Source organism: Pandoraea pulmonicola (genome assembly GCF_000815105.2).
Classification (GTDB): domain Bacteria; phylum Pseudomonadota; class Gammaproteobacteria; order Burkholderiales; family Burkholderiaceae; genus Pandoraea; species Pandoraea pulmonicola.
Map to the genome: position 1 here is coordinate 3,503,385 of NZ_CP010310.2, position 922,746 is coordinate 4,426,130.

The 922,746-nt window shown below is 64.8% G+C and carries 734 protein-coding genes, 20 tRNA genes, 12 pseudogenes and 3 riboswitches (1 of these 769 cut by a window edge); of the genes and pseudogenes, 318 read left to right on the forward strand and 448 right to left on the reverse strand.

Going from position 1 to position 922,746, the window contains the following annotated elements; translation table 11 throughout:
- Positions 1 to 241: the 5' portion of a glutathione S-transferase family protein gene (locus tag RO07_RS15025; protein ID WP_039411868.1), read on the reverse strand. 398 nt of this gene lie to the left of the window's left edge; 241 of the gene's 639 nt are visible here — the first part of the coding sequence; its start codon is at positions 239 to 241; the stop codon falls past the left edge of the window.
- Between the two features lie 344 nt (positions 242 to 585).
- Here RO07_RS15025 and RO07_RS15030 point away from each other — a divergent pair, with 344 nt between their 5' ends.
- From RO07_RS15030 to RO07_RS15055, 5 genes are all read left to right on the forward strand, one after another.
- Complete coding sequence (locus RO07_RS15030; protein ID WP_039415641.1) at positions 586 to 1,152, forward strand: flavin reductase family protein; 567 nt, start codon at positions 586 to 588, stop codon at positions 1,150 to 1,152.
- Between the two features lie 338 nt (positions 1,153 to 1,490).
- The gene (locus RO07_RS15040; protein ID WP_237171264.1) at positions 1,491 to 2,636 is read left to right on the forward strand and encodes a GGDEF domain-containing protein; all 1,146 of its coding nucleotides are present in this window, start codon (positions 1,491 to 1,493) and stop codon (positions 2,634 to 2,636) included.
- 36 nt (positions 2,637 to 2,672) lie between these two features.
- Positions 2,673 to 3,254: a TMEM175 family protein gene (locus RO07_RS15045; protein ID WP_039411873.1), complete on the forward strand. Its 582-nt coding sequence runs from the start codon at positions 2,673 to 2,675 to the stop codon at positions 3,252 to 3,254.
- Positions 3,255 to 3,344: 90 nt separating this feature from the next.
- Positions 3,345 to 3,563, forward strand: coding sequence for an RNA-binding S4 domain-containing protein (locus tag RO07_RS15050; protein ID WP_039411875.1), 219 nt, complete (start codon positions 3,345 to 3,347; stop codon positions 3,561 to 3,563).
- A gap of 214 nt (positions 3,564 to 3,777) precedes the next feature.
- Positions 3,778 to 6,483, forward strand: a complete 2,706-nt coding sequence (locus RO07_RS15055) for a sensor domain-containing protein (RefSeq protein WP_084072629.1) — start codon at positions 3,778 to 3,780, stop codon at positions 6,481 to 6,483.
- A gap of 5 nt (positions 6,484 to 6,488) precedes the next feature.
- Here the strand turns inward: RO07_RS15055 and RO07_RS15060 are convergent, their stop codons facing one another.
- Positions 6,489 to 6,722, reverse strand: coding sequence for a DUF3717 domain-containing protein (locus RO07_RS15060; protein ID WP_039411877.1), 234 nt, complete (start codon positions 6,720 to 6,722; stop codon positions 6,489 to 6,491).
- A 355-nt stretch (positions 6,723 to 7,077) separates the two neighbouring features.
- Here RO07_RS15060 and RO07_RS15065 point away from each other — a divergent pair, with 355 nt between their 5' ends.
- From RO07_RS15065 to RO07_RS15080, 4 genes are all read left to right on the forward strand, one after another.
- A complete protein-coding gene (locus tag RO07_RS15065) occupies positions 7,078 to 7,464 on the forward strand; it encodes a hypothetical protein (protein ID WP_147284636.1) in 387 nt (128 codons plus the stop codon).
- Between the two features lie 79 nt (positions 7,465 to 7,543).
- Positions 7,544 to 7,888, forward strand: coding sequence for a hypothetical protein (locus tag RO07_RS15070; RefSeq protein ID WP_039411880.1), 345 nt, complete (start codon positions 7,544 to 7,546; stop codon positions 7,886 to 7,888).
- A gap of 382 nt (positions 7,889 to 8,270) precedes the next feature.
- A complete protein-coding gene (locus RO07_RS15075; protein ID WP_039411882.1) occupies positions 8,271 to 8,582 on the forward strand; it encodes a hypothetical protein in 312 nt (103 codons plus the stop codon).
- A gap of 234 nt (positions 8,583 to 8,816) precedes the next feature.
- Positions 8,817 to 9,062 (forward strand): rubredoxin, encoded by a 246-nt coding sequence (locus RO07_RS15080; protein ID WP_269466447.1) that lies wholly within the window; start codon positions 8,817 to 8,819, stop codon positions 9,060 to 9,062.
- Positions 9,063 to 9,141: 79 nt separating this feature from the next.
- Here RO07_RS15080 and RO07_RS15085 read toward each other — a convergent pair whose 3' ends face one another.
- From RO07_RS15085 to RO07_RS15155, 15 genes are all read right to left on the reverse strand, one after another.
- Positions 9,142 to 9,387: a hypothetical protein gene (locus RO07_RS15085; protein ID WP_237171265.1), complete on the reverse strand. Its 246-nt coding sequence runs from the start codon at positions 9,385 to 9,387 to the stop codon at positions 9,142 to 9,144.
- 194 nt (positions 9,388 to 9,581) lie between these two features.
- Positions 9,582 to 11,162, reverse strand: coding sequence for a sensor domain-containing diguanylate cyclase (locus RO07_RS15090; RefSeq protein ID WP_084072630.1), 1,581 nt, complete (start codon positions 11,160 to 11,162; stop codon positions 9,582 to 9,584).
- 460 nt (positions 11,163 to 11,622) lie between these two features.
- Entirely contained in the window at positions 11,623 to 13,893 is a 2,271-nt protein-coding gene (locus RO07_RS15095) for a putative bifunctional diguanylate cyclase/phosphodiesterase (protein WP_052267348.1), read from the reverse strand.
- A 411-nt stretch (positions 13,894 to 14,304) separates the two neighbouring features.
- Positions 14,305 to 14,706: a MerR family transcriptional regulator gene (locus RO07_RS15100; RefSeq protein ID WP_039411887.1), complete on the reverse strand. Its 402-nt coding sequence runs from the start codon at positions 14,704 to 14,706 to the stop codon at positions 14,305 to 14,307.
- 83 nt (positions 14,707 to 14,789) lie between these two features.
- Complete coding sequence (locus RO07_RS15105) at positions 14,790 to 15,182, reverse strand: integration host factor subunit alpha (protein ID WP_039411889.1); 393 nt, start codon at positions 15,180 to 15,182, stop codon at positions 14,790 to 14,792.
- A 62-nt stretch (positions 15,183 to 15,244) separates the two neighbouring features.
- Positions 15,245 to 17,683, reverse strand: coding sequence for a phenylalanine--tRNA ligase subunit beta (gene pheT / locus RO07_RS15110; RefSeq protein ID WP_039411891.1), 2,439 nt, complete (start codon positions 17,681 to 17,683; stop codon positions 15,245 to 15,247).
- Between the two features lie 85 nt (positions 17,684 to 17,768).
- Positions 17,769 to 18,782 carry a phenylalanine--tRNA ligase subunit alpha gene (gene pheS / locus RO07_RS15115; protein WP_039411894.1) on the reverse strand — a complete coding sequence of 338 codons (1,014 nt, stop codon included), beginning with the start codon at positions 18,780 to 18,782 and terminating at the stop codon, positions 17,769 to 17,771.
- 140 nt (positions 18,783 to 18,922) lie between these two features.
- Positions 18,923 to 19,282: a 50S ribosomal protein L20 gene (gene rplT, locus RO07_RS15120; protein WP_010806048.1), complete on the reverse strand. Its 360-nt coding sequence runs from the start codon at positions 19,280 to 19,282 to the stop codon at positions 18,923 to 18,925.
- Between the two features lie 25 nt (positions 19,283 to 19,307).
- Complete coding sequence (rpmI, locus tag RO07_RS15125) at positions 19,308 to 19,505, reverse strand: 50S ribosomal protein L35 (RefSeq protein WP_010806049.1); 198 nt, start codon at positions 19,503 to 19,505, stop codon at positions 19,308 to 19,310.
- Positions 19,506 to 19,683: 178 nt separating this feature from the next.
- A complete protein-coding gene (infC, locus tag RO07_RS15130) occupies positions 19,684 to 20,202 on the reverse strand; it encodes a translation initiation factor IF-3 (protein ID WP_072637061.1) in 519 nt (172 codons plus the stop codon).
- Positions 20,203 to 20,254: 52 nt separating this feature from the next.
- Positions 20,255 to 22,162, reverse strand: a complete 1,908-nt coding sequence (gene thrS / locus RO07_RS15135; RefSeq protein WP_039411899.1) for a threonine--tRNA ligase — start codon at positions 22,160 to 22,162, stop codon at positions 20,255 to 20,257.
- Between the two features lie 239 nt (positions 22,163 to 22,401).
- Positions 22,402 to 22,478, reverse strand: a tRNA-Val gene (locus tag RO07_RS15140).
- A 201-nt stretch (positions 22,479 to 22,679) separates the two neighbouring features.
- Positions 22,680 to 24,977 carry a RelA/SpoT family protein gene (locus tag RO07_RS15145; protein ID WP_237171266.1) on the reverse strand — a complete coding sequence of 766 codons (2,298 nt, stop codon included), beginning with the start codon at positions 24,975 to 24,977 and terminating at the stop codon, positions 22,680 to 22,682.
- Positions 24,978 to 25,024: 47 nt separating this feature from the next.
- Positions 25,025 to 25,381 carry a RidA family protein gene (locus RO07_RS15150; RefSeq protein WP_039411905.1) on the reverse strand — a complete coding sequence of 119 codons (357 nt, stop codon included), beginning with the start codon at positions 25,379 to 25,381 and terminating at the stop codon, positions 25,025 to 25,027.
- Positions 25,382 to 25,446: 65 nt separating this feature from the next.
- Positions 25,447 to 26,325: an alpha/beta fold hydrolase gene (locus RO07_RS15155; protein ID WP_039411907.1), complete on the reverse strand. Its 879-nt coding sequence runs from the start codon at positions 26,323 to 26,325 to the stop codon at positions 25,447 to 25,449.
- A 163-nt stretch (positions 26,326 to 26,488) separates the two neighbouring features.
- Here RO07_RS15155 and RO07_RS15160 point away from each other — a divergent pair, with 163 nt between their 5' ends.
- A complete protein-coding gene (locus RO07_RS15160; RefSeq protein ID WP_039411911.1) occupies positions 26,489 to 27,280 on the forward strand; it encodes a 3-hydroxybutyrate dehydrogenase in 792 nt (263 codons plus the stop codon).
- A 170-nt stretch (positions 27,281 to 27,450) separates the two neighbouring features.
- Here RO07_RS15160 and RO07_RS15165 read toward each other — a convergent pair whose 3' ends face one another.
- Together RO07_RS15165 and RO07_RS15170 are read right to left on the reverse strand one after the other, a co-directional pair.
- Positions 27,451 to 28,089 (reverse strand): CoA transferase subunit B, encoded by a 639-nt coding sequence (locus tag RO07_RS15165; RefSeq protein ID WP_039411914.1) that lies wholly within the window; start codon positions 28,087 to 28,089, stop codon positions 27,451 to 27,453.
- A 23-nt stretch (positions 28,090 to 28,112) separates the two neighbouring features.
- A complete protein-coding gene (locus RO07_RS15170; RefSeq protein ID WP_023595503.1) occupies positions 28,113 to 28,811 on the reverse strand; it encodes a CoA transferase subunit A in 699 nt (232 codons plus the stop codon).
- Positions 28,812 to 29,036: 225 nt separating this feature from the next.
- On the opposite strand from RO07_RS15170, the gene RO07_RS15175 reads away from it, so the two are divergent.
- Complete coding sequence (locus RO07_RS15175) at positions 29,037 to 29,582, forward strand: PAS and helix-turn-helix domain-containing protein (protein ID WP_039411917.1); 546 nt, start codon at positions 29,037 to 29,039, stop codon at positions 29,580 to 29,582.
- Between the two features lie 108 nt (positions 29,583 to 29,690).
- Here the strand turns inward: RO07_RS15175 and RO07_RS15180 are convergent, their stop codons facing one another.
- From RO07_RS15180 to RO07_RS15190, 3 genes are all read right to left on the reverse strand, one after another.
- Entirely contained in the window at positions 29,691 to 30,074 is a 384-nt protein-coding gene (locus RO07_RS15180; RefSeq protein ID WP_039411920.1) for an acyl-CoA thioesterase, read from the reverse strand.
- Positions 30,075 to 30,332: 258 nt separating this feature from the next.
- Positions 30,333 to 31,397, reverse strand: a complete 1,065-nt coding sequence (locus RO07_RS15185; protein WP_052267349.1) for a DctP family TRAP transporter solute-binding subunit — start codon at positions 31,395 to 31,397, stop codon at positions 30,333 to 30,335.
- A gap of 177 nt (positions 31,398 to 31,574) precedes the next feature.
- Positions 31,575 to 32,351 carry an SDR family oxidoreductase gene (locus RO07_RS15190; RefSeq protein ID WP_039411923.1) on the reverse strand — a complete coding sequence of 259 codons (777 nt, stop codon included), beginning with the start codon at positions 32,349 to 32,351 and terminating at the stop codon, positions 31,575 to 31,577.
- Between the two features lie 178 nt (positions 32,352 to 32,529).
- Between RO07_RS15190 and RO07_RS15195 the strand changes: the two genes are divergently transcribed.
- On the forward strand, positions 32,530 to 34,200 hold the full coding sequence (locus RO07_RS15195; RefSeq protein WP_039411926.1) for an electron transfer flavoprotein-ubiquinone oxidoreductase: 1,671 nt from the start codon (positions 32,530 to 32,532) through the stop codon (positions 34,198 to 34,200).
- A 129-nt stretch (positions 34,201 to 34,329) separates the two neighbouring features.
- Positions 34,330 to 34,647 carry an MliC family protein gene (locus RO07_RS15200; RefSeq protein WP_039411929.1) on the forward strand — a complete coding sequence of 106 codons (318 nt, stop codon included), beginning with the start codon at positions 34,330 to 34,332 and terminating at the stop codon, positions 34,645 to 34,647.
- Positions 34,648 to 34,820: 173 nt separating this feature from the next.
- Here RO07_RS15200 and aroC read toward each other — a convergent pair whose 3' ends face one another.
- The 3 genes from aroC to RO07_RS15215 form a co-directional block, all read right to left on the reverse strand.
- The gene (gene aroC / locus RO07_RS15205) at positions 34,821 to 35,924 is read right to left on the reverse strand and encodes a chorismate synthase (RefSeq protein ID WP_039411932.1); all 1,104 of its coding nucleotides are present in this window, start codon (positions 35,922 to 35,924) and stop codon (positions 34,821 to 34,823) included.
- 181 nt (positions 35,925 to 36,105) lie between these two features.
- Positions 36,106 to 38,025 (reverse strand): MFS transporter, encoded by a 1,920-nt coding sequence (locus RO07_RS15210; RefSeq protein ID WP_052267350.1) that lies wholly within the window; start codon positions 38,023 to 38,025, stop codon positions 36,106 to 36,108.
- Positions 38,022 to 38,477: a CBS domain-containing protein gene (locus tag RO07_RS15215; protein ID WP_039411935.1), complete on the reverse strand. Its 456-nt coding sequence runs from the start codon at positions 38,475 to 38,477 to the stop codon at positions 38,022 to 38,024. Before RO07_RS15215 ends, RO07_RS15210 begins: the two co-directional genes overlap by 4 nt.
- A 469-nt stretch (positions 38,478 to 38,946) precedes the next feature.
- On the opposite strand from RO07_RS15215, the gene RO07_RS15220 reads away from it, so the two are divergent.
- The 3 genes from RO07_RS15220 to RO07_RS15230 are packed head-to-tail and all read left to right on the forward strand — an operon-like array spanning position 38,947 to position 41,421.
- Positions 38,947 to 40,254, forward strand: a complete 1,308-nt coding sequence (locus RO07_RS15220; RefSeq protein ID WP_039411938.1) for an O-acetylhomoserine aminocarboxypropyltransferase — start codon at positions 38,947 to 38,949, stop codon at positions 40,252 to 40,254.
- Entirely contained in the window at positions 40,251 to 41,066 is an 816-nt protein-coding gene (locus RO07_RS15225) for an alpha/beta fold hydrolase (RefSeq protein WP_039411940.1), read from the forward strand. The genes RO07_RS15220 and RO07_RS15225 overlap by 4 nt, the downstream gene beginning before the upstream one ends.
- Positions 41,067 to 41,097: 31 nt before the next feature.
- On the forward strand, positions 41,098 to 41,421 hold the full coding sequence (locus RO07_RS15230; RefSeq protein WP_039411943.1) for an Mpo1-like protein: 324 nt from the start codon (positions 41,098 to 41,100) through the stop codon (positions 41,419 to 41,421).
- Between the two features lie 54 nt (positions 41,422 to 41,475).
- On the opposite strand, the gene RO07_RS15235 is transcribed toward RO07_RS15230, so the two are convergent.
- Entirely contained in the window at positions 41,476 to 42,750 is a 1,275-nt protein-coding gene (locus RO07_RS15235; protein ID WP_052267351.1) for a YihY family inner membrane protein, read from the reverse strand.
- Between the two features lie 188 nt (positions 42,751 to 42,938).
- Here RO07_RS15235 and wrbA point away from each other — a divergent pair, with 188 nt between their 5' ends.
- From wrbA to gudD, 9 genes are all read left to right on the forward strand, one after another.
- Complete coding sequence (gene wrbA / locus RO07_RS15240) at positions 42,939 to 43,526, forward strand: NAD(P)H:quinone oxidoreductase (protein WP_039411946.1); 588 nt, start codon at positions 42,939 to 42,941, stop codon at positions 43,524 to 43,526.
- 80 nt (positions 43,527 to 43,606) lie between these two features.
- The gene (locus tag RO07_RS15245) at positions 43,607 to 44,065 is read left to right on the forward strand and encodes a DUF2069 domain-containing protein (protein ID WP_084072632.1); all 459 of its coding nucleotides are present in this window, start codon (positions 43,607 to 43,609) and stop codon (positions 44,063 to 44,065) included.
- Between the two features lie 79 nt (positions 44,066 to 44,144).
- The gene (locus RO07_RS15250) at positions 44,145 to 45,566 is read left to right on the forward strand and encodes an FAD-binding oxidoreductase (protein ID WP_039411948.1); all 1,422 of its coding nucleotides are present in this window, start codon (positions 44,145 to 44,147) and stop codon (positions 45,564 to 45,566) included.
- Positions 45,567 to 46,202: 636 nt separating this feature from the next.
- Complete coding sequence (locus RO07_RS15255; RefSeq protein WP_039411950.1) at positions 46,203 to 46,583, forward strand: hypothetical protein; 381 nt, start codon at positions 46,203 to 46,205, stop codon at positions 46,581 to 46,583.
- A gap of 250 nt (positions 46,584 to 46,833) precedes the next feature.
- Positions 46,834 to 47,685, forward strand: a complete 852-nt coding sequence (locus RO07_RS15260; protein ID WP_084072633.1) for a M90 family metallopeptidase — start codon at positions 46,834 to 46,836, stop codon at positions 47,683 to 47,685.
- A gap of 184 nt (positions 47,686 to 47,869) precedes the next feature.
- Positions 47,870 to 48,136 (forward strand): type B 50S ribosomal protein L31, encoded by a 267-nt coding sequence (locus RO07_RS15265; RefSeq protein ID WP_039411953.1) that lies wholly within the window; start codon positions 47,870 to 47,872, stop codon positions 48,134 to 48,136.
- A gap of 270 nt (positions 48,137 to 48,406) precedes the next feature.
- The gene (locus tag RO07_RS15270) at positions 48,407 to 50,137 is read left to right on the forward strand and encodes an ArnT family glycosyltransferase (RefSeq protein WP_039411956.1); all 1,731 of its coding nucleotides are present in this window, start codon (positions 48,407 to 48,409) and stop codon (positions 50,135 to 50,137) included.
- Positions 50,138 to 50,149: 12 nt separating this feature from the next.
- Positions 50,150 to 51,499: an MATE family efflux transporter gene (locus RO07_RS15275; protein WP_039411960.1), complete on the forward strand. Its 1,350-nt coding sequence runs from the start codon at positions 50,150 to 50,152 to the stop codon at positions 51,497 to 51,499.
- A 475-nt stretch (positions 51,500 to 51,974) separates the two neighbouring features.
- Positions 51,975 to 53,303 carry a glucarate dehydratase gene (gene gudD, locus RO07_RS15280; protein WP_039415665.1) on the forward strand — a complete coding sequence of 443 codons (1,329 nt, stop codon included), beginning with the start codon at positions 51,975 to 51,977 and terminating at the stop codon, positions 53,301 to 53,303.
- Positions 53,304 to 53,552: 249 nt separating this feature from the next.
- Here gudD and RO07_RS15285 read toward each other — a convergent pair.
- The 7 genes from RO07_RS15285 to RO07_RS15315 form a co-directional block, all read right to left on the reverse strand.
- Positions 53,553 to 53,629 (reverse strand) — tRNA-Asp (locus tag RO07_RS15285).
- A gap of 99 nt (positions 53,630 to 53,728) precedes the next feature.
- A tRNA-Asp gene (locus RO07_RS15290) sits at positions 53,729 to 53,805 on the reverse strand.
- A gap of 96 nt (positions 53,806 to 53,901) precedes the next feature.
- Positions 53,902 to 53,977: transfer RNA gene (locus RO07_RS15295), tRNA-Glu, on the reverse strand.
- Between the two features lie 169 nt (positions 53,978 to 54,146).
- Positions 54,147 to 54,222: transfer RNA gene (locus tag RO07_RS15300), tRNA-Ala, on the reverse strand.
- Between the two features lie 182 nt (positions 54,223 to 54,404).
- Positions 54,405 to 56,546, reverse strand: a complete 2,142-nt coding sequence (gene pnp, locus RO07_RS15305; RefSeq protein ID WP_039411962.1) for a polyribonucleotide nucleotidyltransferase — start codon at positions 56,544 to 56,546, stop codon at positions 54,405 to 54,407.
- Positions 56,547 to 56,883: 337 nt separating this feature from the next.
- The gene (rpsO, locus tag RO07_RS15310; RefSeq protein WP_023595479.1) at positions 56,884 to 57,153 is read right to left on the reverse strand and encodes a 30S ribosomal protein S15; all 270 of its coding nucleotides are present in this window, start codon (positions 57,151 to 57,153) and stop codon (positions 56,884 to 56,886) included.
- 337 nt (positions 57,154 to 57,490) lie between these two features.
- The gene (locus tag RO07_RS15315; protein ID WP_039411967.1) at positions 57,491 to 58,753 is read right to left on the reverse strand and encodes a branched-chain amino acid ABC transporter substrate-binding protein; all 1,263 of its coding nucleotides are present in this window, start codon (positions 58,751 to 58,753) and stop codon (positions 57,491 to 57,493) included.
- A gap of 363 nt (positions 58,754 to 59,116) precedes the next feature.
- On the opposite strand from RO07_RS15315, the gene RO07_RS15325 reads away from it, so the two are divergent.
- Positions 59,117 to 59,641: a hypothetical protein gene (locus RO07_RS15325; RefSeq protein WP_052267602.1), complete on the forward strand. Its 525-nt coding sequence runs from the start codon at positions 59,117 to 59,119 to the stop codon at positions 59,639 to 59,641.
- 155 nt (positions 59,642 to 59,796) lie between these two features.
- Here the strand turns inward: RO07_RS15325 and RO07_RS15330 are convergent, their stop codons facing one another.
- From RO07_RS15330 to RO07_RS15360, 7 genes are all read right to left on the reverse strand, one after another.
- Positions 59,797 to 61,341: a 2-isopropylmalate synthase gene (locus tag RO07_RS15330; RefSeq protein ID WP_039411970.1), complete on the reverse strand. Its 1,545-nt coding sequence runs from the start codon at positions 61,339 to 61,341 to the stop codon at positions 59,797 to 59,799.
- Positions 61,342 to 61,758: 417 nt separating this feature from the next.
- Complete coding sequence (gene lysM, locus RO07_RS15335; protein ID WP_039411972.1) at positions 61,759 to 62,241, reverse strand: peptidoglycan-binding protein LysM; 483 nt, start codon at positions 62,239 to 62,241, stop codon at positions 61,759 to 61,761.
- Between the two features lie 219 nt (positions 62,242 to 62,460).
- Positions 62,461 to 63,339 carry a CDP-diacylglycerol--serine O-phosphatidyltransferase gene (gene pssA / locus RO07_RS15340; protein ID WP_039415671.1) on the reverse strand — a complete coding sequence of 293 codons (879 nt, stop codon included), beginning with the start codon at positions 63,337 to 63,339 and terminating at the stop codon, positions 62,461 to 62,463.
- 158 nt (positions 63,340 to 63,497) lie between these two features.
- A complete protein-coding gene (locus RO07_RS15345) occupies positions 63,498 to 64,133 on the reverse strand; it encodes a phosphatidylserine decarboxylase (protein WP_039415678.1) in 636 nt (211 codons plus the stop codon).
- Between the two features lie 366 nt (positions 64,134 to 64,499).
- Positions 64,500 to 65,516, reverse strand: coding sequence for a ketol-acid reductoisomerase (gene ilvC / locus RO07_RS15350; protein ID WP_039411975.1), 1,017 nt, complete (start codon positions 65,514 to 65,516; stop codon positions 64,500 to 64,502).
- A gap of 78 nt (positions 65,517 to 65,594) precedes the next feature.
- Positions 65,595 to 66,086 (reverse strand): acetolactate synthase small subunit, encoded by a 492-nt coding sequence (ilvN, locus tag RO07_RS15355; RefSeq protein WP_023595471.1) that lies wholly within the window; start codon positions 66,084 to 66,086, stop codon positions 65,595 to 65,597.
- Positions 66,087 to 66,173: 87 nt separating this feature from the next.
- Positions 66,174 to 67,943 (reverse strand): acetolactate synthase 3 catalytic subunit, encoded by a 1,770-nt coding sequence (locus RO07_RS15360; protein ID WP_039411979.1) that lies wholly within the window; start codon positions 67,941 to 67,943, stop codon positions 66,174 to 66,176.
- Between the two features lie 450 nt (positions 67,944 to 68,393).
- Here RO07_RS15360 and RO07_RS15365 point away from each other — a divergent pair, with 450 nt between their 5' ends.
- From RO07_RS15365 to RO07_RS15415, 11 genes and pseudogenes are all read left to right on the forward strand, one after another.
- Positions 68,394 to 68,966, forward strand: coding sequence for an RNA polymerase sigma factor (locus tag RO07_RS15365; RefSeq protein ID WP_039411982.1), 573 nt, complete (start codon positions 68,394 to 68,396; stop codon positions 68,964 to 68,966).
- Positions 68,963 to 69,391, forward strand: coding sequence for a DUF3619 family protein (locus tag RO07_RS15370; RefSeq protein ID WP_039411985.1), 429 nt, complete (start codon positions 68,963 to 68,965; stop codon positions 69,389 to 69,391). The genes RO07_RS15365 and RO07_RS15370 overlap by 4 nt, the downstream gene beginning before the upstream one ends.
- A gap of 22 nt (positions 69,392 to 69,413) precedes the next feature.
- On the forward strand, positions 69,414 to 70,268 hold the full coding sequence (locus RO07_RS15375; RefSeq protein WP_052267352.1) for a DUF3106 domain-containing protein: 855 nt from the start codon (positions 69,414 to 69,416) through the stop codon (positions 70,266 to 70,268).
- Between the two features lie 210 nt (positions 70,269 to 70,478).
- Entirely contained in the window at positions 70,479 to 71,030 is a 552-nt protein-coding gene (locus RO07_RS15380; protein ID WP_039411987.1) for an RDD family protein, read from the forward strand.
- A complete protein-coding gene (locus RO07_RS15385) occupies positions 71,027 to 71,983 on the forward strand; it encodes an alpha/beta fold hydrolase (RefSeq protein ID WP_115089106.1) in 957 nt (318 codons plus the stop codon). The genes RO07_RS15380 and RO07_RS15385 overlap by 4 nt, the downstream gene beginning before the upstream one ends.
- 317 nt (positions 71,984 to 72,300) lie before the next feature.
- Positions 72,301 to 73,074: pseudogene (locus tag RO07_RS15390) on the forward strand (UDP-2,3-diacylglucosamine diphosphatase); the annotation flags it as partial.
- A gap of 175 nt (positions 73,075 to 73,249) precedes the next feature.
- Positions 73,250 to 74,284: a glycosyltransferase family 4 protein gene (locus RO07_RS15395; RefSeq protein ID WP_039411993.1), complete on the forward strand. Its 1,035-nt coding sequence runs from the start codon at positions 73,250 to 73,252 to the stop codon at positions 74,282 to 74,284.
- Positions 74,285 to 74,361: 77 nt separating this feature from the next.
- A pseudogene (locus RO07_RS15400) lies at positions 74,362 to 74,757 on the forward strand (diacylglycerol kinase); the annotation flags it as partial.
- A gap of 141 nt (positions 74,758 to 74,898) precedes the next feature.
- On the forward strand, positions 74,899 to 75,567 hold the full coding sequence (locus RO07_RS15405; RefSeq protein ID WP_039411995.1) for a TetR/AcrR family transcriptional regulator: 669 nt from the start codon (positions 74,899 to 74,901) through the stop codon (positions 75,565 to 75,567).
- A gap of 3 nt (positions 75,568 to 75,570) precedes the next feature.
- Entirely contained in the window at positions 75,571 to 76,167 is a 597-nt protein-coding gene (locus tag RO07_RS15410; protein ID WP_039411997.1) for an LOG family protein, read from the forward strand.
- 192 nt (positions 76,168 to 76,359) lie between these two features.
- A complete protein-coding gene (locus RO07_RS15415; protein WP_160118115.1) occupies positions 76,360 to 76,884 on the forward strand; it encodes a DUF2062 domain-containing protein in 525 nt (174 codons plus the stop codon).
- An 18-nt stretch (positions 76,885 to 76,902) separates the two neighbouring features.
- Here the strand turns inward: RO07_RS15415 and RO07_RS15420 are convergent, their stop codons facing one another.
- Complete coding sequence (locus RO07_RS15420; protein ID WP_039412000.1) at positions 76,903 to 77,514, reverse strand: DUF924 family protein; 612 nt, start codon at positions 77,512 to 77,514, stop codon at positions 76,903 to 76,905.
- A 53-nt stretch (positions 77,515 to 77,567) separates the two neighbouring features.
- Positions 77,568 to 78,299, reverse strand: coding sequence for an alanyl-tRNA editing protein (locus RO07_RS15425; RefSeq protein ID WP_039412003.1), 732 nt, complete (start codon positions 78,297 to 78,299; stop codon positions 77,568 to 77,570).
- A 310-nt stretch (positions 78,300 to 78,609) separates the two neighbouring features.
- Here RO07_RS15425 and RO07_RS15430 point away from each other — a divergent pair, with 310 nt between their 5' ends.
- Positions 78,610 to 79,053 (forward strand): tetratricopeptide repeat protein, encoded by a 444-nt coding sequence (locus tag RO07_RS15430; RefSeq protein ID WP_039412006.1) that lies wholly within the window; start codon positions 78,610 to 78,612, stop codon positions 79,051 to 79,053.
- Positions 79,054 to 79,132: 79 nt separating this feature from the next.
- Positions 79,133 to 80,065 (forward strand): hypothetical protein, encoded by a 933-nt coding sequence (locus tag RO07_RS15435; RefSeq protein WP_115089104.1) that lies wholly within the window; start codon positions 79,133 to 79,135, stop codon positions 80,063 to 80,065.
- Between the two features lie 170 nt (positions 80,066 to 80,235).
- On the opposite strand, the gene RO07_RS15440 is transcribed toward RO07_RS15435, so the two are convergent.
- The 15 genes from RO07_RS15440 to trxA all read right to left on the reverse strand — a co-directional run bounded on the left by RO07_RS15440 (position 80,236) and on the right by trxA (position 98,026).
- Positions 80,236 to 80,673 carry a group II truncated hemoglobin gene (locus RO07_RS15440; protein ID WP_039415690.1) on the reverse strand — a complete coding sequence of 146 codons (438 nt, stop codon included), beginning with the start codon at positions 80,671 to 80,673 and terminating at the stop codon, positions 80,236 to 80,238.
- 141 nt (positions 80,674 to 80,814) lie between these two features.
- A complete protein-coding gene (locus RO07_RS15445; RefSeq protein WP_237171268.1) occupies positions 80,815 to 83,361 on the reverse strand; it encodes an ABC transporter permease in 2,547 nt (848 codons plus the stop codon).
- Positions 83,348 to 83,944, reverse strand: coding sequence for a DUF4126 domain-containing protein (locus tag RO07_RS15450; RefSeq protein WP_039415692.1), 597 nt, complete (start codon positions 83,942 to 83,944; stop codon positions 83,348 to 83,350). The genes RO07_RS15445 and RO07_RS15450 overlap by 14 nt, the downstream gene beginning before the upstream one ends.
- 235 nt (positions 83,945 to 84,179) lie before the next feature.
- The gene (sugE, locus tag RO07_RS15455; RefSeq protein WP_039412014.1) at positions 84,180 to 84,497 is read right to left on the reverse strand and encodes a quaternary ammonium compound efflux SMR transporter SugE; all 318 of its coding nucleotides are present in this window, start codon (positions 84,495 to 84,497) and stop codon (positions 84,180 to 84,182) included.
- A gap of 342 nt (positions 84,498 to 84,839) precedes the next feature.
- The gene (gene kdpE, locus RO07_RS15460) at positions 84,840 to 85,550 is read right to left on the reverse strand and encodes a two-component system response regulator KdpE (RefSeq protein WP_039412016.1); all 711 of its coding nucleotides are present in this window, start codon (positions 85,548 to 85,550) and stop codon (positions 84,840 to 84,842) included.
- Complete coding sequence (locus RO07_RS15465; RefSeq protein ID WP_072637066.1) at positions 85,543 to 88,458, reverse strand: sensor histidine kinase; 2,916 nt, start codon at positions 88,456 to 88,458, stop codon at positions 85,543 to 85,545. Before RO07_RS15465 ends, kdpE begins: the two co-directional genes overlap by 8 nt.
- A 189-nt stretch (positions 88,459 to 88,647) precedes the next feature.
- The gene (gene kdpC / locus RO07_RS15470) at positions 88,648 to 89,232 is read right to left on the reverse strand and encodes a potassium-transporting ATPase subunit KdpC (protein ID WP_039412019.1); all 585 of its coding nucleotides are present in this window, start codon (positions 89,230 to 89,232) and stop codon (positions 88,648 to 88,650) included.
- A gap of 73 nt (positions 89,233 to 89,305) precedes the next feature.
- Positions 89,306 to 91,432, reverse strand: a complete 2,127-nt coding sequence (gene kdpB, locus RO07_RS15475; protein ID WP_269466448.1) for a potassium-transporting ATPase subunit KdpB — start codon at positions 91,430 to 91,432, stop codon at positions 89,306 to 89,308.
- A 28-nt stretch (positions 91,433 to 91,460) separates the two neighbouring features.
- Entirely contained in the window at positions 91,461 to 93,266 is a 1,806-nt protein-coding gene (gene kdpA, locus RO07_RS15480) for a potassium-transporting ATPase subunit KdpA (protein ID WP_039412024.1), read from the reverse strand.
- Entirely contained in the window at positions 93,263 to 93,355 is a 93-nt protein-coding gene (gene kdpF, locus RO07_RS15485) for a K(+)-transporting ATPase subunit F (RefSeq protein ID WP_072637068.1), read from the reverse strand. Before kdpF ends, kdpA begins: the two co-directional genes overlap by 4 nt.
- A 425-nt stretch (positions 93,356 to 93,780) precedes the next feature.
- A complete protein-coding gene (locus RO07_RS15490; RefSeq protein WP_237171269.1) occupies positions 93,781 to 94,773 on the reverse strand; it encodes an amino acid ABC transporter substrate-binding protein in 993 nt (330 codons plus the stop codon).
- A 128-nt stretch (positions 94,774 to 94,901) separates the two neighbouring features.
- Positions 94,902 to 95,951 (reverse strand): amino acid ABC transporter substrate-binding protein, encoded by a 1,050-nt coding sequence (locus tag RO07_RS15495; RefSeq protein ID WP_160118114.1) that lies wholly within the window; start codon positions 95,949 to 95,951, stop codon positions 94,902 to 94,904.
- Between the two features lie 231 nt (positions 95,952 to 96,182).
- Entirely contained in the window at positions 96,183 to 96,770 is a 588-nt protein-coding gene (locus RO07_RS15500; protein WP_039412026.1) for a P-loop nucleotide/nucleoside kinase family protein, read from the reverse strand.
- Positions 96,767 to 97,144, reverse strand: coding sequence for a cupin domain-containing protein (locus RO07_RS15505; protein ID WP_039415701.1), 378 nt, complete (start codon positions 97,142 to 97,144; stop codon positions 96,767 to 96,769). The genes RO07_RS15500 and RO07_RS15505 overlap by 4 nt, the downstream gene beginning before the upstream one ends.
- A 30-nt stretch (positions 97,145 to 97,174) precedes the next feature.
- Positions 97,175 to 98,026, reverse strand: coding sequence for a thioredoxin (gene trxA, locus RO07_RS15510; RefSeq protein WP_039415702.1), 852 nt, complete (start codon positions 98,024 to 98,026; stop codon positions 97,175 to 97,177).
- Positions 98,027 to 98,250: 224 nt separating this feature from the next.
- Between trxA and RO07_RS15515 the strand changes: the two genes are divergently transcribed.
- The gene (locus tag RO07_RS15515; protein ID WP_052267356.1) at positions 98,251 to 100,869 is read left to right on the forward strand and encodes a cation:proton antiporter domain-containing protein; all 2,619 of its coding nucleotides are present in this window, start codon (positions 98,251 to 98,253) and stop codon (positions 100,867 to 100,869) included.
- 23 nt (positions 100,870 to 100,892) lie between these two features.
- Here the strand turns inward: RO07_RS15515 and RO07_RS15520 are convergent, their stop codons facing one another.
- Positions 100,893 to 101,792 (reverse strand): pirin family protein, encoded by a 900-nt coding sequence (locus tag RO07_RS15520; RefSeq protein WP_039412028.1) that lies wholly within the window; start codon positions 101,790 to 101,792, stop codon positions 100,893 to 100,895.
- 189 nt (positions 101,793 to 101,981) lie between these two features.
- Here RO07_RS15520 and greB point away from each other — a divergent pair, with 189 nt between their 5' ends.
- On the forward strand, positions 101,982 to 102,542 hold the full coding sequence (greB, locus tag RO07_RS15525) for a transcription elongation factor GreB (protein WP_039412031.1): 561 nt from the start codon (positions 101,982 to 101,984) through the stop codon (positions 102,540 to 102,542).
- Positions 102,543 to 102,649: 107 nt separating this feature from the next.
- On the opposite strand, the gene RO07_RS15530 is transcribed toward greB, so the two are convergent.
- From RO07_RS15530 to RO07_RS15545, 4 genes are all read right to left on the reverse strand, one after another.
- The gene (locus RO07_RS15530; protein WP_039412034.1) at positions 102,650 to 105,070 is read right to left on the reverse strand and encodes a RelA/SpoT family protein; all 2,421 of its coding nucleotides are present in this window, start codon (positions 105,068 to 105,070) and stop codon (positions 102,650 to 102,652) included.
- 60 nt (positions 105,071 to 105,130) lie between these two features.
- Positions 105,131 to 105,337: a DNA-directed RNA polymerase subunit omega gene (gene rpoZ, locus RO07_RS15535; RefSeq protein WP_039397582.1), complete on the reverse strand. Its 207-nt coding sequence runs from the start codon at positions 105,335 to 105,337 to the stop codon at positions 105,131 to 105,133.
- Between the two features lie 100 nt (positions 105,338 to 105,437).
- A complete protein-coding gene (gmk, locus tag RO07_RS15540) occupies positions 105,438 to 106,115 on the reverse strand; it encodes a guanylate kinase (protein ID WP_039412037.1) in 678 nt (225 codons plus the stop codon).
- Positions 106,116 to 106,121: 6 nt separating this feature from the next.
- Positions 106,122 to 107,051: a YicC/YloC family endoribonuclease gene (locus RO07_RS15545; protein WP_039412039.1), complete on the reverse strand. Its 930-nt coding sequence runs from the start codon at positions 107,049 to 107,051 to the stop codon at positions 106,122 to 106,124.
- A 212-nt stretch (positions 107,052 to 107,263) separates the two neighbouring features.
- Here RO07_RS15545 and rph point away from each other — a divergent pair, with 212 nt between their 5' ends.
- The 3 genes from rph to hemW are packed head-to-tail and all read left to right on the forward strand — an operon-like array spanning position 107,264 to position 109,847.
- Positions 107,264 to 107,992, forward strand: a complete 729-nt coding sequence (gene rph, locus RO07_RS15550) for a ribonuclease PH (protein ID WP_039412042.1) — start codon at positions 107,264 to 107,266, stop codon at positions 107,990 to 107,992.
- Between the two features lie 2 nt (positions 107,993 to 107,994).
- Positions 107,995 to 108,612, forward strand: coding sequence for an RdgB/HAM1 family non-canonical purine NTP pyrophosphatase (gene rdgB, locus RO07_RS15555; RefSeq protein ID WP_039412044.1), 618 nt, complete (start codon positions 107,995 to 107,997; stop codon positions 108,610 to 108,612).
- A 5-nt stretch (positions 108,613 to 108,617) separates the two neighbouring features.
- A complete protein-coding gene (gene hemW / locus RO07_RS15560; RefSeq protein WP_039412047.1) occupies positions 108,618 to 109,847 on the forward strand; it encodes a radical SAM family heme chaperone HemW in 1,230 nt (409 codons plus the stop codon).
- A gap of 117 nt (positions 109,848 to 109,964) precedes the next feature.
- Here hemW and RO07_RS15565 read toward each other — a convergent pair whose 3' ends face one another.
- Positions 109,965 to 111,686: an acyl-CoA synthetase gene (locus RO07_RS15565; protein ID WP_039412050.1), complete on the reverse strand. Its 1,722-nt coding sequence runs from the start codon at positions 111,684 to 111,686 to the stop codon at positions 109,965 to 109,967.
- A gap of 312 nt (positions 111,687 to 111,998) precedes the next feature.
- Here RO07_RS15565 and RO07_RS15570 point away from each other — a divergent pair.
- The 3 genes from RO07_RS15570 (at position 111,999) to RO07_RS15585 (ending at position 114,031) form a co-directional block, all read left to right on the forward strand.
- Positions 111,999 to 112,088, forward strand: a tRNA-Ser gene (locus tag RO07_RS15570).
- 583 nt (positions 112,089 to 112,671) lie between these two features.
- Positions 112,672 to 113,088, forward strand: coding sequence for a DUF6088 family protein (locus tag RO07_RS15580; RefSeq protein WP_072637070.1), 417 nt, complete (start codon positions 112,672 to 112,674; stop codon positions 113,086 to 113,088).
- Positions 113,060 to 114,031, forward strand: coding sequence for a nucleotidyl transferase AbiEii/AbiGii toxin family protein (locus RO07_RS15585; protein ID WP_039415709.1), 972 nt, complete (start codon positions 113,060 to 113,062; stop codon positions 114,029 to 114,031). The genes RO07_RS15580 and RO07_RS15585 overlap by 29 nt, the downstream gene beginning before the upstream one ends.
- Positions 114,032 to 114,072: 41 nt before the next feature.
- Here the strand turns inward: RO07_RS15585 and RO07_RS15595 are convergent.
- A pseudogene (locus tag RO07_RS15595) lies at positions 114,073 to 117,352 on the reverse strand (autotransporter outer membrane beta-barrel domain-containing protein).
- Between the two features lie 733 nt (positions 117,353 to 118,085).
- Between RO07_RS15595 and RO07_RS15600 the strand changes: the two are divergent.
- Entirely contained in the window at positions 118,086 to 119,111 is a 1,026-nt protein-coding gene (locus RO07_RS15600; protein ID WP_147284634.1) for a hypothetical protein, read from the forward strand.
- 193 nt (positions 119,112 to 119,304) lie between these two features.
- Here RO07_RS15600 and RO07_RS15605 read toward each other — a convergent pair whose 3' ends face one another.
- From RO07_RS15605 to RO07_RS15620, 4 genes are all read right to left on the reverse strand, one after another.
- Positions 119,305 to 122,733, reverse strand: coding sequence for an autotransporter outer membrane beta-barrel domain-containing protein (locus tag RO07_RS15605; protein WP_084072637.1), 3,429 nt, complete (start codon positions 122,731 to 122,733; stop codon positions 119,305 to 119,307).
- Positions 122,734 to 123,063: 330 nt separating this feature from the next.
- Positions 123,064 to 123,972, reverse strand: coding sequence for a LysR family transcriptional regulator (locus RO07_RS15610; protein ID WP_039412058.1), 909 nt, complete (start codon positions 123,970 to 123,972; stop codon positions 123,064 to 123,066).
- Between the two features lie 258 nt (positions 123,973 to 124,230).
- Positions 124,231 to 125,004 (reverse strand): SDR family oxidoreductase, encoded by a 774-nt coding sequence (locus RO07_RS15615; RefSeq protein WP_039412061.1) that lies wholly within the window; start codon positions 125,002 to 125,004, stop codon positions 124,231 to 124,233.
- Positions 125,005 to 125,129: 125 nt separating this feature from the next.
- Complete coding sequence (locus RO07_RS15620) at positions 125,130 to 125,849, reverse strand: Lrp/AsnC family transcriptional regulator (protein WP_335645798.1); 720 nt, start codon at positions 125,847 to 125,849, stop codon at positions 125,130 to 125,132.
- Between RO07_RS15620 and RO07_RS15625 the strand changes: the two genes are divergently transcribed.
- From RO07_RS15625 to acnB, 8 genes and pseudogenes are all read left to right on the forward strand, one after another.
- Entirely contained in the window at positions 125,736 to 126,863 is a 1,128-nt protein-coding gene (locus RO07_RS15625) for a branched-chain amino acid ABC transporter substrate-binding protein (RefSeq protein WP_052267358.1), read from the forward strand. The two genes, RO07_RS15620 and RO07_RS15625, sit on opposite strands and share 114 nt — an antisense overlap.
- A 41-nt stretch (positions 126,864 to 126,904) precedes the next feature.
- Positions 126,905 to 127,405, forward strand: a complete 501-nt coding sequence (locus tag RO07_RS15630) for a peptide deformylase (protein ID WP_218026561.1) — start codon at positions 126,905 to 126,907, stop codon at positions 127,403 to 127,405.
- An 8-nt stretch (positions 127,406 to 127,413) separates the two neighbouring features.
- On the forward strand, positions 127,414 to 128,361 hold the full coding sequence (locus RO07_RS15635; RefSeq protein WP_039412072.1) for an aminotransferase class IV: 948 nt from the start codon (positions 127,414 to 127,416) through the stop codon (positions 128,359 to 128,361).
- Positions 128,351 to 129,175: pseudogene (locus tag RO07_RS26935) on the forward strand (aminotransferase class I/II-fold pyridoxal phosphate-dependent enzyme); the annotation flags it as partial. The gene RO07_RS15635 and the pseudogene RO07_RS26935, both read left to right, overlap by 11 nt.
- A gap of 115 nt (positions 129,176 to 129,290) precedes the next feature.
- The gene (locus RO07_RS26715) at positions 129,291 to 129,557 is read left to right on the forward strand and encodes an aminotransferase class I/II-fold pyridoxal phosphate-dependent enzyme (protein ID WP_052267359.1); all 267 of its coding nucleotides are present in this window, start codon (positions 129,291 to 129,293) and stop codon (positions 129,555 to 129,557) included.
- Positions 129,558 to 129,662: 105 nt separating this feature from the next.
- A complete protein-coding gene (locus tag RO07_RS15645) occupies positions 129,663 to 130,991 on the forward strand; it encodes an MFS transporter (RefSeq protein ID WP_039412075.1) in 1,329 nt (442 codons plus the stop codon).
- A gap of 20 nt (positions 130,992 to 131,011) precedes the next feature.
- Entirely contained in the window at positions 131,012 to 132,253 is a 1,242-nt protein-coding gene (gene argE / locus RO07_RS15650; protein ID WP_039412080.1) for an acetylornithine deacetylase, read from the forward strand.
- A gap of 113 nt (positions 132,254 to 132,366) precedes the next feature.
- A complete protein-coding gene (gene acnB / locus RO07_RS15655) occupies positions 132,367 to 134,952 on the forward strand; it encodes a bifunctional aconitate hydratase 2/2-methylisocitrate dehydratase (RefSeq protein WP_039412083.1) in 2,586 nt (861 codons plus the stop codon).
- Positions 134,953 to 135,063: 111 nt separating this feature from the next.
- On the opposite strand, the gene RO07_RS15660 is transcribed toward acnB, so the two are convergent.
- The 9 genes from RO07_RS15660 to RO07_RS15700 form a co-directional block, all read right to left on the reverse strand.
- On the reverse strand, positions 135,064 to 148,704 hold the full coding sequence (locus tag RO07_RS15660) for a filamentous haemagglutinin family protein (RefSeq protein WP_072637071.1): 13,641 nt from the start codon (positions 148,702 to 148,704) through the stop codon (positions 135,064 to 135,066).
- Positions 148,705 to 149,036: 332 nt separating this feature from the next.
- The gene (locus RO07_RS15665) at positions 149,037 to 150,035 is read right to left on the reverse strand and encodes a FecR family protein (protein WP_052267361.1); all 999 of its coding nucleotides are present in this window, start codon (positions 150,033 to 150,035) and stop codon (positions 149,037 to 149,039) included.
- Positions 150,036 to 150,221: 186 nt separating this feature from the next.
- Entirely contained in the window at positions 150,222 to 150,839 is a 618-nt protein-coding gene (locus RO07_RS15670) for an RNA polymerase sigma factor (protein ID WP_052267362.1), read from the reverse strand.
- A 2-nt stretch (positions 150,840 to 150,841) separates the two neighbouring features.
- Positions 150,842 to 151,555 carry an STN domain-containing protein gene (locus RO07_RS15675; protein ID WP_052267363.1) on the reverse strand — a complete coding sequence of 238 codons (714 nt, stop codon included), beginning with the start codon at positions 151,553 to 151,555 and terminating at the stop codon, positions 150,842 to 150,844.
- Positions 151,556 to 151,720: 165 nt separating this feature from the next.
- Positions 151,721 to 152,848 carry an aminotransferase class V-fold PLP-dependent enzyme gene (locus RO07_RS15680; protein WP_039412085.1) on the reverse strand — a complete coding sequence of 376 codons (1,128 nt, stop codon included), beginning with the start codon at positions 152,846 to 152,848 and terminating at the stop codon, positions 151,721 to 151,723.
- A gap of 200 nt (positions 152,849 to 153,048) precedes the next feature.
- On the reverse strand, positions 153,049 to 153,807 hold the full coding sequence (locus tag RO07_RS15685) for an aldolase/citrate lyase family protein (protein ID WP_052267364.1): 759 nt from the start codon (positions 153,805 to 153,807) through the stop codon (positions 153,049 to 153,051).
- A gap of 31 nt (positions 153,808 to 153,838) precedes the next feature.
- On the reverse strand, positions 153,839 to 154,642 hold the full coding sequence (gene hpaH / locus RO07_RS15690; protein ID WP_039412088.1) for a 2-oxo-hept-4-ene-1,7-dioate hydratase: 804 nt from the start codon (positions 154,640 to 154,642) through the stop codon (positions 153,839 to 153,841).
- The gene (locus RO07_RS15695; RefSeq protein WP_052267365.1) at positions 154,636 to 155,358 is read right to left on the reverse strand and encodes a flavin reductase family protein; all 723 of its coding nucleotides are present in this window, start codon (positions 155,356 to 155,358) and stop codon (positions 154,636 to 154,638) included. The genes hpaH and RO07_RS15695 overlap by 7 nt, the downstream gene beginning before the upstream one ends.
- A 30-nt stretch (positions 155,359 to 155,388) precedes the next feature.
- Positions 155,389 to 155,847, reverse strand: coding sequence for a VOC family protein (locus RO07_RS15700; RefSeq protein ID WP_039412092.1), 459 nt, complete (start codon positions 155,845 to 155,847; stop codon positions 155,389 to 155,391).
- Between the two features lie 172 nt (positions 155,848 to 156,019).
- Between RO07_RS15700 and RO07_RS15705 the strand changes: the two genes are divergently transcribed.
- Positions 156,020 to 156,607 carry a MarR family winged helix-turn-helix transcriptional regulator gene (locus RO07_RS15705; protein WP_039415727.1) on the forward strand — a complete coding sequence of 196 codons (588 nt, stop codon included), beginning with the start codon at positions 156,020 to 156,022 and terminating at the stop codon, positions 156,605 to 156,607.
- A gap of 153 nt (positions 156,608 to 156,760) precedes the next feature.
- On the opposite strand, the gene RO07_RS15710 is transcribed toward RO07_RS15705, so the two are convergent.
- The 7 genes from RO07_RS15710 to RO07_RS15740 all read right to left on the reverse strand — a co-directional run bounded on the left by RO07_RS15710 (position 156,761) and on the right by RO07_RS15740 (position 165,406).
- Entirely contained in the window at positions 156,761 to 157,999 is a 1,239-nt protein-coding gene (locus RO07_RS15710) for a phenylacetate--CoA ligase family protein (RefSeq protein ID WP_039412095.1), read from the reverse strand.
- Between the two features lie 65 nt (positions 158,000 to 158,064).
- On the reverse strand, positions 158,065 to 158,877 hold the full coding sequence (locus tag RO07_RS15715; RefSeq protein ID WP_039412098.1) for an ABC transporter ATP-binding protein: 813 nt from the start codon (positions 158,875 to 158,877) through the stop codon (positions 158,065 to 158,067).
- A 121-nt stretch (positions 158,878 to 158,998) separates the two neighbouring features.
- A complete protein-coding gene (locus RO07_RS15720; RefSeq protein WP_237171470.1) occupies positions 158,999 to 160,273 on the reverse strand; it encodes an ABC transporter substrate-binding protein in 1,275 nt (424 codons plus the stop codon).
- Positions 160,274 to 160,418: 145 nt separating this feature from the next.
- A complete protein-coding gene (locus RO07_RS15725) occupies positions 160,419 to 161,495 on the reverse strand; it encodes a branched-chain amino acid ABC transporter permease (protein ID WP_039412102.1) in 1,077 nt (358 codons plus the stop codon).
- Between the two features lie 74 nt (positions 161,496 to 161,569).
- Positions 161,570 to 162,484, reverse strand: a complete 915-nt coding sequence (locus RO07_RS15730; RefSeq protein WP_039412105.1) for a branched-chain amino acid ABC transporter permease — start codon at positions 162,482 to 162,484, stop codon at positions 161,570 to 161,572.
- Positions 162,485 to 162,529: 45 nt separating this feature from the next.
- Entirely contained in the window at positions 162,530 to 163,354 is an 825-nt protein-coding gene (locus tag RO07_RS15735; protein ID WP_039412107.1) for an ABC transporter ATP-binding protein, read from the reverse strand.
- Between the two features lie 78 nt (positions 163,355 to 163,432).
- Positions 163,433 to 165,406: an AMP-dependent synthetase/ligase gene (locus RO07_RS15740; protein ID WP_039412109.1), complete on the reverse strand. Its 1,974-nt coding sequence runs from the start codon at positions 165,404 to 165,406 to the stop codon at positions 163,433 to 163,435.
- 305 nt (positions 165,407 to 165,711) lie between these two features.
- Here RO07_RS15740 and panV point away from each other — a divergent pair, with 305 nt between their 5' ends.
- A complete protein-coding gene (panV, locus tag RO07_RS15745) occupies positions 165,712 to 166,383 on the forward strand; it encodes a pandorabactin biosynthesis transcriptional regulator PanV (RefSeq protein WP_039412112.1) in 672 nt (223 codons plus the stop codon).
- A 21-nt stretch (positions 166,384 to 166,404) separates the two neighbouring features.
- Here panV and RO07_RS15750 read toward each other — a convergent pair whose 3' ends face one another.
- From RO07_RS15750 to RO07_RS15765, 4 genes are all read right to left on the reverse strand, one after another.
- Positions 166,405 to 167,517 carry a GNAT family N-acetyltransferase gene (locus RO07_RS15750; RefSeq protein WP_472462559.1) on the reverse strand — a complete coding sequence of 371 codons (1,113 nt, stop codon included), beginning with the start codon at positions 167,515 to 167,517 and terminating at the stop codon, positions 166,405 to 166,407.
- 63 nt (positions 167,518 to 167,580) lie between these two features.
- A complete protein-coding gene (locus RO07_RS15755) occupies positions 167,581 to 168,591 on the reverse strand; it encodes an ABC transporter substrate-binding protein (RefSeq protein WP_084072641.1) in 1,011 nt (336 codons plus the stop codon).
- The gene (locus tag RO07_RS15760) at positions 168,581 to 170,668 is read right to left on the reverse strand and encodes an iron ABC transporter permease (protein WP_052267366.1); all 2,088 of its coding nucleotides are present in this window, start codon (positions 170,666 to 170,668) and stop codon (positions 168,581 to 168,583) included. Before RO07_RS15760 ends, RO07_RS15755 begins: the two co-directional genes overlap by 11 nt.
- 4 nt (positions 170,669 to 170,672) lie before the next feature.
- Positions 170,673 to 171,476 (reverse strand): ABC transporter ATP-binding protein, encoded by an 804-nt coding sequence (locus RO07_RS15765; protein WP_039412117.1) that lies wholly within the window; start codon positions 171,474 to 171,476, stop codon positions 170,673 to 170,675.
- A gap of 182 nt (positions 171,477 to 171,658) precedes the next feature.
- Here RO07_RS15765 and RO07_RS15770 point away from each other — a divergent pair, with 182 nt between their 5' ends.
- Together RO07_RS15770 and RO07_RS15775 are read left to right on the forward strand one after the other, a co-directional pair.
- Complete coding sequence (locus RO07_RS15770) at positions 171,659 to 174,265, forward strand: penicillin acylase family protein (RefSeq protein ID WP_472462560.1); 2,607 nt, start codon at positions 171,659 to 171,661, stop codon at positions 174,263 to 174,265.
- Between the two features lie 179 nt (positions 174,266 to 174,444).
- A complete protein-coding gene (locus RO07_RS15775; protein WP_052267368.1) occupies positions 174,445 to 176,703 on the forward strand; it encodes a TonB-dependent siderophore receptor in 2,259 nt (752 codons plus the stop codon).
- A gap of 166 nt (positions 176,704 to 176,869) precedes the next feature.
- On the opposite strand, the gene RO07_RS15780 is transcribed toward RO07_RS15775, so the two are convergent.
- The 5 genes from RO07_RS15780 to RO07_RS15800 form a co-directional block, all read right to left on the reverse strand.
- Positions 176,870 to 181,120, reverse strand: a complete 4,251-nt coding sequence (locus RO07_RS15780) for a non-ribosomal peptide synthetase (protein ID WP_052267369.1) — start codon at positions 181,118 to 181,120, stop codon at positions 176,870 to 176,872.
- Between the two features lie 62 nt (positions 181,121 to 181,182).
- On the reverse strand, positions 181,183 to 189,144 hold the full coding sequence (locus tag RO07_RS15785; protein WP_039412120.1) for a non-ribosomal peptide synthetase: 7,962 nt from the start codon (positions 189,142 to 189,144) through the stop codon (positions 181,183 to 181,185).
- Positions 189,144 to 202,406 (reverse strand): non-ribosomal peptide synthetase, encoded by a 13,263-nt coding sequence (locus tag RO07_RS15790; RefSeq protein ID WP_039412123.1) that lies wholly within the window; start codon positions 202,404 to 202,406, stop codon positions 189,144 to 189,146. The genes RO07_RS15785 and RO07_RS15790 overlap by 1 nt, the downstream gene beginning before the upstream one ends.
- 96 nt (positions 202,407 to 202,502) lie before the next feature.
- Positions 202,503 to 203,477, reverse strand: coding sequence for a TauD/TfdA family dioxygenase (locus RO07_RS15795; RefSeq protein ID WP_052267370.1), 975 nt, complete (start codon positions 203,475 to 203,477; stop codon positions 202,503 to 202,505).
- A gap of 70 nt (positions 203,478 to 203,547) precedes the next feature.
- The gene (locus tag RO07_RS15800; protein WP_039412126.1) at positions 203,548 to 205,233 is read right to left on the reverse strand and encodes a cyclic peptide export ABC transporter; all 1,686 of its coding nucleotides are present in this window, start codon (positions 205,231 to 205,233) and stop codon (positions 203,548 to 203,550) included.
- A gap of 360 nt (positions 205,234 to 205,593) precedes the next feature.
- Between RO07_RS15800 and RO07_RS15805 the strand changes: the two genes are divergently transcribed.
- Positions 205,594 to 206,949, forward strand: coding sequence for a lysine N(6)-hydroxylase/L-ornithine N(5)-oxygenase family protein (locus RO07_RS15805; RefSeq protein ID WP_039412130.1), 1,356 nt, complete (start codon positions 205,594 to 205,596; stop codon positions 206,947 to 206,949).
- A 137-nt stretch (positions 206,950 to 207,086) separates the two neighbouring features.
- Here the strand turns inward: RO07_RS15805 and fhuF are convergent, their stop codons facing one another.
- The 4 genes from fhuF to RO07_RS15825 all read right to left on the reverse strand — a co-directional run bounded on the left by fhuF (position 207,087) and on the right by RO07_RS15825 (position 209,891).
- A complete protein-coding gene (gene fhuF / locus RO07_RS15810; RefSeq protein WP_160118113.1) occupies positions 207,087 to 207,974 on the reverse strand; it encodes a siderophore-iron reductase FhuF in 888 nt (295 codons plus the stop codon).
- Positions 207,975 to 208,009: 35 nt separating this feature from the next.
- On the reverse strand, positions 208,010 to 208,759 hold the full coding sequence (locus RO07_RS15815; RefSeq protein ID WP_039412133.1) for a thioesterase II family protein: 750 nt from the start codon (positions 208,757 to 208,759) through the stop codon (positions 208,010 to 208,012).
- Positions 208,749 to 208,976, reverse strand: coding sequence for a pandorabactin biosynthesis protein PanC (gene panC, locus RO07_RS15820; protein ID WP_039412136.1), 228 nt, complete (start codon positions 208,974 to 208,976; stop codon positions 208,749 to 208,751). The genes RO07_RS15815 and panC overlap by 11 nt, the downstream gene beginning before the upstream one ends.
- Positions 208,977 to 209,060: 84 nt before the next feature.
- Entirely contained in the window at positions 209,061 to 209,891 is an 831-nt protein-coding gene (locus RO07_RS15825) for a 4'-phosphopantetheinyl transferase superfamily protein (RefSeq protein ID WP_160118112.1), read from the reverse strand.
- A gap of 383 nt (positions 209,892 to 210,274) precedes the next feature.
- Between RO07_RS15825 and RO07_RS15830 the strand changes: the two genes are divergently transcribed.
- Positions 210,275 to 210,859, forward strand: a complete 585-nt coding sequence (locus RO07_RS15830; protein WP_084072644.1) for a sigma-70 family RNA polymerase sigma factor — start codon at positions 210,275 to 210,277, stop codon at positions 210,857 to 210,859.
- Between the two features lie 61 nt (positions 210,860 to 210,920).
- On the opposite strand, the gene RO07_RS15835 is transcribed toward RO07_RS15830, so the two are convergent.
- The 9 genes from RO07_RS15835 to RO07_RS15875 all read right to left on the reverse strand — a co-directional run bounded on the left by RO07_RS15835 (position 210,921) and on the right by RO07_RS15875 (position 219,548).
- Positions 210,921 to 212,021: a sensor domain-containing diguanylate cyclase gene (locus RO07_RS15835; protein ID WP_052267373.1), complete on the reverse strand. Its 1,101-nt coding sequence runs from the start codon at positions 212,019 to 212,021 to the stop codon at positions 210,921 to 210,923.
- Between the two features lie 318 nt (positions 212,022 to 212,339).
- Positions 212,340 to 212,696 (reverse strand): RidA family protein, encoded by a 357-nt coding sequence (locus RO07_RS15840; RefSeq protein WP_039412138.1) that lies wholly within the window; start codon positions 212,694 to 212,696, stop codon positions 212,340 to 212,342.
- 82 nt (positions 212,697 to 212,778) lie between these two features.
- Positions 212,779 to 214,212 (reverse strand): FAD/NAD(P)-dependent oxidoreductase, encoded by a 1,434-nt coding sequence (locus RO07_RS15845; protein WP_039412141.1) that lies wholly within the window; start codon positions 214,210 to 214,212, stop codon positions 212,779 to 212,781.
- Positions 214,209 to 214,517 carry a (2Fe-2S)-binding protein gene (locus RO07_RS15850; RefSeq protein ID WP_052267374.1) on the reverse strand — a complete coding sequence of 103 codons (309 nt, stop codon included), beginning with the start codon at positions 214,515 to 214,517 and terminating at the stop codon, positions 214,209 to 214,211. Before RO07_RS15850 ends, RO07_RS15845 begins: the two co-directional genes overlap by 4 nt.
- Positions 214,495 to 215,595: an NAD(P)/FAD-dependent oxidoreductase gene (locus RO07_RS15855; RefSeq protein WP_039412144.1), complete on the reverse strand. Its 1,101-nt coding sequence runs from the start codon at positions 215,593 to 215,595 to the stop codon at positions 214,495 to 214,497. Before RO07_RS15855 ends, RO07_RS15850 begins: the two co-directional genes overlap by 23 nt.
- A gap of 3 nt (positions 215,596 to 215,598) precedes the next feature.
- The gene (locus RO07_RS15860) at positions 215,599 to 216,402 is read right to left on the reverse strand and encodes an ABC transporter permease (protein ID WP_039412148.1); all 804 of its coding nucleotides are present in this window, start codon (positions 216,400 to 216,402) and stop codon (positions 215,599 to 215,601) included.
- Between the two features lie 20 nt (positions 216,403 to 216,422).
- Complete coding sequence (locus RO07_RS15865) at positions 216,423 to 217,367, reverse strand: ABC transporter permease (RefSeq protein WP_237171270.1); 945 nt, start codon at positions 217,365 to 217,367, stop codon at positions 216,423 to 216,425.
- A complete protein-coding gene (locus tag RO07_RS15870) occupies positions 217,364 to 218,440 on the reverse strand; it encodes an ABC transporter ATP-binding protein (RefSeq protein ID WP_039412151.1) in 1,077 nt (358 codons plus the stop codon). Before RO07_RS15870 ends, RO07_RS15865 begins: the two co-directional genes overlap by 4 nt.
- A 34-nt stretch (positions 218,441 to 218,474) precedes the next feature.
- Entirely contained in the window at positions 218,475 to 219,548 is a 1,074-nt protein-coding gene (locus RO07_RS15875; RefSeq protein WP_039412154.1) for an ABC transporter substrate-binding protein, read from the reverse strand.
- A gap of 148 nt (positions 219,549 to 219,696) precedes the next feature.
- Here RO07_RS15875 and RO07_RS15880 point away from each other — a divergent pair, with 148 nt between their 5' ends.
- Positions 219,697 to 220,611: a LysR substrate-binding domain-containing protein gene (locus RO07_RS15880; protein WP_039412157.1), complete on the forward strand. Its 915-nt coding sequence runs from the start codon at positions 219,697 to 219,699 to the stop codon at positions 220,609 to 220,611.
- A gap of 192 nt (positions 220,612 to 220,803) precedes the next feature.
- Positions 220,804 to 221,637: an AraC family transcriptional regulator gene (locus tag RO07_RS15885; protein ID WP_039412160.1), complete on the forward strand. Its 834-nt coding sequence runs from the start codon at positions 220,804 to 220,806 to the stop codon at positions 221,635 to 221,637.
- On the opposite strand, the gene mnmH is transcribed toward RO07_RS15885, so the two are convergent.
- Positions 221,573 to 222,673: a tRNA 2-selenouridine(34) synthase MnmH gene (mnmH, locus tag RO07_RS15890; protein ID WP_039412162.1), complete on the reverse strand. Its 1,101-nt coding sequence runs from the start codon at positions 222,671 to 222,673 to the stop codon at positions 221,573 to 221,575. The genes RO07_RS15885 and mnmH overlap by 65 nt on opposite strands.
- A 315-nt stretch (positions 222,674 to 222,988) precedes the next feature.
- On the opposite strand from mnmH, the gene RO07_RS15895 reads away from it, so the two are divergent.
- Positions 222,989 to 223,813, forward strand: coding sequence for an isocitrate lyase/PEP mutase family protein (locus RO07_RS15895; RefSeq protein ID WP_039412164.1), 825 nt, complete (start codon positions 222,989 to 222,991; stop codon positions 223,811 to 223,813).
- Between the two features lie 174 nt (positions 223,814 to 223,987).
- Positions 223,988 to 224,803, forward strand: a complete 816-nt coding sequence (locus tag RO07_RS15900) for a class II aldolase/adducin family protein (RefSeq protein ID WP_052267376.1) — start codon at positions 223,988 to 223,990, stop codon at positions 224,801 to 224,803.
- Here the strand turns inward: RO07_RS15900 and RO07_RS15905 are convergent.
- Together RO07_RS15905 and RO07_RS15910 are read right to left on the reverse strand one after the other, a co-directional pair.
- Complete coding sequence (locus RO07_RS15905) at positions 224,758 to 225,699, reverse strand: LysR substrate-binding domain-containing protein (RefSeq protein WP_039412181.1); 942 nt, start codon at positions 225,697 to 225,699, stop codon at positions 224,758 to 224,760. The two genes, RO07_RS15900 and RO07_RS15905, sit on opposite strands and share 46 nt — an antisense overlap.
- Positions 225,700 to 225,823: 124 nt before the next feature.
- On the reverse strand, positions 225,824 to 227,212 hold the full coding sequence (locus RO07_RS15910; RefSeq protein WP_039412207.1) for an MFS transporter: 1,389 nt from the start codon (positions 227,210 to 227,212) through the stop codon (positions 225,824 to 225,826).
- 540 nt (positions 227,213 to 227,752) lie between these two features.
- Here RO07_RS15910 and RO07_RS15915 point away from each other — a divergent pair.
- The 4 genes from RO07_RS15915 (at position 227,753) to RO07_RS15930 (ending at position 231,354) form a co-directional block, all read left to right on the forward strand.
- On the forward strand, positions 227,753 to 228,412 hold the full coding sequence (locus RO07_RS15915; RefSeq protein ID WP_039412226.1) for a DUF1345 domain-containing protein: 660 nt from the start codon (positions 227,753 to 227,755) through the stop codon (positions 228,410 to 228,412).
- Positions 228,413 to 228,671: 259 nt separating this feature from the next.
- Positions 228,672 to 230,135, forward strand: a complete 1,464-nt coding sequence (locus RO07_RS15920) for a cytochrome ubiquinol oxidase subunit I (RefSeq protein WP_052267377.1) — start codon at positions 228,672 to 228,674, stop codon at positions 230,133 to 230,135.
- A 51-nt stretch (positions 230,136 to 230,186) separates the two neighbouring features.
- A complete protein-coding gene (gene cydB / locus RO07_RS15925) occupies positions 230,187 to 231,185 on the forward strand; it encodes a cytochrome d ubiquinol oxidase subunit II (protein WP_039412243.1) in 999 nt (332 codons plus the stop codon).
- Positions 231,169 to 231,354 carry a hypothetical protein gene (locus tag RO07_RS15930; RefSeq protein ID WP_039412256.1) on the forward strand — a complete coding sequence of 62 codons (186 nt, stop codon included), beginning with the start codon at positions 231,169 to 231,171 and terminating at the stop codon, positions 231,352 to 231,354. Before cydB ends, RO07_RS15930 begins: the two co-directional genes overlap by 17 nt.
- 112 nt (positions 231,355 to 231,466) lie before the next feature.
- Here RO07_RS15930 and folE read toward each other — a convergent pair whose 3' ends face one another.
- Together folE and RO07_RS15940 are read right to left on the reverse strand one after the other, a co-directional pair.
- On the reverse strand, positions 231,467 to 232,033 hold the full coding sequence (gene folE / locus RO07_RS15935) for a GTP cyclohydrolase I FolE (protein ID WP_039412277.1): 567 nt from the start codon (positions 232,031 to 232,033) through the stop codon (positions 231,467 to 231,469).
- 127 nt (positions 232,034 to 232,160) lie between these two features.
- Complete coding sequence (locus tag RO07_RS15940; RefSeq protein ID WP_039412285.1) at positions 232,161 to 233,093, reverse strand: LysR family transcriptional regulator; 933 nt, start codon at positions 233,091 to 233,093, stop codon at positions 232,161 to 232,163.
- Positions 233,094 to 233,264: 171 nt separating this feature from the next.
- On the opposite strand from RO07_RS15940, the gene RO07_RS15945 reads away from it, so the two are divergent.
- Together RO07_RS15945 and RO07_RS15950 are read left to right on the forward strand one after the other, a co-directional pair.
- Positions 233,265 to 233,684 (forward strand): VOC family protein, encoded by a 420-nt coding sequence (locus RO07_RS15945; protein WP_039412286.1) that lies wholly within the window; start codon positions 233,265 to 233,267, stop codon positions 233,682 to 233,684.
- Positions 233,685 to 233,775: 91 nt separating this feature from the next.
- Positions 233,776 to 234,480, forward strand: a complete 705-nt coding sequence (locus RO07_RS15950; protein WP_039412288.1) for a fumarylacetoacetate hydrolase family protein — start codon at positions 233,776 to 233,778, stop codon at positions 234,478 to 234,480.
- Positions 234,481 to 235,258: 778 nt separating this feature from the next.
- Here RO07_RS15950 and glpK read toward each other — a convergent pair.
- From glpK to RO07_RS15970, 4 genes are all read right to left on the reverse strand, one after another.
- On the reverse strand, positions 235,259 to 236,761 hold the full coding sequence (gene glpK, locus RO07_RS15955; protein ID WP_039412290.1) for a glycerol kinase GlpK: 1,503 nt from the start codon (positions 236,759 to 236,761) through the stop codon (positions 235,259 to 235,261).
- A 63-nt stretch (positions 236,762 to 236,824) separates the two neighbouring features.
- Complete coding sequence (glpD, locus tag RO07_RS15960) at positions 236,825 to 238,399, reverse strand: glycerol-3-phosphate dehydrogenase (RefSeq protein WP_418303688.1); 1,575 nt, start codon at positions 238,397 to 238,399, stop codon at positions 236,825 to 236,827.
- Between the two features lie 140 nt (positions 238,400 to 238,539).
- On the reverse strand, positions 238,540 to 239,376 hold the full coding sequence (locus RO07_RS15965; RefSeq protein ID WP_039415765.1) for a DeoR/GlpR family DNA-binding transcription regulator: 837 nt from the start codon (positions 239,374 to 239,376) through the stop codon (positions 238,540 to 238,542).
- Between the two features lie 127 nt (positions 239,377 to 239,503).
- On the reverse strand, positions 239,504 to 240,040 hold the full coding sequence (locus RO07_RS15970) for a hypothetical protein (RefSeq protein ID WP_039412292.1): 537 nt from the start codon (positions 240,038 to 240,040) through the stop codon (positions 239,504 to 239,506).
- Between the two features lie 465 nt (positions 240,041 to 240,505).
- On the opposite strand from RO07_RS15970, the gene RO07_RS15975 reads away from it, so the two are divergent.
- Positions 240,506 to 241,657, forward strand: coding sequence for a glycerate kinase (locus RO07_RS15975; RefSeq protein WP_039412293.1), 1,152 nt, complete (start codon positions 240,506 to 240,508; stop codon positions 241,655 to 241,657).
- A 63-nt stretch (positions 241,658 to 241,720) separates the two neighbouring features.
- On the opposite strand, the gene RO07_RS15980 is transcribed toward RO07_RS15975, so the two are convergent.
- The 6 genes from RO07_RS15980 to prpB all read right to left on the reverse strand — a co-directional run bounded on the left by RO07_RS15980 (position 241,721) and on the right by prpB (position 250,259).
- Complete coding sequence (locus RO07_RS15980; RefSeq protein ID WP_039412294.1) at positions 241,721 to 242,575, reverse strand: aminoglycoside phosphotransferase family protein; 855 nt, start codon at positions 242,573 to 242,575, stop codon at positions 241,721 to 241,723.
- Between the two features lie 31 nt (positions 242,576 to 242,606).
- Entirely contained in the window at positions 242,607 to 244,055 is a 1,449-nt protein-coding gene (locus RO07_RS15985) for a bifunctional 2-methylcitrate dehydratase/aconitate hydratase (RefSeq protein ID WP_039412296.1), read from the reverse strand.
- Between the two features lie 195 nt (positions 244,056 to 244,250).
- Complete coding sequence (gene prpF / locus RO07_RS15990) at positions 244,251 to 245,441, reverse strand: 2-methylaconitate cis-trans isomerase PrpF (RefSeq protein ID WP_039412299.1); 1,191 nt, start codon at positions 245,439 to 245,441, stop codon at positions 244,251 to 244,253.
- Between the two features lie 11 nt (positions 245,442 to 245,452).
- Positions 245,453 to 248,053 carry a Fe/S-dependent 2-methylisocitrate dehydratase AcnD gene (acnD, locus tag RO07_RS15995; protein WP_039412300.1) on the reverse strand — a complete coding sequence of 867 codons (2,601 nt, stop codon included), beginning with the start codon at positions 248,051 to 248,053 and terminating at the stop codon, positions 245,453 to 245,455.
- A gap of 130 nt (positions 248,054 to 248,183) precedes the next feature.
- Positions 248,184 to 249,335 (reverse strand): bifunctional 2-methylcitrate synthase/citrate synthase, encoded by a 1,152-nt coding sequence (gene prpC / locus RO07_RS16000; protein WP_039412301.1) that lies wholly within the window; start codon positions 249,333 to 249,335, stop codon positions 248,184 to 248,186.
- A gap of 33 nt (positions 249,336 to 249,368) precedes the next feature.
- Positions 249,369 to 250,259 (reverse strand): methylisocitrate lyase, encoded by an 891-nt coding sequence (gene prpB, locus RO07_RS16005; RefSeq protein WP_039415767.1) that lies wholly within the window; start codon positions 250,257 to 250,259, stop codon positions 249,369 to 249,371.
- Between the two features lie 313 nt (positions 250,260 to 250,572).
- Here prpB and prpR point away from each other — a divergent pair, with 313 nt between their 5' ends.
- Positions 250,573 to 252,696 carry a propionate catabolism operon regulatory protein PrpR gene (prpR, locus tag RO07_RS16010; RefSeq protein ID WP_237171271.1) on the forward strand — a complete coding sequence of 708 codons (2,124 nt, stop codon included), beginning with the start codon at positions 250,573 to 250,575 and terminating at the stop codon, positions 252,694 to 252,696.
- Between the two features lie 25 nt (positions 252,697 to 252,721).
- Here the strand turns inward: prpR and RO07_RS26070 are convergent, their stop codons facing one another.
- The 4 genes from RO07_RS26070 to RO07_RS16025 form a co-directional block, all read right to left on the reverse strand.
- Positions 252,722 to 252,883, reverse strand: coding sequence for a hypothetical protein (locus RO07_RS26070; protein WP_157118212.1), 162 nt, complete (start codon positions 252,881 to 252,883; stop codon positions 252,722 to 252,724).
- 222 nt (positions 252,884 to 253,105) lie between these two features.
- Complete coding sequence (locus RO07_RS16015) at positions 253,106 to 253,909, reverse strand: MetQ/NlpA family ABC transporter substrate-binding protein (RefSeq protein WP_039412303.1); 804 nt, start codon at positions 253,907 to 253,909, stop codon at positions 253,106 to 253,108.
- Between the two features lie 403 nt (positions 253,910 to 254,312).
- The gene (locus RO07_RS26430; RefSeq protein ID WP_176582425.1) at positions 254,313 to 254,939 is read right to left on the reverse strand and encodes a hypothetical protein; all 627 of its coding nucleotides are present in this window, start codon (positions 254,937 to 254,939) and stop codon (positions 254,313 to 254,315) included.
- Between the two features lie 389 nt (positions 254,940 to 255,328).
- A complete protein-coding gene (locus RO07_RS16025; protein WP_039412307.1) occupies positions 255,329 to 256,276 on the reverse strand; it encodes a GlxA family transcriptional regulator in 948 nt (315 codons plus the stop codon).
- Positions 256,277 to 256,476: 200 nt separating this feature from the next.
- Here RO07_RS16025 and RO07_RS16030 point away from each other — a divergent pair, with 200 nt between their 5' ends.
- Positions 256,477 to 257,280, forward strand: a complete 804-nt coding sequence (locus RO07_RS16030; RefSeq protein ID WP_039412310.1) for an SDR family NAD(P)-dependent oxidoreductase — start codon at positions 256,477 to 256,479, stop codon at positions 257,278 to 257,280.
- A gap of 51 nt (positions 257,281 to 257,331) precedes the next feature.
- On the opposite strand, the gene RO07_RS16035 is transcribed toward RO07_RS16030, so the two are convergent.
- Positions 257,332 to 258,288: a LysR family transcriptional regulator gene (locus RO07_RS16035; protein ID WP_039412313.1), complete on the reverse strand. Its 957-nt coding sequence runs from the start codon at positions 258,286 to 258,288 to the stop codon at positions 257,332 to 257,334.
- A gap of 297 nt (positions 258,289 to 258,585) precedes the next feature.
- On the opposite strand from RO07_RS16035, the gene RO07_RS16040 reads away from it, so the two are divergent.
- The 4 genes from RO07_RS16040 to RO07_RS16055 are packed head-to-tail and all read left to right on the forward strand — an operon-like array spanning position 258,586 to position 263,356.
- Positions 258,586 to 259,914 carry an MFS transporter gene (locus RO07_RS16040; protein ID WP_039412315.1) on the forward strand — a complete coding sequence of 443 codons (1,329 nt, stop codon included), beginning with the start codon at positions 258,586 to 258,588 and terminating at the stop codon, positions 259,912 to 259,914.
- Positions 259,911 to 260,690 carry an SDR family NAD(P)-dependent oxidoreductase gene (locus tag RO07_RS16045; protein WP_039412320.1) on the forward strand — a complete coding sequence of 260 codons (780 nt, stop codon included), beginning with the start codon at positions 259,911 to 259,913 and terminating at the stop codon, positions 260,688 to 260,690. The genes RO07_RS16040 and RO07_RS16045 overlap by 4 nt, the downstream gene beginning before the upstream one ends.
- Before the next feature lie 30 nt (positions 260,691 to 260,720).
- Positions 260,721 to 262,469, forward strand: coding sequence for a dihydroxy-acid dehydratase (ilvD, locus tag RO07_RS16050; RefSeq protein WP_039412323.1), 1,749 nt, complete (start codon positions 260,721 to 260,723; stop codon positions 262,467 to 262,469).
- Complete coding sequence (locus RO07_RS16055) at positions 262,466 to 263,356, forward strand: NAD(P)-dependent oxidoreductase (RefSeq protein WP_039412326.1); 891 nt, start codon at positions 262,466 to 262,468, stop codon at positions 263,354 to 263,356. The genes ilvD (RO07_RS16050) and RO07_RS16055 overlap by 4 nt, the downstream gene beginning before the upstream one ends.
- A 126-nt stretch (positions 263,357 to 263,482) precedes the next feature.
- Here the strand turns inward: RO07_RS16055 and RO07_RS16060 are convergent, their stop codons facing one another.
- The 3 genes from RO07_RS16060 to RO07_RS16070 form a co-directional block, all read right to left on the reverse strand.
- Complete coding sequence (locus tag RO07_RS16060) at positions 263,483 to 265,087, reverse strand: ABC transporter substrate-binding protein (protein ID WP_039415773.1); 1,605 nt, start codon at positions 265,085 to 265,087, stop codon at positions 263,483 to 263,485.
- Positions 265,088 to 265,215: 128 nt separating this feature from the next.
- Positions 265,216 to 266,085, reverse strand: a complete 870-nt coding sequence (locus RO07_RS16065; protein ID WP_039412329.1) for a 4'-phosphopantetheinyl transferase family protein — start codon at positions 266,083 to 266,085, stop codon at positions 265,216 to 265,218.
- 229 nt (positions 266,086 to 266,314) lie between these two features.
- Entirely contained in the window at positions 266,315 to 267,118 is an 804-nt protein-coding gene (locus RO07_RS16070; protein WP_039415775.1) for an IclR family transcriptional regulator, read from the reverse strand.
- 454 nt (positions 267,119 to 267,572) lie between these two features.
- Here RO07_RS16070 and RO07_RS16075 point away from each other — a divergent pair, with 454 nt between their 5' ends.
- Positions 267,573 to 269,933 carry a cytochrome P450/oxidoreductase gene (locus RO07_RS16075; RefSeq protein WP_039412331.1) on the forward strand — a complete coding sequence of 787 codons (2,361 nt, stop codon included), beginning with the start codon at positions 267,573 to 267,575 and terminating at the stop codon, positions 269,931 to 269,933.
- A gap of 139 nt (positions 269,934 to 270,072) precedes the next feature.
- Here RO07_RS16075 and RO07_RS16080 read toward each other — a convergent pair whose 3' ends face one another.
- From RO07_RS16080 to RO07_RS16095, 4 genes are all read right to left on the reverse strand, one after another.
- Positions 270,073 to 271,536, reverse strand: a complete 1,464-nt coding sequence (locus RO07_RS16080) for an IS1182 family transposase (protein WP_039412334.1) — start codon at positions 271,534 to 271,536, stop codon at positions 270,073 to 270,075.
- A gap of 92 nt (positions 271,537 to 271,628) precedes the next feature.
- A complete protein-coding gene (locus RO07_RS16085) occupies positions 271,629 to 272,840 on the reverse strand; it encodes a multidrug effflux MFS transporter (protein ID WP_039412336.1) in 1,212 nt (403 codons plus the stop codon).
- Positions 272,841 to 273,046: 206 nt separating this feature from the next.
- Positions 273,047 to 274,399 carry an MFS transporter gene (locus tag RO07_RS16090; RefSeq protein WP_052267381.1) on the reverse strand — a complete coding sequence of 451 codons (1,353 nt, stop codon included), beginning with the start codon at positions 274,397 to 274,399 and terminating at the stop codon, positions 273,047 to 273,049.
- A gap of 284 nt (positions 274,400 to 274,683) precedes the next feature.
- Positions 274,684 to 275,328 carry a cysteine dioxygenase family protein gene (locus RO07_RS16095; RefSeq protein WP_174234880.1) on the reverse strand — a complete coding sequence of 215 codons (645 nt, stop codon included), beginning with the start codon at positions 275,326 to 275,328 and terminating at the stop codon, positions 274,684 to 274,686.
- 413 nt (positions 275,329 to 275,741) lie between these two features.
- On the opposite strand from RO07_RS16095, the gene RO07_RS16100 reads away from it, so the two are divergent.
- Complete coding sequence (locus RO07_RS16100) at positions 275,742 to 276,368, forward strand: hypothetical protein (RefSeq protein WP_039412340.1); 627 nt, start codon at positions 275,742 to 275,744, stop codon at positions 276,366 to 276,368.
- Positions 276,369 to 276,424: 56 nt separating this feature from the next.
- Here RO07_RS16100 and RO07_RS16105 read toward each other — a convergent pair whose 3' ends face one another.
- Positions 276,425 to 276,691 carry a hypothetical protein gene (locus RO07_RS16105; protein WP_039412343.1) on the reverse strand — a complete coding sequence of 89 codons (267 nt, stop codon included), beginning with the start codon at positions 276,689 to 276,691 and terminating at the stop codon, positions 276,425 to 276,427.
- Positions 276,692 to 277,237: 546 nt separating this feature from the next.
- Here RO07_RS16105 and RO07_RS16110 point away from each other — a divergent pair.
- The gene (locus tag RO07_RS16110; protein WP_072637075.1) at positions 277,238 to 277,666 is read left to right on the forward strand and encodes a hypothetical protein; all 429 of its coding nucleotides are present in this window, start codon (positions 277,238 to 277,240) and stop codon (positions 277,664 to 277,666) included.
- Here the strand turns inward: RO07_RS16110 and RO07_RS16115 are convergent.
- Positions 277,605 to 278,522, reverse strand: a complete 918-nt coding sequence (locus RO07_RS16115) for a LysR substrate-binding domain-containing protein (RefSeq protein WP_039412349.1) — start codon at positions 278,520 to 278,522, stop codon at positions 277,605 to 277,607. The two genes, RO07_RS16110 and RO07_RS16115, sit on opposite strands and share 62 nt — an antisense overlap.
- Before the next feature lie 193 nt (positions 278,523 to 278,715).
- On the opposite strand from RO07_RS16115, the gene RO07_RS16120 reads away from it, so the two are divergent.
- Complete coding sequence (locus RO07_RS16120; protein WP_039412352.1) at positions 278,716 to 280,209, forward strand: acetyl-CoA hydrolase/transferase family protein; 1,494 nt, start codon at positions 278,716 to 278,718, stop codon at positions 280,207 to 280,209.
- A 224-nt stretch (positions 280,210 to 280,433) separates the two neighbouring features.
- On the opposite strand, the gene RO07_RS16125 is transcribed toward RO07_RS16120, so the two are convergent.
- The 5 genes from RO07_RS16125 to RO07_RS16145 form a co-directional block, all read right to left on the reverse strand.
- Positions 280,434 to 282,038 carry a methyl-accepting chemotaxis protein gene (locus RO07_RS16125; RefSeq protein ID WP_052267382.1) on the reverse strand — a complete coding sequence of 535 codons (1,605 nt, stop codon included), beginning with the start codon at positions 282,036 to 282,038 and terminating at the stop codon, positions 280,434 to 280,436.
- Positions 282,039 to 282,322: 284 nt separating this feature from the next.
- Entirely contained in the window at positions 282,323 to 282,679 is a 357-nt protein-coding gene (locus RO07_RS16130; RefSeq protein WP_039412355.1) for a GFA family protein, read from the reverse strand.
- A 206-nt stretch (positions 282,680 to 282,885) separates the two neighbouring features.
- Positions 282,886 to 284,772 (reverse strand): methyl-accepting chemotaxis protein, encoded by a 1,887-nt coding sequence (locus RO07_RS16135; protein ID WP_084072647.1) that lies wholly within the window; start codon positions 284,770 to 284,772, stop codon positions 282,886 to 282,888.
- Between the two features lie 370 nt (positions 284,773 to 285,142).
- Complete coding sequence (locus tag RO07_RS16140; RefSeq protein WP_052267383.1) at positions 285,143 to 285,853, reverse strand: GntR family transcriptional regulator; 711 nt, start codon at positions 285,851 to 285,853, stop codon at positions 285,143 to 285,145.
- A gap of 19 nt (positions 285,854 to 285,872) precedes the next feature.
- Entirely contained in the window at positions 285,873 to 286,883 is a 1,011-nt protein-coding gene (locus RO07_RS16145) for an asparaginase (RefSeq protein WP_039412357.1), read from the reverse strand.
- Between the two features lie 125 nt (positions 286,884 to 287,008).
- Between RO07_RS16145 and RO07_RS16150 the strand changes: the two genes are divergently transcribed.
- Entirely contained in the window at positions 287,009 to 288,364 is a 1,356-nt protein-coding gene (locus RO07_RS16150) for an MFS transporter (RefSeq protein WP_052267384.1), read from the forward strand.
- A 28-nt stretch (positions 288,365 to 288,392) separates the two neighbouring features.
- Here the strand turns inward: RO07_RS16150 and RO07_RS16155 are convergent, their stop codons facing one another.
- Positions 288,393 to 289,277 carry a LysR family transcriptional regulator gene (locus RO07_RS16155; RefSeq protein ID WP_039412360.1) on the reverse strand — a complete coding sequence of 295 codons (885 nt, stop codon included), beginning with the start codon at positions 289,275 to 289,277 and terminating at the stop codon, positions 288,393 to 288,395.
- A 109-nt stretch (positions 289,278 to 289,386) separates the two neighbouring features.
- On the opposite strand from RO07_RS16155, the gene RO07_RS16160 reads away from it, so the two are divergent.
- Positions 289,387 to 290,580 carry an agmatine deiminase family protein gene (locus RO07_RS16160; RefSeq protein ID WP_237171272.1) on the forward strand — a complete coding sequence of 398 codons (1,194 nt, stop codon included), beginning with the start codon at positions 289,387 to 289,389 and terminating at the stop codon, positions 290,578 to 290,580.
- A gap of 215 nt (positions 290,581 to 290,795) precedes the next feature.
- On the opposite strand, the gene RO07_RS16165 is transcribed toward RO07_RS16160, so the two are convergent.
- Entirely contained in the window at positions 290,796 to 291,011 is a 216-nt protein-coding gene (locus tag RO07_RS16165) for a hypothetical protein (RefSeq protein ID WP_039412366.1), read from the reverse strand.
- Between the two features lie 624 nt (positions 291,012 to 291,635).
- Between RO07_RS16165 and RO07_RS16170 the strand changes: the two genes are divergently transcribed.
- Both RO07_RS16170 and RO07_RS16175 read left to right on the forward strand, forming a co-directional pair.
- The gene (locus tag RO07_RS16170) at positions 291,636 to 293,399 is read left to right on the forward strand and encodes a hypothetical protein (RefSeq protein ID WP_115089100.1); all 1,764 of its coding nucleotides are present in this window, start codon (positions 291,636 to 291,638) and stop codon (positions 293,397 to 293,399) included.
- 185 nt (positions 293,400 to 293,584) lie between these two features.
- Positions 293,585 to 294,364: an IS1595 family transposase gene (locus RO07_RS16175; RefSeq protein WP_425325271.1), complete on the forward strand. Its 780-nt coding sequence runs from the start codon at positions 293,585 to 293,587 to the stop codon at positions 294,362 to 294,364.
- A gap of 102 nt (positions 294,365 to 294,466) precedes the next feature.
- On the opposite strand, the gene RO07_RS16180 is transcribed toward RO07_RS16175, so the two are convergent.
- The 10 genes from RO07_RS16180 to RO07_RS16230 all read right to left on the reverse strand — a co-directional run bounded on the left by RO07_RS16180 (position 294,467) and on the right by RO07_RS16230 (position 303,215).
- Positions 294,467 to 295,513: an IS481 family transposase gene (locus tag RO07_RS16180; RefSeq protein WP_039412372.1), complete on the reverse strand. Its 1,047-nt coding sequence runs from the start codon at positions 295,511 to 295,513 to the stop codon at positions 294,467 to 294,469.
- Positions 295,514 to 295,755: 242 nt separating this feature from the next.
- Positions 295,756 to 295,834, reverse strand: a tRNA-Ile gene (locus RO07_RS16185).
- 3 nt (positions 295,835 to 295,837) lie between these two features.
- Positions 295,838 to 295,914, reverse strand: a tRNA-Arg gene (locus RO07_RS16190).
- 3 nt (positions 295,915 to 295,917) lie between these two features.
- Positions 295,918 to 296,005 (reverse strand) — tRNA-Ser (locus tag RO07_RS16195).
- A gap of 4 nt (positions 296,006 to 296,009) precedes the next feature.
- Positions 296,010 to 296,083: transfer RNA gene (locus RO07_RS16200), tRNA-Gly, on the reverse strand.
- A 310-nt stretch (positions 296,084 to 296,393) separates the two neighbouring features.
- Positions 296,394 to 296,469: transfer RNA gene (locus RO07_RS16205), tRNA-Ile, on the reverse strand.
- Between the two features lie 28 nt (positions 296,470 to 296,497).
- A complete protein-coding gene (rpoD, locus tag RO07_RS16210) occupies positions 296,498 to 299,134 on the reverse strand; it encodes an RNA polymerase sigma factor RpoD (RefSeq protein WP_084072648.1) in 2,637 nt (878 codons plus the stop codon).
- Between the two features lie 63 nt (positions 299,135 to 299,197).
- Positions 299,198 to 301,081, reverse strand: a complete 1,884-nt coding sequence (gene dnaG / locus RO07_RS16220) for a DNA primase (RefSeq protein WP_039412379.1) — start codon at positions 301,079 to 301,081, stop codon at positions 299,198 to 299,200.
- Between the two features lie 69 nt (positions 301,082 to 301,150).
- Positions 301,151 to 301,597, reverse strand: a complete 447-nt coding sequence (locus RO07_RS16225; protein ID WP_039412381.1) for a GatB/YqeY domain-containing protein — start codon at positions 301,595 to 301,597, stop codon at positions 301,151 to 301,153.
- A gap of 367 nt (positions 301,598 to 301,964) precedes the next feature.
- Positions 301,965 to 303,215 carry a BaiN/RdsA family NAD(P)/FAD-dependent oxidoreductase gene (locus RO07_RS16230; RefSeq protein ID WP_039415790.1) on the reverse strand — a complete coding sequence of 417 codons (1,251 nt, stop codon included), beginning with the start codon at positions 303,213 to 303,215 and terminating at the stop codon, positions 301,965 to 301,967.
- Positions 303,216 to 303,305: 90 nt separating this feature from the next.
- Between RO07_RS16230 and tsaD the strand changes: the two genes are divergently transcribed.
- The gene (gene tsaD / locus RO07_RS16235) at positions 303,306 to 304,337 is read left to right on the forward strand and encodes a tRNA (adenosine(37)-N6)-threonylcarbamoyltransferase complex transferase subunit TsaD (RefSeq protein WP_039412383.1); all 1,032 of its coding nucleotides are present in this window, start codon (positions 303,306 to 303,308) and stop codon (positions 304,335 to 304,337) included.
- Positions 304,338 to 304,421: 84 nt separating this feature from the next.
- Here the strand turns inward: tsaD and folE2 are convergent, their stop codons facing one another.
- From folE2 to RO07_RS16255, 4 genes are all read right to left on the reverse strand, one after another.
- On the reverse strand, positions 304,422 to 305,231 hold the full coding sequence (gene folE2, locus RO07_RS16240; RefSeq protein ID WP_039412387.1) for a GTP cyclohydrolase FolE2: 810 nt from the start codon (positions 305,229 to 305,231) through the stop codon (positions 304,422 to 304,424).
- Between the two features lie 199 nt (positions 305,232 to 305,430).
- Positions 305,431 to 307,344, reverse strand: coding sequence for a 1-deoxy-D-xylulose-5-phosphate synthase (gene dxs / locus RO07_RS16245; protein WP_039412390.1), 1,914 nt, complete (start codon positions 307,342 to 307,344; stop codon positions 305,431 to 305,433).
- A gap of 179 nt (positions 307,345 to 307,523) precedes the next feature.
- A complete protein-coding gene (locus RO07_RS16250; RefSeq protein WP_039412394.1) occupies positions 307,524 to 308,420 on the reverse strand; it encodes a polyprenyl synthetase family protein in 897 nt (298 codons plus the stop codon).
- Between the two features lie 78 nt (positions 308,421 to 308,498).
- Positions 308,499 to 308,765, reverse strand: coding sequence for an exodeoxyribonuclease VII small subunit (locus tag RO07_RS16255; RefSeq protein ID WP_039412397.1), 267 nt, complete (start codon positions 308,763 to 308,765; stop codon positions 308,499 to 308,501).
- Between the two features lie 228 nt (positions 308,766 to 308,993).
- Between RO07_RS16255 and RO07_RS16260 the strand changes: the two genes are divergently transcribed.
- The 3 genes from RO07_RS16260 (at position 308,994) to RO07_RS16270 (ending at position 312,382) form a co-directional block, all read left to right on the forward strand.
- Positions 308,994 to 310,109, forward strand: coding sequence for an aromatic ring-hydroxylating oxygenase subunit alpha (locus RO07_RS16260; RefSeq protein WP_039412399.1), 1,116 nt, complete (start codon positions 308,994 to 308,996; stop codon positions 310,107 to 310,109).
- A 359-nt stretch (positions 310,110 to 310,468) separates the two neighbouring features.
- Positions 310,469 to 311,323 carry a DMT family transporter gene (locus tag RO07_RS16265; RefSeq protein WP_039412401.1) on the forward strand — a complete coding sequence of 285 codons (855 nt, stop codon included), beginning with the start codon at positions 310,469 to 310,471 and terminating at the stop codon, positions 311,321 to 311,323.
- Between the two features lie 174 nt (positions 311,324 to 311,497).
- Complete coding sequence (locus tag RO07_RS16270; RefSeq protein WP_039412404.1) at positions 311,498 to 312,382, forward strand: sulfurtransferase; 885 nt, start codon at positions 311,498 to 311,500, stop codon at positions 312,380 to 312,382.
- A gap of 300 nt (positions 312,383 to 312,682) precedes the next feature.
- Here RO07_RS16270 and RO07_RS16275 read toward each other — a convergent pair whose 3' ends face one another.
- From RO07_RS16275 to polA, 4 genes are all read right to left on the reverse strand, one after another.
- The gene (locus RO07_RS16275) at positions 312,683 to 313,504 is read right to left on the reverse strand and encodes a ZIP family metal transporter (protein ID WP_052267385.1); all 822 of its coding nucleotides are present in this window, start codon (positions 313,502 to 313,504) and stop codon (positions 312,683 to 312,685) included.
- 211 nt (positions 313,505 to 313,715) lie between these two features.
- Positions 313,716 to 314,591, reverse strand: a complete 876-nt coding sequence (locus RO07_RS16280) for a dienelactone hydrolase family protein (protein WP_039412407.1) — start codon at positions 314,589 to 314,591, stop codon at positions 313,716 to 313,718.
- Positions 314,592 to 314,970: 379 nt separating this feature from the next.
- Complete coding sequence (locus RO07_RS16285) at positions 314,971 to 316,392, reverse strand: NAD(P)/FAD-dependent oxidoreductase (protein WP_039415793.1); 1,422 nt, start codon at positions 316,390 to 316,392, stop codon at positions 314,971 to 314,973.
- Between the two features lie 199 nt (positions 316,393 to 316,591).
- The gene (gene polA, locus RO07_RS16290) at positions 316,592 to 319,330 is read right to left on the reverse strand and encodes a DNA polymerase I (protein ID WP_039412410.1); all 2,739 of its coding nucleotides are present in this window, start codon (positions 319,328 to 319,330) and stop codon (positions 316,592 to 316,594) included.
- On the opposite strand from polA, the gene RO07_RS16295 reads away from it, so the two are divergent.
- Positions 319,331 to 320,065: an LOG family protein gene (locus RO07_RS16295; protein ID WP_039412413.1), complete on the forward strand. Its 735-nt coding sequence runs from the start codon at positions 319,331 to 319,333 to the stop codon at positions 320,063 to 320,065. It begins immediately after the preceding gene.
- Between the two features lie 126 nt (positions 320,066 to 320,191).
- Here RO07_RS16295 and RO07_RS16300 read toward each other — a convergent pair whose 3' ends face one another.
- The gene (locus tag RO07_RS16300; protein ID WP_039412416.1) at positions 320,192 to 321,427 is read right to left on the reverse strand and encodes a YeeE/YedE family protein; all 1,236 of its coding nucleotides are present in this window, start codon (positions 321,425 to 321,427) and stop codon (positions 320,192 to 320,194) included.
- Between the two features lie 355 nt (positions 321,428 to 321,782).
- Between RO07_RS16300 and RO07_RS16305 the strand changes: the two genes are divergently transcribed.
- From RO07_RS16305 to RO07_RS16325, 5 genes are all read left to right on the forward strand, one after another.
- The gene (locus RO07_RS16305; protein ID WP_157118213.1) at positions 321,783 to 322,154 is read left to right on the forward strand and encodes a hypothetical protein; all 372 of its coding nucleotides are present in this window, start codon (positions 321,783 to 321,785) and stop codon (positions 322,152 to 322,154) included.
- 130 nt (positions 322,155 to 322,284) lie between these two features.
- Entirely contained in the window at positions 322,285 to 323,256 is a 972-nt protein-coding gene (locus RO07_RS16310) for a homoserine kinase (RefSeq protein ID WP_039412419.1), read from the forward strand.
- Between the two features lie 31 nt (positions 323,257 to 323,287).
- Positions 323,288 to 324,097 (forward strand): BPSS1780 family membrane protein, encoded by an 810-nt coding sequence (locus RO07_RS16315; RefSeq protein WP_039412422.1) that lies wholly within the window; start codon positions 323,288 to 323,290, stop codon positions 324,095 to 324,097.
- Between the two features lie 94 nt (positions 324,098 to 324,191).
- A complete protein-coding gene (locus tag RO07_RS16320) occupies positions 324,192 to 324,881 on the forward strand; it encodes an NUDIX hydrolase (RefSeq protein ID WP_052267387.1) in 690 nt (229 codons plus the stop codon).
- 51 nt (positions 324,882 to 324,932) lie between these two features.
- Positions 324,933 to 326,345: a DHA2 family efflux MFS transporter permease subunit gene (locus RO07_RS16325; RefSeq protein WP_039412425.1), complete on the forward strand. Its 1,413-nt coding sequence runs from the start codon at positions 324,933 to 324,935 to the stop codon at positions 326,343 to 326,345.
- A 97-nt stretch (positions 326,346 to 326,442) separates the two neighbouring features.
- Here the strand turns inward: RO07_RS16325 and RO07_RS16330 are convergent, their stop codons facing one another.
- Positions 326,443 to 328,761 carry a UvrD-helicase domain-containing protein gene (locus RO07_RS16330; protein ID WP_039412428.1) on the reverse strand — a complete coding sequence of 773 codons (2,319 nt, stop codon included), beginning with the start codon at positions 328,759 to 328,761 and terminating at the stop codon, positions 326,443 to 326,445.
- A 111-nt stretch (positions 328,762 to 328,872) separates the two neighbouring features.
- On the opposite strand from RO07_RS16330, the gene RO07_RS16335 reads away from it, so the two are divergent.
- Both RO07_RS16335 and galU read left to right on the forward strand, forming a co-directional pair.
- Entirely contained in the window at positions 328,873 to 331,734 is a 2,862-nt protein-coding gene (locus tag RO07_RS16335) for a valine--tRNA ligase (RefSeq protein ID WP_039412429.1), read from the forward strand.
- Between the two features lie 30 nt (positions 331,735 to 331,764).
- Complete coding sequence (gene galU / locus RO07_RS16340) at positions 331,765 to 332,658, forward strand: UTP--glucose-1-phosphate uridylyltransferase GalU (protein WP_039412431.1); 894 nt, start codon at positions 331,765 to 331,767, stop codon at positions 332,656 to 332,658.
- A gap of 97 nt (positions 332,659 to 332,755) precedes the next feature.
- Here galU and RO07_RS16345 read toward each other — a convergent pair whose 3' ends face one another.
- Complete coding sequence (locus RO07_RS16345; protein ID WP_039415800.1) at positions 332,756 to 332,983, reverse strand: sulfurtransferase TusA family protein; 228 nt, start codon at positions 332,981 to 332,983, stop codon at positions 332,756 to 332,758.
- Between the two features lie 139 nt (positions 332,984 to 333,122).
- The gene (locus RO07_RS16350) at positions 333,123 to 333,653 is read right to left on the reverse strand and encodes an NUDIX domain-containing protein (RefSeq protein WP_039412433.1); all 531 of its coding nucleotides are present in this window, start codon (positions 333,651 to 333,653) and stop codon (positions 333,123 to 333,125) included.
- A gap of 458 nt (positions 333,654 to 334,111) precedes the next feature.
- Here RO07_RS16350 and RO07_RS16355 point away from each other — a divergent pair, with 458 nt between their 5' ends.
- Positions 334,112 to 335,392: a chloride channel protein gene (locus tag RO07_RS16355; RefSeq protein ID WP_052267388.1), complete on the forward strand. Its 1,281-nt coding sequence runs from the start codon at positions 334,112 to 334,114 to the stop codon at positions 335,390 to 335,392.
- Between the two features lie 19 nt (positions 335,393 to 335,411).
- On the opposite strand, the gene RO07_RS16360 is transcribed toward RO07_RS16355, so the two are convergent.
- The 5 genes from RO07_RS16360 to alaS all read right to left on the reverse strand — a co-directional run bounded on the left by RO07_RS16360 (position 335,412) and on the right by alaS (position 342,140).
- Positions 335,412 to 336,536, reverse strand: coding sequence for a threonine aldolase family protein (locus RO07_RS16360; protein WP_072637078.1), 1,125 nt, complete (start codon positions 336,534 to 336,536; stop codon positions 335,412 to 335,414).
- An 81-nt stretch (positions 336,537 to 336,617) separates the two neighbouring features.
- Positions 336,618 to 336,812 carry a 4-oxalocrotonate tautomerase gene (locus RO07_RS16365; RefSeq protein WP_039412436.1) on the reverse strand — a complete coding sequence of 65 codons (195 nt, stop codon included), beginning with the start codon at positions 336,810 to 336,812 and terminating at the stop codon, positions 336,618 to 336,620.
- A gap of 98 nt (positions 336,813 to 336,910) precedes the next feature.
- A complete protein-coding gene (locus RO07_RS16370; protein WP_052267389.1) occupies positions 336,911 to 337,681 on the reverse strand; it encodes a class II aldolase/adducin family protein in 771 nt (256 codons plus the stop codon).
- Positions 337,682 to 337,753: 72 nt separating this feature from the next.
- Positions 337,754 to 339,007, reverse strand: a complete 1,254-nt coding sequence (locus RO07_RS16375; RefSeq protein WP_039412439.1) for a YbfB/YjiJ family MFS transporter — start codon at positions 339,005 to 339,007, stop codon at positions 337,754 to 337,756.
- Between the two features lie 508 nt (positions 339,008 to 339,515).
- A complete protein-coding gene (gene alaS, locus RO07_RS16380) occupies positions 339,516 to 342,140 on the reverse strand; it encodes an alanine--tRNA ligase (RefSeq protein ID WP_039412441.1) in 2,625 nt (874 codons plus the stop codon).
- A gap of 250 nt (positions 342,141 to 342,390) precedes the next feature.
- On the opposite strand from alaS, the gene RO07_RS16385 reads away from it, so the two are divergent.
- The 5 genes and pseudogenes from RO07_RS16385 to RO07_RS26075 all read left to right on the forward strand — a co-directional run bounded on the left by RO07_RS16385 (position 342,391) and on the right by RO07_RS26075 (position 347,203).
- Positions 342,391 to 343,614: a CaiB/BaiF CoA transferase family protein gene (locus RO07_RS16385; RefSeq protein WP_039412444.1), complete on the forward strand. Its 1,224-nt coding sequence runs from the start codon at positions 342,391 to 342,393 to the stop codon at positions 343,612 to 343,614.
- 272 nt (positions 343,615 to 343,886) lie between these two features.
- Positions 343,887 to 344,447 carry a helix-turn-helix domain-containing protein gene (locus RO07_RS16390; RefSeq protein ID WP_115089098.1) on the forward strand — a complete coding sequence of 187 codons (561 nt, stop codon included), beginning with the start codon at positions 343,887 to 343,889 and terminating at the stop codon, positions 344,445 to 344,447.
- A 101-nt stretch (positions 344,448 to 344,548) separates the two neighbouring features.
- A pseudogene (locus RO07_RS16395) lies at positions 344,549 to 345,103 on the forward strand (HD domain-containing protein); the annotation flags it as partial.
- 67 nt (positions 345,104 to 345,170) lie between these two features.
- Positions 345,171 to 345,743: a cysteine hydrolase family protein gene (locus RO07_RS16400; protein WP_039412447.1), complete on the forward strand. Its 573-nt coding sequence runs from the start codon at positions 345,171 to 345,173 to the stop codon at positions 345,741 to 345,743.
- Between the two features lie 551 nt (positions 345,744 to 346,294).
- Positions 346,295 to 347,203, forward strand: coding sequence for a hypothetical protein (locus tag RO07_RS26075; protein WP_157118214.1), 909 nt, complete (start codon positions 346,295 to 346,297; stop codon positions 347,201 to 347,203).
- A 29-nt stretch (positions 347,204 to 347,232) separates the two neighbouring features.
- Here the strand turns inward: RO07_RS26075 and RO07_RS16410 are convergent, their stop codons facing one another.
- The 5 genes from RO07_RS16410 to RO07_RS16430 all read right to left on the reverse strand — a co-directional run bounded on the left by RO07_RS16410 (position 347,233) and on the right by RO07_RS16430 (position 355,851).
- Positions 347,233 to 348,717, reverse strand: a complete 1,485-nt coding sequence (locus RO07_RS16410) for a hypothetical protein (RefSeq protein ID WP_147284633.1) — start codon at positions 348,715 to 348,717, stop codon at positions 347,233 to 347,235.
- A gap of 412 nt (positions 348,718 to 349,129) precedes the next feature.
- Entirely contained in the window at positions 349,130 to 350,293 is a 1,164-nt protein-coding gene (locus RO07_RS16415) for a hypothetical protein (RefSeq protein ID WP_147284632.1), read from the reverse strand.
- A gap of 411 nt (positions 350,294 to 350,704) precedes the next feature.
- Positions 350,705 to 352,225 carry a hypothetical protein gene (locus RO07_RS16420; RefSeq protein ID WP_147284631.1) on the reverse strand — a complete coding sequence of 507 codons (1,521 nt, stop codon included), beginning with the start codon at positions 352,223 to 352,225 and terminating at the stop codon, positions 350,705 to 350,707.
- Between the two features lie 265 nt (positions 352,226 to 352,490).
- The gene (locus RO07_RS16425; RefSeq protein WP_147284630.1) at positions 352,491 to 354,158 is read right to left on the reverse strand and encodes a hypothetical protein; all 1,668 of its coding nucleotides are present in this window, start codon (positions 354,156 to 354,158) and stop codon (positions 352,491 to 352,493) included.
- A 412-nt stretch (positions 354,159 to 354,570) separates the two neighbouring features.
- Positions 354,571 to 355,851, reverse strand: coding sequence for a hypothetical protein (locus RO07_RS16430; protein ID WP_147284629.1), 1,281 nt, complete (start codon positions 355,849 to 355,851; stop codon positions 354,571 to 354,573).
- A gap of 637 nt (positions 355,852 to 356,488) precedes the next feature.
- On the opposite strand from RO07_RS16430, the gene RO07_RS16435 reads away from it, so the two are divergent.
- Positions 356,489 to 358,600, forward strand: a complete 2,112-nt coding sequence (locus RO07_RS16435) for an NEL-type E3 ubiquitin ligase domain-containing protein (RefSeq protein WP_160118110.1) — start codon at positions 356,489 to 356,491, stop codon at positions 358,598 to 358,600.
- 61 nt (positions 358,601 to 358,661) lie between these two features.
- Here the strand turns inward: RO07_RS16435 and RO07_RS16440 are convergent, their stop codons facing one another.
- The gene (locus tag RO07_RS16440) at positions 358,662 to 359,819 is read right to left on the reverse strand and encodes a beta-propeller fold lactonase family protein (protein WP_039412462.1); all 1,158 of its coding nucleotides are present in this window, start codon (positions 359,817 to 359,819) and stop codon (positions 358,662 to 358,664) included.
- A 240-nt stretch (positions 359,820 to 360,059) separates the two neighbouring features.
- Positions 360,060 to 363,266 (reverse strand): RCC1 domain-containing protein, encoded by a 3,207-nt coding sequence (locus RO07_RS16445; RefSeq protein ID WP_147284628.1) that lies wholly within the window; start codon positions 363,264 to 363,266, stop codon positions 360,060 to 360,062.
- Positions 363,267 to 363,913: 647 nt separating this feature from the next.
- Between RO07_RS16445 and RO07_RS16455 the strand changes: the two genes are divergently transcribed.
- A tRNA-Arg gene (locus RO07_RS16455) sits at positions 363,914 to 363,988 on the forward strand.
- A 58-nt stretch (positions 363,989 to 364,046) separates the two neighbouring features.
- On the opposite strand, the gene RO07_RS16460 is transcribed toward RO07_RS16455, so the two are convergent.
- A complete protein-coding gene (locus RO07_RS16460; RefSeq protein ID WP_039412464.1) occupies positions 364,047 to 364,238 on the reverse strand; it encodes a hypothetical protein in 192 nt (63 codons plus the stop codon).
- A 16-nt stretch (positions 364,239 to 364,254) separates the two neighbouring features.
- Entirely contained in the window at positions 364,255 to 364,416 is a 162-nt protein-coding gene (locus RO07_RS26080; protein WP_157118215.1) for a hypothetical protein, read from the reverse strand.
- Between the two features lie 468 nt (positions 364,417 to 364,884).
- Here RO07_RS26080 and RO07_RS26085 point away from each other — a divergent pair, with 468 nt between their 5' ends.
- From RO07_RS26085 to RO07_RS16480, 5 genes and pseudogenes are all read left to right on the forward strand, one after another.
- A complete protein-coding gene (locus RO07_RS26085; RefSeq protein WP_147284627.1) occupies positions 364,885 to 366,045 on the forward strand; it encodes a hypothetical protein in 1,161 nt (386 codons plus the stop codon).
- A gap of 38 nt (positions 366,046 to 366,083) precedes the next feature.
- Positions 366,084 to 366,155, forward strand: a tRNA-OTHER gene (locus tag RO07_RS26090).
- An 825-nt stretch (positions 366,156 to 366,980) separates the two neighbouring features.
- Positions 366,981 to 367,844: a CsgG/HfaB family protein gene (locus tag RO07_RS16470; RefSeq protein ID WP_039412473.1), complete on the forward strand. Its 864-nt coding sequence runs from the start codon at positions 366,981 to 366,983 to the stop codon at positions 367,842 to 367,844.
- 517 nt (positions 367,845 to 368,361) lie between these two features.
- Positions 368,362 to 369,625: pseudogene (locus tag RO07_RS16475) on the forward strand (IS110 family RNA-guided transposase).
- Between the two features lie 236 nt (positions 369,626 to 369,861).
- Positions 369,862 to 370,860 (forward strand): hypothetical protein, encoded by a 999-nt coding sequence (locus RO07_RS16480; protein WP_039412474.1) that lies wholly within the window; start codon positions 369,862 to 369,864, stop codon positions 370,858 to 370,860.
- A gap of 75 nt (positions 370,861 to 370,935) precedes the next feature.
- Here the strand turns inward: RO07_RS16480 and RO07_RS16485 are convergent, their stop codons facing one another.
- The 13 genes from RO07_RS16485 to RO07_RS16540 form a co-directional block, all read right to left on the reverse strand.
- Positions 370,936 to 371,409 (reverse strand): WbuC family cupin fold metalloprotein, encoded by a 474-nt coding sequence (locus RO07_RS16485; protein WP_039412476.1) that lies wholly within the window; start codon positions 371,407 to 371,409, stop codon positions 370,936 to 370,938.
- Between the two features lie 177 nt (positions 371,410 to 371,586).
- Positions 371,587 to 371,799 (reverse strand): 30S ribosomal protein S21, encoded by a 213-nt coding sequence (rpsU, locus tag RO07_RS16490; RefSeq protein WP_010806331.1) that lies wholly within the window; start codon positions 371,797 to 371,799, stop codon positions 371,587 to 371,589.
- A gap of 517 nt (positions 371,800 to 372,316) precedes the next feature.
- Complete coding sequence (locus RO07_RS16495) at positions 372,317 to 373,492, reverse strand: porin (RefSeq protein WP_039412484.1); 1,176 nt, start codon at positions 373,490 to 373,492, stop codon at positions 372,317 to 372,319.
- A gap of 485 nt (positions 373,493 to 373,977) precedes the next feature.
- A complete protein-coding gene (locus tag RO07_RS26100; RefSeq protein ID WP_147284626.1) occupies positions 373,978 to 374,610 on the reverse strand; it encodes a hypothetical protein in 633 nt (210 codons plus the stop codon).
- A 77-nt stretch (positions 374,611 to 374,687) separates the two neighbouring features.
- Positions 374,688 to 375,779 carry a mechanosensitive ion channel family protein gene (locus RO07_RS16505; RefSeq protein WP_237171273.1) on the reverse strand — a complete coding sequence of 364 codons (1,092 nt, stop codon included), beginning with the start codon at positions 375,777 to 375,779 and terminating at the stop codon, positions 374,688 to 374,690.
- A gap of 257 nt (positions 375,780 to 376,036) precedes the next feature.
- Entirely contained in the window at positions 376,037 to 377,416 is a 1,380-nt protein-coding gene (locus tag RO07_RS16510; RefSeq protein WP_039412490.1) for an MFS transporter, read from the reverse strand.
- A 98-nt stretch (positions 377,417 to 377,514) separates the two neighbouring features.
- Positions 377,515 to 378,648, reverse strand: a complete 1,134-nt coding sequence (locus RO07_RS16515) for an FAD-dependent monooxygenase (protein ID WP_039415823.1) — start codon at positions 378,646 to 378,648, stop codon at positions 377,515 to 377,517.
- Between the two features lie 43 nt (positions 378,649 to 378,691).
- Positions 378,692 to 379,471, reverse strand: a complete 780-nt coding sequence (locus tag RO07_RS16520) for a maleate cis-trans isomerase family protein (protein ID WP_039412493.1) — start codon at positions 379,469 to 379,471, stop codon at positions 378,692 to 378,694.
- On the reverse strand, positions 379,468 to 379,959 hold the full coding sequence (locus RO07_RS16525) for an acyl-CoA thioesterase (RefSeq protein ID WP_039412496.1): 492 nt from the start codon (positions 379,957 to 379,959) through the stop codon (positions 379,468 to 379,470). Before RO07_RS16525 ends, RO07_RS16520 begins: the two co-directional genes overlap by 4 nt.
- Complete coding sequence (locus RO07_RS16530) at positions 379,956 to 381,662, reverse strand: AMP-binding protein (RefSeq protein WP_039412507.1); 1,707 nt, start codon at positions 381,660 to 381,662, stop codon at positions 379,956 to 379,958. The genes RO07_RS16525 and RO07_RS16530 overlap by 4 nt, the downstream gene beginning before the upstream one ends.
- 28 nt (positions 381,663 to 381,690) lie before the next feature.
- Positions 381,691 to 381,948 carry a hypothetical protein gene (locus RO07_RS26615; RefSeq protein ID WP_237171274.1) on the reverse strand — a complete coding sequence of 86 codons (258 nt, stop codon included), beginning with the start codon at positions 381,946 to 381,948 and terminating at the stop codon, positions 381,691 to 381,693.
- Positions 381,945 to 382,592 carry a VOC family protein gene (locus tag RO07_RS16535; RefSeq protein WP_237171275.1) on the reverse strand — a complete coding sequence of 216 codons (648 nt, stop codon included), beginning with the start codon at positions 382,590 to 382,592 and terminating at the stop codon, positions 381,945 to 381,947. Before RO07_RS16535 ends, RO07_RS26615 begins: the two co-directional genes overlap by 4 nt.
- An 85-nt stretch (positions 382,593 to 382,677) precedes the next feature.
- A complete protein-coding gene (locus RO07_RS16540; RefSeq protein WP_039412511.1) occupies positions 382,678 to 383,964 on the reverse strand; it encodes an alpha/beta fold hydrolase in 1,287 nt (428 codons plus the stop codon).
- A gap of 182 nt (positions 383,965 to 384,146) precedes the next feature.
- Here RO07_RS16540 and RO07_RS16545 point away from each other — a divergent pair, with 182 nt between their 5' ends.
- Positions 384,147 to 384,830 (forward strand): TetR/AcrR family transcriptional regulator, encoded by a 684-nt coding sequence (locus RO07_RS16545; RefSeq protein WP_039412514.1) that lies wholly within the window; start codon positions 384,147 to 384,149, stop codon positions 384,828 to 384,830.
- Positions 384,831 to 384,875: 45 nt separating this feature from the next.
- Here the strand turns inward: RO07_RS16545 and RO07_RS16550 are convergent, their stop codons facing one another.
- The 3 genes from RO07_RS16550 to RO07_RS16560 all read right to left on the reverse strand — a co-directional run bounded on the left by RO07_RS16550 (position 384,876) and on the right by RO07_RS16560 (position 388,601).
- Positions 384,876 to 386,192, reverse strand: coding sequence for an MFS transporter (locus RO07_RS16550; protein WP_039412516.1), 1,317 nt, complete (start codon positions 386,190 to 386,192; stop codon positions 384,876 to 384,878).
- On the reverse strand, positions 386,189 to 387,412 hold the full coding sequence (locus RO07_RS16555; RefSeq protein ID WP_418303689.1) for a M20 aminoacylase family protein: 1,224 nt from the start codon (positions 387,410 to 387,412) through the stop codon (positions 386,189 to 386,191). The genes RO07_RS16550 and RO07_RS16555 overlap by 4 nt, the downstream gene beginning before the upstream one ends.
- Positions 387,413 to 387,476: 64 nt before the next feature.
- Positions 387,477 to 388,601 carry a porin gene (locus RO07_RS16560; protein ID WP_052267392.1) on the reverse strand — a complete coding sequence of 375 codons (1,125 nt, stop codon included), beginning with the start codon at positions 388,599 to 388,601 and terminating at the stop codon, positions 387,477 to 387,479.
- 224 nt (positions 388,602 to 388,825) lie between these two features.
- On the opposite strand from RO07_RS16560, the gene RO07_RS16565 reads away from it, so the two are divergent.
- The 5 genes from RO07_RS16565 (at position 388,826) to RO07_RS16585 (ending at position 393,785) form a co-directional block, all read left to right on the forward strand.
- Complete coding sequence (locus RO07_RS16565; RefSeq protein ID WP_052267393.1) at positions 388,826 to 389,782, forward strand: LysR family transcriptional regulator; 957 nt, start codon at positions 388,826 to 388,828, stop codon at positions 389,780 to 389,782.
- A 96-nt stretch (positions 389,783 to 389,878) separates the two neighbouring features.
- Positions 389,879 to 390,868 carry an AraC family transcriptional regulator gene (locus tag RO07_RS16570; RefSeq protein WP_039412519.1) on the forward strand — a complete coding sequence of 330 codons (990 nt, stop codon included), beginning with the start codon at positions 389,879 to 389,881 and terminating at the stop codon, positions 390,866 to 390,868.
- 330 nt (positions 390,869 to 391,198) lie between these two features.
- Complete coding sequence (locus tag RO07_RS16575) at positions 391,199 to 391,951, forward strand: alpha/beta fold hydrolase (protein WP_052267394.1); 753 nt, start codon at positions 391,199 to 391,201, stop codon at positions 391,949 to 391,951.
- 22 nt (positions 391,952 to 391,973) lie between these two features.
- The gene (locus tag RO07_RS16580) at positions 391,974 to 392,399 is read left to right on the forward strand and encodes a nuclear transport factor 2 family protein (RefSeq protein WP_039412522.1); all 426 of its coding nucleotides are present in this window, start codon (positions 391,974 to 391,976) and stop codon (positions 392,397 to 392,399) included.
- 195 nt (positions 392,400 to 392,594) lie between these two features.
- Entirely contained in the window at positions 392,595 to 393,785 is a 1,191-nt protein-coding gene (locus tag RO07_RS16585; RefSeq protein ID WP_039412525.1) for an OmpP1/FadL family transporter, read from the forward strand.
- Positions 393,786 to 393,800: 15 nt separating this feature from the next.
- Here RO07_RS16585 and RO07_RS26620 read toward each other — a convergent pair whose 3' ends face one another.
- The 11 genes from RO07_RS26620 to RO07_RS16640 form a co-directional block, all read right to left on the reverse strand.
- Complete coding sequence (locus RO07_RS26620; RefSeq protein ID WP_084072656.1) at positions 393,801 to 394,139, reverse strand: LysR substrate-binding domain-containing protein; 339 nt, start codon at positions 394,137 to 394,139, stop codon at positions 393,801 to 393,803.
- 77 nt (positions 394,140 to 394,216) lie between these two features.
- Complete coding sequence (locus RO07_RS16595; protein WP_039412528.1) at positions 394,217 to 394,669, reverse strand: GNAT family N-acetyltransferase; 453 nt, start codon at positions 394,667 to 394,669, stop codon at positions 394,217 to 394,219.
- A 110-nt stretch (positions 394,670 to 394,779) separates the two neighbouring features.
- Positions 394,780 to 395,874 (reverse strand): porin, encoded by a 1,095-nt coding sequence (locus RO07_RS16600; protein ID WP_039412531.1) that lies wholly within the window; start codon positions 395,872 to 395,874, stop codon positions 394,780 to 394,782.
- 138 nt (positions 395,875 to 396,012) lie between these two features.
- Positions 396,013 to 397,260: an MFS transporter gene (locus RO07_RS16605; RefSeq protein ID WP_160118109.1), complete on the reverse strand. Its 1,248-nt coding sequence runs from the start codon at positions 397,258 to 397,260 to the stop codon at positions 396,013 to 396,015.
- A gap of 86 nt (positions 397,261 to 397,346) precedes the next feature.
- Positions 397,347 to 397,832, reverse strand: coding sequence for a VOC family protein (locus RO07_RS16610; protein WP_052267395.1), 486 nt, complete (start codon positions 397,830 to 397,832; stop codon positions 397,347 to 397,349).
- Between the two features lie 120 nt (positions 397,833 to 397,952).
- Positions 397,953 to 398,606 (reverse strand): VOC family protein, encoded by a 654-nt coding sequence (locus RO07_RS16615; protein WP_052267396.1) that lies wholly within the window; start codon positions 398,604 to 398,606, stop codon positions 397,953 to 397,955.
- A 70-nt stretch (positions 398,607 to 398,676) separates the two neighbouring features.
- A complete protein-coding gene (locus tag RO07_RS16620; protein WP_237171276.1) occupies positions 398,677 to 399,438 on the reverse strand; it encodes a glucose 1-dehydrogenase in 762 nt (253 codons plus the stop codon).
- Between the two features lie 5 nt (positions 399,439 to 399,443).
- On the reverse strand, positions 399,444 to 401,189 hold the full coding sequence (locus RO07_RS16625) for a thiamine pyrophosphate-binding protein (RefSeq protein WP_072637082.1): 1,746 nt from the start codon (positions 401,187 to 401,189) through the stop codon (positions 399,444 to 399,446).
- Positions 401,190 to 401,217: 28 nt separating this feature from the next.
- Positions 401,218 to 402,729 (reverse strand): aldehyde dehydrogenase family protein, encoded by a 1,512-nt coding sequence (locus RO07_RS16630; RefSeq protein WP_237171277.1) that lies wholly within the window; start codon positions 402,727 to 402,729, stop codon positions 401,218 to 401,220.
- A 24-nt stretch (positions 402,730 to 402,753) separates the two neighbouring features.
- Positions 402,754 to 403,584 (reverse strand): fumarylacetoacetate hydrolase family protein, encoded by an 831-nt coding sequence (locus RO07_RS16635; RefSeq protein ID WP_160118108.1) that lies wholly within the window; start codon positions 403,582 to 403,584, stop codon positions 402,754 to 402,756.
- Between the two features lie 24 nt (positions 403,585 to 403,608).
- On the reverse strand, positions 403,609 to 404,058 hold the full coding sequence (locus tag RO07_RS16640; protein WP_039412541.1) for a nuclear transport factor 2 family protein: 450 nt from the start codon (positions 404,056 to 404,058) through the stop codon (positions 403,609 to 403,611).
- 193 nt (positions 404,059 to 404,251) lie between these two features.
- On the opposite strand from RO07_RS16640, the gene RO07_RS16645 reads away from it, so the two are divergent.
- Positions 404,252 to 405,871 carry an FAD-dependent monooxygenase gene (locus RO07_RS16645; RefSeq protein WP_039412543.1) on the forward strand — a complete coding sequence of 540 codons (1,620 nt, stop codon included), beginning with the start codon at positions 404,252 to 404,254 and terminating at the stop codon, positions 405,869 to 405,871.
- A gap of 86 nt (positions 405,872 to 405,957) precedes the next feature.
- On the opposite strand, the gene RO07_RS16650 is transcribed toward RO07_RS16645, so the two are convergent.
- On the reverse strand, positions 405,958 to 406,596 hold the full coding sequence (locus RO07_RS16650) for a helix-turn-helix transcriptional regulator (RefSeq protein ID WP_052267397.1): 639 nt from the start codon (positions 406,594 to 406,596) through the stop codon (positions 405,958 to 405,960).
- Positions 406,597 to 406,916: 320 nt separating this feature from the next.
- Between RO07_RS16650 and RO07_RS16655 the strand changes: the two genes are divergently transcribed.
- The 4 genes from RO07_RS16655 (at position 406,917) to RO07_RS16670 (ending at position 410,811) form a co-directional block, all read left to right on the forward strand.
- Positions 406,917 to 408,095 (forward strand): MFS transporter, encoded by a 1,179-nt coding sequence (locus RO07_RS16655; protein WP_039412545.1) that lies wholly within the window; start codon positions 406,917 to 406,919, stop codon positions 408,093 to 408,095.
- Positions 408,082 to 408,735, forward strand: a complete 654-nt coding sequence (locus RO07_RS16660) for a PaaI family thioesterase (protein ID WP_084072660.1) — start codon at positions 408,082 to 408,084, stop codon at positions 408,733 to 408,735. Before RO07_RS16655 ends, RO07_RS16660 begins: the two co-directional genes overlap by 14 nt.
- 175 nt (positions 408,736 to 408,910) lie before the next feature.
- A complete protein-coding gene (locus tag RO07_RS16665; protein WP_335645799.1) occupies positions 408,911 to 409,813 on the forward strand; it encodes a fumarylacetoacetate hydrolase family protein in 903 nt (300 codons plus the stop codon).
- Positions 409,814 to 409,866: 53 nt separating this feature from the next.
- Positions 409,867 to 410,811 (forward strand): alpha/beta fold hydrolase, encoded by a 945-nt coding sequence (locus RO07_RS16670; RefSeq protein WP_039412551.1) that lies wholly within the window; start codon positions 409,867 to 409,869, stop codon positions 410,809 to 410,811.
- Positions 410,812 to 410,886: 75 nt separating this feature from the next.
- Here the strand turns inward: RO07_RS16670 and RO07_RS16675 are convergent, their stop codons facing one another.
- The 8 genes from RO07_RS16675 to RO07_RS16710 all read right to left on the reverse strand — a co-directional run bounded on the left by RO07_RS16675 (position 410,887) and on the right by RO07_RS16710 (position 423,443).
- Entirely contained in the window at positions 410,887 to 412,035 is a 1,149-nt protein-coding gene (locus RO07_RS16675; protein ID WP_039412552.1) for a zinc-binding dehydrogenase, read from the reverse strand.
- A gap of 74 nt (positions 412,036 to 412,109) precedes the next feature.
- Positions 412,110 to 414,458 carry an FAD-dependent monooxygenase gene (locus RO07_RS16680; protein ID WP_115089092.1) on the reverse strand — a complete coding sequence of 783 codons (2,349 nt, stop codon included), beginning with the start codon at positions 414,456 to 414,458 and terminating at the stop codon, positions 412,110 to 412,112.
- A gap of 29 nt (positions 414,459 to 414,487) precedes the next feature.
- The gene (gene kce / locus RO07_RS16685; RefSeq protein WP_039412555.1) at positions 414,488 to 415,414 is read right to left on the reverse strand and encodes a 3,5-dioxohexanoate:acetyl-CoA acetone transferase; all 927 of its coding nucleotides are present in this window, start codon (positions 415,412 to 415,414) and stop codon (positions 414,488 to 414,490) included.
- Between the two features lie 46 nt (positions 415,415 to 415,460).
- Positions 415,461 to 417,842: an efflux RND transporter permease subunit gene (locus RO07_RS16690; RefSeq protein ID WP_237171278.1), complete on the reverse strand. Its 2,382-nt coding sequence runs from the start codon at positions 417,840 to 417,842 to the stop codon at positions 415,461 to 415,463.
- Positions 417,843 to 417,880: 38 nt separating this feature from the next.
- Positions 417,881 to 418,987, reverse strand: a complete 1,107-nt coding sequence (locus tag RO07_RS16695; RefSeq protein WP_072637083.1) for a WD40/YVTN/BNR-like repeat-containing protein — start codon at positions 418,985 to 418,987, stop codon at positions 417,881 to 417,883.
- A gap of 89 nt (positions 418,988 to 419,076) precedes the next feature.
- Positions 419,077 to 420,432, reverse strand: a complete 1,356-nt coding sequence (locus RO07_RS16700) for a DUF1329 domain-containing protein (RefSeq protein WP_237171279.1) — start codon at positions 420,430 to 420,432, stop codon at positions 419,077 to 419,079.
- Between the two features lie 13 nt (positions 420,433 to 420,445).
- Positions 420,446 to 422,068: a DUF1302 domain-containing protein gene (locus tag RO07_RS16705; protein ID WP_237171280.1), complete on the reverse strand. Its 1,623-nt coding sequence runs from the start codon at positions 422,066 to 422,068 to the stop codon at positions 420,446 to 420,448.
- Positions 422,069 to 422,720: 652 nt separating this feature from the next.
- The gene (locus RO07_RS16710; protein ID WP_052267398.1) at positions 422,721 to 423,443 is read right to left on the reverse strand and encodes a GntR family transcriptional regulator; all 723 of its coding nucleotides are present in this window, start codon (positions 423,441 to 423,443) and stop codon (positions 422,721 to 422,723) included.
- A 202-nt stretch (positions 423,444 to 423,645) separates the two neighbouring features.
- On the opposite strand from RO07_RS16710, the gene RO07_RS16715 reads away from it, so the two are divergent.
- Positions 423,646 to 424,074: an NUDIX hydrolase gene (locus tag RO07_RS16715; RefSeq protein ID WP_052267399.1), complete on the forward strand. Its 429-nt coding sequence runs from the start codon at positions 423,646 to 423,648 to the stop codon at positions 424,072 to 424,074.
- 94 nt (positions 424,075 to 424,168) lie between these two features.
- Here the strand turns inward: RO07_RS16715 and RO07_RS16720 are convergent, their stop codons facing one another.
- The 14 genes and pseudogenes from RO07_RS16720 to RO07_RS16785 form a co-directional block, all read right to left on the reverse strand.
- Positions 424,169 to 424,903: an alpha/beta hydrolase family protein gene (locus RO07_RS16720; protein ID WP_218919076.1), complete on the reverse strand. Its 735-nt coding sequence runs from the start codon at positions 424,901 to 424,903 to the stop codon at positions 424,169 to 424,171.
- Positions 424,904 to 425,616: 713 nt separating this feature from the next.
- Complete coding sequence (locus tag RO07_RS16730) at positions 425,617 to 426,030, reverse strand: DUF2000 domain-containing protein (RefSeq protein ID WP_039412563.1); 414 nt, start codon at positions 426,028 to 426,030, stop codon at positions 425,617 to 425,619.
- A 66-nt stretch (positions 426,031 to 426,096) separates the two neighbouring features.
- Positions 426,097 to 426,546: a nuclear transport factor 2 family protein gene (locus tag RO07_RS16735; RefSeq protein WP_052267401.1), complete on the reverse strand. Its 450-nt coding sequence runs from the start codon at positions 426,544 to 426,546 to the stop codon at positions 426,097 to 426,099.
- Between the two features lie 150 nt (positions 426,547 to 426,696).
- The gene (locus tag RO07_RS16740) at positions 426,697 to 427,542 is read right to left on the reverse strand and encodes an IclR family transcriptional regulator (RefSeq protein ID WP_072637086.1); all 846 of its coding nucleotides are present in this window, start codon (positions 427,540 to 427,542) and stop codon (positions 426,697 to 426,699) included.
- Positions 427,539 to 428,324, reverse strand: coding sequence for an FAD-binding oxidoreductase (locus tag RO07_RS16745; RefSeq protein ID WP_237171281.1), 786 nt, complete (start codon positions 428,322 to 428,324; stop codon positions 427,539 to 427,541). The genes RO07_RS16740 and RO07_RS16745 overlap by 4 nt, the downstream gene beginning before the upstream one ends.
- A gap of 54 nt (positions 428,325 to 428,378) precedes the next feature.
- Positions 428,379 to 428,552 (reverse strand): annotated as a pseudogene (locus tag RO07_RS26940) (2Fe-2S iron-sulfur cluster-binding protein); the annotation flags it as partial.
- A 3-nt stretch (positions 428,553 to 428,555) separates the two neighbouring features.
- Positions 428,556 to 429,341 carry a 2-keto-4-pentenoate hydratase gene (locus RO07_RS16750; RefSeq protein WP_039415858.1) on the reverse strand — a complete coding sequence of 262 codons (786 nt, stop codon included), beginning with the start codon at positions 429,339 to 429,341 and terminating at the stop codon, positions 428,556 to 428,558.
- Positions 429,342 to 429,398: 57 nt separating this feature from the next.
- The gene (gene hcaB, locus RO07_RS16755; RefSeq protein WP_039412569.1) at positions 429,399 to 430,205 is read right to left on the reverse strand and encodes a 3-(cis-5,6-dihydroxycyclohexa-1,3-dien-1-yl)propanoate dehydrogenase; all 807 of its coding nucleotides are present in this window, start codon (positions 430,203 to 430,205) and stop codon (positions 429,399 to 429,401) included.
- A gap of 2 nt (positions 430,206 to 430,207) precedes the next feature.
- Positions 430,208 to 430,759, reverse strand: a complete 552-nt coding sequence (locus tag RO07_RS16760; protein ID WP_039412571.1) for a 3-phenylpropionate/cinnamic acid dioxygenase subunit beta — start codon at positions 430,757 to 430,759, stop codon at positions 430,208 to 430,210.
- Positions 430,756 to 432,159, reverse strand: coding sequence for an SRPBCC family protein (locus RO07_RS16765; protein ID WP_052267402.1), 1,404 nt, complete (start codon positions 432,157 to 432,159; stop codon positions 430,756 to 430,758). Before RO07_RS16765 ends, RO07_RS16760 begins: the two co-directional genes overlap by 4 nt.
- A 9-nt stretch (positions 432,160 to 432,168) precedes the next feature.
- Positions 432,169 to 432,564 carry a non-heme iron oxygenase ferredoxin subunit gene (locus RO07_RS16770; RefSeq protein ID WP_237171282.1) on the reverse strand — a complete coding sequence of 132 codons (396 nt, stop codon included), beginning with the start codon at positions 432,562 to 432,564 and terminating at the stop codon, positions 432,169 to 432,171.
- Positions 432,522 to 433,316, reverse strand: a complete 795-nt coding sequence (locus RO07_RS16775) for a DODA-type extradiol aromatic ring-opening family dioxygenase (protein WP_237171283.1) — start codon at positions 433,314 to 433,316, stop codon at positions 432,522 to 432,524. Before RO07_RS16775 ends, RO07_RS16770 begins: the two co-directional genes overlap by 43 nt.
- A gap of 59 nt (positions 433,317 to 433,375) precedes the next feature.
- Positions 433,376 to 433,672, reverse strand: coding sequence for an extradiol ring-cleavage dioxygenase (locus RO07_RS16780; RefSeq protein WP_052267616.1), 297 nt, complete (start codon positions 433,670 to 433,672; stop codon positions 433,376 to 433,378).
- Positions 433,673 to 433,677: 5 nt separating this feature from the next.
- Positions 433,678 to 434,499 carry an alpha/beta fold hydrolase gene (locus RO07_RS16785; protein WP_039412578.1) on the reverse strand — a complete coding sequence of 274 codons (822 nt, stop codon included), beginning with the start codon at positions 434,497 to 434,499 and terminating at the stop codon, positions 433,678 to 433,680.
- Positions 434,500 to 434,698: 199 nt separating this feature from the next.
- Between RO07_RS16785 and RO07_RS16790 the strand changes: the two genes are divergently transcribed.
- Complete coding sequence (locus tag RO07_RS16790) at positions 434,699 to 435,289, forward strand: TetR/AcrR family transcriptional regulator (protein ID WP_039412580.1); 591 nt, start codon at positions 434,699 to 434,701, stop codon at positions 435,287 to 435,289.
- Between the two features lie 72 nt (positions 435,290 to 435,361).
- On the opposite strand, the gene RO07_RS16795 is transcribed toward RO07_RS16790, so the two are convergent.
- The 4 genes from RO07_RS16795 to RO07_RS16810 form a co-directional block, all read right to left on the reverse strand.
- Positions 435,362 to 435,685, reverse strand: coding sequence for a DMT family transporter (locus RO07_RS16795; RefSeq protein ID WP_039412582.1), 324 nt, complete (start codon positions 435,683 to 435,685; stop codon positions 435,362 to 435,364).
- Between the two features lie 19 nt (positions 435,686 to 435,704).
- The gene (locus RO07_RS16800) at positions 435,705 to 436,085 is read right to left on the reverse strand and encodes a Rid family detoxifying hydrolase (protein WP_039415865.1); all 381 of its coding nucleotides are present in this window, start codon (positions 436,083 to 436,085) and stop codon (positions 435,705 to 435,707) included.
- 31 nt (positions 436,086 to 436,116) lie between these two features.
- Complete coding sequence (locus tag RO07_RS16805) at positions 436,117 to 437,277, reverse strand: aminotransferase class V-fold PLP-dependent enzyme (RefSeq protein ID WP_052267403.1); 1,161 nt, start codon at positions 437,275 to 437,277, stop codon at positions 436,117 to 436,119.
- Between the two features lie 101 nt (positions 437,278 to 437,378).
- Complete coding sequence (locus tag RO07_RS16810) at positions 437,379 to 438,791, reverse strand: amino acid permease (RefSeq protein WP_039412584.1); 1,413 nt, start codon at positions 438,789 to 438,791, stop codon at positions 437,379 to 437,381.
- 398 nt (positions 438,792 to 439,189) lie between these two features.
- On the opposite strand from RO07_RS16810, the gene RO07_RS16815 reads away from it, so the two are divergent.
- The gene (locus RO07_RS16815; protein ID WP_039404245.1) at positions 439,190 to 440,173 is read left to right on the forward strand and encodes a LysR family transcriptional regulator; all 984 of its coding nucleotides are present in this window, start codon (positions 439,190 to 439,192) and stop codon (positions 440,171 to 440,173) included.
- A gap of 157 nt (positions 440,174 to 440,330) precedes the next feature.
- On the forward strand, positions 440,331 to 442,439 hold the full coding sequence (locus tag RO07_RS16820) for a putative bifunctional diguanylate cyclase/phosphodiesterase (protein ID WP_052266659.1): 2,109 nt from the start codon (positions 440,331 to 440,333) through the stop codon (positions 442,437 to 442,439).
- A gap of 1 nt (position 442,440) precedes the next feature.
- Here RO07_RS16820 and RO07_RS16825 read toward each other — a convergent pair whose 3' ends face one another.
- From RO07_RS16825 to RO07_RS16865, 9 genes are all read right to left on the reverse strand, one after another.
- A complete protein-coding gene (locus tag RO07_RS16825) occupies positions 442,441 to 442,938 on the reverse strand; it encodes a hypothetical protein (RefSeq protein ID WP_039404248.1) in 498 nt (165 codons plus the stop codon).
- Between the two features lie 159 nt (positions 442,939 to 443,097).
- Positions 443,098 to 443,685, reverse strand: a complete 588-nt coding sequence (locus RO07_RS16830; protein WP_039404252.1) for a TetR/AcrR family transcriptional regulator — start codon at positions 443,683 to 443,685, stop codon at positions 443,098 to 443,100.
- 284 nt (positions 443,686 to 443,969) lie between these two features.
- Entirely contained in the window at positions 443,970 to 456,659 is a 12,690-nt protein-coding gene (locus tag RO07_RS16835; RefSeq protein ID WP_237171284.1) for a filamentous haemagglutinin family protein, read from the reverse strand.
- 289 nt (positions 456,660 to 456,948) lie between these two features.
- The gene (locus tag RO07_RS16840; protein ID WP_052266661.1) at positions 456,949 to 457,950 is read right to left on the reverse strand and encodes a FecR family protein; all 1,002 of its coding nucleotides are present in this window, start codon (positions 457,948 to 457,950) and stop codon (positions 456,949 to 456,951) included.
- Between the two features lie 127 nt (positions 457,951 to 458,077).
- Positions 458,078 to 458,584, reverse strand: a complete 507-nt coding sequence (locus RO07_RS16845) for an RNA polymerase sigma factor (RefSeq protein WP_039404256.1) — start codon at positions 458,582 to 458,584, stop codon at positions 458,078 to 458,080.
- Positions 458,581 to 459,312 (reverse strand): TonB family protein, encoded by a 732-nt coding sequence (locus tag RO07_RS16850; RefSeq protein WP_052266662.1) that lies wholly within the window; start codon positions 459,310 to 459,312, stop codon positions 458,581 to 458,583. The genes RO07_RS16845 and RO07_RS16850 overlap by 4 nt, the downstream gene beginning before the upstream one ends.
- Positions 459,313 to 459,700: 388 nt before the next feature.
- Positions 459,701 to 460,000, reverse strand: coding sequence for a type II toxin-antitoxin system RelE/ParE family toxin (locus RO07_RS16855; protein WP_039404259.1), 300 nt, complete (start codon positions 459,998 to 460,000; stop codon positions 459,701 to 459,703).
- Positions 459,997 to 460,254 carry a type II toxin-antitoxin system ParD family antitoxin gene (locus RO07_RS16860; RefSeq protein WP_039404262.1) on the reverse strand — a complete coding sequence of 86 codons (258 nt, stop codon included), beginning with the start codon at positions 460,252 to 460,254 and terminating at the stop codon, positions 459,997 to 459,999. The genes RO07_RS16855 and RO07_RS16860 overlap by 4 nt, the downstream gene beginning before the upstream one ends.
- A gap of 583 nt (positions 460,255 to 460,837) precedes the next feature.
- Positions 460,838 to 460,914: transfer RNA gene (locus RO07_RS16865), tRNA-Pro, on the reverse strand.
- 201 nt (positions 460,915 to 461,115) lie between these two features.
- On the opposite strand from RO07_RS16865, the gene RO07_RS16870 reads away from it, so the two are divergent.
- Both RO07_RS16870 and RO07_RS16875 read left to right on the forward strand, forming a co-directional pair.
- Complete coding sequence (locus tag RO07_RS16870) at positions 461,116 to 461,592, forward strand: SixA phosphatase family protein (RefSeq protein ID WP_039412593.1); 477 nt, start codon at positions 461,116 to 461,118, stop codon at positions 461,590 to 461,592.
- A gap of 190 nt (positions 461,593 to 461,782) precedes the next feature.
- The gene (locus RO07_RS16875; protein WP_039404264.1) at positions 461,783 to 462,610 is read left to right on the forward strand and encodes a GNAT family N-acetyltransferase; all 828 of its coding nucleotides are present in this window, start codon (positions 461,783 to 461,785) and stop codon (positions 462,608 to 462,610) included.
- A 107-nt stretch (positions 462,611 to 462,717) separates the two neighbouring features.
- Here the strand turns inward: RO07_RS16875 and ppx are convergent, their stop codons facing one another.
- Entirely contained in the window at positions 462,718 to 464,253 is a 1,536-nt protein-coding gene (gene ppx / locus RO07_RS16880) for an exopolyphosphatase (RefSeq protein WP_039404266.1), read from the reverse strand.
- Positions 464,254 to 464,447: 194 nt separating this feature from the next.
- On the opposite strand from ppx, the gene ppk1 reads away from it, so the two are divergent.
- Complete coding sequence (gene ppk1 / locus RO07_RS16885; protein ID WP_039404268.1) at positions 464,448 to 466,520, forward strand: polyphosphate kinase 1; 2,073 nt, start codon at positions 464,448 to 464,450, stop codon at positions 466,518 to 466,520.
- A 177-nt stretch (positions 466,521 to 466,697) separates the two neighbouring features.
- Here ppk1 and phoR read toward each other — a convergent pair whose 3' ends face one another.
- The 11 genes from phoR to RO07_RS16940 form a co-directional block, all read right to left on the reverse strand.
- On the reverse strand, positions 466,698 to 468,038 hold the full coding sequence (gene phoR, locus RO07_RS16890) for a phosphate regulon sensor histidine kinase PhoR (RefSeq protein ID WP_039404270.1): 1,341 nt from the start codon (positions 468,036 to 468,038) through the stop codon (positions 466,698 to 466,700).
- Between the two features lie 143 nt (positions 468,039 to 468,181).
- Complete coding sequence (gene phoB / locus RO07_RS16895) at positions 468,182 to 468,883, reverse strand: phosphate regulon transcriptional regulator PhoB (RefSeq protein WP_010805263.1); 702 nt, start codon at positions 468,881 to 468,883, stop codon at positions 468,182 to 468,184.
- 34 nt (positions 468,884 to 468,917) lie between these two features.
- Positions 468,918 to 469,625, reverse strand: coding sequence for a phosphate signaling complex protein PhoU (gene phoU, locus RO07_RS16900; RefSeq protein WP_039404272.1), 708 nt, complete (start codon positions 469,623 to 469,625; stop codon positions 468,918 to 468,920).
- Between the two features lie 22 nt (positions 469,626 to 469,647).
- Positions 469,648 to 470,430, reverse strand: coding sequence for a phosphate ABC transporter ATP-binding protein PstB (gene pstB / locus RO07_RS16905; protein ID WP_039397158.1), 783 nt, complete (start codon positions 470,428 to 470,430; stop codon positions 469,648 to 469,650).
- Positions 470,431 to 470,484: 54 nt separating this feature from the next.
- Positions 470,485 to 471,381, reverse strand: a complete 897-nt coding sequence (pstA, locus tag RO07_RS16910) for a phosphate ABC transporter permease PstA (RefSeq protein WP_052266663.1) — start codon at positions 471,379 to 471,381, stop codon at positions 470,485 to 470,487.
- Positions 471,381 to 472,361, reverse strand: coding sequence for a phosphate ABC transporter permease PstC (gene pstC, locus RO07_RS16915; RefSeq protein WP_039404274.1), 981 nt, complete (start codon positions 472,359 to 472,361; stop codon positions 471,381 to 471,383). The genes pstA and pstC overlap by 1 nt, the downstream gene beginning before the upstream one ends.
- Before the next feature lie 136 nt (positions 472,362 to 472,497).
- Positions 472,498 to 473,532 carry a phosphate ABC transporter substrate-binding protein PstS gene (gene pstS / locus RO07_RS16920; protein WP_039404277.1) on the reverse strand — a complete coding sequence of 345 codons (1,035 nt, stop codon included), beginning with the start codon at positions 473,530 to 473,532 and terminating at the stop codon, positions 472,498 to 472,500.
- A gap of 531 nt (positions 473,533 to 474,063) precedes the next feature.
- Complete coding sequence (glmM, locus tag RO07_RS16925; protein WP_039412598.1) at positions 474,064 to 475,407, reverse strand: phosphoglucosamine mutase; 1,344 nt, start codon at positions 475,405 to 475,407, stop codon at positions 474,064 to 474,066.
- 253 nt (positions 475,408 to 475,660) lie between these two features.
- A complete protein-coding gene (gene folP / locus RO07_RS16930; protein WP_237171472.1) occupies positions 475,661 to 476,440 on the reverse strand; it encodes a dihydropteroate synthase in 780 nt (259 codons plus the stop codon).
- A gap of 483 nt (positions 476,441 to 476,923) precedes the next feature.
- Positions 476,924 to 478,798, reverse strand: coding sequence for an ATP-dependent zinc metalloprotease FtsH (ftsH, locus tag RO07_RS16935; RefSeq protein WP_039404279.1), 1,875 nt, complete (start codon positions 478,796 to 478,798; stop codon positions 476,924 to 476,926).
- Positions 478,799 to 478,917: 119 nt separating this feature from the next.
- A complete protein-coding gene (locus RO07_RS16940) occupies positions 478,918 to 479,568 on the reverse strand; it encodes an RlmE family RNA methyltransferase (protein ID WP_039404281.1) in 651 nt (216 codons plus the stop codon).
- Positions 479,569 to 479,705: 137 nt separating this feature from the next.
- Between RO07_RS16940 and yhbY the strand changes: the two genes are divergently transcribed.
- Positions 479,706 to 480,206, forward strand: coding sequence for a ribosome assembly RNA-binding protein YhbY (gene yhbY / locus RO07_RS16945; protein WP_039404284.1), 501 nt, complete (start codon positions 479,706 to 479,708; stop codon positions 480,204 to 480,206).
- Between the two features lie 126 nt (positions 480,207 to 480,332).
- Here yhbY and RO07_RS16950 read toward each other — a convergent pair whose 3' ends face one another.
- From RO07_RS16950 to RO07_RS16975, 6 genes are all read right to left on the reverse strand, one after another.
- On the reverse strand, positions 480,333 to 480,857 hold the full coding sequence (locus tag RO07_RS16950) for a DUF4149 domain-containing protein (protein ID WP_084072665.1): 525 nt from the start codon (positions 480,855 to 480,857) through the stop codon (positions 480,333 to 480,335).
- A complete protein-coding gene (gene greA / locus RO07_RS16955) occupies positions 480,841 to 481,317 on the reverse strand; it encodes a transcription elongation factor GreA (protein ID WP_039404289.1) in 477 nt (158 codons plus the stop codon). The genes RO07_RS16950 and greA overlap by 17 nt, the downstream gene beginning before the upstream one ends.
- Positions 481,318 to 481,594: 277 nt before the next feature.
- Positions 481,595 to 484,837: a carbamoyl-phosphate synthase large subunit gene (gene carB / locus RO07_RS16960; RefSeq protein WP_039404292.1), complete on the reverse strand. Its 3,243-nt coding sequence runs from the start codon at positions 484,835 to 484,837 to the stop codon at positions 481,595 to 481,597.
- Positions 484,838 to 484,855: 18 nt separating this feature from the next.
- A complete protein-coding gene (gene leuE / locus RO07_RS16965) occupies positions 484,856 to 485,524 on the reverse strand; it encodes a leucine efflux protein LeuE (protein WP_039404294.1) in 669 nt (222 codons plus the stop codon).
- 42 nt (positions 485,525 to 485,566) lie between these two features.
- Positions 485,567 to 486,706, reverse strand: coding sequence for a glutamine-hydrolyzing carbamoyl-phosphate synthase small subunit (carA, locus tag RO07_RS16970; RefSeq protein WP_039404296.1), 1,140 nt, complete (start codon positions 486,704 to 486,706; stop codon positions 485,567 to 485,569).
- A 193-nt stretch (positions 486,707 to 486,899) separates the two neighbouring features.
- The gene (locus RO07_RS16975; RefSeq protein WP_039404298.1) at positions 486,900 to 487,661 is read right to left on the reverse strand and encodes a FadR/GntR family transcriptional regulator; all 762 of its coding nucleotides are present in this window, start codon (positions 487,659 to 487,661) and stop codon (positions 486,900 to 486,902) included.
- A 450-nt stretch (positions 487,662 to 488,111) separates the two neighbouring features.
- On the opposite strand from RO07_RS16975, the gene RO07_RS16980 reads away from it, so the two are divergent.
- The 3 genes from RO07_RS16980 to RO07_RS16990 all read left to right on the forward strand — a co-directional run bounded on the left by RO07_RS16980 (position 488,112) and on the right by RO07_RS16990 (position 491,139).
- Positions 488,112 to 489,443 carry a C4-dicarboxylate transporter DctA gene (locus RO07_RS16980; RefSeq protein ID WP_039404300.1) on the forward strand — a complete coding sequence of 444 codons (1,332 nt, stop codon included), beginning with the start codon at positions 488,112 to 488,114 and terminating at the stop codon, positions 489,441 to 489,443.
- Positions 489,444 to 489,541: 98 nt separating this feature from the next.
- The gene (alc, locus tag RO07_RS16985; protein WP_039404302.1) at positions 489,542 to 490,564 is read left to right on the forward strand and encodes an allantoicase; all 1,023 of its coding nucleotides are present in this window, start codon (positions 489,542 to 489,544) and stop codon (positions 490,562 to 490,564) included.
- A gap of 41 nt (positions 490,565 to 490,605) precedes the next feature.
- On the forward strand, positions 490,606 to 491,139 hold the full coding sequence (locus RO07_RS16990; protein ID WP_039404304.1) for an ureidoglycolate lyase: 534 nt from the start codon (positions 490,606 to 490,608) through the stop codon (positions 491,137 to 491,139).
- Positions 491,140 to 491,611: 472 nt separating this feature from the next.
- Here RO07_RS16990 and RO07_RS17000 read toward each other — a convergent pair.
- The 9 genes and pseudogenes from RO07_RS17000 to RO07_RS17040 all read right to left on the reverse strand — a co-directional run bounded on the left by RO07_RS17000 (position 491,612) and on the right by RO07_RS17040 (position 502,672).
- A pseudogene (locus RO07_RS17000) lies at positions 491,612 to 492,847 on the reverse strand (IS256 family transposase).
- Between the two features lie 128 nt (positions 492,848 to 492,975).
- Positions 492,976 to 493,383 carry a RidA family protein gene (locus tag RO07_RS17005; RefSeq protein ID WP_039412607.1) on the reverse strand — a complete coding sequence of 136 codons (408 nt, stop codon included), beginning with the start codon at positions 493,381 to 493,383 and terminating at the stop codon, positions 492,976 to 492,978.
- Positions 493,384 to 493,385: 2 nt separating this feature from the next.
- Positions 493,386 to 493,856, reverse strand: coding sequence for an acyl-CoA thioesterase (locus tag RO07_RS17010; RefSeq protein WP_039404306.1), 471 nt, complete (start codon positions 493,854 to 493,856; stop codon positions 493,386 to 493,388).
- Between the two features lie 84 nt (positions 493,857 to 493,940).
- Positions 493,941 to 495,584, reverse strand: coding sequence for an AMP-binding protein (locus RO07_RS17015; protein WP_039404307.1), 1,644 nt, complete (start codon positions 495,582 to 495,584; stop codon positions 493,941 to 493,943).
- Between the two features lie 189 nt (positions 495,585 to 495,773).
- Positions 495,774 to 496,967 carry an acyl-CoA dehydrogenase family protein gene (locus tag RO07_RS17020; RefSeq protein WP_052266664.1) on the reverse strand — a complete coding sequence of 398 codons (1,194 nt, stop codon included), beginning with the start codon at positions 496,965 to 496,967 and terminating at the stop codon, positions 495,774 to 495,776.
- Between the two features lie 23 nt (positions 496,968 to 496,990).
- Positions 496,991 to 497,854, reverse strand: coding sequence for an enoyl-CoA hydratase family protein (locus RO07_RS17025; RefSeq protein WP_039404308.1), 864 nt, complete (start codon positions 497,852 to 497,854; stop codon positions 496,991 to 496,993).
- Between the two features lie 178 nt (positions 497,855 to 498,032).
- Positions 498,033 to 498,854 carry an SDR family NAD(P)-dependent oxidoreductase gene (locus RO07_RS17030; RefSeq protein WP_052266665.1) on the reverse strand — a complete coding sequence of 274 codons (822 nt, stop codon included), beginning with the start codon at positions 498,852 to 498,854 and terminating at the stop codon, positions 498,033 to 498,035.
- A 9-nt stretch (positions 498,855 to 498,863) separates the two neighbouring features.
- On the reverse strand, positions 498,864 to 501,206 hold the full coding sequence (locus tag RO07_RS17035) for a bifunctional salicylyl-CoA 5-hydroxylase/oxidoreductase (RefSeq protein ID WP_039404309.1): 2,343 nt from the start codon (positions 501,204 to 501,206) through the stop codon (positions 498,864 to 498,866).
- A 152-nt stretch (positions 501,207 to 501,358) separates the two neighbouring features.
- Entirely contained in the window at positions 501,359 to 502,672 is a 1,314-nt protein-coding gene (locus tag RO07_RS17040; RefSeq protein WP_039404311.1) for an MFS transporter, read from the reverse strand.
- Between the two features lie 179 nt (positions 502,673 to 502,851).
- On the opposite strand from RO07_RS17040, the gene pdxR (RO07_RS17045) reads away from it, so the two are divergent.
- Complete coding sequence (gene pdxR, locus RO07_RS17045) at positions 502,852 to 504,336, forward strand: MocR-like pyridoxine biosynthesis transcription factor PdxR (protein WP_039404312.1); 1,485 nt, start codon at positions 502,852 to 502,854, stop codon at positions 504,334 to 504,336.
- A 21-nt stretch (positions 504,337 to 504,357) separates the two neighbouring features.
- Here pdxR (RO07_RS17045) and RO07_RS17050 read toward each other — a convergent pair whose 3' ends face one another.
- The 5 genes from RO07_RS17050 to RO07_RS17070 form a co-directional block, all read right to left on the reverse strand.
- Positions 504,358 to 505,686, reverse strand: a complete 1,329-nt coding sequence (locus tag RO07_RS17050) for an aspartate aminotransferase family protein (RefSeq protein ID WP_039404315.1) — start codon at positions 505,684 to 505,686, stop codon at positions 504,358 to 504,360.
- Positions 505,673 to 506,758: a phosphotransferase gene (locus RO07_RS17055; protein WP_052266666.1), complete on the reverse strand. Its 1,086-nt coding sequence runs from the start codon at positions 506,756 to 506,758 to the stop codon at positions 505,673 to 505,675. Before RO07_RS17055 ends, RO07_RS17050 begins: the two co-directional genes overlap by 14 nt.
- Positions 506,755 to 508,056 (reverse strand): ArgE/DapE family deacylase, encoded by a 1,302-nt coding sequence (locus RO07_RS17060; RefSeq protein ID WP_039404316.1) that lies wholly within the window; start codon positions 508,054 to 508,056, stop codon positions 506,755 to 506,757. The genes RO07_RS17055 and RO07_RS17060 overlap by 4 nt, the downstream gene beginning before the upstream one ends.
- A gap of 345 nt (positions 508,057 to 508,401) precedes the next feature.
- Positions 508,402 to 509,757, reverse strand: coding sequence for an MFS transporter (locus RO07_RS17065; protein ID WP_039404317.1), 1,356 nt, complete (start codon positions 509,755 to 509,757; stop codon positions 508,402 to 508,404).
- Positions 509,754 to 511,151 (reverse strand): M20 family metallopeptidase, encoded by a 1,398-nt coding sequence (locus tag RO07_RS17070; protein WP_039404318.1) that lies wholly within the window; start codon positions 511,149 to 511,151, stop codon positions 509,754 to 509,756. The genes RO07_RS17065 and RO07_RS17070 overlap by 4 nt, the downstream gene beginning before the upstream one ends.
- 250 nt (positions 511,152 to 511,401) lie before the next feature.
- On the opposite strand from RO07_RS17070, the gene RO07_RS17075 reads away from it, so the two are divergent.
- Complete coding sequence (locus tag RO07_RS17075) at positions 511,402 to 512,319, forward strand: LysR family transcriptional regulator (RefSeq protein WP_039404319.1); 918 nt, start codon at positions 511,402 to 511,404, stop codon at positions 512,317 to 512,319.
- A 24-nt stretch (positions 512,320 to 512,343) separates the two neighbouring features.
- On the opposite strand, the gene mdtD is transcribed toward RO07_RS17075, so the two are convergent.
- The 4 genes from mdtD to gloB all read right to left on the reverse strand — a co-directional run bounded on the left by mdtD (position 512,344) and on the right by gloB (position 519,124).
- Entirely contained in the window at positions 512,344 to 513,801 is a 1,458-nt protein-coding gene (mdtD, locus tag RO07_RS17080) for a multidrug transporter subunit MdtD (RefSeq protein ID WP_052266667.1), read from the reverse strand.
- A gap of 200 nt (positions 513,802 to 514,001) precedes the next feature.
- On the reverse strand, positions 514,002 to 515,903 hold the full coding sequence (locus RO07_RS17085; RefSeq protein ID WP_039404320.1) for a propionate--CoA ligase: 1,902 nt from the start codon (positions 515,901 to 515,903) through the stop codon (positions 514,002 to 514,004).
- A gap of 351 nt (positions 515,904 to 516,254) precedes the next feature.
- Entirely contained in the window at positions 516,255 to 517,958 is a 1,704-nt protein-coding gene (locus RO07_RS17090; protein ID WP_039404321.1) for a transglycosylase SLT domain-containing protein, read from the reverse strand.
- Positions 517,959 to 518,296: 338 nt separating this feature from the next.
- On the reverse strand, positions 518,297 to 519,124 hold the full coding sequence (gene gloB / locus RO07_RS17095; protein WP_052266668.1) for a hydroxyacylglutathione hydrolase: 828 nt from the start codon (positions 519,122 to 519,124) through the stop codon (positions 518,297 to 518,299).
- A gap of 14 nt (positions 519,125 to 519,138) precedes the next feature.
- Between gloB and RO07_RS17100 the strand changes: the two genes are divergently transcribed.
- The 4 genes from RO07_RS17100 (at position 519,139) to RO07_RS17115 (ending at position 521,570) form a co-directional block, all read left to right on the forward strand.
- On the forward strand, positions 519,139 to 520,014 hold the full coding sequence (locus RO07_RS17100; protein WP_039412623.1) for a methyltransferase domain-containing protein: 876 nt from the start codon (positions 519,139 to 519,141) through the stop codon (positions 520,012 to 520,014).
- Complete coding sequence (gene rnhA, locus RO07_RS17105) at positions 520,011 to 520,451, forward strand: ribonuclease HI (protein WP_039404323.1); 441 nt, start codon at positions 520,011 to 520,013, stop codon at positions 520,449 to 520,451. The genes RO07_RS17100 and rnhA overlap by 4 nt, the downstream gene beginning before the upstream one ends.
- 37 nt (positions 520,452 to 520,488) lie before the next feature.
- Positions 520,489 to 521,229 (forward strand): DNA polymerase III subunit epsilon, encoded by a 741-nt coding sequence (gene dnaQ / locus RO07_RS17110; protein ID WP_039404325.1) that lies wholly within the window; start codon positions 520,489 to 520,491, stop codon positions 521,227 to 521,229.
- A 266-nt stretch (positions 521,230 to 521,495) separates the two neighbouring features.
- A tRNA-Val gene (locus RO07_RS17115) sits at positions 521,496 to 521,570 on the forward strand.
- Between the two features lie 150 nt (positions 521,571 to 521,720).
- On the opposite strand, the gene RO07_RS17120 is transcribed toward RO07_RS17115, so the two are convergent.
- The 3 genes from RO07_RS17120 to RO07_RS17130 form a co-directional block, all read right to left on the reverse strand.
- On the reverse strand, positions 521,721 to 522,809 hold the full coding sequence (locus tag RO07_RS17120; protein ID WP_052266669.1) for a CfaE/CblD family pilus tip adhesin: 1,089 nt from the start codon (positions 522,807 to 522,809) through the stop codon (positions 521,721 to 521,723).
- A gap of 652 nt (positions 522,810 to 523,461) precedes the next feature.
- Entirely contained in the window at positions 523,462 to 524,625 is a 1,164-nt protein-coding gene (locus RO07_RS17125) for a hypothetical protein (RefSeq protein ID WP_147284624.1), read from the reverse strand.
- Between the two features lie 61 nt (positions 524,626 to 524,686).
- Positions 524,687 to 526,084 (reverse strand): surface lipoprotein assembly modifier, encoded by a 1,398-nt coding sequence (locus RO07_RS17130; RefSeq protein ID WP_039404328.1) that lies wholly within the window; start codon positions 526,082 to 526,084, stop codon positions 524,687 to 524,689.
- Positions 526,085 to 526,682: 598 nt separating this feature from the next.
- Here RO07_RS17130 and RO07_RS17135 point away from each other — a divergent pair.
- A complete protein-coding gene (locus RO07_RS17135; RefSeq protein WP_039404330.1) occupies positions 526,683 to 528,926 on the forward strand; it encodes an NADP-dependent isocitrate dehydrogenase in 2,244 nt (747 codons plus the stop codon).
- Positions 528,927 to 529,108: 182 nt separating this feature from the next.
- Here the strand turns inward: RO07_RS17135 and RO07_RS17140 are convergent, their stop codons facing one another.
- The 3 genes from RO07_RS17140 to RO07_RS17150 all read right to left on the reverse strand — a co-directional run bounded on the left by RO07_RS17140 (position 529,109) and on the right by RO07_RS17150 (position 533,072).
- Complete coding sequence (locus RO07_RS17140; protein ID WP_039404332.1) at positions 529,109 to 530,419, reverse strand: MFS transporter; 1,311 nt, start codon at positions 530,417 to 530,419, stop codon at positions 529,109 to 529,111.
- Between the two features lie 369 nt (positions 530,420 to 530,788).
- On the reverse strand, positions 530,789 to 531,994 hold the full coding sequence (locus RO07_RS17145; protein WP_039404334.1) for an arabinose transporter: 1,206 nt from the start codon (positions 531,992 to 531,994) through the stop codon (positions 530,789 to 530,791).
- Between the two features lie 427 nt (positions 531,995 to 532,421).
- On the reverse strand, positions 532,422 to 533,072 hold the full coding sequence (locus tag RO07_RS17150) for a TetR/AcrR family transcriptional regulator (protein WP_237171285.1): 651 nt from the start codon (positions 533,070 to 533,072) through the stop codon (positions 532,422 to 532,424).
- 147 nt (positions 533,073 to 533,219) lie between these two features.
- On the opposite strand from RO07_RS17150, the gene RO07_RS17155 reads away from it, so the two are divergent.
- From RO07_RS17155 to RO07_RS17165, 3 genes are all read left to right on the forward strand, one after another.
- Positions 533,220 to 534,059: a metal-dependent hydrolase gene (locus RO07_RS17155; RefSeq protein WP_039404338.1), complete on the forward strand. Its 840-nt coding sequence runs from the start codon at positions 533,220 to 533,222 to the stop codon at positions 534,057 to 534,059.
- A gap of 297 nt (positions 534,060 to 534,356) precedes the next feature.
- On the forward strand, positions 534,357 to 535,397 hold the full coding sequence (locus tag RO07_RS17160; RefSeq protein WP_039404340.1) for a porin: 1,041 nt from the start codon (positions 534,357 to 534,359) through the stop codon (positions 535,395 to 535,397).
- Positions 535,398 to 535,488: 91 nt separating this feature from the next.
- Complete coding sequence (locus RO07_RS17165; RefSeq protein ID WP_039404341.1) at positions 535,489 to 536,781, forward strand: NCS2 family permease; 1,293 nt, start codon at positions 535,489 to 535,491, stop codon at positions 536,779 to 536,781.
- Positions 536,782 to 536,900: 119 nt separating this feature from the next.
- Here the strand turns inward: RO07_RS17165 and RO07_RS17170 are convergent, their stop codons facing one another.
- Positions 536,901 to 537,626 (reverse strand): GNAT family N-acetyltransferase, encoded by a 726-nt coding sequence (locus RO07_RS17170; RefSeq protein ID WP_039404343.1) that lies wholly within the window; start codon positions 537,624 to 537,626, stop codon positions 536,901 to 536,903.
- Between the two features lie 230 nt (positions 537,627 to 537,856).
- Between RO07_RS17170 and pdxR (RO07_RS17175) the strand changes: the two genes are divergently transcribed.
- Positions 537,857 to 539,404, forward strand: coding sequence for a MocR-like pyridoxine biosynthesis transcription factor PdxR (pdxR, locus tag RO07_RS17175; protein WP_052266670.1), 1,548 nt, complete (start codon positions 537,857 to 537,859; stop codon positions 539,402 to 539,404).
- Positions 539,405 to 539,464: 60 nt separating this feature from the next.
- Here the strand turns inward: pdxR (RO07_RS17175) and RO07_RS17180 are convergent, their stop codons facing one another.
- The 6 genes from RO07_RS17180 to RO07_RS17205 all read right to left on the reverse strand — a co-directional run bounded on the left by RO07_RS17180 (position 539,465) and on the right by RO07_RS17205 (position 549,812).
- Positions 539,465 to 540,175, reverse strand: a complete 711-nt coding sequence (locus RO07_RS17180) for a methyltransferase family protein (RefSeq protein ID WP_218026557.1) — start codon at positions 540,173 to 540,175, stop codon at positions 539,465 to 539,467.
- A 190-nt stretch (positions 540,176 to 540,365) separates the two neighbouring features.
- Positions 540,366 to 541,613: an MFS transporter gene (locus tag RO07_RS17185; protein ID WP_039412633.1), complete on the reverse strand. Its 1,248-nt coding sequence runs from the start codon at positions 541,611 to 541,613 to the stop codon at positions 540,366 to 540,368.
- Positions 541,614 to 541,792: 179 nt separating this feature from the next.
- On the reverse strand, positions 541,793 to 542,929 hold the full coding sequence (locus RO07_RS17190) for an LLM class flavin-dependent oxidoreductase (protein ID WP_039404345.1): 1,137 nt from the start codon (positions 542,927 to 542,929) through the stop codon (positions 541,793 to 541,795).
- Between the two features lie 59 nt (positions 542,930 to 542,988).
- Positions 542,989 to 543,522 carry an OsmC family protein gene (locus tag RO07_RS17195; RefSeq protein ID WP_039404347.1) on the reverse strand — a complete coding sequence of 178 codons (534 nt, stop codon included), beginning with the start codon at positions 543,520 to 543,522 and terminating at the stop codon, positions 542,989 to 542,991.
- 46 nt (positions 543,523 to 543,568) lie between these two features.
- Positions 543,569 to 544,555 (reverse strand): PhnD/SsuA/transferrin family substrate-binding protein, encoded by a 987-nt coding sequence (locus RO07_RS17200; protein ID WP_052266671.1) that lies wholly within the window; start codon positions 544,553 to 544,555, stop codon positions 543,569 to 543,571.
- Positions 544,556 to 544,712: 157 nt separating this feature from the next.
- A complete protein-coding gene (locus RO07_RS17205) occupies positions 544,713 to 549,812 on the reverse strand; it encodes an NAD-glutamate dehydrogenase (RefSeq protein WP_039404349.1) in 5,100 nt (1,699 codons plus the stop codon).
- A 165-nt stretch (positions 549,813 to 549,977) separates the two neighbouring features.
- Between RO07_RS17205 and dbpA the strand changes: the two genes are divergently transcribed.
- Both dbpA and RO07_RS17215 read left to right on the forward strand, forming a co-directional pair.
- The gene (dbpA, locus tag RO07_RS17210; RefSeq protein WP_039404352.1) at positions 549,978 to 551,390 is read left to right on the forward strand and encodes an ATP-dependent RNA helicase DbpA; all 1,413 of its coding nucleotides are present in this window, start codon (positions 549,978 to 549,980) and stop codon (positions 551,388 to 551,390) included.
- 90 nt (positions 551,391 to 551,480) lie between these two features.
- The gene (locus tag RO07_RS17215; RefSeq protein WP_039404354.1) at positions 551,481 to 552,131 is read left to right on the forward strand and encodes a hypothetical protein; all 651 of its coding nucleotides are present in this window, start codon (positions 551,481 to 551,483) and stop codon (positions 552,129 to 552,131) included.
- 48 nt (positions 552,132 to 552,179) lie between these two features.
- Here RO07_RS17215 and RO07_RS17220 read toward each other — a convergent pair whose 3' ends face one another.
- Positions 552,180 to 553,139, reverse strand: coding sequence for a LysR family transcriptional regulator (locus RO07_RS17220; protein ID WP_039404356.1), 960 nt, complete (start codon positions 553,137 to 553,139; stop codon positions 552,180 to 552,182).
- A gap of 236 nt (positions 553,140 to 553,375) precedes the next feature.
- On the opposite strand from RO07_RS17220, the gene RO07_RS17225 reads away from it, so the two are divergent.
- The 6 genes from RO07_RS17225 (at position 553,376) to RO07_RS17255 (ending at position 562,317) form a co-directional block, all read left to right on the forward strand.
- On the forward strand, positions 553,376 to 554,632 hold the full coding sequence (locus RO07_RS17225) for a D-amino acid dehydrogenase (protein ID WP_039412639.1): 1,257 nt from the start codon (positions 553,376 to 553,378) through the stop codon (positions 554,630 to 554,632).
- Positions 554,633 to 554,821: 189 nt separating this feature from the next.
- Positions 554,822 to 555,724, forward strand: a complete 903-nt coding sequence (locus RO07_RS17230; RefSeq protein WP_039404358.1) for a transporter substrate-binding domain-containing protein — start codon at positions 554,822 to 554,824, stop codon at positions 555,722 to 555,724.
- An 85-nt stretch (positions 555,725 to 555,809) separates the two neighbouring features.
- Positions 555,810 to 556,586 (forward strand): cysteate racemase, encoded by a 777-nt coding sequence (cuyB, locus tag RO07_RS17235; RefSeq protein WP_147284623.1) that lies wholly within the window; start codon positions 555,810 to 555,812, stop codon positions 556,584 to 556,586.
- A 531-nt stretch (positions 556,587 to 557,117) separates the two neighbouring features.
- Positions 557,118 to 558,857, forward strand: coding sequence for a putative bifunctional diguanylate cyclase/phosphodiesterase (locus tag RO07_RS17240; protein WP_052266674.1), 1,740 nt, complete (start codon positions 557,118 to 557,120; stop codon positions 558,855 to 558,857).
- A gap of 18 nt (positions 558,858 to 558,875) precedes the next feature.
- A complete protein-coding gene (locus RO07_RS17245; protein ID WP_084072668.1) occupies positions 558,876 to 560,375 on the forward strand; it encodes an HDOD domain-containing protein in 1,500 nt (499 codons plus the stop codon).
- 571 nt (positions 560,376 to 560,946) lie between these two features.
- Entirely contained in the window at positions 560,947 to 562,317 is a 1,371-nt protein-coding gene (locus RO07_RS17255; RefSeq protein WP_039404362.1) for a nucleobase:cation symporter-2 family protein, read from the forward strand.
- A gap of 63 nt (positions 562,318 to 562,380) precedes the next feature.
- Here RO07_RS17255 and RO07_RS17260 read toward each other — a convergent pair whose 3' ends face one another.
- The 5 genes from RO07_RS17260 to imuA form a co-directional block, all read right to left on the reverse strand.
- Positions 562,381 to 562,689, reverse strand: a complete 309-nt coding sequence (locus RO07_RS17260) for a HigA family addiction module antitoxin (RefSeq protein ID WP_039404364.1) — start codon at positions 562,687 to 562,689, stop codon at positions 562,381 to 562,383.
- A 62-nt stretch (positions 562,690 to 562,751) separates the two neighbouring features.
- Entirely contained in the window at positions 562,752 to 563,045 is a 294-nt protein-coding gene (locus RO07_RS17265; RefSeq protein ID WP_269466449.1) for a type II toxin-antitoxin system RelE/ParE family toxin, read from the reverse strand.
- A 122-nt stretch (positions 563,046 to 563,167) separates the two neighbouring features.
- On the reverse strand, positions 563,168 to 566,554 hold the full coding sequence (locus tag RO07_RS17270; protein WP_084072669.1) for an error-prone DNA polymerase: 3,387 nt from the start codon (positions 566,552 to 566,554) through the stop codon (positions 563,168 to 563,170).
- A gap of 21 nt (positions 566,555 to 566,575) precedes the next feature.
- Positions 566,576 to 568,222, reverse strand: coding sequence for a Y-family DNA polymerase (locus RO07_RS17275; protein WP_039404366.1), 1,647 nt, complete (start codon positions 568,220 to 568,222; stop codon positions 566,576 to 566,578).
- Positions 568,152 to 569,036: a translesion DNA synthesis-associated protein ImuA gene (imuA, locus tag RO07_RS17280; RefSeq protein ID WP_160118105.1), complete on the reverse strand. Its 885-nt coding sequence runs from the start codon at positions 569,034 to 569,036 to the stop codon at positions 568,152 to 568,154. The genes RO07_RS17275 and imuA overlap by 71 nt, the downstream gene beginning before the upstream one ends.
- 145 nt (positions 569,037 to 569,181) lie before the next feature.
- Here imuA and RO07_RS17285 point away from each other — a divergent pair, with 145 nt between their 5' ends.
- The 4 genes from RO07_RS17285 (at position 569,182) to RO07_RS17300 (ending at position 572,595) form a co-directional block, all read left to right on the forward strand.
- Positions 569,182 to 570,492, forward strand: a complete 1,311-nt coding sequence (locus RO07_RS17285) for an Nramp family divalent metal transporter (protein WP_039404368.1) — start codon at positions 569,182 to 569,184, stop codon at positions 570,490 to 570,492.
- A 306-nt stretch (positions 570,493 to 570,798) separates the two neighbouring features.
- The gene (locus tag RO07_RS17290; RefSeq protein ID WP_418303724.1) at positions 570,799 to 571,440 is read left to right on the forward strand and encodes a CsgG/HfaB family protein; all 642 of its coding nucleotides are present in this window, start codon (positions 570,799 to 570,801) and stop codon (positions 571,438 to 571,440) included.
- 121 nt (positions 571,441 to 571,561) lie between these two features.
- Complete coding sequence (locus RO07_RS17295) at positions 571,562 to 571,933, forward strand: DUF4810 domain-containing protein (protein WP_039404370.1); 372 nt, start codon at positions 571,562 to 571,564, stop codon at positions 571,931 to 571,933.
- The gene (locus RO07_RS17300) at positions 571,930 to 572,595 is read left to right on the forward strand and encodes a DUF799 domain-containing protein (protein ID WP_039404372.1); all 666 of its coding nucleotides are present in this window, start codon (positions 571,930 to 571,932) and stop codon (positions 572,593 to 572,595) included. Before RO07_RS17295 ends, RO07_RS17300 begins: the two co-directional genes overlap by 4 nt.
- Before the next feature lie 258 nt (positions 572,596 to 572,853).
- On the opposite strand, the gene RO07_RS26110 is transcribed toward RO07_RS17300, so the two are convergent.
- From RO07_RS26110 to RO07_RS17320, 4 genes and pseudogenes are all read right to left on the reverse strand, one after another.
- Positions 572,854 to 572,994, reverse strand: coding sequence for a DUF3563 family protein (locus tag RO07_RS26110; protein WP_072617503.1), 141 nt, complete (start codon positions 572,992 to 572,994; stop codon positions 572,854 to 572,856).
- A 562-nt stretch (positions 572,995 to 573,556) separates the two neighbouring features.
- Positions 573,557 to 573,946 (reverse strand): annotated as a pseudogene (cueR, locus tag RO07_RS17310) (Cu(I)-responsive transcriptional regulator); the annotation flags it as partial.
- A 7-nt stretch (positions 573,947 to 573,953) separates the two neighbouring features.
- Entirely contained in the window at positions 573,954 to 574,775 is an 822-nt protein-coding gene (locus tag RO07_RS17315) for an endonuclease/exonuclease/phosphatase family protein (protein WP_072637087.1), read from the reverse strand.
- Between the two features lie 123 nt (positions 574,776 to 574,898).
- The gene (locus tag RO07_RS17320; RefSeq protein ID WP_052266677.1) at positions 574,899 to 577,475 is read right to left on the reverse strand and encodes a heavy metal translocating P-type ATPase; all 2,577 of its coding nucleotides are present in this window, start codon (positions 577,473 to 577,475) and stop codon (positions 574,899 to 574,901) included.
- 320 nt (positions 577,476 to 577,795) lie between these two features.
- On the opposite strand from RO07_RS17320, the gene RO07_RS17325 reads away from it, so the two are divergent.
- The 3 genes from RO07_RS17325 to RO07_RS17335 all read left to right on the forward strand — a co-directional run bounded on the left by RO07_RS17325 (position 577,796) and on the right by RO07_RS17335 (position 579,954).
- Positions 577,796 to 577,996, forward strand: a complete 201-nt coding sequence (locus RO07_RS17325; protein WP_039404374.1) for a heavy-metal-associated domain-containing protein — start codon at positions 577,796 to 577,798, stop codon at positions 577,994 to 577,996.
- A gap of 205 nt (positions 577,997 to 578,201) precedes the next feature.
- Positions 578,202 to 578,381: riboswitch (FMN riboswitch) on the forward strand.
- A gap of 96 nt (positions 578,382 to 578,477) precedes the next feature.
- Entirely contained in the window at positions 578,478 to 579,191 is a 714-nt protein-coding gene (gene ribB, locus RO07_RS17330) for a 3,4-dihydroxy-2-butanone-4-phosphate synthase (protein ID WP_039404376.1), read from the forward strand.
- A 169-nt stretch (positions 579,192 to 579,360) separates the two neighbouring features.
- A complete protein-coding gene (locus RO07_RS17335; protein WP_039404377.1) occupies positions 579,361 to 579,954 on the forward strand; it encodes a PaaI family thioesterase in 594 nt (197 codons plus the stop codon).
- 159 nt (positions 579,955 to 580,113) lie between these two features.
- Here the strand turns inward: RO07_RS17335 and RO07_RS17340 are convergent, their stop codons facing one another.
- A complete protein-coding gene (locus RO07_RS17340) occupies positions 580,114 to 581,895 on the reverse strand; it encodes a cation:proton antiporter (protein ID WP_039404379.1) in 1,782 nt (593 codons plus the stop codon).
- A 472-nt stretch (positions 581,896 to 582,367) separates the two neighbouring features.
- Between RO07_RS17340 and RO07_RS17345 the strand changes: the two genes are divergently transcribed.
- The 4 genes from RO07_RS17345 (at position 582,368) to RO07_RS17360 (ending at position 585,892) form a co-directional block, all read left to right on the forward strand.
- Positions 582,368 to 583,054: a DUF2848 domain-containing protein gene (locus tag RO07_RS17345; protein WP_039404382.1), complete on the forward strand. Its 687-nt coding sequence runs from the start codon at positions 582,368 to 582,370 to the stop codon at positions 583,052 to 583,054.
- Positions 583,055 to 583,068: 14 nt separating this feature from the next.
- Complete coding sequence (locus RO07_RS17350; protein WP_237171286.1) at positions 583,069 to 583,821, forward strand: GntR family transcriptional regulator; 753 nt, start codon at positions 583,069 to 583,071, stop codon at positions 583,819 to 583,821.
- A 2-nt stretch (positions 583,822 to 583,823) separates the two neighbouring features.
- Positions 583,824 to 585,209, forward strand: coding sequence for an amidase (locus RO07_RS17355; RefSeq protein ID WP_039404384.1), 1,386 nt, complete (start codon positions 583,824 to 583,826; stop codon positions 585,207 to 585,209).
- Positions 585,210 to 585,379: 170 nt separating this feature from the next.
- Entirely contained in the window at positions 585,380 to 585,892 is a 513-nt protein-coding gene (locus tag RO07_RS17360; RefSeq protein ID WP_039404386.1) for a disulfide bond formation protein B, read from the forward strand.
- 101 nt (positions 585,893 to 585,993) lie between these two features.
- Here the strand turns inward: RO07_RS17360 and RO07_RS17365 are convergent, their stop codons facing one another.
- Complete coding sequence (locus RO07_RS17365; RefSeq protein ID WP_039404388.1) at positions 585,994 to 586,959, reverse strand: LysR substrate-binding domain-containing protein; 966 nt, start codon at positions 586,957 to 586,959, stop codon at positions 585,994 to 585,996.
- 271 nt (positions 586,960 to 587,230) lie between these two features.
- Here RO07_RS17365 and xdhA point away from each other — a divergent pair, with 271 nt between their 5' ends.
- The 6 genes from xdhA (at position 587,231) to guaD (ending at position 596,350) form a co-directional block, all read left to right on the forward strand.
- Positions 587,231 to 588,703, forward strand: coding sequence for a xanthine dehydrogenase small subunit (gene xdhA / locus RO07_RS17370; RefSeq protein WP_039404389.1), 1,473 nt, complete (start codon positions 587,231 to 587,233; stop codon positions 588,701 to 588,703).
- Between the two features lie 12 nt (positions 588,704 to 588,715).
- A complete protein-coding gene (gene xdhB / locus RO07_RS17375) occupies positions 588,716 to 591,064 on the forward strand; it encodes a xanthine dehydrogenase molybdopterin binding subunit (RefSeq protein ID WP_039404391.1) in 2,349 nt (782 codons plus the stop codon).
- On the forward strand, positions 591,064 to 592,155 hold the full coding sequence (gene xdhC, locus RO07_RS17380) for a xanthine dehydrogenase accessory protein XdhC (protein ID WP_039404393.1): 1,092 nt from the start codon (positions 591,064 to 591,066) through the stop codon (positions 592,153 to 592,155). Before xdhB ends, xdhC begins: the two co-directional genes overlap by 1 nt.
- 79 nt (positions 592,156 to 592,234) lie before the next feature.
- On the forward strand, positions 592,235 to 593,275 hold the full coding sequence (locus RO07_RS17385) for an adenosine deaminase (protein ID WP_052266678.1): 1,041 nt from the start codon (positions 592,235 to 592,237) through the stop codon (positions 593,273 to 593,275).
- Positions 593,276 to 593,625: 350 nt separating this feature from the next.
- Positions 593,626 to 594,993, forward strand: a complete 1,368-nt coding sequence (locus RO07_RS17390; RefSeq protein ID WP_039404397.1) for an NCS2 family permease — start codon at positions 593,626 to 593,628, stop codon at positions 594,991 to 594,993.
- A 19-nt stretch (positions 594,994 to 595,012) separates the two neighbouring features.
- Positions 595,013 to 596,350 (forward strand): guanine deaminase, encoded by a 1,338-nt coding sequence (gene guaD / locus RO07_RS17395; RefSeq protein WP_052266679.1) that lies wholly within the window; start codon positions 595,013 to 595,015, stop codon positions 596,348 to 596,350.
- A gap of 255 nt (positions 596,351 to 596,605) precedes the next feature.
- Here the strand turns inward: guaD and RO07_RS17400 are convergent, their stop codons facing one another.
- The 3 genes from RO07_RS17400 to RO07_RS17410 form a co-directional block, all read right to left on the reverse strand.
- Complete coding sequence (locus tag RO07_RS17400; protein ID WP_269466450.1) at positions 596,606 to 596,818, reverse strand: hypothetical protein; 213 nt, start codon at positions 596,816 to 596,818, stop codon at positions 596,606 to 596,608.
- A 10-nt stretch (positions 596,819 to 596,828) separates the two neighbouring features.
- Positions 596,829 to 597,710, reverse strand: a complete 882-nt coding sequence (locus tag RO07_RS17405; protein WP_072637088.1) for a hypothetical protein — start codon at positions 597,708 to 597,710, stop codon at positions 596,829 to 596,831.
- An 82-nt stretch (positions 597,711 to 597,792) separates the two neighbouring features.
- Positions 597,793 to 598,257, reverse strand: coding sequence for a type III secretion system chaperone (locus RO07_RS17410; protein ID WP_039404400.1), 465 nt, complete (start codon positions 598,255 to 598,257; stop codon positions 597,793 to 597,795).
- A gap of 296 nt (positions 598,258 to 598,553) precedes the next feature.
- Here RO07_RS17410 and RO07_RS17415 point away from each other — a divergent pair, with 296 nt between their 5' ends.
- Entirely contained in the window at positions 598,554 to 600,956 is a 2,403-nt protein-coding gene (locus RO07_RS17415; protein WP_039404401.1) for a pentapeptide repeat-containing protein, read from the forward strand.
- A gap of 107 nt (positions 600,957 to 601,063) precedes the next feature.
- Positions 601,064 to 601,248, forward strand: a riboswitch (yybP-ykoY riboswitch).
- 14 nt (positions 601,249 to 601,262) lie between these two features.
- Positions 601,263 to 601,820 (forward strand): TMEM165/GDT1 family protein, encoded by a 558-nt coding sequence (locus RO07_RS17420; RefSeq protein WP_039404402.1) that lies wholly within the window; start codon positions 601,263 to 601,265, stop codon positions 601,818 to 601,820.
- 144 nt (positions 601,821 to 601,964) lie between these two features.
- On the opposite strand, the gene RO07_RS17425 is transcribed toward RO07_RS17420, so the two are convergent.
- On the reverse strand, positions 601,965 to 602,582 hold the full coding sequence (locus RO07_RS17425; protein WP_160118104.1) for a DUF4136 domain-containing protein: 618 nt from the start codon (positions 602,580 to 602,582) through the stop codon (positions 601,965 to 601,967).
- A gap of 201 nt (positions 602,583 to 602,783) precedes the next feature.
- On the opposite strand from RO07_RS17425, the gene pepN reads away from it, so the two are divergent.
- Positions 602,784 to 605,513 (forward strand): aminopeptidase N, encoded by a 2,730-nt coding sequence (gene pepN, locus RO07_RS17430; RefSeq protein ID WP_039404403.1) that lies wholly within the window; start codon positions 602,784 to 602,786, stop codon positions 605,511 to 605,513.
- A gap of 105 nt (positions 605,514 to 605,618) precedes the next feature.
- Here the strand turns inward: pepN and metE are convergent, their stop codons facing one another.
- A complete protein-coding gene (metE, locus tag RO07_RS17435) occupies positions 605,619 to 607,919 on the reverse strand; it encodes a 5-methyltetrahydropteroyltriglutamate--homocysteine S-methyltransferase (RefSeq protein WP_039404404.1) in 2,301 nt (766 codons plus the stop codon).
- 134 nt (positions 607,920 to 608,053) lie between these two features.
- On the opposite strand from metE, the gene RO07_RS17440 reads away from it, so the two are divergent.
- Positions 608,054 to 608,977, forward strand: a complete 924-nt coding sequence (locus tag RO07_RS17440) for a LysR family transcriptional regulator (RefSeq protein ID WP_039404406.1) — start codon at positions 608,054 to 608,056, stop codon at positions 608,975 to 608,977.
- Positions 608,978 to 609,029: 52 nt separating this feature from the next.
- On the opposite strand, the gene RO07_RS17445 is transcribed toward RO07_RS17440, so the two are convergent.
- The 3 genes from RO07_RS17445 to RO07_RS17455 all read right to left on the reverse strand — a co-directional run bounded on the left by RO07_RS17445 (position 609,030) and on the right by RO07_RS17455 (position 613,429).
- Positions 609,030 to 609,623, reverse strand: coding sequence for a class I SAM-dependent methyltransferase (locus tag RO07_RS17445; protein ID WP_039404408.1), 594 nt, complete (start codon positions 609,621 to 609,623; stop codon positions 609,030 to 609,032).
- Between the two features lie 46 nt (positions 609,624 to 609,669).
- Positions 609,670 to 611,091 carry an MFS transporter gene (locus RO07_RS17450; RefSeq protein WP_039404410.1) on the reverse strand — a complete coding sequence of 474 codons (1,422 nt, stop codon included), beginning with the start codon at positions 611,089 to 611,091 and terminating at the stop codon, positions 609,670 to 609,672.
- 370 nt (positions 611,092 to 611,461) lie between these two features.
- A complete protein-coding gene (locus RO07_RS17455; RefSeq protein ID WP_039404412.1) occupies positions 611,462 to 613,429 on the reverse strand; it encodes an aconitase family protein in 1,968 nt (655 codons plus the stop codon).
- A 433-nt stretch (positions 613,430 to 613,862) separates the two neighbouring features.
- Between RO07_RS17455 and RO07_RS17460 the strand changes: the two genes are divergently transcribed.
- Together RO07_RS17460 and RO07_RS17465 are read left to right on the forward strand one after the other, a co-directional pair.
- Positions 613,863 to 614,126, forward strand: coding sequence for a hypothetical protein (locus RO07_RS17460; protein WP_010805871.1), 264 nt, complete (start codon positions 613,863 to 613,865; stop codon positions 614,124 to 614,126).
- A 2-nt stretch (positions 614,127 to 614,128) separates the two neighbouring features.
- The gene (locus tag RO07_RS17465; RefSeq protein WP_039404413.1) at positions 614,129 to 614,326 is read left to right on the forward strand and encodes a hypothetical protein; all 198 of its coding nucleotides are present in this window, start codon (positions 614,129 to 614,131) and stop codon (positions 614,324 to 614,326) included.
- 94 nt (positions 614,327 to 614,420) lie between these two features.
- On the opposite strand, the gene RO07_RS17470 is transcribed toward RO07_RS17465, so the two are convergent.
- Positions 614,421 to 615,434 (reverse strand): LysR family transcriptional regulator, encoded by a 1,014-nt coding sequence (locus RO07_RS17470; RefSeq protein WP_472462561.1) that lies wholly within the window; start codon positions 615,432 to 615,434, stop codon positions 614,421 to 614,423.
- Between the two features lie 27 nt (positions 615,435 to 615,461).
- Here RO07_RS17470 and RO07_RS17475 point away from each other — a divergent pair, with 27 nt between their 5' ends.
- The 3 genes from RO07_RS17475 to RO07_RS17485 all read left to right on the forward strand — a co-directional run bounded on the left by RO07_RS17475 (position 615,462) and on the right by RO07_RS17485 (position 618,173).
- Positions 615,462 to 616,745, forward strand: a complete 1,284-nt coding sequence (locus RO07_RS17475) for an aspartate carbamoyltransferase (protein ID WP_039404417.1) — start codon at positions 615,462 to 615,464, stop codon at positions 616,743 to 616,745.
- A 148-nt stretch (positions 616,746 to 616,893) separates the two neighbouring features.
- A complete protein-coding gene (locus tag RO07_RS17480; RefSeq protein WP_039404418.1) occupies positions 616,894 to 617,907 on the forward strand; it encodes a class 1 fructose-bisphosphatase in 1,014 nt (337 codons plus the stop codon).
- A 190-nt stretch (positions 617,908 to 618,097) separates the two neighbouring features.
- Positions 618,098 to 618,173 (forward strand) — tRNA-Thr (locus RO07_RS17485).
- A gap of 217 nt (positions 618,174 to 618,390) precedes the next feature.
- On the opposite strand, the gene RO07_RS17490 is transcribed toward RO07_RS17485, so the two are convergent.
- A complete protein-coding gene (locus tag RO07_RS17490) occupies positions 618,391 to 619,038 on the reverse strand; it encodes a DUF1415 domain-containing protein (protein ID WP_052266682.1) in 648 nt (215 codons plus the stop codon).
- Between the two features lie 88 nt (positions 619,039 to 619,126).
- Here RO07_RS17490 and RO07_RS17495 point away from each other — a divergent pair, with 88 nt between their 5' ends.
- From RO07_RS17495 to hmpA, 3 genes are all read left to right on the forward strand, one after another.
- On the forward strand, positions 619,127 to 620,398 hold the full coding sequence (locus RO07_RS17495; protein WP_147284622.1) for an ankyrin repeat domain-containing protein: 1,272 nt from the start codon (positions 619,127 to 619,129) through the stop codon (positions 620,396 to 620,398).
- Between the two features lie 258 nt (positions 620,399 to 620,656).
- A complete protein-coding gene (locus RO07_RS17500; RefSeq protein WP_115089083.1) occupies positions 620,657 to 622,273 on the forward strand; it encodes an ankyrin repeat domain-containing protein in 1,617 nt (538 codons plus the stop codon).
- A gap of 210 nt (positions 622,274 to 622,483) precedes the next feature.
- Positions 622,484 to 623,686 (forward strand): NO-inducible flavohemoprotein, encoded by a 1,203-nt coding sequence (gene hmpA, locus RO07_RS17505; RefSeq protein ID WP_039404425.1) that lies wholly within the window; start codon positions 622,484 to 622,486, stop codon positions 623,684 to 623,686.
- A gap of 109 nt (positions 623,687 to 623,795) precedes the next feature.
- On the opposite strand, the gene RO07_RS17510 is transcribed toward hmpA, so the two are convergent.
- From RO07_RS17510 to RO07_RS17535, 6 genes are all read right to left on the reverse strand, one after another.
- Positions 623,796 to 624,623 (reverse strand): phosphodiesterase, encoded by an 828-nt coding sequence (locus RO07_RS17510; RefSeq protein ID WP_039404427.1) that lies wholly within the window; start codon positions 624,621 to 624,623, stop codon positions 623,796 to 623,798.
- Between the two features lie 7 nt (positions 624,624 to 624,630).
- Positions 624,631 to 625,674, reverse strand: a complete 1,044-nt coding sequence (locus RO07_RS17515) for an ABC transporter ATP-binding protein (RefSeq protein WP_039404429.1) — start codon at positions 625,672 to 625,674, stop codon at positions 624,631 to 624,633.
- Between the two features lie 40 nt (positions 625,675 to 625,714).
- Positions 625,715 to 626,518, reverse strand: a complete 804-nt coding sequence (locus RO07_RS17520; protein ID WP_039404432.1) for an ABC transporter permease — start codon at positions 626,516 to 626,518, stop codon at positions 625,715 to 625,717.
- A 5-nt stretch (positions 626,519 to 626,523) separates the two neighbouring features.
- Positions 626,524 to 627,348 (reverse strand): ABC transporter permease, encoded by an 825-nt coding sequence (locus RO07_RS17525; RefSeq protein WP_039404435.1) that lies wholly within the window; start codon positions 627,346 to 627,348, stop codon positions 626,524 to 626,526.
- 49 nt (positions 627,349 to 627,397) lie between these two features.
- Positions 627,398 to 628,411 (reverse strand): extracellular solute-binding protein, encoded by a 1,014-nt coding sequence (locus tag RO07_RS17530; protein ID WP_039404437.1) that lies wholly within the window; start codon positions 628,409 to 628,411, stop codon positions 627,398 to 627,400.
- Positions 628,412 to 628,667: 256 nt separating this feature from the next.
- Positions 628,668 to 629,711, reverse strand: a complete 1,044-nt coding sequence (locus RO07_RS17535) for a LacI family DNA-binding transcriptional regulator (RefSeq protein ID WP_039404439.1) — start codon at positions 629,709 to 629,711, stop codon at positions 628,668 to 628,670.
- Positions 629,712 to 630,092: 381 nt separating this feature from the next.
- On the opposite strand from RO07_RS17535, the gene RO07_RS17540 reads away from it, so the two are divergent.
- From RO07_RS17540 to RO07_RS17595, 12 genes are all read left to right on the forward strand, one after another.
- Entirely contained in the window at positions 630,093 to 630,659 is a 567-nt protein-coding gene (locus RO07_RS17540; protein ID WP_039404441.1) for an SRPBCC family protein, read from the forward strand.
- A gap of 195 nt (positions 630,660 to 630,854) precedes the next feature.
- Complete coding sequence (locus RO07_RS17545; protein ID WP_039404443.1) at positions 630,855 to 632,327, forward strand: 2-hydroxymuconic semialdehyde dehydrogenase; 1,473 nt, start codon at positions 630,855 to 630,857, stop codon at positions 632,325 to 632,327.
- Between the two features lie 84 nt (positions 632,328 to 632,411).
- Positions 632,412 to 632,846, forward strand: coding sequence for a RidA family protein (locus tag RO07_RS17550; RefSeq protein WP_039404445.1), 435 nt, complete (start codon positions 632,412 to 632,414; stop codon positions 632,844 to 632,846).
- 79 nt (positions 632,847 to 632,925) lie between these two features.
- Positions 632,926 to 633,474, forward strand: a complete 549-nt coding sequence (locus RO07_RS17555) for a 3-hydroxyanthranilate 3,4-dioxygenase (RefSeq protein ID WP_039404447.1) — start codon at positions 632,926 to 632,928, stop codon at positions 633,472 to 633,474.
- A 79-nt stretch (positions 633,475 to 633,553) separates the two neighbouring features.
- Positions 633,554 to 634,549, forward strand: a complete 996-nt coding sequence (locus tag RO07_RS17560; RefSeq protein WP_039404449.1) for an amidohydrolase family protein — start codon at positions 633,554 to 633,556, stop codon at positions 634,547 to 634,549.
- A 210-nt stretch (positions 634,550 to 634,759) separates the two neighbouring features.
- Positions 634,760 to 635,953, forward strand: a complete 1,194-nt coding sequence (locus tag RO07_RS17565) for an ABC transporter substrate-binding protein (RefSeq protein WP_052266683.1) — start codon at positions 634,760 to 634,762, stop codon at positions 635,951 to 635,953.
- A 210-nt stretch (positions 635,954 to 636,163) separates the two neighbouring features.
- Positions 636,164 to 637,039, forward strand: a complete 876-nt coding sequence (locus RO07_RS17570; RefSeq protein ID WP_039404451.1) for an alpha/beta hydrolase — start codon at positions 636,164 to 636,166, stop codon at positions 637,037 to 637,039.
- A complete protein-coding gene (locus RO07_RS17575) occupies positions 637,036 to 637,956 on the forward strand; it encodes a branched-chain amino acid ABC transporter permease (protein ID WP_039404453.1) in 921 nt (306 codons plus the stop codon). Before RO07_RS17570 ends, RO07_RS17575 begins: the two co-directional genes overlap by 4 nt.
- Positions 637,957 to 637,964: 8 nt before the next feature.
- Positions 637,965 to 638,939 carry a branched-chain amino acid ABC transporter permease gene (locus RO07_RS17580; protein ID WP_072637216.1) on the forward strand — a complete coding sequence of 325 codons (975 nt, stop codon included), beginning with the start codon at positions 637,965 to 637,967 and terminating at the stop codon, positions 638,937 to 638,939.
- Complete coding sequence (locus RO07_RS17585) at positions 638,936 to 639,706, forward strand: ABC transporter ATP-binding protein (protein WP_039404455.1); 771 nt, start codon at positions 638,936 to 638,938, stop codon at positions 639,704 to 639,706. Before RO07_RS17580 ends, RO07_RS17585 begins: the two co-directional genes overlap by 4 nt.
- Positions 639,703 to 640,413, forward strand: coding sequence for an ABC transporter ATP-binding protein (locus RO07_RS17590; protein ID WP_039412686.1), 711 nt, complete (start codon positions 639,703 to 639,705; stop codon positions 640,411 to 640,413). Before RO07_RS17585 ends, RO07_RS17590 begins: the two co-directional genes overlap by 4 nt.
- Positions 640,414 to 640,624: 211 nt before the next feature.
- Positions 640,625 to 640,984, forward strand: coding sequence for a helix-turn-helix domain-containing protein (locus tag RO07_RS17595; RefSeq protein ID WP_052266685.1), 360 nt, complete (start codon positions 640,625 to 640,627; stop codon positions 640,982 to 640,984).
- A gap of 136 nt (positions 640,985 to 641,120) precedes the next feature.
- On the opposite strand, the gene RO07_RS17600 is transcribed toward RO07_RS17595, so the two are convergent.
- On the reverse strand, positions 641,121 to 641,663 hold the full coding sequence (locus RO07_RS17600) for a helix-turn-helix domain-containing protein (RefSeq protein WP_039404457.1): 543 nt from the start codon (positions 641,661 to 641,663) through the stop codon (positions 641,121 to 641,123).
- 147 nt (positions 641,664 to 641,810) lie between these two features.
- On the opposite strand from RO07_RS17600, the gene RO07_RS17605 reads away from it, so the two are divergent.
- Genes RO07_RS17605 through RO07_RS17615 form a run of 3 tightly spaced genes read left to right on the forward strand, consistent with a single transcriptional unit; the run spans position 641,811 to position 644,241 of the window.
- Positions 641,811 to 642,593 (forward strand): aldolase, encoded by a 783-nt coding sequence (locus RO07_RS17605; RefSeq protein WP_039404459.1) that lies wholly within the window; start codon positions 641,811 to 641,813, stop codon positions 642,591 to 642,593.
- Between the two features lie 50 nt (positions 642,594 to 642,643).
- The gene (locus RO07_RS17610; protein WP_039404461.1) at positions 642,644 to 643,540 is read left to right on the forward strand and encodes a dihydrodipicolinate synthase family protein; all 897 of its coding nucleotides are present in this window, start codon (positions 642,644 to 642,646) and stop codon (positions 643,538 to 643,540) included.
- Entirely contained in the window at positions 643,537 to 644,241 is a 705-nt protein-coding gene (locus tag RO07_RS17615; RefSeq protein WP_039404463.1) for an MOSC domain-containing protein, read from the forward strand. The genes RO07_RS17610 and RO07_RS17615 overlap by 4 nt, the downstream gene beginning before the upstream one ends.
- Positions 644,242 to 644,383: 142 nt before the next feature.
- On the opposite strand, the gene RO07_RS17620 is transcribed toward RO07_RS17615, so the two are convergent.
- Together RO07_RS17620 and RO07_RS17625 are read right to left on the reverse strand one after the other, a co-directional pair.
- The gene (locus tag RO07_RS17620; protein WP_039404465.1) at positions 644,384 to 645,352 is read right to left on the reverse strand and encodes a LysR substrate-binding domain-containing protein; all 969 of its coding nucleotides are present in this window, start codon (positions 645,350 to 645,352) and stop codon (positions 644,384 to 644,386) included.
- A gap of 11 nt (positions 645,353 to 645,363) precedes the next feature.
- Positions 645,364 to 646,005, reverse strand: coding sequence for a TetR/AcrR family transcriptional regulator (locus RO07_RS17625; RefSeq protein WP_052266686.1), 642 nt, complete (start codon positions 646,003 to 646,005; stop codon positions 645,364 to 645,366).
- A 681-nt stretch (positions 646,006 to 646,686) separates the two neighbouring features.
- Here RO07_RS17625 and RO07_RS17630 point away from each other — a divergent pair.
- From RO07_RS17630 to RO07_RS17640, 3 genes are all read left to right on the forward strand, one after another.
- On the forward strand, positions 646,687 to 647,103 hold the full coding sequence (locus RO07_RS17630; RefSeq protein ID WP_039404467.1) for a hypothetical protein: 417 nt from the start codon (positions 646,687 to 646,689) through the stop codon (positions 647,101 to 647,103).
- 82 nt (positions 647,104 to 647,185) lie between these two features.
- Complete coding sequence (locus tag RO07_RS17635; RefSeq protein ID WP_039404469.1) at positions 647,186 to 647,443, forward strand: glycine zipper 2TM domain-containing protein; 258 nt, start codon at positions 647,186 to 647,188, stop codon at positions 647,441 to 647,443.
- A gap of 128 nt (positions 647,444 to 647,571) precedes the next feature.
- A complete protein-coding gene (locus RO07_RS17640) occupies positions 647,572 to 648,138 on the forward strand; it encodes an EF-hand domain-containing protein (protein ID WP_160118103.1) in 567 nt (188 codons plus the stop codon).
- Positions 648,139 to 648,222: 84 nt separating this feature from the next.
- On the opposite strand, the gene RO07_RS17645 is transcribed toward RO07_RS17640, so the two are convergent.
- The 4 genes from RO07_RS17645 to RO07_RS17660 are packed head-to-tail and all read right to left on the reverse strand — an operon-like array spanning position 648,223 to position 652,687.
- Positions 648,223 to 649,713 (reverse strand): efflux transporter outer membrane subunit, encoded by a 1,491-nt coding sequence (locus RO07_RS17645; protein WP_039404473.1) that lies wholly within the window; start codon positions 649,711 to 649,713, stop codon positions 648,223 to 648,225.
- Positions 649,710 to 650,594, reverse strand: a complete 885-nt coding sequence (locus tag RO07_RS17650; protein ID WP_039404476.1) for an efflux RND transporter periplasmic adaptor subunit — start codon at positions 650,592 to 650,594, stop codon at positions 649,710 to 649,712. The genes RO07_RS17645 and RO07_RS17650 overlap by 4 nt, the downstream gene beginning before the upstream one ends.
- Position 650,595: 1 nt before the next feature.
- Entirely contained in the window at positions 650,596 to 650,805 is a 210-nt protein-coding gene (locus RO07_RS17655; RefSeq protein ID WP_039412693.1) for a DUF1656 domain-containing protein, read from the reverse strand.
- A 4-nt stretch (positions 650,806 to 650,809) separates the two neighbouring features.
- A complete protein-coding gene (locus RO07_RS17660; protein ID WP_218026556.1) occupies positions 650,810 to 652,687 on the reverse strand; it encodes an FUSC family protein in 1,878 nt (625 codons plus the stop codon).
- A gap of 246 nt (positions 652,688 to 652,933) precedes the next feature.
- On the opposite strand from RO07_RS17660, the gene RO07_RS17665 reads away from it, so the two are divergent.
- Positions 652,934 to 653,752, forward strand: a complete 819-nt coding sequence (locus RO07_RS17665) for an AraC family transcriptional regulator (protein ID WP_052266687.1) — start codon at positions 652,934 to 652,936, stop codon at positions 653,750 to 653,752.
- 99 nt (positions 653,753 to 653,851) lie between these two features.
- Here the strand turns inward: RO07_RS17665 and RO07_RS17670 are convergent, their stop codons facing one another.
- The 4 genes from RO07_RS17670 to RO07_RS17685 all read right to left on the reverse strand — a co-directional run bounded on the left by RO07_RS17670 (position 653,852) and on the right by RO07_RS17685 (position 659,133).
- Positions 653,852 to 655,219, reverse strand: a complete 1,368-nt coding sequence (locus RO07_RS17670) for a DUF3100 domain-containing protein (protein ID WP_052266688.1) — start codon at positions 655,217 to 655,219, stop codon at positions 653,852 to 653,854.
- Positions 655,220 to 655,641: 422 nt separating this feature from the next.
- Entirely contained in the window at positions 655,642 to 657,156 is a 1,515-nt protein-coding gene (locus RO07_RS17675) for an aldehyde dehydrogenase family protein (RefSeq protein ID WP_039404478.1), read from the reverse strand.
- A gap of 88 nt (positions 657,157 to 657,244) precedes the next feature.
- Entirely contained in the window at positions 657,245 to 658,126 is an 882-nt protein-coding gene (locus RO07_RS17680; RefSeq protein ID WP_039404481.1) for an NAD(P)-dependent oxidoreductase, read from the reverse strand.
- A 101-nt stretch (positions 658,127 to 658,227) separates the two neighbouring features.
- A complete protein-coding gene (locus RO07_RS17685) occupies positions 658,228 to 659,133 on the reverse strand; it encodes a VOC family protein (protein ID WP_039404484.1) in 906 nt (301 codons plus the stop codon).
- Between the two features lie 302 nt (positions 659,134 to 659,435).
- On the opposite strand from RO07_RS17685, the gene RO07_RS17690 reads away from it, so the two are divergent.
- Positions 659,436 to 660,383, forward strand: a complete 948-nt coding sequence (locus RO07_RS17690; RefSeq protein WP_039404487.1) for a LysR substrate-binding domain-containing protein — start codon at positions 659,436 to 659,438, stop codon at positions 660,381 to 660,383.
- Positions 660,384 to 660,858: 475 nt separating this feature from the next.
- On the forward strand, positions 660,859 to 661,923 hold the full coding sequence (locus RO07_RS17695) for a porin (protein WP_039404488.1): 1,065 nt from the start codon (positions 660,859 to 660,861) through the stop codon (positions 661,921 to 661,923).
- Between the two features lie 117 nt (positions 661,924 to 662,040).
- Here RO07_RS17695 and RO07_RS17700 read toward each other — a convergent pair whose 3' ends face one another.
- The 4 genes from RO07_RS17700 to RO07_RS17715 form a co-directional block, all read right to left on the reverse strand.
- Positions 662,041 to 665,742 (reverse strand): autotransporter family protein, encoded by a 3,702-nt coding sequence (locus tag RO07_RS17700; RefSeq protein ID WP_039404490.1) that lies wholly within the window; start codon positions 665,740 to 665,742, stop codon positions 662,041 to 662,043.
- Between the two features lie 923 nt (positions 665,743 to 666,665).
- Entirely contained in the window at positions 666,666 to 667,148 is a 483-nt protein-coding gene (nrdR, locus tag RO07_RS17705) for a transcriptional regulator NrdR (protein WP_039404492.1), read from the reverse strand.
- 18 nt (positions 667,149 to 667,166) lie between these two features.
- The gene (gene glyA, locus RO07_RS17710; RefSeq protein WP_039404495.1) at positions 667,167 to 668,414 is read right to left on the reverse strand and encodes a serine hydroxymethyltransferase; all 1,248 of its coding nucleotides are present in this window, start codon (positions 668,412 to 668,414) and stop codon (positions 667,167 to 667,169) included.
- Between the two features lie 98 nt (positions 668,415 to 668,512).
- Positions 668,513 to 668,620, reverse strand: a riboswitch (ZMP/ZTP riboswitch).
- A 31-nt stretch (positions 668,621 to 668,651) separates the two neighbouring features.
- On the reverse strand, positions 668,652 to 669,680 hold the full coding sequence (locus RO07_RS17715; protein ID WP_039404498.1) for a zinc-dependent alcohol dehydrogenase family protein: 1,029 nt from the start codon (positions 669,678 to 669,680) through the stop codon (positions 668,652 to 668,654).
- A gap of 110 nt (positions 669,681 to 669,790) precedes the next feature.
- On the opposite strand from RO07_RS17715, the gene RO07_RS17720 reads away from it, so the two are divergent.
- Positions 669,791 to 670,732, forward strand: a complete 942-nt coding sequence (locus tag RO07_RS17720; RefSeq protein WP_039404501.1) for a LysR family transcriptional regulator — start codon at positions 669,791 to 669,793, stop codon at positions 670,730 to 670,732.
- A gap of 3 nt (positions 670,733 to 670,735) precedes the next feature.
- On the opposite strand, the gene RO07_RS17725 is transcribed toward RO07_RS17720, so the two are convergent.
- Positions 670,736 to 671,998 carry a hypothetical protein gene (locus tag RO07_RS17725; RefSeq protein ID WP_147284621.1) on the reverse strand — a complete coding sequence of 421 codons (1,263 nt, stop codon included), beginning with the start codon at positions 671,996 to 671,998 and terminating at the stop codon, positions 670,736 to 670,738.
- 164 nt (positions 671,999 to 672,162) lie between these two features.
- Between RO07_RS17725 and RO07_RS17730 the strand changes: the two genes are divergently transcribed.
- A complete protein-coding gene (locus RO07_RS17730; RefSeq protein WP_039404508.1) occupies positions 672,163 to 672,672 on the forward strand; it encodes a 2-thiouracil desulfurase family protein in 510 nt (169 codons plus the stop codon).
- A 60-nt stretch (positions 672,673 to 672,732) separates the two neighbouring features.
- Here RO07_RS17730 and RO07_RS17735 read toward each other — a convergent pair whose 3' ends face one another.
- The 5 genes from RO07_RS17735 to RO07_RS17755 all read right to left on the reverse strand — a co-directional run bounded on the left by RO07_RS17735 (position 672,733) and on the right by RO07_RS17755 (position 679,083).
- Entirely contained in the window at positions 672,733 to 673,314 is a 582-nt protein-coding gene (locus RO07_RS17735) for a DJ-1/PfpI family protein (RefSeq protein ID WP_039404511.1), read from the reverse strand.
- A 264-nt stretch (positions 673,315 to 673,578) separates the two neighbouring features.
- On the reverse strand, positions 673,579 to 674,832 hold the full coding sequence (boxA, locus tag RO07_RS17740; protein WP_039404513.1) for a benzoyl-CoA 2,3-epoxidase subunit BoxA: 1,254 nt from the start codon (positions 674,830 to 674,832) through the stop codon (positions 673,579 to 673,581).
- Positions 674,833 to 674,869: 37 nt separating this feature from the next.
- Positions 674,870 to 676,297: a benzoyl-CoA 2,3-epoxidase subunit BoxB gene (gene boxB, locus RO07_RS17745; protein ID WP_039404515.1), complete on the reverse strand. Its 1,428-nt coding sequence runs from the start codon at positions 676,295 to 676,297 to the stop codon at positions 674,870 to 674,872.
- Between the two features lie 104 nt (positions 676,298 to 676,401).
- Entirely contained in the window at positions 676,402 to 678,057 is a 1,656-nt protein-coding gene (gene boxC, locus RO07_RS17750) for a 2,3-epoxybenzoyl-CoA dihydrolase (protein WP_039404518.1), read from the reverse strand.
- Positions 678,058 to 678,168: 111 nt separating this feature from the next.
- The gene (locus RO07_RS17755; RefSeq protein WP_052266689.1) at positions 678,169 to 679,083 is read right to left on the reverse strand and encodes a helix-turn-helix transcriptional regulator; all 915 of its coding nucleotides are present in this window, start codon (positions 679,081 to 679,083) and stop codon (positions 678,169 to 678,171) included.
- A 265-nt stretch (positions 679,084 to 679,348) separates the two neighbouring features.
- Here RO07_RS17755 and RO07_RS17760 point away from each other — a divergent pair, with 265 nt between their 5' ends.
- The 4 genes from RO07_RS17760 to RO07_RS17775 all read left to right on the forward strand — a co-directional run bounded on the left by RO07_RS17760 (position 679,349) and on the right by RO07_RS17775 (position 684,125).
- Positions 679,349 to 679,819 (forward strand): DUF4863 family protein, encoded by a 471-nt coding sequence (locus RO07_RS17760; RefSeq protein ID WP_039404521.1) that lies wholly within the window; start codon positions 679,349 to 679,351, stop codon positions 679,817 to 679,819.
- 48 nt (positions 679,820 to 679,867) lie between these two features.
- Entirely contained in the window at positions 679,868 to 681,445 is a 1,578-nt protein-coding gene (locus tag RO07_RS17765) for a 3,4-dehydroadipyl-CoA semialdehyde dehydrogenase (RefSeq protein ID WP_039404524.1), read from the forward strand.
- 209 nt (positions 681,446 to 681,654) lie between these two features.
- Positions 681,655 to 683,253, forward strand: coding sequence for a benzoate-CoA ligase family protein (locus tag RO07_RS17770; protein WP_039404526.1), 1,599 nt, complete (start codon positions 681,655 to 681,657; stop codon positions 683,251 to 683,253).
- A gap of 14 nt (positions 683,254 to 683,267) precedes the next feature.
- Positions 683,268 to 684,125, forward strand: a complete 858-nt coding sequence (locus RO07_RS17775; RefSeq protein WP_052266690.1) for an alpha/beta fold hydrolase — start codon at positions 683,268 to 683,270, stop codon at positions 684,123 to 684,125.
- A 111-nt stretch (positions 684,126 to 684,236) separates the two neighbouring features.
- On the opposite strand, the gene selD is transcribed toward RO07_RS17775, so the two are convergent.
- The gene (selD, locus tag RO07_RS17780; protein WP_052266691.1) at positions 684,237 to 685,316 is read right to left on the reverse strand and encodes a selenide, water dikinase SelD; all 1,080 of its coding nucleotides are present in this window, start codon (positions 685,314 to 685,316) and stop codon (positions 684,237 to 684,239) included.
- Between the two features lie 255 nt (positions 685,317 to 685,571).
- Here selD and RO07_RS17785 point away from each other — a divergent pair, with 255 nt between their 5' ends.
- Both RO07_RS17785 and RO07_RS17790 read left to right on the forward strand, forming a co-directional pair.
- Positions 685,572 to 686,720, forward strand: coding sequence for a transglutaminase-like domain-containing protein (locus RO07_RS17785; protein WP_039404530.1), 1,149 nt, complete (start codon positions 685,572 to 685,574; stop codon positions 686,718 to 686,720).
- 38 nt (positions 686,721 to 686,758) lie between these two features.
- Positions 686,759 to 687,358 (forward strand): TlpA family protein disulfide reductase, encoded by a 600-nt coding sequence (locus tag RO07_RS17790; RefSeq protein WP_052266692.1) that lies wholly within the window; start codon positions 686,759 to 686,761, stop codon positions 687,356 to 687,358.
- Between the two features lie 78 nt (positions 687,359 to 687,436).
- On the opposite strand, the gene RO07_RS17795 is transcribed toward RO07_RS17790, so the two are convergent.
- Positions 687,437 to 688,363, reverse strand: a complete 927-nt coding sequence (locus RO07_RS17795) for a LysR family transcriptional regulator (RefSeq protein ID WP_039404532.1) — start codon at positions 688,361 to 688,363, stop codon at positions 687,437 to 687,439.
- Positions 688,364 to 688,520: 157 nt separating this feature from the next.
- On the opposite strand from RO07_RS17795, the gene RO07_RS17800 reads away from it, so the two are divergent.
- The gene (locus RO07_RS17800) at positions 688,521 to 689,144 is read left to right on the forward strand and encodes a chromate transporter (RefSeq protein ID WP_039404534.1); all 624 of its coding nucleotides are present in this window, start codon (positions 688,521 to 688,523) and stop codon (positions 689,142 to 689,144) included.
- Positions 689,141 to 689,671 (forward strand): chromate transporter, encoded by a 531-nt coding sequence (locus RO07_RS17805; protein WP_072637089.1) that lies wholly within the window; start codon positions 689,141 to 689,143, stop codon positions 689,669 to 689,671. Before RO07_RS17800 ends, RO07_RS17805 begins: the two co-directional genes overlap by 4 nt.
- On the opposite strand, the gene RO07_RS26115 is transcribed toward RO07_RS17805, so the two are convergent.
- Positions 689,568 to 691,076, reverse strand: a complete 1,509-nt coding sequence (locus RO07_RS26115) for a hypothetical protein (RefSeq protein ID WP_039404540.1) — start codon at positions 691,074 to 691,076, stop codon at positions 689,568 to 689,570. The genes RO07_RS17805 and RO07_RS26115 overlap by 104 nt on opposite strands.
- Positions 691,077 to 691,283: 207 nt before the next feature.
- Here RO07_RS26115 and RO07_RS17815 point away from each other — a divergent pair, with 207 nt between their 5' ends.
- From RO07_RS17815 to RO07_RS17825, 3 genes are all read left to right on the forward strand, one after another.
- Complete coding sequence (locus tag RO07_RS17815) at positions 691,284 to 691,910, forward strand: LysE family translocator (protein ID WP_039404541.1); 627 nt, start codon at positions 691,284 to 691,286, stop codon at positions 691,908 to 691,910.
- 53 nt (positions 691,911 to 691,963) lie between these two features.
- A complete protein-coding gene (locus tag RO07_RS17820) occupies positions 691,964 to 692,845 on the forward strand; it encodes a DUF3047 domain-containing protein (RefSeq protein ID WP_084072867.1) in 882 nt (293 codons plus the stop codon).
- 228 nt (positions 692,846 to 693,073) lie between these two features.
- Positions 693,074 to 694,858 carry a peptidoglycan D,D-transpeptidase FtsI family protein gene (locus RO07_RS17825; protein WP_039404542.1) on the forward strand — a complete coding sequence of 595 codons (1,785 nt, stop codon included), beginning with the start codon at positions 693,074 to 693,076 and terminating at the stop codon, positions 694,856 to 694,858.
- Between the two features lie 668 nt (positions 694,859 to 695,526).
- Here RO07_RS17825 and RO07_RS26375 read toward each other — a convergent pair.
- From RO07_RS26375 to RO07_RS17850, 5 genes are all read right to left on the reverse strand, one after another.
- On the reverse strand, positions 695,527 to 695,892 hold the full coding sequence (locus RO07_RS26375; protein WP_052266693.1) for a cytochrome o ubiquinol oxidase subunit IV: 366 nt from the start codon (positions 695,890 to 695,892) through the stop codon (positions 695,527 to 695,529).
- Complete coding sequence (locus tag RO07_RS26380) at positions 695,893 to 696,519, reverse strand: cytochrome o ubiquinol oxidase subunit III (RefSeq protein WP_039404545.1); 627 nt, start codon at positions 696,517 to 696,519, stop codon at positions 695,893 to 695,895.
- 2 nt (positions 696,520 to 696,521) lie between these two features.
- Entirely contained in the window at positions 696,522 to 698,501 is a 1,980-nt protein-coding gene (gene cyoB / locus RO07_RS17840) for a cytochrome o ubiquinol oxidase subunit I (RefSeq protein ID WP_039412716.1), read from the reverse strand.
- A gap of 15 nt (positions 698,502 to 698,516) precedes the next feature.
- A complete protein-coding gene (gene cyoA / locus RO07_RS17845) occupies positions 698,517 to 699,578 on the reverse strand; it encodes a ubiquinol oxidase subunit II (RefSeq protein ID WP_084072676.1) in 1,062 nt (353 codons plus the stop codon).
- 518 nt (positions 699,579 to 700,096) lie between these two features.
- The gene (locus RO07_RS17850) at positions 700,097 to 700,726 is read right to left on the reverse strand and encodes a LysE family translocator (RefSeq protein WP_039404546.1); all 630 of its coding nucleotides are present in this window, start codon (positions 700,724 to 700,726) and stop codon (positions 700,097 to 700,099) included.
- Between the two features lie 271 nt (positions 700,727 to 700,997).
- Here RO07_RS17850 and RO07_RS17855 point away from each other — a divergent pair, with 271 nt between their 5' ends.
- A complete protein-coding gene (locus tag RO07_RS17855) occupies positions 700,998 to 701,462 on the forward strand; it encodes an Lrp/AsnC family transcriptional regulator (protein ID WP_039404548.1) in 465 nt (154 codons plus the stop codon).
- A 69-nt stretch (positions 701,463 to 701,531) separates the two neighbouring features.
- Positions 701,532 to 703,079 carry a sensor domain-containing diguanylate cyclase gene (locus RO07_RS17860; protein ID WP_084072677.1) on the forward strand — a complete coding sequence of 516 codons (1,548 nt, stop codon included), beginning with the start codon at positions 701,532 to 701,534 and terminating at the stop codon, positions 703,077 to 703,079.
- Here RO07_RS17860 and RO07_RS17865 read toward each other — a convergent pair.
- Complete coding sequence (locus RO07_RS17865; protein WP_052266694.1) at positions 703,007 to 704,050, reverse strand: LysR family transcriptional regulator; 1,044 nt, start codon at positions 704,048 to 704,050, stop codon at positions 703,007 to 703,009. The genes RO07_RS17860 and RO07_RS17865 overlap by 73 nt on opposite strands.
- A complete protein-coding gene (locus RO07_RS17870; RefSeq protein WP_039404550.1) occupies positions 704,047 to 705,513 on the reverse strand; it encodes an MFS transporter in 1,467 nt (488 codons plus the stop codon). The genes RO07_RS17865 and RO07_RS17870 overlap by 4 nt, the downstream gene beginning before the upstream one ends.
- Positions 705,514 to 705,653: 140 nt before the next feature.
- Between RO07_RS17870 and RO07_RS17875 the strand changes: the two genes are divergently transcribed.
- The gene (locus tag RO07_RS17875; RefSeq protein WP_335645800.1) at positions 705,654 to 706,256 is read left to right on the forward strand and encodes a helix-turn-helix transcriptional regulator; all 603 of its coding nucleotides are present in this window, start codon (positions 705,654 to 705,656) and stop codon (positions 706,254 to 706,256) included.
- A gap of 48 nt (positions 706,257 to 706,304) precedes the next feature.
- Here RO07_RS17875 and RO07_RS17880 read toward each other — a convergent pair whose 3' ends face one another.
- Positions 706,305 to 706,622: a YnfA family protein gene (locus RO07_RS17880; RefSeq protein ID WP_039412728.1), complete on the reverse strand. Its 318-nt coding sequence runs from the start codon at positions 706,620 to 706,622 to the stop codon at positions 706,305 to 706,307.
- A 100-nt stretch (positions 706,623 to 706,722) separates the two neighbouring features.
- Between RO07_RS17880 and RO07_RS17885 the strand changes: the two genes are divergently transcribed.
- Positions 706,723 to 706,929: a SlyX family protein gene (locus RO07_RS17885; RefSeq protein ID WP_039412730.1), complete on the forward strand. Its 207-nt coding sequence runs from the start codon at positions 706,723 to 706,725 to the stop codon at positions 706,927 to 706,929.
- Positions 706,930 to 707,127: 198 nt separating this feature from the next.
- A complete protein-coding gene (locus RO07_RS17890; RefSeq protein WP_335645801.1) occupies positions 707,128 to 707,781 on the forward strand; it encodes a DUF1439 domain-containing protein in 654 nt (217 codons plus the stop codon).
- 142 nt (positions 707,782 to 707,923) lie between these two features.
- Here the strand turns inward: RO07_RS17890 and RO07_RS17895 are convergent, their stop codons facing one another.
- From RO07_RS17895 to RO07_RS17910, 4 genes are all read right to left on the reverse strand, one after another.
- The gene (locus tag RO07_RS17895) at positions 707,924 to 708,349 is read right to left on the reverse strand and encodes an organic hydroperoxide resistance protein (RefSeq protein ID WP_039404554.1); all 426 of its coding nucleotides are present in this window, start codon (positions 708,347 to 708,349) and stop codon (positions 707,924 to 707,926) included.
- A 353-nt stretch (positions 708,350 to 708,702) separates the two neighbouring features.
- Positions 708,703 to 709,287: a TetR/AcrR family transcriptional regulator gene (locus tag RO07_RS17900; RefSeq protein WP_039404556.1), complete on the reverse strand. Its 585-nt coding sequence runs from the start codon at positions 709,285 to 709,287 to the stop codon at positions 708,703 to 708,705.
- A 242-nt stretch (positions 709,288 to 709,529) separates the two neighbouring features.
- Complete coding sequence (locus RO07_RS17905; protein WP_167369455.1) at positions 709,530 to 711,704, reverse strand: TonB-dependent siderophore receptor; 2,175 nt, start codon at positions 711,702 to 711,704, stop codon at positions 709,530 to 709,532.
- 266 nt (positions 711,705 to 711,970) lie between these two features.
- Positions 711,971 to 712,903, reverse strand: a complete 933-nt coding sequence (locus RO07_RS17910; RefSeq protein ID WP_052266695.1) for a LysR family transcriptional regulator — start codon at positions 712,901 to 712,903, stop codon at positions 711,971 to 711,973.
- Positions 712,904 to 713,054: 151 nt separating this feature from the next.
- On the opposite strand from RO07_RS17910, the gene ilvD (RO07_RS17915) reads away from it, so the two are divergent.
- The 10 genes from ilvD (RO07_RS17915) (at position 713,055) to RO07_RS17960 (ending at position 724,743) form a co-directional block, all read left to right on the forward strand.
- Entirely contained in the window at positions 713,055 to 714,755 is a 1,701-nt protein-coding gene (gene ilvD / locus RO07_RS17915; RefSeq protein ID WP_039404559.1) for a dihydroxy-acid dehydratase, read from the forward strand.
- Positions 714,752 to 716,119: an MFS transporter gene (locus tag RO07_RS17920; protein ID WP_039404561.1), complete on the forward strand. Its 1,368-nt coding sequence runs from the start codon at positions 714,752 to 714,754 to the stop codon at positions 716,117 to 716,119. Before ilvD (RO07_RS17915) ends, RO07_RS17920 begins: the two co-directional genes overlap by 4 nt.
- Positions 716,120 to 716,160: 41 nt before the next feature.
- Positions 716,161 to 717,039 carry a TauD/TfdA dioxygenase family protein gene (locus RO07_RS17925; protein ID WP_237171287.1) on the forward strand — a complete coding sequence of 293 codons (879 nt, stop codon included), beginning with the start codon at positions 716,161 to 716,163 and terminating at the stop codon, positions 717,037 to 717,039.
- A 70-nt stretch (positions 717,040 to 717,109) separates the two neighbouring features.
- Positions 717,110 to 718,399 (forward strand): aconitase X, encoded by a 1,290-nt coding sequence (locus RO07_RS17930; protein ID WP_039404563.1) that lies wholly within the window; start codon positions 717,110 to 717,112, stop codon positions 718,397 to 718,399.
- Positions 718,396 to 718,890: an aconitase X swivel domain-containing protein gene (locus RO07_RS17935; protein ID WP_052266696.1), complete on the forward strand. Its 495-nt coding sequence runs from the start codon at positions 718,396 to 718,398 to the stop codon at positions 718,888 to 718,890. Before RO07_RS17930 ends, RO07_RS17935 begins: the two co-directional genes overlap by 4 nt.
- A gap of 18 nt (positions 718,891 to 718,908) precedes the next feature.
- A complete protein-coding gene (locus tag RO07_RS17940) occupies positions 718,909 to 720,207 on the forward strand; it encodes an FAD-dependent oxidoreductase (RefSeq protein WP_039404567.1) in 1,299 nt (432 codons plus the stop codon).
- 154 nt (positions 720,208 to 720,361) lie between these two features.
- A complete protein-coding gene (locus RO07_RS17945) occupies positions 720,362 to 721,741 on the forward strand; it encodes an MFS transporter (protein ID WP_039404570.1) in 1,380 nt (459 codons plus the stop codon).
- Between the two features lie 68 nt (positions 721,742 to 721,809).
- Positions 721,810 to 723,078 carry a porin gene (locus RO07_RS17950; RefSeq protein WP_084072679.1) on the forward strand — a complete coding sequence of 423 codons (1,269 nt, stop codon included), beginning with the start codon at positions 721,810 to 721,812 and terminating at the stop codon, positions 723,076 to 723,078.
- Positions 723,079 to 723,326: 248 nt separating this feature from the next.
- The gene (locus tag RO07_RS17955) at positions 723,327 to 723,806 is read left to right on the forward strand and encodes an Lrp/AsnC family transcriptional regulator (RefSeq protein WP_039404572.1); all 480 of its coding nucleotides are present in this window, start codon (positions 723,327 to 723,329) and stop codon (positions 723,804 to 723,806) included.
- Positions 723,799 to 724,743 (forward strand): DMT family transporter, encoded by a 945-nt coding sequence (locus RO07_RS17960; protein ID WP_084072680.1) that lies wholly within the window; start codon positions 723,799 to 723,801, stop codon positions 724,741 to 724,743. Before RO07_RS17955 ends, RO07_RS17960 begins: the two co-directional genes overlap by 8 nt.
- Before the next feature lie 53 nt (positions 724,744 to 724,796).
- Here the strand turns inward: RO07_RS17960 and RO07_RS17965 are convergent, their stop codons facing one another.
- Positions 724,797 to 725,555, reverse strand: a complete 759-nt coding sequence (locus RO07_RS17965; RefSeq protein ID WP_039412752.1) for an SDR family NAD(P)-dependent oxidoreductase — start codon at positions 725,553 to 725,555, stop codon at positions 724,797 to 724,799.
- A gap of 229 nt (positions 725,556 to 725,784) precedes the next feature.
- On the opposite strand from RO07_RS17965, the gene RO07_RS17970 reads away from it, so the two are divergent.
- On the forward strand, positions 725,785 to 726,690 hold the full coding sequence (locus tag RO07_RS17970; RefSeq protein WP_039404575.1) for a LysR family transcriptional regulator: 906 nt from the start codon (positions 725,785 to 725,787) through the stop codon (positions 726,688 to 726,690).
- A 47-nt stretch (positions 726,691 to 726,737) separates the two neighbouring features.
- Here the strand turns inward: RO07_RS17970 and RO07_RS17975 are convergent, their stop codons facing one another.
- On the reverse strand, positions 726,738 to 727,397 hold the full coding sequence (locus tag RO07_RS17975) for a TetR/AcrR family transcriptional regulator (RefSeq protein ID WP_039404580.1): 660 nt from the start codon (positions 727,395 to 727,397) through the stop codon (positions 726,738 to 726,740).
- 215 nt (positions 727,398 to 727,612) lie between these two features.
- On the opposite strand from RO07_RS17975, the gene RO07_RS17980 reads away from it, so the two are divergent.
- The 4 genes from RO07_RS17980 to RO07_RS17995 all read left to right on the forward strand — a co-directional run bounded on the left by RO07_RS17980 (position 727,613) and on the right by RO07_RS17995 (position 730,617).
- The gene (locus tag RO07_RS17980) at positions 727,613 to 728,032 is read left to right on the forward strand and encodes a YybH family protein (RefSeq protein ID WP_039404581.1); all 420 of its coding nucleotides are present in this window, start codon (positions 727,613 to 727,615) and stop codon (positions 728,030 to 728,032) included.
- Positions 728,033 to 728,201: 169 nt separating this feature from the next.
- Positions 728,202 to 728,630, forward strand: a complete 429-nt coding sequence (locus tag RO07_RS17985; RefSeq protein WP_039404584.1) for a VOC family protein — start codon at positions 728,202 to 728,204, stop codon at positions 728,628 to 728,630.
- A gap of 287 nt (positions 728,631 to 728,917) precedes the next feature.
- Positions 728,918 to 729,847, forward strand: a complete 930-nt coding sequence (locus RO07_RS17990) for an ABC transporter ATP-binding protein (RefSeq protein ID WP_039404587.1) — start codon at positions 728,918 to 728,920, stop codon at positions 729,845 to 729,847.
- 8 nt (positions 729,848 to 729,855) lie between these two features.
- Positions 729,856 to 730,617 carry an ABC transporter permease gene (locus RO07_RS17995; RefSeq protein WP_039412755.1) on the forward strand — a complete coding sequence of 254 codons (762 nt, stop codon included), beginning with the start codon at positions 729,856 to 729,858 and terminating at the stop codon, positions 730,615 to 730,617.
- A 63-nt stretch (positions 730,618 to 730,680) separates the two neighbouring features.
- Here RO07_RS17995 and RO07_RS18000 read toward each other — a convergent pair whose 3' ends face one another.
- Positions 730,681 to 731,295 carry a glutathione S-transferase gene (locus RO07_RS18000; protein WP_039404590.1) on the reverse strand — a complete coding sequence of 205 codons (615 nt, stop codon included), beginning with the start codon at positions 731,293 to 731,295 and terminating at the stop codon, positions 730,681 to 730,683.
- A 283-nt stretch (positions 731,296 to 731,578) separates the two neighbouring features.
- On the opposite strand from RO07_RS18000, the gene RO07_RS18005 reads away from it, so the two are divergent.
- Together RO07_RS18005 and RO07_RS18010 are read left to right on the forward strand one after the other, a co-directional pair.
- The gene (locus tag RO07_RS18005) at positions 731,579 to 732,268 is read left to right on the forward strand and encodes a type 1 glutamine amidotransferase domain-containing protein (RefSeq protein WP_039404592.1); all 690 of its coding nucleotides are present in this window, start codon (positions 731,579 to 731,581) and stop codon (positions 732,266 to 732,268) included.
- Positions 732,265 to 732,798, forward strand: coding sequence for a GNAT family N-acetyltransferase (locus tag RO07_RS18010; protein ID WP_084072681.1), 534 nt, complete (start codon positions 732,265 to 732,267; stop codon positions 732,796 to 732,798). Before RO07_RS18005 ends, RO07_RS18010 begins: the two co-directional genes overlap by 4 nt.
- 143 nt (positions 732,799 to 732,941) lie before the next feature.
- Here the strand turns inward: RO07_RS18010 and RO07_RS18015 are convergent, their stop codons facing one another.
- Positions 732,942 to 733,463, reverse strand: a complete 522-nt coding sequence (locus RO07_RS18015) for a DUF1993 domain-containing protein (protein ID WP_039404594.1) — start codon at positions 733,461 to 733,463, stop codon at positions 732,942 to 732,944.
- A 151-nt stretch (positions 733,464 to 733,614) separates the two neighbouring features.
- Positions 733,615 to 734,208, reverse strand: coding sequence for a nitrogen fixation protein NifQ (locus RO07_RS18020; RefSeq protein WP_052266697.1), 594 nt, complete (start codon positions 734,206 to 734,208; stop codon positions 733,615 to 733,617).
- 327 nt (positions 734,209 to 734,535) lie between these two features.
- On the opposite strand from RO07_RS18020, the gene RO07_RS18025 reads away from it, so the two are divergent.
- From RO07_RS18025 to RO07_RS18035, 3 genes are all read left to right on the forward strand, one after another.
- On the forward strand, positions 734,536 to 735,270 hold the full coding sequence (locus RO07_RS18025) for a YoaK family protein (protein WP_039404595.1): 735 nt from the start codon (positions 734,536 to 734,538) through the stop codon (positions 735,268 to 735,270).
- Between the two features lie 192 nt (positions 735,271 to 735,462).
- Positions 735,463 to 735,999 (forward strand): hypothetical protein, encoded by a 537-nt coding sequence (locus RO07_RS18030; protein ID WP_039404597.1) that lies wholly within the window; start codon positions 735,463 to 735,465, stop codon positions 735,997 to 735,999.
- Between the two features lie 188 nt (positions 736,000 to 736,187).
- Positions 736,188 to 736,505, forward strand: a complete 318-nt coding sequence (locus tag RO07_RS18035) for a VOC family protein (protein ID WP_039404599.1) — start codon at positions 736,188 to 736,190, stop codon at positions 736,503 to 736,505.
- A gap of 74 nt (positions 736,506 to 736,579) precedes the next feature.
- On the opposite strand, the gene RO07_RS18040 is transcribed toward RO07_RS18035, so the two are convergent.
- Entirely contained in the window at positions 736,580 to 737,506 is a 927-nt protein-coding gene (locus RO07_RS18040; RefSeq protein WP_039404602.1) for a DMT family transporter, read from the reverse strand.
- A gap of 126 nt (positions 737,507 to 737,632) precedes the next feature.
- Between RO07_RS18040 and RO07_RS18045 the strand changes: the two genes are divergently transcribed.
- Both RO07_RS18045 and RO07_RS18050 read left to right on the forward strand, forming a co-directional pair.
- A complete protein-coding gene (locus RO07_RS18045; protein ID WP_052266698.1) occupies positions 737,633 to 738,400 on the forward strand; it encodes an AraC family transcriptional regulator in 768 nt (255 codons plus the stop codon).
- Positions 738,401 to 738,437: 37 nt separating this feature from the next.
- On the forward strand, positions 738,438 to 738,734 hold the full coding sequence (locus RO07_RS18050; RefSeq protein WP_039404605.1) for a YciI-like protein: 297 nt from the start codon (positions 738,438 to 738,440) through the stop codon (positions 738,732 to 738,734).
- A gap of 212 nt (positions 738,735 to 738,946) precedes the next feature.
- Here RO07_RS18050 and RO07_RS18055 read toward each other — a convergent pair.
- From RO07_RS18055 to RO07_RS18080, 6 genes are all read right to left on the reverse strand, one after another.
- Positions 738,947 to 739,022: transfer RNA gene (locus tag RO07_RS18055), tRNA-Glu, on the reverse strand.
- A gap of 16 nt (positions 739,023 to 739,038) precedes the next feature.
- Positions 739,039 to 739,114 (reverse strand) — tRNA-Ala (locus RO07_RS18060).
- 149 nt (positions 739,115 to 739,263) lie between these two features.
- Complete coding sequence (locus RO07_RS18065) at positions 739,264 to 740,472, reverse strand: DSD1 family PLP-dependent enzyme (RefSeq protein ID WP_418303690.1); 1,209 nt, start codon at positions 740,470 to 740,472, stop codon at positions 739,264 to 739,266.
- 63 nt (positions 740,473 to 740,535) lie between these two features.
- A complete protein-coding gene (locus RO07_RS18070) occupies positions 740,536 to 743,586 on the reverse strand; it encodes an FAD-binding and (Fe-S)-binding domain-containing protein (protein WP_039404609.1) in 3,051 nt (1,016 codons plus the stop codon).
- Between the two features lie 16 nt (positions 743,587 to 743,602).
- Positions 743,603 to 744,880 carry an MFS transporter gene (locus RO07_RS18075; RefSeq protein WP_039404611.1) on the reverse strand — a complete coding sequence of 426 codons (1,278 nt, stop codon included), beginning with the start codon at positions 744,878 to 744,880 and terminating at the stop codon, positions 743,603 to 743,605.
- 209 nt (positions 744,881 to 745,089) lie between these two features.
- Positions 745,090 to 746,310: a pyridoxal-phosphate-dependent aminotransferase family protein gene (locus RO07_RS18080; protein ID WP_039404613.1), complete on the reverse strand. Its 1,221-nt coding sequence runs from the start codon at positions 746,308 to 746,310 to the stop codon at positions 745,090 to 745,092.
- 175 nt (positions 746,311 to 746,485) lie between these two features.
- On the opposite strand from RO07_RS18080, the gene RO07_RS18085 reads away from it, so the two are divergent.
- Positions 746,486 to 747,202 carry a GntR family transcriptional regulator gene (locus RO07_RS18085; RefSeq protein ID WP_039404615.1) on the forward strand — a complete coding sequence of 239 codons (717 nt, stop codon included), beginning with the start codon at positions 746,486 to 746,488 and terminating at the stop codon, positions 747,200 to 747,202.
- A gap of 132 nt (positions 747,203 to 747,334) precedes the next feature.
- On the opposite strand, the gene RO07_RS18090 is transcribed toward RO07_RS18085, so the two are convergent.
- Together RO07_RS18090 and RO07_RS18095 are read right to left on the reverse strand one after the other, a co-directional pair.
- Entirely contained in the window at positions 747,335 to 747,982 is a 648-nt protein-coding gene (locus tag RO07_RS18090; protein ID WP_052266699.1) for a flavodoxin family protein, read from the reverse strand.
- A gap of 397 nt (positions 747,983 to 748,379) precedes the next feature.
- Positions 748,380 to 749,195 carry an IclR family transcriptional regulator gene (locus RO07_RS18095; RefSeq protein WP_039404618.1) on the reverse strand — a complete coding sequence of 272 codons (816 nt, stop codon included), beginning with the start codon at positions 749,193 to 749,195 and terminating at the stop codon, positions 748,380 to 748,382.
- Positions 749,196 to 749,353: 158 nt separating this feature from the next.
- On the opposite strand from RO07_RS18095, the gene RO07_RS18100 reads away from it, so the two are divergent.
- From RO07_RS18100 to RO07_RS18135, 8 genes and pseudogenes are all read left to right on the forward strand, one after another.
- Positions 749,354 to 750,802 carry an NAD-dependent succinate-semialdehyde dehydrogenase gene (locus RO07_RS18100; protein WP_039404620.1) on the forward strand — a complete coding sequence of 483 codons (1,449 nt, stop codon included), beginning with the start codon at positions 749,354 to 749,356 and terminating at the stop codon, positions 750,800 to 750,802.
- A 108-nt stretch (positions 750,803 to 750,910) separates the two neighbouring features.
- Positions 750,911 to 752,071: an iron-containing alcohol dehydrogenase gene (locus tag RO07_RS18105; RefSeq protein WP_039404623.1), complete on the forward strand. Its 1,161-nt coding sequence runs from the start codon at positions 750,911 to 750,913 to the stop codon at positions 752,069 to 752,071.
- A gap of 527 nt (positions 752,072 to 752,598) precedes the next feature.
- The gene (locus tag RO07_RS18110) at positions 752,599 to 753,153 is read left to right on the forward strand and encodes a BON domain-containing protein (RefSeq protein WP_237171288.1); all 555 of its coding nucleotides are present in this window, start codon (positions 752,599 to 752,601) and stop codon (positions 753,151 to 753,153) included.
- Between the two features lie 287 nt (positions 753,154 to 753,440).
- Positions 753,441 to 754,028, forward strand: coding sequence for a class I SAM-dependent methyltransferase (locus RO07_RS18115; RefSeq protein WP_039404629.1), 588 nt, complete (start codon positions 753,441 to 753,443; stop codon positions 754,026 to 754,028).
- Positions 754,025 to 754,657: a DedA family protein gene (locus RO07_RS18120; protein WP_039404631.1), complete on the forward strand. Its 633-nt coding sequence runs from the start codon at positions 754,025 to 754,027 to the stop codon at positions 754,655 to 754,657. Before RO07_RS18115 ends, RO07_RS18120 begins: the two co-directional genes overlap by 4 nt.
- A 26-nt stretch (positions 754,658 to 754,683) precedes the next feature.
- Positions 754,684 to 755,484, forward strand: a pseudogene (locus tag RO07_RS18125) (GNAT family N-acetyltransferase); the annotation flags it as partial.
- 71 nt (positions 755,485 to 755,555) lie between these two features.
- Positions 755,556 to 756,230, forward strand: coding sequence for a response regulator transcription factor (locus RO07_RS18130; RefSeq protein ID WP_039404632.1), 675 nt, complete (start codon positions 755,556 to 755,558; stop codon positions 756,228 to 756,230).
- Positions 756,227 to 757,588 carry a sensor histidine kinase gene (locus RO07_RS18135; RefSeq protein WP_039404635.1) on the forward strand — a complete coding sequence of 454 codons (1,362 nt, stop codon included), beginning with the start codon at positions 756,227 to 756,229 and terminating at the stop codon, positions 757,586 to 757,588. The genes RO07_RS18130 and RO07_RS18135 overlap by 4 nt, the downstream gene beginning before the upstream one ends.
- 148 nt (positions 757,589 to 757,736) lie before the next feature.
- Here RO07_RS18135 and RO07_RS18140 read toward each other — a convergent pair whose 3' ends face one another.
- Entirely contained in the window at positions 757,737 to 759,815 is a 2,079-nt protein-coding gene (locus RO07_RS18140) for an NEL-type E3 ubiquitin ligase domain-containing protein (RefSeq protein WP_160118102.1), read from the reverse strand.
- Positions 759,816 to 760,580: 765 nt separating this feature from the next.
- Here RO07_RS18140 and RO07_RS18145 point away from each other — a divergent pair.
- The 3 genes from RO07_RS18145 to RO07_RS18155 all read left to right on the forward strand — a co-directional run bounded on the left by RO07_RS18145 (position 760,581) and on the right by RO07_RS18155 (position 761,884).
- Positions 760,581 to 760,913, forward strand: a complete 333-nt coding sequence (locus RO07_RS18145) for a DUF2917 domain-containing protein (RefSeq protein WP_052266700.1) — start codon at positions 760,581 to 760,583, stop codon at positions 760,911 to 760,913.
- Positions 760,914 to 760,993: 80 nt separating this feature from the next.
- The gene (locus RO07_RS18150; protein WP_039404642.1) at positions 760,994 to 761,374 is read left to right on the forward strand and encodes a DUF1801 domain-containing protein; all 381 of its coding nucleotides are present in this window, start codon (positions 760,994 to 760,996) and stop codon (positions 761,372 to 761,374) included.
- A gap of 144 nt (positions 761,375 to 761,518) precedes the next feature.
- Positions 761,519 to 761,884 carry a DUF4180 domain-containing protein gene (locus RO07_RS18155; protein ID WP_039404644.1) on the forward strand — a complete coding sequence of 122 codons (366 nt, stop codon included), beginning with the start codon at positions 761,519 to 761,521 and terminating at the stop codon, positions 761,882 to 761,884.
- A gap of 61 nt (positions 761,885 to 761,945) precedes the next feature.
- On the opposite strand, the gene RO07_RS18160 is transcribed toward RO07_RS18155, so the two are convergent.
- The 4 genes from RO07_RS18160 to RO07_RS18175 all read right to left on the reverse strand — a co-directional run bounded on the left by RO07_RS18160 (position 761,946) and on the right by RO07_RS18175 (position 766,937).
- Positions 761,946 to 763,076, reverse strand: a complete 1,131-nt coding sequence (locus RO07_RS18160) for a glycosyltransferase family 9 protein (RefSeq protein WP_052266701.1) — start codon at positions 763,074 to 763,076, stop codon at positions 761,946 to 761,948.
- Between the two features lie 131 nt (positions 763,077 to 763,207).
- Positions 763,208 to 764,788: a rhodanese-related sulfurtransferase gene (locus tag RO07_RS18165; protein ID WP_039412782.1), complete on the reverse strand. Its 1,581-nt coding sequence runs from the start codon at positions 764,786 to 764,788 to the stop codon at positions 763,208 to 763,210.
- 245 nt (positions 764,789 to 765,033) lie between these two features.
- Positions 765,034 to 765,702: a cysteine dioxygenase family protein gene (locus tag RO07_RS18170; protein WP_084072685.1), complete on the reverse strand. Its 669-nt coding sequence runs from the start codon at positions 765,700 to 765,702 to the stop codon at positions 765,034 to 765,036.
- A complete protein-coding gene (locus RO07_RS18175) occupies positions 765,699 to 766,937 on the reverse strand; it encodes an acyl-CoA dehydrogenase family protein (protein WP_039404645.1) in 1,239 nt (412 codons plus the stop codon). Before RO07_RS18175 ends, RO07_RS18170 begins: the two co-directional genes overlap by 4 nt.
- A 387-nt stretch (positions 766,938 to 767,324) precedes the next feature.
- Here RO07_RS18175 and RO07_RS18180 point away from each other — a divergent pair, with 387 nt between their 5' ends.
- The 7 genes from RO07_RS18180 (at position 767,325) to RO07_RS18210 (ending at position 774,797) form a co-directional block, all read left to right on the forward strand.
- Positions 767,325 to 768,422, forward strand: coding sequence for an LLM class flavin-dependent oxidoreductase (locus RO07_RS18180; protein ID WP_039404646.1), 1,098 nt, complete (start codon positions 767,325 to 767,327; stop codon positions 768,420 to 768,422).
- A gap of 33 nt (positions 768,423 to 768,455) precedes the next feature.
- Entirely contained in the window at positions 768,456 to 769,328 is an 873-nt protein-coding gene (locus tag RO07_RS18185; protein WP_039404647.1) for a class II aldolase/adducin family protein, read from the forward strand.
- 43 nt (positions 769,329 to 769,371) lie between these two features.
- A complete protein-coding gene (locus RO07_RS18190) occupies positions 769,372 to 770,427 on the forward strand; it encodes an ABC transporter substrate-binding protein (protein WP_039404649.1) in 1,056 nt (351 codons plus the stop codon).
- 6 nt (positions 770,428 to 770,433) lie between these two features.
- On the forward strand, positions 770,434 to 771,564 hold the full coding sequence (locus RO07_RS18195; protein ID WP_237171289.1) for an ABC transporter permease: 1,131 nt from the start codon (positions 770,434 to 770,436) through the stop codon (positions 771,562 to 771,564).
- Complete coding sequence (locus RO07_RS18200; RefSeq protein WP_039404651.1) at positions 771,558 to 772,439, forward strand: ABC transporter ATP-binding protein; 882 nt, start codon at positions 771,558 to 771,560, stop codon at positions 772,437 to 772,439. The genes RO07_RS18195 and RO07_RS18200 overlap by 7 nt, the downstream gene beginning before the upstream one ends.
- Positions 772,440 to 772,529: 90 nt before the next feature.
- A complete protein-coding gene (locus tag RO07_RS18205; protein ID WP_039404653.1) occupies positions 772,530 to 773,780 on the forward strand; it encodes a c-type cytochrome in 1,251 nt (416 codons plus the stop codon).
- A gap of 48 nt (positions 773,781 to 773,828) precedes the next feature.
- Positions 773,829 to 774,797 (forward strand): ABC transporter substrate-binding protein, encoded by a 969-nt coding sequence (locus RO07_RS18210; protein WP_039404655.1) that lies wholly within the window; start codon positions 773,829 to 773,831, stop codon positions 774,795 to 774,797.
- A gap of 69 nt (positions 774,798 to 774,866) precedes the next feature.
- Here RO07_RS18210 and RO07_RS18215 read toward each other — a convergent pair whose 3' ends face one another.
- Entirely contained in the window at positions 774,867 to 775,556 is a 690-nt protein-coding gene (locus tag RO07_RS18215; RefSeq protein WP_072637093.1) for a TetR/AcrR family transcriptional regulator, read from the reverse strand.
- A gap of 175 nt (positions 775,557 to 775,731) precedes the next feature.
- Between RO07_RS18215 and RO07_RS18220 the strand changes: the two genes are divergently transcribed.
- The 3 genes from RO07_RS18220 to RO07_RS18230 all read left to right on the forward strand — a co-directional run bounded on the left by RO07_RS18220 (position 775,732) and on the right by RO07_RS18230 (position 778,365).
- Complete coding sequence (locus tag RO07_RS18220) at positions 775,732 to 777,258, forward strand: MFS transporter (protein WP_039404658.1); 1,527 nt, start codon at positions 775,732 to 775,734, stop codon at positions 777,256 to 777,258.
- A 119-nt stretch (positions 777,259 to 777,377) separates the two neighbouring features.
- Positions 777,378 to 778,046, forward strand: coding sequence for a LysE family translocator (locus RO07_RS18225; RefSeq protein WP_039404661.1), 669 nt, complete (start codon positions 777,378 to 777,380; stop codon positions 778,044 to 778,046).
- Between the two features lie 76 nt (positions 778,047 to 778,122).
- The gene (locus tag RO07_RS18230; RefSeq protein ID WP_039404663.1) at positions 778,123 to 778,365 is read left to right on the forward strand and encodes a DUF3820 family protein; all 243 of its coding nucleotides are present in this window, start codon (positions 778,123 to 778,125) and stop codon (positions 778,363 to 778,365) included.
- A 51-nt stretch (positions 778,366 to 778,416) separates the two neighbouring features.
- Here the strand turns inward: RO07_RS18230 and RO07_RS18235 are convergent, their stop codons facing one another.
- The 3 genes from RO07_RS18235 to tcuC form a co-directional block, all read right to left on the reverse strand.
- Entirely contained in the window at positions 778,417 to 779,946 is a 1,530-nt protein-coding gene (locus RO07_RS18235; RefSeq protein WP_084072687.1) for an amidase, read from the reverse strand.
- 133 nt (positions 779,947 to 780,079) lie between these two features.
- The gene (locus RO07_RS18240; protein WP_039404665.1) at positions 780,080 to 780,913 is read right to left on the reverse strand and encodes a substrate-binding domain-containing protein; all 834 of its coding nucleotides are present in this window, start codon (positions 780,911 to 780,913) and stop codon (positions 780,080 to 780,082) included.
- Positions 780,914 to 781,062: 149 nt separating this feature from the next.
- Positions 781,063 to 782,391 (reverse strand): MFS transporter, encoded by a 1,329-nt coding sequence (tcuC, locus tag RO07_RS18245; protein ID WP_039404668.1) that lies wholly within the window; start codon positions 782,389 to 782,391, stop codon positions 781,063 to 781,065.
- A gap of 241 nt (positions 782,392 to 782,632) precedes the next feature.
- Here tcuC and RO07_RS18250 point away from each other — a divergent pair, with 241 nt between their 5' ends.
- Together RO07_RS18250 and RO07_RS18255 are read left to right on the forward strand one after the other, a co-directional pair.
- Entirely contained in the window at positions 782,633 to 783,559 is a 927-nt protein-coding gene (locus RO07_RS18250; RefSeq protein ID WP_039412792.1) for a LysR family transcriptional regulator, read from the forward strand.
- A 134-nt stretch (positions 783,560 to 783,693) separates the two neighbouring features.
- Complete coding sequence (locus RO07_RS18255; RefSeq protein ID WP_039404671.1) at positions 783,694 to 784,128, forward strand: hypothetical protein; 435 nt, start codon at positions 783,694 to 783,696, stop codon at positions 784,126 to 784,128.
- Positions 784,129 to 784,364: 236 nt separating this feature from the next.
- Here RO07_RS18255 and RO07_RS18265 read toward each other — a convergent pair whose 3' ends face one another.
- Positions 784,365 to 785,150, reverse strand: a complete 786-nt coding sequence (locus RO07_RS18265) for an AraC family transcriptional regulator (RefSeq protein ID WP_084072688.1) — start codon at positions 785,148 to 785,150, stop codon at positions 784,365 to 784,367.
- Positions 785,151 to 785,281: 131 nt separating this feature from the next.
- Positions 785,282 to 786,583: an MFS transporter gene (locus RO07_RS26125; protein WP_052266703.1), complete on the reverse strand. Its 1,302-nt coding sequence runs from the start codon at positions 786,581 to 786,583 to the stop codon at positions 785,282 to 785,284.
- Between the two features lie 320 nt (positions 786,584 to 786,903).
- Here RO07_RS26125 and RO07_RS18275 point away from each other — a divergent pair, with 320 nt between their 5' ends.
- From RO07_RS18275 to RO07_RS18285, 3 genes are all read left to right on the forward strand, one after another.
- Positions 786,904 to 788,631 (forward strand): FAD-binding protein, encoded by a 1,728-nt coding sequence (locus RO07_RS18275; protein WP_039404673.1) that lies wholly within the window; start codon positions 786,904 to 786,906, stop codon positions 788,629 to 788,631.
- 68 nt (positions 788,632 to 788,699) lie between these two features.
- Complete coding sequence (locus tag RO07_RS18280; RefSeq protein WP_039404676.1) at positions 788,700 to 789,659, forward strand: succinate dehydrogenase/fumarate reductase iron-sulfur subunit; 960 nt, start codon at positions 788,700 to 788,702, stop codon at positions 789,657 to 789,659.
- An 8-nt stretch (positions 789,660 to 789,667) separates the two neighbouring features.
- A complete protein-coding gene (locus RO07_RS18285; RefSeq protein WP_039404679.1) occupies positions 789,668 to 790,558 on the forward strand; it encodes a CoB--CoM heterodisulfide reductase iron-sulfur subunit B family protein in 891 nt (296 codons plus the stop codon).
- Between the two features lie 58 nt (positions 790,559 to 790,616).
- Here the strand turns inward: RO07_RS18285 and RO07_RS18290 are convergent, their stop codons facing one another.
- Together RO07_RS18290 and RO07_RS18295 are read right to left on the reverse strand one after the other, a co-directional pair.
- Positions 790,617 to 791,795 (reverse strand): alpha-hydroxy acid oxidase, encoded by a 1,179-nt coding sequence (locus tag RO07_RS18290; RefSeq protein WP_039404681.1) that lies wholly within the window; start codon positions 791,793 to 791,795, stop codon positions 790,617 to 790,619.
- A 90-nt stretch (positions 791,796 to 791,885) separates the two neighbouring features.
- Positions 791,886 to 792,359, reverse strand: a complete 474-nt coding sequence (locus tag RO07_RS18295; protein WP_039404683.1) for an Lrp/AsnC family transcriptional regulator — start codon at positions 792,357 to 792,359, stop codon at positions 791,886 to 791,888.
- A 270-nt stretch (positions 792,360 to 792,629) separates the two neighbouring features.
- Between RO07_RS18295 and RO07_RS18300 the strand changes: the two genes are divergently transcribed.
- Positions 792,630 to 793,718 carry a porin gene (locus tag RO07_RS18300; protein ID WP_039404686.1) on the forward strand — a complete coding sequence of 363 codons (1,089 nt, stop codon included), beginning with the start codon at positions 792,630 to 792,632 and terminating at the stop codon, positions 793,716 to 793,718.
- 204 nt (positions 793,719 to 793,922) lie between these two features.
- A complete protein-coding gene (locus RO07_RS18305) occupies positions 793,923 to 795,398 on the forward strand; it encodes an amino acid permease (RefSeq protein ID WP_052266704.1) in 1,476 nt (491 codons plus the stop codon).
- Positions 795,399 to 795,556: 158 nt separating this feature from the next.
- Here the strand turns inward: RO07_RS18305 and RO07_RS18310 are convergent, their stop codons facing one another.
- Complete coding sequence (locus RO07_RS18310; protein WP_052266705.1) at positions 795,557 to 796,315, reverse strand: CerR family C-terminal domain-containing protein; 759 nt, start codon at positions 796,313 to 796,315, stop codon at positions 795,557 to 795,559.
- Positions 796,316 to 796,417: 102 nt separating this feature from the next.
- Here RO07_RS18310 and RO07_RS18315 point away from each other — a divergent pair, with 102 nt between their 5' ends.
- From RO07_RS18315 to RO07_RS18325, 3 genes are read left to right on the forward strand one after another with little or no spacing between them, the layout of a single operon-like run.
- Entirely contained in the window at positions 796,418 to 797,779 is a 1,362-nt protein-coding gene (locus tag RO07_RS18315; RefSeq protein WP_039404689.1) for an HlyD family secretion protein, read from the forward strand.
- Between the two features lie 10 nt (positions 797,780 to 797,789).
- Complete coding sequence (locus RO07_RS18320) at positions 797,790 to 799,451, forward strand: DHA2 family efflux MFS transporter permease subunit (protein WP_084072870.1); 1,662 nt, start codon at positions 797,790 to 797,792, stop codon at positions 799,449 to 799,451.
- Between the two features lie 6 nt (positions 799,452 to 799,457).
- Positions 799,458 to 800,927 carry an efflux transporter outer membrane subunit gene (locus tag RO07_RS18325; RefSeq protein ID WP_039404692.1) on the forward strand — a complete coding sequence of 490 codons (1,470 nt, stop codon included), beginning with the start codon at positions 799,458 to 799,460 and terminating at the stop codon, positions 800,925 to 800,927.
- 171 nt (positions 800,928 to 801,098) lie between these two features.
- Here the strand turns inward: RO07_RS18325 and RO07_RS18330 are convergent.
- Positions 801,099 to 801,175 (reverse strand) — tRNA-Arg (locus RO07_RS18330).
- Between the two features lie 154 nt (positions 801,176 to 801,329).
- Positions 801,330 to 801,406, reverse strand: a tRNA-Arg gene (locus RO07_RS18335).
- A gap of 410 nt (positions 801,407 to 801,816) precedes the next feature.
- Here RO07_RS18335 and RO07_RS18340 point away from each other — a divergent pair.
- The gene (locus RO07_RS18340; protein WP_039404695.1) at positions 801,817 to 803,469 is read left to right on the forward strand and encodes an AMP-binding protein; all 1,653 of its coding nucleotides are present in this window, start codon (positions 801,817 to 801,819) and stop codon (positions 803,467 to 803,469) included.
- Between the two features lie 296 nt (positions 803,470 to 803,765).
- Here the strand turns inward: RO07_RS18340 and tcdA are convergent, their stop codons facing one another.
- Positions 803,766 to 804,602: a tRNA cyclic N6-threonylcarbamoyladenosine(37) synthase TcdA gene (tcdA, locus tag RO07_RS18345; RefSeq protein ID WP_039412806.1), complete on the reverse strand. Its 837-nt coding sequence runs from the start codon at positions 804,600 to 804,602 to the stop codon at positions 803,766 to 803,768.
- Between tcdA and RO07_RS18350 the strand changes: the two genes are divergently transcribed.
- The 4 genes from RO07_RS18350 to RO07_RS18365 all read left to right on the forward strand — a co-directional run bounded on the left by RO07_RS18350 (position 804,601) and on the right by RO07_RS18365 (position 810,134).
- Positions 804,601 to 806,700 (forward strand): AsmA family protein, encoded by a 2,100-nt coding sequence (locus RO07_RS18350; RefSeq protein WP_237171290.1) that lies wholly within the window; start codon positions 804,601 to 804,603, stop codon positions 806,698 to 806,700. The genes tcdA and RO07_RS18350 overlap by 2 nt on opposite strands.
- Before the next feature lie 312 nt (positions 806,701 to 807,012).
- A complete protein-coding gene (gene pdxH, locus RO07_RS18355) occupies positions 807,013 to 807,660 on the forward strand; it encodes a pyridoxamine 5'-phosphate oxidase (protein ID WP_039404700.1) in 648 nt (215 codons plus the stop codon).
- 114 nt (positions 807,661 to 807,774) lie between these two features.
- Complete coding sequence (locus tag RO07_RS18360) at positions 807,775 to 808,986, forward strand: SAM-dependent methyltransferase (protein WP_039404703.1); 1,212 nt, start codon at positions 807,775 to 807,777, stop codon at positions 808,984 to 808,986.
- On the forward strand, positions 808,983 to 810,134 hold the full coding sequence (locus RO07_RS18365; RefSeq protein ID WP_039404707.1) for a DUF72 domain-containing protein: 1,152 nt from the start codon (positions 808,983 to 808,985) through the stop codon (positions 810,132 to 810,134). The genes RO07_RS18360 and RO07_RS18365 overlap by 4 nt, the downstream gene beginning before the upstream one ends.
- Positions 810,135 to 810,257: 123 nt before the next feature.
- Here RO07_RS18365 and fabV read toward each other — a convergent pair whose 3' ends face one another.
- Both fabV and RO07_RS18375 read right to left on the reverse strand, forming a co-directional pair.
- Positions 810,258 to 811,451: an enoyl-ACP reductase FabV gene (gene fabV / locus RO07_RS18370; RefSeq protein WP_039404710.1), complete on the reverse strand. Its 1,194-nt coding sequence runs from the start codon at positions 811,449 to 811,451 to the stop codon at positions 810,258 to 810,260.
- Positions 811,452 to 811,620: 169 nt separating this feature from the next.
- The gene (locus tag RO07_RS18375) at positions 811,621 to 813,159 is read right to left on the reverse strand and encodes an MFS transporter (protein ID WP_039412807.1); all 1,539 of its coding nucleotides are present in this window, start codon (positions 813,157 to 813,159) and stop codon (positions 811,621 to 811,623) included.
- A gap of 482 nt (positions 813,160 to 813,641) precedes the next feature.
- Between RO07_RS18375 and RO07_RS26130 the strand changes: the two genes are divergently transcribed.
- Both RO07_RS26130 and RO07_RS18380 read left to right on the forward strand, forming a co-directional pair.
- Positions 813,642 to 813,794, forward strand: a complete 153-nt coding sequence (locus RO07_RS26130; protein ID WP_157118216.1) for a hypothetical protein — start codon at positions 813,642 to 813,644, stop codon at positions 813,792 to 813,794.
- Positions 813,791 to 814,177 (forward strand): hypothetical protein, encoded by a 387-nt coding sequence (locus RO07_RS18380; RefSeq protein ID WP_039404713.1) that lies wholly within the window; start codon positions 813,791 to 813,793, stop codon positions 814,175 to 814,177. Before RO07_RS26130 ends, RO07_RS18380 begins: the two co-directional genes overlap by 4 nt.
- A gap of 172 nt (positions 814,178 to 814,349) precedes the next feature.
- On the opposite strand, the gene msrA (RO07_RS18385) is transcribed toward RO07_RS18380, so the two are convergent.
- The 10 genes from msrA (RO07_RS18385) to RO07_RS18430 form a co-directional block, all read right to left on the reverse strand.
- Entirely contained in the window at positions 814,350 to 814,925 is a 576-nt protein-coding gene (msrA, locus tag RO07_RS18385) for a peptide-methionine (S)-S-oxide reductase MsrA (RefSeq protein WP_237171291.1), read from the reverse strand.
- 169 nt (positions 814,926 to 815,094) lie between these two features.
- Positions 815,095 to 816,042, reverse strand: coding sequence for a formimidoylglutamase (hutG, locus tag RO07_RS18390; RefSeq protein WP_039404719.1), 948 nt, complete (start codon positions 816,040 to 816,042; stop codon positions 815,095 to 815,097).
- A 17-nt stretch (positions 816,043 to 816,059) separates the two neighbouring features.
- A complete protein-coding gene (locus tag RO07_RS18395) occupies positions 816,060 to 816,836 on the reverse strand; it encodes an amino acid ABC transporter ATP-binding protein (protein ID WP_039404721.1) in 777 nt (258 codons plus the stop codon).
- Complete coding sequence (locus tag RO07_RS18400; protein WP_039404724.1) at positions 816,833 to 817,501, reverse strand: amino acid ABC transporter permease; 669 nt, start codon at positions 817,499 to 817,501, stop codon at positions 816,833 to 816,835. The genes RO07_RS18395 and RO07_RS18400 overlap by 4 nt, the downstream gene beginning before the upstream one ends.
- A gap of 101 nt (positions 817,502 to 817,602) precedes the next feature.
- Positions 817,603 to 818,340 (reverse strand): transporter substrate-binding domain-containing protein, encoded by a 738-nt coding sequence (locus RO07_RS18405; RefSeq protein ID WP_039404727.1) that lies wholly within the window; start codon positions 818,338 to 818,340, stop codon positions 817,603 to 817,605.
- A 38-nt stretch (positions 818,341 to 818,378) separates the two neighbouring features.
- Positions 818,379 to 819,125: an IclR family transcriptional regulator gene (locus RO07_RS18410; protein WP_039404729.1), complete on the reverse strand. Its 747-nt coding sequence runs from the start codon at positions 819,123 to 819,125 to the stop codon at positions 818,379 to 818,381.
- A gap of 254 nt (positions 819,126 to 819,379) precedes the next feature.
- On the reverse strand, positions 819,380 to 820,960 hold the full coding sequence (locus RO07_RS18415) for a class I adenylate-forming enzyme family protein (protein ID WP_039404732.1): 1,581 nt from the start codon (positions 820,958 to 820,960) through the stop codon (positions 819,380 to 819,382).
- Between the two features lie 171 nt (positions 820,961 to 821,131).
- Positions 821,132 to 822,376, reverse strand: coding sequence for an acyl-CoA dehydrogenase family protein (locus RO07_RS18420; protein WP_052266706.1), 1,245 nt, complete (start codon positions 822,374 to 822,376; stop codon positions 821,132 to 821,134).
- A gap of 9 nt (positions 822,377 to 822,385) precedes the next feature.
- Positions 822,386 to 823,219: an alpha/beta fold hydrolase gene (locus RO07_RS18425; protein ID WP_039404735.1), complete on the reverse strand. Its 834-nt coding sequence runs from the start codon at positions 823,217 to 823,219 to the stop codon at positions 822,386 to 822,388.
- On the reverse strand, positions 823,219 to 824,265 hold the full coding sequence (locus RO07_RS18430) for a 2,5-dihydroxypyridine 5,6-dioxygenase NicX family protein (RefSeq protein ID WP_039404738.1): 1,047 nt from the start codon (positions 824,263 to 824,265) through the stop codon (positions 823,219 to 823,221). The genes RO07_RS18425 and RO07_RS18430 overlap by 1 nt, the downstream gene beginning before the upstream one ends.
- Before the next feature lie 160 nt (positions 824,266 to 824,425).
- Here RO07_RS18430 and RO07_RS18435 point away from each other — a divergent pair, with 160 nt between their 5' ends.
- The 5 genes from RO07_RS18435 to kynA all read left to right on the forward strand — a co-directional run bounded on the left by RO07_RS18435 (position 824,426) and on the right by kynA (position 828,691).
- The gene (locus tag RO07_RS18435) at positions 824,426 to 824,944 is read left to right on the forward strand and encodes a flavin reductase family protein (protein WP_039404740.1); all 519 of its coding nucleotides are present in this window, start codon (positions 824,426 to 824,428) and stop codon (positions 824,942 to 824,944) included.
- 19 nt (positions 824,945 to 824,963) lie between these two features.
- Positions 824,964 to 825,422: a MarR family winged helix-turn-helix transcriptional regulator gene (locus RO07_RS18440; RefSeq protein WP_084072691.1), complete on the forward strand. Its 459-nt coding sequence runs from the start codon at positions 824,964 to 824,966 to the stop codon at positions 825,420 to 825,422.
- Between the two features lie 227 nt (positions 825,423 to 825,649).
- Complete coding sequence (gene kynB, locus RO07_RS18445; RefSeq protein ID WP_052266709.1) at positions 825,650 to 826,315, forward strand: arylformamidase; 666 nt, start codon at positions 825,650 to 825,652, stop codon at positions 826,313 to 826,315.
- 104 nt (positions 826,316 to 826,419) lie between these two features.
- A complete protein-coding gene (gene kynU / locus RO07_RS18450; protein WP_039404741.1) occupies positions 826,420 to 827,673 on the forward strand; it encodes a kynureninase in 1,254 nt (417 codons plus the stop codon).
- A 16-nt stretch (positions 827,674 to 827,689) separates the two neighbouring features.
- Positions 827,690 to 828,691: a tryptophan 2,3-dioxygenase gene (gene kynA / locus RO07_RS18455; protein WP_084072692.1), complete on the forward strand. Its 1,002-nt coding sequence runs from the start codon at positions 827,690 to 827,692 to the stop codon at positions 828,689 to 828,691.
- A 584-nt stretch (positions 828,692 to 829,275) separates the two neighbouring features.
- On the opposite strand, the gene RO07_RS18460 is transcribed toward kynA, so the two are convergent.
- Positions 829,276 to 830,124, reverse strand: a complete 849-nt coding sequence (locus RO07_RS18460) for an IclR family transcriptional regulator (RefSeq protein ID WP_237171292.1) — start codon at positions 830,122 to 830,124, stop codon at positions 829,276 to 829,278.
- 226 nt (positions 830,125 to 830,350) lie between these two features.
- Between RO07_RS18460 and RO07_RS18465 the strand changes: the two genes are divergently transcribed.
- Positions 830,351 to 831,544 carry an acyl-CoA dehydrogenase gene (locus RO07_RS18465; protein WP_039404745.1) on the forward strand — a complete coding sequence of 398 codons (1,194 nt, stop codon included), beginning with the start codon at positions 830,351 to 830,353 and terminating at the stop codon, positions 831,542 to 831,544.
- A 217-nt stretch (positions 831,545 to 831,761) separates the two neighbouring features.
- On the opposite strand, the gene RO07_RS18470 is transcribed toward RO07_RS18465, so the two are convergent.
- The gene (locus RO07_RS18470) at positions 831,762 to 832,400 is read right to left on the reverse strand and encodes a peroxiredoxin (protein WP_039404746.1); all 639 of its coding nucleotides are present in this window, start codon (positions 832,398 to 832,400) and stop codon (positions 831,762 to 831,764) included.
- Between the two features lie 208 nt (positions 832,401 to 832,608).
- Between RO07_RS18470 and RO07_RS18475 the strand changes: the two genes are divergently transcribed.
- The 3 genes from RO07_RS18475 to RO07_RS18485 all read left to right on the forward strand — a co-directional run bounded on the left by RO07_RS18475 (position 832,609) and on the right by RO07_RS18485 (position 833,940).
- Positions 832,609 to 832,917, forward strand: a complete 309-nt coding sequence (locus RO07_RS18475; protein ID WP_072637219.1) for an ElaB/YgaM/YqjD family protein — start codon at positions 832,609 to 832,611, stop codon at positions 832,915 to 832,917.
- Between the two features lie 107 nt (positions 832,918 to 833,024).
- Positions 833,025 to 833,408, forward strand: a complete 384-nt coding sequence (locus RO07_RS18480; RefSeq protein ID WP_039404747.1) for a phage holin family protein — start codon at positions 833,025 to 833,027, stop codon at positions 833,406 to 833,408.
- Between the two features lie 13 nt (positions 833,409 to 833,421).
- Positions 833,422 to 833,940, forward strand: a complete 519-nt coding sequence (locus tag RO07_RS18485; protein ID WP_052266710.1) for a DUF3318 domain-containing protein — start codon at positions 833,422 to 833,424, stop codon at positions 833,938 to 833,940.
- A 24-nt stretch (positions 833,941 to 833,964) separates the two neighbouring features.
- Here RO07_RS18485 and RO07_RS18490 read toward each other — a convergent pair whose 3' ends face one another.
- From RO07_RS18490 to RO07_RS18525, 8 genes are all read right to left on the reverse strand, one after another.
- The gene (locus RO07_RS18490; protein WP_084072693.1) at positions 833,965 to 834,594 is read right to left on the reverse strand and encodes a GspH/FimT family pseudopilin; all 630 of its coding nucleotides are present in this window, start codon (positions 834,592 to 834,594) and stop codon (positions 833,965 to 833,967) included.
- A complete protein-coding gene (locus tag RO07_RS18495; RefSeq protein WP_084072694.1) occupies positions 834,584 to 835,213 on the reverse strand; it encodes a pilus assembly PilX family protein in 630 nt (209 codons plus the stop codon). Before RO07_RS18495 ends, RO07_RS18490 begins: the two co-directional genes overlap by 11 nt.
- Positions 835,192 to 836,160: a PilW family protein gene (locus RO07_RS18500; protein WP_039404753.1), complete on the reverse strand. Its 969-nt coding sequence runs from the start codon at positions 836,158 to 836,160 to the stop codon at positions 835,192 to 835,194. The genes RO07_RS18495 and RO07_RS18500 overlap by 22 nt, the downstream gene beginning before the upstream one ends.
- Before the next feature lie 56 nt (positions 836,161 to 836,216).
- Positions 836,217 to 836,441 carry a hypothetical protein gene (locus tag RO07_RS26340; RefSeq protein ID WP_039404754.1) on the reverse strand — a complete coding sequence of 75 codons (225 nt, stop codon included), beginning with the start codon at positions 836,439 to 836,441 and terminating at the stop codon, positions 836,217 to 836,219.
- A 468-nt stretch (positions 836,442 to 836,909) separates the two neighbouring features.
- Positions 836,910 to 837,167 carry an acyl-CoA-binding protein gene (locus RO07_RS18510; protein WP_039404755.1) on the reverse strand — a complete coding sequence of 86 codons (258 nt, stop codon included), beginning with the start codon at positions 837,165 to 837,167 and terminating at the stop codon, positions 836,910 to 836,912.
- Between the two features lie 327 nt (positions 837,168 to 837,494).
- A complete protein-coding gene (gene adeC, locus RO07_RS18515; RefSeq protein ID WP_039404756.1) occupies positions 837,495 to 838,985 on the reverse strand; it encodes an AdeC/AdeK/OprM family multidrug efflux complex outer membrane factor in 1,491 nt (496 codons plus the stop codon).
- A 3-nt stretch (positions 838,986 to 838,988) separates the two neighbouring features.
- Positions 838,989 to 842,165 carry an efflux RND transporter permease subunit gene (locus tag RO07_RS18520; RefSeq protein WP_039404758.1) on the reverse strand — a complete coding sequence of 1,059 codons (3,177 nt, stop codon included), beginning with the start codon at positions 842,163 to 842,165 and terminating at the stop codon, positions 838,989 to 838,991.
- Positions 842,166 to 842,180: 15 nt separating this feature from the next.
- Positions 842,181 to 843,416 carry an efflux RND transporter periplasmic adaptor subunit gene (locus RO07_RS18525; RefSeq protein WP_039404760.1) on the reverse strand — a complete coding sequence of 412 codons (1,236 nt, stop codon included), beginning with the start codon at positions 843,414 to 843,416 and terminating at the stop codon, positions 842,181 to 842,183.
- A 467-nt stretch (positions 843,417 to 843,883) separates the two neighbouring features.
- Between RO07_RS18525 and RO07_RS18530 the strand changes: the two genes are divergently transcribed.
- The 4 genes from RO07_RS18530 (at position 843,884) to modC (ending at position 847,597) form a co-directional block, all read left to right on the forward strand.
- Complete coding sequence (locus tag RO07_RS18530; RefSeq protein ID WP_052266711.1) at positions 843,884 to 844,573, forward strand: TetR family transcriptional regulator; 690 nt, start codon at positions 843,884 to 843,886, stop codon at positions 844,571 to 844,573.
- A gap of 408 nt (positions 844,574 to 844,981) precedes the next feature.
- Positions 844,982 to 845,791, forward strand: a complete 810-nt coding sequence (gene modA, locus RO07_RS18535) for a molybdate ABC transporter substrate-binding protein (protein WP_237171293.1) — start codon at positions 844,982 to 844,984, stop codon at positions 845,789 to 845,791.
- Between the two features lie 11 nt (positions 845,792 to 845,802).
- Positions 845,803 to 846,501 carry a molybdate ABC transporter permease subunit gene (gene modB / locus RO07_RS18540; protein ID WP_039404762.1) on the forward strand — a complete coding sequence of 233 codons (699 nt, stop codon included), beginning with the start codon at positions 845,803 to 845,805 and terminating at the stop codon, positions 846,499 to 846,501.
- Positions 846,491 to 847,597 carry a molybdenum ABC transporter ATP-binding protein gene (gene modC / locus RO07_RS18545; protein WP_039404764.1) on the forward strand — a complete coding sequence of 369 codons (1,107 nt, stop codon included), beginning with the start codon at positions 846,491 to 846,493 and terminating at the stop codon, positions 847,595 to 847,597. The genes modB and modC overlap by 11 nt, the downstream gene beginning before the upstream one ends.
- Positions 847,598 to 847,690: 93 nt before the next feature.
- Here the strand turns inward: modC and RO07_RS18550 are convergent, their stop codons facing one another.
- From RO07_RS18550 to RO07_RS18570, 5 genes are all read right to left on the reverse strand, one after another.
- Complete coding sequence (locus RO07_RS18550) at positions 847,691 to 847,987, reverse strand: hypothetical protein (protein WP_039404766.1); 297 nt, start codon at positions 847,985 to 847,987, stop codon at positions 847,691 to 847,693.
- Between the two features lie 94 nt (positions 847,988 to 848,081).
- The gene (locus tag RO07_RS18555) at positions 848,082 to 848,906 is read right to left on the reverse strand and encodes a molybdopterin-dependent oxidoreductase (RefSeq protein WP_052266712.1); all 825 of its coding nucleotides are present in this window, start codon (positions 848,904 to 848,906) and stop codon (positions 848,082 to 848,084) included.
- Between the two features lie 29 nt (positions 848,907 to 848,935).
- Positions 848,936 to 849,556: a cytochrome b/b6 domain-containing protein gene (locus RO07_RS18560; RefSeq protein ID WP_039404767.1), complete on the reverse strand. Its 621-nt coding sequence runs from the start codon at positions 849,554 to 849,556 to the stop codon at positions 848,936 to 848,938.
- 169 nt (positions 849,557 to 849,725) lie between these two features.
- A complete protein-coding gene (locus RO07_RS18565; RefSeq protein ID WP_084072698.1) occupies positions 849,726 to 850,235 on the reverse strand; it encodes a winged helix-turn-helix domain-containing protein in 510 nt (169 codons plus the stop codon).
- Positions 850,225 to 850,842: a CoxG family protein gene (locus RO07_RS18570; RefSeq protein WP_052266713.1), complete on the reverse strand. Its 618-nt coding sequence runs from the start codon at positions 850,840 to 850,842 to the stop codon at positions 850,225 to 850,227. Before RO07_RS18570 ends, RO07_RS18565 begins: the two co-directional genes overlap by 11 nt.
- A 500-nt stretch (positions 850,843 to 851,342) precedes the next feature.
- On the opposite strand from RO07_RS18570, the gene RO07_RS18575 reads away from it, so the two are divergent.
- On the forward strand, positions 851,343 to 852,395 hold the full coding sequence (locus tag RO07_RS18575; protein WP_237171294.1) for an XdhC family protein: 1,053 nt from the start codon (positions 851,343 to 851,345) through the stop codon (positions 852,393 to 852,395).
- Between the two features lie 239 nt (positions 852,396 to 852,634).
- On the opposite strand, the gene RO07_RS18580 is transcribed toward RO07_RS18575, so the two are convergent.
- Together RO07_RS18580 and RO07_RS18585 are read right to left on the reverse strand one after the other, a co-directional pair.
- Positions 852,635 to 853,108, reverse strand: a complete 474-nt coding sequence (locus tag RO07_RS18580) for a peptidase associated/transthyretin-like domain-containing protein (protein WP_039404768.1) — start codon at positions 853,106 to 853,108, stop codon at positions 852,635 to 852,637.
- A gap of 138 nt (positions 853,109 to 853,246) precedes the next feature.
- Positions 853,247 to 854,773: a DegQ family serine endoprotease gene (locus RO07_RS18585; RefSeq protein ID WP_039404770.1), complete on the reverse strand. Its 1,527-nt coding sequence runs from the start codon at positions 854,771 to 854,773 to the stop codon at positions 853,247 to 853,249.
- Positions 854,774 to 855,037: 264 nt separating this feature from the next.
- Between RO07_RS18585 and RO07_RS18590 the strand changes: the two genes are divergently transcribed.
- Positions 855,038 to 855,448, forward strand: coding sequence for a hypothetical protein (locus RO07_RS18590; RefSeq protein WP_084072700.1), 411 nt, complete (start codon positions 855,038 to 855,040; stop codon positions 855,446 to 855,448).
- 147 nt (positions 855,449 to 855,595) lie between these two features.
- Here the strand turns inward: RO07_RS18590 and RO07_RS18595 are convergent, their stop codons facing one another.
- Both RO07_RS18595 and RO07_RS18600 read right to left on the reverse strand, forming a co-directional pair.
- Positions 855,596 to 856,999, reverse strand: a complete 1,404-nt coding sequence (locus RO07_RS18595) for an ATP-binding protein (RefSeq protein ID WP_039404772.1) — start codon at positions 856,997 to 856,999, stop codon at positions 855,596 to 855,598.
- Positions 856,999 to 857,706, reverse strand: a complete 708-nt coding sequence (locus RO07_RS18600; RefSeq protein ID WP_039404774.1) for a response regulator — start codon at positions 857,704 to 857,706, stop codon at positions 856,999 to 857,001. Before RO07_RS18600 ends, RO07_RS18595 begins: the two co-directional genes overlap by 1 nt.
- A gap of 398 nt (positions 857,707 to 858,104) precedes the next feature.
- Between RO07_RS18600 and dacB the strand changes: the two genes are divergently transcribed.
- Together dacB and RO07_RS18610 are read left to right on the forward strand one after the other, a co-directional pair.
- Positions 858,105 to 859,589: a D-alanyl-D-alanine carboxypeptidase/D-alanyl-D-alanine endopeptidase gene (gene dacB / locus RO07_RS18605; RefSeq protein WP_052267418.1), complete on the forward strand. Its 1,485-nt coding sequence runs from the start codon at positions 858,105 to 858,107 to the stop codon at positions 859,587 to 859,589.
- Between the two features lie 210 nt (positions 859,590 to 859,799).
- Positions 859,800 to 860,717 carry a sterol desaturase family protein gene (locus tag RO07_RS18610; RefSeq protein WP_039404778.1) on the forward strand — a complete coding sequence of 306 codons (918 nt, stop codon included), beginning with the start codon at positions 859,800 to 859,802 and terminating at the stop codon, positions 860,715 to 860,717.
- Between the two features lie 83 nt (positions 860,718 to 860,800).
- Here RO07_RS18610 and RO07_RS18615 read toward each other — a convergent pair whose 3' ends face one another.
- From RO07_RS18615 to RO07_RS18635, 5 genes are all read right to left on the reverse strand, one after another.
- Positions 860,801 to 861,853 (reverse strand): L-threonylcarbamoyladenylate synthase, encoded by a 1,053-nt coding sequence (locus RO07_RS18615; protein WP_039404780.1) that lies wholly within the window; start codon positions 861,851 to 861,853, stop codon positions 860,801 to 860,803.
- Positions 861,854 to 861,856: 3 nt separating this feature from the next.
- Positions 861,857 to 863,086 carry a 5-(carboxyamino)imidazole ribonucleotide synthase gene (locus RO07_RS18620; RefSeq protein WP_052266714.1) on the reverse strand — a complete coding sequence of 410 codons (1,230 nt, stop codon included), beginning with the start codon at positions 863,084 to 863,086 and terminating at the stop codon, positions 861,857 to 861,859.
- Positions 863,087 to 863,124: 38 nt separating this feature from the next.
- Positions 863,125 to 863,631, reverse strand: a complete 507-nt coding sequence (purE, locus tag RO07_RS18625; protein WP_039404781.1) for a 5-(carboxyamino)imidazole ribonucleotide mutase — start codon at positions 863,629 to 863,631, stop codon at positions 863,125 to 863,127.
- A gap of 16 nt (positions 863,632 to 863,647) precedes the next feature.
- On the reverse strand, positions 863,648 to 864,538 hold the full coding sequence (locus RO07_RS18630; RefSeq protein ID WP_039412835.1) for a phosphoribosylaminoimidazolesuccinocarboxamide synthase: 891 nt from the start codon (positions 864,536 to 864,538) through the stop codon (positions 863,648 to 863,650).
- Positions 864,539 to 864,711: 173 nt separating this feature from the next.
- Complete coding sequence (locus RO07_RS18635) at positions 864,712 to 866,133, reverse strand: hypothetical protein (RefSeq protein ID WP_039404784.1); 1,422 nt, start codon at positions 866,131 to 866,133, stop codon at positions 864,712 to 864,714.
- Positions 866,134 to 866,880: 747 nt separating this feature from the next.
- Here RO07_RS18635 and RO07_RS26345 point away from each other — a divergent pair.
- Positions 866,881 to 867,192, forward strand: coding sequence for a hypothetical protein (locus tag RO07_RS26345; protein WP_160118101.1), 312 nt, complete (start codon positions 866,881 to 866,883; stop codon positions 867,190 to 867,192).
- A gap of 80 nt (positions 867,193 to 867,272) precedes the next feature.
- Here the strand turns inward: RO07_RS26345 and fba are convergent, their stop codons facing one another.
- The 5 genes from fba to RO07_RS18665 form a co-directional block, all read right to left on the reverse strand.
- A complete protein-coding gene (gene fba, locus RO07_RS18645; protein ID WP_039404787.1) occupies positions 867,273 to 868,337 on the reverse strand; it encodes a class II fructose-bisphosphate aldolase in 1,065 nt (354 codons plus the stop codon).
- Between the two features lie 123 nt (positions 868,338 to 868,460).
- Complete coding sequence (gene pyk, locus RO07_RS18650; RefSeq protein WP_039412836.1) at positions 868,461 to 869,894, reverse strand: pyruvate kinase; 1,434 nt, start codon at positions 869,892 to 869,894, stop codon at positions 868,461 to 868,463.
- A gap of 235 nt (positions 869,895 to 870,129) precedes the next feature.
- Positions 870,130 to 871,335: a phosphoglycerate kinase gene (locus RO07_RS18655; protein ID WP_039404788.1), complete on the reverse strand. Its 1,206-nt coding sequence runs from the start codon at positions 871,333 to 871,335 to the stop codon at positions 870,130 to 870,132.
- A gap of 86 nt (positions 871,336 to 871,421) precedes the next feature.
- A complete protein-coding gene (locus tag RO07_RS18660; RefSeq protein WP_039404789.1) occupies positions 871,422 to 871,745 on the reverse strand; it encodes an AzlD domain-containing protein in 324 nt (107 codons plus the stop codon).
- Positions 871,742 to 872,602 (reverse strand): AzlC family ABC transporter permease, encoded by an 861-nt coding sequence (locus RO07_RS18665; protein ID WP_084072702.1) that lies wholly within the window; start codon positions 872,600 to 872,602, stop codon positions 871,742 to 871,744. Before RO07_RS18665 ends, RO07_RS18660 begins: the two co-directional genes overlap by 4 nt.
- A gap of 451 nt (positions 872,603 to 873,053) precedes the next feature.
- On the opposite strand from RO07_RS18665, the gene RO07_RS18670 reads away from it, so the two are divergent.
- From RO07_RS18670 to RO07_RS18690, 5 genes are all read left to right on the forward strand, one after another.
- Complete coding sequence (locus RO07_RS18670; protein ID WP_039404790.1) at positions 873,054 to 873,248, forward strand: zinc-finger domain-containing protein; 195 nt, start codon at positions 873,054 to 873,056, stop codon at positions 873,246 to 873,248.
- Positions 873,249 to 873,358: 110 nt separating this feature from the next.
- Positions 873,359 to 874,384 carry a lipopolysaccharide heptosyltransferase II gene (gene waaF, locus RO07_RS18675; RefSeq protein WP_039404791.1) on the forward strand — a complete coding sequence of 342 codons (1,026 nt, stop codon included), beginning with the start codon at positions 873,359 to 873,361 and terminating at the stop codon, positions 874,382 to 874,384.
- Between the two features lie 84 nt (positions 874,385 to 874,468).
- Complete coding sequence (locus RO07_RS18680) at positions 874,469 to 874,924, forward strand: nuclear transport factor 2 family protein (protein WP_052266715.1); 456 nt, start codon at positions 874,469 to 874,471, stop codon at positions 874,922 to 874,924.
- A 16-nt stretch (positions 874,925 to 874,940) separates the two neighbouring features.
- The gene (locus RO07_RS18685; RefSeq protein WP_052266716.1) at positions 874,941 to 875,972 is read left to right on the forward strand and encodes a YheT family hydrolase; all 1,032 of its coding nucleotides are present in this window, start codon (positions 874,941 to 874,943) and stop codon (positions 875,970 to 875,972) included.
- 9 nt (positions 875,973 to 875,981) lie between these two features.
- The gene (locus RO07_RS18690; protein ID WP_039404795.1) at positions 875,982 to 876,680 is read left to right on the forward strand and encodes a DUF2946 family protein; all 699 of its coding nucleotides are present in this window, start codon (positions 875,982 to 875,984) and stop codon (positions 876,678 to 876,680) included.
- A 4-nt stretch (positions 876,681 to 876,684) separates the two neighbouring features.
- Here RO07_RS18690 and RO07_RS18695 read toward each other — a convergent pair whose 3' ends face one another.
- Both RO07_RS18695 and RO07_RS18700 read right to left on the reverse strand, forming a co-directional pair.
- Positions 876,685 to 877,977: an MFS transporter gene (locus RO07_RS18695; protein ID WP_039404796.1), complete on the reverse strand. Its 1,293-nt coding sequence runs from the start codon at positions 877,975 to 877,977 to the stop codon at positions 876,685 to 876,687.
- A gap of 180 nt (positions 877,978 to 878,157) precedes the next feature.
- A complete protein-coding gene (locus RO07_RS18700) occupies positions 878,158 to 879,669 on the reverse strand; it encodes a M48 family metalloprotease (protein ID WP_039404798.1) in 1,512 nt (503 codons plus the stop codon).
- A 324-nt stretch (positions 879,670 to 879,993) separates the two neighbouring features.
- Between RO07_RS18700 and moaC the strand changes: the two genes are divergently transcribed.
- Positions 879,994 to 880,473 carry a cyclic pyranopterin monophosphate synthase MoaC gene (moaC, locus tag RO07_RS18705; RefSeq protein ID WP_039404800.1) on the forward strand — a complete coding sequence of 160 codons (480 nt, stop codon included), beginning with the start codon at positions 879,994 to 879,996 and terminating at the stop codon, positions 880,471 to 880,473.
- 19 nt (positions 880,474 to 880,492) lie between these two features.
- On the opposite strand, the gene RO07_RS18710 is transcribed toward moaC, so the two are convergent.
- Entirely contained in the window at positions 880,493 to 881,368 is an 876-nt protein-coding gene (locus RO07_RS18710; protein ID WP_174234878.1) for an EamA family transporter, read from the reverse strand.
- A 76-nt stretch (positions 881,369 to 881,444) separates the two neighbouring features.
- Here RO07_RS18710 and RO07_RS18715 point away from each other — a divergent pair, with 76 nt between their 5' ends.
- Positions 881,445 to 882,038, forward strand: a complete 594-nt coding sequence (locus RO07_RS18715) for a MarR family winged helix-turn-helix transcriptional regulator (protein WP_084072703.1) — start codon at positions 881,445 to 881,447, stop codon at positions 882,036 to 882,038.
- A gap of 21 nt (positions 882,039 to 882,059) precedes the next feature.
- Here RO07_RS18715 and RO07_RS18720 read toward each other — a convergent pair whose 3' ends face one another.
- Positions 882,060 to 883,271, reverse strand: a complete 1,212-nt coding sequence (locus tag RO07_RS18720) for an MFS transporter (RefSeq protein ID WP_039404803.1) — start codon at positions 883,269 to 883,271, stop codon at positions 882,060 to 882,062.
- Positions 883,272 to 883,374: 103 nt separating this feature from the next.
- Here RO07_RS18720 and RO07_RS18725 point away from each other — a divergent pair, with 103 nt between their 5' ends.
- A complete protein-coding gene (locus tag RO07_RS18725) occupies positions 883,375 to 884,319 on the forward strand; it encodes a LysR substrate-binding domain-containing protein (RefSeq protein WP_052266717.1) in 945 nt (314 codons plus the stop codon).
- A 157-nt stretch (positions 884,320 to 884,476) separates the two neighbouring features.
- Here the strand turns inward: RO07_RS18725 and groL are convergent, their stop codons facing one another.
- The 4 genes and pseudogenes from groL to RO07_RS18745 all read right to left on the reverse strand — a co-directional run.
- A complete protein-coding gene (gene groL / locus RO07_RS18730; protein ID WP_039404805.1) occupies positions 884,477 to 886,123 on the reverse strand; it encodes a chaperonin GroEL in 1,647 nt (548 codons plus the stop codon).
- A 48-nt stretch (positions 886,124 to 886,171) separates the two neighbouring features.
- Entirely contained in the window at positions 886,172 to 886,465 is a 294-nt protein-coding gene (gene groES, locus RO07_RS18735) for a co-chaperone GroES (RefSeq protein WP_039404807.1), read from the reverse strand.
- Between the two features lie 179 nt (positions 886,466 to 886,644).
- Positions 886,645 to 887,908, reverse strand: a pseudogene (locus tag RO07_RS18740) (IS110 family RNA-guided transposase).
- 177 nt (positions 887,909 to 888,085) lie between these two features.
- Positions 888,086 to 888,552 (reverse strand): annotated as a pseudogene (locus RO07_RS18745) (transposase); the annotation flags it as partial.
- A 635-nt stretch (positions 888,553 to 889,187) separates the two neighbouring features.
- Between RO07_RS18745 and RO07_RS26135 the strand changes: the two are divergent.
- Positions 889,188 to 890,198 (forward strand): hypothetical protein, encoded by a 1,011-nt coding sequence (locus tag RO07_RS26135; RefSeq protein WP_147284617.1) that lies wholly within the window; start codon positions 889,188 to 889,190, stop codon positions 890,196 to 890,198.
- Between the two features lie 1,265 nt (positions 890,199 to 891,463).
- Here RO07_RS26135 and RO07_RS26140 read toward each other — a convergent pair.
- Positions 891,464 to 892,162 carry a hypothetical protein gene (locus tag RO07_RS26140; protein ID WP_157118217.1) on the reverse strand — a complete coding sequence of 233 codons (699 nt, stop codon included), beginning with the start codon at positions 892,160 to 892,162 and terminating at the stop codon, positions 891,464 to 891,466.
- 745 nt (positions 892,163 to 892,907) lie between these two features.
- On the opposite strand from RO07_RS26140, the gene RO07_RS18755 reads away from it, so the two are divergent.
- On the forward strand, positions 892,908 to 894,035 hold the full coding sequence (locus RO07_RS18755; protein WP_039404814.1) for a hypothetical protein: 1,128 nt from the start codon (positions 892,908 to 892,910) through the stop codon (positions 894,033 to 894,035).
- 59 nt (positions 894,036 to 894,094) lie between these two features.
- Here the strand turns inward: RO07_RS18755 and RO07_RS18760 are convergent, their stop codons facing one another.
- From RO07_RS18760 to RO07_RS18775, 4 genes are all read right to left on the reverse strand, one after another.
- On the reverse strand, positions 894,095 to 896,443 hold the full coding sequence (locus tag RO07_RS18760; protein WP_039404816.1) for a hypothetical protein: 2,349 nt from the start codon (positions 896,441 to 896,443) through the stop codon (positions 894,095 to 894,097).
- A gap of 435 nt (positions 896,444 to 896,878) precedes the next feature.
- Positions 896,879 to 902,053: an RHS repeat domain-containing protein gene (locus RO07_RS26625; protein ID WP_039404817.1), complete on the reverse strand. Its 5,175-nt coding sequence runs from the start codon at positions 902,051 to 902,053 to the stop codon at positions 896,879 to 896,881.
- Positions 902,054 to 902,082: 29 nt separating this feature from the next.
- Complete coding sequence (locus RO07_RS18770; RefSeq protein WP_039404819.1) at positions 902,083 to 903,342, reverse strand: hypothetical protein; 1,260 nt, start codon at positions 903,340 to 903,342, stop codon at positions 902,083 to 902,085.
- Positions 903,343 to 903,375: 33 nt separating this feature from the next.
- Positions 903,376 to 904,413 carry a lectin MOA-related protein gene (locus tag RO07_RS18775; protein ID WP_039404821.1) on the reverse strand — a complete coding sequence of 346 codons (1,038 nt, stop codon included), beginning with the start codon at positions 904,411 to 904,413 and terminating at the stop codon, positions 903,376 to 903,378.
- Positions 904,414 to 904,876: 463 nt separating this feature from the next.
- On the opposite strand from RO07_RS18775, the gene RO07_RS18780 reads away from it, so the two are divergent.
- Together RO07_RS18780 and RO07_RS18785 are read left to right on the forward strand one after the other, a co-directional pair.
- Complete coding sequence (locus RO07_RS18780; RefSeq protein WP_147284615.1) at positions 904,877 to 905,308, forward strand: hypothetical protein; 432 nt, start codon at positions 904,877 to 904,879, stop codon at positions 905,306 to 905,308.
- Between the two features lie 460 nt (positions 905,309 to 905,768).
- On the forward strand, positions 905,769 to 906,806 hold the full coding sequence (locus RO07_RS18785) for a hypothetical protein (protein WP_115089070.1): 1,038 nt from the start codon (positions 905,769 to 905,771) through the stop codon (positions 906,804 to 906,806).
- Here the strand turns inward: RO07_RS18785 and RO07_RS18790 are convergent.
- Both RO07_RS18790 and RO07_RS18795 read right to left on the reverse strand, forming a co-directional pair.
- Positions 906,790 to 908,280 (reverse strand): sensor histidine kinase, encoded by a 1,491-nt coding sequence (locus RO07_RS18790; RefSeq protein WP_039404825.1) that lies wholly within the window; start codon positions 908,278 to 908,280, stop codon positions 906,790 to 906,792. The two genes, RO07_RS18785 and RO07_RS18790, sit on opposite strands and share 17 nt — an antisense overlap.
- The gene (locus RO07_RS18795; RefSeq protein ID WP_039404827.1) at positions 908,277 to 909,008 is read right to left on the reverse strand and encodes a response regulator transcription factor; all 732 of its coding nucleotides are present in this window, start codon (positions 909,006 to 909,008) and stop codon (positions 908,277 to 908,279) included. Before RO07_RS18795 ends, RO07_RS18790 begins: the two co-directional genes overlap by 4 nt.
- Before the next feature lie 222 nt (positions 909,009 to 909,230).
- On the opposite strand from RO07_RS18795, the gene msrB reads away from it, so the two are divergent.
- From msrB to msrA (RO07_RS18810), 3 genes are all read left to right on the forward strand, one after another.
- Positions 909,231 to 909,818, forward strand: coding sequence for a peptide-methionine (R)-S-oxide reductase MsrB (msrB, locus tag RO07_RS18800; RefSeq protein WP_084072704.1), 588 nt, complete (start codon positions 909,231 to 909,233; stop codon positions 909,816 to 909,818).
- 41 nt (positions 909,819 to 909,859) lie between these two features.
- The gene (locus RO07_RS18805) at positions 909,860 to 911,707 is read left to right on the forward strand and encodes a cytochrome c biogenesis protein DipZ (RefSeq protein ID WP_039404829.1); all 1,848 of its coding nucleotides are present in this window, start codon (positions 909,860 to 909,862) and stop codon (positions 911,705 to 911,707) included.
- 110 nt (positions 911,708 to 911,817) lie between these two features.
- Positions 911,818 to 912,618, forward strand: coding sequence for a peptide-methionine (S)-S-oxide reductase MsrA (gene msrA / locus RO07_RS18810; protein WP_039404830.1), 801 nt, complete (start codon positions 911,818 to 911,820; stop codon positions 912,616 to 912,618).
- Positions 912,619 to 912,724: 106 nt separating this feature from the next.
- Here the strand turns inward: msrA (RO07_RS18810) and RO07_RS18815 are convergent, their stop codons facing one another.
- The 6 genes from RO07_RS18815 to RO07_RS18840 all read right to left on the reverse strand — a co-directional run bounded on the left by RO07_RS18815 (position 912,725) and on the right by RO07_RS18840 (position 920,294).
- Positions 912,725 to 913,102, reverse strand: coding sequence for a VOC family protein (locus RO07_RS18815; protein WP_039404832.1), 378 nt, complete (start codon positions 913,100 to 913,102; stop codon positions 912,725 to 912,727).
- 179 nt (positions 913,103 to 913,281) lie between these two features.
- A complete protein-coding gene (locus tag RO07_RS18820; RefSeq protein ID WP_039404833.1) occupies positions 913,282 to 913,965 on the reverse strand; it encodes a helix-turn-helix transcriptional regulator in 684 nt (227 codons plus the stop codon).
- A gap of 62 nt (positions 913,966 to 914,027) precedes the next feature.
- Positions 914,028 to 915,308 carry a cytochrome c gene (locus tag RO07_RS18825; RefSeq protein ID WP_039412851.1) on the reverse strand — a complete coding sequence of 427 codons (1,281 nt, stop codon included), beginning with the start codon at positions 915,306 to 915,308 and terminating at the stop codon, positions 914,028 to 914,030.
- A gap of 173 nt (positions 915,309 to 915,481) precedes the next feature.
- Entirely contained in the window at positions 915,482 to 916,234 is a 753-nt protein-coding gene (locus tag RO07_RS18830) for a (2Fe-2S)-binding protein (protein ID WP_039404835.1), read from the reverse strand.
- Positions 916,231 to 919,236, reverse strand: coding sequence for a xanthine dehydrogenase family protein molybdopterin-binding subunit (locus RO07_RS18835; RefSeq protein ID WP_039404837.1), 3,006 nt, complete (start codon positions 919,234 to 919,236; stop codon positions 916,231 to 916,233). The genes RO07_RS18830 and RO07_RS18835 overlap by 4 nt, the downstream gene beginning before the upstream one ends.
- 554 nt (positions 919,237 to 919,790) lie before the next feature.
- A complete protein-coding gene (locus tag RO07_RS18840) occupies positions 919,791 to 920,294 on the reverse strand; it encodes a GNAT family N-acetyltransferase (RefSeq protein ID WP_039404839.1) in 504 nt (167 codons plus the stop codon).
- A gap of 83 nt (positions 920,295 to 920,377) precedes the next feature.
- Here RO07_RS18840 and RO07_RS18845 point away from each other — a divergent pair, with 83 nt between their 5' ends.
- Complete coding sequence (locus RO07_RS18845) at positions 920,378 to 920,968, forward strand: helix-turn-helix domain-containing protein (RefSeq protein ID WP_039404841.1); 591 nt, start codon at positions 920,378 to 920,380, stop codon at positions 920,966 to 920,968.
- Positions 920,965 to 921,516, forward strand: a complete 552-nt coding sequence (locus tag RO07_RS18850; RefSeq protein ID WP_039404842.1) for a GNAT family N-acetyltransferase — start codon at positions 920,965 to 920,967, stop codon at positions 921,514 to 921,516. The genes RO07_RS18845 and RO07_RS18850 overlap by 4 nt, the downstream gene beginning before the upstream one ends.
- Here the strand turns inward: RO07_RS18850 and RO07_RS26945 are convergent.
- Entirely contained in the window at positions 921,501 to 922,067 is a 567-nt protein-coding gene (locus RO07_RS26945) for an alpha/beta fold hydrolase (protein ID WP_418303691.1), read from the reverse strand. The two genes, RO07_RS18850 and RO07_RS26945, sit on opposite strands and share 16 nt — an antisense overlap.
- A gap of 285 nt (positions 922,068 to 922,352) precedes the next feature.
- Here RO07_RS26945 and RO07_RS18860 point away from each other — a divergent pair, with 285 nt between their 5' ends.
- A complete protein-coding gene (locus RO07_RS18860; RefSeq protein WP_052266719.1) occupies positions 922,353 to 922,640 on the forward strand; it encodes a hypothetical protein in 288 nt (95 codons plus the stop codon).
- Positions 922,641 to 922,746 lie beyond the last annotated feature (106 nt).

Sequence of the window (922,746 nt, forward strand, 5' to 3'; positions counted from 1 at the left end):
ACAGCTCCGCCAGATACATGTAGACGGCAGCCTGCTCGGTGATCACGGCGTCGCCGTGGCGGATCGCGGGCACCTTGCCCATCGGGTTGATTTCCAGATACTCCGAGCCGCGCTGCTCGCCCGAGGCAAAGCGCAGCAGATGGAGATCGTGTTCGGCCTGCAGTTCGTCGAGCAGTACCAATACGCCGGACGAACGGGTGTTGGGCGCGTGGTAGAACGTGATGCGTCGATCGGTCGTCATAAGTTCTCTCCAGTCTCGAGGGGGCCCGGCGCCTGCTCCAGGTGCGGCTGCCATCGCATGACCGGAATGTTACTTCATGCGGGCGACGAGTCGTTTGCCCGAGCGGGTGCGGCGCGATCATGGGGACCGGACTGGGACGGGACCATGAAATACTTCGCGCACATCTGATCCGGCACGCGCTCCCCGCATCGTGCCGTTTGTACGGCCCGCAGCTCACCCTGCGGGCCGCCTTTTTCGGAGGACGCGAGCCACGCTATCATGGATCGCTCGCCATCGCGGTCGACCGTCGAACCGCCGCGCCGATGGCATCGCTCCAATCCCGCTACGTCCGCCGAGTGCCTGACATGACCGAACGCCTGCCTGTCGAACTTCCCAAAGCCTACCGGCTGCTCAACCACGGACCAACGGTGCTCGTGGGCAGCGCCCATGGCAGACGCCGCAACGTCATGGCCGCCGCCTGGTCGATGCCCCTCGATTTCTCGCCGCCGAAGGTTGCCGTCGTCATCGATCGCAACACGCTCACGCGCGAACTCGTCGAAGGGTCGGGCGAATTCTCGCTCAATGTTCCCGCACGCGCCATCGCGCGCGAAACGCTGGCCGTCGGCTCGGTCTCCGGACACGACACCGACAAGTTCGCGTCAGGCACCGGTGTACAGGCGTTCGAGGCCTCGCGCATCGGCGCCCCGCTCATCGGAGGTTGTCTCGCGTGGCTGGAATGCCGTGTGATTCCCGAGCCGCACAACCAGGATCGCTACGATCTGTTCCTCGGCGAAGTCGTGGCCGCGTGGGCCGATCCGCGCGCGTTTCGCGACGGACGCTGGCAATTCGAGCCTGGTGTGCCGCGCAGTCTCCACTACATCGCCGGCGGCAACTTCTTCGAGACCGGTGCCGCATTCGAAGTCAAATCATGAGTCGCGGCACGGGCACATCGCCCCCGTCTCGGACGACGCACACCTTGCCCTCCTTGCACACCAAGCGCGTCGACGATCGTACGCACGATGCCGCGCATGCCGCCCAGACCACTCACGCCGCGCGCGCCCTGTGGCGCATCAAATCGGACGCGCAACCGCATTTGCCAAGCGACGGCCGGCACGGCAGAATTGACGCCGTTGCCGATCGGGCGCCGGCCGTTGCGCCAACGCCGCCGGACCTGTCGGCCTCGTTGACCCCGTCGGTCCCGTCAGCCCCGTCAGCCCTATCCTCGACGCAGTCTGCGCCAGCCACCCCAACCGTGCCATTCGAGCCATTCGTGACCTCCGCACCCTCCGTGCAAATGCCGAGCGCACTTCCCGAGTCGCTGTCGTCGGCACTGCCATCGTCCCCCCACTGGACCTCGCTCCCCCGCCGCGACATGACCGCAGCCGCCGCTACATCGCACGACACCGTGTCCGCCCCCGACTCCCGCGGCGCCCCGCCCGACGATGAGGCGGCACGCCTCGCCGCGCTGCGCCGCTACGACATTCTCGACACGCCGCCCGAACCCGCCTTCGAGCGCATCGTGCGGCTCGCTTCGCATGTGCTCGGTGCGCCGATCTCGCTCGTTTCGCTGATCGACGAATCACGTCAGTGGTTCAAGGCGCGTCAGGGCCTCGACACCGTGCAGACACCGCGCTCGATGGCGTTCTGCGCCCACGCCATCCTCAGCGACGAAGTCCTCGTGGTCCCCGATGCCCGGGCCGACCGGCGCTTCGCCGACAACCCGATGGTCACCGGCGAGCCCAATATCCGCTTCTATGCCGGCGCGCCGCTGCGCACGCCCGAAGGACATCGGTTGGGCACGCTCTGCGTGATCGACCGCCGTCCGCGCACGCTCGACGACGAAAAGCGCGCGCTGCTCGCCGATCTGTCGGCAATCGCCGTCGACGCCCTCGAACTGCGCCGCGTGAACCGGATACTCGCCGACATGGCCATGCGCGACGGCCTCACCGGCGTGCTCAATCGCCGCGCGTTTCTCATGCAGGCCGACCGGCTGCTCGCCTCCTCGCGCGCATCGCAGCGGCGTCTGTCCGTGCTGATGCTCGACATCGACCACTTCAAGACCGTGAACGATACCTGGGGCCATGCCATCGGCGATCGTGTCCTCGTTGAGTTGACGCTGGTGCTGCGGGCCACGTTGCGCAAAGGCACGACCATCGGGCGTCTGGGCGGCGAGGAGTTCGCGGTGCTGCTGCCCGAGGCCGACGCCCATCGCGCCGTGCAAGCCGCGGAGCGCGTGCTCGCGGCCATCGGCAGCGCGAGCGTGCCCGGACCCAACGGGCCGGTACGCTTTACGGCGAGCATCGGCGTGGGAAGCCTCGCACCGGACGACGCCGACTTCAGCAGCGTGCTGCAACGCGCCGACCGCGCGCTGTATGCGGCCAAGCAGGCCGGCCGCAATCGCGTCGCCGCGCTGTAATATCCACAGCAATCAAGACCGCGACAAGTACCGACCATGGGCAAGAGCCGACTGGAAGCCTTCAGCGATGGCGTGATCGCCATCATCATCACGATCATGGTGCTGGAGATGAAAGCCCCGCACGGCAGCGAACTCGCCGATCTCCTGCCGGTGGCGCCGACCTTCCTCACGTACATCATGAGCTACGTCTACGTGGGGCTGTACTGGAACAACCATCACCATCTTTTTCACGTGGTGCAGCGGGTCTCGGGCGGCGTGCTCTGGGCGAACCTCCACCTGCTGTTCTGGCTCTCGCTGATTCCCTTCGTCACGCACTGGCTCGGTGAGAATCACTTCACCGCCTGGCCGACGGCGCTCTACGGCGTGGTGCTGTTCATGGCGGCCGTGGCGTACTACATCCTCACGCGCGCCCTGCTCGCCGTGCATGGCGAAAACGCCAACGCGAAACTCGCCGCCGCGCTCGGGCGCGACGTCAAGGGCAAGCTTTCCGTGGTGGTGTATGCGGCGGCGATCGGGCTGGCGTTCGTCGTGCCGGCGATTTCGCTCGCGCTGTACGCGCTCATGGCCGCGATCTGGCTGATTCCCGACCGCCGGATCGAGCACGTGCTCGAGCGCTGAGGCGCGCCGAAGCATCCGGCCGCCCGCCGGGCGCGCCCCGCGGACGGGCAGTCGACGCGCATCGGGTTTTTACGTAGTATCCGCTCCATCATGCAAAACGTCACATTCGAACTGAACGGCGAATTCATCGCCCTGAACGACCTGCTCAAGCTCTCCGGTCTCGTGGACTCCGGCGGTGCGGGCAAGGCCCTGGTGGCCAGCGGCGCGGTCAGCGTCGACGGCCAGACCGAGACCCGCAAGACCTGCAAGATCCGCGCGGGCCAGACCGTGACCGTCGATGACGTCCGGATTCGCGTAAAGGCCGTCTGAGCGGCCGGGCCGGCGCCTCAGCCCGGCCACCGCCCAGCGACGCCCACCCACGTCCTTCCCCGACTGCCCCCGGCACAGCGCCCTGCATATGGGGCCTCCCGGTTTGCCCCACGTGAGCCTGTCCTCGCAGGCCGCTATACTTGAAAGCGTTTTTGGCGTGCCAGCCCAAGTCACCCCCGACATTGTCCGCAGGTCGTCCGAGGAGGACGTTGCGATGGTCGAACCCGGCTCACCGTCCACTACCGGCGCCACACCGGCCCCCGGGCGCGAAGCGCTTCTCGAAGCGCTCGACCGCTCGCTCGGCATGCTCACGCTTACGCCGAATGGCGTCATCGTCGACGTCAACGACAAGCTGCTCGGGGTCTTCGGCTACCTCCGCGCCGATTTGCTCGGCAAACCGCACGCCATACTCTGCGCGCCCGACGATCCGGCCTGTGGCGACGCCCTCCAGCAAGTCATTGCCACCCGCCATTCGCACACAGGCCAGGTGCGCCGACGCCGCCAGGATGGCGGCCTCGTCTGGCTCGAAGCCACCTACAACCCGGTCTTCGACGACAAGGGCGAGCTCGTCTATGTGATCAAGCTGGCGGTTGACGTCACCGCCCGCGTGGAGCGCCAGGCCGCCGACGACGCCCGTCTCCATCTGCTTTCGCTGAGCGTGGACGAGACGGACAACGCCGTGCTCATCACCGACGCCCAGGGCCACGTGTGCTACGTGAACGCCGGCTTTACGCGCATGCTCGGCTATCGCCCGGACGAAGTGCTGGGCCGGTCGGCGCACGTGCCGTTCGGGGAAGTCAGCGCCGATGAACTGGCCGAGGGCACAGCGGCGGTCGATATCCGGCAGGCGTTGACCGGTTGCCTCGTCTCGGCGCGCGACGGCCGTAGCTGCCACTGCGAGGTGCTCGTGCGCACCGCGCAGCGTCAACCGCTCTGGGTGTCGATCGTCACCAATCCGATCCTCGATGACGACGGCAAGCTCGTGAACGCCGTGGTGCTGTTTACCGACATCACGCAGTCGAAGATCCAGGAAGTGCTGCAGCACAAAGCGCTCGCCGCGATGGTGCGAGACGCGCCGCTCGTGGAAGTCCTCACGCTCGTCTGCCGCGAACTGGAGCAGATCGCGCCCGAGGTCATCGCCTCGGTGGTGCGCGTGGACGCAGACGGCAGACTGCGGCCGCAAGCCGGTCCCAGCCTGCCGGCGCAGTACCACCAGATGATCGACGGTGTCGCCATCGGCCCGAACGTGGGCACGTGCGGCACGGCGGCGTTCCACGCGCGCCCAGTGATCGTGACCGACATCGCGACCGACCCTCGCTGGGCCGACTATCGGGAAATGGCCGCCAGTTTCGGGCTGGCCGCCTCATGGGCGATGCCGGTCATTGCGAACGACGGCCGCGTGCTCGGCGTGCTCGCTTTCTACTACCGTACGGCGCGCGAGCCGGACGCGCTGCACGAACGGCTTGTCGACGTGTGCGTGCATCTGTGCAAACTCGCGTTCGAGCGCGACGAATCGCGCACGCGCATCCGCCAGCTCGCGTTCTCCGACAGCCTCACCGGCCTGCCCAATCGCAGCATGCTCGGCGTGCTGGCCGCACAGGCCATCGCGAGCGCGCAGGAACTTGGCACGCGCATGGCCGTGATCTTCATCGACCTGGACCGCTTCAAGCAGGTCAACGACTCGCTCGGGCACCAGGCCGGCGACATGCTGCTGCGCACGATCGCCCAGCGGCTGCGGCGCTCGCTGCGCGGCGCGGACATCGTGGCGCGCCTGTCAGGCGACGAATTCGTGGCGGTGCTCACGGAGTGCGATCCCGAGCGGCTCGACATCGCCATCGAACGCATGCGCAGCGCATTGAGCGCTCCCTGCCAGGTCGACGGCGTGACGCTCGCCCCGTCGGGCAGCTTCGGCATCAGCCTGTACCCGAATCACGGCAGGGAATTCGACCTGCTGCTCCAGCGCGCGGACATGGCGATGTATCAGGCCAAGATGACCGGCGCGGGCAGCGTACGCATCTACCACGAGGACATGAACATCCACGCGCAGGAGCGGCTCGAACTCGAGACCGCCATGCGCGATGCGCTGCGACGCGGCGCGTTCGAACTCTTCTATCAGCCGCAGATCAATCTGCTCGACGAATCGGTGTATGGCGTGGAAGCCCTCACGCGCTGGACGCATCCGCAATACGGCGAGGTGCCTCCCTCGCGCTTCATTGCGCTCGCCGAGGAATGTGGGCTGATCGGGGAATTGGGCAACTGGACGCTGCATGAGTCGTGCCGTCAACTGGCGGATTGGCGGCGGCGCGGCGTGGGAATCGGGAACGTGTCGGTCAACCTCTCGCCGACCAACTTCCACGACCACGACCTGCCGCGCACCATCGCCCGAGCACTCGCCGATCACGATCTGCCGCCGTCGTGTCTGGCCGTCGAAATCACGGAGAGCGTGTTGATGGATCACAATCCGAGCACGCTGCGCATCATCGAGGAAGTCCACGGCATGGGCGTTCGCCTGTCGATGGACGACTTCGGCACCGGCTATTCCAGCCTGGGCTATCTGCGCCGCCTGCCCGTCTCCGAACTGAAGCTCGATCGCAGTTTCGTGCACGACATCGCGCGCGATGAAACCGTGCGCGCACTGACCAACGCCATCATCAGCATCGGCCGGAATCTGCATCTCACGGTCGTCGCCGAAGGCGTCGAGGAACAAGCCCAGTGCGATCTGCTCATCGCGCAGGGCTATCGGGTGGCTCAGGGGTATCTGTTCTCGCCCGCGCTGTCGGCGCGGGATCTCGAGCGCTGGCTCGGGCGATGGTCCGCACGGCCCCGGAGTGGCGGGACGAAGACGTCGGGCAGATCTGACGCGTCTGGCTTGCCGGGGACATCGGACACCTCCGACGCGCTCGATTCAAACGACGCGTAGCGACTTCAGGAGGCGAGGCCAAGCTCCATCTGATGCAGCGCGGTCTCGATGGCCTGACTCTGCGGCTCGTCGAGGGCGTCGGCCGCGATGCTCGTCTCGTGGCGATAGATCATTTCGCCGTAGACGTCGGCCAGCACGCGCGCGGACGGGCACAGCGCCCAATGGCTGTCGGCAGCCTGACGTCGTGTCCAGTAGTTGATCGCCTGCTCGATTTCGGCGATGGAGTAGTTGGCTTTCATGAGAAGTTCTGTCTCGCCGTTGGTGAAATACTGTAATTATATCCAGCATTCAGGGAGTCTGAGAATCGCACCATGCACAGGTCGATTCTCGGGCCCACGTTTCGGAACTGCAACACCTGATGGGGTGCAGACGGCGCCTTTCCCGGCACGCATCCCTCCTGGCAGCCACAAAACTCCAGAAAATCAATGACTTGAGTATTCCGGCACGATATTGGCTTTCCTTCGGGCAAACGCCGGGCCGCGCCTCACCGACGCCGCCCCGGCTCGTCAGCCAACGCTCGCCCCGACGGAGACCGCCATGCCGCCGAGATACGCCAGGTCCCATGCCCTTCGCGCCATCCGGCGTGCAAGTGCCATGTCTTGCGCTACCACGATGGCGCATGCGCTTGTCGTGCTCGGCCCCCTCCTCTGCGCGGCGGCAATGGCACCGGCTCACGCGCAATCGACGCCTCCCGCCACGGCCCCCGTCGATCCGTTTCATCAACCGTGCGTGGCGGTGCACGCCGAGCATGGGCGCATCGCACCGGGCTCTCCCCGCCTGAGCCGCATCGTCCGCGACGCGACGGCGTCGTTCTACAGGCGCTACGTCGACCTCGAGAACCGGTGCGCCGCGCTGCGCTCGCTCGCCCCGACCCGCGACGTCGACGCGAGCACCATCTGGTACGTCGATGCCCGGGCACACGGCACGCACGCTGCCGTCAGGCCATCCGGTGCCGAGGGCTTGCACCGCACGACCTCCTGAGCGCCGGTGCGTCACGTTTGCTATGCTGCGGCTTTCGCGTGACGCATGGTGTTGCGCACCCCGCTTCTCCGGAATCCCGATGGCCGCCAATACGCCCAATACTCCCGATAGCCCCGACGCGCCCAAGACCCCCGACAACGAAAACGCCAGGCGCGGCGCGCCGCCGCCTGCCGCCGTGACGGCGCCCCCGCCTGGCGCGTTGCCCCTGGCATGGCTCGGCCTGGCCGCGTCCATCGCGTGGGTGCTCAAGAGCGCGAATCCGACCTGGGGCGTGGGCGTACTGTGTCTCTGCGCCGGGTTGATCTCATCCTTCGGCGCCCGCCGACGCGGTCGCGCGCCCTGGCCCGCCTTCTTCACGGGATTGCTGCCCGTTGGTGTCGCCCTCTTCTTCGCGCTGCTCATGCTGCGTCCCTTGTTGCGCTGACACGTCATCGAGGCGTCACCGCGCTGTCATTGACGCTTGCCGCCTTGTGCCTCATGAGTTACCCACAGCTTCTGTGGATAACCCACTGGATAACCTCGCAACGCCCCTTCGAAACGCCCGCCGTTACACGCTGTCAAGAGGATTGCCCGTTTCAGCGTCAGCCTTGAGCAAATTTTTTGCGCTTGACGTTTCCTCCCGCTTCTGGCCGGTGGCGTCATCGCTTTGACATGCGGCAAACGAGGGTGAAATGACCGGGGAATCGACGCCGGACGGATGGCCGGCGTGCGCGGGAAAGGGTTCGCAGCCTCCCGGATTCGGCCTATGATGGAGGCACGCGATACCTCGCGATGCATTCCAGCGTTTTTTCGGGAGAACGTCTCATATGACCCAATCCGACAAACCGAACGTGTCCGCTGCGCCGTCGTCCGCCGATGGCCTCGCGACGGAAGAGGAGCGCGTCCATCTGGACGAGTTGCTCGCGCGTCACTCGGTCACCGAGACCGTGGATCGCGCCTCGGTGATCGATCTGATCAAGGCGCTGCGCTCGCCTGACGTACAAACACCGGAAGACCGGCAGCGGGTGGTCGAGAAGAGCCGGTTGTGGAAGGAGGTCTCGCACCGCGATACCGCCATGTCCCTGCTCAACTCGCTCGCCCAGATGGCGCCCATCCTGCTCAACCAGATTCACTGGTGAGTCTCGCCTGCGCCGGCGCCGTCCGGCGCGGCGCCTCGTTTGTTCCGCCAGCCGCCTTCCCTCTGCCTCCCCCGCTCGCACGTTCCGAATATCCCGCCGCCCGGTGCCCGCCTCTCGCTTGGCCGCTCGCGGGCGATCGACGTCCGCCGCCTCGGCACGCACGCCGTCTCATCCGCATCGATTGATCTGGATTAAGTTTGTGTCCGAACACGGCGCTGCCAACAGGATTTCGCCATGCCGGTGCCTTACAATGCGGATCGCGCAAGTTTCCCTGTGATCGACGCCATGACCACCACGCTGGACGCCCCCACTGAATACAAGAGCTGGATCTGCCTGATCTGCGGCTGGATCTACAACGAAGCCGAAGGCGCGCCGGACGACGGCCTCGCACCCGGTACGCGCTGGGCCGACGTGCCCACCGACTGGCGCTGCCCCGAATGCGACGTCTCCAAGGAAGACTTCGTACTCTCCGAGTTCTGATCCACACCCGCGCCGACTCAGAACGCAGGCAACATCCCGCCGACGCCGTGGCACACGCCGCGCCGCATCGGCGTTGGCATCAGTGATGCCAGCCCCAGCCGCGACCGTCGCGCCAACCTCGGTGATAACCGCGATAGTAGCCGCCCGAGACACCGAACGTCACCACCGGCGCAGGCGCCACGGCGTAGCCCGGGGCATAGCCATAGCCGTAATAGTCGTCGTAACCGTAGGCGCCGTATGCCGGCTGGCCGTACGGCACGGCCACGCAGCCGGCCATCAACATGGCAATGGCAGCGCCGCCCGTGAGCATGAATAAGCGTTTCACGATGATGTCTCCCGCATGAGTCCTTCGAGCGAGGGCCGGCGATCGCCGACCCTCTACGACGCGTTAGACACGCGGGTTGCCGTGAAATGCGGCGGAAGTCTACGCTCTTTGGTTACCAAACGTGACATTGGTAACGCACATGGAATATAAGCGACGGCACCTGGCTCGCGCCTGGTATGTCAGCGCCCTTCGACTTAAAACACCCAGCACCGATCGCGGCCCGCGCGCTTGGCTCGATACAGGGCCATGTCCGCGCGCTCGACCATGTTCATCGGGGAGTCCTCGTCCTGCCACTCGGTGATGCCGAAGCTCGCCGAGAAGCGCAACGGCGGCTCGCTGCCTTCGAGCGACTCGCGCTTGCAACGCTCGCGAATCCGGTCGGCCACACGCAGCGCATCGCGCTCGGTCGCCCCGGGCAGCAGAATCGCGAACTCCTCGCCGCCGATGCGGCCGATCAGGTCGTCGCCGCGCAGCGTCGACGAACACACGAGCACGAAGCGGCACAGCACCTGATCGCCGATGGCATGGCCGTATGTGTCGTTGATCGACTTGAAATGGTCGAGATCGGCCACGATCAGGCTCATCGGCTCGTTCTTGCGCTGAACGCTCTCCAGCAACTGATCGAAGCGATGGAAGAAATAGCGGCGTGTGAGACTTCCCGTCAGTTCGTCGTAGCTGGCTTCGAAGGCGAGTTGATTGTTTGCCGCGCGCAGTTCCTCGTTCGACTGCCGGGCCTCGCGGTGCCGTACGCGCTCGCGCCAATAGCTCCAGCCCACCAGCGTCACGATGATCACGCCGCCCGCGTACAGCAGGAAACAGAGCGCAAAGTCCTTGGCGTGCTGACGCGTGAGCGCCTCCCATGCGTCGACGGACTCGACCGCGTAGACGATGAGGTCGTTGCTCGAACTCGGGCGCGAAGCGATCACGAACGGTTTGGTGAAGTCGCCGAAAGCCGACATGCGGTCGAGCAACTCCTGTGGCACCCACGCGTTCGAGCGCCCCGGCGACCGCTTGAACTGCGTGATCGGCATGCGCGCAAAGTCGTCGCGCTGATAAAGGGCCATGCGCTCCGTGAAGGACATCGAGCCGAGCTTGCCATCGAGCATGAAGCGGTTCTCGAAACGCGGATCGTTGGCCATGATCACCACGCCGTTGCCGTCCGTCACGAAAGACTCGCCGCTGCCGACCCAGTGACGCAGGCGTGTGAGCCCGATCTTGGTCATCACCACGCCGATGAGGGCGCCGTCGCGATAGATCGGCGCACTGAAGTAAAGACCGGGCGCCTGCTGCTCCCAGCCGGCGGCATAGCTCTCGAAGCGGGCGCCGAGCAACGCGTTGGTCACGTACGGCATGCCGGCCACCGATCGGCCGATAGGCGACGGCATATCGCGAAAATTACTCGCCGCCACACAAACGCCGCGCGGGTCGATGACCCAGATGCGGTCGACGCCGAAATATCCCTGTGCGCCCTGGAGAAACTCGTTGGCGCGCCCGATGACCTCGGCGCTCGACACGCCGCCCGCCGGACGCAATACGTCGCGCAACAGGTCCACTTCGGCCAACGTCGAGGGAATGGCTCGCACCATCGCCAGGTCCGTGTTGATGGCGTGCACCATGCCGTCGGCCACCCGGTCGGCAACGGTCTGCCCTGCCTCGACACTCTGTGCAAGCTTGTCGCCGACCAGCGAAGTGGCGGTCCGGTCCGCAGCAACCCAGCAGGCGACCAGCACGCCAACCGAGACGCAGGCGGCATAAAGCCAATGCCTTATCCTCATCCGAAAATCAAACGCTCGTTCTAATATTATTCACTTCTTACGTTGGCCAGGTTTCGCCTCATTGGGGTCGCGTTTCTGTCTTTTCCCCGGACAGAAGCTCTGGTCGCGATCGGCATCCATGGTGCCGGCGAATTCCCGCCAATTCTGGTGTACGCGTCGAACTCTTTTCCTCGTTTCCGATCCCCGGCTTGTCGCGCCCCGTGCCTTCGGATCCGTACTGTGCTGTATTGTCCCCTCCGACAATTGCAGGCTGTTGACAGCCCGGTCTCCCCGCTTGGAACCGCCGCCCGGAGCGGCCGGTGGCCAGCTTTTCATGTTTCTCGATACCGCCGCGAAAACCAAGTGATTCTATAGTACTCCGACGCGGAATCCGTACGAAAAACTGCCGAAAGATCGATGCATTCCAAATACCTATTTAATCTATTAAATAGGAAAACACCGTTACCGCCATTCACACCCTTTACCGGCAAATTCCGAAACGCGCGATTACCGACTCCATCTTTTCGATTTCCACCGGCCGGGAAAACAGATAGCCCTGCGCCGCGAGCGGCACGAAATGGCGCAACCATTCCAGTTGCCGTTCGTTCTCCACGCCCTCGACAATCAGATCGATGCCCAGCGACCGCGCAATGTTGACGATGTTGGAGATCATGAGGCATGAACGTGACGAATCGGGAATCGATTCAACGAACGAGCGATCGACTTTCAGCGTATCGACGGGAAAACGCGTTAGATAGGATAACGATGAATAACCTGTTCCGAAGTCATCGAGCGCGATGCGCACACCCGCGCGCTTGAATTGCTGAATCTTCAATTCCACCAGGGCTGGATTGCGGATCATGACCGATTCGGTGATTTCCAGCTCCAGGCGGTTCGGCTCGATCTCGTGCTCCTTGATGAGACGCTCGACCAGTTCGCCGATATCGCCACGCCAGAACTGCACCGACGACACGTTCACGGCGAGCCGCAGCGACGCCATGGGCGTACCGCGCCAAGCGGCCAGTTGACGGCATGCCTGCGTGAGCACGAATTCGCCGATCGATACGATTTGCCCGGTCGTCTCGGCCAACGGAATGAACTCGCCCGCCGCGAGCACGCCGCGCTCTGGATGCCGCCAGCGGATCAAGGCCTCCATGCCGCACACGCAGTCGCTGCCCAGCGCCACGATCGGCTGATAGGCCAGGAAGAACTCGCCGTTGACCAGCGCCTGCTCCATCTCGCGCTCCCACACGACGAGCTGGTGCGCCTGGTAAGTCATCTGCTGGGTGTACACACGGACCACGCTCTTGCCGGCCTCCTTGGCGGCGTACAGCGCCAGATCGGCCTTCTTGATGAGATCCGCTTCGGTCTCCTCGAGCTTCGTCCAGAACGTCACCCCGATACTGGCGTGCAGCGCGAACGACGTACCGCCGGCCACCATCGGGGCCTTGAGCGCGGCGATCATCGCCTCGCCGAGCGGCACGGCCTGCTCCTGCGCCCCCTCGCCCTCCAGCAGCACGGTGAACTCGTCGCCCGCGAAGCGCGACAACATTGCCGCGGCAGGCATGCACGCCGCGAACCGCTCCGCCGCTTGCCGAATGATCTCGTCGCCCTGGGTGTGACCGAGCGTATCGTTCACGCTCTTGAAGTTGTCCAGGTCCATATGCAACAGCGCCACCTTGCCAACCCGCTCCGGGTCGCTCAGCGCGCGGCGAAGCGCCTCCATGAAGGCGTAGCGATTGGGAAGCTCCGTGAGCGGGTCGTAGGAAATCAGGCGCGTGAGCTGCTGATCGCGGCCGATGAGCCGCTGCATCAGGTAGGCAATGAGCGCGAAGAAGACCACGAGCGCGACCGACACGAAGGTCGCCATCGTGAGATAGACCCGCTCCACGTGACGGTACTCGGCCAGCTCTTCGTCCATCGACAAACCGACTTGCACGGCGAGCGGATAGTCGCGCAAATGCCGGTACGCCACAATGCGCTCGACCCCGTCGATGGGATCGCGCTGCACGCCCGAGCTGCGCTGCTCGGCCAGGAACGGCGGCAGCTCCCCGGTGCCGGTGATGGCCACGCTTGCCCCGGTGCTGCGCGCGAGCAATGCGCCGTCGTCGGCAATCACGGCGATCTGCCCGGACTGGCCAAGCACGGCATTCGTATAGAAGTCCGTCGTGAAGTAACTCGGCTCCAGCGAGACCACTACCACGCCGTCGAAACGTCCCTCGGCATCATTGATCCGCCGGGTGAACTGGAGCACCCATTTGCGCGAGACACGGCCAAAGACCGGGTGACTGATGAAAAGGCGGTCGCCGGCTTCGTCCACATGTACCCGAAAGTGCTCGCGGTCGGCAATGTTGACGCCCGCACTCCCGGGCATGGTGGCCGCGATCACGTTGCCGTTGGCGTCCGCCAGACTCACGAGCACCATGAAACGCTCGGGAACGACGCCGGCCGCCAGCGATTCCTTCAGATCGAAGTTCCGGTGGCCGTGCTCATATTCGTACTTCACGAAACGGGTGATCTGGTCGACTTGCCGAATGGCGCGCAGCGTCTGCTGCTCGAGCGCGGCCGCAACCGTCGAAGCCGACGCCGCCGTGTCGCGCAGAATCGCCCTGTGTTCGATGGAGACGCGCCAAAGCACCGCAGTCCACACGAGGACCAGGATCAGGAAACCGAAAATCAGAATGGCAACGATAGAACGATAAGACGTGGTCCAACGCCCTCGTCGCGCTCCCGTCGTGCTCGGTTCCGCCATAGGTTGAGATCCTTTCAGCTTTCGCGCCCCGTGCGACAAGCTCGGTGTAGGCCCGGTTATCAAGAGGATCCAGGAGGCATCACAGCCGGACGCCTTTGTTTTCGGCAAGTGTAAGACAATCCCGGCGGCCTCGGAAGCCACCCGACCGTCCCTGGATTGCGGAACGCGCGGCACGCATCGCGAGGCCACCGCACTTGCCGCGAAAGCTGCCGCCGCGCTCCCCTCGCCATGGTCGCCCGTCGACACGCGGCTTTTCCCGGCGACACCGCCCGGCACCGCCATACCGGACGGCGGCGGGCGAGCACCGTCCCCCCGGTTGGGGTGTCATACCTCGGATTACGGAAATTTCGGGGACCGCCGCATCGGGAGAATCCCGGATGTGGCGCAGGCGCCGGGACGGCACCACCCCTCTCAGGGTTTCAGCAGTTCGATGACGGCTTCGAGGCGGCGGCGCAGATCGGCCACGTCGACTCCGGCGGTGGCCCCCGGCGCGTCGGGCAGGGCCCCCGCGGCCGCGCCACCAGTGGCGCCGCCCGCGGCACGCCCTCCGCGCGGCGCATCGGCTTCGAGCCGGTTGCGCGCCCCATTGATGGTGAAGCCCTGCTCGTAGAGCAGTTCCCGAATACGCCGGATCAGCAGGACTTCGTGATGTTGGTAGTACCGCCGGTTACCGCGCCGCTTGACCGGACGCAGTTGCGTGAACTCCTGCTCCCAATAGCGCAACACGTGCGGTTTGACGCCGCACAGCTCGCTCACCTCACCGATGGTGAAGTAACGCTTGGCGGGAATCGGCGGCAAGGCAACGTGATCCATCGCGGCGTGAGCGTAATGGGACGACGGTTAAATTGCGGGCAAAAAAACCAGCGGCCGCCACAGAATGCGGCGGCCGTGACGACTTACTTGCTCAGCACGCCAGATTCCACCATCGACTTGAGCTTCTGGCTGGCGTGGAAAGTGACGACGCGACGCGCGGCAATCGGAATGGCCTCGCCGGTCTTGGGGTTCCGGCCCGGCCGCTGCGGCTTGTCGCGCAACTGGAAGTTGCCGAAGCCGGAGAGCTTGACGCTGTCGCCCGACTCCAGCGCGTCGCGGATCGATTCAAAGAACGCCTCGACCATGTCCTTCGCTTCGCGCTTGTTCAGACCAACATGCTCGAACAGCAGTTCGGCCAGTTCGGCCTTGGTCAGCGTCGGCGCTTCGTTCGCGACATCGTTCACTTCGCCACGGCCCAGCGCGATGCGCTGCGCCTCGAGCATGGCTTCAAATTCACCAGGATTCATTTCGTTCATACGTCCCACGCGATGGCGATGACAGTGCGATAACCCACTCGCAACCAGACTTCTACAGAGCTTTACGCGCGCAAACGTGCGCCGAACGCTTCCACTCGGTGCACCAGTGCGTTAATGGCGCCCTGGACCGTCTCGTCCTGCAACGTACCCGAGGGGTCTTGCAGAGTAACACGAAACGCCACGCTTTTGTCCTGGGCGCCGAGCGAGCCCGCCGCCGCGCCAGCCTTCGGCCGGAACTCGTCGAACAAGCGCACCGACTGCACCACGCTGCATGCCGGGTCGTCGTGACGCGCGGCCAGCATTGCGTCGAGCAGGCCCTGCACGGGCTGAGCCTGATCAACCACCAGCGCGATATCGCGTGTGACCGGCGGGAACTTCGATATCTCCTCGTAACTCGCCACGTCGCGCACGAACAGTGCCTCGGCTTCGATCTCGAAGAGCACCGGCGCGTGCGGCAGGTCGTACTTCTGCTGCCAGCGTGGATGCAACTCGCCAATGAAGCCGACACGCTTGCCGTCGACCTCGATGGCTGCACTGCGTCCCGGGTGCAGCGCCGGATGCTCGGCCTTCACGAAGCGCGCTGTACGCGGGGCCATCAGTGCCTCGAGATCGCCCTTCACGTCGAAGAAGTCGACCTGACGCGTCGGTGCGCCCCACTGCTCTTCCAGCGCCGGGCCGTAGGCCAGCGCCGCCACCGTGACCGGCTGGCGGTAGCCGCCCACGCTCAGTTCGCCCGAGGCCACCGTGTTGTCACGGTGATACGTGCGACCGATCTCGAACACGCGCACGCGCGAAGCCTTGCGGTTCAGGTTGTAGCGGGTCGTGGCGATCAGGCTGCCGATGAGCGTCGAGCGCATCACCGCGAGGTGGCTGGCGATCGGGTTGAGCAGCTTGATCGGGTTGTCGTTGCCCGCGAAGTCGGCTTCCCACTCGACATCGACGAAGCTGAAACCGACCGTCTCGTGATAGTCGCGGGCGGCAATCGCGTGACGCACGGCGTGCTGCGAGCGCCGGCCTTCCTGCGTCGGGCGCATTTCGCTGGTGGCCACCGGCGGATTGGCCGGAATGCGGTCGAAGCCGTAGATGCGCGCGATCTCTTCGATCAGGTCCTCTTCGATCTCGATGTCGAAGCGGTACGACGGCGGCGTCACTTCGAAGACACCGTCCTGCAGCGTGAACGGCAGGCCGAGGCGCGTGAAGATGGTGCTCATCTCCTGCTCGGTCACCGGAACGCCAAGAATCTTGACGGCGCGGGCCACGCGCATCTTCACCGGCTTGCGTTCGGGCAGCTTTGCGACGATATCCTCGAGCGGGCCAGCCTGGCCGCCGCAGATTTCAAGCACCAGTTGCGTGGCGCGCTCGAGCGCTCGCACGTTGCCGGCGAAGTCGACACCGCGCTCGAAGCGATGCGAGGCGTCGCTCGAGAAGTTGTACTTGCGTGCGCGGCCCTGAATGGCCTGCGGGAAGAAGAAGGCGCCTTCGAGGAAGATGTGCTGCGTCTCGAGACCTGCCTTGGTCGAGTCGCCCCCCATGACGCCGGCCAGTCCGATCGGACCGCTGGCGTCGGTGATCGCAAGCACGCTCTCATCGAGCGTCACGGTCTGCTCGTTGAGCAGCTTGAGCGTTTCACCGGCGCGGCCGAAACGCACGTCGATACCGCCCTGCAGGCGATTCAGATCGTAGACGTGCAGCGGCTGGCCAAGCTCCAGCATCACGTAGTTGGTGATGTCGACCAGCGCCGAAATGCTGCGCTGACCCGCACGCTCCAGGCGCTCCACCATCCAGCGCGGCGACGGTGCGGCCGCATTCACGTTGCGGATGATACGGCCGCCGAAGCGCCCGCAGCCTTCCGGGGAGCCGATGCGCACCGGCAGCTTGTCGGCGATCGTGGCCGGCTGGACGCCCTGCCCCGGCAGGTCCTTGAGCGGTGCGCCGGTAATGGCGGCGACTTCACGCGCGACGCCGAGCAGCGAAAGGCAGTCGGCCTTGTTCGGTGTGAGCTTGACGACGAACACGGTGTCGTCCAGATCGAGATACTCGCGGATGTTCATGCCCACCGGTGCATCTTCCGGCAGGATCATCAATCCGGCGTGATCGTCCGAGAGCTTGAGCTCGCGTGCCGAGCACAGCATGCCGAAACTCTGCACACCGCGCAGCTTGCCGACCTTGATCTGGAACGGCGCGCCGCCCGCTTCCGCCGGAGGCAGCGCAGCGCCCACGGTGGCGCACGGCACCTTGATGCCCGGGGCCACGTTCGGCGCACCGCACACGATGGTGAGCGTCTCGCCGGTGCCGGCATCGACCTGGCAGACGTTGAGACGGTCGGCGTCCGGATGACGGGCCACTTCGAGCACCTTGGCCACCACCACGCCGTTGAACGGCGGGGCAACCGGGTCGGTTTCCTCGACTTCGAGCCCGGACATGGTCAGGGCGTGCGCCAACGCGTCCGTCGACAAATCCGGGTCGACCAGGGTACGCAGCCACGATTCGGAGAATTGCATGGATCAGTTCGCTCGCAGTTAAGTCTTCACTTCCGAAGGCCCGGCGGCAGCGACTTCGCGCGCCAGCCAGGGCCGTCGGCATCGATTACATGAATTGGCGCAGGAAGCGCAGGTCGTTCTCGTAGAACAGGCGCAGATCCTGCACGCCGTAGCGCAGCATCGTCAGACGCTCGAGGCCTGAGCCGAACGCAAAGCCGATGTAACGCTCGGGGTCGAGCCCCATGTTGCGAACGACGGTCGGGTGCACTTGGCCCGAACCCGAGATCTCAAGCCATTTGCCGGCGTTCTTGCCGGTCTCGAACTGCATGTCGATCTCGGCGGACGGTTCCGTGAACGGGAAGTACGACGGGCGGAAGCGCACCTGAATGTCGTCGCGCTCGAAGAACTTGCGCAGGAAGTCCGTGTACACGCCCTTCAGGTCGGCGAAGCTGATGTCTTCGGCAATCCACAGCCCCTCGACCTGATGGAACATCGGCGAGTGCGTGGCATCGGAGTCGACGCGGTAGGTGCGGCCCGGTGCGATTACCTTGATCGGCGGCTTGTTCATGCGCGCGTAGCGCACCTGCATCGGGCTCGTGTGCGTGCGAAGCAGCAGCGGCTTGCCCGCGTCGTCATTGCCTTCGACATAGAAGGTGTCCTGCATCGAACGCGCCGGGTGATTCTCCGGGCTGTTCAGTGCGGTGAAGTTGAACCAGTCGGTTTCGATCTCCGGGCCGTCGGCCACGTCGAATCCGATGGAACGGAAAATCTGTTCAACGCGCTCCCAGGTGGTGAGCACGGGGTGCAGGCTGCCGGCGCCCAGGCCACGGCCGGGCAACGTGACGTCGATGGCCTCGGCGGACAGGCGCGCATCGAGCAGCGCGTCGGCCATGGCCTGGCGGCGCGCCTGCAGGGCGCCTTCGATCTGTTGCTTGGCCGCGTTGATCCGGGCGCCTTCGCTCTTGCGCGTCTCGGGATCGAGCTTGCCGAGGCCTTTGAGCAACTCGGTCAGTTGGCCGGTCTTGCCGAGAAAGCGCGCTTTCTCGTTTTCCAGCGCGGCGGCGTCGGGAGCGGCGGCGAATGCACGCTGCGCTTCGCTGACGATAAGTTCCAGATCCATATGCTACAGGCTCAAGTTAGGCGGTCCGAACGGCCGCAGGTACAAGCGAAAAAGCTAGCGAAAAACAAAAGGGGGCTCCGATGAGAGCCCCCTCCTGGCGAATGGCGCGCGGTAAAACGCGCTATACGCTAATGACAGCTTCAGGCTGCGACGGCGGCTTTCACCTGGGCGACAATCGCGGCAAACGCCGGCTTGTCGTTGATGGCCATGTCGGACAGCACCTTGCGGTCGAGTTCGATCGAGGCCTTCTTCAGACCAGCGATGAACACGCTGTAGGTCATGCCGTGCTGACGCACACCTGCATTGATACGCGCAATCCACAAGGCGCGGAACACGCGCTTCTTGTTACGGCGATCGCGATAGGCGTATTGCCCGGCGCGCATGACCGCTTGCTTGGCGATGCGGAAGACGTTATTGCGGCGGCCGCGGAAACCCTTGGCTGCAGCGATGACTTTCTTATGGCGGGCCCGTGCGGTGACCCCACGTTTGACTCGAGGCATGTTTCTCTCCTATCTAAGTCGGGGTTTAAGCGAAGGGCAGCATTGCGCGTACGGAGTTCAGATCAGACTCATGAACGCCGACGGCACCGCGCAGGTGACGCTTATTCTTGGTGGTCTTCTTCGTCAGAATGTGACGCTTGAAAGCCTGACCACGCTTGACGGTACCGCCAGGACGCACGCGAAAGCGCTTCTTGGCACCGCTCTTGGTTTTCATCTTAGGCATGAAAAACTCCGAGGTTTTTAACATGATCACAGGTGTGACGCCAAAATCGCGCCCCTTGTAGGACCTGAGACCACTTATATTCAGGGCCGGACTGCGCCCTGCATCGCTGCCACATCCCTCGCGGGATCCGGCGGCAATTCCTTGCTGCCCGGCGGTGTCGGTCAACACCGCCACGGCATTACTTTTTCTTCGGCGCGATGACCATGATCATCTGACGGCCTTCCATCTTCGGCATCTGTTCCGGCTGGCCGAACTCTTCGAGATCGGTCTTCAGACGTTCCAGCATACGGGCGCCGATTTCCTGGTGGGCCATCTCACGGCCGCGGAACCGCAGCGTGATCTTGGTCTTGTCGCCGTCTTCGAGGAACCGCTTCAGATTGCGCAACTTGACGTTGTAGTCGCCGTCGTCGGTGCCAGGCCGGAATTTGACTTCCTTGATCTGAACAACCTTCTGCTTCAGCTTGTTCTCGTGCGCTTTCTTCTGTTCCTGATACTTGAACTTGCCGTAGTCCATCAGGCGGCACACCGGCGGCTGCGCCTGCGGCGCGATTTCCACCAGATCGACGTCAGCTTCTTCGGACAGACGGAAGGCTTCGGCGAGTTTCATGATGCCGAGCTGCTCACCGTCGACCCCGGTTAGACGCACTTCGGGCGCAGTGATTTCGCCGTTGATGCGATGCGACTTATCGGTAGCGATGTTGCTTATCCTCGAAAAAAGTCAAAAATTTAGCCGCGCTGTCCGACAGGCGTTATTGGAACGATGCGCACTCTTGCGCAAGACGTTCGATGAGCGCGTCAATGGGCATCACACCCAGATCCACGCCGCCACGGGCACGCACGGCTACCGTATTTGCCTCCTGCTCCTTGTCCCCGACTACGACGAGATAGGGAACTTTCTGCAAGGAGTGCTCGCGTATTTTATAGCTAATTTTCTCGTTGCGCAAATCGCTCCGAGCCCTAAGCCCTTGTTCTTTCAACTTTTTCGTCACTTCCTGGGCGTAATCGGCCGTTTTTTCAGACACGTTCATCACGATCACCTGCTCCGGCGCCAGCCAGGCCGGCATTGCACCAGCATGGTGCTCGATCAGAATCCCGATAAACCGCTCCAGGGAGCCCAGGATGGCGCGGTGGAGCATGACGGGACGCTTGCGGCTGTTGTCTTCGGCCACATATTCGGCGTCGAGACGCTCCGGCATCGAGAAATCGACCTGCATCGTGCCGCACTGCCACTGGCGGCCGAGCGCATCCTTGAGCGTGTATTCGATCTTCGGACCGTAAAACGCCCCGTCGCCCTCGGCGATCACGAATTCGCAGCCCGAGCGGCGCAGCGATTCCATCAGCGCAAATTCGGCCTTGTCCCAATTCTCGTCCGAGCCCACCCGATGCTCCGGACGCGTGGCGACCTTGTAAATCATGTCCGTGAAGCCGAAATCCTTGTACACGGCATGCAGCAGCGCCGTGTAGTTCACGCATTCTTCGAGAATCTGGTCTTCCGTACAGAAGATGTGGCCGTCATCCTGCGTGAAGCCGCGCACGCGCATGAGCCCGTGCAGGCCGCCTGACGGCTCGTTGCGGTGACACTGACCGAATTCGCCGTAGCGAAGCGGCAGGTCGCGGTAGCTGTGCAGGGCCGAATTGAAGATCAGGACGTGACCAGGACAGTTCATCGGCTTGAGCGCATAGGCGCGATTCTCCGATTCCGTCGTGAACATGTTGTCCTTGTAGTTCTGCCAGTGCCCAGACTTCTCCCACAGCGAGCGGTCCAGAATCTGCGGGCCCTTGACCTCCTGGTAACCGTTGTTGCGGTAGACGCGGCGCATGTACTGCTCGATCTGCTGCCAGAGCGTCCAGCCCTTCGGGTGCCAGAAGATGAGGCCCGGCGCCTCTTCCTGCATATGGAACAGATCGAGCGCACGGCCGAGCTTGCGGTGATCGCGCTTTTCGGCCTCTTCGAGCATGTGCAGGTAGGCGTCCTGGTCTTCCTTCTTCGTCCAGGCCGTGCCGTAGATGCGCTGGAGCTGCTCGTTCTTGGCATCCCCGCGCCAATAGGCGCCGGCCACCTTCATCAGCTTGAAGACCTTGAGCTTGCCCGTCGACGGCACGTGCGGGCCGCGGCAAAGGTCGACGAACTTGCCTTCGCGGTACAGGCCGATTTCTTCGGTAGCCGGAATCGACTCGATGATTTCAGCCTTGTACTTCTCGCCCATCGACAGGAACAGGCGTACAGCGTCGTCGCGCGAGAGGACCTCACGCGTAACCGGCTCGTCCTTCTTCGCCAGCTCCTGCATCTTCTTTTCGATGGCTTCGAGGTCTTCCGGCGTGAAGGGGCGGTGGAACGAGAAGTCGTAGTAGAAGCCGTTCTCGATCACCGGCCCGATCGTGACCTGCGCTTCCGGGAACAGCTCCTTGACGGCATAGGCCAGCAAGTGCGCCGTCGAGTGGCGGATGATATCCAGACCATCGGCGTCCTTGTCCGTCACGATGGCGAGGCTCACGTCGCGATCGATCAGGTAGGACGTATCGACCAGCTTGCCGTCGACGCGACCTGCGAGTGCGGCCTTGGCCAGTCCCGTGCCGATCGAGCCGGCGACCTGCGCCACCGTGAGCGGGGCTTCATACTGGCGTTGCGAACCGTCAGGCAAACGTACCGAAATCATGTCGCACTCCCATGCGCTAAAACGTCACGCGCGGCCCACGCCACGCGACAAAACCACGAAAAAAAGACGGCCTCGACTGTCGTCGAGGCCGTCTCTTCATTCCTAGCATCCAGACGAAAAACACCCTCGACTTAACGTCGCACCTTCACCACTGTGAAAGTTCGGGCGGTCTTCAACATGAGTGTTTTTCCAGCGCCTGTGTCTGCGGGGTCTCGCGGACTGTAATGCATCAAATTCGTTGGTAGGCTCGATTGGACTCGAACCAACGACCCCCACCATGTCAAGGTGGTGCTCTAACCAGCTGAGCTACGAGCCTACTGCAAGAGAACGAGATTCTAGCAAGATTCACGCGAATCGCCAAGCGAATATTGTGCCTACCGACGAAAAAACCTCGTCAATCAACGATCTCGGCGCAATGGTGAGCCCAATTCATGCGCAAAACCCGCACCGGCCGATGCGCCGGCGGCAGCACGCCGTCCTTCCCGACCGGCACCTGCCTCCAGGTCGAATCCCGCCGCTATCGCCGGCGCGACGACACCACGCCCGACACCCCGTTGAGCTGGGCGAGCGCCCGCTGTAACTGGCCGCCGTCGCGCACCTCCACGGTGAACTGCATGAAGGCCTGCTGCCCGCGCGACTGCGTGCTGACGCCCGTCACGTTGAGCTTCTCGCGCGAAAACACTTCGGAGATGTCTCGCAACAGCCCCTGACGATCGGTTGCCTCGATCTGGATGTCCACCGGGTAGGCCGCTACCCCGCGCCCTTCGAGCACGTCGCCCGACCAGGCCGTCTGAATCACCCGCTCGGGCGCGCGCGCTTTCATGGCCTGAAAACTGGCGCAATCCTGGCGGTGGATCGACACCCCCTTGCCACGCGTGACGAAGCCCACGATCGGGTCGGGCGGCGCGGGACGGCAGCATTTGGCCAATTGGGTAAGCAACGCCCCCACGCCAACCACCAGAACCCCGCTCTTGGCCCCTTGCGTGACGCTTGTATCGAGACTCTTCTTCGCGACGAGCGTGTCCTCATCGCGAGGCTCCGGCCCCGGCAAATTGCCCGAAAGCGCCTGCTCGACGTGCCGCAGGCTGAACTCGTCCTTGGCGACCGACGCGTAGAGATCGTCTGGCGTGCGAAAGCCCAGACGCGCCGCCAATTCTTCGAGATTGACGGACGTCTTGCCCTCGCGCTGCAACGTCTTGTCGATGAGCGTACGCCCATTGGCGATGGTCTCTTCGAGGTCGATCGCATTGAACCATTGACGTACCTTCTGGCGCGCCCGATGGCTCTGCAGATAGCCCAGTTGCGCGTTGAGCCAGTCGCGCGACGGACCGCCCTGCTTGACCGTGACGATCTCCACCGTCTGCCCGTTCTGCAGCGGCGTGTTGAGCGGGACCATCGCACCATCCACGCGCGCGCCGCGGCAACGATGCCCCAGCTCCGAATGCAGGTGATAGGCGAAATCGACCGGCGTGGCGCCCTGTGGCAGCGCGATCACACGCGCTTGCGGCGTGAGCACGTAGATATGGTCGTCGATGGTCGCACGCTTGAGCTGCTCCCATGGCTCGACGGCCGCTTCCGTACCGACCGTGTCGGCTACGTCGTCTTTCCACGCAAGCAACTGACGCAACCAGGCGATCTTTTCGTCGTAGGCCTCGTTGGCCGAGAACGCACCGCCGTAACCGCGCTGTCCGGCTTCCTTGTAGCGCCAGTGCGCGGCAATGCCGTATTCGGCGAAGTGGTGCATCTCGTGCGTACGGATCTGCACTTCGAACGCCCGTCCATCATCGCCGATCACTACGGTATGCAGCGACTTGTAGCCGTTCGGCTTCGGCCGCGAAATGTAATCATCGAACTCTTTCGGAATCGGCTGCCACAGGTTATGGACGATGCCCAGCACCGTGTAGCAATCCTTGATGTCGTCGACAATCACACGAAACGCACGCACGTCATACAGCTCGGCGAAGTCCACAGCCTTGCCACGCATCTTCTTCCAGATGCTGTAGATATGCTTGGGTCGCCCCGACACTTCGGCCTTGACGCTCGCCCGCGCCAATTCGTCCTGAAGCCGCCGGATCGCACTTTCGATGAACGACTGCCGCTCCACGCGCTTTTCTTCGAGCAGCTTGGCAATCTGCTTGTACGTCACCGGTTCCAGGAAGCGGAACGCGAGATCCTCCAGCTCCCACTTCAATTGCCAGATGCCGAGACGGTTGGCCAGCGGCGCATAGATATCCAGCACTTCGTGCGGCATGTCCTCGGGCGGCGACTTCTTTTCCGCGGCATACCAGCGCAGCGACTGGAGTCGCGAGGCAAGCCGGATCATCACGACCCGGATGTCCTGCGCAAAGGCAAGCAGCATCTTGCGCAGGCCTTCGACCTGCGACTTGCGTTCCGCGATGGCGTCCCGATCGCGTCCATCGGACGGCATGGCCTGTGCCGCGCGCGAACCGGCGCCCGACAGGCGCTGCAGCTTGCGTACGTCGATGACCAGCGCGGCGACTTCGGCGCCGAACTTCTGCGTCAACGTGACTTGCGGATCGGGAAGGAACTCGACGGCAGAGAAAAGCGCCGCGGCCTGATGCGTCGCCTCATCCACGCGCAGCGTGTCGAGAATCGCGAGCATGCCGTGCGCATGCGCCATGATCGGTTCGCCGGACGAGAGGACATGCTCACCGCACAGCGTCGCGGCAAACGCGAGCGCATCGTCGAGCGTGGCGGGCAGTGTGGCTTCCCCCACACCCTGAGCCGAATTCGGGGCACCGGTCGCCGATGTGGCATTCGTGCCAGCGGATGTCGGTGCTTGATGTTGGTTCATGTCGGAACACGGGGCGGCAAGCGCCCCTGATGATGCGGACGATGCGCTCAGCTATCGCGCTGAGCCGCCACGACCACGATTTCAACGAGCATGGCAGGATCGGCAAGCAATGCCTGCACCGTGGCGCGCGGCGGCGCATTACCGGCCGGCACCCACTCATCCCACACCTGATTCATTTCACCGAAGTACTTCATGTCCGAAATGAAGATCTGACACGAAAGGATCAACGATTTGTCGCTGTTCGCCTCGGCGAGCAGACGATCGATGTGCGCGAGAACCTGGCGCGTTTGCCCGGCCATGTCCTGACTGCGGTCGTCCGGCGTCTGTCCGGCCAGATAGACGGTGCCATTGTGCACAGCCATGTCCGACCAGCGCTTTTCGACGTAGAAACGTTGTACTGCCATGATGTAAGACTCCTCGTATTCTTCGAGTTCCGGATTTGTCGATGCATCGCGCCAGCGGGCGAATGTCAGTCGGCATCTCCGTCAAAAAAACGGCGTGCGATCTCGATCTGATCCGCATGCACGAACGTCGGCGCGTGTCCCACGCCGGGTATTTCCACGGCGCGCGCATGTTGCGCGTGCGCCAGCATCTGTTCCATCGTCGCGCGCGAGAGCAGATCCGATTGCTCGCCGCGCACGATCAGCGTGCGACCCGAAAACGCCGCGAGCGACGCCCACAGCATCGCCTCGCCGGCCGCCACCGCTTCGGGTGAAATCGCCGTGAACGCGGCGCCGATGGCAGGATCGTAACGCAAGACAAACTCATCGCCGTCCGCCTTGAGCAACGGCTCGCACAACGCCCGCCACTCCTGCGGCGTATGCGGCCCGAAAGCGGACGAGATCGACCAGAGGTAATCCTCCGCCGCCTCCATCGAGGCGAAACGCTTCGGAACGCCGACATACTGTCCAATACGTGCCAGCGCACCGGCATCGATGTGCGGGCCGACGTCGTTGAGCAGCAGGTTGCGAATCGGCGTCTCGGGAAGACCCGCCAACCCCATCCCGATCAACCCGCCCATCGACGTGCCGAACCAGTCCACCGACGCGACATCCAGCCGTGCGAGCAACGTCACCATGTCGGCAACATACTGCGGCACGACGTACCCCGCGGGATTGCGCAACCACGACGACTGCCCGCGCCCCACCACATCGGGACAGATGACGCGGTAGTCGTTCGCGAACGCCTGCGCTAGCACATCGAAATCGCGGCCGCAACGTGTGAGGCCATGCACGCACACCAGAACGCGTGGATTGTCGGGGTTGCCCCACTCCGTGTACGCCATGCGATGCAACCCGGACGGACTCAGACACTGAACGCTTGACAGACGGGGCACGTGGCTCGACATGGCGGACTCATCGGATCGGTTTCCAGACCCGAATTCTACCGCGCCTGTCGCGAACCGTAAGCTAGAATGAGGCCACTCATGAGCCGCATCAAACCGCCGTTTGCGGCGGCTCTCATCGATTCCGCAGGCATCCCCCACATCTCATCCGCACGGAGACGACGCAATGCTGAAAGGAAAAATCGCCCTCGTGACCGGCTCGACCAGTGGCATCGGGCTGGGCATGGCACAGGCGCTCGCGGCCCAGGGCGCCACGCTCATCACGAACGGTTTCGGCGATGCCGACGGGGCCCGCAAGGCCATCGCCGACGCCGCGGCGAAAGCGGGCCGCACGGGCGTGAGCGTCGGCTATCATGGCGCCGACATGAGCCGGGCGAGCGAGATCGAAGCGATGATGCAATACGCCGAATCGGAGTTCGGTGGCGTGGACATTCTCATCAACAACGCCGGCATTCAGCATGTTGCGGAGATTCAGGATTTTCCGACGGACAGATGGGACGCGATCATCGCGATCAACCTCACCTCGGCGTTCCACACTACGCGGCTCGCTTTGCCGGGCATGCGCAATCGCAACTGGGGGCGGATCATCAATATTGCGTCGGTCCACGGGCTCGTGGGCTCGGCGGGCAAGTCGGCGTATGTCGCGGCCAAGCATGGCATCGTCGGGCTGACCAAGGTCACCGCGCTCGAAAACGCCCAAACCGGCGTCACTGCCAACGCGATTTGCCCGGGTTTCGTGCTCACGCCGCTCGTGCAGAAACAGATCGACGATCGCGCGGCGCGCGAGCATCTCGCCGCCGACGCCGCCAAACGTTCGCTGCTCGGCGAGAAACAACCCTCGGGGGACTTCGTCACGCCTCAACAGCTGGGCGCGCTGGCCGTCTTCCTGTGCAGCGAGGCCGCCGACCAGGTGCGCGGCGTTGCGTGGAACATGGACGGCGGCTGGGTCGCCCAGTAGGCCCCCGGCAGTCGCCTCCCCCGTAGCACAGGACGTCGACAAAACGAAACGGGCGGGGAAATCCCCGCCCGTTCCACTTCCACACGTCGCCGGGTTCAACGGCCCCGCGACGCTCAGCAACGCTGCGCGCTGAGCAACTCGAACGTGAGCCGCCCAGCGTCGCCGAAGCGTCAGACAGCACTCGTATCGAGCGATGCCCCGGTCTTCTGCGAAATTTCTTCCTTGGTCACACCCGGCGCCAACTCGATGACCTTCAGGCCATCCGGCGTCACGTCGATCACACCGAGATCGGTAATGATGCGGTTGACCACGCCAACGCCGGTCAGCGGCAGATCGCACGCCTTGAGGATCTTGTGCGCGTCGCCCTTGGCCACATGCTCCATGAGCACGACCACGCGTCCCACGCCGGCCACGAGGTCCATCGCGCCGCCCATGCCCTTGATCATCTTGCCGGGGATCATCCAGTTGGCGAGATCCCCCTTCTCGCTCACCTGCATCGCACCAAGAATGGCCAGGTTGATGTGACCGCCGCGGATCATGGCGAACGAGTCGGCCGACGAGAAGATCGACGAACCGGGCAGGGTCGTCACCGTCTGCTTGCCGGCGTTGATCATGTCTGCGTCGACTTCGTCCTCGGTCGGGAACGGGCCGATACCGAGCAGGCCGTTCTCCGATTGCAGCCAGACCTCCATGCCCTCGGGCACATGGTTCGCCACGAGCGTGGGCAAACCGATGCCGAGGTTCACGTAGAAGCCGTCTTCGAGCTCACGCGCTGCGCGCGCGGCCATTTCATCACGATTCCATGCCATGACTATCTCCTTGTTCTCGGCGCTTACTTGGCACGTACCGTGCGCTGTTCGATGCGTTTTTCCGGATGTGCATTCAGCACGATGCGCTGAACGAAGATACCTGGCAGATGCACGTCGTCCGGATCGATCGAACCGGTCTCGACCAGTTCTTCCACTTCGACAATCGTGATCTTGCCGGCCATGGCGGCCACCGGATTGAAGTTGCGGGCGGTGCGGTTGAACACGAGGTTACCGGCGCGGTCGGCCTTGGCGGCCTTCACGAGCGCGACGTCGGCGCGCAGCGAGCGTTCCATGACATACGTCTCGCCATCGAATTCGCGCGTTTCCTTGCCTTCGGCCACCACCGTGCCCACGCCGGTCTTGGTGAAGAACGCGGGGATGCCGGCGCCGCCGGCACGCAGCTTCTCGGCCAGCGTGCCCTGCGGCGTGAATTCAAGCTCGAGTTCGCCCGCCAGGTACTGGCGCTCGAACTCCTTGTTCTCGCCGACGTACGACGAAATCATCTTCTTGATCTGACGCGTCTCGAGCAGCAAGCCCAGGCCGAAACCGTCCACACCGGCGTTGTTGCTGATACAGGTAAGCCCCTTGACGCCCGAGTCGCGCAGCGCGGCGATCAGGGCCTCCGGAATGCCACACAGGCCGAAGCCGCCGACGGCGAGCGTTTGCCCGTCTGCGACGACACCGGCGAGCGCCTCCTTGGCGCTGGCGTATACCTTGTTCATCGTTTGTCCCTTTCCCTCGGTTGAGAATTGAAATTATGCCGCGCTCTCACGCGTTGCAAGGCTCACGCCGCGCCACGAAACTCCGTGGTTGCGCATCCAGTGCAATCATAAAGCTTACGGTGGCGCGCAAATGGGGCACAATACGTGAAATTACATATCTTCCCGCGCGCCGGCCGCAGCACGCGCCGCACCCGCACGGGGTCCGACCGGATCCGCCCTGCCCCCATGCCGACGTTCGACTATCAGACAGCTTTTCACATCGCACCGGTCGGTCTGGTGATCTCGCGCCAGCGCATCATCGAAGATTGCAACCGTCAGCTCGGCAAGATCTTCGGCTACGAACCCGAAACGCTCATCGGCCAGTCATTCCAGGTGCTGTATCCGTCGCCCAAGGAGTTCGAGCGCATCGGCGAGCGGATTCCGCCGATCATGACCTCGCAGGGCGTCTATTCCGACGAGCGCATCATGCGCCGCGCCAACGGCGAGCTGTTCTGGTGCCATGTCACGGGCCGCTCCCTCGACGTGAACGATCCGCATGCAGCAGGCTTGTGGACGTTCGAGGACATCTCGGCAACCCGACGCGTCGCCGTGGCCCTCACCGCCCGTGAGCGGGAAATCGCAGCGCAACTCGTACAAGGCAAGACCAGCAAGCAGATTGGCAAGATCCTCGACATCAGCCCGCGCACGGTCGACATCTATCGCGCGCGGCTCATGCAGAAATACGGCGCGGGCACCGCCACGGAACTCGTCCAGCGCCTGCTCGGCAACTGAGGCCATCGCCGCGGCGCCCGCCGGCGAGGCAACGAGAGAACGGGGAACACCAAGCCGCCTCGTATCGCCGCCCCGCGGCGCGCGACGCCCGCGACGCCGTCTTACGTCTTACGCCACCAGCGCACGCACGCTATCCGGCAGCGGCACCGACTTCTCTTCCTTGTAGTTCACCCAGACGATCTTGGCGTTGCCTTCGGCGACGAGCACGTCCGGCGTGTCGGCTCGGCGAAGCTCGAAGCGCGTGTCGATGCTGCTTCGTCCCGGCTCGCCCACGAACATGCGGCAGTCGATCTCCCCCGGGTACCGCAATTGCCTCAGGAACGTCATGGCGGCATTGATGATGACCGGCCCTTCGCCCGTGGCGCTCTCCTCCGAGGCGATATTGATCGATTCCAACCAGGAAATACGCACTTGCTCCATGTACCGGAAGTACACGGTATTGTTGACATGCCCGAACGCATCCATATCGCCCCAGCGAATCGGCATGCGCATCCGAAAAACTTCCTTGTAGTGTGACGACACTTCGAATTCCCCATATTGAAAATCGACGCTCCGCCGCGTACCGGCCGGGCGTCATGGGATGAAAGTGTATCGCTTTGGATGGCGTGATGTGCGGCAACGGCCACGCGGATCGCGGCATGGACGGCGTTTTCGGACGCCGTGAGCAGTGGGAATCGGACGAGTCCGAGAGACATCCGACCGGACCGACGCATACGGCGTATCGAACGCCTCCGATCCGCCGACGTCGCCCTATTGGCGCACGTTCGACGCCTGCGGCTTGCCGTTCGTCTCGCCGTCCCGCACGGCCGCTTCGGCCTTCTCGACGAGATCGCGTCCGACCAGCACCTTCCATTTGGTATAGACGGGACGCGTCGCATCCACGAAGCGCTGACGCTGTTCGGGCGTGAGCCGCGTCACCTTCACGCCGCGCGCCTCCAGGTCCTCCCACATGCCGCGCCCGCTGCTCAGCAAGTCTTCGCGCGCGAGCGTGATTTCGAAGCGCGCCGCTTCCACCGCCGCCTCGCGCACGACGTCGCGATCCTGCTGCGACCAACTGTCCCACACTTGCCGGTTCACCACGAATACGATGGGATCGGCCATGTAGTCCCACACGGTGATGTAGCGCTGCCCCACCGTGTCTAGCTTGACGTTGTTGTAGATCGTGATCGGGTTTTCCTGACCATCGATCTTGCGGGCGCGCAGCGCACGAATTGCCTCGTTCCACGTCATCTGTGCCGGCACGGTGCCGAGCGCGGTGAAGATGTCGTTGAACAGGAGCGAACCGACGACGCGAAAACGCAAGCCGCGCATGTCCTCCGGTGTACGAATCGGGCGACGCGAATTGCTCAGTTGCCGAAAACCGTTCTCGCCCCACGCGAGTGGCACGACGCCCTGCTCCTCCATACGCCGGAACAGTTCGCGCCCGACCTCGCCCTGCGTGAGCGCGTCGAGCGATCGATAGCCGCGCAGCAGAAACGGCAGGGCGAAGACATTGAACTCGGGGACGGCCGACGACCAGTTGATCGTCGAGCCGACCGCGATGTCGATCACGCCCTGGCGCAGCGCGGTAAACTCGCGCGTCTGATCACCGCCGACGAGCGCGGCGCCCGGATGCAGCCGGATGTTGATACGCCCGCGCGTACGTTCGCGCACCATATCGGCCCAGAGCTGAGTGCCCTTGCCCCAGGGGGTGCCGGCGTCCGGCACGATCGACAGCGAGTATTCAGCCTTGTAAGGTTGCGCTGCGATAGGCAGCGCGGTTGCGGCGAGGGCAAGCGCGACTCCGACGAGCCCCCGCCAGCCTAGATTACGCATGTTGTCCTCAAGATGATTCGGGATCCGACGTCAATGCGACGCCCCCACGATCCCGTGAACATCGACAAATTATGCGCCCGTCGTCACGGCGCTGACTGCCTCGGACAATCCCCGATTGCCGCATTGCAACAAGCCTGCCCAATCGCCCGAATGCTTATGCCAAGCGGCTTGGCGCGCTCAACTGACGGCCAGACCGTCGTCGACGGTCATGATCGATCCGTTGATGAATCGAGAATCGTCCGAGGCAAGAAGAAGAATCAACCCGTCGAGATCGCTTGGCGCGCCCACCCGTTGACGCGGCAGCATCTGCACGAGCTTGCGCCCAGCCTCCGTCTGCCAGTGATCGTGGTTGATCTCGGTGTCGATATAGCCGGGACACAGTGCATTCACGTTAATGTTGAAGCGCCCCCACTCGAGCGCCATCGCGCGCGTCATGTGAATGACGGCGGCCTTGCTCAGGCAATACACGCCGAGCATGGAAATCGCCCGCTCGCCCGCCACCGACGCGACATTGATGATGCGATGCTGTCGCTGCGGGTCTCCCTTGGCCCGACGGATCATGCGCTTGGCGACTTCCTGCGCCACGAAGAATGCGCCCCGCGTGTTCGTATCGAGCACGTAGTCGTATTCCTGCGGCGTGACGTCGACCAGACGCTGCTGCGTCGACACGCCGGAGTTGTTGATGAGGATGTCGATGGCGCCGGCTTCGGTTTCCGCATGCGCCACCCCTGCGCGAATGCTGTCGTAATCGGTCACATCGATCGGCACCACGTGCGCGGCGCCGCCCTGCGCTTCGATCTCCGCGCGCAACTCCTTGAGCCGCTCCACGCGACGGCTCGCCAGCACCACCTTGGCCCCCGCCTGCGCCAACACCTTGGCAAACTGCATGCCCAGACCGCTCGATGCGCCCGTCACCATCGCCACTTTGCCTTCCAGATTCAGCGAACGCCCCATCTTCCTCTCCCTCATGCCCGAACGGGCAATGAATGCCGGCGCGACGGCAAAGCCTGCCGCTAGAGCTTCCTACCTACCAAACCGAACGATCGTACTATTAATATGCGGTTGCGAGGTGTTCCCCATTCCCGGAAAATGGCCGCACCCACGAATTCTAACGTTTATAACAGGAGCATCAATGGATCCCAAGCTGCTCGAGCAGTACGGCCCGAGGGAATCGATGGAGTATGACGTCGTCGTTGTCGGCGGCGGCCCGGCCGGCCTGTCCACGGCTATCCGTTTGAAGCAACGCGCGCAGGAGGCGGGCAAGGAAATTTCCGTGTGTGTGCTGGAAAAAGGCTCGGAAATCGGCGCCCACATCCTGTCCGGCGCGGTCATGGATCCCCGCGCGCTCACCGAACTCATCCCCAACTGGAAGGAACTTGGCGCACCGCTCGACACCCCCGTCGCCGAGGATCGTTTCCTGTTTCTGACGGAAAACGGAGCGACTGCCACGCCGTCGTGGCTGCTGCCGGCTTGCTTCCAGAACCACGGCAACTACGTCATCAGCCTCGGTAACGTCGTTCGCTGGCTCGGCCAGCAGGCCGAGGCACTGGGCGTCGAGATCTTCCCGGGTTTCCCCGCGGCGGAGGTGCTTTACGACGAGAACGGCGCCGTCATGGGCGTGGCCACCGGCAACATGGGCGTGGGCAAGGATGGCGAGCCGACCGAGAACTTCCAGCTCGGCATGGAGTTGCACGCCAAATACACGATCTTCTCCGAAGGCGCACGCGGCAACCTCGGTCGTCAGTTGATGCGCAAGTTCAACCTCGACGAGGGCCGCGATCCGCAGGCCTACGGTCTGGGTATCAAGGAACTGTGGGAAATCGATCCGGCCAAGCACAAGGAAGGCCTCGTCGTGCACACGGCCGGCTGGCCGCTCAAGGCCGACACCTATGGCGGCTCGTTCCTGTATCACTTGTCGAACCATCAGGTCGCCGTCGGCTTCATCGTCGGTCTCGACTACAGCAACCCGTATCTGTCGCCGTTCGAGGAATTCCAGCGCTACAAGACGCACCCCTCGATCCGCCACTTCCTTGAAGGCGGCAAGCGCATTTCGTACGGCGCACGCGCGATCACCGCCGGCGGGTTGCTCGCGCTGCCGAAGCTTGTCTTCAAGGGTGGCGCGCTGGTCGGTTGCGAAGCCGGCTTCCTCAACGTAAGCCGCATCAAGGGCAGTCACGCCGCCATCAAGAGCGGCATGCTGGTCGCCGATGCCGCCTTTGACGCCCTCGCCGCCGATCGTCAGCGCGATGAGCTCACCGCCTACCCGGCCGCCTTCGAGCAGTCGTGGCTGCATGAGGAGCTGAACAAGTCGCGCAACTTCAAGCAGTGGTTCAAGAAGGGGTTGACCGTCGCGACGATCATGACCGGCATCGAGCAGAAACTGCTCGGCGGCAAGATGCCGTGGACGATCCATCGCAAGAAAGCCGACTACGAGTGCCTGCTGCCGGCGGCGCAATGTCAGCCGATCGTGTATCCGAAGCCGGATGGCAAGCTGACGTTCGATCGTCTGTCGTCGGTGTTCATCTCGAATACCAATCACGAAGAAAACCAGCCGGCACACCTCACGCTCAAGGATCCTGGCGTGCCGGTGGGCATCAATCTGGCCGAGTATGCAGGTCCGGAGCAGCGCTATTGCCCGGCTGGCGTATACGAATTCGTGAAGAACGACGACGACTCCGAACGCCTGCAGATCAATGCGCAGAACTGCGTGCACTGCAAGACGTGCGACATCAAGGATCCGACGCAAAACATTGTGTGGGTTACGCCGGAGGGCGGTGGCGGGCCGAACTACCCGAACATGTGATGCAGGAACCGACCGCCGGCTCGTCCGGCGGTTTTTGATGGTGCGCACTGCCTGGCGCCAGCGGCTCACGCGGCCGGTATCACGGTCTGTGTCAAAGGGGCGCCGAATTCACGTCAATGGTCAGGAGGCATGATGTCGAGAACTTCCGCATGGCTCTCGGGCGCAGCGCTCGTCGGCGCCCTTTCGCTGGCTTACGGTCCGGTGCAGGCGAAGACCGTGAGTTATCTCTGTGACAATCAGCACGTCGCGGTGGTCGTCTACGACGATCACAACCTCGGCGGCAACGTGACGTTCTACTGGATGGGCAAACGCGAAATCCTCAAGCCCGCCCGGGTGGCGTCCGGCGAAAAGCACGTAGGCCGCACACTCGTCTGGTGGAGCAAAGGGCTGGAAGGCACGGTCTACACCGCGAAAGGCGAGCAGCCCATCGCACAGTGCAAGGAGTAATGAGGAAACGCCAGACGACTTGAACTGACCGTTGGAGCCATGCCCAACTATTGGGGGTCAGTTCAACTTGCCTGACGTTTTTCTTTCGCGGCCGAGGGGCGATCGCGCGCGCCAACGGTTCAGCGTACCACCTCCGTCGCTCGACAACGACTCGCCGGTGGGGCGGTCTCGTCTCACTCGGGCGCGCGCGCCGCAACTACGGGCGTGCCGCTCTGCACATCGCCGCATTGGGCGCGGTGACGCAGCGCATGATCGATCAGCACGAGCGCCAACAAGGCTTCGGCGATCGGCGTCGCGCGAATGCCGACGCAAGGGTCGTGGCGCCCGAACGTCTCGACCGTCGACGGCTGCCCAGTCACGTCGATCGAGCGACGGGGCGTACGAATGCTCGACGTGGGCTTGATGGCGATGGAGACATCGATGTCCTGGCCAGTCGAAATACCGCCGAGAACGCCACCGGCGTTGTTACCGACGAAGCCTTCCGGGGTCAATTCATCCCCATGCTCGGAGCCCTTCTGCGTAACGCTTCGGAAACCCGCCCCGATCTCCACGCCCTTGACGGCATTCAACCCCATCATCGCGTGTGCGATATCGGCATCGAGTCGGTCGAACAGGGGTTCGCCCAGCCCAACCGGCACGCCAGTCGCCACGACGCGCAACCGGGCGCCCACGGAATCCCCCGCCTTGCGCAGATCGTCCATGTAGCTTTCGAGCTGCGGAACGACCTCTGCATTCGCTGCGAAGAACGGATTTTGCGACACCTGCGACCAATCGGTCTGCGGAATCTCGATATCGCCGAGCTGCGTCATGCAGCCGCGCACCTGCACGCCGAACCGCTCTGCCAACCACTTCTTGGCCACAGCGCCTGCCGCCACCACCGGCGCCGTCAAACGCGCCGACGAGCGACCGCCGCCGCGATGGTCGCGAACGCCGTACTTCTGCAGATAAGTGTAGTCGGCGTGCCCCGGGCGGAACGTCTGGACGATGTTGCCGTAATCCTTGCTGCGTTGATCGGTGTTGCGAATGAGCAGCGCGATCGGCGTGCCCGTCGTCACACCTTCGAATACGCCCGAGAGGATCTCGACGGCATCCGGCTCGTTGCGTTGCGTCACGTGACGCGACGTGCCGGGACGGCGGCGATCCAGCTCTGCCTGAATGTCGGCTTCCGTGAGCGCCATTCCCGGCGGGCAGCCATCGATGACACAGCCGATGGCCGGGCCATGCGATTCGCCGAAAGTGGTGACGGTAAACAGGGTTCCAAGCGTATTGCCAGACATACGGGGATCAGGGTCGGGTGAGACGGGAAAGCCCTATTATGCCAGCGATCCCGCCGTATCGCGCCGCCCGGTGCGGCATTCCGTAACGTGAATCGGCCGAACAGCAGCATTTTCAGCGCCCTCTGCGCAGGGCCTCGGAAGCTTCCGAGGTGGAAGCCGCCGCGCTTGATCGTTCAGATGTTCAAACCGGCCAGGGCCCGCGCAGCTTGAGCACTTTCTCGCGTAGTACCTCGGGCGTGGCCTGCGTCGGCGCCACCGGATCGCCGATGACGAGCTCCAGACGGTTCAGAATGCCACGCTTGAACGGGCGCGTCATCGCCGCCCCGCCATGACGCGAGAAGAAGCTGCCCCACAACCCACGCAGCGCCATCGGGATGACCGGCACCGGGGTACGCTCGACGATACGCTGAATTCCCTGGCGGAAGACCTGTACGTCGCCCGACGCCGTGAGTTTGCCCTCTGGAAAAATGCAGACCACCTCGCCGGCTTCGAGCGCCTTCGAAATCTCCGCGTACGCGCGACTCAGGGCTTGTGGATCCTCATGCGCGGGCGCGATGGGAATCGCGCGGACCGTATGGAAGAACCATGACAGCACGGGAATGCGAAAGATCCGATGATCCATGACGAAACGCACCGGCCGCCGGATCGAGGCGCCGATCACCACCGCATCGGCGAAACTCACGTGGTTGCACACGAGCACGCACGGGCCTTCGTCCGGAATTCGATCCGCGCCTTCGACCTTGATACGATAGATCGTGTGCAGCAGCAGCCACATCACGAAACGGATCAGGAATTCGGGCAGGAGCGTGTAGAGATACACCGCCACCAGCGCGTTGAGAATCCCGGTGACCAGATACAGCTGATCGATGGTGAAACCGGCGCGCGTGAGCGCCATCGCCATGAGGGCCGAGACGATCATGAACAACGCGTTGAGAATATTGTTGGCGGCAATGATGCGCGCACGATGCGACGGCGCGCTGCGGCTCTGAATCAGCGCGTACAACGGCACGCTGTAGAAACCGCCGAACATCGCCAGCAGGAACAGATCCGCCAGGATTCGCCAATGCCCCGGCTGCGAAATGAACTGCGCAACCGTTTGCAGCGAAGCGCCGCCGGCCCCGCCCCGGCTCGCGAAGTACAGATCGATGGCAAACACCGTCATGCCGATCGAGCCGAACGGCACCAGCCCGATCTCCACCTTGCCGCCCGAAAGCCGTTCGCACAGCAACGAGCCAATGCCGATGCCTACGGAGAACATCGCCAGCAACAGCGTCACTACGCCAGGGTCGGCGCCGAGCACGTCGCGAGAGAAGTTGAAGAACGAGGCAAGAAACGTTGCCCCCAGAAACCACAGCCACGAAATGCCCAGCAGGCTCTGAAACACGGCCCGATCGCCGCGGGCGATCTGCAGATTGCGCCAGGTCTCGGTAAAGGGATTCCAGTTGATGCGCAGATCGGGCTGCGGCGCGGGCGTTTGCGGCACCCATGTCGATGCCGATCGGCCCAGCACCGCCAGCGTGACGCAGACGCCACCAAGCCACGGCAACGCCGGCGCGCCCGCCGCGGCGATTTCGCCGCCGACGATCGTGCCGACCAGAATCGCCACGAACGTGCCCATTTCCACTAGGCCGTTGCCGCCCACGAGTTCGTGCGTGGCGAGATGTTGCGGCAGATAGGCGTACTTCACCGGACCGAACAGCGTCGAGTGCAACCCCATCAGAAAGGTGCAGACGTACAGCAGCGACGCGTTCGTCCACAGGAATCCGAGCGCGCCCACGGCCATGATCGCGATCTCGAGTGTCTTGACGAAACGAATTAGCCGCGCCTTGTCCCACTTGTCGGCGATCTGGCCACTGGTGGCCGAGAACAGGAGGAACGGCGCGATGAAGATGGCCGAGATCAGGAACGCCGCCGTCTTGCCGTCAACGTCCTGAAAAAGCGATGCATGGTAGGTGACAAGCGACGTGAACGCGATCTTGAACACGTTATCGTTCATCGCGCCCAGAAACTGCGTCCAGAAGAACGGTGCGAAACGCCGTTCCTTCAGCAGTCGCGATTGGTGGCCCTCGCCGCGTGCCCCGCGCTGGCTGGGCTCACTCACTTGGTGTCTTCCGCTTCCTCGGCAGGCCAGTCGCGAATGTAGGCCTTGAGCATACGGTTCTCGAAGGACTGCTCCTCGACGACAGCGCGCGCGACATCGTAGAAGGAAATCACGCCCATGAGCGTGCGGTTGTCCATGACCGGCAGGTAACGGGCATGGCGCTCGAGCATCATGCGGCGCACCTCGTTCACATCCGTCTCCGGCGTGCACGTGAGCGGATGATCGTCCATGATCTTGCGGATCGTGGAGCCGCCGACGGTCCCACCATTCTTGCTGATCGTGTTGATGATTTCACGGAAGGTGAGCATGCCGACGAGATCGCCGTACTCCATCACCACGAGCGAGCCGATGTCGTGCTCCGCCATCGTGTCGACGGCATCGGCCAGCGACGTCTCCGGGGTCACAGTGAAAAGGGTGTTGCCCTTCACTTTCAGGATGTCAGACACACGCATGGCACACACTCCTCTTTGTATTGCTCGGGCAAACGCGGCGGAACGCTGCCGCCGAACGCATTGCTGGACTATCGCCGGACGCCGGCTCACGAGACAGATCGCCGGCCGCGATGCCGGTGTCTTCGTATCGATTCATCAACATCGATTCCTTAACGGAACCTGTTGAAAGGATGCTATCGGAAAGCGCCTCAAAAGGAAAGGCGCACGACGCTCACATGGCCGTACGGCGCGGGTTTTCGGCCGATTCTGCGACCGCACTCGGACAACGCGCTACGTCCGGCATCGGACAACACCGCGATTTCCCTGATCGGCTCTGCAAAGCCTGTCGGAATGCACGGCGGTGATGCTAGGATTGCCGTATACGTAAAGTCGCAGACGGTGACACCCGCCGGCCAGGCGCGATCATCCAGTCACCACCGAGCCACCACCCGAGCTACCGCCGAATCAACTTCCGAGGGCCTTCACCGACATGTCCGCACCGCACTTCGATACGCTCACCCTGCACGCAGGCGCGGCCCCCGACCCGGCGACGGGCGCGAGGGCCACGCCGATCTATCAGACGACATCGTTCGTCTTCCCCGACGCCGACCAGGCGGCCGCCCTGTTCAACATGGAGCGCGCGGGGCACGTCTATTCGCGCATATCCAACCCGACCAACGCCGTCTTCGAGGAGCGCATGGCCGCTCTCGAGAACGGCGCGGGCGCCATTGCCACGGCCAGCGGTCAGGCCGCCCTGCATCTGGCCATTGCCACGCTGATGGGAGCGGGCTCGCACATCGTCGCATCCGGTGCGCTGTACGGCGGCTCGCACAATCTGCTGCACTACACGCTGCGCCGCTTCGGCATCGAAACCACCTTCGTACGCCCCGGCGATCTCGACGGCTGGCGTGCCGCGATCAGGCCCGAGACGCGACTCCTCTTCGGCGAGACGCTGGGCAATCCGGGACTCGACGTACTCGACATTCCGGGCGTCGCGCAGATCGCCCACGACGCCGGCGTGCCCCTGCTCGTCGACAGCACGTTCACCACACCATGGCTCATCCGTCCCTTCGACCACGGCGCCGACCTCGTGTATCACTCGGCGACCAAGTTCCTCGGCGGGCATGGCACCACGATCGGCGGCGTGCTGATTGACGGCGGCACGTTCGACTTCGAGGCGAGCGGCAAATTTCCGGAGCTGACCGAGCCTTACGACGGCTTTCACGGCATGATCTTCGCCGAGGAGAATTCCGTCGCGCCCTTCCTCCTGCGCGCTCGGCGCGAAGGTCTGCGCGACTTCGGCGCGTGCCTGCATCCGCAGGCGGCATGGCAACTGCTGCAGGGCGTCGAGACGCTGCCGCTGCGCATGGCCCGACACGTCGACAACGCGCGTCGCGTCGTGGAATTTCTTGCGGGTCATGAGGCCGTGGAAAGCGTCGCCTACCCTGAACTGCCGTCACACCCGGACCATGCCCTGGCCAAACGGCTGCTGCCGCGCGGTGCGGGCGCCGTGTTCAGCTTCAATCTCAAGGGCGACCGCGCGGCGGGCCGACGCTTCATCGAAGCACTGCAACTGTTCTCGCATCTGGCGAACGTGGGCGATGCGCGCTCGCTCGTCATTCACCCGGCTTCGACCACGCACTTCCGCATGGACGCCGCGGCACTCGCCGCCGCCGGCATTGGCGAAGGCACCGTGCGCCTGTCGATCGGTCTCGAAGACCCGGACGACCTGATCCAGGATCTCAAGCGCGGCCTGAAGACCGCCACCAAGTCCTCCTCCAAAGGAAGCGTGTCATGAATTTCGAGCTCGAAGGCAACAACGTCTACGCCTATACCGCCGGAAAGCCGCTCGACCCCGCACAGCCGACGGTCGTCTTCCTGCACGGGGCGCAACACGATCACAGCGTCTGGGGGTTGCAAAGCCGATATCTCGCGCACCACGGCATGAACGTGCTGGCGCTCGATCTGCCCGGACATCACCGCAGCACGGGAGCGCCACTGTCAACGATCGGCGAGATGGCCGATCGCGTGGTTGCGGTGCTCGACGCCGCCGGCCTCGAGCGCGCCGCGTGGGTCGGTCACAGTATGGGATCGCTCATCGCGCTGGACGCCGCTGCGCGTCACCCTGAACGCGTGTCGCGCATTGCGCTGGTAGGGACGGCGTATCCGATGAAAGTCTCGGACGTGCTGCTCGAAGCCGCCGCGGAACGCGAGCCCGAGGCCATCGCGCTCGTCAACGCCTGGTCGCACAGCACGCTCGCGGCCAAACCGTCGGCGCCCGGCCCGGGCTTCTGGACATGGGGCGGCAACCAACGGCTGATGGAGCGTGTGGCGAAACGCAATCCCGCGAAGGTGTTCCTCACCGACTTCGAGGCGTGCAATGGCTACGATCAGGGATGGGATGCGGCTGCGCGTGTCAAGTGTCCGGTGCTCGCGGTGCTCGGTGCGCGCGACCAGATGACGCCGCCGCGCGCCGCACAGGCGGTGCTCGACGCGCTTCGCGAGGCGGGCGTGCCGGTAACGGTCGAGCGCGTCGATGCGGGCCACGCGATCATGACGGAACAGCCTGATGCGCTGCTCGATGCCCTCGTGAAATTCATGCGACACTGAGTACGTCACCTTCGCGACGAGGAGACCTGCCATGCCCGATTTACACGACAACGCGCCGGCATTTCATCGGTTCGCGGACTTCTATCCGTTCTACCTGGGCGAGCATCGCAATCCCATTTGCCGCCGCCTGCATTTCATTGGCTCGTGGGGGGTGATCGCCTGCGTGCTGGTGTTCGCGGTGACAGGCAACGTGTGGTGGCTTCCGACAGCAGTCGTCTGTGGCTACGCGTTCGCATGGATCGGCCACTTTTTCTTCGAGAAAAACCGGCCGGCCACGTTTCGCCACCCGATCTACAGCCTGATGGGCGACTGGGTCATGTTCCGCGACATCTGCCTTGGCCGCGTGAAGTTGTAGCAGTCGCCGCGGTGCCAGCGGCGCCAGCGCCGCCACCCTCCCGCCGCGCAGCGTTTACTTTCGCTCGCTCCCTTTATCCTCGTCGTCGTACGCGGCGGCCTCGCGCGGCAGGGCGTCGGCGAGCGGCACGTCCCACTTGCCCTCGCGCAGCATCTCGGCCACGTGCGCGCCGTCGAGCGCGTGGCGCTCCATCTGTCGCGCCAGCTCGTCCACATTGAGGGCAAGCTGCGCGACGAGCGGCGCAAGCGTGGTCGCATTCGGATTGGCGAGCAACAGCCAGCGTTCGACCGGGGGTTGCATGGTGATCCGTCCAACCCAGCCCATGCGCTCGAGGCGCATGAGCAAATTGCTGGCGTGCTCCAGACTCGTGCGCATGGTCCGCGCCAGCTCCGCGGAGGTGCGTCCCGCGCCGCCAGCCTCGCGATTGCGGTTGAGCAGATGGATGAGCGTCAGGCCGTCGAGCAGATCGCTGCCCGGAAAACTCGGATACTGAAAATGCCCGAGCCGCAGTGCCGGCAATACCGAAGTGATCGTCGCGCCGAGCAACGCCACGAGCCATGACAGGTAGATCCACAGCAGGAAAATCGGCACCGCCGCAAACGCGCCGTAGACAGCCGTGTAGGTCGGGAACTGGCGGATGTACAGACCGAAACCGCGCTTGGTCAGATCGAAGGCGATCGCCGCCACGATACCGCCGACGAGCGCATCGCGCCAATCCACCTTGCAGTTCGGCATGTAGACGTACATCAGCATGAACGCCAAACTCGTGAGCGCGAGCGGAATCAGGCTGAGCAGCGAGGCGACGGCCGGCGGCAGCGTGCTCACGAGCGACATGGATTGCGTGAAGACGTACGAGCTGATCGACAGACTCACGCCGAACAGCAACGGCCCGAGCGTGAGCAGACTCCAGTAGATGAGCATACGCTGAGCGAGCGGGCGCGGACGCGGCACGCGCCAGATCACGTTGAAGGCCGACTCGATGGTCATCAACGTCAGCACCGACGTGACCAGCAAACCGATCAGGCCGAACGCCGTCAGGCTCTTCGCCTTGGACGCGAACTGATTCAGGTAATTGAAGATCTGCGCATTGACGCTCTCCGGCATCAGATGCTCGAGCAGAAAGCCCTGCAAGGCGTCGCGAAACGAATTGAAGATCGGGAATGCGGTAAAAAGCGCAAATGTGACCGCGAACAGCGGCACGATCGAGAGGATCGAGGTGAATGTCAGACTTCCCGCCACCTGCGGAATCCGGTCGTCCTGCGCCCGCGCGAGCGCGTACCTCAGCAGTTGGCGAACGTTGTTCCAGTTGATGCGGGGTGGTTTAAGCAAATCGGACTCCACGTGAAGAAACAATTGAGACAATCGAGACGGTCAAGGCGGCCGGAACCGTCGCTGCGACGTGCGTCAGACCGTCCCGTCACGCCTATGGGAACGCCCTATAATACCCGCACTTTTTGCAGGCTTTTTGCGCCAGACCCACGACTTCGGTGGGATCGTCGCCATTTCGATTCGCATTCATGACTGAAATTCTCGTCCTGTACTACAGCCGCCACGGCACGACCGCACAGCTCGCGCAATGCATCGCCGCCGGTATCGACAGCGTGCCGGGCACGCAGGCGCGCGTGCGAACCGTGCCGGCCGTCTCGACGGTGTGCGAGGCCAGCGCGCCGGACATTCCCGACAGCGGGCCGCCTTATGTCGAATTGCGCGATCTGGAAGAGTGCGCGGGCCTCGCGCTCGGTTCGCCCACGCGTTTCGGCAATATGGCCGCTGCGCTCAAGTACTTTCTCGACGGCACCACGCCGCAGTGGCTCTCGGGCGCACTCGCGGGCAAACCGGCCTGCGTGTTCACGTCCAGCGCCAGTCTGCATGGCGGCCAGGAAAGCACGCTGCTCTCGATGATGATTCCGCTGTTGCATCACGGCATGCTGCTCATGGGGCTGCCCTACACGGAGCCCGCGCTCTCCAGTACGCGCACCGGCGGCTCGCCCTATGGCGCAACGCACTTCGCTCACGACGGCAACCCGCTCTCGGCCGACGAGCGTCAACTGGCCTCGGCGCTCGGTGCGCGGCTCGCCCGCGCGGCATGCAAGCTGGCAGAATAAGGGCTTGCGCCGCGCCATCGAGCACGGTGACCGGCGTGAGACGCCCCTCCTCGCAGTAGATCGGCCCACGAGACTTGCCCATGACCGCCACACCGCCCGACCTGCACGCTCCCGCGAACGTCCGCGATGCCGACATCGTGGGGGACCCGCGCCAGACACCGCCCCCCCAGGGGGCTTCTAGTGCATTGCGCTGGATCGGCATCGTCAACCTGCTCGCGCTGATCGCGCTGTCGGTGGCGTGGGAGTTGTGGCTCGCGCCGCTGCGTCCCGGTGGATCGTGGCTCGTCCTCAAGGCGCTCCTGCTGCTGCTGCCGCTGCGCGGCGTCCTGCGCGGCAATCTCTACACGTTGCAATGGTCGAGCATGTTCATCCTGCTGTTTCTCGCCGAGGGCGTCGTGCGGGGCATGACCGACACCGGTGCGTCGGCCGCCCTCGCCTGGGTCGAAACGGCGCTGAGCATCGTATTTTTCTTCTCGACCGTCTTCTATCTGCGCCCGTTCAAGCGCGCCGCAAAAGCCCGCGCCTCGGCAACCCGATAGGACTCGCCGTGCCCCGGCGCGTCCTGGCGGCGATCGCCACGACACACCGACTCGCTGCCCGACATCATCCTCGCTCGTCATGAACCGCCCTGCCTTTCTCACCGCCTGCCGCGACCTGCTGGGTCACGATCATGTGCTGACGGACGATGCCGACACGGGCGCGTACCTCGTCGACCAGCGCAAGCGCTATACCGGCCGTACCCTTGCCGTCCTGCGCCCGGCCGACGCCCCGCAACTCGCCGCGCTGGTGCGCCTGTGCGTGGCACATGGCGTGCCGATGGTGCCGCAAGGGGGCAACACGGGGCTTGCCGGCGGCGCGACGCCCGACGCCAGCGGACGACAAGTCGTCGTCAGCCTGCGACGACTCAATCGCATCCGCGAAGTCGATGCCGCCAACATGACGCTCACGGCCGAAGCGGGTTGCGTGCTGGCCGACGTGCAGGCGGCCGCGCTGGCCGTCGAACGCCTGTTTCCGTTGAGCCTTGCCGCCGAGGGCAGTTGCACGATCGGCGGCAACCTCGCCACGAACGCGGGCGGCACGGCGGTACTGCGCTACGGCAACGCGCGCGAACTGTGTCTCGGGCTGGAAGTGGTCACGCCGCAAGGCGAGTTGTGGGACGGACTGCGCGGGTTGCGCAAGGACAATACCGGCTACGATCTTCGCGACCTGTTCATCGGCGCGGAAGGCACGCTCGGGTTGATCACGGCCGCCACGCTCAAGCTGTTCGCGCAGCCGGCGGCCCGCATGACCGCGCTGGCCGCGCTCGACAGTCCGACGCAGGCGCTCGCCCTGCTGAATCTGGCGCAGCGCGTGGCTGGCCCGCTGCTTACCGGCTTCGAACTGATGTCCGACTTCTGCCTGCAACTGGTCACGCAAGTCTTTTCTCAGCAACGCTACCCTTTCGCGCAGCCTTACGCGCAAGCCGTGCTGCTTGAGCTCTCCGATAACGAGAGCGAGACCCACGCGCGGGAATTGCTGGAACGGCTGCTCGCGGCCGGCGTGGAGCAAGGCATCGTGCGCGACGCGATCGTCGCAAACAGTCTCGCGCAGTCGAATGCGCTGTGGCATCTGCGCGAGAGCATTCCGCTTGCCCAGTCGGCCACGGGGCTGAACATCAAGCACGACATTGCGGTGCCGGTGTCGCAGGTGCCGGCCTTTCTTGCCGCCACGGACCCGATCGTGCAGCGGATCGCCCCCGGCGCGCGCATGGTGACGTTCGGCCATCTCGGCGACGGCAATCTGCACTACAACGTGATGGCGCCCGAAGGCCACGATCCAGCACAGTTTCTCGCGCAATACCAGTCGCCCGTCACCACCGCCGTCCACGACAGCGTTCATGCGCATCGCGGCACGATCAGCGCGGAACATGGCCTCGGTCAGTTCAAACGGGAGGCGTCGGCACGGTACAAGTCGCCCGTCGAACTCGCGCTCATGCGCACCCTGAAAGCCGCGTTCGATCCGCTCGGACTCATGAATCCGGGCAAAGTCCTGCCTGATTGACGGGCCCGCACACGAAAATCGACGCCTGCCAGCGGCAAGCCCCTCAAAAATCCCGAACGCTTCGAGGAAAAGTCGCGAAATACGCGACAAAACGCCGCAAAACCGCCACGTTTTCAGCACTTTCCTTTACCAACGTCCACCAAACGGCTAGAATGATCGCTTTCCAATTACGACGGAGTTTTCCGTGGGCAGTTGCTCTAGTAGCACGCAAGCGTCGGCAATGACCGACGAGGCGTTGGCCCGGTAACCCGCAGTCGTCATCGACTGCCGCTGCCGGTCCCAACACCGCAGCGGTAGTGCATCGATCGCACCGAATCCCGATGGCACCCTGGCCATCGGCGATGCCGGAGAGCGATATCGTTTTCCCGCACACCTCACCGCAATACAGCGTTCCCGGATGCGTTCGCGCGTCCGGCATGCGGCAAGCTTGATCGCGTTCGTCAGCCTCATACCGAGCCGCCGACGACTATGGAACGGTTCAAGCCTGCCGACGCTTGCGTCGAATCGTTGTGTCGCCCCGGGCGTCGCCCGCCTCTTGCGCCATCCGTGGCGGCAAGGGCTAGCACCCTCGCCCGTTCCGACACTTCACCCCGCCCCGGCATCCGCCGTCCCAGGCCCTTGAATCAGGAGGACACCATGACGCTGCAAATGCTTATCCCCACGCTGCTCGGTCGCGCCCGCACCCGGCTGGCACCCACCACGGCGGCGCCACGCGCAGCCAGAATGTCGACAGCGACACCGGCCTCGCCGCAATACCGGGTGGTGGTGCTCGCCCTCGCCACGAGCGCCGACGCGATCGACGCCAAGGTGCGTCACGCACTGGGCACCCATCAACTCACGCCGGAGTCGGCCACGCGCATTCGTCGCTCGGGCGGCTACCTGCTCGAACTCGACTATGTCCTGCGCTGCGAGCGCAGCCGGCGAGCGGCGCTCGTGCATCTCGTCTCGACGCTGGGCGACACCGAGGGCGTTCACGCCATCCGCTGGGAGACGGCGCCGGTCACGCGGACTCTCTGAGCACGCGCCGACCAGCGGCACGCGCTCGTCGGAGCCGACACCGCCGAGCACTCCAAGCGCAGTGTCCTGCGTTCGATATCTCGCCCCGCTGTCCCGGCGGGGCGCCTTCATCGCTTCACTTTCATCACTTCAGGGCCACTGGGCCAGTGAGAACTTCACGGCACGCCGCAAGCGGCTAAATTAGAATCGATGCACCTGCGGTTCGTGGCTCCTCCCGCCGCTGCCGCGCAGTTTTCCGGCCCCGCCCACCATGTTCAAGACTTTGCTTGCTCGTCTGCGCCCCTCGCGACAACGTCCCGTCATCGACGACGCGCTGTGGCGCGAAGTCGTCGACGCTCTGCCGTTTCTCGCATGTCGACCGGCCGAAGAACTCGATCGGCTGCGCATGTTGGCTGCGGACTTCCTTGCAAGCAAGCAGTTCTCCACCGCGCACAGCCTGCCGCTCACCGACGCCATGTGCCTCTCGGTCGCCGCTCAGGCCTGCCTGCCGATCCTCAATCTTCCGCCCGCGCTGTATCGCGGCTGGAGCGGCATCGTGCTGTATCCAGGAGAGTTCCTGATCCGCAAGACGGTGCAGGACGAGGCCGGCGTGGTGCACGACGTTGCCCAGGAAGCCAGCGGCGAGGCTTGGGAAGGCGGCCCCGTGCTGCTGTCCTGGCAAGATGTGCAGGCCAGCGACGTGCTCGCCTACAACGTGGTGATCCACGAGTTCATCCACAAGCTCGACATGGAGAGCGGCGAGGCCGACGGTGTGCCGCCGATGCTGCGGCGTCTGCATGGCGATCTCACGCCTCAGACGTGGTGCGAGGTGTTCGACCCCGCCTACGAAGCGTTCTGTCACCACGTCGCGAACGTGCCTGACGCCCACTGGGACGCCTTCGCCTCGACGTCATTGCTCGACCCGTACGCGACCGAACACGAGTCGGAATTCTTCGCGGTCTGCGCCGAGGCGTTTTTCGTTGCCCCGATGGCCTTCCGGGACGAATATCCCGCCCTGTACGCCCTGTTTTCCCGCTATTTCCTGCAAGATCCCGCCGCTGTCACGCCGACGCGCACCATGACCAGCCACGGCGCACCGCCGCCCGCTGCCGCAACCCCATGAAAACTTTGCGAAAACCATTGTTTTTATGGCATAATGCGCGTTTTCTCACCCGGAAAGTGGTTGGCGCCTTCCCAGTCGCATGACGGCGGCGGCGTTAGCGGGCTGACGGAGCGGTTTTCCAGGCAATTATCCTGGACGACGCTCTCCCGCGCAGACTGGCTACCGACTTAACCCAAGGTACAACATGAAACAAGGCATCCACCCGGAATACCGCGAAGTCCTGTTCCGCGACATGACGCCCGGCGTCGACTTCGAATTCATCACCCGCTCGACGATCCACACCAAGGAAACGGCCGAGAAGGATGGCAAGACCTACCCGCTCGTGAAAATCGAAACGTCGTCGGCTTCGCACAACTTCTACACGGGCGAGCAGCGCATCATGGACACGGCAGGTCGCGTGGACAAGTTCCGTCAGAAGTTCGGCAACCGCGCCGGCGGCAAGATCGCCTGAGTTTTACAGGCGACGCGCCGTACAACGCGATGCGGGGCCCGACAGCTTTGACGGGTCAGCGCATCAGGGGCGACACCCCAGCGTTGGGACAGCATTGGAAAGGGGCAGCTCAGGCTGCCCTTTTTTCTTGGTTCTGGCCTGCGCCGCGAGACTGGTTACTGTCATACTGTCGGTTTTTCTGGTTTTCCCCAAGCTCGATCCCGAACCGGTTCCGGTTCATCCCCTGATTTTCCGCGATCCGGCCACCGCGCCGGTCCTGTCGTCCGGCCTATGAAACGAGTTCGCATTACCGCCTCCGCCACCAGCGCGCTTCCGCGTTCGCTGCTGATCGCCATTTGTGTCATCTATGTGCTGGCGGGGTTGTTCGGTCGCGATCCGTGGAAGAACGAAGACGCCGCCGGCTTCGGCATCATGTGGACGATGGCGCACGGCCAGCTCTCGGACTGGCTGCTCCCGAACATTGCCGGCAAACCCATCTACGACAACGGCCCGCTCGTCTCGTGGCTCGGTGCGCTCGCCATTCGCGCCTTTTCGTGGCTCGATGCGCCCGACGCTGCCCGCATCGTCACCGGCCTGTGCTTCTACATCACCTGCACCTTCATCTGGTACGGCACATATCTGCTCGGCCGCCGTCCCGAGGTGCAACCGTTCAAGTACGCCTTCGGCGGCGAACCCGAGCCACGCGACTACGGCCGCACGCTCGCCGATGGCGCCCTGCTGATCCTGCTCGCGTGCTTCGGTCTGGCCGAACGCGGTCATGAAACGACGTCGGCCGTCGGCCAGCTCACCCTCATCTCGATGGCCATCTACGGCCTCGTGCGCAGCCTCGACAAGCCGCGTCAGGGCGCCGTGTGGTTCGGCATCGCGCTCGGCGGCATGGCCCTCGCCTCGTCGCCGCTGATGACGCTCTCCCTGTGGATCGCGGGCATCGGCGTCGCCACGATCTGCCGAGCCCTACCCCTGCGCATGCTGCTGCTGGTGTCCACGCCCGTGGCGCTGCTCATCGCCTGCACATGGCCGCTGACCGCGCTCGAGCTCGCGGGCGGTGCGCGCGCCTGGCTCGGCGAATGGGCGGACATCGGCTTCGACGCCTTCAGCGGGCCGACACTCAATTCGCTCAGCTACGTCGCCAAGAACCTGGCCCTGTTCGCCTGGCCGGCCTGGCCGCTCGCCGCCTGGTCGCTCTATTCCTGGCGTGGCATGCGACGCGCCCCGCACATCGCCATCGCCCTCGCGTTCACGCTGGTCATCCTGCTGTTGATCGTGCTGCAGGCGCATCAAGGCAACCAGCTCTTCATGCTCGCCCTGCCCGCGCTGTCGATCGTCGCCGCCTTCGGGCTGCCGACGCTCAAGCGCGGCGCGGTCAACGCTATCGACTGGTTCGCGGTGCTGTCGTTTACCGTACTCGCGGGGTTCGTCTGGATCGTGTGGCTGGCCGGCATCACCGGCTTTCCAGCATCGACCGCGCGCAACCTGCGCCGCCTGGTGCCCGGTTTCAATCCGGAATTCAGCTGGCTCACACTGTTCAGCGCATTGCTCGTGACCGGCGCATGGGTGGCGCTCGTGGCATGGCGCGTCTCGCGCAGCCCGAAGGTGCTGTGGCGCAGCGTCGTGCTGTCGTCCGGCGGCACCACGCTCATGTGGGTGCTGCTCATGACGCTCTGGCTGCCGGTCGTGAACTACGGCAGAACGTATCGCGACGTGGCCGCGCAGATCGCCGCGCATCTGCCGGCCGACTACACCTGCATCCGCACCGCGCGCGTCGGCGACGCCCAGCTCGCTTCGTTTGCCTACTTCGGCAAGATGCGCTTCGGCTCGTCCGACGACGACTGCGACGTGCTCCTGCGCCAGGACTCGCAGGACTACAGCGAACCGCTCTCGCTCGCGCCGTACGAATGGCGTCAGCTCTGGGAAGGTCGTCGCGCGGCCGACCGCGACGAGCGCTTCCGACTCTATGTGCTGCAAGAGCGTCCGTGGCGGCGCGCGGCGCGTCCGCGCTGATCGTCCCACGCCATGTGGCATGACATCAAACGCATTGCCGGGCTCGCCTGGCCGGTTCTGATCGGCCAGTTGGCAGTCATCGCCTTCGGGGTGATGGACACCGCGATGGTCGGTCGCGCATCGGCTTTCGATCTGGCATCGCTCGCGCTCGGTGGCTCGATCTACATTACGGTGTACGTCGGCTTGATGGGCATTCTGGTGGCACTCTCCCCGATCGTCGCGCAACTGTTCGGCGCGGGTAACTGGCAAGCCATCGGCGAAGAGGTGCGGCAGGCGTTCTGGCTGGTCCTGTTCCTCGCCGTGCCGGGGGTGCTGATCCTGTCGCATCCGCAGGTCATCCTACGGCTATCGGAAGCCACGCCCGAACTCGAAGCCCGCGCGAGCGCCTATCTTCAGACGCTGGCATACGGCCTGCCCGCGGCGCTGCTCTTTCGCCTTTATTCGTCGCTCTCGACGGCGATTGGGCAACCTCGCATCGTCATGGCCATCCAGGTGACGGGTCTGATTCTGAAAATCCCGCTCAATCTCGCGCTGATCTACGGCATCGAGCGAATGGGAATCCCTGCGCTGGGCAGCACAGGCTGCGCGATTGCGACGACCGCCATCAACTGGGTGTCCTGCGCGCTGGGGCTGACGCTCATGGCACGTCACGCGAAGTTACGTGAGTTCGGCATCTTCTCCCGATTCTGCTGGCCGAACTGGCAGGCGATCCGCGCGCTGCTCAAACTCGGTGTACCGATGGGATTGAGTTATCTGATCGAGGTGACGGCATTCTCGTTCATGGCGATTTTCATCGCCCGACTGGGAGATGTCACGCTCGCCGGGCATCAGATCGCCGCGAACCTCGGAGCGCTCATGTATATGCTGCCGATGTCGATCGGCATTGCCACCTCAACGCTCACGGCACAAGCGATCGGCTCACGCGACTTTGCGCTGGCACGACTCGTCGGACGGCGCGGTGTCGAATTCGCGGGCACGCTGGGCATTCTGCTGGCCGCGCTCATGTGGATCGGACGCCCGCTGATTCTGGCCGCCTACACCTCCGATCCCCTCGTGGCGGCGGTCACCACCCCCCTGCTCGCCGTCGTCGCCCTGTATCACGTGTTCGATGCCCTGCAAGTGACGGCCGTTTTCGTCCTCCGCGCATGGAAGGTGGCTGTCGTGCCGACGGTTATCTACGCGATATCGCTCTGGGGCGTCGGCCTCGGCGGAGGCTATGTACTGGGCTTCGACGTCGGCGGCGTTTCGCCGGCATGGCTGCATGGCGCGGCCGGCTTCTGGTTCGCGAACAGCGCAAGTCTGGCCGTTGCCGCCTTGGGTCTGCTGCTGTATCTGCGCTGGGTGGTGCGCATGAAGGGCTGAGGACAGACGGGGGGGCTGACGGCTAGCGACTGGCCGCAGGCGCCCGCTCGCCGCTCAATGCGCCATCGACGTCCGAGAAGAAGGCGTCATACATGTTGCACGTCAAAATGGTTTCGGTGCGCGCATCTCGCGACATTCATCAGTTGGCTCACGCAACGCGTCGATCTACGTGATCAGCCTGCCCGAAGCGTCTGAGATGACAAATTTCCACGCGGTGAGGTCGACGACATCGGCCTCCTGCCGTCAGGGGCAATGGAAGCGAACAAGTCATACGATAACATTATGACGTGGATAGCGCGACAGGTATTCGTTATCACAACATGCTCTCAAAACCCCATAAGCATGGGAGAATGAGCCAGAACGGGTATACCCGGAAAGGCATTTCAATGATCTTTCCCTAGAATGTTGTCAGATGACATACAACAAATCGCATCGCAACCGTCCGATTTCCTTGATCCAATCTCCGTCCCCTGCCATGCCCCAAACCCCCATCGTTACCGACTTGCGCGTTGTCCCCGTCGCCGGCCGCGACAGCATGCTGTTGAATCTGAGCGGCGCGCACGGCCCCTTCTTCACGCGCAATCTGGTCATTCTTCAGGACAGCGCCGGGCACACCGGTGTTGGCGAGGTCCCCGGCGGCGAAGCCATCCGCAAGACACTCGATGACGCCCGCCCCTACGTCGTCGGCCAGTCCGTCGCCAACATTCAGGCCATCCTGGGCCAGACGCGTCGCGCATTCGCCGATCGCGATTCCGGTGGCCGCGGCCTGCAGACGTTCGATTTGCGTACGACAATTCATGCCGTCACCGCACTTGAGGCCGCGCTGCTCGACCTTCTGGGGCAGCACCTCGAAGTGCCCGTCGCCGCGTTGCTCGGCGAGGGTCAGCAACGCAGCGAAGTGGCAATGCTCGGCTACCTGTTCTTCATTGGCGACCGGCACGCCACGGACCTCCCTTACGCGGACAATCGGGCTGCGCGAGACAACTGGGAGCGCGTTCGCACGGAAGTCGCCATGACGCCCGACGCAGTCGTGCGACTGGCGGAGGCAGCACACGCACGCTACGGCTTTCAGGACTTCAAGCTCAAAGGCGGCGTACTGGAGGGAGACGCGGAGATCGAAGCCGTTACGGCGCTCGCCAAGCGGTTCCCGCATGCGCGAGTGACGCTCGATCCGAACGGGGCATGGTCGCTTGCCGAAGCGGTGCGCCTGTGCCGCGACCAGCACGACGTGCTCGCCTATGCCGAAGATCCCTGCGGTGCGGAAAACGGCTACTCGGGGCGTGAGGTCATGGCGGAATTCCGTCGCGCGACGGGCCTGCCGACAGCCACCAACATGATCGCGACCGACTGGCGCCAGATGGGGCATGCGATCCAGTTGCAGTCGGTGGACATTCCGCTGGCCGACCCGCATTTCTGGACAATGCAGGGCTCGGTGCGCGTGGCGCAGATGTGTCACGACTGGGGCCTCACGTGGGGCTCGCACTCGAACAATCACTTCGACGTGTCGCTCGCGATGTTTACTCACGTCGCCGCTGCCGCGCCTGGACGCATCACCGCCATCGACACGCACTGGATCTGGCAGGACGGTCAATATCTTACGCGCAACCCGCTACAGATCGTGAACGGAAACGTTCAGGTGCCCAGCACTCCGGGGTTGGGTGTCACGCTCGACATGGAGGCCGTCAAAGCCGCGCATGCCCTCTATCTCGAGCACGGGCTCGGTGCACGCGACGACAGCGTCGCCATGCAGTATCTCGTGCCCGGCTGGACATTCGATCCGAAGCGTCCGTGCCTGGTGCGATGACACTGATGACCACCGGGGAAGATACCGTCACGGCGACGCGAAAGTCTTTCGCGGATGACTACGATGGGGTTATGCGTACAAATTGCGGATTTTTCAAAAATTGCGCAAAAAATCCGCACACGCTGTGAAGGCGGTCCGGCAGACGGGAAAACGGGTAGCAAAACGCACCGAATGCCTTGCCCAAAGGCGGAGAAACGGTGCGCCGACAGCATAAAAAAAGCCCAGGCATCAGCCTGGGCTTTCTTCGTCTGGCGGAGCGGACGGGGCTCGAACCCGCGACCCCCGGCGTGACAGGCCGGTATTCTAACCAACTGAACTACCGCTCCAAACTTGCTGCAGCATCGTGATTTCACTCACTTTGCTTTCCTGCTATTCGTTCGGCATTGCCGCGTTTTCACGCGCAAATCACCGAACATCGTAGGTTTTGGCGGAGCGGACGGGGCTCGAACCCGCGACCCCCGGCGTGACAGGCCGGTATTCTAACCAACTGAACTACCGCTCCAAAACCGACAAAAAAACCCGCCTGACTTTCAGCGGGCTTTGTGCCACGACTGCTGGCATTTTCAAACTGACACCGACTCGCTACCGGCACCAATTCTGGCGTCCCCTAGGGGATTCGAACCCCTGTACTCACCGTGAAAGGGTGATGTCCTAGGCCTCTAGACGAAGGGGACAAAATCGTCACTGCTACAACTTTGTCTGTTTCGCGTTACTGCATTTTGCGAAGAACGCTATTCTAAACAACATTTCTTCGCTTGTGAAGCTTTATTTTCAAGTTTTTTGCGTCGTTTTTGCAAGAATCTTGCTTCATCGACGCACCCGAAAACAAAACCTCGGAATCCGTGGTGGAGGTAAGCGGGATCGAACCGCTGACCTCTTGCATGCCATGCAAGCGCTCTCCCAGCTGAGCTATACCCCCGAACAGAGAAATGAGATTCTAATGACAAACCTATTTTCTGTAAATACCCTGCTCGCATTTTTTCCGCATTATTTTGCCGATCCGTGCGACAGATGAAAAAACGGCGACCCATGTGAGTCGCCGTTCTCTTTGGCGCGGCGGCGTGCTGACACGCCACCTCGCCACAAGGCGGATATCTCCGCTTACTGAGCCTCGCCTTCGCGCTTGACCAGCACCGGACCACCCTGCTTCTCGTCGTCGGTGAGTGCCTTGTGCGACAGGCGCAGACGGCCCTTGTCGTCCTGCTGGATCACCTTCACGCGCACCGCTTGACCTTCCTTGAGGTACTCGTTGATGTCCTTGATGCGCTCGTTGGCGATTTCGGAAATGTGCAGCAGACCGTCCTTGCCCGGCAGCACCGAGACGATCGCGCCGAACTCCAGCAGCTTGAGCACGGTGCCGTCGTAGACCTGACCCACTTCCACCTCGACGGTGATCAGCTCGATGCGACGCTTCGCTTCGGCGATACCTTCGGCGCTCGGGCTGGCGATCGTGACCACGCCGTCATCCGAGATATCGATGCTCGTGCCCGTCTCTTCCGTCAGTGCGCGGATGACCGAACCGCCCTTGCCGATCACGTCGCGGATCTTTTCCGGATTGATCTTGATGGTGACCATGCGCGGCGCGAATTCCGACAGTTCCGTACGCACGCCCGATTGGGCTTCCGTCATCTTGCCGAGGATATGCAGACGGCCTTCCTTGGCCTGCGCCAGCGCGACCTGCATGATTTCCTTCGTGATGCCCTGGATCTTGATGTCCATCTGCAGCGCGGTCACGCCGTTGGCGGTACCGGCCACCTTGAAATCCATGTCGCCCAGGTGGTCTTCGTCGCCGAGAATGTCGGTCAGCACGGCGAACTTGTTGCCTTCGAGGATCAGGCCCATCGCGATACCGGCGACCGGCGAGGTCAGCGGCACGCCGGCGTCCATCATGGCGAGGCTGCCGCCGCACACCGATGCCATCGACGACGACCCGTTCGACTCGGTGATTTCCGACACCACACGCACGGTGTAGCCGAAGTCGTCGGCACCCGGCAGGCATGCGACGAGCGCACGCTTGGCCAGACGGCCGTGACCGATTTCGCGACGCTTGGGCGAGCCCACACGGCCCGTTTCGCCGGTCGAGAACGGCGGGAAGTTGTAGTGCAGCATGAAGCGATCACGGTACTCGCCTTGCAGCGCGTCGATGATCTGCTCGTCGCTCTTCGTGCCGAGGGTGGCAACCACCAGCGCCTGCGTTTCGCCGCGCGTGAACAGCGCCGAGCCGTGGGCACGCGGCAGCACACCGGTGCGGATGGTGATCGGACGCACCGTGCGCGTGTCGCGGCCGTCGATACGCGGCTCGCCGGCCAGGATCTGGCTGCGCACGATCCTCGACTCGAGATCGAACAGGATGTTGCCGACTTCGATCTCGTCCGGCGCTGCACCCCCTTCGCTCAGCTTGGCAAGAACGTCGGTGCTCACCGCACGCAGTTGTTGCGTACGAGCTTGCTTTTCGCGCGTCTGATAAGCGGCGCGCAGCGGGCCTTCGGCCAGCTCGGTCACCCGGGCGATCAGCGCTTCGTTCTTGGCGGCCGCGGCCCAGTTCCACTCCGGCTTGCCGCCTTCGCGCACGAGGTCGTGAATGGCGTTGATCGCCGTCTGCATCTGCTCGTGGCCGAACACCACGGCACCCAGCATCACGTCTTCCGGCAGCTCCTGTGCTTCCGATTCCACCATCAGCACGGCTTGTTCCGTACCGGCGACGACCAGGTCCAGCTTAGACTTGGCGATCTGCTCACGCGACGGATTCAGCACGTACTGGCCGTCGATGTAGGCCACGCGCGCGGCGCCGACCGGGCCGTTGAACGGCAGACCCGAGACGGCCAGTGCAGCCGAGGCGCCGATCAGGGCCGGAATATCGGCCGGCACGTCCGGGTTGAGCGAGACGACCTGCACCACGACCTGCACTTCGTTGTAGAAGCCTTCCGGGAACAGCGGTCGGATCGGACGGTCGATCAGGCGCGACGTCAGCGTTTCGTTTTCCGACGGACGGCCTTCACGCTTGAAGAAGCCACCCGGAATCTTGCCTGCGGCATAGGTCTTTTCCAGGTAGTCGACCGTCAGCGGGAAGAAATCCTGGCCCGGCTTGGCGTTCTTGGCACCAACGACCGTGGCGAGCACAACGGTGTCGTCCATGTCGACGAGCACGGCACCGGACGCCTGACGGGCGATCTCACCGGTCTCCATGCGAACCGTGTTTTGTCCCCATTGGAAAGACTTCACGACTTTATTGAACATTTGCACTCCTATATCGAATCGCGCGAATGCAGCAGCGGCGCGATATCGCTGCCGGGGTGGTCCCGACGCCTTACAGGGGGGAGTGTTATGCCATTCCAGCGTTGCTCGGCCGACTGCCGTGCATGTCTGATGCGACCCTGGAATGACACAAGCCCTGCTTGCCGACGAGGCCCCGTAAACCGAGATTTCCGAGGTTTCCTAGATTTGGCCGAGACCCGGCTCTGTGAGTTCGGGTCCAGTCCCCAACGGCCGTCCTCTTCGGAACATCCACCGGGGTAACGCCCAAAAACAAAATGCCTGCATCAGCACGCTGATACAGGCATCTCGTCGTAATCGTAATCGCTTACTTACGCAGGCCCAGCTTCTCGATCAGGGCGCGGTAGCGATCCGCATCCTTGCCCTTGAGGTAATCAAGCAGCTTGCGGCGGCGGCTCACCATGCGCAGCAGACCGCGGCGGCTGTGGTGATCCTTCATGTGGGCCTTGAAGTGCGGGGTCAGTTCGTTGATGCGCGTGGTGAGCAGCGCAACTTGCACTTCGGGGGAGCCGGTGTCATTGGCGGTGCGGGCGAATTGCGCCACGACGTCCGACTTCTTGATATCTGCGTTCGACATTTGCTTTCCTTGGAGACAGGCGGTCACGGAAGAATGGCCGTGCCGTGAACTTACAAAAACATGCGCGGCATCGCCGCACACAAACAAAACTGCAAGTGCGCGATTATACGGGAATCGGCATCGCGACGCCACAATTTTCCGCACTTCGCCCCAGCCCGCCGGGCTGGTCGCCGTTTTTTCGACCGGAAACGACGATCTTCACTGGGACAATCGCGCCAAACGCCACCGATTATCCCGAAAATTCCGACCAATTCGACGGCACGCCTTGCCCTCCGGTCCGTCCGAGGCCATTCCGGCCCGAAGCCCCAGGTCCGGCGCCAGTCCCGATCCCGGACGCTCAGCGCTGACGCGCCATGCGGCAGGTACTCGGCAGCGCCACCTTGCTGGCCGGCAACTCCATGACCGTCTTGAAGCCATAGCCGGAGCCCTCATTATCGAACTTCACGCCCGGCTCGCCCGCGCGGCGCATCACCGAGACGTACAGCGGCTCGATCATCTGATGGTCGTTCGCGCGCACCCAGGCGTCGGTCGGCGCCTCGCGAATGCGTCGATTCTCCAGCGCGCGGGCCACCGTCGTCACGTCGGTCGTGCCGGCTTGCTCGAGGGCTGCCGCGATCATGTCGATCATCACGCTCATGCGCAACAACGGGTAGTCGTCGCGCGCCTCGGGATAGCGGGCCCGGAACGCCTTGTAGAAGGCGTCGGAAGCTTCGCCGCCCACGTTCGGATGCCACTCCGCGACCGCGTAGACGCGCCCCACGCCAGCATCGCCCAGCGCAGCCGGCGCACCGAGTGCGTTGCCGTAGAACGTGTAGAACTTCAGCTCCATGCCCTGCTCGCGCGCGGCCTTCACCAGCAGCGTGAGATCGTTGCCCCAACTGCCCGTGACCACCGTATCGGCGCCGGACGCCCGAATGCGCGCGAGATAAGGGGTGAAGTCCTTCACGCGTCCGACCGGGCTGAACTGTTCGCCCACGATCTGCACGTCCGGGCGCTTCGCACCGATCATCTGGCGAGCGAGACCCGCGACCTGACGCCCGAAGCTGTAGTCCTGGTTGAGCAGATAGACCTTCTGGATGCCGCCGTCTTCCTTGATGGCCTCGGTCAGCGCCTGCATACGCATGGCCGCGTTGGCATCGAACGCGAAATGCCAGAAGCTGCATTGCTCGTTCGTGAGCGCCGTGTCGACCGCGGAGTAGTTGAAGAACAGCATGCGCTGCCCCGGTTCGCGGGCGTTGCGCTTGTTGATCGCGTCGATCAGCGCCGACGCCACCGCCGAACTGTTGCCCTGCAGCACGAACGGGATGCCCACGTCGCCCGCCGCCTTGAGCTGGATCAGACTGTCCTCGACAGCGCCCTTGCTATCGAAGACGGTGAGCTCCAGCGGATGAGCGCCGTCGCGCAGTTTCACGCCGCCGCGGGCGTTGACGCGATCGATGGCGAAGCGCAGATTGCGCTCGACCATGGCACCCGCATTGCCGAATGGCCCACTCATCCCTTCGATCAGCGCGAATCGGATCGGCGGCGCCGCGTGCGCCAGACCGGCCGCGGCCAACAAACCGAGTGCGCACCAGTGCGCCAGCAAGACTTGAAATTTCATCGGGGCCCCAGTGACTGTCTCGGCGCGAATCATAACGTCCCGCACCCCACGGGGCAAGCCGAGGCGCCCCACGATGACGCACGCAGCGTTATCCTATCGGCATGCCGCCGAGCGGCCGTTCACCGATGGCGCTTTGGGCCCGTCGACGCTGCCGATGTCGTCGCCAACGCCATTGAAGTCCGTCACCCGAGACCAACCATGACTCATCCGTACCAGGCGCGCGCCGACGCCGTGCGTTGCACAGCCCCCCGCTCGGACGCACTCTCCCATCGAGCTTCCGCCGAGGCCCGCTCGCCTTCGCCGCGGCTCCCGTCACCACTCACGCCGTCATTCACGTCGTCGCTCATATCGGCGATCGGCTCGATGTTCGTGCCCCTGCGCGGGACCACCGCGTTGCGCTGGCTCGCGATCGGCGCAATGGCGCTGTCGCTCACGGCCTGCTACACACCGCCCTGGCAACAACTGCCGCCGAACGCGTCGCAGGCCGACGTGCAGGCGCAGTTGGGCAGACCCCGGGAGGTCTACCCGCTCGCCCCGGGTGTGACGCGCTGGCTCTACCCGACCAAACCCTTCGGCGAAGAAACGATCGCCGCCGATTTCGACGCGCAGGGCCGCTTGCTGGGAATGGCGCAGGTGCTGTCCACGCCCGAATTCAACAAGGTCGAGATCGACAAGTGGACGAAGACCGACGTGCTGCATCACTTCGGCGAGCCGGTCGAAACGTCGTACTTCCCGCTCATGAAGCGCGAAGTCTGGACATATCGCTTCAAGCAGGACGACGTCTGGTACTCGATGATGAACTTCTACTTCGACCCGAACGGCATCGTCAAAACTACGCAGATCAGCCCGGACCCGTTGCACGAGAAGCGCGAAAACAACCTGTTCTGAGGCCCGTCGCCCTCGATCCCGATCCCGATCCCGATCCCGATCCCGATCCCGATAGCAAAACCGCCCGCCCACCGGATTTCCCGGCGGCGGGCGTTTTTTTCCGACACACGCCACGACGTGCATCGGTCGATCGATCCGCCGCACGAGCACGAGGCTTACGGCGTGAGTTGCGGGTTGAGCTTTTCGGCCTTCGAATACAGCTTGTTGAGCGCCGACAGATACGCCTTGGCCGACGCGGCCACGATATCCGGATCGGTGCCCACGCCGTTGACGATCCGGCCGGCCTTCGACAGACGCACCGTCACTTCGCCCTGCGATTGCGTACCGGTGGTGATCGCGTTGACCGAGTACAGCAGTTGCTCCGCACCGCTTTGCACCTGCGACTCGATGGCGTTGAGCACCGCGTCGACAGGGCCGTTGCCTTCCGCCTCACCGACCAGTTCCTTGCCCTCGGCCGTAAAGACGACACGCGCGCTCGGACGCTCGCCCGTCTCGGAATGCTGCGCCATCGACACCAGATAGAAGTGCTCGCCGCCTTCGGCCTGCGCCTCGTTCGAGACGATGGCGAGAATGTCTTCGTCGAAGATCTCGGCCTTCTGGTCCGCCAGCTCCTTGAAGCGGGTGAACGCGGCATTCACGTCCTGCTCCGACTCCATCTCGATGCCCAGTTCCTGCAGGCGCTGCTTGAACGCGTTACGGCCCGAGAGCTTGCCCAGCACGATCTTGTTGGCGGTCCAGCCCACGTCTTCCGCGCGCATGATTTCGTAGGTGTCGCGCGCCTTGAGCACGCCGTCCTGATGGATGCCCGACGCGTGAGCAAACGCGTTGGCGCCCACGACCGCCTTGTTCGGCTGGACGTTGAAACCGGTGATCTGCGAGACGAGCTTCGAGGCCGGCACGATCTGCGTCGTGTCAATGCCCAGATCCAGGCCGAAGTAATCCTTGCGGGTCTTGAGCGCCATCACGACTTCTTCGAGCGACGTATTGCCCGCGCGCTCGCCCAGACCGTTGATCGTGCACTCGATCTGACGCGCGCCGCCCAGTTGCACGCCCGCGAGCGAGTTCGCCACGGCCATGCCGAGGTCGTTGTGGCAGTGCACCGACCAGACGGCCTTGTCCGAATTGGGCACACGCTCGCGCAGCGTGCGCACGAGCTGACCGTAGAGTTCCGGCACGCCGTAGCCGACGGTATCGGCCACGTTGATGGTCGTCGCGCCTTCGTTGATCACGGCTTCGAGCACGCGGCACAGGAAGTCCAGATCCGAGCGGCTGCCGTCTTCGGGGGAGAACTCGATGTTGTCGGTGAACTGACGCGCGTAGCGCACGGCGAGCTTCGCCTGCTCGAACACCTGGTCCGGGCTCATGCGCAGCTTCTTCTCCATGTGCAGCGGCGACGTGGCGATGAAGGTATGGATACGCGAGGAGTTCGCGCCCTTGAGCGCCTCGGCCGCACGCGCGATGTCGCGATCGTTGGCGCGGGCGAGCGAGCACACGGTGCTGTCCTTGACGATACCCGCGATCGCCTTGATGGCTTCGAAGTCGCCGTTGGAACTGGCGGCGAAGCCGGCTTCGATGACGTCCACACGCAGACGCTCCAGTTGGCGGGCGATGCGGATCTTCTCCTCGCGCGTCATCGACGCGCCCGGCGACTGCTCACCGTCGCGCAGGGTCGTATCGAAAATGATCAGCTTGTCAGCCATGTCTTTCTCCTGTGGGGGTCTCGTAGCGTTCGGTTTGTTCTTGATGTCGTCGCACGGCGCATTCACTGCGCACCGACCGGGGCCGGCGTGTGAGCGTCGAGCAAGGCGGGCAACTGCCGGGAGGGGGAATCAGCGCGCGACGCGCGCAGGCATGGCCGTCCCGCGAGCGGGGAAATGGCCTAGCGTTGGCGGTGCGAGAGGACGGCCCGAAGCCGGGATGGCGCCAGAAATCATGAGCGCCAATATAGTCGGAAACCGGTGATTTCGCAACGCGCGCCGGCCCTGCAAGCCTTGTCCCGACGGGCGCACGACGCCATCGGCGGCACGACGTCACCCCCAAACGAAACAGCCCGGCGCGGTGGCCGGGCTGCGGGTCGGAAATCGATGGAAAGCGATCGAAAGCGACAAAGCGGGGGATCAGAGCGGCGGAATGCGCAGCACCTGTCCCGGGTAGATCCGGTCGGGGCTGGTGAGCATCGGCTTGTTGGCCTCGAAGATGGCGTTGTACTTGTTCGCATCGCCGTAGACGGCCTTCGAGATGGCCGAAAGCGTATCGCCCGACTGGACGGTGTGATACGTCGCCTCGGCGGAAGCCGTCGACACCGACATCTTGTCGTCGACCGCCGCCACGCCCTTCACATTACCGCAGCACAGCAGGATCTTTTCCTTGGTCGCCTGATCCGGCGCCACGCCGAACACCGTGACGGTGCGTGTGGCGCCATCGAAGGTGACGGTCAGACCGGTTGCGTCCAGATTCTGCGTCGAGATGTAGTTCTGAATGGCCTCAGCGGCAACACGGTTGGCCTCATCCGCATCAGGCCCGGGTGCCGGCGCTTCGGCAGCCTGCGCCTTGCCCAACAACGCTTCGCCAGCTTCTTTCACGAAATCCAGAATGCCCATGATTTCTCCTTCGTCACGTCGAACAACGGAAACAGCTCGGATCCGGCCAATCTGTCACGACCTGTCCGGGCCAACGGGGGGTTACTTCCGAGCTTGCCGTCACCAAGCCTACCTCAAGATGATGACGACGCAGCGAACAGTCCCACACGATCCCGACCTGCCGATGCGCAACGTCGAATACGGCAGGAGGCGCGTCGACGCGCCCCTTGTCATACGGCGTTACTCGTCGACTTCGCCGAAGATGCGCTGCCGGCGGCCCTTCAGGAAACGGAACGCCCACAGTACGTATCCGGAGATGCTGTACAGGCAGAACAGGCCGAAGAGCACCAGCGGGGGGTCGGACGACACCAGAATGAAGCCGACCATGAACAGCAGCACCACGCCGAACGACACGCGCTGGCGCACGTCGAGCGCCTTGCCGCTGTAGAACGGCGCGTTCGACACCATCGACATGCCCGCGTAGATGGTCAGGCCGAATGCCACCCACGGCATCCAGAACACGTTGACCGGCAGCTTGTTGTCGATGGTGATCCACACGAAGCCCGCGACGAGCGCGGCCGCCGCGGGACTCGCCAGCCCCTGGAAGAAGCGCTTGTCGACCACGCCGATGTTCGTGTTGAACCGCGCCAGACGCAGCGCCGCGCCGGCCACATACACGAAGGCGGCGAGCCAGCCCCATTTGCCGATCTCGTGGAGAATCCACTCGTACATCACCAGCGCGGGCGCCACGCCGAACGAGGTCATGTCCGAGAGCGAATCGTATTGCTCGCCGAAAGCGCTCTGCGTATTGGTCATGCGGGCCACGCGCCCATCCATGCCGTCGAGCACCATCGCGAAGAAGATGGCAATGGCGGCCTGCTCGAAGCGATCGTTCATGGCCTGCACGATCGCGAAGAAGCCGCAAAAAAGCGCCGCCGTCGTGAACGCGTTCGGCAGCAGGTAAATACCTCGATTGCGCGGACGCACCGGCAGATCGTCCTCCACACCCGGGTCGTGGTCTTCGTTCATCGATGGCTCAGTGGATGATGGCTTGTGACGGCCGAACGGCGAGAGATGCCTGACGTTGTTGCGCAAACGGCCGCGATGGTTTTCCGGCATCTGTACCTCCTTGACGATGCTGAGACTACGGGCAAGCCCGCGACGGATCACCGCTTGGAACGCGAGAAGCGAAAGCAGTTGCAGACCGTTCGGGCGGCGGTGTGCGACGTGGCGTCGCAGCGCCGCCCGAGTGGCCATCGTTCTACGATGCGAGTGGCTTACAGTTCGGCGAGAATCGTCGAGGTCGCCGAGACCTTGTCGCCGATCGCCACGCGCGGGCGCGAACCCAGCGGCAGGTACACGTCGACACGCGAGCCGAAGCGAATGAAACCGTAGCGCTGACCGCGCGTGAGCCTGTCGCCGGCCTTCACGTAGCACAGGATGCGGCGTGCGATGAGGCCCGCGACCTGCACGCTCGTGACGATCTGACCGCCTACGTCGATCACCAGCGCGTTGCGCTCGTTCTCCAGCGACGCCTTGTCGAGATCGGCGTTGAAAAAACGTCCCGGGAAATATTCCACCTTGGTCACGGTGCCGTCAACCGGCGCACGGTTCGAATGAACGTTGAACACGTTCATGAACACGCTGATCTTGAGCGCTTCGCGGCCAGCGTAGGGGTCCTGCGTGGTCTCGATCGCGACGATGCGACCATCGGCCGGCGAGAGCACGGCGCCCGGCTGTTGTGGCACCTGGCGCGGAGGATCGCGGAAGAACTGGAGTACGAACAGGGCGATCACCCAGAACGGCGCGGCCCAAAACACGCCGGCCATGAAATGCACGACGAGCGCGACGGCGACGGCGATGCCCAGGAAGGGCCAGCCCTCGCGGGCAATGATCGGGTGAGGATAATTCATGCGATTGAACTCGCGTCCTTGGTAAAACGGTTGAGTGAGCGGGTCGGCCTGCGTTGGGCCAAACCATGGCGTGGCGGCATTGTAGCAATGCGCGCGCCGCGGCGACACTTTTTCCCCCATCGACATGGGCGCGTCGCCGTGCGCAAACGCGCTCGGCACCCGGCGCGGGATGCAATCGGGACACAAGCGGCACACAAACGAAAAGAGCCGTCCGCCTCGCCACAGCAACCGCTACGGCAAAACGGACGGCCCAAGGCGACGATCACGCCGGCAAGGCAATCCCATGCACTGCCGGCGCACCGTCCGCCGCCGGCGCCCACCGTCCGAACCTGCTTCCGGACGAGCGCACCGCGCGGCGCGTCGTACTTAGTTCTTCGACTGGTCGACCAGCTTGTTCTTGGCGATCCACGGCATCATCGCGCGCAGCTTGCCGCCCACTTGCTCGATCTGGTGCTCGGCCGTGATACGACGGCGCGAGATCAGGGTCGGGGCGCCGGCCTTGTTCTCCAGAATGAACGACTTGGCGTACTCGCCCGTCTGGATGTCGGTCAGGCACTGCTTCATCGCCTTCTTCGTCTCTTCGGTCACGACGCGCGGGCCGGTGACGTACTCGCCGTACTCGGCGTTGTTCGAGATCGAGTAGTTCATGTTGGCGATGCCGCCTTCATAGATCAGGTCGACGATCAGCTTGAGCTCGTGCAGGCACTCGAAGTAGGCCATTTCCGGCGCGTAACCGGCTTCGACCAGCGTTTCGAAACCGGCCTTGATCAGCTCGACGGTACCGCCGCACAGCACGGCTTGCTCGCCGAACAGGTCGGTTTCCGTTTCCTCACGGAAGTTCGTTTCGATGATGCCGGCACGGCCGCCGCCGTTGGCGGCAGCGTACGACAGGGCGATGTCGCGCGCGGCGCCCGACTTGTCCTGCGCCACGGCGATCAGGTGCGGCACGCCGCCGCCTTGCGAGTACGTCGAGCGCACCGTGTGACCCGGGGCCTTCGGGGCGATCATGATGACGTCGAGGTCGGCGCGCGGGATCACGCAGCCATAGTGCACGTTGAAGCCGTGCGCAAAGGCCAGCGCGGCGCCTTCCTTGATGTTGCCGTGGACTTCGTTCTTGTACACGTCGGCGATCTGCTCATCGGGCAGCAGCATCATGACGATGTCGGCCGACTTCACGGCTTCCGCCACTTCCTTGGTGTTCAGGCCGGCGTTGACCGCCTTGTTCCACGAAGCACCGTTCTTGCGCAGACCGACCGTCACGTTCACGCCGCTGTCCTTGAGGTTCAGCGCGTGGGCGTGGCCTTGCGAGCCATAGCCGATGATCGTGACTTGCTTGCCTTTGATGAGGGAGAGGTCTGCGTCTTTGTCGTAGAAAACTTTCATTTGGAATTGTCCCGTAATGCCAAAAAATAACTGAAATCAGAATGGATCGAAATCCGCTTACCGCGTTGCCGTTGCCGGTCAGACCTTCAGGATGCGCTCACCACGCCCGATCCCCGACCCGCCGGTACGAACCGTTTCGAGAATCGCCGTGCGATCGAGTCCTTCGATGAATGCGTCGAGTTTCGACGAATTGCCCGTGAGTTCGATCGTGTAGGTCTTTTCGGTAACATCAATGATGCGGCCGCGGAAAATATCCGACATCCGCTTCATCTCTTCGCGCTCCTTGCCCACGGCGCGCACCTTGATGAGCATCAACTCACGTTCGATGTGCGCCCCTTCGGTCAGATCGACCACCTTCACCACCTCGATAAGACGGTTCAGGTGCTTGGTGATCTGTTCGATGACGTCGTCGGAGCCCGTCGTGACCACCGTCATGCGCGAGAGCGACCGATCTTCGGTCGGCGCGACGGTGAGGGTCTCGATATTGTAGCCACGCGCCGAGAAGAGACCGACCACGCGCGACAGCGCCCCCGGCTCGTTCTCGAGCAAAACAGAAATAATGTGCCTCATGGTGTATCCCGGATTGTCCTGGTGTAGGGACAGCGCAAGCGCCTGCCGGCGTCTGCGGCTTCGCTTCGTGCGCGTCCGCGCCTTGTCTTACAGATCTTCCGAACCGAGCAGCATCTCGCTGATGCCCTTGCCCGCCTGGACCATCGGCCAGACGTTCTCGGTGGGATCCGTTTGGAAATCCACGAATACCGTACGGTCCTTGAGCGCCAACGCTTCGCGCAGTGCCGGCTCGACGTCCGACGACTTCTCGATGCGCATGCCAATATGACCGTAAGCCTCGGCCAGCTTCACGAAGTCCGGCAGCGCATCCATGTAAGAACTGGAATAACGCTTGCTGTACTCGATCTGCTGCCACTGGCGAACCATGCCCAGATAGCGGTTGTTGAGCGACAGGATCTTGATCGGCGTGCGGTACTGCAGGCACGTCGAGAGCTCCTGGATGCACATCTGGATCGAGCCTTCGCCGGTGATACAGGCGACTTCCGCATCCGGGTGCGCCATCTTCACGCCCATGGCCGCCGGCAGGCCGAAGCCCATCGTGCCCAGACCGCCGGAGTTGATCCAGCGGCGCGGCTTGTTGAAGCGATAGTATTGAGCGGCCCACATCTGGTGCTGACCGACGTCCGAGCACACGAACGCTTCGCCGTCGGTGAGCTTCCAGTACGTCTCGACCACGTGCTGCGGCTTGATGATCTCGCTCTTGCGATCGAACGCGAGGCAATCGCGCGAGCGCCATTGCTCGATCTGCTTCCACCAGTCGGCCAGCGCCGCGGCGTCCGGGCCGTGTTCGGCCGTCTGCAGGTTCTCGATCATTTCACGCAGCACTTCCTTCACGTCGCCGACGATCGGGATATCGACCTTCACCCGCTTCGAGATCGACGACGGATCGATATCGATATGGATGATCTTGCGTGCGTGGGAGGAAAAGTGCTCCGGATTGCCGATCACGCGGTCGTCGAAGCGCGCACCGATGGCGATGAGCACGTCGCAGTGCTGCATGGCCATGTTGGCTTCGTAAGTGCCGTGCATGCCCAGCATGCCGAGGAACTTGGGATCGCTCGCGCGATACCCGCCCAGGCCCATGAGCGTGTTGGTCACCGGATAGCCGAGCAGATCGCAGAACTGGTTCAGTTCCTTCGACGCCTCGGCCAGGATGATGCCGCCGCCAGTATAGATATAGGGACGCTTGGCCGAGAGCAGCAGGCTCATCGCCTTGCGGATCTGGCCCGAGTGGCCCTTGGTGACCGGATTGTACGAGCGCAGCGACACCGTCTTCGGATATTCGAAGCGGCAGCGCGCCTTGGACACGTCCTTCGGAATATCGACCAGCACCGGACCCGGACGGCCCGTCTTGGCGATGTAGAAGGCCTTCTTGATGGTGGCGGCGAGATCGCGCACGTCCTTCACGAGGAAGTTGTGCTTGACGCACGGACGGGTGATACCGACCGTATCGCACTCCTGGAAGGCGTCCTGACCGATGGCGGCCGTGGGCACCTGCCCGGTGATGATCACGAGGGGGATCGAATCCATGTACGCCGTGGCAATGCCGGTGACCGCATTGGTCACGCCGGGGCCCGACGTCACGAGGCACACGCCGACCTTGTCGGTGGAACGCGAATAAGCGTCGGCCGCATGCACGGCTGCCTGCTCATGGCGCACCAGAATGTGCTGGATCTTGTCCTGCTTGTAGAGTTCGTCGTAGATGTAGAGGACCGAACCGCCGGGATAACCCCACAGATGTTCGACCCCTTCTTCCTGAAGCGAGCGCACGAGGATCTCGGCGCCAATCATGTCTTCGGAAGTATTTTGGTGGCGTGCAGCTTCCGCCTCGGAGAATTCCGCGCTTGGCATGTTCATCGTCGACCTTTCAAAGTTTCGGCAAAAATTTTGATCGGGTGCTCTCCCCGCGGACTTGTGGCCCGGGCTCAAGCTGCGCGTCTGAATGATGGACACACCGGATAGGCGTGCCGATATTGAGACAATCACAGATATTGCGAACTGGCAACGTTACCGGTTTGCAGCAAAATGGTCAAGCAGGTTTATGCATTTGCAGCATGATGACGAAGTTGCCTCGCGGATTTCCCACACCATGCGCCGTGCCGCCCCATGCTGGTGCACAATCTTCACACCATAGGAATGTGGCCGGCTCGATCGCCGTCGTCATGCGACACCGCCGTCTGCAAAAGCGGTTACAGCGGAGCGCGTTTTTGGTAGCATCCGCACCGACTACGCAATCTTTACGTAATCTTTACGCTTACACGGCATTTCAAAGGCGCAGCAAACAAAATACTGCGTACACCCCACCGGATGGCATCTGACAAGGAACTGGCGGATTTTCTCGCAGGCATCGAACGACGAGCCTTCAAGCAGGCCGTCTATGCCGTACGCGACGACGAGGCCGCCCTCGATATCGTTCAGGATGCGATGATCCGCCTGGCCGAGAAGTACGGCGACAAGCCGCCGGCCGACCTGCCGCTGTTGTTCACGCGCATTCTCCAGAACACCATTCACGACTATTTCCGCCGGCAAAAGGTGCGCAACACCTGGGTCACGCTGTTCTCTAACCTTGCCGGTCCGGGAGACGACGATCGCGACGATTTCGACCCGCTGGAAACCTTGTTGAGCGAAGACGGGTCAGTGCGCACGGAGAGCAGCGAGGACTCGGTTTCACGTGCCGAAATTCTCTCCCTCATCGAGGCGGAAATACAGAAGCTGCCGGCACGTCAACGAGAAGCCTTCCTCATGCGTTACTGGGAAGACATGGACGTTGCCGAGACTGCCGCCACGATGGGTTGCTCGGAAGGCAGTGTCAAGACGCACTGCTCGCGTGCCACCCACGCATTGGCACAGGCGTTGAAGGCAAAAGGGATCAGGTTATGAGGCACGATCTGGAAACGAGGGAAATTCGCTTCGCACATCGCGTGCGGCTCGCGCTGGACGAGGCATCCGACACGCCGTCGCCGAACATCGCGGCCCGGCTGGCCGCCGCTCGCCAGGAGGCGCTCGCTCGCAAGAAACCCGAGTCGGTCGCCGTCGTGCAACCGGCACTGGTGCTCGCCGGCGTGGGGACCATGCACACGCCGGACATCGGCGGACCGCGTCGCGCGTTCGACAAGCTGGGCCGCCTGGGCCTGCTCTGGCCGCTCGTCGCCCTGGTGATCGGTCTGGCCGGCATCGCGTACTGGGAACATCAGCAGCACATTCAGGATCTGGCGGACATCGATGCCGCCGTATTGAGCGACGAGCTGCCGTTGTCGGCCTATGCCGATCACGGGTTCAATGCCTATCTGAAGCGTGCCCAGTAGTTCCACCCTTCCCAACCGCCCAGTGACGCGACGCAACGTACTCTTCCTGGTCGCCGCGCTGATCGTGGCCGGTCTTGCCGGCACGGCAGCACTGCGCCGCGCCCAGACGCCGGCCCCCGTGTCCGATGCGCCACCGACGATCGGCGCCTCGGCTTCGGGCGCTGCACCGACGAACGCCCCGGTGGGCAGTCTGTCCGCCAGCGCGCCGCAGGCGGGTAGCGCGGCGCCCGCCGCGGCGCTGCCTTCGCCCGGCGGATACTGGGCCAAGCTGTCCCCGGCACAGCAGGAAGCCCTCGCTCCCCTCGCGCAGGACTGGAATCGCATGGGCGAGCGTCAGCGCGAGAAGTGGATCGAGATCGCCAAGCGCTTCCATGCGCTCTCGCCCGAGGGTCGCAAGCGTCTGCATGACCGCATGGCCGACTGGGTGCGTCTGACGCCCGAGCAGCGCAAGCTGGCGCGTGAGAGTTACCAGAACGCCAGGGCGTTGCCGCCCGAGCGCAAGGCGCAGGTGTGGCAGCAGTACCAGCAGCTCACCGAAGAGCAGAAGAGCCGTCTGGCCGCCGACGACAAGAAGCAGGCAAATCGCCCCAACGTTGTCAGCGCGCCGCCGTCGGGCCGCACGGGCGTGAAGAACCCCTACGCCGTCGTCCATCGCAAGGACGCCGCGGCAGCCGGCAGGAACGGCGCACTGCCTGCGCCCGCCACGGCGCCGGCTTCGACGGCATCCGCCCCGGTGGCAGCGCTGCCGGCGCCTGCGTCCACGGCGCCCTCCACCGCCGCGTCGTCCGCCAGTGCAAGCGCCGCCGGTGCAAGCGCGGCGAATGCCGACAAGAATGGCGACGCCGTCTTCAACTCCGATCTGTATCACCATAACTGACGCCTACCCGCGGGCCTCAGTCCAAGCCATACCGCAACGGCCGCCTACGGGCGGCCGCTTGCATGGTGCGACGGCACCGCGACGCCGCAGCGCCCTGCCGGCTGGCCCATCGGCGCATTCTTCCGCATAATGGGCGACGCATTGCCGGCCGGGCAAAGGGCCTGGCACCCGACACAAGATCCCAGATCACGCTGCGACGAGCGACCGCCGATGACCGACACCGCCACCCAGACTGCCACGCCGCCACGCGCCACGGGCGCCGTCCCGCCACCAGGCCACGGCTACGCGGTACCGACGCTGCGCCGCCGCCTGCTCTCGATGGTCTACGAGTCGCTGCTGCTCTTCGGTGTGCTGTTTCTGGCCGGCTACCTCTTCAGCACCCTGACGCAGCAACGCAGCGGCCTGATGTATCGTCACGCGATGCAGGCCTGGCTGTTCCTCGTGCTCGGCGCCTATTTCGTCTGGTTCTGGACGCATGGCGGCCAGACGCTCGCCATGAAGACCTGGAAAATCCGCCTGGTGGATGCGCGGGGACAGCCGGTGCGTGCCGCGCGTGCGGTCCTCCGCTACGTCCTCGCCTGGTTGTGGGTGCTGCCGGCGATGGCGCTCGACTGGGCGTTCGGGCTGACCGGCTGGGGCAGCGTGTCGCTGCTCGCCGGCTGGATGACGCTCTGGGCCCTCGCCATGCGCGTGGCGCCCGACCATCAGTTCGTGCACGATCGGCTCGCGGGCACACGGCTCGTGAGCGTGCTCGGCAAATGATGGCGCCACCGCCGGCCGTGGCGCGCCGGCTACGGCCCTCACGTCCCCATCTGGTGTATGGCGGCATTCAGGTGGGCCTCTCGCTCATCGTCGCCGTTGCGACCTGGTCTGCCTGGCACAGTGCGTGGACCACCCTCCTGTGGACGACCCTGTGGCTGCCGGTGTCGCACGCCATGGGATTGGCGGCAGGTTTCCTCATGGCCGCGCAGGCCGATCCGACGCCGGAGCGGCGCACAGCCGCAAGCGCCGACATCGCCGTCTGGGCCTACGAGTGCGCGGCCTCGATCCTGTTGCTCGACTTCTACCAGCCGTGGCGCAGCGCCGCCCCACTGCCCCAGCCCAGCGGTCCCGCGCGCCCGGTCGCGATCCTGCTGCTCCATGGCTATGGCTGCAACCGTGCGTTCTGGTTGCGCTTTGCACGTCATCTGGCGGATGCCGGATATCACTGCGACGCGATCAACCTCGAGCCGATCTTCGGCGACATCGACGAGTACGCGGCCAGCATCGCGAGCGCATCGCAGGCGCTGGCCGAGCGCACGCGCCTGCCCGTCGTGATCGTCGGGCACAGCATGGGCGGACTCGCCGCGCGAGCCTGCCTGCGCCAACATCCGACGCTGCCCGTCGCGCACACCATCACGCTCGGCTCGCCGCATTTCGGCACGCTGCACGCGCGCCATGGCATTGGGCTCAACGTCCGGCAAATGGGCATCGGCAGCGAATGGCTCATCGCGCTGGCCAATGGCGAAACGGACGCCGTGCGCGCGCGCATCACGTCCATCTACACCTGCCACGACAACGTGGTGTATCCGACGCGCACGTCTGTGTTGCCGGGTGCACACAACATCGCCCTCGACCGGCTGGGGCACGTTTCGCTCGGCACGCATCCACGCGCCCGCGCGCTGGTGCTCGAGACGCTGGAGCGCGTGGCGCAGGGACTGCGGCGCGGCGCCTGACGTGGCAACCCGAGGCATGCTGTGGCGTCCGTGCGACGTTGCAAGACAATTCGGCGACACGAACGTGACTGTCATCTGCGCTTCACGAAGCCGTGGCGGAATGCTCGCATGTTCAACGCGACGTGCGAGCCGCTATGACGACGACACCGACCTTCGAGTTACCGATCCCCACGCCTGCCGCTCGCGCCGGACATTTCGCAGACGCCCCGCCGGGCCGCCCCGCCAGCCCGCCTGCCAGTCCCCCCGCCGCTCCGCCCTCCACGATCGACCTGCCGCCAGACACCCCCGATCCGCTCGAGCCACCTCCTGAAGGCATCACCCGCTACCGCACGATCTGGCTCTCCGACATCCATCTCGGCACGCAGGGCTGCCAGGCCGAGTATCTGCTCGATTTCCTGCGCCACCACGAATCGGACTACCTGTACCTCGTCGGCGACATCATCGACGGCTGGCACCTCCGTAAGGGCTGGCACTGGCCGCAGGCGCACAACGACGTCGTGCAGAAGATGCTGCGCCGTGCGCGCAAGGGCACGCAGGTGATCTACGTCCCTGGCAATCACGACGAGGCCGCGCGCCAGTTCTGCGGACTCGCGTTCGGCGACATCGCCGTGCGCGACGAAGCGTTCCACACCACGCTCGGCGGCAAGCGGCTGTGGATCACGCACGGCGATCTGTTCGACGGCGTCATCCAGCACGCCAAATGGCTCGCTTATCTGGGCGACTCGCTCTACACGCTCACGCTGCTGCTCAACCGCTGGTTCAACCGCGTGCGCACGCGCTTCGGCTTCCCCTACTGGTCGCTGTCGCAATACCTGAAGCATCAGGTGAAGAACGCCGTGAACTTCATCTCGGCCTTCGAGCATGTGATGGCCGACGAAGCGCGCCGCCGCGGCTGCGACGGCGTGGTCTGCGGCCACATCCACAAGCCCGAGATCCGCGACATCGACGGTCTGCTCTACTGCAACGACGGCGACTGGGTCGAGAGCCTCTCGGCGCTGGTCGAGACGACCGAAGGCGAATTGCGCATTGTCTACTGGACGCAAAAGCGCACGGCACGCGCCAACGTAAAAGCCGCCCCGGTCAGCGTGTAATCGGTCGGCTCCGCGTTGGCTCACCCCGTTTCAAACGCGTTGCTCACCAGATCCACCTGCCACTCCACGCGCACGCGAGGCCTGGAACCGCCGCACGTGCGCCTCACCCGGCACCGTTTCGCGAGCATTCGCACGCGTGCCACCCAACCGCGCCCAGTGCGCGAAGGAGCGCCCGATGAAAATCATGATCGTCACCGACGCCTGGGATCCGCAGATCAACGGTGTGGTCCGCACGTTGAAAAACACGCGCGCTCAGCTCGAAGCCGCCGGCCACCGCGTCGAGCTGCTCACGCCGCAGGAATTCCGCACGATGCCATGCCCGACCTATCCGGAAATCCGTCTCGCGTTCTTCGCTGGCGGCCGGGTGACGCGGCGCATCGAGGAGTTCGCGCCGGACGCCCTGCACATCGCCACCGAAGGCCCGCTCGGCATGGCCGCGCGCAAGTGGGCCATCCGCCATGACTTCCCGTTCACCACCGCTTACCACACGCGCTTCCCCGAGTACGTGCAGGCGCGCTTCGGCCTGCCGCTGGCCACCACCTATCGGTTCCTGCGCTGGTTCCACAAGCCGTCGCGCGCGGTGATGGCCCCCACGCCGGTGGTCAAGCGCGATCTCGAAGCGAACGGGTTCGACAATGTCGTGCTGTGGACGCGCGGCGTCGACCTCGACATCTTCCGTGTGCAGGACGCACATGTGCTAAATTCGGCACATCCGATTTTCCTCTACGTGGGGCGTGTCGCCGTGGAGAAGAACATCGAAGCCTTCCTCAAGCTCGATCTGCCGGGATCCAAGTGGGTCGCGGGCGAAGGGCCGCAACTGGCAGAACTCCGCTCGCGCTACCCCGACGTGAACTACCTCGGCATGCTCTCGCAACCCGAGCTGGCCAAGGTCTACGCGTCGGCCGATGTCTTTGTCTTTCCGAGCCGCACCGATACGTTCGGTCTCGTGCTGCTCGAAGCCATGGCGTGCGGCCTGCCGGTGGCGGCCTACCCGGTCACGGGTCCCATCGACGTGCTCGACGGCTGCCCCGAGGGCGAAGGCGGCGCCCTGCGCGAGGACCTGCGAGAGGCGTGTCTCGATGCGCTCAAGGTCTCGCGGGCGAGCGCCCGGGCCTGGGCCGAGCGCTTCTCCTGGCAGGCCGCGTCCGAGGAATTCGCCTCGCACCTGCACCCGCGCAAGCCCGAGCCGTCGCTCGCGCCTGCACTCTGATCCACCTCGAGAGCCCGTTGCGGCGAGGAACCTGAAGCTTGTTCATCGATCACCCGCCGCCGCGCGACAAACAACCGAATCCGTACAAGGGCAACCGGGGCGTCATGCGGGCATGGCGCGCCCTGAAATACTCCCTGTCCGGATTCAAGTTTGCCGTGTTCGAGGAGAGCGCCTTTCGTCAGGAACTGGCGCTCGCCGCCATTCTGCTGCCTGCCGCGATCTTCCTGCCGGTCACGGCCGTCGAGCGCGTGCTGCTCATCGGCTCCGTGCTGCTCGTGCTCATCATCGAGCTCGTCAATTCGAGCATCGAGGCAGCCATCGACCGCATTTCGCTGGAGCGGCACGAACTGTCCAAGCGCGCCAAGGATTTCGGCAGCGCCGCCGTGCTGGTCGCGCTCGGCCTTTGCCTGCTCACCTGGGCGTCGCTCGCCGGCCCCGTCATCGCCGATCTCGTGCGTACGGCGCTTTTCTGATATCGCCATCCCCCCGCCTTCCCATGCTTGGCAGCATACGGCTGCCGGGTATAATCGGTCGCCGTATACCTGATACTCGTCAACATAAACGCAAGCGGACAAGATCCGTCGCCGAGCTTGCGCCAACCGGGGCCGACAGACATGGAAGCAAAGCCGCCACGCCGAACCCGCGAACGAATTCTTGAGGTGTCGCTTCGACTCTTCAACGATCTCGGCGAACCCAACGTCACCACTACCACGATTGCCGAGGAAATGAAAATCAGTCCCGGCAATCTGTACTATCACTTCCGCAACAAAGACGACATCATCAACAGCATCTTTGCCCAGTTCGAGCAGGAAATCGAACTGCGGCTGCAGTTGCCGACGGATCACAAGCCCACGATCGATGAAGTCTGGACGTATTTGCAGTACATGTCCGAATTCCTGTGGCGCTATCGCTTTCTCTATCGCGACCTCAACGACCTGCTGGCACGCAACCGCACGCTCGAGACGCACTTCAAGGAGATCGTCGGCCACAAGAAACGCTTCGCGAAGCAGATGTGCGAGCTGCTCATCGCCGATCGGGAAATGGAAGCCACGGAGCAAGAAATCGACGTTGCCACGACCAACATGGTGGTGATGTCCACCTACTGGCTGTCGTATCAATTCGTGATGAACCCGCGCAAGTACAACGATCCGGAGGAGATCGGCGCGGGACTGCATCAGTCGAGCGCTCACATCCTCTCGCAACTGGCGCCGTATCTGCGGGGTCGTTCGCGCGAGCTGTACGAGAAGATGGTTCGGGAATCCTCATGCAAGGGAGTCAAGTAAGGCATGTCGTCGGAAGTCAAATCCATCTGTATCTACTGCGGCGCCGCCACCGGCGCACGTCCCGCGTACACCGAAGCGGCGCGCGATCTGGGCCGTCGCATGGCCGAAGCCGGCATCCGTCTGGTCTATGGCGGGGGGAAGGTCGGGCTGATGGGCGTCATCGCCGATGCGGTGCTCGCCCACGGCGGCCAGGCCGTCGGCATCATTCCGAAGGCGCTGATGGAGAAGGAAGTCGGCCACACCGGGCTGACGGAATTGCACGTCGTCGAGAACATGCACCAGCGCAAGCAGAAGATGGCGGATCTCTCGGACGCCTTCATCGCCATGCCCGGCGGCATCGGTACGTGCGAAGAGCTCTTCGAAGTCTTCACGTGGTTGCAGATCGGCTATCACGCGAAGCCGATCGGCCTGCTCAACGTCGAGCAGTACTACGATCCGCTGGTGGCGTTCCTCAAGTCGATGGTGACGGAACAGTTTCTCAAGGGCGCACAACTCGATCAGTTGCAGATCGCCGCGTCGCCCGAGGCATTGCTCGACACGATGCGCCACTTCAAGCCGTCGCAGATCGATCGCTGGGCCAGGCAGCGCACGCAGATCTAAGCGCGCCCCCCGGGCATCGAGCCCGCGTTCCGCTTCGTGATGCCGCGCGACAATTCGTCGCGCGGCATTGCTTTTTGAACTCTCGCGACAGCACTCACTCAGACATTCATGCGCTCGGAGATCCGCGCGCACGCCCGCCTGCCCGCCTGGGTCAATCCTTCCTCGACGAGCAACCTGTCCATGATATTAAAGATGTTTCGCCCGATGCGGCTCCTGCGCTCGCGCTGGCTCCGGCCTCACGCCGGGCTGTTGCTGCGCCGCAGCCTCTGGCATGCCACGCCGCGCGGCGTCGCGGTCGGACTGGCGTGCGGGGTGTTCTTCGGGATTCTGATTCCGTTCGGTCAGATTCTGGTCGCGATGCTCGCAGCCGCCTTACTGCGCGGCAACCTCTTCCTCGCGGCGACGGGGACATTGATCACCAACCCGCTCACCGCGCCGTTCGTCTATCTGGGGGCGCACCGCCTCGGTCGCTGGATGTTCGAATGGACGTCATGGTCGCCGGGTGCGGAAGTCGAAGCCGGCGTTGCCGCGGCGGCACGGGCGAGCGAGAGCTTCTGGGCGCAAGTGGCGCATTTCGACTTCGGTACGGCCACGCTGCACCTGATCACCGGCCTTACGACGTGCGCCGTCGCCGGCGGCATCCTCGCGTACGCGATCGGCTTTTTTGCCATTCGGTGGCATCAGCAGCGCCGCCAGGCCGCTCCCCCTCGCGCCTGAGCGGCGTCCGCGGGATCGTCAGAACGACGAGCCCGGCTCCTTCAGAAACGCCAGTTCCTCCGGCGTCGACACCCGTCCCAATGCCTCGTTGCGATGCGGATAGCGTCCGAATCGCTCGATGACGATCGCGTGCTTTCGCGCATAATCCAGGTTGTCAACGAGCCCCGCCTCCCTGGCCAACTGCTCATACAGGGCGAGCGAAGCGTGCTGGTTCTCCAAAGACTCGTCGTGCTCGAACGGCAGGTAGACGAACACGCGATGTTGCGCGCTCGGCAGGCGCCGATCGTCGCCCTCGGCCACCAGACGACGCGCCACGGCCAGCGCCTTCGCATCGCCCGCGAATGCCTTCGCCTGCCCCCGATAGAGGTTGCGCGAGAATTGATCAAGCACCACGATCAGCGCACAGGCGCCGAGCGGCGTCTGCGCCCAACCGTCCAAATCGCCCGCGAGCGCTTGCTCGTGCAGCGCGCCAAAGCGCGCCCGGATTTCGTTGTCGAACGCATCCGACTTGCGAAACCACTCAGGCCTCGCCAGCCCGAAGTCCGCCGCGTCGGGCGCGCCGAACCAGAAATCGAGAACGGCCTGCCAGGGTTGCGCTTCGCGCGAATGCTCGGTTGCCGGAGTTGCCATCGTGTATCGGATGCGTTGGAAAGCGTTGGAGAATGACACGCATGATGCCAGACTCAAGCGAATGCCAACACCACGCGGCGCGTTCGCGACGTCTTCTTTTCGATCTTCGCCACGCGCAGCGCCCCGATCTCCGAGGTATTGGCCACGTGCGTCCCTCCGCACGGTTGCAGGTCGATGCCCTCGATGCGCACCAGGCGCACGCGTCCGAGCCCGACCGGCGGCTTCACGCTCATCGTGCGCACCAGTTCCGGCCGCGCGGCCATCTCGTCGTCGCTGATGCTGTCGATCGCCACGGGACGCGCTGCCGCCACCAGCGCTGCTAGCCCGGCTTCGACGCTCTCGCGCTCGATCGGCTCGTTGGTCACGAAATCGAGTCGTGCGTATTCGGTGGTAATGCTGCATCCGTCCACCGGATGCGGCAGCACGGCGCACATCAGGTGCGATGCGGTGTGAAAGCGCATGTGACGAAAGCGTCGCTCCCAGTCGATCTCCGCACGCACGACGTCGCCGACCGATAGCCGCGCGAGCGCCTCGGCCTGTCCTTCGGCGGGGACGTGAACGGCGTCGTCGGGCGTGGCGCCCTCACGTTTCGATTTGCGGGTGTCCGCAATGGCGAGACGCGTGCCGTCGGCCAGCACGAACGCTCCGGCGTCGCCCGCCTGTCCACCGCCAAGCGGATAGAAGACGGTGCGATCGAGCATGATGCCTGTCTCGTCGATATGCGTGATGCGCGCCTCGCATTGGCGCAGGTAGGCGTCTTGCCGGAACAGCGCGTCGGTACTCATGGGGTCCTCCTTTGGGAACGGGACATGTTCGCGCGATTTGCGCGCCCTTGACAAGGGACAATCCCGCGCCCACACACCAGTACGGTCCACGGACGCGGCTCGACGCCCCGGGTTCCTCCGCAGCGCCCCAAAACGGCGTCTTTGCGTCGCACGCCCGCCATCCGAGCACGCGGCGCGCCCAAATTCTCCGCAGATTACGGCGACCACCGAAGTTTTGGCGCATCCCGAAAGTCATGGTCCGGCCATCGCTCTACGCTGAGCCCGGTCAGCAGTCTCCACGCAATCACCCACAACGCCAAGGAGTCCGAACATGCCGCCTCGTCTTCGCAATTCACATTCCGTTCCCGATGCCTCGCCGGCCACGCCACCACGCGCCAACGCCCCGGCCGACAGCTTTCCCGCCGAGTTCTCGCATGCCTGCGCACTGCGCGACGTCGACGACCTCGCCGGGGCGGCCGACGCGTTCGGTCGCCTGTGCATGCGCTATCCCGAGCGCGCCGAGACGTTCAAGGCGCTGGGCTACGTCCTGTACCAACGCGGCATGCATGATCGCGCACCGGCGCCGCTGCTCTTCGGCTTTCTGCTCGACGCGAACGACCCCACACCGCTCTACTTCGCCGCGCTCAGCGAACGCCATCGCGGCGAGCACGAAATCGCGCGCGAAATCGCGACCGACGCATTGCAGGTCGCCCAGGCTTCGCACGCGCACGCCCGGCTGGCGGAAGCCGCGCAGCGGCTCGTTGCCACCCTCTGACGACAGCCTGGCGCACGACTACGTCCTCACGCCATTCCACGCTCTCGCAATTCCGCAACCGTGCAACAGGAGGCCCACGATGAAACCCGGATTGAATGTCTTCTCCATTACCGACCCCCTTGCCCATACGCATCGCAACGCATCGACCGCCCAGGCCGACGTCGGCACGGCCGACCGGGCGATGCTCGATGAGGCCATGATGGCGCTGTCCACGCAGCCACCGCGCGCTCCTGACGCCTCGAACGCTTCGAACATCTCGGAGGCATCGACCGGTTCGTTCCCGATGCGAGCGTCGGACGGCCGCCTGCCGGTCCTCACGCATGCGAGGATTTCGGCGCTGCTTCAGCACTTCGTCATGGCAAGCTCGCGCACGTCGATTTTCGCGCTGGCGCGCATGAGCGAGGCGCTCGATGCCGGATCGAACAATAAGACGTTGACGCTCGAGCACCAGGCAGCGAGTGTGGGTACCGGCGTGCTTTGCGTGAATGCGGCGCTGGATTTCCTGGCGGCGACGGGCGCCTTTCTGAATCGATCGAAATCGGCGAAGGAAATCAAGGACGCGCAATGGATGCCGACCCTGGCCAGACTCTCGCCGACGTTGCGCCCTTTGGCGGATCACTTCAAGACGCTGCAGAACGGTGTCGCGAATGTCGCGCTCTTCGGGGCGGTCGGTTCGGCCGGGGCGCTCTGGGCCACCCGGGAGAGTTTGCGCGAGGAATCGCGCCTGCCTGGCCCGACGGCCACCCCGGCGCCCGGTACGGGCACCCCCTCGACCAGCAACGAACTGGAGGGTGTTCAGTTGGCGGCGGCCGCCGCTGGCACCGCCCTGCGGGCCATCATGCCGCCCCTCGTGTCGACGTGCATCAACCTGGACGAAGCCAAGCAGAAGCGCCACCAATACGATTTGCGGGAAGGCCCCGAGGGATCGAACGTCGCCGATAACGACGGACCGGTCGAGCTGAAGCAATTCACGACGACGGAGGTGCTGCCCGGTCGGGCAGACTGGGCATGACGCCACCACTCACGCGCGCATGCGGTACGAGCGGCTCACCGGCGAGCCTGCTGGACAACGTGCGTCTGCGTTCATCATTGCGACAGAACGCGCGCGAGCGGCGCACGAGAGTGGCCGTCCGAAAAACGCACAAATTGAGTGGATCGAGGTGGCTCGCAGGCCTTCGAACCTCAGCCTGCGCGATTGCGCATCCAGTCCGCGGTGCCGTGGAAGGCCTGCATGAGACGCTCCTGCAGCGGCTGTTCGACGCCGATATCCTGCATCGCCCATGCCATGCAGCGCAGCCACTGGTCGCGCTCGCTCGTGGCGATGGGAAACGGCAGATGGCGCGCCCGCAGCATCGGATGCCCGAATCGTTCGATGTAATGGTTGGGCCCGCCCAACCAGCCGCACAGGAACCAGAACAGCTTGTCTCGCGAGCCGCCGAGTTCTTCGGGATGCAGACTGCGAATACCCTCGAACTCGGATTCGAGCTCCATCAGGTCGTAGAAACGGTCGACGAGTTCGCGCACGCGATCTTCACCGCCGAGCAGCATGAAGGCGGTCGGTTGCGCCGCCGCGTCCTGGGCGTCGTCCTTGGGGGATGAGGATGTATTTTCGGTCGTCATGTCCGATATTGTGCCCGACGGCAGGCGTTCGCGCATGGACGCGCGGCAGGATGCCGCGCCACTTCCGCCGGCCCCATGCCGCCACGCTTGCGTCACCCGTCGGCCCCCGTAGCGCATCCGACGGCATACGGAAACGCCGCGTCAGACTTCCCGCAGGGTGCGCAGCGCCGACTGACGCAGCACCGCGCGCAGCCCGCTCCATCCGCCGATCAGCGCGCACAGCACACCGGCACCGACACCGAACACCGGCAGCCACGGATTGAAGTGCAACGCGAACTCGAAGACGTAGCGCGCGAGCGCCCAACCGAGCACGCCGGCCCCGAACGCCGCCAGCAACCCCGCAAGCGCGCCGACGGTCACCAGCTCCGCCAGATGCACATCGCGAAGCTGGCGCGACGACGCGCCAAGCGCGCGCAGAATCCCGCTCTCGCGCATCCGCTCGTCGCGCGTACCGGCCAGCGCCGCGTACAGCACGAGCACCCCGGCCGCGAGCGTGAAGAGGAAGAGCGCCTGCACGGCATCGATCACCTGCGAGAGGATCTGCTGAATCTGAGCGAGCAGCGCGCCCGTGTCGATCACCGTCACATTGGGGAACTGCCGCACCAACGCATCGGCCACGCCCTGCTGCGGCGGGTCGAGGTGGAACGACGTGATCCACGTCATCGGGAATTCGCGCAATGCCGCCGGCGGCATCACCACGAAGAAGTTCACCCGCATCGATCCCCAGTCCAGCTTGCGAAGGCTCGTGATGGGGGCGTCGATGCTCTGCCCGGTCACTTCGAAGCGCAGCGTGTCGCCAAGCTTCAGTCCGAGTGTCTTGGCGATGCCCTCCTCCATCGATATCTGCGGCGACGTCGCATCGCCATACCATTGCCCGGCGGTAATGCGGTTGCCTTCGGGCAACGCCGACGTGTACGAAAGGTTGAACTCGCGCTCGGCCAGACGGCGCGCCCGCTCTTCGGTGTAACTCTCACCGGTCACCGGCTTGCCATTGATGGCGGTCAGGCGTGCGCGGATCATGGGCGAGAGCTGGACGTCGGGCAGCCCGCTGGCACGCAGTTGCGACAGCACGGGGCCGTCCTGCCCCGGCTGGATATCGATGACGAAGCGGTTCGGCGCGTCCGGCGGACTCGACTGGCGCCAGCCGGCAACGAGATCGTTGCGCGTGACGGCAAGCAGCAGCAAGGCCATCAGCCCAAGCCCCAGCGCGACCACCTGCAAAGCGCTGCCCATTCCACGGCGCCGCAGTCCGGCCAGGGCATACCGCCAGCCGATGCCGCCCATCGCACCGCCAGCGCCCCGGCGTCGAGCCCAGGCGGCAAGCCCTCGAATGGCCAGCCACGCGAGCACGCCGAACACCAGCGCGCCGGCGACGAAGCCGCCCGCGACCATCGCCCCGAGACGCAAATCGCGCGCCGCGAACAGCAGCAGCGCGGCAAACGCCAGCGCGCTCGCCCCGTACGCGAACCAGCCCCGCCGGCGCGCGCCGCCCACGACGTCGCGACGCAGCACGTGCAACGGCGCGACTTCCGAGAGCGGCAGCAACGGCGGCAAGGCGAAACCGAGCAGCATCACGAGCGCGCTGGCGAACCCGAACACCGCCGGACGCCACGTCGGCGCGGGCAGTCCCGCCGGAATCACGTCGCCCAACTGCGCGAGCAGCACCCAGTGAGCCAGATAGCCGAGCGCCACGCCAAGCGCGCCGCCGATCAGGCCGAGTCCGATGAATTCGAGCGTCACCATGCCTCGCAGGGCGTGGCGCGACAGGCCCAGGCAGCGCATGACGGCGCAAGCGTCGAGGTGCCGCTCGCTATAGCGGCGCGACGCAATGCCGACCGCCACGGCCGCGAGCACGGCGGCCAGCAGCGCCACGAGCGAGAGGAAGCGCCCGGCGCGATCGAGCGTCTGGCGCACCTGCGGCTGACCGTCTTCCAGTGATTCGAGATGCACACCGCGCGCCTGCTCGGCCGCCGGACGCGCCCAGGCGGCGAACTTGCCGACCTGTGCGTCCGTGCCCGCCACCAGCAGGCGATAGGTGATGCGGCTGCCGAACTGCACGAGCCCCGTGGACGGCAGTTCGTCGAAGCGCATCATCACGCGCGGCGCGAGCGAACCGAAGCCGTAGCCGCGATCCATCTCTCGTGTGATGACGGCGGCGATGCGCAGCGTCCGGTTGCCCACACGAATGGCGTCGCCGGGTTTGACGTGCAAAGCCTCGAGCAGCGCGGCGTCCACCCACACCGTGCCGGGCTCGGGGATGGCGGCGGCGGGGGCGTCCGGCGTATCGGGTTTGGCGTCGGGCGCCGTACGGACCCGGCCACGCAGCGGATAGCCGTCGCTGACCGCCTTCAGGGACGACAGCCGGCTCGCGCTCGCCTGCCCGTTTGCGCCGGTGGCGCTTGCCATGCTGGGGAAATTGGCGACGACGGCGGTGGCCAGCCCGTCGGCCCGGGCCTGACGGGCGAATTCCGGTGACAAGGGAGCGTCGCTGCGAACGACGAGATCGGCGGCGAGCATCTGACGCGCATCGCGTTCGAGCCCGCCCTGCATCCGATCCGAGAGAAAACCCACACTGGAGAGCGCGCCCACCGCCAGCAACAGCGCCACGAGAAGCAGATGCAACTCGCCCGCGCGCCAATCGCGCAGGAACATCCGCCAGGCCTGGCGGGCAACCTCAGTGAACCCCATCGTTCCTCAATCCTTTGACCCGCGCCAGCAACGAGCGCCATCCGCGCCAGACGCGCGGCAGCCACCACCACGCCAGCACGACGAACACCAGCAACAACAAGAGAAAAACGACGGGAAGAAAGAACGCAAGCGCCAGTCCGCCCACCGTAGAGACATCTTCGCCGGCTGAGGCCGCCACATTGGAGAAAGGTTCCGGCGACGTGTTGATCAACGCACGACTGCCCGCCTTGGCCAGATGGGCCGTCCCTGCCAGCGCGCCGCCCGCCAGACCGGCGAGCACCGTGACCGTCGGGTCCATCTGCCCCAACGCCGCCGCACCGAGCACGATCCCGGCCGGGATGCGGATGAACGTGTGCACCGCGTCCCAGGCGCTGTCGACAAAGGGAATCTTGTCGGCGAAGAACTCGATGGCCGCCAGCACACCGGCAGCGGCGATGACCCAGGTCGACGCCAGCACCGCGAGCGACGGCGGCAGATGCAGCCAGCCGAGACGCGCCGCCATCCCCGCGCAGAACACCGTCAGGTACAACCGCAGGCCGCTGCCCCAGGACAGCCCCGCGCCGAGCGCAATCGATTCAAGCATGGTGACCTCGCTGCCGCCGACATGGCGGCGTCGCACGATCACGCGTGGTGAATTGCCCACGCGGTACCGGTTTCCCCGATCGAACGCGCCCAGCGGCGGGAACTGCCGCATGACATCGCCGCTGTGCCGGATTGACCGTTACCGCGTCATTATGCCGCGCGTTGCGGCAACGCACCACCAGTGACGTTTTTTGGGAAAACGCGCAAAGTCGCCGCAGGATGGCCCGGTTTGCCGGTCAGGCCGCGGTGAGTTTCAAGCCGACGAGACCCGCCAGGATCAGGGTCACGCTGGCAATACGCGCGGCGGACGCCGATTCGCCGAACAGCACGATGCCCAGCACGAAGGCGCCGACCGCGCCGATACCGGTCCAGATGGCGTACGCCGTGCCGAGTGGCAGCGAACGCACGGCTAGCGCGAGCAGCCAGACGCTGCCGACCATCGATACGATCGTGAAGACGGAGGGCACGAGACGGGAGAAGCCTTGCGTGTACTTCAGGCCGACGGCCCACGCCACTTCGAGCAAACCCGCGAATACGAGAAGAATCCAGGCCAAGATTGACTCCGATGAAAAGTCGATCGGGGTCGTCCCCGGAGAAGAAGTGATTGCCGCACGCCAGGTCGTCCCGGGCGCGGGTTCCATCGGATACCGAATGAAGTGCGAGACGCGTCAGATGTGCCGACGTGCGCCGACGTAGCGCCATGGCGCCATCACACCCCGCGGCAACGATCCCGCGCCTGCACGAGAGTCGCCGGCGAAGACGTCCTTGCACGCGAGCAACGTCGAATGGAACCCTGCGATTCTAGCAAAGCCATGGCGCGTCGACGCGACACCCCACCCTCGACAGGGGCATTCACTTACAGTGGGACATCTTGTGCCATGCCGCGCGTTGTCGCCTCAAACCGCGGCGTCGACTTCCAGCCGATAGCCCACCCCCGTCTCCGTCAGGATGTGCTGCGGCTGCGCAGGGTCGGCTTCCAGCTTCTGACGCAGATGCCCCATGTAAATACGCAGGTAGTGATTGCTCTCGACGTGTGACGGCCCCCACACTTCCTTGAGCAACTGACGGTGCGTAAGCACTCGCCCCGCGTGACGCACCAGCGTGACCAGCAATCGGTACTCGATGGGCGTGAGGTGGACGGGTTCGCCCGCGCGCGTCACCTTGCGGCGCGCGAGATCGATCTGGATATCGCCGAAGGAGAACGCTTCGTCGAGCGTCTCCGAGTTGCCGCCGCGATGATGACGCCGCAATTGTGCGCGAATCCGGGCGAGCAATTCCGACACGCCGAATGGCTTGGTCAGATAGTCGTCCGCGCCCACATCGAGAGCGATGACCTTCTCCGCCTCCTCGTTGCGCGCCGAGAGGACGATGATCGGCATGTCGGTCCAGCTGCGCACCTCGCGGATGACTTCCACGCCGTCGATGTCCGGCAGTCCGAGATCGACGATGAGCAGGTCAGGCTTGCGCGTGGCCGCCTCGACCATGCCCTGGCGTCCGGCTTCCGCCTCGTGCACGACCATGCCTTCGGCCTCCAGCGAGGTACGCAGGAATCGCCGGATCTGGCGTTCGTCTTCAATCACCACGATGGTGATGGTCGGTTCACTCATGTTCTTGTGTCGCGTTGGCGCCCGGAGAGCGGGGCGACGATGCCCTCTCGTCCGGCCCCCCTTTCCTGTTGCCGTTCGGATTGCCACTCGTTCCGACGTTCGTGCTTCCACTCGCGCTTCCGTCCGACGGCTGCCGGGTGGCACCGGCGTCGAGCCCCGCCTCGGCATCATCGTCGGCGCCTTCCAAGAGCCCCGGAGGCGCCGGCGGCGTCTCTATCGGCAGCGTGAAGACAAACTGCGCGCCGTGCCCGTCCGGCACATTGGTGGCATGGATTTTACCGCCGTGCGCCTGCACGATGGCGCGGCAGATTGCCAGCCCGAGCCCGATGCCGGGTTTCGCGGACTCCTTCTCGCCACGCATGAATTTCTCGAAGATACGCCCTTCCATGCCCGGCGGCAGTCCCGGGCCATCGTCGCTCACGCTCACCTCGACGTCGTCGCCGCGCACGCGCGCGGCGATGGCGATGTGCGAACCCGGTGGTGTGTACTTCGCGGCGTTCTCCAGCAAATTCGTGAACAGCCGTTCGAGCAGGACGGCGTCTAAGCGCAGCAGCGGCAGATCGGCAGGCAGCCGTGTGCTCACTTCGTGCCCCGCGAGCACCCGACGGCACGCGCGCAGCGAAGTACCGACCACTTCTTCGAGCATCTGCCATTGCCGATTGAGCTGCACGCCGCCTTCCTGCAACTTCGCCATATCGAGCAGATTGGTCACCAGCCCGGTCATGCGCTGCGCTTCCTCGTGAATGGCATCGACGAGTTCGGTGCGCAGCGGCCCCGTCGTCTGATCGTTGCGGCTGAGCATGCTCGCGAACCCGACGATCGACGTGAGCGGCGTGCGCAAGTCATGCGAGATCGCCGAGAGCAGCGAGCTGCGCAGGCGCTCCGATTCCATCGTCACCAGTGCGTCCTGTGCGATCTCGACGTAGTGAACACGCTCGAGTGCGAGCGCGATCTGCGCGGCAAACGTGTCGAGGAGCCGCTGCTGTTCGGGCGTGCCGACGGCGCCGCTGCCGGTGTGCTCGGGGGCGACCACCAGTACGCCGCGCGTGCGCATCGGCGCGCGAAGCGGCAGGTAATAGGCGTCCGACGCCGGTAGCGTGTCGGTGCCCTGCCCCGCCGCCTGCTGCCGATCGTAGACCCATTGCGCGACGTCCGTGTCGATATGCCCGGGCAATGTCTCCGGCAGCGCATTTTCGACAGGCTGTCGCACGCTGCCCTGGCTGTCGGGCAACAGCAGCGCCACACGCGCCTGGAACACCTCGCGCACGTGACGCGCACCGATCTCCACGATCTGTGGCGTCGTGAGCGCCGCCGCAAGTTCGCGCGCCATAGCATACACCGCCCCCGTGCGCCGTTCCCGCCACGTGGCGAGTCGCGCCTGAAAGCGTAGGCTCGTGGTCAGATGGCTGATGACCAGCGCGACGGTCAGCATGACGGCGAACGTCAGCAGGTACTGCGTATCCGAGACCGACAGCGACATCTTCGGCGGCACGAAAAAGAAGTCGAACGCCACCACCGACAGGAACGACGCCAACACGCCCGGCCCGCGTCCGAGCCGCATCGCGGCGACGATCACGCCGAGCAGATACAACATGGCGATGTTGGCGAGATCGAGAAACCGCGTGAGCTCCGCCGCCGCGAGCGACACCGCGCCGCAAATGCCGACGGCCCACGCGTAAGCGCGCCAGGGGCCGCCGACTAGCCCGAGTTCCGGCGCCGTATCGAACCAGCCTTGCCAGTCGCCGCGCACCACGCGCGTGTCCGCTGCCCGGTCGCCGGCGGAGGGGCCGATCAGCACCACGTCGACACCGCGCGCGAGCCGCACCAGTTGCTCGTGCAGCGGCGTGCTCGCCGTCCACCAGCGACGCGCGCCGCTCGCCCCGAGCACCAGCTTCGAGACATTGCGCATCTGCGCGTAGGCGAGCAGCGTCGTGGCGGCCTGCGCGCCGTCGAGCGTGAGCGTTTCGGCGCCGAGTTCCTGCGCCAGCTTCAGCGTGGCATACGTGCCCTCCCGGCGTGCCGGCGACTGCCGCAGCATGGCCGGCGTCTCGACATGCACGGCGAGCCAGTCGGCGCGAAGGCTCGCCGCGAGGCGCGCGGCGGCGCGCACCAGCGCCACACCTTCCGGTCCCGGTCCGATGGCGACGAGCAGCCGCTCGCGCGCCTGCCACACCTGACTGATCGACTGGTCCGCGCGGTACTCGCGCATCTGCGCGTCCACGCGGTCGGCCGTGCGACGCAGCGCCAGCTCGCGCAACGCGATCAGGTTGCCCTTGCGAAAGAAGTTGCGCACGGCACGCTCGGCCTGCGCGGGAAGATAGACCTTGCCCTCGCGCATGCGCTCGAGCAGTTCGTCGGGCGGCAGATCGACGAGCTTCACCTCGTCGGCCAGATCGAAGACGCGGTCCGGTATCGTCTCCCACACGCGAATGCCCGTGATCTGACCGACCACGTCATTGAGCCGCTCCAGATGCTGGACATTGAGCGTCGTGTAGACGTCGATCCCCGCCGCGAGCAATTCCTGCACGTCCTGCCAGCGCTTGAGGTGTCGCGCCCCCGGCACGTTCGCGTGCGCCAGTTCGTCCACGAGCGCCACGGCCGGGGCACGCGCGAGCATGCCGTCGAGATCGAACTCACGCAGCACGCGGCCCCGATACTCGACCGACTTCTGCGGCAGGACCTCGAGACCGTCGAGCAGACGCGCAGTCTCCTCGCGACCATGCGTCTCGAGCACGCCGACCACCACGTCGACGCCCTCCTCGCGCAACTTGCGCGCGGCCTGCAGCATCGCGAACGTCTTGCCCACCCCCGCGGACGCCCCGAAGAAGATCTTCAGCCGGCCGCGCTGCTCGCGCGCTTCGTCGCGTTGCAGCTTGTCGAGCAGTTCGTCGGGATCGGGGCGCTCCATGCCAGCCATCGGATCAGTCCATTAGTTCGCACACGCCGAGTGGCGCGCGTCATCCATCGAATCATCGGTCGACGCATCGATCGCCCGACGATGAAAAACGGCACGCGTTCGGGCGTGCCGCCAATCTACTCCTGTCCGGCGGGCAAGACCAGCCATTGGCCGGCCCGTCCCCGCCAGGCGCCGCGCATTTCAGACGCCGGCGCGTGTCAGTTCGTCCAACGCGAGGTTGAGTTTCAGAACATTGACCCGTGGCTCTCCGAAAATGCCCCATTGACGGCCTTGCGTGCAGCGAGCGATCAGTTCGCGCACGGCGTCCGGCGACAGGCTTCGCGCCTTGGCGACGCGGGCGACCTGATAGTCGGCGGCAGCCGGGCTGATTTCCGGGTCGAGGCCGCTGGCCGAAGCCGTCACGAGGTCGGCGGGGATCGGCAGCGCCGCCGTGGGATCGGCCTCGCGCAGCGCGGCGACGCGCCCCTTCACGGCGTCGGCGAGCGCCGGGTTGAGCGGACCGAAGTTCGAGCCGCCCGAGGCCATGCCGTTGTCCGGCATCGGTGCGGTGGCCGACAGGCGGCCCCAGAAGTACTTCGGTTCGTCGAAGTTCTGCCCGATCAGTGCCGAGCCAACGGCCTTGCCGTCCTTGTAGATCAGGCTGCCCGACGCTTCGCGGGAGAAGGCCGCGCGGCCGATGCCGGTCACGACCAGCGGATACACCAGGCCCGTGATGACGCTGAGCACGACGAACAGGCTCAGCATCGGGCGAAAGAGGGTTTTCATGACATCTATTCCTTGAAAGTCCAACGAGTCGGCGTGCGGGGGAATGCGGGGACGCGCCGCGCCCCCGCCCGGATCAGGCCCAGCCCATGGCGGCGATGAACATGTCGATCACCTTGATACCGGCAAACGGCACCAGGATTCCGCCCAGCCCGTAGATGACGAGGTTGCGACGCAGCAGCGTCGCGGCGCCGAGCGGGCGGTACTTCACGCCCTTGAGCGCGAGCGGGATCAGCACCACGATGATCAGCGCGTTGAAGATCACGGCCGACAGGATGGCCGAGGATGGACTCGCCAGATGCATCACGTTGAGCGCATCGAGCTGCGGATACGTCGTCGCGAACGCGGCCGGGATGATCGCGAAGTACTTCGCCACGTCGTTCGCGATCGAAAACGTGGTGAGGCTGCCCCGCGTCATGAGCATCTGCTTGCCGATCTCGACGATCTCGATGAGTTTCGTGGGATTCGAATCGAGGTCGACCATGTTGCCGGCTTCCTTCGCGGCCTGCGTGCCCGAGTTCATCGCCACGGCGACGTCGGCCTGCGCGAGTGCGGGGGCGTCGTTCGTGCCGTCGCCGGTCATCGCCACGAGCTTGCCTTCGGCCTGGTACTTGCGAATCGTCGCGAGCTTGGCTTCCGGCGTGGCCTCGGCGAGGAAGTCGTCCACCCCCGCTTCGGCGGCAATGGCAGCGGCCGTCAGACGGTTGTCGCCCGTGACCATCAGCGTGGTGATGCCCATCTGGCGCAGTTCGGCGAAGCGCTCCTTGATGCCCCCCTTGACCACGTCCTTGAGCTCGATCACGCCGAGCGCGCGAGTGCCCTGCGCATCCTGTTCCGCCACGACCAGCGGCGTGCTGCCGCGGCGTGCAATCTCGTCGACCGCCGTGGCCAGCGTGGCCGGCCACACCCCGCCGGCCGACTCCACGTAGCGTTTGACCGCATCGGCGGCGCCCTTGCGGATCTGCCTGTCGGGGAGATCCACACCACTCATGCGCGTCTGCGCGGAGAACGGGATGAACAAGGCATGCAGGCCGCTCATCTCGCGCTCGCGCAAGTTGAAGCGCTGCTTCGCGAGCACGGCGATGCTGCGCCCTTCCGGCGTTTCATCGGCCAGCGACGCGAGTTGCGCGGCGTCGGCCAGCGCACGCTCGTCGACGCCGGGGCCCGGCACGAACTGCGACGCCTGACGATTGCCCAGCGTGATCGTGCCCGTCTTGTCGAGCAGCAGCACGTCCACATCGCCAGCCGCTTCGACCGCGCGGCCCGAGGTGGCGATCACGTTGGCCTGCATCATGCGGCTCATGCCGGCCACGCCGATGGCCGAGAGCAGCCCGCCGATCGTCGTCGGAATCAGGCATACGAGCAGCGCCACGAGCACCGTGATCGTGACCGGATGGCCGGCTTGCGTGACGAACACGCTGTAGATCGAGTACGGCAGCAGCGTGGCGGTGGCGAGCAACAGGACCAGCGTGAGCGCGACCAGCAGGATCGTGAGGGCAATCTCGTTCGGCGTCTTCTGACGCTTCGCGCCTTCCACCATGGCGATCATGCGATCGAGAAACGCTTCGCCCGGGTTGACCGTCACCTTCATGACGATCCAGTCCGAGAGCACGCGCGTGCCGCCGGTCACGGCGGAAAAGTCGCCGCCGGACTCGCGGATCACCGGCGCCGATTCGCCCGTGATGGCCGACTCGTCGACCGACGCCACGCCGTCGACCACTTCGCCGTCGGCCGGAATGACGTCGCCGGCCTCCACGAGCACGAAGTCGCCACGACGCAGGCTTGCGCTGTCGATGACCAGGCATTCGGCGTCGCGGCGGCCCGCACGCAGTTGCTTGGCGGGCACGTTCTTCTTCGCCTGACGCAGCGAAGCGGCCTGTGCCTTGCTGCGCCCTTCGGCGAGCGCTTCGGCGAAGTTCGCGAACAGGACCGTGAACCACAGCCACAGCGCGATGGCCAGGATGAACGGCGCGCTCGCCTCGGCGTGGCCGGCGACGGCCATGCCGAAGAGCACGGTCGTGAGCAGGCTGCCCACGTACACCACGAACATCACCGGGTTCTTCGCCTGCGTGAGCGGGTGGAGCTTGCGAAACGAGTCGACAATGGCCGGCTTGACGATGGAGGGGTCGAACATCGACCGGGCGGCCGATGTGTGTCCGTCCCTCATCGGCCGGGCGGCGGTATTACCTGAGGTTTGATTCATGAGTGCCTCGAATGCCTCATTTCAATAGTCAATGCGCGCCGATCATCGCCAGATGTTCGGCGACCGGACCGAGTGCGAGCGCGGGCACGTACGTGAGCGCGCCGACCAGCAGCACCGTGCCGAGCAGCAGCACGACGAACAGCGGGCCGTGTGTGGGCAGCGTGCCCGGCGTCGCGGCGATGCGCTTCTTGCGAGCGAGCGCACCGGCAATCGCCAGCACCGGCACGATCACCCAGAAACGGCCGAACCACATCGCGATGGCGAGCGTGCTGTTGTAGAACGGCGTGTTGGCGGAGAGCCCGGCGAACGCGCTGCCGTTGTTGTTCGCGGCGGAGCTGTAGGCGTAGAGGATCTCCGAGAAGCCATGTGTGGCCGGATTGGCCACGCCGGCCTGCCCGGCGGGCACCAGCACGGCGAGCGCGGTGCCCAGCAGCACGAGCAGCGGCGTCATGAGCACGGCCACGGCGACCATCTTCATCTCGAACGCCTCGATCTTCTTGCCGAGATATTCCGGCGTGCGGCCGATCATCAGACCGGCGACGAAAACCGCCAGCATCGCGAACACCAGCATCCCGTACAGCCCCGAGCCCACGCCGCCGAACACCACTTCCCCGAGTTGCATGAGCAGCATCGGCACCATCCCGCCCAGCGGGGTGAGCGAATCGTGCATCGCGTTCACGCCACCGCAGGAGGCCGCCGTCGTCACCGTGGCGAAGATGCCCGAGGCCACGATGCCGAAGCGCGTTTCCTTGCCTTCCATGTTGCCGCCCGACTGCATGGCGCTGACCTGCTGATCCGCGCCGAGCGGGGTGAGCGCCGGGTTGCCGGCCTGCTCGGCCGAGACCGTGGCGACGGTCGCGATCGAGAAGGCGATCGTCATGGCGGCGAGAATCGCCAGCCCCTGGCGGCGGTCGCCGACCATACGCCCGAACGTGTGACACAGCGCCGCGGGAATCAGGAAGATCGCGAGGATCTGCAGGAAATTCGACACCGGCGTGGGGTTCTCGTACGGGTGCGCCGAGTTGGCGTTGAAGAAGCCACCGCCGTTCGTGCCGAGCATCTTGATCGCTTCCTGCGAAGCGACCGGGCCCATGGGCAGCGTCTGCGTCTGCGTGACGGCCGGTTGGGTGACCGGCTTGCCGGCGGCGTCGAGCTTCGGCTGCCCGTCCGGGCCGAGGACCGGATTGTCGTAGTGCGTCGCTTGCAGCGTGCTCACATCCTTGTAGGCGTCGAAGTTCTGAATCACGCCCTGGCTCATGAAGGCAGCCGCGAAGAGCACCGAAAGCGGCACCAGCACATAGAGCGTGATGCGCGTCATGTCGACCCAGAAGTTGCCGATCGTCTGCGCCGTGTGGCGGGCGAAGCCGCGAATCAGGGCGACGACCACGGCGATGCCGGTGGCCGCCGACAGGAAGTTCTGCACCGCGAGACCGAGCATCTGCGTGAGATAGCTCATCGTCGACTCGCCGGCGTAGCCCTGCCAGTTCGTGTTGGCCACGAAGCTCACGGCCGTGTTCATGGACGAATCGGGCGAGACGGCGCCGAACCCTTGCGGGTTGAAGGGCAGCCAGAGTTGCCAGCGTTGCAGCGCATAGACGGCGAAGGCGCCGACGGCGTTGAAGCCGATCAGCGCGATCGCGTAGGTGCGCCAGTGCATCTCCTTCCCGGCGTCGACGCCGCACAGGCGATAGAGTCCGCGTTCCAGGGGTGCGAACCAGCGGTTCACACGCGATTCGCCGGCGAGGACGTCGGCCACGAAGCGGCCGAGCGGGCGTGCCAGCACCAGCAGCACGACGAGAAAGACGCCGAGCTGGATCCAGGCGTTGAGTGTCATGCGAGGTCCTCCGGCTTGAACAGCGCGTAGACGAGATAAGCGAGCAGCGCGAGCGTGAGTGCGCCGCTCAGCCAGTACATGGCTGTCATTGCTGCCCCCCTACCGACGCGCAGAACGCGACAAAGCCGACGGTCGCGGCAGTAAAGACCGCGATGACGCCGAGATATAACCAGTCCATGACAACTCCCTATCGTGTGGCGGCCGGCACGCCGCGGGCGCGACGCGCCCTCGCATGCGCATGCCAGCCGTGCAATGAACGATACGGAGCGGCGCGTAAAGACGGGGACAAAAGGCGTAAGGGGGGTGTAAACAACGCGTAAACGGCCGCACGGACGCGCCGTATCCATGCGAGCGCGCCCTGCCCCACCGGCGAGGCAAACGGAGCGCATGGAGGCCCGCCTGTGCGGACGCCCGAACGACAAAGCCCGCCGATATCGCTATCGGCGGGCTTCGTTTTCAGCGTTGGGAGGATGGGGAGCCGGCGCGACTGCCTTCGCCGGTCCCCGGCGACGGATTACTCCGTCACTTGCGATCCCTTGTGCCAGACCTCGAGCACTTCCTTGCTCGGTTCGAGGTTCAAGTTGACGTTGCGCGGCGGGATGGGCTGCTGGAACCACTTGCGCTGGATGCGGCGGATCTCGCCCGAGCTGAACACGTGAGCCAGCGTCGTGTCGACGAACGTCTTGAACTGCGGATCGTCGCGACGCAGCATCAGCGCGTTGCGTTCCGTTTCGAGCGGAGCGCCGACGATGACGAAGTCCCCGGGTTCACGTGCGTTGGCGCGCAGGCCGGCGAGGAGCACGTCGTCGAGTGCGAAAGCCTTCGCCCGACCGGTCTCCAGGGTCATCATCGACTCGCCATGATCGCGGGCCGGGATCACGCGGAAGCCGCCCTTGTCGGCCTGGATGCGGGCGAGACGTTCGCCCGTCGAGCCGGCCGAGGCGACGAGGTTCTGGCCCTTGAGGTCTTCGAGGCCGCGAATGTTGTCCTTCCTGTTGACCAGCAAGCGCACTTCCGAGACGTAATACGGGTTGCTGAAGCCGACTTGTTCCGCGCGCTCCGGCGTGATCGTGTTCGGTGCGCAGTCCAGGTCGACCGTGCCGTTCTTCACCAGCGGGATGCGGTTCTGGGGCGTGATCGACATTTCGCGCACGCGCAGGTTCGGCATGTCGAGGGCTGTCTTCACCGCGTCGACGACCGCATGGCACAGGTCCATCGTGTAACCGACGGGCTTGCCCTTGTCGTTCACGTAGGAGAACGGGATAGCGGCTTCGCGGTAGCCGAGCGTAATGAGCCCCGTCTCGCGGATCTTCTTGAGCGTACCGGTCAGTTCCCCATTGAGCGCGGGCAGCGGCACGATCCTGGTGGATGCGGCGGATGCAGCAGGGGCGGCAGGCGCAGCGACCGCGGCGGAGGGAAGACCCGCGTGAGCGGAAATCAGGAGCGTCAGCCCCCATGCGACGCGCTTGGCGCCGGCCTTCCAATTGACAACATTCCAACCGTTCACAGCAATTCCTATCGATATAACAGCACGATAGGAATCTACAGATTCAGGCCGAGGGAATCAAAGAAACGTTTGTCATTAGCTTATGCGGTCGCCGGCCGCGACAGGAACCGGCATCGGGAACGGACAGATCACGATCCCGGGTCGGTCGAGACGGCGGATGCCCCCTGTTCGACGCGTGCGGTCGCGCCGTCGTCCGAGGCAGCGTCGAAGCGTGCGCCTGCGGCCCATAGGGCCACCACGTCGGCTGACGGCGCACTTTGCAGGTTATGTCCGTAGGGCGGCAGGGGCGACTGGAACCATTCGTACTGAAGCTGCGCCATTTCGCCGTTTTGGAAAATCTGCGCGAGCGCGGCGTCGACATGGGTCTTGAATGCCGGATCGTCTTTGGGAAGCACAAGTGCGTAGGATTCCGGCTGTTCCGACAGCGCTGGCCCGACGATCTCGAAGGCGTCGGGCGTCTTGCCGGTCGCGCGCAGCCCTTCGAGGAGAACGTCGTCCAAGGCAAACGCCTGCGCGCGATGGGCGCGGAGCATGCGGAAGGCGTCGGCGTAGTCGCGAGCCATCAACAGTTGGAAACCCGATCGGGCATGTTGTGCGCGGACGAGGCGCTCCGCCGTGGTGCCCTGCACCACCACGAGCCGGAGCCCTCGCATGTGGTCGAGGGACGCGATGCCGCTGCCTCGGCGCACCATCAACCGCACGTTAGACGCATAGTACGGCAGGCTGAACGCCACCTGCCGCTCGCGCGCCGCCGTCACCGTGGACGGTGCGCAGTCGATATCGATGGCGTCGGCTTCGACGAGCGGCGCACGCATCTGCTCGATCACCCTGACCGCGGTCACCGGCAGCGAGGACATCGCCATCTCCCGCTGCAACACGGCGACGATGCGCTGACACAGCGCCCAGGCGAGACCGATCGGCTGGTCGTTCGCATCGACGTAGGAAAAGGGCGCGGCGCTCTGCCGATAGCCGAGCACGATGCGCCCACGCTCGCGAATGCGCACCATCGTGGGCGGCAGCGCCGCCGCGGCTTCGGAGGACAGGTCCGGCGCCGAGGCATCGATCGCATACGGCGGCGGAGCGATCCCGTTGAGGCGCGGCATCCCGGGCATCGTCGGCTCGCCCGCGTAAGCCGTGCTCGGGATGATGGCCGCCGTCATGAGCATCATCAGCGTCATCGTTGCGATCAACGAGCGAACCCAATGATGGGGACTGCCCGCAATGCGGGCCGCGGTGGCAAAGCGGCGGAGAAAGAAGACAGGCATGGGCGTCGTGGGCAGAGGGAGAGGAATCTCTCCACCTTAGCAACGCCGTTGCGCCCGCATTGGCGTGTCGGCGGCCTTTCAGAACATTCCCATGCCAACGCGAATTGCGCCCCGCCCCTCAGGGAGGGGGCCGGGACATCGGCCTCAGCGCGTCTGTGCCAATAGCGTCTGCAGCAGTTGCTCGTCGTCCTGTTGCGTCGGCAACGTATTGTCGAAGCGAACCAGCCCCGGGAATGCCGACGCCGGCGGCAGAATACGGCGCAAGCGATACTCCTCCCAGTGGGCAAGCTTGTAGGCGTCGTTCGGATTGCCGCGGCTCTCGATGCGCGCTCTCGCGTGCGTCTCGTCGAGGTCCACCCACACCACATGCACGCTCACGTCGTCGTCGACGTCGAGCCAGGCGCGATCGAACAGCAGGCCCTCGCGCAGCTCGCGCGAAAGCGGCCCGACCACCAGCACGTTCACACCGAGACGCAGATTCTCGCGCGCCGTCTCCAGCAGTCCGGCGTATTCGGGTTCGCGCAGTGTCTGCAGATAGACCGGACTGTCGCGATCGTTCGGGTCGCCCGTCAATGCGCCCATCACCGCCGCGCTGTAGCCGCCGTAGAGCGTGTCCTTGTCGAGCAGACAGAACGCCTCGCCGCTGCGCTCGATCAGCGGGCGGATCAAACGCTTGGCGAGCGTCGTCTTGCCCGCTCCCGAGTGACCGCAGAAGAAGATCAATCGTGTCATGACGCCGCCTTGCGCTCGAACATCACGAAATGCTTGCGCACCGGCTCCACCACTTCGAATACGCCCTCGAAACCGGCGGGAATCACGCAGGCGTCGCCCGGCCCGAACTCCGAGGCGTTGCCGTCGAGATCGCTGATCCGGATGCGCCCCTCGATCACCGAGAAGTACTCCTGGCGATGCGGACCGAACGCAATGCGCCACGCGCCCGGCTCGCAGGTCCATTCGCCGCAATCGAATTCGCCGAGCGCATCCGTATAGAAAGGACGCGTGACGCGTTGCGGATTGCCGCTCACGCGACGGGCCTCGGCGGGATGGTCGAACACGGGCTCTCCTGCTTGGGCGGGAGCAAACGTAATGAGAGAAGGCGCAGTCATCGGCATGGAAATCAGGGGATAAATGGAGCGTCAGTTCAGCACGGCGCTCAGCTTGCGCCGCCAGGCGGAGACGGTCGCCGGGTCGGTCTCCGAGAGCGCGTCGAAGATCGCCAGCATCGACTTGCGTGCGGCGTCGTCGGCAAACGAGCGGTCGCGCTGCACGATCTCCAGGAGCGTCTGCAGCGCCGGCTCGTAGGCACGGTCGGCGAGATAACGATTCGCGAGGTCCAGGCGCGCCTGGAGATTGTCAGGCTCGGCCTGCACTCGCGCGAGCAGATCCTGCGCGGCCGGCAGACGGCTCGCTTGTTCCGCAGCCTCGATGCGCGTGTTCAGCGCGGCAATGCGAGCATCGCCACTGGCGGCGGTGCGCGGCGAGAGCAAGGTCAGCTCCGTGCGGGCGGCCTTGGCGTCTCCCAGGGCGAGCAACACATCGACCAGATCGAGACGCACGTCGTCGTGCGCGGGGTCGAGCGCGAGGGCCGCCTGCAGGGCGTCGCGCGCGGCTTCGGGATGCCCCTGCGCCAGCGCGTCGCGCGCCGTCCGACGCGCCAGCTCCGCCGGATTCGGCACGATGCGCTCGATGAAGGCGCGCAGTTGCCCCTCGGGCAAGGCGCCCACGAACTGGTCGACGGGCTCGCCGTCGACGAAGGCGACCACCGTGGGCAGGCTGCGCACACCGTACTCCGCACACAATTGCGCGTTCTCGTCGGCGTTGATCTTCACGAGGCGGATGCGCCCCTGCGCTTCGGCTTCGAGCTTCTCGAGCAGCGGCCCGAGCACGTTGCAGGGGCTGCACCAGGGAGCCCAGAAGTCGGCCAGCACCGGCACCTGATGCGAGACGGCCAGCACGTCGGCGTCGAAACTGGCGAGGTTGGTATCGATCATATGACTTATCGAGCGTGGTAAATTGCGTGAACGGCGGTCGGTATTCGTTGCAAGCGCCATCGAGACCCTGAATGCGGGTCTGGGCGCCATCTCCCGATACGGCCGCGTGTTCCACGCATGGTAATCGCAAAACCGGACAAATCCAGGCAAATCGGTAAGGACGCATTCCGGCGCGCGGGGTTCCCCTGCCGGCGCGCGTCCCACGACAGGCAGGGAGGCACATGCACGCAGGACACGGCACGGCGGTCTTCTTCACCCAGATTCTTCTCCTGGTGCTCGTCGGCCGGCTGCTCGGCGAGGTGATGCAGCGCCTGCGCCAGCCTGCCGTCATGGGGCAACTGCTCGCGGGCGTGCTGCTGGGTCCCTCCGTCTTCGGCGCCCTGCTGCCCACCTGGCAACACGCCGTCTTTCCCGACAACGAAGCGCAAAAGAAGATGCTCGACGCCGTGTCGGAGCTCGGCGTGCTGCTGCTTCTGCTCTCGACCGGCCTGGAAACCGACCTCGGTCTCGTTCGTCGGATGAAGCGCATGGCGATCTTCGCATCCGCCGGCGGCATGATCCTCCCTTTCGTCTGCGGCGTCGCGCTCGGCTGGCACCTGCCCGACGCCCTGCTCCCGCACCCCGAAGCGAGACTCGTCACCTCGCTCTTTCTCGGCACGGCGCTGTCGATCTCGTCCGTGAAGGTCGTAGCGATGGTCATTCGTGAAGTCGATTACCTGCGGCGCGACATCGGTCAGATCATCCTGGCGGCAGCCATCCTCGACGATACGACGGGCTGGATCATCATCGCGGCCATTGCCGGCCTCGGCGCGAGCGGCTCGATCGACATCGGTCATCTGTCGTTCAGTCTGGGCGGCACCCTGCTCTTCATCGCCCTGTGCTTCACCGTGGGCAAACGGGCCGTGGCGGTCGCCATCCGCTGGACCAACGACCGCTTCACCATCGAGATGCCAGTGCTCAGCGCGATTCTCGTCATCACGTTCGTGCTGGCGCTCGCCACCGACAGGCTCGGCGTACATACCGCGCTCGGCGCGTTCATGGCCGGGGTCATGATCGGACAGTCGCCCATCCTCACCGAGCAGATCGAAGCGCAGTTGCGCGGGCTCATCGTGGCGCTCTTCGCGCCCGTATTCTTCGGCGTGGCGGGCCTGTCGGTCGATCTGACCATCCTGCTCGACTGGCGCATGCTCGGGCTCGTGGCCGGCCTGATCCTGATCGCCAGCGTCGGCAAGTTCTCGGGTTGCTTCCTCGGTGGACGCCTCGGGGGCATGTCAGGCGCCGAAGCGCTCGCGCTGGCGACCGGCATGAACGCACGTGGGTCCACCGAGATCATCGTCGCGAGCATCGGGCTCTCGCTCGGCGTATTGAGCCAGGACCTGTTCACGATGATCGTCATCATGGCGCTCGTCACCACGCTCATCATGCCGCCCGTGCTGCGGCGTGCGCTGGTGCGCATCCCGCTGTCCGAGCAGGAGAAGGCGCGACTGGAAAAGGAAGCCGCAGAAGAAAGGGACTTCCTGCCGCACGTCGAGCGCATTCTGGCGGCGGTCGACGGCAGCGCCAACGGCCGCTTCGCCGCGTGGATCGCGGGACTGACGGCCGGTGTGCGCGGCACCCTCGCCACGGTGCTGGCACCGATGCCTGCCGAGACCGACGGCGGCAAGACGGCCCGCGAGGTGAGCACAGCCGTAGACAGCGGGTCGTCCACGAAGACGGGCAAGCACGGCGGCCAGGCGGACCGGGCCACCGGAACGCCAGGCAAGGGCGGGAAGACGGTCAAGGCGGATAAGGCGGACAAGACGAGCAAGGCAGACGAGGAAGGCGCCGGTCGCGACGCCTACGAGATCGCGCTGGCCGCCGCCAAGGTCGCGGTGGCGCGTGCGCCGGGCACGCCGGGTGTGGAGGACGACAAACACCGCGACGACGCTCGCGAAGCGGCCCGTCTGGTACTGCGCGAGCGCACCGGCAAGCCGCCGCCGAAGTCACCGGAACTGCCGCACGGCCCCGTCGGGAATCAGGAGGATGCCGAGGTCGCGGACAAGACACCGAACAGCGATGCGCAGGACGATGAGCCCTCCGGCAACGCGCCGAAGCTCGAACCCGTCGGCGAAGCGCACGACGACAAGCACGTGAGCGAGGCGAAGCAGGAAGGGGAATTCATCGCCGACGATCCCTCGGACGCCGCCCGCGAGCAGAAGGCCTCTCAGCCGGAGAACAGCCACGAGGCCACGCGCATCTTCGACGAGATCGCCAAAGGCTACGGGTTCGTGATTGCCGGCTTCGACGCGCAGGGCCAGGAGTCCGAATCCGACGTCCCGCCCCTGCCGCTGCCCACTGGCGTGCTGCCGCTCACGAAGGCGTTCGACGGCGCCATTGGCATCGTGCTCGCGCACGGCGAGCATGTCCGCGAGCCTGATGCGCCGCTCAATATCCTCGTGCCTGTGTCGGGCACCGACTATTCGCGCCACGCCGCCGAGCTTGCGATCACCCTGGCGCGCGCGGCGCACGCGCCGGTCACGGCGCTTCACGTCTCGGCGCGCGTCGCCCCCGGCATGCTGCACCGGCGCTGGCGCGCACGAACCTTGCGTCCCGACACCGCGGAAGCCGCCATGTTCGAGAACCTGCACGCGCTGGCCGAACGCAATGGCGTGGCGCTACGGACACGCCTGCTCGCCGGCGGCAAGGTGGAAGACGCCGTGCTGCATCAGATCCGTCACGGCAAACACAACCTGCTGGTGCTCGGCGTGCAGCCGCGCTTCGGCGATCGGCTGAACTTCGGCAGCATCTCGCATCGACTGCTGGAGGAACGCCGCTGCTCGGTGATCGTGCTCAGCGCGTAGCGGCGTTCGTCCGGCGCCGTGGTTCACTGCGCCGACGGCTTGCGCTCGGGCAACGGAATCCATTCCGTCTCGCCCGGCACCTTGCCCATTTCCTGCGCCGTCCACGCCGCCTTTGCCTGTTCGATGCGTTCGCGGCTCGACGACACGAAGTTCCAGAAGATGAAGCGATCGCCATCGAGCGGCGCACCGCCGAGCAGCATCAGACGCGCCGGCTTGTCGCCCGCGACGATACGCACGTCCGCACCGGGCGCCAGAACGCCCATACGCTGCTCGGGCAGCACTTCGTCGTTCACGGTCACTTCGCCCTGCACGGTGTAGACCGCCCGTTCGGGATACGCCGGCGGCAATACAAACGCCGAGCACGGCTCCATGTCCACGGCCAGGTAGAAGATCGGGGAGAACACCTTCACCGGCGCCTTCTCGCCGAATGCCTCGCCGAGGATCAGGCGCATGTGCACGCCCGGCTGGAAGATGTCCGGCAACGACGCCGCTTCGTGATGCGCGAACGTGGGCGCCGTCTCCTCGTCGGCCTGCGGCAACGCCACCCAGGTCTGAATGCCGTGCACGTCGCCGCCGCGCTCGCGCACGTCGGGCGGCGTGCGCTCCGAATGCACGATGCCGCGTCCGGCCGTCATCCAGTTCACGGCGCCCGGCGTGATGCGCTGGTCGCTGCCGAGGCTGTCGCGGTGCCAGATCTCGCCGTCGAACAGGTAAGTGACGGTGGCCAGCCCGATGTGCGGATGCGGGCGCACGTCCATGCCCTGCCCCGGCGCCAGCGTGGCGGGGCCCATATGGTCGAAGAAGATGAACGGGCCGACGGTCTTGAACGGCAGGCTGGGCAGGCTGCGCTGCACCGTGAAGGCGCCGATGTCGCTTTGATGCGGCTTGAGGACGGCGAGAAAAGGACTGGAGGAACCGGTCATGGCGCATATCTCCTGCGAGGGTCCGGCGTCGGACAGGTGGGGAATCGTGTCGAACGATTGTAGATGACATTGGTGCCCCCTTCCATGACACCTGAGGATGAGAGGTGCATCGTGCGCGCGGCGCTTCGCTCCTATAATGCAGGGATCCCGAAACGCATTGAAGCGCGCCGCTGCGACGCGCACCGACTTATGAACAAGGCCTTCGTCAAGGAAGACAACGGCGACGACGATGACGATCTCGACGCCGGTGCCCCGGAGATTCCACCGGGCACCAAGAACTACATCACGCCAGCCGGCTATCGCCGCCTCAAGGAAGAGCTGCTCGATCTCATCGACAATCAGCGCCCCGAGGTGGTGAAGGTCGTGTCGTGGGCGGCGTCCAACGGCGACCGTTCGGAGAACGGCGACTACATCTACGGCAAGCGCCGACTGCGCGAAATCGACCGGCGCATCCGCTTTCTCACGCGACGGCTCGACAAGGCGGAGGTCGTCGATACGCGTCGGCAGGAAAACGTCGACCAGGTCTTTTTCGGCGCCGAAGTGACGTACGCCGACGGCAAGGGCGACGAGCACACGATCATGATCGTCGGCATCGACGAGGTCGACCTCGACCGCGGCCACGTCAGCTGGATTTCACCGATCGCACGCGCGATCACCAAGTCGAAGGTCGGCGACACCGTGCCGCTGCGCACTCCCGCGGGGCTCGAACAGATCGAGATTCTGGACGTGCGCTATCCGCCATCGGAGTAACGGCGGATCATCGCCGAAAGGGAAATCGTCGAAAAGCAGCAGAAGAAGAAAAAGAAGGATCGGACGGAACCGGCGCGGCCTTCAAGGCGGGTGCGCCGGGCGCCGCGTCAGTAACTGCCGCGCTCGCGCGTGACGCGCATGACGTGGTTGGCATGCAGCTCTTCCGGATGCCGCTCGCTCGGACGCTCCCGCGACACGCGCATCACATCCGGATTCACGCGAATACGGCGCATCACGTTGGCCAGATGCACCCGATCGCTCACCTGGATGAGGAAGCGCAGCGTGGCCGATTCGTCCGGCACCACCTCGTCCATGCCGATGTGCACGATGTTCGCGTCCGACGCCGTGATGTCGGCCGCCACGCGCGAGAATACGCCCCGGTTGTGACGCACCAGCACCTTGATGCCGACGTCGAACAGACGTCCGGGCTGCGGCGCCCACGCCACGTCGATCCAGCGCGTGGGATCCTTGCGATGAATGCGGCGCGCGACCGGACAATCGGTCGTATGGATCGCCATGCCCATGCCGATACCGATGTAGCCCATGATCGCGTCGCCGGGAATCGGACGGCAGCACGCCGAGAACTGCACCGACATGCCTTCCGTGCCCGTGATGAGCACCGGCGGTCCGACGTTCTCGTCGCCGGTGCGTGGCGAGTCCGGATCGTCCGGGCTGTCCGTCTCGTCACTTTCCTTGCCCGAGGTCAGCACCGCCAGACGCTTGGCCATGACCGCCGCCACGCGCCGGCCGAGCCCGATGTCGGCGAAGATGTCCTGACGATCCTTGTTGCCCGTCCACTGCGCGAGCTTGTCCCACAGCTCCGGCGAGATCTCGCCCATCGTCAGGCCATAGCCCTTGAGCGCCTGCTCGACCAGACGCTCGCCCAGCTGCACCGACTCGGCAAAGCGCATCGTCTTGAGGTAATGACGAATCGCCGAGCGCGCCTTGCCCGTGCGCACGAAGCCGAGCCATACCGGATTCGGCTTGGAGTACGGCGCGGTGATGACTTCCACGATGTCGCCGTTCTTCAACTCGGTGCGCAGCGGCAGCAGCTCGTTGTTGATCTTGACGGCCACGCACTGGTTGCCCAGATCGCTATGTACCGAATAGGCGAAGTCGAGCGCCGTCGCACCGCGCGGCAGCGCCATGATGCGCGCCTTGGGCGTGAACACGTAGACGGCGTCGGGGAACAGGTCGATCTTGACGTGTTCGAGGAATTCGGTCGAATCGCCCGTCTCGCTCTGGATGTCGAGCAGCGACTGCAGCCATTGGTGCGCGTGCTTTTGCACGTCGTTCATGTCGGCGCCGCCGTTCTTGTACAGCCAGTGCGCCGCCACGCCCGCTTCCGCGATCTCGTGCATGCGGCGCGTGCGGATCTGAAACTCGATCGGCGTGCCGAAGGGGCCGACCAGCGTCGTATGCAGCGACTGATAGCCGTTGACCTTTGGAATCGCGATGTAATCCTTGAACTTGCCCGGCACCGGCTTGTAGAGCGCGTGCAGCACGCCGAGCGCGAGGTAGCACTGCGCGTTGGACTCGACGACGACCCGGAAGCCGTACACGTCGAGCACCTGCGAGAACGACAGCTGTTTCTCCTTCATCTTGTTGTAGATGCTGAAGAGCGTCTTCTCGCGACCGAAGACGTCGGCGCTCACGCCGCCGTCCTTGAGCGCCTTCTCGACGGCGTCGAGGATCTTGCCGACCACCTCGCGCCGGTTGCCGCGCGCGGCCTTCACGGCCTTGTCGAGCACGGCATAACGACGCGGGTTGTAGTTCGCGAAGCTCAGGTCCTGCAGCTCGCGATAAGTATTGTTCAGGCCCAGACGATGGGCGATGGGTGCATAGATGTCGAGCGTCTCGCGCGCCACGCGACGCTGCTTCTCGGTCGAGGTCACGCCGAGCGTGCGCATGTTGTGCAGCCGGTCGGCGAGCTTGACGAGAATGACGCGCACGTCGCGCGCCATCGCGAGCAGCATCTTGCGAAAGCTCTCGGCCTGCGCCTCTTCGCGGCTGCGAAACTCCATCTTGTCGAGTTTCGACAGGCCGTCCACCAGTTCCGCGACCTTCGGTCCGAACCGTTCGGCGAGTTCGGCCTTGGTCACGCCCTGGTCTTCCATCACGTCGTGCAGCAAGGCGGCCATGATCGACTGTGCGTCGAGCTTCCACTCGGCACAGATCTCGGCAACGGCGACGGGATGGGTGATGTAAGGCTGTCCGCTCTGGCGATACTGGCCCAGGTGGGCCTCGTCGCTGAACTGGAAGGCTTCCTTGATCTGCGCGAGGTCGCTTTCCTTGAGGTATTCCCCAAGCATGCCCTTCAGGCGGGCAATCGAAACGACTTCGTGCTTGCGCGGCTGCTCAGGTGTCGCGGTCGGACCGAACAGATGCCGGTACGACTGCTCGAGCAGTGCGTCGATGTACTGACGTGTGGCGCTCTCGCCCTTTTTCTTCTTGCGCTCGGGCTTGGGCTCCCCCACTTTGGGTTCGTCCGCAGCGATGGACGTGGCCGGTGATTTCGCGTGACTCATACGTGTACCTGCATCGTCGAGCGGCCCGGAACGTCACATCGCATCAGTGCAGTCTCCTGATCAGAGCGGCACTTTCTTGAGCATCTCGATCCCGACCTGACCCGCCGCGATTTCGCGCAGCGCGACGACGGTCGGCTTGTCCTTGTTGTTCTCGAGCTTCGGCGTATGACCTTGCGCCAGTTGGCGGGCGCGGTAGGTCGCGGCGAGCGCGAGCTCGAAGCGATTCGGAATTTGTTTCAGGCAGTCTTCAACGGTAATTCGGGCCATAGGGAGGTTCCTTCTCAATATAAGGCGTATTCTATCGCAGCCGGCGCACCCCCGCGTAAAACGCGAACGCCGCGCGCAGGCTGCGCCGTGCGGTGATCGGTTACTCGTCTTCCTGCGGCGAATGAATGCCCAGTTCGACGAACAGCGACTCGTGACGCGCACGCTGCGAAGCGAAGCGCAAACGCGTGGCGGTGACCACGGCCTGCAGTTCGGCGAGCGCGCGCTGAAAGTCTTCGTTGATGATGATGAAGTCGGCTTCCGGCGCATGCGCCATCTCACCACCGGCGGCGAGCAGGCGTCGCGTGATCACGTTCGGCTCGTCCTGACCGCGCTTCTTCAGACGCTCCTCGAGCGCCGCGATCGACGGCGGCAGAATGAAGATGCCGACCGCGTTGATGAAACGCTTGCGCACCTGCTGCGCGCCTTGCCAGTCGATCTCGAGCAGCACGTCGTGGCCGTCGCGCATCTGCTCTTCGATCCACACGCGCGAAGTGCCGTAATAATTACCGTGCACTTCGGCGCTCTCGAGAAACTCTCCCTGCTTGCGGCGGGCGACGAAATCCTCCGCCGTCAGAAAGTGGTACTGCACACCGTCTTCCTCGCCCGGGCGGGGCGCGCGCGTGGTGCTCGAAATCGACAGACGAATCTCGGCGTCCTGCGCGAGCAGCGCGTTCACGAGCGTGGACTTGCCCGCGCCCGAGGGAGCCACCACCATGAACAGGTTGCCGGGATACTCGGCGTGCAGGGCGGTTTGCGGGGCTTGCGATTGCGGGGACATGCTGACTTACTCCAGATTCTGCACTTGCTCGCGCATCTGCTCGATATAGAGCTTGAGCTCCATCGAGGCATCGGCGAGTTCCTTCGAGGCGGCCTTCGAGCCGAGCGTATTCGCTTCGCGATTGAGCTCCTGCATCATGAAGTCCAGCCGCTTGCCGACCAGTCCTCCCTTGTCGAGGATGTGGCGGGTTTCCTTCAGGTGGGCATCGAGTCGTGTGAGCTCTTCCGCCACGTCGATGCGCACGCCGTACATCGTCACCTCCTGACGAATGCGCTCGGCGATCTCTTCCTTGCCCGGCACGGCGCTGCCTTCCGGCACGACCACACCCAGCGCTTCCTGCAGACGATCCACGATCTTCTGCTGATGGCGCGCGATCAACTCCGGCACAAGCGGCTGCAGTCCCGTGAGGATGGCTTCCATACGCTCGATGCGCTCGACCAGGCTCGCCTTGAGCTGCGCGCCCTCGCGCTTGCGCACGTCGACCAGATCGCCGATGGCGGCGCGCCCCGCATCGATCACGGCATCGCGCAACGCGTCGGCCGTCACCGACTCTTCGCCGAGCACGCCGGGCCAGCGCAGGATCTCACCCGTGCGCATGCGCTCGGCATCGGGAAACAGTTTGAGGACCTGCTGCTCCAGATCGGCAAGCTGCTTGACGGCATCGAGATTGAGCGCGCCACTCGTACCGCTCTCGGGGCGCTGCACGTTGATACGGATATCGACCTTGCCGCGGGAGAGCTTGCCGGTGAGCGCTTCGCGCAGCACCGGCTCGCACGCGCGCGCTTCTTCGGGCATGCGGAACGCCAGATCGAGAAAGCGCGAATTGACCGTGCGCAATTCGACCGACACGCTCGCGCCTGCGGCTCCATCGGCATGCGCAATGTCGCGCGTGACGCTGGCGTAGCCGGTCATACTGTAGATGTTGTTGTCTTTCATCGGGGTGACCGGTACCACACGCCCGTGACAGTTTGTCGGCGGGCCAGAGCAGCAACCGGATTCGCATGCAATGGATGAAACGCGATTATCGCATTTTCCGGCCGGAAGTCCCCGAACCCGCGCGCGGCGACGGGCCGTACCGCCAAGCCGGTCGCGTTTAGCGATACCATTCGGGTATTACCGAATCCATTCCCCTCGCAGGACACTCACTCATGACGCAGATCACCCGCCCGGACGGCCGTGCGCACGACGCATTGCGCCCCGTGCGCATCACCCGCAACTACACCCGCTACGCCGAAGGTTCCGTGCTTGTCGAGTGCGGCGAAACCAAGGTCATCTGCACGGCGAGCGTGGAAGAAAAGGTACCGGGCTTTCTACGCGACACTGGCCAGGGCTGGCTCACCGCCGAGTACGGCATGTTGCCTCGCGCCACGCACACGCGCGGCGATCGCGAAGCCGCACGCGGCAAGCAAAGCGGTCGCACGCAGGAGATTCAGCGTCTGATCGGCCGCTCGCTGCGCGCCGTATTCGACTTGCAGAAATTCGGCCCGCGCACGATCCAGATCGACTGCGACGTCATTCAGGCCGATGGCGGCACGCGTTGCGCTTCTATCACCGGCGCATTCGTGGCCGCGCACGACGCCGTCTCGAAGCTGCTCGCCGAGGGCAAGCTCGACGCGTCGCCCATTCGCGCGCATGTCGCGGCCGTCTCCGTCGGTTTGTACCAGGGCCATCCGGTGCTCGATCTGAACTATGCCGAAGACTCGGCGTGCGACACCGACATGAACGTCATCATGACGAGCGAAGGCGGTTTCGTCGAAATTCAGGGTACCGCCGAGGGCGAGCCGTTCACGCGCGCGCAAAGCAACGTGTTGCTCGATCTCGCGGACGTCGGCATCCGTCAGTTGATCGACGCGCAAAAGCGCGCGTTGGGAGTCTGACGATGGCCATGCAAAAGATCGTCCTGGCATCGAACAATCCGGGCAAATTACGCGAGTTCACGTCGCTGTTCGAGCCGCTCGGCATCGAGTTGATCCCGCAGGGCATGCTCGGCGTGTCCGAGGCGGAGGAGCCGCACGTGACGTTCATCGAGAATGCACTCGCGAAGGCGCGCCACGCGGCAGCCGCGACGGGTCTGCCCGCGCTGGCCGACGACTCCGGGCTGTGCGTGCCGATCCTCGGCGGCGCGCCGGGCGTATATTCCGCACGCTATGCGGCGCGCGCCGGTCGCGAAAAATCGGACGCCGCCAACAATCGCCATCTGATCGAACAACTCGCGCCGCACGCCGATACGCCGGGCTATCGCAACGCCTATTACTTCGCGGCGCTCGTGCTGGTGCGCCACGCCGAGGATCCGCAGCCGATCATTGCGGAAGGCCGCTGGGACGGCGAGATCGTCGATACTGCGCGCGGCACGCATGGCTTCGGCTACGATCCGCACTTCCTGATCCGCTCGCTCGACCAGACGGCCGCCGAACTCGATCCAGCCGTCAAGAATGCGCACAGCCACCGCGCGCGAGCGCTGCGCGTGCTGCTGGAAAAGTTGGGCCGGGAGGCCTGAGCGACATGAGCAGTATGAGTCAGTCCACGTTGCCCGTACAGAACTTCCTGCGGCCCGGCAAGATCAGTCTGCCCGCCTTGCCGCCGATGTCGCTGTATGTGCACTTCCCGTGGTGCGTTCGCAAGTGTCCGTACTGCGACTTCAACTCGCACGAGTGGCGTGGCGAGGGCGGTGCGCAGGCGTTTCCCGAGCAGGCCTATCTCGACGCGCTGCGTCAGGATCTCGAACAGGCACTGCCATTGGTGTGGGGGCGCCCTGTCCATACCGTCTTCATCGGCGGTGGCACGCCGAGCCTGCTGTCGGCGGCGGGGCTCGACCGTCTGTTGTCGGATCTGCGCGCCCTGCTCCCGCTCGACGCCGACGCCGAAATCACCATGGAGGCCAACCCTGGCACCTTCGAGGCGGACAAGTTCCGCAGCTTCCGGGCGAGTGGCGTCAACCGCCTGTCCATCGGCATTCAGAGTTTCAACAGCGAGCATCTGAAGGCGCTCGGGCGCATTCACGACGGCGACGAAGCGCGTCATGCCATCGAGATCGCCCAGGCGAATTTCGAGAACTTCAACCTCGACCTGATGTTTGCACTGCCGAATCAGACGCTCGCGCAATGCCAGCAGGACGTGGAGACGGCGCTGTCGTTCGCACCGCCGCACCTGTCGCTGTATCACCTCACGCTCGAGCCGAACACGCAGTTCCACAAGTATCCGCCGACAGTGCCCGACGACGACACCGCCGCCGACATGCAGGACTGGATCGCGGAGCGCACGGCGGCGGCCGGCTATGGGCATTACGAGGTTTCCGCGTATGCGCAGCCGCATCGCCGTGCGAGGCACAACGTGAACTACTGGGAGTTCGGCGACTATCTGGGCATCGGCGCCGGCGCGCACAGCAAGATTTCGTTTCCGCATCGCGTGCTTCGGCAGATTCGTCACAAGCATCCGCAGCGGTTCATGGAAGCGGCGACAGCCGGCAATGCGATCCAGGAAGAGCGCGAGGTCGATGCGCGCGACCTGCCGTTCGAATTCATGCTCAACGCGCTGCGGCTCACCGATGGCGTGAAGAGCGAATTGTTCGCCGACCGCACAGGGCTGCCGATGGCGCGCATCGCAAAAGCGCTGGACGAAGCCGTCAAGCGAGGGCTGCTCGTCGACAATCCGCAGCGCATCGCACCGACCGAGCTCGGACAGCGCTTCCTGAACGACCTGCAAGGCATGTTTCTCGATCGCGACGCTACGTGACGTGACGCTTCCCGTTGGCGCAGCATCTGCCCCGGAACAACGCTGCGCTCACGTCGACCCCATTAAAAAATGCGACGCCCTTCGACGTCGCATTTTTTTCGCGCGCTCCCCGGTGAATCATCCCACCGCGGCGCCCATCTCCCTGAGCGCCTTGCGGATGATCTTGCCGGTGACGGTCATCGGCAGTTCCGGCAGGAACACGACTTTGCGCGGATATTCGTGCGCCGCGAGCCGGCTCTTGACGAAGCGTTGAATGTCCTGCGCGAGGTCGTCCGACGGTTCGTGCCCTTCGCGCAGCACCACGAAGGCCTTCACGATTTCGGTCCGAAGCGCGTCCGGCTCGCCGATCACGGCGGCCAGTTGCACCGACGGATGGCGAATCAGACAGTCCTCGATCGGTCCCGGACCGATGCGATAGCCCGCGCTGGTGATGACGTCGTCCGAGCGCCCGGTAAAGGTGATGTAACCCTGCTCGTCCATGAAACCCGAGTCGCCGGTGAGCAGATAGTCGCCGCGGTACTTTTCCATCGTGGCGTCCGGGTTGTGCCAGTAGCCGAGGAACATCACGGGATTGGGTCGCGCGATGGCGATGTTGCCGACCGTGCCGACGGGCAACGGCGTGCCGTCGTCATCGACGATGGTCACGTCGTGGCCGCGCACAGCGCGTCCGATGGCGCCGGGCAGCGCGGGAAACTCGGCCGCGCATGACGAGACGACCATGTTGCATTCCGTCTGGCCGTAGAACTCGTTGATCTCGACGCCGAGATGTTCGCGTCCCCAGGCGAGCAGTTCCGGCCCGAGCGATTCGCCGCCGCTGGCGACCGAGCGCAGTTGCAGCGGCCAGTGCTCGCGCGGCGACGGGACGGTGCGCAGCATCTTGAGCGCGGTCGGTGGCAGGAAGGTGTTGCGCACGCCGTGACGCGCCATCAGATCGAACGCCGCGACCGGATCAAACTTCTCGAAGCGGCGCGAAAGCACGGGCACGCCGTGGTGCAATGCGGGCAGCAGCACGTCGAGCAGTCCACCGATCCACGCCCAGTCGGCCGGCGTCCAGATCAGATCGCCATCGTGCGGAAAGCCGTTGTGCGAGGTTTCCACGCCGGGCAAGTGACCGAGCAGCACGCGGTGCGCATGCAGGGCGCCCTTCGGTTTGCCGGTGGTGCCCGAGGTGTAGATGATCAGCGCGGGCGCGTCGGCCCGGGTCTGGACGGCATCGAAGTGTGCGTCGCGCGAGGCGATCGCCGGCCACAGGGCGAGCAGACCGTCTTCCGCGACGCCCCAGTCCTGATCGTCGGCGACGTGATGATGGGCTTCGGGCAGATCGTCGTGCACAACGTACACGAGGCGCAGATCGGGCAACTCGCCGCGAATGTCGTCGATCTTGCCGATGCTCGCCAGGTCGGTCACCAGCACCGTCGCCCCGGAATTCTGCAGCCGGTAGGCGAGCGCTTCGGGGCCGAAGAGCGTGAAGAGCGGCACGGCGATCGCGCCGAGCTTGTAGGCGGCGACGTGGGCAACGAGCGTCGCGGGCGACTGGGGCAGGAAGATGCCGATGCGGTCGCCGGTCTTCACGCCATTGGCGCGCCACTCGTTGGCGAGTTGATTGGACAGTTGTTTGAGGACGTCGAACGTGAGGCGCACGTGCGAGCCGTCGGCGCTCTCGTGGATGAGTGCCAGGCGGTTGCTGCCGTCGGCCCACTTGTCGCAGACGTCGACACCGATGTTGAACAGCGTCGGAATCTGCCAGGCGAAGGCGCTGGCGGCGGAATCGTTGGGGCGTTGTCCGCCGGCGTCTGACGACGTCTCGTGGGCGGGCGTATGGGAGGTGTCGGCATCCATGCGCTGTCTCCGGGTCATGTCTAGCCTCGCGCGGTGCGCAAAGGGCGTTCACCGCACGTCTTGAAGCATGATGCATGCCGGGCGCGGGCAAGACAAGGGGCGACGGGCAAACTCGAGGAAATATGGGAGGCGCGAAGCGATTTAGGCAGAATGAAGGCTTCACACGGCGGGATGAGCAGGTATAATGCGCGCTGCCGTGCGGTACCGGTCTGCGCCGGAAGCCCGACGCCGAATCCCCCGGACCGCACGCATCCCAAGCCGTCGCGCCAGACGGCATCTCTTGCCGCGACATTGCGTCGTGCGCAACGCCTCGGAGGCGTGCCAGAGTGGTTTAATGGACTGGTCTTGAAAACCAGCGAAGGGGTAACCTTTCCGTGAGTTCGAATCTCACCGCCTCCGCCAGAATTTCTTGGTTTCCTTGATAGTGGCTGCTGACAAGACAATTGTGGGCGGTGCTCCGCAGTTCCCGGTTCGTAATAGGATGTGCGATCGGTAGTCTGTACCTCGTTGCGGACGCGCATCCTACCGCCGAGTCGTTCGTAACTTGGGCGTTCATTTCTATCTCGGTGCAGCAAGTGCCCTCGTGCTCGGCACACTCGTCCTAACCGGACTCCCGATCACCTACATCCGTCGCAGTAGCCGGACCACCGAATACTTCAGGGTCAACTCCCAGGCTCAGCGCATCGCCCCCTTCCTTCCGCGCATGCGCGAGCCATTCATCGAGTCGTTAGCCAACGGGATTGTGGCGCTCCGACTGCTCAACTTCCAAGCCCGCGCCGATTTTTCGGTTCCCCAGATAGCTCCAACACTCGCCCGAACGTTGCGAGACATCGGATTTCATTTCGCCCCCCTCCCCACGGGTGCACCGGTCGATGTCAACTCACGGCCCCGTCTGTGCTAAACTGAAAAAATGATCGCCATTCGTCATATTATTTTTTAAAAATCATAAACTTACAAAATTCCGTGCGGCACGACGGAGGACACCATGAACCTGAAAGACAAACTGACATCATCGCTTCGCAAGCGTAGATCGGACGTCTTTTTACGTGCCGACTTCGCAGGGCTAGGAAGCGAAGCGCAACTCAGTCGTGCTCTGCGAGAGCTTGTCGACGCCGGAACGATAGTCAAGCTTGGGGTCGGTGTGTACGCCAAGGCGAAACCTAGCGCGTTGTCAGGCAAACCAATCCCCGTGCGTCCGGTCGAAGTTCTCGCGCCGCAGGTCTTCAAGCGGCTCGGTGTGAAGACATACCCGAGTCGGCTGGTCGCAGCCTACAACGCGGGTACTACCACGCAGTTGCCCGCGAACGTCGTCATCAATACCGGTAACCGCCGAATCGCCCGCAAACTTGGGTTTGGACGGCAAGTCATTCAGTATGAGAACAATTTCGAAAGAACAGCTTGAACTTATCGACGCGTTAGTCGCGGAAGAAGATCTCGGCGGCATCTCTGCTGCAATCTTGGAGAAAGACATTCACGTCACCGATGCGCTGCGTGCTCTGGCATCCCTGGAACACAGGAACACCCGATTGGTGTTCTGCGGCGGCACGAGTCTTTCAAAGGCACATCGCCTTATCCATCGAATGTCTGAAGACATCGACCTGAAGGTCGTGCTCGCGCCGGACTGTGCACTTTCCCAGAGTCAACTGAAGACGCATCTATCAGGGCTAAAGAAGCAAGTCGTTGACTGCATTAAAGGGTTAGGTTTTGTTGAAATCGCGGGCGAGGCTACAGCGAGAAACGCCAACAGGTACTTCGCCAGTGGTTGGTTGTACAAGGAGCAGTACGCCACCAATACCAGCCTGCGGCCGCACCTCAAACTTGAATTTACGACTCGGACGCCGTGCTTCGCAACGTCCGAGCAGTCCCTCGGATATGTTGTCTATCAGTTGGCGAACAGAGACGCGTCTGAGTTCACGATGTCGTGTGTGGCTGTCGAAGAAACGTTAGCGGAAAAGGTACTTTCGTTCCTCCGTCGATTTGCCGAGCATCGCGCTGGCAAGAGAAATGATTGGGACGACGCGTTGGTCCGTCATCTCTACGACGTGTGGTGCATCGTCAAAAATGATCAGTCTGTGGTTGACCAAGCGGCCAAGCACTTCAATGATTTGGTTGCGTTTGATCAGGGCGAATTCACGCGTCACAAAGAGTTTTCCGCAGATCCCGCCGCGTGCATGCACGTTGCGTTGGAGACGATTGGCAACGATAAACAGACTGCCGAAGAATACGCGACGAAGCTCATCCCTCTAATCTATGGGAACGATAAGCCGACCTTTGCCGAGACGTTTGGCGTATTCAAAGACGTCGCGCAGAAACTACTCAGTACGATACCGCGCACGCACGCTTAATTAATTCAAGGTTGCCCGCACGGCAAACATGAACGCGCCGCTCACCAGTTGAAGCGAACCCCGAACATACCGGCGGTCGCGGTTCGATGATTGCGGCCGCCGCCGAGTGACCAACGGTAGCTGGCCTGGCCGTAAAAGCTCAGTTTCTGATTCACCTGTGCAGTGATGCCGCCACCGACCTCCAGTGCAGTGTCGCCGAAGTGTGCCTCAACGGTGGGTGACGACTGTCCGAAAAGCGCGTTGTCAACGCCGGAGAAGGCTTGCCAGAGATTGACTCGCGCATAGGGCTGCCACAGCGTGCGTCGCCCGTCACGCTTCGTGTATTGCAGCCGAGCCCCCAGGCGACCGGTCCACCGACACGCCCTGATAAATGATCTGTGCTTGCGGCTCGATCAACCACTCGTTTTCCTCTCCGAAATGGATCGGGTAACCCGCCTCGAGCGACCCCGCGTATGCAGTTGCATGGGTCGATATCCCGGCGCCATAGAGCGACGTCGCCTTCGCGTCGTACCAGCTTCCCTGTAACACTGCGTCGAGATACCAGCCGCTCGGGCCGAAGTGTGTCCAATAGCCTCCGACTGAGGGGCCGTTCATCAGTAGCCGCCCCACCGTCAGGTTCTGCGTTCCCAGCGCGAAGCCACGCACCGACGGCGAATTGTAGTCGGCGTAAGCCAGATACACGCCGGCGTGGTCCCGGTGGCCGCTGTCCGTCGTCCGCCGGAAGATGTCGAAACCCGTCTGGAATCCGACCAGATTGCCCGTCGCACTCGCATCCACCGTCCCATTCCATCGGTTGCTCACCCGTTGCCCGAACACCCGTCCCCAAGCGCCGTTCGCATACGTCCGCGGCTCCGACAGGCCGCGCAAGTTCTCCTCGTCGCCGACGCGCTCATGCAGCGTCCCCAACGTCGAAAGGCCCATCTGTCGCGCGATCGCGGGGATAGGCGTGTAGAGCGCCACTTCCGGACGGTAGAGCGGAATGTCCGTACCGCTTGGCGTCGCAGAGCCTGTCGATGTGTCGATGAGATGAGACCGAAGGAACCAGTCGTTGGGGTCCGTGCTGCCGCCGCGGAAGAGCTGGTACTCATAGGCGCCCGCGGCGACGCGTTGACCTAGCGTGAAGGCGCCGGCCGTGGTCGTGCCGCCACCGCTGACCTGCACCAGCCGAATGCCGTCTGCCACGGTTTGCGCACCGGCGCCGCCGGTATTGCTGACGATCACGGACGTCGTGCCAGTGGCCCGGCCACCGTCGATCACCAGCAGATTGGTCGGTGAGTTGTCGGCGCCAAGATAGGTGTTGAAGCCGATGCGGCTGCCTGCATTGCCCGTGTAGCTGCCAACCGTCAGCGTACTGTAGGCTCCCGGCCGGGCGACGAACTGGATCAGACCGGCATTGGTCACCGTGCGGGTGGCGTTCGAATCGCCGGTGACGTTCCAGGCACTGAGAGAATCGATCGAGACATTGGTTGCGTTTCGCGCCAGCCCCGTCCAGAGACTGCCCTGGGCCAGCGCCACGTCAGCGGTGTTGCCGACATCGGCCAGCAGGTCCCCCGTCCATTGCGAGGCGCTCAGATTGGCGCCGGCGGTGTTGCCCGGCCCGATCAGCACCAGATTGCCGGTCCAATTGCCGCTGGCGAGATTGTAGGTGAGGGCCGAAGGGTCGACGACAATGTCGCCGGCGAGCGACGGGATACCGGCAATGTTCAGCGTCAAATGGCTTGGCGTGCCCACCGCATCCTCGGTCACTCGCGCCAGCAAGCGTCGGCCACCGACGACGGCGGGAGTCATCGTCGTACCACCACTTATCGAGACGGTGCCTGTCCCGCCTTCGGCCAGTACGATCGCGCCGTTGGTGGCGCTCAGACTGCCGCCGGTAAGCGACACCGTGCTCGCTGCGCTGCCGGCAAGGTAGATCGCAGCCGAGCCGGCACCGCTCACCGCGACCGTGGTCCCCGAGGCGGCAAGTGCGCCGCCGTCGATGGCGGCGATACCATGCGCAGCGTTGCCGGCAGTGGTAAAGGCCGTGCGGGTCAGGGTGATGGCGCTGCCGGCACCCCGCGCAGAAGCCCCGAAAGCGCCCTGCCCCTGCGTGGCGACTTTGGCGTCCGTAGCAGTGATTGTGCCGCCCGTCATCGCATGCAAGCCCACGGCGTTCACGTTCGTGGTGGTGACCGAGGTGCCGGACAGCGTAATACTGCTGCCGACGTCGGTCGCCCGAGCGCCGTCGGCGCCGCCAACCGCGGCGGTATCGACGCCATGGGTCGTGATGGTGCCTCCAGTGATCACGGCCATGGCACCCTGACTGCCCCGAACGCCGATGGCGCCATCGCCGTTCGTGGTTATGCGGGCCCTCTCGGCTTGCAGTCGACTTCCAACCCCGGCCACATCCGCACCAGGAGCCTGCAAGCCAATTTGCGCATCCGGAAACTGCAAGACCGGCGGGGTACTTCCGATCGACCTGTACCCGCTGGTGACCTCGGTGTCCGCCACGGCGATCGTACCTGCGTCCGTGACAAGCAAGCCGGCACCGGAAGGACCGGACGTACGGACGATAGTGCCGGTCAGACCGACCGCGCTGCCGGCGCCGCTCGCCACGGCGCCGGGGGAATCGGGTTGGTAGGTGAAGATGCCGTAGCCGGAGAAGTCGATCCTGCCGCCCGCATCCGCCCATAGGCCGGGGCTGTTTGCGACATACGTTGCCGAAGTCGCGCCATTGCTCATCTGAATGCTGCTGCCAACGCCTCGGGCGAGCACGCCGGGAGAGTTCGCAATGACGGTGTTTCCGTAATAGTCGCCTGTCGCGATGGCGCCGCCGCTGACAGTGATTTTTCCCCCACCGACGGCGGACAGTCCGGCACTGCCATTGCCGTAGATGTTCACGAAAACGTTATTCAGGGTGAGGCTGCCGCCCGCGCCCGACGCGACGGCGCCTGGGGAATTGTCGCCGGAACTGTACGTGCTCAGATTGTTGAGGGTGATCGTCCCTCCGGCATCCGCGAAGACGGCAGTGGCGCCCGCGCCCGAGGTCGTGATGTCGGTTTGGGTCAAATCGATTGAACCACCACTGGCGGCATAGACGCCGTGGGCGTTGTCGGCAGCGGTGCTCACCTCGCCATTGGTCAGCGACACGCGACTCCCTGCGCCGATCGCCCCTATGCCATAGGCGCCTCCGCCATTCGTGGAGACGGATGTATTGCTGCCGGTGACCTGCCCCCCGCCATCGGCATAAAGGCCGTGGCCGCCGGTGCCATAAGTACTGATCGAAGTGCTATTCAGCGGCGTGCCAGTCAGGGTAATCCCCCCGCCGCCGGTGACACGCATGCCGTAGCCGCTGCCGTTCGCGGTCAAGACGACTGAGGTGCCGCTATAGGTTCCGGTGCCGGAGACCTCGACCACGGGCGCAGCCCCCGCACTTTCCCGCGTGGTGGATGCCGGATCGGAACAGGTGCCGGACGAGATACTGAGCGCGGCTGGGGCGACGGCGCATTGCGCGAACGCCTGCGCCGAAGGCAGCAGCGCCGTCACTGCGGTAGTCAAGACGGCACGATGACAAACAATCGAGCCAAACAACCTCTTCTTCAGCAAGCTGCCGTCCCACGGACTGGAGGCGGGAACGGTACATGACGTCTTCAGGTGGTCTGCACGCAATCGATGAACTCCTGTCCTCTGTCGGGATTTACTCAAACTGGAAAACGCTGCGAGCCAATCGCAGATGCGAACTATGAAAGAACCTATCAACGAACAAAGATAGCAAACGTCGCTTCGGACTAAGAATCGGTATTAACTCGAAGGGGATGGCGTAATTCGAGAGCGCCACCGCGCCTGCCAGCACGCCGTTCCAGTTGTGTGTGGAGGGGGATTGAAGGTCGGCAGATCGGAAGAGCGTTCGAGTGCCACACGCTTTTGGCCATCGATTCATCGGAAGTCGAGGCCCGAAAGCTCATCATTCAAATTGAGGATTGCCCCCCCTCACGCCCTGTACTAGCCTTGGCTCAGCCGCCCGTCGCGGCCCAACGGTAGAAAATCAATAGCCAAAAAAGTAACGGGGAAAAACATGAAACTGAGTGCCAAACTGGTTTTTGGATTCCTGGTGGGTGTTTCAAGTTGCGTGAGCCAGGCTCAAACGGCAGACCGGTGTAATCAAGTGCTGCAAACCAGCGCGCGAAACTACGAAATGTCGACGTCGTACGATGCCGTTTCGTATTCCGTCTACGACCAGTATTGCGAGGGGGATCAGGTCAGATCCGGCACGAGCTTCAGCGCATCCCTGGACGCCGTCATCAAAGCCGTCCCCATCAAATTCAATCTTGGACAAGGCAGCACCGAAGAACGCGTCCGTAATTTCTGCAAGACGTTCGATTCAGCATACAAGTCCGATAAATCGAGATATCAGGAATCGTCTACCGTGGTGGGCACCACAACACGTGCGTGGCTGCAATGCATGGCGCTGGCGTCGCGAGGTGTCGATTTCGCGCCGGACATCTCGCGCGAGCATGTGAACATCGACGTTCGCCGCACCAATGCAAGCGAAGTCTCCGTCCAAGGCGTTGTCTATAACAACGAGGTCATGAACTGCACGGTTCCGGTGAGCGACCAAAGCACGACACGTGCCACGGCCACCGAGCAGACAACCATGCGGCTCTCGGAAAAAGACTGGGTAATCACCTGCGTCAGAAAACCACGGACCGAAAAGACGGAGACGGTTTATCCGTCAGGGGACATTACGGTCGTCACTACGGCCGGGCAATTCACGCTGCCGGTTGCGGCAGAAGCAAGGTTCCCCAGAGAATGGTCCGGCGAGTTTCAGACGAGTCTCGACAAGTTGTCCGAGGATCAACAACTCACCAAGGCCCGCCTGACAGTGATGGAAGCCCGGTCAAGTGCCACGCCCAAGGGCGCATGGCAGCCGGATCAGGGGTTTGGTGGCGGATTGAACAAAGTCGCCCACGAATCCGCATGTCCTGCCGGACAAGTGATGGTCGGTCTGCAGATCGTGACCGGCGGGACGTGTCACGGATTCTGTGACCCCGACGGACGCCCCGTCACCAGCTTCAAGATTCAGTGTGCTCAGAAGTACTGACACCGAATTTCGCGACGTAACTCGCCTATTGCAAAACAACCGCCCGCGGAGCTGCGCTCCCGTGGCGGTTGTCTCTCGGCTTGTTCAGTATCAAAAGCGTGTGGCCCTGGCGCCTGGCAATACGGAACCAGCGCTTTCGCCGATATCGATGCAGGTAAGCGATGGGCTGCGGGACGCCCGCACCCTCCCCCGTTCAGAACCGATAACTCACCTTCAGACTCCCTGCCTGTGACGACGCGCGCGCGGTATTGACGAGCGCATCGTAAGCGAGCGACACGTCCAGGCGCTTGGCCAGCGTCACGCTGAAGCTCGCGCCGAGCGTCAAAAAGCCGCGCGGCAGACTCAACCCCGGTGCGACGAAGACCGTGCCGTCCTGTGAGGCCACGGTAATCGCCCGACCGGCATCGAGCAGTTCGTGCGCGTACGTCACACGGAACTGGACGCTCATGGGGCGGGCCGCATCGCCGAACGCCTTGTCGAACGTCACACCGACAAACGGTTGCAGGCTGCGCGTATTGTCCGTGCCGACGCGCAGGTTCTGACCGCCCGCGCCGCTTTCCTCGAAGCCGTTCGCGTGGAAGTAGGCATAGCGCAGGCCCACGCGCGGCGTCACGACGAGCCCACCGATCGAGATCGGCGTGCTCGCCTGTGCCGCCGCCGTGAATTCCTGCCCGACGTGATCGCCTTCGGCCGTGCCGATGCCCGCGAACGGACGCTTCTGCGACAGGAAGTGAAGACCGTAACCGACGGTGGCAGCGACGTCGAACGGCCCCATCTCCCGACTTGCATACGCCGCGAGGCGCAGCGTGTCCCGTGTGCCCGAGCCCGCCGCACCCTGCTCCGAAAGATCGGCGTGGGAATAACCGCCGGCCAATCCGAACGTATTACGCTCAACGCGCCTTTCCGCGCCGGCGAGGAAGCCGTATTGATTCTCCTGGAAACCGGGCTGGCTGCCCGAGCCCGCCACGCGGCCGTGCAGACCCGTGGCCGTCGCCCAGACCGCCGAGGCGGCCGGCGTCGCGTCGCCAGTGGCGAGCCCGGTAACGGCCGAGCGTCGCGTGACTCGGTCAAGAACCGCCGCCGACGACGACTGTGCATTCATCAGCGCCGCCGTGCCCAGTGCCGTGTAGGCGCTCGTGTTCTTCGGCGCAATGACGACGGGCACGGAAGGCCCCGAGGGTCCCGAAGATCCCGCATTGCCCGGATCGCCGGGAGCCGGGGCGTTCAGCGACAGCGTCACGTCGTTTGCGCCATAGGCGACAGAGGATTGCAGGCTGCCAAGATTGGCTCCCGCCGCCAGCGCACCGGTCACCGATGAGAAGCGACCGCTCACGCCGTTCGCCGCGGTCAGCACCGTATAGCGTGTCGTCTGATATGTCCCTGGGGCGTACGTGATGGCGAGCGCGCCGTTCAGTGTCGCGCCGCCGCCCACCTTGAGCAGCGACGCCGCCGTGGGACTCACCTCGATGGCAAGCGTCCCATTGGGCGCCTGCGTGTAGTTGCCGCTGACGTTCAAGGTGCCGATCGAGCCCCCCGGCGCCACGATGCCGCCGTTGGCCACGCTGCCGAGAATCGCGCCATGTCCGCGCAGCGTTCCTTGTGCCGCAACCGCCACGTCGCCGCCCAACGTGGCGCTCTCATGGCTGGCGTCGCCGACCGCGAGGGTGCCGGCCCCCACGCTCGTCGTCCCCGTGAATGCCGTGCTGGCACCATTGAGCACGAGCCTGCCGCCGCCCTGCTTGACGAAGGTGCCACTGCCCATGAACTCACCGGCATAGACGCCGTCGGATGCGGCGTTGACGGTCAGCGTATTCGTCCCGACAAGCAGACGTGTGCCGGCGACGCCGCTCAACCCGGAAATCGTTTGCGCGCCCGCGGCGGACATGTCGAACGTCGCGCCACTGGCCGCCATGGCGAGCGTCGTCACCGACGACAGCCGACCGGCGCCCGCCAGCGCCAGCGTGCCAGCGTTGATCGTCGTCGCGCCGGTGTAGATGTTCGCCGCCGAGAGCGTCTGGGTGCCGCCGTTCAGTGTCAGCCCACCCGATCCGCCGATGACGCCGGAGAAGGTGTCCAGTGCATTGGCATCCGTGACCGTAAGCGTGCGCGCGCCGAGCGCGACCGTCCCACCGCCGGCAAGACGCTTCACGGATGCCCCGTTCGTCGTCGCCGAGATGTCGAGCGTGCCGCCGACGCTCACGCCGCTGGAGGTCGCGACACTGCCGTCGCCGCTGAGTGCCAGTACCGCGCCGTTACCGATCGTCGTCGCACCGGTATAGGTGTTCCCAGCCGTCATCGTCAGCGTTTTCGTACCGACGAGGGCCAGCGAACCGGCGCCCGAAACGACGCCCGACATCGTCGTGCTGTTGTTGGACGCGGTGGAGAACGTCACCGCCGAGCCGGCGCTCAGGATGACATCGTTGTTCAGCGCGCCTCTCGCCACAATAGTGGCGGTTGCTCCTGCATCGAAAAGCAGGCTCCCGAGGAGGGTCGAGTTGGAAATCGAGGGATCGGCCTGAATCAGCACGTTGTTCTGGCCGCCAAACTCGATGGCCGCGGCTCTCGTCGTGCCGCCGTTGATCGGCGCGCCCATGATGGTCCCGATATTCGAGATGATGTCCGAGCCTCGGGTCACGATGCCTACGCCGCCCCCATCCCCCTCACCGCCGGCGATCGTTCCGGCATTGATGACGTTGTTGTACATTCCCGCGAGATTGATGCCGGCGCCCCCTGCGCCTCCCACGCCCCCTTGGTTTACAATCCCGCCGCTAGTGCCGGCGGCACCTCCCGCACCGCCTCTGATCACGCCAGTGTTAGTGATGGTGGCGCTACCGCGGAGCGCGAGCAGTCCGTCGCCTCCCGCACCGCCGCCACCGCCGACCTCGCCGGTGCCTCCGGCGCCGCCTGCGCCCCCGGTGATCATGCCGCTGTTGGTGATGACCGCGACGGCGCCGCCCGACATCATCCCGCTGCCGCCACCGCCACCGCCGCCGCCGTAGCTGGATGCACCGGCGAGAGGGTCGCCGCCTTTACCGCCGGCCCCGCCCGTGATCGTGGTGTTGGACGCGATGTTGATGTCGTTGCCGGCGTAATACACGCCCGTATTGCCGCCATTCCCACCACTGCCGTAGAAGTTTCCGCCCGGTCCGCCGTTGCCGGCGTCGCCGGTGATCGTTTGGCCGTTGAGCGATATGCCGGTGCTGATGATCGTGAGTGCGGGGCCGCCCGGCGGCGCGCTGGCTGAATCGCCGCCGGCCGCGCCAGCGCCGCCGGCGCCGGTCGCCCCCCAGCCACCCGAAGCCTGGCTTGCCCCGCCCCCCTGACCGTTTCCTGCGCCGCCAGCGCTGCCGACGCCATGTGCCCCTATGGCACCACCACCACCCGGCATGCCGCACCCACTGACGTCGCTTACCGTGCATGCCGCCCACGCGGGCGGCACGACGCCCGCGAGGGCCAGGGCGATGGCCGTGCTGCCCGCCGTGCGGACAAAGCTGGCGCCCAATGGACTGTGCGCCGGATCGGCCGCTTGAAGGAAGCGTGCGTCGACCACTGGGGACGGCAGTCGCCGTCGGGCAGCGGGATCGGCACGGCCGTGCACGCGCCCGAATTTGCGTGAAACCATGAATATCCTCTCGTATCGCGCCGTACATGGCGACTGGCGACCGAGAAGCCTCCGGCCTTTCCCCCGCAGAACGGCAATCGTCAGACCCCGGCGCTCCACGATGTCGTTCTCGCTTCAATTTTGAGCACCGGTGTGCGCCATCCACGACGCATCGGAAGCCGAATGTAATACAAAGTCAGTGTTTCGCCAATCGCCCAAATTTCCGCCCTTGCCCCCGTCTCCACGCGCGGCCGCGGAACGTCTGGAGCACGTCCACGGGGAAGCAGCCGGGCACTTGTCGATGCTCACCGGGTACATCGATGAGCTGGGCGCGGAACCCGTCGGCAGGCCTTACTGTTCGAGGTGCTTCTGCATCAGTTCTTCGAACCAGTCCAGGAACGCGGCCAGTCGACGGGAGCGTTGACGGCGGTGCGGATAAAGGAGAGAGACCGGCATCGAGGCCGCGCGATACCCAGCCATGACCTCCACCAGTTCGCCCGAGTCGAGCAGATACTGCACGTCGAAGCGGGGAATCTGGATGAGTCCGAGCCCGGCGCGGCAACAGGCGATATACCCTTCGGCGTTGTTCGTCACTACCTGGCTGGGGACGTCCAGGGTATGTTCGGCGCCTTGCCCGTCCAGATAGGTCCAGGGCAATTCGCGTCCCGTCGTGGGCGAGGCGTATCCCACCATCCAATGGCCCGCAAGCAGATCGTCGGGACGTTCGGGCGTGCCGTGGGTTTCGAGATAGGCCGGGTTGGCGCAGTTGATCAACGCGATCGTACCCAGCGACCGCACCACCAGACTGCTGTCCTGCAACGTGCCGACGCGCACCACGCAGTCCACGCCTTCCTGCACGAGATCGACCGCCCGATCGCTTGATCGAAGTATCAGACGCAGACGGGGATGCCGGCGCAGCAGCGTCGGCAACGCCGGTGCGATCCACCGGCGAGCAACGCGACTCGGCACGTCGATCAGCAACTGGCCTGACACCTGACGCTGACTCGCGTGGAACAGCAGATCGATCTCTTCGATATCGGCGAGCAGCACACGCACGCGCTTGAGCAACTGCGCGCCGTCGGCCGTCAGTTGCACCTGCCGCGTCGTTCGATGCAGCAAGCGCGTGCCGACCTGCGTCTCCAATTGCTGGATGGCGGCCGACACCGAGGCGCGCGGCACGTCGAGCGCATGGGCCGCCTTGATGAAACTCCCCATCTCCGCGACCTGCACGAAGATCCGGTATTGGTCGAATCTGTCCATGTCCGTTTATTGTTGGCAGCGCTTGGTGGCGGGCGAGCGCTCACCTCGTGTCGGCTTCACCCGGAAAAGCCGCCGTTGGCCAGGAATGCGCGTTCCCGCGGCGTTGTCGTTCGCGAACGGCAGATAGAAGAATAACCGCGGCGGCGCCTCCACCTCAGTAGGCACCGCGTCGAAGCGGCACCGCCTCGCCCGGACGGTGCTCACGCGCCTGAATGCCCCACGCGAGCCCTTCCCCGGCGAAGGGCTCGCGAGGGCGGTTCACTTGGTCGTGTATCCGCCGTTGATGAGGATCGTCTGCCCCGTGATCCACCAGCCGTCGCTCACGAGATGACGGATGAACGGCACCACGTCCTCGATATCGGTGAGCCCGGTATTGCTGAACGGCGACAGCGCGGCGGCGGTCTTGTGATACGCCACGGCGTCGGCGCCTTCGGCCGGATAGAAGAACGGCGTGTCCATCGGACCCGGCCCCACGGCCGTCACCGAAATTCCGCGCGCACCGAACTCCTTCGCGGCGGCTCGCGTGAAGTGCTCCACCGGCGCCTTGGTCCCGGCATACGAGGCGTAGAACGGCGTGAACGCTCCCAGCAGCGACGTCACCAGCGTGACGACCTTGCCGTTGTCGTTGACGTGCTTGCCCGCCTCGCGCAGGAAGAAGAATGCGGTCTTTGCATTGACGGCGCTCATCTCGTCGTATTCGGCCTCGGTGATCTCGACGAGCGGCTTCTTCAGCACCTTGCCCACCGTATTGATCGCGATGTCGGGACGGCCGACGGCGTCGACGGTATCCGCGAACAGCTTCTCCACCGCGGCAGCACGAGTCAGGTCGCCTTGAAAGGCCACCGCGCGGGCGCCCAGCGCCTCGACGGCGGCGACGGTCGCGTCCGCCTGCGCCTTGCTCGCCGCGCTGTTGTAGTGAATGGCAACGGCCTTGGCGCCCTGCCGCGCCAGATCGCGCGCGATCAGCCCGCCCAGGTTCTTGGCGCCGCCGGCAATCAGCACGACTTTGCCCTCGATGGAATGGTCTGCCATGGAGATCTCCTTCGCTAGTCAATGGAACCTCCAATTTAGACACTGCGAGCCGGCGCATAAACGGGCCCAATCTGGATAGATCATCCAGAAAATCGTACTAATCCTTTGGCGAGAGGCGGCAGGCGTCACACGCCGATCGGCAGCGACATGCCGAACTTCACTCGCGACATCACGACCATCGTCTCGAAGTGACGGATGTTCGGATTCTGACGAAATACGCGTGTGGCGAATTCTTCGTAGTGGTCGATGTCGCGCACGGTGATCATCATCGCGAAGTCGGCGCGCCCCGTGACCACATAACACTGCATGACTTCCGGTACCGTTTGCAAAAATCGCTTGAATTCGTCGAGCAAGTCCAGTCGTTCCCGCTCGACCTGGACAAGTACCCACATCATGATCGGCAGCCCGACCTTGTTCGGATCCACGACGGAGATGTCCTTCTGAATGTACTTTTCCTCGCGCAATCGTCTTACTCGTCTAAGGCAGGCCGGCGGACTCAGATTGACGGCAGCGGCCAGCGACTGGTTGCTGATCTGGTTGTCGACCTGCAGTATCGCCAGGATTCGGAGGTCAAAATCGTCGAGTGGTGTTGCGGGGCCTTGACTCATATTTCGCAAATTCCCTGAAAAAAGAAATTCAATTAAGCAAACACGGCCCGCGCGAATTTTGAATTTCGTGGCGCCTCCATAGAATCGTAGCATCGGCCCCGGCTCGATTCCATGGAGAAAGCCATGTCTACAAAACCGTTCATCGTTGCTGCCGCAGTGCTTTGCGCATTGGGTGCGCAAGCCCAGACCGTCGTCACCATCGGCTACGCCGGTGCGCTGACCGGTGCGCAGGCGCATTTCGGCAAGGACAGCGAGCGAGGCATCCGTCTGGCCATGGACGAGATCAACGCCACGCACCCCGTCATCGGCGGCAAACCGGTGCAGTTCGCGCTCGACGCACAGGACGATGCCGCCGACCCGCGCATCGCCACGACCATCGCCCAGCGTTTTGTCGACAACCGTGTCAGCGCAGTCATTGGTCACCAGAATTCGGGCACATCCATCGCCGTGGCGCGCCTTTACGCGCAGCAGCACATTGCCGAACTTACGCCGTCCGCGACGAACCCCGAGTTCACTCGCCTCGGTTTCAACACCACATTCCGCATGCTCGCCAACGACGACTTCCTTGGGGAAGCGCTGTCGCGGTACGTCGCCAGCCAACTGGGCGCCCGACGGATCGCCGTCATCGATGACCGCACCGCCTACGGCCAGGGCATCGCCGAAGTCTTCGCGCGGCAGGCCGAAAAGGCCGGCGCAAAAATCGTTGCACGAGAGTTCTCGACCGACAAGGCCTTCGATTTCTCCGCCGTGCTCACGCGCGTCAAGCGAGAAAACCCGGAAGTCATTTTCTTCGGAGGCATGGATGCCCAGGGTGGCCCGATGCTCAAGCAAATGCGCCAATACTCGATTCGCGCGCCGCTGGTCGGAGGCGACGGCCTGTGCACCGCCGAGATGGTCCGCCTGGCCGGGACGGCTCTCGATGGCAACCTGTTCTGCGCGGACGGGGGTCACAGCCTTGCCAGGATGCCGGGCGGACAAGCGTTCGCCGCCAAGTTCAAGGCCAGGTATGGCGAGCCGGTGCAGTTGTACGCGCCGTACGCCTACGACGCCATGACGGCCATCTACCGCGCCGCGGTGGCCGTACAGTCCACAGACGCATCGAAAATCGTCGATGCCTTGCACCGCGTGTCGTTTGGCGGCGTCACGGGACACATCGCATTCGATGAACACGGCGACCTGCGCGCACCGGCCGCCACCATATCCACTTACAAGGAAGGAAAGAAAATGGCTTTGACCGAGGTATCGAAATGAGCGTCGGCATTCTGCGCGTCGGGTCGCCGGCGTTGCGCAAGGTGGCGGCCGAAGTCGCCAATGTGAACGACCCCGCCGTCGTACGCGAGGCCGCTGCCCTCGGCGAAGCGATACGCGCCTTCCGTGCCGAACACGGATTCGGGCGCGCCATCGCGGCGCCGCAGATCGGCATCGCAAAACGCATGATCGGTCTGGCCATACCGGGGTGGCCCGACGTCATCGTCAATCCACGGGTCGTGTGGACCAGCGATGAACGGATGACGCTCTGGGACGACTGCATGTGCTTTCCGGAAATGCTCGTCAGAGTCGAGCGGTTCGCGTCGATCTCGGTGTCCTTTACCGACATGACGGGAAAAACGCATCTGAAAGAAGCACTCGAGCGCCCCGAATCCGAACTCATGCAGCATGAAATCGACCACCTCGACGGCAAGCTGTCCTTCGACCGCGCCGTGGGCGAAAACGCCTTCGTGCACCGCAGCGTTTTCGAATTGAACCGGACGGCATTCGCCGGCGAGGTCGACTACTTTCCCCAATCGCAATGAGGCAGAGGATGAATCGACCCGATATCGGCCGCATCGACGGCCTGACCTACCCCACTGGCACCGCGTATATGGCGGGCCAATATCTGCCCATGTCGGAGGCCCGAATTTCGGTACTCGACTGGGGGCTGCTGCACTCGGACGTCACCTACGACACCGTTCATGTGTGGAAGGGCAAGTTCTTCAGGCTCGATCTGCATATCGCGCGCTTTCGCCGCTCGCTCGAAAAACTGCGTTTGCGGGTCGCCTATACCGACGAGCAGCTTCGCGACATTCTGGTCCAGTGCGTGCGCCGCGCGGGTCTTCGCGACGCCTACGTCGAAATGCTCTGCACGCGCGGCATCTCCCCGACCTTCAGCCGCGATCCACGCGACGCGGCAAATCAGTTCGTCGCGTTCGCGGTCCCCTATGGGTCGGTCGCCAACGCCCGCCAGCTCAAGGAAGGTCTGCACCTGCATCTGATCGACACCGTGCGCCGCATTCCGCCGGAGTCGGTCGATCCGCAGATCAAGAACTACCACTGGCTCGACCTCGTCACCGCGCAATTTCAGGGCTTTGACGCCGGCGCGGAAACCGTCGTCATCAAGGACATGGACGGCAACGTCGCGGAAGGTCCCGGCTTCAATATCTTCGCCGTCAAGGCGGGTGCGTTGTACACGCCGGAGCGCGGCGTGCTCCACGGGATTACGCGCCGCACCGTGTTCGACATCGCCGAACAGCTCGGCATTGCCGTCCATGCGGGCGCCGTGCGCGAGGATCAACTGCGCCGCGCCGACGAAATCTTCATCACGTCGACGGCCGGCGGCATCATGCCGGTCACGCGGCTTGACGGTGTTCCCGTCGGCAACGGAGCGCCGGGCGAGTTGACGCAGACGATCTTCCACACGTACTGGGCCTGGCATGACGACCCCAGATGGACGCTGACAGTGGACTACGGCGAGGCCGACCATGCTCGCTGACACGCTGCGCGCGCGCCTCGATGACCGTCGACGCCAGCTCGTCGACAGACATGCGCTCAAGCGCGAGATCGCCATTGATTCGCCGCAAGGCGCCCGCCTCACGGCACGCACGGCGCCGGGCCAGGACGTACGCAGCTATCTCAACCTGTGCGCGAACAACTATCTCGGGCTGGCCAATGACCCGCGCATCGTCGAGGCCGCTCGCGAAGCCATCTCGCGCTTCGGCCTTGGCATGGCCTCGGTTCGTTTCATCAGCGGCACGCACTCCTTGCATTGGGAACTGGAGCATCGGCTGAGTTCGTTCCTGGGCACCGAGGCGTGCGTGCTGTTTCCGTCCGCCTTCGACGCCAACGGCGCGCTCTTCGAAGCGTTGCTCAACGATGAGGATACCGTGCTCTCGGATGCCCTCAATCACGCGAGCATCATCGACGGCATGCGTCTCGGGCGGGCCGCTCGCTTGCGCTACGCCCATCGTGACGCCAACGCGGCAGCCCGCGCGTTCGATCAGGCAGGCGAGCGTGGCGCGTCGGCCCGGCTGCTGGTGACCGACGGCGTGTTCTCCATGGACGGCACCCAGGCGCCGTTGCCAGCACTCGCCGCCTTGTGCCGCGAGCGTCAGGCATTGCTCGTGATGGACGACTCGCACGGCATCGGCGTTATCGGCGCATCGGGGCGGGGCACCGCGCAAGCGCAGGGGCTGCCAGCGGCCGTCGACGTCTACGTCGGCACGTTGGGCAAGGCGCTGGGGGGCGCGGCAGGCGGATTTGTCGCGGGACCAACGGCTATCGTGGATACCCTGAGGCAGTTCGGGCGGCCCTACCTGTTCTCCAACGCCCTGATGCCCGCCATCGCGGCCGCTGCAATTCGCGCATTGGATTTGATCGAAGGGGGGATGATCGACTTCGTCCGACTTCGTCCGACTGCGGTCGATGAGCACCTATCTCCGCGACAGTCTGGCGCAAGCAGGTTTCGAAGTGCTCGCCGGCGACCACCCGATCGTGCCGGTGATTTTCCACGATTCGGCACGCGCTCAAGCCGCGGCGTCCGCGCTCGCCGCGCGAGGCATCCTGGCACAGGCATTCTCGTACCCGGTCGTCCCCGAAGGCGCCGCGCGGCTGCGGCTGCAAGCCTCGCTGGCACTGACGGACGCCGATCTCGATCGCGTCATCGAAGCCTTCCGGTCGATGCGCAGCTAAGCGTTCGCGCGCGAACGCATCCCTGGCCCTTTACCTTCCGCGCCGTCACGACATTCGGACACGGCCGGCCCCGTCACGGCACGACCTTTTCCTTCAGGTTGCCTCATGAACTCGAACCCATCGCAAGCGCACGACAACTGGACGCCCGCCGCAGCCAAACCAACCGCGGCTCCCGCGCAAGCCCGGCGGGCGGTCGTCGCCGCTTCGCTCGGCAATATTCTCGAGTGGTACGACTTTGTGCTCTACGCCTACTTTTCCCCACAGATTGCGCGTCACTTCTTCCCGGCGGACAGCGAAGCCACGTCGTTTCTCTTGGCAATCGCCACGTTTGGCGTGGGGTTCGTGGCGCGCCCGGTCGGCGCTGCCGTGCTCGGCGCCTATGGCGATCGCGCCGGTCGCAAGGCCGCGCTGCTCGTGGTGATCCTGCTGATGGCGATCGGCACGGCCATGATCGGCCTCGCGCCGGCTTTCGAAGCCGCCGGCGTGTATGCCTCGATACTGATCGTGACTGCGCGGGTCCTGCAGGGCTTCGCATCGGGCGGCGAATGGGGCGGCGCCACCAGTTTCATCGTCGAATACGCGCCAGGCCATCGGCGTGGCCTGTATGGCAGTTGGCAGCAAGCCAGTCTCGCGGTGGCTTTGCTCCTCGGTTCTCTGACGGCCGCGGCAATGACCTGGATCATGTCGCCGCAGGCCATCGATGTGTGGGGATGGCGCCTGCCTTTCGTGCTGGGCGCTGTCGTCATCGGCGCCTTCGGTTTCTGGTTGCGGCGCAATATCGATGAGCCGCCTCACACGGGAGGACGGGCCGGCGCGAGGCACACCGCCCCCATTCGGACAGCACTGCGCCAGCAACGGCGCAACCTCGGCCTCGGGAGCCTGTTCACCATCGGCTGGACGGTCACCAACTATCTGTATCTGCTGTACATGCCGCTCTACCTCACGCGTACGCTCGGCCTGCCGGCACGCGACGCGCTGACCGCCGCCAGCGTCCAGATCGCCTGCTTCATGGTTCTGTCGCCGGTCATGGGACACCTGTCGGACCGATGGGGCCGACGCCCGTTGATGACAGCCGGCGCCCTGTGCGTGCTGATCGGCACCTACCCGCTCTTCGCCTTCATGTCGGCACACCCGCAACCGCTACCGGTGCTCGGCGTGCTGTGCCTGCTGGCCGCGTTCATGGCGACGATGACCGGTCCCGCACCGGCATGGCAGGTCGAACTGTATCCCGGCGCGGTGCGGACGACCTCCATCTCGCTGAGCTACAACCTGTCCGTGACCGTCTTTGGCGGCTTCGCACCGTTCATCGCGACGTGGCTGATCGGCATGACGGGTAACGTGCTATCACCCACGTGGTACATCGCCGCGGGCGCGGCGGCGAGCCTGATCGCGATTCGGCTCTCGCGAGAAACGGCCCGAGCGACGCTGGCCTGATCGCATGACGAGGACAATCCATGCACGCCCATCCGAACACAGACACACAACCCTCCCCTACGGCGGGTGACGACGACCGGGCCTCGGCACCTTCGAGCGAGGCGATAGACTGGATATCCCGGCTCATTGCCATCGACACGACGAGCCGCCGATCCAATCTCGGGCTGATCGAACTTCTCCGGGACAATCTTCGCGCGCAAGGCGCGGACGCGTGGCTCGATTACGACGCCACCGGCGCCAAAGCCAATCTCTTCGCCACATTGCCCGCGCGCGATGGCGGCACGCAAGGCGGCATCGTTCTGTCGGGACATACCGACGTCGTACCGGTGGATGGTCAGCCCTGGAAAAGCGCGCCCTTCGTTCCGGAAATACGAGACGATCGTCTCTATGGCCGCGGCGCATGCGACATGAAAGGCTTCATCGGGACGGTCATGAGTCAAGTGCCGGCGTGGCTCGCTGCGCCGCCGATGGCACCGGTGCATCTGGCTTTCTCATACGATGAGGAAATCGGCTGTCTCGGCATTTCACCGATGCTCGCCGCGATGGCCCGTCGCAATATTCGCCCGCAAGGCTGCGTCGTCGGCGAACCCACGCGCATGCAGGCGATCATTGCGCACAAGGGCATCAACATATACCGCTGCAGCGTGCAGGGACATGCGGCGCACTCTTCGCTCACGCCTCGGGGCGTGAATGCGATCGAGTATGCGGCGCGCGTGATCTGCCGCATTCGCGAGATTGCCGACGCTTTCGCCTCGCAGGGCCCCTACGACGAGGGCTTCGACGTTCCCTTCAGCACGGCGCAAACCGGCACGATAACGGGCGGCATCGCGCTGAACACGATTCCGGCGGCATGCGAATTCGTCTTCGAGTATCGCAATCTGCCCGGCGTAAGTGCCGATGCCATCTTTGCGCAGATCGAGGCCTTCGCTTCGCAAACCCTGATCCCGGAAATGCAGCGCGTACACCCCGGTGCGACGATCCACTTCGCGAAAATTGCCGCGCCGCCGTCAATGCAGGCATCCGAATCCGAGGATCTGGTGCGCCTGGTGCGCGCGCTCACGCCGGATGCCGCCTTGCGCAAGGTATCGTACGGCACCGAAGCCGGGTTCTTTCAGCGCGCAGGCATTCCCACGGTCGTTTGCGGTCCGGGCAGCATCGAGCAAGCGCATCAGCCCGACGAATTCGTCGCGCTTACCGAGATCGCCCGGTGCGAACGGTTCCTGTCGAAGCTCGTTCGTCATCAACTCTTATATAAGACATAAGACATTTGACCTTACGATGCGCAGGGACTAAAATCGCGGTCAAAGCAGTACCTGGAAAAGCCGTGGAGGCCTGAACAGCCTTCCCCCCGAAACGCACATCAGCAGGTCTCCCCATGCTCGAAAACTATCGTGCTCACGTGGCAGCTCGCGCCGCGCTTGGTATTCCCCCTCTGCCGCTGACGGCACAGCAGACCGCCGAACTGGTCGAACTGCTGGCCAATCCGCCCGCCGGCGAAGCACAAACCCTCCTCGACCTGATCACGCATCGCGTGCCCGCCGGTGTGGACGAAGCCGCCCGCGTGAAGGCCGGCTTCCTGGCCGCCGTCGCCAAGGGCGAGACGGCCTGCGCGCTGATTTCGCGCGCGCGTGCCACCGAGCTGCTCGGCACGATGCTCGGCGGCTACAATATCCAGCCGCTCATCGAGCTGCTGTCGGACGCCGAAGTCGGCGCCGTCGCGGCCGACGCGCTCAAGAAAACCCTGCTGATGTTCGATCAGTTCCACGACGTCAAGGAACTGGCCGACAAGGGCAACGCCAACGCGCGCGCCGTGCTGCAAAGCTGGGCCGACGCCGAATGGTTCACGAGCCGTCCGGAAGTGCCGGAAAGCCTGACCATCACCGTGTTCAAGGTCACCGGCGAAACCAACACCGACGATCTGTCGCCGGCCCCGGACGCCACCACCCGCCCGGACATCCCGCTGCACGCCCTGGCGATGCTCAAGAACGCACGCCCCGGCATCACCCCGGAAGAAGACGGCAAGCGCGGCCCGGTCAAGTTCATCGAATCGCTCAAGGAAAAGGGGCACCTCGTCGCCTATGTCGGCGACGTGGTCGGCACCGGCTCCTCGCGCAAGTCGGCTACCAACTCGGTGCTGTGGTTCACGGGCGAGGACATCCCGTTCATCCCGAACAAGCGTTTCGGCGGTGTGTGCCTGGGCAGCAAGATCGCCCCGATCTTCTACAACACAATGGAAGACGCCGGCGCCCTGCCGATCGAACTCGACGTGTCGAAGATGGAAATGGGCGACGTGGTCGAACTGCGTCCGTACGAAGGCAAGGCCCTGAAGAACGGCGAAGTCATCGCCGAATTCCAAGTCAAGTCCGACGTGCTGTTCGACGAAGTGCGCGCCGGCGGCCGCATCCCGCTGATCATCGGTCGTGGTCTGACGGCCAAGGCGCGCGAAGCGCTGGGCCTCGCCCCGTCGACGCTGTTCCGTCTGGCGCAGCAGCCGGCCGACAGCGGCCGCGGCTTCTCGCTGGCCCAGAAGATGGTTGGCCGCGCCTGCGGTCTGCCCGAAGGTCAAGGCATCCGTCCGGGCACGTACTGCGAACCGAAGATGACCTCGGTAGGCTCGCAGGACACGACCGGCCCGATGACCCGCGACGAACTCAAGGATCTGGCCTGCCTCGGCTTCTCGGCCGATCTCGTCATGCAGTCGTTCTGCCACACGGCGGCTTATCCGAAGCCCGTGGACGTGAAGACGCACCAGACGCTGCCGAACTTCATCAGCAACCGCGGCGGTATCGCACTGCGTCCGGGCGACGGCGTGATCCACTCGTGGCTGAACCGCATGCTGCTGCCCGACACCGTGGGCACCGGCGGCGACTCGCACACGCGCTTCCCGATCGGCATCAGCTTCCCGGCGGGTTCGGGTCTGGTGGCCTTCGCGGCGGCGACCGGCACGATGCCGTTGGACATGCCGGAGTCGGTGCTGGTCCGCTTCAAGGGCAAGATGCAGCCGGGCGTCACGCTGCGCGATCTGGTCAACGCAATCCCGCTGTACGCCATCAAGCAGGGTCTGCTGACGGTGGCCAAGCAGGGCAAGAAGAACATCTTCTCCGGCCGAATTCTGGAGATCGAAGGTTTGCCCGATCTGAAGGTCGAGCAGGCGTTCGAGCTGTCGGATGCGTCGGCCGAGCGTTCGGCGGCCGGTTGCACGGTGCATCTGAACAAGGAACCGATCATCGAGTACCTGAACAGCAACGTCACGCTGCTCAAGTGGATGATCGCGCAGGGCTATCAGGATCCGCGCAGCCTGCAGCGCCGTATCACGGCAATGGAACAGTGGCTGGCCGATCCGAAGCTGCTCTCGCCGGATGCGGACGCCGAGTACGCTGCCGTGATCGAAATCGATCTGGCCGACATCCATGAGCCGATCGTGGCCTGCCCGAACGATCCGGACGACGTGAAGACGCTGTCGGACGTGGCCGGCGCCAAGATCGACGAAGTGTTCATCGGTTCGTGCATGACCAACATCGGGCACTTCCGCGCCGCGTCGAAGCTGCTCGAAGGCAAGCGCGACATTCCGGTCAAGCTGTGGGTCGCGCCGCCGACCAAGATGGACCAGAAGCAACTGACGGAAGAAGGTCACTACGGCGTGTTCGGCACGGCCGGTGCGCGTACCGAAATGCCGGGTTGCTCGCTGTGCATGGGCAACCAGGCGCAGGTGCGCGAGGGCGCCACGGTGATGTCGACGTCGACGCGCAACTTCCCGAACCGTCTGGGCAAGAACACGAACGTGTACCTTGGCTCGGCGGAACTGGCGGCGATCTGCTCGCGTCTGGGCAAGATTCCGAGCAAGGAAGAGTACATGGCCGACATCGGCGTGATCAACACCAACGGCGACAAGATCTACAAGTACATGAACTTCGATCAGATCGAAGACTTCAAGGAAGTTGCCGACACGGTGAAGATGTAAGTGTGAGGCTCGGCCGCGGCGTGTGGTTTGCGCCGTGGCGCCGCAAGGCGAAAATGGCGCCGCGAACGATGAGTTCGCGGCGCCATTTTTACATCGGCCTCCGATCGAGGCTCAATGACTTTGCCCCACCGCCATCGGCACCTGCATCCGCTTACGCTCCGCTTCGCTCAAACTGCTCCACAGTTTCGGATCGACGCTGCCGCCCATGCCGAGAATCTGGACCGGGCTCGACGTGTCGTAGCGATAGCGCGAGCCGTAGCGGGCAGCCTCTTCGGCGGAGGCCGACGGTTTGCCTTCGACCGCGCCGTGACCGTTGTCCGCCGACGTGCCGAGCATCCGGATCGTGAAGATGGACGACTGCCCTGCCCGCTGATTCGCCCGGTCGCGGGACACCGCGTCCTGTGCAGCCGCCGCGGCCTGCGCCGCGGTAGCGCTCGCATTCGTCAACGCCCCCACGTTCACCGCCGCGATGGTCGGAATGCCCACCGCCTTGCCCTGCACCTGAATGTTGTCGGCGTTCACCACGCGCAATGCCGCAATGTTGACGTTGCCCGACACGCGAATCCCCGCCTCGCCGGCGTCGATCGTGCCAAGCGGTGCGATCAGGTCGATGTCGCCCGGCGGAATCTCCGCAATCGGATTGAGCGTCGCGATACCCGCACCGGTGTTCGGCGTGCTCGGCGAGAGCGACACGAGGCCCAGATCGTCATACACGCGACGCTGCGGTGTATAGACTACCGTCGACTTCGAACCCCGCCCCGCGTTGATGTCGCCCTGCGCCGACCACGCCAGCACATTGCCGCCGAATGTCGTAAAGATGCGGCTCTGCCCCAACAGGATGCTGTCATGCGAGTACAGATCGACGTTGCCACGCCCCTGCGTCAGCACCCCGGAACCCTCGCCAGGCACAAACCCGCCGTCCACCCCCACGAGCGTTCGACCTCCCGGCGTGAGAATGCTGATACCGCCGCCGAAGTCGGTGTGAATACCCGCGTCCTGAACTTCGTAGTGAGGCACGTCACGCGGCGGACTGCCGCGCGCAATCCATTGCTCCTTCGTCAGATACTTCACGCCCGGCTGCGGGCGCGCCGTCGCCACGCGATCGATGTTCTCGAGGAAGTACATCGCGCTGCTATACATCGTGACGCTGCCATCGTACGAACGAGCCGCACCGGTCTCATCGTGCGTCGGGAACAACGTGGCAATGGCCTCACGTCCGCGCAGATAGCTGCCGGCACGCGGCCCGCCGGCATCGTTGTACTCACGCCCTGACGCACGCAATTCGGCGAAGTACACGTCGCGCAGGTACACACGCTGTTGCTCCGACGGCAGCGCGTCGAAGAACTTGCGTGCATCCGTCGTCGCTGCATCGAAATGCAATCCGGCACTGTTGCGGCCGCCGTAGCGCGTCGTCAGCCAGTTCACGAGATACAGCTGGCTCTGCTGCGCGTACTCGTTGCGCAAGTCGCGCTTCGCCGCCCCGCCCACCCCACCCGAGCTGCCGACCGCCAGGTTCGCGGCATTGAGTTCCGCCTGCTTGCTCGCAAGGAACGCATCCGCGCCCGCGGCGTCACCGGTGTAGCCGAACTCCTGCTTCAGCCAGCCCGGGAGCGTGAGCTCACCGCCATAGACGACCACGGCCTTGCCCGGCTGGTCGGCGAACGGCCGCCCGGCGTCGGCCAGATTGGCGGCGTCGAGATAACGAGCCGCGAACGCCTTGAAGTCGACGCCATCGAGCCCCTTCGTACCAACGCCCGCCGCCACCGCGATCGCGGCGCCGTTGCTCCGGTCGCCGGGCTTGACGTTGACGACCGCGCCGAGACTGCGCAACTCCGCCCTGTCGCCCATGAACACGTCGCGGCCTGCCGCCACCTCGAGGGCGCCCGGCCCCACGACGTAGAACGTGCTGTATCGAACGTCGCGCCCCGCCGAGACCACGGAAACGTCGTCGACGTTGTTGTGAACGATCAGGTTGCCCTGCGACACCACGCCAGTCCATCGTTGCGGCCTGCCCGGTTTATTGACCGGATCGAACGGATCCGGCAACAGACTCCACCCGGCGAAGTCCTCGTTGGACGCGAGATAGGTGCCGAGCGGCGTCCCGGCTCCCACGATATCGCGTCCGGCGCGAATCGCCACGGCGCCATTGCCCTCGTACCACGTCGGCACCCGTCCGGTCTGGGGCGCCAGCGATGCGCGGTAGTTGATCGCGCCGGTTTGCAATCCGACGATGTCCCCCGTCGTCGCATAGAAACGCGCCGGCGACACATGACCGAAGTCGTAGCCCGAAACGGTCGCGGGCGTCAGACTGAACATCGGAAAGACGTTCGCCCCCGAAGGACCGTAGTAGTAGAAGAGATCCGGTGAAAGTGCATCCCTGCGCACATTCGTCAGGTAAGAACGATTCCCCGGAATATTCACCGTGCCCCCCGCAAACGCGGGAGACTGCGGAGTTGGCAATGCGGTCGGATCCGCCGCCGAGCGGCTCATCTGGAAACCGGCGCCCAATATCGACTGCCCGGCCAGCATCTCGAGTGCGCCACCATCGCCCGCCACCTTGAGCAGCGAGTTGACCGGCTCGGGCGCGAGCAACATCGGCGTATCGGCAATTCCCAGCGCGCCGTCGGTCCTGAAGATGCTGGTGGACGACGCGCCGTTGAGGATGTTGCCGGCCGCCGCCGACACGCGCAGCGTGGCAGGCAGCACGAAGCGACCGTCCGTCTGCGAGTAGTTCGCGCCCAATCGCGAGGCATTGGTGATGGCCGTGAGCGGCGCCACGTTGCCGCCTGCGCTGATGAGATCGATTGCCGTCGACGGCGTCCACAGCGTGAACCAGCTGAACCCCTCGCCACTGTAGTCCACGCCGCCGACCGAGAACGGTGTACCGTTGGTGCGCAGCTTCGTGCGTGTGGCGTCGCCGTACCCGCCAATGACCAGATCGCCGCGTGTTTCGACGCGCGCGGTCGAATCGCCGAGCACGAGCGTCGGACCACCCGTTGCCTCGCCGGGCCCGATCCCGAACGGGCTGGTGGCACGCGATTCGCGCAGATCCGCCCCTCCGACGCCACCGTCCACGCCACCCAGCGCACCTGCCGCGATTCGCGTCGCACCGCGCAGGTTCGTGAAGGCGCCATAGAGCGAAAGACTCGCGTTGCGCCACGACGTCGATTCGTCGATGACGTTGTTGGTCGGCGCCAGGCCACGCACCTCACGCACGGGATTGAGTCCGCCGCCAATCCGGATGTCAAGATCACCGCCACCGGTCAGTACGATTTGCGATCCATCCGCCGACACGCGTCCGGTGCTGGCCACCGCGACGTTGATGCCCTGGCTGCGAGCGAAGACCTTGGTCGCCTCGGAATTGCCCAGCCCCATGCGGGACTCGAGCATCCCGGCATTGCCGCCGGCCTCGACCACGACGTTGCCGCCCCCGAGCGTCCCCAACCCGGTGAAGCCGACCAGATAGGGCAGGGTCGAGAAGGCGTTGTAGCCTTCCGTCGGGCCCGCAGTGTACGAACCGAAGTTGATCCACCAGGCGCCCGGCACGCCCCCGTCCGCGATCGCCGAGCCGGACCCCTGACGCCAAAGCCAGTTGCCCACGTTCGACATGTCGGCGGCATCGCGCGGTGCGCCAAAGCTCGTCGGACGCCGGTGGCCCGTGCCTTCCGCGACAATGTCGCCACGGATTTCGCCACCGGCGCGCACGAACAGGTTGCCGCCATGCTCCGGATACCAGGCGGAATAGAGACTGCTTGCACCGCCGTCGACATACTTTTCGAACGTTCCACCGTCCGGGCCGAGCACGCTGGCGCCCTTCACCTTGCCGCGAGCAAGGTTGTAGGCGCCCGTCACGTCGCGCGATTGCGTACCCGCCGTGTAAACACCGAACGGCGAATTCATCGTGAAGTTACCCGCCGCGAGCACGTCGAGATCGCCGGTGCCGGTGCGCAGCACGCTGAATAGGGTTTCACGCACCGGCAACACGTTGATCGCGTACTTCGGTGGCTCGCCCGGTGACACGATACGGAATACGTCGAAACCATCGTTGTACTGATCGATGTCCGAATCGACGAGTAGATACCAATCCTGGATTTCCTGTGGCGTCAGTATCTCTCCCGGAATACCGCCGTACATCTCCGCATCGTTCCCCCATTGAATCACGCCCAACGAACCGGTACCCGGAATCCTGAAGCGTTCCTCGCCCATCCCGTAGTGCGTATCCGAGAGCACCAGATGACCATGGGTCCCATCCGGACGCAGTGCGCGCGGGTCGGCCGCCGCCGTGTCCGCACCAGCGACGAGCCGCAGCGACCACGACGCCGATCCCGGGGCCAGCATCGGCGCGAGCGCCAGCACGCTGCCCTGCACACCGTCGGCATCCGCCGGGCGCAGGTTGATCATCTTCGCGGCGCCCGGCAACTTCACATCCGTCTCGGCCGGAATGATCGCGCCTTTGCGCAACGCAACGTTGCTCGCAAGCACCAGGCTCACCGGCATGACCGCGCCTGCAGGCCACGTCATCGCGGCAACCCGCGCGGAGGACGGGAGGATGACGCCCACATCGAGCTGTGTCCCGCTGCGCAGCGTGACGGCCGACGGCAACACCGCGCCCGCGGCATGGACGACGTTGCCCGAAGCGTCGCGCACCGCGCCGCCAAGCACGGTGCCGGCCGGCAACGTGAGGTCGCCCGCAAGTGACACGCGCGCCGGCAGACGCAGCCCGGCCGGCAGCGTCGTCGCCTGCACCGGCACGTCGTAATTGAGGTTGCGTTCCGCCGGGAACGCCGTGCCGCTCGCCAGTGTGACGAGTCCACCGACCGGCACGACGGCGTCGCCGCCCCAACCGGCCACGCCGCTCGTGAGCACCCACCCCTTGTTGTCGGAGCCCGGCGTGAGTCTGGTGGTGTCGAATCCGTCGCTCAGGCTACCGAACACATTCAGGTTGCCGCCGGCGCGAATCGTCAACGCACCGGCTTCCCCGCTGCCGTACACGCCGGTCTTCTGCGTATGCGGATTGAGACTCGCATAGCGATAGCGCGACATGTCGATATCGCCGTCGAGGTGGATGTCGCCGTCCGGCGTCCTGCTGACGATCTCGACGCCCGGCCGCAGGTGGAACGCATCCGCATGGCGACGCAGGCCGGCGAGTCGCGCAAGCAGCGCGCCGTTCGCGAGCGCATTCGTCATGAACGTCTCGTTCTGCGTATGCAGCGTATCGAGATAGGCTTGATTGACGACCTGATACGGCCGTCCATCGACTGCCGCATCCGTACCCATCGGGGCATTCGGATCGCGGTGCATGCCATTGACGTTGATGGCGCGAGCCCCCTGGATCACGACATTCCCACCCGCGTCGATGGCAATGTCGTTGCCCATCGCACCGCCAAGGCGCTTCGCGCTGATCTCCACCGTGCCGACGTTGAGCGGCACGCCGCTTGTGTCGTTCGTGCCGCCACGCACATCCAGACGCGCCCCGTCGGCCAGCACCACGCGCCCCTCGTTGCCGTTGATCTCGATGACGGCACGGTTCGCTGCTTCGATGATCTGCCCGTAGCTGTCCCGGCGCGCCACCTTACCGTGCGCATCGAGCACGGCGTTGCCGCCCACGAGTACGCCATCGCGCGCCGACAGCCGAATGGAACCCGTCTGGTCGCCGCTGGCATCCACGCGACCCTGCACGTCCAGACGTCCGCCATCCACCGACAGCGCGATCTCGCGCGCCTTGAGCTCGTCGCCGACAACGAGGTCGCCCTGTTTGATCTGGAAGCTGCGACTGCCGAAGACGCCACCCTCGGTCAAGCGGGCGTTGAGGCCGGCGAAATCGTCGACGCGTTGCGCACGCAAGTCGAAACCGCCTGCCGCGAACGGCACGAGCGTGCCGCCCGCATCGTACTTGCCGCTGGCGCTGCCAAGCAGCTTGCCCAGCAGCGTGACGTTGCCGCCCGAGGCGCCCAGCGCTGCCACGGAGAACTTGCCTGCACGATTCTCCACCGCCGACAGGTCGATACGCGACCCTCCCGCCTGACGCACATTGCCGTTGGCGCTCGAGAGGATGACGTCGCCGCCCCAGCTGTACTTGCTCACGTCGAAGAACACGAGCTTGCGGCCGGCCAGATCCAGTTGCGCGTTCTCGCCGAGCGCAACATTGCCCTGCGCCGCCACGCTCAGTCGTCCGCTCGGCAGCACGACGCTGGTATCGACGCTTGCGGCGCCGCCAGCCTTCAGGCTGACATCAGCGCCGAGCGCGCCCGTGAGATCGGCATTGCTCAACACCGGCTTCGCATGCGCGCCGGCGTTGTTCACGACGAGGTTGCCGCCCGCCGCATAGCGGCTCACGGAGCCGGCCGCGCCCGTGAGCAACGGCGTGTCGATGACGATATCGCCGCCGCTGTAGTCGTAATCCTGCTTCTGCGCGTTCCAACCGTCCTGCGATCGATAGACGGACAGACTGCCCTTGCGGTTGGCGCTCACGCGCTCGCTGGCGTTGAACTTCACGGTGGAGAAGCCCAGCGCCAGACGATTCATGTCATGACTGCCATCCGGTTGCGTGCCCGGCCCGTAGCCGAACACGATCTCCTTCGCGTCGACGACAAACTGCCCGCTGCCAGTGCCCGCCCCGCCTGCCGCGACGCTCCCCGCCATGTATTTCGAGCCCGTCCACACGAGGCGATCGGTACGGATGCGCGCCAGCGCGTCGCTCGCGCCGTAGCCGAAGATCGCGGGCGAGCCGAGGACGAGCGTATCGATGCTCGACTTGCCGGTCGCCGCGTCGATGGTCGACAGTTCGACCGAATCGAAGAAGTTGATCGAATCGCGCGCGATGAGCGACAGACTCTCGAGCGCGGGCGCGCCGTAGGTCGTGTCGCCACGCATCAGACGACTGAGCACCGACTGGTTGAGCGTCAGCCCGTCGGCGAGACGCCCCGCGGCCGCCAGGGCGTCGAGCGACGCCTGGTTGCCGGCGTTCACCCGGCCAACGGCAAGCGACAACTGGCGCGTACCGTAGCGCACGGCGTCGGTGATCGTGAATCGCTTGTCGGTGGCGATCGCGATGCTGCCGTCGGAGAGCAGCAGCGTCTCGCCCGAGCACGCGGCGCCCGGCGCGCATACGCCGAGTTCAATGGCGCCGGCCCCCTCCAACGCCCCACCCGCCGTCGGCGCCAGCATGGCCATCCGTCCATTGGAGACGGCGAGCACACTCTTCATACCGGGCACGAAGACATAGCCGAGGGAGGAGTCCCACATCGGCATGCCGTAGCCGAGCGTATTGATGCCGCTGCCTTGTTCAATCCGAATACCGCCCGTGGGCGACGACGTCGAGATGAACACTTCGCTTGCCTTGAGCATCGCGCCACCGCGCAACACCACATTGGCGAGCGAACCCCGGAATCCGGCCTGGAGGCCGCCGATCAGGGAGCCCTTCGCGTCGACGCTGACCTCCGGCAAACCGCCAATCCCCATGCGATCGGCGCCGATGGCATTCAGATCGGCCGCGTTGAGCGACACGAGACTTGTGTCGCCCACGGTCGGCATGGCAAGCGGCCCGAGGATTTCCAGTCGGTTGCCGCCTGCCGCGATCGACAGGCTGCTGCCATATCCGCCCTTTGCCGCGGCCCCCGCCAATCGGCCCTCGAAGCGCAATGCCGGCACATCGCCGTCCTTGCCGACCTTGCCGACATCTTTGTCCGACAGGAATTTCAAATCGAGGCGCTTGGCGTCCGCTTCGATAAGCGAGCGCGGCACGCCGTCACGCGACGCCCTCGCGCGAGCGAAGTCCGCGTAGCTCAATTCGTTGTATTGCGAGTACGTGCGCAGCACGTCGGCCGAGGTGAGCACGGCCTGCGTGGGCGCCGCGTTGCGAATACCCGTGTTGCTCACGCTCAGCGTGACCGGTGTCGTCAGCGAGCCGTTGCGCATCGCGACCGGGCCGAGTGCGGCGTCGACGCTCGCCTGCGTCTGCAACTCGACACGATAGGCGCCCGGCAGCAACGCGAACGTCGACGGCAGCAATGTATAAGTGCCCCGCGGCAGGCCGGGAACGCCCGCGCCGATGGTGATCTGCTGACCGAGGAGCGGCGTGCCGGCCCCCACCTCCCCGAGCACCGGCGCGTAGGCTGGCTGCGCTCCCGGAATGATGGCGTAGACAGGGTTGGTCGACAGGCTTGGCAAGCGGAAACTCGCCTTGCCGCCTGCTTGCACGACTTGCATGAGCGGCGACATGCGCGCATCGATGGAACCGCCTCGTCCGGCCAGGAAGGCTGCACCACGAATCTCGCCGCCGCCAGACAGATCGATGAGAGCGCCCTTGTCCACGCCAACCGAATGGGCGTTGACGATCACCGACGGCCCGCCGCCCGCCCACGAGGTCGTCACGTCGTTGCCCGCGTACATGTAGCTCAGGCCGTCAAGCGATCCGCCGTAGGGCATCACCAGCCCATTGGCACTGACCGAAGTCACGCTGCCCGGCAGTAGATGGAGCACGCCGACGGACTCGGCGTCCATGAAGCCGCCGATCGTGATCGTCCCCATCGGCGCGCGCACCACGCCGCCCTGGCGAATCGTGGGCGCCGCGAGCATGAGGCTGCCGAACAGGGAGTACGGCTGCATGGGCAGCGCGTCGCCCGTGCGCTCGATGGTAAGTACGCGGTTCGGATCGAGCCGGGTGTAGCCACTCGGCGAGATGTACTGCCCCACCACGAATTTGCCGCTCGCCGCCGCGCCCGGATAGATCTGCGCCGCCGCCAGCGTGAGGTCGCCGGGCACGTAGAGTTCCTGTCGACCGAGCAGACGCATGTCGCCCGTGCTGCGAAGCGCGACATCGCCGAACGCCGCACGCTCCACCTTGACCGGTGTGCCGCTGTTCGTCTCGATGGTGCCCGCGGTGCCGAACTGCAGAATGCCCGTCAGATCGATGAGCGATGCGTCGACCTCGAATCGGGTGTCCGGCGCCCGCACGGCAACGCCGAGGACGCCCGCCCCCTGCCCCGGGTTCTTCGAACCGTTCACCGGGTTGGGGAGGATGAAGTTGTCGTCCTGGCCACCACCGGCCGAGGCCAGCTGTACATAAGGGGCGGACAGCCTGACCCGCGTCGTTGCCGGCGCTCCCTTCGCCAGGCCCAACGAACTCGCGGCCACGCGCAGGCTCTGGCCCATCGACAGGGTCACGTCCCCCTCGAAGTCGAGCATGCCGTTGGCCGTCAGCGAGAGATTGTCGAAGCCTCCGGCCTTGATCCGGTCCACGCCGATACGCGCGCGCCCCAGCACGAGCCCGCCGCTGCCGGCCTCGCCCAATCGTCCCGGCGCCAACGCGCCCGACAGTTCGCTCGGCCCCTGCGTCTGTGCCAGGATCATCTCGCGCGCCACACGCACCGCATCGTCGACGTTGGCCCCCTTGAGCGAAGTACGGTCGACGCGACCGTAGATCGGCGTATCCAGCGCCACGTTCAGCACGCCGCCCGCCGCCCCCGCGCCGCCCGCTGCCGCCCTCATGTCGCCGTCGAGATATAGGCCCCGCCCCGAGGCGAAGGAAATCACACCACCGTTGCTCGCGATATGCGTACGCCCCTGCCCCGGCACATCGATATCGGCCGCCGTGCCCGAGGCATCGAGCGTCGCTCCCGGACGCACCACCACGAAGGCATCGGCGCCGACCATCTTCGTGGCGCCCGGCACATACTTGGCGCCGATCTCGATCGTGCCGCCGCCCGCAACCTTGCCCGTGAGCGCGCCGGACGCCGACTGCGCCACGAACGGGCGCGCCGCCACATCGAACACGGCGTGCTCGCCGATCCACATGGACGTCGGCGTGAGCCGACCTTCCGGCAGATTCGCGGCATCGGTCAGGAACTCGCCCGCGAGCACGCTGATCGTGCCCGACGCGGCGCGCAGCCCGCCGAGAAGCGTCATTTGACGATTGCCGGCCAGCGTGATGCTGCGGCCGGCGTCCACGGAGATCTGTGTCCCACTTCCAAGGCTCAGATCTCCCCGCCGGTAGGGGGAGCCCGCCGACAGCGCAATATCGGCGCCGCCGCGCTGCGACACGGTGCCCCTCACCGGATCGCCTTGCCACTCGGGCGGCAACCAGACGGTCAGCACGCGCGCCGGATCCGTACCGCTCACCGCATCGCGTGCAGCTTGCAGGTCCACATTGAGCACCGGCATCGTGACGTCGAGTCGTGTGTTATCGGCCACCACGGCGCCCAACTGCCCCTTCACGTCGTAACGCGAGAAGCCCGTGGAGAAGAGGCCGGCACCCAGCGACGTCGGCGATGCGACGCGCACGGCGTCGCCCAACGACAGTCCCGCCGGTATCGTCGCGCCCTTGGCAAGGCGAACGTCGACCGACAACGGTTGCCCTGCCTTGGCAACGATGTCGTACGCCGCAATCGCGAGACCGTTGGGGAACGCGTCGACGGGCACGACGTAACCGCCGGCAATCATCCCTTCGGAACGGACAATCTTGCTTCCGGTCGGCACGGTCGCCCCCGTGTCGAACGGGTTGCCGGCCTGGTCATAGACCCGGTAGTTCGTGCCGTTCGCCCCCGCGGGCACCGTCCACGGCGCCGACAGTTCGCCCGGCGCCGAGGTGCTGAAAAGCGGTTGCGTCCTGATGACCTCGCCGGCACGCGCCGTCGTCACGGTCTGAACGAAGTCGGCCGACATGAGGGTGCCGGCCTTGATCACGTAATCCTGCAGCAATGTGAGCGCCACCGGCGAGGTTGCGCCCGCGGCAAGCCAACCGTCCTGAGAGAGTCCCGGCGCGCCGATGATCACGCCGTTGCCCGTGTCGAGCTTGAGCGTACCGCCGCCGTTCACGCCGTAGGCGCGCAGGTCGCCGTCGACGTGCAACGCGCCCACGCCTTTGCCGCTCGTGTTGTACTGGTTCGCGAGCAGCGACACGCTGCCGCCCTTGCCGCCGCGCACCGTGCCGTTGGAGAGCAGGGCCGCGCCCGACGAGGCGTCGATCGCGCTGCCTTTCGACAGGACCACATCGCCCGTGCTCGATAGCACGACCGTGCCCCCGTCGACATACGGCAGGCCGCGAATGCCTGCCTCACCATCGTCGGCGCGGCGCCACAATCCTCGCACGTCGAGCGTCGCACCGTTGGTCAGGTTCACGGACTGCTCGCCCGCGCCCCGTGCGATATCGAGCACCGGCAGATCCTGCCAGGCGTTGTCGCCCTGGTTCGTATTCACGCGACGCAGCATATTGCCGGCGGCAATCGAACCGCCGCGCGCCGTCACGTTCGCGCCGATGCTCACGCGAGTGGCATGCAAACCGACATCGCCGCCGTCCGCCACCCGCAGATCGCCCGTGACGTTCACGTCCTGGGTGGCCAGCAGCTTCACGCCGCCGAAATGTTGCCGGTTGAGCCAGCCGGCGTCCACGGTGATCTTGCCGGCGCGCGCCGCATCCAGAGGCGTGCCCAGCGCGATGGCGGCGGCCAGCGCCTGTACGTTGCCGATGTCGATCGAGCGCACCACGGCGTTCGGGCTGTCGCGCAACGAGAGCGTGGCGTCGTCGTAGTAAGGCGTAAGCGTGCCGACGATCAACTGCCCCGCACGTGCGGCGGCCAGTTGCGATTGCAGGTAGCCGTCGTACAGGCCCCTGTCGGCGGCCTGGATCTGACGCGGGCCCTGATAGACCGTCGTGTCCACGTCGCCTTCGAGGACGGCCGACTGCCCCGAGACGATCAAACGCCCGGCGTCGCGCCCCACGGTGTAGCCATTCTCCAGTCGCTGTCCCGGCGCGATGAACGGCGTGGCAAAGGCCTCGGTCGTGTTCTTGCCCCAACGCGCGTGCGTCGCTTCGAAGCCGCGATACACGCCACGGTAGCGCAGATCGCCCGGCGCGTTATCGGCGCGATAGAGCTGCCCGTCATCGGCGCGCAGCCAGCTTTGCCTGATCATGCCGGTCCGCACGTCGAGCGTGCCGCCCGCCAGATTGACGAGCGAACCCGCGCGGGTGACCACCTCGCCACCGCCAAGCTGGACCGTGCCGCCCTGCGCCGCCCATTCGCCAATGCCGTGCTGCGCGGTGTTGAGATAGCCGCTCACTTCGAGCAGCCCGCCGGCGGTGTACCAGCGATCGGTCGAGTAGCCCTGGGTGCCCGCCGGCACGCGCACCAGATAGCGGCGATCGACAAAGAGCGTCTGATTGTTGAGCAGGGCCGAATCGCGGTTGATCGGTGCGTCGCGCTGCTCGTTGCCCTGCACGCTGATCTCGAGGTTGTTCGACGCCATCGACACCTGCACGCCGACGGCGCCCGACACGTCGAGCTTCGCGCGCTCCATCGCCACCATGCGACGCGTGGCTGCCACGTTGATCTGCCCGCCCGTGGCGAGCGTGAGCGTGTCGCTGTCGAACAGCACGTCGCCCGATGAGACGACCTGCACGAGCGATTGATCGCGGCGATTGTAAAGCCCAGACTCGGCGACCTTGGCCGTGTCGGCCAGCAGCGCCGAGCGCTGCACATCGAGCGCCGTGCCGCCCGACGTATCGAGCACGATGGCGTTGACCGCGCCCGGCGCGACGCGCACCAGCGCGTTCGGATCGCCGCCGGCTGTCAGGTGGATCGTGCCTCGCGTATTGACCGACGTGCTCGACACCAGCACGCCGCTTTGCTCGACATTGCGACCGTTCAGCGTGATGTCGCCGAGCTCGGCCTGGATCAGGCCGCCGTTGCTCACGCGGCCCGCCGTCGATCCGACAAGCAGCTTCGCCTCGACTTCGTTGCCGCGCGTGCTCGAGTTCGGATTGCCGTCGGTGCCCATGCCGCGGCGAATGACGAACGAATCGCCGCCGGCGATCACCGTCTGGCCCGACGGCGTGACGATGATGCCGTGGTTGTGCGCTTCGCGCCCGAGCAGCAGCACGTAGCCGCCGCCTTCGGTGACCGACTGCGGGCGGCGCGTGTTGATGCGCGCGCCCGCGTCCACGACCACGTTGCCCGTCGCGCCCGTATGGGTGAAGCCCGAGCCGGTGACGTTCAGATCGTTGGCGAACGTCGGCACCGTGCCGCCGGCCAGCGCCGCGCCGTAGATGCCGCGATTGAACTGATCGTTCGTCATGCCGACGGCGGCGGCCACGAGGTTGCGCGTATCGACCTGCGCGGTGCCGGTGAACTGGATGCCGTTGCGGTTGACGATCATGACCGTGCCGTCGGCCTTGATCTGCCCCTGGATCTGGCTCGGGCGCGCCTGCGGATCGTTCACACGGTTGAGCACGGCCCAACCGGCCTGCTGTGCGAACTCCACCGTCGTGCGTCGGCCGACGTTGAACGTCTCCCAGTTCAGGATGGCCTTCTCGCCGGTCTGCTCGATCTTGACGTGGGTATTGCCGGCCGCGTCGCGACGCTGCGCGATGTCCTGCTTCGCATTGATCCAGCCCGCGGTGAGGCTGTTGGTGTCGACCTTCAGGCCGCCTTGCGCGAGACCATCGGGAATCGTCTCGGGAGATGCGGCGGCGGCCTGGCGCGCCGCCGTCTGCGCGGCCTGCATCGCCGCAATGCCTTGCGCGGCCGTGGCGAGATTCGCGATGGAATTCTGCAGCGCCTGCGCGGCGCGCTGCTGTTGCTCGCCGGGATTCTGCAGCGACGCGACGGGCATGCCGTTGGGCAGACGCCCCGTTTGCGCCGCCGTGGATTGCGCGGCGCCGCGTGCGGCAAACCAGGCGTTGCTGAACGCCTGCTGCGCGTGGGCCTGGCTCCAGAAGCCCCCGGTGGCGAGCACCAGCGCCACTGCGCGAGTCATTGGCGAGATGCGCATGCGCGGCACGCCCCGCGCCGAGTGTCGTGACTGAACCATCCTGCCCGTGTGTCCGCGTGTAACCATCTGGAGCTCTCGCCTCATTCTGTGCCGAAGCCGCGGTCCGGCATCCCCCGTGCGGTGAATCGGCATGTTTCCGTAGATTCGTACGTACTACGACGCATGTTGCCGGCGTCGTGGAACGTCGTGACGAGCTAAGACGAACCCGGCGAAAGGAGTCCGCAAAATATTTTTGCAGACGATCGTGGCAAAACGTTGGCGAAGTCGGCGAACGGCCCCGTCGCGCCCTCGCACGGGGGCGGACGTTGTGAAACGCGTCAGGTGAGAATGAGCAGACCGCCCGGCAGTGCGCGAGCCTGTAGATCGAAGCTGTACTGCAGTTGCGCGATGGCGCGATCGAGCGACGCGATGTAGAAGCTGCCGCTCACGGGCTGATTCCGCACGCGGTCGTTCATCAGCACGATGCGGCCTGGACGATAGCGATTGATCTCGTCGAGCACGACGGACAGACGCGTCTGGCGGAACACCAGCTCGCCGTTGCGCCAGGCCGAGACGTTCGCGGCATCGACCATCGTCACGCCCGCCAGTCGATGACGCTCGTACACCGTCTGCTGACCACCGCGCAACAGGCGCCGGCCCATCGGATGGTCGACGCGCACCGTGCCGGCAACGCACGTCACGCAGACCCGTCCGTCGAGATTGCGCACTTCGAAGCGGCCGGACGTGGATGAGCTCGTGCCGCCGGCGGCCGCGACAACGAATGCCGCGCCGCCGCGCCCGGCGTTCGCCGGCAGGTCGACGGCGGCCTCGCCGCTGAGGAGTTCGATGCCGGACGCCTCGGCGGCATTGGCCGCATGATCAGTCCGAATGCGGGTCTGGGTGTTGAGCGTGACGTCGACGCGTCCGGCAAGCGTGATCGCGCGTTGCTCGCCGGTGGCCGTGCTGTAATCCGCCCCCCATTCGCCGGGAGACGGCCAGAGTCCGGCCGGCGGATGAACGATGGCGGCCACCGCCAGCGTCGCGCCGCCTGCGACCATCGTTCCGAGGAACGCGCGGCGGCTCGCCACGCGCACACGCGGCGGAGCTCGCCGCGGGAGCGTCCGGCCGAGCGCGGCCGCGGCCGGGGTGTAGCTGTCCCATTGCGCGCGCGCCGCGTTGAACGCCGCCTTGTGCGCCGGGCTGCTGTCGAGCCAATGCTTGAACCGCTCGGCGTCCCATTGCCTGACGGTATCCGACTTGAGCAGACGCAACCACACCCAGGCTTGCCGATGCAGCTCGTCGGGGGTGTTCTCGCGCTCGTCAGGAATGGAAGTCATGTCTGTCTAGTTATTCGATAGCGCCAGCCCGGCCCCACGCGGCGGCAGCGTTGCGCGCCGCGCGCATCGCCGATCTGCGGCCGTCGACGCCGCGCCCGGAGCGGGAATTGCCGAGGCCGCCGGTTAACAGACGGATGGCGGCGACGAAATCCGCAAAGTTTTCGCAGCTCCGATGCTTACGGCACATTACGCGTCGCGCTCCATCTTGCGCGCCAGATAGTCGTGCGCGTGCTTGAGCTCGTACTCGACGGTGCGCTTCGAGCATCCCAGCCGCTGCGCGACTTCGGCCTGGACGAGATTCTCGAAATGCACGAGCACGAAGATTTCCCGCCGGCGCTCGGGCATGCGCTCGAGCCACTGCATCAGCGTCTCCATCTCGATGCGCGCCTGCGCGGTCTGCGCCGGTCCCGGCGCCGGATCGGCCATTTCGATGAGCGCGTCGATTTCGTCGAGTGGCAACGCCCGGCTGTTGCGGCGCAAGGCGTCCACCGCGATGTTCAACGCCATGCGGACCAGATAGCTGCCCGGGCTGCGCACCGCTGACGGCAATACGTGGCGTCGGCCGTCGGCGTCGGCTCCGCGCGCCGTCCCCGCGGCGCTGTCCGTGTCATGGTCGCCATCGGTTGCCTCCCCTTCGTCCTGTTTGTCCACCGGCGCCGATTCGGCATTCACTCTCAGCCACGCGTCGTGCAGCGCGTCGCTCGCCAGGTCGCTGCTCCCAAGCAGATGCGTCACGCGGCGCTTGAGCGCACCGTAATGGCGAACCAGGTACTCGGAGAGCGCCGGTTGAGAGTCTTGCGCCATACCTAGCGGTCCCGACGGCCGGCAGCGCACGGCGCCGGTGAGTCGATGCCCGCGCCCTGGCCCTGGCGCGCATTCGGCGCGATCAGCAGCGTGAGAGGTTGGCGCAGGTCGGCCGGCGGCGCGAAGTCCAGCGTGAGCTGCCGCAGGCCCGTGACGATGGCGCGGTCGCGGTGTGCGTCGCCCGTGCCGCTCATGAGTTCGACGCTCTCGAGCGCCCCGCCGGGTCCCACGCGAAAGCGGAGCAGTGCCCGATAGCCGCCGGGTGCGGTGTCCTCTCTCGCGCACAGCGCGGCCATCACGCTCGCCTGAACGAACGCCGGATAGCCGGCCAGATTGCCCAGGCCGCCGCGTCCGCCGGTACCCGACGCGCCACCGTCCGCCGTGCGCAGCACAAACGCCGGGCCGGTGTCGCTCTCGATGCGCTGCGCCACGAGACCGGTGTTCTCCAGCATCCGGGCAAGCGCGACCGGCGCGGCGAAACGTCCGTGCACGGCGGACGATTCGAGCCCGACGACGAGTTCGCTGCGATACAACGTGGGCAGACGAGTGACGCGCGCGAATTCGCGCAGCGAGTCGGATAGGGGCTGGGCGGGGATGTCGAAGGACAGGAAGGCGTCGTCGCTGCGAAGCGCGGGCTGCGCGAGGGCGAGTGTGCCGCCGCAAAACACGAAGCCGGCGAGCGCGAACGCGCGCAGCGGCGCGGAGCTGCCTGTCATGTCGTCGAGAGTGGCGTTGGCTGGAGGGCGAAACCTGAGCGCTCGCGCGTCCCCCTCAGCGGAAAACGGAACGCGAGTCGGCTTGAAAGTTACCCGGCCTGCGTGACAGACACATGACAGTCGGCGGTGCGCCGCCCGATTGCGCGCACCGCCGGTCGATACGCGTTACGAGATGCGATCCAACGCCTTGGTGAATCGGGCCACCGTGCCGTCGACGTCGTGCAGTTTGTCCAGACCGAACAAACCGATGCGAAAGGTCTTGAAGTCGTCGGGCTCGTCGCACCGGAGCGGTACGCCGGCCGCGATCTGCAGGCCCTCGTCGGCGAACTTCCTGCCCGAGCGGATGCCGTCGTCGTCGGTATAGCTCACGACCACGCCCGGCGCCTCGAAACCTTCGGCGGCCACGCTGCGGAAACCGCGGGCGCCCAGCAGCGCGCGAATGCGTTTGCCGAGTTCGAGCTGCTCCGCGCGCACCTTTTCCAGACCGTACGCCTCGGTCTCCTCGATGACGTCGCGCAGCACCGCGAGGCTGTCCGTGGGCATCGTGGCGTGGTAAGCGAAGCCACCCTTCTCGTACGCCGCCATGATCTGCAGCCATTGGCGCAGATCGCAGGCGAAGCTGGTGCTCGTGGTCGTCTCGATTCGCTCGCGGGCCAGTGCGCTCAGCATGACCAGCGCGCAGCACGGCGACGCGCTCCACCCCTTTTGCGGTGCGCTGATCAGCACATCGATGCCGCAGGCCTGCATATCGACCCAGACCGTTCCCGAAGCGATGCAGTCCAGCACGAACATGCCGCCGACGGCATGCACGGCGTCGGCCACCGCACGCAGGTAGGCGTCGGGCAGCATCATGCCGGAGGCGGTTTCGACGTGCGGGGCGAACACCAGATCCGGCTTGTGCTCCCGGATCGCCGCCACCACCTCGTCGATCGGTGCCGGTGCATAAGCGGCCTGCCGCCCCTGTTCGACGGGACGTGCCTTCAGAACGATCGATTCGGACGGAATGCCCCCCATGTCGAAAATCTGCGACCAGCGGAAACTGAACCAGCCGTTGCGAATGACGAGGCACTTCTTGCCGGTCGCGAACTGACGGGCCACGGCTTCCATGCCGAAGGTGCCACTGCCTGGCACGACGACGGCCGAGGTGGCGTTGTAGACCTTTTTCAGGCCCGCGGAAATGTCGCGCATCACGCCCTGGAAGCGCTGCGACATATGGTTGAGCGAGCGGTCGGTGTAGACGACCGAATATTCGAGGAGCCCCTCGCGGTCGACATCGGGGAGTAGTCCTGGCACGTGCGTCTCCGACAAATGAGGTGAAAAGTAGCCGAAGACCGATTCTAACGAATTCCACTCGCGCCGGACGGAACGGCAATCCCGGGATGGGGATAGCGCCGGTGAGCGAGGTGGGAGAAGAAGCGTGGGGAGAGGAACGTGCCCTTTGTGAATCGAAAGCGACGGCTCGCGTGCGAGCCGTCGGCATCGTCGCAAACGGATCAATACAGAGATCTCAACGCCTTGGCACCTGACATGAGGATCGAAACGTCCGAGCCGACGGCGACGAATGTGGCGCCACGTGCGAGGTAATTCCGCGCCAGTTCGAGATCGCCTGTCAGAATGCCAGCAGCCTTGCCCGACTTGACGATCGTATCGATTGCCCCGCCGATGGCCCCTTGCACCTCGGGATGCGCAGCGTTGCCGAGATGACCCAGTGATGCGGCGAGATCGGCCGGTCCGATGAAGACACCGTCAACGCCATCGACCGAGCAAATGGCGGTCAGTGCATCGAGCCCCGCCCGGCTTTCCACTTGCAACAGTGTGCACATCTGATCATTGGCGCGATGCAGGTAATCGGGTACTTGCTGCCAGCGCGAAGCGCGCGCCAGCGTCGCCCCGACGCCGCGATGCCCCCGCGGCGGGTAGCGCATGGCCGAAACGACTCTGCGCGCCTGTTCCTCGCTTTCGATCATCGGGATCAGCAGCGTCTGCACCCCGATGTCCGTCCATCGTTTGATTTCCACGTCGCTATCGCACGACGCCCGCACGACGGCGTGTGACGTGCTGCCTTCCAGCGCCTGCAACTGGGCGAGCGTCGTCTCGATCGAGTTCGGCGCGTGTTCATTATCGATCACCAGCCAATCAAAACCGATGCTGCCGAACATCTCCGCGGTATAGGGGCTGGCCAACCCCAACCATAGCCCGATCTGTGGCACACGGCGCGCCAGTGTGTGTTTGAATGCGTTTTCCAACGTCATACCTCGCAAATCGTAGTCAGTCATCGCGGCATCAGACGAATCGGCACGACACACTGCCCAGCGGCCCGAAATCCGCGTGGAACGTGTCGCCGGGGGTTGCGTGGACCGGACGGGTAAACGAGCCCGCCAGTATGATCTGTCCGGGCTGCAATGCGGTCTCAAAAGCCGCCAGCCTGCGTGCCAGCCAAGCCACACCGTTGGCCGGATGATTCAGTACACCGGCGGCCAACCCAGTTTCCTCGATGACACCATTTCGTTGCAGGAAAGCGCCCACCCAGCGCAGGTCGACGTCTGCTGGGCGCACCGGACGACCACCGAGAATGACACCGGCGTTGGCCGCATTGTCCGCGATGGTATCGAACACCTTGCGCGGCAGGCCGGTTTGCGCATCAAGCGGCTCCGAACGCGCATCGATGATTTCGAGCGCAGGCACGACGTAGCGGGTCGCGTCGAGCACATCCCAGAGCGTTACGTCGGGGCCGGTCAGCGTGCGACCGAGCACGAACGCCAGTTCCACTTCGACGCGCGGCACGATCAACCGAGCGCAGTCGATTTCGCCGCCGTCCTCCCAAAGCATGTTGTCGAGCAGCACGCCGAAGTCCGGCTCGTCGATCCTGGATGCCATCTGCATGGCGCGCGACGTCAGGCCGATCTTATGGCCGATGATCTTGCGCCCGCGCGCAAGCTTCGCGTCGATCCAGGCACGCTGGATGGCGTAGGCCTCGGCAATCGTGATCTCCGGGCGGACAAGCGATATCTGCTTGATCTGCTTGCGCGATTGTTCCGCCGCATCGAGCTGTTGCGCGAAGATCTGAATATCGTTGTCGCCTAGCATCGGGACAAGTCCTCGTGATGTGTTCGGTTGCCTGTCGCATGGACAGCCGGGAGCGGACCGTCGAGATATGCCTGCGCAAGCCCGTCCCGTTTCATGTCCTGCCACTGCGCCAGCGAAGGTGTCGCCATTTGGAATGCCCGCGTGACTTCGCAGTACCAGCCAGGGCTATGCAGGCGGCCGATCAGGTGCATCGGCAGCGGGTCGATGAACATGCGCTGGACATCGGTCACAGCCTCATCAATCAGATGCATGCCGACAATGTCGCCGATCACCAGCGTGCGTCGTCCATCGATGTCGACCAGCTCGCGCACGCGGCACTCCATGGACGCGGGGCTATCCTTGATGCGCGGCACATCGACGAGCCGTGACGGCTCCATGACGAGTTCAGCCTCGACGGATTCGTCCACGGCGGCTGCGAAGTCGATGGACGTCACCGCCATGCGCCGGGCCTGCGCGGACGACACCAGATTCACGACGAACTCGCCATGTGAGGCGATGTTCAGGGCGGTGTCCTTTAGCACGCTGCGTCGAGAATCGACGCAGAAGCACAGGATGGGCGGATCACCGGACATCACGTTGAAGAACGAAAACGGCGCAACGTTGAGCTCGCCCGCGGCGCTACGAGAGCTCACCCAGGCGATGGGGCGAGGCAGGACGGCGGAATGCAGAAGATTGCTGCGTTGTTCGCCGCTGAGTGAATGCATATCGAAATACATGGGCAAAGGTGTCCGTAAGGGGGTGAGCGGTTACTCGTTGCCCAAGCGCGATGCATCCTGCGCTGGGACATCGACACCGGCCCGGCGAGCGTTGGACTGATGCAGTTCCACCAGATTTCCCGCCGGATCGCGCATGAACAGCTGTTTCAGGCTGGGCGATGCCACGTTATCCAGCGTGAAATACTCGATGCCGCGCTCGATGAGCACTTGCTCGGCGGCCAGCACGTCCTCCACCGCCAACGCGATGTGGTTCGACACCGGGTCCTGATCGGGCCCTTTCGCGTAACGAGACAGACCCTCGCTGCCAAGTATGTGCAATTGCGTGCCGTTGGGCAGGTTGATCCACGAACCATAAATGCCAGGAATCTTCCAGCGTGCCGGGTCCTGAGGCAGGCTCAGGATGTCCCGGTAGAAGTCGAGCATGGCATCGGCCTTGGCGTGGTTGACGCCGAATCCGACGTGATGAAGTTCGAGAACCTTGATGGGCATAACAGACTCCGTGAGATGTTCATGGGCGGTCCATCGGACCGCCCATGGGTCGAATGGCAGGGTTGCCGCTGCTCACAATTATAGTACGTTAGCCAAATTATACGTAAACGTATTATTTGAGCATCGTATAATCCACCGCAAGAATCCCGACGCGACGGAAGTGATTGACGCCATGAGCGCACGAAAGAGCACGGCAAAAGCCGAAGCCCCTCACCGCAAGCCCCCGCACGAAGCCCATGCGCCTGGAAATGACGCCACCAGCGCGGTTCGCCCTCATCTGGCGTTGATGGCGCAGACAGCGGAGCCGCACACCCATAGAGGAGCTGCCGGACTGGGTCTGCTGTTGTTGTGGCTTGCGGACGACGTCGAACATCGCGCAAACGCTGCGCTGGCAGAGTTCGGCTTATCGGAGAACAAGTTCGACGTGCTGATGATTTTTGGATTGGCTGAGCGCGGCCTGATCGACAGCAAGGTCGTGACGCCTTCCTACATCGCGGACTACTTCGGCGTGACTCGTTCGACCGTCACGGGGTTGCTGGATTGGCTGGAGAAGCGGGCACTATTGACTCGCACGCTCAATCATGACGATCGACGCAGTATCTCGCTCACGCTCACGGACGAGGGGCGCAATGTGCTTGCACGGTCCTTGCCGAAATTCTGGTCGATGTGTGCGGCGTTGGTCGATGGCCTGAAACAGGAAGATCGCGACGCGCTTGAGCGAATCCTCGGTGCGATCTGGCTGAATCTGAAGCAACGATAGGCGAGGCCGAATCCGCCCGGCCCTGCATTGCGGGCGCTTGCGAAAGCGCGGCACACCTCGCATGCCGCCGCCACTGGCGCACAGGTCGGAGGGCGTCGAACGCACGCCCTCGATAGCCACGCCGCATCGCGCGCGGTGACTCGAAGATGGGCGTCAATCGTAGGCGCGCGCGTCCTCCACGAGCTTTCCATCGGACGGCAGCGTCCCGGCGGCGACGAAGTCGACTTCGCCGCGCAGTCTCGTCACGTCGCGCAGCGTCTCCCGCACGCGGGCGGCCAGGCCTTCGGGCGGCGCGCCGCTCGTCTCGCAAAGCAGGCGCATCCGGTCGTCGCCCACGCGCCCTTCCACACGCAGACGCACGCGCACGAGCTCGGGATAGCGCTTGCCGATCTCGCCGATCTGCCCAGGATGCACGAACATGCCGCGCACCTTGACGGTCTGATCCGCCCGTCCGAGCCAGCCCTTGAGACGCACGTTCGTGCGCCCGCAGGGGCTGATGCCCGGCTGCACCGCCGACAGGTCGCCCGTTGCAAACCGGATCAGCGGATAGTCGGGATTGAAGTTCGTCACCACCACCTCGCCGATTTCACCGTCCGGCACGGGCTTCGTGCCGCCCGGCTCGACCAGTTCCACCAGCACGTTCTCGTCGACGATCAGCCCAGCCTGAGCGTCGCTCTCGAACGCGATCAGGCCGAGGTCCGCCGTGCCATACAGTTGACGCGCCGTGATCCCGCGCCCGTTGAACCACTCGCGCAACGACGGCGGCAGCGCTTCGCCGGACAGCGTCGCACGCCGGATGCTGCTGATATCCGCCCCGGCCGCTTCGCCCTTTTCGATGAGGATCTTGAGGAACGACGGCGTACCGGCATAGGCCACCGGCTTGAGATGCCGGATGGCCTCGAGCTGCAACTCGGTCTGCCCGACACCGGCGGGAAACACGCAGCAACCGAGCCTGGCCGCACCGGTCTCGATCATCATCCCGGCCGGCGTGAAGTGATACGAGTATGTGTTGTAGACGAGATCGCCCGGGCGCAGGCCGGCGGCGTACATCGCGCGTGCGAAGCGCCACCAGTCGCTGCCGCGCCCGTCCGGTTCGTAGATCGGCCCCGGAGACTGATACACGTGGGCAAGCCCGCCGACGGGCGTGGCGTTCAGACCGCCCAGCGGCGGATACCGCAACTGGTATGCCGACAGATCGGACTTGCGCGTGACGGGCAGCGTCGCGAGCGCATCGCGCGAGCGGATCTCGTTCGCGTCGACCGCGTCCAGCGCCTGCGCGAAATACGCCGCATGAGTGCGGGCGTGCGACACCTGCGCCGGCAGCGCCGCCAGCAGCGCCTGCTCGCGAGCCTCCGGCGCACGGATTTCAAGCGTGTCGAAGTAGTCGTTCATAGTGACGGGAATTCGTTGAAGATTGACGGTCGGCCAGTCGCGCATTCACGCGCCCACGCGTTCGCTCATGCGATCCAGCGCTTGCGCCGGCGGTAGCTCTTGACGTTGCGAAAACTCCCCGTGCTGCTGGCGCCGTCCTTGGCGATCCCCAGGTAGAACTCCTTCACGTCCTCGTTGTCTCTGAGGGATGCCGCGTCGCCGTCCATCACCACACGCCCGTTCTCGAGGATGTAGCCATAGTCCGCGTAGCGCAGCGCCGCCATCGTGTTCTGCTCGGCAAGCAGAAAGCTCACGTTCTCCCGCTGATTCAGATCGCGCACGATCGTGAAGATCTCCTCGACGATCTGCGGCGCCAGTCCCATCGACGGCTCGTCGAGCAGAATCATCGACGGCTGCGCCATCATCGCGCGCCCGATCGCGCACATCTGCTGCTCGCCGCCCGACGTGTAGCCGGCCTGCGACTTGCGGCGCGTCTTCAGGCGCGGGAAATAGGCGTAGATCCGCTCCAGCGCATGCTGCTGCGCGCTGCGCGAGGCATGCTGCACATAGGCGCCCGTGAGCAGGTTCTCCTCGATCGTCAGATGCCCGAAGCAGTGGCGCCCCTCCATTACCTGAATCACGCCACGCTTGACCAGGCCGTTGGGCGAGAGCTTCTCGACGCGCTCGCCGCGATAGTCGATGGTGCCCTTCGTCACTTCTCCACGCTCGGCATGCAGCAGATTCGAGATGGCCTTGAGCGTCGTGCTCTTGCCCGCGCCATTCGCGCCGAGCAGCGCCACGATCTTGCCCTGCGGCACTTCCAGCGACACGCCCTTGAGCACCAGAATGACGTGGTCGTAAATCACTTCGATGTTGTTGACGCGCAAACTCGCTTCCATGCTGCGTGACTCCGAAAGTCGCTCAAACCGGCGCCGCACCCCGGCCGTCGGGCTGGCTCCCCGCCCACCTCACACAGCCCGCCCGCACAGCGCGCGCAGGCGAGGTGGGCGGGAGCCTCCATCACATCTTGTAGCAGGCGGGCGTGATGCCCTTCTCCTTCGCGTACTGCTTGGCGGAGGCCTCGAACAGCGGGTGGATCAGCCGGCGATTGCCCTCGATCCAGTCCGAGACGAGCACCCACTTCGTGCCATCCCATTGCTGGATGCGAACCTTGCCCGAGCCTTCGTGATCGGTGCAGCTCGTCTTGATGTCGGGCAGCAGGCCGGTGGCGCCCAGCGCCTTGAGGCGGGCCGCGTCGATGTTCAGGTTCTCCAGCGCCCAGCGGACCTGCACCGGCGTCATCACCTTGCCCTTGCCGAACTTGTTCTGCGCGGTGTTGAGCGCCTCGACCGTCGCCACGGCCGCCGACACGCCGCGGTTGTAGAGCACCGAACCGACCTTCGACGGGTCCTGCATGTTGCCCTTGCCCGCGCCGTAGACCACCTTTTCGATGTCGGCGATCAGAGGCACCTGCTTGCCCGCAACATTCCACGTGGCGCTCATGTAGCCCTTGGCGGCCGGACCGGCCGGGACCGTGTCCTCCTCGGAACCGGCCCACCAGCTGCCGACGATCTTCTCGCGCGGATAGCCGACCTTCTGGGCGGCCTTGAGCGCGGTCTGGTTCATCACGCCCCAGCCCCAGAACACCACGTAGTCGGGGTTCTCCTGCCGAATCCGCAACCACTGCGCGCCCTGCTCGTTGCCCGGATGCGCGACCGGGATTTCAATCAGGTTGAACTTGTTGATCTTCGACTCGGCCTGCATGGCCACGATCGGTTCCTTGCCGTATGCCGAGTCGTGATACAGGAAAACGATCTTCTTGCCGGCCAGCGAACCGCCGTTCTTGTCGGCGAGGAACTTGACGATGGCCGACGCCTGCATCTGGTACGTGGTCACCAGCGGAAACGCCCACGGGAACACGGTGCCGTCCACCGCGTCGGTGCGCCCGTACCCCATCATGACAAGCGGCACCTGATCGGTCGCGGTCTTGTCGATGAGCGCATAGGAAATGCCCGTGGCCATCACGTGATAGGCGGTGCCCTTGGTGACCGGGTTCTTGCCCTTCAGGCGCTCGTAGCACTCCACGCCCTTGGCGTTGTTGTACTCCGTCTCGCACTCCTCCCAACTCAGCTTGACGCCGTTCACGCCGCCATTCTTGAGGTTGACGTATTGCAGATAGTCGATGAAGCCGCCATAGAACGACTGTCCGTTCGCACCATACGGGCCGACGCGATAATCGGCCAGCGCGATGAACTGATCGTTCGACTGCGCGAACGATGTGCTCGTGCTCCCCATGCCGAGCACGAGCGCCGTACCCAACGCGACCGCCAAGTGTTTCGTGTTCATGCTGTGTCTCCGTCTGTGGTTTTATTCGTTGGCAAAGCGACAAGACATTTCGGGGCGACGCACGATGTCCCGGTGTGCGCCCCCGGCCCGAGCCTCAATGCGGGAAAGGCCAGATGCGCAGCTTCTCCTTGGCAATCTGCCAAAGCCGTGCGAGGCCGTGCGGCTCGGCAATCAGGAAGAAAATGATGAGGCCGCCGAACACCATCAACTGGATGTGCGAGACGGTCGCATTGGTGAACGGCAGATGCAGGACCGAGGCGATCGACGGCAGTGCGCTGTCGAGCAGGATCGGCAGCAGCAGGATGAACGCGGCGCCGAGGAAGCTGCCGAGAATGCTCCCCACGCCGCCGATGATGATCATGAACAGGATGCGGAACGAGAGGTCGAGCGAGAAGCCGTCCGGCTCCACGGAACCGAGATAGCAGTAGGCGTACAGCGCGCCCGCGACCCCGCAATAGAACGAGCTCACCGCGAACGCCATGAGCTTCACGCGCATGAGCGGAATGCCGATCACCTCGGCCGCCACGTCCATGTCGCGCACGGCCATCCACGCGCGCCCGATGTGCGAGCGCACCAGGTTCTTCGCCACCAGCGCCATGACGCTGACCACGCCGAGCACGAACAGGTACTTGCGCACGGGCGTGTCGACGTCGACGCCAAGGATCGATATCTTCTGCGCCGTGATCACGCCCGAGGAACTATGGTTCGACAGCCACGGAAATTTCGTGAGCACCCACAGCACGAAGAACTGTGCCGCGAGCGTGGCCACCGCCAGATAGAAACCCTTGATGCGCAGCGACGGCAGCCCGAACGCAATGCCGACGAGCGCCGCGCACACGCCGCCGAGCGCGAACGACGCAAGGATCGGCATGCCCTCGATGCGCAATTGGAAGTTGTACGAGGCGTAGGCCCCGACGGCCATGAACGCGGCCGCCCCGAGCGAAAGTTGCCCGGCGTAGCCGGTGAGCAGGTTGAGCCCCAGCGCGGCGAGCGAGAACACCAGGAACGGCACCAGAATGGCCGTGAGCCAGTACTCCGATGCCACCCACGGCAACACCCCGAACGCGATCACCAGCACCGCGCTGAGCGCCACCCGGTCCTGCCGGATCGGGAATATCTGGCTGTCGGCCTGATAGGACGTCTTGAACTGCCCGGCTTCGCGATAGAACATGGGTGGCCTCTGCTATGAATGCTTTTGGGTGCGTATGCGTGCGTGGGAGGGCTTCGCTGCGAAAGCCGGCCGGCTCAGACGCGATCGATATGCCGCTCGCCGAACAGCCCTTCCGGGCGAATCAGCAGGAACAGCAGCGCGAAGACATACGGGAACCAGCCCTCGATGCCGCCGAAGTTGCCGGCGAAATGGCTTTGCAGCAATTGCGGGATGTAGATCTCGGCGAGCTTTTCCGCCGCGCCGATGATCAGACCGCCAACAATCGCGCCGGGAATCGACGTGAAGCCGCCCAGGATCAGCACGGGCAATGCCTTGAGCGCCGTCATGGTGAGCGCGAACTGCACGCCGTTGCGCGACCCCCACAGCATGCCGGCCACGAGCGCCACGAACCCGGATACGCTCCACACCACCACCCAGATGCGCTGCAGAGGAATGCCCAGCGAGAGTGCCGCCTGGTGATCGTCGGCCACGGCGCGCAGCGCGCGACCGATGCTCGTCGCCTTGAAGAAGAGCGCGAGCAACGCGACGAGCAACGCGGCAATGCCGGCCGCGGCCAGATCGAAGCTGCTCACCAGCAAGCCGGTCGAATCCATGATCGAGGCGATCGGTTCGTCGACGATGCCCAGCGACAGCGCACGCACCTCGTTGCCCCACAGCAGCGGGGCGAGCCCTTCGAGGAAAAAAGACAGGCCGATGGTCGCCATGAACAGCGTGATCGGCGACTGGTTCACCAGCTTTCTCAGCACGAAGCGCTCGGTGGCCATGCTCACGAGGATCATGACGACAAATGCGCCGATGGCCGCCGCCCACAACGGCAACCCGTGCTCCATCAGGCCGACCACGGACAGCGCGGCGAAGTACACCATCGCGCCCTGCGCGAAGTTGAATACCCCGGAGGCCTTGAAGATCAGCACGAAACCGAGCGCCACGAGCGAATACATCACCCCCGAGAGCAGCCCGCCGATCAGGATTTCCAGAAAGAACTGCATCGATGTCTCCCTATCGCCAGCGCGAAGCCGGTTTGCTGACGTCGCTCATGCCGCCGCGGGCACGCCGTGCGCTGCGCCCAGATAGGCGCGAATGACCTCCGGATCCGAGCGGACTTCGCCCGGCGTGCCGTCGCCGATTTTCTTGCCGTAGTCGAGCACCACCACACGGTCGGAGATATCCATCACCACCCCCATGTCGTGCTCGATCAGCACGATGGTCGTGCCGAACTCCTCGTTCACTTCGAGAATGAAGCGGCACATGTCACGCTTTTCTTCGAGGTTCATGCCGGCCATCGGCTCGTCGAGCAGCAGCAGCTCCGGCTCGGCGGCCAGCGCGCGTGCGAGCTCGACGCGCTTTTGCAGGCCGTACGGCAGACGGCCGACCGGCGTCTTGCGAATGTGCTGGATTTCGAGAAAGTCGATGATCTCCTCGACCTTCTCGCGGTGCGCCATTTCCTCGCGCTGCGCGCGTCCCCACCAGAGCGCACTGGCGAGCAGCCCGGCGCGCATCTGCGTGTTGCGCCCCGTCATGATGTTGTCGAGCACGCTCATGCCCTTGAACAGCGCGATGTTCTGGAAGGTGCGCGCCACGCCCTGGCGGGCGGCCGCCGTCGGATGCATGCGCTGGCGGACCTGACCGCGGAACACGATGGTTCCCTGCTGCGGGTGATACACGCCGTTGATCACATTGAGCATCGAACTCTTGCCCGCGCCGTTCGGGCCGATGATCGCGCGGATCTCGTGCTCGTACACGTTGAACGAGATATCGGTCAACGCCTTCACTCCGCCAAACGACAGGCTGATGTGCTGCAGATCGAGCAGTACGTCGCCGGTCTTGCGTCTATCGTTGCTGCCAGTCGTGCCGTTCATGCCAACTCCCGCGAATTCGCTCCGGCTTGGTGCCGATGAAGGGGGGCGCTGCGCGCGCCGCATGCGTCAGGCTGCATGTCAGGCCGCACAACGCAGTCGGACAGGCGCAGGATCGTCGACGGGCGAGCGCGCACCGATCACGCGCGCCGGGTGAATGGTCAGCGTGGCGCTCACGCTGCCCTCGCGACCGTCCTCGAACTTCACACGCGTTTCCACGAACTGCGAGGTCTTGCCGGTGTAGAGCGCGTCGATCAACACGTCGTATTTCTGCGCGATGAACCCTCGACGCACCTTGCGCGTGCGCGTGAGTTCGTCGTCGTCCGGATCGAGCTCCTTGTGCAGAATCACGAAGCGATGGATCTGCGCGGCCGCGAAGGCCGACTCGCGCGCCAGGTCCGCGTTCACCTGCTCGATGCAGCCGAGAATGAGCTCCGCCACGCGCGGGTTGGTGGCCAGGTCGATATAGCCCGCGTAGGCCAGATTCTGGCGCTCGGCCCAGTTGCCCACGGCGTCCATGTCGATGTTGACGAAGGCGCAGACGCTGTCGCGCCCATCGCCGAACGCCACCGCTTCCTTGATGTACGAGAAGAACTTGAGCTTGTTCTCGATGTACTTGGGCGCAAACAGCGAGCCGCAGGCAAGTTTGCCGACATCCTTGGCGCGGTCGATGATGCGCAGATGCCCGTCGGCGTCGATGATGCCAGCGTCGCCCGTGCGGAAATAGCCCGACTCGTCGAGCGCCTCGCGCGTGGCGTCCGGGCGCTTGTAGTACTCCTTGAGCAAGCCCACGCCGCGCACCAGCACTTCGCCGTTGTCGGCAATCTTGATCTCCATGCCGGGCGCGACGGGCCCCACGCTGTCGAAGCGCACCTGCCGGTCCGGCTGCAGGCACACGTACGCGCACGTCTCCGTCTGCCCGTAGAACTGCTTGAGGTTCACGCCGATGGCGCGGTAGAACCGGAACAGGTCCGGACCGATGGCTTCGCCGGCGGTGTACGCCGTGCGGATCCGGCTCATGCCGAGCGTATTGCGCAGCGGGCCATACACGCAGAGGTTGCCCAGCGCGTACTGCAGCCGGTCGAGCAGCGGCACGGGTTGTCCGTCGAGCACTGCCGCGCCGCAGCGGTTCGCCACCGCCATGAAGTGCGAGAACATCCCGCGCTTGAGACGGCTGGCGTCTTCCATGCGGATCATGACTTGCGTGAGCACGTTCTCGTACACGCGCGGCGGTGCGAAGTAGTACGTCGGCCCGATCTCGCGCATGTCGGTGGAGATCGTGTCGGGCGACTCGGGACAGTTGACGGTGAAACCCGCGACCAGCGCCTGCGCATAAGAGAACAGGTGGTCGCCGACCCAGGCCATCGGCAGATACGACAGCACTTCGTCGCCCGGGCCGAGCCGGTCGAACTCGCTGCCGTGGTAGGCGGCGCCGATCAGCCCCGCGTGCGAGTGGCAGACGCCCTTGGGCTTGCCGGTCGTGCCGGACGTGTAGAGAATCGTCGCCGTGTCGCCCGGGGAGACACCGGCCACCGCGTCGTCGAAGTAGCGCGGATGTTGCGCATCGAACGCGCGGCCTCGCGCGAGCGCGGCGTCGTACGACTGCAGACCGGCGGCGTCGTAGTTGCGCAGGCCGCGCGGATCCTCGTAGATGATGTGCGAGAGGTGAGCTCCTCGCTCACGCAATTCCAGCAGCTTGTCGACCTGTTCCTGATCTTCGGCGATGACGAAATCGATCTCGGCGTCTTCGAGCACATGCGCCATCTCGGCGGCAACGGCATCCTGGTACAGCGGCACGGCCACACCGCCGAGCGCCTGTGCGGCGGTCATCGCCCAGTACAGGCGAACGCGGTTGTTGCCGACGATGGCCAGATTGTCGCCACGCTTGAAACCGACGGCGGCGAGCGCGCAGGCGAGCATGCGCACTTCGTGCGCCGCCTCCTGCCAGGTCCAGCATTGCCAGATCCCCAGGTCTTTTTCCCGATAGGCCGTCTCGGCGCCTCGTGTCGCGGCATGCGCCAGCAACAAACGCGGGAAGGTGGTCCGCTCCTGCATGCCTGTCTCCTGTGTCTCGCCACGTTTCGACGTCCGTCGAGGGGGAGTGGCGTGGCTCGGTCGGCGCGCGTGCGTGCGGCACGCTCGTTATGCATTTCACGTCGATGAACGACGCCTTTTTTCTTGTGATCCTGCGATACCACGACGACAGCTATGCCTGACAACGGGCAGCTTCTATACTTGTGCTTCGGCGCCGTGCAGGCACGCCATCGTTGCTGTGTCTCGCCGTTGTCTGGCAAGGTCAAGATACCTCATGGCCCACGGCGGATTTGTCACCCGGATGACAATCGAGGGAAAATCCCTATATGTCGCTCGAAACCCTGTTGCAGCGCAGCGCGTGGGCGCAAGGGCTCACGCCCGAGCAGCGCGAACGCGTGGTGTCGGAGATCCAGGTTCGCCCAGTGGAGAACGGCGGCTATGTCTGCCGCAAGGGCGATCCCACGCATGCGTGGTTCGGCGTCATCGAAGGCCTGGTGAAGATCACGACGGCGTCGGCCAGCGGCAAGTCGGTCACCTTCACGGGAGTGCCCGCGGGCGCGTGGTTCGGAGAGGGTTCGGTGCTCAAGCACGAGATCCGGAAATACGACGTCATGGCATTGCGCGACTCCGTGCTCGCCCATATGCCGATCGCCACCTTCGACTGGCTGCTCGACACCAGCATCCCGTTCAACCGCTTTCTCACGCTTCAGCTCAACGAGCGGCTGGGGCAGTTCATCGCCGCCGTCGAGCACGAGCGGCTGCTCGACACGGACGCCCGTGTCGCCCGTTCGCTGTCTTCCATGTTCAATCCGAACCTCTACCCGTCGGACGACAACACCGTGCAGATTTCGCAGGAAGAGTTGAGCTACCTCGCGGGGGTGTCGCGCCAGCGGGTGAATCTGGCGCTCAAGGTGCTGGAGCAGGCAGGGCTGGTGAAGGTCGACTACGGCGTGCTGACGATCCTCGATCTGGAAGGGCTGCGCGAATTCGGGATGTGATGGCCGGCAGCCCCGCCAGAGTTACCACGGCGCGTATTGTTCGAAGTTCGTCTGGCGCTCGAATGCGATCAGCACGGCGCGCTTGTGCGGAAAATCGAACTCCCGCAGGCGCGCCGCGCCCTGCCCCTGCATATACGCGATCCATCGATCGTGATCGATGCGCGGCTCGCCCACGATGCGCTGCGTGCGCGGATCGTCGAGGAAGATGTAGTGAATGATCGAGCGCAGCCACGCTTCGGTGCGCCCCGGGGAACGAAACCGGGTCGAGCCCACGAGCAGATGGAAACCCCGGTCGTGGTCGGCGGCGTCACAGAACGGCGCGATGCGATCTTCCTTCGCCCAGTACACCTCGAAGTAGGCGAACGGTTCGTCGTCGAAGCAGCCGAACAGCGTCACCGTGTGCGGATCGGCCTGCATCTTCGCGAGATATTCCGCGTGCTCTGCCAACGTGCCCGTCTGCTCCCAGAAATGCGCCACGCTGTCGAGGTTCATCCATTCGTGGAATTTCTCCACGTCGCCCGGCTGATCGATGGTGCGCAGGCTGAAGGTCGTCCCGAGGCGGGCAATGTGCCGCCGATAGACTTCGCCGACCGGCTTGGGCGCGCGCAGCGGATGGCGCTTGCCATCGCTCATGCGGTACTGCTGCGCCATGCCGGCCGAGGACGGGCCGCGCAGCCACAGCGCCGGGTGCTGCCAGAACGTCTGCCGGCTCACATGCAGCGTACGGACCCCTTCCGCATGCGACAGATGTTCGCCGACGCCGTCGCGTACGGCAGCCACCAGCCACGTCGCCAGCGCGCCATCGGCCGCCGCGTCCGGCCACACCACGTTCACCCGTTTGCATGCCTTGTGATGGCAGAACGCCGCCGCCAGCACCGGCAGCAACGCCTGCACCGGCAAGGCGAGGTCGGCCGGCGCGCCGGCCTGCAGCGTCATGGCACCGTCCTGCTCGCTCACGCGAAAGACGGCAGCGGCGCATCCGTCGCGCCACAGCGTGAGGTCCTGCCCGGCGCGCGCAGCCCCGCCTTCCGCACCACTCGCGTGGTAGCGATGGCCGTCGGCGAGGTGCAGCGCGTACGGACTGTCCTGCCCTGGCGCCACGGACGATGCGGCGTTTTCGATGGGGGCGGTCAAAGTGATAGGCATGATTCGTTCTCCTCACAAGCAAGCCGGACGCCGCCACGGCGTCCGTCAGTTTCAGACGCCGGCGGCGCGGCGGCGCATGGCGGGCGCCATGGATGCAAACGCCGAACTCACGAGACCGATGATCCGGTCGAGCGACACGGGCCCGCCGAAGCCCCACGACGGCGGCAGGAAAGCCACACGCCCGTCGCGCACGGCGGGCAGCGCGCGCCACACGGGCAGTTGGTAAGCCGGCGCGGCACCGTTGTCGACCACCATCAGCGACCACTCGGGATGCCGCGCCAGATCGCCGAGCGACAGGTTGACCATCGACGCACGGGCGTCGAGCCAGCCGAGCGCATTACGCGCTCCGAGGTGCCCGATCAGCGCGCCGATCATGTCCTTGTTGTCGTACGCCCAGAAGTTGCCGCCGCCCGCGTTGGCGTTGAGCAGCGCGATCGGCGCATCGCGGAATCCATCCTGCAGGGCGCGCGCTCGCGCACTCGCGATGCGCGCCTGACAGTCGCGCACGATCTGCGCCGCGAGCGCCGATCTGCCGGTCATGCCACCGATGGATCGGAAGATTTCCAGCATGCGATCGAGCGCGTCGCCCTCGCCCGGCGCTGGTTGCACGTTGAAGACGACGGTGGGCGCGATGCGCACCAGCGCGTCGAACAACCGTTCATGGCGATAGGCGTAGGCCACGATCAAGTCGGGGCGCAGCGCAGCGATGGCCTCCAGGTTGGGTTGCTCGCGAGTCCCGACCGACACGCCGGCAGTCTCGCCGCCCTCGAGCCGATCCGCCCGATACTTGACCCAGTGCGCATAGCCGCGCGGATCCGCGACGCCCACGGGCGTGACGTCGAGCGCGAGCAGCGATTCGGTGAACAGGAATTCGAGCGACACGACCCGGCTCGCTCGCGTCGGCAGGTCGGGCGACGCACGGTTGAAGAGACCGCGATAAGTCTGCGCCGGTATCCGCGGCGAGACCATGCCGGTCGCGACCGCCGCGCCGGCGACCAGACCGCGCAGGCAGCGGCGACGCCCGGCCGACGCCGGACGAGTGGGAAGTAATTTAGCCGGCATGGGCGTGCGACCTCAGGAACGTGCGGGAGAGCAGCCACAGGAAGAGCGGCGTGCCGACGGCGGCCGTCACGATGCCCAGCGGCAGATCGAGCGGCGCGAACAAGGTGCGGCCGAACAGATCGGCCACGCCCAGCAGCAACGCGCCCGACAGAGTGGCGGCCACGAGGCGCTCGCGCGTGCCGGGCAATGGCAGTGCGCGCAGGGCGTTCGGGACGATCAACCCGACGTAGGCGACTGGGCCGACGGTCGATACCGCGGCAGCGGCCATGGCGCTCGCCAGCACGAGCAGCCCCAGCCGCGCGCGCACCACCGGCACGCCGAGCGCCTCGGCGGTCTCGTCGCCCAGGCTCAACAAGTCGAGCCAGCGCGCCGCATGGACCGCAAGCGGAAGGCACACGACGAGCCACGGCAGCAATGCCCGCACGCCGTGCCATGACTGGCCGTAGCTACTGCCGACGAGCCACACCAGCGCCTGCGTCGCGTGAACGTGGAACTGCAATACGAGCAGGTTGGCCAGTGCCGCGAGCAGCCCCGCCATCGCCATGCCCGTAAGAATCACTCGCATGGGCGCGAGCCCCCAGCGGGCGTTGACGCCAAGCACCACGGCGAGCACCGTGGCACTCGCGCCCCATGCCACCGGCATCGCCCCATACGCGGCGGCCTCGGGCGCCACCAACAGCAGCGCGAGCACGGCCAGGCCCGCCGCCTGATTGACGCCCAGCAACTCCGGCCCGGCCAGCGGATTGCGACAGGTCCCCTGCAGCAGCACGCCGCTGCCGGCCAGCAACGCGCCCGCGCCCATCGCGATCAGGCTGCGTGGCAGACGCAGATCCACGAGCAGACCCGCTTCGGTGCGCGCGTCGAACACGTCGCGCCAATGCCATTCGGACGGCCATGGCAGTGTGCCGAGCGCGAGCGTCAGCACGACCGTGACCAGCAACGCGAGCGCGATGAGCGCCACCGTCGTACGCATGACTCGGCGCCGCGGCGTCCGGCTGGCGCCCGCCATCGGCGCCGTCATCTCGGCAGTGCTCGCGGGCAACCCGTAACGCAACAGCAGCAGCAGGACCGGCGCGCCGATGACGGCGCTCATCACGCCGACGGGCAACGCGCCGAACGCCACGAGCGCACGGGCCACGGCGTCCGTCACGATCAGCATGGCGCTCCCCCACAGGGCAGCCAATGGCACCAGCCACGCCGGCCGGTGCACGCCCATGAGACGCACGAGGTTCGGCGCGGCCAGTCCCACGAAACCCACGGGGCCGGCCAGGGCAATCGCAATGGCCGACAGCGCGGCCGCGAGCAGGATGGCGCTCACGCGCACCGCTCCGACCCGCTGACCGAGCGCGGCGGCTTGCGATTCGCCGAAGCGCGCGAGACCGAGCGGATGCAGCAGCGTGAGCAACGCCAGAGATGCCGGAATCAGCAGCCAGAGCGCCTCGGTTGCCCCTTGCTTGCCGAATTGCTGCAGCGAACCGGTGCTCCACTGCACGACGCCCACGGCGGCCCGCGTGTACAGCGTGAGCGCCACCATGCACAACGCCGAGAGCGCGAGCGCGTTCGCGGCGCCGGCGAGCGTGAGGCGCAGCGGCGTGGTCCGCGTGCCGCCCGCCAGCGCAAAGGTAAAAAGCGCCGCCAGCACGCCGCCGCCGAGCATCATCGGCAACACGGCCAGGCCCGGGACCAGCAGGGCCAGGATCAAGCCGAGTTGTGCACCGGCCGACACGCCGAGCAGTTCGCCCGAGGCCAGCGGATTCTGGGTGATGGTCTGCAGCAGCGCACCGGCCAGCCCGAGGCATGCGCCGGCGGCGAGCCCCGCGCGGATCTGCGGCAACCAGGCGTCGGCAAACAGCAGCCAGTCGAGCTCAACATCGCCATGCAGGCGGCCCTGCAATGCCAGTGCGAAGGTCTGCGCACCAGGCCACGCATCGTTCGCCCAGGCGTGCACCGCCACGGCCAACGCCAGGGCCAGCCAGCCGCCCCACAGCACGCGCGTGCGCCGTTCGTACTGACGCGGCGCCGCGTGGGCCGGGACGGAAAGCAGGCGAGGAAGTCTCAACGTACGGGTTGTGCGCATGCCGTCAGTCACCCAGCACGGGCAGGCACATCGGCACGCCCTGAAAGTCCACACGCTGCATCGGCGTGGCGAACACGTCCATGAGCCGGTCCGGGTCCATCGTCTCGTCCGGCGTGCCGGCGAAGACGAGCGCGCCGTCGCGCATGAGCAGCATCGCGTCGGAAAACGCCGCCGCATGATTCAGGTCGTGCAGCACCCACACGACCGTCATACCCGTCTCGCGGTTGAGTTCGCGAATGCGCGCGAGGATGTCGATCTGATGGCGGACGTCCAGATAGGTGGTCGGCTCGTCGAGCAACAGCACGCTGCCCTCCTGCGCAAGCGCCATCGCAATGAAGGCGCGTTGGCGCTCGCCGCCCGACAAGGCGGCCACGTCGCGCGTGCTCAGGGTGCCGAGTTCCATCAGGCTCAACGCCCGCTCAATGGCCGCGTTATCGCGCTCGCCGAGACGCCCGCCGATGCCTGTGTGGCTGTAACGCCCGCACGCGACGAGTTCGGCCACGGTCATGCCGTGCGGAATGCCTTGCGTCTGCGCGAGCAAGGCGATGCGCCGGGCGCGCTCGCGTGCGCGCAGCGCGTCGAGCGGCGTGTCGTCGAGCCACACACGGCCCGACACGGGTTTGAGCAGGCCGCCCAGCGTGCGCAACAGGGTGCTCTTGCCGCAGCCATTGGGGCCGCACAAGGCGCTGACGCGCCCGGCGGCGAAGGTCACATCGACGTGGTCGAGCACGTTGCGCGCGCCTACGGCAACGCTAAGTCCTTGTGCGCGCAGGGTCGCGCCGGCGGACGGGGTCGGGGATACATTCATGTGCAATGAGGAGACGGGCGGCATATAGCGCGATACGGGCAATACAAGTCGGTACGTGGGCGCCGGGAGCGCCTGGGGCCGGTGCCACCCGCCTAAACTCCTGAAGTCGTGGTTCGTCGCTCAAAAGACGTATCACCAGCCCGCATATTTACTCCATGTCACCCTCGCTCCTGCCGCAGTGCCTGCTCCGCCGTCGTGCACCGTCCTCCCCCCTCGTTGCTTCCCCTGCTTCCTCCGCTTCTTCCTTCGCTCCTGCCGCCTCGTTCCCGGGCGCCTGGACCGCCCGCCTGTGCGCTACGGGATTCGTGCTGACCTTGGGCGCCTGCGCGCAAACGGCGCCGCCTTCGACCGGGACGCCAACCTCTGCGGCCGACGCCCCTGCCGTCGCCGGCGCCACGGCGCCCGCCCCGCGCCAGCACTACACCGCCGACATCCGCCGCACCCGCGACGGCACGGCGCACGTCCGTGCAGACGACTGGGGCGGCCTCGGCTACGGCTTCGGTTACGCGCAGGCTGAAGACAACCTCTGCACGCTGGCCGAAAGCGTCGTCACTTTCCGCGGCGAACGCGCGCTGAACTTCGGCGTGAACGGCCGGGTCGCACAGCGCGCCACCTTCGGCCAGCCCACGAACCTCGACGCCGACCTCTACTTCCGCCTGGTCTTCGACGGCACCACGCTCGTCCGTTACCGCGATGCACAGTCGCCGCGCGGGCGCGCGCTCGCCCAGGGGTTCGCCGCAGGCATCAACCGCTATCTGGGCGACTTGCGCTCAGGCGCCGACAGCACCCGGCATGGGGCCTGCCGCAACGCCGATTGGTTGCGCGATCTACCGCCGATCACGGAAACCGATGTCTATCGCCGGCTCTACGCCGCCACGATCGCGGCCGGCTCGGCCACCCAGATCGCCGCCATCGCCCACGCGCAACCGCCGTCGGCACTCGCGACCGCAGGTCCCTCGGTGAACGCCGCCTCGCACGCCGATACCCGTGCGGCGCTGGCATCGTTTGCCGACGCCGGCATCGGCAGCAATGCCATTGCCTTCGGGGCGAAGCTGAGCGCGAAGGGTCAACCGATTCTCTATGGCAGTCCGCACTGGTATTGGCAAGGCGCCGACCGCCTCTACCCGGCCCATCTGACCATCCCCGGCGCGCTCGACGTCTCGGGCGTCGGCCTGCTCGGCACGCCGTTCGTGATGATCGGTTTCACGCGGCAGGTCGCCTGGACGCACACCGTCTCGACGGCAAGGCGTTTCGGGCTCATGGCACTGACGCTCGATCCGGCCGACCCGACCCGGTATCGCCTCGACAGTCGCACCGAAGCGCTGCGCAAGGTGACGATCGAGATTCCCGTGCGCGACGCGCAGGGCCGCGTGTCGGTCGTCTCGCGCACGCGCTACCGCAACGCCGACGGGCCAGTGGTGGATCTGTCCGCGATCTCGCCGGCACTGGGATGGACGACGCGCCAGGCGTTCGTGCTGCGCGACGCCAACGCCGCCAACTTCGGCCTGCTCGAGCATTACCTGCACATGGCGCAGGCCAACTCGCTCGACACGCTGGCGAGAAACGCCCGTGCCGACGCGGCCAACCCATGGGTCAACACGCTCGCCATCGGCCGGGGCGATCCGCGCGTGTGGTACGGCGACATCGGCCCGGTCCCCGGCGTGTCCGATGCGCTGGCGGCCGAGTGCACGGCGAAGCCTGCCGGCGAGGCGTTTGCCAAGGTGGCCCCCGGTTTGCCCGTCCTCGACGGGAGTCGCAGCGCCTGTGCCTGGCAGACGACCAGCGACAGCCCCTTGCCGGGCACGCTGGGCCGCGCGCTGATGCCCGACGTGATGAGCGACACCGTCGTCGCCAACATGAACGACAGCGCCTGGCTGTCTGCCCCCGACGCGCCTCTCCCGCATCTGATTCCCATCCTCGGGCCCAGCAACGTCCCGCTGTCACTGCGCACCCGCGCCGGACTGGCCCGTATCGCCGCCCTGCGCGCCGGCGGCCCGATCTCCCCGCAAGCGGTGCGCGACGCCGTCCTGCATGCGCAACCCTACTCGGCAACGCTTACGCGCCAGACGTTGCTCGCGCGCGCTTGCGAGGCACCCATCGCACCCAACGCCTCAATGCCGGTGCAAGTTTCGCGCGATCCGCTCGACGGGAAGCCGCTCGCGGCGACGGCGAGCGTCGATATCGCCCCGGCGTGCCGCGTGCTGGCCGCATGGGACGGCAGCGCGGAGGGCGCATCACGAGGCGCCAACCTGTGGGACGCCGTGTGGATCCGGCTCGCCGGCGTCGATCCGACAGGTCGCCGCGCATTGGCCGGGCCCTTCGATGCCGCCCACGCCGCCACCTCGCCCAATGCGTTGAGCGCCGGGCGCGACGCGCTCAGGCAGGCGCTCGGCGCCGCGGTACTGGAGATGCAGCGCATGGGACTGGCGCTCGACAGCCGCCGCGACGAGGCGCTCCACGCCGCGCGCGGCGGGCGACGTATCGGGCTGGCCGGAGGCTGCGACATCGCAGGCTACTTCTCGGTGATTTGCGCCGACGCTCGCATGGGCCCGGGTCGCTACGCCATGGACATCAGCCCGCGCGGCGACACCTATCTGCAAGTGGTGGCGTTTCCGGCCGAGGGCGTCGACGCCACCACGCTCGACGCCTCCGGGCCGGCAGACGATCCCGCCGACCCGCGCAATGGCGCAGCGCTCCAGGCGTGGGCCGACAAGCGCTGGCAGCGCGCGCCGTTCGACGACGCCGACGTGGCCGCCGCCACCGTCAGCGAGCGCCGCATCAGTCAATGAGCGACCGATGTGCGATCAATGTGCGGTCAATCCCCCGGCAACGACGCAACGACGACTCATTCGCGCACCTAAACATCGCGCCGTTTGAATCGTCCACTCTCGTTAGGTGCTGGCGCCCGGGGATACGAGTGCGCACGCCGCCTCTGTTTTCTCATAAGTCAGAACCAAGGAGTGTTTAGATGAAGCACAACCGGAGCGTCCGTGGCCGGGCGCCCAGCAGCCGACGTCGGATCCATTGTCCCATCCATCGCCACATCGCCCTCGCCGCCGGCCTCGTCGCCGCACCGCTGGTCTTTGCGGTCAATGCTCATGCACAGGCGCCCGCGCGACCGTCCGGCGAGACAGCCGCGCAGACGAGCCCTGCGCAGACCGGCGGCGACGTGACGCTCGCACCGACGCGGGTAAGTGCCGAGCGTGCGCAGGAGAACGGCGCCGGGCCGGTGGACGGCATCGTCGCGAAGCGCACCACGACCGGCACGAAGACCGACACACCGCTCATCGAAACGCCGCAGTCGGTCTCAGTGATTCCCAAGGAGATGATCCAGGATCTGGGCGCGCAAACCGTCAGTCAGGCCATGCGTTACAGCGCGGGCGTGCTGCCGGACAACGCGGGCTTCGAGACGCGCTTCGACTGGATCAACATCCGCGGCTTCTCCGCCTCGACGCTGGGCCTGTACATGGACGGCACCCGTTTGCAGTCGAACACAGAGTTCCAGCTGGAACCCTACGGACTGGAGCGCATCGAGATTCTGCGAGGGCCGGCATCGGTGCTGTATGGTCAGAACACGCCGGGCGGTCTCGTCAACATGGTGACGAAAAAGCCGCTGGACACGCCGCTGCATGAAATCCAACTGACGGGCGGCTCGTTCAAGAACAAGCAGGCGGCGTTCGATTTCAGCGGCCCGCTCGATGCCGACGGCAAGGTGCTCTACCGCCTCGTCGGCCTGTTCCGCGACAGCGGCACGCAGGTCGATCACACGCCGAACGATCGCATCTACATTGCGCCGTCGCTCACGTGGAAGGCCACCGACAAGACGACGATCACGTTCGAGGCTAGCTATCAGCGCGACAAGCTCGGCTTCGGTCAATTCCTGCCCGCCTCGGGCACGGTGCGGCCCAACCCGAACGGCCAGATTCCGGTCGGACGCTTCGTCGGCGACCCAAACTACGACAACATCAAGCGGGAGCAGGTCTTCGCGGGCTACCAGATCGAGCACCGCTTCAACGACCAGGTGACGTTCAAGCAGAGCGCGCGCTATTCGTACTTCGACTACAAGGTCGATACCGATGGCTACGGGCTCGGCTACGCGGCGGGCAGCACCTCGATGCTCAACCGGCTGCCGTTCGCCGATTACCGTCAGACCGACGTCGTGACCATCGACAACCAGTTGCAGACGAAGTTCGACACGGGCCCGTTCTCGCACGTCGCGCTCTTCGGCTTCGACTATTACTACTACAACGAGCATCGCAGCATGCGCCAGGGTGTGGCGAACGCGGCGAACCAGATCAGCATCTTCTCGCCGAACTACGGCGCGGCGGTATTCGGCCTGACGCGTCAGGCGGCCGACTCCGACTCGCGCTACACGCAGGGCGGCCTGTACTTCCAGGACCAGATCAAGTACGGCAAGCACTGGCTGCTTACCTTCGGCGTACGTCAGGATTGGGCGGCCCAGAACGTGTACAACCGGCTGACGAACCGCTCGTCGAATCAGTCCGACTCGCAGGCGACGTATCGCGCGGGCCTGACCTATCTGTTCGACATGGGGCTGGCGCCGTACTTCAGCTACTCGGAATCGTTCCAGCCCAACGTCGGCACCGACCGCTTCGGCAACCAGTTCAAGCCGTCCAAGGGCAAGCAGTTCGAGATCGGCGTGAAGTACCAGCCGGTCGGCTACAACAGCTTCGTCACGCTGTCGCTGTTCGATATCCGCATGTCGAACGTGCTGACGCCCGACCCGGCCAACACCGCCTATTCGGTGACGACCGGCGAGCAGCACTCGAAGGGCTTCGAGATCGAGGCGGTCGGCGAAGTCACCGACAACCTGAAGGTGATCGGCTCGTACACGAACACCAACATCACCAACTCGAAGGCCAACGATCCAACGCTGCTCGGCAAGGTGCCGCCGCAGCAGCCGCGCACGGCCGCCGCCCTGTGGGCCGACTACACGTTCCACGCGGGCATGCTCAAGGGCTTCGGCTTCAACGGCGGCATTCGCTACGTCGGGCCGACATACATCGAAGCGACCAACACGGTCGGTCAGGCGCCCTCGCGTACGCTCGTCGATCTCGGCCTGCATTATCAGTACGACAAGCACTGGCGCTTCCAGCTCGATGGCAGCAACATCTTCGACAAGACCTACGTGGTGTGTGTCACGGCTTCACAGTGCGCCTACGGCGCGCGCCGCACCATCCTCGGCACGGCAAAGTACACGTGGTAAGCCTTTGAAGGGCAGCGTCCAGGCCGACATCGAGGCCCGGACGCCGAGCCAACGAGAAGGGGCAGCCGTCGCCGGCCGCCCCTTTTTCCATGCGTCGACATGGCGTGTCGCCGGGCAACATCCGCATCCCGGCGCCTGCCCCACTACGCGACGGCCCGCCGCCGATTCATGATGTCGCCCGCCACGGCTCGGTCACCGTGCTCGTGGCGAGGGCGCGCGACACGTCGGCGATCCACGCCGCGGAGCGCGGCAACTGCATATGGCTCGACGCCACCGTCGCCTCGTGCACCGGGGCGCTGCCCAGCGTCCGCGCCAGCCGGGCGCGGTCGGCCGACGCACGGCGCTCGGCCCACCAGACGTACACCGGCACATCGGCCGTCCGCAGCCGGTGCGCATCGGCAAGCGAGCGCAGGTGCGCGGTCACGCGGAATATGTGCGCCAGCTCGTCTCTGCCGAGCGACGCGTAGTCCGCCCCCGCTGTCGACGCCTCAGCGCTGCCGTGCGGCGCCTCGTCATGTGCGGCATGCGTCGTCAACGCCGCATCGACGGCCGCCGCGAGCACACCTTCGTCGAGCGGCGCCCCGGCATGCGGCGCGAGCGCGGCCTCCAGTTTGTGCGCATCGACTTGCGGCAGGATCGTCACCAGGTAGTCGAGCAGATCACCTGTCCAGTCGCGCGCCGCGGAGGTCGCGACGACCTCACCGTCCGGCGGCACGAACGTGTCGGCCAACCCGAGAAACGCGACCGGCTCGCCGGTCGCACGCAGACGTGCCGCCATCGCCAGCGCAATCGGCCCACCCAGCGACCAGCCGAGCAGGTGATACGGGCCGTGCGGCTGCACCGCGCACACCGCGTCGACATATCGATCGGCCATCTCGTCGAGCGACGTATCCCGCCGGTTCGGTTCGAGCAACATGCGCGACTGAATGCCGATGACGGCCCGCTCGTTCGCCAGCGACTGCGCGAGCGGCCGGTAATCGAACACCGTTCCCACCGCCGGATGAACGCAGAATAATGGCGGGACGTCGGCACCGGCACCCGCATTCAGGCGAACCAGCAGCCCTGTGCCGCCGGCCGGGGACGCTTGCCCCGTCGGCACAAGCGCCTCGGCCAAACGCGCCACCGTGCCGTGCTGCATCAGATCGCGCAAGCCGACCTTGAGCGAAGGTGTACCGCGCTTGAGCCGCGCGATGACCTGCAACGCCAGAATCGAATCGCCGCCGATCTCGAAGAAGTTGGCGTTGCGGCTCACGTCGGCAGTCTTGAGCACGGCACGCCAGACATCGGCGATCTGCGCTTCGACGCCTGCGCGCGGTTCGTCCTGCTGCGCCGCTGCCGGCACTGGCGATGATGCCGTCGCCACGGCGTCGAGCAAGGCGCGTCGGTCGACCTTGCCGTTGGCCGTGAGCGGCAACGCGGCCAGCCTCACGAGTCGCGCCGGCACCCACGCGCCGGGCAACCGCGATTGCAGCAGGCGGCGCACCTCACGCACGTCGCTGGCATCGCACACGTCAGTGTCGGCCGGATCCACCGTGTAGCAGCCGAGCAGTTGTGCGTGTCCGTGGGCATCGTGCTCGACAAGCACCACGGCGTCGGCCACCCCGGCCACCGCGCGCAGTGCGTGCGCCACTTCGCCCGGCTCGACGCGATAGCCGCGAATCTTCACCTGGTCGTCGACGCGGCCGAGGTACACGATCTCGCCGTCGGCACGGCGCTTCACGCGATCGCCCGTGCGGTACATGCGTGCGCCCGGACGCCAGGGATCGGGAACGAACCGCTCGGCCGTCCTGCCCGGCTCGCCGAGGTAGCCGCGCGCGAGCGCCGCGCCGCCGATGTACAGCTCGCCGCTCACGTTGGGCACCACCGGATTCAGATCGTCGTCCAACACGTAGGCGCTCACGTTCGGCAACGGTGCGCCGACCGGCAGCAGCGACGGTACGCCGGCTCGGCCACCGCCAACGTCGTCGCCCGGCGCGGGCGCCCGGTGCGTCAGCACGCCCACGGTCGTCTCGGTCGGTCCGTAGTGATTGAGTACGCGCATCGCCGGACGATGCGCGCGCAGCAACGAGAGCAGTTCGGCATCGGCCGCCTCGCCGCCCACGACGAGCCAGTCTTGCGGCAGCACGTCGGGACCAGCGGCGAGCAGCAACCCTTTGAGATGGCTCGGCACAATCTTCATGGCCCCGATCGTGCGCTCGCGCATCCACTGCGCGAAGCGGCCCGCATCGAAGGCGACATCGTTTGGCATGAGATGCAGCGCACGCCCCATTGCCAGCGCGCCGAACAGCACCGTGTGCCCGAGATCGGCAGCGACGGTCGACACCATCGCCATGCCCGCACCGGCAGGCAATGCCGAGAGACGCGTCAACACACCTTGCACATAGTTGTGCAACGCGCCGCGCCCGACGACCACCCCCTTCGGCTGGCCCGTCGAGCCGGACGTGTAGATCACGTAGGCGGCCTGAGACGGATGGACGTTGCGCCGCTCGGTGCGCGCGTCATCGCGAGTCAGCACCTCGGAAAGTGCGACCGTACGGCGCGCGTCGATCCCAGCCGGCAACGCCTGCGGATCGGCCACGACGATCGCACGCGCGCCGCTGGCCGCGACCAGTTGTGTCAGGCGCGCCGCGGGTTGCGCCGGATCGAGCGGCACGTAGGCCGCCCCCAGCTTCCACACGCCCAGCATCGCCGCCACCCAGCCCGCACTGCGCGGCAGGATCAGGGCGACGCGATCCTCGACACCCACGCCGCATGCGTCCAGCGCGGTCGCGACGCGATTGGCGTGCGCCTCCAGCGTTCGGCGCGACCAGGCGCCGTCCTCGCCCTCGACGGCAAGCGCCTCGCCGTCCTGTGCCACGCGCGACGCCCATACGTCGAGCCAATCGCCCCCACTGCCCGTCTCCCACGTCCGGCGCTCGCCGTCGGTGACGCACGCGACGTCGGGCTCCAGCGCGACGGTCGCCAACGGGATATCCGGCGCCTGCGACAGCCGTTCGAGCAACCGGCAGAACGTACGCGCCAGCGGTTCGATGGTCGCCGCATCGAAGAGATCGGTCGCATAGGTCAGGGCGATTTGCAGCGTATCGCCGCGCTCCACCGTGTCGAGCGACAGATCGAAATGCGAACTCTGCCCTGCCACGGGCATCGGCTCGATACGCAGTCCGGCCATCTCGGGCATCGCGTCGCGCGCAATCTCGTGGTTGAACTTCGCCTGGAACAGCGCGTTGACGGCGGCGTCGCGCACGGGCTGCAACGCTTCGACCAGCTTGTCGAACGGCACGTCGGCGTTGGCCTGCGCGTCGATCGCATGCGCCTTTGTCGCGCCGACGAGATCGCCGAAGGTACTGCGCGGATCGAGGCTCACGCGCATGACCTGCGTGTTGACGAAAAAGCCGATGAGCGGCTCCGTTTCCAGCTTGCCGCGCCCGGCGACCGGCACACCGATGTTGACGCTGCGCACGCCCGAAATGCGCCCGAGCCACACGCCATAGGCAGCGAGCAGCACGGGATAGAGCGTCGTGTCATGCGCCCGGGCGAGATCGCGCAATCGTTTCGTGAGCGCGGCGTCGGCCTGCATGACGCATGTCGCGCCGCGCCCGCTCGGCACGGCCGGACGAGGACGGTCGGCAGGCAGCGGCAGCACCGGATGCTCGGCGCCCAGATGCGCGCGCCAGTACGCCAGTTGCCGCGCCATCTCGCCAGCTTCGAGCCAGCCGCGTTGCCAGATCGCGTAGTCGGCATACTGCACGGGCAATGCCGGCAGCACCGTGCCGAGCCGGGGAGCTCCTGCAAAACGCGCATAGTGGTGCGCGCATTCCTCGACGAGCCGAGACATCGACCAGCCGTCCGCCACGATGTGGTGCAGCGTGAGCAACAGCACGTGTTCGTCCGCGCCCAGGCGAATCAGACGAGCGCGCAGCAACGGTGCGGCGTCGAGCGAAAACGGCTTGATCGCTTCCGCGCGGGCGCAATCGAGCAAACGGCCCTCCGGCGACGCGGCGTCGCCTTGCCAGTCTTCGCACGCGAGGTGGAACGGCACGTCGTCGTGAATGCGCTGGCGCGCACCGTCGGGCCCTTCATGAAAACTCGTGCGCAGCGCCTCGTGCCGTGCGATGACGGCCGCGAACGCCTGCGTCAGCGCCTCGACATCAAGCTTGCCGCGCAGCCGCACGGCGGCCGGAATGTTGTACGCCCCGGTGCCCGGCGTGAGTTGCTCCACGACCCACAGACGCTGCTGTGCATACGACAGCGGCGCCTCGGCGCCGTCGCGCAGGCCGGCGGGAATCGGCAGGCTGCCGAGATCGATGCCCTGCTCGCGGGCGCGCGACTGGAACACGACGCGCTTCTCGTCCGGCAGCGCGAGAAAGCGGCGCATCAACGCCACATCGGCGGCGTGAGAGGAATTGACGACAGACATCGAAAGATCCTTCTTCAGAGAACATCCACGAATCGAATGGCGGCGACACGCCGCGCGCCCATTCAGGCCGCATCGGCCTCCAGGTCGCCGAGCAGATCCTCGAGCGCGTCGCGGGCGCCGGCATCGAGCGCCGCCGGCGCGGCGGCCGACCACGCCGCACAGAAGTCGGCGAGCACCGGCGTTTCGAACACCTGCCGCAACGCCACGGAACGGCCCGACGCGGCCTGAAGCCGCGCCACCATCTGCGTGGCCAGCAACGAATGTCCACCGAGCGCAAAGAAGTTGTCGTGACGTCCCACGCGCGGCACGCCCAGCACCGTCCGCCACACCTGCGCGACGTCGGCCTCCGCGCCCGGCCGCGGCGCCACGAACTGCGCGGCGACCGCTTGCGGCGCCGGCAGCGCGCGGCGGTCGAGCTTGCCATTGGGCGTGAGCGGCAAGGCGTCGAGCCGCAGCCACTGACCGGGCATCATGAACGCCGGCACGCGCGTGGCGAGGTGATCGCGCAGACGCATCCACAAGCTGTCGCCGCCGCCGCCGCCACCACCGCCCGTCACCACGTAGGCCACCAGTTGCTCGCCCGCGCCGTCGTTGCGAACCATCACCGCGGCGTCGCGCACCTCGTCGTGCGCGAGCAACTGCGCTTCGATCTCGCCCGGCTCGATGCGAAAGCCCCGCAGTTTGACTTGCTGATCGCCGCGTCCGAGGTAGTCGAGCGTGCCGTCGGGCAGACGCCGCACACGGTCGCCCGTCAGGTACATCCGTGTTCCCGGTGGCCCCCACGGGTCGGGCACGAAGCGCTCCGCACTCAACGCCGGACGGCCGAGATAGCCGCGCGCGAGCCCATCGCCGCTCACGTAGAGATCGCCGGGCACGCCCATCGGCACTTCCGCCAGCGACGCGTCGAGCACCCGCCAGCCGATGTCGGGCAGCGGCTCGCCGATGGGCGAAGCACCGAGGCCGCCCACGGGCGCCACCACGCCGTAGCTCACATAGACCGTCGTCTCCGTCGGGCCGTACATGTTGACGATGCGCGTACGCTCACCGACGCGCTGCCACCACGGCGCCAGTCGGCGAGGCGTGAGCGCTTCGCCGGCGAGCACGATGTTGCGCAACGACGTCTGCGACACCGCCTCCGGGAGCGCGCCGAGCATTTGATAGAACGCCGAGGGCGTCTGGCACAGCACCGTCACCGCCTGCTGTCGAATCAGCGTCCAGAGCGCCTGCGGTTCGCGGCTCGTGTAATACGGCACGACGACGAGACGGCCCCCGTGCGCCAGCGCGCCGAAGATCTCCCACACGGACACATCGAACGCGTAGGAATGGAACATCGTCCAGACGTCTTCGGTACCGAAACCGAACCAGTCTTCGGTGGCGTCGAGCAGCCGCGTCAGTTGACGGTGCTCGACCTGCACGCCTTTGGGCCGCCCCGTCGAGCCCGACGTGTAGATGACATAGGCGAGTTGAGCGGCGTCCACGGCCTCGGCCGGCGGCGCGGCAGGCAACGACGCATCGTCGAGCAGCGTCTCGACGGCCAGACTCACCGGCGGCAGCCAAGCCGCGCCCAGCATCGCCGCTTCGGTAAGCACCACGGCGATATCGGCGTCATCGACGACATAGGCGAGACGTTCCGCCGGATAGGCGGGATCGAGCGGCACGTACGCTCCGCCCGCCTTGAGCACGCCGAGGATGGCAACGATCAGTTCCACGCGACGCGTCATCGCAATGCCCACGCGGTGCTCGCGCGCCACGCCGTGACGCAGGAGCGCATGCGCGATGCGATTCGACTGTTCGTCGAGCGCCGCGTATGTCAGCGAGTGCTCGCCGTCGGTCACGGCGATGGCGTCCGGTTGCGACCGACCGAAAGCCGCGATGATGCGATCGACCGTCGCGCCCGCGTCGAAGGTGCGGCGCGGTCCACGCTGCGCGGCCCATGCCGGATCGGTCTCGTGCAGCACCACGTCCGCCACGCGAAGCGGGGCGTCTTGCGGCGCGCACAGTTGTTCGAGCAGATCGCGCAACTGCGTCCACAGACGCTCGACGGCCGGGCCGTCGAAATGCTCGCGGTCATAGCTCATGCGCACGTCGATCGTCTCGCCCGAGGCGATACCGATCGTGAGCGGGTAATGCGTCGTTTCCACGTTCACGATGTCGCCGAAGCGCAGCGCCTGCGCCCCTTGCGAGCGCAGCGCACGGTCGACGGGGTAGTTCTCGAAGACGATCAGCGAGTCGAACAGCGCCTGTCCGGGCCAGCCGACCCAGCGCTGGATGTCGTAGAGCGGCGTGCTCTGCGCTTCGCGCATGGCCAGGTTGTCTTCCTGCAGACGATGCAGCCAGTCGTCGAGCCCGTCGCCCGGCCGTGGCCCCTGCACCACGGGCAGCGTATTGATGAAAAGCCCCATCATGCGCTCGGCGCCCGGCAACTCCGGCGGACGGCCGGACACGGTGACGCCGAAGCAGACGTCGCGCCGTCCCGTGTAACGCTGCAGCAGCAACGTCCACGCGCCTTGCACCAGCGTGTTGACGGTCAGACGCCGGCTGCGCGCCGCACGCTGCCATGCCTGCGCGCGCTCGGCGTCCACCTGGAAAGTGCGTTCGCCGTGGCCGGTCTGCGGGGCCGACGTGCGCAACACCGTCTCGTGCAGCCGTGTCGGTGTTTCGAAGGCACGCAACGCATCGCGCCAGAACGCCTCGGCATGCCGCGGGGCGTGTCGGTCGAGCCACGCGATGTAGTCGCGATAGCGCGGTGCGGGCGGCACGGCGTCGGGCGAACCGGACAGATACGCCTGCAGGATTTCGCCGATGAGCTGGGCGCTGCTCCAGCCGTCGAGCAGCACATGATGCAACGTCCAGATCAGTTGCCACGCGTCCTCGCCGACACGCACGAGCGCCACGCGTTGCAGCGGTGCACTCGCAAGATCGAATCCCTGCGCCCGTTCGGCTTCGGCCAGTTCGCGCAGCACGCCGTCGCCGTGCTGTCCGACGCGCTCACGCCAGTCGAGCACCCGTAGCACCTGCGGCACCTCGCGATGCACGAGTTGCAGCGGCGGCGCGCCTTCGCGCCAAACGAAACTCGTGCGCAGGATCGCGTGGCGTCGCACGGCGGCTTGCCACGCGGCCGCGAATCGGTCCGGTTGCAGCCCTTCGAGCCGGATTTGCAACTGATTGACGTAGGACGCGCTGTCCGGCGCCAGACGCGCATGGAACACCATCCCCTGCTGCATCGGCGAGAGCGGATAGACGTCCTCGAGCTGGCTCGCCGACACCGGCAGGTCAGCCAGGGCGGCTTCGCTCAAGTTCGCAAGCGGGAAGTCGGCCGCGCTCGCGCCCTGCCCGTCGGCGCATGCGTCGACCAGTTGTGCCAGGGTCGCCCGCATGCGCGCCGCAACCTTCTCGATGGTCGCCTCGTGGAATCGCGCGCGCGAGAAACGCCATTGCAGACGCAGCACGCTCCCGATCACGGCGCCGTCGACCGACAACCAATTGCCCAGCGGCGCCGACGCGTCGCGTGCAGCACCGGCAGGCGCGTCGCTCGGGGCGAACCGACCGTCGCCGAAACCTGCATCGAGACGACCGAGATAATTGAACGTCACACGCCCTTGCGGCAATGCCGCCATCGCGTCGCGCACGGACGCGGCGCCGTGATGGCGCAACGCACCGAAGCCGAGTCCGGCGTTCGGTATCGACCGCCACGCGCGCTTGAGTGCGAACAGCGTGTCGCGCGGCATCGCCGCCACCTCGACGGCGAGCGGATAGACTGCCGTGAACCAGCCGACCGTGCGCGAAAGGTCGAACGCTTCGGCGCCCGGCATCTGGACTTCATCGCGCCCGTGGCCTTCGACACACAACGCGATGCGTTGCCCACCCGTCCACTCGCCGACGGCCTGCGCCAGCGCCGCCACCAGCAACTCGTGGATCCGCGCGCGATCGTTGGCGACGTCCAGCAATCGGCGCGTTGCGTCGGCGTCGAGCGTCAGCGTGACTTCGGCGGCATCGGCCTGCCTGTCGCCGTCGGGTGGCGTCGCGTCCGTCGGCAACGTGTCATGAGCGCCGTGCAGGGCGTCCGCCCAGTATTGCGCTTCCTGCACGCCCTCGGACGACACCGCCCAGTCACGCCAGAAGGCAGCCCACGCGTGCGGGGAGCCCGCCTCCGGCAACGTCACCGGCTGACCGACTTCGATCTGGGCAAGTACGCGTTGCAGATCCGCGAGCAGAATACGCCAGGAAACCCCGTCGACGACCAGGTGATGACACACGAGCAACAGACGCTGCACGCCACCGGGCAAGGCGACGAGCAAACCGCGCAACAACGGGCCGTCGGCAAGCGACAGACCGCGCTGTGCCTGCTCCGCGGCTGCCAGCGCCTGCGCTTCGTCGGCGGCATCGACCGCATCGAGCAGGACGAGCGGCGCGCCACTTGCCGCACGATGCGGCTGCCAGCCCTCGGGCGTCCGGCGATAGCGCATATGCAGCGCGTCGTGATGCGCGGCAACGGCCTGCAAGGCCTGACGCAAGGTCGGCGCATCGAGCGGGCGCCCGGCGTCGCGAACTTCCACCTGCACCCATTGATTCCAGTGGTCGCGATGCTCGACCGGCGACGCGAAGAACCACGCCTGCACCGGCAGCAGCGCCGGCGTATCGTCATGCGCGGCGTTATCGGATGGCACCCCGGCTTCCCGCGCTTCGTGTCCCGCTTCCGCCACGGCGGCCAGTTCCGCCAGCGTCTGATACCGGAACACGTCGCGCACCGTGATGCGCCAGCCGGCCTCGCGCGCCCGGCTCACCAGTTGCAGCGCGACGATCGAATCGCCGCCGAGGGCGAAGAAATTGTCATGGCGACCGACTTGCGCCGCGCTCAGCAATTGCCGCCATACCTCTGCCAATGCCGCCTCCGCGCCGTCACGCGGCGCTTCTTCGCTCGCACTGTGCCACTGCGGCGCGGGCAGCCGCTTGCGATCGAGCTTTCCGTTCACGAGCTTGGGCAACGCATCGAGCACGACGATCTGCGCGGGCACCAGATAGGACGGCAGCCGTGCGGCGAGCGCCTGACGCAACTGCTCGCCGAACTCGACGGGGTTCGTCCCGTTCGTCCCATTCATCCCGACCGGCAGCCCCGCGCTCACGTGCGCGACGAGCTGCACGCCCGCCGGTCCCTGCGCCGTGCCGACAACGGCCTCGCGAACGCCCGCCTCGGCAAGCAGTTGTGCTTCGACCTCGCCCGGTTCGATGCGAAAGCCGCGCACCTTGAGTTGCTGGTCGCGGCGTCCGAGGTATTCGAGCGTACCGTCGTCGAGCCAGCGCACGCGGTCGCCCGTGCGATACATGCGCGCGCCCGGCGCCCCCCACGGATCGGGCACGAAGCGTTCGGCGGTCTGTCCCGGCCGCGCCAGATAGCCGCGTGCGACGCCTTCGCCGCCCAGATAGAGCTCGCCCGCCACACCGACCGGCGCCGGCACAAGGCGGTGGTCGAGGACGTAGGCGCGCCGTTTGCCTACGAGCGACCCGATGGGAGCATACGGTGTGGGGCTTTCGCCACCCGCGAGTACGGTCCAGTTCACCGGTGTGACGACGGTCTCCGTTGGCCCATAGCCGTTGAGCAACCGGGACGGCTGCAACGTGCGCATGACAAGGGCGAGCGTGTCGCGCGACAGCGCCTCGCCGCCGCACGAGTAGATCAGTCCGGGCGGCACGGCATCCGGATGCGCATCGACCCATTGCGCCACGTGGCGCAAAAGCGCGGTCGGCAGTCCGGCATTCGTCAGACGCCGGGTCGTCAGTTGCTCGCAGATTTCCTGCGGCGTCCATTGGCGCTCGCCGCGCAGCACCACGCATGCGCCGTGCGAGAGCAGCGTGAGCCACCGTTCGTGCGAACCGTCGAACGAGAGCGAGGCCACATGCAGTTCCCGGAACGCCGGCGTCATGCCGAAGAGGCGGCCGATCGCGCGGCAGTGCATTGCGATAGGCCCGTGCGGAACCGCCACCCCCTTGGGTCGCCCCGTCGAGCCCGACGTGAAGATGACGTAGGCGAGTTGAGCCGGATGCAGCATTGGCAGGGCAACACCTCCCGCGTCGTGAAACGCGCTCGCCTCGATTTCCACGGCCTGCACGCCGGCCGGCAGGCGATCGCGCCCCCGTACGTCGGTCACGACCATGCGAATCCCCGCGTCCGTGCAAAGTTCGGCCACACGCTCGGTCGGATGCTCGACGTCGAGCGGCACATAAGCGCCGCCGGCACGCAACACGCCGAGCATCGCCACCAGCGCCTGCGGCGAACGAGGCAGCCATACGCCCACGCGCGCTTCGGGCTCGACGCCGTTGGCGAGCAAGCTGGCCGCCACGCCATCGGCACGACGCAGCAACTCGCGGTAGGTCAGCACTTCGCCGTCGCATTCGATGGCGTGCGCCTCGGGACGCCGCGCGGCGTGCGCCGCGATCATCTCCGGTAGCGTACGGGTGTCGGCATCGTCGATGGACGCGCCGCCGTCGACACACGGCGGCGCCCCCCATTCGGCGATGGCCGCTTGCTCTTGCGCATCCGCCAGCGGCAAGTCCCAGATTGGCGCATCCTCTTGCGCAACGAGCGCCGCGAGCAACGTCTGCCAATGCGTGCAGATTCGTTGGGCGGTCGACGACGAGAGCACGTCGCAAGCGTAGCCCAGCCCGCCACTCAGCGAGCCGTCGGGATGCTCGACGATGCCGAGGTCGAGGTCGAACTTTGCCTGCGACGTTTCGCCGTCGAGCACCGTCGCGCTCACACCGGGCAGTTGCAACGCCGCCGCGTGGCGCCGCTGATGATTGACCATCACCTGAAACAGCGGACTGTGGCTCAGGCTGCGCGTTGGCGAGAGTCGTTCCACCACCTGCTCGAACGGGACGTCGGCATGACGCTGCGCGTCGAGCAGCGTGTTGCGCACCTGTGCGAGCAAGCCGCGAAAACCGCCCGACAGATCGACGCGCGAGCGCACGACCACCGTGTTGACGAAACAACCGACCACGCGTTCGAGCGCCGTATGGCTGCGATGGCTCACCGGTACGCCGACGCGCACGTCGACCGGCGCGGCCGGGACCTCGTCTCCCTGCCCGGCGGCGTAGCGCGCAAGCAGCGCCTGGAACGACGCCAGCAACACGGTGAACGGCGTCGTCTGCGCCTCCCGCGCGACGTCTCGCACGCGCTGCGCCAACGACATCGGCAACGCGAACGCGACGCGTCCGCCCGCCGTATCGCGCTGCGCGGGACGATGTCGGTCGAGCGGCAGGGCCAGCAGGTCGTCGGCGTCGGCCAACTGCGTCGCCCAATAGTCGAGTTGACGCGTCAGCGCTTCGCCGCCGAGGCGTAGGCGCTGCCAGACCGCAAAGTCGCCGTACGTCGGTCCGTTCGGCAAAGGCTGCAGCGCTCGGCCCTCGCGCACCGCGGCATAGTCGCGCGCGATTTCGCCGATGAGCACATCGAGCGAACCGCCGTCCGAGATCAGATGATGCAAGGTGAGCACCAGCACGTGCGCCTGCGGCGAGCGCCGCAGCAACGTCGTGCGCACGAGCGGCCCGCGCGTCAGGTCGAACGCGCGGGCACTCGCCGCCGCGACGCGCTCGTGAAGATCGTCGGCGGACGCCAGGTCCATCACCTCGAGCGGGACGTCGCTGTGCGCATGCACCACCTGCACGAGCTTCCCGTCCTCGACGTCGAAAGTCGTGCGCAAGGCCGCATGCCGCGCGACGACCGCCCCGAACGCCTGAGCAAGCGCCTCGACGTCGAGCGCGCCGTCGAGCCGCACCGCGCCGGTGATGTGATAGGTGTCCGGGCGCTCGTCGAGTTGCAGCAGCGTCCACATGCGTTGCTGCGCAAAGGATGCGGACACGCGATAGGGCTGCTTATCGGTACCGCGGGTGGCGCCGGTAGCGCGCGGCACCCAGCCGTCCAGCGGCAGATGCTCACGCACCTCCACGCCCTTGCGCTCGAGCAGCGCGATCATCGCCTGACGCTGTGCCGGCGCGAGACGCGCGAGCGTCGTTTGAATATCGTCCATCAGTGTCGTGCCTCCGAATCGAGCAGCGCCTGCAACGCCTCGGGAGAAAGGGATTCGATTTCACGCAGTGCGTCCTGCACGGCGTCGCCGATCGCCGCCGGCCGCACCGGCGTAGCTTCGGTCAACGCCGTGAGCGCTTGCGCCAACGCACTGAGCACGCTCGCTTCGAACAGCGTGCGCAGCGGCACCTCGACGGCCAGCGCATCCCGCAGACGGGACGCCACCTGCGTGGCAAGCAGCGAGTGGCCGCCCAGGGCGAAGAAGTCATCCTGGCGGCCCACGCGCGACACGCCGAGTACGTCCTGCCAGACCGAGGCGATGAGCGACTCCACACCGGCGTGCGGCGCCTCGAAGTCCGCCGCGCCGGCTGCCTGCGGCGCCGGCAGCGCCCGGCGGTCGAGCTTGCCGTTGGGCGTGAGCGGCAGCGCATCGAGCCGCAGCCACTGCCCCGGCACCATGTACGCAGGCAGGCGTCCGGCGAGATGCTCGCGCAGGCGCGGCCAGAGGGCCGCCGCGTCCTGCGCGGACACGACGTACGCCACCAGTTGCTCGCCCGCCCCGTCGTCGCGCACAAGCACCGCGGCATCGGTCACGTCCGCGTGCTGCAGCAGTTGCGCCTCGATCTCGCCCGGTTCGATGCGGAAACCGCGCAGCTTCACTTGCGCGTCGCCGCGACCGAGATAGTCGAGCGTACCGTCAGCCAGTCGCCGCGCGCGGTCGCCGCTGCGATACATGCGCTCGCCCGGCGCCCCCTTAGGATCGGGGACGAAACGCTCCGCCGTGAGCCCCGGCTGCCCGAGATACCCGCGAGCGAGACCGGCGCCGCACACGTACAGATCGCCGGCCACGCCCGGCGGCACTTCGTTGAGCCCGGCGTCGAGCACGCGCCAGTCGAGATCGGCAATCGGCTCGCCGATAGGCGAACCGGCCATGTCGCCGGGGCGCAGTACGCGCCGACTGACGTGCACGGTCGTCTCCGTGATGCCGTACATATTGGTCAGGCGGGTCGCATCGCCGAACCGCGCCCACCACGGGTGCAGCCGGGCGGGTGCAAGCGCTTCCCCGCCGAACACGATGTGGCGCAGCGTCGTGGAAACCACGTCGGGCGGCATCGCACCGAGCCATTGATAGAACGCCGACGGCGTCTGATTGAGCACGGTGACGCCCTCGCGAAGGACGAGCGCCCACATCGCGGCCGGATCGCGCGCGGTGTCATGCGACACCACGACGAGCCTCGCGCCATGCACGAGCGCACCGAAGATTTCCCACACCGAGAAGTCGAACGCGTACGAGTGGAACATCGTCCACACGTCGCTCGCGTCGAACGCAAAATCGCCCGACGTGCCGAGCAGCAAGCGCATCAGGTTCCGATGCGTGAGCTGCGCGCCTTTCGGCCGGCCCGTCGAGCCCGACGTGTAGATCACATAGGCCAGTTGGTCGGCATGGACGGCCACCGCGGGCGCGCGATCCGACAGCGTTTCGTCGGCAAGCACGGATTCAAGCGTGATGGCGTCCTCGGGCAGCCACACCTGCCCAGTCAAGGCCTCTTGCGTGATGGCGAGCGTGACGCCGGCGTCGGCGACCATGTACGACAGGCGCTCGGCGGGGTACGTCGGATCGAGCGGCACGTAAGCCGCGCCAGCCTTGAGCACGCCGAGCATCGCCACGATCAGATCGACGCCGCGCGACATCGCGATGCCCACGCGCGCCTCCGGTCGCACGCCGGCGCGAAGCAGCGCGTGCGCCACGCGATTGGCGCGCGCCACCAGCGCGGCATACGAGAGTTCGGTCCCGGCGTCGCGCACGGCAACGGCGTCGCCGCGCTCGGCGGCCTGCACATCGATGACCTGATGCACGGGCGTGGGCGTCGCCACGGCGGCCCGCTCGCGCGTCGCCTGTTGTGCGAGCCAAGCGTCGCCGGCCATCGACAGACGCGCGGCCGGTGCGTCGGGCTCGCGCATCGCGGCGTCGAGCAACGTCAGCCATTGCTCGCCCAGGCGACGCACCGTCGGCGCATCGAAAACATCGCAGGCATAAGTCAGCCAGCCGCGCAGTGCACCCGTTTCGTCTTCCTCGGTATCGAGCGCGAGATCGACCTGGGCGTGATGCGCCCGCCGCTCGATCGTCCGCATCGAGACACCGTGAAGATCGCGCAGCGGTGCGAACGCCCGCTTCTGATGATTGACGGTGACCTGGAACAGTGGATGTCGCGACACGCTGCGCGCTGGCGCAAGATGCTCCACCAGACGCTCGAACGGCACGTCGCCGTGTTGCTGCGCCGCGAGCAGCCGCTCGCGCACCTGCGCGACAAGCGAGGCAAACGAGGTCGAGGCCTCGATGCGCGAGCACAGGACCTGCGTGTTGACGAAGAAGCCGACGACGGATTCCAGCGCCTCGTGCGTGCGTCCGACCACCGGCAGGCCGGTGCGCACGTCGCCCTCGCCGGTCACGCGATACATGAGCAGATGGAAAGCGGCGGTCATCACCATGAAACGCGTCGCCCCGTGCTCGCGTGCGAAGCGTTCGAGGCGGGCAGGCAGATCCGGCGGGATCGGCAGCACGACGCTGTCGCCGGCACCGTCGCGGATCGCGGGATACGCGCGATCGAACGGCAGCGCCAGTTCCGGGTGTGTGGCGCCAAGGTGGTCGCGCCAATACGCCAGTTGCTGCGCGTATGCGGCGCCGCTCAATTGCTCTCGCTGCCACAGCGCGTAGTCGCCATAACGCAATGGTGGCAGTGACGACGCGGACGCCTCGCGCGTCGGGAGCCCCCCATCGGCATGGGCAAGGTAGGCACGCGCGAGATCGTCGATCAGCAGGTTCATCGACCATCCGTCGGAGATCAGGTGATGCATGGCAAGCATCAGCACGTGCGAATGGGCGTCCAGCCGAAGCCAGTGCACTCGCCAGAGCGGCCCCTCGGTCAGATCGAACGGCTCACGCGTGAATGCGTCGAGTTTCGCCTGCACCGCGGCGTCCTGCTCGGCCGCGCTCAGGCCCGGTGCGATGGTGTAGAACGTGTAGGCGACCGGCATGTCGGCGTGCACTCGCTGCTGCGGCACGCCACCGTCGGCGTCGCTCACTTCGATGGTGGTGCGCAAGGCATCGTGCCAGTCCGAGAGCGTGTCCAACGCGCGCGCCAGCGCATCAGCCCGCAACGGACCGTCCAGACGCAGCGCGCCGGCGATGTGATACGCCCCCGCGCGCGGCGCCATCTGCGTTTCCAGCCACACACGCATTTGCGACGACGACAACGGGAACGTGCGTCGCCGCGGATCGCCAGGGACGGGACCTGCCGACGCCGGCGAGCGGTCCCGCGCTGTCGCGGCTGCCGGAGCCGTCGTCGTCGCTGAGGGCGAAAGCGTCGCGAGTTGCGCGATCGTCGGATGCGAGGCGAGATGCTGCGGCCCGATCCGCAGGCCGCGCTTGCGCAGGCGAGCAATCACTTGCAACGCCAGAATCGAATCGCCGCCGATGTCGAAGAAGGCATCGTTGCGACCTACGCGCTCGCGCTTGAGCACCTGGCACCAGACGGCTGCGATGTCGGCTTCCGCGCCAGCTCGCGGCACATCGTCCGCCGCGCCACCCGGCGTGGCTTGCGCCGCGTGCGCGTTGTCGCCCAACACCGCGAGCGCACGCCGGTCGAGCTTGCCGTTGGCTGTCAACGGCAGTACCTCCAGCCTGTCGAGACGCGCGGGCACCCACGCGGGCGGCAACGCGGCCACGAGCGCCGCTCGCACGGCATCGACCGTCGCTGTTCCCGTGAAGACACCATGCAGCCACGCCCCACCCGGGCCGTCGTGGCGCGCCACCACCGCCGCCCCGGTGACGCCCGGCGCGGCACGCATGGCATTCGCCACCTCCGCAGGCTCCACGCGATAGCCACGAATCTTGACCTGATCGTCCAGGCGGCCGAGATAGACGAAGGCGCCGTCATCGCGCCGCATCGCCCGGTCGCCGGTGCGGTAAAGACGCGCGCCGACCGCGTTCGGATCGGGCACGAATCGTTCGGCCGTCAGCCCGGGGGCGCCAAGGTAGCCACGGGCGACGCCCGCGCCGCCGAGATAGAGCTCGCCCGCCACGCCCGGCGGCACCGGATTGAGGTCGGCGTCGAGTACGCAGGCACGCAGGTTCGCGAGCGGATACCCGACTGGAATGGCAGCGTCGGGCGTGAGCACCGGCGGCAAGACGTGAGTGAGCGCTCCCACGGTCGTCTCTGTCGGACCGTAGTGGTTGATCATGGCGAGCGTCGGGCGCACTGCGCGAATCTGTGCCGCCAACGACGGAACGAACGACTCACCGCCGGTGACCAGCACGGCGCGCGGCAACACGGCTTCACCGCCCGCGTCGAGCAGCCCTTTCAGGTGGCCGGGTACGATCTTGAGGACGTCGATGGGCCGCGCACCACACCACTCGGCGAAGCGTTGCGCGTCGAATGCGCACGCCTGTGGAACGAGGTAGAGCGGGCGGCCCAGCACCAGCGCACCGAACAGCGTGGTATGCCCGAGGTCGGCGGCGACCGTCGACGCGACGGCAAAACCGCCGGCCTCGCTCACGCCCCTGCGCAGGCTGCCGTCGCACAGACGCGACGTCACCGCATGCGCATAGTTATGCAGCGCGCCGCGACTGACCACCACGCCCTTCGGCGCCCCCGTCGACCCCGACGTGTAGATCACATAAGCCGCTTGTGCGGGGTGAGTACGCACTGGGGCGAGCGGGATCGCGTCATCGACAGCATTCGCGAACGTCGCCCAGCGAATGGCTGGCGCTTGCGTCAAGGCCGGCGCCGCGTCGTCCACGATGACGGCCTTTGCGCCACTGGATTTCAGGAGTTGTTCGAGCCGTGCAAGCGGCTGCGCAGGATCGAGCGGCACGTAGGCGGCGCCCGCCTTCCATATGCCGAGGATCGCTCCGAGCAGCGCTGCGCTGCGCGGCAGGCACACCGCGACGCGATCCTCCGGCCCCATGCCGCGAGACTGCAGTTCGACGGCCAGACGATGAGCGGCGGCATCCAGTTCGTCGCGGCTGTAGCGACCGTCCTCGCCTTCGGCGGCCAGCGCCGCGCCATCGCGCGCGACATGGGCGTGCCAGTCGTCGAGCAGATCGCTCGTGGGCCAATCGGCGCGGGCAACCGACACGCTCGCGGCGTTGCTTTCGGTGCTTTCGCTGCTTTCGCTGCCTTCTCTGCTTTCATTACGTAGGCCAATCGCGCCCAGCGGAGCCTCCAGCCGATCCGCCAACGTGCCAAGCAGCGCGATGAATCGCTCGCCCAGCCGCACCACGCTCTCGTCGTCGAAGCGTTCGCACGCGTAGGCGAGCACGAGGCGCAAGCCGTCGTGCTGCTCCACGATCAGCGAGAGCGGATAGTTGTTGCGGGCCTGCGGCTCGCGGTCGAGCAACGACAGCCGCAAGCCGTCGTCGCGCTCGCCGAGCAGAGCGGTATCCAGCGGATAGTTTTCGAAGACGACGATGCTCTCGAACAGCGCACCGTCCGCCCCCTCGCCTTCACGCTGAGCCACACGGGCAATCGTGGACAACGCGACATGCTCATGCTCGCGCGACTGTGCGGCCTGCGCCTGCAGTTGCCGCAGCCAGTCCATTACCCGTTGACGGGGATCGAGCTGCGCACGGACGGGCAGCGTATTGATGAACAGCCCGGCCATGCGCTCGATGCCGGGCACGGCCGCCGAGCGACCGGACGCCGTCACGCCGAACACCACGTCACGCACATCGGCGTGGCGCGCGAGCAGCAGCGCCCATGCCCCCTGACACAGCGTGCCCGGCGTCACACCTGCGCGGCGCGCCGCTTCGCTCCACGCGTGCCACTGCGCGGCGGGCAGCATCCAGGTCGCTTCGTCATGCCCACGTGTGAGCGCCGACTCACCGCCACGGCGAGCCAGCGGCAATGGCGTCGGCCCGGCGACGCCATCGAGCAGACCGCGCCAATGCGACAGCGAGGCCGCCTCGTCGCTCTCCCGCTCGCGCTGCCAAATCGCGAATTCGGCAAACGACGGCGCCTCGCCGCTGTCGGCCGACGTACCACGATGCTTCGTGAGTTCGGTGTATCGCGACATCACGTCGCTCAGGATCAGCCCGGTACTCCAGCCGTCGAGACTCACGTGGTGACTGCTCCACAACAGCCACCAGCGCGCCTGCGAAACGCGGATCAACGCCAGACGGGGCCGATGCGCCTGCAGGAACGGGAATCCGGCAGCGCGCTCCGCCGCAAGACGCGCGTCGAGCCGCGCGTGCTGCTCGATGTCAGTCAGTGCTCGCCAATCTTCGGACGGTACGAGTTCGTCCGCCTCGGCCACCGTGTCGCTCGCGTACACCAACAACAGCGGCGTCTCGCCGACATCCGTGGCATAGGCGCTCCGCAATGCGGCATGCCGCACGACGATGTCACGCCACGCTTGCGCAAAAGCACGCGAGTCGAGATCGCCGTCGATCACGAAACCCTTCTGATAGAAATACGGATCGGCGGCGCCCTGCTGCTGCGAATAGAACAGCAGACCTTGCTGCATCGACGTCGCGGGCACGATGGCGTCAAGCTGGGTCAACGCGACTGGCAGCGTTGCCAGTTGCTCGCGCGAAAGTCCTGCGTGCGGGAAGTCCTCCGCGATGACCGGCTCATGGCCGGGCGCCGTTGCCGCCAGTGTGCGCAGCGTCGATTCGATGGCGCCGACGAGCGACTTGACGTCGGGCTCGGTGAAGAATGCCCGATCGTAGCGGCAGACCACCCGCAACGCGTCGTCAGCTTGCCAGACGTCGAACGTCAACTCGTTCGGCGGAGGGGCGTCCGGCTCGTGCGACAGGCCACCATCGACGATGACGTTGGCGTCGGTGCGGCCGAGATAGTTCACCGTGACGCGCCCTTGAGGCAGCGCGTCGAGTGTTTGCCGCGCATGAGGCGTGCCGAGATAGCGCAGCGCGCCATAGCTCGCGCCGCCCAGCGGCGCGGCGCGCCAGGCGAGGCGTGCCGATGCCAGTGTGGCAAGCGGCGTCTCCCCGACGGCGACGGCCAGTGGCCATGCGGCCGTGAACCAACCCACCGTGCGCGAGAGCTCGCCGCGTCCTTCCACGGCCTCGCGCCCATGTCCTTCGACGTGGACGACATAGCGTTTCGCGTTGGTGCGCGTGCCGAGCGCGTGCGCCACGGCGGCCGTCAACGCTTCGTGCATGCGCACGTGCCGCAGCGCCATCAACGGCGCTGTCACGCTGGCCTGCCACGTGTATTCGATCTCGGCAGTGCCGGTTTGCCGTTGCGAAGGTTGTGCCGCGCCGAGGGTGTCGACCGCGTCCGACAATGTCTCGCGCCATGCATCGAGTGCGGCCTGTGCCGCGTCGCTGCGTATCCAGTCATGCCAGTGTTGCGCGTACGCGCGCATGGACTGACCGACGGCAGGCAACGCGACGGTCCCTCCCGCGCCGATCTGTGCCAGCGCGGTTCGCAGGTCCTCCACCAGGATGCGCCACGAGACACCGTCGACCACCAGATGGTGTGCCATGAGATAGCAACGCAACGCGCCCGCTGCCGTGCGCACGAGCAGCGCGCGCAGCAACGGGCCTTGCGCGAGCGAGAGGCTGCGCTGCGCCCGCGCAAGGCATTCGGCGAGTTGGACGTCGTCGCACATTGCCGCGTGCCAAAGAAGATCGTCCGGCGCGTTGGGCGGCACGTAGCAGGCCTGCCATTGACCGTCGCGCTGCGAAAATCGCAGGCGCAACGCATCGTGGTGTCGCACAACGTGCGCGAGCGCGCTGCACAGTGCTTCGCGCAGTGCAGCGATATCGCCCCCTTCCGGCAGCCGCACCTCGACCCATTGATTCCAGTGATCGCGCAACTTGACGTCCTGACGGAAGAACCATGCCTGCACAGGCGTGAGCGGTACGCTGCCCGTCAGCGGCTCAGGGGCGCCTGCGCGCGCCGCTGCCACGGGACGGGCATGTGCCGCAAGCCGCGCCAGCGTCTGATGACGAAAGACCTCCTGCGCACCGATCTCCCAACCGGCCTGCCGTGCCTGTCCGACCATCTGCAGCGCCACGATGGAGTCGCCGCCGAGCGCGAAGAAGTTGTCGTCACGGCTCACGGCGGGTTGGCGCAGCAGCGTTTGCCAGATCGCCGCAAGCGCCCGCTCAGCGGCGCTCTCGGGCGCCTGTCCGCCCGTGCTGCCCCACACCGGCGCGGGCAGCGCGGCGCGGTCCCGCTTGCCGTTGGGCAGTTTCGGCAACGTGTCGAGCACCATGACGAGCGCGGGCACCAGGTAGTCGGGCAATCGATTCGCCAAGGCGTCGCGCAAGGCCTCGCCATCGAGCCCCCGGCCCGCGACGTAAGCCACGAGCTGGTCGCCGGCGGGGCCGGCCGCCACGACTGCCAGAGCGTCGTCCACACCCGCTTCGCGCAGCAACTGCGTCTCGACCTCGCCCGGTTCGATACGGAATCCACGCACCTTGATCTGCTGATCGAAGCGGCCGAGGTACACGAGTGCGCCGTTGGCAAGGCGTCGCACGCGGTCGCCAGTGCGGTACATTCGGGCGCCCGGCTCGCCGCGCGGGTCCGGCACGAAGCGCTCCGCCGTCAGCCCCGGCCGGTCGAAATAGCCGCGCGCTACCCCCTCGCCGCCCAGATACAACTCTCCGACCGCCCCGAGCGGCACCTCACCCAGCCACGGATCGAGTACCCACGCGCGGCGATTCCCCACCGGTTCGCCGATGGGCGCGTAAGCCTGTCCGGCCACGCCCGCCGCCGGCTGGGCGTCCAGGTCGCCGTCGATGGACCAGGCCACCGGCGTCATCACCGTCTCGGTCGGCCCATAGCCGTTGATGGTCTGCGCCGGCCGGAACATCGCCTGTGCGGCACGCAGCGCGGGCAACGGCATGGCTTCACCGCCGAACGAGAGCAGGCGCAGCGCGGGGGCGCCAGTCGCCCCGCTTGTCGCGAGCCGGCACAGATAGGCCGTCGGAAAACCGGCGTTGGTGACGCCGTGACGGCGCATGGCGTCGACCATCGTCTGCGGCGTCCAGTGCCGCTCGTCGGCGATGAACAGCGACGCGCCGAAAGCGAGCGGCGCCATCCACCGTTCGTGCGCCCCATCGAAGTTGATCGACAGCACATGCAGTTCGCACACTTCCGGGCTCAGTCGGTATTGCTCGCCGGTCGCGGCACAGTGCATCGCGAGCGGGCCATGCTCGACGGCCACGCCTTTGGGCACGCCCGTAGAACCGGACGTATAGATGAGATAGGCCAGTTGATCGGCGCGCAACGCGGTCGTCGTTGCCTGCCCGGGCAACGAGGTGTCGGCGACGATGTCCGCGACGATGCCCCGCCGCGCGGGCTGCCAGAACGCCTGCGACAGCGATGTCTCGGTGAGTACCAACGCAATGCCCGCGTCGTCGATGATCTGCGCGAGACGCTCGGCCGGATAGGCCGGATCGAGCGGCACGAAGGCGCACCCCGCTTTCATGATGCCCAGCAGGCCCGCGATCATGCCCGTCTGCCGGGTCATGGCCAGACCGATGCGCGCCTCCGGAGCGACGCCCTGCGCTTGCAGCCAGTGCGCGATCCGGTTGGATGCGGCGACCAGTCCGGCGTACGTCAACGTGCCGGCTTCGTCGCGCAACGCGATGGCCGCCGGCTGGCGCTGGGCTTGCGCGTCGATGCGCGCCGGCACGCTCCGGAACGCCACGCCGGCCGGAAGACGCACCGCACGGTGCGTGTCGTTCTCCGCGGGTGCGAATGCAACGTCGAGCGACGCCAGCGCGCGCGTGGGCAGCGCCAGCAATGCCGCGAGGCCGGTCAGCCAGTCCCGCCCCATGCGCTCGATGGTCGCAACGTCGAAGAGGTCGGTAGGAAACGTGAGCCGCGCGCGCAATGTCACGCCGTCGAGCGGATCGGTTGCCGCCGCGTCGTGCCACTCGTCGATGTCCAGAGCGAGATCGTACTGCGCACCGCCTGTCAGCGGCTGTGCGCTCACGGCGAGTCCTGCCGGCCAGCCGGCAATCTCGCGACGGGCCGCCGCGTTGGCCGTGTGGTGGTTGAGCATCACCTGAAACAGCGGCGAGTGCCCGAGGCTGCGCTGCGGTGCGATACGTTCGACCACGCGCTCGAAAGGCGCGTCGCGATGGGCCTGCGCGTCGAGCGCGCCGTCGCGAACCTGGGCAACCAGCGCGTCGAAGTCGCCCGCCGGGTCGATCTGCGCGCGCCAGACCTGCGTATTGACGAGGCAGCCGAGCATGCGCTCCAGCCCAGCCACGTCGCGATGCGCGACCGGCACCCCGACGCGGACGTCCGACTCGCCCGCGTAGCGATGCAACAGCCACTGGAACGACGCGGCCAGCACGACGAAGGGCGTGACCTTGCGCTGTGCTGCATACTCGCGCAGATTTCGGGTGAGCCCGGCGGGGAAATCGAGCGCGTGCGTTGCCCCCGCGCTGCCGCGCGTCGCGCCGCGCGCACGGTCGACCGGCAGTGCCAACACCGGCGAGGGCTCTGGCAGACGCGCCTGCCACCAATCGAGCTGACGGCCGAGCGTCGCCTCGTCGAGGCGCGCGCGCTGCCAGTGAGCGTGGTCGCCGGGTTGCAGGACGCTGGCGCCGAATGCAGGCGCCGTGCCTGCCGCAATTGCGCCATAGGCCTGCGCGAGTTCGTCGACGAGCAGCGTCATCGACCACGCATCGGTCAGCAAATGATGCAGGACGAACACCAGACGATGTTCGTTCGGTGCGATACGCAACGCCAGGACGCGCCATGGCGGCGACGTCTCGGGCGCGAAAGGTTCGGTCAACGCCGCTTCGGTCAATCGTCCAGCCACCGCGGCAGGCTCCGCCTCGCCGGCGACGTCGTGCTGGACGAGCGGTAAGTCGACACGCGTATTTGCAATCTGCACGGCGACGCCGTCGCGTTCGCCGAAGGTCGTGCGCAGCGCGTCGTGACGTGCCACTACCGCACCGAGCGCCTGGGCAAACGTTGCGACCTCGAACGGTCCTTCGACCCGCAGTTGCCCACCCACGTGGAACGCTGCGCTGTTCGCCGGATCGAGCCGATGTTGGAACCACAGTCTTGCCTGCGCAAACGACTGGCGGTAGACGCGTTCATGCGGCGTCTGCGAGAGCGGCGTCGCCACCGGAATGCGCAACGCCGATACGTCGGCGTGGTCGCTGGACTCGGGCGACAGCTCCGCCAGCGCCCGCACCCAATCGCCCAGGCGCGCATGCTCGTACAGCGAAGCGGGCGTCGCGCGCACACCCAGCCGTTCATGCACGCGGGCAAGGACCTGCATGGCAAGCAGCGAGCTGCCGCCGCACAGGAAGAAATGATCGTCGGGCTTCACCGTCGCGCGGCCCAGGACTTCCCGCCAGATCGCCGCCACCGCCTCGTAACGAGGATCGGCCTCGGCAGCCGCCGTGCCGTTCTCCATGGCGGCCGACGTATTGGCTTGCGCTTTCGCCATGCCGTTCCCGAGGTCCCCGAGCACCACGCCGTTCTGCCAGGTGGACCACGCATCGAGCGCGCCGTCGCGCCAGCCTTGGGCGCAGGCACTTCGCTGGAGCTTGCCGCTCGACGTCTTCGGCAACGCGCCCGGATTGAGCAGCACCACCACCGACGGCGCCTGCTGACAGGCATCCGCCACCGCGACGGCGACCGCTTCCGCCAGCGTCCGCGGCAACACCATCTTCTGCACGCTGCGGCCGACCTCCGCCGCGATGCCGATACCCGGCTCGCCGTCGATGTCGACAGCAAAAGCCGTCACGCGCCCCTTGCGCACGAGTTCGACGTCCGTCTCGACCGCCTTCTCGAGATCCTGAGGATACAGGTTGTGCCCACGCACGATGATGACGTCCTTGCACCGGCCGGTAATGTACAGTTGGCCGTCGTGCATGAAACCCAGATCGCCCGTGCGCAGCCAACGCTTGCCGTCCGCCTGCACGAAAGTGCGCGCGCTCGCTGTCTCGTTGTGCCAGTAGCCTTGCGCGACGCTCGATCCGCTCACCCAGATTTCTCCCGTGCCGCCGGCGTCGACCGGGCCGGGTACCGCGTCGGGTGCATCGCTCCACGTCATGAGGCGCACCTCGTGGTCGGCCGGCGCGACGCCACAGCCGACGAGCATCGCCACGTCATCGCCGCCGGCCCTCGCGCGCTGCTGTCCGAGCGCGCCCCGGTCGAACGCGGTGGCCGTCATGCCATCGCCGCGCCGCCCGCCCGTGACGAAGAGCGTCGCCTCCGCGAGCCCGTAGCACGGATACACGGCGGCAGGCGAGAAGCCCGCGGGCGCGAACGCCGTGCAGAAGTCCGTCAACGTGTCGTGCCGCACCGGCTCCGAGCCGGAGAATGCCAGCCGCCAGCCGTCGAGCTTCAAGCCGGCGATGGTGGCGGCATCGATACGCTGCGCGCACAGCCGGTAGGCGAAGTCGGGGCCACCGCTGACCGTGCCGCCGAAGCGGTCGATGGCGCGCAGCCACCGCACGGGACGCTCCAGGAAGAACTGCGGCGACATCAGCACGAGGCGTGCGCCGCGATAGATCGGCGAGAGCAGTCCGCCGATGAGCCCCATGTCGTGATACAGCGGCAGCCAGCTCACCATGGTGTCGTCGCACGTCATGCCCAGCCCTGCCACGATGGCCGCCTCGTTCGCCATGAGATTGGCGTGGCTGACCATCACGCCCTTCGGCGTGGCGGTCGAGCCGGAGGTGTACTGCAGGAACGCGAGGTCGGCGGGCGCGATGGCCGTCGGCTGCCAGGCGTCGGCCTGACTTTCCTCGATCTCGTCGATCACGACGATCTCCACGCCGCGCAGCTCGGGCACCGCATCGCCGAAGGCCAGCATGGCGTCGCGATGGCGCTGATCGGTGAGGACGAAGCGCGCACGCGCGTCGCTCAGGATCGACCGCACTCGCGCGAGATGCTGCGGGCGCGCCGACTCGGGCGGGAACGCCGGCACCGCGATCACGCCCGCGTACAGGCAGCCGAAAAATCCCGTCACGTAGTCGAGGCCGGTCGGCATGAGCAACAGTCCGCGCTCGCCGTGCGCCCGGCCATCCGCAAGACGCTGCAGCGTCGCCGCGACGGCACGCGCGCGGGCGTCGAGCCCGGCGCAACTGAGCGCCTGGCCGTCGCCCTCGTCGCTTGCCACCGCGCGCAGCGCCTCGCGTTCAGGTTCGAGACGGGCGCGGGCGCGCAACAGGTCGACGATGGTTTCGATGGGAGCGTCGGAGGACGCGGCGGAGGACGGGCCGAACGGCACGGGCAAACGGAAAGCGTCGTTCATGACGGTAGCGACTCGCGAAGCAGGGACGAATTCGAAAATTGGGGCGCAGAAGCACAAACGTGCAGGCGCAGGCGCGGGCAGCGCCCGCGGCGCATTTCAGCGGTCGGCGCCGTGCGCCTGCGCCATTGCCACGACCACCTTGCGCGGGCCCTTGAACGGCGAACGCGCGTGAGCGGCGAGCATGTTGTCGAGCATCAGCACGTCGCCGCTGTGCCACGGGAAGCTGATCTTCTCGGCTTCCAGAACATGGCGAATGGTGGCGAGCGCCTCCTCTTCGAGGGGACTGCCGTCGCCGTAGTACACGTTGCGCGGCAGGTCCTCCTCGCCCACGACGTCCAGCAGCGTCTCGCGCACGTCGGGTTCGAGATTCGAGATGTGGAACAGGTGCGCCTGGTTGAACCAGACCCAGTCGCCGGTCGCCGGATGCTGCGCCACGGCCTGACACACCTGACGCGTGCGCAGCTCGCCGTCCTCCTTCCACTCGCACGCGATGCGGTGCGCACGGCAATAGGCTTCGACTTCGGCACGATCCTCGGTGTTGAAGACCTGCGACCACGGCACGTCGAAGCCGTTGCCGAAGTTGCGCACGTACATCAGCCCCTTTTTCGCGAAACGCTCGCGCAGATCCCGCGGCAGACGCGCGTAGACGCGACGGCTGTCGGCGATGGGCGTCTCGCCGCCCTCCTGCGCCGCCTGCACGCAATGGAACCAGATCTTCATGGGCCAATCGCGCGTGTACGATTGTTCGTTGTGTAGAGGGATGTGCTGGTGCGGCGGGTACTCGGTGGACGTGTAGACGCCCTGGGCGACCTTGCTGCGCGGCGTGGAGCCGAATTCGTAGGTAAGCAGCGCGTGGCCGAACGACGCGGCGAACTCGCGGAAGGCGGCGTCGCCGTCGACGCGAAAGCCCCGGAACAGAACGCCGCCGTGCGTCGGCAGATATTCCTCCACCAGCGCATGCAGGGCGCTGCCTGCTGCGTCGATCGGCACACCGGCATCGCGCGGCTCGACCACCATCGGCAAGCCACCTTCGGTGCGCAGGGCACGCACATCGAGCATCGTATCGAGCATGATTGGATCCTCAACGAAACCGCGGCGCAAATCGCGCCGCCTTATCAAGGACGATCCTCACGCGCGCAATTTAAGTCCTTCGCGCGGACGATTGCGGTTTTTCCGCTGCCGACGCCGGACCTGCGTGCACGACCGCATCGTCGGCGACCAGTTGACCGTTCTCCATCTTCACCAGCCGGTCGGCGAGCGCGAAGTAGCGATCGTCGTGCGAAATCACGAGCACGGTCTTGCCCTGCGCCTTGAGCTCCGGCAGGATTTCGCGATAGAAGACCTCCTTGAACGCCGGGTCCTGGTCCGCCGCCCACTCGTCGAACACGAGGAACGGACGATCCTCGACGCACGCCGCCACCAGCGCGAGCCGCTTGCGCTGCCCCTGCGAGAGATCTCGCGTGGAGAACGCGCCGTTCGTCACGCTTACCTTGTGTTGAAGATGCAGACGGGCAAGCCAGCGCGCGGCGAAGGCGTCGATGCGCGCCGGATCGGTCTGCGCATCGTCCGCGCCCAGCAGCGTCTCGAACAGATGGAAGTCGAAGAAGATCGCGGAGAACAGCTGGCGATAACGATCGCGATTGCTGGCATCGACCGGCTGACCGTTCCACACGATTTCACCACTCTCCGGCACGTACAGTCCCGTGAGCAACTTCGCGAGCGACGTCTTGCCGCTCCCGTTGCCGCCGATCAGGAACGTGATCTCGCCGGGCCTGAACGTCAGATCGATGGGCCCCAAGCGGAAGATCTCGTCCTGCTGCTCGTGGTAGTAGCTGTGCGTGATGCCGTGCAGCCGCACGAGCAGTGAGCCGCTGGGCCGCGTGTCGGACGCGCTCGCCTCCTCGCTGCGCATGGCCTCGGTCACCTTCTGGATGCGCTCGCTCGCCACGCGCGCCATCGTCAGCAGCGGAATGTTGTTGAGCATCGCCTCGAGCGGCGTCACCATGTACAGAAACACGATGGCGTAGCCGGTCGCCACGTGCACACCGCCGGAGGTCGCCCCCACCAGCACGAACAGCACGAGCCCGATCAGCGCGAAGAACAGGAAGCGCACCCAGCTCACCGAGAAGATGAACAGGGTGAGGCCGCGCGAGCGGTTCTCGCGCACCGCCTCGATGGCCACGCCCAGCACGCGCGCCAGGAACGCGTCGGCGCGACGGCGGTTGAGCTTGAGTTCCTTCGCGCCCGAGGCGAGCGTCTGGAAGTGTCCGAAAAGTTCGTCCTGGCGCTTCCCGGCGGTGCGCAGGTAGCGAATCACCTTCGTATGGCTGATGTGATAGCCGAGCGCACCCAGACCGATCGCCACACAGGCCATCAGGAAGATCGGCCACGACAGGATCGCCAGATAGAGAAAGCACCCGGTGACGATGGAACCGTTCATCACCAGCGTCGGCAAACCGATGAAGAAGTTGGCGACGTGATTGGCGTCGTCCGCGAGCACGGACTGCACCCGTGCGCCTCCGGTCGACTCCACCACGCGCAGCGGTGCATTCACGATGATGCGCGAGACGTGGCGACGCAGCTCGGCCAGCGTGCGCTGCCCCAGACGCGTGAACAAGGCGCCGGCGCACATCTGGGCGAGCATCGACAGCACGGCCAGCGCCGCGAAGCGCCAGGCCAGCGAACCGAGTTCGTCCGCGCTCGCACCGAGCGCACGATTGATCGAAGCAATCAGCGTGACGTTGGCCACACCGCAGGCGAGGCTGGCGAGCACGGCGGCGGTCAGCAGCCAGCGCGACGCACGCAACAGGAACAGAAACAGGAACACGAAGCTCTCCGCAGGGCGACCCGCTCACCACCCGGAATCGGCGGCACAGAGGATCTCGTTGTCGTCACAAGGATCGGCGGAATCGGCGGGATTGCGGCATGACGCCCCCCCTTGTTCCCTTCTCCCCTTATGCTCAAAGACGATCCAGACAGCCGGAAATTTGCCCGCCGAGGGGAGGCGGCGCGAGTCATGCGTGAGTCACGCGGATGCCGGGTAAATTTCACAGCAAGCGTCTCGTCTTTTGGGAAAACACCCTGTGCGCACCGTTGCTTCGCCGTACTGCGGCGCGGCAATGCGCCGGTCCGTACCCCCTGATTCAGGGTCCGGGAAATTTCTCCGGATGACCTTGCCGAGGCCCTCATGCACGCAAGTACCGAACCGTCCACAACGTCCAATCCTTCCCTTACCCACGACCTGATCGGCGTAGGCTTCGGCCCGTCAAATCTGGCGCTGGCCATCGCTCTCGAGGAGCACTGTGGCCAGCGACTCGGCCCGGCCCGCTTCCTCTTTCTCGAGAAGCAGCCGGAGTTCGCCTGGCACGGCAACATGCTGCTCTCGAACAGCCGCATGCAGATCGCCTACCTCAAGGATCTGGCCACGTTGCGAAATCCGCGCAGCCGCTTCACGTTCATCAACTATCTGCACGAGAAAGCGCGGCTTTCCGCGTTCATCAACCTGCAGAGCCACTACCCGACGCGGCGCGAGTACAACGATTACCTGCGCTGGGCCGCGGCGCAGTTCCACGCGCAATGCGCCTACGGCGAGACGGTGATTGGCATCTCTCCCGTGATCGAGCGCGAGCAGGTCGTGGCGTTGCACGTCCATTCACGCAACGCGCAAGGCGAGACGCAGGTGCGGCGAGCGCGCAACGTCATTCTCGGCGCGGGCGGCACGCCGCATGTCCCGCCCGTGTTCGCATCGCTGAATGCCGCCGGGCATCCGAGGCTCTTTCACTCGTCGCAGTATCTGGCGCGCGTGGCTGCGCTCAATGGCGACGCACCGCCCCGTCGTGTCGCCGTGATCGGCGGCGGGCAAAGCGCCGCCGAGATCTTCCTCGATCTGGCCGAGCAGTGGCCGCACGCGCAGGTCGATCTCGTCATGCGCGGCCGTGCGCTCAAGCCCGCGGACAGCAGTCCGTTCGTCAACGAGATATTCGACCCGCAATTCACCGACTTCATCTATGCCCAGCCGGTCGAGCAGCGCGAGCGCATCCTGGGCGAATTCCGCAACACCAACTATGCGGTCGTCGACGACGATCTCATCGCCCGCATCTACGACGTGCTATACCAGCAGCGCGTCGACGGCCACGGCCATCGCGCGCTGCTGACCTGTCACGAGATCGAAGATGTCGAAGCGCACGACGATCACCTCACACTGCACATGCACGAGCGACTCACAGGCAGGCACGTTACGCAGCACTACGATGCGGTGGTCCTCGCGACCGGCTACGAACGCCGCACGCACGAGCATCTGCTGACCGACGTACGCCCCTGGCTGGACGGCTTCGACGGCGAGCGCGATTACCGTCTGCGCGCGCATGCCGACTTCCTGCCCGGCATCTACCTGCAAGGGTACTGCGAGTCGACGCACGGCTTGTCCGACACGCTGCTGTCGGTCCTGGCGATTCGTTCGGCCGAGATTGCGGCGTCGCTGCTCGCACATGCGCCGCCGCAAGCCGAGGCGCCTGCATCGCGCATTGCCGCCCTGGTCGGCTGACGACCCACCCCACCCCTACCCCACGGCCCACGACCCTTCATGCGAGGCGGCACCGCGGTGCCGCACGTCCGCAGGCGCCGGAAAAACGACGGGAACGAACGCGCGGGAGAATGGGAAAGCGCGAGAGGGATCGCGAATTACTGCGGCGCGCCTTCGGCCTGCAAGGCCAATTGGCGCGCCAGTTGGCCATGCGTCATGGTGAGCAGCAACGGGCAACTGCCGCACAGCAGCGCCTCGTCGCACCGGGTGCCCTTTCCCGCGAGTTGATAGCGCAGGCAGCACACGCGCCGCGCCCGCATCGGCGCGGGCATTGCCGGCGAAGGCGGCGAGACATAGCGCACCGTGCGGAACAGCGGATTGTCTCCCGTGCTGCCGAATCCCGCGTCGGCCTCGAAGAGCCACGTATAGTCCTGCGATGCACGCTGGGCGAGCGAAGGCACCTGCCGCATGTGCGCCACGATGAACTCGAACAGATTGCCCACGTTGCTCCACAACACGCGCGGCGAGACCCCAGCGGCGGCGTGCATGGCGGCGATCGCGGCGGGCAGATAGTCGTGCAGCAACGAGGCGAAGCGAACCGCCGGCGGCGGAGTCGGAACGGCGTCGTGTGCCGCCTGCCCCGGCGGCGTCCAGGCATCGGACGCGAAGCGCACCTGCACAGGCAAACCGCCGCGCAGCACGATCGCGCACGTACGGGGGTCGAGCGTCAACGGGCGACCGTGCACGATGACGATCGCCAACGCGGCCGGCAGCACCGCACGGAAATGGAACTTGCTCCATTGCGACATCAGCGCACGCGGCTCGACGCCAGGCACGATCCGTCGCACCCCGTCGAACATTTCCGGCAGATGCTCGCCCAGCGCGCTCAACGCGACGACATCGTCGCCCGGCAGTCCCGCATGGGATGCGGGCGTGCCAAAGTCGAGCCCGGCACACAAGGGTCCGAGCTCGGCACGAATGGCATCGGGCAGGCTCGCTGCCAGATCGAAATTTCCCGCAGTGACGGCACTGATGGCGTTCGACATCGCTCCCTGCATTCCTCCCTTGTCGCGCAGCCGCGTCACGCGCAGGTCGCGGGACGCGGCGAGTGCATGACCGGCGCCAGTCCGTTGGCGATCACGGCCAGCAGATGCGCCGGATCGTCACGCACGAAGAAGTGATCGCCATCGAAGTCGGTCCGCTCGTACCTTGCATCGGTCTCGCAGCGCCAGTCGTCGAGCACTTCGGGGGCGAACGCGTCGCGCCGCCCGGCAAGCGCATGAATGGGTACGGGCAACGGACCGCGCGCTTGCGGCGAAGGGCGGCGATAGCGCCCGCACAACTGGAAATCGGCCTTGATCACCGGCAACACCATTGCCATCAACTCAGGCTCGGCGAGCAGTGCGTCGGGCGTGCCGCCCAGCGCACGCATCTCCGCCAGCACGTCGGCGTCGTCGCGCAATGCCGCATAGCGGCTGTCGTCGCGCGTGGCGGGCGCACGGCTTGCCGCGACGAACAGCGCCACCGGCGTGCAACCGCGCGCGTGCAGTCGGTGCGCGATTTCAAATGCCAACAGCCCGCCCAGGCTATGCCCGAACAACGCGAAACGCGTGCCCGGCCCGATGTGCTGCGCCAGGCACTCTTCGCTCAACTGGTCCGCCAGCAGGTGTGGATCGGAAGAGAGCGGCTCGCGATGACGCGTGCCACGCCCCGGCAGTTCGAGCGGCCGCACCGCCAGCCACGACGGCGCGGCTTGCGCCCAGCGGGCGTACACCGTGGCACTGCCTCCGGCGCACGGCAGACACAACAGGTGGCATACGTCAAACGCCATGGCGCCCGTCGCCCTGTGCTGCCAGATGTTCGCGCAGGCTGCGAGGCCGCATGTCGGTCCACACCGTCTCGATGTGCGCCAGGCACGTCGCCTTGTTGCCGCTCACACCCACTTCGCGCCAGCCCGCCGGGACAGGGCGGTAGTCGGGCCAGATGGCGTACTGTTCTTCGTCGTTGATGACCACACGGAACACGCCGTTCTCGTCGTCGAAACTCATCGATGGCTCCTCTATAGGCAATTGTTATGCGAGGCGCGAGCTGCGCCCGGCTCCTTCGAGTAGACGGCTCAGGCGCCGCCCGATTTAGCCCCGCCGCCGCGCCTCCGCCCGCACGACTAACGCGGTTGGCGCCATCGACGCGACCGGCAGCAGCGCCACGGCCGCACCGTAGCCCGGCGGAGCAGGAAGCAGATGCAGCGTCATGCCGGCAAGCGCCCGAATCAGTGCTTCGTCGTGGACACGCCAGGCCAGGGGGACATCCGGCAATACCGGCGGGCGGCCCGCGTCGAACATCCCTCCCATTGCCTCGACCTGCCGCCACAGACGCGCCACATCCAGGCTCAGCATCGGAAGCCCCTCCTGCAGCCCCGTCCCCAGCGCCTTGAACGCAGCCTCCTTGGCACACCACAGCCAGTGAAACGCCTCTCGCGCGTGAGCACCGCTCCATCCGCCGAGCCGGGTGAGCATCTGCTGCTCGCAAGGGTGAAGGCACGCTTGCCAAAGTTCGCGCGGATCGGTCACGGCATCGACGCGCTCGACATCCACGCCGATGCGAGCGCCACGCACGCAGGCGATCAGTCCCCATTGGCCCGCATGGCTCTCGTTGAAGTCGAGTCGCCCTTCGCCACCGGCCAGCTTCGGCCGGCCGTGCTCGCCGGTCTCGAGCGCCACCTCGGCTGGGGCAATGCTCAATTCCTGGCCCAGCATCTCACGCAGCGCCACACGCGTGGCGGCAAAGCGCAGACGATCCGCTTCACGCCGCCATCGCGCCATACGCGCCAGTTCCTCCCCAGACAGGGTGAACGGGGCGCGCAGGTCGGTCGGGGCGAATACGGCGGCCGCCTGGCCCGAATCGTCGGAGCCGTCTGAACCGCCGGATTCGGGAATCCTGATGAACCGCAAAGTTGCACTCATTGGCATAACGAAACTAAGAATCAAACATTGGCTGAAACTCGAGTATCAAAATATTAATTGCAAATCGTTATCATTTTCACTATTGTTTACATTAAATTTGCTTCGCGCCCTGTGAGAATGAATGTGAATGGGCATGCCGGGGCCGTGCGGCGGTTCGCGGGCCACGGATCGACAGCGCGTGCAGCAGACGATCAGTAGTCCTGTCTAACTCTGCACTGTCGTGTCGGAACGCGCTTTGGGCGCCGCTCCCGGCGGCGTTCGCCTGTCGTTTTGTCATCGGCCGGACATGCGCTCCCGAAGGCGCGCTCGAGCCGCGTGCCAGGCGATGCTCGCAATGCGTCACTACGCGGTAGTGCTTTCGATGCCGAGTTGGAGGCAAAAGCATGAGCGAGCAGTGCCAGCAGTGCCGTTACGCCGGGCATCCCGGCAGGTCCCCCGTGTGCGACGATGTCGCGCAGGACGGTGTGGTGGGACAGATTTTCGTCACGCATCGGCGCGCCCTCGTCGGGCTGGCTATGCGCATTCTCGGTTGTCCCTGCCGTGCGGAAGACGTCGTGCAGGACGCCTACATCAAGCTGTGCGACGCCCGCAGCGCCTGCCCCGTGCGACATCCGGCCAGTTACGTGATGCAGGTCGTGCGCAACCTCGCGCTCGACGGCTACCGCCGTCAGCAGATCGAGAACCGCGTGTTCACGGTGGAGGATGAAGCCATCGACGTGCCGGACCGGGACGCCTCGCCCGAAGCGCAAGTCACCGCGCGACAGATGATCGCCGGCATGATCGAGCGTCTCAAGACGCTGCCCGAGCGCACTCGCACCGTCTTCGAGATGTATTACTTCGACGATTGCACGCAGCGTGAAATCGCCCAGTCGCTGGGCGTGTCGACCACGCTCGTGAACTTCATGATGCAGGACGCGCGACAGGCGCTCACGCCGTGGATCAACGCGGCGACCAATGGCCCGAATTGAGCGGCTGGACGACGAGTGGAACGCTCGGGCAGATGCCGCCCCTCCCTACCCGCTCTACCCGCTAAGGCAGCACCGCTCCCTCGAAGCCGCCGCCGGCGCGTGCGACCACGACGCGGTCCTTGCCGGAACGCTTGGCTGCATAGAGCGCACCATCGGCCAGCGCCAGCCAGGCCGTCGGCGACCCCAGATCGGCGTCGTAGTTCGCTACGCCAACGCTCAGCGTCACGCTGCCCGACGCGTCGAGCCCGCGCGTCGCCTCGGCGAATGCGGCGCGCACCCGCTCGAGCTTCCTGCGCGCCTTCTCGGCCGATTGCCCGTCGAACAGCACGCAGAACTCGTCGCCGCCGTACCGGCCGCTGACGTCCTGAGCGCCCAGCTGATTCACGAGTACATCGGACAGAATGCGAATGAGCGAATCGCCTTGCAGATGTCCGTGAACGTCGTTGATCTCCTTGAATCCGTCAATATCGATGAGCGCAATGCTCGCCGCGCCGCCGCGCCCGACCCGCTTGTCGGCATAGCATGTCGTCAGCGCCCGCATCCACGAGCGGCGATTGAGCAGCGAGGTCAGATCGTCTTGCTCGCTGATGCGCCGCAGCGTCCGCTCGCTTCGTGCGAGACGCTTCGCCAGCCGGAAGCTCGTCAACCCGACGAGCGTCGGATAGATCAGCAATAGCGGCAGGCTCGCCAACAGCTCGGAGAAGTCGACGACCGTCTTGAACGCGAAACCGACGATCGCGCCGATGACGAGGCCGCCGCCAATCATCGCGAGCACGCCGTCGCGCAGCAGCCGATAGCCGCCTGCCGACGCGTTGTGCATCAGCAGGACGGACACGAGCACGGCCGACGGCGCGCCGCTGAACTGCATGGCCACCACCCAGCCGCCGCCGAATGCTGAATCGCACAGCAGATTGCGCCGCTCGGCCGACACCGGATCGGGCGACGCCATCGCAATGGCGTGGGCGAACGCGGGCCACAGAAAGGCGTTGAGCGCCCAGATCCCATAGCCGAGATGCGAGGCGCCCGCGTGCCGGATCGCCGTGTAGACGGCAATTGCGCTCAATGCACAGCCCAGACTGCGCAGCCCCAGCACACGGCGAGAGAAGTCCCGCCCTCGTTTGGTCTGGGTGCGCATGGCCGGGTTTGTCGATGCGTCCTTCATGTCGCCGGATTCGGAGGCGTAATGGGTGAAGATTCGATGGATGTTGCGTGGACAATCGGCGGTAAACCGCGCGATCGAGAGTGGCGGCCGGTCCGGCCGCCACGCGCATTATGCCTGTGCTTGTCGCCCGCCAGTGCGCGAGTTGACGACGGATCGACGCGTTTCGCTCACCACAACGTTGATCGGCCTTCCGCCCGACAACCAACCTCGCCCCACAATTCGAGCGGCACTCCGCGACGAAAACAAAAAGGCCTGCGGATTCCCGCAGGCCTCGCCGGCTCGCGACGCATTCGGACGTCGCTTACCTCCTGGCGCCGCTTACTTCGCCGCCGCGATCACGGCGATCTCGACGAGCAGGTCGGGGGCGGCCAGTCGCGATTCCACGGTGGCGCGCGTCGGCGTGTTGCCGGGGCTCGTCCAGGCGTCCCATACGGCGTTCATGCCGGCAAAGTCCGACTCGATGTCCTTGAGCCACACCTGCGCCGAAAGCAGACGCGACTTGTCGATGCCGGCGTCCTTCAGATAGCCGTCGATCTTCGCCAACACCTGCTGCATCTGGCCGGTGATGTCCTGACTGCGATCGTCCGCGGTCTGGCCGCCGATGTAGACCGTACCGTTGTGAACCACGACCCGACTCATGCGTGCGTTGGTGTGATGGCGTTGAATGTCGCTCATTGACTGCATCTCCAAAAAGAGTTTCAGAAGGTTCTCTACGTCGAATAAAAGAAAGCAGGCGGGGATGCCTGGGAGATCCCACCTACTTGGGGAAACCTGCGCGCTCGCTCAGGAATTCGGGGGTGTCGACGGCGCTCGCCAGTTCGCCGAGCGTGACCGGCTTGACCGGCGGACGGATGCGGTAGTAGCCGACTTCGGGGACCGCGCATCCTTGCGCCTGCGCCAGCAGTTCGGCCACCGTCTGACCGCAGAACCGGCCCTGGCATGGCCCCATGCCGCACCGCGAAAAACTCTTCGTCTGGTTGGGCCCGACACAGCCGAGCGCCGCCATCTTGCGCACGTCGCCGGCCGTGACCTCCTCGCAACGGCACACGATGGTGCTGTCGTCGGCCGGCACGCGAAACGCCTCTGCCGGCCGATAAAGGGCGTCGAGGAACGGCCGAATCGCCGTGTGCGCCGAGAGTTCACGTCGCAACGTCAGCGCGCGGGAGTCGCGTTTGGCCGCGTCGAGCTTGCCCAGACGCTTCGCCGCCTGCAGCGCGGCAAGTCGCCCCGACGGCTCCGCCGCCAGAGCGCCGGCGATGCCGGCCCCGTCGCCCGCGACGAAAATGCCCGAAAGGTTCGTCTCGCCCCATGCGTCCGTGCGCACGCGCCAGCACAACTGCGCCTCGTCCCAGACGTGCTCGCAGCCGACCGAGCGCGTGACCTGCGTGTTCGGGATCACGCCCTGATGCAGCAGCACCATCTCGGTGTCGATGCGCGACGCCCGGCCGTCCACGACATACTCGACGGCTTCGGCACGCGTCTGCCCGATCACGCGCAGCGCCTGCACCTGCTTCACGTGCTCAACCCCCGCCGCTCGAATGGCGCGAAGCAGCTTGAAGCCCTTCATGAGGTAAGACGGCGCGCGCAACGCACCGCCGGCATGACGCAACGCCTCACGCCGCCCGCCCGCCTGCGCGGTGTCGAGAATCGCACGGACAGGCACGCCGGCATTGATAAGCTGCCACGCGAACAGGTAGAGCAGCGGCCCGCATCCGGCCAGCACCGCCGGCGATTGAGGCACGAGCGCGGAGGCCTTGAGCAGTGTTTGCGCCGCGCCCACGCCCATCACGCCCGGCAGCGTCCAGCCCGGAATCGGGAACGGACGTTCCTGCGCGCCGGTCGCGAGCACAATGGCTCCCGCCTCGATCTGCAACGTGCCGCCGCCCGGGCTCTGCCGCGTGACCGACACGCGCCGGTCCGCGCCGATCTGCCATGCGAGCGTCTGCGGCCAGTAGGCGATGTCCTGCGCGGCGAACGCATCGACAAGTGCGCGTCCACGCAGGTAGTCCGACCCGAGCACGCCCGGATCGGCCAGGGGCGAGCGGCTCACGCTGCGGTAGATCTGACCGCCCGGCAGCGTGTTCTCGTCGATGACGAGCGGCGCGAGCCCGTGGCGCTTCGCTTCGAGCGCGGCGGCCAGTCCGGCCGGGCCGGCGCCCACGATCAACAGGTCGACAACCTTGGTACTCATGCCACACTCCTCGCGCCGTCCATGCGGCGCACCTGCATGCCTTCACGCACCGGCGTCATGCAGCCCTGGCGGTTCGGCACGCCGTCGATTTCCACGAGACAGTCGAAGCACACGCCCATCATGCAGAACGGCGCGCGCTCGCTGCCCGACACGGGCGTGGTGCGGCAGGCCGTCACGCCGGCGAACAGCAGCGCGGCGGCCACATTCATATCGCGCGGCACCTCGACCGGCGCGCCCTCGATAAACACTCGCACGGTCGCGCCGTCCTGGCGCGCCAGCGACTTAAGCAGCGAAACGTTTGGCATAGAACTGATCCAGAAGCGCGGGACGCGCAGCGCCGAGAATCCACGGCGCGATGGTTTCACAATGGGCGGCGGCAAGCGTCACGCCGCTGTGGCAGGTCGCGAGAAACGCGCCGGGACAGGCTTCGGACGCCTCGTAAATCGGCAAACCATCCGCCGTCATCACGCGCAGCGCACCCCACGCGCGCACGACGCGCACATTCTTGAGCAGCGGGAACGGGGCGATGCCGCGCCGCGCGATGTCGGCCAGCACGTCGGGCGTCACGCCGTCGTTGAAGCCCACGTCCTCCGCGGAGTCGCCCAGCATCACGGAGCCCTCGACGGTCTGACGCACATAGATCGTGGGATAGGCGAGGAACGGCTTGACCCGCTCGGTCACGAGAATCTGGCCGCGCAACGGCTTGACTGGCGCACTGAGCCCGACCATCGGCGCGAGGTCGCGGTTGCCGAGCCCCGCGGCCAACACCACGCGTCCGGCGTCGATCGTCGCGTTGCCCACCTTCACGCGAAACGCGCTGCCCACGGGCCGGATATCGGTGACGCGCACGTTGGGCGCATATTCGCCGCCCGCCTTCTCGAACGCGGCGAACAACGCGCGCAGTGTGTACAGCGGGCTCACGTGGCCGTCGTTGGGCGAATAGATGGCGCCCGCCACGTCGGGGCCGATCGCCGGCAGACGCTCGGCGAGCGCATCGTGATCGAGCACTTCGTAGCACAGTGCCGGCTCGGCCGCCTGCAACTGTCGCATGCTCTCGGTCTTGACGGCGAGTTCCTCGGGGGTCTGTGCGATGTTGAAGCCGCCCGGGCGTTGAAAGCCGACCGACACGCCTGTGTTCGCCAGCAACTCGTCGGCGAAACCCTGCCACGTGTTGGCCGAGTGCAGCGACCAGCGCGCGTAGTTGGTGCAGGTCGAGCCCTTGCCTTGCACCCAGACCAGCCCGAAGTTGCCGCGTGCGGCACGCAGCGAATTGTCTTCGCCATCGCACACGACGACGCGTTGTCCGCGCTTGGCGAGCCCGTAGGCGATCGCCATGCCGACGAGGCCGCCGCCTATGACGGCGATATCGTATGTCTTTTGCATGTTTTAGTGATTTCCAACCAGAACCTTGTTGAGCCCGTAGATGCGATCGAGCACCAGCATGACCGCCAACGTGAGCCCGATGAGCAGCGTCGAGATCGCCGCGACGCTCGGGTCGACCGTCTCGCTCATGTTCATGTAGATGCGCACCGGCAGCGTGATCGTCGTGGGCGAGGTCACGAAGATGGTGGCCGTGAGTTCGTCGAAGCTGTTGATGAACGCCAGCACCCAGCCGCCCGCCACGCCCGGCACGATCGCCGGGAGCGTGACGCGCCGGAACGTCGTCCAGCGGCCCGCGCCCAGCGAGCGCGCCGCGCGCTCGGCTTCGTCCGCCTGTCCCGCGAGCGCCGCCATGATGAGCCGCAGCGCGTACGGGAAGATCAGCAGCGCATGGCATGCGACCAGGCTCACGAACGAGCCGCCCATGTCGAGCAGCGTGAACAGCCGCAGGAACGCGATGCCCAGCACCACCGGCGGAATCATGAGCGGCGAGAGCAGGAACGAATTGATGGCGTCGCGCCCCGGAAAGCGATAGCGCGAGAGCCCCATCGCCGTGGGTACCGCCAGCGCCGTGGAAACGGTGGCCGACGTCACGCCCAGCCACAGGCTCGTACGCAGCGCCGACTGGAAGTCCTCGTCGCTCATGAGCGACGTGAACCAGCGCAGCGAGAAGTGCTGCGTCGGGATCGACAGGAAATTGTCCGGCGTGAAGGCGACCAGACACACCACGACCAGCGGCGCGAGAATAAAGACGAGAAACAACGTGTGAAACGCGAGCGCGGCCGCACCGTTGCGATCATGCTGATTCATAGGCGCTCCTTCCTCTTCTCTCAGCCGAGACGACGCGTGAAGCGCTTCTCGAGTGCACGGTTGTAACCACTGATGATCGCCACGTTCACGATCAGCAGCACGATGGCGATGGCGGCGCCCAGCGGCCAATTCAGCGTGCCGAGGAATTCGTCGTAGGCGGTGGTGGCCACGACCTTCAGGCGACGTCCGCCGATGAGCGCCGGGGTCGCAAACGCGCTCGCCGTGAGCGCGAACACGATGAGGCTGCCCGACAGAATGCCCGGCGTGATCTGCGGCAACACGACGCGCCACATCACCGTGGCCCGCCCGGCGCCCAGCGAGCGCGCGGCGTTCGCCACGGCCGGATCGAGGCGCGTGAGCGAGGTCCACACCGAGAGCACCATGAGCGGCACCAGCACGTGCACGAGCGCCACCGTGACCGCGCCCATCGTGAACAGCATCTGCAACGGATGCTCGATGAGCCCCAGGCGGGCAAGCACGGTGTTGATGAGGCCCTCGCGGCCGAGCAGGATCGACCAGCCCAGCGTGCGCACGACGACCGAAATGAGCAGCGGACCGAGCACCAGCACGAGACACAGCGAGCGCCACGGATCGCGCATGCGAAACAGGAAGTACGCCTCCGGCACACCGACCAGCACGCACAGCAGCGTGACGCCGACCGAGAGCAGCAGCGTGCGCAGGAAAATCTCGTAGAAATAGCTGTCGGTCAGGATGTCGACGTAATGCTGCAGCGAGATCGTGGGCAGCACGCCGCCGAGGTTCGCGTCGAAACCGTGCAGACTCAGCACGAATGTGAGCCCGAGCGGCACCGCCAGCAGCACCACGAAGTACAGCGTCGCCGGCACGACCAGCGCCCAGCCGGCGCGGCGATGGCGGGCCGCCTCCGGCGACAGCGCCCGCACGGCCAGCATGTCCGGCACTGCCGGTGCGCCGGGAGGGGTGGGCCTCGACGTTGCGGCGTTCATGCGCCCTCCTGCACGAGACGCAGTGCGTCGTCGGCCCAATCCAGCCCGACCGCTTCCCCATCGTTCGCGGCCGCCACGCCGTCGTTGGCCACGAGCACGCGCAACTCGCCCAGCGCCGTGCTCACGGTGAAGACCCAATGATTGCCGTGGAAGCTGCGCTGACCGACTCGCCCGGCCAGACGCCCCGCCGTGGCGGACGTCAGACGAATGCGCTCGGGTCTCAGACTGAACGTGGCCGGGCCGCCGTTGCCGGTGTGCGACGCCAGACCGCCGCCCGGCGAGACCGCCAGTCGATGTCCCCGGGCGTCAAGCACGGCCACGTCGCCGCGCACGTCGAGACGACCGGTGATGAGATTGGTCTGGCCGATGAAATGCGCGGCGAACGTGGCGCGCGGGTCCTCGTAGACGTCGTGCGGCGTATCGATGCGCACCACGCGCCCCATGTTGAGCAACACCACGCGGTCGCTGATCGCCAGTGCCTCGGCCTGATCGTGCGTGACCATGATGGTGGTCGTGCCGACCTTGCGTTGAATCGCGCGCAGCTCGTCCTGCATCTGCTCGCGCAGTTTCGCGTCGAGGTTCGACAGCGGCTCGTCGAGCAGCAGCACGGGCGGCGCGATCACGAGCGCACGGGCGAGCGCCACGCGCTGGCGCTGGCCGCCCGAGAGCTCGCGCGGATAGCGCTGCGCGTGCTGACCGAGATGCACCAGTTCCAGCGCTTCCCGCACGCGACGCTGCTTGGCGGCGGCGTCCACGCGACGCATGTCCAGACCGAACGCCACGTTCTGCGCGACGCTCATGTGCGGGAACAGTGCGTAGCTCTGGAAGACGATCCCGAGCCCGCGCTTTTCCGGCGGCACCGGCGTGAGATCGCGGCCTTCGAGCAGAATGCGCCCGACGCTCGGCGCGACGAAACCTGCAATCATCTGCAACGTCGTGGTCTTGCCGCAGCCCGAGGGGCCGAGCAAGGAAATGAACTCGCCCTGCGCTATCGACAGGTCGACGCCTTCCACGGCAACGGTTTCACCGAAACGCTTGCCGAGTTGTTCGAGACGCAAATATGGGGTGCTCATGACGCTTGTGATCTCCTGCGCGCGGTTCGGTCAATCAACGCTCGATCTGACGGTTCCAACGCTGCGTCCAGTCGGCGCGCTTGGCGTTGACCACATCCCAGTCGACGCGCACGAGCTTGTCGATCTGCGCCGGCGACGGCACGCGGGCCGCCACCGCCATCGACAGCTGCGTCTTGCGATTCGAGGGCGCCACGCCCTGGCTCTCGGCGAGCACGGCCTGCGTCTGCGGCGAGAGAATCGTCTGGACGAACTTCTGCGCGAGCGCATCGTTGGCCGACTTGTCGACCACGCACATGCCCATGCCGAGCGCCACCGCGCCCTCCTTCGGGTAGACGAATTCGACCGGAATCCCCTGCTGGCGCAATGCCTGCACGCGACCGTTGCCCCACACGGCGAGGGCCACTTCGTCGGCCTGGAACAGCTCGGCGATCTTGCCCGGCGACGGATCGAACGACAGCACGTTCGGGGCGATCTTCTCCATCTCGCGGAAGCCCGGATCGATGTTGGTGTCGCTGCCCCCGTTGAGCTTCGACTCGACGAGCAGCGCGTGCAGTCCGTAGGTGTTCTTGATGCTCGGCATCACGAGCTTGCCCTTGTACTTCGGATCGGACAGTTCCTTCCACGACGTCGGCGCCGACCAGCCCTTCGCCTGGAACAGCCGTGTGTTGTAGGCGATGCCCGTGGCGATCAGGCCGGCGGCCACGGCGCTGCCGTTCTTGAACTTCGCGATGTCGTACAGATCGTGATAGACCGGCGCTTCGGCCAGCTTGCCGCAGAAGCCCATCTGGATCGCCTGATACATCGGACCGTCGTCGAGGAAGACCACGTCCATGCCTGCCTTGCCTTTTTGCGCCTGGAGCTTCGCGAGCGTCGTCGTCGAATCGCCCGGCACGATCACGACCTTGGTGCCCGGGTTGGCCCGCTCGAATCCGGGAATGATGTCCTTCTTGAGCATCTGCTCAAACGAACCGCCATAGGCGCCGACGTACAGCGTGGTGTCGGCATGCGCGGTCGTGGCGGCGAATACAAGCCCAGCGAGTCCGGCGCCAGCGGTGACGAGGGCCGCACGGCCCAGCTTGCGAAGCGTTTGGGGAACGACAGTCTTCATCGGGAAGCTCCTTGCGTGTTGCAGTGTTATGTGATGTTATGGCCCGGCATTACGAGAAAAACTCAAACTTCTGCGTTGTTTTCGTAGAGTCGTTTTCGACGCACTCACGGTCAAATCACATTTTTTTGCCCGCCCATACGCAAATGTTATGGACGAGGATGGCGAGGCTTCGATGAAGATCCGGCAGTTGGAGGCATTTCGGGCGCTGATCCTGCGCCAGACGGTCACGCGGGCCGCCGAGATGCTTCACGTTTCGCAACCGGCGGTCACGCGTCTGATCAACGATCTGGAGGCCGACATAGGGTTTGCCCTATTCGATCGGAGCAACGGGCGCCTGAATCCGACGCCCGAAGCGCTGGTGCTGTTCGAGGAAGTCGAGCGCTCGTTCGCGGGGATCGATCGCATCGCGCAGACGGCCGAGCAGATCAAGTCGCTGCGGCGCGGGTCGTTGCATATCGCGGGCGCACCGGCGCTGGCGCTGGAGTTTCTGCCGACCACGCTGACCGGCTTCATGCGCGAACATCCCGGCGTGAGCACGACGCTGCTCATCCATGCGTCGAGCATCGTGGTCGACATGGTCGTCGGCCGCCGCTGCGACGTCGGCTTCATCGCGCATCCGCTCACGCATGCGGGCGTAAATGTGGAGACACTGCACCGCGCGCCGATGCGCTGCATCCTGCCGCACGGCCATCGGCTCGCGGATCGCGACGTGATCCATCCCGAGGACCTGCGCGACGAGTCATTCGTGTCCTATCCGAAGGAATTCGACGGCCGGATGTACATCGACAGCATCTTCGCCGAGCGCCAGATCGATCGCGTGATGAGTGCGGAGTCGCAACTGTCGGCAGCCATCTGCGTGCTGGTCGAGCATGGCGCGGGCGTGTCGATCATCGACCAGGTGACGGCGCGCTATGCGGCCGGACGCGTCATCGTCAAACCGTTCGAGCCGACCATCCTCTCGGGCTTTTCGCTGGTCACCTCCAACCAGCACCCGCCCTCGCAACTGGCCAAGGCGTTCGTGGCGTACACGAAGCAGCGCATGCTCGCCCTGTTTCCGGGGTGAACGTTGCTTCGGCAACCGGTGCTTCGGCGCCGGCGCAACGACATGCGGCAAGGCCCGGGGCGCCGGCGGACCATGCGGCGACCCGCAGCTCTCGCAAGGAAATGTTCGGGGCTTGCTCGGGACGGACGACACACCGAAAATGCGCAAAATCGGCAAATCGCCTGCCGATACATTGGCGTCCAAGGAGCGCAAATGAAACCCGAAACCCGTATTCGATATGCCCAGCGCCTGGAACCTGTCCTGCGCTGGCTGGCCGATCATCCGGACGCCACACCGGACCTTTATCACCTGGCGGATCTGGCCTGCCTGTCGCCGTACCATTTTCACCGCATCTATCGCGCGCTGATGGGCGAAACGGTGAACGGCACGGTGCAGCGCATTCGCATGCATCGCGCGGCGGTGGCACTCGCCGGGTCGGAGGATTCGATGCGCGTTGTGGCGTCGCGTGCCGGCTATGAGTCGGACGCCGCGTTCAACCGGGCCTTCGGGGCGCTGTTCGGCATTCCGCCGGGGCGCTATCGCAACGCCCGCTCCGAACCTTTCGATCCTCAGGAGCCCGCCATGTATCCCATTGTCGTCGAATCATTCCCCGCCACCACCCTCGCCGTGCTCAAGCACACCGGCAGCTACCAGGAGATCGGCCCGCTCTTCGCGCGCGTCTTCATGCTCGCCGCCGCCCACGGACTGGCCCGGCCCGACACCACCGGCTTCGGCGTCTACTTCGACGATCCGGAACAGGTGCCCACGGACAAGTTGCGCTCACTGGCCGGCGTGTCGGTCGCCGCCGACGCGCCCCTCGCCGGCGATCTGGAACGCTTCGAGATCCCGGCTGGACGCTGCGCCATGCTCACCTACACCGGCCCTTACAACGAGATGAGCAAACCGTATCAATGGCTCTTCTCGGAATGGCTGCCGGCCAGCGGGCTGGAACCGGCCGACTTCCCGATGTTCGAGCAGTACCTCAACGATCCACGCTCGACGCCGCCGGCACAGTTGCGCACACGGATTTGCCTGCCTGTGAAGTAAGCGCAAGCAGGGCCTGCGCCTGAGCGCGCAGGTCTTGCGCGGTGGGATGGAACGTGAACGGAATCGCCTGCGCGAGACCGCCCAGCATCTTGCGGGAGCTGCGCGAATACGCCGGGTCGTAATGTTTCGTGATGAGCGCCTCGAACAACTCGCGACGCTCCCCACGCTCGAGCAGCGTCAACCATTGCTCCACCACCGCACGGCCGTGCAGCGGCACGAGCTTGCGCAGTTGTCCGCGGAAGGTGTCGGGATTCGCGAAGAGGTGCGCGTAGTCCTGCATCAGCAGATCGATGCGCTCCGACTGCGCAGCGCTCACTTCGACGCACCGCGTGCCGCGCATCGCCGCCATCAGCGATTCCGGCAGCGTAATGCGTCCGATGCGGCGGCTTTCCGCTTCGACGAATACCGGCCGCGCCGGATCGACGCTGCGCAACGCACCGACGAATGCGGTGTCGAACGACTTCTGCGACGGCTGCCCGGCGTTGGGCATGGCCCCGAGCAGCGAACCGCGATGCACGGCAAGCGCTTCGAGATCGAGCGTCTGCGCTCCGGCGTCGGCCAGCGCATGAAGCAGACGCGTCTTGCCGCTGCCGGTATGCCCCGCCAGGACGATCAGATCCAGCGTCGGCGGCAAGGTGTCGAGCAAGGTCACGACGTCGCGCCGATAGGTCTTGTAGCCGCCTTCGAGCTGACGCGCGCGCCAGCCGATCATGTTCATCCAGACCGTCATCGACTCGGAACGCTTGCCGCCACGCCAGCAATACACAAGCGGGCGCCAGTTGCGAGGCCGGTCGGCGAATGTGGTTTCGAGATGCGCGGCGATATTGCGCGCCACCATCGCCGCGCCCACGCGCGTGGCTTCGAACGGCGACACCTGTGCGTACATCGTGCCGACGATGACGCGCTCTTCGTTGCCGAGGACCGGCGCATTGATCGCCCCGGGCATATGGTCTTCCTCGAATTCGAGAGGCGTGCGCACGTCGACGATCTCGTCGAATTCACCGGCACGCTCGAGCGGTACGCGCAGCGGGTTCATCTCGCCCCTGCCACGGGTTGCCCGCAATGGACGGCTTGGTCGGGGCCAGACGGCCGGGGTCGCGGCGAACCGCAGCCGGCCGCCGTCACCGCGGCGCCCAGCGCACACACCGCATTTAAACAAGTCAAGGATCGAATCATCGGGAAGGACATCGCTACCGGCATTTCCTGTCGCGGGACACCTCTGCCCGCGCTCGCCCGACAGGATACACTCGCTCGCTCCGGCACGGCGTGGCGGAGTCTGCCTTGCGAGCGCAGCCCAAAACCGCGATGATCGGCATCTGGCCGTCCGCCCCCCCAAAAAGGAGACACCACCATGCCACGCAGCACCGCCGAAAAACGCGCCGCCTTTCGCGAACTCCATCTTGCCGGTTGCTTCGTCATCCCCAACCCGTGGGACGCCGGCAGCGCGAAATACCTCGAACACGCCGGCTTCAAGGCCGTCGCCTCGACCAGCTCCGGCTTCGCCTGGTCCACGGGCCGCCCCGATAACGGCGTGACGCGCGAGACCGTGCTGGCACACCTGAGCACGCTCGTCGAGGCGACCGACTTGCCCGTCAACGCCGACTTCGAAAGCGGCTTCGGACACACGCCCGACGACGTGGCCGAAAGCGTCAAGCTGGCCGTGGCCACCGGCGTCGCCGGGCTGTCCATCGAAGACTCGACGGGCGACGCCAATACCCCGCTCTTTCCCCTCGACGAAGCGGTCGCCCGCATGCGGGCGGCGCGCCGCGCCATCGACGAGACCGGTGGCGACACGCTGCTGATCGGCCGCGCCGAGAACTTCTTCGCCGGCGTGCCCGATCTCGACGACGCCATCGCGCGCCTCCAGGCCTATGCCGAGGCCGGCGCCGATTGCCTCTATGCGCCCGGCATCCAGTCGGCCGAGCAGATTCGCGCCGTCGTCACCGCCGTGGCGCCCAAGCCGGTCAACGTGCTGATCGGGGCGACGTCGCCCATTACGCTGCAGGATCTCGCCGATCTCGGCGTACGCCGGGTCAGCGTCGGCGGCGCCCTCGCCCGCGCCGCTTGGGGCGGCTTCATTCACGCCGCTCAGGCACTCGCGCAAGGCCGCTTCGACGGTTTCGAGGGTGCGGCAAGCGGCGCCACGCTCAACGGCCTGTTCCGGCAGGACGCGTGATTGCCTGAGCTGGGCGGCCGCCGGGGCGCCGGTACATGACCAGTGACTTTTCGTCGATGGACGTCGCCGGCAAGCGCCCGGACAATGCGCTACCGGCCGACGCATCGCGCTCGCAGACAGTGAGACCCGCTGCGAAGGCGGCGTGCGCGGCGCCTCATTCTACGGAGTGTCCTCATGAATCAGCCGCCTCCCCCGGCCGCCGCGCACGATGCCTTTGCCATCCCCACGCCGCTCGGCGCGCCGCTGCCCAGGCCGCGCGTCTTCGATAGCGTCGAAGCGGAGCGCGCCGACCGGAAGCTGCGTCTGGCCGTCGCCTTCCGGATATTCGCGCGCTTCGGCCTGGCCGAAGGCATCGCCGGACACATCACCGTGCGCGACCCCGAGTTCCACGACCGCTTCTGGGTCAACCGCTACGCACAGCACTTCTCGTCCATTCGTCCGGACGATCTGATTCTCGTCGACGAGGCGGGCCACCTGCATCACGGCGACGGCCCGGTCAACGCCGCCGCCATGGCCATTCACGCAGGCATTCACGCTACGCTGCCCCATGTGACGGCCGCCGCGCACACCCACACCACGCACGGACGCGCCTTCTCGGCCCGCACCCGCCCACTCGCACCGATCAATCAGGAAGCGTGTCTGTTTTTCGACGATCACGTACTGTTCCGCGGCGACGTACTCGTCCTCGGCGCCGAGGAAGGCCGCCGCATCGCGCAGACGATGGGGCACAAGCGCGCGGCCGTGCTGCTCAATCACGGCCTGCTGACGGTCGGCTCGTCGGTGGACGCGGCTGCCTATCGCTTCCTCGCGATGGAGCGCTGCGCGCAGGTGCAGTTGCTCGCCGAAGCCGCCGGGCCGCTCGAAGTGCTCGGCGACGCCGAGGCCCGCGAGGTACATCGCCTGCTCGGTTCGGATTACGTCGCGTGGCTCGGCTACCAGGGGCTTTACGAGCAGGTGCTGCGCGAGTGCCCCGATCTGCTGGCGCGATAGTCGTCCACGGCGCGACGCAGCCACGTATCGAACTGGCGCAATGGCGCCCAGTCGCTGCGCTGCGCCGGCGTCGAATAATAGATGGTTTGCGGACTGGCCAGCGTGTGCGCGTGCGCCTGCACGAGGGCGCCGGTGGCCAGTTCGCGCTCGATCAACACACGCGGCAGCAACGCCACCCCGAGCCCCGCGACGGCCGCGTTGATCGCCATGATGAACATGTCGTAACGCTGTGCGCTGCGCTGTGGCCGCACCGCGTCGCCGGGCGGCAAGCCGAGCGACGCCAGCCAGTCGTCCCACACGCGCGGCAGGTCGCGCGGGCAGATCCATGACAGCGACGCGATCCGTTCGAGCGAGAGCGACGGCTTCCCATCGAGCAGACGCGGCGCCGCCACGAGCATGAGGGTGTCGTCGGTGATCAGCGCCGTGCCGGGCATGCCGGGCCACAGCCGGGTGCTGAAGTAGATGGCGGCGTCGAAGGCCGAATCGTCGAAGAAGACCGGCTGGTCGCGCCCGAGAATGTGCAGACGCACGTCGCGCGTGCTGGCGTAGAAGTCGTCGAGTCGCGGAATCAGCCACTGCGCCGCGAACGTGACGCCGACGGCGATTTCCAGCGCGGTCTCCCGTCCCTGCTGCACGACGTCGAGCGTATCGCGCCGGATCTGGTCGAGATGCACACGGATGCGCTTGGCGTACTCCGCGCCGGCAGGCGTGAGCACCAGCCGCTGCTTTACGCGCTCGAAGAGCGCAACGCCCAGATGCCCCTCCAGTTCGCCCACCCGCTTGCACACGGCGCCATGCGTGAGCGCGAGTTCCTGCGCGGCCTGCGCGAAGTTCTGATGACGGGCGCTGGCCTCGAAAGCCTGCAACGCCGAGAGGCTGGGAACGCCCAGACGCATGGTGTCTCCTATGGGAATACGATCTCGCCAGACAGTCTATGCGAAGCGTCGTGAGGCGACAAAGCGGCCCCGGTCGAATAGTGGAAGCACCGATTCGATCGAAGCCGCCGTATAACAATCCCGCTTACTCCACGTGCGCCACACCGCCCGGGAGCATCGCGCCGCCCGCGACGTCACGGGGCAGCGCCCACGTCATCCAGTGCGAACGCAGTGCGACGACCAGCAGGAAGGCCACGGCGGCCAGCGCGCCGAAGGTGGCGAAGCCCATCTGGTAGCTGCCCGTCGATTCCTTGGCGATGCCCATGATCACCGGCAGATAGAAGCCGCCGATGCCGCCGGCCGCGCCGATGATGCCCGACATCAGGCCCGTCTTGCCCTGCCAGCGCTGCGGCACGAGCTGAAACGTGGCCCCGTTGCCGAGCCCGAAGCACAGGTAGACGAGCACGAGCAGCGCAATGCCGGCGCCCTGCGGCGGCATCCACGCCGCGAACACGAAGTCGCAGGCCGAGATGGCCGCAAGCAGCAACACCAGCGCGCGCACGCCTGAGATGCGGTCCGCGATCAGCCCGCCGATGGGGCGGACCAGCGCGCCGAGGAACGCCAGCAGCGACATGAACAGGCCCGCTTCGATGCGCGGCATGCCATACAACGAGATGAGCAGCGTCGTCACGTACGAGGACATGCCGACGAAGCCGCCGAACGTGATGCTGTACACCAGCATGATCACCCACGTGTCGCGCTCGGCCAGCACGCCGCGATAGTGGCGCGGCAGCACCGCGATGGCGAGCAGCGCACCGAGCACCGGCAGCAGCAGCACACCGGTCTTGCCTTCGCCGAACGCACCGGCGTGAACGCACAACACGAGCGCGATCAAACCGGCCATCGTGATGAAGAAGCTAGTGAAGGCGCGCGCCGCACTGCCCGACTTCACGCCCTGGTCCTTCGCCCAGAACACCAGCGCCAACGCCGCGAGCGCCAGCAACGGCAACGCGGCGCCGGCCGCGCGCGCCCAGCCGAAGTGTTCGGCCAGCCCCGGGAACATGAAGCCGTCGAGCACGGCGCCGACGTTGCCCGCCGCCGCCAGCCCCAGCACCAGCCCCTGCACCTTGGGCGGATAGTTGCTACCTGCCATCGGCAGCGCCACCGCGAAGCTCGCACCGCCGATGCCGAGGAACACACCGAGCACGAGCAGCAGCGTGTACGACGGTGTGCCGGGCATGAGCAGCAGGACCACTGACGGAATCGCCGAGAGGGCGAGTCCCATCAACGCGATCCTGCGGCCGTCGTATGCCTGATAGAGATTGCCCAGCGTGACGCGCAGAATCGCGGCGCCGAGCACTGGCACGGCCACGAGAAAGCCGGTTTGTGCCGGCGTCATCGTAATGTCCTTGCCGATGAACGGCGCCAGCGGGCCGAACATCACCCAGACGGTGAAACCCGTGTCGAAGTACAGAAAGCACGCAACCAGCGCGCGCCAGTTGCCACTTTTCAACGATTGCGTGAGCGTGCTCATGGAGTCCCTCGTATTCGTGAGCCAAAAAAAAGCGCCCCGAAGCCGTAAGCCTGTGAACAGGCATGATGACTTCGGGACGCCGTTGCCCCGTCTGGATTCGGTGCAGAAAATTCGCTTGCCTTCACTCGGCCGCCATTGGCCTTGTGTCATCTTGAGCAAGCGGCGTGCCAAGCGACGACACGCTCGGCGCGAACACGCCTCACACGCCCGGCGCACGGGGCTTCGCGATGTGCGCGTCGGGGGCAACGAGACGCCCCTGCGCGGGGGGAAGCCGCCCATGTCCGGCGCCCGGCGTGACACCGCAACGGGCACGATGCCGCATCGCGATGCGGCGGCGCACCATTAACGTGCGCCGGGGCTGCCGCGAGCGGGAGCGTCGCGGGCTGGCCGAGGGGTGAGTGACGGAGCGACGACAGCGAGCGCACCGAGGCGTCCCTCCCCGCTTCGGCCGGTCGGCTGGACGCCTCGCCGGCGGCGGTGTACCTTGGCCGCGAGTTGTCCCATCGTCCCCGCTTTCCAGCCCTCAATTTCGCCGCCCCTATGAATGCCGACTTTTTCTCGCATCTGCTGCGCTTCCATCCTCGTTTGCTGCTTGCCATCGGCGTGGGCATCCTGGCGGGCGTGTTTGCGCAGGGGCATTTCAATGGCGTGACGCGCACGCTCATCGGATGGAATACGGGCGCCTGGGCCTATCTCGCGATGATCTGGTTCATGATGGTCACGGCCCCGAAACGCAGCATCGAACGTTTCGCCGAGCAGGAGGATCAGAGCGCGGCGCTCGTGCTGACGGTCGTCAGCCTCTCGGCGATCGCCAGCGTGGCCGCCATCATCCACGAACTGGCCAGCGCGAAGACAGGTGCGCCACACCAAACTTCCGAGCACGTGCTGTTCGCCGCCGCCACGCTCATCGCCGGCTGGTTCCTCGTGCCCACCATCTACACGCTGCATTACGCACGCCTGTACTTCACCGACACGGAAAAACCGTTCGCGCTCATGTGGCCGGACCGCGATTGCGATCCGGATTACTGGGACTTCCTGTACTTCTCGTTCACCATTGCCGTCGCGTCGCAGACCGCCGACGTCTCCCTCGCTTCGCGCCGCATGCGACGCGCCGCGCTCGCCCAGGCCGTCCTTTCGTTCTTCTTCAACCTGGCCGTGCTGGGCCTGTCGATCAACATCGGCGCGAGCCTGCTCAGCTAGCGCCGCAGCCGCCTCGGGGCCACGCGCCGCGCGTGCCCCATGCGACATGGCGTCGCATGAGACGCCGACATAAAGTCTTTAAAAAACATACAACTAACGCAAAATTCGGCGACCAATAAAACCGCGTCAATGCGCCACATGTGACGACTTGTCACGCATGCTGCAACGCAGCATCTCCTACTATGTACGCAAACAAGCGGCAATCGGATATCAACGTTGCCGTACATGACAGGGTTAATTTGCATACATAGAGCGCAACATGACTGCCGTCCCCGACGCCCTCGACCTGGCGCGCGTGCAATTCGCGTTTACGGTCTCCTTTCACATCATCTTCCCCGCCGTCTCCATCGGTCTCGCCAGCTTCATTGCCGTACTCGAAGGCTTGTGGCTCAAGACTCGCCAGCCGCACTATCTCGATCTGTGCCGCTTCTGGTCGAAGGCGTTCGCCGTGTGCTTCGGCATGGGTGTGGTTTCGGGCGTGGTGATGGCCTACCAGTTCGGCACGAACTGGTCTGGCTTCTCCAGCTTCGCCGGCGCCGTCACCGGTCCTCTGCTCACCTACGAGGTGATGACGGCGTTCTTCCTCGAGGCGGGCTTCCTCGGCATCATGCTGTTCGGATGGAATCGTGTGAGTCCGCGTGCACACTTCGCCGCCACGCTGTGTGTGGCCATCGGCACGCTGATTTCGACGTTCTGGATTCTCGCCTCGAACAGCTGGATGCAAACGCCGCAGGGCTACGAGATCGTGGACGGTCGTGTGGTCGTGCTGTCGTGGTGGGATGTGATCTTCAATCCCTCGTTTCCGTATCGCCTCGCGCACATGAGCATTGCCGCGTTCGTGGTGGCCGCGCTCGTTGTGGCGGGCACCGGGGCATGGCATCTGCTGCGCGGCCGCCGCGATCCGGCCGTCAAGACCATGTTCTCGATGGCGATGTGGCTGCTGCTGATCTTCGCGCCGCTGCAGGCCTTCGTCGGCGATCTGCACGGGCTGAACACGCGCGAGCACCAGCCGGCCAAGCTCGCCGCGATGGAAGGACTGTGGGAAACGAAGACGGGCGGCACGCCGCTCAACCTCTTCGGGTGGCCCGACATGGACGCCGAGACGACGCGCTATGCGCTCGAAGTGCCGCATCTGGGCAGTCTGATTCTCACGCACAGTTGGGACGGCGAGGTGCGCGGCCTGAAGGAATTCCCGAAGGACGAGCGCCCCAACGTGCCGCTCGTGTTCTGGAGTTTTCGCATCATGGTCGGCCTCGGGCTCGCGATGATCGCCGCCGCGCTCGCCGCCGTCTGGCTGCGCCGTCGGGGCACGCTCTTCACCTCGCGCCGCTTCGCACGCGTCATGCTCTGTCTGTCGCCGACCGGGTTCGTCGCGTTGCTCGCCGGATGGGTCACGACCGAAGCAGGCCGTCAGCCGTGGGTCGTCTACGGTGTGATGCGCACCGCCGAGGCCATTTCGCCAGTGAGCGCACAGCAGGTCCAGGTGTCGCTGTTCGTGCTCGTCGTCGCCTACTTCCTCGTGTTCGGCACCGGCGTGTATTACCTGCTGAAGATCCTGCGCGGCGGTCCCGTGCTTGCGGGACGGGGAGAGGAAGACGGACAAGGCGAACACCCGCGCCGCGAAGCGCACGCCGCACCGCGGGACATCGCCGATGTGGCGGGTGTGTCCGGGCGGTTGGAAACGCATCCCGTGCATCCCGTGCGCCCCGCGCCGAGTACCTGAGCCCGGCGCGGCATCGCATCGACTTCATTCGAGACTGTTTCGAGACTTCCCATGGACCTGACCTTAGCCTGGGCCGCCGTCATCGCGCTAGGCCTCTTTCTTTACGTGGTGCTCGACGGCTTCGACCTCGGCATCGGCATTCTCTTTCCGTTCTTCCCCGATGCTCGCGAGCGCGACACGATGATGAACTCCGTGGCCCCCGTGTGGGACGGCAACGAGACCTGGCTGGTGCTCGGCGGCGCCGGCCTGCTCGCCGCCTTTCCGATGGTGTACTCGGTACTACTCTCCGCGCTGTATCTGCCGCTGGTGCTGATGCTGGTGTGCCTGATCTTTCGCGGGGTCGCGTTCGAGATCCGCGGCAAGTCGCGTCGCACGCGACAGTGGTGGGATCTCGCATTCATCGGCGGCTCGGCCGGCGCCACGTTCTTCCAGGGTGTGGCGCTCGGTGCCTATCTCTCGGGCATTCCGGTGGAGAACGGGCAATTCGCCGGCGATGCCTTCGCGTGGGTCACGGCATTCAATCTGTTCACCGGCCTGGGACTTCTCGTGACGTACGCGCTGCTCGGCGCCTGCTGGCTGATCGGCAAGACCGAAGGCGACCTGCAACGTCGCCTGCGCGTACTCGCGTGGCCGCTCACGCTGGCGCTCGTCGCGACGATGGCGATCGTGTCGCTGTGGACGCCGCTGCGCGTGCCGCTCGTGGCCGAGCGCTGGTTCAGCGGCGAATGGTTCTGGCGTTGCCTGCCGGTGCCTTTCCTCGTGGCGATCGCCGCCCTCGTGATGCGTCGCGTGCTGCGTCGCGCGCACGACGCCACGCCGTTCTGGCTCGCCATCGGTCTCGTCTTCCTCGGCTACAGCGGCCTGCTCGTGAGCGCCTATCCGTATGCGATCCTGCCGGGCGTCACGCTGTGGGACGCCGCCGCGCCGCACTCGAGTCTGTCGTTCACGCTGTGGGGCGCGGCCTTCATCATTCCGGTCATCATCGCCTACACGATGCTGGCGTACTGGGTCTTTCGCGGCAAGGTGACACACGATGCGCACTATCACTGATCTGGTCCGGCCTGCCGAGCGCCGGCGCCGCGAGCGCGCCACCCTGCAAAGCACATGGCAGCGCACGCTCGTTCGCTGGGGATGGTTCGTTGCGCTGTGGTGTGCCGGGGTGGCGGGCACGGCGCTGCTCGCGCTCCCCTTCAAGCTCATCATCGCCACGGCCAGATAAGGCGGCACGCTGGCGGCCGTGCTCACGGGTCCGGTCAGCCCCAGATGAAAGAAAACGCCGACAGGCCAGTTCGCAGCCCTGTCGGCGTTTTTCGCGGCATGTCGCCGAGCACTTACTTGTCGCGGGCCAGCGCCAGGAACTCCGTGCGCAGCGCGAGATTGGGCTGCAGTTCGCCGAGCATCGCCGACGTCACAGTCTCTTCCCCCGCCGTACGGATGCCGCGGCTTTCCATGCACATGTGACGGCAGGACACCACCACGCCCACGGCCTTCGGTTGCAGATGCGTCATCAGCGCGTCTGCGATCTGCGTGGTCAGGCGCTCCTGCACCTGCAAGCGGCGCGCGAAGCAATCGACCAGCCGCGTGAGTTTGGACAGGCCGACGATCTTGCCATTGGGCAGATAGCCGATGGTCGCCTTGCCGAAGAACGGCGCGAGATGGTGCTCGCAGTGGCTGTAGACAGGAATGCCGCGCACCACGATCAGTTCGTTGTATTGTTCGGCGCCGTCCTCGAAGACCTTGAGGACTTCGGCGGGGTCCTGTTCGTAACCGGCGGTCCAATGGCGCCAGGCCTTGGCCACGCGCGACGGCGTTTCGTGCAGGCCAGGGCGATTCGGGTCTTCGCCGATGTGTTTCAGGAATCGCTTCCAGTCGTTTTCGTCGAACGTGTCGTGGGACATATGAGTCAAGCTCCTTGCATGAGGTCCGGTGCGCTGCGCCGCAGCCGCTTGCGCTATCGCTGACGCGCCCCGTGCGCCGCCGGACATGTGCGCACAATAGCAGAGAGTCCTGGCCCGCGCATGGCGCTCACTCTCTCGATCGGGCCTCGTCGGTCAGACATTGCATCAGCGTGGCGACGGGCCCGCGTTTGAGCGCGGACTGGCGCACGAGCACGCCCAACTCCCGGGTGAGCGGCGCGCCGGACAGCGGCAGCACCTGCACGCCGATCGCGCCCCTCCTTTCGCTTCCTTTTGTCCCCGCCTTTGCCGGCTTCCCGCCGTCCACCGGCAGACCGATCAACGTGGCCGGGACGATCGACCAGCCCAGCCGCGCGCGCACCATGCGCAGAATCACCTCCGGTTCATCGAGCTCCACGCCCTCCCGCACCCACACCCGGTGACGACGCAGATAACGCTCGACCAGATCGCCGCCGTACGAGCGCCGGTTGTAGCGCACGAACGGCAGCGACGCCGCCCAATCGGCCATCGTGCCGCGCGCGCCCTTCGGCGCGATGGCGACGTACGGCTCGTACATGAGCGTGAGCCACTTCATGTCCGCTGGCACGCCGATACGCGGACGGATCATCACCGCAAGATCGAGTTCCTTCGCGTCGAGTTGCGCAAGCAACTGCACCGACATGCCCGGCACGATGTTCAGATGCGGCATGGCGCCGAGCGACGTCCAGCGTCGCACCGCCCCCGGCAGCAATCCCAGTTGCACCGTCAGAATCGCGCCGACGTGGATGGGCGCCAGCGCGGCCTGCATGCCGCGCGCATCCGCCTCGCCGCGCATCGCCTGGTACCCCGCGATCACACCCTGCGCCTGCGCCAGCAGGCGGCGGCCATCGTCCGAGAGCGAGACCGCGCGACCGGTGCGCTCGAAGAGCTGCACACCGAGATCGTCTTCGAGTCGCTGGATCTGCGCGCTCACGGCCGACTGCGTGAGTCCAAGACGCGCGCCCGCCGCGGAAAACGACGCGGTTTCGGCTGCCGTGACGAAGGTTTTGAGGTAACGGATCATCTATCGAAAAATTTGTGACTGAGCGACCGAATTATTCGTTTCTGATTATTTTTATCGATGGATAGAATCTACCGCAAAACGGCGATGCCCCCGCGCCCCGTCGAGAAAATGTCGCGGCCCCAGCCGGGCGGCACGACGTTCGTTCATCCTCACATTGCACCGGAGTCCCCGATGGCTACACCGCTCTTTCATCTCGCCTTTCCCGTCGACGACCTCGAAGCGGCCCGTCGCTTCTACGGCGGCGTGATGGGTTGCGCCGAAGGTCGCAGTTCGGATCACTGGATCGACTTCGATTTCTTCGGCCACCAGTTGGTCGCGCATCTGTCGCCCGACGAAGCCGGCAAACGTATCACGAATCCGGTGGACGGCGACGAGGTTCCCGTGCCGCATTTCGGCGTTATCCTTGATATGCCCGCTTGGCATGCACTGGCCGAACGTCTGCGCACCGCCGGCACCCGCTTCGTGATCGAGCCGCACATTCGCTTTGCCGGGCAGGTCGGCGAGCAAGCGACGCTGTTCTTTTACGATCCGGCCGGCAATGCGCTGGAATTCAAAGCGTTTGCCGATATGTCGCAGGTCTTCGCCAAGTAGTCGCGATGGTGGGCTCGCGCGAGCCGCACGCCGCCCTTGTCCCCTCGAGGTTTCGTTTCGTCGTATTTTTGTTTTCCCCGAGAGTCCTCTCATGAGCCAATTCGTTATTTCGGCCCCGCCGCAAGCGTCGGTCGCCATTGCCGGCAGCGATGCCCGATTCCCCGTTCGCCGCGTGTTCTGCGTCGGCCGCAACTATGCCGCGCACGCACGCGAGATGGGCAGCAACCCCGATCGCGAACCGCCGTTCTTCTTCATGAAGCCGGCCGACGCCGTCGTGGCGGCGCAGGGCACGCTGCCCTATCCGCCGCTCACGAGCGAGCTGCATCACGAGATCGAGCTGGTGGTGGCCATCGGGGCGGGCGGCGAAAACGTCGACGCCTCGCAGGCCTTGTCGCTGGTATGGGGCTATGGCGTGGGCGTCGACCTCACGCGCCGCGACCTGCAACAGCAGGCGAAGGACACGCGCCGTCCATGGGACTGGGGCAAGGCGTTCGATGCATCGGCGCCGTGCGGCCCGCTCCATGCCGTGGCCGAGGTCGGGCATCCCGCCGAAGGCCGCGTGTGGCTCGACGTGAACGGCGAGAATCGCCAGACCGGCGATCTCAACGAGTTGATCTGGTCGGTGCCCGATCTGATCGCGGAGATCTCGCGCAGCGTGAGGCTCGCCCCCTGCGATCTCATCTTCACCGGCACGCCCGCCGGCGTCGGCGCGCTCGAGCCCGGTGACAAGGTCACCGCGGGTGTGGCCGGCGTCGGCGAGATCGCCTTCACCATGGGTCCGAAACCGGCGGCCTGAAATCGCTCGCGGGCCCGGCGGCGAGGATATCCACAACTACTGTTGATAACCCTCTGCATAAGTCGCTCGCCGCCGGCGTCGAAGCCCGCCGGCATTGGATGTCAAGTGCCGTGCCTAATTTGCCATCACGGCAATCGTCGCGCCTGCCGCGATCCCGCGGCACGCTCCGCCGCGACGGGCGCGTCGCGCGCAGGGCGACGCGCCCTCCTTTGCCATCGCGCAGACTGCCGCCTTGCCCGAGCCCTCACGCCGCAACGTCTTTCATTCCTGAAACACTTTTCGTCGGGCGCTTGGCGGCGCCCCGTTTCGCCTTCCTGAACTTCCTTGTCGATTCAACGGGTTGCGGCGACTGGCATGCTTCTCGCATTGACGTGAAGGCAAGCCGTCCGCTTCCGGGGAAGTCTCTTCGCCAAGGTCGACCGCCTCGGGAATTACGCCATGCACGCCACATGGCCCCGGCACGCCCGATGCCGATCCTTCGCCGGGAGCGTCCCGGACGCGGGCGGATTGCACCTCTGAACCATAACGGCCGGACGATGGGGAATTTTCGGGGAGGGGATCATGCAAATGCGCCGCACCGGGCCTTGCGCCCTGAGTCCCTGCGTCCGCTCGCTCGCGCCGGCGAGCCCGGCCAAGTCCGCCCGCCGGCATCCACGCGAGCGCTGCGCAAGCTGGCGGCACCGCCGGCACGACGCGCTCGGCGATCGCCGCCACGTCGCGCCGGGACGGGCGATGCGCTAAGGTGCCGCACCCCGTCCCATCCCGGTCAGCGAATGCGTCAGGCGTCTTCCGCCCACACCTTCGCGGCGCGCACCGCACGCTGCCAGGCAGCGACCGCGCGCGTCACTTCGCTTTCCGGCAGCTCGCGCGAGAAGCGATGCTGTAACTGCCACTGCCGCTGCAGCGTGTCGATATCCGGCCAAAAACCCACGGCGAGCCCGGCGAGGTAGGCGGCGCCCGCGGCCGTCGTCTCGATCACCTTCGGTCGGACGACGTCGGCGCCCAACAGGTCCGCCTGCCACTGCATGAGCAGGTCGTTCGCCGCCGCACCGCCATCGACGCGCAGTTCCGATACGCGCATACCGGCGTCGGCCTCCATCGCACGCAGCACGTCGAGCGTCTGGAAGGCGATGCTGTCGAGGGCTGCCCGCGCGACATGCGCGGCCGTCGTGCCGCGCGTTGCACCGAACAGCGTGCCGCGCGCATGCGGCTGCCAGTGCGGTGCGCCAAGGCCGGCGAACGCCGGCACCAGCACCACGCCGTCCGAGTCGGGCACGCTCGTGGCGAGGGCTTCGACGTCGCGCGAATGGCGGATGATGCCCAGACCGTCGCGCAACCACTGCACGACGGCGCCGCCGATGAAGATGCTGCCTTCGAGCGCGTAATCGACCCGCTCGCCGATCTTCCACGCCACGGTCGTGAGCAGATTGTGGCTCGACACCTGCGGCTTGTCGCCCGTGTTCATCACCATGAAACATCCGGTGCCGTAGGTGTTCTTCACCATGCCCGGCGACAGGCACATCTGCCCGAAAAGCGCCGCCTGCTGGTCGCCCGCGATGCCGGCGATCGGCACCGGCGCCGAGAACAGCGGCGTGGCCGTGTGCCCATACACCTCGCTCGACGAGCGCACCTCGGGCAACATGCTGCGCGGCACGCCGAGCAGCGCGAGGAGTTCGTCGTCCCAGGCAAGCGTGTGGATGTTGAACAGCATGGTGCGCGACGCGTTCGAGACGTCCGTCACATGCAGCTTGCCGCCGCTCAGATGCCAGACGAGCCAGCTGTCGACGGTGCCGAACGCGAGATGACCCGCCAGCGCCGCCTCGCGCGCGCCTGCAACGTTATCGAGGATCCAGCGGATCTTGCTGCCGGAGAAGTAAGCGTCGACGCGCAGACCGGTGCGGTCCGCAATGAGCGCCTCCGATCCGTTCGCGCGCAGACGGTCGCAGAAGTCCGCCGTGCGGCGGTCCTGCCAAACGATGGCGTTATAGACCGGCTCGCCCGTGCGGCGATCCCAGACGACGGTCGTCTCGCGTTGATTCGTGATGCCGATGGCGGCGATGTCGCTGCCCGCCACACTGGCGTGCGTGAGCGCCTCGGCAGCCACGCCGGCCTGCGTCGCCCAGATTTCGCGTGGATCGTGCTCGACCCAGCCCGGATGCGGATAGATCTGGCGAAACTCTTTCTGCGCGGTCGATACGACGCGGCCGTCGCGGTCGAACAGCAATGCCCGCGAGCTCGTCGTTCCCTGATCGAACGCGAGGATGTATGCGCCTGCTGCCATTGCGCCCGTCTCCTATGGTTTTCGTGCGAGTTGTCCGGCGAGTCTTTTTGCGCGCTCGTCGCCTCAGGCGGCCGCTTCCATATGCCGCGCAAACCACTGCTGCACGCCCGCCTCGCCTTCCGGTCCGACGTGCAGACCGAGCTTGGTGCGACGCCATAGCACGTCCTGCGCCGTGCGCGCCCATTCGTACTTCACAAGATAGCGCAGCTCGGCCTCGTAAAGATCGCCGCATACGCGCTCGCCCAGATCTTCGAGCGATCTCGCGTCGTCCACGAGCACATGTGTGCGCGTGCCGTAGGTGCGCGCGTAGCGATGCGCCAGCGTTGCCGGCAGCCACGGCAGTTGCGCCCGCAGCGACGCCTCGAAGACGCCGGCATCGGGTTCGGCCATGTCGCCCCCCGGCAGCGCGGCGCCCGCGGTCCAGTCGCCATGCGTGAAACCGAGTGGAGCGCGCAGATGCGACATCGCCTCTTCGGCCAGACGCCGGTATGTCGTGATCTTGCCGCCGAACACCGAGAGCAGCGGCGCGCGCTTGGGCGCCGCGTCGAGTTCGAGTTTGTAGTCGCGCGTGACCGCCGACGGATTGGCGACTTCCTCTTCCATCAGCGGACGCACGCCCGCGTAGGTCCACACGACGTCGGCAGGCGTGATCGATTGCGTGAAGTAGTCGCTCGCGGACTTGCACAGGTAGGCGATCTCGTCGTCGTTGATGGCGACCTGCGCGGGGTCGCCGCCGTATTCGACGTCGGTCGTACCGATCAGCGTGAATTCGCGTTCGTACGGAATCGCGAAGATGATGCGCTTGTCCGGGTTCTGGAAGATGTAGGCGTGATCGTGATCGAACAGCTTGCGCGTGACGATGTGGCTGCCCTTGACGTTGCGGATGCGGTGCGTCGAGTGCTGATGCAGCACGTCGCCCAGCAGATGGCCGACCCACGGCCCCGCCGCGTTGACGACGGCACGCGCGCGCACGGTCTGCATACGGGGTTGCGCGCCATCGGTCGTCTCGAGCGTGGCCGTCCACAGCTGTTCGCCGCGCTCGGCGCCGGCAAGGCGCGTGCGGGTGAGGATCGTCGCGCCGCGCTCGGCGGCGTCCTGCGCGTTGAGCACGACCAGGCGCGCGTCCTGCACCCAGCCATCGGAATACACGAAGCCGCGCTGCAGATCGCGGCGCAGCGGCGCGCCGGCCGGATGGCGGCGCAGATCGATGCCGCGCGAGCCCGGCAGGATCTCGCGGCGGGCGAGATGATCGTAGAGGAACAGGCCGGCGCGAATGAGCCACGCCGGACGCAGATTCGGCATGTGCGGCATGACGAAGCGCAACGGCCACATGATGTGGGGCGCCGCGCGCAGCAACACCTCGCGTTCCTGCAATGCCTTGCGCACCAGACCGAACTCGTAGTACTCGAGATAGCGCAGGCCGCCGTGAATCAGCTTGGTGCTGGCCGACGACGTGTGCGAGGCCAGATCGTCCTGCTCGACGAGCAACACACGCAGGCCGCGACCGGCAGCGTCGCGCGCGATCCCCGTGCCGTTGATGCCGCCACCGACGACCAGCAGGTCGTACGGTGCGAGGCGATTGTCGGATGGCGGTTGGGCGGCTGTCGGCACGTGCGGCTCCCGGATCATGAGCGTCATCGAAATTCGAATAGGGTGGCCAATGTTCGTGAATGCTCACAAAAATGTTCGTTTCCGAACTTTGGCGCTCGAATTCTAACAGATGTCGCTCTTCGAAGTTCGAATTCGCGCATGACAAGACACGCCGAATGCCGAGGGCGTCACTCGGCGATATGCACCTGGGTGCCCGCCTCGGCGATTACCTGCGCCATGCTTTCGGGCACCGGTCGGTCGGTGAAAAGTGCATCGATCTGCGACAGGTGGCCGAGGCGCACCAGCGCCGGGCGGCCGAACTTGCTGTGATCCGCGGCGAGAAACACCGTGCGCGAATGGGCAATGATCGCTTCCGCCACGCGGACCTCGCGATAGTCGAAATCGCGCAGCGTGCCGTCGGCGTCGATGGCGGAGATGCCGACGATGCCGAAGTCGACCTTGAACTGCCGGATGAAGTCGAGCGTGGCTTCGCCCGTCACGCCTTGATCGCGGGCGCGCACGACGCCGCCCGTGATGATCACTTCGGCGTCGGCATAGCCGCTCATCATGGCGGCCACGTGGAGGTTGTTGGTGATCACGCGCAGGCCGCGATGACGCGACAGCGCGCGCGCCACCGCCTCGGTGGTCGTGCCCAGGTTGATGAAGAGCGAGGCATGATCGGGGATCTGTTCGGCGAGACAGGCGGCAATGCGGCGCTTCTCGTCGGCGAGCTGCGTCTGGCGGGCGTCGTACGCTTCGTTTTCCGCGCCGCCCGGCAACCCGACGCCGCCGTGGTATCGCCGCACCCACTTGCGTTCCGCGAGCGAATTGATATCGCGCCGGATCGTCTGCGGGGTGACTTCGAAGCGGACGGCGAGCTCGTCGACGGTCAGGAAACCGTCGCGCCGCACCGCGTCGAACAGTGCCTGCTGGCGCGGATTGAGCGACGTCTGCCCGGCGTCCGGCCCGCCTTCGGCGAGGGCTTCGGAGACATCGGAAACTTCAGCGGAATCGGTAGAGGACATCGGTGCGCAGAGAAGACCTTCGTGCGCCCGGGCCGGCCGCACGTTCGCCGCCATGATACCGCGCCCCTGTCGGGCGCCGCCGCGGGACATCGCCCGCGCCACGACGGCTCGGTGCGCCCCTACGACCTTACAGGCACTGGCGCACCGCGTCGGCCAGCGACTGCGGCCCCGTCGAGCCGAGATAGAGCGAGCCTTCGCTGCCGGGCTTGCGCGGCGTGAGTTCGAGGATGGCGAGCACGCCATCGTCGCCGGAGGAGAGTTGCAGGGTCTGGCCGGCGCCGGCTTTCGCGCGATCGAGCCGCGCATACGGCAGTTGCTTCTTCCACAGCTTCGCCGTGCAGGCGCTCACGCGCGCGAGCGTCTTCTTCGACGAACCCTGCCAGACGGCGCCATTGGAGCGCGCATCTTCCGCGGTGTCGCGGTAGGCCGGCAACGTCTCGACTTTTACATTTTCCGGTGCAATGTCGGCAACACTGCCCACGGGAGGATCGTCATGCGAGACAGCGGGCAGCGTCTGTGCGCAACCGGCCAGCAACACGGCGGCTGCCAGACTCGTGGCGACGACGACCCGCGCCGTGCCCGCCTTCGTGCTCCCCGGCGCCCTCCGGCGCCCGATGTCCTGCGGACTGTCTCGCTTTATCTCTGGCTTTGTGCCCCGCTTCATGCCCCGGCTCCACGCTCGCAAAGAGTCGCCGCACGCGCGATAGCTGCCATGCGCCGAAGCCGGCCCCGGGCAGCACGTCGGAAGCGACAACCTGGTATCTGGTCACGGCGCGGGATGGCTGGCAGCCGCAGGATGTCTTGCACGCATCCCTGTCAGGCCGCCGCTCGCACCGTCTTGTTCTGAAACGTCTCGTCCTTTCGGGCGCTCATCTTACTAGTGTTATTCCCGGCATGGCAATTCGCGCAATGCGCGCTGGCCCCAATCGCGTATATTGCTGGTTTCTGTCACACTGCGCCGCGACGCCTCGCGCCCGACCCCGCTGCGAGCCGACACACGCTCCCGCCCTGCCGTCGTCCGGAAAGAACTTCCGTGCGGCCGGTCCGCCACAAGCGATGACGCCGAGACCGGCGGGCAGGATGCGCCAGTGAATCCTGCCAACCCATTTTTGCGACAGTCCCGATTGCCATGTCCAGCAATGTGCAAGCTCCGATCATCGTCATCGCTCCCGATTCGTTCAAAGGTTCGCTGAGCGCGCCCGAAGTGGCGCGCGCCATCGCCTCGGGCATCGCCCGCGTGCTGCCGGACGCCGATCTGCGTCTGCGCCCGATGGCCGATGGCGGCGAAGGCACGCTCGACGCCCTGCTCTCCGCCGGCGGACGGCGCGTGCCGCTGTCGGTGCGCGGTGCGGGGCAGGCGTCGGTGACGGCCGAGTACGGCGTCATGCCGGACGGCACGGGCGTGCTGGAGAGCGCCAACGTCGTGAGCATCACCGACCCGGTGGGCATGCAGACGCCGGTCGCCGAACGCTCGACCGTGGGCCTGGGCGAGTTGCTGCGCGCGCTGCTCGACACGGGTGCGCGCCGCGTGCTCATCGGCCTGGGCGGCAGCAGCACGAACGACGGCGGCGCGGGGCTGCTCGTCGGGCTCGGCGCCCGCCTGCTCGACGAGGCCGGCGAAGTCGTCCCGCCGGTGCCGGCCGCGCTGCATCGCGTGGCGTCGATCGATCTGAACGGGCTCGACGCCCGCCTCAAGGATTGCGAACTGATCGCGATGTCCGACGTGAACAACCCGCTCAACGGCGCGCAAGGCGCGACGGCGATCTTCGGGCCGCAAAAGGGCGTGAGCGAAGCGCAGGTCGAGCCGCTCGACCGTGCCATCGCGCATTTCGCCGGCCACGCGCATCGCGCCTTCAACGCCAATGAAGCCGCCAGCCGCGCGGGCGCCGGCGCCGCGGGCGGTCTGGGCTTCGCGCTGCATCTGCTCGGCGCGCGGTTCCGCTCGGGCGCGGAAGTGGTGGCCGAACGCGTCGGCCTGCCGCAAGCGGTGGAAGGGGCGGACTGGCTCATCACCGGCGAAGGCCGCAGCGACGGTCAGACGCTGTCCGGCAAGACGCCGATGATCGCCGCACAGGTCGCGATCAAGGCGGGGGCAACGGCGTCGCTGCTCTCGGGCGCCATCGACCGTAGTGCGCTGGACAGCCTCTCGCGTGTGTTTTCGGGCTGCTTCTCGTTGACGTTCGGCCCGACCACGCTGGAGAAGGCCATCGCCGACGCCGCTGGGCTGCTCGCCGACAGCGCCGAACAGATGGCGCGTCTGCGCTACACGCACAAGGGTTGAGCGCCGCCGGCGCGGTGTGCGGCTGATCCGTCAGCAGCACACCGCCCCATCCCGAGCCCGGCGTCAAATCTCGATTCCGAGCGACGCCGCCGCCCGTCTCGCGATGCTCAGGGTGCCAGCCACGCCCACCTCGCCGTCCTCTTCGCCGTCCTCCTCGTCCCCGTCCTCCAGCATCCACACGGCGGACAGCCCAGCCCACGCCATGACCCATCGCAGCAACCGCTCGGGCGCCAGCCCAGCGATGCGCGCGACGCGCTCGACACGCCGGTCGAACACCCCCGGAGCCAGGGCACTCTGCGCATCGGGATTGCAAAACAGATTGGCATAGTCGAAGCCGCGCTCGCCGTACAGGCCTTTCGGATCGATGGCCAGCCACCCCGCCGCGCCGAAGTCGAGCACGTTGCCATGATGGATGTCGCCGTGCAGCACCATGACATCCTGCGGCGTCGCCAGAAGCGCCCGCGCGACATCGGCACATTGGACGAAGGGACGCCCCAGCCCCTCGGCGCTCGACAGCAGCGATGAAAACCGTACCGTCAGCGGAATTAGTGGTGGCAGTGGTGGCAATGGCGGCAGCGTCTCACGGCGCGGCCGATGAAGACGAGCGACGACCGCGCACAGAATGTCGGTGGCGGCGTCGTCACGTCCCTGCCGGGACATCTCGACCAGCGTTTCACGCCCGTCGGCGCGCAGCATCAGCAGCGCTTCGGCGTCGTGTTCGAGCACGGGCGCGGCGCCATCGCCGTTCCACCACGCCATCAGCGCGCTGCCGTCGCGCTCTTCCTTCTCGTGCGACACCTTGAGCATCGCGGCGACACCCTTCCGACGCACCGGCAGAAGATGACTATGCTTCGATGCGAACGGCTCGCCGTCGACGCGCAGCCTCCAACGCGCCAGGTAGGGTTCGAACCAGGTCATTGCAGACAAACGCGATCTCCCTGACGGCACATCACACCATCAAATCCACGAAACGATGCACCGGCATCGCTTCGAGCCGTTGCTGATCCAGCGCTACTTCGAGGATACGGGCCTGCGCCCTCGCCGCGAAACGGCGCGCGAGGTTGGTGCGGAATTTCTCCACGAGCAACGGAATCCCCTCGGCGCGCCGCCGCTTGTGGCCGATCGGGAATTCGACGAGCACTTCGTCGAGCGTCGTGCCGTCGTTGAACGTGACGGTCAGTCCGTTGGCGATCGAACGCTTGTCGGGGTCGTGATAGTCGCGCGTGAACCGCGGGTCCTCCACGCATGCGATCTTCGCGCGCAACGCATCGATACGCGGGTCGGCAGCCACGTCGTCCTCGTAATCGGCCGCGGTGAGGCGCCCGAACAGCAAGGGCACCGCCACCATGTACTGAATGCAGTGATCGCGATCGGCCGGATTCGCGAGCGGCCCCTGCTTGTCGATGATCCGGATCGCCGCCGCGTGCGTGCGAATCGTCACCGAGCGGATGTCCTGCGCGCCGCGCCCGGCCGCCTGCATTTGGCGGTGCAGCGTCATCGCCGCCTCGGCGGCGGTCTGCGCATGAAACTCGGCGGGAAACGATATCTTGAACAGCACGTTCTCCATGACATACGACCCGTACGGGCGCTGGAACGCGAACGGTCTGCCCTTGAACAGCACGTCGTAAAAGCCCCATGTCTTTGCCGTAAGCACCGACGGATACCCCATCTCCCCGGTGCGCGCCATCAGCGCGAGACGCACCGCACGGCTCGTCGCATCGCCGGCCGCCCACGATTTGCGGCTGCCGGTGTTCGGCGCGTGGCGATAGGTGCGCAGACTCTGTCCGTCGACGAAAGCCAACGACAGGGCATCGATCAATTCGTCGCGCGTGAGGCCGAGCATTTCGCCGACGACGGCCGTCGATGCGACCTTCACCAGCACCACGTGATCGAGCCCCACCTCGTTGAACGAATTCTCCAGCGCGAGACAGCCCTGAATCTCGTGCGCCTTGATCATCGCCCCGAGCACGTGGCGCATCGTGAGCGGCGCCTGCCCGCCGGCCACCGCCGTGCGCGAGAGCCAGTCCGCCGTCATCAGGATGCCGCCGAGATTGTCCGACGGATGCCCCCACTCCGCCGCGAGCCAGGTGTCGTTGAAATCGAGCCAGCGAATCATGGCGCCGAGGTTGAACGCGGCCTGCACCGGGTCGAGCTGGTACGGCGTCCCGGGGACTTTCGCCCCGTTGGGCACGATCGTGCCTGGCACGATGGGTCCGAGCAGTTTGGTGCACGCGGGATAGGACAGCGCTTCGAAGCCGCACCCGAGCGTATCGATCAGGCAGTTGCGCGCGGTGTCGAAGGCGAGATCGCTGCGGATCTCATAGGTGAGGACGTAGTCGGCGATGTCGGTGAGAACCTTGTCGGGCGCGGGACGCACATTCGAGATGCCAGCGGACATTGGCTGCCTCCAGTGACGTTGAAGGAAACCGCCGGCGCGCAATCGCCTTGCGGGCATCGGGCCGCGCGCCGCGGCTTTCCCGGAAGCTCCAATGATAAGCGGCTGGCGAGCGCCATGCTCGCCAGCCGCCACCTTCGCCCCTCCCCGCCCACGCGGCCCACACGGTACGGCGTGGACGGCGCCCACGTCACGACGTCAGAAGGCGTCGCCCGGAATCCGCACCCAGCCTTCCATCAGCACGCGTGCGCTGCGGCTCATGATGGCCTTGGTGACGGTCCATTCGCCGTCGACCTCACGGGCTTCGGCCCCCACGCGCAGCGTGCCCGACGGGTGCCCGAAACGCACCGCGTTGCGCGCGCCGCCGCCGGCCGCCAGATTGACCAGCGTGCCGGGAATCGACGCCGCCGCCCCGATGCACACCGCCGCCGTGCCCATCATCGCGTGGTGCAGCTTGCCCATCGACAGCGCGCGCACGAGCAGATCGATGTCGCCGGCGTTCACGGCCTTGCCGCTCGACGCGGTATAGCTCGCCGGCTTCGCCACGAACGCCACCTTCGGCGTGTGCTGACGCGTGGCCGCCTCGGACACGTCCTTGATCAGCCCCATGCGAATGGCGCCGTGCGCGCGGATCGTCTCGAACATCGCCAGCGCCTTGGGGTCGCCGTTGATCGCGTCCTGCAACTCGGTGCCCCGGTAGCCGATGTCCTCGGCGTTGAGGAAGATGGTGGGAATGCCCGCGTTGATCATCGTCGCCTTGAACGTGCCCACTCCGGGCACTTCGAGATCGTCGACGAGATTGCCGGTCGGGAACATCGCGCCGCCCTCACCGTCTTCCTCGGCGGCCGGGTCGAGGAATTCGAGCTGCACTTCGGCGGCCGGGAATGTCACACCGTCGAGTTCGAAGTCCCCCGTCTCCTGCACCGCACCGCCGGTCATCGGCACGTGCGCAACGATGGTCTTGCCGATGTTGGCCTGCCAGATGCGCACGACGGCCACGCCGTCGCGCGGCACCCGCGCCGGGTCGACCAGTCCGCCGCTGATCGCGAACGGGCCGACGGCCGCCGACAGGTTGCCGCAGTTGCCGCTCCAGTCGACGAACTTCTGGTCGATGGAGACCTGCCCGAACAGGTAGTCCACATCGTGTCCGGGCCGCTCGCTCTTCGCGATGATGACCGTCTTGCTCGTGCTCGACGTGGCCCCGCCCATGCCGTCGATCTGCTTGCCGTACGGATCGGGGCTGCCGATCACGCGCATGAGCAGCGCGTCGCGCGCGGCGCCCGGCGCCTGCGCGGCCTCGGGCAGATCCTGCAGACGGAAGAACACGCCCTTGCTCGTGCCGCCACGCATATACGTAGCGGGAATGCGGATTTGTGGCTGATGCGCCATCGCGTCTCTCCTCAGGCTGCCGCTTGCGACGATTCCAGAAAGTCCTGCGCGAAGCGCTGCAGCACGCCGCCCGCCTCGTAGATCGACACTTCCTCGGCGGTGTCCAGACGGCACGTCACCGGCACTTCCACGCGCTCGCCATTGCGGCGATGGATCACCAGCGTGAGATCGGCGCGCGGCGTGCGCTCGCCGATCACGTCGAACGTTTCGCTGCCATCGATACCCAGCGTCTTGCGGTTCGTGCCCGGCTTGAACTCGAGCGGCAGCACGCCCATGCCGACCAGATTCGTGCGGTGGATGCGCTCGAAGCCCTCGGCGACGATGGCCTCGGTACCCGCCAGACGCACGCCCTTGGCCGCCCAGTCGCGCGACGAGCCCTGACCGTAGTCGGCGCCGGCAATCACGATGAGCGGCTGCTTGCGCGACATGTACGTCTCGATGGCTTCCCACATGCGCGTGATCCTGCCCTCGGGCTCGATGCGCGCCAGCGAACCCGCCTTGACCTGCCCATCGACCACGACCATCTCGTTCTTGAGCGTCGGGTTGGCGAACGTGGCGCGTTGCGCCGTCAGGTGATCGCCGCGGTGCGTGGCGTACGAGTTGAAGTCTTCTTCCGGCAAGCCCATCTTCGCCAGATATTCGCCGGCAGCACTGTCGGGCATGATGGCGTTCGACGGCGACAGGTGATCGGTCGTGATGTTGTCGCCGAGCACCGCCAGCGCGCGCATGCCGCGCAGCGTGCGCTCGCCGGCGAGCGCGCCCTCCCAGTACGGCGGACGGCGGATATAGGTGCTCGCCTCGCGCCAGTCGTACAGCGGCTCCGCGCGCTCGCCCGATTCCAGGGTAGCCGCGAACATCGGCTCGTACACGCGACGGAACTGCTCCGGCTTCACGCTGCTGGCGATGATCGCGTCGATTTCCTCGTCGCGCGGCCACAGGTCGGCCAGGCGCACCGGATTGCCGTCGGCGTCGACGCCGAGCACGTCCTTCTCGATGTCGAAGCGGATCGTGCCGGCGATGGCATAGGCCACCACCAGCGGCGGCGACGCGAGGAACGCCTGCTTCGCGTACGGATGGATGCGGCCGTCGAAGTTACGGTTGCCCGAGAGCACGGCCGTGGCGTACAGATCGCGCTCGACGATCTCCTGCTGGATCGCCGGATCGAGCGCACCCGACATGCCGTTGCACGACGTGCAGGCGTAGGCGACCACGCCAAAGCCCAGCTTCTCCAGCTCGGGCAGCAGACCCGCCGCTTCCAGATACAGCGTGACCGCCTTGGAGCCCGGCGCGAGCGAACTCTTGACCCACGGCTTGCGCACGAGGCCCGCACGGTTGGCGTTGCGGGCAAACAGACCCGCCGCGATCATGTTGCGCGGATTGTTGGTGTTCGTGCAGCTGGTGATCGCCGCGATGATGACCGCGCCGTCGGGCATCAGACCCGGTTCGTTCTCCACCTTGCCGCTGATGCCGCGCGTCGCGAGCTCGCTCGTCGGCACACGCTTGTGCGGATTCGACGGACCGGCGATGTTGCGCACCACGCTCGACAGGTCGAACGTCAGCACACGCTCGTACTGCACGTCGCGCAGGCTGTCGGCCCACAGACCGGTTTGCTTCGCATACGTCTCGACCAGCCCGACGAGCGCATCGTCGCGCCCGGTGAGCTTCAGGTACTTGATGGTCTGCGCGTCGATGTAGAACATCGCCGCGGTGGCGCCGAACTCCGGCGCCATGTTCGAGATCGTGGCGCGATCGCCCAGCGTGAGGTTCGCCGCGCCCTCGCCGAAGAACTCGAGATAGGCCGACACCACCTTCTCCTTGCGCAGGAATTCGGTGAGCGCCAGCACGATGTCGGTGGCGGTAATGCCCGCCGGCGGCTTGCCCGTGAGCGCCACGCCGACGATATCGGGCAGACGCATCCACGACGCGCGACCGAGCATCACGCTCTCGGCTTCCAGGCCGCCCACGCCGATCGCGATCACGCCCAGCGCGTCGACCATCGGCGTGTGGGAATCGGTGCCCACGAGCGTGTCGGGATAGGCCACGCCGTCGCTCACCTGCACCACGGGGCTCATGCGCTCCAGGTTGATCTGGTGCAGGATGCCGTTGCCCGGTGGAATCACGTCGACGTTGCGAAACGCCTTCTTCGTCCAGTTGATGAAATCGAACCGGTCTTCGTTGCGGCGGTCCTCGATGGCGCGGTTCTTGGCGAACGCGTCGGGATCGAAGCCGCCGCACTCGACGGCAAGCGAGTGATCAACGACCAGTTGCGTCGGCACCACCGGATTGACGAGGGCCGGGTCACCGCCTTGCGCGGCGATGGCGTCGCGCAGGCCGGCCAGATCGACGAGCGCGGTCTGTCCCAGGATGTCATGGCACACGACACGCGCCGGAAACCACGGGAAGTCGAGATCGCGGCGTCGCTCGATCAGTTGCCTGAGCGAGTCGGTCAGCGCGGCCGGATCGCATCGGCGCACGAGGTTCTCGGCCAGCACGCGCGAGGTATAGGGCAACGTGTCGTAGGCGCCCGGCGCAATGGCCTCGACGGCGGCGCGGGCGTCGAAGTAATCGAGCGACGTCCCGGGCAGGGATTTTCGGTATTCGGTGTTCATCATGTGAGGAGGTATCGGCCCGGCTTGCTGCAAAAGGCTGCCAGCGACTGGCAGGGCGCCGGCGCATGCCGGACGCGCGAAGGCGTCCGGCACGGGGCGGCGAGAGACGTCGGAATGCCGTGCTACGGCAATCTCAACGCTTCTCGATCGGCACGAACTTCTGGTCCTCCGGACCGGTGTAGTTGGCGCTCGGACGAATGATCTTGTTGTCGATGCGCTGCTCGATGATGTGCGCGCTCCAGCCCGACGTGCGCGCGATCACGAACAGCGGCGTGAACATCGCGGTCGGCACGCCCATCATGTGATAGCTCACGGCACTGAACCAGTCGAGGTTCGGGAACATCTTCTTGACGTCCCACATCACCGATTCCAGACGCTCGGCGATGTCGAACATCTTGGTGTTCTGCTGATCCTTCGAGAGTTCGAGCGCCACTTCCTTGATCACCTTGTTGCGCGGATCGCTCACGGTATAGACCGGGTGGCCGAAGCCGATGATCACTTCCTTGTTCTCGACGCGCTGGCGGATGTCGGCCTCCGCCTCGTCGGGCGAGTCGTAGCGCTTCTGGATCTCGAAGGCGACCTCGTTGGCGCCGCCGTGCTTCGGGCCGCGCAGCGCGCCGATCGCCCCCGTGATGGCCGAGTGGATGTCCGAACCCGTACCGGCGATCACGCGCGCGGTGAAGGTCGACGCGTTGAACTCGTGCTCGGCGTACAGAATGAGCGACGTGTGCATGGCGCGCACCCACAGATCCGACGGTTTCTCGCCGTGCAGCAGATGCAGGAAATGGCCGCCGATGCTGTCGTCGTCCGTCTCCACGTCGATGCGCACGCCGTTCTGGCTGTAGTGATACCAGTACAGCAGCATCGAGCCGAGGCTCGCCATCAGGCGGTCGGCGATATCGCGCGCGCCCGGAATGTTGTGGTCGTCCTTCTCCGGCAGCACGGTGCCGAGCACCGACACGCCGGTGCGCATCACGTCCATCGGGTGTGCGGCGGCGGGCACGGCTTCGAGCGCGTCCTTCACGGCGGCGGGCAGCCCGCGCAGCGACTTGAGCTTGGCCTTGTAGCCCTTGAGCTCGGCCACGGTCGGCAACTTGCCGTAGACCAGCAGATACGCGATCTCTTCGAATTCCGAGGTCTGGGCCAGATCCAGAATGTCGTAGCCGCGATAGTGCAGGTCGTTGCCCGAACGGCCCACGGTACACAGGGCGGTATTGCCGGCGGTCACCCCGGACAGGGCAACGGATTTCTTCGGCTTGAAGCCGGTGGCGGTCGTCTCGCTCATGCTCATTTCCTCCAGTCCAGATCAGGGATTCGGTTATTTCTGCTGTGCGAACAGCGCGTCGAGCTTCTGCTCGTACGCGTGGTAGCCGATGCTCTCATAGAGTTCGGCACGCGTCTGCATGGTGTCGAGCACGGCCTTTTGCGTGCCGTCGCGACGAATGGTGTGGTAGACGTTCTCCGCCGCCTTGTTCATGGCGCGGAAAGCCGATAGCGGGTACAACACCAGACCGACCTGCACGCTCTTGAGCTCTTCGACGGTGAAGAGCGGCGTCGAGCCGAATTCGGTGATGTTCGCGAGCACGGGCACCTTCACGGCGTCGGAGAACTGACGGTACATCGGCAGTTCGGTCATCGCCTCCGGGAAGATCATGTCGGCGCCCGCTTCCACGCACGCGCAGGCGCGGTCGATGGCGGCCTGCAGCCCTTCCACGGCGAGCGCGTCGGTGCGCGCCATGATCACGAAGTTCTCGTCGGTGCGCGCGTCGACCGCGGCCTTGATGCGATCGACCATCTCCTGCTGACTCACGATGGCCTTGCCCGGACGATGGCCGCAACGCTTTGCGCCGACCTGGTCTTCGATATGCATCGCGCCCGCGCCGAACTTGATGAGCGACTGCACCGTGCGCGCAATGTTGAATGCCGACGGGCCAAAGCCGGTATCGACGTCCACGAGCAATGGCAGATCGCACACGTCGGTGATGCGACGCACGTCGGTCAGCACATCGTCGAGCGTGGAAATGCCCAGATCGGGCAGTCCCAGCGAACCGGCAGCCACGCCGCCGCCCGACAGATAGATCGCCTTGAATCCGGCGGCTTTGGCCAACAGGGCGTGGTTGGCATTGATGGCGCCGACAACCTGCAACGGTTGCTCGGTCTTGACGGCCTCGCGGAAGGCGGCGCCGGCCGAACGAATGGTGTGCGTCACTTGAGTCCCTCGGTCGTGGATGAGGTGCATGCGGTGGGGCTGGCCCCGTCTCCGCTCGCACACGGGTTGAAATGTGGCTCCATTGATAGCAATGGGCGTGCCAGGGAGGCCATTTCCACCCACGGGTCAGCAACCTCGGCGCCGCTAACGCCTTCATTTACCAGCGGAAATCTGGCACCGATCTGACGTTTGCGTCAAGCAAACGACGCGGGCGCTCGATCCATTGCTCGTCGCATGACGTTTCATATTGAAACAAATCATGAAACGCCGTATTGCAACATGCTACGATTCGTGTCGATTGCCCGATCCGCCAATGCCCGCCATGCCAAGCCCGTCCGCCCCCGATCATCTACCGTCCCAACTGCCGCCGCACCTGCCCGCCTCGGCCACTGGCTTGCCGCGCGCCGTGCTCGCGCAGCCGGTCACGGCGGTGCGCAAGCCCGTGATCTGGGCCGTGGGCATCAGCAAGCTCGGCGAGTTGTACCGCGACATCGTGCCGGACTACGCCGCGCACGCGGAAGTGCAGATCATCGACAAGGGTTACGAAGCCGTGATCGACGCGCTCGAGCATCTGCCGGCCGGCAGCGTGGACGGCATCGTCGCGGCCGGCTCGAACGGGGCGTTCCTGCGCGAGCGGCTGGCACTGCCCGTCGTGCTCGTGAAAGTCACCGGCTTCGACGTCATGCACGCGCTCGGACGCGCCCGCCGTGCGCTGGCCTCGACCTCGCCGGCGTCGCGCATTGCACTCGTGTCGTACGCGCGCCCCGCGCCGGAATTCGAACGCTTCAAGAGCGCCTTTCATCTCGATATCCCCCAGCACGTCTACTTCGACGCCCACGATGCGGAAGACCTCGTGCACCGCTTGCGCGACGAGGCCATCGAGGTCGTGGTCGGGCCCGGCCTCGTCACGGAACTGGCGGAACGCGCGGGGATGACGGGCGTTTTTCTCTACTCGCAGGATTCCGTGCGCGCCGCGTTCGACACGGCCCTGGAAGTGGCGCGCTTCGGACGCATCGAGGCACAGCGCCGCGAGCGGCTCGACACGGTGCTGCGGCATCTGCACGAGGGCGTGGCGGCGGTCGATCTGCACGGACGCATCGAAGCCATCAACGCGTCGATGGCCAGCATGCTCGGTGTGACGGTCGCCGACGCCGTGGGTCGCCCGCTCGACGCCATCGCCCCGGCGCTCGACATCGGACGCACGCTCGAGAGCGCCAGCGCCGAACTCGAAGCGATCGTGTCGATGGCGGGCAAGACGTGGGTCATCAATCGCATCCCGCTGCTCGATCAGGGCACGCTCACGGGCGCGCTGCTCACGTGCCAGGACTCGCAGTCGTTCGCGCGCGTGGATCGCTCGCTGCGCTCGCGGCATCGTCCACGACACCTCGTGGCGCGTTACCGGCTCGACGACCTGATCGGCGACTCGGCCGCCATGACGCACGTGCGTGCGCTCGCCCGCCGCTACGCACAAACCGATTCCACGGTGCTCGTGCATGGCGAGAGCGGCACCGGCAAGGAACTGCTCGCGCAGGGCATTCACAACGCAAGCCGCCGCCGCGACTATCCGTTCGTCGCGATCAACTGCGCGGCGTTTCCCGAAACGCTACTGGAGAGCGAACTGTTCGGCTATGAGGACGGCGCGTTTTCCGGCGCACGGCGGGGCGGCAAGGCGGGCCTCTTCGAGACGGCGCACAACGGCACGATCTTTCTCGATGAGATCGGCGAGATGCCGATGCCGCTGCAGACGCGCTTGCTGCGCGTGCTGCAGGAGCGCGAGGTATTGCGGCTCGGTGCGACGGAGCCCGTGCCGTGCGACGTGCGCGTGATCGCCGCCACACACCGCGATCTGCGCCAACAGGTCGGCGCCGGACTGTTCCGCGAAGACCTTTACTACCGCCTCAATATCCTGCGCATGGTGCTGCCGCCGCTGCGCGAGCGCATGGACGACCTGCCCCGCCTCACGCCGCTCTTCCTGGAGCGCGCGCTCGCACGCGCGAGCGCTCGCATGAGCGTCGATGCGCTGCAGGCCACGCTGCTGCCGCTGCTTGCGACCTATCGTTGGCCCGGCAATGTGCGTGAGCTGGAAAACCTGCTGGAACGGATCGCAGTGGTCTGCGCCGACGTGGTCGATGCGCGCGAGATCAGTCGAGCTCGGCTCGTCGACATCGCACCGGAGTTGGGCGGGATGCCCGTGGCGCATGCGGCCCCAGTTGATCCTACTGCCCCTGCGGAATCCGGGGACGCCGGGCGGATGAGGCTCGCGTCGAACGGCGACGCCGCGCCGCTCACCGGCCGCGCACGACGCGCGGCCGAGGAACTCGCACGCATCCGCACGACGCTGGCCGCCTGCGGCGGCGATCGCGCGGCGGCGTGCGAGGCGCTCGGCATCAGCCGCTCCACCCTCTGGCGAAAACTGCGTGACACGTCGGACGGCTGATGCCGAAGCGTGTCACCGTGCGCCGTCAGTGCTGGTGACGGATGCGCTCCCACATATCGTGCCAGTCCAGCCGCTTGTGCGCGGACGGCTCGTCGTGATGCGTCACCCAGAAGTGATCCACGAGCATGCCGATGGCAAAGCCGACCAATAGCGCCACCAGCATCATCGAGACATTCATCATGGACATGGCAGCCTCCCGCTGATCCGGATCACATCTTCATTCTAGGCGAGCGCTTTCATGCCGGCAGGGGTATTTCTCGAACGAACCCCACTGCGCGCGGGCAATAAAAAACCGGGGTCGAAACCCCGGTTCGTCGGCTGGGCGGCGGTCACGGCGCAGTCCCCGCAGGGGACGAAGCCCCCGAAAGGGGACGAAGCCCCGGCTGGGCCTCGGCCGCCATCGCGGGAGTTACCACGTGGCGATCAACGCGCCGTTGAACTTCGTCTTGATGAACTCCTTCACTTCGTCCGATTGATAGGCGCCGACCAGTTGTTTGACCCACGGCTTGTTCAGATCCTGCGTGCGCACGGCGATCAGGTTGGCGTACGGCCCCTTCAGGTCTTCGATGGCGATGGCATCGCGCTGCGGCGCCAGGCCGGCCTGAACGGCGAAGTTGGTGTTGATCGAGGCGGCATCGAGGTCCGGCAGCGCACGCGGCAACTGGGCGGCTTCGAGTTCCACGATCTTCAGCTTCTTCGGGTTCTCGACGATGTCGAGCGGCGTGGCGTTCTTGCCTTCGAGGCCGGCACGCAGCTTGATCAGGCCTTCCTTCTGCAACAGCAGCAGCGCACGATTGCCGTTAGACGGATCGTTCTGGATGCCGACCTTGGCGCCATTCTTCAGATCCTTGAGCGACTTGACCTTCTTCGAGTAGAAGCCCAGCGGCGAGACGTACGTGAGGCCCGCGCTCACGATCTTGTAGCCGCGATCCTTGACCTGGCTGTCGAGGAACGGCTTGTGCTGGAAGCCGTTGGCGTCCAGATCACCCGCGTCGAGCGCAGCGTTCGGCTGTGCGTAGTCACTGAATTCGATGATCTTGATTTCGAGGCCGCGCTTGTGGGCGACCTGCTTCACAACTTCGAAGATCTGCGCATCCGAGCCGGCCATCGTGCCGACCTTCAGAGGCTTGTCTGCCGTCTGGGCCGAAGCGCCGACGGCGGCCAGCGCGAGCGTGGCGGCGAGGAATGCGTTGATCAGTTGACGAGACAGCATGTGCGATTTCTCCTTTTGCTTTTGGACGCCTGTTGGGCATTTGTTCGGTATCGGGCAGACCTGCTGGGCCTGCGGCGGGCGCGAACTTCGCGACCCAGGCCTCGGATGCTGCCATAGATGCGGGTATACGCGAAATACATTATCGGCATTTCCATATCCCCTGCCGGCGGCGATAGCGGCGGCAAATGACAAAAAAACGCCCCTCCGGATCACCGAAGGGGCGCATCGCCGGGAGAACCGCCTGAGCACGGGCCGGGGGGTGGCGCGGCTGACGGGATACCGCCAGCCGGTCGCGTCAGGAACCAGCGATCAACCTGCGAAACTCGTACCACCATTGTTCGAAACGCCGGGCCGGTTCCCGCACGCGTTGTGCCGAACGCGTGCAGGCCCGCCCGTCACTGGCTCAAGGGCACGGCTCTTCGCCGTTCTGACCATTCATCTGACACCCCCCGCCGCCACCGAAACCACTGGGGCCACCGAACGCGGCAAGTCCGTTGCCGCCCGCTGCACCCCCAATACCGATACCACCGGGCCCGCTGGCACCCACGCCGCCGCTTGCTCCTGCAGCACCGCCGCTGCCGCCTCCACTACCGCCCCCGCTGCCACCACCTCCACTACCGCCACCGCTGCCACCGCCGCCGCTGCCACCACCACTGCCGCCGCCGCCACTGCCACCACCGCCACTGCCACCACCACCGCCACCACCGCCACCACCGCCACTGCCACCACCACCGCCACCACCGCCACTGCCACCACCACCGCCACCACCGCCACCATGGCCGCCATGACCACCGTGACCGCCGCAGCCGCAGCCGCCAGCACCGCCGATACCTACACCTACGCCGCCACCCGCTCCCGGGCCGCCGAATCCACCGAATCCGCCCACGCCGATACCACCACCACCGAAGCCGATGCCACCGCCCCCGCCGCGTCCGCCGCCACCACCTCCGGCATGGGCGGCGTTGATCGAAATGCCGCAGAGCATCGCGGCCGCCGCCGCTCCCACCAAAGTCGCCTTGAACCCGTTCATGGTCCCCTCCCCGCGCACATGCACGCCTCATTTCGGAACACGCCGCACCTCGCCATAAAGTGCAGCGTTACAGCGCCGGCGCATCAACGGGAAACGCGGGCAACAGGAAACCCACCCGCGCACAATGCGCGCAGGAGATCCTTCCCAACCGCCTGCGGGAATTCCGGGTTGGCGCTTCGCCATACACGATTCACATACGCGAATTCCGTGCCAGTCGACTCAACCCTTTGATTTGCAAAGAACTAATAACTCAATTTGCGAGACATCGTGAGACAGGCCGCGGAAAATGTATCGTTCATGAAACGCTTAAAACGCTGACAGCCGCGCCGAGCATCACCGGTCGCAACGGATGCTGCGTCGGACGCCCCACCCGCCACGGTCGGCATTCGTCACCCTCGCATACGCTCGCGCGCTTCGCGCAGCAACGCCTGCGGCGGCTTGCCCAGCGTGCGCACGAACGCGCGCCGCATGCGTTCCTCGTCGCCGAAACCCGTCACGTTCGCGACACGCGCAATGGACGCCTCCCCGGCCTCGAGCAGCGCCTGCGCCGCTTCGAGCCGAAGCTTCTCGATGGCCTTCGCCGGGGTGAGCCCTGTCTGCCGCGTGAATTCACGACTGAAGTGCCGCGCACTCCAGTGCACGTGCGCGGCCAACTGCTCGACCGACAGCGACTCGCGCAGATGCTCGCGCGCGTAGGCAAGCGCGGTGCGCACGCGATCCGAGCTGGGTTCGAGCGTCGACAGGGTGGAGAACTGCGATTGCCCGCCCGTCCGGCGGTAGTGCACGACGAGCAGGCGCGACGTTTCGCGGGCCACGTCGCCACCCCAATCGGCCTCCACCAAGGCGAGCGCAAGATCGATGCCGGCGGTCATGCCCGCCGACGTCCACACCGAGCCGTCGCGTACATAGATCCGGTCGTCTTCGACGATCACGCCGGGGTGCCGCTGTTGCAAGGCGCTCGCCTGTCCCCAGTGCGTCGTGGCGCGCCGCCCGTCGAGCAAACCGGCGTCCGCCAACGCGAAGGCGCCGGAACAAATGCTGCCCAGGCGTCGTACGCGAGACGCCAGCCGTACGAGCGCCTCGGCAAGTTCGGGCTGCGTCGGCACGACCCGCGTCGCGCCAGCTACCAGCACCGTGTCGAAGCGCCGCCGCCCAATCGCTTCCGTCGCCACGGCAATACCCGCGGAATCCCGCACCAGCCCGCCCGCCACCGACACCACGCTCACGGCATAGCGCGGCGCCGGTTGCTCGAAGTTGGCGATCTCGAAGACCGACATCGCCGCGAGCGAAATCATCTGGAAGCCCGGGTAGACCACCAACGCAATACGTTTCGTCATGACAGAAAGATCGAAGTGCGGCAATGACTGCGCGACGAAGCCATTCTAGTGACGCGCGACGAAGCGCGTCGGACAAGAATGTCCTGAAAGGAGGCTTTCATGTCATTTGAGACATCAAGGAACTGGGCCAGACTGGCTCTCATCGGCGTGGCAATTCCCCCGCCGCGAACGAGTTCCCTTCATTGCACAGGACATTCATCATGAGCCACACTCCGACCCCCGGCACTGCACTGATTACAGGCGCCTCCTCCGGCATCGGCGCCGTGTATGCCGACCGGCTCGCCCGCCGCGGGCATGATCTGATTCTCGTCGCCCGGAACACCGCCCGCCTGCGCGACGTCGCCCAGCGCCTGCGCGCGCAGACCGGCCGCCAGGTCGACATCCTCGGTGCCGATCTCGCCACACGTGACGGCCAGGCAGCGGTCGAAGCCCGACTGCGGGCGGACGCCGACATCGACGTGCTCGTGAACAACGCCGGCTTCGGTGCAGTCGCGCCCCTGCTGGACGCCGACGTCGAACAGATGAGCGCCATGATCGACGTGAACGTCACAGCGCTCACCCGCCTCACGTATGCCGCAGTACCCGGCTTCGTCGCGCGCGGGCGCGGCACGGTCGTCAACATCGCGTCCATCGTGGCCATCGCGCCGGAATTGCTCAACGGCGTATACGGCGCGACGAAAGCCTACGTGCTGGCCTTCACACAGTCGCTGCAACACGAGTTGGCGGACAAGGGCGTGCGCGTACAGGCCGTGCTGCCGGGCCCGACCATCACGGAGTTCTGGGAAGTGGCCGGCAAGTCGCACGAGGCGTTGCCGCAGACGTGGTTGATGTCGTCGCAGGATCTGGTCGACGCGTCGCTCGCCGGGCTCGATCAGGGGGAAATCGTGACGATTCCGCCACTGCAGGATGGCGAGGACTGGACGGCGCATGAAGCGTCGCGTCGCGCGCTGTCGCAAAAGCTCGCCCACGGCACGCCGGGCGCACGATACGCAGTGAAGGCGTGATGTCCCCGCCTTGATGGGGACCCGCTCGGCCGCCGGCTCGGTTCGCCTCAGTCAGTTCGCCTCGATCAGCTCGGCCGACGACTCGCGCAGGCATGCGGCGAACAACTGCGCGGCCGGCGTCGTCGTGTCTTCGCGCCAGTACAGAATCGCTTCGCCCAACGGCTCGAGCGGCGGCAACGGCAGCACACGCATCGTGCCGCGCTGCACATAGCGGCGCGCGAGCGAGAGCGGCAGGATCGACACGAAATCGCCGCCGCGCAGCAGCGACAGGTTCAACGCCAGCGAACTGGACTCGATCGCCGGGCGCTGCAGCGTCACGCCGCGCTCGGCCAGGATCTCCACCATCGTCGCAAACGCCGGCGAGCCACGCATCGGCGTGATCCAGCGCACCTCCTGCAAATCGTCCCAGGTGACCGGCGTGTCGGGGCCGCCCAGCGCGTGCCGCGCGCCGACCACGAAAACGAACGGCTCGTGATGCAACGATTCGTGGCGCATCACCGGCAAGTGCCCCGTCACGCGGTTTCGCCCCAGCGCCAGATCGAGATTGCCTTCGTCCATCATCTTGAGCAACCGGTCGAGCGTGGCTTCGACGAACGAGAACGACGCACTGGGCGCGCGCCGAGTGAACAGTTCGACGGCATGGGCGATGAGCGGCTGCGGAATCGTCACGACCGCGCCGAAGCGCACGTGCCCGGCAGTGCCGGCCGTCAGTGCGCTCACGTCACGCCGGGCCAGTTCGATCTGTCGCAGAATCTCGCGCCCGCGCTCGACCAGCACCCGTCCGATGCCTGTCAACTCAACGGCGTTGCCCACCCGGCGCAGCACCGGCGCGCCGAGTGCGTCCTCGATTTCGGCTATCTGCTTCGAGATGGCCGGCTGCGTGACATGAAAGGCCGCCGCCACGCGCGTGACCTGCCGCAACTCGCCCAGCGTCACCAGAATGCGCAGATGCCCCAGCTTCAGGCCGCTGCGGAAAAAGCGCTCTATCGAATTGTCGGTCGTGGACATGAGACGGTCTCGAAAAGCCCATGGGCGCGGAATCTCTTCCCCCCGCAGAGCCGACATCATAACCAAACGGTAATGTCGCGCACGCAAAGTGTGATTTGCCGCGCAGGCGGCGCGCGCCTTACCCTTCGATCGAGCAGCACTGCCGTAGCGAGAATTTCAGTGGCGCAGGCGAGGATCTGCGATGAAACGCCACGCCAGCTCCGGCAGGACTCGCGCATAACCGAATGCGCGGTGCGCAATGGCGGCTGCTCGATAATTCGACGTGCCCGACGGCACGCATTCACGGAGACAACACCCATGAGCACGTCCCTTTCCGGCGGCGCGCAGCCGCATGCCGGCGCGAGTTCCGCCCTGGACCCCGCCCAGCGCGACGCCCTGTATCGCAAGCTGACCTGGCACATCATCCCGTTCCTGTTCCTCGCGTTCATCGTCGCGTATATCGATCGCGTCAACGTGAGCTTCGCGAAGCTGCAGATGCTCTCGGATCTGTCGCTATCGGAGACCGTGTACGGGGCCGGCGCAGGTGTCTTCTTCCTCGGCTACTTCCTCTTCGAGGTGCCGAGCAACCTGATCCTGCACCGCGTGGGCGCGCGTATGTGGATCGCCCGCATCATGGTCACGTGGTCGATCATCTCGTGCCTCACGATGTTCACGCAGGGGCCGGTGTCGTTCTACGTGCTGCGCTTCCTGCTCGGCGTGGCCGAGGCGGGCTTCTTCCCGGGCATCGTGCTCTATCTGTCGACGTGGTTTCCGTCGAGCAAGCGCTCGCAGATCATCGCGCTGTTCATGGTGGCGATTCCGGTGTCGGGCGCCATCGGCGGCCCGCTTTCGGGTTGGATCATGCAGCGGTTCGGCGGCATGCACGGTTATGCCGGCTGGCAGTGGCTGTTCCTCATCGAAGGACTGGCGTCGCTGCTCGTGGGCATTGCCGCCTTCTTCGTGCTGCAGGACCGGATCGAGACGGTGAAATGGCTCAGCGCCGACGAGAAGCGTCTGCTGGCGCAGGATCTCGCGGCGGATGACCGCACGCGCGCGCATCACAGCGTGCGCGAGGTGTTCGGCAGCGGCAAGGTCTGGCTGCTCGGCCTGCTCTACTTCTGCATCGCGATGGGCAACTATGGACTGGTGTTCTGGCTGCCGACGATGATCCGCGCGGCCGGCGTGGCCAACCTCGGCAACATCGGTCTGCTCTCGGCCGTGCCCTCGCTGGTGAGCGCCGTGGCAATGATCCTGATCGCGCGCCACGCGGACCGGCACAACGAGCGCCGCGTGCACGTGGCCGTTTGCTGCGTGCTGGGGGCGACCGGCATGCTTGCGTCGGTGCTGCTCGCCGACCATCTGTGGTGGTCGATGGCCGCGCTCGTCGTGGCCGCCATCGGCATCAACTCGATCGCACCGGTCTTCTGGGGCATTCCGACGGCCATGATGGGCGGCGCCGGTGCGGCGGCCGCCATCGCGCTGATCAATTCGACCGGCAATCTCGCGGGCTTCGTCAGCCCGTATGTCATCGGCTTCCTGAAGGACAGCACCGGCCAACTGCTGCCGGGCATGATCGTGCTCGCCTGCGTGCTGGCGGCCGGCGCCGTCATCGTGCTCTCGCTCAAGCCGCAGCGGAGCCAAGCATGAGTGTTCCCGTCTGTCTCGTCACCGGCGCCGCCACAGGCATCGGTGCGGCCACCGCCCTGCGCTTCGCCCGCGAGGGCTGGGCCGTCGCCATCAACAACTTCGACGACAGCACCCGTGCGGCGGCCGAAGCCATCGCCGCACAGTGCCGCGAAGCCGGTGCGCAAACGCTCGTGATCGACGCCGACGTCGGCGACGACGCCGCCTGCCGACGCATGACCGAGGCGGTCGCTTCGCGCTGGGGACGGCTCGACGCGTTGGTGAACAGCGCCGGCACGACCCGCGTGATTCCGCACGGCGAGCTCGACGCCATCGACGCCGCCGAGTTCGAGCGCATCTACCGCGTGAACCTCATCGGCATGTTTCAGATGACGCGAGCCGCCTCCGGACTGTTGCGAGCGCGCGCCGCCGAGGCGCCATCGGCGTCGGTCATCAATATTTCGTCGCTCGCATCGCTGAACGGCACCGGCTCGTCGATCGCGTATGCCGCGTCGAAGGGCGCGGTCAACGCGCTCACGCTCTCGCTCGCTCGCAACCTCGCGCCGCACGTTCGCGTGAACGCCATCGCCCCCGGCATGGTCGACGACGGCCTGCTGCGCCGCGTGCTCGGCGACGAGGCCTACGGCCGCGTGGTCGACGGCATGCGCGAGAACGCGCCACTCAAGCGGGTTTCGCAGCCGTCGGAAATCGCCGGGCTCGCCTGGTTTCTGACCGCCCACGCGCCCGCGATGACGGGGCAGGTGCTCGCCATCGAAAACGGCCTGCTGCTCAATACCTGAGCCCCACGACAAGACTCAAGGACGTCCCCCATGACTGACCTGCACAAACACCGCTCGCGCACCGTGACCGAAGGTGTGACGCGTACGCCGCACCGCGCCTTCCTGCGAGCCACGGGCCTCGACGACGAAGCGATCGACAAACCCTTCGTCGCCATCGTCGACACGTTCGGCGAGAACACGCCCTGCTCGATGTCGCTCAACCAGATCTCCGACAACGTGCGGCTCGGCGTGGCCGCCGGGGGCGGCGTGCCGATTCGCGGCTCGGCCATCTCGGTGTCGGACGGCACCTCGATGAACCACTCCGGCATGCGCTTCTCGCTGGTCTCGCGCGAGACGATCGCCGACAGCGTCGAGCTCTTCGTGCGTGCGCACTGCTATGACGCGCTCGTCGGCGTGGCCGGTTGCGACAAGACGCTGCCCGGCATTCTGATGGGCATGGTGCGCGTGAACGTGCCCGGCGTGTTCCTGTTCGGCGGCGCGATGTTGCCGGGCGTGGCGCCCGACGGTTCGCAAGCCACGATCCTCACGGCCATCGAGGCGGTGGGCACGGCCCAGCGCGGCGACATGTCCGCCGAGACGCTGCGCGGCATCGAGAAACGCTGCACGCCGACGGCCGGCTCCTGCCCGGGACAATTCACCGCGAACACGATGGCCATGGTCGCCGAAGTGCTCGGCCTCGCGCCGCTGGGCTCCGCGATGGTGCCCGCCGTGTACAGCGAGCGCATCGCCATCGCCCGCCGGGCCGGGGAGAACGTCATGCGCGCACTGCGCAACGGCGGACCGCTGCCGCGCGATCTGGTCACGCGCAAGAGCCTGGAGAATGCGTGCGCCGCCGTGGCCGCGACCGGCGGATCGACCAACGCCATGCTGCATATCCCCGCCATCGCGCATGAAGCGGGAATCCGTTTCACACTGGACGACGTGTCCGAAGTGCTCGCCCGCACGCCGCTCATCGGCGACATGCAACCGGGCGGACGCTACCTGGCCGTCGACCTGCACCACGTCGGCGGCGTGCCCGCCGTGCTCAACGCATTGCTCGCCGGCGGCCATCTTCACGCCGACACGCTCACGCAAAGCGGCGAGACCCTCGAAGTCGCGCTGCGAGCGTTCCCCGGGCCAGACGGACGCGTCGTCAAGCCGCACACCGAACCGCTCTCGCCCAACGCCGGCCTGGTGGTACTTCGCGGCAATCTCGCCCCGGACGGCGCCGCGCTCAAGACGGCCGGGCTCAAACAACTGGTGTTCTCCGGCACCGCGCGCGTATTCGAGACGGAGGAAGACTGCATGGCCGTGGTCTCGGCGCAGGCCTACCGCGAAGGCGACGTGCTCGTGATTCGTAACGAAGGCCCGAAGGGCGGCCCCGGCATGCGCGAAATGCTGAGCGTGACGGCCGCGATCTACGGTCAGGGGATGGGAGAGAAGGTGGCGCTGCTGACCGATGGCCGCTTCTCGGGCGCCACGCGCGGCATGTGCATCGGTTATGTCGGCCCCGAGGCGGCGGCGGGTGGACCGATCCGCTTGCTTCGCGACGGGGATCGCATCCACATCGACGCCATCAAGGGTAAGCTCGATGTCGAACTCTCCGACGAGGCGCTCGCCGCACGCGCCGCCGAGGCCAAGCCGTTCGTGCGCGGCCACCTTGGCGGCGTGCTCGAGAAGTACGAAGCGCTCGTGCGACCGGCCAAGCTCGGCGCCGTCACGCATTCGGGGGCCGTGCAATGGCCCTACGAAGCCTCGCTCGGGGAGACGTCAACCGTTGTCGAGGATATGAAGCGATGACCCACCCACGTGTAGGCTTTTGCGGCATCGGCCGCATGGGCGAACCCATGACGCGGCGGCTGCTGGCCGCCGGCCATGACGTCGCCGTCTGGAACCGCTCGGCCGCGAAGCTCGCGGCCCTGACCGACGCCGGTGCATTGGCGTGCGTGACGCCGCAGGCGCTGGGCGAATTCGTCGATATCGCGCTGCTGTGCCTGGGCGACGGCAAGGCCGTGGAGGACGTCGTCTTCGGCGAGCACGGTCTCGTGCATGCCGCGACGCCGCCGCGCTGCCTCGTCGATCATTCGACGCTCTCGCCCGCCCTCACGCGCACGCTCGCCAGGCGCTGGGCCGAGGCGACCGGCAGCGTGTGGATCGACGCCCCGGTCTCCGGCGGCACGGGCGGCGCCGAGGCCGGCACGCTCGCCATCATGGCGGGTGGACCGGCCGCCGACATCGAGGCCGTGACGCCGGTGCTGCGCACGTTTGCGGCGCGCGTGACCCGCATGGGCGACGTGGGCGCCGGTCAGACGACCAAGCTCGCCAATCAGGCCATCGTGGCGACGACGCTCGCCGGTCTGGCCGAGGCGTTCGTGCTGGCCAAGCGCAGCGGCATCGACACGGCGGCCGTGCCGTCGGCGCTGCAGGGCGGCTGGGCCGACTCCATCCTGCTGCAAACGCTGTGGCCGCGCATGGTCACGCCGCCCGAACAGGCGACCGGCACCGTGCGCGTGATGCTCAAGGATCTCGATGCGATCGCCGAACTGACACACACGAGCGCGACCGTGCAGCGCGTGCTGCCCGAAGTGCGCCGCCTGCTGAACGATGCCGTGCAACGCGGCATGGCGGATTGGGATCTGTCGCAGATTTTCCGAATCGGCGAAGCGGAAAGCGCGCCGGACGCCTGACGTCGGCGCCACAGGCGCACGGCCCCCCCGGACGCATTGCACGCCCGTCGTGCGCCGCCGTCGGCAGCCGCGCAATGGCGGCGGCGATACGACCGCGCCCTGCGCAGAGAGCGCGGTCGTCCTCTCTTACTTCACCTTCACGGTGGCGTAGTTCTGCCGTCCGAACGGGCTCACCTGATAGCCCGAGACTTCCGCCCGCGTGATCACCGCGGCGATCGGGTTGGCCAGCGGAATCCACAGCGCATCTTCCTTGATCGTCTTCTGCGCGGCCTGGTACTTGGCCGTGCGCGCCGCGATGTCGGCGGTGCGTTTGCCGTCGCTGATCAGCTTGTCGAGATTGGCGTCGCAGAAGCGGGCGAAGTTCGTGCCCGAGGTCACGGCCGCGCAACTGAATTGCGGCGTCAGGAAGTTGTCCGGATCGCCGTTGTCGCCCGACCAGCCCATGAACAGCAGATCATGCTCGCCCGCCTTGCCGCGGCGAATCAGCTCGCCCCACTCGACCGTCTTGATCTGCGCGCGCACGCCGATCTTCGCCAGATCGCTTTGCAGCATCTCAGCGCCTACGCGCGGGTTCGGATTGAGCAGGCTGCCGCTCGGACGCGTCCAGATCGTCGTCTCGAAGCCGTCGGGGAAACCGGCGTCCGCCAGCAGTTTCTTCGCCTTCTCGACGCTGTGCGGATAGTCGGCGACGTTCTTCGCATAGCTCCACGTGTTGGGCGGATAGACGTTGACCGCCGGCGTTGCCGTGCCCTCGAAGACCTGCTTGACGTAGCTCGGCTTGTCGAACGCGATGTTGAGCGCCTGGCGCACGCGCACGTCGTTCAGCGGCTTGTGCTGCGTGTTGATGGCGACGAACGCCGTCATGAACGCGGGCGTCTCCACCACGCGCAGGGCCTTGTCGCCGCGCGCGGCCTGCACGTCGAGCGGCTTGGGCGAGAGCGCGATCTGGCACTCGCCGACCTTGACCTTCTGTGCGCGCACGGCGGCGTCCGGCACGATGGTGTAGATGAGACGCTCGGACGCGGGCGCGCCGCCGAAGTAGGCCTTGTTCGCGTCGTAGCGCACGACGCTGTCCTTCTGGTAGCTGCGGAAGACGAACGGCCCGGTGCCGATCGGGCGCGCGTTGAGTTCATCGGTCTTGTTCGCGGCGATGAGCTTGTCCGCATACTCGGCCGAGTAGATCGACGCGAAGCCCATCGACAGCATCGACAGGAACGTGGCCTCGGGCTCGGACAGCGTGAAGCGCACCGTGTTCGCATCGACCTTCTGCACCGACTTGATCAGCTTGCCGAGCGAGAGCGATTGCGCATGCGGGAAACCCGACGGCGTGAGCTTGTGCCACGGCGCGTTGTCGTTGAGCATGCGATCGAACGTGAAGACGACGTCGTCGGCATTGAACGCGCGCGTCGGCTTGAAGAGATCGTTGCTGTGAAAGCTCACGTTCGGGCGCAGCGCAAACGTGTAGGTCAAACCATCGGGGCTCACTTCCCACCTGGTTGCGAGACTCGGCACGACCTTCGCCTGCGCGGCGTCGAATTCGACCAGCCGGTTGAACACCGGATCGGCGGACGCGTTGGTGGTCGTGAGCGAGTTGTAGCGCACGACGTCGAAGCCTTCCGGACTGGCTTCGGTGCATACGGTGAGGGCCTTGGCATGGGCCGCGAGCGGCACGAGCGGCAGGGACAGGACAGTCAGAACGGCAGCGATGGTATGACGCGAGCAACGGCGCATGAGCTTCTTCTCCAGGAAGTCGATGTCGGATGGCACAACAACGGCGCAGAATAGCGCAAATTCAGGACACCTGCCCTTGCCCCGCCGAATAACCATATATCGGCGGTTCGCAATGCCGAAACCGCGTGTCAGTTCTGCCAACCAAACGCCCGCACCCGATGCACGATGCTGTCGCGCGCGGCGACCACCGTCAGACGCGAACTCACCGACATGTCATAGAGATATCGCGTGCGCCCCGCGTAGGGCACGCTCACGTAGGGATGGGAAATCAGCGGTACGTCGGCGTGCGGCTCGGGCGCGTCGCCCTGGCCCGCCAGACGGGCCAGGCATAGCCGGTGCGCGGCGTCTCGCGACGGCGCGAGCGGATTGTCGGACAACACCTCGGGCGATGGTGGCTCGTCCGCACTCCCCAGCGCGGGGACGTGCGCCGCAAGCGCCAATGGGCCCTGCCCCAGCGCGACGAACAACCACAACCCGGCATGCGCCATGTCCACCCGCACCTTCCCGTGCGGCCCGTCGCACTCCATCGACGACACGCCGGGCGTTGCCGCGGGCACCGGCGCGTGGGCAGGCGAGCAATGGAACCAGCGGCCGAAGATCCAGCGCATGGCAATGCGCTCGGAGAGAAATCGGTGACGCATCTGCGTACGCGGCAAACGACGCGCCAACGCCTGCTCGGTCGCCGAAAGCCAGATCGTCCCGTCGTCGGGACCGCCGACGGCCGTCCCCGTCGCCCCGAACGGCCGTCCCGCCAACAAAAAGCGCCAGAGCCACAGTTCGTCGCTGGCACATTGGGAAAGTGGCTTGACAGCGGTGGCGTCCGATCCGCTCGCTGCCACGCTCCCGTCGCTGCTCGCGAGCGCACGATGGCGCGCGCCGCCGCCCGGCACTTTTCGCTCGTCCTGCCCGAATTGCCCCAGCGGCACGTACGTCAGCGAAGGCGTCGGGATCGAGGCCACGCGCGGCGTCAGATCGAGCGTGCGTTTCAACGTCAACATTTGCGACCTCCACAGGCGAGGTCTCCGGTGACGCGGTCCATGCATCGCAACTTGCCCTCGCCTCGGCACGCAAGTCGGTCGCACCCGGCGCATGCACGTCACCGGCGGCCATTCATTCGATCAAAATAGAAATGAGAATCATTATCAAATGATAACACAAGGACGACCGTACGAACGGCCGCCGAGGAGGGCGAAGAATGGGAAGACGAGGGCTGCAAGCCCCGATATTTCAGGCGCTGGCCGGCAACGGCGGCCGATAGCCGAGTGCGTGGCTCGCGGCCAGCGCTTCGCGGCGCACGGCTTCGCCGATGGGGCCGTCCATGCGGGCGTCGAAGCCGCCGGTCGCGCCCAGCGCCGTGATGACGCCGACGAGCCGGCCGTCATAGTTGAAGACCGGCGCAGCCAGTGCGCTGATGCCCGTGAGGTTGGTGTCGCGCACACTGGCCCCCTGCGCCGCACGCACCGACGCGCGCAACGTGCCGATCGGGTCCAGCGGATCGAGTTGGGCGCGATGTTCGGGTGTCGCGTGGGCAAGTTCGCTCTCGGCCATCGCCAGCACCTGCGGATCGTCGAGCAAGCCGAGGAATACACGTCCGGCGGCGGACCACAGCACGGACATGACCGAGCCGATACGCACGTTGATCGTCACCGGCAGCCCCGGCTCCTCGAAACGTACGATGGTCGGCCCCTTGTTGCCCATGACCGCAATGAAACAGGTGACGTCGAAGGCTTCGCGCAGACGCACGAGCGCCGGCTCGGCAGCCCGGACGGGATCGGCCTGTCGCATGGCGGCCACCCCGATCAGCATGGCTTCGAGGCCGAGGTAATAGTGTTGGGAGTCGGCGTCCTGCGCGACCAGCCCCTCCTCCACCAGACTCATCAGATAACGGTGGACCTTGGCGGGGCTTTGCTGCACGTGCTGCGCCAGCATGGTGAGACTCGCGCGACCGCCCAGACGGGCCAGTCCCTTGAGCACGACCATGCCGGTCTCGGCCGACTGGACGCGTTGCCGGCGCCCGCGCTCGCGAGGCATCTCGGCATTGTCGGTGCCGACATTTCCGGCATTTTCAGCATCCTGCAAGCCATCGAGGCCGGACGCGCCGACGCCGTCAGCCGTACGGGAAAGCGCGGCGGCACTGCGCGTGCGGCCGGCGGTGGGTCGTTTTGTTGTCGTCATCGGCGAGATTTTAAGACGCAAATCGACGTCGTCCGACATCGGGGGTCTAGAGGTTAACCCCAGTCCACCAATTTACGCAATGCGTATTATATTTACGCTTAACAGATCAAGAGAATGCGACTCCCTGTATGCGCGAGCGCCGCGACATCGGACGGATCGCATCGGATGAGGAGACGTCAGGCAGCCGCGCCCGCGGTTCGCGTGGGCACACTGTGCGCCGGTCCGACGCTCCTCTACACTTGTTTCATTGCGTGTGTCGCCGCGAGTCCCGCGTGGCCGGCGTCACCCCCGACCCAGAGAGCGTGAACGGATGAGTCAAACGATTGCCCCCACCCCCGATACGACCGCGGCCAGCGCCGGCGGCTGCCCCTTTCATCAGAAGACCGACCTGCGGGCGCCCAACGGCTGTCCGGTCAGTGCGCGTGCGGCCGAGTTCGATCCGTTTGAAGACGGCTATCAGCAAGACCCGCCGGAATATGTGCGCTGGGCGCGCGAGCAGGAACCGGTGTTCTACAGTCCGAAGCTCGGCTACTGGGTCGTGACGCGTTACGACGACATCAAGGCGATTTTCCGCGACAACATCACGTTCAGCCCGTCGATCGCGCTGGAGAAGATCACGCCGACCGGGCCGGAAGCCAACGCCGTGCTCGCGTCGTACGGCTTCGCGCTCAACCGGACGCTGGTCAACGAAGACGAGCCCGCGCACATGCCGCGCCGCCGCGTGCTGATGGAGCCGTTCACGCCGGAACATCTCAAGCATCACGAACCGCTCGTGCGGCAACTCGCACGCGAGTATGTCGATCGCTTCATCGACGACGGCCGCGCCGATCTCGTCGACCAGATGCTGTGGGAAGTCCCCCTCACGGTGGCGCTGCACTTCCTGGGCGTGCCCGAAGAGGATATGGACAAGCTGCGCGAGTACTCCATCGCGCACACGGTCAACACGTGGGGACGCCCGAAGCCCGAGGAACAGATGGCCGTCGCACACGCCGTGGGCAATTTCTGGCAGCTCGCGGGCAAGATTCTCGAAAAAATGCGTCAGAACCCGGACGGTCCGGGCTGGATGCAATACGGCATACGCAAGCAGAAGGATCATCCGGAAGTCGTCACCGACTCCTATCTGCATTCGATGATGATGGCCGGCATCGTCGCCGCGCACGAGACGACGGCGAACGCCACGGCCAACGCGATGAAGCTGTTGCTGCAGCATCCGGACGTCTGGCGCGAAATCTGCGAAGACCCATCGCTGATTCCCAACGCGGTCGAGGAGTGCCTGCGACACAACGGTTCGGTGGCCGCGTGGCGTCGTCTGGCAACGAAGGACGTGACCATCGGCGGCATCGACATTCCTGCGGGATCGAAGCTGCTGATCGTGTCGTCGTCGGCCAATCACGACGAGCGTCACTTTGCCGATGCCGATCTGTTCGACATCCGCCGTGAAAACGCGAGCGACCAACTGACCTTCGGCTACGGCTCGCACCAGTGCATGGGCAAGAACCTCGCGCGCATGGAGATGCAGATCTTCCTCGAGGAATTCACGCGCCGCCTGCCGCACATGAAGCTTGCGGCGCAGAAGTTCACATACGTCCCGAACACGTCGTTCCGCGGCCCGGAGCATCTGTGGGTCGAATGGGATCCGGCGCAGAACCCCGAGCGCCGCGACCCGGCCGTTCTGGAGCGCCACTCGCCCGTGCGCATCGGCGAGCCGTCGGGTCATAGCGTCACGCGTCCGGTCGTGGTCGAGTCGGTCACGCCGGTGGCCGAGGGCATCGTGAAGCTCCGTCTCGTGGCGCCGGACGGTCGCGCGCTGCCGCGTTGGGCGCCTGGCTCGCACGTCGATGTCGAGTGCGGCGACACCGGGCTCTCGCGCCAGTATTCGCTGTGCGGCGATCCGGCGGACGCAGGCGCCTTCGAAATCGCGGTGCTGCACGAGCCGGAAGGCCGTGGCGGCTCGAACTGGATGCACACGCAGGTGCGCGTCGGCGATCGGCTGCGCATTCGCGGCCCGCGCAATCACTTCCGTCTGGACGAGAACACGCCGCGTGCGATCTTCGTCGCCGGTGGGATCGGGGTGACGCCGATTGCCGCGATGGCGCGTCGCGCGAAGGCGCTCGGCATCGACTACGAGATCCATTACAGCGGTCGCAGCCGTCGCACGATGGCGCTCGTCGACGAACTGCAGGCGCTGCATGGCGACCGTCTGCATCTGTGGGTGAAGGACGAAGGCCGGCGCGCGGACTACGCACAACAGTTCGCCACGCCGCAAGCCGGCACGCAGATCTACGCCTGTGGCCCCGTGCGCATGCTCGACGGGCTGGCCGAATGCTGCGCGCATTGGCCGGAAGACTCGCTGCGCGTGGAGCATTTCCAGTCGAAACTGGGCACGCTCGATCCGGAGAAGGAGCATGCGTTCGAAGTCACGCTCAAGGATTCCGGCATCACGGTCGCGGTGCCCGCCGACCAGACGCTGCTCACCGCCCTGCGCGCTGCGAACATCGACGTGCAGAGCGACTGCGAGGAAGGTCTGTGCGGCTCATGCGAGGTGCAGGTGATCGAAGGCGAGGTAGACCATCGCGACGTGGTGCTCACGCGCGCCGAACGCGATGCGAACACGAAGATGATGTCGTGCTGCTCACGCGCCTGCGGCAAAAAACTGGTGCTGGCACTGTGATGCGGTAACGCGGATATCGCGACAGCTCGCGGTAATCCCTGCTGCGATGGAAAACGACAAGGGGCGCCGTTCACCACGGCGCCCCAGATTGCTGACGAACCCCTCGTTTTTCGGAGCGAGGGGTTTCGTCTTTCTGGAATCAGGATTGCGGACTCGCCGCGAGCGAGCAGTCGAATCTGCTGGGCAAACGGCTCACCAGGCGCAGCAGGATGCGTACGAAGCGCCAATCAGGACCCGCTAGCCCGTTTTTCTTGCTCCGTTCCAGCAGCATCGCGATCTTCTTGATGTTCTGCGCCGTCGCAGCCAGCAAGCACTGCTCGGCCACCTTGCGTAGTCCACGCATGCGCGCATAGCGATGCCCGTGCAGTTGCTTGGCATCGGCGAAGCTGCGCTCCACCGTCTCCTTGCGCCGGGCGTAAATGCGTTGGCCCCATTGCGTTAGACGTCGCGCATCGACTCGCTCCTTGGCGCGTTCCCAGACGTGGCGCGTCACCACCTTCACTGCGTTGGCACTGTTCGTGCACTGCGCGCGTACCGGGCAGCGCCAGCATATCTTCGGATTGGATTTGTACTCCCGATAGCCGAGCCGATTGGTCGTGCTGTAAGGCAGCGCCTGTCCCTGTGGGCACACATACTCGTTGCGATACGCGTCGTACTTGAACTGCCGTTTGTAGAACAGGCCCGGCTTGTGGTTCGGCGTGCGATAGCCCATTACCCCGGCAATCTCCCGCTCCTCCAAGCCTTGGCATACCGCCGGCGTGAAGTAGCCCGCATCTAGCCCAACCGCCTCCACCTTGAACTCGAAGCGCTCGCGCTGTCGGTCCAGCCGATCCAGATACGGCTGGCTGTCGTGCACCGAGGCCGGCGTCACATGCGTATCGGTGATGATCGCGTGCTTCGCGTCCACCGTGCGATGGTCCAGATAGAAGAATCCCTTCGGCTTGCCGTCCCGCACCATGTAGCCGCTGTCCGGATCGGTCCGGCTGATCTTGGTGTCCTTGCTCGACGGCGGCTCATCGTCGTCACGATCGAGCGGCTTCTTGCCGTGCGCCGCCCGATCCGCATCCACCGCGGCATTGAGTGCCTGCGTATATGCCGCGGGCGTCTGCTCCAGCTTTACCACGTCGAACTTGTTCTTGTTCGCGTTGGCCTTCAGGTGCGTACTGTCCGTGTACAGCACCCGACCATCGACCAGCCCACGCTTGATCGCCTGACGCACGATCTCGTCGAAGATCTCTTGGTACACCGCCGTGTCCGTGAAGCGCCGTCGGCGATTCTGCGAGAACGTCGAGGCATCCGGCACCTTGTCGGTCAGCCGAAAGCGGGCGAACCAGCGATAGGCGACGTTCACCTGTACCTCGCGCATCAACTGCCGCTCGCTGCGCACCCCAAACAGATAGCCAATGAACAGCAGCTTGAACATCACCACAGGATCGAGCGCGGGCCGCCCGTTGTCCGCGCAGTACAGATGCGCGACCTTCTCGCGGATGAATTCGAAATCCACCGCCGCGTCGATCTGGCGCAGTAAGTGGTCCTTTGGCACGAGTTCCTCGAGCGTCACCATCTCGAGTTCGTGCTGCGTGGGCGTTGGCGTCTTCAACATCCCGCTATTAAAAACAAAACCCTCGCACTTGGCGAGGGTTTGTCAGCAATCTGGGGCGCCGTTCACCACGGCGCCCTTTGTTCATTGGTGGTTCAGTGCGACTGCGCCGGGCGACGCATCATCAGCATGGCGATGAGGGCGAGTAACGAGAAGCCGCACATCACCGTGGCGAGCGGGCGTGGCGTACCGTCGTTGAGCGCCCCCAGCAAGCCGCCCGCCGCGAAGCCCAGGCCGTACTGCACACTGCCCACGAGCGCCGCCGCCGCGCCGGCGCGAGTCGGATGGTTGGCCAGCGCGCCGGCGACCGAGTTCGCCGTGATGATGCCGCGCAACGACATGAACAGAAACAGCAACGCCACCATCAGCGGCAGGATCGCAATGCCCAGCCACGCCGTGGCGCAAAGCACCGTCGTCACGATGGCGCAGCCGACGATGCCGACGCGCATGAGCCGGTAGGCGCCGATCTGCCCTACACGCCGCGAGTTGAACATCGTCATCGACGCCATGCCCACGATGTTGATCCCGAAAAGCACGCCGAAAATCTGCGGCGAGACGTGGAAGTACTCCATGTAGACCAGCGGCGTACCGGTGATGTACGTGAACGAGGCGCCGAACACCGCCCCGCCCGCGAGCATGTAGCCCACGAAGTGCGGGTCGCGCAGCAAATGCCAGTACGACATGACGACCGCGCGCGGGCCGCCCTGCGTGCGCGCATGCGCAGCCCCCGTCTCCGGCAAGCGCCACAACGCGAGCATGGCCACCGCGCCGAACACCGCCAGAATGGCGAAGATCACCCGCCAGCTCGTGAAGCGCAGCATCTGCCCGCCGATGAGCGGCGCGACGATGGGCGCCACGCTCATCACGAGCAGCATGATCGAGAACGCGCGAGCACTGTTGCGCGGTCCATAGACGTCGCGCACGATCGCCTGGGCGATCACCGGCATCGCGCAGCCGCCGAGCGCCTGCACGAAGCGCCACATCATCATGTGATCGATGCTGTCGGCGAACGCACAGCCGATGCTGCCGAAAATGTAGAGCGCAATGCCGGCCGCCATCGGGCGACGGCGGCCGAAACGGTCCGCGAGCGGCCCCCACAACAACTGCCCGAACGCAAAGCCGAGAAAGAAGTACGACAGCGTGAGCTGAGCGGCCGCCGCGCTCGCCCCCAACTCGTGACGCATCGTCACAAGCCCCGGTAGATACATGTCGGTGGAGGCGGGCGCAATCATCATGAACAAGCCGAGAATGCCCAGCAAGACCCGCTCGGAAGGCAACGCAGGAGAAAGTTCGGACGTCGATGTCATTGTCGTTATGGTGAGCGCCGCGATGCACGCCGCGCCTGAGGTGAAGCCGGGGTGCCGTGACGCGGCAAGACCTGAAACCGCCTGCGTATTCCGCACTGCCGCGGCAAATGGCACAACGCCCGCCATGATACCGCCGGCGGGCGTTGCATTTTCATACTCGATCGTTATGGCAGCACTAACCTCTGCTTATGCCAACGGCGGGCGCATCAGTTGGCTGTCGCGGCGCGCAGGCTTGCGCCGCCGCGCTGCGTGCGGGCAATGGCGAGCACGCCGATCAGCGACACGCACGCAGGCACGGCCGCCGCCAGGAACAGCGACGACGAGGACCACTGCAGATGCATGAGCGCGCCGCCAAGCACCGGGCCCAGCACGGAACCGATGCGACCGACGCCCAGGCTCCAGCCGATGCCCGTCGAGCGCAGCGACGTCGGATAGTACGTCGCGGCCAGCGCATTGAGCGCCGGCTGACCGCCGATGATCGAGAAGCCCGCGAAGAAGATCGCAACGAACACCGCCACCATCGACACCATCACCACCGGGTTGCCGATGGCCGCCGTGGCCGCAATGGCGATGAGGAACGTGACCGCGAGCACACTCGTGAAGCCCACGCGATCGATCACTCGACCGAGCAACAACGTGCCGATCACGCCGCCCGCCCACAGGGCCGTGCCGGCCATCACGGCGACTTGCGTCGAGTAGCCGGCGTCGCGAATCACCGTCGGCAGCCAGTTCGACAGGAAGTACATGTCGAGCAGATTGGCGAAGTTGATGACCCACAGCAGCAACGTCACGCGCGCACGGCCGTCCTTGAACAGTTCCACGAACGGCATGCCCTTGGCCTTCTGCTCGTCGAGCACGAAATTCGCATCGACGGGAATGTTCGCGGCGGGCGCCACACGCATCAACTGCTTGCGAATGCGCGCGCGGTCGCTCTTCCTGAACATCAGGAACTGGATCGACTCGGGCAGCGACGCCCACATCAGGAAACCGAGCACCAGCGGAATCGCGCCGCCGATGTAGAACACGGCGCGCCAGCCCAGGCTCGGGATGATGGCCGCCGTGATCAGGCCGCCCACCACGCCGCCGAGCGTGAAGCCGCACGACACGATCATCATGAGCGAGACGCGAATGCGTCGCGGGCTGTACTCGCCCGCGAGCGCCATGGCGTTGGGCATGATGCAGCCCAGCCCCAGACCGGCGGCGAAGCGCCAGACCACGAGTTCGGTGATCGTGTTGGCAAAGCCGGTCACGATCATGCACACCGAAAAGAACAGCGTCGCGCCGATGAGCACCGGGCGGCGGCCCAGCTTGTCGGCCAGCGCCGAGAACGTCAGCGAGCCCACCAGCATGCCGAACAGTCCCGCGCCGAACACCGGCGAGAGCGTTTCCTTGGCAATGCCCCACTCGCGGATCACCACCGGCGCCACGTAGCCCATGGCCTGCACGTCGAAACCGTCGACGACCAGGCACATCGCGCACAACACAATCACCCACCACTGATAAGGCCCGAGGCGACTCTCGTCGATCAACGCACCCACATTCACTTCTGCTGCTTTCATCCTGTCTCCAAACATTCTCGCAACTTCATGGCATTGCGTCCCGGTCGAGGCGCCGGCGTCTTCTGTCGTTGCCTCGCATTGGGCCCCCTGCCGCCCCCCGTCAGGCCGGCAAGGCATTCGCGCGCTGGGTCGGAGGATGGGACGCTCCCATCCTCTCTCGCGTCAAATTACGCTTTGCGGAAGTTTATATTGCCGAACGTAAATCACTGCTCGGTGTAAACACTTAGATCTGATGTCGCTCCCACGGCGATTCCCGTCACGTGCCACAGAAAGGCGCGCAGCGCTCAGAGGGAGACGAGCACAGGGGCGTCGGCGTTGGCGTAACCCGAAACGAAGCGCTTGCGCGTGCCGTCGGGCAGATAAACCGAACGCTCCACGCGCCCGATGTCCGCGCCATACACATGGATGCTGACGGACACGCGGTCGTCGAAGGCGTTGCGCACCTGGTGGATGTCGCCGAGCGTCGGCGAGACGGCTTCGACGTCGCCCGGTTGCAAGCGCACGGGTTGCGCCGAGACCTGCAGGCGGCCATCGTCCGACACGCTGAACGGCAACGAGTCCTCGGCGCCGCGCAACATGCCGATCAGCCCCCAGACGGTGTGATCGTGGACCGGCGTGGACTGCCCCGGCCCCCACACGAAGCTCACCACGCTAAAGCGAGCGTGCGGGTCGACGTAGAGGCAGTACTGCGTGTAGCGCTCGGGATCGGGTCGGGCGCAGGCGTCGGGCAACCAGTCGTCGCGGGCAACGAGGGCAGCCAGTGCCGTGCGGCCTTCGGCGATCAACGTGGCTTCGTCCGATGTCTGCGCCACCAGGCGCGTCATGGCCGCAACGAACGTTCTCAAGGGCGCGAGGGCGTCCGGAGTGCCCTCGGAGCGGATCGCGTCGACGGCGTGAACCGGGCGTGGCGGAATGGCGGGCAACGTCATGCTCATCTCCTCGAACGGCGGCGGGCGCGGCCTCGACTTTAGCGCCTGCGTACCAGACTTGTGGTTTTTCTCCATCCGAGCGGTGACGCGATGCTCGGTGCGTGCGCCGTAACGCCATATCGGGCGGGGAAACAGGTGTCGATGATGCAAAAAAGCGACGAATTGTCGCAGTTGTGGTTTTTCTACAAGTTTTTTTGCCAGAGGTTTACCCGTCTAGGGATTTCCCTGATATAGTTGCACCTGTCTCCTCCACCTCCTCCTGGTGGATTTCACGGCCAGCAACGCGCTGGCCGTTTTTTTTGCCTGTACATCTTCCCCGACGAACAATCGACCAACGGATCGTAATGCATTCGCGGTGCGAAGCTTGGGCTTGCCCTGCGGGCGATGCGCACTCCTGCGCTACACTCGCCGGCATGAAGATCGCTCCGCTCACCGCCCTGCTCTGTGCCCTGCCGCTTGCCGGCTGCTATGTCGTGCAGTATCCGGGAGGCGCGCTGACGCTGTCTCCGACGCCCACCGCCCCGCAGGCGATGCGCGCCGCGCCCGGCGCAACCGATGTGTCGACTGCGCCGGTGCCGACGCCGAGCGTCACATCCGCACCGGTGAAAGCCGCTGCGCCACCGCCGCCGGGCAAGGCTGCGCGTCAAACGTATCCGAACGGCTCGCCGGTGCCACCGGATTACCGACCGCAGGCCGCGCCGTCCTCGCGCACGCCTGTCTATCCGAATGGATCGCCCGTGCCGCCGGACTATGTGCCGCCGCCCGCGCCGAGAGCTGCTACGAATGCACAGCCGTCCGTTCCGTATGCAACAGATCCCGGCTACGTGCCGTACCCGGCCTATTCCGCTTATCCGACTTATTCAGCTTATTCGGCCTATACCCCCTATCCCGCCTACCCAAGCTATCCGGTGTATGGCGGCTACGCGCCGTATTACCCATCGTTCGCCCCGTCGCCGTGGATCAGCAACGTATCGTTTTCATTCTCGTGGGGGCGCGGCTGGGGTGGCTGGGGCGGCCGTTGCTGCCATCGCTGGCGCTGAACGGCACACCTGCGGCCTGACTTCCTGATCGATTCGAATCCGAAACGAGCACGCGCTCAGTGAGCGGTGGCGTTCTCGCGCGCGACACGATCCTCGATGCGTTTCTCGATACGCTTGCGAATCTGTTCGGCAGCGCCCGTCGCGTCGTCGGCTTCGATGCTCGAATATTCGCAACGTCCTATGTAGCTGCCGTCGCAATAGGCGTCGACGGCGCCGTCGAAGCGATCGTCGGCGCGTGGCGTGACGGCGCCCTCCAGATCGAACGGACGCCCAGGCGGCGTGCTGCTGACGTAGTGCCAGGAAAAACGGAATGATTGAGTCACATGTCCCCCTTCGATAAAGCGACAGCTATGGACTGCCGGACCAATGCTGTTTTTCCGGAAATCGTAACATGTTCATAATGCACGGCAAGCACACGAAAAAAAACGGCCCGCCAATGCGGCGAGCCGGATAGTCCGTGGAGGTCGGGGGCACATCAGGACCACGGTGATTTCACTGTAGTTCCGAATCGATGTCGTTATTCTCGGTAATTTGCCTGATGCGGCGCATATTTATTGCCGACAGTCGACAGACCGTTCGTGCTTTCCCTCAGACGCCCCCCTCGACCAGACGACGCACCAGCCCCACCGCTACCCGCCTTCCTGTGCGCGGCCGTGCATTTCCGTCAACGCATGGCGCACGACCTGACGCAGCGGCATGGGCAATGCATCGGGTTGCCAGACAATGGAATGCGCGAAGTCGTGGCTGCCGCACGTGCCCCTCCACGTCAAACGCCCATCGGACGCGCATCGCGCGCGACGGCCAGTGGGACGAAAGGGGGTCGGTGCTCGGGTAATGTGACGCCCAACGCTTCCTCCCATGGCTTCGCCATGACACTCAAATTTCGCAATCCAGCGAGTGGGGATGTCGTCGAGATCACGTATATGTCGTGCGTCGCGGCGTTCTTCCTCGGACCGCTCTACCTGCTGGCGTACGGCTTTGCCTGGCACGCGCTCATCTGGACCCTTCTCGCCATCGGCCCGGCACTGCTCTGGCGCGAGTCGGCGCTGGCGATTTCGCTACCGCTCACCTGTCTGCTCTACTCGCTGATGATCCATCCGCTGCTCATCGGCAGATTGCGCGCGAACGGCTGGGTGCCCACACGCGAAGACGCACTGCCCAGCGCGCGGCAACGCGGCTACGACGGCCATACGCATGCCGTCGACGAAACCGCGTGCCCGTATTGCGCCGAGACCATCAAGCGGCAGGCGGTGCGCTGCCGTCACTGCCTGGCGAATCTGCCGGCAACATCGCAATGAATTTCGCCAGCGCCGCCGAGCCGTGCGCCGTACGGTAGGCGAGGCTGATCGGCGCGCGCGGCACGTCGCCCTCGACCGGCCAGAAGCCCATGCCCGGCGTGCGGATCTGGCGCACTGACGCCGGCACCAGCGACACCCCGAAGCCCGCGGCCACCATCGGCACGATGGAAGTGATCTGCGGCGCCTCCTGCCCCAGCTTCGGCTGGAATCCCGCCGCCTCGCAGGCGGCGACCGTCCGGTCGTACAGCGCCGGACTGATCTCCCGTGGCAACAGAATGAACTCGTCCTGCGCAAGCGCGGCGAGCGGCACACGCTTTCGTGCACACATGGGATGACCCAGCGGCAGCACCACCACCATCGGTTCATCCACCACCGGCAGCATCTCGATGCCTGGTGGCACGTGCACCGGCGTGCGCACGAACGCGGCATCGACGGCCTCCTCCGTCAGCGCGTCCAACAGGCTCGCGGTGTTGCTCTGCTGCGGATGCAATTGCACGTCGGGATACTGCGCGCGGAAGTCGCGAATCCACGCCGGGATGCGCGGCTCGAAGTACGTTGCACCGGCGAAGCCGATCCGGATGCGTCCCGCTTCGCCTCGCGAGATCTGCTGCATGCGGCGCTTGACCCGCGCCACGCGCTCCAGGATCTGACGCGCCTCCGGCATAAACGCCTCGCCGAGTTCGGTCAGCGCGACATCGCGCGGCAAGCGCACGAACAGCGGGCCGCCCAACTCCGCTTCCAGTTGCCGGATCTGCAGACTCAGCGGCGGTTGCTGAATGCCCACGCGCGCCGCCGCCCGCGTGAAATGACGCTCCTCGGCCACCGCAATGAAATATTGCAAATGCCGCAATTCCATGACTACCCCTGTCTGCCCGGCCCCGCAGGGCTTCGCGCCGGCAATACATTAAAAGTATGAAAATCAATTGTTCAATATATTGGAAATGTGATCCACGGGTCAATACACTTCGAGTCGAGCGTGGCCAGGTGCATCGTTTGCGGCCACGCGAAGAATTCACGAGATTCGAATAAGAGAGACGAGGAGCCTCACGATGTTTGAAGACCGCATCCGCCTGGCGTCGCTGCGCGACCGGGTGATGAGCGCCGACGACGCGGCCAAGCTGGTTGGCGACGGCATGGTGGTGGGCATGAGCGGGTTCACCCGCGCCGGCGACGCCAAGGACATGCCGCTGGCACTGGCGCGACGCGCCCAGGCTCACCCGATGAAGATCACCCTGATCACCGGCGCGTCGCTGGGGCACGATTCGGACAAGACGCTGACCGAGGCCGGCGTGCTCGGCAAGCGACTGCCGTTCCAGGTGGACACCACGCTGCGCAGCGCGATCAATCGCGGCGAGGTGATGTTCGTCGATCAGCATCTGTCCGAGACGGTCGAATTCCTGCGCGCCGGTCAGTTCGGCAAGCTCGACGTGGCGGCGATCGAAGCCGTTGCCATCACCGAGGACGGCGGCCTGGTGCCGAGCTCGTCGGTCGGCAATTCGGCGAGCTTCGCGATTCTCGCGGAGAAGGTGATCGTGGAGATCAACCTCGCGCAGCCGCTCGCCTTCGAAGGCATGCACGACATCTGGATTCCCGGGCAGCGTCCGCATCGCGATCCGCTGCCCATCGTGGACGTACGCGACCGCGTCGGCACGAGCGCCGTGAAGATCGCTCCCGAGAAGATCGCGGCCATCGTCATCACGCACACGCCCGACAGCGCCTCGAACGCACTGCCGCCGGATGCGCAGACGCGGAACATCGCCGGCCATCTCATCGAATTTTTCCAGCACGAAGTCTCGCGTGGGCGCCTGCCGCGCACGTTGCCCGCGATCCAGTCCGGCATCGGCACCATCGCCAACGCCGTGCTCATGGGTTTCGTCGACTCGCCGTTCGAGCAGCTCACCATGTATTCGGAGGTGCTGCAGGACTCCACGTTCGAGCTGATGGACGCCGGCAAGATGGTGTTCGCTTCGGGCTCGTCCATCACCGTGTCGCAGTCGGTGCAGGACCGAGTGTTCGGCGACCTGGCGCGCTATCGCGACCAGCTCGTGCTGCGTCCGCAGGAAGTCAGCAACCACCCGGAAGTCATCCGCCGCCTGGGACTCATCGCGCTGAACACCGCGCTGGAGGCCGACATCTACGGCAACGTGAACTCCACGCACGTGGGCGGCACGCACATGATGAACGGCATCGGTGGATCGGGCGACTTCGCGCGCAATGCGCGCATGGCGATCTTCGCGACCAAGTCGGTCGCCAAGGACGGACGGATTTCGAGCATCGTACCGATGGTGCCGCACGTCGACCACAACGAGCACGACGTGGACATCCTCGTCACGGAGCAAGGGCTCGCGGATCTGCGCACGCTGGCGCCGCGCGAGCGCGTGAAGCTCGTGATCGACAACTGCGCCCACCCGAGCTATCGCGAAGTGCTGCGCGACTACTACCGCGACGCCCAGCGTTATGCCGGTCACACGCCGCACGCACTGGAACGCGCGTTCGAGATGCACATCAATCTGCGCGATCGCGGCTCGATGCTGGCGGGGTGATGGCGAAAGACAGCGAACGTTGACGAAAGCTGTCCGCCTTGCCGGACATCGATCGACGACGCCGTCGCGCCGGGGTGCGAGAACATGGGACGCATGCGGTCCCGTGGGCCTGGCGCGGGTGAGCGCGCCCAGGCATTCGCGGCTCGCCGGCGTGCGCAGGCGAGCCGCTTTTTATTGCGTCGACGAAAGGCGTGCGCCGTTCCGACGCTCAGCCCCTCAGATACTCAAGCGCTCAGTCGCGGCGCCTGCTGCGCCAGATGCGCCTGGTTGGCCGCGCCGTCGAGCTTGAAGATCGACACCAGCTCACGCAGGCCGCTCGACTGCGCCGCCATCGACTGCGCGGCGGCGGACGCTTCCTCCACCAGCGCGGCGTTCTGCTGCGTGACCGCATCCATCTGCATGACCGCCTGATTGACCTGCTCGATGCCCGTGCGTTGCTCGGTCGACGCCGCGGCGATCTCGGCCATCAGATCCGTGACGCGTTTGACCGCGTGCACCACTTCGTCCATCGTGCTGCCCGCCTCGGCAACGAGCTTCTCCCCTTGGTTCACCTGACGCGTCGAGGCATCGATCAGCTCCTTGATCTCCTTCGCCGCGTTGGCGCTGCGCTGCGCGAGCGTGCGCACCTCGCCCGCCACCACGGCGAAGCCGCGGCCCTGTTCGCCCGCGCGCGCAGCTTCCACGGCGGCATTCAGCGCCAGGATGTTGGTCTGGAAAGCGATGCCTTCGATAACGCTCGTGATGTCGGCCACGCGCGCCGAGCCATCGGAAATCTCGCGCATGGTATCGACCACCTGACGCACGACGTCCCCGCCGCGCACGGCGATCTGCGACGCGTTGGACGCGAGCATATTGCCCTGCTCGGCATTCTCGGCATTCTGCTTGACCGTCGTGGTCAGCTCTTCCATGCTCGCCGCCGTTTCCTCGAGCGACGCGGCCTGCTGCTCGGTGCGCGACGACAGGTCGGTATTGCCTGCGGCGATCTGCGCGGAACCGGTGGCGATGCTCTCGCTGCTGTTGCGCACCTGACCGACCACCTGCGAGAGCTTCGTGTTCATGTCACGCAGCGAGCCGAGCAGCTGCGCGAGTTCGTCCCGCCCCTGCACCTCGATGCGCGAACTGAGATCGCCACGCGCGACCGTCTCGGCGATGTCCACGCAGCGGCTGATCGGCACGGTGATCGATCGCGTGATGACGAGGGCGATGACGATATTCACGCCCAGCGCCAGCAGAATCAGCACGACGGTGGCGACGAAGGCCGCGTGGTAGCTGGCGGCGGCCGACTCGCCAGCCGCGGCCGCCCCCGCCCGATTGACCGCCACATGCTCGTTCACCTTCTGATTGAGCACCTCGAACAGTTTGACGGCATCGGTCATGATGAGCGTGCGCGCCTGCGTCTGCGCGGCCTCGTCCCCCTTGGCCAGTTCCGCAACCTTGTTGTCGAGCGCCAGATAGTTGGCCCAGGCCTCGCGCACGGCGTCGTACGCGCGACGGTCTTCGTCGGACACCACCAGACTGTTGTAGCTCTCGAGCGTCTTGTTCATCAGATCGATGGCGGCAGCGCGCTTGTTGTTTTCGCTGACACGCGAGCCGTCGACCGTCGTGAGCAGGCTGGCGAGCGAGGCGCGCCGCGCGGTGTTCGCCGCCACCTGCGCGTTGCCAAGCGTCTGCACGCTGGGCAGCCAGTTATCGGCAAGATCGCGGGTGCCGGCATAGATGCGCGACGCCTGGAACACGGACATGCCGCCCACGATACACAGCAGAACCAGTGTGATGGCGAACCCCACGGTCAGCCGTGTACCGATTTTGAGACTACCCAAGAATTTCATGCCGACTCCCCAATGCGATAAACGCTCAAGTTCGCATGTTTTAACGGAAAGCCATTCAACAAACTTGAGTCAATAAAGCATCGATTCTCACGGATTGGGGTTGGGAAAAATTACAGCATCTCAAAAACGACGATTTTTACCTCGACATCGAACCGCACGCCAATATCCGACTCCATATATTTCTTCATCTATTAAACCAAATATTAATTCGGATATTATTCTCCGCTGCCCGTTCGAATAACGACGCGCAGTCGGAAACGGCGTCGCCCACGCCGCATTGACCATTACCGGCTGGCGCCGTCGAACGGCGTCGGATGCACCGTATCGAGATCGATGTCATCCAGGCACCGCACGTTGATTGCCGCCATCTTTGCCCCATCGGGCATCTCGCCGAATGCAAATGCCTCGACACCGCATTTCGGACAGAATTGATGGTGAATGACGTGCTTGTTGAAAAGATATTCCACCGCTTTTCCCACGCCTGCCGTCTGAGTAAATTCGGCTATCGGCGCAAACGCCATAATCAGTCCGCGCTTTTTGCAGATTGAACAATTGCACGCAATTGTTTTGGACAAATCAATATTTACGGAAAAGCGCAAATCGCCGCAATGACATCCGCCTTCGTATTGTTGAGTCGCCATGTCGTGTCTCCTGAACGTTGTCGGCAAGATCGAAACGATACCGGCGAACGTCGGGCATGAAAGGGGGAATTCGGGAGGAGAAGACGCCGCGCCGGAATGCGGTCTATTGTGCGACAAATTCCGGCGGGCGGGCAGGCGAGAGTGGCGGCGCGTGCGCCAGCCTCGCTGCAGGACTACGAGAGAGAAACGGTCGGCGCGTTGTCCGGTCAGGCGGCGAGAGCGGGCTCGTCGCGACGCGGGTCGCGCGGCGCGCCCGTCGAGCTGCGCATCACGGTGACACCATGGCGGCTGTGCTCGCGCAGTTGGAAGAGCGCCACGGTCTCGGCCAGATTGCGAGCCTGCTCGCTGAGCATCGCCGAGGCGGCGGCCGACTCTTCGACCAGCGCGGCGTTCTGCTGCGTCGACTGATCCATTTCCGCCACGCTGCGATCGATCTGGCTGATGCCAGTGCTCTGCTCGGTCATGGCGCTGTGGATTTCGCTGATCAGACGGCGCACGCGAGCGATGCCGTCGACGATCTCGCCCATGGTGTCGCCGGCCACCTTGACGCGCTGCGTGCCGCTCTTGACGTTCTGCACCGACGCCTCGATGAGCGTCTTGATTTCCTGCGCCGCGGCAGCGCTGCGTTGCGCGAGCGTTCGCACTTCGCCGGCGACCACGGCGAAGCCGCGTCCCTGCTCGCCGGCACGCGCGGCTTCGACCGCGGCGTTGAGCGCAAGGATGTTGGTCTGGAACGCAATGCCGTCGATCACGCTGATGATCTCGGTGATGCGCTCGGACGACTGAGCGATTTCGCTCATGGTCGTGACCGCGCCCGTCATGACGTCGCCGCCCCGCCCTGCCGCTTCGCTGGCCTCGTTCGCGAGACGCGTGGCGTGCTCGGCGGCCTCGGCCGTCTGCTTCACGCTGGCGGTGAGTTCGGTGAGCGCCGCCGACGTCTCCTGCAACGTGCCGGCGGAGGCTTCGGTGCGCTGCGAAAGATCGCGGTTGCCCATCTCGATCTCGCTGGTCGCCGAGGTCATCCCGTTCACGCCGGCGCGCACGTCGAGCATGACCGTGCTGATCTTGTCGACGAATGCGTTGAACGAGCGCGAAATCTGCGCGACTTCGTCGTTGCCGACCACGTCGAGACGGTGCGTCAGGTCGCCGCCGCCGGAGCCGATGGTGTCCATTGCGTCACGCACCTGCGACAGACGGCGGAACGCCTGCGAGGTGAAGAAGCTCGCGATCCCGATGGCGCACAACGTCAGCACGATCAGCGTGATGATGGTGGCGCTCAGCACGCGCGAGAGGCCGGCGGTCGCTTCGGATTTGTCCAGTGCCACGACGAACAGCCAGTCGGTGCCCGGCACCGGCTGCACCTTGAGCAGCTTCGCGGCGCCGCCGAGCTCGACTTCCATCGGCTCGGTCGCGCGCTCGAGACCGGCAAGGGCATCGGGCGTGAGCGACTGGGCGAGGTCGTTCGACTGCTTGAGCATGAGCTTCTCGTCGGGGTGCGCGATCACGAGACCGTCGCGCGAGACCACGAACGCCAGGCTCGACGGTGTGGGATGCACGGCCTTGACGACTTCCTGCACGGCGTCGAGCGGCACGGCGCCGCTCACGGCGCCCAGCGTCTGGCCATCGCGCAGGATTGGCGCGGCGAACGATACGTAGAGCTTGCCCGACGCGATATCGGCATACGGCTTGACGACGGTGAGCTTGCCCGCCGCCGTGGCGCCCTTGTACCAGGGACGGATGGTCGGATCGTAGTCGGGCGGCGTGGGACCACTGGAGAAATACGACTTGTCGCTCCAGCCGATGCTGGAGATCGGGAAGCCGTTGGTCGAGCCGAGCAGCTTCGTGAGCGCGACGCCCTGCTCGCCCTTTTCCACGGCCGCGGCCGTGCCGACGACCGACTGCCCCTTGGCGGCTGCCCAGCGTTCGACGGCGAGCGTGTTGCCGCGCGCGACGGCGTCGAGCGTATTGGCAATGGTGGACATCATGCTGTTGCGCACGATGAGGTAGGTGGTGATGCCGGAGAGAATCAGTGCCCCGATTACGGTGGCGCACGCGATCAGGATGATGCGTGTTCTAAGCGAAGATACTGTCATGCTGTCTGGACGGGCCTGTGGCGAGGGGGGTCAAAAACAGAAACCGGCGCCCAGGCCACCGGCTCCACGAGGGTGGGGTTCCACCCTAGCAATTACGGCTGCCGCAGCGAGAACTTTAGGTGTTAACCCGGGAATCACAGCGAATCGGATGAGAATTTGCCGCGAAAGCGCGCATGGCGCCTTACCGGACCTCACCAGACATTACGGATAGCGAAAGATCAGGGATGCGAATGGCCTGCCGTCGGTCGATGTCGCGACGTGGCGATGCGACCACTTGCCGGTGATCAATGCAACGAAATGGTGGAGCGGCGATGCGGCAATACGGTCGGCGCACGACTTGGCAACGGCTGCGCCGACACCGTCGACGGGCTCAGCCGTTGGCCGTAGCCTCAGCCTCGGACTGCTCGATGGCCTTGACGATGATGCGCAGCGTGGCGTCGAGATGGTCTTCCGTGTGCCGGCGCGCCGCGGCCACGTCGCGGGCGCGATACTCGTCGAGCATCTTCTGGTGCTCCTGATTGCTCACGTCGACGTGCACCGGCCGCATGTAGAGCGACAGGGCGATGTAAGGGCCGGACGCGTCGCGCAGCGTCTTGATCAGGTGGGCCAGGCGGGAATTGTCCTGCGAGGCCCACAGCGCCGCGTGGAACGCCTGGTTCAGTTCGGTCCATTTCACGACATCGGTCGTGGCCTGCATTTCGGTATGCAGCGCCTGCGCCTGCGCGATATCCTCGTCGCGGATCGTGGCCATCGCCTGCTCGGCCATCATCGGCTCGAGTGTCTTGCGCAGGCGGTAGAGCTCGTTGACGTCGTCGATCGTGAGCCCGCGCACCACGGCGCCGCGATGCACATCGAAGAACACGAGCCCCTCGGAGACCAGCGTGCGCAACGCCTCACGCACCGGCGTCGTCGACATCTCCAGACGACGCGCGAGATCATCCTGCCGCAGCCGGTCCCCCGCCTTCAATCGACCCTGCAGAATCTCGGTGCGCAGTGTCTCGATGGCGTATTGATAAGCCGTGAGGCGGCGACGGCCAGACGTGCCGGACACGGCGGCCGATGCGGAGGACGAGCTTTTCAAGGGGAAGGCCGTAGGTAAATTATCGACGCGTGAGTTTACTCCAATTTGCCAGCGCGTCTCCGAGCACGGCGGGCGCCACGCCCGAGGCGAGCAGCGCCGTCACGAGCAGGCGCGACTTGAGCGCCGACAGCCATCCGGACATGCGCGCGCCGCGTTTCACAAGGTCGATTTCCGCGCCGACGTAGCCATACGTCGACGACGCGGTCGAGCCCCCGGCTGCCCGGCTCGCCACGATCACCGGCACTTGCTGCGCGAGCGCACCGACGCGCTCCGCAAATGCGAACGACACGTGCCCGGCGCCCTGCGCCGCGATCACCACGCCCTCGTAGCCGGCTTGCACCGCCATCTCGGCAAGCTCCCCGTCGTCTCCCAACACCGCTGTGAGCAACGCCACTTTCGGCCACGGACGCACCGGCCGCGCCAGGGGTTGCGCGCGGCCACCCGGCGCATGGAAGTACGTCGGCTGCCCCTCCACCAGCCTTGCCGCCACGCCGCCATCGAGCGACACGAACGCCTGCACGGCCAGCGCATCGCCCTTGCTCACCCAGCGCGCGTAGTGCACGGTGTCGTTCATCACGACGAGTACGCCACGGCCGACGCTCTCTGGATGCGATGCCGTGCGCACCGCCGCCAGCAGGTTCTCGGGACCGTCGGCGCCGGCCGCCTGCGGGGCGCGCATGGCGCCGGTGATCACCAGCGGTGCGGGCGACGTCCAGAACAGATCGAGCAGGAAGGCCGTTTCTTCGAGGGTATCGGTGCCTTGTGTGAGCACGACGCCGCTCGCGCCCTCGGCGATCTGCCGCTCCGCCCACGCGAGCGCTTCCATGAGATCGTCGTAGCGCAACGACGCGCTGGGCAACTGGCGAATCGACGCCGTGCGGATCGCGGCCACTTCGGACAGACCGGGCACCGAACGCGCCAACTGCGTGGCGTCGAGCGTAGGAACGACGCCACCGGCGACGTCGGAGGGGGTCATGCTGATCGTGCCGCCGAGCGAGCCGACGGCAACCAGGGGAAGCAAATTGGGCATGGTGGGCAGGATTTTCGATTTCCGTTGATATGCATTGTGCATTATATATAATCGACAATCGTTTGCGAAGGGCATTGGGGACTTCACAGCCCTTCGGACACTCAGCCCAACACTCAGGAGACGTCATGCAACCAAGCACACTGGCCCACCCGGCCGTCGCCGCGACGCGGTACCGATTCGCGGTATTCGCGCTGATCGTGGTCATCGCACTCGTGAACTACATCGACCGCGGAGCGATTTCATACTCTGCCGGGCAGATCACGTCGGAATACGGCTTCGACCGCGCCGGCTGGGGAGCCGTGCTCGGCTACTTCGGCTACGGCTACATGTTCGGCGCGCTGTTCGGCGGGGCCCTTGCCGACCGGCTGGGCGCGAAGAAGGTGTGGGTCATCGCGGGCGTGGCATGGTCGGCCTTCGCGATTGCCATGATCTGGGCTGGCGACCTCGGGGTGGCGGTATTCGGCGGCTCCGCGCTGACCGGTTTCGCCACCATTCGCGTGCTGTTCGGTTTCGCGGAAGGCCCGGCCTACTCCATCATCAACAAGACGATGTCGGCATGGGCCTCGCCTTCCGAGCGCGGCTTCGCCGTGTCGATCGGGCTGTTGAGCACGCCGCTGGGCGCCCTTCTCACGGCGCCGGTAGCCGTCGGCCTGCTGTTGCTCACCGATAGCTGGCGCACGATGTACATCGTGCTCGGCGTGGCCGGCTTCGTGCTGATCGCCCTGTTCGCGCGTGTCTACACGAACCGTCCCGAAGACAATCCGCACGTGAATGCGGCCGAGCTGGCGCTGATTCAGGAAGGACGCCCGGCGCAGCATGCGACCAGCGCCGCCGCGGCCGGCGCTCTGCCGTGGTGGAGCTTTTTCCGCAGCAAGACCCTGGTGTTCAACTCGATCGGCTACTTCGCATTCATCTACGTGAACTTCATGTTGTTGACGTGGACCCCGAAGTATCTCGCCGACGAGTTTCACTTCACGCTGTCGTCGCTCTGGTATGTGGGCATGATTCCGTGGACGGGCGCCTGCGTGACGGTGCTGCTCGGCGGACGCATCTCCGACTGGCTGTATCGCAGGACCGGCAAGCTCGTCGTGGCACGCAGCTGGTTCGCCGCCGCGGCGCTCACCTGCACCACACTGTGCTTCCTGATGGTCTCGCAGGCGCAGAGCGTGTGGGCCGTGATCGCATTGATGACGCTGGGCAACGCGCTCAATGCGCTGCCGAACTCCGTGTACTGGGCGGTCGTGATCGACACCGCGCCGTCGCGCGTGGGCACATTCAGCGGGTTGATGCACTTCATCGCGAACATCGCGTCGGTGCTTGCCCCCACGCTCGCGGGCATTCTGTCGGCCAAGTACGGCTACTCGTCGATGTTCATTGCGACGGCGGTGGCGACGGCCGTCGGCGTTTTCGCGATGTTGCAGGTGCGGCCCGGCGTGGGCCCGGACGTCGGTCGCCGCGATGCGAAGACGGCGTCGGCTTGACGGTGCCGGCGAAAGCGATGGCGCGCGGCTATCCGGCCTGCGCCATCAGCCAGTCGTAGACTTGCAGCACGGCCGGTGAGCGCGGCTCGCCGGCCACACGCGAGATCCACCAGGTCGGGCCCGCCACGCGCGGGTAGCCGGCCAGGATGGACAGCGTCCCCTGCCGCAGACTTTCGTCCGCGAGAAGACGGGAAATGCAGGCGATGCCATGACCGCGCAGGGCGGCGTCGAGCAACAGGCGCTCGTCGTCGTAGATGGCGCGCTTGCGATACGGGGCGAGCAGGTCGAGAAAGAGCGGCGCCGTTTCGTCGCGCGTGAAGCTCTCCTCCAGACAGATCAGCGACACCTTATGTGCATGGCGCGCCAATGGGACATTCGCGAGCCGCGCGGCCAACGCTTCGTTGGCCACCATCACCCATTCGTCCTGCAGGAACGGCACTTCGAGAACGCCGGCCTGCTGAAGCGGTCGGTCGCCGAGCGCGATGTCGATGTCGGTTTCGTCGATGAACCGCGCCGATGTGTCGGTGGACAGCATCGGGCACAGCGTCGGATTGTCGGCTTGCAACTGCTCGATGCGCGGGCCAAGCCAGCCATGCAGCAAGGATGCCGGACCGACGATGACGACGAGACCGGGATCGAGATATGTCGCGATGCGCCCGAGGCCGCTGCGAAGTGTCTTGACGGAGCGTTGCACGCTACGCTGAAGCACCTCGCCGGCAACCGTCAGCTCGACGCCCCGGCCCACGCGCCGAAACAGCGGCTGCCCTATCGCCTCCTCCAACTGCTGCACCTGATGGCTCACCGCCGATTGCGAAATGTGCAGTTCGTCGGCCGCGCGCGAGAAGTTGCCATGGCGGGCAGCCGCCTCGAAGCCCATGAGCAGCTTCAATGAAGGGATGCGCGGGTGGCTCATGGGGTTCGTCCGAGATATGAGGAAAATTGATCAATATTAGCAATAAAACTCGCTTTTCTTTATTGCTCACGAACCTCAAACTGCGCGAATTGCCTGACCGCCGACGCACATGCGGTCGCTGGCGACATCATTCGGTGCGGCATCCAGCAAGAGAATCGGGTCGGTGGAAGCAAGGCGAGGGTTTATGAGAATTGGTCTTAAGGCGTCGGTGGCCGCGTGGCTCGCGGGAGCGCGGGACCACGGATTTGCGGACAGCGCCCTGTCGGTCGAGGGCATTGATCACGGCGCGACGGGATGGGTCATGCCGGACGAAGGTGCACCTCATGCGGCGACGTGGATGGCGTTCGGGCCAAGCGAGGATCTCTGGGGGCGTCGCCTGCAAGCGGCTGCGCAGGACGATCTCGCTCGCGTCGCCAAAACCATCGGCGGCTTCGAGCCGGTCAACATGCTCGTGCGCGAGGAGGACTACGAGATCGCGCAGAGCAAATGCGGCGACGCGGTGAATCTGATCGTTCAGCCTGTCGACGATATCTGGATGCGCGATACGGGGCCGGTATTCGTCCGCTCACACGGCGGTGGCGACACCCACGCCAAGGGTGGCATCGATTTCAATTTCAACGGCTGGGGTGACAAGCAGGAACACGGGCACGATGCGGCCGTGGCACGCTCCGTCGCGCAAGCAGCGGGCATTCGGCAAGTCAGTACGCGATTGGTACTCGAAGGCGGCGCGCTCGAAGTCGATGGCGACGGGACAGCCATCCTCACCGAGAGTTGCGTGCTGAACCCCAATCGCAATCCGGGCGTGAGCAAGTCGGCGTGTGAAGCGGCATTGAGGCACCTGCTCGGCCTGCGCAAGATCATCTGGCTGCCAGGCGTCATGGGTAAGGACATTACCGACGGGCACACCGATTTCTACGCGCGCTTCGTGCGACCGGGTGTCGTGGTCGTGCATCTGGACGATGACACGGCCTCTTACGATTACGCCGTTACGCGACGTCATCTCGACATCCTCCGTCAGGCGACGGACGCCGCCGGCCGCAAGCTGCAAATCGTTGTACTGCCAGCGCCGAACAGCGTGCGCGTGGCGTATGAATCGGACGGCTTTGCCGCCGGATACGTCAACTTTTACGTGTGCAATGGCGGGGTGATCGCACCGCAATTCGGCGACCGTCGAACGGACCGCAACACGCGCGACAAACTGCGCGACCTCTTCCCCGGCCGCGAGATCGTGCAAGTCGACATTGACGGCATCGCCGCCGCCGGCGGCGGAATTCATTGCACGACGCAGCAGCAACCTGTTTGATTCGCCGCGCCTGCCCGACAAAAATCCCTTGACGTCACGACGTCGCCGTCAAGGGATTTCTTACTTCATGGGTAGGCCGTGCTGGATTCGAGCCAGCGAGAAACGGGTTCTGATCGGAATTTCTTCTGCTCGGAATCAAAGTACTCAGTGCGATATAAAGCGTCATCGCCCTCGAAACGATATCCGCCGTCAGTCAAACTCGCTTTCGCTCCGCTTTATGCGAAAGCCGCGCGGCGGAGCCTCTCCTTTTGCTCCACCTCCTTCGCAAACTCTGTTTTGAGCGCGGCAATCTCCAGCTTTGTATCTGCGAGTTGCATATTGAGTTCTGCAACAAGCATGCTGAATTCGGCATCCTGCAGCTTTTTCGTGAGCGCACGAAGCTTGGCGGCAATATCGAGCGCTGTTTGAATACCCGCCATCACCTCTGCCATTCGACCCCCTCATCGATATCCGAACTATTCTGTTCGGTTTATAGGCGCCGATTTTCAGTCAGTCAACAAATTAATTACTTCGGACCAATTACTCTGGACGGCAGCCAGAATTTTCAGCAGCGTAGTCGATTTTCGAAATGCGTAATCTTCTCAAACTACAATTGCGAGGTGCAAAAGAGCGATTTATGCAAGTGCGGATGGCACCGCCTCGGTGACAATGAAAATATATGCGCTGTGCCGCCGGTAATTAGGAGCACGTCGCAAACAAAAAAACTACCGTGAGAAAAATACATGTATCCCGTTTTCGGTGCCGGGGCCTCGCCCTCTCACCCTTCCGTGACGACCTCAACGTCCGCCCGGCCTGCGACACCAACATCAACGCAACCAAACTCATTTGGCACCAGCGTACGTGAAGTGCGTCAGGTTGGTGGATTGTTCTATCCGCCCTCGAGTTTGGGCCAACTCCTGCCCCCCCTCAGAATGGGCGCCGGATCATCCCCGGAAAACGTGAACCAATGGACATCAACTTCGACACAGCCGACTACCGTTGGGGGCGACGTATACTGGGTGTACCAGACAGATCAAACCTGTAAGCAAACGGAGCAGCGTGCTCATACCGGAACTGTGAACGCCTTTCTGTACTTCCTCCAACAACCGCCGTCCCCCGGAACATCGCAGCAATTGGACAGGTTTGAGACTATTCAAAAGAACTTCGAGCAACACCTTGAAACGCCAATGCTGATACCCGAGGGGGTGCTGATGTACATGCATGGCGCACCGGAGCAGCGGGCCAATGTCGGCGCGTCAGTCGGCGCACTGCCGGGCCCGGACCAACGGCCGTCCTCCCTCGCAACACCGGACCTGCTGGCCTTGGGGCTGTTCAGTCCAACGCCGCATGCCAATATCGAGGCGTTGATCGATGGACCGTCGGGTTCGGTCCAACAACCGCCCCTCCACGGAGGAGCGCGCGCAGGGCAAAAGCGGGCAGCGCCCCCACATGCAGATGGCGGGGGAGAGGCTGATTTGCCTCCTGCAAGAAAAATCTCACGCAGAAGGATAAGCGTCGAGACCTTGCGGGCGCTGCGTGACGCGCTGGCCCTGAACAGGAGGCTCAACGTGGCAGCGTGGGCGCGAATGAACGATCTTAATGTTCAAACAATAACGGGCTATGTCTACCAAGGTGAGCTGACGCCGGAAGCACGAAATCGATTGGATCGGGGCGACGAGAAAACGCCGCGCCGTAGGAAGGTGGTGAACGTGGATGTCCTGCGAGCGCTGCGTGACGCGCTGGCCCTCGACCGCGGGCTCAACGTGGCGGAGTGGGCGCGAGCGAACCACCTTCACCCTCGGACGATGAAGAACTATGTATTTGAAGGCGCGCTGACACAGGAGGCACAGCATCGGTTGGAGCGGGGTGGCGTGAAAACGCCGCACCGTAGGAAGGTGGGGAGGGACGACCTGCGGGCGCTGCGTGACGCGCTGGCCCTGAACAAGGGGCTCAACGTGGCAGCGTGGGCGCGAATGAACGGCCTTCAGCCCCGGACAGTACAGAGTTATGTCTTTGAAGGCGCGCTGTTGCCGAGGGTAGAAAATCAGTTGGATCTGGCGGGCGGGAAAGCGCCGAGCCATAGGAAAGTGGGAGTGGATGTCCTGCGGGCGCTGCGTGACGCGCTGGCCCTCGACCGCGAGCTCAACGTGGCGGAGTGGGCGCGAGAGCGCCACTATCATTCCCGGACAATCGAGAATTATGTACATAACGGCGCGCTGACGCCGGAGGCGCAGAGTCGGCTGGATCCGGTCGACGGAAAAGCGCCGCGCCTCAGGAACATGGAAACGAGCGACTTGCGAAATTTGCGTGATGCCCTGGCCCTCGACTCCGACCTTGACGTGACGGCGTGGGCGCATGCGAACCACCTTCATGCTCGAACAGTGAAGAATAATGTGCTCGAAGGCAAGCTGACGCCGGAGGCACAGAAGCGGTTGGATCCGCGCCGAGCCATGGAAAAGCGGAGGGTGGACGTCCTGCAGGCGCTAAGTGACGCGCTGTCCCTCGACCCCGGGCTTAACGTGGCAGAGTGGGCACGAGAGAACGACCTTCACCCCCGGACAATAGTCCACAATGTGTCCAACGGCGCATTGACGCCGGAGGCACAGAACCAGTTGGATGTGGCCAACGGAAAACCGAGGCGCTTTAGGTGGGTGGGGGCGGACGACTTACGGAACCTGGATGCCGCACTGGCCGTCGACCGCGGCTTAAACGTCGTAAAGTGGGCGTGGGCCCATGGTTTGAATGGGCACACGATAAGAGCGTTCGTGCGAAATGGCAAGCTGACGCCCGAGGCACGGAAAAGGTTGCAGAATGCCGGCAGGCAAGCCGTGGCGACGTAGACCGAAGCTCAGGGCGAAAAAATGCCCGCCACAAAGGGCTGGCATCTTCAAAGAACGCGCGGAAAGCCGCGTGGATATTGGTAGGCCGTGCTGGGTTCGAACCAGCGGCCAAGAGATTATGAATCTTACTGCCTAGAAATAGGTAATTCCCACCCAAACCGGACCAGAGTTACCCTGGTCCGACGATGAAACGATGTCCTGAGTGTTCCGCGAGCAGGCCCTACAAACTGTCCGATGGACGGCTCAAGTGCCGTGCCTGCGGCAAGCGATTCAGTTGGACCTCTGTTTGGGATTCGGTGCGTCTGAGCAGTCGCGAGAAGACGCGCTTGCTGGAGTTGTTTGTACTGGGAGTGCCGGTGTATCGGCAGCGTTTTGATCGGTCGGTCAGCGCCAAATCGCGCGAGCGTTTCTACCGGCTAGTCCGTGCCTGCATGGCTCAGCAGGAGCAGTTGCGTGAGCCGTTCGCCGGAGCCCTGGAATGCGACGAAACCACGTTTGGCGGGGCTCGGCACGGCAAACGGGGCTGGGGGGCTGCGGGCAAGGTGGTGGTCTTCGGCATTGTGAAACGCAACGGCGAAGTGAAGGCCGCGCCGATTGCCCAGCACGACCAAGCTGCCATCATGGAGCAGATCCAAGCTCACACCCGCGAGGGTTCGCTGTACTACACCGATGCTTGGCAGGCCTATGCCACCTTGAGGTTACGAGGCGGGCATGTCGTGGTGCGCAAGGAGAAGGGCAAGCCAGTTGGCAGGGACCATATCAACGGCATCGAAGGCTTCTGGAGCTACGCCAAGAATTGGCTCTATCCGTACCGCGGCGTACCCAGCAAATTCTTCCATCTTTATTTGGCTGAAACGTGCTACCGATTCAACCACCGAGATGAGGACCTGACACCCTTGCTGCGTAAGCTTATGCAGGCAACTCCTACCCTTGAAATTCAACCCATTTTGGTCCGGTCTGGGTAGGAATTACCTAGAAATAAGCAAAAGAGAAAACGCAGTCATATCAATGATTTGTAGAAGTCGCGACCCGATCTGACAGTTACCCGTTTTGACGGTGCGCGACTGTCAGATCAGATTCGAATCAGTGATTTTCTCTTTCCACGCCTCCTTTCCCGCGATCAGAGTTTGGAGCGGAGTCCGACCACAGCACATCTTACCTTGGTGGGTTCGCTCGCAGTTGTAGTAGGCCAGCCATGCATCGAGATCCGTCTGCAACTCGTCGAGCGAGAGATAAAGCTTGCGCCGGAACGCGACTTGATAGAACTCTTGCAGGATGGTTTTGTGGAAGCGTTCGCAGATGCCGTTCGTCTGGGGATGTCGCGTCTTGGTCCTGGTGTGCTCAATGTCGATCAAAGCCAGATATAGCTGGTAGTCGTGCGCTTCGGGTTTGCCGCAATACTCTGTGCCTCGGTCGGTCAGCATGCGGATGACGCCCATGCCGTGCTCCTCGAAGCACGGCAACACCCGGTCGTTCAACAGATCCGCGGCGGTGATCGGCGTCTTGGTGGTGTACAGCTTGGCTATGGCCACCTTACTGTAGGTGTCGACAAAGGTCTGCTGGTAGATCCGGCCAACACCTTTGATGGTTCCGACGTAGAAGGTATCCTGCGATCCCAGATAGCCGGGGTGGGCGGTTTCGATTTCGCCGTGGGCCAGATCGTCGTCCTGCTTTCTCTCCAACACGCTCACGTGGGCATCGGTCAGAACGATGCCTCGTTCGGCAACGAGCTTTTCCAGGGCCGAGAGCCGCTGCTTGAAGGACGATAGATCGTTGCGCAGCCAAATCGACCGAACACCCGATGGCGACACGAAAATGCCGCGCTGGCGCAGTTCGTTGCTGGCGCGCACCTGACCGTGCGCAGGTTGCTCGGTGGCATAGTCCAGAACCGCCACTTCCGTCGCTTGTTCAACTCGGTTCTTCGGGTTTGGCTTACGTCGGTTGCTCTCGAACAGGGCTTCGACGCCGCCTTCGGCCACTGCGTTCTGGTAGCGATAGAACGTGTCTCGCGACAGGCCCTCCACCTTGCAGGCTTTCGATACGTTGCCCAACTCGGTGGCCAGATTCAGCAGCCAGATCTTGTGGCGAATGACATTTTGGTTGAGACTACTCATGGGGTTACTCCTTGGCGCTTGCGCGCTGTCTTGATGAAGATTCGCACCTCTATCAAAACGGGTAACCCCACCTCTTGGCAAGACCTTACTGTCAGATCAAGTCTGAACTTCTACACGGCGGAGGCGCATGGGCGACAGTTGAGGCCAACACAATGCCGACTACCACAAGCTTTCCGCGCATATTTCTCCATCGAACGTCCGGCTAGCTCGACCCGCAGCCTAGAACGAATAAACGAATGGGTTGGTGGGCCTCCCGCGAGTCGAACGCGGCACCAACGAATTATGAGTTCGCTGCTCTAACCAGGCATGAGCTAGAGGCCCGTATGGTGAGACGTGCTGGAATCGAACCAGCGACCTACAGCTTAGAAGGCTGTTGCTCTATCCATCTGAGCTAACGTCCCGGCTGGCGGAAGCGGTGAGATTCGAACTCACGGACAGTTGCCCATCGCTGGTTTTCAAGACCAGTGCCTTAAACCGCTCGGCCACGCTTCCATACTGGAGCGGGTGAAGGGAATCGAACCCTCGTCATAAGCTTGGAAGGCTTCTGCTCTACCATTGAGCTACACTCGCATAGGAGTCCAGTATTCTCCCGCCGTGCAATGCCAGCCTCAATCGGAATGTTCTTAGTTTCCGCGTCCAGTCACAGCGTCGTAGCCGCGCTCGCAGGCCAGTCCTGCTATGTGAGCAACGTCAGCGACTTTGGTTGATGGCTTGCAGAAGCGTGTGGTGGCGAGCCCACCCTCATGCAGTTGCGCTTCACTTCCTCACTGTGACCAGCTTGTCGCGGGACTTGCACCCGCAGGAGTGCGTCCATGCTGGGCGCACAAAGAAAAACGCCGCTGGTCAGAGCGGCGTAAAGTGTTGAAACAAAAACGTTTTTTGGTAGGCCGTGCTGGGTTCGAACCAGCGACCAAGGGATTATGAGTCCCCTGCTCTAACCGCTGAGCTAACGGCCCGGAACGACTGGCGCTCGCTCAGCGGCAATCAATTGCCTTCGAGGAACGACTTGAGCTTGTCGGAACGGCTCGGGTGACGCAGCTTGCGCAGCGCCTTGGCTTCGATCTGACGAATACGCTCACGCGTCACGTCAAACTGCTTGCCCACTTCCTCGAGCGTGTGGTCCGTGCTCATTTCGATACCGAAACGCATGCGCAGCACCTTGGCCTCACGCGGCGTCAGCGAATCGAGCACGTCCTTCACGACGTCGCGCATACTACCATGCAATGCGGCGTCGGCAGGAGCTACCGTGCCAGTATCTTCGATGAAATCTCCCAAATGTGAATCGTCGTCGTCACCGATCGGCGTTTCCATGGAGATCGGCTCCTTCGCGATCTTCATGATCTTGCGGATCTTGTCCTCCGGCATCTCCATCTTCTCGGCCAGCGTCGCCGGATCCGGCTCGACACCGGTCTCCTGCAGAATCTGACGCGAAATCCGGTTCATCTTGTTGATCGTCTCGATCATGTGCACCGGAATACGGATGGTACGCGCCTGGTCCGCGATCGAACGCGTGATGGCCTGACGGATCCACCACGTCGCGTACGTCGAGAACTTGTAACCACGACGGTATTCGAACTTGTCCACCGCCTTCATCAAGCCGATGTTGCCCTCCTGGATCAGATCCAGGAACTGCAGGCCACGGTTCGTGTACTTCTTCGCAATCGAAATCACCAGACGCAGGTTCGCTTCGGTCATCTCGCGCTTGGCCTTGCGGGCACGACGCTCGCCTTCCGACATCTTGCGGTTGACGTCCTTCAACTCGGCCAACGGCAACACCACGCGCGCCTGCAGATCGATCAGCTTCTGCTGCAGCTCCTGCACGGCCGGCACGTTGCGCTCGACCACCGAGCTGTACGCCTTGTTATCGGCCACAACCGTGTAGATCCAGTCGAGATTGGTTTCGTTGCCCGGGAAGCGCGACACGAAATCCGCACGGGGCATACCGCACTTGTCGACCACGATGTTCAGGATCGCACGCTCGATATTGCGCACTTCGTCCACCTGCGAACGCAGCGTGTCGCACAGACGCTCGACCGTACGCGCCGTGAAGCGGATCGTCATCAGCTCCGCCTGGATCGACTCGCCAGCCTTCACATACGGCTTCGACTGATAGCCTTCCTTCTCGAACGCACGACGCATCTTGCCGAACCAGTCGGCGATCACGGCGAACTTGGCGAGCGAATCACGCTTGAGCTGCTCGACCTGCGCTGCCGAAGCACCGCCGCCGCTGCCGCTGCTGTCATCTTCCTCGTCGCCTTCTTCCTCTTCCTCGGCTTCCTCTTCGGCGTCAGCGTCGAAGTCCTCGTCGTCGGAAGATCCGGCGGCCGCTTCGGTCTCCGCATTCGGATCGATCAGGCCGTCGACCACCTCGTCGATGCGCATTTCCTCACGCTCGACCTTCTCGGCCATCGCCAGAATCTCGGCAATCGTCGTCGGGCACGCGGAAATGGCTTGCACCATGTGCTTCAAGCCTTCCTCGATGCGCTTGGCGATCTCGATTTCACCCTCACGCGTAAGCAGCTCGACCGTGCCCATCTCACGCATGTACATACGCACCGGGTCGGTCGTGCGGCCAAACTCGGAATCGACTGTCGACAGCGCCGCTTCGGCCTCTTCCTCGACTTCATCGTCCGACGCGGCATTCGGCGCGTTGTCGTTGAGCAGCAGCGTTTCGGCATCGGGCGCCCGCTCGTACACGGCAATGCCCATGTCGTTGAACGTGCCGATCACGCCCTCGATCGCCTCGCTCTCCACCAACTCGTCGGGCAAGTGGTCGTTGATCTCTGCGAAGGTGAGGAAGCCACGTTCCTTGCCCAGCTTGATCAGTGCCTTCAGTTTGCCGCGACGCTCCTCAAGTTCCTCGGCCGTACCGGGCTGGTGCGAGGAAAATGCGTCCTTGAGCAGTGCTTTCTCTTTTGCCCGGCGATCACGCGCCTTCTGCTTTTCCACTTTGGTCTGATCTTCGTTCACGGGTTGATCACTAGTATTCGCTGCGACGTTCTGCTCCGCCGAAGCGGCGGTCTTCGCGGCCCGACCACGCGTCTTTTGGACGGATGGCTCAACGGTTGCCGGCGCGACCTCCACAGCCTCGGTTTTGCGTGAGACCCCGGTCTTGCGTGGGGCCTGCGTCGCAGGCGTACTACGGCCCGCCTGGCTCGAAGCCTTGGCGGTAGTTGCGCTCTTCGCGCTTTTTTCAGCGGGTTGTCGGGCCTGCGGTTTCCCGCCTGCCGTCGCCTTGGTGGCCGATACTGCCTTCGTCCCCTTGACGGGCGGCTCGGACTTCACCGTCGGCTTGACCGCCTTCGCAGTCCCCACCTTCGCGGCGGTCGCACTCGCACGCTTGGTGACATCGGTCACCTTCGCAGCCGTCTTGCCGGTCGTCTTCGATTTTGCGCCGGCGGCTGCCTTTACTTGCGTCGTCGTAGTACGTTTCGCCGAACTTGCCTGGCTGGCCGTTTTCTTGGTGGCTTGCGCAACCTTGCCGGCCTTCGCTTCAACGCCAGCCTTCGCAGAGCGAGACGCCCCCCTCCCACCGGACGCCGCCGCCGCGCTCGCCGCGCGCTTTGCCTTCGGTACAGGGATAACCGTCTTTTTTCCGCTGGTCGTTGTCATCTTTGCCATAGCGATCTCGCTTGCCAGAAAACAGCCCACTGAAAACTTTTCATTATAGCACGCGGGCTTACCTCAACTTCGCGCGCCTCCCGTGCCGGCCGTAGCCAGCAATCGCTTCAACTCGTCGCGTTGCCGCGACAGCGCCTGTGCATGGCGCAATTCCTCGGACGTCAGTGACGGCCGCTTGAAAATCGTCTCCAGCTCTTCGCACAACCCGTCGTACTGCAGGCGCCGAATGGCGCTGCGCAGTTCGGTAAGCCGCAACGTAATCTGTTCTTCTCGCCGCTCGATCTGGGCCTCGTCGGCCGGATCGAACAACAGCAAATCGCGGGCGTTTTCCTCAAACGACAGGATCTCTCGCAGAATGTCGTCGAAACTCGCCCAATTCGGCGATGACCGCAGTCGATCGGACATGAAGCGAAAATCCGCCTGCGCGCCCATTTCATGACAATGCGCCAGCACCTCCGAGAAAATCTCGGCGTGATGTCGCACGTTCTGCAATATCTTGGTCTCTTCCTCGGTCAATTCGTTTCCGAGCACCGGGAACATGAGCAAGTTCTGCAACGCCCGATGTTCCGTGCCGACCACCCGGCGCTTTTCGCGCTTCGCAGGCGCCTTATCCCAGGGATTCTGGCGGCGCGCAGCGCTGATCTGCAACTCGCACAACTCCGCGACTTCCTCGACCGTACTTCCCACCCGCTCGGCCAGGGCGTGAAGAATCTGGCCACGCAGCGCGTTCGCCGGCATCTGCTGCAGCAACGGCTTGGCCTCGAACAGCGCACGCGCCCGGCCCTCGGGCTGATGCATTTCCTTGCCGGCCGTCACCTCGCCAATCAGAAACTGCGACATTGGCATGGCACGCGCCACTTCGTCGGCGAAGGCCTGCGTACCGTGCTCGCGCACGTAACTGTCCGGATCGTGCTCGCTCGGCAAAAACAGAAACTTGAAACTCCGGTTGTCATCGGCATGCGGCAGACACGCTTCGAGGGCGCGGCGCGCCGCACGGCGCCCGGCCGCATCGCCGTCGAAGCTGAACACCACCGTCTCGGTCTGGCGCAACAGCTTCTGGACATGCATCGGCGTGCACGCGGTACCGAGCGTCGCTACGGCCTGCGGGAAGCCAAGCTGGGCCAGCGCGACGACATCCATATAGCCTTCGACCACCAGCACATAGCCTGCGTCGCGAATCCCGACTCGCGCCTCGAACAGACCGTAAAGCTCACTGCCCTTGCTGAAGAGCGGTGTCTCCGGCGAGTTCAGATATTTCGGCTCCCCCTTGTCCAGCACCCGTCCGCCAAAGGCGATCACCTGCCCCTTGGTATTGCGGATCGGGAACATGATCCGGTCGCGGAAGCGATCGTAACGGCGTTTCGTGCCGCCCGCCTCGCCCTTGTCGCTTTCGATGACCAGGCCTGCTTCGAGCAGTTGATCGTCACGGTAATTCGGGAACGCCGCTTCCAGGTTCTGCCACGCATCCGGGGCAAATCCCAGACCGAAATGCGCAGCGATTTCACCCGTCAGCCCACGTCGCTTCAAATAATCGATGGCCGCCGGCGCCCCGCGCAACTGCTTGCGGTAGTAATCGCAAGCGCGCGTCATGACGTCGACCAGACCGAGGGTCTGGGCACGCTGGGCGGCGGCGGGCGGCGCGCCCGGCAGCGGCGCTTCACGCGGCACGTCCAGCCCTACGTTGCGGGCCAACTCCTCGACAGCTTCAACAAATCCGAGTCCGGCATGCTCCATCAGAAAGCTGATCGCGCTGCCGTGCGCGCCGCACCCGAAGCAGTGATAGAACTGCTTGGTGGGACTTACCGTAAATGAGGGCGACTTCTCATTATGAAAGGGGCACAGCCCCATGAAGTTCGCCCCGCCCTTCTTCAACTGCACATAACGACCCACCACCTCGACAATATCGACGCGGTTGAGCAAATCCTGCAGAAATGACTGGGGAATCACTGGATCGATGCCATCGCAACGCGGAGGCGCACCGTCGCACGCGCGACAGGCGCCGGCCGCACTACCGGATTACGCAGCCAACGCCGCCTTCACTTGCGCGGACACGGCCGTCATGTCGGCCCGGCCGGCCAACTGGCTCTTGAGCACGCCCATCACCTTGCCCATGTCCTGCGGACCGGCAGCTCCCGTCTGAGCCACGGCAGCCTTGACTGCCTGCGCGACCTCGTCCGCCGAGAGCTGTTGCGGCATGTAGACCTGGAGGACGACGAGCTCGGCGGCCTCCTTGTCGGCCAGATCCTGACGGCCGGCGGCCTCGAACTGACTGATGGAATCCTTGCGTTGTTTGATCAGCTTGTCGACGATGGCAACGGTAGCCGCGTCATCGAGAGTGATGCGCTCGTCAACTTCCTTTTGCTTGATTGCCGCGAGCAGCAACCGAATGGTCCCCAGTTTGTCGGCGGCTTTGGCACGCATGGCCGTCTTCATGTCTTCGTTGATGCGTTCTTTAAGACTCATGAGCAGGGATTCCGGAATTCGAGTACGTTTCAGTGTAGTGCATGCCGCCCCAAAGAAAAGGACGACCGGCATGTGACCTGCGCCTCCCGCGTACGCAGCCGATACACCGGCGCCAGAGCGCTCGGGCGCAAAAAGCACAAAAACCCGCTTGACGAATACGCTCACGCGCGCGATCACAAGCGGGTTCGCTGGAGACTGGGGCGCTCCCCGGACCGCACGACGACGCCGGCAATGCGGGGGAAAATCCGCGGAAATCATGCCAGCCCGGATCCGAACGCGTCCCGAAAACAACCCAAAACGCCAAAAAGTGCAATTTTTTCGCCGTCTCCACGAAGGGGAGAGCCTACCATAGCGTGCCAGCAACCGTCTATGACAGCGCGTCGCCCCTCGCCCGCTCCGCCCGTACGCTTTCGGACATCGCCTGGGCACAGGCCACCGCCGATGCCCAGGCCCACTGGAAGTTGTAGCCACCAAGCCAGCCCGTCACGTCGACGACCTCGCCGATGAAGTGCAGCCCCGGCTGCGCGCGCGCTTCGAGCGTGGCGGACGACAGGGCTCGCGTATCCACACCGCCACGCGTGACCTCCGCCTTGCGCCAGCCTTCCGAGCCGCAAGGTTTGAGCGTCCAGCTGGAAAATGCCTGGGCGAGCGCGCGCAGCACCTTGTCCGACAATTCCTGCACGCGCACCTGGGGCAAGAGCCCACCGTTGGCGACCCAGGCGTCGGCCAGCCTTGCCGGCACCCACTGCGCCAGCAGATTGCCCAACTGACGCTTCGATGTCGCCTTCGCCTCGAGGAGTGCCGCCTCGATGTCCGACGTCGGCGCCAGGTTCAGCGTGATGGGCTGGCCGGGCATCCAGAAACTCGAGATCTGCAGAATGGCTGGGCCGGACAGCCCCCGGTGCGTGAAAAGCAGGTCTTCGAGAAAGTTGCCTGCTTCCTTGCCCTTCCCTGTGCTCACGTCGACTTCGAGCGACAGCCCCGAGAGGCCCGCAAACGGCGCCCATGTCGAGGCGTCGAACATCAGCGGCACCAGCGCCGGACGCGGCTCGACGATGCTCAGCCCGAATTGACGCGCGATCCGGTAGCCCCAGTCCGTCGCCCCGATCTTGGGAATCGACAGGCCGCCGGTCGCGATGACCAAGCGTTTTGCGGCGATATGCCCCGCATCTGTCGTCAAATGATAGGGATGCGCCCCGCCCGCCGTGGTATGAACGACGGTGTGCACGGCGCACGGCATGCGCCAGTGGACATGGCCCGCCGCACACTCCTTGCGGAGCATTTCGATGATGTCTTCCGCACTCTCGTCGCAGAAGAGCTGACCACGATGCTTCTCGTGCCACGCAATGCGGTGACGGGCCAGCAGATCAAGGAAGTCGCGCGGCGTATAGCGGGCCAGCGCGGAGCGGCAAAAACGCGGGTTCTCGGACAGATAGTTGGCCGGCCCGGCGTTGATATTGGTGAAATTGCAGCGTCCGCCGCCGGAGATTCGAATCTTCTCGGCCAGACGCGTGGCGTGATCGATGAGCACCACGCGCAGCCCGAGCTGCCCGGCCACGGCCGCGCACATCAGGCCGGCCGCACCGGCGCCCACAATCGCTACATCGAACTTTTCCATGGCGCGCATTGTAACCGGCGGGTGACGGGGCCGACTGGTATACTTCCCGGTTGTCCCATTCATTGACGCTGCGCGTATCCCTCCCCCGCCATGCTGGTTCTAGGCATTGAAAGCTCCTGCGACGAAACCGGACTCGCCCTGTACGACACGGAGGCGGGCCTGCTCTCGCACGCGCTGCATTCGCAGATCGCCATGCACCGCGAGTACGGCGGCGTCGTGCCCGAACTGGCCTCGCGCGACCACATCCGTCGCGCCCTGCCGCTCGCCGAGGAGGTGCTCGCCCAGGCGGGCAAGCCGCTCAGCGCCGTCGACGCCATCGCCTACACCCAGGGCCCCGGACTCGCCGGCGCGCTCCTCGTGGGCGCGAGCATTGCGAACGCCCTGGCATTCGCACTCGACCGCCCGGTCGTCGGCGTGCATCACCTCGAGGGCCACTTGCTCTCCCCGCTACTCGCGCCGGATGCCCCCGACTTCCCCTTCGTCGCCCTCCTGGTTTCCGGCGGACATACGCAATTGATGGAAGTGCGGGCGTTCGGTCGGTACGCAATGCTCGGCGAAACGCTCGACGACGCCGCCGGCGAGGCCTTCGACAAAACGGCCAAGCTGTTGGGGCTCGGCTATCCGGGCGGGCCGGCCGTCTCGCGCCTGGCCGACTTCGGTACGCCCGGGCGCTACGACTTGCCGCGCCCGATGAAACACTCGGGCAATCTCGACTTCAGCTTCAGCGGCTTGAAGACGGCCGTGCTCACGCAGGTGCGCCACCTCGGCGGCAATGTCTGCGAGCAGGAAAAGGCAGACCTCGCACGCGGGTTCGTCGACGCCATTGTCGACGTGCTCGTCGCCAAATCGATGGCCGCCCTCAAGCAAACCGGCATGAAAACGCTGGTCGTGGCGGGCGGCGTCGGCGCCAACGCTCAATTGCGCGCCGGGCTGAACGAAGCGGCGCGCCGCCGCGGCTATCGTGTGCACTACCCGGACCTTGCGTTCTGCACCGATAACGGGGCCATGATTGCGTTCGCGGGCGCCATGCGCCTCAAGCACTGGCCGGACGAAGCCGACAGCGAATACGCGTACACCGTGCGGCCGCGCTGGGATCTTGCCGATATCGTGCGCGAGGCCTGACACCCGCACCGCGATCCTTGGGTCGTCCATTGATAAAAAAACCGCTCCTCGGAGCGGTTTTTTGATTCTCGTGCACCCGCACTATCAGGCAGCCAGGCGCTTGTCGCGCTCAATCACGGCGTAGGCGCTGTGGTTGTGAATCGATTCGAAGTTCTCGGCCTGCAGCAAGTACGCCACAACACGCGACTCGTGGTTCAGACGCGTGGCGACGTCGCGCACGAGGTCTTCCACGAACTTCGGATTCTCGTAGGCGCGCTCGGTCACGAATTTCTCGTCCGGACGCTTGAGCAGCCCCCACAGTTCGCAAGAGGCCTCTTCTTCTGCCATCCGCACAAGTTCTTCGACGGCGATGTCCTCCGAGACTTCCGCATCGATCGTGATGTGCGAGCGCTGGTTGTGCGCGCCGTACTGCGAGATCTTCTTCGAGCACGGGCACAGGCTCGTGACCGGCACGAGCACCTTGAGCCACACGCGCGTGACACCGTCGCGCACGTCACCGGTAAGCGTCACCTCGTAGTCGAGCAGGCTTTGCACGCCCGAGACCGGCGCCGTCTTGTTGATGAAGTACGGGAACGTCACCTCGATGCGGCCAGCCTCGGCTTCGAGCTTCTGGAGCATGTCGCCGAGCATGGCGCGGAACGCGGCCATGTCGAGCGGCGCACGATGCGCTTCGAGCAACGCGACGAAGCGCGACATATGCGTGCCCTTCTGGTCGGCAGGCAGATGCACATCGAGATTGAACAGGCCCACGGTGGCCTGCACGTCGCCACCGGCCAGGCGCACCGACAGCGGATGACGCACACCGCGCACACCAACACGCTGAATCGGGATCTGCCGCGTGTCGACGCTGCTCTGCACGTCCGGCATTACGAAAGCGGGGTTCATCTGGTTCATCGAATTATCCTTCTTTGCCGGCAAGCCGACTGGGGGAGGCAATGGGCAAACGTATCCGATGCACGGCTCGCGAGGCTCAGGCCAGTGTCATCGGGAACATGCCGGAGAACCCCGGCACGGAATGAAAATGACGCACTTCAAAATGAAAACGATCCGGCGTGCGAGCCGGATCGTTCGAATGTCGAGGACTGCCGGACGCTCAGGCGACGAGTTTCGTGGCCTTCTGCGCGCCCTCGCCCTGCGCCACCGGCTGCAGGTCGAAGCGTGTGCAGATCGACTTCGCAATGCCCGCCGCATCAAGGCCGACCGACGCCAGCAACAATGCCGGGTCGCCGTGATCGATGAAGCAATCGGGCAGGCCCAATTGTAGTACGGGGCGAGTAACCCCACCGGCGAGCAGGGATTCCGCAACGGCGGAGCCTGCGCCGCCCATAATGCAGCCCTCTTCGACCGTCACGAGGTAGTCGTGCGTTTGCGCCAGACGCGCGATCAATTCGTCGTCGATCGGCTTGACGAAGCGCATGTCCGCCACGGTGGCGTCCAGCTGTTCCGCGGCGGCGAGCGCCGGGGCCACCATGCTGCCGAACGCCAGAATCGCCACCCGACGCCCGGCTTCGGCACGACCTTCGCGACGCACGACGCCCTTGCCGATCGGCAGCGCAGTCATCGTCTGCTCGATGGCCGCGCCGGTACCGGCGCCACGCGGATAGCGCACGGCCGACGGTCCGTCGATCTGCACGCCCGTGTAAAGCATCTGGCGACATTCGTTTTCATCCGACGGCGCCATCACGACCATGTTCGGGATGCAACGCAGATAAGCCACGTCGTACGCGCCCGCGTGCGTGGCACCGTCGGCGCCGACGAGCCCCGAGCGATCGAGCGCGAAGAGGACAGGCAGGTTCTGCAGCGCCACGTCGTGAATCAGTTGATCGTAGCCGCGCTGCAGGAACGTCGAATAGATCGCCACGACCGGCTTGAGCCCTTCGGTCGCCATGCCGCCGGCGAACGTCACGGCGTGCTGCTCGGCGATGCCGACGTCGTAGTAACGCTCGGGGAAACGCTTTTCGAACTCGACCATGCCAGAGCCTTCGCGCATCGCCGGCGTGATGCCGACCACACGCTCGTCGGCCGCCGCCATGTCGCATAGCCAGTCACCGAACACTTGCGTGTACGTCTTCTTGCTGCTCGTGCTCGGCTTGATGCCTTCGGCCGGATTGAACTTGCCCGGACCGTGGTACAGCACCGGATCGGCTTCCGCCAGCTTGTAGCCGTAACCCTTGCGCGTGACCACGTGCAGGAATTGCGGCCCCTTCAGATTCTTGATGTTCTCGAGCGTCGGAATCAGCGAATCAAGGTCGTGACCGTCGATCGGGCCGATGTAGTTGAAGCCGAACTCCTCGAACATCGTGGCCGGCACGACCATGCCCTTGGCGTGTTCCTCGAATTTGCGCGCCAGCTCCAGCATCGGCGGCGCCACGCTCAGCACCTTCTCCACGCCCTTCTTCGCCGCCGCGTAGAAACGCCCGGACATCAGGCGCGCCAGATAGCGGTTGAGCGCGCCGACCGGCGGCGAGATCGACATGTCGTTGTCGTTCAGGATGACGAGCAGCGGCACGTCTTCATGGACGCCGGCGTTGTTCATCGCTTCGAAGGCCATGCCGGCGGTCATTGCACCATCGCCGATCACGGCGATGCCGAAGCGGTTCTCGCCCTTCGTCCGTGCGCCGAGCGCCATGCCGAGCGCCGCGGAAATCGACGTGCTCGAGTGCGCCGTGCCGAACGTGTCGTACGGCGATTCATCGCGCTTCGGGAAGCCCGAGATGCCGCCGAGTTGACGCAGCGTGGCCATCGCCTCGCGGCGGCCGGTCAGGATCTTGTGCGGATAGCTTTGATGCCCCACATCCCAGACGATGCGATCTTCCGGCGTGTTGAACACGTAATGCAACGCGATCGTCAACTCGACCGTGCCGAGATTGGACGACAGGTGCCCGCCAGTGCGCGATACGCTCTCGAGCACGAAAGCGCGCAGCTCTTCGGCCAACGGCGCAAGTTGGCGACGCTCCAGACGCCGCAACGCAGCCGGGTCATCGATGGTATTTAACAGTTCGTACATCGTCGTTCCATATATAGGCGTTTTATCGGGCAGCGCCCCCTGTGCACTGTCCCGATCTCCTGCCGGCGTTCTGTGGGGAGATGCGCCGACCCTCCTTGCCCCTTGCTTGTGTCTACTGCAACCGCCCCGGGGATCTCGCGATCCCTGACTACCCGGGGGCCGTCCTGAAACCCGTCCGCTCAGTTGATGCGATCGACCACGTAATCGGCCAACGCACGCAGACGGTCCGCGTTGCCCAGCGACCCGCTCGCCTTGTGCGCATCGGCCCGTAGCTTTTCGGCGTAGGCGCGCGCGCCCTCCAGGCCCATGAGCGATACGTACGTCGGCTTGTCGTTGGCGGCGTCCTTGCCCGCCGTCTTGCCCAGCGTGGCGGAATCGGCGGTCGCGTCGAGAATGTCGTCCACCACCTGGAAGGCCAGTCCGACGGCGGCCGCATAGGCGTCGAGCGCCACGGTCTCGTCGTCCGACAGCGCACGACCGCAGATTGCCCCCATACGCAACGATGCGCGCAGCAGCGCACCCGTCTTCAGGCGGTGCATGTTCTCCAGTTGCGTCTGGGTAAGCTTGATGCCGACGCTCTCCAGATCGATCGCCTGGCCGCCGGCCATGCCGAGCGCGCCCGAGGCCAGCGCCAGTTCGCGCACCAGCGCGAGCGACTGGGCAGCACTCAGATCGCCCGTGGCTTCGCCCAGCAGCACGAACGCCTGCGTCTGCAGCGCGTCGCCGGCCAACAGGCCGGTCGCTTCGTCATATTGCACATGCACCGTGGGCTTGCCTCGGCGCAACTCGTCGTCATCCATGCACGGCAGGTCGTCGTGCACCAGCGAATAGGCGTGAATCATCTCCACGGCGCACGCGGCGCGATCGAGCGCCGACTCGCTGGCCTGCGTCACTTCGCCCGCGGCGAAGCACAGCAGCGGACGCACGCGCTTGCCGCCGCCGAGCACGGCATATCGCATCGATTCATTGAGTCGCGCCGAGCCGCCATCGACCGCCTTGGGCAGCGCGGCGTCGAGCGCCTGCTCCACACGGGCCTGTACTGCCTGCATCCAGGCCTTGATATTCTGATCCGCCATCGTCTTCGTCCTGCACGTACCCTTCAGGCCGTGCGTGTCATTGAGTCGCCCCGGGAGTCTTCCCGGGCCACCGGGTCGTTACTCGTCGCGTGTCGCTTCGAGCGGCTTGAGCGTCTCGCCTTCAAGCACCTTCACTTGCTGCTCCACCTTCTCGAGCAGGCCCTGGCAGTACTTCACCAGAACGGCGCCGCGGCGATATGCGCCGAGCGATTCCTCCAGCCCCAGCTCACCGCCCTCCATGCGCCCCACCAGGCGTTCGAGCTCGGCGAGCGCGGCCTCGTAGGTCTCGGGCAGGTCTTGCGGTACGTCAGGTACCGCGTCTTGCGACTTTGCAGTCTTGGCCATAAACGCAAAATTCGGGTCGAATGTTCCATTTTACGGCAAAAGCTCGATAGCTCGCAGAGCGTAAATTGCCTCAAAACGGCGTGCGATGACAATTTTCGGACAATATTTAACGCAAATCATAGACTTAGCAGCCCCGTGCTTCGCATACCGGGTATAATCGTCGGTTCCCCTAAATCGATTTTTCGATGGTTGGGTAGTTCACTGCTTTCAAGCTCGACGGGAGTGGGAATGTCCAATCTAAGCAGCGCTTTGCAATTGAAACCGGCTTCGAGCCAATTGCCGGTCTACACGTATTTCGACGAGGCACTCCTTGCCCGTGAACGTGAAGTCCTCTTCAAACACGGCCCCCGCTACGTGGGCCATGAACTGATGGTCCCGGAAGCAGGCGACTACTTCGCCCTGCCGGCCGAGCAAGAAGGTCGCATGCTGGTTCGCAACGGTGCGGGCGAGCATGGTGGCGTCGAACTGCTCTCGAACGTCTGCCGCCATCGTCAGGCGGTCATGCTCAATGGTCGCGGCAACGCACGCAATATCGTCTGTCCGCTTCATCGCTGGACCTACGATACGAAGGGCGAATTGCTCGGTGCACCGCACTTCCCCGAGAAACCCTGCCTGAACCTCGGCAAATTCCCGCTGCAACGCTGGAACGGCCTGTTGTTCGAGGCGGAAGGCCGCAATGTGCAGGCCGATCTCGCACGACTTGGCGTCGAACACCATCTCGACTTCTCGAACTTCATGTTCGATCACGTCGAAGTGCACGAATGTAACTACAACTGGAAGACGTTCATCGAGGTCTATCTCGAGGACTACCACGTTGTGCCGTTCCACCCCGGTCTGGGCAGCTTCGTTTCGTGCGAAGACCTGCGCTGGGAGTTCGGTGACTGGTACAGCGTGCAGACGGTGGGCGTGCATGACGGTCTCGCCAAACCGGGAAGTCCGATCTATCGCAAGTGGCACGACGTGCTGCTGCGCTATCGCGAAGGCGTGCCGCCGGACTTCGGCGCCATCTGGATGGTGTACTACCCGCATCTGATGATCGAGTGGTATCCGCACGTCCTCGTGGTGTCCTGGCTGATTCCGCGCGGACCGCAGAAGACGACGAACATCGTCGAATTCTATTACCCCGAGGAAATCGCACTCTTCGAGCGCGAGTTCATCGAAGCGGAACGTGCCGCCTACATGGAAACGGCTCGCGAGGACGACGAGATCGCCGAGCGCATGGACGCCGGGCGTCGCGCATTGTTCGAGCGCGGCGTGTCCGAAGTCGGCCCGTACCAGAGCCCGATGGAAGATGGCATGCAGCACTTCCATGAGTTTCTGCGCCGTCAGATGGGAGATTTCTGATCCCCTTTCCCTGGGGCGGCAGAAAGTGGCGGAAGACGGCAAGGTAACGACGAACGAAGAGATCGTCTCACCGGATGAGAAATGCCGCGCACTCGCTTGGGACGACGCAGTGGATGCCACTGTGGCGCGGGCGAGACTGAATTAAATATTTGCCGAAAAATTCGCGAAACGGCGGGCCATGCGCCCGCCGTTTTCGTTAGAATCGTCGCCATGCTTTGCATATGACCCTGCGGCAGCGATTCATGCTGCGAGCAGCGTCGGCATCCGGCATAAGTCGCTCCTCGTCGCGGCTTCGCCGCTCGTTTGTTGCCCATCGTGGCCCTTCGTAGCCTCTTTGCCGTCCAACGGCCCCATTCGCCATGCAATCGCTCTGGATGTTGGTCTCCGCCTTCATGTTCACGTTGATGGGGCTCTTCATCAAACTGGCGGCAAACGAGTACAACACCGGCGAAATCGTTCTCTACCGCAGCCTGATCGGCGTGATCGTATTGCTGATCATTTCGCGCGCGCGTGGGCAGACGATCCGCACCCGGCACCTCGGATCTCATGTCAAACGCAGTACCGCGGGCGTCATCTCGCTCGGCCTCTGGTTCTATTCGCTCACGCAATTGCCGCTATCGACGGCGATGACGCTCAACTACATGTCGCCGATCTGGATCTCGCTGATCGTGATGGCGACCGCCGCGATGCGCGGCAGCCTGCGCACCGACTTCCGGCTCGTTGCCGCCATCTTCGCGGGCTTTGTCGGCGTGGCCCTTCTGCTGCAGCCGACCCTCGACAGTCAGGCGTGGGGCGGGGGCATTGCCGGTGTCGTCTCCGGGGTGTTTTCGGCGATCGCGTACATGCAAGTGAAGGAATTGGGCGCGGCCGGCGAGCCCGACTGGCGCATCGTCTTCTATTTCTCGCTGGGCGGGGTACTGTTGGGCCTGGGCTGGGTCGCGATCGAAGACCTGCACCCGCTCACGTGGCGCGGCGCCGGCCTGATGCTCGGTGTCGGCATTGCCGCCCTCATCGCCCAAACGGCGCTCACGCGGGCCTTCAGCCTCGGCAACACGCTCGTGACTGCGAATCTGCAATATTCCGGCGTAATCTTCGCTACACTGATCAGCATGCTCGTCTGGAACGATTGGCCCGCACTTGCCGGCTGGATCGGCATGCTGCTCATCGTGCTGAGCGGCATGACGGCACTGCGCCGCCCGTCGGCCACCACCTGATCGGGACGTACGGGTGCGACGGCCTCCGCCGCAACCGCAATCGCCCTTCCGGTGCCGACGGCGACACACGGCACATTGCGCCAATGCGGTGTCGCAGCGTCAGCCCATCCTCCTGACTAGCCGCTCGGTCAGTTCCCGCTGAACGATTCCCTCACGCCCGTCTGCGGAGACGTCATGGTTCACACGCACTTCACCACGCTCATCAGCCCGCAAAATCTCGACGCGCTGATGCAAACCGCCGCCGGTGGCGGCGCCCCGGTGATCATCTTCGATTGCCGTTTCGATCTCGCCGATCCCAAGGCCGGGGAGGCGGCCTATGTCGACGGTCACATCTTCGGCGCGTTCTACGCGCACCTCGACCACGATCTGTCCGGCACCACCACGGGCAAGAACGGCCGCCACCCCCTGCCCGATCGCGATGCGCTCGTACGCCAGCTTGCGGCGTGCGGTTTGTCGAAGGGGCAGCAGGTCGTTGCCTACGACGCCCAGGGCGGCATGTACGCCGCGCGCCTGTGGTGGTTGCTACGCTGGCTGGGTCACGAGTCGGTCGCCGTGCTCGACGGTGGGCTGCAGGCTTGGCTGGCCGCAGGCTTCAAGCTCGACACCGCGCCGCCCGAAGCCCCACCCGAGGGCGACTTCGTCCCGGGTGAGCCGCTGGCCACCACGGCCGACGCCGCGGCCATCGAACGGAACCTCAGTTCGCACGAACGGTTGGTCGTCGATGCGCGCGCCCCCGACCGCTATCGCGGCGAGAACGAGACGCTCGATCCGATCGGCGGCCACATTCCCGGCGCCGCGAATCGCTTCTTCAAGGACAACCTCGGTCCGGATGGACGCTTCAAGCCCGCCGCGACTCTACGTGAAGAATTCATGCAGGTCCTCGGCAAGGACCGGCAGTCCGAGCGGGTGATTTCGCAATGCGGATCGGGGGTGACGGCGTGCCACAATCTACTCGCCATGGAAATCGCCGGGCTGCACGGCGCCAGCCTCTACCCGGGATCGTGGAGCGAATGGTGCGCCGACAAGCGCCGCCCGGTGGCAACCGGCGCCCAACCGTAATTCGCTGCCTGATTCGCGCTGCCGTGTACTCGTAGCGGCAAAAGGGCACCTATCGGGACCAATGCCGTTCAGTTAAGGCGAAAATGCCGCTTCGACGCAAATCGAAGCGGCATTTTTTACGGTGTTTCGTGGCCCTTCGTCGATCGGACCAGCAACAAACACGATTCACTGAACGGCATTGCCCCCTCGGGACACCCTTTTCCATTCCGTGGACACTACGCCGAAGCGCAGTTTCGCCTTTACCCGGCACGTGGCGCCGAATGGAGCAGGGTAACGCCCTGCCCGTCCACCGTCTGGCGCCTACCGCCCGGAGATGACGATTTCGCTCACCGCCTCCGACGACGCCATTGCCATCGCACTGCCGCCCTTGCCGTGGTCATGATCGTGACCATGTTCGTGATCGTGACCGTTGAGCCACACCACGAGGGCCAGTCCCACAACGATAAGCAGAATCTGCGGAAGCGCGTCGCGCGGTGAGGTGCGGCGCTGCATCTGCGGCATCAAGTCGGACACGGCGATGTAGATGAAGCTGCTTGCCGCGAGCGCCAGCAAATACGGAATCAGACTCTGCAGACGATCGAGCATGAAGTACCCAAGCACCCCGCCGGCGAGCGCCGTCAGGCTGGAGGCCAGCGTAAGCACCAGCGCCTTGCGACGCTTGAACCCCGCATTGAGCAGCACCATGAAGTCGCCAAGCTTGTGCGCCACCTCGTGCACGGTGATCGACACCGTCGCCGCCACACCCAGGCGCGGATCGGTGAGGAACGCCGCGGCGATCACCACCCCATCGGCGAAATTGTGGATGGCGCTGCCCACCAGAATCATCCAGCCGCCCTTGCCCGCTTCGTGTGCGTCATGACCGTGCTCGTGATGGTGGCCATCGCCCTCGTGATGATGGCTATGACGCAGCAACGCCAACTTCTCCAGCAGGAAGAAGCCGAGCAGTCCGCCCAGCAGCCAGCGGGTGATGACGTGCGCGTCGACGTGCGACTCCAGACTTTCCGGCAGCAGATGCAGCAAGGCGGTGCCGAGCAGCACGCCCGCCGAGAAGCTGACCATCTTGTCGATGAGCTTCGAGAGCAGCCCGAGCGACAGCGACGCCGCCCCGGCGAGGCTCAGCACGCCGGAAGCCAGCGTGGCAATGACAATGAAAACAAAAATGGCGTCGATGACGATTCTCCCGCAGGCAAGCCGGCGATTTAACCAGCTTTTGCCGTCACAGGCAAACGGCGGTTAGCGTGGGCCGAGAGCGCCCCGGACGGACATCCAGCGCGCCCCGCCCTCCAGCCGTTTGCCCGGTCGGCACCTGACTCGGGCCGGCCGCCCGCGCGGCTCAGGCCACCCCGTGTTTGCGCAGCCAGTCGAGCGCGAGCGTCCAGCCCTCCTTGGCATCCGCCTCGACGTAGCTCGCGCGGTAATCGGCAAAGAACGCATGCCCCGAGTTCGGGAACACCTTGAGCACGGAGGCCTTCGACGCGGCATTGCCCTTCATCAGCGCGGCATGCGCCTGCTCCACGCTCGCCACCGGAATGCCGGTGTCCTTGCCGCCATAGAGGCCGAGCAACGGCCCGTGCAACTCGCCTGCGATGTCGATCGGATTGCGCGGGAAGTTGGCACTCTTGTCGCCGACGATACGTCCGTACCAGGCCACCGCGGCCTTCACGTTCGGGTTGTGCGCGTCGTAGAGCCACGTCACACGACCGCCCCAGCAGAAGCCCGTGATACCGAGACGCTTCTCGTCGCCCCCGTTGGCCACCGCCCATTTCACCGCCGCGTCGATATCGCTCATCACTTGCTTGTCCGGCGTCTTGGCGACGATCTGCGATTGAATCTCGGCGATCGTGCCCAGCGACTGCGGATCGCCGGCCCGCGCGAACAGCTCCGGTGCGAGCGCGAGATAACCGAGCTTGGCGAAACGTCGGCAGATGTCGGCGATGTGTTGATGAACGCCAAAGATCTCCGAGACGACCACGACCGTCGGCAGATGCGTCTTGCCTGCCGGCTTCGCGTAGTAGACGGGCATCTTGACGCCGGGCACGTCGAGCATGGCTTCGCCGGCGTCGAGCCCCTGCGTGTCGGTCGTGATGGTTTGCGCCGCGACCGGCAGCACCGCGAGGGCAAACGCCGAACCCACGGCGGTCTTCAGAAAATCGCGCCGGTTGCGCGGCGCCACTTCGGGCACGAGACTATCCAGATCCGCTTGCGACATGTCGCACTCCACGAAAAAGAGTCGGTAAGAAGTAGGTCAGGGAAACGTCAACAGAGACTCGGGACGAGCCGCCGGCGAAGGCAGCGCGCCGATCGCGCAAGCCTTGGAAAGCGCGGCGGCGCACGCGAACCGCACGACCGGAGCCGGACGTTCGGATATTACTAGAAAGGGGGAGGCGATTGCACTCGGACGAGGGCGCGACGCGGCTCGGACATTTCCGAGATCGCATCCCACGCGCAAACCGGCGACAGGCGCAGTGACAAGCACAATGGCGGGAAGGGAGCGACGAGCAGGACCGGGCGCGGGAGAACCACACACGCACCGGCAGCCGAAAATGCAAACGGGCAACGGCTCGCGCCTTCATCGATACCGCAAACCCTCAATGCAGCTTCACGCGCGGCACGGTCGAGCGGCGCAGACGGTTGGCCACGGTGTCGAGCATCATGCGCCACACGCCGTGCAGCGCCGCCACATGCATGCGATAGAGCGAGGTGTACATCACCCGGGCGAACAGCCCCTCGATGAACATGCTGCCGCCGATAAGACCGCCCATCAAGTTGCCGACCGCGCTGAACTTGCCCAGCGAGACGAGCGAGCCAAAATCGCGATAGGTGAACGTCGGCAGGCTGCGCCCATCGAGGCGCGCGTCGATGGCCTTGACCAGAAAACTCGCCTGCTGGTGCGCTGCCTGCGCGCGTGGCGGCACGAAACCGTGCCCGGGCCACTCGCAGCTCGCACAGTCGCCGAATGCGAAGATATCCGGGTCTGTCTTGCTTTGCAGCGTCGGCAGCACTTCGATCTGATTCAGACGGTTGACCGCCAGCCCCAGCGTGCCGAGCACCGCCGGAGCCGTGATACCCGCGGACCAGACGGTGATGTCGGCAGGCAGCACCTTGCCGCCGGTCGTGGTCACTTCGTTCTTGCGGACCTCGGCCACCGAATCGCCACACAGAATGTCGACGTCGAGCTTGCCGAGCAAACCGGCCACGGCGCCCGACACACGCTCGGGCAGCGCCTTGAGAATGCGCGGACTCGACTCGATGATCGTGATGCCGACATCCTTGCGCGGGTCGAGCTTCAATCCATAGGAGCGCAGCACTTCGGCCGTATTGCGCAACTCGGCGGACAACTCCACCCCCGTCGCGCCAGCACCGACGATGACGAGATTGACCTTGGGATGCGCTCTGTCCGCCGACACCACCGACACCGGTGACGTCTGTGACGCCGGCGCCGATGCCGCCGACTCGACGTCGCTCTTCTCGGAAGACGGCGGCGGCCCGGCCGGCGCCACGTCGAGCGCCGTCGCCTCGGTGGCGTTCTGCGCACGCACGCACACGGCCATCAAGCGCCGACGGAAGCGTTCGGCCTGCTCGACAGTATCCAGCGCGATGGTGTTTTCCTGGGCGCCGGGCACGCCGAAGAAGTTGGTGGTGCTGCCAAGAGCGAGCACCAGCGTGTCGTAGGGCAGCGTGCGCTCGGGCAGCAGGTCGCCCTCGCCCTCGTCGGCCGCCGCCGGGACGGCCGCCAGTCGAATCGTCCTGGCCTCGCGATCGAGCCCGATCATCTCGCCCACCGCGAACTCGAAGTGATGCCAGTTGGCTTGCGCGACGTAAGAGAGCTGGTGCGTCGCCGTGTCCATCACGCCGGCCGCCACCTCATGCAGCAGCGGTTTCCAGATGTGCGACAGCGAACGGTCGACCAGCGTTATCTGGACGTCCTTGCCACGCCCGTACTTGTCGCCCAGGCGGGTGACGAGTTCAAGACCGCCGGCGCCGCCGCCGACCACAACGATGCGATGCACACTCACGATGACTCCCAGTGCTTGTAAAACCGTCCAGCCGGTCAGCATTTGCATGACCGGCGATAGCGATTACCTTACCGCAGAGTACGGACCTCGGGTATGCCTGCCGCCCTATTACCGTTATTGGGTGACGCCGATTTCCACGCGTCCCAGACGGATCGCCCCTTCGCCAAACGGACGGGAGCGCCGCCGCTCGCCGTTAATGAGCCTTTTCCCAGTTCTCGCCCACACCGACCTCGGCCACGAGCGGCACGCGCAATTTCGCCACGCCGCACATCAGTTCCGGCAAGCGCTTGCAAACTTCGGCGAGTTCGTGATCGGGCACTTCGAGCACCAGTTCGTCGTGCACCTGCATGATCTGACGCGTCTGCAGGCCACTATCGTCCAGCCAGCGCTGCACGGCGATCATCGAGAGCTTGATGAGATCGGCCGCCGTGCCCTGCATCGGCGCATTGATGGCGGCGCGCTCGGCGGCCTGCCGGCGCGGACCGTTGCCGCCGTTGATGTCGGGCAGCCACAGGCGGCGGCCGAACACCGTCTCGACGTAACCGCGCGCCTTGGCGCTCTTGCGCGTCTCGTCCATATACCGCGCCACGCCGGGGTAGCGCATGAAATAGCGATCGATGTACTGCTTGGCGGCGTCGCGCTCGATGCCGAGGTTCGCTGCCAGACCGAACGCGCTCATGCCGTAGATCAGACCGAAATTGATGACCTTGGCATAGCGGCGCTGCTCGGACGAGACTTCCAGCGGCGTGACCGCGAAGATTTCGGCGGCCGTCGCGCGGTGAATGTCCTCGCCATTGGCGAAAGCGCGCAGCAGGCTTTCGTCGCCCGAGATATGCGCCATGATGCGCAATTCGATCTGCGAGTAGTCGGCCGACACCAGTTGGCTGCCCGGCGGCGCCACGAACGCCTCGCGAATCCGTCGGCCCTCGGTCGTGCGCACCGGAATGTTCTGCAGATTGGGATCGTTTGACGCGAGCCGGCCCGTGATTGCCACGGCCTGCGCGTAATTCGTATGCACGCGCCCCGTCGACGGATTGACCATCTTGGGCAGTTTGTCGGTGTAGGTCGACTTGAGCTTCGCGAGGCCGCGATACTCCAGCAGCACCTTCGGCAGGGGATAGTCTTCGGCAAGCTTCTGGAGCACTTCTTCATCGGTCGACGGCGCACCGCTCGCGGTCTTCTTGACGACCGGCAGTTGCAGTTGCGTGAAGAAAATGTCACCGATCTGCTTCGGTGAATTCAGATTGAACTGCTGCCCCGCCAACGTAAACGCTTCCGCTTCGAGCGCGATCAGCTTGTGGCCGATTTCATCGCTCTGCGCGGCGAGCCGTGCCGTGTCGACGAGCACGCCATTGCGCTCCATGCGCTGCAGCACGCGCGCCGTCGGCATCTCGATATTGCCGTAGACGAACTCCAGCGTGGCTTCGCGCGCGACATCGGGATAGAGCGCACGGTGCAGGCGCAGCGTGATGTCGGCATCCTCCGCGGCGTACTGGGTGGCAAGTTCGACGCTGACCTCGTCAAAGCCGATCTGCTTCGCGCCCTTGCCGCATACGTCCTCGTACTTGATCGTGGACACGCCGAGATGGCGCGACGCCAGGCTGTCCATGTCGTGACTGCGGTGCGACTCGACCACGTACGATTCGAGCAGCGTGTCGTGGGCGATACCGCGCAGCACGATACCGTAGTTCTCCAGCACGTGGGCGTCGTACTTGAGGTTCTGACCGACCTTCTTGCAATCCGGATTCTCGAGCCAGCCCTTCAGGCGTGCCAGCACTTCGTCGCGCGGCAGTTGTTCGACTTCGCCCGGCGCGCGGTGCGCCACCGGAATGTAGGCGGCGCGCCCCGGCTCGCACGAGAACGACAGGCCGACGAGTTGCGCCTGCATGGCGTCGAGCGAAGTGGTTTCGGTGTCGAACGCGGTCAGCTCGGCCGCCTCGATGGTCTTGAGCCACGCGTCGAACTGCTCCCATGTGAGCACCGCTTCGTATTGACGCTCGATCGTGTCGGTCGCCGGTGCCGGCGCCGCCTCGCCCGCCTGCGTGGCGAGCGCCGTCTCGGCCTCGCGCAACAGCGTCTTGAAACCGTGACGCGCGAAGAAGTCGCGCAAGGTTTCGGCGTCTTCCGGCTGGGTCTGGAGGCTCGCCTCGATCGAGGTGACCTGCGGCGTGAGATCGCAGTCGAGCGCCACGGTCACGAGCTTGCGGCCCATTGGCAGCCAGTCGAGCGCGCGACGCAGGTTCTCGCCGACCGCCCCTTTCACTTCGGCGGCGTTGGCCACGAGGTTGTCGAGATCGCCGTACTGCGTGAGCCACTTCACGGCGGTCTTCGGGCCGCACTTCTCCACGCCCGGCACGTTATCGACCGTGTCGCCCACCAGCGTGAGGTAATCGACGATGCGCTCGGGCGGCACGCCGAACTTCGCGGTCACGCCAGCAACGTCGAGCGTTTCGTTCGTCATCGTGTTGACGAGCGTCACGCGGTCGTTGACCAGTTGCGCCAGATCCTTGTCGCCGGTGGAGACGATCACGCGCATGCCGAACTCGGTGGCGCGCCTGGCGAGCGTGCCGATGACGTCGTCGGCTTCCACGCCGTCGATCATCAGGAGCGGCCAGCCCATTGCGCGCACGGCCTCGTGAATCGGCTCGATCTGCAGACGAAGATCGTCCGGCATCGACGGACGGTTGGCCTTGTATTCCGGATACCAATCGTCGCGAAACGTCTTGCCCTTGGCGTCGAAAACGCAAGCGCTATACTCTGCATGTACGTCTTTACGCATGCGGCGCAGCATGTTGACGATGCCGTGCAACGCGCCCGTGGGTTCGCCATTGGGGCCGCGCAAATCCGGCAGGGCGTGGTAGGCTCGATAAAGATAACTCGAACCATCGACCAATAAGAGCGTCTTACCTTCCAGACTTTGCTGTTCCGACATATGACCAAGAGAAGAAAAGAGATACCGAGTCTGCGCATGCTGGCAGACCATGAACGCGCCACGGCCAAAAAGGCGCGCGCGTCGTGGCAAATGTTCACGATTATGGCAGAGTTCATCGAGGCCACCGAGTACCTGTCGGAGATCCGTCCGGCCGTCAGTATCTACGGCAGCGCGCGCATCAAGCCGAAGTCCCCGTTCTACAAACTGACGATGACCATCGCCCGGAAATTCTCGGACAGTGGCTTCGCCGTGATCTCCGGCGGCGGGCCCGGCATCATGGAAGCGGCCAACAAGGGGGCGCACGGCGGCGCGTCGCCGACGGTGGGCCTGAACATCGAGCTGCCGCACGAACAGAAGGGCAATCAGTACCAGGACATCTCGCTGCGCTTCCGTCACTTCTTCACGCGCAAGGTCACGTTCGTGAAGAATTCGGACGCGTTCGTGATCATGCCCGGCGGCTTCGGCACGCTCGACGAACTCTCCGAAGTGCTCACGCTCATCCAAACGCAGAAGTCCCGGCATGTGCCCGTCATCCTCGTCGGCACGGAGTTCTGGAAAGGGCTGCTCGACTGGGTACGCTCGACCATGCTGCCGATGGGACTCATCAGCGAGAAGGATCTGGATCTGGTGCAGGTGATCGACGATCCCGACGAAATCCTGAAAGCCGTGTTCGCGTTCTACGACGGTCACATCGAGCCCGAGACCGAAACCAGCGAGAAGATGTTCTATCTGTGATCGCCATCGCCTGCGGGCATGAAAGAACGGCGCCGCGTGTCATGCACGGGCGCCGTTTTTCTTTGGCAACGTTGGCAACCTCGGCTGACGGCGTCGCGTCTGCCGGGTGCCCGCGGAATCGCAAAATCAGCAGGCCGTTTCGCGCGGCGTGGTTTCCACTTCCAGACCGAAGAACGGACGCAGGCGCGTACCGAACACGTTGCCGAAGAACGCGGCGACGAGCCACAGCCAGCCGTGCAGGCTGCCCGACACGATGCCGCTGAAATACGCGCCGATGTTGCAGCCATAGGCCAGGCGCGCACCGTAGCCGAGCAACAACCCGCCCACGACGGCGGCGAGCAGCGAGCGCACGGGAATCCTCCACACCGGCGCGAACCTGCCTGCGATCGAGGCGGCCGCCAGTGCACCGAGAACGATGCCGATGTCCATGACGGTAGTGACGTCCTGCGCGACCGGTGCGTTGAGCACCTTCGCCTGCTTGACCCAGTACGGCCACGAGGCCACGTCGACGCCCATCGCCATGAACGCCTTCGCGCCCCACAGCGCAAACGCCGACGTGACGCCCCAGGGGCGACCCGCCAGGGCGAGCGTGGCGTAATTGAGCAGCACCAGCGCCAGCGCGCCCCACAGCAGCGGCCACGGACCACGCAAGAGTGCGGGCGCGCCCTTGGCGCTGCGCGTCATCGGCACGCCGACGACACGACCGTGGCGACGCTTCTCCGCCCACAGCGTGAAAACGCCGATCGCGGCGAACAGGGCGAGGTTGGCGATGAGTGCCGGCCACAGGCCCCAGGCATTGACCAGCGAGACAGGCTTGATATGCGGCAGCGATTCCCACCACGGCAGATGCGCCGTCGCCACCACCGAGCCGACAATGAACGCCGCGAGCGTGACGACCATGCGCGTGCTGCCACCGCCCACGGTGTAGAGCGTGCCCGAGGCACAGCCACCGCCGAGCTGCATGCCGACGCCGAACATGAAGGCGCCGAAGGCGACCGACACGCCGACCGGCGACACGAGCCCAACGACCTTGTTGCCGAAGAGCGTGCCGTCGGCCAGCGCCGGGAAGAACAGCAGCACGCCGAGCGCGAGCATCACCATCTGCGCGCGCAATCCCGCGCCGCGACGATCGGCGATGAATACGCGCCAGGCCGAAGTGAAGCCGAACGCTGCGTGATAGAGCGCCACGCCGAGCAGCGCGCCCACGCCGGCGAGCGCGGCTTGTTTGGGGCCGACCGTGGCGTTCAGATAAACGATACCGAGCGCGATCAGGACCAGCGCGACCGTCAGCGGCCGGGCGTTGTAGGAGGATGGCGAGGGCGGCGCCGTTTTGACGGCGGCCGAAGCGGCGGAAGACGACATGACTTGCGGACTCCAGAATGCAGATGGGCGGCACACGGCCACCCATCAGAATAACGTCGCAGAATGCCAGATTGAGTGGCCATCGGGAACGACTGTTTCGTGATTCGTTTATTACTCAAGGAAATATAGCGCCACCCCAGCGTGGGTCTCCTTGCGCACAAGGCTCAATGAAAACAGCGCCGGAAAACGTTGCTTGCCAGACGGACGGTCGCTGTCCTGCGAGTATCCACGGCGTCTTCAGCGCGATTTCACAATGCGAAGCGATGCACGTTTGGTAGAATGAACATATTGGAACCCACCGCGCCGGTCCGGCTTGCGCCACACGCCGCGGATGCGTTCCCGCCCTCGGAGAATAATGATGAAAACGCGCCTTTCCCGTGTCCTGCCCCTGTTCGCTGGTGCCGGCCTGCTGCTCGCTGGCCAAGCCTTTGCCCAGGATGGCAAGGAAACCGCCGCGCAAGCCGCCAAACGCGAGGCCGATGCCCGCGCCGCGGCGTCGAGCACCTCGTCGGTCGACGTCAATCAGGAACGCAAGCCGAGCTATTACGTCAACGACCAGGGCACGACAGTCACCGAATACCGCGATCGCGGCAAACCAACGGAAATCGACGTGCACTCGCGCTTCGGCACCAACTACCAACTGACCACGCCGCCCGACAACGCGCCGCGCGCCCGTGACAACACGTCGCAAAACGATCGTCTGCCGTCCGTCGGCCTGAAGTTCTGAGGTCTCTGGTACCCTGATCGCTTCGATCGTCGTGCGCCGCCCGCGGCGCGCCAGCATTCTGTCCATCTCGAACAGCGGCCCGTCGCACGCGCGCGGGCCGTTTGTCTGAGCTTCATCCACCAACGCACGCATGGCTGTTTTCACTTCCGTCTCGCCCGAGCAGCTCCAGGAATGGCTGCAACGCTATGATTTGGGGAACGTTCTCGATTTCCGCGGCATCAGTTCCGGCATCGAGAACACCAACTATTTCCTGACGACCGAGCGCGGCGAGTTCGTGCTGACGCTGTTCGAAAAGCTGACGGCCACCCAGTTGCCGTTCTATCTGCAATTGATGGGCCATCTGGCGCATCACAGCGTGCCGGTGCCGGACCCGATTCCCGACCGGACGGGCGAGATTCTGGGCGAGTTGAACGGCAAGCCCGCGACCATCGTCACCAAGCTGGCGGGTCGCGCCGAGCTGGCCCCCACGCCGGAACATTGCACGCACGTGGGCGCCATGCTGGCGCGCATGCATCTGGCCGGACGCGACTTCGCGCTCGAACAGGCCAACCTGCGCAGCCTGCCGTGGTGGCGCGAGGCGGCGCCTGCCGTGCACGCCTTCCTGAGCGATGCGGAGCGCACCTTGCTCGAGAGCGAAATGGCGCATCAGGAAGCGTTCTTCGCGTCGGCGGACTACCGGGCGATGCAGGCCGGCCCCTGCCATTGCGATCTGTTCCGCGACAACGTGCTATTCGATACGGCGCCGGACGGTTCACCGCGCCTGGGCGGATTCTTCGATTTCTACTTCGCCGGCTGCGACAAGTGGCTGTTCGATCTGGCCGTGACGGTCAACGACTGGTGTTGCGACCTGTCGACGGGCGTGCTGGACGAGGCGCGCGTGCATGCCATGCTGCGCGCCTACGAGACGGTGCGCCCGCTCACGGACATCGAGGCGTCGCACTGGCGCGACATGCTGCGTGCGGGTGCGCTGCGCTTCTGGCTCTCGCGCCTGTATGATTTTCACTTGCCACGCGCGGCCGAGATGCTCAAGCCGCACGACCCTGGCCATTTCGAACGAATTCTGCGCCAGCGCATCGAAGCCGTTTCCATTCCCTGGCTGTAACCCGACGCTCCATCGGAGTCATTCGAATCCTATGCAATTGCTTGAAGTCCCGCCGAAGAGTGGTTATGTGTGGCTGCGCCAGGGCATCTGGCTGTTCCGCAAGAACCCGCTCGCCATTCTGACGCTGCTCTTCGCCTATCTGTTCGGCGTGATGGTGCTCTCGATCCTGCCGGTCGTAGGCGCTTTCCTGCCGCTGCTGTTCATCCCCGGCCTGTCCGTGGGCTTCATGGCCGCATGCCGCGACATCATCAAGAACAAGCAGGTGCTGCCGCCCGTGCTGCTCGACGGTTTTCGCGGTCACGGCAAAGAGGTTTCGCGCCGGCTGCTCGTGCTGGGCGGTTACTACATCCTGGCGATGGTCGCCGTATTCCTGTTCTCGGCGCTGTTCGATGGCGGCGACCTGCTCGGCAAGATGCTCTTCGGCGGGCGCATCACCGAAGAGTCGATCGTGAACGGCTCGATAGGTCAGGCGCTGCTCGCCGCGGGCGTGGCCTACGTGCCGGTCGCCATGATGTTCTGGTTTGCGCCGGTACTGGTCGCATGGCACGACGTCTCGCCGGTCAAGGCCCTCTTCTTCAGTTGGACGGCCTGCGTGCGCAACCTGCGCGCGTTCGTCGTCTACGGACTGTGCACCGCCATCGTGGCGACGGTGCTGCCGTTCATCGTGGCATTGGCAATGGCCGCAATGGGCGCCTATCAGTACGCCATGCTCGTCCTCATGCCATACTCGATCCTGTTCACGGCCGTACTGTATTGCTCGTTCTATGCGAGCTATCGCGGCTGTTTCGGCGTGCAGGAAATCGGCGCCATCGACCCGAACGTCGCGCCGCCGGAAGCGTAAGCTTGCGTCGTCGGCGGACAAATCCGGTCCGATAGACGCTGGTTGCGAGTCACCGCATGATGGCACTTCCGCTGTATTCACGCAGAGCGATGATATGGAGACCGAGAGAAGTGTCCTGGATGCCGGTGGCGAGCCCGCCAGACTGCTGACGAGCGCCGGGACGCGGCAGCCCATTGTGGAAGCCATTATCCGAGGCGTCGAGCGCTGCCGGATTCCGGGTTCCATGGACTGGTCTGCGGCCAGAGCCTCGCTCGATAGCGACGATGCCCCGTGGAAACTGTCCGCCGTACTGATCGCCCTCGTGGCGCAACAGGAGCCCACAGTACTCCTGACCACACGCTCGTCCGGCTTGCGCGAGTACGCTTCACAGGTGAGCTTTCCCGGCGGGCGTCCGATGGACGAGGATCACGACGTCGGGACCACGGCATTACGGGAAGCCTTCGAAGAAATCTGCCTTCAACCCGATGCGGTTCGGATTGTCGGGTGCCTGCCCATTCATAAAACCCGAAAGCGCAACCACGCCATCGTGCCGGTGGTCGGCCTTGTGTCGGCGACAGCCGCATGGGAGGCCGCTCCCGCCGAAGTCGAAGAGGTCTTTGAATTTCCGTTGGCAACCCTGCACAAGCCGGAGCTGGCGAAGCAATATGTCGACGGCGAGCGGACCGGCTCCTGGTATTGGGCGGAGCAGAAATACGACATCTGGGGCGTCACGGCCGTCATATTGAAGTCGCTCTCGGGACTGGTGCACGGTCTGGACATCAGCGAGAATCTGAGCCGGAAATAGCATTGCCCCGGCATCGATCGTCGAATCTCCCCCTCCCCCACAAGGCGCTCCATGCAGACTGCCGCCAAGACCGGTGAAGCCGGTGAAGAAGGATTCGAAGTTCCCCGACGCTATTTCGCGGCCCTTGCCATTCTGCTCGGCGTCCTCATGTCCTCGCTGGACAGTTCCATCGTCAACATCGCATTGCCCACGATTTCCTCCGATCTCGGGGTGAGTGCGGCGTCCGTCATCTGGGTGGCAAACGGCTATCAAGTCGCCAGCGCCGCCACCATGCTGACCTGCGCATCCCTCGGATCGAGAATCGGCGAACGGCGGTTTTACGTCATCGGGCTCGTGCTGTTCACGATTTCGTCGCTGGGTTGCGGACTTGCCACCAGTTTCATGATGCTGGTCGTGATGCGCGTTATCCAGGGCATCAGTTACGCCGTGCTGATCAGCGTCGGCTATGGCCTGTACCGGGCGATCTTCCCGCCGGCATCGCTGGGGACCATCTTCGGCATCAACGCGCTGACGTTCGCCGTCGGCACCGCCCTTGGCCCGGCCTTGGGTGGGCTGATCGTTTCCTACGCCTCTTGGCCGTGGCTCTTCTACATCAATCTGCCGCTGGGGGTGGCAGCGATCGTCTTCTCGCTCATCTCGCTCGGCAAAGACACGCACAAGGAGCGAGGCTTCGACTTCCTGGGGGCGTTCACGTCGGCGGCCGCATTCGGCCTGTTTGCGCTTGCCGTCGATCAGATCGGACGATGGGACAACCGCACCGTGCTCATGCTCGCTGCCGTGTCGGCATTTCTGCTGTATGCGTTTATCGCTGGCCAGACGCGCGCGAGAAACCCGTTGCTGCCGCTGGATATTTTCCAGTCGCGCCGGTACACGTTTGCGGTACTCACTTCCGTGACGCTGTTCGTCTCGCAGGGCATGGCGTTGGTCGCGTTGCCATTCGTGTTGCAGCACACGTACGCTTACAGTGTTCTGGAGTCGGCATTCATCTTCACGCCGTGGCCGATCACGGTCGCCATTTGCGCGCCCTTTGCCGGTCGGCTGACCAATCGCCTCAATGCGACACAGGTCTCGAGCCTTGGCGTCCTGATTTTCTGTCTGGGACTCGGCTCTCTGGTTTTTCTGCCGGATCAGCCACGGGTCGCGGATTTCCTGTGGCGGGTCGCCGTGTGCGGCATGGGTTACGGGTTCTTTCTCCCGCCAAACAACAAGGAGATGTTCGCCAACGCGGCGAAGCACCGGACATCCAGCGCGTCCGGCGTACTGTCGACGGCCAGAACCACAGGGCAGTCGATCGGCGCGGCACTGGTTGCCGTGGTCATTGCCCTGGCCGGCGGCGTGAGCGACAGTCCGGAACAGTACTTTTCCGAATACGTCTTCGCCCTGGCCTGCGCGATATCCGCTCTTTCGTTCTTCGCGAGCATGGCCCGCGTATACCGGCAGAGAAGTCAGGAGGCGACTTCATAGCACCATTCGGCGGTATGGCAGTGTGGCGGGGCGATTCCGGTTATCGCCCGGCTGCGCGCCGTGCCGTGCCGACGCAGCGCGCGGCACGGCACAAACCCTACTCGATCGGCTGCAGTTTCGCCGCGGCCAGGGCCAACCACTTTTCGCCGTGGCGGCCGAACCGCACGTGCGCCCGGGCCTCGTCGCCCGCACCCTCCAGTCCGATGATCTTGCCTTCGCCGAACTTGGTGTGGAAAACGCCCTGTCCGAGCTTGAAGCCCGTTTGCGTCGAACGCGACCGATCGGCCAGCGCCTGTTCCGACTTCGTGGCCGCCCATTCGTCCTGCTTCGGCGCGCTCTGCGGGCGCGCGAACCAATCGCGATTCCACGCCGGCTCGCCCTGCCCCAGACGGGCACCCGGCTGCGCACGCGGCGTCAGGAACTTCAGCACTTCCTCGGGAATTTCGTCGAAGAAGCGCGAGCGCACGTTGTAACGCGTCTGGCCATGCAGCATGCGGGTCTGCGTGAACGACAGGTACAACCGTTCCTTGGCGCGCGTGATCGCGACATACATCAGGCGCCGTTCCTCTTCCAGACCGTCGAGTTCCATCGCACTGTTTTCGTGCGGGAAAAGCCCCTCTTCCAGCCCGGTGACGAACACCGCCGTGAATTCCAGCCCCTTGGCCGCATGGACGGTCATCAGTTGCACGGCGTCCTGCCCCGCTTCGGCCTGGTTGTCCCCCGCTTCGAGCGACGCGTGCGAGAGGAAGCCCGCGAGCGGCGTCATCTCCACCGGCGTATCGGCATCGACCACACCATCAGGCGACGCGAGCACGTCCGGGGCGCCCGGCAGCGCTGGACGCACGGCAATCAGACGCGCCGGAGCATCCAGCCCATACCCTTCCTCGGCGATGAACGCCGTGGCCGCGTGCACGAGCTCCTGCAAGTTCTCGATCCGATCCTGGCCTTCCTTCTCGGTCTGGTAGTGGGCGATCAGCCCGCTCGCCTCGATCACGTGCGTGACGACCTCCGGCAGCGTGAGCCGCCCGGTGTCATGGCGCATCTGCTCCACCAGCCGCACGAACGCCGTCAGGTTGGTCCCGGCCTTGCCTGTCATGTAAGGCACGGCGGCGTACATCGAGCAGTTGTACAGGCGCGCCGCGTCGGCCAGTTGCTCCAGCGACCGGGCGCCGATGCCGCGCGCGGGGAAGTTCACCACGCGCGCGAACGCCGTATCGTCGTTGGGATTCTCGATGAGTCGCAGGTAAGCCAGCGCATGCTTGACTTCCTGACGCTCGAAAAAGCGCAGCCCGCCGTACACGCGATACGCGATGCCCGCGCCAACGAGCGCATGTTCCATCACGCGCGACTGGGCGTTGCTGCGATAAAGAATGGCGATGTCCTGGCGTGACAGCCCCTGGGCGACGAGCGCCTTGATTTCCTCGACGAGCCAGCTCGCTTCCTGCAGGTCGGTGGCCGCCTCGTAGACGCGAATAGGCTCGCCATGGCCCGCATCGGTACGCAGATTCTTGCCCAGACGCCGCGCGTTATTCGAGATGAGTGCGTTGGCGGCATCGAGAATATTGCCGTGCGAGCGGTAGTTCTGCTCTAGCTTGATCAGATGACGAACGCGAAATTCGCGCTCGAAGTCGGCCATATTGCCGACGTTGGCACCACGAAACGCGTAGATGCTCTGATCGTCGTCGCCCACGGCGAACACGGCGCCGTCCGATCCGGCGAGCATCTTGAGCCAGGCGTACTGCAGCTTGTTCGTGTCCTGGAACTCGTCGACGAGGATATGGCGAAAGCGCGCCTGATAGTGCACGCGCAGCGGCTCGTTGTGCTTGAGCAGCTCGAAGCAGCGCAGCAGCAGTTCGGCGAAATCCACCACGCCTTCGCGCTGACACTGCTCCTGATAGGCCGTATAGAGCTCGACGAACTTCTGGTTGAAGGCGTCGTTGGCCTCGACCTCGTGCGGGCGCAGGCCTTGCTCCTTGGCGTTGTTGACGAAATATTGCAGGTTCTTGGGCGGATACTTCTCGTCGTCGACGTTCGCCGCCTTCATCATCCGCTTGATGGCGGAGAGCTGATCGGCCTGATCCAGGATCTGGAAGCTCTGCGGCAGCCCGGCGTCGCGGAAATGCGCACGCAGCATGCGGTTGCACAGGCCGTGGAAGGTGCCGATCCACATCGCGCGCGTACTGATCGGCAGCATGGCGCCCAGGCGCGCCTGCATTTCCTTGGCCGCCTTGTTGGTGAAGGTGACCGCCAGGATCCCCGCCGGGCCGACGAGGCCCTGCTGGATGAGCCAGGCGATGCGGGTGGTCAGCACGCGCGTTTTACCGGAACCTGCCCCCGCGAGGATCAGGGCCGGCTCGTCCGGGAGGGTCACGGCGGCCAGTTGTTCGGGGTTCAGATTGGCGAGCAGATCGGGCATGTCGGGAAGGAATTTCGAGTGAAGCCCGATTATAAATCCTGCTGCGGCGCGGAAATGGCGCCGAATCTTTTATAATTCAGGGTTTCACGCATTACACGGTCCATCCAATCCATGAGCGACAGCGACAATACGCTTGCCAAGAGCTTCGAGCCGCAGGACGTCGAAGCCCACTGGGGCCCCGAATGGGAGCGCCGCGGCTATGCCCGCCCGACTTTCGTCGACGCCCGCGAAGATTTCAGCATCCAGTTGCCGCCGCCGAACGTCACCGGCACGCTGCACATGGGCCACGCGTTCAACCAGACGATCATGGACGGCCTCACGCGCTACCACCGCATGAAGGGCGCGAACACCCTCTGGGTGCCGGGGACCGACCACGCGGGTATCGCCACGCAGATCGTCGTGGAGCGTCAGCTCGACGCCCAGAAGGTTTCGCGCCACGATCTCGGCCGCGAGAAGTTCGTCGAACGCGTCTGGGAATGGAAGGAACAGTCGGGCAGCACGATCACGCGCCAGGTTCGCCGCCTGGGGGCCTCCATCGACTGGAGCCGCGAGTACTTCACCATGGACGAGAAGATGTCGCGCGCCGTGCGCGACGTGTTCGTCACGCTCCATGAGCAGGGGCTGATCTATCGCGGCAAGCGCCTCGTGAACTGGGAATCGACCTTGCTCACGGCCGTGTCCGACCTGGAAGTGGTGAGCGAGGAAGAAGACGGCTCGCTGTGGCACATCCGCTACCCGCTCGCCGACGGCACGGGCTCGCTCACGGTCGCGACCACGCGTCCGGAGACGATGCTGGGCGACGTCGCGCTGATGGTCCATCCGGAAGACGAGCGCTACAGGCACCTGATCGGCAAGATGGCCAAGCTGCCGCTGTCCGATCGCGAAATTCCGATCATCGCCGACGATTACGTCGATCTCGAATTCGGCACGGGCGTGGTGAAGGTCACGCCGGCGCACGACTTCAACGACTACGCCGTCGGCCAGCGCCACAACCTGCCGCAGATCAACATCCTCACGCTCGACGCGAAGATCAACGAAAACGCCCCGGAAAAATACCGCGGCATGGATCGTTTCGACGCGCGCAAGCAGATCGTGGCCGACCTCGACGCCGAGGGCCTGCTCGAATCGGTCAAGCCGCACAAGCTGATGGTGCCGCGCAGCGACCGCACCGGCACGGTCATCGAGCCGATGCTCACCGACCAGTGGTTCGTGGCCATGAGCAAGCCCGCACCGGAAGGCACGTTCCATCCGGGCAAGTCGATCACCGAGACCGCGCTCGACGTGGTGCGCAGCGGTGAAATCAGGTTCGTTCCGGAAAACTGGACCACGACCTACAACCAGTGGCTCGAGAACATCCAGGACTGGTGCATCTCCCGTCAACTGTGGTGGGGCCACCAGATTCCGGCGTGGTACGACGAAAACGGCAACGTGTACGTCGCGCGCACGGAAGAGGAAGCCGCCGAGAAGGCGCGCGCCGCCGGCTACACCGGCGCCCTCAAGCGCGACGAAGACGTGCTCGACACGTGGTTCTCGTCGGCGCTGGTGCCGTTCTCGTCGCTCGGCTGGCCGCAGGAGACGCCGGAACTGAAGCACTTCCTGCCCTCGTCGGTGCTCGTGACGGGCTTCGACATCATCTTCTTCTGGGTGGCGCGCATGGTCATGATGACCACGCACTTCACCGGCAAGGTACCGTTCAAGACCGTGTACGTGCACGGCCTGGTGCGCGATGCCGAAGGCCAGAAGATGTCCAAGTCGAAGGGCAACACGCTCGATCCGATCGACATCGTCGATGGCGTGGCGCTCGAGGCGCTCGTCGCCAAGCGCACCACCGGCCTGATGAATCCGAAGCAGGCGGCCAGCATCGAGAAGAAGACGCGCAAGGAATTCCCGGACGGCATCGCGCCGTTCGGCACCGATGCGCTGCGCTTCACGTTCGCCTCGATGGCCACGCTCGGGCGCAACATCAACTTCGATCTGGCGCGTTGCGAAGGCTATCGCAACTTCTGCAACAAGCTGTGGAACGCCACGCGCTTCGTGCTGATGAACTGCGAAGGCCACGACTGCGGCATGGCGCCGTGCGTGGGCGACTGCGGCCCCGACGGTCAGCTCGACTTCTCGCGCGCCGACCGCTGGATCGTGTCGCTGCTCCAGCGCGTGGAAGCCGACGTCGAGAAGGGTTTCGCCGACTACCGCTTCGACAACATCGCCAGCGCCATCTACAAGTTCGTGTGGGACGAGTACTGCGACTGGTACGTGGAGCTGGCCAAATGGCAGCTCCAGAACGGCACGCCGGCGCAGCAACGCGCCACGCGCCGCACGCTGCTGCGCGTGCTCGAGACGGTGCTGCGTCTGGCGCACCCGATCATCCCGTTCATCACCGAGGCGCTGTGGCAGAAAGTGGCGCCGCTCGCCGGCCGCTACCCGGCCGATAAGGCCGCGGGCGAAGCCAGCATCATGGTGCAGCCGTATCCGGTGGCCGATGCCGGCAAGATCGACGAGAGCGACGAAGCGTGGATGCAGCAACTCAAGGCCGCCGTGGACGCGTGCCGCAACCTGCGCGGCGAGATGAACCTGTCGCCGGCGCAGCGCGTGCCGCTGCTGGTCGCGGGCGACGTTGATTTCCTCAAGTCGATTGCGCCGTATCTGCAGACGCTTGCGAAACTCTCCGACGTGCAGGTGCTCGCCGACGAAGCCGCGCTCGACGCCCAGGCTGCCGGCGCACCGCTTGCCGTGGTGGGCGCCAACAAGCTGGCGCTGAAGGTGGAAATCGACGTCGCGGCCGAGCGCGAGCGCCTCGGCAAGGAAGTCAAACGCCTCGAAGGCGAGATCGCCAAGTGCCACGGCAAGCTGTCCAACGAAAGCTTCGTGGCGCGCGCCCCTGCCAATGTCGTGGAACTTGAGAAGCAACGACTGGTCGATTTTGAGGCGGTCCTCGGCAAATTGCAGGCACAGCTCGCCCGCCTGCCAGCCTGAGACGCTCTCAAATCAAAGAGGGAGAAACCAATGAAAACCGCTGTGACCAAAGCCGTGTTCCCCGTGGCGGGCCTCGGCACCCGATTCCTCCCGGCGACCAAGGCCAGCCCGAAAGAGATGCTGCCCGTCGTCGACAAACCGCTGATTCAGTATGCGGTGGAGGAAGCTGCGGCCGCCGGCATCACCGAGATGATCTTCGTGACCGGGCGCAACAAGCGCGCGATCGAAGACCATTTCGACACCGCTTTCGAGCTCGAAGCAGAACTCGAAGCGAAGAACAAACAGGCACTGCTCGACGTGGTGCACTCGATCAAACCGTCGCACATCGACTGCTTCTACGTGCGTCAGCCGAAGGCGCTGGGTCTGGGCCACGCGGTGCTGTGCGCCGAGAAGCTCGTGGGCGACGAGCCGTTCGCGGTCATCCTCGCCGACGACTTGCTCGACGGCGACCCGCCCGTGCTCAAGCAGATGGTCGATCTGTACAACCAGTATCACAACTCGATCATCGGCGTGGAAGAGATCCCCATCGAGCAAAGCCGCTCTTACGGGATCGTCGCGGGCAACGAGTGGGGCGAGACGGACATCGTCAAGCTGACAAACATCGTCGAGAAGCCGGCGCCGGAGCACGCACCGTCGAACCTGGGCGTGGTCGGCCGCTATGTGCTGCGCCCGCGCATTTTCGACTGCATCCGCGAAATCGATCCGGGTTCGGGTGGCGAGATCCAGCTCACCGACGCCATCCAGAAGCTCATGCAGGATGAAGTCGTGCTGGCCTATCGCTACAAGGGCAAGCGCTTCGACTGTGGCAGCAAGCTGGGGTATCTGAAGGCGACGGTGGAATTCGCGCTGCGTCACCCGGAACTCAAGGACGCCTTCCGCGATTACCTGCGCGAAACGCACGAAACGCACGGCGATCTGGCGTAAGCCATCTCGCCCGACCCATGAAAAAGCCGACGGCAAGTCCGTCGGCTTTTTTTCGCCTGTCCGCCGCGCCTGCGCGCGGCGCGCGATGCCTCGCGGCTTAGCGGCGACGCATCAGAAAATGGAAGGTCTTGCCGTCTTCGCGCGATTCGAGCAATTCGTTGCCCGTCTGCTTGGCGAAGGCGCTGAAGTCGCGAGCCGAACCAGGATCGGTCGCGATGATGTGCAGTACTTCGCCGCTCTGCATCTCGGCCAACGCCTTCTTCGCGCGCAGGATCGGCAGCGGGCAGTTCAGGCCGCTCGCGTCGACTTCTTTCTGGAATTCCATGCTCATGTCCCTCTTCCGTCTCTGGTTTGTCTCGTCCGTCTCGTTCGGATCGCGTGCCGGGCTCGCCCTGCGAACCGCGATTCTACCGTAGTCTCGCGTCGGCCATCCCTTATTGCCTCACGATCCCGGCGCGCCGCCGTCAACCTGCAATCGACAGCCGCGCCGACTCCACGTACTCGATCGGCAGATTGCGCCGCCGCAGCCATTCGGCCACGGCGTGTCCGGTGCCGGCGCGCCATGGACGCACACGCTCCGGCGCCACGAGACGGAATTCGGCGAGCTCTTCCGAGAGCTGGATGTCGCCGTCGCACACCGCGTGGTAGGCGATGATCAGTTCGTTCTTGCGCATGAACTCGTAGACGCCCAGCAGCGAGATCGCATCCACGTCGAGATTGGTTTCTTCCTTGATTTCACGCCGGACACCGTCCTCAGGCGTCTCGTCGCGCTCCAGGAAACCCGTGATGAGCGCGAACATGCCCTCGGTCCAGGCGGCGTTGCGGGCCAGCAGAATCTGGCCGCGATATTCCACGAGACCGGCGACCACGGGCAGCGGGTTATCCCAATGGACGAAGCCGCAGACGGGATCCGGACAGGCACGGCGCACACGTCCGGCCACCTCGCGCGAATCGAGTTGCGAGGCACAGCAGGGACAGAAAATAAGTTCGTTCATGATCGTTCTTCGGCGAATTCGAACATCTTAAATGAACTCATGACGCGCTGCACATTCCATCGAATACGGGACGCCATTGGGCGGGCCTCACGCCAACACAGGCATATAATCGGCCATTGTCTCGCCACCCTCGTCCCCGCCACGTGTCCGATACGCCCAACGCCACGCCTGCATCCGACGCATCCGATTCAGCCGGTTGGCCGAACTCGGCCAACGATTCCGGCACGTCCAACAGGTCCGATACGCCCAATACCCCCAATTCGTCCGGAACGTCCGGAACGCCCGATGTTCCCTCTCCGGCCGGTTCCGCTCCCTCGCCGGACTCGCCCCCGCCCGCTGATTCCTCTCAGCCCTCCGGCGCCCCTCATACCCCCGGTTCCGCCGGTTCGCCGCCCGCGCCTTCCTCCCCCGCCCCCTCGCCCGCACTCGCGCTGCCTGCTCGGCTTGCCAGACGAGGCATGCATCGGTCGCTCCGCTTGTGGCACAACTACGGCGTGTTCTGGCTCGGCGCGGTGCTCGTCGGTCTGGTGTCGGTGGCGTACGCCAAGCTCATGGACTTCGGTTTCGAGCTGTTTCAGCGCATGCTCTCGCACGGCTTCTGGGTGCCGCTTGTCGTCACGCCAGTGGGCGCGGCATTGGCCATCTGGCTGACGCAGAAGTTCTTCAAGGGCTCGGAAGGCAGCGGCATTCCCCAGGTGATCGCCACGTTGCAGGACTCGCACCTGTCGAAGTCGCTGCTCACGCTGCGCATCATGTTCGGCAAAATCGCGGTCTCGTTTCTCGGCATCGTCTGCGGCTTTACCATCGGACGCGAGGGGCCCACGGTGCAGATCGGCGCATCGCTCATGTACGCCATGCGGCGCGGCTACCGGCGCAGCAGCGCCCATATCGAGCGGCAACTGACGCTCGCCGGGGCGGCGGCAGGTCTTGCTGCCGCATTCAACACGCCGCTTGCGGGCGTAGTGTTCGCCATCGAGGAACTGAGCCGCAGTTTCGTCGCGCGCAACAGCGGCACGCTGATCACCGCCATCATCTTCTCGGGCGTCGTGGCGCTCGGCCTGCAGGGCAACTATCTGTACTTCGGCCACATCAAGGCACTCAGCGAATTTCGCTGGACTCTGATCCCGGTGCTTATCGCCGCGAGCCTGATCACCGGCGTATCGGGCGGCCTGTTCAGTTGGCTGATGCTCAATATCGCGCGCTGGATGCCCGCGCCGCTCGTGAAGCTGCGCCGCGCACGCCCGGTTCACTTCGCATTCCTGTGCGGGCTGGCCATCGCGGCGATCGGCATCGCCTCGGGCGGTCTGACGTTCGGCAGCGGCTACACCGAAGCACGCGCGCTGCTCGAAACGCACGAAACGCTCTCGCCGTTCTACGCACTGATGAAGTTCGCGGCGCTGTCGGTGTCGTATCTATCGGGGATTCCGGGCGGCATCTTCGCGCCATCGCTGGCCATCGGCGCCGGTCTCGGTAGTCTGCTGGCCAGCATCACGTCGGTCGTGCCATTGCCCGCGATGGCGGCACTGTGCATGGTCGGCTACCTGGCGGCCGTCACGCAGTCGCCGATCACTTCGTTCGTGATCGTGATGGAGATGATCGACGGCCACCAGATGGTGATCCCGCTGATGGCCGTCGCCCTGCTGTCCACGCAGGTCTCGAAAACGATTGCACCGTCGTTCTATCATGCGCTCGCGCATCGTTTCCTCACGCCCACGGCACCCGCACCGCTTCAAGGCTGATCGCTCGAGCGAGGCGGGCTCAGGTCCGCGCGCCGCTGAGCTCGCGAATGTCGGCGGCGAGGCGCTCGACCGTCTCGACGCGTGTGTCCCAGGCGCACATGAAGCGGCAGCCACCGGCGCCGATGAACGTATAGAAGCGCCACCCCTTCGCGCGCAGCGCTTCGATCACGTGCAGCGGTAGTTCGGCGAACACGGCGTTGGCCTGCGTTTCGAACATCAGCGACACACCGGGTACGCCGCGAATGCGCTCGGCGAGCCGTTGCGCCATCGCGTTCGCGTGGCGGGCGTTGCGCAGCCAGGTGTCGTGTTCCAGCATGCCGAGCCACGGCGCGGAAATGAAGCGCATTTTCGAGGCGAGTTGCCCGGCCTGCTTCACGCGATACGCAAAGTCCTCGGCGAGTGCACGGTTGAAGAACACCACCGCCTCGCCGACCGGCAGACCGTTCTTGGTGCCGCCGAAACACAACACGTCCACGCCCGCGCGCCAGGTGACGTCGCCCGGATGGCATCCGAGCGTGGCGACCGCGTTGGCGAAACGCGCCCCATCCATGTGCACGCGAAGGTTGCGGCGTCTGGCTACCGCCGAGATCGCCTTGATTTCGTCGACGGAGTAGACCGTGCCGACTTCCGTCGCCTGCGTGAGCGTGACGACCTTGGGTTTCGGGAAATGGATGTCCGAGCGGCGGCTGATGACCGACTCGACCGCCTCCGGCGTGAGCTTGCCGTTGTTCTCGCACCCGCGTGCGGTGAGCAGCTTCGCGCCGTTGGAGAAGAATTCCGGACCACCGCACTCGTCGGTCTCGACGTGCGCGAGCTCGTGGCAGATCACCGAATGGTACGACTGCGAGAGCGACGCCAGCGCCAGCGAGTTGGCCGCCGTGCCGTTGAAGACGAAGAATACGTCGCAATCCGTGTCGAACAATTTGCGAAGACCGTCGCATACACGCTGTGTCCAGGTGTCGTCGCCATACGCCACTTCGTGGCCGCTGGCGTTGGCCTCGATCAGATAGTGCAGCGCCTCGGGGCAGATCCCGGCGTAGTTGTCCGAAGCAAAGTGCTGGGGCGTTTGCGCGACATCGCCGCCAGCCGGTGCGGCGAGCGCGGACGCATTCGATACCTTGGGTGCAGACGGGACGTGCGACATGACAACCTCTTCAATGCGACGACGGGGATCCGTCGAGGCTCCCCGTCTCCAATCGTCAATCGACCGGTGATCCCGGCCGGCTTATTCCGGTCGCGGATCGGAGCACAGCACGCCGCCGGTGGCCCAGTTCTCGCGCTTGACGTCGGCAATGATGATGTCGACGGACTCCGGCGCACAGCCGATCGTGCTCACCGCCGCTTCCGTGACGGCTTTGACGAACGCGCGTTTTTGCTCGACCGTGCGGCCCTCGAACATCTCGACGTGAAACGTAGGCATTGTTGTATCTCTCCTTGTACTGTTATGAAAGCCGGCATCGCGCCTGCGCCCCGCGCGAAGGGTTGCCGGACGTCGCGCGAACGACGACACCGATGCCGTCAGTCGCGAAACGAAGCGTCTATTCTATCGAGTTTGCGCAGCAGCGCGGGCCATTCCAGCACGCCTTCGATGGCGCCGCCATCTTCGAGTTGCACCGCCGTCTTGTCCTGCACGGCCGGGCTGGGCAAATGAGGGACGATGCCGCCGGCGAGCGTCTGCAACTGGATGTCGCAGGCCTTGATGAGCGTGGCCATCAGCACGAACGCCTCGGCGACGGTGCGGCCGACGGTAAGCGTGCCGTGATTGCGCAGCAGCATGGCGGGATGCGCGCCGAGCGACGCCACGAGCCGTTCGCTCTCCGAAGGCGAAAACGCCAGGCCCTCGTAGTCGTGATAGCCGATGCGCTCATGAAAGCGCAGCGCGTGCTGCGACATCGGCAGCAGGCCGTGCGGCTGGTTCGAGACCGCGATGCCGGCCGTATTGTGCAGATGCATGACGCACACCGCGTCGGCACGCGCGGCATGTACCGCGCCGTGCAGGGCAAAGCCGGTCACGTTCACCGGATGTTCGCTCTCCCCCGCGATCTCGCCGTTCATCGTGATCTTCACGAGATTGGACGCCGTCACTTCATCGAACGTCAGACCGAACGGATTGATGAGGAAGTGCCCCGGCTCGCCGGGCACCATCGCGGATATGTGGGTGTAGATCAGATCGTCCCAGCCGTAAAGCGCCACGAGCCGGTAGCAGGCGGCGAGATCGACGCGCATCTGCCGCTCGGCGTCGCTCACGGCGGTGGCGGCCTTTCTGCCCGCCGTCAGGGTAAAAGACATGCACAAGTCCCGGAGATGGAAGTATCGCGAGTGAGACACGTCGAAGCTCGCCGCCGCTGCGATGCCCTGCGCTCAGGGCGCGCGTTCGTATGAGCGCCGCCAGTCCCAAACGAAGCCGATCGCGCCGAGCGCCAGCACCCCGCTCGCGCACAGCAAGGCGGCCGTGAAGCTGCCCGTGGCGGCGACCAGGGGCGCGGCGACCAGCGGCCCGACGATCTGCCCGATGCCATAGGATGCCGTGACCAGACCGATCAGGCCATTGGCATTGTCCCCACGCAGGCGCCGGCATTCGCGCACCGCGTACACGGTGATTGCCGTGAACGGCAGGCCGACGAGCACACTGCCCAGCGCAAAGCCGGCGACATTGGGCAACACGATCCCGATGCCCACGCCCAGGCCCTGCATCACGTAGCAGGCCGCGAGCAGCAGGCGGTTGTCCCACGCGAGCGGTGCGCGCGCGCCGACGATCGCGCCGGGAATCACCATCAGGCCGAGCAGCGGGAAGAACAGGTCCGGCCAAGGCGAGCCCGGCAGCGCCTGGCGCGCGATCACCGGCAGAAACGTCGCGGTGATGATGTAGCCGAAACCGGCAAGGCCGTAGAGCACCGTGACGGGGATCACATTCTCGCCACTGCCGTGGTTGACGGCATGCGGGATGGCGCCGTCCGCCGGCTTCGTTGCTGCCGATGCCGCCGACGTTGCCAGCGGCACCGGCGCGTCAGCAACGAACGTGCGCCAGATCACGGCGAGAAGCACCAGCGCGAGCACACCGCACAACAGCCAGCCGCCGCGCGCGGGCCACGCCATCGCCGTGTTCAGGCTCGCGAGCAACCCGGTCACCACGATGCCGGCGCCCGGCCCCGCGAAGATCACGCCGCCGAGGCTGGGCATGCGCAGTTCGGCGAGCTTGCGAAAACCCCATCCGGCGGAGAAGACCATCGCCCACGCGCTCATCACCCCGGCCAGCGTGCGCACGACGGCCCACACGGCGAACGACTCCATCAAGCCCATGGCGAGCGTCAGCGCGACCGTGGCTGCCAGCGCAAAGCGAATGATGAATGTCGGCGTCAGATGCAGCCACATGCACGACAACGCGCCCACGAAGTACCCGGCATAGTTCAACGAGGCAAGCCAGCTACCGTGCTGGATGTCGGTGAGCTGCTCATGCAGCATGAGCGGCAACATGGGCGTGAAGGCGAAGCGCCCGATGCCCATGGCAATGGACAGGGCGAGCATGCACGACAGGGCGATGCGCCATGCCGCACGCTCAGGCGAAGGCTGGCGCGCAGTGACGGCGCTGTCGGAATCGGCGAGTGTGGCTGTCATGAGAATGGCTGACCCGCGGGCGGGTGAGGACGAACAACGGCGGGAACACGCGGCGAGGCGCGCGACATGCCGAATACTTTACATGGAAACCATTGTGGGAGGTGAGGGTTCCCCTGTGCGGACAGGGGCATTGCGCCGTATACCACCGCCCCGGCGCGTCACCTCGCCTTCTCGCGAAACACTGAGGCGACTTGTTTCGGCTTCCTTTCGAATACCGAAACTGTACCGCTTGTCTGTCGGGCCAGTTGGATTCCACCTGACGGCATTCGACGGATGTCGCGAGGCTCAACGCAACTGGCGACAAACGGCGAGCGGTGCCGTCGGGGTGGCCTGCCGCATTCCAACGCGGCGCCGACCGGCGCAGGCAAATGCTGCGCCACGCCGGAATGCAAAACGCGCACCGAAGTGCGCGTTTTGCGAGTGCTCCACCGAGTCGGGCGGAACGAGTCAACGAGAGGGCGGCCGTGCCGCCCCCCTTCGCCGGCCATGTCGAAGAACTGCCGACGAATTACAGCTTGCCTGCGACCCAGCCCTGCACGCCGGCCAGCGCCTGCGGCAGCTGCGACGGATCGGTGCCGCCGGCCTGCGCCATGTCGGGACGGCCCCCCCCCTTGCCGCCGACCTGCTGCGCGACGAAGTTGACCAGTTCGCCGGCCTTGACCTTGCCGGTCGCGTCGGCCGTGACGCCCGCGATCAGGCTGACCTTGCCGCCGTCGACGGCCGCCAGCACGATGGCCGCACTCCTGAGCTTGTCCTTGAGCTTGTCCATCGTCTCGCGCAGCGTCTTGACGTCGGCGCCTTCGAGCTGAGCGGCCAGCACCTTCAGGCCGTTCACGTCGACGGCCTTCTCGACGAGTTCGTCGCCCTGGCTCGAGGCCAGCTTCGACTTGAGCGCCGCCAGTTCCTTCTCCAGCGACTTGACCTGCTCCTGTACCTGCGCGATACGCGGCGTCAATTCGGCCGGCTGCGTCTTGAGCGCCGCGGCGGCCTCGTTGACCTGATCGTCGAGCTTCTGGACGAAGCGCACCGAGTTGTCGCCGGTGATCGCTTCCACGCGGCGGATACCTGCCGCCACGCCGCCTTCCATCACGATCTTGAACAGGCCGATGTCGCCCGTGCGCGCCACGTGCGTACCGCCGCACAGCTCACGCGACGTCCCGATGTCGAGCACGCGCACTTCGTCGCCGTACTTCTCGCCGAACAGCGCCATCGCGCCGCCCTTGACCGCATCGTCGTACGACATCAGCGCCGCATGCACCGGTGCGTTGACCAGCACTTCGGCGTTCACGATATCCTCCACGCGACGGATTTCGTCGGCGGTCATCGCCGCGTTGTGCGCGAAATCGAAACGGGTCTTGTCGGCGTCGACCAGCGAACCCTTCTGCTGCACGTGGGCGCCGAGCACTTCGCGCAGCGCCTTGTGCATCAGGTGCGTTGCCGAATGGTTGCGCACGGTGCGCGCACGGCGCACGGCGTCGACCTGCGCGGTCACGGCGTCGCCCACCTTCAGTTCGCCCGACGCCAGCGTGCCGTAGTGACCGAATACGTCGGCCTGGATCTTCTGCGTGTCGGCCACGCCGAAACGTGCGCCGCCCGTCGTGATCAGGCCCTGATCGCCGACCTGACCGCCCGACTCGGCGTAGAACGGCGTGGTGTCGAGCACCACGATACCCTGCTGACCCGCAGCGAGCTTGCCGACGCTCGTGCCGTCCACATACAGCGCCGTCACCTTCGCGCCTTCGAGCGAGAGCGTGTCGTAGCCCTGGAAGCGCGTCTTGTCGCCGTCGTATTCGAGGGCCGTTGCCATCTTGAACTTGCCGGCGGCGCGCGCCTGTTCGCGCTGACGCGCCATCGCGGCGTCGAAACCGGCCTCATCGACCGAGATGCTGCGCTCGCGGCAGACGTCCGCCGTCAGATCGAGCGGGAAGCCATACGTGTCGTGCAGCTTGAACGCGAGCTCGCCATCGAGCGTGGTAACGCCACGCCTGGCCAGATCGGCGAGCGCGCCTTCGAGAATCTCCATGCCGTTCTCGATGGTCTCGCCGAAGCGCTCTTCTTCCTGCTTGAGCACATCGGTCACGCGTTGCTGCGCCTGGGTCAGTTCCGGATAGGCGACGCCCATCTCGGCCACCAGATCCGGCACGAGCTTGTAGAAGAACGGCTTCTTGCAGCCAAGCTTGTAGCCATGACGGATCGCGCGGCGGATGATACGGCGCAGCACGTAGCCGCGGCCTTCATTGCCGGGGATCACACCGTCGACGATCAGGAACGAGCAGGCCCGAATGTGGTCGGCGATCACCTTGAGCGAGTTGGCAGCCAGATCGCTCACGCCGGTCTCGCGCGCCGCGGCCTTGATCAGATGCTGGAACAGGTCGATCTCGTAGTTGCTGTGCACATGCTGCAGCACGGCGGCGATACGCTCCAGCCCCATGCCGGTGTCGACGCACGGCTTGGGCAGAGGCGTCATGTTGCCCTGCTCGTCGCGGTTGAACTGCATGAACACGAGGTTCCACACTTCGATGTAGCGATCGCCGTCTTCTTCCGGCGATCCCGGCGGGCCGCCCCACACGTCCGGGCCGTGATCGTAGAAGATCTCCGAGCACGGGCCGCACGGGCCGGTGTCGGCCATCTGCCAGAAGTTGTCCGAGGCGTAGCGCGCCCCCTTGTTGTCGCCGATGCGGATGATGCGCTCGGCCGGCACGCCCACTTCCTTCGCCCAGATGTCGTAGGCCTCGTCGTCTTCCTTGTAGACGGTGACCCAGAGCTTGTCCTTGGGCAGTTTGTAGACTTCCGTCAGCAATTCCCACGCATACTGAATCGCTTCGCGCTTGAAATAGTCGCCGAACGAGAAGTTGCCCAGCATTTCGAAGAACGTGTGGTGACGAGCCGTGTAGCCCACGTTCTCCAGGTCGTTGTGCTTGCCGCCGGCGCGCACGCTGCGCTGTGCCGTGGTTGCGCGCTTGTACGGGCGCGTCTCGACGCCGAGGAAGACGTCCTTGAACTGCACCATGCCGGAGTTGGTAAACAGCAGCGTGGGGTCATTGGACGGCACGAGGCTCGACGAGCGCACGATCGTGTGCCCCTTCGACTCGAAGAAGTTGAGGAATTTTTCCCGAATGTCTGCGACTTTCATAGCGTGCTTGAGAGCGTGGGGACCTGGCGGGCGCAAAGCGAAGCCTGGCGGGTATTTTGCAAACTTTTGATTATACGGGAAATCGACCTCGCCACCGCGCCACGCCGCCAACCGCAGTGCGAAACGACGCTGGTAAGACGCGAATCGACCAACGTAGACTACCGCCCACAAGTTCCGCATTGCAAAACAATGTTTCGCACATGACGCCGACAGTCGTCGTGGGGCGATCCATTCGAGGAGAGAGGTAACGATGGGCGCGCTGAGTCATATCCGGGTGCTGGATCTTTCGCGTGTGCTGGCCGGTCCGTGGGCGACGCAGAACCTTGCCGACCTGGGCGCGGACGTGATCAAGGTGGAGCGCCCGGGCGTGGGCGACGACACGCGCAGTTGGGGGCCGCCCTATCAGCGCGACGCCGAGGACAACGACACGGCCGAGGCGGCTTACTACCTTGCAGCGAATCGCAACAAGCGCTCGCTCACGCTGGACATCTCGCGCCCCGAGGGGCAGGCTATCGTGCGCGCGCTGGCCGCGCAGAGCGACGTCGTCGTCGAGAACTACAAGGTCGGCCAGCTCGCCAGATACGGACTGGATTACGCGTCGCTCAAGGCCGTCAAACCCGATCTCGTCTATTGCTCGGTAACGGGTTTCGGCCAGAACGGCCCGTATGCCTCGCGCGCCGGCTACGACTTCATCGTGCAGGGCATCGGCGGCTTCATGAGCATCACGGGCGAGCGCGACGGCCTGCCCGGCGGTGGGCCGCAGAAGGCCGGCGTGGCGATCGCCGATCTGATGACCGGCATGTACGCGAGTCTGGCGATCATGGCGGCCCTCACCCATCGCGATCGCACCGGCGTCGGGCAATACATCGACATGGCGTTACTCGACACGCAGGTCGCCATGCTCGCCAACATGAACACCAACTATCTGGCGAGCGACAAGGCGCCGGTGCGCTGGGGCAACGCGCATCCGAACATCGTGCCGTATCAGACGTTCCAGACGGGCGACGACGGCTGGATCATCGTCGCCGTGGGCAACGACGGCCAGTTCCGCAAATTCGTCGAGGCCGGCGGCGAGCCGGCACTGGCCGATGACGAACGGTTTGCCACGAACCCGTCGCGCGTGCGGCATCGCGAAGTGCTCGTGCCGCTGCTCGCGCAAATGGTTCGCAAGTTCGGCAAGGACGCGTGGATCGACAAACTGGAAGCGGCCGGCGTGCCGTGCGGCCCGATCAACACGCTGCCGGAAGTGTTCGCGCACCCGCAGGTCGTCGCGCGCGAGATGGCGGTCGAGTTGCCGCATCCTTCGGGCGGCGTCGCGCGTCTGGTGGCCAGTCCGATGAAAATGAGCGAGACGCCGCCGCTCGCCCGCACCGCCCCGCCGACGCTGGGCCAGCACAGCGACGACATCCTGCGCGAGCGCCTGGGTTTCGACGACGCGAAGATCGCCGAGCTGCGCGGCAACGGCATCGTCTGAGCGCATTCGGTGCAAAAAAGCCTGCCGCGATGTCATGGCGGCAACATTGCGACGTGGTTCGGCAACGATGGGCGGCGGCTTATTCGCGCAGTACGCGGTGCGCCGCGCGCCGCACGCCGCACGCCGAAAAGCGGACAGGTTCATGAGACAGTCGCGACGCTTCATCATGGCGCCGACTCCAGGAGCGCCAATTTGTAGCGTCAATGGAACAAACGGCGCAAGCGGTTGTTCCATCGGGAAATTCCCGAGCATAGTGTGGCAGGAAGTACAACATGGAACATGGCATGGACAGGCCTGCGATGGCGTCGGCGGGCAGTGCGCTGCGACGATGGCGCGCGCTGCGACGCATCAAGCAGGCGCACGCGGCCGAGTGGTTCGGCGTTGCGCAATCGACGTTGTCGCGCTGGGAGGCCGGCACGCTGCCGATCACGGGTGACGCGCTCGTGCGTCTCGAATCGCTGCTTTCGGCGCGTCTCGACTCGGCGGCCGACAGCGCGTTGCAGCGCCTGGTGACGCACGACACGCGTGCGGTGCATCTCGTGTGCGACGTCACGCATCGCTTGCTCGCGTGCTCGGCGGCTCGTGCGGCGGAGTTTTCATCGCCATTGTCGACGTTGATGGGTGCGTCGCTGTGGCCTTTCGCGACGCAGGCGATCGTCTCGCGGGAGGCGTCGCTGCGCGACGCGGGGTGGCATGACGGGCAAGCGCCGTCGCTGGAATTCGATACCGGCAGCAACGATTCGGTGGCGGTGCCGATCCGGGCAAGTCGTTGCCGATGGACGCGTCTCACGCTCTCGGACGGCACCGTTGCGCGTCTGGTCGAGACACTGTGATTCCTTACGCTGCGCATAATTTATGCGTGGCGCACGTCGAAGCGCGATCCTATGCTGCTGAGCTGGCAATGGTTCAGGTGACGGAGGTGACAGCGATGGAGATGGCGCGCGAGTCGATTGAAGGACGACTGAATTTTCTGCGGACGTGCGAGCGGTTGAAGGATGTGCTCAGAAGCGGCCATACGTCATCGGGACGGCCGGAGAGCACGGCGGAGCACAGCTGGCGGCTGAGTCTCATGGCGATGGTGTTCATGGATCGACTGGGCGACGTGGACCGCGCGAAGATGCTGGAGTTGTGTGTCGTCCACGATCTTGGGGAAGCGTTGAACGGCGATGTGCCTGCGCCCGAACAACAAGGGGGTGTGGACAAGAACGATGCCGAACGGCAGGATCTGCTGACGATATGCGAGTCGCTGGATGCACCAATGCGCGACCGGATCGTGGCATTGTGGGACGAGTATGCGCGGGGAGCAACACCGGAGGCGCGCGCCGTAAAGGCGCTCGACAAACTGGAGACGATGCTGCAGCACACGCAAGGCCGCAATCCGCCGGACTTCGACTACGCGTTCAATCTCGCCTATGGACGCCAATACACGGACGCGACGCCCTTTCTTCGTGCCGTGCGCGAACGGATCGACGAGGCGACGCGCGAACGCGGTGCGGCGGCGCGACTCGCTCCGCATGAGGTAGGAAGCGACTTGACCATCGCAAGGGGAAAACGAGATGAACACTGCACTGATCGGCCTGGACTACATTCTGGACATCATTCACCCATCGGGGAAGCCGGCGCGATGCGCCGCGCACGCCGCTGCGCGTGATGTGGTCGCGAAAGCGAATCAAGCGCTTGCCATCGCTCGGCGCAAGCATTGGCTGAGCATCCTCGTCAAAGTGGGTTTCCAGCGCGGCTATGCGGATTTGCCCAAGCAGTCTCCGGTCTTCGGCCGTGCCGAGGAATTTGGGGCTTTTGCCTTGGACGGTCCGGGCACCGAATTTCATCCGGATTTGCATGCCGACCTGGCCGATCTGGTCGTCGTCAAGCCGCGCGTGAGCGCGTTCTATGGCACACGGCTCGAGGCCGCGTTGCGAGCGAATCGGATAGAACGCGTCGTGCTCGCCGGGGCGAGTACCACGTGGGCGGTTCAGGCGGCGGCGCGCGACGCTCATGATCGCGATTATGAGGTCTGGGTTCTCGAGGAAGCCTGTGCGGCAGCCGACGAGGATGAGCACATACGGTCGATGGATATGCTCGCCGGCATCGCCCGAATCGTGACGCTTGGAGAGCTTGAGCAAAACTGATGACGCGTTTGGCAAGCCGGATGGCCGCCATGACAGGGGGCCATCCGCCTCGCTGCATCAAACCCATCGTCGCCTATGCCGAATGCGGAATGGGGAAAGAACGATTTGTGCAAATGTGGACGGTGAGCCTCTGCGAAAATAAAAAACATGTGGCAGCCTGCGATGGTCCTGCGATGGTCCTGCGATGATGGTAGGCACGCCGCGACCGAAAGCGCCTCCGTGAGATAAAGCCAATGTTCTCCATTTCCGGCGCTGGGGCTCCGCGCTCCCAGCCCCCCGCGACGACCTCGACGTCGCCGCCACCGACGCCATCAATCTCGACGACAACGCAGTCGGCTACCCTCGGCGCCGACGTGCGTAAGGTACGACAAGCCGATGGGGGGGCCCGTATGCCGTCGAGCCCGAGGCAACCCCAATCGCCTCACCCAACGACGGTGAGTCCGTCGACGTCGACATCAACGCAGCCGGCGACGGTCGGCGTCAATGTTCCCCCGATGCATCAGGCAGTTCAGACGTGTGGGTGTGCGGAACTGCCTATCCGCCCAGAGGCGATGCCCCCCCTGCGAAACCTCGCCCTGAAACCGCCGTTCCAAGGAACGTCCCGACAACTGGACTGGTTTGAGGCTTATCAAGAGAGCTTCGAGCAGCGCGTCAATGCGCAAGCGTTGGCGGACATACTCTCCATGTCGACAGAACATCCGCAGCCTTATGCAATACCACCGTTGATACTCCAAATGTATTCCCCGCCAGTCCCGCAGACCAATGTCGGAGCGTTGGCCGGCACGCCATCCAGTTCGGTTCAACAACCGCAGCCCTTTGCAGTACCTGCAGTACCACCGTTGATTTTCCAAATGTATGCCGCACCGGCCCCGCAGGCCAATGTCGGAGCGTTGGCCGGCATGCCGTCCAGTTCGAGTCAACAACCGCAACTCCCCGAAACACCCGCAGCGAAAAGGCAGGTAGCGCCTCAAGGCGCAAGCCGTGGGAGCGGTGCGGGTTTCATGCCTCTTCCAGCAAAGAAACCCCATGAAAGGCTAAATATCCAAATTTTACGGGCGCTACATGATGCATTGACCCGTGACCCCGATCTCGATCTCACAGCGTGGGCGCAAGCGCACCACCTCTGCGCCGGGACAATAAAGGGTTATGTATCCAGGGGCGCACTAACGCCGGAGGCCCAGGATCGGCTGGACGTGGCCAACGGGAAAACGTCGAGCTTGAGGAGGATGAGCGTGGACGACCTGCGCGCGCTGGATGCCATGTTGGCTGACGGCCACAACCTTAGCGTCTCGCGGTGGGCGCGAGCTCGCGGCCTGAATGCCAACTCGGCAAGAACATTTGTGCGAAACGGTGCGCTCACGCCGGCGGCACGGAGAAAGTTGCAGAATGCTGAAGGCGGCCAACCGACGGAGCCTTGGAATGCCCCTATGCCGTTTGTCAAGCGCAGGACGGGCGGCTGACGCTGAAGCGATGACCCTGTAGGCAATCTCTAGGTCTCGGAACTCGAGCGGCGGCCTGCGTCCGTGCCTGGCTTCGCAGCCTGGCCGTCGTCATTGCGCAGCATTTCCCGCGCCGCCGGCGTGAGCGCACCGTTTCGCACAAACGCTCTTACCGTGCTGGCATGCAGGCTATGGGTGCGCGCCCACGCCGAGACGTTGAGCCTACGGTCGAGGCCCAACGCAGCATCCAGCGCCCGCAGGTCTTCGATCCCCACCTTCCTGAAGCGCGGCGTCTTCCCGTCGGCCACATCCAACCGATCCCGGGCCTCCAGCGTCAGCACGCCTTTGGATACGTAGCCCTCTATCGACCGGGGATGAAGGTGCTTGCCTCGCGCCCACTCCGCGACGTTAAGCCCACTGTCGAGGGCCAACGCATCACGCAGTTCCCGTAAGTCGTCCACGCTCAACGGCCCGCAGCGCCGTGCCTTTCCGTCGGCCCGATCCAACCGCCTCTGGACTTCCGGCTTCAGCGCGCCTTTGCATACCAGGTTCCTGGTTGTTCGAGTATGAAAGTGGTTCGCCAGCGCCCACTCTGTCACGTTAAGCGCGGGGTTGAGAGTCAGCGCGTCGCGCAATGCCCGCAAGTCGTCCACTTCCATCTTTCTAAGACGCGACGCCTTCCCGTCGGCCAGTTCCAGCCGATCCTGTAAATCTGGCGCCAGTGCGCCGTAGGCTACATATCTCTTTACCGTCATGGCATTCAAGCCGCGCGCTCGTGCCCACGCAGCCACGTCGAGGCCGGGGTTGTCGGCCAGTGCGTCACGCAACGCCCGCAGATCGTCCACCTCCACCCTCCTCAAGCGCGACGCCTTCCCGTCGGCCAGTTCCAGCCGGTTCCATGCTTCCGGCGTCAGCGCGCCTTTATAGACATAATTCCTTATTGTCCGGGCATGAAAGTGGTTCGCTCGCGCCCACGCTGCCACATCGAGCCCGGGGTCGTGGGCCAATGCGGCATTCAGCGCCCGCAAGGTTTGGGCATCTACCTTTTGGCGGGCGATTTCCGTGGGACGCGACCTGAAACCCGCACCGCTCCCACTGCCCACGGCCGCGGACGTTGACTGCTCGTTCGCCATGCGTGTTTCGGGAAGGTGCGACTGTTGAACCGAGCTCGACGGCATGCAGACCCATGCGCCTTCGTCGATCGGCGACGCCGATGCGACATCCATGCAGGATGGCATTCCCTGGAACATCAGCGCTGTGGTTCCAAAGGCAGGCGGGCGTTGCATCGAACTCGATGGCATGTCGGCCAACGCTTGAGCATTGTTGCGCTGCGCCAGGCTCTCTTGAATGGCCTCAAACCTACCCAATAGTTGCGATGTTCCGGGAGACGGCGGTTGTTTGGCGAAGTCCAGCAACGCGTCCAGCGCTCCGGCATGGCCGCGCCGCCGCGTTCGCCCACCTGTCTGATTCGCCTGATGCACCAAGCGCATATCGGCGCTGACAGTCGTCGGTTGCCTCGACGTTGGCATCGGCATGCTCTCGTCCCCCGCGGCGCCCGTCGTCGTTCGGAGGGGGGGCAAGAGTTGCCCCAAACTCCACGACGGAGGGAGCCATTCGTCTGCCTGGCGCACTTCGCGCACGTTGGCACCGAGGGTAGTCCACTGCGTTGACGTCGAGGTCGTCGCGGGGAACTGGAAGCATGGAACCCCAGCACCGGAAACGGAATACATTGGATTTATCTCGCGGGAGCACTTTCGATCGTGGCGTGCCCACCACCGTCGCAGGCTGCCAAGTGCTTTTTATTTTCGCAAAGGCTCATCGTCCACATTTGCACAAATCGTTCTTTCGGTATTCCAAATTCGGCATAGGCGATGACGGGTGCGATGTGGCGAGTCAGCGTGCTGGTCTCTAGGGCAGCTCTGCTTCACGCGAGTCCGAAGCGACTCTCTATCGTCGATTCAACAAGTCCAGTCCTTTTGCCGTGAGCTCACCTTCCACTGTGACATATCGGATTAACTCGTGGAGCTTCAGACCGAACCTTTCCGCCCACTCCGGCAGGTCGAAGACGCCGCCACCGGCTCGCTCGACAAGAAGCGTCTGCAAGTCCCTCGGTTCCACTCCCCTGCTGGGCTTCGGGGCTTGAACGGCAGCCACAGCCACCGTCTTCTCCGGCTCCATGGACGAGTCGATGGCCCTCTGCAATCTTCTCCGTACCTCCGGCCTCAGCGTGCCTTTTCGCACAAATGTCCTTATCGTGCGGGCGTTCAAGTGACGTGCTCGCGCCCACCCGGTCACGTCAAGCTCGGAATTGCGGGCCAGTGCGTCACGCAGCGCCAGCACGTCGTCCACCTCCACCTCCCTGAAGCGCGAGGCCTTCCCTTCGGCCCGATCCAACTGATTCTGCGCCTCCGGCGTCAGCGCGCCCTTCGATACATAGCACTCCAATGTTCTTGAATTAAGCTGATTCTGCCGCGCCCACGCTGCCACATCAAGATCTTCGTTGGCGGCCAGTGCGTCACGCAGCGCCCGCAAGTCGTCCCGTTCCACCCTCCGAAAGCGCGTTGCTTTCCCGTCGGCCACATCCAACCGGTCCTGGGCCTCCGGCGTTAACTCGCCTTTGCGTACCAAGTACTTTATTGATTGAACACGAACGTGGTTCGTTCGCGCCCAATCGGTCAAGTCGAGTTCGGAGTCGCGGGCCAATGCGTCGCGCAGCGCTCGCAGCATTTGAATGGGTACCTTTGGGCGGGGGATTTTTATCGGTAGGGGCGTGGAACCAGCACCGCTCCCGCTGCCGGCGCTCCCGGACACCGGCCGCGTTTGCGCTGTGTGTGCTTGCGGAAGATACGGCTGTTGAAACGAGCTCGACGGCATACAGGCGAACGCTTCGGCATTGACCGGCGGCGCCGGTGCAATATCCATATATGTCAGCATCCATTCATGTATCAGCTCGGGGGTTTCAGGGGGCGGCGGGCATTCGATCGAGCTTGACGGCATGTCGGTCAGGGCCTGGGCATCGCCGCGCCGCGCAAAGCGCTCTTGAATCGCCTCGAACCTGCTCAGTTCCCGGGATGTTCCGGGGGACAGCGGTTGTTGGATGAAGTCGACCAAGGCGCCCGCCACTCCAGCATGGGTAGGGGATTCCGCTCGCCCGCCAGTCTGATCCACCCGGTGTACCCAGCGCACGTTGACGCCGATCGCAGTCGACTGTGTTGATGTTGACGTCGGTTGGCTGACGTTTTCCGGGGGCGGTCCAGCCCCGGTCGTCGCGCTAAGGGGCGACAGGCGTTGCCCCAAACCCGACGGCATACGGGACCACCCGTCAACCTGGCGCACCTCGCGCACGCTGGCGTCGAAGGGCATCGACCTCGTTGCTGTCGTGGGCAGTGCCGACGTCGAGGTCGTCGCGGGGAGCGGGGAGCACGGAACCACGGTTCCGGAAACGGGATACATTGGATCTATCTCGCGCAAGCGCTTTCGATTGCGGCGTACCCACCACCGTCGCAGGCTGCCATCTGCCTTTTATTGTCGCAAAGGCTCTCCGTCCACATTTGCATGAATCGCTCTTTCGGCACTGGCATTCTGCAGTCTTTTCCATGCCTCCGGCCTCAGTGCGCCATTTCGTACAAGCGACCTTACCGTGTGGGAATTCAGACCATGAGCTCGCGCCCATGCTGTCGTATCAAGCCTGGAATCGTGGGCCAGTGCCTCGCGCAGCGCCCGCAAGTCTTCCAACCCCACCTGCCTGAAGCGCGGCGCTTTCCCGTCAGCCACATCCAACCGGTTCTGCGCCTCGGGAGCAAGCTCGCCTGCTCGCACCAGTTTCCTTAACGAGTCGGAATTCAAGCTACGAGATCGCGCCCACTCTGTCAGGTTGAACTCGCGATCGCCGCCCAACGCGTCGCGCAGTGCCCGCAAGTCGTCGATCTCCAATTTCCTGAGATTCGACGCTTTCCCTTCGGCTCGATTCAACCGATTTTGCGCCTCGGGCGTCAGCGCGTGTCCTCGCACAAATTCCCTTACCGTGCTGGAATTCACGCCCCGGGTTCGCGCCCACTTTGCCACGTTAAGCTTGGAACTGCGGGTCAGTGCGTCGCGCAGCGCCCACAAGTCTTCCAACCCCACCGGCCGAAGGCGCGGCGCTTTCCCGTCGGCCACATCCAACCGGTTCTGCGCCTCTGCTGTCAGTGCGCCGCCTCGTACATGCTCCTTCACCGTGTTTAAATTCAGACCGCGCGCTCGTGCCCACGCCGACACGTCAAGCTTGGGGTTGCAGGTCAGCGCATCAGACAGCGCCCGCAAGTCGTTCAACTGCATCTTGCAAAAACGCGACGCCTTCCCGTTGGCCAATTCCAACCGGTTCCGCGTCTCCGGGGTTCGTTCACCTTCTCGTACACATGCAAGTTTCCTTGGAGGAGACATGAAATCAGCACGGCTCCCGACGCATGCGGCCGGAGACGTCGACCGCTTGGTCGCTGTGCGTGTTTCGGGTGGGCCCTGTTGTTGAATCGGGCTCGACGGCATACCGGCCAACGCTTCGATATTGGCCTGCGGCGCTGGTGCGTTATCCATATAGGCTTGCATCGCCTGGAATATCAGCGCCGTTGTTTCAGGGGACAACGAGCGTTCGGTCGAGCTTGATGGCATGTCGGTCGGCGCCTGGGCATTGACGCGCCGCGCAAGGCCCTCTTGAATCGCCTCGAACTTGCCCAATAGCTGCGATGTACCGGGGGACGGCGCTTGTTTGACGAAGCGCAGCAAGGCGTCCACCTCCCCGGTATCGATAAGCGGTTCCGTGTGCCCAGTCGCCTGATTCGTCTCGTGTACCGGGCGCACGTCGACGCCGACGGTCGCCGGCGGCGTTGATGTCGGCGTCGACTGGCGCACATTGCCCGAGGCCGGTCCGGTGCCTGTCGTCGTTGCGAGGGATGTCGGAAGTTGCCTCAAACTCGGTGATGTACGGCCCCCCTCGTCAGCTTGACGCACCTCGCGCACGTTGACGCCAAGGGAGGTCGACTGCGTTGCCGTTGAGGTTGACGACATCGGTAGTGCCGACGTTGAGGTCGTTACGGGGAGTCGAGGGCGCGGGGCCCCAGTACCGAACACGGGACAAACGGGACACATTGGATTTATCTCACGCAAGCGCATTCGATTGCGGCATACCCACCACCATCGCAGGCTGCCATGTGCCTTTTATTGTCGCAAAGGCTCACCGTCCACATTTGCACGAATCGCTCTTTCGGTATTCGAGAAAGGCGATGACGGGTTCGAGGTTACGAGGTGTCCCACTCGTTCCCGGGCTTGGGGCTCAAGCGGCAGCCTGCGTCACCGTCCTCCCAAGCTTCATGGCCAAGTCATCCGCCTCCTGCAGCCGTTTCCTTGCCTCCGGCGTCAGCGCGCATGCTCGTACGAAACGCCTCACCTCTGCGGGATTCAGGCCACGAGCCAGCCCCCACTCAGTAACGTTGACCCGGGGATCGAGAGTCATCGCAGCATCCAGCGCCCGCAAGTCGTCGATCGCCACTCTCCTGAGATTCGGCTCTTCCCCGTCGGCCAGATTCAACCGCTTCCGCGCTTCTGCCGTTAGCGCGCCTTTGCGCACAAGTTTCCTTACCGTGGCGGAATGCAAGTTACGAGCCCGCGCCCACGCCATCACGTTGAACTTGGGTTTGCCGGTCAACGCAGCATCCAGCGCCCGCAAGTCGTCGATCTCCACTTTCCTGAGATTCGGCGCTTTCCCGTCGGCCAGATTCAACCGATTCTGCGCTTCTGGCGTTAGCATGCCATCGCGCACCGAGTTCCTGGCCGTTAGCGGATGAATGTTGTTCATTCTCGCCCACTCTGCCACGTCAAGCTGGAAGTTGCGGGCCAGGGCGTCACGCAGCGCCCGCAAGTCGTCCACCCCCATCGGCCTGAAGCACGACGCTTTCCCGTCGGCCACATCCAACCGTCTCTGCGCGTGTGCCGTCAGCGCACGGCCTCGTACATGCTCCCTTACCGTGCTGGGGTTCAAGCCCCGGTTTCGCGCCCACCCCGCCACGCTAAGCTTGACGTCGCAGGCCAGCGCATCGCGCAGCGCCCGCAAATCGTCCACCCCCAACTGCGGAAGGCGCGGCGCTTTCCCGCCGGCTCGATTCAGCCAATCCCACGCCTCTGGCGTCAGGGCACCGCCGCGTACGTGTTCCCTCACCGTGCTGGGATTCACGCCACGGTTTCGCGCCCACTCCGCCACGTTGAGCTTGGGGTCGCGGGCCAGTGCGTCACTCAGCACCCGCAAGTCGTCCACTTCCACCGGCCGAAGGCGCGGCACTTTCCCCTCGGCCGCATCCAGCCGGCTCCGTCCCTCCGGCGTCAGATCACCTCCTCGTACGCTTACCAGTTTCCTTACCGTGCTGGAATTCAAACCATGCGCCAGCGCCCAATCCGCCGAATTAAACTCGGGATCCTGAGCCACTGCGGCTTGCAGCGCCCGCAAAGTTTGAAGGTCCACCTTTTTGCGGGCGATTTTCGTTGGAGGAGACATGAAACCGGCGCTGCTCTCGATGCCTGCGGCCAGGGACATCGACCGCTTATTCGCAGTGCATGGCTCCGGACAGTGCTGTTGTTGAAACGAGCTCGACGGCATGCAGGCCAACACTCCGGCATTGGCCTGCGACACCGGTGCGGTCTCCATATGGGTCAGCATCCCATCATGTATCAGCCCGGGTATTTCAAGGGGCAGCGGGTGTTCGATCGAGCTTGATGGCATGTCGGTCAGTGCCTGGGCACTGTCGCGCCACGCCAAGCTCTCTTGAATGGCGTCAAACCTGCTCAATAGCTGCGATGTCTCGGGGAACGACGGGTATTGGGCGAAATCGAACAAGGTGTCCATCCACCCGGTGTTGACAGGAGGTTCCGTTTGCTCATCCGTCTGATCTGCCGGATACACCCAGCGCACACTGCCGTCGACAGTCGGCGGCGGCATTGATGTCGGCATCGACTGGTACGCGTTTCCCCAGGCTGGGCCGGCGCCCGTCGTCGTTCTAAGGGGCGGGAGGAGTCGGCCCAGGCCCGTCGGCACGGGGGATCCCCCATCCACTCGGCACACCTCACGCACGTCGGCGCCAAAGGTCGTCGACTGCGCTGGAGTGATAGGGGCTAGTGCCGACGCAGCGGTCGGCGCGGGAAATTGGAAGCGCGAGGTTCCAGCGCTGAAAACGGAATACATTGAGTTTATCTCGCGGAAGCGCTTTCGATTGCGGCGTACCCACCACCGTCGCGGGCCGCCATGTGTCTTTTATTGTCGCAAAGGCTCACCGTCCACATTTGCACGAATCGCTCTTTCGGTATTCGGCAAAGGCGATGATGGGGTCGACGTAGCAAGGTGACCTCACTCGGTGAACGAAGCGTCAGCAAGCCCTTCGGCTCCGCTCCCCTTGTACCGGAGCGGCCTGCACAGGCCGGCCATCGGCTTTGAGCAACCTTTTCAGTGCCTCCGGCCTCAGTGCTCCATGCCGCACGAGTGATCGTACCGAGCGGCAATTCAGGTGATGAGCTCGTGCCCATGCCGCCACATCGAGCTCGGCATTGCCGGCCAATGCATCACGCAGTGCCCGCAAGTCGTTCACCTCCACCCTCCTGAGGCGCGGCGCTTTCCCGTCGGCCACATCCAGCCTGTTCTGTCCCTCCGGCGTTAGCGCGCCTTCGAGTACATAACTCTCCAATGTTCGGCGATGGAGCCGCTTCCCCCGCGCCCACGCTGTCAGATCAAGCTCCGCGTTCTCGGCCAGTGCGTCACGCAGTGCTCGCAAGTCGTCCACTCCCACCGGCCTGAAGCGCGGCGCGGTCCCCTCGGCCACGTCCAGCCGATTCTGCGCCTCAGGGGTCAGCGCGCCGCTGCGTACTGAGTTCTTTACTGTCTGGAAATGAATGTGGTTCGCTCGCGCCCAAGCTATCGCATCAAGCTCGGGGTTGTCGGCCAGTGCGTCACGCAGCGCCCGCAACTCCTCCCTTCCTACCTTCCTAAGGCGCGGTGCTCTCCCTTCGGCCAGATCCAACCGGTTCCATGCCTCCGGCGTCAGCGCGCCCTTGTAGACATAATGTCTTATCGTCCGATCGTTAAAGCGGTTCGTTCGCGCCCACTCGGTCACGTCGAGCGTGGGGTTGCTGGTCAAGGCGTCGTGCAGTGCCCGCAAAGTTTGGATATCTACCCTTTGACGAGCGGCTTTTATGGGTGGGGGCATCACACCGGCACCGCTGCCGGTGTCCTGGGGCGCGGCCCGCTTTTCCGCTTCGCGTGTTGCCGGAAGATGCTGTGGTCGACACGAACTCGATGGCATGCAGGCCAACACCTCGGCATTGACCGGCGGCACCGGTGCGACATCCATATAGGTCAGCATCCATTCGCCTATCAGCGCGGGGGATGCAAGGGACGGCGGGCGTGCGTTCAAACCTGATGGCATATCAATCAGCGCCGGGGGATCGACACGCTGCTCCAAGCCCTCCTGAATGGCCTCAAACCTGCCCAAGAGCTGCGATGTCCCGGGAGACGGCGGTTGTTGGACGAAGTCCAGCAAGGCGTCCATTACCCCGGCATGGGTGCGCGATTCCGGTCCCCCAGTCGTCTGATCGGTCTGGTGTGCCAGACGCGCATTGACGCCGACCGTAGCCGGCCGTGTTGATGTCGACATCGACTGGCTCACGTCCCGCGGGGGCTGTCCGGCCCCCGTTGTTGTTCTGAGGGGCGGCAGGAGTCGCCCCAAACCCGACGGCATACGGGACCACCCATCGGCTTGGCATACCTCGCGCACGTTGGCGCAAAAGGGAAGCGACTGCGTTGCGGTCGAGGGTGGTGCCGACGTCGAAGTCGTCACGGGAAGTTGGGAGCGCGAGGCCCCAGCGCCGGAAACGGGATACATTGGATTTATCTCACGCAAGCGCTTTCGATCGCGGCGCACCCACCACCGTCGCAGGCCACCGTGCGCCTTTTATTGTCGCAAAGGCCTGCCGTTCACATTTGCACAAATCGTTCTTTCGGTATTCGCGAAAGACGATGACGGACTCGATGCAGCGAGGCGGCCTCGCGCGTTCGGACAACCTCGATGTCGCCGGGTCGGACAAAGCGACGGACTTCGAACCGCGTCATCGGTCGCGGCGCTCGGATGCGCGTTTTTTTATAGTCGGCCGTTCGGTTCATCGCCCAACATGCGCCTGTCCGGCTGGGCGATGGCAGCTTGGTCTGGCTGTGCACCAGACGTCCCACTGCCAAAGCCAGATCGGTCGCCGGGAAACCCGGAGGCAACGCCTTTCTCCATTGCCCTATTGTCCATGCCGATCACTCCCATCAGTTCATATTGGCCAACTGCGCCGGCTCAGCCGTTGAATATGCCGTCCTGCTCGTCGCGGCGAGTCGATGAAGTAAAAAGGCTGGTGCTTGAGTATGTGGGGCAGCGCGACGATCCAGGTCATGAACGGCGCTGCACGGCGTTATTGGCCGCGCTCGCCTGGACCCATTGCCAATTCGGCAAAACGAGCAATGCCGACATCGAGTCGGTGCGCCGGGATCTGACGCAGCATCTGGCACGCTCGCGCCGTGAAGGCCAAGACGCCGAGGTATTGGCCGACGCTCTCGCAGACCTTTGCCTGGAAAATTCAACCGGCGGCCCGTCCACCGATCCTTCACCAGCACATGTTCAGCTGGCCAGCGCTGTGCTCGCGACGCGAGGGAGTCGAATTGGCGCAAGCAAGCTCCTGGGCGAGTTGATCGGAAGCATGCCTGAGCGGCACGAGGGACAAGGCGGTGGCGTCGATGCGCTATACCGGTCGGCCTTGTGCGCCTGGGTAGCCATCGCACCACCGAGGTGGGACGGGAAAGAAGTCCGGGCAGTCGCGAAGGACAGGATTCTCGACATGACCGACGGTAAATTGAACTTGCGGAAGTTGCAGTTGTACAGCCTGCCGGAATTACCTGCCGGTCTCACCGAGCTTGACGTGAGCGGCAACGATCTGACCGAGCTTCCAGCCTTGCCGGCGAGCCTTGCGACCCTTGACGCAAGTGAGAATCAGTTGACTCAATTGCCAGCCTTGCCCGCGGGCCTCACAACCCTTGCCGCCGCTACCAACCTACTGACCTGCCTGCCAGCCTTGCCTGCAGGCCTCACAGCGCTTGACGTAAATTGCTGCGATCAACTGACGGAGCTGCCGCCCTTGCCTGAGGGCCTCACGGAACTTCACGCAGGCTATGGCGGTTTGCGCCACCTGCCGGCCTTGCCCGGGAGCCTTACAACGATTAACGTAAGCACCAACTGGCTGACCGAGCTGCCCCTCTTGCCCGCGAACCTCGATGCGCTTGACACCAGTGACAACAAACTGTCCGAACTGCCGCCAAGCGTTTTTGACTTGCCCCACGCTAGTCTGGTATTGGCTGAAATCAACCCGTTCTCGCCCGCCTTCCTGCAACAATTGCTTGCTGTCACATCTGCGCCGGGGTATAGAGGGCCCCGGATCCGCTTCAGCAGCACAACTGGCGAGGTGAGCATTGCATCGGCGCGCGCTCTTCCCGTAGCGATTCTGGACTGGTTCAGCAACGATGAGCAGGCGCAGCTGGACCAATGGCAGGAGCACATCGAGGAAGCGCATGCTGCGGAGTTCTTTCGGTTTCTGGATCGTTTGAGAGAATCCGTCAATTACAACGCAGACTTCAAGGCGGCGGTCGCCAGTTGGCTATCCAAGCTCGCTCAGGATAGGGAGCTTCGTCAGTTGGCTATCCTGGTCGCGCAAGCGGCCACCGAGCGCTGCGAGGATCGGGTCACGCTCACCTATAACGATCTGACGAAACTCAGTCATGCGCGCGCAGTCGCCCGTGGCGAGTACGATGCCAGGCTCGCCGAGATCGTCGACCTTGGGCGCGGCGCATTTCGCTTGGACGCCCTGGAAAAGATCGCCCACAAGAAAGCCCAGGCGTTACAGCAGGAGGAGGAAGAAATCGAAGTCCACCTAGCCTATCAGGTCCAGTTGCGCGACCGCTTGAAATTGCCTACTGACGTCGCAAACATGGGCTTCTTCGAATTCTCAAGGGTGACACCGCAGGATCTGAGAAACGCGGAGCAAGAAATTCTCGCGCAAGAGTCCACGGAGTTTCCTCAGTATTTCCTGGTCGAATGGGCACCTTGGCGGCAGGTGCTGGCACGGTTGGACCCTGAGGGCACAGAGCGAGCGCGCCAAAAATTGCACGACATGCTCCCCGCTTACGATCAGGAAGTGGCCGCGCGGCAGGACAGTCTTGGCCTGCCGGGAGATCAGGAGACGCACGCCCAGATCGGCGTCGGCATCATGAAGGCACAGCAGTTGGAAGTCTATAAGGAGCTCACTTGGGAGTTTCTTTGCAAGCGGGGTGAGGAAGCGCTCATGGACCGGATCATGGGCACTGGCAAGCAATGACGGCTTCGGCACCACTTGCCTGCGAGGTGCCGAGGAACGCCGTCCGACCATCTCCGGGGATTTACACCTCGACGATGATCATTTCCATCAAGCCATTGCTTGGGTCATTCCCGACCGCGATTGGTGATTTGAGCGTGAGCGACCCATCTTCATCATTAACCTCATAAACCTGGACAATTCCCTCGAACTGGAACATGGCATAAAGGTATTTCCCCGAAGGATCAATGGTCAACGACACTATTGCAACACCGTTTGCCCCGCATGGTTTTTGATCGACTTTCGACAACGATCCATCCGCACCGATCTTGTATGACACAACGGCATTCTCGCCTTGACTATTGCGAATATCTGCGGTCACGCCGACAAAGAGGTACTTTCCATTCGGACTCAAAACGGCGGCCGTGCCAGCCCCATCCAATTTGGCGACATTTCCAAGCGGTATGAATTTCTGACCGGCACCTTCCAATTTAAATCCGACGACCTGAGGCCGACCAGGATTGGTAGTTGGTTGAGCATTGAAAACGACGTAGGCAAAGTTCGGGTTGGCCGCCAGGGTATATCCTTCGCTGACGCCATCAATTTCCCCACCACCGAGATAGGCAAGCCCGAAAGCGTTGGGATCCATGGCAACTACTTGTGTTTTATTGGCTTGTGTGTTTTGGTAGACCGCCAATAGAACCTGAGCATGATAGGATGCACTTTCTCCAGGTATGGGAACCACCTCCAGGGCTGCGACGTCGCCCACCACATTATCCGGAAGGCCAGCCACTTTCTTGTTCCACGGCTTCATGGAGTTGGGTGGTATGAACTTGAACCCGGGAAGCTGCTCGGTAAGCGGGTTCTGATCGTCCGCCTGGATGAAATTGTCGATATATATGTAGTACGTATCCGCTCCAACGTAAAAACCAACAATATACCTTGGATCGTCCTGCACTCCGTCGTCGTAATACTCGACATTCGGCGTCAAATAGCCATCATCCCCGATATGAAAAACACTTATCGATCCTCTACCGTAGGACTCTTCGTTCAGATCGGGAGGTTCACTGGCGACGAATAGGTAGTTTCCTCCGCGATAGAATTTCGCCGCATTGGAGCAGGCAATGTCAACGGCCCCACTGCATGGAACCGGCTTCCCCAATGCGGTTAGGTAACCGTCCGACTGCACAGAGTAAGGATAAATAGTTTCATCCCCTCCCAAGACGTAAGCAAATTTACTCATTTCTCATGTCCTTGATAGTGTGGGCGGATTTAATTAATTACATGTTCATTCGGCCAGCATAAAGCCATACCCCACAATCCCTGCCAACTAGTAGAACTGATAGTTCTCATACCGGAACACTCGAACTGCCGGTTGCACCTCTTGCCGGTTTATAGAAGAACGAAAGGGCACAATTCCGTGCGACGCAGGCGGAACGCGACACCGGAGTTGTGTATCCCGTGATCCATTGGCATGCAGGCGCTATGCCCTGATACGTAACGCAGCACGCGCCCGACCGCGGGCTGCAGCGGTCGCCTCATAAGTGAGGCCGCTATCGAGAAACGGCTTTACCGAGGTGCTGTCGCCGCCACCTGCCGCAGCTCCCCAGGTGACCGCCCCGCCCCCGGCGAGAACCGCGACAAACGCATTGCGATTCCCATAGACTGCGCGCACGTTCTGAAGCTGACTTTTCACCGAAGACGAGTCGCCACCGAAATAGTAGTCGCCCCAAGTCACGACGGTGCCATCGCGGCGCAGCGCGGCAAATGCGGCGTCCGTGCTGGCAATCTGCACGGTATCAGGGCTAAACGCGATGTCTGGGGGGACCGCGCCCCCCGAACGGGGATTCCCCCATGAAACCACTTCCCCGTTGGTGCGGCGCGCTGCAAAAGCGCCTACGGTGGCCGTGACCTCCTCGATATCGGTCAACGCGGCGATATCGGGAGGCAATACCCCGCCAAACCAAACGCTATCGTCCCCCCAGACAAGTACCTGCTTTCCTTCGGTCAGCACGGCGTAAACATAGGCCGACGCCGCGGCCAACTCCACAATGTCCCGGCGGGCCGCAATGGCGGCCGGAACCGTGCCGCCCCCGTTGCCGGCCCCCCAGGCAATCACCGTTTTATCGGCACGCAACGCGCAGAAGGCCATGGCGCTACCGCGCACATCGATGACATCAGTGACTCCGGAGGCAATGGACTCCGGCACTTTCCCGCCACCTGAGGCATCGCCCCAAGCCGCGACCTCCCCTGTTTTTCGTAGCACGGCAAACGCCGTGCCTGCAGGGAAAATCTGCGCCGCATCCGTCAAAGCAAGGATGTCGGCCGGCGGCTGACCTCCAAAGCGCGCGTCCCCCCAGCCAGCGATTTGACCGTTGGCGCGCAATACCGCGAAGGCTGTGGCGCTCCCGGCGATACGCGTCGCGTCGGTCACGTTCAGAGCGATCTCGTTGGGCAACGTCCCGCCAGTACCTGCGTTGCCCCACGCCGCGAGCCGCCCGTTGCTGCGGCGCACCGCGAAGGCTGCCTCCGTGCTGACCATCTCGACCACGTCGTTGTAGGTCAGGATGGTCGACGGCACATCGGCCCCGTAGCCAGTGGTTCCCCAACCGATCACCCCTCCATTATTGAGGAGCGCCGCCATCGCCGCCAAGTTGCTGGCGCTGGTATTGCTACCTGTTCCGGCAATATTGACGGGCTGGATCGTAACCGTATCGTCCTGGCTCCTGACGTTAAGAGGGACCCACGGGCGCGTGTCCTTGAACGACGTTCCGAGTTTCCAGTTGTACTCATCGTCATAGCGCCATTGCGCATTCAATGGCTGCGAGGTGATCTTATCGAAGGCGCTCAGGTGATGCGACAAAAACTGCTGGCGCATTCCATTTGGACCATTTCGTGCCCCCATGACCAGTAATTGGCCTTGCCCGGGTTGCGCGATCACGTCGTAAAGCGAGGGAGGCGATTGCTCCGCAGTCGGGTTGCCTGCCCGAATCACCGTGTACTCGAGCGTCACGGTCTGCCCCACGTCCGCCTGCACCGTGGCTTGTTGCACGCTCAGCGTCACGTCGCCGCCCTGCTCCGCATCGCTGACCGTATGGTTTGCCGTCACCGAGCCCGGGCCTGGGGCGCCTTGCCACAGCAGGGTGATCTGATCGCCCGTCTGAAACCCGCCCGAACGATCGAGCCGCACGGTCGCGCCATCTGGGCAATCGGCGGGATCGAGTGTGCTGCCCCTGGCCTGGTCGATGGTCGCCGCAGGCAGGCCGCCCTGTTGAACGGTCAAGGTCAGCGGCAGGCTCGACGCATAACGCTTACCGGCTCGCCACAGGCTGTACGACACCGTGACCTGCGCATCGAGGCTTGCCATGACGTTGGTATAGGGAACGTCGAATTCGATGGACTGGCCCGTCTCGTTCGCGAGCAGGACATGCTCGCCGTTCCAGTTGCCTGGCGTCTTCTGAGACGCCCACGTCAGCCGGATCGTGTCGCCCTGGCGCGCGTACTCGGCCGCAGGCACGAATACCGGGCAGCCAATCTGGGGCGACAGCGTACGAGGATCGAGCACGCCATTGGCCGCCTCTGGCACGCTGGGCGGAGCGACCTGCACCGCCTGCTGAGAGACTTGCAAGGTCAACACATCCGACTGCAGCCAAGTGACGTTGTCGGTCTGCAATACCGAGTATTGGAACGTGACGCTCTTATTGAGAAACGGGGTGATGTTCGCGTACGGGATATGAACCGGATAGGGCTCCGTCTGGGAGTTGTTCGAGAGATTGAACGGAATCTCGATACCGTTGGGCGGGCCGCCCCCCCAAACGGCTTTGCCCTTCACGCCATTACTGAGCCCCTCGTTGGGCCCGAGCAAGCCGGTGCATCCGTCGGGCACGAGGTCGGGGTTCAGGATATCGCCGATGGCCTCCGCGACGACCGGCGCCGGCAGCTTGCTCTCATCGGGCGCGTTGCCGATGCGCAGGGCATAGAGCGCCGAGGGCGAGACGGTGCCATTGCGATCGACTTCGTAGCGCACATGCACGGTCTTGTTCAAATAGAGCCCGACGTATTCGGCATCCACCTGAAAGGTGACCGAGCGCACGGCGCGCATGGTCATGCCATCCTCGTAGTAGCCGGCTTCGCCGACGACGCCCCAGTACATATAAACCCTGTCGCCCGCGGCCATGTCCTTGTAGATCGGTATCCTCACGAACACGGCGCTGGTCGCCAGGCTGCCGTCCAGATGCCCGTCGACGGCTTCGTCGACGCTGGGCGCGGCCAGCAGCGGAGGGTTGCCGATGTGCAGAGGCAGCGGAGCGGAAGACATCTCGGGGCCGCCGTCGCCGGGTTCGACGAGATAGGCGGCGGTCACATCGTTGTCGAGCGCCCTGACGATATTGGCCTTGGGCACGGTGAATGGAATGTCGGCACCGACCTTTTTGCGAGAGACGTCGAAGTCTCCGGCGTATTCCCCCGGACCGCCGATGTCGAACTGGAAGATGACGTGGTCGCCTTCTCCCATGTTGGAGTAGGCTTTGACGACAAAACCGACGCCAAGATCACCCAGCTCATTGGGATCGAGCAAGCCCGCGGCGGCATCGGGACAAACCGGTGCGGGCAACGCGTCGGCCAATGTACGTGAGGCCGACAGGTCGCTGGCCTTAAACCCCGCTGCGGGAGAGCTGTTTTTCTGCGTCATGCTGCCTCCTCAAACCGTTGAAGGAATGTGTCAGTTCATGAGCGACAGTCAGCAAACGAGAGCTTTGCCGTTAAGCCTGGAACGCCTCGCTTAAATCGCTGACAAAACTACGTCGTAGGGAGAAGCCGCCGCGGGGTATGGCATGGCACGAAGGAAATGGAGCAATGCGGTCGCCGGCTTGCTCACATGAAGATAAGGAACACAAACAGTATTCTTAATGTTTCGGTATACATACTAGTAATACCAATAGTTGGTTATGTCTGTCGTGTAAGGGGCCATCGCTAGCGTTGGCGGAGTAAAGTCCGCGATAGCGGTACGGCTGAAGTGCTCTGATCGGCCCCCAGGGGATATCTTCCGTAGACTTCGCGCCCAAATGGCAGCCACCGCCTTGGTGCGAAACGTTTTTGCTATACTCTTGCCCTCGCGCCGAACTTGGGCGCGCCGCCAGCGTTCGCCAACCTGCAGTACGGATGCCACACGTGTCCCCGTGCCGTAGCAAAATTGTCGTAATGGCAGCGTGAGGCAGCAGGTTGCGAGGTGATCCGGAGCGATACGTTAGGGGTATCGCAATCGACCGGAAATCCCCGTAGAATAAGGCGATGCCGCTCATTTCAACGAGCATCGCAGCAATGGACAGAATCCATTCCCTCCCTGTAGTTCAATGGATAGAACGAGTGCCTCCTAAGCGCTAGATACAGGTTCGATTCCTGTCGGGGGGACCAGCCACATAAGTCTTTCAGCGTTCGTTGTGACACGTTTGTGTCAAATTCGGAAACCAATCTACGCTTTGGGCGCCGGCGCAGCCTCCATCGTCGCGGCGTCGGACAACACCAGAAACGACCTCACCTCGTCCATCGATCGAGCGCGGAACCAATCGTCGTAATCATCCTGCCGGATGATGAACACCGACCGCTTCTCGCTCCCCGGTTTGTGGAAACTCCAGGCGCCGGCGAAGCTGCGCTTCTCGCCCACCGTCTCCGCAGCGCGTTCATAGTGTCAACACCTTCACGCCCGGCGGGATCTTCTCGCGTGGCACCGTCGCGAAGGCGGGCTCGAGACGTTCCTTTCCCAGCGCGTTTGCCAATACCAGAATTTTCTTGGCAAAAAACGCGCGGATCGAATTGATATACCGGGATGAAGTGTGGCGCATTGGAGCCTCTGCGGACAATGCGCTTGAATTGGGCGGCCTCCCTCTGCCGTTAAGGGTGGCAGTCCTCTGGAGAAAAAAGCGGTTTCGTGAAAAATAATGCGGTCAATGCTGTCGTAGCTTTAACCGCAAGAGAGGCGGCGGCAGCATCCGTTTCAAGCGCCGCTTGGCTATTGGATTGTAGTCACGCTTTCCATTGGATCGTACTCGCAGAACTCGAAGCGAGAAACAATCGATTTCGTCGACTTCATCCATGTTTGCGTCCGCAAAGTCCTTGCGGACGCAATCCTGCCAATCCAATGATTACGACGCCAGGGCGTCCCTGTCTGACCGCTTATGAGCGTTTTCTGAAAGCCGTATGTTCAACCACAGGACATTATTGCGTCGCCGGATTGAGGTAATCGACCGGCATACGCGGACTCTCACTAATCACTCAACACGAGAAGCGATTCGTTATCGCCACCTGAACGTATGGATATTCCTATTCGTGGAAACTTATTCTCTCGATCAATCAGCGAAATTGACGTTCATGCAAGCGTAACCGCCCAGCGCGAAAAAGATGTGGTCAGTTTATGGGGGAAAATCGCCGACTGGTTTCTTGGTACAAAGAGAGAGGCTGCCAAGGTCGCTCTTTTTCGCCTCGCCCACGCGGACACGCTGGCACAGCAACTGTCCTCGTTTTCTGAACTTAGACAGTATGTCGCGCCTGCACGGCAGGACTCGCTGACTTGGCAGATATCCGACAACGACCCTCCCGTTTTCCGAATAGGGGATTTTGATATCCCGTGCCACGCTGCTACGGAAAACACCATGGCGAACCTCCCCCCCTTCGATTTCGAGGACAGATCCCGCCTGCTTTGTTCGATGCGCTACGATGGCCAGAACGTGGTCTCCGAGTATCACCATTTCGCAGAGGGAACCTTATCGTTGCCAGAATCGGACAGAAACGCCGATGCGGTGCTTGCAGCCCAGGAGAGGTTTCTGAACCTGACGCCCTGCCTGATCCGCGCCCTGAAGCTCATTGGCCTGGACCAAAACGATGTCCGAGGCGATTTCGCTCGCGACATTAGTCGGACAGTTGAGCACACAGTCTTCCAAATGGCGGGAGACAAGGACACCGCTGCACGGGCGGCTCGGAATGCGGAGAACCTGTCGATCTTTGCCAGCAATGTCATGCGCAAGGCCAATGCGCCGGACACACCGATCTCCCATAGTGAAGCCGCCCAGCCGGGTGGCCTTGTGCTGGCGCTGATCGACAACCCGCTCGACGCCATGCGCGCCATTCGTCTGAATGCGCTGAATTCGAATAAACACGTGTCGACCTGCGGCGCCGCGCTTGAGCTGCTCGCCGATCGTCTCAAAGCCGGCCAGCTGCGCGAGGCGAACCTCGCCTATACGGCGTTCGCCGAACAGTATCCGCGCTATGCAGGCTACGTGGCGAACAGAGTGCCCGCCTTGGTGCTTCACCACAACTGGATAGGCTATCTCGACAATCTTGGCGGTCCGCGCTTGACGAACTGGCAAACGCGGAACCCCACGTGGGAGGACGACGGGGTGCAAGCGCTTTTCGTTGGCAAGCTCGATACGTGGGCAGCGAGAGCGCTGAATTCCATTCGCGCGACCGCAGTGTGATTGCCGACGTCGAGCGTTTAAACTCGCCGCGGCCTTCCCGGGCGTGGCGGCATGCGCCATGCATGCATCGAGTGCAGGTGTCGGAGGTTCAAATCCTCTCGCACCGACCAGATCAGCCAAGTAATCCGTGATGTCCTGCTCTGCGTGGCAGTGATCGAAGTACAACGGTTCACCGATCCATTCGCTTTTGTGACTGCGGAAAAAGCGCTCGACCACGGCGTATCCCAGCAGTTGCCGCGTCAGGGCGCGCCTCAGCCGCCCAAAGAACAGATGATCCCCCGCGACCGGTACCGTGCGCACCGGGCAATTCATTGATAGCAAGCTCTACGATGGCAACGAGGCCGGTCCCGATGGCACGATCATCGCCATCCATGAATGCGGCGGGATAGGGGAACGTTGCAGGCTATGGCAGCTATGGCGGTTCGCGGGTCGAGCCAAACCCCACATACAGGCTCGGGGCGGGACACGCACCCGGCGAGACTTACACGTCGTTCACGTGCCACGATCCGACTTAATGTGGCGTTGCGAGACGGCGCGCTGACCGGCACGTGCACGCGGGGACCCGCCTATTGACGCCTCTCCAACTGGGCCCCCGAACCCGGACGCTCGAGCCCCGCGTCCCTTTCCAGAGTATGTCGAATCGGATTGTGGTTAACACCTAGTCCTTACTTAATACCCCTGCAACTGCTCCCTCATCCATTCGTAATCCCCATAATTTTTGATAGGGGCCCCGTGGTTTGCCGCCGTGCTAGCATGCGGCGCGGAATGTTCTTACGGAGCATTTCAGCATAGGAGTCCTACGGTACCTCGCTTTTCACTCCTGCTTTTTTGGGCTCCTGGCATATGGCGGCGTCACCGACCCGGCCGAGCCCGCGGAACACGCGGGCAAAGCAGCGCCGCCCACTTCCAGAACAACATTCTAAAGAACTAGGAAAATGGCACACCATCTCGTAAAAATCACGGGCCTGCTCCTTGCAGCCGGCATCATGGCGGGTTGCTCGTCCATGAATATGGGAAGCAGCAGCGCCAAGACCGCCGCCACCGGATCCGCCGGTGGCGCCAACTCCGAAAACGCAAACTCGACGCTGGAAAAGTGCGATCGCCCCCTCGGTACGATCGCCGTGATCGAAGACACGTCCGCCCCGTGGTACGGCGTGCTGACAGGCCAGTACAAGCTCGGCTCGACGGTGCCCGTGCTCAAGCTGCTCGTGCAGCAATCGAACTGCTTCGTGGTTGTTGACCGCGGCCGCGGCATGAACACGATCATGGGCGAGCGCGCGTTGAACGACTCGGGCGAACTGCGCGGCAAGTCGAATTTCGGCAAAGGCAAGATGGTGGCCGCCGACTACGCGATCAGCCCGTCGATCACGTTCACGAACAACAACGCCGGCGGCGCCGGCGCGAGCATCGCCGGCCTCCTGCCGGGCGGCATCGGTTCGGCCATCGGCGCCCTCGCCGGCAGCATGAACTCGAAGGAAGCCAGCACGCTGTTGACAGTGATCGACAACCGCTCGAGCGTACAGATCGCCGCCGCAGAAGGCAGCGCCAGCGCCATGGACTTCGGCGCCCTCGGCCGTATCGTCGGCAGCTCGGCCGGTGGCTCGCTTGGCGGTTATTCGAACACGGCGGAAGGCAAGGTGATCGTGGCCGCCTTCACCGACTCGTACAACAACGTCGTGCGCGCCGTGAAGAACTACAAGCAACAAACGGTGGCCGGCGGTCTGGGCACCGGTGGACAACTCGCGGTTCAGGACGACGACGCACCCGCACCGAAGAAGACCGTCCGCAAGAAGAAGTAATCCGCTTCGCCGACGTGCGGAAACTGATGGGCTGAGACGGGCCGGCATTGCGCCGGCCCGTTTTCTTTGTGGCCCCCTCGCCTCAGGGACGGCCGCGTTTTCGCTTCTACGCCACACCTCCCGCGCAGTGGAAGCCCATCTGCAGCCCGGTGAGGCATACGTCCGCGTGATGAAGGGCGACTCTTGCCTTGGCGTTGAATCATCCATCCTGGCAGCGGGGGTACTTCTCACCTCCCCAATGCTGCACGCGCCCCGGCGGACCGGGGCCCCATTCCGCCGCTCAAACATAGACCCAACTCGCTGCAGAACGGGGCCCCGGTCCGCCTCCCCACCTCTCTGCCCCCCCGTTACTATGTTCGCACCTCGATAATTGAGGTTTTGGCCAGCCAGGCCCGGCATGATTAAGTCCCCCAGTCGCAGTCATGATCCGGGGGGTGTTGTCACCGGGGCTGGTGGGTGGCTGGTGATCGCTAATAGGGGTTTGGCTCGGGATTTTCCGATGCCGTCCGTAACGTGGATGCCGAGACTTGCCACCATGGTTTTTGCAGGCCAATTCGTCATTTGAGCAAACTGCAATGCAAAACTTTCCTCTTCATGACGCCGTCGATGTCTTCATCGGCGTCGACGTCGGCAAAGGCCACCACCATGCCGTGGCCCTCGATCGCAACGGCCGTCGCCTCTACAACAAGGCCCTGCCTAACGATGAGACACAGCTGCGAGCCCTCATCAATGAGCTCAAGGTGCACGGCCGACTTCTGTTCGTCGTCGATCAGCCCGCCACCATTGGCGCGCTGCCGCTCGCCGTCGCCCAAGACGCCGGTGCACTCGTCGCCTACTTACCCGGCCTGGCCATGCGCCGCATCGCTGACCTGCACGCCGGCGAAGCCAAGACCGATGCACGTGACGCCGCCGTCATCGCCGAAGCCGCGCGCTCCATGCCGCATACGCTGCGCTCGCTGCGGCTGGCCGATGAGCCGCTCGCCGAGCTGACCATGCTGTGCGGCTTCGACGATGATCTGGCCGCCCAAGTCAATCAAACCAGCAACCGCATTCGCGGCTTACTCACGCAGATTCATCCCGCGCTCGAGCGCGTGCTCGGGCCTCGCCTGGATCACCCCGCCGTGCTTGATCTGCTTGAGCGCTACCCCTCGCCTGCAGCACTGACGGCCGCGGGCCAAAAAACGCTGGCGAATCGCCTGATCAAGCTCGCACCACGCATTGGCAAGAGCCTGGCCGCTGACATCGCGCAGGCGCTTACCGAACAAACCGTAGTCGTGCCTGGTACTCATGCCGCCACGCTGGTCATGCCGCGTCTGGCCCAGCAACTAGCAGCCCTACGCAAGCAACGCGACGAGATTGCCGCCGAAGTCGAGCGCCTGGTGCAAAGCAACCCTCTTTGGCCGGTCCTGAGTAGCATGCCCGGAGTCGGGCTCAGGACCGCAGCACGACTCCTGACCGAGGTGGCGCACAAGGCCTTTGCCTCGGCCGCCCATCTGGCCGCGTATGCGGGTCTCGCGCCGGTCACCCGGCGCTCTGGTTCCTCGATTCGAGGCGAACACCCCTCCCGGCGTGGCAACAAGGTACTCAAACGCGCCTTGTTTCTCTCAGCCTTTGCCGCCCTGCGAGACCCGATCTCACGCGCCTACTACAGCCGAAAGATCCAGCAGGGCAAGCGCCACAACCAGGCACTTATCGCGCTGGCTCGCCGGCGCTGCGACGTGCTCTTTGCCATGCTGCGCGACGGCACTTTTTATCAACCGAAAACCGCCCCTAGTGCTTGACTAATTACATAGGGGCACCCTCCTTCTGTCACCGCTCCGGGTGGATTTTCTTGCATGCGCAAAATATTTTGTCGCCCGGCAAACGTCTCCGCCCTTCCGGCAAAGGTCACACGCTACAGCACCTCTTCCGCTCCCCTATCATTCGCCCAAGCCCTGCACCACCGCACGCAGGCGCCCGGTCGCCCTGCCCGTCACCCGGCTCGGCAACGCCCCCTCCCCCCGACGCCAGGATTCGTATGACGAAGCCTTCGCAGCGCGCCGTCCCACCCCCAACGCTCGCACCCAATAACACGCCCTCGGCAAACACCATCGCCCACGCCTGGGCACAGGTCGGCGCCGCCCTCAGCCCCTACCCGGACTGCCCACTCCCCACCTGGACCGGCGGCGGCGAAACGCTCCACCAACACCTCCTCGTCATCGGCGCAGACGACGACGCCGAAACCATCGATCAACTACGCCACATCGAGGCCGCAGTTTCCCGCTTTGGGAAGGTTGGCTTCGTCGGAGCCCCCGCCGTCCGGCGACTCGTGGAATGGTCGCTCGGCGAACGCGTTGTCGTCCTCTCCCGCATGCCGCGCGACGTCTCGGACTGGGACGTGCGCTGCCCCATCGGCTCACTCGCGCGCGGGCTCGGGCACCACGCCGCAGCGATGCACGCCAGCGAACCGCATCTGCACGTGGCCACAACGGCCGCCCGCCACTGGCGCGACCGACTCGCCGCCTCGGCACAACACGGTCTATGCGTCGGCTTTGCTGGTCCGCAAACCCCCGATGGGCGCGGCCGCACGGCTCACGCAACGGGCAATTCGCGCTTTGCCACGCTGGCGCCGCTACTGCGCGTACCGGGCGTTTCATGGATTCCGCTGGGCGACGCGACGAATGCGTTTACCGCCAATACCGTGCCACCCGAGCCGGTCGACTGGATCGACTGGCGCTCGGACTGCGACGACCTCGCAGACGAAGCCGCGCTTATCGACAATCTGGATCTGGTGATTGCTCTGAACGCGACCCACGCGCATCTTGCTGCAGGTTTGGGGGTGCCGGTCTGGCAAGTGAATGCAGGGGCTCGTCCGGATCGTGACACGCAAGGGCATGGCGCCCCGTCGAGGATGGATGGCCACCGGTACCTAAGGACGTTCGACCCGCCGCCAGGAAACGACTGGCAGGCCTCGCTGGACGCAACGGCGGACGCGTTGCTGGCACTGGCGAGAGAATTTCAGGGCTGGGCGCGGTAACGCGAGTTCAGTGCGTTCTCAAATCCGGGAGTTGGCCGGTTCGCACCTCAGCCGCAATGTCACAAATGCACAGGGTCAGGCCGCCCAACGATCGCCGACCTGCGCCGTCTTGACCCATTCCATGAACGCCACGGCTTCGGGCGTATCGGCGGGCGCCGACCAGCTCGCATAGTCCGCTTCGACGAACGGGCGATACGGACCGTGCTTGACCTCGAAAATCACCGCACCCGGGTCCAGCGATAGCACCGTATGGTGGACGTTGACGGGCGACTCGATCACCAGCGTATCCTCGCCGAGCACCCGGCGATCGGTAACGACGCCCGCTTCGTCGAAGGTCAGCACGATAAACCGCCCCCGCAGCGCGGTGAGCAGTTCCCAGGTGTGGCGATGCAGGTGCGGACGGATGTACGTCGCCGGCTCCATCGCAATGGCCAGCCGCTGAATGGAGTCGTCCAACGATTCGTGCAGATTCTGGTTCATGCGCAGACGCGGCGACTGCTCCGCCTGCTGGGTCAGTGCATCGAGGGCGACGGTGGTCAACGTTTTCATAATGGAATCGTGGGGAGTCGTAGGTAAGGCGTTCGCAGCATCGGCCAGCGAAGCTCGCCGCCGCGAAGGCGATGAGTGTATCAAATCGGCTCGCCACGCCGATCCATAAAAAAACCCGCCTCGCGGCGGGTCTTTTCACTTCGCATGGGGCTGCGCCGCAGGGGCGCAACGGCATGCTTAGTACATCTTCTTCTTCAGCGTCTGGCTGCGCAGACGCTTACGCAGACGGGCCACGGCAGCAGCCTTCTTGCGCTTGCGCTCAGCCGTCGGCTTTTCGTAAGCAGCGCGTGCCTTGACTTCCTTGATCAGGCCCGTGCCATCGATGGCGCGGCGGAAGCGGCGCAGTGCGACTTCTACGGGTTCACCGTCTTTGATAACGATCTTGGTCATGCAATATCTCGTATAGTGTTTCGGCTCTCGAAAGCCGGAAATTTGATTTACCGCGCAACGACACCCTTCACCGCCCTGCCGGAGTCATCTCCTGCCAGGCGCGACGAACGGACGTGCTACGGACTGCACTACACCACATCCGGCGGGACCGCGACTCACCTCCTCTGCGATCTCCCGATTGGCTTTCGACGCCCGGCTCGCTATCCGCGAACCCCGCATCGCGCCTTCCAGACTGGCTGAACGGTTGATTGATGGCGAAGCAGATCCCCATCGTTCGTCAGTGAGGACCCCTTCCCGCAATGCCCAAATTTGGACAAGCTGCGAATTATACACGTAAAGCGCGTGAATTGCACACGTCCGGACCGCCAAGACGGCAAAACGGGCCCCGCCAGCAAATGACGAGGCCCGTTCCGATCGCGAAACGGGACCGCCGGACACCGGCAGCCCCCCGATTCCCGCCACACTCGGCCACCCGGCGGCCGGATGTCAGCCGGAGATTGGCCACACAGGCCCCGGATCAGAACTTGTGGCGCAGGCCGGCAACAACGGCGATCTGCGACTGGCCGCCATTGCCCGTCGGCCCGCCAACGTTGTCGATCGCCGCCACGACGGCATCGCCCGTCGCACGCTGGTAGACACCCGTCAGATACGACTCGGTACGCTTGCTGAATGCGTACACGCCACCCGCGTTGATCTGGAACCAGCGCGGCTTCGTGCCGTTGCTGATGCCGCTCAGGCCGGTCGCGCCGCCTACGCTGCCATCGCTGTAGATGAAAGCCAGGCCGCCCAGCAGGTTCGGCGTGATCTGATACTTGCCGTTGAGTTCGAACGTGTTCACGCGAATCGACGACTGGTTGGTGTAGCGCACCTTGGCGTAGCTGTACACGAAACCGACGGTCGCCGCCTGGATCTGGTACGACACACCCGCCGCGGCGATATCGTGCTTGTCGACAGCGCTCGTGTAGAAGATGTCGGTCGCGCTGGAGTAATCGTTCGTCACGGCGCCGCTGCCATTGGCCGTGCCCGGGCCGGCCAGGTGCATGTAAGCGATGGCCGCCGTCAGCGGACCATTGGCGTACGAGGCGCCCAGGCTGAACGCGTTGTTGTGCGAGAAGCCCGTGCCATTGCCGGTGTTGGCTTCGTTGCTGAAGCCGTACAGCGCGCCGAACGAAAAACCACTGTAGTTGGCGCTTGTGTACTTGATCGAGTTGTTGACGCGGAACGAGTTGTACAGGTTGTCGATGTCGCCAACGTGCGCGCCGTACTGCGTGGCCCATTGCTTGGCCGACGTAAGCGGGCTCACGAAGTCGACCACGGAATCGTACTGACGCCCAATGGTGACGGTACCGGCCTGCGCGCTTTGCAGGCCCACGTAGGCCTGACGACCGAACATGCGGCTGTTCTGCAACGCGTTGCCGTTGGTCAGGCTGAAGCCGTTTTCCAGCAGGAAGACCGCCTTCAGGCCGCCGCCGAGATCCTCGGAGCCCTTCAGCCCCCAGCGGTTGCCCTGGCCGATGCCGCTCACGGCCTGGATGTTGTGGGCGCCCTTGCCGTTCAGGCCCGACGCGACATTGTTCACATAGCCGATACCGGCATCGATGACCCCGTACAGCGTGACGTTGCTCTGGGCCATTGCCGGTGCGGCAACGGCAAAGCCGGCCGCAGCCAGCGCCGTGAGTTGGAAGCGCTTCATCGTTATCCTCTTTGATAGTGATCTTGTACTTATTCGGCCTGCCTCGGCGGACACCCCCTGTCGATGCCGGTCGCCCACGCCCCGCAGGACCCGATTTGCTGCGACCGCATATGCAATGGAGTGCTTACCAAATGACAAACGGTGCTTTCTTTCGAGGAGAAAGCACCGCTGTGTGCTGGGCAAGCGGATGCATTCTGACACGCTCGCGACACATTTCGCACGCAAGTGGTGCGTTTGCAACACATGAAATTGGCGCTATATGCTGCCCGCATCGTAGTTGTTTCGGGCAACGTAATAACAGTCATCACATACGCCATGTCCCGGTCGCCAAACGCGGTCACCGGGCAAGACGGGCGCACGGGGGGAGGGTCAACGACGCGATGGACTGTGCAATGAAAAACGGCGCGTCGCCGTCAGGCGCGCGCCGTTATGACTGAATCGAGCGACTGCGGAGAAAGCGCGCCGCTCGGGAATGCAGGGAAGCGTTATGCCGGGCGACGTGCCGGCGTGCCGACGGGTGCGGGCTTCAGGACCTTGCGAGTCTTGGCAGCGCCACTCGCCACTGAGGACTTCGCGGCACGTACCGACTTGGGCGCCACGCCGTTGGCTGCACCCACGGACGCCGGCGCACCGCTTCCGACACGCGGCCCCCGCACCTTTTCACCCGCAGCGGCTTTCGCCGTCTTGCCGGGCTTGATTGCCTTGACCGCCTTGGCGTCTTTTTCCGCCTTGGCAGGTTTCGCGGCCTTGGGAGCCTTGGCGTCTTTTGCGGTCTTGCCCGGTTTCGAAGCCGGCCCGGCAGGCGCTTTCGACGCCGCCTTGGCCGCCGCCAGTTCGAGGTCGATGGTGTGCTTGAGGCCCGCAATCACGGGGGCCGCGAGATCGTCCGCAAAGTGATCGAACCAGCGTTTGGCCTGAAGAAGTTTCTTACCGCCGAGGCGCCGCTTGTGGTCCTCGTCGCTCGCCAGCACCTTGGCCGAGAGTCGCGCCCGGCCCTTCGACAAGCGTTCGAGAACGGTGATGATGGTGAACCCGCGATGCAACGTCTTCTGCTCGGCAGACATGCTGACCTCCTGAACTTGTCGCCTCACGGCGAACCCCGGCTGGATCGATGCCACGGCGTCAACGACGTGGATGTCAGCGATCCTACCACGGTCATGTGACAAGCCAGCAGCCATGCGCCCTGACGGGGTGCTCAACGCGCCGGCACCGCATCCGCCGGGGGCTCGGGCGCCTGCGCGAAATACTGCACGCTCGCCGGAATCGCAAAGCGAATGTCCTCCTTCAGGAATTCGCGCATGAGCGCCAGATTGATGTCCTGCTGAAGATCCATGTACAGGTTGTAGTCCGGACTCAGCACGAAGTACACGACTTCGAAGTCGAGCGAGCTGGTGCCGAACTGCTTGAAATGCGCCCGGTCGAAGCGCGTCTTGCCCGCCCCTTCCACCGAACGTTTCACCATCCCGGGGACACGCGCGAGTTTGTCGGGCACCGTGTGGTACGACAGGCTGAAGGTGAACACGATGCGCCGCTCGGACATGCGCTTGTAGTTGTGCAGCGTGTTCTTGAGCAACCCGGTATTGCCGCAGATGATCTCCTCGCCGCTCAGGCTGCGGATGCGCGTTGTCTTCAGACCGATGCGCTCGATCGTCCCCGCCACGTCGCCGAAGACGATGAAGTCGCCGACTTCGAATGGCTTGTCCAACCCGATGGCCAGCGACGCGAACAGATCGCTCAACACGTTCTGCACCGCCAGCGCCACGGCCACGCCGCCGATGCCGAGACTCGCCACGAAGGCCGTGATGTCGACGCCGAAGTTCGCCAGCATCGCCAGCACCAGCACCGCCCACGCCAGTACCCGCAGCGTCCATGCGGTCATGGTGACGATGACCGGATTGTCGGGCTCCGCCGCACGATGCCGCATCCGCCGCGTCTGCCAGACGTTCACCGCGCGATTGACCCACAACGCGAGCTGCAGGCAAAAGAGCACGGTCCAGCCGTGAACGATGGCGGCGTCCCAACGATTGCCGAGATCGAGAGACTTCAGACCGATGAGCACCGCCGCGAACAGCAGCACGAAGTGCCGCGTCGCACCGAGCACTTCCGCAAACATGTTCGCGCCGGGCGACTTCAGACGCCGCGAGAGTGCCCCGAAACGCCCCAACGCGAGACGCAAGATGCCCGACATGACGGCGTAGCTCGCCACCACGGCGATCGCCGCAAAAACCCAGTCGGCCGCGGAGACGGCCTCGAAGGTTCTAAGCGAGGTCAGCGTACTGAGCTTCAAACGACATCCTCCCGCGGCAAAACCCGAATTCCCGCAAAAGGCGTGCCGGACGGTCGCGTGGCCGTCCAACTTCCCGGTTGTCCGTGCTCGCCGAGTGCGCTAAATCCCGATAACAATCACCGATTTACTGGGAATACTGGCGATCGTCCGCTCAACGAGGTGTGGTTACGGCCGGCGACGCCCACCCGGAAGAATTTTCAATCGGATGGCAAAAACGACAGTCCACGCCCACACAGGCGAGCCGCCACCGAGACCACTCAAACCTCCGAGAGTGCCGCGCCGGTCTGCGAACTCACCGCCGGAACGTCGGCGCCGCGCCCATGCTTTGCTCCGGCGAGCAGAATGCCCAGTGCCGCCAGCGCGGCCGGAATCGCCAGAATCGTGAAAAGCCCCGCGTTGCTCCATCCCGCCGCCAGCAGGAATGCACCGCCGAACGACCCGGCCACCGCCCCGACCCGGCCGATGCCCAGCGCCCATGCCACGCCCGTCGCGCGATTGGACGTCGGGTAATACGCCGATGCAATCACGTTGGCGCAAACCTGCGATCCGCTCACGCAAAAGCCCGTCACGAAGATCCCGAAGGCGAGCCACGCCGCACCCTCGGCCACCGCCAGCAACGCCACGCACACCGCCCCCAGCAGATAGGCTGCCGCAACCACCTTGTACGGATGGAACCGGTCGATGAGCATGCCAAGCACGATCGCACCCAACACGCCGCCGCCCTGCAGCAAGCCGGCGAACATCGACGCCTGCTTGAGCGTCAGGCCGCTGCGTTCGGCGAGAATCGGCAACCAGTTGATGAGCAGGTACAGAAGCAACAGACTCATGAAGAACGCGAGCCACAACAACAGCGTCCCGCGACGGTAGTCGCGATGAAACAGTTGCACGACCGGCGACGCCGGCAAACGGTCGTCGGCCGCGGTATAGGCCTGCCCTGCGATCACACGACCGGCCGCCACTCGCGCCAGAATCTTCGCGATCCGCGCTTGCGTGCCGCCCCGGATTGCGAGGAAACGCACCGACTCCGGCAGCGTGAACCACAGCACCGGCACGAGCGCGAGTGGAAGCAATCCACCGATGGCGAGCACGCCGCGCCAGCCATAGCCCGCCACCAGATAGGCCGTGACCACCCCGCCGAGCGCGGAGCCGAGCGAGAAGCCGCAGAACATCAGCGTGAGCAGCGTGCCGCGACGCCGCTCGGGACTGAATTCCGAAGTCAGCGTGATCGCATTGGGCATGGCGCCGCCCAACCCAAGTCCGGTCAGAAAGCGCAATCCGATCAGCCACGCCACGTTGGGCGCCAGCGCCGCCCCGACGCTCGCCGCGCCGAACCAGGCCACCGACAGGATCAGCACCCGGCGGCGTCCGATGCGATCGGCCATCGGTCCGCTGCAGAACGCCCCGATCATCAGCCCCAGCAATCCGGCGCTGAACAATGGCCCGAGCGCGACCATCGACAACTGCCACTCGGCGCGGATATGCGGCGCAATGAAGCCGATGATCGCGATGTCGAAGCCATCGAGCGCCACGATCAGGAAACACATCACGCTGATCATGATCTGAAAGCGCGATACGGGGGCCGCGTTGATGAAGTCCCTCACGTCGACTGACGCTTGCCGGGTGTCGTGCTTTTCCATGAGTGTCTCCTGTCCGGATATGGCGCTTTGGATGCGTTTTGAATGCGCCTTGTGATGGATATGTGGATGGTTCGGGCTGCGTTACCTATCGTTGCCCGTCATATCGATGCGGTCGCGGCCTCCACCTGCGCGATGAAGGCGGGATCGCGCTGCCGAAGATCCTCGTGACTTACGCGCCCGGTGCGCAGCATGTAGTCGTAGGCGAAGCTCACCGGATCGAGATGCATGCGTGTGTCGACGGATTCGTACCAGTCCAGGCTGCGTCGGGCCGCGTCCTGGAACTTGTCCGACGCGCCACGGCGGCTTTGCTCGAACGCCGCAAAGGCGGCAGGCACGTCGTTGCGATGCGCGCACAGTGCGTCGACGAGCGCGATGGCGTCCTGCATGGCCATGCGCGTGCCCGAGCCGAGCGAGAAGTGCACACTGCGCAGCGCGTCGCCGAGCAGCACCACATTGCCGTGCGACCAGCGCGCGTTGCTCACCACGCGCGCCTGGAACCAGTTGGAGCGATTCGTCAGCAGCGAATGGCCACCCAGTTCGTCGGCAAAGATCCGCTCGCAAAACACCCGGCTCTCGTCCTCGGTCGCCGTATCCAGGCCGCAGCACCGCCACGTCCGCGGATCGACTTCCACGAGAAAGGTCGAGCGATCGGGGCTGTATTGATACGCATGCGCCATGAACACGCCGTGCGGCGTCTGCCGGAAGATGAGCGACACGGGGTGGAACAACTGCGAAGTGCCGTACCACGCAAACTTGTTTCGGCGCTCGTCGAAGGTCGGCGAAAAGTGCCCTGCCATGCGCGTGCGCACTTCGCTGTTCACGCCGTCGGCGGCGATCACCACGTCGGCGTCGGGCAATTGCGCCGGGTCCGTGATGTGGCTCTCATAGCGCACGTCCACGCCGGCCTGAGCGCAAGCCTCCTGCAGCACGCGCAGCATGTCGATGCGCGAGGTCCGCGAGAAATGATTGTTGCTCAGGCGCACCGGCACGCCCTGGTGGACGATCTCCATGTAGTCGCAGCGCGTGTGGTGTGCCGTGAACTTGCGGAAGAAGGCCTCGTCGGCCTCTTTCAGGAAAGCCAGTGCGATGTCGGAAAAGACGACGCCCCAGCCATAGGTGGCGTGCGCCGCATTGCGCTCGTGGACGACGATCTCGTCCTCCGGATGGCGCTGCTTCATCAGCAGCGAGAAGTACAGGCCTGCAGGCCCGCCACCGATGACGGCGATTCTCATGATGGGCTCCTTGTTGTGGGGATGACGGCCGACGGCGCGGGCTTCATGCGATGCGCACGCGCGCCGTGGCGTCGACACCGGCGAGCAACGCGCCCGCATTCGGCGCCATCGGCGCCAGGCCGAGGTGATCGAGCATCTGGCGCACGGTGCTCACGGCCGTCGACGTCACGGGGAGTCCGAGCGTGTCCTGTGCGATCTGAATCGCCGGCAGCGACGGCATCTGCACACATGCCGACAAGACCACCGCATCGACGTTGGCCGTATTCAGGCGCTTGACGTCGTCGAGCAGTTGCATCGGGTCGCGACGGCCAACTTCCAGGTTGTCGGGAATCTCGAACGACAACGCGTCCAGCACTTCGATGCCCTCGTGCTCGATGTACTCAACCACGGCCTGCGTAAGCGGCTTCATGTACGGGGCCATCAGCGCGACCTTGCGTGCGCCGAGCGTCCTGAGCCCGGCAACGAGCGCTCCCGCCGACGTCATCACCGCCGCTTCGCAATGATTCTCCCGTGCCACACGCCGCAGGTCTTCCTCGACCTGACGGTGATAGCCCGGCCCCATCGCCATGATCGCGACCAGACACGCCGTACTCATCACGTCGACGCGCGCGTCGGCGAGCTCGGCCGCACAGCGCAGCCCTTCGCGGTTCATCGCCTCGAGTTCCTCCTTGACCACGCGATGCATGCGCATGCGACTCGAGTGGAACGTGAAGCGCTCGGGCAGTATCTGCTCGCGGGCGCGCAGCATGGCGGGGATCTCCGTTTCCATCGTGGTGTTGGAGCTCGGTACGATCTGGCCGATGCGGAAATTCGTGGACTTCATGAGGTGAGTTCTCCGGCGATGGAAGTGGATGGCGCAGCGGCTTCGCAGCGCGTTCGGTATTGAACGAGTGCCGCGCGCAGCACGGTGGGCATCTCGATGGACTCGCGCACGCCGCGCTGGATGCAGATCGGCGTGAGACGGGCAATGAAAGCGATCTCGCCGTCCGCCTTGCGCGCGGTCATGCGCAGCGTGAAGGTCCGGGTGCGGATCTCGGCGACGTCGACGCTCACGTCGAAGACATCGTCCGGCCACAGCGAGCGCCGGAAGTCGAAGTCGAGCGCGCGCGTCGGCGTGCCGAAGCCATGCCGGTTCTTCACGGCCTGCGGCGTGCCGCCGAAGAGCGAGCCGTAAAACAGTTCGGCCACACAGACGACGTAATCGGAGAACGAGGCCGTGTAGACCACGCCGGCCGGATCGCATTCGCCCCAGCGCACCTGGCGGCGCACCACGAACGGCTGCTCGCTCAATACGTATTCGGTGCTGATCATGTGCCCTCCTTCCCGGCGGATGCGCCGGCCGCGGCGGCGGATTCCGCCGTGATGCGAGCGGCAATCGCCGCGCGCAGCGACGCCTTGTCGACCTTGCCCACGCGAGTGACCGGGAATTCGCCGACCGTCTCGATACGTTCGGGGCACTTGAACTTCGCAAGCCCGTGGCCGACGAGGAAGTTCGCCAGTTCGACCACGGTCGGCGCGACGTGCCCGGGCCGCAGGATCAGGTAGACGCAGCCTTTCTCGCCATAGAACGGATCGGGCATGGCCACGAGCTTGGCGTCGGCCACCGCCGGGTGATGGCTCACGAAGGCCTCGACTTCCTCGCAGCCGATCTTCTCGCCGCCGCGATTGATGTTGTCGCGCAGCCGCCCTTCGAAAGCGAAGCAACGCACGCCGTCGATCACCTTTTCCGTCACCATGTCGCCGGTGCGCACGAAGCCATCGGCGGTGAGCGTCTGCGCCGTGGCCTCGGGCGCCTTGTAGTACCCGCGCAGGCTCGACGGTCCACGGAAACAGAGCTCCCCCGGCGTGCCCGCGTCCACCGGCAGATCGGTGCCCGGGAACAGCACCCGGATCTCGTCGTCCTCGCAACCGGACAGACCCTGCGTGTGATGCCGCAGCGCCGCCGGCAGTTGCGCGCCGGCGCCCATCAACAGCCCTTCGGTCGTGCCGTACAGGTTGGAGCACGGCACGCCGAGGTGCGCCTCGAGCGAATCGGCACGGCTCATCGTGCCGAACAGTTCCAGCGACGACAGGTCGTGACGGGCCACGTTCTTGTACGCGATCATCTGCGGCGCCACCGGGCCGATCGACAGCCCGTGCGTGACGCGGTGCATCTCGATCAGCGTGAGCATGCGGGCGATGTCGACGCGCGGCATCAGCACGGTGGTCATACCGGTGGCGATCGTCGACGCGAGCACATAGAGCTGCCCTGCGTTGTGCAGCAACGGCAGCGCCCAGATCATGCGGCTGTGCTCGGTCATGCCGATGTGCCGCATCCACGCCAGCGAGTGGCCGAGATACTCCGCGTGAAAGCGCGGGATGATCTTCGGCACGCCCGTCGTGCCGCCCGAGAGCTGAAAGCTGAGCACGTCCTCGCTGCCGATGCGGATGTCGGCGAGCACCGCGCGCGCCCGTTCGAGCGGCATGCCCTCGATCAACGCTTCGATGGCATGCCCGCCGGCATTCCCGCGATCGCTTGCGGCTCTCGCGACCATCAGATAGTCGATCGACGGGTGCCGCGCCATCATCTGACGCGCGAAGCCCACGAGATCGAAAGCGGAGAAATCGGCCTGAACGAAGTAGCCGCGTGCTTCCGACTGCGAGGCCAACTGGCCGATTTCGACTTCGCGGTACTGAGGCACGGCGCAAACCGGCACCACGCCCGCCTTGTAGGCGCCCATCAGCGCGACGACCGTGTCGACGGTCGTGCCCATCTGGAAGATCGCCCGGTCGGCCGGGCGCAATCCCAGTTCGATGAGCGCCGCGCCGAGCCGCTCGCTGCGCGCGTCGAGCTCGGCAAAGGTCAGCGTGGCCTCGTCGCTGAGGTAGGCTGGCCGATCCGGCACGCGTGCGGCGGTGGCCCGCAGCGCGTCGCCAAGCGTCGTGTCGCGCCAGGCGTTCGATGCGAAATATCGCTGCGCCAGCGCCGGCGGACAATACGCCACGCCGTCGATACGGTGATGGATACCGCTCATGTTGTCTCCTGCACGTCCTGTCGCAAACTCATGCGCGCGGGGCGATCCGCACGACGTCGCGCTCATATTCGATCCGGCCATCGAGGCCGCCGGTGAAGAGGCCGTACCAGACGGCCGGCTTCAGGCCCAGCGCGCGACGCTCGAAGGCGATCGGTGCGTCGCTGGTAATCACGGTGTAGTCGCCGGCGTCCTCCACGCGGCACTCGGGCAGCCGACGCGCCGCCTCGGCGAGCGATGCGAATTCCGGCACGTTCAACACGAAGATCCGCAGTGGCCTGGTGCTCATGATCGACGCTCCTCGCGCAGCCGCTCCGTCAATCGCTCGGCCTTGCGCTGCCAGACCGCATCGATGGAGGTGAACGACGCGCCGCCAGCGCGGGCCTCGTCCTCGATTTCCATGGCGGCTTCGAGCGTTGCTCCGGCGTCGCGTGCGTCGATGCCCGCCAGCGCGCGCAGCTTGCGGGTGATCTCGATGAAATAGCCGTTCGGGTCGCGGAAATAGATCGACTCGATGACTTCGTGCGCCGTTTCCGCCGACACGGCCACGCCGCGCGCCTCCAACCGGGCCTTCCAGGCGTGCAGTTCGGCTTGCGTGTCGACGAGCCAGGCGGTGTGCGTGGCGTCGAACACGTGATCGTCGGGCAGCGGTGCACGGCCCGGACGGCTTGCTAGCGCGGCCGGCTCGGTGCTGCCCAGGTAGTAGAAGAATGCGATGGTGCTGCCGTTGCCGCTGTCGAAGAAGAAGTGCAGGAAATCGGGATGCGTGGCGGGGCCCCAGCCGCGCGCCGAAATCGTGTGGATCAGCGGCAGGCCCAGCACGTCGCGATAGAACTCGACGGTTTCTCGCAAACGCCAGGTCGGCCGCGCCGTGTGATCGACGCCATGCAGACGCAAGGCGAGATCCGCAGCGGGAATGTCGTTCAACTTCATGTCGTCTCTCCCGGAGTTCGAGTCGGTGAAAGGGGAACAGGGGCAATAAAGGGAATGGGATTGCATGGGCGGTGGAACGTCGGTGTCATTGCGCGAAGGTCTCGCGCAACCAGTCCTGCAACAGGCGTCCCGCGACGTAGCGTCCGGCCTCTTCCCCGTCCGCCAGTGCGCGGCCGTGGTGATCGCCGCGGACGCGCCGGTGCGACTTTTGCGTCGCGCCCAGACTCTCGTGGATGCCGGCGATGACACTCGGGAAACACGCCTGGTCGCCCGTGTATTCGATGAGCAGCGTCGGCTGCACGATGGCGGACGCCGTTTTCGACAGCAGGGCGTTCGACGACAGCCCGGACCACGTCGAGAGCCACGCTTCCGGCGAGCAGACGCGTCCGAAACCCACCGAGCCGTAGTTCGACGCGAACGGATCGCTGCCCCACAACGACCCGTAGCGGCGATCCGACGGGTCGAGCGTCAGGTCGAAACAGCGCAGATCGGCATCGGTGCGCCATACGGTCATGAGCGGCGTGTGGGCCGCCATGCGGCGCAGACGGGCGTCGGTGCCGCCGCCCTCGCGCTTCATCCGCTCCCGCGCGCCCTGGCGCGCCGCGATCAGATCGCGTGCCATCGCGTCGAGCCGTGCGACGCGTGCGGCCTGGGCGGCTCGGTAGCGTGCGACGAAACCAGCGTCGTAACGCGTCTCGCCCGTCGCGCCAGGGGCTCGCGCCACGAAACCGTTGGCCGGATCGAACGGATCGAGCGTCGGGTCGACCGACAGGGCATCGTGCTCGTTGGTGACCGACGGGTCGATGCAGGTCTGCAGCAATGCCCCCTGTCCCGGATGAGGCGCCACGAACACCACGCCGTCGACGCCCGGCATGTCGAGCGAAGCCAGCTTCGTCGGCCGCCCGCCCGGCGTGCGCTCGATGCGCTGCGCCGGGGCGAGGTTGGACTGCTGCACGTAAAGCGCATACAGGCCGCTGCCGCCCGAGTTGCCGAGCAGCACGATCCGCTTGAAGCCCGCATCGCGCAAAAAGCGCATGCCGGCAGCCACGTCGTACAGCGCGAATTCGTGTTCTAGCCGCATGTCGTTGCCGACCGAACGCGGCGCCTGCGTCCACGCGGCATAGCCTGCGCCAACGATGTCTGGAATCAGGTAGTGGCAGGCCATGAATTCGCGCGGATGCATGATGCAGACCACCGTGTCGGGCGACCCGGCGGTATAGAGCGATCCGCTCGTGGCCGCGCCGTCGGCGGTGCGCAGCACCACGTTACGCGTGCTCGCGCCGAGCGGCAGGTCTCGCGGATTCCAGTCCGTATTCAGGAATCCGGCCGTCGCCCCCTGGCCGTCGCCGCGGCCCTGCTGATGTCGAGTCATCCGTCACCTCCGTTTTTTACATATTAGTTCAATTTTTTACGAATAAGTAAACATTTCGGAAAAATTTGACGAAACCGTAAAAAACGATGAACGCCAACGCTGCGGGGCTTTGCGCGACGGGGGATTTTGGTTAATGTGGTGGTTTTCTGACGCCTGCGTCAAAAGACGCCCGGGCAGTAGCCATGAGCAAAGCACAGACGAAAAGCGACGCGTTGCGGGAGAACATTCTGGAAGTCGCCACGCGGCTGTTCATCGAGCGTGGGTTCGACGGCACGAGCTTCAACGACATTGCCGACGTGGTCGGGGTGAGCCGCCCGGCGCTGTACTACTACTTCAAGAGCAAGGAAGCGATTCTCGAGGTGCTGACCACGGTGGTCACCCGCGCGGCGGGAGAACTGGCCTCGGAGTCGTTGCCCGAGGATCTACGGCAGCCGTCGGCGATGCTGCGCCACCTCGTGCTGCGCCACGCGCATCTGATCCTCACGCACCCGCTGCAGTTTCGCGTGGTCGAGCGCAATGAGGACAATCTGCCGCCCAGGCAGCGCAAGCTCGCCGAGCAGTCGCGCCGGGCGGTGCTGGAGCAATTCCGGCAAGCGATCGAGCTGGGTATCGAGCGCGGTCAGTTTCGGATGATGGATGCGAAGGTCGCTGCGTTTTCGATCATCGGCATGTGCAACTGGACGGCATGGTGGTTCACGCCGTCCGGCCCGCGCAATGCCGAGGAGATCGCAGGGCAGATCGCCGACATGGCGTTGCGCTCGGTCGAGCAGGAGTCGGGGCGGCAGTTGGGAGAACAGAGCGCCGCCGGTGTGTTGAAGTTGTTGCGCGACGATATCGATCTGCTCGAGCGGCATATCAAATCGTAGCGAAACGGGCGCCCATCGATAGCCCGACGGCCGCCCGGTCGTGAATCAGTCCAGCGGTTGTCCGGCCATGTCGCGACTCTTCAGGGCCGCGATCAGCGAGATCAGGCTGATCACGATGACGTAGCCGGCCGGCGCGAGCCTGGAGCCGGTCACGCCGATGAGCCACGTCGCGATGAACTGGGCGAAGCCGCCGAACACCGACACCCCCAGACCGTAGACGATGGCTAGGCCCGTCGCGCGAATTCGACGCGGGAAGACTTCGGTGATCATGGTGACGGTCGTCACCGAGATGAACACCGTCGGTGCGGTCAGGACGGCCGCCACGACAAGGAGGCGAACGGCGTCGGGCGCCGCGGTCAACCAGGCGAACGCCGGCACGATCGAAACCAGCAGACCGACGCGGGCAATGGTCACGACACGCTTGCGTCCCCAACGGTCGGACGCCATGCCGGCAACGGCCGCCAACGCCATCTGCAGACCACCCGCCACGAACGACGCCCACAGACCGCTGGACAACGAGAGCTTGAGCACGCCAACGCCGTAATTGGTCAGGTAGTGCAGCGAAATGTAGTTCGACGATGTCGCCCCCGCCGTCATGAGGATGCCGAGCACGAGCGCCCTGCGATGCTCCGTCAGCACTTCGGCCACGGGACTGCGCTCGGCCCGCCTGGCCGGTGCGGCCTCATGGGTTTCGTCGAGGTGCTTGCGGATATAGGTGCCCAGCGGGATCAGCGCCATCCCGATGAGGAACGGCACGCGCCAGCCCCACGCCAGCAACTGATCGTGCGAGAGCGACGCGGTGAGCGCCAGGCCGACGAGCGAGCCGAGCAGCGTCGAGAATGCCTGGCTGAACAATTGCCAGCTCGCGAACAAGCCACGGTTGTTGGCATTGGCGTACTCGAGCAGCATCGACGTCGACGCCCCTACTTCGCCACCAACCGCAAAGCCCTGCACCAAACGGCCAAGGATCAGCAGCAGCGGCGCGGCCATGCCGATCTGCGCGTACGTCGGTGTGACCACGAACATGGCCGAGCCCGCGGCCATCAGCCACAATGTGAGGGTCATCGCCGCTTTGCGCCCATGCCGGTCGGCATAGCTGCCGATCACGATGCCGCCGATCGGACGCACCACGAAGCCCACGCCGAACGTCGCCAGCGACAGCAGCAATTGCGTGAACGGCGACGCCGCCGGGAAAAACAGCTTGCCGAGCACCGTCGCGAAGTAGGTGTAAATCGCGAAGTCGAAGAACTCGAGACCGTTGCCGATCGTGATCGCCGCGATCTTTTTCCTGAGCGAAGGCGCGCGCCCCTGTGCGAGGCCCGGCGCCGACTGCGCGGCGGTTGATTCGAGATGCGTCGTCATGCCTTCTCCTCCACGCTCAGGAAGCGCTCGACGAGACGCGTCCAGTAGGTCGCACCGATCGGCAGCAGCGCGTCGTTGAAATCGTAGTGCGGGTTGTGCACCATGCAACCGCCCGCCCCTTGCCCGTTTCCGATGATCAGGTAGCTGCCCGGACACTTCTCGAGCATGAAGGAGAAGTCTTCGCTGCCGGTGAGCGGTTCGAAGTCGTCCATCAGCCCCTGCGGCCCCAGCCATTCCAGTGCCACCTGGCGGGCAAGCTCCGTCATCGCGGCGTCGTTGACGAGTGCGGGATAGCGCCAGCGATAGTCGATGTCGACGTGAGCGCCGAACACGGCGGACTGTGCGTTGACCAGTTCGACGATGCGATCGCGCAGTTGCTCGCGCACCTGTGGGGTATGCGCGCGCACCGACAGGCGCAGTTCCACGCTGTCGGGGATCACGTTGGGCGCATCGCCGCCGTGAATGGCGCCGACGGTCACCACGGCCATGCGGCGCGGATCGACATTGCGCGAGACGATCGATTGCAGCGCGACGACGATGTGCGACGCCACCAGCACCGGATCGATGCTCTCGTGCGGCATCGAGCCATGACCGCCGCGGCCATGCACGGTGATGATGACGGTATCCGACGACGCCATCGCCGGGCCGGCGCGAAAGCCGATCTTGCCGACCGGGAATCCGGGCATGTTGTGATAGGCGAAGACGGCGTCGCACGGAAAGCGCTCGAAGAGGCCGTCTTCGATCATCTTGCGCGCGCCGGCGAGGCCTTCCTCGGCCGGTTGGAAGATCAGGTGCACCGTGCCGTCGAAGTTGCGCGTCGCGGCGAGATGACGGGCGGCCGCGAGCAGCGTCGCCGTATGCCCGTCGTGCCCGCACGCGTGCATCTTGCCCGCGTGCCGGCTGGCATACGCCTTGCCGGTGGCTTCCTGAATCGGCAGCGCGTCCATGTCGGCGCGCACGCCCACCGTACGAGCGCTGTCGCCGACCTTGAGCGAACCGACCAGCCCCGTGCCGCCGATACCGCGCGTGACCGTATAGCCCCACTCGGCCAGTTTTTCGGCCACGAGATCGCTCGTCTGAAATTCTTCGTACGCCAGTTCGGGGTGCGCGTGGATCCGGTGGCGCAGTGCGCGCATGCCGGCGTCGTGCGCAAGAATGTCGGCCGGAATGTCGGCCTCGATCACCGCCGGAAAGGCGTGCTCAGTGGTGTCGTGGGGCATGGTGTCTCCAGTAGTGACGAGATGGCGAACGCGTGAAACGCCCGCCTTCGAAAAGCAGGGGAAATCAGAATCGATGCGTGACGCCCAAGGCGGTGACGAATACGTCCCGACCGGCGCTGGTCTGAGCACTGTCGAGCGTGAGCGCCGACGCGCCGCCATTGGCGACCCAGGCCACGCGCGTGTAGAGCGCGGTGCGTTTGGACAGCAGGTAGTCATAGCCGCCGAGTGCGCCGAATGCGTGGTTGCCGCCGCCGGCCAGAAGACGCTCGACCACGGACAGCCGGAACACGTGCGGGCCGCTCGGAACGGTCGCGCCAAGCATATAGGTCGTGGCAATGCGGCCCGACGCGACACTCGGCACGACGCGGTTGTAGGCGAACGCCAGTGTGGTGCCGCCGAGCTTGTACGACAGCCCGGCACCGTAGTGATCGGTCGCTTGCGACAGATCGTTGCGCACGACGTTGTACGACACGCCCGCATACAGGCCATTGCGTTCGTATTGCGCGAGATAGCCGGCGAAATGCGCGGGCGCGCCGCTCGCGCTCGCCGTGCTGAAGCCGTAGAGGAACTGCCCCGAGAAGCCGCCGAAGTCCGGCGTGGTGTAGCTCACGGCGTTGGCCACGCGCGAATCGATGCCGGCCGCATTCCCGCCCAGGTCCGACGTGGCATAGGCCAGATTCGCCATCAACGAAAGCTTGGTCAGCGCGTAAGGGTCGACCTGGGACGACAACGGAAAGATCGTCGGGAACTGGCGGCCGAGCTTGAGCATGCCGTACCGGCGCGAGCTGAGCCACACGTTGGCTTCGCGGTTGAAGATCGTGTTGGTCGTCTGCAGCGTGCCGTTGTTGGCGTTGAAGCCCGATTCCAGGCGAAAACCCGATTCGAGACCGCCGCCCAGATCCTCCGTTCCCGTCAGGCCAAAGCGCGAGGTCGAGCCCGCGCCGCTGCCCATCTGCATCGAACTGCCCTTGCCACCCGAGTTGTAGCTGACATAGTTGTCGACCGCCCCGTACATCTGCACCTCGGCCCGGGCCAGCGTGCTGACTGCGCCGCCCACGATCAGCAGCACGCCGGTGACGATGCCGGCCTGCGGGAAACGTGAGATCCGCCGGGAGATCGAGCGGGCGGTGAGGCTCGGTGCGAAGTGCGGTGCAAGGCGGGCGGCGGTGCGATGAGGCGTCGGGATCATTGGGCTCCTGTGCGTTTGCGTTGTCGGCCGTCGGACGCGGCCTTGCTCTCGAATTGTTCTTGTGCGGCTTATGAAATTTCGACGCATGGTAGCCAGATCGATTTGCCCCGGGGAGACAACGCCAAATTTTCGCGTCAACCTATGGTTGACGCCCGTGCCATGCCGGTCGATGATCTACTGTCGCCTCCATACGACGCCCATGCCCTCCTTCCTGCTCCCCGACCATGTCGTCAGATCTGAAGCTGCACCAACTCGAATGCCTCGTGGCCGTGGCCGATCACGGCAGCGTGCGCACGGCCGCGAACCGGTTGGGGCGCTCGCCAACCGCTGTCAGCAAGGCTTTGCGGGAAATGGAAAGCTCCATGGACGTGGTGCTGATGGAGCGACGCGCCGATGGTGTGGCGCTGACGCCGGCCGGTACGGCTCTGCTCTCTCACGCCCGGTTGATCCTCGGGCAGTTGCGCCGGGCCAGCGAAGACGCCGTGCTTGCCGGGGCGAAACAGGGTGGCTCGGTGCGCATGGCCGTCACCCCCTGGTTGATGCACAGCGTGATTCCGGTCGTGGTGCGGGCGTTCCGGCAGTTGCGTCCCGACGTGCAGCTCGACATTGCGGAACATCTCGGCGGCGACTATCAGGCCGTGCGCAGCGGGCATCTGGATTTCGCATTCGGTCCGAATCCGGACGTCGGTCAGGAGCGTGCGCTGGAGATCCGGCCGATCTACACCTATTCGTTCGCCGTGGTTTGCCGACTCGAGCACCCGGCCGCGAACGCCCGCACGATTGCCGATCTGGCCGGTTACGACTGGCTGCTGAGCCGTTCGATGGAACGCACGGCGCTGGCGATCCGGCTGCTGGTGGAGGAGCAGCGGGATAAGACCGTGCAACGCTGCCACTTCGCGCGATCGGTGAATGCGGCGCTGGCGATCGTCCGTTCGACGGACATGTTGACGGCCGTGCCGTGGCCGTTGATCGAAACGCCGGACATGCGCGACCGGTTTGTCGCGCTGGACTTCGACGCCATCACCGACGAAAGCACGACATGCCTCATCACGCGACGCTATGAACCACTGCAAGGCGCGGCTCTGGCATTTCTGGAGACCTTCTGGCGAGTGACCCGGGAAATGGCGGAGTCGCCGGACGGTACGACCCGCCGGATATTCAGCATGGTGGAGCCGGCCTAGCGGGACGGACCGAATCGTCGTTTCCCCCACCTGTCAGCCCGCCGGACGCCTTCTATACTTTTCGTGACGCGGCGCACAGGCCGGTGGAGCGAGTCGATGAGAACGGTGGTATCGAGAATTGCCGATGATATCTTTCGCACGGAGCATCTCCTGCTCTCCAGCGAAGACCCCGACGCTGTCGCGCTCGGCTGTGCGCACGCGTTGCGGCCGCATCAGCTCATCGTGAATCGCCGGCGTGGTCGCATTGCCGCACGCCTCCATCATCTGCCGCTGGGACCATTGTCGCTCAGCCGGCTTCGCTACGGTGGCGATGTCACCGTCGTCCCGGCGAGACCGGACGAAGACAACTTCATCATTTCTCTGCCGTTGGGCGGCAAAGCCAATTTCGCCTATGGCGCGGCGTCCACCGGCCTGTCCAGGGGGCATGGCACGATCGTCGGCCCGTACCACGAGTTCAGGCTCGACATCGGCGCCAGTTTCGACCAGCTCATGCTGCGCCTGAATCGGCAACGGGTCGAGTCGGTGTGCGCCAGCATGCTCGGGACGGCCAGGCTCGAACCGGTGCATTTCGACCTCGCCCTCGCGGCCCCTCCCGCCCCGTGGCTGACGCTGCTCGAAACCGCGGCAAGCCTGACGGCGCTCGGCAACTCGCAAGCGTACCCGCGGCTGCTCCTCCAGCTTGAAGAGTTGTTGATCGAAACGCTGCTGCTGACGCAACCCAATAGCTTCAGCGAGTCGCTGAACGCGACGCCCAGGCGTGCGCCCGCCGCGCAGATCCGGCGCGCCATGGCGTACATGCTCGAGCGCATCGGCGAGCCGATCCGGCTCAGCGACGTGGCGCGCGAGTGCGGCGTCAGCCTGCGCAGCATGCAACTGGGCTTCCAGCGCGATCTGGACGTCTCGCCCGCCCAGTGGCTGCGCGCGCAGCGACTGGAGCGCGCGTACGAGGCACTGGCCTCGGCCACGCCCGGCAGCGTCTCCGTCACCGATGTCGCCCTCCAGTGGGGCTTTGTCCACCTGGGCGAGTTCTCCGCGCATTTCAGGCGCCGCTACGGGAAAAAGCCATCCGAGGTATTGGCCAGATAGCCGCGCCACCCGATAGGTCAGTCTCCGAACACCGTCGCATCTCCCCCTGCTCGCCCGCCCGAGCTGTCCCCGCGCTATTCCAGAGCCATCCCAGCATGCCAACCGACGGAGCTCGTCCGCCGCGCCGAATTTCGCAAATCCGATAGCAAGTCTTCGCGTTCGCGCTAGTGCCCGGAATTATGGCTACGGACGATGTCTTCGTTGCAACGGCAGCGGGACCGTATAGACCTGCCGGCCACCGCATCGCAATTTCCCCGCTGCAAGACGCCTCGCGATCATCGTCGACGTTGGCGCGGTCGGGAACTCAATCCACGTGACGAGGAGAGAAACATGAAACTCGATATCGCGACACTTGGCGATCATGGCGATCGTGTCGTGATGGTCCACGGAAGCCTGAACGACGGGCACGCCGCCTTCTCGGCGCAACTGGCGCTGGCCGAGCGATTCAGACTGACCATCGTGAATCGACGTGGGTATGGCGGCAATCCGCCGATTTCCCGCGTCAATCCCGACGTCGACGCCGGCGACATCGTCGAGTTGCTGCAGGACGGCGCGCATCTCGTCGGCACGTCGATGGGTGGCGTCATCTCGGCACGTGCAGCCGCGCTCGCGCCGGATCGCGTGCGCTCGCTCACGCTCATCGAACCACCGGCGTTTCCCAATGCGGCGGCCCATCCGGTCGTGGCGGCGGCGTCGCTGGCGATGCAACAGCATTGGGCCCGCGCTTCGGACGCCGATGCCCCCACGTTCCTCGACGGCTTTGCGGCCGCCCTGCGGATGCCGCTGCAACTGCCCTCCCCGCTCCCGCCAGGGCTCGTGGCAGCGACGGTCAATCTGAAGACCGAAACGCCCTGGGCAACCTACATTCCGCTCGCGCAGATCGCGCTCGCCCGATTCCCGAAGCTCATCGTCTCCGGGCAATGCAGCCCCGTGTTCGAAGCCATCTGCGACACGCTGGCCAACGCCCTGAATGCGCAACGGGAGATCTTCCCAGGTTCCACTCATGCCGTGCAACGCATCGGCAAACCCTTCAACGACGTGCTCGAACGGTTCTGGTCGACCGCCGTTCCGGCGCTCGGTTGAAAACTCTCAAAGGAGAATCGACATGATGATTTCGGCGGAAACGAAACTTGAAGTCCAGGAAGCCGTGGCGCGGGCTTATCAGGCGCTGGATAACCACAACGCCCGCGCATGGGCCGAGTCGTTCACCAAGGACGGCGCCTTCGACGCCAACTATGGCGTGTACCACGGACGTGAGGCCATCGAGGCGTTCATTCAGGCGCACATCGACAAGGGTGCCGAGGACGGCGCCATGCATACCGCGACCAACTTCGTCGTGGAAGGCAACAACGACGCGCCGGTGATACATGGCTACATCGTGAAGTTCGGCATGGACCGTCGCCCCGTCGAGATTCTGGGTTGCGCCAAGCTCACCGGGCACCTGACTCGGCAGTCGGGACGATGGCTGTTCGAGAAGCTTGCGCTGGCCATCACGCTGACGGCGCCGTCGCCCGCGACGCTCGTCAAGTAAGGCTCGCGTCTCGCGGGACGTGCGGCGCCACGTCATCCCGGCGCTGCACATCCCGCACTTCTCGGCACTTACCGACGATTTCGACAATCACGGCCAGGCGAATCAATTAGCACTTCAAATTATAAATTCCGCATGGCGTGCGAACGTCGCCTCGTGACGAACGATTCCGCGCACATCCGGAGGTACGGAGACAGCATGGATCTTTCGAAACATCTTGCGGCGGCGGCCATCCTCGGCCCGATGGCAATGAGTGCATCGCACGCCGCCACCGGCATCTTCATGCACGGTTACGGTATTCAGGAGCAGGGAATGGGCGGCGCGTCGGTGGCGGCGCCTCAGACGGCCCTGGCAGCCGCAACCAACCCTGCCGGCATGGGGGTGGTCGGCAACCGGCTGGACGGCGCATTCGGCATTCTTCAAACGAATTCGGGAGCCGAGTTGGCCGGCGTGGACTATCAGGGCAGACGCGGCCTGATTCCTTTCCCCGAGTTCGGTCTGTCGCGCCGCCTCACGGAAAATCTGGCCGTGGGCGTTTCGGTGTGGGGCTCGGGAGGCGGTGCCAACTACGGCGGGGTTTACGGGAATAACCTGTTCCCGGGCAATTCGACGACGGCGGACCAACTCGTGTTCGTCAACGTGGCGCCGACGCTCGCCTACCAGATCCTGCCGGGCCAGTGGCTCGGGGCTTCCCTGGTCACCGGTATCAGCACCCTCTACCTCGACGGCATCGAGGCGCAAACGGGGCAAGGCAATCGCGGGCGGGATTGGGCTGTTGGCGCCGGCCTGCGGTTCGGATGGTATGGCGAACTGGTTCCCGGTCTCACGGGCGGCGCATTCTACGCCACCGAGGTTCACTACAGCCCGTTCACGAAATACTCGGCGATTCTCGCGGACGGCGGCCGCGTCGACCAGCCGGCATCGTTTGGCGTGGGCCTCGCCTATCGGGTGAATCCGAAGGTACTGGTCGCATTCGACTTCCTGCGATATCTGTATGCCGACGTCCCGGTCTTCGGCAATGCTTTCCCGGGCAACGGCATTCTCGGATCGAAGGACGGGCCGGGATTCGGCTGGCGCAATCAGAATGTCATTCGCATCGGCGTGTCGTACGACCTGTCGTCGAAGATCACCCTGCGTGCCGGTTTCGCCGAGGCCAGCAGCCAGATCGTGAGCAACAACACGGCATTCTCCTTCGCCGCGCCGCTTACCACACGCCACAATCTGACGCTGGGTGCGACATACCGCCCCACGACGTCCGATGAGATTTCCGTCGCGTACAGCTACGGATTCCGCGCCGCGGTGAAAGGCTCGGGAGATTCATTGAACGCGATGACCAGCCCGTACAACACCGTCAACTTCGTAGCATTCGGATACAGCAAGAAGTTCTGAAGGCCAACGGGACAGTCACTTGGCTCCCGCGTCTGCCCCGAAGCGTTCGACGACGAAGTCGATGAAGCAGCGCAGTTTCGGCGACGTCTGCCGCTCACGCAGATACACGACGTGCAGCGGCCGCTCCGGCGCGGCGTAATCGGGCAACACTTCGACGAGCCGTCTTGCGCGCAGGTCGCGCTCGACCAGAAACGCCGGCAGCATGGCGATGCCCAGCCCGCTCGCGGCGGCGCGCCGCAACGCCTCGGCGCTATCGATCTTCAATCGTCCGGCGACGGGCACGCGTATGGATGCCTCTGCGTCGTACAGCGTCCATTCCGGCTGGGCTGCGTGCCATTCGAAGCGCGGCGCCATTGCGACTTTGGAAACACCGGCTCGAAGCCTTGGACCGACGCGACGACGGGAGCGCCGGCTCCAACACCAGCCTGCATTCAATCCAACCAATACACCAGTATCTCGTCGCCTGCCGCGTCGAGTTCGCCGGTTGGCTTCCAGCCCAAATGGCGGTAGAAGCCGAACGATCGCACCGCCGGGTCCGTCGAGCATCCGAGAAACAGCTTCTGGAAACCGTTGCGACGGAAGTCCTCCATGACTAACCTGAGCAGTGCTTTGCCGAGGCCTGCGCCTTCGAACTCGGGCAGGATCGCTAACACGACGATCTCGCCTGTGTCGCGATCGCCAAAGCAATAACCGGCAAGCATGCCGTCCGATAGGGCGATGTATCCCGGCACGGCGCCGGACTCTATTCCGGCTCGCCAGCTTTCAGCGGTAACGCCAATCGCGGCAAGCTCGTCTTTCGAGAACGCGTTCTCTCTCGTTCTTCCTCTCAACTCGATGCAAGCAAGAGTGTCGTCAGGTACTGCGGGCCTGTAGAGGATGTTCATTGCAAGTCAATAGGTTTCCTGAAAAATTCGTGCGACCAAAGAATGATGAAGCACGCCCGCACGATACACAAGACGGTTCCTGCGGGCCGAGACTGCGCCATCGCCCTGCCTTAGAACCGAGTCACCATGCCGATACGCAAGAGCCACTGCTTGTTGGACAGCGACGCCTCGGGAACACCAATGATCCAGGCATTGACGCCACCACCGTCGCCCGAAGCAACCTGATGAACATTCTCCATATACAGGTCCGTCAGCTTCGACAACGAATATCGCAACGCCGCAGTAAGCTGGCTCCCCCGATTATGATTCAAATAGGCATTGCCGGACATGATCTGAAAATCCGCACCAAATGCCCACGCCCCTCCAAACTTGTAATCGGCGCCTATCTCAAAAATATCGATCTGAGCTCGATTGAGTGTATTTCTCGTCGACGTATAGAGAACGAATGGCAGAACATCGCCCAGTTGGTAATTCGCACCGATCCCCCAACTTCTAACGAGAGTGCTCGAGCCATTGGCCAACGGGTACTTGATCACCACGAAAGCGGCACCGACCATCATCGGACCATTGCCATACTTGGCGCCCAGACTCACGGTGTGGCCTTCCGGCGCTCCTCCCGACGATTTGCCAAAGCCGTACAGCGCGCCGAATTGCAGACCGCGAATGTCAGGGCTTGTGTACTTCACCGAATTTGAGACTCGCGCGCTGCCCCCCATGCGGTCGAAATCGAACGAGCCCGTCGGATTGCCGGGGATCGCTAGCTTGGAGAACGGTCCTTGTCTGAAATTGTAGGCGCCGGCAAAGAGAATGCCCCCGTCCACACGGGCGAACGTCAACGAATCCGTCATGAAGTCGTATTGCTGTCCCATCGTGACGCGACCGAATTGATTGTCCGAGATTCCCACGTAAGCCTCGCGGCCAAAAATCGCATCCGGCTCCGGAACCGTGGCGCCCGAACCGAGACCGAACTGCCCGACCAACGAGAAAACGACTCGCGTCCCTCCGCCCAGATTCTCATCTCCGCGAATACCGAAGATGTTGGGAACGACGATACCGTCAACGAATCTGGCGCTTGATTTTCCGCCAACGTTGTTCTCATATGTGATTCCTGCATCAATCAACCCGAACAACGTCATGTTCCCGGCAATGGCATGCCTCGTTGTCAGAACAATGACGCTTCCGATAAGAATATTCAACAGCTTCATGGGGTAATGTCTCCAAACACATTTTATTTATTTTTTTAGTATTACTAATTAATTTGAGAATTCCGATGCATCGAACCAATCGACTCACGCGTTCGCTTCGATTTTCGGACCGGAGTATTTCGCACCGGTCGGCGCTGCCTATTGGTATTGGAAGTCACTTCTCCGTATCAGCAGTACCATGAGCGCGGCGCATGTGCCCGTAGCTGCCGACAGGGGTAGCGCCGACGCATATCCCCCGTATCCCGCAAGGCAGAACGCGAACATCGCAGGGCCGGCTGCGGCCCCCAAGAGAAACACCACCATCAATGCCCCGTAGACTGCCCCGAAGTGCTTGAGGCCGAAGATTCTCGACGCAACGTAACCCAAGGCGTCGCCTTCGGCGCCCAGCCCGACCCCGATCAACAGCGCGGCGACCGGTGCGCCGGTAAAACCAAAGGCGTGCAGCACCCAGCAGCCGAGCGCGGGACAAAGCAGTACGAGGCAGGTGACGAGCGGCGGGAAAACGCGGTCGAGGACGGCGCCGATCAGCCAGCAGGCAATGATGCTCGCCACGCCCACGAGGCCGCTCATCGACGCAGCACTTTGCAGCGACAGCCCCTTTCCCATCAGCATGGCCGGCATATGAACGACGGCCCCCGTCGTTACGGCAGCCATGATGAAAAATGACGTGGCCAGAATCCAGAAGCCGCGATGCCGGACCGCGTCTTTCAACGCCAGTCCATCGCGCACCGCGGTAGTACCGTGCGAACTTCGCCGGGCGTCCGCTGGATCTCGAATGAGGCATACCGCGGCGAATGTGCCCACCGTCAGGACGATGACGCCGAGAATGACATATGCCATGCGCCAACCCGCGACGGTGATGAGATAGCCCGCGATGCCAGGCCAAGCGGCAACACCCAACCCGGAGAAGGACAGGACGAAGCCGAGCGCCAGACCACGATGCCTGTCGAACCATTCGGAGACGAGATACGAGTACACCACCGGCGTTTGGCCAGCACCGAGGCAGATGGCCAGCACAAGACAACCGATGAATCCGCTCTCCGTATGAGGCAAGGCGCCCACACCGATGAGGCCGAGCGCGAACACCGGGATCGCGACCAATGCAAACCGTTTCGGTCCGTATTTGTCGAGTATGGTGCCCGTCGCCGGCTGAATCAAAGCAACGATCAGCAGCGCAGGCCCGACTGCGGAGGCCAGCCGGACGGCGCTCCAGGTATTCAGCCTCGCGACCGGCTCAAGAAAAATGCCGAATGTGAAAACCAGTACCGGTCCGATCGTCAGGAACATGCCCACGCCAGCCCCAAGCAACACACGCACGGCCGGCCAATCGAGTTTTTCCGGCACGCGCACCACGCCCGGCGCGACTACGTCGTCCAGTGCTTCCATGTCATCCTCCGAGTGTCTTTGCTTCCATGCTTCGACGGCGCCGGCCATCAGCCCGGCAACCGCGCGAAAAACGTATTGCCGCTCGCTCAAATGAAGCCGCGGCCGTCCCGATGCTCGATGAGTTCGATCAGGATGCCGTCCGGGTCCCGGATATAGCAACCCGCCAAACCATGTGACTCGAAGGGTGGGAATGCCACATCGACACCTTGTCGCGTCAACCATTGAAAGGTCGCATTCAGGTCATCGACTTCCAGCGCCAGATGCTTGGTGCCATGTGTCTTGAGATCGGCGACGGGATCGCGTCGCTCCGCCGGCAGGCGTGCCGCGTCGGGTATCTCGAAAAGTTCGATACGGGTCGAATCGCGACGCATGAACGCCCCCTTGAACGGGACGGCCGGCATGTTCGTTCTGTACTCGACGGCGAAGCCGAGGTATTTTCTGTACCAGGCGATCGATCGTTCGAGGTCGGGAATGCTGATGCCGCAGTGGTGCGCACGCAGATGAAACGGAGGGGCCTTCGGAGGCGGTTCGTCGACAACCTGAAGCGTGCCGAGATCTCGTTGCTCGTTCATTGATGTCTCCTTCGTGTCGTCGTCCTCCCGAGGCAGCGGGAGGACGCGACATCATTTTTTTGTTTGATGGCGCCCTTGCGCTGCGGCGCGGGCGCTTCGCCAACCACGTCCGGAACGACGCTAAGCGATTCGGACCAGCTGCTCTTTCGTTTCGCCACTGTCGTATCGGGCGATAAAGGCATCGCGGTCGATATCAATGCCGGAGGGGTTGCTTCTGAATGCTTCGGTTTTGAAGTACCCGAAGAATGCCTCTTCCGTGTCGTAGTTGTTGCTGCACAGCTCCACGACGTTCTGATCCGGATCCCGGAAGTAGAAACTCGTCACCGGGCCATGGTTGGCGCTGCGGTGAGGATGAAGGCCCGCGTCGCGCAATGCCTTGACACGCTCGATGAGCGCCTCGAGATTCACGTGCTTGAACTGCATGTGATTCAAACCAGGGTCATTGGTCGGCATCTTCCCGACAGACGATATCTCGAAAATCGCGAACATCTGTCCGTACGGGAGCGAACGGTCGAGAAACATGAACGACGAACGCACGTCGCTCGCATGCACCTGCTTGCCGCCATCGCCATGCTTGTTCTGAATTTCCTTGTCCTTGGACGGTGTATTGACGATGCTCCACTCGCGCCCCAAGACAGCTTCGTACCAGCTTCGCAATGCGTCGTAGTTCGACGTCTGCAGCACCACCTCCGCGATTCGAACACCAGGCATGCTCCGCGTGCTGCCGCTCAGTGCCCGTAGTGCGTCGGCGTTCGCTTCAACTTTCTCGTTCATGGGATCTCCTTTGATCTGGGTAACGCTGCGCGGGCCACCTCCGGCGCGCCAGCGATTCGCAATGTCCTTGTCAGAGAACCACGGTCTGGCCACCATCGACGTGCAGCGCAACGCCCGTGATGAACGACGCCAGGTCCGAGCCCAGCCATACGACCGCGTTGCCGACTTCTTCCGGCGAGCCGATGCGGCGTAGCGGCATGCGCGCACGCATGCCCTCGAACAACTTGGCGACTTCGGGCGACGATTCGGACAATGCGGTGTTGATCAGCCCCGGGCAAACCGCGTTGACGCGAATCCCGGACGGACCGAACGCGTCGGCCAGCGCAGCCACCATCATGTTCACGCCCGCCTTGCTGGTCGAATACGCGGTAGTAAGCTGACCGGTTCGCGTGCCGCCCATGCTCGATGTGGCGACGATCGCTCCCCGTTTTCCGAGCGCCATCATCTGCTCGGCGGCGGCCTGTGCACCGAAAAGCACGCCATCGAGATTGACGGCGAGCAGCCTGTGGAAGTCGTCCGGGCTGATCCAGGGACCGTCGGATGCCAACGCGATTCCCGCGTTGCACGCCATGAGGTCCACACCGCCGAAGCGCTTTGCCACATCGACGAGGGCGCCGACCTCGGCGCGATTCGTCACGTCGCACCGATGAAACACGACGTCCACATCCATCGCACGCAGCCGCTCGACGATCGGCTCTCCCCCTTCCCGCGGCGAATCAGTGAGGTCGCCAATGATGATGGTGGCCGCACCGTGGCGAGCCGCAGCAAGCGCGATTCCGGCACCGATTCCGCTCGCGCCCCCGGTCACTATCACCACTTTGTTCTTGATCATTCCAGTCATTTCTTGCTCCATGCGTTCTGGGGTTCGGTTCGCGGTTGTTCGGATGCGGCGGGCGGCGTCAGAGGATCCAAGCCCATGATGAAGCGCTCCTCCGGCGGTATGGGATCCAGATCAACGAGCACATTGATGCAGGCGGGCCGATTTCCGGCGAGCGCACTCGCCATCGCGGTGCGAAGCTCTTCGGCATCGGTGGCTAGATAGCCGTCCGCCTCGAAAGCCGAGGCGACGTCGTGGTAGCGGCCATTCTCCAGTCGGGTATTGGTGATTCTCTCGGGCCCCGCCACTGCCTGCTGGAAATGCAGTGTGGCGCCCCAACTGCGGTTGTTCATCACCACCACGATGAGCGGCAAACCATGCCGAACCGCGGAGTCGAACTCCGCGATGCTATAGCCGAGCGCGCCGTCCCCGGTGACCAGGATGGTGCGCTGGCCCGACTTCGCGCTCGCCGCCTGGGCACCCAGCGCGATACCGAAACCGACACCCATCGAGCCCAAATAGCCATGACAAAGGAAGCTCGCCGGCCGGGCGCTCGAGATGACCTCGGTGAGCCATAGATAGGTCAAGGCGCCATCGGCCACGACAACGGTGTTCTCGTCGATGTGGGCCGCCACCACCTCCGACGCGAGCAGCGGATGAAGCGGACGGGGCTGCGCGTCCCGGACCGAGTCGAATACATGGTCATAGCGGCGCCTGACATGTGCCCGGACCCTCTCCGGCCATTCGCTTCCTGCCGCCTCATGGGCGCGCGCGAGTTCGCCCAGCGTCTTGATGGCAGCGCCCACATCGGCCACCAGTCCCATCGCGACGGGTTGCAGACGTCCGATCTCCCGGGCATCCGGATCGACCTGGAGAATGCGGGCGCCACGGGGAATGAGCTTTCCGTCGCCATGCCCTATGCTCAATCCGAATCGCAGCCCCAGACAGAGCACCACGTCGGGTTCGATCCCCTCGGCGCTCAGTCCATACATGCCCTGGATCAGTCCACCGTAAAGCGACTCCGGCAGCCCCTGCAACGCCTGGAGTCCCTCGCTATCGGCAAACACCGGTGCCCTGAGCGACTCGGCCAGCGCCTTGAGCTCGTCGGTACCGCCCCCGGTCGTCGCTTCGGATCCGACGACAATGACGGGGCGCTGCGCTTCACGCAGAGATTGGAACACCCGTTCGGCATCCTCGCGGCTGAGTCCGCATGAACGGGGCACGTTCATGACCGACGCTTCCGTATCGGGGCTTTCCACCTGGGCGGTCAACACATCCCAAGGGAGATCCAGCAGAACGGGGCCGCGTGGCGCCGCGTTCGCGATCCGAATTGCCTGGGACACGAGCCGCGGGATCTGCTCGGCCGAAGTGACGCGGTGCGCCCACTTCGTGACGGGTTTCGCCATCGCAATCTGATCGAATCCCGCCTGCAGCGTGTTGGTTTCCGCATCGCGAAGCGCACCGGATCCGGTCAGAAAAAGCACCGGCGTGCGATCGAGGAACGCGTTCGCCATTGCTGTCATCGCATTGGTGAACCCTCCACCGGCCGTCACCAGCGCAACGCCCATGCGACGCGTCGTACGTGCAAACCCCTCGGCTGCATGCCCGGCGGCCGCCTCGTGCCGCGTATCCACGATCGTGATGCCGAGATCGGCGCACGCCTGAAATATCGTGTCGATATGCGCACCATGCAATCCAAACATCGTTTCGACGCCGTGATGTTGAAGCGCACGTGCGACGAGTTCACCACCATTTTTTAACGCCATTGCTATCCTCCGTGTTCGGCAGCCCGGCTCAGGGGGCGAGATTGATGAGCTTTCGCTGGGTGTACTCCTCCATTCCCTCCCGGCCATACTCGCTGCCAAGCCCCGACGACTTGGCGCCACCGAACGGCATGTCGAACGGAAGGTCGAGGTGCTTGTTGATCCAGACCATCCCGCTCTCGATCCGCATCGCAACGCGCACTGCCCGCTGCGGATCGCCCGTCCAGATCGTGCCCCCCAGGCCGTACGGGCTGTCGTTTACCTGAGCGATGGCTTCTTCGATGTGGTCGTAGGCGAGCACGGGCAGCACGGGGCCGAATTGCTCCTCTCTCACCAGCTTTGCGTCGCTCGGGATATCCCGGACGATCGTTGGCGCGATGAAATATCCCTCGCGCTCCAATGCGTGACCACCCGCGATCACGGTGCCGCGCGCGTGCGCATCCTGGAGATAGCCGCGAACCTTCTCGTACTGAGGCTGATTCTGAATCGGCCCGATCTCCGTGCCCGCTTCCAGGCCATCGCCTACGACGGCGTCGCGGGCCAGTTGCGCCAACGCCTCGCAAATCTCGTCGTAGCGCGACGACGGCGCGTAGACGCGCTTCGCCGCGAAACACACCTGGCCCGCGTTGAGCATCGCCGCCTGGAATATCTTCGGCGCGAAGACACTGACGTCCGCATCGTCGAGGAGAATTGCGGCATCATTGCCGCCGAGCTCGAGCGTCAGGCGCTTCAGCGTACCCGCCACGCTCTCCATCACCTTCTTTCCCGTTGCGGTCGCCCCCGTGAACGACACTTTGGCGATGTCCGGGTGACGGGAGAGCAATCCGCCAAGATCGTTCGCGTCGACCACGACGTTCAGCACTCCAGGCGGCAGAATCGCTGCGGCGACTTCACCAAACAGCGAAGTCGTCAGCGGCGTCGAGGGTGCGGGCTTCGCGATTACCGTATTGCCTGTGATGAGCGCAGGCGCCACCTTGGCCATCATCAACAGCATGGGGAAGTTCCAAGGGGTGATCGCTGCCACCACGCCCAACGGCGTACGTTGTTCGTAGATGCGGGTTCCAGGTACGTCCCGCAGCATTTGCATCGGCGTGTCCATCGCGGCAAACGTTCGGATGGCGCCGATCGCGCCCTGGATTTCATGTTCGGCCTGGGGAAGCGGCTTGCCCTGCTCCATCGTCAGCAACCGGGCGAACTCGGATGCGCGCGCCTCCATGGCATTGGCAAGGGAATCCAGCGCATCGCGACGCGCCTCGTGCGAGAGGCGTGACCATGCGGGAAAAGCGCGCTTTGCTGCCGCGACCGCACGGTTCATCTGCGCTTCGTCTGCTTGCGCACAGCTCTCGAAGACCTTTCCCGTCGCCGGATTGATTACTGAGAGTGATTTGGCGCCCGTGACGAGTTCGCCGTCGATCAGTTGTTTATAGGTCATTGCATGTCTCCTGATAGGAATGGATGGTCCAACCCGGCTGCGTCGGCGAAATTCGCTCCGAGACAGGAGGTTCGCCGTTGCACAAGGTCCGGAATGTGATGCCGCGGCCACGCGAATCTTGTTGAGAAAGTCGGGCTATCTTTCGTCGACGACGCGGTTTCGCAGCTCGCCGATGCCGCTTACGGCGACCGAGACTTCGTCGCCGGATTTCAGAAACACCGGGGGGGTCCGCTTGTGCCCAACGCCTCCCGGTGTTCCCGTCGAAATGGAATCGCCGGCCTCCAAACGGCAGAACGTCGAGACGTAAGCGATCAACTCGTCGATAGGCCACGCCATCAACCCAAAAGCGCTGCGCTGCATCTCCACGCCGTTGATCCGTGTCACGAGTTCCATCCGCGACGGATCGGTTATCTCGTCGGTGGTCACGAGACAGGGACCAAATGCGCTCGAGGCGTCGAAGTTCTTCCCTGCCGTGACACTGTGCTGTTGCCAGTCGCGCACAGAGCCGTCCATCATGATGGAGTAGCCGGCGACGTGCTCCATCGCCCGGGCGGGCGGAATGTGTCGCCCTGGCTTGCCGATCACGATCACGATCTCGCCTTCGAAATCGAAGCGGGTCGAATGCCTGGGCCTGAGCAGATCCCGGCCGGCCCCGACCATCGACTGCGGGAGCTTGTTGAATAGAAACGGATGACTGGGAGCGTCCTTGCCCGTTTCGATCTGATGATCGCGATACGACCACCCCAGCCCGAACATGCGGGCGTCCAGGTTCGGGATCAAACGGTCGAACACCACGTTGGCCAGCGGCGTGGCTCTGGCGCCGGAAAGCAATTCGTGAGCCTCCGCAAGCGCTTGCGCCGCCAACAGCTCACGTAAATCGGCGTACTTCGAACCGAGATGCGGCACGAGATCGACGAATCCCTCTTCGGTGAGAAATCCGTAGGCGGGTTTGCCGTCGATGGTCACAGATGCGAGTCTCATGCGTTCACCTCAGGGATGCTTGAAGTCGACGTACACCTGGCGACACGCCAACTTCCATTCGCCATCGACAAGCCGCAGTTCGTCGCGATATCTGCCGACGACATGCGGCCCAGGCAAAGGCGCAGGGGCATCCAGACGCTGTGGAGACTCGTGGCGATACGCCGTCACATAGGACTCGACGATTGCGTCCTCGGGCGACACCAAACGCGTACGCAAATTGCTCAGCACATGCCGCACCAGCAGGCCGGCAGGGCGGCGGGCCATGAAGGTCCTCAGCGCATCGTGCCCCCGGATCTCCCCGTCCGCTCGTTTCCAGATACCGTCCGGCGCCATGTTGCGCACCATCTCCTCGTGATTTCCGTCATCAAACGCCGCCGTGAAATCGATCACGACCCATTGGCATTGCAGCGCGATATTCGACGCACGCTCGGCCAGTGGCACCTTTGCTTCCTCCACCATCGCTTCCTCCCTGGTTCGTAGCCATCAATCGACAATTACCGATATCAGTCGAGCAAAGTCTCACAGACTCATTTTTATATGTCAACATTATCATATGTTTGTATTGACATATAAATTTAGCGAGATCACCATGGCACCACGGCCGGGCAGCAACGGTCGACTCCACCAAATTCCCCCTACACACGAGGAATCCATGAAGGACATTGAGACCTCCGTCTTGATTGTTGGCGCTGGCCCGGTCGGGTTGGCATTGGCGAACGAACTTGCCTATCGCGGCATCGCGTTCATTCTTGTGGAGAAGAGCGACGGCAGCGTGCTCTTTCCTGCTGGAGAAGGCATCTTTTCGAGGACCATGGAGCATCTGCGGCGTTGGGGACTCGCGGACCGTGCACGCGTCAACGAAGGGTTCCCCGACGACTATCCGTTGAATGTCGGCTTTGCCACGTCGTTGTCGGGCAAGCTCCTCGCGGCCTTCGAAGCCCCCTCGAATCGCGCGATGCCCGCTCGGAGCCCGCATTCCCCCGAAGGCAACATCATTTGCCCGAAGCAGATCTTCGATCCGCTACTGAGGCGCGGCGCCGAAGAACGGGGCGCGGACCTGCGATATGACACGGAACTTCTGGACTTTCGCGAGAGCGGCGAGACAGTCGTTGCGACGGTACGAAATGACGCAACCGGTTCGACATACGAAATTCACGCGACTTATCTTGCCGCGTGCGACGGCGGGCGCAGCCACGTACGGAAGCGCTTGAACATTCCGTTCATCGGCGAATTCGCCACCGGTCACAACTTCGCCGTTTTCTTTCGGGCGCCAGAGCTTCTGAACGAAATCGAGTCGCGCTTCGGAAAGCGATTCGTCCAGTTGCACACGGTGAACACGCCGAATCGTCCGTACTTCACCTCGGTCAATGGACGCGATCAATGGCGCATGTCCATGTACGTACCGCAAGACACAAGCCCTGACCCCGCAGCGGCATTGAGCCGCGCGATCGGCATCCCCTTGCAGACGGAGATCATCCGGGCACAACCCTGGGCTGGCCACCGCGTCGTGGCCAGCAAGTACAGGGTCGGGCGTACATTCCTGCTCGGCGATGCCGTTCAGTTGCGCTGGCCCAAAGGAGGATTCGGCGCCAACACCGGCATTGGCGACGCAGTGGACCTGGGATGGAAGTTGGCGGCCACGATACAGGGTTGGGGCGGCAGCGCGTTGCTGGACAGCTACGAGGTGGAACGGCGTCCTATTGCCGTTCGGAACGTCAACGAAGGCGCGAACAATCGCACCTTCGATGCGCTCATCGAGCAGGATCCGATGCTCGATGACGATTCAGCACAGGGCCAAGCGAGAAGGACCCGCGTGGAAAACCAGATTCATGCATTGCGCCTGAGAGAATTCCAGACGCAGGGTATTCAACTCGGATACCGTTACCGACAATCCCCCATTTGCCTTTCTGACGATACGCTCGAGCCCCCCGACGACCACATGTCGTATCAGCCGTCGACGTGGCCCGGCAGTCGAGCACCTCACGCCTGGCTCGACGACAGGCGTTCGACACTTGATCTGTTCGGCCGTGGGTTCGTGCTGGTTCGCTTCGACAATGCCCCGGGTCCAACATCGTTGACTGCCGCCGCGAGATCGCTCGGCATGCCGTTCGAGGAAGCCCAGATACACTCAAGCGTACTTCGGAACCTGTATGAAAGGGACTACGTGCTCGTGCGCCCGGACGGACATGTCGCATGGAGAGCCGACGCACTCCCGGAGGACGCCCTGTCTATCCTGAATCATGTCCGCGGGGGGTCGCCACGCGCCGCTTGAGCCGGCGCAATGCGCATGTGCCCCACGCGAGCCGGCCGATCGGCGCCGGCTCACCGTTTCGACAGCCGGCAGCATCCACCGGCGGGCTATGCGCCGCCGGACACGCGCTGAAATTCGGCCAGCATCCATTGATACCACTGAAGGGTGAATACCCGATGTTCACGACTGAAGGTGATGGTCGAGTACAAACCGAACAGTTCGTGATCGGCGCCCACAGGGAACGTCACCCCATATCTGCCCTGTGCTTCCTCAAGGTGCTCCGAGATCGCCCGAATCTCTCCCTCGATCATCTCGATCTGACGATGCAACACATCCACGGCTTCGGCAGCGGACAACAGCCCAAGCGAAGCGACCTTGAGGTTGAACTCGTTCCGCGTAGGGGTATGCGTCGGCGCAGTCTTGACCCATTCCCGTAATGCAACTCGCCCCGCTTCAGTGATTCGATAGATTTTCTTGTTGGGCTTGGACTCCTGCACGACGTGAGAGAACGTCACATAGCCGGCCTCGGTAAGCACGGCAAGCACGGGATATATCTGGCTGTGATTCGCCTCCCATGTGTAGTTCCTGGGAGGCCCCATCAACAGGGACAGCTCGTACCCAGTCTGGTCCTGATGAGCGAGTCGACCAAGCAGCGCATATCCGATGACAGGAATCTTCGCTCGCACCGTTGCGGCGTGGTCGGCATCGGAAATCACCTGTTTGCTTGCAGCGGCTTTACGTGGCATATCGACGCGCCAATGGGTTGGGTCCTTATGAAGAAGCCCGATTATACGGTAGCGAGCCCAAGCAGCGACTGCACCAAGGCCCATACACCGGGATAATTTGTAATTTCTTACATATGACCATATTGACTTAAGAAATTTGGCCTGAGACACTCCATACGCTATCGTACTGAAAGACGACGTCATGCAATTCCCGGGGGCGCACGAAAGTGCGCATTGAGGCGGACCACCCTTCTTCGCCCGGTCGGGCGAGGAGGCCTCTCATGGAAACAGCAGGACAGTCCCCATCGGTTCCGACGGGAAACGCAATCCCTTGGCGTGCCATGCGCACCCTCCTGGGTGCCGGACTCGGCATGTTCCTCAATCTCGGCCCGGTTCTGGTGTTCTCGTTCGGCATATTTCTACGTCCCATCGCAAGTCACACCGGCTGGAGCGTGGCCGCCATCGCGTCGACAATGGCTCCGGCACTCGTCATCACCGCAGCCCTTCAACCGATGAGCGGCGTGTTGCTCGATCGATACGGGGCAAGGCGCTTCGCGCTACTGTCCCTCGCGGCGTTCGCCTGCGGACTCGCCCTGTTGGGCAGCACCCCCTGGAACGAGACCAGCTTCCTGTGCTTCCTTGTCCTCGCCACCTGCCTTGGCGCCGGACAGACGCCGCTTCCGTACGCACGCCTGGTGGCCGAGCAGTTCGATCGACGGCGAGGCCTGGCGCTGGGCATCGCCCTGTCGTTCTCCGGCGTCGGCATTGCCATCTGGCCGCAAATCGCGAAAGTTCTTCTCGATGCCTTCAGTTGGCGAGGCGCCTATGTGGGACTGGGAGCGTTGACGGCAATCATGGGCGCATTGGCGATTCTGACGCTCCCCCAGACGCCCTTGCGAGACGCATCCGCCACAGTTCAGGTCACTCGACCCGAGCAAGGAGAAGACTTGCGAGGTGCGCTACGACGCCCGGTTTTCTGGATATTGGCCGTGTCATTTTTCACGATATCGGCCGTCATCACGGGAAGCACCATCCACGCGCCAGCGATCCTCATCGAGAGGGGACAGACTGTCGATGCGGCAACCACGATGGCGAGCATCGTCGGCATCGCCAGCGTCGTCTCCCGGCTGCTGGTCGGCGCTGCGCTGGACGGCCGCTCGCCATTCAAAGTGACCTTCTTCGTGTTCCTCGCGCCCGCTCTGGGAACGCTCCTCCTGTCCCGGCTCGAAAACGGCACGTGGTTGGCTGCCTTGCTCATTGGCGTCGGCCTGGGAGCGGAAGCCGACACGCTGGCTTACCTCACATCGCGCGTCTTCGGTATGCGGCACTTCGGCAAGATCTACGGCGCGCTGATGGCGGCATTTCTCGTCGGTACGTCAGTCGGCCCCGCGTACTTTGCCTACTTCCTGGCGGGCCATGGCGGATATGAAGCCGCGCTGATGGCGTCGGCGATTTCCGGCGCTATCGCCGCGTTCCTTGTGCTGACGTTGCGCCAACCGGATCGCCATGACACGCGCTGAAGAAACCCCATCTCCATCGGGAGACCTTCCTTCCCCGCCATCGAGCTTTCTCCATAACTTTCATCTATTCATTCCGTTCATTCAGCTTACAAGCTTCAAAGACATGATCGACGTCACCGCACCTCATCCACCGCTCAGCGACCAGCGCACGCTCTGGCTAGCCAGACAATTTTCGGAAGAACCGGCCTACCGCCACATCGGATTGAGGGTTGACGAACTGGCCCGTGGCAAGTGCGTCGCATCCGTCCCGATCGTAGACGCGTTGCTTCATCACCGCGGCGCCGTGCAAGGCGGCATCGTCGCCATGATCGCGGATTCCACGGCAGGCTATGCCGCACTGACACTGCTCGACGAAAGCGCGGGCGAAGACCGTGACGACATGGCAACGCTGGAGTTCAAGACGTCGTTTCTCGCACCGGTGACTGGCGACACGGTACGGTGCGTCGCGGAAATCGTGAGTTGCAGCCGAACCATTGCCTTTTGCACCGCCCAAGTCTTCAGCGAGACGGGGGGCGAGTGCCGATTGTGTGCGTTGGCGTCACTGACGTTCAAGCGCCTGTCTCCTCGCGGAACCTCGTCATCACGGATCGAACCGGCGACGAGAACATTGGAGGTCGCGGGCCATCCCCTGGTTGCCTGAACATCGACCTCGCGCCGGACGTCGGGAAGACGGAAATGCCGGAAACGATCGATTCCAACTTGTTCGTGTTCGGCGCAGCCTCACTCGTTGTCATCACAGCCGCCGATGAATTCACGCAATGTTCCGCGATGTGGGCCATCTCGGACAACCGGCCATATCCAGGCATGCATGATGATTGATTGACGCCGAACGAACTTGGCACGAATCAACACTCACCGGAGAACTGTCCATGAAGCTCTGTCGCTTCACCTTCAATGGCTCGACGCGCCTCGGTAAAATCGAGGGAAACGATGTCGTCGACCTTTCCGCCGTCGTCGACACGGGGAACTCGATGCGTCTGCTGCTGGAGCGCCTCGATACGCTCCGCCCGCTCCTCGGTTTCGCCGGCGGGCCGCGTATTCCACTGCAGCAAGTCAAACTCGAATCGCCGATCAACGATCCGCGCAAGTATCTGATCATCGGCATGAATTACCAGGCGCATGCCAAGGAAGCGGCGGCGGCGGGCATCCCGATTCCGGCATCGCAGCTCTGGACCAACAAGCAGGTCAGTTGCATTACCGGTCCCTACGACCCGATTCTCCTGCCGGCGAAGTCAGACAAACTCGATTACGAAGTCGAACTGGCATTTGTCGTCGGCAAGCGTTGCCGACACGCCAGCGTTGAGAACGCGTTGTCGTACGTGGGCGGATATCTCGTTGCCAACGACGTCAGCGTGCGCGACTGGCAGCAACTTTCCACGACGCATACGCTCGGCAAGAGCTTCGATTCGCACGGCCCCCTCGGCCCCTGGATTACCACGGCCGACGAAGTCCCCGATCCCCAAGCCCTGACCCTTCACCTGAGCGTGAACGGCAGTGAGCGGCAGCGCAGTTCCACCGCCGACATGATCTACAGCGTTGCAGCGCAGATCGCTCACCTTTCCGCCATGACCACGCTGGAACCCGGCGACATCATCGCCACGGGCACGCCGTCGGGCGTCGGGGTCGCGCGCGGTGTATTCCTCAAGGCGGGCGATGTGGTCCGCGCCGAGATCGATGGACTCGGCTTTATCGAAAACGTAGTCGAGCCGGAAGCATGAACCGGCCCACGATTCATGCTTCTTCGCATTGACATCAACCCACGAGAAACCCAATGACCGAACTTCGCCACAATTTTGTAGAGGTAAATCGCACACGGCTTCATTACGTTGAAGCTGGAGAGGGCCCCGCCGTCATCTTCTGCCACGGATTTCCGGAGCTGTGGTATAGCTGGCGCCATCAGTTGCCGGCGTTGGCGCGGGCCGGCTATCGCGCCATTGCGCTCGACATGCGCGGGCATGGTGCGTCCGATGCGCCGCCGGATATCGAAAGCTACGACGTGTGTCATACCGTGGGAGACGTCGTCGGCCTGATGGACGCGTTGGGCATCGAGCGCGCGGCATTCGTCGGCCACGATGCAGGTACGTCCACGGCATACCACGCCGCACTCATGCGACCCGACCGCGTGCGCGGCGTCATGGGCTTGTCGGTCCCATACATTCCCCGCGGTCCCGTGAGCATTCTCGAAGCCTTCCAGGGCGCGGTGCCTCCAGGCTTCTACATGCTTTACTTCCAGGAGCCCGGCGTCGCGGAAAAGGACCTGGGCCGCGACGTGAAAGAAACGCTGCGGCGTCTCATCTACGCCAACTCGGGCCAAAACCCCCAGGTGCCGTTCATCATGACCGTCCCACCCGGAGGAAATCTGGTCGATCAGTTACCGGCACCCGATGGCCCTATCGAATTTCTTTCGGAAATCGACCTCGAAGTCTACGTGGCGGCCTATTCGAGAACGACGTTCCGCGGCGGACTGAACGGCTACCGCGTTTTCCAGCGCAATTGGGAGATCACTGCACCGTGGAATGGCATGGCCCTGCCGGTCCCATCGGCGTATATCGGCGGCACCTCCGATACCGTGCTGCATTTCCCGGGATTCCGCGAAGCGGCACAAGCGATGGGCAACGCCCTGTTCATCGAAGGCGCGGGGCACTGGATCCAGGCGGAGCGCGCGGAACAAGTCAACGAAGAACTCATCAAGTTCCTCGCCACCCTCCCTCGGTGATCTGCGCTCGGAATCGCCAGCGGCGGTAGAAACCGCGGGCGGTGCGATGGCATCATCGCACCGCCCGTCTCGCACTCAGTTCCCCTTGTTCGGATTCACGAGGTATTTCTCACCGGTAGCGCGCTTGCTGTACTCGGCAATCACTTCCGCACGAAGCATCTCCGCGAGCGAGATCTCCCCGGAATAGTGACTTCTGAACGTCGTCTTCAACTGGCTGGCGATTCGCGTTTTCAACTCAGTCGTCGCAGCGGCCCCAATCCTGCTAAGGAAAGTCGACATCAACCAACCGCCAACGCTCCATGCCATGCCGAAGTTCCGTCGAATTTCGGTCGCCCCGGTGTCCAGTCCTCCGTATATGTAGACCTGCTTGAGCGTCGTCGAGCCGTAGCGGCTATATGCGTCTTGCGCTTTCCGGCTCAACGCCCGCTCCATGCACGTGAGGATCTGGCTGGCGAGCCCTCCCCCACCCGTCGCATCGAACGCGATCGTCGCACCGGTCTGCGCGAGCGCCTCAGTGAGATCGTCCATGAACGTGGGCGAACTGGTATCGCAGACGAACCTCGCCCCCTGGCGCTTAAGCAAATCGGCCTGCGACTGGCGACGCACCACGTTCACCAGCGCAATGTTGTCTGCAATGCAAACCCGATTGAGCATCTGCCCCAGGTTGGAAGCCGCTGCCGTATGCACCAGGGCCACATGCCCTTCCCGGCGCATGGTTTCGATCATCCCGAGCGCGGTCAGCGGATTAACGAAGCTCGACGCCCCATCCCGCGGCGAGTGGTCCTCAGGGAGCACCATGCATTGATCGGCGCGAACGCATCGATACTGCGAATACATGGCGCCACCGAATATGCTCACTGTCCGTCCGAGCAATGCCCGCGCACCGCTCGATGCGCCGGCATCAACCACGATCCCGGCGCCTTCGTTGCCGATGGGCAGCGACGCATCGAGGCGTGCGGCCATCGCTTTCATGCCCGCCTCGGGCACGCGAGCGACGACAGTCGATCGCTCATCGCTGCCATTGCAAACTGCAGTGTCCATATCAGCGGCGCCGAACAGCAATCCGATGTCGGAGGGATTGAGCGGAGAGGCTTCGATTCGGACCACCACCTCATCGGGACCGGGACGTGGGACTTCCAGGCGGACGAGAGAAAGCTCCAGCGCTCCGCTCGCCTTGATCAGCGAACGAAGTTGAAGAAATGTCTTTGGAACGTGAAAGCTCATGAAACCGATTCCGTGAGTGGGTGTGCTGCGAATAGAAGAAAAGCGCGCCGATGGGGCAACCGAACCCTCGAACGTCAGTTCCGGTACAGGATCTCCATCACCGACGGATCCACGGGGCTCGGCGGCACCGGATACGCCTGCAGATCCGCCGCCGGCACCCCGGCCCGAAGCTTCGCGAGCATTTCATCCGCGTCGAACCGCTGTCCGATCGGATTGGCATCCATCGCCCCCGACTTCACGAAAGCCAGAAACTCTTCGATCGTCTCCTGGTTATCGACCTGCAGCTCGACGCGATTCCGGTCGGGGTCCTCGTAGTACAACGATACCGTGGGACCGTGGTTGATCGTCAGAATGGGAACCACGCCCTTCGGCTTCAATCGTGCATAGGTCTCGAGCAGATCTGCCAGCGTCCCGAACGTGAATGCCACGTGCTCCAGTCCGACGGTGCCGGACGGACGGTCCACCATGCCCGGAACGCGCACGACCGCCAGCCGATGGTGCTCGCTGTCGAATGTCATGAAACACGTCATGGCATCCTTGTGGGCCACTTGCGCGCTCAGCATGTCCCGATACCATTCGCACATCGCCTCGAAGCGCTCGTCGGAGCGCAGCACGACGTGAGCCAGCTTCTTCGGGCGTACGCCGCCCTCGTCTTTCGAAACCATTCCTTCGGACTTCATCGAGTTCTCCATTTCGTCTGTTTTCCGTGCGCGCGAGGCTTCGCGAAAGACCCGCCCCGCCGCAAGTTCGTTTACCGCGGCGAAAATCTCGTCGCCCTGCGCGACGCCTGCCACCTGCCCGCACCAGAGGACGTGCCCGTCCGGACGCACCAGCGCAGCGTCTCCCCACCGGAAACCGTTGGCGTCGGCCAGCGCTTCCGGCACATCGACCTGGACGACATCGATGCCCGCCCCTTTCAGTGCATCCAGGTTCACCTGCCCGGCCGCCACGCCGCCGAACAGCAACAGCGAGAAGGTGTCCCGGCTGTAGAAGTCCAGCGTCGAACGACGTGTGCCCCCCGCGCCGATCCAGGCGTGTCCCAGGCGCGCCCCGCGGCGGATGACCGGCACATAGTCGTAATCGGGGATCGCGCATTCCGAATCGTCTTCCGCATAGCTGAATCCGAGTTCGATGTTGAGCGCGTCCCAATGAGGCCGCTGCCTATCGATCGATGCCTGGATCCGCGCTCGCTTCGCGGCGGCATCGGCGCCGGTGCCACTGACGCCGTAGTCGCGCTCCGGCGCCACCGGGCGTTGCACGACGCGATGGTCGGCGGGCGCGATGAATGCGGCGCCGGCCACCTGCTGAACCTCCATTAGCTTCTGGAAGTTCTCCACGCTGTGCGTCCGGTTTCGCGCGGCCACCGGCGCCCGCTCCACCTCGTAGGTATCGAGCAATTCAGGCGCCGCGCGGCCCGACGCGACCATCGCCAGCTTCCAGGCCAGGTTATGGGCGTCCTGCACGCCGGTGTTGAGACCGAGTCCGCCAGTGGGTGGGAATCGGTGGGCCGCATCGCCGATCAGGAAGAACGGCCCTTTGCGGAAGGCCGAGGCCACCTGCGCACTCATGTTCCAGGACCCGACACTCACAAGTTCGAGCGCCGCCTGCGGATCGCCGACCGCGCGGCGAGCCAGTTCGAGCATGACCTCGCCGGTGAAGTCCTCACGCGTTGCGTCGGGCGGCATTGCGCACATCAGCGCCCAGCTCTGGTCGAGATCGAACGAAATCAGGAAGCCCGGGACATCGTCATTTGCCACGAAATGAACCGGCCCCGTGTGCCCGCCGAGATAGCGATTGAGGTCCCCCTTGAAGTAGCAGGTCGCAAACCGCGCAATCGACGGCGGCCCGATCATTTCGATATCGAGCGCCTTTCGCACCTTGCTGCTCGCACCGTCGCAAGCAAGGACATAGTCGAATACCTCGCGCCGCGTCTGGCCGCCGGCGTCACTGATGGACAGGACGCCCTTGCCGTTTTCCATGCCGGCATCGAGAACGTCGTGACCGAAACGTACGTCGCCGCCCAGGGCCAGAAGGTGTTCGAGCAGAATGCCGCAGAACACGTTCTGCCCCATATTCAGCGTCCGCACAGGGCTGGCGCTGCGGCGGTACGCCTTCTGCTCCGCGTTTCCTTCGATCAGCAGTCGCCCGAATCGCGTGCCCGCGAACGATGACGACCAGGTCACGCACAGCATCCTGTCCTCCCGAGATGCGGCGGCTTCCATCGTCTCGAACAGGCCGAGTTCACGGAGGATCTCGCAGGTCCGAGTGTTGACGACATGCGCTTGCGGCAACTTCGCGATCGAATCGCTGCGCTCGTAGATCGTCGCGTCGAGCCCTTTTTTCTTCAGCAGGATCGCCGTGATCAATCCCGCCGGACCGGCGCCCACGATAGCAATGCGGGGTTTTGTGTTCTGCGTTTTCATATTCGACACCTTGTTCAAAGAACGATGCTTCAGATCGTTACCTTCTCTTTGCCCTTCAGGCCCAGCATCTCGCGGGCTTCCGAGGGCGTTGCGATCTCCAGGCCGAGACGCTCGAGCACATCGCGGATCCTCCAGACCTGCTCGGCGTTGGATGTCGCCAGTTGGCCCGAGCCGATCGTAAGAGAATCCTCCAGTCCAACGCGTACATTCCCTCCCATCAGCGCCGCCTGCGTCACTAGCGGCATCTGGTGACGACCGGCCCCCAATACGGACCAGCGGTAGTCATCGCCGAACAACTTGTCCGCGATGCGCTTCATGTGAGTCAGATTCTCCGGATCCGCTCCGATCCCGCCGAGAACTCCCAGGACGAACTGCACGAACGGTGTCTTGACGAAGCCGCGATCCACGAAGTGCTTCAGCGTGTAGAGATGGCCAACGTCATAGCATTCGAATTCGAAACGAGTGCCGAGAGGCTTCGCCAGCCGTTCGAACAGTTGCTCGATGTCGCCGAAGGTATTCCGGAAAATCGCGTGTCTCGACGCTTCGAGATAGGCGGGCTCCCATGCATGTTGCCAGTTCTTGATTTTGTCGAGGATCGGGAAAAAGCCGAAGTTCAGCGAGCCAACGTTGCAGGACGCCATTTCTGGCGAAAACGCCAGCGCCGCCTCGAGTCGCTGGTCCAGATCCATGGTGTGCGCGCCACCCGTCGTGATGTTGATGATCGCGTCCGTTTCGCTATGGATGGGGTGCAGGAACTCCCGGAACACGTCCGCACTGGGCGTCGGTCGGCCGTCGTTCGGATCCCGTGCGTGCAGGTGAAGCACCGCGGCACCGGCCTCCCAGGCCGCAATGGCCGCCTCCGCGATCTGGGCGGGCGTAATCGGCAAATGAGGCGACATCGTCGGCGTGTGGATGGAGCCTGTGACCGCACAGGTGATGACGACTTTTCGAGACATGGAACCTCCATGGATGTCATGGTTGATGGGTTGGCCCGAGGGCGACTCACTGCTCCGCTCCGAGTGCCACCGTCTCCGTTTTTGCCTGGCTCGCGAGGGCGGCCGGGCGCAGGAGTAAACAGGCCAGGGCGGGAAGAAGCACCAGCGCGCCGAGCATGTTCCAGAGGAACATGAACGCGAGCAGAATGCCCATGTCGGCCTGGAACTTGATTGGGCTCGCGACCCACGTGATCACCCCGATGGCGAGCGTGATCCCGGTGAGCATGACGACCTTGCCGGTGAAGATAAGCGCCTGGTGATAGGCCTGCGACAACGTCATGCCCTCTCGCAATCGCGCGAGCAGTATGGAAAGGATGTAAAGCGCGTAGTCCACCCCGATCCCGACGCCCAGCGCGACCACGGGGAGCGTCGCCACCTTGACCCCGATTCCGAGCGCCACCATGAGTGCCTCGGCCAGGAACGATGTCAGCACCAGCGGGATCACCGCCACGGCGACCGCCCGCCACGAGCGGAACGTGGCGTAGGCGAGCATCACCACGGCGGCGTAGACGAGCCACAGCATCTTTCGCCACGCGTCGCGCACGACGATGTTCGTGGCGGCGTCCACCCCCGCCGAACCGGCAGCCAGCAGGAACTTCGCGTCCTGAGTGTCGTTCTTTGCCGCGAAGGCCTGTACGTGGTCCACCACCCGGGTCAGCGTCTCGGCCCGGTGATCCTTGAGGTAGACGTACATCGTCAGCAAGTCGCAGGCATCGTTGTAGAGGCCGCGCGGCGCGTTCGCCGTAATCGAATTGACCATGTCCTGGCTCGGCAGCAACTCGTACCACTTCGGGTTGCCCTCGTTCAATCCGACCAAGGCGCGTCGATTGAGCAGTCCCAGCGTGTTCGTCGACTCGACCCCCTGGATCTGACGCAGTTGCCACTCCAGTGCGTCGACCTTCAGGACGGTGCCGATACGCGTACATTCGCCCGGCGGGGTCTTGACGAGCACGGCCAGCACATCGCTCGATGCGCCGTAGGAAGCATTGACGAAGGCGACGTCTCGGTTGTATCGGCTGTGCGCGCGCAACTCCGGTGCGCCCGGGTCGAGGTCGCCAATGGACAGATGCTTGCTTACCGCGAAGCCGATGACGAGCATCACCGCAGCGCCGGCGACGGTCGCAGCCGCCCAGGTCGGGCGCGTGAATCGATCCAGGAAGCGCCATATCGAACGGCGGGTTCCTTCCGTCGCATCCTCGCCATGGGATTCGAGGCTGCGCTCCGCAGCGGATCGATTGACGCCGACATAGCTCAACAGGACGGGAAGCAGGATCAAATTAGTGAAGATCAACGCCGCCACCCCCATCGACGCGGCAATGGCCAGTTCGCGAATGGCTTGAATGTCGATGACGAGAAGTACGGCAAATCCCACCGCATCGGCAAGAAGCGCTGTCAGGCCGGCGAGAAAGAGTCGCCGGAACGTCAGCCGCGCCGCGGTGAGCTTGCTCGCCCCTCGGCCGATGTCCTGCATGATCCCGTTCATCTTCTGCGTTCCGTGGCTCATGCCGATCGCGAACACGAGAAACGGCACCAGGATCGAATAGGGATCGACGGAAAAACCGAGCAACGGCAGGAGCCCCAGTTGCCACACGACCGCCGTCAGGGAGCTGACAACCACCAGGACCGTGGAGCGCAGGCACCGCGTATAGGCAAATACGATGCCGCCGGCGATGACGACCGCCAGCGCGAAGAACAGCAGGACAGACCGGACGCCATCGATCAGATCGCCCACCAGCTTGGCGAATCCGGTGATATGGATCTCGACTCTCTGGCGCTCGTACCGCGCACGCAGTTCCTCGAGGTTGCGGGAGAATCTGCCGTAGTCCAACGGCTCGCCATCGATCCCTTTGTTCAGCAGCGGAACGAAGATCATGCTGGAACGTCCGTCCAGCGCGACGATCTGCCCGATCTCCCCGGAGCGCGCAACGTTGGCCGCGAGTTGCTGCAGGCTTTTCGATGAACCATCGTAGCCGTCGGGGATGACCGGGCCTCCCTCGAGCCCGTCCTCGGTGACGCCGGTCCACCGCGTGGCGGGCGTCCACAGACTTTTCACCCCGCCACGGGCGACGCCGGGCGTCAGATACAGTTCGTCGTTGATCTTGCGCAACGTCGCCATGTAGCTCGCATCGTAGATGCTCCCATTCGGGTTGCGGACGGCCACGCGCACCGCATTTCCCAAACCGTAAAGCTGGGTTTCGTAGCGCAGGAAATTGACGATGAACGGATGCGACGTCGGGATGGTTTTTTCGTAGCTCGCTGACAGACGCAGATGGCTGGCCTGCCAGCCGAGCAACAGCGTGATGAGTGCGCACAATACAACGACCATGGCGCGATGATTGAACAGCACCCGCTCGATGCGGGAGCCGGAGGACGTATCGAATCGCGACATTTCGGCAACCGTTGACTGCTTGGGGGATTGAGGATGGCTCATCGCGCGACGCTCCGGCTTGGCGGTGATGGCAGCGCGAGACGTAAAACTCCCGCAGCGCCGAGCGCCAGAATGTCACCGGCGTCCAGCGGCAGTACGGCCGACAGCGGCGGCTGCGGCGGAACATCGAGCAACGTCAGGCGCCCTCCCATAAAGCCCACGAAGCATTGCCCCGCCTGGTTCGACAGGAGAACGGCGCCATTGGCGAGAGCGACGGCCGAACTGAACGAGACCTGACCCGCGCCCGCAAAACGAGTCCAGGACTCTCCGGCGTCGGAGGAATAGAACGCATTGCCGCGGAGTCCGGCGATGACGATCTCGCGGTCGCTCAGGAAGACGCTGCTGAACCAGCTTCCTTCATACGGGCTGCTGAGTGGACGAAAGTGCCTCGCGCCGTCCCTGGACCGAAGCAGAAGCCCCTGCTCCCCCGAAATCAGGACGACATCGCCTCGTGCGCGAATGGAATACAAATGCAGTCCTTTGGGATTGACCAGACGATCCGCCGCGCTCGTCCACGTCTTCCCGCCGTCAGTCGTCTCGAAGAACTGGTTGTAGGCCCCCACGACGAAACCATGCGACGCATCGACGAACCATAGGTCGAGCAGCGGCGCCGTTGCGCTGTTCGCAGCGACCTGCTTCGCAATTTCGAGCTGCGCAAGGGTTTCGCGATCGGCGGGGAACTGCCGAACGCGATCCGTTGCCGCGTCCAGGGCTATCCGGCCGAGTTGCGTCCCGTCGGTCTGCCGCTGCCAGGTGTTGCCCCCGTCGTTCGTGTGCAGGATCACACCGCCGTGCCCGACCGCCCAGCCTTGCCGCGCGTCCACGAACTGCAGCGCTGTCAGCGTGACTGCGACGGGTACGCGTGCAGCCTGCCTCCAGTTGCGCCCGCCGTCGTCGGAAAGCACGACGATGCCATGCTCTCCTGCCGCGACGACGCGTGTGCCGGCCATTGCCGCGGCCTGGAGCACGTTCCGCTCGGGATATCTGACAGAGAGCGCATCCTGTCCCAGCGCCGGAAACGTGGCCGACGCCTGAGCGGACGCGCAAGAGAGGAGCATCAACGTGCAACATGCTGCAGATGCCCATCGGCGAAGCGAGGAATTCATCGAACATCCCAAATCGTAAAGGCCGGACCATGCCACGGTCAGCGGCCGCGGTAACGCGAGAACGCGACAGCGTTCATGCACGGGCGATTTCAGCGAACGCCTTCCCCGGCCATCGCATCGGGGGTGAAGGTGGCGTCCTTGAACGCGGGACGCTTGGGCACATACATCGCATTTCGCTCGTTGGTGATGCCGCTGACGAACGACGAGCCGGTGGTCAGGTCATAGACGCCCCAGTTGATCTGCTCGGTCGCGGGAACATCGGACATCACGACTGGCAGCGCAAACGGAATTCGCGCCAATTGGCCGTTGGCGTCATAGCGCTCGGCCATGACGGCGTCCCAACTGTCTTCGTCCACGTAGTAGCGGCTCTTCGGAGACGTGTGTCGCTCACCGCTCTTGAGCGTCGCCTCGACGACCCATACACGATGCAGTTCCCAACGGATGAAGTCAGGGTTCAGGTGGTGCTGGCCGAGGAGCTCGCTGTCTTTTGCCGGCTGCAGCGCACGATTGGCGTTGTAGGGGATGTACATTTCACGCTTGCCCAGCAACTTCCAGTCGAACTTGTCGAGACGGCCGGTGAAAACGGACACCTCGTCGAACGTGGCCACCCCTGCGGAAAATGGCGTCAGCGTGTCGCAGCACGAATTGGGGAGTTTTCGAACTCTGCGCTGCCCCGTCAGGTAGACCCACGCCGCCGTTTTCGACTCATCGAGGTTCATTCGGTCGGTGATCGCCTCACCGGCCCGGATCGCCGGCCCCCGAGTGAGCGAACGAATCATGTAGTACTCGTTGTTGAACTTTTCGGGGGTCTGCGCGTAGTACGGCATCCAGACGTCGTTCGACGCGTCGACAACGTTCACCCACGTGCCGTCCGGCGTCAGTTGATACGCCTTGCCTTCCAGATGCCAGGACTCGCCGCGCCAGCGAAGCTGGTGATTCCACATGACCTCCAGGCCCGACTTCGGAATCGGGAACGGAATGCCACCGTAGACGCCCTGCGGCACTGGCCCGGAACTCGTCTCCACCAGTTTTGCATTCACGGCGTTCTTGGCCGTGTTGTCGTACACCCACTGCGGAGCAATCGCGGTTCGGTGCGTTTTATATACATCGACCCGGAAGGTATTCGGGTACTTCTGCAGGAGCGCCTTCGTCCCTTCCGTCAATTGACCCGAGTACTGGGCCATGTTTTTGGCGGTGATCGAATTCAGCGGCTTCTCGGCGGCAAACGGATCGCTTCGGCGACCGTTGTTCAATCCGGCGTTCGGGGTCGGCGCGCCAGTCCACGCCGGGATGGTGCCGTCCTTGTTACCGGCGCGCTCGGCGCCGAACGGCGTCAGCGTGGTCTTGAGTTGAGCGGCGTCCTCGGCGCTCACGGCACTGTGCGCCGCTCCCGCCATCAGCGAGAGAGTCAGGGCAAGTGCGGACGAGATTTGAATCGACTTCACGTGGCATCTCCATTCAGAAGGAATAACGTAGCGACGCGGCAATAAAATCGCGGTCCTTCAGCGTTTGCTGCCAGCTGAACGCGTTGGCAGCCGTGGTGAACGACCCCAGCGCGCCGTAGTAGTGCGTGTAGGCAAGCGTGAAGCGCCACGCGTCGCGGAAGCTCGCATTGATGCCGATGGTGATGTCGCCGCCGCCGGCCGGCGTCCATGCGTTCGGGTTTCCTGCAGCGAGCGGACGCGAGCTGCTCGGCGCCCAGCTCATGCCGATCGGGATACTGATATCGACGCCGCTGAAAACGTTGCGGTAAGTGGGTTCCAGAATGAACCGCACCTGAAAGCCGTCGCGAGTCCCGTTCACATCGGCAGCCCCCGGGTTCCGGGTGATGCGCATGACGTGGCTCCATGCGAACTCCGCCGTCAAATTGGCTTCGCGCCAAAACGGGGTTACGGGAAGCGACGTGATCGACGAAATGTTGATATGCGCGGTGTTGCCGACGGCGTAGCCCGGGTTGTCCGTGTTGTTCGTGGCCGGCGCGGGAGAGATTGCGCTGGCGTCGACGCCGCGATTACTCGCGAGATCCTGGTTGTGCCGGATGGAGCCCTCGATGGCGAGATTGACGTCGCCGAACGTGTGGCTCGCGCTGGCGCCGAGCGCCGTGATGCCTTCCTGATAGGCCAGTCGATAGCCGGTGGGCGCCGGGCCGCCTGGTGTCAGGCCAAGGACGGGCACCACCTGTGGCGTCTTGCTATGGAAGCGGATCGCATACAGTCCGAAGTCGGTGTCCGCCTCGCGGAACCTCAACTGCACGCCTCCCTGCCCGGAGTTTTTCGGCTTCACGTCCCCCAACCGGACGGCCGCCGGAACGCCCGGCCCCAACAGCATTCTTTCACTTCCGACGTCGGTGTCGTTGTTGGAGAAATACGTGCCCGCAACGGGTACCCGGTTGGGCACCCACTCCAATTGATAGTAGGCGCCGACCGATACGTTCGGCCCCAACTGCATCTGCCCGGACAGTTGCGGAACGGGGCGAATCGCCTCCTTGAACTGCGTTCCCGGCACCGACGCCAGCTTGACCGCATCGACCGGCATTTGACCGCCGGCAATCGCGTTGGCGCCAAAGAACAGGCTTTCGCCCCAGATCAATGCGTGCCGCCCGGCGCGAACGGTGGCGTCGCCGGTGTCGAGGTCGAACTTGCCGAACACGAATGCGTCAAGCAGTTCGACGTTGCGCCCCTGCGTCACCCGCGCCGTGCTGGTGAACTGGTTGGAGGGCACCGAGGTTTGATTGGGATACGCGCCGCCCGCGAAGCCCGGATTGCTGTTCGAGCGGTTGTAGACGCTGTCGTAATAGGCCGCGCCGCTCAGGCGCACGCCGAATCGGCGCTGCCACGTTGCGTCCATTTCGCTGAATAAATCGACGCGATTGGAGATCAGGCCTGCCCGGAAATTCCGGTCTCCGTCGTCGTTGTTCGGATTGGCAACCAGCGCCGGCGCAGCACCGCTCAAGCGAAACGCATTGCTGTACTTGAGCGTCGTGTCCCATCTGGCGATGACGTCCGGATTTCCCAGATCGATCTCCATCGCCGTCGCCGACAGCGCCGACATCGCACCGGCGGCCAGAATCGTGAGCCTCAATATCCGACCGCGCCGACAATCGCGGCGTGCTTTCAATACCTGTCTCATTTGTCTCCTCTCGCGCCCCATGGGCTTTTTTCGACCCTTCTCGCCCTCTTGCGGGGCTCTGGATCTCTATCTTTTACAGATCACGTTTTAGACGAAATCTGTGAATTGCATGCTAAACATATTTTTATCGATTTTCAATACGTATATCCATCAAAATCTATTTTTTACATCTTCAGCGATATGACGGATTGTCAGGCGATGAGGCGAAGGAAGACCGGTGTCGCCGGTAAAGGGCGCATGAGACGCGTGAGAGAAGTGCTGCCGAGCGGAACGGCACCGTGTTCGGCGCCGTAATGTATGACGCTGTGCAGGATGGGCGCGTGTGTCGTCGGAACACACACGAGAGGAACATGGAGCGGGAATGAAGTTCGACGTCGCGTGAAACGACGGGAGACGTGGGATCTCGCGCCGTCTCAGTCGTCAGTCAGTCGCCTGATCGCTTTGGGGCGACGTGCGCGAGAGCCGCGCAAGTGCGGCGAGAAAATCCAGGAGATGAGATGACGTCGCGGGCCATCCCGCGTGGTCGTCGAACGTCGAAAGCAGGTGGCGGCACGCCGCCGTCGGCAGACCGGATCCGCGCGGACGCGCTTATCGGATGGCAGGTTCAGCCCGCCACTTCCGCGCGAGTCCCCGGCTTGCCGGCCTTGCTGGGGAATGCCTTGTCGAACTCGACCAGAACGAGTTGGGCCGATTTGCTGAAATGTTCCGCGACCAGACGCTGGCCCATCTCGGCATCTCGCGCGACAACGGCCTCCATCAGCTTCTTGTGTTCCGTCATCGCGTCGCGATTCTCGATCGTCGTATTGCGGACCGACAGATTGTGATAGCGAGCCAGCTTTTCGCGCAGCAGTCGACAAAGATGCAGAAGCGTGGGCGACTCGCATCCCTCCAGCAGCGATTCGTGAAAGACCGAGTGCGCGCCGAACCACTCGGCGAACAGTTCGGGAGATGTCGGCAGCGGCGTCTTCGACAGACGATGGAAATTGCTGACGACTTTGGATTCCCACTCCAGGCTGCCGTTTTCCATCGCAAGGCGAAGCGCCATGCCTTCGAGTGCGATTCTCGTCTTAGTGAGATCCAGAAGCTCCTCTCGCGACACCGGTGCGACGCAGAATCCGCGCTGCTCCTGAAACTCGACGAGGCCATCGCTCGACAATCTCGACAGCGATTCCCGAATAGCCGTCGCGCCTATCCCGTACCGCTCGACCAACACTTGAATTCGCAGACGTTCGCCCGGACGCAGATCACCCGAAATGATGTCCGCCCGCAGACGGCGGAACGCCAGTGTCGTCAAACTCGCGGCAGATGAGGAAGTGTCGTTGGCCATGTCGATATGTCGAATTTGGTAATTTCGGTGCGCGGTACGGAACGTCAGTTGGGCCAATGCTCCCGGGCCCGTTGGTTTGGCGGCAGTATAATATGGATAGAAACCATTTTAATCGATTTTTTCTGATAGCATCGGCGAACCTTCCCAACCGGTTAAGCCCGACCGCCCCTCTTGCCGCCGTTCATCGCCTACCGCCCATTCAATGACGAATCCGAATCAGTATATCGATACCCAATTTCCACGCATCGGCTGCGGTGCTGCGATACACCGCGACGGGCGAATTCTGTTGATCAGGCGATTGCGCGATCCCGAAGCGGGATGCTGGGGACTTCCGGGAGGAAAACTGGATTGGGCCGAGACGGTCGAGGATGCCGTGCGGCGGGAAATCAGGGAAGAGTTGGCAATCGTACTCGGCGAGGTTCGCCTGTTGTGTATCGTCGATCAGATCGACGTCGCTCGCCACGCGCACTGGGTTGCGCCCGTGTATGAAGTTACCGAATTTTCGGGCGAGCCACGTGTCATGGAGCCCGAGAAACACGCCGCGTACGCGTGGTTCTCGAGAAGCGAACTCCCGGCGGAGCTTACCTATGCGACGCGGGTGGCGCTCGACCACCTGCCGTCAGTTCGTTGAGGTGGTTCATTGAGGCGGTTCGTTGAAGCGAGCCAGGAGCGTTGCTCGCCATGGTGCGCTATCGCCTGACGCACCCACGGCCGCATCGTCGCACTCACGTGCGCGCCGTCCGAATACGGCAGTTCAACCAGTCGAGTGCTTCCTGCCAGTATGTCGAGCGATGCGAATCGCTGAAAAAGCCGAAGTGCCCCACGGGCGCCGTGTCGACGGCTTTGCGACGTATCTCCCAATCGACTTTCGGATAGCCGGCATACAGCGCTTCGGCAGCCGCCGGCGGAACATAGTCGTCATCGCTGAACTCGATCGCGAGAACAGGTAAATGCAATTCGGCATAGCCGGACGCCCCGTTCAACCCGAATTCGGGTGCCAGCAGATATCGTTCATGCCTCGTCCACCGTCCCCAATCCCGCATCAATGCGCTGGGGATGGTTTCCGATCCGAGGCCCAACGCCTTCGCCGGGAATGACCGGCTCAGCCGTCCAATCACCGGGATCAGGACATTGAAAAGCAGAAACGGCATGAGCATGCGCCGCAGCGGCCATCGCCGGACGTTCGGAAACGATGCGCCGAGGAACATCGCCCCCGAAAGCCGTCTGGCCCTCACGGCCAGTCCAAGAAGCTGCGCCCCCATGCTGTGCCCGACGACGAACACCGGACGACCTTCAGCCATGTCTGTCGCTCGTCGGATCAACGCATCGATGTCCTGCGTGCCCCACTTGGCAAGGCGAAGGCCCCGGGGATCGGTGGCAACGGCGCTCTTCCCTGTACCGCGATAATCGAAAGTCAGCGCGGCAATGCCGTGTTGGGCCAGAAATGCCGCGAACTTCATGTAGAAGCGCGACGAAACTCCCAGCGCCCCGGCGATCACGGCAACGGCTCGCAGCGGCGTGCCATCCGGCGGATAGAGAATGGTCGCCGCCAACGCCGCGCCATCATCGCAATGTATCCGTGCTGGCTGAGTGTTCATGCCAGATCAACGCCGCGAAGGACGTCCCCGTTCGTTCGGACAGTGTCGCATTGCGCACTCATTTGACAGTCCCTCGCTCCGGTTCATCGCCGTCGGTCGATGTCTCGCTCTGCATGGGGGCACCTGTTACCAATATCCGTCCGATGTGCCACAACGTCGTCAACCCCGGGATCCCACGGGTCGCCGACGTGATCGAATCCCGTGTGGAACGATAAAGCTCGCCGAGTGTCGGTGACACCTCGGCCAGTGACGCCGACGTATCGTCTCCTTGCTGGATGGCGGCAACCGGCTGCATCTGCACGTGCCGAGACGGCAGGCGACGCGTGGCGAATACATCCGTCCACCAACGATAACCCTCAGCACTTCCCGCTTCGTCCGCTGCGGGGCCGTTTGCGAAACGGGAGATTTTCGCTGCGTCCGGACGCGCGCATGCCGATACATCGGCATGCGCGAGCGTCGCCAACGGGGTCATCGATACCCCGGCCGCCGCGACAACGACATATCCGATGCTTCGCATTGTCCGCACGGACATCGACACCCCCTGTTTCATTGCTCACGAAGATGAGCGACCCCGACTACCGCAGCAGCTTCAACGCGCCGGTAAGAGAACGGACCCACGACGACGGGCCCACCAGTCCGATACCGTCGATCTCTTCCTGTGCAAGATCTCGTCCGGGAAACGCCTGTTCATAGTCGGCATGCTGATGAAGCGCACGCGCGAAGGCCGGAAATGCGACGACGGAACCCTGCGCAGCCCCTACCGCCTTCAACAGGATTGCCTGGATTGTCGCCTGATCCGCCTGAAGAATCGGCACCGGCAGGCGCGAGCTCACGTCGATCGTCCGGTCGGATCGATCGGTCAGCTTGCGCCCGGCCAGCGCAGGTGTGCCTGCGCCCAAGCCAATGGAAATGGCGCCGACGGTATTCGCCAGGAGTCCCAGGCCAAGCGCGGGATTGACGACAATTGCAATACGAATTTCACTTTCCATTGACGAATGCCTTCGGCACCTCCCGAATGGCTGGACTGTCGATGCAGTCACGGGCCGCCCAACGCGTCATTGCGGCGCGTCTTGCGGATCGAATACAACGGCAATTCTGCGTTCCTGAATTCTCCATCCCTGCGCCGTGCGCACATACTTGTCGAAGTACTCTCCGACAATCGGATCAGGCGTCTTCCACGCCTTTGCGTCGGGCGCCTCACCTCGAACCTTATAGCAGACGACATAGCTCACGCCCGTCGCCGTATCCGGCGACTCGGGCGTGACCCGGATGTTGGTACAGAAATGACGCGTGACCATATCCGCGGGCCGCGCGTTCAGCGATGCTCCGATCGCCTCCTGCCCCTGCACCGTTCGCCCTTCCGACAGGATAACGGCATCCGGCGCAAAGAGTTGGGTCACGCGGGAATAGTCTTGCGCATCGATGGCATTCGCGAAGTCGATACACAGCAACTCACAGGCTTGGCGAGCGTCTGCCGCGTATTGGATCGGTGTTGTCGCGTTCATGGTCCAGCTCCTTTGACGTATCTGTTTTGAGAAATTCAAACCGTTCGGAAGCGTCAATTCTCAATGAGACCAATTCCCGCCGATCCTCGAATGTTCCATATCGCGAGACTTTGCGAACAAAAACCTCCCGGCGGACGACGACACGCCGCGCTAGTAGGAGAGCGGGTCGTGGGCCATGACCCGGTGGTGGCGAATCACCGTCTGCACACGCCCGGCATGCTCGCGCAGGCGCTCCAATACGAATCGCCGATGTGCCGCCGTCAACTTGCTTGTCGGCACCGCCACACTCATCGCCACGACCGGCCGCCCTCCCGTGTCGAAAATCGGGAAACCCAGCGCCGACATCCCTGGTACAACCTCGCCAGCGCTTTCGGCAAAGCCCGTTGCGCGCGTTTGCTCCACGCGTCGAGCCAGCGTGTCCGGGTAGAGGACGCTTCCCGACGGCAGCAATATTCGCCCCTTGTTCAGCACACCCCTTCGCTCCTCTTCCGCGAGGAAGCTCAGAAGCGCGAGCCCGCCGGCGCCGACGCCGAGAGACACGCGGCATCCCTTGAATGCCCCGCCGACGTCGCACCGTTTGGCGGGCGTGGCCATATCGAGGCAAATGACCTCCGTGCCGCTTTTCATCTTCAGATAAACAGCCTCGCCGGTGAGGTCCGCGAGGCTTGCCACCACCGGACGACACAAGTCCGGCAATCTGAAATGCGCCGATGCGGCCACGCCCAGTTCGCGCGAGAAGGCGCCCAGATGAAACCGATGCGCATCGTCACGAACGACGAATCCGAACGTCGACAGCTCCGACAATATCCTGGAGACGGTCGCTTTCGGAAGGCCGCTCATCCGCACCAGGTCAACCAGCCGCAATCCGGTCAAGTTCGATGCCGCGATCTGCCTGAGCAGCCCTGCCGCGCGCTCGATGCTCTGGATCCGTGTGGTTCTTGGCTGGATGCCGTCAGTCGCTCGAGGCATCACTTTCTCCGCACGTTCGAATATCACGCGCGCGACGCCGCAGGCGCGGCAATAACGAACGCATCGCTGAAGAAGCGATCCGGCGCGAGTCCGCTCTTCGCCACGAACGACGTACGGGCCGCCTCGATCATCAGTGGATTGCCGCAGGCATAGACTTCGAATGCCGACAGATCCGGGATGTCTTCCTGAACCGCCAGATGAACGAATCCCGTACGTCCTCGCCACGAATCCTCCGGACTGGAAAGCACGGGAACGAACCGAAAATTCTCGCTCGTGGCTTCCCAGCGCCGCATCTCGTCGATTGCATAGAGATCCGCTTCCCGGTGTCCTCCCCAATAGAAGGCCACGCCCCTTGCCTGCAACGCGTCGTGGTGAGAGCGCAAGAATGAAGCGATCGGTGCGTACCCTGTCCCTGACGCGACCAGAACGACGGGCAGACGCGTGGGGTTCAGCAAGAAGCTCCCGAATGGCCCCTCGACGCGCAACAGGTCGCGAGGCTTCAGACGCTGATACACATGCTGTGAAAAGCGTCCGCCCGGCACCGCTCTCACATGCAGCTCGACGTGGCCGTCCTCACCCGGCTGATTCGCCATCGAGTAGCTGCGGCGCGTTCCATCGCGCAACACCACGTCAATGTACTGCCCGGGCGCAAAGCGGAAACCCGAATCAGGGGGTAGCTGGAGCTGTACCACGGACACGTCGCCGGACACGCGATCGACCGACAGCACTCGCCCGCCGGTCTTCACGACCGGACGTCCCGGTGTTGCGCAGACGCCGAGCGCCTCGACCACGACGTCCCCTATCGGCATTGCGATGCACGTCAGGCAATGTCCGGGCCGGACGGCGCCGACGTCGACACCATCGGGATAGCGCACCTCGCCACTGACAAGGCGCGATTCACACGCGAGGCATTCCCCCTTGCGGCAGCTGTGCCGGGGAAAATATCCGGCATCCAGCGCAGCTTCGAGTATCGTGGCGCCGCTTTCACACTGAACTTCGACCTCGGCCGGCACGAGCCTGAGCACATTCGCGACCATCGCTCAAACCGTCCGACAAAGGATCTGGCCGAGCCCGCCGATCCGAAGACGAAGCTGCTCACCGGGGCTCACCGGAATCATCGGCCCGAGCGCACCGGACAACACGACTTCGCCCGCCTTCAGCGGTTGACCGCGCAGCGAGAGCGTCCTTGCGAGCCACCACGCGGCATACAGCGGGTTTCCCATACACGCCGCGCCGTTGCCCTCGGAAGATTTGCCGTCGACGCTCTCCAGCCGCATCGGGCAATCCGAAAAATCGAGTTCGGAGATTCGCTTGGGGGTGTCGCCGAGCGCATAAAGACCACAGGAGGCGTTGTCTGCCACCGTATCCTCGAGCGTGATATCCCAGTCCGCAATCACACTATCGACGAACTCGATTGCGGGCAGCGCATATTCGAGGCTCGCGAGAAATCGTCCCCAGGTGATGTGTTCGTACGTCAAGTCCCGACCAATGACGAACGCGATTTCCCCTTCCGCTTTCGGCTGAACCAGGCGACTCACCGGGACTTCCTCTCCGGTGAGAAACTCCATGTCGCCATACAGGACACCGAAGTCGGGCTCGTCCACGCCGAGCTGTTGTTGCACAGCTCTGGAGGTCAGCCCCACCTTCTTGCCGGAAACCGTGCGGCCTTGCGCTCGCGCCAACCCTGCGTTCAGTTCGGCGACCGCGTAGGCATCATCGAGACCGCGGACATTGAACGTCTCGGAAATTCGCGGAATCGTCCTTCCGGCTTTTCTTGCCTCGCGCAGCGCCTGCGCCGCGAGAACAACATTGGATTCTTTCATCATCTTCCCCTGCACTGCCTCTCTCACCTGCACCGACGACTCCGTCGCTCGCCGCTGTCGTCAGCCGCCTCGCGCCGGTCGTCCGCGCACCTCCCATCCACCATCGCTCTGAAGGATGGCCGCGGTCGTCGCCGGCGAGTTCTCGCGCGACGCCAGCAGAACATAGTGCCCGGCGTGATCCTCGGGCCGCGCGATGCGCTTCAAGGGGACGGCGTTTGCGGCAGCCTCGGCAAAACCCGGAATCTCCGAGAGCCGCACGTCGTGCTTGCCAAGCGATTCCGCGCTTTTGAGCGGCGTGACCGTCCCGCCCGGCGCCACGCCATTCACGCGCACATCGGGCGCGAGCTCATAGGCGAGTTGCCGGATCAATCCGACGCAGGCATGCTTCGACGCGACGTAGACCGGCCCACCGCCGCCCGCGTAAAAGCTCGCGTTCGACAGCGTGAAGATCATGCTGCCGCGCGTTTCTTTCAGCGCCGTTGCCGAGGCTTCCGCAGCGAGGAGATACCCCAGGACATTGACACCGAAAATCTCGTCGAATGTCGCCTTTGCCGTAGCGCCGTCCAGCTTGCGCAACGTCGCGAAGTGATCCCAGACGCCCGCATTGCCGACCAGCGTGTCGAGCTTTCCGAAGGCGCGGCAAGTTGCCTCGACGGCCGCATGATTCGCGTCCGGGTCGCGGACATCCCCCACCGTGACGGTAATCCGGTCTCCGAATTCGTCGCGCATCGCATCGGCTTGCTTGCCGTTGCGGATCAAGACTCCGACGCCACGCACGCCCTCCGCCACGAAGCGTCGCAAAACGGCCAATCCGATACCGGAATTCGCGCCGGTGATCAATGCAACATCGTCCTTGAGCCAGCCCATGGTCAGAAGAAGGTATTCAGGTTTTTGGACATCAGCAGAGACTGCGTAATGACGATCTTGCGACTCGCAATACAGAAACTGCCGTCGCGCTCGCGCAAGACGTCCTCGCGACGGCCGAACAGCAGGTCGTTGTCGGCTTCGCCCCGGCTGCGATAGTTCACGAACACCGAATGCACCCGATATGTCCCCGCCGTTTCTCCGGCATAGGCTTCGACGTTGCTGATGACATGGACATGCCGCGTGGCCGGATCTTCCGCCCACGCGGACGGCTGCATGAAGCGCGCGACACGTCGCGAAAGATCGAGATGGTTGTCGTCGAAGTAGGCGCCTCTCCCGCGTCCGTACGCGCCGAGCCGATCGGCGCGGCGGCGGTTCTCGATCGCCGGCATCCAGTAGTGAATGTCCTCCGCCATGAGTCCCAACCAAGCCTGCCAGGCCTCCTCGTCGAGAAGACGCGCTTCGTGATAGAGGAACTGCTCGATCCGGTAGGCCGTCTCCCGATCGACAGGCTGCGCCACGTCCGGTCGAGCGGCCACGTCTGCATCGACGATCATGCGGCCTCCTTCGGATCGCTATTGTGAAAACTCGATTCCGGGAGCGCCGCCACGTCCCGCTGCGGAACGTCGTCCCAGCTGCGGGCCTTCATGAGGTCTTGCCATCGTTGATAGAACGCCCGATGGTTTGCTTCATTGACCTGATTTCGGTAGACATTGCCCGGCAGATCGGAATCGGTGAGCTCCGACCCTCGTCCCAACCCCATGTAGAGATCCTGCTGGCGCGTGACGAAGCCCGCATTGGTCCGCGTCGAGAACTCGAAATTCTCGCCGTCGTCCATCTCGAAGACGCCCGATGGGGAGAAGGTCATCATCGTGCCCTTGAGCCACCGGTCCTTGATATCCTGCGGTGCACTCTTGTTCACGAATGTCCAGGTATGGAGTTCGATCTTTCCCGGGCCTCGCGGATGCCACACGCGAAATGTGTTCTGGCCCGGCAGAAACGAGATATTCGGGAACACGCTGGCCGACGAAATGGAGCCGATCATTTTCGAGCGAAACTCCCCCAGACGGGCGGCAACCTGGGGCTGAATCGAGTACAGGTACTTGCGGATCGGCTTGTCCCCGAGCGTCGCCGCGTTGCCCACGGTATCGAGGTTGAATTCCCATCCGTGGCCGTTGAAATTGACGTGATAGGAATCCGGATCCCGGTGCACCTCCGAGACCGGGCCTCCCAACATCGCGCGAGCAGCGGAGTCATGCGTCCACAGGGCGTGGTAGATGTCGCCGATGAAGTTCTCGACCGGAATCTTCCAGTTGCAGTTGATCACGGACTTGACACATCCCCCGATGAACTCGGTGCCTTCGTCGTCCATGTCGAAGAGGACGTCGAGGTAATAGCGAAAGTCGCCGAGCCACGACTCGAGAGGCGGGGCATCCGGGTCCATATTCCCGAAAATCAGCCCCTTGTACGTTGCAATCTGAGCCACTGGATGCAGTCCATGCTCATCGGCATTCATTCCGCTGGCATTGAACAATTCCTGCCCTGCCATGCCACGCAATGCGCCGTCGATGCCAAAACTCCAGCCGTGATAGTTGCAAACGAACGTTCTCGCGTTCCCCGCATCGGTAAAGGCAAGCCGGTTGCCGCGGTGCGGACACGTATTCAGATATGCCTTGACGCTCCTGTCTTTCTGCCGGACGACGATAACGTTGTCTTCGGCCATATAGGTCGTCACGTAATCTCCGCTTGCGGGAATCTGGGAGTCGTGCGCCAGGAACAGCCAGCTTCGTGCAAAGATCTTCTCCAGTTCCTGGTCGTAGATCCGCTGATCCCAGTAGACGCGGCGCGACAGCCGGCCATTGTTCAAGTCGAGCACGTCGTCCAGAAACGACAGCGGTGCGCTGGCCGGCTCGCGTCTCACCCGGTCGCAGGATCCGGTGCATGAAAGTTCTGCCATGATCCCCCCTTAGATCGCCGATTCGGCTTCGTCGGACTCGGCGTCGAGGTCGGCAAAGATCTCGTCTCCGCTTTCGATGACCCTGTACGTCCGGACATCGTCGGTGCACGGAAACGTCACTGCTCGCCCGGTCGGGATGTGGAATGCGCCGTCGTGTACCGGGCAGGCGATCAGGTCGCCGTCCACGATCTCTCCCGACGCGAGCGACGCTTCCGCATGCGTGCACATGTCGCTTGTCGCGTAGAAGCGACCCTCGATGTTGTAAACCGCCACAGGACACGCGGACGTTTCGACCCGGCATACCGCCCCGGGCGCCAGGCTGTCGCGCTTGAGTAGAAATACTTTGTTCGCCATATCCGGTGCTAGCAAATGTGTAATTGAACGAAGCCGAGGCCAGTCACCCATTCGGGAACGGGCTCGTAATCGATGATTTCGCCCCGGGCGCCTTCAAGCGCCGCCATCGCGCACGCCCAGTTGCGAATCTCCATCGCACCGTTGCCGCCGTTCGAAAGAATGTACGCATCGGTCAATGCCGTCATTGCCTGCAGGTCGCACGATCGCGCGTAGCCCAATATCTCGCGATCGAAGACCTCGTTGACTCGCCCCATTTCCGCGGTCCCGACCCAATGGCTGATGCCGCCGCTACCCACCACGACGACACGTTCGTTGTCATCGAACGCTTCGACGGCCTCGCGAATTTGCCGGCCCAACGCCACGGCCCGGGACATTCGAATGTAGGGATCCACGCCGGCAGCCAGGTATACGGGGACCGTTCCGACGTTCGCCCCCGCATCACGCAACGGCTGGACGATCAGCCGATCGGGAATGGCTACGGAATGATCCACAGTCAGCGCTCGCGCTACCGCCCAATCGAAGCCTCGCTCGAGGCCGTACTCCGCAATGTGAGTGGCAAGGCCGGCACTGTCCGGAATCACCGATCGCTTCAGACCGGGAAGTCCATCGATCGGACCGTCGACGTCACCGGTACCGATCAGAAAGCTCGGCAGACAAGTGGTGCCGAAGAGCATGTAATGGTCGGCGCCGACGATAACGACGCTCGACGGCCGCAATGCGGCGAGGCGCTCTGCGCATGCGGCGAAGGCGTTCCACATGCGCCTGCCGATGTCAGGCGCCGGCGCCGTCGGCGCCACGAACATGACCGGATCGTGAGGAACGAGGAATCCGCCCACAACCTTTCCCATCTTGATCTCCCCGTCTATTGCTTGATAGCCGCCACGTGGACGACTTCCCCCTCGCCCACCTTTCGCAACCGCTTCATGTAGGTCCGCATGTCTCGCTCGGGCGACAGTTCCTGCCAGAACCCCATAGTCAGCATGGGGTTCACTCCCGCCTGCTGGAGCGCCGCAACGTCAAAAGCGAGCACCATTTGGCGTTCTTGTTCCGACAATGCGTATCGCGACAGGAACGCGATCGCGTCTTCGCGAAAACGTTGCTTGGCGGATCTGTCGACGCTGAGCTGGTGCAATACACGCTCGAGTACGTTTCGACTCATATCGATCACGCGAGGAATTCTCGAACCAGACGGAGAAAATCGTCACGCCGCTCCGTCTGCACCCAGTGGCCGCACTGGCCAAACATATGGAGATCGGCTCGCGGAATCGATTTGGCGAGCAGTTCGCCACACGCGGGCGGCACAACCCGATCTTCACGGCCGTGGAGCACCAGCGTCGGAGCCATGATTTCGGCCACGACCTTCGCGGGAAATCCTTTCACCATGGTCGGCCCGTCCTCGTTGGGCTTGGGGATCAGCTTCCGAAGCGCGTCCTGCGCACCGGGACGGGCGCTCGCGCGATACCGTTCCTCGACCATCGCTTCGGTGATGATCGACGGGTCATACGGAAAGAGACGCATGGTCTTTTCCATGTTCTCCAACGACGGCTCGTACTCCCATGCCGAACGCAGCCCTTCAGTCTGCTGGAACTCCCCGGCCGGCGTTCCCAGCAGCACGAGTCGCTCGACGCGAGACGGGTCAAACACCGCCAAACCGAGCGAAATCGCGCCACCGAACGAATTTCCGACAAACGACGCCTTTTCAATACCGAGCTCGTCCATGACCCCGATCAGGTGACGGACCCACAACTTGATGTCGTACTTGCTGTCGCTCTTGAATTCCGTAAATCCGAACCCGGCAATGTCCGGCACAACCACGCGGAACGACGCCGCCAGGGCCCCCATCACGCCATGCCAATTCGTCCACCCCGAAACGCCGGGCCCCGAACCGTGCAGCAGAAATACCGGCTTGCCCTTGCCCTCATCAAAGTAGTTGGTCAGATGACCGGCTGCCATGATTTGCCGGCCCAAACCCGAAAACGTCGACATACCCTCTCCTATTCCATACGTATGCGTATGGTAAAAAAATGGGAATAGACGGTCAATTGAAATTTACCTAGTGGTAAACGCGATGGAATATCGGTTTTATCGTGGCGACCTCCGGCATATCAACATATGGATACGACGTACCCATCGGTATCTTCACCGCATGTAAAATGAGCATCCATTGAAATGGACGCACCGAGATATGCCCAGAGCAAAAGCAGGCGAGAAAACACGAGTACAGTTTGGCCCGGACGACTGGATCGCTGCGGCGACCCGCGTCCTCGTCAACAGAAGCATCGACGCGGTCGGCGTGGAGTCCCTCGCGAAGGAGCTCGGCGTTACCAAGGGGAGCTTCTACTGGCACTTCAAGGATCGGAATGATCTGCTTCGCAGGATGCTCACCGCCTGGCGAGATCGCGCAACCGAGCAGATCATTGCGAGTTTCGAAAGCCGCAAACTGCCGCCTCGGAAACTCATCCAGGACCTTCTGGATTTGCCTTCACGCGAAGTGATGGCACACGAATCGGCATCGATCGAGCTCGCGATACGGGCTTGGGGGCGACGCGACGAGATGGCTCGTGCAGTCATTGAAGAAGTCGATGCCAAGCGCCTGTCCTACATCGCCCAGTGCTTCAGCGCCCTCGGATTCAATATTGGCGACGCGCGCACAAGAGCGTTCGTTCTCTACGGGTATGAGGTATCGGAATCGATCGTTGGTGGCAAAAGCAGCAAGGCCCAAAAGGCTGAGAGGCGCGCATTCATGGAGCGAATGCTGCTGAGCGACGCCGAGTAGTCGCAATCTCGTCACGCAAGCGGGGGAGGTGGCGCGCCCGGCGCCACCTCCCCCCTGTTTCCGCGGAGAACTTCAGGCTTGCGAGAATATCTTGGTGCCGGCCACTCCCACCACGATGAGGGCAATGAACGCCAGCTGTGTGATCGAGATGTTCTGCTTGAAGATCAGGCAACTGCCGATGGCTACGCCGGCGGCACCCAGTCCGGTCCAGATCGCGTAAGCGGTTCCGGGGGGAATCGTCCGCATGGCCTGAGCAAGCAGAAACATGTTCAGGAAGCTCAGCACGATCGGAACGGCGACGACGAACTTCGACGCTCCGCCAACGGTGCTCCATTTCAGACTCAACGCCCAGATCACCTCAACGACGACGGCGAGGCCCAGAAGGATCCATTCCATAGCGATCAGCCCCTTCGCGTCAGCAACGGAGCGAGACGATAGCGTCGACCTCGACCAGCGCCCCCTTCGGTAGCGCAGCGGCTTCGAAGGTGGTACGCGCAGGGTACGGCGCCGCAAAAAATTCCGCGTATGCCGCGTTGATTTCCGCGAACTGCGAGAGATCTCGCACAAGAACCGTCGTCTTCAGCACATTGGACATGGCGCAACCCGCGGCCTTCACGATGTGCTCCAGGTTCGTCAGACACTGACGCATTTGCTCGGCGGCATTGGTGCTCGCGATGACGCCGGCGTTCGCATCAATGGGCAACTGCCCCGAAACAAAGAGAAGGTCACCGAAAATCCGGGCTTGAGAATAGGGGCCAATGGCGGCCGGGGCTTCAGGGGTTTCGATGGTCGACATATGCTTCATGAGTTTCGGAAGTCAGGTTGATTCAGCGATGCGTAAACATTTGCGGATTCGTTGCATTCGATAGCACGTCGACGACCTGCTCGAGTTCATCGAACGTGTTGTGGAAATGCGGGGAAACGCGGATCGCCCCCGAACGCACGCTCGTGAGAATGTTGTGCTTCACAAGGGCCTCGTGAGCGTCTTCGGCCCGGCAGGACGGATGGCGCAGCAGGACGATTCCCGAGCGCTCGCGCCCCTTGAGCGGGTTCGCCACCTCCAATCCCGCACTTGTCGCCTTGTCTCGAAGGAAATCCACCAGCGTCAGAATCCGGCGTTCGATCAAATGCATGCCGATCTGCCCGATGGTCGCGAATCTCTGCGTCAGTCCGAAGATGCCGACGCTATTCTCGCTGCCGGGCTCATACCGTTCGGCGGTGTCCAGAAAATCGAGCGTTCGGTGGAACGCGAAGGGTTCCCTGACCGAAAGCCACCCCACCAACGACGGACGCACACGCTCCATCGCCCGGTCGGAAAACGCCATGAATCCCGTACCGACGGGCCCCAGCATCCACTTGTGAGAAGCCACGACCAGCACATCGACGCCGCATGACTCGATGTCGACCTCCAGAGCACCGATCGACTGGGTTCCGTCCACGACCAGCAAGGCGTCGCAGTCGCGGCACAACTCACCGATCGTCGCCAGATCAACGCGATAGCCGTTGTAGTACTGGACGTGACTCAACGCGACAACTCGGGTCTTCGCGTCGATGAATGACCGAAGCACGTCGGCGGTCACCTTGCCGTCGGCCACGTGGACCTGACGGACTTCAACGCCCTTCGCCTCGAGCTGCAGCCACGTCAGCAGATTCGACGGAAACTCCATGGCAGGCACGACCACGTTGTCGCCCGCGTTCCAGTCGACGCCCGCAGCGACCATCGACAGACCGATGGACGTGTTCTGCACGTAGGCCACGTGTCCCTGTTTCGCGCCCACCAGAGAGGCACCCAGCGAGCGGCCTCGTGCGTACTCGGCGTGCGCGGCGACTTCGGACGCGGCGAGCATTTGCACGTGCAGTTCCGTCGCACGATGCATCGCCTGTTGAACCGAGCGCGGAATCGGGGATATCGCGGCGTGATTCAGAAACACGTGCGCGTCCAGAAATGGGGTGTCGCGCCTCGCGGCCTCGACTACTGTGTGATTCATGGTTTCCTTACGTCGAATGAGCTATCGAACATTGCCCTCATGCGCAAACCGGATCTCCTATCCGCGCATGAGGAGTTCGTATCGAAATGGCGAGTCGCGCGTCACTGGCGGGCTGCGGAGCCCGCCGACACTCGTCGACCGCGAATCTGGTAGATCAATGCAATGGCCGCCGCGCTCACGCCGGTCGTGATCATCTGGTTGCGGGACTCGGCGTGGAAGAGCGAAACCACGACGAAGGCCGCCATCATGGCCGCAGCGAGGTATGACAGATACGGGAAGGCCCACATCTTTACCGGCAGTTCCACACTCGGGTCCCGATCCGCACGGCGTCGCAGAATGATCTGCGAGACGATCGCGGACGCCCACAGGATCATGTTCACCGAGCCCACGGCGTTGAGCAGCAGCATCAGGACGGTTTCGGGCCAAAGGTAGTTCATCGCCACCGCAGCGAAACCGAACGCGACGGATGCGAGCATGGCCGCACGCGGTACGCGATTCGCAGCCAGGCGAGTGAAGCGACGCGGTGCGGAGCCACGCTCGGCGAGCGAGAAGATCAGGCGTGACGCGCCATAGATGTTGGCATTCAGCGACGAAAGCAGTGCGAGCGCAATGGTCATCGTGATCATGACCTCCACCCCGGGGATGCCAGCGAGCTTGAGAATGGCCACGAACGGCCCGGCCTTCAGATCACTGGAATTCCACGGCAGAACGGTGACCATGATGGCAACGGGAACGACGAAGAACAGCACGATCCGATAGAGCATCGAGCGAATGGCTCGCGAGATGTTCCGCTTCGGATCTTCCGTCTCCGCCGCCGCGATGGCGATGATCTCGGTGCCGCCGTACGTGAACGTCACGATGAGAAGCGCTGCGCCGACACCGGCCAACCCCGTGGGCATGAATCCGCCATGGCTGAAAAGGTTGCTCAGCCCCGGCGAAGGAACATGAGGAACGACGCCGGCAAGAATTGCCACGCCGACCCCGATGAACGCGATAATCACCGCGATCTTCAACCCGGCAAACCAGAATTCCATCTCCCCGAACTTCGATGAGCCCGCGAGGTTGATGATCGTGAATCCGCCGACGAAGCTCAAAGCCAGCGCCCACTGCGGAAGCGATGGCCAATACGCATGAAGAATCACGGCAGTGGCCGTTGCCTCGGAAGCGATGGAGATCACCATCGTGAGCCACCACAACCAGCCGACCGTGATACCCGCCGTCGGCCCCAACGCGTTGCCGACGTACACGGACAGCGCCCCGCTGTTCGGATTAGCGGCGGCCATCTCGCCGATCATCCGGATAATGAGAATCACCAGAAGACTGGCGAAGCCGAAAGCCACCAGGACTGCCGGTCCGGCCACGGCGATCGCCTTGCCCATCCCCACGAAGAGCCCCGTGCCGATCGCACACCCCAGACTCATCATCACCAGATGACGAGGCTTCATCCGCTTTCCGAGTTCGCTCTGCGCGTCGAGAGGCGCGGGCGAAAAAGCTCCACTTTCAGCAGCTTTCATTGCAATGTCTCCTAGGATGACTCTCTCGGTCATCGCCGATAAATACTAAGTAATACGAATTAATAACGGGCTTTTTCCGCCGCACAATCGAGACGTCATGCTTGGCCGAAGGCGCGCCGGTCCCTTGACACAAACGCCGTCATTGATCGAGGGCGACGCTCGGATTCGCAGGAAGGTCACGACGCGGGAGCCATCAGAACACACGTTTTTAACGCATGCAAATCGACGCCAATAATGGGGAAAATGAACCAGGCTCATACTCAAAAAACCCCGTAAACACATGTTTTTAAATAATATTCCACACTTACCACAGGCCGATGGCGCGGTACACTGGAGGGGATTTTGGGAACTGCGAGGTTGGCCAACGGGCGTGCGTCGCAATCTTTGGATATCAAGCCATGACGACAGACGAACGGAAAACCGACTTCCATCTCGACAAGCTGGATTTGAATCTGCTTCGCGTGTTTCTCGTCCTGATGCAGCAACGGAGCGTGACGAAGGCTTCGTATCAGTTGGGCAGGACGCAGTCTGCCGTCAGCCACTCGCTGGCGAAGCTGCGGGAGTTCTTTCAGGACGATCTTTTCAGTCGCGACTCCGGCACCATGGAACCTACGGCGTGCGCACGCGAGCTCGCGGAAGTCATTGGGTCGTCGCTGGCCGGCATCAGCGATGCCGTGGGTCGTCACCGCCACTTCGATCCTGCGACCACCAAGCGGAATTTTCGAATCGGCGTGACCGATGATGCCGCGCTGGCCTACATTCCGAGGCTCACACGCCACTTCGTGAGTCAGGCGCCAAATGCCGCGCTCAATATCATTCACGCTCCGGGGCCGCAGGTCACCGCCCTTATTCGTTCCGGGGAAATCGACTATGCAATCGCGCCTTCGCACGGCGTCGCGGATGCCCGCCTCGAGCTGATTCCGCTGTCGCGCGACCGTCTGCTTTGCGTCGGCTGGCGAGAAAACCCACTGATGAAGAAAGCGCTCTCAGTACAGGAGTATCTGAGTGCGCAACATCTGCAGGTGTCCGCCGACGGGGTGTCGCCGGGCGTGGCAGACAGGGTTCTGCATGCACAAAAACTCAAGCGCCGGGTCGTGGCCACGGTGCCTTACTACCTCGTCGCCCCCTCTGTCCTCAAGGGATCGAACCTGCTCGCAATTCTCGGCGACAGCGTGCTTTTTGCGATTTCCGAGCACGATGAAATCGTGGTTTCGTTGCCCCCGTTGAACTTGCCTCGCCTGGACATATGCCTGGCATTCGACCCGGTGCGGCAACACGACAACGGCCATCGGTGGCTCAAGCAACTCATCGTGGAACTGTGGAAATCCCAACGCCAGCGCAAGCGCGAACTGATGGGGAAGTTCAGCATCGGTCGCGAATGATGCGAACCGACCTGCGGCTTCCCGCGTTGTAATTCCAGAACATCCTGTTAGGATCACGCAAAAGGGCGGCGGCTGAAAAACGAACAATGTACGATATCAGCAACCGCAGGGGCGCCATGGGCGCCCTCGTTGCGTAAGAAGCTCTTAGAGATTTTTCATGTACGTCAGTACCTATGATCCGCTGTTGGTCACCCTGTCAATTCTTGTAGCAACGCTTGCTTCCTACACCGCGCTGGACATGACAGGACGAATTGTCAGCGCGCGCGGATCGGCCGCCCGATGGTGGCTCGCCGGTGGGTCGTTTGCCATGGGGGTCGGCATCTGGTCGATGCACTTTATCGGAATGCTGGCGTTCGACCTGCCCATTCCCCTCGGGTACGACCCGGCGATTACGCTTCTTTCCCTGCTCATTGCGGTTGTCTTTTCGGCGTTCGCGCTCTGGCTCGTATGCCAGGACTCGCTCCCCCGGCACCGCCTGACGTTCGGCGCGATTCTGATGGGCATCGGCGTCGCGAGCATGCACTACACGGGCATGGCCGCGATGCGCATGCAGCCCGGCATCCAGTACACGCCGTGGATCTTCTGCCTGTCGGTGTTGATCGCCATCGCCGCTTCCGGCGCAGCCCTCTGGATCGCGTTCAGCCTGCGCCGCCACTCGCCGCGCACCCGTCAATTGCGCGCGGGCGCCGCCGTCGTCATGGGCCTGGCCATCGTCGGTATGCATTACACCGGGATGGCGGCGGCCGAATTCCCGTTCGGCACCATCTGCGGGGCAGCGGGAGGCACCGGCGCCACGGGATGGCTGGCCGTGGTGGTGATCGTCGGCACGCTCGCCGTATTGGCCATCGCCCTGACCGTGTCGGTCCTCGACTTCCGCCTTGAATCGCAGACCTCGAAGCTCGCCATGTCGCTGGCGGAAGCCAATCAGGAACTGACATATCTGGCGCTCCACGATCCGCTCACGAAGCTTCCCAACCGCGAATTGCTGCAAGACCGGATGGATCAGGCGATCCAGCGCGCGGAAATATCGAACGGGCGCTTCGCACTCATGTTCGTCGATCTCGACGGTTTCAAGGCCGTGAACGATGTGTTCGGCCACGCGATCGGCGATCTCCTGCTGCAGGAAATTTCGCTTCGCATTTCCAAGTGCGTGAGAAGTCGGGACACCATCGCCCGCGTCGGGGGAGACGAGTTCGTACTGCTCGGCGACGTGAGCGAGCCGACCGATGCGGCAACGCTGGCCGAAAAGCTGCTCGCCGAGATCCGCAAGCCGGTCTCGGTGCATGGCCATGACCTGTTCGTTTCGGGCAGCGTCGGGATTGCGATGTACCCCGAAAACGGTGCGTCGGAAGAAGTGTTGCTGTCCAACGCGGACGCGGCGATGTATCACGCCAAATCGATCGGCAAGAACACTTACTGCTTCTTCGATGCCTCGATGAACGCCAACGTGCACGAGCAACTGAAGTTCGTGATGGACCTCCGATCGGCATTGGTGCGCGGCGAACTGGTCCTGCACTTTCAACCAAAGTTTGTCGCGCCCGACGGTCCGGTGACCGGCGCCGAAGCGCTGGTGCGCTGGATTCATCCGTCGCGAGGCCTTATCACGCCCGACCAGTTCATCCCCATCGCCGAAAAGGGCGGCCTGATCATCCCGTTGGGAGAGTGGGTGCTCAACGAAGCCTGCCGTCAGATGAAGGAATGGCGGCAGCGCGGACACACCGAATGGGACGTTTCGGTCAACGTCTCCTCGCTCCAGTTCGCACATGCGAGGTTTACGGAGACCGTGCGCGCAACGCTCGAGCGACACGGACTGGATCCGAGCTGCCTGACCATCGAGGTTACGGAATCCACTGCCATGCGCGACGTGGAGACGAGCCTGAAAATCCTGCAAGAACTCAGCGAAATGGGCGTAAAGATCTCGATAGACGATTTCGGAACCGGATATTCGAGCCTGATGTATCTGAAGCGCCTTCCGGCCACCGAACTCAAGATCGATCGGGAATTCGTCAGCGAACTGACACGCGATACGGAAGACGCGGCGATCGTATCGGCCATCGTCGCGCTAGGCCAGGCGCTGAATCTTCGTATTGTCGCGGAGGGCGTCGAGACAGCGGAACAGCAGGAATTCCTCACCGATCTTGGCTGCGACTCGCTGCAGGGCTTTCTTCTGGGGCGTCCCGTGCCCGCGGAAGAGTTCGTCGCGCATGTGGCGGCAAAGGATGCGCCGCTCCCAGTTGCATCCCGCCACGCTCTGCGCATCGAGTAAATCAAGGGAACTGATTGCGATGTGCGCGCAGCCACAGGAACTGGAGCATCGAGCCCAGCACGAACACGCTCAGCCACGCCAGGAGCGCGCCGCGCACTAGCGGCGATTCCGGGCCGGCGGCGAGGGGATGATTGACCGGAAGCCGTGTCAGCGTCTCGTTGATCCCGGGAACCAGCAACAAGAAAAAGCTGAACGCGAACGAAAACTGGGAGAGGTACAACCGCGCACGTCCCAGGAACCGGATTCGCGGAACGAGCAGCCCGCTCAATGTCGCGAGCAGCGCCAATATGCCCAGTGCGTGCCCCGCGTTGAACCGGCCAGTGCTGGACAACCCAAACGACGTGAAGATCGACAGAAGCATCCCGGCAAGATAGATCTTTGCGGGCGATGTGTTGGGATCGATGCGCCGATATCGGAGGAAGCTGTAAACACCCGCCGCGAATGTCACCAGACTGATAGCCGTGTGGCCCGCGCCCAGCGCGGAAATGGGATGAGGCATGAGACAACTCCTTTTGAAGATACAACCCTGGGTCGGCATGGCGTGAACGCATGGACGATCACATCGAGCCAACAATTTACCCAGAAAACAACCAACTAGTTGGTTGGTACGATGATAAAAAAGAAGGAGCTTTTTACGCTCCGCCATTAAAAACTCAGATCAGTTCGACGCCCGAAGACGGTCTATTGCGACCCGCGAAATCGCCTGAAACGATCCGGCATTACCGGACGCCCGCGCCGTCAGCATGGCGCCGTAGACGGTCGACATAAACGTCTGCGCCTCCATGAGCGCGCTGTCGCACAAGGCGAACTGCTTTTGGGCCGCGCCCGCCTCCAGAACCGTCGCGATCCACGCGCTCAAGTCGTCAAAATAGCGACGAACCTCGGTTGCAACATCTTGCGGGATCATGGGCAATTCCGCCGCAAGCATTGTACAAATACAGATGGGCAGCGTTCCATCGCGGATGCATTCGGCCCAATAATCGGTGTACGCCGTCAGTCTGGCCAAAGGATCCTCGACGCGCTTGTCGAGCGCAGCCAGTCCTTCGCGGGCCTGGGCGCGGTGCATCTTGACAACGGTCAGCACCAAATCCGCCTTGCTCGGGAAATGATGGTGAATGCTGGGCTTGCCGATACGCACCCGCTCGGACAGATCCGCATAACTGAATCCGTGATAGCCGCCTGCGGCAAGCAGCTGCTTCGTGTGCTGCACGATTTCGGTTGCCCTCGGGGACAGCTCAACGCTCATGGATTCTCACTCGATTGCCTGCACTTGGACGCGACGCCCGTGTATGCGATGTCGCGTTTTACGCGCACTTTGGCGTGCCTGATGACACACTGTCGATCAATCTACTAGTTGGTCGACAGTGTGTCAATCCCCTCGAGGGCACCTTTTCTGAGTTCGCGGTTCGCGAGGGGAGCACGCCTGCGTCGCATGAGAAAAGCGCTCCGATCCGCTCAATGGCCGTTCGGCAGACACTGGCACTGCGCCTCGACTCGTTGGCATGCTCCGGCTGACTCGCATCCCGGCGGCTACTTGTCCTGCCGCAGCGCGAGTCGCTCCGCTTCGCTCAAACGCGACCAAAGCGCCGAGTCGACCTTCTCGCCCAGACCCACAATCTGTACCGGGTTGGCACGACTGTAGCCGGCCGTCTCCGGTGACAGCGACGACAGGGGAGCGCTCGGCGCCTTCCTTCCAGCATCGACGCCGGCGGCAGGCTCGTTGCCCTGCCCGATCGTACGCACCGTGAAAATCGACGGCTGCCCGGCCCGTGCGGCGCCTCGCTCCCGCGCCACCGCCTCCTGCGCGGCATTTGCGGCTTGCGACGCACTCGCACTGGCATTGGTCAGCGCCGCCACGTTCACGCCAGCAATCACCGGCATGCCCGTCGCCTTGCCCTGCACCTGAATATTCGCTGCGTTGATGACTTGCAGCGCCGCCAGGTTCACGTTCCCCGACACGCGAATGCCCGCCTCTCCTGCGTCGATGGTGCCCAGAGGGGCCAGAAGATCGATGTCGCCGGGTTTCACTTCGGGAATCGGATTGAGCGTGGCAATACCGGCACCGGTGCCGGGTACCTGTGGCGACAGCCTGACGTTGCCCCACATGTCGTACTCCCGCTTGGGCGGCGTGTAGACGATGGTCGATTTCGAACCGCGACCCGCGTTGATGTCGCCTTCAGACGACCATCCCAGAATGTCGCCGCCGAAGGTCGTCATGATGCGGCTCTGGCCAAGCAGAATGCTGCCGCGCGCGAACATCTCGATATTGCCTCCACCCTGTGTCAACACGCCGGAATCCGCTGGGGGCGCCGCGCCTTCGATACCGAACACCTGTTGACCGCCCGGCGTGAGCAGTTGAATGTTGCCGCCGAAGTTGGTGCGAACGAAGCCGCTGCGCGGGGTGTAGACGAAAACACTGTCGGTCTGGTTCCACACCGCCCGATTGCCGCGGAACATGACGATATCGCCCGCGTGGGTCACCGGGTTGCCGTTCGCATCGCTGTCCGGCGCGAGTGCGGCGATGGCGTTGCGGCTGCGCAGGAAGCTCGCGTAGCGCGGGCTGGCCCGATCGTTGTACTCCCGGCCGCCCGCCTTGAGTTCGGCGAAGTAGACGTTGCGTGCAAAGACTCGCTGCTGCTCCGCGGGCAACGCGAAATAGTAGGTGCGCGCCTCGTCCGTGTTACCGGCAAAACCGTAGGTCTGCGCGAGCCACGCCGCCAATTCGTCGTCATACACCTTCACGACCTTGCCCACCTGATCGGCCAGTGGCACGCCGGTGCGCGCGAGATTGGCCGGATCCAGATATGGCTTGACGAACCGAAGGTAGTCCAGCCCGTCGGCGCCGACGCCCGCCTGCATGGCGATGTTGGCACCAGGGCGAGTGTCGCCCGCCACTACCGGACCGAGACTGGTGACCCCGGCGCGATCTTCCATCAGGATGTTGCGTCCAGCGCTGACCTCAAGCATTCCTGGACCGGCCACGTTGAACGTACTGTAAAGAATGTCTCGTCCGGCGGAGACGACCGACACGTCGGACGCCCTGTTGTGAACGAACAGATTGCCGGTCTCGGTAAAACCGAAGCCGCTGCTCCCCGCGCGCGGGACGCCCTCGAGCAGCAAGGAGCCGCTTCGCACGATGTCGCGTCCTGCGACCATTCGCACCGGTGAGCCTTCGTACCAGGTGCGGCCCAGACGCGGCTCCTTCTCGAAGAAGGTACCGGTGCCCGTGAACTTCATGATGCGCCCGCTGTTCACGCCGACAAGATCGCCCGCTACCGCGTAGAAGAGCGCGGATGCCACACGTTGTGTGGACGTCGCGGAGACGGAGTCGGCACCGAAGGCGAAGATCGGGAAGAGGCTCTGGTCAGCCCGATTGCCATCGCCGGTCAGGTTGCTGACGTCCGGAAGACTCGCCGACGTGCCAACCGCCTGGACCCAGGCGGAATAGGCGGGGCGTTGCGGCGTTGCAATGGCACCCATCGCCGCCCCGGACCGGCTGACCGTGAAGCCACCGGCGTAGATCGAATCGGCGGCAAGGAACTGCAATTGCCCGCCATTGGCAGACGGCGCCAGTACAAGCGGCGTGGCCGGGTATTCGTCCGCCTGCGACGTCCCGGCCGCCTTGCCGTAAAACAGATTGCGACTCGCCGAGACCACGCGCAGGATCGACGGATATACGACGGCCTCGTCGGTGATGGTGCCCACCGGGCTGGTGATCGGCGTAACGTTCCCGCCCGCCGAGAACATGTCGAGCGCCGTACGACCGGTCCACAACGTGAACCAGCTCGATCCGCCGCCCCCCATACCCGCCTTGTCGGCATTCGGCGAGACATAGGGAGACGCATACGGCTGCAAGACCCGGCCGGGGTCGGCGACGTCCTGCGTCACCTGATCCGACAGCGTGGAGAGGTTGAACGTCGAATCGCCCGGCACCAGCGTAAAGCCACCGCCCGGATAGGCGCGTGTCGAGCGGAAGGCGTCGAATGCGCGCGTGTCGCCCGGCGTCTGCTGCGCCGCCTGAGCGCCGTAGGCAAGATCGATCGTGCCGATCTGCGACGCCTTGATCTCGGTATGACCCCGCAAGTTGGTTACAACACCGTTACTGCGATTCAGCGGGTTGGTGCCAATCGGATTCACGACGCCCCCGACGCGCACATCGAGATCGCCGCCCCCGGTAAGCGTCATGCCGCCATCAGGCGCCACGCGGCCGGTGCTGCCCACCGCAAGCACCACCCCTTGCGGACGCGAATTCACGTTGACGTCGAACCGGCTGCCGACGAGTCGCGTCAATTGCCCCGCATCGCCATCGACCTGCGCCGTGAGGTTGCCGCCACCGAGCGTGCCGAAGCCCGTGAAACCCAGCAAGCGGGTGGGGCCGCCACTCAGTTCGGCCGTGAAACTGCCGAAGTTAATCCACCACGCCGTGGGCTGGCCCTGCGTGCCGGTGGCCACCGCGCCACTGCCCTGACGCCACAGCCAGTTGCCCACTTCGCCGCTATCGTACCCACCGTCACCGACGAGCGGCCGCTGGTTGGTTGCGGGGGACGGCATGAGCTGCGAGCCTGTCAGATTGCCGCCGACGCGCAACAGCAGGTTGCCGCCCCGATCCGGATACCAGGCGCGATACAGACTGTCGGCCCCCCCGTTGACGAACGCTTCGTTGTTGCCGGCCGCCTCGTTCAACACCGTGCCCAGCGAGTTCTTCGCGCGCGGCTGGTTGTAAGGATCGCCGGCCCGCGTGGCGACCGACGACGTGCCTGCGGTGTAGACGCCAAACAGCGAGTCCATGCGCATGTTGCCGCCGCTCAGCATTTCCAGATCGCCCGTGCCCGTGCGCAAAACGCTGAAGCGCGAGCTCGTCGGCGAGTAGCTGTACGTCGTGCCCGGCGTTGTGCACCACGTCGGATTGTCCTCGCAAAGCGTCGGCCAGCCCAGCCCGATGGTGTCCACGACATCCCCGGCATGGATCGCCGGATCGGCGAATTCGTCCGCGCCTTGCTTCGTCCACACGTAGCTGACCTTGAGCACGCAGTAGGACGGCGTGTCCGCGCAAAGTTCGCCGGGGGACTGATCGATGCCGATGCGGCGCAGCAGTTCTTCCGTGATCGGTTGGCCAGCCACAATTCCGTCGATGCCGAGATCGGCCGCCTCCTGCGACCACGTCAGCACCCCCTTGGGCGGCACGCCCCTGCCATACATGCCGTAGTGACTGTCAGCCAGTCGCAGATCACCGCGCACCGGGCGCGTCTGCACCACGCGGCTGTCCGCGGCGCCCGTGTCGGCGCCCGACACCAGCCGCATCGACCAGGACTGCGAGCCTTCCGGCAGCATCTGCGCCAGCGCCCACGCCTTACCCTGCTGCCCGCCGACTTCCGGGCGCAGCGCAATCGAATCGACACCCGCGGGCAATTGCACATTGGTACCCGATGGAATTACCGCCCCCGTGGCCAGCGCCTTCGCGCCGTCGAGCAAGACCACATTGCGGACCAGCGTTCCCTCGCCAGAGTCAGGAATGCCGGGCAGCGGCACACCCTTGGGCCACACCATGGCGCGCACGCTCACGGGCAACGGCATGACCGAGCCGGCGTCCAGACGAGCGTTCGCGGCAATCGTCAGCGGGGCGCGAAGCAGCGTGCCCGCCGCATACAACACGTTCCCGGCACTGTCGCGCACGGCCGCGGAGAGCACGGTGCCTGCCGGCAATGTGACCGGAGCGTCGAGCCTCACCGCGACCGGAATGCGCACGCCCGCGGTCATGACAACGCCCTTGATCGGCAGATCGTAGTTGAGGATCGAGCCTGCGGGGAAAGCCGTGCCATCCGCCAACGTGACGCCGCTGCCGGGCACGACGATGTCGTCCCCGGCGAAGTTCATGCCGGGCAGCAGCTTCCAGCCCGTGTCGTCCTTCGTGGGCGGCGGCGGCGTGAAGCCATCGTTGATGCTGCCGAAGATATCGAGGTTGCCGCCGGCTCGGATGGCGAGCATGCCCACTTCGCCGGAGCCGTAGACGTTGGTCTTGGCAAAGCGCGGATTGAGGCTCTCGTAGCGATAGCCAGACAGATCGAGATCGCCGCGCACGACGATGTCGCCGTCGCTCGTCTTGCTGACGATGTCGACGCCGGGTCGTAGATGCAGCACGCCGAGATAACCGGGGTTGTTCAGACCTGCCAGTTTTGTCCCCGGCAACGCGCCGTTCGCACGCGCGTGCTTGATGAAGTCCGTGCTCTCGTCGTGCTTCGCCGTCAGATAGGCCTGATCGACCACCTGATACGGGCGACCGCCAGCCGCAAGTTCCAGCGTCGGCTTGCCGTTCGCGTCGAGTACGACATTGCCCCCGGCATCTCTGAGAACGGCGTAGGGCGCGTCGTCATAGCGCTGCATGGCGTTCAGTGCGATGGACCTGGCGCCGCGAATCGTCAGACCGCTGCGCGCGTCGATGGCGATGTCACCGTACGTCGCCGCGTCCGCATCGTCCATACGCCCCTGACTGCCCACGCGCGGCGCATTCAGCGTGAGGGTGCCACGCGCCACGCCATCGCTCTGTCCCGGTGCCGTGCCGACCGTGGCGCCCGTGCCGTGACGCAGATCGATCTGTGCGCCGCCGCCCATCGTCAGGATGCCGTCGCCAGAACTGAGTTCGACCACGGCGCGGTTCGGACTGTCGATGATCTTGCCGTAGCTGTCCACGCGCAGCGCAGTGCCGTGCGCGTCGAGCACCGCCGTATCGGCGAGCGTCAGCCCCTGCTTGCCTGCCAGGCGAATCGTGCCCACGCGCTCGCCGCTGGCGTCGATCGCGCCGGCAACCGTCAGGCGGCCGTTGTCGACCGAGACGTTCACTTCGCCCGCCTTGAGTTCGTTGCCGATGACCAGATCCCCACGCTTGAACTGGAAGCTGCGGCCGCCGAACACGCCGCCCTCGTTGAGCCGCGTGTTGAGCCCCGCGAACAGCGCGTCGGCCCTGCCCACGCCAAGTGATTGCGCACGCACTTCCACACTGCCCGCCTTGAACGGCACGAGCGTGCCGGCGGCGTCGTAGTATCCGTCGCTCTTTCCAAAAACGCGGCCTTGCAAATCCACCTGGCCCGCTCCCGCGTCGAGGGCCACGGCCTTGAGCGTGCCCGCACTGCTGTTGTGCGCCGAGATATCGATCGTCGATGCGCGCGACTGCGTGATGTTGCCGCGTCGGCTCTCGAGCACGACGTCGCCACCCCAACTGAATTTGTCGACGTCGACGAAGGTGCGCGTGCGCCCTGCCAGATCGAGCTGTGCGCCGTCGGCCAGCGTCAGGTCCTTGTCGGCAATCAACGTGAGCTTGCCGCTGGGCAATACCACAGCGGTCGCCACACGCAGGCTGTCGCCATGCAGTGTAAGGTCGGCGCCAAGCGCGTCGATGTCGCGCGAACGGTCGACGGACGGCGCGCCCGCAGGGGCCGCAACGGTCACGGCGCCACCCGCGACGATCCGGTTCGATGAGCCGGCCGCGCCTGTCATCAACGGCGTGGTGAGCGTCAGACTGCCGCCGTTGTACTGATAACCGCTCAGGGGGTCGTAAGCCCCCTGCGACTGGTACACCGACAGGCTGCCCTTCTGGTTGGCGGAAATGCGATCGCTCGCAATGAGATTCACGTTGGCGAAGCCAAGCGCCAGGCGATCGTACGATTTGACGCTGCTCGGCTGCGAAAACGGCGCAAATCCGAATTCGAAGCGCTCCGTGGCCAGATTCAATGTGCCGGCGCCCGTGCCAGCGCCGTTTGCGATCACCGTACCCGGGGCGCTTTGCGTCCCGCCCCAGATCAGGTTGGCCGTGCGGATCGTGGCAACGGTGGCGGCATTGCCCTGACCGTAGATCGCCGGTGTCGTGAGCACCAGACGGTCCAGCGAGGACTTTCCGGTGGCAGCGTCGTAGGTATCGAGCGTCACGTCGCCGTAGAAGTTGACGCTGTTCGCCGCGCTCAGCGTCAGTGTCTCCAGCGCGGGGGCGCCAGTCGATGTATCGCCGCGCAGCAGTCGTTCCAGTACCGCCTGATTCATCGCCAGACCGTCGGCACGGATACCGTTCGCCTGCGCATCGGCCAGTGCCTGTGTCGTCCCGATGTTGATGCCCCCGACGGCGAGCGTGAGGTTGCGTGTGCCGTAGCGTACGGTGTCATCGAGCACGAAATTTCCCGACGTCGCGGCAGCGAGCGTGCCTTCGGAATATAGCGTCGTCATACCGGTACAGTTGCCGGCAGGGCACCCGCCGATCTCCACGCCACCGCGCGCGACGCTCTTCGACGGCAGAATATTGATCAACCCGTTCGACGCCGCAAGCACGTAAGGTTTCGCCTGATAGATGAAGCCATCGTTCGCGTCGTAAGCCACTTTTCCGCGACGCAGCGTGTTGATGCCGGCGCCGCGCTCCACGCGGATCAGGCCGCCCTCCGTCGGATTACCGCCATCGTCGTCGGCAACGAGGAACACCTCGGGTGCCGAGAGGGTAGCGCCGCTGCGCAAGTGGATCCGTTCGGCAACGGCGTCGCCGAATGTGAGGTAGTTGCCGCCCTGCCCGTACGTCGTTGACGACATGCCGCCGAGGACCATGCGCGCCGCACCGATGTTGTTCAGGCTGTCGGCGCGTAGTGTCCCCCCCCTGAATCCGGGTGTCACACCGGCATCCGGCCCCACGACTTCCAGCATGGATCGGTTCTCGTTGCGCCGCACGACGACGGACAGCGTGCCTCCATAGCCACCCGGCGCAACGTCGAAGCGCCCCATGCCGTCGAATCGGAACGCATCGATGCCCGCGCCGGTTTGCAGTTCGAGCTGCAAGGTCTTGGCGTCGGCGGGCAACATCGGGCGAGGCACACCCCGCCGCGCGGCGTCCGCCGTCGCGAACTGCGTGTAGCCGGTTTCGTTGTACTGGGAATAGGTCCGGAGCACGTTCGCCGGCGTCAGAATGATCTGGCTGGCGAGGCTGTCGCGCGTGCCGGTGCCCGCGACCGACAGCGTACCGGTGGCCGACCACGAACCGTTGCGCATGGCTTGAGCCGCCGCCCCGGCACCCTGCCCGGCGCGTCCGTTGATCTCGATGCGGAATGCGCCGGGCAGCAGCGCATACGTGGCAGGCATCAGCGTGTAGGTACCTGCGGGCAAGCCGGGCACGCCCGCGCCAATGGTGATCTGACGGCCGATGGCCGGCTCGGCAGCGCCGCCGCCGGCCGAGGGCGCATAGGCACTCTGTCCCCCCGGGACGATGGCATACACTGGATTGGTCTTGATATCCGGCAACGTGAATCCGCCGTTCGGGCCGACCTGCATCAGCGCAGACAGCCGCGCGTCGGTGGAACCGCCGCGTCCCGAGATAAAGCCCGCCCCGGTGAGTTCCCCGCCGCCGGAGAGGTCGACCAACGCGTCCTTTTCGACCTTGACCGACTGCCCTGCCAGCACGATGCCCTGCACGATCACGCCGCGCGGGCTGGCTCCGCCAACCCCGGTGAACGTCACGTCCTTGCCGTTGTAGCGCCAGCTCTGCCCGTCCGTCGTGCCGCCATAAGGCATGACGAGCCCCGCGCCGCTGACCGACGTCACGCTGCCCGGCAGCAAGCGCACCGAGACGGACGTGTCGTCGCCGTACCCGGTCACTCCCAGCTTGATCTGCCCAAGCGGCGCTCGAATCACGCCGTCCTGCACGACGTTGGCCGACATCATCGACAGCGAACCGAAGGCCGAATACGGCAGTTCCGGCAACGTGTCGGTCGAACGCGCGATCGTCAACGAACGCTTCGGGTCGTATGACGCGACGGCATTCGCCGTGGAGAAACCCGCCATGACGGCGGCGCCAGCACCCGTGCCGGGATATAGCTGCGCGGCGCGAAGCGTGACGTCGCCGGGCACCGTGAGCGAGGTGGCCGGCGCGCCGCCATTCCAACCGTCGACGGTCGCCATGAACCGCAAATCGCCGCGACTGGTGAGTTCCGCGTTCCGGGCGTTGAGCACCACGATGCCGCGTACGTCGATGAGATTCGCATTCGCATCCACTGTCGCGAGAAGGGGGCGAGCCGGTTCGAGCGCCGGGCCGGGGACCAGATAGCCGTCGCGACCGATCGGTTTCTGTCCAGCCAAGCGCAGGTACGACGAGGTGAGATGCAGGGCCGCCGGCGACGTGGCGCCGTTCTGCGTCGTGATGTCGCCGTAGAACTGGAGATTCTGGCCGACCTTGAGCGACACGTCGCCAGTGACGTTCGTTTTCCCGAACAACGACAGATTGTCGAAGCCGCCCGCGTCCACCTGAGCGGCGGACAGCCGGCCGTAGCCGTAGGTCAGTGCCGATGCGGCCTGCGTCGGTGTCAGGAAGCTGCGCAAGGGGCTGGCGCTTTGTGTCTGCTCGAGAATCAGTTCACGCGCCGTCAGCACCTTCTGGGCAGCGCTCGCCTTCGCGTACAACGCATTGACCTGCGCGACGGACAAGGAGCCGCCCGCCGCCCCGGCACCGCCAGCGGCCGCCTTGAACGTCCCATCCAGATAGAGCCCGTTGTTCGACGCGATGGCGATGTTGCCGCCGTTCGTGGTGACCTGGCGCCTGCCCTGCCCATCGATATTGAGTGCGGCTTGTGTTCCGGAGGCGTCGAACACGGCGCCGTTGCGCACCACCACGAACAGATTCGTGCCCGTTGCCGTGCCGCTCGCATGATCGATGTCGCCGCCGATGACGATGTTGCCGCCGCTGCGCACCGCGCCGTAGGGATTGCCGTGCACATCGAGCGCCGTGGCTGCCCGCGCCGCCACGTCGAGCACGGCGCGCTCGCCGATCCAGATCGAGCGGCCGTGCCCTTGCCCGTTCACGGTTTCGGCCACGATGCCGATGTCCTTCGTATCACCGAGTGCGATGGTCCCGCCCCACGCGTTCAGGGTACCGTCGACAGTCATCTGGCCAATGCTGTTCAGCGTGATCGACTGGCCCGGGTCGACACTGACCACCGCGCCCTTGCCGATCGTCAGTTGCGACACGGCCATGTCGGAGGCCGTCGAGGCGAAGTTGCCCGTCTGAAGGGTGAGGCTCGCGCCCTTGCGCTGTGTGAGCACCGCATGCGCGGCGTCTTCCTGATACAACGGCGGCGTCGCCACGGTGAACTTGTTGCGCCACTCACCGCCGTCGACCAGGCTGCGGGTTTGGTCGGCGCGCCGGTACACGGGCATGGTGACGTCAACCGTTGCGCCATCGCTCACGGCAACGTTCGTCGCCCCCGTGACCCGATAGCTGGAGAATCCCTTGTTGAAGAAGTCGTGGCCCAACGCGACCGTATCGGAAGCCGGCTCGGAGCCCGCCGCGTTCGGGGCGTCACCGATCACGACCTTGCGAGCCAACAGATCGAAGGTGCCGCCGCCCGAGAAGCCGTAAGCACGCACCGCGGCTTCCCGATCCAGCACGAGCGACGCATTGCCGCCCGAGGTCGCCAGCGTCACGTCGCCGCCACGTCCGCCCTGGAGCTTGCCATCGCTGCCGAGCAGCGCACCGGAGGACACGTCGATCAGGCTCCCGGCCGCCAGCGCGACATTGCCGCCTGTGCTGATGGCCACGCTGCCGCCATCGCGATACGGCACTCCCGTGAAGCGGTCCGGCTCCGTGACCAGATTGCTCCACAATCCGCTCGCGTCGAGCTTCATGCCATGCGCCACGATCACATTCCCCACCGGGGCCACCGGGTTGACGATGGTGCCCACGAGCCCATTCTGGCTCATCTGACTGAGGATGCTGCCGATCTGAATCCGGCCGCCGTGCGCGGTCACATTGCCGTTCACGGCAACGTCGTTGCCGTACAGCGTCACGAGTCCGCCCGGCGCCACCCGAAGGTCGCTGCCGAGTTCGATCCGGTCTTTGGCGGCAACGCGAATGGCGCCGAGACCGAATCCGTTGATCAGCGACGTGTCGAGCCACAGTTTGTCCCGACGATCCGCTGGCAACGCAGTGGTGAGATCGAGCTCCGCCGCGATTTGCGCCTGCGCATCGCGCAGGTCCACGCGGCTGAGCACGGCGCTCAGATTGTCGTACAGCAGGCCGCTGGTCTTGTCGTACATCGGCTGCACCTGGCCGACGATCAACTGTGCGCGGCGCGCAGCCGCCGTCTGTGACTGGTGGTAGCCGTCGACATCCATTGCCGGAGCCTGCGTCTGTCGCGGCCCCTGATACGCGTCGCCCGCGATACTGCCTTCGAGCACGGCCCCCGCGGTGGAGATAATCAGCCGCCCGGCATCGCGCCCCACCGTGTAACCGTTCTCCAGTCGCGTCGACGGCGCGATGAACGGCGTGGCGTAGTACTGTGTGGCATTGGCGCCCCAGCGGGCGTGCGTGTCCTCGAACCCCCTGTAGACGCCCGTATAGATCAGATCACCCGGGGCCTTCGACACTTCGTAGAGACCGCCGTCAGCGCCCTTGAGCCAGGTCTGATGCAGATACCCCGTCTGCACGTTCAGCGTGCCGCCCGAGAGATTGATCGTCGACCCCGGTTGCGTGACGACGTCCTTGCCGCTGAACGTGAGCGTGCCGCCCTGTGCCATCCACTCCCCGGCGGTGTGGCCTTGCGTGCCAAGATAGCCACCGACTTCCAGCAGACCGCCTGCCGTGTACCAGCGATCGCTGTCGTAACCGTTCACGCCCTTGGCCACGAACACGAGCTTGCGGCGATCGATCCACACGTCGTTGCTGTTGAGCAGCTTGCTGCCCCGATTGCCCGGTGCGTCGCGCTGTTCGTTGCCCTGAACGTTCACCTTGACGTTGTTGCTCTCCATCGACACGTCGACACCGACCGCGCCGGAGACATCGAGTTGCGCACGATCCCGCACCAGACTACGCGTGGCCGCGTTCACGAGGATCTGCCCGCCGGTGGCCAGCGTCAGCGAATCCGGCAGGAAATCGACGGTGCCGGAACTGGTCAGCTCGACACGCGATTGATCGCGGCGGTCGTTGACCGGCATGATGTTGTAGGTGCCGTCGATGGCCGGCGCAAGCATGGCGTTGCGCTGACTGTCGAGTGCCGTGCCGCCGCCTTCGATCACGATGGCGCTCGTCGCGCCCGGACCAAGCGCCACTTTGCCGCCCACCCCATTGGCCACGAGGTGCAGCGTGCCGCGCGTATTGACGGATGTCGTGGCGATTGCCACGCCGTTTTGCTGAACCTCTCGACCAGCGAGCGAAACATCGCCCTCGCGCGCCATGATCAACCCGGTATTGCGCACCAGCCCTGCCGCGCTATTCGCCGCGAACTGCGGCGTGATTTCATTGCCCCGCGTGGTCGATGCCGGATTGCCGTCGGTGCCCACCCCGCGCTTGATGACGAAGCTGTCTCCGGCCGCCAGCGCAGTTTGGCCTCTGAGCGCGGCGATCTCCCCCGCGTTGTGCACTTCCTGCCCGAGCAGCAGCACATAACCGCCGCCGTCGGTCGACGCCGCCGGTGCGCGCGTCGTGATCTGCGCCCCCGCCTGAACCAGCACCTTGCCCGCGGCATCCGTAAAGGTCGGAGTATTGGTACCAGTGCCGTAGATGCCGTTTTTCTGGAACTGGTCATTGGTAATATTGGCCGCTGCCGCCACGAGATTACGCGTGTCGACTTGACTGGACCCGGTAAATACAATGCCGTTCCGGTTGGCGATAAGCACGGTGCCGTCCGCCTTGATCTGGCCCTGAATCACACTCGGACGCGCTTGCGGATCGTTCACCCGGTTGAGCACGGCCCAGTCGCGCTGCTGGTCGAAGGCCACGGTGGTGTTCTTGCCGACGTTGAACGTCTCCCAGTTCAGAATCGCCTTGTCGGCGGTTTGCTGCACTGAGACGGTGGTCTTGCCCACGGAGGTCGTTTGCGTCGGCGCGCCGGCATTGATCCAACCCTGCGTCAGGCTGTTGGTGTCGACTTTGAGGCCGCCCGCCGTCAGACCATCGGGCACCGATGTGTCGTTCTGTGCAGCCTGACGCGCAGCCGTCTGCATCGACTGCTGTGCAGCGATGGCCTGTGCTGTCGCCCCGAGATTCGCAATGGAACGCTGCAACTGAGCGTTTGCCTGACGCTGCTGCTCCGAAGGAGAGTTCAGCGCTGACAAGGGCATGCCATTGGGCAGGCGGCCAGTTTGCGCTGCGGTGTTCTGCGCGGCGCCCCGCGCCGCAAACCAACCAGCGCTGAACGCCTGCTGCGCGTGGGCATCGACGAACAGACCGCCCGTCGCCAGCGCCACCGCCATGGCGCGCGCCATAGGCGCCGCGCGAAATACTCGTCTCACTTGATTAGGATGCCGTATTTTACGTGCTTCGCCCGTGCGCCCGCGTGTGCTCATCTCAAATCCTGCCGATAGACGGTTCTATAGCCACCCGGCTGCCCGTGCCGTGCAGGGCAACCCTGTTCATCGGGTCGCGCGTCGCAGTCGCGAGAACGCACCCTATGCCCAAGGACGAACGAGGAACCTCCCCACCCGCAGACTATTTCAGGGATTTTTTCGAACCGCGCGCCAATGAGGCGGCGCAGGGGACGTCGTGAAACGGCTGTCAGGAAAGCACGACCAGGCCACCCGGCAACGTGCGGGCGCTCAGATCGAACGTGCGCTGCAATTGCGCGAGGGCCATGTCCAGCAAGGTGATCTCGAAGCTTCCGCTCACCGGCTGGTTGCGCAGCGATGCGTTCATCAACACCACTCTCCCTCGGCGGTAGCGGTTGATCTCGTCGAGCACGTGCCCAAGCGGTGCTTCGCGGAAGATCAGCATGCCGCTGCGCCACGCGGACACATCGGCCACCGAAACGCGTTTCACGCGGCCAACCGCGCCATCGTCGTAGATCGTCTGGTCCCCCGCGCGCAAGACGTGTCGCCCGGCCGGGTGAGCGACGTTGACAGTGCCCTCGATACAGGTCACGCAGACATGGCTCGCCAGACGGCGCACTTCGAAGCGTCCCGCACTGGCTTCGCTACGCCCCGCACCGGCGAGGACCGCGAATGGCGCGGCACCGGCGCCGATGTCGACGGCGGTTTCACCGGTCAGCAGACGGATGCCGGTGGTCGAAGCGCCTGCCGTCTCCCGTTGGATGCTGGTCTCAGTATTGAGCGTGATGTCGACGCGCGAGGCCAGCGCAATCGTGCGCTGCTCGCCGGTGGCAGTGCGGTAATCGGCTCCCCACTCCGCTGGCGCGGGCCAAAGCCCCGCCGGTGGGTGCAACACCGCGACACCAGCGACCACCGCGGCGCTGGCGGCCGCACCGAGAAACGCCCGGCGGCCCATGTTGGGACCGCGCAGTGCGAGGACATGCTGCTGGGCCGCCTCGGGGTTCTCGCGCAGCACCTCGCGCGCGGCGGACTTGAGCAATGACCACTCCTGTTTGGCGTCGCTGAACGCCGCGTGATGCGCAGGGCTGGTGCGCAGCCAGCGCTTGAACGCATCGGCATCCCACGAGGTCACGTCGCCGGAACTGAGGCGGCGCAGCCAGGCCCACGCCTCACGCTCGATCGAGCCGGGCGAGTCTTGCAACGAGGTGCGACCGTCGTCGTGCGTCGTCATGCAACGCTCCTCTTGCGCATTCCGACCACGATGGAGCGGGTGTGCGCAAACGATGAACGGAGGGTGGAGAAAATGCGTGCCATATGGAAGGACGAATGTACCGCCGCGCGCCCGCAGACTTTTTTCTTCATCGGTCTTTCCGGGCGATCAGGGAGTCGTGTGCCCGTTTCAGATCGGATTCGACCGTGCGCAACGACACGCCGAGCCGCTTGGCCACTTCCTTTTGTTCGAGTCCGTCCCAGTGGACCATAAGCACGATCTGGCGACGCCGCTTGGGCATACGGTCGATAGCCTCGCGCAGTGCCTCGATCCGGGAGCGTCCCTCCGCAATCCGCTCCGGACCAGGGGCCGGATCGGCCATGTCCATGAGTTCTTCGATCTCGTCCAGCGGCAGCGAGCGGCCCTGACGGCGCTGAATGTCGACGGCAATATTGACCGCCATGCGCAGCAGATAGCCCGCCGGGCTGAGAATCTCGTTCTCTTCCTTGCGGCTATGCACGCGCAGCCAGGTGTCCTGGAGCGCATCGCCGGCGAGGTCGCCATTGCCGAGCAGTCGTGTGACCCGAGACTTGAGCGTGCTGTAGTGCTTGGTGAGATAGTCCACCAGCACCATCGGCGGCGTATCGTCGCTCATGAACCGGCCCTGGGAATCGCGGGAGCGTCGCACGTCATGCCGAACTCGGCATCGTGGGGCAGCAGCAGCATCGTCACAGGTTGAGGAATATCGCTGGGTGGCGCGGCGTCCATGCGCAGGTCGCGCAATGTCTCGAGTACCGCGATGTCGCGTTGCCCGTTGCCCGTCGAGCCGATCAGACGCGCGCGCTGTACGTGGCCGGTCTCGTCGAGTTGGAAACGCAGCAAGGCGCGGTAACGTCCGGGGGCGGTGAGTGGATGGCTGCACAACGCTTGCCAAACGCGCGTCTGCACCAGTCCGGGATAGCCGGTCAGCTTGCCCAGCCCGTTGCCGGACGGCGCGGCGGCCGTTTCATTTGCCGCCTTCAGGATGAACGCGCTGCTTTGCCCCATGTTGAATTTCTCGGCGGTCAGGCCCGTGCCTTCGAGCAACTTGCGCAGGGCGGCCTCGGGCGAATACCGGCCGCGAACGGCCGTCGAGGTTTGTCCCGCAAGAATTTCGCTGCGATAGAGCGCCGGTAGACGTGCAGCCGTGCCGAAACGCCGAAGCGCATCCGTCAACGGCAATGCGGGGATGTCAAAGTCGATGCGCGGATCGCTCTCCGGCGCGGCCGGAACCACCGCGCTCGCGGGGCCCGCAAGCACAGGCTGCATCACGGGGATCGAGACAAGCGCGATCGAGCATCCCGCCAGCACACGCAGACTCATCGATGCCGGGTTGCCTGCCATCGTCTATCGCACGCTCGGTCGAACGCCAGGAGACCGTGGGAAATCCAAACCGACCTCTTGGCAAATGCGAGTGAGGCTACCTGCCTTACATGAAATTTCAGTGACAAACGGAAGGCTGCGAGGGTGTGGCAACGTCTGCCTACGCCAGACTTCGGTGGATCTTGGCGGCTTGCTCACTTTGACTGCCGTCACGGGGAATCAATCTCGATGGTGACAAAAGCGTGGCAATGCTGCCCGCCAGCAACAAAAAAGGGGTTAGCCGAAGCTAACCCCTTGATCCTGCTGGTCGGAGCGATAGGATTCGAACCTACGATCCTCTGGACTTAAATCATCGTTTCGGGCGAGGCTGGCGCGTCGCCGGGAGCTCGCATACCCGATGCCGACGAGTTCAAGGAAACAAAATCGCAGCGTAATTTCGCGCGCTGTGCAGGATGTGAACGATGTCGATTCTTTCATCCGACTCGACCACACGATAGAAGATTTGATAGTTGCCGTGGACGCGGTGACGGATGCCAAATCGCTCATAGCGCGGAACGACAGGGAACGCAAACGGCATGTCCGCAAGGCTCGTGCACTTGTCTCGCAGTTCCTGAATGAACGTCAGTGCGCGGCGCGGGTTGTCCAGTGCGATGTGGTCACCGATGGTTTCGAGGTCGACAATGGCTTCAGGTAATAAGTGAACGATCATGCCTTGTCGTTCACCTTCGCCTGATATTTCTTCTCAAGACGGTCGAACACGTCGGCGGCAGGCTGGCCTCGACCAGCCTCGGCGTCAGCGATGCCCTTCTCAATGACAGCATCCAGTGCAGCAAGCTGCGTCTCCCGGTCCTGAATGAGCCGGACGCCTTCACGCAACACCTCACTCTTCGAGCCGTAACGGCCCTTCTCGACAAGCTCGGCAATGTAGCTCTCGAGCGTGCGTCCGAGTTCAGCACTGATCATGATTTCCTCCGTTTGGACTTGGCTGGGGGCAGGGGTTAATCTAGCACGCTTATCAACAGTTATCAAATTACGTGCTCCCTGCGGATGGGAGTCGCCATCTCTGGCGTTCCGGCGCGCGCGTCTGATCCGAGTCGAGGTGGCCCGTCAAGTAATGGGCCGTGCTGGTGCAGAACAGGTTTTCAGTACGGCGCGGAACGATGCACTACGTAGTGTCAACGTGCCCGAGATCGACGCGACCGTCGTCATGCAGCTGCTTAAAACAGGAAAGACAAGTTGCACGTACAGCATTCGACGGGGGAAGCGGGATTCCCAAGGCGACGTTGCAGCGCCTCAATATCCAGACCGAATGTCGTTGCCCCAAGGTAGGAAATTGGCATGACGACAATGGAACCAGAGAGTCATGCTACGTCCGACCAAACGCCTCGCATGCTTTCCCCTGAGACTCGCAAAAGGTGCGCGACACTCTCCGAGGCCATAGCGATGCATCAGCACTCGCTGGGCATCAAACAAGATTTTATTAGGGAAATGCCAGGGAAAAGATTAGGGACAATAGATGCTGCCTGTCCCAATCCCTTGAAGCTAGTGGTCGGAGCGATAGGATTCGAACCTACGACCCTCTGATCCCAAATCAGATGCGCTACCAGGCTGCGCTACGCTCCGACGAAAGAGGTGAGATTCTAGAGGGTTTCCTGCGATGCGTCAAATCGACGCGCATCGCACCGACATATTTCGCCGCTCACGCTGGCACAATAGTCCCGGGCCCGGCGCCCGTTTCACCCCGTCCGGTGCTTTGCCGACAGTCACGCCGCCGCCATGAAACCCCGCCATAGTGAGAGGTTCACCATGTCCGAACCCGTGTCGATGAACCTGATTCTCTGGCGTCACGCCGACGCCGAAAACCTGCCCGCCACCCTCGCCCTCAACGCCCAGGCCGATCTGGCCCGCGAACTCACCGACCGCGGTCGCAAGCAAGCCGAAAAGGCAGCCCAATGGCTGCGCCCCCGCCTGCCCGACGACGCCCGCATCCTCACCAGTCCCGCCATACGCGCCGTCCAGACCGCCCAGGCCCTCACACCCAGTCCGCGCATCGTTCGCGATCTCGCCCCCGGCGCCAGCGCCGTCACCCTGCTCGGCGCCATCGACTGGCCCGGCACCGCACAGACCGTCGTGCTCGTGGGTCATCAACCCTCCCTCGGCCAACTCGCCAGCCTGCTCGTCAGTGGTCAGGAGGCCTATTGGACCATCAGGAAGGCCGGCATCTGGTGGCTCGCATCGCGCCGCCGCGAAGACGAGAGCCAGGTCGTCGTGCGCGCCGTCGTCAACCCCGATCTGTTGTAATTTCGCCCCCTCGATGCAGTGCCGAATCGCGGCCGAATCACCCTCGAATCGAGCGCTGAATGGCATGAACATTGGGACCTGACTCATGACACGGCGAGTTTTGTCATAGAATTGTCGCCTACCGTTCACGGAATCGACATTGATGCTTTTTAAAGTACGTCGCAACGCGACCGTCACAAAAAGGGCCTTTATGCGCGACCTGCCGAACCCCACCATGCCGCTTTCTTCGTTGACCCCTACGTCGCGGAGGCGTCTTCCTCGCCCTGAAACGCCTGTCAAACCGAATCTGGCTGTGGCGTGGGCACACGACGAAAGCGAGCTTCGAGAAGCGCAACGCCTGAGATATCAGGTCTTCGCCGAAGAAATGGGCGCGTCGGTCAAGGGTCCGGCAGGCCTCGACGTCGACGAATACGACCAGTATTGCGACCACCTGCTCGTGCGCGATCAGGACTCGCTCAAGGTCGTCGGCACCTATCGCGTATTGCCCCCGGCACAGGCCAAGCGCCTCGGTCGTCTGTACTCCGAAGGGGAGTTCGACCTCTCGCGTCTCGACCATCTGCGCCCGAAGTTGCTCGAAACCGGCCGCTCGTGCGTGCACCCGGATTACCGCAACGGCGCGGTCATCATGGCCCTCTGGAGCGGTCTGGCCGAGTACATGCTACGCCACGGCCTCGAGACGATGCTCGGCTGCGCCAGCGTGCCGATGGCCGACGGCGGACACTACGCCGCGAGCCTCTATCGTAAGCTTCAGGACACGGCCATGGCACCCACCGAGTACCATGCCGTGCCCCGCATCGCCCTGCCCGTCGACGAGTTGCAATCGACCCTCGACGTCGAACCGCCCACCCTGGTCAAGGGCTATCTGCGCCTGGGCGCCCGCATCTGCGGCGCACCGGCCTGGGACCCCGACTTCAATACCGCCGACTTCCTCACGCTGTTCCGCCTGTCCGACATGAATCCGCGTTACGCGCGTCACTTCCTCGGACCGGAACTCGTCAACAAACTCAAACAAGCCTGACCGGCACCGCTCTCTCCCACACACCCGAATACGCCCTCCTGCGAGAAGCAACAAAAAGCCCGGCAAATGCCGGGCTTTTTGTTTGCCTTGCGCGCGCTCAGTGCCCTTCAGGCGTACACCACCTTGTAGCGCATGCCGATCTTCTCCCACTCCTGAGCCTCGCGCTGCAGGCTGTAGTCGGTGAGCGGGTTCGCGTCGATCCACGCACGCGGCACCGACACCTGGAAACCGCCGTCGAAACGCTCGACTTCGATGCTGTCGGGCAATGCATCGGTACGCCGGCGGCAGAACAGCACGGCCAGACGCAGACAGAACAGCAATTGCCAGTCCACCTGCCGCGCCTGCGACGCGAGCTTGCCCAACTTGCCGACATGGCCCAGCAGCAACTCCGCCAGACGCGCCTGGTCCGGACGCGAAAAGCCCGGCATGTCGGCATTGCTGCCGATATACGCCGAATGCTTGTGATAAGCACTGTGCGAGATGGACAACCCCATCTCGTGCAATGCCGACGCCCATCCCAGCAGCGCCTCGCCTTCCTCGCGACCGTCCTCCCCCGCGTCATCGTCATCGCCTTGCGCCACGGCATCGGTCGGCAACTGGCGGTACAAGGCCACCGCCAGACGCCCCACGCGATCGGCCTGCGCACGATCCACCCCGTAGCGGCGCACGAACTGCTCGACCGTCACCGCGCGCATGTCCTGATGCTGCGTGCGCCCCAGCAGGTCGTACATCACCCCCAGACGCAGGGCGGCGTCGGTCGTCTCCATGTGCTCGACTTCGAGTTCATTGAAGACGGAAAGCATGATCGACAGCCCGCCCGGCAGCACCGGAATGCGATCCTGCTTGAGTCCGGCCAATTTGAGCCGGTTGGCGTTCTCCGCCTTGACGAGCGCGCGCTTGAGGCGCTCGAGCCCACCGCGCGTCAAGCCATGCACGCCGCCATCGTTGAACCCGTTCGCCTCGAGCAGTTCGGCCAGTGCCCGCGCCGTGCCCGACGAGCCGATCGCCTGCGCCCACCCCGCCTCGCGATAGGTGGCCGAAATGATCTGGATCTCGCGCCGCGCCGCAAGCTCGGCCTGCTTCATGGCGTAGTCGTCCACGTTGCCGCTCGGAAAGAACTGCCGGCTGTGGCTCACGCAACCGATATACAGACTCTCCATGATCAGCGGCTCGTAATCCTGGCCGATGATGAATTCCGTCGAGCCGCCACCGATGTCCACCACAAGCCGATTGCCCGCACAGGTCGGCACGGAGTGTGCCGCGCCCGCATAGATCAGGCGCGCTTCCTCACGACCGGCAATCACTTCGATCGGGAACCCGAGCGCGCGCTGCGCCTCTCCGAGAAAGTCCTGCGCGTTCTTGGCCACTCGCAGCGTGTTCGTGGCGACAGCCCGCACCTGATCGGGATGGAACCCCCGCAGACGTTCGCCGAAGCGCTTGAGCACGTCCCAGCCGCGTTGCTGCGACGGATGGTCGAGATACTTCTCCGCGTTCAGGCCCGCCGCGAGTCGCACCGGTTCGCGCAGCGCGTCGACCTGATAGATCTGCGTGCCGGCGGACGTTTCCTCCACCCGGCCGATGATCAGGCGAAAACTGTTCGAACCGAGATCGACGGCCGCTAATAAGGGCGATGGGGTACTCATGTGGGGATGCGCCTGGGCGAGGAGTGCCGGAATGCACGATGCGTCACATTAAACGCATGACGCGCACTCGACAAATAAATGACGAATAAGTTACAAATCCAATATGACACGTCGTTGACAAGTGTGAACGTCATATAACTGTAACAATCCGGATGAAGAATTCACGCCAATCCCATGTCTTTCGCACGTTCCATATGAATTACCCGCTGCTCAACCGTGAGCTTGGCATTCTGGCGTTCAACGAACGCGTACTTGCCCAGGCAGCCGATCCGGCCACGCCATTGCTCGAGCGCCTGCGCTTCGTCTGTATCGTGAGTAGCAATCTGGATGAATTCTTCGAAATCCGTGTTGCCGGGCTGAAGGAGCAGATGCGGGAAAATCCCGGCATGCTGACGCCCGACGGTATGACGTTTCAGCAAGTTTACACGCAAGTCTGCGCCCGGGCACAGGCGCTGGTCGAAAAGCAGTACGCCATGTTCGACAGCCTGTTGCCGAAGCTCGAAGCCGAGGGCATCGCCTTTCACCCGTCCGGTCAGTGGAACGACGCCCAGGTCGAATGGGCCCGCGATTACTTCCTGCGCGAACTCGTGCCGGTCCTCACGCCCATCGGTCTCGACCCGGCGCACCCGTTCCCGCGCGTGCTCAACAAGAGCCTGAATTTCGCCGTCGAGCTCGAAGGCAAGGACGCCTTCGGGCGCGACGCCGAACTCGCCATCGTGCAAGCGCCGCGCGCCCTGCCCCGGCTCGTTCCCATGCCGGCAGCCCTCGCCCCGCTGCCTAACAGCTTCGTGCTGCTCAGCTCGCTCATGCTGCGCTTTGCCAGTGAATTGTTCCCCGGCCTCACCGCCAAGGGCTGCCACCAGTTCCGCGTGACCCGCAACAGCGACCTGTTCGTCGACGAAGACGAAATCACCAACCTTCGCACCGCGCTCCAGGGCGAACTCCCGGCCCGTCACCTGGGCGACGCCGTGCGCCTGGAAGTCGACGCCGGCACCCCCGCGCGGCTCGTACGCCGCCTGCAGACCGAGTGCGGCCTCACCGACTCCGACTGCTACCGCGTCAAGGGTCCGGTCAATCTCGTGCGGTTGATGCCGCTGCCGGAAATGGTCGACCGCCCGGATCTGAAGTTCGTGCCGTTCGTGCCCGCACTGCCGGCGCGCATGAGCGCATCGCCCGCGATATTCGATCTCATCGACCAGGGCGATCTGCTGTTGCATCACCCGTACGACAGCTTCCAGCCCGTGCTAGAACTGCTGTTGCAGGCCGCACGCGACCCCGACGTCGTGGCGATCAAGCAGACGATCTATCGCACCGGCAACGAATCCGCGCTGATGGACGCCCTCATGGAGGCGGCGCGCAACGGCAAGGAAGTCACGGTGGTCGTGGAACTGCTCGCGCGCTTCGACGAAGAAACGAACATCAACTGGGCGGCCCGGCTCGAGGCGGTCGGCGCCCACGTCGTCTATGGCGTGGTCGGTCACAAATGCCACGCGAAGATGCTGCTCGTGGTGCGACGCACGCGTCAGGGCAAGAAGACCTTCCTCAAGCGCTACGCCCACCTCGGCACGGGCAACTACCATCCCCGTACGGCGCGCCTGTACACCGACTTCGGCCTGATGACCGCCGACGAGCAGCTGTGTGCCGACGTCCACGTCGTCTTCCAGCAGTTGACCGGCATCGGCCGGCAGACGCAATTGCACGCGCTGTGGCAGTCGCCGTTCACGATGCACACGCATCTGCTCGAAGCGATCCGCCGCGAGACCGAAGCCGCCGCCGCCGGCAAGAAGGCCCGCATCATTGCGAAGATGAACGCGCTGCTGGAGCCGACCATCATCGCCGAGCTGTACAAGGCCTCGCGCGCCGGCGTGAAGATCGATCTGATCGTGCGCGGCGTGTGCTCGCTTCGCGCGGGCGTGAAGGGACTGTCGGAGAACATCACCGTGCGCTCCATCGTCGGACGGTTCCTCGAGCACCATCGCATCTACTACTTTTACGCGCACGGCGACGAACAGGTACTGCTGTCGAGCGCCGACTGGATGGAGCGCAACTTCTTCCGTCGCGTGGAAGTGGCGTTCCCGGTGCGCGACAAACGTCTCAAGGCGCGCGTGATTCGCGAAGGCCTGATGGTGCATCTGCGAGACAACACGGCGTCCTGGGTCATGCGTCCGGACGGCAGCTATCTGAGCCGTCGCCCCGGCAAGAAGCCCTACAACAGCCAGATGGCGTTGATGAAGGAAATCGCACAGCACGTGCAGTCGGGCAACTGAACGCCAGCCGCCTTCGGCGACGTTCGGGGGATGGGGCGAAAGCCCCTTTTTTTCACTCGCTGCCGACGCATCCGCTCATGAAAAAAGGGCGTTCGATGTCTCGAACGCCCGGCTTCCGAGCACCGCGAGCACCCCACCCTGCGCGGTGCGCCTTGCGCCTCCCGGCAGCGGCAACGCTTATCCGTTTGCCGCCACGCCCGGCACCGCCTCCGCCGGCGCGCGATGCACGACTCGCGTGGGCGGGAAGTGAATCGCGAACGTGCTGCCGCGCCCTTCCTCGCTCGTCACCTGCAGATCGGCCTGATGGCGCGTGAGCACGTGCTTGACGATGGCCAGCCCCAAGCCCGTGCCACCGGTATCGCGAGACCGGCTGCGGTCGATCCGGTAGAAACGTTCGGTCAGACGTGGAATATGCTCCGCCGGGATGCCGAGCCCGGAGTCGGTCACGGCAAAGCGCGCGCCGCCGTCCTCCGTCGGCCCCCACTCGATGCGGATCTTGCCGCCCTGCGGGGTGTACCGCACGGCATTGCTCACGAGGTTGCTGAACGCGCTGTGCAGTTCGCCCTCGGCGCCGCGCAGATCCAGCCCTTCGGCGCCGGTGACCTCGATGACATGCTGGCCTTGCGAGAGCCCTTCGGCGTCGCCGCGCAACGAGCGCATCTGCATGCCCATGTCGATGCGATCGTCCGCCGGTGGCTTGCCGCTGCCTTCGAGTTTCGCCAGCGTGAGCAGATCGTTCACGATGTTCTGCATGCGCGACGCCTGCTGCCGCATGATCTCCACATAACGCTGGATCTCGTCCGGCGAGAGCGGCAGTTCGCCCACGGTCTCGAGGAAGCCGGAGAGGACGGTGAGCGGGGTCTTGAGCTCGTGCGAGACGTTCGCGACGAAGTCGCGGCGCATGGCGTCGGTGCGCTCCAGGTCGGTCACGTCGAGCGAGATGATCAGCTTGCGGTTGTCGCCATACGGAAACACCTGCACCGAGAGCACGTTGCTGCGCTTCACGCCCATGTGCTGCATGAGCAGCGCCTCGTCGTATCGCTCGGAGGACAGGTAGTGCACGAACGCCGGCGTGCGCAGGAGGTGAGTGATCTGTTGACGCAGATCGCGCCGCGCGTCGATGCCGAAGTGCGCCTCGGCGATCGCGTTGCACCAATCGATCTGATTCTGTTCGTCGAGCATGATCACGCCGTTGGGCGACGCCTGGATCGCCTGAATGAAGCGTGCGTGCTGTTGTTCCACCTGCTTGACCTGGTTATGCCAGCGTTTGGCCAGCTTGTGCAGCCGGTAGTAGATTTCGCCCCACAGTCCGATCGCGCTCGGCACTTCGCCGTACACCGGCGCATCGAGCAGGCGCCACAGACGCTGGGCATGGTAAATGTTGAAGCAAAGCTGCGTCACCAGCAGAACGATGGCGGTGACGTAACCTGCGCGCGCGCCAAAGATCCAGCCCACAGCCACCGAAATGGCCGCCTGCAGGATCAGAAACGCCAGCGCACGGGCCCAGATGATATTCATAGACGATGCACAGGAGGGTCGCCGCCCGCCGCTCCGACGGGGGCGAACGGCATAGGCGCGGCGGGGTTCGACCGGTATCGGGCGAAAATCGGCTGGATCCGGAAGCCATCTCCGCCGGCGTCAGGCCGGCGGAAAGCGCCGCCTCAGACCGATTTCGTCAGGCGATAGCCACTGCCGCGTACGGTCTCGATCATAGCATCGTGGCCTGCCGGCTTGAGTGCGGCGCGAAGGCGCTTGATATGCACGTCCACCGTGCGCTCTTCGACGAACACGTGGTCGCCCCAGACCTGGTCGAGCAACTGCGAGCGGCTGTGCACGCGCTCCGGGTGCGTCATGAAGAAGTGCAGCAAACGGAACTCCGTCGGCCCCAGATCGAGCTTGATATCGCCGCTCGACTGGTGGCTCGTCACGCGATGCGTGGCCGGGTCCAGCTTCAGACCGTTCACGCTCACCACGTCCTCGGTGAGCTGCGGCGCGCGACGGCGCAGCACCGCCTTGATGCGTGCCATCAGCTCCTTGGGTGAGAACGGCTTGGTCACGTAATCGTCCGCGCCGATCTCCAGCCCCATCACCTTGTCCTGCTCTTCGCTGCGCGCGGTGAGCATGATGATCGGTACGTGCTTGGTGCGCTCGTTCGCGCGCAGCTCGCGCGCGAACGTCACGCCCGACTTGCCTGGCAGCATCCAGTCGAGCAGCACGAGGTCCGGCAGGACGTCGCTGATCAGCGTGAGGGCCTGCTCCGCGTTGTACGCCCGGATCGGATAGTGACCGGCGTGTTGCAGATTGACGGAAATCAGCTCGGAAATGGCCGGTTCGTCTTCCACGATCAGAATGCTGCTGGGCATCGGTTCCCTCTCAAACCTTCAGTAATGTCTGGCTTTACTCGCCTTGCACTTTGCGCTGGAGATCCTCGCGCGAAATATGCCGGACGTCGGTGCCTTTGACAATGTAAATGATGAATTCGGCGATGTTCTTCGCATGGTCGCCGATACGCTCGATGGCCTTGGCAATGAACAGGAAATCCAGGCCTGCCGAGATGGTGCGCGGGTCTTCCATCATGTACGTCACCAATTTTCGCACGAAGCCGCGGAATTCATTGTCGATGGCCTTGTCGTCGCGCACGATGTCGGCGGCGGCGACCGCGTCCAGGCGCGCGAAGGCGTCCAGGGTGCGGCGCAGCAATTGCGCGGCCATCTCGCCCGAGAGCTTGATCTCGGCGAAATTCACGTTCTGCGCGGCGCCGTCTTCGAGCAGGTGACGCGTACGCTTGGCGACTTTCTCGGCCTCGTCGCCGGCGCGCTCGAGGTTGGTGATCGTCTTCGAGATCGAGAGCAGCAGGCGCAGGTCGCGCGCGGTCGGCTGACGACGGGCGATGATCTTGCTGCACTCCTCGTCGATCTCGACTTCCATCGTGTTCAGACGGTGCTCGTTGGCGATCACTTCGTCGACCAGCGCGCGGTCGAACGTGTTGAGCGCCCGCATGGCCGTCACGATCTGCGATTCGACCACGCCGCCCATCTCGAGGACGCGCGAGCAAACCTGGTTCAGGTCGCTATCGAACTGGCTGGAAAGGTGTTTGTCGTTCATATCGCGGATTTCCTCGTGGGCATCAACCGAAACGGCCGGTGATGTAGTCTTCGGTCTCTTTGCGGTCCGGCTTGATGAAGATCTTCTCGGTCTCGCCGAATTCGATCAGCTCACCCAGATACATGTACGCGGTGAAGTCCGAGCAACGCGCGGCCTGCTGCATGTTGTGCGTGACGATCACGACGGTGTAGTCGTCCTTGAGCTCGGCGATCAGCTCTTCGATGCGGCCCGTGGAAATCGGGTCGAGCGCCGAACACGGCTCGTCGAGCAGCAGCACTTCCGGACGGATGGCGATGCCGCGGGCGATACACAGACGCTGTTGCTGACCGCCCGACAGGCCATAGCCCGACTGCTGCAGCTTGTCCTTCACTTCGCTCCACAGCGCGGCCTTGGTCAGCGCCCATTCCACGCGGTCGTCCATTTCCGAGCGCGAGAGCTTCTCGAACAGGCGCACGCCGAACGCAATGTTGTCGTAGATCGACATCGGGAACGGCGTCGGCTTCTGGAACACCATGCCGACCTTGGCGCGCAGCAGCGCGATGTCCTGCTTGGCGGTGAGCAGGTTCTCGCCGTCCATATTGATTTCGCCCTCGGCGCGTTGCTCCGGGTACAGGGCGTACATCTTGTTGAACGTGCGCAGCAGCGTCGACTTGCCGCAACCCGACGGGCCGATGAAGGCCGTGACCTTGCGGTCGGGGATGCGCAGGTTGATGTTCTTGAGCGCGTGGTACTTGTCGTAGAAGAAGTTCAGGTTCTTGACCTCGATCTTCGAGGGCAGCTTGATTTCTTGCGTCGGATTCGTCATGTTCGGTCTCTACCGTCAGATATTCGTCGTGAGGTCGCGCGGCGGATTGGCGGATTACTTCTTCGCGAACAGCGAGCGCGCCAGAATGTTCAGGAACAGCACCCCGAGGGTGATGAGGAACACGCCTGCCCAGGCCAGCGCCTGCCACTCCGCGAACGGGCTCATGGCAAACTTGAAGATCGTGACCGGCAGGTTGGCCATCGGCTGATTCAGGTTGAGCGACCAGAACTGGTTCGACAGCGCGGTGAAGAGCAGCGGCGCCGTTTCGCCGGCGATACGCGCCACGGCCAGCAGCACGCCCGTCACGATCCCGGCGATCGACGCCTTGAGCGTGATCTTCACGATGATTCGCCACTTCGGCGTGCCCAGCGCGAAGGCGGCTTCGCGCAGGTTGTTCGGCACCAGCTTGAGCATGTTCTCGGTGGTGCGGATCACGATCGGCACCTGCAGCAGCGCCAGCGCCACGATGCCGGCCCAGGCGGAGAAGTGCCCCATCTGCGCGACGACCAGCGCGTAGACGAACAGGCCGATCACGATCGACGGCGCCGAGAGCAGAATGTCGTTGATGAAACGCGTAATGCTCGCGAGCCACGACTTCTGACCGTACTCGGCCAGATAGACGCCGGCCAGAATGCCCAACGGTGTGCCGACGAGCGTGGCCACGCCAACCATCACCAGGCTGCCGACGATGGCGTTGGCCAGCCCCCCGCCGGCCGTGTTCGGCGGCGGCGTCATTTCGGTGAACAGCGACAGCGACAGACCGCCGATCCCCAGCGAGAGCGTGGTGTAGAGAATCCACAGCAGCCAGATCAAACCGAAGGCCATTGCCGCGAGCGAGAGCGCAATCGCGACCATGTTCTTGCGGCGACGGTAGGCTTGCAGCCGCACGCGGGTAAAGGCGTCGGTGGGCTTCACGATGGGCGTTTCCAGTTCGAGCGCTTGTTGGGTCATTATTTTCCTTCGCTTTTCTCGAGGCGCAGCAGCATGAGCTTGGACAGCGCCAGCACGACAAAGGTGATGAAGAACAGGATCAGGCCAAGCTCCATCAGCGCGGACGTATGGAGGCCCGGACCGGCTTCGGCGAACTCGTTGGCGAGTGCCGAGGTGATGCTGTTGCCCGGCGAGTAGAGCGAGACGTTGTCGAGCAGGTTGGTGTTGCCGATGACGAACGTCACGGCCATCGTCTCGCCCAGTGCGCGGCCCAGGCCGAGCATGACGCCGCCGATGACACCGGTTTTCGTGAAGGGCAGCACCACGCGCCACATCACTTCCCAGGTAGTGCAGCCGATACCGTAGGCCGACTCCTTGAGCAGCACGGGCGTGACTTCGAACACGTCGCGCATGACCGAGGCGATGTACGGAATGATCATGATCGCGAGGATCACGCCCGCAGGCAGAATGCCGATGCCCAGCGGCGGGCCCTGGAACAGCGCGCCGATGACCGGCACGTTGCCGAGCAGCGTCTGGAGCGGCTTCTGGAAGTACTGACTGAAGATCGGTGCGAAGACCAGCAGGCCCCACATCCCGTACACAATGCTGGGAATGGCGGCGAGCAGCTCGATGGCCGTGCCGAGCGGGCGGCGCAGCCACACGGGCGAGAGTTCAGTAAGAAAGAGCGCAATGCCGAAGCTCACCGGCACGGCGATGATGAGCGCGATCACCGAGGTGATGATCGTGCCGTAGATGGGCACGAGCGCGCCGAACTGTTCCGCGGGAGGATCCCAGTCCTTCGTCCACAGGAAGGAGAAGCCGAACTTCTCGATCGACGGCAGCGCGCTGATGATCAGTGACACGATGATGCCACCGAGCAGCAGCAGCGTAATGAGCGCGGCGCCCCGGGTGAGCAATGCGAAGAGAAAGTCGCCTACGGAAGACGGAGCGCGCTGCGTGGAGGCGCTCGGTGTTGCGAGAGGGCTGGTGGCTTCTGCCATGATGTCGTCTCAGCGTGAGCGCGCCGCCAGCCGTTGCCAGATCGGGACCCGGGTTTCGGAACAGGCGGCGCGGAGAATGCCGGTGCTGCGGGGCCGGGCAACGAAACGGTCCATTGCCCGGTGTCCGCAAGGCGCGTTAGATGCCGGCCTTGGCGGCCGAATCGGCAACCTTTTCCTTCCAGCTCGTGCGGATCTTCTTCAGGACTTCTTCCGGCAGCGGAATGTAGTCCAGTTCCTTGGCGGTGTTCACGCCGTTCTTGAACGACCAGTCGAAGAACTTGAGCACGTCGGCGCTTTGCGCTTCCTTGCCGGCCACGGGCTTCTGGGGCAGCAGGACGAACGTGGCAGCCACGATCGGCCACGATTCGGCGCCCTTCTCGTTGGTCAGGATCTGGTAGAACGACTTCGACCAGTCGGCCTTGCCGGCGGCGGCGGCGAACGTCTTGGCATCGGGCTCGACCGTCTTGCCTTCGGCGTTGACCAGGGCCGTGTGCGTCAGCTTGTTCTGCTTGGCGTAGGCCGATTCCACGTAACCGATCGCGCCCGGCAGGCGCTGCACGAAGGCGGCAACGCCGTCATTGCCCTTGCCGCCCGTACCCGTCGGCCAGTTGACCGTGGTGCCTTCGCCAACCTTGCTCTTCCACTCGGCGTTGACCTTGGAGAGGTAGTTCGTGAACACGAAGCTCGTGCCCGAACCGTCGGCACGGCGAACCACGGCGATCTCGGTATCCGGCAGCTTGACCTTCGGGTTCAGCTTGGCGATGGCCGCGTCGTTCCACTTCTTGATCTTGCCCAGGTAGATGTCAGCCAGCACTTCGCCCGACAGGACGAGCTCGCCCGCCTTCACGCCCGGCAGGTTGATGACCGGCACGATGCCGCCCACGACCGTCGGGAACTGGACCAGGCCCTTCGCGGCCAGATCTTCATCTTTCAGCGGGGCGTCCGAACCGGCGAAATCGACGGTCTTGGCCTCGATCTGCTTGAGGCCGCCCGAGGAACCGATGCCCTGGTAGTTGACCTTGTTCGAGGTCGATTTCTGGTACGCGTCGGCCCACTTCATGTAGATGGGAGCGGCAAACGTGCTACCGGCACCGGTAATCTCGCCCGCAATCGCGCCCGCGGCGAACAGAACGCCAGCCAGGCCGGCAATCGCAGTCTTCATCAGCTTCATGGATCTCTCCGAGTTGGTGTGGTACAGCGTGTGGATGGCTCGAAGAATAGAGTTCGAATGTGACAGTAATGTGTCATTTGTGAAAGCTCACAATGCCACTGTCACGGAGTCGCCCTGGAAACGTCACAGTGCATGCAGGCGGGAAGGCTCGTTCTGGATTCGACAGAATCCTTTAGGGATGCGGATTTCGGAGGATTCACACGGCTTTCCGCCAGCATGGATCGCCGCTTTCCGGGTGGATGTCAGTTCGATGACAGTGACGAAACGGTGTCGGAAATGCACCGACGCTCCACAGTTCACTGTCATAAACGGGGATGAGAAGGGTATTCACCATGCCATCATGGGAAGGATGATCGCCCCACACGAGATTGGGTCGAACGGGATGGCGGGCGCCGGGTTTGAACGAACCACGTCGCTGCCCCGGCATCGACGACGGAAAGACCGGGAGGCCAGTGCGGCTACCGCCGGAGGACGGCGGCCTGAAAGGAGAGGGAGAGGCAGGAGGCCCGCCGATGAGGGCCTCGTGCTACGTCAGGCGGCTGCCTTGACGATGTTTGCCAGATGCTGGGCGAACGACGTGGTTTGCGTCTCGTCGCGGGCTTCGACCATCACGCGCAGCACCGGCTCGGTGCCAGACGCGCGGATCAGCACGCGGCCGGCGTCGCCCAGCTTTGCCTCGATGGCTTCGCGCTCGGCCGCGAGACGCGTGTCGGCCTGCCAGTCGTAGCCGGCCGGCGTACGCACGTTGATCATGTGCTGCGGGAACAGGCGTACGCCGTCGAGCAGCTTGGCGAGGGGCTTGTTGTCGGCGCGGCGAATGGCGGCGAGCACCTGCAACGCCGAGACGATGCCATCACCCGTGGTGTGCTTGTCCAGGCACAGGATATGGCCGGAGCCCTCCGCGCCGAGTTGCCAGCCGTGCTTGTGCAGTTGCTCCAGCACGTAGCGGTCGCCGACCTTGGCGCGCACGAACGGCACACCCAGGCCCTTGAGCGCCACTTCGACCGCCATGTTGGTCATGAGCGTACCCACCGCGCCCGCCACGCCACCGTTCTCCAGCCGGTCCTTGACCAGCAGATACAGCAGTTCGTCACCGTTATAGAGGCGCCCCGCGCCATCGACGATCTGCAGACGGTCCGCATCGCCGTCGAGCGCCACGCCGAGATCCGCGTGATTGGCCCGCACGGCACGCATGAGCGCATCGGGCGACGTCGCGCCGCAATCCTCGTTGATGTTGAAACCGTTCGGCTGGTTGCCAATGGCAATGACTTCCGCACCGAGTTCGTGAAAGACATGCGGCGCGATGTGATACGCCGCACCGTTCGCACAGTCGACCACGATCTTCATGCCGCGCAGATCGAATTCGTTCGGGAATGTGCTCTTGCAGAATTCGATGTAGCGGCCGGCCGCGTCTTCAAGACGGCGCGCCTTGCCAAGCTGCTCCGAGCGCACGCAGACCATCGGGTTATCGAGTTCGGCCTCGATGGCCAGTTCCGTCTGGTCCGGCAGCTTGTTGCCGTCCGCCGAGAAGAACTTGATGCCGTTGTCGTGATACGGATTGTGCGACGCGCTGATCACCACGCCGGCGGCCAGACGCAGCGCCCGGGTCAGATAAGCCACGGCCGGCGTGGGCATCGGCCCTGCCATCATGGTGTCGACCCCTGCCGCGGCAAAGCCGGCTTCCAGTGCGGCTTCGAGCATGTAGCCCGAAACACGCGTGTCCTTGCCGATCAATACCGTCGGACGGCCCAGCGTCTGGTTGCCGGCCAGCACCCGGCCTGCCGCATACCCCAGACGCAACACGAATTCCGGCGTGATCGGGCTCTCGCCCACCGTGCCGCGAATTCCATCGGTACCAAAATAGCGTCGTTTCATCGTTGCATCGTTCCCAGTTGAGGCGCCGCGCGCAATGACCATCCCCGGCGCGCGTCTTTCCTTCTCGTTGTGTTTTCCGCCGTCAGGCATCGAGGCCCGCAGGCAGTGCGCCGCCATTTTCCATGCGACGCGTCCCCGTTCGGTCCCCGTCCGACGGTCGTGCTTCTATCTTGTCGCTCTGCAGATCGTCGTCCGGGCTTTGATTGTCGTCTGCCACCCCGACCCGGCGTGGGCATGGCGGCCCCGCCCCGGCCTACTCGGCCTCGCGCACGGCCTGCCAGACCTTGAGCGCGTCGACCGTCTCGGCCACGTCGTGCACCCGGACGATGGCGGCGCCCTGCTGGGCCGCGCACATCGCCGCGGCAACGCTCGCCGCGCGCCGCTCCATCGGCGTCTGGCGGCCGGTGATCTCGCCGAGCATGCGCTTGCGCGACATCCCGACGAGCAACGGCAAACCGTCGCGCGAGAGCACCCGCAGGTGTTTGAGCAACGCGAGATTATGCGCGAGATTCTTGCCAAAACCGAACCCCGGGTCGAGATAAAGACGCTCCGGCGCAACACCCGCCGAGAGCATCGCGTCGACGCGACCGTCGAGGAAAGCGGCGACTTCGGTCACGACATCGGTATAGATCGGCGCGTCCTGCATTGTCTTGGGGTCGTGCAGCATGTGCATGACGCACAGCGCCGCCTCGCTGTCGCGCACGGCATCGATCGCGCCCGGCTGCTGGAAGCCCCAGATGTCGTTGATCATGTCCGCGCCGGCGGCCAGCGCCGCGCGCATCACGCCGGGCTTGTAAGTATCGACCGAGAGCGGCACGCCGCAACCGCGCAGCGCTTCGACGATCGGCACCACGCGCTCCAGTTCGGCGTCTTCCGGCAGCGCTTGCGCGCCCGGGCGAGTCGATTCGCCGCCGATGTCGAGTATGTCCGCACCGTCGGCGATCAGTTGTTCCGCGTGGCGCAAGGCCGCATCGCGAGCGACGAAGCGACCGCCATCGGAGAAGGAATCAGGCGTGACGTTCAGAATGCCCATGACGTGAACGCGGCGGGCGTCCAGCGTAAAGCGTGGGCCGAAGGGCAGCCCGGTGACTTTGGCGGGTTTGGCGCGAGCGTCCGACGGCTCGCCGGACGGCACGCTGTCGTCGACCACCGGCGGCGTCTGCGATTGGGAAACGGGAGTGGGCAACGGCTGAGTGGACATTCGGATTGGTTCTATAAAGCTGAAGGCGGTCCGCACTCGGGCGGCAGGCCAGCGCGCCGGGGGGACACCGGGCACGGTATATGGCCGTAATGTTACCGGAATCGAGTCCTGTATCGACCGCGGAAACACTCGGTAACACCGTATTTCATGGGTTTTCGGGAAGGGCGGCTGGCCTTTTGGCCCGCATGCGCCTCGCCTCGCGTCAGCCTCAGTCAAGGCCCGGTCAGGCTCACGTCACCCCCCATTCGAGCCGGTTTCGCCCCACAAACGCAAAAAGGCCGGCGAGAAGCCGGCCTTTCCGGGGTTGGCGACCGCTTAGACGGTTGCCGGGGTGTTGCTGGGCTTGAGCGGCGGGTTACCGCCCGAAGCGCCGCCGCTCGTCGGGCCGCTCTTCGGCGGACGCGGCGGACGGCCGTCCATGATGTCGTTGATCTGCTCGCCGTCGATCGTCTCCCATTCCATCAGGGCCTGGGTCATCGACTCGACCTTCTCGCGGTTGTCTTCCAGCAGCTTCTTGGCCAGCGCGTACTGTTCGTCCAGAATGCGGCGGACTTCCGCGTCGACCTTCTGTTGCGTGGCTTCCGACACCGACTTGGCCGACATGCGGCCGAACACCGAATCCTGCTCGGTGTCGACGTAGACCATCGGGCCCAGGGCGTCCGACATACCGTAGCGGGTCACCATGTCGCGTGCGAGCTTGGTGGCGCGCTCGAAGTCGTTCGACGCACCGGTCGACATCTTGTTGATGAACACTTCCTCCGCCGCACGACCGCCGAACAGGATGGCGATCTGCGTGAGCATCGTGTCGCGGTACTCGGAGTACTTGTCGTGCTCGGGCAACTGCATCGTCAGGCCCAGTGCCCAGCCGCGCGGGATGATCGTGACCTTGTGCACCGGATCGGCTTCCGGCAGCAGCATCGCCACCACTGCGTGACCCGACTCGTGATATGCCGTTGCACGGCGCTCTTCGTCGCGCATCACGGCCGACTTGCGCTCCGGACCCATGAAGATCTTGTCCTTCGCGTCCTCGAAGTCCAGCATTTCGACGATGCGCTTGTTACGGCGCGCGGCGAACAGCGCCGCTTCGTTCACGAGGTTGGCCAGATCGGCGCCGGACATGCCCGGCGTGCCACGCGCGATGACCGAAGCGTCCACGTCGTTGGCGATCGGCACCTTGCGCAGGTGAACCTTGAGAATCTGTTCGCGGCCGCGGATGTCCGGCAGGCCGACATAGACCTGGCGGTCGAAGCGGCCCGGACGCAGCAGCGCCTTGTCGAGCACGTCCGAGCGGTTGGTCGCGGCAATCACGATCACGCCCGAGTTGGCCTCGAAACCGTCCATCTCCACGAGCATCTGGTTCAACGTCTGCTCGCGTTCGTCGTTACCGCCGCCCATGCCGGCGCCGCGATGACGGCCGACCGCGTCGATTTCGTCGATGAACACGATACACGGCGACTGCTTCTTCGCGTTTTCGAACATGTCGCGCACGCGGGCAGCCCCCACGCCGACGAACATTTCCACGAAGTCCGAACCCGAGATGCTGAAGAACGGCACCTTGGCTTCGCCCGCGATGGCGCGTGCGAGCAGGGTCTTACCGGTTCCCGGCGGGCCGACGAGCAGCACACCGCGCGGAATACGGCCGCCCAGCTTCTGGAATTTCTGGGGATCCTTCAGGAAATCGACCAGTTCGCCGACTTCGTACTTGGCCTCGTCACAGCCGGCGACGTCGGCAAAAGTGACCGGATTGGCATTCTCGTCGATGAGGCGCGCGCGGGATTTGCCGAAGGAGAAGGCACCGCCCTTACCCCCGCCCTGCATCTGTCGCATCATGTAGAACCAGAACCCGATGATCAGCAGGGTTGGCCCGAGGTAGTACAGCGCGGACATGAGCACGTTCGGTTCATCATCGGCCTTGCCCGAGACCTGAACGCCGTACTTCATGAGATCGCCGACCATCCAGATGTCGCCCGGCGACACGATGGTGTATTTCTGGCCGTCGCTAGGCGTGACCTGAAGGCTGCGGCCTTGCACCACCACGTTCTTGATCTTGCCGTTCTTGGCATCGTCCATGAACTGGGAGTACGTTACGCCCTCCTGGACGTGCGGCTTGTCGAACTGTTTAAAAACAGTAAACAAGACCAGCGCGATGACTAACCACACCGCCGCTTTGGAAAACATATTATTGTTCAAAGCGTTGCTCCTTCATGAAATCGCTTCGCGCCAGGAATTCATTCTAATCCACTCGCAGGCGCACCGCCATAGTGATTCTTTACCGCCACCATAGCGCCAGTGCGCCGGTTTGACGGGCATCAAGCCGGTTTTTTCAAACCCCGTCCAAGAATGAACGTTTCGGAAGATTTGTCTCGGGACGCCTTCGGCTTGCGCGGCGCCACGGTTTTGAACTGGTGTTTGAACTTTTCAACGATCTGGCTATAGCCACTACCGTGAAAACATTTGACCAGCAACGCTCCCTCCGGTTTCAGGTGCCGTTGCGCAAAATCGAGCGCCAGGTCGCATAGATGCTCGATTCGCGCGGCATCGGCAACCGCGACGCCTGACAAGTTGGGGGCCATGTCGGAAAGTACAAGGTCGACTTTGCGTCCGGCCACGATTTCCTCCAGTTCCTCGAGCACGCTGTCCTCGCGGAAGTCGCCCTGCAGGAAGGTCACATCGGCGATCGGCTCCATCGGCAGAATATCCATGGCGATGATCGTGCCGTCGATGCCGCCGTCGACCCGCTTGCCCGCCGCGAGCTTGTTGCGCACGTACTGGCTCCAACTGCCGGGGGTGGCGCCCAGATCGACGATGACCTGACCGGGCTTGATCAGCCGATCCTGCTCGTCGATTTCCTTGAGTTTGTAGGCGGCACGCGCGCGATACCCCTCGCGCTGCGCCATTTTGACGTAGGGATCGTTGATGTGATCATGCAGCCAGGCGTGGCTGAAACGGTTTTTTGCCATAACTCTTCAAAAACACTGCATTTTTGCAGGATAATACGCCCTTGCGCGCCTAAAATCCGCGAGCCGGCCCGGGAACTCCGGGACTGCCGGTCGCCGCCCGAGGGCGCATCCTAACTCGTTTGTCTCGTCTGTCTTCTATGCCCGCTTTGACCCTGACCCCGGCGCAACGCGCCGACTTGCGCTCCGCCGCCCACGCGCTGAATCCCGTCGTTCTGATCGGCGCCGACGGCTTGACGCCGGCGGTGCTCAAGGAAATCGACGGCGCCCTGAAGGCCCACGAACTCATCAAGGTGCGCGTGTTTGGCGACGAACGCGATGCGCGCGTGGCCATCTACGAAACCATTTGCGACCAGTTGGGCGCCGCGCCGGTGCAGCACATCGGCAAGCTGCTCGTGCTGTACCGCCCCACGCCGGACGAAGTCGCCGCACCCGTTCGCGGCAAGTCCGGCGGCACGGGCGCCACCGTCAAGGGTCGTGCACCGCGCACGGTCACCGTCGTCAAGAACAGCCCGCACTCGGGTCGCCGTCCGGCGGTCAAGAAAGTCACCGTCGCCGGCAACGAACGCATGACCGCCGGCGGCATCGTCAAGCGCGCCAAGAAGCGCCAGACCAGCGTGAAGCGCCAGCGCAACGACTGAGCGCCGCCGTTCGTCACGTCAGCCCGCAAAAGAACGCGCCCAGACGATGTCGGGCGCGTTTTTTTGTGAACGATGGGAATTGTGGCGTCCCACCGGGAGCCCTTTGGACCCCCTCGCCTGCGACATTTAGCCGCGCACCGGCTGACGCCAGATGAATGCGATGCCGAGCAGGCTCTGCAACAGATAGATCCCGCTCGAAATGCCGTGCAGCATGCCAAAGCGCGCAGCGAAGGCCGATTGACCGATCTCCACACCCGCCGCTTCCGCCTGCGCACGCAAGTCCGCCATGAACGGCTGGAGCCCGAACCAGCTGATCAGCACGCAAACCACCATCGTCACCGCCAGCCAGCGCAGCACGCGATAGCTGCGCGCAACGCGGGCATCGCCCGAGCGCGCGATGAGCGCCGTGGCGAGCCAGACCAGCAGCGCGCCGCACACCAGACTGAGCCACGCCTGGGTGTGGAACAGCCTGCCGGCGACCGTGCCGGCCATGGTGCGCGATTCAAGTACGGCGAAGAGCGTCGGCGCGACGATATAGCCGATCGCCCATTGGCTTCCGCACCAGACGGTCGCGATCAGCCGGAACAATCGCTCCAGCCGGGGCGCACCGCCGGTGATCGTCATGCCTGACGTGTCAGACGTAGCGGACATCGATGATCTCGTACTCACGCACGCCGCTCGGAGCCTGCACTTCGGCCACATCGCCTGCGTACTTGCCAATGAGCGCACGCGCGATCGGCGAACTCACCGAGATCTTGCCGTGCTCCAGGTCAGCTTCGTCGTCGCCGACGATTTGATACTGCACCGTGCCACCGTTCTCGAGGTCTTCGAGTTCGACGGTCGCGGCAAACACCACACGACCTTCGGCGTCGAGCGCCGAGGGGTCGATGATCTGCGCCGCGGAAAGCTTCGACTCGAGCTCGGCAATGCGGCCCTCGATGAAGCCCTGCTTTTCCTTGGCAGCGTCGTATTCCGCATTTTCCGACAGATCACCCTGCGCACGGGCTTCAGCAATCGCAGCGATCACGTTCGGACGTTCGACGGTCTTCAGGCGGTGCAGCTCTTCCTTGAGCAGCTCGGCGCCCCGCTTGGTCAGAGGAATGGTACTCATGCGCGTTGTTCCGAAAGACAAAAAAATTGCCGCAGCAAAGCCGCATTCGCACTTTTTGCGAACGCCGCTCAACCGCGGCTGTGACACCTATATGGCGTTAGTGTAGCAGAGTTGTCGGCGCTGCCAACCGGAGGGTCGGTCAGGCGCCCTCGCACCACCCATGAAGCATTTGGCGCACCGTTCGAGGATCGGTTCCCCGGCGGGTGCGCCATCATTTTGCGACGTCGCCCAGCGCGGCGAACCGCCGCCGGGCATTTGCCCATCTGAGCGCCGGCGCTCAGGCCGGCAGTTGGGCGTGCAGGCTCTGCAGGTCGTAGACCTCCAGATTCTGCAGATACTTCAGACCTTCCACGGCCGCACGGGCGCCCGAGATCGTTGTGTAGTACGTGACCTTGTGGGCCTGCGCCGACATCCGGATCGAGCGCGAATCGGCGATGGCCGTGCGCGTTTCGTCCACCGTCGTGAAGACCAGCGCGATTTCGCCGTTCTTGATCATGTCGACGATGTGCGGACGGCCGTCCTTCACCTTGTTCACCACGCGCACCGGAATACCGGCCGCTTCGATGGCGGCTGCCGTGCCGCGCGTGGCCACGATCGGGTAGCCCAGCGCGTGGAGCATGCGGGCGACTTCGACCGCGCGCGGCTTGTCGGCGTCCTTCACCGTGAGCAGCACCGTGCCGGAAGCCGGCAGACGCGAGCCCGCGGCCAGTTGCGACTTAAACAGCGCTTCGCCGAACGTGCGGCCCACGCCCATCACTTCGCCCGTCGAGCGCATTTCCGGTCCGAGCACCGGATCGACGCCCGGGAACTTCACAAACGGGAACACGGCCTCCTTGACGCTGTAGTACGGCGGCGTCACTTCGCTCGTCACGTTCTGCGACTTGAGCGACTGACCGACCATCGCACGCGCGGCAATCTTGGCCAGTTGACGACCGGTCGCCTTCGAGACGTACGGCACCGTACGCGAGGCGCGCGGATTCACTTCGAGCACATAGATCGTATCGACGCCGCTGCCCTGCTGAATCGCGAACTGCACGTTCATCAGGCCGACGACGTTCAACGCCTTGGCCATCGCAGCCGTCTGGCGCTTGAGCTCGACGACCGTCTCGGCCGACAGCGAGTACGGCGGCAGCGAGCAGGCCGAATCGCCCGAGTGGACACCCGCTTGCTCGATGTGCTCCATCACGCCACCGATATAGACGTCGGTGCCATCCGAGATGCAGTCGACGTCGCATTCGATCGCGTCGTCGAGGAAGCGATCGAGCAGCACCGGGCTGTCGTTGCTCACCTTGACGGCTTCGCGCATGTAGCGCTCCAGGTCACGCGGCTCGTGCACGATTTCCATCGCACGGCCACCCAGCACGTACGACGGGCGCACCACCAGCGGGTAGCCGATCTCGGCGGCAAGCACCAGCGCTTCGTCTTCAGCGCGCGCGGTGCGGTTCGGCGGTTGACGCAGACCGAGGTCCTGCAGCAGCATCTGGAAGCGCTCACGGTCTTCGGCCGCGTCGATCATGTCCGGGCTCGTGCCGACGATGGGCACGCCGTTCGCTTCGAGGTCGAGAGCGAGCTTGAGCGGGGTCTGGCCGCCATACTGGACGATCACACCGACCGGCTTCTCGAGGTCGACGATTTCCAGCACGTCTTCCAGCGTGACCGGTTCGAAGTACAGGCGATCCGACGTGTCGTAGTCCGTCGAGACCGTTTCCGGGTTGCAGTTGACCATGATGGTCTCGTACCCGTCTTCGCGCAGCGCGAGGGCCGCGTGCACGCAGCAGTAATCGAACTCGATACCCTGACCGATACGGTTCGGGCCGCCGCCGAGCACCATGACCTTCTTTTTGTTGGTCGGCTGGGCTTCGCACTCTTCCTCATAGGTCGAGTACATATACGCGGTGTTCGTCGCGAATTCCGCCGCGCAGGTGTCCACGCGCTTGTAGACCGGGCGGACCTTCTGGGCGATACGCGCGCGGCGCACGGCGGTCTGGTCGGTGCCGAGCAGCTTGGCGAGACGACGATCCGAGAAGCCGCTTTGCTTGAGGAAGCGAAGTTCTTCGGTGCTCAGGCTCTCGAGCGTGCGACCGGCCAGCGCCTTTTCCTTCTTGACGATGGCTTCGAGCTGGGCGAGGAACCACGGGTCGATGGCCGTCTCGGCGTAGATCTCGTCGAGGCTCATGCCGATGCGGAACGCATCGCCGACGTACCAGATGCGGTCCGGCCCCGGCTCCCCGATTTCGGCCACGATCTCGTCGCGGTCGGTCGACTTCTCGTCCAGACCGTCCACGCCGACTTCCAGCCCGCGCAGGGCCTTCTGGAGCGATTCCTGGAACGTGCGTCCCATGGCCATCACTTCACCGACCGACTTCATCTGCGTGGTGAGGCGCGCGTCGGCTTCGCGGAACTTCTCGAAGGCAAAGCGGGGCACCTTGGTCACGACGTAGTCGATGGTCGGCTCGAACGAGGCCGGCGTGGCGCCGCCCGTGATCTCGTTGCGCAGTTCGTCGAGCGTGTAGCCGACGGCCAGCTTGGCCGCGACCTTCGCGATCGGGAAGCCGGTCGCCTTCGAGGCGAGCGCCGACGAGCGCGATACGCGCGGGTTCATTTCGATGACGACCATGCGGCCGTCCTTCGGGTTGATCGAGAACTGGACGTTCGAGCCGCCCGTCTCCACACCGATCTCGCGCAGCACGGCGAGCGATGCATTGCGCAGCAGCTGGTATTCCTTGTCGGTGAGCGTCTGGGCCGGCGCCACGGTGATCGAGTCGCCCGTGTGCACGCCCATCGGGTCGAGGTTTTCGATCGAGCAGACGATGATGCAGTTATCGGCGCGATCGCGCACGACTTCCATCTCGTATTCCTTCCAGCCGAGCAGCGACTCTTCGATGAGCAGTTCGCGCGTGGGCGAGAGGTCGAGACCGCGCTTGCAGATCTCTTCGAACTCTTCGCGGTTGTAGGCGATGCCGCCGCCCGAGCCACCGAGCGTGAACGACGGACGGATCACCATCGGGTAGCCGCTGCCGCCGATCTCCGAGACGATCTGCGCCTGCACGGCGAGCGCCTCCTCCATCGAGTGGGCGATGCCCGACTTGGCCGAACCGAGACCGATCTTGGTCATCGCGTCCTTGAACTTCAGGCGGTCTTCGGCCTTGTCGATGGCTTCCGGCGACGCGCCGATCAGTTCCACCTTGTACTTGTCGAGCACGCCGTGGCGGTGCAGGTCGAGCGCGCAGTTCAGCGCGGTCTGGCCGCCCATCGTCGGCAGGATGGCATCCGGGCGCTCCTTGGCGATGATGCGCTCGACGACTTCCCAGGTGATCGGCTCGATGTAGGTCACATCGGCCGTATCCGGGTCGGTCATGATCGTGGCGGGGTTGCTGTTGATCAGGATGACCTTATAGCCTTCCTCGCGCAGCGCCTTGCAGGCCTGTGCGCCGGAATAGTCGAATTCGCATGCCTGACCGATGATGATCGGGCCGGCGCCGATGATGAGGATGCTCTTGATGTCTGTGCGCTTTGGCATAACGTTCTCAACAAAAATTTAACTCAGCGTCGCGGTCGCGAGCTTCACACCGAAGCCGACGAACAGCGCGCCCACGCCGCCGGTTGCCCCGGCGCTCAGCCGGCGACGTGCCCGGAAGTGCGCGGCCAGGCGGTAACCGACCAGGATCAGCGTGCTCAGGTAAAGGAAACTGAAGGTCTGTACGATCGCGCCGAGCACCGCGAACGAGACGGCCGGATAGGCGTAACCCGGATCGACGAACTGGATGAAGAACGACACGCAGAACAGGATCGCCTTCGGGTTGAGCAGGCTGATGAACAATGCCCGCTTGAAGGGACGATCCGCGTCCACCCGCCTGGGCGCCGCGACGGGCGCGCCGGGGTTTGCGCGTGCGGCCCGCAGGTTGGCCAGCGCGCCGCGCAGCATGTTCAGCCCCATCCAGCACAGATAGGCCGCGCCGAGGTACTTCACCACGAAGAACAGCGCCGGCTGCGCGTGCAGCAGCGACGCCACGCCGGCGGCGGCCAGCGTCATGAGGATCGTGTCGCCGAGGAACACCCCGCACGCGCCGGCGTAGCCTTGACGCACGCCGCGCTGCGCCGCGACGGCGAGCACGTAGAGCGAGTTCGGCCCCGGCAGCAGAATGACGACGACGACCCCGGCCAGATAGGTCCAGAGGTTGACGATGCCGAGCGAGTGTCCAAGCATGGTGCGGGTTTCCTTATCCGTGTTGCCGCGTTGCGCCGTACGTCAGGCCGGTTGCTTCGCGTCGGCCATCGACTGCACGAAGCGGTCGAACAGGTAGCCGATGTCGTGCGGGCCGGGCGAGGCCTCCGGGTGGCCCTGGAAGCAGAACGCCGGGCGGTCCGTCAATTCGAAGCCTTGCAGCGTACCGTCGAACAGCGACACGTGCGACACGCGCGCGTTGGCGGGCAGGCTGTCGGCATCGACGGCGAAGCCGTGGTTTTGCGAAGTGATCACCACGCGGCCGGACGCGAGATCCTTGACCGGGTGGTTGGCGCCGTGGTGGCCGGTCTTCATCTTGAGCGTCTTGGCACCGACGGCCAGGCCCATGATCTGGTGGCCGAGGCAGATGCCGAAAGTCGGGATGCGGCGCTCGAGGAACGTCTTCGTGGCGGCGATGGCGTAATCGCACGGCTCGGGGTCGCCGGGGCCGTTCGAGAGGAACACGCCGTCGGGGTTCAGGGCGAACACGTCATCGGCCGAGCTCTGGGCGGGCAGCACCGTGACCTTGCAGCCGCGCTCGGCGAGCATGCGCAGGATGTTGCGCTTGACGCCGTAGTCGAGGGCGACCACGTGGAACTTCGGGTCCTTCTGTTCGCCGTAGCCTTCGCCGAGGCGCCATTCCGTCTGCGTCCATGCGTACTGTTCCGTGGTCGAGACGACCTTGGCGAGGTCCATGCCGGCGAGGCCTGGGAACGACTGGGCGAGCGAGATCGCCTTGGCTTCGTCGTCGCCGGCGAGGATGCAACCGTTCTGAGCGCCCTTCTCGCGCAGGATACGGGTCAGGCGGCGGGTATCGATGCCGGCGATGGCGACCACGCCTTCGTCCTTCAGGTATTGCGACAGCGTCTTGTCGGCGCGGAAATTCGAGTCGAGGATCGGCAGATCCTTGATGATCAGGCCGGCGGCATGGACTTTCGTGGCTTCGACGTCTTCACCGTTGACGCCCGTGTTGCCGATGTGCGGATACGTCAGCGTGACGATCTGTTGCGCATAGCTGGGGTCGGTGAGGATTTCCTGATAGCCGGTAATGGCGGTATTGAAAACGACTTCACCGATGGTGTGACCGGCAGCGCCAATGGCGTACCCACGAAAGACCGTGCCGTCAGCGAGCGCGAGAATGGCGGGTGGGAATGACGGCAGCACGGGAAACTCCTGAAGGGTTCACCCCGGCTGCCAGCCTCATCGTCCGCTAGCGATGACATCAGCGCGGGCACCGGACGCGCGGAATATGCGCACAGCGGATGCTCGGGCTGCGGACGAGATGTCGGGCGGGTAGGCGCTAGGGTGAGGGTTAAATGACTAAAACCTTCAAAGTATAGCGCAAATCCCGTTCTTCTCAAAGCTGAACGTGTGGGGCACCAGTACGCTCTGCGTTCTCACGAGGGGTAAGGCTGCTGGCCGACGAATACGCAGAGGGGATAGGGAAGTGGATGCCCGCCCGTTGTGCCGCCAGCACGATATGGCGCTCCATCGCGCTGCCTGCGGCGGCGCCATCGCGGCGTCGCAGGGCGTCGAGAATCTCCAGATGTTCATGATAGGTGGAAAGGACGAGTTCGCGCTGGTAGAACGGCAGGCGCTGGCTTTCCATGACGATTTCCGTGCTGCCGCGCAGGATGTCGGCGATGGCGCCGTTGCCGGCGAGTCCGACGATGCGCAGGTGGAAGGCGAAGTCGAGTTGGGCGGCGGTGTCGACGTCGCCTTCGAGGAGGGATGCCTTCATCGCTTCGACGTTATCCGTGAGCCATTCGATCTCGTCGTTGCTGGCGGCGTGGGCGGCCAGGCGGGCGGCGAAGCCCTCGAGGGCATAGCGCAGCTGGTAGGTGTCGGCGAGCGATATCTGGTCCGCGAAGCGCCAGGCGACGCCCACGCGGGCGGAGGCGTCGTTTACATACACGCCCTTGCCGGGGCGGATCGCGACCATGCCGAGCGCTTCGAGCGTCGAGAGGGCTTCGCGCAGCGAGGCGCGGCTGATCGCCAGTTCCTCGGCGAGCTGACGCTGCGAGGGCAGCATCGCGCCGGCAGGGTAGACCTGACGTTCGATGCGTTCGCGGATGGTCGCGATGGCGGCGTCGGTTACGGCATGCGCCGAATGCTTCATGAGGCCTCACTGGGATTGCGGGGATACATATGGCGCATTGTACGACGCCAAATCTCCGCACGCGCCCGGACCTTCCCGCGCCGGGCGGCCCGCAGCAACATGGCAGCGACGCGACGGGCATGATGATCGCCGAGGGGCCGCCGCACCACACCGTTCGTCCAGCCGAAACCGTCCCGATTACCGTATTGCAGACGCCATTGAAACGCCCGCCCATCCCCTAGGGAATCCCCTCAGAACACGCGCCTTGACCGCACTATATTGGCTTTCTAATATTCTTCATAACACCACTGGTCAGACCGGTATGACTTGTGTCGATACACTGATGGGCAATGGTGTTGGCAGTGCGTTTTCGAGAGATTGCCGTACAGAAATCAGCCCCCGAGAGTTATCCGTCAGACGTAGAGATTGCGCGATGCGAGAGAGCGATTGCGCAGGCAGAGGAGACAAACCATGCCCAAGCTGTTCCGTTCGTTATTTGGCCGAGTCGTCATTGCCTTGATAGTGGGCGTGGCGCTTGGCATTTGGTTTCCGCAGTTGGGAGAGTCGTTGCGTCCGTTGGGCGACGGCTTTCTGAAGTTGATCAAGATGGTGATTGGCCCCATCGTGTTCTGCGTGGTGGTGAGCGGGATGGCGAGTGCGGGCGATTTGCGCAAGGTTGGCCGAGTGGGGGTGAAGGCCGTGGTGTATTTCGAGATCATCACCACCTTTGCGCTCGTCATTGGTGCGGTGCTGGCGTGGGTCACGCGTCCGGGCGAGGGCATGAACATCGACATTCGCAGTCTCGATCCGAGCGCGATGGCGGCGTATACCGAGAATGCCAAGAGCTTGAAGGACACGGCGGGATTCCTGTTGAAGATCATCCCGAACACCGTGACCGACGCCTTTGCCAAGGGCGACATTTTGCAGATCCTCGTGTTTTCCGTGATGTTCGGGTGTGCGTTGGCGGCGATTGGCGAGCGTGGCCGACCGGTGGCGCGCTTCATCGAAGATCTGAGCCATGTCTTCTTCCGCGTGATGGCGTTCATCATCCGGCTTGCGCCGCTGGGTGTACTGGGAGCGGTGGCGTTCACCACGGGCAAATACGGTGCGGCGTCGCTCAAGCAATTGGGCTTGCTGGTGCTCATGTTCTACCTGAGCTGCTTCGTCTTCGTGACCGTCGTGCTGGGTGGCGTGTTGCGCCTGGCCGGATTCAACATCTTCAAGTTCATCAAATACTTCCGCGAAGAGTTGTCCATCGTCTTGGGCACGGCGTCCTCCGATGCCGTGTTGCCGGCGGTCATGCGCAAGCTCGAGTGGATGGGCATCAAGAAATCCACCGTGGGCCTGGTCATTCCGACGGGTTACTCGTTCAACCTCGACGGGTTCTCCATCTATCTGACGTTGGCGGTCATCTTCATTGCACAGGCGACCAATACGCCGTTGTCCACGCATGACCTGATCCTTGTCGTTCTCGTATCGTTGCTGACATCCAAGGGCGCGCATGGCATTCCGGGTTCGGCGATCGTGATTCTGGCGGCAACGTTGGCGGCCATCCCGGCAATTCCCGTCATCGGTCTCGTGTTGATTCTGCCGGTGGACTGGTTCGTGGGCATTGCCCGGGCGATCACCAACCTGCTGGGCAATTGCGTGGCGACGCTCGTCGTGGCTGCGTGGGAAAAAGACGTCGACTTCGCGAGAGCACACAAAGTCCTCGATGGCTCCCTGCCCTACGAGCCGATTGCCGTGGCGAACGAAGGTGACACCGAGAATTCGACAACTGCCAATGCAGCCCTGACGCGCTGAGCGTCGCGGCCGGGATTGCGACCGGGTTGGCATGACCGACTGAAACGAACTTCCGCCGACGCAGAGCGTCGGCACCTTTTTCTGGAGTGAATTGCAACATGGCAATCGTCCCGCAAGATCCGAACGCACCGGAATTCGTGCGCCGTTATGTCAATCTGGCGGATCCGCGTCTTGGGGCGCAGGCGCTGGAGGCCAGCGACGAATTCTTTGCGGCCAAGGAGCGCATGCTCAATCCCGAGCCGGCGGTGTTCATCCCGGGCAAGTACGACGAGAACGGCAAGTGGATGGACGGGTGGGAGACGCGTCGCAAGCGCGTGAACGGCTACGACTGGTGCGTGGTCAAGTTGGCGCGCGCGGGTGTGCTGTATGGCGTCGATCTCGACACCAGCCACTTCACCGGCAACTTCCCGCCGGCCGCCTCGCTCGAGGGCTGCTACAGCCCGAACGGTGTACCGTCCGCGTCGGCCGAGTGGTTCGAGCTGCTGCCGTCGACCACTCTGCAGGGCAATGCGCACCATTACCATGCGATTGCCGACCAGCGTGCGGTGACTCACGTGCGCGTGAACCTGTATCCCGACGGTGGTCTGGCGCGTCTGCGCCTGTACGGGTTGCCGCAGAGCGATTGGGCGGGCCGTTCGCGTGACGAGTTGATCGATCTGGTGGCGATGGAAAACGGCGGGTACGTCGTGGCGGCGAACAACCAGCATTTCGGATTGGCGTCGAACCTGCTGATGCCGGGCCGGGGTGTGAACATGGGGGATGGCTGGGAGACGCGTCGCCGTCGTGAGCCGGGTAACGACTGGGCCATCATTGCGCTGGCGCAGCCGGGCGAGATCGTGAAGATCGAAGTCGACACCGCGCACTTCAAGGGCAACTTCCCGGATCGGTGTTCCATCCAGGGGGCGTATGTGACGGGTGGCACCGAGCAGTCGTTGATTACGCAGTCGATGTTCTGGCCGGTGTTGTTGCCTGAGCAGAAGTTGGCGATGGACAAGCAGTTCTTCTTCGAAGAGCCGGTGCAGAAGCTGGGGGCGATCACGCACATTCGCTTCAACATCATTCCGGACGGTGGCGTGTCGCGTCTGCGGCTGTGGGGCCGTTTGAGTGAGAAGAAGGCGTAAAGCGCGGGGAACACGAAGAGAGCAAACAAGGAGAACGTGACATGTCGGGTCCGACGTTGAAGATAGAGCGATTGACGCGGGAGGCGTTTGCGCCGTTTGGGGATGTGATCGAGTTGTCGGGCGCGAGGCATTTTGCGATCAATGGTGGGACGACGGAGCGGTATCACGACTTGGCGACGGTGGATCTGGGGCCGGAGGGTGGTCGTACGTTGATCAATGTGTTCCGGGGTCAGCCGCGTCGGTTGCCGTACGAGGTGAAAATGCTGGAGCGTCATCCGCTGGGCAGCCAGGCGTTCATTCCGTTGAAGGCGACGCCGTATCTGGTGGTGGTGGCGCCGGTGGGCGAGTTGGATGTGAGCCGGATGCGGGCGTTTGTGTCGGAGGGTTGGCAGGGGGTGAACTATGCGCGGGGCGTGTGGCATCACCCGTTGTTGGCGTTGGATGAGGTGAGTGACTTCGTGGTGGTCGATCGTGGGGGGGAGGGGCCCAACTGTGACGAGCAGGATTTGCCGGGCGAGTATTTATTGACGCAGGCGGCGTTGGATGCTGCCCGAGCGCCAAAGAAGGCCGCGTAAGCAGTAAAAGCAACAGCAAGCATGAGATAAACGCCGGGTAAATCCCGGCGTTTCTTATGGAGGTAGAAAAGCTGAGGCGGTCATATGGGCGGAGGAAGTTGGAGCGGGTAGGAGGTTGGGAGGGACTGGTGGGGTATGAGCGATGGCGCGGCCGTCCCGCGCAGTTGCGGAGCACGTGCGGGGCGGGTGCGGCGTCGCGTTGGTGCTGGAGTCGATGGGTGTCGACGGGACTGGGGTGGTGGGAGGTGAGCGCGAGAAGCGGGCGGTGTCGGTTGAAGCGTTGAGGGCGTGGAGGGGGACGGAGCGGGGCCCCGTTGCGGCGCGAGTTGGGTCACTGTTTGAGTGACGCAATGGGGCCCCGCTCCGTCGGGGGAAAGACGCGGAAGGTGCGAGCGTGGAACTTGAAGTAGGAAATACTCGCCCACAGGTGAGCGAAGGTATCCGGAATTCCGTGTGTGAGGCGGGTTGAGATTCAGACGCCAATGTTGAATCGTTCCGGGTAAAGCAGCGCGAACTGGGTCATGGCGCTCTTCCAATCGTGCCGGGAACCGGTCCACTTGGCCACGACGTTGCGCAGCGCCAGCCAGATCAGTTTGAGTGCGGCCTCGTCCGACGGGAAGTGGCCGCGCGCCTTGATGATCTTTCGAAGCTGCATGTGCAGCGACTCGATCGCGTTGGTCGTCTATACAATTTTCCGGATGTCGGGTGCGAAGGCATAGAACGGAATCACTTGATCCCAGGCTCGGCGCCAGAGTGCGGCAATCGGAGGGTATTTCGTACCCCAAGGGCTCGTATCGAACGTATCCAGCGCCACGGCAGCCGCTTCGGCCGACGGTGCCCGATAGACCTCCTTGAGCGCCGCTGCGACCGATTTCCGGTCTTTCCAACTGGCGAAGTCCAGCGAGTTTCGGATCAGATGCACGATGCAGGTCTGGACCGTCGTTTCCGGGAAGCCCTTCAAACCGTCGACCACGGCGATCAGGATGTCCTGCACGCCGCGCAGCTTCAGGTCGTTCACCACCCGCAGCCAGAACTTGGCCCCCTCGGTCTGCTCGATCCAAAGGCCCAGCACGTCACGTGTGCCGTCGCGGCGCACGCCCAGCGCCAGGTAGATCGCCTTGTTGCGCACGATGCCTTCGTCGCGGATCTTGACTCGCAAGGCGTCGAAGAACACGACCGGGTACATTGGTTCGAGCGGCCGCTGCTGCCACTCGCGCACTTCGTCGATCACAGCATCGGTCACCGTGCTGATGAAGTCCGGCGACACCTCGATGCCGTACATCTCCAGCAGGAAACCCTGGATCTCCCGCACGCTCATGCCGCGTGCGTACATCGCGATGATCTTGTCGTCGAAGCCGGTGAAGCGTCGCTCGCCCTTGGCGATCAGCACCGGATCGAAGGTGCCTTCGCGGTCGCGCGGAATCTCGACGTCGAGCAGGTCGTCGTCGGTTGCGATGCGCTTGCGGCTGGTGCCGTTGTGATGGTTCGTGCGGCCTACCGACTTGGCATCGCCCTTCTCGTAGCCCAGGTGGTGGGTCAGTTCGCCGCCCAGCGCACGCTCGAAGATTGCCTTCTTGAGGGCCGCGAGCTGCTCGTTGATTGTGGCCCGATCCAGCGTACCGGGTACCAGTTGCTTGATGAGTTCCGGGTCCAGGTTCAAGCCCTTGCCCGGTTCAATCGTCACTTCTTCCTTGCGTTTGCGTGGCATAAAGTGGCTCCTTGGCCATCAGTTTATGCCCCACACACAAAGTTTCGGATAGGCTCGCGGCATCAAAAGAAACGAGGGCGCAAAACCATGCGCCCTCGCTTTGCGATCCAGGGAGTAGAAGCAACCGCTCAGCCTGCCGGCACCACTGCCGTCACCTCGATTTCCACTTTCGCTTCGTCCTCCACCAGATCGGCCACTTCCACGGCCGTCATCGCGGGAAAGTGGCGTCCGATCACGGCACGATAGTGTTCGCCGATCGCGGGATAGCTTGCCACATACTCCTCCTTGTTCTTCACGTACCACGTCATGCGTACGATGTGCTCCGGCTTCGCGTTACCCTCGGCGAGAATCGCGACAATGTTCTCCAGCGTCTGGCGGACCTGGAGTGCGAAATCATCCGTTTCGAAACGTTGCTGCCCGTTCCAGCCGATCTGACCACCAACGAACACGATACGGCTGCCGGCAGTCATTTCGAAAGCCATGCCATTCGCATAGCCGCGCGGTTTCGCCCAATCGGGCGGTTGCAAAACTTGCAGCATCAGGACACTCCTTCAATTACAGAATCGGGTGCGGCGTAGCACACAATCGCTTCACGCTGTGCGGTGGGCACCTCGATCGGGACGGGCTTGCCGCCCTCGCCTTTCACGACCCAGACCAGCACCAGCGTGGCTTGCAAACGCGTGTCGTCGTTCGCGCCGGCAAACCGGATGCGCAGCGTCATCGACGAACGACCCAGTCGCGTGACCTCCAGCGAGCGCGTCAGCGTCTCGCCCAAAAAACTGGGTGCACTGAAACGGCATTCAACGTTCGCCGTCGGCACTCCCAAACCATCGCGCAGATGCATCTCGCCGAACGACAGACCGAGCCCTTCGTCGCACCAGTCCTCGACCAGATCGTTGATCATCTCGAAATAGCGCGGATAAAACACGATGCCCGCCGGGTCGCAGTGCTTGAAGCGCACCAGCAACGGCTTCACGAACGCGTGTGCCGCCACATCAGCCCCCGCCATAATTTTTCCTCCTGCGTTACATCGCCTGAAAGTGAGTGAGCGCCGACTGGAGCGCCTCGCTCGCCTGCCATGGCGAGCCGGTCATTACCGCGCCATTTGCCGCAGCTTGAAGCGCTGCAGCTTGCCCGTTTCCGTGCGCGGGAGCGCGTCCACGAACTCGATCGCCCGCGGATACTTGTAGGGGGCGATGTTAGCCTTCACATACTCCTGAAGCGCCTTGACCATCCCCTCGTCGCGCGGCTCGCCCGCCTTGAGCACCACATAAGCCTTCACGATCTGCCCGCGCGCATCGTCGTTCGCGCCCACCACGCCGCACTCCGCCACCGAGGGGTGCTTGAGCAACGCCGACTCCACCTCCGGGCCCGCGATGTTATACCCGGCCGAGACGATCATGTCGTCCGAGCGAGCCTGATAGTAGTAATTGCCCGCTTCGTCGCACATGAACGTGTCGCCCGGCAGATTCCAGCCGTTCTTCACATAATTCGTCTGGCGCGAGTCGGCCAGATAGCGGCAGCCCGTCGGCCCCTTCACCGCCAGCTTGCCGACCTGCCCCGGCGGCAGCGGCTGCATCGCGTCGTCCACGATCATCGCGATATAGCCCGGCACCGGCTTGCCAATCGCACCGGGAACCACATCGCCGTTGGCCGCCGAGATGAAGATGTGAATCATCTCCGTGCCGCCGATGCCGTCGATCATCTCGATGCCCGTGGCCTGCTTCCAGAGCTGGCGGGTCGCGTCCGGCAACGCCTCGCCGGCCGACACCGTCTTCCTCAGGCTCGACAGATCGTACTTGCCGACGAGCGCCGCCATCTGGCGATAGAATGTCGGGGCCGTAAAACAGATCGTCGCGCGATACTCCGCGATGGCCTCCAGCAGCGTGTCCGGAGAGAGCCTCTCCAACAACACCGTGGCAGCCCCCACGCGCAGCGGGAAAGTCAACAGGCCGCCCGTGCCGAAAGTGAACGCTAACGGGGGCGTGCCGCAGAAGATATCGTCCGGCCCCGGCTTGAGCACATGACGCGGGAACAGATCGCACATCGCAAGCACATCGCGATGGAAATGCATCGTGCCCTTCGGCTGCCCCGTCGTGCCGCTCGTGAAGGCGATCAGACAGACGTCATCCACCGCCGTGTCGCAGGCGTCGAAACTTGCCGGCTGACGGGCCATGCGGGCCTCCAGTGAGTCCTCACCCACGTCGTGGAAATAGACCACCTGCGTGAGCACCGGGCAGTGATACTCATGCCCCGCCTGACGATTGAACTCCAGCTCCTCCTTCAGACGTCCGTCGCAAAGCGCGGCCGACACCTCCGCCTTGTCGATGATCTGCTTGAGCTCCTTCGCGCGCAGCAGCGGCATCGTCGGCACGCCCACCAGACCTGCCTTGATCACCGCCAGCCATGCGGCAGCCATGAACAGATTGTTCGGCCCGCGAAGCAATACACGATTGCCCGGCACCAGCGCCATGTCGTTGCGCAGCACGTGCGCGATCCGATCCACCATCTCGCGCAGGCCGAGATACGACGTTACCGTGCGTTTGCCGTTTTCCACCGAATAGATCGCGGGCGCGTCGCCTCGTCCCTGCGCGATCGCGCGATCCAGCAGCTCGGCGGCGCAGTTGATGCGCGCCGGGTATGCCACGTCCGGATTGTCGAGCAGAAACTCGGGCCACTGATCCACGGGCGGCAGATTGTCGCGCGCGAAAGTGTCGAGATGTCCAGATCGTTCCATGTGCTTCTCCTTGCCCCCGGTAATCAAGCATGACGTCAGCGCAGCCGTCCGACGCTTCAAAGTGCTTCCAAGTGTTCTGCAAGACGCCATGCCGTCCCTGTCTCCACAGGCTGCACTGCGCACATCACAAGCCATGTCCCACGCATCGAACCCCGCCGCCGTTCGGGCACCGGGTGCCGGAGACGGCGCTCAGCCGTCCTTGAGCAATTCGCGCGCGATGATCAGTTTTTGTACTTCCGTCGCCCCTTCGTAAATCCGAAGCGAGCGAATTTCACGGTACAGACGCTCCACGACCGCGCCCGACACCACGCCCGCGCCGCCGAACATCTGCAACGCGCGATCGATCACCTGCTGCGCCGACTCCGTCGCGAACATCTTCGCCATCGCCGCTTCACGCGTCGTGCGCAGGCCCTGCACATCGCGCTGCCAGGCGGCGCGATACGTGAGCAGCGCAGCCGCGTCCACCGACGTCGCCATGTCGCCCAGCGCCGCCTGCGTGATCTGGAAGTCCGCGAGCGTCTGACCGAACATCTCGCGCGACTTCGCGCGCGCCAGCCCCTCATCCAGCGCCCGACGGGCGAAACCCAGCGCCGCCGCGGCCACCGAGGCGCGGAAGATGTCCAACGTCATCATCGCCACCTTGAAGCCCTGCCCTGCATCGCCCAGGCGTTGCGACGCCGGCACGCGACAGTTCTCGAACTTCAGACGCGCGAGCGGATGCGGTGCGCTCACGTCGATGCGCTCGGCGATCGTCAGGCCCGGCGTATTCGCATCCACCACGAAAGCGCTGATGCCGCGCGCGCCCGGTGCTTCGCCCGTGCGCACGAACACGCAGTAGAAATCGGCGATACCGCCGTTCGAAATCCACGTCTTCTCGCCGTTGAGCACGTAGTCGTCACCGTCCGGCGTCGCCGAACAGGCCATCGCGGCAACGTCCGAACCGGCCGCGGGCTCCGACAATGCAAACGCGGCAATCGCTTCGCCCGAGGCCACGCGCGGCAGATAGCGCTGCTTGAGCGCGTCGCTGCCGGCGAGCGTGATCGCGCCGCTGCCGAGGCCCTGCATCGCGAAGGCAAAGTCGGCCAGACCGTCGTGGCGCGCAAGCGTTTCGCGCAACACGCACAGGGCGCGCGAATCCAGCCTGTCGAGCGCGCCGCCGTGACTGGCCGGCACACAGTACTTCAACCAGCCGGCGCGCCCCAGCTGGCGCACCAGCGAGACGCACGTCGCGTCCGTGTCCGCGTGATGGTCGACGCTCAGCTCGCGCGAGCACCAGCCGTCAAGCTCGGCGCCCAGACGCCGATGGGCGTCGTCGAAAAACGGCCACGCCAGAAAATCGGCGTTACGTGTGTTCTGGGCATTTTGAGGCGTGATATCGCTCATCTTGTCGTCTCGTCCCGGCGCACTCAGTCGCCCTTGAATACCGGCTTCTGCTTTGCGACAAAAGCGTCGTAGGCGCGGCGGAAGTCCTGCGTCTGCATGCAGATGGCCTGCGCTTCGGCTTCGGCCTCGATCGCCTCGTCCACGCCCATGTTCCATTCCTGATGCAGAAGTTTCTTCGTCACGCCGTGCGCGAAGGTCGGGCCGCAGGCGATCTGATCGGCAAGGGTCTGCGCGGCGGAGAGCACGGCGCCGCTGTCGTGCAGCGCGTTGAAGAAGCCCCACTGCAGGCCCTCGTCCGCCGTCATCACACGTCCCGTGTAAAGCAGCTCCGAGGCGCGCCCCTGGCCGATCATGCGCGGCAGCAGCGTGCAGGCGCCCATGTCCGCGCCGGCCAGCCCCACCCGCACGAACAGGAATGCCGTCTTCGTCTGCGGCGTGCCGAGGCGCATGTCGGAGGCGAGCGCCACCATCGCGCCGGCGCCGGCACAAATACCGTCGATGGCGCTGACGATCGGCTGCGGGCAGGCGCGCATCGCCTTGACCAGATCGCCCGTCATGCGCGTGAAATCGAGCAACTCCGGCATGCTCATCTTCGTGAGCGGGCCGATGATCTCGTGGACGTCGCCGCCCGAACAGAAATTGCCGCCCGCGCCCGTGACGACCACCGTCTTGATATCCGTCGCGTAGACGAGGCCGCGGAACAGATCGCGCAGCTCGGCGTACGAATCGAACGTCAGCGGGTTCTTCTTGTCGGGGCGGTTCAGCGTGATCGTGCCGATGCTCGGACGCCCTTGCGCGTCGTTCGACACCGACCACAGAAAGTGCCTGGCTTCATAGTTCGCGAACGGGCGCTTGTGATGCGCCATCGTCAGTTTCACGTCACTCATTGGCCGATCTCCTTTGATCTCGTCGGACCTCGCCGGGTGCAACCCTGCGTCCCTTGCGATGCCCGTCGATCCTGCGGGTTGAAATGGCGTCGCCTGCCTGAGAGCGGTGCGACGTCACGAATGTTCGACTGCGTTTCCTGCGGGGTCCCGGTCCGGCGCCCGACGGCGCCGCCGAGGTTCAGCCGACGGTCACTTCGCCGCCCGCGACCGCGAGCGACTGTCCCGTCATGGCGCCCGCACCGGGCTGGCACAGCCACAGCACGGCGTCCGCGACTTCCTGCGGCTGCACCAGGCGGCCTTGCGGATTGCGCCTGGCCAGTTCCGCGCGGGCTTCCTCCTCGCTGCGCCCCGTCTTGGCGACGATGTTCGCCACGGCGTCGCGCACGATGTCCGTCTCCGTATAGCCCGGGCAAACGGCGTTGACCGTCACGCCCTTCTTCGCCACCTCCAGCGCCAGCGCGCGCGTGAGGCCCACCACGCCGTGCTTGGCCGCGCAGTATGCCGTCACGTACGGATAACCGATGAGACCCGCCGTGCTCGCAACGTTCACGATACGCCCCCAGCCGGCCGTCAGCATGCCCGGCAGCGCCGCGCTAATGCAGTGAAACGTGCCGGTCAGGTTGACGTCGATCATCTGTTGCCAGAGGACGCTGTCCGTCTTGCCGAACGGGGCGCTCACCGCCTGTCCGGCGTTGTTCACCAGCACCTGCACAGGGCCGAAACGCTCGGCCGCACGCGCGAAGGCGGCATCGACGGCGGCCGCGTCGGCAATGTCCGCACTCACCCATGCGACCTCGCCGAGCGAGGCCAGCGCCTGCGCGCCGCTCGCCAACGCCGCCTCGCTGCGCCCGAGCAGCGTCACGCGCGCGCCTTGTGCGAGCAGCGAGCGCGCCACGGCCTCGCCGATGCCGCGCGCGCCGCCCGTCACGAGCGCGTGCACGCCCTGGAGCGTGGCGGGTACCGTGGCGGCCGGGTTGGCCTGGGGTGTCGTCGACGTCATGAACTGTCCTTATTTACCGATCTGTTGAGCGTAGGCGGCAGCACGCTCCAGATTGGTCTCGTACTGCCGTTTGCCGGCATGGTACTGCGCGGGCCAGGCGAGGTCCTTGTAGCCGATTTTCGCCGCTTCGTGCAACGTCCAGAACGGATCGGCCAGATGCGGACGGGCGAGCGCGCATAGGTCGGCGCGGCCGGATGCGATGATGCTGTTCACGTGATCGGCTTCGAAGATCGCGCCCACGGCAATCGTCGGGACGCCGGCTTCGTTGCGCACGCGATCGGCGAACGGCGTCTGGAACATGCGGCCGTAGACCGGCTTTTCGTCCTTGCTCACCTGCCCCGACGAGCAGTCGATGAGATCCGCGCCGGCGTCCTTGAAGGCACGCGCAATGGCGACGGCGTCATCCGGCGTGATACCGCCTTCCACCCAGTCGTGCGCGGAGATGCGCACCGACATCGGCTTGGCGGCGGGCCACACATCGCGCACGGCGTGGAACACTTCCAGCGGGTAGCGCAGACGATGCTCCAGCGAGCCGCCATATTCGTCGCCGCGATGGTTGGTGAGCGGCGAGATGAAACTCGAGAGCAGATAGCCGTGCGCGCAGTGCAGTTCCAGCCAGTCGAAGCCGGCCTCGGCCGCGCGGCGAGCCGCTTGCACGAAATCGTCCTTCACGCGGTCCATGTCGGCGCGCGTCATCTCGCGCGGCGTTTGCGACACGCCGTCGATATAGGGCAGCGCGGAGGCCGAAATCAGCGGCCAGTTGCCGTCGTCGAGCGGTTGATCGATGCCGTTCCAGGCCAGACGCGTCGAGCCCTTGCGCCCGGCGTGGCCGAGCTGCATGGCGATTTTCGCGTCGCTGCCCGCGTGGATGAAGTCGACGATGCGCTTCCATGCGTCGCGCTGTTCGTCGTTCCACAGGCCAGGGCATCCCGGAGTGATGCGTGCGTCGGGCGACACGCAGGTCATTTCCGCGACGATCATGCCGGCGCCGCCGAGTGCGCGGCTGCCGAGGTGGACGAGGTGGAAATCGCCGGGCACGCCGTCGACGGCCGAATACATGGCCATCGGCGACATCACGATACGGTTCTTGAGCGTGAGCTCACGCGCGCGGAACGGCGTGAACATCGGCGGAATGGCGTGCTGGCCCGCGGCGCGCGTCACGCCCGCGCGTTCGGCCAGCCAGTCCTCGTAACCTTCGACGTAGCTGGCATCGCGCACACGCAGGTTCTCGTGCGAGATGCGCTGCGAGCGCGTGAGCAGCGAATAGGCGAACTGCTCCGGGGCGAAGCGCGCGTAGCGCTCGACCGTTTCGAACCATTCGGTGGAGTTGCGCGCGGCGTTCTGGATCTTGAGCACTTCGACGCCGCGGACGGCTTCGTAGTCGGCCAGCACGCGCGGCAGGGCGTCGACGCCCTCGGTGCCGAGGCCGTCCGCGAGCGCGATGGCGTCTTCGAGCGCGAGCTTGGTGCCGGAGCCGATCGAGAAGTGAGCGGTGTGCGCGGCGTCGCCCATGAGGACGATCGGCACGCGCTTGCCATCGACATCGCTCCAGTGCACCCAGTGCTCGCAGATCACGCGCGGGAAGCGGATCCAGATGGCCGAGCCGCGCAGGTGCTTGGCGTTGCTCATGAGTTCATGGCCGCCGAGGTATTTCGCGAAGAGGTTTTCGCAGAACTTCACGCCCTCTTCCTGGCTCATCCGATCGATGCCGTGGGCCTGCCAGACCTCCTCGGGCGTCTCGACGATGAACGTCGACGTGTCGGCGTCAAACTGGTAGGCATGGGCCTGGAACCAGCCGTGTTCGGTCTTCTCGAAGGCGAACGTGAACGCGTCGAAGCGCTGATGCGTGCCGAGCCAGACGAAGCGGTTGCGGCGGGTGTCGATGTCCGGGCGGAACGTGTCGGCGTAGCGGGTGCGGATGCGGCTGTTCAGGCCGTCCGAGGCGATGACCAGGTCGGCCTGATAGCGGCGCGCGATCTCCTGATCGTCGGTGACGTCCGTCTCGAAGACGAGCTCGACGCCGAGCGCTTCGCAGCGCGCCTGCAGGATGTTCAGCAGCTTCTTGCGGCCGATGCCGATGAAACCGTGACCGCCCGAGGTGATGGTGCGGTCCTGGAAGTGGATGTCGATGTCGTCCCAGTGGTTGAAGGCGGCGTTGATCTGCGCGGCGCTCGCCGGGTCGGCTTCCTGGAGGTTGTCCATCGTGGCGTCGGAGAACACGACGCCCCAGCCGAACGTATCGTAGGGTCGGTTGCGCTCGACCACCACCACGCGGTGCGACGGTTGGCGCAGCTTCATCAACAACCCGAAATACAGGCCCGCGGGACCGCCACCGATACAGACGATATTCATCTCCAGCCTCCGGAAGTACAGATCGCGTCGCGCTTGCCGACTTCTCGACCTTTGTTAAATCGTAAATAGTTTATACCTAAAATACTAGCGAAAAAAAAATGCCGCAGCAAGGCCGGTGCCGGCCCGCGCGGCGGGGATGGGGAAAACACTTATTACGCGGAATGCAGCGACCGCGCCTCCACCTTGCCCGAACGCATGCTTTCCCTGTTGGGCAGGAAAACGGCGGCCAGGAACGTTGCACCGGTGATGACCAGGAACATGAGGCCGAGCGGCAGCCATTGCGCGCCGAACGATTTGGCAACCCACAGGCCGATCAGCGGCGTCGTGCCACCGAAGATCGCACCACAGATCTGGAAGCTCAGTGAAATGCCCGTGTAACGCATCTCGACGGGAAACGCGCGCGGCAGGTAGGCTGACAGCACCGCGTAGTACCCGCCGATAAATGTCGTGGCCACCAGAATTGCGATGGCAATATTGGCGACGTTGCCGGAACTGACAAGTTGCATCATCGGCAACGCCCACAGCGTCGCTGCGCCTGTGACGAACATCAGGAACTTGCGCTCGCCAATCCGATGGGCAATGTACGAGCCGATCGGAAAGCTCATGAGCTCGACCACACCGGTCCAGGCAATGATGTCCAGGATGTCCGGCTTGGAGACTTTCAGATAGGTCGTCGTGAACGAGATCATCAACGTCGTGACGAAGTAAAAGCCTGAAATGCCCAACATGCAGAAGGCAATACCCAGGAATAAAGCCTTCTTGTGATTGCGAAACACCAGGCGGACCGGGGCGACATCGCTGATCCTGCCTTCCGCCTTGCGCCGTTCGAGTTCGGGGCTCTCGTTGACGTTACGACGAATGATGAACGCGACGATAACCAGAACGCCGCTGATCAGGAAGGGAATGCGCCAGCCCCACGACTGGTAATCGGATTGCGGCAATCCCGACATGACACGAAAGATCAGCGTTGCGAGAATCAGGCCGACCGGACTGCCGTACTGCGGCGCCGAGGCGATGATCGTGCGCCACTTCTCCGGCGCGTGCTCGCTGGCGATCAGCACGGCTCCGCCCCACTCCCCGCCGACGGCAATGCCCTGTATCAGGCGCAGCAGCACCAGGATGACGGTGGCACTGATGCCGATGGAGTGATAGCTGGGAATCAGACCGATCAGCGTCGTAGCCACCCCCATCAGCATGAGAGTAATGATCAGACTCCGCTTGCGCCCGATCTTGTCGCCCAAGTGGCCGAAGATCAGTGCGCCGAATGGCCGCGCAACAAACCCGACAGCGAAGGTCCCCAGAGACGCCAGCGTCCCCATCAATGGATCGCCGGTTGCAAAGAAAACGTCGCCAAAAACAAGGGCGGCGGCGGTTCCGTAACAGTAAAAGTCATACCACTCGATCATCGTTCCGAAGAATGCGGCAAGTGCCGCTCGGAAAGGTTGGTGCTCTGCTGTCTTGTTCATTAACGTCCCCTGATTTCTAATCAGTCAGATCAGTTGGTTTGCCGCTGGCCCCCCCGGTTGCCAACGCTGTCGAAAGGTTCACAGGCGTAGGCAACGTGACCATTTCCAGCGTTGACGATAGCAGTCGATGGCTATAACTTATATAGCCACCAAAATACCAGTTTTAAGTCCACTTCCCCGTGAAAGAAGTGCTTCTCTCCGACCTGCTGTCGAGTGCGCTTTCGCGCGAATCGGTCCACTCGCTGCAGCGTCAAATCTACGAAGTCGTGCGTCGTGCCGTGCTCGATCACACGCTTGTTCCCGGCCAGAAAATCCCGTCGTCTCGTCAACTGGCCTTGGAATTGGGCGTCTCGCGCATCACCGTTTCGCTCGCCTACGATCGGCTTGTCACCGAGTCGTATCTGACGGCGACGAGCGGTAGCGGCACGTTTGTCGCGCAGACGGGCGCGATGCCCCGAACCGCGCCCGATCAGGCCGCGCCTGCCAAGCCATGGACTTCGCTATCTCGGCGCGGCGAGCAATTGGCCAAAGGCCCTGGCGGCATTCCGTACCACGCCGGCGCATTCGTGCCGGGTGTCGCCGACGCGACGATGTTTCCCTTCCATATCTGGAAGCGCCTGCTGACACGGCATATCGCACGTGCCAATCTGCCGCTTTCCGGGTACGCGATGGAGGGCGCTGGCTATCTGCCATTGCGTGAGGCCATTGCCAACTATCTGGGCATTTCACGCTCGGTCGTCTGCGAACCCAGTCAAGTCATCATTACGTCGGGAACGCACCAGTCGATTGACCTGTGCGCACGCCTGCTGACCGACGCTGGAGATCGCGTGCTGGTCGAGAACCCCTGTCACTGGGCGTTCCCGTCGGTGCTCGCGGCAGCCGGCTTGCACGTGGATCCGCTTGTCCTCGACGAGCAAGGCGCCAGCCTGCGAGCCAGCAAGCTGTCCAAACGCACTCGACTCGCCGCGGTGAGTCCGTCGCATCAATACCCGACGGGCGTCGTCATGCCGCTCAGCCGGCGCCTTGAACTGCTCGAGCGGGCTCGCAAGTTGGGACTCTGGATTCTGGAGGATGATTACGACAGCGAGTTTCGCTACGACGGCGCCCCGTTGCCCTCCCTGCAGGGACTCGATACGGACGGTCACGTCATCTATATGGGAACGTTCAGCAAGGCCACTTTCCCGGGCATGCGCATGAGCTACATGGTCGTGCCGCAGCATCTGGCCCGTAGCTTCTCCGCGGCTTGCGTCGAGATATACCGGCCGGGGCAGCTTCACACCCAGGCGGCACTTGCCGATCTCATTTCGGAGGGGCATCTGTCGCAACACATTCGCCGCATGAGGTTGGAATATGCGGCACGGCAGCAACTGCTGCGGGACGTCATCGGGCAGGAAATTGGCGACGCCCTGACGCTATCCAGCGCAAAGTCAGGCTTGCACGTCTTTGGACGCCTGGGCAAGGAAGTCGCGATTCAGCGCTTGCGAGACGAAGCCACTCGCCTGGGACTGATTCTCGGCAAGCCGCGCCTCGTATCCGACGCGCCCTCCCCTAACCGAAACGCCATCGTGCTCGGTTTCGGCGGCGTATCGATGGAAGCCATTGGCCCGGGCGTGAAAAAACTTGCCCAGGCCATCGAGATTGCTTCAAAGCCGCCACGCCGCTAGGCGGGCGGCTTCATGCGCGGTTCAGCGGCGTGCCAGTACCCGGGCCGCCGCATCGAGCAGGATGTCGGCATCGGCCGGCGTAAAGGCCAGCGGGGGGCGAACCTTCAGTACGTTGCCATGCAGGCCGGTCGCACTGATCAGAACCCGCTCCTCGCGCATGGCGTTGACGAACCCGGTCGTTTCTTCGCGCGCCGGCGCTTTCGTGGCACGATCCTTCACCAGCTCGACGCCAATGAACAGGCCATCGCCGCGAACATCGCCAATGATGTCGTGCTGTTGCGCGAGCTCGCGGAATCCGGCGCGCAGGCGCTCGCCCGCCTTGGCGGCGTTCTCTTGCAACCCCTCGGTCTGAAGGACGTCGAGGGTCGCCATCGCGGCCGCACACGACACCGGGTTGCCGCCAAAGGTGTTGAAGTATCGGGCTTCCTCGCCAAACACCTTGATCACTTCAGGCCTGGCGACCATTGCGGCGATCGGATGACCATTGCCCATCGGCTTGCCCATCGTGACGATATCCGGCACCACCGAGTGACGCTGGAAGCCCCACATGGCAGAGCCCGTGCGACCGAAGCCGGCCTGCACCTCGTCCGCGATGAATACGCCGCCGGCCTTGCGAATGACATCGACGGCTTTCGACAGCACGCCGATCGGGTGGCTGAACACGCCGTCGCTGGAGAAGATCGTGTCGACAAGCAACGCGGCCGGCTTGATGCCGTGACGCTTCAGATCGTCGACTGCCGCCTGTACGCGCTCGGCCAGCAATGTCGCCAGATCGACATTCGGCTCCCGGTAAGCATCGGGCGCCAACACGGTACGAACGTCGATGCCCAACGGCACAGCGGCGCCAAGTGACGGCGAGACTGCCGAGACAGATGCCGTAACGCCGTGATATGCCAGCTTGGTAACGATGATCCCCGAGCCGCCCGTGTGACGGCGGGCAACGCGCAACGCCAGATCGTTGGCCTCACTGCCGGTACAGGTGAACATTACCTGCGACAGTTCGGCCGGAAACGTTGCCAGCAGACGATCGGCATAGTCGAGAATGCCGTCGTGCAGATAGCGGGTATGCGTGTTCAGCGTTGCGGCCTGCTCCGCGATGGCAGCAACCACGCGGGGGTGAGCGTGCCCCACCGACGCGACGTTGTTGTACGCGTCCAGATACTCGTTGCCGGCCTTGTCATACAGACGTACCCCCTTTCCCCGGACGAACTGCACGGGACGCTCGTAGAACAGGCGGTACGACGGGCCGAGCACTTTGCGGCGACGCTCGATCATCTTTTTCTCATTGGCGTCCAGGCCATCGACCTTGCTCGGATCGAACGCATTGAGCATGGCTTTATCCATTGACATGCAGGCACTCCTCAAACGTTTCAATGGCACGACGGATCGTGCCGACAGTTTCGTTTCTCGACATCGTCGACATACGCAGCAGCCCGTCCCACGACAGCGGGTTGTTGCGCAGGATGTATTCGCGATTTTCCGGATGCAGCGTTGCGCGCCACCCGGTGATTGCCACGGTCGTCAGCAGTCGCGTGGCGATCAAGTCCGGCAGCAGGTCGATTTCCGCGTCGGTCAGCGGGTTGGTCGCGTGGTATCCGGCAATGAACTCGCCTGCGGTGACCAGTGGATTGCCGGTCGGGGCCAGCTGGTAAGCCGCTGCGACGCCCACATCGAATACCAGCGGCCCAATAACGATGTCGCCGAAGTCCAGGATGCCGGTGACCTTGTCGTGCCACGCCGAATCAACCATGACGTTGTAGGCGTTCAGGTCGTTGTGAATCACCTGCCGCCGCAGGCTTGCCAGTTGGGGCCTGACCTCGTGCTCGAAGCGGTCCATCAGACGTTGCGCGAGCTCACGGCGCGCCGGGTCCTCGATAAACGGAAGCAACCCACGGAGTTGATCGGCCCGTTGTGTGTCCCACAGAAACGTCCTGTACGGCGGCTCAATGTCGAAGCCCGTCAACGCCATGTCGAACTGCGCCAGGGCGCGACCCAGCGCGGCGCGTTGGGCGGCGCTGCGATTCGCCTTGTAGAGCGGAATGCCCGGCAGGAACGTCATGAGCCGGACGGCATGAGTTGCGCCGGCTGAGCCCGTATGCCAATGAATCGGTTGTCCGTCCTTGGCACGAATGATGTGCGGCACGGGCAGTGCATTCGTGGCTGCCATCAGGCGCTCCTGCACCTTCGTCTGAAACGTCGTGACTTCACGCGCCTCTGCCGGATGGGTCACCTTGAGCAGATAGTCGACGCCATCGCCCGTCTTCAACTGAAAGTTCTGGTCACGCTCGCCCGTCAATGCCGTGATCTCACCTGCCACGCCGAACACGTCGAGGGCAAGTGCCCGGACCTGCTCAAGGGGCCATTTCTCAACACGCGCATTGAGCACCTCATCGGCCTGGAATTCGAGATTCTCGTTCTTCATCGCTGTTTTTCCTCGAGACCACACCAGCCTGCGATGAAGAGCGCGAGCGTCTTCGTCACCTGTTTGACGGACGCCAGATCGACGGATTCGTCATAGCCATGCGGCATGCGGCAACGAGGGCCGTAGACGATGGCGGGCGTGTCTGCGTAGAGTCCGAAGAACCGTGCGTCGGTCGCGGCGGACGTTGCGTGCTCGAGCAGCGGCTCACGAAATACCGCCTCATGTGCCTCGCGCAACACTGACTCAACCTCTTCTGAGTTTTCCAGTGCATACCCGTCCGCCATGAACCCGTGATAGATCACACGCGGCGGGTGATCCCGCAGGAATTCATCCGCTGCCGCAGCTTGCGCGATAAAGGCTTCGATCTCGGCTCGCGTGTCGGCCAGGCGCTGGCCTGGGTAGACGGCCACACGCATGTCGAAATTGCACCAGGCCGGCACGCTGGACGGCCAGTCGCCACCGACGATCTTGCCCAGATTGAAGCGGATGGGGTGCGGATGGTCGCAGAAGTGTTTGTGGTGCACCTTGCGCTCATTCCAGCGGGTCTCCAGTGTCTTGAGACACTCGATCAAGTACATCGCCTTCTCGATCGCGTTGGCGCCGCCACCGGAGAAAGCCGCCGACGCGTGCTGCGGATCGCCATCTACCTGTACCTGGAACCAGATCGGGCCGACCTGAGCCCGCAGCAGTTTGGGTTCGAGCGGCTCTGGAATGAAGGCGGCGTCCGCACGATATCCGCGGGCAAGGCAAGCCAGTGCGCCGTTACCGGTGCACTCTTCCTCGACGACGGATTGCAGGAACACGTCCGCTGCCGGCTGCAAACCGATACGACCCAAGGCATCCATGGCGGCGACACAGGCCAGCAGCCCAGCCTTCATGTCTCCGGCGCCACGTCCGTACATCCAGCCATTCACGATCTCGGCACCGTACGGGTCTTTTGTCCAGCGATCCGTCGGCCCCACGGGCACGACGTCGATGTGCCCGTTCATGATCAGCGAACGCCCCGTGCGTGTGCGGCTCCGATGCGTGCCGACGACATTGATCGCTTCGTCATAGGACACGGCCACCGGCGAGAAGCCCGGCAGTTCGCGGATCTCGTCGACATCGATCTTCCAGGAGTCCACGTCGTAGCCACGGTGCCGGTAGACATCCGCCATGAAGGCCTGGGCCCTGGACTCCTCGCCACGCTGGGACGGGATCCTCACCAAGTTCGCAAGCAACTCCACCTGCGCATCGAAGCCGGCATCGACGGCGGCGCAGAGGTCTTCTTTCAGCTTTTCGATTTCTCCGAGGCGCATCAAGCGCCCCCCAGGACGGTCCCCGTTTCCTTTCACCTGCATGTCCGCTCCGCGTATTCACACACCCAAAGAGGACTTAATATTATTTTCTTTCCTAAATATCCTGTATAGCCACTCTGATGTTTTTCTTATGTACGGTCGAACCACCACGACCGCTTATGGCGAGTCGTGAGGTCGGTACGTGAGCTTGAAATATCGTACTCACCCCAAAGCCCCGCCAGTCATGTTCCGTTCGTGAGACTTCCGAATACGGTGGACTGCCAGTTCCAGCCGCCACAGGGCGCCCCGTCAATTCGGCTCGCCCTGTAGATCTTCGTAGGTAGCCACCTCGCCTCGCGCCCCTCCTTATTTCGCCCCCATCCGGAAGCGCGCGATCAGCAGCGTCGTCAGGCTGATCACCGCACCGACCATCAGGTACAGCCCGGGCGCCAGCTTGTTGCCCGTCGCCGCGATCAGCCATGCCACGGCCAGCGGCGTGAAGCCACCGAAGATCGTCGTCCCGAGGTTGTAGCCGACGGCCATGCCCGTCGCGCGCGTTCTCGTCGGAAACAGTGACGACATCAATGCCGGAATCGGCGCGAAATACACCGCCTTCAACGTGCCGACCCAGAGCATCACCACCATCATCGTCGCCAGCGATGCATGCGCATTCATGAACGCGAACGCCGGATACACCGTGCACAGGAACAGCACCCCGGCCGCCAGCATGATGCGGATGCGACCGACCTTGTCCGACCAGTGCCCCACAAACGGCGTGAGCGTCATGATGACAAAGCCCGTCACCAACGTCGCGATGAAGCCCTGCGACGGCGGCAAGCCCAGTTGCTTCGTGGCGTACGTCGGCATGTAGAGAATCATGTAGTTCGCCGTCGTCGTCAGAATCAGCGCGCCGATGGACACCAGCAGCCGAGACTTCTGCGTGGCAAGCACCTCCCACACCGGCGACTGGCCGTCTCCCGCCTGCGTCGACTTCTCGGCCTGCTTGCGCGCAACATCCTGTTCGAACGCTGGCGTCTCGTCCATGTATCGACGAATGTACAGACCGATCGGACCGACCAGCATGCCGAACAGGAACGGAATCCGCCAGCCCCACGACTCCAGTTGCGGCTGCGTGAGCGCACCGGTAAGCACCGCCCCGAACGCCGATGCCAGCAACGTGCTCGCGCCCTGACTCGCAAACTGCCAGCTCGACATGAAGCCCGGCCGGTTCGGCACGTGCTCGACCAGGAACGCCGTCGAGCTCCCAAACTCCCCACCCGCCGAGAAGCCCTGCATCAGGCGCGACACGAAGATGCCGATCGGCGCCCAGACGCCGATCGCCGCATACGTCGGCATGAACGCAATCAACCCCGTACCCAGCGTCATCATCGCGATCGACAACATGAGCGACGCCCGGCGGCCCCGCCGATCGGCGTATGCACCCAGCACGAACGCCCCCAAGGGGCGCGCCAGATACGACAGCGCAAACGTGCCCAATGCCATCAGCAACGACACCGTCTCGTCATGCGCGGGAAAAAACAGCTTCGAGATCGTCACCGCGAAATAGCCGTAGACGATGAGGTCGTACCATTCGAGCGCATTACCGATGGACGTCGCGGCGATCAGCTTGTAGACGGGCACGTCGCCGCGTGCTCCATTCCTTTCCGTCGCGGATGCACCATCCGCTTGGTCCGCCCTGGCGGCGGCAGCAGCACTGTTCATTGCGGTTTCCCCTCTCTCAGGTCCACGTCCCCCAGATCCCAGAACAGCCCCGCCATGATCTGCAACGCTTCACGCGCAACCGATCCCAGCAGATGTTCGTCCGGCGCATGCTGCGAGCACGCCGGGTACGAATGCGGCACCCACAGCGTCGGCAGCCCGAGCACATCGGCGAACACGTCGTTGGGCAACGTGCCGCCCAGGTTCGGCAGCAGGACCGGCGCCTTGCCGGTCGTCTCGCGCATCGACGCGAGCGCCCACAGCACCCACGGATCCTCCGGGTCGAGGCGCGTTGCCATCACACCGCGCTCGACTTCCACATCGATCATCGGGAACCCGTGTGCATCGAGATGCGCGCGCACGATCTCGCCCAGTCGCTCCCAGTCCGTGCCGACCACGAAGCGAATCTGCATGTGCGCATAGGCATAGGGCGGAATCGCGTTCACCGGCTTCTCGGGATTGCCTGTCTTGAACGCCAGCACTTCGATGTTGTTCCACCCGATCACGCGCTCGGTCGGCGTCAGGCCCGGCTCGCCGTAATCGACGTCGACCTCGGGATCGTTCGGGCCGCCGCCCACGTCGAGACCGGCCAGCGCACGGCGCACCGATGCCGGCAACTCAGGCGGACGCAGACCCTCGATGAGGATCTTGCCGTTGCCGTCGACCATCGACGCAATCGCATTCGCCAGCACAATGCCCGGGTTGCGCAGCAACCCGCCCCAGTTGCCGGAGTGATGCCCGCCTTCGCGCAGATTCAGACTCAGTTTGAAATTGACGAGACCGCGCGAGCCGAGGAACACCGTCGGACGGGACGCCGCCAGCCGCGGGCCGTCGGACGCGATGAGCACGTCGGCGCGCAATTCATCGCGCAACTGCTCGCAGATCGCATGCAGCCCGGGCGAACCCATCTCCTCGCCCATCTCGACGATCATCTTGACGTTGTAGCCAAGCTTGCCGCCCCGCGCCGCCAGCACTTCCGCCAGCGCCGTCAGGTTGATCGTGTGCTGCCCCTTGTTGTCGGCGGTGCCACGGCCGTACCAGCGGTCGCCCTCCACCACGATCTCCCACGGCTCGAGGCCGTCGCGCCATTGCGCGTCGTAGCCGCGCACCACGTCGCCGTGTCCGTAGGTCAGCACCGTCGGCAGGTCGTCGCCTTCGTGGCGCTGTGCGATGAGGAACGGCCCGCCGCCCGGCACGGGATTGGGCACGATGCGGGACGTGAAACCCAGCGCCGCGAGGGCGGGCGTCATCTCGTCGGCGAGATAGGCTTGAAGTATGTCGCCGCTGTCCGTCTCCTGACTCTCGGTCCTGTAGGCGACGCGGCGGTTGAGGGTTTCGAGAAACGCACCCGAATCGTACTGGGCGGTGGCTTGGGAAATCGCTGCACTACGGGTCACGGCATGTCTCCAGATGGCTTGTGAGGGCACGGCTGCCGGTCTTGCTCATCACTGCGACGCGTGTCGGTGGCACGCTGCGGCACAACCGTTCAGGCCATTCTAGGAGCGGGTGTTTTTGACAACAATGATAATATTTCGAAGGTTTCATTGCCGTTTCGGCAAAGCAGGAATGCCGCCGGAACGCCGCTTTCGCGCCGTCACACACCGGTTGCACACCCCTTTACACGCCATTGCACGCTCAACCACCGCCATGCAAACTCACGCCCTGCGCTACTTTCTCGAAGTCGCCCGCACCGGTTCGCTCAGCCGCGCGTCGGAACGGCTGCATGTCGCGGTGTCCGCGCTCAGCCGTCAAATTGCGAAACTGGAAGAGGATCTGGGCACGCCGCTGTTCGAGCGACGTCCGCGCGGCATGGTGTTGAGCGAGGCCGGAGAATTGCTCGCGGACCATGCGCGCCGGGTGCTGCTCGATACCCAGCGGGTCACTTCGGAAATCCGCGGCCTCTCCGAAGTGGGACGCGCCACGATTCGTGTGGCCGGCGCCGAAGGCGTGGCCCGCGAATTTCTGCCGCAGGTGTTCGCTCGCTTTCGCGAGGCCTATCCCGGCGCGCACTTTCTGCTCGACGTCGTATCGCCTCCCGACGCCACCGCGCGTGTGCGGGACGGCGAAGCGGACATCGCCGTGTGCTTCAGCGTGGCGCCGGAAAAAGGCGTCCAGGTGGTGCACACGCAACCGGCGCCGATCTACGCGTTGATGGCCAAGCGCCATCCGCTGGCGAAGCGCCGCGACATCGCGCTCGCCGACCTGCTCCCCTACCCGCTTGCGCTATCGAACGCCGGCGTGACCATCCGGCAGATGTTCGATTTGTGTTGCACGCTGGAAGGCCTGCTGTTCGAGCCGGTGTTCATCAGCAACTATCACGCAGCGCTGCACAGCTTCGTGCGCTCCGGACACGCCGTCACGCTCACGGGCTTGCTGACGGTGCGCAGCCGGCTCGCGCCCGAGGGCCTTGTCGCCATCCCGATCCGCAATCCGGCGCTGCACCAGCGCTCGCTGCAAGTGCAGACCATGGCCGGACGCACCTTGCCCGCCCCCGTCGAAGCCTTCCTCGGCCTGCTCATCGACGCCATCCGGGCGCCGGAAATCCTCGACGAGCCGTCCACCTGACGGCGTCGCGCCCCGCCTCCTGCATCACGCCCCCGGCGGAGGCGGTGTCGCGGAAACGGCCCGGGTCTGGGCGTCGTCGCCATCGTCGTTGGCTATCTGCTCGCGGTCGGTCAATTGGCCGAAGATCCACGACGAACAGCAGGTGATGAAGCCGACGCACGCGAACGTCGCCCGGAACGCCGGCAGTGCCCCCACGCCGGTGTTCTCACCGAACGCGCCCGTGAACGTCACGAGCAGCGCGCCGCCGACGGTCAGGCCGAAGCTCATCGCCAGCATCTGCACGAGCGAGAACAGGCTGTTGCCGCCGCTCGCGTCGTCCGGGTTGAGGTCCTTGAGCGTGAGCGTGTTCATCGCCGTGAACTGGATCGAGTTGATACCGCCCAGAATGCCCAGTTGAACGATCAACAGCGGTACCGGATAGCCCGGCGTGACGAGCGCGAAGCTCGCGATCACACAGCCCGCGAGAATCGTGTTCCACACGAGCACAGGCCGATAGCCATGGCGGATGACGAGATACGTCGCCAGACGCTTGGCGAGGATGCCCGTGATCGTGATCGGCAACATCAGCAGCCCCGCCTCGAACGCCGTGTACCCCAGGCTTACCTGCAGCAGCAGCGGCACGAGATACGGCACGGCCGCAATGCCGATGCGGGCGAACAGATTGCCCAGCAGCCCGACGCTGAACGTATGCACGCGAAACATCGCCAGCGAGAACAGCGGCTGCGGCGTACGGTTCGCATAGAGGCCGTAGGCGACGAACCCGGCGAAGCCCACGACCAGCAACACCAGCATCAGCGCGTGCGCGCCCGCCATATCGGCGTGGCGATCCAGCGCCAGCGACGTCGCCACCATCCCCACGCTCAGCAGCAAGTACCCCTTGACGTCGAACGACGTCGGGTGCGGCGCCCGTGCGTTGATCAGGAAAAAACGAGCCGCCACGCAGCCCAGCAGGCCGACGGGCACATTGATGAGGAACACCCAATGCCACGAGGCGACCTTGACGAACCAGCCGCCCAGCGTCGGCCCGATCAGCGGTCCGATCATGCCGGGCACCGCCACGAACGCCAGCGCCTGCAGATACTGCTCGCGAGGGAAGGTGCGCAGCACCGCGAGGCGGCCAACCGGCAGCAGCATCGCGCCGCCGAAGCCCTGCACCACGCGCCAGAGAACCAGCGCGTCGAGCGTGCTGGAATACGCGCACATCGCCGAGCCGACGGAGAAGATCGTCAGCGCGCTGGAGAACACCACACGCGTGCCCAGGCGATCGGCGAGCCATCCCGAGAGCGGGATCGTCACCGCCATCGTCAGCGCATAGGCAATGACGACCGCCTGCATGTGCAGCGGCGACTGCCCGAGGTCGCGCGCCATCGCCGGCAACGCCGTGTTGACGATCGTCGAGTCCAGCGTCTGCATGAAGAAGCCGACGGAGACCACGAACAGCATCGCTTTCTGCCGCCACGCGGCCGGATTGGGTGAGGTCATGTGTCGATGATCGGTGAGAATCGGTGAGCCATGCGCTTACATCCGCGATATGCGGATCATACCGGCCAACCACGACTGCGCACCACCGGCCGTCGTTGACAGGCCGCGCCCCGTCCCTCCCAATGCAATGCGGCGCAGTCGGGAGACCCGGCTGCGCCGCATCCGCTTCGCGGTGGACGTTCGATGAACCGCGCCCCCGGCTAGTTTCCCTTCACCGCGTTGCGCACCTGTTCGAGCGCGGCCGGGTCTTCGAGCGTGATCAGGTCGCCGGTCTCGCGGCCCTCGCAGATGGCCTGGATCGCGCGGCGCAGCAGCTTGCCCGAGCGCGTCTTGGGCAACATCGTGACGAAGAACACCCGCGACGGACGCGCCACCGCGCCCAACTGCTTGTCCACCGTCTTCATCACGTCGCCCTCGAGCGCGAGCCGCGCCTCGGGCGTTGCCGCCAGTTCCGGCTGGCGCAGCACGGCGAACGCGATGGCCACCTGGCCCTTGAGCGCATCCTGCGCGCCGATGACGGCCACTTCCGCCACCGCCGGATGGCTCGCGATGCTCTCCTCGATCTCGCGCGAACCAAGCCGGTGACCGGCCACGTTGATGACGTCGTCGGTGCGGCCAAGGATGAAGTAGTACCCGTCGTCGTCGCGAACGCCCCAGTCGAAGCTCGAATACAGCGTACGCCCGGGCACCGTCTGCCAATACGTCTTGACGAAGCGGGCGTCGTCGCCCCAGAGGGTGCTCATGCATCCCGGCGGCAGCGGCCCCTCGATGGCCAACACGCCCTTCTGGTTCGGCCCGCAGTCCTTGCCCGTCGCTTCGTCGATGAGCTTCACGTCGTAGCCATACACGGCCTTGCCTGGCGAGCCGAGCTTGCTCTCGAGGACTTCCACGCCGCGCGCCATGCCCAGAATCGGCCAGCCCGTCTCCGTCTGCCAGTAGTTGTCGACAACCGGCTTGCCCACGCCATCGGTAAGCCAGCGCGCCGTCGGCTCGTCGAGCGGTTCGCCCGCGAGGAAGATCAATCGCAGCGACGACAGGTCGTATCGCGTGAGATACGCTGGGTCCTGCTTCTTGAGCACGCGAATGGCCGTCGGCGCGGTAAAGAGTTGCGTCACCTTGTACTTTTCGACGATACGCCACCAGATGCCGCCATCGGGACGAATCGGCGTGCCCTCGTACATCACGGTGGCGATTCCCGCGAGCAGCGGCGCGTAGACGATATAGCTGTGCCCGACCACCCAGCCGATGTCCGACGCACAGAACATCGTGTCGCCCGGCTTCGCGCAGAAGATGTGCTGCATGGACGACGCCAGCGCGACCGCATAGCCGCCCGTGTCGCGCTGTACGCCCTTGGGCTTGCCCGTCGTGCCGGAGGTGTAGAGCACGTAGGATGGCTCGCTCGATTCGAGCCATTCGCAAGGGATGAAGGCGTCGAGATGCTGCTCGCGCAACGGCGCGTAATCCACGTCCCGGCCCGCGACGCGGGGCATCGGCGCGAGCCCGCGGTCGATCAGCAGCACACTCGACGGCTTGTGCTGCGCAAGCTCGATGCCCTCGTCGAGCAACGGCTTGTAGGGAACGACCTTGCCGTTGCGCGAGCCCGCGTCGGCCGAAACGATGACCTTGGGCTGGGCGTCGTCGATGCGAGCCGCCAGGTTGACCGAGGCGAATCCGCCGAACACCACCGAATGGATCGCGCCGAGCCGCGTGCATGCCAGCATCGCGAACAGGGCTTCGGGCACCATCGGCATATAGATCAGTACCCGCTCGCCGCGCGCGACGCCCAACGACTGCAGCGACGCGGCCATGCGATTCACTTCCGCCGACAGCTCGTCGTAGGTGTAGACGCGCTCCTGCTCCGTCTCCGTCGACACCCAGATCAGCGCGTTCTGCGTGCCTCGCGACGGCAGGTGACGATCCACCGCGTTGTGGCAAAGGTTGGTGCGCCCACCCACGAACCAGCGCGCGAATGGCGGCTTGTCGTAGTCCAGCACTCGCGTGAATGGCGTCTCCCAATCGATCAGCCGGGCCTGCTCCTCCCAGAACGCCTCGCGCGAATCGGGGGCGATCGAACGGGCGTGAAACGACGCATACGAAGTCATGGTGTCTCCTTGCTTTTATTGACGGACCCGCATGGCCTTGCGCGGATCGGGTCTCGCGCTCAGTGTGCGCGTTGACGCTTACGGAAGCCTTACCCGCCGCCGGCATGCACGACCGCAAACCCTGGGGATTACGAGAGGATGAGGCACCACGCGCATGTCGCGCACAACGCGCCGCGCGGATCGTGGCAGTGGTACCGTCGGCTGCGTGGCGACGAATGCCGTTTCCATTCGAGGCAAAGTTCACTCGAAGCAAAATGCGAAACAAAGCGAAAACGCCCGTGGAGGAAATCCCCACGGGCGTCCAGTCGTATCGAGCGATGCAAGGATCGCCCGGAACGGTGTTGCGATGTCTTAGCGTTGGGCCGTCTTCGTGACCTTCGCCGAAGCCTTGGCGGCCGGCTTCGCCGCCGTCTTGGCAACCGTCCTGGCCGGCGCCTTGCTGGCCGACTTGGCGGAGGCCGATTTCACCGACCGGGACGACTTCGTGTCGGCGGCGGTCTTCGTCGCCTTGGCCGGGCTGGCCGCCGGACGACGTTCGACCACGCGGATCATCTTGCCGTTCTTGCCGCGGACCAGACGGGTGCGCGGTGCGTCGTCGTCATCCTTCGCGGCGGCCGCCGGGGCTGCCGATGCGGCCACCACGCGCGATGCGTCCTTGACCGGCACATGCAGCACGAGCAGTTGACCCGACGTCAGCGTATCGCGACGCAAACGATTCCAGCTCTTGATCTGCGCAACGGTCACACCGCTGCGCGCCGCCACACCGGCCAGCGTGTCGTGCTTGCGCGCACGCACCATGACCTTGCGCGTGTCGGGCAGATCCGGCTCCAGCGCGAGCACGGCGCTGCTGGCCACGGATGCGCTGATGTCCTGATCGATGTCGTCCGAGCGCGGCACCAGCAGCGTGGAACCCGCCTTCAGGCGCATGCGCGGCGCAATGTTGTTGACCGAACGGATCACGGCGGCGTCCACGCCAAGCTTGCGTGCGACGTCTTCCGGACGCTCGCGCGAGTTCGACGTGTACGTCGTCCAGCTCGAGAGCGGTTTGTCATAGCTCTTCAGACGGCGCTGGAACACTTCCGCGCTGTCGAACGGCAGCAGGATCTGCGTTTTCGCGGCGCCCAGGATCACGGGCTTGCGGAACGACGGGTTGAGCGCGCGGAATTCGTCGAGCGGCAGATCGGCCAGCTTGGCGGCCAGCGCCACGTCGATGTCGCGCTTGGTCGTCACGCTCACGAAATACGGGTGGTTCGGAATCTCCGGCAGCTTCACGCTGTAGATATCCGGGTGCGCAATGATGTTCTTGATGGCCTGCAACTTCGGTACGTAGTAACGCGTCTCGGTCGGCATGCGCAGGCTCAGGTAGTCGGTCGGCAGGCCCTGCGCCTGGTTGCGGTCGATGGCGCGCTGCACGTTGCCTTCGCCCCAGTTGTAGGCGGCGAGCGCCAGATGCCAGTCGCCGAACATCGCGTAGAGCTTCGAGAGATAGTCAAGCGCGGCGGTCGTGGAGGCGAGCACGTCGCGGCGCTCGTCCTGGAACATGTTCTGCTTGAGGTTGTACGTCTTGCCCGTGCTCGGGATGAACTGCCACATGCCCGCGGCCTTGGCCGTCGAGAGCGCTTGCGGGTTGTACGCGCTCTCCACGAACGGCAGCAGCGCGAGCTCCGTCGGCATATGACGGCGCTCGAGCTCTTCGACAATGTGGAACAGGTACTTCTCGGAGCGCTGAATCATGCGCTCGACGTATTCGGGACGCTGCGCATACCACTGCGTGCGGTCCTGCGCGAGGTCGGTGTCGAGATCGGGAATCGAGAAGCCGTGACGGATGCGCGACCAGAGATCGGCGTCGTCGCTGCCGTAGGCCAGATCGTTGATCGAGTCGTTATCCAGATCGATCGGCTGATCGCTGGAGATACGCTGCTTGCCCTTGGCGTTCGAGGCCAGAGGTGACTTGCTCTGCGCATCCGGTGTGGAATTCGACGCACTTGTGGTTGGCGCTGTACTGGCACAAGCCGCCAGGAGCAGCGTCAGGAGCAAGCTAACGATAAGTCGCATTGATCGGGCTCGAATTGGGTGACATCTTCATGAAATTGGCAAGGATGGTAAGGAAACCCTTCGGATGCGTCAACCTTTCTGCCTAAATTTTTTGCAAAAATAGGTCAAAAACGACTCAAAAACAAGGGTAATTCCTAGGAGTGGATTCATGAGATGTGGCCGATGCGACACACCCTCAACACGCATTTTCGGTGGCGACGATGCCATCCGTATGACATCGAAACATCCCATGAGCGGCGTTCCGACAAGGCTGAGCAGGCGTGCACAAGCGTGTCAACGCCTGCTTCGTGACAGAGGTCATCGCGCGACATGCTGTTGACAGCAAGGCGCGCTCACAATTAGCGGAAGGTGTCTTTCCAGCCGCGCACGGTGGCGAAGACCGCTTCGCGTGACAGCGGCCGGCGATCGGCGTGCCGCTCGGCTGCGGCGATGACGGCGGGCGCGTCGCTGCGCAGGAAGGGATTGGTCGCGCGCTCCTGCGCGAGCGTGGTCGGCAGCGTGGGATGGCCGGCGGCACGAAGCGCCGTCGCCTCGCGATGCCATGCGGCCAGCGCCGCGTTGTCGGGGTCGACGGCAAGCGCGAAGCGGATGTTCGACAGCGTGTATTCGTGCGCGCAGTGCACGAGCGTGGCCGGCGGGAGTGCGGCGAGCGCATCGAGCGACGCGAGCATCTGCGCCGGGGTGCCTTCGAACAGACGACCGCAGCCGCAGGAAAACAGCGTGTCGCCACAGAACAGGCGAGGCGCGCCCGCGGCGCCCGCACCGAGGAAATAGGCGATGTGGCCGGACGTGTGTCCGGGCACGTCGATCACGTCCAGCGACATGGCGGGCGCGGCGATGTGCACCGTCTCGCCGCCCCGATGCGGATGATCGACGCTGGCGATGGCTTCACGTGCCGGGCCATGCACCGGTACATCGAAGCGCTCGAGCAGCGCGTCGACGCCGCCGATGTGGTCGGCATGCTTGTGCGTGATGAGAATGGCGCGCAGTGTGAGGCGGTGCGCATCGAGATAGGCGAGCACCGGCGCGGCGTCGCCCGGGTCGACCACCGCGGCATCTTTGCCGTCGTGAATGACCCAGAGATAATTGTCCTGGAACGCGGGGACGGGGAAGACGGTCAGTGTTCCGGCTGACTGTTCACTTGCCGCATCTGCGTGCGCATCCATATATACTCGCCACCATGTCAGAACGTTCGATTATAGACTGGCCCGCCTGGCTCGTCTCACCACCAGGCCGCTACGCGCTTGCATGGGAACAGACCCTCTTCGACCAATGGGTCGGGGATCTGTTCGGCTATCACGCACTGCAACTCGGCCGTCCCGAGCTCGATACGCTGCGCGAGAACCGCATGCCTTACCGCGGCCTGGTCCTTACCGCGCAGCGCGGCGTCGAAGCGCCGCCGCTCATGACCAAGGCTGCCAGCGACACGACCGGCATCGCACCCGCGAATGCGGCCGGCCCGGTCGACATGGTCCCGCGCGACATCCTGGTGAGCCGTTTCGACGAATTGCCGATCGCCACGGCGAGCACCGATCTCGTGGTGCTGCCGCACGTGCTCGAATTCGCGGAGAACCCGCACGACATCCTTCGCGAAGTCGAGCGCATTCTCGTGCCCGAGGGGCAGGTCATCATCACCGGCTTCAACAACTTGAGTCTGTGGGGCGCGCGCGAGGAGCTGGGCAGGCTGGCCGGCGCACCGTTCCTGCCGCCGGGGGCCGATCTCATCGCCTTTACGCGCCTCAAGGACTGGCTCAAGCTGCTGTCGTTCGACATCGACCGCGGGCGCTTCGGGTGTTATCGTCCGCCGCTGCGCGGCGAGCACTGGCTGCAGCGCTTCGAATTCATGGAACCGGCGGGAGATCGCTGGTGGCCGATCTTCGGCGCGCTTTACGCGGTGCGTGCGGTCAAGCGCGTGCGCGGCATGCGCTTGGTCGGCAAGGTCCGCAAGCGTATACTCGCCCTCCCGCCGGCGACTGCGCCCGTGGCGACGCCGAACACCACGCATTGCCAGATGGCGGACGCCACGGACGTGCCCGATCGATTGTTTGAGAGATGACCTTGCCGCAAGTCAATATCTATACCGACGGTGCCTGCAAAGGCAATCCCGGCCCCGGCGGCTGGGGCGCCCTGCTCGTTGCAGGCAAACACCGCAAGGAAATGTTCGGCGGCGAAGCCAACACGACCAACAACCGCATGGAACTGCTCGCGGTGATCCGCGCGCTCGAAGCGTTGAACAAGCCCTGTCACGTGGTGCTTCACACCGACTCGCAGTACGTGCAGAAGGGCATCAGCGAGTGGATTCACGGCTGGAAGGCGCGTGGCTGGAAAACGGCCGCGAAGGAACCGGTCAAGAACGCCGATCTGTGGCAGATGCTCGACGCCGTGACCCAGATGCACGAGGTCGAGTGGCGCTGGGTGAAGGGTCACGCCGGGCACGAGGGCAACGAGGCAGCCGATCGATTGGCGAATCGCGGCGTCGAAAGCCTGCGTTGAAGTTGAAAAGCAAGCACACGAGTACCGAGCACACACCATGCGACAACTGATTCTCGATACCGAAACCACCGGCCTGAATGCCAAGACGGGCGACCGTCTGCTGGAAATCGGTTGCGTGGAACTGGTCAATCGCCGTCTGACCGGCAACAACCTGCACTTCTATATCAATCCCGAGCGCGACAGCGATCCGGGGGCACTGGCGGTGCACGGGCTGACGACAGAGTTCCTGTCCGACAAGCCCAAGTTCGCGGAAATCGCCGAAGAGCTGCGCGAGTATTGTCGTGGCGCGGAGATCATCATCCACAACGCGGCGTTCGACCTGGGCTTTCTGGACATGGAGTTCGGCCGCCTGGGCTGGCCGCCGTTCATGGAGCATTGCTCGGGCCTGATCGACACGTTGCTGCGCGCACGCGAAATGTTCCCCGGCAAGCGCAATTCGCTCGATGCGCTTTGCGACCGTCTCGGCGTGAACAATTCGCACCGTACGTTGCACGGCGCATTGCTCGATGCGGAACTGCTTGCCGACGTTTATCTCGCCATGACGCGCGGCCAGGAGAGCCTCGTCATCGATGCGGGCGAGGAAGACGACGACGCGCCCGGCGGCCAACGCGAGAAGATTTCGCTGCGTCAGTTCGACCTGCCGGTGATCGTCGCGGCTGCCGAAGAAATCGCGCAGCATGACGAGTTGCTCAACGGCATCGACAAGGGTATGAAGGGCACATGCGTGTGGCGCTTCGAACCGGCACCGGCGGAAGCGGAAGGGGCGCCGGCCGCGTGAGTTTCGACGAAGGTGAAGGCACCTTGCGAAAAATTCGCACGAAGTCCTTCCCAAATGAAGAAAACGTCCCTATAATCGCTGTCTTTGCTGCTTGCGAGTCATCGCGAGAAACGGCGTGAAGTGATCGAGAGATATCGTCACGGCGGCAGCAAAAAAGGACAAAAGAAAGGTTGCAGGCTTCTGCGAAAACAGTTAAAGTTCTGCTCCTGATTGCAAAATAAAAACTTCAGCAATCGACACTAAATCATTGATTTAGTTAATGATTTGGGTGGTTAGCTCAGCGGTAGAGCACTGCCTTCACACGGCAGGGGTCACAGGTTCAATCCCTGTACCACCCACCAGATTTGCGCGAATCGCGCAGAATAAGGCCCTCAGGCAAATGCCGAGGGCCTTTTCTTTTGTCGCCGAACCTCTGTTCAAAGGCTTTAGGTGCAAAAGTGGCGAGCATCACAGGTCATAAGACACTGGCAATGCTCCAGCAGCACCAGTTGCTACAGGCTCTGCGCCGACGGCGAGAAGATGATCTTGAGCTTCCCCGTGTAGCTGCCGGCACTTTTCTCCTTGGCATTGAATTCTGGCGTTTCCAGCGTCAACGGCATCGGCTTGCACAGGACGGGCACCGGAATGTTCGGTAGATACACCGACCTGACTTCGGCGCTGTTTCCCCCGGGCAGGCTGACGGTTTCCCCATTGATAAACGTCTTACGTTGACCGTTATGCACGTACGTTACGCGGTAGTCGATTCGCTCCCGTGGAGACTGACCTGATGTCCCGTCGCGGACGACTGAGAAGTTTCCCGGCGCTCGTTGCGGCACCGTTAGACCATCTTTGATCGTCACATCGAACAGCGAACTATGCGCACCGAAGCCATCGTACAGGCACATGTCGATATTCCGATGGCCGGTTGTCCGGCCGTCACGGCTGACTTGACCGGTTAAACCGAGGTCTACCGTCGGCGTTGTCGTATGGTGCTCCGGGAGGAAGATTTGGACGTTCTTCGTGTCGGTTACGCGCAGGGTGATTTCGGCGTTGGCTACTGCGGCTTGTGGGAACCCGGGGTCCCATTTCAACTGCTTAAGTTTGAGATGCGCCTTCCAAATACCGCCTGCGGGCAGCTTCTTTAGTTCGGACGCGGGGATGCGGACATCGATCCGCACCGCAGTCACGCCATTGATGGAGTTGGCGCCGTGAAGCGCGGCTTCGACACCCGTATGCTTGAGTGCAGCCAACTCCAAACTGTAGGTAGCCCCACTCCTAACTTCCGTAAACCGGAGTTTCACGGTAGGCCCAGCGGGGGCCCCCCAAACCCCCTTGGTGGCGCAAGCTCCGTACCGATCGTCAGTATCCGAATGGCAAACCCAGAAGTTTCGCTTCAAATCGTTGTCCTCTGGTGTGGCGTCTTCGGCGGCCAACTTGTTATTCCAAATGACCACCTCAGTCGGATTATCCCGTTCGAACCTCTGTTCGACCTTGTCATCCCAGTCGTGAGGGCGAAGCGCTGCCGCTACCGCGCCCTGCGAGGCGAGGACTAGTGTCATCGATAGCAGCGGCATTAATATGAATGCACGAAGAATTCTCATGTTGACCTCCGGCCCTATAGTGAAATGGGCCGAGAGCCCAGCAGGCTGAATTATTTCGCCTCCGGGGCCGTGTGTATGTCGGAATATTCTGGTTTGCTGCTAGGCGGCTCATCCTTACCCCGCCCCTGCCCCGGATTGTCTCGCCCAACTGGTACAGCCCCACTCCCTGCCCCGTCAGCCGGTCATGGCCGATGTGGAGGCGCAGATCAATGTCGAACTTACCCGGGGTAGTCCCGAGGTGAGGGCGAACTATATGAAGCATTTCAAGAACGACGTGGGAACGTTCTCCAAGGCCAAGGCGACAGCCCACGCACTACAACGGCAAGATGACGCGAACACAGCCGGCAGTGCAGATGTGCGCCTGCGATTCACGTACATCTTCAGGCACCACAGCTTGTCACCGTGGTTAGCATGCGGCGGTAGCGCAGGAGCAGCTCCGCGGAGCGTGCAAGCGAAGGGAGCCGTTCACACGGTAGAGGTCAAAGGTTCAATCCCTGTACCACCAAAGTCGAAGGGCCGACGATACGTCAGCCCTTTTTGTGCTCCGGTGGCGAAATCCCGTCTCGCTCTTCTCGCTCGTATCCTCGATACAGGCAGCGGGAGCCCACCACGCGTAGTGCCCCACGCCCGTCCCTTCATCCCTGCCTCGCAATCACCGCTTGAATCCCGCCGCTCCCGTCACCTGCACATCCGGTCCGCGCAGCGAATAGACAAGGCCCGCATTGTTGGCAGCGGCGCCCGTCAGCATGCCTTGCGTCGTCAGCGTGCAGTTGCCGCCCGTGCAAGCACCGCCCGTCACGTTTTGCGTCAGTGTAATGAATGCGGCACGCGAGCCATCGGCGCCGACTGTCGTCGTGCCCGCCCCCGTCACGTATTTCGGCCCGGCGTTCATCGCAATGTTCAGGTTCGGCGTAACGCTGTAGCTTCCGCTCACAAACGCGATCGACAGCGAGCCGGAGAGCTGCCCGATCGCGCCCGTCAATCGATCGATGGCAGGCGTTGCGCCGGCAAGCGTGTACGTCATCGTGCCCGAAACGGGCAGCGCGGCGTCCGGTGTCAGGCGCCCTACGACATAAGGCATGCCCGACGGCAGCGTCGTGAGATCGATCGGCAATCCATGATCCGTCACGGTGCCCGCCACCCAGCGCCCCCAACCAAGATCGTTGAGGTGACCGGCATTCGCAGCCGTAACCGCGGAGTTCACCATGAACGGCGAAGTTGTGCCGGTGAACTTCGTCAATACACTCTGCGAATCGAAGACGGCAGGACCAACGCCGAGATTGGCAATACCGTCCGAGCCCCAGTTGGCGAACGTGTAGCCCGCACCACTCAGCAAAGGCAGGACGACGACGGGCGGAGGCAGCGTCGGGATTTCCGGCGAGGCCGGCACAGCGATGGGGATCACGATGTCGGGATCCCCCTTGGGCCCACTGGGCTGAGCCGTCAAAAACACCGGCCGCGGCGCGAACAGCAACCCCGGGTTCACCGGCAGGACGACGACAGGGGGTGTCATGTTCTGCGGCGTGAATCCGAACCGGCCCGGACCAAACGTCTGTGCCCCGCCAGGATTCGTCACGTTGATCAACCCGTCCAACACTTGCACGTAGGTTCCGGTGCTGCCCGCCACCGGCGCAACACCCGGCGTCACAGGCCCGGCCGGTTGGGTCGACGACGAATTGACAGACTGCATGAAGCGACTGAAATCCAACGTCTGCGCAAATACCGCGCCCGTCGCGCAGAACGTCGCTCCGGCCATGAGCCCCGCGAGGCCGCGCGCCAGCCAACCGCGCTGAAAGGTGGATGTCGAGAGCTTCATGATGTCCCCACGAAAAAGGGAATGGCGAAAGTGCGTGCCGCGCATCGCAGCGCACCGGAGATCAACGGAAGTCATAACGCGCGACGATTTCGTAAACACTGCGGTGATAGTCGTACAGCGCAAGGTTCGAACGGCTGCGAGTGAAGCTGTACTGCGGCGTGATCGAGAATGCCTTCGTCACGAAGTAGGAATACCCGGCGCGCACATCGAGCTGACGATCGAGACGCTCGACCAGAAACATGCTGTCGACGGCGTCGTAGTTGCGTCGCTCGAAGCTCACGTTCGTGAACAACACCTGACTGGGCGTCACATGCCACTCGCCGCCCGCGCGCCCACCCCACAGGTGATTGCCGAACGCCGCCGCGTTGTCGTCCTTCGGACGCTCACGCCCCGCGTACATCGACGCGAATACCACCGGCGCGCCGTACACCGATGCGAATCCCTTGACGAGCGACGCCCCGCCGACCGCGCGGTTCACATCACGCGCATTGGTCCCCATATAGCGCAGCGGGGTGTATTGCGCGAACGCCGCCGCCTGCAGGCCATTGCCGAGGTCGCGCGTCCACTGCGCCGTGAAGCCATTCAGGTTGCGATAGCTCTCCGCATCGAGCCACATGTGCTGGTTCACGTACTGCAGGCCGAAGTTGTTGGCGCCCGACAGCCAGTTCGCGCCCAACTGCAGCGCGTAGCTACCCTGATCGAACGCGCGCGCATTCTGCCCGTAACGGCGCACGTCGACGTCGGCGCCGGCGGAGACCACGAGGTTGTCCGTCACGGCGTGGCGCACCAACATCCCGCCGCTCACGTCGGCAAAGTTCGACGCCGTGCCGCGCGCCGCGCCATCGAGCACGAACACCAGGCCGCCAAGGGCGGGAATCGCAATCGAGCCGTTGGTCGTCGCGTTGTTCGCATTGGTGTCCCGGCCGAAACTGCCCTGCACATAGCCACTCCACGCGGTGCGCTTGCCGACCGGCGCGTCGATGGCATTCAGGTAGGCCTGAATGACGGGACGCACGCCCTCGGGGACGTCATGCGACGCAACGCTCTGGAATTCGCGCCGGGCCTCCTCACGCTGGCCGAGCAGGAAGTATGTCCGTCCGAGCTCGAGGTGCGTGGGGCCGTCGTCCGGGCGCGCCGCCGCGCTGCGTTTCAACGCCCGCGCCGCAACGTCCAGATGCCGGCTGTCGGCGGCCGCAATGCCGAGCAGATAGTCGTAGTCCGCGTTGCCCGCCAGTTGATCCTCCAGCGGCGCCAGCAACGCGTAGGCGCGATCGGGTGACTTCGCGCGCATGAGCTCACGCGCCTGTTCGAGCGCCGCGTGGCTCGCCTCGGCGGAAACCACCACGGTATTCGATGAAATGGGCGCGTCAGCCGCCGAGGCCAACGGCACGCCAGCGGTGAAGACGACAGAAAGCACCGCTGCGGCGAACGCACCCCGGCCAAGCGTTAGAACGGACATGCCATGAATCCCCGGTACGGCGAGACACCGATTCGCTGGCCGTCTCTTATTTGTTTGTGTTGTTGGTCCGCGCCTCCCACGCCGTCGTTGCTTCTGTGTGCATTCTGATTACCGCAACGACAGCCCGCGCCTGGCCCACCGTTCGGGAAGCGACTGCTTCGGGGGCCGATATGCTGAGCGGTTGGGCGCCATTAGAGCGCAACGCCTTTGCGCTGACAAGAAAGAAATCAGACGCGCGTTGCGAGTGTCGCGCTGGTGCCTCATCCGAAAAGCGGAGAAGTCACCAAACCGTCACCCGCACATCGACATCAATATTTCCTATTGAAAAATAAAATTTAATAGTAATTGATATCCATCGGCACCACGCCGCCACCCGCGCCACGCCTAGGCTTGTCCGGATCTGCTGAATTTTCAACGAAATTATGAGGCCTACAGCACCAGTCTTATATAAGACCCAAGCATTCACATTACGAAAAGGCATTTCAGTTTTGCCCTCGACCCGTGTCACAATCGGGGAAATTTGTCATGGCTAGCGGACTGTCACCCCAGTCAGCGGCGTTCCCCCACCTTTTCCTGATTCTTGAATCCGAGACCAGCGATGAGCACGCAGCAACCCAGCATCATCTACACCCTGACCGACGAAGCACCGCTTCTGGCCACCGGCTCCTTCCTCCCGATCATTCGCGCGTTTACCGCCCCGGCGGGCGTGACGGTCGAGACGAGCGACATCTCGGTGGCAGGCCGTATCCTCGGCGAATTCCCCGAGTTCCTGACCGAAGAACAACGCGTGCCGGATAACCTCGCCGAGCTGGGCCGTCTCACGCAACTGCCGGACACGAACATCATCAAGCTGCCGAACATCAGCGCATCGGTGTTCCAGCTCCAGAGCGCCATCAAGGAATTGCAGTCGAAGGGCTACAAGGTTCCGGACTACCCGGAAGATCCGAAGACCGACGAAGAGAAGGCCATCCAGAAACGCTACTCGAAGTGCCTCGGCTCGGCCGTGAACCCGGTGCTGCGCGAAGGCAACTCGGATCGCCGCGCGCCGCTGGCCGTCAAGAACTACGCCAAGAAGCACCCGCACAGCATGGGCGAGTGGAGCATGGCTTCGCGCACGCACGTCGCGCACATGAAGCATGGCGACTTCTACCACGGCGAAAAGTCGATGACGCTCGACCGCGCCCGTGACGTGAAGATGGAACTCGTCACCAAGAGCGGCAAGACGATCGTGCTCAAGCCGAAGGTCTCGCTGCTCGACGGCGAAATCATCGACAGCATGTTCATGAGCAAGAAGGCGCTCTGCGCGTTCTACGAAGAGCAGATGGAAGACGCGCGCAAGACCGGCGTGATGTTCTCGCTGCACGTGAAGGCCACCATGATGAAGGTCTCGCACCCGATCGTGTTCGGCCACGCCGTGAAGATCTTCTACAAGGAAGCCTTCGAGAAGCACGGCAAGCTGTTCGACGAACTGGGCGTGAACGTCAATAACGGTCTCGTGAACCTGTACGAGAAGATCGAATCGCTGCCGAGCTCGAAGCGTGAAGAGATCATCCGCGATCTGCACGCCTGCCACGAGCACCGTCCGGAACTGGCCATGGTCGATTCGGCCAAGGGTATCTCGAACCTGCACGCACCGAACGACGTGATCGTCGATGCATCGATGCCGGCCATGATCCGCATCGGCGGCAAGATGTGGGGCGCCGACGGCCGTCCGAAGGACACGAAGGCCGTGATCCCGGAGAGCACGTTCGCCCGCATCTATCAGGAAATCATCAACTTCTGCAAGACGAACGGCGCGTTCGATCCGACCACGATGGGTACGGTGCCGAACGTGGGCCTGATGGCGCAGAAGGCCGAAGAGTACGGCTCGCACGACAAGACGTTCGAGATCGCCGAAGACGGCGTGGCGAACATCGTCGACATCGCCACGGGCGAAGTGCTGCTCTCGCAGGACGTGGAAGCCGGCGACATCTGGCGTATGTGCCAGGTCAAGGACGCGCCGATCCGCGACTGGGTGAAGCTCGCCGTGAACCGCGTGCGCAACTCGGGCATGCCGGCCGTGTTCTGGCTCGACCCGTACCGTCCGCACGAAGCCGAACTGATCAAGAAGGTCGAAAAGTACCTCAAGGACCATGACACCACGGGCCTCGACATCCAGATCATGTCGCAGGTGCGCGCCATGCGTTACACGCTCGAGCGCGTGATCCGCGGTCTGGACACCATCTCGGTGACCGGCAACATTCTGCGCGACTACCTCACCGACCTGTTCCCGATCATGGAACTGGGCACCAGCGCCAAGATGCTGTCGATCGTGCCGCTGATGGCGGGTGGCGGCATGTACGAAACGGGTGCTGGCGGCTCCGCGCCGAAGCACGTCAAGCAACTGGTCGAAGAGAACCACCTGCGCTGGGACTCGCTGGGTGAATTCCTGGCGCTGGCCGTGTCGCTGGAAGACCTTGGCATCAAGACGGGCAACGCGCGCGCCAAGATCCTCGCCAAGACGCTCGACGCTGCCACGGGCAAGCTGCTCGACAACAACAAGAACCCGTCGCCGAAGACCGGCGAACTGGACAACCGTGGCAGCCAGTTCTATCTGGCGATGTACTGGGCGCAGGAACTGGCCGCGCAGCAGGACGACGCCGACCTGGCGAAGGCCTTCGCCCCGCTGGCCAAGCAACTGACCGAGAACGAGAAGACCATCGTGGGCGAACTCGCCGACGTGCAAGGCAAGCCGGCCGACATCGGCGGCTACTACAAGCCGGACTTCGCCAAGCTCGAACAGGTCATGCGCCCGAGCAAGACGTTCAACGCCGCGCTGGAAAGCGTCGCGAAGGTGGCGTAAGAAAGACGGCAATCCCCGTAAGCGCAGCTAGGCGGCCACCACCGGCGCCTTGCTCGCGAACCGGACCGTCAGACGCAAAGAAGCCGGCAAACGCCGGCTTTTTTGTTGCTTTGTTGACTTGCTACCGCACTACGGGGCGAGGAGCGCTTCCCCGCAGGAGATGCGCTCCGCACATGGCCCGCTCAGCGATTGACCTGCGCCTTCGATTGGGTGAGCGCCAGCACCGCCCCCAGGGCCAGGGCTGCCGACACGCAGTACATACCGGCGTTCGTGCTTTGCGTCGCATCCTTGAGCCAGCCGATGATGAACGGGCTCACGAATCCGGCCAGGTTGCCGATCGAATTGATCATGCCGATGGCCGCCGCGGCCGAGCCGCCCACCAGCAGCGCGCTCGGGTACGTCCAGAACACCGGCATCGTGGCGAGCATGCCGGCCGTGCCGACCGACAGGGCGACCATGGCGAGCGGCACGTTGTTGCCCCACACAGTGCTCAGGTACAGGCCGACGGCGCCGGCCAGCGACACCACGGCGAAGTGCCAGCGGCGCTCGCCCGTCCGGTCCGAACTGCGTGCCACGGCGATCATGCTCACCACGGCGCAGGCGTAAGGAATCGCGGTAAGCAGACCCACGTCGAGCGCGCTCTTCACGCCGCTCGCCTTGATCAGCGTCGGCAGGTAAAAGCCAATGCCGTAGAGGCCCATCATGCAGCAGAAGTAAATCGCCGCCATCTTCCACACGCGGGCGTTGGCGAAGACCGACGCGACCGAGTGCTGCGTCTTGCCGGCGCCGTCCTGCGCGATGTTGTACTCGAGAACCGCCTTCTCGTCTTCCGTCAGCCACGATGCGGCGCGAATGCCGTTGGGCAGGTACATCAGCGTGATCACGCCGAGAATGACCGATGGAATCGCCTCGATGAAGAACAGCCATTGCCAGGCCGCCCAGCCGCCCACGCCATTGAACGCGGCGAGAATCCAGCCCGAGAGCGGACCGCCAAACACGCCTGCGACGGGAATGCCGATCATGAACAGCGCGTTCATGCGGCCACGGCGCTGCGCCGGGAACCAGTAGGTCAGGTACAGCACGATGCCGGGGAAGAAGCCCGCCTCGGCCACACCGAGCAGGAAACGCACGATGTAGAACTGCGTGGGCGTCTTGACGAGCAGCGTGGCGGCCGAAAGCACCGCCCAGGAAATCATGATGCGCGCGATCCAGCGGCGCGCACCGACCTTGTGCATGATGATGTTGCTCGGCACTTCGAAGAAGAAGTAGCCGATGAAGAAGATGCCCGCGCCCAGACCGTACACGGTCTCGCTGAACTGGAGGTCGTTCAGCATCTGCAGCTTCGCGAAGCCGACGTTTACGCGGTCGAGATAAGCCGCGACATAGCACAGGAACAGGAATGGCAACAAACGCCAGGTCGCCTTTGCATAGGCTTGCGCCTCGATTGCGCTCGCGCGCGCGTTGGGTTGGGTACCGCTAGCGATAGTACTCATGGTCTCCACTTCGAACCTCGGCTGCTCGAGCAGCCAGAATCACGACTGCAACGCTGCTCCCGGACCACTCGCACCGATCACGCTGCCTTACCCACTCGACCGCTCTGACAGACCACACGATTCCCGTTTTGCGGGAATCGATTACGCGGAGTCCGGAGCATTGTCTCCGGACGTCGCGCCCCGCCCGCAGGCCGTTACGCGACGTTTCTCACCCTGCCATCCCCTTTCGTTGTCGGGAGGCCGACGCGATTGTAAACCATAGGACACCGCTCCATCGGAACCTTGTCTCGGTCGGCGATCGAAGCGTGCAGTTCCGCGATTTGCGACGCGAAGTCCGCGACTCGACGCCCACGGTTCGACGCCCGCCAATCAGCGACGGCGCGTACGTAGCACGACGACCACACAGACGCCGATGACGGCCGCGAGCGCACCACACAGAAAGACGGCGCGATAGCCGAACGGATTCGCGACGGCGCCGGCGAGCGGGCCGGTGAGCAGGATCGCCACGTCCTGGAACGCGGCATAGGTGCCGAGACTCGTGCCGCGGCTCGCGGCCGGCGCGCGCTTGACGACTTCGATGCCGAGCGACGGGAAGATCAGCGATGCGCCGGCCCCCGCGAGCGCGGTGCCGAGCAGGGCCAGCCATGCCACGGGCGCTTGCCATACCAGCAGCAGGCCGATCGCTTCGACCACGAGCGAGGCCTGCGCCACGCGAAGGTTGCCGAAGCGCTCGGGCCAGCGTCCGCCGATCAGACGAAGCAGCACGAAGGCCAGACCGAACGCGGAGAGCGCGAGCGCCGCGCCTTGCCAGCGCGAGGCGTCGAAGTACAGCACGACGAACGCACCGACCACGGCGAAACCCACGCCCTGCAGAGCGAGCGCGAGCCCCGGCAGGAACACGATGCGCAGCACCTGCGAATACGGCAGCGCGCCGCCTGCGTGATGCGCGGGCGCGACGGCGGGAATGCGCGCGACGACGGCCCGGCCGGCCAGCGGCAGCAGCACGATGAGCACGGCGACGCCCGCGAGCGAGGTACTGCCGAAAAGCGCGAGGCCGAGCGGCGCACCCACGGCGAAGCCGCCGAAGACGGCCGCGCCGGTCCACGACATCACGCGTCCCGATTGCGCGGCGCCGAGGCTGCCGATGGCCCACGTCAGCGTGCCGGTGATGCACAGGCTCTCGCCCATGCCGAGCAGCAGTCGCGACACGGTGAGCACGCCGAGACGAGGCGCGGGTGCGACGGTGACGAGACTCGTCGCGAGCATCGCGATGCCGGAGAGTCCGACGAACAGCAGGCCGCGCATGAGCGCGACCCGGGCGCCGCGCTGGTCGGCGGTGCGCCCCGCGAACTTGCGCGTGAGCACGGTGGCGAGCGACTGGATGCCGACAGCGAAGCCGACGACGACGTTGTGATAGCCGAGCGTGTCATGCACGAACAGCGGCACGACCGAAAGCGACATGCCGATGGTCAGGCACGCGAGAAACACGTTGGCGGAAAAACGCACGAGTAACGCGGTGGCGTTCGCAGGTGCGGCGGTGGCCGCGGATTGGCCGGGTGCAGCAGTGGACGACATGAGAGAAGACTCCGTTTTTTTGAGCCGGCAGACGCGCGAAAGGCGAATCGGTGCAGATCGGTGCGAAGCGAAGAACGCACAGGCGCAACGAAACGACGCGCACGACGCAAGCCGGCGATCAGATGGCCGCCGCGAGAGCGTCGATGGAAAGGCAAGTCGGATGGACGAGGCGCGTGTGGCGCGCAGAGAACCGGGTCAAGCGCTGATTGGGCAGCCCGGCGGTTCACCAGCGAACGCACACTCCTCGACCGACGTGCCGGATCACCGGCCGCTGTCGCGGAGAATGCGTTGTTTGACGTGAACGCTTACGTGGCATCGGCGGAATTCGCCGCCGCATGCCAAAAATCAGTTCGCATTCTAGCCACGGCTTTTGCGTTACGCAAGGTGCGTTAAAACATCGTGAGCCGCGTGACGTGTCCACGCCACGTCAGCCGTCCGCGCGCAAGAGTCCCCAGCACAGGCGGTAAAGCTCGTCCTCGAATTCCGGGGTGCCGAGAAGCGGCGAGTCCTCGAGCGCGGCCGAGCGCAGCGTTCCCATGACGGCGCGCGTGAGCACGAAGACGGTGGCGGCGGTCGGCGGTCGCATCCCGGGCGCGTCGCGTCGGGCCATTGCGACGGCGATGTGCTCGGCCGCTTCGCGCATGGCCTGCATGATGTTTTCGTGGTGATCGAGCTGCCAGGCCATCTTGATGAGCGAACGCTTCACGCGCCCGCCCGCGCCGAACGCTTCGATCAGCACACGCAGACGCTCGCGGATGATGCGCTCGGGATCGGCGCCCTCCTCCGCGGCGCGTGCAATGCGCTCGTTGAGCTCGTCCATCACGCGTCGGCGTTCGCGCGCGATCATCGCGAGCAGGATGGCTTCTTTCGTTGGGAAATACTGATACAGCGTACCGATGGAAAAGCCGGCTTTCCTGGCGATGCGATTGGTCGTGAGCGCGGCTTCGCCTTCCTCGTCGAGAACCTGAGCAGTGGCTTCGAAAATGGTCTCGACGGTGTGCTGCGCACGGGCCTGCATCGGCCGCTTTCGCATGGTGGACGAGGCGTTCGGGACGGCGGGCGGCTTGGTGGCTGACATGTTGAAAACCTGAGCGGGAAGCGAGTTGCGGCGAAGCGTCCAAGAAATGAATAATGCTCACATTCGCGACGAAATTCAAGCGGCGGCACCTGCGTGGCACTACCGGCGCGCGGTTTCGTCAATCACGTTCGAAGAGGTAAAACCGCCATGAGCCACGACACTTCCCCCCTGACCGTACGCAAGCTGACCGTCGATCTGGCCAGTGGCTTCGATCGCCATTGGCACGGCGGAGATGCGTACCGCTCGATGTATTACAACGCGCTGTCGATGAGCTTCCCGGTCGGCGAGCAATCGTTCATCGACTCGGTGCGCGACACGATGGACGCGCTGCCGAACGATGCCCGCTACGACAAGCTGCGTGCCGACATTGCGCAGTTCATCGGACAGGAGGCGACGCATCGTCATCTGCATGGGCAATACAACGCACAGCTCGCGCGACAGGGGCTGATCAACCATTGGGAGAACTGGGCCACGACGCGCATTCAGTGGGCGAAGCGTCGCAAGCTCTCGCCGGTGTACATGCTCGCGGTGACGGCCGCCTACGAGCACTGCACGGCGGTATTCGGCGACGGTGCGCTTCGCTACGACCGCTGGCTGGCAAAGGCCGAGCCGAAGATGCGTCTGATGTGGCGCTGGCACGCCGCGGAGGAGACCGAGCACAAGGCGGTGGCGTTCGACCTCTATCGCGCGCTCGGTGGCAGCGAGCGGCAGCGCGTCCTCACCTATCTCTACGTGCTGTTCATGTTCGCCGTGGAAAGCCACGCGCAGACGATCAATAACCTCTGGCACGACGGCACGCTCTTCAAGCCCCGCACCTGGTGGAGCTTTACCACCATGTTCCTCGGACGCGATGGCCTGGTCTGGCGTTGCACTGGGCCGATGCTGAAATACCTTTCGCCGTCGTTCCATCCGAACCGCCACGGCGATCCGCAACTCGCGGAAGCATGGCTCGCGGCGCATCACGCCGAATGGCGCGCCGTCCGCTGAACATCGCCTGGCCTACCCAGGATCCACTGCGGATCCATACCGGAGACGCGCCGTGAAGCAAGAGGCAAGGGCCCGGTGTTAACCCGAAAATTGCGACAACCGCAACGGAATACCGAGTATCAACCCTCCGTGATATATCGTGCGTCGCCCGTTGATAATAATAATCACGCCTCAACGCAGCACCGATACCCGCGCAAAGCGAAGTCAGCGTGTCAATGACTCAGGCGCGCCCCTTGCTCTTCGGCGAAACAAGAAGTCCAGAGGCGCACACAACCAAAACGAGACGGAGACACATTCATGAGCAAGGCAGCAGGGTGGCTGCGGGGCGCGCTCGCCCTCGCGGTTTGCGGCGCGACAGGTGCCGCCCACGCACAGTCGAACGTATCGCTCTACGGCCAGGTGGACGCCTGGGTCGGCGCCGCCAAGGCGCCGGGCGGCGAACGCGCCTGGACGCAAGGCGGGGGCGGCATGTCCACGTCCTATTGGGGAATGAAAGGCACCGAGGACCTGGGCGGCGGACTGAAGGCCATCTTCACGATGGAGGACTTCTTCCTGCCGCAGAACGGCCGCTACGGCCGCTTCACGGGCGACAGCTTCTTCTCGCGCAACGCTTACGTCGGTCTGCAATCGAATACGCTGGGCACGGTCACGATGGGCCGCCTGACCACGTCGTATTTCGTCTCGACGATTCTCTTCAACCCGTTCGTCGACTCCTATACGTTCAGCCCGATGGTCTATCACACGTTCCTCGGCATGGCCGGACAGGGGATCGTCGGCGACTCGGGCTGGAGCAACGCCGTGATGTACGCCACGCCCGACTACAAGGGGCTGGGCGCGAGCCTTTCGTACGCGTTCGGCAACAAGGCCGGCGAGACCGGCCAGAACAAGTGGAGCGCCGCCGCGATGTATTTCCACGGCCCGCTTGCCGCCACGCTCGCCTATCAGCAGGTGAAGTTCGATTCGACGCCCGACGATCAGGCCGGCATCGCGGGCTTTCGAAACCAGCAGGCGCTGCAGGCCGGCCTCACGTACGACTTCCAGGTAGTCAAGCTCTACGGCCAGTATCAGTACGTCAGGAACAACATCACGGGCGGCGATCTGTCGTCCAACGGCGGCCAGTTCGGGGTTTCGGTGCCGCTTGGCGGTGGAAGCGTGCTGGCGTCGTACGCCTACACGAAGAATTCCGGGCAGAACAACGCAAGCCGCAATACGTGGGCCATCGGCTACGACTACAACCTTTCGAAGCGCACGGACCTGTACGCCGCCTACCTCAACGACAAGGTGTCCGGGTTGGAGGCGGGCAATACTTTCGGGGTGGGCATGCGCACCAAGTTCTGACAAACTCGGTCGCACGGTGGCGTGCGCAGTACAATGCGCGCGCCACCGCTGCACACGGACAACGGCATAACAAAGCCACAAGGAGCGCACGTTGCTGACCAAATTCTTCAAACTCGAGGAGCATGGCTCCAATGTACGGACGGAAATGGTGGCCGGTCTCACGACCTTCCTCACCATGTCGTACATCATCTTCGTCAACCCCAACATTCTCGGCACGACCGGCATGGACAAGAGCGCCGTGTTCGTGGCGACGTGTCTTGCCGCCGCGATCGGCTCGGTGGTCATGGCTTTCGTGGCCAACTACCCGATCGGCATGGCGCCGGGCATGGGGCTCAACGCCTTCTTCGCCTTCACGGTCGTGGGCGCGATGGGCTACACCTGGCAACAGGCACTCGGCGCCGTGTTCATTTCGGGCTGCCTGTTCATCATCCTGACCGTGACCGGGGTGCGCTCCTGGCTGATTGCCGGGGTTCCCAAGTCGCTACGATGCGCCATCGCCGCCGGTATCGGCCTGTTCCTCGCGATCATCGCCCTCGGCAACGCCGGCGTGGTCGTGGCGAACCCGGCGACGAAGATCGGTCTGGGCGACCTGCACTCGCCGCAAGCGCTGCTTGCGATCTTCGGCTTTTTCCTGATCGCCGTGCTCGATGCGCTGCGCATTCGCGGCGCCATCCTGATCGGTATCCTCGTCGTCACGATCCTCTCGATGGTGTTCGGCCTGAACCAGTTCCAGGGCGTGTTCGCGATGCCGCCGAGCCTCGCGCCGACGTTCCTCCAGCTCGACATTCCGGGCGCCCTGCACGCCGGTTTCGTGCAGGTGATCCTGGCATTCGTGCTGGTGGAAGTGTTCGACGCCACGGGTACGCTGATGGGCGTGGCCAAGCGTGCCGGCCTGCTCGAAGGTACGCACTACAAGGGGCTTGGCCGCGCGCTCTTCGCGGATTCGATCGCCATCTTCGTCGGCTCGCTGCTCGGCACGAGCAGCACCACCGCCTACGTGGAAAGCGCTTCGGGCGTGCAAGCCGGCGGCCGCACCGGCCTCACGGCGCTCACCGTTGCCGCGCTGTTCGTCCTGGCGTTGTTCATCGCGCCGCTCGCCGGCTCGGTGCCCGCCTACGCGGCGGCTCCGGCCCTGCTGTACGTGGCCGGTCTGATGCTGCGCGAATTGCTCGACGTGGAATGGGACGACATCACGGAAGCCACCCCGGCCGCACTCACCGCACTCGCGATGCCGTTCACGTACTCGATCGCGACCGGCCTGGCGTTCGGCTTCATTTCGTACGCCGTGCTCAAGCTGTTCACGGGCCGCGCGAAGGAAGTCCACCCTGCCGCCTGGGTGATCGCCGTGTTGTTCGTGCTGAAGTACATCTTCTTCCCGGGCTGATCGCAGCGGTCTCGCCTCGGCCTTAGCGGCCGGAACAGCCGTAGCGTCCGTAAGACAACGGCCCGCCGAGGGATTCCCCGGCGGGCCGTTTCGTTTGCTGCGGGTCTATGCCGACGTTGCTAGGCTCGCGCGGCCGAAATCAACGCAGCCAGCTCGGCACGCTGCCGGCCCTGCTCGTCGAAGTTCTCCGGCGAGAGCCACTGTTCGAATCCGCGACGAATGGCCGGCCACTCCCCGTCCGTCATCGAGAACCACGCCGTGTCGCGGCTGCGGCCCCGGTACACGATGGCCTGACGGAAAATGCCCTCGAAGGTGAAGCCGTATCGCAACGCGGCCCGCCGCGACGGTGCGTTGAGCGCATCGCACTTCCATTCGTATCGGCGATAGCCCAGTTCGTCGAAGGCGCGGCGCATCAGCAGGTATTGCGCTTCGGTGCCCGCTCGCGTGCGCTTGAGCAACGGCGAATACGCCACATGCCCAACCTCCACCACGCCGTTCGCCACGTCGATGCGCATCAGCGCCAACGTGCCGACGGCCTTGCCCGTTTCACTATCCACCACGACGTGATGCAACGGATCGGGCGAGGCGGCCATCCTGGTCGCATACGCGTAGTAGCTGTCGAAATCCGGGAATGGACCGCCCGACATGTAGGTCCAGTCGCGGCCGTCCGGCGCCGTCGCATACGCCTCGTACAACTCCCGCGCATGGCGCTCGACATCCATCGGCTCCAGACGGCAATACCGCCCCTCGATCGGCTTGCGCGGCGGCTGCATACGCGGCGTCCAACCCGACACCGCAGGACCTATCGGCTGGTCGTACTCGTTGAATTGCGGAACGTCTGTCATTCATCTGTCTCCCTGAGGTCGCGGAATTTCATGTTGCTCATGACGCTGAAAGTACCGCATCAGTGGTACGATAAAAAGCACCACCACTCCGGAATCTGATGGTGCCAGGCCGGAGCCCCTTTCCGCCGCTCAGACATAGAACCAACTCGCTGCAGAAAGGGGCCCCGGCCTGGCCGGCACCGCCCCCGGTAGCTCACACCTAAACTCTCGCCCTGCCCCCCCTTTCTACGATGACCACCGCCGCGAAAAACCCCTCCGGTGCCAATGTTCCGCCTCCGAATGTTGCCGCCCTCTTCGATACGCCGCTGGTTGCGGGGCCCGGACGCGGCATCTCCCTCCAGAAACAACTCCTCGCCCGACTCAAACACGCCATCCTCGAAGGCCGCCTGCCCGCCGGCGCCCGACTGCCCGCATCCCGCACGCTCGCCGAAGACCTCGCCGTCTCCCGCAATACGGTCTCCATCGTCTACGATCAACTCGCCGCCGAAGGCTTCATCATCCCCCACCGCCTCGGCACCCGCGTCGCCCAACTCAGCCTCGATCCCGGCATCTCGGCTCAAGCCGCCGAAGCCGTCAGGCAACGCGCCAACAGTGCCACCACACCCGCGCCCGCCGCATCTCGACGGATTCAGCGCCTGCCCGCCACCCGGCACGCCGCGCGCGCCGGCGAATCGCCCCTGCCGTTCACCCCCGGCGTGCCCGCCCTCACCCGCTTTCCCGCCAGCACCTGGCGCCGCACGCTCGAACGCGTGATGCGTGAAGCCCAACCGCGTCACTACAACTACGGGGACCCGCTCGGCGAACCCGCCCTGCGCGAAGCCATCGCCGCTCACCTGCGCATCTCGCGCGGCGTGCGCTGCGATGCCTCGCAAGTCGTGATCACGGAAGGCGCGCACGAGGCGCTGATTCTCTGCGTCCGGCTGCTCACGGACCCCGGCGACACGGTGTGGATGGAAGACCCGGGATATCGCGGCGCCAAAGCCGCATTTCACGCCGGCGACGTCCGCGTGCATGCGTTGCGGGTCGACAATGAAGGCATCGTGATTCCGGATGGGCTCTGGGAACGCTCGACGCCACGACTCGTCTACGTCACGCCATCGCATCAATACCCGCTGGGCAGTGTGCTCTCGGCATCTCGCCGCCTCGACCTGATCGCGCAGGCAAGGCAACACGGCGCATGGATTCTGGAAGACGACTACGACAGCGAATTCCGCCATCAGGGCGAACCGATCGCCGCCATGCAAGGGATGGTGCCGGATGCTCCCGTGGTCTACGTCGGCACCTTCAGCAAGACGATGTTTCCCGCCCTTCGCCTCGGCTTTCTGATCCTGCCCACGGCACTCGCCACGCAGGCGCGCGACGCCCTCGACGAACTTCTGCGCGGCGGCCATCGCTTCGAGCAACTCGCACTTGCGGATTTCATCCGCAGCGGCCAGTTCGCTCGCCACCTCGGTCGCATGCGCCGACTCTACCGCGAACGCCAGACCGCCCTGCGCGACGCGCTCGCCACTCACTTCGATCCGGCCTACGCCGTCATCGGCGAGCGCTGCGGCCTGCACCTGACCGTGCGTCTCGACCCCGCCTTTCCGGACGGAGCGATCGTGGCCGCCGCGCAGCGCGAAGGCATCGGCCCACGCGCACTGTCGAGCTTCGCCCTCGACCCGCAGCCAATGGACAACGGCCTGGTGATCGGCTACGGTGATACGGACGCCTCCCGCATCCCCAGTCTGATCAAGCACCTCGCCGCCATCGTCGCGGCACAGGAAAACCCGGCTTGAAGTCCTCGAAGTCAGAGACGAACTGGTCGAGCCGGTCGAGCTGGCACACCAAGGACCGTCTCACCACACGCCGGGAACAAGCCGCCACCGCACGCGGCTAGCGTACTCCTGATATCCCGGCAGTTCCGCGAGCAGCAACCGATCCTCCCAGGACGTCCTCAGCACAAGAAGCGACGAGGCAATGACTGCGGGGACGAGCGCCCAAAACGACTTCAGCGCCAGCGCCATCCCGAAGAATAGGAGCAAGGCGGCGATATAGCCGGGATGGCGCACAAATCGATAGGGGCCGGTGTCGACCACATGCTGATGTCGTTCCGACTGGATCCGGACACCCGGCTCGAAGTATGGGTTCACCGCCTGAGCCCAGGCCGTCACTCCGATTCCGACCAACATGCCCGCATAACCCGCGAGCATTACCCATCCCGGGACCACCGACCAATGGAAGCGTCCGGCGTCGAACGCGGCAACCGGCAGGATTGCCACCATCGCCGGCAGAATGATCGCAAGAAGTGCTTTGTCCCAACCCTTGGTTCCCGGCTGAAATCTGCTGCGCGCGCGATAAATGATCGGATTCACGCGCGCGAGCACCAGACCCGAGAGGCCGAATGCGAGGACTTGCACGCCGATGAAGACCCATCCGGGTGCCCAATGGAAGGACCCGGCAGGCCAGAAGATCAGCGCCAACAGCGCAAGTGGCAAGCCGATTGCATACGCCAGTGCCGCACCGCGCGACATCGCACTTGGCTGTTGGGGAATCTCGTTCTTGTCCATGGTGTCATCTCGGCGTTGAACAGTGATGTGCAATGGGCCGCGATCGCGACGAATTGCCGAGCGGCGTCTTCAACAACAAGGAGATTGTTGAAATCGTCGCTGCGCGAAACGGCACAGACCATGAAAGACTTGTGGCAGAGCCAGATGAACGCTGCCCGAAGGGCATATTACCCGGCGAGCGCCTCGAGCATCACGCGGTGCGAACGGTTTTCTCTCTCGCGTCTTCGGCCTGGCTCATTTCGTTGGCCTCGCGCGTTTGCGCCGCGCGGGCCATCCATAGCGTGAGCAGCACTGCGGCGACAGCTGCCACGGCAGCGCAAAGATAGACTTCGGCGTAGCCGTACGCGCCCACGATCAGGCCCGCGACGGGACCGGTCACGCCGAGCGCGACGTCGAGGAACACGGAGTACGCGCCCAATGCCGCGCCTCGGTTCTGCGCCGGCACGAGGTTGACCGCCGCCACCCCCAACGACGGGAACACGAGCGAGAAGCCCGCGCCCGAGAGCGCCGCACCCAGCAGCGCCGTGAAGCCGGTGGGGGCAATGCCCAGCACGATCAGCCCGAAGGCTTCGAGTGCGAACGACACCATGGCCACGCGGTAGCCGCCGAAGCGCGCGATGCTGCTGCCCAGCAGCAGACGCACACCCATGAAGCACAGACCGAATGCGCTCAGCGCCAGCGCCGCGTTGTCCCAGTGGTGGCTCGCATAGTAGAGCGTGATGAACGTGGAAATCGCCCCGAAGCCGATGGAGCCGAGCGCCAGCCCCATGCCGAACGGCCACACCCGGCCAAGCACGGCGCGGAACGCCAGCCGCTCGCCATGGATGACCGGCGTCGCACGCTTCATGCGCGCCAGCAGAAGTCCGATCCCCCCTGCCAGCGCGATCGCGCCGCCCAGCGCCTCGATGCCGTACGCGTTGTCGATGGCGACGCCCAACGGCGCGCCCAGCGCCAGCGCGCCGTACGTCGCCACGCCATTCCACGAGATGACGCGCGCGGTGTGCCCGGCGCCCACTTGTCCGATGCCCCACATGATGGCGCCCGTCGACACCCAGCTCTCGCCGAACCCGAGCACCAGACGGCCGAGGATCAACGCCACGAGCGCCAGCCATGGCATGCCGGAAAACACGCCGCCCAACGCCACGAGCAAACCCGACGCGCCACAGGCCACCAGCCCGCACAGCACCGTGCGCTTCGGTCCCCACGCGTCGGCCGTGCGTCCGGCGTAAGGCCGCGAGAGCAGCGTCGCCAGATACTGCACACTGATCGCCAACCCCGCGATCACCGAGCTGTACGCGAGATCGACATGCACGAACGAGGGCAACACGGCGAGCGGCAAACCGATCGTCAGGTAGCAGAGGAACGTGAAGAATACGGTGGAGACGATCTGCAACGTCGTGGCGAACTGTCCGTTCGCGGGGCGGGTTTCGTTGGGCATTTGCAGGGAAATCAAGAATCGACGAAACCCCAGGACGCGCCAATTCGCGCGACGGGCAAGCGTTCGCGCGAATCGATTCAATCCTAGGGTTTTCCCGGATAATACGCCGTTTAGCGTCTTTTGTGTAAACGCTTAAAAAACGACAGTCGCCCAGGTTTGGCGATGAGGTTGGGTCTCGTTCAACCGATCGCCGCGATGCCTTGACGCTCAAGTCCGCGCTCCGCGGCGCGCGAGCGCGCCGCCGCTCCCTCGCGCAACAGCGGGATGAGTGCTTGCCCGTACTCGACCGTGTCGTCGAGCAGGTCCCATCCACGAATGTAAAAAGCGCTCACACCGATGTCGTAGTAGCGAAGATAGGCTTCGGCCACCTGCTCGGGCGTACCGACCAGCGCCGATGTCGAGCCGCCTGCCCCCAGCAGCCGTGTGTACTTGAGCCAAAGACGCTCATCGGCCACATCGGCGGTCTCGGCCACGGCATTCAGCCGCTTCGCGCCGACCGAACTGCGCACCGGCGACGCGAAGCGAGGGCCGTCGGCCTGCGCCGCGATTTGGAGTTCGCGGCGAGATGTCTCGAAGATGTGCTCTGCGCGCTCCCACGCTTCGGCTTCCGTTGCCCCCAGAATCGGCCGCTGCGACACGCTGAAACGAATCTGTCGGCCATGTCGAGCCGCCTCGCCCCGCACCCGCTCGACGAACGCTTGCGTCGGCGCCAGCGGCTCTCCCCAAAGCATGTACAGGTTGGCGTGCCGGGCCCCCACACGAACCGCCGCGTCGGACGCTCCCGCGAACGACAGCGCAATCGAATCGGGATGGTGGGGCTTGACCGCCGAGAACGCACCGTCGATCCGGTAGAAGCCGCCGTGATGCGAAAACGGCGCCGGGTCGCGCCACACGCGTTTAAGGACGTCGAGATACTCGTCGGTGCGCTCATAGCGGACGTCGTGCGGCACGTCGTCCCCATCACGCCGCTGATCGGCCTCGTCGCCGCCGGTAATGATGTGCAGCGCCACCCGCCCGGCCCCCGCGAGGCGTTCCAGCGTCAGCGCCTGACGCGCCGCCAGCGTCGGTTGCGTGAAACCGGGTCGATGCGCCACCAGCGCCCCGAGCCGCGAGGTCTGATGCAGCACGTATGCCGCGATCTGGAATGCATCCGGGCGCCACGACTCGTGCCCGATCAGCACCCGGTCGTACCCCGCGCGCTCATGAGCGCGCGCGACCGCGGCGATGTAGTCCGGCTCGAATGCGCCGGAGCCGCGCAATCCGGTCGTCTCGGTGACGCGGCTATGTGGCACCGTGCCCAGGATTTCGATAGACATGACAGGAACATCCGAAAAATTGGCGAATTGGTGTCAACGCTGCCGGAAAACGGGGCGGTTCAGGCGGCAGTGCGCGTATGTTCGATCGCGCCCTGAATCGTCTGCGGGTTGATCAGGAAGTTGTAGATCGGACAGGTTCGCTCGACCGCCTCGTGCAACGCGGCGATCTGCTCGCGCGACGCGGGCGACTCGATATGCGCGGTGTAACGCACGTTGACCGGATAGACCGGCACATCCTCGAAGCCCGCTTGACCGCCGCGATGGTCGATGTCGGCCGTCACCTCGACGTTGATGGCGTCGAGCGGCACGTCCTGAAGGGCGGCCTGCGTCAGAAAGATATGCGTGAGACAGGTGCCGAGCACGCCGAGCTGCATCTCCTGCGAGCCCGGGCCGAGCGAATGGCCGGCAAGCTCGGGACCGCTGTCGAAGATGATCTGAAAATCACGCACACGAATACGCCGCACGCCGGTCCGCCCCTCGGCGCTCACGCGCGCACTCAGCTTGGCCGGCTGCGATCCGTCATCGCGAATCTTGTTGCGCCAACTCGTCACGGCGCCTTTCTTCTGCAACAGATATTCACGCAGGTTGCTCATGGGAAACTCGGGTTCAGGTGGAAGGGAATCGCGTTGAACGACGACGTCAGGCCGTCGCCCTGCCGGACGCGGCCGCCAGCACGGTGTTGAAACGGGCATCGAAGACGGGCCGCACATCGACGGCGCGCGCGATGATGCCAAGCGAAGCGAAACGGTCAGCCTCCTGCTGCACGGTGGCGATGAGGGTGTCGTCGATGGGCGTGAATTGCCCACCGGTGCGGCTCGCCGCAAGGGTTGCGGCATCGAGGGCCAAGCGCGCGGCCTCGATCTGTTTGCCGGCCCACGCCTGTGGATGTGCCCGCACCCAGTCCGCTGCCGTCTGCGCCCGCACGAGGTAGTCCTGCAATGCGGCGCGCCGCGCTTCGTCCTGCAGCACGGACCGGCTAGCGAACTGGAACGAATAGGACAGACGCTGCGGCGTGGCGAGAATACGCGCGCCGTACTGACGCTGTGCAATGGCGGCGTTCGGATCCCAGATGCCCCAGGCGTCGACCTTGCCCGCGACGAGCGCGGACAGTCCATCGGCAGGCGTCAGATAAACCGGTTCGATGTCCTGCCAGCGCAACCCGGCCTGCTCGACGATCGACACCAGGCTGTTGTGGAACCCCGAACCGCGAAAGACCGCAACGCGCTTGCCCTTGAGTTCCGACACCTGACGCAGCGGCGAATCGCCGCGCACGAGCAGCGCACCGTACAACCCGTTGTTTTGCGCGCCGACGACGAAGGCGCTGCCAGGGCGTGAAGCGATGGCCAGCGTCGGCGTGTCGCCCCCGGAAAAGACATCGATGTGCCCGCCCAGCAACGCTTCGAGCGCGGGCGGCGCCGCATCGAAGCTGGCCCATTCGATGCGATACGGCAGGTCGCGCAATGCGCCTGCGATCTGCAACTGGACGTCGGGCCCGAGGCGACTCGCGAGGCCGACGCGCAGCGTCACGCCCGCAGGGATGGCCGAAGCGGAAGCCGAACCCTCACGGGAATAGGCGAGCGAAGAGACTGCCAGCGGCGGCGCGCCAAGCGCGACAGCCCCCGCCAAACGAAGTGTGCTCGAAAGAAAACGTCTGCGACCCACGGGATGACCTCAGCGGCGAAATACGAATAACCGCGCCGATTACATCACCCGCATGGCGAACGCCCAACCAATCATTTCAGGCAAGGAATCCCACGTCGCCTCGATATGCAATCCATCAGGCTCAACGCCCCACTTCCGCCAGCGCCTTGAGGCTCACCGAAAGCATGGCCAGATCGGCGTTGCCCGCCGCCACCTGGTCGGCAAGCACGCGGTGGTAGCGCGCCAGCGCATCGGCATGCGCGAGCTGCCAGCGTGCAACGCGCCGGGCCGCCGGACTCATGTCGGCGCCTTCCAGGGCCGACGCCGCGCCGGCGCCGTCCGCCTCGTCAAGCGCCAGCACGCTCGCCGTCAGACGCCGCCGCAACACCGACAGCTCTTCCAGCAAGGTCGCGCGAGCGAGCCGCTGCCAGTGCGTGAGCATCGGCAGCCCCAGCACGCCCGCGTGCAGCCAGCCATAGCCGAGCGGTGCATCGAGCGCGAAATACACCTGCGCGGCCAGCGCCGGCTCGCACCCACTGGTGCTCGCCACTTCGGCAATGTCGAGCAACGCCACGCGCGCGCCGATGTCCGCCGCCGTCTGCGCGAGCGGGGCCGGCACGCCGGCGTCGATCATGCTCTGCCGCCGTGCGCGCGCCTCGTCCGCCGCCTCGCCGCTCACCAGCGTATCGAGCGTCGGCAGGATCGGATCGAGCACGCCGCGCAGGCGCTCGACCGTCTGCGGCACGTCGGTGAGGCGCCGGCGCAGGAACCACAACGTCGCCTGCTCGTGCCACTGCGAAACGGCCGCGAAAAGCGCCGCCTGCGTCTCGTGCGAGACCTGGGCGTCGAGCGCGTCGATCTCCCGCCACAGGGCGTCGAGGCCATACGCGCCGCGCGCCGCCAGACTGGCCCGCACGACATCGGCCGGCTCGGCCCCCGTCTCTTCGCTCAACCGATGCACGAACGTCACGCCCGCCCGATTGACGAGCGCATTCGCATGCATCGTGGCGAGAATCTCGCGCTTGAGCGGGTGGCGCAGCATCGCCGCGCCGCAACGGCTGGCAAGCGGCGTCGGGAAGTACGACGGCAGATCCTCCGCGACGAAATCGGCGTCGGGCAAATCGCTCGCGAGCAGTACGTCGTACAGCCACATCTTGCTGTACGCCATCAACACCGCACGCTCGGGCGACGTGAGGCCCGCGCCCGCGGCGCGGCGCGAGTCGAGCGTCTCGTCGTCAGGCAGAAATTCGATGGCGCGCGCGAGCCGCTGCGCCCGCTCCAGGTACCGCATGAAACGTGCATCGCCATCGAGCGACGCTGCCGCGTGCAACCGCCCGAGCGACAGCGCCTGCGTCTGCAGATAGTTGTCGCGCAGGACGAGCATGCCGACCTCTTCGGTCATCTCGGCGAGCAGCGCGTTGCGCTGCTTGAGCGTCATTTCGCCGTCGGTCACCACGAGGCCCAGCAGAATCTTGATGTTGACCTCGTGGTCGGAGCAGTCGACGCCGGCCGAGTTGTCGATGGCGTCGGTGTTGATGCGGCCGCCGTGCTGCGCATATTCGATGCGCCCGAGCTGCGTGAGCCCCAGGTTGCCGCCCTCGGCCACCACCTTGCAGCGCAGCTCCGCGCCGTTCACGCGCAAACCGTCGTTGGCGCGATCGCCGACCTGGGCGTGCGTCTCCGTGCTCGCCTTCACATAGGTGCCGATGCCGCCGTTGTAGAGCAGATCGACGCTCGCCGTGAGCAACGCGCGCAACAGATCGTTCGGCGTCATCTCGGTCGCTTCGGTACCGAGCCACTCACGCACCTGCGGCGAGAGCGCAATGACCTTCGCCGTACGGGGAAACACGCCGCCGCCCGCCGAAATCAGCCGCGTGTCGTAGTCGGCCCAGCTGCTGCGCGGCAGTTGGAACAGACGCTCGCGCTCGGCGAACGAGGTCGCCGCATCGGGCGACGGATCGAGGAAGATATGCCGATGATCGAACGCGGCCATGAGCCGGATGTGCTTCGAGAGCAGCATGCCGTTGCCGAAGACGTCGCCCGACATGTCGCCAATACCGACCACGGTGAAGTCCTGCGTCTGCGTGTCGACGCCCATTTCGCTGAAGTGCCGCTTGACCGACTCCCACGCGCCGCGCGCCGTGATCGCCATTTTCTTGTGGTCGTACCCGACCGAGCCGCCCGAAGCGAAGGCATCGCCCAGCCAGAAGCCGTACTCCGCCGAGATCGCGTTCGCGTAATCGGAGAAAGTCGCCGTGCCCTTGTCGGCGGCCACGACCAGATAGGGATCGTCGCCATCCACGCGTACGGTGTTCGGCGGCGCGACGAGCCGGCCGTCGACATAGTTGTCAGTCAGGTCGAGCAGCCCGCGCAGGAAGGTCTGGTAGCACGCCACGCCTTCGGCCAGATAGGCGTCGCGATCCGAGGACGGCGGCGGCTGCTTCACCACGAAACCGCCCTTCGAGCCCACCGGCACGATGACGGTGTTCTTCACCATCTGCGCCTTCACCAGACCCAGCACTTCGGTGCGGAAGTCCTCGCGCCGGTCCGACCAGCGCAGTCCACCCCGCGCCACGCGGCCACCGCGCAGATGCACGCCCTCGACGCGCGGCGAGTACACCCAGATTTCGAACATCGGCTTCGGCTCGGGCAATCCCGGCACTTTCGACGGATCGAACTTGAACGACAGATAGGGCTTCTGCGTGAGACCGTCCTTGTCCGGCTGGAAGTAGTTGGTGCGCAGCGTGGCTTCGAGAACGCCGAGGAACTGACGCAGGATGCGATCCTCGTCGAGATTCGGCACGTCCTCGAGCGCGGCATGGATCTGCGCGCGCAAACGCTCGGCGTGCGAGGCGCGGGCGTCCTCGCCGAGGGCCGGGTCGAAGCGCGCCAGGAACAGACGCACCAGCATGCCGGCAATCGACGGATTCCCCGTGAGCGCGTTCTCGATGTACGCATTGCTGAACGTGGAACCGACCTGGCGGATGTACTTGGCGTACGCACGCAGAATGCGCACCTCGCGCCACGTCAGCATGGCCTGCAACACGAGCCTGTTGAGGTCGTCGTTCTCCACGTCGCCCGCCCAGATGCGAGCGAACGCGTCCTCGAAGCGCGAACGTGCATGCTCCAGATCGACGTCGGCCCCGTCGAGGCTCGTCATGCCGAAGTCGTGCATCCATACGACACTGGCATCCGCCGGCTCGATGCGATAGGGACGCTCGTCGTTTACCTGCACGCCCAGGTGCTCGAGCATCGGCAGGCTGCGCGAGAGCGCGATGGGCTCCCCCACCTGGTAGATCTTGAATCGCAGCGTGCCAGGGGCGGCTTCCAGCGGCCGGTAAAGCTGCATGGCCAGGGCGGACGCCGAAGAGACCGAAGATGCCGAAGAGGTCGACGATGACGCCGCCGATCCGGCAGGCGCGGCCGGCGCCTTGTTCAGCAGCGGCTCGATTAGCTCGACGTCGCGCACCGCGACACGTGCGGCGTAGTCCTCGCGGTAGCCAGCAGGGAAGGCCTGCGCATAGCGTCGCAGCGCGCGCGTGCCGCGCTCCTCGCCGAGCTGCTCGCGCAAGGCGTCGGACAGGTCGTCCTGCCAGCGGCGCGCCGTCTCGACGATGCGCGCTTCGAGCTCGCCGACATCGACGTCCGGCACATGGCCCGGCTCGGTGCGCACGGTGATGTGGATGCGCGCGAGCATCGACTCGGACAGTTGCGGTGTGAATTCCACGCTGGTGCCGTGATAGGCCGTCTGCAACAGGTTTTGCACGCGAACGCGCAAGTCGGTATTGAACTTCTCGCGCGGCACGAACACGAGGCACGACACGTAGCGATCGAAGCGGTCGCGCCGCACGAAGAGCCGCGTACGCTGGCGCTCCTGCAAACGCAGAATGCCCAGCGCGATGTCGGCCAGTTGATCGACATCGATCTGGAACAGTTCGTCGCGCGGGTATTGCTCGAGGATCGTGACGAGCGTCTTGGCCAGATGCCCGTTCGGCAGGAAGCCCGTGCGCCCGATCACCTCGGCGACCTTGCGGCGCACGAGCGGGATCTCCTCGGCCGGCACCATGTAGACGGTGGACGTGTAGAGGCCGAGGAAACGCCGTTCGCCGCACACGCGCCCCTGCGCATCGAAGCGCTTCACGCCCACGTAGTCGAGATAACCGGGACGATGAACGGTCGCGCGCGAGTTGGCCTTCGTCAGAAAGATCGGCGCACTCGCCCGGACGATGCCGATGGCGCCCTGGGAAAGCCGGGTGATGTCGGGCGTCGAGGCGTCGCGCCGCGATTCGCGCAGCACGCCGAGGCCGGTGCCCGCCACCCCCTGCAGGTAATGCTCGCCATCGCGCTCGACCAGCTCGTAATCGCGATAGCCAAGGAACGTGAAGTGCCGCGCCAGCATCCAGTCGAGAAACGCCTGTGCTTCGTCGATTTCCGTGCGCTCCTGCTCGCCTACGCCCGTGTGCGCGGCACGCTCGGCGAGCGATTCGATGGCGGCGTGGGCGGCGGCCTGCATGGCCCGCCAGTCGTCGACGGCCGCGCGCACGTCGCCCAGCACCCGCTGCAGACCGTCGGCGAGCGCCTGGATTCGCTCGGGTTCGGAAAAGCGGTCGACCTCGATATGGATGTACGACTCGAAGCGGCTGCCGTCCGCCGCCGCCCCGCCGGCGCCACTCACATGCCCATTGCGGCCGGCCGCGCCCGACTCCCCGGATTCCGCCCCGGCCAGCAAAGCGCCCACGTCGGCGCCGGCATTGGCCACCGCGCTCTGCGCAACCGCATGGGTCGACGCACCGGCGCGTTGCAGACCTGCGCCCGGCGCCACGGCAATGCGTTTGCCCGAGGCGTCGCGGCGGACGCGGTAGACGGGGTGAAACGCGGAGTGCAGCGCCAGGCCCTGCCGGTTGATTTCCATCGTCACCGAATCGACGAGGAACGGCATGTCGTCGTTGACGATCTCGATCACCGTATGGCCGCAATGCCAGCCATGCTGATCGAGCGTGGGGTTGTAGATGCGGATGCGCGGCTCGCCGGAGACGAATTTCTGACCCAGTTGCCAGTGCGCCATCGCGGCGCCATACAGATCGGCGACGCTTCGCGAGACGACGTCGTCGGCATCGGCCAGTTCGTAATAATGCAGGACGAAGGGCTCGAACAGCACGGCCACCTCGGGCGCGCGCTCGGTGGCCATCGCTACGACTTCCACCATGTGCTGGCGGACTTTCTCTTCCTGATTCGCGGGCATGGGCAACCTCTGCGGGAATGGACGAGACATCGGCAGGCAAGGCCATGCTACGCCCGGCGGCCCCGGGCTGGCAACGGCGGTTTCCCCCGTGCCCGCCGGTGCGGCCGGCGCGCTCGGAGGCGCCCGATAGCATCGGCACGGTCGGCGCCGTCGGTATAATTGCGCATGACCTCAAAAGCCACCGATTCGCGCAACGACAGCGCCCCCTTCTCGAGCCTGCCGCTCTCGCCTGCCATGCAGGAGAACCTCGCACGGCTCGGTTACGTCTCGATGACGCCCATCCAGCAGGCGTCGCTGCCCGAGATCCTCGCCGGACACGACATCATCGCGCAGGCCAAGACCGGCAGCGGCAAGACCGCCGCATTCTCGCTGGGCCTGCTGCAACGCGTCGACGCCCGCGACTTTGCCGTGCAGGCCGCCGTACTCTGCCCCACGCGAGAGCTCGCCGAGCAGGTCGCACAGGAAGTGCGACGCATCGCGCGCGCCGAAGACAACATCAAGGTCCTGACGCTGTGCGGCGGCTCGCCGCTGCGCCCGCAGGCCGAGAGCCTCGCCCACGGCGCGCACGTCGTGGTCGGCACGCCGGGCCGCATCATGGATCACCTCGAGCGCGGCACCCTCTCGCTCGCCGGCGTCAAGACGCTGGTGCTCGACGAAGCCGACCGCATGCTCGACATGGGCTTCTTCGACGACATCGCCACGGTCGCACGGCAAACCCCCGCCTCGCGCCAGACACTGCTCTTCTCCGCCACGTATCCCGAAGGCATCGGCAAGCTCGCACAGCGCCTGCTGCGCACGCCGCGCGAGATCCGTCTGGAAGAGAAGCACGACGCCAGCAAGATCCGCCAACGCTTCTACGAGGTGCGCGACGAGGAGCGTCTACACGCCGTGGGCCAGATCCTGGACCACTTCCGCCCGGTGAGCACCATCGCGTTCTGCAACACGCGCGCGCAATGCCGAGATCTCACCGATGTGCTGCGCGCCGAAGGCTTTCACGCGCTGATGCTGCACGGCGAGCTCGAACAGCGCGAGCGCGACCAGGTGCTGATCCAGTTCACCAATCGCAGTTGCTCGGTGCTGGTGGCAACCGACGTGGCCGCGCGCGGGCTGGACATCGCCCAGCTCGAAGCGGTGATCAACGTGGACGTGACGCCCGATCCCGAGGTGTACGTGCACCGCATTGGCCGCACGGGCCGCGCCGACGAGGACGGCTGGGCGTTCAGCCTCGCCACCATGGACGAGATGGGCCGCGTGGGCAATATCGAAGCGGCGCTGGGGCGCGAAGTGCCGTGGCACAAGCTCTCGGAACTCACGCCTTCGGGCAGCGGCCATCTGCTGCCGCCCATGGTGACGATCCAGATGCTCGGCGGCAAAAAGGACAAGATCCGCCCCGGCGACGTGCTGGGCGCACTCACTGGCGAAGCGGGATTTGCCGCCACGCAGATCGGCAAGATCAACGTGCTCGACAACTTCACGTATATTGCCGTGGATCGCGACATCGCCCCCGTGGCGCTGCGCAAGCTGAGCGACGGCCGCGTCAAGGGCCGCAAGGTCAAGGTAAGATTCCTGCAGGACTGACGCCAGCGCGCTTCACCGACTCACGGCTTCACCGCTTCGTCAGTACCGTCCCCGGGCGTGCTCCGCGAACCGCGCGAGAAGGAGGCTGCAATGAGGTCACTGCGTACCCTGTGGTTTTTTCCTGTCGCGCGGCGCACGGCCGCCCCGCCAGCCGCATCGCTCGCATCGCCTGCATCGCTCACTTCGCTCGCGGCCCTCGCCTGCGCCACGCTGCTGAGCGCCTGCGCCAGCAAGGGCGTGCCGCCCAATCCGCCGCTCACCGAAGACACGCTGGATGAATACGCGCTCGTGATCGTCGGGCTCGACACGCCGCTGCAGAGCACCTGGGGGCCGTGGACCTTCTCCGACGAATCGCAGACGGTCAACGGCATTCTCGCCAACAAGGTCATCCGCACGCTCAACACCAATCCGCCGACGCGCGGCTTCATCGCGATGCGCGTCTCGCCGCTCATGCGCAACGAGCGCTTCGGACCGATCGAGTTCACCCCGGCCGACAACAGCTACCGTTTCAACTACTGCAAGGGACGCAAGGTGCCCACGGTACAGGTGCGCCGGGGCGATGTGATCTATGCGGGTACGCTGGGCCTCGACAGCCACGACGGCCAGGTCTGGCTGCGCACGGCGTTCGACATGGCGGGGGCGCGGCGCTTCGTGCAGGCGAATTATCCGTCGCTCGCCGACAAGCTCCAGCCGCAGCCGTTCACCTACTACGAAGTGAGAAGCCAACCCGTCTGCCGATGAGCGCGTGCCTATCGGTATCGGACATGGGGCGAATGCCCGGCGGCCGGCTTACGCCTCGTCCGGCTCGTCGCCGGGCGCGAGCACGATCTCGCGGCCCTCGCACAGGGCGTCGGCGCGCACGCTGAGCTCGCCGGCCACGTCGGCCAGATGCCGCCGCAATGTGTCGGCCAGCACCGACTCGGGTTCGTGCGCCGGGCGCAACATCTCCACCGGGAATTCGATGGCCGGCGCCACGCGATACAGTTGCTGCGACTGCCCATGCGCGCTGGCCGCCGTGAACTGGTCGAGCAGCGCGTAGCCGAGCCCATGCTCGACGAGGGCCGCCGCCAGCGAGTACGTCTGCACCATCACTTCGGCGTCCTGCAGCAACTCGGTCTGCTCCAGGCGCTCGTTGATGAGCGCGCCGAGCGGCGTGTCGTCATGGAGTTTGATGAGATCGCGGCCGGCCAGCGCATCGGCGCTCGCCTTGCCCTTGCGCGAGAGTTTCGGCCACGACGACGGCACCGCCAGCACGATATGCCCCTGCGCCACCGGACGGCTCACGATACCGGCGGCCATCGGCGGCGCGGAAACGATGCCCACGTCCACGGAGGACGTGAGAATCGCCGTGATCATCTCGGTGGTGTGATGGGTGATGAGCTCGAACACGACGTCCGGATGCGCGCGGCGCATGCGCTCGATGGCGGCGGGCAACAGGCTTTGCGCGAGGCTCGGCGTGGCTGCAATGCGCAGATGCCCCACGCCGTGCTGGCGCAGATTGCGCGATGTCGTGCGCAGCCTTTCCAGGTCGCTGAAGATACGCTCGACGTCCGGGTAGAGGCGACGCGCCTCGGCCGTGGGCACGAGACGGCCCTTCACCCGGTCGAACAGCTTGAAGCCCAGTTGCTGCTCGGCATGCTGCAACACGCGCGAGACGACGGGTTGCGATACGTTGAGCAACTGCGCCGCGCCGCTGGCCGAACCGGTCAGCACCACCGCGCGAAACGTCTCGATATGCCGCAATTTCATGCCTGCGCTCGTCTCCCCTCGATATCCGCCGGACCGGCCATGACGCCGACTCTATAGCCAAAAGACATATGCTGCCTCAAATCCGCATAGGTTACCGAATTTTCTCGCTCTACACTGCGTAGCAAAGGTCGCGTAAAAAAAGCACCGCCGGACACTGCCGCAAGGCCCCCGTCCTCCCGCTGCGAATATTTTTCCCGCCTTGCTTTTCATTGCGTTTTTGGTTGTCATTCATCGTCATGCATATTGGAGTCATCGGGGCGGGCATCGTCGGCCTCGCCAGCGCGTATCAATTGCTGCGCGCAGGCCACGAGGTCACGGTCATCGACGCCGGACGCGGTCCGGGTCTCGGTACGAGCTTCGCCAACGGCGGCCAGCTGAGCTACGGCTACGTGTCGCCGCTCGCCGCCCCGGGCGTGCTCTCGCAGTTGCCGTCGCTGCTGTTTTCCCGCACCGGTCCGCTGCGCATCAAGCCGTCGTTCGACCCGGACTTCTGGCGCTGGTCCATCGAGTTCGTCAAGCACTGCAATGCGCAGGCGAATGCCAGCTCCACGCTGCGTCTGCTCTCGCTGGGACTGCATAGCCGCGAGGTGATGCTCGAATTTCTGGCGCAGGAATCGGTGTCGTTCGACTACCGCCTGAGCGGCAAGCTCGTGGTGTATCGCGACGCCGCCAAACTCGCCGCGGCCGAACGCTCGCTCGAACTGGCCAACGGTCTGGGCTACACCCAGCGACGTGTCGACGCCGCGACGTGCGCCACGCTCGAACCGGCGCTGGGCAAGATCGCCGGCGAACTCGCCGGCGGCATTCATACGCCGGGCGAAGGCACCGGCGACTGCCAGTTGCTGTGCAAGGAACTCGCGCGACTCATCGGCGAGCACCCGCGCGGCGCGCTGTTGTTCGATCGCGAAGTGAGCGGCTTCGACGTGCGCGGCGACGCCGTGCGGGCCGTCCGCACGCGCACCGGCGACGTCGCGCTCGACGCCTGCGTCGTCGCGAACGGCCTGGCCGCCATGCCGCTGCTGCGCACCGTAGGCGAGTCTATTTCGCTGTATCCGCTCAAGGGCTACAGCCTGACGTATCGCGACGCACCGGTCGACGCGCGCCCGCAGGTGTCCGTGACCGATGCCGACAACAAGGTGGTGTACGCCAGCCTCGGCGAGCACTTGCGGGTGGCCGGCATTGCCGATCTGGTCGGGTACGACTATCGGATTGCCGCGCATCGCATCGACGCGCTGCGCACCCTCTCGGCGGGACTCTTCCCCGCACTGGGCGGCGCGCAGGCTCCGCAAGAGTGGACCGGCATGCGTCCGGCCACGCCGCACGGCCGACCGATTCTCGGGCGCGCCGCGTCGCTGGGCAATCTGTGGCTGAACGTCGGCCACGGCGGATTGGGTTTCACGTTGTCGATGGGCGCCGCGCGCGTCGTCGCCGACGCGATCGACGGCAAGCGCCCCGCCGTCGATCTGGCAGGGTTTGCCCGTCTGGCCGCGTGAGCACGCGTGCCCGAACATGACGGGCCGCCCGGCCGCGAGACGGTTTGGGGTTGTAGTACGCACGCAAAACGATTGCATCACTCCCACGGGGACCGATGGGTGCGTGTGCCGGGTTGTACCAGTGGTTTGGGTTTTGACATTCCAACGGCGCGGACCACCGTGCCATTCACTTCCGATAGGACAGAGACCATGAAGAAGCTGTTTGCTCCCCTGCTGCTCGTCAGCGCCGCCGCCAGCCTGTTTGCTCACACTGCCAGCGCGCAGGAGCTCACCGGCACGCTCAAGAAGATCAAGGACACGGGCGTGATCGCGCTCGGCGTGCGCGAGTCGTCGATTCCGTTCTCCTACACGGACAACACCGGCAAGACCATCGGCTACTCGCAGGAAATCGCGCTCAAGATCGTGGACGCGGTCAAGAAGGAACTCAATGCGCCGAACCTGAAGGTCACCGAAACGCCGATCACCTCGCAGAACCGCATCGCGCTGATGCAGAACGGCACGATCGACCTGGAATGCGGCTCGACCACGCACACGTTCGAGCGCGCCAAGCAAGTCGGCTTCTCGCACAACATCTTCCTGTACTCGATCAAGATGATCGCCAAGACGGGCTCGGGCATCACCGACCTGAACAGCCTCAAGGGCAAGACCATCGCCACGACGGCCGGCACGACCGCCGACCGCATTCTGTCGGGCAAGAAGGGCGAAGTCGGCTTCAACCTGATCCAGACGAAGGAACACTCGGACGGCTTCCTGACCGTCAAGCAAGGCCGTGCCGTGGCCTTCGTGATGGACGAGCCGCTGCTCTACGGTCAGCGCGCCGCGCTGTCGACCGACGAGGCCAAGGGCTATGAGATCGTCGGCCCGAACCTCCAATTCGAAAACTACGCGTGCATGCTGCGCAAGGACGACCCGGCGTTCACGAAGGTCGTGAACACGGTCATTGCCGACATGGAAAAGTCGGGCGAAATGGAGAAGCTGTACAACAAGTGGTTCACGCAGCCGGTGCCGCCGAAGAACCAGAACATGAACTACCCGATGACACCGGAAATGCGGGCCATGTTCAAGGATCCGATCACGAAGGCCTACGACTGATCCTGACGGAAGGTTGTCGTGCGGGGGCCGCGGCCCCTGCGCGGCACGGTTCCGCCTTTTGCCGTTCCCGCTGATTGCCATCATCATGAATTCGCACGCCACGCTCGGCATCCTCGGCGGCATGGGGCCCGCCGCAGGCATCGACCTCTGCCGCAAGATCGTCGAGCAACACCCCGCCGAGCGCGATCAGGATCACATCCCGTTCATCCTGTACTCGGTCCCCCAGATTCCCGACCGCACCGAAGCGCTGCTGCGCGACGGCGACTCGCCGCTCGACGGCATGCTCGACGGCGTTCACGCCCTGGAGCAATCGGGCGCCGAGTGCATCGCCATTGCGTGCAACACGGCCCACGCCTGGCTCGAGGCGCTGCGCAACCGCACCCGCCTGCCGGTGCTCGACGTGGTCGAAGCCGTGGCTGGCGAGCTGTCCCGATGCGTCGCACCCGGCTCGCGCATCGGCCTGCTGGCGACCGAAGGCACGCACCACGCCAACGTCTATCGCCCCCGGCTCGAAGCGTTGGGCTACCGCTTCGTCACCCCCGCGCAACCGCTCGCGCATCAGGCGCTGGTCAACGAAGGCATTCGTCTCACCAAGGCCGGCGACGTTCGCCACGGCGGCGAAGCGCTCGCCATGGCCATGGAACCGCTGCTGGCGGCGGGCGCGCAACGCGTCATCCTCGGTTGCACCGAAATCCCGGTGGCACTGGCCGCCGTCGAGACGCCGCTCGCGCGCTTCGGCCTCGACGCCTCCGCCGCCCTGGCGCGCGCCTGCATCGCCTGGTCGCTGACCCACGACGTCACCACGGCCGGCATTTCATCCGACCTTACGTCCGACATTACGCACGACATTACGCACGCCTGACCGTCTCCCGGTCGCGGCCCGGGGGCGGGCGCCGCTCCCGTCGCCTGGCCCGTCGCGCGCCGTCCCGCGGCACCGCGGTCGTCTCGCCGCGACGGGCGCGATGTTGCGCTGCAATGACAAAATCCACGATTGCGTCCCCCGCAAGTGCGTCAGGCTTGGGTAGACTGGCGCTCGCAGGGCAATCGCGTCGGCCGGTGCATCGGCGTGCCGAAGCGAGGATCGACGGGAGCTCTCGGGCGCAATGCCGGCCAAACGCCAGCAGCGACGCAGGAAAAGATCCCGCTTGCCTTGTCAGAAAAAAACCCACAAGGGAAAACCTGTGGAAAGCGGCATTAAACGGGGATTGCAGCCACCAAATTCGCTGGCGTCTTTGGCTATAATGGCCCACAATCCATCGGACACCTGCCGGACTGCCGTCCGGCCAAGAGCGCGTTTGCCTGAACGGGGAAGCACATGAGCGGCAGCGCGCTCAACGTGATGCAAGCACAGACAACAACAATGAGTTCAGATCGACTCCCAGCCGGTGTGCCCTTGGTCGAACCTTCGACCCTGGCGCCGGCAATCGCCGAGGCCATCGCCCCGGCGCCGGCCCCGGCACTGTCCCGGGCGCTGGTCGAGCTGACCGGCGGACTCTCGGCGCATGTCGCTGCCGACGGCCGCTTCCTTTTCATTGCCGAAGCTTCCCTGCGTCTGCTCGAGTACTCGCGCGAGTACATCGACCACGCCACGCTGTTCGAATTGACGGGCATCGAGGACGTGCCGTTGCTGCAGGACGCCTTCGCCGCCGCCCAGACCCTCGGCCCCCAGCAATGCACGGTGCGCCTGCTGCGCGGTCTGACCGACCGGATGTGGATGCGGCTGCGCATTGCCCAGTACACGCCTCGCATCGCCGGCGCCGGCGCCACCTTCCTTGTGCACGGCGAAGACATCACCGCCTTCAAGGAAAACGAGGCGCGCCTTTCCGATCTGGCCGTGCGCGACGCGGTGACCGGGCTGGGCAACCGTCAGTACATCCAGCAATGCATCGCCGAGGCGATCCAGCACGCCCGGGAAGGCGGCCCGAACTTCGCCGTCGCCCTGCTCGATCTGGACGGCTTCAAGAAGGTCAACGATTCACTCGGCCACGATGTCGGCGATCAGTTGCTGCGCGACGCCGGCCAGCGCCTGATCGCCCAGATTCGCGAGACCGACATGGCCGCGCGCATGGGCGGCGACGAATTCGTGCTGGTGTTGCCGGGCTGCGACAACGAGCAGGCGCTCACCGGCATCATGAAGCGCCTGTTGTCCGCCGTGCAGCAACCGTTCCAGGTCGGCGACCAGTTGCTGCACCTCACGACGAGCATCGGCGTATCGTTCTTCCCGCAGCACGGCGACTCGGCAGGCCTGCTGATCAAGCATGCCGACGCCGCCATGTATTGCGCGAAGGATCGCGGACGCAACGGCCTGTTCGTCTACACGGACGATCTGGGCAACCTGCACCGCAAGGCGTTCTCGCTGGAATCGGCCATGTTCGAGGCGATTCACAACGGCGAATTCAGCCTGCATTACCAGCCGATCTGCGACCCGAGCTCGCTGAACGTGAAAGGTGTCGAAGCGCTCATGCGCTGGCATCCGGCGCTCGGCCCGGTGTCGCCGGCCGAATTCATCCCGCTGGCCGAAGCCAATGGCCTGATCAACCTGCTGGGCGGCTGGGCGTTGCGCGCCGCCTGCATGCAGCTCGCCCGCTGGGATCGCACCCGGCTCGACGGGCTGTACATGTCGGTCAACGTCTCGGCCCAGCAGTTCCACCATCCATCGTTCCCCAGCCTCGTCTGGCAGGCGATTGCCGACTCGGGTGTCGAAGGCCACCGGCTGGTCCTCGAAATCACCGAGAGCGTGCTCATGCGCGACCCGGAGCAGGCCAATCTGGTGCTGCGCGAGTTGCAGACGCTGGGGGTGCGCTTCGCCGTCGACGACTTCGGCGCCGGCTATTCGAGTCTGGGATACCTCAAGCGCTTCCCGCTGTCCGCGCTCAAGATCGATCGCAGCTTCGTGAAAGACATGCCGACGTCACCGAACGACCGTACGATCGTGACGGCCGTGCTGGGGTTGGCGCGCGAACTGGGTCTGTCGGCGGTGGCCGAGGGGGTCGAGACGGAAGAGCAACGGCAGATGCTGATCGATCGCGGCTGTCATTCCATCCAGGGCTGGCTGGTGTCGAAGGCCCTGCCTGCGGGAGAACTCGAGGCTGCCTTTGCGAGCGGGCGCCTCAATGTGGATGTCGGCCACTGACCGGACATCCCCGCTACCATGAGCCTTACGAAAGAAAAAACGCTCGAATTACTGTGGCAGCGCATGGCCGAGCGAGGCGACTTCCCGTCGCTGCAGCGCTCGGTCACGGGCATCGTGTCCGCCATGCAAAGTGAAAACACGAGCACGGCCGACCTGGCGTCGTCCGTGCTGTCGGACTTCGCGCTCACGCAAAAGGTGATTCGCCTGGCCAACTCCGCCATGTATGCGCCGTTCGGCTGCAACGTGACGACGGTCTCGCGCGCCATCATGATTCTCGGCGTCGACACGATCGGCCACCTGGCGCTCAGCCTGAAGCTGCTCGAAGGTTTCGGCGAAGTCGCGGCGCGCCGCGACGACATGGCCCGTGAGCTGGCTCGCGCCACGCTCGCCGGCGCGTTCGCACGCGACATCACGTCGAAGAACGGCATTCGCGACGGCGAGGAAGCCGTCGTCTGCACACTGCTCCACCATGTGGCACGGTTGCTCGTGACGTATTGCTTTCCCGCCGAGTGGGCCGAGATCCAGGCCCTCGCGGTGCAGCACGGCCTCAGCGACAGCGACGCCTGCGAGCGGGTGCTCGGCATCTCGTTCCCCGAATTGTCCGAAGCGGCCGCCCGCAAGTGGGGCCTGCCCGAGTCGATTGCCACGAGCATGCGGCCGATCGACCTCGACGGCAACGCCCCGCTCTCGCACGCCGACTGGCTGTGCGCGGTGGCGAACATGTCCAACGAGATGGTGACGGAGCTCACGCGCGGCGCCGATCCGACGCGTCTGGCCGAACTGGCCGAACGCTATGCCGACCGTCTCGCGCTCGACATCGGCGAGGTGGTCTCGGTCGGCGAGGAGATGGTGCGCGACACGAGCCACCAGGAGTTCATCGCGATCAGCACCGGCGCGTCGAACACCCGCCAGCCGCCGGCGGGCAAGCCGCTCGACTCGGTACGACGTCTGGCCGACGGGCTCTCCGAGGTGCGCGCGGCCACCGACGAGACGGACGCCGTCGGCCTGCTCAACCTGACGCTCGAAGCGATTCTCCAGTCGCTCGGCTTCGTCAACTGCGCGGCCTTCGTCCGCTCGCCCGCCAACAAGGTCTTCGAGATGCGCTTCGGCATCGGGCGCGACGTACAGCCGCAGCTCGGCCTGACCTTCCCCGAAGCGTTCGAGCCTGACGTTTTCCATCTTGCGCTGACCAATGGTCGTGCCATCCTGATCGACAATGCGCGCGAGCCGCGCATCGTGCCGCGCATTCCCCTGTGGCACCGTCAGCACTTCGCGAACGTGAAGTCGTTCTTCCTGCTGCCGGTTCGCCAGCGCAACCAGACCGTGGCGCTGCTCTACGGCGACTGGGGCGGCGCACTGTGCGCAGGCGGCATCGGTGCGAAGGAAATGGAATTCCTTCACCACATGGGCGAAGAGATCTCCAGCAAGCTCGAAAGCGCGGCACTGCAAAACGCCGGCGCAGGCGCGAACATCGACTCGCTGGCACGCAAATCATCGGGCACGACCGGCGCTCGCTGAGCCGGTTCGGGCGGCGTCTCTCGTCGTCAGTCTTCCGCTTCTTCCACGTCTTCCGCTTCCCTCTGCCTACCGATCCACGTCTTGACTTCACGCGATGGCGTGTGCCGTCGGCATTGGCTCGTGGGCGGATTCCCCCGGTTCGGGCTCGGCACTGATTGCCGTTCGCGCCGGGTGCTTCGGCGCCGGCGGCAGTGTCTCGGCGATTCATATGCGAAACGCAATCTTTGGTATTTCGAAAACGATATGAGACGCCGATGCCGAACGGTCGCACGCGTTGCGCACAGGACGATTCGTGCGCGGCGGTGTTCGCCCGCCGCGCCGCCGAAGGCACTCAGGCGCCATGCTCGCCCCATATGGCACAAGGCTTTGGCGGCGGCGGTCCCATCCGGTTCGCGCAGGCGTACCATGGCGCCATACCGCAGTTTTCCTCCATGACGTTGTGTCGGCCGCCGATCGCCCCGCGCACGCTATCCGCGTCGCGGTTTTTGACGCGACTCGCCGCGCCCCGGTAAAAAATTTACGCTCGGTTTCGCCATGTAGATCAATTCACACCGTTGGTTCAGGAGAAGACATGACGCAATCCGCTGCTGTACCGGTGCATCCGGTCGACGAGCGCCTGCCGCTCCCCAAGCTGTTCACGCTGGGACTGCAACACGTGCTGGTGATGTATGCAGGCGCGGTCGCGGTGCCGCTGATCATCGGCGGTGCGCTCAAGATGTCGGTCGATCAGGTGGCATTCCTGATCAACGCGGATCTCTTCGCCTGCGGTATCGCCACCCTCATCCAGACGCTCGGCGTGTGGATCTTCGGCCTGCGTCTGCCGATCATGATGGGCGTCACGTTCACCGCCGTCACGCCGATGATCGCCATCGGCACGAATCCCGATCTCGGGCTGCTCGACATCTATGGTGCGACGATCGCCGCGGGGATCATCGGCATCCTGATCGCCCCCTTCATCGGCAAGCTGCTGCGGCTGTTTCCACCCGTGGTGACCGGCACAGTCATTACCGTGATCGGCATCTCGCTCATGGGCGTCGGCATCAACTGGGCGGCGGGTGGTTTCGGCAATCCGGACTACGGCAATCCGCTCTATCTGGGCGTGTCGTTCGCGGTGTTGCTGTGCATCCTGTTCATCACCAAGTACGTGCGCGGCTTCTTCGCGAACATTGCCGTGCTGCTGGGCATTCTGTTCGGCACGATCGTGGCGATCGTACTGGGCAAGGTGTCGTTCGCCGGTGTGGCGCAGGCGCCCTGGTTCGGGTTCGTCATGCCGTTTCACTTCGGCATGCCGCGCTTCGATGCGATTGCCATCGCCACGATGACGCTGGTCATGCTGGTGACGTTCATCGAGTCGACCGGCATGTTCCTCGCCGTGGGCGACATCGTCGGCCGTCCGGTCGATCAGAAGACGCTGGTACGCGGTTTGCGCGTGGACGGACTGGGCACGCTGATCGGCGGCATCTTCAACACGTTCCCGTACACCTCGTTCTCGCAGAACGTGGGACTGGTCGGTGTCACGGGGGTGAAGAGCCGCTGGGTGTGCGCGATGGGCGGCCTGATCCTGATCGTGCTCGGACTGTTCCCAAAGGTGGCGCACGTGGTGGCGTCGGTGCCGCAGTTCGTGCTGGGCGGCGCGGGCATCGTGATGTTCGGCATGGTGACGGCCACGGGCGTGAAGATTCTCTCGACGGTGGACCTGTCGAAGAACCGCTACAACCTCTACATCATCGCGATCAGTATCGGCGTAGGCATGATTCCGGTGGCGTCGGACAAGTTCTTCATGAAGCTGCCGCACGCGCTGGCCCCGTTCTTCCACAGCGGCATTCTGCTCGCATCGATCAGCGCGGTACTGCTCAATGCACACTTCAACGGCCTGCGCAGCGAGAAGGAAGCGGCCGAACTCGCACAGGCGGCGGGCAAACAGGCGGACGCCGCCCATTGAGGCAGGCGGCGGTGCGCGGACCGGCGCGCTTGCGCATCGCATGCGGCGTGCCGCGCAACGGCCTCAACCGACCTGCAGCTCCCGAGCACGCCGCTTGATGTCGCGCAGCACACCAGCCATGCCGGCGCGGGCGGTTTCGGTGTCGTAGTGGTTCTGAAGATTGAGCCAGCTCTGGGCGTCAACGCCAAAGAACGCGCCCAGGCGCAGCGCCGTATCGACCGTAATGGCTCGCTTGCCCAGCACAATCTCATTGATGCGGCGCGGCGGTACGTCGATGGCTTTCGCCAGCGCGTATTGCGAAATGCCCATCGGGGCGAGCCAGTCCTGCGCGAGAATCTCGCCCGGCGTGGAGAGTGGCACTTGTCGAGTCATGTTCGGCCTCCGTCGACCTTGAGAGAGTCCGCAGAAATATCGGAACGTGCCCACACATTCGGTCAGTGGTAATCCACGATTTCGACCTCCGAGGCGTTGCCCCCGTCGAAACGAAAGCACAGTCGCCACTGGTCGTTGATGCGAATGCTGTACTGCCCCAGACGTGCTCCCCTCAGAGCTTCCAGGCGATTGCCCGGGGGTGCGCGCAAGAAGGCGAGCGTGGCTGCCGCATGCAACTGCTGGAGCTTTCGCGTTGCTACCAACTCGATCGCCCGCCAGCGCGTAACCCGACAACCGTTGAACAACAGCGCCGTATCCCTGCATTTGAAATCTTCGATCACGGTTAATAACGTCATTCGTTATTAACGAATGGCGTTAATACTAGTGCGAGGCGCCGTTCATGTCAATTGTGGAGTGAAAGGCAAGGACCACGCGAAGCCAGGGGGGCCTGAGAGGCTTCGATCCTAGCGAAATCCGCTCAATGAAAGTTCCGACTCGAGAGGGTGAGCTCACCCAGCATCGGCGAGAGATCGACCAGACGGTGTGCGACCAGATGCGTCACGCGCGCCTCGCGCTGCCACACGCCTTCCACCCCCAGCAGCGACGACGCCAGCAGTTCCTTGCGCTGCGACTCGACCAGATCGGGCCAGACGATCACGTTGATCACGCCCGTCTCGTCTTCCAGCGAGACGAATATCGTGCCGTTCGCCGTGCCCGGTCGCTGCCGTCCCGTCACAATGCCCACCGTGCGCACCCGACGGCCGTTCACGCCCTCGGTCTGCAGTTCGCGCGCCGTCTTCACGCGCATGCGTTTCAACTTCTCGCGCAATACCAGCAACGGGTGGCGCCGCAGCGTCAACCCCGTGCTCGCATAATCGGCCACGATGTCCTGCCCCTCCAGCATTGGCGGCAACGCCACCTGCTCGTCCGCACTGCCCGGCGTCGCATCGCGCAGGACCGTGGCGCCGAGCAACGGCGTCGGCGGCTGCCACGCGGCCACCGTCCAGCGCGCCTGACGACGACCGCCCAGCAGCGCCGATAACGCGTCGGCCGCCGCCAGCGCATCGAGGTCGCGCCGCGACAACGCCGCACGCGCCGCCAGGTCGTCGATATCGGTAAACGGCCGCTGCCGCCGCGCGCTTTCGATTGCCTTGGCACCCTCGGCCGACAATCCCTTCACCAGCGACAGTCCCAAACGCACTGCCGGACGACGCGCGCCACCATGGCGTCCGACGCGCGACTCGGGACGCGACTCGACATCGCTCACGCATACGTCGACCGCCCGCACCTCCACACGATGCCGCCGCGCATCCTGCACCAGTTGCGACACCGAATAGAACCCCATCGGCAAGCTGTTGAGCAGGCCGCACAGGAACATCTCCGGAGCATGACACTTGAGCCACGCGCTCGCGTAGGCCAGCAACGCGAAACTCGCGGCGTGACTCTCCGGAAAACCGTACTCGCCGAAGCCTTCGATCTGGCGGCAGATGGCTTGCGCAAAGTCTCGCGGGTAACCGTTCTTCAACATGCCCTCGATGATGCGGGTCTGGAATTTTTCGAGCCCGCCCTTGCGCTTCCACGCGGCCATGGAGCGACGCAGTTGATCGGCGTCTCCCGCCGAGAAGTCGGCCGCGATCATCGCAATCTGCATGACCTGCTCCTGGAAGATCGGCACGCCCCGCGTACGCTCGAGCGCCGGTCTGATCGCATCGCACGGATATTCGATTTCCTCGGGCTTCATATCGCGGCGCTGCAGGAACGGATGCACCATGCCGCCCTGAATCGGCCCCGGTCGCACGATCGCCACCTGCACGACGAGGTCGTAATAGTTCTTCGGCTTCAACCGCGGCAGCATGCTCATCTGCGCGCGCGACTCGATCTGGAACACACCCACGGTATCGGCGCGGCGAATCATGCCGTAGGTGGCCGGATCCTCGCGCGGAATATCGGCAAGCGTCATCGGCGCGCCACGCCACTCGCCCAACAGATCGAGCGTGCGACGCAACGCACTGAGCATGCCGAGGGCAAGCACGTCGACCTTGAGCAGCTTGAGCGTCTCGATATCGTCCTTGTCCCACTGGATGACATAGCGATTCTCCATCGCCGCCGGCGCAATCGGCACGAGCCGAGAAAGCTTGTCGCGCGAGATCACGAAGCCCCCCACGTGCTGCGACAGATGCCGGGGAAAACCGATCAGCTTCTCCACGAAATCCGCCCACAGCCGCGTGATCGGCGCATCCGGCGAGAGTCCCTGGCCCGCCATGCGCGCGAGCAGGTTCTCCCGACCGTCCCACCACTGCTGACTCTGTGCCACCTGCTCGACGATCGACAGATCGATGCCCAACGCCCGCCCCGTATCGCGCACGGCACTGCGCATGCGATAGCAGATCACCGTCGCGGCCAGTGCCGCACGCTCCACACCGTACTTCCGGTAGATGTACTGGATGACAACCTCGCGCCGCTGGTGCTCGAAGTCCACGTCGATATCGGGCGGCTCGTGGCGCTCTTTCGACAGGAACCGTCCGAACAGCAACTGCACCTCATCCGGATTGACCTCGGTAATCCCCAGGCAGTAACACACGACCGAATTGGCCGCCGAGCCTCGCCCCTGACACAGAATTCCCTGGCTGCGGGCGTAGCTCACGATGTCGTAGACCGTCAGGAAATACGGCTCGTACTCGAGATCGTTGATGAGCGCCAGTTCATTATCGATGCGTTCTTGCACCTTCTGCGGCACACCGTTCGGATAGCGACGTCTTGCCCCCGCCGTCACTTCCTGCTGCAGATACGTCACCGGCGTGTGACCGGCCGGCACCAGTTCTTCCGGATACTCGTAGCGCAAGTTGAGCAATTCGAAATGGCAGCGCGAAGCAATGGCTATCGTCTGCGCCAATGTGTCCGGCGGGTAAAGCCACGAAAGCCGCAGCCGCGTGCGCAAATGCTGCTCGGCGTTCGGGGTGAGCGCCAGTCCGCACGCCTGCACCGGCTTGCCCAGTCCAATTGCGGTGAGCACGTCCTGCAACGGCTTGCGCGAGCGCACGTGCATGAGCGCGTGCCCCGTGGCAACGAGCGGCACGCCGCACTCGGCCGAGATCGCGCGCAGCCGCGCCAGATGCGCGTCGTCGCCGGCGCGGTGACGGCGCTCGAGCGCGAGCCATACGCGTCCCTCGCCGAACGTCTGCGCCGCCCAGCGCGTTTGCGCACGCGTGCGCTCGGCGCTCGCGGCGGCGTCCGGCACGAGGATGATCAGGCAACCCGGCAAGCCGCGCAGATGCGCCTGCGCCACCGCCGGTTCGCTGAAGTCCCGCGCATGCAGCCGGTAGCCGCGATTCGGTCCGCGCATGCGGCCATGCGTGATCATCTCCGAGAGATTGCCGTAGCCTTCGCGATGCTGCGCCAGCGCCACCAGATGCACAGTGCCAAGCGCGTCGAGATCGGGGATCGGTGTTTCGATGTCGGGCAACGCAGCTTGCGCCGCACGGGTTGCGTGGTCGTGGCCGTGAGGCGCGTCCGGCGTGATGGATGGCCCCGCCGGCGCATGTTCGGGCGTCAAACGGAACTCGCTGCCGACGATCAACGACAGTGAAGCATGCCGCTGCGCTTCGGCCCGGGCGCGCACGACACCGGCTAGCGAGCACTCGTCGGTGATCGCCAGCGCGGTGTAGCCCAGGTGCACCGCTCTCGCGACCAGTTCCTCCGGGTGTGACGCCCCACGCTGAAAAGAAAAGTTCGACAGGCAGTGCAGCTCGGCATACGCGGGCAAGCTCTCGTCGTCGACCGCACGCGGAGAGTCCGATGCCGCATCGTCGTTGGCGGCGAGCCCTTCGGTCGAGCCGTGCCAGGGAAGGAAATCGTCGAGATTCATGGAACAGGTGGTGCGTTCGGCTCAACCGAACAGGCCATGCAGATACCACGCCGCATTCACCCCATTCACGGGGCGTTCGCGAAACACCCACAGCAACGCGCCCGTGGTGTCGGCGGCAATGAAGTAGTCGCGCGTGACGATGCCCGGCTCCCACCAGCCGGCCTCGATGCGCTCGGGGCCGCTCATCAGTTGCAGCGGCCCCTGCCGCCACGGCCGTTCGTCCTGCACGTTCAGGCGCTGCGGGGCGTCGAGCAGCCACGCCGGCCGGGGTGGCAATCCTGCGGTGCACACGTTCGCGTCCTGCCCCTCGGGCGGCGTGCCGCCGGTCGCACCGTACGGCACGCTGACGAAGGCTTGCTCCGGCCGATGATCCTCGCGCACCCGGAGCTGCCGCACGTGTTCGTCGCCGACACGGGCCGACACGCGTTCCATCAATTGCACGAAGTCCTGCCGGGCGCGTCCCGGCTCGGGCAGCAGCGCGCCGCTGCGCAGTTCGTGTGCGGCCGTGTGCGTGACGTCGAGCCGCAGCGTGAGCACCGGTGCGACCAGCGGCGAGCGGGCCAGTCGCTCCTTGCATAGCGACAACAAATGCGCGGGCGCCGCACTCGCTTCCGCCAGACGGATGTCGAAACGCGTAGGGGCGAGCGTGTGTCGGCCGAGCGGCTCGTGTTCGAGCACAAGCGTCAGCGCACGAGCGGCAAGTTGCCCGGCACCGAGCCACCCCGTGAGTTGCGCGAGCAGACGGCGCAGTCCGAAGAGCAACACCTCGATATCGTGGGTCAGCGACGGCAGCGGCAGTACCGCCTCGAAATGCGGCGGCGCGCGATACCAGTCCGGCGCTTCGGGCGCCTCGCCATAGACGCGCGCCAGCGCCCCCGGCAGCGCCGCCCCGCAGCGGCGCCTCACGCCGGCGGCGGGCAACGCGCGCAATTCGCCCAGCGTCGCACATCCGATCTGCGCGAGCCAGTCGAGCCACGGCCGCGCCTCGGGCAGCAGCACGACCGGCAACGGATCAAGCTGCTGCGGCAGTGTCGCCAATGATGGCGGCAACAGGGGCACGGACATCGTCGCTGTTGTCGTTGCTGTCGCCGTCGATGCGGCAGTCCCCGCCAACGCCCGATGATCCGAGGCGCGTGCCTGCATCGCGGCTTGCAACGGGCAGTGAGAGGACGCATGAGAAACGGTATCGCTGGGCACGGCCCCTCGTGCGTGCGCCAGCAACGCCGCCGCGCCGGCCGTGGCGGCAATGCCCAGCGACGCCCGATGTCCGAGCGCTTCGGCACTCTCGAGCACCTGCGCGCACAGCGACGCAAGCCCACCGAACAGCCGCAGACTCGGCGCCGCATCGATCAACACACAATGTGGCGAAGCGATGGCGACGTCCGGACCGAAGCGCAGCAGCGCCAGTGCCAAGGCTTCCAGGGCGAGCGTCTCGGCGGCTTCGTCACGATCGCGAAATCGTACCTGCGGCAGCAAGGCCAACACGCCACCACGGCGCATGCCGGGCTGCACACCGGCGGCCCGCGCCGCCTCGCTCGCCTGCCAGACACGCGACTGCGCCAGCACGACCGTGGTGTCGACGGATATGCCCGGCGCATCAGCCCGCGTACGCGGAGACGCGATCTCGAGCGCCAGATACGGCAGATGCAGGGCTATCCAGCAAGCCATGCGGAACTCCAGAAACAACAGCAGAAAAAGAAGACGAGGGCATCGGTTCGGCGCGATGGGTCTCCCCCGACGGATCTGGCGTGACGGGCAACGGCGCCTCCTGGCCCTCAGCACCCGCCACCGGTTGCGACGCTCGCGTATAGGGCGCGGGCAGTGTCAGCCAGAGCGGTTCGAGCCGAGGCGGCCCGCGACGCTTATGAAACTGCACGCCCAGGCGGCTGCTCTCGCCTACGGTCAGCCCCAGTCGCAACGGCGCGGCAGACGCCGTCGCCGCCTCCCCACGTGGACGCATTACCCAGGCCAACGTCTCGCCACCGCCGGCAGCGACCTGCAGGCGCCGGATCTGCTCGGCCGTGGCCGCTGGCAGCCAGGCCAGCACGGCGCCGCAGCACGCGCTCCTGAGCGCCTGCTCGGCACACCAGAGCATGTCCCGATCCTCGGCACGGGCGCCTTTCGCTGCGCGTACGCCTCGTGCCCCGGACGCCTTTCGCGCCGGCCGCATCACCACGCTGAGCCAGCGCAGATCGATGCCCCACCCCGCCAGCGCCGGCGCATACGGCAGCATCGGCGGTGCAATCACCATCACCGGCTTCCCCGCCTGCGTGAGATCGCGCAAGACCGGTGCCAGCAACCGCCACTCGCCAATGCCAGACCGATCGCTCAGCAACTCCGTCACCGCGCCATGCGGCCACCCGGCGCCAGGCAACTCGGCGTCGAGCGCGGCAAAGCCGGAGCGATGGCCGGCGCGGCGGCAATGCGCCAACTCACTGGCACGCCACAGCCCGGCAGGCAAAGACGAAAGCGGTAGGGCCATGGCGCACCCAAATACTGTATGAATATACAGTATAGCAGTTCGCACGCACTTTACGTGACCCTTGCGGCGGCGTTTCTCTTGCGGCCTGTCACAAGCCCGGCTACCGTTGGCGTCACTCCCAGTTCTCCCACTCCGCCCCATCTTCATGCCGCTGCCGACTACCGCCACTGCCCCGTTCTGTCCCGCCGAAGTCAAAGGCAGTATCGTCATCGACGCCCGCGAATCGCGCTGGACCAAACTCAAGCGCTTTGCCGGCCCGGGGTTGCTCGTCGCCATCGGCTACATGGACCCGGGCAACTGGGCGACGGACATTCAGGCGGGCTCGCAATTCGGTTACTCGCTGCTCTGGGTGGTGGCGCTCTCGAGCCTCGCGGCCATCTTTCTCCAGATGCTCGCCGCGCGGCTCGGACTGGCGGCCGGACGCGATCTCGCCCAGGCGAGCTACGATCGCTACGGACGCACGGGACGCGTCGTGCAATGGATCACCGCCGAAATTTCGATCATCGCCTGCGACATCGCCGAAGTGCTCGGTTGCGCCCTCGCCTTCAAACTGCTGCTGGGCGTGCCACTCGCGTGGGGCATCGTGCTCACCGCGCTCGACACGATGATCGTGCTGGGTCTGCAGGGCAAAGGTTTCCGTCAGATCGAAGCCATCGTGTTCGGGCTCATCGGCACGATGGCTTTCTGCTTCGTCGTGCAGGTCGCGATGGTGCCGCCCGACTGGCATGCCGTGGCTGCCGGCCTCGTCCCCGGCGCGCCAAGCCATGACCGGCGCGACGCCATCGTGCTGGCGCTGGGCATCGTGGGTGCGACGATCATGCCGCACAACCTGTATCTGCACTCGTCGGTCGTACAGACCCGACGCGTGACCGGCGGCAAGCGCGGTCACCTCCATGACACCCTCACGCTGGTACGCATCGACACATGGGTCTCGCTCGTGTTGGCGATGTGCGTGAATGGGGCAATTCTGATTCTTGCGGGTTCGGCCTTTCATGCGAGCGGCCAGACCAACGTCACCGACATCGAGCAGGCCTACCGGCTCATCACGCCGATTGCCGGCAGCGCCGCCGCGTTCCTCTTCGGCATCGCGCTGCTGGCCTCCGGACAGAGCTCGACGCTCACCGGCACCATCGCGGGGCAGGTCATCATGGACGGCTTCCTGCATCTGAAGATCCCGTGCTATCAGCGGCGGCTGATCACGCGCGGCCTGGCGCTCGTGCCCGCGCTGATCGGCGTGCTCTGGCTCGGCGACGGATCGTTGGGCAAGCTGCTCGTGTGGAGTCAGGTGCTGCTCAGCCTGCAACTGCCGTTCGCGGTGTGGCCGCTCATCCGTTCGGTGAGCGATCCACGCATGATGAATGGCAATGCGATCCGATGGCCGGCGCAAGTCGTGGCATGGACGCTCTTCACGGTGATCACCGCCACCAACCTGCTCCTGATCTTCGGCCTCGACTGAGATATGAATGATGTATGAATTGTTGTAGGACTGAGGTATGAATGAGAGGTGACTGATGTACGCGGACGGCGGCACCCCGGTGAAAGTGGCGCCGCCTATGACTTTCCGGAGCATGCGCTACGCCCTCGCAGCGTGCTAACATCAGCACCCCTTACTAGGTCTTACAAGTCAAAGTTCGCAGCATTCCGCAAGGGGATCAGACAACCGCAGCGGGGCGACGTCATCGTGCATCGCCTGCCGGGTCACAACATCTACAGGGGTATCAACGTGCAGAAGAAGTCCAGCATTGCACTGCTCAGCGCCGCCATGCTCGCCGCAGGCGTGCTCGGCGGTTGCGCCACCGAGAGCTCGCGTTCCGTGCAAGTCGCCAAGGTCGAAAGTGCCAGCCGTCCGTATGTCGGTGTACGCACGCCGATCGCAGTCGGCAAGTTCGACAACCGTTCCGCGTACATGCGCGGCGTCTTTTCCGATAACGTCGACCGTCTCGGCAGCCAGGCCAAGACGATCCTGATCACGCATCTGCAGCAGACCCAGCGCTTCAACGTGCTCGACCGCGACAACATGGCCGAGATTCGTCAGGAAGCCGACATCAAGAAAACCCAGCAGACGCTCAAGGGTGCCGACTACGTGATCACCGGCGACGTGGTCGAGTTCGGTCGCAAGGAAGTAGGCGACAAGCAGCTCTTCGGCATTCTCGGCCGCGGCCGCGAGCAGGTCGCCTATGCCAAGGTCAACCTGAACGTGGTCAACATCGCCACGTCGGAAGTCGTCTACTCGAGCGGCGGCGCGGGCGAGTTCGCGCTGTCCAATCGCGAGGTGATCGGCTTCGGCGGCACTGCGGGCTACGACTCCACGCTCAATGGCAAGGTGCTCGACCTCGCCATGCGCGAAGCCGTGAACAACCTGGTCGCCGGCATCGAGAGCGGCGCCTGGACGCCCGGCAAGTAAGCGTCGCCTTCCCCAACATTGCGCATGTCGCAGCGCGTCGGTCATGACGCGCCGGTCCCGCACATCGGGTGCGGAGAGCGGACGCACGCGTCGCGACATGCCCATCAGGATCCCTATCGCCATGAACCGCAAGTTCTCTATCGGCCGTGCCGCCGCGGCGCTCGTCGCCGGCGGTGTGCTGCTCACCGGCTGCGCCACGCCCAACAAGCCGCTCTACGCCTGGGAAAGCTACCAGCCGCAGGTCTACGAATACTTCAAGGGTGAGTCGAAGGAAGCCCAGATCATCGTGCTCGAGCGCGATCTGGAGAAGATGAAGGCCGGCAACAACGCCGCGCCGCCGGGCTATCACGCGCATCTCGGCCTGCTCTACGCATCGGTCGGCAAGCCGGACAAGATGGTCGAGGAATTCCAGACCGAGAAGCAGTTGTTCCCGGAGTCCGCCGGCTATATCGACTTTCTCCTCAAGAACAAGACCCCGGAGGCCAAGCAATGATCGTCCGTCTGTGCAAATGGATCAGCGTCGCGGCGCTGGCTGCCGTCATGACCGGCTGTGCCATGCATCAAGCCAAGCCGTACGACTACACCGCGTTCAAGGAGAGCAAGCCGAAGTCGATTCTCGTGCTGCCGCCGCTCAATGAGTCGCCGGACATCGACGCAACCTACAGCGTGTTCTCGCAGGTCACGGCGCCGCTGGGCGAAGCCGGCTACTACGTGCTGCCAGTGGCACTCGTCGATGAGTCGTTCCGTCAGAACGGTCTGACCGTTGCCGGTGACATCCATCAGGTGAACCCGGCCAAGCTGCGCGAGATCTTCGGCGCCGACGCCGCGCTCTATATCAAGATCACGCAGTACGGCACGAAGTACATGGTGGTCGACAGCGCGACGGTGGTGACGGTGACGGCCGATCTCGTCGATCTGCGCAACGGCGCCAAGCTGTGGAGCGGTGCGGCAAGCGCCTCGAACAACGAAGGCGGCAACAACAGCGGCGGCGGCTTGATCGGCATGCTGGTCACGGCCGCGGTCAAGCAGATCATCAACAGCGTGTCGGACGCCGGTTACACGGTCGCTGGCACGGCTAATGCACGACTGCTGTCCGCCGGCCGCCCCAACGGCATACTCTACGGCCCGCGTTCGCCGAAGTACGGGACGGACTGAGTCCGCCCCAGGCAACGCGCAACGATGTCAGCCGCTGAAGTGCCCTGGGCGACTTAAGCAATTCAGTCGACGTAAACGACAAAGCCCGCCAATAAGGCGGGCCGTTGCGCGAACCGATCCCGGTACAACGAGGATCGGCATCCGGACTTACGGTTGGGCGCCGTCGCACGCCATCACAACGATGACGGGAATCGCCCGATAAGACGATCGACTTGCCTGGCTGCGCCAGCGACGACCGTTCGTCCGGAAGGGACTTGCTTAGTAACCGGCGGTTTCGAGTGCGCGGATACGTTGTTCCAGCTCAATGATGTCCTTCGACTCAGCCAGGAACGCTTCACGACGACGACGCTCAGCAGTTTCAAACCAAGTGTTCACGACTTCAAAAAGGGCGGCAAACATGACGTTTCTCCAGTTCATTAGTGTGCTGCATCGCAGCAGTGCTTCGCATTATATAGGGTTTTCCCGTAAAGGGTTAGTCCTGATGTGCAAAAACACCACAAAATCTGCTAGAGCGTCGCTTCGAATGCAGTCAATTCCAAAATAAACCTATAAAAATCAATAGCCTAAAAAACTTCAAGCGTGCAGCGACACGTGTCTGCGGCACGCTGTCGCAGGGGACGATCAAAAATCGAAGGGATAAAAAAAGCGCCGCTGCTGCGGCGCATCATAGCGATCTCCCAACCTCGGCTGGCCCAGGCGGTGCCGGTTCAAGCGACGCTTCGTAGTATGTGTCGCACTCGGCGCATTACCGTCTCGCGCCGCGTCCGTCGTGCGTCACGTCAACTGGCGATCCCCGCCATTACCTCGGCGGCGCGTGTTCAATCTGAGCGTCGTCATCGGCGGCCGATCCTCCCGCAGCACCGGCGGCCGAAGTCGCCTGTTGCGGTGTCGCACCGGACGTTGCGGCGCCGGTGCATTGCTCAGACGTCGCCGCTCCCGAATGTCCGGTATGGCACGGCAGATCGGCCGCGGCGATGCCCTCGAGAATCGGGCAATCGGGCCGGTCGTCGCCGTGGCAATGCACGGCGAGATGCGAGAGTGTGTCGCGCATCGCGACGAGTTCGCCAATGCGCTGGTTGAGTTCATCGACGTGCGATTGCGCCAGTGCCTTGACCTGTGCGCTCGAGCGGCCGCGATCCTGCCAGAGCGCCAATAGCTGACGAATCTGGTCGATGCCGAAACCCAGCCGCCTCGCCTGACGAATGAAGCGAAGCAGGTGAAGATCCTGTTCGCCATAACGCCGGTAACCCGCCTCGGAGCGAGGGCTCGGAGGCATCAGGCCGATACTTTCGTAGTATCGGATCATCTTGGCCGTTACACCGCTGGCCTGCGCCGCTTGTCCGATGTTCATGGCTGCCTCACTGAGGGGAACGAGGGTTGAACGACGGCGGATACGAACCGTTCATCTTGGCGCGGTCGCCGTCCGACGGCACAAGTCGGGCGCTGATCGGCGCATGATCGGAAATCCGTGACCAAGGGCGCCCGTGCAAAACTTGCGCCCCTTCAATATGAAAGCCGCGTGCGTAGATGCGGTCAAGTCGTAAAAGCGGCAATCCGCTCGGAAAACTGCGGGCGGGACGCCCCGCGCTGTTCTGAAACACTTCAGTCAGCGCCAGCTTTTCCGCCAACAACCGGTCCGCCTGATTACTCCAGTCGTTGAAGTCGCCGGCAATGATCAGTGGAGCATCGCCCGGGATGGCGTCCGCAACGCGCTCCGTGAGCATTTCGAATTGCCGCCGACGACCGGGCCCCGCCAACGACAAATGCACACACAGGCAATGCAACGGCTGCGACAGCCCCGGCACGGCGATCTCACAATGCAACATGCCGCGCTTCTCGAAACTGTATGTCGTGATGTCGTGATTGTCCGATCTGACGATCGGATATCGGCTCAGAATCGCATTGCCATGGTGCCCATGGTCGTAGACGACATTGCGTCCGTACGCGTGATCGCTCCACATGGCACCCGCCAGAAATTCGTGCTGCGGTTGCACCGGCCAGTTGGTGTGCCGCATCGCATGCCGCCGATGCATGCCCTGGACTTCCTGCAGGAAAACCAGATCCGGCGCCAGTCCTTCCAACCCCGCGCGCAATTCGTGAACGCGCAAGCGATTGAACGCGGAAAAGCCCTTGTGGATGTTGTAACTCGCGATATGCAGACTATTCATGTTCGGCAGCATTGACTCCGTGCCGGAAGGCAGACGATACCCACTAAATGGTGTCGCTTTCCGCGATTTTCAAGCCAGAATGATCTGAGCGACGCATCGGACGGTGTCGTCCCGCGCGTCGCCTCGATCATTTCATTATGCGCCGTTCACCTTATGCCCGGGCAAACGGGACGTCGATGCCGATCCCGTATCGGCAGCCACCCCCGTCAGCGCCGATGCAGCGACGGCACCGTCCTGCGAGGGACGCCAGCGACGCAGCAACAACGCGTTGCTTACCACGCTCACGCTGCTCAGCGCCATTGCGGCACCGGCGATCACCGGACTCAACAGCCCGAACGCCGCCAGCGGAATGCCGACCACGTTGTACGCGAACGCCCAGAAGAGGTTCTGACGGATTTTCGACCAGGTGCGTCGCGAGACGTCGATGGCGTCGGCCACGCGTAGCGGATCGCCCCGCATGAGCGTAATACCCGCCGTCTGCATGGCGACATCGGTCCCCGAGCCCATCGCAATGCCGACGTCCGCCGCAGCGAGCGCCGGCGCATCGTTGATGCCGTCTCCGACCATCGCGACCACCGCGCCATCGCGCTTGAGCTGCGCAATCACCTCGGCCTTGTGTTCGGGCAACACGTCGGCGTGGATCTCGTCGAGCCCGAGCGCATCGGCAACAGCGCGTGCACTCCCCGCGTTGTCGCCCGTCACCATCACGCAACGCACGCCCAGCGCGTGCAAGCGTTCGATCGCCGGCCGCGCGGTGGCCTTGAGCGTATCGCCGAATGCCAGCAGCCCCAACAATCGCGCTCCGCCCTCACCACCTTGCGCTGCCGTCTCGACCAGCCAGGATACGGTACGCCCCTCACCCGCGAGTCGAGTCGCCTCCGATGCCAGTGCGCCCTGAGAAACGCCCAACTCTTCGAGCAGGCGCGCATTACCCAACTGCAGCGCATGCGTGCCACGCTTGGCGTCTTCCGCGCCTCCACCAACCTCGCCGCTCACGGCTTCCACAATTTCAATATGCGCGCGCATCCCGCGTCCCGGCAACGCGACAATATCCGACGCTGTCGGGATCGTCGCGGCGAGCCCCGCCGCTTCGGCCGCTGCCGTCACCGCCGTTGCCAGTGGGTGCGAACTGCCCGACTGTACGGCAGCCGCCCAACGCAGCAGCGTATCGGCGCTCGTGCCTTCTGCCGGCAGATGCGCCACGAGACGCGGCTTGCCCTCGGTCAGCGTGCCCGTCTTGTCGAACGCCACGACGTTCACGCGATGCGCCAACTCCAGGGCTTCGGCATCCTTGATGAGGATCCCCTGTCGCGCCGCCGCACCGGTGCCGACCATGATCGCGGCCGGTGTCGCGAGCCCCAGCGCACACGGACACGCGATCACCAGCACCGCCACCGCGTTGAGCAGCGAAGCCTCGAGACCCAACCCCAGCGCCCAGCCGGCGATCACCGTGACGATGGCGATGAGCACCACGACCGGCACGAACACGGCCGCGACACGGTCGACCGCACGCTGAATCGGCGCCTTGCCGGCCTGCGCGTCTTCGACCATGCGGATGATGCGGGCGAGCGCGGTATCGGCGCCGACGGCCGTCGTCTCCACGCGCAGCGTTCCCGCGCCGTTGATCGAACCGCCCACGACCGTATCGCCCTCGTCCTTGTCGATAGGCAGCGGCTCACCGGTCAGCAGCGACTCGTCGAGTTGGCTGGCGCCGTCGCGAATGACCCCGTCGACTGGGACACGTTCGCCTGCACGTACGACGACCCAGTCGCCGACCTTCACCTGGCTCAATGGCACCGTGGTCTCGCTTGCCGCGTCCTTCGGGTCGCGCAACACGCGCGCCGCTTCCGGACGCAGCGCCGCCAACGCGCGAATCGCTTCCACGGTACGGCGTTTCGCGCGCGCTTCGAGCCACTTGCCGAGCAGCACCAGCGTGATCACGACAGCCGCCGCTTCGAAATACAGATGCGGCATGCTGCCCGCAGGCGCACGCCACCATTCGTACAGACTCAGGCCGTAGGCAGCCGATGTGCCCAGCGCCACGAGCAGATCCATATTGCCGCTGCCTGCGCGCACCGCCTTGTAGCCCGCACGATAGAACCGCGCACCGAGCCAGAACTGCACCGGCGTGGCGAGCAGCCACTGCACCCAGGGCGGGGGCATCAGGTGCACGCCGAACGGTTCGAGCAGCATCGGCAGCAACAGCGGCAACGACAGCAGGGCCGCAACCGCCACCGGCCACCACGTCGGCCCTTCGCCGGCCGGCGTCGCCTGCGCGGGATCGGCCACGGGCGAGGCTTCGTAGCCCGCCTTCTCGACCGCCGCGCCGAGCGCCGCCACGTCCACGACGCCGCGTACGCCACGCACTGCCGCGCGCTCCGTCGCCAGATTGACGTTCGCTTCGAGCACGCCCGGCACGTTGCGCAACGCCTTTTCCACGCGTCCCGCACACGACGCGCACGTCATGCCGCCGATGGCCAGCTCGAACGTTTGCTCCGCAACCTGATATCCCGCGTCGTTCACCGCAGCTTCGACAGCGCCAAGCAATGTCGCGGGCGCCACATCGGGCGCGGCTTCCACGGCCGCCGTCTCGGTAGCAAGGTTCACATTGGCGCTGGCTACACCCGGGGCGCGCCGCAGCGCTTTCTCCACGCGCGTCACGCACGACGCACAAGTCATGCCTTCGATACCGACCGACCAATTCTGAGTCATTTAAAGGCCTCCACGAGGACTGTCATCATGCGTCAGAGCTTAGACCTTGCCATGACGGGAAGGTCAAGCCCTCTGCGACAAGACGTCGCAAGAGAGAAACAGCAGGCAGATGATGCCGACGTCGTTACGCTTCACGATACGCCTGCCGGCCGCATCCCGGTTTGGGTGGCGTCCGAACGCTCGGGCGAACGGTCTGAAAAAAGCCCTTGAGCTTCCTGCAATGGGAAGGTCTATGATCGAATTGCTGAATCATCACACCCCGGATTGACGTCAATCCTCCCATCTGCCGGGTAACCGGCCTGTTTCTCAAGGAGAGCAACATGCAAGTGCAAGTCGAAGGTATGAGCTGCGGTCATTGCGTCAAGACCGTGACCCGCGCAATCACGGAGCGCGATGCGAATGCCAAGGTCAACGTCGACCTCGGCGCAGGTCGTGTGGACGTCGAGAGCCGCCTCTCGCCCACCGAAGTGAGCGCCGCCATCGCCGACGCCGGCTACACGGTCAAGAGCACGAGCGCCTGAACCTCCCGAGTGTCTTCGTCTGAACGAACGTCGCATTGCCCCGCATGGCATCGCGACGTTTTCGTCGTCGTTTCCGCCTGTCCAATCCCGTACACCCCGCGCAGTCTCTGCTGCAGACCGGCGAAACCTTGTGCTACGCTCTACCTCGCCGAATACGCAAGGACGCCGCACGATGCGATACCGTGTGGCCCGTGCGTGCGGCAATACACGTCTTCAGGGCGGGGTGAAAGTCCCCACCGGCGGTATGTGACATTGCACGGTTCACGCTGTGCGCGTCATGAGCCCGCGAGCGCCTGCCACCGTCCCGTTGCGGACACCGGCAGGGTCAGCAGATCTGGTGAGATGCCAGAGCCGACGGTCATAGTCCGGATGAGAGAAGATGCGTCGATACCCGCGAGCCGTGGGATGCTGTCCCATGGCCACGTCCGTTCGCATGCCCTGAAACGTTTTTCGCCCGTTTGACTTACGCGAGGAGCGTTTCATGTCTATCACCAACGTCAGCCAAGTTGTCCCGGCACCTGCCGATCCCCTGCTCGCCTATCCGGCGTTCACCCACCTGCCGCCCGTCGAAGTGCGCCTGGCCGCATCGCTCGACGCCATGCGCGAAGGCCGTCCGGTCATTCTCATGGACGATCTCGACCGCGAGAACGAAGCGGACCTGATCGTCGCGGCGGAGAAAATCACGCCGGCCACGATGGCGATGCTCATCCGCGAATGCAGCGGCATCGTCTGTCTGTGCCTGCCTGACGAGACGCTGCGCCGTCTCGATCTGCCGCCGATGGTCGAACAGAATCAGAGCCGCCACGGCACCGCATTCACCGTGACGATCGAAGCGCGCCAGGGCGTGAGCACGGGCGTCTCGGCCGCCGATCGCGTCACGACGATTCGCGCCGCCATTGCCGACGACGCGCAGCCGTCCGACCTGTCCCGCCCCGGTCATGTCTTCCCGCTGCGCGCGCAGCCCGGGGGCGTGCTCACGCGCCGCGGCCACACCGAGGGCTCGGTCGATCTGGCGATTCTCGCCGGCCTCAAACCAGCCGCCGTGCTGTGCGAATTGATGAATCCCGACGGGACCATGACGCGCGGCGCCGATATCGAGCGCTTCGCCGAGTTGCACGGTCTGCCGATTCTGACCATCGACGAACTGGCGACCTACCGTCGCGCCCAGGCGCAAGGCCACGCCCACGCCGCCTGAGACGGCCGCGTGGCGATGGCCGCGATGCACTCGCCGCCATCGCCACGCGATGTGCCCCGCTCCGGCCACGTTCCGACACTTTCCTCTAACGTCGGACACCCCTGCGTGCGTCACAACTTCTATAATCGGCAGATATCCCTAGCATAATAAAAGTTACGAGGAAGACGTCATGACGCACAGTGCCCCTCAAAGCCAACCGGAAAGCCGTCCCGACGCCGCTGCCGTCCTTGCCCGGTGGGAAGCCGACGAGGCGGCCGTGCGCGACCGGCTCACCCGCAACGGCCCGGTGCGCTTCGGTGTGGCGACGCCGCCGGACGTTGCCGGCCTGTCCGGCAACGAGATTTTCCAGGCGATGTTCGACGGCAAGCTGCCAATGCCGCCGATCAGCGAAACGCTCGGCTTCATCGCCATCGAGATCGCCGACGGGCGCGCCGTCTTCCAGGGCCGCCCCGCCCTGCCTTACTACAATCCGCTCGGCACGATTCACGGCGGCTGGTTCGCCACGCTGCTCGATTCCGCCGTCGCCTGTGCGATCCATTCGACGTTGCCCGCCGGACGCAGCTACACCACGCTCGAACTCAAGACGAACATGGTGCGCGCGCTCACACGCGACGTGCCGTACGTGCGCGCGGAGGGCAAGGTGATCCAGGTGGGACGCCAGATCGGCATATCCGAGGGTCGTATCGTCGGGCCGGACGGCACACTCTATGCGCATGCCACGACCACCTGCCTGATCTTCGATTTCCCGCCGCGCAAAGCATGATCGAAGCATGACCGAAGCATGAAAAAAAGCCCACGGGAATCGCTCCCGCGGGCTTTCCTTGTGACTTCGCGTTTCCGGTGGATCGTTGCCGGCGAGGCGCGATGTCCGTCGCATCGCGCCTGCTGCCGTACGGTCGAGATCCCGAGCGTCGACCGGAACTCAGTGCGACGATCCCCCACCGTGGTCGCCGTCGGGTTGGTGCTCGAGCGTCTCCTTCAGTGCAATCTGGAGTTTCGCGTGCATGCGCACGAACCAGCTGCGCATGGCGATCGCGAGAACCACCGTGCCCGCCACGATCAGCGCGATCATCTCGGTGGACGGCAGAATGCTTGCCGAGAGCGCCGCGACAAGCAGTATCACGCCGACCATCGCTGCGATCGGCAGAATCTCCGCCACCACCCGCCGCACCTGGAACGTATAGCGCCCCGTCAGGCTGGGCGGCACCGACAACTCCACGAGCAGCAGCGAGAGCGACTTGACCTTGCGATACACGGCGATCAGGAACGGCAGCGAGAGCACCAGTGCGCCGCCCCAGACCACGGCGCTTTGCAGGCTCGGATCGCCGACCCACGGCGACATCAGCTCCGCGAGCCGACGATAGAAGAACGCGCCGCCGAGGAAGATCGTCACGACGAGCGCGAGATTGATCGCCACGCTCACGACGATCCGGCGAACGATGCTCACCAGCGCCGCGCTGTCCCCCGTCAGTTGAATGCTCTGCAGCCACTGCGTGTACTGGCCGAGCACGTAGGACAGGCGCCCCGGCATGATGCGCCCGAGCCAGCGCGTGAACGGATCGGCGCTCTTGATCAGATACGGCGTAAGCAGCGTGGTGATGACCGACACGGCCACGGCGATGGGATACAGGAAGTCGCTCGTCACCTTGAGCGAGAGTCCCAGCGAGGCGATGATGAACGAGAACTCGCCGATCTGCGAGAGCCCCATGCCCACGCGCATCGACGTACTGCCGTCCTGCCCCGAGAGATAGGCGCCGAGACCGCACGAGACGATCTTGCCGATCACCACGGCCACCGTGATCACCAGGATCGGCCAGACGTACGTGGCCAGCACGTGCGGGTCGAGCAGCAGACCGATGGTGACGAAGAACACCGCGCTGAACATGTCGCGCAAGGGTGCCACGAGCCGCTCGATGGTGTGCAACTCCCTCGCCTCGGCCATGATCGCGCCGATCAGGAATGCGCCGAGCGCCACGCTGTAGCCCATCTGGATCACGAGCAGGCAGAAGCCGAAGCACAGGCCGAGCACGACGACCAGCAGCATTTCGTCGCTCTTGAACTTCGCCACGTAGGCCAGGATGCGCGGCACGAGCAGAATGCCCACGACGAGCGACACCACCATGAACAGCAGTAGCTTGCCGAGCGTGAAGGTCGCTTCGCCCGCATCGACCGAACCGCTGATCGCGATGCCCGAGAGCAGCGCGATCATGCCGATGGCAAGCACGTCCTCCACGATCAGCACGCCGAAGATGAGCTGCGCGAAACGCTCGCGCTTCATGCCGAGTTCGTCGAGCGCCTTCACGATGATGGTGGTCGACGAGACCGCCAGCATGGCACCGAGGAAAATCGAATCCATCGCCTTCCAGCCGAAGAAGCGCCCGATCTCGTAGCCGATCCACAGCATCAGCACGATCTCGGTGATCGCCGCAACGAATGCCGTCACGCCCACGCGGGCGAGCTTGCGCAGACTGAATTCCAGCCCCAGCGAAAACATCAGGAACACGACCCCGAGTTCGGCCAGGATGCCGATGGTCTTTTCGTCGTGTATCAGCGCGAACGGCGGCGTGTACGGGCCGATGATCACCCCCGCCACGATATAGCCGAGCACGACCGGCTGCCGGAACCGGTTGAAGATGACCGTCACGATACCCGCCAGCAGCATGATGACGGCCAGATCCTGAATGAAGTCGATGGCGTGATGCATCCGATACGTTCTCCCCGCGGCGCGTTGCGCCGATATGACTGTTTTTGACGCCACGCCGATGTCGCGCCGCAGGCCCTCGGGGAGCTGCAGCGCAAACACAAGACGCGATGCTCGATGTGGGTGGGAAGCCAGCCGTGTGCTGCTGACTTGATAGACGTTGCGCCGGGTCGCTATCGATCGTCTCCGGGTCTGCCCCGGCCTGCCCGGTGAGTCGGCCGCCTCGCCGGCTCGCGCCATTACGGCCCGAGTGCGGGGTCGCCGACCTGCGCCGAACCAATATACGCGATGGGCGAACACGCGCGCAACCCAAGATTGACGGGGCTTTTCATAAAAAATTCCCGTTTTCCGCCTCCTCGATGAAATTTTTTTCCTTGCTTTTTGTCCCCGACACTTGTGAAATATCACAAAAATATCAATAGAATTTCACAATGGCGACGGACTACCCCGCCGCCCATCCCGGAGTTTTAGACGCATGACTTCCCGTCTTACCTTTTCGGTGCCAGCCCCGAGCGCCACTGCCCCGGTCGCCGCGCCGGTCGACACGCTGATCATTGCCGGCTGGGCCGGACGCGACCGCGACGCCGTGGAGCACCACATCGCGGAATTGGCCGCGCTCGGCGTTCGCCGCCCGTCGAGCACGCCGTGCTTCTACCGGCTGGCACCGGCGCTGCTCTCGCAGGACGACGCCATCGACGTCGTCGGCGAGACGAGCAGCGGCGAAGCCGAATGCGTGCTCGTGCGCTGCGGGGACGAACTGCTCGTGAGCGTCGGCTCGGATCACACCGACCGCGAAGTCGAAGCGTACGGCGTGACCGTCTCGAAGCAGGTATGTGCGAAACCCGTCGCCCGCGAGGCATGGCGTTTCGACGAGGTGGCCGCGCACTGGGATCGATTGACGTTGCGCTCGTGGGTGACCGTAAGCGGCCAACGTCGTCTGTATCAGGAAGGCACCGTGGCCGGACTCCTGTCGCCACAGGAGTTGATGGCGAAGCTCGGGCCCGACGGCTTGCCGGCGGGTGCGGCCATGTTCTGTGGCACACTCGCTGCCATTGGCGGCGTGGCCGGCGGCGATGTGTTCGAGATCGAATTGCACGACCCGGTCCTCGGCCGCACGATCCGGCATCGTTACGCCACCCAGGCGCTGGCGATCGCCGACTGACTCCGCCTGACCCGATGCCCAACGACACTTCCCTCGAGTCCCATGCCCTGCCCGCCGCGGCCGCAACGTCCAGCACGGCGGCCGGCACCTCCGCGCCTCCTGCCCGATCGGATGCATCCCCAGCCTCGCCGACCAACGGCCGCAGTCTGACCGAGCGGGCGTACGAGGCGATCAAGCACGACATCATCACGCTGCGTCTGCGCCCGGGCGAGACGCTCAACGAAGCGCAGCTGATGCAGTCGACGGGGCTCGGACGCACGCCGGTCCATCAGGCGATGCACCGGCTCGCGCTCGAGGGACTGCTGGTCATCCTGCCGCGCAAGGGCGCGATGGTGGCCCCCGTCTCATTGAACGACGCCCTCGAGATCATCGACGTCCGCATGATCAACGAGACGTACTGTGTCGAGCTGGCCGCCCGCGCGGCGACGCCGGCCGACCTCGAAGCCATCGCGGCCGTGCTGGCACGCTCGCGCGACGCCATCGCCGCGCGCGACGTCGCCGCCATGATGCGCATCGACCGCGACTTCCATCTGGCGATCTCGCGCGCTTCGCGCAATCAGACGCTTGCCGAGCTGTTGCGCGGCCTGCACGAGCGCTCGCTGCGCTTCTGGTTTCTCGCATTGTCCACGCCGAGCCATCTGGAAGACGTCTACGAGGAACACCTCGAACTGTATGAAGCGCTCGCCGCCCACGACGCCGAGCGCGCGCGCCGCGCCATTGCCCGGCACATCGAAGAATTCCGCACCCATATCCTGAAAGCGATCTGACCATGAGCACCGACGCCATCGATCTGCAACGCCCCCTGTCCGAACTCGCCGCCGCGCTCGACGCCGGGCGCACTACCAGCCGCGCCCTCACCGAGCAGGCCCTCGCGCGCATCGCCGACCCCACCGGCCAGGGCAGCGTCGTCTTCACCCAGGTCGACGCGCAGGCCGCACGCGAGGCTGCCGACGGCCTCGACGCGCTGCGCCGCGCAGGCGCCCGTCTCTCGCCGCTCATGGGCATTCCTGTTTCGGTGAAGGATCTGTTCGATGTCGCTGGCCAGGTCACGCGCGCCGGCTCGAAAGTGCTCGACGATGCCCCCGCGGCCACGCGCGACGCGCTCGCGGTGGCCCGTCTTCGTCAGGCGGGAGCGGTGATCGTCGGGCGCACCAACATGACGGAGTTCGCCTTCTCGGGACTTGGCCTGAATCCCCATTACGGCACGCCCCGCTCGCCGTGGCGGCGCGCCGAGGGCCATATTGCAGGCGGCTCGTCGTCGGGCGCGGCGGCATCGGTCGCCGACGGCATGGCCGCCGTGGGGCTTGGCACCGACACGGGCGGCTCGATCCGCATCCCGTCGGCGTTCTGCGGCCTGACCGGTTTCAAGCCGACGGCGGCCCGGACACCGCGCGACGGCGCGTTGCCGCTCTCGACGTCGCTCGATTCGGTCGGCCCCATCGGTCGTTCGGTGGATTGCTGCGCGCGCGTCGACGCGATTCTCTCGGGCAATCCGGTCGACGAATCGCCGCTCGTGCCGCGTCACGTGCGCGGCATGCGTTTCGGCGTGTTGACCAACTATGTGCTCGACGGTGCGGAGCCGGCGGCCATCGCCATCTACGAACGCGCGCTGTCGGCTCTCGCGAAGGCTGGCGCCACGCTGATCGAATTCACATTCGAGCCGTTCGACAACCTGCCCGCGATCAACCGCTTCGGCTTCTCCCCCATCGAAGCCTTTGCATGGCACCGCAAGCTGCTCGCCGAACGCGCACAGGACTACGATCCGCGCGTGCTCGTGCGCATTCGCAAGGGCGAGCCGGCCGGAGCCGCCGATTACATCGATCTGCTCGAAGCGCGTGCGGCGCTCATGGCTGCGGCGAATCCCGTCTGGCAGAGCTTCGACGCCGTGCTGTGCCCGACCGTGCCGCTCACGCCGCCGGCCATCGCACCGCTCGAAGCCAGCGACGAGACCTTCACCGCGACCAACGCACTCGTGCTGCGCAACCCGACGGCGATCAACATGATCGACGGCTGCGCGTTCTCGCTGCCCTGTCAGGCCGAGGGCGAGGCGCCGATCGGGCTGATGCTTAGCGGCGCGGCCGGTGACGACGCCCGCCTGTTTCCGGTCGGCCGCGCCATCGAACAGACGCTGCGCGCCGCCGGGCTCGGCGGCTGAGCGGTCAATGCCGCCGCTGGCCGCAAACGTCTGATTTTCGAGCAAAAAGTTCCGTGATTTTTCGTCTCACGCGCGGATCGGGCTGGGGTTACAATCCCAGCCCAAGTGCCTGCCGCCCGGCGTCATGCGGGGATTCGCGGGATCTGTGATGGCCCACCGCCCGAAGTGACATGAACGCTCAAATCGACCCGGCCCTGCGCCGCGAACGCAAACTGTATTTCCTGATGACCGTCGTCAGCCTCGCTTTGCTGGGCGGCGCCCTGTACTTCCAGTACGTCCGCCACGAGGATCCGTGCCCCCTGTGCATTCTGGCGCGCTACGCGCTGGTGCTCATCGCCATCTTCGGTCTGGTGGGCGCCGTGTCGCGAAGCTGGGCGGGCATTCAGGTTGCGCGCCTGCTCGCCGCGCTGTCGGCGATTGGCGGCATGGCGGCGTCTGCCTATCTGATCTACGTGCAGGCCAACCCGCTGGTCAGTTGCGGCTACGACGTGGTCGAGGCGTTCGTCGATGCGCTGCCGACGTCGCGCTGGCTCCCGCAGGTCTTCCAGGTACAGGGCATGTGCCAGACCGTGCACCCGCCGATTCTGGGTCTGACGTTGCCGATGTGGTCGCTCGCCGCATTCGTGGTGATCTTCCTGTCGCTGGCGCTGCATCGTCCGCGCCGTGCGATTTCGCTGCGCTGAGGCATCCCAGCACATCTCCGCTCACCTCGCGCTTCGGCCACGCCGGCCGGCAACCGCGCTCGGCAAACGTCGAACGCCGCGAACGACTCGCCGCCGCTCACTCACGTCCGGGCCAGTGCGGGCGACTCCGCACCGCCGCCATTGGCGGCATCGAGCTCGGTGGCCACTTCCGCCACCCGCCGACGCAGCCACGTCACCTCGGGCGCGGCGTGCGTGCGCTCGTGCCAGAGCTGATAGAAGCGCATCGGCGGAAACGCGAACGGCGACGGCAACACGCGAATCGGCAGATAGCGGGCGTAGTGCTGCGCGAACTGGCGCCCGGTCGTAAACACCAGATCCGTGCGCATCAGCACGTACGGCACCAGCCCAAAATACGGCATCGTCATCTGAATGTTGCGGCGCAGGCCCTGCTCCGCGAGACAGCCGTCGATGAAGCTCTGCCGCTCGGCGACATACGGCGTGGGCGCCAGGTGCGGCAGCTCCAGATAGTGCTTGAGCGAGATGCCCTTGTTCGCCAGGGGATGTTGCGCGCCTAGCATGCAGACCACCTCGTCGTCGAACAGACGCGACATATGCAATTGCGGCGGCGGTTCGAGCCAGTTGCCGATGACCACGTCGAGCGTGCCGTTCTCCAGCGCACCCGCGTAGTCGAAACCGGCATTGATCGGCTGCACGTGCAGACGTGACGACGGCGCGTCGCGCCGCAGCACTTCGGCGATGTTGGGCAGGAAGACGGCGTCGAGGTAGTCGGGTGCGCCGAGGCGGAAGGCGCGCGTGGTCGTCTGCGGCGCGAATTCCGTCGTGGGATGCGTGATGCGGTCGATGGCGGCGAGTGCATCGGTGGCGTATCCAAGCAGTTCGCGGCCGCGCTCGGTCGCGACCATGCCGCTCTTGCCGCGCACCAGGATGGCGTCGCCCGTGATCTCGCGCAGACGGCGCAGCGAGTTGCTGATGGCCGGCTGCGACTGGCCGAGCTTGAGGGCCGCACGCGAGACGCTCTGCTCTGTGAGCAGCGTATGGAGCACCCGCAGCAGGTAGGCGTCGATCTGTTCGCGGAGTCTTTGCATGGGCAGGGGGCGCTCTGGCGGCTGGGGTTGAGCCATAGTTTATGACAATGCCGCATCATCGGGGCGACCGAATAGGCATCATCATGGCCACGAAATATTTCCCCTCGCCGCCGGTGCTATCTTCGGCTCATCCCCACGCCGGACCCGTCCCGGCGCGGTCCCCCGGCGGTGTCGGCGAGCGTCAGTGGCCTTTGCAGACGTTTCGGACGCCCCCCAACACCGCCGGGCGGCATTCCAACGACGCATCAATCACTGCACTACACTGAGAACCATGGAGACACAAGCCATCCGCTTCTATTACCGCGGCAAGGTGCACGAGGTCACGGGCGAGGCCACGACCCGCACCGTGCTTCAGTACACGCGCGAAGACCTGCACTGCACCGGCACCAAGGAAGGATGCGCCGAAGGCGATTGCGGCGCCTGTACGGTCGTGATCGGCGAATTGACCGGCGATGGCAACGTGGATCTGCGCGCGGTCAACGCGTGCATCCAGTTTCTGCCCACGCTCGACGGCAAGGCCCTGTTCACCGTGGAGGATCTACGCGCTCCGACCGGCGAGCTGCACCCGGTGCAACAGGCGCTGGTGGACTGCCATGCGTCGCAGTGCGGCTTCTGCACGCCGGGCTTCGTGATGTCGTTGTGGGCCATGTATCTGAATCGTCCCGCCGAGGCGGGCTGTCCCGACCGCCGCGAGATCGACGACGTGCTCTCCGGCAATCTTTGCCGCTGCACGGGCTACCGGCCGATCGTCGACGCCGCGCAGAAGATGTTCGACCTCCCGCGCCGCGAATTCGACCGCGCCGCCCTGGCCAGACAACTGCAGGCGCTGCAACGCGGCGACACGTTCGCCTACGAGCACGACGGTCACGTCTTCCATGCACCGCGCACGCTCGCCGAGCTCGGCCGCCTGCGGGCGTCCTACCCCGACGCCCGCATTCTCGCCGGCAGCACCGACGTGGGCCTGTGGGTCACCAAGCAGTTTCGCGAACTCAAGCACCTGATCTACATCGGCCAGGTCGCGGAACTGCGCGATATCTCGGAAGGTCCGAACGGCATCCATATCGGCGCAGGCGCCTTGCTCAACGATGCTTTCGATGCGCTCGTCAGACACTATCCAGACCTTGCCGAACTGCGCCAGCGCTTCGCCTCGTTCCCGATCCGCAACGCGGGCACGCTGGGCGGCAACGTCGCCAACGGCTCGCCCATCGGCGATTCGATGCCCGCGCTGATCGCGCTCGGCACGCGCATCGTGCTGCATCGCGAAGGCGTGGTGCGCGAGATGCCGCTCGAGGACTTCTATGTGGCCTATCAAAAGACTGCGCTCGAAGCCGGTGAATTCGTGCAGGGCATTCGCGTGCCCTTTCCCGCCGACGCGCAACGCTTCCGGACCTACAAGCTCGCCAAGCGCTTCGACCAGGACATCTCGGCCGTATGCGCCGCGTTCGCCATCGAGCTCGACGGCGGCACCGTGCACGCCGCGCGCGTGGCCTTCGGCGGCATGGCGGCCACGCCCAGACGCGGCAGCGCCATCGAAGCGGCGCTGAACGGCCGGCCGTGGACCGAAGCGACCGTACGAGCCGCGATGGCCGCCCTGCCCACGGACTACCAACCGCTCTCGGACATGCGAGCCACGAGTGCCTATCGCCTGGCCGGCGCGCAGAATCTGCTGTATCGTTTTTTCCTGGAAACGCGCCCCGACGCGCCGCTCGCGGCGCACGAAGTCAACGCGTTCGCCAACGTCTAACCGGAGTTGCCCATGAATACCCAGGTTGAAGGCTTCATGACGCAGACCGGTACCGCCGCGGCAGCCAGCGCCCAGGTGGGCCGCTCGCGTCCGCACGAGTCGGCGGTGCTGCACGTGGCGGGCGAGGCCACGTACACCGACGACATCCCCGAACTGCAAGGCACGCTGCACTGCGCGCTCGGCGCATCGCCCAAGGCGCACGCCCGCGTGCTCTCGCTCGATCTCGAAGCTGTGCGCCGCGCGCCGGGCGTGGTCGCCGTGCTGACCGCCGCGGACATCCCCGGCGTGAACGATTGCGGCCCGGTCATCCATGACGACCCGATCCTCGCCGACGGCGTGGTGCAGTACATCGGCCAGCCGATGTTCGCCGTGGTCGCCGAATCGCACGACGCCGCACGCCGCGCCGCGCGTCTGGCCAAGGGCGAGTACGAAGACCTGCCGGCGATCCTCACGCCGCAGGCCGCCAGGGCCGCGGGTGCGGGCGTGCTGCCGCCGCTGCATCTGCGTCGCGGCGATCCCGACGCCGCCCTGCAAGCCTCGCCGCACCGCCTGAGCGGCACGTTCGAGTGCAACGGGCAGGAGCAGTTCTATCTCGAAGGGCAGATTTCGTACGCGATTCCCAAGGAAAACGACGGCGTCCACGTGTATTGCTCGACGCAGCACCCGACTGAGATGCAGGCGCTCGTCTCGCACGCGCTGGGCTGGCACAGCCATCAGGTGCAGGTCGAGTGCCGTCGCATGGGCGGCGGCTTCGGCGGCAAGGAATCGCAGTCGGGCCTGTTCGCGTGTGTCGCCGCGCTGTGCGCCACGCGACTCAAGCGCCCGGTGAAGCTGCGTCTCGATCGTGACGACGACTTCATGATGACCGGCAAGCGTCACGGCTTCTATTTCGAATACGACGTGGGCTTCGACGACGACGGCCGCATCACCGGCGCAAAGGTCGACATGACGCTGCGCGCCGGTTTCTCCGCCGACCTGTCGGGACCGGTGGCCACGCGCGCGATCTGCCACTTCGACAACGCCTACTTCGTGCCCGACGCCGATTTGCGCGCGCTGTGCGGCAAGACGAACACGCAGTCGAACACGGCGTTTCGCGGCTTCGGCGGCCCGCAAGGCGCGCTCATCATGGAAGTGCTGCAGGACGCCATCGCCCGCCGTCTCGGCAAGGACGCGCTCGACGTGCGCCGCGCGAACTTCTACGGCAAGACGGAGCGCAACGTTACGCCCTACGGACAGATCGTCAAGGACAACGTCATTCACGAGCTCGTCGCCGAACTCGAGCGGACGAGCGAGTACCGCGCACGTCGCGAAGCCGTGCGCGCGTTCAACCGCACGAGCCCGGTGCTGCGCAAGGGCCTCGCGCTCACGCCGCTCAAATTCGGCATCTCGTTCAACGTGCAGGCGTTCAACCAGGCCGGGGCGCTGGTGCACGTCTATCGCGACGGCTCGATGCTGGTCAATCACGGCGGCACCGAGATGGGCCAGGGTCTGAATACCAAGGTCGCGCAGGTGGTGGCGCACGAACTGGGCGTGGATCTCTCGCACGTGCGCGTGACCGCGACCGACACGAGCAAGATCGCGAACACCTCGGCCACGGCGGCGTCGACCGGCGCCGACCTGAACGGCAAGGCCGCGCAGAATGCCGCCTGGCAGATCCGCCAGCGTCTGGCCGCGTTCGCCGCACAGAAGTACGGCGGCTCGGCCGATGACGTGCAATTCGCCAACGACGTCGTCAGCGCGAACGGCCACGACATCCCCTTCCCCGAACTTGTGGAAGCGGCCTACTGGGCGCGCGTGCAACTGTGGTCCGACGGCTTCTACGCGACGCCGGGCCTGTCGTGGGACGCCGCCACGATGAACGGCAGCCCGTTCTTCTACTTCGCCTACGGCGCGGCGGTCTCCGAGGTGATTCTCGACACGCTGACGGGCGAGTGGCGTCTGCTGCGCGCCGACGTGCTGCACGACGCCGGCAAGTCGATCAACCCGGCGCTCGACATCGGACAGGTCGAAGGGGCGTTCATTCAGGGCATGGGGTGGCTGACCACGGAGGAATTGTGGTGGAACAAGGACGGCAAGCTCATGACGCACGCGCCCTCCACCTACAAGATCCCCGGCATCAGCGATTGCCCGACGGACTTCCGCGTGGCGCTGTTCGAGAACGTCAACGTGTCGGATTCGATCCATCGCTCGAAGGCCGTGGGCGAGCCGCCGTTGCTGCTGCCGTTCTCGGTGTTCAACGCGCTGCGTGATGCGGTAGCCAGCGTGAACGACTACCGTGACGAGCCCGTGCTCAATGCCCCGGCCACGTCCGAAGCGCTGCTCATGGCGATCACCGAACTGCGCACGCGGAGCGCTGCCTGATGCATCGCTGGGTCGACGCCGCTCACAAGCTGCTGGTCCGCGGCGAAGCCGCGGTACTGGTGACGATCGCGCGTGTCGAAGGCTCGGCGCCGCGCGAGGCCGGCACCCATCTGCTCGTGACCCGCGAGCACGTGTGGGAGACCATCGGCGGCGGACACCTGGAATGGCGTGCAATGGAGGTCGCCCGGCAATTGCTGCGCCAGTACGGGCAGCAGGGGGCGCGTCACGTCGAGCGTTTCGCGCTCGGTCCGAGCCTGGGCCAGTGCTGCGGCGGCGCCGTCACACTGGCATTCGAAGTGCTCACGCTCGCCGACCTGGCCTGGGTGAGCGCGTTGCACAAGCGTCTCGCGGCAGGCGAAGCGAGCTTGCGCAGCGTGGCGTTCGGCGCGCCCGGCGCCGACGCGGCCGCGAGCGCGCAGCAAGGCGGTCCCGTGGTGCTGACCGAGCTCGACGCACGCGAACCGCTCGCCCATCCGCACACGCTGACGCGCGATGCCGACGACGCCGCGTGCGCCTTCTGGCAGGCCAACGATGGCTGGCTGTGGCTCAGCGAGCGCCTCGCCCCCAGCGACTTCCACATCGTGCTGTTCGGCGCGGGGCACGTCGGGCAAGCCCTCGTGCAAGTGCTATCCACGCTGCCCTGCCGGGTGACGTGGGCCGACGAGCGCACCGAGACGTTCCCCGAGACGGCGCCGCTCAACACCGTGATCGAGTCGACCGACACGCCGGAGGCCCTCGTCGCCGAAGCGCCGCCGGGCGCCTATTTTCTCGTGATGACGCACAACCACGCGCTCGACCAGCGACTGTGCGAGGAGATTTTCAAGCGCAACGATTTCGCCTACTTCGGCCTGATCGGCTCGATGACCAAACGCCGCCAGTTCGAGCACCGCCTGCGCGAGCGCGGCGTGGCGCCCGAGCGCTTCGAGCAGATGATCTGCCCGATCGGCGTTGCCGGCATCACGGGCAAGGCACCCGCCACGATCGCCATTGCCGTGGCCGCGCAGTTGCTGCGCGTTCGCGAACAGCAGATGCGTCAGAGCGCGCCCGCAGGCGCCGCTGCGCCGTCGCACGACGCGGGCGCCTCCGCGTGAGCCGCCGGGCCGGGACATGACCGGCATGCGTGAGCGACGGTAAAATCGCGCCCATCCCCCCCAACGACAGAACCTATCCATGCCACTCACGCCAGAACTCGCCAAGACCCTTTGCGCCATGCCCAAGGCGGAGCTGCACGTGCACATCGAGGGCACACTGGAGCCCGAGCTGATCTTCCGGCTCGCCGAACGCAATGGCGTCAAGCTGCCGTACCCGAGCGTGGAAGCGCTGCGCGACGCATACGCCTTCACGGATCTGCAATCGTTCCTCGACATCTATTACGCGGGCGCCAGCGTGCTGCTCACCGAGGAAGATTTCCACGACATGACGCGCGCCTACCTGGCGCGCGCGGCCACCGACAACATCCGTCACACCGAAATTTTTTTCGATCCGCAGACGCACACGTCGCGCGGCGTTTCGATGGAAACCGTGGTCAACGGCATCGAGCGTGCGCTGCGCGAAGCCGAATCGCAACATGGCATCACGAGCCGCCTGATCCTGTGCTTCCTGCGTCATCTGTCCGAGGAAGATGCGCTGCTCACGCTGGAGACTGCGCTGCCCTACTTCAACAGCCACGGCCATCGCCTCGTCGGCGTGGGTCTCGATTCTTCCGAGCAAGGACATCCGCCAGCCAAGTTCGCCCGCGTGTTCGAGCGCTGCCGCGCGCTGGGTCTGCGCATCGTCGCGCACGCCGGCGAGGAAGGTCCGCCCGCCTACATTCACGAAGCCCTGGACCTGCTGCATGTGGAGCGCGTGGACCACGGCGTGCGCGCCATCGAAGACGAGGCGCTGCTCGATCGTCTCGCACGCGAGAAGATCGCGCTCACGGTGTGCCCGCTATCGAACGTGCGCCTCAAGGTGTTCGATCACATGGGCCAGCACACGCTGCATCAGCTCCTCAAGCGAGGCCTGGCGGTGACGATCAACTCAGACGATCCCGCCTATTTCGGCGGCTACCTGAACGAGAATTTCCTCGCGACGTTCGATGCGCTGGACATGACGCTCGACGACGCTTACACGATGGCGAGGAACAGCTTCGAAGCGTCGTTCATCGACGCCGCCGAGAAGCAGCGTCTGCTTGGCGAGCTCGAACGCTTTCGCGCGGCCCAGCCGGCCTGATCGCCGCGCTTCGGACAGCCTCGAGCCAAACGCCCGACCGATGTCGGGCGTTTTTTCGACCGCACCACCCGTACGCCGCATGGCGCGCAAAATGAGATAAGCCGAGCCGAACGTCAACGTCTCCTGCCACATTAGTTCGCGATGATGTCGAACATTCCGCATGGGGAATATTTTCATCCGGACCCGATGCTATTTTTCGAGCGTGCACGACTGCGCGTGACGCGGTGCCCCCACACCGCGGCCGTCGAACACATACGACATATAGAACATCGGAGACAACACCTCATGGACTCATCGCTCAGCCCCCGGCCGGTAGTGCCGCGCCCGAAGCGGCTCACGACAGCACGCGCGTGGCGGGCGCGCAACCGGCCTCGACGCCCTCGTTGCTCGACCGGTATTTCGGTATCGGCGCACTCGGCTCGACCGTGCGCACCGAAGTGATCGCCGGTATCACGACCTTCCTCGCGGCGATGTACATCATCGTCGTGAACCCGGCCATTCTGTCCAAGACGGGCATGGCCTTCCCGGCCGCGCTTACGGCCACCGTGCTCATCAGCTTCTTCGGCAGCTGTGCGATGGGTCTGTATGCGCGCAACCCCGTGCTGGTGGCGCCCGGCATGGGCCTGAACGCACTGTTCGCATTCACCATGGTCCACGGCGTGGGCATGCCGTGGCAGACGGCGCTCGGCTGCGTTTTCTGGTCGGGCATCCTGTTCGCGCTGCTCGCCGCGCTCAACGTGCGCCGCTTCGTCGTCGAAGCGATTCCGGCCAACCTGCGCTACGCGATTTCCTGCGGCATCGGTCTGTTCATCACCGTGATTGGCCTGGTCAACGCCAGGCTCGTGGTAAGCGATCCGGTCACCGTGGTGCGCCTCGCCCATCTGTCGCCGCCCACGCTCACCTTCCTCATCGGTCTGGCGCTCACGACGGTGCTCGTCGCGCGTCGCGTGAACGGTGCACTGATGATCGGCATCGTCGCCACCACGTTGATGGCCGTTCCGATCGGCCGCCTGTGGGGCGATGGCAGCGCGTATTTCCCGAAGGAGATCGCCACCGCCACGCTGGTCAACTTCCAGGGCTTCTTCGCCGCGCCGGACTTCTCGGGCATCGGCCAGCTGGACCTGCGGGGCGCGCTGAAGGTGGCGTATCTGCCGTTCATCTTCGTGATGCTCTTCACTGCGTTCTTTGATACGCTCTCGACCTTCATGAGCATTGCCGAAGCCGGTAACATGAAGGATCGCGACGGCAATCCGCGCAATATGCGTCAGGCGATGATCGTCGATTCGTTCTCGGTGCTGATTTCCGGCCCGCTCGGCACGAGCCCGGCGAACGCCTACATCGAATCGGCCGCCGGTATCGCCCAGGGCGGACGCACGGGCCTCACGGCGCTGGTTTGCGCCCTGCTGTTCCTGCCATTCCTGTTCCTGTCGCCAATGCTCTCGCTGGTGCCCGCCATCGCAACCGCCCCCGCGCTGATTCTGGTCGGCGTGTTTATGATGGAGTCGGTGGCGCGTATCGAGTGGCATCGCATGGACGAGGCCATCCCGAGCTTCATCGCGCTCGTGATGATTCCGATCTCGTACTCGATCACCGACGGCATTGCCTACAGTTTTCTCGCGTTCGTCGTACTCAAGCTGTTCACGGGACGCGTGAAGGAAATCAAGCCGGCGATGTGGATTGTCGCCGTGCTGGCCGTGCTGCTGCTCACGCAAATGTAACGATAGAAGGATCCCGTCAATGTCCCCCACGAACCAAGCCCTGCGAGACACACGTGCGGTGCGCGCGCAACTGGTCTACTTCACGCACGACCCGGCGCGCGCTTCGCTCGACGGCACGCCCGGCACCGTGCACCACACCGACGGCATCGTCGCCTTCGAAAACGGCCGCATCACGGCCGTGGGCGACTATGCCAAGGTGGCGCCCACGCTGCCGGCAGGCACGCCCATCGAGGATCTGCGCGGCAAGGTCGTCACGCCCGGTTTCATCGACACGCACATTCACTATCCGCAGACCGACATGATCGCGTCGCCGGCGCCGGGGCTGCTGCCGTGGCTCGAGAAGTACACCTTCCCGACCGAGCGGCGCTTCGAGAATCCGGAATATGCGGCCGACGTCGCCCAGTTCTTCCTCGACGAACTGCTGCGCGGCGGAACCACGAGCGCGATGGTCTACTGCACGGTGCACCCCGGCTCGGTCAACGCCTTCTTCGAGGCGAGCGATGCGCGCAACCTGCGCATGATCGCCGGCAAGGTGATGATGGATCGCAACTGTCCGGAATTTCTGCGCGACACCGCCGAGAGCGGCGCACGCGACAGCGAGACGCTGATCCAGCGCTGGCACAACAAGGGTCGCCAGCTCTACGCGCTTACGCCGCGCTTCGCGCCGACGTCGACCGAGGCGCAGCTCGGCGTGTGCGGCGAGCTGGCCCAGCGCTACGATGACGTCTTCATCCAGAGCCACGTGGCCGAAAACACCGACGAGGTGGAATGGGTGCGCTCGCTGTTCCCGGGACATCGCAGCTATCTCGACGTCTACGATCACTACAAGCTGTTGCGCAGGCGCGCGGTGTACGGTCACTGCATCTGGCTCGACGAGCACGATCGCCGCCGCATGTTCGAGACGGGCACGGTCGCGGCGCATTGCCCGACGTCGAACCAGTTTCTCGGCAGCGGCCTGTTCGACTTCGCCGCCGCTGAGGCCACTCGCATGCCGGTCACGCTCGCGACCGACGTGGGCGGCGGCTCCACTTTCTCGATGTTGCAGACGATGAACGAAGCGCACAAGGTCGCGCGTCTGTCGGGCTATCACCTCTCGGCCGAACGGATGTTCTATCTGGCCACCGAGGGCGCCGCGCATGCGCTGGATCTGCACGGCGTGATCGGCACCTTGGCCGTGGGTGCGGAAGCCGACTTCGTGGTGCTCGATCCGAAGGCCACGCCGTTGCTCGCGCGTCGCACGGCACAAGCCGAATCGCTCGAAGAACTGCTGTTCGCGTTCGCGATGCTCGGCGACGATCGCGCCGTCGCCGCCACTTATGCGGCCGGCAAGCCGGTGCATCGCCGCGCGGCACACTAAGCGAAAACGTCCCGGTGAAGTGCCGGGACGTCACGGCTTACGCGAGAGATTTCCTGCCGTCGCCCTGGCGCGGCATGGGATGTCTCGCGGTCGCCGGTCGCGCGCAAGGGGCATGCGGCCGGGGATCTCCTTGGGCAGCCACGGCTGCCCTTTTTTGCCTTCCGCCGTTTTGCATTTCGTCGACGAGCTCCGGCACGTGATTCCGTCTGGTGACTTCGTTGCGGCTTGCACGCACCGGAGGGTGTCGATCTATCCCTACACCACAGGATTACCCTGCTCGTAACGCTCGCGCGTGACCTGCGTGCCGAACCGGATCGCCTCGTTGAAGAGATGATTGTCGTGCGCCACAGGCGCCGCGAGTTCGTCAGCACCATAGAACCGCACATGCACGTCCCGCGCAACATGATCCCAGCGGTACATCACCGCTTCGAACGGGTAGTCGATGTACACGTCTGCGTCGCGAAACAACTTTCCTTTTTCAATACCCATTGTCTGCCCTCACGGTGTCGTAGTAGGTACGGCTCTTCTGCGCGATGACCTGTGCGGCCGGATCGTCGGGAGAGAGCACGCGCCATTCTTCGTACAGTTTGTGCCCCATCCCGCCCGGCACCGACGTGCGGCTCGCGACTTCATTGAAGACGGCGTCGCCCAGCTGCTGCCTCACCTTCTCGCCGCCCTGCTTGGCATACAGCATGGCCGGCGTGTTGACCTGAATCTCGCCGAAGATCCCGAAGCTCGTCTTCATCGAGCTGTTGACGCCGCTGTAGCCAAGCGGGTCGCTCTTGCCATCGATAACCTTGACGGCCGCCCCCTGACGTCGTAGCGACTCGGTGACCGGCCCCATCGACGGGGCGCTCACCACGATGGTATTGCGCACCAGATCCTTGAGGCGTGTGGGATCGCCGCCATAGTCGGCGTCGACCTTCTGCTGCGCACGCACCGCGGACTTGATGGGGCCACGCAGCACCGTGCCGCGATGCGGCTCGGCAAGTCGCTGCGCCAGCTCATCGATCTCGGCTTTCGCCTGCGGAGCGACCGCCAGCATCTGTGTGAGCGTAGCCGGCGCCTGCGCGGCCGCCATCTTGAGCGGCACGGCCTGGGTCGCAGCAATCTGGCGATCTGCCGACAGACTACGGTAATCCGCGAACGCCGCCGCGCGGCGCGACGCCACCGCCTGGCTCGATGCGCGTGCCACCACGCCGGTCAGCGAGCGGGCGGCCTGTGGCGTCGCCGGTGCGAGCGAAAGTGCACCGTGCCGGGACTGCAACTGCCCAGGCGCGTCGAGTGCTTCCTGATCGACGGCACCTGCGAGTGCCCGATGCACGGGCGCGGGGGGATGAAACACCTTATCCAATGACATAGCGTTACCTGATACGGGGTTGGATCGATGTGCATCGACGTGACGCCGTGCACGGCGGTTTGCCTCCTGCCATGAAGTCGGGTCAGACGACCCTTGTTATGTTTTCACCGAAGACCCGCCTGTCGGCGCGATCGATATCCGATTGCGCGTCGACGGGCGCATTCAGTTTTTGCAACGCCCAGAGGACGAATTCCGACAGTGCTTCCGAGAGCATTTCCACGTTCAGGGCGTGTCGCGCAAGGCGCCGGTAAGCGATCCACGCCCCCGAGATCGGGTCGCGCCCGACACTCGGCGCATCGCCGGCCAGCGAGTTGAGCGAGGTTTCGACCATCTTCGACAGACACAGATCGTTTGCCAGGGGCGCATCGTCGCAAGGCAGCTCGCAGAGCATGGTCAGCGAGTCGTCGTTCGCGATATACGCCAGCGCGCAATGAACGCCCCCGTCCACGACGAAGACACACACACCATCGTCGTTGAACGACAGCCGGCCGATTCCCGTTGCCGCACCGAACTCCCGCAACAGCCGGCCATAAAAGTCCAACGTCATCGCGCTTTCCTCCTTTTCACCAGTTCACCCGCTCACTCACGCATCGATTTGCACAACGCCGCGCGCCATTCATCGCGCGTCGCGCCGCCTCTCGCATGCAGCCCACCGCTGCAAATTTCCCGGCTTGGAGGAGTGCACGCCGGACCGGTTCTACGCCCGGTGGGCTTTGGGCGAATCGAGGCAAGTCAGCCTCAGGCATGTCCTAAATCTCGATGGCGCGCTATCAACGAACGCCAATCGCGACGACCATGCGTGCGCAGTCGAACCCCAGGAAAACAGGAGAGGGAATTTCATTCATGCAGGTCACCGGTGACACAGCGTTCTATCGACGCTCAAGCTCCAGCGACGACGCCGACCGTCCGTCCGATTCGTCCCAGCCACCCGCCGACGAGTTTCACGACCTTCTGGCGTACGGCCCCTCGGCCAAAGGCGCGCGCGACGCAATTCGCGCCCTGTTGGGCGCCTACGCCGTCGCCACGAAATCGGCGTCGATTCAGTTCGGAGGCACCTGCGTGCAATTTCGGTGCGACCTCGATCTGTCAGAGCGATTTCAGTGCGCCGTCGCCCGGGTCATTGCCGACGAACGGGGAGTGACGGAAGACAACGCTTCCCCATGCGCCATCGCACGGCAGATCTGGCGAAACTTCCAGGCGGCGCCCGAAGCCACACGCCAGTGGTTTGCCAAATGGGCGGCGCAGTCGGTGCCTCAGGGCGAATCGTTCAATCGCTGGACGGGGCATGCCAAGGGGGCGGTGCTGCAATTGGCTCGAGGTGAAGGCACGCGGCTGGACGGCGTCGAGCTGATCGGCATGAATCTGAACGGTTTGAAGCTGCCGTCGGTTTGCATGACGGGTTCGCACATCCGCTGGGTAAGCGCGCGCGGCGCCGACCTCTCGGGTGCGTGCTTGCGTGACGGCCATTGGCGAAATGCCGTCTTTGCGCCGCTGGATGACGACGACGACGTATTCGCGCAGCCTGCCGACTTTCGCAATGCCGACCTGAGCGGCACCGCCCTCGACGACGTGTCGCTGCAGGGGGCGCAATGCCAGGGCGCCAGGCTATTGAGAATGCGCAGGCTCGCCGTCGATTTCTCCCAGGCCTGTCTTGACGACGCGCATATCTCGCTGGATCCGCAAGCCTTCGCCCGCTTGCCCGACTGTGGTTTGCGCAACGATGACGACACCGGAAGCGCTCGCCCCTGGGGTGTGTTGCACAGCATCGCTTCGATCGATGCGCGCCACGTCGGCCTCAAGCGCGAACTCATGCATCAGTTCATCGATATCGTTCGCCACACCGGGCGCGCCGAGTCGCTCGTCTGGGACCATATCGACATCTGGCTCGACACGCTGGAGGATCCCCTCTACTGGGCCGATCTGCACGTGACGGCGTTCATCGACGACTTTCTGCCGATGGGACTGCTGCCCAAGTGGAACGTCTCGATCATGCCCGCCGACCTGACGCACAGGCAGTTGGCGTTCTACATGCAATACCTGCTCGATATCGCCGCCGAGCCGGGATGGGTCACGTCGTGTCAGGGCGCCATCCACCAGATCGTGGACGCCGCGCGTGCACATGCCAGCCTGAACGCGCTCGCGCACGCGCTTTGCGATACGTTTCACTCGCATGAAGACGTCGCACCGGCCGTCGGTGCATTGGAAGCCGTGCTCCCCGGACTGGCGCAGGACACCTGCCTGTTCATCGACGCGCACAGGCTCGACGCCGTCGCGTGCGAGCCCGCGCTGCTCCGCGCCGTCGCCCGGCGAGAACGCCTGCCGCCGTGGGGGCACGTCTATTGCCTGTCGAGACCCGCACCGGACGCCCCCTTCGCGGTCGTGCCGAACGGCAGCCCCTTGCAGGCGCTGCTACCTTCGCGTTTGCTTCACGACGCCTACGTCGCCTCGTCGTGCGCTCAACGGCAGCTTTGCGCGTCGGTGTTCGACGCCCTGCTCCCCCCGCCAGCGTCAACGGTGCACGGCATCCACGGCAGTCACGATGACCTCGATACCGGCGACGCAGTTGAAGCGAGTGATACGAGTGAGGAGTTTGATGCGGTTGATACCGTTGATGCCGCTGATGCGGTCGATGCCGAGAATGCAGCCGATGTCGGCGGCGGTGACCTTGCGCGTGAGCGTTTTCTGCACGCCGTCATGGCGGCGTGCGGCTATCAGCCCGGCCCCGACCCGGCGCCCGATCTGACGAGCCACGCGTGGCAACTCCGGTTGCCGCGCATGCTCTCTCCTTGCCTTCTCGACATGCCGGACACTGGCGTCGCACTGCCGCGTCAGGTGGCGGGTGCACGCTTGCGCGCGCCGGTTCGCCGCGCCATGCTCGAGGCGCTCGCGGCGGCCCTTCCCGTCCTGCATGAGATGACGCACGGGCCTGCCGCGATGTTGCTGATCGAATCGCTGCGGCATGTCCGGCTCAGTTCGAGCCTGGGGTTGGGCACCGAAACCTCCTCGCCCTACGCGCTGCGGCAAACCGCTTGCGCGCTGCTCAACGAAGCGATGGCGATGTCGGCCTCCCTGGTCACGGACGCCACGGCGAGCGCATGGCGCGACGTGCTGGTCGGCAACACGCCCGAGCTCGCCCGATGCACGGCAATGCTCGCTGGTGACATCACGGCCCATGTCCTGTCTCCGTCGGCGCCGCGCGAGCTGAGACTCGCCTACGATGCGATTTACCCGCACGCCTGGCGTTGAACCCTGCGGTATCCGGCTGTCGACATCCAGTCACGGCGCGGCCATCGCTGCGCCGGCAAGGCGTCGCCCGATGGTCACTCGACATACCATTCGCCTATGCTATGATTCGAGTCCTCATTGGGGAGTAGCCGCCCTGCCGTAGACATCCGTCATGGGCAGGGGCGTACGTCAACAGACTTGGCCGGTTCCGGCTATGGCGTGCGCAGCCCTCGGGCCTGGCGAGACCGATGACGATGCTTCCGCCAACCGGGCCGGGACGCATTGTCATTGGCTCGCGTGTACACGGCCCGGCGGAGATATAACAAGGTGTCCCCATTCCTCGTCTCGACCGGTGTGGTCGCGCTCGCCGAAATCGGCGATAAAACCCAACTGCTGTCCCTCGTGCTCGCCGCGCGCTTCAAGAAGCCCGTGCCGATCATTCTCGGTATTTTCGTCGCCACCCTCGTCAACCATGGCTTTGCCGGCGCCGTCGGCGAATGGCTGTCGACCGCCGTCAGCCCGGCCATCATGAAATGGGCCGTCGTCGCATCGTTCCTCGGCATGGCGATCTGGATCCTCATCCCCGACAAGCTCGACGAAGACGAGGCCGACACGCGCCGCAAGTTCGGCGTGTTCGTCTCGACCGTCATCACGTTCTTCATTGCGGAAATGGGCGACAAGACGCAGATCGCGACCGTGATGCTCGCCGCACGTTATCAGGACTTCTTCGGCGTCGTCGCCGGCACCACGCTGGGCATGATGCTCGCCAACGTGCCGGCGGTGCTGGTCGGCCACAAGTTCGCCGGCCGCCTGCCGACCAAGGCCGTGCATGCCGTGGCCGCCGTGATCTTCGCCGTGCTCGGCATCATCACGCTGATGCAGTAAACGACAACGCCGGCGTCAGGTCACGCACGACTCGTGCATGCCTTGACGCCGGCGTGGCGGGCGGCTCGATCCGCCCACGGTGCGACCAGGATCCGTCGCGCCTCACGACGCCCCGAAGCGACTGCCTGTGACCTACCGCCCGAGCTACTGTCCGACCGTCTGCTCGACGTTGACCGTCCACCCGCTCGGGAACGGCAACTGCTTGAGCGCCGCATCGATCAGGAACGGCATGGCCGAGGCGAGCGACGGTCCGGCGTCGCTCGTATTCGCCTGTACGCGATACACCTCCTTGCCGCTCGCGCGATCGACGAAGCGCAGCTGCAGCCCCGCCACCGCATACGGGTAATCACGCTGGACATACGCCGGCGGCGCGCCATACGGATAACCGTACCAGCCCCACGGACGTCCCCACGGCCCCCAGGGACCCCACGGGCCGGGCGCGAACATCGGATCGTAGACCGGCTCGGCCACCCGCATGACCTGCTGCGAAATGCCGTAGGTCATGCCGATCAGATAGTGCGCGCTCGCGGAACTCTGCTCGCGGAAACCATCGCCGGCCAGGCGCGCGCGCAGCCACTGCTCGTAAGTCGCATGCTCCTGGTTGTTCTGCTGCTCGGCGGTGCGCGTGAGCGCGTAGGTACGCGGGCCGTCGAAGCCCGGCGAATCGCCGAACGCGGTCACCTGGCTCGTGACCGTGCTGGCACAGCCCGCCAGCAAGACGCTGACGAGCGCCAGCGTCGCCATTCCCCATCGTTTCCACATGATTGACTGCTCCAGAGAAGGCCGCGGGCGCCGAATGCGCGTCGCCCCCGCCGATTTAAGCATAGGACGGCACCTCGCGCCCCATGTCGCTCATTTGACGTGGCCGCCGCGCCAAAATTCAGCAGATTTTCCGTAAAGCGACTCAAAAGCCGACACTCCGTTACAATTTGTGAATCCTTGGCCGTCAGCAAAACCCCGTCCATGCTCAGAACCGACCTCGCAGGCGTAATTCAGCGCTCCGACTATACGCCCCCGGCGTACCTGATCGACACCGTCCAACTCGACTTCGACCTCGCCCCCGATGTCACCACCGTGACCAGCCGCCTGCGCGTGCGCCGCAATCCGGCGGGCGGCGGCGGCGACCTCGAACTCGCGGGGCAGGGGCTGCAACTGGTGAGCCTCGAGCTCGATGGCAAACCGTGGGCCGGTTACCGCACGGGAGAGGAGACGCTGAGCGTCGAAGCGCCACCCGAGGCGTTCGAGCTCACGCTCGTCACGCGCTGCCGTCCGCAGGAAAACACGTCGCTCATGGGGCTGTACGTCTCGGGCGGCAACTTCTTCACCCAGTGCGAAGCCGAGGGCTTTCGCAAGATCACCTATTTCCTCGATCGCCCGGACGTGATGGCCACCTACACCGTCACGTTGCGCGCCGATCGCGAAGCCTATCCGGTGCTGCTGGCCAACGGCAACCTGATCGACAAGGGCGATCTGCCCGACGGGCGTCACTTCGCCGTATGGGACGACCCGTTCAAGAAGCCCAGCTACCTGTTTGCGCTGGTGGCCGGCCGGCTGGTCTGCCGCGAGGAGCGCATCGTCGCCGGGGATGGCCGCGAGAAGCTGCTTCAGGTCTGGGTGCAGCCGCAGGATCTGGACAAGACCGAGCACGCCATGCACTCGCTCGTCAACTCGATCCGTTGGGACGAGGAGCGCTTCGGCCGGGTGCTGGACCTCGATCGCTTCATGATCGTCGCCGTGAGCGACTTCAACATGGGCGCGATGGAAAACAAGGGCTTGAACATCTTCAACACGAAGTACGTGCTGGCCGATGCCGCCACCGCGACCGACGACGACTTCGGCAACATCGAGGCCGTCGTGGGCCACGAGTACTTCCACAACTGGACCGGCAACCGCGTGACGTGCCGCGACTGGTTCCAGTTGAGCCTAAAGGAAGGCCTGACCGTCTTCCGCGATCAGGAATTCTCGGCCGACATGATGGGCTCCGAGTCGGGCCGGGCGGTCAAGCGCATCGACGACGTGCGCGTGCTGCGTCAGGCGCAGTTTCCCGAGGACGCAGGCCCGATGGCTCACCCGGTTCGCCCGGAGAGCTACGTCGAAATCAACAACTTCTATACGGTCACCGTCTACGAGAAAGGCGCCGAAGTCGTGCGCATGTACCAGACGCTGCTCGGCCGCGACGGCTTCCGGCGCGGCATGGACCTGTACTTCGAGCGTCACGACGGTCAGGCCGTGACGTGCGACGACTTCCGCGCCGCGATGGCCGACGCCAACCAGCGCGACCTCACGCAGTTCGGCCGCTGGTACAGCCAGGCCGGCACGCCTCGCGTGACGGTCGAGACGGCTTATGACGAGGACGCCCGCACCTATACCCTCACGCTCACGCAGCGCTGCCCGAAGGTCGGTGTGGAGTTGCAGGACGAAACGCTGGTCAAGCAGCCGTTCCATATCCCGTTCGCCGTCGGCCTGCTCGATCGCGACGGCCGCGACATCGTGCTGCGCCTGGCCGGCGAGGCGGGCGGGGCGAACGGGGTGAACGATATGCCGGCAGCGACCACACGTGTGCTCGACTTCACGCAGGAGCGTCAGAGCTTCACGTTCGTGGACGTGCCGCACAACCCGATGCCGTCGTTGCTGCGCGGCTTCTCGGCGCCGGTCATCGTCGAGCACGAATACACCATCGACGAGCTCGCGTTCCTGATGGCGCACGACAGCGATCCGTTCAACCGCTGGGAAGCGGGTCAACGCCTGGCCACGCGTCAGTTGCTCGCGCTTGTCGAATCGATTCAGTTGGGACAGTTGCCGAGCGTCGACAGCTACGTGCTCGAAGCCTTCCGCCAGGTACTGCGCGACGAGTCGCTCGACCCGGCGTTCCGCGCCCAGGCGCTCACGCTGCCCGCCGAGTCGTATCTCGGCGAACAGATGACGGAGATCGATCCGGCAGCCATCCATGCGGCGCGTCAGTACCTGCGTCAGCGTCTGGCGGCGTCGCTTCACACCGAATGGCTTGCGGCGTATCACAATCATCGCGTGCCGGGGCCGTATCGCCCGGATGCCGCTTCGGCCGGCGAGCGTGCGCTGAAGAATCTCGCACTCTCATACCTGATGGAGCTCTCGGACGCGGGCGTCGCGCAGACCGCGCGCACGCAATACGACACGGCCGACAACATGACCGATCGTTTCGCCGCGCTCGCCGCCCTCGTGCAGCGCGGCGGTGCGGCACGCGAAGGCGAGGCCGCCCACGGCCCGAATCATGCCGCCGAAGCGCTCGAGGACTACTACCAGCGTTTCGAGCACGAACCGCTCGTCATCGACAAGTGGTTCGCATTGCAGGCCATGCAGCGCGGCGACGGCAGCCATTGCGTGATCGACGCCGTGCGCGCTCTCATGCGTCACCCGGCCTTCACGCTCAAGAACCCGAACCGCGCGCGCTCGCTGATCTTCAGCTTCTGCAGCGGCAACCCGGCCCAGTTCCATGCGACCGATGGCTCGGGTTATCGCTTCTGGGCAGAACAAGTGCTCGCGCTCGACGCCCTGAACCCGCAAGTGGCCGCACGTCTGGCCCGCGTGCTCGATCGCTGGCGCAAGTACACGCCGGCACTGCGCGAGCACATGCGCGAAGCACTGGGCGAGGTCTCGCGCCACACGTCGCTGTCGAAGGACGTGCGCGAGATCGTCGAGAAGGCGCTCGCCTGAGCGCCTTCACGTACACCACGCGTACCTCGCGCGCCCCTTGACTCACGCGGCCACGCAACGCCATGGCCGCGTGACGTCTTCTCCCGTCCCTTACGTATTACGTAATCACGCCGCCTGCGCCGGCGTGGTCGTCAGACGCAGGCGCACCGCGCGAGCGGCGGCGACCATGTTGGCGAGCGCATCGTCGACCTGCGCCCAGTCGCGCGTTTTCAGGCCGCAGTCCGGATTGATCCACAGACGCGCCGCCGGAATGCGCGCGAGCGCCGCCTCGATGAGACGCTCCATCTCGGCCTGCGACGGCACGCGCGGCGAATGAATGTCGTACACGCCCGGCCCGATCTCGTTCGGATATTCGAACGCCTCGAATGCGCCCAGCAACTCCATGTCGGAGCGCGTCGTCTCGATGGAGATCACATCGGCGTCGAGCGCCGCGATCGACGGCAGAATGTCGTGAAACTCCGAATAACACATATGCGTGTGGATCTGCGTATCGTCGGCGACGCCCGACGAACACACGCGAAATGCGCGCACCGCCCAGTCGAGATACGCCTGCCGATCCTTCTCGCGCAGCGGCAGCCCTTCGCGCAGCGCCGGCTCGTCGATCTGGATCACGCGCACACCGGCGGCCTCCAGCGCCGCCACTTCCTCACGCAAGGCGAGCGCGATCTGTAGCGCGGTGACCTCGCGCGGCTGATCGTCGCGCACGAACGACCATTGCAGCATCGTGACCGGCCCCGTCAGCATGCCCTTGACCGGCTTGTCGGTCAGTTGCTGGGCGTAGGCGCTCCACGTCACCGTCATCGGTTCCGGCAGATACACATCGCCATAGATCACCGGAGGCTTCACGCAGCGCGATCCGTAGCTCTGCACCCAACCGTGCTCGGTGATCACGAATCCCCACAGCAGATCGCCGAAGTACTCGACCATGTCGTTGCGCTCGGCCTCGCCGTGCACGAGCACATCGAGGCCATAGGCTTCCTGCTTTTCGATGGCCAGACGGATCTGCGCGCGCATCGTCTCCAGATAATCCAGATGCGACATGGCGCAGCGCTTGAAGTCGGCGCGGGCCGCGCGAATCGCAGGCGTCTGGGGAAACGAGCCGATGGTCGTCGTGGGCAGTAACGGCAGCTTGAGCCAGGCACGCCGCGCATTCGCGCGCACCGGATGGGGCGAAGCGCGACGTGTGTCGGCGTCGGTCAGCGCCGCCAGACGCTTTTGCACCACACGGTTATGGATGCGCGGCGACGTGCGACGCGCGGCCTGTGCGGCGGCGTCCGCCACGAACGCGGCGCGCACCTCGGCACTGGCGAACTCCGCGGCATCGAGCGAGCGGCGCAACAGGGCGACTTCGTCCAGCTTCTGCACGGCGAAAGCGAGCCAGGTACGCACTTCCCTGTCGAGCCGCACCTCGCTCGCCAGATCGACCGGGCAGTGCATCAGCGAGCAGCTCGACGCGACCCACAAGCGCTCGCCGAGTGTCTCGGCAAGCGGCGCGAGCTGCGCGCGCGCCCCCGCGAGATCGCAGCGCCAGACGTTCCGGCCATCGACCACGCCGACCGACAGCACCTTGTCCCGCAGCCATTGCGCCGCGAACGTTTCGATCTGCGCGGGCGCACGCACGGCGTCGATATGCACGCCCGCTACCGGCAGCGCGGCGAGCATGGCCGCGTGTTCGCTCACGTCGCCGAAGTACGTGGCCAGCAAAAGCGCCGGCGCCGCAGCCGCCAGGCGCGCGTACGCGGGGGCGAAGGCATCACGCCAGAGATCGGGCAGATCGAGCGCGAGGATCGGTTCGTCGATCTGCACCCACGTCACGCCTTGCACCTTCAGACGCGCGAGCACGCGTTCGTACTGCGCGAGGAGTTCGGGCAGCAGCGAAAGACGGTCAACCAGACCGCCCTTCTCCTTGCCCAGGAACAGCAGCGAGAGCGGGCCGAGCAATACCGCCTTGACGTTGCCGCCCTCGCGCAGCGCCTCGTCGACTTCGTCGAAAAGCCATGGCGTTCCCGCGCCGAAGCGCGTTTGCGGCGTGTACTCCGGCACGAGGTAGTGGTAGTTCGTATCGAACCACTTCGTCATTTCCATCGCGCTGTGTTGCGCATTGCCGCGGGCGGCGACGAAATAGTCGGCGAGCGTCAGGGCCGCCGACGCCGCACCGAAACGCTCGGGCAGTCCGCCCACCAGCGCCAGCGTGGAGAGCACCTGGTCGTACCAATGGAAGTCGCCCACCGTGATCCAGTCGAGCCCCGCCTCGCGCTGCGCACGTCGGTTGGCTGAGCGGATGTCGCGCCCCGTCGCCTGCAGCGTCGCGACATCCGTTTCACCGCGCCAGAACGCCTCGATGGCGAATTTGAGTTCACGCTGCGCACCAATGCGCGGCAATCCGAGTACGTGGGCCTGAGCCATGAGCGGTCTCCTTCCAGGAGCTTGCAATGTTGCAAAGTGAATGTCGGCGGCAATGTCCGCCCAGGCTGGCAGTATCCCGGCGCCCCATGTATTATTCAAACGAAAGTTTTTGCTTTTTATCATTAATTTAATTCATGCAAAGAACTCCCATCGAACTGCGTCACCTTCAGACGCTGCTCGCGCTGCGCGACACCGGAAGTGTGTCGCGCGCGGCGTTGTGGCTGCACCTCACGCAATCGGCGCTCTCGCATCAGATCAAGGCGCTGGAGGACTTCTACGGATTGCCGCTGTTCGTGCGCAAGTCGTCGCCGCTGGTCTTCACGCCCGCGGGCAAGCGGCTGCTGGCGCTGGCCGAGGAAGTGGTGCCGGCCGTGGACGAAGCGGGGCGCGACCTCACACGGCTTGCGCAAGGCACGCAGGGCACGCTGCGCATCGCTGTGGAGTGCCACACGTGCTTCGACTGGTTGATGCCTGCCATGGATGCGTTTCGGATGCGCTGGCCCGAAGTCGAGCTCGACATCGTTTCGGGCTTTCACGCCGATCCGATCGGGCTGCTGCATCAGGACCGCGCCGATCTGGCGATCATCTCCGAGCACGAGGAAGGCGAGGCGGTCGATTTCCACCCGCTGTTCCGCTTCCAGATGATGGCGCTCATGGCGAACGATCATCCGTTCGCCTCCAAGCCGCATCTGGACGCCGAGGATTTTCGCGACGAGACGCTCATCACCTACCCCGTTCCCGACGACATGCTCGACATCGTGCGGCAGGTGCTGCGCCCGGCGGGCATCGAGCCCACGCGCCGCACCACGGAGCTGACAGTCGCCATCCTGCAACTCGTCGCGAGCCGGCGCGGACTGGCCGCCCTGCCGCTGTGGGCGGTGACCGGCTATCTGGAAAGGCGCTACGTGAGTGCTCGCCCCATCACGCCGCAGGGGCTGACGGCGGAACTCTGGGCGGCCACGCTGCCGGCGATCACGACGCGGCCGTACATCGGCGAGTTCGTCTCGCTCATGCGTGAAACCAGCCTGCTCTCGCTGCCGGAGATCGAATTGCTGTAAGGAATAAGGATGTCGACACGGGACGACGCCGAGCCGCCCCGCGACATGCCGTTCAGGCCGGCCGGCGCACGATCAGGCGACAGACGCGCTTGCCCGAGCTGGCGCTCGTCACGTCCTCTTCGTGGAGCACCACGCCGTCGTGAAGGGCGGCGCGCACCACGTCCGGCGCGAAGGCGCTGTACAGGCGTCCGTCCTTGTGACGCATATCGGCGCCCTCGGTCACGCGCCACGACAGATAGAGCACCCCGCCGGGGCGCACGAGCGTCCACAGCCGATCGACCGCCTGCGGCACTTCGCTCGCCGGCAAGTGCATGAGCACCGTCTCGCACACCACGTTGTCGAACCGCTCCGTGACGTTGTCCAGCAGCGGCAGCTTGCCAACGTGGAACGCCACCCAGGGGAAGGTTTTCCGCGCGAGCGCGACGAGTGCGGGCGAATTGTCGTAACCCACCACGTCGAAACCCTCGCGGGCCAGCCATGCGGCGTCGCGCCCGTTGCCACAACCGACGTCGACGGTGCGTCCCCCGGGCACGAAGTACCGCATGAGCAACGCATACATATCGTCGGGTGAAGGCTGCTCGAGCCAGTCCTCGCTGTAACGTACGGCGTTGGCCTCGTAGGCCGCTTCGGTTTGCAGGTCCGCCATGATCGGGGTCTCCGGAGGATTGCGACAACGGGTGGGGAAACAGGACTTATTGCGAAATCTTCTCCAGCGCGATGTCGCGCGTGCGCGGCCCCATCAGTCCGATGGATAGCATGACGACCAGCATGGCGCACGAGATGAACACGAACACGCCGGTCACGCCGAAATTGCGCAACACCGCGGCGATCAGGAACGCCGTGAAGATCGCCGAGAAACGGCTCCACGAATACACGAAGCCGACGGCCCGTGCACGGATGCCCGTGGGGAAAAGCTCCGTCTGATACGCGTGATAGCTGTACGACATGATGTTGTTCGCGAGCGTGAGCCCGATGCCCATCGCGATCAGCAGGAACGACGACGTGACCTGCGAGAACACCAGCCCGCAAACGATGCCGATGCCGGCCGTCCACACGATCGCATGCTTGCGCTCGACCCGGTCGGCCATCCACAGGCCGATGAGCGGGCCGACCGGCGCGGCCAGCGCGATCACGCTCGAATACGCCAGACTCGTCGTCACCGTGACGCCCTGCTTGATGAGCAGCGTCGGCACCCAGTTGGCGAAGCCGTAGAAGCCGACCGTCTGGAAGATATTGAACAGGATCATCATGATGGCGCGCTTGCGGTACGGCGGCACCCACATGTCGCGAAACGCGCTCTTGGGCACGACAGGCTCGGGTACGCCCGGCGGCGGCAACGGCCAACCGTATTCGCGCTCGACCTTCGCCTCCAGGTTCGAGAGAACTTGCTCGGCCTCGGCGAGACGCCCCTTCTGCGCGAGCCAGCGCGGGCTCTCCGGCAAGGCGCGACGAATCCACCACACGAACACGGCGCCGTGCGCACCAATGAGCACGACCCAGCGCCATCCCTCCAGGCCGAGAAACTCGCGCGGCACGAGCCAGTACGCCAGGAACGCCACGACCGGCACGGCGGTGAAGCCCACCGTCTGCTCGCAGGCGAACGCGCGCCCGCGGATCTGCTTGGGCACGAGCTCGGCAATGTAGGTGCCGATCGTGACCAGCTCCACGCCGATGCCCAGCCCCACGACGAAGCGCCAGAAGTTCACGCCTGTGGCCGTCTCCTGGAACGCCATGATGACGTTCGCGACGGTGTACCACAGCAACGAGCCGGTGAAGACGGCGCGGCGCCCGAAGCGGTCGGCCAGAAAACCGCACGCGATAGTGCCGATGAACAGCCCCGAGAACAGCGCGGCGATGAAACTGGCCACGCCCGACGTGCCGAACAGGCCGGGCGTGGTCGGCGTGAGGATGCCGCTCTTGACGAGTCCCGGCGCCACGTAGCCAGTGTAGAGCAGATCGTAGAGTTCGAAGAAGAAACCGAGACTGAGCAATACCACCAGCTTCCAGACGGTGCGGGTGGGCGGCAGTCGGTCGAGACGGGCGGAAATGTCGCCGGCGGTGAGCCGGGTTGTCGCAACGGAGGCTTGCGCGGCGGCGCGAGGCATGGAAGGCATGGGAACTTCGGGGGATGGCATGGAAATCGTCTCCGGGCCCGTCCGGTCATGGCCGAACGGCTCATTGTGCCGACGCATCGCCTGCAACACCGGCAGGCATTTGCCACCAGTGGCCGGGCGTCGGTGCTACACCATGGATCGACGGGCGCGAGGCCGGCATTGTGCCACGAATGACGCCGTGTCCGTCACCTTTGCCACGTACTACGAAAATCTTCGATGTTCATGAACGACGGCACATCCCTCGCGCCGCCGACGGAAGTTGCAGCACGGACTTTTGCAGAGGCATGGCCACACGGCATTCGCATCGTTTGCCGAAACCACCGGGATCACCGGCATCGCCCCTCTTCATCGCCGTCGGCGTCGTTCGACGTCACGACGCCTGTGCGGCAATCGCCCCGGCGCCCGCTTTCAATTGCTCGAAACCGACGATGCGTCCTGCCAACGCGCTCGCGGCCACGGTGTACGGGCTGGCGAGCCACACGCTGCCCGGCCCCGAGCGCCCCGGAAAATTCCGGTTGATGGCGCTGATCGTGACCTGATCGGCGGAGGTGGACTGCCCCGGCCCGCAGTTCGCACACGCGCCGCAGCCGGGCATGACGAGCGTCGCGCCGGCGGCCGCGAACGTCTCGAGATAGCCCTGTGCTTCGCAATAGGCGCGCACGTCCATCGTGCCGAACTGCAGGAACAGCGAGCGTCCCGGCGCGACGCGCAAGCCGTTCTCCACACCCCAGGCGAGGACGTCGTGATATGCGTCGAAATCGTCGCGCTTGCCCGCCGTGCACGAGCCGCCGTAGGCGATGTCGATCGGCACCGGTGCCGCCAGCTCCGCGAGCGCCAGGCCGTTGCCCGGATCGCCCGGGCGCGCGAGCATGGGCGTGAGCGCCCCGGCATCGATGCGAATCACGTCGCGATAGACCGCGTCGGCGTCGCTCGTCATCCACGGTTCGAGCTCGAAGTCGACGCCGCGACGCGCCTTGAGGAACGCCACGGTCTTCTCGTCCGGAGCGACGATCCCCGTGAAGCCGCCTAGCTCGGCCACCATGTTGGTGAGCGTGGCGCGCTCGTCGACGGACATCCTCCGCACCGCGCTGCCCGCATATTCGAAGACGAGTCCGATCGCGTCGCCGCGGCGAATGGCATCGAGCCGCAACAGGTGCAGCACGACATCCTTGGCGGTCACGCCCGGGGCAAGTTCGCCGTCGATCTCGATGCGCAACGTCTGCGGCACCTTGCAACGGACGTACCCCGTCACCCAGCTGTTTGCGATGTCGGTCGCGCCGGCGCCGAACGCCAGGCAACCCAGCGCCCCCGCGTGAGGCGTGTGCGAATCGGTGCCGATCACGATTTCACCCGGCAATGCGTAGCGCTCGGCCATCAGCGCGTGGCAGATGCCATCGGCGCCCGCCGGGCCGCTGCCGCCCAACTCGCCATGCGAGAGCACCGGGTAACGCGCGACGAAATTGCGGTGGCCGTCGGTCAGGTTCGCCACGCCGGGGAGCAAGCCCTGCGAGACGTGCGGATGGCTCTGGGCCGCCAGCACGAGGTGGTCCTGAAACGCGATGATGCGAGACGGGTCGTGCAGCGCGGCGGGCTCGCCGAATGCGCGGTGCATCAGATGGGCGCACATGCCCGTGAAATAGTCGTGCGAGAACCGCCAGTCCACGCGGACGAAAACGCCGTCGCCATGGGCCATACCCGGTGTCGAGGGGTGCAGCCGGCGCGCCATGATCTTCTCGACGAGGGTGCGCGGCGGGGAGTTGGCACCGGCCGGGACCGGCTGCGGGGCGGGCCACTCCGCGAACTTGCTGTACGCCAGCAGGCCGCCGCTGCGGATGATCTGCTGCGTGAGGGCGTCGCGCCCCTTGAGGAATTCGGTGATCGGGATGGCTTCGCCGGCCTGAATGCGGTCGAGCACGCCGAAGTCGGTCGTCGTCAGAATGCCGATGTTGTCGCAGTTCTGCTGATAGATGCGCTCGAAGCTCTCGGCCACGATCAGCCGGATGCCCGCCGAGAGCTCCGCGAGAGGACTCGACTCGCGCGACGAGCCCTTGCCGTAGCGCTTACCCGCCACCGTCACCAGGAACCCGCCGCGACGCACGTCGTGCTCGCCGATGGGCATCTCGCTTCCCGCCTTGAAACCGACATAGGGATAGCGGCCGAGCCGCTCGTCATACGTGAGCATGACCGTGACCGGCGTGATCTCGTCGGTCGAGACGTTATCGCGCAAGGCGCCCGCCTCGGCGCGCGCGATCGATTCGCCCGCCAGTTGTCGACGCACGATGGCCGGATCCTCCGACAGAAACAGCGTGCGGCCGTCGAAACGAATGGTGTCTTCCATGCCTGTGAGTCTCCTTGCGAAGAAGGATAGTCCCGGACATGGGGTGCCATCGTGCCGTCTGGGCAAGGTGGCCGTGACGGATTGCGATGCCCGGAAAGCACCCGTCGAGACACCCCGGTCGCATCGCCCGCATCGTCCAGCCCAACGCATCCTGCGTTTATTGGGAAAATTCCGAAAAATAGCAGTTACAAATGGCGGGAATGCGCACGGCGCGGGGCCGCCTGCATCCGGCGCGCCTCGACATGCCCCTGGGCAACTAGATTGCATACGCGCCGTCGACGAGGGCAACGGGACGCCGACGACGCACGTGCGCTACGCAGACCCTTTACCACCACGGGGGCACCGGTTGGCGTGGCGTGCGGAGGCATGTCAACTTCGGCGCGCGGACTGCTCACCGGCAGCCACCGCGCGTTCTTTCCGTAGGAGTCGAGCCATGGCATTCAATAACGTAGGGCCGCTGACATTCCTGAACCCGAACCAGTCGGCGTACTGGTGGTATGTCCGGAGCGGCGGCGAAGACTTCGGCACGCAATTTGCGAGCGCCGACGTCAAGACGCCGAATAGCGGGGGTGTCCATCGCGCTGACAACCAGCGCAAGGAAAAGGACAACAACGGTCACACCACGTACTACGTGACCATTACGAACCTTGGGCCGGGCGGCGCCTGGCATAACCTGCAAGGCGGGGGGGTGGTATGAAAATGATCGTCATCGTCAACAAACAAGGGGAGCTTGTCGCCGTGCAACGAGGCGACGGCGGCGTACGCGGTCAGGTGGCAGGCATTGCCGCCGGCCCGGACCAGCGCGCGCACGTGATCGACGTCCCTGATGATGTGGTGCACATCGCCGATCCGCAGGCGTTCGCCTCGCGCATCGGTTCGCTGGTGCCACGCACCTGAGTCTGCACATCAACGGCAAACCCCGCCGCTCCGGATCGGTCTGTGTCACTGGCCGATCCGGAGCGGCGGGCAGTCAAACGGTGGTCGCGCCGACTCACGCCTTCTGCGCGAGAAAATTCAACAGCGTTGCGGCGGCTGCGTTCAGGCGGTCCTGTTCCAGGAATACGAGCCAAAGCTGGCGATGCGCCCATTCGTCGGTAAGCGGCCGCACAACGACGTCGAGCTTGCCGACATAGAGCTGGCCGACCTGCTCCGGGGCGATGGCAATGCCCAACCCCGCATGCACCATGCGGCACAACGCGTCGAGGCTGGACACGCGAATCTTGATGCGCAGCGATGCCCCGGCGACACTCGCCTGCTGACGTAGCAATTGCGTGAGCGCGCTGTTGCCCTGCAGGCCCACCAGCGTCTCGCCGACACAAGCGGAGAACGGAATTTCTCCCGTGCGCGCGGCGAGCGGATGCCCCACCGGCAAAATGACCGCGAGGCGGTCTCGTCGGTAAGGCACCATCGTGAAGGCTTCGATCCCCTCCACCGCATTGCAGATGCCCACATCCACCGCGCGCTCGCCCACACGCGCCAGGACCTCGTTGCTGTGCTGCTCGTCGAGTTCGACGTCGACCTCGGAGAACACCCGGCCGAAAGCGGCGAGATCCTCCGGAAGAAACTGAACGATGGCCGACAGGTTCGCCGCAATGCGCACGCTGCCGCGCGCGCCTTCATGGAACTGGGAGAGTTCGGCGCCCAGCGATTCGATGGTGCCGAGAATGCGTTCGGCGTAACGGCGCACCGTCTCGCCCACCGGCGTGACGGTGATGCCGCGCTGGTGTCGCTGGATGAGCGGCAGCCCGACGATCGCCTCGATGTCGGCAATGCGCCGGCTGATGGCCGACGGCGCGATGAATTCGCGCTCGGCGGCACGCGCCATGCTCCGCTCCTGGCAGACCGCCACGAAAAGGCGCAAAGAGGTGAGATCGAGCTTGCGGAGAAGGTTTTCCATACCCGTACGGCAATACGCCGGAAATGCCGGAAACGCCCGGCTGGCGCGGCCCCGCGAGGGGCACGTCTTTTGCTGGACAAACGACGAATCGACGCCTATTATACGCATCGCGTACACAGCCCTGCCGACCCGACCATGAGTGCACAGCAGACTTTCCTGCGCGACGCGATGCGCCGCCTGAACATGACCCGCGACAGCTTCGCCGAGCGCATCGGCGTTCGCCGGCGCGCCCTCGACACCTGGCTGCTGCCCGAGGACTCCAGCGAATATCGCACGATGCCGAGCATCGTGGAGAAATTCGTGGGGGAAATTCTCGGCCGCGAAGCCCCGTCCGCAGAATCTACGCAAAGCGCACACAAACCGCTGCGCGAACGCATGGGTCTCGACGGCAAGCCGCATCTGATTTCCGTCGACCAGTTCACGCGCGACTCGCTCGAAGAACTGTTCCATGTGGCCGACATCATGCAGCCGATCGCGCGCCGTCAGAAGATCTCGCGCGTGCTCGAAGGCGCCGTGCTCGGCAACCTGTTCTTCGAAGCCAGCACCCGCACCCGCGTGAGCTTCGGCGCCGCCTTCTGCCGTCTCGGCGGGTCGGTGTGCGACACGACCGGCTTCACGTTCTCGTCGATGGCCAAGGGCGAATCGATCTACGATACGAGCCGCGTGATGAGCGGCTACGTCGATGCGCTCGTCGTGCGTCACCCGGAAAAGGGCTCGGTCGCCGAGTTCGCACGCGCCACCAACATTCCCGTCATCAACGGGGGCGACGGACCGGGCGAGCACCCGAGCCAGGCCATTCTCGATCTGTACACCATCGGCCGCGAGTTCTCGCGTCTGGGCAAGCTCGTCGACGGCGCGCACGTGGCGATGGTCGGCGATCTGCGCTACGGCCGCACGGTGCATTCGCTCATCAAGCTGCTCGCCCTGTATCGCGGCCTGAAGTTCACGCTGATCTCTCCGCCGTCGCTGGAAATGCCGACGTACATCCTCGACCAGATCTCGCAGCACGGTCATGTGGTCGTGCAGAGCCATTCGCTCGCGGACCTGACCGGGGCGGACGTCGTCTACGCCACGCGCATCCAGAAGGAGCGCTTCGCCGACGAAGCCATCGAAGGCTACACGCCGGACTTCCAGATCAACGAAGCGCTGATCAATCAATATTGCGATGCGCGCACGATCATCATGCACCCGCTGCCCCGCGACAGCCGTCCGGGCGCGAACGATCTGTCGACGGACCTGAATCACGATCCGCGCCTGGCCATCTTCCGGCAGACCGACAACGGGATTCCGGTGCGCATGGCGATCTTCGCGATCCTGCTCGGCGTGGACAAGCAGGTCCAGCACAGCATGCGCGACGCCGCATGGCGCGCGCCGTCGCACATCGGCCCGGACGACGCCCTGTTCGACGGCCTCGACTGATCGGCCGCTCGGACGCGTCCGAGTCCCACACCGCTCACATCTCATACTGCGCTGCGCCCCGCATTTTTCCCGGGGCCGGCGCATCTTTGCGAGTAAAATTGCGTCCGTATCGAAATACGAACGCTTTCTTGCTTTTCCGGAGGCCCCTATGCGGCGCAAGACCCTTACCCAATATCTCATCGAACAGCAGCGGGAGTTCAACAACATTCCCGCCGAGCTGCGCCTGCTGATCGAAGTCGTCGCGCGCGCGTGCAAGTCGATCAGCCACGCCGTGTCCAAGGGTGCGCTCGGCGGCGTGCTGGGCAGCGCGGGCAGCGAGAACGTGCAGGGCGAAGTGCAGAAGAAGCTCGATGTGATCTCCAACGAGATCATGCTCGAGGCGAACGAATGGGGTGGTCACCTCGCGGCGATGGCGTCCGAAGAAATGGAAGACGTTTTCCACATCCCCAACCGCTATCCGCAAGGCGAATACCTGCTGATGTTCGATCCGCTCGACGGCTCGTCGAACATCGACGTCAACGTGTCGATCGGTACGATCTTCTCGGTGCTCCGCTGCCCGGACGGCGTGACCGATCCGACCGAGAAGGACTTCCTGCAGCCGGGTACGCAGCAGGTCGCCGCCGGCTACGCCGTGTACGGCCCGCAGACGGTGCTGGTACTCACGACGGGCCATGGCGTGAACTGCTTCACGCTCGATCGCGAGATGGGCTCGTGGGTACTCACGCAGGAAGGCATGCGCATTCCGGAGGACACCAAGGAGTTCGCCATCAACATGTCGAACGAGCGCCACTGGTATCCGCCGGTGCAGCGTTATATCAGGGAGTTGCTGCAGGGCAAGGAAGGCGTGCGCGGCAAGGACTTCAACATGCGCTGGATCGCCTCGATGGTGGCCGACGTGCATCGCATCCTGACGCGCGGCGGCGTGTTCATGTATCCGGCCGACAAGCGCGACCCTGACAAGCCGGGCAAGCTGCGCATCATGTACGAAGCGAACCCGATGAGTTTCCTGGTGGAGCAGGCGGGTGGCGCGGCGACCAACGGCGTGCAGCGCATTCTCGACATCCAGCCGCAGAAGCTGCATGAGCGCGTGGCCGTGTTCCTGGGCTCGAAGAACGAAGTCGAGCGCGTGACCGGTTATCACCACGAAGCGGGCGTGAAGTAAGTCAGCGCAACGCTCGATGCATCGTCGTCGCAAGAATGGCCTACGGCGCCCAAATTTCTTCGCGACGACGAAGCGCAGGAATTCCGTAATTTCAAGGATTTACGCGTGACTCGCGCAGCGTCAGCGAAAAATCTTTGAAAAAAGTGGTGACAAACACGGAAAGTCTGCTATTATCTCACTTCTTCGCAGCGCCGGAGTAGCTCAGTCGGTAGAGCAGCTCATTCGTAATGAGAAGGTCGGGGGTTCGATTCCTCTCTCCGGCACCAGCGACTTGATTCGTTGGATCTCGCGAAGTCCTGAAAACCCGCATAAGCGCTTGCTTTGCGGGTTTTTTGTTGTTCTGCGAAGCCACACGCACCGGCCTCGAATCCCGAATCGGCCGGGGGTATTTTTGGGGATATCCCGCCATCGCGTCCGGTCGATACCCCCATGTCGTTTCGTTGTCCATTGGGATGCGTCTTCCGTGCGGCACATCCGCAGACACTACTCCCTCGTCGCGCCCTTCCCCTCTTTCCCCTTTGCGTGGATGTCGTTGTCGTTCGCGCCGTCCTCGTCCTCAGCCGGCTGCGTCATCCAGGCGTGATAGCCCGCGACGCCCATCTTGCGCATGAGCGCCTCGTTGCGCGCGTAGATCGTCTCCGCTTCCGGGAAGGCATCCACCGCGCGGTCGATGCTCGCCTCGCGCAACAGATGCAGGATCGGATACGGCGAACGGTTCGTGTAGTTCTCCACGTCTTCCGGCGCCGTGCCCTCGAACTGATAGTCCGGATGGAAGCTCGCGATCTGTAGCTCGCCCTCGAGACCCATCTGCTTGAGCAGGCGCTGTGCAAAGAACAGCGCATCGTTGTACTCGTGGAAGTCGAGCAGCGCAGACGGAACGATCAGGAGCGTCGTATCGAGCGCCTGCGGATCCGCGTGCGCGAGGGTCTGCAACTCACGCTCCAGATCGAGCAATACCCCTTCCATGTCGGCTGCGGCGCTCACCACGTAGCGAATCTGGTCCTTCACGTGCACGGCCTTGGCGAACGGGCAGAGGTTCAGCCCGATCACCGCGCGCGTGAGCCAGTGGCGTGTCGCGGCAATTACGGCGTCGCTGTCCTGTGCATCGATGGGAGGCGTCTTGTCCGTCATACAGAGAGCATTGGAATCAATCGTCAATCCAGCATTGTAATTCGGCGAGCGCCGCCAACCCCATGTCCCGGTCCGAGAATCCCGGTGTGTGAATCCCAAAACCGCGGCCCAGCGTCTGGGCAACCATGCCCCTTTTCACTCCTGCGCGAACTTCACACCCATGCCCGGCATGTCTCCGATTCCATCCTCGCCTTCAAGCACCAGCACCGTCCCCACCCACGCGCCCACCCACGCGCCCGCCGACGACGGCCTCGCCGATGCGCAACGCTCCGGCACGCTCACCGCGCTGCCGTTGAGCCGCCTGCTCTGCGGTCGGGAGACGTCCGAATATCACCCGACGGACGTCTGGGCCACTCTCGTCAATCCGCAGTCCTACGCGGGGCGCGAACTGCGGGACACCTGCGACGCCGCCAACCCTGGCGGGCCACTGTTCCTCGAAATGGTCACGCTGCTGACCACAAACGAAAGGGAGCGGACGGTCGATCGTCTGGCCGACGCCGGCATCTTCGTGGCCCCCGCCCGGCGTCAGCACGGGCGCCACGAAGACACCCTGTTCCTGCAAACCGACGAAGGTCTGACGCTCTGGCTGCAGTACGCCGCATTGCCGGGCGCGAGCCAGAACGTGTTCGATAGCTCGGACGTTTACGGCGAATCGACGACGGTGGAGCAATCGCGCATCGACGCCGTCCTCAGGATACTGGTGGCGTGCGGCCGGGACGCCTCGGACGCGGCCCCGTTCTCGGACGCCGTCCCGCCACTCAATCCCCTCTCCCATCTCGCCAGCCAGGTCGCCCCGCAATGGCTGCCTCGTCTGCTCGCACTGGGCGTCGACCCCAACCAGGTCAACAACCGCGGCACACCGCTCGTCGTCGCGGCAATGCGCGCGGAGGCGATCCGCCTGCGACTGGCCGGCCGCGATCCGCTGGCGGTCCATGCTTCCCTCTGCCACCTCGGCCGTCTTCTCAAGCGGCACGGCGCCGACTTGCAGCGGAGCTCCCGCGTCGGCGCGCCCCCCGTCGCGATCCTGACGTTCCACGGCCACTGCGGCGCGGCCGAAGCGCTGCTGTCCATCGGGGCAGATCCGAACACACCCGACCAGAACGGCCACACCCTCATGCACCATCTCGCGCACAACACCCGCGAGATCGACACGGCGGAGAAGCGCGCCACGGCACATCTTGCGCATTACCTTCTGATTGTCGCCACCCGCTACGGCGGCGATCTGGATCGCACGAACAGCGCCGGGCAGTCCGCGCGGTCTTTCGTGCCGCGGCCGCTTTCGCTGGACCCGCACATGAGCCGGCAATTCGTCGACAGCGTCCGCGAGACCGCAATGCAGCGCATCAGGGTCATGCTCTGACCCGCACATCCGCCCGCCGCGCGCCATCGTCCGCGGCGAGCCTTGGTACTTTCACGCCTCCCGTCCACAAACCTCCCGATGCCCTACTCAACAACACGTTCCTCTGGCTGCACACGCCACGCGCCTTCGGAATCGCCCCATGTCGACACGCAAACGACGCCAACCCCGGCGCTGATCCTCTCCGAGATGACGCTCGACAGTCTGCTTCAGGCCCGACGCAGCGATCTGTGCTCGACACAGCTTTTCAGGCGAACCCTGATGAGCGAGAGCACCGTGGCAGGCCGCGAGCTACGCGACGGCTGCCGGATCGCGAACAGGGGAGACGTGGAGGGGATGACGCGCACCTTCGCCACGCTGTTGTGCACGCCGGCGCATCGCCGCACCCTCGATCAACTGGCAGACGCCGGCATCTTCATTACGCCGTCCCGGCGCTATCGAATCTCGGCCGAGAATGCGCGCGTGCTTTTCAGTGACGAGGGGCTGCTGCTGTGGCTGCGCTTCGCGGCGTCGCCGAGCGCCTATCGCGACGTGTTCGTCGATTCGAGCCTCTCCGCCGTGGGACGTGCCGGCGGTCGCGCCGACAGCCGCACCGGCAATCGCACTGAAGGTCGGGCTGCAAATCGCATCGCCGACAACAGCGACAACGCACGGCTGGCCAACGCGCTGCGCGTGCTCGTCGCGTGCGGTCGCGATACGACCAACGACGTGCCGGCCTCGGAACAGCCGGACAGCATGTATCTTCCTCTCTCGCACCTGTGCAGCCGCGTCGCGCCGGAATGGTTGCCGACACTGCTGGCCGTCGGCAGCGACATCAACCAGACGAGTCACCGCGGCGTCTCCCTACTCACGACCGCCATGGCGGCGCAGGCGTTCCGCGCCAAACGGCACGATCTCGATCTGCTCGTGCCGCACGACTGCCTGTACACGCTCGCACTTTCGCTCAGAAATCGCGGCGCCAGCCTGACACATCGCAGCGACAGCGGCTCGCCGCCCGCCATGCTGCTTGCCCTCAACGGCCTGTGCGGCGCCGCCGAAGTCCTGCTCTCGATGGGGGCGAGCTGCAACATGCCAGACCGCAACGGCAACACACTCATGCATTACCTGGCCGCCACCACGCGCACGCCGGGGCACGCCTTCTGCGCGTTTTTCATGTTCACGACCGCGCTTCGCTACGGAGGCGATCCGAACTTGCCGAATGGGGACGGCCGCACGGCGCTGTCGTTGCTGCGGGGAAGTCTGCGCGTCTATGCCGACGCGCTCCACAAGATGATCGTCGCCACGAGAGAGATGGTACGGTTCACGATCACGCGGGAGGCGCCTTTGCGACATGCGAACCTGTCGCCGGTCACGACGGCAATGACGGAGGAAGCACGGCGGCTGTACTCGCGGGGCTGGGATCCGCTGCTGCCGCACGCTTCGCTCTTCGCCCTGGCCATCTCGCTGCGCGCGGGCGGCGTCGATCTCACGCAACGCCATCCGGACGGCACGCCGCCGGTACTCTGGCTCACGCACCATGGTTTCTGCGGCGCAGCCGAAGTTCTCCTGGCGCTCTCGCGCAACAGCAACACCCCGCTTCAGGACGGCAATACGCTCCTGCACCTGCTGGCCGCCGCGCGACGTCACGGCAAGCCGTCGTTCCTCACCGACTACATGCTCTGCACGGCACTTCGCTACGGCGGTGACCCGACGCAACCCAATGCCGCCGGGTTCGCCGCCCTCGCCTCACTGCCCGCCGACATGACGCGCTTCCTGCGCGCCAGCCTCGCCTTTTACCGGGGCACCGCGCTGCAGGCCGGTCGCGCCGTGTCTCGGCTCTACCCCGTCAACACGCACTTCGACCTCGATCTGATGCGACATTCCGCCGCAGATTTATAATATGCATTTCATTTACATCTTATAATGACATCGCTGACGCTGCCGCACCCAAGTGGTGATTTCGTCGTGAGCCCCCGGGTGACGGCAAGCGGCCAGCGCATCGCAGATCGTCCGAGCGAATGACACCGGGCCGCGATGCATGTGCCATTAACCGTAGTTGCGCCGAAAAAGATGCATTTAACTTGCATCTTAAATCACAGGAGTCTTGCCATGCTTTCCGCTGCTTCCCGCCCCTACATCGACGCAAGCGTGCCCGTGCTGCGCGAACATGGTCTTGCGATCACGCGTCGTTTCTACGCGAACATGTTCGAGGCGCATCCGGAGTTGCGCAATCTCTTCAACATGGGGAATCAGGCCAGCGGTGCACAACAGCAGTCGCTCGCCTCGGCCGTGTTCGCCTATGCCGCGAACATCGACAATGCCGCCGCGCTCGGCCCGGTGCTCGAGCGTATCGTGCACAAGCACGTCAGCGTCGGCATCACCCCGGCGCACTACCCCATCGTCGGCCGCCACCTGCTCGGCGCCATCAAAGACGTGCTGGGCGACGCCGCCACGCCCGAGCTCATCGCCGCCTGGGACGAAGCGTACTGGCTGCTCGCCGGCGAGCTGATCGCTGCCGAAGCGCGCCTGTCCGAGCGCAGCCACGCGCCGCTGGGCACGCTGCGTGAGCTGGTCGTCGCCGACGTCGACCGCGAGACCGACCATATCGTGTCGTACTACCTGCACACGCCCGAAGGCGGCTCGCCGGGCGAGTTCGTGCCGGGTCAATACGTGAGCGTGTCCGTCACGCTGCCTGACGGCCTGCGGCAACGCCGCCAGTACAGCCTGTCCGACGCGCCCAACGCACCGCACTGGCGCATCACCGTCAAGCGCGAAGCCGCCGACGGGACCAAGCCCTCCGGTCAGGTGTCGAACTGGTTGCACGCCAATCTGAAGGCCGGCGATCGCATTCTCGTGAGCCCGCCTTACGGCGAATTCACCACCAAGCTCGATGCCGCTCATCCGCTCGTGCTGCTCAGCGCCGGCGTGGGCATCACGCCGATGATGTCGATGGTGGCCGCACTCGCCGCCAAGGGGTCGCGCCGCGAGATCGTGTTCGCGCACGCCGCCCGCAATGGCGCACACTTCGCGCTGCGTCGCCATCTGGCATTCGCCGCGATAGCGTTGCCGAACCTGCGTACGGCGATCGTCTTCGAGACGCCGCTGCCGACCGACCGCGAAGGTATCGACTACGCGTTCGCCGGTCTGATGGACGTGTCGCACCTCGCGCTGCCCGCCAACGCCGACTACCTGCTGTGCGGCCCGGTGCCGTTCATGCAGGCGCAATGGCGCGCCCTGCGCGACGCCGGCGTGCCCGCCGAGCGTCTGCACCGCGAAGTCTTCGGCCCGGACGCACTCGACCATCTGCTGTAACGCCCCCTCACCATCGGGACGCTGACGCTTCAGCGACTCGGCCCCGAATGGGGCCAAAGGCCCCGTCCGGGGCCTTTATTCTTCGTGAGTCGCCAGTGCGCGACGCCCGTCAGTCGATCAGGGCGCCCGATGCGTCGTAGAACGGATGCGAGCCACCGGCATCGTCGACGAACGCCAGGTGCGAGACCAGCCCGGTCTGCGATGTGAATCGATGCAGTTGGAACGCCGGCGGATCTAACACCCAGGCCGACGGCCCCGCTTCGCGCAGATCGAGGGCCACCTGGTGCGCAGGCGACGGGCATACGCTCGCGATCGTGCCCGCGAAGCGCGTGTGAATCGACCGATGCACGTGACCGCAGATCAGTCGCTCGACATTGTCGTGGCGGCGTACGATCGCGGCGAGCTTCCGGGCGTCGGCCGCGTCGAGCGCCTGAACGTCCATGTGCTCGATGCCGCACGCGAAAGGTGGATGATGCATCGCGATGACCGTGGGCGTCGTGGTATCGCTCGCGAGCGTCGCGTCGAGCCACTGCAGCCGTTCGTCGCACAGCTTGCCGCCACCGTTGGGCGGATTCTGCGTGTCGAGCGCCACGAGTCGAAGCGGCCCGAACATCGCGGCGTACTGCACGAAGTCGCCGGGCCGGCCCAGATAGGCATGTTCGGGAAACACTTCGCGCAGCGCGTCGCGCCCGTCGTGATTGCCGATGACGAGGTAGTAGGGAATCCGCAGTGGCGTGAGCAGGCGGCGCAGATGCTCGTACTCCTCGCGCGCGCCGAAGTCGACGAGATCGCCGGTGAGCACGACGAAGTCGGGACGCGGCACGAGCGTATTCAGACGCGCCACGCAGCGTTCGAGATAGGCGGCGGTATCCACGCGCCGATAGGCCAGCTTGCCGGGCCGTTTGATGTGAAGGTCGCTGATTTGCGCGAACAGCATGAGCGGTTTATCCGTGAAGCGAAAAGACATGAGCGGCGGGCAGCGACAAACCCACCCGGTCGCCGACGCGGCACTCGCGGCGGCTGGATATCTCGACGAGCACCGTGCCGGCGGCCGACACACCGCCCAGCGTCAGGCGCGTGCGATCCCCCAGGAACTGCACGGCCTCGATGCGGCCCGACAGCGAGGCGTCGTCGACGGGCACGACGATGGCGTCCTCGGGACGGAAATACAGTTCCTCCACACCAGGACGCACCTCGGGGCAGGAAAGACGTCCGCCCTCCAGATGGAAGTGCCCCTCGCGCCACACGCCCGCCAGACGGTTGAGCGTGCCGACGAAGTTCGCCACGTGGCGCGTCGCGGGCTGGTAGTAGATGTCGCGCGGCGCGCCGATCTGCTCGATGCGCCCGGCGCTCATCACCACGATGCGATCGCCCAGCGCCATCGCTTCGTCCTGATCGTGCGTGACGTACACCGTGGTCACGCCCAGCCCGCGCAGCAGGCGGTCCATGTCGGCGCGCACGGTCTCGCGCAACTTGGCGTCGAGGGCGGTGAGCGGTTCGTCGAGCAGCAGCACGCGCGGTTCGGGCGCCAGCGCACGCGCGAGCGCGACACGCTGCTTCTGACCGCCCGAGAGCTGGGCGATGGCACGATCGGCGTACGGCGTGAGATGCACGAGATCGAGCAGTTCGTCGACCCGCTTGTCGATCTGCGCCGACGGCAGCCCGCGCAGCTTCAGGCCATAGGCGACGTTGCCGCGCACGGTGAAGTTGGGGAACAGCGCGTAGTTCTGGAAGACCATGCCCACGCGACGTTTCTCGATGGGCAATCGCGTCACGTCTTCGTCGCCGAAGCGCACGTGCCCGCCGGCGTCGGGCCGCTCCAGGCCGGCGATCATGCGCAGCGTGGTGGTCTTGCCGCACCCCGACGGGCCGAGCAGCACCAGCGTCTCGCCCGCACCGATCGTCAGATCGAGCGGCTGCAGCACGGTGTTGCCATGAAATGTCTTGGCACAGCGTTCGAGATGGATCGGGATGGAAGTCAGTTTCATCGTCACTCCTTGGCATTCGGTGGCGTGTGGGCGATCACGCTCAGGTGCGCCCGCGCGCATTGCGAACCTTGGCTCGCTGGGCCGTCATCTGCATGACGACGAGCAGCGGCACGATCAGCACGAAGAACACCGCCGTGTACGCGCTGCCGATCTCCAGACGCAGCGACGCGTAGGCGTCCGCCAGCCCCACCGGCAGCGTTTTCGTGTCCGGCGTATGCAGCATCCACGTCAGGTTGAATTCGCCGAGCGAGAGCGTTACCACGATCAGCGCGGCCGCCACGATCTCGCTGCGGATATTGGGCAGCACCACGGTCATGAAGCGGCGCAGAAAGCGCGCGCCGAGGCTGGCCGCCCCTTCCTCCATGAGTTTGATGCGCGAGTCGGCGCAGGCGGCGGCCACGGCGCGCACCATGAACGGCAGCGTGAAGATCACGTGCCCCACGATGATGAACGCGAGGCTCTCGCGAAACCCGCGCATGCCGCCGTACACGCTGATGAGCGCGAGCGCGCTGGCCAGCCCGGGCAGTGCGATGGGCAGCGTGAGCAGTTCCTCGATCCAGCGCGCGAAACGGCTCTGCCAGCGCGCCAGCACGTAGCCGGCCGGCACGCCGAGCAGCGTGACGAGCACGAGCGTGGCCGCACCGACGTACAGCGAGTTCAGGATGGCGTCGTGATAGTCCTGCCAGACCTGGATCACCCACTTGAACGTAAGTCCCGCCGACGGGCCGCGGAAGTAGTTCACCGACAGGCCGGCGAGAATCGACATGCCCACGGGCACGAGCAGGAACGCGCACATGAGCAGCGTGAGCAGCAGTTGCAGCGCGAAGAGGATTTTCTTGAGCATGTCGATCAGCCTCCCGCCGCCACCGTCTGCCCGGCGAAATTGCGGGCGAGCATGAGCACCGCCCACGTGACGATGCCGAGAATGACCGAGAGCGCCGCCGCCGTGGCGACGTTCGCGTTGAGCGTGAATTCCGTATAGATGGTCATCGGCAGCACGTCGATGTCCGTGGCCAGCGTGAAAGCCGTGCCGAACGCGCCGACCGAGGTCGCGAAGCACATCGCGCCCGAAGCGATCAGCGCCGGCGCGAGCGCCGGCAGCGTGACATCGCGCGCGATGGCAAACGGCCCCGCGCCGAGCGATGCGGCGGCTTCGGTGAGCGAATGATCGAGCGATTCCGCCGCGGCCATCACCGCGAGGATCACGCGCGGAATCGAGAAATACAGGTAACCGAGAAAGAGGCCCGCGAGCGAATACGCGAACACCAGTTTCTCGCCGAACAGTTTTGCCGTCATATCGCCGATGAGGCCCTGGCGCCCTGCGAGCATGATGACCATGAAACCGACCACCACGCCCGGAAACGCCAGGGGCAGCGTGAGCATCGACACCAGCGCCGATTTGCCCACGAAGTCGTGACGGGTGAGGAAGAGGCCCGCCACAAGCGACAACGCCAGCGTGGCAAGTGTGACCAGTGCGGAGAGCACGACGGTCTGCCACAGGCTGTCGAGATAGCGCGCGTTGGTGAGAATCGCGCGATAGGTCTCGAACGCGTGACCGTCGCCGCTGACTTGCACCAGTGCGGCCATCGGCAACAGCCAGAACGCCAGGAACACCGCCAGCGCGGGTAGCAGAAGTGCCACGCGCCAGCCGCGCGGCAGAGTCAGGTCACGCATCGCTTGCTTTTCTCCTCTTCCTCGTTGGCCTTCGACTTTCAGCCTTCCGTTAGCGAACGTTCTTCAGATATTGCTGACCGAACGCATCCTGCTGCGCCGCGAGCTTCTGCAGATCCACCGGCTTCACGCGAGCGTAGTCGGACGCCGGCAGGAACTTCGCCGCCACGTCGGCCGGCATCGTGCTCGCCCGCACCGGACGCAGGAACGCCTGCGCCCAATGCGCTTGGCCCTTGTCGGACAGCGTGTAGTCGATCACCTTCTTGCCGTTCTCGGCGTGCGGGGCGTTCTTCACGAGCGCGATCACGTACGGCAGCGACACCGAGCCTTCCATCGGAATCACGAACTGCACGTTGGCGCGATCCTTGTAGATGGCGCGGTAGGCGTTGAAATCGAAGTCGATCAGGATGGGGATCTCGCCCGAGAGCACGCGGGCATATGCCGTCTGCTTCGGCACGATCGGCGCGTTGGCCTTGAGCTTCTGGAAGAAGCCGATCGCCGGGCCGAAGTTCTCCATCGTGCCGCCGAGCGCCTGGTTGGCCGCGATCGCGGCGGCGTAGCCCGCGAAGGCGCTGCTCGGGTCGAGATAGCCCACCATGCCGCGATATTCCGGCTTGAGCAGATCGGCCCAGGAACGCGGCACCGGCTTGCCCTCGAGTGCGTCGCGGTTGATGAAGAAGCCGACCGTGCCCGAGTGGATCGTCGTCCACAGGCCGTTCGGGTCCTTCATGCTGGCGGGCACCTGATCCCAGTTCGCCGGTTTGTACGGCGCGAGCAAGCCCTTCTTGGCGGCCTCGATGGCCGACGTGATGCCCAGGTAGACGATGTCGGCAACGGGCGCCTTCTGTTCGGCGATCAATTGCGCGACCGCCTGCCCCGAGTTCTTGTTGTCCAGCGGCACGCGAATGCCGGTGTCCTGCGCGATGGCCTTGACCTGACCGGCCCAGTCGGCCCACTCCGGCGGGCAGTTGTAGCAGATGGCGGTCTGCTGGGCGTGCGCGGCGCCTGCGCCGAGCACGGTGAAGAGCGCCAGCGTGCGGACGGCGCGGGTGATCCAAAGCTTCATTTCTGTTGGCTCCTGTGTGTCTGAGCGTGAGCGGCAAGCGTGTGTGCTGCCATCTACCGAAAAATGCGGGCACGATGCCCGGATGCCTGACTGCCTCGGCCGACGCCGTGCTCTCTGACGGAGCCAGTCGCCGGCCAACTTGCTTGTTGCTTCCTGGTGCTTGCTGCTGTCTGCTTACTGCTTGATGCGCTTGATGCGTTGCCTGCTTGCCGCCGCGTGCAACTGCACTGCTTGCGCGCTGCCCCGGCCTTGGGTTTCATTCGACGCGACGTGGCGGCGCCGCCACGGTACCGCCGCGACGAATCTCGTGCGGCAGGATCAGCGCCTGTTCCAGCGTTTCGTCATGCGCGAGCACCGCGCCCGTGCGGCCGTCGATCTGCGCGAGCAGCCGCTGCGCCGCGTGCCGGCCGATGTCCACGCTCGGCTGGACGACGGTCGCGAGCGTGGGCGAGAGCAGTTCGCCCACGGCCAGCCCGTCGAAGCCGAGCACGGAGATGTCGTCGGGCACGCGCAGCCCGGCTTCGCGCAGCGCGCGCATCACGCCGAGCGCGAGCAGGTCGTTGGAGCAGAACAGGGCGGTCGGGCGCGCGCCGTCGCGCTCGCGCTGCGCCAGCCATTCGCGCACCCGCTCGCCGCGAGCCCCGCTGTTGAAATCGATTTCGAACGCCGGCAGCGGTGTGAGGCCGGCGGCGTGCATGGCGTCGCCATAGCCGAGGTAGCGTCGCTTGGCGCGATCGGAAGCATGCAGCGCGCCCGTCACCATGACGATGTCGCGATGCCCGGCGTCGATCAGCATGGCCACGCCCTGTGCCGCCGCGGCCCGATTGTCGACCGAAACGCACGGGCGCAGCGGCGCGTCGTTGTACACCAACTGGCACGCCACCCCTTCGGCGGCGAGATCGTCGATGAGCGCACTGTGCTCGGCGTCGGCCAGCGTCAGGAGCAAACCGTCGACGCGCTGCTGCAGGAGGGTCTCGATCGCATTGCGCTCGCGTTCGGGGTCGTATTGGGTGGTGACGAGCAGCAGGCGGTGCCCGGTGCCGTCGATGGCCGCCTCGATCCCTTCGAGGCAGTCGGCGAAGACCGGATTGCCGAGCGTGGGCAGCATCACCCCGATGAGACCGGTGCGCTCGCCGCGCAACTGGCGGCCCAGCGCATTGGGGCGGAATTTCAGCTCGGCGGCGGCGGCCTGCACCCTCGCAAGCGTCTCGGGACGCACGAGCTGCGGCGAATTGAGCGCGCGCGACACGGTCGCAATCGAACATCCCGCACGCTGCGCCACGTCCCGAATATCAGCCACCCTCGTCTCCTCGATAAGTACTGGCAAGACTCCGTGGATTCCGGAGTTGCCGGCTTTTACGCAAATGTAAACGTTTACGAAAACGTTTTCACTCCGGGATTCTATGGAGGCATTGTGATGAATTGATGACAGCCGACGCCTTTCCCATCCCCCATGCTGCTGCACACGCCCCATGCTGCACACGCCCCGGCGGACCGGGGCCCCATTCCGCCGCTCAGACATAGACCCAACTCGCTGCAGAACGGGGCCCCGGTCCGCCTCCCCACTTCTCCGCCCCCCCAGCGGCAACCCGGCATCGCCTCGATCCTGCACCGCCTATACTGAAATTCCCCCTCGCGACAGGGCCTGACGGCACCCTTCTCTCCACGACCGGGATTGGCCATGAACGACTATCACTTCCTCACCTTGTGGCGGCTCACCGCGCCGCTCGACGAAGTCTGGGACACGATCCGCGACATCGATCATTGGGCTCGCTGGTGGCCCTGCGTCCGGGACGTGCGCACGCTCGATCCGGGCGACAGCGAGGGCGTCGGCGCCGTGCGCGAGTTGACCTGGCGCGGCGCGCTACCCTACTCCCTCATCTTTCAGACGCGCGTCACGCACGTGGACCCCATGCGCGAGGTGCGCGCCGAGGCGAGCGGCGAGGTCGAAGGCACCGGCGTGTGGCGCTTCGAGAAGGAAGGGGCGATCACGGTCGTCCGCTATCTATGGGACGTTCATACCCGGCGCGCATGGATGGACAAGCTCGCGCCGCTCGCCCAGCCACTCTTTCGCTGGAATCACAATTACGTGATGCGGCGCGGCGGCGAAGGGCTCGCGGCCGTGCTCAATGCACATCTGGTCGAATGCCTCGATACCGACCTGCCGCCCGCGACGATCGGCCAGGAACGAACACCGCGAGACTTGCGCGAAGCCCGCGCCCGCATGAGCCACACCTCGCGGCACTGAGCTCCCCGGGCAATACAGCGCAACACCGCGCACCTCGGCGCCCAATTCTGATATTCCATTCAGGAATAGACGATTCGATAGATTTCATTATTTTTTATACAGCCGGATGCCTAGACTGGTGGGCATCCGGCGATCCGTGGCTGTCCTGCACGGCGCGCGCCTCCCTGCCATGACATTGAAGCTCCAGGAGACCTCGTGAGCCTTGCGACTCCGCCGCTGCTGCGGCACTACGTGGATGGCGCGTTCGTCGCCACCGATCGCCAGTTCGATAACGTGAGCCCTGTCGACGGCCGGCTCGTCGCCAGGGTCTGCGAGGCCGACGCCGCCACCGTCGAGCGCGCCGTCGCCGCCGCGCGTCGCGCGCTGCACGACGGGCCGTGGAGCAAGACCACCCCGGCCGAGCGCGCCGCCATGCTGCATCGCATCGCCGACGGCATCCAGGCGCGCTTCGACGACTTCGTCGCCGCCGAAGTGGCCGACACCGGTCGCCCGGTCGAACAGGCCCGCACGCTCGACATCGCGCGCGGCATTGCCAATTTCCGCATGTTCGCCGACCTCATCAAGACCGCCGGCAGCGAAGTCTATGAAATGCGCGCGGCCGACGGCGGCGACGTGATGAACTACGTCACGCGCAAGCCGCTCGGCGTGATCGGCATCATCTCGCCGTGGAACCTGCCGCTGCTGCTCTTTACGTGGAAGGTCGCCCCGGCGCTCGCCATGGGCAATTGCGTGGTGGCCAAGCCGTCGGAGGAAACGCCCTCCTCGGCCACGCTGCTCGCCGAGGTCATGCACGAAGCAGGCGTGCCGCCTGGCGTTTTCAACCTCGTGCATGGTTTCGGGCCGGACTCGGCCGGCGAATTCCTCACGAAGCACCCCGACGTGGCCGCCATCACGTTTACCGGCGAGTCGCGCACGGGCAGCGCCATCATGAAAGCCGTGGCCGACGGCGTGAAGGAAATCTCGTTCGAACTGGGCGGCAAGAACGCCGCGGTGGTCTTCGCCGATGCCGACTTCGATGCCGCCGTCGACGGCGTGGTGCGTTCGTCGTTCACCAATGCCGGTCAGGTCTGCCTGTGCTCGGAGCGCGTGTATGTCGAACGGCCGATCTTCGAGCGCTTCGTGGCCGCGCTCGCCGAGCGCGCCGCCGCCCTGCGCATCGACGCCCCCGAGGCCACCGGCGTGCAGATGGGCCCGCTCGTCTCACGCAAGCATCGCGACAAGGTGCTCTCGTACTATCGCCTGGCCGTCGAGGAAGGCGCGAGCGTCGTGACCGGCGGCGGCGTGCCTGTCTTCGGCGACGCCCGCGACGAAGGCGCGTTCGTCCAGCCCACGGTCTGGACCGGACTGCCCGACACGGCGCGCTGCGTGCGCGAGGAGATCTTCGGCCCGGTGTGCCACGTCGCGCCGTTCGACAGCGAGGACGAAGTGATCCGCCGCGTCAACGACAGCGACTATGGCCTTGCGGGCTGCGTCTGGACGACGAATCTGTCGCGCGCGCACCGCGTGGCGCGCCAGTTCCAGACCGGGCTGGTATGGGTCAACACCTGGTTCCTGCGCGACCTGCGCACACCGTTCGGCGGCGTGAAGCTCTCGGGCCTGGGCCGCGAAGGCGGACGCCACTCGCTCGACTTCTATTCCGAAATCACCAACATCTGCATCAAACTGTGAGGCGACGGTGCGGCGGCTCCGATGGGGGTCGGACCACCGCACCCGCGCGCCGTCCACGCCAAGGCACAACGGAGACAAGACAGCATGAGCGCAACGCAAGACACGAAAGCCCGGGTGGTCGCCGGCAAGGCCAGGCCGCGCGGCAGGTTCCCGCACATCAAGCGCGCCGGCGACTTCCTGTTCGTCTCGGGCACGAGCTCGCGCCGCCCGGACAACACCTACGCAGGCGCCGAGGTCGATGCGCTGGGGGTGACCAAGCTCGATATCCGCGCGCAGACGCGCGCCGTCATCGAGAACATCCGGGACATTCTCGCGAGCGAAGGCGCCTCGCTCTCCGACGTGGTCGAAGTCGGCGCCTTCCTCGTGAACATGAACGACTTCGGCGGCTACAACGAGGTGTACGGCGAGTACTTCGACGAGACGGGGCCGACGCGCACCACCGTTGCGGTGCACCAGTTGCCGCACCCGCTGCTGCTCGTCGAAATCAAGTGCGTGGCCTACGCGCCACGCGGGCGCTGACGCAAACGCGCACGCACCCGACAGCTTCGATACCACACATCCGATACGACACCTGACGCGGCATGACCCGGGAGACAGCATGTTGACGTATGGCAAGCCTTTCAATTTCCAGCGCTGGATCGACGATCACGCGCATCTGCTCAAGCCACCCGTCGGCAACCAGCAGGTCTGGCAGGACAGCGATTTCATCGTGACGGTCGTGGGGGGGCCGAACCATCGCACCGACTATCACGACGATCCACTCGAAGAGTTCTTTTACCAGTTCAAGGGCAACGCCTGGGTCAATCTCTGGATCGACGGCAAGGCGGAGCGCGTCGATCTCAGGGAGGGCGACATCTTCCTGTTGCCGCCGCACGTGCGTCACTCGCCGCAGCGGCCCGAAGCCGGCAGCCTGTGCCTGGTCATCGAGCGCCAACGTCCGGCCGGCCTCGTCGACGGATTCGAGTGGTATTGCCTGAACTGCGGCACGCAGGTGCATCGCGTCGAAGTGCAGCTCAAGAGCATCGTGACCGATCTGCCGCCGCTCTTCGAGACGTTCTACGGCAGCGAGTCGCTGCGCCGCTGCCCCGCCTGCGGCGAGATTCACCCGGGACGCGCCGCACAACCCAGGGCGGCCGCATCCGCATGAATCGCATGAATCGTTACCCGGGCGTTGGCCGTGCCATCCCCGCCGGCAGCGCCCCACCCCGTCCATCACTCGTCACGTAATGAAGAAAATCGACATGCACGCCCACTTCTTCCCGCGCATCACGCGGGAGGAGGCGGCCCGCCTCGACCCCGCCACCGCGCCCTGGCTGCGCATCGACGAGAGCGGCGAGACCGGCAACATCATGCTCGACGACCGCGCCTTCCGCCCGGTCTACCGCGCGCTGTGGGATCCCGCGCTGCGCATCGAGGAGCTCGATCGCCATGGCATCGACCTGCAGGTCGTGTGCGCCACGCCCATCATGTTCGGCTACCGCTACGAGGGTCGTACCGTCATGGACTGGGTGCAGCGCATGAACGACCTCGCGCTGGAGCACTGCGCCTACGCGCCCGCGCGCCTGAAGGCCATGGCGCAAGTGCCGCTGCAGGACCTCGATCTGGCCTGCGCCGAGGCTTCGCGCGCCAAGGCGACCGGTCACGTCGGCGTGCAGATCGGCAACCACCTCGGCCCCAAAGATCTCGACGACGAACACCTCGTGAGCTTTTTGCGGCACTGCGGCAACGAGCACATCCCCGTACTCGTCCATCCGTGGGACATGATGACCGACGGCCGCATGAAGAAGTGGATGATGCCGTGGCTCGTGGCCATGCCCGCCGAAACGCAGCTCTCGATCCTCTCGCTCATTCTCTCGGGCGCCTTCGAACGCCTGCCACGCTCGCTCAAGCTGTGCTTCGCCCACGGCGGCGGCGCGTTCCCGTACCTGCTCGGCCGCGCCGAGAACGCGTGGCATTGCCGCGACATCGTGCGCGCCGACAGTCCGCACCCGCCGTCCCATTATCTCGACCGCTTCTACGTGGACAGCGCCGTGTTCGACCCGCGCGCCCTTCGTCTGCTCGTCGACACCATGGGTGTGCACCGCATCATGCTCGGCTCGGACCACCCGTTCCCGCTGGGCGAGCAGGACATCGGCCGCCTCGTGGCCGAACAGCCGGGCCTGGACGAGGCCGACCGCCAGCGCATCCTGGCCGGCAACGCCCGGGAGTTCTTCAACCTGTAACTGGTGCTTTCCCGAGGTGTTTTTGAAATTGCTTGCCTACGTAATAGGCGTCGTTTAGGCTGGGCACTGAAATACTTGATGCTTAAACAATTTAGTCTTGTCCAACGCGCCAGGGTTGCGATGACCGACGTGAAGAAGCGCTCAGGTATCCCGGCGCGAATCCTCTGCTGGCAGTGTTTGCCAGAACCGGAACTTAGTTTGGAGACCATGATGACGGGAACGAAGACCACGCAACGCAAAGCCATCGCCGCGCTCGGCGCCCTTGCTGCCGCGGCGGCCCTGCTCGCCTCGGGCGGCGCGCACGCTGACGTGAAGATCGGCTTTATCGGCACGCTCTCCGGCCCGGGCGGCGCGCTCGGCCAGGACCAGTACGACGCCTTCATGCTCGCCATCGAGCAAAAGGGCGGCAAGCTGGGCGGCGTGCCGGTGCAGGTGATCAAGGAAGACGACCAGCTCAAGCCCGACGTCGGCGTGCAGGCCGCGCAGAAGCTCGTGGAGCGCGACAAGGTCTCGATCATCACCGGCGTGACGTTCTCCAACGTGATGATGGCGATTCACAAGAACGTGACCAACGCGGGCGTGGTCATGGTCGGCTCGAACGCCGGCCCGACGCCGATTGCCGGCGCCCAGTGCTCGCCGAACTTCTTCTCGACATCGTGGGACAACGACGAGTTGCACGAGGCCGGCGGTCAGCTCTCGACCGATCTGGGCTACAAGACGATGTATGTGATGGCCCCGAACTACCAGGCGGGACGCGACGCCGTGAACGGTTTCAAGCGCGACTACAAGGGGCAGATCGTCGACGAGGTCTACACGCAGGTCAACCAGCCCGACTACTCGGCCGAGATCGCGCAGTTGCAGGCCGCCAAGCCCGACGCCGTCTACGTGTTCTATCCGGGCGGCATGGGCGTGAACTTCGTCAAGCAATACCGTCAAGCCGGCCTGCTCGGCAAGATTCCGCTGATCTCGGTCTCGACCATCGACGGCTCGACCCTGCCCGCGCTCAAGGAGCTGGCGGTGGGCGCCATCACCAGCGCGCCCTACTCGCCGGACCTCGATAACGCGCAGAACAAGCAGTTCGTGGCGGCCTTCCAGAAGAAATACAACCGCGTGCCGTCGATGTACGCCGCGCAGTCGTACGACGCGGCCAACCTGATCGACTCGGCGCTCGCCAAAACCAAGGGCAGCGTGACCGATCGCGAAGCGCTGCGCACGGCGCTCAAGGCCGCCGACTTCCAGTCGGTGCGCGGGCCGTTCAAGTTCGCCAGCAACCAGTTCCCCATCGCGCAGTTCTACCGCGTGGATGTCGTGAAGGACGCCACGGGCGCCGCGTTTGCGGCCAAGGGCAAGATCGATATCAAGACGCGTGCCAATCTGGCCGCGCAGTGCAAGATGAAGTCGTAAGGCCGCGGGCCTCGCCCCCCGTTTCCTCCGAAACATGCCGGCGCGACGTCCCACGACGCCGCGCCGCACGACGAATCCGCCGCAAACGGCGCACGTGTGACGATGACGTCCCGCGCGCCGCCCGCAGTTGCTGATGTGCCCCTGGCGTCCTCCGCCCGCCGGCACCGCCGTTGCACGACCCGAGCCATACCTGAGCACCATCGAGGGTTTATGAAGCGCTACCGCAATTTCGACGAGGCCGAGCTGGACGTCCAGTACAACGCTCGCGCCACCACGCCCAACTTTCTCGACATCCTCGCGCAGTACGCCGCCCAGAGCGCGCACGCGCGCGAGAGCACGCCGTGCGTTCTCGACGTCGCCTACGGGACACACCCCGACGAGACGCTCGACATCTTCCCCGCGCCGCAACCGGGCGCTCCCGTCTTCTTCTTCGTTCACGGCGGCTACTGGCGCGCGCTCAACAAGAGCGACTCGAGCAACATGGCGCCCGCCTTCACGCGAGCCGGCGCCACGGTCGTGACGATTAACTACACGCTCGCACCGGCCGCATCGCTCGACACCATCGTCGACCAGACGCGCCGCGCGCTGGCCTGGGTCCACCGCCATATCGGCGAGCATCACGGCGACGCACGCCGCATCCACGTATGCGGCAGTTCCGCCGGCGGCCATCTGGTGGGCATGCTGCTCTCGGGCGGCTGGCACGCCGACTACGGTGTGCCGGAAGACGTGATCGCCGGCGCCGCACCGCTCTCGGGCCTCTTCGATCTCACGCCGATCCCGTTCACGCATATCAACGAGTGGATAAAACTCTCGGCCGAGGACGCCCACCGCAACAGCCCGCAATTCCATCTGCCCGAGCGCGGCTGTCCGATCGTGGTGTCCTATGGCGAGACCGAGACGGCCGAGTTCAAGCGCCAGAGCGACGACTATCTCGCCGCCTGGCGCGCACGCGGCTTCGCGGGCAAGTACGTGCCGATGCCCGGCACCAATCACTACGACATCGTACTGACGCTCAACGACCCGACCAGCCCGCTCACGCAGGCGATTTTCCGCCAGATGGGCCTCGCCACCGGGGAGGCGACATGAGCCCCACGCTATTTCTCATGCAGTGCCTGAACGGGCTGCAGCTCGGGGTGCTGCTGTTCCTGATGGCCGCCGGCCTCACGCTGGTGTTCGGCATCATGAACTTCGTGAACCTCGCGCACGGTTCGCTCTACATGATGGGCGCGTTCATCGCCGCGACCGTGTACAACCACTCCGGTTCGTTCGCGCTGGCCGCCGTGGCCATCGTGCCCGCGATGCTGATCATCGGGCTGATCGTCGAGTTCGTCGCGCTCAAGACGCTCTACGACCGCGACCACCTCGACCAGGTGCTCGCCACGTTCGGTCTGATCCTGTTCTTCAACGAACTGGCGCGCATGATCTGGGGCCCATCGCCGTACTACATGGAAGTGCCCGAGTGGCTCTCCGGCACGATCGATCTGTTCGGTCTGCCGTACCCGGCCTACCGTTTCCTCATCATCGTGGTGGGGCTGGCCGTGGCGCTCGGCTGCTATCTGCTCATTCACCGCACGCGCATCGGCATGCTGATCCGCGCCGGAGCGACGCATCGTCAGATGGTCGGCGCGCTCGGCGTGAACATCGTGCTGCTCAACTCGCTGCTGTTCGGACTGGGCGCGATCCTCGCCGGCATTGCCGGACTCATGGCCGGCCCGATCCTCTCGGTGCAGCCCGGCATGGGCGAGCCCATCCTGATCCTGACGATGGTGGTGATCGTGATCGGCGGCATCGGCTCGGTGCGCGGTGCGTTTCTCGCGGCGCTGATCGTCGGCGTGGTCGACACCGTGGGACGCACGCTGCTGCCCACGCTGCTGCGCAGCCTGCTCGAGCGCAGCACGGCCGACACCGCCGGGCCCGCGCTCGCTTCGATGCTCATCTATCTTGTGATGGCGGCAGTGCTTGCCGTGCGTCCGCAAGGTCTCTTCCCGGTCAAACACGGTTGACGATGGAAATGAAACTCAATCTTCGCACCGCCGTGCCATTGCTGTTGCTGGCTGTGCTGGCGCTGGTGCCCCTGTACGCGACGTTTGCCCAGCAACCGTTCTTCCTCACGCTGTTCGGGCGCATCGTGGTGTTCGCCATCGCCGCCGTCTCGCTCGACCTGATTCTCGGCTACGGCGGCATGGTGAGCTTCGGCCACGCGCTGTATCTCGGCCTCGGCGCCTACGTGGTCGGCATCCTGAGCTATCACGGCGTGGACAACGGCTTCGTGCATCTCGGCGCAACGCTGCTCCTGTGCGCACTCGTAGGCGCCGTCACCGGTCTGCTCTCGCTGCGCACGACGGGCATCGCCTTCATCATGATCACGCTCGCGTTCGCGCAGATGTTCTACTTCCTTGCCGTCAGCCTGAAGCAGTACGGCGGCGACGACGGCCTGCCCGTGTCGGCCGGCAGCCGCTTCGGCAGCGTCTCGCTCGACGACCCGGCCGTGCTGTACTACGTGGCCTTCGCCGTGTTGTGTCTGTGCGTGTGGGCCGGTCGCCGGCTGGTGGACGCGCGCTTCGGCATGGTCATTCGCGGTGCACGCCAGAACGATCGCCGCATGCGCGCCCTCGGCTATCCCACGCTGCGCTACAAGCTGGTCGCCTACGTCATCAGCGCGATGGTCTGCGGCGTCGCCGGCATGCTCTACGCCAATCTCACCCACTTCGTCTCGCCGGCCTACATGGCGTGGACCGCGTCGGGCGAACTCATCGTGATGGTCGTGCTCGGCGGGCTCGGCTCGTTCTTCGGGCCGGTGCTCGGCAGCGCCGCCATGCTGCTGATCGAGGAATGGCTCAAAGGCATGACCGAGCACTGGATGATCATCTTCGGGCCGCTCATCGTGGTGGCGGTCCTCGTCTCCCGGCGCGGCCTTTACGGGCTGCTCGGCGACCTCCAGGTGCGGCTCGCACGCCGCACCGGCACCGTGGAGGGCAAGGCATGAGTCTTCTCAAAGTCGACCGGCTGGTCAAACGCTACGGCGGCCTGACCGCGACCGATCATTTCTGTCTCGACGTCGCGCCGGGCGAACTGCACGCGATCATCGGCCCGAATGGCGCCGGCAAGAGCACGCTCATCGGCCAGCTCGCCGGAGAACTGCGCTCCGACGAAGGCACCATCCACTTCGACGGCCGCGACATCACCGCCATGCCGATCGAGCAGCGCGCCCACGCGGGGCTCGCGCGCTCCTACCAGATCACCTCCGTGTTTCGCGAGTTCACGGCGCTGGAGAATGTGCTCGTGGCCGTGCAGGCGATGCAGGGCCACAGCTTCGGCTTCTGGCGTCCGGCCATTCGCGAAGCGGCGCTCGTCGAACCGGCCCGCGAGATTCTGGCGCGCACGGGGCTCGCGGCGCGCATGCACGTGCCGGCAAGCGCCCTCGCCCACGGCGAGCACCGGCAACTCGAACTGGCCATGGCGCTGGCCGGGCGTCCGAAGCTGCTGCTGCTCGACGAGCCGATGGCCGGCATGTCACAAGCCGAGTCGGAACAAATGACGCATCTGCTTGCCGACCTCAAGGGCGACTACGCCATCGTGCTCGTGGAACACGACATGGACGCCGTCTTCGCGCTGGCCAACCGCATCACGGTGCTCGTCTACGGACGCGCCATTGCGTGCGGCAACGCCGACGCCATCCGCAACGACGCGGGCGTGCGAGAAGCCTACCTCGGGGACGAAAACCGCAACGAAATGCTGGGAGCGACGGCATGAGCACCTTGTTGTCTTTGACCGGCGTCGAGTCGTACTACGGCGCGAGTCAGGCGCTGTTCGGCATGCAGCTGGAGATCGAGCGCGGGGCGTTCGTCACGCTGCTCGGCCGCAACGGCATGGGCAAATCGACCACAGTGAAGTCGATGACCGGCCTCATGCGCCCCGCGCGCGGCGAGATCGTCTTCGACGGTCAGCCGATTCACGCGAGCCCATCACACCGCATCGCGCGTGCGGGGATGGGACTCGTCCCCGAGGGGCGCCAGATTTTTCCGACATTGACCGTACGCGAGAACCTGGTGGCCACCGCAGGCAATCGGCACGGCGCGAGTTCGCCGTGGACGCTGGAACGCATCTATGGGCTGTTTCCTCGCCTGCGAGAGCGCGAAAAGAACCTCGGCAGCAACCTCTCGGGCGGCGAGCAGCAGATGCTGGCCATCGGCCGTGCGTTGATGACGAATCCGAAATTGCTCATTCTCGACGAAGCGACGGAGGGCCTCGCCCCCCTCATTCGCGGTGAAATCTGGCAATGCCTCAAGCAGCTCAAAGGCAGCGGCCTCTCGATCCTGTGCATCGACAAGAATCTCGCGCCGATGCTCGAGCTCGGCGATCGTCACTACATCGTCGACAAGGGCCGCGTGGCTTGGCAAGGCGACTCGAACGCATTGCGCGGGGCGTTGCCGGAATTGCAGACGTACCTCGGCGTGTGACGCGGGCCCGCAGTGCGCGTCCCGCGCATGGGATGTGCACTGCACGGCACGCGCTTTGCACAATATGCGTAGTACTCGATAGGTGTCAGACGCGAAAATCAGGAGTGATTTGTGAAAGCACCCAGCCGGTCCATGTGATGCAATCGGCTCCGCTTGATGGAATTTGCAAGCACCTTCTTTTCACACACTCACTAGGACACCGGTCAGGACTATGGCTTACTCAAACACGCCTTCCAATCCCTTCCGCTGGCTGCTTTCGCAGGACACCGGTGCGCCGCCGCCCACCGAGCCGGCACACGTCGAGAACGGTCTACCTGCGGATCTTCCGCTCAATATCAAGGAGTTGCCGCGCACACCGTTGCCAAAGCTCGAGGTCTTTCCGGACGAGTTGCTGGCGCTGCGCAAGCATCTGGGGATGTCACGCAATGTTTTCGCACACTATCTGCGCACCAACCCGCGCACGCTCGAAAACTGGGAACAGGGGCGCGCGCGGCCCAATGCACAGGCCGCCTGTCTGATTCGGCTCGTGCAGCAAAATCCGTCGCTGGTGTCCTCGCTGGCTCGCCTCTGATTCAAGCGCCTCCATATAAGCCGTTTGTTGGCGGCCTTGTCGCCGCGCTGGCTCATGCGCCGGTGCACGACTTGGGCGGTACATCGATAAGCAGGTATATCGATGTGCCGCCCTCTTTTACATGGGACGCCGGAACTCAATCGTCGTGGCTGACGATGACCAGGATCTCCGCCTGCGCCGCGCCGAGACTGCGCGTGCGATGCGGGATGAGTGCGTTGAAGTAGACGGAATCGCCGGTCCTGAGCTGCACGGTTTCATTCGGAAATTCGATTTCGACGCGCCCCTTGTGCACGAACAGGAACTCCTCGCCTTCGTGTTCGCGGAATGTCGACGCGACAAATTCATGCGGCGGATGGACGACGAACGGCAGCATTTTCTTCGGCGCGACGCCGGCCGCGATGCTCTCGAAACGGTGCGCGTGACCGTCCGCCTGCGGGCCCATCGCCGCGCGCTCGCCGGCGCGCGTGACAGTGATCAACTCCCGATTGCGGCTTTCCGAGAATAGCTGTTCGACATCCACGTTCAGCGCCTTCGACAACTTCAGCGCGACCGCAATCGACGGCACGCTCAGGCCGCGCTCGACTTTCGACAGATAGCTCTTGGTGAGACCCGTCTCGTTGGCCAGCACGTCGAGCGTCCAGCGCTTCTGTTTTCTGAGCAGTTTCAGGCGAATCGTCATGGGGGCGAATGTCGTTCAAGAAAACTAATTGTATCTCATGACACAAAGTGTCCTATAATCCACAACGTGTTGTTTGACGGTTCATTGCGAAGCCTCGCCAAGCGGTGGCGAGCGGCACGACACATCCAACCCCTTGAGGAGGTGAACATGGCGGAAACGCTGAATTTGACGAAAGAGACGCTGATCGCATTGGCAGAACGGCGTCTGGAGAACGAGGTGGGCGACAGCGGCTGGTCGGCGCGGGAAAAACTCGCGCTCACATGCCGAATCCTGTTCGACGCCGGTCACGATTCCGGCCTGGCCGGGCAGATCACCTGTCGCGCGGACGATGCGGGCACGTATTACACGCAGCGGCTCGGGCTCGGCTTCGACGAGATCTCGGCCGCGAACCTGCTGCGCGTCGACGAGGATCTCGGTGTCGTCGACGGCGACGGCATTCCGAATCCGGCCAACCGTTTCCACACGTGGATCTATCGCGCGCGCCCGGACGTGAACTGCATCATTCATACGCATCCGACGCACGTCGCGGCGCTGTCGATGCTCGAGCAGCCGCTCGTCGTATCGCACATGGACACCTGCCCGCTGTACGACGATTGCGCGTTCCTGAAGGACTGGCCCGGCGTGCCGGTCGGCAACGAGGAAGGCGAGATCATCGCGAAGGCGCTCGGCAACAAGCGTGCGATCCTGCTCTCGCACCACGGCCAGCTCGTGGTCGGCAAGACGATCGAGGAAGCGTGCATGCTCGCGTTGCTGATCGAGCGGGCAGCGAAGCTGCAACTGCTGGCGATGTCGGCCGGCGAGATCAAGCCGGTTCCGCCAGCGCTGGCACGGGAAGCGCACGACTGGATTTCGAAGCCCAAGCGCGACGCCGTGACGTTCGACTACTACGCGCGGCGCGCCTTGCGCGCGCATCGCGATTGCGTCGCATGAACGCGCGCAGCGCTCCCGTCGTTTCCGACCATCATTGAGGAATACAGATCGTGTCCATTCTGTTGCAAGGCATCATTGCCTACCCTGTTACGCCCTTTTCCGCCAGCGGCGATGTCGACCTGAACGCGCTCGATGCCCTGATCGAGCGACTGATCGCCGATCGCGTTCACGCGATCGCGCCGCTCGGCAGCACCGGCGAGAGCGCTTATCTGTCCGACGACGAATGGGAGTCGGTCGCGTCCGCGTCGATTCGCGCGGTGCGCCGGCGCGTGCCGACCATCGTCGGCATCTCCGATCTCACGACGGCGGGCGCCGTACGCCGTGCGCGCTTCGCCGAACGGGCCGGCGCCGATGCCGTGATGGTACTGCCCGTGTCGTACTGGAAGCTCGGCAACGACGAGATCGTCGCGCATTACCGCGCGATCGGCGACGCGATCGGCATCCCGATCATGCTGTACAACAATCCGGCGACGAGCGGCGTCGACATGTCGCCCGACCTGATCGCGACGATCTGCAGGACCGTGGACAACGTGACGATGGTCAAGGAAAGCACCGGCGACATCGGGCGAATGCACCGGCTCGCGCAGTTGAGCGACGGGACGATCCCGTTCTACAACGGCAGTAATCCGATGGCGCTCGCCGCGCTGGCCGCGGGCGCGGCCGGATGGTGCACGGCCGCGCCGAACCTGAACGCGGCGCTGCCGCTCGCGTTGTACGACGCGATGCGGGCCGGCGATCTGGCGCGCGCGCGGGCGGTGTTTCATGCGCAGTTGCCGCTCTTGCAGTTCATCGTCAACGGCGGGTTGCCGGTAACCGTGAAGGCTGGATTGCGATTGCGCGGTTTCGATGCCGGCGACCCGAGGAAGCCGCTGCTGCCGCTTGGCGACGCACGCACGCGCGAACTCGAACGCCTGCTCGCGACACTCCCGTGCGGCGTCCCGGCATGAGCGACGCCACCCGGCCGGCGATCGCGGCCGCCATCTCCGCGGTACGGGTCGGCGCGAGCCGGCCGCTGGCCGGCACGCCGCACGCCAGTGCGATCGACAAGCAGCCCGTCGACGCCCGCATATGGCTGGGCGCGCTCGGTTTTGCCGGTGACGAGCAGGCCGATGCGCGGCATCACGGCGGACCGGACAAGGCGGTCCATCACTATGCGCGCGATCACTATGCGTGGTGGTCCGAGCAGATCGGCGCGCGCGACGTGCTCGCGCAACCGGGTGCCTTCGGCGAGAACCTGTCGACGCACGGCATCACCGAGCACGACGTGTGTCTTGGCGACGTCTTCACGCTGGGCGGCGCCGTGCTGCAGGTGTCGCAGTCGAGGCAACCGTGCTGGAAGCTCAATGCGCGCTTCGATCATCCGCGGATGGCGGCACTCGTGCAGCAAAGCGGCCGGACCGGCTGGTACTACCGCGTGCTGCACGAAGGCTGGGTGGCGCCGGGCGACATGCTGGCGCTGCATGAGCGCTGGTATCCGCAGTGGTCGCTGTCGACGGTGCTCGATGTGCTGTACCGGCGCACGCTCGACATGGCCGCGCTCGACGCGCTGAGCGATGTTCCGATATTACCTCCCAGCTGGCGCAGGTTGCTCGACAAGCGCCGGACGGAACGTCAGGTCGAGGACTGGACGAAACGGCTTGAAGGATGACGGGCCGCTTCCCCGGCTGGCCTGACGACCGGTAGATGGCGCACGTCGGCCGTCGGCGCAACGCCGATCGGCTGCCGCGCGCCGCTCGGGCTCCCGACACCGACCAGGGCCTGTTCGCGCTATTCGCGTGAACAGGCGCGCCCTAGTCCTTCGGCACCGGCTCGAGCCCGCAGGCTTCGCGCAGACAGGCGACGAACCGCTCGCACGCGGGGCTCGGCTGCTTGTCCGAGCGCAACGAATAGCCCACATCGCCAAAGCTGCCCGGCATGGTATCGGCCAGCACGCGCAGCAAGCCCGACTCGACGAATGGCGTAGCCGCGGCGCGCGGCATGAGCGCCACGCGCGCCGTCTCCAGCATGAGACCGATATTCGTGAGCACCGACAGGGATTCCACCACGTCCTCCGGCAGCGACAACCCGGCGTCGTGAAAGAGACGCTCGGCGGCCAGCCGCGACGGCGACTCCGGCACCGGCAGAATCCATGCGCCTTCGCGCAGTTGCGCCAGCGGCACACGTTCACCGGCGCCCTCCCAATGGCGCGTACCACCGACCACGCAAAGCGATTCGTTGAAGAGCACCTCGTGCGTGAGCGCAAACGCGTTGGCCACCGGCAGCGCCCGCTCCGGCAGACGGCCGACGACGATGTCGAGATCGCCGCTCGCCAGTGCCGGGAACAACTGCGCCGTCGTGGCTTCGCGCACCGTGACGAGCACGCCGGGCGCGCGCGACTTGAGCATGGCAATCGTGCGCGGCAGCAAATCCGCCGAGGCCGAGATGAGCGTGCCGACGAACACATGTCCGCTGGTGCCGGCACTGAAGGCGTTCACCTCGTCGGTCAGATAGCGCAGTTCGGCCATCAGCGACTTCACCCGACGGCCGAGCAACTCGCCCAGTTCGGTGGGCTGCATGCCGCGGTTGCTGCGCACGAAGAGTGGGCCTTCGAAACAGGCTTCCAGCTCATGCACGATCTTGCTGACGGCGGGTTGCGTCAGTCCGGTCTCATTGGCGGCTCGCACGAGCGAGCCCGTTTCGAGCACGCGGTCGAACACCTGAAGCTGATGAAACTTGAGCTTTCTTCCGAGATTGAGGGCGGTCCAGGGGAGTGAGCGCATCGGCGTCCCGTTCAGACCGCCGCGGGCGAGCCGGACGGCGTCACAGGGCTTCCCTGCGGCGGCGTCTGCCCGCCGGGCTCGGTCGACAGGAAGGCGGCGACGTATTCTTCGAGCATTGCCACATCGGGCAGCGAGGCCGGGTTGATGTGATGATTGACGAGGCAGCCGTCGAAGGTCAGCACCACCATGTCGACCAGACGCGCGCGCCGCACGCCGTCGCGGGCCAGACTGGGCGCGCTGGCGGCGAGCATGCCCGACAGGCGTTCCCGGAACCACTGCAGCAGCGACGGATCGTACGGATCGCCCGCGCTCACCGTTGCCAGCGCCTGTACGAGGTTGTGCGAGAAGCCGTTGTCGAGCTGCGGCATATCGACGAGCAGCCCGCGCAACAACGTCCGCATGCGGGCATGCGAGCCGTGCGCGGCCATGACGTCCGCTTCCAGATTTGCGATGCGCGCCTTGAACCATTGTTCGTAGACGCAAAAGAAGACTTGCAGCTTGGCAGTGAAATAGCTGTAGATGTTCGCGTGCGAAATACCCGCTCGCTTGGCGATCTGCACCATCGTGGTGTCGACATAACCCTTTTCGAGAAACAGGGCATGCGATGCTTCGAGGATGGCCAGACGAATGTCTTCTTTCTTGACTTGTGGCATAGGTAAGCCTGCGCGGATAGGCCGAGCACCTCAATCGTATTGTCTTAACGTCCACTGAAGTCGATACCGAACGTCAGCGCGCACAGTATGCCAGCGCAAACGCAGCTTGCGGCGAAAACTAAGCGCAAACACTCCCCCGGACTTTCCCGGTATTTCAACGCATACAACGCGGATTGCGATGACAGACATCGCGTAATACGCCGAGTTACCGCGCATTACGTGCACACCGCTCAGCGCTCGGGCCACGCATTTCGCTCAAATCGAATACTTCAAAATTGAACAATTCCGATGTCATATTTCCGCGTCGATATGCGCTGCATCGGACTCTTCATATACGAAGAAATAGGCGTGGACGCGTATCGCCGTAAGACGCCGCCTACGCGACACGCCGACTCGCAGTGCGCACGCATCGTTCGCGGGAGCTTGCGAGTCGGCTCGCGTCAGGCGCACGGCGCCAACGTCTCTTCCGATATCGCGTCGGCGCATTCCTACATAGTTCGGAGTCCATCATATATGGCAAGCAGTTCGGTACGACGTGCGAACAGAAGCCTCCAAACGCCATTACAAACGCTTACAACATCGACCGATCCAATTTACGCAACGCGCGTCCAATGAGTGTCAATCCATGATGACGACGGGCGGGATCAACACCGCTCTCGCAAGGAGGTCAGGATGCGAAACATGTCGAAGCACAACATCATGCGACGTCGGTCGATGCAGAACCTCGCGAAAGCCGCATCGGCTGCAGGGCTCGTAACCGTGTTCGTAACGCTGGCCGGCTGCGCCTACCAGGGGCCGCCGCAGCCGCGCTTGCCCTATCGCGGCGAAGAGAACACGAACCCCGCCTATCAATCGAAGTGCGGCCCGCCGCCCTATCCCGCCGGCTCGCCGTGCAGCCCCTACGCCGCGCCGCCGGCGCCGCCCGCGACCGACGCCTACGGGCGCCCCTATCCACCGACCGATGGCTATGGCCGCCCGTATCCGTCCGATGCGCAGGGCCGTCCCTATCCACCGCCCCCGCCGCCGCCCGCCTATCAGGAAAGCTATCCGGCCAACGGTGCAGGTGCGCCGGCACCGGGTTCCGAAACGGCACACTGACTTCACCGAGCGGCAGGCGACGCACCGTGGCATCGCTTGCGAAGAACCAGGGCGTCACGCCCTTTTGAAGGAGTCCCACGTCATGAAAACCACACAACGATGGATCTCGCGAATCTCGCGCAGTGCTGCGCCCGTGCTCGTTGGCGCCGCGTTGATCGGCACGCTGGCCGGCTGCGGCGGCATGACACCCCGCGAATCGCGCAATACCGCAGTCGGCGCGGGCGTCGGCGCCCTCGGGGGCGCGCTCATCTCCGGCGGCGACCTCGGAACCACCGTCGGTGGCGCCGTGGTCGGCGGTGTGATCGGTAATGTAATCACCGACGACCGCCGTCGCCGCTGATCGCCATCGGGCGTGACATGCGCACGCCCGTCGTTCTCTTGCGGCATGGGCGCATACCCGGACCAGTTACCGGGCACGTTGCGCGTCGCGTGCCGCCATCAAGGCTTTGCAATCAGGAGAAGCGCGACATGACATCCTCAGACACACTCCGCCAACCGTCGCTCCGAACGCTTCGGTCCCGCCGCTTCGGGCGCATGGCGCTCGCCGCCGCCACGCTCTGTGCGAGCGCCGTCGCGCTGTCGATCGCCGCCCTGCCCGGGTATGCGCAAACGAATGCGCCGATCAATGGCGTGGTGCCTTCCACGCCCACACCGTCCGCGCCTGCGCAGGGGCAGGATTATGGCGACGCCGCCGATCAGAACGCCGCCCTCGGCCTGTACCTGCAGCGCTCGTTCGACGCCATCGACACGAATCACGACGGCAGGATCGATCGCAACGAATGGGCGGCGTATCAACGCAGCCAGTTGCAGGCCCGCCGGGCCGCCTTCGAGCGCTACTTCAAGGCAGCCGACAAGGATGGCGACGGCTACCTGAGCCGCGACGAAACCGCTGCCGCGGAACCGTTCCTCTATCAGCACTTCGACGAGATCGACGTGAACCGCGACGGCAAGCTCTCGCCTGCCGAGATCCGCGCCTTCTTCCGTCGCTACCACCATGAGCGTGCGCGCGCCGATGCGGCGACGACGAAACCCTGAACGTCCACCGGCGTGCAAACGCGCAAACGAAGACGCTTCGGCGGTAGGTGAACTGCCACCAGAAAGTCAGACGGTCAGGTTTGCTCAACGAGCGGCTACTGATCCGCTGTCAAAAGCGGATGCCGTGGAACTCCCGCGGATTTCTTGCCTATCGTCTTTCGGTGCTTCGGACCATCCGCCGCCAAGCGCGAGGAACAAGTCGATCTGCCGGTTGAGCAATTGCGTGCGCGACGCGGCAAGCGCGGATTCCGCATTCGCCAGCGCCGCTTCGGCAGACAGCACGTCGATGAAGCCGACCTTGCCGAAATGGAACAGGCGGTTGGCTTGTTCGCTGGCGCGAGCGGCATCGTCTCGCGCTTTGGCAAGGCTCCGTTCGCGCTCGATTTCCCGCGAATAGGCGGACAGCGCGGTTTCGGTCTGCTTCAATGCCTGCACGACCGCGCCGTCGAAAGCCGCGAAGGCGGCGTCGGCCCCGGCGCCGGCGGCATCTATCCGTGCCCTGGCTGTCGTGCGATTGGGCCAATGCCACGACAGCAACGGCCCCAGCGTCGCACCGAAGCTGTCACCGGCAAAGAGATTCCTGAACGAATCGGCAAAGCCCGCCGAGGCGCCAATGCTGACTTGCGGATAAAGCTGTGCAGTTTCCACGCCGATCATGGCGGTGGCAGCGGCCAGACGGCGTTCCGCTTCGCGAATGTCCGGTCGTCGCCGGATCAACTGCCAGCCGTCGCCGACCGGAATCGGCTGCTTCAGGCTCGGCGGCTGCGTGCAATTCTCCAACGCCTTCGGATAATCGGCGGGCAGCTTGCCCATCAACGCGGCCAGCTCGAACAAGGCCGTCTGGCGTTCGGCAATCAGATGGGGAATGGCAGCCTCGCTATCGTTGGCGGCGGCACTGGATCGGCTGACATCGAACTCCGTACCCTTTCCGCCCGCACTCAGCTTCCGGGTGGCGTCGAGCGTTTGGCGCTGCACGTCGAGCACGTGCCGGGTTGCCGCCAACGTCCGGTTCGCCGAGCACACGCCGACGTAGGCGCGAGTGACGGCAGCCGCCACGACCACGCGCACCTGATCGCGTGCCGCCGCGACGGCTTCGGCATTCGCATTGGCCGCTTCGATGCCGCGACGAATGCCGCCGGCCAAATCCAGCGGATACGACAGGTTGATACCGAGCGCGTAAGTTTGCGGCGTGGTGGACGTCGACAGCGTGTAGCCGCCAACGTGAGCGAAGGTTGCCAATGCCTGTGCATCCGCCTGGATCATGCGTCCGTCCTGCGCTTCGCGCACGGCGGCGGAGGCTTGCCGAAGATGGGCGTCGGCCACTCGCAAATCGGTGTTCGCCTGCAGTGCTTCGGCAACATAGGCATTCAATCGCGCATCGTCGTAAAGCGCCCACCACCGATCCGGCAGGCTGGTGTTGACATACGCGGCATCATCGCCCGCCACGAAGGCGCGCTTGGCTTCCGGCGACAGGGCAATGGCGTTTTCCGGGACGCGGTAATTCGGCCCGGAAACGCAACCGGCCAGCGCCAGCGCAAAAGCGAGCGCGCCGATGGATAGGGCTTTCCTGCTCATTTGCAGGCTCCAGCGGCGTCGGGAACGAGGGTGATGGTCGCCGTGCGACCGGCGATCAGGCGCGTCCCCGGCTGCGCCTTGTCTATGCGGATGCGTACCGGGATGCGTTGTGCCAGCCGCACCCACGAGAACGTGGGCTGTACCGCCGGCAGCAGATTGTGACTGTTCGAGCGTTGGTCGTCGGCGATGCCGGCGGCGATGCTCTCCACATGGCCCTGCACATCCTTGCCGTCACCCATCAGGCGGATGATGGCGGTATCGCCTTCCTTGATGCAGTTGAGCTTGGTTTCCTCGAAATATCCTTCGATCCGCAGCGTATCGGTATCGACCAACGCCATCGCCTGCGTTCCCGGCGAGAGGAAGTCGCCCGGATGTAGATCGAGATTGGTGACGATGCCGTCCGTCGTGGCGCGCACTTCGGTGCGCTGCACGTTGAGCAACGCGACACGATGCTCGGCTTTTGCCTGCGCCAGTGTTGCCAGGGCCGTATCGACTTTCGCCGCATCCTGTTCGCGGACTTCGGCGGCGACCAGATTGCCGAGGGCAATGTCGCGCTTCAATTCGCGCCGCGCGAGGTTGAGCATGGCTTGTGCGCTCTGAACGGCGGCATCCGCCTTTTCCAGTGCTGCCGCGAGGCGTGGCCGATCCAGTACCAGCAAAAGCTGCCCGGCCTTCACCTGCTCGTTGTCGCGCACCAGCACTTGCGTGACCAAACCGCCCAGATCGGGCGACACCCGCACGACATCGGCTCGAACGTGGCCATCGCGCGTCCACGGCTTTTTCTCGTAGCGATTCCAGATCGACAATGCCACGACGACAGCGACGGCGAGCAGGAGGAGCGTCACCGCCCAGCGGCCAAGGGTTTGGAGCAGGTGCTTCATTTCAGTTCTCGAACAGGTGCGCGAGCTGGATTAACAGACCGAACAGAATCACAAAAAGAGAAAGGCCCACGACTGGCCGCCATGCAAACAAGCGATGGAGCCCGAAACTCGCCAGGCATCTGGATGCCAGCATTGCCAACACCAGCGCGACCAGCGACGTCGCCAGCAGAGACGGCACGAAAACACCGCCGATGGAAATTTCACCGACCATCGCGTCACGCTCCAAGGCCATTCACACGTGACACCAGATCACGATGCAGATTGGAAAGCAGGACGAGTATTCGCTCGCCTTCGGGGGCGCCGCCTGCAACCGCTGTTGCGCGCGCGCGATCAAGGCGTTCAAGCAGGTGTTCGATGGAGGCGCGAGCATCGGCCGCGGTACGGGTGCGGAAATACACGGTCAGCGCATCGAGAAATTCGACAAGGCAAGTGCGAGCGTTTTGATCGGTCAGCGTTGGTTCGAGCAAGCGAAGCTCGCTGGCGACATTGCCCACGCGCAGGTCGGAGAAGGCAGATTTCAGAATGCGCGCCGCCTGTTCGTGCCCGTTCAGCTTCGGGACGAGCAGACCGATGCGATCCAGCATCCGACTCGTCCATCGCGTGGCATCGGTGACGCGACCCGCCACACGGCGCACGACGTCCCGCCGCATCGCCTGGAACAGCCGGTTGCGGCTGTGGTTCGGGTTGAGGGTCTGGAACAACATCATGCTGACCATCGCCATCCCGGTTCCGACAAACAGTGCCACGCTGCCGTTGATGGCACTGGAAAAATTCGAGGCATTGGTCGCGCCAAGACCGGCGACGATCGGAAAGGTCAGCACCACACCCAATGCCGCCATGATGAAAGGCGGCCTCGCCAGGAATGAGCCAGCCACCAGCAGTGTGGGTGCCAGAACCGCCGCCATGCCGGTGAAGTCGGCCGTGCGCGGGAAAATCACGAAACCGTAAACCAGACCGATGGCGACGCCGATGCAAGAGCCGATCAGGTAGCGCATGACATTGCCGGCGGGGGCCTCGGCAGTGCCGAACAGTAAGCAAGCGGTGCCGATGATGGAAACGGCAGTTGCGCCGTCCGGCCACGCCGTGACAATCCAGAATCCGCAACCCAGCAGGATGCCGATGGTCGCGCCGACGGCGCTGCGCGCAGCCAGCCAGTGGTCGCGATGCAGGACATGGCCGTTCGCGTTGGTGGCCAGTCGCTCCGGCACATGGCGCATCCACTGCGGATCGGCCGTCGTCAACTGCTGTTCCAGCAGGCGGCAATCGCGATGTGCGATCTCCAGTTCGGCCAGGTCGGCGGCGAGGCTCTTGAGCAGCAGACTGCGCCAGTCAACCTTCCCGCCAGCCTCGTCCGGGACATCGCGCAGGTTCGCCGGCACACCTTCCGCCGACGCGTGCAACTCGGCCTGCGCATCGTCGATGGCGCTCGACAGCGTGAGCACCGTCAGCAGGCGGTCGTGCAGCGCCCGCAGGATCTGGACTTGGGCGACGCCGTGAGCGGTGTCGAAGGGCAAGTGGATGGAAAGATAGTGCAGTTCCAGCAAATCCATCGCGGCACGTGCGCGATCCTTGACCAGCACGGCGTCGCGCGCGCCGGCAAGCATGTCGCGCGTCCATCGCTCCGTATCGGCCAGAATCGCGGCAACGCGCGCCTGCACACGACGCGATACGCTGCGCGGCAGGATCAGGCTGTGAACCAGCGTGGCCGCCAGAATGCCAATCGAAATCTCCTGGACCCGCGTGCTCGCCACCGTGAAGATTTCGCCGGGTGCCGCGACGCTCGGGAAGCCAATCAGGCTGGTGGTGTATCCCGCCAACAGGAAGGCGTAGGAACGCGGCGTCCGATCGAGCACGCCGAGATACAGGCAGAAGCCCATCCACAACGCCAGCGCGGCGCTCAATATCCAAGGTTCGTTGGCGAACGTCGGCACCAGCAGCACGGTCGCCACCGCGCCGCCGACCGTGCCCAGGAACCGGAACAGGCCGCGGCTTACCGTCGCGCCGGCAAGTGGCTGCGAAACAAGGTAGACCGTTCCCAGCACCCAGAACGGGCGGGGCAGGCCGATCCGCAGCGACACGTACAGGCCGAGCATCGCGGCAGCGAAGCATTTGAGCGAGAACAGCGCCGCTTCCAGATCGGGCTTGAGCGCAGGACTTCCCGCCAGTGCGTACTGTCGCCGCTGCCGGAAGCGACGCCACCACGGATGTTTCCGTGTTCCTGCGCTGAAGGCTATGGTGCTGGTGAAATCAGGTCTTTGCATGCGATCACTGTATGGATCGCGCGGCCTATTGGATTTCGCTACAATGCCAACTTATCGCTAAATCTGGTCAATTTGCGAATGACTCGCGTTTTCCTGCCCGGTTTTGACCTCGACCCGGATGAAACGGATCGACCTGCCGTCGCGCGACGCTTGCAGGTCGAGGACTACAACGCCGAAATCCCAGTGCATCACCACCGCAAGGGGCAGTTGATTCTGGCACTGCATGGGGCCGTCACCTGCTCGGTGGCCGGTGCCCTCTGGATCGTTCCGCCGCAATGTGGCGTGTGGATTCCGGGCGACATGCCGCACAGCAACCGGGCCACGGCCAATGCGCGCCTGTGCTACCTGTTTGTCGAGCCGGACATCGTGGCTCTGCCGCAACAATGCTGCACGCTCTCCATCACGCCCATGGTGCGGGAGATGATTCTGCACCTGGCCGACGCCCCGCTCGATTACGAGCGAGGCGGACATACCGACCAGCTTGCGCGCGTCTTGTTGGACGAATTGGTATTGCTGCCGATGGAGCGGCTCCATCTGCCCATCAGCGATCATCCGAAAATTCGAACGATGGCGGATGTGTTGTCGGCCAATCCGGGGGATCGCAGCACCATTGCGCAATGGGCCAATCGTTTGGCATTGAGCGAGCGCACGCTGACGCGCCTGATCGTCAAGGAGACGGGGCTTTCCTTCGGGAGATGGAGGCAGCAACTTCACTTGCTTGTTGCCGTGCGGGAACTGGCGAGTGGCTCGTCAGTGCAACGGGTGTCCGAAAATCTCGGCTACGAATCGGTCACGGCATTCATCACCATGTTCAAGAAAGCACTCGGACTTCCACCGACCCGCTACTTCGCGGCACTCACGCAGAGCCAATCCCCAGGCGTCTACAGCCAGGAATGAATCATTGCCGTCGCAGGAAAGACCAGACATGGGACAGTCTTCGTTCCTGCGAAGCCCGGGACGGCGCGCGCTGTTACCCTCGCGCCGCCCGGACGGGCATTACACGTGGAAGAACTCGGCGATGATCGCGGCACCCAGGAACGTACCGGCGTTCGCCAGGAACGACACCACCACGATGCGCCAGCCCAGACGGCGGAAAGCCGGCACGTCCTTGGCGACCGACAGACCGGCGTAGGTCAGCATCGGCGTGACCAGGGCCAGGAAGTTGATCTTGCCCGTGAACTGCTCGACGACCGACGCGAACGGGAAGGCCGGCGAGGTCAGGAACATGGCGACGAGCGACACCCAGCACACGGCCGGCACCTTGCGACGCGTGATGAAGTACAGCGCTTCGCCGACGATCACGGCGCCGAGGATAATGAGCATGCCCGGCACGCCGTCGAGGAACGGCGTCTTGAAGGCCATGCTGTTGCCGATGAGCGCCAGCGTGCCCGAGAAGACCCAGGCGAACAGGCGAGCGCCGAAGTTCATCTCGACGGTGTGCGCCTTGCTGGCTTGCTTGAGTTCCTTCGCGGCGTCGGCATCGGCCACGGCGGCGGCTTCGGCGTTGGCGCGGCCGCGGCGGCTCATGCGACCGAGCACCGGCTCCATCACGCGGTAGCCCCACACGGCGAGCGGCAGCGAGATGAACAGCGTGAAGTACGTGCCGATGGTCGTCGTGATCAGGTTCGAAGCGGCGGCGAACGTGGCGACTTCCTTGGCGACTTCGGGCGTCTGCTGCGCGGCGATGGCGCCGGCGGCGGCGGCCATCATCGAGCCCGAGCCCACACCGGCGCCCATGGCGAGCGAATGCGGGTGGAACAGGTTCAGGCTGGCCACGAAACCGGCGAACAGCGAGATGAACACGGCGCCGAAGATGGTGCCCGTCAGATACTCGGCGAGCACGCCACGACCTTCGGGCGAATCGAAGCCGTACTTCTCGCCGATGATGGCCAGGCTCGGCTCACGCCCGACCGAGAAGGTCGCGCCGATGGCTTCGCGCTTGATACCAAGCATCAGTGCGACCGGCAGGCCCAGAATGATCGTGCCCACGAAGTGGCCGAACTCCTGGAACACCAGCGCCCAGCCGGCGGCCACGAGCTTGGGCAGCGAGCCGCCCACGAGCAGGCCCAGCTTGGCCACGAAGAGCAGCAGCGCCGGCTGCAGAATCGCCGCCGCCTTGTGCTGCATCGGCAGATCGATCTGCGCGAAGCGCGGCAAACGCGCCTGCGAGAGACCCAGCGCCGCGCCGAGCAGCAGGGCCCAGACCATCGGCAGCAGGACGATCTTGCCGTGACCGGCGGTAATGCTGATCGCACCGATGAGTTCCGCGATCACGAGAATCACGATCGCCCAAACATACAGGCGCACGCCATCGCTGAAGGCGCCTCCTTGCGGCTTTGCCGCGTTTTGTTCAATGACTGCCATCTGGGTCTCCACTGCACTTGCTATTGAACCGGTCCGGTGCCGTCCGGTTGCCCGGCGGTTTCGCGAACATTTCGGTGGTTAAGGAAATTCGGCGCGCCGCCCGTCCGGTCGAAACCGGCGAACTTTCCTCGCCCGACGGCAGACCGCCCGCCAGGTTGACACGCCTCGGTGACAGCAACAGCGCCCCGCGCCGAACCGCCCGAAGGGCGGCATTATACGCGGTCAAAATTGCCGTTCCGGCCAGCGATCCCGCCAACTGAAACGGCATGTGCCAAGCGGAGTCTCGCGACCGGCGCCGGGCACACTTCACTGCACTTGCGATTCGTTACGGATGACTGCACGCATGATGACAGTGCATTCCCGCCTCGCAGACTTCGACTTCCCATCCGATGGGAAACCGAAGCCCGCGCTTGATGCCTCAATCAGACGTAGCCGAACGGCGTTGCCGGATTGGCGGCGGTCTCGACCCACACGCTCTTGGTCTGCGTGTATTCGTAGAGCGCCTCGACGCCGCTGGAACGACCGTAGCCGCTGTGGTTGTAGCCGCCGAACGGCGAGGCCACGTTGATCGTCTTGTAGCCGTTGATCCAGAACGTCCCCGCGTTGACCTGTGCAGCCACGCGATGCGCGCGGGCCACGTCCTGCGTCCACACGGCGCCGGCCAGACCGAATTCGCTGTCGTTGGCGATCGCCAGCGCTTCTTCCTCGGTGTCGAACGGAATCGCCACCACGACCGGCCCGAAGATCTCCGTGCGCGCCACGCCCATCGCGTTGGTCGCATCGGCCAGCACGGTCGGACGCACGAAGAAGCCGCCGTCGCTGCGCTGTTGCGAGCCGGCAGCCAGACGCGCGCCGCCTTCGACGCCGGCGTCGATCATGTTCATCACGTGCTGATACTGCGTGCGGTTGCAGATCGGGCCGACCTCGGTGGCGTCGTCGAGCGGCTCGCCCACGCGAATCTTCTCGGCGCCGCGCGCGAGCATCTCGACCATCTGATCGTACACGCCACGCTGCACGAGCAGGCGCGAGCCCGCCACGCAGCTCTGGCCCGCGCTCGAGAAGATAGCAGCCTGGGCGCCCAGGCACGCGCGTTTGAGGTCGGCGTCGTCGAACACGATGTTGGCCGACTTGCCACCCAGTTCCAGCACGCTCGGCAGCAGGCGCTGCGCGGCGGCCGTGGCGATCTTGCTGCCGGTGGCCGGCGAGCCCACGAACACCACCTTCTTGATGACCGGATGCGAAATCGCGGCCTGACCGGTCGTGTGACCGAAGCCAGCCAGCACGTTGATGAGACCGCGCGGCACACCGGCCTGTTCGGCCAGCGCGGCGACCGCGAGCGAGCTCGCCGGGGTGAGCTCGCTCGGCTTGAGCAGCACGCCGTTGCCCATGGCGATGGCCGGCGCCAGTTGCCAGCCGCAAGTGAAGACCGGCGCGTTCCACGGCGTGATCTGCAACACCACGCCCATCGCTTCGCGGCGCGTGTAATTCAGGTGCGTGCTCGGCACGGGGATCACGTCGCCGAAGAACTTGTCGGTCCAGCCTGCGTAGTACTCGAACATTTCCGCGACCTTGCCGACTTCGCCGCGGCAATCGCGAATCGGCTTGCCGGCGCCGATCGACTCCAGTTGGGCCAGTGCTTCGGCGTTCTCGCGGATCTTGCCGCCGACGGCCTGCATGACACGCCCCCGAGCCGCATGCGTGAGCGCCCACCAGGCCTTCTGCGCGGCCTGAGCGGCGTCGGCCGCCTGCGCGACGACGGCGGCACCGGCATCGCGATAGGTCAGCACGGTTTGCCCAGTGGCCGGATTGACGATGTCGATGGTGGTCTCGCCCGTGCCTTCGACCAGTTCACCGTTCACATACGAACCGATGGTGGTGGCGTTGGGGAAGAACTTTGCGAATGCGCCGAGCAATGCGGCGGCTTGTTGGTCTGCCATGAAAACACTCCATGCGATGCGCCGCGGCGGCGCATCGTGTCGTCAAACAAAAAATGAAACTCGTGTGCGTGGCGCTTGCGCGTCGGGCTCAGGCGCGGCCCGGCTCGATGAACTGCACGATGCGGTTGAAATCCTCGTCGTCGCCCACCGTGGCCGCGCTGGCGGCCCACAGACGGCCGACTTCCGCCGACAGCGGCCCCGTGGCGAGCGCGCCGGTCTGCTCGGCCAGCGCCATGGCCAGGCGCACGTCCTTGCGCATGAGCTTCATCGTGAAGCCGGAGTCGAACGCGTCGTTGAGAATCCACGTCGGGTAATTGGTCTGCGTCACGCCGCTGCGGCCCGAGCCGGCGTTCAGGCCTTCGAGCACCTGCTCGGGCGCCACGCCCGCCGCCTTGGCGAGACGCATCGCTTCGCCCGCCACCAGCAGGTGTGCCGCGCACATCAGATTGTTGATCAGCTTGGTCACGTGGCCGGCACCGACGTCGCCGATGTGCACACGCTTGGCCGACATCGCGGCGAGCACCGGTTCGATGCGGGCGATATCCTCCGCCGCGCCGCCCAGCACCATGGTCAGTGCGCCGTTCAGTGCGCCCTTCGGACCGCCGGAGACCGGTGCATCGACGAGCGCAATGCCCTTCTCGCGCAGCGTGACGGCGAGCTTGCGGGTGCTCTCGGGATCGGCCGTCGACGTGTCGACGACGATCAGGCCTTCGCGGCCGTTCTCGGCAATGCCGTCAGCGCCGTTCACCACGGCCTCGACCACTTGCGAGGTCGGCAGCGACAGCACGAGCGCGTCGGCTTCGCGAGCGAGCTCGGCAACCGAGTTGCGCAGGCCGACGCCCGCTTCGGCAAGCGCGGCCCCGGCAGCCGGCGACGGATCGAAACCGAGCACCGTGAAACCGCCGCGCTGCAACGACAGCGCCATGCCGCGTCCCATATTGCCCAGTCCGACCACTCCGATGATTTTCATGTTGACTCCAGATTGATGCGAGGATGACGCCGCCACCACGGGCTGCGCCGCGTTGCTACCCCCGCCGGTCCGGCCGGCAGGCGGTTGGAAACTTCAGGAACTCAATCCGGGTGATTGACGAACTCCAGCACCACGTTGCCGGCGAATTCCGGTTCGACGACCAGCCCATGTTCGTTGTAGCCATAGGGCACGCCATTCTCGCGCCACAGCGTCTCGATGTGCGCCAGATCGGGCGCCAGCAGCGTGATCGCCACCACGTGCGTGCGCGCGTCCTGCGCCATGGGCAACCCCACGGCGGCATAGCGCGCCTCGGCACGCTGCTGCGAGAGCGCGAACAGGTGGCCGCAGCCGGTGTCGGCGAGCGCACCGCCGTCATAGACATCGACATGGCGCGCGCCGTACATGCGCTGCCAGCGCGTCGCGAGTTCGCGCAGCGCCGCGGCATCGGGCACGACGTACGTCACCCCGACGATGCCGACCGTGCCGTTCGGATGCGCTTGCCACTCGGGCACCCAGATCAATTCGGGCCGATGCTGCTGACAGATGAAATTGGAGGCGTCGCCGAGCGACGCGTCGAGGAACAGCCCCAGCGATACCACGGCTTCGTCGGGCGTGCCGTCCGGCTTGCGCATGGCGCGGCGAAAGTCGAGGACGCCTTGCGTCGGCAGACCCGCCTGCGTGAGACGCGCATGATCGGCGCGTGCGTCCTTGCTGTGCAGCGCCACCAGCGATACGCCCTCCTCGCGGGCGAGGAAGCTGCCGAGGTAGCGTCCGAGACAGAAATCGCCGACGGCATGAGTGCCGAATTTGCGGGCGTCGTCCACGCCGATGAGCTCGATGAAGTTCTCGCCGAACATCATCAGCGACGTGACCGTACCCCACGGGTGATACGACACCGGCGACGGAGCAAAGCCCATGCGAACGTAATGCGAGAGCCGCCGGGGATGATCGTGCACCGTGACCAATGGATGATCGATGCCGAAACGCGTATTGCGCGGAGGAATCATCGTGTGTCTCCCAACGGGGAAGCGTCGCCTGTCGAGCGCCACCGTCAGGCACCGGGATCGACGCCGGGCCAGCGGCCTGCTCCGGCGCTGCCGGGTGCGGTCTGAAGCGTTGCGCCATCTCGGCGAACATCGCGCGACATGGCGGGAAACTGGCGCGGAATCGAGCCACCGTCACCGGGCCTCGCCTGGGTTCGTTGCCCAGCGATGGGGCCGATCCGCATGCATCGCAGTGTGAATTGAAAAAAAACGACGCTCAATGACAACGCTTGAAGATTTTTGTTCTAATTATTAGTCTTTAGGCTATGACACCTTCCATTACCGAAAGCCGCCTGCCCTATCTTTTCGAGGCCGTCCAGTGCGGCACGGTGCGGGCCGCCGCGGATCGACTCGACATCGCCCCCTCGGCCGTCAGCCGTCAGATCGCACTGCTCGAGGCCGAGCTGGCGCTGCCGCTCATCGAGCGCCACAAGCGCGGCGTACATCTGACACAGGCCGGACGGCTGCTCATGGAGTACTACCGCGAGCAGCGCGCGCACCAGGAAGATCTGCTGGCCAAGTTGCAGGAAGTGCGCGGCCTGCGGCGCGGACACATCCGGCTCGCCGTGGGCGAAGGCTTCGTGAGCGACCTGATGGGCGCGCCGCTCCGGTACTTCTGCAAGCGATATCCCGACATCACCCTCACGCTCGATCTCGCGGGCACCAACGAGGTCATGCGGCTCGTGGCAGAAGACGATGCCGACATCGGACTCGTCTACAACCCGCCCGCCGAGCCGAAGATCGTCTCGCGCGCACAGATGCGCCAGCCCATGCACGCCATCCTCGCGCCCGGCACGGCGCTCGCCACCCGCCTGGGTGCGCTTGCCGAGACGGGGTCGCTCACGCTCGACGCGCTATACGACGTACCGCTTGCGCTCATGCACGGCGCGTACGGCACGCGTCAGTTGATGGCGCTTGTCGAGCAGTCCGAGAAACATCGGCTCATCGCATCGGTCGCGACCAACTCGATTGCGGTGCTCAAACACTACGTGCGCGCCGGCCTCGGCGCCACGTTTCTGCCGGCGTTTGCCGTGTCGCAGGAAATCGAGGCGGGCGTGTTGCTCGCACTGCCCATCGATCATCCGATCCTCAACGGCGCCGAGGCGCACCTGGTCACCCGTGCGGGGCGGCGCCTGTCGGGGGCGGCCAACCGGCTGCTCACGCATCTGGCGGGCAAAATGGAAGCGTTCGGCGGAGCGGACAGGAACGCCTGACGGGAGACCGACGGCTGGTTGTTGGCGCGCAACAATTGGGGGACTAAGCCTTTCCCCGATGTTGCACTACAGGGAATTCCTATATAACTGAAATCATCCGGGCACAGGCGCCCGTCCCGCCGAGCATGCGTACCGGCGTGATGGAAGACTCGCCTTTGCCGCAGACCCGGTCGCATGGCCGCGCACGCTCGCCTTTCCGAGGTACGTGGCCACCGCCGACCCAACGCCAGTGGACTGCCATGATGACGATCTCTGACAACCAGAGCGTGACGGCATCACTTGCAACCGGCTGCATCCGTCGATGTGGCGTTCGTTGCCCTGGCCCCCCTGCTTGCCGATTTCTCGTCTCTCGTAACGAAAATTCAGGTTTTTCCGACGACATCTCGCTTCGCCCCCTTTCGGGCGAAGCGCGACGACGACGGGCATAGCCACGCAAAACAAGCTGCGGGGCAAAACGCAACCTGGGGAGCAGACCATGAAAACGAAGCTCATTGCAGCGAGCCTGCTTTGTGGTATTGGCACGTTCGCGCACGCACAGTCGAGTGTTCAGCTGTATGGCCGCCTGGACGGTGGCTTTCAGTACATGAACAATATTCAGGACGGACACGGCGGGACCGTATCGCGCTGGAGCGCGCAAGGCGGCGACTACGGAACGAGCCTGTTCGGTCTGCGCGGTTACGAAGACCTCGGTCAGGGCCTGCATGCGGTATTCAATCTGGAGAGCGGTTTCCAGTTGATGAATGGCATCAACAACAACGGGTCGGGCTCGTTCTTCGATCGTCGGGCGCTGGTCGGCCTGAACTCGCGCACGTGGGGGCAGCTCACGCTCGGGCGCAACCTGTTCATCAGTAACGGGGTGTGGGACTTCGATCCGTTCCAGCAGCAGGCCTTCTCGTCGGCGTCGCTGGTGCGCGGACGCAACTGGCCGCAGGCGAGCAACACCGTCAACTATCAGAGTCCGAACTTCCATGGCTTCGATGTGGCGGGTCAGTACGCGTTTTCCAACATCGCAGGACAGCCGACGAGCGGTCGCGGGCTGGGCGCGCAACTGACCTACACGCACGATCGCTTCCAGTTGCGAGCGTTGTACGACGAAATTCGCGACGCCAACGGACGTTTCACCGACGTGTTCGCGTCGTCGCGCGAGTATTTCGCCGGGGCGAACGTGTTCCTGAACCGCTTCACGATATCGCTGGGTTATACGCACATGGCAGCGCCCGATGCACCCTCGCCGGACTTCGCCACGCGCGCCGACCACTACTGGGCGGGCGTGAAGTGGCAGGCCACGCAGGTGTGGGCGACGAATGCGGCGGTGTATCACGTGAACGTGCCAGGCGGGTTCGGCAACGCCACGATGTTCGAGTTGGGCACGACGTACAACCTCTCGAAGCGCACCTTCTTCTACGGCACCATCGCGTACGTGAAGAACAGTTCCAATCAGAGCTTCTCGGTGGCGGCGATTCCGAGCACCTCGCTCGACAATCCACCCGCGGGACGCGGCCAGACCGGGGCGTACGTCGGGATTTCGCATTCGTTCTGAGTTCGCTGCGCGTGAGACAGACGTGAAAAAACCCGCCGTGCCTTCACAGACACGACGGGTTTGATCGACACCGCGCTCGAGGGCTTGACCTGCCCCTCTCACGCGTTACCGGGACGCTTAGAAGCGATACTTCGCCGAGATGCTGCCGCCGACGGCGCGCTCGCCCTTGCGCACGCTCACGTTACCGCCCAGACGTACGTCGAGCGCCTTCTTCACTTCCACGTTCACGCCCAGATCGGCAGTGAAGATGTCCGCGCCCAGCTTGGCGCCCTTCACGTTGAACGAGCGCGGCGCGCCGTGGATCGTGTTGGTCAGGCTGCTCTGCTTGTCGCCGAACTCGTGCTCGTAGGCCAGACGCAGCGACGGGGCCACCTTCGTACCGCCGAGGTTCGCCACTTCGCGCCACAGACGCACGCCCAGCACGCCGCGCGTCGAGGTCTGCGACTGCGCACCGACCTTCAGACCGTCGTTGCCGCCGCCGTCGCGGTTCGTTTCGTCGAAGCCGTTCAGGCGCGTCGATGCCACGCGCACGCCCACCGACGGATCGATGTTCATGCCCGACACCTCGAAGCGCTTGCCCACTTCACCGAACGCACCGAAGGTCCGGCCGCTCGTCTTGCCCGACAGGCGCGCCGACACGTCGCCCGCGGCCACCGTGCGATCCGTCTTCACGCTGTGGTTCGTGTACGACACGCCGCCATTGACGAACCAGCTGGCGTCGTTCAGGTGCGAACCGTACAGACCCACGCTCACGCTGTTGATCTTCGACTCGCCCGGCTGCCCCTTCACCTTCGAGTTCTGGTTGCCCATACCGACGGACGCACCCACGATCGTGTTGTTGCCGACGCGCTTGTCGACACCGATCGCACCGTCCAGGCCGCGAACGTCGAACGACGGTCCGTTGCCGCGCTGCGACGTGTTGCCGCCGGCGAACGCCGCCCAACCGGCCACGCCGCTACCGTCGGCATTCGCGCCGTTGGCGGTCTTGTCGTCGAACATCGCGCCGCCGGCGATCATGCGCGTCTGCATGCCGCGCTGGAACGCCGTTGCCGAGCCCTGTGCCGCAAACGCGTTGTTCACCAGCGATTCGCCCGAAAGCAGGCGCGCGGAACGGCGTTGCTCGGCGGAACCGGCCTCCTGTTCCAGCATCTCGGTCAGTACGCTGCCGCCCACCTTGCCCTTGACGACATCGCCGTAGGTAACGCCATCGACCGAGGCCAGCACCGCGTACTCGTTGTCCGTGTACGCACCGTTCTTGGCGACGAAGCCGACGCGGCTGTCTTCGGTGATGGTCACCGCGCCGTCACCGGCGTTATCGGCGTTCACGCTGCCGAACTTCACTTCGTTGAAGTCGTTGACGGTGGCGCCGTCGTCCTTCGTCACGATCTGAATGTTCTGGCCGACGACGTCCTTGAGCTTCACCGACGAATCGCGATTGATCTGAAGATCGGTGTTGCTGAAGTCGCCGTCCTTGCCGATGTGGACGAGACCCGTCTTGATCTTTCCGTCCGCCTTCGTGGCCACGGTCTTGATCGACGCACCGGTACTCGACTGGTACGTCTGGACGCTCAGATTGTTCAGCCCCAGGTCGATTTCACCGGCGTTCTGGATCGAGTCCACGCCCGTCACGCTCGGCGCCGAAATTGCCAGTGCCGCCGACTGCGAGATGACGACCTCGCCCGTGCCGAGTGCGTTCTGATGAGCAGCGGTGAGCTTGCCTGCCTGGATGGCAACCGACTTGACGTCGCTCTGATCGCCCGTGAGGGTCAGGTTGCCCGCACCCACCTTGGTCAGGGTCGGCGTGGCGGGTGGCGTCGGCGAGTAGTAGGCGAAGACTGCCGGGTCATCGCTCGAACCTTCCGACGCCTGCGGCACGTCTGACTCCTCCTGCACGTTCGGGTCGGTCGGGTCGAGCGAGTCGTCCGTCCCAGTCGTATCGGGGGTACCGTCGGTCTCGGGCGGTGCGGCGGCCAGAATCCTGCCGCCGAAGACATCGTCCTGATTCAGCGAGCCGATCGTCAGCGCCGTGTTGCCGGCGATGACGTCGCCGTTGCCGGACAGCGAACCGATGCCGAGCTTGGTGCCGCTCTCGCCCGCGTCGAGACCCGAGACGTCCAGCGAACCGGAAGTGAGTCGGATCACGGCGTTGTCCGCAGTCGTGGTGCCGCTCATCGTGACGCTGCCTTCGTTCGCCAGTCGCAGCCCGGAGAGTTGCGAATTGACGATATTCAACTTGCCGTCTGCCGCATTTGCGACCGTGGCGGCGTCCGTCGTCACATTCGTAAGCGTTGCGGAGGCGGTGTTGGTGAGAGTCAGGTCACCGAGCTTGGCCTTACTGACGTTCAACGTGCCGCCGTTGGCGTTGACGACCTTCGCAGCGTCCGCCTTCACGTCCGAGAGCGTTGCGGACGCGGCGTTGGCGAGGTTCAGCGTGCCAAACTCCGCTTCATTGATCGTCAGCTTGCCGCCCTCTGCTTTGCCGGCATTGCCGACAGCTGCATCGACCGACATGAACGCCACGGTCGCGGTATTGTCGAGGTTCATCGTGCCAAACTTCGATTCGCCGATCGTCAGCGTACCGCCCGCCGCGTTAGCGACATCGGCGCCAGTTGCATTGACCTTCGTAAGCGTCGTGGTCGCGGCGTTGGCCAGAGACAGGTCGGTGACCTTTGTTTCGCTCACGTCAAGCTTGCCATTCTGGCCGCTGTTGACCAGTATGACCTCACCACCTTCTGCCTTCGTGATACTCGCGGTACCGCCGTCGTTCGTCAACGTCAGGCCTTGCAGGTCGATGTCCGTCGCCGTCAATGTGCCGTGGTTGGTGACGAGCGCCGTGCCCCCAAGCGACTTGGTGGTCACGTCTTCGCCTTCACCGTTCTTCTCTGTCACGCCCGAGATCGTCACGGTACCCTTGGCCTCGTTCTTCAACGTAGCGTTGTCGAGATTCGCCGCCTTGAATTCCACCTTGCCTTCGTTGACGATCGTGGCGCTGCCCGCGGAAGACTTTTGGAACACCAGTTTGCCGGCGTCACTCTTGGTAAGCGTGCGGGGAGTAGACTCGCGTGCCGCCGCATCAACCTCATCCTGCGTGACTTCGCTGCCGACCGCGATCTTGCTTTCCCCCGCGCTGGCACCTTCATTGAAGGTCAGCTCACCACCATTGGCGAGCTCGATCATCGCCTTTCCGGCGCTAGTGCCCTTGCCGAAAGTGATCTTTCCGGCCGCTTCCGTGCTCCCCGTCGCTTTGTGCGCCTTCAACGTCACATTCTCGGCGCTGGCGTCAATCCCCGTGCCTTCCGCCAGGAAATTCAGCTCGCCCTTCGCACCCACGTCGATCGCAATCTTGCCGCTGCCTTCGATCCCCGTTTTCATCTTCAGCACGCCATCGGCGACGTGAACTTTGTGATCGGCGTCTGCGAGGACGCGAAGGGTGTCGATGGAACGCGTTTTTACGCCGCTGCCATCAGCTGCCGCGCCGTGAATGGCGTCGGACTCGCTACCGGAGAAGCTGCCGAGTTCGAGCGTCGCAGTTTCGACGATCTTGGCGTGACCAGAGGCGCCAGCCGCAGCTTCGTCAGCAAAAGTCTTCAGGTTTATGTCGTTCCACGAAAGAACGGTACCGTTCTTGTCAGCAGAGGCAGCGTTGGCGTCGAGGATGAACGTACTTTTGAGCTTGTCCGAAGCGTCCTTGCTTTCCACACCTTCGAACACGGCGACCTTGCGGTTCAGCAGTGCCAACGCTTGCTCCGCCTTAGTGAGCGCATTCTTTGCATCTGCAATCGCGGTATTGACGGTTTCGTCCTTCACCAGCGTGTCCACGGCCCCCTTCTTTGAGTTGATTTCGGTATGAGCACTGATGTCTTCTATTTTTTCGACCAACTCCTCAAGCTTTGAGAGGTCAGAGGAATGAATTGTGATTGGATTTCCTTCATCGTCCCTCAGATCTTTTACACGCTTATGCTCCGCCTTGAGTTGGTTATCTTTCACCGCCTTAAGAGCATTAAATTGCTCTTCCGAATCGCCTTTCGCCAATGCATCTCGAATTTCCTTGGCAATTTCGGAGAAATTATTTGCATTGTCGCGCAGGGCTTCTTTAGCCGCTATCTCATCAGTTGCCTTCGCAATCGGACCGGTACCGTCCAACTTCAGCGCCTCAAGTCGCTCTCTTCTCTCCGTCTGCCACTGTTCCTCGCTGTCCGCCACTGCATACCCCGGCAGCGCAGCCATCGTCACCACGGCCGCTGCGGCCATGCAAATCTTCGTCTGACGCAGGGCGCTCGACTTCGGATAAACCTTTTGCATTCGATAATCCATAAGTTAATTCGTGAAAACGATGAGCTTTTTCCCATCGCACTCCAGACACGGCACTACGACCTGCGTCAAGGCTCACGAATTCTAAAAGGCGGACTATCGAATCAAACTCAAAATCACCTATTTTTGATACTTAACTCAAAGACTACGGAATATTTAAATTGCGAATTTTCACAATCAAATAACGCTTTAAACAATTGAAATTTCCCAAAAATTTTTAGAAACTCAACAGCAATATCCCAAACTATAAATATTGATGTACGCAAACAACGTTGACCAATAAACATCGGGAAACGGCCCGCCCTCGTTCTCTCCCTCGCGCGCACCCATAAAAAAACCCGCCGCGCCCTTTCAGGCACGACGGGTTTTCCGTCTGTCTTCGCAGCGGCAGGCTTTACAGCCTCCGGCGATCCCTCACACGTGCGTCCACATCACCCCACCGGCTTGCGCTTCGGCTTGAGGTCCGTGCTGTCGATCTCCTCGAGCACGTCGCGGAACTCGGCGATGTCCTCGAAGCTGCGATACACCGACGCGAACCGGATATACGCGATCTTGTCCAGCCGTTTGAGTTCGCGCATGACCAACTCGCCAATCCGCTGACTCATCACTTCGCGCTCCGCGCCGGCCAGCAGCTTGTATTCGATGCGCGCGATCGCGGCATCCATCGCTTCGGCGCTCACGGGGCGTTTGCGAATCGCCAACTGCATGCTCGCGCGCACCTTCGTGCGGTCGTACTCGGCGCGGCTGCCATCTTTCTTGACGACGGCCGGCATCGCGAGCTCGACGCGCTCGTACGTGGTAAATCGCTTGTCGCACGACGGGCATTTCCGGCGCCGCCGGATGGCAGCGCCGTCTTCCGCTTCACGCGAGTCGATGACCTGCGTGTCGTCGTGCCGGCAGAACGGGCAGCGCATGCGTGTGACGTCCGCCGCTTAGCCGTAGACCGGGAAACGCTTGGTCAGCTCGGCCACCTGGCCACGCACCCTGGCGATCGTCTCGGCGTTCTCCGGGTTGTCCAGCACGTCGGCGATCAGGTTGCCGACCTGCTCGGCTTCCGCTTCCTTGAAGCCGCGCGTGGTCATGGCCGGCGAGCCCAGACGCACACCGCTCGTGACGAACGGCTTTTCCGGATCGTTCGGGATCGCGTTCTTGTTCACCGTGATGTGCGCTTCGCCCAGCGCGGCTTCCGCCGCCTTGCCGGTGATCTTCTTCGCGCGCAGATCGACCAGCATCACGTGCGACTCGGTACGGCCCGACACGATGCGCAGACCGCGCTTGACCAGCGTCTCGGCCAGCACGCGCGCGTTCTTCGCGACCTGTTCCTGATAAGCCTTGAACTCGGGCGTCGCGGCTTCCTTGAACGCCACGGCCTTGCCGGCGATCACGTGCATGAGCGGTCCGCCCTGGATACCCGGGAAGATGGCCGAATTGATCTGCTTCTCGAACTCGGCCTTCATCAGGATCACGCCGCCGCGCGGGCCGCGCAGGCTCTTGTGCGTAGTCGTGGTCACGAAGTCGGCGTGCGGCACCGGGTTCGGATACACGCCAGCGGCGATCAGACCGGCGTAGTGCGCCATGTCGACCATGAAATACGCGCCGACCGACTTGGCGATACGGGCCAGGCGCTCGAAATCGATCTTCAGTGCGAAGGCCGAGGCGCCTGCCACGATCATCTTCGGCTTGTGCTGTTGCGCGAGCTTTTCGGCCGCGTCGTAATCGATGTCCTCGGCTTCGTTCAGACCGTAGCTCACCACGTTGAACCACTTGCCCGACATGTTCACCGGCGAACCGTGCGTGAGGTGACCGCCATGCGCGAGGCTCATGCCCATGATCGTGTCGCCCGGCTTGAGCATGGCGAAATACACGCCCTGGTTCGCCTGCGAGCCGGAATTCGGCTGCACGTTCGCGGCTTCGGCGCCGAACAGGGCCTTCACGCGATCGATGGCCAGTTGCTCGACGACGTCGACATACTCGCAACCACCGTAGTAGCGCTTGCCCGGATAACCTTCCGCATACTTGTTGGTCAACTGCGAGCCCTGCGCTTCCATCACGGCCGGGCTGGTGTAGTTTTCCGAGGCGATCAGTTCGATGTGATCTTCCTGACGCTGGTTTTCCTTCTGAATCGCAGCCCAAACGTCGGGATCGACGGCGGCAACAGTGGATTTCGATTTATCGAACATGGCATTTCCGTTGAATTGAACAGGTTTTCCGGGAGGGGATGGTGCGGCGCGCCTTCCTTTGTGCTTCGGAAGACGATAGACAGGGCAGCACCAACCATCACGGCTGCCCAGGCGAACGGCAAATAAGACCCCGGCGCTTCCCGGTGGGTTGCTCCACCTCGGGCACACAAGGCTGTGCACCCTAATCGCCAGTCACGCGGGGTTTGTGGCGTCGATAGTTTATGCGAGCTTTCGGCCTTAGGCAACCCGGGTCGACGCCCCATCCACGCGCACCACCACCTTGCCGAAGGCCCCGCGCCGCAGGTGCGCCAGCGCCTGCCTAAAGTCAGCGAAGTCGTAGACCGCATCCACCACCGGCGCAATGGCGTGACGCTCGATCATCCCCACCAGCGACTCGAGCCCCGCCCTGTGCCCGACGCCGATCCCCTGGACGTGCGCGCGCTTGAGCAGCACGTCGTAGACGGGCAATTGCAGCAGTTCCCCGCTCAGCATGCCGATGATGGAAACCTTGCCGCCATAGGCGAGCGCGGCCATGGTCTCGCGCATATCGCCGCCCGCGAGCTCCAGCACCTGCTCGACGCCCCGCCCTTCGGTCGCGCGCCGCACGTCTTCGGACCAGCCCTCGCGACGCAGCACCCCATGCGTCACGCCCAACGCTTGCGCCCGCGCAAGCTTCGCCTCGCTGCCGCTCGTGACGATCGCCCGGGCCCCGTGCGCCATCGCCAGTTGGGCGCCGAACAGCGCAACACCGCCGGTGCCGATCGCCAGCACCGTCTCGCCGGCTGCCAGACGGCGACCGTGGCCGAACAGCGCCGACCAGGCGGTAAGACCGGCGCAAGTCAGCGTCGAAGCCGCCACGTCGTCGAGCGTCGCGGGCGCGCGTACCAGCGCGTCCTCGGCGAACACCGCGTACTCGCGCAGCACGCCCGGCAGCGTCCCGCCGAAGATCTGCAGTCCCGCGGGCGCCTGCTCGCCATCGATCCACCGGTCCCAGAACGTATTGATCACCCGCTCGCCCACGCGCACACGGGTGACGCCCTCGCCCACCGTCACCACTTCGCCGGCCATGTCGGAGCCGGGCACATAGGGGAACGCCAACGGCAGGCCCATGCCGGTGTCGATCATCAGCGCGTCGCGGTAGTTGAGCGACACGGCGCCGATTTTCACCAGCACTTCGCCCGGACCGGGCTGCGGAATCGCGACCGTCGCGCGCTCGAGCGCCGCCTCGCCAAGCGTTGCCATCTGCCATTGCTGCATCGTCTTCATTGCCAAGCCTCTGCTCGATGTGTGTTGCCCGGTACGCCGGGTGGACATCTCAAGCTTATTGGAGAATACTTCGCGGCAGTGACGGCAAATTTTCTTCAGTTTGAAGACATATGAGCACCAATGACGCGTACACCCCCGACAGGCTGTCGGGAATTTCCGCCTTCGTGGCGGCCGCCGACGCCGGCAGCTTTGCCAGCGCCGCCGAGCGGCTGCATCTGACGCGCTCCGCCGTCGCCAAACGCGTGAGCCGACTGGAAGCGCGGCTCGGCGTGCGTCTCTTTCACCGCACCACGCGCAGCCAGCACCTCACTGACGAAGGCCAGTCGTTTTACCAGCGCTGCACGAAAGTCCTCGCCGAGCTCTCGGAGGCGGAAGACGAGCTGAGTGCCGGTTCGCAAACCCCGACAGGGAAACTGCGGGTCACGATGCCCGTCCAGATCGGCCGGCAGTGCATTGCACCCGTTCTGCTGGCGCTGGCGAGGGAGCATCCGCAACTACGGCTGGAGATGGCGTTCAGCGACCGCCGAGTCGATCTGATCGAGGAAGGCTACGATCTCGCGATCCGCAGCGGCCGCCTCGACGACACGCCCGGCCTCAAGGCGCGAGCGCTGGGTGAGCAGACGATGGTGCTGTGTGCCGCGCCAGCCTATCTCGCCGAACATGGCACGCCACGGACACCGGCCGATCTCGGCGCTCACGAACGGTTGATGTATGGCCGCAACGGCAATTTCTATGAATGGCCCGCCCTCTCGATTGCGCGGGAAACGAGCCGGCCGCCGCGCTTCATACTCGACGATCTCGTCACGCTCCTCGAGGCCGCGGAGCAGGCGCTCGGCATCGCCTGTCTGCCGCAGTGGGTTGTCGCGCAATCGCTCGACAGCGGACGACTGATCCGGTTGCTCGCGCAGCACTATTCCCCTGCCACGCCCCTACATCTGGTCTGGCCCGACACCCGGCATCCCTCCCCCAAGCTGCGCGCGGCCATCGACGCGCTGATGAGTGCGTCCGGCGCGCTGCTCATGGGGACGCCATCCCGCGCATCCCGCTCATGACGTCTATGGATACTGGCTGGATGCCAGAAACCGCGATTGCTGCGCACCGATCGCCGCCGCCCGCGTCGGATACATGCGCGCCCAGGTCTGCGCCGCGTTCGTGCCACCTAGCAACGCCACGAGACTGTCGCGACGCGCCAGAATGCGATCGATCCGTGCGTGAGGCGCGTCGCCACCCCCATCGCCCCCGAAGCGCTCTGTCAATGCACTGACGACGCTCGCCCAAGGCAGGATATCGGACGTTCCGATTCGTCCTAGCCGGTATGCCATTTCGGCGGCCAGCGCGTACACGCCAACCGGATCCTTGAGGACGTCGGGCATCGCGTTCGTCCAGTCCGCCGCGCGCAGTTCACCGAGCCGCCTTCCCAGCATTGCGGAAGCGCCACTGCGCAGGCAGCGCGGCGCGCCGGCCGGCGTGGCGGCCATGCCCAGGCATCCGGTGAAATCGACCGTCATCGCGTACGGCAGGTCGTTCTTGTCGCGCCAGATGCCGAGATTGCCCATGTCGCCGTCGAAAAGGTCGCGGTTGTCGAGCCACATCGCCGCGAGACGGTGCCGCTCCAACGCACATTGATAGACGTCCGGAAGCGCGCCGTACAGCACGGCCCTGTGCGCGTTGCGCGCCTGCATGGCGGCAGCCCCGGCCTGCGGCCCGACAGCGTCGGCAAGTCGCGCCACCTGCCGCCCCAGCTCACGAGCTTCGGTGCGAGCTTGCCCACATGCGGGACTGGCGCCTCCGGGCACCCCGTCGATCACGCGCCATGCCGCGTCTCCTTCCAGCCAACGGCCCAACGACTCGTAGGCAGGCAGGAACGGTGTCGCCAGATAGAGTCGTTCGGGATCATGAATACCATCGACGGCCAGCGAACACCCTCGCACCAGAATGGCGGTCGGCGTCGCCAGCCCCAACGCGCCGCATAGCCGCGATGCCAGCCATGCCTGCGTAGCGGACGCGGCGCTCGGGTGCGAGCGCACCACATACTGCGCCGGCGGTCCAGCCGATGGCAGCGACAACCGTACGACCGCCACGGGACTCTCTGCCGCTCTCCCATCGTGCACACGTTGCGCGGCGGAAAAGTCATACGGTCCGGCCGGCGGCAGCGGCGCCCCCGTACCATCATGTCCGGTGACCGGGGCGAACACGGGTAACGGCATACGCTCCATCAATGCGTTGACCGAGGCAGCCGAGTACGGCGCCACACGATGGCCATGCCCTCCGGCGCGGCCGGCGGGTAAATCTCCTGGTGGATAAGCGTTGACGTTCATCACGACGCTCCCTGGTCGTATGGCAGGAGGCCTCGCACGTTTCGCGAGCCGGCCGCCCGGGTTGAGATCGGCCGATAGTGCTGCTGTGCCCGACAGCGAGCTTTCGAAAACGAGACAATTTAGGATGATTCCGCCGCACGTGATAGTCTCGGCGCATGTCTTCCATGCCCCGCATCCTCGTCAGCAGTTGTCTCCTCGGTCAGCCCGTCCGCTATGACGGAGGCCACGCGGCCCGCGCGACCGACGCCGCCATTCTCGAACGCTGGCGCTTGGCGAACCTCATCGTCCCGATCTGTCCCGAAGTGGCCGGCGGGCTGCCGACGCCGCGTCCGCCCGCCGAGATTTCCGGCGCGTCGAGCGGCGACGCGGTGTGGCAGTCGCTCGCCCGTGTGATGGATGACACCGGCGCCGACGTAAGCGCCGCGTTCCTCGAAGGCGCCCGGCGCGCACTCGCGTTGGCGCAACGCCACGGCATTCGCATCGCCGTATTGAAGGAAGGCAGTCCGTCGTGCGGCAGCGCGTCGATCTACGACGGCTCGTTCAGCACAAGAAAGATTGCCGGAGAGGGCGTGACGGCCGCCTGGCTGCGGCGTCATGGCATCGAAGTGTTCAGCGAGCACACGCTGGCGCAAGCCGATGCACGGCTGCGCGCCATCGGCGACCCCTCCCGATAGCGCGCAACGCGCTGAAGACCGGCCTCGGCTCCCGCAGTCAGGTCACCAAGGCCGCAGAGGTCAGAGTTCGATCTTCGTCCCGAGGACCGCGAGGAATTGCGAGATCCACGCGGGATGCGCGGGCCATGCCGGCGCGCTCACGAGCTTGCCGTCGGTATGAGCCTCGTCGATGCCGATTTCCATGTATTTCCCGCCCGCCAGGCGCACTTCCGGCGCACATGCCGGATAGGCGGAGCACTCGCGCCCTTCGATGACACCCGCGGCGGCCAACAATTGCGCGCCATGGCAGATCGCCGCGATCGGCTTGTCGTTCTCGGCGAAGTGACGCACGGCGGCGAGCACCTCTTCGTTGAGACGCAGATATTCGGGAGCGCGTCCTCCCGGAATCACGAGCGCGTCGAAATCGGCGGCAGCCAGCCCGTCGAACGTGGCATTGAGCGTGAAGTCATGCCCGCGCTTCTCGCTGTAGGTCTGATCGCCCTCGAAGTCGTGAATGGCCGTGCGCACCTTGTCGCCGGCCTTCTTGCCGGGACAGACGACCTCCACGCGATGCCCGATGGCCGAGAGCGCCTGCACGGGCACCATCAGTTCGTAGTCTTCGACGTAGTCGCCTGCCAGTACCAGAATCCGCTTCTTGCCCATGTGACTCTCCGTTCAGAGAAAAAATGGAAGGAAACCGCCTCTCCATGGTACTCAATTTCGGTGACGTCACCGCGACTGCCCGATCGGGTTGGCCGATGCCGCCCGCGGATCACGCGGATCTCGCTCCGCCCTCCCTTTGGGCGAAACATGAACAAAAAAAACCGCGTGCCGGAGCACGCGGTGTCAAGCCGGCGCAGAACGCCGTCGGTCAATCATGCGCCCACGCGTGCACCGGCATGCGGTACGTCGCGGGAGCGGTGCGGTTCAATACGTTTCGAGATGCAGACGCCCTTCGGTCTTCATCCGTTGCCAGAGCGCGGGCCAATCGAGCCCGGCATCGCCCGCGATGGTTTGCAGCGCCTGCAGCACGCCGTCCTCCATGCCCTTGAGCCCGCAGACGTAGATGTAGGTGTGCTCGTGCCGCAGCAGCGCCGCCACGTCCGCCGCCCGCTCGCGCATCGCGTCCTGCACGTAGCGCTTGGCCTGGCCCGGCGTGCGCGAAAACGCGAGATTCGTGTCGATGAAATCCTTGGGCAGATTGAGCAGCGGGCCGAAGTACGGCAGCTCGCCCTGCGTGCGGGCACCGAAGAACAGCATGAGCTTGCCGGTCGCCCCTTTCAGACGGCGGCGACGGCGATACTCGGTCATCGCGCGCATCGGCGCGGCGCCCGTGCCGGTGCAGATCATCAGCAGATGCGAATCGGCGTGATTGGGCATCAGGAAGGTGCTGCCGAACGGTCCCATCACGTTCACCACGTCGCCCTTCTTCAGGTCGCACAGATAGTTCGAGCACACGCCGCCCACCGCCTGCCCCTGATGGTCGGACGTCACGCGTTTGACGGTCAGCGCCAGATTGTTGTACCCGGGCCGCTCGCCGTCGCGCGGCGACGCAATCGAGTACTGGCGCGCATGATGCGGGCGCCCGTCGGCCGTGGCGCCCGGCGGGATGATGCCGATCGACTGCCCTTCGAGCACCGGGAACGGCTGCTTGCCGAAGTCGAGCACGATGTGATGGATGTCGCTCTCCGTGCTCGCGTCCGTCACGCGGTAATTGCCGACGACGGTCGCCTGCACCGGCGCCTTGTGCGTGTACAGATTGACGTAGGGCTTCGCGGCGGACCACGGCGGCACGACCGAGCCGCGCACCAGATCGGAGCCGCCGATGACCGGCTCCCCGGCGTCCGCGCCAACCGCGCCGACGCCCTCGGCCGACTCGCCGATGACACCCTGCCCGGCGAGCGCACCGTCCTGCACGGGCAGTTCGTCCCAGGTGAGCTGATCGTCGATGGGATAGGCCTCGGCCCGGAGCACGTCGCGCCAGTTGTCGATGGCCCCCGTGGGGCACGGCGAAATGCACGCCATGCACCCGTTGCACGTATCCGCGCGCACGACATAGTTGTTCTCGTCGTGCGTGATCGCGTCGACCGGACACGTCTCTTCGCAGGTATTGCAGCGAATGCAGATCTCCGGATCGATCAGATGCTGCTTCAGGACTTCGGCCGGAACGGGGCCGTTCATGATGCTGTCTCCTTGTGGGGAAGGCGCTCGTCGGCCCTTAGTTGAAACGCACGTACTCGAAATCGATCGGCTGACGGTTGATGCCCAGCGGGGGCGGCGCGATCCAGTTCGCGAACTTGCCCGGCTCGGTCACTCGACCCATGAGCGACGCCACGTACGCGCGATCTTCCGAGGACGGCAGCCATTCGCGCTCGTGCGCGGCCCACTCGGTCTCGCCGACCACGCGGCCGTCCGGCGACACGCGCACGCCGGCGAACGTGCCGATCTGGCGATTGAACGCCTTGTGCGGCACCGTCAGACGGAAGTCGATGCCGGCCTTCTCGAGCACCTTGTTCCAGCGGTTCACGCCGGCGACGGAATCCTTGATGTAGTCGTCGCGCAGCACTTCGTTCATTGCGTTGAGCATCGGCACTTCGCGCTCGACGAGCTTGCCGTTGTCCACGTCGAGCAGGCGGTACATCTGGCCGCCCAGCTGATGGTCGTCGTCGCGCTTGCTCTCCTCGTAGCGCCCCTTCAGGCCCGAGCTGTAGAAGATGGCCGCGTTGGATGACTGGTCCGCGCCGAACAGATCGATCGTCACGGAGTAGTGGAAGTTGATGTAGCGCTGGATGGTCGGCAGATCGATCACGCCGGCGGCGCGCAGCTTCGCGACGTCGTCGGTCTTCAGCTCGTTCATCACCTGCGCCGTGCGGCTGATCACGCGCGAGACGCCCGATTCGCCCACGAACATGTGATGCGCCTCTTCGGTGAGCATGAACTTCGTGGTGCGGGCAAGCGGATCGAAGCCCGACTCGGCCAGCGCGGAGAGCTGGAACTTGCCGTCACGATCGGTGAAGTACGTGAACATGTAGAACGCGAGCCAGTCCGGCGTCTTCTCGTTGAACGCGCCGAGAATGCGGGGATTGTCCTCGTCGCCCGAGCGGCGGCCGAGCAGCGCTTCGGCTTCTTCGCGCCCGTCGCGGCCGAAGTAGCGATGCAGCAGATAGACCATCGCCCACAGGTGACGCCCTTCCTCCACGTTGACCTGGAACAGGTTGCGCAGGTCGTACATCGACGGCGCGGTCAGTCCCAGATGTCGCTGCTGCTCCACCGACGCCGGCTCCGTATCGCCTTGCGTGACGATGATGCGGCGCAGGTTGGCGCGGTGCTCGCCCGGCACTTCCTGCCATGCCGCCTCGCCCTTGTGCTCGCCGAAGTGGATCTTGCGATCGCTCTCGCCCGGCGTGAGGAAGATGCCCCAGCGATAGTCCGGCATCTTCACGTGATCGAAGTGCGCCCAGCCGCTCGGATCGACGCTCACGGCCGTGCGCAGATAGACGTCGAAGCCATGCGAGCCTTCCGGTCCCATGTCGCCCCACCACGACAGGAAGTTGGGTTGCCACTGTTCGAGCGCGCGCTGCAGCGTGCGGTCGTCGGACAGATTGACGTTGTTGGGGATCTTCTCGCTGTAGTTGATCGAAGCCATCGTGGAATCCTCGTGTCTCGTACGTGTTCTGTGGAAACGTTTCGTCTCGTGCGCCCGCCGCGCGGCGACGATCGCCGGCGGCGGTGCGGCCATTCGTCAGTCCGTCAGACGCGGTTCAGGTCGAACTGCGCCTTGTTGCCCTTGCCGTAGACCTTCAGCGCGCCCTTCTCGCCCACGGCGTTCGGACGGATGAAGATCCAGTTCTGCCATGCCGACAGACGGCCGAAGATGCGCGTATTCATCGTCTCGCGGCCGTTGAAGCGCAGGTTCGCTTCCATGCCGGTGAGCGCGTCGGGCGACATGGCCGCACGCTCTTCGATGGCGATACGAATTTCGTCTGGCCAGTCGAGATCGTCGACGGCGGCGGTGACGAGCCCGAGCCGTTCCGCTTCGTCCGGACGCACGGGGCGGCCGAGGGTGGCGCGCACGGCCTCGATTTCCTGCTCGTCTTCATAGAAGCGGCGGGCCAGACGCGACTGGTCGGTGACCATCGGCAACAGGCCGAAGTTGACTTCGGTGAGCGTGATCGCCGGTTCGTCCTCTTCGCTCGCCGGCAGCGCGGCCATGTACGTCCGATCGGCGGCGAAGGCAAACTCGGCAAGCGTGCCGGCGAAGCACGAATCCGGCTCGATCAGCGCGAACAGCGAACGCGAAGACACGTCGATGCGGGCGAACGTGCGGCGCAGCATGCCGATCGTCTCGCGAACGAACCAGTGATCCCGGTGGGCGAGCAGCGAAGCGTCGGCGGCGAGCACGTGCTGCGCTTCGCCTTCGGTACGCAGCAACCACGTGCCGATGTCGAGTTCGTTGGTGCGCAGATTCAGGATGGCGTCGTCGAGTTCGCGCGCCATCTTCAACGGCCACCAGTTCACACCGGCGGCTTCGATGCCCGCGATGTCGGCGGGTGGCGCCGACTTCGGCGCCTTTACGGTGAGGCTCGCCGTGCGATTGGCGCGGTCGATCTCCACGTCGACGAATTCGTAGCGGATCGCATCCGGCGCGTCGGTGCGCTCGATGCGCGTGAGCGTCACGCCCTTGCCGCCCGGCCGGTCGCTGCCCTGCGCCAGTTCCAGCGCACGGGCCGAGACCGTTTGCGCGAACTGAGCGGGCTTGACCACCTCGTCGACCAGACGCCATTGCTTGGCGCGCTCGCCGCGAATGCCCTCGACGATGGTGCAGAAGATGTCGGCGCGGTCGTTGCGCACACGGCGCTTGTCGGTCAGACGCGTGAGCCCGCCCGTTCCCGGCAGCACACCGAGCAGCGGCACTTCCGGCAGCGCCACCGACGACGACCGGTCGTCGACCAGATAGATCTCGTCGCACGCCAGCGCCAGCTCGTAGCCCCCGCCCGCGCACGCGCCGTTCACGGCGGCGAGGAACTTCAGGCCGGAATGGCGGCTGGAATCTTCGAGACCGTTACGCGTCTCGTTCGTGAATTTGCAGAAATTGACTTTCCAGGCATGCGAGGACAGGCCCAGCATGAAGATGTTCGCACCCGAGCAGAACACGCGCTCCTTGGCGCTCGTGACCACCACCGTCTTGACTTCCGGATGCTCGAAGCGGATGCGCTGAATGGCATCGTGCAATTCGATGTCCACGCCCAGATCGTACGAGTTGAGCTTGAGCTTGTAGCCCTCGCGAATGCCGCCGTCTTCCGCGATATCGATGGCGAGCGTGGCTACCGGCCCTTCGAAGCTCAGCTTCCAGTGCTTGTACTGCGTGGGGTCCGTACGGTAGTCGACGTGGGGTTTGCCGAACATGATTGCCTCCAACACGAATAATGATCTTGTTGAATTGCAATATAGTGCAGCACAAATCCATCGTCAATCGATTTCAAGAATAAAAATGAATTATTTTGCAGATATCGTATTTCAGTCCGACGACAATTGCACGGCCAGGCGACCGCGCAACTGCAGGTAGGCGTCCGCCAGCGCCCGTCCGCCGGTGTCGAAGCTCATGTCGGCCTTGGCGTAGAAGTCCTGCCGGCCGGCCAGAATACGCTTGAGGTCGTCCATCGCTTCCGCGTTGCCCGACATCGGACGCAAGTCGCCCTGCGCGATCACACGCTTCATGTGTTCTTCCGGCGACGCCTGCAACCAGACCGTGTAGCAATGGGTGAGCAGAAAATTGAACGTGGCGGCGTCGCTCACGATGCCGCCGGGCGAGGCGATCACGGCGCGCGGATGCTCGGCGACTACGGCCTCCAGCGCCCGCAGCTCGTAGCGGCGGTACGCCGTCGCGCCGTAGAGCGAATAGATCTCGGACGGCGGGCAGCCCGCCAGTTGTTCGATCACGCGGTTGAGCTCGACGAACGGCACATGCATGTCGTCGGCGAGCATGCGTCCCAGCGTCGACTTGCCCGCGCCGCGCAGGCCGATAAGCGCGATGCGCCCGCGACGATCGGGATCGCGCTCGCTGCCCGCGAAGAGTTCGCTCAACGCCTGACGCGCCCGCGTCAGCGCCTCGCCATCCCGCCCGTGCAGGATCTCGCGAATGAGCAGCCACTCGGCGGAGGACGTCGTCTCGTCACCCACGATTTCCGCCAACGTGCAATTTAGTGCCTGCGCGAGCTGGCGCAGGAACAGCACGGACGCGTTGCCGACGCCGGACTCCAGGTTGGCCACATGGCGCTCGGAGACACCGGCATCGAGCGCCAGCGCCTTGCGCGTCAAGCCGCGACGCGCGCGCAGCGTGCGCACGCGCTCCCCCAGCGCGACCAGAAACGGATCCTTGTCCCCGGCACCGCGCGCCGTCGGCACCCCATCGGCTTGCGCACTCTTATTCATCAGATGAGATCCTCGAAGCAGGTAACATGTAATATATTGCTTGACAGCCAAATTTGCATGCTCTAATTTTCACCATGCGTCGGTAAAAAAGCAAACACGGTCCGGAAGACTCCGCGCACCGTTATTGATCGACGTCATACCAACCGACAAGTGCGCGGACCGCGACGCCCCCATGGCCGCAGGCGAGGCAAGCGACCCGGCCTGCCCGGCGAGTGCCGGCAATGCGCCGCCGAGGTACGGACTGCGACATCCCCAGGAGACACCAATGGATGTGCCCCAATTTCAGGCGCTGATTGCCGGCCTTACCCGGCAACTCGACGGCCGCGCGCTCGACGCGGATCTCGCCGACTGGCTCAACGCGCATCACGGCGCCGGTTCAAACACGTTCGAAACGCTCGCGGCCGCATGCCGCACCGGTGTGGCCGAGGGCTGGCTGTGCAACCGGGAAGGCGGCGGCATTCGCTATGGCCGTGTGATCAAGCCTACCCCGGAGACACATGGTTTTTCCGTCGACGTGGTCGACATGGCCGATCTGGCCGGGCCACATCACGTGCACCCCAATGGCGAGATCGATCTGATCATGCCGCTCACGCCGGGTGCGACGTTCGACGGCCATCCAGCGGGCTGGTGCGTGTACGGCCCCGGGTCGGCGCATCGACCGACCGTCGCGAGCGGGCGGGCCCTCGTGCTCTATCTGCTGCCCGCGGGGGCCATCGAATTCACGCGCGGCGCATAAGCATCGCGCGCACGCCCCTTTGCCCTGTTCTTCTATCGATTCCTGGCCATGAGTACCCCTGCCCTGCTGGAAAACTACGTCGCCGGCCAATGGGTGGCCGGCAACGGCGAGCGCACCGCGCTCACGGATCCCGTCACCGGCGACACGCTGGCTTACGTATCGAGCGCTGGCCTCGACCTCGATGCGGCCTTCGCATTCGCCCGCGATCGTGCCGGTCCTGCGCTGCGCGCCCTGACATACGGCGAGCGCGCCCAGCGGCTCGCGCAGATCGTCACCACGCTGCAAGCGAATCGCGACGACTACTACGCCATCGCCACCGCGAACTCGGGTACGGTGGCGACCGACTCCGCCGTCGACATCGACGGCGCGATCTACACACTGTCGACCTATGCCAGGCTCGGCGCCGCACTGGGCGACGCGCACACGCTGCTCGACGGCGCAGCGGTACCGCTGGCCAAGGACGGCTCGTTCGCCGTGCGCCACGTCTTTCGTCCGACGCCGGGCGTGGCCCTCTTCATCAACGCGTTCAACTTCCCTGCCTGGGGCTTGTGGGAAAAGGCCGCGGGCGCGCTGCTCGCAGGCGTGCCCGTCATCGTGAAACCGGCGACATCGACCGCATGGCTCACGCAGCGCATGGTGGCCGACGTCGTCGCCGCCGGCTTGCTGCCGCCCGGCAGCCTGTCGGTGATCTGCGGCAGCGCCGCCGGTCTGCTCGACCGGATCGGGTCGTTCGACGTGGTCTCGTTTACCGGCTCGGCCGACACCGCCGCCACGCTGCGCGCGCATCCGGCCTTCACCGGGCGCTCGGCGCGCCTCAACGTCGAGGCCGATAGTCTGAACAGCGCCATCCTGCTGCCGGACGCCGCGCCGGGCACCGCGGCGTTCGATCAATTCGTACGCGAAGTGGCACGCGAGATGACCGTCAAATCCGGCCAGAAGTGCACGGCCATCCGTCGCGTACTGGTGAGCGCCGAACACTTCGACGCGGTTGCCGACGCCATCGCCGAGCGCCTCGCGAAGACGGTCGTCGGCAACCCGCGCAACGACACCGTGAAGATGGGGGCGCTCGTGAGCGTCGCGCAAAAGCGCGCGGTGCTCGAAGGCATTGCGCATCTGCAGACGGAAGCCGAAACGCTTTACGACGGCAATCGCGATGCCACCTTTGTCGACGCCGGCTCGGACAGCGCCTGCGTGGCCCCCGTGTTGCTCGGCCTGCGCGACGGCGCGGCCGGTCGGCGTGTGCACGACACCGAAGTCTTCGGACCGGTCGCCACGCTCATCGGCTATCGCGACGTCGACGAAGCCGTCGCCCTCGCGCGGCGTGGACAGGGCTCGCTCGTCGTCTCGCTGTTCGGCAACGACGCGCTCGCCATGCGCGCGCCCGCCCTGGCGCTGGCCGATGCCCATGGCCGCGTGCACGCCGTCGATCCTTCCGTGGCAAAAACGCAGACCGGGCACGGCAACGTCATGCCGCAGTCGCTGCACGGCGGCCCGGGCCGCGCGGGCGGCGGCGAGGAACTGGGTGGACTGCGCGCCTTGCGCTTCTATCACGTGCGCTCGGCCATCCAGGGCCCGGCCGCGCTGGTCGAGGCGCTGACGCAGGACGCCGTCGCACTTCCCGGCTGAACGATGTGAATGATGCTCGACGGCATCGCCTTGCTATCCGAAGCGATGCCGCGTTGAACCGTATTACGCCAGCAGTAGCCGCAAGCCGTCGCAGTCAAGGTGATACCAGAGGTGCCGTCAGAGCGCCCGACAAGTCATAAGGAACCAATGCCGCACGCGCGCCGGGCATGAAGGCGCAGCGCGCCGTGTGGTGATCCATCGGAGACAACATGGAAGCCGTACTGACCCCACCGCCGGCGAACTTCAACTTCGCCGCGCATCTGGAGGCGCTCAATCGCGGGCGCGCTGCCAAGACTGCCTATATCGACGACACGCGTACGCTCACCTACGGCGAGCTGGCCGAGCGCAGCCGACGCTTCGCGGCCGGCCTCTCGCGGGCGGGCATTCGCCGCGAAGAGCGCATCCTGCTGATCATGCTCGACACCATCGACCTGCCGGTGGCGTTTCTCGGCGCGCTGTACGCCGGCGTCGTGCCGGTGGTCGTCAACACGCTGCTCACCGCCGACGACTACGCGTACATGATCGAGCACAGCAACGCGCAACTCGTCATCGCCTCCGGCGCGCTCATGCCGACCGTGCAGGCCGCCCTCGACAAGATCGAGAAGGACGGCAAGGCCGGTTCGCCGCCGTGCGTGGTCTCGCAGCCGATTACCGCCAAAACCGCCGCCAAGACGGACGCCGCGGCCGTGCTGCCGACATTCGAGGCCCTGGTCGACGGTCCGCCGAGTGCGCTGCCAGTCGACACGTCGGCCGACGACATCGCGTTCTGGCTGTACTCGTCGGGCTCCACGGGCAAGCCCAAGGGCACCGTGCACACCCATGCCAATCTCTACTGGACGGCCGAGACCTACGCGCGTCATGTGCTGGGCATCCGCGAAGACGACATCGCGTTTTCCGCTGCGAAGCTGTTCTTCGCCTACGGACTCGGCAACGGCCTCACGTTCCCGCTGTCCGTGGGCGCGACGGTCGTGCTGATGGCCGAGCGGCCGACAGCGGAAGCCGTTGCCAGACGCCTGCGTCAGCATCGGCCCACCCTCTTCTACGGCGTGCCCACGCTGTACGCCACGCTGCTCGCTTCGCCGCATCTGCCCGCGCGCGAGGACGTGTCGCTGCGCCTGTGCACGTCGGCCGGCGAAGCGTTGCCGCGCGAAATCGGCGAGCGCTTCACGGCCCACTTCGGCGCGGAAATTCTCGACGGCATCGGCTCGACCGAAATGCTGCACATCTTCCTGTCGAACCGCGCGGGCCGGGTGGCCTACGGCACCACGGGCGAACCGGTGCCGGGCTATGCCGTCGAGTTGCGCGACGAGAATGGCAGCCCGGTGCCGGACGGAGAAATCGGCGACCTGTACATCAAGGGGCCGAGCGCGGCGCTCATGTACTGGTGCAACCGCGAGAAGTCGCGCGCCACCTTCCTCGGCGACTGGCTCAAGAGCGGCGACAAGTACCAGCGTCTGCCCAATGGGTATTACGTCTACGCGGGGCGCAGTGACGATATGCTCAAGGTCAGCGGCCAATACGTCTCGCCCATCGAAGTCGAAATGGTGCTGATGCAGCACGACGCGGTGCTCGAGGCGGGCGTCGTGGGACGCGACGACAACGGGCTGACGAAGACGCAGGCGTTCGTCGTGCTCAAGCCGGGCTTGCCGGGCGTCATGGCGACCGAAGCGATGGCCACCGAACTGAAGGCCTTCGTCAAGGCACGCCTCGCGCCGCACAAATACCCTCGTGAGCTGGTGTTCGTCGACGATCTGCCCAAGACGGCCACCGGCAAGGTGCAGCGCTTCAAGCTGCGCGAGTTGCTATAGGAGACGAAGAGACAATGTCGGACGTTCAGTTCGCCCGCATCGAGACGGCCTCGCACGGTGCGCTCTCGCTGGAGTATCGGTGGATCCATCGCGAGCGCACCGATGCGCCGCTGCTGGTCTTCCTGCATGAAGGGCTCGGCTCGGTCGCGATGTGGAAGAACTGGCCGCAGCAGTTGTGCGATGCGGGCGGCTATCGCGGCCTCGTGTTCTCGCGCAACGGCTACGGCCGCTCCACGCCGCGCCCGCACGACGAAAAATGGCCGGTCGACTTCATGCACCGTCAGGCGCGCGAAGTCCTGCCCGCATTTCTCGACGCCGTGGGCGTCGGCCCCGATCAGGCCTCGCGCGTCTGGCTCGTGGGCCACAGCGACGGCGGCTCGATCGCGCTGCTGTTCTCGGCGGCCTTCCCCGAGCGCCTCGCCGGCGCGGTGGTGATGGCCCCGCATCTCTTCGTCGAAGACCTGTCGATCGAGAGCATCGCGAAAACGAAGACGGTCTACGAGAGCACCGACCTGCGAGCGAAGCTGGCCCGCTATCACGACGACGTCGATTCGGCGTTCTGGGGCTGGAACGATATCTGGCTGAACCCGGCATTCCGCGCATGGAATCTCGTGGGCGCGGTGGCCAGCATCTCGAAGCCGCTGCTCGCCATTCAGGGCGAAGACGACGAATACGGCACCATGGCGCAGATGGACAGCATCGCCACGCATGTGCCGCATGCGAAGGTGGTGAAACTGCCCGCGTGCGGACACTCGCCGCATCGCGACGCGCCGCAGCCGCTGGGCGAGGCCATCGTCGCGTTCATCGACCGGCACCACGGCGCCGGCGACGGTCGCGGCCCCACCGATGCGGAGGATCGCGCGGTGGCATAGACCGCCTCGGCCACATCGGCCACGACGCGCGAAAGTCGCGAATGGAAAGCGAACCGCAAACGACACGGGCGCCTCTCAGGGCGCCCGTTTTGCATAGGAGGCTCGCTCGCGTCAGATCACACGTACGCCGGGTTGGCCCGGACGCATGGCGCCGACGATGCCGGCTTCGTCGAAGCCATCGGCGCGGAATACGGCCAGCACGTCGTCGACGGCGCCCGGTGCGCACGACACGAGCAGGCCGCCGGCGGTCTGCGGATCGCACAGCAGGTCGCGATCGCGCTCGGTGATGCGCTCGCCGAGTTCGACCGACGCGCCATACGATGCCCAGTTGCGCCCCGACGCCCCCGTCACGCACCCCTTGTCCGCCAGCTCGCGCACGCCGTCGAAAAGCGGCACGTCCGACATGCGCAGATACGCGGCGAGATTCGCCCCGCGGCACATCTCCAGCGTGTGGCCGAGCAGGCCGAAGCCGGTCACGTCGGTAAGCGCGTGCACGCCCGGCAGGGCGGCGAGCGCGGAACCGACGCGGTTCAGGCGCGTGGTGGCGTCGATCATGCGGCGATAGCCCGCTTCATCGAGCTGATTCTTCTTGAGCGCGGCGGACATCACGCCCACACCGAGCGGCTTGCCGAGCACGAGCACGTCGCCGGCCTGGGCGTCCGCGTTGCGCTTGAGTCGCTTCGGATGCACCACGCCAAGCGCGGCCAGGCCGTAGATCGGCTCGACCGAGTCGATGCTGTGGCCGCCCGCGATCGGAATGCCGGCTTCGGCGCAGATCGACTCGCCGCCGCGCAGGATCTCGCGAATCGTCTCGCGCGGCAGCACGTTGATCGGCATGCCGACGATGGCGAGCGCGAAGATCGGCTTGCCGCCCATGGCATAGATGTCGGAGAGCGCGTTGGTCGCGGCGATGCGGCCGAAGTCGAACGGATCGTCGACGATCGGCATGAAGAAGTCCGTCGTGGCGATGATCGCCTGCTCGTCGTTGAGCTGGTAGACCGCCGCATCGTCCGACGTTTCGGTGCCGACGAGCAGCGCGGCGGGTGCGGGCAGCGGCGCTTCGGTGCGCGCGAGCAGTTCCGAGAGCACGGCCGGCGCGATCTTGCAGCCGCAGCCGCCGCCGTGCGAAAGCGAAGTCAGACGCGGTGCCGCCACTGGGGCGCCCGCTGGAGTTGCATCGATTGCGGTCATGGTCGTTGGAGTTCGTTAGGAAGCGCCGCGCGTGCGCTTTCCGGAATGACGACAGTTTGCCAAAAGTCGACGTATTATGATGCAGCTTTGGCGTTCCGACCCGTACCTGTCCGTTTCGACGTGTCCCGAAAGGGTCCCGATCCGACGGCCGGCCTCGTCAATGCTACCGCTTCACATCGTCCCTGCATGGGACACCCGAGCACCGTACCCTAACCACCGTGCGCCGTGAGCGCTGACGCCCAAGGGGACTTCACCATGCAACGCCGCCGTTTTCTCTCGCTGGGCGCCTGCGCCCTTCCCGCTTCTCTCCTGTCCACCTCGCTCGTCACCCGCGGCGCGCAGGCGGCCTCGTCGCACGCGGCTACACCGAGCGCCGCCGACGGCTGGCGCACGTTCGAGCTGACCACGGAGGTCGACCTGCCTGCGACGAACGGCGCCGCCAACGTCTGGCTGCCGGTCGTGTCCACGCCGTCCGCCACCTACCAGCAGGCGCTCGGCACACGCTGGGAAGCGCCGGGAGCGCAGGCGGAATTGCGCACCGTGCGGGCGGCGTCCGGGATAGCAGTGCCGATGCTCGCCGTGGCATGGCCCGAGGGCAGCGATCCGTCGGCACGCCGCGTGACGCTGGTGAATACCGTCGCCACCCGCGACCGCCGGGTCGATCTGTCGCAGCCGCCGTCGGCCGGCGCGCCGCGTGAGTCGGCGCAGGTGCTGCGCCGCTATCTCCAGCCGACCGAACTGCAGCCGACGGACGGCATTGTGCGCGAGACGGCCGAGAAGATCACGCGCGGCCAGCAAGGCGATGTCGAGAAGGCCCGCGCCATTTATCAGTGGATCGTGGAGAACTGCCGACGCGAGGGAACCGTGCGCGGTTGCGGCACCGGCGACGTGCGCTACATGCTCACCAGCGGCAATCTGGCCGGCAAGTGCGCGGACATCAATGCGCTCTTCACCGCACTCGCCCGCTCGGTCGGCATTCCGGCGCGCGACGCGTACGGCGTGCGCGTGGCGACGTCGCGTCATGGCTTCAACAGTCTGGGCAAGGCGGGCGACGTCACCAGAGCGCAGCACTGCCGCGCCGAGTTCTATGCCGCCGGTTACGGCTGGGTCCCCGTCGATCCGGCCGACGTGCGCAAGGTCGTGCTCGAAGAGGTGTCGGGCGGCCTGCCGCTCGACGATCTCAAGGTGCGTGCGGCACGCGCGATGCTGTTCGGTCAGTGGGAAATGAACTGGGTGGCGTTCAATCACGGCGCGGACATCGTGTTGCCGGGTGCGCAGACGGCGAGCGACGGCACGGTGCCGTTCCTCATGTATCCGAATGGCGAAGTGGCGCGCGCCCGGCTCGACAGCCTCGATCCGGACACGTTCCGCTATCGCATGAACGCACGCGAGCTCACCGCCTGAGCGGTGAACCGGATCGGACCACAAAGGGGCGCGCCACCATGCGACGTCGTCATTTTCTTCATACCCTCGGCGCCGTGGGGGCCGCGGGTGTGTTCGGGAACGTCGGCGCGCGAGCTTGGGCCGCCGAGCCGGGCAAGGCCGCCAACGAGGTCGACGACAGCGCGCTGGCCGGCACGTCCGGCGGCACGCTCTCGGCATGGCGCGGAGAGACGCCGGCCTTCACGCTCGAAGAGCTCGACGGCAAGGCGCACGCGCTGTCCGGGTGGCGCGGCAGCGTCGTCATCCTGAACTTCTGGGCGACGTGGTGCGGACCTTGCCGCGAAGAGATTCCGGCGATGGGACAGGTCGCGCGCCAATACCGCGGTCGCGGTCTTGCGCTCGTGGCGGTGAACTACAAGGAGCCGCCCGCGACCGTCGCGCCGTTCATCGCCCGTCTGCCCATCGACGGCACCGTGCTGCTCGATCGCGACGGCGCCGTCTACAAGCGTTTCGGTTCGCTGGGGTTGCCCGCGACGTATCTCATCGATCGCGACGGGAACGCGCGCTTCTGGCGCATGGGCGAACTCGAGTGGAGCGACGTGGGTCTGCATGGACACATCGAGGCGCTGCTCGGGAAGAAAGGCGGTACCGTGGCGTGAGGCACCGCATGGCCGCAGCGACGTCATGCACGAACGTTACGCACCGAAGTCCGGATGACGCGGCCCGCGTCATCCCTCTCAATGCTTCGCGACGAACGATTGCGCCGTGGCCCGCACATGGTCGAGCAGCCGTGCGGTGGGTCCGGCGAGCACGCCTTCGCGACAGGCGAAGTGCAACGGCGCGCGCGGCGCGGGCGAGAGTGGCCGGTAGACGATGCCTTCGATCTGCATGCGCATGAGCGAAGCGGGCACCACCGAAACGCCCAGCCCGGCGGCGACGAGCGAGAGCGTCGAGAGCAGACGCGGCGCCTCCTGTTCGATGTTCGGGCTGAACCCGGCGCTGTGGCACGCGGCGATGATCGCGTCGTACAGCCCCTGTCCGGTACGGCGCCGGTAGAGAATCAGCTTTTCGGCCGCGATGACCGTCATCGGCACGGCCGCCTTGCCCGCGCGCCCCGTCAGGGCGAGCGGATGCGCCGAAGGCACCGCCAGGACCATCGACTCCTCCAGCACCGGCACGAACGTGATCTGTCCGGTGTCGCCTTGCGGCTGACGGATGAAGGCCGCGTCCAGTTGCCCGTCGCGCAGTCCGTCGAGCAACTCGCTGGTGCTGCTCTCGTCGAGCATGAGCGAGACCGACGGCGCGTCGCGCCGAAAGGCGCGAATCACCGTCGGCACGAACGGGTGCAACGCCGACGAACTCGTGAAGCCGACCGACAGCCGTCCCTTGATGCCCGCGGCCACGCGACGCACGTCGTCGACGGCCTGATCGAGCTTGCGCACGACCTCGTAGGCGTCGCCGAGAAACGCCTGACCGGCGTCCGTGAGCGCCATGCCGCGCGGCAGCCGCTCGAACAGCGTGACGCCCAGTTGCGTCTCCAGCACGCGGATCTGCTGGGAGAGCGGCGGCTGTCCGATGCCGAGGCGCTCCGCGGCGCGTGTCATGTGTCCCGTTTCCGCCACGGCGATGAAATAGCGCAGCAGGCGCACGTCGATATTTGCCATATTGATTCGATATGAATTAATTCATTTCCATATATTGGACAATATAGCGCAATCGACCTACTCTGTTGGTGTCCCGTGCGGCATACGTGCCTCGTCTCCCTTGAAGGCGCGTCCTGCCGGGCGGCCCCACAGCAGTTTCGTTTTCAGAAGACCCGCCATGAGTATTCCGGCTCCGCCCGTCCCCAACGCGATGCAGGACGGCCGTCCCGCCCCCGACAAGTCAGACAAGTCGGACGGGCCCGACACGATCCACACGCCCAGCATCCGCGCGCTCTTTTTCGGTTTCCTCGGTCTCGGCATGACCGCCTTCGGGGGTGCGTTGCCGTTGGCGCGACGCATGGTCGTCGAGAAGCACCGCTGGGCCTCGCCTGCCGAATTCACCGATCTGCTGGGCCTGTGCCAGTTTCTGCCCGGCGGCAACATCATCAATCTGTCGGTGGCCCTTGGCATGCGCTTTCATGGATGGCGCGGCGCGCTGGCGTCGATCCTCGGGCTGATCGCGGCGCCGTCGGCGGTGGTGATCATGCTCGGCGTGATCTATCAGCGCTTTCAGAACGATCCCCACGTGAAGCATCTGTTTGCCGGTCTGGCAGCAGCGGCGGCGGGATTGCTCATTCAGATGGCGTGGAAAGTGGCGTGGCCGTTGCGCAAGTCGATCGTGCTCGGGTGTGTCGCGCTCTCGTGCTTCATTGCCATCGCGGTGCTGCGGGTACCGCTCGTGCTGACCATGCTCGTGATGACGCCGATTTCCATCTATGCCACGTGGCGGGTGTCGCAATGACCGGCACGCTCGTCTCGCTCGCGCTCATCTTCACGCAGTTGTCCGTGCTGGCTTTCGGAGGCGGCAACACCATCCTGCCCGAGATGGAGCGTCAGGTCGTCGATCTGCATCACTGGATGACGTCGGAGGAGTTCAGCGCGCTGTTCGCGCTCGGGCAGGCGGCGCCCGGCCCGAACCTGATGATCGTGACGCTGGTCGGCTGGCATATCGCCGGCTGGCAGGGCATGCTCGTCACGTCGCTGGCGAAGTTCGGGCCGTCGTCGCTCATCACCGTGGGCGTGCTGCACCTGTGGGAGCGCTTCAGGGACCGGCCATGGCGTCGCATCGTGCAGGCGGGGCTGGTGCCGATGACGGCCGGCCTCGTGGCCGCGAGCGCGGCGTTGATTGCCGAAGCGTCGGCCACCTCCTGGCTGCTTGCGGCGATCACGGCGAGCGTGGCTGTGCTGGCGATCCGTACGCGCGTGCATCCGCTGTGGTGGCTCGCGGCCGGTAGCGTCGCGGGACTCGTGGGCGGCGCATATCTCTGAGGTCCGTCGCTTCGGCCCTGTCGGCTCCGTCCGCCCCGCCCACTACCTCGGTCATGTGAGCCGAGCGATCCGTCTGCGCTTGCCGACCGGCATTCACCACATGAGCATGGGGCGTGCGCCAGTGATCGCGCCCGAGGGCGCGAATGCCATCGACCAGGTGCACCCAGTCGGCCGAGCCGATCACCAGCGAAGGCGGCGTATCGCCGCGGGCGAGCGCCACCAGCCGTGGCGGACAGGGTTCCCGTGCGGGCGGCGTGCCCGCCAGCAGCATGAGCCGGGCGAGCCACCGGGCGGCGTCCATCGGCAGCGTGGGCGTGGCGACATCGCCGCAGCGCGGCATCGGCTCGTCCGACCAGTGCCAGGTGCGGCGTGCGCTGATGCCTGAGCGCGTGGCGACGCCGAGTGCCGCCAGCACTTTCTCGCAGGTCATGCCATGTTGCGCGGCCAGTGTCAGCGCGCTTTGCGCCAGGGCGCGCCAGTCGCCTGTGCCGCCACAGTCGTTGCGCACGCTGGCGGCGATCAGGCCGACGACGCGCGATCGCACGCGCTGCAGCGCCTTGGGGTCGGTCAGACGAAGCCGGGCGGTGCACGTGTCGTCCGACAGATCGGCGGTCGTTTCATCCGGATCGAAGAGTTGCACGTCGACGGGATGGACATTGAACGTCGGCGAGCCTTCCTCGTCGTGGCGCCAGTCCGGCTCCAGACGTTCGCGAAGCAGCGTGAAAGCGTCGTCGAAGCGGATCAGCGACGGCTTTTCATCGTCGATCCGCAAGGTGCGGCGCAGCGCCCCGGGCTGGCGAAACCCGAGGCCATGCGCGAGCAACTGGCACAACAAGGCCACGCGGTCGCTTTGCGCGAGCGAGCTTTGCGGTGTGTCCGCGACGTGCAGGATCAGCGCTTGCGCGATCTCGCGCTCGGCGAGTTGCCGACGGGTCGTGGGGGGTGCGCAGTACGCGTCGTTCGTCGCCTCGAAGGCGGTGAAGCACTGACGCATGGCGGTGACTTCACCCAGCGTGCGGCGGTGCAGTTGCGCGTCTGTTTGCACGCCCCAGCGGCGCTGTCCCTGTTCGCCCGAAGCGAAGGCCGCTTCGAGCTCGCGCCATTCCGGGCTGAGGCACCGGTGCATTGCGCCGATCGTGAGCGCGCTCAGGGCGCAGGCGAACGCGACGTCGGCCGAGGCGAGCACACCGGCGCCCATGCCGCCGGCCGATGCATGGTACTGCCATTTGCGCCCGGCATCGGCCCATGCATCGGCGACGGCCGAGTGCAATCCGCGCTCGCGCAGACACTGCGACGCGCTCGCGAAATTGTCGCGGAATCCTTCATAGACACAATGGGCCGTTTGCGCCCCGGCGCGCAGAACGGTTCCCATCGAGGCGGATACGGCATCGGCCATCCAGGGCATGTCGACTCTCCTTGCCGCCGTCGCGGCGGATATGAAAGGCGGCATGCTGCGCCGTGATGACGCGGTTCGCTTCAGGAATGGGACAGCGGGCAGCATCAAAGCGACTCCGGCAAGCCATCGCGGAATCTGGGATGATGTCGCCTGAAATCCCCATCACGCGCGCCCGGCCCCGTCGTCTGGCGGCGCGTTCGACTCCACGGAGCTGCCATGCCGACCTTCGCCACGCTTGCCACCTTTGTCGCCGTCGTTCTCGGGCTGTTTCTGATTCCCGGTCCGGCCGTCCTGCTGACCATCACGCGTACCGTGCAAGGCGGGCGGCGGGCGGGGGTCATGACCGGCATGGGCATTGCGATGGGCGATCTCGTCCACACGCTGTGTGCGGCCGTCGGCCTCTCGGCGGTGTTGATGACTTCCGCGCTGGCCTTCGACGTGGTGAAGTACGTGGGCGCGGCCTACCTCATCTATCTGGGCGTCAAGGCGTTGCGCGAGCGGCCGTCCGATCCGCGGTTGCCGGTGGCGCCGAGCGTGTCGCCCTCGCGGGCTTTCGTGCAGGCGGTGGCCACCGAAGTGCTCAATCCCAAGACGGCGCTCTTCTTCCTCGCGTTCATGCCGCAGTTCGTGCATGCCAGCGAGGGCAACGTCTTCGTGCAATTCCTCGTGCTGGGTCTCGTGTTCGTGGCGATGAGCGCGCTGTATACGGCGGCGATTGCGTTGTCGGTGCGGCCGCTGGGCAAGTTCGTGCGACGCTTCACCTGGCTGCTGCGCTGGCAGGGCAAGATCATCGGCACCATCTTCATCGGCCTGGGTTTGCGGGTGGCCCTGCAGCAGCGCTGAGCCCTGGGCCGTCTGCTTGACGTCGCAACATCACAATGCCGGAGTCGTTCGCCATGGCTCGCATCGCTTCGTTGCCGCATCCTTCGCTGTATTCGTCACCGGGTTCATCGTCTGACCCGGTGTGCCGCCGTCCCCCTTCTCGTGTGTTCGTCGCCTGGCTGTCCCGGCGGGCGCGGACGTTCGCCGTGACGCTCGTCCTCTCGTTCTGCGCTTCGCTGCTGCCGAGGGGTGTGGCGCTGGCTGCCGAGGAAGCGTCTCAAGCTGGCGCCGCCACGGCGTTCTCGAGGGCGACGCCCGGTGCGGCGCTGCCCACGGGTTGGCAGAACCTCCCGGTCGTGAAGGGCAAGAAGCTCACCGCCTACACCGTCGTCGTGGACGGCGGGCGCAACGTCATCGAGGCCAATTCCGTCGATTCGGCGTCGGCCCTCATGGCGAAGGGAGACGGTATCGACCTGGGGGCCACACCCGTCGTGTCGTGGCGCTGGAAGGTCGACCAGGCGATTCCGGGGGCGGACAACCGGGTGAGGGACAAAGAGGATTCGCCGGCGCGGCTCGTCTTCTTCTTCGACGGCGACAAATCCACATTGCCGTTCGGCGACCGGGCGGCGATGACCTTGGCCAGAGCGGGAGGAGAGGATCTCCCCTACGCCACGCTCATGTACATCTGGTCGAACGATGCGGCGCCGGGCGGCGTCATCCAGAATCCGCATACCGACCGCGTGCAGATGATCGTGGTGGCGGGCGGCGAGGCGTCGCTGGGCAAATGGCAGACGTTCACGCGCAACCTTGCGGCCGACTACGAGCGCGTCTACAAGGAGAAACCGGGCAAGTTGCTCGGCTACGGCATCTTTACCGACAGCGACAACACTCATGCGAGCGCGCATGCCTGGTATGGCGACATGCGTTTCAGTCCGGCGAAGCCTTCCGAACGATAAGACGACATGGGCGATTCCGGTCCTGGAATCCCCTTTCGGTTTCGCCTGCCGACACCTATTCGAAAGCCGCGGAGCGGTTCATCGAAAAAAACCCTGAAAGCCCCGTCTGACGGGGCTTTTGCGCTATTGCAACAGACGCTTGCGTGCTACGCTATCTCGCCTAGAATTCGAGCCAGGGTCTGTCCCGGCCCCGTTGCTGTTCACGCATCTCCACGCCCCGCGAGCGCCATGCAAAAGAATCGCCAGCCCAAGGACGTCACGTTTTCCTCCAGTCCTGTTTTGCAGTCGCGCATGTCGCTTTGGCGCTCCAAGTTCGTCGTCATCGTGATCACCCTGGCCTTCATCGGATTGGTCGTACGCGCGTTCTGGATAGCGGGACCGGGCAATGGTTTTTACATCGCGCAGGGCGAAAAGCGTTACGAGCACACCATCGTGATGCCTGCGGTGCGCGGCAAGATCGAAGACCGCGATGGCCGGGTGCTCGCGACGAGTCTGCCGATGCGCACCGTGTGGGCCGTGCCGGCCGAGGTGCCGGACGATCTGTCCGACAGCGATATTCAGAAGGCGAGCAAATTGCTCGACATCCCGGCCAAGGAACTGCGTACCAAACTGATCGGCGAGAAAAAATTCGTCTACATCAAGCGGCAGGTATCGCCTGAGATCGGCAAGCAGGTCGAGGCGCTGGGCATTCCCGGCGTGTACGAGAGCAGCGAATACAAGCGTTTCTACCCCGAGGGCGAAGTGGCGGCGCACGTCGTGGGCTTCACCAACGTGGAGGACAAGGGCCAGGAGGGTATGGAACTGGGTGAGGAACCGTTGCTCGAGGGCACGGCTGGCGTACGCCGCGTCATCAAGGACCGGATTGGCCGCACGATTCAGGATCTCGACGATTCCAGCCCGCCGCGCGACGGCAAGGACATTCGGCTGACGCTCGACACGCGCGTGCAGTACATCGCCTACCAGGCGCTCAAGAATGCCCTGGAGCGCACCGGCGCCAAGGCGGCGATGGCGGTCGTCATCGACGCCAAGTCCGGCCAGGTCCTGGCCCTCGCCAACCTGCCGACCTACAACCCCAACGATCGCGAACATCTGACTGGCGAGCAGTTGCGCAACCGCGTGTTTACCGACGTCTTCGAGCCTGGATCGATTCTGAAGCCGTTCACCATGGCGTTGGCATTGGACCTGCGCCGACTGACGCCGTCGACGCTCATCGACACCGGCCCGGGCCGCTACGTATTCGAGGGTGCGACCATCAGCGACGACAGCGCGAACGGCGTGTTGACGGCCGCGGGCGTGATCCAGAAGTCCAGCAACATCGGGATGACCAAGGTGTCCACCATGTTGCGGGCTGAAGAAATGTGGGACATGTTCACCGAGATCGGTCTGGGGCAGCAGCCGAAGCTGGGCTTCCCCGGGGCGGTGTCCGGCCGCTTGCGTCCGTACAAATCGTGGCGTCGGATCGAGCAGGCGACGATGGCCTACGGCTACGGGATTTCGGCGTCGCTGTTCCAGTTGGCGCGTGCGTACACCATCTTCGCCAACGACGGCGTGATGGTACCGATATCCATCATCAAGCCGGATGCGCCGGTGCAGCCCGAGGGCGTGCGGGTGATCGATGCGCATACGGCGACGGAGATGCGCAAGATGCTGGCGAGCGTGGTCGATACGGGGGGTACGGCGACCACGGCGCAGGTGGCAGGTTACAGCATTGGCGGGAAGACCGGTACGGCCTATAAGGCCGGTGCGCACGGGTACGACCATTCCAAGTACCGTGCGTCGTTCGTGGGGATTGCGCCGTTGTCTGCGCCGAGGCTGGTGATTGCCGTGTCGGTGGACGAGCCAAAGGCGTCGCAGCACTTTGGCGGTCAGGCGGCGGGTCCGGCGTTTGCGGAAATTGCGTCGCAGGCGTTGCCGTTGTTGGGGATTCGACCCGATCTGCCGGTGCGGCCCGGGGTGATTCTCGCGGCGCCGACTTCCGACACGCCGCCGGACGACAAGGCGTCGCGCGGGTAAGGGGACGGGCTACAGGCCCCCATGAGTCCGTACCCGCTTCATACGCCCGCAGCAGATCGACTTGGGGGCCGGCCGCGTCACTCCACCTTAAAGTCGCGCCGCAACCGGCCCCCAAGTCGATCCCTCACCGAACAGGACCCGACGACACCGACCGAAAAAGAATCGTCGCCACACAAACAGGGCGACCGCAGATCAGTTGCCAGTTCACCAAATCGCAGGACGACCGTAGTGTTGCGGCACAGGATGCTGCGCAAACAATTCGGGTGGGTGAGGAAGTGGAGCGGTGGCGACCGGAGGTTGGGCGGTGGAGAGAACAGGATGTATGACGTGACGGTTGGCGGCCCCTGACGGAGCGACTTTAAGGTGGAGCGCAGTCAGGGGTCGGCAACCGGCGCGGGGTTGGGGAGTGGATTGGGGTGGTGGCGGATGAATGTCGCGGGGTGTCGACGAGACGACGACGCGAGAGCAAAAAAGGCGGTTCGATTATTCGAACCGCCTTTTTTGCACACCCCGAAAGCCGAGAAGCGGGAAAACCAGGCACAAAGAAAAGCAAAAAAACAAACCCCGGAGCCAGCGGGAAGCCAACATCCGGGGTATGACGGAGGCACGGGAAGCGCCTCCGAGAAGCCCTCTCCCCGGTCGACCTGCACCGGAGAAAGTTGCCGGCATTACATGCCCGGCATCATCAGCGAGTTGGCATTGTGCATGATCCACAGCGAGCCGACGAGCACGATGGCCACGATCAGCACGGTGAACAGGAATGCCATCACATTCCAGCGTTGTTCCGACGAGCGGTCCATGTGCAGGAAGTAGATCAGGTGAACGATGATCTGCACGAGGGCGGCGCCGAGAATCAGCGGCAGCACCGTCGACGGCGGCATCGTACCATCCATCACCAGCTTGAACGGCACGACGGTCAGGATCACCGCGAGCACGAAGCCGATCAGGTACGACTTCACGCTGCCGTGGCTGCCACCGGCGGCATTGTGGCCAGCGTCGTGGCCGTGCGATTGCACCGATTTCGTATTGCTCATTTACATCGCTCCCATCAGGTACACGACCGTGAACACGCCGATCCAGACCACGTCCAGAAAGTGCCAGAACAGCGACAGGCATTGCAGACGCGTCGTGTTCGTCGAGGTCAGGCCCTTCTTGCCGATCTGGAACATCAGCACGGCCATCCACAGCAGGCCCGAGGCCACGTGCAGACCGTGGGTCGCCACGAGCGCGAAGAACGACGACAGGAAACCGCTGCGGTTCGGGCCGGCGCCTTCGAGGATCAGGTGGTGGAACTCGTACAGTTCCATCGCGATGAACGCGGCGCCCAGCAGCCACGTGACGGCCAGCCAGCCTTGCACGGCGCCCTTCTTGCCGTTGTGCAGACCGACCATGGCGAAACCGTAGGTGATCGACGAGAACAGCAGGATGAACGTTTCGACCAGCACGAACTTCAGGTCGAACAGTTCCTTGCCCGTCGGACCGCCTGCCGTGGCGTCGCGCAGAACCGCGAACGTCGCGAACAGGCTGGCGAACAGCACCAGGTCGGTCATCAGGTACACCCAGAAACCGAAGATCGTGTTGCCGCCGGTGTCGTGGTGCGCGTGGTCGTGCGCATGCGCATCCGCATGCGCGCCAGAGTGTTTGAGAACTTCGCTCGTCATGATTAAGCCTTTGCTGCTGCGGCCAGCGCCTGATGGTGGGCCGTTTCAATGGCCACCACTTCCGGCGACTGCACGTAGTAGTCGATCGAATCGTCGTTGCTGCGGCAGATGAACGTCACGATCATGCCCACGAAACCGACGATAGCCAGCCACCAGATGTGCCAGATCGCGGCGAAACCGAACACCAGCGAGAACGCGCTGATGATGAAACCGGCGCCCGTGTTCTTCGGCATGTGGATCGGCGCGTAGCTCGTCTTCAGATCGCCCTTGATGCCATGTTCCTTGCGATAGGCCAGCTCGTCGATGTCATGCACGCGCGGCTCTTCGGCAAAGTTGTAGAACTGCGGCGGCGACGACGTCATCCACTCCAGCGTGCGGCCGTTCCACGGATCGCCCGTCGTATCGGCCAGCGCCTTGCGGTTCTTGATCGAGATGACCAGTTGCAGCACCTGGAAGCCGATACCCGCGGCGATGAACAGCGCACCCACCCAGGCGGCGATCAGCCACGGCTGCCATGCGGCGTTTTCGTAGTGGTTCAGACGACGGGTCATGCCCATCAGGCCGAGCACATACAGCGGCATGAACGCGAGGTAGAAGCCGATCAGCCAGCACCAGAAGCTTGCCTTGCCCGTACGCGAATCGAGCTTGAAGCCGAAGGCCTTCGGGAACCAGTAGTTCATGCCCGCGATGTAGCCGAACAGCACGCCGCCGATGATCACGTTGTGGAAGTGAGCAATCAGGAACAGCGAGTTGTGCAGCACGAAGTCCGCGCCCGGCACGGCCAGCAGCACGCCCGTCATACCACCGATCACGAACGTCACGATGAAGCCCAGCGTCCACAGCACCGGCACCGTCATCTGCACGCGACCACGGTACATCGTGAACAGCCAGTTGAAGATCTTCACGCCCGTCGGAATCGAGATGATCATCGTCGCGATACCGAAGAAGGCGTTCACGCTGGCGCCCGAGCCCATCGTGAAGAAGTGGTGCGCCCACACGAGGAACGACAACACCATGATCGCAGCCGTGGCATACACCATCGACTTGTAGCCGAACAGTTTCTTGCCCGAGAACGTCGAGATGATCTCCGAGAAGATACCGAACGCCGGCAGAATCAGGATGTACACCTCCGGGTGACCCCAGATCCAGATCAGGTTGATGTACATCATCGGGTTGCCGCCCAACTCATTCGTGAAGAAATGGAAGTCGAGGTAGCGGTCCAGCGAGAGCAGCGCCAGAGTCACCGTCAGCACCGGGAACGCAGCGCACACCAGCACCATCGTGCACAGCGACGTCCACGTGAAGACCGGCATCTTCATCAGGTTCATGCCCGGAGCGCGCATCTTCAGGATCGTCACGACGAAGTTCACACCCGTGAGCAACGTTCCCAAGCCCGATATCTGCAAAGCCCAGATGTAGTAATCCACCCCCACGCCCGGACTGTATTGAATGCCCGAGAGCGGCGGATAGGCCAGCCAGCCCGTGCGCGCGAATTCACCCACGCCCAGCGACAGGTTCACCAGCGCCGCGCCGGCCACGAACAGCCAGAACGAAAGCGTGTTCAGGAACGGGAAGGCCACGTCGCGTGCGCCGATCTGCAGCGGCACCACGAGGTTGACCAGCCCCGTCATGAACGGCATCGCCACGAAGAAGATCATGATCACGCCGTGAGCGGTGAAGATCTGGTCGTAGTGATCCGGCGGGAGCACGCCCGGCGCATTGTGCGCGAGCATGAGCTGCGTACGCATCATGATGGCGTCGGCAAAGCCGCGCAGCAGCATGACGAGCGCGACGAGCACGTACATCACGCCGATCTTCTTGTGATCGACCGACGTAATCCACTCGTTCCACAGGTACTTCCATTTGCCGAAGTAGGTGAGCAGCGCAATGATGCCCAACCCGCCCAGCACCATCATGCCGACCGCGCCGACGATGATCGGCTCGTGGTACGGAATGGCTTCGAGGGTCAGTTTGCCAAACAGCGTTGACATTGTCGTTTACTCCTTATGCGCATGCGCGGCCGTACCGGCGTGCATCGCGTGCGCACCGGCGTTGTCCATGGCCATGGTCATCGACTGGCCGTTCTGCACCTTGGCGGCGGCGGCCGGAGCCGTCGCGGCGTCCGTGCCCGCGCCCTTCATTTCCATCTTCATGTCCATGCCCTTCATTTCCATGGCGCCGTGGTTTTCATGGCCTTCATGCTGCGTGGCCATGCCAGTCGCCATCGGGGCGTGCAGGATCGACTGGAACATGTTCGCGTCGACCGAGCTGTAATACGTGACCGGCGAGTTCTCGCTCGGCGGCACCAGCGAAGCGTAGCCGCTCTTGTCGAGCACCTTCTTCGACTCGCGCACCTTCTTCACCCATTGCTGGAAATCGTTGTCGCTCATCGCCAGCGTCTTGAAACGCATGCCCGAGAAGCCGCCGCCGCTGTAGTTCGCCGAAATCCCGTCGTACGCGCCGACGTGGTTGGCAATCAGGTGCAGCTTCGTTTCCATGCCGGCCATCGTGTAGACCTGGCTACCCAATTGCGGAATGAAGAACGAATTCATGATCGATTCCGACGTGATCTTGAAATTCACCGGCGTATCGACAGGCACGGCCAACTCGTTGATCGTCGCAATGCCCTGCTCCGGGTAGATGAACAACCACTTGTAGTTCATCGACACCACTTCGACCGTGATCGGCTTCACGTCGCTTTCCAGCGGCTTGTAGGGATCGAGCTCGTGAGTGGAGACCCAGGTGAGGCGGGCAAGAATCACAATGATGACGATCGGCACCAGCCAGACCACGACCTCAATGGCCGTCGAGTGCGACCAGTTCGGCTCGTAGCGCGCCGACTTGTTGCTCGCGCGGTACTTCCACGCAAACCACAGCGTCATCAGGATGACCGGAATCACCACGATCAGCATCAGCCACGTGGCCGTGAGGATCAGGGACTTGTTCTCTACTCCGATCTGCCCTTTAGGGTCGAGCAGCGTCATGTTGCAGCCGGCCAAAAGCAGCGGCGAGCACAAGGCGAGGAGCCTAAACAATCGCGGGTTTCTGTGTTTCTTCATGTCACACGACAGGTTGAGTTGGCCAGCGAACGGCGCAACACGGGCTTACCGGCCTGATGCAGGGTCGCAGGAGGTTGGCAAGGGTTAAGGGGACGGGAGCAGTCGTCGCGCCGGTATTGCACCGGTCGAACTACGACGACTGTGTCATCGAAAAGACGGGAACCGGGGCAGGTTGCCGCCCGCAGACCTCAAGTCACTGTCCGACTTCTTGTCTTTTACTTCCATCACGGTGCGGCATTATGCCGAAGTTTAATTAGCCCGGACATCGCCCAATCGCCTGCGCGACAATGTGTCGCGCAGCCTTCACGCGTACGCGCGCGGCATTTTCAAAGCAGATCGGCACCTTTTGGGCGGTAAACGCTGTGCAATGCAGCAATGCGGGAACGTTCACTGATTTCAACGGGTGCGACGTTGTGTCGCACCCGAATTTGCGGTGTTGCAGCGAAATTGGATGAGACGCACCGGAATGGTGCACATCGGATGGCGGGATGTACGGACGACGTATTCTGCCCCGCTTTTCAGTCGAGCGACAGTCGTACGGCAAAGGCCATGAGTGCCGTCGCGAACGACCAGCGTTGCACTTTTTGGGCAAACGGCCGCGTGCGTAGCCAGTGTGCGATGCGCGCCGCGCCGAAGGCGAGCGCGACGTCGAAAATCGCGCCCACGATGAGCAGCAGTACACCGAGTTCGAGGACTTGCGTCCAGACCGGGCCGGCCTCCGGGTGCACAAACTGCGGCAGCAGCACCGAGCAGAACAGGAGCGCCTTGGGGTTGAGCACGCTCGAGAGCACGCCACGCCGCACGGCGTGTCCGAGCGGCGGCGGCGCGTCGGTGGACGCCGCGGCGGCCTCCATGCCGAACGCCGGCGAGCGCCAGATCTGAATCGCGATCCATGCGAGATAGATGGCGCCCGCGATACGCACCGTCTCGAACAACCACGGCGCGGCGCGCAGCAGCGCGGCCACGCCACAGGCAGAAAGCGTGACGTGCCCGGCGCGAGCAAGCGCCAACCCGAGCGCCGTGGCCAGGCCGTGCCGCACCCCGCGCGTCATGCTGGTCTGCATCACCAGCGCCATGTCCGGGCCGGGCAAAGCGTAGACGACGATCAAGGCGCCAATGAAAACGGTGAGCAACTGCAGCGAAACCATGATGAATGTCCCCTGTGGACCAACGCGACGAAACACAGGAGGAAATGATCGCGCCAATCGGGGAGGGATAGATAGCGTTTTCCACCCCATACAATTCATTTTTTTGATGCTTTCAACTACCAAAACACTAACATCGAAGAAATTCCCTTTCCTCTCAGCGGACTCGAACGCCGCTCGCCCCAGGCTGGAAGGATGAGGGCAACACTTCCCGGCGGCGCCGGTTCGTGGTGGAATGCCGTCTTTTCAGTCGCTTTTGTAGCGGGATATCACAATGAATGATCTCGACGCCACCGACCGGGCGATCCTTGCCATCGTCCAGCGCGACGGCCGTATCTCCAACGCACGGCTTGCCGAGCGCGTGTCGCTGTCCGAAACCCCATGCGCACGTCGTCTCAAGCGGCTCGAGGCCGACGGCCACATCACCGGCTACCGGGCCGAACTCTCGCGCCGGGCACTGGGCCTCGGGGTCATGGCATTCGTGCACGTCCGCTTCGCCGTCCACGATCGCGCGCTCTCCGAAAAGTTCGAGCGCGAAGTGCAGGCGATCGATCGCATCGTGTCGTGCCACAACATTTCCGGCAGCGCCGACTACCTCCTCGGCGTGGTCGCCACCGATCTCGACGACTACGGCCTGTTCACGCGCGACGTGCTGCGCGCCCTGCCCGGCGTCTCGTCCATCGAATCGATGCTCTCGCTGTACGAAGTCAAGCGCGACACCGGCGCACCGCTGCTCTAATGGGCCGCTGGCGTGGCGCGGCGTCCGTTTGCCCTTAGAATGGCGGCCTGACCCGACCTCAGGTGCCACATGCCGGACGCCATGCCTGCCGTACCTTCCCAGCCGTCTTCGTTGTCCCCCTCGCCTTCGTCCTCCCCGACCACCGACGACACGCTGATGTTCGACCTCGCGCCCGTCTCGCTCTGGCTCGAGGACTTCAGCGGCGTGCAGCAACTCTTCGACACATGGCGCGCACAGGGCGTGACCGACCTGCGCGCGCACTTCAAGGCGGACCCGGCCCACGTGTCGGCGTGCTCGCAGCGCATCCGGGTCGTCAAGGTCAACCGGCGCACGCTGTCGATGTTCAACGCGCCGTCGCTCGATACGCTCGTGGCCAACCTGCCGCGCGTGTTCCGCGACGACATGCTCAAGACGCACATCGAAGAGCTCTGCCAGCTCTGGGACGGCCGCACCCACTTCACCAGCAAGACCGTCAACTACACGCTCGACGGGCGGCGCCTCGACGTGCTTCTGCACGGCACGGTCCTGCCCGGCCACGAGGACACGCTCGCGCGCGTGCTGATCTCGCTCGAAGATGTCACCGAACTCGAGCATGTACGCCAGCGCGTGACGATGGGCGAGCAGTACGCCCGCGGACTTTTCGAATACTCGCCAGTCTCGTTGTGGGTGGAGGATTTCAGCGCCATCAAGATGCTGCTCGACGATGCACGCGCCCGCGGCATCACCGACTTCCGCACGTTTACCGACGTGCACCCCGAGTTCGTCGAGCGCTGCATGACCGAGATTCATGTGCTCGACGTGAACCGCCACACGCTGGCGATGTTCGTCGCGCCGGACAAGGCCACCTTGCTCTCGCATCTGCCCGACGTATTTCGCGACGACATGCGCCACAACTTTCGCGAGCAGCTCATCGACCTGTGGGACAACAAGCTATTCCAGCAGCGCGAAGTCATCAACTATGCGCTCGACGGCAACGAGATCAACGTCCACCTGCAGTTTGCCGTGCTGCCCGGCCATGAAGCGCGCTGGGACCTGGTGCTCGTTGCGCTCACCGACATCACCGCGCGCAAGAAGGCGGAGTCGTACCTCGAATTCCTCGGCAAGCACGACGTGCTCACCAAGCTGCGCAACCGCTCGTTCTACGCGGACGAACTCAACCGGCTCGAACGCAAGGGACCGTATCCCGTCACGGTGATCGTGGCCGATCTGAATGGCTTGAAGGGCGTGAACGACCAGCTCGGCCACGCGGCGGGCGACGCCTTGCTGCGCCGCGCCGGCGAGGTGCTGGGCAAGGCAACGGTCGCGCCGCAGATAGCCGCGCGCATCGGCGGCGACGAATTCGCGCTGCTGCTGCCCTCGACCGATGCAAGCGGCGGCGCCGCCATGATCGAGAGCATTCGCCAGCTCGTGGAGCTGAACAACTCTTTCTATCCGGGCACGCCACTCTCATTCTCGATGGGCACCGCCACGTGCGAGGCCGGCGAGCGGCTCGAAGCCGCCATCCAACGCGCCGATCTGCTGATGTACGAAGAGAAGCGCAACCACTACGCCGGCACGGTGAACGGGCGCCGCGCGCTGGACGCCGTGTCGTCCGGCTCAGGCGACGCCGGCACGTAAGCGGGCGCGTTGCTCAGCGGCTCGCAAATCTCCGCGAGCCAGTCGACGAAAGCCCGCACGCGAGGCGATATTCGCTTTTGCGCCGGATACGCCGCCGAAAGCCGCAACGTCGGCGGCGGGCACTTCGGCAACACCGGCACGAGCCGCCCCGAGGCGAGATAAGGGGCCGCGGCGAGCAACGTCGGCTGGATCAGGCCAAGGCCTTCCAGTCCCGCGGCGAGATAAGCGGCCTCGTCGCCGACATGCAACTGCCCGCGCGTGCGCACGCACGTTGCCTTCGCGCCAATCGTCAATGTGAGATCGCCGCAACGCGCCGGGAGCGGTGTCAGCCCCTCCATCTCGACCTGCCGGCCCGCGCCGGGCACCCCGAGCGTTTCGACGGGCGCCGTCAGCCATTTCACCGAAGTATGCGTGGCGAGGTCGTCGGGGTTCCCGGGCGTGCCATGAAGATCGAGATAGCGGCGACTCGCGCATGTCACCCGAGGCAGATCGCCGAGATGGCGCGCCACGAGCCGCGAGTCCGGCAACTCGCCCAGCACCACGCCACAGTCGACGCCGTCGCCGCGCCAGTCGCCGTGCGCGGGCGTCGCATCGAGCGCGATCTCGAGGCCCGGATAGCGCGCCTGAAAACCGGCCAGCGACGGCATCACGACTTCACGCGCGATGACCGGCGGCAGGACCACGACGAGACGTCCGCGCAATTGGGTCTGTGCTCCGAAGAGTCCCGACTCCACCTCCTCCACGTCGGCGAGGATCGCGGCACACCGTTCGTAATACGCCGCGCCCTCCATCGTGAGGGCGACGCGACGCGTCGAGCGCGTGAACAGCGCCACGCCGAGCCAGCGTTCGAGATGCTGCACCTGGGTAGTGGCGGTGGCGCGCGGAATATCGAGCGACAGCGCCGCCTTCGTGAAGCTGCCAACGTCGGCCACGCGCACGAAAGTGCGCATGGCGGTGATGCGATCGATCATGATGCCTCCTGCCCCGTGACGGGAGCGGCCACCTTGCCGCGCATTGCCAGAACCGCCGCACCGGCCGGGGCCAGCGCGAACGTCGCAAACAGCCAGACCGCCGCGCGCTGCACTTCGGCAAGCGCGCCGTCGGCCAGGCCGGCCGAATTGGCGACCAACCCCGCGAGGGCCGAGCCGAGCGCCATCGAATACAACTGCACCGTGGTGATCGACGCCGACGCGAGGTGCGCTTCGCCCGGACGCGCCGCCGTCATCACGCGAGTCAGCAGATGCGGCCAGCCCATGCCGACGCCCACGCCCACCGCGAACAACGCGAAGCAGATCGACGCCACACCGGTGTTCGTCGCGAAGAGCGACGCTTGCGGCAACAGCCAGGCCAGCGCCAGCATGCCGATCGTGACGATCACGGGGCCGAGGCGCACGCGTCGCTCGGCCGCCTCGCCGTGGCGCCCCGCGCTCGTCATCGAACCGACCGACCACCCCGCCGCCATGAGGGCCGCGAGGTAGCCAGCGGCGAACGGCGTCTGGCCGTGAATCGTCTGCAGGAAATAAGGCACGTAGATTTCGCTCGTCGTCGCCAGCCCAAGCAGGCTCATCGCGGCGTACAGACTGCCCAGGCGTGTGCGCAGCGAATACGCACCGGTCGGCATCAGACGCGGCTGTGCATGTCGCGCGCTGCGCTCGCGCCGCGCGAGCCACCACGCCAGCCCGAGTCCCACGACGACCCATGCGGCCGCCATCGCATGCGAGTCGACGACGGCGCCGAGCGAGATGGCGACGGCCGAAGCGCACAGCAGGACGACCTTGAACCAGGGCACGGCATGCGCTTCACCGGTGGCGTTCGACGCCTCGTTGCCCGCCGTTGCGCTCGCCCGTCCCGGCGCCACTTGCGCACGGATGATCAGACCGAGGCAGACGACCACCGGCAAAAGCGACCAGAAGGCCCAGCGCCAGTGTCCGAGTTGTGCGAACACGCCGCCGACCGCCGGCCCGCACAAGGTGGCCACACCCCACATCCCCGAGACGAGACCCATCGCGCGCGACCACAGCGGTGGCGCAAAGACGATGCGGATCAACGCATAACTGAGTGCGAGAAGAATGCCGCCGCCGAAGCCCTGCAGGGTGCGGCCGGCGAGCATCCAGGGCATGTCGGGCGCGGCCGCGCACACGATCGTGCCCGCGCTGAAACCGAGCAGCCCGGCAAGATAGGCCGCGCGCGGCCCGAGCGCGGTGAGCATCTTCGACGCGAATACCGAGCCGAGAATCGAGGCGACAACGAAGAGCGTGGTGTTCCACGAATACAGATCGAGCCCCCCGATGTCTTTCACGATGGACGGCAACACTGTCGTCGCCACATACACATTGGTCGCATGCAGGGCGACGCCGCCCGCCAGGGCCAGCGAGCGCCAACCGTTGTTACCTCTCAACAAATCGTGCCAGCCCGGCGCCGTGGCGTTCGTCATGTTCGTTGTCATGAATGGACAGCCGCCCGTGGGCGGACTAATATGCAAGAAAGTTCTTGGATATTACATGCCTCACGATGAATTACCCAAATACCCCCTTGGATAATAGGGCGACAACGCCGAATGCCGGGCACGAGCGCGTGCTGCACTGGCTCAAGACGCAGGGCCCCGCGTCGACGGCGGAAGTCGCGTCAGGCCTGGGCATCACGGCTGAAGCGGCGCGTCAGCAAGTCCAGAGGCTGGTGGCGGAAGGTTGGCTCGTCGGCGAGACGATGCCCGCGCGTGGCGCGGGCCGTCCCCGGCGAGCGTGGACGTTGACCGAGGCCGGCCACGGCCGCTTTCCGGATGCGCACCCGCAGTTGACCGTGCAACTGATCGGCTCGATTCGCCAGTTGTTCGGCGAAGACGGCCTCGATCGCCTGATCGCACAGCGCGCGGCCGACACCCGCCTGCACTACAAGCAGGCCATCGACGGCCTGCCGAGTCTGTCGGCGCGGGTGCAGAAGCTCGCGGAGATTCGATCGGCGGAGGGGTACATGGCACGCGTGGAGCGCGACGGCGACGACTGGCTGCTGATCGAAGACCATTGCCCCATCTGCGCGGCGGCGAAGACGTGTCAGGGCTTTTGCCGCTCCGAGCTGGAACTGTTCCAGGAGTTGATCGGCGAGCGCGGCACCGTCTCGCGCGAGACGCACATCCTCGCCGGCGGGCAGCGCTGCACATACCGCGTGAGTCCGTGCTGAATCCGTAGCTCGCCTATTGCAGCGCCCTCAACCGAGCGTCGCTTCGTTTCAGCGCGGCTGAAACGCAATCAGGCTCATGCCGACGAGCGCGACAGCCACGCCCGCCACGTCCCATGACGTCGGACGCAAACCGTCAACGAGCCACAACCACACGATCGCGACCCCGATGTAGACGCCGCCATAGGCGGCATAGACGCGTCCGGCCGCCGAGGGATGCAGCGTGAGCAGCCACGCAAACAGGGCCAGCGACAGCGCACCGGGAACGAGCAGCCAGACGCTGCGCCCCTGTTTGAGCCAGAGCCACGGCAGATAGCAGCCGACGATTTCGGCCACCGCCGTCGCGACATAAAGCAGAAAGGTTTTCATGGTGCGATTATGCCGGGCGCCGGTGTACCACGCCATGTCGGACAGTGCGCCTCGCCGATGGCCTACAATGCCGCGTTCACCGGAGAAGCTCATGGAATCGTTGGAATCGCGTGTCGTCGAACTCGAAATCAAGGCGGCGTTTCAGGAAGACCTGCTCGAGACGCTCAACGAGATCGTCACCCGTCAGGAACAGCAGATCGACCTGCTGCAAAAGCAGTTCAAGGCCCTGTATCAGCAAATGCAGTCGCAAGGCCAGAGCGGTGGCAACGACGGCAATCCGCGCCACGAAATCCCGCCGCACTATTGAGTCGGCAAATCGCCCGACCCCGCCGGATTCGCTGAACTCGCCGAACGCTTTGAATCCGCCGGCACGGCAGCCTCGGCGAGCCCTGCGGATCGCGAATGGCAAAACGCGGCGTCCAGAACGAATCCCCGCCGCGCGAGTCACATCTGCATCGACGTTCCCGGCACGGCCATGCCGCGCCCGCCCCCGGACATGCGCAACATGACTTCTCCCCGCTCGCCATATCGCTCACACCAGTTCGCCGGCCCCGACAGCCTCGAACCGCTCGGCACCACCGATCCGGCGCGTCGCGACGTGTTGCGCATGACGGCCGCCGGCCTGCTTGGCCTCCTGCTCGTTCCGTTCACGCGCCCGGCCGCCGCGGCCTACAACATCTGGACCGGCGAATACACGATGACGCGCAAGGAGATCGAGGCCGCCGTCGACAAGCGCTTTCCGACGACGCTCAACTACGGCCAGTTGCTGAGCGTCGAGCTGACACATCCGCGGATCGGCTTCAATCCGCAGGCCAATCGCGTCAACACGCAAGTCGATGCACAGTTGCAGAACGTGCTGCTGCAAGGCCAGCCGCTCAAAGGCGTGCTGGCGATCTCCAGCGCGTTGAAGTACGACCCGGTCAAACGCGCCATACTGCTCGACAATCCCAGCGTCGAGCGTGTGGATGTGAACGGCATGCCGCCCGCCTACGGACAGCAATTGACAGCTATCGGCGGCACCGTGGCGCAGCAGGTGCTCAATCAATATCCGCTCTACACGTTCAAGCCCGAGCAATTGCGCTACGGCGGACGCGAGGTCGAACCGGGCGCGATCACCGTGCTGCCCGACGGCATCAAGGTGGAAGTGAAGACGAAGTGACGGACGTGACGGTCGAACGGCAGCGGCGTCAGCGCGACATTCGCGCACCGGACACGCCACAACGAAAAAGGGCAGCCCGCGGGCTGCCCTTGTCACGACCGGGCGAGAGTCTCCGGCCGTCCTGACACAACGTTGACCTGGCTCAGACCACCGTCAGCGTCACGTCGATGTTGCCGCGCGTGGCGTTCGAGTACGGGCACACGACGTGGGCCTTTTGCACGAGCGCTTCGACCGTGGCGCGATCGACGCCCGGCACGCTGATCTTCAGTTCGGCCTGAATGCCGAAGCCCGTCGGGATCTGACCGATGCCCACGCTGCCATCGATTTTCGTGTCGGCAGGCAGTGCGATCTTTTCCTTGCCGGCGACGAACTTCAACGCGCCCAGGAAGCAGGCCGAATAACCGGCGGCGAACAATTGCTCCGGGTTGGTGCCGCCAACGCCGGGGCCGCCCATTTCCTTGGGCACCACCAGCTTGACGTCGAGCACGCCGTCGGACGAGACGGCACGGCCATCACGGCCTCCCGTGGCGGTGGCATGAGCGGTGTACAGCACTTTTTCGATCGACATGACGAACTCCTGGTAAGTAGACGAATTTCACTTCCAAACTTCGACCGCGGCAGCCGGACGCGCCCTCGCGGCGCCTCTGCAAACCCCACGATCAACCTGACATGCGCACATCCGACATCTAAGCAGACGCCAGATGCACGCGTGTGTTCCCGAGTCGACGATGCTGGCGAAATCCGCGCACAACGCCGTCGACGATCTTAATGCACCTGCTGGAACCCAACGGTGAACGCTCTCCGCCGCCCTGTCCCGTTTCCTGCAATCCAAAGAAATCTATCTACTGGAAGATAGATTTCGAATCCCAAATAAACGGGAGACTTCGCTCCCGTGACACCCGACCTCTTGCACTCTACGCCCTACACCCTACCGCACACGGACGCGACCACGTCTTCCAGTCGTGACGGCGCGCGAAACAGCCGCGATGCCATCACACTGCCCTGGAACCCCGCAAACAGCGCACGGGCGGTCGCTTCAGGCGACGACGTCAACAGCAGCGATCCTTCGCCCACGCCTTGCGCGAGCACCGTCGCCAACCACGCCTCGTGCTTCGCGAAGAACCGTTGTACGGCGTCGCGAACCGTTTCCGGCAGTGTCTCGATGTCCGCGGCGAGCATGCCGCACAGACAGATCCGATGTCCGTCCGCGGCAATCCGCCCAAACCCCTGCGCGTACTGCGAGAGCTTCTTCGCAGGGGGCAACCTCTCGTCGATGCCAGCCACGCCTTCGTCGATGGCCGCCTCGTAAGCCTTGATCGCTTCGAGCACCAAGTCTTCCTTGGCGGGGAAGTAGTAGTGGATGCTCGACGTCTTCACCCCGACGCGCTCGGCCAGATCCCGATAGCTGAAGCCGTTGTAGCCTCGCGTCATCAGGAACGTCTGCGCATGATCGAGCAGTTGGTCCCGGACGGACGATGCGGCTTGCGATGTCGTTTTGCGATTCATGGAACGGAGTTTATCTATCAGTAGATAGATAAACAAGTCCTTTCGTCGCTTTTGCCGATTGATTTTTTCGATGGACGGAATAGCGAGGGATGCGGCTTCTACCTTTGGCCGTCCGCAAAGAAAAACGGCGGCCGACCAGAACCGCCCCGCAAGCGTTGGACCGATGTCCAACGCCGAGGAGTCGCACTGACCGAGCCGCTGTATTGGCGGTGACGTCTACGCGCGTGCGCGTCGCGCGACGATCAGAAGTCGATCTTCGCGTTCAGGCTGACCATGCGCGGGTCGGCCGCCTTGATGTAGTTGTCGTACTGATACTCCCAGTACTTGCGGTTGGTGAGGTTGGTCACGGCTGCGCGCAACGTCACGTCCTTGCCCGCAACGCGCGTGCGGTAGGTCGCGCCGAGGTTGATCAACGTGTAACCCGAAACGGTCAGAGAGTTCTGCGGATTGAGCGCCGTGCGGCCGTTGTAGCGGATGTCGCCGCCGACCGACAGGCCGGGTACGTAGGGAATCTTGTACTCGACGTTGCCCGAGAGCACGAAGCGCGGCGCGCCGCCCACGCGATTGCCGTCGAAGCCGTTCGTGCGGGCGTACCAGCTGTCGAGCGCCATCGCGCTTGCGCCGACCGTCCACAGCGGGCCGAGCTTCACCGAGCCTGCGAGTTCGATCCCCTGGTAGATCGACTGACCGTCCGACACGCGGGCGTTGGCGCCGTTCGTGTAGACGGCGCCGCGCTCGATGCGGAAGAGCGCCGCCGTCGTGCTCCAGTTGCCCTGCTCCGTCTTCACGCCGACTTCGTACTGACGGCTCTTGAACGGGTTGAGCACCGCGCCGGCGTTCGCATAGGTCGAGCCGACCACTTCACCGGCTTCCAGCGCTTCCACGTAGCTCGCATAAGCCGTGGTGTTCGCCGCGAGCTTGTACATCACGGCGAGCGTCGGCGTGAACACACCGTTCGTCGAATACGTCGACAGCCCTTGCGCGTTGGTCTGGTTGTAATTCGTGAAGCGCACGCCGCCCAGCACCGACCAGCGTTCCGTAAGTTGCACCGTGTCGGCCGCGAAGACCGAGCGCTGTTCGATCGCGCTCGAGCGCTGCGCCTTCAGCGGGGAACCGTCGCCATGGAACTGGTACGACGCGCCCTGGTACAGATTGCCCGAGTACGTCGAGAAAATATTGCCCGGATTCGGCGTCGATGGGCTGTACAGGTACTGGTAGTCGTTCGTCTGGTATTGCGACGCGTAGCCGAACGTCAGGCTGTGCGTAAACGGTCCGGTGCGGACCTTGCCTTCGGCAGTGATCTGCCACGCGTGGAATGTATTGATTTCGTCGCCCAGATCGTTCAGGCCGCGGTAGTCGCCCGCGCCATTGAGCAGATACAGCGTGGCTTCGTTGCGGTCCCGCGTCGACTTGTTGTACGTGAAGTTGGCCGAAACCTTCCAGTCCGGATTGATCTGGTAATGCAGACCGGTGTTGTAGAACTGGGTGATCGTGTTCAGGTGCGTGGCCTGCGTCTGCAGATTGGCGTTCGATATGTCGATCGGACCCGGCAACTGGTTGCCCCGGAAGTTCGCCGTGGAGAGCGAGGGCGACGTGCCCGTCGCGCGCCGATCCTGGTACATCGCGTTGAAGTCCCACGTCAGGTCCGGGGTGATGCGCGCATCGAGCGCGAGCGAGACCGTGTCGCGGTTCAGGTTGCCATCGGTGTATGTGCGACCTTCCTCGTGCGTGTAGTTCAGACGGGCGCCGAACATGTCGTTCGGGCCGGCGCGGCCGCCCAGATCGACGTGCTCGCGCCAGATGCCGTCCGAATGGAAGCCCACGTCCACGCTGGCGATGCGCTCGTCCGTCGGCTTCTTGGTCACGTAGTTCACCACGCCGCCCGGCGCGACGAAACCGTACATGAATCCGGTGAGGCCCTTGAGCAGTTCCACGCGTTCGAACTGCTCGTAGGGCATCGTCACGCCGTAGGTCATCACCGGCATGCCGTCGAGCTTGAAACCGTATTGCCAGTCGATCGGCATGCCGCGCACGTAGATGTAGCCGGCCCACGCGTCGAAAGCGTTACTGCCGTCGGTGACCGACGCGTCCGTCGAGAACACGTCGCCGAGCTTGGCCGGCTGACGCTGTTCGAGCTGTTCCTGGCTCACCACCGTGGTCGAGAACGGCGTGTCGAGCTGGCTGCGCGAGCCGAGCGCGCCGGACTGCACCGGCTGCTTGAGATTCTGCGGCGTCTCGCGCAACACCGTACTCGTGACGGTGGTCGCGCTGAGTTCGGCCTGGGCGCCGACGCCCGTGCCTGCGGTGGCATCGGCGGCGGCAGGGCCAGCCGCACCGGCAGCGCCGCCCGGACTCGACTGAGCGAAAGCGGGGACCGCGGCGAAGACGAGGCAGGTGGCCAACGCCAGCGGCGCCATGGCGCTGCGAGGCAGGAAGGCGTCGCGCGCGACGAAGCGACCGTTCGCACGCGGCGTGCGAGGGGCGTGAACGAAAGACATGCTGGAATTCCCGTGTGACTAGTGAAATCTTTTTTATTAATGAGAATCGTTAACGTTCTCATTTAAGTTTTGGGATATTAACAAACCTCGGCGCGACGTCAACGAGTGTTGTCACGAGGTGGCAGCGACAGCACAGAAATACAACATTTCCAATCCTTACCGGCGTTCCGTGATATTGCGCGAGCTCACGCCTCGGGCGGCGCAGGCCGTCTCGGCGCGCTCACCAGCGTCGACATCACGTCGCGCATCCACGCGTTGGCCGGATCGTTGTGAAAGCGCGAATGCCAGTGCAGATGCAGATCGTAGGCGGGCACATTGAACGGCAACGGCACGAGTCTCACGCGGGCGAAGTCGGCAAACCGGCGACCGACCGAGAGCGGCACGGTGGCGATCATGTTCGAGTCGGCAACGATGAACGGCACGCCCATGTAGCGCGGCAGCGAGAGTCGCACGTTGCGATGCACGCCCAGCCGCTCCAGCGTTTTCTCGAAGTAATCGGCGCGACGCCCCTCCGGGCGCACCGCCACATGGTCGGCGGCCTCGTATTCCTCCTTCGTCATGGTCTGCCCGATGTCCGGATGGTCGACGCGCATCACGCACACGAACGAGTGCTGATACAGCAGCTTCTGGCGAATGGACGCGCTCTCCAGATCCGGAAACACCCCCACCGCGAGCGCGATGTCGCCCTCCGTCAGCCCGACTTCGAGCTCCTGCGGCGTGGGCGCGACCGTCTTGATCTTCACGTGCGGCGCCACGCTGTCCAGATGCTTCAGCAGGCGCGGCAGAAACACCATCTCGCCGATATCCGACATGCACATCACGAACGTCTCGCGTGAAGACGCCGGATGGAAGGTGGGCCGCGGCAGGATCTCATCCTGGATCAGATACAGCATGCGCGTGACCGGCTCGGCCAGTTCCTGCGCCCGCGCGGTCGGCTCCATGCCGCGTGCGGAGCGCACGAAGAGCGGATCGTCGAACATCAGGCGCAATTTCGAGAGCGCAAAGCTCATGGCCGGCTGGCTCAATCCGAGCACGATCCCCGCCTGCGTCACGCTGCGCGTGCGCATCATCGCATCGAAGGCCTTGAGCAGATTCAGGTCGACTTGGTGTATGTCCATCGAATATCCATATTTTGGATTTACCAAATAAATTGAATCGAATTGACGGATTATATTCGGCTACCTAGCATGAGTCACCGTCTTCGAGAGGCCCCGAAGAGTGCGTCCGGGACGGCGTTTTTCACCAAAAAAACGTTGGAGTGAGACAACCATGCCTCGTCGTTTGCGAAGCAATTTCCCCCGTGGTTCCTATCTGTGGGCGGTGCGTGCCGCTCAGTGGCGCGCCCTCGGCATCGCCGAAGAAGATCTCGAAAAACCGAAGATCGCCATCGTCAACTCGTCTTCCGAACTCGCCAGTTGCTTCAGCCATCTCGATGGCGTGGCCGCCGCCCTCAAGGAAGCCATCCGAGCCGCCGGCGCCCTGCCCTTCGAGATTCGCACGGCCGCGCCGAGCGACTTCATTACCGGCGCTGGTGCACGCGGCGCCTACATCCTGTCGGCCCGCGATCTCGTTACCAACGACATCGAAGTCGCCGTCGAAGGCGCGCTGCTCGACGGCATGGTATGCCTCGCCTCGTGCGACAAGACCGTGCCCGGTCAGTTGATGGCCGCCGCCCGACTCGACATCCCCAGCCTCATCGTCGCCTGCGGTTACCAGGCGAGCGGCGAATATCGCGGCAAGCACGTCGATATCGAAGACGTGTTCGTCGGCGCCATGCACGTCGTGACCGGCGACCTGCCGGTCGATGAACTCGTCGGCATGAGCCGCAACGCCATCCGCGGACCGGGCGTGTGCTCGGGCCTCGGCACGGCGAACTCGATGCACCTCGTGTGCGAAGCCCTCGGCATGGCGCTGCCCGGCAGCACGCCGGTGGCGGCCAACAGCGCGCGGATGTTCGAGACGGTGCGCGAGGCAGGCAAGCGTATCGTCGAGATGGTCGAGGCCGATCTCACGCCGCGCCGGATTCTCACCCCCGGCGCGTTTGCCAACGCCGCCATGGCGGTGCTCGCCGTGGGCGGCTCGATCAACAGCGTCAAGCACCTGCAGGCAGTCGCCGCCGAAGCGCAGTGCGACGTCGACGTCTATCACCTGTTCGAATCGCTGGCCGACCGGATTCCCGTGCTCACGGGCATCCGCCCCGTCGGCGAGGACACCATCGAGGCGTTCGACGCCGCCGGCGGCTCACGCGGCGTACTGCGCCGTCTGCTGCCGTGGCTGCACGGCGATGCGCTCACCGTCAGTGGCACGACCATGGCGCAGAACGTGCAGGACGCGCCGATTCACGACGACGACGTGATCCGCCCGATCGAGCGCCCCTTCGCGTCGCGCCCGGCCATCGTGTTGCTGCGCGGCAACCTCGCGCCGGAAGCGGGCATCGTGAAGTTCGGCATCTCGCCCGACAAGGCGCGTCGCTTCGAAGGCTCGGCGCTTTGCTTCGATACGTCGGACGCCGCCATCGAGGCGCTGCGTCGCGGCGACATTCGTCCGGGTCACGTGGTAGTGATGCGCGGAGCAGGCGTGTGCGGCGGCCCGGCCATGGGCGGCGGCGCGTCGCGCGTGGTGTTCGCCATCGACGGCGCCGGACTGAGCGAGTCGGTCGCACTGCTCACCGACGGCCATCTCTCCGGGCTCGTGTGCAAGGGGCTCGTGGTGGCGGAGATCGCTCCCGAAGCCGCCACCGGCGGCCCGCTGGCGCTCGTGCGCGATGGCGACACCATCGTCATCGATCTCGATACGCGACGCTGCGATGCGTTGCTCGACGAGGCGCAATGGGCCGAGCGCCGCGAACAGTGGCGCGCACCGGCGGCCAGCGCCCAACGCGGCTGGCTGAAGCTGTATCGCGAGAACGTCTCGTCGATGCCGCGGGGCGCCGTGCTGAGCGGTCGCAGCGACGACGGAGAACACGCATGAGCGCCCCGGCCGCGGTCGACGTCGATCAGATCGTCGAGACACAGAAGGTCGGCGGTTTCTCGATTCGCATCATCGTTCTGATGGGGCTGATGATGCTCACCGAGGGCTACGACCTCGGCGCCCTGTCGTTCGCCGCACCGGCCATCGGCCGCGCCTGGGGCATCGACCGCGGGGCGCTCGGCCCGGCGTTCGGTGCGTTCGTCTTCGGCACGATGCTCGGGGCGTTCGTCCTCGGTTACCTGGGCGACGTGATCGGACGCAAGCGCGCGATTCTCGTCGGTTCGAGCATTCTCGCCGTGTTCACGCTGGCCGTGGTGTTCGCGAGCGACCTGCGCACGCTGCTCGTGCTGCGCTTCATCGCGGGTGTCGGCATCGGCGGCGTCGTGCCCAACGCCATCGCGTACATGACGGAATTCGCGCCGCGCCGCCTGCGTGCCACGTGGGTCACGCTGATGTACACGGGATACAGCGTGGGCACCGGTCTGGGCGGCTTGGTCGCCGCGTGGATGATTCCGCACTTCGGCTGGCAGGCGATCTTCGTCATCGGCGGGGTGGGGCCGTTGCTGGCCGCCGTCATGCTGGTGCTCTGGGTGCCGGAGTCGATCCGCTTTCTCGCGCTCAAGAGGCGCCGCGCCGACGAGATCGCCCGCGTCGCCGCGCGGCTTCATCCCGGCAAGGTCTTCAACGCACAGATGCGGTACGTGGTCGGCAGCGAGGCGTCGGGCACGCAGCACGCCCGTCTGCGGGAACTCCTTGCCGGCCGACTGCGGCGCATCACCCCCATGCTGTGGGCCGTCTACGTGGCGAACTCGATGGCGCTGTTCTTCCTCGTGAGCTGGCTGCCGATGCTCATCGAAGCCATCGGCGTGCCGCCGGCGCGTGCGGCACTCGTATCCAGCGCCTTTTCCGTCGGCGGCACCATCGGCGGGCTGGCGTTGATGCGCTTCGTCGACACGCGTGGCGCGCTGATCGTCGCGGTGCTGCCGGTGATCGGCTGCCCGCTCGTGGCCGCCCTCGGCTCGGGTATCCCGGAAAGCGCCCTGATCGCAGCGGTCTTCATGATCGGCTTTTGCGTCGTCGGCGCGCAGTTCGGCCTGAACGCCGTGGCGGCGATGGTCTATCCCACGGCCTTGCGCGCCAAGGGCGTGGGCGTGGCGGTCGGCATTCAGAAGATCGGCGCCATCGCGGGCCCGGTCATCGGCGGCGCCCTGCTCTCGCTTCACTGGCCCGTCAGCGCGCTGTTCTACTTCGGCGCCGTGCCGGTCGGCCTTGTGGCGATCTTCGCCTTCGCACTCGGCATGCTCCATCGCCACGACGGCGGCGAGCCGGAAGACGCCGCGCCGCATCCCGCCAGGTCCGCGTAAGTGCACCAGCGTCACCCACAGAACATTCCACAGGAGACAACATGCTTCACGTCACTGCGATGCGCGCGTCGACGGCGAACGCGAGCCCGACGCCCGCCGACTTCGTCGGCCTCGTGCACGACTTCGATACCGCGGCGCCAGTTGGCCCCGACACCGCGCGCGCCATCGACGACGCGATGACGCGCTACGGCGTGCTCGTGTTTCGCGGGCAGTCGCTCACGCCGCGGCAGCAGCTCGACTTCGCCAGCGCGCTCGGCCCGCTCGACGTCGGCTTCAAGCGCGTGGCCAGGCCGCACAACCGCCTCGGCCACGACACGCTCGCCGACATCTCCAATCTCGACGAGAGCGGCGCGATCGCCAGTCGCGAGCATCGCCGCATCGTCGGCAACATCGCCAACCAGTTGTGGCACAGCGACAGTTCGTTCCAGCGCCCCTCGGCCCGCTACTCGATGCTCTACGCCGTGGTGGTGCCGCCCGTGGGCGGAGAGACGGAGTTCGCCGACATGCGTGCCGCGTTCGAAGCGTTGCCGGCCGATCAGCAGGCGTCGCTGCGCGAACTGGAGGCCGAGCACGATGCCCTGCACTCGCGCTTCTTTCTCGGCGACACCGAGTACGACGACGCGCAGCGCGCCGCGATTCCACCGACGGTCTGGCCGCTGGTGCGCCGGCATCCGGGCGGGCGGTCGTCGCTCTTCATCGGCGCGCATGCGAGTCGCATTCTCGACATGACGCTCGCCGAAGGCCGCATGTTGCTGCTCGATCTGCTCGAGCACGCCACGCAGCCGGCGTTCGTCTATCGACACACGTGGCAGCCCGGCGATCTGGTGATGTGGGACAACCGCTGCACGTTGCATCGCGGCCGGCGCTTCGATCTCTCGCAGCGCCGCGAGTTGCGACGCGCCACCACGCTCGATGCCTGAGACGCCTGGACGTCCACGACCCACGCTAATTTCGCCCCCGTCATCGGTCTTCACCAAGGAGTTTCCTCTCATGCAATTGACCTCCGACGAGCAAGCCATGCTCGACGGCGCCCAAGGCCCCGCCGTACAAAAGGCCATGGATCTGCTGGTGCGCTATGGCGAGGCGCTCGGTGCCGAGCGCCTCGTCGACACCAACAACGTGTGCGGCACGCTGGGCGCCACCACGCCGTTCCTGCGTGACTTCGGCACGCGCGGCGGCGCGCTCGATCTCGACGCCGTGTTCTCCGAGTTCAACCTGGACAGCGCCGAAGTCGTGCCCGTGCCGCCGATGAAGGCCTACAGCAGCCATCTCCAGCAGGGCTTCGATCCCGAGCACGCCGAGCGACAGGGCATTGCGCCGGAAGTCGTCAAGCTGTATCGCGCGGGAGAGGCGTACGCCGGCCGGCTCGGCGTGCAACCGCTGCACACGTGCGCCCCCTACCAAGTCGGCAACGTGCCCGTGCGCGGCGAGCATTGCGCCTGGATGGAATCGTCGGCCGTGGTGTACATCAACGCGGTGCTCGGCGCGCGCAGCAACGCCGAAGGACGCGAGAGCGCGGGCGCCGCCATGGTCACCGGCAAGATCCCGTACTGGGGCCTGCACCTCACGGAGAACCGCTACGGCACCGACCTCGTGCAGGTGGACGTGCCGATCGACAACGTCTTCGAATGGGGACTGCTCGGCTATTACGTCGGCGAAGTCGTCTCGGAGGGCATTCCCGTGGTGCAGGGCATTCACGGGCCGGCCAACCTGCCGCGCTTGAAGCACTTCGGCGCCGCGGCCGCGTCCTCCGGCGGCGTCGAGATGTATCACATCGTCGGCATGACGCCCGAGGCGCGCACGCTCGACGAAGCGTTGGGCCCGCGCAAGCCGCGCCAGACGCTGCGCTACGGCCCCGCCGAACGACGTCTCGCCTACGAGCACGTGAACACCACCGCGCGCGATCGCGACGTCGACTTCGTGATGCTCGGCTGCCCACACTACTCCATCGAACAGATCTGGGAAGTCTGCCAACTGCTCGAAGGCCAGAAGGTGCACGAGAACACCGAACTGTGGATCTTCACGCCGCGCGCCACACGGCAACTGGCGGACCAGGCGGGCTACACGCGAATCATCGAAGCGGCCGGTGCGCACCTGATGAGCGACACGTGCTCCGCGCTCGGACGCGTCATGCCCAAGGGAACGCGCGTGGCCGCCGTCGACTCGGCCAAGCAGGCGCATTACCTGCCGGCCATCATGAACATTCAGGCATGGTGCGGCACCACCGCCGAGTGCATTTCGGCCGCCGTCAGCGGTCGCTGGACAGGAGCGCTGGCATGAGCACCACAACGCAGATCAAGCCACAGGACGCCTCGCAAACTTCCGGCACTCGCGAGACGCAGACCTTCGTGCTGCATGGCCGGCACGTCGTCGGCGGCCGCGCCGAGGGCGAAGCGCTCGTCACGCGCGATCGCATCTCCGGCTGGGGCGGTATCGACCCGCGCACCGGCACGGTCATCGAGACGCGCCACGAACTTCGCGGCGTGAGCTTCGCCGGCAAGGTGCTGGTGTTCCCCGGCGCGAAAGGCTCGTCGGGATGGTCGAGCCAGTTCCACATCGCACGGCTGGCCGGCACCGCGCCCATTGCCATGCTGTTCAACGAGATGACGACCAAGATGGCGCTCGGCGCCGTCGTCACGCACGCCCCCGCGCTGACCGACTTCGATCGCGATCCGCTCTCGCTCATCCAGACAGGTGACTGGGTGGTCGTCGACGCCGATCGCGGCGTGGTCGAAGTGACCCGGCGCGTCGCAACCCCTTCCCTGACCTAGTTTTCACTGGAGAGACCCTTGGACACCAATATTCGCGTGGTACGCCGCGCGACCCACACGCCTGCGTGGCACGTCGACGCCGACATCTGCATCGTCGGCGCGGGCATCTCGGGCACTTCGGCCGCCCTCGAAGCGGCCGCGCTCGGCCGCAAGGTCGTGCTCGTCGACAGCCTGCCCGCACTCGGCGGCCAGGCCGTCAACTCGATCATCGGCACCTTCTGCGGCTTGTTCTCGAACGGACCGAAGCGCTTTCAGGTCACGCACGGGATTGCCGACGGCATCCTGCGCGACCTCGGCGCGCAAGGCGCGCTGCACTACAAGGAAGGCCCGCTCACGACCGTGGTGCTGTATGACGAAGTCGCGCTGTCGCGCTGGATCGAGCGGAAGATTCTCGAAGCGGGCGTCACCGTGATCCTCGGCGCCGTCATCGGCCACGTCGCCACGGAGGGCCGCCGCGTGCAACGCGTGACGCTCGCCACGCGCTACGGCGACGTGCACGTCGACGCCAAGGGCTTCGTCGACGCCAGCGGCGACGCGGCGCTCGCCTGGAACGCCGGGCTGTCGTGCCGCGAGCCGGCCACGCCCGTGCACGGCACGCAAATGGTCGTGCTCGAAGGGCTCGACGAAACGCACGCGCCGACGCCGGTCGAGTTCAAGGAACGCGTGGCGAGCCGCGCGAACGCCTACGGCCTGGAGCGCAAGGACGGACTCGTGTTCTATTTCCGCGGCCGCAACATCGGCATCGCGAACATGACGCACATCGAAACGCCGCTCGAGCCGGTGGCCGCTTCCCACACGGCGCTCGTCGGCCGCGATCAGGCGGACCGCTCCTTCGAATTCCTCAAGGCGGAATACCCCGAGGTCTATCGCAACGCGCGCATTCGCAGCTACGGGCTGCCGGGCATCCGGCAAACGCGCTGGATCGTCGGCACCCACACGTTGACGTCCGACGAAGTGATCTCGGCCAGACAGTTCCCCGACGCGGTGGCGCGCACCTCGTGGCCGATCGAACTGCACGACCGTCCGGAGGGCTACGTGTGGCAACCGTTCGGCGACGACCATCTGCACACCGTGCCGCTGGGCAGCCTGCTCGCGGCGGACGCCGACAACGTGGTCGCCGCCGGCCGCTGCATCGACGCCGACGCGAGCGCGCTGTCGAGCGTGCGCGTGATGGGGCCGTGCATCGCGATGGGCGCCGCGGCGGCGCACGCGCTCGATCTGGCAGATACGGGCAGCGTTCACGATATCGACCGCGCGGAGCTGCGCCGTCGCATCGCGGACAACGTCGAGCGGATCGACCCGCCGCATTTGTCGTGACGCGGCGCGAGCATCGCGGCAGGACGTCGTAATGACGTCATGACGTAGCGAAGTAACGACGTATTGAAACTTGCCGGGCAGGCCGCACGAAGATACGCGGCCACCCGGCTTCCTGAAGCCGGCGCTTACGGGCGATCCGGCATATGGAGGAGACATGGCAACGCTGCAATCGATGGATATTTCGCGTCTCATCGACGCACAAAAGCCCGGGCGCTTCGCATTTCTGACGATCTTCTGCGCCTGGATTCTGATGCTCACCGACGGCTACGAGCTCACCGCCCTCGCCTACGCCGCGCCGTCGCTCGTGCGCGACTGGCAGATTCCGCGCGCCGCGCTCGGCCCGGCCTTCGGCATCAACGTGTTCGGGATCATGGTCGGCTCGATCCTGTTCGGCATTCTCGGCGATCGTTACGGGCGCAAGCGCGCCCTGCTTTGGGGGGCGCTCTGGTACGGCGTGCTCACGCTCGTGACGGTCGAGGCGACCACCATCGACCATCTGCTGATCCTGCGCTTTCTCGCCGGGATAGGCATCGGCGGCGCGGTGCCCAATGCGTTCGTGCTGATCTCGGAGTTCGCACCCAAGCGGCTGCGCGCGACCTGGGTGACGCTGATGTTTACCGGCTACACGCTTGGCGCGAGCCTTGGGGGCGCCGTCGCCGCCGTGCTCGTCGGCCCGTACGGATGGCAGGCCATTTTCCTCATCGGCGGGATCGCGCCACTCGCGGTGGCCGCCGTGCTGGCGGTGGTGATGCCCGAGTCGCTGCGCTTTCTCGTGCTCAAGGGCTGGCGTCCCGCCGAGGTCGTCCGGCTCGTGCGCAAGATCGATCCAACGGCCGACGTCGACCTGTCCACGCGCTTCTATGTCGGCGACGAACCCGCGCCCGCGCCGTTCCGTTGGGCGATGCTGTTCGAGGGACGCCTGCGCACGCTCACGCCGGTGCTGTGGCTTGCCTACATCGCCAACTCGATGGCCCTGTTCGCGCTGCAGAACTGGCTGCCGATTCTCGTGGAAGCCGTCGGCGTGCCGGCCAGGCAAGCCGCCCTGGTCTCGGCCATGTTCTCCATCGGCGGCACGGCCGGCGGGCTCGCCCTGATGCGATTCATCGACCGCTACGGCGCGCGCATGATCGTGTTCCTGCCGCTCGTCGGATGCCCGCTCGTCGCGCTGCTCGGCAGCGGCATGCCGGCGATGCTGCTGACCGCCGTGGTGTTCCTCGTAGGGTTCTGCGTGGCCGGCACACAGTCGGGGCTCAACGCCGTGGCGCCGACGGTCTACCCGAGCGCGATCCGGGGCAAGGGCACGGGCACCGCCATCGGCGTGGCCAAGGTCGGCTCGATCTCGGGGCCGATGATCGGCGGCCTGCTGCTCTCGCTGTCGCTGCCGGTCTCCACGCTGTTCGTGGCGGCCGCCGTGCCCGTCGCCGTCGTCGTACTGCTCGCCCTCGTGCTCGGGCGCACGACGCGTCATGGCGATGCGCAGGGCGGCGCGGACGAGCCGTCGGCATCGACGGCCTCGGCCGCGGCAAAAAACTGACGCGCGTTCGTGGATCGCTCAGGCACACGACACAACACCCGCTCGTTACAAGACAAACAGGAGACAACATGATCCAACGCCCTCTGCGCGTGGGACGGCCCTTCTCGTCCTCACGCAAACGCAACGCGCGCCTTGCTTGCACGCCATTTCGCGTCGCCGCGGCGGCCTTCATCGCGGCAAGCCTCGGCCCAAGCCCGCTGCCGGCGCTCGCACAAAGCTCGGTGCAGCTCTACGGCATCATCGACAACGGCATCGGCTACACGAACAATGTCGCCTCGAGCGTGGGCGCCAAAGGCGCGAGCCGCGTGGGTCTGGCGACCGGCTTCGGCAGCGGCGACCGCTTCGGTCTGACGGGCAGCGAGGATCTCGGCGACGGCACCAAGGCCATCTTCACGCTCGAGAACGGTTTCAGCGGCATCAACGGCGCGCTCGGGCAAGGCGGACGCATGTTCGGCCGGCAGGCCTTCGCCGGTCTGTCGAATCCGCGCTGGGGCACGCTCACCTTCGGGCGCCAATACGAATTCGGCTTCGTCTATCTGTCGCCGTTCGAATCGTGGACGCAGTTCGGCAGTATCTACGGCGCGCACGTGGGCGACGTCGACAATACCTTCTCGACGTTCCGCCTGAACCAGTCGGTCAAGTACGAATACTCGCCGATGGCCGGCCTGACGCTGGGCGCGCTGTATGCATTCAGCAACCAGAGCGCCAGCTCGGCCGGCAACGGCTTCGCGAACAACCGCGCGCTCGGTCTCGGCATCCAGTTTCAGCGCGGGCCGATCGCCGCGGCGGCGAGCTTCCTGCATCTGAGCAATCCGTCGGCGTCGGCGGCCACATCGACCAACCCGGGCGGCGCGATCGGCGACGAATACACGTTGTCGACCAGCCTGTTCTTCAACTCGGGCTTCGTCTCGCGCCAGGATGTGATCGGCGTTGCCGGCAGCTACAGCTTCGGCAATGCGCGCGTGAGCGCCGTCTTCACCGATACGCGGCTGCGCTACCAGAACGGACAGAACATGCGCGTGGACAACTACGAAATCAACACGCGCTACCAGTTCACGCCGGCGATCATGGCGGGCATCGGCTACATCTTCACCGATGCTTCGGGCTACACCGGCGCGGGCGCGACGTCCTTCGCCTCGGGCACGCGCCCGCGCTGGCATCAGATCGACGCGGGGGCGGCCTATTACTTCTCCAAGCGCACCGACCTGCATGCGTCCGTGATCTATCAGCGTGCCGCGGGCGATGCGACGGTGGCCGCGATCAATGCGTTCGGCCCGGCCGGCGCCGGCGTGAAAAATCAGGTGGCCGTGCTCGCGGGGCTGCGCCATCGGTTCTGATCGCATAGAAGACGTCGCAGTTGACGGGAACTCCGGCGGTTGGCAGGTACCGATAAGGGTTTGGCGATGGGCGAAAGTGAAGCTCGGATTACGCACCAGTTATCAGGAAACCTGTCATCTACCGGAGACCTTGCCGCACGAGACAATTGGCGAACGGCCAAATAGGCTAGTATTGCGGCACTGTCGCCGACCGAGCGGCCAATTGACTGGAACGCCGGCCCTTATCCAGGGCTCGAGCGCAATGTGGTATGGAACTCGACGCCATTGATCTGAAGATACTGCGGGAGCTGCAAGCCGACGCCCGCCTCACCAACGTGGAACTCGCTTCGCGGGTGCACCTGTCCCCGTCGCCGTGCCTCGCGCGCGTCAAGGCGCTCGAGGCCGCGGGCTACATCCGACAGCGCGTGACGCTGCTCGATCCGTCCCGTCTCGGGCTGCACATCAACGTCTTCATCCACGTCACTCTCGAAAATCAGAATCGCGACGGCCTCGATGCCTTCGAAGCCGCCGTCACCGCATTGCCGAACGTCATGGAGTGTTACCTGATGTCGGGCGATGCCGACTATCTGCTGCGCGTCATGGTGAGCGACATGAGCGCCTACGAGACATTGATCACCGATCGCCTGTCGCGCATTCCGGGCATCCGCAACATCCGGTCGAGCTTCGCGCTCAAGCAGGTCATGTACACCACGGCCGTGCCGGTGCCCGACGCGGCGAGCGATGCCTGAGACTGCGTCGTCCGCCGTCGCACGCACGCAATCGCCGCACGGCGGCGCCAGCCATCAGATCGCGCTGCACGTCGCCGCCATGCTGTTCGGCGCCTCGGCGCTGTTCGGCGAGCACATCGCCGCCTCCAGCACCGTGATCGTATTCGGGCGCGGGCTCTTTTCCTGGTTCGCGCTCACGGTCATCGCCATGGCCGGGCTCATGGGCCTGCGCGGCGCGACACGCCTGTCGGGCGGTGCGCCGTGGCGCGGCCTGCCGGCAAGCGCCGCCCTGCGGCTCGTCACGGCCGGTGTGCTGCTCGCCGCGCACTGGCTCGCGTTCTTCCTCGCCATCAAGGCGGGGGGCGTCGCCGTCGGCACGCTCGGCTTCGCCTGCTTTCCCGCATTCGTGATCCTGCTCGAATGGCCGCTGCGCCGGGAACGCCCCACGTTGGGCGACCTCGGCGTCATCGGCCTCGTGTGCCTCGGGCTCGCGCTCGTGACGCCGGCCTTCGACTGGCAGGCGGGCGCAACCGTCGGCCTCGCGTGGGGCGTGCTCTCCGGCGCCATCTACGCGGTGATCGCGCTGTCCAACCGCGTGCTCGGCGCGCAGGCGTCGCCGCTTCAGGCGAGTTGGTGGCAATGCCTGGGCATCGTGCTCGTGCTCGCCCCCTTCGCCTGGCGTGAAGCGATCGCGCTGCCTGCCGTGCAATGGGGATGGCTCGCGTGCCTCGGCGTCGTGTGCACTGCCCTCGCCTACACGCTTTTCATCCACGCGCTGCGCACCGTCAAGGCGAGTCAGGCAGCGGTCGTGATCGCGCTCGAACCGGTCTACGCCATCGCGTTTGCCTGGGTGCTGTTCGGCGCGTCGCCCACGTTGAAGATGGCGATCGGCGGCGTGTGCATCGTCGGCGCCGTCGCCTGGTCCGGATCGATGCGCTCGCGCCGCGCGTCTCGCTGAGCGACGCGAACGCCCGACGGTGTCGGGGATCCTGCGGCGGGGCAGGCGCCACGTTAGATGAACATGCCGCCCGACGCCTCGATGCGTTGCGCATTGATCCAGCCCGTCTCGTCGGCCAGCAGCGACGCCACCATGCCGCCGATGTCGTCCGCTTCGCCCACACGGCCGAGTGCCGTGTTCGCGGCGACCATCCGGTTCACGCCCTGGTTGTCGCGCACCGTGCCGCCGTTGAAGTCGGTGGCAATCGCGCCCGGCGCGACCGTGTTGGCGCGAATGCCGCGTGCACCCAGTTCCTTCGCGAGATAGCGCGAGAACACTTCGACGCCGCCCTTCATCATGGCGTAGGCCGATGCACCCGGCAGCGAGAATCGCGCGAGACCGCTCGACACGTTCAGAATGCGGCCGCCGTCGGCGATCAGCGGCAGCAATGCCTGCGTGAGGAAATATGGCCCTTTCAGATGCACGCGCACGAGCTCGTCGAACTGTGCTTCGCTCGTCTCGGCAAACGCGGCATGCAGGCCGGTGCCGGCGTTATTGAGCAGAAAGTCGAACGTGTCGCGCTTCCACACTTCGTGCAGCACGCGCCGGATCTCCGCCGCAAACGGCGCGAACTGCGTGGAATCGGCGACGTCGAGCGGCAGCGCCACGGCATTCGCACCGAGCTTGCCGATTTCGGCGACGACGGCGTCCGCTTCGGCGCGCTGGCTGCGGTAGGTGAGGATGACGTCGATGCCGCGACGTGCCGCCGCCAACGCCGACGCACGGCCCAGACCACGGCTACCCCCAGTGATGAGAACGATCTTGCGAGTCATGGTGATTCTCCTGTAAGCATCGGGCCTTGCCACGTGGGCATCGACCCCGTCGAACGACGCATCGACCGGCGTCTGCGCCCATCGATGCGTCACGTCTTGCCGTCGCGTCAACATCGGACGTCTCGGTAGGTTCAACATGCTATTGCAACGAATTTCACCAATAAATCAGTTGAATTTAATTACACTGATCAAATCTCGATAACAATCGAACGACCGATCGCGACCCGCCATGCATCAACTCGACGCCATGCGCATCTTCGTCCGCGTAACCGAAACCGGCAGCTTCACGCAGGCGGCGGACAGCCTCGGCCTACCGCGTGCGAGCGTCTCCAACGCCATCAAGCAACTCGAAACCAGGCTGGGCACGCGCCTGCTGCACCGGACCACGCGGCGCGTGCAGCTCACGCAGGACGGACGGGCGTGTCTCGAGCGATGCAAGGATCTGCTCGCCGACATGGAGGAGTGGGAGACGATGTTCGTGGCGCGTGACGAAGCGCTCACGGGCCGTCTGCGTGTCGATCTGCCCGCGACGCTCGCGCGCACGACGGTCATTCCGCAGTTGCCGGCATTTCTGGCGCAGCATCCGGCGCTGCAGGTGGAGTTGTCGAGCACCGACCGGCGCGTCGATCTCGTGCGCGAGGGCTTCGATTGCGTGCTGCGAGCGGGCGCCATCGTCGACTCGACGCTGATCGCCCGGCCGCTGGGCCACATGCGGCAGATCAACGTGGCGAGTCGGGCATATCTCGCCCGTTATGGCGTGCCGGAAACGCTCGAAGACCTGAACCGCCATCAGTTGATTCACTACACGACCACGCTCGGCACACGCCCCACGGGTTGGGAGTACTTCGATGGCGAGCGCTACGCGCAGTGGCCCATGGAAGGCGTGCTCACGGTGAACAATGCCGACGCGTACCAGGCGGCGTGCCTGGCCGGGCTGGGACTGATTCAGGCGCCCGAGAGCGGCGTGCGTGCGCATCTGGCCGACGGAACGCTGCGCGAGGTGCTGCCGGGGTATCAGGCCGAGCCGCTGGCCGTCACGCTGCTGTACGCGAACCGGCGTCATCTGCCTCGCCGCGTACAAGCGTTCATGAACTGGCTGGCCGACCTGCTCACGCCGCGCTTGACGCCACTGTGAAGCGGCGAGTGCACCACCGTTGCACCATCATCGGCATCATCGCCCCCTCACTGCGCCAGCCCACGCTCGACCATCGCGACGAGCCGTTGCCCAAGGACGTCGACCTGATCGTCGGGCAAGTCGCGTAATGGACCGTCGATCACCAGCACCGACAGCCCGTGCACGGCCGCCCAGGCCAGATACTCGGCGCCGGGCCGTTGCGCCGGACCGATGATGCCGGCGGCGAGCATGCCGTCGAGCGCCGCCCCGAGCAGTTCGAACGGATTGAGCCCGCTTGCCCCGGCCTTGGCCGGATCGGCCGGTGAGCGCACATTCTCCGATGGCGCGAACGCCGTGCGGAACAGCCCCGGCTCGGCGCGTGCGAAATGAAGATAGCCAATGCCCACCGCCCGCATGCGCGCCCGCGCGAGCGCCACCCTGTCGAGCGAAGGCATCGCGATCAACGCCGAGAGCTCGCGCTCGATCGACACCGCCAGCTCCGCCAGCGCCGCCGAGCGCACGGCGTCGAGCAGATCCTGACGATTCGCGAAGTGCCGGTACGCGGCATTCGGAACGACCCCGGCCCGGCGCGTGGCCTCGCGCAGAACCACGGCATCCGGCCCGCCGTCGCGCGCCAGCGCCACCCCCGCTTCCAGCAGCGCCCGGCGCAGATCGCCATGGCGATACGTCGTGCGCGCCGACCTGGTCGTGACTTCCTGTTCTGACATTACAACTCCTTGTGGACAGTGTCCATTATGTCTGCTATTGTTTGTGGACGTTGTCCACAAAGACAAGCGGCATCGCACCAGAACTCGGCAGATCGCCCTGGAGAGCATTGCGATGGGCGCTGATGTGGCGTTGCGGGGCCGCGCCGGAGGCGCCGTGAAAGTCGTCGCTGTTGCAGTCCCCATCGATGGTCGCTCGTTTTGCATCAGGAGGCACTATGGTTGAGACGTATCCCGCACACGGCGACGAAGCCGCAATTCGTGCGATCAACGCGGCATGGCTCGACGCCGTGCGCAACAAGCAGGTCGGCACCCTGCTCGAGCACTACGATCCCGATGTGGTGGTGTTCGACGTGATGCCACCCACCGAGCATCGCGGCCATGACGCCTATCGCCGCCTGCTCGAAGGCTGGTTCGGCCACACCGTGGGGCCGATCCACTTCGAAGTCACGCAATGGCATCTCGAGCGCGCCGGCGAACTGGCGTTCAGCCACAGCGTGAATGTCGTACGCAATACCGGCCCGGACGGCCAGACGCATGGCGCGACCGTGCGCGCGACCGTCGCATACCGCAAGTCGCAGGGCCGTTGGCGCGTGGTGCACGAGCACGCGTCGGTGCCCATGACGTTCGCGCCCTGACGCCGTCGGCATCCTCATCGCATCACCCGTCGTATTGCCTGTCGCACCACACATCAGGTAGTCGCATCACGTTGTCGCGCCGGTCGTCCCGACGGCGTCGCGTTTCACCCGCAGGTTGACCGGGGGGCGCCGGATTTCCCCCTTTTCCAGACATATTGAGGAGCGTTCCATGCAAGTCCATTCCTATCTGTTTTTCGAAGGCCGTTGCGAAGAAGCGATCGAGTTCTACAAGAAGGCGCTGGGCGCCAGGCCGGGCATGCTCATGCGCTACGGCGAAAGCCCGCAGGGGTGCCCCGAGGGCATGATCCCGCCGGGCAGCGAGCAGAAGATCATGCACGGCGAGATCACCATCGGCGAAACGATGCTGATGGTCTCGGACGGCAGCGTGAGCGGCAAGCCGAAATTCGACGGCTTCTCGCTGTCGGTGGACTTCCCGGACGCCGGCGCCGCCGAGAAGGCTTTCAATGCGCTCGCCGACGGCGGCTCGGTCACGATGCCGCTGGGACCGACCTTCTTTGCCAAGACGTTCGGCATGGTCAAGGACCGCTTCGGCATGCAGTGGATGGTGATCGTGCCGCAGGAAATGCCGAAGGGCTGACGCCCGGCCACGCACGTACGTTCTGTCGTAGCGTGGCGGGTGGATACCGGGGCACATCGCGGACTGGCAGTCCGCGAATTGCCCCTGTGTCCGCCCGGCGTTAGATCGCCGTCCGACTGCCTGTCGCTCATTGCCCGACCTTCGCCCGTCTTTGGTTGTCTTCGGCCGTCCTTGGCCGCCCCTGCGCGGCGCCCGGCCTGCAAGGGTCCAATGCCCGATCGCGCCCGTTCACCGTCGGTACAACACCTGTCCAACACATCAGCCAAGCCTGTGCTATCGTCGCCGCCATGCCATCCGTGATCTCAATCCAGAATCTGTCGAAGACGTACGCGACCGGCTTCCAGGCGCTCAAGAACATCAACCTGGACATCCAGCGCGGCGAGATCTTCGCCCTGCTCGGCCCGAACGGCGCCGGCAAAACGACCCTCATCAGCACCATTTGCGGCATCGTGCGTCCGACCTCGGGCACGATCACCGTCGACGGTCACGACATCGTCACGGACTACCGTGCCGCGCGTGAAGCCATCGGCCTCGTACCGCAGGAGCTGACCACCGATTCGTTCGAGTCCGTGTGGGCCACCGTCTCCTTCTCGCGCGGCCTGTTCGGCAAGCCGGCGAATCCGGCGCACATCGAAAAGGTGCTGCGCTCGCTCTCGCTGTGGGAGAAAAAGGACAACCGCATCATGCAGCTCTCGGGCGGTATGAAGCGGCGTGTGCTCATCGCCAAGGCGCTCTCGCACGAGCCACGCGTGCTGTTCCTCGACGAGCCGACCGCCGGCGTGGACGTCGAACTGCGCCGCGACATGTGGCGTCTCGTCCAGTCGCTGCGCGAGACGGGCGTGACCGTGATCCTCACCACGCACTACATCGAAGAGGCCGAGGAAATGGCCGATCGCGTGGGCATCATCACTGGCGGCCAGATCACCCTCGTGCAGGAGAAGACGGAGCTCATGCGCCGTCTGGGCAGCAAGCAGCTCACGCTGCACGTCGCCGAGCCGCTCACGAGCGTGCCCGAGTCGCTCGCCGCATACGGCCTCACGCTCGGCAACGCCGGCCACGAACTGGTGTTCTCCTACGACGCCAACATCGAACAGACGTCCATCGCCGCCCTGCTGCGCGACGCGGAGCGCGCCGGCATTTCGGTGAAGGATCTGAACACGACGCAGAGCTCGCTCGAAGACATCTTCGTCTCGCTCGTGCACAAGAAAGAAGGATGAGCCGCGCCATGAATTTCTACGCCGTCAAGGCGATCTACAATTTCGAGATGGCGCGCACGCGTCGTACGCTGATGCAAAGCATCATCTCGCCGGTCATCTCGACCTCGCTCTATTTCGTAGTGTTCGGCGCGGCCATCGGCTCGCGCATTCCGGAGATCGAGGGCGTGCCGTATGGCGCGTTCATCGTGCCGGGCCTCATCATGCTCTCGCTGCTCACGCAGAGCGTCTCGAATGCCTCGTTCGGCATCTACTTCCCGCGCTTTACCGGCACCATCTACGAGCTGCTCTCGGCCCCCGTGTCGTACATGGAAATCGTGGTGGCTTATGTGGGGGCCGCGGCGACGAAGTCGATCATTCTCGGCGTGATCATGCTGGGCACGGCCGCGCTGTTCGTGCCGCTGCGCATCGAGCATCCGCTGTGGATGGTGCTGTTCCTGGTACTGACGGCGGTCACGTTCAGCCTGCTCGGCTTCATCATCGGCATCTGGGCCGATGGCTTCGAGAAGCTGCAGCTCGTGCCCCTGCTCATCATCACGCCGCTCACCTTCCTCGGCGGCAGCTTCTACTCGACGCATATCCTGCCGCCATTCTGGCGCACCGTCACGCTGTTCAATCCGGTCGTGTACTTGATCAGCGGTTTCCGCTGGAGCTTCTATGGACTGGCGGATGTGAGCGTCGAAGTGAGCCTGGGCATGACGCTCGTGTTCCTCGCTGTCTTCCTCGCCGTCGTGGCCTGGATGTTCAAGACGGGCTACCGTCTCAAGAACTGAGTGGCGGCCGGACGGCTGGACCGTCCGGTACCCGTACGCGCCGCGACGGTCACTTCGCGGATTTCAGAGCGGCGGCGTCTCGCGGAATGCGGGCAGCGCCTCCGCTCGCGCCGAAAAGCTGGCGAGCTCCGGAAACTCGCTGCCGAAGTCGACCTCCGGCAGCAGCAGTTGATGAAAGCGCCACGCCACAGCCACCGTCACGCCATGCTCGCCGATCTGGTCCGGTGTGGCCACGATCGGCACCTGCGCGAGTTCGCGTTCCAGCGCATGAAACGCCGCATGCACCTGCGTGCGCACCCGATCCGTCCAGGGCGCATGCCGCTTCTCGCTCGGACGCAACTCCCGCTCGTACACGAGCTGCACCGACTTCTCGCACGCGGCCAGCGCCAGCCCCGTGAGCCGCAGCGCGCGCAAATGCGCGGCCGGATCGACGGGCACCAGACGCTGACCGGGATCGACCAGCGATTCCAGATATTGCAGGATCAGTGTGGAGTCCATGAGCACCGTGCCGTCGTCGGTGATGAGCGTCGGCGCCTTGACGACGGGATTGATCGTCGCGAATTCGTCGAACGTGCGAAAGACCGAGAGCGCGCGATGCGTGTACGGCAGCCCGAGCAGCTTGAGGCAAATGGCCGTGCGACGCACGTATGGGGAATCCAGCATTCCAATCAGTTGCATGTGTCGCTCCTGTGAGTGGCAGCGAATGTTGCTGCCGATATCGGCACGTTCAGTGGTTCGCGTCGATCGATGACAGCGGGCTACGCCCGCATCCGCACCAGCATAGCGGACGCCTGTCGGCGCGCAAATCGAATTCGATTGCGCTTTCCTGTGAATATCTCTCACAAGCGGGTGCCGGCGAGCGCCGCCGATGGGAACCCGCTACGCCGCCGTCTGTCATCTGCGAGTGACCTGCATGACAGGTAGAATGACTCGCATGGCCGATTCGACAGGGAGACGTTTCATGAACATCCTGATGGTGCTGACCTCGCACGACCGCCTCGGCGACACGGGCAAGAAGACCGGCTTCTGGCTCGAGGAGTTCGCCGCCCCCTATTACGTGTTCATCGACGAAGGGCTTGGCGTCACGCTGGCATCGCCTGCCGGCGGCCAGCCGCCGCTCGATCCGAAGAGCGACGAGCCCGACGCCCAGACGGACGCGACACGCCGCTTCCGCGAAGATCCCGATGCGCAGAAGGCGCTCGCCAATACGCTCAAGCTGGCCGACGTCAAGGCCGATGACTACGACGCGCTTTTCTATCCTGGCGGGCACGGCCCACTGTGGGATCTGGCGCAGGATCCGAACTCCATTCGCCTGATCGAAACCTTCGAGCGTGCGGGCAAGCCCATCGGCTTCGTCTGCCATGCGCCGGGTGTACTGCGACAGGTGCGCGCCGCGAACGGCGAGCCGCTCGTGCGCGGGCGTCACGTCACCGGCTTTTCCAACGATGAAGAAGCCGCGGTCGGTCTGACCGACGTGGTGCCGTTTCTCGTCGAGGACGAGTTCAAGCGACTCGGCGGGCTGTACGAGAAAGCGGAAAACTGGCAGTCGCATGTGGTCGGCGACGGCCGGCTCGTGACGGGTCAGAATCCTGCCTCCTCGGAGGAGGCCGCACGTACCGTGCTGGCCATGATGGAGCCGCGCCTGCCATGAGCATCGCTACCGCCGCCGTGGATGTGAGGCGCCTGGTGCCGGCCGACGCGCTCGCCTTTCAAGCGTTGCGGCTGTCCGGGCTGCAAGCCTACCCGCAAGCGTTCGGGTCGAGCTACGAGGAGGAGAAGGACTGGCCGATCGAGCGCGTGCGCGAGTGGCTGGAAGTGCGCCCCGACGCCGGTATATTCGGCGCGTTCGACGAGACGGGACGGCTGATCGGCACCGTCGGGCTGGCGCGCCAGAAGCGCCCCAAGTTCGCCCACGTCGGCTCCCTGTGGGGGATGTACGTGCACCCCGACGCGATGAGACGCGGCGTCGGCCGTGCGCTCGTCGACGCGGCGCTCGCGCTGGCGCGCTCGCAACCGGGTCTGCGCCACGTCACGCTACAGGTGAGCGCCGACAATCGTCCCGCCATCGCACTGTATCAATCGTCAGGCTTCGTCGAAATCGGCCGCGAACCCGGCGCCATGCGCGTGGGCAACGAGTTCGTGGACGAGTTGCGCATGTACTTGCCGATCGCGACCCGCTGACGCGCGTGCAGCATGGTGCACCGCGGTGCATCAAGACCTATCGAAGCGTGTCGAGCGCCCGTAGCGGAGGCCGGCGTATCCGGCACGCGACGATATCTGTGCGGCACCCGCCCGACCATCGTCGGGCTCGGTGCACCTCGCGCTCAGATCTTCTCCATCTCGTACGGCCCCAGGTAATCGGCCTTGCCAACTTTCACGCCCTGCGCGCGCAGGATGTCGTGCGCGGTCGTCAGGTGGAAATAGAAGTTCGGCAGCGCGAATTTCAGCAGGTAGTCGATCGCGCCCATCGTGGTCTGGTACTCCTTGAACTTCAGCGTGATGCTGCGCGCTTCGGCCCCTTCGAAACGATCTTCCAGAATCCCGGCAACGTACGCCTCGGTGTTCGCGATGCGATCGCGCAACTGGTCGAACGTCGTCTCGTTGTCTTCGAACCGCGGCGACTCGGTGCCGGTCAGACGGGCCACGGCGAACTTCGACGTATCGCTCGCGCGCTGGATCTGGCCGATGAAGTCGAGCATGTCCGGCGCGAGCTTCGCCTTGAGAATCGTGTCGGCATCGAGGCCGGACGCCTCACAATGCGCTCGTGCCGTCTTGATGTAGTCGGCCATGACGGTCAGGCCGCGCAGATAGACAGGGATCGTGGCGCGATAGAGAGAAATCGACATCGAAAAACTCCTCGGAAGATGGGGCCCGCGAGCCAAAATGACATGCTAGCAGCGCTGAATGAATCGCGCCGTGCAACGGGCAGTTTTCAGGGGGACTTCCGAGGCGCTTCGAGACACTTCCGAGAGACTTTGCGGGCGAGTCCGAGCGCGATCAGCGCTCGCGGGACATCGCGTCGGGATCGGCGGGCGCGCTCGTCTGACGCAGATGTGAAAAGCACTCGCCGTACGCCTCGCAGCCGGGACATCCCGGCGCGGGAGCGGGTTCGCGCCCGTAGGCGCGCGCGCAGGCTTCGGCAAGGAAGCGCTTCCAGCGCAGATTCGCCGTATTTTCGACGACGAGCGACGGGAAGAAATGCGTGAGCAAAGCCGTGACATCGTCGCGCGAAGTGAGGCCGAGATCTCGCCACAGATGGTCGGGCCGCAGGCACGCGGTGGCGAGCACGGTCGCCATGTCGGCCGCATCGGCGGGATGCAGGATCGGATCGGCGCGGCGGCGCAACATCTCGCGCATCTCCATGACGAAGATGGCGTGCGACGCCCACGCGGGCGTCGGCAGCGACGCACTCAGCGTCTGCCAGCCGGCGGCCACCGGGGAAAAATGGCGACGCAGCAAGCCCGCGAGCGCGGCGCCGGAGAGTCCGAGGCGCGCGATGCGCTCCGGGCTCGCGTTCGGTGCGAGCAGCGACGCGAAGATCGCCGCTTCCGCGCGCGAATGCGATGGGGTGAGCAACAGCGGATCGGTCATGCCATTCGCAGAATCAGGTAGCAACGCCGTGCGGTCGGCGCCATGGGATTACGTCGGGGCGCGCTAGGGAGCAGTAGGGGCGCACCAATGCCGTAGCAAGACAAGCGGCCACCCTCGCCCGCCGCTTTCCACGCCCGCGAAACCACCGCGCAGGCAAGTCAGACGTTGGTCGGATGGCGAACGCCCGGTACCGCGTGCAGTATAGCGGGTCGTCCCGAAGTGGACCGTCGTCCCGCGGTGATATGCTACATCAGCGCACCGAGCGGTGAATGACAGGCCGCGCAGGACGTGCAGAACCTGCCACGATCACCGCCAAAGGAGCTGCCAATGAGTACCCCTCGCCGCATCCCCACGCCGAACGAAGCGGCATCCGTCGCGCGCGCGTGGGTGAGCCACTTCGCGAAGCCCATCTACATCGGCATGACGCTCGCGTTCATCGCGGGCTACATCGACGTCGTCGGCTTCATCGCGCTGTTCGGCCTGTTTACCGCGCACGTCACCGGCAACTTCGTGATGATCGGCGTGCAACTGGTCGCGGCGACGCATGTGGGCGTGGTCGCCAAACTGCTCGCGTTGCCGGTGTTCGTCATCTTCGTCGCCATGGTCAAGCTGGTCGTGCAGGCCTTCTCGCGCACCGAGCGCCGCCCGCTGCGCCTGCTTCTCGCCGTGCAGACCCTGCTGCTGCTCGGCTTCATGATCATCGGGCTGGCCGCGCAGCCAATGCTCTCCGCCGACGCCCCGCTTGCGATTCTCTCCGGCATGTTCGGCGTGGCGGCCCTTGCCATTCAGAATGCCGTCGGGCGCATCGTGCTGGCCGACCTGGCGCCCACGACCATCATGACCGGCAACACCACGCAGATCGTCATCGACATCGTTGAATTGGCGAGCGGCGATTGCGGCGACGGCTCGGCCGCGCGCGCTCGCCTGCGCAAGATGATCCCCGCGCTGGCCGCGTTCGCCGTCGGCGCGATTTTCGGCGGGTTCGCCTATCACGGCGCGGGCTTCTGGTGCGTGTTGCTGCCGGTCGCTCTGCTCGTGGCACTGGCGCTCGCGAACGAGTAGTCCGCACAGGGCAGCGGGGTCCATACCGAGTCCACGCGTCCGCGCTTCGGCCGGACGCGGTAAAATCGGCACCTTCGCACACCCTGCCGAATGTCCCGGCGTTCTTCGCAACGCCTCGGTGCCGGCGCGGTTCCAACATCGCCGGGGGCGCCGACCTATCGCGTCCCCAAGCCTCACCACCGACCGCCGACAGTGACCGTTACCGCCTCCACTCCAGCCTCAGATACCGCCTCCGATCTCCCGCCGAGCGACGACACCTCCGCGCACGGCGACGCCGTTCACGAAGACCGTCTGTGGCGCGACGATGGCTGGACGGCCAAGGTCGTCAAGAACGAGGAAGACGACGGCTGGGCCGTCGCCATGTACAAGGACGGCGAGTCGGAGCCCGCACTCGTCGGACCCTGGACGATGGGGCGCGACAAGAAGAATCCGAAACCGCTCGACGTCGGCGCATTTCACACGCTGGTGAAGACGGCGGCCGAAGTGCTGCGTCGTCACGAGCAGCAATTGCACGCGCAACTGCACAAGCGTGTGAGCGTCGACGGACCGGATGGCGACATCGACGTCACGCTCGACATCGTGCCCGACGACTACGATCCATATGCAATGCTCAGCGCGGTGGATCGTTTCGGCGAGACGATCGCGTCGGTCAAGGTGCCGCCGACGTTCAAGCTCTCGCGCAACAGCGCACGTGCATGGGTCGAGAACGACTTTCGGCGCCCCCAGTGAGCGCCCGCTTCACGCTTTCCATGCTACCCCGCTAGCCCATTACGTCGAATACCGGGATATCCCCCCGTCTGGTTAGCGCGGCGCGAGCTCCCTAAGATCGGACTTCACCGGCGCGTCGCCCGCCGCCCAAGCAAGCACTCACATGGCGACGCGTCGGAATATCGCAACGTCCGCTCAGGAGCCCGCCCATGAAACGCTTTCACATCGCGCTTGCCGTGCGCGATCTCGACGAGTCCATCGCAGACTATTCTGCCCGCCTCGGTCAGCCACCATCGGCGATCGTGCCCGGCGCCTACGCCATGTGGCGCACCGACCTGCTCAACTTCTCGATCAACCAATCGCCCGGGCGCGCGGGCGAGCTGCGGCACGTCGGATTCGAAGACGACGAAACGCCGGGGTATGCGAGCAGCACCGACTGCAACGGTCTGCTGTGGGAAGCCTTCTCCACCGAAGAGCAGGATCGTCGGATAGTGAGCACTTACGGGGTCGCGGTGCGCAACGCCTGACCGCCTGACACTTGCACGCGGAGGAATCTGCGACAGTCTGCAGACTCCCCGCCCCACCGCGTCCGCTATGCCCGTCAAGCCGGGACTTCGTCCGATTCGTCGGGCACGGCCTGCGTACCGAAGCCCGGCAGCGGACGCTGCCAGCGCTGCGCAATGAACACGCCGACAAGCGCGACGCCGCCGCCGATCACGTGGAACGCGTGCAAGCGCTCACCCAGCATCACCACGGCAATCGCGGCCGTCATCACCGGCAGCACATTGATGAACATGCTGCAGCGATTCGGCCCCAGGTGACGAATGCCCTGAATCCAAAGGATCGGTAACAGGATCGACGCTCCCAATCCCGCATACAGCACCAGCGGCACGGTCGCCATGTTGAGCTGCGCCTGCCCCTCGGGCACGATAGCCACCATCGGGATCATCGTCACGAGCGCCGCCCATGCCTGCACGTAGGTCGACTGCGCCGGCGGCACCGCGACGTGCCAGCGCCGCAGCAGCACGCTGTACAACCCGTAGGAAGCCGACGCGATCAACATCAACACGTCGCCCAGATGCACGCCACCGTCGAGCAGTTGCGACGGATGTCCCTGTCCGATCAGGTAGACGAGACCCGCCAGCGAGAGCAGACCGCCGACGAGCATGCCCAGCGTCGGCGGCTCGCGCAGCAGCACGACGCTCCAGAGCAGCGTCAGCAACGGGGCGAGCGCCGTCACGATGGCCATGTTCGTCGCCGTGGTGCTGTGCGCCGCGAGATACGACAGGCTCTGGTAGAACGACATGCTCAGAAAGCCGAGGAAAGCCAGCTTGGCGAGCTGCGGGCGGATATGGTGCCAGTTGCGCGCGAGCGGCCGAATGACGAACGGCGTCATGACAGCCAGCGCCAGCACCAGTCGATAGAACGTGATGGCCGACGGCGCGATGGCGGTGGCCGAGAGCTTCGAGACGATGACATTGCCCGCCCAGAGCAACATGGCGCCGAGCGGATACAGGAAGTACCCCATGGTGATTTTCCGCAAATGAGAAAGGTGGAACGAGAACTGCGAAGCGCCATCGTCCGTGATGTCAGGCGGGGTGTCTCGCGCTAAAATGCCGAAACCTGCCTCAAAAAGGACAACGAGAGCCGGCCGATGGAGACCCACCCGAGAGATCACCTGCGCTTCGAGAGCACGCCCATGCCGATGGCGGCCATGGCGGTCGACTATGCGCACAACGAGTTCATCGCGTCGCACAGCCACCGTCGCGCGCAACTGCTCTATGCGATCGAAGGCGTGATGATCATTGCGTCGGCCTCCGGACGCTGGGTGGTGCCACCCACGCGCGGCGTGTGGCTGGCTGCCGGACTCGAGCACACCGTGCGCATGAGCGGCAACGTGAAGATGCGTACGGTGTTCGTCGAGCCCGGCAACGAACCGTTGCCCGACACGAGTTGCGTGGTGGAGATCACGCCGCTCATGCGCGAGTTGATTCTCGCCGCCATCGACGTGCCGCCGGACTATGCTCCGGACTCGCGCGACGCCCGGCTCATGCGCCTGCTGCTCGACGAACTCATCGCCCTGCCGGTGCTGCCACTTTACTTGCCGTGGCCAGCCGATACGCGCCTGGCGCGCGTGTGCGAGCGACTGATGCATGCACCGTGCGACGATGCGACCATCGACGAATGGGCGCACGCCGCCGGACTGTCGGCGAAGACCTTCCAGCGCGCCTTCGCTCGCGAGACCGGGGTGACGTTCGGCCGCTGGCGTCAGCAAGCGCGACTGTTGCAAGCGCTGGAGGCGCTCGCCCGCGGCGAGAAAATCGTCAATGTCGCACTCGATCACGGCTACGCCAGTCAGAGCGCCTTCGCCGCGATGTTCAAGCGCCACTTCGGCGTATCGCCGTCGGCGTTCTACCGATAACCTCAGAACATTCTCGTCATTTCACCGGAGACCTCGCATGCATTACCTGCTGACTTACGACCTCGTCGACGACTACCTCGACCGGCGTGGGCAATATCGCGACGCCCATCTCGCGCTCGCATGGCAAGCCGCCGAACGCGGCGAACTGCTGCTTGCCGGTGCGCTCGAATCGCCGGTCGACGCGGCGGCCCTGCTGTTCGAAGGCGACTCGCCGGCGGCGGCAGAAGCCTTCGCAAAGGCCGATCCATACGTGGTGAATGGGTTGGTGAAATCTTGGCGCGTGCGGCCGTGGAAAACCGTCGTTGGCAAGACGGCAAGCTCGCCGGTGCGCTGAAGGCGGAGATGCAGGAGGAAAACGCCGCGCGGCATGGCGACGTGCCATGTGCAATGCGATCCGCGGCATCGGTTTGCGCGTCACCCGGCGACAAAAAACTCGCAGAAAAAACAAAACGCGCTTGGCCGTGAAGCCAAGCGCGTTTGTCGACAACCGATTTTCGTCGCGTGTTCGAAACGATTCGACTCGTTTGAACCTCACGCCGATGCATCTGGCGTCCCCTAGGGGATTCGAACCCCTGTACTCACCGTGAAAGGGTGATGTCCTAGGCCTCTAGACGAAGGGGACCTAAAGTCTTCCGTTTTGGTGGAGGTAAGCGGGATCGAACCGCTGACCTCTTGCATGCCATGCAAGCGCTCTCCCAGCTGAGCTATACCCCCGTACGGCGAAGAAGTGAGACTATAGCGCAGGTTGCGGAACTTGGGAAGCCCCTCCTCCAAATATTTTGCCGTGGCCGGGTCCTCACCCGGGCGTCCGGCCGATCACTGTGAGGGCCGCCGCCCACGGCAGAGGCAACAGCCACGCATCCCTACTGACTCAAGCCACGCGCCTCGATGGGCCACAGTCCCTCGACCCGTCCGTGGCGCACCGCGACGTACCGGTCATACAGATTGACGGTCGGATCGCAATGCCCCGGCACCAGCAGGATCGGCTCACCGAGCCAGGCGTCGCCGTCCTCGTCAGGCGACGCGAGTTCGAGCACACCATGCTCGTCGGACGCCGTGCGGTAATGGGGCTTTCCGGCCTGCTGCGACGACCAGAAGCGCGGCAGGCCGGAATCGGTGGCCACACTCTTGAGGCCTGCGTCGCACACGACGATGCCCGCGCGCGCGGTGCTCATGATCGTCGACGCGAGGAACAGCCCATGCCGGAAGCGCCAATCGTCACGCCATTCCAGCGAACCGTAATGCCCGTCGAGGAACACATACGAGCCCGGCTGAATTTCCGTGTAGACGCCGCTGTCGATGTCGAACTCGGCCGTGCCCGTGCCGCCGCCCGTGACCACCGGGCAGACGATGCCACGCGCCTCCAGAAACCGCACGTAGGCGGCCGCGCGCTCGGCCGCCAGACGGGCAGTATCGCGACGCCGGTCCCAACCCTCGATGTGCTGCGCACTGCCGTGATACGCCTGGATGCCGCCGAAGCGCAGCCCTTCGTAGTGGTCGATGGCGTCGATCAACCGCGCCACCTCGTCGGTCGAATCGACGCCGCAGCGCCCCTGCCCCACATCCACTTCCGGCAGCACGGCCATGCGCACACCCGCGCGTTGTGCGGCCTTGCCCAGTGGCGCGACCTGACGCACGTCGTCCACGCAGACCGAGAGCGTGACGCGTGCGGCCAGCGCCACCGCCAGCGCCACACGCGCCTCGCCCACGAACTCGTTGCTGATGTGGATGTTGCCGATGCCGGCGTTGACGAACGGGATGGCCTCGGTGAGCTTCTGGCAACAAACGCCGACCGCGCCCGCGGCCATCTGCTCGCGCGCGATGGTCACACTCTTGTGCGCCTTCGCGTGCGGACGCACGGCCACACCGCGCGCGGCTGCCGCGCTCGCCATGCGGGCGACATTGGCGTCGAACGCGTCGAGGTCGAGCAGCAGTGAGGGCGTGGCAATCTGCGCGAGCGTGTCGCCGACGCGCGCCACGGGCGGCACGGCGATCGTATCGGTGGCAACATCGGCGGCAACGCGCGAACCAGACGAACCAGACGAAGCGGACAAGTCGTACGAATCGGACATCACAATCCCTTCAAGGAGAGGCACGGGACGTTGCGGCTCATGCAGTCACCTCATGCAGGAAACTCACGCAGGCAGCGCTCGAGCCAGCACGCACGCCACGTGGATCGCCTCCGTCTGCGCGCCGTCATGAATCTGATGCCGGCAACTCGTGCCGTCGGCGACGACGATGGCGTTCGCGCTGCGCTGCCGGATCGCCGGTAACAGCGACAACTCCGACATGGCCCGCGACGTGTCGTAATGCTCCGCCTCGTAACCGAAGCTGCCCGCCATGCCGCAACACGACGATTCGATCGATGATACCTTCAGCCCCGGCAGCCAACCAAGGACGGTCGTGACCGGCGAGTAGGCGTCGAACGCTTTCTGATGGCAGTGTCCGTGCACCAGCGCCTCGTTCGCGCCATCGGGCAGCGCTTGCCATGCCACGTCGAAGCGCCCGGCCGCTTTCTCGCGAACCAGAAATTCCTCAAAAAGAAACGCATTTTCCGCCAGCTTGCGGGCAGCGTCGCCGAAGCCGTAGCCGAGCACCTCGTCACGCAGCGACAGCAGGCACGACGGTTCGAGCCCCACCACTGGCACACCCTGCTCGACGAACGGCATCAGCGCATCGAGCAAACGCTTCGCCTCGGCCTTGGCTTCGTCCACCAGGCCCGCGGCGAGGAACGTGCGCCCGCAGCACAGCGGCCGCTCGCCCGCGCGCCGATTGACGTGAACCGTATAACCAGCCGCTTCGAGCACGCGCCTCGCGGCCTGCGCGTTCTCCGGCTCCATGTAGTTGTTGAACGTATCGACGAAGAGCACCACCTGTCGCTCGCTGCGTGCGCGCCCGGGCCCCGACGGGAGCGGCGTCTGCCGCGACAGGAACGACGGCTTCAGTGCCGGCAGCGAACGCTCTAGCGCCAGGCCGAGCCAACGCTTCGCGGCGTCGCTGCCGGGCAAGCGTTGCGCGGCAGCGAGCAGGCCGCCGACGCGGCTGGCCCAGGGGGCATAGCGCGGCAGATACGCGATGAGTCTGTCCCGGAGCGAGACGCCGTGACGCTTCGCCCGCGCGTGACGCGCCTCGATCTTGAAGCGCGCCATGTCGATGCCGGTCGGGCAATCGCGCTTGCAGCCCTTGCACGACACGCATAAATCGAGCGCGGCCTTGACGTCGTCGCTCGCCAGCCCGTCGTCGCCCAGCTGTCCGGAGACGGCCAGCCGCAACGTGTTGGCGCGCCCGCGCGTGACATGCTGCTCGTCGCGCGTGACGCGATAGCTCGGACACATCGTGCCCGCATCGAATTTGCGACAGTGGCCGTTGTTGTTGCACATCTCGACGGCCGACGCGAGGCCGTGCGTGGCGTCCGTGCCCGTGTCGGGCGCCGTCTGCTCGCCCGTGAGCGCGTCGCGCCGCACGTTCCACGCCGTCCAGTCGAGCGCCGGCGCGAACGGCTTCGCGGCGTAGCCCGGCGCGAAGCGGAACAACTCGCGTGTGTCCATTTTCGGCGGACGGACCATCTTGTCCGGATTGAAACGGTTCTCCGGGTCGAACAGCTGCTTGATCTCGCCGAACGCCGCATTCAGGCGCGGTCCGTACTGCCATGCGACCCACTCGCCCCGGCACAGCCCATCGCCGTGCTCGCCGGAATAGGCGCCCTTGTATTCGCGCACGAGCGCCGCCGCCTCCTCGGCGATGGCGCGCATCTTCACGGCGCCGTCGCGGCGCATGTCGAGAATCGGACGCACGTGCAGCGTGCCCACGCTCGCATGTGCGTACCAGGTCCCCTCTGTCCCATGCCGATGGAACACCTCGGTCAGACGCCGCGTGTACTCGGCGAGATGCTCGAGCGGCACCGCGCAGTCTTCGATGAAGGACACCGGCTTGCCGTCGCCCTTCATGCTCATCATGATGTTCAGCCCCGCCTTGCGCACTTCCCACAGCGCTTTCTGCGGGCCGGCCTCGGGCATCTTCACCACGCAGTCGGGCAGGCCGAGATCGCCCATCAACGCGGCGAGATCGTCGAGCTTGCGACGCAGCGCGGTGGCGTCGTCGCCGGCGAACTCGACCAGCAGGATCGCCTGCGGATCGCCCACCAGCGCCTTCTCGATCACGGGTCGGAATGCGGCGTTGTCCATCGCGAGATCGATCATCGTGCGATCGACCAGCTCCACGGCCACCGGCCCGAGCTTCACGATGTGCCGCGTGAGGTCCATCGCCTGATAGAACGTGGGGAAGTTCACCACGCCGAGCGTCTTGTGCGCCGGCAGCGGCGCGAGCTTCAGCGTGATCTGACGGCTGTAGGCCAGCGTGCCCTCGGAGCCGACGAGCAGATGCGAGAGGTTGGCCACGCCGTCGTCGGTGTACGCGCGCGGATTGAGGCAGTCGAACAGATCGAGGTTGTAGCCCGCCACACGGCGCAACACACGCGGCACGCGCTCGCGCAACTCGTCGCGCTCGCGCAGGGCGATCTCGCGAACGCGCTCCAGAATCGTGCGCATGCGCGCGTCCGCAGGCGGCGTGTGCAACGAACCGAAGTGGAGTTGGGCGCCATCGGCGAGCACCGCATCGATACCCAGGACGTTGTGCACCATGTTGCCGTATTCGATGGAGCGCGAGCCGCAGGAGTTGTTGCCCGTCATGCCGCCGATGGTGCACTGGGCGGCCGTCGACACATCGACCGGGAACCACAGGCCGTGCGGCTTCAGCCACGCATTCAGATGGTCCAGCACGATCCCCGGCTCGACGGTGACGGTGCGCGCCTGCGCGTCGAACGCCACCACGCGGTTGAGCCACTTGCTGTTGTCGATGACGAGCGCTTCGCCGACCGTCTGACCGCACTGGCTCGTGCCGGCGCCGCGTGCGAGCACCGGCACGTGTTGATCGCGTGCGACGTCCAGCGCGCGAATCAGATCGTCCTGGTCGCGCGGCACGACCACGCCGATCGGGAAGATCTGATAGATCGACGCATCGGTGGCGTAGCGACCCCGGCTTGCGCGATCGAACAGCACGTCGCCGCGCAGTTCGCGACGCAGCCGTTCCTGCAATGGCGTGAGCGCCACGCCGCCGCGCTGCGCCGGCATCAGGCGCACCGGCTGGCTGACAAGGTTCACGCGGGCGTTCGATTGCGGATTCATCATTGTGCTGGCCGATGCGTCAAGCGGGTTGGCGTGCGTTGCTCGCTGCGGCGACTTCGCCGGCCATCGAGAACTTGCTTTCCGGTTGCATGCGGAACGCCAGCACCACGCCCACGGCCATCAGGACCATGCTGCCCACGAACGGCAGTTCCCAGTTGCCCGTACGGTCGATCAGATACCCCGAGAGCACCGGCGAGATGATCGCGGCGAGCGCCGAGCCCGTGTTCATCATGCCGCTGGCCGTGCCCGAGTATTCCGGTGCGATGTCCATCGGAATCGCCCACATCGGCCCGATCGTCATTTCGGCGAAGAAGAAGCCGAAGGCGAGGCAGGCCATCGACACGTACAGATGATGAGTGAACATCATCGGCACGAGCGAGATCAGCGTGAGCAGCATGCACACCGACACCATCCAGCTGCGCGCACGCTTCAGGCTGCCCGTGCGCTCGTAGAGCTTGTCCGTCACGATGCCGCCGAGCGTATCGCCCACCACCCCGGCGAAGAACACGCTCGACGCGAACAGCGCCGATTTCTTCAGATCGAGGTCGTAGCTATGCAGGAAGTACTGCGGAATCCACGACAGGAACAGCCACAACGTCCAGCCGTAGCAGAAGTACACGATGGTCACGGGCACCATGCGTTTGAAGAGCGGACCCCACGGCACCGACGCGCTCTTGGCCTTGAGCGCCGGCAGGACGGCGAGCTCTTCGGGGGTGATGCGCGGATGATCCTGCGGGCGTTCGGTAAACGTGAAGCCCCACAGCACCACCCACACGAGGCTCACGATCCCGCACAGGTAGAACGACTCGCGCCAGCCGTGCGTGGCCATGATGAAAACGACCACGGCCGGCGCCACCGCATTGCCGATGCGCGAAGCCGCGTGCGTAATGCCCTGTGCAAAGCCGCGCTTTTCCTTGGCGACCCAGCGCGACATCGCCGACGTGGCCGCCGGGAACGTGGCGCCTTCGCCGAGCCCGAGCAGCAGGCGGGCGAGCAGCAGCGTGACCAGGCCGCCGGCCATGCCGGTGAGGATCGTCGCCACGGCCCACAGCCCGCCGCACACGAGCAGCGTGCGCTTCGCGCCGAAGCGGTCGCTCACCCAGCCTCCGATGATCTGGAAGACGAGATAGGGATAGGCAAACGCGGAGAAGACCAGACCGATTTCGGTCTTGCTGAGATTGAATTCCTTGCCGAAGCCGGCGGCGGCAGTACTGACGTTGACGCGATCCAGATAGGTGATGAAATACATGACGCATAACATCACCAGCACGACCCTTGTCGCTCGGAAAAGCTTCATTGCATGTCTCCTGGAACATCCTGTGAAGCGCGTCCGCCAGACATGGATCGGCAGCTCGCGCGCGAGGTGTTGCTGCAGCCACGGCCCTTCTGTCGGAGGCCCATTGCCGCATCGTTCGCAAACAAAGCAAAGCGTTTACCGCAGGGGCGCCGCGTACGGCCCGACGACACCCCTCGTCTCCTTCTCCCGGTAACGAGCACTACGGCATGTCAGGCGGCGACCTTGAGCGACGGCGTGTCCTGCGCCGTCGCCAGATAGTCCATCGCGGCCACCACGCCCGATCCCGCAAGCTTCACTCCCGAGAGTTGCAACCCCATTTCACAGCCGGCGAGCGTGGCCATGAGCGTGAGGTCGTTGCAGTCGCCCAGATGGCCGATGCGGAACATCGTGCCGCGAATCTTGCCGAGTGCCTGGCCAAGCGACATGTCGAAGCGTTCGTAGATACGCTTGCGCACGGCGTCCGCATCCACGCCCTGCGGCATCACCACGCCGGTGAGCACCGGGCTGTACACCGCCGGGTCCTGGCACTGGATTTCGAGCCCCCAGGCGCGCACGGCGCGGCGCGTGGCTTCGGCCAGACGCCGATGGCGGGCAAACACGTTGTCCAGCCCCTCCTCCAGAATCATGTCGAGCGCTTCGGACAACCCGTACAGCAGATTGGTGTTCGGCGTGTACGGCCAGTAGCCGTTCCTGTTCGCTTCGATGATTTCCTGCCAGCCCCAGAACGCGCGCGGCAGCTTCGCGTGGCGGCTGGCTTCGACGGCCTTGGGCGAGACCGCGTTGAAGCTGATGCCCGGCGGCAGCATCAGGCCCTTTTGCGAGCCGGAGACGGTGACGTCGACGCCCCATTCGTCGTGACGGTAATCGGCCGAGCCCAGACCCGAGATCGTGTCGACCAGCAACAGCGCCGGGTGGCCCGCCGCGTCGATGGCGCGACGCACTGCCGCGATGTCCGAAGTCACGCCGGTCGATGTTTCGTTGTGCACAACACAGACGGCCTTGATGCCGTGGCCGGTGTCGGCGCGCAGACGCGCTTCGATCATGTCCGGCTGCACGCCGCGACGCCAGCCTTCGGTGCCCGGCAGGCCGATGAACTCGGGCTTCAGGCCGAGGTTCTCGGCCATCTTCTTCCACAGCGTGGCGAAATGTCCGGTCTCGAACATCAGCACGTGGTCGCCGGGCGAAAGCGTGTTGGTGAGCGCGGCTTCCCACGCGCCCGTGCCCGATGCCGGATAGATCACCACCGGCTGTTCGGTCTTGAAGATCTTCTTGATGTCGGCGAGCACCTTGCGACCGAGGGCGCCGAACTCCGGGCCGCGATGGTCGATGGTCGGATAGCTCATGGCGCGCAGGATGCGATCGGGCACCGGGCTCGGCCCCGGGATCTGCAGGAAGTGGCGGCCTGAGGGGTGGAAATCGAGCTTCAGCATGAACGTCTCTCTCCTGTTGAAAGGTCGTTTTGAATTTTGCATTCAAAATACTTTAGCAGAGCCAAAGATCTTCGCAAGGGATGAGAAGCGCTTTTAATACAGTCGTTTACCCTAGCGATACGGCAGCCTGAACCCGTACGGTACAATCGCGGCCATGAAGGTTTGATGGTTTTGAATGCAAAACATGGAAAACGCGTCGACGATTGCCGTTTCCGAAATTCCACGCGTGGAGCGTCTGCGCCTGCACGACACGGTCGTGGAGCATTTGCGCAAGCTCATCATCGAAGGGGTACTGTCGCCCGGGGTGAAGCTCAACGAGCGGGAGCTTTGCGAGACGCTCGGCATCTCGCGCACGCCGCTGCGCGAGGCGTTCAAGGTGCTGGCCGCCGAAGGCCTCATCGAGATCGCGCCGAACCGCGGCGCCAGCGTGGCACGCATGACGGAAAAGGAAATCCGCGAGATGTTCGAGCTGATGAGCGCGCTCGAAGCGTTCTCGGGCGAGCTCGCCGCCGAGCGCATGACCGCTGTCGAGCTCGCCGAGATCAAGGCGCTGCACTACGCGATGCTCGCGTGCCGCGCGCAGCACGACCTGCCCGGCTACTACGCCCGCAATCAGGCCATCCACGACCGCATCAACGAAGCGGCGCGCAATGGCGCATTGCGTCAGACCTATGTGTCGATCAATCGCCGCCTGATGGCCTTGCGCTTTCGCTCCAACTTCCACGCGGACAAGTGGGACCGCGCCATCGCCGAGCACGAGCAGATGATCGACGCGTTGGAGAAACGCGACGGCAAGCGGCTCGGCGAGATCCTGCGCAAGCACCTGCTGGCCAAGCGCGACGCCGTGCTGCAGATCCACGCCGAACCGCCGAGCGGCGCGCCGGAGAACTAAGTCGCCCACCAGGCCCGCCAAGCCCGGCGACCGGAAAGGCGACAAAAAAAGCGAGGCGCCCGATCGGCGCCTCGCCTTTATTCATGGGTCCTACGGATCCGTGCCGACGGGCGCACACCGCCCGCCTGTCGGTCACAACCGACGCTCGGCCGCCTCCAGTGCGCGGCGCGCCAGCACCGCCGGCGATTCGAGCACTTCCCCCGCAAGACGCGCCACCAGTGCTGCGACATTGCGGCCATACTGCTTGCCCGCGATCACATCGGCCGGGTCGAGTGCGTAAGCGGCGTCGCCGTCCACACCTTGGCCCGCAACCGCCGGAAAATCGCCCGGATGACGATGGCCGACCGACTTGCGCGGCGTGAGCTCCTGCTCGTCGGCGTCAGCGTCGGCCCACACCATGCCGTGCAGTTCGGCAAGTGCGGCGAAGTATTCGAGCGTGTCGCGCTTGTCGTCGCCGGGACGATAGCTGAACGAGAACCCGCCCGCGACCTTGTTGCGCCAGTTTCCCGCGCGCCACATCCCGATCGTGGCGTCGGCGAATGCCTTGAACGGCGCGGCGATGCCGCCCTGAAACGCGGGGGCGCCGAAGATAATGGCGTCGGCGTTGGCCAGACGTGCGAGCGTGGCTTCGTCATGCCACTGTCCGTCGATGAGTTGATGCGGTTCGATGCTGAGCAATTGTGCGTGCGCACCCGCGTCGTTCACGCCCTGAGCGACCGAGTGGGCAATCATGGCGGTTGCGCCGCCCTGCGAGTAATAAACGATTGCGATATTGGACATGGCGTAGTGCTTCCCTTAAGGATGTCCGCCCCATGGCACCGCCGGGATTGCGCTTCCCTACGCTTCCGCTGGCTGTCTGGACATCAGTCAAGGCCAAATGATGCCAGTGATAACCCCTAGGGAATAGCCCGCACAAATGGACATGACTGTTCCGTCAAAGATAACAATCCGACGGTGCCACCCCGCTGGCGCTTCGTCAGCACGAGGCTGACGGGAAGACGACGCCACGCCAACCAAGGCACCACGGGGCTTGTGAAGGGATCGCCCAGGCGCCGTCACACGCCTGACCCGCCAGGTCGCCGCGTAGCACTGCACACGAATGGGAAGGGATCGGAAGCTATTGCCCATGACGCTACCATGGGCAAGTTAGGGAACATTCTGATTATTGAGCTGCGCCTCAACGGCGGGCAGGTGCCCCCAGACGCATCGACAGTTGATCCGCCAATTCGCGGATCTGACGGCCGATGCGCTGTCCGGTGGCCGCGTCGATCTCGTTGGTGACGAAGCTGACCGCGAGCCCCGCAACGGCGCGCTCGCCGCTCGCATCGAAGACCGGCGCGCCGAAGCAGATCATGCCCTCGCGCATCTGTCCGTTGTCGATCGAGTACCCGTCACGGCGCACCTGTGCCATTTCCTCGGCCAGTGCGGAAAAAGTGCCGACGCTCGCCCGGGTAAGCGGTTCGGGCCAGGCGCCGGCGAACAGAGCGGCGACTTCGTCGGGCGGCAGTGTCGAGAGCATCGCCTTGCCCGTCGCCGTGTAGGGCGCAGGCAGCCGCATGCCGATGCGAAACGTCACCCCGAGCGGCCGGTTGCCGTTGTGGCAGGCCAGATAGATGACGTCGGCGCCGTCGAGCACGGACAGCGTGACAGTCTCTTCGGCAAACGCCCGCGAGGCGTCCCATACCGCCCGGAACTCTTCGGTGATGTGGGTCTGCGACAGGAACGCATTCGCCCATCCCATCACGTACGAGCCCATGGTCATGCCGCCGTTGACGTGGCGTTTGATCAGGCGCAGCTTGACCAGTGTGTCGCACAGTCCGTGCAGCGTGCTTTTCGGCACCCCCGTCTCGCGCGCCAGATCGGCCAGCGCCACCGGCTCGAGCGACGCCGCAATCACGTCGAGCACGTGCACCGCACGCACCACGGCGGGCGCCGTGGTCTTGAGCGGCCCGGACGAGGCATGGGCGGAAATGTCGAGTTTGCGCTTTGGCATGGTGAACCCCTAGTTGCACCCCAGACGGTCAGTACGTAGAATTACATTCAATACATAGAATATCGTTCAATAGGTAGAACGGCAAGTATTCAGCGAGATTGCCGCCTGCCCTCCCATCCACAGCCAACAGGACATGCCGGCGAGTCCGGTCAACTGCCATGCAACTCAAAGACACCACTCTCTTCAAGGCACTTGCCTGGGTCGACGGTCAATGGATCGCGGCCGACAGCGGCAAGACGTTCGACGTCGTCGACCCCGCCACGGGCGAGGTGCTGGCCAAGGTGCCGGAGCTCGGCGCCGAGGAAACCACGCGTGCGGTGGTCGCCGCGGAAGCCGCGCAAAAGCCGTGGGCGGCGCGCACCGGCAAGGAGCGCGCCGCCGTGCTGCGCCGCTGGTTCGATCTGATGGTCGCCAACACCGACGACCTCGCGTATCTCATGACCCGCGAGCAGGGCAAGCCGCTGGCCGAAGCGCGTGGCGAGATCGCCTATGCCGCGAGCTTCATCGAGTGGTTCGCGGAAGAAGCCAAGCGCGTGGACGGCGATGTGCTCGCCACGCCCGCGGCCGACAAGCGCCTCGTCACGATCAAGCAACCCGTGGGCGTGTGCGCTGCGATCACGCCGTGGAACTTCCCCGCCGCGATGATCACGCGCAAGGTCGCCCCGGCGCTGGCCGCCGGCTGCGCGATCGTGGTCAAGCCGTCGGAACTCACGCCGCTGTCGGCCTTCGCGCTCGCCGAGCTGGCGCACCGCGCCGGGATTCCGGGCGGCGTGTTCCAGGTCGTGACGGGCGACGCCCGAGCCGTGGGTGGCGTGCTGACCTCGCATCCGACGGTGCGCAAGCTTTCGTTTACCGGCTCGACCGGCGTGGGTCGTCTGCTCATGGCGCAGTGCGCACCGACGGTCAAGCGCATGTCGCTGGAGCTCGGCGGCAACGCGCCGTTCATCGTGTTCGACGATGCGGATCTCGACGCGGCCGTCGAAGGCGCGCTGGTCGCGAAGTACCGCAACGGCGGTCAGACGTGCGTCTGCGCGAACCGCTTCTATATTCAGGACGGCGTCTATGACGCTTTCGCCGAGAAGTTTGCGAAGCGGGTGGCCGCGATGAAGGTGGGCAACGGTCTGGAAGACGGCGTGGTGATCGGTCCGCTGATCGAAGCGAAGGCGGTGGACAAGGTGGAGACGCTGGTGGAGGACGCGAAGTCGCACGGCGGCCGCGTGCTCGTGGGCGGCGCGACGCACGCGCTGGGCGGCACGTACTACGCGCCGACGGTGATCGCCGACGCTACTTCGCAAATGCGTGTGGCCCGCGAGGAGATCTTCGGCCCGGTCGCACCGCTGTTCCGCTTCTCGCACGACGCCGACGCGGTGGCGCTCGCCAACGATACGGAATTCGGCCTGGCCGCCTATCTGTACACGCGCGACATTGCGCGCGCCTGGCGCACGGCCGAAGCGCTGGAGTACGGCATGGTCGGTCTGAACACCGGCCTGATCTCGAACGAGGTCGCACCGTTCGGCGGCATCAAGCAATCGGGCGTGGGCCGCGAAGGCTCGCACTACGGTATCGAGGAGTACCTCGAGTTGAAGTACCTCTGTCTGCAAGTGTGATGTGAGGGCATCGCGCCCCATCGCGGATTGTGCTGCGCCCGAAGCGCAATCCGCGCGAGAATCGAGAATGACGAGGTCTCGTCAGTGCCCGAACCAAGGAAGCCGATCATGAACCCGTTTCGTTTTCAGACGGTCCCCACCGTCGTCGTGGAATTTGGCGCCGCTCGCCGTCTCGGCGCACTGCTTCGCGAGCAGTATCCGGCCGGCAGGCGTCTGTGCGTGGTAACAGACGGCTTTCTGCACAAGAGCGGACTGCTCGCGCCCGCGCTGGCCAATCTGGCCGAGCATGGCTGGCAGGTCTCGGTGATCGACGACGTAATCGCCGACCCGCCCGAGCACGTGGTGCTGGAAGCCGCGGAGCGCGCCCGCGCGGCCGACGCGGAGATCGTGCTGGGGCTGGGGGGCGGCTCGTCGATGGACGTCGCCAAACTGCTCGCGGTGCTGCTGCCGGGCACGCAATCGATCAAGGAGATGTACGGCGTCAAGAAGGTGACAGGTACGCGCCTGCCGCTGGTGCAGATGCCGACGACCGCCGGTACAGGCTCGGAAGTCACCGCGGTGTCGATCGTGACGACGGGCGAAACGACGAAGATGGGGGTGGTCGCGCCACAGCTCTTTGCGGACCTCGCGATTCTCGATGCGGAACTCACGCTCGGTCTGCCGCGCGCCGCAACGGCGGCCACCGGCATCGACGCAATGGTGCATGCCATCGAAGCCTACACGTCCGCCCATCTGAAGAATCCGGTCTCGGACATGCTCGCCGTGAAGGCGCTGGAATTGCTCTCGCGCAACCTGCTGCCGGCCTGCGACGACGGCAACAATCGCAACGCCCGTGAAGCCATGCTGCTCGGCGCGATGTTCGCAGGTCAATCGTTCGCGAACTCTCCCGTAGCCGCCGTACACGCCCTCGCCTATCCGATCGGCGGCATCTTCCACGTCGCGCACGGACTGTCGAACGCCCTCGTGCTTTCTCACGTCATGCGCTTCAATGCGCCCGCGGCGAGCCAGCGCTACGCCGAGCTCGCCGACGTGATTCTCCCCACCAAGGCAGCCGGCAGCAATGAAGCGAAGACCGACGCGCTCATCCAGTACATCGAAGCGATGATCGTCGAGACCGCCATTCCCCGCACACTCCGCGAAGTCGGCGTGACGCAGAACGACATCGGCCGCATGGCCTCGGACGCCATGCTCCAGACCCGACTGCTCGTCAACAATCCCCGCGAAGTCACGGAAGCCGACGCTTTCGCCATCTACAGCGCTGCGCTCTGACTGTTCTCTCTCGCGTCCGGTCATCAGTACCGTCCGAAGTTCGTTCTCGGTTCGGTACCGGTTGGCATCTCTGTCGAACACGCACGCCTCTCTTCGGCTACCCCGGACCCACGCTGCCGCAGCATACCCGCCTCCCGCTCGGTACTGCCTGCCCCCCGACGGACCGGGGCCCCTTTCCGCCTCTCAGACATAGACCCAACTCGATTCGGAAAGGGGCCCCGGTCCGTCTCCATCCTTCATTTCCCCCTCCATGTGACACGCCCGTCTGGCAATTCCCCCCTCCCCGCGAAAGCAGTCTCTCTGTAGCCGCCGAGGGGGCTGCCGAAGTCGCGCTTTTTGACATTCGCACGCCGACAGACTGGCGACATGTTCGGATGGGAGCATCGATAGCTCCGAACTGCCCGAGAGATTGTCATATGCCAATTCGCCTGAAGCGCCCGCCCGCACGGATAGCAATTGCCAGTCTTTGTTTATGCGCCCTGTCAGGGTGCGTTCCGATCGTGCTCGGCGCGGCGACCGCCACCGGCATGGCAGCCACCGACCGTCGAAGCCTGGGCGCCCAGATGGACGACGCGAGCATCGAGCTAAGGGTCGGCCACCGGGTCGGCGAGGTGGCCGCGCCCCAGGCTCACGTCAACGTTTCCAGCTACAACCGACAGGTGCTGCTGACCGGTGAGGTGCCCCGGGACAACGACCTTCAGGCGATCGCCGCCGCCGCGAAGCAGGACGCCAGCGTGCGCGCCGTGTTCAACGAGGCGGTGCTCGCGCCGGAAGCCTCGTCGTTCGGCGAGCGGTCGTCCGATACGCTGATTTCGACGAAGGTCAAGGCTAGTCTTGTAGCCGAGAAGGGCCTCCCGTCCTCGGCATTCAAGGTCGTGGTGGAGCGCAAGGTCGTCTACCTGATGGGGTTGGCGACGAAGGACGAGGCCGATCTCGCATCGAGCGTGGCCAGCCGGGTGCCGGACGTGGCGAGTGTCGTACGCGTGCTTGAAATCGTCCCTAAGGAAACGCTCGAGCGTATCGCACCCACGAAGGCGTCCGACGCGTCGCTCGCACAAGACGACGCCACTTACGCGCGCTAGGCCAGAAGCGTATGCTTGCGCGTTGATGCGTCGCGCCCTGGCGAGACACTCACGTCAGCGTCCCGGCGGTTCGCCCTGTCATTGTTTCGTCATGCGAATGGTGAACCCCGTACCTGTCGTCAGCATGGCGGTCGTGCCGATCCACGAAATTCCAACAACGGAATGGGTACGACAGACTGACGACAGCCATCGCTGGCAAGCTGACCTCATTCCCACGACGGGTCTTCGCACTATGCCGTGGCGTGAGTGGCCGAAGCACCGTATCCGCGAAAGGATGGTTCAGCGAAATGGCGATAATCGAACTTCTGACGTTTGTCCGCGAGTGGGGGCGCAGTCCGCGCGATGTCGCGGCCGTCGCGCCCTCGGGGCGTGCCCTGGCGTCGCTCATCACACGGAAAATCTCCCACGCGACGGGGCCCGTCCTCGAACTGGGCCCAGGCACCGGCGCGTTCACGAGGGCGTTGCTGCGACGCGGCGTGAGAGAAGACCACCTCACGCTGATCGAAGTCGGCCGAAGCTTCGCAGACTTGCTTCGAGAGAAATTCCCTTCGGCACGGGTGCTCCAGATGCGCGCCGAGGTACTGCACCTCCAGCCGCCGTATCTTGGCAACACGTTCGGCGCAGTCGTTTGCGGTCTGGGCTTTCTCAATATGCCGCGCGACACCGTCTTCAGAATCCTGAGCGGCGCCTTCCTGTACCTGCAGCCGCACGGCGAGTTCTTCATGTTCACTTACGGCGCCACCTGTTCGGTGCCGGAAGACGTGCTTGACGAGTTGGGACTACGAGCGACCCGGCTGGGCAAGACGTATCTGAATTTCCCGCCCGCGACCGTCTACAGCATTTCGCGTCGCAACGACGAGGTGCCGCAAGCATGAGTCCGGCGGAATTGAGCCAGCTTTTCATGGGTTACGGGCTGCTGGGCGGATTCGCGATCGGGCTGCTGGAGAAGCTCGTTCCCATTGCGCCGTCGTATCTCGTGCTGATGTTCCTCGGCTTCGTGGAGGGATCCGCGGCGTCGCTGTCCATGCTGATCCTGGCGAGCGCGCTGGGGTCTCTCGCGGGGACGATGGTCTGGTATTTGGTGGGGCGCTGCGTCGGTGAGGGACGGGTGAGCCGTCTCGTCGGAAGGTACGGCCGCTATGTGCACTTCTCCACCGCGACCTACGACCATCTTGTCGGATCGTTTCGGCGCAATGCGCGCGTGGCGACGTTCGTCGGACAACTGATCCCGGTCGTTCGCCTGTACCTGGCGTTGCCCGCCGGTGTCTTGCGCATCGGCATGGGGCGGTTCGTCCCCAGTGCCGCCGCGGGCATCCTGATCTACAACGCGATATTCATGACGATCGGGTTCGTGTTGCGGGGCAGTGCGCACGAGCCACTGAGCATTGGTGGCTGGGTGATGGGCGTGCTCGCAGGCATGGAGATCACCGGGCTGATCCTCGCGAACCGATGGGCGGCGAAGGCGAAGGCCGTTGACTGCCGGGCACCGGCGTCGACTCTCTGAGCGGGGCAAGGCGATGGGGACCTCGAATGCGTGATTTTCCAACACCGACACTGCCGTTCGCTTCGCTCACGCTGCGAGCTGCGGACAAGCGCGCGCCGACCATGCGCATCGCTACCGGGGCAGGGGCGGGGCTGCAGGTAAGCTGGGTCGACTCCGGCGACGGGCTCCGCGAGGCGCAGCGGCTTCGCTACGACGTTTTCGCGACGGAAATGGGGGCGAACGTCAGCGGCCCGCCAGGGCTGGACGTCGATCCGTTCGACGACTATTGCGATCACTTGCTCATTCGCGATGTGGCGTCGCAGATGGTGGTCGGGACCTATCGGGTGATGACGCCACGAAGCGCGCGTGCGCTGGGCCGTCTTTACGCGGAGAGCGAATTCGATCTGTCGGCCCTGAAGTCGTTGCGGCCCGATATGGTCGAGGTCGGGCGCTCGTGCGTACACCGGGATTTCCGGCAGGGTGCGGTCATTCTGGCGTTGTGGGGCGGGCTGGGCGCGTATATGCGTGCGCATGGATTTCAGTGGATGCTGGGCTGCTCCAGTGTGCCGATGAGCGATGGCGGACGCTTTGCCGCGAACCTGTATCATTCGCTGGGCCAGTCGCTGGTCCCGCAGTCGCAACGGGTGACGCCGCACCATCCGCTGCGCGTTGCCGCACTGGCAACCGGCGAGGCCGTGACGCCGCCCGCGCTGTTCAAGGGGTATTTGCGTCTGGGGGCGAAGATTTGCGGCGAACCGGCATGGGACCCCGACTTCAATTGCGCCGACTTTCTTACGCTGCTGCGCATGACGGACATCCACCCGCGATACGCCCGTCATTTCTTTGGCGGTCCAAATCAGTCAAAGGGTGTAGAAATGCGGGAGCGCGAGCGCAGCCCCTTGCTGGAGCGGCCGGACATATGAAAGTACTACTCGTGGAAGACGAACCCGAACTGGCGATCGCGCTCAGCGACGCGCTGGCGCGTCACGGCATGCTCCTGGATCATGCCTCGCGTTTGTCCGAAGCGGAGAGTCTCGCGATGGCGAGTACGTACAGTGCCGTCATTCTCGACCGGCGCTTGCCGGATGGCGACGGACTCGGCCTGATCCCGAAGCTGCGCGCGAAGGGGAACGCCGTGCCCGTGCTGGTGCTCACCGCCCGAGGCAGTATCGCCGACAAGGTGGAAGGCCTCGGCATCGGGGCCGACGACTACCTGTCGAAACCCTTCGCGTTCGAGGAGTTGCTGGCGCGCCTGCGCGCGTTGGCGCGTCGCCCGGCGAGCATGCAATGCGACATCGTCGTGGCGGGCCGGCTGTCCTATGACTACATCAACGTGGAGGCACGCGTTGGCGACGTGGCGCTCACGCTCACCCGACGCGAGATTCTCGTGCTCGATACGCTCCTGCGGCGCATGAACCGGATGGTGCCGCGTGAGGCGCTCATGGAGGCCGTGTTCACGCTCGGCGACGAAGTGCAGCCCAATGCCCTCGATACCCAGGTTTCCCGATTGCGACGCAAGCTGACCGAGGCCAACAGCGGGCTGGTCATCAATGGCATTCGCGGCGTGGGGTACCTGTTGCGAGAGGAACCATGAGCTTCTGGCGTCCGCGTTCGCTGAGGTGGCGGCTGGTTCAGCGAATGCTCGTCGCGCAATGGGTGATGGTCGCAGTGCTGACGACGCTGAGCTTCACGATCTTCGCGAGCCTGTGGCTCACGGGCACGATTCTCGGCGGCGTACATGAGTTCAGCACCATCGACGCGCTGAAGGAATCCATCGGCAGAGCGCCGGACGGAAGTCTGGTGCTCAGGGATTCGCCATCGCTCAAGCGCCTTCGCGCGGAAGTCCCCGACTTGTGGTTCATCGTCGAAGACGACAGCGGTCATGTGCTGCGCGATGGCACGCCGCCCGCGGAAATACAGGCGCTCCTGCCGCTGCCGACGTCATTGAGCGACGCGCGTTTCAGCAACGATGCACAGTATTCGTCGGTTGGCTTCGCGGTGGCACGCCGAGTGGAGAGCCCGGCCGGACGGCTGCGCATGGTGACAGGCACGCAAGGAAGGGTGACGCTGCGTCAGATCGTCCGGCAGTCCGAGAGCGCCTACAATCTGGCGCTGTATCTCGCGGCCATGATGGGCATTGCCGCACTGGTCGTCACTCCCATCGTCGTGCGGCGTGCGCTGCGCTCGCTTGGGCGGGTGTCGGCCGAGGCCGAGCGCATCGATATCGACAGTATCGGCGTGCGTCTCGATACGCGCGATCTGCCCTCTGAGATGTTGCCGCTCGTGAATGCGGTCAATGGGGCGCTGGCGCGTCTGGACAAGGGGATCGAGGCGAGGAAGCGGTTCATTGCCGACGCGGCGCACGAACTGCGCACGCCCATTGCCATTCTCACGACGCGCATCGCCGCGCTCCCGTCGGGCGCCGCGCGCAATCGCCTGCAGGAAGACTGCGCGCGACTGGCGACGCTGGCGGACCAGTTGCTCGATCTTCAACGTCTCGATCAGAGCGCGATGACGTTCACGCAAGTCGATCTCGTTGCGCTGGCGCAGCGCGTGGTCGCCGACATGGCGCCGATGACGTTCGCTGGCGGATACGACATGGCGTTCGATGCCGACGGTGAGCATGTGTTTGTGCGTGGGGACGAACTCGCCATCGAACGGGCGCTGACCAACCTTATCCAGAACGCGGCCAATTACGGGCGACGCAGAGGGACGATCACGGTGCGCGTATCGCGCGAGGCCTGGATGGAGGTCTGCGACGAGGGCGACGGGATTCCAGAGGACCAGCGGCACAGCATCTTCGAGCCCTACCGCCGGCTGAGCGAGGACACGCACGGCATCGGGCTGGGGCTGGACCTCGTCCAGCGCGTCATGCATCTGCACGGCGGCGAGGCGACGGTCACGCAGTCTGCCCCGAAGGGCGCGTGCTTCCGGCTGAGTTTTCCGATGTAATCAGGCAGTCACGAACAGGTAGTCGATCAAGGCATCCTCGGCTTTTTCCACGACTGCACCGGCCACTTCAGGTGAGTCACGGCCATTCGAGAAGATCACCGCGTTATGATCGCCCGCCCGTTGTTGGTTTTGGCCGGCGCCAGCGCTGTCACTGGTTGGCCGTACCCAAGATCTGATCCATGAGCGCCTCTTCACCCCGCTTGCGCAAGAATTCTCGAGTGAGCTCTTCACAGACTGCCAACTGCAGTGTCTTCATGAGGCCAACCCCAGCCTGTGCCTGCGTTTCGAGATCCTCCGGCAGCCCAAGACTGGCCAGATACGCCGACAACTCCCGGTCGTAATCGGCGAGCATGTCCTGCAATTTTTGATACGCGCGCTCGAATCCTTCAGGATCCAGCCGGGCCAGCACCTGTTGCCAAGGCTCCCATTCGACCAGGAAATACTGAGGGAACTCCAACCGTTCTCGGGAGAGAACCTCCTGCTCGGCGCTCTCCAGATCCTGTGGTGTTACCGTGGAATAATTGAAGTAATGCATGTCCGCGATGCCGGTGGGCAAGTGCAGCCGATCGCTCAGTTTGACCTGGTAGGCCAGATACACTTCGATTTCATGGTTTTGCCGTGCCGCCGGGGCTTTCTTGCGAGCAATCTTCTCCAGTGCGTCCAGGCGAAATGCCCCTCGCCCGCGCTCGACGATCTCGGCGAGTCTGTCGTCATAATCGCCACGGCTGACGGCATGCGCATGACTGAGTTTGGTCAGGTCGTTATACGTCAGTGCAATGCGATCGTCGCAGGACGCGGTGGCCCCTTGGGCAGCCTGGAAGGTCAGTTGACGAAGTTCGTCATTCTGCGAGAGTTTGGTTAACCACTTGGCGACCCCCGCCTTGAATTCGGCATTATCGTCGACGCCCGCCTTCAAACGGACCAGAAAACGTGCGAACCCAGCGGCATCTACTTCCAAGCTGTGCGCTTGCCATCGGCGTATCTGTGCTTGTTCGTCGTTGCTAAACCAATCCCGAACCGCTTCGTCCACACGGTGAAACCCCTTTCCTAAGCAAAGCTGAGGCCCGTTATAGTCGGGCGCCAACATCGCCTGGTGCGCCTGTTGCAGAAATGCAAGCGAAAATGAGTTGCCTTCGGCATCTACCCGAACCTCATACGGCATACCAAATACACTTGGCGGCAAGTGGGTCAGTCGGTTGGACGAGACATTAAGCGTTCTCAGACTTGCAGGCAACGTCGGCAACTCGGTCAGCTGGTTCCCACACGCCAAGAGCTCCTCGAGGCCCGCGGGCAACGCTGGTAACTCGGATAGTTGGTTGTCGATTACGTAAAGCTCTGTGAGCCTCATGGGCAACGCAGGCAACTCGGATAGTCGGTTATCGCCCACGTAAAGCGTCTTGATACCCTCGGGCAACGCCGGCAACTCGAATAGTCGGTTGTCGCATACGTCAAGCTCTGTGAGGCCCCTAGGCAATTCTGGCAGGTGATCTAAGTAGTTGTGGGCTGCCAAGAGCTTCACGAGGCTCTCAGGCAATTTCGGCAGATGCATCAACCTGTTGCCGCGTACGTCAAGCGTTGTGAGACCCGCGGGCAAATCCGGCAGGCTATACAAAAGCAGGCTCTTCAAGTCTAATTCGCCACCCACCATGTTGAGAATCCTGTCCTGCACGATCGCACGGCCTGCCCTCTCCTCCCCCCTCGGCGCGAATGCCACCCATGCGGCCAAGGAGCACCGATAGAGCTCATCGATGCCGCTATCATCTCCCGCCTGCTGTTCTGGCAAGTTCGCGATCAGTTTTCTCAAGAGTTGACCCGCGTTCACGCGAGTCTCCAGCGTGGCGAGCACATTACGAGCGAGTTTCACATGAGCTGGCGACGGTTCACCGGACTGGCCACCGGGCGCATTTTCCAGGCCAAGGTTTGCGAATGCGTTGACCAATGCCTCGATGTCCAGGCCTTCACGGCACGAGCGTGCCAAATGCCGCGTCAAGTCCCGGCACACCCACTCAATGTCCGTGCTACCCACCTGACTGAGCTGGCGATGGGTCCAGGCGAGCGCGGCGAGTAGCGTGGCGCAGCGCCACTCATGGCCCGGACCGCCACGCCGGCCGGCATACTCGAGCATTAATCCTCTTTCTTCATCGACTTGCGGGGACGAGCCAGAGCACTCGCACAGCACTTGGGCCAGCCCGTCCAGTAAATGTGATCCAACAGAAGTGATCGGCATGGATGAAAAGTCAATGGAGAAAGGCAACGGCTTGGCTCGACTTCGACACCAGTTCGAGGAACGCGCCATTTCGCGTCGGCCGACGCCTCGGTGCGGTTAGGCATGCGAAATGGCACTATGTCACGCGCGTTTCTTCTTGGAGTCAAGATCGAACTGGCCTAGCGGAATTCATCCAGTCGTCCATTTTTTATATTTTGTTCATTGACAGTATTTCCGATCATTGATCGTGAGAAATTATTAATTATATGAAAACCCAATAACTGCGCGATCTTATGAAAATTCTCATAATGTGGCGGAGGGGATTTTCAAATATAATTCATAAATTATCTCTGGCATTCTTTGGAAAATATCATTTGAAAAGCCAGAGATCGTTGATCGCGGCATTCGCATACACCCCAAAAAAACGGCGACAATACCGAATCCAGAGAGTTCACTAACTTCAGAGTTCATCCATTAACTTCAGTCAACCCTATCGAGCTTGGTGGGGATGCGGACTTTTGGGAAAATGGAGCGCAGCAGAAAAGAACTTGCGTGAAGGTTTCGAGCATTTTATTGCTCGGTACGAATTCCGTTTCGTGATGCTGATGTACCTGCCGCTGTGCACTCTCTCCAGGCAGGCAGCCGCCTCGAAGGCGCGCAAGGCATTTAGGCTGGGAAGTCTCTGAAGGTCCAAGTCAGCTATTCACAAGGCCGTGAAAATATGACACTTGGTGCGGCGTTTGCCAGTCTCTACGATTAAGTCATCCACTGAGTGGAGGCCGTAAAATGCAAAGCAATTTGACAAAGGTTCAGTACTTCTACGGTATTCGTCCGGGCGAAGTCGTCACTCTCGACCTCCATCACGAACATACGCTTGTCGCGCGCGGTGCGGCAGTCTGGGTAACGCGGGCCGGCGACCCGCACGATTACTGGCTGATGCCGAGCCAGCGCCTTGTCGTCGAACCGGGACGCCGTTACTGGGTATCGTCGGACGAAAACGCCGAAGCGCGTCTCGAGCGCGACGTGGCGCATCGCTTCACCTTCGTCTGCGGGCTGCGTAAGTGGCTCACCGGACGCCGGGCGGCACGCGAATCCAATTCGTGGGTTCTGTCGCAATAGTGGCAAACAATGCGGGACTGAACGCCTGACATCGCCTATCATCGGCTTGATATTGGCCAGCGTGATGCGCAGACACCGACATGAAGAAGTCCTTTCCCGACGCCGCCGAAGCCGCTGCCCTCATCGACGCCCGCATCGCTGAACTCAACGACTGGCGCGGCACGACTCTCGCCAAACTCCGCAAAATCGTCACCCAAACTTCCCCGGATATCACCGAGGAATGGAAATGGCGCGTCCCCGTCTGGTCCCTCAACGGCATCCTCTGCACCGGTGAAACCTACAAGAATGCCGTCAAAATGACCTTCCCCAAAGGCGCCTCCCTCCCCGATCCCCACCACCTGTTCAACGCCAGCCTCGAAGGCAACACCCGACGCGCCATCGATTTCCACCAGAACGACCCCATCGACGAAAAAAGCCTCGCCCAACTGATCCGGGCCGCCATCGACGCCAACCGAAAGTAACCCCCGCCACGCTTGCCATCTGGCGTTCGCTATCTCGATCGATCAAAATATCAGCCGCAATTCATTATTTGACGTCATCATCGCTTCGCCCACCACGATGATGTCGCCGCCGGCTATCCGCCTCACTCTTCTTCGGACAACACCATGCCGCATCGCATCGAGACCGTCGATCGCAAACGTATCCTGATTTGGGAAGCTCCCGCCGGCACGCTCGCCAGCGAGGCAGACGTCTCCCAACTGCTCGCCGCTGCATGGGAAAACGATGTGGACTGGGTTGCAGTCGAAACCGCCACCCTTCATGACAATTTTTTCAGGCTCGAAACCCGTCTGGCCGGAGACGTCCTGCAGAAGATGGTGAACTACGGCGTCAAACTCACCGTCGTTGGCGATATCACGCCCTGGCTGGAACGCAGCAACGCGTTCCGCGCTTTCGTCGCGGAAGCGAATCGCCAACGGCCGCCCGGCTTCGTCGCTTCCCTCGACTCGCTACTCGCCGGCACGGCTGCCTGAACGGTGCACAATAAAGCCGCGCGGGTTCTCGTGTGGCCCCGATGATCGGCGCCCCCGGGACTCATCGCGACGCGCTCGGCAGGCTCCGCAAGGTCTCGATAATGGTGTCGGCCAACGCTCCCGGCGCCACCGCACTGACGTCGGACTCGGTCTGCAGCGGCGTGGACTGGCAACGCGGCGTCAAGCGCAGGTAGGGCGGCTCGGCCTTCGCGAAGAGCGTGACGCTCGGCGTGGACGTGGTATGCGCCACGTGCATCAAGCCACCATCGGCCCCCACGAAAAGTGCGGCATTGGCAATCACGCGCTTCGCGTCGCGCAACGTCAACTGGCCGGTGAACGACGTCAGTCGCAGATGCACGAACTTCGCCTCCATGAGCCCCTTGGCCGCATCCACGCCATTGCCGGAGCCGAGCAGGACGACGCCCGCCGGCATGCCCGGTTCGTAGGCAACGTCGTAAGCCTGCAGGCACTCGCGCCAGTGCGCATAGGTGCGACGCGGTTCCACACCGCCCATGCCCAGCACGATGAACGGCCCGCACGGCAGTTGCCGGGCGATCGCCTCGGGCAGATCCGACTCCTCGCGAAGATAGGGCTTGGCCCGCGCGAAGAGCTCGTCCGACGCCAGACCGAGCGAGAAAACGTCGTTCACCGCAGCAAGGCTGAACTGGGTCTGGTTGCGGTCCGGCCCGTGGAAGAAACGGAACAGACACGCGAACGGCAGCGACGGGAAAAACCTGCGCTTGAGCCTTAGCGTCGGATAGTTGAATTCCTGCAGCACGACCACGTCGTAATCGGCCGCATTGACGCTAGCCGGATCGTCGAACACATGCCGGAAGATGTCGTCCCCTTCGAAGACGGCTTTCAGACTCGGCGAGATCAACAGGTCCACAGGCCCCTTGCGCTCACGCAGCAGGGCGCGGCCGGACAGGTCCATCACCGCGTCGCCCACCGACGCCTTGCCGCCATAGATCCACAGCACGCGCGCGTCCGGCGCGACATGGCGCACCTCGAGCTTCGCCTGCCCGCTCACGGCGAGCCGCAATCGCCGATGCAGATATTTCTTGGCGACGGTGAGCGAGGACGCGCGTTGCAGGAACACGTCCGGCTCGTGATACACCCAGGCATACGGAATCCGGGTGCTCGGTTCGATGAGGGCGCCCAGTCGGCGGGCAATGAAGCGCTGCAGTGCCATGGTGGAATCGAATACGGGTCGGCCGCCGCCACGGGGCGCAGGCACCAGGCGGCAAACACAGGAAGAACCGGAGTATGCCACGTCTGGTTGCTCGCGCAGTACGCGCGCCGGCATGCCGGCGCGGCACCGTGTCAGATCACCTGGAAACGATGCGTGCCGTCGCGATGCAGTTGATCGACCAGCCCGAACTCCCAGTCGAGATACGCCTGCATGGCCTCGGCCGCGTTATCGGTGCCTTCGTACGGACGACGATAACGATCGTCGCGCGCACTCGCCAACCGCGTCTCGCCCGATTCGAGCGGCAATCCGGCGTTGATCCAGGCCTGCGTACCGCCGTCGAGGACAACGATCTCGGCATCGGTCAGCGCGCGCAGGTCGTTCGCGGCGAAACGCGCGAGCAGGCTGGAGCCGCAAGTGAGCACGTAGCGCTGAGCTGGACCGATCTTGCGCAGCGCTTCGGCAAGACGCGCGCGAATCACGAACCACGCGCCAGGAATATGGCGCTTGACGTAGTTCACGCCCGAAGTGAAGTCGAGCACCGCAATCTGCCCCGGCAACGCGTCTTCCAACCAACGCGCCAGCAGTGCCGGCGTGACCGTGGCGACGTCGGGCGCGCTCGGCGTGTGCAGCGGCCATCCGCCCTGCGCACTGCGCGCCTCGGCGCCATGCGGCTCCACCACGTATACGGTCCACCCCATCTGCGCGAGCCACGAGCCGGTCATGTCGGCACGCACGCCATCGTCGTCCGTCAGAACGATCCAGGCGCCACGCACCGGCGCCTGATGATCGGTCTCCTGCACGAGTTGCCCGCCCGGCGCACTCGCGAAGTCGGGCAGATGTCCCGCCGCATATTCCTCGGGCGTGCGCACATCGAAGCGATACACGGTACGCCCCGGCACGCTCAGCGACGGCACGTCTTCCAGCGCGATGCGCTTCACGCCCGCCCGATCGGCCACGGCGCGCGCGCCCTCGCGGGCCACCGCCAGCGTCGCCTCGCGCACCGCCGCGGGATGACGGCGATCGGCGCCTCGCTCGAGCGTCTGTCCCGCGAGCGTCCAGCCGATGGTGCCATTGCGCAGCGCCGCCACGGGATTCGGCAACCCGGCATTGACCAGCGATTGCGTACCGATGATGCTGCGCGTGCGTCCCGCACAGTTGACGATCACGCGCGTGGCCGGATCCGGCGCGAGCTCGCGCACGCGCAGCACCAGTTCGGCGCCGGGCACGCTCGTCGAGCCGGGAATGTTCATGGTCTGGTATTCGTCGAAACGGCGGGCGTCCACGACGACGACGTCCGCCTCGGCATCGAGCAGTGCCTGCACCTCCTGCGCCGACAGCGACGGCGTATGACGCACCCCCTCCACCCACTCGCCGAAGGCCTTGCTCGGCACGTTCACATCGCGAAACACTTCGCCCCCCGCGGCAATCCAGCCGTCGAGTCCGCCCGCGAGCCGGTTGACGTCGGTGTAGCCCAGCTTGCGCAGCACAGCCGCCGCACGCGGCGCGAGATCGTCGCCACCGTACTTGCCATAGACGACGATGCGCGTGTCCCGACGCGGAATGCGCGCCCACGCCTCGATCTCCACCCGCGAGAGCGGCAGATTCGCCGCCCACAGCGGATGCGACTGGGCGAACGGATCTTCCTCGCGCACGTCGAGCAACGCGATTTCCTCACCGGCGAGCAGCGCGGCGCGCACGTCGCCATAGGTCAATTCGGGGAAAGACGGCTCGGCAGGTCGGGCATCGTCGGCCGTCCGCGACGGCGTATCGTTCGAATGAGAAGCCACGGGGTTTCCTTGAATTCGAAAAACGTAAATTCGGTCGGCCGTGCACGCCCCATGACGCAGATCGAGAGGCCAGGGAGGCCCGGGAAGCAGCACGCAGACGGTCATTGTGGCAGAAGCGGCCGGCAAGCGCGCGGCGCTCGATGATGCGCTGCGGCAGGCGTCGCGCTTCGTCAGACGCGCGGCACCGCACGTCCCCAGGGATTCGGCAAGCGCGCATTGGCGTAACCGGAGACGAACCCCTTGCGCTCGCCGGCTTCGGTGAACACGCTGCGATGCACCGCGCCGATGTTCGCGCCGTACACGTGAATGCTCACGCTGACACGGTCGTCATGGGCATTGCTCACGCGATGGATGTCGCCCAGACGCGGCGAAAGCACCTCGACGTCGCCCGGCACAAGCCGCACCGGCTCGCCCGCAACGACGGGCACGCCCTGCGCGTCGAGCACGTAGGGCTGCGAATCCTCCGCACCGCGCAACATGCCGATCAGCCCCCATACGGTGTGATCGTGTATCGGCGTACGCTGCCCCGGCCCCCACACGAAGCTCACGATGGAAAAACGCTGCGCCGAATCGCAATGCAGCAGATATTGCTGGTAGTGCTCGGGATGGGGTTGCGCGAAGGCGTCGGGCAACCAGTCGTCGCGCGCCACCAACTGGGCGAGCAGCCCCGCGCCTTCTTCGAGCAATGTGCTCTCGTGCGGACGACGCTCCAGCAGCCGCGAAAACGCCGCGACGAAGGTGCGCAACGGATCGAGTGCGTCGTAATCGTGCTCGGACAGATCGTGCCGGGTCGTGGCCGGCGCCACGCCCTCTGGAATTGCGGTGATGCCAACGGTCATACGGATTCCCGAAAAGCAGCGAGCGCGCGCCGGCCGGCCGCGCCCAGGATGGTGTCGTTCTGCGGCGTGTGGATGCGGCTGCACAGCACGTCGCGATGGTGGCGCTCGAGCGGATTGTTGCGCGAAAGCCCATGGTTGCCCGAGAGCTGCAAGGCCAGTTCGAGCACGCGAATGGCATTGCCCGTCACGGTGAACTTGAGCGCGCCGCTGGCGATGTCGTCGTCGGGCGTGCCCGCGTCGGCCGCCTGGGCCGCGGCATCGAGCAGACGCTGATTGACGTGCAGCAGCGCGGCAATCTCGCCGACCGTCTCCTGCACCCGCGCCACGCTCGCGAGCGGCGCGCCAAGATTGCCCGGCACCCGTGTGTTCAGGAAGGCGACGAGCCAGTCGACGCCCGCCCGCGCCACCGCGTCGTAGAGCGTGCCGAGCAGCACGCTCATCCACGCCTGCTGTTCGATGTGCGCATCGTTGTCGCGCTGGCCGATGCCCGCGGGCGCCCACTCGTGCAACGGACGGATGTCGACGGCATTGCCGAACGGCAGATCGACGTCTTCGAGGATGACCTCGTGACTACCCGACGCGCGCAACCCCAGATGATCCCAGTTCGGCACGACGCGAATGCCCGGACGATCGGGCGTGTCGCGCGAACCGTCCGGCCGCGGCACGAGGAAGACGCCGACGCGCGGCTCCGGCTCGTCGGTGCGCGCCCACACGGACAGCCAGCGCAACGCGGGAATACCGGTGCAATAAAGCTTGCGACCCGACAGACGCCAGCCCGATGCCGTGCGACGCGCCACGGTCGACGGCAATCCGCCGCGCGCCGGCGTGCCGAGCTCCGGCTCCACACGCAGCGCATTGATGAGCGCCCCATCGCGCACCGCGCTCTCGAACACGGCGCGCCGCTGCGCCTCCGGCCAGCGCGTGCTTTCGCGCACGAGCGAGCGATGCTGCAGATACGTCATCGTCAACACGAGCGCCGTCGCCGACTCCCCGGCCGCCACGGCGCCGACGATGCGACGCGCGGTCGCCAGCCCGGCGCCGCCGCCACCGAGGTCACGTGGCACCACTTCGGCAATCAGTCCATGACGATGCAACAGCGCGAAATTCTCGAACGGGAAGCGCGCCTCGCGGTCGAGCGCGGCAGCCCCTTCGGCAAGAGCGCGCGTGATCGGGGCGAGCAAGGCGTCAAGTTGCGCGAGACGCGCCGGACCCTCCGCCCGCGGCAGCGCAAGCACCGCGCTGGTGCGCGCGACAGCGGATGACCCGAAACTCCTCGTCGAATCCGACGAATCGAATGACGCCGGTGATGCGGATGCCTCGGAGGACCGCGCCAAAGCGTCCAAAGCGCTGGGCGAGCTGAAAGAAGACATGATTTCTGGAATAAGCAAATACGCGCCAGGCGCCATGCGCCGGATTACGCAACGCCCATAGCGTAAGGCGCGGCGCGCATTCGCCCAACCATCCATATCGAATAATCTTTGCGAAAAAGATTATTTAACGGCCGAAGATTGTTTGCGTAGGCTCACTCCCGTTCACCGTCTGTTCCGATCGATGGGCGTGTAGCGCAAACCGACCCACGTCGCCGTGCACGCGTCCCCTACCCCACATCAAGGAGAGCGTTCATGAGCGTCGAGATCATCGGCATGATTCAAAGCAGCAAGCAATCCGAAATACATCCGCAGAAGGGCCCCGCGGTCGATCGCGACTACGTGCGCAACTTCGCCCGCGCTCACGAGCAGTCCGGCTTCGACCGAATTCTCGTGCCGCACCATTCCACCAGTCCGTCGGCCACGCTCACGATCGCCTACGCGTCGACCGTGACCGAGAACATCCATTTCATGCTCGCTCACCGTCCGGGCTTCGTCGCACCGACGCTCGCCGCACGCCAGATCGCCACGCTCGACCAGTTCAGCGGCGGACGTCTGGGGGTTCACTTCATCTCGGGCGGTTCCGACGACGAGCAGGCCCGCGACGGCGACTTCCTCTCGCACGACGAGCGCTACGCGCGCACCGACGAGTACCTGGGCATCCTGCGCCGTATCTGGACGGAAAACGAACCGTTCGATCACGACGGCAAGTACTACCGCTTCAAGCAAGGCTTCTCCGAGGTCAAGCCAGTGCAGCAGCCGCACGTACCGATCTTCTTCGGCGGTGCGTCGGAAGCCGCGCTCGAAGTCGCGGCCAGGCATGCCGACATCTATGCGCTGTGGGGCGAATCGCTCGCCCAGGTACGCGAACTCACCACGCGCGTGCGCGCCGCGGCCGCCGTGCATGGCCGCGTGCCGCGCTTCTCGGTGTCGTTCCGCCCGATCCTGGCGGAGACGGAGGAAAAGGCCTGGGCGCGCGCGGACCAGATCCTCGCGCAAGCCAAGGCCATTCGCGAAGCGGCCGGCCTGCCGCAAGGCTCGGCCCTGCAAAGCGAAGGCGCGCGACGTCTGCTCGCGGCCGCCGACAAGGGCGCGCGCCTGGACAAGGTGTTGTGGACGGAGATCGCCAAGCTCATCGGCGGGCGTTCGAACTCGACGGCGCTCGTCGGCACGCCCGAGCAGGTCGCCGACGCCCTGCTCGACTACTACGACCTGGGCGTGAGCACGTTCCTCATTCGCGGCTTCGATCCGCTGGGCGACGCCATCGACTACGGGCGCGAACTGATCCCGCGCCTGCGCACGCTGGTCGCCGAGCGCGATCGCCGGAACGACGCCGCGCGCCGCGCCGCCTGACCCCCGCGTCTTCGCTTCCAAGGAGAATCCGTCATGGCCGCCGTTCTGCCCATCGACACGCAAACGCCCACCGCGCCTCACCCGACGCGCACCACGCCGACCGGGCTCGTACTCAACGCCGCCCCGCGGCAACGCTTCTGGTTCGATCCCCCGCCCGTGCGCAGCGACGTGCTCGCCGAGCGCCGCCATCGTCAGACGCGTCTTGCCGCCGCCTTCCGCATCTTCGCGCGCCATGGCTTCGACCTCGGTCTGGCCGGGCACATCACCGCGCGCGACCCGGAGTTGCCCGATCACTTCTGGGTCAATCCGCTCGGCGTGCACTTCTCGCGCATCAAGGTCTCCGACCTGCTGCTCGTGAACAGCAAGGGCGAGACGGTCGTCGGCGACAGGCCGCTGAACAAGGCGGCCTTCGCGATTCACGCGGCGATCCACGAAGCGCATCCGCATCTCGTGGCCGCCGCACACACGCACTCGACCTACGGCAAGGCATGGTCGACGCTGGGCCGTGCGCTCGACCCGCTCACGCAGGATTCGTGCGGGTTCTTCGAAGACCATGCGCTCTTCGACGACTTCACCGGCATGGTGGTCGACGACAGCGAAGGCCAGCGCATTGCGAACGCGCTGCGCAAACCCGACGGCAGCGGCACCGTCAAGGGCGCCATCCTGAAGAACCACGGCATTCTCACCGCCGGACCGACCGTGGAGGCCGCGGCGTGGTGGTACATCGCGCTGGAGAACGCCGCGCACACGCAACTGCTGGCCGAAGCCGCCGGCACGCCGCAACCGATCGACGAGGCGACCGCCCGCCACACGCACGGCCAGGTCGGCGGCCCCGAAGGCGCGCTGTATTCGTTCGAGAGTCTGTACGAAGGGCTCGTCGAGGCCGAACCCGATCTGCTCGACTGACTGCCGACCCACAACCATCAAAAAGCCAAGGGGAGTCGTATCCATGAAGTTCCGCCACACCGCCAAGTCATCCCACATCGCGCCGGACAGCCCGACCGCCCAAGACGTTCACGCCGGGCGCCGCAAGGTGCTGCGCGCCGGCACGGCGGCCGCCCTCGCAGCGCCCGCGCTGCTGCTCGGCCGTCGCGCCTGGTCCCAGCCGCGCAAGCTCACCTTCGCCTGGAACCAGAACTCGTTCTGCCTCACGCCCATCGTGGCCGCACAGGAGCGCGGCTTCTTCGAGAAGAACGGCCTGCAGGTCGATCTGATCAACTACAGCGGCTCGACCGACCAGTTGCTCGAATCGATCGCCACCGGCAAGGCCGACGCCGCCGTGGGCATGATCCACCGCTGGCTCAAGCCGCTCGAAGCGGGTTTCGACGTGAAGATCATCGGCAGCTCGCACGGCGGCTGCGTGCGACTGCTCGGCGCCAAGGCGGCCGGCGTGACCACGCTCGCGTCGCTCAAGGGCAAGACCATCGGCGTGTCCGATCTCGCCGCTCCCGGCAAGCACTTCTTCCAGATCCTGCTCTCGAAGCACGGCATCGACGCCGATCGCGACGTCACATGGCGTCAGTACCCGGCGGACCTGCTCGGGGTGGCCGTCGACAAGGGCGAGATCCAGGCCATCGCCGACGGCGATCCGAATCTGTACCTGCTGGAAAAGCGCACCAACGGCGCCTACGTGGAGCTGGCCACCAACCTCACCGGCGAATACGCACGCAAGGTGTGCTGCGTGATCGGCGCGCGCGGCGAACTGGTGCGCAACGACCGGGCGGCGGCCAGCGCCCTCGCACGCTCGATCGTGCAGGCGACCGACTTCGTCAACGAGAACCCGAACGAGGCGGCGAAGATCTTCGCCAAGTACTCGCCGAAGATCAGCCCGGAAGATCTGCGCAAGCTCTACGCGACCCTCACCTACACCCATCATCCGACCGGCGTGGATCTGCGCGACGAGATCGCATTCTTCGCCGACGACTTCCGGCGTATCGGCGTGCTAAAGAAGACGACCGATCCGCAGAAACTGGCGCAGCACGTCTACGCCAACGTCCTGGGATAAACGACCATGAGTGCCATTCTCGATAACGCTGCGCTGCGCGGCACCTCGCCCGTCGCCGCGCTGGAACTCGCGGAGCAGGTCGACGGCGCCACGCTGCGCACGCACGCCGCCGCACCGGTGCCCCGCTTCGACGAGACGGAAATCGATCAGCTGTTCGCCGCACCGCGCACGCCGCCCTTGTGGGGCGTGGGCTTCGCCGCCGCGCTGGCGTGGGCCGCGCTCGGCGCGCTCACGCTGCGCTGGCCCAACAAGGTCGTCGGCTTCGCGGACTGGGCCTTCACCGATGAGTTGGGGGTCGTCGCGCTGGTTGTCGCCGCGGCGCTGGCCGTGCTCTCCGTAGCCGGACGCGCCACCCCGCCCCTGCTCCGTGCACGCCAGACGCTTACCGGTGCGGGCCCGTGGCTGGTGGCGATCGCACTCGGCCTGGCCGCCTGGGAGATTCTCACGGCCAAGACCGGCACGCTGCCCACGCCGTTCTTCGCCCCGCCGCAAGCACTCATCGAGGTCTACACCGACGACTGGCGGCGCCTCGGCGACAGCGCCGTGAACACGCTCAGGCTGCTGGGCATCGGCTTCGGGCTCGGCGCCGCCGCCGGCTTTCTGATCGGCGTCTCGATCGGCTGGTCGCGCGCCATCGGCTACTGGGTACACCCGGTCCTGCGCGTGCTCGGCCCGGTGCCCGCCACCGCGCTGCTGCCGCTCACGTTCTACTTCTTCCCGTCGAGCTACTCGGCAGCGGCCTTTCTCATCGCCTTGTCGACGGCGTTTCCCGTGGCGGTGCTCACGTGGTCCGGCGTCGCGAGCGTGAACAAGAGCTACTACGACGTGGCGCGCACGCTCGGTGCGTCGGACGCGTTCCTCGTACTCCGCGTCGCGATTCCCGCCGCCCTGCCCAACGTCTTCGTCGGCCTGTTCATGGGCCTCGGCGCATCGTTCTCCGTGCTCGTCACCGCCGAGATGATGGGCGTGAAGTCCGGCCTCGGCTGGTACCTCACATGGGCGCAGGGCTGGGCCTCGTACGTGAACATGTACGCCGCACTGATCGTCATGGCGCTGTTGTTCTCGGGCGTCATCACCCTGCTCTTCACCGTTCGCGATCGCGCGCTCGCCTGGCAGAAAGGAACCGTCAAATGGTAAGTCCGGCCACCTCCCATGCCTCGCTCGACGACGCCCCGCCCTTGACGACGCAGGCGGTGACAGCCGCAGGCGACAACCGCGTCAGCCCGGACCCCAGTCCCCGCGTCAGCGCCAACGACAGTGGTGCGCGGATCGACATTCGCGGCGTGAGCCATTGGTTCGGCACGCGCCAATCGCCGCTGCAGGTGCTCGACGGCGTCGATCTGAGCGTCGCCCCCGGCGAATTCGTGGCGCTGCTCGGCCCGAGCGGCTGCGGCAAGTCCACGCTGCTGCGTCTCGTGGCCGGACTGGAGACGGCCACGCGCGGCACGATCGCGCAGGACGGCACCGACATCACGCGTCCCGATCCGTCGCGCATCGTGGTGTTTCAGGATCCGACGCTGTACCCATGGCGCCGCGTACGCGAGAACGTCGCGCTCGGCCTTCAGGCGCGCGGCGTGCTCGCCAAGGAGCGTCAGCGCGTGGATGCGGCGCTTGCCCGCGTGGGACTCTCGGAGTTCGCCGACGCCTTCCCGCATCAGCTCTCCGGCGGCATGGCGCAGCGCGCGGCGCTCGCGCGCGCGCTGGTCAACGATCCGCGCCTGCTGGTACTCGACGAACCGCTCGGCAAGCTCGATTCGCTCACGCGGCTGGCGATGCAAAGCGAGTTGGTCGATCTGTGGCAGCGCGCCGGCTTTTCCGCGCTGCTCGTCACGCACGACGTCGAAGAGGCGCTTTTCCTCGCACAACGCGTGATCGTGTTCAGCCCGCGTCCGGCCCGCATCGTCGCGGAACTGCGCGTCGATCTGCCGTATCCGCGCCATCGCGGCGATACGCGCCTCACCGAACTGCGCCACGAAGCACTGCGACACCTGGGGCTCGATGCAAGCTGGTGAACGTATGGCGGGCGTCGTGGTTCTGGTGAAGCTTCTTGACGCGGTATCGCGTCGACGCACGTCATCGGGCTCGTTCGGGGAACGGGTGCGATGACGTTGCCTCCGACGCATTGGTGGCTCAACGCCCTGCTGCAAGCGCTGCAATCCGTTCAGGCCGTCGGGCTCCATGCGCTCTACGCGCTGGGCCTCACCGACGATTCGCACGGCGCGCCGGCGTGGCCGTGGAGCGCTCGCATCGCGGGCGAAAACCTGGTGATCGACGTCGCGCTCGCGCGGCAGTTCGCGTGGATGCTCGCCGCCCTCGCATTCGCCTTCGCCTGCGTGCTGCTGGCGCTGATATGGCGTCGCGCATGGCGCTGGCTGCTGGGGGCGGCGGTCCTTGCTCTCGCGGTCGCGCCGTGGCCGTCGCCATCGCTGTGGCTGAGCGCGGCGGTGCCGACCAGCTTCCACACCAATCCGAACGGCTTCACGGTGCAGAGCATCGCGCGCGGCGAACGCGTGTATGCGGCGAACTGCGTCGCCTGCCACGGCGTCGACGGGCGCGGCGAAGGACCGCTCGCGTCCACACTGCGTCGCTGGCCGCCGACGATGGCGAGCGCGCTGCTCAGCCGTCGCGCCGACGGCGAACTCTTCTGGCACGTGCTGTACGGCATGCGCGACGCGCAAGGGATGACCATGCCCGGCTTCGCGGGCCGCCTGAGCGACCGCGAGATCTGGTCCACCCTCGATTACATGCGGGTGCTGTCCGCGTCGGCCGGCATGGCCGCGGGCGGCAGTTGGCCTGTGCCGGTGGCGCTTCCGTCGCTCGCCGTCAGGTGCGGCAATGCGCCGGCGCGCGACATCGCCGACTGGCGCGGACGTCAACGCGTGCGGATCGTGGCGGTGGACGCCGCCCATCCGCCGCCATTCGAAGACCCTCGCTTCCTGACACTGCTATTGAAACGCGACGCCGCGGCGCTCGACCCGGCGCTACGGACTGCGTCGGCGCCGCGTGCGCTGCGCGTGAAAGCGTCCGTCACGAACCTGCTCGGCGAGCGCGCCGGCTGCGTGGCCGACGCACCTCAAGCGTGGGCCGTCTTCGCGCAGATCGCCGGACAGTCCCCCTCGGCGCTCGCGGGCACCGAATGGCTTGCCGATCGCGACGGCTGGCTGCGCGCGCTCGCACCGGCGGGCCGTCGCGGCTGGGCCGATGGCGGCCTGATGTGCACGACGACGACCGCCCTGCCCGACGCCGCCGACAGCGGTGCGACGCAAGCACGCCGTGCCGATCCCCTCACCGCCACGCTGCGCCAGATGGACGACGACCCCGTGCGCTTCGTCAAGGGCGGCTTCGTCCACTGAACACGCATATCGTCCCCTCCTTTTTTCAATCCACGACAGGCTTTCATCATGACGATTTCCCGACGCCGCTTCCTCCAGTACGTCACGACTTCGAGCGCGGCGGGTGCGCTGACCACACTCGTCGCGCCCGGCGTCTCGCTGGCGCAATCGGGCCGACCGGTGCTCAAGGCCGGCGACCAGAAAGGCGGTCTGCGCGCGCTGCTCGAAGCAGCCGACGCGCTGCGGCAACTGCCCTACGACATCCAGTGGACCGAGTTTCCGGCCGCGGCCCCCCTGGCCGAAGCGCTCAATGCCGGTGCGGTCGATTGCGGTCCCATCGGCGACGCACCGATGATCTTTGCGTTGTCCGCGGGCGCGGCCATCAAGATCATCGGCGCGAACCGCTCGGACGCCTACGGGACGGCCGTCATCGTGCGGCCCGACGCGACGCTGCGCACGGCCGCCGATCTCAAGGGCAGGAACGTCGGCACCACGCGCGGCTCCATCGGCCACTTCGTGACGCTCAAGGCGATCACCGCCGCCGGACTCACGCCGGCGGACGTGAATTTCCGCTTCCTGCCGCCCGCCGACACGATTACGGCCCTGGCGAGCGGATCGGTCGACGCCTGGGCGACCTGGGAACCCTACACGGCCGTGGCGGAGACCACGGGGCGCGGTCGCGTGCTGGTCAATGGCCGGGGGTTGTGGTCGGGGCTGAGCTATCTGGCGGCCACGGATGCGGCGATCGCCGCCAAGCCGGAGATCCTGCGCGACTTCCTCGCGCGGGTCGTGCGGGCGCAAGCCTGGTCGTATCAGCATGTGGATGCGTTTTCGGCCGCCATGGCGCGCATCATAGGCATCCCGCCCGAAGCGGCCAGGCTGCAGTTTTCGCGACGCGCGACGAAATGGCGCAACATCGACGGCGCCCTCGTCGCCGAACAGCAGCGCACCGCCGACTTCTATTCGCAAGTGGGATTGCTGCGTCAGCCGCTCGACGTGAAGCCGACGTTCGACCGACGCTTTCCTATCGAAGTGTGAACCGGCGCGACGCATACGTCGGCGCACAGGACGGTACGGTGGATGCCGGGCGGCCGCCACGTCGCCCCGTCAAGCCGAACGCCCGCGGGACCGCGCGTCCTTCGGCGATTCGGCGGCGGAGGCCGGAACGTTCCCGACGTCGACCATGCGCAGACACGCTTGCGTCACCGCATCGATGAACGCCTCGTGACGATGGCGGGGCATGCCGATCAGTTCGTCCGTGGCCCCGTGCACGCCGGAGTAAAGGATGAGCGCGAGCACACGCGGCGGTGACGAGCGCCACGCCCCGGCGGCCTCGCCTTGCGTCAGTATGTCCGTCAGTTGCTCGAGAATCGCATTGCGCTCCGCGTTGGTGCGGTCGTAATGATGGTGGCTCGCATAGACCATGTCGTGCGTGCGATGCGTCGCAACGTACGTCTGCATCGTCGTGCGGATCCACACGCGCAGCCGCTGCGGCCAGTCGTCAGGCGCACACGCCCGCACCGCCGACTCCAGTTGCGCCAGGAACTGCCGCGTGTAGCGCGTCTTGAGCGCTTCGAGCATGTCGGTCTTCGACGCGAAGTAATGATAGAACGTCCCCTTCGCGACCTTCGCACGCTCGGTGATTTCGCTCACGGTCGCGGCATCGACGCCCTTCTCCAGAAACAGCGCCTCGGCCGCCGCCATCAACTCTTCCAGACGGACTTCCGCCGGTTTTGTACGCGGCGCACTTGATGCATTAGACGCGGCAGCCTTCTTCACCGGTGTGTTCGATCGCATCCCGACTCTCATTGAAGCGAATTGGCAAGGTCGACAGTGTAACGGCTGACGCCACGAAGCCACTTCGACCCTGAGCACCAACGTGCTCAAACTCGGCTTGAAATTCCCATTGACCGACGGTCAGTCAAAACATTAAGATGAGAACCATTCTCAACACGACCCTCGGGGGTTCGTCATGTCATCGTCCCGCCGTCGCGCACTGGTGTGTGCGGCTTACCTCGGTACATTCCTCGCCTCGCTCGACATCAGCATCGTCAACGTTGCGCTGCCGACGCTCCAGGTCGCCCTCCACACCGACATGGCCGGCCTGCAATGGGTGATCAACGCCTATGCCATCGCCATCTCGGCGTTCATGCTGAGCGCCGGCCCGCTCGGCGACCGCTATGGGCACAAACCGATCTGGCTCGCGAGCGTTGCGTTTTTCACGGCCGGTTCCGCCCTGTGCGCGGTGGCCGGTCAACTCGACACCCTGCTCGCCGGACGCGCGATCCAGGGCGTGGCCGGAGCGTTGCTCATTCCCAGCGCGATGCCGATCCTCACCCAAGCCTTCCCGGACGCCCGGGAACGGGCGCGGGTCATCGGCGGCTGGTCCGCCTTCAGCGCGCTGGCGCTGGTTCTCGGCCCGATCTCCGGCGGTCTGCTCATCGAGCATCTGGGCTGGCAGAGCATCTTCCTCGTCAATCTGCCGTTGGGCGCGGTGGCGCTGGCGCTCGGCATGTTCGGCATTCCGGGCGGCACTCATGGGCACCGGGGCGTGTTCGATCCGGCCGGCCAATGCCTGAGCGTGGTCTGGCTCGGCGCGATGACCTATGGATTGATTCGCATGGGCGAGCCGGACGCCGCACCCGAAGCGCTCGCGCCGATCTTCGGCGTGGCGTTCGCGGCGCTCGCCTTGTTCGTCTGGGTGGAGCGCCGCGTCGCGCGCCCGCTGCTGCCCGTATCGATGCTGCGCGAGGCGCGCATGCGTCTGGCCAACGTGGCATCCTTCACGCTGGGCTTCTCGGGCTACGCCAGCCTGTTCTTCCTCTCGCTGTTCCTGCAGCAAGCCCAGGGCCACCCCCCCGCCCAGGCGGGCTGGCAACTGATGCCGCAATTTCTGACGATGGGCGTCACCTCGCTGCTCTTCGGCCGCATCGCGCATCGCGCAGCGCTCGGCACCCTGATAGTGGCGGGCTATGCCGCCATCGGTCTCACCCTGTGCGCGATGACGGCCTTCACCGCCGGCACGCCGTATTGGGTTGTCGGCGCGGCATTCGCAGGACTCGGACTGGGCATGGGGCTCGCCGTGCCCGGCACCGGCATGATGGTGATGAATCTGGCGCCCGCCGCGCAAACCGGCATGGCCTCCGCCACGATGAACGCCCTCCGGCAAACCGGCATGACGATGGGCATCGCCCTGCTCGGCAGTGTGATGAACCTCCGCGCGGCGCAGGACCTGACCGCAACGGCCCGCACGCACGGCGTGACGCACGCGCCGGCGTTCGCACACACCGCAATCTCCGGGCACATGCTCGATCCGGCGCTCACGTGGCTGCCGGATGCCTATCGCCACGCCAGGGCCCAAGGCTTCGCGCTGGCAACGCTGGGCGGCGGGCTGGCCTGCACGGTCATCGCCGCGCTGCTGTACCGGCAGCACGCCCGGTACGCGCGAGACGCCCGTCCGAGCGCGGCCACGCAGACAACTGGCTCGGCCGGAAAGTGAAAAAGTGTCCATGGCGTCGCGCGCCCGCAATGGCGACACTGCGTTGATCCAGGCGGAGCATGGCCGCCCATGCGTTGTGCTCGTTCCATGCTCGCCCATCCCCGCGCAAGAGACTCGTCATGACGGCCAGCCATTTCCTGTCGGCACATCTGCTCATCGCCTACACCGCGTATTTCGTCGGCACGGCGAGCCCCGGTCCCAGCAATCTGGCGATCATGTCCATCGCGGCGAATCACGGCCGCAAGCCTGCGCTGACGTTCGCCCTCGGAGTGATATCCGGCTCGCTGTTCTGGGCGATAGTCGCCATGCTCGGCGTCTCGGCCACGCTGCTCGCTTACTCGCACTTCCTCGTCGCGATCAAGCTCTTCGGGGGCGCCTATCTGCTGTGGCTGGCGTTCAAGTCGGGACGCGCGGCGCTACGGCCCTCGAATCCCGCGGATCGGAACGGCGCCACGTCGGCGTTTCCCGCGGACGCCGACGGCACGCTGTCACTGCGCCGCCTGTATCTTCGCGGCGCGCTGCTTCATCTGACCAACCCCAAGGCCGTGCTGGTCTGGATGTCGATCGTCGCACTCTCGTCGGGGCCGGACGGTGCAATGCCCACCCTCGTGGTGCCCGGCTGTGCCGCCATCGGCATGGCGGTATTCTGCGGCTACGCCGTCCTGTTCTCGACACGCGCGGCGAGACGCCTCTATCTGCGCGTGCGCCGATGGCTCGACGGGTGTCTCGCCGTGGTGTTCGGCGTGGCCGGCTGGCAGTTGCTCATCTCCCGCACCTCGGCAAGCTGAGCGCGCACGCCGCCGTCGTGTGGTAGCGTGACGCCTCTGCCTGTCAATCCGTGGCGCGCCCACGCGCCCGTTCGCCATGCTCGACTTCGACGCCGACGCGCTGATGCGTCTCGTGACCACTCCCATGCCGTTCGGCAAGCACAAGGGCACGCTCATCGCCGATCTCCCCGGCAACTATCTGAGCTGGTTCGCTCGCGAGGGCTTTCCGCCGGGCGACATCGGCCGTCTGCTCGCGCTCATGCACGAGATCGATCACAACGCGCTGGGAGAGTTGCTGCGACCACTGCGCGCACAGGCGCAGGCCGCACGCCACCCGTGACGCCGCGGGCCGCGGCTTGCGCGAACGGCCCGCGGCACATCGACCGGCACATCACTCGGAGCCGAGCATCGGCGGCAGACGGCGGCGCACCCACTGCGTCTGCTGCTCGTGGGCATGCGCCAGTTGCAGAACCGCGAGATCCGCCTGGGCGGGGCCGATGATCTGCAGCCCCATCGGCAAGCCCCGCGCATCGAACCCGACCGGCACGCTGATCGCCGGCAAGCCGGCAAGCGTCGGCCCGATCACGACCTCCATCCAGCGGTGATACGTGTCCATCGGCCTGCCCGCCACCGAGGTCGGCCAATGCGTCTGCGCATCGAACGGAAAAACCTGCGCCGTCGGCATGAGCAGAAAGTCGTACCGCTCGAACAGACGCGCCAGCGCGCGATACCACTCGCTGCGATCGACGGACGCGCGAAACACGTCGGAGGCGCGCAGCGCTTCGCCGCCGGCCACTTCCCACCGCGCTTCGGGCTTGAGCTTGTCGCGCCGTGCCGGATCGGCATACATCTCCCCGAGCGAGCCGTTCACGAGCCAATGGCGCAGCGTGAGCCACGTGCGCCACAGCCGGTCCGGCGCGAAGTCGGGCCGGCAGGGCTCGACCTCGCAGCCGATCGCCGTGAAATCGTGCAGCGCCGCCTCGCACAACGCCATCACCCCCGCTTCCATCGGCAGATGCCCGCCGTAGTCGCCGAGCCAGCCCAGCCGCAAGCCCTTCACGTCACGCGGCAATGCGCTCGCGAAGGACGAGGTGTCCCGCGCGATCGAGAGCGGGCTGCGGGCGTCATAGCCCGCTTGCGTCGCCAGCAGTTGCGCGACGTCGGCGACCGTGCGTCCCATCGGTCCCTCGGTGCTCAATTGCTGCACGAAGAGTTCCGGGGTCGGGCCGTACGGCACACGCCCCTGCGACGGCCGGAAGCCGTACACGTTGCCGAACGCCGCCGGGTTGCGCAGCGACCCCATCATGTCGCTGCCGTCGGCGACCGGCAACAGGCGCAGCGCCAGCGCACTGCCCGCCCCGCCGCTGCTGCCGCCAGCGCTGCGCGTGGTGTCATAGGCGTTGCGCGTGATGCCGAAGACCGGGTTGTAGCTGTGAGAGCCCAGACCGAACTCGGAGATGTTGGTCTTGCCGATGAAGATCGCGCCAGCCCCGCGAATGCGCCCTACGCCGATGCTGTCCTGCGTGTCGGCCGCCGCGGACGTCAGCGGCGAGCCCTTGCGCGTAGGCAGTCCCGCGCAGGATGCGAAATCCTTCACCGCGTGCGGCATGCCGTGCATCCAGCCCAGATATCGGCCACTGGCGAGCTGACGGTCGCGCTCGTCGGCTTCCGCGAGCAACGCGTCGGCGTCGCGCAGCGATACGATCGCGTTGACGGCCGGGTTGTACCGCGCGATGTGCACGAGATAAGCCTGCATGACTTCGCGGCACGAAACGCGGCGTTCGCGGATCGCCTCGGACAGCGCGAGGGCGTCGAGCGCGACGATGTCGTTCAGCGAATTCGGGGATGTCGAGGATGTCGGGGAAGCGGCGGGCGGGAAGGCTGCGCTCGACTGAGCGGCCGGGGGCGGCGCGACGGCCATGTGTCTCTCTCCTTGGCGGTGGCGCCGGTCGTGTGCGACGCCGTTGTCTGACACGCCATTGTCGGTCAAACCCGCTGGCGACGCCGGAGGGAAATTAATTTTCCCGCCGGCGCCGCGTCATCATCGTCCCGGATCAGTGCGAGAGCGCGTCGAGTCCGGTGGACTCGACCTCCTTCGCGACCGCCGGCGCGGCCATGTACATCAGCAACTTCTTCGCTTCTTCGGGATGCGGCGCGTTCACCGGCACGCCGCCGGCGAAGCGCGTGACGGACTGCAACGACTCGGGAATCTTGCCCGCGAAGGCCACACCCTTGACCGGCAACAGTTCGCTCACCTGCTGCAGACCGAGTGCATAGTCGCCGGCGGCGACCTTCTCGGCAACCGGCGTCTTCTGCACCATCACGGCCTTGCCTTGCATCTGCTCGGCGATGCCCAGCTTCCTGAACAATTCCCGCTCGACGTACACACCGCTCGCGCTGTCCGAATAGGCGACCGATCTGGCGGCGAGGAGTGCGGCCTTGAGCTTTTCTGGCGTGCTCACGTCGGGCACCGCGTCGCCGGCCTTCACCACGACGCCGATGCGCGAGTCCGCCAGATCGACGCGCGAATCCGCGCGCACCTTGCCCGCCTTGATGAGATCGTCGAGCGCGTAGCCGACCATGATGACCGCGTCCGCGGGCTCGCCCCGTGCCAGACGGTTCGGGATGGTCTCGGGCGCCTTGCCCATCGACGGTCCCCACGCCGTCTCGACGTGGTCGCCGCTCGCCGCCTCGAACTTCGGCAGCAGCAACTTGTACGCCGCAGTAAAGCCGCCCGAGTTCATCACGCGCAGGTCTTCCGCATGGACGGGGGCGACGCCGAGCAGCGCGGCGGCCAGGAGGCCGGCGCCGAAGGCCGAGAAGGCCGAGAAGGCAACGAAGGGGCGCCGGGGGGCACGCGCGCGCGCCGGGGCAAAAATGGCTTTCATGGAGTTGTCTCGTCGATTGTGGTTTTCTGAAGCCGAAGACACGTCCGCACGGCGATACAGCGACACGACCATGCGAGCGGTCTGCGGCAACGCGATGAAGCAAAGACGCGCCCGTGCATGACGCGTCTCCCGGAAAGCGCTGTCGCGCGTCAGCCGGCGTTGCGAAGCTCCGCCGTGTCGGCGCGGCGGCCCTCGCCGCCGGTGCGGCCGCGATAGAGCGCGAACGTGGCGCCAATCGCGCACAGCGCCGCGAAGCTCATCCAGTAGCCCGGCGCCGCCTTGTCGCCCGTGGCATGGATCAGGTACGTCGAGAGCGCGGGGGTGAAGCCACCGAAAAGGGCCGTCGCCAGGCTGTAGGCGAGCGAAAAGCCGGCCACGCGCACGTCGGGCGGCATGACTTCGGTAAGCGCCGGGATCATCGCGCCGTTGTACATGCCGTACAGGAAAGAGAGCCACAGCAGCACGGCAAGCATGCGGGCGAAGCTCGGCGCCTGCACGAGGAACGACAGCGCCGGGTAGGCCGTCACGAGCGTGAGGCCCGCGAAGAGCAGTAACACCGGGCGACGGCCGATGCGGTCCGACAGCGAACCGCCGACCGGCAACCAGAGGAAGTTCGACACCCCCACGCACAGCGTGACGAGCAGCGCATCGGTGCTGCTCAGATGCAGCACGCTCTTGCCGAACGTCGGCGCGTAGACGGTGATCAGGTAGAACGCCGTGGTGGTCAGCGCCACGAGCAGCGCGCCGCCGATCACGACGCCCGCGTTGGCGGCCATCGAACGGAAGACTTCGCGCAGGGCGGGGTGACGCTTGCGTTGCTTGAACTCGTCGCTTTCCTGCAGCGAGCGGCGCAGCATGAAGATCACCGGCACGATCATGCAGCCCACGAGGAACGGCAGACGCCAGCCCCACGCACCGATCTGCTGCGCGGTGAGCGAAAGCGAGAGCCCATAGCCGAGCGCGGCCGACACCACGATGGCGACCTGCTGGCTCGCCGATTGCCAGCTCGTGTAGAAGCCCTTGCGGCCCGGCGTGGCGATCTCGGCCAGGTAGACCGACACGCCGCCGAGCTCGGCGCCGGCCGAGAAGCCCTGCAGCAGACGGCCGATCAGCACGAGCACCGGTGCGGCGAGCCCGATGGTCTCGTAGCCCGGCACGAACGCGATGAGGATCGTGCCGCTCGCCATGATCCCGAGCGTCGTGACCAGGCCCTTGCGGCGGCCCACCTTGTCGATGTAGGCGCCGAGCACGATGGCGCCCAGCGGTCGCATCAGGAAGCCCGCGCCGAACACGGCAAAGGTCAGCATCAGCGACGCGAACTCGCTGTCGGTCGGGAAAAAGACGCGGGATATCTGGGTGGCGTAGAAACCGAACAGGAAGAAATCGAACTGCTCGAGGAAGTTGCCGGCAGTCACGCGCAGGACCGCGCCGGCTTTCGATGGGCGACGCGAAACCGCGTCTTGGGGGCGCTGTGACATGCGCTGTCTCCGTGTTTCCGCAGCCCATGGGATCGGGCCGCCAGTGAATCGTCGCATTGCATCTCTGCCAGGGGCATGTCACCCCGTGGGACGTGTCGCACCGTCACGGACGCTTTTGAGGCCGCCAATGTTGCGCCGGAAGTTCCCCGTTTGTGAATTGCAAGTTTTGGAAGAATTGATGCTCATGCGCTATCAATCGACGGATAATGATGCATCCGACATTTTTCACTTCCCGCGTCTCATGGCGATCAACTTCGATCTGAACGATTTGCAGGCCTTTCGCGCGGTCGCGCAACTCGCGAGCTTCCGTCGCGCGGCCGAGTCGATCCATATTTCGCAGCCGGCGCTCTCGCGGCGCATCGACAAGCTCGAGGAAGCGCTCGGCGTGAAGCTCTTCGAGCGCAGCACCCGGCGCGTGGCGCTGACCAATGTCGGCCGGGCGTTCGCGCGCGATGCCGAGCGGATTCTCGACGACCTCGATAATGCGCTGCTCGGCATTCGCGACGTGGCCTCGCCGAGCCTCGGGCATGTGACCATCGCATGCGTGCCATCGGCGGCGTACTACTTCATGCCGCAGGTCATCTCGCGCTACCACCGCGCGTTTCCGCGCATCCGCATCTCGGTGCTCGATGCAAGCGCGAACGAGGTGCTCGCGGCGGTCGTGAATGGCGAGGCGGATTTCGGGCTCAACTTCATCGGCAGCCAGGAGCCGAACGTCGAGTTCAAACTGCTGCTGCAGGAACGATACGTGGCGGCGTGCCGGCGCGATCATCCGCTCGCCGGCAAGAAGCGCGTGACGTGGCGCGAGCTGTATGAGTACGACTACATCACCGTGGGCAAGGTCTCGGGCAACCGGCTGCTGCTCGATCAGGCACTCACCGGCTTGCCGCAACGCCCGCCGAGCATTTGCGAGACGCAGCACGTCACGACCATGCTGGGGCTCGTCGAGGCCGGACTCGGCGTGGCGGCCGTCCCCACGATGGCAATGCCGGGCGGCGACCATCCGCTGCTCACGAGCGTGCCGCTGATCGATCCGGTGGTGACCCGGCGCGTGGGCATGATCCGCAGCAAGGCCCGGCCGCTCTCGCCGGCCGCGGCACAGTTGTATCGGTACGTGGCGGAGATGAAGGCACCCGGACGGCGCCGCACGCGCGCGGATGCTGTATAACGGAACGCCCACGATTGCACGCCAGGTAACACTTTGTTACCCGTCTTACGAAAGCCGCAACATTGGCCAGGCGGCGCGCGAGCGGGGCGTCTTTATACTTTGCAGCGCATCACAACGACTCTTAATCAAGCCACATGCTCAAGCGAATTCTCCCGATCGTGGCCGCGGCCACGCTGGCAGCAGCCACCTCCCTGACGGCCTCGGCCAGTGATATGAACAATGCCCTCGGCGGTGCGCTGGGCGGCGTCGCGGGCGCGGCCGTCGGCGGCGCGCTGGGCGGCAGCACCGGCGCCGTGGTCGGCGGTGCCGTGGGCGGCGGCGCAGGCGGGGCGATGACGTCGAACCGTCGCGAGCGCACGGGCGCGATCATCGGCGGCGCACTCGGCGGCGGCGCGGGCACGGCGGCGGGCAACGCGATGGGCGGACGCTCGGGCGGCCTGATCGGCGCGGCCGTCGGCGGCGGCGCCGGTGCGGCGCTCGGCGGCAACATGTCGCGCTCGAACTCCTATGACGACGACGATCGCCACGGCAAGCGCCGCGGTCATCGCAAGCACCACCATCATCATTGATCGTCGGCGGTCGTCTGCCGATGCAGCACGTCCCGCCATGGCGGGACGTCGGCAAGAGCGCCGCCCGATGACGTGCCGGCGCCTCGCCGTCTCTCCCATCTCCCTCATCTCCCTCATCTCCCTCATCTCCCTCATCTCCCTCATCTCCCTCATCTCCCATCCCTCGCCCCAACGCCCCCGCTCCGCGACGCCGGACTTCCTCGTCCACGCAATCGAGCAATCATGCATTCGGGCGATCAGGCGAAGTACTGCCCCGGCGTACGTCCCAATGATTTGCGGAACATCTCGATGAAGCCGGTCGTGCTTTCGTAGCCGAGTTCGTTGGCCACCGCGGACACCGTCCTTCCCTCGGCCAGCCGGTAAAGCGCCTCCTGCAGGCGCACGTGCCGCCGCCATTCGTCGAAAGTCATGTTCAGCTCGCGCGAAAACAGGCGCGAGAGCGTGCGGGCGCTGGCACCCACGTGATCCCCCCACTCCTGCAGCGTCCTGTTGTCGGACGGCTCTCGCAGAAACTGCGTGCATAACCTCGCCAGACGCCGCTCTCGCGGTATTTCCAGCGACAGCGGCATCTCATCGCTGAATTCCAGCTCGTCGCGAATGATCTCGAAGAACTTGTCGACGTGGCGCTTGCGCACGAGCGGCTCGTCGGTCGAGGCCGCACGCAGGATCAGTTCTCGCATCAGATTGGAGACGACGAGCGGCTCGCACGTCTTCGGAAAATCCGCCACGACATGCGGCGAGATCAGCAGATTGTGCATGCCGAAGGATGCGCGCAGGCGCACGGCATGCAGCGTCATCGGCGGAATCCATACGGCGCGCTGCGGCGGCACCACCCAGGTGCCGCGCGGCGTGTCGACGCACATGATGCCCTCGCCGCCGTACAGCACCTGGCCATAGGGGTGCACATGCGGCTCGACGCCGCCGCCGGACGGAAACTCGAACGCCAGTCCCACCATCGGCGACGGCGAAATTCTCGACTCGAAGAACAGGACGTCTTGCGCGGTAATGATCCGGGTCTGCATAGCGTGCCCCCTGGCCCGATAGGAATGAATGTCGGTTTCATTCTTTCCTTATCGCTTCGCGCCAGACATCAGGGTTTGCACGGATCGGCGCCGGAGCCGAAGTCCCGACACCGCGCCGGCCGTTGCGCCGCTCATTCCAGTGCCTTGCCGCGCGTCTCCGGCATCCACAACACCGCGACGACGGTGAGCAGATTCAATACGATCAGATACCCCGCGAACCACCCCAGTTGGCCGTGATCGGCCAGCCAGTTCTGCAGATAGGGCGCCGTGCCGCCGAAGATCGCTACCGTGAGCGAATAGGGAATCGCCACGCCGGTCGCCCGGATGCGCGTCGGGAACAGCTCCGCGTAGACGGCCGGCGCGATGGCCGTCCATGCCGCCAGCACGACCAGCCCGCCGCAGATCGCCAGCGCCAGCCGTGCGAACGCACCGTCGATCAGCATCAGCAGCGGTACGATCGCCAACGCGGAGCCGCCGGCACCGATCAGCAGGTTCGGCTTGCGGCCGATGCGATCGGACAGCGCTCCCCACGCCGGCTGCACCGCCATGTAGACGAGACAGCCGATCGTGAGCGCCCACAGGCCCTGCCGCGCATCGACGCCCCGAAAGTGCGTGGCGTACGTGATCGCGCCCGACATCCACGTGTTGAACGTCAACGTCGGCCCGGCGGTCAGTGCGATGATCCGCAGCACCGAAGTCCGATGCTCCCAGATCGCCTCGAGCATCGATTGCGAACGCCCCCCCGACTGCCCCCCGCTCTGCTCCAGTTCGAACGCGGACGTCTCCTTGAGACTACCGCGCAGGAACAACGCGTAGACGCCCAGCACCGCGCCGAAGAAGAACGGGATGCGCCAGCCGAAGCGGGTCATCTCGTCAGCGGAGAAGCATTGCGTGAGGACGAGTCCGACGGCGCTCGCCAGAAGCGAGCCGCCCGTGATCGCGATGAACATGCTGCTCGACCACAGGCCGCGCCGGTGCACGGGGGCGCTTTCGACGAGGAAGGTAAACGAGGCGCCGATCTCGCCGCCGAGGCCGAAGCCCTGCAGCAGACGTCCGAAGACGAGCAACGCGGGCGCCAGCAGACCGATGGACGCATAGGTCGGCGCCACCGCGATCACCAGGCAGCCGGCGGCCGTGACAGCCATCGACGCCACCATCGCGAAGCGCCGGCCACGTCGGTCGGACAGCCAGCCGAAATAGATGCCGCCGATCGGCCTCAGCAGGAAGCCGACGGCGAAGACCGCCAGCGTGGAGAGGAAAGCCGCCGTCGGGTCCGCGGCGTGGAAGAACTGGGTCGAGAAGTAGCGCGAGAACAGCACGAAAGAGGCGAAGTCGTACCACTCCAGCGCGTTGCCGATGCCCGCGCCGAGGATCACCGATCGAGCCGGTGAACCGCGCTCGCCGCCGGCGACGGCCTGCAAGGTCGCATCCATGTTTGTCTCCTGAGGGTCGTTGTTTTGTGTTGTCGATGGCGTTGTCATTCGTTCCCTGGCCCCCAACACACTACTTCGCCTGCACGCGCCGCGACACCGCCGACAGGACAACTCATATCGCAATACGGACAAATTGCTCCCCCGCCCCCTGCCCCTTGCGCCTTGCGCCTCGTCCGCTTGCCCCTCCCCCTTCCTCCCCGGCGGGTGCCAGTTTGGCCGCTTTGCTGGATGGTCTGTCCCGATCGCTGCATCGGCCGCCCGCCGCCTCGACACAATGGATCCAAGACACATCACGACCTGTCCGGGAGGGCATTGCTGCGATGAAACTTCTGAATTGCGATGTCGTCGTCGTTGGCGGCGGCGGCGCGGGCACCTACGCCGCGCTGCGGCTGCACGACCTCGGCCTGAAACCGATGCTGATCTCGAAAGGGCTCGTCGGCAAGAGCGGCGCGTCGATCATGGCCGGCGCCGTGATCGTCGGTTCCAAAATGCTCGGCGGCACGGAGCACAACGCCGCCAGTTCGCTGGAGTTCTTCGCCAAGTACTACAGCCACTTTCTGGTGGATCAGTCCTATCTCGCGGCGGCTGGCCAGTGGATCGAGAACACCTTCTATCCCGAGATGGAATCGCTGGGGCTGCTGTTCTCCCGCGAGGCCGACGGCAGTATCGCCATGAGCCATTCGCCGGTGCGCTGGGCGGTGGCGCCGATGCAGGGGCAGACGGGCATCCTGCTCATGGACATTCGCCGCAAGCAGTTGCAGGCCAGGGGCATCCCGATACACGAGGAATGCGCGGTCACGGCGCTGCTGCGCAATGCCAACGGCGAGGTGTGCGGGCTGACGGCCTTCGACTTCGTTCGCGGCGAGCTCTTCGCCGTGCATGCGAAGGCCGTCATCATGGCGACCGGCCACGCCGACCGGCTGGTGCGGCGCTCCACCGGCACACGCGAGCAGACCGGCGACGGCATCGCGCTCGCGCTGCGCGCAGGCGCCGAGCTTACCAATCTGGAGATGCAGTTCTGGCATATCAGCGACTTTGCGAACCCGCCGACGTGGCAGCGTCTGCACATCTATCCGAATCCGCTGATCGGCACCGACCAGAGCTCGCGCGTGTACAACGCGCAAGGCGAGTGCTTCTTCGAGCAGGCCCGCGACGCCCCCGCCGCGCTCGCGCCCTACACGTTGCAGGTCAAGCGGCTCACGCAGCAGGTGCTGGCCGGCAAGGCGCGATTCAGCGGCGGCTACTACACGTCGTACAGCCACATCGACGCCGACGTGCTGCGCCGCTATCAATACGCCGGCTCGGCCTTCGAGAAGCTAGGCCTTGACATCACGCGCGACAAGGTCGAAGCCCGCACCACGATGCACTACCGTCAAGGTGGCATCGAGTCGGATCCGCATTCGATGCGCACGAGCGTCGACGGGCTGTGGGTCGCGGGCGGTGTCGGCGCTCACGTGACGGGCAGCCTCGCCGTCGCGATCTACGACGGCGGGCTGGCCGCGGAGTCGGTGGCGGGCCGTCTGTGCGAGCGCCATCGGCACGACGACGCGACGCAGCAACAGATGCAACGGGAATTCGCGCGCGTCGAAGGCTTGCTGGGTGGCGAACAGCGCGCTCGCCCGGGCGAGGCGCCGATGCACGTCAAGACCGCCATCTGGGACGTCATGGGCGAAGCTTACGGTCTGATCAAGAGCGGGCGGGCGATGCGCGACGGCCTCGACCAGCTCGAAGCGTTGCGCACGCGCAGCCTGCCGCGCATGACGCCGCCCAGCCGCTCGCGCCGCTACAACACCGCGTGGCTGGACGCGCTCGACGTCCACAACCTCATCGACGTATGCGAGGTCACGTTGCGCAGCGCACTGCAGCGCGAAGAGAGCCGCGGCAGCTTCTACCGCACCGACTTTCCGTACGTGGACAACACCGCGTGGCAGTGCAAGAACATCGTCGCGCGCGACGACACCGGCTACCGATTCCGCAAGGAACGCTATCCCGAAGGCACCCTCACGCCGGACTTCGACCGGCAGGAGTATTTCAGTGTGCCGTGGTGACGCGCGATGGCGCCTTCATCCACGATTCATCACGATCCGTCACAAGCCATTGCACGCGGGGGAGACACATGCATTCGGAAGTCAGGCGATTTCAGAGAGAAGCCGACAACGATCCGGCGACGGTGACGCTGCACGTCAGCCGCTTCGATCCCGAAGTGGACAACGCGCCATACGTGCAAACGTTCTCGGTGCCGCACGTACCGCGGATGCGCATCATCGACGCACTCAACCACGTGCAGGAAACCCTCGGCGTGGATATCGGCTACCGCTGGTACTGCGGCACGAAGAAATGCGGCACGTGCGCCGTAAGGGTCAACGGCCGCGAAGTGTTGGCGTGCTGGGAGGCCGCCGAGGCGGAAATGCATGTGGAGCCGCTGCGGCATCTGCCGCTGATTCGCGATCTTGCCGTCGATCGCACGCCGGCCGAAAACAAGCTGGTGTCATTGCAGACGTGGCTTCAGCGCACGCGGCCCTATGCGGGCTTTCCGGAACCCATCGACGCGGCCAACGCGGCGGTGCTGCGCGCGAGCATGGACTGTCTGAGCTGTCTCGCGTGCTACTCGGCGTGCCCGGTGCTCGACTTTGCGGACGACATCGCGTTCGCCGGGCCGGCGCCACTGGTGCACCTCGCGCGGGTCGCCCTCGATGCGCGCGACGATGCCCCGCGACTGCAGACGATTCTCGACGAGGCGCAGGTTCACCACTGCGTGTCCTGCTACCAGTGCGAAGCCGTATGCCCCGCGCACATTCCGATCGTGAGCGCCGCCATCGAACCGCTCAAGCGACTGGCCTATGCCGCAGCGCCCGAGGCGTCGCCGCACACGCGGACGTTCATGCGCATCGTCGCATGGCGTGGGCGCATCGAGCCGATGCTGCTCGTCCTGGGCACACGAGGATGGCGCGCCCTCGTGCAACATCCTCGCCGCACGCTCAAGCTTGTGCTGCGGGGAAAGGTCAATCCCGTCGCGGCGCTGCTGCGGCGCCCGATCGACGGCATGAACAAGATCAAACGATATTTCCTTGAGTGAGGGCAGTCATGAAAATCGCCTTTTATCCGGGCTGCAGCGCGCGCACCACGTGCGGCGAACTCGGCGCAGCCACGCATGCCGTGGCCGATCGGCTCGGCATCGCGCTTGAAACGCTGCACTCCGCCACCTGCACCGGCAGCCGGGAAATTCGCGCGGCCGACGAGGAGCGCTTTCTCACGCTGAACCTGCGCATCGTCGCGCTGGCCGAGGCGAAAGGGCTCGATCTGATGACCGTCTGCAACACCTGCACGCTCAATCTCATGGAGGCGAAGCAGCGGGCAGACCGCGATCCCGAACTGCGAACCCGCATCAATCGGCGACTCGCCGACGAAGGGCTGACCTATCGCGGCACCGCGCGCGTCACGCACTTTCTCTGGTATCTGCTGGAGGAAGTCGGCGAGGCTCGCCTTCGGTCGCTGGTGACGACGCCACTGTCGGAACATCGCATCGCCGCGTTCTACGGCTGCCACATCGTCCGGCCGCCGTCGTTGTTCCAGGACACCGATGCGCGCGAGGTCCAGTCCATCGAAACGCTGGCGCAGATCCTGGGATGCACGACCGTCGATTACTCGGGGCGGACGGAATGCTGCGGTTTTCACTGTTCCGCACAAAGCGACGTGATCCCGATCAAGTTGAGCGGGCGACACGTGGCGTCGGCCAAGCGTGCCGGCGCCGACGCCATGGTCACCCCCTGCCCGCTCTGCCACACGGTGCTCGATACGTATCAGGACGACATGGCGCGCAATCTCGGCCAGCCGCTGGACGTCCCGGTGCTGCATCTGCCGCAACTCGTCGGGCTGGCGCTGGGCATCGACGCGAAGACGCTCGGGCTGCATCGCCATGTGGTGCCCGCGCAAGCGCCGTGGCGACGCGTGATTCCATTGCGCGCGCAAACGTAAGCGTCGGAGGGCCGGGTGCGTCCGGCCTCGTGGCCATGGCTTCGCGGTACCCGATCGCTTACGGTTGCGGCAGGTACGGGCCGATGCCCGTCGGGTAGCTGCCCGGAATGAGCATGGACGTGTCGAGACGGTCGACGCTCGTGCGGCCGGTCAGCGCCATCGTCACGTCCATCTCCTTCGCGATCACCTCGAGCGCACGGCGCACGCCCGCTTCGCCCATCGCGCCCAGGCCGTACAGGAACGGACGGCCGATCAGCGTGCCCCTGGCGCCCAGCGCCATCGCCTTGATCACGTCCTGCCCGGAGCGCACGCCGCCGTCGAGCCACACCTCGGTGTCGCGCCCGACCGCCGCCACGATGTCGGGCAGCGCGCGAATCGTCGAGATCGCGCCATCAAGCTGGCGCCCGCCGTGATTGCTCACCACGATGGCGTCCGCACCGGTGTCGCGCGCCGCGCGCGCGTCCTCCGGATCGAGTATCCCCTTGAGCACCAGCTTGCCGCCCCAGCGCTTCTTGATCCACTCGACATCGTCCCACGACAGGCGCGGGTCGAACTGCGCCGCCGACCAGGCCGCGAGCGAACCGATATCGTCCACGCCCTTGGCATGCCCCACGATGTTGCCGAACGTGCGCCGGCGCGTGCCGAGCATGCCCATGCACCAGCGCGGCTTGGTCATCATGTTGACGATGTTCGGCAGCGTGAGCTTGGGCGGCGCCGACAGGCCGTTCTTGATGTCGCGATGGCGCTGGCCGCTGATCTGCAGATCCATCGTCACCATCAGCGCCGAGCATCCGGCCGCCTTCGCGCGGTCGATCAGACGCTCGATGAAGTCGCGATCGCGCATCACGTACAGTTGGAACCAGAACGGCGCCTTCGTGTGCGCGGCCACATCCTCGATGGAACAGATCGACACCGTGGAGAGCGTGAACGGCACGCCGAACGCTTCGGCCGCGCGCGCCGCGAGAATTTCCCCGTCGGCATGCTGCATGCCCGTCATGCCCGTCGGCGCCAGCGCCACCGGCATCGCGACCGGCTGCCCCAGCATCGTCGTGCGCGTGCTGCGATTCTCGATGTTCACCGCGACCCGCTGCCGGAATTCGATCCGGCCGAAGTCCGCCGCGTTGGCGCGATAAGTGGATTCGGTCCACGAACCCGAATCGACATACTCGTAAAACATGCGCGGCACGCGCCGCTGCGCGAGGATCCGCAGGTCCTCGATGGTGGTGATCACTGCCATGCTGCGTCTCTTCTTCTCTCTCTTCTTTTTCCGAAAATCCCAATCCCGATCCGGAGCGAATCGAAAACTATTTAATATCTTCTATAATCATCACTTTTGTTTGACGAGGTCCACGAGCGACTGCGTGTGCTTGATGGTCTTGAGCACGATGTTCGATTGGATCGACATCACGGCAGGCGCCCGGTAGAGCTCGTTGACGATGAAGTCGGAGTAATGCGCGAGATTGCGCGCCCTCACCGTGAGGATGTAGTTCGCCGACCCGGTGACGATGCGCGCGGTGACCACCTCGGGCCAGTTCTGCACGCATGCCAGAAACTTCTCGTGCCACTGCTCGACGTCGGGACGCAGCGTGATCTGCACCAGCGCTTCGAATTCGAGGCCGACATGCTGTGCATCCACGATGCAGCGGTATCCGGAAATCACCCCGCGATCTTCGAGCAGTTTCACCCGGCGCAGGCAGGCCGATGGCGACAAGCCGACGGCATCGGCCAACTCCTGGTTGGAGATGCGCCCATTGAGTTCGAGATGACGAAGAATGCGCAGATCGGCGAGATCGAGGTTCATTGGCAGAATCCATCAAGTTTCACGGGATTTTGGCAGATCCTTCGACGCCCCGCCAGTTCTCCGCCATAAATAGCAAGCAAATTCAATTTTTGCGTTGATATGATAGCCATCGGCCTTCGGCCGGGGTGCGTTCGTCGCACCGGCACGGGGGTGACGTTCGGATGTTGTGGTTGTCGTGCCAAGGAGCGTCCGCGGAGCCTGTACCCAGGAACTCGGCGGATCGATATTTGAAACGTCAGTAGGACGTCTACAAGACCAAAAAGGAGACCCATGAAGTCTGCAATCCCGGCCAGTCTGGCCATCCTCTCGGCCGCCTGCGGCCTTGCCTTCAGCACCACCGCCGCCGCGCAAAGCTCCGTCACCCTGTACGGGATCGTCGACCAGAGCGTGCGCTACCAGAACAACGCCAACGCCAATAACGACGCCTTGTGGCAAGTCACCAACGGCGCCGTGACCAACAGCCGCTTCGGCTTGAAGGGTTCGGAAGACCTCGGTGGCGGCTTGAAGGCCATCTTCCAGCTGGAGTCGGGCATCAACCCGCAGAACGGCACGCTGGCCAATGGTCCGCGCCTGTTCGATCGTTACGCGTACGTCGGCCTGCAGAACCAGTACGGCACGATCAAGATCGGCCGCCAGGCGACCGAGGCCTTCAACGTGTACGGCGACTTCGACCCGCTCACCATCGGCAACTACGCCAACAACTCGTGGATGTACAACATCACGCGCGGTCGTGTGGACAATGCCGTGAGCTACGCCGGCACGTTCGGCGGCCTGTCGGTCGGCGCGACCTACGGCTTCGGCAACACCGCCGGCACGATGGCCGCCAGCAACTACTGGGGTGCGCGCGCCTCGTACGCGATGGGCCCGTTCCAGGTGGCCGGCGTGTATCAGCAAGCCCGTGACGCCGCCAAGCGCGTGCAGCAGATGTGGGGCCTGGGCGGTATCTACAGCGTCTCCATCGCCAAGATCTTCGTCGGCTACATGGGCGGCCGCGACCGCAGCGGCTGGCTCGACGGCACGCTCAACGATCCGGCGCACACCGTCACCACCGGCAACCTGAACGACAATCCGCGCAAGGACACGACGTTCTACCTCGGCACGACCATCCAGGCCATGCCGAACCTTGCGATCACCGGCGCCGCGTATTTCAACGACGTCAAGAACATCAACGCCCAGGCGGGCGATGCCGGTTCGGGCCGTCGCTATACGTACGTGCTGCTCGCCGAGTACGCGCTGTCCAAGCGCACGCAGGTCTACGGCACCGTCGATTACAACAAGGTAAGCGGCGCGGCACGCGTCGAACTGCCGGGTAACTCGACGCAAGTGGGCGTGGGAACGGGTATTCGCCACATCTTCTAAACCGTTGGCGCGACTCGCTCGCGCTTTCCCGGTTTGCATCTTCTGCCGTACGTATGACCCGCCCCGGCTCCGGCCGGGGCGGCGGGGCCCGTTCGCGCCGGACATTGGCCGTGTCGCCCGCCGCGTGCAAACGAGCAATGACAAGCAATGCTGTACTCATACGGGTGTCGCCCGCGAATCGCATCGGCATCCTCGAGGTGTGTCATGACGCATTCCCCTGAGTCCTCCCCATCCCGCCCGTCGTCGCCATCGAGCAGCTTCGCGCACATCACCCGCCGCGAACAGGGCCTGCGACGCTCGCTCACCGCGAGCCAGATGGCCATGATTGCCATCGGCGGCGCGATCGGCACCGGCCTCTTTCTCGGCAGCGGCTTCGCCATCGGGTTCGCCGGGCCGAGCGTGCTCATCTCGTACGGCATCGGTGCGCTCATCGCGCTCATGCTCATGGGGTGCCTGGCGGAGATGACCGTCGCGCATCCCACCTCGGGATCGTTCGGCGCCTATGCCGAGCATTACATCGGCCCGTGGGCGGGCTTCCTGGTGCGCTACGCGTACTGGTCGTGCATCGTGCTGGCCGTGGGCGCCGAAGTGAGCGCCATCGCGGTGTACATGAAATACTGGTTCCCGCAGGTGCCGGGCTGGTACTGGGTCGCGGGCTTCTCGGCCGCGCTCGTGCTCGTGAACGCCATGTCGGTAAACCTGTTCGGCGCCATCGAATATGGCTTCTCGCTCATCAAGATCACCGCCATCGTGGCATTCATCCTGATCGGCGCCTATGTGGTCTTCATCGCGCCGGGCTCGGTGGCCAGTGCGGGTCACGCGCCCGCCGGCTTCGCCAACTACACCGCGCACGGCGGATTCTTCCCCAAGGGGCTGTGGGGCATGTGGGTGGCCGTGATCATCTCCATCTTCAGCTATCTTTCGATCGAGATGATCGCCGTGGCGGCCGGCGAAGCCGAGAACCCGGAGCGGGCCGTGACGCGCGCGTTCCGCTCGACGGTCGTGCGTCTCGTGCTGTTCTATCTGCTCACGCTCGCGCTGATGCTCGCGATCGTGCCGTGGACCGCCGCCGGGCAGGACGAGAGCCCGTTCGTGAAAGTGATGCAGGCGATCGGCATTCCGGGCGCCGCCGGCGTCATCAACTTCGTGGTGCTCATTGCCGCGCTCTCGTCGATGAACAGCCAGCTCTACATCACCACGCGCATGATGTTCTCGCTCTCGCGCGCCGGCTACGCGCCCGCGCGCTTCGGCGAAGTGAACAAGCGCGGCGTACCGCTCGCGGCGCTGCTGCTCTCGACGGTCGGCATTGCGCTCGCCACGCTCGTGAACTTCCTGTACCCGGAGTCGTCGTTCACGTTCATGATGGCGATCTCGATGTTCGGCGCCATGCTCACGTGGATGATGATCTTCGTCACGCACTTCTTCTTCCGTCGGACGTGGCGACGCGAAGCGCATGCGCCGCTGGCATTTCGCATGTGGGGTTTTCCGTGGCTCACGCTGCTCGGCGCAGCGCTCATGGCCGCCATCATGCTCACCACGCTCTTTACCGGTGTGTTCCGCATGACGCTGATCTTCGGCCTGCCGTTCGTGGCCGTCGTCCTGCTGATCTACTTCCTCTGGTATCGCCATCGCGACGGCCATCGCGGAACGCAACCGCAGTCGTCCGCCACGCATTCCTGAACTGCGGAATGCAAACGGGGGCGCCGATGGGCGCCCCCGCGATAACGCCAGCCTGTGCTGGCATCGGCGGATGCGGTGACCGGCCCCGACGGGCCGGTTTTTGTTTGTGCTGCCCCCGCGTGCGCTGTGGGTCTCTTTGCGCCGCAGCGCCGTCGGACTTACTTCGCCGTCTTGCGTTGCCTGACGAGCCGTTCCAGCAGGTAACGCGTCTGCTCCAGCACCGCCTCGCGCACCATCCGGTTGCGCTCCGGGTTCGGCTCGCCGCTCCACCCCATCGAGCAATCGATCGAGCGTCGCATCACGCGAAACGCCATGCCCAGCGTGCTGATGCACACGGCGCGAATACGCATGGCCTCGTTGTCCGGGCTCACGCCGGCCAGCCGCGTCACGATGCCCCCGCCCACCGCGGCAAGGCGGCTCGAAAAGCGCTCGTGAAACACCTTGAAGCCCGCCTCCGGACCGAGTCCGGCCTGCTCGCGCGCCATGAACATGTGCCAGCCGTCTATCTCCGGCACTTCTTCGACGAAGCCGGCCTTGCGTTCCTGCAACGCACAGAAGGCATCGATGAGCTGCTTGTCGGTCGCACCGGGATCGGCCACGGTGCGCTCGGCCCCTTCGATCGCCTCGCCCATCTGCGACCAGACGAGGTCGACGATGTACTCGACGCACGCCTTGTACACGCCTTCCTTGTTGTCGAAGTAGTACTGGAGCGCCGGCGCGTTCACGCCCGCTTCGGTCGCGATGTCCCTCGTGGACGCTCCCGCAAACCCGTGCTCCCCGAAACACTTGATCGCCGCGAGGATGATGCGCGCGCGCGTCTCCTCGCCCCGCTGATATCCGGTGTCGGCCGCATGCCGCGGACGAGCGGCCTGGCGCTGTTCACGCTCGGCCCGCTGAGCACGTGAAGTCACTGTCATGTCGCTCCTTGCTTACAAAAACTTCCGTCAAAAATATAACACTTGACATAAATCGATCAACTGGAATAATTCTGCCAACTGGAATAATTTGAGAAAATTCTCATGACCAACGCAACCCAGGTCGCTCCCTCAACCACGGCTCGGACGGCCGCCCCCTCGGCCGCCGAAGACAAGACGGCGCCCGCCGCCGACGCCCGCGAAGCTTCGCGGACCACCCAAACGCCCGAAGCGCCGGCAAACGCCAGCAACGCCAGCACCACCAAGGCGCCGGGCAATCCCCGCCGCAGAAAGATGCTGCTCGGCGCGCTGGCGCTGGGCGTCGTCGCCGGGCTGGGCTGGGGTGCGCATTGGTGGTTCGTGGGACGTTTCATCGAATCGACCGACGACGCCTATCTGCAGGCCGACAGCATGACGGTCGCGCCGAAGGTCGGCGGCTATGTGACCGAAGTGCTGGTGCGCGACAACGAAACCGTGACGGTCGGCCAGCCGCTGGTGCGTCTCGACGGCCGCCAGTACCAGGCGGCGTTCGACGAGGCCCAGGCGACCGTAGTCGCCCGCCAAGCCGACGTCGCGCGCGCTCAGGCGGAGCTCGCGCAGCAGGCCGCCACGATCGCGCAGGCCCACGCCGAGCTCGACAGCGCCCGCGCGAATGCCGCCTACTCGGCCGGTCAGGTCAAACGGTATGCGCCGCTCGTCGCCACGGGGGCGGAAACGGACGAGCGCCTCGCCGAGTTGCGCAACGCCAGCACGCGGGCCGACGCCACGCTCAAGAGCAACGAAGCGAACTTGCAAGCGACTCAGCGGCAGACGGATACCCTCACGGCGGCCTTGGCGCAAGCCAAGGCGCAACTGGCGGTGGCGCAGGCGAGTGCGCGCAAGGCGGAGCTCGATCTGGCCGACACCGTGGTCAAGAGCACGCTGGCGGGACGCGTGGGCGACCGCGCGGTGCGCGTGGGGCAGTTCGCCCAACCCGGCACCCGGTTGCTCACCGTCGTGCCGGTGCAGAACGTCTACCTGACGGCCAACTTCAAGGAAACGCAGGTCGGCCACATGCGCCCCGGTCAGCCGGTCACCGTGCACGTCGACGCCTTGCCCGGCGAGCCGATTCACGGCGTGGTCGACTCGCTCTCGCCCGGCACCGGCGCGCAGTTCGCGCTGCTGCCCGCGCAGAACGCCACCGGCAACTTCACGAAGATCGTGCAGCGCGTGCCGGTGCGCATTCGCCTCGATGTGCCGCCCTCCCTGCGCACGGTGCTGCTGCCCGGGCTGTCGGTCACGGCGGATGTCGACACGCATCGGCGTGCGACGACTGCGCCGGCGACGCAAGCCAGCGGCACATCGCCCGCCGCGCCGGTCGCCCGGTTGTCGTTGAGCGCACCGCTGGGCGCATCGATCGGCCCAGCGGCGAGTCTGCCGTCGAACGCCGCACCGTCGACGCCGAACGGCGGAGTGCAACGTGGCTGAGAGCGACGTCATGCGTTCCACCTCCCCACTCGCGCGCGACGAGGCGCGCGGTATCGTGGCGACCGGTGCTGGGGGGAACGGGCGTGGTGCCGGTGGCGGCGGTAGTGGCGCGGCCAGTAGCGCCCCCGCTCGCAGCGGCGCGTCGGCGGCGGACTGGATCGCGGTGGCCGCCGGTGCGCTCGGCGCCCTGCTGGCCACGCTCGACATCTCGATCACGAACTCGGCGCTGCCGCAGATTCAGGGGCAGATCGGCGCGTCAGGCACGGAAGGCACGTGGATCTCGACCGGCTACCTGATGTCGGAGATCGTCATGATCCCGCTCGCCGCGTGGCTCACGCGAGTGCTCGGTTTGCGCCGGTTCCTGATGCTCAATGCCGTCTTCTTCACGCTCTTCTCGATGATGTGCGGCATGTCGAGCAGTCTCGCGGAGATGGTCGTCGGGCGCATCGGTCAGGGCTTCGCCGGTGGCGCCATGATTCCGACCGCGCAGATGATCATCCGCACGCGCCTGCCGCGCCATCAGATGCCCGTGGGCATGGCGATGTTCGGCCTGATCGTGATGCTGGGTCCCCTGCTCGGCCCGGTGGTCGGCGGATGGCTCACGGAGAACGCCAACTGGCGCTGGTGCTTCTTCCTGAATCTGCCGATCTCGGCGGGCATCGTCGCGCTGCTCATGCTCGGCCTGCCGCGCGAGGCGCCCAACCTGCAGGCGTTCTTCAAGGCGGACTGGCTCGGCATCGTGGGCCTCGCCGTCGGATTGAGCTCGCTCACCGTCGTGCTCGAAGAAGGTCAGCGCGAGCGCTGGTTCGACTCGCACATGATCGTCTGGCTCACCGTGCTTGCGGTGCTCGGCATCGGCATGGTGCTCGTGGCGCAATTCACCGCCGAGAAGCCTATCGTCAAGCTCGCACTGCTCGGCAACAAGAACTATGCGAGCGTGATCTACATCGTGTTTACCGTCGGCGCGGGACTCTACGGCGTGTCGTACCTGCTGCCGCAGTTTCTCGCGACGATCGCGGGGTACAACGCGCAGCAATCAGGCAACATCATGCTGCTCTCGGGGCTGCCCGCCTTCCTGATGATGCCGTTCCTGCCGCGGCTGATCAGTCGCGTGGACATCCGTCTGCTCGTGATTGTCGGGCTGCTGTGCTTCTTCGGCAGTTGCATGCTCGACATCGATCTGACGGCGCAGAGCGTGGGGCATGACTTTACGCTGTCGCAACTGCTGCGCGGCGTGGGACAGATGCTCGCGATGATGCCGCTCAACCAGGCGTCGATGGCAGCCGTCGATGCACAGGACGCCGGCGACGCCGCCGGGCTGTACAACATGGCGCGCAACCTCGGCGGCTCGGTCGGCCTCGCGCTGCTCGGCACGCTGATCGACCGCCGCACCGACTATCACGAGGCCATGCTGCGCGAGACGATCACCGCCAACAGCGCACTCGGACAGGAACACCTTGCCGCCAACGCCGCCGGTTTCTTCGCGCAGACGGGCGACTTCGCCCATGCGCAACTGCAGGCGACGGCACAGCTCGCCGCCGAGATCGCACGACAGGCGAGCGTGATGACGTTTTCCGAAACCTTCTACGCACTGGGGATCGCGCTGCTGCTCTGCGTGCCGCTCGCCCTGCTGCTCAAGCAACCGGCCGGGTTCAGCTCCGGCGGACACTAATCGATCATGACGTTTCACCTTCGCAGGTTGGCCCTCGCGGCCACGCTTCTCGTGACGGGCTGCACCGTCGGCCCCGACTATCGCGGCGCGCCCGAAGTGGCGGGCGACGCGCTACGCACCGGCGCGTTCGCTCATGCGGGAGATAGCGTCGACGCGCATGCGCCTGCCGCGGCACGCTGGTGGACGGCGCTCGACGACCCCCAGCTCACCGCGCTCATCGACGACGCCATCGCGCACAGCCCGGACATCCGCGCCGCACAGGCAAAGGTGCGGCAATCGCGCGCGAGTCTGCGCAGCCATCAGGCCGATCTGCTGCCGAAGGCGGGCGCCGATCTCGCAATGGTGCGCACGCGCTCGCCGAATCTCGGTCTACTGAGCGGCAACAATGGGAACGGCGGCGACAGCAATGGACGCGGACCGCTCGACCTCTACGTGGCCGGCTTCGATGCCAGTTGGGAAATCGATCTGTTCGGCGGCACGCGTCGCGCCGTCGAGGCGGCCAGCGCGGATGCCGATGCGGCCTCGGAAGACCTGGCGGACGCGCACGTCCAGCTCGCCGCCGAAGTCGCGCAGGCCTACGTCGCCCTGCGCGACCAACAGGCCCGGCTCGCACTCGTGCGCGATTCGGCGAAGCTCGAAGGCGAGATGCTGGATCTCACGCGACAGCGGCGTGCGGGCGGCGTGGCGTCGGAGCTCGACGTCGAACGACTCGTCACGCAGGTCGAGCAGACGCAATCGCGCGTGCTGCCGCTCGAAGCCGACGTCATCGAATCGCTCGATCAGCTGGCATTGCTCACGGGACGCGCACCCGGTGCGCTCGACGCGGAATTGAAGACGCCCAGGGCACTGCCCAGCGTGCCCGCAAAGGTGGCCGTCGGCGATCCGGCGGCGTTGTTGCAGGCGCGTCCGGATATTCGCGCCGCGGAGCGGCGTCTTGCCTCGCAGAACGCACAGATCGGCGTGCAGACGGCCAACTGGTTCCCGAAGCTCTCGATCATGGGCGAACTGGGATATTCGGCGCTCGATCCTGGACATCTCGTGCGCAAGGAGAACTTCAGTTGGATGACGATGCCGCGCCTGCAATGGAACGTGCTCGACTTCGGTCGCGTGCAGGCGGGCGTCGACGGCGCGAAGGCCGGACGCGATCAGGCGCAGGCAAAGTATGAAAGCGCGGTCCTCGCCGCATTGCGCGACGCCGACGTGGCGCTCGCACGTTATGGACATCAGCGCGAGAACGTCCACCGTCTGCGCAGCGTGGAGGCTTCGGCCACGCGCGCCGCGACACTCACACGTCAGCGCTATCGCGCCGGCACGGCGAGCACGCTCGATTGGCTCGATGCGGAACGCACGCGCTTTTCCGCCGAACAGGATCGGATCGCCGGAGACGCACAGTTGCTCAAGTCGTTCGTGACGCTGCAAAAGGCGTTGGGGTTGGGATGGCAAGTCGGGCCGACGATGGAGACGGCGGTGAACTGAAGGATGATGGCCCGATGATGGGCCATCATCGTGGCACGGCGAAACGCGCGACGTGCAAACCCCGGGGACGAGATGCCGGATGAAGCTTCGCGCACGATACGCGTTATTTCGTCGCCGGAAATGAAAAACGCTCCAGAAGCTTTCGCCTCTGGAGCGTCTTGCCAACTGAGTTGGCGCGGCTGGCAGGATTCGAACCCACGACCCCTTGGTTCGTAGCCAAGTACTCTATCCAACTGAGCTACAGCCGCACGTACTGCACGAGACACCGATCAAGCGATCCTGCTGCTGTCGGCGTTTGCCTTCTCGACGACGCGGGCCGAATGTAGATGACATGCGGCGCGTCACCGGGAAGGACTCTCCCGAAAAACTAAGGGTCTCCCCGTGAGGAGACCCCGAATTAGGTGGCGCGGCTGGCAGGATTCGAACCCACGACCCCTTGGTTCGTAGCCAAGTACTCTATCCAACTGAGCTACAGCCGCGTCGTGAGAACAGAATTATGTAAGAAAGCTGCCCGCCACGCAAGTGTTTTTTGCGGTTCTTTTGTCATACCCCCGATTTGCCCGCCGCATCGCGCATTCCATGCGGGATTAGCGCGGAATCCCCCTCACTGGCAAGCCTTTGCCGCTAGAACAATTACTCCACGCAAACCCGCGTCAAATCAGGGCTTTCCATGTGCTCCCGCCGTAATCGGCACGGTATGCTACGGCTTTTTGCGGCGCGTCGAATGGCGCGTCCGCCGCCCGGGCGAGTCCGAACCGGTGAGGCGGTGCATTCAGCGCCACCGTCTCTCTCCCTCCCCCGCCCGAATGCGATGAAACGACGCACGGCACGCCCAACCTCTTCCCCCGGCGATGCCGATGCGATAAAAACCATATTCAAGGAGGCGCTCATGGAAAAAGTCTGGCTCAAGAGCTATCCGCCCGGCGTGCCGGCCGAGATCGACGTCAACCAATATCGTTCGCTGAACGATCTATTCCTGCAAAGCTGCCAGAAGTTCGCGGATCGCCCGTCGTTCACCAACCTCGGCGTGACGATGACCTTCGCCGATCTCGAGCGCAAGTCGCGCGACTTCGCGGCCTATCTGCAAAGCCTGCCCGGTCTGGAGCGCGGCTCGCGCGTGGCGATCATGTCGCCGAACCTGCTGCAGTATCCGGTCGCCGTGTTCGGGATTCTGCGCGCCGGCATGGTCGTCGTGAACGTGAATCCGCTGTACACGGCGGGCGAGCTCGAGCACCAGCTCGCGGACGCCGGCTGCGGCGCCATCGTCGTCATCGAGAACTTCGCCGCAACGCTGCAAAAGGCGCTGCCGAATACACCGGTCAAGCACATCATCACCACGGCCATCGGCGATCTGGTGCCTGCGCCGAAACGCTGGATCGTGAACTACGTCGTGCGTCACGTGAAGAAGATGGTGCCCGAGTGGCACATCCCGCATGCGGTGCCGTTTCGCACCGCCCTCGCGCTCGGCGCCCGCGCGAAGCACGACGAGGCGAAGCTCGGCCACGACGACATCGCGTTCCTGCAATACACGGGCGGCACCACCGGCGTGGCCAAAGGCGCGATGCTCACGCACCGCAACATGATCGCCAACATGCTGCAGGCGCGGGCGTGGGTCGGCTCGGGTCTCGAAGAGGGCAAGGAGATCATCGTCACTGCCCTGCCGCTCTATCACATCTTCTGCCTGACGGCGAACTGCCTCGTCTTCCTCCAATTGGGCGCGCTCAACCTGCTCATCACCAATCCGCGCGACATGCCCGGCTTCGTGAAGGAACTGGGCAAATGGAAGTTCACGTTCATGACGGGCGTGAACACGCTCTTCAACGGTCTGCTCAACACGCCGGGCTTCGACCAGCTCGACTTCAGCGCGCTCAAGTGCGCGTTGGGCGGCGGCGCGGCAGTGCAGCGCGCGGTCGCCGATCGCTGGCAGAAGGTCACCGGCCATCCGCTCATCGAGGCGTACGGCCTCACCGAGACGTCGCCCGCCGTGTGCATCAACCTGCTGGGCAGCGAGTTCAACGGCTCCATCGGGCTGCCGATCTCGTCGACCGAAGTCAGCATCCGCAACGACGCCAACGAGGCGCTCGGCTTCGGTGAGGAAGGCGAGATCTGCGTGCGCGGCCCGCAGGTCATGAAGGGCTACTGGAATCGCCCCGACGAGACGGCCAAGACGATCACGCCCGACGGATGGCTGCGCACGGGCGACATCGGCACGATGGACGAGCAAGGCTACGTGCGCATTACCGACCGCAAGAAGGACATGATCATCGTATCGGGCTTCAACGTGTATCCGAACGAAGTCGAGAGCGTGCTCGCGATGTGCCCGGGCGTGCTCGAGTCGGCAGTCGTGGGCGTGCCGAGCGATCGTACGGGCGAGGCGGTGAAGGCGGTCGTCGTCAAGAAGTCGAACGATCTGACCGAGAAGATGATCATCGACTTCTGCCGCCAGCACCTCACCAACTACAAGGTGCCGCACGTCATCGAGTTCCGCTCCGAACTGCCGAAGACGCCGGTCGGCAAGGTGCTGCGTCGAGAACTCCGGTAACCCGGGGACGCATCGACGCGGCAGGCATCACCCTGAACGCTCGGGTTGCTTTGTGATACGTATCGCGTGGTGCGTAGAGAAATTCTGAAACTCTGCAATTCGGAAAGTTCGAGAAACGCGAGAAAGCTGACGCCACAACGACAATGGCCGGGAAATCCCGGCCGTTGTCGTTTGAACGCGTGAAACGCCGCATCGGAAACGCGCACGAACGGCGTTCGTAACGTTTCGTTACAGACGCGTGGTGCGCCGCTTGGGAAAATCGACGGTTCGTCAGGTGCCCGCCGACACGGCAAGCCTCATGCGTTTTTCAATGCAACGCACTTCAGGACGTGAGCGGCGGCGGCCATGCCGAATGTCGCTGTGACACACATGCTCGAGCCGAAACCGGCGCAATTCAGGCCCTGGGGTCCCGTAACGGCATCCGGCACACCGCCCGGTGCGCATACGGCCTCGGGGTATTGCAACGGCTCGTCCGAATACACGGCGGGCACATTGAACTTGGCTTTCGGGCCACGGACAAACCCATGTTGCTTGCGTAATTGCGCACGCACTTTGGCAAGCAGTGGATCCTGAATCGTGCGTGCGAGGTCGTCAATGCGAATGCGTGTCGGATCGATCTGGCCGCCGGCGCCGCCCACGGTGATCAGACGCTGTTTGCGCGCCACGCACCAGGCGATGAGCGCCGTCTTCACCCGCACGCTGTCGATGGCGTCGACCACCCAGTCGAAGCCGGCGCCGAGCATGGCGTCGAGATTGTCGAGTTCGACGAAGTCTTCGACGAGCGTGAGCTGGCAGGCAGGATTGATGGCCACGATGCGCTCGGCCATCGCGGCAACTTTCGGCTTGCCGTAGTTACCATCGAGGGCGTGCACCTGACGATTGGTATTGCTTTCGGCGACGTTGTCGAGATCGATCAGCGTGAGTCGGCCCACGGCGCTGCGCGCCAGCGCCTCGGCCACCCACGAACCGACGCCGCCAATGCCGATGACGGCCACGTGGGCCCCGCGCAGGCGTTCGAGACCGTCGTCACCGTACAAACGCGCGAGCCCGCCGAAACGGCGGTTCGCGTCAAAATCCAACTCCGATGGTGTGGCAGACACCGGAGCAACAACGAACGACGGGGTACTGTTCATGATGCGATGGGTAACGTCATTGAAATGGCTGGCGATCACGGTGGTCGCCATCGTGCTGGCGTTCGCGGCGTTCATCACGTGGTTCGACTGGAACTACGCCCGTCCCTGGATCAATCGGGAAGTGACCGCCGCAACCGGACGCCCATTCGAGATCCGGGGCGACCTGTCGCTGCACTGGCTCGCGCCGGAGGCGCAGGCCCCGGGTCTGGGGCGCTGGCTGCCGCGGCCGCGCCTGATCGCGAATGATATCGTGTTAGGCAACGTCGCGTGGAGCCAGACGCCGAACATGATCTCCCTCGGGCGCCTCACGTTCTCGCTCGAATGGCTGCCGCTGCTCGACAAACGCGTGGTGCTGCCCGAAGTCACCCTGTCGGCCCCGAAGGTCCTCATCGAACAACGCGCCGACGGGCAGAACAACTGGACCTTCACCAAAGGCAACGGCGAACCCTCGCCTTGGAAGCTGCGCATCGGCCGTCTGATTCTCGAAGACGGCGTGGTGCGCGCCAATCTCGTGCCGCAACAGCTCGACCTCACCGCCAACATCGCCACCATCGACGGACAGGCGCCCTACGGCATCGGCGTCGCGCTCAGGGGCACCTTCCGCAAGGTGGCGATCACCGGCAAGGGCCGCGGCGGCGACGTGCTCTCGCTCGAAGACTCGGGCGAGCCCTATCCGCTCGACGCGAGCGTGCGCATCGGTCGTACGCTCATCGCCGCGAAGGGCACGTTCACGAACCCGGCCACGCTCTCCGCACTCGACATGCACCTGCACCTGGCCGGACCGACCATGGCCGACCTGTATCCGATCACCGGCGTGCTGCTGCCCGAAACGCCGTCGTACGAGACGAACGGCCACCTGCTGCACACGGCCGGCGTGTGGCGGTACGAACGCTTTCAGGGCAAGGTCGGCCAAAGCGATCTGTCGGGCACGCTCGTGTTCCGACAGCGCGAGCCGCGCAACATCCTGCAAGGCGCGGTCGTCTCGAATCAATTGCGTCTGGTCGATCTCGGCCCGGTGGTCGGCGGGCAGAACCCGTCGGGCGGCGGCGATCTGACGGGCAAACCGAAGCCACCGCCCTCCGACAAGGTGCTGCCGGTCGATCCGTTCAAGACCGATCGCTGGCGAGCGATCGACGCCGACGTGCAATTCACCGGCCGCAAGATCATCAAGGACAAGAGCCTGCCGATCGACAATCTCGTCACGCATATCGTGCTCGACGACGGCGTGCTCTCGCTCAAGCCACTGGAGTTCGGCGTGGCAGGCGGGCGCATCACGTCGAATCTGGTGCTCAACGGTCAGGCCGAACCGATGAAGGTGGACTCGCAGGTCTCGCTGCGGCATCTGAAGATGAAGCAGTTGTTGCCGGAGGTCGATCTGATGAAGACGAGCGTGGGCGAAGTCAACGGCGACGCCGCCCTCACCGCCACGGGCAACTCGATCGCCGCACTGGCGGGGTCGTCCAACGGCGAGATCAAGGCACTGATCGACCGGGGCTCCATGAGCAAGCTGCTGCTCGAATACCTGGGCCTGAACGTCGGCAACATCGTCCTGACCAAGCTCTTCGGCGACAAACAGATCGAAATGCGTTGCGCGGCGGCGGACTTCGCCGTCAAGGACGGCCTCATGGACGCCCGCACCTTCGTGATCGACACGGACGACACGAGCATCGGCGTCACCGGCCAGATCGATCTCAAGCGCGAGCACTTCGACCTGACGATCCGGCCCGAGCCGAAACACTTCGGCCTCCTGTCCTTGCGCTCGCCGCTCTATGTGCGCGGCACGTTCAAGCACCCGGACGTCGGCGTGAGCGTGCCCACGCTCGTCGCGCGGGCGGGCGGCGCCATCGCACTCGGCGTGCTGGCCCCTTACACCGCGCTCGTGCCGCTGCTCGAACTCGGCCCGGGCAAGGACAGCCCCTGCGGCGAACTGCTGGCCAACCTGCAACATCCGCCGAGCCGCAACCCGGCGAACGTCAAGTCTCCGCCCGGGGCGAACGGCGGCAAGGCGGGCGCGAAAGGCGCCCCGCGGGGCGGCAAGGCAGGACAAGGCGGCACCACGACGGCGCCGGCATTCGGTCCCGCGCGGGAAGCCCCCTGAGGGGCGATGACGCGGCACGCCCGTCGGGACGATTGCGACAATCGAAAATGGCATCGCGGATCGGGCAATGCCCATGTGAGCCAGAGGGATTTGCCACCGCCGCGCCGACCGCAATTTTGCGACCGGTGGCGACGATCCTTCCGGATACTTCACTCCTTAAATATCAAGCACATGGGACGAAATGCCCACGTTGCGGGGCCTTCGGGCGATCGCGGCGCGCACGTTGCGGCAAATCGTCACGTACGCACGTTGGCCGACTCTTCGCTATACTGTGTCGCAGTCCCCAACCGCAACCGACCTGCAACGATCGTCGTGACCCAGACGCTTTCTCTCGCGGACCTGCGCAAGAATTACGCCCTCGGCTCTCTTTCGGAGACCGATGTGGCGCCCAGCCCGTTCGATCAATTCCGCTTGTGGTTCGAGCAGGCGCTCGCGGCGCAACTGCCCGAGCCCAATGCCATGACGCTCGCCACGGTGACGCCGGACGGACGGCCCGACGCGCGCATCGTGCTGATCAAGGGCGCCGACGAGCGCGGCTTCACGTTCTTCACGAATTACGAATCGCGCAAGGGCCAGGAACTGGCCGCAACGCCTTACGGCTGTCTGCTGTTTCACTGGATCGAGCTCGAGCGTCAGGTGCGCATCGAGGGGCGCGTGGACAAGGTCAGCGAAGCGGAGAGCGACGCCTACTACCATTCGCGCCCGGTCGGCTCGCGGCTTGGCGCATGGGCTTCGGTGCAGAGCGCCGAAGTGGCCGATCGCACCATCATCGAACAACGCGAAGCGGAGTTCCGGCGCCAGTTTGGCGACGCCCCGCCACGCCCGCCGCATTGGGGCGGTTACCGGCTCGTGCCGGAGTCCATCGAATTCTGGCAGGGCCGCGAATCGCGCCTGCACGATCGCATCAAATATTTCCGGCTTGCCGACGACTCGTGGCGCGTAGCGCGCCTGTCCCCCTGAACATTGCGTCGGCTACGCCGACGCGGTACGCCTGCCTGCCCGTTTGACGAGGAGACGTCGCCGCGCCGTGCGGTACGGATTTGAAGTTTTTTTGGTGACACTTGGAGCACATCCATGTTGTGGGAGAAAAAACTCGAAAACTGGGTCAGCGGCGTCAAGACATCTTCCAACCTGCCGATCCGCCTCGCGCTGTGGAACGGACAGCACTACGACTTTGGTGCGTTCGACAATCCCAGCGTAACGCTGCGCGTCAATGGCCCCGCCGCCATGACGCGCCTGCTCAGCCCCAGCCTCGACAATCTCGGCGAGGCATATGTGAAGGGCGAAATCGATGTCGAAGGCAAGCTGACCGACGTCATCGACATGAGCTACGCCCTCGCGGGCAGCAGCCTCACGACCATCGGACCGCTGGAGCGGGCCGTGCGTCATTTCAATCACAGCAAGAAGTCCGACAAACGCTCGATCGAGTTCCATTACGACGTGTCGAACGAGTTCTACCAGCTCTGGCTGGACAAGAACATGGTGTATTCGTGTGCCTATTTCGAGAATGGCGACGAAGACCTCGACACCGCGCAAGAGAAGAAAATCGATCACATTCTCACCAAGATCCAGTTGCAACCAGGGCAGACGCTGCTCGACATCGGTTGCGGCTGGGGCGCGCTGGTGATTCGCGCCGCGCAGAAGTTCGGTGCGAAGTGTGTGGGCGTCACGCTCTCGCAGAATCAGTTCGATCTGGCCACCGAGCGCGTGAAGAAGCTCGGCCTGGAAAATCAGATCGAGATTCGCATCCAGGACTATCGCGACGTGGAAGGCCAGTTCGACCGCATCACGAGCGTGGGCATGTTCGAGCACGTCGGCCGCAAGAACCTGAAGGATTACTTCGCGAAGATGGCGTCGCTGCTCAAGGACGACGGCGTCGCCATGAATCACGGCATCACGTCGACCGATCCGGACAGCGGCGAGACGGCCATGGGCGGCGGCGAGTTCATCGACAAGTACGTGTTCCCGAACGGCGAATTGCCGCACATCAGCCTCGCGCTGGAATCGATGCAGCGCGGCGGTCTCGAAGCGAGCGACGTGGAAAGCCTGCGTCGGCATTACGCGCGTACACTCACGCATTGGTCGGAGCGCTTCGAAGCCCACGCGCCGCGTCTGCGCGAGCTGGCGGGCGAAGAGCGCTTCCGTGTCTGGCGCGTGTATCTCGCCGGCTGCGCGTATGCGTTCGAGCACGATCACGTCTCGATCTACCAGATCGTGTGCCGCAAGGCCGGGCTCTCGGCCAAGCGCCTGCCCTGGTCGCGCCGTTATATGTACGAGAACCGATGAGTCAGTTCGATCTGTTTGGCGCGCCGCCTGACGATCCACCGGCAGGCAAACACGCCAGGCAGATCGAAGGCGACGCATCGGCGCAAGCCTCCTCCTCCTCCGATGCCGGGCGTCGTCCGGGCCCAGCGCGTCGCGGTGGCGTCGGTGCGGCCGACCTGCCCGCGACCACGCGGGCGCTGGGCGAGCAGCTGCCCGCCAACATCCGTCTCGGCACGTCGTCGTGGTCGTTTCCCGGCTGGAAAGGCATTGTCTGGGACGATGACTACAGCGACACCAAACTCTCCCGTCAGGGTCTTACCGCCTACGCCAGTCATCCGGTACTGCGTTGCGTCGGCATCGACCGCTCGTTCTACAAGCCGATGTCGATCGTCGAGTATCAGAAGTACGCAGAGCAGGTGCCGGACGACTTCCGGTTCCTGGTCAAGGCGCCGAGCGTGGTCACCGACGCGCTCGTGCGCGGCGACAAGGGCGAAGGCCTGAACGCCAACCCCTGCTTTCTCGACGCGCGCATCGCGGCGGAGCAGTTCGTGACGCCTTGCCTGGCCGGCCTTGGCCCGAAGGCCGGCGTGCTCGTGTTTCAGATTTCACCGCTGCCGGCCGAGTTGCTGCGCGACGTCCCTGCCCTGATCCAACGCATCGAGACCTTCTTCACGGCACTGCCGCCGCTGCCCGCGGGTGAAACGACGTCGGACGGCGTGACGCTGCCCGGCCCCTGCTACGCGCTGGAGATTCGCGACGGCGCACTGCTCACGCCACGTCTGATGCGCACGCTGGGTCAACTCGGCGTGCGTTACTGCATCGGCCTGCATGCGCGCATGCCGCATGTGGAGCGTCAGGCCGCCGCCCTCGCGATGCTCGACGAAGCGGGAGCCGGGCCGTTGGTGGTGCGCTGGAACCTGAACAGTGGGCACCGCTATGAACAGGCCAAGGCGAAGTACGCGCCGTTCGACAAGATCGTCGATCCCGACCCCGTCACGCGGGACGTATTGGCCGCGCTCGCGGCCCACTATGCTCTCGCCGGACACCCGGTGTACGTGATCATCAACAACAAGGCCGAGGGCTCATCGCCACTGTCCTGTCAGGCGCTGGCCGAGCGTATCGGTGAGCTGTCACGGACAACGGCCGCGCCCGACGCGGATGCCGGCTGACGTCGTCATGGTGCAATGACAATGGCCCGGGCCGGCAGTTACGCCGGGCCCGGGCCATTGTCGTTATTGCGTTATCGCGTCATCCATCGCAATGTCGCGATGATGCCGTACGCTACGTCAGGCTTACGCCACGAGGTGCGCGATCGGCACGTCCGGATTGACGTCGGCTTCGTAGTCCACGCCGTCGATCTCGAAACCGAACAACCGCAGGAACTCGTGCTTGTAGCCCGCGAAGTCCGTCAGTTCGTACAGATTCTCGTCGGTGACCTTGTTCCACAGCGCGGCGACTTCCGCCTGCACGTCCGCGGACAGTTCCTTCTGGTCCGTACGCACGCGCCCCTCGTCGTCGAGCCGCGGCGAGGTGCTGTACAGGCTATCCTTGTACAGACCGTAGATCTGTTCGATGCAGCCTTCGTGCGTGCCCTTGGCCTTCATGACCTTGAACAGCAGCGAGAGATACAGCGGCATCATCGGAATGGCCGAGCTGGCCTGCGTGACGAGCGCCTTGAGCACCGCCACACGAGCATCGCCGCCGCTCGTGGCGAGCTTGGCGCGAATGCGCAGCACCTTCTCGTCGAGATCCTTCTTGGCCGCGCCGATGGAGCCGTTCCAGTAGATGTCGTGCGTCAGCTTCTCGCCCAGGTAAGTGAACGCCGTCGTCTTGGCGCCCGGGGCGAGCACACCGGCTTGTGACAGCGCGTCGATCCACATCTGCCAGTCCTCGCCGCCCATCACGGCCACGGTATTCTCGATCTCTTCCTGCGTGGCAGGCTCGAACACCGACTCCTTGACCACTTCCTTGTCCGTGTCGATGCCGCGCAGCGTTACCGACTGGCCGACCGGCTTGAGCACAGAGTTGTACACCTGCCCCGTTTCCGGGTGCGTGCGGCGCGGCGCGGCCAGGCTGTAGACCACCAGATCGACCTGACCGAGATCGTTCTTGATCGTCTCGATGGTCTTGGCCTTGATCTCGTTGGAGAACGCGTCGCCGTTGATGCTCTTCGCGTACAGCCCCTTCTCGGTGGCGAACTTGTCGAAGGCGGCGGTGTTGTACCAGCCAGGCGTGCCCGGCTTGGTTTCGCTGCCGGCGCGCTCGAAGAACACGCCCAGCGTGGCGGCGTCGCAGCCGAAGGCGGCCGTGATACGCGCGGCCAGGCCGTAGCCGGTCGACGCGCCGATCACCAGCACCTTCTTCGGGCCGTTCGCGACAGGGCCCTGAGCCTTCACGTATTCGATCTGTTGCTTGACGTTGGCTTCGCAGCCGACGGGATGGGTGGTGACGCAGATGAAGCCGCGCACGCGTGGCTTGATGATCATGGAAACCTCGTTCACAAAATTCGGTGATGCCGGCTCACCCGGCAAACACCGCGCATTGTAAACGAGGTCGGGACCGGCTCGGCATTTTGGCGGGCGGGCGCGCGCCCGCTGCTTTCGTTTTCGGAGGCCAGGCCGGCCCGACTCGGACGAGGCCTACCCGGGACTCGGCTTATTCCGGCGCCGCCATGGCCGACCGGTCGAGGTGTTTCGGGAACTGGATCTGGCGAATGCGCCGTACCAGCAGTGCGGCGGCAATGGCGGCCGCGCCGGTGAGCAGCACGCCCGCATGAACCGCGCTCACCAGCGTCTGGCGGGCGGTCTCGACCAGCGGCATGCCGTCGATGCCCATCGCGCGCAGGTCCATCAGCAGATCGGCGCGCAGCGCCGGGTCGATCAGGATGCGCGGATCGAGCGCACGTGCCACGGCGTGCGCCGCCGGTGTACCGTCATAGCCGGACACGGCGCCCGACACGCCCTTGGCGTACCAGTGATTGACCAGCGTACCGACGATGGTCGTGCCGAGCATCCCGCCAACCATCCGCGTGGATTGCAGCAGCGCCGTGGTGATGCCGAAGCGCTCGCGTCCCGCGATCTCCTGCCCGAACACATTCATGTTGTTCAGGATGAAGCCGATCCCGATGCCTGCACAGGCCATGGCCAGCGCCAGCAGGCCGTGCGCCGTATCGCGATGCGACAACCCGACGCCCGCCGACGCCACCGCGAGCAGGCAGAAGCCGAGGATCAGCATGTTCGTCGGACGTGCCAGACGCACCACGATCGGCGTGTTGATGAAGCTGCCCAGGGCGATGCACGCCGCGATGGGCGTCGCGATCAGCCCCGCCGCCTGCGGGCTCAGCCCGAAGCCGCCCTGCAACAGCAACGGCGCAAAGAAGACGAGCGAATACATCACGAAGCCGATCAGCACGGACAACGTGAAGAGCACCACGAGTTGCGGATGCCGGAACATGTCGAGCGGCACGATCGGATGCGTGGCGCGCCGCTCGGTGCGCAGCAGCACGACGAAACCGACGGCGACCGCCGCGATCAACAGCAGATTGCCGAGCGATGCCCCGTGCGCCGGAACGTTCTCGATAAACACCTGGAAAGCGCCAAGCATCACGGCGATCCACAGCGCGCCGCGCCAGTCGACGCGGACGTCGCCCTTGTGGGCGGGCGGAAATTTGGGCAGATATCGCCACACGAAATAGAGCGCCGCCAGCCCGACAGGCAAATTCACGAAGAACGTGGAACGCCAGCCGAAATGCTGGGAAAGCAAGCCGCCGAGCGACGGCCCCGCCGCCGTGCCGATGCCATAAGCCGTGGTGATCACGACTTGCCAGCGCACTCGCGAGCGGGCGTCCGGGAACAGGTCGGGAACCGATGCGAACGCCGTGCCAACCATCATGCCGCCGCCAATGCCCTGCAGCCCGCGCGCGAAGACGAGGAACGGCATGTTGGGCGCCAGGCCACACAGCAGCGAAGCGGACGTGAAGGTCAGCACCGAGGCGATCACGAAGCGGCGACGGCCGAAGTAATCGCCAAGCCGTCCAAACACCGGCACGGTCACGACGGAGGCGAGCAGATAGATGCTCGCGATCCAAGCGTAGTACTCGAAGCCCTTGAGTTCGGCAACGATGGAGGGGAGTGCCGTACTGACGACGGTCTGGTCGAGAGCGACCAGCATGTTGACGAGCGCGATGCCGATCATGGCCATCAACGCATCGCGAAAAGGCAGGGGGCGCACGGCGGGCTACCTGAAAACTTCATGGAGGGGAAGCCGTCATTCTATGCGAAAAATAATGAAGATATGAACGTTCAGGTGTGGCACGGCTTTCCGGGCGAAATCGTCCTGGAATCCCTGGAAGACAAGGATCCAAATACGAACACCTCATGGCGGCAGCCACTGCGGCCGAAAATTCGATGCGTCACCGAGTCGATCCGTTGGGGACTTCGGCGCCGAAACGGCATGCTCACGGGCTGTCGCGCCCCCAGCGCGTCTCCATCGATCGCCTGCCGACGCGAAGACGAGGTGTTGTCCGATAGGGCTTTCGGACGTCCCTTTACCCCGGCTCCGGCACGCCCCGGCATCATCTGCAGAGGTCCCTGCGCTCGAATGCCAGTCGCAGCCCTTCGACCGAAAGTTCGTGGGTCGAGACCGGCCGCTCCCCTGGACCGGTACGGGTATGGCGTATGCACGACGCGGATACCGGCACGCCTGCCGGGCTGCGCCGCGAATTCGTCAGCCTGCGGGCCATTCCCGAAAACTGTGCTCCGGCAACGGCCGCACCATCGCTCGACGCTTTGCAAAGCGTCGTCGTCACCAATCAGGAGATTCGCGCATGATCGATCGCCCTCTGCGAACCGACTACCGACGCTGGCTCGATACACTCGACACGCTCGATACGCCGGACACACCGGACATACGGGACGCGCAGACCACCACGGCGCCGGGTGAGTCGCCCCGCAGGATGGCTGCGCTTCCCGAACTGCCGGCACGATTGCCTTTCCCGGGGCATGTCGTCTGGTTCCACGAAAGCCAGACCTACCTGGACATTCGCTTCGACCATCACCGTTTCGAGATCGTCACGCAGCAGGTGCCCGCCGCCGCGGAAGCGTTCTACTTCGACAGCTTCGATGCGGCCTACGGACACGCGGCCGACATCGGGGAGCCCTGTCTGATCCTGTTTTCCGAGGGAGGCGGCGCGCCTGTGAGTGTCGTCGGATAGTCAAAGCACCGGATGGCTCCACAATTCGCATGTGAGTCATCGCCATCCGGAGCCGACGCCGCTCCCGAGCCGCCCGCGCGGGCAGCCGCGGGCCGCGAGCCGAAATCCACGCTTTCGCGCGATTTCGACCCGATCCGCAACGGCTGCGCGCCGCGGTAAAAACTGCGTTGCGTCACGCCGCCGATTTGAGCCGGCGTGCGAACTTCTCCCGGAATTTCTTGAGCTTCGGTGCGACCACGTACGCACAGTAGCCCTGATCGGGATGCTGGCGGAAGTAGTTCTGGTGATAGGCCTCGGCAGGCCAGAACGTTTGCGTGGGCGCCACCTGCGTGACGATCGGGGCCGAGAACGTCATCTCCGCCATCAGTTCGGCAATCAGATGCTCGGCGACGTCCTTTTGCTTCTCGTCGTGATAGAAGATGGCGGAGCGGTACTGCGTGCCGACGTCGTTGCCCTGACGATTGACCGTGGTCGGATCGTGAATCGAGAAGAACACGATCAGCAGTTCCTCGAAGGTCACGACGTCCGGATCGAACGTCAGTCGCACGACTTCGGCGTGTCCCGTGTCACCCTCGCACACCTGCTCGTAGGTCGGATTGTCGACATGGCCGCCTTCGTAACCGGAGACGACCGACTTCACGCCGTCGAGCTGCTGGTAGCAAGCCTCGAGACACCAAAAACAGCCCCCGGCCAGCGTGGCCACTTCCATACGGGTATCGCTCGGGGCGTTCGTCTGCTCTGTCATCATGACCTCGCTTGTCGGTAGGTGTGGCGCGCAAGACACGCACAAGACAAATAGGGCGGACGATCATTGCGATCGTCCGCCCTATTGTCGCGCAGAAGCCCGGGAAGCGGCGCAAATAACCCTACGTGCGAGTCGCACGCGGGCGCACAGCCTGGCTTGGTCGCTTAGTCACTTAGTCGCTCAACTGCGTGATGAGCGGATGCAGCAGCCGCGCGCCCACGCGAGCGGTCAGGCCGTCGCGATCGTACGTGGGGTTGTACTCGGCGATATCCGCCACGCGCAATTTGCCCGAACGGCGTACCACGCCGATGAGCGTCTCGACGACTTCCAGGGCCACGCCGTGCGCGGCCGGCGCCGACACCCCCGGCGCCTTCTCGCCCGGCAACACATCCATGTCGATGGTCAGATACACGTGGCTTACCTGCGCGAGCTTCTTCTCCAACCGCTCGCACATTTCCGGCAAGCGATGCGCGAGCATCGTCTCGTCGAGCCAGTAATCCACGTTCAGCGACGCCGCACGTTCGAACAGCGCGTCGGTGTTGCTGTAGCGGCTCACCCCCAGGCACGCGTAGTGGAACGGCGCCTGGCGTCCCGCGAGCAATTGCGAGATCTGCCAGAACGGCGTGCCCGAACTCGCGGTAGGCTGCGCCCGCAAGTCGAAGTGTGCGTCGAAATTGAGGATCAGGATCGGTTCGTCGCGAAGGCGATCGCCGAAGTGTTCGGCCACGCCGAGAAACGTGCCGTAGGCGATCTCGTGACCGCCGCCCAGCACCACCGGCCGCGCCCCCACCGCCAGCACCTCCGCCACGCGATGGCCGAGGGCGGCCTGCGCGGCTTCGAGGCGGTCGTCGGCACACACCACGTTGCCGCCATCGAACACGGCGGGCTTGCCTTGCACGGGCAGGCTTGCCAGCGCGCGACGCAGCATGTCCGGCCCCGCCACGGCGCCTTGCCGCCCGTGATTGCGGCGCACGCCTTCGTCACTGCAGAAGCCGAGCACGACGGCGCCACCGGCGACTTGCGAGACGTCGTAGTCGCGCAGCACCTGGTGCAGACGCAGGGTATGGCCGGTCTCGCCGGTGTCCACACGGCCCTGCCAGACCGTTCTATCGATTGTCATACGTTGCCCGCCTTGCCTTACCGTGCGATGACCGCTTGCAGGAATTCACGCGTACGCGCTTCGCGCGGCGCGGTGAAGATCTGCTCGGGCGCGCCGGCTTCGATGATGCGGCCCTGATCCATCACGACAACCACATCGGCCACTTCGCGCGCAAACCCCATTTCGTGCGTGACGACGAGCATCGTCATGCCGTCGTTCGCGAGCGCCTTCATCACTTGCAGCACTTCGCCGACGAGCTCCGGATCGAGCGCGGAAGTCGGCTCATCGAACAACATCACTTGCGGCTGCATGGCGAGCGCGCGCGCAATCGCCACACGCTGCTTCTGACCGCCCGACAGCGTGCCCGGGAACACGTCCGCCTTCGCGGCCAATCCCACCTTGGCAAGCAGCTCGCGGGCGAGCTTTTCGGCGTCCGCGCTCTTCATGCCGCGCAGCTTCTTCGGCGCGAGCGTGACGTTCTCGAGCACGCTCAGATGCGGAAACAGATTGAACGACTGGAACACCATGCCCACGTCGGTGCGCAGTTGATTGAGGGCGTTCTCGCCCATCATCCTGCCGTGATCGACGAGCTTCTTGCCGACGATCTCGATAGTGCCCTGCTCGGCCGTCTCCAGCCCGTTGCAGCAACGCAGGAACGTGCTCTTGCCCGAGCCGCTCGGACCGATGACCACAACCACCTGACGCGCATCGACTTCGAAATCGATGCCCTTGAGCACCTGGTGGCTGCCGTAGGCCTTGCCCAGCCCTTCGATCTTCAGGATCGGGGCGCCGAATTCCTTCTTCACTTCGCTCATTGCACGGCACCTCCGGCACGCAGGGACTTCTCGGCGCGCTGCAGGAGCAGCGTGGTGACACCGGTCAGAATCAGATAGACAAATGCAATCGCCAGATACACTTCCAGCGAGCGATACGACACGCTGATGATCTTCTGACCTTCGTGCATCACGTCATGAATGGTGAGCAGCGACACGAGAGCCGAGTTCTTGATCAGCGCAATGAATTCATTGCCGAGCGGCGGGATCATGCGCACGATGGCCTGCGGCAGAATCACCGAACGCATGGCCATGCCGTACGGCATGCCGAGCGAGCGGGCGGCTTCCATCTGACCGCGCTCGATCGACTGGATGGCGCCGCGCACGATTTCCGAGACGTAGGCACCGCTGTAGATGCCCAGACCCAGCACACCGCACATGAACGCCGGCAGCAGAATGTCGAACTGAGGCAGGCCGAAGAACAGGATGAACAGTTGCACCAGCAGCGGCGTGCCACGAATGAACGTGACATAGGCGGTACAGATGCCGTAGCGAATGCGGTGCGCCGGGTTCAGGCGGCCCATGCCGACCAGCAAGCCCAGCACACAGCCGAGCGCCAGCGCGCAAGCGGTTACCTCGACGGTAACGAGCGCTCCGCGCGCGAGGTCTTGCCAGTTTGCCCACACCGGCGAAAAATCGAGTTCCATGCGTACTCCGTCAGTTGCTCTACTGCCTTATTGCATCGGCGGGCGCCGCCACCCGCTTCGGGGTGACGGACAGCCCGCCCGGTATTACCTTGTGAACCGCCTTACTTCGCGCTGCCGAAGTACTTGGTGACCAACGCGGTGTAGGTGCCGTCGGCGCGAACCTTCTCCAACGCCTTGTTCAGATCGTTGGTCAGTTCGACGTCGCCCTTGCGCACGGCGAAGCCATAACGCTCCACGGTCAGCGTCTTGTCGAGCACCTTCACGCCCGGGTTGGCCTTCGCGTACAGCAGCGCGGCCGGCTTGCCGGTCACGGCCGCGTCGGCGCGACCGATCTTCACGAGCTCGAACATCTGGTCGTTCTTCTCGACTTCGACGCGCTCGACCTTCGGATAGCTTTCCTTGAGGAACTGCACCGACTTCGTACCCACCTGCACCGACACCTTCTTGCCGTTCAGGTCAGCCGGGTCCTTGATCGCGGTGTTGTCCGCCTTGACCATGATCGCCAGACCGCCGGTGTAGTACGGATGCGTGAAATTCACGACCTTCAGGCGCTCGTCGGTGATGTAGATGGCCGATGCGGCGACGTCGACGCGCTTGGACAGCACGGCCGGGATCAGCCCCTTGAAGTCGATGTCGGTCCACTCGACCTTCTTGCCCATCGCCTTGCCCAGTGCTTCGATCATTTCCACGTCGAAGCCGGTGCGCTTGCCGTTTTCCACGTATTCGAACGGCGGGAACGTGGCATCGGTGGCGACGCGCAGCACGTCGTCGGCGGCGAAGACCTTGCTTGAGCAGGTGACGGCCAGCGCCATCGTGAAGAGGATGTGACGCAATTTCATCTGGGTACTCCTTCGTGTAGTCTCGGTCGGATAACCGGTTAAAAGTACTGCAATCGATTTGAAATACGTTCCGCTGCCGCCACCGTCAGGCGAATCAGCTCTTCGTGGCGCTGTGCCACGCGCACAGCCGGCGCCATCAGGGTGATGGTGCCTTCCAGACGCTCCTTGGCGGCGAACACCGGGGCCGACACGCCCCAGACGCCGAAGTCGACCTCGCTCTCGGACACCGCGTACCGCTGCTTGCGAATCTCCTCGATTTGCGCGGCCAAACGCTCCTGCGCCACCGGTTGGCCCGCGAGCTGACGCCCGATCAAGGTCTCGCGGGTGGTTTGCGGAAGGAAGGAGAGCAAGGCCTTGGCCGAGGCGCCGTGCACGAGCGGATGCGCGCGGCCCTTGGCGAACGAGCAACGCAGCGATTGCTCGCTCTCGTGCATGTCCAGGCAAACGACCTGACCGTTGGCGGCGACGAGCAGACCGACGGTCTCGCCGGTGCGCAGCACCAGCGCCTCGATTTCCTCGCGCGCTTGCGTCACGAGATGCGAGTTGTGGTCGAAACCCCATGCCAATTGCACGCCGACCGGACCCGGTTCGTAGAGCGCCTCATGGGCGTGCTCCTGCACCAGGCCCCACTTCTTGAGCGGCACGAGGTGGCGATAAACCGTGGAGAGCGGCAGGCTCGTTTGCGCGGCGATTTCGCGTGCCGCGATCGGCCGTCCATGGCGCGCAACCGTCACAAGGACCTGCAGTACGCGCTCGGAGACCGACTGAGCTTCGGTGGTGTCCATCGTCTAAGAAAACGGAAGAAAGCAAAAAAATCAGCGGAATCAGAGAACTGCGCCGCTGATGACGACATGGGCGCTATCTTGCGATGCAATTTCCCAAAACAAAAAACCAAATTCCCACCGGATGATAACAAATTGGGCATTTACGCATAGGGACTTTCCCTTATGCATGGCGGAATGCAGGTACAAAAAACGCCGAAACCCTTATGCAAAAAGGATTTCGGCGTTTCTTTGCAGGAACTGAACGGCGCTTCTGATTATCGACTGACAGTCGATGTTTGCGCGTCTGGCGACGCCAATAGCCAGTCGATGAGAATCGGTTTCTGCACTTTCCCAAGTGCGCTCTTCGGCAGGGTCTCGCGGATCACGACACGCCGCGGCAGTTTGAACCGGGCGATGCGCGTGGCGAGAAAGTCGAGCACCGTTTGCTGTGTAAGCGGCGGAAGGGACAGAGACGTAGACGTAGGCGAAGACGACGGCGCCGGGACGATGACAGCCACCGGCACCTCCCCCCAACGCTCGTCCGGCACACCCACGACGGCGGCTTCGAGCACGCCGGGGCAATCGGCCAGCGCGTTTTCGATTTCCGCGGGATAAATGTTCTCGCCGCCCGAGATGATCATGTCCTTGCTGCGGCCCACCACCTCGAAGCAGCCATCCTCGCGCAGCCGCGCCAGATCGCCGGAACGGAACCAGCCGTGCGCGAACGATGCGTTCCCAGGGGCGCGCCAATACTCGCGCATGACGTTCGGCGCGCGGATCAATATCTCGCCCACCGTTCCCCTCGGGACTTCGTTGCCCGCGGTATCGACGAGGCGCACGTCGACGCCGGGGCAGGCGCGCCCGACGGCGCCGGGATGCGCCTTGGCTTCGCCGAAGCGCAACGCAATCGATACCGGGCCGGTCTCGGTGGCACCGTACACCTGTCCGAGCGGAATGCCACGCGCATGGAAGGCGTCGATGGCCGACATCGGCACCACCGACGAGCCAGCCATCACACCGCGCAGCGATGACAGATCGGTCTGCGCCCACCGCGGATGCAACTGTACGGCTCGCATCGTCGCGGGCACCATCAGCGAGAGCGTCGGGCGGCGCGCGGCCACGTCGGCAAGCCAGGCGGCAGGATCGAAGCGCGGGTGCAGCGTCACGCTCGCGCCGCGCAGCAACGCCGGCAGCGTCTGGATGCACAGGCCGCCAACGTGGAACATCGGCAGCGTGGAAAGCACGTGATCGTCGGCGGTCATGTCATGCGCCCACCAACTGGCGTGCGCGTTCGCGAGCAAGCCTGCCTGCGTATGTAATGCACCCTTGGGTTCGCCCGTCGTGCCCGAGGTGTAGGCCAGCAACACCGGTGCATCGGGAGCGACTTCGGGATAGTCGACCGGCTTCACCGACGGCACCGCGATCAGGCCCTCGATCGGGGCGATGGCCGGTGGCGGCAGATCTGTGATGGCGTCCTGCTCCAGCGTGTCGCGGATCTGGCGGGCGGCATCGCGATGCATGGCGTCGAACCACAGCACGCGCACGCCGGCATGACGCACGATGGCGGCGAGCTCGGGAACGGCAAGGCGGAAGTTGAGGGGAAGAAAAATCGCACCGGCGCGGGCACAGGCGAACAGCAACGCCAGTTGCAGTTCGTCGTTCAGGCCGAGGCAAGCCACGCGGTCGCCCGGCGCAATGCGCCACGTCTCGCGCAGATGCCCGCCCACACGCTCGATGCGCCGCCACAGCGCGGCGTAGTCGGTTTGCAACGCTTCCTCGCCGATACCGCAACGCAATGCCAGCCGCTCGGGCGTGGCGCGCGCGTGAGCGGCAAGCGCTTCTACAAAAGGCGTCAACTTGTTCTCCGTGACAAGAGAGACGGCCGCCCGGCGAGGCGAATGCCATGCGCAATCACACTCGTCATACTCGCCGGCGGGTTGCGAACGGCCCGGCCCGCGACGGCTACCGATGTCGCAACGTTCCGCGCATCGATGCCGTGTCGGCGGGCGGCGGCGCCGATGCGTGGATTACTCGTCACGCTCGCCCGGTTCGTAGAGCGCTTCGCGGCCGATGCGATCGAGGCAAAGCTCGGCCGTCCACGGCAGCATGAGCGCGCCGCAGCGCGAATCGCGATACATGCGCTCGAGCGGTAGCGTCTTGAGCATCGACTGTCCGCCGCACGTGCGAATCGCGAGACGGCACAGTTCGTTGGCATTTTCCATGATCGTGTACTGCGCCGCGTAGGCGCGCAGACGCGCGTCCTTGCCCGGGTCGGCGCGACCGTCCTGCAACGCCCGCAGGAACAGCGCGCGCGTCTGCTCGAGCATGATGTGCATCTGCGCCACGGCAATCTGCTTGGTCGGGTACATGCGGCGCTTGACCGGCGCGCCCATGCCTTCGGCCTCGCCGCGCAGATAGCGAACGGTGAAGTCGTAGGCGGCTTGCGCGATGCCCATGTAAGTCGGTGCGAGCGTCATGAACATGTGCGGCCAGCGGCTCGCGGCCTGATAGTACACACCGCGCGGCATCAGCTGCAGCGCGTCGGGCACGAAAACGTCCTTGAAGAGCAGCGTGCGCGAGACCGTGCCGCGCATGCCCAGCGAGTCCCAGTCGCCCGTCACGGTCACGCCTGGCGCGTCGCCCGGCACGGCGATGTAGAACGTGTCCTTCATCGACAGCTCGGGCTTGTCCTCGGTACACAGCACGCCGTAGTAGTTTGCCGCCCCTGAGAGCGATGCGAAGATCTTGCGGCCGTTGATCTTCCACCCGCCGTCGACCTTCGTGGCCGTGGTGCCGAACGGCGCCTTGCCCGCCGCCGCCGCACTGCCCTCCGAGAACGGCTGCGCGTAGACGGCGCCGTCCTGGATCACGCGGGCGAAGTGATGCTCGCGGTATTTCTGGTGCTCGGCGCGCTGCTCGGGCGTCATGTCGAGATCGTCGGCGAGAATGCCCGTCCACATCATCGAACACGTGTGCATGTTGAATGTGAGCGCGGTCGCACCGCAGTGGCGGCCCAGTTCGGCGGAGACCATCATGTACGTGGCGAAGTCGGCCCCGAGACCGCCATGCGACTCGGGAATGCACAGCTTGAGCAAGCCGGCCGCGCGCATGTCGTCGTAGTTCTCGAACGGGAACGACGCTTCGCGATCCCAGCGCGCGGCGCGCGGCGCGAGCGACTCGCGTCCGACCTGCTCGGCAAGCGCCAGCAGGCGTCGCTGCTTGTCCGTGAGCGGATAATGCTCGCCGACGATCGAAGGGGGCTGATAGGCCACGGTAGTCTCCTAGAGTGTTGCGAGGAAAGCGCACACCTCGGCGTTGAAGTCCGCCGGGTGCGTCAGATTCATCAAATGGCCCGCGCCCGGCAGGCACACGTAGCGCGCATCGGGAATCGCCTCGGCCATGCGCGCCATCACCTTCGGCGGCGCGTTGTTGTCGTGTTCGCCCGCGATGAGCAGCACGGGCACGGCCAGACGGGCGAGCGCCGCGCGCTGCTCGAAGCCGACGAGCGCATGGAGTGCGGCGCGATAGGCCTCGGGCGTGAGCGCCCCCATCGCGTCGACGGCCACGGCATGCGCGCGCCGACGCATGTCGTCGTCCGGCTCGCCCAGCATGCCGGGCACGATCGCTTCGGCCATCTCGCGCAGCGTCTTGCCCGCGTCGAGCGGCGCGGTGCGCTGACGCACGAATTCGCGCTGGAAATCGCCGTCCGGCTTGCCGAATGCGGGCGACGTGCCGCACAGCACGAGCGCCGCAATGTCGCGCGTGAACGGCGCGCCACGCGCCATCAACTCCTGCGCGACCATGCCGCCCATGCTGTGGCCGACGAGCACGAAACGCGCCGGCTGCGATGCGGCGGAGCCGTCGGACCGGCCAGAGCTGGCGAGGCTGTCGAGCAAGGCGCGCAGGCTGTCGGCCAGCGCCGCCATCGTCGGCTCGGATGGCATGACGCTCTCGCCATAGCCTGGCATGTCCCACGCGACGACGCGATACCCGGACGCGACAAATGCCTCGAACTGCGCGGGCCACACGTTGCGATTGCCGCCGATGCCGTGCAGCAGCAAGAGCGTGAGCGGTCCCTCGCCTGCCACGAGGCAGGCCGGTACGGAATGCGTCATCACGCGAACTCGCCCTGAAGTTGACCGTCGCGCACCACCACGTCGCCGTCGAGGGCGATCGTGCAGCGGCGCAACGGAAGATCGAAATGGCCGAGCGTGTGGCGACCGGCCACTTCGTTGGCGCCCGTCGAGTACAGGAAGTTGCCGGCGAAGGCGCGCTGCTCGGTGCCGTTGCAGTCGCGCTTGTCGTAGCAGGCGAGTGCATCCCAGCGCGCACGCTGATTCAGACCGAAGCCGACATGCGAAACGGCGTAGGCTTCGCGATCGCCCCACGCGGCGAAGTACTCGCGCATGAGGTCGACGTCAACGCCCTCGCCGTCGATCGCCACGACATAGTCGTCTTCGACCGTGAGGGCGATGCGATCGCGCAGGTATTGCTTGAAGGTCAGGTTGATGTCGCCCGGCGCGAGCACGAGCTGGCCGTTCACACTGTGGGCGGCGGGGAATGCCAGCGCCAGGCCACCCGGCCAATGCGCCACCTGGCCGGGCCTGGCGCACCAGCCCCAGACCCCGCCCACGCGCGCATCGAGCAGGCCGATGCGCAGGTCCGTGCCGGCGGCCGACGTCACGTGCATTTGCGCTGCGCCGCGCAAACGCTTGATCGCCGCGCGCACCTTGGGTTCCAGCGCGGGATCGGTCGCGCAGCGCTCCAGGATTTCCGGGTGTTCGTTGGAGACCATCAGCACGCGTGCGCCACCGCCGAGAATGTCAGGCAGTTCGGGGGCGTGCAACAGGCCTTCGACCGTGCAGTCAACCACGAGCGTGGCAGCCTTGAGCGCCGCGACGACGGGGACCAGTTGGCCGAGCGCATCGCTCGCGCCGGTGGAGCGCACCGGCACCGGCGCGCTCACGCGCGGGCTCGGCACCACCAGCCGAAAAGGCCGTGCGCCCAGCGATTCGGCGGCCAGTTGCGCCAATTCCACGTTGACAGGCCGGGATTGCGTTTCGGCTACAATCGCCACCACATCACCGGGTCGTATGTCGCAGCGCCGCAAGGTCTCGGCAAATACGTCGATCCACTTATGCTCGATTCGTTCGATCAGCATATCGTCTCCTGAGCGTCTGACCATCCCGCCCGCCAAGGGCTTCGCCCCGAGGCACACCGTCGGCCGTCACGCGTCTTGTCGATCTGTTGTTCGTGCCATAATATATGAATATTCATACAAATCAACCCGATCAAATTTGCCGGACGGGAGTGCAGGGACAGTGAACGCCAAACACGCCGCAGCGCCTGATTTCGACAGCGCAGCTTTTCGCCATGCACTCGGTCAGTTCGCCACCGGGGTCACGGTCATCACGACGCGCGCCGACGACGGCTCGCTCATCGGCATCACCGCCAGTTCGTTCAATTCCGTCTCGCTCACGCCGCCGCTCATTCTGTGGAGCCTGGCCACGCGCGCGGGCAGCATGCCGGTGTTTCGCGAGAACTCGCATTACGCCGTGAATGTGCTGGCGGCCGATCAGCTCGACATCTGCAAGCGCTTCGCCACGATGAAGGGCGACCGATTCGCGGGCGTACCGTACACGCTGTCCGCGTCCGGCACGCCGGTGCTGGACGGCGCGCTGGCGTGGTTCGAGTGTCATAACCGCAGTCGCTACGACGAAGGCGACCACGTCATCTTCGTGGGCGAGGTCGAGCGGTGCGGCATTCACGCCGAAGCGTCCAAGCGCATGCCGCTGATCTTCCATTCGGGCGGTTTTCACAAGCCGCAGTCGCTCGGCTGAGTCCCCGGAGGTGTCCGCCATGCCTGCCGCCGCGCCATTCGTCGACGACTATCTCGCCTATCTGCTGGCTCGTGCGAGCACATTGGTATCGGACGAATTTCATCGCGAAGTGGCGGCAGCCGGGCTCGGCATTTCGGAGTGGCGCGTGCTCGCCACGCTCTCTGACGGCCGGGCGCGCACCATCAACCAGTTGGCGGCCATCGTGCTCGCCAAGCAACCCACGCTCACCAAGGTTGTCGACCGGCTCGAAGCCACGGGCGACGTGGTACGCGGCGAAAGCGCGACGGACCGGCGTCAGTCGCTCGTCTCCCTGACCGAGGCCGGGCAGGCGCGCGTGGCGCCACTGCTCGCCAGTGCACGACGTCACGAAGCCGGCATCCTGGCACGCTTCGGCGCCGAACAATCGTCGCTGCTCAAGGCGACGCTGCGCAGCCTGATCGACGAAATGGTGGAAGGGGCACAGGGCCCCACCAAATAGGCACGTTCCGAGCCACCGGCCGACACCTCTGAATTCCCAGACGACCGAGGCATGACGAATCGTTGAAAATTCGATCACAACCTAATATTGTCGAATTTTCTGTTGAAAAGCACAGAAAATACTATCGATAATTTCAATTCCGTCCATCAAGGCCTGCGAATACGCAAGCACTTGCCACCCGAATTCTTCTAAGATGCGCATATCGATTCACGCATTTGCGCATCTCCATGACCGCACCCCACAAACCGTCTGCACAGGCGCGCGACGAGCGCCGCGTCTGGGACATCAGTGCCCCGCTGTCGAGCGACACGCCCGTCTGGCCAGGTGACACGCCGTTCTCGGAAGAGGCGGTGTGGCAAATCGGTCCGGGGTGTCCGGTCAACGTAGGGCGCATCACGCTGTCGCCGCACACGGGCGCGCATGCCGATGCGCCGCGTCACTATGACGACGACGGCGTATGCATCGGCGATGTCGCGCTCGAGACGTATCTCGGGCCGTGCCGCGTCATTCATTGCCTGGGGGCGTCGCCGGTCGTGACGCCGGAGATGGTTGCGCCGTATCTGTCCGACGTGCCTTCGCGCGTTTTGCTGCGCACGTACGAACGCGCGCCGCTTGCGCGCTGGGACAGCGAATTCTGTGCGGTGGCGCCGCAAACCATCGACCTGCTGGCGTCGCACGGCGTGAAGCTCGTGGGCATCGACACGCCGTCGCTCGATCCGCAGGAGAGCAAGACGATGGACGCTCACCATCGCATTCGGGCGCATCGCATGGCGATCCTCGAAGGACTGGTGCTCGACGAAATCGCGCCGGCCGACTACGAGCTCATCGCCTTGCCGCTCAAATTCATGCGGCTCGATGCCAGTCCGGTGCGCGCGGTGCTGCGCTCGCTTTGAGCGGTGCGGCGGTAGGCACGGTTGCCTGGCACGTTTTTTCGAACTTCTTTCGCATCGAACTTCTTTCGTATTTTTGCATCGCTTTTCACGGTACAACGCAAACCATGACGTCTTCTCGCAACGATTGTCTGGCCCTCGACGCGGCCGATCCGCTCGCCCCGCTGCGGGCGCAATTCGACCTGCCGCCGGGGGTGATCTACCTCGATGGCAACTCGCTGGGCGCGCGCCCGATCGCATCGCTCAAGCGCGCGCAGGAGGTCATCGCGGCCGAGTGGGGTCAAGGCCTCATTCGCAGTTGGAACGATGCCGACTGGTTTGCGCTGCCGCGCACGCTCGGCGATGCGCTCGCCCCGATCATCGGTGCCGGCAAGGGTGAGGTGGTGGTCACGGACACCACGTCGAGCAACCTCTTCAAAGTCATGGCGGCCGCGCTCGACGCACAGCGCGCGCGTGCACCAAAGCGCAAGATCGTGGTCTCGGAGCGCAGCAACTTCCCGACCGATCTGTACATCGTGCAGGGACTTACGCGTTTGCTCGACGACGGTTACTCGCTGCGTCTGATCGACTCGCCGGAGGAATTGCCGAACGCGCTCGGCGACGATGTCGCCGTGGTGCTGCTCACGCATGTGAACTATCGCACTGGCGCGATGTACGACATGACGGCCCGCACGGCGGAAATTCATGCGGCTGGCGCGCTGGCCGTGTGGGATCTCTGCCATTCGGCCGGCGCCGTGCCGGTGGATCTCAATGGCGCCGGCGCCGATTACGCCGTGGGCTGCACGTACAAGTACTTGAACGGCGGCCCGGGCGCTCCGGCTTTCGTGTGGGTCAACAAACGTCATCAGGACACCTTCTGGCAGCCGCTCTCGGGCTGGTGGGGCCATCGCACGCCGTTCGCGATGACGCCGGAGTACACGCCCGATGACGGCATCGGCCGTTACCTGTGCGGCACGCAGCCGATCGTGTCGCTCTCGCTCGTGCAGTGCGGGTTGGACATTTTTGCGCAGACGTCGATGCAAGCGCTGCGTCGCAAGTCGCTGGCGCTGACCGATCTGTTCATCAGGCTGGTGGAGGAGCGTTGCGCCGAGTTCCCGCTTACGCTGGTAACGCCGCGCGAGCATGCTGCGCGCGGTTCACAGGTGAGCTTCGAGCATCCGGAGGGTTTCGCCGTGGTCCAGGCGCTGATTGCGCGTGGCGTGATTGGCGATTATCGCGAGCCGCGCATCATGCGTTTCGGTATGACGCCGCTGTACACCAGCTTTGCCGACGTGTGGGATTCGGTGGAAATTCTGCGTGACGTACTGAGCACCGGATCGTGGGACAAGCCCGAGTTTCGTCGCCGCGGCGCGGTGACCTGAGAGGGAGTTTTCGGCGATGAGCAAGACATCCTCTTCAGTACACAATCCGCACGACAAGAACGAAAAGCACGACGTGAAAGAAGCATCGACCGCAGCCCCCGCCACAGGCGGATGTCCGTTCGGGCATCAGAGCGCCGATGCGGCCGATGCCGCCACGCCGGGCGCCGCGGGCGCGCGCCCGGACGCGCCTGCCAACGCAACGCAGTGGCACGATGCCAAGCTCGACTTCTCGAAGAGCATGAGCTATGGCGACTACTTGTCGCTCGATCCGATTCTGAATGCGCAACATCCGCGCTCGACCGATCACAACGAGATGCTGTTCATCATTCAGCATCAGACGAGCGAGTTGTGGATGAAGCTGGCGCTGTACGAGTTGCAGGCGGCCCGCACGGCCGTGCACAACGACGAGTTGCCGCCCGCGTTCAAGATGCTGGCCCGCGTGTCGCGCATTCTGGAGCAGTTGGTACAGGCGTGGAGTGTTCTGGCCACAATGACGCCGTCGGAGTATTCATCCATGCGGCCGTCGCTGGGCAGTTCGTCGGGCTTCCAGTCATACCAGTACCGCATTCTGGAGTTCATGCTGGGCAACAAGAATGCCGCGATGTTGCAGCCGCATGCGCATCGCCCGGACCTGTTCCAGCAGGTGGAGGCAGCACTTCATGCGCCGTCGTTCTACGACGAGGTCGTTCGCTTGCTGGCACGTCGTGGTTTTTCGATTGCGCCGGAGCGTCTGGAGCGTGACTGGACGAAGCCGACACCTCACGACAAAACCGTGGAATCTGCCTGGCTCGAGGTGTATCGCAATCCGGCGCAGTATTGGGAGCTTTACGAGATGGCTGAAGAACTGGTCGATCTCGAAGACGCGTTCCGTCAATGGCGCTTCCGTCACGTGACGACGGTCGAGCGAATTATCGGCTTCAAGCAAGGCACGGGCGGTACCAACGGTGCACCGTACCTGCGCAAGATGCTCGATGTCGTGCTGTTCCCGGAACTGTGGCACGTACGCACGTTGTTGTGACGCGCGCGGCGATGTCCGTCGCCGCATCGAGATGATTGACGCCACCGCTCGTCATGATGAGCGCTGGCGTTTTTCTTTTGTGTCGGGGGATTTGATGCGTAGCGTTGGGCGTTGCGATTGGCTCTGGGGTGTGAAACCGCTGGCATAAAGACGGTCGGCGTACTTATCGACACCCGGGGCAGCGGCGCTTGCCCGGCCCCTGACTCCGCTCCAATGCTTGTTAAGTCGCTACGTCAGGGGCCGGACAATCACCGCCATCGCGTGTCCTGACCCACCACGGTCTTCACTTCGTTCGGTGTCGTCGCATCGATTGCGTTTGCGAATCGGGTTGGGGGCCGCCCGCGAAGCGACTTTCAGGTGGAGCACCGTGGGTGGCCCCCAACCCGATTTACCACTGGGTTCGGGGTGTAGAGTCCGCACTCGCGTGCCCGATTAACTCACATCCCTTGGCGCCCCGCTCGGTGTCGTCGCATCAATTGCGTTTGCGAATCGGGTGGGGGGCCACCCGCGAAGCGACTTTCAGGTGGAGCGCCGTGGGTGGCCCCCAACCCGATTTACCGCTGAGTTTCAGGACACGGAGCCCCTCAAACCTGCCCACTCAACCGAGCAGCAAGCTGCTTCAACCGCGGTCCGATTTCGTCACGGAACACTGTGTCGGGAATCGACGACGACGGCCCGCTGCAACTGATCGCGAGCCAGCGGTTCTGCCGGACGTCGCGCAACGGCACTGCCACCGCATTCACCCCCTCATGCCACTCCCGGAACGAATAGCAACAACCTTCACGTTTGTACGATTCGATCCCCTTGTCGACCGCAGCTTGCAACGCATCCCATCCAACATTGCGCAGTGCCGAAGGATTCGCATCGTACGCATCGTGCAGGTCGGAGAGCATCGTCTCGCGCTCAGTCGGCGTCATGGCCGCAAGATAGACACGTCCCATCGAACTCGTCAGCATGGACAGCCGTGAGCCCGCCGTCAGCCCAAGAGTGAGATGCGCCGCATCGCTGCGAATGGTCTCCAGGTACATCATGTCGATCCCCTCGCGGCAGCCGAGCGAAATCGAGCATCCCATCTCCTTCGCCAACGCCCGCATATGCGGGCGCGCCAGCGTGAGCATGTCGGTCCCGTTCAGGAACGCGTAGCCCAGGGCCAGGACACCCGCGTCGAGTGCGTACTTGCCCAGCTCGGCGTCGTAACGCAGATACCCGAGTTCGGTGAGCGTGTAGGCCAGCCGACTCACCGTCGCCTTCGGCAAACCGGTACGCGCGGCAAAGTCGCGATTGCCCAGCAGACTGTCGTCCGGCCCGAACGCCCGCAACAACTCCAGACCCCGCGCCAACGCCGTGACGAACTTGCGCTCATCGTGCGACGGCGGCACACCATGCGCCGGTGCACCGGAAAAAGCAGACAAAGACGTTTTGACCACAACCATCGCGCACTCCACTTCGTATGGATTCGGCCGCCGCGCCCCAGGACGCGCCAAGGCCGACAATGCCGTTGCCGGACAAAAAAGTTTAGTGTTAAACTAACTTCGATTTCAGAACATTGTTCCGCATCGCGGAACTTTCGTCAAGCGATCGGACTTCCCGGCAGGGACGCGGGAACAGTCGGCGCGGATCGCATCAGTGAGTTTTCGAGGACATCGGAGGAGATAGGTCATGGCAGGCAGTGCACAGTTCAATTGGGAAGATCCGCTGTTGCTCGACGCGCAGCTCACCAGCGACGAGCGCATGATTCGCGACGCCGCAGCGGCTTACGCGAACGACAAACTCGCGCCGCGCGTGCTCGAAGCGTTCCGTCACGAGCGCACTGACGCCGCGATCTTCCGCGAGATGGGCGAGATCGGCCTGCTCGGCCCGACGATTCCGGAACAGTACGGCGGCCCGGGCCTGAACTACGTCGCCTACGGCCTGATCGCGCGTGAAGTCGAACGCGTGGACTCGGGCTATCGCTCGATGATGTCCGTGCAATCGTCGCTCGTCATGGTGCCGATCTTCGAATTCGGCAGCGAAGCCCAGAAGCAGAAGTATCTGCCCAAGCTCGCCAGCGGCGAATGGATCGGCTGCTTCGGCCTGACCGAACCGAACCATGGCTCGGACCCGGCCGGCATGACCACGCGCGCCAGGAAGGTCGCCGGTGGCTATGAATTGACCGGTGGCAAGATGTGGATCACCAACTCGCCGATTGCCGACGTGTTCGTGGTCTGGGCCAAGCTCGCCGACGACAACGGCGAGGAGAAGATTCGCGGCTTCATCCTCGAGAAGGGTTGGAAGGGTCTGTCCGCTCCTGCCATTCACGGCAAGGTCGGGCTGCGCGCGTCGATCACCGGCGAGATCGTCATGGATCAGGTCTTCGTGCCGGAAGACAACCTCATGCCGGGTGTCTCCGGCCTGAAGGGCCCGTTCACCTGCCTGAATTCCGCACGCTACGGTATCGCCTGGGGTGCACTGGGCGCCGCCGAGTTCTGCTGGCACACCGCCCGTCAATATGTGCTCGACCGTCAACAGTTCGGCCGCCCGCTCGCCGCGAACCAGCTGATTCAGAAGAAGCTGGCCGACATGCAAACGGAAATCACGCTGGGCCTGCAAGGCTGCCTGCGCCTGGGCCGCATGAAGGATGAAGGCACCGCCGCCGTCGAAATCACCTCGATCATGAAGCGCAACTCGTGCGGCAAGGCTCTGGACGTGGCACGCCTGGCACGCGACATGCTCGGCGGCAACGGCATTTCGGACGAATTCGGCATCGCACGTCATCTCGTGAACCTCGAAGTGGTCAACACCTACGAAGGTACGCACGACATCCACGCGCTGATCCTGGGCCGCGCCCAAACGGGAATCCAGGCCTTCTTCTGATCGACACGCCGCCGCGTGTCACAGGTCTCGCGAGCATCGCCGGCTCCGCTGGCGATGCGAAGACGTGCAGCAACACGCGAGACCTGTCGACTTGTCTGGTACGCGTCGTTTCCCAGGCCGCACTTCGCGGGCCGTCAATCCCCGGGGCAACGGCGCGTACCAAACAAAAAGCCAGCGTTTCCACGCTGGCTTTTTTCGTCTGCAGTGCTGCGCCGGATTACTTGTTCGGCTGCGGCGTGAGACGCAGATACGGACGCACGGCCTTGTAGCCCTTCGGGAATTTCTCCTTGAGCACGGCTTCGTCCTTGAGCGACGGAACGATCACGACATCGTCGCCATCCTTCCAGTTACCCGGCGTGGCCACCGAGTAGTTGTCGGTCAGTTGCAGCGAGTCGATGACGCGCAGCACTTCGTCGAAATTGCGGCCCGTACTGGCCGGGTACGTGATGATCAGACGCACCTTCTTCTTCGGATCGATCACGAACAGCGAACGGACCGTGAGGGTCTCGTTGGCGTTCGGATGAATCATGTCATAGAGCTGCGAAACCTTGCGATCGCCGTCGGCCAGGATCGGGAAGTTGACCGAAGTGTTCTGGGTTTCGTTGATGTCGTTGATCCAGCCCTTGTGCGAATCGACGTCGTCCACCGACAGCGCGATGGCCTTCACGTTGCGTTTCTCGAACTCGCCCTTGAGTTTTGCGGTCAGACCCAATTCAGTCGTGCACACCGGCGTGTAGTCCGCCGGGTGCGAAAAGAGCACGCCCCAGCTGTCGCCGAGAAATTCGTGAAATTTGATTTTGCCAACCGACGAATCCTGCTCGAAGTCGGGAGCGATGTCACCCAAACGCAAAGTCATTTACGGTCTCCTTGAGATCCTTCAACTGAGTGGGTAAAGACTAAAGGATGCTAAGCTTAGCCAGAACGAATAAAAAATTTGTTGCAAATAATTATTCGAAATATAGCCCTGATTCAGTGTTGTTTTATGGCAACGACACCTCGAAAGGGTTACGATAACACTCATTCCCTTTCGCAATTTCCCTCCCCCAGAAACACGGGTGATGACCATGTCGCAATCGCACACCAACAAGGAGAAGTTCATGACCGACATCAAAACCGTCTTGGCCGACGCCGAAGATCTGCTCAAACAAGCCGCCAACACGACCGGTGAGCGCGCCTCCGAACTGAGCGACAAGGCCCTGACGCTGCTCAAGCAAGCCAAGGAAAAGGCATCCGACGTGCAGGTCGTCGTCGTGGAGAAGAGCAAGCAGGCCGCTCGCGCCACCGATGACTACGTGCACGACCATCCGTGGCAGGCCGTGGGCATTGCGGCCGGCATCGGCGTGGTGATCGGGTTGCTGCTCAACCGCAAGTAAGCTTCCGCCGGCGTAGGTCACTTCTTCGCCCACTCCGCCCAGGGTGGCGTCCGCCTGACCGGAGCGACGGGTCGGGCGGCCATCCGAGTTCAGCTCAAGACCCACCCATGACCGACAATGATCGCACGCCCCCGCCGCGGCCCTCGCTGCGGCGACTTGCCGGTGCGATGCTCGAGATCGTGCAGTCGCGCATCGAACTCATCGGCATCGAACTGACCGAAGAAAAAGAGCGCCTCATGGGCGCGGCCTTTCTCGGCCTGGCCGCGATGCTCTTCAGCGCGCTCGCGCTCGTGTCGCTGACCGCGCTGGTGATCGTGATTTTCTGGGACACCTACCGCCTGCAGGCGATGACCGGCATCTTCATCGTGTACCTCGCGCTCGCCGCATGGTGTGCCGCGCGCGCGCGCAACATCCTGCGCGACGCCCCGATGCCATTCGAGGCCACACTGGCCGAGTTCGAAAAGGACCGCGACGCACTGCGTCCGGACTGAAGGAGATCTGCCCGTGCCGCTGGAACCGAATCGCCCCCGCCGCACCCGGCCGTCGCGACGTTCACGCCACGAACTGCTTGCCATTCGCAAGGAGCTCGTTCTCACGCGCATCGCCGTCGAACGCGCCGAGCTGATCCAGGCCTCGCGCGTCACACGCGAGCGCCTGCGCAACTTCCGCTGGATCCGTTATCTGCTCCCAGGCGGCTTGTCCAAGCTCTCCGGCATTGGCGGTCTTGCCAATTCCGGCCTCAAACTCGGCGGCCTGCTCGAACGCTATCCGCTCGTGAGCTCCGTTGCCTCCCTCGCCCTCACCGGCCTCTCGCATACGCCCGTCGGTCGCGTATTGCGCCGCAGCCTGAAGTGGGGCGGCCTCGGCGTGCTCGCCTGGCAAGGCATCAAGCTCTGGCAAGCGTCGACGAAGTCATCGGCACCTCCTGCGGACGACGCCGCGGCAGGACACACCAGCGCTACCGGCGACACCCGCAGTTCCCCAAGCGGAAATCACGAAAGCGGCACCCCACCAGTGATGTGATCCCCTCGGCCCTGCCGTTCGCGACTACGGGTCGCAACGTCGGGCCATGCGAGGCCGACCATAGGCATTGATCGTGATGCAGATGCGCCGGCCGTGCCCCGTTACCCGCACCGTGCCCGACACCCAGTTGTGCTCCTCTGTCCTGATGAAGCCATCCTCGGCGAACGCCAGTCCCAGCGTGCCGTAGAGTCCCCATCGCGCTTCGATCCGCACGCCCCGCGGTAGCGGCGCGTACCGCCCCAGCAATCGCTCGCCCACATCGAGACGGTCGTTCCGGTTGCTGTCGACGAACGTCATCCATCCACTGCTCAGACTCCGGCCGTCGTTCGGCGTCATCGCCACGCGTTGGTGGCGGCCAAGCGCCTCGGCCCGCGCCGCCTGCATCGACGCGAGCAGCGCACGCGCCGTGATGTCGACCGACACCCGGCGACGGGCCGCCTCGATCGACGGCGAGGCGGCCAGCAGCGCAATAGCCAGCAACGACACGACAACGACGCACTCCAGCAGCGTAACGCCACGCGACCTTGGGCACATCAGGTGCGTCGGGCATATCGAGCATCCCGAGCATCTCGAGCGCATCGGGTCTTTGCGGCGCCCCGACCACTTCAGGCGTTGCAGGATGCCCCGCCCGCCACAAGCCCTCTCACGTCTCATCGCAACTCTCGCTGCGTGCCGTCAATGCCGACGACCTGATTGCGCTGTCGTCCCATGACACCACCTCTCGCCAACTGAGCGGGCGCAAAGCAAACGATGGTGCGGCGCCGTCCCGCTTCAGCGATTCGCGTCGGCGGACCTCGTAGATCGCCTGCAGGTAGACGCGCGTGCTCGGCAAATCCCCGCAACCCATCGCACTCACCCGGTAGCGGCGCACCAATGCGTTACGTGCGTCGCCATCCGCCTCGTAGGCACTCGATGCGATCCGCTCGATGAAATAGCGGGCCTTGTGAACCCGCACGACGATGTCGTGACGCCGCCAGTCGACCTTCTGCCATCGGGACTGCCAGGTCCGAGACCAGTCCGCGTCACGCTGCTGCGCCGGGAGCACGCCGTTCGGGCCCGACTGGAATGTCGACGCCTGTGAAATGGCGCGCGCGTCGGCACCGTCGGTCAGCCGATGGCGTGCATCGGCAAGCGCGCGATCCGCCGCGTCGAACGCTTTCACACGATCGTTCGCGTAGGCCATGAAGCGGTTCGCCAACTGTCGATGCTGCATGCCGGACGCGGCCAGCGCCATGAGCGCCGCGAGCCACATCACCATGAAGACGCCAACCATGGCGCCACCTCGCCGATGCCGCCGTCATTGCGGCGATGGACCACCGCGTTGAACACGTGCAGATGAACGTCGCCGGCGTTACTCAACTGCCTGAAGTCGCGCCCGCCGGACGAGGCATCGAAGACTTCGACGACACGCGTCGCTCGCGCCTTGCCGCCGCGCCGCGGCGCACCTCGCATGACCAGCGATATCGCCACGGCCGCCACATTCTCCCAACCACCTTCGCCGCGCGGTGCTACCGGCGGCTTGCGGCGCGCGCTTTTGACGGGATCGACCCAACGCAAAGCGCCGGACGACCCCGCGCGAAATCCCAGTCGGATGTACATCGCCTCCACCCCGCTCACCAGCACCTGACCAGGGTGCAGCTTCGGCGGCAGCGTTCGCTGGTCGCCATAGCGGCAAAAAAGCGAAGGAACGCCGTCGTCGCCCTTGTCGACATAGAAGTGACTGCGATGTCGCATGTCCGTTTGTGCGATGCCGATGGCGCGATGTCCAGCGCAATTCTGAACCGCGCCGTTGCCCTTGATGAAGCCCGCGCCGTGATACTGCACCTCCAGCAGCGAACTACCCTGCCAGCCGCGACGCGGGCAATTGTCGACCGCACCGGCGCACTCGGCGCTTGCACGTATCGACGGCCAGTCGCGCCGGCCGCCACCCGTCGATGGCGCAAGGCCGCCTTCGATCGGATCCCAGTTCCGGTAGCCGGCGATTGCCACCGCACGCGAGAGCTGTGTCAGCGCGAAAACCGCACGCTCGTTGACGTCGTACCGCTCGGCCTGGGTCCGCCATAGTCGCAAACCGGCGAGATAGATGGCCGTGGCCGCCATCACGATCAACAGCCCGAGCGGCATGGCCACCACGCATTCCAGCAGAGTGAAGCCCGCCATGCGCGGCGTGTGCGGCGTGTGCGGCGTACGAACACGCAATTTTCCGAGTGGCGGCGCCATAGCCACTCCGCCTGCGGTCGAGACCGCAAGCGCACCTCCTGCCGTCATTGCGAGGGTCACCATGCGCCGCCCCTGTCGTTGCGTGCCACACCGGCGACGGGCACGGTACGCGTGGCGTCCCTCGTCACGCTCGCCGCTTGTGACTCGCTGCGCATCGGTGCGACCGATGTCGTCGCCGCCATGGCCCCCGCCGCCTGCCATCGGGAAAAGCCTTCGGCGCCAGCCATCAACGCCGCCAGCGTGACGGTGATCTCCAGCAGCGCCGCGCCGCGGGTCAGCATTCTGCGCCGTGCGCCGCCCGCGCGTTCGCATTGCGGTGCGTCGCTGGCTGACGGCTTTCCGGGCCATGGCGTCCGTCCCTGGCGACGTCCGGCATCCCGCGGCGGTACATGCTGCCGGTGCCGCGCCCACGTGCCCACAGACGCAGCCAGGCGGTCGCGCAAAGCCTGCCGATCTGCGCGGCGCTGTTGGTGTCGTCGATCCTGTTGCATGGTGCGATCCCTCGTCTCGTTGATGACGAGTCCATCGTCGCTTGCCGCCCCCTCTCGCGCCAATCGGACGGCACCGCGAAACCTACCCCTCCATGCGCCACCACACTTCTCACACGCAACATCGCGAGTAACGCGCCGATCCAACAGCGCCGCCGCAAATCTCGCGTCCATAAAAAACGGCGACCGAAGTCGCCGTCTCCTGGCTCGCCGTATGGCACTGTCACTGCATTACGCTGCCGGTAGCGTCCATCCTTCCTCTCAACCCTTGAGCGAATCGATGAGCTCGATGTAGCGCTGTTGCACTTCCTCTTTCGGCTGACCCTTGAGCATTTCCCAGGCGTCGTACTTGGCGCGGCCGACGAAGTCGGTCATGCCGGGACGTGCGCCGCTCACATCGCCCTCGGTGCCTTGCTTGTAGAGCGCATAAATGCGCAGCAGCGTGAAATTGTCGGGGCGCTCGGGCAGCGTCTTCGACTGGGCTACCGCCTCGTCGAATCGGGCTTGCAGATCGCTCATGATGTCTCTCCCTGGAAAAACCGTCAGCTTGTCAGTGCCCCTCGCGACGCCTTGCCGACGCATGAAAAAAGGCATGCGCGAGAGCACTCGCGTCGACGCTCGGGGTGTTGCGAATACAACGCGATCAGGATAGCGACGAAGCCCCGCACGAGGTAGAGGTGAGCGTAGAAGCGTGCGTCTAAACCTCTCGGGAACCAAGAGGATCGAGCGCATAGGATGCGCGCCGGAATGCAAAACACCCGGCACGTGGCCGGGTGTTTCGACGTTCAAGTTTTGCGTCGTGGCGAGGCGATCGCGCGATTCACACCGCGTCCCCGCCTCGAACGGTCACGACGCAGAGGCTGCCGGCGCCGACGCCGCATCCGCATTCGCCGGCACCGTGCGCTCTTCCCAACCGCCGCCGAGCGCCTTGTACAGCGTGACGAGGTTGCTCCAGCGCGCCAGACGCGTGGCGATCAGCGTCTGTTGCGCCGAGTACAGCGAACGCTGCGAGACCAGCGCGTTGAGATAGCTGTCCACGCCGTTGCGATAGCGCAGGTCCGAGAGCTTGTAGCTCTCCTCGCTCGCCTTGACGAGCGATTCCTGCGCCGCGATCTGGTCGTCGAGCGTGCCGCGCGCGGCCAGCCCATCGGACACTTCGCGGAACGCCGTCTGAATCGCCTTCTCGTAGTTGGCGATCTCGATGCGCTTTTGCACCTTGGCCAGATCGAGGTTGGCAACGTTCTGCCCACCCGCGAAGATCGGCAGCGTGATGGTCGGTGCGAATGACCATGCCCCCTGCCCGCCCTTGAACAGATTGCTCAACGACGCACTGGCCGTGCCGGCGTTCGCCGTGAGCGAGATCGACGGGAAGAACGCCGCGCGTGCTGCACCGATATTGGCGTTGGCGCCCTTGAGCGTATGCTCGGCGGCGGTCACGTCCGGGCGACGCAGCAGCAGATCGGACGGCAACCCGGCGGGCAGATCGGTCAGCAGCCCCTGTCCGTCGAGCGAGCGCCCCGGCGGCAGATCGGCAGGCAGCGGCTGGCCGATGAGCAACGCGAGCGCGTTCTCGTCCTGCGCGACCTGACGCGTGTACTGCGCGAAGTTGGCCCGCGCCGTATCGACCGGCGTCTGCGCCTGACGCAGATCCAGCCCGGAGGCCGTCCCCACGTTGAAGCTGCGCTTGGTCAGGTCATACGACGATTGTTGGCTCTTGAGCGTATCGGCAGTGAGTCGCAGCAGTTCCTGATCGGCAAGCCACGTCAGGTAAGCCGTGGCCACTTCCGAGACGAGCGTGATGTGCGCCGCCTTGGCCGTGTCCTCGGTCGCCAGGTACGTCTCCAACGCCTGGTCCTTCAGGCTCTGGATACGACCGAACAGATCGAGTTCGTACGACGTGAAGCCCACGCCGACCTGATAGCTGCGGCTGATGCCCGCCCGCCCCGACGCCGTCATGTCCGCCGGCGTGCGCTGCACCGACGCCTGCCCCGCCGCCCCGATCGAGGGCAGCAGCGCCGAGCGCTGGATCTGGTACTGCGCACGCGCGGCTTCGATGTTGAGCATCGACACGCGCAGATCGCGGTTGTTCTGCAACGCGATCTCGATCAGCTTCTGCAGACGAGGGTCCGTGAAGAAGTCACGCCAGCCCAGATCGGCGGCCGCCACCGCATTCGCGTTGGTGGCGCCGTTCTGGTTCGCCCCTGCAGGCGTCTTGTAGGCCGGACCGTTGGGGAACGTCGTGGCGATCGGCGCCTCGGGCCGCTCATAGTGCGGCGCGAGGGTACAACCTGCCAGTAACGCTGCCGCCAAGGCAATCGGCAATGCTTTGTGCTTCATAGGTCAGTTTCCTTCCTTGGCGGGGCCGTCGGTTGCGTCCGGGTCATGACGGGCTTCCGGATGCTCCACCGTGTCCAGATCCTCGTGCGCGAAGCGCTTGCGCACCATCACGAAGAAGAGCGGCACGTAGTAGATCGCGAGGAACGTTGCCGCCAGCATACCGCCGATCACGCCGGTACCGATCGCGTGCTGCGACGCCGAGCCTGCACCGTTCGAAATCGCGAGCGGCAGCACACCGAGAATGAACGCCATCGACGTCATCAGAATCGGACGCAAACGCAATCGCACCGCTTCCATCGTCGCTTCCATCAGGGTGCGGCCCTGCTCCTGCAGATCCTTGGCGAATTCCACGATCAGAATCGCGTTCTTCGCCGACAGCCCCACGGTGGTCAACAGACCCACCTGGAAGTACACGTCGTTCGACAATCCGCGCAGCGTGGCGGCCAGCAGTGCGCCCAACACGCCCAGCGGCACCACCAGAATCACCGAGAACGGAATCGACCAGCTTTCGTACAACGCGGCCAGACACAGGAACACGATCAGGATGGAGATCGCATACAGCGCCGGCGCCTGCGCACCCGAAATGCGTTCTTCGAACGACAGCCCCGTCCACTCCAGGCCGATCCCCGGCGGCAGTTGCTTCGCGATCTCCTCGACCGCCCGCATGGCATCGCCCGAAGACTTGCCCGGTGCCGGCACACCCTGGATTTCCACGGCAGGCACACCGTTGTAACGCTCCAGACGCGGCGAGCCGTAAATCCACTTGCCGGTCGCGAACGCCGAGAACGGCACCATCTTTCCGCTGGAGTTGCGCACGTACAGCTTGTTGATGTCCTGCGGCAGCATGCGGTCCTTCGGTTCGGCCATCACGTAGACCTTCTTCACGCGACCATGGTCGATGAAGTCGTTCACGTACGACGAACCCCACGATGCCGAGAGCGTGCCGTACACGTCGGCAATCGACAGACCCAGCGCGGAGGCCTTCTCCTCGTCGACGTCCACCTTGTACTGCGGCGTGTCTTCGAGGCCGTTCGGACGCATGTTCGCGAGATTCGGGTTCTTCGCGGCCATTCCGAGGAACTGATTACGGGCCGCAATGAGCGCGTCGTGGCCAAGGCCCGCGCGATCCTGCAACTCGAAGTCGATACCGCCCGCGTTGCCGAGTTCAGGCACCGACGGTGGGTTGACCGCGAAGATCATCGCGTCCTTCACGCTCGCGAAAGCCTGATAGGAGCGTGCGATCACCGACTGCACCTTGAGATCGGACGACTGGCGCTGATCCCACGGCTTCATCATCGTGAATGCGATACCCACGTTCTGACCACGGCCGTTGAAGCCGAAGCCGGTCACCGTGAAGATCGAACGCACGGCATCCTTTTCCTTCTCGAGGTAGTGCTTCTCGACCTGCTTCATCACGCCGAGCGTGCGCTCCTGCGTGGCGCCCGGCGGCAATTGCACGATGTTGAAGAAGTAGCCCTGGTCCTCGTCCGGCAGGAACGCGGTCGGCATGCGCACGAACAGGAAGCCCACCGCTGCCACGATGACCACATAGACGATCACGAGCGGCGTGCCCCGCTTGAGAATGCGCTCGACCTGGCTCTGATACTTCTTCGAACCGTTGTCGAACGTGCGGTTGAACCAGCCGAAGAAACCGCGCTTCTCGTGCACCTCGCCCTTCTTGATCGGCTTGAGGATCGTCGCGCACATGGCCGGCGTGAGCACGATAGCCACGAGCACCGACAGCGCCATGGCCGCCACGATGGTCAGCGAGAACTGACGGTAGATGGCGCCGGTCGAGCCGCCGAAGAATGCCATCGGCACGAACACCGCCGAGAGCACGAGCGCCACACCCACCAGCGCGCCGACGATCTGGCCCATGGCCTTCTTCGTCGCTTCCTTCGGACTGAGCCCCTCTTCGGCCATCACCCGTTCGACGTTTTCCACCACCACGATGGCATCGTCCACGAGCAGACCGATGGCCAGCACCAGACCGAACATCGACAGCGTGTTGATCGAGAAGCCCGCGGCACCCATGATGCCGAACGTACCGAGCAGCACCACCGGCACGGCAATCGTCGGGATGATCGTGGCCCGCAGGTTCTGCAGGAACAGATACATCACGAGGAACACCAGCACGATACCTTCGATGAGGGTCTTGATCACTTCCTCGATCGAGATCTTCACGAACGGCGTGGTGTCGTACGGGTAATCGACCTTCATGCCGGCCGGGAAGTACGGTTCGAGCTCGGAGACCTGCTGCTTGACGGCCGTGGCCGTTTGCAGCGCGTTCGCACCGGTGGCCAGCGTAATGGCCAGACCCGCGGCGGGCTTGCCGTTATAACGCGCGACGATCTGGTACGACTCGCCGCCGAGTTCGACACGGGCGACGTCGCCCAGACGCACCTGCGAGCCGTCCTTGTTGACCTTGAGCAGAATCTTGCGGAACTGCTCCGGCGTCTGCAGACGGCTTTGCGCCATCACGGTCGCGTTGAGCTGCTGGCCCTTCACCGCCGGCGCACCGCCCAGCTCACCGGCCGAGATCTGCACGTTCTGCGCCTGGATGGCGTTCGAGACGTCGATGACCGTGAGGTTATAGCTGTTGAGCTTCTGCGGATCGACCCAGATGCGCATTGCATACTGCGAGCCGAACAGCTGCACCTGACCCACGCCGTTCACACGGCTGATCGGATCCTGCATGTTGGCCGCGATGTAGTTCGCAAGGTCGATGTCGGACATCGCACCGTCGTCCGAATACGCGCCGATCACCAGCAGGAAGTTCTTGGCCGCCTTGGCCACCTTGATCCCCTGCTGCTGCACCTGCTGCGGCAGCAGCGGCGTGGCGAGCTGCAGCTTGTTCTGCACCTGCACCTGCGCGATGTCCGGGTCGGTACCCTGAGCGAACGTCAGCGTGATCTGAGCGGTACCCGAGCCGTCGGACGTCGACGACATGTACTCGAGGTGATCGATACCGTTCATCTGCTGCTCGATCACCTGCGTGACCGTATCCTGCACGGTCTGCGCCGAAGCGCCCGGATAGACGGCGGTGATCTGCACGGACGGCGGTGCGATCGGCGGGTACTGCGAGACCGGCAGCTTCAGAATCGAAAGCGCACCGGCCAGCATGATGACAATGGCGATCACCCAAGCAAAGATCGGGCGATCGATAAAAAACTTTGCCATGAATGAGGCTCCGCGTTATTGGGCTTTGGCGCTAGAGGCGGCATTCGCCTGCGATGCGGGGGCGGCGGCGGCCGGTGCGCTCGCGCCTGTCGGCGATTGCGCCTCGCTACCCGGCAACTGCGCCGGAACCGCCTTCGCCGGCGAGCCCGGGCGCGCCCGCTGAAGTCCGGACACGATGACCTGATCGCCCGCGGCCAGACCCGAGCTCACCAGCCACTTGTCCCCGATCGCACGATCGGTAACCAGTTGACGCAACTCGATCTTGCCTTCCTTGTTCACGATCAATGCCGTCGGCTGGCCCTTCTGGTCGCGCGTGACGCCTTGCTGCGGCACGAGCAGACCGCCTTCCTTCACGCCTTCGGCGAGCTTCGCGTGCACGAACATGCCGGGCAGCAACTCGCGATTCGGGTTCGGGAAGATGGCGCGAACCGTCACCGAGCCGGTCGCCTGATCGACAGTGATGTCCGAGAACTGCAGCTTGCCTTCGAGCGGATACTTCGTGCCGTCTTCCAGCGTCAGTTCCACGCGCGCGGCATTCTTGCCCGCGCTCTGCAGCTTGCCGTCGGCCAGCGCGCGGCGCAGACGCAGACCGTCGGCGGCCGATTGCGTCACGTCCACGTACATCGGATCGATCTGCTGAACGGTCGTCATGAGCGTGGCGGCGCCCGCCTGCACGTACGCGCCCTCGGTCACCTGCGACAGCCCCGTACGGCCCGAGATCGGGGCCGGCACGTCGGTGTAGCTCAGGTTGATCTTGGCCGTTTCGACGGCCGCCTTGCCGGCCTGCACGTCGGCGTCGGCCTGCAGTGCGGCAGCCACGGCGTTGTCGTAGTCCTGCTTCGACACCGCTTCCACGGCCACGAGTTGCTTGTAACGATCGGCCAACAGCTTGGTCGACGCCTGGTTCGCGACCGCCTTGGCCAGCGTGGCCTTGGCGTTCTCGTAAGCGGCCTGATACGTTGCCGGATCGATCTTGTACAGACGCTGGCCTGCCTTGACGTCACCGCCCTCGGTGAAATCGCGCTTGAGCACGATGCCGTCGACGCGCGCGCGCACGTCGGCTACGCGGAAAGGCGCGGTACGTCCGGGCAGATCGGTCGTCAGTGTTACGTTCTGGGGTTGCAGCGTCACGACGCCGACTTCCGGCACCATGCCCTGCTGCTGCGGCGGCTTCTTGCCGCACGCGGCCAGGGTCACGACCGCGAGTGCTACGGCAGTGACCATCCCCAGTGAACTTCTCTTGACGTGCATATACGCCCCCGATAAATGGAATGCGGTCAAACAAAATGACAAGTACGCTGCGACGATTGCGACGGCGAAGGCCGGTCCACAATCCCGTCGCGCATAGGCGGGTCGGCGAGTGCCTGACGCCCGCATGAGCAGGCCACCGGTGAAAAACCGGAAAGCAGTCGCGAAGACGCCCCCCGGTGCGCGGCCTGCGCCGCGCGCTCTGGCACTCGTATGAGATCGTCGAACAGGCTCCGGGACACCAAGGCGAATGACCAAAAGCACCATGCGGCACTTCCCGGTCGATTCGCGCCCCAGGCCATCCGGGGTGTTTCCCTTAGACGGAGGAGCTTAAATGCACCCTGTGCAATAGAGCAAGCGGCTGCTATTATAGATACATTCATGAATGTATGTAAATCATATTGCGTCGCACTAAGCGCGCCGCGGTTTACATGGCATTTCGCAAATTTTCGCCGCCCCCGTGACACAAGATGGCTCGCAGAACCAAAGAGGAAGCGATCGAGACTCGCAATCTGTTGCTCGACACCGCCGAGACGGTGTTCGCACAGAAGGGCGTGTCGCGCACATCGCTTGCCGACATCGCCGAAGCCGCCGGCCTCACCCGCGGCGCCATATACTGGCACTTCAAGAACAAGATCGATCTGTTCAACGCGATGACCGATCGCATCCGTTTGCCGATGGAGCGCATGATCGACGAGGAGTGCACGGAGCCCGAAGACGGCGATCCGGTGCTTCGCATGCACGAGATCTGCAAGCTCGTGCTCAAGGAGACGGCGCGCAACGAGCGTCGTCGCCGCGTGCTCGACATTCTGTTCCACAAATGTGAATACACCGAGGAGATGCTCTCGGTGCTGGAGCGCCAGCGCGAAGCCTGTGCCGACGGCAAGGCCCGCATCATGAAGGACATGAAGCGCGCCATCGAGCGAAAGCAGTTGCCTGAAAGACTCGACACCCGGCGCGCGGCGATCATGTTGCACGCGCTGGTGGTCGGCATGATGTCGGACTGGCTGTTCCTGCCCGACTACGACCTGGGCCTGGAATGCGACGCCGTGGTCGACGGCTTCTTCGACATGCTGCGCACCAGCCCGGCCATGCTCAAGGCGGACGACTCGGTCGATCTGGTGCACCAGCCGGCCACGTCGACGCCCGCCTCGGCCTGATCCTCGCCTCGGGGGAATCGGAAATCCCGGCGATTTGCTACGTATGATTAATTAGCAGGCGCCGGCATCCGGCACCTGCCTTTGTATTCCCCACCGCCCGTCCCCTCCGGACTCGCTCCATTCCGGCGTCACCGCCCAAAACGTCCCGATTTCTCTCATTGTCCGCGCGACCTCACCGCATCGAAGGGCATTCGTATGCCGTGATACCTCGTATATCTGTACAGTTCCGCGTCGTTATATATAATCCTACACAACGCGCTGCGAGCCCCCTGTTATCGCTCCGTCCGCGCGGCCCTGCCGCACACGACAGACAGTCCGGCCTTGCCGCCGGGCTGCACCACAATGCCGGCTCCCGAGGACGCATCGCCCCGAAGCCGACCTAGCCACCCCACGCTGGAGACCTCGTCTGTGAAAGCCGCCGTAACCGCTAGCCCCAAGTCCCGATCCCGCAAGCCCTCCGCCCTGCTGCATCGCGCACTGGGCGTCGTCGCCGTCGGCGCGAGCCTGTTGTTTGCCAGCCATGCCGCCGCGCAGCAGGTATTCGCCGCCGCGAGCATGAAGGACGCGCTCGACGATCTGTCCGCGGCCTACACCAAGGAAACCGGCAAGAAGCCGGTGCTGGTGTACGGCGCGAGCTCGACGCTGGCGCGTCAGATCGAAAAGGGTGCGCCGGCCGACGTGTTCATCTCGGCCGACCAGGACTGGATGGACTACGCGCAGAAGCACGACCTGATCGACACGACGACGCGTCGCAATCTGCTCGGCAACGAGCTCGTGCTGATCGCCCCAGCGACGACCTCGGGCGACGTTAACCTGAAGACGAGCACGGATCTCGACGCCAGGCTCGGCAACGGCAAGCTTGCCATGGGCGACCCGGCACACGTGCCGGCAGGTCTGTACGGCAAGGCAGCGCTGGAGAAGCTCGGCGTCTGGTCGAAGGTGCAGGGCAAGGTCGCCGCCGCCGACAACGTGCGCAATGCGCTGTTGCTGGTCGCACGCGGCGAGGCGCCATACGGCATCGTCTACAGGACCGACGCGAACGCCGAGAAGCGTGTGCGCATCGCGGGCACGTTCCCGGCCGACAGCCATGCACCGATCGTCTACCCGGTGGCAGTAACGAAGCAGGCCAATCGCGCCGACGCCGATCCGTTCTACAGATTCCTGCAGACGCCTGCCGCACAGGCCACGTTCCAACGCTACGGCTTCGGCCGCCCGTAACGGCATCGTCCATGGGCCTCACCTCGGAAGAATGGGGCATCGTCGAACTCAGCCTGCGCGTCGGGTTGTGGGGCACGCTTTGCAGCCTGCCCTTCGCCTACGCCGCGGCCTGGGTACTCGCCCGCCGGCAGTTCCCCGGCAAGGCGCTGCTCGATGCCATCCTGCATTTGCCGCTCGTGCTGCCACCGGTCGTGGTCGGCTTCGCCCTGCTCGTGCTCTTTGGCGCGCAAGGCGCCATCGGCAAACTGCTTCGCGAGTGGTTCCACTTCACCTTCGCGTTTCGCTGGACGGGCGCCGCGCTGGCCGCCGGGGTGATGGGCTTCCCGCTGCTCGTGCGCGCGATCCGTCAGGCACTCGAAGCCTGCGACACCAAGCTGGAACAGGCCGCGCAGACGCTCGGCGCGGGTCCATGGCTCACGTTCCTCACGGTCACCCTGCCGCTCACGTCCACCGGCGTGCTGCATGGCTTCGTGCTCGCGTTCGCGCGCGCGCTCGGCGAGTTCGGCGCCACGATCACGTTCGTCTCCAACATTCCTGGTCAGACACAGACGCTGCCGCTGGCGATCTATACCGCGACACAGATCCCCGACGGCGATGCGATGGTCTGGCGCCTGTGCGCGATCTCGGTGGTGCTCGCGGTGGCCACGCTCATCTTCTCCGAAGCGATGATCCGCTTCGGCAATCGCAAGGCGCTCGGTCATGACGGTTGACGTTCGCCTCCAGCATCGTTTCGGCGCCTTCGCGCTCGATGCGACGTTCGCGGCCGGCACAGGCGTCACGGCGCTGTTCGGCCCTTCGGGCAGCGGCAAGAGCACCGTCGTCAATGCGGTCTCGGGTCTGCTCGAACCCGACGCCGGACGCATCGTCGTCGGCGGCGAGGTACTTTTCGACAGTACCGCCAAGGTGTGCCTGCCGACGTGGCGTCGCCGCATCGGCTATGTGTTCCAGGACGCCCGCCTGCTGCCGCACCTGACGGTGCGGCAGAACCTGCTGTTCGGGCGTTGGCTGCGGCGCCGCGACGTGGCCGCCGCCGGCGCTGGCGCGATCGCCTTCGAGCATGTGCTCGAGGTACTCAACCTCGGGCATCTGCTCGCTCGCCGCCCGGGAGCGCTCTCCGGCGGCGAGAAGCAACGTGTCGGCATCGGTCGCGCCCTGCTCTCGTGCCCGCGCATGCTGCTCATGGACGAACCGCTCGCCTCGCTCGATCACGCGCGCCGTCTCGAAGTACTCGACTACCTGAATCGCATCCGCCACGAGCTGAAGCTGCCGGTGCTGTACGTGACGCATTCGCTCGATGAAGTCATGCGGCTCGCGGACCAGGTCGTGCTGTTTCGCGAAGGCAGGACCATCACGCAAGGCGCACCGGCCGATGTGCTCAACTTACATCGCGAGGCGCTGGACGGCGCCGAGCAAGCCTCCGGTACCGTGCTCGAGACGTGCATCGTGGCGCACGACGCGCAGTACGGGCTGACCGAACTCGCCGTCAACGGCAACGCCGCGGTCCGGCTGCGCGTGCCGAGAGCCGGCGGCGAAGCGGGCGACGCCTGCCGCATTCTCGTGCGCGCGCGCGACGTGGCCGTGGCGACCACGCCGCCGGTGGACACCAGCGTGCTCAATGTGTTGCCCGCGCGGGTCGCGACGCTGCGCGATCTCGGCGATTCGGTGGAGGTGGGCGCCACGCTCCTCGGCGATCCGGCCGCGACGGCCGTGCACGCACGCATCACGCGCTATTCCGCCGATCAACTGCAGCTCGCGCCGGGACGCGACGTGTATCTGCTGATCAAGTCGATCGCGCTGACACGTTAGGGCGTCAGGGCGTTCTTGCGTCGGCGCATCGATGACAAAGGCGTCGCAACGGCCCTCCGCTGCGACGCCTTTGTCGTTCCTCGCGCGATGAATTTACTGGCTTTTGCCCATGGCGTCTCCTTTACCCATGGCATCGCCCTTGCCCATGGCGTCCTTCTTGCTCATCGCGCCGCCTTTGGACATGGCGTCGTGCTTGCCCATTGCGTCGCCCTTGGACATCTTGCCGCTCTTGTCCATGTCCTTGCTCATGGCGTCCGGCTTGCGCATGGCGTCGCCCTTGGACATCGCATCGCCTTTGCTCATGGCGTCCTGCGCGAATGCCGCACCCGTGCCGAGCGCCGTCGCCATTGCCATTGCCATTGCCATCACCGCCAGATATCGCGTCTTCATCTTCGTGTACCTCCAAGTGTGAGGGGTTGCGAGCGCACGTCGCATGCGCTCCGTTGCCGTGCAGTCGAGCGTGCCGGAGGCTCCGGCGGCCGCATCAACTGCCGCCGAACCAGTTGTAGCCCTGGTCCTCCCAATACCCGCCCGGATACGTGTTGGTCACGAATATCGCGCGGATGTGTTTGGGATTCTTGTAGCCGAGCTTCGTCGGGATACGCAGCTTCATCGGAAAGCCGTATGCCCTCGGCAGCGTCTGGCCGTCGTAGGTCAGCGCGAGCAGCGTTTGCGGGTGCAACGCCGTCGGCATGTCGATGCTCGTGTAGTAGTCGTCCGCGCATTGGAAGCCGACGTACCGTGCCGTGGTGTCTGCACCGATACGACGCAAGAAGTCGGCGAACGTCACGCCGCCCCAGCGTCCGATGGCACTCCATCCTTCCACGCAAACATGGCGGGTGATCTGATCGGCCATGCGGGGCGCGGCGAAGCGGCGCAACGCGTCGAGCGTCCAGGGCGCGCGATCGGCGATCAGCCCTGAGAGCTCCAGCCGGTAATCGGATTCGTCGACGACCGGGGCTTCATCCATCGTGTAAAACGCATTGAACGGGAACGGACGCGTGATGCGCGACGCCGGGAACGTCGGTGCGAGCACGTCCTGCCGGAACAGCGCCGCCTGCACGCGATCGTTCCAGCGTGAAATCCTGTCGAGCGCCGACTCGACGCTCGCGTTGTCGTCCAACGAGCAGCCCGAGAGCAGGGCCACTCCGCCAAGCGAGAGCGTTCGGGACAGAAACGCGCGGCGTGAAGGTTCGGCCACGCGTCGCGTCACCAGCGCCCGGGCTTCGCGCAGGATCGCGTCGCCGTCGCGCACGTCCGGGGCATTGGCGGATGGGCCAGGCATGGGGGATTTTCGTTCCAGTGTCATGTGAGTTCTCCAGCGCGCGGCACAGGCGTTCAGCGCCCGATGATCATGGTGCGCAACGTGCGCGGCACGAGCACCACCATCGCGACGTGTACGACCACGAACCCGACAAGGCCCGACATCGCCAGGAAATGCACCCAGCGCGCCCCCTGAAAGCCGCCGAACATGGCGCACAGCCACCCGAGCTGCACCGGCTTCCAGATGGCAAGCCCCGAAGCCACGAGCAGGATGAGATCGAGCACCGCGAAGAGATAGGCCGCGCGCTGTACCTGGTTGTAGTGGCGCGGGTCGTCGTGCGCGAGACGGCCGCGCAGCGCGGCGAGCGCATCGTGCAGTACACCGTGCAGCGTCAGCGGGAAGAAGCGGCGCCGAAATCGTCCGCTGCCGGCATTCATCAGCAGATAGACCACGCCGTTGGCCGCGAGCAGCCACATCGCCGCGAAGTGCCAGCGAAGCGCGCCGCCGAGCCAGCCGCCCAGCGTGATGCCGTTGGCAAAGCGAAAGTCGAACAGGGGCGAGGCGTTATAGATTCGCCAGCCGCTCGTCACCATGACGACCACGGCCAGCACGTTGAGCCAGTGCGTGATGCGCAGCCAGCCCGGCTGGGCCGCGCGCTGCGGCGCGGACTTCGTCAGAGTGGACAGATCGGACATCGGAGCCTCCATCGCCGGGTTGGCGTCGATGGAACGAGTGTCGCGTCAGGCCGGTGACGAAGTCCTCACGGAAAATAAACGTTTTCGTGATAGCTTGCCGCCGCCCGGGGATACGGGCGAAGCGGCAGTCGTATCGAGGGAGGCGGTGAAGAGGCGTGGACGACGCGGCTTACGCGTCAGGATCGACGGCTTTGCCGTCCTTGAGATAGGCGTCGAAGATCGGTACGCGCGCGTCGAGCAGCGAGCGGATTTCTCTGAGCAGTGTGTCGTAATGCGCCGCGAGATTCTGCGCAAACGGCGTGAGTGCAGCGCCGCCACCGGAGACGCCGCCGATATGACGCGTGACGAGCGGCTCGCGAAACTCGTGGTTCATGGCCTCGACGAGCAGCCACGCCCGCCGGTACGACATGCCCATGCGGCGTGCCGCCGCCGAGATCGATCCCGTCGCGTCGATCGCGCGCAGCAATGCCACGCGCCCGGGCCCGAACACGGGCGTTTCGCCGTCGCGAATCCGGACGCGTACGTCGTAGCCGGCCACCCCGGGCTGTGCCGGCGGCTTGGCGGCGGCCTCCAGTGCTTCCGCCGCGGCCAGCAACTCGCGTGCGAGGGCGTCGCTGTCCGGCGCGACGGTCGTGGCGTCCGCCGAAAGTCTCCTGCCTCGCCGACGCTCAGCTGGCATGGTTGCCCCACATCACGATGAAAATCAGGACGAGCACCGCCACCACCCACGGCCACCAGCGCGCGAACCTGCCGCGTGCGGACGGTACGTCGCGCATGGCGGCGTCCGCGGCGAGCGCGGCGGCCACCTCGCCGTCGGCCGCCATCGGGTCGTTGATCTTGTGATGCGGTGCGACGAGCCCGATCAAGCGCGTGAAGAACGTGTCGGCGAGCGCGTTCGCGGCGGCGTCGGCCTGCGGGCCGTCCAGATGGGCGTACTCGCCGCCGAACTGCGCCGTCAGATCGTAGGTCAGCAATGTGTTCATCGGTCCTTGCGATAACAGCGCCACGGACGCCCGACCTCGGGTGAGCCCGGCCGAGGACCCCAGTCCGTCGAAATTCAATACGTACGATGTGGGCGGCACCACGTCGGTGAGCGTGATCCGACCGCTCCAGCGCCCGCCCATCGGGCCGAGCGTCGCAACGATGACGACATCCCACGTCGCGTCGTCGACGCGTTCGATCGACTGGCAACCCGGAATGCACTGACGCAACACTCCCGGGTCGTTCAGCGCAATCCACGCGACATCCCTGGCGACCGGCAGTTGCCGGCTGTTCCGTAGTTCCATTGCCCCTCCCTTACGTTTGCCTTCGTTTGACTTCGCTGCCCCGGGCGTCACCGCGGTCATCCGTCTTCACGCACACTCGACCCCGGCAAACCTGTCGAATGTCGAAATATTGTGACACGAGTTACCTCGCGTCATACCGCCCCTGCGACAGTGAGTCCGCCCTTGTGCACGCGACATCGCCGGACTTCCGCGAACGCCGATCGGTCGTCTCTGCCCGGGTCCGATCGCTCCGAATCGCCTCGGGCCCACACTCGCATCACACCCGAATCGCAACGAACAGCGGCCTCACACCGCCGTATCGCACGAAATACAGCGCAAGCCGAGGCGCGATATACTCGGCGCATCACAACGAGCGGTTGATTGTCGGCATCGGCCAGTCCCTCGGGCCCTACGCGTATCCACGGCCGCGCTTTACTGCGCGCGCGATGCCACGGGACCACCCCGCCGGGGCCCCTGCCTCGCAGAGATTGCCGCTCGCGTATTGACGAAGGAACCGTGCAATGGACAGTGTCGATCTGGAAGTGCTGAAGTCCGCCGTACAGTGGTCGCGCGCGGGCTTTTTCGTTACGCTCGGCACCGTCGTACGCACCTGGGGATCGGCGCCCCGCCCCGTGGGCTCGATGCTCGCCATCCGCGAAGACGGCCACATGGTCGGCTCCGTCTCGGGTGGCTGCGTCGAGGACGATCTCATCGCCCGCATCCGCGGCGGCGACTGGCCGCAGGATCGTCCACAGCTCACGAGTTACGGTGTGACGGCCGAGGAAGCGCACCGTTTCGGATTGCCCTGCGGCGGCACGCTGCAACTCGTGCTGGAGCCCGTGCGCGAAACGTCGCGCATCGCGGAACTGCTCGACGCCATCGCACAATTCCGGCTCGTCGTACGCGAGCTCGACATGATCACCGGCGCCGTGCAGATGGCGCCGGGCCATCGCACACCGCCTGTCGAATTTGACGGCGCGCGGCTCATCACGTCGCACGGTCCGCGCCGCCGGCTCGTCGTCATCGGCGCGGGACAGCTCTCGAAGTACGTGGCAAGCATGGCCTGCGCGCTCGACTATCACGTCATCGTCTGCGATCCGCGCGAAGAATATGCCGACGAATGGCAAGTGCCGGGCACCGAGTTCTCGCGCGAGATGCCCGACGATCTGATCGTGCGACTGCAACTCGACTCGCACAGCGCGGTGCTCACGCTCACCCACGATCCGAAGCTCGATGACATGGCACTGCTCGAAGCGCTCAAATCGCCGGCGTTCTACATCGGCGCCATCGGCTCGCGGATCAACAACGCGCGCCGCCGCGAACGTCTGTCGCTGTTCGACCTGAGCACGGCGGAGATCGAGCGGCTGCACGGGCCGGTCGGCATGCACCTCGGGGCGCGCACGCCTGCCGAGATCGCCGTGGCGATCCTCGCTGAAATGACAGCCATCAAGAACGGCATCGCGGTGACGCAGACGTTTGCCTTGCGCGGCGCCGACGAGGGCCCGGACAGCAATGCCGAAGGCGCCGGCAACACAACGTCTCCCGGCGACGCCGCCGCGTACCGCGCCGCCTGATCGCACGTCTTCGCCGACGTAGTTGCGGCGTCGATCACTTCGTTCGGCCAAAGGCGTAGGCGCCCACGGCGCTCCGCCATCCGCCGTCCCCCATCCCTTCGCTGCAATCGTCTGTCTGCCTGGCGACAGCGCAAAAAAAAGCGCCGCCTTTCGGCGGCGCAACTCGCTCACTCCTTACAGAGTGCTACTGCCTGGGTTGCCTCATCGTCTGCCTATCCGCACGTCGGCCGTTCGGCACATCAGTCGTGCGGCCACAGAAATGTTGCGGCGGCGTGCCCCTTCGCGGGCACCTTCACTTCCTTGCTCATCGGCCTGCCGTTGTAGGTCGCCTTCACGGTGTAGCTGCCCGGGGGCACCTTGACCAGCATGAACGGCCCCTTCGCGCGCGTATCGAGCACCGTGGTGGTGCCGCGCATGATCTGGACTTGCGCATCAGCGACGTACTCGTTGGCGCCATCACCGCGCGCCGCCATCTCGATGGACAACGGCCAGCGCGCCGCCTCCCGCTTGAAAGCGCCGGACTCGTCGCTGTCGATACCGCCCGAGACATACGACACGTCGCCCTGCTGCATCGTGGGCGGCAGCGTGCCGCCCTGCGCATGGGCGACCGATACGACCGATACCGTCGACAGGCCACCCAGCGCTGCTGCCAAAACCGCGGCCGTGGCGGCTGCCACCGACCGGCGTTGCCACTGTTGCCATTGCTGCCACATATTCGACCTCCCGTTTCATGACCTCACATCACTTCACGATGCCGGATCGCGCCGGGCGCTCAGCGGTCCTCGATGGACCATCGGCACCCAGGCGCACAAGGTAGTGCGTGGCATCCCGCGGGTACACCGCACCTCGGCTCAGCCGAGATCGACCGGGATGAAAATCTGTTGCCCGTCACGCTGCACGAGCAATGCAACGTTGTTGCCCGCCTTCTTGAGCTTCTCGCTCAGTTGCGCGGCGCTCGTGACCGGCGTGCCGTCGAGCGACAGGATGATGTCGCCCGCCTGTACTCCCGCCCGCTCCGCCGGACCGCCTGCACGGGCCACCAGCAATCCGTTGGTGACCTGCGCCGCGCGCTTCTCCTGCGGCGAGAGCTCACGCACCGCGAGTCCCAGACGCCCATGTGTGGATGCGTCGTCGTTGCTTGCCGCGTCCTGCTTTTCATTGAGCGCCGCGACGGTCACGCTCACGTCCTGCTTGCCGCCATTGCGCCAGATCGTGAGCGTCGCCTTCTGGCCGGGCCGCATGTCGGCAATCTTCTCGGGCAACTGCACCGAATCCTCGATGGTCGCACCGTTGACCGCCAGAATCACGTCACCCGGCTTCAGATCGGACTTGGCCGCCGGCCCGTTCTTGTCGATCGACGACACCAGCGCGCCCGTGGGCTTGGGCAGACCGAACGACTTCGCGAGCGATTGGTTCACTTCCTGGATCGCCACCCCGATGCGGCCTCGGCTCACCTTGCCGTACTCCTGGAGCTGCGCCTTGACCTTCATCGCCATGTCGATCGGAATCGCGAACGACAGCCCCTGGAAGCCGCCGGTGCGCGAATAGATCATCGAGTTGATGCCGATGACCTCACCGTTCAGGTTGAACAGCGGCCCGCCCGAGTTGCCCGGGTTGACCGGCACATCCGTCTGAATGAACGGCGTGTAGTTCTCGTCCGGCAAGGCACGCGCCTTCGCCGACACGATGCCCGCCGTCACGGTGTTGTCGAAGCCGTAGGGCGAACCGATGGCCACCACCCATTCGCCGGCCTTCGACTTCGACGGATCGCCGATCTTGACCGTCGGCAGATTCGTCGCCGCGATCTTGATCAAGGCGACATCGCTCGCCTTGTCGCTGCCCACGACCTTCGCCTTGTATTCGCGCTTGTCAGTGAGCTTCACCGTTACCTGACTTGCGCCGTCGACCACGTGCGCGTTGGTCAGGATGTAACCGTCCGGACTCACGATGAAACCCGAGCCGAGACTGCGCGTCGGCCCACTGTCGCCGCCGCTGTCATCGCCACCGTCGTTGCCCGGCGCACCGTAGAAACGACGGAAGAACTGGAACAACGGATCGTTCTGATCCATCCCCGGCGGCATCGGGATCGCGGCCGCGCCACGACTCGCCGACGGTTTCCCATCGTGCGTCACACTGATGTTGACTACGGCCGGTCCGTATTGTTCCGCCAGTTGCGAAAAGTCCGGCACCAGCATGCGCGGTGCGGTATTCGGGGTGTTGGACGCCGCAGCGGCAGCCGGCAACGCCGCGTTGGCATCGCTGACAATTTCCGAGGCGAGCGGGGCTTGCCAATGCTGGCGTCCCGCGACGTAGCCCCCCGTCAATGCGACGAGTACGGCACCAGCAACCAGCGTACGAGTGAACTTTGAGGTCCGCATGAGTCTCTCCTTACCGACGACCACGTTTGAACATGAGTGTGATCGTAGAGAGGCTCCCTTAAGAGAACCTTAAGACGGTGAACGAGGAGAAAAGGTAGTACGTGTCTTGCGTATTTCTGTGCTGCGATGAGCGCTATGCGTTACGGCATCAGGCGTTTGAAGGAACTCGACGTGCATCGCGCCTTGCCCCGGTGTATCCCGCTGTCTACGGTGACAAGGTGGTGCAATCCCGCACCGCACGATCGCTTCACGAGGAGGATCACGATGCATACGACTCACAAGTTCGGCACACCGCTCCACTGCACGGCACGCGTGCTGGGAAGCACCGTGGCTGCACTCTGCCTGACGCTGGCCTTCGGCGCGCACGCCGCGCCGGGCGACGGTACACACGGCATGCAGGGCACGCAGGGCCCCGCCGATTCGTCGATCCAGGGACAGACGCAGGGATCGGCGCAAGGGCAGACGCAGACACGTGCGAGTTGCACGCCGGATACGCCGAGCGACGAGGCGCTGGTCGGCAAGACGCTGGCCGAAGCGAAGACGATGCTGCATGGCTGTCCGTGGCGAATCGGCGTACAGGACGGCAAGGCCCTGCCGGTCACCCGCGATTACCGGGCCGATCGCCGCACGCTCACGATCGAGAACGACAAGGTCGCTAGCGTGACGCGTGGATGAGGCGCGGAAGCGTCCCGACGCGTTCCTCGCGGCGCCCACAACGCACCGTCACGGTCGAATACGCGACGGCGTGCAAGGCATGATGGCGTGTGGCGGCCCGCGGTGATGTGATGGCGGCCCGTCGACGGGCGGACGGGCGACGTTTCGTCAGATCGGCGGCAGCGGTGACTGGGCCGCGCCGCCGAAGCTCACGCGCACGCGCAGCCCCCGGCCGCTGCGCGTGTCGAGCAACTCCACGGTGGCGCCATGCGCCCGCGCGATATTGCGCACGATGGCGAGTCCCAGCCCGCTGCCCTGCGTGCGCGGCGCTTGCGGATCGTCGTCCTGCTCGCTGGGCGAGTCGGGCGTCGGTCCGGACGCCGCGGCCTGCGCCGCACCGCCGCGGAAAAAGCGGTCGAACACGCGCTCCCGCTCGGCCATCGCGATACCCGGCCCGTTGTCCTCGACTTCCACCACGGCCGCCGGCGTCGCGGCGACAAGGCGCACGTCGACGTGCCCGCCGCGCGGCGTGTACTTCAGCGCGTTGTCCACGAGATTGCCGAAGAGCGTGTGCAACGCGTTGGCGTCGCCGCGCACGTGTGCGATGTCCACTAGCGCCTCGGGCGCGTCCAGCCCGAGGTCGATGCCACGAGCCACCGCCAGCGACGCGTGATGTGCGACTACGTCGCGCAGCACCGGCGCGAGCGGCATGTCGACGAAGGTCGTCGCGGCGCGCGCTGCGTCCGGCTCCTGACGCGCCAGCGTCAGCAGCTGCGCCACCATGTGCGACGCACGTTGCACGCCATCGTGCAAGTCGTGCATCGCCTCGGCGCGCTCCGCCTCCGTGTGCGCGCGTTCGAGCAACTGCACCTGCAATTGCAGCGCCGCAAGCGGTGTCCGCAACTCGTGCGCGGCGTCCGCGACGAATGCCTTCTGCTGCGCCAGCGCCTCGTCCAGCCGGCCGAGCAGGCTGTTGAGCGCGCGCACGAGCGGCCGCACTTCGTCGGGCAATCCCGCCTCGGGCAAGACATCGAGCGCCCCCGGAGCGCGCGCGTCCAGCGCCTTCGTCACGCGCCGCAGCGGTTGCAGCCCGCGCCCCACGACGAACCACACCAGCAACGCGAGCAACGGCATGGCGACGACAAGCGGCAGCAGCGTACGCAACGCCATCGACACGGCAAGCGAGTCTCGAATGGCCATCGGCTGCGCCAGTTGCACGACGTTCTCGCCAACGAGCGCCGCATACACACGCCAATCGCCGACGGGCGTCTGCACGGTGGTAAAGCCCAGTTCCGCGCGCGGCGGCAGCGGCGTGCCCGGGTGCGAGTAGTACAGCTCCACGCCGTTGCGACTCCAGATCTGGATGACCAGGCCGGCCGCATCGTTGTGCTCGCCGGGCACGCTGGAGAACGGTTCGGCGGGCAACGACAGGGCCATCTGCTGCAACTGGAAATCGAACAGCGCGTTGGCCTCGGTGCGGGCCTGGCGGAAAATCGCGACGCCGGCGAGCACCAGCGCCGCCGCAAGCGTGAGCAGCAACCCGACGAGAAGACGCCGACGAATCGAACGCATCAGTCCGCCTCCGATGCCGCGGTACCTTGTGCCGGCGGCATCTCGCCGGCCTGGGCCGGCATCATGTAGCCAACGCCGCGCACGGTGCGGATCGCCTCCGCGCCCAGCTTCTTGCGCAGGCCGTGAACGTGGACTTCCACCGCGTTGCTGGCGACTTCCTCGCCCCATCCGTAGATGCGCTCTTCGAGCTGCGTCTTGGACAGCACCGCCCCCGGGCGATTGAGCAGCGCTTCGAGCACGGCGTACTCGCGAGCCGACAGCACGACGGGCGCGCCGCTGCACGTGACCTGCCGCGTTGCGGGATCGAGTACGATCGCGCCGTGGCGCAGCAGCGGCTCGCTGCGTCCCGCCTGACGGCGCACCAGCGCGCGCAATCGCGCAGCGAGCTCGTCGAGATCGAAGGGCTTGACGAGGTAGTCGTCGGCACCGGCATCGAGCCCCTTGACGCGATCGGCGACGGCGTCGCGCGCGGTCGCGATGAGCACCGGCAGCGTCTGACCGCGCGCACGCAACGTGCGCAGCACATCGATGCCGTCACGACGCGGGAGGCCGAGATCGAGCAGCAGCGCGTCGTACGATTCGAGCGCGAGCGCATCGAGCGCACGCTGGCCGTCGCCAACATGGTCGACGGTCCAGCCGTCGTGGCGCAGGCCTTTCATCACGGCCGCCGCAATCATCGCGTCGTCTTCCACCAATAGGATTCGCATGGCTTGTCGGAATCGTTGAGCTCCCGCGGAGCCTGCTCGCCCCGCGCGGGAGCCGCGTGTGGATGTTGCCTAAGGGTGACATTCAGAGAATTTTCAACCTATTGTAGCGACAGTTCGTTGCATGGCCGCTTTACAATGCAGCTAACCACGCGCCGCGCATGTCAGACGCACATCGCGGCCCGGCAACTCAAATGACCGCTTCGCCGCCGCGTCCGCACCGCTGTGCCTGGCCCACTCCAGATCCGCCCAGGTCCGCACGGTTTCGCTGCGCGCAACACTGGAGAACATCGCCTGTCATGCGCGTTCCTCGCTTTCCTCGTCTTCCTCGCCGCCCCGGCGACTCCCTTTTCTCAACGCCTCGTTTGTCGTCGTCCGCACCGTTCGCGCTAGGCGTGTCGATGTTGGCCCTCGCGCTGCTTGCGGGCGGCCCCGCGCAAGCGAAGCCGGGCAAGCACGCGAGGATGCCGAAGGTGCCTGCCGCCGCCGCGCATGCCACACCGTTGCCCGCACCGCTCGCCCGTGCACTCGCCGCGAGCAAGGTACCTGCCGCGCACGTGAGCGTGATCGTGGCGCGCGTGGACAACCCGCTGCAGACACGCGGCACCATCGCGCCGCCACTGCTCGCGGTCAATCCGGGCGTGCCACGCAACCCGGCTTCGACGATGAAGCTCGTCACGACGATCGCCGCGCTCGACACGCTCGGGCCCGATTACCGCTGGCGCACGCAGGCGTTCACCGACGGGCAATTCGACGGCCGCACGCTCAATGGCAACCTGTACTTCCGGGGCACGGGCGATCCCAAGCTCGTGCCCGAAGAGATGGAAAAGTTCATCGCCGAGTTGCATAACGCGGGTGTCGCGAACCTCAATGGCGACATCGTGCTCGACCGCTCGGCCTACAGTGCGGACATCGGCGCGACCAGCGCGATCGACGGCGGCGACGATCGCCCGTACAACGTCGCACCGGACCCGCTGCTCTATTCGTTCAAGGCCGTCTCGTTCAGCTTCGCGAGCAATCCAAACGGCACCGTCGACGTCGGCGTGCTGCCGCCGCTGGCCAACCTGCAGGTCGCCAACGAGATGTCGTCCACGCCGGCAGGCAATTGCGGCGACTGGCTCACGCGCATCCATCCGACGCTGGGCACGACGCCGGACGGCGCCTACATCGCCCACTTCTCCGGCACGTATCCCGCCGCTTGCGAGGACAAGGGCTGGAACGTGGCCGCGCCGGACCGGGATCGATTCTTCCTCGGGGGCTTCCGCGCGCTGTGGCAGGCCTCGGGCGGTCAGTTCAACGGCAACGTACGCACAGGCACGGTACCGCCCGGCGCGCGGCTGCTCGTCACGCATCGCGGTCAGACACTGGCCGAAGTCGTGCACGACATGAACAAGTTCAGCAACAACGTCATGGCGCGTCAGCTCTTCCTGACGCTGGGCCTGGGCGCCGACGGCAAGACGCCCGCGAGCCTCGCGCGCTCGCGCGAAGTGCTTAGGCGCTGGCTCGACAGGAACGATCTCGCCATGCCAGGCCTCGTCGTGGAGAACGGCTCGGGCCTGTCGCGCGTCGAGCGCATCAGCGCGGCGGAGCTGGCGCGCCTGTTGCAGCACGGCATGAACGGGCCGAACGCGCAGGTGCTCGTCGAATCGATGCCGACGGCCGGGGTCGACGGGACCATGCGAAATCGGCTGACGAATCGCGACGTGGCCGGCAACGCCCACATCAAGACGGGCACGCTCGACGACGTGAGCGCCGTGGCCGGCTATGTCGGCTCGCGCAGCGGCAACGTCTATGTCGTGGTCTCGCTGGTGAACGATCCACGCGCCAGCAATGCCCGTGCGTTCAACGACGCCCTCATTTCCTGGGTGTACGAGAACGCCCCGTGAACCTTGGGCGCCGGCAAGCAGCGCCCGGCGCCGCGTGTGAAAACGTCGAAACCGCAGGCGGCCGGCCGGACATCGGCCTTTTGACGTTTCCCTCTAACCGACGCGTGACAGGCGGACATTCGCGTCAGAATAGACGTTCCATCGGCGTCACCGCCGCCAAGACGGCGGGACACCGATTCAGGTGACCCTATCGTGAGGAGACGCGAGGTCATGAACGTCGAGCTGATCCTGCTGGCGCTCGCGCCGGTATTCGTGCTGTGCATCGGTATCGAAGCCTGGTACTGGCGGCGTCGCCGCCCCGGCATGTACAGCCTCAAGGACACCGTGAGCAACGCCACGCTCGCGCTCATGCACCAGGGGGCGGACAAGCTGGCATGGCTGCTCGTCGTGCCGTTCTATGCATGGATCTACGATCACCATCGCATCCACACCATGCCCGGCGGCTGGGTCGGCTTCCTGCTGCTCTTCCTCGTGCAGGACTTTCTGTACTACGTTTTTCATCGCGCCAGCCATCGCATCCGCTGGCTCTGGGCCGCGCACGTGGTGCATCACTCGTCGGAGCGGCTCAACCTGTCGACCGCATTCCGCCAGAGCCTGATGTATCCGATTGCCGGCATGTGGCTGTTCTGGACGCCGATGGCGCTCATCGGCTTCGCCCCGCTGCAGATCGTAGGCGTGGTCCTGCTCAATCTCGCGTTCCAGTTCTTCGTGCACACGCAAGCCATTCCGAAACTGGGATGGCTCGAGTACGTGCTCAATACACCGTCGATTCATCGTGCGCATCACGCGCGCAATCCGCGTTACATCGACCGCAACTACGCCGGCGTGCTCGTCACCTGGGATCGCCTGTTCGGCTCCTATGTCGAGGAGAGCGACGACGAGCCGTGCGAGTTCGGCATCGTCGACCAGATCCATACACACAACCCGATCACGCTGACGTTCCACGAGTGGTGCGCGATGGCGCACGACGTCTTCACCCTGCCGGGCTGGCGCAACAAGTGGATGGCATTGTTCGGCCCGCCCGAGTGGCGGCACGCCTGGCTGGCGGCGCATCCGGCGACGGCATCGGTGCCAGCGTCATCGAGCGATGGCGTAGACAGTGTCGGCGCCTCGCGCAAAACGCTCTGACGCGACGCGTTGCCGCGTTCCATGAAAAAGGCGCGGGGATTCCGCGCCTTTTTCGTTGAGCCGTTGGCCCTACCCGTCCGACATCATTCGCGCGCGAACGCTGCCGCCGCCCGGCCGAGGCGATCGCCCACGGCAGCCCATGCCGGCGTGTCGGGCAGGCGCTCGAACAGAATGTGCGTGACGTTCTCGCGGTCCAAGCGGCGCAGCATCGCGTAGAGATCGGTCGCAAGCGCCTCGGGCGTCGCCGGCAACACGATCTTGACGACGTCGTCGGACATCGAGGCGTCGGCCGGCAAGGCCGCCAGCGTCGGCGCGAACGCCGCCACCGCGACGCGCTCGCCCGCCGGGCGCACCGCCAGCGCTGGTGCGAACTGGCCAGCGTCGCACAAATACAGCGGCGTGCGCGGCGCGTAGTGCGCCTTGAGCGTACCCGACGCGCGCGGCGCATCGGTGTCCTGCCCCGGCAATCGCGGCATCTCGCCCAGCACCTCGGCGATCTGCGCCGGCGTGATGTGCCCGGGGCGCAGCAACGCGGGAAAGCCGCGCGACAGATCGACGATCGTCGACTCGATGCCCACGGCCGCCTCGCCACCGTCGAGCACGTGAACGGTCACACCGGGCAGCCCGGCGAATTCGTCGCGCACGTGCTGGGCAGCCGTCGGGCTCACCTGACCGAAGCGATTGGCCGACGGCGCGGCAACACCGCCCTGCCCGCCCTTGAGCGACTCGAATTGCCGCAGCAGCCCCTGTGCGACAGGATGCGACGGGCAACGCAGGCCCACGGAATCCTGCCCGCCGGAGACGGCGTCGGGAATGTGGGGTGCGCGCTTGAGTATGAGCGTGAGCGGGCCCGGCCAGAACGCGTCCATCAGCTTGCGCGCGGCAGGCGTGATGTCGTCGCTCCAGTAACCGGGGTCGGCTTCCGGGGAAAAATGGACGATGACCGGGTGGTTGGCGGGACGTCCCTTCGCGGCATAGATCGCCGCGACGGCAGCCGGGTTCTCGGCATCGCCGCCGAGGCCGTACACCGTCTCGGTCGGGAACGCGACGAGTTCGCCCGCCGCGAGCTGCGCTGCGGCCTGTGCGATGTCGTGGGCCGCCGGCATGACGACGCGCGGCGCCTGAGGCGAGGCCATCGCTCAGTCTTCCAGCGGAATGTCGAGGCTCGCCGCCGCCGACACACACGCCTTGCGCGCTTCGTCCAGCGTCGCGCCTGCGAACGTGATGTGGCCCATCTTGCGGCCCACGCGCGCCTCTTCCTTGCCATACAGATGCAGGCGCGCCGACGGCAGTGCAACGACCTCGGCCCACGCCGGCGTGCGCGGATGGTCCTTGCCCGCGCCGTCGAACCACACGTCGCCGAGCACGTTGAGCATGACGGCCGGCGAGTGCTGGCGCGTTTCGCCCAGCGGCAAGCCGGCCATGGCACGCACTTGCTGCTCGAACTGGCTCGCCGCGCAGGCATCGATCGTGTAGTGACCGCTGTTGTGCGGACGCGGCGCCATTTCGTTGGCGATGAGCGTGCCGTCCTCGAGGATGAAGAACTCGACGCACAGCACACCCACGTAATCCATCCGCGAGGCGATCATCGCCGCTGCCGCGCGTGCGGCATCGGCCAGCGACGGCGCCGCGTCCGGCGCGGGTACGGTCGTGGTGGCGAGAATGCCGTCGATATGCACGTTCTGCGCGAGCGGATAGGTCGCCACGGTGCCGTCTGCGCCGCGTGCGCTCAGCACGGACACCTCGAACGCCAGCGCCAGACGCTTCTCCAGCACGCAGGGCACGCCGCCGAGCGCGGCGTAGGCGTCGCGCGCTTCGGCAGGCGTGTTCACCCGCACCTGACCTTTGCCGTCGTAGCCCAGACGCGCGGTCTTCAGAATCCCGGGCAGCACGCTCGCGAGGGCGGCGTCGCCGACGGCGGCGAGCGCATCGTTCGACTCGATCACGAGATGCGGGGCCACCGGCACGCCGCAACTTTCGATGAAGCGCTTCTCCGCCACGCGGTCCTGCGCAATGGCGACGCAACGCCCGGCCGGACTCACGGTCGTGGTTTTCGCGAGGAAGTCGAGCGACTGAGCCGGCACGTTCTCGAACTCGGTCGACACCGCCGGACACAGCACCGCCAGTTCGGCGAGCGCCGCCTCGTCACGATAATCGGCGACGATCAGGCGATCGGCCACGGCGCCTGCCGGACAACGCGGATCCGGGTCGAGCACGCAGACCTTGTAGCCCATCGATTGGGCAGCGAAACAGAACATGCGGCCGAGCTGGCCGCCGCCGAGCATGCCCAGCCATTGGCCGGGCAGGACAGGATGTGCGGGGTGCGCGGGGTGCGTCGAATGCGCAGACGCAGCGGATGCGGATTTCATCGTTGTGAAGACGGGAGACGAGGTCGGTCGTTCTGCTTTTACAGGGCGGGCAACGTCATGCCGCGCGCCGCTTCGGTCTGCTTCGCGCGGAAGGCTTCGAGCTTGTCGGCCAGCGCCTTGTCGCCGGCGGCGAGCATCGACACCGCGAACAGCGCCGCGTTGGCCGCGCCGGCTTCGCCGATGGCGAACGTGGCGACCGGCACGCCCTTGGGCATCTGCACGATCGACAGCAGCGAATCCTCGCCGCGCAGATACTTGCTCGGCACCGGCACGCCCAGCACCGGCACCGTGGTCTTGGCGGCGATCATGCCCGGCAGGTGCGCGGCGCCGCCGGCGCCTGCGATGATCGCCACGAGCCCGCGCTCGCGGGCGGCTTCGGCGTAGCGGAACATGTCGTCCGGCATGCGGTGCGCCGAGACGACCTGCGCCTCGTACGGCACGCCGAACTCGGCCAGGATCGCGGCCGCGTTCTTCATGACTTCCCAGTCCGAATTGGACCCCATTACCACGCCAACGCGCGGCGTCACGGCTTGTTTGTCGCTCATGTCTTCAACGCCCTGCTCAGGCCAGTTGCTGGCCGGTCAGGCGCTCCAGCGCCTCGCGGTACTTGGCGGCCGTCTTCTCGACGACCTCGTCGGGCAGCTTCGGCGCGGGCGGCGTCTTGCCCCACGGCTGCGTTTCGAGCCAGTCGCGCACGAACTGCTTGTCGAACGACGGCGGGTTGCTGCCCACGGCGTACGAGTCGGCCGGCCAGAAACGCGACGAATCGGCCGTCAGCGCCTCGTCCATCAGATGCAGCTTGCCGTCGTCGTCCAGACCGAATTCGAACTTCGTGTCGGCGATGATGATGCCGCGCGTGGCCGCATAAGCGGCAGCTTCCTTGTAAAGGCGGATCGAGATCTCGCGGATCTGCTCGGCGAGCTCGCGGCCGATGCGGCTCACCATCTCGTCGAAGCTGATGTTCTCGTCGTGCTCGCCCAGTTCGGCCTTGGCCGCCGGCGTGAAGATCGGTTCGGGCAGTTGCTGCGCGTTCTGCAGGCCGGCGGGCAGCTTCACGCCGCACACGGCGCCGCTCGCCTGGTAGTCCTTCCAGCCGCTGCCGGCCAGATAACCGCGCACGACGGCTTCGACCAGGATCGGCTTCAAACGCTTGACGACGACCGCACGGCCGGCGACCTGGGCGGCTTCGTCAGCCGACACGACGGTCTCGGGCGCAACACCCGTCAGGTGATTCGGCACCACGTGGGCAAGCTTGTCGAACCAGAAGTTGGCCATCTGGTTGAGCACGCGACCCTTACCCGGAATCGGCTCGCCCATGATCACGTCGAACGCCGAGAGGCGATCCGTCGTCACGATCAGCAGCTTGTCGTCGCCGACGGCATAGTTGTCGCGCACTTTGCCGCGCGAGAGCAGCGGCAGGCTCTTGAGGGAGGATTCGTACAGGGCGTTCAGAGCGGGGGTAGTCACGGCGGGGACCCGATATCAGGAAGGGCAAAGGCGTAATTATACGCGCGTCGAGGGGGCGCTTCACGAAGATGTCGGCCCCGGCGAGGCACCGTGGGGCCGTCATCTTCGCGCCATGCAGGCCGTTCGTGGACCGTTCGCCGGATTCGACCTCCGGTGGATCAGCTGGGCCAGCGGCGAAACCTGGCCTCCAGACGTGCCTTTTCCGACGCATGTACCAGCAATGCCACGACTGGGGCGCGCGAAATCGGGTTCGGCATCGGCTTGGTGGTGCCCTGGCAATGCCGGTACCAATCGGCCACCGAACTCACGTCGTAATACTTGTTGTCGCAGGTGAGCCCGTAGTCGTCGAACGACAACAGCTGGACGGCATCCGGACTCTCCGGCGCGATGACCTCCTGCGAGATCCGGTCCGTATGGCCGCCGACGTAGGCGGGGGTAAGAAAGCGAATGCCGCCGAGCACATTGATCTCGTCACGCAGCCACAGTATCGCCGTACCGGGCGGCAGGCCGCCGGAGGCCAGCACCGGCGCGACTTGCTCGAAGTTCGTTTCGAGAATGGCGGCGAGTCTGCGGCGTCCCTCGCCGCTTTGCCAGTCGATCCGCACTTTGCCGGTTCTGCCAAGCAGATGCTTGTTGAGCATATGCACCTTGCGCTCGCTGCGCGGATCGCCCCGTCCCGCGGAGCGCAACATCGCCGTAAGCCGGCAAAACTCGGCAATGAGATCGAAGCTGCGGGACGCCGCATTGATGTGATGATCGCTCGCGGCCGAGCGCTGGGCGATGGCTTCCGCGCCGAGCTGACCACGCAGCCGGGCGTCGCCGTCCCGCAGTTGCAACGCCGCGCTGGCGATCACGGCGCATGGGCGTGCGATGCCGCTCTCCGAACACACCAATGCGACCTTGCCGGGGTTGCGCCGCATGAAGTCCGCAACGCCCTTGCCCGCGCGCCAAAGCGTCGCGCCGTCGATCTGCATGTCGAACCGCTCCATGCCCGTGAATTCCATGAACTGAACGTGTGACAGGCCGCCGTCCAGATTGACGGACGAGAGGGATGCATGAGACGAGGCGGGTGTCAGCGGTGCATGCTCGCCGTGCTGGCGTTCGCCCCGTCGCGTCACGCGGGCGATGTATCCGCCGATCGGTCGCTCGTGGTAACCGGCCTTGTCGAGACCGTCGCGAGGCTCGCCCGCCATCTGCATGGTGCCTGGCTCGACGCAGAAAATCGCACCGATCTGCGGATACGTCTTGAGCATGCGCGTGAGGCCCCGGGCTTCCGCCGGGATCGCCGTGGGTCCAACAATGAACCGGTAGCCACCCAGTTCGAGCAGGCCGTAACGGGTGCATTCGTTGCCCACCCGGATCAGTTTCGACGTGTTCACGCCGTAACGGTCGGACCAGTCCTGTGCCATGCCGCGCACCGACGACGCCCAGTCCGGGGTCGGGTCGTCGCACGCCCAGAGACGGATGGGCGTCTCGCACAGGGCCGTCGCGTCGCCGGTATTTTTATCGCCCTTCACGTCCGCCATGCCCTTGCCGGCAGCCTCCGCCTTGCTGCCTTTCCAGTCGGCAGCCATCGCCATGCGCGAATGTTCAGGGGTCTGCTGGCCTCGCGTTCGCGACGTCTGGGCGCCGGCAGGGGAAATACCGGCTTGATCCATGGACCTTGGCGCACGATTGGCGGTACCGGAAAGGGAGCCCGCCATCGCGCCAGAACGCGCGGGCGATGGCGGGGACGCTTCGGGTCTGGAAAGCCCGAGACTCGCGGCGAGGGCCTTGGGAAAGCGAGTAAGCGGCATCGATAACTCCGGGTTGCCCATGGAGGGCTTGGTTGACGGGAGGCAGGAGACTGCCACGCGTCATTCCGGCGGACTTCCGGGATCGGTCGGGTGCCTGTCGTTTTGCATCGGCGGAGCGACATTCCCGCCACATTCCCGCCACCTTACTCCGCACGGCATTGCCCGACGCGCCGTTACCCCGGTATTTCACCGTCCTTCGCCGGACGCGGATGTTACCTACAATGGAAACGTTCACCCGACAAAAGGGCTGCTATGACGATCAAATCGACTCCATGCAATGTCCGGCAGCCTTTCGCCACACGACTCCTGGCCATCATCCCCTTCGTACTGGCGCTTTCGGGCGCCCCCGCGCTGGCGCAAACGTCGCGCTCCGCCCCCCATGCGCCACATGCCGCCACACAACGGGCGACGGCACCGAACGCGGCCTCGGCAAGCTCGGCTTCGTCAGGGACATCGCCCTCGGGCCGCGCGGAGCTTCCGGCACTTCCGCGCCTGACCGCCATCACCCCGCCGGAGAACGACGGCGCCACCGTGCGCTTCGCCCTGTACGCCGCGCGCGACATCGAACTGCTCGGTCTGCAGTTTCCGGCCAAGACCGAGGGCAGCCCGCCCGACGCCGACGTGGTGATCACAATGCATCTGCGCGACAGTGCGGCCGCCCGCATGCGGGACTTCTCCCGCGCGCACATGAATGAGCAGATGACCCTGATCGTGGATGGCGTGGAAATGGTCACCGCCATGATCGGCTCGGAGCTCGGCGGCCGATTCCAGTTGCAGATGCCCAAAGAAAAGGCCCGGCTTCTGTTCCAGCGAGTGCTGGCAAAAGCCGGGCCTGCGACCTGACGCGTCGGCGACGCGTCAGGCCGGGCGACAGGCTGCGCGGGTCACACCCGCACGAGCCCGATACGCCCGATACGCCTGATTTACTTCACGATTTGAGCGAGATCGCCGCTCTTGTACTTCTCGGCCATCTTCTCGAGCGCGATCGGCTTGATCTTGCCGGCCTGACCTTCGCAGCCGAATGCGAGGTAGCGCGCCTTGCAGACCTGCTTGGCGGCTTCGCGCGCCGGCTTGAGATAGTCGCGCGGGTCGAACTTGCTCGGGTTTTCGAACAGATAGCGACGGATCGCGCCGGTCATGGCCAGGCGGATGTCGGTATCGATGTTGATCTTGCGCACGCCGTGCTTGATGCCTTCGACGATCTCCTCGACCGGCACGCCGTACGTTTCCTTCATGTCGCCGCCGAACTCGCGGATTTCGGCGAGCAGTTCCTGCGGCACCGACGACGAACCGTGCATCACCAGATGGGTGTTCGGGATGCGGCGGTGGATTTCCTTGATGCGGTCGATGGCGAGAATGTCGCCCGTCGGCTTGCGGCTGAACTTGTAGGCGCCATGCGAGGTGCCGATGGCGATGGCCAGCGCGTCGCACTGCGTCTGATGCACGAAGTCGGCAGCCTGGTCCGGATCGGTCAGCAGTTGCTCGCGCGTCATGGTGCCGTCGGCGCCGTGGCCGTCTTCCTTGTCGCCCTTCATCGTTTCGAGCGAACCCAGCACACCCAGCTCGGCTTCCACCGTCACGCCGATGTAGTGCGAGAACTCGACGACCTTCTTCGACACTTCGACGTTGTACTCGTAGCTGGCGACCGACTTGCCGTCGGCTTCGAGCGAACCGTCCATCATCACGCTCGAGAAGCCGCTCTTGATGGCGGCCATGCACACCGCCGGCGACTGGCCGTGATCCTGGTGCATCACCACCGGAATATGCGGGTAGGCTTCGACGGCGGCCGAAATCAGGTGACGCAGGAACGCTTCGCCAGCGTACTTGCGAGCACCGGCCGAAGCCTGCATGATCACCGGCGCACCGACTTCGTCGGCGGCGGCCATGATCGCGGAGACTTGCTCCAGGTTGTTGACGTTGAAGGCCGGCAGACCGTAGCCGTTTTCGGCGGCATGGTCGAGCAGCTGTCGCATAGAGACTAGGGGCATGATGTTCTCCTTGGAATCACAAAACTAAGCAAATCTTTCTCTCGATCCGGAGGCGCCCCTCATGACGACGGCTCGCGGGCGGCGTGGCACCTGGCCTCGCCGCGCACGCGCGGCCCCATTCCGTCATGCGTGGCCCACCTGAACGATCTTCAACGTATTGGTGCCGCCGGGTTGCCCCATCGGCTCGCCGACCGTCAGCACGACCGTGTCGCCGCGCTTGACCACGCCGCTCGAGAGCAGCAGTTGCTCCGCCTGCTTGAGCGCCTGATCGCGGTCGTGCGCCGCGTCGGCGCGCATCGCGTAGACATTGCGGTACAGCGCCATCTTGCGGTGGCTGCCGAGCTGCGAGGTCAGCGCGAAAATCGGCACATGGATCTTGTGGCGGGACAGCCACAGCGCCGTGGCGCCCGACTCGGTCAGCGCCACGATCGCTTTCGCGCCAAGATGATACGCGGTAAACAGCGCCCCGGCCGCAATCGTTTGGTCGATGCGCGTAAAAGTTTGGTCCAGCCAGTCGCGGTCGAGTTCCACGGTCTCCGAGCGCTCGGCTTCGACGCAGATCGCCGCCATCGTCTCGATCGTCTCGACCGGGTACTTGCCTGCGGCGCTCTCGGCCGACAGCATCACCGCGTCGGTGCCGTCGAGCACGGCGTTGGCCACGTCCGAGACCTCGGCGCGCGTGGGCACCGGGTTGTGGATCATCGACTCCATCATCTGCGTTGCCGTGATGGTCGTCTTGTTCATCTCGCGCGCCAGGCGGATCATGCGCTTTTGCAGCGCCGGCACCGCCGCGTTGCCGACCTCGATGGCCAGATCGCCGCGCGCGACCATGATGCAGTCCGATGCCGCCAGGATCTCCTCGAGCGCCGGAATAGCCTCGGCACGCTCGATCTTGGCGATCATGAGCGGCTTGATGCCGTACGGCTCGCCCGCCACGTTCGCCAGGCGCCGCGCCATTTCCATATCCGTGGCGTTCTTCGGAAACGAGACCGCGACGTAATCGGCGCCCAGCGCCATCGCGGTCTTGATGTCTTCCATGTCCTTGGCGGTCAACGCCGGCGCCGTGAGGCCGCCGCCCTGGCGGTTGATGCCCTTGTTGTTCGACAGATCGCCGCCGACCTTCACGGTCGTGTGGATCTCGTTGCCGAGCACGCGATCGACGATCAGCACGATCAGGCCGTCGTTGAGCAGCAGCACGTCGCCCGTGCGCACGTCGCGCGGCAATTCCTTGTAGTCCAGGCCGACGCGTTCGTCGTTACCGAGCTCGCAGTCGGCGTCCAGAATGAACTTGGCGCCGGCCTCGAGCGTGGTCTTGCCGTTCTCGAACTTGCCGACGCGAATCTTCGGGCCCTGCAGGTCGGCCATGATGGCCACTTCGCGGCCCGCCGCCTTGGCAGCCGCACGCACCATCTCGGCGCGCTCGATGTGGTCCTGCGCCTTGCCGTGCGAGAAGTTCAGGCGGACAACGTCGACGCCCGCGGCGATCATGCGCGAGAGCACTTCCGGCGTGCTCGACGCCGGACCGATGGTGGCGACGATCTTGGTGGAGCGGTTCATGACTTCCATCTATTCATCCTCTTTGGGTAACAGCGCGTTCGACATTGCTGGCGCTTAGAGGTTTGTAGCGCATTTAGGCCGCCGCAGGTTAACCAAAAAGTTCGTATTGTCTGTACGAAATCGTTCGATTCGATCTCTGACGTTCGCAATGAGCGCCCCAAAATGCGCTCATCCTGCCCCCGTCAACGCCTGTCCGATCGGCCCGGCACCCCGCCCCACCTGGTGCTTGCGAGCCTCAACCGGCCTGTGCGGCGCGTTGCTGCAGCACGTCGACGGCCGGCAACGTCTTGCCCTCGAGGAATTCGAGGAACGCGCCGCCACCGGTGGAGATGTAGCTGACCTGATCGGCGATGCCGTACTTGGCGATGGCCGCGAGCGTATCGCCGCCGCCGGCGATCGAGAAACCCTTGGCCGCGGCGATGGCGCGCGCCAGGGTCTCGGTGCCATGGCCGAACTGGTCGAATTCGAACACCCCGACCGGGCCGTTCCACACGATCGTGCCGGCACTGCCCAACTGTTCGGCGAGCTTGGCGGCCGTTTGCGGGCCGATGTCGAGGATCATGTCGTTGGTGTCCACGTCGGCAGCGGCCTTCACGGTGGCTTGCGCCGTCGGGCTGAACTCCTTGGCGCACACGACGTCCGTGGGGATCGGCACCGAGGCGCCGCGGGCGGCCATCGCGTCGATGATCGCGCGGGCCTCGCCAACCAGATCGGCCTCGGCGAGCGACTTGCCGATCGGCAGGCCGGCCGCGAGCATGAACGTGTTGGCGATGCCGCCGCCCACGATCAGCTGATCGACCTTGTCGGCAAGCGACTTGAGAATGGTGAGCTTGGTGGAAACCTTGGAGCCGGCCACGATGGCCACGAGCGGGCGGGCCGGAGCGTTCAGCGCCTTGCCGAGCGCTTCGAGTTCGGCGGCCAGCAGCGGGCCTGCGCAGGCCACCGGCGCGTACTTGGCGATGCCGTGCGTCGTGGCTTCGGCGCGGTGGGCGGTGCCGAACGCGTCGTTCACGTACACGTCGCACAGCTTGGCCATCTTCTGCGCCAGTTCGTCGCTGTCCTTCTTCTCGCCCTTGTTGACGCGGCAGTTCTCCAGCAGCACGACAGTGCCCGGCGCTACGTCGAAGCCACCATCGACCCAGTTGGCGACGAGCTTCACGTCACGACCGAGCAGTTCCGACAGGCGCTGCGCGACCGGGGCGAGCGAGTCGGCGGGCTTGAACTCGCCTTCGGTCGGACGGCCCAGATGCGACGTGACCATCACGGCGGCACCGGCGTCGAGCGCCATCTGGATGGCCGGCACCGAGGCGCGGATGCGCGTGTCTTCCGTGATACGGCCTTCGTCGTCCTGCGGCACGTTCAAATCGGCGCGAATGAAGACACGTTTGCCCGCAAGGCGGCCCTGAGCGATCAGATCGGTGAGACGTACGACGGAAGCCATGAGAATCCGGAATAAATAGTGGGAAAAACATGCATTTTAACTGATCCGACCGGCCGGATGCCCATTTTGGCGGTCCGCGGTTCCCCCTACAGGAACAGACGTCCCAGCGTGTAGACGGCCATGCCGACGACGATCATCTCGATCATGTTCCGGCGCCACACGAACCAGCCCGTGGCGGCGACGGCCGCCGCCAGCTTGTGATTGCCGAGATGCACCGCGAACTGATGATCGAGCAGCAGCACCTCGGGCACCACGATCACGGCCAGCGCCGCGGCCGGCGCGTAGCGCAACGCCCGCTGCAGCCGCTGCGGCAGCGTGACACGGTCGCCGGCAAGCAGGAAGAAGGTCCGTGTGAGGACGGTCACCGCGGTCATCGCCACGAAGGCGAACCAGATTTCGAACGTACTCATGAGCGCGACTCCTCGGAAGCGGACGGCTTGCCGGAAGATTCGGCCAACGATTCGGGCGCCGATGCCGCAAGCGGGACCGCCGCCGGCACGCCTTGCGTTCCCCGCGAATCGGGCAGCGTCGCCGCGCCACCGCCGGCGAGCGCGAGCTTCTTCGCATGGCGTGCCGCGAGTTCGTCGCACACCACTCCGGCCGCGAGCGCGCCAAGCACGCCGAGCACGAGATTGAGGCGGTACGGCAGATCGAACGCGAGCAGACCGATGACCGATGCCAGCGTCACCACCAGCAGGGTCGAGCGCGTGGTGATGGTATGCACCATCATGGGAATGAGCGCGAGCGTGCCCGCGAAGCCGAGGCCCCAACTGTCGGGCACCAGCGCCCCGAGCAGAATGCCGATGATCGAGGACACGTGCCAGACCGCCCAGTTGCTGAGCGCGACGCCGTAGTACGTGCCCTCCTTTCCCGGCACATAACCGTTCGCGAAGTTCTGGTTCATGAACATCACGAAGCCCAGATCGCCGTTCACGTAGCCCAGCACCAGGCGCCGGGGCAGCGACAGATAGGAGAAATGCGGCTGGAGCGCCGCGCTGAAGATCACGAAGCGCAGGTTGATGACGCCCACCGTGAGCAGGATCGTCCACAGTGGCAGACCGGCGGCGAACAGCGGCAGCGAGGCCAGTTGGGCCGATCCGGCGTAGAGCATCAGCGTAAAGCCGATGGCTTGCGGCACGGTGAGCACCGACTTGCTCATGGCGACCCCGGTCACGAGCCCCCACGAAAAAATGGCTGGCAACAGCGGCGAAATAATGCGGAAACCGGCCGCGAACCCTTCACGTTCAGCGGCAGGCAGACGAAGCATTGACATGGTCGGTTTGGGGGGCGAGCGCCTGAGCAAACGGCGCAGTGTCTGGCATTGCGGGGCAAAGCGGTCCCGACGGCGCCCGGCACGCCCAAGATGACCGCGAGCGGTCACGGCGCCCGCCAGGGTTGCCGGAGTCTCTCCTGAATATATTCATCATTGGCGGCGGACGACGGTCCATTATAGCCATGGTAAGCAGTTGCTTAGTACGCTCATTCCGTACATCTGCACGTTTTTGCAGATGCAGCGGGCGAGGTGTCGCGTGCGCGCCACGCGGGGACGAAACCGTCCATGGGTGCGAGCGGCGCCGCGGCGGCCCTGCATCCGCAAAGGGCCGCTGCTGCTTTACAATAGCGACTTTTGGTGAATCGGCAGGGCACCGGAAACTTGGTTCCGCGTCGCTGGCCGGGCAACTCCCAGAATCCCGAATACCCATCACGGTCAGAACCCCATGAGCGAAGTCAAAGAAATGCCGGTCGTCGAAGTCGGCGCAGAAGATCTGCCGGTCCATTGCCCAAATCCCAAGATGGAAGCCTGGAGCGCCCATCCGCGCGTGTTCATCGACGTGAGCCACGGCGAAGCCGCGTGCCCGTACTGCGGCACGCGTTACCGCCTGAAGGCCGGCGTCGTGCTCAAGGGTCACTGAGCCGCGCCGACCCGCCCCGTGCGGACGGGCGCCGCGCTAGTGCCTGACGATGCGCCGCCCAGCCGCCTTTCCGTTTCACCGCTACGCTTAACGTAAGAGTCTCCGCCACGATGCATAAAGCCTTGGTGATCGCCCCCAACTGGATTGGGGACGCGCTGATGGCGCAGCCGTTGTTTACCTTGCTGAGGCGTCTGCATCCGCGTCTGACCATCGACGCGATCGCCCCCGGCTGGGTCGCCCCGGTTCTGGAGCGCATGCCGGAGATTTCGCGCGTGGTCTCGACCGACCTCGCGCACGGCAAGTTGCAGCCGCTCGAGCGCTACCGGCTCGCGAGCGTGCTCGCCGACGAGGGTTACGACGCCGCCTACGTGCTGCCGAACTCCCTGAAGTCGGCGCTGATTCCGTGGCTGGCGCGCATTCCGCTGCGCATCGGCTACAAGGGCGAGCAGCGCTACGGCCTGCTCAACGTGCGCCACGCCAATCCGCGCAAGGACGAGCGCCCGCCAATGGTGCGGCACTACGCTGCGCTTGCCTTCGCGCCTGGTGCCAAGCTGCCCGAGACGCTGCCCACGCCGCGCATCGAAGCCGATCTGAACGAGTCCGCCCGCGTCTACGCCCGCTTCGGGCTCGACTTGCGCGTGCCGCTCGTCGTGTTCTGTCCCGGCGCCGAATTCGGTCCGGCCAAGCGCTGGCCGCCGGGTCATTTCGCGCAGCTCGCGCAACTGGTTCGCCGCTCGTTCCCGTATGCGCAGATCGTCGCGCTCGGCTCAGGCAAGGACGGTGCGCTGGCCCAGCAGATCGCCGCCGAGGCCCCGTTCGTGCGCAACCTGTGCGGGCAGACGTCGCTAGCCGAGGCCTGCGCCCTGCTCGCGCGCGCCAACGCGGTGGTGAGCAACGACTCGGGACTGATGCACGTGACGGCGGCACTGCGCCGGCCGCAGATCGCGCTTTTCGGCTCGTCCGATCCGCGCCACACGCCGCCGCTGTCCGATCAGGCGCACGTCCTGTGGCTACAATTGGAGTGCAGCCCGTGTTTCGCCCGCGAATGTCCGCTCGGCCACATGCGCTGCCTCAACGAACTGATGCCCGAGCATGTGTTCGCGAACCTGCGCAACATTCTGCTCACGCAGCGCTGAGCCGGTGCTCGTGTCGGACGACGGTGCCCACATCACCCATCGCCGTCCGCAGCCCGCCCCGCCAACACTCAACGGTAGATCCTCATGCCACGTTTTGTCCGTCTGTTCGATGCTGCCAGCGAAACCATCACGGCCTTTTACGACGCACTGCGCCGGGGCCAGACGGATCGCGCCATGTCGCTGTGGGCGAACGAGGATTTCGTCAGCTATATCCGCGCCGACGGCACCCGCTGGGACGGTCTCGAGCAGATCCGCAGCGGCCTGGTCGCCCAGTTCGCGCAGAGCGTCGTGCTGATCGACTCGCTCGACACGACCGAATACGACACCGTCGGCACGGTCGTGCACACGGCGACCGAAGCGATGCGCGTGGGCAGCGAAGACGCCGGCCAGGCCACCGCCCAGCTCATCCACACGACGTATGTCCTGGTGCACGAGCAAGGCGACTGGCGCTTCGCGCACATCCATTCCAGCCCGTTGCCGCCGCATGCCGTCGAGCAATTCAGCCTGATGATGCACGCGCGTCCGGACGGGCTGCATTGACCCGCGCGGTGTCGCAATGACGGCCCGGCCGGCAGCGTTTCTTCCTCAGGATTACCGGGCGCCGAGGTGGCTGCCCGACGGTCACAGCCAGACGATCTACCCAGCCCTGCTCGGTCGCCGCTCGCACGTGGAATTCCGACGCGAGACGTGGGACACGCCCGACGGCGATTTCGTCGACGTGGACTGGCTGGTGGCGCCCCCCGCGTCGAAAAAATCGCCGCCCGCCCCCGACGGGCTCGTCGAGACGCCGCTCGTGGTGCTCTTTCACGGGCTCGAAGGCGGCTCCGGCAGCCATTACGCGCGCACACTCATGCGAGATGTCGAGGCACAGGGTTGGCGCGGCGTGATCCCCCACTTTCGCAGTTGCGGCGGACGCATGAACCGCGCACCGCGCTTCTATCACTCGGGCGACAGCAGCGAGATCGACTGGATGCTGCAACGTCTGCGTGCCAATACCTCGGGCCCGATCTTCGCGGCAGGCGTGTCGCTCGGCGGCAACGTGCTGCTGCGCTGGCTCGGCGAGCGTGAAGGACACGCTGCGCGGATCGTGAGCGCGGCCTGTGCGATCTCCGCGCCGCTCGATCTGCGCGCGGGCGGCCTCGCGCTCTCGCGCGGCTTCAACATGGTGTACACGCGCAACTTCCTGGGCACGCTCAAGAAGAAGGCGCTCGCCAAACTCGAACAGTATCCCGGACTGTACGACCGCGAGCTGATGATGGCCGCCCGCGATCTCGGCGAATTCGATCACGTCGTGACGGCACCGCTGCATGGTTATCGCAGTGCGTTCGACTACTACACGCGCGCGTCGAGCAAACCGATTCTGCCGGCCATCGAAGTGCCCACGCTCGTGATCAATGCGCGCAACGATCCGTTCCAGCCCGCCAACGTCTTGCCGGGCAAAGACGACGTCGGCCGCTATGTGCACTTGCTGCAGCCGGCGCATGGCGGTCACGTCGGCTTCATGACCGGCGCCTTTCCCGGCGGCCTCACCTGGATGCCGCGCACGGTCGTCGACTATTTCCGTCAGTTTCTGCCGGCTGCGGTATGAGGTTACGTCATGGATGAAATCGTTCGACAGGCGATGGCCAAATGGCCCAACGTGCCGCATTGCTACGGCTGGCTGGCGCTCGACAGACGCGGGCAATGGCGCATGCGCGACGACGCGGCACAAGCCGCGGGCGCTCCGGGCGACCCGATTCGCCACGCTGCGCTGATTGCGTTCATCGCACGCAATTACGCGTGTGACGAAGGGGGGCGATGGTACTTCCAGAACGGACCGCAACGCGTGTATGTGGCGCTGGCGTATGCGCCGTTCGTCGTGCGCTTGACGTGGGACGCGCAGGCCAATGGCGGACGCGGCGCGCCGGTGCTCGCCGATCAGCTCGGACGCGCGTTCGCGCCGCAAGCCTGCCTGCTCGACGAGGACGGAAACGTCGCGTTCGTCGGCGGGGCAAGCGAGGCGAAAGCGGCGGATGGATCAGAGGCGAATTCGAAAGCCGGCCCGACGCTCGCGCTGCTGCATGATCACGACATCGATCTGCTCACGCAAGTCTCCGATATCGCGCAAGCGTTCGAAGTGTTCGATAACGGTGGGGGTAGGGGTGAGGGTGACAGCGATGCGATGCGAGCGCGACAGTCCACGCGTTTGCACTGGCGCAACGGCGACTCGCTGCCCTTCGCTTTCGTCCGCGCAGACGCATTGGCGCAGACCTATGGATTCGAGCGGAATCCGCAGATCGGCGATCAAGGGGCGTGAGCGGTTACTCGGCGGCGTCCCGTTGCACTGGCTCGGCCGCATCGAAGGCTTCGGGATATCGATCGGAATAGAATTTTTCGACGCTGCCCTCCGTGTCTTTTACGCCAAGGAGTCTCCATGGCTCACTGGCGAGGCACGATGACAACACGGCAATGCTGACCAGGCCACCATACAGCCACCATCGGCCTTCCGTGGTGTGAGAAGCGTATGAAATGCCATACAGCGCGAACGACAACATACCCGCCAGTTGGGTTGTCAGCAGCGTTGCACCAGCGACTCTGACGCGTACGCGCGATGGCAGCGCGATGACGCGCCGGTCAATACCATTCATCGACAAACAAGCCCCGATGGCCCCTGCCGACATCAAGCTCGCTCCCAGCCAAACGGTGGTATCCGCGACCGTTGCCATTGCGAGGCTGACGCCCAGCGCTACCCAACCGGCAACATAGCCAGGCCTGCGTCCGAATGCGCTGGCAAGCATCGGATGAAGAATCGCAACGCCCGCGATAGATCCGATAACGAATGCTGCGATCAGCCAGCCGGCCTGCGACTCCGGTAGTCGGGCCTGTCGCACGACTTGAGGAATGAGCACCGGCACGACCCCCGCGGTCGCGACACCCAGCAACATATCCCAGAGCGTGAAGCATCGTTCCGCCGATAGTCGGACTTTTAAGGCGAAGCCGGCAAACGTACGATGCAGTATCGTCTTCGCGGAAATGGGCACTGGCGATTGCCTTCGATCCGGCGACGGCAGTGTCGGCAGTCTTAACAGGATGGGAAGCGCGCAACAACCGAGAACTGCCAGGCACCCCAAAGCGTATTGCCAGGTATAGAGGAGTAAAGCCGTGCCGGAAAGCAATGGTCCACAGATACGGCCGAGATTGACCACAACCCGTTTCAGTCGAAACGCCGCGAGCACGCGGACCTTTTCGACCGTCTCCGCCGGATAGACGCCAAGCAGCGGTTGCATGGACGCAAATGCGGCGACAGCGATCATGTCGTTCAGCATCCAGAAAGTCAGGCCAAGCGCTGCCCCCGCAATCGCGAGCCGCGACATGCCGGATAACACGATGATCGAACACGCCCAACGCATGACCTGCGCCCGCGAAAGCTGCTCGGTCCATAAAGCGGCGACTGGTAGCGCGATGACAGCACACGCGGCAAGCGCAATCTCATAGGCCACCACGCCCGTCGCGCCGAAGCGGTCAAGCAAGACGATAGGAACCACCGCGTTCCACATGCCGAGGTAGACCGCAAGAAGCCAATCCAACGACAGATAAGCGAGAAATAGGGGCACGTTTTGGCAGAAGCGACCACGGCCGGAAATCGGCCGTGGCAACTACGAGGTGAGAAACCAGGTCAGTGAGCGGCTACGAAATGCGCCACGCTTGCGTCAACCCAAAAGCTCGGGCGCGATGAAGTCGTTCGGTAAGTATGAACGTACGTACATACGTACATCACCATGCGTATGCAACGCTCATCCGAACTGCTTGTTGAAGTCCTTCTCGTCTTCCTTGTCTTCCTTGTAGCGACGCTGGAATTCGTGCAGCCGCGCGTCGATGGTCGACATCTCGTAGAAGTCCGCGTCGCCGGCGTCGCGCGCGAGTTTGAGCTGGCTGACGGCCGCCATCCATTGCCCCTGCAACGCGTATTGTTCGGCAAGCGCCGAATGCTGACGCGCGCGCTTGCCCGACGCCGCCCACGCGCCCGCGAGAGCGCGCCACCAGATCGGTTCGCCGCGATAGCGCTCGACTTGCGATTGCAGGAACTGCGTCGCCTCCGGAACGCGCTGGCTCGCAATCAGCGCATCGGCGTAGGCCATGTCGGCTGCCTGCGACAGCGGGAACGCCGTGCGGGCCTGCCTGGCGATGCGCAGCGCCTCTTCCGGCTTTCCCGATAGACGCGCGATGTCCGAGTCCAGCACCGCCAGACTCGGTGTGCCCGGCCCCGTGCCGCCGAACGCCGACTTCGCTTTCTCCAGCGCGTCGCGCGCCGGCTCCCAGCGTCGTTGCTTGAATTCCGCGAGCGCCACCGCATACCAGGCGCCCGCCACGCTCGGCGCCGTTTGCGTGCGGATGTGAGTGCGCTGCGCCTCCGCCACGGCGGCATAGTCGCTCGCGGACTTCTGCTGCAGGACGAGCGCGCGCGCCCGCACGAACACGTACTCCGGCGATTGCTCCGGTTGGCGATACCCTGCATTGCGCGAGCGATTGAGCATGTCGGCGATCCGCTCGTTGGTCAGCGGGTGCGTCCGCACGTATTCCGGCACGCCGGCTTCGTTGATGGCGTCGGCGCGTTGCAGGCGCTCGAAAAACGTCGCCATGGCATACGTATCGAAGCCAGACGCCTGCAGCAACTGAAAACCGACGCGATCCGCCTCGCGCTCGGCGTCGCGCGAGAAGCGCAACTGCCGGTCGACGGCCAGACCCTGCCCGCCCATGGCAATCCCCATCCCCAGATCGGAGCTGCGCGCACCGATACCCGCGAGCAGCCCGAGCAACATGCCGCCGAGCGCGATCCACGAATTCTGCGCCTGCTGGCCCAGCATGCGCGCGATGTGATGCTGCAGCACGTGCCCCGTCTCGTGACCGACGACCGACGCCAGTTCCGACTCGGTGCGTGTCGTGACAATCAGTCCGGTGTTGATGCCGATGAAACCGCCGGGCAGCGAGAACGCGTTGATCGCCGCGTCGCGCACGACGAAGAATTCAAAGCTCTGGCTCGCGTCCAGCCCGACCTTGCGCGTGGCGGAGACGAGCTTGCCGCCGAGCGCGTTGACGTAATCGGAGAGCAGCAGATCGGACAGATAGTCGGGATCGGCGCGAATCTCGCGCATCACCCGCTCGCCGAGCTTGCGCTCCATCGCCGGCGAGAGGTCCGACGCCGAGCTCTGACCGAGCGTCGGCAGCGACTGTGCGGCGGCCTGTGTCGGCAGCACGGCGGCGGCGAACGTCGTCGCCGCCATCACCGGCACCAACGCCGATGCCACCGCGCGTTGCCAGGGGGCGACGGCGGCGGGAAATCTGCGGGAAAGGAAGCAGGACGGGGCGCGGAACGAACGTGACGAACGCGTCATGGAAAGGGGCGCAGCGTGGCGCTGATCATTCGGAGCTGCTGCTATGATAGCAGCCAGACGCGGACGTTCCGCAGCGGTGCACATTGCTGCGATATGCGGCGATATACAGCGATACGCTGCGATGTACCGCAACAGGCACCGTCCTGGCGCCCGGGCTACGATGGCATTCCCTTCCGACGGAACCGGCGCCGGCGCAAAACTCCCGCAATCTTCCCGGCACCTTCACAGCATCGACTCATGGCAGAACTCACGCACTTCGACACCGCCGGTCAGGCCCATATGGTTGACGTCGGCGGCAAGGACAGCACGCATCGCGTGGCCGTCGCGCGCGGCACCATCCGGATGAAACCGGAAACGCTGGCGCTCATTCGCACCGGTACCGCGAAGAAAGGCGACGTGCTCGGCATTGCACGCATCGCCGCCATTCAGGGCGCGAAGCGCACGGCCGATCTCATTCCGCTGTGCCACCCGCTCGCCCTCACGCGGGTGACGGTCGAGTTCCTCGTGGACGACGGCGCGAACGCCGTGCACTGCCGCGCGCAGGTCGAGACCATCGGTCGCACCGGCGTGGAAATGGAAGCACTCACCGCCGTGCAGGTCGGGCTGCTCACGATCTACGACATGTGCAAGGCGGTCGATCGCGGCATGACCATGACCGACGTGCGCGTACTGGAAAAGCATGGCGGCAAGTCGGGAGACTGGGTGGCGCAGGTCTGAGGCCACCCACACCGCGCGATCAAGCGCGCGACGCCGTCCACTGCACCGCCAGAATGCTCGCGAACACCATCGCGAGCCCGACGAATGCGAAGCCCTTGATCGCCTGATCGAGCAACACCCAACCGAGTATCACGGCGGTCAGCGGGCTGAGCAGCCCGAGCGACGACACCGCCACCGGCGCCAGCCGCGCAATCCCCCGAAACCACAGCGCATAAGCCAGCAACGCCCCCGCCATCGACAGATAGAGATAGCCCAGCGTTTGCCACAGCGTCAGCGAAGGCAGCGGTGGATCGAACCACGCGGCGAGCGGCGCGAGCATCAGCCCCCCAAGCCACAACTGCCAGCCCGTGAGCGCGAGCACCGGCATTTGAGGACGCCAGCGGCGCGTGAGATAAGTCCCCGTCGCCATGCTCGCCGCGCCGGCGAGCGCCGCGAGAATGCCGATCGGCTCGAACACCGTCCCTGGCGAAAGCAACAGCACCGCCATGCCGACGACGCCCGCCACCGCCGCCCACACGGTCGGCAGCAAGGGACGACGATGCTCCACACCCCAGACCAGCGCCATCACGAGCAGCGGCTGGATCGCCCCGACAACCGCCGCCAGTCCGCCCGGCAGCCGATACGCGGCAACGAACAGCAACGCCTGGAACGCGCCGATATTGAGCGCCGAGAGCACCAGCAGTCGTCCCCATTCGCCGCGCGCCGGCCAGCGTCGCGCATAGAACAGCAACAGCAATCCCGACGGCAGCACGCGAATGAGCGCCGCCGTAAACGGCCGGTCGGGTGGCAGCAGTTGCGTCGTCACGATGTAGGTCGAACCCCAGATCATGGGCGCGAACGCTGTGAGCAGCGCATCGGTCCAGCGCACTCGCGAAGAGGAAGTCGCAGTTGTCATCTCAATTTATCTTCATTTCAAGATAAATGCAGTTTGTTATCATTTTGTCTCGACGTCAAGACAAAAGAGGCAATACATGACGACCGGATCGACGGGTAAACGCAAGGCGCAAGCACATCAGCCCGAAACATCGGAAGCGCCCGGCACGGGAGCCCCCTCCGGCAGCACCACAGATCACGGCGATGCGGTCGACCGGATCCTTGCGCAATGGCATCGCGAGCGCCCGGATCTGGACGTCTCGCCGATGGGCGTGATCGGCCGCCTCAAGCGCTGCGCGGCGCTGGTTCAGCAGCAGCTCGACGAGACATTCGCCGAATTCGAAATGAGCGGATGGGAGTTCGACATGCTGGCGACGTTGCGTCGCTCGGGGGCGCCGTACCGGCTCGCGCCGACTGCCCTCTTCTCCACGTTGATGGTGACCTCCGGCACGATGACGCACCGCCTGCAGCGCCTGGAAGCACGCGGCTGGATCGCACGCGTGCCGAACGCGGAAGATGCCCGCAGCATGCTCGTCGAGCTCACGACCGAGGGCTTCGAACTGATCGAGCGGGCGGTCGAGGCCCACGTCGCGAATGAACACCGCATGCTGGCGCCGCTCTCGCCGGCGTCACTCCAGCAGATCGACGCCGGCCTGAGCGCCTGGTTACGGGCGCTCGAGGCCGGGCGTTGAGAGGCATCGCGAGAGGAGGCGTCAGGCCGCCGCGACCTTGCCGACGCGCTGACGTTGCGGCCAGAAGTACCACACCGCGCCCAGCACCTGCAGCACGACAAGGATCGTCCACGCCGTGAAGTGCGCGTCGGCACTGTGAGCCTCATACGCGCCGAGCACCGCGCCCACACCGACCTGGCACAGGAAAATCAGCACGAAGATGACGAGCGTGAGCGACGTGTTCACGCGCCCGATCAAGGTGCCGTGAAAATGCTCGGCGAGCACCGCGTACGAGAGAATGCCCGTACCGCCGAAGATGCCGTAAGCAGCCCAGAGCCAGACCGGCGGAATCGGCGTGCGCAGCATCAGCAGCAACTGCACCGCGACGAACAGCACCATGCCGACGCCCGAGAAAGCGAACACGCTCACACCGCGCCGCTCCAGCGAGCGCGCAGCGGCGCCGAACACCACGCTGCCGGCCATCATCGCAAGCCCCACGACCGAGACCAGCGACGCCGCCTCCGCCGGCGAGAGCCCTTCCACGTCACGCATGAACGGCGCCATCCACAGCGACTGCATCGCGTAGAACACGCCCTGCGTGATGCCGGAGAGCGACGTCACCTTCCAGAACATTCCGCTGCTCAGCACCTGACGCACGCCATCGAGCGCCTCGCGCAGCCCTCCTTGCGCGTGCGCGCCCGGCTTCTCCGGCGCGCCGAACCACAGCGCCGCCGACATGAAGACGGTGAGGGCCGCCAGCGCGAATGACACCACGCGCCAGTCCGTCATGCCGAGCAGCCAGTTGAGCGGCGTGCCGACGACGACGCCGCCCAGGCCGCCCACGGCCATCACCAGGCCGTTGAGCAACGGCAGACGCGCCACCGGGAACCACTGCGCGAGCGCCTTGAACGCGCTGCCCAGGCACACCGACACGCCAACGCCGATCAGCAGGCGCCCTGCCATCAAGGTGCCCACGCCCTGCGCAAAACCGAAGAGTGCCGCACCGGCCGCCGCAAGCAGCAGGACCAGCGATGCGACCCGGCGCGGGCCAAACCTGTCGAGCAGCACGCCGGCCGGGAGCTGCGCGCCGGCGAAACCTAGGAAATAGAGGCTCGTCAGCAAGCCGAGGTCGGCCGACGACAGGCCCAGGTCGCGCGTCATTAAAGGCGCGAAACCGATATTCACGCCGCGGTACACGTAGGAGACGAAATACCCGCAGGCGAACAGGACAAAGATGCGAAGCGCTTTGGACATGAAGCCATACCCTAGTCAATTGCTCGGGTATGGATTGTCGGTGCTCCGGCGTCCAGAAGCCAACGAAACCTTTGCGCGCGCATTGTGAGTAGAATTTGACTTTATGTTTCCCCATCTGCCTCCCTTTCAATCACTGCGTGCGCTAGAGGCGGCGGCCCGACACCGGAGTTTTACGCGGGCTGCCGAGGAATTGAATTTGACGCACAGTGCCGTGAGCCATCACATGCGCTCGCTCGAGCAGCAGCTCGGCACGGCGCTGTTTCGCCGCGTGGGCGCGCGGATGATTCCGACGAGTGTCGGCGCGCGTCTAGCCGAGCGAATACGCATCGGCATGTCCGAACTGGACGAAGCGTTCACCGAAGCCCGCGCCGGCACCGCGGCAGGCGCAGCCCCCAGCACGGTGCGCCTCGAAGTGAGCGTGATGACCGACCTGGCGGCCCAATGGATGATTCCGCGCCTCGCACGTTTCAGCGAGCGGCATCCGGGCATCGATCTGATGGTGCGCATCCACGCCGATATCGCCGCGCCCGATCCGTATTCGGTCGACGTCGGCGTGTGGCATCAGCGCGTCGAGGAGACGGGGTTCGTCACGCGCAAGCTGCTGGACGACTACGTCGTCGCCGTGTGCCATCCCGATCTGATCGCCCGCATACCGGACTTCACCGTGGCCGACACGCCAAAATTGCCGATGCTGCGCTTCGCGCATCGCTCCTGGCGTGACTGGCTGGTTGCCGCCGGGCTGCCGCCGCACGAACCGACGCGCGGCCCGATCTTCGACGATTCGGGCCTGCTGCTGCGCGCGGCGATTGCCGGACAGGGCGTGGCGACCACGCGCAGCCTGCTGGTGCGCGACACGCTGGCGGCCGGCGAGCTTGTGCAAATCGGCGATATCCGCATCCCGCCCAGCCTGGAGTACCACGTCAGTTGGCGGGAGAATCATCCGCGCGAGCGCGCGATTCATGCGTTCTGGCAATGGATGCAGGACGAGATCGCGGCAACGGCGCCCCTCGGCCCGCCGCTTGCGCCTGGCGGCGGGCACACCGCCTGAAGACGGCGATGCAGAAAAGCGGTGCATAAAAAAGCGGCAACGAATTCCGAAGAACTCGTTGCCGCTTTTGGCGTGAGCTTCGACGGCGATGCCGCGAAGCCCGACGACCGGCAGGCGGAGCGCCTGGGCGCTCCGTTCATGCAGCCCCTTGCGAGACTTACATGCCCATGCCCATGCCGCCCATACCGCCCATGTCACCCATGCCACCCGGCATCGGTGCATCTTCCTTCGGCAGTTCGGCGACGGCGCAGTCGGTCGTGAGCAGCAGGCCCGAAACCGAAGCGGCGTTTTGCAGCGCGGTGCGGGTTACCTTGGTCGGGTCGACAACGCCCATTTCGACCAGATCGCCGTACTCGCCGGTCGATGCGTTGTAGCCGAAGTTGCCCTTGCCTTCCACGACCTTGGCCACGACCACGCTGGCTTCTTCGCCGCCGTTGGCGACGATCTGGCGCAGCGGCTCTTCCATGGCGCGCAGGACGATCTTGATACCGGCGTCCTGATCAGCGTTGTCGCCCTTGATGCCCGAGACGGCCACGCGAGCACGCAGCAGTGCCACACCACCGCCCGGGACGATGCCTTCTTCCACGGCAGCGCGGGTAGCGTGCAGCGCGTCTTCCACGCGCGCCTTCTTTTCCTTCATTTCGACTTCGGTCGCGGCGCCGACCTTGATCACGGCAACACCGCCGGCCAGCTTGGCCACGCGCTCTTGCAGCTTTTCACGGTCGTAGTCGCTCGTGGCTTCTTCGATCTGGGCGCGGATTTGCTTCACGCGCGCTTCGATGTTGGCAGCCTCGCCGGCACCGTCGATGATGATGGTGTTTTCCTTGCCGATCTCGATACGCTTGGCCTGGCCCAGTTCGTTGAGCGTCGCCTTTTCCAGCGTCAGACCGATTTCTTCGGCGATGACCTGGCCGCCCGTCAGGATGGCGATGTCTTCCAGCATGGCCTTGCGACGATCGCCGAAGCCCGGAGCCTTGACGGCGCAGGTCTTCAGGATGCCGCGGATGTTGTTGACCACCAGCGTTGCCAGGGCTTCGCCCTCGACGTCTTCGGCGATGATCAGCAGCGGACGGCCGGCCTTGGCGACTTGCTCGAGCACCGGCAGCAGGTCACGGATGTTCGACACCTTCTTGTCGAACAGCAGGACGTACGGGTTCTCCAGGATCGCGACTTGCTTTTCCGGGGTGTTGATGAAGTACGGCGACAGGTAGCCGCGGTCGAATTGCATACCTTCGACAACGTCCAGTTCGTCTTGCAGCGACTTGCCGTCTTCGACGGTGATCACGCCTTCCTTGCCGACCTTGTCCATCGCCTTGGCGATGTAGTCACCGATCGAGGTGTCGCTGTTGGCCGAGATCGAGCCGACTTGCGCGATTTCCTTGTTCGTCGTGCACGGCTTGCTGATCTTGCGCAGTTCCTCGATGGCGGCGGCAACGGCCTTGTCGATACCGCGCTTGAGGTCCATCGGGTTCATGCCCGAGGCAACGTACTTCATGCCTTCGCGAACGATCGACTGGGCCAGCACCGTGGCGGTGGTGGTACCGTCACCGGCGTTGTCGCTGGTCTTGGAAGCCACTTCCTTGACCATTTGCGCGCCCATGTTCTGGAGCTTGTCCTTGAGTTCGATTTCCTTGGCGACCGACACACCGTCCTTCGTCACGGTCGGGCCGCCGAAGCTGCGCTCGAGCACCACGTTGCGACCCTTCGGGCCCAGGGTCACCTTGACGGCGTTAGCGAGGATGTTGACACCCTCGACCATCTTGGCACGAGCGGAATCGCCAAAAACGACTTCTTTAGCTGCCATTGCATTAACTCCTTGAATACTTTACGTAGATGTCTGCGGGGGACAGACTTACTCGGCCACCACGGCCATGATGTCTTCTTCGCGCATGACCAGGAGTTCCTGGCCATCGACCTTCACGCTTTGGCCGGCGTACTTGCCGAACAGAACGCGGTCGCCCACCTTCACGTCGAGTGCGATCGACTTGCCTTGATCGTCTTTCTTGCCCGGGCCGACGGCCAGGATTTCACCCTGATCCGGCTTTTCAGCAGCGGCGTCCGGAATCACGATGCCCGATGCGGTCTTCGTTTCGTTGTCCAGGCGCTTGACAATAACGCGGTCATGCAAGGGACGAAGGTTCTTCATTACAGGCTCCTCTTTCTCTTAGTGAGATCGTCAAAACTCTAATATGCAATCGTTTGCATATTCGGTGAATTCATGGCGTTAGCACTCTGCGCCAACGAGTGCTAATTATAGGGACGGGGTTTTACGATTTCAAGACTCGGGGTTTTCCCGGGGGTGGGGGGGTGCCCCTATGTAATTAGTCAAGCACTAGGGGCGGTTTTCGGTTGATAAAAAGTGCCGTCGCGCAGCATGGCAAAGAGCACGTCGCAGCGCCGGCGAGCCAGCGCGATAAGTGCCTGGTTGTGGCGCTTGCCCTGCTGGATCTTTCGGCTGTAGTAGGCGCGTGAGATCGGGTCTCGCAGGGCGGCAAAGGCTGAGAGAAACAAGGCGCGTTTGAGTACCTTGTTGCCACGCCGGGAGGGGTGTTCGCCTCGAATCGAGGAACCAGAGCGCCGGGTGACCGGCGCGAGACCCGCATACGCGGCCAGATGGGCGGCCGAGGCAAAGGCCTTGTGCGCCACCTCGGTCAGGAGTCGTGCTGCGGTCCTGAGCCCGACTCCGGGCATGCTACTCAGGACCGGCCAAAGAGGGTTGCTTTGCACCAGGCGCTCGACTTCGGCGGCAATCTCGTCGCGTTGCTTGCGTAGGGCTGCTAGTTGCTGGGCCAGACGCGGCATGACCAGCGTGGCGGCATGAGTACCAGGCACGACTACGGTTTGTTCGGTAAGCGCCTGCGCGATGTCAGCGGCCAGGCTCTTGCCAATGCGTGGTGCGAGCTTGATCAGGCGATTCGCCAGCGTTTTTTGGCCCGCGGCCGTCAGTGCTGCAGGCGAGGGGTAGCGCTCAAGCAGATCAAGCACGGCGGGGTGATCCAGGCGAGGCCCGAGCACGCGCTCGAGCGCGGGATGAATCTGCGTGAGTAAGCCGCGAATGCGGTTGCTGGTTTGATTGACTTGGGCGGCCAGATCATCGTCGAAGCCGCACAGCATGGTCAGCTCGGCGAGCGGCTCATCGGCCAGCCGCAGCGAGCGCAGCGTATGCGGCATGGAGCGCGCGGCTTCGGCGATGACGGCGGCGTCACGTGCATCGGTCTTGGCTTCGCCGGCGTGCAGGTCAGCGATGCGGCGCATGGCCAGGCCGGGTAAGTAGGCGACGAGTGCACCGGCGTCTTGGGCGACGGCGAGCGGCAGCGCGCCAATGGTGGCGGGCTGATCGACGACGAACAGAAGTCGGCCGTGCACCTTGAGCTCATTGATGAGGGCTCGCAGCTGTGTCTCATCGTTAGGCAGGGCCTTGTTGTAGAGGCGACGGCCGTTGCGATCGAGGGCCACGGCATGGTGGTGGCCTTTGCCGACGTCGACGCCGATGAAGACATCGACGGCGTCATGAAGAGGAAAGTTTTGCATTGCAGTTTGCTCAAATGACGAATTGGCCTGCAAAAACCATGGTGGCAAGTCTCGGCATCCACGTTACGGACGGCATCGGAAAATCCCGAGCCAAACCCCTATTAGCGATCACCAGCCACCCACCAGCCCCGGTGACAACACCCCCCGGATCATGACTGCGACTGGGGGACTTAATCATGCCGGGCCTGGCTGGCCAAAACCTCAATTATCGAGGTGCGAACATAGTAACGGGGGGCCGCAGCCCGTCGAAGAACACAACCGGATACATCGGTCCGAGCGGCCGGGCTCGCCAGGCAGTCACCTCGGCCATCACCTCATCGGTCATGGAGCAGACGAAATCAGGCGAGACCTCGGTCCCGTACTGTTCCAGCAGGAAACCCTGGATCTCGCGCACGATCATGCCGCAGGCGTGCATGGCGACGATCATCGAAGCCGGTGAAGCGGCGTTCGTGCTTAGGAATCAGGATGGGCTCGAAGCTGCCGTTGCGGTCGCGCGGCACCTCGATGCGCACCGGCCGTCCTTGCCCTCTTTGCCGTTGCGCTGATTCGGGGCCTCGGCAGGCTTGGCAGCACCGGGTAGATAGCCGAGATGGTGGTTCACCTCACCTCCCAGCGCGCGCTCGATCAGCACCTTCTTGAGCGCCATGGTCGCGGCATTGATAGCTTCAACGGCTCAAGCAGTTCGGCGGGAATTGCCGACAGTTCCGCCAGCGGGGCTTTCGGTTTGCAAAACCGAAACTCTCCTTGAGAGCATTTTATGCCTTGGTTACGAAATTACTGACAGCCCCTTTTAAGTTCAATGTTCGCCGACAGGTGCTGGCAGAAACCACTGAGTTCAGAAAGTTTTCGGTTCAACGTCCAATGAATCTCGATACCTATCAACATTAACAGCTTTAATTTATGTCCTCGTTGTGTACATTTCATCGCATAGAGGATGATATGAAACGCCGTCGACCCCGGTGGTTTCATGCAGACGATGCCTGAGGCTCATGTAGCCAGATTCGGTATGAGGGCACTCGCGGGTCTTTCACGTGAGTCCGAGCGCTGCCTAGCCTTCACAGTCGATTGCAGTCGATGCCGCATCGTCCACAGATTGCCCAAGAAAAATAACGTATGCATTGCTGCGTATTCTTTATTAACTCTCGATAGCACATCTTCAAGTTACCGAAACGGCGATTCCACCTGGGCGCGAAGCGTGCTTCCCCCTTTGAAGGCATCTCGCAACTTTCACGGTAGTCAGAGGGCGAACACCTTAGGTGCTGGTCCTGTGAGCGAACATTGTTCGCATGTTGAAACGCGGTGATTTACTCCCCCAACCTAGCTGGAGAAGGAAGATCATGGCCGTTTACAATGACCTCTATATCCGGGATACACTCCAAGACAACGGGACCTATCCGTCGACTGGAACTCCATATACATCCCCAGACCTCATTCCGTTTCTAGGCACGCTTTTGGAATGGGGAGAGGCTAACGCAACCTACAACGGACCAGACATTGGCGAGGTCGTTATCAACGACAGACCGAACAATCTTTACGTTCGCGCAAAAAATTTAGGCACCGCGCCCAGTTCGGGAACAGCCAGTCTCTACTACGCAAACGCGTCGCTTTTTCTCATGCCAAACACTTGGACAGAAATAAGAAGCGCAGAAGGCGATGCCGCATTGCAGCTTGTGGACGAAAAGGGAGACACCACAATTCAGCCTAACGGAGTTGCAATCAGCAACCCAGCGTTCTTGCTTACAAGCCTACCGGAAGGCGCACACTACTGTCTGATTGGGGTGCTGCAAACACCCTCCCATCGAGTGGTGATACCAAGAACCTTTCAATCAAACGCTGAATTTTCACTGTGGGTGAAAAACAATCCCGCAGTGGGTCAGCGAAATATCAGCTATATCCCCAGCAAAGTCAAATCGATGACGCGAAACTATGACTTTGGCAATGCCAATTCCACTGAAGAACTGTTTCATTTCAGCATCGTGGGAGAAGGCTTTGAACAGGGCACCGAAATAGTTGCGGAATCCACTGATGAAAAATGTCAATTCCTTGAGAAACTTTCCCTTCCCGCTCCGAATAAAAAAGGGCAGCAAATAACAGGGTTCGATGTCGACATCCCTGGCAATTACAGGGGCGCCGTTACGGTATCCGCGACATCAGAAAATAATTTTCCTGAAGGCGCTACATTGAGCGTTAACTATTATCAATATCCTGTTACCCTATTCGATCTTGAAGCCGCGGCGCCTGTTGATATCGTTCGAAAAATGGATGGAGGAAAGCACGTTTCCTATGCAGCGGTGCTGATTCATGTTGGGCGATGCACGCTCATCGTAAGCAGCAGTTATCGTAAGTAGTTAAAGCTGCTAAAAACAGCGTCATCGGAACGTGTCTGACAAGCGTTAGAGATGACATGGCGAGAAAGAAATCAGCAATGAACTGTGGAAGACTCCACAACCACTGTTGCCGATTGTGAAGCCTTCAGCGAAAGCTGATAAGCGGTCAAAACGCCGCCTTTCCTGGCGTCGTCGCAGCCGGCATACGCCATGACGTGAGTGCCGCGAAGCCATCGGCCGTGGTGGTGAGCAGCAGTTTTTTGAATGGCCAAGCTTATTTCGAAAAACTCATTACGGGCTAATACAACTATCCGAGAAAGCGGGGGAAGGCCCGATTTATTCGAAGGAAATAATGACCTCCGGTGTCCCGGTATTCGCGACGGCCCACGCGTTTAAACAATTGACCCCATCACAAGTCGCAGACCCAACCTGTCCAGGGGCGCCTGAGCCGCTGCTTTCAACCATCGACGACCATGGACCAGGCTTATGAGAATGAACCCATGCGGCAGCACTCGTCGACCCGTTTGAAGAGTTGATGCTCCAACTCACACTTTTATTACTATCCGCGCACCCCTGCAGATAATTGTTACTGTCCTCCATGGAAATTTGGTATCGCTGGTTGGGTTCAAGGGAGATTTGGTAGGGTCCAAATTGATACATGCAACTACGGCCAGTGCGGGTGATAGTCAACGTAGTCGTTCCCTGGCAGTTATTGAAGGTAACCTTATGAACCGCTGATTTTACGCGGGGAGGCATTCGTTTAGGCGGAACGGAAGCGATTGAGTCACTAGTTGGGGAGAGGCAAGGCATCAATCCATCAGGACTTTGTCCCTCCTGTTTTGTCATTTTCTCTGCTGTGGTTTGTTGCGATGCGACCGCGCTGCCGACCGCCTCTGCCGCCCAGGCCAACTTCATTGCCGCACAGAGAAGGGTGAGGGTAGAAAGAACCATCCAGAACGCAACCGTCACCTCGGACCTGCGCCTTGGCCTGTCTTTGGGCGTCGAATCTATCGCCACATGCATTTCGCTCTCCATGGTTCAAAACTGGCCGACTGGTAACGTGCCGTATAGATGCGATGCTCCCCCCTACCGTCCGCTTTATGCACTCCCCTACTGCGGTGTTCCACGATCATATGCACCCGCGACACGCTGTTGAACGTGTCTGCGACGTGGTCGAGCAGATCCCGCGGGCGATATGAAAGAAAGCGTGTGCACGCGCTTGTGCGGGCCCACTGCGTCGACAGTGAAAATATGTCTTTCGTGTGGCAAAGGCGATTTGTATGTTTTCATTGAAAGTAGACAGTAACCTGCGGTGTCCCGGAATCCGCGGGGACCCACGTGTTTAAACAAACCTGCCCATCACAAGTCGCTTCCTGAACCTTGCCAGAAGCGCCTGTGTCGTTGTCCTCAATCTGCGACGACCATCTGCCGGGAGATTTGGAATGAATCCATCTGAAACCACTTACCGCCCCGTTCGAAGCGGTGACGCTCCAAGCCACCCACTTATCTGCCCCATCGCACCCATAAGTGTAATTGTTACTATCTTCCATAGTGAATTGATATTGCTGGTTGGGAGGCAGGGTAATTTGGTAAGGTCCAAAACCCCACATGCATTGACGATCAGTACGAATGATGGTCAATGTGTTATTTCCCTCGCAGTTATGGATGGTGATGACATGATTTCCTGATTTGTTGCCAGGAGGTATTTTCTTAAGATCGGCCGACGCAGTTGAGTCATTGCTTTTGCGAACGCAGGGCATGAGTCCATCAGGCCTTTGTGATCCCCATTCTATCGTTCTTTCTGCTGCTTTCTTTTGCGACGTGGCCGCGCTACCCGCTGCGCCTGCCGCCCCGGCCGTGTTCATAGCCACAAAGAAAAGTGAGAGTGCCGATATGGTCATCCAGAACGCAGCCGTAACAAATGACGTGCGTCTTGCACCAATTTTGGGTATCGAGTGTATTGCTAGGCGCATTTCGGTCTCCATAGTTCAATATTGGCTTACTCGGGTTGATGCAGTTTGATACCTTGCCCCTGGCGTCACTGGTCGCTTTTATTTCGTTTGGCTAATCCCGACGACGCGGACAAGAGTAGTTTCGTAGCAGCCCGCCGCAGCCTCCGAGTGCGGCTGAGCAGCCGTGTCGCCACAGTTGACCGGATGGCGTTCTAGCGCTCTCGGCCTTGTGAAAGACCCGCACGAGTGCCCTCACACCGAATCCGACTACATGAGCCTCAGACATCGTCTGCATGAAACCACCGGGTTAGACGGCATTTCATATCATTCTCTATTCGATGAAATTTATACAATGAGGACGTAAATTAAAGCTATCAATATTGATAGGAAAGCACCGTGTCAATAGTCATTGAACTGTAGGCAGTTTAGGTCGAAACCAACGTAAAACTCCGTGTTCAGCGGACGCTCCATCTTTTGAGAATCAACGAAAATTCAACGCAACAAGATCCGAATACCCGATAGTTTAAAGTTGTAAGAATTTTGAGTTCAATGTTCGCCGACAGGTGCTGGCGGAAAAGCCTTTGCGGACGCAAGCTGCCAATCCAATGGCCACAACGCCCGGGCGTCCCCGTCTGACCGCCTATGATCGTTTTGTGCAAGCCGTATGTTCAACAACAGGACATCATTGATGTCGCCGGGCTGGGGTAATCGACCGGCATATGCGGACTCTCATTAATCACTCAGCACGAGAAGCGATTCGTTTTCGCCACCTGAACGTATGGACATTTGTATCAGTGGAAGCTGGTTCTCTCGCTCAATCAGCGAAGTTGATATTCATGCAAGCGTGACCGCCCAGCGCGAGAAAGATGTGGTCAGTCTATGGGGAAAAATCGCCGACTGGTTTCTTGGCACCAAAACCGAGGCTGCCAAGGTCGCGCTTTTTCGCCTCGCTCACTCGGACACGCTGGCACAGCAACTGTCCTCGTTTTCTGAACTTAAACGGTATGTCGCGCCTGCACGGCAAGACTCGTTGACTTGGCGGATCTCCGACAATGACCCGCCCGTTTTCCGAATAGGGGATTTTGATATCTCGTGTCACGCTGCTACGGAAGACACCATGGCGAACCTCCCCCCCTTCGATCTAGAGGACAGATCCCGCCTGCTTTGTTCGATGCACTACGACGGCCAGAATGTTGTCTCCGAGTTTCATCATTTCGCGGCAGAAACCTTATCGTTGCCAGAATCGGACAGGAACGCCGATGCGGTGCTCGAGGCCCAGGAGAGGTTTCTGAACCTGACGCCCAGCCTGCTCCATGCCCTGAAGCTCATTGGCCTGCCCGAAAATGACGTCCAAGGCGATTTCGCTCGTGAAATTAGTGAGACAGTCGAGCACATGATCTTTCAAATGACGGGAGACGAGGACACCGGTGTACGGGCGGCTCGGAATGCCGAGAACCTGTTGATCTTTGCCAGCGATATCATGCGCAACAATGCGCCGGACACACCGCTCCCTCCTAGTGAAACCGTCCAATCACATGGCTTTGGGCCGTTTCCGACCGGCAACTCGCTAGCTGCCCTTCGTCTTCGTGCAGAATATTCGCGTGAATCCTTGCTGCGCTCCGATGCCACACTTGATCTGGCCACCCGTCTGTCCAAAGCCCGCGATGTAATCGCCGACATTCAACTTCGTGCGAAGAATTCCGGTGAAGACGTCTCCGACGCCGTGCTCGAGACGATCACTGACCTGTTCCAGGCCGGCGAATTGCACGAGGCGAACTTCGTCTACGCGGTGTTCGCCGAACGGTATCCGGGTAATGCAAACCATGTTGCGAGCAAAATGCCCCCCGAGGTGCTCCACCACTATCGGACGGCGGGCGATCTCGACGCTGACTATCTCGGCGGCTAGCGCGTGACGACGTGACAGACGCAGAATCCGAAGTAAGAACCGATTGCCACTCGGCACCATCATCCGCCGTTTGCGTAGCGCAACAGCGCCCAAAGATGCTGGCCGATACCGCCGGCGACGGCATCAAATATCTGCTCCTGGACTTCTGGCGTGGGATGGTCCCCGGCCGCTGCCGGGCCGGCGCGCGCAAACGCACGGTTCAGTTCGCTATCGATGACATCCGCTTCTTGACGAGAAAGCCCGAGCCGTTTCAACGCCTGCAAGGCGGATGCACGCCGATCCCGGAATTGCAAAAATTCCGCACTGAACGTACCTCGTCGAATTGCCCATTCGACTCCACTGCTATGAATCCGTACCAATCCCCTGACAGTTGTCGATCGAGCCGGCCGAACGAGGGGCGGCCGACGGTCTAAAGCCACGCCTTCTCCCGTGCGAGAATCCGTTGCAGACGACGTAGCCGCTGTTGGTGACGACCTCCTTCTGGCCGAGCTTCGCGCCGTCGACCTCGTGATTGCTGTCGGCTCACGTGCCGACGCGTCCTCGGGAGCCCGCCTTTGTATGTCCTGGAGTCGCGCCGCATCAGCGATGCGACGCAACGATGTGCCATCCCCCTTGAGTGCCGCATTCACGGCGCTGACCAGTCCACCGCTCCGATGTTCGACCAATACTCTCAATTCGCCGGACACCGTGTCCTTGAGTGGCGGCTGGAGCTTCTCCGCAATCGCTCGATAACCCAATCCGTCCTGCCCTTGTAGCGCAGGAAATTTCCCTGCGCTCCGGATTCGATCGACTGCCTCGTCAAAGGGTAAGTACGGATGATTCGTTGTGCCATCGACCGTCACGCTACCTGACTGGGCGGCGTCGGACGGCGCGCGCAATGCCGGATCCGCGGCCAGAAGCGACTCGACGGGTGTCTTGACAGTGGCTCCGGCAGAATTGCGGCCACCAGTCGAGGCATCCACCCGATGGCGATCACCGCGCGTCAGGTCCAGGAGAGTATTCAAGAGCGCCTGCTTGCTTTCGACACCGCCGCCCCGGGGGAATAGCAGTTCTTGACTCCCCCTGTCGAGCTGGCCAAACGCAGCAAGTTCAATCGAAGTCGTGGCGTGCTGCGCCAACGCGCCCAGAGACGCGGCAGAGAATCTCGACTGCTCCGGGACACCCTCCGTCAATTGCGAGGCGTATTCGCGCAGTACATTCGTTGGCTGCCAGCCTCCGGCTGCCTCCGCGGCCCCATTGGTCAACATGTGCGGTGGGAAATTCCTGATGGCGGAGCGCAGTTGCGTCGACAGCTTACTGTTCACACGGCCAAACTGGAGTGGCGATGTCCGGAACTCTACCTGTGCCGTGAGTCTATCGCCAACCGTTTTGATGTCGTCCAGCAGCACTTCCAGCACCGCCCGCCGTATTGGGCGCCCACGCGCCTGGGAAGGCGGCTCAGGGATCGCATATCTCGCAAGCGTCCGGTTCAACAACAGCTGGAGCGTTGGCCGGACGGTTACCGGAAAATAGTAGACGCGCCCGATCTCGATCTCGAAACCGATGTGCGTCGAAGACTCCGTTCGAATCTGACTGGCAATATCTGGGCGCGGCGCAGCGGACTGCGATGCCACCGACCGATCACTGGCGTCCTGTGAGTGATCGTCGCCCGACGGAACCGCCAGGGGTATGACGGGTTCGCCGGCCTCTTCCTCGCGGCCGATTCGTTCCGGTTCGTCGGCAGCCTGCTCCAGCAACGGCGTGTCGGGCAATCGGAGCGCGTCGCGCGGAGGAACCTGTACAAGTCGAACAGGCGCGCCGATTTGGCTGGACACAGCAGGTCGTGCGCCGGAAAGCGCTCCGCTCCTGCGTTCCAGTCGCCTTTCGGGTTGCCTCACAGGCCGTCGCCCTCCCGATCCCCCGCCACGTTCTCCCCGCGCCGAAGAAGAGAAGCTCCCCAAGCCCGCCCCGCCCTCAAACGAGGCCCGAATTGCTCTGACGACGGCGGCAGCATCACCGAATCGCTGCCAGAGGCTGCGAGACTTGATCCATTCGTCGAAGGTAGCGATGATCCGCGCAGCCTCATCAGGCGCGTCGGCTTGAGCAAGCCGTGCAACTTCGGCCACGATCGGGGATTCGGGCATCACCCGATTGGGCGAGCGCCCGATAAAGATAACGCGCTGTACCACCCCCCGCCCATCGGGCACTGCGCGCCCCTCCTTCGCGACGTCTGGTGCGGAATCGCTGATAACCCGCTGCAGCGCCTGAAATTGCAGAGTCCGCCGGCCGCCGTGCAGCAGGTCCTGCATCCGCGCATGCGTGCTGGAGGCCGGGCGGTTGTCCTCGATCCCATGCGTCGTGCGGAACTCGGCACGAGGGTCGTCAAGGCGCTTCGCTTGCTCTGACTCCACCAGCACATGCTCTTTCATCGCATCTCACCTTACAGAGGGGGCTCCGAGAGAGTGCATTTCCGATGGGCTACCGATTTGCCGACGGTACGTTGAAGATGTAGTAGTACGCGACGACGCCGACAAACACCAGCAGAATGATGGCAGCGACCGCCAACCACTGGCGACGTACGTGTCGATGGCCAGTCGATCGATCCCGTGCAGACCGCGAGTCGTGGTCCACGTGCGGCCGTCTTCGTCGATCGCGATCCATCCAAGTGCGTCATTCCTGAGCAAGCCCACTCGATGGTTCATACCGGGAGACCTGTTGAGAGCTATGTGTAGTCGACCAATGGATCGAGCGTCATAGCCCAATCCCGTACAGCTTGAGTCCCATGTGCTGACTTTCACCCAGGGAAGAAGCGCATCAACGATCATTTTGTGTTTCAACTGGCGCCCCCCTTTTCACCGGGCGGTTCACTCCCAAGGACGAAACACGCGAGCCCCACTTCGGTATTGCACGAGGCGCTCTTCCCATCGTTGCAGCCAACGGGTCCGTATCTCAGACGTAGACGCCCCCTTATTGCCTGCGGCAACAACAGGACTCCCTTCTCCCCAATTTTCGTACGCGTGCAAAAATCTCCCCCTGTCCAAGCCTTGTGTTCTTAACCGCCACACACCACCAGCACCGCGCTCGCCCACAGGCTCAAAACCCAATCTGGTTAACATGCGCACATCCTGGCTTTTCTCACTGCCGGTCCGACCGCGCGGACGAGTCCAGATCAATGCAATATCGGTCCCGTCCTCATCGGTCGCCTCAACGAGGCGGCCGGCAGCACGCTCCCCGCGATACCAGGCCTCCGGAGTCATCGTCCTGCGGCCCAGGCCTGTCCTATAGGGAGCCAAGCGGTCAAGTTCGCCGCCCTGAGGTTGCCAGCTTGGGCCTGGGGCATCGTGCAAACCTCTCCCATGTGGTCGTCCCGAAAAATTGAGCCGATGCTCGGCGCCTCCAACGATGCGTCCGGAAAATTCGTAGATTTTGTTTCCGAAATGGTAAAAGGCGTCATCGGTAACTGTTGTTGCTGCTACAACCTTTTCTGTGATTTTGGGAATAAATTCTAGTGACGTCCTTAATCCGGCTCTGGCGCCAATCGCCAGCAGATCCTCACCAGGGATAAAAGAGCCAACGGCCAGCGCAAATTCCATGCCGGCAGTTATCCAGAGCCCGGCGGATGGACTCACGTCGGCGAGCTCAGATACGATCTCGCCCTCCTTGAGAATTTGCTCCGGGCTGGGCAGACCGCCCAGAAAATCGCTGAGCTTATTAGTAAAGTCCCATAAATCGTCCCAGCCAAAGTGTCCAGTCGGGTCGCTGTAGTTGATGGGATCGCCCGAGCAGTAGGCATAGGAATTAAAACCGCCAGCACCAAACGGGCTATAGGCGTCGGGCGCATTAAAGCGGCCGAGGCCAGGCAGGAAGAGGCGGTAACCATTGCCAAGTGCGTAGCCCTCCAGCACCGGATCGCGCCATTGGCCGTTGTAGGCCAGGACGGAAATCGGCTCGCCATCGGTCTCGACTTCTTGCCCATAGGGACCATAGCGATGCTCCTCGATCGACCGGCCATCGCTGACGCTAAGCACCGAGCCCATGTCGTCGGTACTCAACAGCCAGACGGCGCCGCCATTCTGGGCTGAGGAGGCGGAATACTGCGCCTGCATTCCGGCTACACCGGGAATAAGACGGGTATGCCGCTGCGATTCCTCGAGATTAAGAAGCTGCCCACCGTCGTAGAAAAATAGCGTGGCATCCGGGTGATTGTCTTGCGTTCGCCTGTAGATGCGATTCAGGGCGTCATAGGCATATGTGCTTCGACGCTGCGTATTCATGTTGTGCGCGGCGGCTACGCGACCGAGCGAATCGTAGGTAAGCCGAAGCCCCATCCCGTCGTCGATGATCCGGCCGGCGGCGTCGTATTTGAGCACCGCGACTGCGGGATAGCGGGGATGCGTGTTGGACACCTGGGTCAGTTTGCAGGGATCGCCCGGATCGTCGTAGGAGAAGGTGGCACGGTTTTGCTGCCCATCGGTGAACGATGTGACGATCGATGTGATGTTGCTGCAGGCATCGAATGTAAAGGTCTGGGCTGCCATCGCCTGACCGTAGCGATCACAAGGCGCGCCACTTCCAGCGCACGACCATTTCACAAGCCGATTGCGGTTGTCATAGTCGAAGGCTTCCGTCCGATAGGCCGCGCCGTTGCGCAGGGTGGTGCGCGCGGTGACTTGGTCCAGAACGTTCCAATCCTGGCGAATCTGCCAAGTCAGCCCGCTGCTTTTGTCCTGGACGGTGCGCAGCGTCTCGCGCCCGAAATCATCGAGTTCGTCGATGGTGGTCTGAATGGCATGCGTGCCCGTCTGGTCATAGGTGATCCAACTCCGTACCCGGTTCAGGTCGTCACGAACGATGCCATCGACCTTCACGGCATCGTCCGCGATCTGCCTGACGCGATCGTTGGCATCCCAGGCGACGTCGCGCCTGGCCCCATCCACGTGGACATAGCCGCGCAAGGAACCGTCCACCGTGTAGGCGGAGTAGGACATCTCGCGCGTATTGCCGTCGAAGTCGAATGCCTGCTTTTTCAGACGCCCCGAGGCATAGGTGGTAAATTGGATCTTCGCGGCGCCGGCGGTCGCTGCGGTGGGCAGCCCCGTGTGTGGCTCGTATTCGAACTGCTGGGAGAGAGCTTCGATCGGGGCGGCGGCCAGTGGCGCCGTAGACACCGACGCGAGGGCGTCGCCGAGTTCAGGGACATAGGCGTAGGTCCGCTTGACGCCATCAGGCGTCGAGATTTGCGATGGGCGACGGTCCGCGTCCGTGGCGTAGGCATATTGCCAACCCCGACCTCCAACCTTCGCGCCGGTCAAACGTCCCAAACCGTCAAATTGCCGCGTCCCCAACACGGCGCCATTGATCGCAATGGCGGTAGGCTGGGTAGCCGGAGAGTCGGGGCTATATTGGTACGACACGACTGTCTGATCAGGCAGCGTTACCTTGTCAACACGATTCCAGTCGTCGTAGCGATAAGTCACGGTATGGCCCAGTTCGTCGGTCACGCCGCGCAACCGATATAGCCCGTCATACGCCATCGAGCGGGTACTGTAAGGCGTGAGGGCATCCTTGACGGTATAACGTTTTATCTCGATGGGCACCCCGCCCGGGTTGGTACGGCTTTCCTGGCGGCCAGTGGCCATGCTCTTGCCTTGGCGATACACCCGTTGCGTCAGCGCGATCGGGTCGGAAATCCCGATATGCCGAATCGTCCCGTTGTCATAGTTGAAGGCGACGCTCGAAATCTGCGCCCAATCGTCATACTCGACGGAGCCCCCCAGCGAACTGGTCTGATCCCGAGTCGGCGTGGCGCCCCAATAGTCAAAATCGATCGCTTCGGCCAGGCGGCCGAGTTCATCGTAGAACTGGAGGCTCGTCTGATGCCAAGTGTCCTCCTGCGCGGAACCATCGACGTCATTTATATCCGTGTAAAGCAGCCTGTGCTGACCATCCAGGCCATGACGCGTTTTGTTATGGAGGGCGTCGGTTACCGTGACGAGGAAAGATTCCTCCAGTCCATCACTCAACGCATACTCGTAGGTTGTGACGTTCTGGTACGCCGTTCCCGGATTCGCGGTCACGGCAGTGACCCGGCCCAGCCCATCATAGTCGTAAGTGGTCACGCGATCCTTTGCATCGACCTGTTTCCACAGACGCCCGGTGAACTTCGAATATTGCGATTGCGTTGTCCAGCGCAATTTATCGTAGGCACTGAACGTATAGGTGAACAGGAGGGCGCCGTGGCGATCAGCGTCGTCGGCGCTGTCGAGGGTCTCCGTCCAGGTGTAGGCGTGGCCCGCATCGTTATCCGGATAATGCGTGAAGACTTGACTGAGCAGTCGGCCCGCGTTGATCGCGTCCTGAGCATAAGTGAACGTTTGCCTGGACAGCAAACGGACATCGGCCGACCCCGATACATCCGACGGCGGCGGGTAGATGTTGGTGTGAGATTCTTCGGTTCTCAGCACAAGCGAATCGATGCCGTTTCCCCCCGAGGGGCATTGATCGTATCGGTATTGAATCTGCTGCGTCGGGGTGTCGGAATAAGCGGAAGGCGCCGGCGTCGCGGTGATCGACTTTATGAAGCATCGCATCGCAGAGGGCGCCGGGGGACATCCAGTCTCGCCGTGCTCATCGTAATAGACCCACTCGCTTGCAGGACCTTCCGTGATTACGCCATCGCTATCGGTACGTTTGCCGGCTCGATGAAGCTGATTTCCCCAATCGTCCCACGCATAGCGAATTTCCTGCGAAGCCGAGCGGGAAGCATCGCGCCAGGTGACCTTGTGCGCAACGGGCAACTGAAAATAAGCCGGCTGATCTTCGAACGCTTGCCCCACGATCGCGCCATATGATATTTCCTTCGTCGAAACAGTGCTGCCGCATTGAGTGCTTTGCTCGACGAGCAAATGGAAATTATCGTAGCTCCGATTGATCCTGGTCGTTTTCCCCTGACATTCCCAGGTTTCGGTGGAACCGTACCGATAGTTCGTCCGCACGCCATAAAGGTTATCTTGATCGTTCTTCCAGTCGACGCCGGATTGATAACCCAGGAAGTTATGACTCGTATAGGTGAATTCGACTTGTAAAGGCGGGGCTTCCGTTTGCTGCCGGCCTTGCGTCGGTCCGGAGTATCGGTTGAAACGATAGACGGTTGGCAGCGCGGGAAGTCCGGCCGAATCCGGAAAACGATTCCCTCGACCGTCTTTGTAATAGGAGGCGCGTTCGACCAGCCCCCCGGGCGCACTCACCTGGGCTAACCAGTCTCCCCAGACATCGGAGACCCACTCGTATTCCAGGTCCCAGTCGAGAGGGGTATCGGGGCCGAGACACAGATTCCTGACCCTGGTGAGCAGCGCGCCACTGAATGATAGTTCGACGTCGTACGCTTCCTCAGGTTGGTCCGGGAAGAAGCGCAGCACCGTCTCGGCCGACCGGTAGTCGATAGTCAGTAAAGTGCTGCTGGCGTCGTTGACCGCGAGGAGCTTGGGTGGATTGACCGAAAAATCCCAACTCAAGGTCATCATGTGGCCAGCCACACTCAGGAGGTTGGTTGGCACCTTGACGGAAGCCGCCTTGGCCGGACCGGAAAGGACCTCGACCTCGCCGGACTTGTGGATCACCTTATAACAGTCGCCATAGCGTGGATCCTGATGGTCTTTCTCGTACTTTTCGAAGCGAAGATCCAACAACTTGTGCTGCAGCAGCACTTGTTCGACCCTATCGAGTTCGCGAACCTTGATTTGCTGCCCGGTGGACAGCGACAGTAGCCCACTGCTCCTGTCATAGGAAGTGAAGCCGAGGGCGACGCCCTTGCCGAACCCCTTGTTGGCGACGATGTCCGGCACAAGCAAAGCGGAGAGCGGGCTATAGCCTATTTGAATCGGCACGACCGGACCTCGCCCCCCATTGCCCAGAAGACGGCCGAGGGGAAGACTGAGGTTGTAGATTCCCGTGCGGGGATCGACGCCGCCGGCAACAGCACCAACGAAGTTGTTGGCCTGGGTAAAAAAAGGAGGCGTGTTGTTCGTCGGAGTGCCCATTTCACTTTCCTCGGAAATGATCCGTCAAACTAGTTCACGATGGTCGGGAAAGTTCCGGTCCCGGACGGATCCCAACTGGGATTAGCCCCCGCTTTCACGGAAAGCAGCCCGTTTCCCCCGTTGAAGACAACAGTAAACAAATCGCTGTTTCCATACTGATCGTATATGCTTACCTGCGTATCCTCGAATATAGTCGGGGGAAAATTGACGGCACCGAGCGTTATTTCAGGAAGTAACAGGTAATATATTCCAACACCGTTTTTTTCGCCCCCATCACTTAGTACTCCCTGCCCCCAAATCGGGCTGTTTGAATCGTTATTTGCATAACCAATAACGGCCCTGCAGAACACGACAGCCGCATCGGGATCCCATATATATGACGCATAGAACGATGCCATTGGAAAGAGGCCAAATTGATCCACCCATGGGGCGGAGGCCATCTTGCCTTTGGTCACGGTATATTTTTCTATATAAAATCCCGCATCAGTAATTTTCAAATAACTTGCGTACTGTCTATAGGTTGCGGTGATTCGTCCGTTTTCGGTGCTAAGCGTAATATCGCCGAGTTTATTTGAATCGACGGTGATATTGGTCAGGTTGTAGCGTTTCGGGGGGAGTGTCTCGATCGCGACAGATGAGTGATCGGTTGGATCCGTCCGACTGGAAGCCGCTGTCTTGCCGCTGGCCATGGTCAACTGGGCGCCAATCGTAAGTGGGGTAACTGCCGGCGTGGGGGAGCAGGAAAGATAGAGCTTGAACCTGGATTTTTCCTCGGAATCGCCCAGATCGGACGATTGAGAAGCAGTCTCCATGGCATGAGGAAGATGATGGAACTCGTTTTCCTGATCTGTGAACGACCATCCCTGTGGGAGGGCATCACCACTCGTATAGTCGATGAGTTGCAGAGTCGGTTGCACCCTGTCGAGCACATCCTGGCTGAGCGGCACAGCATTGCCATTGGCGTCCTCCGCTGTGATGAAAACCAGAATGCCGATCTGATTCAGGCCGTTTGCGTAAATCGCCCCCTCTTCGAGGCCGGATTCGGTAATAAGCTCGATCAGCGTTGTTGACCATGCGTGTTGCCAGTAACTGTCGTTTTTCCCATAACCGGGAAAGGGATGACTGCTTGACGGGCCGTCGAACTGGGCTATGAAATAGTCCCCCACGGTATTGTCCTGGCTCTTGTCACTGGCGCCAACGATGAAAATATCGCCTGTCTGGGCCGAATCACCCCATGCCTTGGGGTTCTCATAAGTTCCTGTGTTGGAATCAGTCGTTTTCGTCTTCATGAAATCACCTCCAATTTTGCGATGACGAGTGGCTTAGAGCAGGACGAATTTTGGTTTCATACTCCAGTCGGATGGCGACATGATATTCCCCGTCTTTGGATCCAGAAGCTTGATACCGCCAAGGTAGTCAACAAAGAAATTCACGGCCTCTCTTTGATTCCCATTTTGACCTATCAAAATTCCGATGGCATAACCAGAGGCGACATTCTCTATATTCTCATACGCATCCATTGAAGCGTATGCCTTGAACACATAGCTCAGATCGTCGCTTTTTATAATGTCGCCTTTTTCCTCCATGTTTGGCAGGGGAGAATTATTGTAGATATCCTGCACAACACTATCGAACATTGCCACGAATTTTCTATCCTGACGCGTTGCGTAAGCGTTTGTTATTATGGTTTTCGGCCAGGCGTCGGAAACCAGCGAGTATATGGTTGATTCTGCGTAAAGTAGCTTGAAGATGGAGAAGCTGGTGTAGTTTCCATTGCTGCCAGTCCACCAGACAGTCCTGCCTGCACCTGGCGTTCCATCCGCCATCAAATGAAGATCAAGTCCGGAATTTCCTTTCTCGCTATGATGAAAGACGTTGTCTTTGAAGTACCCACTTAACGCCTCATATCCATCGATCGTTTTCTTGGACGACCACTTGGCGGGCAAAAGAGATGAACTCCCGGTTTTCTTCAAAAGGCGAACGCCATCATCAAGTGCTCCGAAATACATGAAGGCCGGGTTTGCTTCGACAGGCGCCTTGTCAAAACTAACACCGTGCATCCACGCACGATTGTAGGATTCCGGGGTGGAGATAATTGCATTTAGAATATCCCGCTCCTCTCCGCTTACACCGACCAATGCCGCGCGCTCCCAATCGCCACTGGTCGATCCGAACGAAAGGATGATATAAAGCTCTCCCGGGATGACATTTTTTGGATCGACGAATGTCATCGCCTTTTCAATGTCAACGGCGCCTTCTTTGGCAATTTTATTTTTCACCGTCCGCGCCCCGCCTTCAGTTTCATATTTATCACGCGCTGCTTTTTTTACTACAGTCTTGCTCGTTGTCGATTTTTTCATGTTTCCACTCCATGTATTTTTAGTGGACACAAAAAACTGGGATTTACAGACTTGCAACAGATATTCAAGAAATCGAAAGCAATCACTGTTATTGATTAGGCATCGACGAGCTGGAGTCGAGCTGCCTGGCGGTTGGACTCGTGTGCAAAATGTCCTGATACGCGCGGGTGGGTGCCGGACGCGGCGAAAATGACGGGAAACCACCCTCGCTGCATGAGATCGAACAGAAAGCAGGCCGCGGCGCGTCACCAACCCAAGGGGGCAAACGAGACACATGCTCGCCGAATCACCATGAGGCCACATGCGCCGGTCATAGCCAACTATCCGGATTGTTAGTACGCATATCGAAACATTACGTCCATTATCTGGACGTTCCCCCTTCGTCAGAGCAGGCGAAATGCAATGAAGCCAACGCACGACCAACGGTGACGGACTCCGAGGTGCTTCCATTGCGGAGCGCTCAATGCCGCCGGCGCCGACGTTTGGTGGTGCGGGCTATGCGCAGTCAGGAGATGAAACGAACGGTTCAACGTCAATGGATCTCGACATCGAGCACGGCGCACAAGGCTTGACATTGGTCTCCGAGACCGCTCGAACGGCCGCGCCCAACAGCGTCTGGTGGATGTTCCTGTTGCCGTACAACTTCATCGAAGACTTCTTCATCATCTCCCATGTCTCCAAATCGCTGGAACGGGAATCGCGAACCCACCCGGCGCTGGCCGGGTTGCGCTCTTTTGGGCGGGCCAGCGGCTGGGGATGGTGCTCGGCCCAAGTCATCTCATTGATTCCTACTGTGCTCGGCTCCTGGGCAGGCGGACTTGCCCTGGTGCTCTGGCTTTGGCATTGGGGATTCATACGCCGCATCAAGCGGCGGCTGGTGAGTGCTCGGACTTAGTTTCGCAAGCGCCAACACCCAGCCGATCGCCCTGCACGGGCCGCGCCATAAACCAGCCGGGGACCATCATGCAATGCCTGAAGGTGCGACATGCGACCTGCGAGAATGGCCCCGAGCGGCGCCGCAAATTTAGCCCTCCGCCGCCTGGCTCGCTTGTCGTGGCGGGCCTGTCACGCGGAGCCGGTACAATCGGGGGGGAAAATAGCTCAGGCAATCACTTGCGATGACGTCTGCTTCACCTGTCCGACTCCTTTCGTCCGTCTCTTCGGTACTTTCTGTCCTACCTTCGCGGGGCGCATGGGGACTCGCCGTGCTCGCCGCCGCCCTCGCCGGTTGCGCCGGCCCTCGACCAGGCGCCACGTCGCAGGGCGCGCCCGCGTCGCCGGCCGCGGCGAGTGTCCCGCCCCATCCCACACCTACCGCCGAAGCGCCGCGGGCTTTCGCCCCACTGCCCTGGTGCGTGCAAACCTCGCTGCGTGAAGAGGACGACCTGATGCGCAACTTCGGCGGCATCCCCGCCGGCGTTCGTCGCATCGAGGAAACGCGCTTCATCGCCAGCTACGATCGCAGCACGGGCAAGGTCGGACCGCTAGACAACGGCAACCGCTTCGTGATGGAGTTCGATCCCCAGGGTCATCTGCTCGCGAGCACCGACCGCGGACGCTACACCTACAGCGCCGACGGGCGCCTGCACAGCATCGACGGTGCGCCCGTGGACTGGGAAGGCGACAACGCGTGGGTCGTGCACGGCGCCACGCGACGCGGCACATGGAAGGAACAGGTGCGTCAGGAAGGCGACAACCTCGAATGGACGCGCCGCATCGTCGCCGCCGCCAACGGCGTCCACCATCGCCGCGCGGACAGCCTGCAGACGCGGCTGTTCGACGACGAATGCTTCGCGCTCTCGCGTCAGTGGGAGGCGGCCAACGAGGCACGTCAGGTCGTCACGGCCGACGGCAAGGTGCGTGCCGCGCCGAAAGTCGTGTCCTACCGGACGTTCGCCAGCGTCGAGCGCAAGCCGGACGGCAGCCGCATCGTGCGCGAGAACGGCGCGGCAGCGTTCATCGACGGCCAATGGCTGCCGCTCGCGTGGGACAACGAGGTTTCGGAGTATTCGCCCCGTCACGAACTGACGCGCGTCACGCGTACCGACGCCGAGACCGGCGAGCGTCACGTGTCCGAATATCACTACAAGCACGACAGCCGCGGCAACATCGTGCGCGTGGTCATCACCTCGCCCGCCGAACCAGGCGAGAAGGTCGACCCGTTCGCCAACGTCTTCGTGCGCAAGCTGACCTACTTCGACGCGTCCCCAATCAGCGCGACGAACGCACCCACCACGACCGGCCCGACGAATCGGGGGACGCCGGCAGCGGCGTCGCCGGCCTCCGCTCCGGCGCCGGACACGGCTTCCACGCCATCGGCATCGACACCCACGTCCGAATCGGCTCCGTCGGCCTCCCGCCCGGCCGACAACCAGCTTACGTCGGCAAAGTAAACCGGAAGGTCGCCCCCTGCCCGTCCTGGGCGGACGTCTCCACCAGCGAGATGCGCCGCCCATGCAGTTGCAGAATGCGATGCACGATCCGCAATCCCAGCCCGCCTTCCCGGCGGGCGCCCCCCACCGTGAACGGCCGCTCGAAGAGACCTTCGCGTGCACTCTCGGGAATGCCCGGCCCGGTGTCGCTCACCAGCACCTCGATCTCCGATCCGCTCGGCGCCACGGCCACGGTGATCTCGCCGCCCGGTGGCGTATAGCGCAGCGCATTGTCGAGCAGGTTCGTGAAGACCCGCTCGATGAGGCCCAGGTCCGCCCGCGCAACCGGAATTTGCGGCGCGAGCTTCGCGCGCAGCGCCACGCCGCGCGACTCGGCGCTCAGCTCGAATTTCTGAAAGACGTCCTGAATCAGATCGGTGACCGAAAACGGCTCGGCCTCGGGCTGCACGAAGCCGTGCTCGAGTCGCGCCAGTTCGAACAACGATTGCGCGAGCGCCCCCACCTTGCGACTCTGATCGAGCGCGATGCCGAGGTAGCGCCGCCGCTCCGCGGGCGTGAGCGTGGCGTCCTTGAGCGATAGCGTTTCCAGGTAGCCGTGCAGCGACGACAACGGCGTGCGCAAGTCGTGCGAGATATTCGCGATCAGCTCGCGCCGCTCCTGATCCTGACGCGTGAGCGTACGCCATTGCTCGCCGAGCCGCTCGACCATCTGACGGAACGCGCGTTCGAGCACCATGATCTCGTCGTTCGGACGCGCCTGCTGCGACGCGAGCTCATCGGCCGACATGGCGGGCAGCGGCGCCGGCGCCGCGTCGATGTCGAAGTCGCGCACGGTGTCGGTCAATCGCCGCAACGGCCGCGTGATGAGCGCGAACGCGGCCAGACCGGCCAGCAGACACAGCGCCGCCACCATGCCGATCGACCACAGCGCGGTATTGAGCGCGACGCTCGTCGCCCCGCGCTCGGCGAAACGATCATGCGCTTCACCGAGCAGCACGACATAGACGTAGCCGACCTCGCGGCCGTCCACCCGCAAGGGCGCCGCGCTGAACACCTTGCGCACCTCGGCATTGCGCGGGTCGTCGCCGTAGATCGGCAGCGCCTCGCCGTCGAGCAACCGGCGCACCGGCGCCAGATCGATCCGCGTGCGGCGCAGGCGTCCCTCGGGCGCGGCGTGCCCGGTGATGTGCCCCTGTTCGTCGAGCAGATACACCTCGACGCTCGGATTGACGACCATCAACTGACCGAAGAGACGCCGCACGGCGTCGGGCTTCATGCCGTTCGCGTCCATGAGCTGCGCGTTGGCCGCGATGTGCTCCGCGAGTCCCCGCGAGAGCCCCTGGATCACCTCGGCTTCATGCATGCGGTTGGCGCGCACCTGCATCCAGGCGGACGTGCCGCTGCACACCAGCAGCAGGATGGCGAAGACGAGCGACAGGCGCTGCGTGAGAGAGAGATTCCAGCGGCGCATCATGCGGCTCCGGCATCGGCGCCCGGGCCCTCGGCCGCGAACTTGTAGCCACGCCCCCACACCGTGAGGATGCGCGTCGGTTGTGCGGGGTCCGTCTCGATCTTCGCGCGCAGGCGGTTGATGTGGGTGTTGACCGTGTGTTCGTAGCCTTCGTGCTGATAGCCCCACACGGCGTTGAGCAGATCCATGCGCGAGAACACCTTGCCGGGTTGACGCGCGAAGAAGTAGAGCAGGTCGAATTCGCGCGGCGTGAGATCGAGACGCTTGCCGCCCAGCGACGCCTCGCGCGCGATCGGATCGATGAACAAGCCGGCGATCGCGAGGCTCCCCGCCTCCATGCGTGCATTGCGCGCGAGCGCTTCGACCCGGCGCATCAGCGCCTTGACGCGCGCGACCAGTTCGAGCACCGAGAACGGCTTGGCCAGATAGTCGTCCGCGCCCAGCTCCAGTCCGAGAATCCGGTGGACTTCGCTGGAGCGGGCGCTCGTGATGATGATCGGGGTGTAGCGGGTCATCTCTCGCGCGCGGCGGCAGATTTCCAGGCCGTCGACGCCGGGCAGCATCAGGTCGAGAATCAGCGCGTCCCAGCCGCCTTCCGCGAGGCGTCGCAACCCTTCGTCGCCGTCGGCGCAATGCACGACTTCGAAGCGCTCATCGCGCAAATGCAGCGCGAGCAGATCGGCGATATGCACGTCGTCTTCGACGAGCAGAACACGGCGCGGCGATTCCATCGGCAGGACGGCTCCCGGGAGAGTGAGTCTTGGAGGCCCCATTGTGCGCAGTTCGGGCACCGTGAGGTATCACGAATTGTTTAATTTTACGTGAGGACTTCGCCACCGCCGGCACACTACCCTTCAGTCATCGATCCGGGGCGCGATCGGGGGCGGATTCCCGCTGCAGGCCGTGAGCCGCCTCGCGCCCCACGCCGGATCGCCCACTCACCGGAGGATGTCATGAAGCTGTCCGATCGCCACTTGGCCGAAGCGTCACATGCGGCCACCGCTCCCGCTGGCGCTGCTGGCCCGTCGCGGCGCGTTTTCCTGCTCGGCGCCACGGCCGCCGCTGCCGCCGTGACGGCCGGGCTGGTGCCGCGTCTCGTGCGGCCGGCGCGCGCCGAGAACGTCCACGGCGCCCGTGCCGACGAGCACTTCGAGGTCGCCTACAGCGACGCCGAATGGCGCAGGCGCCTGAGCCCCGCGCAGTACGAGGTCCTGCGTCGGGAAGGCACCGAACGGCCGTATTCGAGTCCGCTCAACGACGAACACCGTGCCGGCACCTTCGCCTGCGCCGGATGCGCCCAACCACTCTTCTCCTCTCGCACGAAGTTCGACAGCCACACCGGCTGGCCAAGCTTCTGGACGCCGCTGGAGCATGCCGTGGGCACTCGCACCGACCGGACCTTCGGCATGGTTCGCACCGAAGTCCATTGCCGCCGCTGCGGCGGGCATCTGGGCCATGTCTTCGACGACGGTCCGAAGCCGACCGGCCTGCGCTACTGCATGAACGGGCTGGCCATGACATTCCACCCGCAAACCACCTGAACCCTGTCGTCCGTAGAGGGCGACGCCCCAAGGAGCGCTTCATGACCTTGCTCATCCTGGCCTACCTCGGCGGGATTCTGACCATCGTCAGTCCATGCATACTGCCGGTGTTGCCGTTCGTCTTCTCGCGCGCCGGTCAGTCGTTTTCGCGCAGCGTGCTGCCCATGCTCGCGGGCATGGTGCTGATGTTCGCGCTGGTCGCCACGCTCGCCGCCGTGGGCGGCAACTGGGTGGTGCAGGCGAACCGGTACGGACGCTGGCTGGCGCTCGTGCTCGTCGCACTGTTCGGCGCGACCCTGCTGTTCCCGAAGCTCGCCGAACGTCTCACGCACCCGCTCGTCTCGCTGGGCGACCGTCTGTCGCAATCGGCGCGGCACGACGGCAGCCAGGCGGCCGACGCAGGCACCCGCCCTGGCGCGTCGTTCCTGCTCGGCATCGCCACCGGCCTGTTGTGGGCGCCGTGCGCGGGGCCGATTCTCGGTCTCCTGCTCACGGGCGCGGCGTTGCAAGGGGCGAGCATCGGCACCACGCTGCTGCTGATCGCCTATGCCGCCGGCGCCGCCACCTCGCTGGCGCTGGCGCTGCTCGTCGGCGGACGCGTGTTCACCGCCATGAAGCGCTCGCTGGGCGCCGGCGAGTGGATTCGCCGCGTGCTCGGCGGCCTGATGCTCGCCGGAGTCGCCGCCATCGCCCTCGGCCTCGACACCGGTGTCCTTGCCCGGATATCGACCGCCTCGACAGGCGGTATCGAGCAAAAGCTCGTCGAACAACTGGGCGGACGCCGCAATCCAGCGAACGCGATGCTGGGCAACGCCCCGGCTGACGCCAGCGCCGACATGAACGCCAACGCCACCAATAGTCCAGCCATGCCGGCCGCGAGCAACGCCATGGTGCGCACCGCCGCCGGCGATGCCGCGCCGCTGCCCGTGGAAGGGCGACTGCCCTCGCTCGATGGCGCGGTGCAATGGCTCAACTCGCCGCCGCTTACGACGCAGGCGTTGCGCGGCAAGGTGGTGCTCGTCGACTTCTGGACATACTCGTGCATCAACTGCCTGCGCACGCTCCCCTACGTGAAGGCTTGGGCGCAGAAGTACCGTGACCAGGGTCTCGTGGTCATCGGCGTTCACGCGCCGGAGTTCGCGTTCGAGCGCGATATCGGCAACGTGAAGAAGGCCGTGGCGGATCTCGGTGTGGACTACCCGGTGGCCATCGACAACAACTACGCCATCTGGCGAGGGTTCAACAATCAGTACTGGCCGGCGCACTACTTCGTCGATGCGCAGGGCCGCGTACGTTATCACCACTTCGGCGAAGGCAACTACGCCGAGTCCGAGCGCGTGATCCAGCAGTTGCTGCGTGAGGCGGGCGCCAGGCAAGTCGCCAGCGGCATTGCCGACGTGCAGGCCGACGGCGTGCAGCAGGCGGCCGACATGCGTGACGTCCGTTCGCCGGAGACCTACGTCGGCTACGCGCGTGCAGAGAACTTTGCCTCGCCCGGCGGCACCGTGCGCGACCAGGCGAGCGACTATCGTGCGCCCGCCGCACCCGCGCTCAATGCCTGGGGACTGGCAGGCGGCTGGCGCGTCGGGGCCGAGCAGGCCACGGCGACCCAGCCGGGCGCACGCATCGTCTATCGCTTCCATGCCCGCGACCTGCACCTCGTGCTCGGTCCGGACGCCAGCGGCAAGCCCGTGCGCTTTCGCGTGAGCGTCGATGGCGAAGCGCCCGGCGATGCGCACGGCACCGACGTCGCCGCCGACGGGACGGGTACTGTGACCTCGCAGCGTCTCTATCAACTGGTGCGCCAACGCGGCGAGGTGCGCGACCGGACTTTCAGCATCGAGTTTCTCGACCCGGGGGTCTCGGCCTACGCCTTTACCTTCGGCTGAACGCGAATACCACGCAGGCGCATCGTGAGCACCACGCCAACGCAATGCCCACCCCACACGTCAACCCTCACCGCCACAACGAGGCGTCCGCCGGCGCCAGGAGTTTTCAGATGAAACCGTTCGATCCGCTTCAGTCGTCAGCCCAGCCGTCCCCCCCCTCGAGCCACGGCGCGTCGCGCCGCAAGCCGTCTGCTGCATCACGCGTTCGCCGCGCGCTTCTCGGCGCAGCGGCCGCGGCCGCCGGGGTCCTCGTCTGGCAAGTCGGCGCGTATGCATTCGGCGGCGCCGAGCCGGCCGTGGCGATCGCGGCCCCCAAACTCGATGAGCCGACCACCGGCGCGCGCACCGAGACGGCGGTGTTCGCCGGCGGCTGCTTCTGGGGCGTCCAGGGTGTCTTCCAGCATGTGCAGGGCGTGACGCGGGCCGTCTCCGGCTACGCCGGCGGCACGGCGAAAACCGCCGACTACGAAACCGTCAGCAGCGGCGCGACCGGGCACGCGGAATCCGTGCAGGTCACGTTCGATCCGCAGCAGGTCTCCTACGGGAAGTTGCTGCAAATCTACTTTTCCGTCGCCCACAACCCGACCGAAGTCAATCGTCAGGGGCCGGATGCCGGCACGCAGTATCGTTCGGCCGTCTTCCCCATGAACGACGCCCAGCGCCGCGTGGCCGAAGCCTATATCGCCCAGCTCGACGCCGCGCACGCCTACGGCAGACCGATCGCGACGAAGGTGGAGAAGTACACCGGCTTCTATGCCGCCGAGGCCTACCATCAGGACTTTCTGACCGAGCATCCGACGCATCCGTACATCGTCGTCAACGATTTGCCGAAAGTGAAAGACCTCAAGCGTCTCTTCCCCGCCCTGTATCGGGATACACCAGCGCTCGTGAAGACCGCGTCGGCGAAGTGATGCAAGTCCGAGCGCCGTCCAAGGCACGTCGGGGAGCGGCAAGCCATCGCGCCTGCCCTCCCCGATCGCCTCATGACGTCATCGCTTCATTGCGAGCCTCGTGCCCTCACTTCGGCGCGTCGGCCAGCTTGTAGACGCGCAGCCGGTGACCGTCCGGGTCCGACGCCACGAAGGTGCGACCGAAGTCCATCGTCGTCGGCGCCTGCAGGATCGTGATGCCCCGGCTGCTCCAGTCCTCCCACGTTGCGTCCACATGCGCGTTGGACGCCACCGGCAGCACGATCTCACTGCCGCCCGGCGGCGCAATCACCGTGGGCGCCACGCCGAAGCGCGCCCACAGACCGAGCTTCAATCCCGACGGGAAGACGAACAGCGCGAAGCCCGGCGACGCTTCGACCGGCTCGAGGTCGAACAGATCGGCATAGAACGCCGCGCTTTCGGGGGGGCTCGCAACATACAGATTGACCATGTTCGGGTGCAGCATGACTAGCTCCTGTCGTTTTGGATGACTGACATGTCGCACTGCTGACACCCCATTCGTGGTGCCGTCGTGCGCTGTCATGAACGCCATCGTACGAAGGGATGCTGTCAGTTTTTGTCAGCAGTCGAACGCCGATTTGAAACGCCCGGCAGCAGGCAGTGCGGGGCGTCCGAGGCGCCGACTCATTCCCGTTCCGTGGTCTCGCGCCAGTGTTTGAGCAAGGCGCGCCGGCCGCGCGGATAGCGGATGTCGGTCACCGTCATTGCCTCGACGCGATCGGCCCGGAAGTGGCGGAAGCCGTCGCGCAGTTCGCACCACGCGACGATCATCCTGACGCGCTCGAAAAAGCCGAGTGCGAACGGCCAGATGACGCGCTCGGACACGCGTCCCGCCTCATCGCGGTAAGCCAACAGGAGTTTTCGCTCGGCGCGGATGGCCTCGCGGATGACGGTCAGATCCACGATCATCGGCGGCAGCGGATCGCCCGATCCAATGAGCAGCGTGGACGTTTCGAGCGACGCACGCAGATCCGACGGCAGCACGGCGGCGATCTTGGCGAGTGCGTTGGCGGCCGCCTCGGCCAGCGCGCCGTCGGTGCGCTTGGCCACCCAGCGCGAGCCGAGCACGATGGCTTCGATCTCCTCCTCCGAGAACATCAGCGGCGGAAGCATGAAGCCTGGTTTGAGAACGTAGCCGAGTCCCGGCGCGCCTTCGATATGCGCGCCCTGTGCCTGCAACATCGCAATGTCGCGGTACAACGTGCGCAGACTCACGCCGAGCGAATCGGCCAGCGCCGCCCCCGCCACCGGGTAGCGGTGACGGCGCAGCAGTTGCATCAGGGAGAAGAGACGTTGGGTGCGGGACATGGCGCGTCATTATGCGCCATGTCCCGTGAGGCGGCACTTCACGGTCGGTGAAAGGCGCCCGGTTACTTCTGCCGCAATTGCCGCACGATTTCCGAGTTCACGTCGCCCGGCTGCCCGCCATAGGCCACACGCAGGTAGTTGCTCAACTCGGCGACCTGCGCGTCGGTCAGGCGCTTGTCGAAGCCCGGCATGTCCTGCATCGCTTCGAACCCCGGGAATTTCTGCGGCTCGATGCCATCGAGAATGGCCACGACCAGGTTGCGCGGGTCTTTCTGGCGTACCGTCGAGTTGCCAAGCATCGACACGGCAACGTGCGGCTTGCCCATTCCGTCCACCGCATGGCAGCCGGCGCACACGGCGAGATACAGATTGCGGCCCGCGGTGAGCTTGCTCGTGTCGGGGCTCTGCGGCAGCGGCTTGGGCGCGGGCGGCGCGTCGCCGAGCAGATAGGTCGACAGCGCGCGCAGATCGTCGGGCGTGAGGTACTGCGAGCTCAGATGCACCACCGGATACATCTCGCCGAACGCCGAGCCCTGCGGCGCGATGCCGGTGCCGAAGAACGTCTGCAGATCCTTCACCGTCCAGCCGCGTGCGGCCAGCGCTTCGGGCGTCAGATCGGGCGCGGCGATGCGGGCGAGCGCAGCGCCGCCGAGCGGCTTCGCACCATCGAGCTGCCCAAAGGCGCTGCGCGGCGTATGGCATTCCGCGCAGTGACCCAGCGCATTCGCGAGGTAACGGCCGCGCAGCCAGTCCGCCGATTGCCCCTTCGAGGCGTCCGGCAGCGAGTCCTTCAGGAACACCCAGTTCCACGCGCGCATGCCGAAGCGCATGTTGTACGGGAAGGACAGTTCGTGCTTGCGACTGGGTACCGCGACCGGCTTTACCGACATCAGGTACGCGTAGATCGCGTCGCTGTCCGCACGCGTCATCTGTCGGTAAGACGTGTAGGGCATGGCCGGGTACAGCGTCTTGTCCGGCGCGACACCTTCGTGCAAGGCGCGATAGAAGTCGTCCGACGTCCACTTGCCGATGCCGTGGTCCTTGTCCGGCGTGATGTTCGTACCGTAGAACGTACCGAACGGCGACTTGAGCGGCACGCCACCCGCGAACGGCGCACCGTCCGCACTCGTGTGGCACGCCGCGCAGTCGGCGGCTCGCGCCAGATATTTGCCGCGCGCGATCAGTTCCGAGGGAGCCTTCGCGCCCGTTGCAGGCGTGGCGGCGGACGCCGCGACAGGCGAGGCGGAGGCAGCCGAGGCTGTCGAAGCGGCGGATACAGCGGATACAGCGGGTGCGGCGGACGCCGGTGCCGCTGACGCGCCTGACGACGCCTCCGCGGCCATCGCGCTCGGGACGAGCGAGGGCATCGTCGACGTCTTCGGTTTGGGCGGCTGAGCCGGCTCGGGGGGCTTGGGGGCCGTCGAGTCGTTGCACGCCGCAACGAGCAGCACGACGGCGAGGCTCGCGATGCGCGCGCTCCACCGGGTGACGCGATGTCGATTCATGACGTGCCCCCTCATTTCGCATCCTTCACGCAACCGGGCGTCTTGAGAATGACGTCGCGCACGGCTTCGTAATAACGCACGTATCCGGTGCAGCGGCAGATCTGATCGTTCAGGCCTTCCGTGATCGCCGCTTCGAGCTCCGCGCGCACCACCGGCTGACGCTTGAGTCGTTCGATCAGCACCGTGGCGGCGTTCACGAAGCCCGGCGTGCAATAGCCGCACTGAAAGCTGAAGTGATCGAGAAACGCCTGCTGGATCGGTGCGAGCGTGAGCTTGCCGTCGGCGTCGCGCGTGGCATGCCCCTCCACGGTACGCACGGTCTTCCCGTCGAAATAGTTTGCGCCGGTGATGCAGGTGCGCACGGTCTCGCTGCTCCCGTCGGCGTGATCGACGATCACCACGCACGCGTGGCAGATGCCCTGCCCGCAACCGAGACGCGAGCCGGTCAAACCGAGCGTCTCGTGCAGGAAGTCGATCATCATCATGCCGGCAGGCACGTCCATCGGGCCGTGCGAGACACCGTTCACCTTCACCGTCACGGGCAGCGTTTCCCACGGTTTCTTGCCGCCGGCCGCGCCCTGCCCGCCGTTCGCCGGTTGTGTTTCCGGTGTCACTGATGTCGTTTGTGCCGCCGGCGCGGCACTCGCCGCGGCCGGCGCCGACGCGGCGTTGTTGCCGCTATCCGCCGGCTTCGTATTCTGTCCCGCTGCCGCCGGGCCCTTGGCGTCCGACGCGGCCTGCGGCGCGCTCGTTGCGTCCGTCATGCCAGTACCTCCTGGATCTTCTCCGGTGTCACCGGCAACTCTGTAAATCGATGGCCGATCGCGTGCGCGAGGCCGTTCACGATGGCGCCCACGACGGGAATCATCACCACCTCGGCAATACCCTTGGGCACGTCGGTTTCGGAAATCGGCGGCAGCACTTCGCTCGTCTGCGTCCACACGGCGACGTCCACCGCGCGCGGCAGGTGATAGCGATTGAAGTTCCACGTGCCGTTGCCGGGGCCGTCCTCGTAGAGCGGCAGATACTCGTGCAGTGCATGGCCGATGCCCATGGCGAGACCGCCCTGCAACTGCCCCGAGACCAGTTGCGGCGAAATCTGATTGCCGCACTCGATGATGGAGTGATGCGTGAGCAGTTCGACCTTGCCGCTCGCTTCATGCACCGACAGCTCGACGAGCGCGCCCACCGCGCTGTAGTAAGTCACCGCCGCGTTGTTGCGCTGCACCGGCGGGTAGTACACCCGCTTGCGATCGAACACGCGGTAGCCGCTACCGGGCGTGGGCGCCGTCACCTGCACGCCTGCGATGCCCGCATTGGGCGACGGTGCGCCCCTGGCCCCCTGCGCGCCGCTTGCCGCGGCCGCCGCCACGGCGGGCGACGCCGACTTCGCCGGCGCGTTGCCGCTGCGGTGCGCGCCTCTGGCGAGCGGCGTCTGCAGCGACTGCGCTTGCGCGGCAGCCGCGCCCTCCCCACCCGCGCCCCCCGCGTTCGCGCCGGCCTTGCCGAAGCGCAACGCAATGCCGTCGACCGGCAGACGCTGCGTGACGCCGTCGCCCAGGTCCCAATCGGCTTCGGCCCACTGCCAGCGGTTGAAGACGTGGACCGTCGCTCCCGTCGCCAGTCCCAACTCGTAGGCGGTCTTCGCCAGCAACGGCAGCGGCAGCGCCTCGAGCCCCGCGGCCGTGAGCTTGCCTTCCACCCAGCGTGCATCTTCCGCGCGGACCACGAGCGGCGCCGCCTGGCCGCCGCCCAGCCCGCGACGCCAGATCGACAGCGCCGCCGGCCACAGGCCTTGCAGGAACAGCAGACGTGCCGCCTCGCGCGTGCTGTGCGTGAAGTAGAACGCCGAGTTCGTCGCGCTCGACGGCGACGCGTATCCCGGCGACCAGCGCGGATTCGCCGCGAGCCTGTCCTGGTCGGCCTGCGACATCAGGTACGGGTCGCCGCTCGTCACCACCGGCAGCTCCGGCCAGTCGGTGATCGCGACGTGCACGTCGGTGGCCGGCATGCCCAGCCATTTCGCCACGGCGACGGCCTGCGAGGTCGACATTCCCGTGCCGATCTCGGCGCCGGTGTGATGCAGCGAAATCCTGCCGTTCTCGTCGATCTCGACACGCGCGAACGAGGTCTCGGCGCCCGTGCCGAAGTCCTTCTGCACGCACGCGAAACCCACGCCATAGCGACGCCCCGGGTGCGCCGCCTCGTACTCGGCCTTCTTCTTGTCGCGTCCCGTCCACAGCGGGTGCGCCTTGGCGCGCGCGAGCACCTCGTCCACGCGCACGGCACCGGCGGGAATCGCGCCCTGCGTGTTCTTCATCCCCGAGCGCAGCGCGTTCTTGAGACGGAAGTCGATGGCGTCAACGCCGAGTTGTGTGGCGATCTCGTCGATCATCATCTCGGTGGCGGCCATCGATTGCAGCGTGCCGTAGCCACGTGCCGAGCCGGCGTCGATCGCACGCGAGGCGATGGCCACGCTCGACAAATCGCTGCGCGGAAAATAGTAGATCGATTGCGCGGCCGTCGCACCGACCATGGCGACCGATGGCGAGAAGTTCATGCGCCCGCCGCCATTGCACTCCATATCGCCTGCAAAGGCCTGCAGCATGCCGCTTTCCCTGTCCACGCCGATGCGATAGCGCAGGGTGAACGCATGACGCTTGAGCGACGTCTGGAACTGCTCGTAACGATCGTTGGCGAGACGCACGGGCAGACCGTCGCCATACATCGCGGCAGCCAGGCCGTAGTACGGCATGTTGTAGTGGTCCTTCGAGCCGTAGCCGACCGTGTAGCACGGGTAGACCATCAGACGCCTGACCGGAAAGCGTCCCTTGGCTGCCATCGTCGCCGCGTTCTCCGCGACTTCGGACGGCGACTGCGTGGGCACGACCATATGCAAGGTCTGCGTGGCCGCGTCGTACCAGCAGTTGGCGTTATCGGGCTCGAGCGCCGCGGTGTCCACCGACTGTGTCCTGTATTCGCGCGACATCACCAGCCAGTTCGCCGGCGGATTCGACAGCGATTCGCCGATCCGGGCGGCATGCGACATGCCCTGTTCGTCGAGCTTGCCGTGGTCGTTGCCGTCCGGCCAGACTGGCAGGTGCTTGCGCATCATGCTCGGGAAGATCGGTGCGTCCTTCAGGCTCGAATAGACATCGTCGTCATACGGCGTCTTTCCGCCCACCCGCACGTAGCGGAAGCTGCCCCACGGGTCGCGTTCGAGCGGCCCGGTCACCTCGCCATAGCGAATGATCTCGTCGTGGAACTTGAGCCGGTCCTTGGCGAAGCGAAAACGCGTGAAGTCGCGATAGATCAGGATGGCTACCGCATGGCCGAGATACGCCGGCGTCTTGCCGGCCGGCAGCAGCATGTCGGCGCCGTAGAACTCTGGGAAGGCAAGACCGTCGCGCACGAGATCCTCGGCCGTCACGATGCGATCGGGTTGCAGGCCATCGTCGAGACGCGAGAGGTCGAAGCCGAGATACGGCCGGTCGGCCAGCGTCGTGCGCAGCACGAAGGCGTGTGCCTGCTGCACGGGCCAGCCGGGCATGTCGCGCGCGCGCACATCGCGCGCGAAGATCTTCGCGCCGGTCACCTTGGCCGTGCCGTCGATACGGAATTTCGCCTGGCCCTTGGCGGCGTCCCACGCCACCGGCGTAAGGTTCTTGTCTTCGAACAGCGCCGCGAAGGCACGGCTGCCCATCGGCGCGACATACACGGAAATGCCCGCGATGACCGACGCTTTCAGGAAGCCGCGACGCGACATCGCGAACCCGGGAGATGTCTCCGGATGCGGCGACGATCGAGGAGATTCGGGGAATTCGGAAGCAGCGTGAGTGCGAGCGTCATCGCTCGACACCGCCGCTGGAGGACAGTGTTTTCTTGGCAGGCGCGGCATATGCGTTCCGTCCGTCTTGTTTTGGGGGACGTATCAGCATCACAAAGCGCAAACCTGCGAACCGCATGGCAACAATCACGGGGCCACCCGACGCCAAAGACGCCCATGACCACGAGGCATGTTCACACTACGTGACATTCACCTGCCGTGACGTGCTAGTGAAGTTTTATGAAACCACGCTTCATGAGTGACACCGGACGTTCCAAGGCTACACGCCGCCTATGGGAATGACAAGATTGGAGTTGACGCACTGCATGAGAAAACGGCGTGCATGCCGCGCATTGCGCACCACGCCGTGGGTGGGAACAGCGAATATTCGCGTGTCGTGATGTTGCCTATGCGTGATGAGGGATGACGCTGTATCCGTTCGAACACAGCGCGGTCCTGACCTTGGTGCAATGTGCGCCTTCGCGCGACTTCATTCAGTCGATGCGCAGTTCCATGCATGTCAGGTCGAGCCAGCGACCGAATTTCGTGCCCACTTCGCCGAACGTGCCGACGATGCGAAAGCCGAGCTTCTCGTGCAGACGGATCGACGGGGTGTTCTGCGCCTCGATAGCGGCGATCATCACGTGAACGCCGATGGCGCGGGCGCGCGCGATCAGCTCGCGCATGAGCGTCTCGCCGAGACCCGCGCCACGCGCACGCTTGTCGATGTAGATCGAATGCTCGACCGTGTGGCGATAGCCGTCGAACGCGCGCCAGTCGCCGAACGAGGCGTAGCCCACGACCTCGCCGTCGCGCTCGGCAACGATGACGGGATAGCCGCGCTTCACGCGCGCGGCCAACCACTCACGCCGGTTCTCGACGTCCACGAGCACTTCGTTCCAGATGGCGGTCGTGTGTTCGACGGCATCGTTGTAGATATCGCGAATGACGGCGAGGTCGGCGTCGGTGGCATCGCGAACGATGAGTGTGGCGGTCATGAGAGCCTTCGGTGAAGTGGACGATAAATCGGCAAACGATTCCTCCATTTTACTGGAAATTTATTTCTATTAAACTGGATGCCATGGATATCAACGAACGCATCGCCCGACGTGTGCGCGAACTGCGCAGCGAGCGCGGCTACTCCCTCGACACGCTTGCCGAGCGCAGCGGCGTGAGTCGCTCGAGCATTTCGCTCATCGAACGCGCGCAAACGAGTCCCACGGCCAACGTCCTCGACAAGCTTGCCACGGCGCTCGACGTCACGCTCGCTTCGCTCTTCGACACTCAGGTGCGCGACGATGCGCCGCCCTCGCCCGTCTCCCGCCGCGTAGACCAGCCGGTGTGGCGAGACCCGGACTCGGGCTACGTGCGGCGCAATCTGTCGCCTGCCGAGCCGTCGCCGTTGCAGTTCGTCGAGGTGCAATTCCCGCCGGGCGAGCGTGTCGCGTACGACACCGGCGCACGCGAGAACGAAGTGTGGCAGCAGATCTGGGTGATCGGCGGCACCATCGAAGTCACGTTGGGCAAGACCACGTGGCGGCTCGACGCCGGCGACTGCCTGGCGATGCGGCTCGATCAACCGATCGGCTATCACAACCCCACAACGGCAACGGCGCGCTATCTCGTCGGACTCGTTACGCTGCCGTTCGTCCCTGCCAGGAGAATACCGTGACGCCCATCATTACCGTGCAACGCCTCGATGGCACGCAGGCCGCTGCCGCCATCGACGCCCTCGCCGACGTGCTGATCGATTGCGTGGAAGGCGGCGCGTCGGTGAGCTTCATGCTGCCGCTCGCGCGCGAACGCGCCACCGCCTTCTGGCGCAAGGTGGCCGACGGCGTGGCGCACGGCGAACGCGCATTGCTCGTTGCACGGCGCGCATCGGCGGCATCCGGTGGAAAGCCTGATGGAGAAATCGTGGGCACGGTGCAACTCGTGCTCGACCTGCCTGAAAACCAGCCGCATCGCGCCGACGTGGCCAAGATGCTCGTGCACCGCTCTGCGCGACGTCAGGGGGTGGCCCGGCAGTTGATGGACGCGCTCGACGAGGTGGCACGGGCCGAAGGGCGTCACGTACTCGTGCTCGATACGGTCACGGGCGGCGATGCGGAGCGACTCTACCAGCGCGCCGGCTGGCAGCACGCCGGCGAGGTGCCGAAGTACGCGCTCATGCCCGACGGGGCGTTCTGCGCGACGACGTTCTACTACAAGCACCTCTGACGCCCGCCGGCAACCTCGATAGAACGAGGGGGGGACGGCGGACGGACTATGCAAACGACCTCCGCGTCAGCACAGCGCAGCCAGCCCGTCAAGCAGCGCCTTGTGAAACACGGCGGGGTCCTGCATCTGAGGCGCGTGACCGAGTTCCGGAAACTCCACGGAGACCGAATTGGCGATGGCCGCCTGCGTCGCTTTCGCCAACGCTGGGTAATGGCCGATGCGCGCCTGCACTTCCGGCGGTGAAAAGTGATCGGATTGACCAGGACGAGTTGCTGCGTCTCGGCCGGATACATCAGCGCATATCGTACGGCGAGCATGCCGCCGGTCGAGTGGCCGATGATCGTAACGTCCTGAATGCCCAGCGAGGCGAGCAGCGCATGCGTGTTGTTTGCCAGTGTTGCAATGGCGTCATGAGCGAGGGCGTGTCGTGGCACACGCGAAGAAGGCGCAAAGCCGAGGGAGACGATGGCCCGATTGCGCCACGGCAAATGTCTACGCCTGCAGTGTGCCGCAGTGGACCTCCGTTGCCGAAGCAGGTCCACCCGGTGCATTGCCGGCCACCGTCCCAACCGGCGACCAACGGGCAGACACCGCCGATGGCTCTGCGTTAGGCACAGCGTCTCGGATACGCAGTATCGTGTTGAATCATCAGGCCGTCCTTTTACGGCTGGATCAGGGCCTCCCGAACCTGCGCATAGGTGAGGACGGTGAATGAAGCGACGAACAATTGAGTCATCGTCGATAAGAACCGCCCATTGGCATCAAAAACAACAATAAACAATGAACTTTAAAGTTATTTACTTCAAAATTTAGATATATCGAACGAAGAGGGTCGAATGCGATTTCATGTGCATCACACCCATCTGTATCCCGGCGCCCGTCTGACGGCGCTGGACGAACCGCCCTTCGCGGCCGGCGCCACGCAGGATGTCGTGCTCGAATTCAGCGATGGCGCGGGCAGCACCGGCCTGTGCCGACGTCTCGCCGACGATGCGCTCGCACTCGACGTCGCGGCATACCGCACCGCGGCCGGCACCCTACTCCCCGCCAAGCACTGGCTGCTCTCCCCGGCCGGCGAGCGCAACATCTGGCAGGTCACGGCCAAACGAGACACGCCGGCATAACCCCTCGAATTCAAGGGGTATTTGTAAAATCCGCCAATCAATTAATTCACATATTAATTAATTTCTCGACGTCCCCGCCTCGAATATGTTTCGGTACCCGCAACGC

Excerpts from the sequence above, each read along its gene's own strand:
- RO07_RS17360 (WP_039404386.1), top strand. The coding sequence starts at position 585,380 with ATGAACGCTCAAATCGACCCGGCCCTGCGCCGCGAACGCAAACTGTAT.
- modC (WP_039404764.1), top strand. The coding sequence starts at position 846,491 with ATGACGGTTGACGTTCGCCTCCAGCATCGTTTCGGCGCCTTCGCGCTC.
- RO07_RS16655 (WP_039412545.1), top strand. The coding sequence starts at position 406,917 with ATGCGCACCCTCCTGGGTGCCGGACTCGGCATGTTCCTCAATCTCGGC.
- RO07_RS18040 (WP_039404602.1), bottom strand. The coding sequence starts at position 737,506 with ATGGGGTACTTCCTGTATCCGCTCGGCGCCATGTTGCTCTGGGCGGGC.
- panC (WP_039412136.1), bottom strand. The coding sequence starts at position 208,976 with ATGAGTTTCGACGACGAGAACGGCGTGTTCCGTGTGGTCATCAACGAC.
- RO07_RS17470 (WP_472462561.1), bottom strand. The coding sequence starts at position 615,434 with ATGCGTATAATAGGCGTCGATTCGTCGTTTGTCCAGCAAAAGACGTGC.
- panV (WP_039412112.1), top strand. The coding sequence starts at position 165,712 with ATGTCGCTCGAAACCCTGTTGCAGCGCAGCGCGTGGGCGCAAGGGCTC.
- RO07_RS16375 (WP_039412439.1), bottom strand. The coding sequence starts at position 339,007 with ATGACAGCCACACTCGCCGATTCCGACAGCGCCGTCACTGCGCGCCAG.
- ribB (WP_039404376.1), top strand. The coding sequence starts at position 578,478 with ATGTCTATCACCAACGTCAGCCAAGTTGTCCCGGCACCTGCCGATCCC.
- RO07_RS17540 (WP_039404441.1), top strand. The coding sequence starts at position 630,093 with ATGAACGACTATCACTTCCTCACCTTGTGGCGGCTCACCGCGCCGCTC.
- RO07_RS16875 (WP_039404264.1), top strand. The coding sequence starts at position 461,783 with ATGCGCGACCTGCCGAACCCCACCATGCCGCTTTCTTCGTTGACCCCT.
- RO07_RS15225 (WP_039411940.1), top strand. The coding sequence starts at position 40,251 with ATGAATTTCGAGCTCGAAGGCAACAACGTCTACGCCTATACCGCCGGA.
- dbpA (WP_039404352.1), top strand. The coding sequence starts at position 549,978 with ATGACCTCAAAAGCCACCGATTCGCGCAACGACAGCGCCCCCTTCTCG.
- RO07_RS16570 (WP_039412519.1), top strand. The coding sequence starts at position 389,879 with ATGAGAACGGTGGTATCGAGAATTGCCGATGATATCTTTCGCACGGAG.
- RO07_RS16270 (WP_039412404.1), top strand. The coding sequence starts at position 311,498 with ATGGTTCACACGCACTTCACCACGCTCATCAGCCCGCAAAATCTCGAC.
- RO07_RS18010 (WP_084072681.1), top strand. The coding sequence starts at position 732,265 with ATGAGCATCGCTACCGCCGCCGTGGATGTGAGGCGCCTGGTGCCGGCC.
- RO07_RS17335 (WP_039404377.1), top strand. The coding sequence starts at position 579,361 with ATGACGCACAGTGCCCCTCAAAGCCAACCGGAAAGCCGTCCCGACGCC.
- RO07_RS18160 (WP_052266701.1), bottom strand. The coding sequence starts at position 763,076 with ATGGCACTGCAGCGCTTCATTGCCCGCCGACTGGGCGCCCTCATCGAA.
- RO07_RS16525 (WP_039412496.1), bottom strand. The coding sequence starts at position 379,959 with ATGATCAGCACCGAATACGTATTGAGCGAGCAGCCGTTCGTGGTGCGC.
- RO07_RS15330 (WP_039411970.1), bottom strand. The coding sequence starts at position 61,341 with ATGGCTGACAAGCTGATCATTTTCGATACGACCCTGCGCGACGGTGAG.
- RO07_RS16550 (WP_039412516.1), bottom strand. The coding sequence starts at position 386,192 with ATGACGACGCATCTCGAATCAACCGCCGCGCAGTCGGCGCCGGGCCTC.
- RO07_RS15635 (WP_039412072.1), top strand. The coding sequence starts at position 127,414 with ATGAATCGACCCGATATCGGCCGCATCGACGGCCTGACCTACCCCACT.
- RO07_RS15885 (WP_039412160.1), top strand. The coding sequence starts at position 220,804 with ATGAAACCCGAAACCCGTATTCGATATGCCCAGCGCCTGGAACCTGTC.
- RO07_RS16825 (WP_039404248.1), bottom strand. The coding sequence starts at position 442,938 with ATGCCTCATCCCATTTCCGCGCTGGGCGCGGGCCACACGGCTATCAGT.
- RO07_RS15765 (WP_039412117.1), bottom strand. The coding sequence starts at position 171,476 with ATGAATGTATCCCCGACCCCGTCCGCCGGCGCGACCCTGCGCGCACAA.
- msrA (WP_039404830.1), top strand. The coding sequence starts at position 911,818 with ATGAAACCGTTCGATCCGCTTCAGTCGTCAGCCCAGCCGTCCCCCCCC.
- RO07_RS16385 (WP_039412444.1), top strand. The coding sequence starts at position 342,391 with ATGGGCGCGCTGAGTCATATCCGGGTGCTGGATCTTTCGCGTGTGCTG.
- carB (WP_039404292.1), bottom strand. The coding sequence starts at position 484,837 with ATGCCAAAGCGCACAGACATCAAGAGCATCCTCATCATCGGCGCCGGC.
- RO07_RS18660 (WP_039404789.1), bottom strand. The coding sequence starts at position 871,745 with ATGAGTACGTTCGAAATCTGGTTCGCCTTCGTGGCGATGACCGCGGTG.
- rpsO (WP_023595479.1), bottom strand. The coding sequence starts at position 57,153 with ATGTCGAACGCAGATATCAAGAAGTCGGACGTCGTGGCGCAATTCGCC.
- RO07_RS26715 (WP_052267359.1), top strand. The coding sequence starts at position 129,291 with ATGAGCACCTATCTCCGCGACAGTCTGGCGCAAGCAGGTTTCGAAGTG.
- RO07_RS17170 (WP_039404343.1), bottom strand. The coding sequence starts at position 537,626 with ATGACAGACGTTCCGCAATTCAACGAGTACGACCAGCCGATAGGTCCT.
- hcaB (WP_039412569.1), bottom strand. The coding sequence starts at position 430,205 with ATGGGCTGGCTCAAGGACGATGTTGCATTGATCACCGGCGCGAATTCC.
- RO07_RS15710 (WP_039412095.1), bottom strand. The coding sequence starts at position 157,999 with ATGAACGACTACTTCGACACGCTTGAAATCCGTGCGCCGGAGGCTCGC.
- RO07_RS15185 (WP_052267349.1), bottom strand. The coding sequence starts at position 31,397 with ATGCGTAATCTAGGCTGGCGGGGGCTCGTCGGAGTCGCGCTTGCCCTC.
- RO07_RS16435 (WP_160118110.1), top strand. The coding sequence starts at position 356,489 with ATGCCGATCACTCCCATCAGTTCATATTGGCCAACTGCGCCGGCTCAG.
- RO07_RS17405 (WP_072637088.1), bottom strand. The coding sequence starts at position 597,710 with ATGTCATTGGATAAGGTGTTTCATCCCCCCGCGCCCGTGCATCGGGCA.
- RO07_RS18300 (WP_039404686.1), top strand. The coding sequence starts at position 792,630 with ATGAAGTCTGCAATCCCGGCCAGTCTGGCCATCCTCTCGGCCGCCTGC.
- RO07_RS16650 (WP_052267397.1), bottom strand. The coding sequence starts at position 406,596 with ATGCCACGTAAAGCCGCTGCAAGCAAACAGGTGATTTCCGATGCCGAC.
- RO07_RS18655 (WP_039404788.1), bottom strand. The coding sequence starts at position 871,335 with ATGGCTTCCGTCGTACGTCTCACCGATCTGATCGCTCAGGGCCGCCTT.
- RO07_RS18225 (WP_039404661.1), top strand. The coding sequence starts at position 777,378 with ATGACGGCCAGCCATTTCCTGTCGGCACATCTGCTCATCGCCTACACC.
- RO07_RS18690 (WP_039404795.1), top strand. The coding sequence starts at position 875,982 with ATGGATGAAATCGTTCGACAGGCGATGGCCAAATGGCCCAACGTGCCG.
- mdtD (WP_052266667.1), bottom strand. The coding sequence starts at position 513,801 with ATGACCTCACCCAATCCGGCCGCGTGGCGGCAGAAAGCGATGCTGTTC.
- RO07_RS17275 (WP_039404366.1), bottom strand. The coding sequence starts at position 568,222 with ATGGCTTGCTGGATAGCCCTGCATCTGCCGTATCTGGCGCTCGAGATC.
- RO07_RS18410 (WP_039404729.1), bottom strand. The coding sequence starts at position 819,125 with ATGGACACCACCGAAGCTCAGTCGGTCTCCGAGCGCGTACTGCAGGTC.
- RO07_RS17800 (WP_039404534.1), top strand. The coding sequence starts at position 688,521 with ATGAGTATTCCGGCTCCGCCCGTCCCCAACGCGATGCAGGACGGCCGT.
- RO07_RS16015 (WP_039412303.1), bottom strand. The coding sequence starts at position 253,909 with ATGCTGTCTCGTCAACTGATCAACGCATTCCTCGCCGCCACGCTCGCG.
- RO07_RS17050 (WP_039404315.1), bottom strand. The coding sequence starts at position 505,686 with ATGTCAATGGATAAAGCCATGCTCAATGCGTTCGATCCGAGCAAGGTC.
- RO07_RS16675 (WP_039412552.1), bottom strand. The coding sequence starts at position 412,035 with ATGAGCTTTCACGTTCCAAAGACATTTCTTCAACTTCGTTCGCTGATC.
- glpK (WP_039412290.1), bottom strand. The coding sequence starts at position 236,761 with ATGGCAGCAGGCGCATACATCCTCGCGTTCGATCAGGGAACGACGAGC.
- RO07_RS17345 (WP_039404382.1), top strand. The coding sequence starts at position 582,368 with ATGACTTCCCGTCTTACCTTTTCGGTGCCAGCCCCGAGCGCCACTGCC.
- rplT (WP_010806048.1), bottom strand. The coding sequence starts at position 19,282 with ATGCCTCGAGTCAAACGTGGGGTCACCGCACGGGCCCGCCATAAGAAA.
- RO07_RS17565 (WP_052266683.1), top strand. The coding sequence starts at position 634,760 with ATGACGGGAACGAAGACCACGCAACGCAAAGCCATCGCCGCGCTCGGC.
- RO07_RS17825 (WP_039404542.1), top strand. The coding sequence starts at position 693,074 with ATGCAAAAGAATCGCCAGCCCAAGGACGTCACGTTTTCCTCCAGTCCT.
- RO07_RS18725 (WP_052266717.1), top strand. The coding sequence starts at position 883,375 with ATGTTTCCCCATCTGCCTCCCTTTCAATCACTGCGTGCGCTAGAGGCG.
- RO07_RS17090 (WP_039404321.1), bottom strand. The coding sequence starts at position 517,958 with ATGCGACTTATCGTTAGCTTGCTCCTGACGCTGCTCCTGGCGGCTTGT.
- RO07_RS18205 (WP_039404653.1), top strand. The coding sequence starts at position 772,530 with ATGACGTTGCCTCCGACGCATTGGTGGCTCAACGCCCTGCTGCAAGCG.
- moaC (WP_039404800.1), top strand. The coding sequence starts at position 879,994 with ATGGCAGAACTCACGCACTTCGACACCGCCGGTCAGGCCCATATGGTT.
- phoR (WP_039404270.1), bottom strand. The coding sequence starts at position 468,038 with ATGAATATCATCTGGGCCCGTGCGCTGGCGTTTCTGATCCTGCAGGCG.
- pepN (WP_039404403.1), top strand. The coding sequence starts at position 602,784 with ATGCTCAGAACCGACCTCGCAGGCGTAATTCAGCGCTCCGACTATACG.
- RO07_RS17805 (WP_072637089.1), top strand. The coding sequence starts at position 689,141 with ATGACCGGCACGCTCGTCTCGCTCGCGCTCATCTTCACGCAGTTGTCC.
- RO07_RS17630 (WP_039404467.1), top strand. The coding sequence starts at position 646,687 with ATGTCGAAGCACAACATCATGCGACGTCGGTCGATGCAGAACCTCGCG.
- RO07_RS17035 (WP_039404309.1), bottom strand. The coding sequence starts at position 501,206 with ATGAATATCGTCTGTATCGGTGGCGGTCCCGCGGGCCTGTATTTCGGG.
- RO07_RS16990 (WP_039404304.1), top strand. The coding sequence starts at position 490,606 with ATGTCGGGTCCGACGTTGAAGATAGAGCGATTGACGCGGGAGGCGTTT.
- RO07_RS16350 (WP_039412433.1), bottom strand. The coding sequence starts at position 333,653 with ATGAACGAACTTATTTTCTGTCCCTGCTGTGCCTCGCAACTCGATTCG.
- boxC (WP_039404518.1), bottom strand. The coding sequence starts at position 678,057 with ATGTTCGGCAAACCCCACGTCGACTACCGTACGGACCCCACGCAGTAC.
- guaD (WP_052266679.1), top strand. The coding sequence starts at position 595,013 with ATGTCCCCCACGAACCAAGCCCTGCGAGACACACGTGCGGTGCGCGCG.
- RO07_RS16045 (WP_039412320.1), top strand. The coding sequence starts at position 259,911 with ATGAGTGTTCCCGTCTGTCTCGTCACCGGCGCCGCCACAGGCATCGGT.
- RO07_RS18840 (WP_039404839.1), bottom strand. The coding sequence starts at position 920,294 with ATGACCGCCACACTCATCGTTCGCGATGCCACCGACGCCGACCTCGCC.
- RO07_RS18440 (WP_084072691.1), top strand. The coding sequence starts at position 824,964 with ATGCCTGCCGCCGCGCCATTCGTCGACGACTATCTCGCCTATCTGCTG.
- RO07_RS15835 (WP_052267373.1), bottom strand. The coding sequence starts at position 212,021 with ATGAAGGACGCATCGACAAACCCGGCCATGCGCACCCAGACCAAACGA.
- rpoD (WP_084072648.1), bottom strand. The coding sequence starts at position 299,134 with ATGGCAAAGATGACAACGACCAGCGGAAAAAAGACGGTTATCCCTGTA.
- prpF (WP_039412299.1), bottom strand. The coding sequence starts at position 245,441 with ATGGCGCATCAGCCACAAATCCGCATTCCCGCTACGTATATGCGTGGC.
- RO07_RS17010 (WP_039404306.1), bottom strand. The coding sequence starts at position 493,856 with ATGGCGGGGGCTGATGTGGCGGCACACGCGTTCGTGAAGCCGTTGCTG.
- RO07_RS16790 (WP_039412580.1), top strand. The coding sequence starts at position 434,699 with ATGCCCAGAGCAAAAGCAGGCGAGAAAACACGAGTACAGTTTGGCCCG.
- RO07_RS15030 (WP_039415641.1), top strand. The coding sequence starts at position 586 with ATGACCGAACGCCTGCCTGTCGAACTTCCCAAAGCCTACCGGCTGCTC.
- RO07_RS17190 (WP_039404345.1), bottom strand. The coding sequence starts at position 542,929 with ATGTCTATCGAAATCCTGGGCACGGTGCCACATAGCCGCGTCACCGAG.
- RO07_RS15395 (WP_039411993.1), top strand. The coding sequence starts at position 73,250 with ATGAAAATCATGATCGTCACCGACGCCTGGGATCCGCAGATCAACGGT.
- RO07_RS15100 (WP_039411887.1), bottom strand. The coding sequence starts at position 14,706 with ATGGATCACGTTGCCTTGCCGCCGATTCCCGCCAAGCGTTACTTCACC.
- phoU (WP_039404272.1), bottom strand. The coding sequence starts at position 469,625 with ATGAACGACAAACACCTTTCCAGCCAGTTCGATAGCGACCTGAACCAG.
- rpoZ (WP_039397582.1), bottom strand. The coding sequence starts at position 105,337 with ATGGCCCGAATTACCGTTGAAGACTGCCTGAAACAAATTCCGAATCGC.
- RO07_RS17290 (WP_418303724.1), top strand. The coding sequence starts at position 570,799 with ATGCTCGCCGCAGGCGTGCTCGGCGGTTGCGCCACCGAGAGCTCGCGT.
- RO07_RS16335 (WP_039412429.1), top strand. The coding sequence starts at position 328,873 with ATGAGCGACAGCGACAATACGCTTGCCAAGAGCTTCGAGCCGCAGGAC.
- RO07_RS18530 (WP_052266711.1), top strand. The coding sequence starts at position 843,884 with ATGGCTCGCAGAACCAAAGAGGAAGCGATCGAGACTCGCAATCTGTTG.
- RO07_RS16615 (WP_052267396.1), bottom strand. The coding sequence starts at position 398,606 with ATGAACGAGAAAGTTGAAGCGAACGCCGACGCACTACGGGCACTGAGC.
- RO07_RS18760 (WP_039404816.1), bottom strand. The coding sequence starts at position 896,443 with ATGAAAGAGCATGTGCTGGTGGAGTCAGAGCAAGCGAAGCGCCTTGAC.
- RO07_RS15670 (WP_052267362.1), bottom strand. The coding sequence starts at position 150,839 with ATGGCGCAAGACTCTCAACCGGCGCTCTCCGAGTACCTGGTTCGCCAT.
- RO07_RS16975 (WP_039404298.1), bottom strand. The coding sequence starts at position 487,661 with ATGAAGCATTCGGCGCATGCCGTAACCGACGCCGCCATCGCGACCATC.
- RO07_RS15200 (WP_039411929.1), top strand. The coding sequence starts at position 34,330 with ATGATGTCGAGAACTTCCGCATGGCTCTCGGGCGCAGCGCTCGTCGGC.
- RO07_RS15965 (WP_039415765.1), bottom strand. The coding sequence starts at position 239,376 with ATGTCCTCTACCGATTCCGCTGAAGTTTCCGATGTCTCCGAAGCCCTC.
- RO07_RS26615 (WP_237171274.1), bottom strand. The coding sequence starts at position 381,948 with ATGAGCACCAGGCCACTGCGGATCTTCGTGTTGAACGTGCCGGAATTC.
- RO07_RS17125 (WP_147284624.1), bottom strand. The coding sequence starts at position 524,625 with ATGAAGCTCTCGACATCCACCTTTCAGCGCGGTTGGCTGGCGCGCGGC.
- kce (WP_039412555.1), bottom strand. The coding sequence starts at position 415,414 with ATGTCTCGAAAAGTCGTCATCACCTGTGCGGTCACAGGCTCCATCCAC.
- RO07_RS15435 (WP_115089104.1), top strand. The coding sequence starts at position 79,133 with ATGAAACCCGGATTGAATGTCTTCTCCATTACCGACCCCCTTGCCCAT.
- RO07_RS18595 (WP_039404772.1), bottom strand. The coding sequence starts at position 856,999 with ATGCGTTCGATTCGTCGGCGTCTTCTCGTCGGGTTGCTGCTCACGCTT.
- RO07_RS17015 (WP_039404307.1), bottom strand. The coding sequence starts at position 495,584 with ATGGAACGATCTGGACATCTCGACACTTTCGCGCGCGACAATCTGCCG.
- RO07_RS18240 (WP_039404665.1), bottom strand. The coding sequence starts at position 780,913 with ATGAAAGCCATTTTTGCCCCGGCGCGCGCGCGTGCCCCCCGGCGCCCC.
- RO07_RS16145 (WP_039412357.1), bottom strand. The coding sequence starts at position 286,883 with ATGCCCAATTTGCTTCCCCTGGTTGCCGTCGGCTCGCTCGGCGGCACG.
- RO07_RS17135 (WP_039404330.1), top strand. The coding sequence starts at position 526,683 with ATGAGCACGCAGCAACCCAGCATCATCTACACCCTGACCGACGAAGCA.
- RO07_RS15530 (WP_039412034.1), bottom strand. The coding sequence starts at position 105,070 with ATGAGTCACGCGAAATCACCGGCCACGTCCATCGCTGCGGACGAACCC.
- RO07_RS18085 (WP_039404615.1), top strand. The coding sequence starts at position 746,486 with ATGCAAAACATGGAAAACGCGTCGACGATTGCCGTTTCCGAAATTCCA.
- xdhC (WP_039404393.1), top strand. The coding sequence starts at position 591,064 with ATGCATCGCTGGGTCGACGCCGCTCACAAGCTGCTGGTCCGCGGCGAA.
- RO07_RS15425 (WP_039412003.1), bottom strand. The coding sequence starts at position 78,299 with ATGAGTACCGACGCGCTGTTCCGGCAAGACGCCTACCTGCGCCAATGC.
- RO07_RS18095 (WP_039404618.1), bottom strand. The coding sequence starts at position 749,195 with ATGCCAAAGCGCAAACTCGACATTTCCGCCCATGCCTCGTCCGGGCCG.
- RO07_RS17870 (WP_039404550.1), bottom strand. The coding sequence starts at position 705,513 with ATGACGAACGCCACGGCGCCGGGCTGGCACGATTTGTTGAGAGGTAAC.
- RO07_RS16760 (WP_039412571.1), bottom strand. The coding sequence starts at position 430,759 with ATGATCGTCGATGCAGACGTGGCCGCTCGACCGGACGTGGCGCAGCCT.
- RO07_RS17100 (WP_039412623.1), top strand. The coding sequence starts at position 519,139 with ATGTCAGAACGTTCGATTATAGACTGGCCCGCCTGGCTCGTCTCACCA.
- RO07_RS17515 (WP_039404429.1), bottom strand. The coding sequence starts at position 625,674 with ATGAAACTGACTTCCATCCCGATCCATCTCGAACGCTGTGCCAAGACA.
- RO07_RS16425 (WP_147284630.1), bottom strand. The coding sequence starts at position 354,158 with ATGCCGACATCAATGCCGCCGCCGACTGTCGACGGCAGTGTGCGCTGG.
- purE (WP_039404781.1), bottom strand. The coding sequence starts at position 863,631 with ATGAGCGACAAACAAGCCGTGACGCCGCGCGTTGGCGTGGTAATGGGG.
- RO07_RS18275 (WP_039404673.1), top strand. The coding sequence starts at position 786,904 with ATGAAACTTCTGAATTGCGATGTCGTCGTCGTTGGCGGCGGCGGCGCG.
- xdhB (WP_039404391.1), top strand. The coding sequence starts at position 588,716 with ATGAATACCCAGGTTGAAGGCTTCATGACGCAGACCGGTACCGCCGCG.
- RO07_RS15620 (WP_335645798.1), bottom strand. The coding sequence starts at position 125,849 with ATGCGCCTGCGCACCGGTCAGCGCACCGGCGTAGCCGATGGTGACGAC.
- RO07_RS17315 (WP_072637087.1), bottom strand. The coding sequence starts at position 574,775 with ATGCTGCCGAACATGAATAGTCTGCATATCGCGAGTTACAACATCCAC.
- RO07_RS17245 (WP_084072668.1), top strand. The coding sequence starts at position 558,876 with ATGAGCCTTACGAAAGAAAAAACGCTCGAATTACTGTGGCAGCGCATG.
- RO07_RS15760 (WP_052267366.1), bottom strand. The coding sequence starts at position 170,668 with ATGCGCACAACCCGTACGTTGAGACTTCCTCGCCTGCTTTCCGTCCCG.
- RO07_RS18780 (WP_147284615.1), top strand. The coding sequence starts at position 904,877 with ATGCCGCCGGCGCCGACGTTTGGTGGTGCGGGCTATGCGCAGTCAGGA.
- imuA (WP_160118105.1), bottom strand. The coding sequence starts at position 569,036 with ATGGCCCTACCGCTTTCGTCTTTGCCTGCCGGGCTGTGGCGTGCCAGT.
- RO07_RS18280 (WP_039404676.1), top strand. The coding sequence starts at position 788,700 with ATGCATTCGGAAGTCAGGCGATTTCAGAGAGAAGCCGACAACGATCCG.
- dnaQ (WP_039404325.1), top strand. The coding sequence starts at position 520,489 with ATGCGACAACTGATTCTCGATACCGAAACCACCGGCCTGAATGCCAAG.
- RO07_RS26080 (WP_157118215.1), bottom strand. The coding sequence starts at position 364,416 with ATGCGCCACACTTCATCCCGGTATATCAATTCGATCCGCGCGTTTTTT.
- RO07_RS26430 (WP_176582425.1), bottom strand. The coding sequence starts at position 254,939 with ATGAACGGGTTCAAGGCGACTTTGGTGGGAGCGGCGGCGGCCGCGATG.
- RO07_RS17720 (WP_039404501.1), top strand. The coding sequence starts at position 669,791 with ATGAGCACCAATGACGCGTACACCCCCGACAGGCTGTCGGGAATTTCC.
- RO07_RS16535 (WP_237171275.1), bottom strand. The coding sequence starts at position 382,592 with ATGAAGTTGAACGACATTCCCGCTGCGGATCTCGCCTTGCGTCTGCAT.
- RO07_RS17645 (WP_039404473.1), bottom strand. The coding sequence starts at position 649,713 with ATGAGCAGGAAAGCCCTATCCATCGGCGCGCTCGCTTTTGCGCTGGCG.
- RO07_RS16325 (WP_039412425.1), top strand. The coding sequence starts at position 324,933 with ATGCAGACTGCCGCCAAGACCGGTGAAGCCGGTGAAGAAGGATTCGAA.
- RO07_RS18015 (WP_039404594.1), bottom strand. The coding sequence starts at position 733,463 with ATGTCGATTTCTCTCTATCGCGCCACGATCCCTGTCTATCTGCGCGGC.
- RO07_RS16555 (WP_418303689.1), bottom strand. The coding sequence starts at position 387,412 with ATGCCCCACGACACCACTGAGCACGCCTTTCCGGCGGTGATCGAGGCC.
- RO07_RS15695 (WP_052267365.1), bottom strand. The coding sequence starts at position 155,358 with ATGTATTTCGATATGCATTCACTCAGCGGCGAACAACGCAGCAATCTT.
- RO07_RS17350 (WP_237171286.1), top strand. The coding sequence starts at position 583,069 with ATGCCCAACGACACTTCCCTCGAGTCCCATGCCCTGCCCGCCGCGGCC.
- RO07_RS15985 (WP_039412296.1), bottom strand. The coding sequence starts at position 244,055 with ATGTCCGCTGGCATCTCGAATGTGCGTCCCGCGCCCGACAAGGTTCTC.
- RO07_RS16735 (WP_052267401.1), bottom strand. The coding sequence starts at position 426,546 with ATGAACGCGACAACACCGATCCAATACGCGGCAGACGCTCGCCAAGCC.
- RO07_RS18575 (WP_237171294.1), top strand. The coding sequence starts at position 851,343 with ATGGACAGTGTCGATCTGGAAGTGCTGAAGTCCGCCGTACAGTGGTCG.
- rdgB (WP_039412044.1), top strand. The coding sequence starts at position 107,995 with ATGGCCATGCAAAAGATCGTCCTGGCATCGAACAATCCGGGCAAATTA.
- RO07_RS16795 (WP_039412582.1), bottom strand. The coding sequence starts at position 435,685 with ATGGAATGGATCCTTCTGGGCCTCGCCGTCGTCGTTGAGGTGATCTGG.
- RO07_RS18025 (WP_039404595.1), top strand. The coding sequence starts at position 734,536 with ATGAGTACCCCTCGCCGCATCCCCACGCCGAACGAAGCGGCATCCGTC.
- RO07_RS16125 (WP_052267382.1), bottom strand. The coding sequence starts at position 282,038 with ATGAAATTCTTGGGTAGTCTCAAAATCGGTACACGGCTGACCGTGGGG.
- RO07_RS17955 (WP_039404572.1), top strand. The coding sequence starts at position 723,327 with ATGGAACTCGACGCCATTGATCTGAAGATACTGCGGGAGCTGCAAGCC.
- RO07_RS15580 (WP_072637070.1), top strand. The coding sequence starts at position 112,672 with ATGAACCTGAAAGACAAACTGACATCATCGCTTCGCAAGCGTAGATCG.
- RO07_RS15945 (WP_039412286.1), top strand. The coding sequence starts at position 233,265 with ATGGCTACACCGCTCTTTCATCTCGCCTTTCCCGTCGACGACCTCGAA.
- RO07_RS18035 (WP_039404599.1), top strand. The coding sequence starts at position 736,188 with ATGAAACGCTTTCACATCGCGCTTGCCGTGCGCGATCTCGACGAGTCC.
- RO07_RS17590 (WP_039412686.1), top strand. The coding sequence starts at position 639,703 with ATGAGCACCTTGTTGTCTTTGACCGGCGTCGAGTCGTACTACGGCGCG.
- RO07_RS16065 (WP_039412329.1), bottom strand. The coding sequence starts at position 266,085 with ATGTTGACGTTGAAACGCACGCTCGATCTGACGCCGCGCGTGGCCTCG.
- RO07_RS17655 (WP_039412693.1), bottom strand. The coding sequence starts at position 650,805 with ATGGTCGGTGAAATTTCCATCGGCGGTGTTTTCGTGCCGTCTCTGCTG.
- RO07_RS18185 (WP_039404647.1), top strand. The coding sequence starts at position 768,456 with ATGGCCGCCGTTCTGCCCATCGACACGCAAACGCCCACCGCGCCTCAC.
- RO07_RS16710 (WP_052267398.1), bottom strand. The coding sequence starts at position 423,443 with ATGGCCAACGACACTTCCTCATCTGCCGCGAGTTTGACGACACTGGCG.
- RO07_RS17860 (WP_084072677.1), top strand. The coding sequence starts at position 701,532 with ATGCCGGACGCCATGCCTGCCGTACCTTCCCAGCCGTCTTCGTTGTCC.
- boxA (WP_039404513.1), bottom strand. The coding sequence starts at position 674,832 with ATGAACGGCCCCGTTCCGGCCGAAGTCCTGAAGCAGCATCTGATCGAT.
- RO07_RS18360 (WP_039404703.1), top strand. The coding sequence starts at position 807,775 with ATGTTGTGGGAGAAAAAACTCGAAAACTGGGTCAGCGGCGTCAAGACA.
- RO07_RS18305 (WP_052266704.1), top strand. The coding sequence starts at position 793,923 with ATGACGCATTCCCCTGAGTCCTCCCCATCCCGCCCGTCGTCGCCATCG.
- RO07_RS16135 (WP_084072647.1), bottom strand. The coding sequence starts at position 284,772 with ATGACAGTATCTTCGCTTAGAACACGCATCATCCTGATCGCGTGCGCC.
- RO07_RS15625 (WP_052267358.1), top strand. The coding sequence starts at position 125,736 with ATGTCTACAAAACCGTTCATCGTTGCTGCCGCAGTGCTTTGCGCATTG.
- RO07_RS18500 (WP_039404753.1), bottom strand. The coding sequence starts at position 836,160 with ATGGCGCCGCCACTCGGAAAATTGCGTGTTCGTACGCCGCACACGCCG.
- kynU (WP_039404741.1), top strand. The coding sequence starts at position 826,420 with ATGACGTCTTCTCGCAACGATTGTCTGGCCCTCGACGCGGCCGATCCG.
- nrdR (WP_039404492.1), bottom strand. The coding sequence starts at position 667,148 with ATGCGCTGCCCGTTCTGCCGGCACGACGACACGCAGGTCATCGACTCG.
- RO07_RS17670 (WP_052266688.1), bottom strand. The coding sequence starts at position 655,219 with ATGGCAGTCATTGAACAAAACGCGGCAAAGCCGCAAGGAGGCGCCTTC.
- RO07_RS17260 (WP_039404364.1), bottom strand. The coding sequence starts at position 562,689 with ATGACTCGACAAGTGCCACTCTCCACGCCGGGCGAGATTCTCGCGCAG.
- RO07_RS15840 (WP_039412138.1), bottom strand. The coding sequence starts at position 212,696 with ATGAGCGACATTCAACGCCATCACACCAACGCACGCATGAGTCGGGTC.
- RO07_RS18000 (WP_039404590.1), bottom strand. The coding sequence starts at position 731,295 with ATGCAACTGATTGGAATGCTGGATTCCCCATACGTGCGTCGCACGGCC.
- RO07_RS16715 (WP_052267399.1), top strand. The coding sequence starts at position 423,646 with ATGACGAATCCGAATCAGTATATCGATACCCAATTTCCACGCATCGGC.
- RO07_RS18090 (WP_052266699.1), bottom strand. The coding sequence starts at position 747,982 with ATGTCCAATATCGCAATCGTTTATTACTCGCAGGGCGGCGCAACCGCC.
- RO07_RS16035 (WP_039412313.1), bottom strand. The coding sequence starts at position 258,288 with ATGTCCACGACCGACAATTCGATAGAGCGCTTTTTCCGCAGCGGCCTG.
- RO07_RS15705 (WP_039415727.1), top strand. The coding sequence starts at position 156,020 with ATGAGCGCACGAAAGAGCACGGCAAAAGCCGAAGCCCCTCACCGCAAG.
- RO07_RS26340 (WP_039404754.1), bottom strand. The coding sequence starts at position 836,441 with ATGCTGACCCGCGGCGCGGCGCTGCTGGAGATCACCGTCACGCTGGCG.
- RO07_RS16165 (WP_039412366.1), bottom strand. The coding sequence starts at position 291,011 with ATGGCAGAGGTGATGGCGGGTATTCAAACAGCGCTCGATATTGCCGCC.
- RO07_RS17180 (WP_218026557.1), bottom strand. The coding sequence starts at position 540,175 with ATGGACAAGAACGAGATTCCCCAACAGCCAAGTGCGATGTCGCGCGGT.
- RO07_RS18110 (WP_237171288.1), top strand. The coding sequence starts at position 752,599 with ATGGCAGCCACCGACCGTCGAAGCCTGGGCGCCCAGATGGACGACGCG.
- RO07_RS15145 (WP_237171266.1), bottom strand. The coding sequence starts at position 24,977 with ATGAACCAACATCAAGCACCGACATCCGCTGGCACGAATGCCACATCG.
- RO07_RS18570 (WP_052266713.1), bottom strand. The coding sequence starts at position 850,842 with ATGGAACTACGGAACAGCCGGCAACTGCCGGTCGCCAGGGATGTCGCG.
- RO07_RS16645 (WP_039412543.1), top strand. The coding sequence starts at position 404,252 with ATGAAGGACATTGAGACCTCCGTCTTGATTGTTGGCGCTGGCCCGGTC.
- RO07_RS17195 (WP_039404347.1), bottom strand. The coding sequence starts at position 543,522 with ATGAGCAACCTGCGTGAATATCTGTTGCAGAAGAAAGGCGCCGTGACG.
- RO07_RS17440 (WP_039404406.1), top strand. The coding sequence starts at position 608,054 with ATGCAAAGAACTCCCATCGAACTGCGTCACCTTCAGACGCTGCTCGCG.
- RO07_RS17770 (WP_039404526.1), top strand. The coding sequence starts at position 681,655 with ATGGAAGCCGTACTGACCCCACCGCCGGCGAACTTCAACTTCGCCGCG.
- RO07_RS15370 (WP_039411985.1), top strand. The coding sequence starts at position 68,963 with ATGAGGCACGATCTGGAAACGAGGGAAATTCGCTTCGCACATCGCGTG.
- RO07_RS16095 (WP_174234880.1), bottom strand. The coding sequence starts at position 275,328 with ATGACGTTGCCCGCCATTCCGCCACGCCCGGTTCACGCCGTCGACGCG.
- RO07_RS17230 (WP_039404358.1), top strand. The coding sequence starts at position 554,822 with ATGAAGAAGCTGTTTGCTCCCCTGCTGCTCGTCAGCGCCGCCGCCAGC.
- RO07_RS18770 (WP_039404819.1), bottom strand. The coding sequence starts at position 903,342 with ATGAAGACGAAAACGACTGATTCCAACACAGGAACTTATGAGAACCCC.
- RO07_RS17220 (WP_039404356.1), bottom strand. The coding sequence starts at position 553,139 with ATGAAATTGCGGCATATCGAGACGTTTCGCGCGGTGGTGCTGACCGGT.
- RO07_RS16040 (WP_039412315.1), top strand. The coding sequence starts at position 258,586 with ATGAGCACGTCCCTTTCCGGCGGCGCGCAGCCGCATGCCGGCGCGAGT.
- RO07_RS17155 (WP_039404338.1), top strand. The coding sequence starts at position 533,220 with ATGAGCCACGACACTTCCCCCCTGACCGTACGCAAGCTGACCGTCGAT.
- RO07_RS15830 (WP_084072644.1), top strand. The coding sequence starts at position 210,275 with ATGAGCGAGCAGTGCCAGCAGTGCCGTTACGCCGGGCATCCCGGCAGG.
- RO07_RS16785 (WP_039412578.1), bottom strand. The coding sequence starts at position 434,499 with ATGTCGACGTTTTCGGGTTTGGGCCGGCAAATCATGGCAGCCGGTCAT.
- RO07_RS16830 (WP_039404252.1), bottom strand. The coding sequence starts at position 443,685 with ATGAGCGTTGAGCTGTCCCCGAGGGCAACCGAAATCGTGCAGCACACG.
- RO07_RS16730 (WP_039412563.1), bottom strand. The coding sequence starts at position 426,030 with ATGGAAAGTGAAATTCGTATTGCAATTGTCGTCAATCCCGCGCTTGGC.
- ilvC (WP_039411975.1), bottom strand. The coding sequence starts at position 65,516 with ATGAAAGTTTTCTACGACAAAGACGCAGACCTCTCCCTCATCAAAGGC.
- fhuF (WP_160118113.1), bottom strand. The coding sequence starts at position 207,974 with ATGTCGAACGCCATCAGTGCCGTCACTGCGGGAAATTTCGATCTGGCA.
- RO07_RS15735 (WP_039412107.1), bottom strand. The coding sequence starts at position 163,354 with ATGAACGGCACGACTGGCAGCAACGATAGACGCAAGACCGGCGACGTA.
- RO07_RS16845 (WP_039404256.1), bottom strand. The coding sequence starts at position 458,584 with ATGAGCGACGATACGCCGCCGATGGTGCTGGTGGACTATCTCACCAAG.
- RO07_RS16055 (WP_039412326.1), top strand. The coding sequence starts at position 262,466 with ATGACCCACCCACGTGTAGGCTTTTGCGGCATCGGCCGCATGGGCGAA.
- RO07_RS16620 (WP_237171276.1), bottom strand. The coding sequence starts at position 399,438 with ATGATCAAGAACAAAGTGGTGATAGTGACCGGGGGCGCGAGCGGAATC.
- pheT (WP_039411891.1), bottom strand. The coding sequence starts at position 17,683 with ATGCAATTCTCCGAATCGTGGCTGCGTACCCTGGTCGACCCGGATTTG.
- greA (WP_039404289.1), bottom strand. The coding sequence starts at position 481,317 with ATGAGTACCATTCCTCTGACCAAGCGGGGCGCCGAGCTGCTCAAGGAA.
- RO07_RS16420 (WP_147284631.1), bottom strand. The coding sequence starts at position 352,225 with ATGTCGTCAACCTCAACGGCAACGCAGTCGACCTCCCTTGGCGTCAAC.
- RO07_RS16365 (WP_039412436.1), bottom strand. The coding sequence starts at position 336,812 with ATGCCTACGTTTCACGTCGAGATGTTCGAGGGCCGCACGGTCGAGCAA.
- RO07_RS17030 (WP_052266665.1), bottom strand. The coding sequence starts at position 498,854 with ATGACGTCGACGACACCCCAGGCCAACCCGGCCGCCACGGTACCCGCC.
- RO07_RS16480 (WP_039412474.1), top strand. The coding sequence starts at position 369,862 with ATGACGAAGCCTTCGCAGCGCGCCGTCCCACCCCCAACGCTCGCACCC.
- RO07_RS18045 (WP_052266698.1), top strand. The coding sequence starts at position 737,633 with ATGGAGACCCACCCGAGAGATCACCTGCGCTTCGAGAGCACGCCCATG.
- RO07_RS17865 (WP_052266694.1), bottom strand. The coding sequence starts at position 704,050 with ATGATCGATCGCATCACCGCCATGCGCACTTTCGTGCGCGTGGCCGAC.
- metE (WP_039404404.1), bottom strand. The coding sequence starts at position 607,919 with ATGGCTCAGGCCCACGTACTCGGATTGCCGCGCATTGGTGCGCAGCGT.
- RO07_RS16400 (WP_039412447.1), top strand. The coding sequence starts at position 345,171 with ATGAACACTGCACTGATCGGCCTGGACTACATTCTGGACATCATTCAC.
- RO07_RS15725 (WP_039412102.1), bottom strand. The coding sequence starts at position 161,495 with ATGTTCTATCGCGAAGCCGGGCAGTTCAAGACGTCCTATCAGGCCGAC.
- RO07_RS15520 (WP_039412028.1), bottom strand. The coding sequence starts at position 101,792 with ATGACCGGTTCCTCCAGTCCTTTTCTCGCCGTCCTCAAGCCGCATCAA.
- RO07_RS17980 (WP_039404581.1), top strand. The coding sequence starts at position 727,613 with ATGGTTGAGACGTATCCCGCACACGGCGACGAAGCCGCAATTCGTGCG.
- RO07_RS17945 (WP_039404570.1), top strand. The coding sequence starts at position 720,362 with ATGGCAACGCTGCAATCGATGGATATTTCGCGTCTCATCGACGCACAA.
- RO07_RS17490 (WP_052266682.1), bottom strand. The coding sequence starts at position 619,038 with ATGACGGACAAGACGCCTCCCATCGATGCACAGGACAGCGACGCCGTA.
- RO07_RS18560 (WP_039404767.1), bottom strand. The coding sequence starts at position 849,556 with ATGTCCGATCTGTCCACTCTGACGAAGTCCGCGCCGCAGCGCGCGGCC.
- RO07_RS15785 (WP_039412120.1), bottom strand. The coding sequence starts at position 189,144 with ATGGACGATATTCAAACGACGCTCGCGCGTCTCGCGCCGGCACAGCGT.
- RO07_RS17615 (WP_039404463.1), top strand. The coding sequence starts at position 643,537 with ATGAGCGACGCCACCCGGCCGGCGATCGCGGCCGCCATCTCCGCGGTA.
- RO07_RS17585 (WP_039404455.1), top strand. The coding sequence starts at position 638,936 with ATGAGTCTTCTCAAAGTCGACCGGCTGGTCAAACGCTACGGCGGCCTG.
- pdxR (WP_052266670.1), top strand. The coding sequence starts at position 537,857 with ATGACCACCGCCGCGAAAAACCCCTCCGGTGCCAATGTTCCGCCTCCG.
- RO07_RS17465 (WP_039404413.1), top strand. The coding sequence starts at position 614,129 with ATGATCGTCATCGTCAACAAACAAGGGGAGCTTGTCGCCGTGCAACGA.
- RO07_RS17985 (WP_039404584.1), top strand. The coding sequence starts at position 728,202 with ATGCAAGTCCATTCCTATCTGTTTTTCGAAGGCCGTTGCGAAGAAGCG.
- RO07_RS18470 (WP_039404746.1), bottom strand. The coding sequence starts at position 832,400 with ATGACTTTGCGTTTGGGTGACATCGCTCCCGACTTCGAGCAGGATTCG.
- RO07_RS16780 (WP_052267616.1), bottom strand. The coding sequence starts at position 433,672 with ATGAGTCGAAACGTACTCGAGCGTGTATTGCACCAGCTCAGCGTCGAC.
- RO07_RS17320 (WP_052266677.1), bottom strand. The coding sequence starts at position 577,475 with ATGACTCAGAATTGGTCGGTCGGTATCGAAGGCATGACTTGTGCGTCG.
- RO07_RS16515 (WP_039415823.1), bottom strand. The coding sequence starts at position 378,648 with ATGAGAATCGCCGTCATCGGTGGCGGGCCTGCAGGCCTGTACTTCTCG.
- RO07_RS18310 (WP_052266705.1), bottom strand. The coding sequence starts at position 796,315 with ATGACAGTGACTTCACGTGCTCAGCGGGCCGAGCGTGAACAGCGCCAG.
- RO07_RS18235 (WP_084072687.1), bottom strand. The coding sequence starts at position 779,946 with ATGGCCGTCGCGCCGCCCCCGGCCGCTCAGTCGAGCGCAGCCTTCCCG.
- RO07_RS17920 (WP_039404561.1), top strand. The coding sequence starts at position 714,752 with ATGAGCGCCCCGGCCGCGGTCGACGTCGATCAGATCGTCGAGACACAG.
- RO07_RS15780 (WP_052267369.1), bottom strand. The coding sequence starts at position 181,120 with ATGTCTGTCGTCAATTCCTCTCACGCCGCCGATGTGGCGTTGATGCGC.
- RO07_RS15825 (WP_160118112.1), bottom strand. The coding sequence starts at position 209,891 with ATGAGTGCAACTTTGCGGTTCATCAGGATTCCCGAATCCGGCGGTTCA.
- RO07_RS16160 (WP_237171272.1), top strand. The coding sequence starts at position 289,387 with ATGCGGTCGCTGGCGACATCATTCGGTGCGGCATCCAGCAAGAGAATC.
- RO07_RS18460 (WP_237171292.1), bottom strand. The coding sequence starts at position 830,124 with ATGGTTGTGGTCAAAACGTCTTTGTCTGCTTTTTCCGGTGCACCGGCG.
- RO07_RS18295 (WP_039404683.1), bottom strand. The coding sequence starts at position 792,359 with ATGAACCTCGATCTCGCCGATCTGCGCATTCTTCGTCATCTCGAACTC.
- RO07_RS17520 (WP_039404432.1), bottom strand. The coding sequence starts at position 626,518 with ATGCTCAAGAAAATCCTCTTCGCGCTGCAACTGCTGCTCACGCTGCTC.
- RO07_RS18860 (WP_052266719.1), top strand. The coding sequence starts at position 922,353 with ATGCGATTTCATGTGCATCACACCCATCTGTATCCCGGCGCCCGTCTG.
- kdpA (WP_039412024.1), bottom strand. The coding sequence starts at position 93,266 with ATGACACTCAACGCCTGGATCCAGCTCGGCGTCTTTCTCGTCGTGCTG.
- RO07_RS17150 (WP_237171285.1), bottom strand. The coding sequence starts at position 533,072 with ATGTCAGCCACCAAGCCGCCCGCCGTCCCGAACGCCTCGTCCACCATG.
- RO07_RS17760 (WP_039404521.1), top strand. The coding sequence starts at position 679,349 with ATGGATGTGCCCCAATTTCAGGCGCTGATTGCCGGCCTTACCCGGCAA.
- RO07_RS17660 (WP_218026556.1), bottom strand. The coding sequence starts at position 652,687 with ATGCTCGGCCTGTACGTGTCGCTGCGGATCGGCCTGCCCCGCCCGTTC.
- RO07_RS17355 (WP_039404384.1), top strand. The coding sequence starts at position 583,824 with ATGAGCACCGACGCCATCGATCTGCAACGCCCCCTGTCCGAACTCGCC.
- RO07_RS17445 (WP_039404408.1), bottom strand. The coding sequence starts at position 609,623 with ATGGCGGACCTGCAAACCGAAGCGGCCTACGAGGCCAACGCCGTACGT.
- RO07_RS15715 (WP_039412098.1), bottom strand. The coding sequence starts at position 158,877 with ATGGAAGCGAGTTTGCGCGTCAACAACATCGAAGTGATTTACGACCAC.
- RO07_RS16720 (WP_218919076.1), bottom strand. The coding sequence starts at position 424,903 with ATGAAGTTCGCGGCATTTCTGGCCCAACACGGCATTGCCGCGCTGACT.
- RO07_RS17785 (WP_039404530.1), top strand. The coding sequence starts at position 685,572 with ATGCAACGCCGCCGTTTTCTCTCGCTGGGCGCCTGCGCCCTTCCCGCT.
- RO07_RS17255 (WP_039404362.1), top strand. The coding sequence starts at position 560,947 with ATGACGCAATCCGCTGCTGTACCGGTGCATCCGGTCGACGAGCGCCTG.
- RO07_RS17620 (WP_039404465.1), bottom strand. The coding sequence starts at position 645,352 with ATGCGCTCACTCCCCTGGACCGCCCTCAATCTCGGAAGAAAGCTCAAG.
- RO07_RS17960 (WP_084072680.1), top strand. The coding sequence starts at position 723,799 with ATGCCTGAGACTGCGTCGTCCGCCGTCGCACGCACGCAATCGCCGCAC.
- RO07_RS16390 (WP_115089098.1), top strand. The coding sequence starts at position 343,887 with ATGGAACATGGCATGGACAGGCCTGCGATGGCGTCGGCGGGCAGTGCG.
- pstB (WP_039397158.1), bottom strand. The coding sequence starts at position 470,430 with ATGACGAATCCGACGCAAGAAATCAAGCTGCCCTCGAAGATCGAGGTC.
- RO07_RS16070 (WP_039415775.1), bottom strand. The coding sequence starts at position 267,118 with ATGCCTCGCGAGCGCGGGCGCCGGCAACGCGTCCAGTCGGCCGAGACC.
- RO07_RS16520 (WP_039412493.1), bottom strand. The coding sequence starts at position 379,471 with ATGAAGTCCACGAATTTCCGCATCGGCCAGATCGTACCGAGCTCCAAC.
- RO07_RS15970 (WP_039412292.1), bottom strand. The coding sequence starts at position 240,040 with ATGAAGCGGGGCACAAAGCCAGAGATAAAGCGAGACAGTCCGCAGGAC.
- RO07_RS18520 (WP_039404758.1), bottom strand. The coding sequence starts at position 842,165 with ATGGCAAAGTTTTTTATCGATCGCCCGATCTTTGCTTGGGTGATCGCC.
- RO07_RS15980 (WP_039412294.1), bottom strand. The coding sequence starts at position 242,575 with ATGACCTGGTTCGAACCCTACCTGGCGCGTTGGAGGCTGCGCGTCGAC.
- RO07_RS15930 (WP_039412256.1), top strand. The coding sequence starts at position 231,169 with ATGCGCACTATCACTGATCTGGTCCGGCCTGCCGAGCGCCGGCGCCGC.
- RO07_RS18395 (WP_039404721.1), bottom strand. The coding sequence starts at position 816,836 with ATGAGCGAAGTGAAGAAGGAATTCGGCGCCCCGATCCTGAAGATCGAA.
- RO07_RS26620 (WP_084072656.1), bottom strand. The coding sequence starts at position 394,139 with ATGGCGCCGCGCTTCGAATGGCACGCAGCCCAGCCGGAATGGACGCTG.
- pstC (WP_039404274.1), bottom strand. The coding sequence starts at position 472,361 with ATGGCAGAAGCCACCAGCCCTCTCGCAACACCGAGCGCCTCCACGCAG.
- RO07_RS18830 (WP_039404835.1), bottom strand. The coding sequence starts at position 916,234 with ATGACGGACGCAACGAGCGCGCCGCAGGCCGCGTCGGACGCCAAGGGC.
- RO07_RS17575 (WP_039404453.1), top strand. The coding sequence starts at position 637,036 with ATGAGCCCCACGCTATTTCTCATGCAGTGCCTGAACGGGCTGCAGCTC.
- RO07_RS17215 (WP_039404354.1), top strand. The coding sequence starts at position 551,481 with ATGAGGTCACTGCGTACCCTGTGGTTTTTTCCTGTCGCGCGGCGCACG.
- RO07_RS16355 (WP_052267388.1), top strand. The coding sequence starts at position 334,112 with ATGCATCGGTCGCTCCGCTTGTGGCACAACTACGGCGTGTTCTGGCTC.
- RO07_RS15405 (WP_039411995.1), top strand. The coding sequence starts at position 74,899 with ATGGAAGCAAAGCCGCCACGCCGAACCCGCGAACGAATTCTTGAGGTG.
- RO07_RS15860 (WP_039412148.1), bottom strand. The coding sequence starts at position 216,402 with ATGAATCAGCATGATCGCAACGGTGCGGCCGCGCTCGCGTTTCACACG.
- RO07_RS16600 (WP_039412531.1), bottom strand. The coding sequence starts at position 395,874 with ATGAAGCTGTTGAATATTCTTATCGGAAGCGTCATTGTTCTGACAACG.
- RO07_RS15045 (WP_039411873.1), top strand. The coding sequence starts at position 2,673 with ATGGGCAAGAGCCGACTGGAAGCCTTCAGCGATGGCGTGATCGCCATC.
- RO07_RS15230 (WP_039411943.1), top strand. The coding sequence starts at position 41,098 with ATGCCCGATTTACACGACAACGCGCCGGCATTTCATCGGTTCGCGGAC.
- RO07_RS18200 (WP_039404651.1), top strand. The coding sequence starts at position 771,558 with ATGGTAAGTCCGGCCACCTCCCATGCCTCGCTCGACGACGCCCCGCCC.
- RO07_RS17965 (WP_039412752.1), bottom strand. The coding sequence starts at position 725,555 with ATGACTCGCAAGATCGTTCTCATCACTGGGGGTAGCCGTGGTCTGGGC.
- RO07_RS17715 (WP_039404498.1), bottom strand. The coding sequence starts at position 669,680 with ATGAAGACGATGCAGCAATGGCAGATGGCAACGCTTGGCGAGGCGGCG.
- RO07_RS16345 (WP_039415800.1), bottom strand. The coding sequence starts at position 332,983 with ATGGAATTCCAGAAAGAAGTCGACGCGAGCGGCCTGAACTGCCCGCTG.
- RO07_RS18425 (WP_039404735.1), bottom strand. The coding sequence starts at position 823,219 with ATGACGCATTCCGTACCGGCCTGCCTCGTGGCAGGCGAGGGACCGCTC.
- thrS (WP_039411899.1), bottom strand. The coding sequence starts at position 22,162 with ATGATTTCGGTACGTTTGCCTGACGGTTCGCAACGCCAGTATGAAGCC.
- boxB (WP_039404515.1), bottom strand. The coding sequence starts at position 676,297 with ATGGCTTCGATCAACTACAGCGAGAAGATCCCCAACAACGTCAATCTG.
- RO07_RS17730 (WP_039404508.1), top strand. The coding sequence starts at position 672,163 with ATGCCCCGCATCCTCGTCAGCAGTTGTCTCCTCGGTCAGCCCGTCCGC.
- RO07_RS17560 (WP_039404449.1), top strand. The coding sequence starts at position 633,554 with ATGAAGAAAATCGACATGCACGCCCACTTCTTCCCGCGCATCACGCGG.
- RO07_RS16115 (WP_039412349.1), bottom strand. The coding sequence starts at position 278,522 with ATGGAATTGCGGCATTTGCAATATTTCATTGCGGTGGCCGAGGAGCGT.
- adeC (WP_039404756.1), bottom strand. The coding sequence starts at position 838,985 with ATGAAGCACAAAGCATTGCCGATTGCCTTGGCGGCAGCGTTACTGGCA.
- folE2 (WP_039412387.1), bottom strand. The coding sequence starts at position 305,231 with ATGAACCAGATGAACCCCGCTTTCGTAATGCCGGACGTGCAGAGCAGC.
- RO07_RS16540 (WP_039412511.1), bottom strand. The coding sequence starts at position 383,964 with ATGACTCGACATCAGCAGGGCCGCGGCGACGGCCAGGGGGCGACGGCC.
- acnB (WP_039412083.1), top strand. The coding sequence starts at position 132,367 with ATGCTCGAAAACTATCGTGCTCACGTGGCAGCTCGCGCCGCGCTTGGT.
- rpmI (WP_010806049.1), bottom strand. The coding sequence starts at position 19,505 with ATGCCTAAGATGAAAACCAAGAGCGGTGCCAAGAAGCGCTTTCGCGTG.
- phoB (WP_010805263.1), bottom strand. The coding sequence starts at position 468,883 with ATGCCCAGCAGCATTCTGATCGTGGAAGACGAACCGGCCATTTCCGAG.
- RO07_RS17905 (WP_167369455.1), bottom strand. The coding sequence starts at position 711,704 with ATGGCGCCGCTGGCGTTGGCCACCTGCCTCGTCTTCGCCGCGGTCCCC.
- RO07_RS17475 (WP_039404417.1), top strand. The coding sequence starts at position 615,462 with ATGAGTGCACAGCAGACTTTCCTGCGCGACGCGATGCGCCGCCTGAAC.
- RO07_RS15415 (WP_160118115.1), top strand. The coding sequence starts at position 76,360 with ATGTTTCGCCCGATGCGGCTCCTGCGCTCGCGCTGGCTCCGGCCTCAC.
- RO07_RS18150 (WP_039404642.1), top strand. The coding sequence starts at position 760,994 with ATGAAGAAGTCCTTTCCCGACGCCGCCGAAGCCGCTGCCCTCATCGAC.
- RO07_RS17855 (WP_039404548.1), top strand. The coding sequence starts at position 700,998 with ATGAATGATCTCGACGCCACCGACCGGGCGATCCTTGCCATCGTCCAG.
- RO07_RS15190 (WP_039411923.1), bottom strand. The coding sequence starts at position 32,351 with ATGGGGCGTTCGCTGAATCTGGAAGGCAAAGTGGCGATGGTGACGGGC.
- RO07_RS17675 (WP_039404478.1), bottom strand. The coding sequence starts at position 657,156 with ATGGCAGACCAACAAGCCGCCGCATTGCTCGGCGCATTCGCAAAGTTC.
- kynB (WP_052266709.1), top strand. The coding sequence starts at position 825,650 with ATGACCGCACCCCACAAACCGTCTGCACAGGCGCGCGACGAGCGCCGC.
- RO07_RS16360 (WP_072637078.1), bottom strand. The coding sequence starts at position 336,536 with ATGTCGCACGTCCCGTCTGCACCCAAGGTATCGAATGCGTCCGCGCTC.
- RO07_RS17550 (WP_039404445.1), top strand. The coding sequence starts at position 632,412 with ATGAGCGCAACGCAAGACACGAAAGCCCGGGTGGTCGCCGGCAAGGCC.
- RO07_RS15065 (WP_147284636.1), top strand. The coding sequence starts at position 7,078 with ATGTCTTGCGCTACCACGATGGCGCATGCGCTTGTCGTGCTCGGCCCC.
- RO07_RS17525 (WP_039404435.1), bottom strand. The coding sequence starts at position 627,348 with ATGCGTGACCTGACTCTGCCGCGCGGCTGGCGCGTGGCACTTCTGCTA.
- RO07_RS17685 (WP_039404484.1), bottom strand. The coding sequence starts at position 659,133 with ATGATTCCTCCGCGCAATACGCGTTTCGGCATCGATCATCCATTGGTC.
- RO07_RS17665 (WP_052266687.1), top strand. The coding sequence starts at position 652,934 with ATGACTCGCGTTTTCCTGCCCGGTTTTGACCTCGACCCGGATGAAACG.
- RO07_RS16090 (WP_052267381.1), bottom strand. The coding sequence starts at position 274,399 with ATGAAAGCAGCAGAAGTGAATGTGGGTGCGTTGATCGACGAGAGTCGC.
- RO07_RS15605 (WP_084072637.1), bottom strand. The coding sequence starts at position 122,733 with ATGGTTTCACGCAAATTCGGGCGCGTGCACGGCCGTGCCGATCCCGCT.
- RO07_RS16175 (WP_425325271.1), top strand. The coding sequence starts at position 293,585 with ATGAAACGATGTCCTGAGTGTTCCGCGAGCAGGCCCTACAAACTGTCC.
- acnD (WP_039412300.1), bottom strand. The coding sequence starts at position 248,053 with ATGATGAACACCGAATACCGAAAATCCCTGCCCGGGACGTCGCTCGAT.
- RO07_RS15505 (WP_039415701.1), bottom strand. The coding sequence starts at position 97,144 with ATGACTGCGCCTTCTCTCATTACGTTTGCTCCCGCCCAAGCAGGAGAG.
- RO07_RS16835 (WP_237171284.1), bottom strand. The coding sequence starts at position 456,659 with ATGGCGCGCGCCATGGCGGTGGCGCTGGCGACGGGCGGTCTGTTCGTC.
- kynA (WP_084072692.1), top strand. The coding sequence starts at position 827,690 with ATGAGCAAGACATCCTCTTCAGTACACAATCCGCACGACAAGAACGAA.
- RO07_RS17040 (WP_039404311.1), bottom strand. The coding sequence starts at position 502,672 with ATGAACAAGACAGCAGAGCACCAACCTTTCCGAGCGGCACTTGCCGCA.
- RO07_RS15070 (WP_039411880.1), top strand. The coding sequence starts at position 7,544 with ATGGCCGCCAATACGCCCAATACTCCCGATAGCCCCGACGCGCCCAAG.
- RO07_RS17935 (WP_052266696.1), top strand. The coding sequence starts at position 718,396 with ATGAGCACCACAACGCAGATCAAGCCACAGGACGCCTCGCAAACTTCC.
- RO07_RS15255 (WP_039411950.1), top strand. The coding sequence starts at position 46,203 with ATGACGCTGCAAATGCTTATCCCCACGCTGCTCGGTCGCGCCCGCACC.
- RO07_RS17910 (WP_052266695.1), bottom strand. The coding sequence starts at position 712,903 with ATGGACATACACCAAGTCGACCTGAATCTGCTCAAGGCCTTCGATGCG.
- RO07_RS16545 (WP_039412514.1), top strand. The coding sequence starts at position 384,147 with ATGAGCAAAGCACAGACGAAAAGCGACGCGTTGCGGGAGAACATTCTG.
- RO07_RS15250 (WP_039411948.1), top strand. The coding sequence starts at position 44,145 with ATGAACCGCCCTGCCTTTCTCACCGCCTGCCGCGACCTGCTGGGTCAC.
- RO07_RS17735 (WP_039404511.1), bottom strand. The coding sequence starts at position 673,314 with ATGGGCAAGAAGCGGATTCTGGTACTGGCAGGCGACTACGTCGAAGAC.
- RO07_RS18135 (WP_039404635.1), top strand. The coding sequence starts at position 756,227 with ATGAGCTTCTGGCGTCCGCGTTCGCTGAGGTGGCGGCTGGTTCAGCGA.
- RO07_RS16150 (WP_052267384.1), top strand. The coding sequence starts at position 287,009 with ATGCAACCAAGCACACTGGCCCACCCGGCCGTCGCCGCGACGCGGTAC.
- RO07_RS15365 (WP_039411982.1), top strand. The coding sequence starts at position 68,394 with ATGGCATCTGACAAGGAACTGGCGGATTTTCTCGCAGGCATCGAACGA.
- RO07_RS16850 (WP_052266662.1), bottom strand. The coding sequence starts at position 459,312 with ATGGCAGGCAACCCGGCATCGATGAGTCTGCGTGTGCTGGCGGGATGC.
- RO07_RS15380 (WP_039411987.1), top strand. The coding sequence starts at position 70,479 with ATGACCGACACCGCCACCCAGACTGCCACGCCGCCACGCGCCACGGGC.
- RO07_RS15685 (WP_052267364.1), bottom strand. The coding sequence starts at position 153,807 with ATGACGTTGGAAAACGCATTCAAACACACACTGGCGCGCCGTGTGCCA.
- kdpC (WP_039412019.1), bottom strand. The coding sequence starts at position 89,232 with ATGAAAACCCTCTTTCGCCCGATGCTGAGCCTGTTCGTCGTGCTCAGC.
- RO07_RS17020 (WP_052266664.1), bottom strand. The coding sequence starts at position 496,967 with ATGAGCGATATCACGCCTCAAAATGCCCAGAACACACGTAACGCCGAT.
- ilvD (WP_039404559.1), top strand. The coding sequence starts at position 713,055 with ATGCCTCGTCGTTTGCGAAGCAATTTCCCCCGTGGTTCCTATCTGTGG.
- pyk (WP_039412836.1), bottom strand. The coding sequence starts at position 869,894 with ATGAACCGCTCCACCAAGATCGTCGCCACCATCGGTCCGGCGTCGAGC.
- dacB (WP_052267418.1), top strand. The coding sequence starts at position 858,105 with ATGTTGGCCCTCGCGCTGCTTGCGGGCGGCCCCGCGCAAGCGAAGCCG.
- hemW (WP_039412047.1), top strand. The coding sequence starts at position 108,618 with ATGAGCAGTATGAGTCAGTCCACGTTGCCCGTACAGAACTTCCTGCGG.
- glmM (WP_039412598.1), bottom strand. The coding sequence starts at position 475,407 with ATGAAACGACGCTATTTTGGTACCGATGGAATTCGCGGCACGGTGGGC.
- RO07_RS16120 (WP_039412352.1), top strand. The coding sequence starts at position 278,716 with ATGTTTGAAGACCGCATCCGCCTGGCGTCGCTGCGCGACCGGGTGATG.
- folP (WP_237171472.1), bottom strand. The coding sequence starts at position 476,440 with ATGGGCATTCTGAACGTCACGCCTGATTCCTTCTCCGATGGCGGTCGC.
- RO07_RS18155 (WP_039404644.1), top strand. The coding sequence starts at position 761,519 with ATGCCGCATCGCATCGAGACCGTCGATCGCAAACGTATCCTGATTTGG.
- msrA (WP_237171291.1), bottom strand. The coding sequence starts at position 814,925 with ATGATGACAGAGCAGACGAACGCCCCGAGCGATACCCGTATGGAAGTG.
- RO07_RS15265 (WP_039411953.1), top strand. The coding sequence starts at position 47,870 with ATGAAACAAGGCATCCACCCGGAATACCGCGAAGTCCTGTTCCGCGAC.
- RO07_RS18610 (WP_039404778.1), top strand. The coding sequence starts at position 859,800 with ATGAACGTCGAGCTGATCCTGCTGGCGCTCGCGCCGGTATTCGTGCTG.
- RO07_RS15915 (WP_039412226.1), top strand. The coding sequence starts at position 227,753 with ATGAATGCCGACTTTTTCTCGCATCTGCTGCGCTTCCATCCTCGTTTG.
- RO07_RS18190 (WP_039404649.1), top strand. The coding sequence starts at position 769,372 with ATGAAGTTCCGCCACACCGCCAAGTCATCCCACATCGCGCCGGACAGC.
- RO07_RS16440 (WP_039412462.1), bottom strand. The coding sequence starts at position 359,819 with ATGAGTAAATTTGCTTACGTCTTGGGAGGGGATGAAACTATTTATCCT.
- RO07_RS16690 (WP_237171278.1), bottom strand. The coding sequence starts at position 417,842 with ATGTCGCGATTCGATACGTCCTCCGGCTCCCGCATCGAGCGGGTGCTG.
- polA (WP_039412410.1), bottom strand. The coding sequence starts at position 319,330 with ATGTCGGAACAGCAAAGTCTGGAAGGTAAGACGCTCTTATTGGTCGAT.
- RO07_RS16265 (WP_039412401.1), top strand. The coding sequence starts at position 310,469 with ATGCAATCGCTCTGGATGTTGGTCTCCGCCTTCATGTTCACGTTGATG.
- RO07_RS18525 (WP_039404760.1), bottom strand. The coding sequence starts at position 843,416 with ATGCACGTCAAGAGAAGTTCACTGGGGATGGTCACTGCCGTAGCACTC.
- RO07_RS17880 (WP_039412728.1), bottom strand. The coding sequence starts at position 706,622 with ATGAAAACCTTTCTGCTTTATGTCGCGACGGCGGTGGCCGAAATCGTC.
- RO07_RS17895 (WP_039404554.1), bottom strand. The coding sequence starts at position 708,349 with ATGTCGATCGAAAAAGTGCTGTACACCGCTCATGCCACCGCCACGGGA.
- RO07_RS18795 (WP_039404827.1), bottom strand. The coding sequence starts at position 909,008 with ATGGAATCGCCGCGCCGTGTTCTGCTCGTCGAAGACGACGTGCATATC.
- RO07_RS15875 (WP_039412154.1), bottom strand. The coding sequence starts at position 219,548 with ATGAAGACTGTCGTTCCCCAAACGCTTCGCAAGCTGGGCCGTGCGGCC.
- RO07_RS18170 (WP_084072685.1), bottom strand. The coding sequence starts at position 765,702 with ATGACCGTTGGCATCACCGCAATTCCAGAGGGCGTGGCGCCGGCCACG.
- RO07_RS26135 (WP_147284617.1), top strand. The coding sequence starts at position 889,188 with ATGGCCGTTTACAATGACCTCTATATCCGGGATACACTCCAAGACAAC.
- lysM (WP_039411972.1), bottom strand. The coding sequence starts at position 62,241 with ATGGGCATTCTGGATTTCGTGAAAGAAGCTGGCGAAGCGTTGTTGGGC.
- RO07_RS16750 (WP_039415858.1), bottom strand. The coding sequence starts at position 429,341 with ATGATGAAAGAATCCAATGTTGTTCTCGCGGCGCAGGCGCTGCGCGAG.
- RO07_RS16110 (WP_072637075.1), top strand. The coding sequence starts at position 277,238 with ATGACACTCAAATTTCGCAATCCAGCGAGTGGGGATGTCGTCGAGATC.
- RO07_RS15700 (WP_039412092.1), bottom strand. The coding sequence starts at position 155,847 with ATGCCCATCAAGGTTCTCGAACTTCATCACGTCGGATTCGGCGTCAAC.
- RO07_RS15500 (WP_039412026.1), bottom strand. The coding sequence starts at position 96,770 with ATGACACGATTGATCTTCTTCTGCGGTCACTCGGGAGCGGGCAAGACG.
- RO07_RS18835 (WP_039404837.1), bottom strand. The coding sequence starts at position 919,236 with ATGTCGCGTCGCGGCTTCCTGAAAGCGTCGGTCATCGCGGGCATTTCC.
- RO07_RS15895 (WP_039412164.1), top strand. The coding sequence starts at position 222,989 with ATGCCACGCAGCACCGCCGAAAAACGCGCCGCCTTTCGCGAACTCCAT.
- RO07_RS18350 (WP_237171290.1), top strand. The coding sequence starts at position 804,601 with ATGATGCGATGGGTAACGTCATTGAAATGGCTGGCGATCACGGTGGTC.
- RO07_RS26125 (WP_052266703.1), bottom strand. The coding sequence starts at position 786,583 with ATGGATGCGACCTTGCAGGCCGTCGCCGGCGGCGAGCGCGGTTCACCG.
- RO07_RS18790 (WP_039404825.1), bottom strand. The coding sequence starts at position 908,280 with ATGATGCGCCGCTGGAATCTCTCTCTCACGCAGCGCCTGTCGCTCGTC.
- RO07_RS15975 (WP_039412293.1), top strand. The coding sequence starts at position 240,506 with ATGTCCAGCAATGTGCAAGCTCCGATCATCGTCATCGCTCCCGATTCG.
- RO07_RS15220 (WP_039411938.1), top strand. The coding sequence starts at position 38,947 with ATGTCCGCACCGCACTTCGATACGCTCACCCTGCACGCAGGCGCGGCC.
- RO07_RS18475 (WP_072637219.1), top strand. The coding sequence starts at position 832,609 with ATGTCGCAATCGCACACCAACAAGGAGAAGTTCATGACCGACATCAAA.
- RO07_RS16485 (WP_039412476.1), bottom strand. The coding sequence starts at position 371,409 with ATGAAAACGTTGACCACCGTCGCCCTCGATGCACTGACCCAGCAGGCG.
- RO07_RS15615 (WP_039412061.1), bottom strand. The coding sequence starts at position 125,004 with ATGGCAGACCATTCCATCGAGGGCAAAGTCGTGCTGATTGCCGGCGGC.
- glyA (WP_039404495.1), bottom strand. The coding sequence starts at position 668,414 with ATGTTCGATAAATCGAAATCCACTGTTGCCGCCGTCGATCCCGACGTT.
- RO07_RS17790 (WP_052266692.1), top strand. The coding sequence starts at position 686,759 with ATGCGACGTCGTCATTTTCTTCATACCCTCGGCGCCGTGGGGGCCGCG.
- RO07_RS15090 (WP_084072630.1), bottom strand. The coding sequence starts at position 11,162 with ATGAGGATAAGGCATTGGCTTTATGCCGCCTGCGTCTCGGTTGGCGTG.
- gloB (WP_052266668.1), bottom strand. The coding sequence starts at position 519,124 with ATGGATGCGCACGCAGATGCGGCAAGTGAACAGTCAGCCGGAACACTG.
- RO07_RS17340 (WP_039404379.1), bottom strand. The coding sequence starts at position 581,895 with ATGCATCACGCCATCGACTTCATTCAGGATCTGGCCGTCATCATGCTG.
- fabV (WP_039404710.1), bottom strand. The coding sequence starts at position 811,451 with ATGATCATCAAGCCACGCGTGCGCGGCTTCATCTGCGTCACCACCCAT.
- RO07_RS18585 (WP_039404770.1), bottom strand. The coding sequence starts at position 854,773 with ATGCGGACCTCAAAGTTCACTCGTACGCTGGTTGCTGGTGCCGTACTC.
- RO07_RS16230 (WP_039415790.1), bottom strand. The coding sequence starts at position 303,215 with ATGGAAAAGTTCGATGTAGCGATTGTGGGCGCCGGTGCGGCCGGCCTG.
- RO07_RS16800 (WP_039415865.1), bottom strand. The coding sequence starts at position 436,085 with ATGTCGACCATCGAAACCCCTGAAGCCCCGGCCGCCATTGGCCCCTAT.
- RO07_RS17975 (WP_039404580.1), bottom strand. The coding sequence starts at position 727,397 with ATGTCAGAACAGGAAGTCACGACCAGGTCGGCGCGCACGACGTATCGC.
- RO07_RS17890 (WP_335645801.1), top strand. The coding sequence starts at position 707,128 with ATGACTTCTCCCCGCTCGCCATATCGCTCACACCAGTTCGCCGGCCCC.
- RO07_RS15675 (WP_052267363.1), bottom strand. The coding sequence starts at position 151,555 with ATGACAGGCAGCTCCGCGCCGCTGCGCGCGTTCGCGCTCGCCGGCTTC.
- RO07_RS17225 (WP_039412639.1), top strand. The coding sequence starts at position 553,376 with ATGCATATTGGAGTCATCGGGGCGGGCATCGTCGGCCTCGCCAGCGCG.
- ilvD (WP_039412323.1), top strand. The coding sequence starts at position 260,721 with ATGACTGACCTGCACAAACACCGCTCGCGCACCGTGACCGAAGGTGTG.
- RO07_RS15565 (WP_039412050.1), bottom strand. The coding sequence starts at position 111,686 with ATGGATGCCGACACCTCCCATACGCCCGCCCACGAGACGTCGTCAGAC.
- RO07_RS17900 (WP_039404556.1), bottom strand. The coding sequence starts at position 709,287 with ATGAATCGCAAAACGACATCGCAAGCCGCATCGTCCGTCCGGGACCAA.
- RO07_RS17055 (WP_052266666.1), bottom strand. The coding sequence starts at position 506,758 with ATGAAGAACGAGAATCTCGAATTCCAGGCCGATGAGGTGCTCAATGCG.
- pstS (WP_039404277.1), bottom strand. The coding sequence starts at position 473,532 with ATGAAGCTGATGAAGACTGCGATTGCCGGCCTGGCTGGCGTTCTGTTC.
- RO07_RS18495 (WP_084072694.1), bottom strand. The coding sequence starts at position 835,213 with ATGGTTGGCGTCTTCATGGTGATGTGGCTCGCGGCGCTCATGGCGCTG.
- RO07_RS15165 (WP_039411914.1), bottom strand. The coding sequence starts at position 28,089 with ATGGCATGGAATCGTGATGAAATGGCCGCGCGCGCAGCGCGTGAGCTC.
- RO07_RS15180 (WP_039411920.1), bottom strand. The coding sequence starts at position 30,074 with ATGCGCATGCCGATTCGCTGGGGCGATATGGATGCGTTCGGGCATGTC.
- RO07_RS16370 (WP_052267389.1), bottom strand. The coding sequence starts at position 337,681 with ATGTCTTTTACCCTGACGGCGGGCAGAAAGGCCGCCACCGCCGTGAGC.
- modB (WP_039404762.1), top strand. The coding sequence starts at position 845,803 with ATGGGCCTCACCTCGGAAGAATGGGGCATCGTCGAACTCAGCCTGCGC.
- RO07_RS18430 (WP_039404738.1), bottom strand. The coding sequence starts at position 824,265 with ATGCTGATCGAACGAATCGAGCATAAGTGGATCGACGTATTTGCCGAG.
- RO07_RS17145 (WP_039404334.1), bottom strand. The coding sequence starts at position 531,994 with ATGTCGTCCACTGCTGCACCCGGCCAATCCGCGGCCACCGCCGCACCT.
- RO07_RS16640 (WP_039412541.1), bottom strand. The coding sequence starts at position 404,058 with ATGGTGGAGGAAGCAAAGGTGCCACTGGCCGAGCGTGCGTCGAATATC.
- RO07_RS16530 (WP_039412507.1), bottom strand. The coding sequence starts at position 381,662 with ATGAGCGGTATCCATCACCGTATCGACGGCGTGGCGTATTGTCCGCCG.
- RO07_RS16585 (WP_039412525.1), top strand. The coding sequence starts at position 392,595 with ATGGATCTTTCGAAACATCTTGCGGCGGCGGCCATCCTCGGCCCGATG.
- RO07_RS16625 (WP_072637082.1), bottom strand. The coding sequence starts at position 401,189 with ATGGCGTTAAAAAATGGTGGTGAACTCGTCGCACGTGCGCTTCAACAT.
- rnhA (WP_039404323.1), top strand. The coding sequence starts at position 520,011 with ATGACCTTGCCGCAAGTCAATATCTATACCGACGGTGCCTGCAAAGGC.
- rpsU (WP_010806331.1), bottom strand. The coding sequence starts at position 371,799 with ATGACCAAGATCGTTATCAAAGACGGTGAACCCGTAGAAGTCGCACTG.
- RO07_RS16330 (WP_039412428.1), bottom strand. The coding sequence starts at position 328,761 with ATGCCCGATCTGCTCGCCAATCTGAACCCCGAACAACTGGCCGCCGTG.
- RO07_RS15050 (WP_039411875.1), top strand. The coding sequence starts at position 3,345 with ATGCAAAACGTCACATTCGAACTGAACGGCGAATTCATCGCCCTGAAC.
- msrB (WP_084072704.1), top strand. The coding sequence starts at position 909,231 with ATGAAGCTGTCCGATCGCCACTTGGCCGAAGCGTCACATGCGGCCACC.
- RO07_RS15845 (WP_039412141.1), bottom strand. The coding sequence starts at position 214,212 with ATGAGTACCAAGGTTGTCGACCTGTTGATCGTGGGCGCCGGCCCGGCC.
- RO07_RS16855 (WP_039404259.1), bottom strand. The coding sequence starts at position 460,000 with ATGATCGTTCACTTATTACCTGAAGCCATTGTCGACCTCGAAACCATC.
- tcdA (WP_039412806.1), bottom strand. The coding sequence starts at position 804,602 with ATGAACAGTACCCCGTCGTTCGTTGTTGCTCCGGTGTCTGCCACACCA.
- RO07_RS15585 (WP_039415709.1), top strand. The coding sequence starts at position 113,060 with ATGAGAACAATTTCGAAAGAACAGCTTGAACTTATCGACGCGTTAGTC.
- RO07_RS15665 (WP_052267361.1), bottom strand. The coding sequence starts at position 150,035 with ATGACTTCCATTCCTGACGAGCGCGAGAACACCCCCGACGAGCTGCAT.
- cyoA (WP_084072676.1), bottom strand. The coding sequence starts at position 699,578 with ATGAAGAAACACAGAAACCCGCGATTGTTTAGGCTCCTCGCCTTGTGC.
- gmk (WP_039412037.1), bottom strand. The coding sequence starts at position 106,115 with ATGTCCCCGCAATCGCAAGCCCCGCAAACCGCCCTGCACGCCGAGTAT.
- RO07_RS18340 (WP_039404695.1), top strand. The coding sequence starts at position 801,817 with ATGGAAAAAGTCTGGCTCAAGAGCTATCCGCCCGGCGTGCCGGCCGAG.
- RO07_RS16310 (WP_039412419.1), top strand. The coding sequence starts at position 322,285 with ATGGCTGTTTTCACTTCCGTCTCGCCCGAGCAGCTCCAGGAATGGCTG.
- RO07_RS15385 (WP_115089106.1), top strand. The coding sequence starts at position 71,027 with ATGATGGCGCCACCGCCGGCCGTGGCGCGCCGGCTACGGCCCTCACGT.
- RO07_RS16280 (WP_039412407.1), bottom strand. The coding sequence starts at position 314,591 with ATGTCGCAAGCGGATCTGGATAGTCTCGTGCCCGAAGTGGCGCCGCGC.
- RO07_RS18100 (WP_039404620.1), top strand. The coding sequence starts at position 749,354 with ATGCAACTCAAAGACACCACTCTCTTCAAGGCACTTGCCTGGGTCGAC.
- alaS (WP_039412441.1), bottom strand. The coding sequence starts at position 342,140 with ATGAAAGTCGCAGACATTCGGGAAAAATTCCTCAACTTCTTCGAGTCG.
- RO07_RS18230 (WP_039404663.1), top strand. The coding sequence starts at position 778,123 with ATGCTCGACTTCGACGCCGACGCGCTGATGCGTCTCGTGACCACTCCC.
- RO07_RS18825 (WP_039412851.1), bottom strand. The coding sequence starts at position 915,308 with ATGGCCGCGGAGGCGTCGTCAGGCGCGTCAGCGGCACCGGCGTCCGCC.
- RO07_RS17605 (WP_039404459.1), top strand. The coding sequence starts at position 641,811 with ATGGCGGAAACGCTGAATTTGACGAAAGAGACGCTGATCGCATTGGCA.
- RO07_RS18105 (WP_039404623.1), top strand. The coding sequence starts at position 750,911 with ATGAACCCGTTTCGTTTTCAGACGGTCCCCACCGTCGTCGTGGAATTT.
- RO07_RS17580 (WP_072637216.1), top strand. The coding sequence starts at position 637,965 with ATGAAACTCAATCTTCGCACCGCCGTGCCATTGCTGTTGCTGGCTGTG.
- RO07_RS17640 (WP_160118103.1), top strand. The coding sequence starts at position 647,572 with ATGACATCCTCAGACACACTCCGCCAACCGTCGCTCCGAACGCTTCGG.
- RO07_RS15155 (WP_039411907.1), bottom strand. The coding sequence starts at position 26,325 with ATGTCGAGCCACGTGCCCCGTCTGTCAAGCGTTCAGTGTCTGAGTCCG.
- RO07_RS15095 (WP_052267348.1), bottom strand. The coding sequence starts at position 13,893 with ATGGCGGAACCGAGCACGACGGGAGCGCGACGAGGGCGTTGGACCACG.
- RO07_RS18020 (WP_052266697.1), bottom strand. The coding sequence starts at position 734,208 with ATGACCGATCCGCTGTTGCTCACCCCATCGCATTCGCGCGCGGAAGCG.
- RO07_RS15195 (WP_039411926.1), top strand. The coding sequence starts at position 32,530 with ATGGATCCCAAGCTGCTCGAGCAGTACGGCCCGAGGGAATCGATGGAG.
- RO07_RS15080 (WP_269466447.1), top strand. The coding sequence starts at position 8,817 with ATGCCGGTGCCTTACAATGCGGATCGCGCAAGTTTCCCTGTGATCGAC.
- RO07_RS18620 (WP_052266714.1), bottom strand. The coding sequence starts at position 863,086 with ATGAAATCCGCATCCGCTGCGTCTGCGCATTCGACGCACCCCGCGCAC.
- RO07_RS17850 (WP_039404546.1), bottom strand. The coding sequence starts at position 700,726 with ATGGTTTCGCTGCAGTTGCTCACCGTTTTCATTGGCGCCTTGATCGTC.
- RO07_RS26075 (WP_157118214.1), top strand. The coding sequence starts at position 346,295 with ATGCCCCCCCTGCGAAACCTCGCCCTGAAACCGCCGTTCCAAGGAACG.
- RO07_RS18050 (WP_039404605.1), top strand. The coding sequence starts at position 738,438 with ATGCATTACCTGCTGACTTACGACCTCGTCGACGACTACCTCGACCGG.
- RO07_RS15270 (WP_039411956.1), top strand. The coding sequence starts at position 48,407 with ATGAAACGAGTTCGCATTACCGCCTCCGCCACCAGCGCGCTTCCGCGT.
- RO07_RS16670 (WP_039412551.1), top strand. The coding sequence starts at position 409,867 with ATGACCGAACTTCGCCACAATTTTGTAGAGGTAAATCGCACACGGCTT.
- RO07_RS15865 (WP_237171270.1), bottom strand. The coding sequence starts at position 217,367 with ATGAACGCCGCAACGTCGAGGCCCACCCCTCCCGGCGCACCGGCAGTG.
- RO07_RS17570 (WP_039404451.1), top strand. The coding sequence starts at position 636,164 with ATGAAGCGCTACCGCAATTTCGACGAGGCCGAGCTGGACGTCCAGTAC.
- RO07_RS17295 (WP_039404370.1), top strand. The coding sequence starts at position 571,562 with ATGAACCGCAAGTTCTCTATCGGCCGTGCCGCCGCGGCGCTCGTCGCC.
- RO07_RS17385 (WP_052266678.1), top strand. The coding sequence starts at position 592,235 with ATGCCACTCACGCCAGAACTCGCCAAGACCCTTTGCGCCATGCCCAAG.
- RO07_RS16060 (WP_039415773.1), bottom strand. The coding sequence starts at position 265,087 with ATGCGCCGTTGCTCGCGTCATACCATCGCTGCCGTTCTGACTGTCCTG.
- RO07_RS18685 (WP_052266716.1), top strand. The coding sequence starts at position 874,941 with ATGACGGCCCGGCCGGCAGCGTTTCTTCCTCAGGATTACCGGGCGCCG.
- RO07_RS18120 (WP_039404631.1), top strand. The coding sequence starts at position 754,025 with ATGAGTCCGGCGGAATTGAGCCAGCTTTTCATGGGTTACGGGCTGCTG.
- RO07_RS16560 (WP_052267392.1), bottom strand. The coding sequence starts at position 388,601 with ATGATCCCGACGCCTCATCGCACCGCCGCCCGCCTTGCACCGCACTTC.
- RO07_RS18075 (WP_039404611.1), bottom strand. The coding sequence starts at position 744,880 with ATGAAGCTTTTCCGAGCGACAAGGGTCGTGCTGGTGATGTTATGCGTC.
- RO07_RS17455 (WP_039404412.1), bottom strand. The coding sequence starts at position 613,429 with ATGGAAGACACCATTCGTTTCGACGGCCGCACGCTGTTTCTGTCGGAG.
- RO07_RS17365 (WP_039404388.1), bottom strand. The coding sequence starts at position 586,959 with ATGCAAAGACTCCGCGAACAGATCGACGCCTACCTGCTGCGGGTGCTC.
- RO07_RS17140 (WP_039404332.1), bottom strand. The coding sequence starts at position 530,419 with ATGAGTACTATCGCTAGCGGTACCCAACCCAACGCGCGCGCGAGCGCA.
- RO07_RS16775 (WP_237171283.1), bottom strand. The coding sequence starts at position 433,316 with ATGTTCGTGGCGCCGACGGCGCCGGCGCCTGACATCGGCAGGCGCATG.
- RO07_RS26945 (WP_418303691.1), bottom strand. The coding sequence starts at position 922,067 with ATGCACCGGGTGGACCTGCTTCGGCAACGGAGGTCCACTGCGGCACAC.
- RO07_RS18820 (WP_039404833.1), bottom strand. The coding sequence starts at position 913,965 with ATGTCCCGCACCCAACGTCTCTTCTCCCTGATGCAACTGCTGCGCCGT.
- RO07_RS15075 (WP_039411882.1), top strand. The coding sequence starts at position 8,271 with ATGACCCAATCCGACAAACCGAACGTGTCCGCTGCGCCGTCGTCCGCC.
- RO07_RS26070 (WP_157118212.1), bottom strand. The coding sequence starts at position 252,883 with ATGTCCATGATGAATGTCTCGATGATGCTGGTGGCGCTATTGGTCGGC.
- argE (WP_039412080.1), top strand. The coding sequence starts at position 131,012 with ATGCACGCCCATCCGAACACAGACACACAACCCTCCCCTACGGCGGGT.
- leuE (WP_039404294.1), bottom strand. The coding sequence starts at position 485,524 with ATGCTTGGACACTCGCTCGGCATCGTCAACCTCTGGACCTATCTGGCC.
- RO07_RS16430 (WP_147284629.1), bottom strand. The coding sequence starts at position 355,851 with ATGTCGACATCAACACGGCCGGCTACGGTCGGCGTCAATGCGCGTCTG.
- RO07_RS16080 (WP_039412334.1), bottom strand. The coding sequence starts at position 271,536 with ATGTTGAAGACGCCAACGCCCACGCAGCACGAACTCGAGATGGTGACG.
- RO07_RS18400 (WP_039404724.1), bottom strand. The coding sequence starts at position 817,501 with ATGGAACTCGATTTTTCGCCGGTGTGGGCAAACTGGCAAGACCTCGCG.
- RO07_RS15410 (WP_039411997.1), top strand. The coding sequence starts at position 75,571 with ATGTCGTCGGAAGTCAAATCCATCTGTATCTACTGCGGCGCCGCCACC.
- waaF (WP_039404791.1), top strand. The coding sequence starts at position 873,359 with ATGCATAAAGCCTTGGTGATCGCCCCCAACTGGATTGGGGACGCGCTG.
- RO07_RS15850 (WP_052267374.1), bottom strand. The coding sequence starts at position 214,517 with ATGCCAAACGTTTCGCTGCTTAAGTCGCTGGCGCGCCAGGACGGCGCG.
- RO07_RS16660 (WP_084072660.1), top strand. The coding sequence starts at position 408,082 with ATGACACGCGCTGAAGAAACCCCATCTCCATCGGGAGACCTTCCTTCC.
- kdpF (WP_072637068.1), bottom strand. The coding sequence starts at position 93,355 with ATGACAGCCATGTACTGGCTGAGCGGCGCACTCACGCTCGCGCTGCTC.
- RO07_RS16255 (WP_039412397.1), bottom strand. The coding sequence starts at position 308,765 with ATGGCCAAGACTGCAAAGTCGCAAGACGCGGTACCTGACGTACCGCAA.
- RO07_RS16260 (WP_039412399.1), top strand. The coding sequence starts at position 308,994 with ATGTCCAATCTAAGCAGCGCTTTGCAATTGAAACCGGCTTCGAGCCAA.
- RO07_RS17650 (WP_039404476.1), bottom strand. The coding sequence starts at position 650,594 with ATGAAGCACCTGCTCCAAACCCTTGGCCGCTGGGCGGTGACGCTCCTC.
- RO07_RS15275 (WP_039411960.1), top strand. The coding sequence starts at position 50,150 with ATGTGGCATGACATCAAACGCATTGCCGGGCTCGCCTGGCCGGTTCTG.
- RO07_RS18490 (WP_084072693.1), bottom strand. The coding sequence starts at position 834,594 with ATGAGACGTGAGAGGGCTTGTGGCGGGCGGGGCATCCTGCAACGCCTG.
- RO07_RS18080 (WP_039404613.1), bottom strand. The coding sequence starts at position 746,310 with ATGCTGAAGCTCGATTTCCACCCCTCAGGCCGCCACTTCCTGCAGATC.
- RO07_RS15920 (WP_052267377.1), top strand. The coding sequence starts at position 228,672 with ATGACTGCCGTCCCCGACGCCCTCGACCTGGCGCGCGTGCAATTCGCG.
- groES (WP_039404807.1), bottom strand. The coding sequence starts at position 886,465 with ATGAAGAACCTTCGTCCCTTGCATGACCGCGTTATTGTCAAGCGCCTG.
- RO07_RS18710 (WP_174234878.1), bottom strand. The coding sequence starts at position 881,368 with ATGACAACTGCGACTTCCTCTTCGCGAGTGCGCTGGACCGATGCGCTG.
- prpC (WP_039412301.1), bottom strand. The coding sequence starts at position 249,335 with ATGAGCGAGACGACCGCCACCGGCTTCAAGCCGAAGAAATCCGTTGCC.
- RO07_RS18715 (WP_084072703.1), top strand. The coding sequence starts at position 881,445 with ATGACGACCGGATCGACGGGTAAACGCAAGGCGCAAGCACATCAGCCC.
- RO07_RS16085 (WP_039412336.1), bottom strand. The coding sequence starts at position 272,840 with ATGACATCGACGTCCGAACTTTCTCCTGCGTTGCCTTCCGAGCGGGTC.
- RO07_RS17530 (WP_039404437.1), bottom strand. The coding sequence starts at position 628,411 with ATGAAGCTTTGGATCACCCGCGCCGTCCGCACGCTGGCGCTCTTCACC.
- RO07_RS17025 (WP_039404308.1), bottom strand. The coding sequence starts at position 497,854 with ATGAGTGACGTGAAACTGACGATGGCGCATCACAAGCGCCCGTTCGCG.
- RO07_RS15600 (WP_147284634.1), top strand. The coding sequence starts at position 118,086 with ATGAAACTGAGTGCCAAACTGGTTTTTGGATTCCTGGTGGGTGTTTCA.
- RO07_RS16130 (WP_039412355.1), bottom strand. The coding sequence starts at position 282,679 with ATGGCGACTCAACAATACGAAGGCGGATGTCATTGCGGCGATTTGCGC.
- pheS (WP_039411894.1), bottom strand. The coding sequence starts at position 18,782 with ATGGATCTGGAACTTATCGTCAGCGAAGCGCAGCGTGCATTCGCCGCC.
- RO07_RS16810 (WP_039412584.1), bottom strand. The coding sequence starts at position 438,791 with ATGAAAGCTGCTGAAAGTGGAGCTTTTTCGCCCGCGCCTCTCGACGCG.
- RO07_RS16610 (WP_052267395.1), bottom strand. The coding sequence starts at position 397,832 with ATGAACGAGCAACGAGATCTCGGCACGCTTCAGGTTGTCGACGAACCG.
- RO07_RS16680 (WP_115089092.1), bottom strand. The coding sequence starts at position 414,458 with ATGAAAACGCAGAACACAAAACCCCGCATTGCTATCGTGGGCGCCGGT.
- RO07_RS15815 (WP_039412133.1), bottom strand. The coding sequence starts at position 208,759 with ATGGCGTTTGACGTATGCCACCTGTTGTGTCTGCCGTGCGCCGGAGGC.
- RO07_RS16155 (WP_039412360.1), bottom strand. The coding sequence starts at position 289,277 with ATGAGCCACCCGCGCATCCCTTCATTGAAGCTGCTCATGGGCTTCGAG.
- RO07_RS16840 (WP_052266661.1), bottom strand. The coding sequence starts at position 457,950 with ATGACGACGCACGACGACGGTCGCACCTCGTTGCAAGACTCGCCCGGC.
- RO07_RS18255 (WP_039404671.1), top strand. The coding sequence starts at position 783,694 with ATGCTCAAGCGAATTCTCCCGATCGTGGCCGCGGCCACGCTGGCAGCA.
- RO07_RS15855 (WP_039412144.1), bottom strand. The coding sequence starts at position 215,595 with ATGCAAAAGACATACGATATCGCCGTCATAGGCGGCGGCCTCGTCGGC.
- RO07_RS16315 (WP_039412422.1), top strand. The coding sequence starts at position 323,288 with ATGCAATTGCTTGAAGTCCCGCCGAAGAGTGGTTATGTGTGGCTGCGC.
- RO07_RS15730 (WP_039412105.1), bottom strand. The coding sequence starts at position 162,484 with ATGCAGTTCTTTCTGGAAATCCTGATCGGCGGGCTGCTCTCGGGGGTG.
- RO07_RS17755 (WP_052266689.1), bottom strand. The coding sequence starts at position 679,083 with ATGAATAAGAGTGCGCAAGCCGATGGGGTGCCGACGGCGCGCGGTGCC.
- RO07_RS16805 (WP_052267403.1), bottom strand. The coding sequence starts at position 437,277 with ATGAATCACACAGTAGTCGAGGCCGCGAGGCGCGACACCCCATTTCTG.
- RO07_RS17555 (WP_039404447.1), top strand. The coding sequence starts at position 632,926 with ATGTTGACGTATGGCAAGCCTTTCAATTTCCAGCGCTGGATCGACGAT.
- RO07_RS26115 (WP_039404540.1), bottom strand. The coding sequence starts at position 691,076 with ATGCCCTGGATGGCCGATGCCGTATCCGCCTCGATGGGAACCGTTCTG.
- gudD (WP_039415665.1), top strand. The coding sequence starts at position 51,975 with ATGCCCCAAACCCCCATCGTTACCGACTTGCGCGTTGTCCCCGTCGCC.
- RO07_RS17325 (WP_039404374.1), top strand. The coding sequence starts at position 577,796 with ATGCAAGTGCAAGTCGAAGGTATGAGCTGCGGTCATTGCGTCAAGACC.
- RO07_RS18005 (WP_039404592.1), top strand. The coding sequence starts at position 731,579 with ATGAACATCCTGATGGTGCTGACCTCGCACGACCGCCTCGGCGACACG.
- RO07_RS17065 (WP_039404317.1), bottom strand. The coding sequence starts at position 509,757 with ATGAACAGTGCTGCTGCCGCCGCCAGGGCGGACCAAGCGGATGGTGCA.
- RO07_RS18210 (WP_039404655.1), top strand. The coding sequence starts at position 773,829 with ATGACGATTTCCCGACGCCGCTTCCTCCAGTACGTCACGACTTCGAGC.
- RO07_RS17695 (WP_039404488.1), top strand. The coding sequence starts at position 660,859 with ATGAAAACGAAGCTCATTGCAGCGAGCCTGCTTTGTGGTATTGGCACG.
- dxs (WP_039412390.1), bottom strand. The coding sequence starts at position 307,344 with ATGTACGAACTGTTAAATACCATCGATGACCCGGCTGCGTTGCGGCGT.
- RO07_RS15170 (WP_023595503.1), bottom strand. The coding sequence starts at position 28,811 with ATGAACAAGGTATACGCCAGCGCCAAGGAGGCGCTCGCCGGTGTCGTC.
- hmpA (WP_039404425.1), top strand. The coding sequence starts at position 622,484 with ATGCTTTCCGCTGCTTCCCGCCCCTACATCGACGCAAGCGTGCCCGTG.
- RO07_RS17595 (WP_052266685.1), top strand. The coding sequence starts at position 640,625 with ATGGCTTACTCAAACACGCCTTCCAATCCCTTCCGCTGGCTGCTTTCG.
- RO07_RS17820 (WP_084072867.1), top strand. The coding sequence starts at position 691,964 with ATGGCTCGCATCGCTTCGTTGCCGCATCCTTCGCTGTATTCGTCACCG.
- RO07_RS17410 (WP_039404400.1), bottom strand. The coding sequence starts at position 598,257 with ATGACGTTGGACTTTTATGGCCGGCTGTTGCGGGAGTTCGGTGCGGCA.
- pssA (WP_039415671.1), bottom strand. The coding sequence starts at position 63,339 with ATGCCGGAAAACCATCGCGGCCGTTTGCGCAACAACGTCAGGCATCTC.
- RO07_RS17680 (WP_039404481.1), bottom strand. The coding sequence starts at position 658,126 with ATGAAAATCATCGGAGTGGTCGGACTGGGCAATATGGGACGCGGCATG.
- RO07_RS16300 (WP_039412416.1), bottom strand. The coding sequence starts at position 321,427 with ATGTCGTCTTCCGCCGCTTCGGCCGCCGTCAAAACGGCGCCGCCCTCG.
- yhbY (WP_039404284.1), top strand. The coding sequence starts at position 479,706 with ATGCCCGCTTTGACCCTGACCCCGGCGCAACGCGCCGACTTGCGCTCC.
- RO07_RS18615 (WP_039404780.1), bottom strand. The coding sequence starts at position 861,853 with ATGGCCTCGCCTCAGGCGCCGCGCGTCGTCATGCCGGCGGCCCACGAC.
- RO07_RS18145 (WP_052266700.1), top strand. The coding sequence starts at position 760,581 with ATGCAAAGCAATTTGACAAAGGTTCAGTACTTCTACGGTATTCGTCCG.
- RO07_RS15315 (WP_039411967.1), bottom strand. The coding sequence starts at position 58,753 with ATGAAATTTCAAGTCTTGCTGGCGCACTGGTGCGCACTCGGTTTGTTG.
- RO07_RS16580 (WP_039412522.1), top strand. The coding sequence starts at position 391,974 with ATGATGATTTCGGCGGAAACGAAACTTGAAGTCCAGGAAGCCGTGGCG.
- RO07_RS18680 (WP_052266715.1), top strand. The coding sequence starts at position 874,469 with ATGCCACGTTTTGTCCGTCTGTTCGATGCTGCCAGCGAAACCATCACG.
- RO07_RS16250 (WP_039412394.1), bottom strand. The coding sequence starts at position 308,420 with ATGGCGGATCAGAATATCAAGGCCTGGATGCAGGCAGTACAGGCCCGT.
- folE (WP_039412277.1), bottom strand. The coding sequence starts at position 232,033 with ATGTCCCACGACACGTTCGACGAAAACGACTGGAAGCGATTCCTGAAA.
- ilvN (WP_023595471.1), bottom strand. The coding sequence starts at position 66,086 with ATGAGGCACATTATTTCTGTTTTGCTCGAGAACGAGCCGGGGGCGCTG.
- RO07_RS16180 (WP_039412372.1), bottom strand. The coding sequence starts at position 295,513 with ATGAGTAGTCTCAACCAAAATGTCATTCGCCACAAGATCTGGCTGCTG.
- RO07_RS17300 (WP_039404372.1), top strand. The coding sequence starts at position 571,930 with ATGATCGTCCGTCTGTGCAAATGGATCAGCGTCGCGGCGCTGGCTGCC.
- RO07_RS16100 (WP_039412340.1), top strand. The coding sequence starts at position 275,742 with ATGAAGATCGCTCCGCTCACCGCCCTGCTCTGTGCCCTGCCGCTTGCC.
- RO07_RS18325 (WP_039404692.1), top strand. The coding sequence starts at position 799,458 with ATGACGTTTCACCTTCGCAGGTTGGCCCTCGCGGCCACGCTTCTCGTG.
- RO07_RS16940 (WP_039404281.1), bottom strand. The coding sequence starts at position 479,568 with ATGGCAAAAAACCGTTTCAGCCACGCCTGGCTGCATGATCACATCAAC.
- RO07_RS16295 (WP_039412413.1), top strand. The coding sequence starts at position 319,331 with ATGACCAAGAGAAGAAAAGAGATACCGAGTCTGCGCATGCTGGCAGAC.
- ppx (WP_039404266.1), bottom strand. The coding sequence starts at position 464,253 with ATGAGTACCCCATCGCCCTTATTAGCGGCCGTCGATCTCGGTTCGAAC.
- RO07_RS17270 (WP_084072669.1), bottom strand. The coding sequence starts at position 566,554 with ATGAATCTCGACGATTTCCTTCCCTGGCACGGCTCGACCGAAGGGCTC.
- RO07_RS16565 (WP_052267393.1), top strand. The coding sequence starts at position 388,826 with ATGTCGTCAGATCTGAAGCTGCACCAACTCGAATGCCTCGTGGCCGTG.
- RO07_RS15345 (WP_039415678.1), bottom strand. The coding sequence starts at position 64,133 with ATGAATTATCCTCACCCGATCATTGCCCGCGAGGGCTGGCCCTTCCTG.
- RO07_RS16025 (WP_039412307.1), bottom strand. The coding sequence starts at position 256,276 with ATGACGAAACGTATTGCGTTGGTGGTCTACCCGGGCTTCCAGATGATT.
- RO07_RS18285 (WP_039404679.1), top strand. The coding sequence starts at position 789,668 with ATGAAAATCGCCTTTTATCCGGGCTGCAGCGCGCGCACCACGTGCGGC.
- pstA (WP_052266663.1), bottom strand. The coding sequence starts at position 471,381 with ATGACCCAACAAGCGCTCGAACTGGAAACGCCCATCGTGAAGCCCACC.
- RO07_RS18550 (WP_039404766.1), bottom strand. The coding sequence starts at position 847,987 with ATGAAGACGCGATATCTGGCGGTGATGGCAATGGCAATGGCAATGGCG.
- RO07_RS18140 (WP_160118102.1), bottom strand. The coding sequence starts at position 759,815 with ATGCCGATCACTTCTGTTGGATCACATTTACTGGACGGGCTGGCCCAA.
- cuyB (WP_147284623.1), top strand. The coding sequence starts at position 555,810 with ATGAATTCGCACGCCACGCTCGGCATCCTCGGCGGCATGGGGCCCGCC.
- RO07_RS15645 (WP_039412075.1), top strand. The coding sequence starts at position 129,663 with ATGAACTCGAACCCATCGCAAGCGCACGACAACTGGACGCCCGCCGCA.
- RO07_RS15880 (WP_039412157.1), top strand. The coding sequence starts at position 219,697 with ATGGACGAGGATGGCGAGGCTTCGATGAAGATCCGGCAGTTGGAGGCA.
- RO07_RS15940 (WP_039412285.1), bottom strand. The coding sequence starts at position 233,093 with ATGATCCGTTACCTCAAAACCTTCGTCACGGCAGCCGAAACCGCGTCG.
- RO07_RS18590 (WP_084072700.1), top strand. The coding sequence starts at position 855,038 with ATGCATACGACTCACAAGTTCGGCACACCGCTCCACTGCACGGCACGC.
- RO07_RS17775 (WP_052266690.1), top strand. The coding sequence starts at position 683,268 with ATGTCGGACGTTCAGTTCGCCCGCATCGAGACGGCCTCGCACGGTGCG.
- RO07_RS16410 (WP_147284633.1), bottom strand. The coding sequence starts at position 348,717 with ATGCCGATGCCAACGTCGAGGCAACCGACGACTGTCAGCGCCGATATG.
- RO07_RS16860 (WP_039404262.1), bottom strand. The coding sequence starts at position 460,254 with ATGATCAGTGCTGAACTCGGACGCACGCTCGAGAGCTACATTGCCGAG.
- RO07_RS17075 (WP_039404319.1), top strand. The coding sequence starts at position 511,402 with ATGCAAACTCACGCCCTGCGCTACTTTCTCGAAGTCGCCCGCACCGGT.
- RO07_RS18405 (WP_039404727.1), bottom strand. The coding sequence starts at position 818,340 with ATGAAATTGCGTCACATCCTCTTCACGATGGCGCTGGCCGTCACCTGC.
- RO07_RS18480 (WP_039404747.1), top strand. The coding sequence starts at position 833,025 with ATGACCGACAATGATCGCACGCCCCCGCCGCGGCCCTCGCTGCGGCGA.
- RO07_RS15545 (WP_039412039.1), bottom strand. The coding sequence starts at position 107,051 with ATGAAAGACAACAACATCTACAGTATGACCGGCTACGCCAGCGTCACG.
- RO07_RS26140 (WP_157118217.1), bottom strand. The coding sequence starts at position 892,162 with ATGGAGACCGAAATGCGCCTAGCAATACACTCGATACCCAAAATTGGT.
- RO07_RS18365 (WP_039404707.1), top strand. The coding sequence starts at position 808,983 with ATGAGTCAGTTCGATCTGTTTGGCGCGCCGCCTGACGATCCACCGGCA.
- RO07_RS17950 (WP_084072679.1), top strand. The coding sequence starts at position 721,810 with ATGATCCAACGCCCTCTGCGCGTGGGACGGCCCTTCTCGTCCTCACGC.
- RO07_RS18670 (WP_039404790.1), top strand. The coding sequence starts at position 873,054 with ATGAGCGAAGTCAAAGAAATGCCGGTCGTCGAAGTCGGCGCAGAAGAT.
- RO07_RS17460 (WP_010805871.1), top strand. The coding sequence starts at position 613,863 with ATGGCATTCAATAACGTAGGGCCGCTGACATTCCTGAACCCGAACCAG.
- RO07_RS17085 (WP_039404320.1), bottom strand. The coding sequence starts at position 515,903 with ATGACTTCGTATGCGTCGTTTCACGCCCGTTCGATCGCCCCCGATTCG.
- RO07_RS18065 (WP_418303690.1), bottom strand. The coding sequence starts at position 740,472 with ATGTCCGATTCGTACGACTTGTCCGCTTCGTCTGGTTCGTCTGGTTCG.
- RO07_RS15740 (WP_039412109.1), bottom strand. The coding sequence starts at position 165,406 with ATGCAGGAGCGGACCACCTTCCCGCGTTTGTTGCTGGCGCATGCCGCG.
- RO07_RS17625 (WP_052266686.1), bottom strand. The coding sequence starts at position 646,005 with ATGCCACAAGTCAAGAAAGAAGACATTCGTCTGGCCATCCTCGAAGCA.
- RO07_RS15055 (WP_084072629.1), top strand. The coding sequence starts at position 3,778 with ATGGTCGAACCCGGCTCACCGTCCACTACCGGCGCCACACCGGCCCCC.
- RO07_RS18755 (WP_039404814.1), top strand. The coding sequence starts at position 892,908 with ATGGACATTTGTATCAGTGGAAGCTGGTTCTCTCGCTCAATCAGCGAA.
- RO07_RS17120 (WP_052266669.1), bottom strand. The coding sequence starts at position 522,809 with ATGAGAATTCTTCGTGCATTCATATTAATGCCGCTGCTATCGATGACA.
- RO07_RS18635 (WP_039404784.1), bottom strand. The coding sequence starts at position 866,133 with ATGGCGATGGCTGCCGACTGGAAAGGCAGCAAGGCGGAGGCTGCCGGC.
- RO07_RS17285 (WP_039404368.1), top strand. The coding sequence starts at position 569,182 with ATGCCGCTGCCGACTACCGCCACTGCCCCGTTCTGTCCCGCCGAAGTC.
- RO07_RS26110 (WP_072617503.1), bottom strand. The coding sequence starts at position 572,994 with ATGTTTGCCGCCCTTTTTGAAGTCGTGAACACTTGGTTTGAAACTGCT.
- RO07_RS15870 (WP_039412151.1), bottom strand. The coding sequence starts at position 218,440 with ATGAGCACCCCATATTTGCGTCTCGAACAACTCGGCAAGCGTTTCGGT.
- RO07_RS16510 (WP_039412490.1), bottom strand. The coding sequence starts at position 377,416 with ATGGAAAAGCACGACACCCGGCAAGCGTCAGTCGACGTGAGGGACTTC.
- RO07_RS18665 (WP_084072702.1), bottom strand. The coding sequence starts at position 872,602 with ATGCTTCGTCTGCCTGCCGCTGAACGTGAAGGGTTCGCGGCCGGTTTC.
- RO07_RS16820 (WP_052266659.1), top strand. The coding sequence starts at position 440,331 with ATGTACGTCAGTACCTATGATCCGCTGTTGGTCACCCTGTCAATTCTT.
- RO07_RS17205 (WP_039404349.1), bottom strand. The coding sequence starts at position 549,812 with ATGCCCGCGAATCAGGAAGAGAAAGTCCGCCAGCACATGGTGGAAGTC.
- RO07_RS17450 (WP_039404410.1), bottom strand. The coding sequence starts at position 611,091 with ATGCCTTCCATGCCTCGCGCCGCCGCGCAAGCCTCCGTTGCGACAACC.
- RO07_RS17480 (WP_039404418.1), top strand. The coding sequence starts at position 616,894 with ATGCGGCGCAAGACCCTTACCCAATATCTCATCGAACAGCAGCGGGAG.
- RO07_RS15150 (WP_039411905.1), bottom strand. The coding sequence starts at position 25,381 with ATGGCAGTACAACGTTTCTACGTCGAAAAGCGCTGGTCGGACATGGCT.
- RO07_RS18130 (WP_039404632.1), top strand. The coding sequence starts at position 755,556 with ATGAAAGTACTACTCGTGGAAGACGAACCCGAACTGGCGATCGCGCTC.
- RO07_RS17930 (WP_039404563.1), top strand. The coding sequence starts at position 717,110 with ATGCAATTGACCTCCGACGAGCAAGCCATGCTCGACGGCGCCCAAGGC.
- RO07_RS15755 (WP_084072641.1), bottom strand. The coding sequence starts at position 168,591 with ATGCCGGCTAAATTACTTCCCACTCGTCCGGCGTCGGCCGGGCGTCGC.
- RO07_RS15790 (WP_039412123.1), bottom strand. The coding sequence starts at position 202,406 with ATGAACGACGCTTTCCGTTTGCCCGTGCCGTTCGGCCCGTCCTCCGCC.
- fba (WP_039404787.1), bottom strand. The coding sequence starts at position 868,337 with ATGCCCCTAGTCTCTATGCGACAGCTGCTCGACCATGCCGCCGAAAAC.
- RO07_RS16470 (WP_039412473.1), top strand. The coding sequence starts at position 366,981 with ATGGCACACCATCTCGTAAAAATCACGGGCCTGCTCCTTGCAGCCGGC.
- RO07_RS18180 (WP_039404646.1), top strand. The coding sequence starts at position 767,325 with ATGAGCGTCGAGATCATCGGCATGATTCAAAGCAGCAAGCAATCCGAA.
- glpD (WP_418303688.1), bottom strand. The coding sequence starts at position 238,399 with ATGACGCTCATGATCCGGGAGCCGCACGTGCCGACAGCCGCCCAACCG.
- xdhA (WP_039404389.1), top strand. The coding sequence starts at position 587,231 with ATGGAGACACAAGCCATCCGCTTCTATTACCGCGGCAAGGTGCACGAG.
- RO07_RS15105 (WP_039411889.1), bottom strand. The coding sequence starts at position 15,182 with ATGAACGAAATGAATCCTGGTGAATTTGAAGCCATGCTCGAGGCGCAG.
- tsaD (WP_039412383.1), top strand. The coding sequence starts at position 303,306 with ATGCTGGTTCTAGGCATTGAAAGCTCCTGCGACGAAACCGGACTCGCC.
- RO07_RS18250 (WP_039412792.1), top strand. The coding sequence starts at position 782,633 with ATGGCGATCAACTTCGATCTGAACGATTTGCAGGCCTTTCGCGCGGTC.
- RO07_RS18805 (WP_039404829.1), top strand. The coding sequence starts at position 909,860 with ATGACCTTGCTCATCCTGGCCTACCTCGGCGGGATTCTGACCATCGTC.
- RO07_RS26130 (WP_157118216.1), top strand. The coding sequence starts at position 813,642 with ATGCACGACGCGGATACCGGCACGCCTGCCGGGCTGCGCCGCGAATTC.
- RO07_RS17995 (WP_039412755.1), top strand. The coding sequence starts at position 729,856 with ATGAATTTCTACGCCGTCAAGGCGATCTACAATTTCGAGATGGCGCGC.
- RO07_RS16870 (WP_039412593.1), top strand. The coding sequence starts at position 461,116 with ATGAACCTGATTCTCTGGCGTCACGCCGACGCCGAAAACCTGCCCGCC.
- RO07_RS18580 (WP_039404768.1), bottom strand. The coding sequence starts at position 853,108 with ATGTGGCAGCAATGGCAACAGTGGCAACGCCGGTCGGTGGCAGCCGCC.
- RO07_RS16225 (WP_039412381.1), bottom strand. The coding sequence starts at position 301,597 with ATGAGTCTTAAAGAACGCATCAACGAAGACATGAAGACGGCCATGCGT.
- RO07_RS18070 (WP_039404609.1), bottom strand. The coding sequence starts at position 743,586 with ATGATGAATCCGCAATCGAACGCCCGCGTGAACCTTGTCAGCCAGCCG.
- RO07_RS15465 (WP_072637066.1), bottom strand. The coding sequence starts at position 88,458 with ATGGAGCGCCCCGATCCCGACGAACTGCTCGACAAGCTGCAACGCGAC.
- RO07_RS15950 (WP_039412288.1), top strand. The coding sequence starts at position 233,776 with ATGAGCCAATTCGTTATTTCGGCCCCGCCGCAAGCGTCGGTCGCCATT.
- RO07_RS17185 (WP_039412633.1), bottom strand. The coding sequence starts at position 541,613 with ATGCCCAACGAAACCCGCCCCGCGAACGGACAGTTCGCCACGACGTTG.
- RO07_RS15430 (WP_039412006.1), top strand. The coding sequence starts at position 78,610 with ATGCCGCCTCGTCTTCGCAATTCACATTCCGTTCCCGATGCCTCGCCG.
- wrbA (WP_039411946.1), top strand. The coding sequence starts at position 42,939 with ATGACTGAAATTCTCGTCCTGTACTACAGCCGCCACGGCACGACCGCA.
- RO07_RS16595 (WP_039412528.1), bottom strand. The coding sequence starts at position 394,669 with ATGAACATCCTCTACAGGCCCGCAGTACCTGACGACACTCTTGCTTGC.
- groL (WP_039404805.1), bottom strand. The coding sequence starts at position 886,123 with ATGGCAGCTAAAGAAGTCGTTTTTGGCGATTCCGCTCGTGCCAAGATG.
- RO07_RS17415 (WP_039404401.1), top strand. The coding sequence starts at position 598,554 with ATGCAGGTCACCGGTGACACAGCGTTCTATCGACGCTCAAGCTCCAGC.
- ppk1 (WP_039404268.1), top strand. The coding sequence starts at position 464,448 with ATGAATTACCCGCTGCTCAACCGTGAGCTTGGCATTCTGGCGTTCAAC.
- RO07_RS18510 (WP_039404755.1), bottom strand. The coding sequence starts at position 837,167 with ATGAGCGATCTGCAAGCCCGATTCGACGAGGCGGTAGCCCAGTCGAAG.
- RO07_RS18845 (WP_039404841.1), top strand. The coding sequence starts at position 920,378 with ATGGATATCAACGAACGCATCGCCCGACGTGTGCGCGAACTGCGCAGC.
- tcuC (WP_039404668.1), bottom strand. The coding sequence starts at position 782,391 with ATGTCACAGCGCCCCCAAGACGCGGTTTCGCGTCGCCCATCGAAAGCC.
- RO07_RS17265 (WP_269466449.1), bottom strand. The coding sequence starts at position 563,045 with ATGACGTTATTAACCGTGATCGAAGATTTCAAATGCAGGGATACGGCG.
- RO07_RS16445 (WP_147284628.1), bottom strand. The coding sequence starts at position 363,266 with ATGACGCAGAAAAACAGCTCTCCCGCAGCGGGGTTTAAGGCCAGCGAC.
- kdpE (WP_039412016.1), bottom strand. The coding sequence starts at position 85,550 with ATGAGTGAACCGACCATCACCATCGTGGTGATTGAAGACGAACGCCAG.
- RO07_RS18600 (WP_039404774.1), bottom strand. The coding sequence starts at position 857,706 with ATGCGAATCCTATTGGTGGAAGACGACGCGATGATTGCGGCGGCCGTG.
- RO07_RS17635 (WP_039404469.1), top strand. The coding sequence starts at position 647,186 with ATGAAAACCACACAACGATGGATCTCGCGAATCTCGCGCAGTGCTGCG.
- RO07_RS16770 (WP_237171282.1), bottom strand. The coding sequence starts at position 432,564 with ATGGGTGACTGGCCTCGGCTTCGTTCAATTACACATTTGCTAGCACCG.
- RO07_RS17690 (WP_039404487.1), top strand. The coding sequence starts at position 659,436 with ATGACACCTTCCATTACCGAAAGCCGCCTGCCCTATCTTTTCGAGGCC.
- RO07_RS17425 (WP_160118104.1), bottom strand. The coding sequence starts at position 602,582 with ATGTGGAAACGATGGGGAATGGCGACGCTGGCGCTCGTCAGCGTCTTG.
- RO07_RS16605 (WP_160118109.1), bottom strand. The coding sequence starts at position 397,260 with ATGGAAGCACTGGACGACGTAGTCGCGCCGGGCGTGGTGCGCGTGCCG.
- RO07_RS16075 (WP_039412331.1), top strand. The coding sequence starts at position 267,573 with ATGAGTCAAACGATTGCCCCCACCCCCGATACGACCGCGGCCAGCGCC.
- RO07_RS15215 (WP_039411935.1), bottom strand. The coding sequence starts at position 38,477 with ATGCGTGTGTCTGACATCCTGAAAGTGAAGGGCAACACCCTTTTCACT.
- RO07_RS16765 (WP_052267402.1), bottom strand. The coding sequence starts at position 432,159 with ATGGCAGAACTTTCATGCACCGGATCCTGCGACCGGGTGAGACGCGAG.
- RO07_RS17500 (WP_115089083.1), top strand. The coding sequence starts at position 620,657 with ATGAGCGAGAGCACCGTGGCAGGCCGCGAGCTACGCGACGGCTGCCGG.
- RO07_RS17510 (WP_039404427.1), bottom strand. The coding sequence starts at position 624,623 with ATGCTGTTCGCGCAAATCAGCGACCTTCACATCAAACGGCCCGGCAAG.
- aroC (WP_039411932.1), bottom strand. The coding sequence starts at position 35,924 with ATGTCTGGCAATACGCTTGGAACCCTGTTTACCGTCACCACTTTCGGC.
- RO07_RS18265 (WP_084072688.1), bottom strand. The coding sequence starts at position 785,150 with ATGCAGACCCGGATCATTACCGCGCAAGACGTCCTGTTCTTCGAGTCG.
- RO07_RS17060 (WP_039404316.1), bottom strand. The coding sequence starts at position 508,056 with ATGCGCCTCGGAGAAATCGAAAAGCTGAAAGAAGACCTCTGCGCCGCC.
- RO07_RS15910 (WP_039412207.1), bottom strand. The coding sequence starts at position 227,212 with ATGAGCACGCTCACGCAATCGTTGAAAAGTGGCAACTGGCGCGCGCTG.
- RO07_RS15795 (WP_052267370.1), bottom strand. The coding sequence starts at position 203,477 with ATGCTCGATACGATGCTCGATGTGCGTGCCCTGCGCACCGAAGGTGGC.
- RO07_RS18320 (WP_084072870.1), top strand. The coding sequence starts at position 797,790 with ATGCGTTCCACCTCCCCACTCGCGCGCGACGAGGCGCGCGGTATCGTG.
- greB (WP_039412031.1), top strand. The coding sequence starts at position 101,982 with ATGAACAAGGCCTTCGTCAAGGAAGACAACGGCGACGACGATGACGAT.
- RO07_RS18380 (WP_039404713.1), top strand. The coding sequence starts at position 813,791 with ATGATCGATCGCCCTCTGCGAACCGACTACCGACGCTGGCTCGATACA.
- RO07_RS18290 (WP_039404681.1), bottom strand. The coding sequence starts at position 791,795 with ATGGCAGTGATCACCACCATCGAGGACCTGCGGATCCTCGCGCAGCGG.
- RO07_RS15440 (WP_039415690.1), bottom strand. The coding sequence starts at position 80,673 with ATGACGACCGAAAATACATCCTCATCCCCCAAGGACGACGCCCAGGAC.
- RO07_RS16950 (WP_084072665.1), bottom strand. The coding sequence starts at position 480,857 with ATGTCCGCTACGTCTGACACGTCAGGCATGACGATCACCGGCGGTGCG.
- RO07_RS15905 (WP_039412181.1), bottom strand. The coding sequence starts at position 225,699 with ATGCGTCTGGGCGTTCCCAGCCTCTCGGCGTTGCAGGCTTTCGAGGCC.
- RO07_RS15805 (WP_039412130.1), top strand. The coding sequence starts at position 205,594 with ATGCACGCAAGTACCGAACCGTCCACAACGTCCAATCCTTCCCTTACC.
- RO07_RS16320 (WP_052267387.1), top strand. The coding sequence starts at position 324,192 with ATGGAGACCGAGAGAAGTGTCCTGGATGCCGGTGGCGAGCCCGCCAGA.
- RO07_RS16745 (WP_237171281.1), bottom strand. The coding sequence starts at position 428,324 with ATGCCGATAGGGGACGTCGTGGTCGAGGCGCTCGGCGTCTGCGCAACA.
- RO07_RS17925 (WP_237171287.1), top strand. The coding sequence starts at position 716,161 with ATGCTTCACGTCACTGCGATGCGCGCGTCGACGGCGAACGCGAGCCCG.
- RO07_RS17990 (WP_039404587.1), top strand. The coding sequence starts at position 728,918 with ATGCCATCCGTGATCTCAATCCAGAATCTGTCGAAGACGTACGCGACC.
- galU (WP_039412431.1), top strand. The coding sequence starts at position 331,765 with ATGAAAACCGCTGTGACCAAAGCCGTGTTCCCCGTGGCGGGCCTCGGC.
- kdpB (WP_269466448.1), bottom strand. The coding sequence starts at position 91,432 with ATGAATCAAACCTCAGGTAATACCGCCGCCCGGCCGATGAGGGACGGA.
- RO07_RS26625 (WP_039404817.1), bottom strand. The coding sequence starts at position 902,053 with ATGGGCACTCCGACGAACAACACGCCTCCTTTTTTTACCCAGGCCAAC.
- RO07_RS18465 (WP_039404745.1), top strand. The coding sequence starts at position 830,351 with ATGGCAGGCAGTGCACAGTTCAATTGGGAAGATCCGCTGTTGCTCGAC.
- RO07_RS15515 (WP_052267356.1), top strand. The coding sequence starts at position 98,251 with ATGCACGCAGGACACGGCACGGCGGTCTTCTTCACCCAGATTCTTCTC.
- RO07_RS18375 (WP_039412807.1), bottom strand. The coding sequence starts at position 813,159 with ATGATCGGCATCGCGCTCGTCAACATGCTGGTCGCTCTCGACCAGACC.
- RO07_RS26380 (WP_039404545.1), bottom strand. The coding sequence starts at position 696,519 with ATGACGAGCGAAGTTCTCAAACACTCTGGCGCGCATGCGGATGCGCAT.
- RO07_RS15495 (WP_160118114.1), bottom strand. The coding sequence starts at position 95,951 with ATGACGCTGATGATGCTCATGACGGCGGCCATCATCCCGAGCACGGCT.
- RO07_RS17815 (WP_039404541.1), top strand. The coding sequence starts at position 691,284 with ATGCCGACCTTCGCCACGCTTGCCACCTTTGTCGCCGTCGTTCTCGGG.
- RO07_RS15900 (WP_052267376.1), top strand. The coding sequence starts at position 223,988 with ATGAATCAGCCGCCTCCCCCGGCCGCCGCGCACGATGCCTTTGCCATC.
- RO07_RS17970 (WP_039404575.1), top strand. The coding sequence starts at position 725,785 with ATGCATCAACTCGACGCCATGCGCATCTTCGTCCGCGTAACCGAAACC.
- RO07_RS15610 (WP_039412058.1), bottom strand. The coding sequence starts at position 123,972 with ATGGACAGATTCGACCAATACCGGATCTTCGTGCAGGTCGCGGAGATG.
- RO07_RS18115 (WP_039404629.1), top strand. The coding sequence starts at position 753,441 with ATGGCGATAATCGAACTTCTGACGTTTGTCCGCGAGTGGGGGCGCAGT.
- hpaH (WP_039412088.1), bottom strand. The coding sequence starts at position 154,642 with ATGCTAGGCGACAACGATATTCAGATCTTCGCGCAACAGCTCGATGCG.
- RO07_RS18220 (WP_039404658.1), top strand. The coding sequence starts at position 775,732 with ATGTCATCGTCCCGCCGTCGCGCACTGGTGTGTGCGGCTTACCTCGGT.
- RO07_RS15660 (WP_072637071.1), bottom strand. The coding sequence starts at position 148,704 with ATGACTCGCGCAGTGGCGCTGGTGCTCGCCACCGGGGGCTTCTGGAGC.
- RO07_RS17725 (WP_147284621.1), bottom strand. The coding sequence starts at position 671,998 with ATGAACGTCAACGCTTATCCACCAGGAGATTTACCCGCCGGCCGCGCC.
- prpR (WP_237171271.1), top strand. The coding sequence starts at position 250,573 with ATGCCCGCCATGCCAAGCCCGTCCGCCCCCGATCATCTACCGTCCCAA.
- mnmH (WP_039412162.1), bottom strand. The coding sequence starts at position 222,673 with ATGAACCCGCTGCGCGTACCGCTCGAGCGTGCCGGTGAATTCGACGAG.
- RO07_RS15260 (WP_084072633.1), top strand. The coding sequence starts at position 46,834 with ATGTTCAAGACTTTGCTTGCTCGTCTGCGCCCCTCGCGACAACGTCCC.
- RO07_RS15720 (WP_237171470.1), bottom strand. The coding sequence starts at position 160,273 with ATGGGGAGCACGAGCACATCGTTCGCGCAGTCGAACGATCAGTTCATC.
- RO07_RS18555 (WP_052266712.1), bottom strand. The coding sequence starts at position 848,906 with ATGACACTGGAACGAAAATCCCCCATGCCTGGCCCATCCGCCAATGCC.
- alc (WP_039404302.1), top strand. The coding sequence starts at position 489,542 with ATGGCAATCGTCCCGCAAGATCCGAACGCACCGGAATTCGTGCGCCGT.
- RO07_RS26085 (WP_147284627.1), top strand. The coding sequence starts at position 364,885 with ATGGATATTCCTATTCGTGGAAACTTATTCTCTCGATCAATCAGCGAA.
- RO07_RS15360 (WP_039411979.1), bottom strand. The coding sequence starts at position 67,943 with ATGAACATGCCAAGCGCGGAATTCTCCGAGGCGGAAGCTGCACGCCAC.
- RO07_RS17130 (WP_039404328.1), bottom strand. The coding sequence starts at position 526,084 with ATGTCCGTTCTAACGCTTGGCCGGGGTGCGTTCGCCGCAGCGGTGCTT.
- RO07_RS16695 (WP_072637083.1), bottom strand. The coding sequence starts at position 418,987 with ATGAATTCCTCGCTTCGCCGATGGGCATCTGCAGCATGTTGCACGTTG.
- RO07_RS15325 (WP_052267602.1), top strand. The coding sequence starts at position 59,117 with ATGTTCGTGCCCCTGCGCGGGACCACCGCGTTGCGCTGGCTCGCGATC.
- RO07_RS16980 (WP_039404300.1), top strand. The coding sequence starts at position 488,112 with ATGCCCAAGCTGTTCCGTTCGTTATTTGGCCGAGTCGTCATTGCCTTG.
- RO07_RS15060 (WP_039411877.1), bottom strand. The coding sequence starts at position 6,722 with ATGAAAGCCAACTACTCCATCGCCGAAATCGAGCAGGCGATCAACTAC.
- RO07_RS18775 (WP_039404821.1), bottom strand. The coding sequence starts at position 904,413 with ATGAAAAAATCGACAACGAGCAAGACTGTAGTAAAAAAAGCAGCGCGT.
- RO07_RS15245 (WP_084072632.1), top strand. The coding sequence starts at position 43,607 with ATGACCGCCACACCGCCCGACCTGCACGCTCCCGCGAACGTCCGCGAT.
- RO07_RS15775 (WP_052267368.1), top strand. The coding sequence starts at position 174,445 with ATGAAGCACAACCGGAGCGTCCGTGGCCGGGCGCCCAGCAGCCGACGT.
- RO07_RS15445 (WP_237171268.1), bottom strand. The coding sequence starts at position 83,361 with ATGGGGTTCACTGAGGTTGCCCGCCAGGCCTGGCGGATGTTCCTGCGC.
- RO07_RS16030 (WP_039412310.1), top strand. The coding sequence starts at position 256,477 with ATGAGCCACACTCCGACCCCCGGCACTGCACTGATTACAGGCGCCTCC.
- RO07_RS26375 (WP_052266693.1), bottom strand. The coding sequence starts at position 695,892 with ATGAGCAATACGAAATCGGTGCAATCGCACGGCCACGACGCTGGCCAC.
- selD (WP_052266691.1), bottom strand. The coding sequence starts at position 685,316 with ATGACCGCAATCGATGCAACTCCAGCGGGCGCCCCAGTGGCGGCACCG.
- RO07_RS15175 (WP_039411917.1), top strand. The coding sequence starts at position 29,037 with ATGCCGACGTTCGACTATCAGACAGCTTTTCACATCGCACCGGTCGGT.
- cydB (WP_039412243.1), top strand. The coding sequence starts at position 230,187 with ATGGACCTGACCTTAGCCTGGGCCGCCGTCATCGCGCTAGGCCTCTTT.
- rph (WP_039412042.1), top strand. The coding sequence starts at position 107,264 with ATGACGCAGATCACCCGCCCGGACGGCCGTGCGCACGACGCATTGCGC.
- RO07_RS15160 (WP_039411911.1), top strand. The coding sequence starts at position 26,489 with ATGCTGAAAGGAAAAATCGCCCTCGTGACCGGCTCGACCAGTGGCATC.
- RO07_RS16815 (WP_039404245.1), top strand. The coding sequence starts at position 439,190 with ATGACGACAGACGAACGGAAAACCGACTTCCATCTCGACAAGCTGGAT.
- RO07_RS17160 (WP_039404340.1), top strand. The coding sequence starts at position 534,357 with ATGAGCAAGGCAGCAGGGTGGCTGCGGGGCGCGCTCGCCCTCGCGGTT.
- RO07_RS18815 (WP_039404832.1), bottom strand. The coding sequence starts at position 913,102 with ATGCTGCACCCGAACATGGTCAATCTGTATGTTGCGAGCCCCCCCGAA.
- RO07_RS18215 (WP_072637093.1), bottom strand. The coding sequence starts at position 775,556 with ATGCGATCGAACACACCGGTGAAGAAGGCTGCCGCGTCTAATGCATCA.
- RO07_RS15420 (WP_039412000.1), bottom strand. The coding sequence starts at position 77,514 with ATGGCAACTCCGGCAACCGAGCATTCGCGCGAAGCGCAACCCTGGCAG.
- RO07_RS15450 (WP_039415692.1), bottom strand. The coding sequence starts at position 83,944 with ATGCTTGAATCGATTGCGCTCGGCGCGGGGCTGTCCTGGGGCAGCGGC.
- RO07_RS17795 (WP_039404532.1), bottom strand. The coding sequence starts at position 688,363 with ATGGCAAATATCGACGTGCGCCTGCTGCGCTATTTCATCGCCGTGGCG.
- RO07_RS18720 (WP_039404803.1), bottom strand. The coding sequence starts at position 883,271 with ATGTCCAAAGCGCTTCGCATCTTTGTCCTGTTCGCCTGCGGGTATTTC.
- RO07_RS17600 (WP_039404457.1), bottom strand. The coding sequence starts at position 641,663 with ATGACGATTCGCCTGAAACTGCTCAGAAAACAGAAGCGCTGGACGCTC.
- RO07_RS16575 (WP_052267394.1), top strand. The coding sequence starts at position 391,199 with ATGAAACTCGATATCGCGACACTTGGCGATCATGGCGATCGTGTCGTG.
- hutG (WP_039404719.1), bottom strand. The coding sequence starts at position 816,042 with ATGACAATCGATAGAACGGTCTGGCAGGGCCGTGTGGACACCGGCGAG.
- RO07_RS18195 (WP_237171289.1), top strand. The coding sequence starts at position 770,434 with ATGAGTGCCATTCTCGATAACGCTGCGCTGCGCGGCACCTCGCCCGTC.
- RO07_RS18315 (WP_039404689.1), top strand. The coding sequence starts at position 796,418 with ATGACCAACGCAACCCAGGTCGCTCCCTCAACCACGGCTCGGACGGCC.
- RO07_RS18565 (WP_084072698.1), bottom strand. The coding sequence starts at position 850,235 with ATGCCAGCTGAGCGTCGGCGAGGCAGGAGACTTTCGGCGGACGCCACG.
- RO07_RS16495 (WP_039412484.1), bottom strand. The coding sequence starts at position 373,492 with ATGAAGCGCTTCCAACTCACGGCGCTGGCTGCGGCCGGCTTTGCCGTT.
- RO07_RS16305 (WP_157118213.1), top strand. The coding sequence starts at position 321,783 with ATGATGAAAACGCGCCTTTCCCGTGTCCTGCCCCTGTTCGCTGGTGCC.
- RO07_RS17765 (WP_039404524.1), top strand. The coding sequence starts at position 679,868 with ATGAGTACCCCTGCCCTGCTGGAAAACTACGTCGCCGGCCAATGGGTG.